Raw genomic sequence first — 922,746 nt, 5'->3', positions numbered from 1 at the left:
GTCATTTGATATTAATCTTAAATTTTTCAAATACAATCTTGAAGAGATTCAATCTTCTTCTCTCAAAGAAATTGCATCTAAAAAAGCAATATATGCATTTCAAAAATGTAAAAAACCGATAATAATAGAAGACGATGGACTTTTCATAGATTCACTAGGTGGATTTCCTGGACCCTATTCTTCATATGTCTTCAAAACAATTGGTAACAAAGGAATTTTACACCTTTTAAAAAAAAATAGAAAAGCCAAATTCATCTCAATTATTTCTTATCATGATAATAAAAATTGTAAATCATTTGAAGCAAAAATTGATGGAACTATTTCTAAATCACAAAATGGAACGGGGTGGGGTTACGATCCAATTTTTATTCCTAAAAATTTTAATCAAACATTTGCACAGTTAACAACTAAAAATGATTTATCTCATAGATACAAAGCATTAAAAAAATTTTCTAATTGGTATTTGAATAAGCTGAAATCCAACGATTAATGGATCTTTGATTGTTTTGCAATATTACAATTCTTGAAACGAGACTTTCATCCATTATTGAAAATATTTCACTATGTTTTGCTACTTCTTCACTAAATCTCCGCACTTCTTCCATTTCTAACATGTTTGAATGTTCTAATCTATTAGTTGAACGACCAATATGCATGTAAGATTTTATTTCAATAAAGTGTGGACTAGCTTGTTTTAGCATTGCAGCAAAAGCCGGAATCATCTCTTTTTGGTCATTGTAATTTCTTATGAGCGTAATTCGAAGTACAGTTCTTGTATCTAGGTGCTTTAGCATTTCTAATGTTCTATTCCATCTCTGCCAAGAATCATCATATTTTGGTCTATTAATTTTTAAAAATGAATCATAATCTGCCGCATTAGTAGATAGATACAGCTGTGTTGGTAATGCATCCTTATCTTGCAATCTTTGAATCATGTCTGGTTCTTGTCCATTTGTTACAAGAAAAATTGATTTTGTTGCTTCTAATGACTTTAGATATTTTATTAATTCTGGAAGCTTTGGATACATTGTTGGTTCACCAGAAAGTGAAATAGCATAATGACTTGGTAATAATGATTCATCTAATCTTTGTTTATCATTTCTTGAATCTCCATAATATCCCATTATCAATTTTTTTCGTTCTTCCATTAATTTAGTTAGTATCTCTTTTGGCTCGGAGACTTTTTCTGGTTCCATCTTTAATGAATCATAAAATTCCATTGGTCTCCAACAATATACACAACGATTTTCACAATGCATTCCAGCAGGAGAAAATTCCATACATCTATGAGTTGAAATCCCATAAAATTTGTGCTTGTAACAACTTCCTTCATGTTTGAATGATTTTTTTGTCCAATGACAAAGCTCTACTGTAGAATGATCTGCAACACCGTATTTTGCTTTTTTTAATTGCTGTAAAATTCCAGGTTTGATCTGTATTAGTTTCTCTTCATCAACTATTTCTCCAGAACAACTCATATGCAAAAAATCTGTTTTGCTTTACTTAAATTGATCGTGATCCTTGTTTTTTCTTAAAAATAACTCTCAAAACTTTTCCCATTTTTAGCCGATTTCAGAGTGAAGTTTAATAACTGGATCTTTGACGTAAATTTAAGCTTTGAAAAAAATACGTATGGGATTCATATTTTTATTTTTAGCCATAATAATTGGCATTTCCACAAGTCCTGTATTTGCTGCTACTGATGATTTAGATCGTGATGGAGTTACAGATGAGACAGATAGCTGTCCTAATCTTCAAGAGGATTATGATGGTGTAATAGATGGTTGTCCATCTAATTTTGTTCCATGGTATGATGAGGACTTTGATGGAATTCAGGATAATATTGATCAATGTCCAAGTTTGAGAGAAAATTATAATAAATTCCAAGATACTGACGGTTGTCCCGATACTACTCCTGGAACTACTGGAGGACCTCCTGATTCTGATGGTGATGGTTTTATTGATGTTCTAGATTTGTGTCCAACTCAACCTGAAACGTTTAATGGTATCTTTGACACTGACGGTTGTCCTGATACTTTTGGTTCTGGTTCAGATAGAGATAGAGATGGTGTTCCAGATCATTTAGATTCATGTCCACTAAGTGCTGAGACTTACAATAAATTCCAAGATACTGACGGTTGTCCTGATACTATTACTGACTCATCATTTGTTGATACTGACAATGATGGTATAATTGATAAAATTGATTTTTGTCAAACAGAACCTGAAACTTTTAATGGTTATAGAGATACTGACGGCTGTCCTGATGTTGTTTTAGATACTACATTTAGTGATGCAGATGGTGATGGTGTTCCTGACAAATCTGATACATGTCCTAACCAAAAAGAAACATTCAATCAATTTGCTGATTACGATGGCTGTCCTGATTCAGTTCCTTCATTCACAGGAAAACTAAATGATTCCGATCGTGATGGTATTATGGATATAGATGATGCATGCCCATTAGAACCTGAGCGATATAATAAATTTGAAGACACCGATGGTTGTCCAGATATTCCTGTTTATTCGATTACTGCTGATTCAGACCAAGATGGAATTCCAAACAATGTAGATCAATGTCCAACAGTGAAAGAAACTTACAATAAATTCCAAGATGATGACGGATGCCCTGACTATGTTGCAGATGATAAAACATCTCCAGATTCTGATGGTGATGGAATTCGAGATTATGCAGACTTGTGTCCAACTCGTGCTGAAACATTTAATGGATTCCAAGATGACGATGGTTGTCCTGATAATGCATCATTGATTGATAGAGATGGAGATGGAATTATAGATACTAAAGATGCATGTCCAACAGAAAAAGAAACTTACAATAAATTCCAAGACGATGACGGTTGTCCAGATAAAATATCCAGTGCTTCTTCTTCAGATTTTGACGGTGATGGAATTGCTGATCTATTAGATAAATGCCCATTAGAACCTGAAGTTGTTAATGGTTATCAAGACACCGATGGCTGTCCAGACATTTCTATATTGGATTCTGATAATGATGGAATTAGAGATTCCTTAGATCAATGTCCAACTCAACCAGAAACTTGGAATAGATATATCGATAATGACGGTTGTCCTGATAATCCTGGTGATTTAGATGCTGACTTTGATGGAATTTTAGATTCTACTGATGTTTGTCCGCTAGTTCCTGAAAGATATAATGGATTTGAAGATACTGATGGCTGCCCTGATTTCCCATCTTATTTGACAGATGTTGATTCAGACTTTGATGGTATAGTAAATACTCTAGATAATTGTCCACTTGTTCCAGAAACCTACAATAGATTCCAAGACACTGACGGTTGTCCTGACTATGTTGCAGATGATAAAGGTATGCCAGATTCTGATGGTGATGGAATTCATGATCGTATAGATAACTGTCCAAATCAACCAGAAACATTTAATGGAATTTTAGACTTGGATGGTTGCCCTGATAATTATATCTCTAATATTGATTCAGATCAAGATGGATTACCTGATGGAATAGATGCATGTCCAATGGCTAAAGAAACTTACAATAAATTCCAAGACGATGACGGTTGTCCTGACAAAATTATTGAATCATTTGTAATAGATTCTGATAATGATGGAATAAGTGATGTACTTGATCAATGTCCTTTGGTTGCTGAAACCTTTAATGGATTTGAAGACGATGATGGATGTCCTGATACTAACATATCTCAACCTGATGCAGATGGTGACGGTGTTCCTGACATAATGGATATGTGTCCAACACAAAAGGAAACTTGGAATAAGTATGTTGACTATGACGGTTGTCCTGATACTATTCCAATAGGTAAAACCACTATAGATACAGATGGTGATAGAATAAACGACGATGTTGATAAATGTCCTAATGACAAAGAAACTTACAATAAATTCCAAGACGATGACGGTTGTCCTGATACTTCTCCTGAGCAATCACGTTACAAACATGATGATGATTTAGATGGTATTGTGAATAATTACGATTTATGTCCTACAGTGCCAGAAGATTATCTAGGTGTAATTGATGGATGCCCAGAACAATAGGTGTATCATAAAATGAAAAAATATCAAATTCTTGGATTTTTACTTTTGATTGCCTCTATTGGTATTTTCCAAAGTAATGCCTTTGGTGTTGAAGACAATGACAATGACGGTGTTACAAACAATGTTGATCAATGTCCTAACCTTCAAGAAGATTATACCGGTACAATTGACGGCTGTCCATCTACATTTGTTCCATGGTATGATGCTGATTATGATGGAATTCCAGATCATATTGATACATGTCCTACTGTTAGAGAGATCTACAATAAATTCCAGGACGATGACGGCTGTCCTGATTTATCACCTTCAACAGATAAGGCAGTTGCAGATACTGATGGTGACGGTATTATCGATAATTTAGATTTGTGTCCAACTCAACCAGAAACATTCAATGGAGTTGATGACAAAGACGGTTGTCCTGATAATATTTCATCAACAGACACTGACAGAGATGGCATTTCTGATCATTTAGATTCATGTCCACTTATTCAAGAAACTTACAATAAATTCCAAGACGATGATGGCTGCCCTGATGTAGCAATCGGTACTACAACTGATTACAAATTCCCAGACGCTGATGAGGATGGAATTGATGACAGATGGGATTCATGTCTTAACGAAAAAGAAAACTTTAACGGATATCTTGATTGGGATGGATGTCCTGATGTTCCAGGTACAACTGCTGGTAATTTAGCTGATTCTGATTATGATTCAATCCCAGATTCTGTTGATCAATGTCCTCAAGAACGTGAAAACTTTAACAAATTCCAGGATGCTGACGGATGTCCAGATATAATTGATTATAAAATAATAAACGATGTTGATGGTGATGGAATTTTTGATCAAAATGATTCATGTCCATTTAATCCAGAAACTTATAATAAATTCCAAGATGAAGACGGCTGTCCTGATAATATTGCTGATGATAAATCAACTGCAGATACTGACGGTGACGGTATAAATGATTATTTTGACTTATGTCCAACTCAACCAGAAACATTCAATGGATTCTTAGATAAAGACGGCTGTCCTGATAAATCTCTTTTGAATAATGACACTGATAGGGATGGTATTGCAGATGATATTGATCAATGTCCACTTATTCAAGAAACTTACAATAAATTCCAAGACGATGATGGCTGCCCTGATGTAGCAATCGGTACTACAACTGATTACAAATTCCCAGACGCTGATGAGGATGGAATTGATGACAGATGGGATTCATGTCTTAACGAAAAAGAAAACTTTAACGGATATCTTGATTGGGATGGATGTCCTGATGTTCCAGGTACAACTGCTGGTAAATTATCTGATTATGATTATGATGGTATTCCAGATTCTGTAGATGACTGCCCAAAAGTTGCAGAAAGATACAACGGATTCCAAGATGAAGACGGCTGTCCTGACGGTATAGATCTAAAATCTGGAGGTGATTCAGACAAAGATGGTATTGCCGATGATATTGATCAATGTCCACTCATTAAAGAAACATACAATAGATATTTGGATTTAGACGGTTGCCCTGACTATATTGCTGATGATAAATCAACTATAGATACTGACGGTGACGGCATTACAGATCGTTTAGACTTATGTCCAACCCAACCTGAAAATTTCAATAATTATCAAGATAAAGACGGCTGTCCTGATAAATTTACATCTACTCTTGACACTGACGGAGATGGTATTTCAAATACAATAGATGCATGTCCATCAAACCCAGAAACTTACAATAAATTCCAAGACGATGATGGCTGCCCTGATGTAGCAATCGGTACTACAACTGATTACAAATTCCCAGACGCTGATGAGGATGGAATTGATGACAGATGGGATTCATGTCTTAACGAAAAAGAAAACTTTAACGGATATCTTGATTGGGATGGATGTCCTGATGTTCCAGGGGCTGAATCTACTATATCTGACCGAGCTGATTCTGATGGTGATGGTTATCCTGACTCTGTAGATTCATGTCCAACTGCACCTGAAACATGGAATAAATACAATGACTCTGATGGATGTCCTGATACTGCTCCAGAGCAACAAAGATTTGTTCACGATGATGATCTAGATGGAATTATCAACGATGAAGATCTATGTCCTCTAAAATCAGAAGATTATATTGGAATAATTGATGGTTGCCCAGAGCAATAGGTCTCTTTTGTTGTTAGATATTTTATAGAAGGATCTTTTTAACGTGAGATTTAATAAATACTCAATAATATCGAAGTCAAAGATAATGAAACAATATTACATTCTTGGATTTTTACTTTTGATTGCCTCTATTGGTATTTTCCAAAGTAGTGCCTTTGGTGTTGAAGATAATGACAATGACGGTGTTACAAATAATCTTGATTTATGCCCAAATCTTCAAGAAGATTATACCGGTACAATTGATGGCTGTCCATCTACATTTGTCCCATGGTATGATGTTGATTTTGATGGAATTCCAGATCATATTGATACATGTCCTACTGTTAGAGAGACATACAATAAATATCAAGATGAAGACGGCTGCCCTGACTTGACACCCTCTACAGATAAGGCAGTTGCAGATACTGATGGTGATGGTATTATCGATAATTTAGATTTGTGTCCAACTCAACCTGAAACATTCAATGGAGTTGATGACAAAGACGGTTGTCCTGATAATATTTCATTAACAGATACTGATAGAGATGGCATTTCTGATCATTTAGATTCATGTCCAACTGCTCCTGAAACTTATAATAAATATCAAGACACTGACGGTTGCCCTGATGTAGCAATCGGTACTACAACTGATTACAAATTCCCAGACGCTGATGGCGATGGAATTGATGACAGATGGGATTCATGTATAAGTGAACCAGAAACATTTAATGGATTTTTGGATTGGGATGGTTGCCCTGACACAGTAACAGCACGTTCTGGAAGTTTGATTGATTCTGATTATGATTCAATCCCTGATTCTATTGATCAATGTCCTCAAGAACGTGAAAACTTTAACAAATTCCAAGATAATGACGGTTGTCCTGATGTGATTGATTATAAAATAGTAGGTGATGCTGACGGTGACGGCATTTTTGGTGACAATGATTTATGTCCATATAATCCAGAAACATATAATAAATTCAAAGATACTGACGGCTGCCCTGATAGTATTTTCAATGAAAAATTCATCGCTGATTCTGATGGTGACGGTATTATCGATAATCTAGATTTATGTCCAACTCAACCTGAAACAGTTAACGGATTCCAAGACACTGACGGCTGCCCTGATAAATTTACATCATCACTTGATTCTGATTATGACGGTATTTTTGGTGACAATGATTTATGTCCATATACTAGGGAAACTTTCAATAATTTCCAAGACACTGACGGCTGCCCTGATGTAACTTCTGATACTACTACATCTTACCAATTCCCAGACGCTGATGGCGATGGAATTGATGACAGATGGGATTCATGTATAAGTGAACCAGAAACATTTAATGGATTTTTGGATTGGGATGGTTGTCCTGACACAGTAACAGCACGTTCTGGAAGTTTGATTGATTCTGATTATGATTCAATTCCAGATTCTATTGATCAATGTCCTCAAGAACGTGAAAACTTTAACAAATTCAGAGATGACGATGGCTGCCCTGATAGTCTTGATTTAAAATCAGTTGGAGATTCTGATTATGATGGTATCTTTGGTGATAACGATTTATGTCCATACTCAAGAGAGAATTATAACGGATTCCAGGATGACGATGGCTGCCCTGACAGTATCTCCGTTGATAAATTTGCTGCAGACACTGACGGTGACGGCATTTTAGATAATCTAGATTTGTGTCCAACTCAACCTGAAACAGTTAACGGATTCCAGGATGAAGACGGCTGCCCTGATAAATTTACATCAACTCTTGATATTGATCAAGATGGAATTCTTGATGCTGTAGATGCATGTCCATCAAACCCAGAAACTTACAATAATTTCCAAGATGAAGACGGCTGCCCTGATGTAGCAATCGGTACTACAACTGATTACAAATTCCCAGATGCTGATGAGGATGGAATTGATGACAGATGGGATTCATGTCTTAACGAAAAAGAAAACTTTAACGGATATCTTGATTGGGATGGATGTCCTGATGTGAGAGGAGCAGATTCATCAGCACCAACACGACCTGATTCTGATTCTGATGGATATCCTGATGATATTGATTCATGTCCAACTGCACCTGAAACTTGGAATAAATACAGAGATTGGGATGGCTGTCCTGATACTGCTCCAGAACAACAAAGATTTGTTCATGATGATGATCTTGATGGAATTATCAATGATATTGATAAATGCCCACTAAAATCTGAAGACTATATTGGAATCATTGACGGTTGCCCTGAGCAATAATTTTTTGATTTTTCTTATATGAAAAAAATCTATCAATATGATAAATATATCCAAAATTCAAAACTATCATAATGCTTCCAACTTTTTCAAGTAGAGCCTTTTTAGCACCTATGGCTGGAGTGAGTGATCCGGCCTTAAGATTACAATGTAAAAGAATGGGAGCAGGGTTGGTAGTAACTGAATTTACTAGTATTCACAGTATAATTGCTAAAGAAAAACAACTAAAAGAAAATAAAAAAAATATTCAGGAATTTTTAGAATACTCTGAACAGGAAAGACCTTTATCTGTTCAATTATTTGGTTCTGATCTTTTAGCATTAGAAAAAGCTGCAAAGATTGTTGAACCTTTTTTTGATATAATTGATTATAATATGGGTTGTCCAGCACCACATATTACACAACAAATGGCAGGTGGAGCTCTATTACAAGAAATCAACCTTACCCAACAAATTTTTAGTACTCTTGTTAATGCTGTTAAAAAACCAGTAACTTTGAAAATACGTTTAGGAGTTACTGAAGCAAGTAGATATCTCTTTAAAGATATTTCAGAAATTGCTGAAGATGAAGGAATACAAATGATAACACTTCATCCTCGAACTGTAACTCAGGGATATTCTGGTAATGCTGATTGGCAAATGATTAAAGAACTAAAAGAGATATCCAATATTCCTATAGTTGGTAATGGTGATATCACAACTCCTGAAGATGCTAAAACAATGATAGATCAAACTGGCTGTGATTACATTATGATTGGTAGAGGTGCAATGGGTAATCCCTTTTTGTTTGAACAAATTAATGATTACTTGACAACTGGAACTTATAACAAATATACATTCAAAGATAAACTAGATGCGTTTTTTGATTACCTTCACCTTACAACTCAATACAAAATAAAATTTTCAAACATCAAAAGTCAGGCTATGAGATTTACTAAGGGAATGAATGGTGGTTCAAAATTACGACCAAAAATTTCTCAATCAAAAAATCTAATTGAACTTGAAAAAATTATGAACGATGCTTATGTTTAACTTTACTATATTCTAGATTCAATTACTGACAATTTTCTTGAAATTTTTACAATATGTATACACATATTCGTTTTTTAATTTTTAATCTATCAATATTTAAATAAATTCAGATTATTCTTATATAATTTCTAATGCTATTAAAAATATAGAAATGAGGACGGATAATTGAATGCCACGAGCATATGTGCTGATAAATTGTGATCTGGGATCTGAAAAAAATGTAATTTCATCGTTAAAATCAACTGAAAATGTTATCGAAGTGCATGGTACTCTTGGTCTTTATGATATTGTTTCAAAAATAGAATCAGATTCCGAAGAAAAGATTCAAAAAACCATTACAAATGTAATCCGTAAAATCCCAAAAATTCAGTCTACAGTAACTCTTACTAGATCAGAAGGCAAAGAACTATTCCAAGCATCTGAAAAACTTATTGGATCTATGCTTGGTAAAAACAATGTACAGGCTTATGTTGTCATTCATGGTGATAAAGGGGAAGAATATAATATTTTAAAAAATTTGAGTCATATTCAAGAAGTAAAAGAAGCTGATGTGGTATTTGGTTATTATGATGTCATTTGTAAAATTGAAACATCTGATTACAAATTAATGGAAAATATAATTACAAAAGGTATTAGAAAATTACCTCATGTCAGAACTACTATGACATTAAATGTCATTATAGAGCAAGAGACTTAGTGTTTCAAAGTTTTTATGACATTTAAGTAACATTTTTCACATAATTCAAGTTTATCATATTTTTTTGTTTTTTCTTTTTTTAGACAAATACTGCAAATTGTAATACAGTTATTACAAAAGATAGCTGGTAGTTCCAATCCCCTTTCAAAAACAACAGTTGATAAAATATTTGGATTATCGTGCTTGCATCCATACATATATTTTATTTTTGATGGCATATTGTTAATTGGCTGTGCTAATTAATTAGATACTTTATTATTTTTTGAAAATTTGTTTGATTTAAAATTTAAATTTGAATAAATTTATGTATCTGTCTTAATTATTTATTTTAATATATGTTGTTTTCATGATGAAAATTTTATGCTATTTTTCAAGAATCTGAAGAATTTTGTATGCTAATCTGTCGATGTTTACATTTGGTTCGGTAGTGATTAAAAGAATGTTTTTCTTAAGAGGAAAGCTCATCATTACCAATTTTTCACGTCTTGATGCTGAATATTTTACAGGACCCATTGAATAATCAAAATTTTTTCTGGTTGCTACTCTATATGCTAATTCTCTAAATATTTTCTGTTGCTCGTCATTTGTTTCAAAAGGAACAATATCTTCTCTAAATTTACCTCTTATCAAACTCCCTTTACTATCTATAAATCCAGCAAATCTTATATCATTTTCTTGGAAAATCTCATCTAATCTCTGTTGGTAAAAATTATCATTCATTTTATTATCTAATATTTGTTCTATGGTTGATGATTGTATAATAAATGATTATTTCTGCTAACTATGAATTAATCAAAAATTATGCCTAATCTAAAATCTTTTTAGAAACACCAAATCATTTGCTTTTATACTTAAATTGTAATGGTTGATTATCCCTTCAAAACACATGTCCCCCAAAGGGATACCTCACTGAGAGGAAACCATTGTTATCCTCTCAGTTGACTATTTTCTAGATTTTTTATCCTTCACATCTTCATTATTTTTTGATGCTTTACGTTCTTTACGAGTTGTAATTACTCCTTTAACAATAATTGGTAAAGCGATTGCAAACAAAACGATTACTAATTCTTTTGGAATATCTGAAACTGCTTCTTCGGCTGTTTTTAACGAATCCTCAGATGTAATTATTATTTGAAATATTATAGTTGGAATGAACCAAACAGACAATCCTAAAATCAACCAATATAGTCCCTTCAATGACTTTTTACTTTAAGGCCACTTTATAATTTATGAACTCTCATTTTTATATTTTCAAATGTTATTAAATAATTTAGAACTATTCACTTTTACAATCATTTTATAATTTTGATTAAAAGAAAATAATTAGAGGGCTTCTGAGCCTCTCTTTTTTGATGCAATATTTATAACATCATCAACTGCTGACACAACAATAATCCCATCACCTGCTTTTCCTGAAAATGCTGCATCTGAAATCGCTTTAATGACTGCTTCTACTTTTGAATCATCTACAATTGTGCTAACAGTTGCAACTTTATTGAATTCTGCAACAAAAGTACCAGTGCCTCTTCCACCTCTTATGGTTTGTCTTTGACCAGAACCTCTACCATTTCCTTCTAATACCGTAAATCCTCCAACCATCTCTTTTATGGCATCTGCAACTGGACCTATTTTGTCATTTTGAATTGTTGCCTCGATTTGCTTCATTTGCTTCACTAAATTTCTATTATTTAAAAAAGATCACATGTTTTAATTCAAATTCTATGATACAATAGGATCAAGTGGTTATAACATAATCCTTTGGCCTTTTTAATATTAAAATACAGTAGATACATGAAAAGTGAAGAGAAAAGATCTCACCGACTAAATTATCTTTTAAAATATTATTTGAGTAATCCACAAGAATATGCTCTATATCAAAGAGCTAAACAAATGGGTGTTTCTGATTCTACCGCAAAAGACTACATCCGAACTGTCATAATTCAAGCTCAAAAAATACATTCTAAATAATTATTCCTATATGGTTTAACCCATGATCTGAGCCTATTTGTATTAATTCTTAGTAATCTTAAACAAGGTAACTTCATAAATAATCTGTTAGGAGAATAAAATAGTATGACTGATCCCCTATTTGATGATGTTCAAACCTTACTTGATAAAGAAAAGGGAGATGAACGTATACTAAAACAAATTCTTAGAGCTTGTGAAAATAATGAAGTAATTAGTAATTATGAGAGAAATTATGTTAAAAATTTAGCGGAAAAATATCTTGGTAGATTGCCTGAAAATACAGACGACCAATCTACCGAAGAAAAACAAACTATTTCTGATGTAATCGTCCCAACACCATTACAGCAAAAAATTGAAATTCCAACTTCAATGACTCCACAAATCATTCAGAAAAAACCAAAAAATCCAAAAATGTTGATAGGTGCTGGTATGGCAGTGCTAGCAATCATAATTGTCATTGGTATCTCTCAATCTGGAATTTCTATTATGGAGTCAGATTCTATAATAGATTCTGATTCATCATCTGCCTCACTTTCCATTCAAACTGATTTATCATCATATCAAAAGGGTGATATCATCTCAATTAGTGGAAAATCTAATACCTCTGAAACAATTAACATCTCAATAGAAAATCAAAACGATCAGTTAGTTTGGTCTGAGCAATTATCTGTAAAAAAAGATGGTAGGTTTTCTACTTTAGCAATTGCCGGAGGACCTGGTTGGGACAAATCTGGTACATATACAATAAAAGTAGAAAATAACATGGAAACAAAATCAAAAACATTTTCATTTAAGGTTTAATTCTTTCAAATTCTTTCCAATGTGAATCAATCATATCTCTTAATTTTTCTATGCTTATCTCTTCCATATATTCCCGATAAACGATAAATTTATTCTGTTTTCCTGAATCTTCACCATAAATATCCCTAGTATTTTTTGGAATTGCTCCAATTTTCCATTGTTTCATTTCAAAGATCCAAATTGATGAATCCGGATTTAAAAAATCAATGTCATCACAACCAATAATATACAAATAACATTTTGTGGTTTGATTTAGTTTCTCATGTAACTTTTCATACGCAATAATTTGCCCTTTTGGAATGTTTATCTTATCATTATGAAACCCCTTAAATTCCATAATGATAAAACCTCCATTATGTTCAATTAACCAATCAATATCGGTTCCACCTGAGGCTATCATGCCATGAACTATTAGATCTCCAAGTATCTCTCTACCACGTGTAAATTCAGATTCATCAAAAATCTGATATTTTGCTCTCGAACTTTTTCTAATTTGTTGTGAATTTAACTCATTTTGAATAATTTTTCCTTTATCATAAAATATATCAATTAAATCACTGGTTTTATCAGTCAATGATTATGGATTTTGGTTGTTGATGATAAGATCTTTTGTAAAATTAATTGAATCTTTGATATTTTTGTAATCTATCTACAGAGGTTTTCTCCACTTGCACCTTTATACAAAATAAAATAATCTTCTGAATTTTTGCGTTCTTTTTTTGCGTTTAATGCATCTTGATATATTTCAAAATGCTCCACTAAATACAATTGACTATCTGAATCTGCAAAATAATCTATTCCAACCAAATTAAATCCGTTTTCAGGAGTAAGCATATTTTTTTCTTTTTCATATGTGTCTTTATCCAATTAAGTTTAAATTTTTTATAATTAATTTGAATATTGTGATTGTTATTACTGATCATATATCATGAGGTTTTTTTCCTCTAATAACGAGTGTAGGTTATGTACGGACCTATATACGTCTGATTCTTTTTTTGCACCCGTACATACTAGCTTTCCTGAAGCAAATAATAGTATGACTGTTTTTGGATCTAGCATTCTGTGAATTAATCCTGGAAATTGTTCAGGCTCATACATACTTCTAGGTAATGTTCTAGCCGCTTTTTCTAAGTGGATTTTACCACCAAGATTTATTGCTGCTACTATATTTTGAACTGTTATCACTGCGTCATTTTTTATTTTTATTTTACCTTTTCTTAGTTTTTGAACTACTGTGTTAACAGCTTTAATTGCCATATCTTCGGATTTTGCACCTGTACATACCATTTTTCCTGTTCTAAAAATGAGCGTTGCCGTTCTTGGATTTTGTAATCTAAATACTAATCCAGGAAATTGTTCTGGATGATATTCGGTATCTGGAAATTTTTCAGTTATTTCGTTTAGATCAATTTTTTGCTCCACTGATGCAGAAGCAACTACATTTTCAACACTAACAATAGGTTTTGTTTGAGGCATGTCGAGGGACTTTAAATAGTCCCTTTATATATACTAGTAATGCTTTTTTTGATGATACCTTATTTTTTCAATGATGATTGATCCATTGATATCTATACTCCTCATCTATTATATCTGACAAAATATCTTTGTTTTTGATTTTTGTTAATTCTACATTGAAAAAACCTAATTGTCCTTTACATGGAATAGGAATTTTTAAGATTTTTACATTTCTTATTTTAAATCCATAAATTTTGTTTTGAAATTTTTTTGCCGCAAAATGAAATTTTTGATCCTCTCTTATTTCTTTAAGTGAATTATATTTTTTTACATCATATAGTTCTGCTTTTCCAATTATGACACCTGTGACAAATTTTTTATTAATTTTTAATCTCTTACAATCTTCAGTTTTTATTTTAAGTGGTGCATGAATCAAAAATTCTCCTCGAAAATTTGTGTTCCAATTTCTTAATTCTATTGTTTTTTTACCTAAAATTATTAAATCTGCAAATGGTTGGGATATTGATAAGCACTTCAAAACTATTATTCAGTAGCTGCTTTTATGTATTCACCTGGATTTCTACCTCTTCCTTCAGGCAAATTTGTAATTCCTCCGTTCAAGCTTTGAGTAATTATTCCTTTACTGGCAAGTACTTGTGCAGTCATAAGGGAGGTATTTCCAGCCATGCAAACTAATAGTGATTTTCCTTTTGAACCGTTTAGTTCCTTACTTAACTCTTCAGGAATTTTCTGGGTGGATAATAATTCATTAATCGTTCTTGCTTTGGGTACGGAAATTTTAGATTTATCGACCCCTAATGATTTTGCAAGCATTTCAATTCCAGCTTCTTTAGGAGTGTATTGTGTATGTACCCAAATAATTCTGTCATAATCATTTACAATTGATGAAGCTTCTTCTAATGAAATATTAATTGGCAATTGTTTTTTTGATATTTGCTCGAAATTCTTTCTGTATTTTTCAATTCCATCCGCTACTATTATGATGAATTTTTTATAATTTCCTGATTTTGCCATCTGCATAGCAGCAAATAATTCTAGAGCAGTACTCTCACCTATGTCATGTCCCTTATCTACAAAAAACTTCAATAGGAATTTTGCTTTCTCATAATCTATCTCATGTTCTGCAGCAAATGTATCTGGTTTGTAAAGTGTCAAACCTGAAGCTTTGGCTTTTGTTCTAATTCCCGCAACATCTTGACCAGGAATAGGAAAAACAACATGTATTGATTTCTTATCGTATTTTTTAGCCATATATTGACTTAAACCTCCGGAAGTTCCTCCAGTACCAAATGAACAGATTATTTGATAATTTTCCAACGAATCCCCATTTTCTCGAAGTTGTTGATCAATTTCTGGAGCTGTTATAATTCTATGAACATCAACATTCAATTCGTTATCATACTGTTTTGGACAGAATAGATTGTAAATTTTAGCAAGAAATCTTGCTAAATTTATGATGTCTTGTTTAGCTAATAATGCTTCTATTTCTTGAATATTAATGTCAAAAATTTCAGGATTAAAACCAAGTTCTGATAACTGTGAACGAATATTTCCAGCAGTTGCTTTTGCAGCTAACTCATCTGCTCGGTTTTCCATTCCTGGAGCTGGACAAATATCCATATCCAAATCCATAATTCGAATATTCTCATTTCTTAATTCTTTAAACACTCCCTCTTGTAATTTTCTTGACACTAGTGCAACTACACTTACTCCAATTTTTGATAATAGCCCTAAAGCTATTCCAAAATTTCCAGAAGTAGCTTCAATTACCGTTTGACTTCCTTTTAGTTTTCCAGATGCAATTGCATCATGAATGATATGAGTAGCAGCTCTTACTTTGATTGAACCGCTTAGTAGTGTAGAATCAAACTTTCCATAAACTTTCAAATTGTTATCATCAAGTTCGAATTTATACACACTTTTAGCACATTCTTTGAAATCTTCTGTTAGATCAATTAATGGTGTTGAATTTACAATCTTTGTACCTTCTAAATGGGGCACTTTACTCCAAATTTCTCGTTCAAAACGTTCCAATAAGACTTTATCTATATTATTTTCTTTTTCGTCTGACAACTTTTCTCTAACTGTTCTAATCTAATAAAGCTCATATAAAATATCTGATAGATTTAGTATGTTGGGTTGATATGAATTCTAAATTATACATCTAAAATGCTAATCACTTTACTTGGAATGTCTTTTAATCTACTGACTGCCATTGTTTTTTCATATCCTAGATGTTTGAGATTATTTGCTATTGTTGTAGCTCTAATTGTATTTGGACCCAAACCCAAAGCTACCATGTTTATGCCTAATCTCTTGAAAGATTTAGTCATATTTCTAACTGCATCAGGATCAGATGGTTCTCCATCAGTTAATGTTAAAAAAATATCTGGTCTTTTTGACTGTAATGTTGAGAACATTTTACCGTACACTTCTGCTAATGGTGTTGAACCGTTTGCAACCACTTGAGCTAATCTTTTTGCAGAAATATTATTCCATTTCATATTATCTGGTTTTATCAACCAACATACAATATCTCTATTATGTGTGTTAAATGCATAAACAGCGAATTTTACTTTAAGATATGCTAGTACTTCACAAAGTGCAAGTGTTGCTTTTTTGTATTCTAATGCATCTGATGCAATACTAGATGAATGATCTAATAAAATAACTATCTTAGATTTAATTAATTTTTTAATATCTGTAAAAAATGGCTCATGCTCATCAATGTAGTTTTCTTCATCAAATTCATCTCCGCTAATATGATGTTGTTCTTTCCACCCTGATTTTAATTCTTTAAATTTTATTTTAAGATTATTTATTAAATTCATGTCATAAATTATTGTTTCATCAATGTTAGTTACAATAGGAACCTGAACTCCTATTGATTTTGGTCCTAATCCTTTTTTTTCATTTTTCTTTTTTTCCTCAAGAATTACTTTGTATTCATCATAGATATTTTCTCCACTCAACGCCGATTTTGGATCAATCTTTCCAAAATCTCCTTCTTTATTTTTTGAAATTATTGTTAGAAATTTTAATAACTCTTCTTCTGATAATGCCATACCTACTTTCATAAACGGTAACGATACTGGAATTGTAAGTAATGAATCTATGTCTAGGATCTTAATTATTTCTACCACTTTTTTTTCTAACCATTCTGTACCGTATTTTTTTCTTATAGATTCATCAACAATTTTCTTAGCAAAGTTTGAAGCTTTTTTTACTCTTTCAAAATGACTAGATTGCACTTCGCCTTTTATTGTTCCAAACATAAAATATTGATAAAATGCTTCTACAATTCGTGCTTTTCCATAAACTGTATGTAATTGAGGCCTGCCTACGAGCATGTATGCATAATTAAAGATAATTTCTTCATCCATTCCCTTCCAAAGTTTTCTTCCTATCTGCTCTACTCTTACTGTCTCCATTGTGTTTAGAATAAATCCAAATGCATGATCATTGCTAAGAATTTTTTTGCAAAATTTTACTCTCATAGATTCATACCATAATGAAGTTCTAAATTGTCTATATCTCTGAAATTCATCTCCAATTCTTTTTTCAATTGGAGTTAAGATTACTCTATTTTCTTGTAATCTTGTTTTTGTATTAACTCTATCTGAAAATTCTACTGTGATATTTTCTCTTTCTGACCACCTTCTAATCAAAAATGTGGCTATCTCAACTAGTGACTCATTTTGTAATTGTAATGATTGCATCTAATTTCCAAACATTGAGGTAATGATGTCACTTACTTTTTGATATTCTATATTTCCCCATTGTGTATACACATTACCAAAAACAATATCTGCTGCTTTTTTAGGAGTCATTCCTTCATCAAGTAATTTTCCAAACGCAATAGTTTCCCTTAAACTTGGAGAGTAGAATAATTCTTCAACTGCAGCTGCCTGTCTTAATACATTTGCAAGTTTAATTGCTTGAATGATCTCAGAATCATGATTTCCCGAAACATGTTTTTTAACAATTTCTAATTCGATATTCTCTGGTGGATATTCTAATCTAATTCTAACTGGAAATCTGCTGAGTAATTGTGGTGGCAATTCTTTGGTTCCGCTATGTGTTAACGGATTAATTGTTGCAATTACAAACCAGCCTTCTTTAGCTTTTACAATCTCACCTGTGGATTCTTTTAATACGATCTGTCTTCTGTCATCAAGTGCTTCATCTAATCTAAGTAATACATCAGCTTCAGCAGCATTAATTTCATCTAGATATAACATGCTACTTTCTTTCATTGATTTAATCAAAAGACCTTCCTCAAAACTAACAGTTCCATTGGTCAAAGTTTTAGTTCCAATTAAGTGACTTTCTCGTGTTCGGAGGCTAAAATTAATAGATTCTAGATTCATATTCATATTTTCTGCAAAATCTCTAACTAGCGATGTTTTTCCTGTACCCTTAGGACCAATTATCAACACAAATAATTTTGCCTTATAGGCTTTCTTTAAAATCTCATTTGAATTATTCCAATCTAAATACTGTATCTCTTTTAACATCTGATATTTTTTTATGATTAAGTTTACAAATAAAGCTTAGTTTTGATATTGAGGTAATTTAGCATTAGATTCATCAAGAATATGATGTAGTTTCTTACTCCACTCATCAAATCCTTCTGGAGATTCAGGATATTCGTAATAGTGTTTTGTTAAAAGTCTATTTTGTTGTGTAGTAAAACGTAAACCATCAGCTAGTTTTTTGTTTAGTGCCCCTCTGATCATCATTCCTAATTTTGTAACGTTTGAAAAGTCAGGATGCTCTCCTTTTGAAATTGCTTCTACATCTAAATTCCCCAAAAAGTGTTTCATTCCATAACTAATTTGTTCATTGGTGAGAGTTTGAATTAATTTTCTAAAAATTTCCAATCCTGCTGTTTTGTAACCATATTCATTAATGAATTCTTTATTGTATTTCCATAATCCTTTTTCCGTAACATCTCCTGATTGAATTGCTTCTACTACACATTTTCCAACAATAGTTCCTGCAACTAATGCTGGTCCAATACCTCCGGCATCAAGTGGTTTTGGCATCCATGCAGAATCCCCTACTATTACAAATCCATTTGCTACCATACAATCATTTTGTCTTCTGACTGAAACTTGGAAATTTCCAGTTGCATTATTCTTATCTTGAGGATCCTCTGATAGTCTTGCATTTTTAATTGCTCGATTTCTTTCAACATATTGATTAATCAACATTGATACATTATCGTTTTTTCCTAATCTCTGATTTCGTTTTTCAAGAAGTGTTTTTTCAACCCCAAGACCTATGTTTACTTTATTTTTTCCTTTAGGAAATACCCATCCATATCCACCTGGAGCAATATCCTGATCAAGATGAATTATGCAATAATTTGGATCAAATTCTGTTAGATCTTCTTCTCCTTGGTCAAAATACATGATATGTCTTCCTGTTGATTCTACATCTGTACGATCTATTTTTTTTTCCATCTTTGTTGTGTTGGAAATTTGATTTCGAAGCATAGATGTCATTCCAGTTGCATCGATTACGACTTTGGCTGTTTTTTTGTATGGTGTTTTTGTTTTGTTGTTTATTCCTTGAACTCCAATTACTTGATTTCCATCATATACTAATCCAGTAAGATTAATTTCAAAATCAAAATCTACTCCCATTGCTAATGTTCTTTCGTTTTGACGTTCTGGCAAAACTTGTCTATTGAGCATATATCCAGCACCATCAAATGGAATGGATGTTTCTCTATCTGGAGAAAATGCCATTACACCTTTTACTTTGTGTTCAATTTCTGGTTCACTCCAATTAACTTTAATTCTGTTTGTCATGTAGTCTACAGCTTCTTTACTAACTGCATCTCCACATATCCAACCTGATACACTTTTAGATCCTGGTAAATTTGAAGGGCTTCTGTCAATAACTAGAACTTTTAATCCCTGATTTGAATAATATGAAACTGATTGAGCAGCTATAGTTCCTGCCAATCCGCCTCCAGCTATAATGATGTCGTAATCTACCACAAAAGAACGCCCCGTTTATCCGTATTTAAAATAATACCATGATTTCAGTGAGAAAATTTTTGATCTTTATAATAAATTCAAAAATGGGGTCGGTTCGTCGCGGCGTCTTCAAAGCTTTCGCTCAGACTGGAGCGGCTATTATCTCCTCATTCCCAAATTAAATTGCCTTCTCATTACTATTTAATCTAGTTGGCAATTTGGAATACCTGCCTGAATATTTTGACAGTATCTTTTTTATTATAAATTGGTGTATGAATTTTCACTTTTATTGCATCTCTTTCACTTAATACTAGATTTCCTCTGATGAATTCTTGTTTGTCTAATCTAATGTGAAGTCTGGAATCTACTGTTCTTTCTTCTATCTCTTCTAATAATTTGATAATTTGTTCCTTTGATATAGCTTCAATTAATCTTAGGACAAATTTTTGTGCCTCTTTTTTTTCAATTTTCCTACTTAGTATTGTTATTGTATTCTCAAAATGACCTAGTGTTTCATTCACTGTGAAACCATCATCTAACTCAAATATGTCTTCAAATGATTTTAAGAATTTGAAAATATCTTCAGTTGCATGTATAATAACATCAATTGTAACTTCTAATTTGTCAACCATTATCTGTATGAATACGATTGTTGTTTAGGCTTCAAGCAATGCTATTTCTTTTTCTGCAGTTCTGATGAGTTTGACTTTCTCTAGACCTACATGTCTTACTCTAATGACTTTCTTAAATGCAGCCATGATATCAGAATTAATCTTACTATAACATGTAGCCTGAACAAACTGGTCAATTGTCATTTGAGGTACCGTATTGTTAATTACATCTCTAGCAATCAATCTTAATGCATGTTTTCTAGATGTGTTAAGTTGTCTATGTGTAAGTGCAAGTATTTTGATTCTAAAGACATAACCATCTTTTGTTTTGATATCTATGATGAAATTGATTTTAGATGAACCTCGTCTTACCAAACTTCGCAAAAATTCTTTAGAATATTCATATCTTTTAAAAATCGTAGTAGCTTTATCATCTTCTACTTTGTTTATTTGGAAGTAAATCTTGTATTGATGTTGTGATGGGTCTCCTTTTAGAATGTCATACAATGTGACTTCTAAAACTCTACCTACTGCATTTTCATCATCAGTAATTGGAACATAAGCAATTGGAACATTGTTAAATGAATCTGGGGCGCTTACAGTTACCCATTTCTTTTCTCGCCATTTGTCCTTTACTCGTCCTTTTCTACGTGCCAATTATTATCGACCTTTGAATCCAAAATATAAGGGTATGCGACTAGATTATGTTTTTGCCCATGTATTTTTGTAAAACTTTTGGAATAACAATATGCCCATCATTAGTTTGAAAATTTTCCATTATTGAAACTAAAACACGTGATGTGGCAACTAATGTACTGTTTAACGTGTGTAAATATTGTGTTTCTTCATTTGTTTTATCTCTAAACCTGATCTTTAGTCTTCTTGCTTGATAATCTAAACAATTCGAACATGAAACAATTTCTCTATATGCATTTTGACCTGCCATCCATGCTTCGATATCATATGTTTTTGCAGACACTTTTCCCATATCGCCTGATGATAGTAGCATTACTTTGTATGGGATCTCTAATTTTTGATAGAACTCCTCAGCTACAGATAACATTCTTTCATGTTCTTTCCAAGATTCTTCTGGACGAGCAAAAACAAACTGCTCAATTTTGTCAAACTGATGTACTCTGAAAATTCCTTTTTGATCTCTTCCATGTGCCCCAGCTTCTTTTCTAAAACATGGACTTACTCCTGCAAATCTTAAAGGAAGATCTTTACCTTCAATAATCTCGTTTGAGCGCATTGCTGCCATAGCATGTTCAGAAGTTCCAATCATGTATAGATCTTCATTATCAATTTTGTAAATCACTTCTTCAAAATCGTCGGCTATTATTGCTCCTTCCATAGATTGACGATTGATCATATATGGTGGTTGTACTAGAGAATAATTTTTTTCTACAAGAAAATCTAATCCATAATGAATAAGAGACTGGTTTAATCTAACAAGATCGTTTTTCAGATAATAAAATCTTGCACCTGCAACTTTAGCTGCTCTTTCAAGATCAACTAAATCCAAATTCGCAGAAATATCTATATGGTCATTAATTTTAAAATCAAATTTGGGAATTGTTCCCCATTTTTTAATTTCTATGTTAGCAGTTTCATCTTTGCCAATAGGTACAGACTCGTGAATCAAATTTGGAATAGTTAATGCTAAATTAGAATATTTTTTTTCTACTTCTTCCTGTAATGATTCTAGTTTTGTAAGTTCTCCTGAAATATTTTTCATTTCAGATAAGATTGGTGAAATATCTTCTCCTGATTTCTTTTTCTGAGAAATTTCTAATGCTATTTGGTTTTTCTTTTTTCGCATCTTATCTGTTTTTAGAATAAGGTCTCTTCTTTTTTGATCAAACTCTACTAATTCATCAAGATTAAATTCAACTGCCCTTGCTTTTAGCATGTCTCTAATTCTTTGTGGATTCTCCTTGATTATTTTTGGATCTAACATTATTCAATCACCTTTAATGCAAGCTGAACATGCTCTAAAACTTCATCAACAGTACCTATCAATTTTTTCATGTTCTCTCTACTCTCAAAATTAAAAACTAGTTTGTTATCAATATTTTCAACATTTAGACTCAATCCTTCTGGAAAATTTACATTATCTGGTTCCAACGCTTTTTTTACAGTTTCTATCTTTTCTTTTGATAGGTTATTGAGAATTACCTGTACTTGGCATGTTAACGACATTTACTTCTAAATAATCTAGAAATCCATCTAATTTGTCTTTAGTTATTTTTGCACCAGCTGCTGCATTATGACCTCCGCCAACTCCGTCAAATTTCTCAGCTCCTGTTCTCATTAACTCACTTAAGTTAATCTCTGATTTGCATCCAAATGACTTTCTTGATGAAAATTTTATAGTGTTTTCTTCTCCGCCTGTCCTTAAAATTATGATTTTTCCAGCATTCTTTGGAGAACCTGCAATTAACGATGAAATTGTACCTGTCATCATCTCTGGTACAATTCCTTCCCCATTTACCATGACACATGTTTTGCTTTCTGAAATTCTCCATCTTTCGTTTGTTAAGATATTCATGTATTCTCTAATCATTTTTCTATAATCTGTAAGGATCGTTTCTGCTTCTCTTAGAATCTTATTTCTATCACCCATGCAAACAGCAATTCCAACTCCGGAACGACTAATTCTTCCACAGGAATTTAGCATAGTTGAAAATTCTCTTCCATCTCGCAAAAAACTCCTCTTGTCTTCTCTTGGAAATGTATAGGTATATCCAATTAATTCTGACATTATCTCTGTTGCATTTTTTCCTGATGTAAATTTGGTAATGGTTTCAATGACTATTCTTTTTTCATCATCATTTAATTCTGCAGGAACTCTCCATCTGCCTCCTTCTTTTAGTTGAATTCCTGAAGAATTCAAAAGTGATAGGCAGGAATCTCTATTCCAAGTTAAGCCTTCAATAAATGGCTGAGATGTAAATGCTAAAGAATCTGAAATTGGTCTTGTCTCTCTTCCAACCAACAATAAATCTAAATCAATATTTACTAACCCTTCTTCTTTTGCAGTATTGGCAATTTCAAAATTTTTTCCAACAAATGATTTTCTTTCTCCTTGATCTTGTCTATCCCCAAGAGCTGAAACAACAGCTATTGCAGACAAATCAATATTCTTGTCGTCTAATGCCATTGCTGCAAGATATGCCATTCCACCTGCACAAATTTCTATACCTCCATCAATTCCGTATTTCCATGCATTGATGACTCTTTGATTTTCTTGTTCTTTTTCAGATATCTGGTGATGATCTAATACAATCCAGTTTTCACCTAACGATTCATCTAAGTTGTTTGCAAATCCACCTGCAAGATCTGTAATAATGTGAAAATCTCTAGAATCTTTTTTTAGGGAATCAATAACTTTCTTACTAAATTCTTTTGAAGTTCTAACTGTGCATTTTGCCCCAGCTCTCATGAGCGCTTTTGTGATGATACTCCCAGATGTTAATCCATCACAATCAATATGAGTTGTAACTGAAATCGATTTTCTTGATTTTATACAATCTGAAATAGTATCTTTGAAAAACGAAAGCGACTCATCAAGAGTTTTTGTCATTACTCTAATTGAGCAACTACTGATTTATATTTCCAGTTTTCAGGAATACGATTTATTCTTTTATAGTACACTGATAATCTGTGCACTTTTGCCTCAATCAATTCAAGTGATCTGACGTTTCTATTATCTCCCTTGTTTGCCTTGAGATGTTTTTGAAGACCTACTGCTTTTTTTACAATATTGTCTAGATCTTCTGGCATTTCTGCTTGGAGATTATTTTCCTCTAGTATTTTTCCAAGACTTTTCTTTGTAATCGATTTGATGAGTGGAATTGAATGTTGATCTCTGAGTTTTAATCCGATCTGACTTGGAGATAATCCGTCTTTTGAATATCTTACAACTAATTCTTCTATTTCTTTAGGACTAAGTGTGTTCCATGAAGGTGCACGTAGTGTAGCTGGTCTAATCGTGTGTGATTTCCCGTGTCTATGTGTGTGTAATCGTCCCATGATTGGGCTGATTATAAAACAAAATTAAACGTTACTTATTCCGATTCTCGTACATAATGTCTGCATTTTGAAGCTTAGAATAAAAGTTAAATATGTACAATTTTATCAGAACGAACAGGTAAACTGTATGAATACAAAAATACTTTTAGCAGCATCTCTGATTGCTGTGTTCACCATCGGTTACTATGCAGAAAATGCAATCGCTTTTGCACAATACATGGGTAACGTTGGTTCAGAAGGACAAACTGGATCATATACCTTGGAAGAAGCACTAGAGATTCAACGAAGAAGAATTGAAGCTGCAGAAGCTAATCCCGCATCTGGATCAGGTACGCCTTATCTTGATGCAAGTGGTGTGCTTGGTGCAACTATTATTACAGCTGCAGTCTTTGGTGGTATTGCAGGAGCTCTCTTCATTAGAGGAAGATCTGGCAAGTACGCAGCAATGGGACGAGGATAAACAAACCTTACTTTTCTCTTATTTTCTTTGATATACTTTAGTGGATACTGATCTCGTACTTTATGATAATAAAAGAAATGTATATATCGCACAAATAGAGCCAAAATATACAATGACTCCTATCGTAGGAACTTTCCTAAGCATCCTGTCTTCACTTACAGGTCAGTTAGGACCAAACTATGATCCATTATTCTATGATGTAATGATTTACATCTTCGGAACCATAATGTTCTCCATATTCCTTCTTGGAGTAATCTCATTCTGGTTACGTGTACACGGATGGGCTTACAAAGACAACCGTGAGAGATGGGTCGATGAATTAGACAGACACTTTGAAAGAGAAGGTATCGGTTTAATTCCAGACAACGGTAAATACTGGTAAAATAACTCCTTTCCTCTTTTCATTATTTTTATAATTCTGAATAAACCTGTCTGTTCAAGTTTTATTCTAAAGTCCGATTTGAAAATTTTTTATTAGTTCTGAGGAGGTAGGAAGTCTGTGTCTTTTGCCTCATCATATGCTTTTGAGGTAAACATCGCCTTGTAATGATATCCATCTTGTAATGGGGTCTTGATGAATTTTTCTGAAATTCTATCGTTAACATAAATCACAGATTTTGATTCATCCATGTCTCTTAGTGGAAATTTGAAAATCCATAAAAAGTGCCCAATCTCAAAATTAGGATCTTCTTTCCATTCTGCATATGCCGTTCCATCATTACTTAGTGTGTAAATTGCTCTTTGGCATCCGCCTTCCATGAAACCGACATTAGCTGGTATGTCTGCTTTTTGATTATCGACATAAATCTCTACAGTAAATGATATCTTCCAATTTGTTTGGATATCGTTTATACATGCACTACGGGGTTGTTCTCCGATAAATGGATTTACAACTAGAATTGTAATTAAAACAGCAACAGCTCCTACTCCTGCACTTAAAGCCAAAAACTGTAGTGTCTTTTTTCTCTTATACGGATCCCCAGTTCCTGGCCAAATCATATATGTAATTTTTTTGTGGATTATTTAAAGTCCTTCTGTTAAGTATCCATTATCTCAATAGTGTCGAATTGGTCTTGATGGTCTGCAAGAAAATATGTAATTTCATCTGAATCGATTTCAAGCCATTCTGATTGACCGCAATATAGCAAATAATCTTCAACAAATAGGTCTTTTGATCCTGTGATTCTCACTATCATCTTTTCTTTTTTTGAATTAATCCAAAAAGGTAATTTGAGTACTTTTCCTCTTTTCTGATTTTGTATGTTTATTTTGTAATTATCATTACGAAACTCAACATCTCCAAAAAAATAACTTTGAAATATATCTAATTTTTTTATTTTAAAACTTAGCATATTTTTTCTATTTTTTTCTTACAGATAAAACTTGGTTAATTATAATACTATAATCGTAATGAGTATCTATAAAATGAAAAGGAAAAGTGGGTGGCTTAGATAACTTGCCAGGGTCGTGTTGCAAACGTGATTACATAGCCAACACCAATAATAATTGATTGATATGCGATGTTGGTATATGGAATTGGTTTGATGATTGGTTCTCCTTCAACAACTACTGTTTGACCTGGACCTAGACCTGGACCTACTTTGGCTACGTTAAGTTGTGTGTGTACGTGATATACACCAGCTTCAAGTGCTTTTGCAGATAATGAATATTCAACAACAGCGTTACCTGGAATGTCAAAGACGTTTCCTGGTGGGTCTCTTGCTAACATCTCCCATCTGTTACCTGCGTTAGTAGATTCTGAGAAAATGGAAATCCATCCTCTAAGGTCTCTTTCTACAAGACTAACTAAAGTACCTTGAACAGTCAAAGTTTCTCCAGTTTGTAGTGATTGTCTATTGAAGGTTTCATCTTCGATTCTGATGAAACGACTCTGAAGTTGTGCTTGGACACCGTGTGCATCTGCAGTTGGAATTATGGATTCAACCCAGTTGAAACCAAGTGTACCTAATGCAAGTACAGCAGCGAGTCCTAATACGAAAATCTTTTTTTCGACCATAGTCCTAATATTCAGATTGATAATACACATTGTTATATATTTTACCTTGATAACGAGGATCGATACTTCGTGGGTATGATAAACATCGATGATTAACATTGAAATTAATAAAAATTAAGTATAATTATTTCAAAATATATCGAATTTTATATGAAATATTCTAATAATCTATTGTTTCATTTATCAAAATTCCGATAAAATATTGTAATTTCAAAACCCTTGCTTTATATCCGGAATTAACACTAAAGTCAACATGGCACAGATGCCCGCATTAATCCCAAAAGAAGTTGAGATTCAGAGACTAAAGAAAATCTGGCTCATCGTCATTGCTATGGGATCCACTGCAGCATCAGTCGAAGTAGACAACTTCGTTGATGGTTCTTTACATCAAACCTCTATCAGAGATAGTGCATTTACACCAGCACACTGGTGGTTATACTCCCACTTCATCACATTACCACTTGGATGGGCAGCAGCAGCAATCTATGATAGAAAAGTACCAGTACTCAGAGGTCCAAATAACTCAATTAACACTGGATTGAAGATGACCATTCTTGGTTACCTTGCAACCATGTTTACAATTGGAGTCAATGAGATGTGGCACTTCTGGTTTGTAGAAGAAATCTTTGCAGTACCAAATCACTGGATGTTTAACATGGGTGTCGTAGTAGCATTCATGGGTGCACTAGCATACGTAGTTAGAGTATATGCTCGACTCGTAGAATTAGGTGCAGAAACTCCAGGTGAGAATCCGTACGTTGCAGAGATGTACAAGATGGCTTTAGAAGGCAAATTGTACAGCAGAGCAATTCCATAGACACAAAGTGCAATAGCACATTTTTTCTCTTTTTCTTATTTTAAACATCACGAAGATCGTACTGGGTCTCACATTTAAGAAAGATTTAAAAGGATTCTGATTAGTATAACTCCAGAATGACTCTTCCGAAAGGATTTGGTTCAAGTGGCGCAGGTGGCGCATCTAGTTCCGATGTAGAAAAAATGATTGGTCGACGTGTCGAAAATATGACAGGTATGATCACTATATCTTACATCGCAGCTTGGTTAGCAACTTTTGGTGGTACTGCAGCAGGATACTTCTATTATCCATGGGCATATCCAACAAGCAGTGGTCACTATGCGTTCATCGTTCTAACAATTATTGAAGCAATCGGTTATCTCTTCTGTGTTAAAGTTATGGAAGAAGGCTCTAAGAAGAACAGCAATGGAATAATTGCTGCAACTCTAGCCGCAACCGCTGTGGGTACTATACTTATAGTATCATTTGTTGGACATTAGAAGGAAAATCCTTCAGTTCTTCTTTTTACTTTATTTTAAAAAAATTAACGATCTCCACCACACTCTAAAATTTTATATACTGACCGTTTATTCTACTTGATAATGGTCTGGCTAAGACGATGTACTCACTACTTGTTCATAGTAGTAGTTGCAGTTAACTCTACACTGTTAACAATTAATGCAGGAGACTACATTTTCTATACTGACTGGGCTTGGACATCGTTTACGGTATTTTCAATATCGCAAACTTTGATGCTTTGCGTAGGTGCAACATATTACCTAACGTTTACAGGCGTTCCAGGAACAGCGACGTATTACGCCCTAATTATGACAGTATACACATGGATAGCAAAAGGTGCATGGTTTGCTCTAGGTTATCCATATGACTTCATTGTAACACCAGTTTGGTTGCCATCAGCAATGTTGCTTGATTTGGCATATTGGGCTACAAAGAAGAACAAACATTCATTGATACTGTTTGGCGGTGTACTTGTAGGAATGTCTTTACCATTATTCAACATGGTAAACCTGATAACAGTAGCAGACCCACTAGAAACGGCATTCAAATATCCAAGACCAACATTGCCACCATACATGACACCAATAGAGCCTCAAGTAGGTAAATTCTATAACAGTCCAGTAGCACTGGGTGCAGGTGCTGGTGCAGTATTGTCAGTTACGTTTACAGCATTAGGTTGTAAGCTAAACACTTGGACATACAGATGGATGGCCGCTTGGTCAAAGTGGGACTAAAACTTCAACCCTTTCCTTTTCATTTTATTATTTTAGTTTAGAGTATTCTATACCAATTTTAGAATTTGATTAAAAAATATTGTACATGTTGTGATCTTTTGTTGTCTCTTTTGACAATATGCGTTATTGTGATGATATCATGTGAAGCAACAATATGAACAAATTCTTGTTACTCCGAAGCCATTTGTAAAATGGGCTGGAGGCAAAAGACAGTTAATTCCAATATTACATCAAAACCTTCCAGGGGCTTTTGGTACGTATTATGAACCATTTCTTGGTGGAGGTGCTTTACTTTTTCATATTCTTACTGATAAAAATGGTCAAAAATGCAGTATCTCTGATCTAAATTCTGATCTTGTATTGGCATATACTACAATTAGAGATAGAATTGACGCCTTAATTTCATCTCTGAAAAGTCACGAAAAAAATTATCAAAAAGATTCCAAATCATACTATTACTCTGTAAGAGAAAGCAATCCTAGAAATGAAGTTGAAAAAACATCCAGACTAATTTTCTTGAATCGTACTTGCTTTAATGGACTTTACCGAGTAAATAGCAAAGGAAAATTTAATGTTCCATTAGGAAAATACACAAACCCCAATATTGTAAACGAAGAAAATATTCGTGCTGTAAGCAGTATCTTGCAGACAAATAGAATCTCCATCAAATGTAGGGATTTTGAGTCGGTTCTAAGGGATGCAAAAAAAGGAGATTTGGTATATTTTGATCCTCCGTATCAACCAGTAAGCTCTACTGCAAATTTTACGAGTTACACTACAAAAGATTTCACATATGATGATCTTACTAGACTAGCTGAACTTTGTTTGAAATTAGATTCTAAAGAATGTCATGTATTGTTGTCAAATTCTGACTCTAAGGAAGTATCTGATATCTTTGCAAAGAAACCATGGAAAATCACTAGGATAGAAGTAAATCGATCTATTAATTCAAACTCTAAAAAAAGAACTGGTCATTTTGAACTTTTAATAAAAAATTATTGAAAGCTCCGAACGGGATCTGAACCCGCGACCTTTACCTTACCAAGGTAACGCTCTACCAGGCTGAGCTATCGAAGCACAAATTTCAGCGTTTGAAAATCCTTATAATTCTTGATTATATCTCAAAAAACTGTAAACTGTTAAATTTCACACAAAATTCTACCTTTTTGGAGGAGTAATCAAGCCTGGCCAAAGTAAGCACATAGTGCTTTTGGACATGCAGGACTTAAGATCATAAAAATGGGTGATCCTGTCTCTCAGGAGTTCGTGGGTTCAAATCCCACCTCCTCCACTGCTCCTTTATTTTGGATGTCTGATTCCTCTAGAATTCAAAACTTCGTAAACATCTGGAAGTGAAAATACAAATCCAATATGGACACAATCTTTCTCTTCGCAAAGCTGACAAAACAACTCTCCTTTCTGTACTGCAACTTCAGCTATTCTGTTTTTGATATTGTCTTTTAGTATGACACGATCATCATCAATTGAAATTTTCTCAATCTTTGGAGCATATCTTGCAAATGTTTTATCTTTTTGCATCATCTCCTCTAACATGTAAGTGACATAACCTGAAAAACTATTGACACCTTTCATTGCAAGGTTGTCTTTATTTTTCTGATAAACGTCTTGGAATTTATCATAGACAGTTTCAGATACAGTTATTGATTTGAATCCAGCTTTCGGCAATTTACTTTTCCTTACCGTACATTAAAGTACCGAAGTATATAAGATTTTATTTTATGGGTTCTGTTTCCTCTATGGGACATATTCTCCCTGTAAAGTATCGGGACATATCAATCAAAGATCAATCAACTACGATATTAATTTTTAAAAATGATGAAAAAAACAAAGCGGAAATTAAGTAATGCTTAACAGAAAAATAACGTATTTTATTAAGTCATTTTCAGGATAAGAGGTAAACCCCAGATATGTTAAACAATGGGGGAGATTATGGACAAAAGAAAAGATTACTAGAAATTAATTTTTCATTTTTGCATTTTGAATCAAAGTTTTCCATTTGTTATCACCCTGTATTTCTATCCCGCAAACTTCGGCAGGTGTTTTTCCGTCTAAGGAAGAATGAGGTCTTACGTAGTTGTGGTAAATCTGATATCCGTCAAAAATACTGGAATTTTCTTTTTTTATTCCTCGCATTACTTTCTCTCTGTCTCGAAATTCCCCATTAAGGCGTTCCATTTTGTTATTGTTATGATCACCTTTCAAAGTGATATGTTGAATATGGATAGGTGATCCTTTCTTGACTCCACCATACTCCTTTTGAAAGGCATCAGATGAAAATTAGTCTTTATACAATACCTTAACTTTGGAGCAGTATGGGTAAAGGATACGAATCTTCAGAAATTAGGCAGAAATTGATTGATCTTCTTGAAGATTCTAAAAGTGGAATGTCTGGAGTTGAAATCTCAAAAAAACTTGGAGTGAATAGAACCACCATGACAAAATATCTCAAAGTATTTGCCGCAGAAGGATTTCTCCGACAAAACAATATTGGAAATATCACATTGTGGTTTTTAGAGTCAGGACAAGAGGCATATTCTTTTCCTGATGATTACTTTAAAGTTGCACCACAATATCTTGATAAATTAATCAAAGGACAAGAGGCTCAAATTTATTCACTAATTAAAAACTGTATTAATTCTGGGGCAACTATTCCAAAACTTGTTACTGAAGTAATTATTCCTTCTGTAGAATCAATTCAAAAATTATACGATGATGGAAAAATTGGAAATACTGAGCAAAAATTACTACAAAATATTATATCTAAATCCCTTCATATTTTTAATCAAATTTCAATTGATTCAAACCCAAAAAATAACATAATCGTAATTTCAGCAGATGCATATAGTAATCTGTTATCTGAAGCCGCTTCTGCATCTTTGCATTCAGATGGGTGGAGGGTTTTCCATCTTGGTGATATGTCGTCTGCAATCAATGTCTTGTTTGATCTTGATTTACAAAAACTCATGGGAAAAATTTGGAAACAAAAATCAGGAATAATGATTATTCTAGTTTTTTCAAATACAGAAGAAGGATTACATTTTTTTGCAGAATCTGTAAATTCGATTAAGGAAAAATTGGGAAAACGAATACGATTGGCATTGTGCGGAAAAGTTGGAAAAAAGACAAAAATCCAATCTGATTTAATATCTGAAAAATTTGAAGATGTTCTTCAATGGTCAAAAACTGTCTCTGAAAGTTCAAAATAAAAAGTGGGCCCGATGTGATTCGAACACATGACCTTTCGATTATCAGTCGAACGCTCCAGCCAAGCTGAGCTACGAGCCCTTAATCCAACCTCTTGACAGGACTCATTTAAGTTTAATTTTCCTTCCACTTGATGGAGCATCCAATTGATGGGTCAAAATCTTTTTCAATTTTCTCTCCATCTAGTAATTTTTCTATATTCTTACTCATTGTTTTTTCAGTAGCAATAGCATCAGGTTTCATAGCATTGTCTATCTTTCCATGAAATACTAGCTGTTTGTTGCTATTGAATAAGAAAGGATCTGGTGTACATATTGCACCATATTTCTTTGCAATTTCTTGAGTGTTATCCACTAAATAATCAAATTTGAATCCCTTTTCTTTTGCAATTACTTTCATATTTTCAAAACTGTCTTCTGGATAGTCTTTGGAATCATTACTGTTTATTCCAACTATTGCTATTTTATCTCCAAATTTTTCATATAACTCGTTTAACGCATCTACTTTTGCCTTGACATATGGGCAGTGATTACACATGAAAATAACTAAAATTCCATGATAATTGTTATAGTCATTCAATGTGTGTTTTTTATCATCAATGCCCAAGAGTTGAAACTCTGGAGCTTTATCTCCTGATTTTAATTTAATCTGAGATTCTAAAAGTACCATGAAATGAGATTTTGTTATACAAATAAAATTCTTCTCAAGAAGACAACAATTAAAATCCACACCTTATCCCTTCTTGATGTGGGCTGGTAGTATAGCCTGGTAGTATACCCGCCTTGCACGCGGGGGGTCATGGGTTCAAATCCCGTCCAGTCCACTTACCCTTCGATCAATTCTGAATATCGGATTTCTGGATGGATTTAAATAGGATAACTTTTCGTTTTAATCTATGACAAGCGCAGCAGATGCATGGCCAGTTTGGATTCCACTCATTGTTGGATTGGCACCAGGATTAGTATACTGGTTAGCAATTACAGCAATGAAGAAAAGACGATAAAATTTTTATTTCTTTTAACTTCTTTTTATTAATTATTCAGTGATAACTGGGTTAAACGTTCTTACCTTTCTTGTTGACTATATCATATGTTGCACAAAATTAATCTCTAATCAATAAAATTCACATGAAGAAAATTATTTTTACCGTATTTTTGATTTTAATGTTATTTCCTATTACCTCGATTTTTGCTCAAAAAACTGATACATTACCTACATTATCTGTAATTCTTACAAGTAATACTCCATATGTTTACCAAGATGAACAAGGATATACTGTAGTTGTAGGTGAAGTTAAAAATACTAATACTCTGACTTCTGTGACTGATGTACGAATACGTGTTATATTTTATGACGATACTAATCCTGAGCCTCTAGAAATTGTTGAAGGAAAATCCTCTTTGCAAGTAATCCCGCCCCTTGGAACATCACCTTACATCATTAAATCGAAAACTCCAAATTCTGAGATCACACATGCCTCTGTTTCTCTTGGTTTATTCAATTCATCAACTTCTAAATCAAAACAACTATCTGTTGAAGTAAACAATATTGATTTAGATGACACTCTTCGTTTTTCAGGTGTTCTAAAAAATGGTGCTGCACCATCAAATAATACTAATGTCTATCTTACCTTCTATGATAATTTTCAACCTCCTAGAATAATCGATGTAATTACCATTCCTATTGGCAATGCTGAATCAAATGAAACAATAAATTTCAATTTCAATGAAAAAATTCAATCAAGAATAGTAGGATTTACTATTTCAGCTGAATCAAATGTATTTTATTCTGACCCTAAAAATGTGACAATTCCAGAGTCTGAAATAGCAACAAAACTTGTTACGATATCTAAAGTATCAATACTTGATAAGGAGGGGAAAAACCTTTCAGAGATTAAAGTTGGTTCAACAGTGATAATCCAAAGTGATGCTTGGATTCAATTTTCAGCAGATCAAAAAACTAACGAAACTCCGTATACATATTATGTTCAAATAAAACAATCTGGAACACCATATGTAGAATTTATAGGAAAATATGATGGGCGATATATTGAAACTGGTCAACAATCCCAATCTGTAGATTGGATTCCAGAAAGTAGTGGTTTATTTTTCATTGAGACATTTGTCTGGGATAGAAACAATGTTCCAATTGCAAATCCAGGACCGATAGTATTGATACTTGTAAAGTAGATTTATCTTTACATCTTTTCTATTTGTTAGTATGCCTCAGTTTACTCTTGTTGCAATGGGAGGGACTTTTGATATCATTCACAAAGGTCATCTTACTTTACTTGCAAAAGCATTTTCAATTTCATCTGATGTGATTATTGGTTTGACCAGCGACGCATTAGCTGAAAAAAGAGGGAAAAAAACACTGAACAATTATGAAAAAAGATTTGATACATTAACAAATGTAATTAAAACAAATTTCCCAAATCAGCACTTTCAAATAAGTAAATTAGATAATGATTTTGGACCTGCTGTTTTAGAAGAAAATGTACAGGCTCTTGTAGTAAGCGATGAGACCGGAAATCAAGGAGAAATCTTAAATCAACTTCGTAAAGAAAAAAATCTATCTCCTGTAAAAATTGTAATAGTTCCTATGGTCTTGGCTCATGATGGAAATAGAATTTCTACAACGAGAATAAAAAATTTAGAAATAGACATAGATGGTAACGTATCATCAATTGACTAGAAGATTGTCTATGTTTGAGTAATTGTAATAAAACAATATTTTTGGATTAAGGCTCAATGGCGATTATAAATAACATGATGAAAAAATTCGATGCTGACATTTCAAATCTTAAGGAGGGTCTACATCCAGAAAATCTTTCATTTTGGTATAATAAAATTATTAAAGAAACTATTGATATGGCTCCTCCATGGTTGCAAGATAAAATCAAGGTAAAACAAGACCCAATTCTTCCTATGAAATTTAATCTTGATATCTCAAAAAGGGCAGTTCGTTATTTTATGATTGTAGTTGATAATAATTTAGATGATATGCCATATTCTACAAAACTATATTTTCTAAAAGTTCAAGAAATTATGGGCACTGAAATGGATAAATCCCTAGTTTAATTTACAAATTTTCTATCTAGGCACAAATTCAAGCTCTAACTATCTATAATCAATAGTGATGAATATGTATAAGAAAATGGATCTCTATAAAGCAAAATATTCTGATAAAAAATTTGATCGACATTCTAAACCTAATCAAACTTCTAGAAATTCTAGAGATGACATACCTTCACGTTCTTTTAGAAATTCTAGATATGAAAGACCTTCTCGAGATAGATATTCCAGAAATGAAAGAAAACCAGAAATGCATACTGTAACATGTGGTGATTGTGGAGATGAATGCCAAATTCCATTTGAACCAAAATTTAACAGACCTGTATATTGTAGCGAATGTTTTCAAAAAAATAAACCACAAGAATCTCGAGATAGATATTCCAGAGATGAACCAAGATCTCGAGATAGATATTCCAGAGATGAACCGAGATCTCGAGATAGATATTCCAGAGATGAACCGAGATCTCGAGATAGATATTCCAGAGATGAACCGAGATCTCGAGATAGATATTCCAGAGATGAACCGAGATCTAGACAAGATGATTTTAGAAATTCTAAATCTAAAAATGAAAAATTCCTAAAAAAATCTGAGAGTTTCTATTCAAATGGTTCTGAAAAATTCTATTCTTCTCTAAAAGAAAAATTATTTGAAATTTTAGGTGGTAAAATATGTTCCAGTTGTGGATTTAAAGATGAGCGAGCTTTAGGATTTAATCATATTAATGATGAAGATGCATTTGACAGTATTCGTAGAGGTGGATTTGCTTCATCCTGGGGAAAGTATATTTCTGAACCAGAGTTGGCTAGAAAAGATTTGAGAGTATTATGTTTGAACTGTAATGAAATTAGGCAACCTCAAGCAAAAACTGAACATAAAAAACCGAAATCTATGAATAAAAAAAGTAGATATTTTCCAAGATAATTACTTGAATCCCTTTTAAGAATTTATTAACATTTTTAATAATGATTATTTATTTTCCAAATATGGATAATGACTTTAAAGCATTAGGTATCAGTCTTGTTGTAATGGTTGGAATTGTAGCAATTTACACAATATTCTCAGGTTAATTCACTCTTTTACAATTTCTACATATTCATCCAACATTACAGTAGAAACTATCTTGTGTTCTTTTTCGATAACTGATTGAATAAAATCTACAAAAACATCCACATCTACTTTATCTTTTAAAAGAATACTGTGGGCTGATTTGTCTTTTAATGCTACAACTATTTCATTATCAAATATGTTTAAAATTGCTGTAATGAAAGTTTCATTCATGTCTTTGATAAATAGAAGGCTGGATATCTTTTGAGCCTCATACTTATCATCGCATCTAATTTTGATTTTCATTAATTCTCAAAAATGAATTGATCGATCTGATCTTTTGCTTTCTCTCTTTTTTCTTGATGAATTGCAAGAAACTCGTTTATTTTTTCAATTAATATTGCTTTTAATTCCCCAGTAAGCATTTTTCCAGATTTATAATCATCATAAATTGATTTTAGTTTATTATCATCTGGTTCAAAGAAAATTCTAAGATATTGATAAGAGACATCAATATCTGGATTCCCTCCAAGTTTTCTATGTTGCTCAATATCTGTCTGGCCTCCAGAAAATGCATGCTTGTTAATTTTTTTCTTTACTGTATTTGGAGAATCAGTTGTATAGATAGTTCCATTTTCATCTGAAGCTGACATTTTTCCTCCAGGTCCTGATAGCCCTGGAATCATGATATTATGAATTAAGGCTGGTTTTTGTTTTCCAATTTTTGGAGCTATGTCTCTTGTTAATCTAAAATGAGGATCTTGATCAACTCCTAATGGAATCAAAACTGGTTTATCTTCAATGAAACACGGTGCAGATTGTAATGCTGTATAAAAAATCATTCCAATATTTGTCTCATTTGTAAATCCAAATACTGCTTTTGTATTTGAAAAATTAATTTTTTTAGCAACTTGTGCAGCAATAGGATATAATGTTTGAATGTTTTTTGTATTGATAATTATTTTTGTATTGTTTGGTTTAAAGCCTAAAGCAATAAAATCAAGTGCATTTTCATATGCAAATTTACTAGTTTCTTCTAAAGTGAGATTTGGTTTTGCATAAAATTTTTCATCATCTGTTAATTGAAAATACATATTTACACCAAATTTGTCTTGTAGCCATTTAGAAAATACCCAAGGAACCAAATGACCAATATGAGTATGTCCTGATGGTCCCCTGCCAGTATATAAGAAAAATTTCTTACCTTTATCATAATCCTCTAAAATTCTATTTAATTCTCGATGAGAAAAGAAAATACCTCTTCTTAGCATAAAATGGTCTTCGCCTGTAGTTTTTTTGATTCTATTAAGAATATCAGATGAAATTTTTTCAGTTCCAAATTTTTTGATTAACTTATCATAATCAATATCACCTTCAACATGCCAAGGAGTTACTATAAAGTCATCAGCTGACATTCATTTTGACTTAGGTTAAGGTTTAAAAAGTCTTTTTCAGTCTTTCTGCTGATGTCACAGGTACTTCATGAGATTGAAAAAAAAATTATTACCTCTTTGAAAAACAATGAAAAACAAACTCCTGAAAACCTTGAAAAATCTACAAATCTATCCCCTGATCAAATCCGCCGTGGAATAGAATGGCTTAAACTAAAAGGTTTGGCTATTGTAACTGAATCTCAAGCTATAAGTCTATCACTTGGAAAAAATGGATTAGAATCATTTCATAAAGGATTGCCTGAAAGAAGATTACTTGATTTATTAAAAAATGAATCAAAAAAATTACAAGATCTTCAAAAAGACCTTGGAAATGTTTTTGGTCCTGCTATGGGATTGGCAAGAAAAAATAATTGGGTGGATGCATCTGAAGAAAAAATCTTCCTAAAAAATTATCCTTCTGAGCTTCCAGGAGAAAAAACTCTAAAACAAATTGGAGAAAATAAAATATCTAAAAATGAAATTGATGCTGATGATTTATCCTTTATTTTGAAAAGACCTGATTTTATAATAGAAAATGTGATTAAGACAAAAGAAATATCATTAACAGATATTGCAAAATCTATTGAAATAACTGCTGGTTTGTCAGGTGAGATAAATGTTGAATCTAAAGTGCCTGACGTATTTGTTGCACGTACTCATCCTCTAAAGGATACTATTGATGAAATTCGTGAGATCTTTGTTACATTAGGCTTTACGGAAATAATTGGTAGTATGACTCAACCAAGCTTTTGGAATTTTGATGCATTATTTACTCCTCAAGATCACCCTGCACGAGAATTACAAGATACATTTTATCTTGATGGTATATCTGCCAAAAAAATTGGGACTTCAGAACAAATCAAAAAAATTTCTGAATCTCATAAAAAAGGATGGCGATATAATTGGGATATTAATGAAGCACGAAAAATGGTTCTTCGAACCCATACAACATGTGTAACAATCAAACACCTCGCAGAAAACAAACCTGATGAAGCTAGAGTATTCTCTCTTGGACGTGTATTTAGAAATGAAAAAGTAAGCTACAAACATCTAGTAGAATTTAATCAGATTGAAGGAATCGTAGTTGGAAAAAATGCTACTTTGCGTGATTTAATGGGAATACAACAAGAATTTTACAGACGAATAGGAATCACAAAAATAAAATTCTGGCCAACATTCTTTCCTTATACCGAACCATCTTTACAAACAATGGTTTACAATGATCGATTAGAAAAATGGGTAGAGCTATTTGGTATGGGTATTTTTAGACCAGAAGTAACAAAACCTCTTGGAATTACAAAACCTGTACTAGCTTGGGGTGGAGGTATTGAACGAATTGCAATGCTAAAATATGGTTTGGATGACGTTAGAGAATTTTACAACAATAATTTGAGTTGGTTGAGGAGTACAACAAAATGCCAGTAGTTGAACTATCTTACTCTAGACTTCAAAAATTAATTGGAAAAGTTTCAAAAAAACAAATTTCTGACTTGCTTCCTTTCTTAGGACTTGATATTGAATCTGAAGATAAAGATCTGATAAGAATCGAGTATAGTCCTAATCGACCTGATTATTCTACTGATTTAGGTATTGCACTTGGTTTACAAGGGCTACTTGGAATCAAAACAGGAATTTTCAAATTAATCATAAAAAAATCAAATAATTATGTTATTCATGCAGATCCATCTGTATCTAAAATCAGACCATTTGTAACTGGAATTATTGCAAAAAATGGAAATGTTGATGATAATTTGATTAAACAACTAATGGCAATGCAAGAGGATCTTCATTTTGGACTAGGTAGAAAAAGAAAAAAATCTTCTATTGGAATTCATGATTTAGATAAAATCATTTTTCCTTTAACTTATACTACTACTAATAGGGATCACAGATTTATTCCATTAAATTCTAAAAGTGAACTTACCATATCTGAAATTCTTAGTAGTACTGATGTAGGGAAAGAATACGGAACAATACTTGGAAATTCAATAAAAATTCCTCTTATTCTAGATTCAAAAAAACAAACAGTGTCATTTCCACCTATTATCAATGCAGCAGTAACAGCTGTTACTCCAAAAACAAAAAATCTCTTTGTTGAAGTAACAGGTATTAACAAAGAGGATGCAGAAGACATGCTTTCTGTAGTTGCCACAATACTTCAAACTGCCGGATTTACTCTCTATTCTACAAAAATTCTTGGGGCCAAAAACACTTCACCAAAATTAGAGTCAAGAAAAATCTTGATTAATTCTAATCTAATCAATCAAACACTTGGACTTGATCTTAGTAATTCTCAGATTATCTCATCTCTTAAAAAATCAAGACTCGATGCTACTTTGAAAGGTAAAAATATTATTTGTTCTGTACCTGCATATCGATTTGATATATTTGGTCCGATGGATTTAGTTGAAGAAGTTTCATTGGGTTACGGTATCCAGAATTTAATTCCAATTTTATCACCATCTCAAACTTTGGGACAACCAAATTCAATATCTGTAAAACTCAAATCTCTAAGTCTGATAATGGTTGGATTGGGATACACTGAAGCTCTAAATTCAAGCTTGACAAGTAAACGAGTTCTATATGAAATAACAAACAGAGAACCTAGAAACATAATCTCTGTATTAGACTCAAAGAGTCAAGAGCATACAATTTTGCGAGATTCAATTCTTCCTGGATTGTTAGAAAATCTTTCTAAAAATATTCATACTGCTTATCCACAGAAATTATTTGAAACTGGTACTGTTTTTTCATATGGAAATCCCATAAATGAAACAACTAATCTTGCAGGAATTAGTGCACATCAAGATGCAACTTTTACTGAAATTAAGTCCATCTTGCAGTCTGCATTAAAAATAGGATTTAATTTAGAAATTGAAACAAAAACTTTATCTCATCCAATTTTTGAAGAAGGACGAACAGCTTCAATTTCAATAAATGGAAAAACAATTGGTATGATTGGTGAAATCAATTCAAAAACAATTGAAAACTACAAAATACGTGTTCCAGTAGTTGGATTTGAGATTTCTCTTTCTGGATTAATTTTTGAGTAATTTTTTATGTTTTGATTTTTTTCAATTATATTTTCTAATTGAGACTAAATTTGTGCTTAGTTACTTTATATCGCTGAGTAATTCTGATCAATGGTTTTTAGCATAGCTAAATCTATAGTTAAACGCCCAAGAGCAGGCACACAGACGGATTAGGATGATGTCGATCGTATTGATACCAATGATTTCTAATTCACCCAGGTGTGCTACAATATGGGCAAACCCCGGTTAGAAAACCCAAGGAGGTTTAGGCTAAAAATACCAATGATCTTGCGCGAGTCAGAACCGGGGAACATTTAACAATTTTAAAACGTAAAGCATTCATAACGATGTAAATTTTGAAAAATGTGAATTATTGGTTAGCAAAACAAGAACCTAGCGGATCAAGAGGATATAATTTTGAAACTCTAAAAAAAGATAAAACAACAATATGGGATGGTGTTCATAATAATTTAGCTCTAAAACATATGCGTGAAATAAAAAAAGGGGATCTTGTTTTATTTTATCACACTGGTGATGAACGACAAATTGTTGGAATTATGGAAGTGATTTCAGATCCATATCCAAATCCAAAAGAAGATAACAAAAGATTCATTGTGTTTGATGTTAAATATAAAAAATCATTAAAACGTCCAATCACATTAGATGAGATGAAAAAACAGAAAAAATTTCAAAATTGGGAACTTATTCGTATTTCTAGATTATCTGTAATGCCTGTACCTCAGCAAATTTGGGATACTATTATTGATATTTCTCAAAACTAAATTCGGCATAATCGGTTTATTGATATAGTCGTTTTGTTTAATGGATATATGGCAACAGCTTATGTTTTAATAAACTGTGAACTAGGTTCTGAAGAGGCTATTATACAGCAACTTAAGGGTCTAGACGGTGTGAAGGAAGTTCATGGCACTTTCGGAGCATATGATATCTTAGCCAAGATTGAATCTGATACTGTAGAAAAACTCAGAGAAACAATTACTTGGAAGATTCGAAAAATTGAAAAGATTAGATCTACTCTAACCCTTATGGGTATAGAAGGTCAATCATAAACATTCTTTTTTCTAACCATGATTTTACATTTTATTTTTGTTGTAAAAGAAGAAGATCTTGAAAAACGTAAACTTGAATTTGAATATGTAAAACAAATGGGAAGTTTTTTCAAGGTTTGGATCAAAGAAAAATTTGGTAAAGATTTTGAAGTTCAATGTGATGAATTAATTACAAAACCAAGACGTTTATTTCAAAAATTAGATACACATACGCTGCTTCAAGATCATCAACAAAGAGGATCTGAAATTTTTCATTTCTATCTTTGTCATTTTAAACCGCTATGGACTGATTGTACATGTGAAGGTTATCAAGCAGAAAACTTTGGAATGGTTTGGTGGCAACCTCCTAAAGATAATTTTGACACGCTATTTCTTGCAGAAAAAAATTGTACAACTGTTTCTCATGTATTAGCACATGAACTTTTACGAACATCAGGACATAAAAAATTCAGAGAGATAGTTCACGATGTGTGGACAAAGCATTTCTATGATCAGTTGGATTTTGAACAATATGGGACCGATTTTGAAAAAACTGATGGCAAACCAATGTTTCTTACAATTGATACCTCTACTCTTAGAACAAAATATACCTAGTTAACTAAACTATATTTTCAATAAATTCGAATCAACACTTTGTTACTGAATAAATATTGTTTTCAAAATTTGCTGTTTTGAAATCAAGTTTGTTTTCAATATCATGTGTTCTAGATTTACTCAAATTCTCAAGCTCTACTAATGCATCTCCTCTAAACCCTACTGAAGAGCCATAGATTGCATCACTTAACATGGTTCCATGATCACCTTTTTTGATATCGTCAACCATTTCATAAAATCGGGTAGTTTCTTTTTTATTTACTGGATTTCCAGTTGCTTTGTTAACTGCAACTGCAATATACATTCCATTATTTTTTACTGCAACAGGTATTTTGTGATTTGTTCCAGTCGCTCCTGGAATAGTTTCATTTACTAAAACCTCACATTTATGATACATACTAGAAACATAAGCATAGAATCTGTATTGTGCATATTTTCCTGCAGCATCTTCTTCACATCCCACAAATACCTTGTGTAAAAGTTCTAAGGCATCATCATTCATGCTCTGTAATCTATCATCAATTCGTCCTCTTTCTAAGAGATCAGATTTGCATTCTTTTGCAATCAGGACTAAAATAAAGTCTGGTAAATTATAATTTTTTAAAGCTGCAACAAATGCCCCTGCTTGGGACATTCCAAATTTTGGAAAACCTTTATTGACCATTTGAATTCCTCACTTTAGAATATTTGATATTACTCAACAATCAATTATAAAGCTGCTTTTAGTTTATAATTGTTAAGAAATTTACATGCCTATCACATTATTTGCAGTAATTTAGATTGCAAATATTAAATTCCGGTTAAATTGACATACATTTGTGGAAATAGATACTACCCCAGAATTTGTAACTCGTATTTACAATAAATCACGTGAAAATATTCAAAAATATCGAAAAATAATTGGCAGACCTTTAACACTTACTGAAAAAATACTTTCAGGACATTTTGAACAAATGGCTGAAAAAAATCTCGATGAGGGTAAAAACTACGTTTTCCTTATTCCTGATCGTGTAGCATTACAAGATGTAACTGGACAAATGGTAATGCTACAATTTATGCAAGCAGAACTTAAACAAACTGCTTTACCTACTACAGTTCACTGTGATCACTTGATTCGTGCTAAAGTATCAGGTGATTCTGATATGAAAGTTGCACTAGATGAAAACAGTGAAGTCTTCAAATTTCTACAATCAGCTGCTGCCAAATATGGATGTGGCTTTTGGAAACCTGGTGCAGGAATAATTCATCAAGTTGTTCTTGAAAATTATGCATTTCCAGGAGGATTAATGATTGGAACTGACTCACACACTCCAAATGCCGGTGGATTAGGAATGATTGCTGTAGGAGTAGGAGGATTAGATGCAGCTGAAACTATGGCTGGATTGCCATGGGAATTACTTTACCCTAAAAGAATTGGAGTCCACTTAACTGGAGAACTTAATGGGTGGACTGCACCAAAAGATATCATTCTAAAAGTTGCTGAAGAACTAACAGTTTCGGGAGGAACAAATTCTATTATTGAATACTTTGGATCCGGTACAAATACAATTAGCTGTACTGGAAAAGCTACAATTACAAACATGGGTGCAGAAGTGGGTGCAACATGTTCAATATTTCCATATGATAAAAGAATGGAAACTTATCTAAGATCAACAAATCGAGAAAAAATTGCAGAACTTGCAAATCATAATATAGAATTACTTGTTGCAGATAAGGAAGTAGAATCTAATCCTGAAAAATTCTTTGATAAAGTTATTGAAATTAATCTTTCAACATTAGAACCACATATTGTTGGACCACATACTCCTGATCTAGCAAGATCAATTTCCAATTTAGCTAATGATGTAAAATCTAATGAATACATTGATTCAATATCCGTTGCATTAATTGGAAGTTGCACGAACTCTTCTTATGAAGACATGTCTAGGGTAGCTAGTTTAGCAGAACAAGCAAAATTAAAAGGTATTAAATCTAAAATTCCCCTTCTAATTACCCCAGGCTCTGAACAGATTAGAAGTACTATTGAAAGAGACGGACAAATGGATTCACTAAAAGATATTGGAGCTACAGTTTTGGCAAATGCATGTGGTCCATGTATTGGTCAATGGGATAGACCAGAATTAAAAAATGATGAAAAAAATACAATTGTTACTAGTTTTAACAGAAATTTTCCAGGTCGTAACGACGGTCGCAGAAATACTCTAAATTTTATTGGTAGTCCAGAGATGATTATTGCATTAGCTCTAAGTGGTAAACTTTCATTTAATCCTCTAAAAGATGAATTAATTGCTGCAGATGGTTCAAAATTTAAACTTGAACCACCAAAACCTGCCCCCGAGGTTCCAAAAAATGGATTTAAGATACCTGAGGGAATCTTTGTTTTACCTCCTGAAAATTCAAGCGATGTCGAAGTAATTATTGATTCTAACAGTAAACGACTCCAACGTTTAGAACCGTTTTTGCCATGGAATGGAAAAGACTTTGTTGACTTGCCTATTATGGTTAAAGCAAAAGGAAAATGTACTACCGATCATATTTCTCCAGCAGGTGCTTGGCTATCACTTCGTGGCCACCTTGATAATCTTAGTGATAATATGCTTTTAGGTGCCGTCAATGCATTCAATGATGAAATTGGTAAAGGAAAGAACATCTTAAATAATCAACTAGAATCTTTTTCAAAAATTGCTAGGCAGTATAAAGAAAAAGGAATGCGTTGGATAATAATTGGTGATAATAATTATGGTGAAGGAAGTAGTAGAGAACATGCAGCAATGTCTCCTAGATATTTAGGATGTGCAGCTGTTATCACAAAAAGTCTTGCAAGAATACATGAAACAAACTTGAAAAAACAAGGAATTCTAGCTTTGACTTTTAGTAATCCTGATGATTATAATAAAATTCAAGAAGATGACAAGATTAGTCTTATCGGATTAAATAATCTAGAACCACAAAAACCCGTAAAATGTATCATTAAGCATAAAGATGGAACAAACAATGAAATTTCTCTTAATCATTCTTATAATAAATCACAAATTGAATGGTTCAAAGCTGGTTCAGCACTAAATGTTTTAAAAAATAAATAATATTCTAACGTGGGGCCGACCGGAATCGAACCGGCGACCTACGGGTCACTACAGCTCCAAACTTACATCATCCGTGAGTCAGTTTAGCTTAGTTTACCTTTGGAGCCCTTAGCGGTGATCTAACGTATGCACTGTCGCCCTACCAGGCTAGGCTACGACCCCACGAACAAGAATGAAATAGACTAGAATTTTAAGTTATTTTAACCAAGATTTATTTGCGATTAATCATGAGCTTCATCTGTTAAGGTAGATCATGGTAAAACCAATTGTCATAGTAATAGCTGCAATTCCTGCTATTCTTGCAATTTTAATTGCAATTCCATTACTCACACAACCTGAGATTCCATATTCCGCATCTAATTCAAGTGATGTAATGGAAATTGAATATGCAAAATATCAATTAAAGAAAATATCTTTTGGAGTAACTGAAAGACTTGGAGCACAGAAAACGGAAATCTTACTAATAAAAAATAATGGAGAAATAAAATATTCTGTAACTGAAGACGGATATCCAAAACCCGATATCAAATCAACTATAGATGAACAAAAACTTCGTAAATTAAAAGCTTTGATTAAAGAAACTGGTTTTATTTCAATTCCTTCAGAATCATTTCCGATTAGCGATAATGTAACTGATTTTCAAAAATCAAATATCAAAGTTATTCTTAATGGAAGAATTAATCAAATTAACTGGCCCGAACAAAATGCAACTGATAAATTCATACCTCCAATAATATCTATAGTTGAATCTCAGCTTGATAATATTATAGAGCAAATCGGTGAATAGGTACAAATAACCTTCTAATAAAACTCTAATTATGCTTTCACTTTCAGGCGAAAGAACTGATGCAAAAGGAATCATTCAAGAAAAATCTAACTCTAATAATATTTTACGCGGAACATCTACTTTAAAACGTGGTTTTGCTCATATGCTAAAAAATGGTGTAGTGATGGATGTTACAACTGTAGAGCAAGCTCAAATTGCAGAAGATGCAGGAGCTGTATCTGTTATGGTTTTAGATAAACTGCCATCTGATGTAAGAAAAGCAGGCGGAGTTGCGCGAACTGCAAGTATTCGAATCATCCAAGATATTATGGATTCAGTCACAATTCCAGTCATGGCAAAATGTAGAATTGGTCATGTCTATGAAGCAAAAGTTCTTGATGAAACTAATGTGGATATGATAGACGAATCAGAAGTTTTAACACCAGCTGATGAACATCATCATATTTGGAAATGGGATTTTACAACACCTTTTGTTAATGGAGCGAGATCACTGTCTGAAGCATTAAGAAGAATTGAAGAAGGAGCTGCAATGATCAGAACTAAAGGGGAACCTGGTACTGGAAATGTTGCAGAAGCTGTTACTCATATTAAAAAAGTCAACGATGAACTTAGAACAATAAAATCCATTTATGATTCTGGTGATGATCAAGATCTGATTAGAATTGCAAGAGAATTCAAAGTCTCATATGATATAGTTGCAAAAACTGCTAAACTTGGAAGATTACCAGTAGTTAATTTTGCAGCAGGAGGAATTGCAACTCCAGCCGATGCTGCATATTTGATGTCACTTGGTTGTGATGGGATATTTGTAGGATCTGGAATTTTTAATGCAGACGATGCTAAAGAAAGAGCAAGAGCTATTGTTCTAGCAACTACATTTTGGAATGAATCTGATAAAGTAAAAGAGGCACAAAAAATGATTGATGAGAGACAATCCATGTTAGGATTAGATGTTAAAACTCTTGAATTAAGAATGCAAGATCGTGGTGGTTTAGCATGAGTCTTACTGTAGGAGTTTTAGCAATTCAAGGTGATGTTCATGAAAATATCACATCTACTCAAAGAGCAATTAAAGAATTAGGAGTAGAAGGTTCAGTCATAAGTGTTAAAACTTCTGAAGAGATTTCAAAACTAGACGGTTTGATTATCCCAGGTGGTGAGAGTACCACTATAGGACAACTATCCCTTGTAAACAGCTTACTTAAGATAATTAAAGAAAAAATTGAACAAGGAATGCCAGTACTAGGAATATGTGCAGGTATGATAATGCTTTCAAAAACAGCAAACGATCGCGTTGTGGGAAAAACAGATCAACCTCTTTTAGATTTACTTGACATTAATCTAGAAAGGAATTCATTTGGACGACAAAAAGAATCCTTTGAGGCAAACATCTCTATGAATTCTATTAACATTCCAAAGTTTAACGGTGTTTTTATTCGAGCTCCATCTGTTTCTGATACTGGTTCAGGTGTAGAAGTTTTAGCAAAGTTTAATGAAAAAATAATTGCAGTCAAAAAAGGAAATATGTTAGGCGTATCATTTCATCCTGAATTAACAGAAGATGTGTCATTACACAAATATTTTATAAATTTAATTAAGAAATCAAGAAACTAGTCCATTATGATAACTTCATCGCAATTCTTTTTAACCATAACTTGGAAAATTTTAAAATGAAAACAAATTTTATTTTATCATATACATTCTGTTCTATCTTACTATTGGGCATATTTGGGTTACTTTATGGTGATGCCTTTGCACAAAATCCATCTTTGAATGATGATGACTCTAAAGCTGAAGAAAGACAAAAGGAATTAGAACAGAAAAAAGCTGAACAGAAAGAAAAAGCTGAAGAAAGACAAAAGGAATTAGAACAGAAAAAAGCTGAACAGAAAGAAAAAGCTGAAGAAAGACAAAAGGAATTAGAACAGAAAAAAGCTGAACAGAAAGAAAAAGCTGAAGAAAGACAAAAGGAATTAGAACAGAAAAAAGCTGAACAGAAAGAAAAAGCTGAAGAAAGACAAAAGGAATTAGAACAGAAAAAAGCTGAACTTGTTACAAACAGAGAAAATCTTGAAGCAAAACAATCAAAAAAATTCCAACAATATGAAGAAAAATTAAAAGAAATCAAAGAGAAATCTCAAAATAAAATTAAAGCAAACATATCTAGTGATGAAATTTCTCTAAAATCTAAACAGATTGAAGAACAAGTTATTAAAAAATCCGAAGAAATTCAACAAAGACTTGCAGAAAAGTCTGATAAATTGGATTCTAGAATAAAAAACATTCTTGATAAGATAAATGATGGACAATACATGGGAGTAAAAACTCCGACCAAAGATTATACTGAAACATTTGAGCTGACTTTTGATTCTGTAGATGCATCTCAAGTATCAAACCAATCACAAATGTCTACTCTGACTGGCAAAATGACATTTACATTATATGATAAAAGTAAATCTGATCTTAAATTAGAATTAAATGAATGTAATATTGTTGTTGATGAAATTAATTATAATTGCGGATTTGGAAAAGCTAGAACTGTATCTTCAGGACAATCAGGCGCTAAAGATTCGCTTGTAATTATGGCATTTTTAGAGGATGGCGTGCTTGAAGAACTACATACTACAATGAAGCTTTTTGTAAATGCTAATATCCCAATTAACAATATTGATCAATCTCAAGTTTCAATAATTGGTCCACAAAGCAAAATTTCTAATTTATGGATTCTTAATGGTAATGCAACTCTAACTAAATTAACTTCTGAAAATATTGTCTCTGGAAATAATATTACTACTTCATTAGAAGAAGGAATGTCATTTGGCGATAAATGATGAATAGTGTTAAATCTTTATTTTTATTTAGTTTAATCTTCGTTGTTTTTTTTATTCCATTAATAATTCCAAACTCATTTGCAGATTCAGGAGTTGTTGCTATAGAATCAATTGATGTAATTTATAACATTGAACACGGAAATATAGAGTCCATTTTTCTGGATCCTGATTTTTTTGAATTAATCATTACTATGAATACTCAAGATGATGGGACTATTGAAATTACAATTCCGCGAGAGATCTTAGATGCAACATTTGAATTAACCGATGATATGTTTTTTGTTTTAGTAGATGGTTTTGAAACTGACTATGTTGAATCAAAATCCACATCAACATCAAGAACTTTGATGATTCCATTTTTTAATGGAGATTCAATTGTTGAAATTATTGGTACATATGCATTAAACCCATTTGTCTCCGATACTGAAATTGTAATTCCAAACTGGATAAAAAATAATGCTGGATGGTGGGCAGATGGATTAATCGAAGATGCTGATTTTGTTTTAGGTATTCAATATTTAATTAATGAAGAAATAATGACTATTCCTCAAACTCAATCAGAACAATCTTCACAGCAGCCTATCCCAAACTGGATAAAAAATAATGCTGGATGGTGGGCAGATGGATTAATCGAAGATGCTGAGTTTGTTTCTGGACTTCAATATTTGATAACAAATGGAATTATACATGTATAATTTAGGCTCAATTATCGTCTAAATTATGCATTGATTTCAAATCCTTTCTAAAAGGTTCTAAACTTTCTGGGATGATAATTTTAATCGAATCCTTTAATGAAAGATTTTTCAGCTTTTTTTCATTCCATACTTTGGAGTTAAATTCAGTTATCTCTTTTGTAATCTTACTTTGTTCTTGTATTGATTCAGACTTTACTTGAAGTTGCTTATGTATGCTATCTGATGAATACAATGTCTTCCAAAGATATTCTGTTATGAATGGTGTAATTGGTGCTAATAATTTCAAAATTGTTGACAGTGTTTTATGTAATGTATAGATTGCTCCATCTCTTTCCTCATCTGTAAATCCAATTCCATACGCTCTCGCTTTGACCATTTCAATGTAATGCGCTGCAAAAATATTCCATGTAAATTCTCTAATTGCAATTGCAGGAATAAAGAAGTTATATTCATCGTATCCCCTCTTACATTCTTTGATTAGACTATCTAATTCAGATAATATCCATTTGTCTGACTCTGTTGGAATTCCAGATTTAATTACTGGGAAACTAGACAAAAATCTTGATACATTCCATAGTTTACTGAGAAATTTTTTTGTAGATTCAATTTTTTGTTCATTACATCTAAAATCATATCCATGATTAATTTCACTTGCACTCCAAAACCTAAAAGTGTCTGCTCCAAATTGTTCAATTACTGGTAAAGGATCAATTGCATTTCCTTTACTCTTGCTCATTTTCATACCTTTTTCATCAAGACCATATCCCATAATCCATGCTTCAGACCATGGTTTTTCTCCTGTCAGCTGCTCACATCTTAGAAGTGTATAGTACAACCAAGTTCTAACAATATCTTTTGCTTGAGGTCGAAGTGATGCGGGATAAACTTTATTGAAAAAATCTTGGTCTCTATTAAATTTACAAACATAAAGTGGTGAGACACTGGAATCCATCCATGTATCAAAAGTTCTTTCTTCTCCTACAAACTCACTATTTCCACACTTGGAGCATTGACTAATGGGGCATTTTTCTAACCATGGTTTATAGTACTTTCCAGGCTCAGGAACATGTGGTTCTGAACATTTTTTGCAATACCATATGGGTATCTCAGTACCATAATACCTTCTTCTTGAAATTGGCCAATCAATATTGATAGATTCTAGCCAATTCATGAGAATTTGTTTATGCATTGATGGATAAAATGTAATTTCTTGTCCTAATTTTTTCATTTTTTCAACTGATTCTTTTTGTTTTAGATAATATTCTTCCATTGGGATAATTTCAATTGGGTTTTTACTTCTTTCAGATACAGGAGTTCTGTGATTAATATCTTCAATTTTTTCAACTAATCCACTATTTTCTAAATCTTCGATAATTTTTATTCGTGCTTGTTTTGGTTTTAATCCTGAATAACTACCCGCAGCTTCTGTCATCTTCCCATCTAATCCTATCGCAACAATTTCTTCTAATTCTAACTCTCTAAATAATGCAACATCGTTTTGATCTCCGTAACTACAAACCATTACTGCACCAGAACCAAAATCTTGATGTGCAGAATGATGTGTTCTTAGTTCTACCTCTGCATTAGTAATTGGTACAATTACTTTTTTACCGATAAAATTTGTATATCTTTCATCTTCTGGATTTACAATTACTGTTTTACATGCACACAGTAATTCTGGTCTTGTACTTGCTATGATTATTTCTTTATCTGTCTCTTTAATTTTAAATTTCATGTAGACTAGTTTAGTTGGCAAATCTTCGTAAATTATTTCGGCATCTGCAATTGTTGTACCTGATACCCAATCATAATTATTTGGTCTGTTTGCAAGATAGACTTGACCTTTCTTCCAAAGTTCAATAAATGTAGACTGTGTTAGTGTTCTATATTCTTCAGAGTCAGTCCTATAGTAATTAGAAAAATCACCGCTGATTCCCAAGTTTTTCATAATCAATATCATTTCAGCTTCTAAATCATCAAGTGCAGCTCTGCATAGTTTTAGAAATTCACCTCGTTCAGTTTCACGCATTCTGATATTGTGCTTTTTTTCTGTGTAAATTTCCACAGGAAGGCCGTTTCTGTCAATACCTATTGGAAAATACACATTTTTTCCAGCCATTCTTGCAGTGCGTGCAATCATATCGATTTGAGAATAATGTGCAGCTGCACCGATGTGCCACGGTCTACCTGATGGATAAGGAGGTGGTGTATCTATCGTAAAATTATCTTCCTTTGGAGAGAAGTCATAAATTTTCTCATTTATCCATTGTTCGAGAATCTCCTTTTCTAACTCTGGGTTCCAAGCTTTTTCTGCAATTTTTGGTTCCATTTCTTAATTATCTTGAAATATTTGAAATAATGTGAGATCCTTTATTGTATCCTTCATAAATGTAAACACCAACGGCTTCTACATTATGAGGTAATTTAGGAGCAAGGAGTTTGATTATCTCACTTGAAAGATTTTCTACAGTAGCTTCTCCTTCTAATAGATATGCAGTATTTATTGGAACTTGAATGTCAAACATTCCTTTTGGACCATCAAATTGTATTTGATAATGTGAATCGTCTTCTCTTTTTAGATATTTTCTGTTAATGAAAAATTTATGATCAAATTCTACAACAACTTCTTTGATTATTTTTTTTGCAATACCAAAATCAACAAGGAGGTTATCTTTCATTTGTCCAACTAATTCTACCATGACAGAAGATGTATGTCCATGTAAAATTGAACATTTCTCTACTAACGGAAGAATATGTGCATAATCAAATGAAAATGATGCATCTTCTAAAAATATTGAACCTGTTTGTGGTGTCTTATCATAAAACACAATGTCCTGAAGTTCTTTAATTTGTGCTACATATTTTGCATGGCCTATTGCCATTACTTTTTGTTCTGGAAAATCTTCTTTGATTTTTTTGTATTTTATAATATCTTCATCATTATCAATTACTTCGATGAGGCCTTTTTCTGTTTTAAAATCAATTGTTACTTCTTTACCGTTTTTTAATGTAATTTTGTGATTGTATTGGTATTCTTGATCTAAAAATGAGAGCATCTGAGCTACTGTTAATTCTGTTCTAGTTTTTAGTAAATTTCCTTTTTTATCGATATATCTAAAATCTGAATCTAGAATTGTGGGACTTGTAGCCATGTGAAATAATTTGATTTTGGATATAATATAAATTCTGTAATGATTTTGTCTGAAATTCTTTGATTTTCTCTATTGTAATGAATTTAGAATTTTGGCTAGATTGACATCATTTTTTGTAATGCCTCCAGCGTCATGAGTTGTTAATTCTATAGTTATCCTATTGTAGACATTAAACCATTCTGGATGATGATTCATTTTTTCAATCTCCATAGCGGCTCTGGTCATAAAACCAAAAGCTTGATTGAAGCTCCCAAACTGAAACTCTTTGTGCAGTTTTTTGTTAACCACACTCCATCCTGGTAGATTTTTTAGTTCTTCAATGATGTCATTTTCTGATAATCGTATCATATTTTTTTAGAAATAATCTTAAATTAAAAGATTGATTCATTACCTTTCTATACATTCAAACTTATGAGCGATAATGAATGAAATGAACAAAAAACTGCTTGAAAATATTAAAAATTCAATTTCTGAAACTATTAGTACAAAGAAAATTGGAATTGCATTTTCTGGTGGTGTTGACAGTACACTGATTTCAAAAATTTGCTTTGAGATGAATTTTGATATTACTTTGTTGACAATTGGATTTGTTGACTCTCATGATGTTTTATTTGCAAAAGAAGTTAATTCGTTTCTAAGGTATCCTCATCATATTTTAGAAATTAATCCTGAAACTTTTGCAAATATTACAACAAAAATTCATCAAATTATAAAGACAGAGAACCTTTCATGGAATGAAAACTGTATTGCATTTTATTATGTTTCTAAACTTGCAAATAGTTTGAATCTTGATACCGTTATCACTGCAAATGGAATTGATGAATTATTTTGTGGGTATAACGCATATAGAGAAGCATTTTCTGGTGGGGAATCACAAATAATGGAAGTAATGAATACAAAATTAGATAATGAACTAAAAATGATGAAGGCTGTAAATTTGATTGCATCTGAATTTAAAGTACAAATTCTTCAGCCATTACTATCTACAAATTTTATAGAGTATGCAAAAACCATTCCAATTTCTGAAAAAATTCATGACTCTGAAGACTTGTATAGGAAACACATTATTAGAAAATTAGCAAGTGAAATCAAAGTGCCTGAAATTTCATGTACAAAACGAAAAAAAGCATTACAATACGGTTCTAAAATTCACAAAGCATTGCTAAAAACTAAATAAATTTACTAATTGTTTTTTGAACTGATTTTTTTACATTGCTAATTATTGCAGGCGATGCACCAAGATGTTTTTCTGGTGAAAAAATAGAATCAATCTCTTTATCTGTAAGAATTGCAGTGAAAGCTTTATCTTTTTTTATTGCGTCAATATACTGCATTCCTTTGTCATTTGCCTCAAATGCAACTCTTTGCACATCTCTATATGCAACAAATCTTGGAACTCCTTTTTTTATTAATGCCTCTAAAACAAATTCTGCAAATATTTGCCCTTTTGTGATGTATAGATTTTCTACAATTCTCTTCTCATTTACAATTAGATTTGAAACTATCTTGATCATGGTTTCTAGCATTTCATCTATCAGAATGGCTGTTGTAGGTAGTACAAATCTCTCATTTGCTGAATTTGAAAGATCTCGTTCATGCCATAATGGGATATTTTCAAATGTAATTGCTATTTGACTGCGTAGCATTTTTGATAATGATGACACTCTTTCACTTTTTATGGGATTTCTCTTTACTGGAACTGCACTACTGCCCATTTGACCTTTTTTGAATTGTTCAGCAACTTCGCTTATCTCTGTTCTTTGTAAATTTCTAATCTCAATTGCAATTTTTTCCAAAGTTGCACCAATAAGTGCTAATTCAAAAACATATTCTGCATATCTCTCTCTGGGAATTATTTGTGTAGTTACTTCTGCTGGAAATAGGTTTAATCGTTTTGCAACTCGTTTTTGCACTTCAAGTGATTTTGCACCCATTAATGATCCTGTTCCAACTACTCCTAGTGTTTTGCAAATTAAAACTCGTTTCTTAATCTCTTCAATTCTTTCAACATGCTTTGCCATTTCTGCTGCCCAATTTGCAAATTTTAATCCAAATGATATTATGCTTGCATGTTGACCATGTGTTCTACCCACTGCTGGGATTTTACCATGTTGAACTGCTCTTTTTGCTAACAATGATGCCATTTTTGCAACTTTTGGTTCTATGATTTTTAACGCATCTCTCATTTGCATAGAATTACTTGTGTCTACCAAATCATTACTTGTTAATCCATAATGAATCCATGGTCTTGCATTTTTTGTACATTTTTCGCTCAATGATTCAACTAAAGCCGCTGTATCATGATCACTTTTTGCTTCTAATTCTTTAATTCTTTTTACTGAAATTTTTCCTGACATTGCTGCATTGTAAATTGTTTTACCAACTGATTTTGGAATAATTCCAATCTCGCTTTGTGATATCGCAGCTGCTCCTTCAATTTCTAATTGATAATTTACTTTTTTTTGTTCACTAAAAATATCCATCATTTCTTTAGTGCCATAACGTCCACTATCTATCGGTAAAATTGCCAATGTTTACTCTTTTATGACATTGAAAATAAATCTACTTATGATTTAAATTGGCTTGAGGCAAAATTTTACCAATCATTATGTCTTCTAATACTCCTAAAAAAATTGGAGAAAATCAGTATCTAATTGAGGCTGACTCTAATCTTGGAATGAAAGTTCCTGTAAAGATCTACGCTGATGAAGCCTTACTCCAAAAAATGTTATCAGATAGAACTATCATGCAGGCAAAAAATGTGGCAACCATACCTGGAATTGTGGGTCATAGTGTAGTTTTACCAGATGGTCATGAAGGATATGGTTTCCCTGTAGGAGGTGTAGCAGCTATGGATGCTGAAGAAGGAATGATTAGCCCAGGGGGAGTGGGTTATGATATTAATTGTGGTGTTAGACTACTCCGCTCAAATTTAACTGAGAAAGATGTTCGAGCAAAACTAAATGAACTTGTAACTGATCTTTTTAGTTCAATCCCATCAGGTGTTGGTTCCAAAGGAGCAGTGAAACTAAGTCATTCACAACTTGATGAAGTTCTTGTACGTGGTGTTGATTGGGCAATTGATAATGGATTTGGTTCAACACATGATGCAGATGTCTGTGAAGAAAATGGACAAATAAAAAATGCTGATCCAAATAAAGTTTCAGATAAGGCAAGAAAAAGAGGTGCACCACAACTAGGAAGCTTGGGCTCTGGAAATCATTTTCTTGAAGTACAAAAAGTAGCTGAAATTCATGATGAAGAAGCTGCAAAAAGAATGGGGATTAAGGAAGGAACAATCACAATTTTAATTCACTGTGGCTCTCGTGGATTTGGTCACCAAGTATGTAGTGATTATTTGAGAATCTCAGAACAATCTATGGAAAAATACGATATTACTTTAGCAGATAGAGAACTTGCATGTGTTCCAAATACATCTGAAGAAGGTGAATCATACCGAAAAGCAATGTTTGCTGCATTAAATTTTGCATGGAGTAATAGACAAATGATTACTCATTGGACAAGAAAATCTTTTGAACGAGTCTTTAATCAATCAGAATCTGATCTTGAGATGAATTTGGTTTATGATGTTGCTCATAATATTGCTAAAGTTGAAAAACATAAAGTTGATGGCAAAGAAAGAAAACTTGTAGTTCATAGAAAAGGTGCTACACGTGCATTTCCTGCAAATCGAGAAGAAGTTCCATTAAAATACAGAGATCTTGGTCAACCTGTTTTAGTTCCAGGTTCAATGGGAACTGCAAGCTGGATATTGCTTGGAAAACCAAATTCAATGGATTTGAGTTTTGGTTCTACCGCTCACGGTGCTGGAAGAACTATGTCTAGATCAAAGGCAAGAAGAGATTTCACAGAAGATAATGTCAGAAAATCTCTAAGCGATAAAGGCATATTTATCAAGGCATTAACGCGTGATGGAGTTGTGGAAGAGACACCTCAAGCATACAAAGATGTTGATGCTGTAGTAGATGTATCTCATAATCTAGGAATAGCCACTAAAGTAGCAAAATTGGTGCCTATAGGTGTGATTAAAGGTTGAGCGAAGACGATTCTGAGCTTGAAAGATTAAAGGCAAAAAGACTTGCAGAAATGCAACAAAATATCTCTACTAGAAAAAAAATAGAAACACCACTTGCCAATTCACAATCTAAAACAACAAAAAATCCTCGAGATGTTCTTGTTGGACGTCTAGGATTCAGAGGTCTTGAAGTATTACAAAATGCAGAATCACAATTTCCAAATGATACTACGATGGTCGTAGAAAAATTAGCTGAATTAATCACATCAGGTGAAATTACTGAAATTCTTGATGGTGGAAAATTATTAGCGCTATTTAGATCAATTGGTCTTAACATTAGAATGGAGACCAAAATTAATGTGGAACAAGACGGAAAATTTGTTTCCTTATCTGATAAATTAAGTAATAAATCATCTGACGAAAGTGATTAGTCTTGAGTATTATTTTTGAAATCAGCACAAAAAATTATCTTGATGATCTACTATTAATAAAAAAATCATTATCTCATATGGAAACTTTGGTTGAAGGTTATAATGGGTATACTCTAAGTGAACCATCATCACAATTTGGATGGACTTTTTTTAAATTAACTTTTAAACAAAACTTACACCAAGGTATTGAAGAAAAATTTGCTGACATGTTAAGCAAATATCGATTCAAAAATCAATCTGAAAAATTTACTCAATTTATGACTGATTATTTTCAATCTAAAGGTTGTAACGTTAGAATAAAAGTATTGAACTAGACTCTTCTTCCTCTTTTTCCACCCTTCTTTCTGGTGGTATCATGAGGAATTGGTGTTACATCATCAATTCTTCCAATTTTAAATCCGCCTCTTGCCAAAGCTCTGATTGCAGCTTGTGCACCTGGGCCTGGAACTCTGGAACCTACTCCTCCAACAGCTCGTACTCTGATGTGAAATCCTGTGAATCCTTTTGTATGTGCAACTTCGACAACTGCGTTTGCAGCCTTCATTGCAGCAAAAGGTGATGATTCGTATCTGTCAGCATTGACATGAACTCCGCCTGAGCTAATAGAGATAGTTTCTCCACCAGTTAGATCTGTCATGTGAATAATTGTATTGTTATAGCTACTGTAAATATGGGCAATTCCCCATTTTTCAGGACCATCCGTCTTTGTTTCTGGTCTAGATTTAGTTTGAATCTCCTCTTCTTCTTCAATTGGGGATTCTACTTCAATCTCAGCTTCAATTTCTGACAATGTCTAATCACATCTAAAAGGGTTTAAAAAACATTCATTTTTTGAACCTGTTTTTTGGATACGCATGATTTTTTCATTATTGCTCAAATACTATGTTTAATTTGTTCTTGTATGGTATCCATACTTTGGCTACTAATTGGTATTGTAATAATATCTGCAATTTCTGGCTCATTAATATTCGAATTTTTAACACCAAATAGCGATTCTTCTATGACCTCATTAGAAAAAAAATGTGAAGGTATTGCCAAAGAAGGATTTCGAATACATGTAATGTACCCAGATCTTCAACCTGATCAGCTTCCTTCCGCTGATATGAATAGATTGATACATCTTGATGAAATGTGGATCAAAGATTGTGTTTCCCGATTGTCTGCCGAATCTGTCTTTAATATAATTCAAAAAGTAGAACATGATTTTTACTCTGGTGAGTGATCTATTTTCTAAAGTGATGCCATCCAAAATCTTTCAAGGAACTGAATTTTCCTCCTTTCTGAACAAATACTCCTTTACCTTTAGTTACATATCCAATTTCAATAATTGGTGTCTTTAATGATGTGGCATTTTTTTCAATTATTGCCTTATATTTTTTTGAAGCAGTAAATACAAACTCGTACTCTTCTCCCCCATGAAATACTAGTTTGTTAGGTTCTATTTTATTTGATTTTGCAAATTCTAATATTTCATATCTATCTGGAACATTGTTTATGATAAATTTACAATTACTTTGACTAGCCATTTCATTTAATGTAGTAGATAATCCATCACTGGAATCCATCGTAGATGTAAAATATTTTTTATTACTTACACCAAAATCTAATCTTGGGTTTGGCCTAAAAACTGAACTAATTGCCTTTTTGACAAAAGTTTTCTTACCTTTCTTTTTTCTAAGTAAAATCTCTAGGCCTGATGCAGTATAACCAAAAGGACCAGTTGCAAATATGATATCTCCTATTTTGGCTCCTCTTCTTTTCACTATATTATCTGTAGTTCCGAATAAGGATACAGTGAATACCATTTCCTTTCCTTCATTAGTATCGCCTCCTAAAATTTTGAACTTGAATTCCTTGGAAGCATGGTTAAACCCATTTGATATTTCATTAATTTTTGAGCGTGAAATCGTTTTTGGTAAATTCAACGAAATTATTCCATATTGAGGTCTTACTCCTTTAGCAGCAAAATCACTAACACATGCTACAATGCTTTTTCTAACCGCGTCAGAAATTTTCATTTTTGAAGGCATATCTGTACCTTCAACAAACGTGTCGATTTTAACTATGATTTTTGTTTTACCTACTTTGAAAATCTCTACATCTTCTGATACAAATTTTTTATTTCCTAATTTCTTTTGCAAATTTTTTATTATTGCAGACTCATCTAATGCTGTCATAACATTGTTTCACTAATTCTAATGTATTTTTTACAATTTCCTTACATTTATCTAAGTTGTTTGATTCAGCTGAGACTCTTATGATATCCTCCGTATTTGATTTTCTAATCAAAACCCAACTATCTTCATCAATAATTCCTTTAATTCCATCTTGAGTGATAACTTCTGAGTATTCTTTTGTAAGTTTTCTGGACACTTCATCAATAACTCTATCATGAAATACTGAATCTACTTTGATTTTCTCTCTTAACTGTTTGTAGCTCTCCATAAAATCTAATATTTCATTAAATTTTGAATTTCCCATCATTGAAGAAATAAGGCCACTTGTTAGAATTCCTTCTCTACAAAAATTAAATTCTGGTAAGATAAAACCACCACTACTTCCTTCTCCACCAGCTTGTGCATTTGTTTTTAACATCAAATCTATTACATTTGCTTCTCCAACTTTTGATCTCTGTACACTACCTCCTTTTTCTTTGATAAATTTTTCAACTGAAACACTTGTATCTATGCTAAATACAAATTTCTTATATCCTAATTCTAATGCTTTTGCTACTCCCAACCCTAAAGTCACATCGGGAGTTTGTTTTTCTCCTTTTCTTACAACAACTAGACGATCTCCGTCTAAATCAAAAGCAAAACCGATTCCTCTTTCAGAAGTTACAGCTACAAGATCTGATAAGTTATCTGCAGTTGGATCAGGACCTCTTGAACAATTATTCAGATCTTCGTTAATTACTTTGACTTTGCATCCTAACTGTCTTAGTAAATTTGGAGCGAATTCTTTTGCAGCACCTCCACCAATATCTACAACTATTTCAGGTTGATTCTCTATTTGTCCAATCAATTCTTTTGCATCTTGTAAATATGATGATGTAATTTGCTCCTCAACACCTATTTTTGACATTAAACCTTCTTGATTTTCAATTATCTTTGGTAGTTCTTTTTCATTGATCCCCCTTCCCTTAATGATAAATTTTATTCCATTCCACTCTAGGGGGTTATGTGAAGATGTGATGACTATTCCTGCCCCATATTTTCTTGATTCTCGAAAAACTACTGGAGTTGGTACTGTTTCTAAATTGTAAACATTAACTCCATTTTTCATTAATGCTGCTGATGCCGTTTCTTTGATCATCATTCCTGATGGTCTTGTATCTTTACCTATTACACATTTTTTAGATTCAATCAACGAAGAAAAATTATTGCAAAAATACAATGTGTCTTTTAGATTAAAATCATCCCCAAAAATACCTCTAATCCCAGAAACTGTTTTTTTCATTTGATCAAAGTCGGAAAGGCTTTTTATTAACTCTGATGGCATCACCCAAAAGTGCCTTGGTAGCTCAGCCTGGTAGAGCGAACGCCTCGTAAGCGTTAGGTCGTGGGGTCGGAGCCCACCCGAGGCTTATAATAATTTCAAAAATTTTCTATTTTTTAATATTTTATTCATCAAGTGTTTCAATATCTGTTTCTAATTCTTTTCCCAATCCTTTCCACCACTGTGTTGTCTCGTTTGCCATTTGCCCTCATAATTGCTTTTAATTCTCCTTTATAGATCTGTCGGTTGATTTAACATTGATCAATACTCTCTAATAGTTTTAAACAGAATTATTTTGTTTTTGTCTTAATTTTTTACGATAAATTATAATTGCTAGTGCCCCTGCAGCACAACCAAAAAATACCGGCCATCGCAATTCGTTTCCAATCATACCTATAGAAGAATAAATCGTCCCACCAATTAATCCAAATCCGATCAGCTCAAGAATTTTTATCATTATTTTTCTATATCCAAGTTAAATCAAAAAGATATATGGTTTTGTAAATCATACTGTATATGGACAAATATCTCTTGGTTGTTATGATATTTTTAATTGTCACAATTCCTATAGCGTTTATCTCGCCTACCACTGGTAAAATGTATGACCAACCCCTTATTCCATTATTTTATACTGCAATTGCAGGAATATCTATAATTGTAATTTATAGCTCATATAAAGAAAGAAAGCAAAAACAAAAAGATAAGTTAAATCGAAGATCTAAAAAATAAACTTAGAGTTCTAATCCAAAGGATTCTGCAATGCCTGCAAACTTTGCATAAGATTCCAAGTACTGTCTTCCTTTTTCAGTTATTACAAATGTATTCTTATTGTCGAATTCTATCTTATTGATTAATCCAGAACCTGTTAAATTTTCTAAGAATTTTGATAATCTAGAATGTGATAAATTTGCCTTTGTTAGTAATGATGTTGTTTTAATACCCTCTTGACCAGATTGCTGTGTGACCGTCAAAAGATCTGCTACTATCTGCATGCTTGTCCTATAGGAAACCATATGGTTATAGGTATAAAACCGAGATATAAGGGTATTACCATTAATTCAGATCAGATAAATACGCTCTAATCTGCTTTTTGTTATATTGACATCATCTATTCCATGGTTTGATAATTTTATGGGTGTAGCCTATCGTTATTATGATCTCCGAATGAATATCGTTCCTTTATTTAGTGATAGAAAAGAAGCTTCAACTATTTGGCATGATACCGTACATTGGTGGTTAGATTCAACGATCAAGATTAGATTTGTTAAGATCGATGATGAATATTGGATAATTATTGGTTCAGATTCTCAGCACCCAGAATCAAATATGTCTTTTTTTAAAGTATTACAAAAATCAGAAAATTATGAACGATTCAAGAAGGGACATGGTGGTGAAGCATATTTGAGATTTGGAATTTACACAAAGAAATCTCGTAAGGATGTAAAAAATGACGCGTTATGTGATTGTGGACATGCAGCAGAAGATCATGATGAAGGTGATGGTGATGTATGCTTATACAACGATTGTAATTGTAAAACATTTTCAAGTTTTCAAGTAAATCTACTAAAAAGAAAAAAAACAATCACTAACATTGTATTTCTTGAAGAAAAAGATGTCAAAGAAGATCCACTTGCTTGGAATTGTCTTTATGTTAACAAATATTCAAAATCAGACTAGTCTTTTTCCTTATTTACTCGAACATGATCTCCTGGGTAATGCTTATCGATCTTCTTTGAATAACAATCACCGCAAATAGGACCTTTAATTCCCCATTCTTCCATGGGGTTAAAACGTAAAGATATTTTGCTATTGCAAATTGTACATTTTTCTTTGGTTCCCAAATCAATTACGCTCTCTTTGATCTATATAAAAAAGATTCTAGAATCTATTTGAAAAATCATGTTAAATAATACTGGTTTATATGAATTCTAGGTAGGTAGTCTGACCAGTGTAAACCTCCTGCAAATTTTTACTTGGTTAGACTTCTACCTTCTTAAAATCTAAAACAAGTTATTTGCAAGTTTTTTCAAGGCTAAGATTTCTTCTTCCTCTTGCCTTATTTTTTTATCTACTACTCTAAGCATTGAATCATTCCATACATGTTGTGAGAAGAAATTGTGTTTTGTATTTGCTAACTCTATTTCATCATCTACTACTGTATCTTCTAAAAATTTTGTCACAACCACATCTGCAATTTTCAGAATTCTAGAATTTAGTTTAAAACTACGAAATATTGGTTCCATTCTTCTCACATCACTCTTGAAATCTCCTTTAGTTTCTAGAATTTTTTTATGTAAAATTCTAAAATAAACTCCGACATAAAATAAAGTTGCATATCTTTTTGTTTTATGACCTCCTTGTTTTCCATACTTCAATGTCTTTTTTGCATATTCTTTTACTAAATATGGATATAATAAAATTCTATAATCATCTTTTAGATTATCGTTGAACACATCATCATACTTACTTCCTCTCGGAAGAAATTGAGCTGGAGAACTATATGCTTCTGTAGGTCTTTGTTCGATTCCAGCAACTAGAGCTTGTATGGCATCTTTTGCAACAATGACTTTTTTGTGATTATCTGGAAGATATTCATTATATAGAGAATCTCCTTGATATTCTGATTGTTTTGATTTTGATTTTGTATCAAACGATCCTGCTTGAATCTCATAAAAATACCCGCAATTTTTTAATTGCGATTTAATAGATTTATGAAAATCCATTAGTGATACAAGATCTTTTCCTCTAACTGAATTCTGTGAATTTCTATATTTTGTAATGTTGTTCTGTTCTTGCTCATCATCGGCTTTGATTATTGTAACTGTCATAGAACCATCCATGTTTTTTGTTCTCTTTGAATGATCAAGAATTGAATTCGAAGTCTGTGCACCATTTACAATTTGTGGCGCATGAAGTTCTATGAGATTATCTCCTAATTCTTCAAAATCACTAACTACAATTGTAATTCCATTGTTATAATAAAAAAATTTTCCTGGATTACTTTGAAGTGTTTCTCTCAATCCTTTGTTTACTGTTGTTTTAAATTGCATCCATTGTCTTATGTTTGATTCAAACACATAATCTCTGTTTTTGCTAACAAATTCAGTTAATTCTCTTAGTTTTAAAATTCCTAAAATTGTATTTTCATGTCTAAGCATTCTTTCTAATTTAATAGATGATTTTTTTCCAGCAGCCGGTTTTTTTATTCGCTCCCATAATTTTTGAACAATTTTTTCAATATCTATTATTTCAATTATATCATCTTGATACTCTACTTTTTGATCTGTCACATAACAGCATTTTATTTTTAGATTTTTTTCTTTGATCTTTGTAACTAACTGAGCTAATTCAGGCCTCATTTTTGAAACATCTTTTCCAAGTAAACGTTTTGCATCTTCTTTGAATTTTGCAATTGCTTCAAATGAATGTGAAGTCCCATACTTTGATTGAAATAGACGAATAGTATTATCTGAAAAATCTACTGGTAAGTATGCATCAATGCCGAGATCATTTGCACCATCTACAATTGCATCTGCAGCATCATCTTCTGTGGCCTCAAAAACTCGTGTAAGTACCCATTGAAGAAAATTATTGCCTTTTTCTACCTCGCTTTTTGAATCTTCTGCATATTCTTGTATGCTTACTCTTACATTTTCTGAAAATCCTTCTAATGGTAAACTAGAATTTTTATGAGCTAAAAGTGTATGGGAACCTGGTATGTATTCTAATAAGCTATTTCCGTTTTGAGCCAATTGTTATATCAATTATGTTATATATTTAGAGAATTTGGTAATTACATAATAACTCCGATCAATATGTGATGTAATTTGAAGAAAAAAATAATACCCTTAGCCTCCATTTTTGTGATAATTATAGTGGTAATTGGCATCGCATTAATACCTCAAAATGATAATTACGTTCAAACCACGGACGACTCAAAACCCATACTCAAAGCTGATGTTATCATGCCAACAAAAGTCTCCCGTCCTGGATGTGAAAAAACTGATTCTTGTTACATTCCGTCAAAAATTTCAATAAAATCTGGTGACTCAGTTACATGGTTAAACGAAGATGCAGCATTTCATAGTGTCACTTCTGGTTATTATGGAAATCAAAGTGGACTTTTTGATAGTGAATATTTAGATCCTGAGGAATCTTTTACATTTATTTTCAAAAATCCTGGTGTCTATGATTATTTTTGTACATTACATCCATGGATGAAAGGACAAGTAATTGCTAATTGACAATAAAAGGTACCCGAGGGAGTCGAACCCCCTTGTATAAGCTTTGCAGGCTCACGCATAACCGTTCTGCCAGAGTACCGTTTTGAAAAACATGAATTGAATAATTAAACTCTTTAGATTAAAATCAGATAAATGGTTTTGATGCAAGTTTGATGTCTTCGGCTTTAATCGTTTTTCTTCCTGCATGTAAAGCCATATCTACTGCACTTTTTGCAATTTTGTTAGCCAATTCTTCAATTATCCCTCGTAGTTCTTCTGCTGATTCATCACTAACCCTCTCCGCACCTGATTTTTTTAAAATTCTATACATTGCTGAAATGCCCAATTCTGATGATTTCATTAACCTTCATTTTCTTTTTTCCGATAAAAGATTATGAGTTAAAAAATATCACTAAGGAATCGATTTATACAGACTATTTTCAAAGTTGAGGCAATGGCTTGGCTATATGATTCTCATATTCATTTAACTGATCCATATTATCAAAATGATCTGGATTATATTATTCGGGGCATGGAAAATATGAAAATTCAAGCTTGCTGCGTCTCAATGGATACTATAACATCCCAAAAAACATTGGAGCTTGGAAACAAGAGTAATCTTATCTTGCCCTTTATTGGTATTCATCCTGAACGTATCGATGATGATTTAGAATTAATGATAAATCTAATTACTGAAAACCAACAAAATATTTCAGGTATTGGAGAAATTGGATTAGATCCTACATATGTCAAATCTGATGAAGACAATAAAAACCAAATCTACTTTTTTGAAACCTTTCTATCCCTTGCAGAAAAATTCAAAAAACCAATTTCTATTCATTCTAGAAAAAGTTTAGATCAGATTTTTTCTATAATGACTTCTTATAATACTACACATGCATTACTTCATTGGTTTGATGGAAGTAAAAAGCAGCTTCAAAAAGCAATGGATATGGGTTTTTTTGTTTCATATGGACCTGTAACGATTTATGCCAATGATAAACAAGCACTGTTATCTCAAACACTGGAAAACAAAATTCTAGTTGAAACTGACGGTCCTGTAAAATTCTCAAGGTGTTTTGAAATGAAATCTGGTCAGATTAGTTTCATACCAAGTGTTGTGTTTTGTGCCTCCAAAGTACTTGGTAAATCATATGATGAAATGGCTATGTTATTGGAAGCAAATACCAAATCATTCCTTCGAATATAGGTATAAAAAACCCCTATTCAATACACGAGGAGTGGATAGAATTAAGCGACTTTCATACGAAGTATTAGATGAGCACAAACAAAAATTTGGAGAAGATTTTGCTGATAACAAAAAAATCTTAGATCAAATAGCTATAATTCGTTCTAAAGGATTAAAAAATGAAATTGCAGGCTATATTACTAAATTTATCAAAAAAGAAATTCGTGACGAAAAAATAAAACAGTCTCAAATTGAATCTTCTAAAGTCGAAAATTACACATTACAAGAAAAAATTTCAGATGATGACTCTAATGAAGAACAAGTTATTGAAATTGTCTCAGAACCAAAAAGCACCGCTACTGAAGAATAACTCTTAGCAAAACAGAAAATTAATCACTAGCATTTTTGATGATATCTATATGATCATGATTAAGCTTGTAGGAGGTGCAAAAAAGTCATTTTTAACCGATGAGATAAAAATTGATAAATCTGATATAACTATTCAAGAACTCCTTGATTTATTACTAAATCTAAAACCAACAAATACTCCTAATCTTGATGTTGAAAATATTTTGATAGCAATTAACGGTGTTGATTCTTCTGCAATGGATGGCAAAAATACAGAAATTAAAAACAACGATGTAGTAAGTATAATTCCTATAATTCATGGTGGTTCGTCTAAAAGACTATTTTTCAATATATCAAATAAATTAATTCAAGTCGTTGAAATTAAAGGCAAAGATGATCTTACAGTTACTTTTGTTGATAATCTAAGGAAAAAATTTCCTAGCGTAAAACTTCAGGCGGTGTCCAGCAATTTTGTTTTAAACAGATATCATCTTCAAAAAATTATTTCATTATCTGTTTATTCTGAGAAGAATGATATTTTACTTTCAAATAAATTTGAAATGGATATTTTGATGCGCTTTGCTATTTCATCTCAAATTTCTACCGCAATTAATTCTGCTGGAATGAAACCAAAACAAAACTTTATGTTAATTGCGCTTGGAAATAGAAAAATATTAGACAAGCTTTACAATGAGATTGAAATTATTTCAATTCCGTTATTTTCAAAAGATCATACATCATTTTTAAAAAAATATTATAAAATAACAGATAAACAACTTGATACAGTCATCTCAAAAAATCCTCTTGAAGATATATTGATCGAAAAAGCAGCAATTTTACTCTGACATACTTCTTTTTGTTTTTTCTACGCTCAAAATATCTGTTTTTTTGACTATGGCAATTCCTGTTTTATTTCCCAAAATTTCAATTAATATGATTTTGTCTGGAAATTCTAATGATACTTTATTTTTAACTTTATTTGCTATTCTTGAAATTAACTCCTGACTTGAAATGTCTGAATTTCTTTTTTCAATTGATATTCGGTATGAATCATGAGAAGAAATTAATTTAATTAAATCTGAAATTCCTTCTTCAATACTTTCAATCTTTGTTTCTGTAATTTTTTGAATTGGAATAATTCTTAAAGAATATCTAATACACCATGGTTCATCTAATATCATTTCTTTGATTTTATTTACTACATCAATTGGGTCTAGTTTTGTTTCCGCAGTCAATATCCCAGACATGTTTGTAATGATTATCTTTGGTTCTGAATCTCCTATCTTATCTAAAATATTTGATATTTCTTGTTTAGTTTCTAATTCTAAATGTCTGGCACACGTGATTATTAAATTCAAAGTATTTTCAGGATCTCCCCTTGTGTTAAAACTATATGTTTGTGAATTCTCAATTGGTTTACTATCATTCTTTCTTTAATTATTCATTTACATTTGAATAAGTTTTTTAATTGACTGAATTTTCTTATCATAGATATGTCTAGTCCATCGTCAGAATATGAGGACAATGAATTTCAAGATGATTTTGATGATGATTTAGAGGAATTTGAAGAAATTGAAGACTAGATAGTTAATCCAAAGTTATCTGCAAAAGATGTGAATGTATAATACGCTTGAAGAAATTCTCGTCCGGATTGACTAATTCTATATTTATTTGAACCAGTTGTCCCATCTTGTTCTAATAATCCTTGAGATACAAGTGTCTTTAAAATTCTGGAAATTCTTGAATGTGAGACATTAGCTTTTCTAATGAGATAAGTTACTGAGGCTCCATCTTCATCTTGTAGGTCATCACGTGTGGTGGCAAGTATGTCGCCAATAATTTTCATATGTGTTCTGTACTCTGTCATTACTATCCCTGTATACATTAATTGCATAATTTCTATGAGAGTCAGTTGATATTTTGCAATATACTAAAAAGATAAAAGAATTTGACAAATTTTGATTTTGAAAGTAATTTGAGCCTAATACTTGTTAATCCAGATCATCGAATTTTATCTTGGTTAGTGGGATTTTGCTTACTGGAATAAACAATGCAATTAGACCTCCAATCTTGATTGCCATAGAAATTGAGTACAAAATAGATTCTGGAAATACAAATGAATACCATCCTAAAAACTCTCCAAGAGCTAATAGTGCTAATCCCACAGCTACGGATATTGCTCCTTTGTTTTTGTTTTCAAAATATGATAACATTGTTTCAATTGCACCATAAGCCAATAAAATAAATGAAATAGATCTAAAGATGTGTTCTATTTGTACAGATGACACTAAAAATAACGGAAAAATTCCAACTGATCTAAAGTATCTTGATTTTGGAAAAAATGATTTAATGCTATGTGAAAATGCTATAAAGAAATATCCTATTGTTTGAATAACAATTCCTAGAGTTTGAATCCATCTTTCTATGTTTCCTGATTTTGTTATAAAATCTTCCACCATATATCCTGCCCATATTACAAAAAATCCTGCACTTATTGAAAAAAATGCAATTGTTAATCGAAATAATGTAGGGCTACCGGTATTTCTAAATCCAATTAGTGACATTATCCCTATTGCAAGTCCCACTAAAAATCCAATTAAATTTAATATGTTTTCTAGTAGAAATTCCAATGATGATTAACAATTCATCAATCTAATTATTTTAATCTGCTGAATGATTTTACCATGTGGTTAATCCCATTCATCTAATGACCCTGCAGCCTGACCTTCAGTACTACCTGTATAGTCACCAAGAATATCCGAATACGTTGGTTCGTTATGAGCAATAAATTTAACATATTCACCATAACTCATATCTAAATCACAGTTATCACATTTTACAAAAGAAAAATCCATTGATAATTCTGCATTTTTCTTGCATTTTGGACATTTTATTTTCACAACTAATTCTGCATTTGTTATTTATTATTACTTTACATTCGTAAAATGCCTATCTGATGGTTTTCACTTGATAAAAGATAAAAGGAGTTCTATTTTGTTAGAATCTATGAGTCGAGCTTGTACAAAATGTAAGAATTCCATCCCAGATACAGAACAACTTGATATGGTTGCTGAAAAATATCCAGTTTGCAACAAGTGTTGGGCTGAATGGAAGGAATACCGTGTAATGGTAATGAATGAAATGAGATTAGACATGTCCATGCCAGATCATAGAAAACTGTTAAAAAAACACGAAAAAATCTTTGCAGGCGTACTTACTCCTGAAGGAGAAATTGTAGATTATACCAATGAAGATAATAGAAAACCTGACAAGCCACCTGGTGCTTAAAAATTCAGGTGTGTTTTAGCATTATCTGGTATAATTAGCATTAATTTTCTTTTATCTTCAACATCTAGTTCACTTACTATCTTCTTAATTGATTGGACAAGAATTTCTTTTTCCTCGTTCTTTAGCGTCAGGAAAATCTCTAGTATTCCATCTAGATTAAACTCAATTAATTTCTGAGGTGATTTTGAGACCTCATTGATGTACCCTGAAAATAATCCATTTCTTTGTTCTTCAGGTAGTGTAGTTAGAATTTCTAGCCACGTCTTGAATAGTTTAGCAAAATTTGGAAACGGAATTGTAGGCCCAGCTTCAAGTGCGTTATTTATGATCTCCATTTTTTCTGCATCACTCATTGAAAAAAATTCAACCATTCTTTTTTTCAAAACAGGTATTCTGAGAAAATCTGGAAGATTTGCTAAAATTACTATGATATTTCCTGCATAATTAGGTCCTGCCAACGATCAACTCTATTTTTAATTGAATATTAAATCATCTGACAACACTTTAGCTTAAATAAACGAAATTTGAGTTCGAGAATATGTCTTCTACTGTTGTTGTTGGTGGATTTTTTGGTGATGAAGGTAAAGGAAAAATTATCTCATATTTGGCAATAAAAGATAACCCAAAAATTATTGTCAGGGGTGGAGCAGGTCCAAATGCAGGTCATACAATTAGAGATGGTGATAAAACATACAAAGTCAGAATGTTGCCAAGCGGATTTTTAAATAAAACTGCAAAAGTAATGATTGGCCCAGGTGTTGTAATTAATCCAAGTGTTTTATTAAAAGAGATTCAAGATTTTGGTGCATCTGGTCGTGCATTTATTGATAAACACTGTGGAATTATTGAAGAAAGTCATCTTCTCCGTGATTCTAAAGGAGAATTAAAAGAAAAAATTGGTAGTACTGGTTCTGGTACAGGACCTGCAAATGCAGATAGAGCTATGAGAATTTTAAAACTTGCAAAAGATATTGATTCATTATCTTCATTGATTGTGGATGTTCCTGAAGAAATTAACACTGCCCTTTCTTTAAATCAAAATGTTCTAGTTGAAGGAACACAGGGAACTTTCTTATCTTTATGGCATGGGACATATCCTTTTGTAACTTCAAAAGACGTTACTGCATCTGGAATATGCGCTGATGTTGGGCTCGGACCAAAAAAAGTCGATGAAGTAATTGTTGTTTTCAAAGCATACGTTACACGTGTCGGTACTGGACCATTATCAAAAGAACTTTCTCTTGAAGAAGCTGAAAGAAAAGGTTGGTCTGAATTTGGAACTGTAACTGGACGACAGAGACGGGCAGCTGATTTTGATTTTGACTTAGCTAGGCGTGCAATCATGCTTAATAGTGCAACACAAATCTCTATTACAAAATTAGATGTTCTATTTCCAAATTGTGCAGGTAAAACATCATTTGAGGAACTTTCTACTGATGCTCAATCATTCATAAAAAATATTGAAGAAAAATTAAACACGCCTGTAACTATAATTGGAACAGGACCAAATGTCAATGAAATTATTGATAGAAGAAAATAGCCTGAAAAATTTTAGGGTAAGTTTAATTTAGTATTACACAAAAATTATTTGTGGAAAAATTAATTGTGGATAAATTACCTCGTTACATCGAGGTTTCTTCTACGTTAGAATTTTCTAGGCTTGTTTGTGCACTTGAGCGTGCACCACGTGTATCATTTCTTCATGAGCATAATGGAAAAAAAGTTTTATCAGTTCAAATGGATATACTAAAAGAAAAACCAATTGTGTATTACACGCCATTTGAGAATGATGGTCACTACATCTGTTATGGATTAAAAGGTGGAAAAGAGGAATCTGATATTGTAAATTCTACATCTGATGCAAGCAAGCTATATTCTCCAATCGTTAGAATAAAATCACTTCCTGATGCATTAAAACCTGGAAATGGAACTGCTGACAGATATTTGCCAATTGAGCTTGAAGATCTATCTAGTCTTGCAAAGCTTACTTGGGGTTTTGAAGAAATTCCATTTCCGCTGTTTTTATTTCCACATGCAAATAAATGGCTAGTTGGAGTTTTTATGAATTTTAATGAAGAAGGTGCATCTTATTTTTGTCATGTTGTTCTTGATTCAGATCCTGGAAAACCATTTTTAAAATTCACCACTAATAATGGATCTGAACCTTCTTTTGTTGATAATCCTTCTGAACATGGTTATTCTTACATCAAAATTATAAAACTAAAAGAGACGCATCCCTTAGTTGATTATGGCCACCTTCAAAACTAGACTTTCTCAGATATCCAAAAAGAATGGCAAAATTATTCTTGCTAATGATTATGATTCATCTGAAAAAAATTTAACTACTAAAACAATACAAAATATCAAAACATTATATCCATATCTCTGTGGAATAAAATTAAACTTTCATTTATTATTGCCATTAAGTTTTAAAGAAATTTCTAAAATAAATAAAACTGCACATAACTATGGATTGCAAACAATTGCTGACATTAAACTAAACGATATAGGTAATACAAATAAAGTCACAACTGAGCATCTTTGGAATTTGGGTTTTGATGCAGTAATCGCCAACCCAATTATGGGATTAGATAGTCTAAAACAACTAGTGAAATCGTCTCACAAGGAAAACAAGGGAGTAATTACATTATGTCATATGAGCGCACCTGAAGCAAAACTATCATACGATATGGAAATCAAGATGGGTAAATCGCAGAAATTATATCAATTATTTTTGGATTGGGCAATTACCTCAAAGGTTGATGGAATTGTAGTCGGGGCAACATTTCCAGAAATTATTCAATATTGTCACAAAAAAGCAGGCTCTAAATTAGATATTTTTTCGCCAGGAATTGGTACTCAGGGTGGAAGTGCAAAAAATGTGCTCTCTGCAGGTACTGACTATCTTATCATTGGTCGAACTATAATCAATGATAAAAATCCTGTATCTGTTTCTAAAGAATTACAACTGCAAAGTTTTTCCAAGTAGTTCTTTTGATTTAGTTAAAATTGATTTTGCATTGTCAAACGTTGTTTTTTCCATCGCAGTTTCATAATCTGCCCAAATATAATCAAGGTGTTCATGAGAAATTATAACTTGTTCTGTTTTTGTTTCTGCTAAGAAAAAAACAACTTTCTTATTTACTAATTCCCCATGATATTGAAAATTATATTTTATCCATTCTTCAAAATCATCTAAAAATACAATATCTGTAATTCCTGTCTCTTCTCGAGTTTCTCGTATTGCTGTCTGATGAGTTGTTTCGCCCTCTTCCATTTTTCCTTTGACAAAATCCCAATGTCCAGATGGATAATTTAATAATAAAAATAAAATTTTTGAATTTTCTCTTCTAAATATTACTACTCCTGCAGAAGTTTCTTCAATCATTTCAATACTCTCCCAATTATTTACCTAATCTTCGTTTTCTTTCTTGAAATGTTCTGATGGCTCTCATCAAATCAATTTTCCTAAACTCTGGCCAAAATATGTCCATGAAAATTAATTCGCTATATGCACTTTGCCACATTAAAAATCCGCTCAATCTTTTTTCTCCCGATGTTCTTAAAATCATATCTGGTGATGATTGTGGTAAATGAGATGTGTATAAATTAGATTCAATTTCTTTTTTAGTTATATCCTTTACATCAATTGAGCCATCTTTGATCTTTTCAGCTATTTTTTTAACAGCATCAACTAGCTCATTTTGTCCTCCATATGCTAGTGCAATATTTAGGAAGTGGTTATCATAATTTTTTGTTGCATCATCTAATCGTTTTAAAACATCTTTAATTGAATCTGGTAATAGTTCAATTCTTCCAATTCCTTTAACTCTCATTTTGTTTTTATGAATTCTTGAATCATTGTACAGTTTTTCTAATCTAATTCGAATTAATTCATAAAGATGACTTAATTCTTCATCGTCTCGATCTAAATTTTCTGCTGAAAGTGCATACAAAGTAATTATTTTTATGTCAAATTCCTCACACCAGTCCAGAAGATTTTCTACTGCATCAGCTCCTTTCCAATGTCCTGTTTTAGGAATAGTGAGATGTCTTTTTGCCCATCGTCTATTTCCATCTAAAATTAAAGCAAGATGATTTGGGATATCACCGCCACGTATTTCAGTTTCAAGCCTTTTTGAATATATTCTATATAATCCTGATAATTGAAATACGGTATCTTTTATTTTATTAATTTCCAATCACCATTCATGATCAATAACCCTAGATGATATCAGTGTTTTTCAGGAATAAAGATATTGTAAAGAATTTCTTACTTTTTTAGTCTACGATCATTTCTTGATGTTTGTGTTTTCTATATTTTCTAAATAGAATTGTGGCTGATACTAACGTAGCAGCTAGTCCTGCTAGTAATGGTGGCACTAGTGTGATTGATTGAACGTCACCGTTCATCATTATGAGGATAAATTGTGATGTTATAGGGTATAACGCTGCAAGAACTACGATTCTTAAAATATCTGTAATTTGTCTTGGAACTCCCCCAATCCAATTGCTAAGTAATATTCCTGCAAAAATTGCTCCAAGACCCATCCATAGAATTGGTAAAGCTCCTGTGATGAATTGACCAATTATTATTTTATCGGTAACTATTCTGAGTATTTCTGTCTCATCACCTAACACTTCTGGATCAATAGAGCTTATTCCAGTTGGAATGGATGATAAAATCAACAATATGCCAGCGACCATTGTAAAAATTCTGATAAAACCCATCGGCGTAGGTCTTGTCAAGTTAGACCATGCTTTATCTACGTCAAATGCTCTAATTAGAAATGAAATACCTAAAATACTAACTAACACTGCAAATATTTCTTCAGTATATCCAAATACTGTTGCAATTCCGCCAATTAGCAAAAGTATGCCTGGAACTCCTAAGAAAAATTTAGAATACTTTGAATCATATGCTAACATTTTTAGATATTTTCCAAAAACTGCATAGGAATATTCTACACTTCTACTTACTTTCATCACAACTCTTTGTACTGAAACTACTGGCAATACATTTTGAATAACTGGAATTACACTCTCATCGTCTTCTCCATCGGATACAATAACTGCTCCATTCGCAGAAAATATTTCTAATATTTTTTTAATTTCTTTAAGGATTTTTTCATCAGCTTGAACTCCTCTTTCTTTTACTCCTGCAACAATTACAACTTCTACTTGGTAACCCTTACTGATTAAATCTTCATATGTTTTAATTGCTGCAAACATTGAATTTGAATCTGCATCTTCAGGATCTTCCAATGCTAATCTCTGTGCAGCATCAATACAGGCATCTCTTCCAATTATTGGAGTAGTTATGCCTGCTTTTTCGCCTACATCATTGTCTCTATCTACACAAATTACTAGTAACTTGTTTGAAGTTGAAGCATTGACATCTTTTTCTATGTCGGATCTCTGAGACATTCTTTTTCTAATCGTTGAATTGCTTTTTAACGATTTCCAACTTTTATAAATATGATAATTATGTTTTGAGCCTAACTATGGTCTTAACTCGTCTGATTTTTTGATTAATTCTTGTATTTCTAATCTTAATGATTCAATATTTTGTAAAGTTTCAGCATCTATTTGACCAACTTTTAGCATATTTGCTGCAACCTTAGTTTCTATAATATATTCATTAAATTTTTTCATAGCTTCCATATAGGTAATGTAGCTATTTTGCCATTCTTCTGTTGGTTTTGATGTTACAAACTCACTAATTTGAGCTGTAACTTGCGAAGTCGTTACTTCTGTTATTGAGATATACTCATCTGGAGAAGTATTTCCATCTAAAAGATTCTGAAATTCAGTTTCTATAGATTCTTGTAATACTTGATGAATTTTCTTTACTCCTTCAAGATAGTTTTCATAGTCTGAAACGACCAAAGTTGCTGGATTTTCTTGAGGTACAATCCAAAGGAGAAAACTGGCAGCTGTAATTGATGCTAAAATGATAATAGTGATTATAATTCCTTTTTTAGATGCCATTTTTTATTCTAGAATCATGGTGTTTATAACTGGTAAACCTTTCAAAATTTCGTCTAATGTTGAATAAATAGTAAAAAAAATCCATTCATATATAATTATTATGATAAATATTAAAAAAATTACAATATTTCTTATTATTTTTTATAATCTTTGATTATTGATGTGTAAGAAAATTTACGCCCATCTAGTCTATAGTTAAATAATTTTCACAGGCTCTTCCTAAATACCACCACGTGAGACATTTTTCATAATGGTAGAAGCATATTGCGTAAAATGCAGAGCTAAAAGACAAGTAAAGGATCCCAAAGAAACTAAACTAAAAAATGGACGCCCTGCTGTAAAAGGCACTTGTCCAACATGTGGAACTAACGTCTTCCGAATAGGAAAGATGTAGGCCAACAAAATCCACACGATTTCTCTTTTTCAAAAACCAATATAGGGTACAGTATACACAAATTTTCAGTGGCTAAATCAGATTACGAAACATTGCTTAAGAGAATTCAAGATAAACTAGGCGATTCTAAAAAAGTATCTACTACTAGATTTGAGCTTCCTGTCGTGGATGTTATGTGGGAAGGCCAAAAAACATTTCTGCGTAATTTTTCAGAATTTCCTAAAGTACTTCGTCGGGATCCTGATAAAGTCTTACAATATCTTTCTAAAGAATTTGCAGTTCCAGCTGAACGCTTAGGTGACAAGGCTATGTTTGTTGGGAGAAGAGCTCCTGACGACTTTACACGTCTTTTCCAAATTTATGTTAAAGATTATCTTGAGTGTCATACTTGCAAAAGTCCTGATACAAAAATACTAAAAGAAAATAGGATCTCTTTTTTGATTTGTGAAGCTTGCGGTGCTAAATCTACTCTAAAAGGTAAATATGCGTAATGCGATTCTCAGTTAAAACTACTGAATATCAAAAAAATTTAATGTTAAATATATGCGATGCAGAACTTCTTGGAAAAAGTATATCCGAAAATGAGTTGACCATGAAAATTAGTGAGAGCTATTATGGTAATGAAATAATTGAAATTGATGAAGCTAAAAAATTGCTAGAAAGTTCAAATATAATTAATATGGTTGGCAAAGATACTATCTCTCTTTCTTTAGAACTTGGAATTGGTTCTGAAAATGGAGTAAAAAAAATTTCTGGAGTGCCTTTTTTGATCGTTTTTAAAATGTAAATTCATTCAATGAAAAACTATGAAGTTATTTTATCTATCACCATCTAGTATATTTTTTAAATCAAATTCACTAAAGGAAATCTCTTTTATCTAGTAAGTGTGATGATATTCATTGTCCGATGATCTAATGTCTGATGATTTGTTATATGATGATCTAAGTAGAAAACTAGAATCTAAAGTTGATCATAAATTAACTTCAAAATCAAAAAGAGGAGGATTAGACGATGGATTCAAAAAAGGTAAAGTGATCAACGAAGTCTTAGACAAACCAACTGTTATGACATTATACAAAATGATCACAGATCATGTTATTGCATATGTTAATGGTCCTGTAAGTGCAGGAAAAGAGTCAGTTCTATTTTGGGCTGTTGATGAAAAAAATAATGATGTTGCATTAAAAATTTATTTGATTAGTGCTTCAAATTTTAAGAAACGTGAACAATACATTACGGGTGATCCAAGATTTTCAAAAATAAAAAGAGGAACAAAAAACCTGATTTATTTATGGGCAAAAAAAGAATATCGAAATTTAACACAGGCTTACAAATGTGGAATTCCTGTCCCAAGGCCTCTTTATTTATCAAATAATGTTCTTGCTTTAGATTTTATTGGCGAGCACGGTTCACCCGCAAAAATTCTACTTGAATCAGAAGTTGATGAAACTGATTATGCCCAATCAATTTCTATAATTACCAGACTTTATCAAAAGGCACAATTAGTTCATGGCGATTATTCAGAATATAATATTTTTAAAACTCCTAATGGGTTGGTTCTTTTTGATCTCGGGTCTGCAGTTGATCTTAGGCATCCTAATGCTCAAGAATTTCTTAAAAGAGACATTAATAATATAACAAGATTCTTTTCAAAAAGAGGAATTTCAGTTGAAGATCCAATTAAAATATTTGAGGATATCATAGGATGAGTTTTGAAAAAATACTTAGAATTCCAAATGAACGTATAGCCGTATTAATTGGCAAATCCGGTTCAGTAAAATCTAAGATTGAACAGCTATGTTATGTTACTTTAGATATCGATGGTGAATCAGGTGAAGTTTTTATCAAATCTAACGGTGATGTTGAAAGTATTCAACCTTTCAAAGCTATGGAGATAGTAACTGCAATAGGTAGAGGTTTTTCTCCTGATAATGCAATGAGTTTACTAAAGGGTGAAAATGCATTACACGTGATAGATTTGAGGGAGTTTGCCGGAAAATCAAATGCAAATATTGAAAGGATAAAAGGGAGAATTATAGGAGAAGGCGGTAAGGCAAGAAAAAACATGGAAAATTTAACTGGGACTCATATTTCTGTATATGGAAAAACTGTTTCAATAATTGGAGATACTAGTAAACTAAAATTGGTTGTAGATGCAATATCCTCAATATCAAATGGTAGTATACATGGTGCCGTTTACAACAAATTAGAAGCAGCAAATAGAAAAAGTAAACAAGAAAAAATGCAACTATGGGAAAATCAAGATGTCTTCTATTAAAGAAAAATTTAATCAGATCTCACCAAGTGAGTTTTTTTATAGAAATAGGGATTTAGCCGGATTTAGCAATCCTACTAGATCACTTTATACCGCTGTAAGGGAGTTTGTAGAAAACTCTTTAGATGCATGTGATCAAAAAGGAATCTTTCCTGATGTCCATCTTTCAATAAAGGCTGTTGATCCAGACGCTCCGGATCCTAAACCATACATCTTAACTGTAAAAGACAATGGTCCTGGAATAGAATCTAAACATGTTCCATTAGCCTTTGGAACTGTACTTTATGGCTCTAAATTTGGATTAAAACAGGCACGAGGAATGTTTGGTCTAGGAGCTACAATGGCGATTCTATATGGACAAATTACCACAAACAAACCGGTTTATGTTAAAAGTTCCACTGATGGAAAAATTCAGGACGAGTTTGAATTGTTGTTGGATATTCAAAAAAATAAACCTGTGATTTTAAAACATAATACCAAAGAAGTAACAAAAAGGGGTCTTTCTGTCAGTATTTGTCTTGAAGGCGATTATGCAAAAGCAGGTTCAAAAATTAAAGATTATGTTTATGAAACCTCTTTGATTACGCCATATGCAACAATAACTTTTGATGATCCTAAAGGAGAAAAATTCCATTACTCTAAAATTGTAAATGAGATGCCACCTGCACCGACAATTATTAGACCTCATGCACATGGTATTGATGTTGAAACAATTAGACGTATGATGGTTGAATCTCAATTCGAAATTCCAAACATTGATGATATAATGATTGAAAAAGTTAGGAAAGATTTGGGACTGGCAAAAAAAAATCTCACCTTTACTGGAATTATGGATAAAGCAGCAAAACGTTGGAAAACTCTTTCCAGACCTGTAAGAGTTGTTATTTCTTTGATGTCCTTTCTTGAAATGGATTTTGATAAACTTAGTAAAGTTAGAATTGATGATATTGATGTACCAAATAAAAAATTATACTATTGGGATTTTGGTGATTCACAAGCAAAAACAATTGATCTTGATTCTGATAATCCTTACTATAAACAATTAACTGGCACGGTTCAGGGTGAAACACTAACTGCATTTTTGACTAAACGATTTCAACGAATAGGGCCTTCAACTGCTGTAAAGTTTGCAGAGTTTGCAGGTTTCAAACCTGAAAAACGGATGGGATCATTGACAAATGAAGAACTTGTAAAACTAAGTGATTCATTACAGAAATTTGAGGATTTTCTTTCACCTGATCCTAGCTGTTTAGCTCCCCTAGGGGAAGAACCCCTTGAGAAAGGTATGAAGAAATTCTTCAAACCTGATTTCTGCGCAGTGGTTCAGCGTCCAGCATCTGCCTATTCTGGTTTTCCCTTTGTTGTGGAGATGGGTATTGCTTACGGTGGTGAAATTAAACCAGGTGGACCACATGTTTACCGTTATGCTAATCGAATTCCATTACTTTATGATGAAGGAAGCGATGTAGTTCTCAAAGTTGTAAATGATACCGATTGGAGTAGGTATAAAGTCAAAGGTGATCCTCCTTTTGTTATAGTATCTCATATTTGTTCAACTAGAATACCTTACAAAACAGTTGGAAAAGAAAATGTTGCTGATAGACAAGAAATAGAACGTGAATTAAGATTAGGTTTACAATTTCTTTCTAGAAAACTTGCAGCATACATGTCAAAACGTGGTCAAGCCGAGATGGCAAAAAAAAGAGCAAATCTATATGCAAAGTATCTGCCCCTTATTTCGCAATTTTGTACAGAACTTTCCGGAAAGACTAAAGAACCAAATTATAAGAAATTATTAGAAGAGGAGATTACAGTTGACGACAAATAAAATTAAAGATCGTAAGCAAAAAGCAAAAGTAAAACAGCAGAATATTATCGATGCCCTAAAAGATCATGGTGCTAAAGTTTATGGTGACTTAGATAACGGACAATTTCCAAAATTTTCAATACCTAGCAGATCAGTCAGTAATATTGTTTATGATAAAAAACTTAGACAATATATCTTAGGAAACTCTGCTGCTGTTAGAAGTTCTAGAAACTCATCTCAATTAAGATCATTTACACAATTAATGTGGTTGGCATTTTTTGCTAACCGATTAACACAAGAAAAAAAATCATCTACGTTAAGAGATGTGTATTATTCATCTCAAGCATTCGCAATTGAATTTGAAGATCAATCTGAATCTGATAACATTATAGTTGATCTCGAAGCCGTATTATCAAAACCCCGAGAAGATTTTCATATTTTTCCTGAAGAGAGAAGCTCAATTTTTGGAGATTTGAATATAGAATACACTATTCCTGGATACGAAGGAAAAAAAATGAATCTTTCAAACCATCCTGATGGATATGCCATTGGTCCAAGTCTTACTACTGCCGAATTATTAGATACAAGTGCTGAAATCGTAATTGCCATTGAAAAAGGTGGTTTGTTTACAAGATTTGTTGAAGAACAAGTTGATAAGAAATTCAAATCTATTATCATTAATACTGGAGGACAAGCTCCTCGTTCTACTAGAACTCTTTTAAAGAGACTTCATGATGAATTAGGACTACCAGTAATTATTCTGACCGATGGTGATGTGTATGGAGAACATATTGCAATGGTAATAAAATCTGGTTCAGCAAATGCTGCACATCTTCGAGAACTCACTGTTCCTGATGCAAAATGGGTAGGTGTATGGGCTACTGATATTGAAAAATTCAAACTTCCTACAATCCCAATGACTGAATCAGACATTAAACGATGCTATGATTTACAAACTGATCCAAGATATCAAGAAGGTATTTGGAAAAAAGAACTGGATGTATTTCTTAAAATTAAAAGAAAAGCTGAATTAGAAGCATTTTCAAAATATGGTTTGACAAACATTACTGATAAATATCTTCCACAAAAATTAGAACTTGCAAAAAGTTTGTAGTTATTTTATTCTTAGTGTAAGTACGCCGTTTCTATATTTGAAATCCTGAATTTGCATTTCATTTGATCCTGTTATTGGAACTTCTTTTGAAAATCCTCCAGAACCGCGAATATACAATACGCCGTCAATTAGTCTAACTGATATCTTGTCTTCTGGACCAGGAACTTCTGATACAAATACAAAATCTGCATCTCCTTTGATCAAATCATAGACCCAATTTTTAGTTTCTTGTTCCCTAGCATTGTATACTGGTTTTTGATCCTTAGTCATTTTCTTTAGAACATGAATCCAATAAAACATTGTAATTGCCGCAGCTCCAATTAGGATAAAACTAACAAAACCTGAACCTGCTCTTTGGGTCATTATGTAAATAATTCCTAAAAACAAAATTACCATTATTGGAATTACAAAGTTTAACGATTGTTCATTTGAATATGTTCCCTTATAACTTGCCAAGTAACTCAATTTGACTCTGACCAAATATAAAGTATCTTTGGTTTTTATTACCATTTTTTGAAAATTGTTTATGTCTAATGATAATAAAACCAGTAAACTTACTATGAAAGAGATTATTTTGAAAGGCTCAATTATTGCTGTAATTGTCACAGTTCCATCAATTACAACTTTTGCAATATCTTGGTTTATTCTTGATAATTTGATGCAAGCTGCAATAATAGGCGGTGTAATTCATTTTATTGCTATGGGATTCTCACTAAAAATATCAAAGAAACTATTGGTAAAAAGGGAATCAAAATAATTCTTTATTTGCTTAGATTTTATTTTAAAAATGATGGAAATTTCTAGAGTAGAAAAGGATCTAATTTCAGAAATAAAACTAGTTCCATTACAAGCTAAAGTATTTCTCTTAATTACATGTCATGGAAAAATGACTCCTACAACTATTGCAGAAAAACTAAATATTTCAACTGAGGATGCTTTGAAAACTGCTAAGGAACTAATGACATTGGGTGCTTTCATAGATATTTCTGAAACCGAGTTTGAGGCAATGCATCCTAGATTTACTGCTGTAAACATGTATAGAAAATTCTGTGAACGTGAAAATATCGAATTTAAGAGAAATAAGATTGTTGACAATATAGGTGTGGTTCTAGAAAAATCATATGATGATGCAAGAACTAAATAATCCTAATGTTTTGTGAACAACATTGAGTATTGATACCGAATCCTGTAAACATCAACCAGTGTATTTTGGGGTAGTTAACATCAACATTGACGAGAGAACCATAGGTTCAGTTGATGTCTGGAGATGCGGTGTATGTAAAAAACGATTTTGTGAGGAAAAACAGCTTGGAATTGAAGAGTTAGCAGATTTGGTAGGAATGCCAAAAATTGATCCAGATGCAAAATGGGGTGTTACTGTATGTAAATTACAACAAGGAAAGTACAAATGGAAATTAGTTAGACTGAAAGAAAATTCTGAAATAAAACATGAATGTTTAGATGAACAAATCGTTTCTCTGAAAGTAAATCATTTCAAAGTTGAAGATGATAAACACTGGAGCTTTTTGGTTGATGATAATATCAACAAAGCAGTAGAAATCTAAATGAATCTTAAAGTTCACATTAATAATGTTCATGGAAGCCAGATGGCAGCAAAAATAACTGGTACTTTTACAATCGATACTCATTCTTTTAGATTCAATGCAATAGCGTTTGGTAGAATTGGAGGTCAAAATATAGGTGCAAAAATTTCCAAAGTCACAGAAAAGAAATTAGAAAAATTAGGATATAATGTTGATGAAGTAATAAATTCATTACAACTGAACCTTCTTCAAGGAGATCTTACATTACCTGAGGGTTTGAAAAGAGAATCTTTTGTTGATGACTAAAATTCAGCTTCTGCCAAAGCCTTAGAACAAGAACAACTTCTTGTTTTTGGAATTTGATTAATTAAATCTGTTAGAATTTTTTTTGTTCGCTCTACGTTTTTTGATAACGTTTCTAATACTTCTTTGGCTGTTACTGGTTTTTCTGCCCATACATCATAATCTGTAACTGTTGAAATTGATGCATAGCACATCTGAGCTTCTCTTGCTAGCTGACATTCTGGAACTAATGTCATTCCAATAATACCTGCACCTGTACTTCTGTAGAATTTTGATTCAGCCTTGGTGGAAAATCTTGGTCCTTCAATGCAAACATATGTGCAATCTTGATGAATTGGAAAGTTTTTCTCTTTTATTACTTTAAGAATTGATGATTGTAATTCAGGACAAAATGGATCTGCTACTGAGATGTGGATAACCCTTCCAAGTTCTGAAAATGACCCATTTCTTGATTTTGTGAAATCTAAGAACTGTGTAGGTAATGCAAAATGGCCTGGCTCTATCTCTTCTTTCAAACTTCCAACTGCAGAAGGTGCAATTATTCTAGTTATCCCTAATTCTTTGAATGCCCAAATATTTGCTCTATAGTTTATCATATGTGGGGGAATTGTGTGTTTTTTTCCATGTCTTGGTAAAAATGCAATCTTTCTTCCCTTGAAAATTCCCACTGTAATTGAATCTGATGGTTTTCCATATGGTGTATCTATTGTAACTTCTTGCGGGTTTTCTAGTATTCCGGAATCATAAATTCCTGTTCCTCCAAAAATTCCGATCTCTACATCTTTTTCCATGTTAATACTTGACCAATGATTTACAATTGTATTGATTTATTCCTTTAATTCCGTTTAGTTCTGTTAACTCAATAATGAATGCAAATCCCGCAACTTTTCCACCTACTTTTTCGATTAGTTTTGCAGAAGCTTTGGCAGTTCCTCCTGTAGCAAGTAAGTCATCACAAATTAGGATCTTCTGTCCTTTGCTGATTATGTCTTTTTGAATTTCAATTGTATCTTGACCGTATTCAATTTTATATGATAGTTTGCTAGTCTTACCTGGTAACTTTCCTACTTTTCTAATCATTATCATTCCCTTATTGTATCTGGTAGCCAAAATACATGCAAGTAAAAACCCTCTTGATTCTATACCTGCAAACAAATCAATATCTTTTGGATGGAAATGTTTTGCAAATTCATCTGCAATAAATGATAATGCTGATGGATCTTTTAAAAGTGGACTAAAATCTCTAAATAATATTCCTTTTTTAGGGAAATTTGGAAATTCAGATATTTTCTCTTTAAGATTCATGTATTGAATTTAAAATAGGTGGAATAAAATTGTTTGAAGTTATTTTATAGTAAATGTAGTTTCAGCAGTATTATGAGCATCAGTTACTTTGATGGTATATGTTCCTGGTATTGTGCCTTTTGGAATAAACCATGGTTGTTTAATTTCGCCTTCTTTATTAGATGGGAATGATAACGCCTCTATTTCTTCACCATCTGAATTTAGGATTATCATTTTTACTGTTTGTTCTGCATTTATCACTTTAATGTTAAGACTTTTTCCATATCCTGAAATTTCTATACCTTCTTCTACTGTAACTACAAGTCCTTCTTCTTTAGAAGTTATTACTTCGATCTCAACATTATCAAAGTTCGAGCCGCTTTTTGCATTGACTATCCATATGCCTGGTTCTGCTGATGATGGTAATCTTAAACTATCATCTGCAATCTTTCCATTCTTATCTGAAAATATTTCTTTAGTTTTCCATACTGTCCCATCAGGGTCACTTAGTGTGAGTGTTAAAAGTGAGTTTTCTTTTGTATCTCCCAAAATTAAGATTGCCTCTCCCGGTCTATAATCTAATTTTGTGCTACCAATTTTAATTACACCAGAACCTGTTTGTAATCCCACTGTGAATACCTCCGAACTTTTAGAAGCGCCTTTGTTGATAATAGCAGTGTATGCTCCTGATGAATATCCACTTAGTTCTAATTCATATGTTTTTTTTCCGTCTTGACCTAATGTGATGGAAACAGTATTTTTATTATCTGCAATTATTTTTGGTTTATCTGATGGATCAACAATTAACATAGTTAGTTTATCTAGAGGCTTTCCAGTTAGTGATATTTTTGCAGTTTCTGTTGATTTATAATTTAATTTATCAAATTCAATGTTAATTGGTATTGATGGGATCTCTCCTAATCCTGCGTAAATAAATTCTCTTTTTCCATCCTGTTCTGCAATTAATGTCCATGTACCTTCTTTGTCTACATTTGCTATTGTTGGATATTCAAATTCAACATTTCCTGTCTCATCTATCTCAATGATATCTGAGGTTTTTTCAATTCCAAGTGGATCTTCTAAAATTAACTCTAGTGATTTATTTGGCAATGCGGTGCCATTAAATTTCATTGTCTCTCCAGGATTAAATTTCAAGGTTATTGGTTTTATGAGAATTACTTTTGATGTTTCTATCATCCATGAAGTTGTCTTTTCCTCTCTACCATCTGAGATAATGGCGCTATATCTTCCAAATGGTGCATCTAATGGAACAATTATTGGTTCTGCTAATTTCCAATTTCCTTTTGCATCAGCTTTTGCTGTTCTTGTGTTGATGATCTTTCCCTCAGGATCTTTTACTGATGCTGTTATAGCACTATTTGGCTGTGCTGTCCCTGAAATTTCTAAAAAATCTGTTCTATGTAATATTTCTGGTAGTCCGACAATTGTTAGTGGGATGTTATCTGATTCTGGAATTCTATTGTTTGGCTCTTCTAATCTTAAACTGATGCTTTTCTCTTGATTATTTTTATCTTTGATTATGAAGTCTACTCTGTCCGCATCAATATTTTCTGGAATTTTTACCGTAGTAATAAAATAACCCGCATCATTCGTGACAAAGCTAGAAATTTTATTAGAATTTATAAAAAAATCTAATTCTTGTGCTGCACCAAAATTATCTCCAGTTATTCTTATAGTTGACCCCACATTTGGTTTTTCTGGAATAATTCTGAAAGATGAATTTGCTAAAACCCCTTCCTCTGAAACTGTTGTATCTGATTTTGCTACTGGTTTAGAAATTGTTACCGGCTTTGGTAATTCACCTGCAATCGTTTTTCCAATTTCTATTTGTTGGTCACTTTTATCAAGTGCTTTCCAATTAATTCCTGAAGATATTTTATCTGTTTTAATTCCAATCTTTATTGATTCTCCTGGTTTGATAACTTCTGATGATGAAGTAAATATTATAACTCCTTGAGGAGTTTTTTCACCAATCCATCCATTTTCTGTTTTAAATGATTTAAAATTATTATCACTACCTAACCAAATTCTAAATGCGCTTACATCAACATTTCCAGTATTAGTAAATTCAATAATCGTAGTTTCTTCAAATGAAAAACTTTTTGCATCTACTGTTCCTTCAGCATGTGCTGGAATGATGATTGCCACTGTTAAACATAAGATTATGGAAAGGAAAACTCCTCTGATTGAGGGTTTGCTCATAATTTCAAACAATTTCATATCTCAATTAAACCTTAAAGGGTATTTTACTGCTTTTGTATTTGTTGATGAAGTATTTTTCATCAGTAAACTTCTTTAATCCTAATTTCTTGCTCTCTGAAATTTGGCTAAATCTGCCTTTGTAGTGACGTTTTGATATTGTCTGATTCTTTCAGCAATTAATCTATACAATGTTCTAAATTGGTCTTTAGTTTTATCTGATAAGAAATCAGTCTCTTCTAAGGTAATTTTTTCACAAATATACCTAGTAATCTCCTCATTATCGAACTGACCCCAATCATCATCATTATGTTCTTCCCAAATTTTTCTTAAATTCTCTAAAACACCTTTCTTTCCCTTTGAAGTTACATCAAGTGGTTTAAGATTTGAATACCCTTCTTTTCTCAATCTGATCTCATAAGTTTGATTGACTGCATGAAGATAATCTTCTAAAACAATATAATCTTCAATTGATTCCAAATTCTTACCATCTCTTTCAAAAAGTATTGTCTGTATTGGTGAAAAATCATTTGATGTTAGTTGAGCTGAAATCTGTTTAGATTCATCTGAATCGTCCAATAAAATAAATGTCCTATATCCGTGATTTCTATAAAATATTGCCAGAGGTAATACTGAATTTTTATTATAAGCAGCTACTACATTAAGTGGATTCATTGATATATTTGGATCCTGTAAAAATTTATCAAAAGCATTAAGATACATTGCATCTGACATTGTCTCAACAATAATCACTGGTCTTGAGTTAGTTCCAATTTCTCTATCTACAATCGATTCGACCAACCCTCTTGATAATCCATATAGAATTGGGGTTAGTGTTTTATCATCGGCATTCCAGTAATCATAAAAAATTTTACTAAGGTGTTTTCTTTTATCTAATTCTACTACCAACAAGTTTCCTGGAGTATAATCAAAAATCATAAATGGTGAATGTGTTGCATACAAAACCTGATTTGAGCCTGCAAGGTTCTTTAATAAATCTGAAATTCCTCTTTGTTGAGTAGGATGAAGATTTCTTGCTGGTTCATCAAGAAGTAATATTGCTTCTTTGAGTTCTGCTCTTTGTGTTTCTGCTGCAAAGTTTACAATAAAAGAAAACGTCCATTTGAAACCTTCTGCTCTTCTATTTAGCAATCCTGTGTTGGTTACTGTTCCATCACGATGAATATCTGAAATTACTACACTCATGATATTTCCTGGATTGTATCTCAATTCAACATGGATTGGGTCGCCTTTCCATGCTGGATTTAATTTCTTAGTTAATCTATTGCTTGCTGTATTCAATAATTTGATACATTTTGATGGAGTTTCTTTTACGTCATCTAATGTTTTAATGTCTAATTCTGCCAAATAGAAAAGATTTCTTACTGTTTCGGCCTTGTCAAACTCTTCAATAAATTCAATTGAGCTTGCTCTGACCCCTTTTTCTTCTCTAAGATATTCATTGAGATTGATATTGCCATAGATTTTTTTGTAATCAGAAAAATAAACAAATCGAGGATGTAATTCAGATGCAATGAAATTCTCTAAAGCTGATTTTTCACTACTACCACTAAGAAGTTTATGATACTGATTTTCTGGATTATGGTATATTTTTTGCCATTCTTCTATTACTTTAGGCTCTTGAACAGCTATTACATGAAATTGATTGCTAAATTCAGCCATTCCGCTATTAAATATCTGCTGATTCTTTGGTGGAGGACCATCAAATAATTCAGTATTGATTTGAATTTTAAGATGATTTGGTATTGTATCTAAAAAATTCTTAATCTGCCTTGAAAAATTCTCCCAAGAGTTTATTTCATTATTTCGCTCATCACTAAGTTGAATATTTTCAAACTCATATTGTACTCTAGGTATTTTATTTGTTCTAAATAATTTTATTTTTCTTATATCTGGTAAACCTGGAAACGCTTCTTTGATTAATTTAACCTCGTTTGAACTTAATTCAAATTCTCCTTCAGCTAGTGTAACTTCTCCTTTCAACTCTTCTGATAATTCATCGCAAAGATCTAAATCTGAAATTTTTTCATCTTTATTTAATAATGTTAATGCTTGTAGAATTGTTGTTTTTCCACTTTCATTTCTTCCAACAAATGCTGCTAAATCACCAACAGTAATTTCGCCAGAATCATGAATGCAACGATATGCTCTAACTCTAAATTTTCTAAGTCGCATCTAGCAATATTTAGTCGGGTCCGATTTAACTCATTCGTCAAATTCATCATGCGTATTGGAATTTTGCTAAATAGATATAAGGGATTTACAGGTGAAAAACGAAATGGCAACAAGTTTAGTATATGTTGTATTTGTTTTGCCAATTGTACTTTCAATTGCTTTTGGTACTGTTGTTATGGCTGATGTTCTTCAATCGCCGGATCGTGAACTCAATATGTGGCCCATGGGCAATTCTGAAATCATGAAAAATGATGAAGATATCTCCATCATTGGATTAGAAAATCAATATTCTATTTCATCCCCTGTACAAATTCAAGTAAAAATTGATGATTCTCAGTTTGACTGTGGAGATCTGTATGTTACTGTTTATTCTGGAAAACATATAGTTACACAAAGTGGATTTTTAAAACAATGTTTTGATGAAAACAACTCTCTTTTACCTATTGATGATGATTTCTCTGAAATAATAGATAAACCTGGACAGTATGATCTAGTCGTGAAAATGACCGATCAGAATCAAAAGAATACTATAACCACAAGTGGAAAATTTACCATTAAATAGGAATGAATTATTGTATGATTAGGAGTTATATTAAAAATTAAGGTGATTTGATGGCAAAAAAACAAGATAAAACATCTGACGTTCCTTTAAAAAAAGAAGCAGCACCTAAAGAAAAGAAACCTGCAAAAAAAGAAGCAGCACCTAAAGAAAAGAAACCTGCAAAAAAAGAAGCAGCACCTAAAGAAAAGAAACCTGCAAAAAAAGAAGCAGCACCTAAACCAAAAAAGCTTACTAAGAAAGAATTAGAAGAAATTAAAAAAGAAGCTGAAAAAACATTAGAAGAAGAATTAGAAGAACAACTTACCGATGAAGAGATTGAAAATTTCCAAATTGAAAAAGTTGACATGGAGAGACTCACAAATAAAATATGTGATGTTTTAGCTGAACGTGAATCTAGTGGAATGTTCCAAAGTGAACTTTGGAAAAAATTAAAGCTAACTAGTAGGGATGGTTCTCGACTTGCATTAAAGTTAGAAAGAATGGGAACTATTTACCGAGAAAAAATTCTTGATAAAGGTCGTTGGACGTATAAATTAATTCTAAAAAAGACTCCTATCAGCACTTTATCAATTGAGAATGCCCCATGCCTTGTTTGTCCCGTTGAACAAAAATGTTCACTTGAAGGAGAAATAAGCCCACGTAATTGTCAATTCATTGAAGACTGGGTACTATCAGAGATGAAAAAACCTACGAAAGCCAAATGAAGTTAATAGACGCACGTCGAGATCAATATAGAAAATTAGCCCATGAACAGGGTTATCGAAGTAGAGCTGCATACAAACTCAAACAACTAAATCAATCTTATCGAATCATTGGACCTGGATTTTATGTTCTTGATTTAGGATGTGCCCCTGGAGGCTGGACTCAAATGGCTGTAAAACTTGCTGGAAACAAAGGTAAGGTAATGGGTATTGATACTTCATATGTTGAGGAAATACCTGGAGCTCATATAATTAGAGAAAATATTGAAAATGAGTTTGTAGTTGACGAAATTATGTCTTATTTTGAAAGAAAAGTTAATGCAGTGATATGTGATCTTTCTCCACAAGTTACTGGGAATTGGTCTGTTGACCATGCAATACAAATTTCATTGAATTATGAATGTACAAAAATTATGGATAAGGTTCTAATGCATAAAGGTAATGCAATTTTCAAAGTATTTGATGGGGAATATTCTATGGAATTTAAAGATTATATTAAAAAGAAATTTGCTAGAATAAATCTTACAAAACCTGAAGCCAGTAGAAAACAAAGCAGTGAGTTGTATTATGTCTGCTTGGGATTTACTGGCTGATCTGAAAAAACACTGATTATTTCATTTATGTTTGCATTTGTTCTAAATCCAGTAGGATTAAACGACGTAGAGCTAGCAAGATATCCGTTTTTCTGTAAATTTATGATTGCGTCTTCTAATTTTGGTGGTGATGCTTTCATTTTAGATGCAATTTCATCTAATGTAAAATAGATTCCAGGCATTTCCGATTCTACTAGACATTTTTGTAATGTTTTTTCACAAACCTTTCCTACTGATAATTCTGGTAGTTTTAAAATCATATCATTAACAAATTCTTTATCAAAAATTTTATCAATCCATAAAGGTCCACCAATGTTTAATTTTGAATCACACAATTCACATTCATTAATTTGTTCTAATACTATTTTTCTATGTCCGCAACTTTTACAATGTATGATGTATCCAATATTTTCTTTTTGATCCTGTCGAATAAGTACTCGTACATATGTTCTGTAATAATGCATGTTGCTTTCTGCAAATATTGGAACAATCTCAATACCTATTCTTCCTGCAACCATTCTGAGACATCCTAGAATCAGTCTAATTGCCATCTCATTACCATATTCTGCTCTTATTGGCACTCCCCCGTATTTTCTCTTACACGCGCTTTGATAAAGGCCATTTAAAACCTGAAGATCTGTTGCCGTTATGGAAAGAATTCCTCCATGCATAGTAGCTCTAAGGCAACAATCAAAAAATTGGGATGGTGAACCAAATGGATCTATATCTACAATTGAACCTCTTTCGCCTTTTGTGGAATATTTACTAAGAAATCTACATACTTCCATTTCTGAATATTCGATATTCTTTAAATCGTTTAATTGTGCAGAGTATTCTGCTAATTTTAATGCGGATGGATTTAGATCATTAATTATTACTTTATCCATTTGTAATTCATTAGCAACACGTAATCCTCTTACTCCCAGACCTGATAATCCTTCTAAAAATATTTTTGGACCTTTAAATTTTTTTAGAAATGCTCCATATGCAATTATTGAGAAATCTCTACTCACTTTTGCTTTTGGATTAAAAAATGCTGGTTCTTTCGGTGGAACTTTATCTGTCAATGATTTTTTTGGAACGATAATTTTTGTTTGTCCTTCTACTATCTCTTGTAAAGTTTCATCTGGAATTTGCAATTTTTAATCTGTATTTCATTTACCTATAACGGTTTAATACATGTGTTTTAAGACAGAATCAATGCTGATTTGTGGAGTTGATGATGCTGGGCGTGGTTCTATGCTTGGTCCTCTAGTAATCGCTGGCATCATTATATCAAAAAAAGATATTCCTAAACTATCCAAGTTAGGTGTAAAAGATTCAAAACAACTAACTCCAAAATTGCGAGAAGAACTTTACAAAAAAATAATCGCATTAGTTGATAATTACTATGTAACAAAAATTTCTCCAAAAATAATTGATGCCAGTGTAACCAAACACAATCTTAATCATTTGGAGGCTAAATATATGGCAAAAGTCATTTCAAAATTAAATCCTGATACTTCATATGTTGATTCGTGTGATGTAAATCCAAAAAGATTTGGAAAAGAAATAGCAAAATTATCTAAACATAAAAAAATTCGTTCATACCATCATGCTGATAGCAGATTTATCGTGGTATCAGCTGCATCAATAATTGCCAAAGTTACTAGAGATAGGGCTATACTAAAACTCAGAAAAAATTATGATTTAGGAAGTGGATATCCATCTGATTCAAAAACAATTGATTTTGTTGCATCTTATTATAAAATCAATCAAGTATTGCCTATTTTCGTGCGTAAAAGTTGGAAACCTACTCAACAAATATTGAATAAAAAATCACTTTAGGAACTTTGCAATTACCATTGCATGGTCTTTGTCATAAGGATGAAGATCTATTACTTGTAGAATCTCAAAATAAACTTCCATTCTTTGTATCTCTTCTTCAACAATTCTTTTTGGAGATTTTGTTACATCTATACTTCTGGTCTTTATTACTAAAAAGAAATAACCGTCTTTCTTAAGATACATTTTACAATTTTCTATTGCTATGTTTGTTTGATCAGGCTGTGCAATATCTACATAAACTACATCAACTTTTCCAAATACTGAAAAATATTCTTTTGGTTTTCTTGCATCTTGTAAAATTGGAATTATATTTGCTCTATGTGAAGCAACTCTATCTAAGAAATCTCGCGCTACTCTACTAGCATGTTCAACTCCAAAAATAATTCCTGATGGTCCCACAATATCTGAAATATGGCTAACTGTTGTACCTGTTGATACTCCGAGATACAATACCGATGATTTATTTTTGAATGGAAATATTTCTAGTCCATTCATTATTGCGGCAGCTAATTTGCTTCTAAAAGGATCCCATAATCTATATTCCGTCCCTTTTTTTGTAATTAATTTTTCATTATATACTTGATTACCTATCACTAAATTTTCAGTAGCTAGTTTTTTTTCACCATCTGAATTTATCCAAAAAAATTCAAAATTATCTTCTTTCAAACTTGGTTCTCTTTTTATTTTTATTTGATTTTGAATCTGTTCTTTCTCTATAATTTTTATTTTCTCTTCTAGATTCTCCACCTTCTCTTCTAGAATCACTTCCCTCTCTTCTTCTGAAATCTCCACCTTCTCTTCTAGAATCACTTCCCTCTCTTCTTCTGAAATCTCCACCTTCTCTTCTAGAATCACTTCCCTCTCTTCTTCTGAAATCTCCACCTTCTCTTCTAGAATCACTTCCCTCTCTTCTTCTGAAATCTCCACCTTCTCTTCTAGAATCACTTCCCTCTCTTCTTCTGAAATCTCCACCTTCTCTTCTAGAATCACTTCCCTCTCTTCTTCTGAAATCTCCACCTTCTCTTCTAGAATCACTTCCCTCTCTTCTTCTGAAATCTCCACCTTCTCTTCTAGAATCACTTCCCTCTCTTCTTCTGAAATCTCCACCTTCTCTTCTAGAATCACTTCCCTCTCTTCTTCTGAAATCTCCACCTTCTCTTCTAGAATCACTTCCCTCTCTTCTTCTGAAATCTCCACCTTCTCTTCTTCTAGATTCCCCACCTTCTCTGAATAATTCGGGTTGTTTGGTTTCTCTTTCAGTAGGAGTTTCGTATTTTTTACTAATCTCGTTTACTCTGATGTTTAGTTTTTCTAATAATGTTTTATTGATGCCTTCTCCATAAACATCAACTCTAGCAGCTATCACGGCTTTTGCAGCAATTGCTCTGGCAATTTTTCCTCTTTGCCATCTGGGTGCTGCGTGAACCATAGCATGTTGAAACAATAATCCGTGTTTTGGTGGCTGAGCGCCTGTCTTTAATGATCTAAACAATGCTTTTTCAGCACCAATTATTTGGATAGTACTTGCTGGCATGGATGCTAATTTCTTTAGGCTTCCAGCTTTTCCTAATATTCTAGCACCTACGGCAGCTCCAAGAATTGCTGAAAGATTTGGTGCAACAGTTTGCATTTCTAGCTCTACATGCGCTTCTAATTTTTTTCGTAAGTCATGGAAATCTAGAATTTGTTTAGCAATTGATTGCACAATTGCTAAATTGATATCTGAAATGTCTCCTCCTCTACTTTTTGATGCAAGCAAAGCAATCATATCTGCTTTCGAATCTGGAAATCCTGCTTCTTCATACACTTTTTTTGTTAATGATTCTCGCTTTCCAGCCAAAACAATTTGAGAATAACCATTAATGCTATCAATAATGTTGTCCAGTTCTGGAAAATGCAAACCATACCATTCTCGTAATCTTGAGCTAAGTCCATTTGCAATTTTATCAATCTCATCTAAAGAATTTATTGCTTGAATTATGTGAAGATCTGGACTCTCAGAAACTTCTGTAACCTTTGATGATGATAATCCCATTGCAAATTCTCTTAGCTTTGACAATGCTTCTGAAATGTTTTTTGCAAATCCTGAATCAACAATAATTTGTGGTTTTGTGGATTGAATTTCTTCTAATTCTGATTCTTCCATCATTTGTGCATCTATGGAACTTTTTTTCAGTAATGTCATCAATGATTCATCACTAACCGAAATGCCTCTTTGAAGAGGACCAAGATAATTCACAAGTTCATTTAATTTTGATTCCTTTTTTTTCACAGAAATATAATCTCGAACTGCATCTTTGAACGGAAATGCTTTTTCGAGTTTCTCATCTTTAAAAACTACGATTCCAAATTCTGTTAATATTACAGAATACATGAATTGTTAATTTCAGGTCTCCTTTTAAAAAGGTACTAAAAACACGGTGAATCAACTATTATATTCGAAACCACGTACATGATTCAAAGTGGAACCCAGCCTGGTTACTTCTATAGGAAAAATTCAGCTAGAAAGACCTGTAATGCTGGCCTCTGGAATATTAGGTATTTCGTTAGATGTCTTTAATCGACTTTATCGTTCAGGTGCAGGAGCAGTTGTAAGTAAATCCCTGAGTACAGAACCATGGGATGGATATCCAAATCCTACAATATTTGGAATAAATGGTGGCGGATGGATTAATGCAGTAGGATTATCAAATCCAGGCGCTCCAAATTTTGCCAAAATGATAGAACCTAACAAAGATGTTCCAATAATTATTAGTCTTGTAGGCTCCATTCCTGAAGATTTTTCAACAATGGTTGAACAGTTTAAAAATTCTAAAGTTATTGCATACGAATTGAATTTATCATGTCCTCATGTTGCCAAAGTTGGATTAGAAGTAGGCGATGATCCAGAATTAGTAAAAAAAATTGTCAGTACTGTAAAAAATTCTACTAATGTACCCGTAATTGCAAAAGTAGGGCTGGGAACAACTCATTATCTTAATACTGTAAGTGCTGCAATTGATTCTGGCATTGATGCAATAACTGCAATTAATACAATACGAGCTATTGCAATTGATGTTGAAACCCAAAGACCAATTCTTAGTAATAAATTCGGTGGACTCTCTGGTACTCCAATTAAACCCATTGCCTTACGATGTGTTTATGAAATCTCTTCAAAATATGATATTCCTATAATTGGATGTGGTGGAATATCTACATGGGAAGATGCGCTTGAATTTATTTTGGCAGGTGCATCTGCAATTCAAATAGGAAGTGCAATTGGTGATAATTGGATACATGTTTTTAATGATATTAACAAAGGAATACTTCAATATATGAAAAGAAAAGGATATTCAAAAATAGATGAGATGATAGGACTTGCAAAGAAATCTTAATCATACAAAAATTTGTGTAATTGAAAAAGTAATTGATGAAACCCCTACTGTTCGAACTCTGATTTTTTCAGACGATGTAATGTCAAGTGTTCTACCTGGTCAATTTGCAATGGTATGGATACCTGGAATCAATGAACTGCCAATGAGTGTGATGATTGCTCAAGAGTCTGGTAAAGCTGCTTTCACTGTTAGAAAACACGGTCCTGCATCTACGGGTTTGTTCAATGTTAAGGTAGGCCAGCAAATTGGTGTTAGAGGACCATATGGAAATTCATTTGATCTAAAACAAGGTAAACTGTTGCTGGTAGGTGGTGGAACTGGACTAGTTCCTATGATGCGATTATTGACACACATCAAACCTAATGATGATGTTACAGTTCTAATTGGTGCAAAATCAAAGAATGAAGTTTTTTTTGAAGACTTGGCAAATAATTTATTGAAAAATAATCCTCACCGCGTAATTGTTACTACAGATGATGGAACCTATGGCGAGAAAGGATTTGTCACTAGTATGGTTGAAAAACTTGTAAATGAAATTAATTTTGATGGCATCTATACATGTGGTCCTGAAATAATGATGTACAAAACTGTCCAACTAGCTCATTCTAGAGGATTGTTTGTTCAAGCAAGTCTTGAACGTATGATGAAATGTGGCGTGGGAATTTGTGGGAGTTGCTGTGTTGGCGAAGATTTGGTTTGTAAAGATGGTACAGTGTTTGATGGTGATCATTTAATTTCAAATAAGGAATTTGGTCGTTTTCATAGAAATAAGGCTGGAATACTAGAAAATTATTAAGTTTAGTCAGCAAGGTTTAAAATAAATCATGAAATTATTGCGTTGAAGAGCATTGGGTACCCCAAAAATAGTATTAACTGCAGATCGTACATTAATGTCTCCCTATCGTGGTTTATCTCTAGCTACGTTTTTCGGATGCGCTCCTGCAGTAGACCCAAATCGTGATAAGAAAAGTCTTTTGTATAAAATTCTAGGAAATCAGGTTACTCCAAAGATTTTATTTGATTTTATTTGCAATTACATTCCTCACACAAATGGTGTAGCAAACTACGCTCCATATGGATTACGAAAAGTAGAGGCAGGTTTACTGCGCGACGGATTTAGACGTGAAGATGTTGTTGTTGCACATCCTGATCACATTGAAAAATTCATCGGACCTGATACGCAAGTTGTTGGTACATATGAAATGGATCCATTAGGAATGGGTCCTGTTACAATGACTTTCACATATGGACGTAAACAAACTTCCTATGATGAATTTTACAATACAGAATTACATCAACGAATTAAAGCTGCAAAACTAAAAACAGGAAGTAAAGCTAAAGTTATTTCTGGTGCTTCTGGTACATGGCAATACAACTATGATCCAGAAAAAATTGAAGAATTTGGTATATATGCTATATTGGAAGGAGAACTTGGTGGTATTGCTCCGGAAATTGACGGACACGCAGGCAGATTTTTCAATTATCTAATTAATGGCGATTTTGAAAATATGGATCCTTTTAGAAAGCGTAGTGACTTTAAAGTAAACATAAAAGAATTTGAGAGAAACGGGAAAAAAATTCATGGAAGATTTGTAAATTTTTGGGATAGACCAGATTTAGATGAAATCCCTGAAATTGTAGAACCAAGCATGCATGGAATGGTTGAAGTAATGCGAGGATGTGGTAGAGGTTGTAAATTCTGTGATGTTACATTAAGATCATTAAGATACTATTCACCAGAAAAAGTCAAACGTGAAATCGAAGTCAACATCAAAAAAGGTGGTGCAAAATCTGCTTGGATTCACAGTGATGATATTTTTGTATATGGAATGGATCCTCGAACTGCTAAAGGAATGGAGCCAAACAGAGAAGCCCTTGAAGAACTATTTACTGCTATCATGTCAACTGGTGTAGGCCATACAAACCCAACTCATGGTACTTTAGCAGGTGCAATAGCTGATGAGAAACTAATTCCAAACCTTTCACGAATAATTAAATCCAGTCCTGATAACATGATTGGAATTCAAGCTGGTTTTGAAACAGGAAGTTTGAGATTAATTGGAAAATATGCTGATAGAAAACTTGCTCCATACGATCCAAGTGAATGGCATTGGGTAGTAAAAGAAGGTGTAAAAACTCTGAATAAGGATTATTGGATTCCTGCATTTACTTTGATTATGGGACTTGATAATGATGAACAACCAGAAGATTCTTGGGATACTATTCGTTTAATCACAGAATTAGAACATGAACAACCAGACTCGATGTTTACTGCTACAGCGCTTACCTTTGTTCCAATTGGATTGTTAGAAAAATCTGATTTCTTCAACATTGGAAATGAAATGACACCTGCACAATTAGGCGTACTCTATAAAACTTGGCAGCATAATTTCAAATATGGAATTCAGAAATTCATGACAAAAACTGGTGCAAAAGGACCACAGCGATATTTCTTTAATGCAATTGCGAGATCTTTAGGAGGTATTCCTTTAGGTGCAATGGAAAGATATGCTCGTCATAAAAGTAAAGAACATGAACACGTTATTGAGACAATCAAGGCAAAATATTGGTAATCATACAAATACATAAATTTGCTATTTTAGATGATTAAGTATGGCAACCCACGGTTCACTTACCAAAGCAGGTAAAGTAAGAGGACAGACTCCTAAAGTTGAAGGCAGAAAAATTGTTGGTACAAACTCTAGTCTTAGAAACAAGAGTAACTTCAAAAAGCGATTTGAGTTAGGTAGATTTCCAGGGCAAAATAAGCCTGGACAAAGAAGAAAGAGACGTTAGCTCAAAATTGTTACAAGTTATATTTTTGCGATCATTTTCAAAACAGGTTTTCTATACACAGTAGGATAAGGGGAATCAAAAAGGAAAATTCAGCAATAATTGACGGCTACCAACTATACCACAATTACATTCGAAATCACATGGGTCTAGACGGCAAAACGCCTGCCGAAGCCTGTGGAATTACTATTGAGGGTGAGAACAAGTGGAAAACCCTGATTCAGAATGTAAGCATAAGATAAAAAATATGACTAGGATAGATTTCAAGATATCCTTGATAGTCGTGGATTATCTATGTTAGCATATTTTCATAAATTATGACTAGATTCCCAAAATTGGGTAAATACTAGTAACGACATTAGTATGGGTGGTTACAAATGATAGAAAAAATCCATTAAATAAAATTCCGCCATTGGATAATGAAGAAACAATCGACAGAATCTCCAATCTTGAAAATGAAGTAAAATCATTTGAGATAGAACAAAAAAGAATCACTAAAACAATCAAGACAAAGTCAACAATAATGATTGCAGTTGTGACAATGATTATGATAATTATCACTATGATCACCACAAATACCCTTCCAACATATCCTAGCAAGATCATAGAAGTTGTATACCCAACGACACTTTCAAGCGGGTATATGATTGAAAATCTCAAAGGAGAAAAAATAAACACGTTTGTATCATGGAAGATTGAACCTGATGATTCTTTTCACATTCATGTTGTGGATTCGCCAAACATAACACAAAAACAACTAGACATGATAAATGATGTAGTGTTCTCCACTGAAAAAGTAAATCTTGACGGAGAAGAATATTACAAGGGATGGTATGGTGCATTGGAAAAATCATCATACAAGACAAAATTCCCAATACCAATACACTATCATTCGATAATTACAGATGCAGGATCAGGTCACATCACAATAAGATTGACAACCCAAAACAATGGGGATGGATATTCAGGATATACAAAATCACAGGTCGATGAAGCAAACCATCAGATTCTAAAATCATCAATTACAATATTTTCTATAGATAAACTTTCAACGGAAGAGTTCAAATCAATACTACGTCATGAATTGGGACATGCTTTTGGTCTTGCACACTCACAGAACCCAGACGACCTGATGTATCCTGAAATCAAAACAAACTATCCTTACATATCTCCATGTGATGTTCAGGGAATAATCGGATTGTATGATGGAGAACAGAAAAGTGAAATTATCTGTCAGTAAGTACGATACTACTCAAAACCACATCCGATGACTTTTGACACCTAAAAAAACTGACGAAGATTTGACAGAACCTAAAAACAATAACGTTATAAAGTACTAGTACCGTACCATACAGTATGGTAGAAGATTTAAGATTAGATAGTTTGGAGGGCGTAGGTCCTGTAACTACTAGAAAATTATCCGATGCAGGAGTACACAATGTTATGGATCTTATCGTAAGAGGTCCTGTGGAAATTGCAGAAATAACTGGAATGGAAAAAGATACTGCAGAAAAAATTGTAAACAAGGCAAGACAACATCTTGTTGAAACTGGATTGATCTCCAGGGATTTTGTTACTGCAAGTGAAGTATACAAACGCAGACAAGATATTGGTAAAATTACAACTGGCACTAATTGTCTTGACACACTGTTTGATGGAGGTGTTGAAACACAAGCTCTTACAGAAGTTTATGGTGAATTTGGTTCAGGTAAAACTCAATTTGCACATACACTAGCTGTAATGGTTCAAAAACCAAAAACAGAAGGTGGATTGGATGGCGGTGTTTTGTATATTGATACAGAAAACACTTTCAGACCAGAAAGAATAGTATCTATTGCACAAGCCCATGAAATGGATCCAGAAAAAGTTCTTGACAGAATAATTGTAGCACGTGCATATAACAGCGCACATCAAACATTGATTCTAGAAGAAGCTGGTCCTATAATCGAAGAAAACAATATCCGACTAATTGTTGCAGATTCTGCAGTTGGATTGTTCCGTGCTGAATATCTTGGTAGAGGAACACTGTCAAATAGACAACAAAAACTGAATCATTTTGTTCACATGTTGTCTAGAATTGCAGAAACTTACAACTGTGCTGCAATTGCCACAAATCAAGTAATGGCATCTCCTGATGTTTTCTTTGGTGATCCAACTCGACCAATAGGTGGAAACGTAGTTGCACACACAAGTACATACAGAATATACTTTAAGAAATCAGGCAAGAAACGAATCGCACGAATGGTAGACAGTCCACACCATCCAGAGGAAGAAGTAATCTTTGCATTGGGTGAAGCAGGAGTGATGGACCTAGAAGATACAGAGAAAAAGCCAGGTAAAAAGACTGCCAAAAAAGCAACTAAAAAAGAAAAAGAATTAGAACCTGAAACAACTGAATCTATTATTGATTCTACACCTGAAACACTGGTTGAATCTACATCTGGAACTGCAGAACTAGAAATGGTTCAAGCAACCGAAGATCTTGACTCTGATGATGATTTAGAGTCACTAGAAGAGTAATCTTCTTTTCTTTCTTTTTATTTTATTTTCAAAAATTTTATTTTATTTTAAAAATTGAGATTTGATTAAATTATAATATTATAACAGAGCCTTAATTGTTGAATATGAGAGGCATCGTGAAAGTATAATGACTGATCTTTATCGTTTGTTACCTGAAGAAATGGAAAAATTGGTAATGGATATGGGGCAGCCAAGATATAGGGCAGATCAAATACTTTACCCATTATATTATAAATTTCCAAAAAACATCACCGAATTAAAACAACTACCTACCGCAATGCGAGATAAATTAATTGTAGATGGATACACAATTGGTTCTGCAACTGAAACTCATAGAGTAGTAAGTGATGATGGTGATACCACAAAACTATTACTTAATCTGACAGATGGAACTCCTGTTGAAACAGTTCTTATACAATATGAACCAACAAAGATTGGCGGTCATCCTAGGTCTACTATTTGCGTTTCAACTCAGGTTGGATGTGCAATGGGATGCATTTTTTGTGCAACTGGGCAAATGGGTTTTGAGCGAAATCTAAAAGCAGAAGAGATTGTAGCACAAGTTATTCACTTTGCAAATTTACTTCAGCAACGAGGTCAGCATGTAACAAATTTGGTCTTTATGGGAATGGGTGAACCTCTTGCAAATTACGATGAAACAATTCGTGCAGTTCGTTTACTTACACATCCACGAGGTTTTGGAATCGGGCAGAGAAACATCACGATATCTACTATTGGAATAATATCTGGTATTGACAAACTTGCAGAAGAAGATCTTCAAATCGGACTAGCAATATCATTACATGCACCAAATGATGAATTACGCAAAAAATTAGTTCCAACAGCTGGACCTCATTCAGTAAATGAATTAGTTGCAGCAGGAAAACGCTACTTTAAGCGAACTGGACGACGTGTTACATTTGAATACGCTTTAATTGAAAACATTAACGATTCACAAGAAATTGCAAAGGAGCTTGCCCTTCTTTTAGAGGGAAATGGTTCTCATGTTAATCTGATTCCAATAAATTCCACTGCAGGAAATTTTCAGCGTCCATCAAAAAAGAGCATACTTGAATTTGAAAGAATACTGCTAAAATCTCATGTAAATTGTACAGTAAGAGTTGAGAAGGGATCTGAAATTTCAGCTGCATGTGGACAACTCAGAACCGACATCATCTCTAATGCATGACTAGAAACTGTTAAAATAGGGTCACTGGGGAATCTACTCAGATATGGCAACTAAGAAATCTCATGGTCGTTCACACGGATTTAAGCACAAAGCAAGATCTGTGATGACTAAAACTGCTCCTAGAGGCGTATCGTTCTTACTTAGAGAATATCATGAAGGAGAACAAGCACTTGTAATTATAGATCCTAGACAACACAAAGGTTTGCCTCATAGACGCTATCATGGGAAAGTAGGTAACATTACACATGTAGGTAGACGTGCTATTACTCTAGATGTAAAATTAGGGAATAAAACAAAAACCTTAATCACAAGATTAGATCATATCAAACCATTCGGTGTATAATCATGGAAGAGATAAAAAAGAAACAAAGCATTTCTCTATCAGAAGTTAAAGAGATTTTAGGTAAAGTTGATGTTGAAGAAATGGATCAAATTCAACGATGGACATATGACTATGTCTCTAAATTTGTGACCATTGATCCAAAGGATGCTAAAGAAATGAAGAAACAACTAATGAAAGATTGTGATTTAACTGAGGAAGAAGCAGTAGAAATTGTAAATATTAGACCAACTAGTTTGGCTGAACTACGTTCATTTACATTTGGTTGGAAGAAACTTATTCTTGCTGAAACTCTAGAAAAAATGCTCAAGATAATCAAGGGGAACTAAGTTTCAAGGAGATTTATTTTGCACAGGGCACAATCCCCTCCTAGAAAATATGAGGAATATGCATATGTCTTAGATTTTAATCCGCGTGGAAAATCATCTACAGTACGTGGACGTGACGGAATTATTATCACTGCAATTGGTGAGGACAGACTTACTTTACTTGAAGTTCTTGGTGTTCCAAATTCAACATTTGATGTGGGAGAAAGAATCTACATTGGAAAAGAGGGAAGAACAAAAGTTCTTTCAGTTTTAGGAAAGCTAGAATATGAACACATTTCATCATCTGCTCAAAGTGAATTACGGGGAGTAGTTGAAAATATTGTCACCCAGAATGAAACTAGATTTGTAGATTATCTTAATAATGCAAGACCATTAACTCCTAGAATTCATGCACTGGAATTAATTCCAGGAATTGGAAAAACATACATGAAAATAATGCTAGAAGAAAGAGAAAAAAAGGCATTTGCAAGCTATGCTGATTTACAGGAGCGCGTGGGATTCAAAGAACCAATCAAACATATCTCAGAGAGAATCATGGATGAAATTACTGGTGAAAGTAGGATGAATCTCTTTGTCAAAAAATGATTAAACGAAAACGACTAGGCCAACACTTTCTAACCTCAAATGTAATAGCAAAATCAATTTCTCTTGAGGCTAATATCACTAAAAATGACATTGTCTTTGAAATAGGGACAGGATTAGGAATTTTGACTCCATTATTGTGTGAAAATGCAAAAAAAGTGATTTCAATTGATGCTGATAGGGAATTATATGAAAAAGCAAAATCCCGTTTTTCCAGAATTTCAAATCTCTCTTTAGAGTTTGGTGATGGATTCAAACAAAATAGTGTTTTTTCTATTTTTGTATCTAATCTACCCTATTCAAAAAGTAAGGATGCTATTGAATGGCTTGCAAATACTCCTTTTTCTCATGGTGTGATTATGGTTCAGAAAGAATTTGCAGAAAAATTACTTGCAAAATCTTCAAAGAATAGAAGATCTGTAAGTATTATTGCAAACTCTGCTTTTGAGATTGAAAAAATTTTAGATGTTGGAAAGCAAAATTTTTCACCTCCTCCAAAGATTGATTCTGTAGTTCTCAAAATCATTAAAAAAAAATCACTTGAAAAAGATCTTATTCATGTTATAAACAAGATGTTTTCATACAGAAGAAAAACACTTCAAAATATCTTTAAGCAGTTTGGAAAAGAAACCGTTATTGAGAAACGGTTAGATGATCTTTCAGGTGATGAAATAGTTGAACTTGCAAAAGAAATTCTTAAGAGATGAAGAGTATTCTCCATCTGAAGATACCTTCTTCATATCTGACTATATTGAAAAAGAGAAAGGGTTCTCTGCTCTAGATGTTGGAAGTGGTTCTGGGTATTTAACAAAACTTTTATGGGAAAATTTTACTTTTGTTGTTGGTACCGACATTAATTTTGCTGTATTAAAAAACCAAACATATCCTACGCAAAATTTGGTCTGTTGTAATGGCTCTGATGCATTAAATTTAGAATTTGATCTAGTTGTGTGCAACCTTCCATATCTTGCAACTGATAAAGTATTAGATGCTGCAACTGATGGAGGAATTGAAGGCTTTGAAATTCCAAAAAAAATATTTGATTCAATTTATAAAAATATTAAAATTGGCGGAAAATTTCTTTTTGTAACTACATCTCTTTCTAATTACCAAAAATTAATGGAATACACACGAAAATTATGCCTGGAACCACGAATTCTTGCCAAAAAGAAATTGTTTTTTGAAGAGTTAATTCTAGTTGAAGCTGTCAGACAAAAGTAATGTTTTCTTTATTTTCGAAGTTTCTGTTTTGCATATGATATTATGGCATCCGTCATTTGTGTTGTACTTGCATTACCTCCGATATCCCACGTTACAACTTTGCCTTCGTTAATCACTTGTTCCGTTGCAGCAAAAATTGCATTTCGTATTTCTGTCTCTCCAAGATACTCTATCATCCAAGCTCCTGATAGAACTGTTGCAGTTGGATTTACTTTGTTCTGTCCTGCGAACTGTGGTGCACTTCCATGAGCTGCTTCAAACATTGCGTAATTATCTCCCATATTTGCAGAATAAATCAATCCTATTGATCCTACAAGTCCCGATGCTAATTCTGATATTATATCCATAAATAAATTGGTACTTACCAAAATTGATCCATTGAATTGTTCTGGCGCAACTACCATTTGTTGTGCCATGTTGTCAATGTAAATCTCAGATAATTGTATGTCTGTACCTTTAATAGAATTCTGTACTTCATCCCAAAATATTCCATCTGTTTGTTTTAGGATATTTCTTTTAGTGATTGCAACAATTTTTTTCATATTGTATTTGTTTGCCCAATTTACTGCTGAATTCATAAATCTGCTACATCCTTGTCTAGTAATCTTTCTGATTGCAATTGCCGCATCATCTGTAACTTTTACTTCTAAACCTGTGTAGAGCCCTTCTGTTGCTTCTCTAAAGCAAACACAGTCTAGTTTTCGATTTGGTGTTAATCTATCATATGTTTTAGTTGGTCTAATGTTAGAGTATAATTCAAATTTTTGACGTAATGTAACAGCTACACTTCTTGGTGCATCTGGTACCGGTATTGTTGTTGTCGGCCCTTTAAAACAAGCATCTGTCTCTTCTAGAGTCTTCATTGTGGCATCTGGGATGTATGATTTATCTTTTCTTCCGTTTTTATCCCACTGTTCAGAGCCTGCCTCGCAAAGAATAATTTCTGTTTGGGAATTGCATTCTTTTAAAACTCTGAGCATAGAATCTACTACTTCAGGACCTATACCATCCCCTCTCATCACTGCAGCTTTTTTGCTCAAAACTGGAAAAAGTTGCGGTGTTTATTATTTAATCCTACCTTGAGTCTGGATTGTTTACATAGATACTATAGAGATAGTTTAATAGCGGAATTTACTACATTAAGAAAAATGCTAATTGTACAAATTTCTGATCTTCATGTAGGTTCACAATTTCTTCAAAATAAGTTTGATCAACTTGTTGATGAGGTAAATCAACTTAATCCAGATGTTATCGTTGTTACTGGTGATCTTACAAATGAAGGACTAATGCAAGAATATGAAGAATGTAAGACATTATTGACAAAATTTAACACTAAAAAAATTATTACTATTAGCGGGAATCATGACTATAGAAACACCGGTTATCTATTATTCAAAAAATTTTTCCCCTTTGAAGCAATAAATGAATTAAGTGATGACGTTGTTTTGGTAACACTTGGAACTGCTCGTCCTGATAGAAATGAAGGTGAGGTGGGATATCGTCAAAACTTGTGGCTTGAGCGAACCATGAAAAAATACAAAGACAAAATAAAGATCTTGGCAATGCATCATCATTTGATAGCAATTCCAGATACTGGTTCTGATCAATTAACTGTAGTAGATGCAGGAGATGTTTTAAGAACTATACTTGATACTAAAGTTGATCTTGTTTTATGTGGTCATAAACATAGACCGTGGGAATGGAATTTTGGAAAACTAATGGTTGTAAATGCCGGAACTGCTACATCTGAAAGGGTTAGAGGATTGTTTGAAAACACATACAACATCATTACTATCTCCAACAAATCTATCAATGTTGAACTAAAAATTGTGGGTGGGAAAAGAATGAAACTTGATGATATTGTGACTAATTACCACCAATTTGGGGACGAATGAATTTATTTACAGATTAATTCAAGGCAGTCTGTGCGGGGATCGCCTAGCTTGGTAGGGCGTGGGATTGCTAATCCCATGTCAGCAATGACCCGTGGGTTCAAATCCCTCTCCCCGCGCCATAGAATTCATTATCTAAATGAGAAATACTCTTTTCTCATCTATGGCATGCCACAAACCAATAATTATACAATAATACTATTAATTTAGCAAATCAAATACGAAAATACAAAAAATCGAAGAAATCAATTATACACCGGCATCGTTTACAGCCCAAGTTCTTTTATCTTCAATAATTGTATTTGCTTCTTCAAATTTTTTTCAAGTGATTTGATGAAAACTAAACATAATCTAAACCGATTGGGTATTTTTTCTATTTTTTTATTATTGTTACCTGTGATTGTACTTCCGTTATCCTTCGCTGAGGTGAAAGTCGATGAAAATATGTGTAAACAAATGTATGTTCGATACAAAGAGATGGGAAATCAGAAATTCCAAGAAAAATATAAGGACAGACAATCTATATACAATTGTATAAAACTTTACAAAAATTCAGATTGGAATTTTGTCGGAAAAAGTAAAATTGATAAATATTATTCAAATCTTGAATTATTATCTCACAATAAACTGGGTAAAAAAGCAGATGTTAAGATATTGTATTCAATTCCTACCGATTCTGAAAAGTTTTTAGTTAAATTCAAAGCATGTGCAGATTCCACAATTCTAAAACCTTCTTTTCTAATACAGTCAAAATCTGAACAATACATTGGGGTCACAAACAAAATTCTAAAAAAGGACACATGTAATGATTATAGGACATATGTAAACGCTAAATATCAATCCGATATTAAAATAGATAATATTTTAGATTTATCAAAATACAAACATATCAAATCTGGTAATCTTAAAATCTAATTTTCTTTAAAAATTTATTATTTTTTTATCTACAAGAAATTTTCAAACAAGAAATTATTCAGTACTCAAAATTTTATATTTTAAAGACTTTGTGTGTAAAATTTCGTCTCTTAATTTAATGATATTTTGTGATATATCATCTGCCTTTTTAGCAAAGTCTACTGGACGAGGTTTGAGATTGATTAAGTCATTAAGCGATTTTTTCACTTCTGAGAATTGTTTATTTAATTCATCTAGTTTTTTATCTAAATCATCTACTTGTTGGGCTTTTACACCGCTATCTTGATATCTTATTTGGATAGTATTTGGATCACTGGCACTTATCTTAGTTCCAGAAATCAAACAAGAGTTTGGAGATATTTTATCCCCTAATTGAGTTGTCTTTGATTCTAAATCTGAACTTACTGTAACTATGGGGATTCTCAAAATTTCTTTTCCTGAACATGCTTCAAATGCAATATCGTAATTATTTTTTATTGGATTATCGTATTTTGAAATAATTTTAACAGTCATTCCTTCTGATGCTTTTCGCGGCGTTGGTGTTGGTATCTTTAAAGTATCTTTAGTAGTTGTAGGTGTAAGATTCAATGATAATAAATATGAATTAAGTTCATCACGTACATCATTAGTCTGTTTTCTTAGTTTAGAAATCTGTTCAATTGTTGAGCTTACTTCAAGTGATTTTTCAGACTTGATTAATTCTGATAGATTTTTTCTTTGAATTTCAAGCTCAAGTTGTAAATTATTAATGGTTATCGTTAAATCATTAATTTTTTGAGAAATTGTACCCTTGTTAATTAGCTGTATTGATATTGATTCTGGATTGGTAGCCTGAATTTGTCCTACAGATATTTGGCATGATTTTGCTTCTATACTATTTGCAAGTTGGATTTGTTTTTTTTCGGCATTTGATTTAAGTTCAATTACTGGTGATTCAATAGATTGCGATATGGAACAAACATTGAATATCACATCATATACCGGAATCTGCGATTTACCAGATTTTGAAAGGGATTGAACAGTGGATTCTATTTTAACAGAACCAACTTCTTGAAGTGTTGTTTTTTCTTTCTTTTCAAACTGCTTTAGATCAAAATCTGAAATCATATATCTCTGCACTAATTTTTTTACTGATGAAATCTTTATGCATGAAGGCGTTTCATGTTCTAGTAAATATACGCGCATAAATCCTTCCTTGCATGAAATATCTTCTAGATCGATCCCAAAAGATAATTGCTTTTTTGGTGATGCTACATCAGCGTATGACGTTGAAAATAACAATCCTGCAAAAGTAAATACTGTAACAATTAGAAATAATATCTTTAAATTCAATATTCTCTTATATTGTACTTGATTATTAAAAGTTACATTTCAATTATTCAAGTATTTTTGATTTTTAACTAGCATGAATTATCTAAGTTTGAATTGTGATTATCTTTTTTTCAATAAGAAACTGCAATCCAAGTAAAAAATCATCTTCTGTAATTGTTTCATTTGAATACCATGTTGCAGTATTCTTAAACCATGATGGAATGTTGTCATCTAAATTCTTTGTTTTTATTATGTCGTCACTAAGTATGAGTATCTTTTTTTGAATTAATTCTGTAATTCCTGAAGTGAACTGCGAATCTGTTATTTCTCCTGTAGACCATAGTTGAACGTATTGTTTAATCCAACTGGGTATCGTAGGTCTAGTTTTTTCAGACATACCTACGATATCATAAATTGTTTTGTCAGGAAATTGTGAATCAAACCATACTCTAAATCTAGGCTCATTTGAATATCTATCCACATAATATTGTGGGGATAAATTATAATCAGGAAATCCTGGAATATCTGTTAACTCATACCCTACTACTTCTTGAATTCTATATTCGGGGAACGAAGTATCAAATAATTTTTTAAAATCGGAATCAGTGTTATACAAGTTAATGTAATAGTTTGGAGAAAGTGTGGGATCTGGAAAATCTGATATTGAAATTTTTGATTTAGGTTTTTGAGATTGGATTGTTTCTTGAGTATGTCTTGTTTGTTCAGATTCATTTTTTTCAGATGTGTTAGTAGAAAAACTAAAAATCTTTTCGAATTTTTCATCATCATATGAAATTATTACAGTATATGATCCTGATTGTGTCCATTTAGGACCAATTATATCAATATCTGTTGAAAATGATCCTGATTTTAACGGGAAAAATTGCTTTATTGCAACTAAATCTGAAATACTACGAACCTGAATCACTATAGGTACGTTTTCTTCATAAACGACTCTTCCTGAAATTTTAATTTCATCTCCAATTGTATATGACTTTTTATCTAAACTGACATATGATTCTGCAAAACTAGCTACTGGATACATTATAATTCCAATTATTAATAATGTGAAAATAAAATTCATAGCAAAAACATCTTTTTTATTTTTCATGTGGCACTGCATCTAAAATATTTGTTGTCAATAAAGTAAGCGATTTTGATTGATCTAATCTTATGTACGTATCTAGTATTGCATAATTTTTGATAAGAGGTTTGATAATTATTTTATCTAAACTTAAACTAAAAAACATTGCAATAATTATGATGATGCAACCTAAGATTGCTAATACATACGTGTTTCTTGATTCCATAATCTATATCATCCAGTTCTAATTTTTTAAATCACATGAGCTAAATTCTAAAATATGTATTTTTATGGTTTTTATCATAAATTTGCTTTTGTAGCTTATTATATGCTCATACATATTGGTTTGTGGCATGCCATCAATAAAAGAACAAGGTGCAGTTTATGGGAATCTTTCAGCATACAAACAATACACTAGGCCTACCGCGCATCGTATTTTTGGACAATATTCGTACCAAAATAGAAAAGGTCCCAAACACCATGAAAACGTACAAAGATTACTAGAGATTCTAGCAGTAAATGGCAGACTCACTACATGGGGTATGGCAAAAACACATCTTTCAGATTCTTCTAATATAAGAACACAAGAAAAAGACTATCGTAGACTATTGGTTGGAAGAATGGCTAGAGGAAAACATACTATGGGTTTGTTAGATGTTGGATTAGTAGTAAAAGATGGAAAAAATATTCAAAAAGCACCATCAGATCTTTACCGATTATCTCTTCATGGAATATTGTATTGCCTAGATGTGATGAATTTATCCGAAAAAGACATTGAAAAGATGGCAGAAAAATATTCCGATGTGTTGCCACAGATTTTTGGAAAATGGAACTATGTAAAATCAATCATAGGAAATGATACAGACAGATTAAAGACATTGGCATCTGGAATGTTTATGGATAATATTCAAATTTCTAATATTACAGCTTTGCCAATTTACGAATTGATGACATACATTAATGTAAAATATCAGAATAATTTTGAGCAGATAAATGAAGAAGATCTTGCAAATCAAATATCTTATTGGTTTTATACCAATCTTTTGATCTCCTCAAAGAAATCAAATAATTACACTAAACAATGGAAAAAATTACTAGACAATGATCCTGAATTAAAAAAATGGTACTACAAATTCGTCGATGAGGCAATATCGTTTTATACAAACAGATTCAAACAAATAAAGAAGCTAAAATCCTAAATATTTTTTGAGATGATATCTTCAAGCTGTTCAATAGTATAAGGTTTTGAGATTGTATCAATTAGATTAAGATTTTTCGCTTTGGTATGTTTTTTTTCATCATGTGCATATGCTGTTATTAAAATTACTTTGGCATTGGAATCATATTGGTTAATCTTAAAAAATGCGTCATATCCATCCATGATAGGCATCCTTACATCCATTAAGACTAGATTTGGATTAGTTTCTTTGTATTTTTGAACCGCTTCAACACCATTTTGAGCCATTACTACATCATATCCTGCACTTTTTATCAAAAATACAGTATTTTCTAAAAGATCTACATCATCATCAACGATAAGAACGATCTTTTTTTTATCCATTGTAAAGTATGTTAGTTTTCTGTTAAAATCTCTTACTGATTCTTTGTCTTTTTTGGAAGTATTATTGTAAATGTGGTTGGATTGTTATGAGCTGAGATAGTTCCTCCATGTTGTTCTATGATATTTTTGCATGATGAAAGACCTAAACCTGTTCCTTTTTCTTTGGTTGTGAAAAGTGGTTCAAACACTTTATCTAATATTTCAGAAGGTATTTTTGGTCCAGAATCCGATATTTCTATTTTGATATTGTCATCTATGACCTGTGATTTTATGTCTATCTGTCCTTCTACTTTACCAATTGCCTGAATTGCATTTAAAATGATGTTTGTAAAAACAATTTCTAGTTTTTTTACATCACATAAAATTGTGAAATCAGAATCTATTATTTTTAATTTAATATTATTTGGTATTTCTAACAAATCAATTGATTCATTTATGATATCTGTAATTCTTTTTTCAGATAAATTTAACGGAGTGATTCGTACAAAATTTAAAACATCGTCTATTTGATGAGACATACGGAATATGGCTCTATCCATTCTTTGCATTGCCTTTTCTATTTCAGGATCTGTGTTGATTACCTGTTTTTGAATTATAGTTGCTGATGTTTTAATTGTGGCAAGTGGGTTTTTTAGATCATGTGCCATACTTGCTGAAAGTTGGCCAATAGCTCCTAATCTTTCATTTTTCATCATTGCATGAGATTCAGCTAATTTTTTTTCAGTTTCAATTAATTTTTTAAGAGACTGACCCATTGAATTAAATGAATTACCGATCATATTGATTTCCATAATTTTTGAGCCTTTGAAATTAGAGTCAAAATCTCCTCCTGAGAACTGCTTTGCCATTTTACTTAACAGACGTAATGGATTTGAAATAAAATATGATAAAATAAGTCCAATCATTACTGATGATACCATTCCCAAAATCGATATTACAAGAAAAGAATTTTTCAGATCAACAAATTCTTCAGTAAATGAAGAATTGGATTGATCAACTATTGATGTCCATCCAAAACCTTCAAACTGCTTATACCCTGTAGATTTTGCATATGATATGAAAATTGGATCGTCTGGATTATCCGAAATGTTTACAGTTCCTACATCTTTCAAAGATTGAATTAAATCAAAATACGTAACAGCTTTAGTTTCTCTAAAATCTTGAATTCCATTTGAGTATATTGTTTGCCCTTTTTCATTAATTAATAATATTGATCTGTTTTGTAAATTGAGAATTTCTGCATCATTAATAAATTCATGAATTAAATCATTTAGTGTTAATGAAACTCTAAGTACTCCTAAAAATTCTCTATTTTGATCATCTATTCTCAAACCTATTGTTATGATATAATTTCCTAATTTTTCGTCATACTCTGTTTCTCCTATATAGGTACCTTTAGCTTTTGCTTCTTGCCACCATTTTTCATCATCGTGTCTATAATCTGATGTTTCAGAATCTAATACAACGTTTGCACCGTAGATATTTGTAATGTATAATTCTGATATTACATCGTAATCGTATTCTGATTTATAGAAATCTATTACATCAGTTAATTCTGATATCAATTCTGTATTGACAGTTGGTGAAATAAATGGTTGATTTTCAATATTTGTAAGAGGATCTTGTTCTTTCATTATTTTTTGTACTTGTTGTCTATGAAGAAACTCCTGATTAGATTTCATTAATGATTCTTGAATTATTGGAAGTTTTGTTAGCTGTCTAAAATCTTCAATTCTTTTATCAATATACTCATCAAGATCTTGCATCATGTTAAATGCGAATCCTTCATTTCTAGTTGTAAGTAACTTATTTACCTCTTGAATTGATATTGAAAATGAATAATATCCATAAACTCCAAAAATTAGAAAAATTCCAAACGTTCCTATAATTAACATTGTAGATAATTTCAATGAATTCACATCAAGTCATTCAGTGATTTAAACTGTTTTAAAAATAATCGAAATTAAGGCATGCCACAAATTCTAAGTTATTGTCTAATAACAAACTGTGAAATATGATTTAATGAGTCACATAGAAGAACAAAATCCAAAACTGATTTCAAATAATCATCATTCCCCTCATTTACCAGGCTCCCCTGCATTTGAAAACAGAGCAGAAAACAATTTTGTTTCTTCTAATTTTCCATGTAATTTTTTGTATGCATGTGAAAACTGTGATGGTCCTCTGGCCCCTATAGCTTTATGCTTGGTTTGTAAAAGAGCATCTATTAGAAAATGTCTTCATTGCCAAAGGGACATCATCACAGGTACTCATTTATCATGTGATACTTTGATTTCTTTTGCTAAGAACAAATTTCACACTAGTCAATTCTCTGAGGGGGTGAATTTATGAATAAAAAAATAATCTTCTTTACATTAGCTGCATTGGTAGGTTCGTTAGTTATAGCTCCTCTGCAAAGCACAGAGGCTGCACCGTATGTAAGTGGTGATGGATCTATTAGTAAGTACTTGACTAAAATAAAAGTTGAACAATACAAGAAGGGTTCTCCGTATTGGAGTTATATTGTGAAGGCATGTGCTACAGATTACCCATTAGCTGTTGCTATGATTGATCTTAAATCAGATGTAGAGAAAGTAACACTTGGTGTAAACAATGTCATTCCAAAAGGACACTGTTCTTTCTATGGTGCTGTAATGAAAGCAAATGATGGTAAAACACTTGGTGCAACATTGATTCTCAAAACCGATGCATTAGCCGAGGCCCAAAGTATACTGTCTAAATTACCATCTACTACAAAAAAGGATACATCGATAAAAAGACTAATGGAACTTTACAATTCACTAGGATTCATCCCTAAATTGTAATTTTTCTGAATCTTTTTTCCTTTTCTAATTTTTTATAAATTCTTGAATTTTTAAGAATATGTTCAAATTGAAGAAAATCTAAGATATTTTACTTGAATCTTCAATTAATTGATATTTTTCATACATGACTGATAGTTTTTGTATTAAATTCAGGTCTATTTTGTATTCGTTTAGGCATTGAAAAATTAAACTTAATAGACCGATTTCAGAAGTAAACGTATGGGACGTAGAAAAACTCAGAAAATCATTCGTAGTGGCCCAAAAAATGCAACTACTGGAATGTGTCCTTTATGTAAGACCATTGGTAAGGTATTCCTTCTTGGTCCTCCTGGGCAAGAAAGAGGAAAATGCGAGAAATGTCGCCAGGAATTTGAATTGTAGTTACAAAAAACTAACCAGCCCATCAAAATATTTACCCATAACTTTTTAAGACAATTTTTTTATGATAGATAATCATGAGTTCAGAAGCAGAAACAATCTATGAGAGAGTAGCAAAGTTAGAAGATGAAATTGCATTACTTAGAAGCGAAGTTGATATTCTTAAAAGAGCATTAAGAAACAAGATTGCCCGACACGAGATATCAATGATCAAAAATGGACAAGATATTAGTTCTATTATTGACTAGTTTTTTGTTTTAATACTTCTTATTAGTTCTAAAATAAAATCTACGTCTTCTGCGTTTGGATTAATTTCTAAATATCGGTTCAAATATTCCAGCGCTATGTCTGAATTCAATAGTCTTTCTTCTAGTATTCCTTTATCTCTGATGTCGTCTGGTGAATTTGGCTCAACTGCTAACACCATGTTTGTACATCTTAGTGCTTTGTCATAAACAAAAGATTGAACATATGAATTTTTTAAATTTCTAGCTAATCTGACAAGAATTTGCTCGTGACTTATTTCATCAAGAAACTCTGGTTTGAATTCCAATTCTCCACCAAAATTTTCATCTAAAATATCTTGAAGGTCATCTATATCTAATAGCATTCCATCGTTAAACGGATCTAAAATCATTTCTTCATTATATTTTACCAATATGTGGCTTGGAAATCCTACTATCTTAAGCTCTAATCCAATAAATTTTGCAATTTCAGCATATAGTATAGAGATTGTTATTGGAAGTCCTGATTTTTTATCAATTACTTCATTTAAAAAATTATTTTTTGGATTATAGTAATCATCAGTATCGCCACTATATCCTAAATTTTGAAAAAGATGTTCATTTAAAATTGAAACCTGGTATGTAGGGTTTTTTACGTCACTGATTGATTCTTTTAATGACTTTCCAATTACTGCAATCTTTTGAATGTATTTTTCAATTTCTAGATCAGGATATTCTAGAATTTGGGCAAATTTGAGACACTTTTCGACTAAATTGAAGTTTGGGTTTTTTGCAAATGAAAGCCATTCAGCTACTAAGGGATCAAATTTTTCTGGCAATTGTTACTGTTTTATCCTGTTCAGGTATAATTGTGGCTCTTTTATCTCTCTTGTATTTGGTGGGTATTCAATTAATTTTTTGAATGCATTTTCCCCAAATTTCTCGTAGATTATTCTTGTAAAGTCTTTTCCCATGCTTTTTCGAACCTGGTATGACGAGAAATCTGTGCCCATAAAGGTGGTCAGATAATTTTGAAAGTCTTGATCATCTTTTAAGATATTTTCTATTGCAAATCCTGCCATTCCTTCCATTAATGTAAAAGCTGCATGGTGCTGTTGAATTGGATTTAACCATTTTTTATAAATGTCTAGCAATTGAGGAATTGCATTTGAAATTTTAGGATCAATTTCCACATGTGTAAATGTCATTACATCAGGACCAATCTGCTCAATTAAGAAGTGATCAGGATTTAAAAAGAAAAATAGATTTGCTTTTTTTGCAAATGGAAAATCATCTGGGACAGCTTGGAGTTGCAAATATTCTGACAGATTATTTACAGCTTGATTATCTAATCCTAAGATTATTGTTGCCAATTCTTCATTAATTAGATTAACCTGAGTTGCAGCATTTTTGTTTAATTGATGTAATTTTTCTTGGGTTGAATGGATTAATTCTTCAAGTACAGTCATTTTAACAGCTCCTAAATAGCCTGAATTTACATTTGCAAATCTTGATTCATAAGGTTCTCCCTGTTTGTGTAAGATAATTTGTGGGTATCTGGAAAGTACGAATTTGTTAAGGTAAATTATGGAGTCTAGATAATCTCCATAGGTTGTAGATATTTTTGAGATGTATTGTATGGCATAAGTAGAATAGACAAGATATTTTGCAGTATCTTTTTTCATCAACTCTGCAATTTTATTAAGATCCTCATTTGCAACTGCACCAAATAATTCTCTTACAAACACTTTTGATTTTTCGTCTGAAAATACTTTTTCACCTTTTAATTTTTTTAATTCAATCAACTCTGGAAATTCTATTTTTAAATTATCTGCAATTTTAATTCCTAGAAATTCCTCGACCTTTTTCTTTAATATTGGATATGCCTGATTAGCTATGTCTTCTAATTTTTCAAATGTGACTTTCTGTGAGAGATCCTCTTTTGCCAAGTTTGCAAGTTTGGCAATTTCTTTTTCCTCATTGATTTCTACAGATAATTGACCAAACAACGCCTCTGCAAATTCTTCAAATTCTCCCAAATCGCATAAAATCTTCAAAATACTCCATTTAACATTATTCCTCTATTGTATCTAAAAGAAATTATTAATTCCAACTTGTTTGGATTGGTATACAAAAATGCATGAATTTAGTCTTGATTTTCTTAGATGTGTTAGATGTAGCTCAAAGTTAGATCTTGATGTATTTAAAAAAGAAAATGAAATTGAAGAAGGTATTTTGGAATGCAAAAAATGTTCGTTATCATTTCCAATAATTAATAAAATTCCGATTCTTTGGGATGATTTTTCAAAATATCTCTCTGAGAGAATTATGTTGGGAGGGAAATTATTTAATTCTGCATCTCACGAAAAAATGAAAAAATTTCTCAAACATTCATTGTCAAATTGTGTACGAAAAACTGACGATAGAACATTACTTGAAGAGAGATGGAGTAAAATCTATCAAAATAGTCAAAAATCAAAATTTTATTCCAATATTAAAAATGAATTGAATGCATTACCAAAATCAAAACTTGTGTTAGAATATGGCTGCTCTATTGGAACTATGAGTAATTATCTTGCAGATACCAATCAAATTGTATTTGGAATTGACAGATCTTTTAATGCATTAAGTATGGCAAAAAAAACATCTAAGGATAATTTGGATTATTTTGTAGCTGATTTTCTATCTGATGTTTTTGGTAAGACAAAATTTGATTTGATTTTAGCATTAAATGTTTTAGAATTAGTTGAACCTATAGATTATCTAAAAAAAGTCTCTGAACAAATTCATGCAGGTACATTTGTAATATCTGACCCTTATGATTATGACAGAGGTAAAAATTCTGTTAAAAAATTCCTTGATGAATCGACATTGAGATCGAACTTGGAAAAGATGATGTTTTCAATTACTAAAAAGACAAAAAAACCTTCTTTTATTACTTGGAATTTAAAACTAAATTCACGCTCAACTTTAACCTATAAAGTAGATTTGATAGTGGCAAAAAAATTATCACAATAAAACATTTCAGAATAAATCATGAATTTGTAAGCATATCTATCAAGTAATTGATTTTTAGATACATTTGAAAATCTAGATTTTGAAATTCTTACCTTATATTCCAGTTATGATCTAATTTAGTATGATTGGATTATTAGGTGATAAAAAAACTAAACTTGTACATCACTTAGATGGCTTGAAAAAAGAATGTAAAATTAGTGAAATGAAAATCACTGATAGGCAATATTTCACTCCTGATACACTGGAAAACGCAAAAAGTCAAAATTTTTCTCCTTGTGAGTGGTGTATTTTAAAACAATAATGCAATTTTTTACTCTTCATTTAAAATAATATTCAAAAAGAATTGGATATAATTTGGATAATTCGTTTTATATCTTTAAGAAAATTCTACATTATGAACAAATTGATAATTGTTGCATTAGTTGCAATAATTGGAATGGGAGTGGCATATGCAATTTCTCCATACTTTACAAGTAGTACTGTAAATGAAGCACTGCCTAATTCTGCAATTCCATTAAAAACAGAAGATACAACAATGAAAGATGAATCCATGATGAAAGATGAATCCATGATGAAAGATGAATCCATGATGAAAGATGAATCCATGATGAAAGATGAATCCATGATGAAAGATGAATCCATGATGAAAGATGAATCCATGATGAAAGATGAATCCATGATGAAAGATGAATCCATGATGAAAGATATGCAAATGCAAACATACGCAGGCACATTTGTTGGAGTAGGCGATGGAATACACGATGCACAAGGGATGGTAAGAACACTTCCATTAAATGATGGCAATAATGTTCTAAGATTAGAAAATTTCAAAGCAACTAACGGTCCTGATTTGTATGTCTATTTGTCTACAGATAACAAAGCCTCTGAATTTGTTAGTCTTGGTAAGCTTAAAGCAAATAATGGAAACCAAAATTATGACATACCAGAAAATACCGATCTTGAAAAATATAGTAAAGTCTTGATTTGGTGTAAGGCTTTTGGGGTTCTTTTTGGCAATGCTGATTTATCCCCACAATAGTTTTTTATTTATTGACGATCTCTAAATCCACAATTTAAATTTGAAATATATTTTGTTTAATTTATACAAGATCATGTTTTAATTTGATAGCATCAAAGTATTTCTGTGCTTAAAATTTTCTTTTTTATTTTCGGTATTTTTTCAATAGGTTTTATTTCATTTCATCCTGTATGTGTTAAATCTGAAAGTATTGCAAAATTAGTTGACCGTGGATATTCTAGTAACCTCGACTAAATTTTTTGGTATGACTAGTATCATTGTCTACAATCTCTCGTATTTTTCTCTCTAGAGCAACTATTTGAGAATCTCTACAACCCTGAGAGCAAAATTTTGTATTTTCACCTTCAAATGGTTTACTGCAATGCATACAAATTAAATTCAATATTATCTACTTTCAAATGATACTTTTTGATTCTATTATTATTCTATTTGTTCAAAAATGAGCCAATTTGTTACTAAAGATTGCTATTTAAAATTTTTATAGAAAATTTTATCACCTAGAAAGTTTTCTTATAATTATGGAAATTCAACAAGCAGTTGAAAAAATTTTGAAGATCAGTCCATCTGTCAGAATTGTCAGTTTGTGTGATCTGAAAGGCAAATTGGTATTTTCTGCTCGTTCAAAGAAAGTACGGATTTTGGTTTCAAAGAAACAAAGTTTGGCATCATTAAAGGCTGCAGCATATGACTGGAAACAAAGAAAAAAATTGTTGAAATCACTTGGACCATGTAAATACGTAGTTGCAGAATATGATAAAGTCAAGAGGATAGTAATTCCTGCTGGCAAAGATCATATTGTGTATGTAACTACCACTGCTTCATTTGATCATAACAAAGTAATTCGTAAGGTACGTTCATTCAAATAATTACCACGCCTTACTTTTTTCTATTTTTAATTTAGCTAATGCTATACACGCAAACGTATTTTTCGAGGCGAATATGTTTTCTCTAATCGTCGAGTTTTCTTTTCTTAGTTCCTCTTCCTGAACTAACCCACATGCCTTTTGTTGACTTGGATTCAGTAGATGGAATGTCGCTAAATTTTATCTTGCCAGTTCCACGTCCTACGGAAACATACTTGTCTTTTGATTCTGCTTTTTTTGCTTCTTGAATTTTTTTGAATTCAGAACCTGCCCAATTTGAAGAATCATCGACTTCAACAATTCTTGTACCTCTTCCTGATCGTACTTTTATTTTAGCCATTATTTTCACCTATACTACCTGTTTCTTATTAATAAGATTTTGAGCAACTTTATTGAAAATTATTTCTAAACATGATATTTCTAATTATAATCATAATGCTATAATCGATAAGATCCGTACAATTTTATTTCATGAAATTGTGTGTGCCGGGGATGAGTTCTGTCAAGTTAGTTAGATACTCCCGTCCTTTTGGGAACATTAATGAGTGAAATTTAATTCTAACAATGTTTGATTTATTGTAATACTGAAATTGATATTCTAGATTGGGCTTAATATAATCAATATTTTTGCCGTTTGTTATGGATAAACTACATAAAATTTTGGTACCTATTGATGGTTCAAAAAAATCCTTTGAGGCACTAGATAGAGCATTGACTTTGGCTGGATTCACACATGGTGAAGTTACATGTCTCAATGTAATCCCACATGTTATCAAAGAGGGAGGACCTAGAACAAAAGCAATTGATGCACAAATTATCTCTGAGGGAAATATTCTTCTAAAAAAGGCATCTGCACACGCTGGAAACAAAAATGCAAAACTCAAGACAAAAATAATTCGAGGTTCACCCGGTCATGAAATAATAAAATTATCACAAAGTGGAAAGTTTGATGATATAATTATGAGCACAACAGGTTCTGGTTCTGCTACAGGTGAAATGCTTGGGAGTGTATCAAACTATGTTGTACACAAATCAAAGATACCAGTATATCTAATCAAATAATTTTTTCAGTTATTCTGTTTTTTATTGACGGTGAGAAAAGAAATCTTTCATACATTATAACAAATCAGTTTGTTACTCACAAATTTTAGATAAATTTAGACTCCCCCTTACTTATCATAAGGGAGAGTCTCGAGCGATTGGGGATTTATGAATAATCTTCTTGCGAGATTATTTTTATGGTATTTTATGATTATCAATTTTGATAACAGGTGGTAAATTAATTGTAATACCTTACAAGAATGGAAATGTTATAAAAAATATCAAAATTATACTGTTCACTGCAGTAATTATTATTCCAATTCTAAAAAACTCCTTAAAAGTAAAAGTTACTCTGTGTCTTCTTTCTGCAGTTTCTAAAATTATCACATTACTTGCAGCCCCTAGTATAGTTAATGTTCCAGCAATCGTACTTCCTGCAGCTAGCGCAATCCATGGTATTGTATCAATTGCAGAAAATCCATAGTTTTGTAAAATTGGGATAGATAATGCAACAAATGGCACATTACTGACTACCTGGCTTGTTAGAATACTCGTTCCGATTATGTTAATTGATGCCGTAGCTGAGTTTGGATTTTGGTCAAATGGTAAAAGCATTTGAAACAATTCTATGATTCCACCATTCCATACTCCTTGCATAAACACAAACATTGCTAAAAAAAATACAATTATCTGCCAATTGATTCCTTTTACTATTTGTCTTCTTTTATTGCCAATTACCAACAATGCAAGTCCTCCAAATATTGCAACATGACTAAAATTCAATTCTGTTGAGATGCCGAATAATTTTATCAATCCTGTGACAAAAAACCCTATTATAGTAATCATGATTAGAATTGAGGATTTTTTTGCAAGACTAGAATCTAAAATTATTTTTGGAGATGTTATTTGTAGCATGACTGCACTTGAAAATTCCTTTTTGTAATACCATTTCAGAATAAAAAACGTAACAAGCAAACAGGTAATAGTTGGCAAAAAGAGATACCTAAGAAAAGTAAACAAAGGAAACTCCATTCCACTATGAAGCGAAATCAACAAGTTTTGGGGGTTTCCCATTGGTGTCATCATACTGCCTATGGTAATTCCAAATGCTAAACAAATCAACATTGGAGCTGGACGAATGTTCATTGGTTTTGCCAATCCAATAACGATAGGAGTTGCTACAAGAGCAATTGTATCATTGATTAGAAATGCAGATAATAATCCCATCACAAACAAAATAAAAAATAAAATTTGATTAGGTGTCTTTGCAAATGACAAAATTCTAGTTACAATTTGGTTTAACATTCCTGAAGATTCTAATCCTGAAACTAGAATGAACATCCCAAGAAGAAAAAATATCACATCAAAATTTATGGCTAAAAATGCATCTTCAGGAGTTATGATCTGCAAAACCAATACTGTGATAGCACCACAAGACATACTTGCCCAAATTGGAATATTTATTCCCCTTACATTTCTAAAAATAATTAATCCATATACAATTACAAAAACTATTAGAATTGAGAAAAAACTAGAATCAAAATCCATTTTTATTTTCTATTTTAGTATGACGTTTTAAAGATATGATTTGACTGATATCCTAGATCTTTAAACTGATTTGTGTGTGCCGTGGTACCGTTTTTTGATAAAAATTGATTATGCTTATAAACAAAAGTGGTGGGTATCTAACTAACTTGACAAAACTCATGATGAGTTCTGTGATGTGAAATCTAAAATAATTTCATCCCAAAAACGGTTCAGGCCTTTGCGGATTCGAACCTAAAATTAACATATTATAAAATATGTTCTACATTTGTTTGGTTTTGATGTATTCTATGCTTGGCTCTAACTCGTAATTTTGTATTACAACAAATACAGCGAATAAACTCTGTTTGCAAAAAACGGGCACAAATTGAGCACCATTTTAATCCATTTTGATACTTTAATCCTCCGTCAAATCGTTTTGTTTTAAAATCTACACATTGTCCCTTACATCTTGGTGCCAAGATAAATCTACAAAATCTATTCCAGATAAGATTGATGTATACAATTACTTGCAAATGTTTGCACAATAAACGTCTTCATTAAAAGTAATATTGAACCATTTGTTTTGTGGACAGAACTATTACCATGATGATTGTAGTTGCATGCTTTGGTGTTGCCCTTGGTATGGTTTTTTTCGTAATGGATACTCCATTACAGTCGTTTGCAGAAAATCAATCTGTCCACAATTCTCCCATAACACGAACCTATACTGTTATAGCTGAAGATACTACACTTGAGATTGCTCCTGATACTAGAGTTGAAGCTTGGACATACAATGGAACTATCCCTGGTCCAACATTAAGAGCAACAGAGGGAGACAGAGTGATTATTAATTTTATCAACAATGGAAAATTACCGCATACAATGCATTTTCATGGTGATCATAATGAAAAAAATGACGGCGTATTTCAAGAAGTTCTTCCAGGAGAATCATACACTTATGACTTTATTGCAGAACCAGCTGGTGCTTTTATGTATCACTGCCATGTAATGCCAGTATCATCTCATATCAGAAATGGATTGTATGGTGCATTCATTGTAGACCCAAAAGAAGGAGTGGAACCTGCCAGAGAATATGTTCTAGTCAAAGGAGAGTATGATTTAGAAGACCAAGAGACGTGGACACCAGATTATGTTTTCTTTAATGGATACGCTGATCAATATTGGTCTAACCCATTACCTGCAGTTACAAATGAGTTAGTTAGATTATACTATATTGACATGGGTGCAATACCTGCATTTGGATTTCATATTCATGGAACAATCTTTGATACTATAATATCTGGTATTTGGGAAAATGAACCAATTAAAACTCAAACATGGGAGGTAAGTCCTGGAAATGCTGCAATATTTGAGGCTAAATGGAAGGAGCCTGGAAGGTATCTATTTCATTTACACGGAACTCCTGAGGAGCGAGGCACAATGGCATACTTTGATGTAAAAAATCCACCGACAAATGCAATTGATGGGATAGATGTTTCAAAAACAAAATCAATTGATATGTGGAATTGGCAAAAACAAATCTTGACTGATTTGCAACAAGCAGATTCTGATGCAAAGATTACGCAAACAACTACAGTTACATCTGGACATGAACAACATAATATTCTAGCTCAAATTCAAGTTGAGTCTGAAATAATTGAGACAAATATTTGTGATATTGAAAAAGACTCTGCTGTAAAGACATCCAATAAATCATACTATCCTAAACTAACTCAGATAAAATCAGGAGATACTATTTCGTGGACAAACAAAGACGTATCGGTTCATACTGTAACAAGTAAAGACGATTTATTTGATTCTGGAATGATGATGCCAGGCGATACATTTAAGCAAAAATTTGCTGATGTTGGGTTGTATGACTATTATTGTATGCTTCATCCATGGATGACTGGAACAATAAAGTCAGTATGATTATTTTTCAAATACAATTTTCATCATATTGTCATTTATTTCAGAATCTATCTTTTTTTCTAAAACATCATTGAAAATTAATTGTAGTACTGTTTTGTGATACAATGACCAATTGTATCCTAAATCATGTTTTATGATATAGGTATGTTTTCTATTTTCTTCTGTATGATTCATTTCAAAATCTGAAATCTTCATTCTTGTTACAAACCATGATACAAACGAATCAATATCCATAGTTCCTTTCATAAAAGTTGCAATATCTGATACTATGCTATGTCCAATTTTTTCTGCCAATTCAACAGTTTCTTTCTCAGTTAATTTTTTAAACAATGCACTTACAATTGGTTTTGCAATTGGTACCATGCCTACTTTAGGCTCAAACATATCCCATTCTGTATATCTTGAAAAAATCCTATTGGCTAAAACATTCAAGCTTATTCCTTGAGATTCTGATTCTTTCCTAATCTTATCTAAAATATTACTGTCTAGTCTAAATGACATAGTTTCTGTCTTCTTTTTTTGTTCATCAGTCAAGTGTTATCCTGCAATCATTGTTCATTAATAATGTGTTTTGATCTCTAATCGTAATTACAAAAATAATGTTACTAGCCAAGCCGCTAGCATCAAAATAATCTCTTAGGTGAGTCCCTACGGCGCTGAATCTAGGATTGAAGGATTGATAGGATTCATCTTTATTCCACTCTTTTGTAAATCACTCTAAATTCTTGGGCAATACTATAAGCCAAATTCAAAAATTGAGTTAATTGATTCATCGATGTTTTTCCTTTACTAAATTGTTTTAATATTATAAATGACTTGAGATAGAAATTTTGAGGTGGCTCTACATCGCCTTTCCATATGGAAAAACATTCTTCTACATCAAGACACATGTGAAGAATAAACTCACTCCATTCAGATAAAATGATTTGTCCAGGTATGTGGTTTAACACTGACTCTGCTATGGTTCTTAATTCGTGACGTCTATTAATCAAAAGTAATTCTATTGCCTTTTCTACTTTTATGTTATCTGAATATCCGTATCTTCGTAAAAAATCTTGATTATTTTGTATTGCTTGCATATTGTGCTATGCATTATAATTTTGTATTAATGGTATTAACAGATTCAGCTGATTCATCATAACATTTGTTGAGTATCATCTATCATTAAGAATTACATAATGTATTGTATGAATAATAATGTAGAAAAATTTGCCAGCCCATGGAGCACACTGATTCATGTACCGTTCAAAAAAGTGGTGAAACATGATCTTTTTTTGTTGGGGATTGGAGCAATAATCTGGATTGGGTTCGAAGTTTTAGTTTACGGAAAGGTAATTGGAGTATGAACATGAGAATCATGAAAAAGATTTGCATCATGTGTGGAAGGTTTCATAGCTCTGATGTGTCAAGTAGTACGCAGTATGACTATTGCTCAAAGAGTTGCAAGCTTGACATTTGATCATTTTTTACATGTTAAAATGGTCTTTAGAACTTAGTGAATAACAAATGAATTATGCCATCACAAGTAAATAATAAAAAGACTAAGGGGAACCAGCAATTAGGTAAACGCCTATTCCTATTCCTATAACAATGCCAATTCCGATACATAATAGATCAAATGCAACCACTTTTCTAAAAGATGCATGAACCATTTTATCCCACGAACTTTCTTTTTTAATCTCATCAGGCATAATCTGTATTCAGAATATGTTGTGTATTATAGTTAGCGTATTCAGACCATCACTAATGAGACAATTTGAATGAGATACCGCTCTAAGCTGAATTTATGATGATACAGCTGTTTTTGATACTAACTATCATTAATCTTGGTGAGCATTAGGAATAATGAAAATGAATCCAAGATGCAATCACAAAAATACTGTGCATGACACAAGTACACGAGAAATATTGTGTGTTGCCTGTGGAATAGTTACAAATGGTTTTAAGACATTTGTAAACAGGAATCCTACCAAAACAAGAAAAAAATATGTTAGAACATTCCACAAAAAAACAATAAAAGGGTAAATCGACATTAATCAGATATATTTTTGATTAAAAGTTTCTATCATCATAGCAAATAGTTAGAAATCTGTCAAAATTTCCTATTTATCCCAACATTTTTTTTGAAAATTAGCATGTTGTATATTACAATGTAATCTTGTAAATTAACAGATACAGCTTAATCATCATAACATTTGATGAGTACAGTCTATCATTAAGCAGTGTGTATTACATAATATGAACAACAATATTCAAACACAAAAATCAATCAGCACTTGGGACATGATGGTACATGCTCCAATCAAAAAGGTTGTAAAATTCGGTCTTATCTGCACTGGAATTGGTGTAGTGATTGGGATTGGATTGGGGGCATTTATCGTGCTAGAAATGCCAGGAGTATGAAAAAATGATCGATTTAGTACAGGAAATAAAACATAAGAAAAGACAAAGTCTGAAAAGAATGCCAAGGCACAAAACATCTTATTATTTATTTCACATAGTTGCAGTGGTTTCAATTATTTTACTCACCATCATGTTGTGAGGAAGAATAATTGTCTCACAAAACTCACAATCATCAAAAAACAGAATCAATGATAAAAAATGTAAAAAAGAGAACTGTGGAGACAACATGTTTTGTGTGTGGAATTGAAATCATTCAATATTATAGTGATAGTTACAAAGGAGAACGAGGATGGTGCCTTGGATGTGGATCAGATTTTCCACTGGAGTGAATCTATTCTTCTTTTAGTTTGCTTTCCCTGAATGTACCTGAATTGTGCCAACTATATCTGAAATAGTCAAGACACCACTCATGAAATCTAACATCGTTTCCATAAAACGCATACCCGATGTTTGATTCACCTTTTCTGTCAGGAAATGAGACACATGCCTCTTTTTCATTTAAGGCAACTACTACCAAAACTTGTTTTGACATTTTTCTTTCAACTATTCCATTTTCTAAGAGACTACTAAAACCAAATTTCTCCAACGTCTTTTTTCTTCCCCTTGGAACGATACAATCTTCTGACAAAATGTAGTTTATCTTTACTTTATCATCTTTAGCTTTTTTTATCAAAGGTTCTATAAGATCATTTGAAACCTCTGAATGCATTTCATAGATGTATTCGTTAGCGTTTTTGTAAATTGATTTCCACTGTTCGATCACTTTGGTAAAACCCTTGATGTAAGTTCCAGTTGACAGTGCACCTATACGTTCGATAAATTTTACAGGAAGATCTCCAAAGTCATGTTCCTGGAAATACTTTCTATTATTTGAGAAAAACATCATTGTAGGAATCTGAGTGCACATTGTAGTTCCATAAATTGTAAGATGATAGTAACCCTCATTATCTTTTTCAATAAATCCTGATTTTGCCAATCTCTCAAAGTTTCTGTGGACTTCCTGTACGGTAGAATCAAGTGTCTTTGCCATTGGGGACACTTTTGATTTTTCTTGCATCAAGTGAAACAAAATATCAAGTCGCTGCTCGCTTGCAAGATCCAGAAAGTCACTACTTGCACTCTTGTAGTTATTTCCCATTTTATTATTTACAGGCGTACAGAATCTAAACCTTGCTTCAACAAGGGTCTAGCATCTGTGCAAAACAACTATCGTCTGTCACCCGAAAAATTTTTTTTACCAATTCTTTTGAATCTGTCTTGTTGGAAGATATGACAAGCACAGTTCCATAAATGGTGGGAATTGTTAGCGTTGTGATTTTCTCTCTTTCGGTGATGCAATGACCAAATCTGCCAAGATTCTTATCGTGATCGCTTTGCATTGATATGTATAGCCTGGCTTGCATACATATCATATCCAAATCTATGTTTTCTAGATTTTGTATCATCTTGTTTTGCTTTTTGGCAAAGTCAACCAATCTTCCGTGGTCATTGATTATTCCAACAAATAAGACATTCTGATCCAAACGCAAGATAGATTTGCACAAGTTTAGATAACTTGTCTTATCAAGATGAGAAATCATTTTCATTTCATTTCTCATTGCATTTTGCTCATAAAAAGTCAATTGCGGAATAACTCCATAAAGTTACAATCTAGGCAAATTTTTGCTTGAACTTTTTTCCATGGTTGTTCTACATTTACTGCTACGTTTGTGTTGCTAACAATAATTTGGTTTGAACACTTTGGGCATTTTTCCATGTCTATGTTATGTTTTGGTTATTCATTAGTTCAGGTAACAAATTTAGCTGTATTTTCACAGTTACAGCTGAACAAAACAATCTCAAAGGTTATTGAAACTAAATAATTAAAATCACGCCTTTTTGTGTCACTTTTATCTATCATGACATTGGCAGAAGATGGTTCTGATGCTCAAGTCTTAGGATTGGGAATATCTGTAATTTTGTTGAACTTGGGAATATACATTGCAGCCCCCGCTGTAACTGTCTGGCAGATTAAAAAACGAATTTAAATAATTATTTTTACATAGTCATTATATCGTTGAATTTTTAATTACTAATGTGAATGATATTCCTATTGATCAAAATGCCAAAATAGGTCAAGTTCATCTTAAAGTATCTGACATTAACAAATCTCTGGAATTTTACAAATCCTTTCTTGGTTTTAAAATAGTTGAACAAACAGATCATTCTGTATTTCTTTCATGTGATGGTAAACTGCCTTATCTTGTTGCTCTTTCTACTGCAAAACCTCTTGATTTGACTCCAAGAGCTGGATTGTATCATTTTGCAATACTACTTCCACATAGAGAAGATTTGGGTGATTTTCTCTCACATTTACTAAAACACAAAGATACGATAAAGATTGATGGTTTTTCAGACCATCTTGTATCTGAAGCAATTTACATTCGTGATCCTGACAATATTGGAATAGAAATTTACTGCGACCGAATACCATCTGAATGGAAATGGAATAGTAACCAAGTGGTGATGTCAATAGAACCCCTCGATATGGAAGGATTACTTGCAGAATCAACTAAATCTTGGAATGAATTTCCAACTGATACATCAATAGGACATGTTCACTTACATGTGTCTAATCTTGCAAAGGCAAAGAAATTCTATTCAGAAGTTTTAGGTCTTTCAAATACTGCAAGCATGAAAGGTGCATTGTTTTTTGCAGCAGGAAAATATCATCATCATATTGCCACTAATATTTGGCTTGGAGAAGACATATCACAAGCATCACCAGAATCTGTAGGATTGGATTACTTTACAATTCAATTTTCAAACAGAGACAAACTAGGTAATGTGATAAAAACATTAGAATCTCATAAAATAGATGTGAATGATTTAGGAGATGGTTCATTTAGTATATTCGATAATGACAAAATATCAATTCATTTGACTATTCAATAATATTCTTATCTTACTGCAAACATGAATTGATTCCACTGACAAATTTGTATTTTTAATAATTAGAAATTGTTACTGTTTCATTATTATCTCGTTGTTTGGTGTCATACGATATTTCCATTAGATGATATGATTTAAGGGTTGAAAGAATATTTTGCTGGTATCTGGATTTTTCCTTCAAAAACCATAATGGCGAAGAATATTATTATAAAAAAAGAAAAATTCTAAACCTTGATTTCTGTTGCATTTGCTTTGAATCCTATCTTTATGTGAGATCCATCGCAATGAGGTTTGTTATTTGATGCACCACATCTGCACAAGGCAGCTACTTTTTTCCCATCAACTTCTATGAGACATGGACCATTTTCAGTTGCCTTAATTACGATTTTTGTCATTGTTGGGGGTACGCTTTACTTTGTAATAATAATTGCCAAATTCCATTTTTCAGGGTATTTGGGATAAACTTGACACTGAGAACACGTTAGTATAACATGATGAAAACTCCAAAAAGAAATAACAACACAAATCCTTTTAATTTTACATTGTTAATAATCAACATTGGAAAAAAGTTGGTCAGATATTGGTTTAGTTGACTCGCTAAAAGATCCGCCATTAAGAGAAATCACAGTGCAGGGAAAACCTGTTGCATTATCATACAAAGACGGACAGTTTGGTGCAATATTGGGGGTATGTACACATGTCGGAGGACCACTTGGCAAAGGAAAACTAGAAGGAGATTACATTGTATGTCCTTGGCATTATTGGCAGTTTCATAGAACAACAGGTTCTGCTCAACCAGGATATGAAGACAAAGTTTCACAATATGAGCTCAAAATTGAAAACAATCATCTTTTCATAAATACTGTTCCAATAACTAAAGGACACAAAAGTGTACATCCACCTCATCTGCTTGCAAGAGATGTAAAACGAGAGGAGGGTCCAATCAGAGTGGTTGGAATATCAACTACAATTATGGATTCTAAAAATCCACGCTATTCGACTTCAGATAAATTACTTGAAGTTGCAATTAACCACGCAAAAAATGAACTTGGAGCACAAACCATGTTTATCCGCCTAAATGATTTAAAATTCAGAGCGTGTGAGGGATTTTATTCTAAAAGTGCCTTTGCTTGCACTTGGCCTTGCTCCATTACACAAATGGATGAGACAGACCAGCTTACTCAGGTGTATGAGGCATTGATTCATTGGGCTGATGTGGTAATTGTCGCAACACCTATTCGCTGGGGTGCTGCAAGTTCTCTATATCACAAAATGATTGAGAGGATGAACTGTGTTCAGAATCAGATTACAATAAACAACAAGGTTTTGATTCAAAACAAGGTTGCCTCTTTTATCATAACTGGAGGACAGGACAATGTACAAGATGTTGCAGGGCACATGTTGGGATTTTTCTCAGAGATTGGATTTGTGTTTCCTCCATTTCCATTTATTGCTCATACGAGAGGATGGGATGCAGAAGACATGGAAAACAATATTGCTTATGTTGCAGAAAGTGATGATCTAAAAAATGGCGCAAAGGATCTAGTTCGAAGAAGCATAGATATGGCAAAAATAGTATTACAGCAACATCTAAGTCAAGAAGAAATTGTAAAAGCAGGAAGAAAGGCCCAACATCTCACAATTAATGAAGAGTTATAGCGACATAATGAAGATAATTCGAAAAAATGAACACCGTACATTAGAGCATACCCCCACTTTATTTTTTTGATATATCCATAACATAACAAGAGTTTCTTTTTTATTTTTAAATCAATTTTCACACCTATCTGCGTCCATTTTATTTCCCATAATGGTGGTCGAGTCCCTGTGGAATTGAATCTATAGTGGGAGTATCTAACTAACTTGACAGAACTCATTAATGGTATTCGTTGATCTTAGCCTTATCTCCAATTCCTACTAGATTTTCTATTCAGAACTTTTTTATTAATTTTTTCTGTTTCTTTCAATAATTAGTAATATTATACATTTTCTTGTATTTTCTTTAAGAATTAGATCAGATTCATTTAAAATTTTATTAAAATAAGATATTTTTATCTTTGAATTTAATTGCGATTTCACTCTTCATTCAAATAGATAAAAAATAACACTGTAAATAAAATATTTTGACATCTGATAATATGCTTATGGTGTTGAATCTCTCGTTGGTCATATGTCTCAATGAATTTAGGGATTGAACTACTGGGGGATCTGGCATTTTTGTTAATAGCATGTGCAGGTGTAGGAACACTGGCATATGTTTTACGGCAGCCGTTGATTCTTGGCTTTCTTGCCGCAGGTATACTGATTGGTCCGTTTGGTCCGTTCAGTCTTATCAAAAATATTGACATGTTAAATAATTTTTCAGATATTGCAATCGTTTTGTTATTGTTTGGTGTTGGATTGACATTCCCCTTATCTAAATTACGTAATGTTGGAAAAGTTGGAGTTACAATTGCAGTAATCGAGGTAATGGTAATGCTTGGAATCGGATTTGTAATAGGGCAGTTGTTTGGATGGTCCTTTTATGATTCAATGTTCTTAGCTGCTGCTCTATCAATCAGTTCTACGGCTGTAATAATCAAGGTGTTGGAAGATAGGGGAAGTATTGAAACTACTTCTGGAATGTTATTGACTGGGGTTTTGATAATTGAAGACATTATCGCTATAATCTTGATAAGTACATTACATTCTGGAGTAGTTACTGGTTCTTTTGAATATTCAGTCGTAATATGGACAATTGCAAAAATTGGCATATTTTTTGCAGTTACACTAGGTCTTGGAATTTTGTTAGTTCCAAAATTGTTTGGTCTTATTGCAAAACTAGAAAGATTTGAGATAACTATGACCTTTGCATTAGGACTAGCATTTGGCTTGTCTTTTCTGACTCATGAACTTGGATTTTCAGCTGCCACGGGAGCATTTTTGGCAGGTGTTATGATTGCAGGTTCTAAATTTTCTGATGATGTATCTACTCTGATTACTCCGATCAGAGAAGTATTTGTTGCAATATTTTTTGTAACGATTGGCGCTTTGATGAATTTATCTGCAATAGGGACATTTTGGATTCCAATTATTGTGATTACAATATTGACAATATTTGGAAAAATTCTTGGTGTGTATATGGGAGTAAAACTTTTTGGCAGTGGCAAACAATATGCACTTGCCATAGGTCTAAGCATGGCGTCATTAGGGGAGTTTTCATTTATTGTGTTGAAAACAGGAATGGATCTAGGAGTAGTGAGTGATAACCTCTTTCCGATAGTTGGCATGGTAGTTGTATTAACTACATTCCTTGGTGTATTGATGGCAAAAAAAGGAATAAAGACAGTAGAACTATACGAATGATAAAAATTTTAAAAGATACTAAAATGTACGATTAACATATTCAATTACTCATTGTGTTGATTTTAGATATTATATTCGATAAATGATTTAGTTTATTTAACATAAAATTAAGAAAGTTATGTGGAATTTGACATTGTTTCCATCCTTGGACCAATATCAAATAAGATTCTTGCAGAACCCACTCATTCGGAATTAATAGTTCAAGATTTTGCAGTCATAATGATAATTGCATCTGTCATGGCACTCATTTCATTTAAGCTAAAACAACCAATGGTAATTGCATATATCGCTGCAGGAATGATAATTGGTCCATACACCCCTCCTTTTAGCTTAATTACAAATCTGGAGATCCTCAATGTTTTTGCAGAAATTGGAATTATTGTATTGCTATTTGTAATTGGAATGGGATTTCCTATAGAAAAACTGAAAAACATTGGAAAAAAGGCAACAATTATCGCATCTGCGGAAGCTTTAGGAACTTTTGCGTTAGGTTATTTCGCTGCTCAGGCTATGGGCTTTTCTTCATTTGATAGTATGTTTGTAGCCCTTGCCATCTCTGTAACAAGCACTGTAATTGTGATGCGCGTTTTAGAAGAAATGGGTTTAGTTGATGATAAATCATTTAATCTTATTGTTGGTGTTTCGATAATTGAAGATATAATTATAATTTCAATGTTAGCTGTTATACAATCAGTTGTAGCTACCGAACAGTTATCTTACACTGAAGTTGGTGTGGCAATTGGATTTGTTCTTGCATTCATAATTGGAGCAATAGTGGTAGGAACTAGAACTGTTCCATATTATACAAGAATTGTAAAAAAAACTGGACATAATGAATTCATACTTGTAGCAATGCTTGGTCTTGCATTTGGATTATCAGTGATTGCCTTTAAACTTGGAATATCCGTTGCTACTGGTGCTTTTTTTGCAGGTGTTCTTGTAGCTGGAACTAAAATAGGAATTCCTACAAAAGCAATGGCTATACCAATCAGAGATATGTTTGCAGCTTTATTTTTCATATCGGTGGGAGCACTCATGGATGTTAAACAGCTACCTTTGTTTATTCTTCCAGCTATTGCGCTTATTCTAGTGTCTATCTCTTCTAAGTTTTTCACCGTTTGGATTTCTGCTAAATTGTTAGGATTTAATAAAAAAATATCTTTTCGTTCGGGAATTGGTTTGTCTTCATCAGGAGGCGAATTAGCGTTAGTTGCTGCAAAAGGTGGTGCAGATGTATCTGTAACTAGCTCAATGCTCCTACCGCTTGTAGGAACTATGACGATAATTACCACATTTCTATCACCATATATTATTAAATATGGATGGAAGTTTTCTGAAAGATTTGGAAAAGATGAATCTGTAGACAAAACATCAAGCTAATGAGTTTCACATATTTAGAAATAAAAATTATATTTTGATTTTCACACCTATCTGCGTCCATTTTATTTCCCATAATGGTATGTGAGTCACTGTGGAGTTGAACCCTACTGCGGCATCATTCTTTTAGTTTGAAACTCTCACTTCAAAACATACTGCCAATGAGTTGTGTCAAATAGGTTAGACACCCCCTCTGTTCCATTTAATTGAGAATTCTAAGACTGGGCTCAACTTTCAGGAACAACTCTAATTTTTCAGAATCTTCTTTCCTGTCATACATGTCCAGATAGGTAGTATGACCTACCATAGCATGAGCTACATCTGTATCATGGACTCTTCTAGCTCGAATAAAAAAATAGGATCTAAACGTATGAAGCGATATGTGATGTCTTTTGGTTGACTCGTATTTTGCAGTCAATCCTGCACGATCTTTTGCAAATATGGCATATTTTAGGCATGTTTGTAATTTCTTTGTCTTTAGTGACAATCCCATTATGTCTCAAAATTGCTTCATCCACATCTGCGTCAACCAAGTGAACGTATCTAGCAGGCATTCGTGATACAGAAGACCACCCATGACGTTTCTTTAGTTGTGCTTCTGTAAGAAATCTAGCTGAATTTGTTGCCTCAGAATGGCGAAATAGATTCAAATAGATTCGCTTTGAGATCTTTGTCTTTTCGCAAACTTTCTTTACAATTTGTCTTGCACTAGCTGCACTGAGTTGTTTTCCAAAATCTCTTTTTGACATGTTAATCCATAATGGTGCATTAGGACTTTCTTTTAGTGGATGAGAATCCATCCATAAGGAAAGGTTTGGTGTGGAGCGAATTAGTCTAACTGGTCTAGCTCCTGTCTTACCATCGACATGAATAATTGCACCATATTCATCAAATTTTACATGTTTAATTTTTAGAGTCAGCAATTCTCCAGGTCTTGTCCCCGCTTCACATTGAACATCAATCAATGCTCTGTCTCTGAGACTACCCGAACAACCCAGTAATAATTTTTCTCTATCTTCATCTGTAATCAGATCTTCTCTAACTATCTTATCTCTTATTTTTCCAAGTTTTACTTTCTTTGTCTCTTCAGGATCCCCCACATCATTTAATTCCCTTGAGCCAAGCTTGAACCATCTGAAAAATATCTTTAGAACTTTTTTGTGATCATAGGAATAGTTTGATTCCTGTCCATTGGATTCCGCAAACTGTTCCATTATTTTTGAAACCAAAATATCAATATCGTCTTTAGTTACTTGACTCCATTCCTTTTCAACTAATTTTGATAAGATGTAAAGTGTTTGCAGATGCTTTCGTCTTGTCCCCTTTGCCTTTGAGGTGTTAATCATTACCCTGTCGTATTTGTGAATTAACTCCACTGTATTTTTTGGAAGGTCATTTTCTATTCGTCTAAAGATTCCCTGAATCTGTATATCGTACGAGTAGATGTCAGATGTAGGCTTTTCTGGCTGTAATTTAGGCATAAACCATCAGAGTGATTGTCAGGGTATTAAACACAATTGTGTATGCCGGGGATGGGTTTCGAACCCACGACCTCCAGATTATGAGTATTGCCTTTTTTGGAAGAACCGGTAGAGTTTACCAATCAACTGGCACTCTAACCAGGCTGAGCTACCCCGGCATAAAGTATTTCAGATAATTTGAGAAATTAAATGCTACGTATATCACACCAAATGACTACTGATGATTTTTAAACCAATTCTTAATTTTTAGCTAATTCAGACCACAATACTTTTTCATTTTGTACCCAAAGGAATTTTTTTTGCAATGCTGCAGTGTATAATTTCTCCCATTCTACGCCTACTTCATTGGTCCAAGCTTTGAAGATACGTGGATCTATGTAGTTTCTTAATGATGTCCCGAGATTGTAATCTTTAGTTTTCTCTGACAAGTCAATTTGTAATTGTAGCTTTTCTGCTCGTTCACTGTGTTTTTCTTTCTGTTTTTTTATTTGTTCATTTAGTGTTTTAATTTTTTTTGCCTTATTCTTTTTTTGAGCATCGGTCTTAGCTTCCATGGCTTCTGCTTTCTTTAATGCATCCATGGTTTTCTTCCAAGGTTGTTCTTTGGCTATATTTTTTAGCGTATCTCTTTTCTTTTGAAGTGCATCCTCATAGGTTTTCGGGATGGTTCTTTTATGATTACACATTATAGCTGCTTCTAAATTTGCTAATTTTGCATGATACAGTTTTTCATTAGGTGTTTTTCCTTTGATGTTGTCATGCTCTTTTAGATAATTTTTTACCATTGTAGTAGCAAGATAGGTTCTGAAAACCTTGGCAGTTAGCCCGCTTACTATGCTAGAATAATATGCATTTACATGTCTTGAAGTTATGTCTTCAAAAATCTCATCTTTGGGTTTTTTATTCTGAATTAGTTTTTTTAGATTTTCTTGGAATTGCTTATCATTGCCTTCTGCTTTGACTGTTTCTTGCCATCTTACACTATCTTTTCCCAAGAAATCAAATTCAATTGTATTTTCTGTAATGTTGATGTGTTCTTTTCTTAATGTGGTTGCACCAACTGTATCTGCCTCATCAGGATCTTTTTCGTCGCCTACTCTCATTGCAGTCCTATAAATCAAATAACACACAGTTGCAATTCTGCTGATTTTTGGATCTTTGCTCTTCATGTCTTTGACAATTCTTTCCTTAATTTTCTCGATCTCTTTTGATAGCTTTACAGCTTTTTCATATTTTGCTTTGTCCCTGTCTTGCTTTAATCCAGCTGTATCTGCAAGCCAGACGTACTTTCTTTTTTCAGTAAGATAGTCTGTCCATCCAGCTAGCCACATGGAATCATTATCGTGAACAATTTTGCCCCAATTTCCTTCTGGAACCTTGGCTTCTTTACCGAGATTTAGCGTTACATCTTTTGCAGTGACTCTGGGTTTCCATCTCCCTCTAAGTGGATGATCCCCTCTACCGATAAAAATTCCAGGAGGTTCTGCCATGTAATTAGCAACATCGACTTCTTTTCCATCCATGATTGCTTTGCCATACTTTTGAACAAGTTTTTCTCGTAACTCTTTTCGTTTAAGAGCTAGGGCTTTCTTTTCCTCTTTTGTCATCATCTCTCTGAGATCTTTTTCTTTGTCGACTATCTTGTAAGCATGAGAAAAGTCAATGTCTTGATATGAAATATTTTTGAATTTTGCTGGCAATGTTTTAGCAAAATCTTCTGTAAAATTTTTCTGAAAAACTTTGTCTTGTGCATAAGGAGTATCTTTCTTTTTTGCCCACTGGTATGCCATCTCCTCTTGATTGAGATTAAGGTCTACATTCTCTCCTTTGATCTTTATCTTAATTCCATGCGCTTCATAGGCAGGAGGAAACAAGATTCCGTTATGTTGTAGTGTTTTCCATTTCATTTTTCATCAGTTAAAATTGCGGACTTTGACAAAAACTCTATTCTATGTGTATATCAATTTAACGTAGATATGGTTTTAACTTGGAAATAGTTCTTTTTTAAGATAATTTTCAAATTCTGTATCTGTTTTTGCCCTTTTTGCTTCCAAAAACATCTGTGCATCATTACCTACGATGTATCTTGGTTTTGGATCTTTTTCTTTAATTGCCTTCAATATTGTTGTAGCCACTTCTGATGGGGGAGTTCCAAGCTCTGCCATCATCTTTACCCCCATGATCACCTTTTCAGTAATCTCTTTGTATGGTGAATCTGGTTTAGGCTCTGCAATCTTCATAGATGAGAAAAAGTTTGTTTTAATCACCCCTGGTTCAATGATAACTACTTTGACTCCAAATTGTCCCAACTCATATCTTAATGATTCAGATAATCCCTCTAGAGCAAATTTTGAGCTAATGTATGCAGGCGATCCTGGAAAACCAATTCTTCCTGCAACTGAGCTGATGTTTACAATTACTCCTGATTTTTGTTTTCTCATCACTGGTGCAACTTTTTGAATTATACTTATTATTCCAAAAAAATTTGTTTCAAACTGCGCTCTGAAGTTTTTTAGCGGTACATCTTCCACACTTCCAAACAATCCCCATCCCGCATTATTTACTAAAACATCAATCTGTTGTTTTTTTGAAAGAATTTTTTGAATTGCAGTACTGATTGATTTTTCATCATCAACATCTAGTTCAATAATCTCTATCTTTAGATTTTCTTTTTTTGCAATTTGTAATATTTTTTCTGCTTTTTTTACATCTCTAACTGTGGCAAATGTGTAAAATCCGTCTCTTGCAAGTGACAGACAAGTTTCATATCCAATTCCCGATGTTGCTCCAGTTACAATTGCTACTTTTTCCATACAATTTATAGAAATTTTGTTCTATTTATCCCATTTTGATTTTAGACTAGTGGTTTGTCTCCTTCTGTTGGTTCTTCTAGTTTAGTTTCTTCACCCTTGTTGATTCTTTGAAGAATTTCTAATGCAGAATATTTGTGAAGATATTCATTGTTATTTCCACATCTATAGGAGAAAGTACAGCGTGGACAACCTGCCTCACTTTGACATGGACACTCTTTTACAATGAACATACTTCGCTCAAGTGCTTTTTCAAATCTATCAAATAATGCCTTACTTGCACCATTTCCACCAATTGCTCCATCATAGATGAAAATCAAGCCTGAAGTCCCCAAAGATATGCCTCCTAAATCTTGAGATACTCCTCCAGTTATCATGTTACTGCCTTCAATTACAACATGTTCTGTTGCATGATATCCACTTGCTTCAGTGTATTCTTCATCTTCAGCTTTTTTGATTTGGTCTATAGGTCTTGGAGCATGAAACACAATTCCTTTTGTGATAAAATCATATTCTAAAGGTGAATCTAGTAAGACTTTTTGTCCTTGAGTGATCTCTTGTCCCAATTCTATGTTGACATAACCATAAACTTTCTTTTGAATGTGTAATTTGCAGAATGCAACTTCTATTCCATATGCTTTTCTTGTCTCAAAAACCGTTTCAATTGTTGGCCATTCTTCTGTTAATGCTTTGGTATAATACGGATAATCTCTTGAAATTCTTTCTAGCTTTGCAAAATTTCTTTGAGGATATCCGCATTCTTTTACTCTGTATCTGATACCCGCAAGAAAATAGATTGCATCTTTATGAAGTTCTTCTAAAGCAATTGGAAGTACTCTATCTCCAACCTTTTTTTCATTTAAGAAAATATCTAGTGATTTTCCAATTCCTCTTATGCTGTAATCATTTAACAAAGAAGAGATCTTGTCAAAATTTGGTATAATTCTGTTGTTGTGAATTATTAAATTTTCATTTTCTATATGTTGTTTGATAATTCCTTCATGTTCTTTTAATTCGTGTTTTGAAATTGGTCTATCACATGCCATTGCCAATACTTGAAATTCTTCTACAAATGGATTCTTTGGATCAATGTATGTTTTTTCAACATCTTCAAAATAATCATCTGGATGATTCTTGTAATATTGTGAAATTGGATCATTTCCAAGTGCTAAAAATGCATATCCTCGCTGTCCTTTTCGTGCTGCTCTACCAATTCTTTGAATCAGTCTGTTTACTGGAATAGTTGAAGAAATCACACAATCCACGTTTCCGACATCAATTCCAAGTTCAAGCGTAGGTGTGCATGAAATAGCCTGGAGTTTATCACTCTTGAACTCTTGTTCAACTGATTTTCTATAATTTGCCATTAGGCCTGCCCTGTGAACTTTGATGTTGATTTTTTGTTTTTTTGCTTGAATTGCCAAGAGTTCTGAATTAAGATGTGAGTTATTGAATACCATTGTTTTGTGATTTTTTTCAGTCATCTTCTTTGTCAAATCAATCATTAGAGACCTTTGAGTTCTAAGTGATGGAAATAACATAACAAAATCTGTTTGTCCTTTTTTGCCAGAACCATGAATTATTTTCATCTTCACTCCAAACAATTGTTCGCAAAAATTTTTAGCATCTTCTAGAGTTGCAGATGCCGCAACGAATTGTATTTTATTGCTACAAATTCTTTTCAGTCTTTTAATTATGTAATGGACGTTTGAGCCAAAAATTCCAGAGTACACATGTGTCTCATCTACCACCAATACTTTGATAGTTGAAAGCAAAGATGAAAATCTTGTTTGATGCCAAAGATGGTAATGTATTACATCAAAATTTGTAACAAGTATGTGTGGCGGACTCTCTAGAATTTCTCTTCGCTCTATTTGTTCCGTGTCTCCATCAAAAACTTTTACTTTGATTCCAATTTTTTCTGCAAACTTTAAGATTTTTGGATATTGATCCCTTGAAAGAGCTTTTGTAGGATAAACAAATACTGCAAAAACACCTCTTACATTGTTTGATTCTTTTTTTATTTTTTGAATTACTGGAATCAAAAATGCTTCTGTCTTTCCAGATGCCGTAGGTGCTTCAATGATTACATTTTCCCCAAATGAAACCTCTTGAATTGCCTCTTCTTGAAATTTGTAAAACTGATTAATTCCAATCTCTTTTAGGTGGTTGCTTATTGATTCATCTAGTCCCATATCTTCTACGTCACTGCCCATTTTAGGCTCGGGATTAGTCAGAACCTTGTACTGTGAAATGAAATCTCTTTTTGAAAAAAGAATATCTTCTGTAGTCTTGTCTGGATTATTTTTTCCAATCATCTTCTTGATCTCTTTTTCGTCCCTGATGATTCCCTCATTTTTTAGACCTTCTGAAATTCCTTTTTTTGTAACTAACCCCTCATCAAATCTTGAAAGAAATTCTAAAAATACCTCATCAATGTTTTTTGAAAATTCAAGTAAATCCTCTATTCCGCAACTACATGAAATGTGAATTTTTTTGTTGAATGTTTTTTGTATCTCTAATTTGGATTTGCATTTTGGACATGAAAATTTCAAGTTCAACTTGATTTAATTTACTCAAGATTTATTGGTTGACTGTTAATATTGGCAAAAACAGTATTTCACGACATTATTAAACGAGGATACCACCTTGATTTTAAAAATGAAGGAAATCGAAATTAACAAAATTTACAATATGAATTGTATTGAAGGTATGGGCTTAATACCTAAAAATAAAATTGATTTGATTATTACTGATCCTCCATTTGCTATTAATTTTAAGGCCACCAAGGCAAATTATAATCGAACTTCTTCTAGAGTGATGCAAGGTTATAACGAAATAAAGTCTGTCGATTATTATGATTTTACATATAATTGGATGAAAGAAGCATTTCGAATTCTTAAAGATACAGGAAGCATGTATGTTTTTTCTGGATGGAATAATCTCAAAGATATTCTAAAGGCATTAGATGATGTAGGTTTTATCACCGTTAACCATATTATTTGGAAATATCAATTTGGTGTTGTAACCAAAAGAAAATTTGTTACTTCACATTATCATTGTATTTACGTTTGCAAAAATGATAAACAGAGAAAATTTTATCCATTTTCTAGATTTAAAAAAGATTCTAAAACCAAAGAAGGACGAAGTCTGCATTATAGGGACAAAGAAGATGTATGGGAAATTAAACGTGAATATTGGACAGGTGATGAAAAAACACCCACTAAATTACCTGCTGAATTAATTGAAAAACTATTGGATTATTCTAGTGATAAAAAAGATATCGTATTTGATCCATTTTTAGGGTCAGGACAAGTTGCAGTAGTTAGCAAATCATTGAATAGACAATATCTTGGATTTGAAATTGTCCCCGAATATTATAAATTTGCAAAAAAAAGACTAGATAAAAATCTCTATCGAATTAAATCTGAATAACTATATTTTATTTTCTGAACTATCTGTTTTTTTTGGTCCCATTTTATCTGAAATTATTTTCCGAAGTTCATCGTCTGATTTTTCTTTAGAGTTTATTCCAAGTGATTTTGCAATCATCTCTAGCTTTTGTCTCTCTGTCTCCATTGGTTCTGATGTATCTAGATTTGAATCTGAAACATTTTTCATCTGACTTTGAACCTCATTTTTTGCTCTGTTAAATTCATTTACAGCTTTTCCCAATTTCCTTGCAGCACTTGGAAGTTGATTAGTTCCTAAAATCAATACTAGGGCAACAAAAATTATGATTATCCATTCACTACCCATTATATTTAATGAATAATCAAACATAAAATAAAATCGACTTATTTGAAATTAAATGTAATGTTTTTGAAATTTCAAATCTTTATTCTTCACAAATTCATCCCTGAAAATCAACTTCGAGAATGTCCCTATTGTTTTAAAAAACAACTATTCTTACATTAATTAATGAAAAAAATAGAAGTAATTGTTAGACCTGAACTTAAAGACAAAACTGTAGCTGCAATTAAAAAAATTGGTGTTGGAGGTATAACTATCTGCCATGTTCAAGGTCAGGGTTCAGATGATCCGCCATTAGTTGGACAATATTTCTCTAAAGATTTGATAATCTGTGTTGTAGATGATCCGAAATTAAATGACATCTTAAATGCAATTGCAAAAGCTGCATGTACAAAAACAAAAGGTGATGGTAAAGTCTTTGTCACTGCAGTAGAAGACGCACTTGATATCTGTACACAAAAACGAGGAACTACCTCAATTTAGTTTTTTAATTTCAATTATTTAATTAGATATTTTGTATTTTTTTTGGTTCCAGTTTATTTCTATGTATGATAGCTAAAATTGTAATTGCGATTCCGATTATAAAAAATACAATATATGGTGATTGATTTCCAAATGATTGTGCTATAGGTCCTCCTAATGTAGGTCCAATTACCCAACCTATTCCAAAAACTGTTTCATATGCTCCAATTATCTTTCCTGATATTGTTTTGCTTGTTTTACTGAGAATTATTTCTAGAGTCAATGGGAAAAATATGCTGAACCCAAATCCCATCAATACAAGTGCCACTGCAAACATGATGATTGAATCTGAAACTGCAGAAATTAACAATCCAATAGAAACTGCAATTGTAGCTGCGATCAATGTCTGACTAGTTCTTTTTGAGAACTTGCCTACTAATGCAAGTGAGATTACTCTTGAAATTCCAAATGCAAAGTACAATAGCAAAATATCTGTATCTGACATTCCGCTGTCATTTAAGAATGCTGGATAAATTGATAGAATTATTCCAAAAGAAGACGTACAAAAAATTAATAATATTATAACTTCTGGAAATCTTTTCATCTCTTTGATTGATAAAAATGAGAATTTCTCATGATACTTTGTTACACTCTTTCTTGAAATCAAAAGAGAAACAATTATGGCGCTAGCCAAAATAAATGCCGTTATTTGAAATAGAATTCTATATGTGATGTCTAGTCCTTCAAGAAATACCGTACCTAATAATGGGCCTATCATAAATCCCATCACAAAAAACATTGTAAACCATGAGATGTTTCTAACTCTAGTTTTTTCGTTGCTTTCATTAGCAATAATGGATTGACATGGAGGCCAAAAAAATGCATGAGCTATTCCTGTCATTACTCTAAATCCCATTATCTCTGGAACTGTTTGTGCTATTGATAGAAGATAGACTGATACTGAATTGATTGATGCACCTATTGCTAAAATGTAACCATTATTGAATTTGTCAAGAAGAATCCCTACAAATATTGGAATGAACATGTATGGAATGAAATTTGCTAATCCAATAAAACCAAGTTCAGAGTATGATGCTCCGATTATATTTTTTGCAAATACTGGTAATATTGGACCATGTAATCCATATGAAATTCCTATGATTAAACCTGTGAGATTTACAAGTACTAGAGTCTTGTTCATTTGTATGCGGCAACCATTATTGCTCCGCCCATAAGATCTTTCTCAAATTCTACTTTGGAAAATTTTTCAAGCAATAATTTTTCCAACTTTTTGTTTTGTGGCCATCTTTTGTATGTTCCATAAAGAGTACCAAATTTCAAACCTAATCTTCCTCCTGCAATCAATGCTAGTACTGGAAGAATAAATTTAAGATAAAATGAAACTCCAGCTCTAATTATTACTTCATCTGGTTTTCCTAAATCTACAATTACAAATCTACCCTCATTTTTTAGTACTCGGTGAATCTCTGAAATTGCAATTCTTAAATTAATGGCATCTCTTAGAGAATATCCGCACAAAACCGCATCAAATTCTTCATTTTTAAATGGAATGTGTTCAAAAACACCATTCACCAAATCCGGCACATTCTCAAAATGAGTTCCAGTATTTTTTAACATTGGTACAAGAGGATCGTAAAGTGTGATTGAAATTTTTCCATCACATATCTTTAAGGCGGTTTTGGACATGTTTCCAAAACCTGAACCTGCATCAAGAATTTTATTTCCTGGAAATACTCTCCCTGTAATTCCTCTGTTCCTGTGTTCGACATCTTTTCCAAGAGATATGTATGAATTTACTTTATCATAAATTGGTATAATTTCACGAAGTACTTCAATGACTTCTCCCCAATAACTTCCTAATCCCATGTTTATCTTTCTTACAGACTAGTTTGAATAGTTTTCAAATCTAAATTCAAACTTAAGATGTTGGAAATTTAGATGCATTTTTAGAATAATTAAGTAAATCTGATTCTGATACTTTCTCAAATATTTTTTTCTCAGTAGTGACTTTGGCCATTTTAATGTGATTCAAACTTTCTTTTTGTTCGGCTTTTAGATTAATTGCCGCAATTGCAAGTGATGCAGCATCACTTAAGGACATGTTTTCATTGTAATGTTTTTCTAAAAATGCATTAACATCATCAGAACCTGATCCTATTGCAACTGCTGCATATTGAACATAAGTTCCACTAGGATCAGTTACGTAAATTGACTCTCCTTTTTGATCAACTCCGGCAATTATCAGAGCAACTCCGTTAGGTCTTACTCCTGAATACTGTGTAAATTGATGAGACTGATCAGCTAAGTGCTTGGCAACAGTTGCAACCTCTACCGATTCATCATAAGTCATTTTATTGCCTTGTGAAAAAAATCTAGCATTGTCAACTTGAACACGTGCATCTGGAATGTATCCTGCAGCTGCTACTCCTATATGATAATCTACTTGAAAAATTTTCTGTGTAACGTTTAATGTTTGTAAGGCTCTTGGTTTCTCCTCAACTGCCATGATTACTCCTTCTTTACTGCAAATGCCTATTGCCAGTGTGCCTCTTTTTACTGTCTCAATGGCATATTCGACTTGATAAATTCGCCCATCAGGGGAATACATTGTAGGGGTCATGTCGTACCCACGTGATGCCATCATATTGTATCGATTCTCTTCTTAGTCAATTTAAGGGTAATTGTCGTTCGTTAATTTGTAATAGATTTGGATAGGATCTGGAAATAGTGTTTTAAGCAAATTTCTCACATAATACGCAAGGAACATGTCAAGTGCACAATTATTAGAATTCAAAGAACTTTTGAGATCTAAAACCAAAACTGAACAAAGAAAAATCGATAAACAGACAAGTAAACTGCTATTTTATTTATTCACAAGTACCAGAGGTGGATTTACACGATTGAGAATAATTATGCTCTTACTTGAAAGATCATATAACACACATCAATTAGCACAGGAACTTGATTTGGATTACAAGGCTGTTCAGCATCACATGAAAGTACTTGAAAAAAATAACATGATCTTAAAACTTGGTGATAAATATGGCGCAATTTTTCACTTATCTACATTTTTAGAAGTTAACATCAGTGCTCTTGATATGGCAATAGATAAGCTAGATTGGAAAATAAATCAAAAAAAGGTTTACCTTTAATCAAATCCTATCTGTATGGTATGCGATCTGATACTTTGAACTAAACTTAATATAATATGCTGTTTCAAAATCGATCGTCTTGGTAAGTCTAGATCCATTTGCAAATGCAACAAAACAAGTAAACGATGCATGCGATGTTCTTGGAATTAAGGATAAAGGTTTACGAGAATATTTAGCAACACCAAATAAAGTTCTTAGAGTAAAAATTCCAGTCCGAATGGATAATGGACAAATTAGAAATTTTATTGGTTTTAGAAGTCAGCATAATAATGATAGAGGTCCATACAAAGGTGGAATTCGATACTTTAACCCTGAAGGTGGAGTTGAATATATGGAACGTGAAGTCATGGCATTATCTTCTTGGATGACTTGGAAATGTGCAATTGTGGATATTCCATTGGGAGGAGGTAAAGGTGGAATCTATGTTAATCCAAAAACTGAAAAACTAAGTGATGGTGAAATGGAAAGACTCACCAGAGGATTCGCATATAAAATATTTGAAATAATTGGACCAGGTAAAGATATTCCTGCACCAGATGTTTACACAACTGGTAGGGAGATGACTCAGATTATGGATACATTTAGCAAATTAAATGGAAATGTGTATGCTCCTGGTGTAATTACTGGAAAGCCAATTTCAATGGGAGGTTCACTTGCAAGAAACGTTGCAACTGGTTTAGGTGTTGCATATTGTGTAAGAGAAGCAGCAAAAGCAATCAAGCTTAATTTGAAAGGCGCTAAAGTTGTTTTACAAGGGTTTGGAAATGCATCTACATTTGCTGGAGAATATTTAGAAAAGATGGGTGCTAAAGTAATTGGTGCAAGTGATTCTAAAGGTTCAATCTCAATTCCAAATGGAGCAAAGGTCAGCAAGTTACTTGAATTTAAAGAAAAGAATAAGACTGTAGTTGGATTCCCTGGTAGCAAGAAAATTTCAACAGAGGAATTGTTAACAACAAAATGTGATGTTCTAGTTCCAGGTGCCTTAGAGAATCAAATCAATGCAAAGATTGCAAATAATCTTAAATGTAAAATTATTGCAGAAGCTGCAAACGGTCCAACATTACCTGAAGCAGATCCAATAATTTTCAAAAAGAATATTTTAGTAATTCCAGATATTTTGGCAAACTCTGGCGGTGTATGCATTTCATACTTGGAATGGGTTCAAAATAACATGGGTTACTATTGGTCTTTTGATGAAGTTGCAAACAAGATGGAAGGTAACATTACAAAAGGTTTCAAAGATGCATATGCATTAGCAAAAAAGCATAAAATTGACATGAGACGAGCTACTATGGCTTTAGCAGTAGGTAGAGTTGTGGAAGCCTTTAATCAAAAAGGCATTTGGCCATAATCTTAGACTAGATACGATTCGTAACATACTAGCTGTTCAACAAATCTTATTTTTCCCTTGGTGATTGTTGTAAGCCTTCTTTTAAAAGAAAGATCGATTTTGATTCTACGTTCTAAAAGCTGAATTGTTTTTCCTGTAAGATGTCTACCTTTTCGATCTCTGTCAAATAAAATTATTAATTTTTCATAATGGGCAACAGAGTCTGCAAAGTTTACAACTCCTCCAAATTTATGAAACTCGATTATTTTACCAGAAAATCCTATATTTTTTAACGCAGTAGCGTCATTTTTTCCTTCTACTACGACAACACTATCTTTCAATAAATTTAGTTGAAATACAAATTTTTTAAGATCTTGAATTTCCTGTTCTGTAACAAGCACAGCATCATGCTTGCTTTAACATATTAATCGCTTTTGCTAAAAATTAATTATGTCTGATGTTTTGATTGTTCACAATACCAGAATTGAAGGTTCAGGGTATTTGGGCGAACTGTTCCAAAAAGATGGGTTTCTTATTGATTCTGTAAATGCAAAACATGAAAAACTTCCAGAAAAAAATTATTCACTTGTAGTGATACTTGGTGCTCCTGAAAGTGCTAACGATAACTTTGATTATCTAAAAGCAGAACAACGACTAATTAAAAAAACTGTAGAGAATAACACACCATTACTTGGAATTTGTTTAGGTTCTCAATTGATTGCAAAAACTTTTGGTGGTAAAGTCTATCCTGGACCACAAAAAGAAATTGGGTTTTACCATGATTTGAGAATTGATAATAATTCTAAATTATTTTCTGGATTTACAAATCCATTTACTGTGTTTCATTGGCATGGCGATACTTTTGATTTACCTGAAAAAGCAATTAGATTAGCTCATTCTAAAAATTATCCTAATCAAGCTTTTCAAATTGGCAGTGCAGTTGGATTGCAATTCCATATGGAAGTTAATGAGGAAATGATTAATCTTTGGCTTGATAAGACTCAGGAAAAACTAGAACTAATTCCATACATCGATCCTAAGCAAATCCGTTCTGATATTGATGAAAATATTTCAATTGTCAAAAATAATATGGATAATTTTTACACTAATTTCAAATCAATGTTTCATCTTTGACCAAAGTTTAATATACAGAGTTTTTGTTTCATCGATCTAACCATGAATTCTGTGACAAAAGTTTTCGAGGAAGTAATTCAAACAAGTCATAAAGTTATCACAGAAGAATCATCAAAATCTATACTCAAAACATATGGTGTCAAAGTTCCTCCTTTTGCACTTGTTACCACTGCTGAAGATGCAGCCAAACAAGCAAAAAAGATTGGATTTCCTCTTGTTATGAAAGTTGTATCTCCACAAATTTTGCATAAAACTGATGTTGGTGGTGTCAAAGTTGGTCTAGATAATGTCAATGATGTCAAAAAGACATTCAAGGACATGTATGGTAGACTATCTAAAAAGAAAGGAGTTGAAGTTAAAGGAATTCTTCTTGAAAAGATGGTTCCAAAAGGTGTTGAACTAATCGTTGGTATTCAAAATGATCCTCAATTTGGTCCTGTAATTATGGTTGGACTTGGTGGCATTATGACTGAAGTCATGAAGGACGTTGCATTCCGCATGTTACCTATTACAACTTCAGATGCAAAATCTATGATTAATGAACTCAAAGGTTCAGCACTGCTCAAAGGATTCAGAGGAAGTGAACCAATTGATACAAACATGGTTGCAAATATGCTTGTACAAATCGGAAAACTAGGAGTAGATAATGCTGATTACATCAACAGTATTGATTTCAACCCTGTAATTGTTTATCCAAAATCTCATTTTGTAGTTGACGCAAAAATTATTTTAAATAAAGAAATTAGAAAGAATTCAATCTCAAAAGCTAAACCAAACATTGAATCAATGGAGTCATTTTTTACTCCAGAGTCTGTTGCACTAGTAGGTGCATCATCCACACCTGGAAAGATTGGTAATTCGGTATTGATTGCACTTGGTAAACAAGATTACAAAGGTAAAGTATTTCCAATTAATCCTAAACAAGAATCAATTCTTGGAATCAAATGCTATCCAACACTAGATGCAATTACTGAAAAGGTTGACTTGGTTGTTGTTTGCATTGATCTTGCAGAGTGTGGGCCTATTATGGAGACATGTGCAAAGAAAGGAATTCATAATGTTGTAATTGTTTCAGGTGGAGGAAAAGAGCTTGGTGGTGACAGAGCCGCAATGGAAGCTCGAGTTAAAGAATTATCACTAGAACACAAAATTCGTGTAATTGGTCCAAACTGTATTGGAATGTTCAATGCTGCAAATCGTCTTGATTGTGCATTCCAAGGACAAGAGAGAATGGTCCGTTCAAAATTAGGGAATGTTGCATTTTTCTCACAAAGTGGAACTATGGGAATTAGTATGCTGGAAAGTGCTGATGTATTTGGATTATCTAAAATGATTAGTTTTGGTAATCGTTCTGATGTTGATGAAGCAGATATGATTTGGTATGCTGCAAATGATCCTCAAACCAAAGTAATTGGCTTATATGTTGAAGGATTTGGTGATGGTAGAAAATTCATCAATACTGCTAAACGTGTGATGAAAGAGACAAAGAAACCTATCGTAATTTGGAAGAGTGGAAGAACTGCAGCAGGCGCAAAACAAGCTGCATCTCATACTGGTTCTCTTGGTGGTTCCAATGCAATCATCATGGGTTCATTCAAGCAAGCAGGAATAATTTCAGTTGATAGCTATCAAGAACTTGTTGGAGTCTTAAAGGCACTAGCATGGCAACCTCCTGCAAAAGGAAATCGTGTTGCCATGACAAGTAATGGTGCAGGTCCAATGATTGGTGGAATTGATCAATTAGAAAGACTAGGTCTTACTATTGGAAAGTTATCTCCACCACTACTGAAAAAGATGAAAGAACGCTTCCCACCTACAGTGCCAATTCATAATGGTAATCCCGCCGATGTTGGTGGCGGTGCAAACGCAGATGATTACAAGTTTGTCATTCAACAATTTCTTGACGAAAAGAATATCGATATTGCTATGCCTTGGTTTGTTTTCCAAGATGATCCACTAGAAGAAACAATAGTTGAACATCTAGCTGAATTATCAAATAAAAAAATAAAACCAATTTTGGCTGGAGGTAATGGGGGTCCATATACCGAGAAAATGAGAAAACTAATTGAAGCAAATAAGGTTCCTGTTTATAGTGATCTTCGCACTTGGGTTGCAGCTGCATCTGCATTAGCTCAATGGGGCAAAGTACTCGGAAAATAGAGAACATTTAAGTTTCACATATCTTGGAAAATTAACATGTCATTAGTTACCACATCAACTTCTAATGGTATTTGTACTGTCAAAATTAACAGACCTGACAAACTTAATGCCATGAATAGTGATGTTGCAAAAGAACTCATCAAAACTTTTGAAAACCTGGACAAAGATGATAATGTCAAAGTGATCATCTTAACTGGTGAAGGAGAAAAAGCATTCTCTGCTGGTGCAGATATTGAATACATGTCAAAAATATCTCCAGATGAATCAGTTGCATATGCAAAAACAGGACAACTTGTAACAGCTACAGTTGAACTTGTAAAACAACCGACAATTGCAGCCATTAACGGTTTTGCACTTGGTGGTGGTTGTGAACTTGCAATGTCATGTGATATTAGAATTGCAGCAGACACAGCAAGACTTGGTCAACCTGAAGTTACAATTGGAATTCCTCCTGGATGGGGTGGAACTCAAAGATTGATGAGAATTGTAGGAATAGCAAAGGCAAAAGAACTCGTCTATACAGGTAAAATGATCAAAGCAGATGAAGCAAAGGAAATTGGTTTAGTAAATCAAGTAGTACCACTTGCTTCACTTCAAGAAGAAGCTTTGAAAATGGCGCAACAAATTGCTGCCAATTCTGTAATGGGAGTACAAATGTCAAAGGTTGCTATTAACAAAGGAAGAAATGCAGATCTTGATACTGGACTTGCAGTAGAACTACTTGCTTGGAGAAATTGTTTTACTCATCCTGATAGAGAAGAACGCATGACAGCTTTTGTAAATAAATCTAAAAAATAAGCTATACCTAACTTCTTTTCTTATTTTATTGAATTACTAGTAGGCTCAGGGTGAAAAGCTTATTATAATTTGAATCATCAATTGTATCATTATGGCATCTGAACAAACACAGAAAATGATCACTGTTTCACCTAAAGCAGCTGAAAAGATCAAAGAATTCATGAAAGAAGAAGCCGATAACCCACAATACCTTAGAGTCTATGTTCAAGGTGGTGGCTGCTCTGGTCTATCTTATGGCATGGGCTTTGAAAAAGCACCAGAAGAAGATGACCTAGTCATGGAAGAAACTGGTATCAAGCTACTTGTAGATAGTTACAGTGTTGATCATCTAAAAGGTGCAAATGTAGACTATATTGAAAGCCTAATGGGATCTGGATTTAAAATCAATAATCCAAATGTTACAAAATCCTGTTCATGTGGTCATTCCTTTAGCACTGAATAAACAAACAACATTTTTCATTTTTTGATTAACTAGTGTAAACTCTACTTGGAATATTTTTTATAAAATTACATTTCTTTATTGAAAATACTTGCGATACCCTCATATATCGAGAATAGACACCAAAATTATGATAATTAAGGAGATGAAGAAAGTATGTCCAATAAATCAGGAATTGTCAAATATCATGTTAAACTTTCCTTTGAAGTTGACGGACTTGTTGAACGAGCAGATATAATCGGGGCTATCTTCGGTCAAACCGAAGGATTACTAGGCCCAGAGATGAATCTGAACGAACTACAACGAGTTTCTAAAGTAGGTCGTATAGAAGTAAACACAAAGTCTACTTCTAATACTACAAACGGTGATGCTCTTATTCCAATGAGTACTGATATTGATACTTGCGCATTAATTGCAGCAGGAATTGAAAGCATTGATAAAGTTGGTCCATTTGACTGTGTCTTCAAATTAGAAGCAATCGATGATGTAAGAGCAGCAAAAAAAGATGACATTGTAAGACGTGCTAAAGAAATCAAACAACGTTGGGCTACAAAAACAGTTAGTGAAGGAGAAAGTATGTTAAAAGATGTTCATGAAGGTGATTCTAAAAGACTATCAACTTATGGTCCATCTAAATTAACATGTAGTTCTGGAGTGTTTGATTCTAAATGGATAATTTTAGTCGAAGGCAGGGCTGATGTCATTAATCTTCTAAGAGCTGGTTATGATAATGCAATTGCAATAGAAGGTGCAAAAATTGATGAATCAATTAAAGAGCTATGTGCTTCAAAAGATACCGTAGTTGCATTTATTGATGGAGATCGAGCTGGTGGTTTTATTCTAAAAGAACTAACATCTGTTGTAAAGATTGATTATGAGTTAAGAGCAGATACTGGAGTAGAAGTTGAAGAACTAACTCCACAAAGAATAGATGAGATTCTAAGACCAATTGCTGATGAAATTAAACATGGAAAACCTGTAGCTGTTTTGAAAAGCTCAGATGATAAACCTGTAGCTGAAATAGCATCAAGAATTTTTCCAAATCTAAATGAGACACTAGAGGCTGTAGCATTAGACGAGAATGAAAAAGAAATTTTCAAAGTTCCAATCAGTGAAGTAGTTAGCAAACTCTCAACACAATCTGGCATCAAATACCTTCTATTGGATGGTATTATCACACAGAGGCTTTTAGAAGGCGCCAAAAACGCTGGAATTCAATGTGTTATTGGACACAGAGTTGCAAAATTAACAAACTCTGATGGGCTAAATCTAAAAACATTCGGTGACCTAGGCGTAGCATAGGGTTACTTGATGACTGAACTAAAAATTCAGCACATACTCACCCTCACTTATCTTCTTTCTAAAGGTGCAAAGAATAATTTTGTTACAATTACTACTAATTCATTAGGTAAAAATATAAAAAAATCACAACAGGCTGCATCAAAGCACTTACTTGAACTAGAAGATAATCAATTCATTGAAAGGATAATCGATGGAAGAAACATTTCTGTAAAGATTACTTCAAAGGGATTTTCTGAAATGGTAAAACTATCTACTGCACTCCAAAAAAGTCTTCACTCATCACCATCATCTGTTGAGCTTAAAGGAACTATAGTTTCTGGGATGGGTGAAGGAGCATACTACATGTCGCTAAAAGGATACACAAAACAATTCAAATCTAAAATTGGTTACATTCCATATCCTGGAACTCTTAATGTGAAATTGAATAAAAAAGTGCATCAAGAAGCTATAAAACAATTTGAAAGTCTAGATGGAATTAAAATTGATAGTTTTTCAGATGGAAAAAGAACCTATGGTTGGGTTAATTGCTTTCATGCAAAAATTAATCAATCTATTAACTGTGAATTGATAATTCTTGAGAGAACACATCATGATGATTCTATAATTGAATTAATTTCTGATGTATGTATTAGAAAAACTGGAAAACTTGAGGATGGCTCACCAGTTACTGTATCAATTCCAATTAATTCATAATTTTATTATCTTCTAAATTCCGTGAATAGATTCACCATATTCTTTTTGAATTTTTGAGCTTGAACTCTCAGGAATTGGTGATTGCAGTCTTGCGACTTTTGCATCGAGATTTATTTTTTTACATCCTTCTATGATGAATTTCTCTTGATGTACTTGATCATACCCTAATGCAATTATCTGTGGTTTTACAAGATTTACAGTCTTGAAAATGTCGTCTTCTTGACCTATGAGACAAAGATCTACCATGGAGAGTGAATTGACCAACTCCTGTCTTTGTTCTTTACTGTGTAATGGTTGTCTTTTTTTCATTTTTATTGCAGTGTTATCTGTGGCTACGACTACTACCAAAACGTCACCCAATATTTTTGCGGCATTAAGAGTATGAATGTGTCCTGGATGAATTATATCAAAAACTCCTCCGGCTAAAACAACTCTAAGTGAAGACCTACCTAATTCAGTTAAAGCGCTTTTATCTTCAGTAATTAATTTATTTTTTACCAGTTCATCAATTTTTGAATTGATAATATTTTCAGTGAATCCTTTTTTTGTTTTAAGATTATCTTTGTATGATTTACCGGTAATTCCAGATAAGTATATCTGTGTCAAAATTATTTTTTCAATTAATTCCAATGTTCTTTTTTAAAACTACTCTCACTTTAATTCATCGATAAATTATCACATTTTTGGTTCTAGGCCTTTTGCCAATCTGAGTGCATCTACCAAACCGTCTGCATAACCTATGCTCAAAATTGCAACTTCATCTTGACCTTCTTCAAGAAATTTCTCTGCATCTTGAATGTATAATTCTGCATTTTCAAGAATCACACTAAATTCTTTCTGATCTTTATAGTATGGCGTAATCTCTTCTAGTGCTTCTCTTACCATTGGAACATATTTTTTCATCATTTGAATTGAAATTTTCTTTGTTTCTTCAGAGTTATCTTTTGGTTCGTCTAAACATTTTCCTAGTATTTTTAACGCATCAGACTCTGTAAAATGAAGTCTTCCAGTTATGATGATTGTGTGTGGCGGTTTGCCAAAATCTATTTTTTTTAAACTAGAAATTTTTCCTGATATGATTGATTGATCTTTAAATCCAATTCGTGATGCGACTATTGCGTACGTTGATAGATTTATCACATTTCTTTTCTGTCCTTTTTCAGTTTCTATTAATCCCGCCAACGCATCTTTTGGGTCCATAAAGAAATTTTTGTCTTGATTGTACTCTAATAGTAATATTGTATGATTGCCTTCTATGATGTTTTTGTAAATTACATAGTATGGGGTTGTCAGTGATTTCATTTCGCTCATTATTGTTGCAATTCTTCCAACTTTGTAAAAATGAAGCCCACATTCTCCTATCATTGAGGTTAAAGATGAAGATGCATGAATTGAGTAGGTCTTTATTTTTTCTTGAATGGCTCTCGTTCTTAATTCAATATGCGTAGTGGCAATGTAAGGATCTCCATAGGATAACAATGCTACTTTTTTTGATTTTGCATGTTTTAAAATCTCAGTTCCATCTTCAACTAGCCATCTTTTACCTTCTCTGATTTCACCGTTTGTCATTTTTTTGATTTTTAACAAGTCTGATTTTCCAATTGGACTGGTAAATTGTTCAAGGTAAATGATGTCTGCTTTTGATAAAACTTCTAGAGCTTCAACAGGAATTGATTTGGATCCTGAAATTCCTAAACCTACAAACCAAAGCATTACTGCATGTTTTTATCATGTAGTCTTTTTAAATGGTGTATCATTCTCTTTAAAACTTCGATTCCTCTTAGATATTCGTCGATGGATACTTTTTCGTCTATCGTGTGAGCTTCATGTGGATCTCCTGGACCATATGTGACTACAGGAATGCTCCATTGGTTTCCTATTACATTCATGTCTCCAGTTCCAGTTTTTCTAATTAAAGTTGGTCTTGTATGTTCCACATCCATAACTCCTAAAGTAAATGCTCTGACTATGGCAGAGTTGTGAGGCGCCTCAAAAGGTTCTGTCTCATCAATAATTGAATAATATGCTTCAACTTGTCTTTTTTTTGCTATTTCATTTACAAGTACAGAAATTTTTTGTTCGACTAGCTTGCAATTCGTATCTACTGGAATTCTGATATCAAAAGTGGATACACATTCTTTTGGTGTAACGTTGTGGCTAGTTCCGCCATTTATTTCAGTTAATGTTGCAGTAAGCAACATTCCTTTACTTTTTTTATCTTGATCTGCCTCTAAACCTTTTTTGAGTTCTTTTGAAAAGATCATTGTTTCTTCAATTGCATTTTTTGAAAGCCATGGTGCACTTGCATGTGCACTGTCATTGACACTTACTTTGAGATTGATTGCTAATCTTCCTTTGTATGCAATTGTGACTTGTTTAATTCCACTTGGTTCACCAAATACTGCGTAATCTATGTCCATGTGATTTTTTACTAGATTTTTTACTCCAGTTGCATTTCCTTCTTCATCTACAGTACCTACAAAAATCACAGTACCGTTATTGTTTTGCACTGATGCTGCGGCAAACAACATTGCCATTAGTGGGGCCTTTGCATCTGAAGCACCACGACCATAAAGTGAATCTCCTTCTTTTCTAACTTTGACTTTTCCTGGAACTACATCCATGTGTCCACATAGTAATATTTTTGGTGAACCTGTACCTTTTTTTGCAATTATGTTTCCTACCTCATCTATGTGAATGTCTTCAAATCCTAAATCATCGCATTTATCTGCAAGAAATTCCGCCATTGCTTTTTCATTAAGTGAAGGTGTGTACAGTCTAAGTGCTTTCTCTAGCATCTTTACTGCAAATCTTGGTGTTACTGTGAATGTTGTTTCCAATTCTCACTTTTTATTTTTTATTACGTAGTCAATCATCAAGGAAGGTATGTCTATTCCACATACTCTTACCGTATTTTTATATTCAGTTGTATTGTTAACTTCATGAACTACTAATCCTCGTTCTTTGCTTTCCATCAAATCCACTCCAACTATGTCACCTTGAACTGCATTTTTAGCTTTTATGCACATTTCTTCCATCTCTGGTGTAACTTTACATGGTTCTGCGGTTCCTCCAAGTGCCATGTTTGTTTTCCAATTTCCATTGCCTGAAGTTCTATAAATGGCTGCAACAATCTTATCTCCAACCATGATAGCTCGAATGTCTCTTGGTGGTCTATTTACAAATTCTTCTAAATAATGAACTTGGTATATTGGATACATACTCTCTCTACTTTCAATAATTCCTTCTGCTGAATCTTTATCATTTAATTTTGAAATTAATCTTCCCCAGCTACCTACAGTTGGTTTGATTACTTTTGGATATCCGTGTGATTCTAAATGTTCTACTGCTGCATCTTTTGAAAATGCTACAGATGCATATGGTGTTGGGACTCCGTATTTTTTTAATAACATATGTGTAAATAATTTATTTCCTGCAAAAATTCCTGTATTTAGACAATTAACCACCTTTACCCCCATTCCTTCAAGTGCAGCAGTTGAATGTAAATTTCGATAGTAGCTAACACATCTTTGAATTACTGGACCATAATCTTCTGGTTTTTTATCTAAATCCAAAGCTAAATTCTTGCAATCTACCATCTGTATGTTGATGTTCTTTTTTTTACCTGCTTCTAGCAGAGCTTTTTCTTCCCAACGGATGGTATCATAAAGAATTGTAATGTCAGGACTCACTGCCCCCAATCCTCGCCAACCGATTGGGCAGGCTTTAATTGGAAACCTTCTGAGCCTTTTGCTAATTCAAAACTTGCGCCACATTCCGGACATGTTACAATTTCTCCTTCCATAGCATCCTTTGGAATGGAAATATCTGCATCACATTCTTCACATTTTGACATGGTATCTCTCAACTTTCCCTCTTTATTTATCATTAATTATCTTTTTTTCGAGTCTATCTGCTAGTGGAATCTCGATTAAATCACCCATTCTGAGTTCTTTTAGACCTGTTGCAACTGCTTTGGCTCCTTCATCATCTTTTTCAAGGCCTAAAATAGACATCAAATAGGCAGCTCCTGTTTTTCCAGCTAACTCTCCAAATACAATTCTACGAGTATTTCCAACGGCTCTAGGTGGAATTGGTTCGTAGGCTGCAGGATTTCGTAGAATTGCTGCAAGATGTGTTCCTGCCTTGTGTTTGTAAGCTGAAGAACCTACTATTGGTTTTGAGTCATATGGTTTAATCGAAGTGTAATCTTCAATTAATCTTGATAAATCTAACAACATGTCTAATCTGAAATCGTTTGGTGATTTGTAAAGATAAGTCAATGCAACTGCAACTTCGGCAAGAGGTGGAATTCCGGTTCGTTCTCCAATTCCGTCAATTGTGGTGTGTATCTGATCTACTCCAGCATCACATGCAGAAAATGCATTTGCTACTGCAAATCCAATGTCGTTATGGACATGTGCATCAAGTGGAACATCAATTACCTCTTTTACAGTTTTAACAAAATTATACATGCCAATAGGTCTCATAATTCCTACAGTATCTGGAAGACTTATTCTATCTACTCCGGCTTCTTCGATTGCTTTGCATACTTTGAGTAGAAATTCTGGTTCTGCTCTGCTTCCATCTTCTACTGTGAATCTGATTTTTAATCCATGTGATTTTGCATACTCTACTGTTTCAACTGCTCTGTCAAGTGCCTCTTCTCTTGTTATTCGTAATTTATCTTTAAGATGAATATCTGATATTCCAAGATATGCAGCGCACCACTTTGCATCACAACTCAATGAAATGTCAATGTCTTCTTTGAGAGCTCTTCCATGAGATACAATGTCTGCTTTTAATCCTTGTTTGATAATTGTCTTAGTTGCTTCTTTGTGATCAGTTGAAACAACTGGGGAAATTTCTATTTGATCTACTCCAAAATAATCTAGCATCCATGCAATTTGTATTCGTTGTTTATTTGTAAATGATACTCCAGGGTGTTGTTCTCCTTCTCTTAGAGTACTATCTAACACTCTAATCTTCCTTGGATTTTTTTCATATGCATTGTAAATGTCTGCATAGTGATTCGGATCTTTCATTACAGAAAACGTTGATAATGATTGAGAATATAAACATAATCGTACTAACTTCGCTGAAAATTACTTGTGATGATCCTAATTTAGTTAAGTATAGAAATTATGTGCCGAAAGTCGTTTTATGCCACTTTTCTTAAAATAATCACAGTATTAGTGTCAATTACTCCTGGTATCTTTCTTAAAGCATCTATACTGGTATTGATCTCAGAGATGTTTGTTGCACTAATTATTGTAATGATGTCATACTGACCTGTAATCTCATAAACTATTTTCACGCCTTCTAATTTTGCAAGTTTCTCTGACACTTTTGAGGTTTCAGTTGTAGAGTCTACTGATATCAATACAATGGCGCTTGTTGCATTTTCTTCTCCTACCTCAACTGTGAATCTTTTGATTGTTCCACTATCTACTAGGTTTTTTACTCTTCTTCTAACTGCAGATTCTGATAATTTTAGTTTCTTACCTATATCTACAAATGACTCTCTTGAATCTTCTTTGAGAAAGTTAATTATCTTTTCATCTACTTTGTCTTTATACATTATTTTTTTGCTCCTCTATAGTTAGTACCCCATCTAGGGTTTCTAATACTTTCGCTACGTCTTCTTTAGAAATTACAAGTGGAGGAAGGATTCTGAGAATATTTCTACCTGAATAAAGCATAAGAACGCCTTCCTTCATAAGATTCATCAAAACATCTTTTACCTCAAACTTCAATTCAACTCCTATCATCAACCCTTTTCCTCTTACCTCTCTGATTATGGAATGTTTTTCTTTTAATTTCTCTAATCCCTCTCTGAATAATTTTCCCATCTTTTCAGAATTCTCGATGAGATTATCTTGAGTAAGTGCTTGTAGAGTTGCAATTCCTGCAGCGCAAGAAAGTGGATTTCCACCAAACGTTGAAGAATGTTCGCCTTTACTCATTGATGCAAGGATATCTGGTCTTACTAGAGTTGCACCCATTGGTACTCCACCAGCAATTCCTTTTGCCAGACATAAAATATCTGGCGCTGTGTTCCAATGGTCACATGCCCAAAGTCGTCCTGTTCTACCTAATCCAGCTTGTATTTCGTCAAAAATTAGAAGAATTCCTTTTTCATTACAAAGTTTTCTTACTTCTTGTAAAAATCCGTCTGGCGCAACGTTGATTCCGCTTTCACCTTGTATTGGTTCTAAGATAACAAATGCTGTGTCATCATCAATTGTAGAACGGAGAGATTCTATATCTCCAAATGATGCGAAAGAAACTTTTTCAACTAATGGTTCAAATGCTTTTTTGTATTTTGGATTAAATGTTAATGATAATGCACCAAGTGATTTTCCATGATATGATCCTTTCATTGCAACCATTCCTTTTTTACCTGTAAATTTTCTTGCAAATTTTATTGCAGCTTCGATTGCTTCTGCTCCGCTATTGTTTAGATGAACTTGAGTCAAGCCTTTTGGTGCAAGACTGATTAGTGTTTTGAGAAATTCTTCTCTTGTTTTGTTGTACAGTGAACTGTGTACAGTAATTATTTTATCTACTTGTTCTTTGATTGCATTTACAACTCTTTTATTTTGATGTCCAACAATCGCTACACCATATCCGCCCATACAATCGATGTATTCTTTTCCATTGATGTCCCAAACATGAGCCCCTATTCCCTTTTCAATTGTAACTGGAAACCTCTGATACAAACCACCCATAAAGTCATCTTCAGTCATTTTGAATCACCGTACAATTGTCATGTGAAATAGCTGATGATATAGGATTTTCTCTTTGACCGTTTCCAATAAGTGCTTCTTTTACTCCCATGTCTAAAGCTTCAGTAGCTGCTAGTATCTTCTTTTCCATGCCTGGGCCTATTTTTGGTCTAATTTCTTTTGCTTGTGCTAATGTTAGATTTGTTACTAGTTTATCGTCCATCAAGAGTCCATCTACATTTGTTATGAATAATATCTTGTCACAACCTACATTTCCTGCTACATATGCTGCAGCTCTGTCTCCATCTACATTGAGGAACTCTGACTCTTCGCTAATTGCAATGGGTGAAATTACAGGTGTTAGACCCTGAGCTAAAAGTGATTTAATGAATTTCGCATTGATTTTTGTAATTTTACCTGTATATCCTCCATCAATTGCCTGTTTTCGACCTTTTTCATTGATAATTAATAATGTCTTTTTTCTTTCAGCTTCGATAATTCTTGCATCCACCCCTGACAATCCAATTGCGTTTATTCCATTTTTTTGAAGCATCTGAACAATTGTCTTGTTTATTCTTCCTGAAATTACCATTGTAAAAATCTCTGCAGTTTCTTTGTCTGTGTATCTACTTTTTATTCCACTAGGTGATGTTACAAATTTTGGTTCTTTTCCAAGTTGTTCACAAACTTTTGTGACTTCTTTTCCTCCACCATGAACTATGATTAATCCTTCTGTCTCTGCAACTTTTTTCATATCTGCAATAGTTGATGAATGTAAATTATCTACTACACTTCCGCCGATTTTAATTGTGATCATTTCTATACTGGAGTGAGTGGAGTGTACTTCAAGCCATCCATTTCATCAAAGCCGCACATCACATTCATGTTTTGTATTGCAGAACCTGCTGCGCCTTTCATTAGGTTGTCGGATGCTGACATTACAATCAATCTATGATTCTCTTCATCTATGTCAAAACCTATATCGCAAAAGTTTGAACCAACTACAAATTTTGGATCTGGAAATTTATACAATCCTTTTTTATCTCTAATCAATCGAATAAATCTCTCTTGACCATAAGCCTCACGAAATATTTTCCATAATTCTTTTTCTTCAATATCTTTTTTCATAAATGTATGATTTGTACATAAAATTCCACGAACTACATCTACTGCATGTGGACTCATTGAAACATGAATCTTTTTACCTGCAATTTCACTTAATTCTTGTTCTATCTCTCCAGTGTGTCTATGTTTTGCTGGTTTGTATGGTCTGATTACTCCTGCTCTCATTGCATGAGCAGTTCCTGAACCAGAACCGGCACCTGATGATCCAATCTTTGAATCTACAATGATGTGTTCCGTGTCAATCAAGTCATGTCGAATTAGTGGTGCAAGGGCTAATGTGGAAGTTACTGCCATACATCCTGGACAAGAAACTAGCTGAGCTTTCTTGATTGCCTCTCTATGTAATTCTGGTACTCCAAATACTGATTTTGGTAAGTAGTCTGGATGTGGATGTTCCCATCCATACCATTTATCGTAATCGGTAGCAGTGTGTAATCTATAATCTGCACTCAAATCTATGACTTTGAGGCCTCTGTCATACAATGCTTTTACAATTTCAGTCGCAGTTCCATGTGGAACTGCAGTAAATACAATGTCGCAATTATCTGTCATTTTATCATAATCTAATTCTGAGAAAGTTAGATCGGTAAATCCTTTCAAACTAGGTTGAATTCTATGGAGATATTCTCCAACATGTTGTCTTGATGTAACCGTTGTGATCTCAACATCTGGATGATTTACTAGAAGACGAAGTGTTTCTCCTCCGACATAACCTGATGCTCCTACAACACCGACTTTTATCATAACTCTCCCGATAATGAACTATAATTTATTTCCTAACATAGTTTAAAGCAAATTCTACCATTTCTTTTGGAATATTTCGCTTTGAAACTTTTGAGAGTCCTTTAAACTCTACAGTGTTGTTAACTTCATGTACGACAAATCCGCGTTTTTCGTCTTCCATAATATCAATACCTAAAATTCCTCCACCCATAGCTTTTGAGGCTTTAATCGCTACATCTTCGATCTCTTTTGTGATCTCACATAATTCAGGATCTGCTCCTAATGCTATATTTGTCTTAAAACCGCCTGATGATTTTCTATACATTGCTGCAATTGGTTCGTCCCCGATTGTGATTACTCGGATGTCTCTTGGTGGTCTCTTTATCACCTCTTGAAGATAGAAAATTCTATCATGTGGACTATCTGTAATGTCTCTGATCTCAAATAGTGCATCGGCAGTATCTTTGTCTTTTATCTGCATAACTCCTCTTCCCCAACTTCCAATGACTGGTTTAATTACTAGTGGATATCCAATTTTTTCTATATTCTCTAATGCACTTTCACTTGAAAATGAAAAATATGTTTTTGGTGTTGGTACATTGTATTTTTTTAGCATTAGAGTCATGAACATTTTATTTCCGCATTGATTTGCAACAAAAAATTTGTTGAGTACTGGCACATCCATAAATTCAAGACTGGCAGTAAAATGAAGTCCTCTAAAATAACTAACACATCTTTCTAAAACCACATCTCCAAAATCAAAATCACTTTTTTTACTATCTGTATTGATTTGGGTAATCTTAGCATCTAGCATTACTGCCTCGTGACCTAGATTCAATGCCTCTTTCTCGAGCATCTTCTCTTCTGATCTTAGGCGGTCAAATACAATACAGATTTTTGACATTACTCTCCCCAGTCTTCGCCTACACTTTCTGCTTGTTTTAGCTCAACAGTAGATCCATTTTTTTTTGCGATCTCAAAGTCAGCGCCACAATCAGGACAGGAGATTATCTCTCCAACAGAGGCGTCGTCTGGGATGTTAAGAGTTGCATCACATTCTTGACAGTTCATGTTTTTGTTGACCTTTTCTTTTGTAATTTATTAGCTTCTGTTGATTGAATTCCCCACAATTCTACAAATCCTTTTGCCAATCTTTGATCAAAAGTTGATTCAGTACCATAAGTGGCGATCTTGTGATTGTATAATGAATAGTCTGATTTTCGTCCAACAACACGAATGCTTCCTTTGAAGAGCTTTAGTTTTACAGTTCCAGATACTGGTTTTTGTGATGCCTGAATGAATGCATCAAGATCCTGTTTTAATGGGTCTTGCCATAATCCTGAGTAGGCAAGGTATGCCCATTCATCATCGATAATTGATTTGAATTTATTTTCATGTTTAGTATGGACCATTTTTTCTAAATCTGAATGAGCTTCAATAAGACATAATGCTCCTGGTGTTTCATAAACTTCACGAGATTTAATTCCGACAACTCTGTCTTCTATATGATCAACAATTCCGACTCCTGCATCTCCTGCTTTTTTGTTTACATATTCAATTAATTTTATTGGTTCAAGAATTTTTCCATCTACTGAAACTGGTATTCCTTTCTCAAATTTTATTTCCAAGTATGTTGGTTTATCTGGCAAATTTTTTGTTTTTACCCAAATGAATGCATCTTCTGGAGGTTCATTGTATGGGTCTTCTAGTACTCCACCTTCAATTGCACGTCCCCACAAATTTTGATCAATGCTGAATCTCTTTGCAACTGAGTCAATTTCGATTCCGTGTTTTTTTGCAAACTCTAATTCAGTCACTCTGTCTAAATTTTTATCTCTAATTGGTGCAATGATTGGTAAATCAGAACCAGAACGTAATGTAATGTCGAATCTAACTTGATCATTTCCTTTACCTGAACAACCATGAGCTAATGATGTTACTTTTTCTTTTTTTGCAATTTCTAAAACTTTTTCTGCAATTAATGGTCTAGCTAATGCAGTTGCTAAGCAATATTTTTTTTGATAGAGTGCATTTGCTTTAATTGACGGAAAAATAAAATTTTCAACAAACTCTTTTCTGGCATCGATATTGTAGTGTTTTATTACTCCGAGTTTTTTGGCTTTAGCTTCAATTTTTTTCTGATCATCGCCTTGACCTACATCAACAGTTACTGTGATGACATCCATGTTGTATTCTTCTTGAAGGTATTTTATCACAACTGATGTGTCCAATCCGCCAGAAAATGCAAGAATTCCTTTTTCAGCCATAAAACATATTCCCCGTCGTAATTTGGAATTTATCTTTTGTGTTACGCTGAAAAAATCAAAAAATTCTCAAACTAGCTTGAGCTAAAATTCGATGATTATTTAACAGCCAGAATATAACGCTGTTTTATGAAAATTCAGATCTATATTTTGATCGGTGTTGTTGTATTAACTTTGATCTCTGTAGGAATTATGACAAATCAGGATCAAAATACGCATGAAAACAAGATTAGAGTAGCATACTTTCCCAACATATCTCATGCAATACCAATTGTTGGAATTGAAAAAGGATTTTTTTCAAATCACATTGGAAGTGACATTGATATTCAACCGATCTTGTTTGATTCTGGACCTCAGGTAATTGAATCGATTTTTGCCGGTTCTGTTGATATTGCATATGTTGGTCCTGGACCTGCAATCAATGCATTTTTGAAATCTGAACAACATGATGTGAAAATTTTATCTGGTGCTGCAAGTGGAGGTGTTAGTTTTATTGTTCATCCAAAATCTGAAATTAAATCTGTTGCTGATTTTGCTGGAAAAAGAATCGCTGCTCCTCAAATTGGAAACACACAGGATATTTCTCTTCGAACATATCTTTCTGATAATGGATTAAAGCCTGCCGAAAAGGGTGGTTCTGTAATTATTTTGAATACTGGTAACTCTGATATCTACATATTATTTGCAAAGGGGGATATTGATGGTGCATGGGTTCCAGAACCTACTGCTACAATATTGGTTCAACAATTAGGTGGAACAAGATTGTTTAATGAAAATGAACTTTGGCCTGAAAATAAGTTTGCAACAGTGGTGTTGATTGCTAAAGAAGAATATGTGAATTCACATCCTGAAATTATACAGAAATGGCTTGAAGCACATCAGCAAACAGCAGATTGGATTAATTCCAATAAAGAAGAAACTAAAACTATTTTCTTTGATTTTATGAAAAATGAAATGGGTAAATCATTACCAGTTGAATTAATTGATGAATCATTATCTAATTTAGAAATTACTTCAGATCCAATTGTAAGCTCAATTGACACAATCGCTAAAAGAGCGGACTCGCTTGGTTATCTAGGAAGACATGGGTATAACTTAGATGGGCTTTTCTTTGACAAAAATTCAAATTCCCAATCACAGGAGGTTTTAGTAAATAATGACCAAACTTGAGGCTAAAAATATTGTAAAATATTTCAAACATGACAGTCATCGTCTCAAGGCATTAGGTGGCGTGAATTTACAAATTGAAGATGGTGAATTTGTATGCCTGGTTGGTCCATCTGGATGTGGTAAATCTACATTTTTACGAATAGTGGCAGGTTTGGAAACTCCTGATGAGGGTGAAATTTTCTTTGATGGAAAACCAGTAACATCAACTGGCCCTGAAAGAATTATTGTTTTTCAAGAGGGTGCATTGTTTCCTTGGTTGAAAGTTCAAGACAACGTAGAATTTGGATTAAAAATGGCAGGAATTCCAAAAGAAGAACGTGCTCAGATATCCAAAAGATATCTGGATATGATGCAGTTGACAAAATTTGCTGATTCGTATACATACCAACTTTCAACTGGAATGAAACAAAGAGTAGCGATAGCTAGAGCACTTGTTATGGACCCTGATGTGTTACTAATGGATGAACCATTTGCAGCACTTGATGCACAAACAAGAGATTTGTTACTCGTTGAAATGCAATTGATTTGGGAGAAAACAAAAAAGACAATTTTATTTGTAACTCACAATGTAACTGAAGCTACAGTACTTGGAACTAAAGTTGCAGTATTTAGCAATAGGCCATCCACAATTAAAAAAGTCATTAACATTGATTACAAACGACCACGATTAGTTGAGGATCAAAATTTATTTCCGCTTCAACAAGAAATTTTATCAGAATTACGACCTGAGGTTAAGAAAAATTAGTGATGTATGATGAAAAAGCCTTCTCTAGTTAAACAAATTATTTTCTATATTGCTATTGTTGTAATTTGGCAACTTGTTGCAATGTCTAGTGTATGGCCGAATAATTTATTTCCGTCACCTTATGAAGTTGCTGAAGATCTAGTTTATACTGCATCAGATGGTAGCTTGTTCTTTGGAATTGGAACTAGTCTTTTACGATTATTGATTGGATTGACTATTGCAATAGTTGGTGGAATGTTGCTTGGAATTTTAATGGCTAGAATAGAAACTGTAAATCAAACTATTGGTTCTTTGGTATTGGGATTGCAATCAATTCCTTCTGTTGCTTGGGTTCCATTAGCTATACTGTGGTTTGGATTAACTGATGGTGGAATTATTTTTGTCACGGCAGTTAGTTCAATGTTTGCAATAACAATCTCTACCTACACTGGAGTGAAAACTATCAACCCCCACTATATTGAGGCTGCGCGAAATATGGGAGCCAAAGGCACTCAATTAGCCACGTACGTCTTAATTCCTGCAGCATTTCCTCATTTGATTTCAGGTTTCAAACAAGGTTGGGCTTTTGCATGGCGAGGTGTAATTGGAGCAGAATTGCTATTTTCATTTCTAGGATTGGGCTTTTTACTTAATGTAGGACGACAACTAAATGATATCTCCCAAGTATTTGCAATAATGTTAGTAATTATGATGATTGGTATTGTTATTGATGGAATTATCTTTAAGCGAATTGAAAATAAGGTAATGTCTAGATGGGGACTTCGTTAATCTTTTCAGCTTTTATTTTTAGAGACACTACAAATCCAACAATGATTACTGCTATGGCAAAATACATCACTGCAATATAATCAAATACGAATGCAATACTTCCTCCAATTACAGGACCGATTACAGTAGCGATTGATATTGTTGAACTGAATATTCCAGTTGATGTAGAACGAGGATTGTTATCCATAAGATGAAAGTTTCCTCCAATAAATAAAAATGCCCAAGTTCCTCCAACAAGTGCCATAAATGGCATTGCCATCCACCATTCTGTAATTATTGATAATCCCACAAATACAAATGTTGTACAACCTATGCCCATCTTAAATTTAGTTACATTTGAAATTTTGATTTTGCTTGCCATTAAATTCATCAGGATAAATGCAGTCAACGTGTTTGCAACATATACAATTGATACTTGATAAAGTTCTGCTCCTAATTTTTCCATTAACATTATTGGAAATATAGTCCATACTGCAGCAGCTCCAACATGTCTTAGTAATAATGATGTAAACAGAAATTTATTTTTTGAAATAACTTTTTTTGTTGTACCTGGTTCTATTTCCTTTTCTTGCACCGGGTTTGGCATTTTAAATGTAAAAATTAATCCAATTGTAAACGATGCAGCACTCATCATGAAAAGTAACTTTAGATCACTTGCAAGACCTGCAGCTGCAATTCCTGCAAGCCATCCTAATGCATGAAATGAGATTACAGTTGCAGCTCTTCTCTTTTCAATATTTGCCTCATAGGTATAGGCAATCATGGCTGGAATCATAATGCCGCTTGCAACACCTGCAGCAATTCTTACTAGAAATAGCAATGTTATATCGTCTGCAAAATAGTGTAGACCAAAGGTAATAGCGCATCCAATAAAGCCAATTCTGATAAATTTGAGCCTAGTTCCTTTCTTATCTGAATGTCTGCCAAAATAAATTTCTGATAATATTTGTGCAAAGCTAAATGATGCTATGATCAAACCAATCTCAAAAATAGAACTTGTGACTCCTTTTGCAATCAATGGCATGAATACAAAAACCATCGAGATTCCTGCATGTTGAAAAAATGTCGCACTACGAACTAGATTGTTTAATTGAATATTTTGCATAAATGTATTAGAAACTTCATTTCACCTAATTTCAATATACGGATTAACCCCCTATTCTTTGAGGGTTTTTCTCAAAAGAGTTAAACTGTACTTGGACATTTTAAAAATAATTGGTACAAAAAGAACCGTTTCTTACTGCATTACAAAATAGAATATTGCTTTTTGATGGGGCAATGGGAACAGAGATTCAAAAATATAATCCTAAACCTGAAGATTTTCCAAATAATCAAGATGGGTTTAACGATGGTTTAGTTATCACTCATCCTGATTGGATAAAAAAAATTCATAAAAATTATTTGGATGCAGGTTCTGATTGCATTGAAACTAATTCATTTGGCTCAAACAAAATTAAATTGGATGAATATGGTTTTGGTGATCAAACAATAGAGTTTAATAAAAAAATAGCACAATTAGCAGTTGAAGTTTGTTCAGAATATACTGACAAACCTCGATATGTAATTGGTTCAATGGGTCCATCTGGTTATCTTCCAAGCTCAAACGATCCTGATTTAGGACAAAAACCTCTAGGTGAAATTAGAAATGCATTTGAATTACAAGCAGAAGGTTTGATTCTTGGAGGAGTTGATGCTCTCTTAATTGAGACAAGTCAAGATATTTTGGAAGTTAAACTTGTAATTGAGGCATGTCATAATGCAATGAAGAAAACTGGAAAAAAAGTTCCGATTATTGCAAATACTACTTTAGATCAATATGGAAAAATGTTACTTGGAACAAATATTCAAGCTGCATATACCACCGTATCTGATATGGGGATTGATGTTTTTGGTTTGAATTGTTCTACTGGTCCAGCTGAAATGACTCCAAGTGTTAGATGGCTTGATGAGCAAAATGAGCATAATTTACTGGTGGTACCAAATGCTGGCATGCCTGAAAATCAAGGTGGACAAGCAGTTTACAAAATGACTCCTCAAAAGATGGGTGAATTGTTAGGTGATTTTCTTAAACAATACAAAAAGGTTCGAATTATTGGAGGTTGTTGCGGGACAAATCCTGAGCATATTGCTGTACTACGGAAAGTAATTGACGAAAAAGCTTATTCTGTCAAGGGTTAAGTATTTAGAAAAACTGAGGAGAATTTATCATATTGACTATTCCTAGAGTTAGCTCAGCACAAAAAGCAGTTGATTTGAAGCAATTACCTCCACCTCTAATAATTGGTGAGAGAATCAATACTCAAGGTTCTAGAAAAGCAAAACAGCTTGTACTCAATGATGATTATGATGGATTAATTGACTTGGCAAGAACGCAAGTAGAGGACGGTGCACACTGTCTTGATATTTGTGTTGCAACTACTGAACGAGCTGATGAAAAACAATTCATGTTAAATCTTGTAAAAAAATTAAGTTTAGAAATTGATGCTCCTCTAGTTATTGATTCAACAGATCCTGATGTGATAGAAGCTTCTGTGGAACAAATTCCTGGACGACCAATAATTAATTCAATTAATCTTGAAGGTAACGGGAGTAGATTTGAACGTCTTGCTCCAATAATGGCAAAGTATGGTTTACCTGCAATTGCATTATGTATTGGACCAAAAGGTATGGCAAAAACTCCTCAGGAAAAAGTTGAAACTGCAGAATTACTTTATGAAACAGGAAAAAAATATGGATTAAAAATTGAACAATTTATTTTTGATGTTCTTACATTTACACTTGCTACTGGGGAAGATGAATTCTTGGATGCAGGAAAAAATACTTTAGAAGGAATAAAACTTGTCAAAGCAAAATTTCCAAATTCTTTTACTACTTTGGGATTAAGTAATATCAGTTTTGGACTAGCTCCACATGCTCGAAAAATTCTCAATTCTGTATTTTTGTATCATGCAGTAAAATATGGATTGGATACAGCTATTGTAAATGCAAAAGAGATAATTCCTTATGGGGAAATTAATGAAAAAGAAAAGAAACTTGCTGAAGATTTAATTTTTAATACTCATCCAAATGCCCTTTCTGAATTAATTATTCACTTTGAGAATGCAGGTTCACGAACAAGTGATGCTTCTAAAAAAGAGGATGTAGATCCAACATGGCCCGCTGGAAAACGTGCAAACTTTAGAATTGTAAATAGACTCAAAGATGGAATACAAAATGATGTAGTTTCTGCTATTGCAGAAAAGATAGGCAAAAATGACATAATTGAAGATCATGGTGGAGTTCTTTCTTTGAATGCGCCTCCTGAAGTTACTCATGATGGTGCAATCAAAACACTAAACGAGGATTTACTCTCTGCTATGAAGGAGGTTGGTGATAAATTTGGTTCAGGAGAATTAATTCTCCCATTTGTTCTCAAATCTGCTGAATGTATGAAGGCAGCGGTAGGAGAGTTAGAAAAATATCTGATTAGAGAAGAAGGCACATCAAAAGGTAAACTGGTTCTTGGAACCGTTTATGGTGACGTTCATGATATTGGAAAGAATTTAGTTAAAACAATCTTCCAAAATAATGGTTATACTGTTTATGATCTTGGAAAACAAGTTCCATTGCAGAAATTCTTGGAAAAAATTGATGAAGTGAATCCTGACGCTATAGGATTGTCTGCACTTTTGGTTTCTACATCAAAGCAGATGCAATATTTTGTAGAACATGCAAGAAAAAATAAAATGAAAATTCCAATTTTATGCGGTGGTGCTGCAATCAACAGTAACTATATCAACAGAATTGCAAAAGAAGATGGCATTTACGAATCTGGAGTATTTTATTGTAATACCATGTTTGAAGGATTGAAAACTATGGATACGTTAGTTTCAAATGAAAAACCTAAATTCATAGCTCAGTGGAAGGAGAAACTTGAAAATTGGAAAGATAGGTCTACTGTGGTTGTTGACACCTCTTCTTTTCCAAAAAGTGATACTAAACCCGTGGTACCGCATACTCCTTCAATTATTGGAACTCCGATACGATTGAAATTTGATCAAATCAAAATGAATGAAGTTTGGGAATTGATTGATAAAAAATCATTATTCAAATTATCCTGGGGATTACGTGGTAAGGCTGGGTCTGATTCTGAGGCTGATCATGAAATATTGCTAAATGAGTGGAAAATTCGAATAATTAGAGAAAAATTATTTGAACCCGAAATTGTTTATGGATTTTTCAAGTGTCACAATAAAGATGGAAAACTTGTAGTTGATGATCCAAAAGGCGATAGTGTTGTATTTGATTTTCCACGTTCTTCAAAATCTAGTCATCTATGTCTTACTGATTATTTTGGCGAAGATGATATTGTTGCATTTCAAGCAGTAACAGTTGGGACCAAAGTTTCGGATGTTATAGAGAAATGGAACAAAGAAGACAAGTATGCTGATGCATACTATTTGCATGGTTTGGCAGTTGAAGTTGCTGAGGCATTGGCAGAGTGGATAAATCGTAAAATAAAATCTGAATTCAAACTGGGAGAAAAAGGAGGTCTTAGATACAGTTGGGGATTTCCAAGTTGTCCTGATGTAATGCAGCATGAACTAGTTTGGAAACTGCTTGAACCAGAAAAATCTGGAATGACACTAACTGAATCTGGGCAAATAATTCCTGAACAATCTACAGCAGCAATTGTGGTACATCATCCAGAATCACAATATTTTGTGCTTTAGATTTTCATTAATGTCTCTTTTGCAAATGTAAAATCATTTGGTGATGTAACCAATACATCTCCTGAAATATTGTGAATTTGTTTAATAAAATTAGATGGATTTTCTTTGTAATTTGACCAATCTAATTCCAAAAACTTTGCTGAATTGTTGTTTTTATCTGAGGGTAATAACACACATGGGATAATTCTCAATCCTTTTGGTCTTAACTCGTTTGAAATTCTTTGAACTTGTTCTGTAGAATGAATTACTTGTGTCATGAAACCTTTTGGTTTGGCAACAATTTTTTTCTGAATTTTTTCAAAGTTAGGGTTACTAGGTAATGACAAGAAAAAGTCAATTTTGTTTCCATAGCCTAACTCGTTTAATTCCTTTACAACTTGACTTGGAATTAGACCAGAATCTGTTGGATTTTCTTTGGATGGATCTCCTTTCAAAATTAAAATTCCATCTAATTTCAATTCTATTGATTCTTTGGTGAGATGTTTAATCAAATTCATATCTTTGTCTCTAACTCTCATGCTGATGGTAATTTGCAAATTAGGATGAATGCTCTTTAATAATCTCCCAATAGATAATGCCGAAACTCGTTTAGTGCCTAATACAGAATCTGTTACGTGTATGCCATCACAAAAATTACTAATATCTGAAACTCTTTGTAGGAGTTTTTCAACTAATGAATTTATTTCGTCATCTGATATCTCTCCATCTGGTATTTTTGGCGGATTTATTTCGTAGATTATTGCCACAAAGAATCTCCAATTTAACTTGGTTAAAACCTTTAAACAAAAACTCCATAAAATAGATAATTCAAATATCTGTGATGGATCTGAAAACTTTGAAATCATTACTCTCAAGTAAAATCAATCCTGTTTTAGAGAATAATGGAACAAACAAACTAGCATCTGTCCTTGTTGTGATTTATGGAAAAGAACCGTTTGTAGTTATGACTGAAAAACCAAAGCATCTGAATTTTCATGCTGGGGAAATTTCGTTTCCAGGAGGAAAATTCGATTCTAGTGATTCTGATCTTTTAGATACTGCATTACGTGAGACTGAAGAAGAAATTGGTTTGAGAATTTCAAAAGAACAAGTAACAGGACAACTGGAACCAGTTGTAACTCTTAATTCTCGTTTTACTATATTGCCATTTGTTTCAATAGTTGATGAAATCACATCGCTTTCAGCAAACAACGAAGTAGAAAAAATTTTTCATATTCCTTTAGATCCTTTTTTGAAAACAATGGCCAAGGATCCCGACCCAAGTCATAACCGAATTCAAGAAATGTTTACCTTTGAGTATCAAAATAAAATTGTCTGGGGAGCTTCTGCAAGAATACTAAAACAAATTACACATCGCCTAAATTCCTGAGATTCATTTAAAAAGAGCTCTTCGTGCCTGAAAAATATGGCTGCACGCAAGTCATCTCCAAGAAAAATTCGTCTGTTAAAAAAGACTAGGCAGACTTCAGCTGTCCCAGCTTGGATTATTCTTAGGACTAAAAGAGACGTTAGATCAAATCCAAAGCGTAGAGCTTGGAGATCAACAGATGTGGAGGTTGGCTAGATGTCTCAAGAATTAGAAAGAGTGTATACTATCAATTTAGGTAAAGTTTTACTTTCAGTGGATACGCATCGTGCACCACGAGCCATTAACATGATTAAAGAATTTGCTCGACATCACATGAAGACATCTGAAATCAAAATTGAAGAAGATCTTGCTCATATTATTTGGTCAAAAGGAGTACGTAGTCCTCCACGAAAAATTAGAGTTAGAATGAGTAAAACAGATGAAGGTTACATTTTGGTTTCCCCATTTACTGATGAACCAGAAACTCCAGCTAAAGAAGTAAAGAAAGAAACACCAAAAGAAACTCCAGCTAAAGAAGTAAAGAAAGAAACACCAAAAGAAACTCCAGCTAAAGAAGTAAAGAAAGAAACTCCAGCTAAAGAAGTAAAGAAAGAAACTCCATCTAAAGAAGTAAAGAAAGAAACTCCAGCTAAAGAAGTAAAGAAAGAAACTCCAGCTAAAAAAACAGTTAAAAAATCTAAATAAAAATTTAGTTTCTAAAAATTATTAAAAGATAATTTTATTCTAATTGGTATAGATCTAATTTATAATCAATACTACAGTCAGGATGTGTCCAATCAAGCGTATCTTCTTGAGGAATCATTCCTAGTGGATCATATTTTTCGAATTTTGTCATTCCTTGAATAGAAGATAACATTACTATTTTTGATTCACTTGAAGATGATGACATATCAATATGTGAACTAGATTCACCTAGTATTCCATTGGTTAGATTTGAAATTGAATTTAATACTCCTGCTGGAATATTGTTTCCGCCTACCACATAGAGCATTGAATGCTTTACAGAGTGTGGTGGTGCATTTTCATATAGCATTTTGAGTGAATCTCTTAAAGATTCTTCGATTTTTTGACCATCTTTGCTAGTTGTTAGTATGTTTGTTTCGTTTGGAATTTCTGATGAACTCAATGAACTAACTACATGCATTATTGCATCATTTGCAATTTTGTAACATGTCTTTGGGCTTAAATCTGGATTACTTTCTAATAATGAATCGTTATCTAGAACAACGGTACACTGTGAATCTGCTTTCACTCTTTTTAATGAAATACCTGAATTGAAAATTCTATCTTTTTCGTATTTGAATGGCATTATTGCAAATGAAATTAGCCCTCTGTCTGATTCTTTACAAATTTCTGAGACTACGGGAGATATTGCAGACCCTGTTTTTCCTGCTAAATTGGTCATTAGTATGATTGTAGAATAATTTGAAATTTTAGACTTTATCTGGTCTGCCACTTTGTATGTTGAGCCTCTGATTAACTGAACAGATGGATTGATGACTGAATCAGTAGAAATCTTGATCGAATCATTTCCTGATTGTAGGTCTTTTTGATCATTGCTGATAATTAGACAATCTGAATTTAGAGTATCTTTGGCTTGTATTGCTAATTTTGAGCCTGCGCCACCTAAACCAATAATTAAGATCGGTTCTTTTACTTGAAAAGTCATTTCAAGTGTTATTCACTGATTTGGATAAAAAACCTTCTTACGTTATTTTAATCAAATCTTCAATCTAAAAAAATTAGCTTACGATCTTTCCAAGAATACTATGCGTAGTTGCATCTATTATTTCGACTGTATGAGTCTGGCCGATCTTGATTTTGTCTTTAACAAATACTGATTTGTATGCCTCGTTTCTTCCTTTGATGCCCTCGCTAGTCTCTTCATCAAACAAAACTTTGCCTCTCCAACCGATCCATTTTTGGTTATTCTCTAATGAAATTTTATTTATTTGATTGAAGATGATTCTGCTTCTTCTTTTTACTTCTGATGCTTCTATCTGATCCCATTCTGCAGCTTCTGTACCTGGCCTTGCACTATACTTTGAAAGATTCACGATGTCTGGGCGTATTTCATTAATGAGTTTGAATGTTTTCTCAAAATCTTCATTTGTTTCTGATGGAAATCCTACTATGATATCAGTTGAAATTGTAAAGTTTTCAAATCTTTCTTTGGCTTTTTTTACTACTTCCTTGACCGTGTTTACAGTATGGCCTCGTTTCATATCGTTTAGGACTTTGTTACTGCCGCTCTGTACAGGTATGTGTAGAAATTTGTAAACTTTATCGCTATCAAATGACTTTATCAGTTCATTCTTTATTCTTGGCATGTACATTGGGTTCATCATACCTACTCTTATCATAAAATCCTCTGGAATCTCTGTTACAGCATTTATCAAAGTAGGCAAATCGGTATTGATATCCAAACCATAACATCCATTATCTGTAGAAGTTAACCAAATTTCTTTACATCCTTCACTTATTTCAGTTTCAACCTGTCTGACGATATCTCCTAATCTGTAACTCTTGAGATCGCCTTTAGATAATTTGGTCTGACAAAAAGTACATTCACTCATACAACCACTTGCAATTTCAATAATTCCGATTACTGGATTCAATCTTACTTTTGGTAATCCTACTTTTGATAGATCAGAATCTTCTAGTGCTACCTGTTTTATTCCTCTTAATGTTGAATCTATAACTTGTAATGTCTTTCCTAATGAGTTTGGTCCTAGCAAGCTTGCTTTTTGAGTGATCTTTTCTACTGTGTTTTGTTCAGCTTTTGGAAGACAACCTGCTACAACTAACGGTTTTGATTTTAGAGAATTAATTCGATGCATCATTTTATTTGCAGTTGAATCTTTTACCGAACATGTTACTACTATGTTCAAATCTGATTCTGAAGAATCTTTGACTAGTGTATGACCTCCGTTTACAATTAATCCTGAAATCATTTCCGAGTCTGCAAAACTAGCAGAACATCCGTATGCTTCTACGAAAATCTTTGCCATGATTTATCTAAACAATGCATCAATTTCTTTATTGTCCATCAGTTTCTTTGATGTAACTAATTCTCTAATTGATTTTCCAGTTTTTAGGGATTCTTTGAACAGTTCTGCAGATTTTAGATAACCAATCTTTGGTGTGAGAAGTGTTACGATCACTGGACTGTTTTCTATATTACTTTGAAGTTTTTCTTTGTTTGCAGATAATCCGTCAATTAGATTTGCAGAAAATATTGGTAAGAAATTTTTCAACATGTCTGTAGATTCAAGCATGCACTTTAGCATACCTGGCATCATTACATTTAGTTCAAACTGTCCACTTTGTGCTGCATATGACACAGCTGTATCATTTCCAATTATGTTAAAGCAAATCATGTTCATGCATTCTGCTAGTGATGGGTTTACTTTGCCTGGCATGATGGAAGAGCCTGCATGCACTGCGGGAATTCCTAATTCTGAAAGACCTGCAACTGGACCTGAAGCCATTAATCTGATGTCATTTGCAAGTTTGCCAATTTCAAGTGCTAAGTTACGTAGTGCCCCTGAAAGATTTGCTACTGCAAATTTACTTTGCAATCCAAACTGCATATCTTTTTCTGGAACTAGAGATAACTTTGAAATCTTTGCAAGTTCTGCTATTGCAATTTTTCTATAACCTTTTGGAGTGTTGGCTCCAGTACCGACTGCAGTTCCTCCTAGTGCTATGTTTTGTAATTCTTTTTGAGATGAAACAATTACATTTCGTGCTTTTGTAATTGATGTAGCATAAGCTGTAAATTCACTTCCAAGTGTTACTGGTAATGCATCCATCAAATGTGTTCTTCCAATTTTTTTAAATGATGAAAATTCTTTTGCTTTTTTTGTTAATGATTTTATTAATGTGTCAATTGCTGGAATTGCATCTTTTAGATTAATTAGAATTGCAACATGCATTGCAGTTGGATAAGTATCGTTACTTGACTGTGACATGTTTACATGATCATTTGGATGTAAGTGTTGATACTGACCTTTCTTTTTGTGTAGTATTTCTAAGGCCACATTTGCAATCACTTCATTTGAATTCATGTTGAATGCTGTTCCGGCACCTGAATTGATCATATCGATTACAAATTGGTCTGTGAATTTTCCAGCCAATATTTTATCACAAGCAGAAACTATTGCATTTCCACATTTAGCATCAATTGCTTTTGTCTTCATGTTTGCAATTGCTGCAGATCTTTTTATCATGACAAATGATTTTATTAAATTTGGATGTGCTTTGTTTCCTGTTACGTGATATTGTTTGACTGCTCTTCCTGTAAATGCTCCGTAATATGCGTCAGAAGGAATTTGGACTTTGCCTAAGGAATCTTCATCTAATCTAAATTTCATATCGATTTTTCTTTATTTTACCATTATTCATTCTTTTTCTAGTGATTTTTTTTTATTTTTTGGCGGTAAAATGGGAATTATTATATATGAAACACGAATCACGTTGCATAATGAATAAGCGTATAAGCATGCTCTTTACTATTGCAGCAGTCGCTGTAATGGGAGCAACGCTATTCGGAAGCACATACACACAAACCCAAATTAGTGGACAATCACTCGACGTTTCAAAAATGAATGCCGATGTAATTGAACAAATCCATCAAATGGGCGGTTTACAGCTTGTAATGCCAGAGGCATTCGCAGAAACTGATTGTGGCGCATTAGCAGACTCTGGACGAAAAGTCGTAGAGTTCAACTTGACTGGTGAAAGTGTTACCCTTCCAATCATGGGAGGAAAGACATACAATGCAATGACCTTTAGTGGACAAGTCCCAGGACCAACACTAAGAGTTACTCAAGGTGATGTCGTAAAAATGACACTAACAATCCCAGCAGGTGAAGTTACTGGACACGGTAACGACATGCATGCATCACAAATGTCAGCAAGTAACTTTGAATCCGTTAATCCGGGTGAAACAAGTCAATACTGCTACATTGCTCAGTCAGCTGGTACTTTCAAATACCATTGTTCTGGTGTAAAACTCATTGGAATGGATCAACACGTTCTATCCGGCATGTACGGAATTGCAATAGTTGACCCAATCGATGGTTACAACAAATTAATGGTCGAGAAAACAGCAGTTAGTAATGGCAAAGTAACATTGGACAGACAGTTCTACGATGCAGATGCATTAGAGTTCACACTCCAATACAACCAATTGTACCTTACACCTGAAGGTAATTATGATGCCGGAAAAATGTTCGGACATCAAAACACTGCAACAGTTGTTAACGGAATGCAATTCGGTTATGTACCAAACATGGTTCACAACTTGCTCGTTAAAGGCGATGCAAACAAGAACATATTTGTTGCACAACCATGGAATGGACTTGAACACAAGCAGTACCAATCACAACTCTTGTTTGTTGAAAATGATCAACATGTAAGACTCTTTGTTGAAAACCAAGGTAACGAACCAGTATTTTTCCACATTGTTGGTGAAATCTTGGACAGAGTTACACAAGGTAACAGAGTACAATCCGCAGCAACTGAAACATGGTTACTCGGTGGCTCACAAGGAATGATTGTTGATTTGGTATTTGACGAACCAGGTGCATATGCCGCAGTTAATCACGACTATGCCGCAATTTACACTGGCGCAGCTACAGTATTTGTAGCAGGTGATCCATTTGGATTGAATCCAAGATTGGTTGATGCAGGAGTAATTCCAGCACCAGTTCCATCATATGCTTACGCATTGGGTAACCCAAGTGATGCTGTCCCTCCAATGGGAATGAACAGTATTGCACATCCAGCAGTAAATGTACATGGTCTATACACTGACGAAGTCGCTTCCGCTAAAATAGCAAGCGGTGCATTGCCCTTATGGGAAATTGTACCAACTCTACCACCAATACCATAGGTAGAGACACTTTCAACTTTTTCTCTTTTTCTATTCTTAATGAGTTATATTCTGTAGTTTTTTTCTTAATTATATGGGATTTGATGATTCTGTTTTAATTTGTGATGAAGTAGATCCAGTTTTGAATAAGATATTGCAGGATAATGGATTGAAAGTTTCCTATGAACCAAAAATTACTCCTGAACAGATTAAAGAAAAAATTTCTACTTTCAACATCGTGATTGTTAGAAGTCGAACTACTATCACACGAGAGATGATCGAAAAAGCTGATAAATGTAAAATCATTGCACGTGTTGGAGTTGGGTTAGATAATGTTGATCAAGTGGCAGCTAAAGAAAAAAACATTAGAGTAATTAATGCTGCAGAAGGTGCAATGAATGCTGTTGCTGAATTAGTTTTGGGATTTATGCTGACTTTATCTAGACAAACAGCAAGAGGTGATAGAGCAATAAGAAATGGTCAGTGGTTGAAAAATGAATTAAAAGGAACAGAGCTTAGAGGCAAGTATCTTGGAATTATTGGATTAGGAAATATTGGAAAAAGATTAGGGCGACTTGCAAGAGGACTAAACATGAATATTATTGGTTATGATGTAGTTCCAATTGATGAAGAGTTTGCTAAAGAAGTTGGATTGATGAAAGCTGATTTGGATACATTATTGCAAAGTTCTGATTACATTTCAATTCATGTACCTTTGTTAGATTCTACATACCACTTGATTAATGCTCAAAAAATGACTACCATGAAAAAGACTGCAAAAATTATCAATACTTCAAGAGGTGGAGTAGTTGATGAAGATGCTTTGTATGAAGCAATAAAAAATGGTAATTTGGGTGGTGCTGCTTTGGATGTCTTTGAGAAAGAGCCTGCAATAGGAAACAAATTAGCTGAGTTGGATAATGTCATTCTAACTCCTCACATCGGGGCTCAGACAAAGGAGGCTCAATCTTTGGCAGCCAACATAATTGGGGAGAAAATTATTCAGATTCTCCGTGGCGTAATCTGATTTCTGCGTAAACTAGAAGAATAACCCAAAAAAGCTTGACTGATACGTGATTAAATATCGCCTCATTCTTTTTAAGACGGATTTTGTAGAAACTCATTATGCAAAGTCAAGGTATGAGTGCACAATCTGACCGACTAGGAAGAATGCCAAGTTTGGGCTCACTTGCAAAAATCTCGGTTGGATTAATTTTAATTGCAATCGTTTCTTCGGCTTTTGTTTATGCAGAGACCTCAACTGTTGTGGTAAATGGAATCTCTTATGATGTTGATTATACTGGCACAGGAGTAACTGTTTCTTCGATTACTGCTGATACTGATTTTGTTTCTTTGATTATTGAAGTGGATGTTACAGGTTCTCCAGGAACTTTGGACATTACACTGGATAGAAACTTTTTTGATTCTGTTTATCAAGGTGAAGATGATGACTTTATCGTTCTAGTCGATGGTGATGAGCCAGAATATTCTGAAACTAATACTAGTGATCAAAGTAGAACTCTAAGCATTTCATTGCCTTTTGGAACTGAAGAGATTGAAATTATCGGTTCTCAATTTGGTTCATCTGAAGACACTCCAGTAGAAGAGGAAGAAGTTACTCAACCTGAAGAGGAAGTAACTCCGCCAGTAGAAGAGGAAGAAGTTACTCAACCTGAAGAAGAAGTAACAATTCCTACACCTATTGAGAAACCAGTAGATGAGAAACCAAAGACAGAATGTGGACCTGGAACAATTCTTAAAGATGGCGTTTGTATTTTAGATGAAAGATGTGGACCTGGAACTGTACTTGAAGATGGTGAATGTGTAGTAGAACCAGTTACAGAATCTGAAGTTGCACCTCAAGGATTAGGAAAACAACTAGTCATTGGAGTTGTTGCAGGATTTATCATCGCAGGTATTGTTGGACTTGTTTTGGCTATAATGTCAAAAGCAAGTAAGAGTAGTAAATAATCTAGCAACTTAATTTTTCATTATTCATTAAATTACTAAATTCAAATCCTGAATATTGTAAAGTGGTAGTATATGGGATTATTCCAATAATTGGAGTACTGATGTTTACCATTACATACAACTTGTTTGGGTCTATTCTAATATCACCTCCATCGAATTCAAAATCCAAGTTCATAAACAAATATTGGGCTGCTGTAAATTCTTCCGAGGTAAATACTCCTTTTTGAACAGCAGTTGATGCTGGATTTATTGTAAGTGGATATACCGTAAATATTCCGTTTTGTTTCATATCGTAAAAAGTAATTATTTCAAATTTCTTAAAACTCGACCAATATGGCATCGTATTGCAAAATTCCACATCTCCGCCATTTGATAATTCAAAAAAACTAAACTTGCCTTCACTCCATCTGAATTGTAACTGGTCTGCTGCAAAGATATTCAATATTGAATATGCAAATGGGATTATTATGACAATTATTGCCACTAGTGTTATCTTTGAGTATCTATTCATTTTTTAAATTACAATAATTTCTTTGTTAATCAAATATTGAATTGCTTTTGCTGCTTCGCCATCTGAAATTTTCTCTTCAAGCCACCATGCAACTACATTTTTTACCCAAATTGGTATGTGTATGTCTTGAAGATCCTTTTCACTTATGTTATCTGGAATGTTGATTACTTTTTTATCTACAAATTTGTTGATTGCATCTATGAAAAATCCATCCGATATTTGGTTGTTAATCCAACTAAATGCAAACTGTTTCATTACAGTTGATATGCACACATTTTCTGAATCCAACAAATCAAATGATATGGTATCTTCTCCGCCAGAATATTCAACATCTAAAATGTATCTTCCTGGTGGAAAAATTTCTACCTCAAATGGCATCACAGATGGAATTGGAGTTTCTAAATTAGATATTGGAATTGGAATTGCACTACTTGTTTTTCCTGCTTGGTCAGTAATGTGTAAAATTGCCGAGTCTCCTGTAATCTCAGATACTTTGATGGTATAGAATAATTTTTCACAATAATTGTATGTGGTCTTTTCCATTACAATTTCAACGGAAGGTATGGCGTAAACACTTGGTAAAGTGCCAAAGACCACCAATGCCATGATGAGTATCCCTTGTGTTGTCTTCATCTGCTTTTCTTTATGATTACTCAATAAAAATCTCAAATCTATGCTCAGAAATCCTTTTTAATGAAAATATGGTGACTTGAATTATCGAGTTTTCTGCGGATGCAAACTCTTTGGGTGCGGTTGAGATACCCACTCAAGGAGCATTTTGATATCTTAGCGGGTGCTAGACGATTTAAGTTATTAAAGGGTGATTTTACTAAAATCGATATGCCTAGTATACAAGACAAGACTTGGATCAAACTATGGAAAGAGAATACTCCGGAAATTAGAGATAGAGTAGTAGAATGGCGTAAAGATAATGCCATTACTCGCATAGATAGACCAAGTCGTTTGCAAAGAGCCCGTAGATTAGGTTACAAAGCAAAACAAGGCATTGTTGTTGTTAGAATGAGAGTAGGTACTGGTGGTATGCGAAAACAAAGACCAGTTGCCGGAAGAAGACCAAAACATCTTGGTGTTACTAGAATCAAAGCAGATGATGACATGAGGACAGTTGCAGTACGAAGAGTACTTGAAAGATATCCAAACATGAAACTTTTAGGTTCATACTTTGTTTACAAAGACGGTATGCATTACTGGTTTGAAGTTATCTTGGCAGACCCAATGCATCCAAGAATTGCACAAGACAAAGAATTACGACAAAGAATTCCTCAAATTACCGCATAAATTGAAATCAATTTTATTCGTTTTACTTTTACTACTAGTAATTACACCTGCATTTGCTCAACTATCTGATAGGACTGGATTGGTAAATAGATTGGAAGTTAAAACTGGTGGACATTCTTTTGAAGTTCAAACAGTTTCAAACTTTGATATTTCAAATTATGAATTTGATGATGATCAAAAACGTTTTACTCTATACATCACTAGTGGTCTTGAAAATAATTTAGGTGAACTATACATTCCACAAACTCTTTTGAGTGGAAATTTTACTTTTTACATAAATGGTGAAGAATATCATCCAAATGTAAAGATCAATAATCAAATTTCATTTATTACATTAAATTTTACAGGCTCTGGCGATAGTAAAATTGAGATTATAGGCACTGATTATCTTCGTGGATTAAATCAAACTATACCTGATGAACCGACTAAAATTGATAATGGTGGTGGTTGTCTTATTGCAACTGCGGCATATGGTAGTGAACTAGCTCCACAGATACAGCAACTACGTGAAATTAGGGACAATCAATTACTAAAAACAGAGTCGGGAAAATTATTTATGAATTCCTTTAATGATGTGTATTATTCATTTAGTCCTGTAATATCTGATTACGAGCGTGAAAATCCGATTTTCAAAGAACTAGTAAAGATTACAATTACTCCGATGATTACATCTCTGTCTATATTGTCTTTATCTGATGATTCTGAAATTATGGTTGTTGGATTGGGACTTTCTGTAATACTATTAAACATTGGAATGTATTTTGTAGCACCTGCAGTAGTAATTGTGAAATTAAATTCCAAACTCATCAATAAGGATTCTCATAATTAGCACTAGTGAGAAAGCTCTTTTTCTATTAAATATGATGATTCACAAAATAATTGATGGTAAAAAGAATCACAGTCATGATTGAAGATGATGTTGACAAGAAACTTCGTGCTAAACAAGCAAAAATCATACAGAAAACAAACTCCTCTTACAGTTATTCCAAAGTAATCAATGATGCTCTGAAACAAGCTTTACGTTAATTTCTTTGATTATAAATTTGAAAATGAATTTTAAAAATTATAAGTCTGAATTAATTTGTATCACCATATGAAAAAAACCACTAAAGGAGCCATTGCTGTTGCAATCAGTATTGCTGCATTTTATGGGATAATGATGATGCTACTTAGTACTCCATTTTGGGGGTATTGATTTGAGATTTATTTTTATTTTGTCTGTATAGTGAATATTTGTGGATAATGGAAAGGTTGCATTAATTGGTGGGTTTTGTATTGTTGTGATTTTATCTGTGTTGCTTGTTTTACTTTAGATATTGCCTAAAATAGTGGTGATTTTACCACCTTCATTGTTGGGAGAAAAAGAAGCGCTAGCATTTTTAAAAAAAAGCAATCAATCAATCATTGCTGCTTGGGAGTCTTACAAGGTACAGATAGGAACTACAGAAAATAAACAGCTAAATGAAGTTTTTAGGCAGATGTTCAAAGCCTGGACTCTATCAAATCAACGAGCAATAGATCTTTTGGAAAATAAAAGTAAATCAAAGAAAGATAAAAAATCTAAATAATTTTATTCGCTTAACAGTTTTCTAATAACTGCATCTACATTACCTGATTGTCCAAAAGAGACATCTCTTAAGATTCCTTTTCTGTCCACTATGATCATTGAAGGTGTTCCTTGTAAAGCGAATTTCTCAAAAGTTTCTGCTGAATACTCTTTTGATTTCATGTAATCTCTGACTCTTTGGATTATCTGTTTTCTGTATTCTTCTGACTGTGAATCAAATTCTGGAATTTGTCCGTAGATAAACTGCATTACTTTATCATCACTTACTTTACCATCTATCTTGGTTAGTTTGTCCATTGCTAGTGGAAATGGAATCTTGTATGGTAGTTTGTTTCCTGCTTGTAGTTGTCCGTACATTGATAGTGCATTTTTTGTCTCCCCGATTACTTCGCCTGTCTCAACTAATTTTTTTAAATTATCCAGAGTATTTTTATCATAATCTTCAAAGGCTGTAGCGATTCCTATCACACGTACACCATCATCTTTGTATTTGTTGTAGATGTTAATTGCCTCAGGTAGTGCATGCATAAAGCAGCCAGGACAATTTACCTGAAATACCTCGACTAGTACGATGTGGTCTTTTTCCTGATCAAAGTTAGTTGGGGCTCCCTGAACCCAATCAGAGACTGCAAAATTTGGTGCTTTTTGTCCTATTACTACACTCATTGTTCGACGTTGATTTTTTTTCTTTTAAAAAGATAACGCATATTGTATAATGATGCAGATATTTCGGGTAACCTAATATAGGATATAAAAAACCTGAAAGCAAAATGCAGGCAGTAACTCAAAACAGATTGGATCTATTTGCAGAGATGGAAGCAAAATATGAAAAAAAAGATACTGCCTACTTTGTGAATCTTTTGACTCATCCAGATTTTGTAATCAGAACTCGAGCTACTTGCATTCTAGTTGACTTTGGTGGAGAAGACAAAGTTCCACATGTGGCGCAAGTCTTGAAAAATGATACAAATGAACTAGTACGACATGAAGCAGCATTTTCACTTGGACAGATGTGTTTGTCTAGTTGTATTCCTCCTTTGGCTGATGCCACACTTAATGACCCTAGTTTGTTTGTAAGACACGAAGCTGCAATAGCACTTGGCGTGATTGGCTCAAAAGACGCAAAAGCAGTTTTAGAAAAAGCATTAAATGATCCGGAGACTCCGGTAGTAGAGTCTGCTGTGGTTGCGTTATCTAATATTGAATTTATGGAAAAGTTAAGTAAGAATGAAAAGTTTGCAAAACTGACAGGTGGATAAGATGAATTTTACAGTTGGAATAATTGCAGCAGTGGGCGTTTTAGTGGCAATCAGTTTGGTTTTCATTTCAATGGATCCTGGATATATCGTAGAACCTGAAGCAAAACCTGTTGCATGTACTATGCAATATGATCCAGTTTGCGGTGTTGATGGTATAACTTATGGTAATTCATGTATGTTAGGTGCAGCAAATGTACAGCTTGCGTATCCTGGTGAATGTGTGGTTCAAAAACCATTGCAAGATGGATTTACTAGAATGACATCTACACAACATCCAGGAGTTGGCCACGAAGCGCATCAATCAGTTTCAGTCATTCCATTATCTGATAAAGTTTATTCTGGCACATTACATTATGATGCATCTGAACCAATTCAACTAATTGCATTACATGGTCCACTAAAAGATGGTGAAGCTAAAGGCCAACCGACTTGGACTCTTGATGGTACAACAAAATATGCACTTACATTTGTAACTCCAGATGATACAACTGGAGAGTGGAAGTTTGCAGGTAATGCAGTTGCAATTCACACAAAAAATACAACACCATTTACTGTTGATTACAAAGTTGATAGTTTGATGTCTGATACTGTGATGTCTGGAACTATGGATTCAGTACAAGACCCTGGAATGGGACACGAGTCACATCAAATTGCAGTAATCATTGCTCCATCAAGTGACGTTTATTCTGGAATTTTATCATACTCTGCATCAGAACCAATTCAACTAATTTCACTAAGAGGTCCAATTGGTCCTGATGAAAATCCTGAGAAGACTTGGACTGTAGATGGTACAAATATCTTTGAGATGACTTTTGTTGATCCTAAAAATGCAATGGGCTCTTGGGAGTTTTCAGGAAATGCACTTGCAGTTCACACTAAAAACACTACTCAATTTACAGTAAGTTACTCTCTTACTGCTGTGAAATCACCTGGAATGGTATCTCCAGTAATGACAATGCTTGCCCTTCCAACAACTCATACAGTTTCAATTCCACAAGGTGTGTCGTCTCCTGGATGTGAGACTAGTAATTCTTGCTATCTGCCATATTCTTTAGAGATTAATGTTGGTGACACTGTCTCATGGAGTAATGATGATACTGCAGCACACACTGTGACTTCTGGAACTCCAGATGGAATTGATGGTGTATTTGATTCTGGATTGTTTATGTCTGGTTCTACTTTTGATTTTACTTTTGATAATGCAGGAACATATCCTTACTTTTGTTTGGTTCATCCTTGGATGATTGGACAAATTGGTGTAAATGAATTTGAAGAGATGTATGTAAATCCAGTTGAAGAACCTGCACCAGTTGAAGAACCAACTCCAGAACCAATTGCAGAGCCAATTGAAGAACCTGCACCAGTTGAAGAGCCAGTTGTAGAACCAACTCCAGAACCAACTGAGAAACGTTCAGCACCAGTTGAAGTTACAATGGCATTAGGGTCAAGTTCTCCTGGATGTGAAAGTACAAACGAATGCTATCTTCCATATACAGTTGAAATTTACTCTGGAGAGCCAGTAGTTTGGGTTAATGCAGATTCTGCAGCTCATACAGTAACTAGTGGAGTAAATGCAGTACATGATGGATTATTTGATTCAGGAATGATAATACCTAAAGAAACATGGGAGAATTTCTTTACTGATGCTGGTGAGTATGATTATTACTGCATGTTGCATCCTTGGATGACAGGCAAAGTTATTGTTCAGTAGATTGTATGCTCTAAAACCCAATTGCGGTATTGACCAGTCAGTTTGATATTCTACAATCATATGTTTTGTTTCATTCAATCTTTAGACTATGCATCATTTACTAATCTGTATTGTAAAATCATCTTATAGTGCAATTATCTTACTTCCATGTTCTGTGGATTCAAATTTGTATATTTTTTCCACATTTGAATCCTCAAATATCTCTGAATCATGCGTAATTATGATAAATTGCATCGGTTTTCCAATATTTGCGATATCTGATAATTGAGACAATACTCCAACAAGTGCTTTTTTACGTTCTGCATCAAGGTGAGTTGTAGGCTCATCTAATATCATTAAATTGAGATTGGATGCCCCAAGCAAACTCGCCATGCCTAATCTGAGGGCAAGTGCAACGCTGACTTGTTCTCCACCACTTAGGGATTCTAAATCTAACATTTCACTTTTGGAATAACATGTAATTGATATGTCTCTTGCTTTTTCTGATAGCACAATTCTTTGAATTTTTGTATTAAGCAGTGTGAGATACTCTGAAGATTTTGCCGAGATTGTATTTAGTGCCCATGATCTTAAACTCATTGCAACAGGACCATCTCTACTAAAAATATTCATTTGAATGATATCTAATTTTTCAATATACTTCTTAACAACTTTAAGATCTGATACTATTTTTTGTGTTGTTTTTATTTGCTCTTCATACTTTGATATTTTTTCTATTATTGCACCTAGGTGTTGATCTGTTTGTGAAAGAACAGTTTGTTTTTCATTAATTGATTTTTTTAGATTTAAAAATTCATCTTCATTAAACCCTTTAGTCTCTTGCTCTAATTTTGTAATGATCTCAAAAATTCTTTTTGCATTAGAGTCTATCTGAGATATTTCTAATAAATTACCGTTAATAGATAATGGAATTTTTTGTACGTTTTCTTTTTTTAATTTTATTTCTCCTTGAATTTTTCTTATATCTTCTTGATCCTTAATGGCATGTGCTCTTAATGTTGCTTCAGCATTTCTTACGTCTTGAAGTCTTTTAGAAAACTCTGCCCTTTTTTGATTATATGATAAACGTTCTTTTTCTGCTGAAATAATTTGTTCTTTAATAGATACGATCTCTTGCTTTAGATGCTCTTCTTGAAATAATGGATTTAGTTTTTCAACTTTAGAGTCACATACTGGACATTTGTTGTCCTTTAATTGGATTTTTTCAGCTAATGCTTGTTTTTCTTTAAGCGATGCAACTTTGCCTGTTAATTCCTGAATTTTTTTTTGGTTTTCTTCTACTGCCAATTCTATTCTTTCCATTTTTGATTCCAAATCATTTTTCAGACTAATATGCTCAAAACATCCCTCACAATCACGTATTTTGTGCTCTTTTTCGGCAATTTCTCGCTGAATTTCTTGAATTGCCTCTTTTGCATATGATTGCAGTTCTTTCTTCCTTAATTCTAGTTGATTCCTCTTATCTATTTTTGGGGATTCTATCTCTAGTTTTACTCTAAGCGATGATACTTCTTTTTGTAATTCAATTTGTTTTAAAACAAGTTGTTCTTTTTGTGGTTTAGATTCTTCTAATTCTACCATGATTTTTTGTAATTCTCGTAATAAAATATCAATATGTGTATCATCATATCCTTTCTTATCTCTTATCTTTTCTCGGAAATTTTTTGTAATTGTTTTCATTGCCTCTGATGCTACATCTAGTTTATCGATTCCAATTATTGCATTTAGTAGTTCTTTGAACTCTTTTGGTTTTGCTTTGATTATTGCATTTAATTCTCCTTGTTGCACTATTGATGCAATCTTTAACTTCTCAAACCCTAATCCTATTGTTTTTTCAACTTCTTGTGTCATCGATTCACCAAATTGCTTTCTTTCACCAGCCGCAATTTCTAAAAATTCATCATTAGCATTTTCACTGAATTTTGCAGCAAGTCCACCTTTGTTATCTATTTTTCTTACTGCTTGGTATTGTTTGCCATTGATGTTAAATTCCACTTTAGCAAATCCCTGATTAGATCCTCTTTTTATCAATCCCTTATTTGATTTTCTAGTATGTTGTCCAAACAATGCAAATGTAATTGCGTCTATGATGCTTGATTTTCCTGCTCCGTTTTGTCCTACAAATACCGTTACCCCATTTCCGAATTCTAATCTTGTTTGAGAATGTGATAAAAAATCTCCTAATTCAATTGCCGTTATCATTTACTTTCTCCTTTTTGTATTTCTCAAAGTTTTCAATAATGATCTGAGTAGCTTCTTTGATCTGAGCAGATGACAATAATGGAAGTAATTCCTTTATGGCGAAGTTTGCAATTTGTTCTGAACCACTTGCATCAACTGCTAATCTGAGCATTTCATAGTCAATTGAATTTGGTCTTTCTAGGAATACTGATGACTCTGATATCTCTTTGGATATAATTCGCCAAAAACATCTCAATGTTTGTTGATATAACCTTGAAATTTGTGCCTGAATTTGGTCAGTTTCTATGTTTTCACCTTGAATTTTTATTTCTACTATTGGTTTTCGCTCTATATTGCATATTTTTGAAGAGATTTCATCTACTACTTTTGTTAATTCATCATAGTTTGTTTTAAATGAAAATTGTTGTCTTGTATCTAACTCAATCCAATTGTTTTTTACTTCTTTTTCAGAAATATCTACTTCAAAGAATCCCTTCTTCGTTTCCTTGATTCCTTCACTTGTTGTTAATTCTATTGATCCTGGATAAGCTACTGGTCCGTTTAGATGACTAAATTGTTTGATATCATGATCATGCAAATGACCCATTGCATAATATGTAAAATTTTTTGGTAAATCTGTTGACTGTAATTCTCCTGCAAACTTGTTAAACTCTGTAATTCCTTGATGTAATACTAGAATTTTATGTCCTGCATGTTTGCTTGCAATTTCATCTACTGCTCTGAACTTTTCTTCAAATTGCGGAATTTCTGTTTTCCTTATTTTATCAAATCCCACTATCAACACTCCTTTATGATTAATTGGATTTCCCTGTCCTATGTATCTTGAAAACTCTAAGTTGTGATACACATATGAAATTGGAGTTGCACGAATTCTACTTATGTCATGCTCTCCTAAAATAAAAAATGAATCAATGCTATTTTTTTTTAATCTCTTTAACGCATTTGCCATTTGAATAATTGCAGTACCATTTGGATTTGGTATGTGAAAAATATCTCCTGCAAATATTACAAAATCTACATGATCTTTAATTGAAATATCTATGGCTTGATTAAAAACATGATATACATCATGTTCTCTTTCCTCTGAACCATACTGTACTAGTCCTAGATGAGTATCTGAAATATGTGAAAACAGCATTAGTCTAACAACAAATCTTTCTTGACAAGTCCTTGAGTTGATTCTACGGCAATCTCATTCATCTTTTCTGCATTTGCCCATGCATTAACCGCACTTTGATCTGCTCCCATAATCTTTTCCTTTACTTCTTCAACGTGTACTAGCGAGGGTAAATTGGTCCATTGTCCTACCAATACTGCATCTCCTACATTCAAAGAAGTCAATTGAGCAATTAATTCACGACTAGTAGATTCTGTGGCAGCTGCTATTTGGCGTTGATCATCTTCTTGTATTATTTTCATTATAGCGAAAGATCCTAATTGACTGAGAACGTTCAGATCTACACTTCTTGGTCTCTGTGACACTATTCCTAAGCCTAATCCGAACTTTCTTCCTTCTCTGGCAATTTTGGCTGCCCAATATTTTGCACTTGTGTCATGATCTTTTGGAATAAACACATGCGCTTCTTCTATTATTACAAAAATAGGTGAATCAAATTTGTAATTTCTCTCTCTTTTTGATCTTCCATGTTTTACAATACTGGCATCTTTTCTGTCTTTGAGTAGTTGTTGTAAATAGAATGCCAGTGCAACGTTTGCTTGTTTTTCAGATAATTCTGAAATATTTAAAATATTTGTCCGTCCCTCTTTGATAAAACTAATTGGGTCTCCCATATCTGGATCCAATATGTCTTCAAATCTTCTTTGAGCTTCCTCTATGATGTCTTGAACTCTATATGCTGATGTTCTGATTTCTTTGATTTTTTTGTCTTCTGAATTTACAATGAATTCTACTTCTGTTTCTAATTTCTTCCAAAATTCTTTTGATTCTTTTACTTGTTTTGTAAATGCCATTCTTAATACTCTTTGTTGTACATTTGCACCGTCTCTAATTTCTAAAACTTCTGATAATTGATCTGCATCCAATAATCTAGGATTAATTTTTGCATCAATTACATTTATTCGTGGAATGTTTAATGTTGTATAGTCATTATGATAATCAAAAATTATCACTGTCCCTTTTAGTTTACCAATCTGTTTTGTAATTAATGAAACAAGATTGCTTTTCCCCATTCCAGTCATCGCTAAAATTCCTAAATGTCTTGCAACAATTTTATCGAGATTGATTTTAGCTTCAATTGATTTTTCTCTTAATAAATTTCCAATTTTGACCCAACCCTCTTTTTGTGGGCTGAAAATAGCCTCCAAATCCTCTTTTGTTGGCTGTGATATTGGTGTTCCTGGAATTGGTGGAACTGCTGGTATAATTGATTGTCCCTTTCGTAAATTTTCTAAAAATCCTAAAATTCCGATATGTGCAGTGTATGTTTTATCTCTCTTGTTTATCTCTGCAATTTCTGTGCTTTCAAATGCTTCATCAAAATTTTTAACATCTGCAAATGCAGCACTTGACACAGATGATTTTTCAACTAATCCTAGAATCTCTCCTTCATCTGAATCAATTTTAATATATTCTCCAACCGAAAGCGGTCTTGATGTAATAGCCGTTACAAATGTGGGCTTTGATTCTCCTATTACAAAACCTGTATTCAACTTAAAACCTCGCGTGAACCAATTTCGTTACTCAATCCTAACAAGCTAACCATTTTTGCAAGTTCTTTGTCAGATATTTTACAGTTGTTATGTGCCAGCTTCAATGCATATGGATATCCTCCAACGCTACTTTTGTATAGTTTATTCATTATTGATTTTATTTCATCGTTATCTCTATTTCCACCTAAAAATTCTAGCTTTATGATTGGTGTTGAATCACTTAATCTCACAAATGTAGAAGAAATTACTTTATCTGCTCCATATTTCTTTTCAACAAATATCTTGCTAAATCCTGCACCTTTTGTTATGTGATTATAATAAAAAATATCTCCTGCTAACGAACCTAGATTCTCAAATTGTTTTTTTGTATTTGACGTCTTTGCAATAAAAATTACATTGTCTCTTTTTTTTATTGTTTTTACAACCATTGCATCTAATGATGATTGTCTTGTCATAAATTGTGAATGAAGTGACCCATCCATTAATACCAAATCTACTGAATCAACAGTTTTTTCACATGCCTCAATTTCCATTTTGCTTGCAATTTTTGATAGATCTATATCCGAACCTAATCCGGAATCATGTAAATCTATCAATACTTCTCCATTTGATTTAATTGATACTGCAGTTGTTGCCCAAAGTTCAATTCCTTGAAATCTTGTATTGTTAAAACTACTGTCTATTCCAGCAGTACTCACGTCTTGTTTTGTAGGCGTAAATTCTACCCAATTCTGCTTTGCTTTCTGTAAAATCTGTTCAAATTTAGGTCCTTTTAGAATGGACAGCATTTTTTCCCTATTGATGATGGCATCTTTGTATACAGTATTTAGCACAACAATACTTTGTTGGTTCGAATAAAATCTTTAGGTTATACTGACTATTCACCTATGTGATACTTAAGTTAAACTTAACCTATTCTACCTTTCAAAACAATCTTTTCACTAGTGCCTGATGGAGTTGAACTATCGATGTATCTAATTTCGTATTCATCACCAATGTGAATTGTCTTTCCATTAATCATTCTTGGAATTTTTATTTTTACTTCAAAAATTCCTGTATTTTTTCCAGTCTCTACTAAATAATTGGAATTTGCATCAAAACCAGGATTTGTCAAACTCGTTCTAATTCCACCTTCCCCTCTAAATTCAAATTGACTCAAAGATATCTTGTCTTCATTTTTAGAATCTCTATTTGCATCTTGTTCGTAAATTCGTAATGTAAATTCATGACCTATCCTGGAACCTCCTCCCACACTCTCAACATTTGCATATGTTTTTGATAATGAAACTGATTGTGTTATGGTCTGTTTATCCCCTGAATAATCTGATGCATCCAAATATTTTATCAAAACAACATCATCTTGACTCAAAGGCCTTCCATTAATGGTATCGGGTAATTGCAATTTCACATAAAACTCTCCAGTGTCAGGACCAGTTTCAATCATAGTTGAAGGACCATCAATCGAAACTCCATTAATTGTAAACTCAAATAATCCTGCAGTAGACACTGTCTCTACACCGTTATGGGCCACATTCAAGTCATCATCCTGGATGTAAAAATTAATCACACTACCCGTTGATGCTGGAACCACTTTGACACTCTCTTGCTTTTTTATTGGAGTCGTAGTCTTTTCTAGGTCTTTAATGAAAACATCTGAATTTGTAGTAACTTGAGTAGTTACTCTAACTTCAATTTTTCCTAAACCTCTTTTTTCTAATCTATCTGCAGTTTCTTCACTGACACATGCTGGAGACCCGTTATTTCTAATCACTAAGGAAAAACCATCTTTGCAAGAAACATCCTCTGCAGAAACTCCCCTTTTCATCTGCTTTCTTGGTGATTCTGCATCTACACTAGTGAAACTTCCTACAATTCCAATAGATAATATCAAAAATAAGACAATTCCAAATAATGCCTTACTCATGCCCAACTTCATAATTTCATTATTCATTTTTTACCATAAATAGATTGATGATAAATCATACTAGTTTCAAATTATCGACTCTGATAATCTAACCATTAATTATATTTAATAAAATTAATTTCTCACTATGAAATTTGTTTTTGCCTCTGTTGTTCTATTGATGTTGATCCCAACTAGTTTTGCTTTTGGCAGTCATGTCATTGATGATATGGATGCATTTGCCCAGTATCTGGATATCACTCAAATCTCATCTGAAAAGTATGTCCTAACAGTTGATGATAAGACATATGATATTCATTATGGGTACCATGGCAGTTTTGAAGTCAATCTAGAAAAAACACAAGAATATCCAAAGTTGTCTTTTATGGAAATAATCCCTGAAAAAAAGTCAATTCAAATTACTATGGAGAGCGTTCCTTTAACTAGTATTTTTTGGCTACGATTACCACTTGATGTGATCTCTGCTGAAGGTGCACAATACAAGCTAACAATTGACGGTGTAGATACACAATATGACCTAATCAAATATCCTGACAACTATGCATTGGGAATGATGCTCCCAAAGGATGCAAAAAATGTTGAAATTATTGGAACATATGTTGTTCCTGAATTTGGTATGCTGCCAATTATGATTTTAGGAATTATTCTTGCTGGTACAATTTACCTTGCTAGAAAATCTTCTTTTGGCTCAAGACTAGAATTAATTAAGTGATTATTCCAAGTAAAATAACTTGAAAAGAATTGGGCTCTTGGGATGTGGTGCAATTGGGACTCAAATTGCATTGGCAATTGATTCAGGTAAAATTCCTGGCACTCTAACTCATGTGTATGATACCTCAAAAGATGCATCATCTAGTTTGGTTAGTAAATTAAAAAATAAACCAATTATTGTTGAAAACCCTCACCTTCTTTCATCATACCCAGTTGATATCGTAGTAGAAGCAGCATCACAAGAAGCAGTTAGAAATGTAGCTCACAGTGTCTTGCAAAATAAACGAGACCTAATGATCATGAGTGTTGGGGCATTACTTGATGAATCAATCTATGATATTTTATCTGAAGCATGTGAGCATTTTCATAAAACAATTTACTTACCGTCTGGTGCAATTGGTGGACTGGATACAATAAAATCCGTCTCTGATTTACTAGAATCAGTTACATTAACTACTACCAAACATCCAAAATCACTCAAGGGTGCAAAATTCTTTGAGACATCAAAGATTGATCTAGAAAAAATCACAACACAAACAATCATCTTTGAAGGAACCGCAAAAGAAGCAGTATCACAATTTCCTGCAAACATCAATGTTGCAGCATTACTTAGTCTAGTTGGAGTAGGTAGTGAAAAGACAATGGTAAAAATTGTTGCAGACCCAAACACTGACAAAAACACTCACACCATTGTTGCTCAAGGAAAATTTGGAAAGATGTCTTTTAACATTGAAAACATCCCAGATGAGACAAACCCAAAGACTAGCAAACTTGCAATTTTATCTGCAATTGAAACTCTAAGAAAATACTGCTCCAGTGGAATATCTATTGGAACATAATATGGCAAAAATTGCCATAATTGCCTATTTTCTAGAGTAAACCGGACCTGATCTTATTCTTTAAATGACTACCTCATGCATTGACTTTGGAAATGCTAGTTCAACAATCATCGAGTCTCAAAGAGGAAATCATACGTCTAAAAAAAGAAAAAGATGTTGTTATCTTGGCTCATAATTATCAAATTCCAGATGTTCAAGATATCGCAGATTTTACTGGTGATTCACTAGGCTTATCAAGACAAGCAGCCAAAGTTCCTCAAAAAACAATTCTCTTTTGTGGTGTCCACTTTATGGCAGAGACTGCTGCAATCATCTCACCTGAAAAAAGAGTATTGATTCCTGATTTAGAAGCTGGATGTTCTCTATCTGATTCTATAACTATAGATGAACTAAGAAACTGGAAGAAACAACATCCAAATGCAATCACAGTTGGTTATGTAAATACAACTGCAGAGATAAAATCTGAATTAGATTACTGTTGCACTTCAGCAAATGCTGTAAATGTAGTAAAGGCAATTCCTGCTGATAAAGAGATTTTATTTTTACCTGACATGTTTCTGGGTTCTTATGTTGCTAAAGTTACTGGAAGAAAGAACATGTTCATCTGGGCAGGAGAGTGCCATGTACATGCCGGCATCAAACCCGAAGATATCACAGAAAAACTAAATTCACTCAAAGACGCTGAATTTGTAATTCATCCTGAATGTAGTTGTACCACACCAATGATGTATGATGCAGCAGCTGGAAGTTTTGATGGAAACAAAGTATCTATCTTATCTACAGAAGGAATGCTTAATCATGTACATAATTCCAAAGCCAAAAATTTCGTTGTTGCAACTGAAACTGGAATTTTATACAAAATGAAACAACAAAATCCAGACAAAAATTTCATTCCAGCATCTGAAAAAGCAGAATGCCAATACATGAAGATGATAACCCTTGAAAAAGTCTATGACGCTTTAATTCAAGAGAAAAACCAAGTTATAGTGCCAAAAGAGATTGCAGACAAGGCAAGAACAGCAATTGAAAGAATGCTTGCAATTAGCTAGATTCTTTCTAATTAAATCTATTTTTAATTTCACTGTGATTTTCTCCTGAATTCTTTTCTTGATATTCTTACATAAAATTAAAAAGGTTAGACCTCAAATTATGTGATGAAATCAAAATTAATGATTCTTGTTATTATTATTGTAGTAATGTCTTCATTTGTCTTATTTTTTGGATATATTGGTCAGGGTGGAGTGAGGCATGTTCAAATTTATCTTCCTGAGAAAATCGAATCTACAATTTCATTTCAAAATATAGAAAATGAAACAAAAATCGTAGGTCTGAGTGGAATAAGCGGTATTAATCCTACATTGGTAAGCAGAACAGATTATGATTACATTCTAACAATCCACAATTATGATGAAATTCCACACATGTTTTTCATAGATGGATTAAATGCACATTCCAAAGTAATTCAACCAAATCAAAATGTAACAATGACTGTCTATTCATTAGAAGAAGGTGAATACGATTATTTCGATAGATTTGAACCTGCCAAAAAACTCGGCACTTTTAAAATAGTACAAGTTGGATTGCTAAACAAATATCCCTAATTCTCAATTAATTTACAAACATTATCTCATTTTTATGCAAAGCTGAAGGTTTATTGGCATAAATTAATTCTTTTAACCGTAATTGGTATGTTTGGTCTAAACTCAAAAGAATCTAAAGAAAAAAACCTTTTACAAAAAAGAAAAGAGTTGCGAAAACTAGTCAAGAAAAAACAGCATGACGATGCTTTGAAATTAGGATTGGAAATACTACAAAAAGCACCCTATGAACAAAATGTCTTGTTTATTGTAGGTGGCATCTATTACATGAAAAATCAATATCAAACGGCCATCCCATATTTTGAAAGAGCTTTAGATATTGGTGCTTATGATGTTGAAGTTTTAACTCTCAAAGCAAATTCGCATTATTTTCTTGGGGAACCAAAAAAAGCGCTTGCATGCTGTGAAAAAATCAAAGAAATTGATCCAAAAAATAAAGCAGTTGCTGAATTACTATCTAAAATAAACTGATCACACTTCTAAACTCATGTCTATTCCTTTGACAGAGTTTGTAATACTTCCAACAGATATGATATCTACTCCTGTTTTTCCATACTTTGCAATATTTTTTACATTAATTCCACCTGATGCTTCAAGTAATACTTTGTCTCGCAACTTTTCTCCTTTGAGAACATGAATTGTTTTTTTAATTTGTTTTGGTGAAAAATTATCTAACATAATTATCGTAGCCCCTTCTCTTGCTGCCAATATTGCATCTGCTGTATTTTCTACTTCAACTTCGAATTTCTTATGTTTTTTCTTTGCACTTTTAATCAAAGACAACAAAGAATCACTTACTGCAATGTGATTGTCTTTTATCATCACCATCTCATCTAATCTTAATCGATGTCTTACTCCTCCTCCAATCTCTACTGCCTCTTTATCGAAATATCTCAGGCCAGGAGCCGTCTTTCTTGTGGCATACAATTTAGTTTTATTTGAAATCTTTTTTACCAATTCACTAGTCTGAGTAGCAATCCCGCTCATCCTTGTAAGTAAATTAAGCGCAGTTCTTTCACATGTGAGAATCTTCCCCGCATCCCCCGTTATCTTCAAAATTACATCATTTGGATTTACTCTACTGCCATCTTTTTTTACAATTGTAACATTACATCCTTTTAATTTGAAAATCTCTCTTGCATGATTAACACCTGCAACTATAGCTTTTTCCCTTGAGATAATTTTAGCAGTAATTTTTTTTCTAGGTAGAAGAACACTTGTGATATCTCCTTTGCCAATATCTTCAGCTAAAAATGCAATTAACTGTTTTTTAGAATTAAATGAAATCATGATGATATTGAATCTAGTATGATTTTAAAGATTTTACGTGACTTTGATTGCGTACTTGCCTTTTTGTTTAATTCCCAATGTCTTTGAAATTTGAGAATTTGTTGGGTCTACAACTAGTACGACTCCATTCCAGTCTGGTGTCAAATCAGATGATTTGCATGCTGGACAAACTTTACCTGTAGTTACAAACTTGCATTTTCTACAAGCCATCTCTCGAGCCATTTAACTTGCCTCTACTTTAGCTTCTTTTGAATCGCTAGAACCGCCAGATGATTTTTTAATCTCTTCTGCAATCCATGCATCTGCACCAAGGAATGGTTGTCTGCATGTGATTCCGATCTTTCCCATTGCAGCAGCTTTACCTAATGATACTGCAGTAATTCTTGCTCTAAGTGTGGAACCAACTTTTAATGTTCTACCACTTTGATTAGCTAAAATCATTCCAGACTTTACATCACTCTTTAGATAGTCATCCATAACTTGTGACAAGTGTAGTAATGCATCAGTTGGACCAATTCTTACAAATGCTCCAAAGTCTGTAATGTCTACAATTTCTCCTTGAACGATTTCTTGGAGTTTTGGATAAAATGTCAATGCTTCAAACTCTACTCTGTGAAAAGTTCCACCGTCTCCGGCAATCATCTTTCCCATTTCGTCAACTTTGGCATCTAAAATCATAATGATGTAACCTAATTCTGCATTAATCATGCTCTCATACTTGTCTTTGAGAATGTTTGTTGCAGCCTTTTTGAGTGCGGTTCCAAACAAGCTTGGTGGAATCCTAACAACATCAACTAGGGTGGATATAGAAAACAACTGTGTGTTTTTGTTGAATTTGAATTTATGAATCTTTGGGTAATTTACGCATTGTTTGAGTAAATTTTTATCAATTTTCCAAATAATCTGCGTTTTTTTACTCATCTAACCTATGTTTAAATAATGTAAAGCGACTTTTTGACCCAATGGTCGGAGTAGATCAAGTTCTTGAAAAACTTAGCACAGTAATTGATCCGGATTTGAAAAAAGACATCGTATCTATGGGAATGATCAAAGACCTTGAACTTAATGATAATAATCTAAAATTTACTTTGGAGCTTACTACTCCAGCATGTCCATTTAATGTAGAGATTGAAGATGATGTTAGAAAAGCAATAGGTGAACTCAAAGAACTCAAAAATTTTGATATGAAAGTAACTGCAAAAGTGATGGAAGGTCGTTCCCTTGATGCAGACACCAGTATGGCAACTGTCAAAAATATTATCGGAGTTGCAAGTGGTAAAGGCGGTGTAGGGAAATCTACTGTCTCTTTGAATTTGGCTTTAGCTTTGCAACAAACTGGTGCTAAAGTTGGCTTGCTTGATGCAGATATCTATGGTCCAAGTATTCCTCTAATGCTTGGCATGAAAAGTGGTCACATGGAAGTAGAAGACAACAAGCTACAACCTGCAAAATATAATGGTCTTCAAGTAGTCTCTTTTGGATTTTTTGCAGAACAATCACATCAAGCAGCAATTTACAGAGGCCCAATCATTTCCGGAATCTTAAAACAATTTTTAGTTGATACTAATTGGTCTGATTTAGATTATCTAATTGTAGACCTACCACCAGGTACTGGTGATATTCCATTAACACTTGCACAAACAATTCCAATTACTGGCATTTTGGTTGTAACTACTCCACAAGATGTAGCAAGCAATGTTGCAGTAAAAGCAATCAGCATGTTTGAAAAATTAAATGTCCCAATTATTGGTGTTGTAGAAAACATGAGTCACTTTATCTGTCCAAGCTGTAACGATAAACACTATATCTTTGGTGATGGTGGTGCACAAAAAATCAGTGAACAATTTAAAATTCCCTTCTTAGGTGAAATTCCATTAAACTCTGGAATAATGTCAGGTTCTGATTTAGGTAAACCAATCATGATTACTAGTCCTGATTCTCCAAGTGCAATTGCATTTAGAACTAGTGCAAAAAATATTGCAGCTCAATGTAGTATTCTTGCTGCAAAGATGCAAGACGAGATGAAGTCTGCAGAGACGCCTGAAGATACTCCAAAAACAAACTAAGCGATTTTTGTGAAATTACCTGATTCTCTTAGAGCCCAACTGAAAATTCCTATGGGAATTTTAATTCCTGAAAGTCAAGTATCTAAATCAAATGTTGAAAAACATCTAGAAAAAAATTCCTATATCATTACAGTTGGAGATAGGACAACTGAAAAGATGATCTCATTTGGTTTAACTCCTTCTTTGCAAATTATTGACAACTATGAAAAGCGAGTAAAGCGAGAACCAACAATGTCTCCAACTGTATACACTGAACTTACATGCAATAATCCTGCAGCAGAGATTACTCCTGCAAGTATTGATATCATCAAAAAAGCATTTGCCTCAAAGACACCTGTAAGACTAACTGTTGTAGGCGAAGAAGACCTACTAGTAATTCCGGTATGTATACATGCGCCTGAAAACTCTGTAGTGCTATATGGCCAGCCAAACGAGGGATTGGTCACAGTCAAGGTAACTCCAGAAATTAGAAATAAAACACAAAGACTACTTGATTCAATGGAATAAAGGGGTATGATGAGCCGGTGGCTGTATGATTTGTGATTACACTACAAAATATTCTGACCCTATTAATTCTCAATATCCAAAACATAATACACCAACTCTTGTACAAGAGTTGACATTTTAGAATAAACATCCATTTTATCAAAAATAATTGTGAAGTTAGATCCTGAGCTAAAATTGCAGATATTAGAAAAAGTTGGAATTTACTCTAGTCGTTTCTCCATACCCGAACCAAAAATTCTACTAACAACTAAAGAAGTACTTGAAATGCCAAAAGAGATGACTGAAGGCAGGAGAACTTCAGCTTACAAATACTATGGAGTTTCATATTTGCAACATAATCTTGTTTTTATCAATATTAGAAAAATTCCAGATGAAAAGACCCTGGAAAATACACTGGTTCATGAATTAATTCACATGAGATTTCCATATCTTGCACATGGTAAGAGATTCAACAAATTAGTTAGGCAAGGATTACGAGGAAAAACATTTTTGCCCTATCAGAAAAGAAAATAACCAATTCCTAATTGATTTATATTTCCTAATCTCAGGCAAGCAAATTATAGTATGGATCTTCAACAAATTTTGCCTATAGTGGCAGGCATTGCTTCATTTGTCGTTGCCCTAGGTATTGTTGCTTGGATCACAAAACAACCATCAGGCACCAAAGAAATGATGGATATCTCAAATGCAGTCAAAGTTGGAGCAGCAGCATTTCTGAGACGAGAGATGAAAATTATCATCCCAATCGCAATCGCACTTTCACTTATTATAGGATATTTTATCGGATTTTCAAACGGATTAGCATTTGCAGTAGGTGCAACACTTTCTGCAGTTGCCGGATTAATCTCATTAAAAATTACAGTCAAAGCAGCAGTTAGAGCCGCTCATCTAAGTAGTAGCGGTCTAGGCAAGACATTTGCAATGGCCTTTAGAGGCGGAGCAACAGTAGGTTTGGCAGTTCCAGCAATGGCACTCTTGGCAATCACTGGTCTTTACATGGTTTATCCTAATCCAATCACAATTGCCGGTGTAGGTATTGGTGCAAGTCTAATTGCATTGTTTATCAGAATCGGTGGTGGAATCTTCACAAAGGCTGCAGATATGGGAGCAGATTTGGTAGGAAAAGTTGAAGCAAATATTCCTGAAGATGATCCTAGAAATCCTGCAACAATCGCTGACAACGTTGGTGATAATGTAGGTGATGCAGCAGGAATGGGTTCTGATGTTTATGAATCTTATATTGTTACAATTCTAGCTTCATTACTAATCGCTGCACTAATTGGTGCTCCTGAAATTTTCATGTATCCAATTCTTATCGGAACATCTGGAATGATTGCATCAATCATTGGAATTGTAATTATTCGCTCTTCAAATATTACTGATGTGATGAAACCGCTTAATCTGTCATTTTATGTCTCTGCCACAATTGCCATAATTTTGAATTTCATTTTCACATACTACTTTCTCGGACAAACCGCAATTGCTTATGCATTATTTGCCACAACCGTCATTGGTGTCATTCTAGTTCCAGTCATTCAAAAGATTACTGACAGATATACCAATTACAAATACAAACCAGTTCAAGATATTGTTGAATCTGCAAAATGGGGATACGCATCACTAACATTAATGGGAATTATCAAAGGAATGCAATCAACCGGACCATTTATGATTGCATTAATTGTTGCAATTATCATTTCATTTAGTGTAGCTTCAAATGCAGCACCTGAAGGTACTGATCCAATCTTGTATGGTATCTTTGGAACTTCATTAACTGCAATGGCCATGCTTAGTCTTGCAGGAATTGTTCTTAGCATCGATGCATTTGGACCAATTGCAGATAACGCAGGTGGAATTGTCGAGATGACTGGAATGGGTGAAGAAAATAGAAAAGTCACTGATGAAATCGATGCTGTTGGAAATACAACAAAGGCAGTAACCAAAGGATTTGCTATTGCTAGTGCCGGATTAGCCGCGCTTGCAATGATACAGGCATTCCAATTTGAGGCAGCTCACATCTTTGAAGGAGTTTTAGAATTGAATTATGGTTTAACAAATGTAACAGTTATTGTAGGATTATTAGTTGGTGGATTAATTCCATTTATCATCACCGGACAACTAATCAACGGTGTATCTCGTGCTGCTGGAAAGATGGTAGATGAAGTTAGACGACAATTCAAATCAGATGCTGGAATTTTAGCAGGAACATCAAAGCCTGATTATGCAAAATGTGTAGACATTGCAACTGCTGCATCAATTAAAGAACTTTGGAAACCCGCAATCATTGCAATTATCTCGCCAATTATTTTAGGTATTTTGTTAGGCCCAACAGCTGTTGCCGGATTACTAATGGGTGCAGTAGTTACTGGAATTCCACTTGCATATCACTTGGCAAACACTGGTGGTGCATGGGATAATGCGAAGAAACTAGTCGAGATGCAAGGTAATAAAGGAACTGAAATACACAAAGTAGCAGTAGTCGGTGATATCATTGGTGATCCTTACAAAGATACAGCAGGTCCTGCATTAAACACTGTAATTAAATTACTGAATACCATTGCAATCGTCTTTGTATCTGCATTTATTGCAATACTTGCACTCTAGTCTTCTATAACTAAAGTCATATCCAATTCATCAATCTGTGTCTGAATTGCTTTTTTCAAAATGTCGTTATGATTTTTACAGAATTTAAAATAATCATCTGCAGTTAGAAAACATCCACAAATCCATTTTGTTTTTTTATCTCCTTCAACTGTCCACTTTGCATATTGTTCTGTCATGCTTTACAAAAAATATCTTGCCTAAAAAATATAGATCAAAATAATTAAAAAAGGAAAAAAGATGTTTAAGGACAGCCTTCCATCTTTTGGATGAAATAACCTTTTTCCTTAATTGCCCGTTCTACAGGTTCTGGTGCACCTTGTGAATGGCAAAATTGACATTCATTTGTAGTCATTTGGGCGTTTGGCTCACCTACTGATTTTAACCACTCTTTACCATATGCAATGGCTTTGTTGTGATCTTTTTCACCAGTAATTACATCAAAGTGCATGGTATGACCATCTTTGGCTTTGACATATGTGTCGTATACGTGAATTTCCATGATTTCATTTGAAAGAAGGGATATTTAATTCAAAACTCCTCTTGATGTGATAGATATCTACTAGATATTCATTTTATACTTGTATAATGAAATAAAATTTGTAATCTTTCTGAAAATCAAAACAACCCTTTTATTTTATGATTGATAAAAATTATTATGGAAACTAACATCGGAATATCATCTGAAAATTCTAAAAACATCTCTGACATTCTAAATCGTCTTGTATCTGATGAATACATCTTGTACACAAAGACCAGAAACTATCATTGGAATGTAATCGGAATGCAATTCAATGATCTACACAAGTTCTTTGAGTCACAATACGAGGAAATAGATCAAGTCATTGATGATGTTGCAGAGAGAAACAGAGCATTAGGTGGTAAAGCAAAAGCAACACTTGCAGAGTTTATTGGAAACAGTAGACTAAAAGAACAACCAGATACATATCCTGAACCAAAAACAATGCTTAGAAATCTATTAGATGATCATGAATCTGTGATTCGTGCATTAAGACAAGACCTTGAAACATGTACAAAGCTTGGTGATGCAGGAACTTCTGATTTCTTAACTGGCCTCATGGAAAAACATGAAAAGATGGCTTGGATGCTACGAGCATTTTTAGCATAATTATTTTTACTTTTTTACATTAGTATTTTTTATGAATAAAAAATGATATTTCAATACAAAAGAAAGTATTGTTGTATATCTTGCTATTCCTGCCGCAATCCTGCTTAAAACAAAAATCTAATTTTAAATCTTTGATTGGTATGAGATGTATGTGTCAAAATTAGAATATGTTTTAATGATTGGAGTTGCGCTGAGTGGAAAGACCACTTACATAAAGGCAAATTTTGATCATGAACGTATAGCATTATCATTTTTTGATAATAATAGAAAAAAAGAACTTGAATACATCGAAGAATGTCTAAAATCAGGAAAAAACGTCGTAATTGATGACACCAATCTGACTACTTCCATACGAAAGCAACACATAGCTCTTGCAAAGAAGTACAATGCCAAAGTAAGAGGGATCTTGATGAATACCTCAAGGGGATTACTTGAAAAAAGACAAAAAAGCAGACATGACCCATTTCCACTAACTGTAATTTACAAACAACTCAAAGAACTTGAAACACCAGTAATTGATGAAGGATTTGATGAATTAATTATTAAAAAAGACTATGAACAACCTAAAGGAACTTAAACCAAAATTGAATTTTTTCAACATATTAAACTACTAGAAAAAATTACTCTACTATATGGTAACAAGTAAAACTCGTAAAACAAATGTTGAAGAGTTAAAAAAATTACAAAAAAATGAAAAAATACGAAATGATGCTCGACATAAAGGCCAAAAAAAGGGAGTAAGCATATCCACTGATAAACCAAAACTAAAAACAGAAAAAACTACCCGGCCTGCAAGAAAAATTACTAAAAAACGAGTTTCAATTAGATAGCTAATTTACTTCAATTGCAACTTGAATTATCTCTGATTCTAGAAAATATGCTTTAAAGTCCTTTGTTACTCCTGAATAAATCACCCATATTACGGGATTACTTTGCATGAATCTCTTATCTGTCTCCGATGGGTATGCCTCTGAATTTGGATGAGAATGAAATATTCCTATAACCTGCATTTTTTTATCTTCAGCAGTTTTGTAGACTTTGAGTAATTCATCATTTGATATTGTAAAATTGACTGGCGATTCTTCAATATTTTGTGTAAGAAATATCTCTTTTACTGTAGTTTGCTCGTCATTTGCGGCACCAAATAAAACAGCACACGACTCATTTGGTCTTTCATTATCTGCATAATTTGCTAGTATCTTTTTTTGAGATTCTGTAATTATTAATTTCAAATCTATTGTACTTCTACAGTGCCAGCCATCCAAGGATGTAACATGCAAAAGTAATCTATCTTTCCTGGGGAATTAAATGAATGCTTAAATGAACTACCAGCTACCAACATCTCTGAATCAAATTTTCCATCTGCTCCTGTCTCTGCACTACCTGAAGTTACTGTGTGCATTGCACTATCTGTATTCTCCCAAACAACAGTCGTTCCAGATTCAATCTGAATTACTTGTGGATTGTAATAGACCTGACCCTCATTAATTATTCCAGCACCTTGTGGAATTACAACTTTAACATCATCTTTTGGTTCTTCAATTATCAAAGTTGCAATCATCCAAGGATGTACCATACACATGTATTCATATTCGCCAGCATCAAGATTGTTTGTATCTAGTGAAAATTTCTCACCAGCATTTATCATATTTGAGTTAAATGTATCCCCAAAGTCAGCTGAACTTGTAACTGTATGTACTACTGCATCGGCATTAGTCCATTCAACAACATTTCCTTTTGGAACATGTGCTACATCTGGATCATAATCTGGATTTCCTTGAATGTCTGATTTTTCCAATATTGTTATTGGATATATTGGTGCTGAAGATACCACCACCTCTTCTTTAGGCTCTTCAATTACAGGCTCACTAATCATATACGTATCTGGACTAACTAGCCCAAATGCAAACCACATGATGATTCCAGTAGCAGCTGCCATTCCAACTATGGCTCCTACTGGTTTAGCATACTGGGGCATCTTCATTATTAGATATGATATAATTATTGATGGAAATGCAATTGCCATCAAGAGTCCTGCAAGTGTAATGGTGTAATTTGAAGAGTTCATTGTAAGTCCAAATGTTGCAAAAGATAACACAATTGATACGATTACTAGAGTAGTTGCTTTGGCCCTATTACTAGTAGAGACACCCCCATCTAAGATACCTGCTGCCAAAAAGATCAATCCAACAAACATAGTTAGACCAGTTAGAGCGTGCATTCCATCTACAAAGGTATGAGCTATTCCTGAATACGATATTGTCACACCTGCAACTCCAATAGCTGTCAATCCCATGCCTGGCATCATGAGGTCCCAATTACTCATTCAAGCTAGCTGTTAGGATTGTGATACTTATTCCTTTTGAAATAGACCAGATCATTAAAGTCGAATAAATTAAATGGCTTCTGATTTGGATATAGTGAGATTGGGATTTAAGGAAATATTGGAAATATCCAAACCGCGAATTGTTGTACTATTGGTAATTACTGCTGTAACATCGATGTATGCTGCAAATAAACTAATTCCAACTGAAAATCCAATTGAATTAATTCATTATTTACATATTATTATTGCAGGAGCTTTGGCATCTGCTGGTTCAAGTGCCTTGAACCATTATTATGATAAAGACATTGATCCAAAAATGACTCGAACCAGCACTAGACCAATTCCTTCTGGTAGAATGGCAGCATCTCATGTGTTACTTTATGGAGTTGTTGTAAGTTGTGTCTCTGTAATTTACGGATTTTTTGCATTAAACCCGGTATCTGCATTTTTTATTGCATTAGGAATTTTCTCTTACGTAATTATTTACACAGTGTGGCTTAAGCGATTAAACACATCAAATATAGTAATTGGTGGAATTGCTGGCAGTGCCGCAGCTTGGGCTGGTTGGTCTGCTGCAACAGGCAGTATGGATATCTTGGGATTCCTAGTTGGATTTTTGGTATTTGTATGGACCCCATCCCACTTTTGGTGCCTTGCAATGAAGATTAAAGATGAATATGCACAAGCAAACATTCCAATGTTGCCAGTAGTAATTGGAATGCAAAGAACATCAAAATACATTCTAGGAAATACATTGATCCTACTTCCATACTCGATGATTCTTCCTGCATTTGGTATGGGAATTGTTTACACTACAATCGCTGCAGTCTCTGGCGGTTTGATGTTAGCATATCATTACAAACTAACAAAGACTCCTACATCTGAATTTGCATGGAAAGCATACAAAGTAACTGCTCCTTATCTTACAATAATTTTTGTTGCAGTTGCATTAGATGCAGCATTTCATTTCCCATTATTTTAGAAATTAATTATTTTTCAAAGCCAGGAAAGCTTGCTTCATAATCTTTTTCCATCATTTCCTGATTTTGTTCATCTACTATGTCTATCTCTTCTTTAATCACTACGATTTCTATTCTTCGTGTATCTTTTGTAATCCATGCAACTTTGATTAATCCTAGAATTTCTAAATCCAATAATAGTTTATTGAATTTGTCTTCAGAAATAATCATCCCATCTTTAGTCAAAGCTTTGTACAACTCTACATCTGTAAGAGAATTTACTTCTTTGATTTTTTCAAATACTTTGTTTCTTAGTGGTATTGCCATTTTTATCCGTAAAATGATTTATCTCCTACTTTAGGTACGACATTAGATATACTTTCTCTTACTGTCTTGTACCATTGATCCACTTCTTTAGTGATTGATGGTTTAATCTGCTTCATACCTTTGGCAAAGTCAGAGTTTGTAATTTTTGCATTATTGCTTCTCATTGCTTGAACTGCTGATTCTCTGCAAAGTGCAGCTAAATCAGCTCCTGTATAATTTTGAGTAGCCACTGCAATCTCTTCTAACTTTACATCACTTGCAAGTGGCATTTTCTTTGTCAATATTTTGATAATTTCCAATCTACCTTTATCGTCTGGTGGTGGAACATAGAGTACAATATCCAATCTTCCCGTTCTAAGTAACGAGTTATCTAAAACGTCTGGTCTGTTTGTAATTCCAATTACAGCTACACGTGATGACGTGCCTTCTTCAATCTCAGTTAACAACTGACTAAGAACAGTTTCTCCTACTCCGCCTTCTCCGGATTTGATTCGTGCAAGTGAATCTAGTTCATCAAAAATTACAACACACGGTGATGATGTTTTTGCTTTTCTGAAAATTTCTCTTACAGCTTTTTCTGATTCACCTATCCATTTTGAAAGAATCTCTGGACCTTTGACTAGTATCATGTTGGCTCCAGTCTCAGTAGCTAATGCTCTTGCAATCAACGTCTTGCCGCAACCAGGAGGACCATAAATTAACGCCCCTTTTGGTGGCTTTATCCCCATCTTTGTAAATTTAGTTGGTTCTTTCATAGCTACAATAAGATTATCTGTTAATGATTTTTTGATCTCGTCTAATCCTCCCACATCATGCCACCATACTTTTGGTCTTTCAACGTAAAACTCTCTCATTGCTGTAGGAATTACATCGTGCATTGCATCGTAAAAGTCAATTAATTTTATCTGCATTGATTCTAAAACCTCTGATGAAATTTTCTCAGTCTCTAAATCAATTTCAGGAAGATAACGTCGAATTGATTTTAGTGCAGCTTCTCTGCAAAGTGATTTGATATCTGCTCCAGTATATCCGTGCAATTCTGCTGCCAAGTCTTTAAGGTCCACATCATCTGCAACTGGCATTCCTCTTGTGTGAATTATGAGAATCTCTAATCTACCATCATCATTTGGAACTGATATCTCAAATTCTCTATCAAATCTTCCAGGCCTTCTAAGTGCAGGATCAATACTTTCTGGTCTGTTGGTTGCTCCAAGAACAATTACATTTCCTCTATCATTGAGACCATCCATTAATGCCAATAATTGAGCTACAACTCTTTTTTCTACATCTCCATAAGCTTCTTCTCTTTTAGGAGCAATCGCGTCAATTTCATCAATAAAAATAATGCTTGGAGAATTATCTTTAGCTTCTTTGAAGATATCTCTAAGCTTTGCTTCTGTTTCTCCGTAATACTTGTTCATAATTTCTGGCCCATTAATTGAAAACATGTTTGCCTCTGATTCACTTGCAAGAACTTTTGCAATCAACGTCTTACCACAACCTGGAGGACCATACAACAAAACTCCACTGTGTGGCTCTACTCCTAATCTTACAAATAATTCTGGGTGCTTTAATGGAAGCTCAACAATCTCTCTCATTGCTTTAATTTCATGCCCCAATCCTCCAACTTCTTCATAAGTTACTCTGGATTTCCTATCTCCTGAAGCTTCGGCAGATATTGTAAGGATAGTTGATCTGTCAATCTTTACAATGTGTTTTGGAGATGTCTTACTAATCTTAAAGTCCATCGAGTTTCCTAAAATCATAACTGAAATTTCATCTCCATGTGTAATTGGTAATCCTTTCAATCTGTTTTTTACAAAGTCTGTAAACTCTTTGTCGACTGTAACTGAATCATTAACTGGAATTAATACTACTGATTTTGCAATCTTTGATGTTGCCTTTCTAATTTTTACAATGTCATTTAATGATGCTCCCACATTCTTCCTTGTCTGTCCGTCAATTCTGATAATGTCTGGAGATTTCTCATCTTCATCTACTGGCCAAACAACGGCACAACTAGTTCTTGAACCCATAACTTCGATGATGTCCCCTGGTGTGACTTTGAGCTGGTCCATTGCTTCTGGTCCAACTCTGGCGCGCTTTTTACCAACGTCTCTCTGTTTAGCTTCACCAACTCTCATCTGCAAAGGTTCATCTTTGCGTACCAAAAAATCACCTATTTCATGTCCACAGACATTCTACTCATGTTGAGTACTTCGAATTCACTTACTCCCTCAACTGATTTAACAGCATCTTCTAGTGAATCCATTTGACCTTCTTTATCTTCTAAAACAAATTCTGCTTTGAGAAATTCTAATCCAAATGCCAATGGCTCTTTTGCATGTCTTTTCATTTGTATCCCTTCTTTTAGAACTCCTTTGATCGAATCTGATAATTTATCTAAATCGACATCCATTCCAGTTGGAAGAATTTTTGTAACTAACAGTAACTGAGTCAATTTTCTAAGGTCCCTGAGAATGACACAAATCACAAGTATATGATTTTGCGGATTCTCTGCAACTCTCGCATCTCCAAATTAATTTATCACCACAATTTGGACAATTGAATTTTACACATTTATCATTAGGCATAATATGTCTGTGACAACAACTACATGCTGGTAACGAAATCGTAGATGACATGCCACAATTTTCTGTAAACATCATTTATACCTTGCTTAGAAATTACGCTTTCTAACTTAGGAGTTTTTTAAATTCTCCACCGATTATGGCCTGAGCAGTTTTGAGTGATCCTTTGATCCCGAGTAATTTTACAATTGATCCAGTGTGAAAATCAAAATCATCTTTTTCAGAAATCTCCTTTATTATTTCAGGTGTTACCGATTCAAATAATTTATTGATTGTATTGTTGTCTAATCTTTCTAAAATCTTTCTTGCAAACAACTGTTTTTCAAATTCCTTTCCAAATTTTTCGGTCCATCTTTTTTGATACTCTTCTAAATCTGATCTTTTCTTTGATTTTAGATATTTCGAAATAGCTTGTCCTGCATACATTCCACCCATGCCACTAGAGTAAATCCCACCAGCTGTGGTTGGTTTTGCTTGTCCTGCTGCATCTCCCACTGTTACTGTTTTTCCATTTACAAATTCTTCAATTGGACCTTTAATCCAAATTGGAGCATAAATTTTCCTAACTGTTGAGTAATCTCCCTTTGTTTGCAGAAATTTTTCTATTGCCTCTGCAACATTGATTCCTTTTCCTGCAACTCCTATCTTTCCTTTACCTTCATCAGATGGTATGACCCATGCAAAAAACCCTGGATATTTTTCTTGATCTAAAAATACTTCTACTTTTCCTTTCTTTATCCAATTTGCATAAATTTCGTACTGTGCCGAAGATAAAATTCCAGTTCTATCCTTATGAATTAAAGATGATACTCCTCTTGCATCAACAAAGATTGTGCATTCAATTTCTTCTTCATTAGTTCTTATTCCTTTATCTGTTATTTCTTGAAAACTATTTCTTACTTTGATTACTGCTCCATTTTTCTGTGCTTGATGTGCTAATTGTTTGTCTAACTCTCTTCTGCTAATCTCTGCAACTTTTTGCTTCTTTGAATTGATAGAAAAACTATTGCCATTTGGGGCATGTATCTCTGCTGAATCTATTAAATGATCAAAAGTCTTTCTAAATGGAATTATTCCTAATTCTTCAAGGCCTGCAGTACTCACTAATCCTCCACAATGTTCTGGCGTACCAATTTCATAATCTTCTTCAATTACAAGAACACTATGATTATTTCTTGCCACTTCTCTAGCACAAATCAATCCAGCAACACTTCCACCGGCAATTATTACGTCATAGTACACAATTCTCGTTTCACTGTCAATTATTTAACTCAAAAGTTTTTCATTAAGTATGATTTTGATATCTTTATGGGAGATATCAAGCAAGTAATTGTAATTAGAACTGATCTTGAAATGGGAAAGGGAAAGATTGCTGCACAAGTAGGTCATGCTTGTGTTTTAGGTGCTGAACATGTGAGAAAATCTCATCCTGAATGGTTCAATAAATGGTGGGGAGGCCAAGAAAAAGTTGTACTCAAAGTTTCAGGAATTAAAGAATTGCAAGAAGTAAAAAAACATGCTATTGATCTGGATCTTCCCTGGTCTGAAGTTACAGATGCCGGTCATACCCAAATCGCTCCCGGAACTATTACCTGTATTTCAATTGGACCTGCTCCTGAGAATTTAATTGATAAAATAACTGGTGATCTGAAATTACTTTAGATCTTTTCTTGCAATAAGATATAACTTGGGTTAATTATTTTTTAATTTGTGAAGAAAAAAGGCCTAATTGTAGCTATCTTTTTTGGAACAATCATGCTGACGTCATTATCTGCAGGTGTGCTTCTAAATAATAAACCAATTAACCAAAATGAAGAGATAACCAAAACTGGAACTCCCGCCGATAATTTTCCTGACTCTCAACGTGCACAATTCTGTGGATCTTCAACTGCAAAATCTACTAAATTTATCAAAGAATATTCTATTCCAACTGTTTGTACTAATCCTTTAGCAGTAGTTACAGATTATAGTGGAAACGTGTGGTTCGCAGAAACAAATACTGGCAAACTAGGAAAATTTGATCCTAACACTGAATCTTTTATTGAATTTGAAAATCCATTTTGGCCAAAAAATGGGCGCTCAATGATCTGGGGAATGGATTATTCTCCTGACGGTTCTGTATGGTATACAGATGAATCTTATGACTCTATATGGAAATTTACTCCAGACAATCAAAAATATCAACGAATTGATTTCCCATCTGATGGTGATTCTCTGCCACAAAAATTGAAGATACTTGGCTCACAAGTAGTGATAAATGATTTTAATGGAAACAAACTCACTTTCTTAGACCCTACTTTATCAGATGAGGAGTTGAGTTATCTCAATATTCCATCACCAGTAGATGGTTCTGTAACTGGTGATTTTGCAATAGATGAAGACAACAATGTCTGGTATACAAATTGGATCTTCCAACAAGGTGGGGTACTTGTAAAATTTGATCAGGATGCATATCGTACTTCCATAGCAACTGCTAATGGGAGTTCACTTCCAGCTCTTGATTTCATTCAAGTATTCCAATTGCCAACTGATCTACTTACTCCAAACGGATTAACAGTCTCTGATGGTCTGATTTGGATTGCTGATACCTCAAACTCTGCAATCTTTACATTTAATCCAGACACAAACCAATTCATCTCTTACCCAACATCTGATCCTAAAGTATCCACTTATGGTAATTCTACTGGTGTCATTAAATCTCCAATATCTAGACCGTATTGGATTGAAAGTAATTCTGTTGGTCAGCTAGTGTTTAACGAACAAACTGCAAACAGTATTGCAGTACTAGATCCAAAAACTGATTCTCTTGTAGAGTACCTCGTTCCATCAAAAAATCCAGCCTGGGGAGACTGTGATCTTAATTTTAACTGTGGTTTAGCTCAAGTCTTTGACTTTGCTATATACAAAGATAAAATATGGTTTACCGAATGGGTGGAAAATAACATCGGAGTAGTTGACACTTCTGTTCCGTTACCATTTGATGTAACTCTTGACACTCAAAATATCTCACTACTTCCTGGAGAATCAAAAAATATCTCTCTGACCATCACACCACAGAGTACTATTACTGAAGATGTATCCTTGATACTCTCTGACTATGTCACATTTTTAGATGCCACTTCTGACAAATCTGTTCCTTTCCAGTTGGATTCTTCAATAACTGGTGATGTAAAAATTTCTGCATCTGATGAAGCAGCTCCTGGAACATACAAAGTATTGATAGGTGCTCAAATTGAAGATGTCTCAATTAGTAAATTTGTTACAGTGACAATATTACCGTGATACCAAAAATAGATTCTCAAATAGGAATCTTAGTTTATAGTACAAAATTTAATGGAATTGGCGGACGAATTAAAGATGAAGCTGAGCACTTTAAAGTAAATGAAGTACTTTCTCCAAAATCACTTAAATCAATTATCCAACAAGATGGTTATGCTGTATACAAACTAAAAAAGAAAAAAATAGACACCAACCACGCATTATCTGATATTTTTAAAAAAACAGGAATCAGATTAAAATCACTTGGATTAAAGGATGCATCTGCAGTTACTGAGCAATTTGTTTGCTCTGATAGCAAAAGTAAATCAATTGATAATTATTCTTCCGAAAAATACTCTCTTGAAAAAATCGGTCATGTAAAAAAACCTCTATCAAAAAAAGATATGATTGGTAATCATTTTAGCATTGAAATTTCAGATTGTGTTGGAAATTTAACTGACTTTACAGAATATGATAAAATTCTAAATTTTTACGGTTACCAACGATTTGGCTCTAAAAGAGCCGTAACTCACCTTATTGGTAAGGCTCTTTTACAGCGAAACTTCAAAAAAGCAGTCGATTTACTCCTATCTTTTACCTCTACTTATGACTCTAAAGAAAATACCGAGATAAGAGAAAAACTTGCAGACCCTTCAAATTACAAAAAATACTTGGGCCAAGTTCCTCCCCAAATGGATGTTGAAAGAATCGTACTCCAAGAAATGATTGAACATGATGATTCACAAAAAGCAATACATGCAGTACCATTACCTTTACGAAGATTTTACGTCCAAGCTTACCAATCTTTTCTTTTTAATCATGCATTAAGTGCTGCATTTACTGACGGTGAAAATCTCTTTGCTGCTCAAGAGGGTGATGTTTGTTATGATTCTCATGGAATAATTGGAAAATATGTTAAAGGACTAGATCAGTTTCTCGCTCTGCCTTTTGTAGGTTATTCGTATTACAAAAAAACTCGCTTTGATTTTCAGATATCCAAAATTCTTCAGACTGAAGAAATCAATCCCAAAGATTTTTTCATCAAAGAGATGCAAGAAATTAGCAGTGAAGGGGGATTTAGACAAGCTGCAATTCAATGTACAGATTATTCTTCAACAGATACTACGGTAAAGTTTACTTTATCTCGAGGTTCATTTGCTACTATAGTTCTTCGTGAAATCATGAAACCTGAAGATCCACTAGGATCTGGATTTTGAGATCGTAGAACCTTTTCTAAGATGTCTTTAAGTTGTAGTGTTTTTCATTGCAATTGAAATGGAAAAAGCATACATGCTGATCAGTTGTGAAATTGGAGAAGAACATTCAATCTATTTAAAACTAAAAGAGATTCCAGAAATTAAAGACTGCACTATTACATTTGGAAATTATGATATTGTAGTTTCATTAGAGACTGAAACCATAACCCAACTAAATAATATCATTTCAACAAAGATTCGTAAAGTAGGAAAAATTCGTAGCACTATAACTCTTCGAGTCACCACTTAGATTTTCTAATAAATCTCAAACTAATTCCAATTGCCATGATTATTGTCCCTATTACTGCAATCTGAATTCCATAGTTGACCCACTCTGGATTTGAATACATAAACGATGATTCTGGACCAACTATTGACTGGCCTTGAAGATGAAAAATTACACCCATAATTGTTATCCCCGCGCCTGCCAAAGTAATCAGTTTCATTGAATTTGTTAGGCTAAAGTCTGTAAAAAGGGTAAAGAGAATTGATACTTTGACCAAATGATTTTTCGACTTGAACTTTAATGATTTCATTCTGATTCTTAAAAATGTACAATTGGGAATACGACCAGGCAGCATCTGGTGACCGCAAATATCTTAATTTGATCTTGTTTGTGATATCTGCTTCCTTTGCCGTACTTTTGTTTCTAGTATTTTACCCTCAAATTGAAGCAATTAACCAAGAATCTCCAATTTTGATTAATCTGATGTTTTTGCCAGCAGCTGCAATTGGATTTCTTTATGGTGTAAGAATTACTGAGCGAGCCGTAAAACCAAGTGAGATACGCAGTCCCCTCAAAAGATCTATTGCTAAAACATTCTTGTTCTTCTTTGTTATCGGAAGCATGTTCAGTGCAGTAAACTTTGCATTAAACGGAGGCAGTACAATGCCTGAATCTGATATATTGGAAGATGGCCTGCTTCCATGGTTAAACGAATACGTAACTGCAAACGGTGGTGCAACTTTTCTAATTCTTACTAGCATCGCATTGATGGCAGGTGCAACAAAGAGAATTGTTGGAATGAATGATGGTATACTCAATAAACTTGTAACATGCGTTGGAACCTTTATCTTCTTTACAATGTTAATTCTCAGTTTTACAAAATCTGATCATACCTCTTCTGCTGTATTTTTGTATACATTTTACCATGCAGGAATCGTCGGTGGTGCATTTTATGCAATGAATAAACTAACTAAAAATCTAAACACCATGGAAGATTTTGCAAACGGCTACTAGGTTATTTTTTATATTATTGTGATTTTTTAATTTCTTTTTTTGCATCTTCAATTGATTTCCATAAAATTTTACTGTCCTCATACAAACGATTTACCATCTCTATATTTTTGCTTTTTCTGGCATTTTCATATAACTTACATTTTTGTTTATGATGTTCAATTAACGAATCTAGTTTCTCTTGCAATTGTGTAATCTCTGAATTTTTAGGAAACTCATAATCATTCATGGGTTAATTTAGTGAAATCAACCTAATATGCTTTAATGATAATTTATCTTGAAATAAATTAAATTTTCTATTTTGACCTTGAACTTATTTGCCAAGATCTACATAAATTCCAGATACTGCATTGTTAATTCTATCCCAGTATTTCTCACAGTCTTTTGATTTAAAATCAATCGCTTTACATTCTTCAAAATGAGCCGTATTTTCTCTTTGAATATGGTCTCCAAAAAGCACATTTGAGCCTATTGCCAATGCAACAAGAGCAATTGCTGTGAGACTTGCTGCTACCAAAATCATGCTATACCCTACTTTAGCATGATTGTGAGGTTCTTTCATTCACCAAAAATCTTATTCTCTTGAATTTATTCTTTTCAAGAAGTTAATTACAATCAAATCTTGGCACTATTTTTATCATACCAGCAAAAAACAAAAGTCAGTAATCTGATCTATATTCATTGAGCATTCAAATTCTCCAATACGAGTTTCTCGGTCCAATCAAACTTTCAGAATGGGGACCTCCAATGGAAAAAGTTGTCTATTTGATATTGTCTAGACAAAAGGACTTTTTTAAGATAATTTATGCTGATGACTGCGAGCAGACCTCAGATGAGAAGTTTTTCATCAATCACCCTAGTTTCAAGTGCTGGAATAATTCAGCCTTAGAAAAATCATTACATCTGGCAATATTGCCAATGTTTGAATCCGGAAACGAAGAACGAAAAAGAATATCTGATCTTATCATTGCAAGATATCATCCTATCTGCAATGAGGAAGTAAAAGAGGTAAAGCCTGATTATAAGATACGTCAAAAATCCGACACTCAAAAAATATCATGTCCTTGCTGCGGCTCTGAAATGAAAGTTGATCAGGTACTAGAAAAATCAACCATTATTCGTTGTACTGAATGTGGAATTAGTGATACTAGACTTAACTCTTGATCTTATTTTGTAATTTGAAAATTTCTAATGTAAGCAAGTCCATTGCTTTTTTCAAATGTTCAAATTCGTTAATTGAGTGAATCTGTCCTTCTACTAGCGCTCTTAACACCTTAACTGACCCTTTTTGAAATTCATCTGATGCAACAATTTCCATTGCGTTTAGTTTGGATAATAGATTGTCTAACTCTTGCTTCATCTCTTCAGCTGGTGCATGTTTTTTCATAAAACATTTTACTAGAATTTACTATATGAATTATTGTTACACCAAGTCTTCGTCTATCTCTTGAATAGGGTCTAGATACTGCTTACAGGTACAACTGGGAATATTGCATTTCCCTGCTCTCATCAATGATTTACTCTCATTTGATGATACGTGCGCTTCATTAGTATGATGGCATCTTTTACAGTTCATACGAAAAATTCTATCATCTGTTATTTAAGCCACTAAACTTTGAACGCGTCCTATTTTTCCATTATCTAATTCCACTTTAATCCCATGAGGATGGAATTTACTTGATGTAAGAATTCTTTTTACCGTCCCTTCAGTCAAGTTTCCATTTCTTTGATCTTGTTTTTGAACAATCTTTACTTTAATTCCGATTTTTATTTTATCCCTGGTTGGTATTTCATTCAATGATATTTGGCAGAAATGAAAGATTCTAAATCTTTGGTTAGATAAAATATTCGGAGTTTTGAGTTTTACTCAAAACAATTTACTAGTTTTGTCTGTGATTTTGGAAACATTCTCTGCAATATACAGGTCTGTCGTCTTTTGGTTTGAATGGTATTTGACATTCATTGCCACAGTCACCACAGGTTGCAGTAAACATTTCTCTTGGTCTATCATCTCTACTGAATCTGGAGCCTCTATCACTTGATCCTCTGCCATAACTTGATCTACCGCCATAACTTGATCTTCCGCCAAATCTAGAACCGCCGGAGCGTTCTTGAGGTTTATGCTTTTGGAAACATTCTCTGCAATATACAGGTCTGTCGTCTTTTGGTTTGAATGGTATTTGACATTCATTGCCACAGTCACCACAGGTTGCAGTAAACATTTCTCTTGGGCCATCTCTATCGAAGGGCATATCTTTCTAAAGCTCCTTGAAATCGAGTCGTAATTAAACTATTGTAAAGCCCTTTGAATCAAAATATGCCTAAATTCTGCTCTAATTTTGCCTATTTTGGCATGTTTGGTTATACCCAAATAATTGTCAAAATCCATCTATCTCCATGAAGGGAATATTTATGATTGGCGTATCTGGCTCTGGCAAAACTACCTGGGTCAATTCCCATAAGGAATACGTCGCCTGCTCTACTGATTTTGTTATTGAAGAATTAGCTGATATTATGGGAATTTCATATACTCAAGCATTTGATTATATACAAAATAAAAAAAAATTCGATTACATTACATCAAAATTTTTTGAAAAGATACATGATTGCATTTTAAATGATAAAGACTTTGTAATTGATAGAACTCATCTAAAACGCCACATTCGAATCTCTCTGATTAATGAATTAAAGTCATTTGCATTAGAACATGGAAAAAACTTGGAATTAAGTGCAGTTAGTTTTGAATTACCAAAAAATGTAATATTTGAACGATTAAAAAACAGAGAAAAAAAGAGCAGAAAATCTATACCAAAAGAGGTAATTCTAGATCAAATCAATTCATTTGATATCCCGACTTTGGATGAAGGATTTGTTGCAATAGAGCGAATCACATAATTCTTGTTTTATAGTTTTAAACCAAATCTTGCAAATTTATAAAAATCTTGTTTATTAAAAAATAAAAAAATATTTTTGATTAATCGAGTTTTGCTTTGGCTTTTTTAATCTGTCTCATTTCTTCGGCAAGATGACTTTTGAGCAATCTTTCATGATCTTTTCTGTGAGCACTGTATGCTTTGTTTATTGTCTGTCTTGTCTTTGCCTTTTTTAATGCACTAGTAAATTTTTTGTGGATTGTATTTACTTGTGTTGTGTAATTTGCCATGATTATTCTTGTATCTAATAGTACATTAATGTTGATTTTGTTTAAAAATTTATTTTATTACATGTTTTTATTTTTTTTACAATAAATAATATGGAATATTATTCTCCATAATAGGTTCCATCATCGTCATAATCTAACTCGCCTTCGATAAAATCATCTACGAGTTGAAATTTTGGTGTTTTTGTCATGATTATTAGTTGCTATGTGAAAGTATAACCAAATCACAATGTTTTCTTGTAATCCTATAGTATATCAATAATCTATATAGATATTTTTGAGCCTATTTTGTAGATTAAGGTATCAATACAGCTCTTGCTTGAATCTGAGACTCTTTTAGTTTCTTGAGAACTTCGTTTGCTTTTTCAAGAGGATAGGTTTCTGTGACTACTGTCAAATTATTTTCATCGCATATCTTGATTACTTGCTCCATGTCTTTAGTTGAACCAATCACAGTTCCACGAATTGTCTTTTCTTCAAATGCAAAAAATGTAGGATTCTTTCCAACTGTTGCAATTACAATTAATCCTCCCTTCTTTACTGATTTTATTGCAACATCAGTTACTACATCTGCTGGTGCAAAGACAATTGCAGCATCTAACATTCCGTGTTTATTTTTTAGCTCGTCAAGAAATTCCGGTTTATCTGAAAATACCATGGCATCAATTGCTCCTAGTTTCTTTGCAACATCTAGATGATTTTTACTACGTGAAAATGCAATAACTTCGGATCCTTCTACTTTTGCAAACTGTACTGCCATATGGCCCACACCACCAATTCCAAATACTCCAATCTTTTTGTGAGACTTTGGTTCTGCGGCTTTTACTGCTTTGTAAGCTGTAATTCCCGCACAAAATAACGGGGCTGCATACTCTGCTTTCATTTTATCTGGAATCTTTGTTGCAAAGTCTTGTGATACTGTAATGTATTCTGAATATCCTCCTCTGAGTGATTCCCCTGTGATCTCTGAAGATTCACAAAGCTGTTCCTTACCTTCTTTACAATACTGACATGTTTTACAAGCTTCAAGTAGTGGAGTAATTCCAGCTCTGTCCCCTACTTTGAATTTAGTTACATTGCTGCCAATCTCAATAATTTTTCCTACCAATTCATGACCTGGAACTGTTGGTAAAGTCGGTGGAATTCCAATATCTTTCCAATCTCCCTCTATTCCATGCAGCTGAGAGTGGCAAACCCCGCAGGCCTCAATTTTTATTAAAATCTCGTCTGGTCTTTTGATTTCATGTCTATCTATTTCAGTTAATTTCAAAGGATTTGTCTCAATTGGCGCACAATTAGATAGCACCATGGCTCGCATTTTATTCATATTTAGCTGTTTTTTGCGTGAAATTTTAATATTTATTTTTTATTTATCATCGAAATGAGAAATTTCAGATTACTTTTTTATGTATGATTTTGATATCTGAATTAATGGTTTTTTCTAAAGTGGAACCATCTTATTTTTCAAAGGATGGATGCAGAATCATTTGGAGTGGTATAGATGAAGATGATGTTGATACTGTTGTATTAAACAAAGATGAGTTAGACCAGTTAGTTGAAATTCTAAAAAACAATAATGTGGGCAAAGTAGAACTGGAAGATAATTTTAGTGAAATTTTAATAAATTCTGATGTTGTTCAGTTTAGACTAAAAGACAGAGATCAGCTTGAAGCAAATACAAGAGAATTTAGGGAAAAGATTTTAGAATATGCAAAAATTCCACACGACCCATTATACGTTCAAGTCTTCCCAAAAGAATTCTACCCATCTGTATGGATTCAAAAAGATGATGATGCAAAGCCATCTGAAAAAAAATCTCAAAAACCAACATCTCTTCTTAATGCAATACTATCAAGCAAAACAAAGGGAGCCGAAGTATCTGAATCTGATATATTTAGAATCATCTCGACAAGACGTTCTACAAGAAAATTTTCTAAAACAAAGGTCGAAGACTGGAAGATTGAAAAGATTTTGGCAGCAGCTGATACTGCTCCATCCGCTGGAAACTTTCAGGGATTAGAAGTATTTTATGTAAAAAGTAAAAAAGCAAAAGAGGCACTTGTGGAGGCTGCAAATCGTCAACCATTTGTTAATGCTCCTCTGGTTTTGGTTTTTTGTATGAATCCTAGTAGGGTTAAGATGAATTTCTCACCTGAAATGCTTGCAAAGTTTTCTCTACAAGATGCTACTTTGGCTGCATCTTACTCTCAACTGGTAGCAACAGCTTTGGGATTAAGCTCTATCTGGATTGGAATGATTGATGAAGATAAGGTAAAACAAGTTCTTGGAACCGATTTGAGGCCTTCATCTATTCTCTGTATTGGCTATCCAGATGTTCGTAAATCACCAAAATCAAGACGTAAACTAAAAGATCTAATTCATGTTTTAGAAGATTAACTCAATTTTTATCATGGTAAGGTTATTCTAACCTACTAAGTAAGTAATTACTACCATATTTAAATAACTAATAGTGTAATACTATATCGTGAAACAAAACACAAAAAATCAAAGTCTAGTAAAAAATAACACAAAGACTCGCTCCGTATTGCAAGTAACTAATGCAAAAACAACATTAGAAGGTGAAGGATTTGTCGTACACAGAGCATTCCCAAACGGCAGTCTTCGAGAAGTTGATCCGTTTCTTTTGTTAGATGAGATGGGCCCAATTGAAATATCTGTTGGAGAAGCTAAAGGTGCACCAGATCATCCGCATAGAGGATTTGAAACTGTCACATACATGATTGATGGCGTATTTGAACACAAAGACTCGCAAGGCCATTCTGGAAAAATAAAGGCAGGTGACATTCAATGGATGACTGCAGGTTCTGGTGTAATTCATTCAGAGATGCCCGAAAAAGAATTTTCACAGAAGGGTGGAACATTACATGGATTTCAATTATGGGTAAACTTGCCAAAAAAAGACAAGATGATGAATCCACGTTATCAGGATTTACCAGCAAACAAAATTCCAATTGCACAAAAGGATGGCATCAAAGTTAAAGTAATTGCAGGAGAATCAATGGGAGAAAAAGCAATCATCGATACAAGAACTCCTATCGTGTATCTTCATTTTACTTTACAACCAAATACCAAAGTGACACAAACTATTCCTCAAAATTATAATGCGTTTGCATATGTCATAAATGGAAAAGGATTGTTTGGAGACAAACAAATTTCTGCTCACAAAGAACAGATTGTACTATTTGAACAAGATGGAAATGAAATAACTATCAAAGCCTCAAATGACATGTCATCACCTTTGGATATGCTCTTGATTGCTGGTGTTCCACTAGGCGAACCTGTAGTTCGTTATGGGCCATTTGTGATGAATACTGACGATGAAATTAAACAAGCAATACTAGATTACAACACTGGGAAAATGGGTAAAATTGACTTTTAAAATAAATTTAATTCTAAACTCTTTCCACAAATTCCTTTTTATAATTAGATAGTATTTTGCTACTAGGTATGGAAACAGAATTTGAGAAAGAGGCAAGGACTCGTAATCATGTTGAATGTCAGGTTGATGAAATCTGGAGCGTTCTTGGAAAGACTTGGGCTCTATTAATTTTGAAAAAACTTTCAGAAAGTAAATCCACACGATTCAATGAAATAAAAAAAGCCATCCCAATGATAAGTAATACTGTATTATCTGAGAGATTACGTGATCTTGAAGATAATGGTCTAATCACAAAAAAAATTTATGCTCAAGTACCAATACGTGTAGAATACAGTATAACAAAACATACACAAGATCTTGGGAAAATTCTAAGACATCTTGATAAATGGGTTGAACAAAGAAAAAAACCCACAAAGAAACGTTGAGTAAGTTATCTTACAACTAAATATTATACAAATTTGGAAAATGTTTTTATCTCTTCAAGTGTATATTACAACCTTGTCAAAAAATACTAAATCTGATGAATCTCCAATTTCAATCTGTGATATTATGAAAAACAGGACATCTGAAATAGTTAAAAAAATGGAATGTCAACTACCATTAACTATGCAACAATACTCTGATTTGTATACTGCATATCTTCATTCATTTGATGACATGTTTGGTACATGTTATATCTCGCAAAAAGAATTCTTTGATAAACTAAACATTCCTCAAGAAACTCTAAAGGAATTTGACAAGTATATAGAGTCATTAAGTAGTTCATACCAGAATTGGATTGATTTGGGCTCAAAGTATCGACAGTCATATGTGGATACAAAATTATCCATGGTAAAATCATATGATCAATTTGTTCACATTGCAATGAATTCATTTGCTCAAACTTGGGCAAAATTCAATGAAATAAACAATTGCAAGTCCTAGAAAACTTGTTAAATAACAATTACCAAATTTATTTATGATTCCAAAAATACTTGCATTTGCAGGTAGCACTAGAACTGAATCATTTAACAAAAGACTAGTCAAGGTAGCATCTGCTGGAGCAAAAGAAGCAGGTGCAGATGTAACAATAATTGATCTTCGTGATTTTCAAATGCCACTTTATGATGAAGATTTGGAAAAAAAAGAAGGACTGCCATCTAATACACGTAAACTAAAAGAATTGATGTTATCTCATCATGGATTTTTAATATCATCTCCCGAATACAACAGTTCAATTTCTGGCGTTCTCAAAAATACAATTGATTGGACATCAAGACAAGACAATGACGAATCACCACTGTCTTGTTTTAAAAATAAAGTAGCAGGAATAATGAGTGCATCACCTGGTGGATTGGGAGGATTGCGAGGACTAGTTCATGTTCGTGCAATTCTTGAAAATATGGGAGTCCTTGTAATTCCAACCCAAGTAGCAATATCAAAAGCTCACGAAGCTTTCAATTTGGATGGAACTATGAAAGATCAAAAACAAGAGCAACAAGTAAAAAAGATTGGTGCTAATCTAGCTCAAATGTTATTGAAACTAAATAATTAAAATCGCATGTCATCTATTTCCATCAATCTTGCAATTAGATTCGCTAGGCATACAATATACTTGAAATTTAAATAATTTTGTCACAGATGAATCCTCGTAGGTCACACTTACATATGCAAGTAGAGTTTCAAGGTCGTCATATTTTTTAGGAATCTCCCATGAGAAAACAAACTCTCCATAATTATTAGAAAATCCATTGAATTCTCGAATTATGTCTTCATCATAATCTTCTATTGTCAACGTTACTCTTGCACCTTCAACGGGTTTCTCTCCGTAAGTGATATGCGATGTTATGGTGTGAGTTGTACCTCTTCGAACCAAATGTTGACCATCCACAGAAAGTTCTAGTTCTGGAGTGGCTTGACTATTTATAAAAATAATTAGGATTTTGTTATCTATAAGATATTGAATATTCTGAATGAATTCTGCATCAGTTATTTTGTCGTCAATCCACCAGTGAAAAGTAGTAACAAACCATGATGGAATTCTTTTGGAGTCATTAACATTATCTGCAATAGAGAAATAGCTTACAAAAAGTTGTTTGCCATTAAATTCAGATACCACTCGATATGTTCCTTTTTGTGATTGATCATTAATTGAAAAAACTGTAGAATACAAACCAGTTTCCAATACGGGTGTACGTAGAATTTCTTTTGTATTATCTGGTTTTTGTATCTCTAATGTCACAAATCCTGATCTTCCATGCTCATTTACATTTCCAGAGATACTTACAAAATCCATTTTACCTTTAGGTGGTATATCATAGATCTGCATTTGAATATGCGCGATATTTTTTATCATTCCAATGTTTGATAAATTCTCAAGCAATGAGATGATGTCTTGTTTAGAGTTGTTTTGAATTGAATGGTTCTTTGCATTATCTTTAATCCATTTAGGAATTTCAACTGATTGTGCTGTATTATCTAAAATAAGTTGCTCATTAGATTCTGCTATTGCAAGAGAAATTATTCCAATAAACAGCATGGCAGCTAGTCCAAATATAGACAATGTCTTTTGCAATGATCTTAAATGGACTTTTTTGCATTTAAAGTAAAATACGTAATGAACAGTAATGGTTTTTAATAAAAATTTTAGTACAGGAGTATCAAACCAATTTGATGGAACTCGAACTGTTTTTTCATCCATTTAGAATAAAATATTTGGTCTTGTCTAATCTCTGTTGGAATTATAAATTTTCGTTAAAAAATTGAGACCATTAACCAACTAAGACGACTTGTAATGCCAATAGCAACTAGATCCTGAAGCACGTGGATGAAGCAAAACAAGTTTTTTGGTTAATGGTCTCTTGGTCAGAATATGTGCAGTGCATACAATAAAAAATCACACACATCACACTATTCTAGTGTTGCAAATGTTATTAAAAATACAGAATGTTATCTAAAGTTATTCTATGCTTTGAAATCAAACTCGTGTTATGTTAATGTAAAATAGATTGATGGAATAATCTATAATGATAAATTCTATTTTGGGGTATTTATTTCATGGAACAAACAAACATGACTGATCAAAAAATCCCTTGGGTTTTAGTCAGTAGTTTCAAGGACGCAACTAACATGCATGACTTGGAAAAAATCACTCCATTAATTAGCGAATTAATTGATGATTGGCATGCAAATGGAAAAATTATGTGGTCTGGCGCATTTAGTGACAACAAGACAAGTATGGCTGTATTTGAGGGAACTGCACAAGAGGCAAAAATATTTTATGAAAAATATGGCAAGATATGCTCAGGAATACTTGATTATCACATGTTACAGTGGGATGCTATGCCATTACTCTCAATTCTGTCACATTGACAGAATGTTTTTTCTCTTATGAACAATAAACTGTGTAGGATTTGTGGTTGTGAAGTTGACGAGTTTGATAAATGCTCAAAATGCAATTTGATAGTGTCTACTTTGTGTAAGCGTTGTAAACAAAAAGAAGATCACAAACACATCTTCATTAAAAAACTGATTTTAATTTGCTTAGATAATTTGTAATTTTTTCAAATATCTATTCTATGATTATAGAACAATATCACATAATGTGCAAACCATTTAAATCATTTATTTATCGTGTAAATTTTTGTTGAATAACATAACTGCCATATCTTTTGTTTTTGCTGTTTTTATGATTTCTACTTCACCATTAATTTTTGCAGAATCAGACCAAGACAAGCTCTCTTTTGCATCGTCCCTTGAAGAAACACTAGGCCATTTTTGGGCATTAGAACAGAATCTTGATGAAAAGAATGCAGAACTTGCATTGGTTCATGCAACACACCCAGTAGCCGAACTATATGACTCAATGAAGCCAATACTGCAAGCATCTGATCCAGTACTTGACTCTCAAGTCCAAACCATTTTGATGAATCTTGGACAAAAAGCAACCACTACTGTATCTCGCGATCAAGCACAGCAAGCAATTGATGATGCAAAAGAGGTAGTATCCATTGCACGACAAACAGTTGTAGGCTCTGAATTAAGTAATGATCCTGATTTTAAAATTAACTTGATGAAAATATTACTACAAACCTCAATTGCAGAGTATCATGAAGCAGTATCTGACGGTGTGATAGGTGAGATGGCAGAGTTTCAGGATGGCTCTGCATTTGTCTGGAGATCACAGCAAATCTTTGATGAGGTAAAGTCTGATTTGCCTGAACATGAGGTAGAAGCGATTGAAGAACTTTACACTGGTTTATGGAATGCATATGATAACAGAGCAGACCCAGAAGATGTTGAAACAATCTCAGGAGGAATTATTCATGAGATTGATGAAATACTTGGACTAGAAAGCGAAGATGCAGACTTAATAGTTTACGTTGATACAATCAAAAGTCTACTTACCCAAGCCAAGACCGAATATGCCAATGGAAATACCGATTTAGCACTTAGTCTTGCTACCAAAGCATATCTTGATAACTTTGAATTCTTGGAGGCTCCACTAGTGCAAGCAGGACAGCAAGAACTTATGGAAAAAGTTGAAACCAATATGCGAATAGAACTAAGAGACATGATTAAAACCGGTGCCTCTTCATCTGAAGTCAATCAAAAAATTGATACAATTATCTCAGACATGGATATTGTACAAGTATCAGTTCCAGAGTTTGGTACAGTTGCAATGATGATTCTAGCAATTGCAATCATTTCAATAATTGCAGTAACTGCAAAAACCAAAATGATCCCACGATTTTAGATTTTTACTTTATCACTAATTACGAAATTTTGACTTTCACTTAGAACGTAATTGTGTGCTGCAGCAAGGACATTTTATTCCGTCATATGTCAAGTATACATTACATGAAGTACATCTTTTAGTGTTGTCTGTGTATCTGTTTTTTCAACACGGTGTCTCTCACAAATTCCCCTACACGTCATATTGAATTCTGCATTTAGGGCATGCATTTGATTTTTTTGTGAAATGTGAATAAACATTATCGCAATGACTGCATATTTTTGTTATGACCAGAATCACAAATTTTAAAATGTATTTTATATTTTAAATCTGATTGTGATTCTATTTGTTAATTCCATGAATGTAGAATAATTGTATTTTTTCATACGTTCATATTATTTTCATGCCTAGAGTATATTAATTGGATAAACCATCCAACCGTTTAAGTACGTGGTGCAAAATCACATGATTCATGTCGCAATCAAAAGAAATTATAGTTTCAAAATCTAATGTTCCTATTCTTTCAGTTGCAATTTTGGCAATTGTTTTTGCATTTGGATTATTCCTTGTAGGTTACGATCAAGGACATTTGTTTAGCATTGTTTTAGGTAACCAAGCATTTGAGGATCTTTACATTCATGAATTAACTCACGACATGAGACATGCAGCGGGATTCCCGTGCCATTAAGATGATATGAAAACAGCTTTATTTCTTGCAATTGTTTTGATTTCAGGTGCTCTTGCAGGTACCATACATGGTGTTGCAAATTTGATACTTGTTGAACCCTATCTTGACACGGCAATTGGAATTGAAAATCAACATCTATTTGCATCGGGTGAAGAAAAAGACACTCCTGAATTTAGAGCAGAATTTGATTCATATCGATACTGGCAAAAAGGTGGACAGGTTTTAGCTGGAGCAATTTTGGGAACATCCATTGGTGCGTTGTTTGGACTTGTTTACGCATATTCTAGAAGTTCATTACCTGGAAGAACTGATCTGAAAAAAACATTTACACTTGCGGCAATAATGTGGCTAGCAATTTACTTTATACCGTTTTTGAAATATCCTGCAAATCCACCAACAGTAGGTGACCCTGAAACTGTAATACTGAGATCAATTCTATATCTTTCATTTATCACAATCTCTAGTTTTGGTGCAGTGGGATTTTATCAATTATACAAAAAATTACAATCACAAAAAAAGATTGTTGCCTTTGTTGGATATACAATTTTTATCAGCATAGTGTTTGTAGTGATGCCTCCAAATCCTGATGAAATATCTGCACCTATGGAATTGGTAAATGACTTTAGAACAATGTCTGTTATTGCAGTTAGTGTATTTTGGGTATCTGTAGCTACTATTTTAGGCATATTTTGGAGCAAATTTCGACCTGATTCTCAAATTAAACTAGAAAAATATTAGTTTGTAATTTTTAAATTTCATGTCTGTCTGCGTCCATTTTTCCAATAACGATTCAAACTGTCTTTTGCTAGTATTCTCATTTATGACTCAAGATTCTATTTTGAATCCTAATTGTCTTAGTTCATCACGAATCTCTTGTTTCATTTGATCAAGTTCTGTTTTTGGAATATCAAAGCTAACCATTTTTCTAATCTGGTTTAACATCACTCTGCCTTCTTGGTCGTCTGATAATTTCTGACCTGATTCTTCAAAAGTATAGTATGCCTTCATTATTTCTAGGCGTTGACTTCTGTCATCTTTATCTGGGTTTTTCATCCATTGATCAATTAGTATTCGTAAATCGTGCTGTGTTACAGGAGGAATTGGTTTGGTATCTCCTGAAAAAATCATCGTCATAATAATCCCAACAGCTACGCATCCTATTCCGATAGGAATTATTTTATTCATAAACAATCTCAAAACGTTAAAGATAAAAATGATCTTAATTGTAATTTATTGTGAAATCTACGATTCCATTAATCGTACTGTCTGTATTTTTTGTATTTTCAATTCCGCTATCATATGCTGAAGAAATAAAAACCATCTTTGTTGGCCCAAATTTGGTTGATTGTGTTGGAGTTGGCCCACAAAAATGCATGCAAATAAGAGATGATGAAAAATCAGAATGGACTAATTTTTACGATAAAATCACAGGATTTGATTTTGTAGATGGAAACTCATACAAACTCTCTGTTAAAGTAACCGATGTAGCAAATCCTCCAGCTGATGCTTCAAGCAAAAAATATGAACTAGTAAAAATAATCGAAGAAAAATCTTCGTCAAGACATGTACCTTACAAAAATCTATGTGCTCCTGGATTTGTTTCACTTGGTAAAATTTGTGTATTAAATGATAGATGTGGACCTGGCATCTATGCTGGAAAAGTCTGTGTTATGGATGGAATAAAACAACCTTACCTGAGACCATTACAGCAGGGCAACGCAGGAATTCCTGCAGGTAGCGTGATCTGTGCCGAACCTTTAGAATTAATCTTCAAACATGACATATCTCCCGTATGTGTTAATCATGAGTCAGTTAACAAGCTAAAAGAACGAGGATGGTATGTTGAAAAACCAATTGTTGCATGTACATTAGAGTATGATCCTGTATGTGGAATGGATGCAAAGATCTATGGAAACATGTGTGCTCTTAATGCAGAACATGTTGCCATGGACCATAAAGGCGAATGTGTAGAACCCCCTGCAGGAATATTTGAAAGCACTCTTGATTACACTATCAACCCTGTAGTTATTGGAGAAAAGAGATACTTTGTAACAGAGATTGCTAACAATGTGTACTGGTTAGTTGGTAGCGGTTATCAGACAATGTTTGTTACAACAGGACAAGGTGTAGTTGTAGTTGATGCACCACAGCCTATTGGAGAAAAATATCTTGATGCAATTAAAGATGTGACTTCAGAACCAATAACTCATATGATTTATTCACATTCTCATGCAGATCACACTGGCGCAGTAGATCAGATATTTTCACCAGATATTACATATGTTTCACACAAACAAACGGCAGATGTTTTAAAACAAGAAAACGGCACTAGACCAATACCATCTGTAACGTTTGATGATTCAATGTATTCTCTAACCGTTGGAGAACAGACGCTAGAGTTGCACTATCTTGGAAATTTCCACTCTAATGGGGATATTTTGATTTTAGCTCCTCAACAAAAAGTTGCAATGCTCGTTGACTTGATGCGTCCAGGTGAACCACCGTATAGAGCATTTGGTGTTACTCCTGACATTGATTTGTATCTGAAAACACATGATGTTTTAGACTCATTTGATTTTGACGTTTTAATTTCTGGCCATACCAATTTGCTTGCAACTAAAGATGATATTAAAACAAACAAGCAATTTGCAGAAAGTGTTATGGAAAATGCCAAAAATGCTCTAGCTTCAAATGATCCTACTGGAAATTGTGCCCAAACTACCATAAATCAATGGGAAGGAAAGCTAGGAAATCTTGAGACCTTCATGGCTGATCATTGTAATGCAATGATAGATTATCTCAATGAGAAACCGTGAGTAAATTTACAAAAAATTGAACCATTTATTTTTCAAAGGATAGGTGTGGAATTATCTATAGAATCAAAAAATTCTATAATAAAAGTATACTATCGTTAACCAATTATATCATAATTTTACATTGATTGTTTCATCAATGAATATGATCATAATTTCATATGCAATTTTCACAAAGTTTAATCCTGGGATTTCTTGTAATTGCTGCAATATCTGGAGTCATAGGGGTAATTTCATTATATCAGTTTGTTACGATTATAGATTCACTAAAAACTGCGGTGCCAGAATCAATCGAGGATTTTAAAACAAAAGCATCAGTTTTAGAAAATGACCGATTGATAATGTATTATGATGAAGTTTTAACACAATCAGCCAGAAATTATGCTTTTACTCATGATGAAAAATGGAAATCAAGGTATCTTCAAATTGAACCTGTACTGGATAAACTGATCAAAGAACCATATAGTGATGCAAACAATAGCGTTTTTTTTGAATTAAATAAAATAAATATTGAACTTGTTAACATGGAAAAAGAAGCAATAAGATTAACCGATGATGGAGAATACAAACAAGCCATATCACTTTTGGAAAGTGATGAATACACAAATCTAAAATCCCATTACACAGATTCATTGAAGATTCACTCAAAAAATAATGATTTAGAATATAATGATGGTATTAGATCATTAGAAAATACATCCCTACTACTATCTTCAAACATAGATAGAGTGACAAAAGAAGGTACAATTGTATTAGAAATCATTTTTCCAATTCTGGTGTCTCTGTCTATTTTACTGGGAATATTTTTTTCAAAAAGATTATCCGCACCAATAAGTGATTTAAAAAAATCTGTAAAACTGATTGCTGCAGGGAATTTTGATGTTAACATTCCAGTACGTGGGCCAGATGAGATAAAGGAATTGATACAGGATTTTAAGACGATGGTGATAGAGCTGAATAAAATTGATATCATGAAAAATGATTTTTCAGCCATGATCACACATGAATTAAAAACTCCACTGGTTCCAATAATTGGATATGTGGATTTACTTTTATCAAAACACTTTGGAGATTTAAATCAAAATCAAATAGAACGATTATTGAAGATAAAAAATAACTGTGTAAGGATGCAAAATATGGTCACTGATATTCTTGACATTAATAGAATGGGGACCAATCAATTGAAATTCAATATGGAAATAAATGATATGTCTTTAATTGTCATGTTTGCTATAGATATGTTAAAAGATGAATTTAGTAAGAAAAAAATTACAATTATAGAATCTCTTGAAAAAAATCTAATGTGCAATTGTGATAAAGATAGAATGAGTCAGGTCATTATCAACGTATTAAGTAATGCAATTGATTTTTGCCCAAAGCAACAAGGAAAAATTGAGATAATAACAAACAGAATTAAAAATAATGTTCACATTATTATCAAAGACAACGGAATGGGAATTTCAAAAGAAAACATAGACAAAATATTTGTAAAGTATTATCAAGTAGACACCACATTAACTAGAGAGCATGGAGGAACAGGCATAGGTTTGTCATTATCTAAGATTATCATAGAAAATCATAATGGCAAAATTTGGGCAGAATCAAATGGTTTGGATAAAGGCTCTGAAATTCATATTCAACTGCCTACTATTTGAAAATTTATTTTCATCCTAAAATATGGCTTAATCATTGTAATGTGGAATCAGAATGATTTTTTATTACGATCTTTTTTTAAAATAATAGAATGCAAATTATTGTAGATGATGATAGTGTGCGGATAAAATTCAACATTGTAGAAAAAATACTGGGGGTGCATGGTTCATTTGTTATTCCACTGAATAACATATACTTCATTCATACCGATGTTCCAAAACAATCATTTAAAGAACTTCGAATTCCTGGAACATGTTTTCCAGGACTAATTAAAGCTGGAACTTATTTTACAAACAGAGGATGGGAATTTTGGTATACTACAAGAAACAACTCGTTTCTTAATATTGAGCTCAAAAACGGATTCTATAAGAGAATAATACTATCTTTTAACGAAAATGAATCAATAAAAAACAAAGTACGTGATAAGATCAGACCGAGTAATTAGAAAATGAAAATCAAACTTTTCAATACCTATTTGTGCCCATTTTATTCCTCATAATGGGGATGATCTCCTGTGGGCCCATTTTTGTACCCAATTTGGGGGCTGGGCCCAAAAAAGAATGAATTTTTAATTTTTACAAAAAGAATTTTTTTCATTCTGCAAAAATGGTTCAGACCTCTATGGATTCGCTTTGTATTTCTAAAACAGGAATTTAGGCACAAAATTAATAATTCTTTTATTAGTTGTTCCAATTTTTAATATCTATGAGATTCATTTTTTTCCTTCTAGTGTTGGTATTCCTTGGTACGACTACACTTGGTGAAACATTTGCAGAACCATCACTAAATGTACAGGACTTAGTTGTTGAAAAATATGTTTCAGATCTCTGTTGTATGATTACTACAATGACCTTTGTTGAAGATGACATTCTAATTTTACAAAAAAGTGATGGAGTAGTTCGTTTAATTCAAGACGGAGTTTTACAAGACGAGCCTGTGCTTGATGTAAATGTTGATCCAGATGGAGAAAAAGGAATGTTGGGAATAACTAGCGTTGGGTCAACAGTATACCTCTATTACACAGAAGCAAATGAAGATGGAGGAGAATCTCTAGGAAATAGAATTTACAAATATGAATGGACTGGAGATTATTTGATAAATCCAGAATTACTAAAAGAACTACCATCAAACATTTCTCATAATGGCGGTGCAATGGTTGTAGGATTAGATGAACAAGTCTATGCAGTAATTGGTGATACATTAGGATATGGTCTTCTTCAAAATAAACCTCTAGATTGGTTAGAAGGTGATGATCTTGATCTGAAAGATAATGGGGTAATTTTGCAATTAGAGGGAGAAAATCCTTATTTTGCTATGGGCATACGAAATAGCTTTGGTTTAGCAGTAGACCCTGTTACAGGAAATTTATGGGCTACTGAAAATGGAGATGATAATTTTGATGAAATTAATTTGATTCCAGAGAAGTTTAACAGTGGTTGGATAGTCATTATGGGCCCTGCAACTGAATCTGAACTTGCTAGTCTTCCAGGATACGAAGATTACATTTACGATGATCCAAAATTCTCTTGGGAACAATCTGTAGCACCAACTGGATTAGATTTTGCAAAATTTCAAGAAATCAATAATTATGATAATTCTCTTTTTGTAGGAGATTGTAATACAGGAAATCTCTATAAATTTGAATTAAATGAAAATCGTAATGGTTTTGAATTTACCAATTCATTTCTTCAAGATAATGTAGTAAACAAAGATGAGTCTTTGGATGAAATTATAATTGGTACTGGATTTGGGTGTGTAACTGATATTGAAAGAGGCCCTGATGGTTTTCTATATGTGGTGTCATTGAGTGAAGGAGCCATCTATAGAATACTTCCTGCTCAAACAATTACAAATTCTACCGTTTCAGATAATGGTGGTGGTTGTTTAATTGCTACTGCCACATATGGTTCTGAATTAGCACCACAAATACAACAATTACGTGAACTACGAGACAACTCTTTGCTCCAAACAACATCAGGTACATCATTTATGAGTGCATTCAATCAATTCTACTATTCGTTTAGCCCAACTGTGGCAGACTTGGAGAGAGAAAATCCAATATTCAAAGAAGCAGTTAAACTCATGCTTACTCCAATGATCTCTAGCCTATCAATTCTAAATTATGTGGATGTGGATTCAGAAGCTAAAATGCTAGGATATGGAATCTCTTTGATTCTGCTAAATGTAGGAATGTATTTCGTAGCACCTGCAATTACTGTGTGGCAAATTAAAAAACGAATTTAATTTTCATGCCTATCTGCGTCCATTTTCATCCCCAAAATGGTAGGTGAGTCCCTGTGAGCCTGTCTCATTCATTAGAAAAATAAAGATCCTAATCATCTAACAATCATTGACTGATGATATATCTGCTGATGACCGTGAACGAGTAACTCTACTCCAAATTGTTTCAAGATCTAAAAATGACTTTAAAAAACTAACACTAGATCAATTAAAGCGATTGCAAGAATTACTTGAAAAAAAAGATTACAGTCATGACAAAAAAGCCCAAAAATCAAAACAAAAACTATTGAACAAAATCAATACACGAATTTATGAATTAGAAGAAGGCAAAGGCATCTTTTACTAGTCAATTAGATACAAATAACAAAAGGAACTTGATTAATCATGGCAAAAAATCATCTAATTCATGAAACCAGTCCATATTTATTACAACATGCAGAAAACCCAGTAGACTGGTATGCTTGGAATGATGAGTCTCTAAAAAAAGCTAAAGATGAAAACAAACCCATATTTCTTAGTGTAGGGTATAGTGCTTGTCACTGGTGTCATGTGATGGCACACGAATCATTTGAAAATGACGAAGTTGCAAAATTCATGAATGAAAATTTTGTAAACATCAAAGTTGACAGAGAAGAAAGACCGGACCTTGATGATATATATCAAAAAGTTTGTCAGATAGCAACCGGTCAGGGTGGATGGCCTCTTAGTATTTTTCTAACTCCTGATCAAAAGCCATTTTACGTTGGAACTTATTTTCCAGTTTTGGACTCTTACGGTCGTCCAGGTTTTGGAAGTATTACAAGACAACTAGCACAAGCTTGGAAAGAAAAACCAAAAGACATTGAAAAGTCTGCTGATAACTTTCTATCCGCATTACAAAAAGCAGAGACTGTAAAAATTCCATCTAAACTAGAAAAAGTTATTCTTGATGAAGCTGCAATGAATTTATTTCAGCTTGGTGATGCAGCATATGGTGGATTTGGTTCTGCGCCAAAATTTCCAAACGCAGCTAATGTTTCATTTTTGTTCAGATATGCAAAACTTACAGGACTATCAAAATTTAATGAATTTGCGCTCAAAACTCTAAATAAAATGGCCAAAGGCGGCATCTTTGACCAGATAGGTGGAGGATTTCATAGATACTCTACTGATGCAAAATGGCTTGTTCCTCATTTTGAAAAGATGCTTTACGATAATGCCTTAATCCCAGTAAATTATGCTGAAGCCTATCAGATTACCCAAGACCAATTCTATCTTGAAGTTCTTCACAAGACTTTGGGATTTGTCTTAAGAGAAATGACTTCAAAAGAAGGTGGATTTTATTCTGCATACGATGCTGATTCAGAAGGTGTAGAAGGAAAATTCTACGTATGGAAGAAAAGTGAGATAAAAGAGATACTTGGTGATGATGCTGAGATATTTTGTTTGTACTATGATGTTACTGATGGCGGTAATTGGGAAGGAAACAGCATTTTGTGTAATAACATCAACATCTCTGCAGTAGCATTTCATTTTGGAATGCCTGAAGAAAAAATCAAAGAAATTCTTGTACGTTGCTCTGAAAAATTATTGAATGTTCGTTCCAAACGAGTTCCTCCTGGACTGGATGATAAAGTACTCACTTCGTGGAATGCATTGATGATCACAGCATTTGCTAAAGGGTACCGTGTAACTGGAGAAACAAAATATTTGGATGCTGCAAAAAACTGTGTCTCATTTATTGAAACAAAACTACTTGATGATACTAAATTATTACGAACTTACAAAAACAATGTGGCAAAAATAGATGGTTATTTGGAAGATTACTCTTATTTTGCAAACGCATTACTTGACGTCTTTGAGATTGAACCTGAAGCAAAATATCTGAATTTGGCAGTTAAACTAGGACATCATTTGGTTGATCACTTTTGGGATCCTGAGAGTAGCAGCTTTTTTATGACATCTGATGATCATGAAAAATTAATCATCCGACCAAAGAGCAATTATGATTTGTCATTGCCATCTGGTAACTCAGTTTCATGTTTTGTAATGTTGCGATTGTATCATCTTACACAAGAAGAAAAATTCTTAAAAATTGCAACTCAAATAATGGAATCTCAGGCTCAAATTGCAGCTGAAAATCCATTTGGCTTTGGCTATCTGCTAAATACAATTTACATTTTCATGCAACATCCAACTGAAATTACAATTATCAACTCTGAGAATTCAGAAATTTGTAATTTCCTTTACTCTAAATTTTTACCTGAATCAATTATGGTATCAATTAACAATAAATCTCAACTAGAAAATCTATCTAAATTCCCATTTTTTGCAGGAAAATCCTACAGTGATAAAACATCTGTCTTTGTTTGTAAGGATTTTACTTGTTCGTTACCTTTGGCGACTATAAGCGATATAAAATCAAACCTTTAGATTTTTTTTATATCTATTCCAAGTACACTTCCAACTTGCGGTCTGCCCATTTTTTCATATCTTGATTTTGGCATACCTATTGTAATTTGTGTTTGTTGATAACTTCTAATGTTAACTGTTGGCTGAGCTTGCAATATTGCTTCTAATAATGGCATGACCTGCTCTTTTGTTTCGGCATCTAGTCTCTTTGAAACATTGTCTATGATCATTTGTTTTTGAGAAATTGGCTCAGTTGACACATTTTCAATCAATGTTAATTGTACTACTTGCCCATTATCCACAATTTGTGTAATTTTAAACTCGTCTGTTGCTGACAATATGTTATTTATAGAAAAATTGATTTATCAACGTATTGCAAAATAAAGCACTACTATTACCATCACTACTGCTGATGATACTCCCATCCCAAAAATGATTTTACTTCCATCTACCTTCATGCATTTTGGTATTATAAAATCAAATTAAACTTTAGCTGTGATTTCCAAACTATGTGTCTGATTTTTCAGGAGTATCTTTTGGCTTATTTTCCTATTTTACGGGTCCAAGTAGTGCCTTTTTGATTAGCGGGGCACGTTTTTTTATGATTTGATTAAACTCGTTCATGTCTTCTAATCCTGGTGTAAGTTGCTGATTTTGATATGCCTGCAAAAATCCTGAATATACACATCCAGTAATAATTCCAAATGCTGTATCTGGAACTGATTCTACCTCTGGTACAAAGTTCTCTGCAATTTGTCTGTATGATTCTGCTTCACTGATGTAATAATCAATTAAACTATCGATGAATGTTTTATTTTCTTTGGAAATTGTCATGTTTTTTATCTTCACCTTGTTTATTTAACTGTCATTGGTAAACTGTTTATTTAATTATGTATTATTGACTAGTTGTTGTGGAAATTAGATTTAGATGATGAATATTTTCGAATTTTAGATTCAAAGAAACTTGTAGCAGGATATTTTGATCCTGATTATGGAGTTATTTATCCCAAAGAAAATTCTGTAGAAATTATCTCACAAATGCTAAAAAATCATGATAAAATTTCAGGAGGATTGATGATGATTCCTCTTGTAAAATTTGGATTGTTTGACTCTGATTTGGATATTGATATTGATGAATTGGATACTCAGATTAATCGTGTTGGAGAGCATTTAAAAAAATGGAAAGATTTCATTACAAAAACAAACAATACCGTTCATTCTATTCGTATATCTCACACAGACCAAGACATGCTTACAATTACATTCCCAATTAAATTCTCAGAACCAACACCTTTGGATAAAAATGAAATTATAAAAGAAATATCGCCAATTTTAGATTTATTACAGAAATTAAATTTATTATAATTCTACTTTAATCCTGCTTTGACTGAATTAAACTCTCCCAATGCAAGCATTTCATATTCAAATGATTCTTGTAATAATGAATCCGATCTAATACTGTGAGACTCATCATTAGTTTTTATCCATTCTATGAATTCTTTATCACTATCTAGTTGTGCTTGTGTTGAAAGCTTGAATAATTCTACTGATGGTGCAAATTGATCTGGCGGATTTAGTTTGTCATATTTTAAAATCTCATTTTGCATATCATTCAAATGTATTTCAGAGTAATTCAGCAATTCTTCTAAACTCAAATCCCCCTCTTTCCACTGTGTAATCTTTGAGTCAAATTGAATTTGAGCTTGTTTTACTTCTTCTTGAATCTGTTGAAGTTCATTTCCAAATTTGAAACCCTTTTGTCTTGTTTGATCATATGAATAATTGTATGCAACTATTGCGCTTACGATGATAATCGCAATTGACGCAATGATTATGTTTTGTTTCTTTGCTTTTTTCAAAACTAATCTGTATAGTTTCCTTCGCCGTCTAATTTTAGCTCAATAGTCATAACTGTACCGCTGATAAAAGATTCATTTCTAATTGTTCTTACTCTAGCAACATCTAGATGATATGGCCAAATCTCAACTACAATAGCTCCAACTTTGACATTGTCTGGAGCATCTGTTAATTGAATATCTTCTTTTTTCACTCCATGCATCACTAATGTATGAATAGCGTGTTCCACTAGTGGTTCTGGATTATTGTGATTAATTGCCCATACAATTCCTTCATAGTCAATTTTCTCCATTTTGAAATTTACCTGAATTATCTCCTATAACAATTATTCTGTTATCTGGTAGGTGGTGGTCTTTCGAAAGGGATATGAGATGATTACACATGATTATTGTATATTGGTCTTTGAAGCAATTCTCTATCTTGCAGTGTTGATAATTGCCGCCAAATTATTTGGCGAACTTATGCATCGAATTAATCAGCCAACGATAATAGGAAATGTCCTTGCCGGGATTATTGTTGGACCTGCGCTTTTAGCTATAGTTGAGCCAATTGACGCAATAGAACTTTTTACCTCAATTGGAGTGTTTTTCTTATTTTTCTTAATTGGTCTTCAAGAAATTGATTTAGCTGGAATATTTCGCGTTATGAAAGGTAGAATTTTTGTAGGTTCTGCGGTGGCATTTTTAATTCCTTTTTTTGTAGCAGCACTTTTTGGTTTATCCATAGACATGAATTTTACACAAGCATTTGCAATTGGAAGTGTAATTGCTGCATCTAGTCTTGGTGTGACTGCAAAAATACTAAGCGATCTTGGTAAGCTAAAGTCTACTATAGGTCTTGAGATTTTTACAGTTACAGCTATTGTGGAATTTATTGCAATTATTGTTACAAGTGTACTGATCCAGATAAATTCAAGTGAAACCCCAGAAGTTTCAGAATTTTTCTGGTTGTTTGCAAAGATGATTATCTTTTTTGCAGTTGCAGGTTTGCTTTCAATTTTCGTTTTACCACGATTTTTCCGTATGTTGAAAAAACATCTTAAAGATCAGCAAATTTATTTTGGTATTATCATAGGCGTAATTTTGCTTGTCGCATATTTTGCTGAGGTTAGTGGAATCCATGGTGCAATAGGCGCACTCCTTTTAGGAATTGCTGTTTCTCGAATGGCTAAGGATGAGTATTCTGAAATTTCAACAAATATCGGTGTGATTGGACATGGAATTTTTATTCCAATATTTTTTGCAGGCATTGGTCTTCACTTTAGTCTGGGCTTTCTCAATCTAAATTGGTGGATTATTGTTGTGTTTATTGGAATAATCATTGGTGTGAAATTTATAAGCTCATACATTGCTGTTCGAATTGCACAGATGCGTCCTGCTACCACTGTCGCATATGGTGTAATGGCAAAAGGTGCAGTAGATTTAGCCTTGATGTTATCTTTGTTACAGGCCAACATCTTGGAAGATGATCTTTTTTCACTACTTGTATTTGGTACTCTTTTAACTATGATAATATCCAGTGTTGAGCTTCAACGAAAGTTAAAGAAAATAATTCATGTTAAAGTAGGAACTATAGAGCTTGGATTGATGCCAATTTATTTTAGAAGGGTAGTGTCTGATGTACCTGCAATTGCTGTAATCATTACTGATTTTCCAAAAACAACTCCTTTACTTACAATAAAGTCATTTCTAGAACAAAATGAAATTAGCAAAAAACCTTTTTTGGTAATTGATGCTAATAACAAACTTGTAGGACTTGTATCAAAACGAGAAATTAACAGATTTAATAAAAAAACTTTTGATGCAATCACCATCAATGACGTAATGTACAAAAAATTTCATACCGTCTCACCTGATGAATATCTGTATTCTGTAATTCAAAAAATGAATTCTCATCATTTTGATGTTATTCCCGTAGTTGATCCTACAAACGAAAATGTGCTTGGAATTGTAACAACTCAAGGTATCATGAATCTGTTAACTGAAAATCCTAAATCGTAATTCTCGATATTTTCTAATTTTATTATGATCCCTTTAAGCATCCGTATACATTGAAACTTCCCATGCAGTTGGAGTTTGTGCAAATGCATGATATTCTTTGTATTTTAATTCTGTGTATGCATCAAGAAAATCCTTTGTAAACACATCTTCAAGAAATTTCATATCACTTTGAAATGCATCTAGTGCTCCCTTAAGCGATGTAGGAAGAGAGCCAATATTGAGTTCTCTCTTCTTTTCAGCGCTAAGCTTGTAGACGTTTTCCTCCACATGATCTCCTGGATCTTTTTTATTTTTAATTCCGTCTAATCCTGCAAGTAGTAACGCTGCTTCAAGTAAGTAGATGTTTGCAGTAGGATCTGGTACTCGATATTCAATTCGTTTACTTTTTTCTCTATTTTTTAGATACATCGGTACGCGAATTGCAGCAGACCTATTTCCTAATCCCCAACAAACATTGACAGGTGCTTCAAAATTAGGTACTAGTCTTTTGTATGAATTTGTTGTTGGATTTGTTATTGCACATAATGCAGATGCATGATCTAAAAGTCCACCTATGTAGTAACGTCCTTCTTGCGATAACTGTGCAACACTATCATTTGGATCATACATTCTATTTGTATCATTATTCCATATGCTTTGATGAGTATGCATTGCAGATGCATTGTCTCCAAAGATTGGTTTTGACATAAACGTGGCAACCTTGTTTCTTTTTTTGGCTTTTACTTTAACAACATTTTTTATTGTAACTACTGCATCTGCAATTTCAGTCATCTCACCGTATTTGAAATTAATCTCACTCTGTCCTGATGTTGCAACCTCATGGTGTTCAGCTTCAACTTGAATTCCAAAGTAACGATACAAATCATCACAAATGTCTTTTCTGAGGCCACCTAGCGTATCTTTAGGCTGTGATGGATAGTACCCTTCTTTAAGATCAATTGCAGTGCTTGCATTTCCTTTTGCCCATGGTGACTCTTTTGATTCAATAGAATACCCAGAACCACCGTATGAGTGAGTTGCACCATATGGTGAAGGATAGATGTTGATTGCATCAAATACAAAAAATTCAATCTCTGGACCCCACATCGAATGTGTTAATCCAAATTCTTTTAGCTTTCCTTTAGCTTTTGCAGTAATTCCACGAGAATCTCTGTTGAAGCGTGTCTCCTCTGCTCTATTTCCTTCATAAAGATCACAAAATATTCTTGCATTTTTTCTGCTTGGATCATAATCTGGTGGTAAAATTCGAAATGTGGAAGGATCTGGCTTTAAGATCATGTCTGATTTATTTACTGACTTGAAACCAAGAATAGAACTTGCATCAAGTTTTTCTAATCCGTCATTAAAATCGTCTTCTGAAAGAGAATAACTTGGCATTCCCATACAATGTAGTTCCCCAAAAATATCTACAAACCAAAAATCAACAAACGAAATATTTTCTTCTTTTATTTTTTCTATAACTTGTTTTGAATTCATCATTACTTGCTTTCTTGCCTTACTGATGCGATGTTGTTTAAATCTAGTAAATTCATATCTAGGATTCTGGATAGTCCTGATTTTTAATTACTTTCATTTTTTCATTTAATTCATCTTCAAAGAAGAACTTGTCACCAGTTGCTGGTTTTAGGTCATCAAGCCAAATTGCTTTTTCATCATATTTTGCTAGAAACGGAATTTGTACCCAATCTGGATTTCTTCCTTGCAAAAATCTTAACACCATAAGCTTTTCTCCTCCATATTCTGCAATTCCAAGAATCTGAACTTTTCCTGGTGTTGCAGACATACTTGGACCTCTTACAGTTCTTGCAAGTCCAGTTACTTTTTTGTAAGCATCACGGAATATCCTTTGAGCTTCTATCAACGGTATTCCAAAATAATGCTGTGCACCAGTATCTCTTACAACAAACATGTAGTATGGAATGCATCCCAGTTGAACTTGAGTCTTCCACATTTCGGCCCACATCTCTGAATCATCATTGATATGACGAAGTATTGGCGATTGAGTTCTAATTTGAGCTCCAGTGGCTCGTACTTTTTTGATTGCCTCTTTTACTGCATCTGTTTTTAATTCTACTGTATGATTGAAATGTCCCATCAATGCTAGATGAATCCCTTTATCTACAACTCGTTTGAAGATATCTAACATCTCTTCTGCATCATCGTCTGTTAGAAATTTGTATGGCCAATATGACAATGCTTTTGTTCCAATTCGTATAGTTCTAAGATTTGGTAGATTTGCTTCAAGAAGCGGATTGATGTATGTTGAAAATATTCTTGCCTTCATGATCATTGGATCTCCTCCTGTAAACAAAACATCTGATATTTCCGGATGCTCTTGCAGATACTGCACTAGTTGTTCGCCTTCTTTCATTGCAAATTTGAGTTCATCCATTCCAACAAACTGTGGCCATCTAAAACAAAAACTACAATATGCATGACATGTCTGACTCTGACTTGGGAAGAACAGGCAAGTTTCTTTGTATTTGTGTTGCATTCCATAAAGTTTGGTTCCATCTTTTAGTGTTGGTACGTTTAACTCCATTTGACCTGCTGGGTGTGGATTTAACTGTAATCTGATCTCATTTGCAGTGTTTTGAATCTCTTTTTTATCTCCTTTTTTTAGAGCTGCTTCCATTTTTGCATAATGTTCAGGAATCAGCATTCCTCTCTGTGGGAATGTTAAAACAAACATTGGATCATCTGGAATGTTATTCCAGTCAATTAGTTGTTCTACGACGTAGTTGTTTGTCTTAAATGGAAGCACATTGCCCACAACTTCCATTTCAAACTGTTTTTCCTCGCCTAATTTTTGAATTTGTGGTAATTGTCGAAAATTTGCTAAAGTGTAACTCATAATGCGTGGCGATTCATTCGTAGCCCATTCTGATTTTTGATTTTGCATGTAAATTGATAGCTTTTATCATTGTTAAATGTTAGTGACGGATTTATTCTAGTTTTTTTAAAAAAATCCAATTGAATGATTTATAAAAAATGATAACATCTAAAATATCTCTATGAAATATTTGTATTTAGAAGGAAATAGTGAAAAATAATGGCTGGAGAGGAAGTAACACTTGCAGAAGGACAAGCAGTAGGACAAATTGGAACTCTAGTTGAATTATTATCATCTTCAATTTCACTCCAAATAGCGTTTGTAATTTTAGTAGTAGGATTGATTGTGATTGGTACAATTTATAATAAATTTAGACAATGGACCAGAACCAAAAAATTCAGCTATTCTAATCCTATATTGGCTGATATAGTTCGAAGAGCCATCTTACCTATTCTTGCATTGGCTTTGATCTCTTCGATTAATATTTACATTCAGACTTTTGAATTATTTGACGATCCTGCAGAAATTATTGAAGAACAATTAAGTGCCGAACTTACTGTTGGAGAAACATTTGCTAAACTTCTCAACTCAATGAATATTCTTGTTATTGCATTTACCGCAGGCCACATCATAACAATTCTTCTTGAAAAAGGAGAAAGGATCAAGCAGGAAAAAGAGGATTTTAAAGCTTGGCGAGATTTGAATGGTTTTAAAGATGATGAGAATGATTTGTTTCATAGATGTTACAAATGGGTTCCCCCTAAAAATCCCCCTGAAGAAATAAGTAATAATGAATTCAACGAATTTTTACAAACTCCGCAAGGTAGAAATTTCCTAGAAAAATTTACCACTTCAACTGGTGCACGAATTGGCAGTTATCAAAAACTTGCAAAAGATCCTTTTTCAGAATGGAAAAAGTCAGAACAAAAAAAATATGAACAATATTACAATGATTGTATAACTGGAGAAAATGACCTAGGTAGACCATTACTTCCTGGTAAAACTCCAGACGAAATTTATGAAATTGATGTATGGGCTGAAGAAAAGAGAAGTAATTCATATGAGCCAATTATTGCTGGCTCAAAACCTCCAGGTTACGCAGAAAAGAAAAGAGAAGGACTTCCAAAACCCTTTAGAAATTTTATTCCCCTTGGAGTTGTTTTAGGTACAGCTCTGGGTATAATTGCTTGGTGGGGAGTTGACCTCTTCGTATTAGCTACTGCCAGTGGTGGTATTGCCCTTGGAGTTGGTTTTGCATTAAAAGAAACTTTTGAAAATTACTTTGCATATATGATGATAAGAAAAGATAAGATCTTTGCTGAAGGAGAAAGGATTGCATTGGCAAGTGGATACAAAGGTATAGTCTATAAAATTACTTCACGTGTAACCTATATTCGACATCCACTAAATGAATCCGTAGCAATTGTTCCTACTAGACAACTTGTTACAAGTGAGATAATAAATTATACAAAAGAATTTGCCATTGTTCCTGCAACCGTTGAAGTTGGAGTCTCTTACCTAAATGACCCAAAACAAGTAGCAGCTGCATTAATGAAAGTAGGAACTCGTGCATTAAATGAAGTAAAGGACTCTAAAGGTAAACATCTTGCAGTTCAATCAAGATGTCCAAATATTGATGAAAACAAACCTAGTTGTGGATGTGATAAGACATTTATTTTAGATTTAGAACAACCAACTGTTAGATTCCAAAAATTCAATGACTCCTCACTTGATTTTGCAATTTGGGTGTATGTGAGAGATTATGGTTCACAATTTAAAATGGAAACTGACATGAGGATGATGATCTATGAGGAATTCAAAAAATATGACATTAGAATTCCATGGCCAATTAGAACTATCTATCAGGGCGATGAAAAAAAAGAGGCTGAAGAAATTGATAAACTCAACACTGAACGTAAAAAGCTTATTGAAAAATATGGTGTTGGAGATTTACTAAAAGGTGATGGTGGAGATTCACCCTAAATCAAATTCATTTTAAATTCCAAATTTTGATAATTTTACCACATTCAATATTTTCACTCTTTTTTACATTTTTTAGAACATAAAGGTACAAAAAGCCAGGAATCAACTATTTTCATGCGTAAAAATCTCCTTTTTGTTTTCATGGTTACATCTATTGGAATTTTACTTGTATCTTCTTTCTCTTTAGGTGATTCATTTACTTTACTTCAAAATGAAAATGAACCGTCTTCCGCCCAAATACTCGAAGAAGATGCAACTTCTTTTTACGATAACATTCGAACTGCTTTTCAAAAGGTAGAAAATTCTGATTTTCTACCTATCGATTATATTAATAGTCTAATTACTGAAATTGCAAAGGACTCCTCAATTTATGATATTGTTGGATTTTCTATTGGAATGGTTGTTTATGGTGTATTTGTTTATAATTTTTACAGATTCCTATCCAAACGAGATTTATTTAATATCAACATAGAAAAAATTTCGAAAGGCCGTTTTTCATCTTCTGGAAAAAAATCATCTAGTGCACCTAGGGCTGCAGCATTTATCGCTACTAATTTCTTTGTATTTCCATTTGTAATATTTTTGTGGTTTTTGGGATATTCTTCGTTTATGTTTATTCTTGTACAACATATGCCAACTGCAACAATCTTTCTTGTATCAAGCTCATTAATTATTGCAATTAGAATATCTGCATATTATAGGGAAGATCTTTCACGAGATCTTGCAAAGTTACTTCCATTTGCATTACTTGCTATATTTTTATTTGATCCACAATTTTATTCACTCGTTGATGTTCTCCAAAGATTATCTGAGATACCATCATTTCTAACACAAATTGCATCATTTATGATTGTGGCAATGATTGTTGAAATTTTCCTTAGCATAATTTATCTAATTAAAATCAGATTTTTTCACAAAGAGAAAAAATCCAAAGTCGATGATTCCGAACATCCTATTTAATTCCGATTCATTAAATAGTTGTCAAGTGTTTTATTGACACATGTCTGATCAAACTCGTAAAAGTAAAGTAATCATTCGTAATATGACTAAAGAGGATATACCCAAAATTGTAGAATTACAAAAAGCCGCATTTCCATATATGGCAGCTGAAGGTGTTTACTGGAAACCTGAACAATTAGAAGCACATCTCAAAGTATTTCCAGAAGGTCAATTTGTGGCTGATTATAATGGTAAGATTGTCGGTTCATGTAGTAGCTTAATTGTGAAATTTAACCCTGAATACAAAGAACACACTTGGAAAGAAGCTTGTGGTGATAGCATCTTTTCAGCACATAACCCAAAAGGAGATTCATTATATGGTGCAGATATTTCCACACATCCAGATAACAGACGATTAGGCGTAGCAACTAAAATTTATGATGCACGAAAAGCACTTGCAATAAAACTCAATTTACGTAGAATTATTGCAGGTGCAAGACTATTCAATTATTGTGAATTTGCAAAAGAATTATCTCCTCTTGAATATGTTCAAAAAGTCTTAAAACATGAAATTAGGGAACCTGTTTTAGAATTTCAAGTCAAAAATGGTTTCAAATTTATAAAAATTCTTAATGATTACATGAAGGATCCCCGATCACTTAACCACGCCACTTTTATTGAATGGATTAATCCAAATTACAAAGCAAAATGATCATCGATTGTCATGTTCACGTTAATCAATATGAGCTAATTCATCATATTCCTGTTTTAGATGATAGAATAGATGAACTTCAAAAAGAAATGACAAGTAACAATGTAGATTATGCTATTATTTTATCATCCTACAAAACAAATTCAGAGAGACCTTCAGCAAAACAGATCATTGATGCAATTAAAAAATATGATAATCTTGGCGTCGTTGCAGGATTCTCAATTGACAATCATACTGATGAAGATTTAAAAAATTACAGAACTTGGATTAAAGATGGATTGGTAAAAGGCCTCAAAATTTATTCTGGTTATGAGCATTATTATCCATATGATGAAAGATATCAAAAAATTTATGATACTTGTGTGGAATTTGGCGTCCCTGCAATGTTTCATACTGGGGATACATATAGTCCAAAAGGAAAACTTCGTTATTCTCGTCCGTTAAACCTTGATGATGTTGCAGTAGACAATCCTGAGCTAAAAATTGTAATGTGTCATCTAGGAAACCCCTGGATTCAAGATGCTCAAGAAGTCATATACAAAAATAAAAATGTCTATGCTGATATCTCTGGTCTCGTTATTGGTATCTTTGATCACTTTTTTGAAAAAATGATCAAAGAAAAAGTTGCCGAGCTAATTAATTATGCCGGAGAACCAAAATACCTACTTTATGGAACTGACTGGCCTATCAGCTCAATGGATTCATACCTTAACTTTGTTGCAAAGCTGAAAATCAAACAGGAATTTAGAGACAATTTCATGTACAAAAATGCCAAAGAATTGTTTAAAATCTCATAAACCTAATTTCACAAAATTGAGCCTAAGCAAATTTCATACAACAATCTGCTTTTTTCCAACCCTTGTTGTATTTCTTTGATGTTTCTTTTGCAATGTTCTCTGCCTCTGCAATACTACTGGCTTTATGCCATTTTGATGTGGCTGTATCGTTTGGATTATTTTGATAGACACTGCAAGTCTCAAGATGGATTTTGACTTCGGATGCATTTAGTACATCTTCCATTATTCTATACGTCAATAATTTTCAATAACTTGCTAGTTGATAAAAATTTAGTTAAGATTACCATTCTTAATTTATGACATTTAGTGTCATTGTGCTTACCACTCTTGATAATTTTCTAATGTCTGCAACCGCTTTTTCAAAATCTTTTTGCTCTTCTGTGTTTACTTCTGCAATTACATCGTATGCTCCATAAGTCAGATGTGCGTTTTTGACTTTGGGCATTTGTTTTAATTCCTCAACAATGTATTCTTCTGCACCAAGATCACAATTTAACAAAATAAATCCAATATGCATTTTTCTTAGAATAATAGTTCTATTACTTGTCTTTAAGTTTTACAGCTACTACCATCTACTGCGTCCGCCATAGCTATTTCCACTATTACGGTCACCATATCTTTTTCTTCCACCACTTCTGTCATCTCTTGCATCTCCTCTATTGGAACCTCTATACCCGCCAGAACCTCCAGACCTTCCATATCCGCCACCACTTCTACCTCTTGAATACTCAGATCTTGATTGTGATCCTCCAAATCTTCTGGATGGTGACTGTCTCTTTAATGGGTCAGGAATTGAAATTTCTATTCCCATCTCTTTATTCAAATCTGTTAGCGGTACTTTGATTTGGCGTTTAATTAAATTCCAATCTCCTACAGATGAGTATGATACTAGTGTGATTGCTCTTCCTTTTGCTCCTGCTCTTGCGGTTCTTCCAATTCTGTGGAAATATGCCATCTCTTGATTTGGAACATCATAATTTACTACTAGTTCTACTCTTGGAACATCGATTCCTCTTGATGCTACATCGGTTGCAACAAGAATGTCTACCTTACCGCTTCTGAATTTGGACATTGATTGCTCTCTTCTGCTTTGTGACATATCTCCTTCGATTGCAACTGCATCAAATTTTTCTTGATGAAGATATTTTGCTACATCTCTGGTTCTATATTTTGTAGAACAGAAAACTATGATCTGACCTTTAAGTGGTTTGATAAAATCAATAAGATATTTCATTTTATCTCTATCTTTAATTACCAGGTATGCTTGGTCTATGCCTTCTCCGCTAAGATCATCTGCATCAAGCAAAAATTGTTTAGGATTCTTTAGATAGTCTTCAGATAATCTTAAAATTTCTGTTGGCATTGTTGCTGAAAACAATGACATTACTCTCTCTTCTGGAGCAAGATCTAAAATAAACTGAATATCGTCAACAAATCCCATATCTAACATTGTGTCTGCTTCATCTAACACGATGTGAGTGATATCTCCTAGTTCAATTGAACCACGTTTAAGATGATCAATTAATCTTCCAGGAGTTGCAACTACTATCTCGACCCCTCTATCTAATGCATCTAATTGTAATCCCATTCCTTGGCCTCCGTAAACTGTTGCCACTCTAATTCCAGTATATTTTCCAAATTTCTTTATCTCTGATGAAATTTGCATTGCAAGCTCTCTTGTTGGAGCCATCACCAAGCCCTGGATGCCTTTTTTTGGTTGTATCTCTTGAAGCATTGCTAAAGCAAATGCTGCTGTTTTACCAGAACCAGTATGAGCTTGTCCTACGACATCTCTTCCTGTAAGTAATACTGGAATAACGGCTTCTTGAATAGGAAATGCTTCATCAAATCCCATTTCACGAATCCCTTTCAGTAATTCTTCTCTTAATCCTAAATCTTGAAATTTTGTCATTTTGTTTTCTTCTCTAAAGCAATGACGAAAAAGCTCATTGCCCACTCGTCATTATTCCGATATACTAAAGTCCTTTTTAGGTCTAATAAACGCTTGTTCTGATTTAAGAGTTGAGCTGAGACTCTATTATGCCTTGAAATATCTCAAAGGATTGGGCTCCATTTACTTTTACAAATCCTATCTTTTCATTTCCAATGAAAAATCCAGGTGTTCCCGTAATCTCATAATTTCTTCCATCTGTTAGATCATTGTTGATCTCATTGACATATTTGCCAGAATCTAGACAAGCGTTGAATTGTTCTTGATTTAACTCTAATTCTATTGCATATTCTTTAAAGACTGTAATTGCAGATGTAAAATCCATTTTATTCCAAATTCCTTGGTTTTCAAATAACCTATCATGATACTGCCAAAATTTGTTTTGTTCATCTGCGCACTCTGATGCAGCAGCTGCTGGCATTGCATTAGGGTGACTGGATTGAATTGGGAAATCTCTAAACACAAATTTCACTTTTCCTGTTTCTACGTATTGTTCTAAAATTAATGGAAGAGTCTGAGTTTGAAATCTAGCACAAAATGGACACTGAAAATCCGAAAATTCTATTATGGTAATCGGCGCATCTTGATTTCCAATGATTGGGTCGTCATCTGCAGTTATCTTGATTGGTTGTATGTTTGGCTGTGTTGGCATCTGATTTTTTGAAATCTTTGCTTCGATACTTGCAATCGCATTGTTTAATTCCGATTTTGTTACCTGCTCTGATTTTAAACTAATAAAAGAACCTGCAAAAAATGCAGCTATCAAACCAACTCCAATTATTGAGACCACTAAAATATTAAAAACCGATTTACTCACTATTTTTTTCCCACTGTGATTTGATTCATCTGAATCCATTTAGGCTTGCTTCAATTGTTACGTACTTATTCGTATTGCCTATTTTTCTTTCTAACAGTTCTTATATTCCCTCATAAGTATCTCTAGCAATGTCAGTAGATGACCGAAAAATGTACCCATGTACATGTTCTGATTGCGGAAAAGAATCCCAAGTACCTTTTCAACCAATAGAAGGTAGAGATGTATTCTGCAAAGAATGTTTACCAAAACATAGAAAACCAAGATCTGAAAATAGAGGAAGATATTAGGCTGAAATACGCTTAACGTCGTTTTTTCTTTTACTCTTTTGAAGTTATTTTTATAAAAATTAAAAAGCCAATAATGGGATCCGAACCCACGACCCTCAGATTACAAATCTGATGCTCTAACCAGGCTGAGCTATATTGGCACAAAATCCAATAAAAATTTCGGATCTTTAAAGTGTTACCGAATATCTTCAAAGATCTACGTATCGTGAGTTATGAAAAAACTTCTGAAATTATTTGATGGATCTATTACATCAGATTATAATAGTGTCAAATAATCCATAAATTATCCATGAAATACGTCAATCCTTTACGACTCAAAGTCTTAATGATGATGTTTTTTGTAACTGGTATTGTTGGTATTGTTGTGGGTCTGAAAGTTGCACCACCAAATACTTCATTATTGATTACATTTATGGGTGTCATCAATATCTCGTTGGGTGGATTTTTCGGTTGGGTTTTTCTTAATCAGACACCTCAATCAGAGAATAAACGAAAGAAAAAGCGCGATAATGACTAAAATGTTTGTTGCAAAGTGCATTGCAAACGAGTGATTAATTCCCTTTTTATCATAAATATATTTGAACAAAAATCCTATTGGCAAAAGTAACAGTGCCATGTGTACTTTAATTCCCATGGCAATATGGATCAATGCCCAAACTACTACCATCTTCTTTGATTTTCTGAAATACAATTCTTCAACATAGTTGATGTGAATAAACATGTACACTAACAATGGGATAAACGGTACTATTCCCCAAAACCCTTGATCTGCAAATGGACCAAACGCAATGTTGTACCCTAACCAACTCCAATTTAGAATTGGTATGGTCTCAACAAAATCATGAGCAAAAACGATGTATGCAAATAAAATCCCAAATGGAATTGGCGCATATTTTATTGAACCGATTCCGATTTTAAGATCAGTAATTCTTTTCCTAGTCTCTTTGATGAGAAGTAATGATGCCCCTACAGTTAAAATGTAATATCCAATCACAAAAGTATCTGATTGAAAAAAATCCTCCAACATAATTCATACTGCTCTTATATTGTGTAAAAAATCTAACTCATCAATAACTGGTATGCCTTTAAATGGTAATCTTGTTTATGGGTGTGTTTTATTCTGTTATTTCAATTCACTTTAGGTACAATAATGCCTTAAAATCATCTCATTTTTTTACAAATATGGTAAATTTCTATAGAGCAATTTTGTAACTAAGAAAACATCTTGAAACATATGATGGTGCTACAACCAATTGATATTTTTTAAAACCTGTTTTTAGATTTTTCAATCAAAGTATAAATAATAAAACTGTTTCATCAAAAAAGAATTGCTAGATTTAGTTGCAAAGAAATTATTTCTTACAAAAGGTAAAGGTGTTCATGAAGACCGATTGACAAGTTTCGAATATGCTCTAAGAGATGCTGGAATTGCTGGCACTAATCTGGTTTTGATTTCTAGTATATTCCCGCCAAATGCAAAACTAATATCAAGAAATGAAGGTCTTAAGCAAATTAAACCTGGACAAATCTTGTTTACAATTTATTCTAAAAATCAAACAAATGAGCCACAAAGACTATGTTCTGCTTCAGTTGGTATTGCCAGACCTAAAGATACTAATCGTTACGGATATCTTTCTGAATACGAATCATTTGGACAAAATGAACAACAGTCAGGTGATTATGCTGAAGATATTGCAGCACAAATGCTTGCGTCTTCACTTGGAATTCCATTTGATATTGATAAAAGTTGGGATGAAAAAAGACAACAATGGACTATCTCTGGTCAAATTTACAAAACACAAAATGTTACTCAATCAACAAAAGGCGATAAAGATGGAAAATGGACTACTGTCTTTGCAGCTGCTGTTTTACTAGTGTAATTACTTTCTATATCCTTTAAGATAATATATTGCAGCACCAATTGCAATAACTGAAATTATTATTACAATTACAATTGATTCGTCAAATGATGTTTCAATTTTAGGCGTAGATAACTGGCTACCTCCTAATGAAAATATTAATTCATTTTTATCAATTGATTTTCTTTCCCCAAAAATAAATTTCCCCTGAATTCTCTTTCCTTGTTCAGGATCAAAAATCCATCCTTCTTTTGTAATTTCAGTAGGGATTTTTTCACCGTCAACTAACTGTGATGGTATGATATTTCCTCTCACATCTGATACGTTAGTTGATTCTGGTGATAGCACTACTACTTGTAATATTGAATTTAATGGATAAAATCCTGATGAAAAGTACTCTGATCTTTTCAATTCATTTGTTTTCAACAATTCTAATGGACTAATTTCATTTATTGATGAAGCAGTATTTGGATAATCTACTGATAATTTTAATTGTAATAATGATTTATTTTCTATTGGTATTATAGAAAATGTTATTTTTGCATTTTCTTCTTTTGATAGGTTCTTTGCTATGTCGTAAAATCCTCCTCTGTCTCTAATCTCTCTTGGTAAAAGTAATGCTGAGATCTTTTCATACATTGAAGCAGTGTCTTCCATGGGCATCGTATACACTGCAGATACAGTTCCTTTGCCTGAAATAGTTCCTGATGTTTCTAAAGCCTTGCTTGTTTCATCTTCACTTTGAATGAATACTGAATGAAATTTTGCTTCTGTATCTAATGCCTGATTCACATCATCGATAAATAATGATGCGACTCTTTTTGTAGTATTTTGTATTGCTAAAATGCCTTTATCTTCTGGATCTCTTGCAACATTTATGATGATACATGACTCGTCAAAAACACCTAAAATACAATGATTCTCATTTGTTACAACTATTGCTGTAATCCTTCTATCTTCTCTAATTTTTTGCTCCAATTCTGCTGGGATTTGTATCTCTTGAATGCTTGTACTTTGTAAGGCAATTGAGGCTGTAACGTTTTGAGATATGCTCTTATCGATAATTATCTGTGCGGTCTCTTGAAATGTAGCAAGACTAGTTTCTTGTGAATATGCATAACCTGTCATGCCAATCAACACTCCTATCAATCCAAACAAAAACCAGATCTTTTGCATATGTTTGACTTTTTTATAATGAAATTATTAAATTTACTCTCTTTTTATTCATCAAGCCTTTTATCTTTGATGAAATTTTTTTGCTAATTTTACTAAAACTCTCTATCTGGTACCTAATATTGCAATTCAGATTATTTTTTAGATGTGGTTCTAGCTCCATACTTAGTTGAAATCTTTCAAAATCCTATATTTTCAGTAGTTGCAATAGTAAGCGCATTTGGAATTGGGATTTTTCAAGGAATTATTTTGGGAAAAGCAATTCTCTTGCGATTTCCACGTCTACAAAATCATGTGAAGACTGTCTCTGTCTCTTTATTTTTCTTGTTTCTTGCAAATGCCATCTTGAGTGTTCCTAGGTTTGCATCCACTGAAAAAATTGATATCTCTAGCATTTTTCAGGCAAATAATCCTGGAGAGATAACCTCTCTGATTTTTCTTGTATTTGGATTGAATGTTGGATTCTTGGCAGTTCTTGCCATATCTGTAACTGTTATGACTTTTGTATTGATGAAATTTGCACCTATCCATGGTGCCACCAAAATTTTTGTTTTGTTTTTTAGCTTACTTATTTTACTATTAACCGGTCTTAGTAGATTCACTGATCTCACCCCTAGTACTTTTGAAGTCTTTTTGTATTTTCTTTATCATATTGGGATTACCATTGGGATTTTGGCTGGCTCTATTCGAAAACTAAAATCAAGAAAAATAGACTGGGGATAGTTTCAAACATTTAAATCAGATAATTTTGAACTTCAATTTGACATCGAATTCAAACCGTTCGGGGAACAAGCTGGTAGTCCATGCGTTGGACTGCCAGCCCCATATTATTAAAAATCTAGTTTAATGCTGAAAGTGCTTTTACTTGGCTTTGGACATAATCAAATCCGTCTTGCCAAAATTTCTCTGATCTGATATCAAATCCATGCTCTGCCAACAACTTCTCTGGCTTCTTTGAGCCACCTGCAGCAAGAATATCGATGTATGATGGAACGAAACTACTTCCTTCTTTTTTATATCTTTGAAATAATGCCAATGCAAGTAAATTTCCAAATGAATATGCATAGCAATAAAATGGCGTGTGGTAAAAATGAGGTATACAACTCCATTCTATTGCAAAATCATCTGAAATGACAACTGAATTTCCAAACTGTTCTTTTAGATTTTGAAGATATGTCTTTGAAATCTCATTCACTATAGTTCCTTTTCCAATTTGCTCATGTGTTGATACTTCAAAAATAGTAAAAAATGCTTGACGCATAATTGTCGCATAAAGATCATCAATTTTTTCAGCTAGCATTATTTTTTTCTCATCGTTTGTTACTTTATTTGATAAATTATCATATAGTAATAATTCCGAAAACGTGGATGCGGTTTCAGCTAGAGGTAACGGAGCATCTTGAACAAGAATTGATCTGTCTTGTGCTGCTTGACTGTGAACGGCATGGCCTAATTCGTGAGCTAGTGTGAAAACATCTCTGGTTTTTCCAGTAAAATTAACTAGAACATATGGTGTGATCTTTGGAGTTAATGTGCTGCAAAATGCACCGTCTCTTTTTCCAGGTCTTATAGATGAATCCACATGTTTTTCATCAAAGACTTTTCTTGCAAATCCTTCTAATTTGGGGCTAAATCTTCCAAGTGACTCTAAAACAATCTTTACTGATTTATCATATTGATAATTTTTCTCTTTCATGTGGGTTGCTACAGGAGCATACAGATCATACCTGCGTAATTTTTTCATTTTTAGCATTTTTGCTTTTTGTAAAAAGAATTTTTGAAATACCGGAGAATTTTTTCTACATACCGTTAGAAGTGACTCTATGGTTTTATCATCTACATCGTTTCCAATATTTCTCATAGAGATTGGCGACTTGTACCCTCGAATTTCGATTCCTTCATCTTTCCAATTCAAAACAATGTTCTGATATATCTCTCCATTTACTCCCTTGTTTTCAGTATATTTTGTTAAAATTGTCTTGTATGCTGTCTCTCTGACTTTTGCATTTGTACTTCTAATGTAATTTGTAATCTCTTCACGTGTCATCTTTTTTGTTTTTCCACCAACTTTCATTTTGTATACATATGCGCTAGTCATCTTATCATACAGTTTGACAAGGGCAGAAATTCCTGTAACGTCTAAAGTATTGATGATCTTTTCTTCTGGTTCCGATAAAGCATATTTTGCAAATAGTCTTTTATGATTGAGATATTCTGAAAGTTCACCTGAATCTTTAATCAGTCTTTTTGCATTTTTATCATCAACTTGAGTTTTCCACCATAAATCAAAAAACAAAATTTTATTTGAAATTTCTGAACCTAATTTTGACATTCTAGTAATTAGTGAGGTCGCTTCATCTGATTGTGTATCTGCAGAGTATTGTAATGACGCATATCCTCCAATTTTGCTCATTTTTTCAGAAATATCTTCTACTTCATGTAGTATGCCGATAAATTTTTTTGATGACATTTTGGGGTCTAGTTTTAATTTTATTTTTTCAAATCTCTTTGCCATTTCCTCTAATTCTTTAATTTGTTTTTGAAATTCTGGGCTCTTTGGGTCCTTTGTAAGTTCTGAAAGATCCCATCTCTCCAATTTGTACTCTGACATACGATAATCATATTTTACATCTATTAAAAAATGCATGCTGTATGCCTAAAAATTATAATATTCAAAGAAATTTTTAACTGGAACTTAAGACCAAAACCGATTCGGTACTTGGTGAGAGTTCCAATTAGTATTGATTTTCAAAATTAGTATTTAGGGCGTGCTGATAATTTCTATGTATGATTCATACGCGAGTGTTTTAAGTAAATTTTGTAATTGTATTGTATGACAAATCATACTGATACCCCACCTGCTTGGGAATCTATAATGGGATTATCTTGGATAATTCTAGATGACGAATAGTCATTAAAATACAGTATTTGTTAAAACAAATACGCATATCTTAATTTTTAATATTTTTTCAAAGTCTCTTTGTATCTTTTGATTGATTCTACGATGATCTCTTTTGCTTCTATAGCTCCTTTCCAACCTAATATCTCAACTTTTTTTCCTTCCAAATCTTTGTAGACCTGGAAAAAATGCCCAATCTCTGAGCGGAAATGGTCTTCCACATCTGTAATGTCTACTGTATGAAGATATCTTGGATCATTTGTTGAAACACAGATAATTTTGTCATCTGGATTTCCATCATCTTTCATTTGTAACAATCCAATCGGTCTTGCCTCAATTAGAATTCCTGGATATGTTGGATTTGTTACCAATACAAGAGCGTCAAGTGGATCCCCATCTTCTGAAAGTGTCTGAGGAATCAAACCATAATCTCCTGGATAATGAAATGGTGAAAATAATACTCGGTCTAGTTTTATCATGTTGTGTTTTTTATCATATTCATATTTGTTCATGGATCCCTTTGGAATCTCTACTATTACGTTAACAATCTCTGGAATGTCTACTCCTGATTCTATATCATGCCAAAAATTTTTACTCATATTCTAGTTCTTAAAATATTTTGAACTGTATATGAATTCTATGACTTTCTAAATTTGTGATTTGGTGTGAATGACCTTGAATATTTTTACAGTGTACTCTCCTTCGAAAATATCTACTATTTCACCAGTGTTTTGATCAGTATTTCTTATTTTGAATTTGTACTCGTAGGAACCATCTCCCTTGACTTTAACCTGAGCTACATGTACTGGTTCATCTCCTTTGAAAAATTGAATTATTACTGGATACCTCTCAACATAATCAGAAGCATCCTCCTTTACTTTTCCCCATGAGAGTGATTTATCTTCAGGTATACGCATTGTTGAAATTGTCTTTTGGAGACTGATTTCATCATTAATTTGTGTGATTGTTATATCTTCAGATGTATCTGTGGCAGTAGCATTTGATGTATATCCAAACCATGTTGCTACTAATAATATTAACACAAAATGCATGATGCTTATTTTTATCATGTCCTGATAAATGGAATTTCTTGGTTATAATACTAATGTTTTTGCAAAATTAACAACCTGTGTGGATAATAAAAAATAATATCTGCAAATAATGATGATGTTTTTACAGTATGCTGATTTGATGATATTTTCCAAATTGGATCCCATATGCGTAAAAAATTTCCATTTGACCTATATCTAATACTGATAATCATAATCTAGATGAATTTAGAACTGACTCTTTTTGATAATGAATCTGAAACTATAGTAGACATGATGAGTTCGTTATTTGATTTATCTTGGGAAAAAGGAGAGATGTTATATTGATTCGTACAGTCTTGACCCTATCTAGTTTAGAGCAGGAAGTTGGCAATATTTCAAAAAGTTCCTATGAACAAGGACGTGATAATCTTGATGATTCTGAAATCAACTATTTGCTAAAAATGACAAAACATGTTCTCATGAAGATAAGAGAACAAATAATGGAGGACTACGATGACTATAGGTGATTCTGAAATGAATCGATTATTGCAAATGACTGACGTATTTCTATCAAAAATTAGAGAACAATCAAGGATGTCTAAATAAACATCTGTAATGAAGATCATTTGCCATAGTATATGGGTCTATGCTGAAGCAAAAATTTCTGATTGTTCTCTGCATGGTTAATTTGTTCAAATTGTCTGTGTTAGTATTAAAAATCACGACTTAATTCTTTAGTGTGGCTAGAATCGTTTTTTACTGATTCCTTAACTCTTTTTTCGATATCCATTATGTATGAATCTCTACAACTCTGAGAGCAGAATTTGGTATTGTCTCCTTCAAAGGAATTTCCACAATGCATACAAACTAATTTCATTACTTGTCACTTTCTTCTATATTAGTTAAGTCTAACTAGAATTTCCAAGTTTTGGGAATTTCATAAAAAATATGTAATAAAATATTACATTAATATGATTTTTTCAGATTCTGTGTAAACGATATGGGCTATTGATATTTTTTCTCTTTGTTTACTTTCAGTGGCTAAATGAGGTTGTTTTTCGGTTGTTTAGTTATTTCATAAAAAAATGCCAAATCTACCTAAGAATTAACAGTGTCGACAAAATCTACCTCTCGGGACATGGAAAGCCAAATCCAATTGACGAAAAAATGCGTTAGATGCTTGATTCATAAACAAGTAATTTTGGGGAAAAATGAGATATGGAAGATAAAGAAAAGATAGAACAATTACTTAAAGAAGAAAAAGAGACACTTCTTGCTGAGGTTGAAGAGGCAGTAAAAAGAAAAAAAGTATTAATGAAAAAGGATGAAGATGAAATATCTTACAGAAAACGTAGATATTGATTTTAGTTTTAATTGTCTTCGCTGATTTTTTTAGTATGACTCTTATCATTTTGAGTCGCTTCATTGATTCTTACTGTGATCTCAATGATGTGTGAATCCCTACAATTTTGAGAACAGAATTTATCATTATCCTCACAAGAGTTTCCACAGTGCATGCAGATAGATTCCACTGCGATCACGTTTTTTGGTACTCTAATAAATGCGATCATTAATTCTCATTTTTGGGACTTGCATTTTGAATTAAGATTACCCTTTGTCTTTGTGGTTTTGGAACTTAAAAAAGGAGGCTAGAGAGATGGACCGGGAGGGATTTGAACCCTCGACCTTTGCGGGATTTCTCCATACGCAGTGTGAGTGCGTCATCCTAACCACTAGACAACCGGTCCAATGAAATTACAAGACAAGCGTCTTTTTTGCCTTTAGGTTTTGTATATTATGATAACCTTTACCTTTTCTAGTAAAATTCCAAGAGTCAAACATGTCTTTACATGAATTTGATGCGCTTATTGAGAGAATGCAACTAGCATTTGAGTATGCTGCTAATTTGGGACAATACACAGAAGCTGCCAAAGTACTCTATCAAATGAATGACCAACTACCTGATGACTTGCAACTATCACTTGAGGAATTAGAAAATGAAAATGCTGTTAGACCATTTATCTCTGAATATCAATACAAGATACGATCAGCAATTATTGAATATAGACAAAGATTGATGAATTTCTAACGCTACTTTTTGACGCCGAGATTTCTGTTCTTTAGTCTCAAGTACGGATTTCTACATTTTCTGCATCTAGTAGCATTGATGTCATTTCTACAGCCACAGTTAAAGCAAATCTTCATCACCAAACGTGCAGCTTGTGCAATACGTTTTTTCTCTGGGTCTGTTATGGGCATATAATTTTCTCCTTAATCTCTCTCTTTTATTCTAATCGGATTGTTGCATTTTTCCTGCTAATAGTACTGGCACCTGAGACGGTCTTTTTGCCACTGGAATGTTTGCCTTGTTAAACATTGATACCTTTGATTCTGCAGAACCATACGTTCCCATCACTATGGCTCCTGCATGCCCCATTCTCTTTTCTTTAGGAGCTGCTCTTCCTGCAATATATGCTACAGTTGGTTTTTTAAATCCGATATCTATAATTCGTTGAGCCAAAATTTCTTCAGAATCTCCTCCTATTTCTCCAACTACTACTAATCCTTCTAAATCTGGAATGTCTTTTACCATGTCAAATGCATCGATCATTCTAGTTCCGTTAATTGGGTCTCCTCCAATTCCTATTGTTATTGACTGTCCAAATCCTGCACTTGTAAGTGCATCTGAAATTTCATAAAGTAATGTTCCGCTTTTTGATAACACGGCAATCTTTCCTGCCTTAAATGGAGTTGCTGGCATGATTCCAATTTTTATTAATTCGGGAATCATTATTCCTGGAGTATTGGGTCCGATAATCACCGCACCTTTTTTGTTTGCTAAATCTAATACTTCCATTGTATCTCTAACTGGAACATGTTCTGGAATTGCAACTAGTAGTTTAATTCCGGCTTCAAGTGCCTCTTTTGCAGCTCCCAAAAAGAATTTTGCTGGAACGAAAATAATTGAAATTTTTGCACCACTTGCATCAACTGCTTCTTTAACTGTATTGTAAATTGGAACCTTGTCTTCAAATTTCTGACCTCCTTTTCCTGGAGTTACTCCTGCAACAATGTTAGTTCCATAAGTTATCATGTTTTTTGCATGAAGTGAACCATATGCTCCAGTGATGCCTTGAACAATTACTCCTTTTTTCTTGTAATCTGAATCTTCAGGAGTTCCTTTTAGTATCTTGAAAATATCTGTCATCTTTTAATCCCCATGACGGCTGCATTAATTGCCTCTTCTACTGAATCAAAAATTTTTGTTCTAGAATTTTTCAACATTTCTTTTGCTTTGTCTGATTCTGTACCTTTTAGTCTTGCAAACACTGGTAAGTTGATCAATTTATCATCATATGCTTTTAGAAATGCTTCTGCAACTACTGTAGTTTTTACAATTCCACCATAAAGATTAACTAAAATTCCTTTGACTCTATGCATTTTGCTAATCAAAGTTAGCGCTTCATAAACTGAATCAGTTGTTGCACCACCTCCCACATCCAAGAAACATGCTGGCTTGCCTCCGTTATCAGATAACATATCCAGTGTAGACATTACTAGTCCTGCCCCGTTTCCAACAACTGCAATATCTCCATCTAATTCTACAAGTGAAAATCCACTTTTTTCTGCTCTCTCTTCAATCTCTGTTTTTTCTTGATACTTTTGTAATTCATCATGTCTAAAGTTGCTGTTGTCATCTGTTACAAATTTTCCATCAAGTGCCATCAATGAACCGTCTTGCATAATTGCTAGCGGATTTATCTCTGCAAGCTCGGCTTCTTTTTCAACTGTAAGTTTTGCTAACTTTTGTAATATGTCTACAAAGTCATCTGCAGCTTTACCTTCTAGTTTCATCTCTTTTGCAACTTCTCTTGCTACTTGATCTGAAACTTCACCTAGGCCAACTTCTTTAATAATCTGATTTTTAACTGATTCAATTTCAACTCCTCCTTCAGGTGATGCAATAATTGTATAGCATCTTTTTGATCGATTCAAAAATAATGACAGGTACAACTCTTTTTTGATATCTGCCATCTTTTCAAGTAAAATTGCTCTTGCCTTTTCTCCTTTAATCGTCAAGCCTAAAACTTGTGGATATTTTAACTCAAATTCGTCATCATTTTGACATTTTTGAATGCCTCCAGCTTTTCCTCTACCTCCTACGGGAACTTGAATTTTAATTACAAACGGATATCCTAATTCTTTTGCGTGCTTCCTGCCTTCCTCTATAGTTGTAGATGCTTTGCTTGGAAGGAGATTAATTCCATAGTTTCTGAACAACTCTTTTGCTTGAAACTCTAATAGACGCATACAAAAGCCAACAATTTTACGATCTTTATTAATTATGAGGCTAATTTAGCTGCTCTTCTAGAAAATCAATTATCTGTAAAAATCGATCACGACTTTTTCTCAATAGCTCTTGAGGAAATTCTTCAATTGTAAAAACATATTGTTGATGAAAACTTGGAACTATCACTCCTCCTGATGTGACTAATTGTTCAATGACATAATCTTTGGTGATGGTGCATACAATTTCTTCATACGAATCTTCTTCTTCTTCTAGTGTTTGTCTGTACAGTACAATTGGTTTGTTGGTCTTTGCAACAATATCTGAGCCTTTTTTTAAAAGATCTGTTAAATGTTGAATTTGCCAAGCATCAAGACTAATCTGTTTTACCATACAATTACTATGCGTTTTTTCTATTTATCATACAGGTTTAACTAAAAGCTAACCAGTTGGTTCATTTTTAATTAAAAGAAAAGAGTGTGATTTGGCTATTATGCCATATCAAGTGCTCTAGAATGTTTTCTGGTATGTGGTCTTTCTCCAGAATATTTTCTTCTCATGTGTCCTGATGGTCTTCCGTAGATTAATTCTAGGAACCAAGACTCATGTTCGATCTCTTCTGCCAAAATATCTTTTGCAATGTCGTATGTTGTAGGATCTTTTCCAAAAGTCATTTTACATACCTTGTCCCAATTTACAATTGCTCCTTGTTCGGCTTTGAGACATTTTTCTAGTATTGCCTTGTGATCTGTTGGATTTGCTGGAAGCTGTAAGAACTCACACCCTGACATTTTGATGAACTGTGTAGCGTCATTTGGAAGTGAGCCTCCTAACTGGTAAATTCTCTCAAGGCATGCTTCAAAGTGGCTAAGATCTTCTAATCTTGCATCTTCGATAATTCCCTTGAGCCCTTCGCCCTCCAAGCCTGTACAATGTGCCCTCAAATTGGTAAAGTAGTAGTAGGCAGTAAATTCTACTGATGCATTTTGAATCAATAGTTTTTTTAGTTCCTCTACGTCCAAGCCATTTTGTTTTAGAACATTGATTCCAACAACTGGGATTTTTGAATCGGACATATCTGCTTGTCAAGTTAGGTGTTCTAATAAAAATATTGCATTTTTCAAAAAATGATTTTAGATAAACGAGGGTTTGACTGACTTATTCTACTGAAATTCTTATTTTTTGACCATCAATATCATCGTCTTTGTATTCCTTGCATGATTCTACAAAATCTACTTTTTTGACTCTGACTAAAAATGCCAAATCTTCTGATTTTTCTTTAATCATCTCCAATGACTCTTCATCTAAATCAAGTATTGATGCAACATTTAGAATGTCTGTTGGATTATACCCTCTCTCTTTTCTTAGAGTCTGCAATCGTCTTGCAATGTCTTTTACTAATCCTCTTGCCATCATCTCTTTATTTCTTGAAGTTGATATGAATACAATGTAGTTGTCTCTTTTTGAAACTGCAAATTCTTCTTTTGCATCAAAATCAATTACAAAATCATCTTTGTCTAATGAAATTTTTTCTCCGTCAATTTCATAATCATAATGTTCTTGTTTTTGAAGTGATGCTATGATCTCTTCTTTGTTAGTTTCAGAAAACACGTTGATCAGTTTTCCCATATGTTGTTTTGCTTTTGGACCAATTTTTTTTCGTTCTAATTCAACTACTGATATCAGCGGTAAGTTTAGTCGTTTTAATTCTAATATTTGGTTTAATCCTAATTCTTTTTCTGTCTCATAAATTGTACATTTCTCTACATTTAGCTGTGACATTAGTAAATTGGAAAGTAATTCTAGTTTTTTCTTTTGACCTTTAGTTACACAAATTAATGCTTCAGCGAGTGGCCATCTTCGTTTTAATTTTCCTTTCATTCTTGCAGCTGATGAAATTGAAACAACATCTTTCATGATGTCAAATGATTCTTCAATCTCTTCATTTACTAGTGTCTCTTGGTATTGTGGCCATTTGTCAAGCAATATGCTCTTTTTTCCGTCAAATACTGTTTGATAGAGATATTCGCTAGTAAATGGACAAAGCGGATGAATCAAAATATCTAATGTTCTGAGAACATCGCTTAGTACTGCATAAATTGCCAGTCTTCTGTTCTTTTTTGACTCATCATCATCCCATAACTCGCTTCTAGTAATTGGGATGTAAATTTGACTTAGATTGTTTATAATAAAATCATCAATAGATTTTGCAGCTTCGTGGAACTTGCAAGATTCGTTACGTTCAGTGATTTTTTTAATTAATTTTTGTAATTTAGATACAAGCCAAATATCTGGCGATGTTAACAATCCATTTTCTTTTGCCCATGAAATGGTTTTTGTTTCATCAAATTCATCATACTCGCTATTTTGTTTAAAATACAGATGTAAATTAAATAGCGTGTTTATTACCTGATATGGTCTTGACATTAATTCATCAGTGCTAAAGCTAAGTGGTTCTATCGGACTTGCCTTCCAAATAAAATAAAATCTGATCAAATCAGTTGGATATTTTTTTAGTAGTTCTTCACCATCAATTACATTTCCTAAACTTTTACTCATCTTACCACCTTTTTCGTCAAGTACATGCCCCTGGAACAAAAATGACTTGAATGGTGGAATTGGCCCATTATTTAGAATCACATTTTCTATCAATAGGGTATATGCCCATCCTCTAGTTTGATCAATACCTTCGGTGAAAAATGGAGCTGGAATACTTTTTGAATATTCTTCATCTGTTAATGATGAATATGGAGCTGAACCGCTGTTATGCCATGTGTCCAGTACATATTCTTCTCTTTTTGTATTTGTACTGCTACAATGTTTGCATTTTATAATGATGTTATCAATCCAAGGACGATGTAATTCAAAATTTGGACCATCTGGTAATTTTGCAGCTGATTCAACAATATCTTTTCTTGTAAAAAACCAATTTTGTTTTTTACAATCATTGCATATCCAAACTGGTAATGGACATCCCCAAATTCTTTCTCGCGATATACACCATGGGTGCCTTTCTTTGATAATTCCTAAAAATCTGTTTTTTGGTTGTTCGAAAAAGTACTCTACGCTTTCTGCTGCATTGATTGCTTTATCATCTAATCTATCTAGTTTGTAAAACCATCCTTTTCGTGCTAGCCATACAATTGGGTGATGAGATCTCCAACACAGCGGGTATTTGTGCTTAATTTTCCCTATCTTTACTAATGCATTTCGCTCCTTCAGATCGTCTACAATTATTCTGTCAGCATCTCTGACAAACATACCTTCATACTTTCCAGCTAAATTAGTGAACTTTACCTGATCATTTATTGGGCTGAACACTTTGACTTTTCTTTTATTTGCAATTTTGATATCTTCCTCACCGTTTGCAGGGGATAAATGAACCAACCCGCTACCTGTTGTGGCATCTACAAATTCTTCTGATACTGCTACGTGGAAATTATTTTCTTTTGCACATTCATCTAATCCTGGAATTAAATCTAAAAGTGGATGAATGTATTTTTTTCCTTCAAACTCTGAACCTTTTATGGTATTTACAATTTCATATCCTTCAATGTTTACTTCTTTGAAAAATTCTTCGAGTCTTGTTTTTCCTATGATCCATTTTTCGTTTTCTACTTTGACACACGCATAATCTTCGTCTGGATTCAATCCCACCATTGCATCTGTAACTAATGTGAAAGGCATTGTAGTCCAAACAATTAGGTATGTGTCTTCATCTCTGAGTTTAACTTTGTAGTATAATGATGGATCCTTGACTTCTTCATATCCTTGATTGACTTCTGCATGACTAAGTGATGTTTGACAGCTAGGGCAATAAGCAATTACTGTGAAATCTTCTTCTAATATTTTATTTTCATGTGCTTTTTTTAGTATCTGCCACTCTCTTTCAATAAATTCATCTCGATAAGTCCAATATGCTTTGTTGTGATTAAATGACATTCCAAGTAATTCATCTACTTCTACCCATTTCGTATTGAATTTTTTTACAATCCTCTTACACTCTTCAACTAGTTTTTCGATTCCTATTTTTTCAATAACTTCTGATTTACCTCCAGTTACTCCAAGTTCTTTTTCTGCCTGTAATTCCACAGGAAGTCCTTGTGTATCCCAACCACCATTAAATACAATTTTTTTTCCTTTCAAGGTATTGAATCTGTACCAAAGATCTTTGATTACCCGCCCTCTAAGATGTCCTGCGTGTGGAATTCCGTTCATAGTTGGAGGGCCTTCAATAAACATAATCTTTTCAGGCTTGTCTGATTCAAAGATTAATCTTTCAATGTTAATTGATTTGACATATGCTTTAATTTCTGACTCGATTGATTTTGCATCAAATTTTGATGAAAGTTCCATCTTGAATTCTGATATAGGTGTGGCATTATAAAGCTAAATTGATTTTCTCATTCTTTATTCCATTCTTGTACTAGTTAGTTTCACGCTGATTCGCATCCAATGGGTAAAATAACTAAAATGCTAAATTATCTAAAAATATGATTTTTACATTTTGATAACTTGGATTATATAATTGAGTGAAAGATAATTTTTGTTGGTTAATGTTTTAGTCATTGGTTCGGGTGGACGAGAACATGCACTATCTTGGAAATTATCACAAAGTCCAAAGATTGATACTGTATTTACTGCACCTGGAAATGGTGGAACTGAAAATAATGTTTCAATTAATGTTGATGACCTTGATTCCCTTGCAGACTTTGCAAAAAAGAATAATTGTTTTACTGTAGTTGGTCCTGAGATTCCACTCGCAGCAGGAATTGTTGATAAATTTAGTCAAATGAATCTGAAAATTTTTGGACCCTCTAAAAATGCAGCACAATTAGAATCTAGTAAAATCTGGGCAAAAAATTTCATGAAAAGAAATGGAATTCAAACAGCAAAATTTGAAATCTTTGATGATCCAAAAAAAGCAGAAGAATATGTAAAATCTCTTGATTATAATGTTGTAGTCAAAGCTGATGGCCTTGCTTCTGGAAAAGGAGTAATAGTTTGTAATAGCTCTGATGAAGCAATCGCAGCAATTAACTCCATATTGGTAAAAAAGGCATTTGGTGATGCTGGTAATAGAATTATTGTGGAAGAGAGAATTGATGGAATTGAAGCTTCTTACATTGCATTATGTGATGGAGTAACTGCAATACCTATGGCGTCAAGCCAAGATCACAAAAGAATTTTTGATGATGATAAAGGCCCTAATACCGGAGGTATGGGTGCATATTCTCCAACTCCTGTCATTAATGATGTCTTTGCTGAAAAGATCCAAAAAAAAATCATCAATAAAACAATTCAATCAATGAAAAATGAGGGAATTATTTTCAAAGGATTCCTTTATGCCGGAGTAATGATTCGAAACAATGAACCATATGTTTTAGAATTTAATGCACGTATGGGTGACCCAGAATGTCAACCCATTATGATGAGGATGGATTTTGACTTGTATGATTATTTTGTTGCAAGTGTAGATGGTACATTATCTTCTATGCCTGCACCAAAATGGAAAAATCAATCAGCTGTTTGTATTGTTTTGGCATCTCAGGGATATCCTGAATCTTATCTATTAGGTGAAGAAATAACTGGATTTGATTTGATTCCAAAAAATGCTATTGTTTTTCATGCTGGAACAAAAAAGCAAAATGGAAAAATTCTATCAAATGGTGGTAGAGTATTAGGAGTTACTGCACTTGGTGATACATTATCTTCTGCAATTTCAAATGCATATGCTGCAGTAGATAAAATCACTTGGCCAAGCAAATTTTGCAGAATGGATATTGGTAAAAAAGGTCTATCGTATCTTTGATGTATCGATTATTCTATCTTCAGTAACAATCCAATTAATTGTTATATCGTGCTCTGAAGCTGGTATGTTTTTTACTATTTGTTTTTCCATTGTTATCGAAATTGTTTCAACTTTATTTTCAGCTAAAAATCTATCATAAAATCCGTGACCGTACCCCAATCTTACTCCCTTTTGTGAAATTCCTACTGTTGGAACCAATATGATATCTAGATTGTTATCCATTGGGCATTCATTACGAGGTTCCATTATGTCAAAAGCCCCATTTTCTAGATTGCTAACACTCTCAATCTTTCTAAATTCTATATTTTTTCCAACTACTTTGGGCAAAAATACTTCTTTTCCTTCACTTAGTGCTTCTTGGATGATATCTTGTGTCATTATTTCACTTCCGATGGGATAATACATCCCTATTTTTTTTGCATTTCTAAACGAATCAATCTTTTTTAGTCTTTTTTGTATTGCTTTGCTTATGATTTTCATTAAATCAAATGAAGTACCGTCTCTTTTATCAAGAAGAAATTTTCTTAATGATGTTTTTTCTGAATTATCTTTCAATTTGACTACTTAATGATGCAGCTGTTATTGTATTTTTCAATAACATTGCGACTGTCATAGGTCCTACCCCTCCTGGAACAGGCGTTGCATATGATGCTTTTTGAATAATTTGTTCATAATCTGCATCTCCAACTAATTTTTCGTTGTATCTTGATATTGCAACATCGATTACTATTGCATCTTTTTTTATCATATCTGATGTTAATGTGAACTTGTTTCTATCTCCAACAGCTGTAATTATAATATCTGCATGTTGACATAATTCTTTGATATTCTTTGTTTTAGAGTGACATGTAATCACAGTTGCATTTCTTGCTAAAAGTAAATGATATAGCGGTTTTCCAACTAAATTACTTCGATTAATTAAAACTACATTTTTTCCATCCAAATCTATCTTGTAATAATCAAACATTTCCATTACTCCTAATGGTGTACATGCCACAAGTGCAGCTTTTTTCATTGCTAGTAACCCTGCATTATGTGGTGTTAGACCATCCACATCTTTTAGAGGTGAAATTCTTGATGTTGTAAAAAATTCATCTAATTGACTGGGTAATGGTAGTTGTACTAAAATTCCGTGAACTGTTTTATCGTTATTTAGCTCATCAATTTTTTTATTTAATTCTAATTGGCTAATTTCTGAAGCAAACTTGAAATCTTTGGTGATAATTCCAACTTCTTCACATGCTTTGTGCTTGTTTTTGACATAAGTAGCAGATGCTGGATTATCTCCAACTAGAATAGTTGCCAAACATGGATTGATCCCTTGATTTTTTAATTCTTCAACAGCTTTTCTAACTCTATCTTTTACTGACTGAGCAATTTCTTTACCATCTATTTTTATGCCCGTCATTAAGATTAATTCTAACTTGTAGATATTTAATCCTTGAAATAACTTAATCTACAATTGAAAATCTTAGAAAGGAAATTATGGAACTAAATTGAAGTTATTTTATGTTTGTAGTAATATCTGACGTTCAAATAAAATCTGAATCTCTTGATGGCTTTAAAAATTGGTTTTCAGAATCAAATAAAATAGTTTCAAAATTTGATGGTTTTGTAAATAGACGCCTTTTAGAAACGAAAGATGGTAAACATAGGATATTAGTTGAATTTGAAAATCTTGAAAAATTCAGTAAAATGCATCAAAGTTCTGAACATGAAAAACTTCATTCCATGGCTGCATCCTTTATGGAAAAATTACCTGAACCTAAATTTTATACTGTAGTCTCACAATAAAATGAACCTGGTTTTTGACGTAAACAAATACATTGAAAAAATAAAAAAAAGTGATAACTACTTTCATACTTTTATTAATAAAGAAAATTTAGCTACAGGTGTACTAGTATTGCAACCTGGAGAAGAAGACACTCAAGAACCACACGATAGTGATGAAGTATATTTTGTAATCAAAGGTAACGGTTTTTTAAAAATAAAAAACAAAGACTATGAGATTTCTGAAAATAAAATGTATTTTGTAGAGAAAAAAATTCCTCACTTTTTCCATGGCAATTCAAAAGAATTAGTTGTATTGTATTTTTTTAGTGGATTGGATTCTTAGGAAATTATAGTTTTTCTACCTACAATTTTTATCCTATTCTCAGCAAATAACCTTACAGCTTCAGGGTATGCTTTATGCTCTTTTGCTAAAATCCTCTTTGATAATGTTTTTTCTGTATCGTTGTTTTTTACTTTGACTACTAGTTGTAAAATTATTGGTCCTGTATCTACCCCCGAATCAACAAAATGTACCGTACATCCTGAATATTTTGCACCATTATCAATTGCCTGTTTTTGAGCATCCAATCCTGGAAAAGCTGGAAGTAAAGCTGGGTGGATGTTGATTATTCTATTTTTATATTTTTTAACAAACTCAGGACTAATTATTCTCATAAATCCAGCTAAACAAATCAACCCATTTTTTGGTGTAACCCCATGTTTTTCTAGAGTTGATATGATTTTTTTATCATAATCTAATCTACTACCTTTGAAATTTTTACTTTCAATTACTTCTGTTTTTATGCCCATTTTTTGTGCAATTTTCAAACCTTTTGCATCAGGTTTGTTTGATATGATGATAGCTGGATTAATTGGGATTTTTTTACGTTTAATTGCTTTTAGAATGGATTCCATGTTGCTCCCACGTCCTGAAATTAAAATTCCTAGATTTAGCAACTAGTCAATAGTAGATCAAACCTGCAATTAATGTGTGTGGATCGTAGATTAATTACTTGGAGGATATAGTAAAACCATGCAAAGATCCCTGTTACTTTTCCAAAATAGTATCAATAGCAAGGAAACCCTTAGGGTATACCAGTATTCGCTTGACAAGTTTCTCTCTTACTTCAAACTACGTGATTATGACAGCTTGGTAAGAATGGACCCCAAAATGCTCCAGCAGATGATCGAAGATTATGTCATGGAAAAGAAAAAACAGAATAAAGCAAGAAGTACTATCAAGACACCTATTTCTGCACTTGAGCTATTCTGTGATACAAATGACATTTCTATAAACTGGAAGAAAATAAACCGATTACTGCCTCCACTAAAGAAAAAATCTGGTTCTCGAGCTTATTCCACAGAACAAGTAAAAAAAATGCTTGAAGCGACAACAGAAATTCGCAACAAGGCTCTAATCCACTTTATTGCAGCATCTGGCATAAGGATTGGAGCATTACCTGATTTGAAAATAAAACATGTGAGAAGCATATCTGATGGATGCAAAGCTGTGACTGTTTATCCTGGCGAACGTGAAGAATACATCACTTTTTTGACTCCTGAAGCGTCACAAGTACTTGATGAGTATCTTACCAAACGAACTCAAGATGGAGAAAACATCAATCCAGAATCTCCTCTGTTCAGACAAGTTTACGCATTTGGTATGGCAAAGGCAAAACCTCTCAAAAAAGTAAGTATTCAGGCCATTATTGATAGGGTTCTCAGACGTGCAGGACTAAGATTTGGTAGAGATGGAACCAGAAGAGATGTACAGCTTGATCATGGGTTTAGGAAAAGATGGAATACGATTGTAAAAACAACTGATGGTATTAAGATAATTCTTGCAGAAAAGATGTTTGGACATTCTACTCCAACCATTCCTCTTGATGAAACCTATGTTGATGCATCTGAATCTAAATTGTTTAAGGAATACAAAAAAGCCATTCTTGAATTAACCATTGATGATTCTCAGAGAAAACAAATACTGTTGGATACAGCACTTAAGGAAAAATCTGAACTTGAGAAAGAAATACCTGGTTTTATTGAGAAAGCTGTTCAGAGAGAACTTTCAAAATTAAGAAATGAAGGTTGGCAGTTAAACAAAAAATAATGAAATTTTATTCATAAAGTTAATTTTCTAAAAAGTTATGTGGCTACAATTAGCTATATTTTACAAAAATTAGGCATAATATTTTCCATTATTTGTGATTTTTCGAATTTTAAATAGTATTTTTTGTTATGAGTCTTATGCATTATTTAATAATTGATGACTTGATATGCCCTGAATGCAGTATTGGAAATTGTAATCAACATCAAGATGATCAAATTGTGATAGATGAAGAAACAGGTTTAGAAATTAAAGTACATTGTAGCTGCAAACATGAGGAGCGAAAGTGATTTTTTGGAAGAAACTGTAAATGTTGCTGCTGCTGTTGTATCTCCGCAATTACAAGAACTAAGAACTGTCAAACACATAAGATTAGTTCATTACAAAGAATTTAGTGAAATTCTTAAAATAAAATATGATAATAATGAAGAAGAAATTAACAAAAATGAAGAATATGAATTTGACCAAGTTGTTAGTTTTGGGTTATCTAAATTAATGCAAGAAGAAACAGGATATGAGTTAATCCATAATGGTAAAAAAGCCGAAAAAAGAGTAATGAAAAAATTAGGAAATATTGCATATCAATTACTTCAAATCTATTCATATCCAAAACTAGATGCCTCGGTATTGTCTCAAGTTTTAAACAATGCTTTGGGAAATATAGATCGACGTACTATTCTAGATTATCGAAAAACAATTCTTTATTATTGTAATATTCCTGAGGATGAAATTGACATGTGTAAAGACTCTCGTTTGGGACAACTAAATGTCTCAGGCTTTGTAAAACGAATTCCTAAAACATACTTTACAAATAATTCTTTATGAGCATGACAACAGCAACAACATCTTTTTGCCCAAATGATCATTCTCTGATCGAGAGAAAATTTATCATTTTTGAGAATAGATTATGAGAAGATCAACAATATCTAAGGATGGTATTAAGAATATGCCTAGAGCAAAACGAATGGATTCTATGGGAATAGATTCTAGTAAATTAAAACAATTCTGTAATTTATGGTCTATGAATACTCCTAGAGAAGTAATTCAAAAGAAACTAAACATTGGCCAAGCACAATATTATAGATACATAGATACCGCTGAAGATATTGTAGATGATTTTGTTTTAGGAATGGTTGATCATGGTCTTGTATTACAGTTTAGGGATGTATTATTACGAAAACAAAACAAGGTTATTGAACTCAGCAAATTAGCTGATAATGCCATAGAAAAACTAAAGAGGACTGATATGGATGGAAATCTGAACCACGTAAATCCATTATTGAATATTGTTAGAACTTATAACCAAACAGAGAAAGACTACAATGAGATGTTAGATGATGTAAAGATTGTTAATCAAACAGTAAAGACTCTCAATAAAGTAATAGCAAACCATACTAAAAATAAGGGCTAATTCTGAATTGCTTTTTTAAAAACTACCTAAACTAAGTTTTCCAATCGATTTTTTCTTCAGATAATTTTGTTATGGCAAACTTAATAACATGTGAGCGGTTGACAAATGCTTTTTCTTTAATCTTGAATCTATCAAGATTAGTAGAATTAAAAGGAATTTGGTGGATTTTTAGGCACAAAATTCTAAATTCCAGATACAAATTAAAAAAGATGAAAAATATTTGAATTAGAAGAGTCGACATTATCACAAATAGAATATGTGGATGTTATTTAGTTTAAGATGTAACTTTCATTGAATTAAGTTGTTGTTTGTCTTTTTTAATTAATTCCTTCATTTTTGATTCAAATTTAGACATATCTGGATAGAAACTCAACATTGTGTTAAAACCTTCTTTTTGTAAATTCCGAATGATTTTATTGGTTTTGCCTACTGAGAGTTTAGCTTTTTTTGCAATTTCTTCTTGGGTCATCGTTCTTCTCTCTTGATCAAAATAATTAGATTCCAATAGCAATTCAATTACTTTTCTATAATCTTTATTAAATTCAAATTTTGGAATTTCGTGAGGAATTGAGTTAACATTATGTTTCTCTTTTAATTCTTTAATCGTAATGCCTCGTTGAGTTAATGCATTTTGAAGTTGTTTTAAATGACTTGTTGTAACTTTGTCATCATAAAACGATTTGAAAACAAAGTATTGATTACCAGGATTTACTTCAATGTCACTAGATAGTTTGAATTTATTATCTAGAATATTTTTGCATATTAATGGATGTTTGGCTTTTACCCAAACAGCTATGTTTCCCGCTTGACTTTTACCCAAATCATAATCTAAAATCAACTTAGATTTTTTGAGAAAATTAAAGACAGTTTTAGCATTATCGATTTTCAAATTGTTAATTTTTACAAATCCTTCAAAATCATGAGTGCATGATAACAATTCGATTTTTATTTGTTTATGCAATTTTGAAGACAAAAATCCTGACCAATCATCAGGCTCTTTGGTTGTTTCCAAGATCCATTCTTTGAATCCATTATGAGCATTAGATAGTTTCTGAATCAAGTACCCTCACCACATTTATCACTATTGAATCTCCCATCACAATATACAGAATCTTGATCAAAAAGATTAATCATAGTATGAAGATATTCAAACTGCATGAATATATTCATTTCTTAGTATATAAAAATCATCACTCTAGAAAATCAAATCATCGTAAAACCCTGCCTGCAAGAACAAAAACCAACTCAAAAATAATTTCATGATAAGCATCATCAACAGTTATTTGAGATTTAAGAGCATGTTTATTTGCACATACCGTCATGATCGAAGACATTCTGGTATTTCCTCTGATGGAAACAGTTACATCACTAGATGCCCTAATAAACAAACATTCATCATCAAGTTCAACTAATAGACCCATTCTAGAAATAATACATCGTTGTAAATCAACATTGTCCACGAGTTCTTGAGCACCACAATTGGTGATAAAAATTCGGGCATCACGTATACGATTTCTGCGTCTTATATCTTCAACACTCATTTTGATTCATCTTTTTCCTTTTGATATTTTCTGTGTAATTTTTCTAGATGAAATTTGGTTTCTTTACGAATTTCAGAAATAATTCCTTGTTTTTCAACTAATAAAATTATAATTGCAGTGAAAAGTCCAACAAACAACAGACCCTCAAATTGAATCAATATTTTTATAAAATCAGGAATCAAAACAGTATCAGTGAAGGTATCAGAGCCAATTGTAAACATTGAAAATGTTTGGTAAAGGGAAATATGATATATATTAAAATTATTTGAAAATGGCATTGCAATAAAAAAATTACTTACAACTAAACACAATGCAATAAGCGATAATATCTTTAATCTATAATAATACCCTGGAAGATTATTATCTGACACCATTTTAATTTTGCTCCATTGTAATTTCTTCAATAATTTTTGAAAGTCTCGATTTAGACTCTTCAAATTTAATTGACGCATCTTTTAATTTTGATTTTTGATATAAAATATCCTCTAATTTCTGTGCAATTTTATTTTGCTCCGACATTGAAAGTATTGGAATTTGAATTTTTTCAAGATTACTCAAACTAATTCCACGAATTGTACTGCCTGTAGTACACTGTCTAAGTTGTTTTTGACCAAGTTCTGAATGCAAAAAAGAAGTAAGATATTCTGGAATAATTTTATTTGAATTAATCCGTATTCTTATTACATTATCACTGTAAATGACATTTTCAACATTTTTACATAATCCAACATTTCCAACAGTGCCTGAACGAGTGAGAACTATGTCTTTATTTTTTAAAAGAAATTTATCCATAGAAATTAATTCAAATCCAGTTAAATCAGCAGTTGACAAGTCAATTTCAAAATCTTTGATTTGTTGACCTTTTACTATTCTATATTTATCGCCTTTTCGTAGTTTATGATTCTTAACTCCAATAGAAATATCTGTAATCTCTTTTAAAAGACAAATTTGTTTTTGTGTTCCTAAATTGGATATATTTTTAAAATAATTCCCATCTAATCTTAGTTCCTCATTTAATGATGTATCAAATGTATGGCCTTTGTTTGTTTTTAAAAAAACGTGAAACTCTTCTATTATCTGAGAAAAATCATTTGCGTTTGTTGAAGAACCATGTTTATCATATCCCAAATTCTCTGCGTTTGCAATAAAAACATTGTATGAATTTTGATAAATTTTGGGTCCTAATTTCTCAAGTATCAATATAGAAGTCTTAATAGATGAATAAGGATAAAATGCATAGTCAGGTAAACCAACAATACCTAAAATCTTAAAATTTTTAGTGATAAATTCTCTAACTGCCAATGTTATCTTGTTAGAAATTATACCTTCAGGCAAAATAATCACTAATTTGCCGCCCTCTTTTAATAATTCCCAGCTTCTTTCGATAAACAATGCCTCTACATACTTACTTCCAGAAGTTGTTAGCATTGAAAATTTTTGATACTCTATTTGAGGAGTTAATCCAAAAGGTGGATGCGTCATAATGAGATCAAATGAATTAGGTTGAATTACATCATTAGATTTTTTTGAAAGTGTGTCTAAAGAATCAAGACTATTTGTACATAGTATTGTTGCATTTTCAATTTCATGTAGATAACAATTTATCTTTGCAAGGTTTGTCATAGATTCATTTATGTCTAATCCAACAATAGTCGCTCCTTTTTTTCCAGCATCAAATAGAAGTTTTCCAGTACCACATGCTAAATCCAAAACTTTCATCTCAGAAGTTATTGGGAATAAATTTGTCAAAAACGAAGCAATATTCGGTGGAGTTAAAAATTCTCCACTATTTTTTGTAAAAATAAAATATGGGAATCCAAGTTTAGAATCTGTTATTTTAGATTTTGTTAAAGAATATTTTTGAATTTTAAAAATTATTTCAACTAGTATGTCATGTGGAAGTTTAAATTTTGGTTCAAAAATTTGTGATTTTTGTTTTTTATTGAGTTGTTCTAAAATATTTTCAATTCTAGTAACAATTTTTAAATAATTTTCACTATTATCTGCTACAAATTGAGGCTTTTCAGAATTATTTTCATCAAAAATTTTTGCACCTATTAGCTTTAGAAGGTCATCACTGATTTCTTTTTCTGTAAGGTATCTTGATTTTGTTTTACTTCTTAAAACATCACAAATATTCCAAAAAAATAATTCTGGAGATTTTAAAATAATGTGTCGTTTTTGTTTTTTTGTTGAACTACTTGAGTATGTCGAAGGAATGTCTGGAATTGATTTAAGTTTATTTTGTTGTGATGAATTTTGAACAATATAGCACAAGTCATAAATCCCATCCGTTATCACAGAATATTGATTCCCTAACAATGAAGAAATTAATTCTAGATTTTGTTTTATTAATTCAGGATTCTCAGGAATTTTTTGTTTTACCTCAATTAGGATATATGGTAAACCATCTTTATACACAATAATGTCTGCTAACTGCCGTTTAGGTCCTACTTGTATTGGAACTTCTTTTCTGATGTTTTTTTGGTTAAAACCATATTCCTCTTCTAAACGTGAAATATAGTTATAGAGTGCATCTACTTCGGTTTCATAGTGAATGGTATCCACACTTTTTATTATATATACCATCATTTAAGGCTATCTAAAATATGCGATCAAAATATGATTTATTCTGCTATTTGGCAATTATTTTGTTATTTATAGTATGAAAAATGTCCCCTTTAGTTTGGTATTTTTTGTTCAATTCCACCAATAATTTTTGAAAAAATCGTTTCCATTGAATCTATTTTGGTTTGAATATCTATAGCAGAATCTACAGGATTCATCTGATAATGAGTGAGAATCTGCTCTTTGTGATATTTTCCATTTTTTAATTCAAATGGCTCTTTATTTTCAATTTTAGGAAAAATAAGTGCACCATAATTTGCATCTAAATTTATCAGATATGCCAACATCTTGTTTATGCCATCTGCTTTTTCAGATGATTTACTATAGTTTTTTGCATCAAATAACGCAACAAGTTTTCCATCTATGAAAACTGAAAAATCAGGTTGATGATCTAAAGTCCAGGTCTCGCCTTTTGTTTTATAGAATTTTCTATCATAATACATAACAATATCATGACCATCAAATCTGAATTCAAAAAAAGTAAGATCATCTGTAGATTTGCCTAGAATCAAATTAACATCCAGATGTTTCTTTACATTACAAAACTCAATAAATTCTAAAAATATCCAAGCTTCATAGATAGTATCTAAATCCGATAAAGAATCAATATGAAATCTAGTTGGATTTCCAGAAAGAAATTCTAAACTAAGTTCATTTAGCTTTTTTATCCAATCTAATAATTCCAAATAACCTTTGTTTCTAATTGTACCTTGTTTTACTCTAAATTCTACATCATTCATTAATTGTATGATTTCTTTATCGTTTGGTAATAACTTTGAAAATCGCTTACTTGCCTGAATTATTTCATAATAAGGAAAATTTTGAATTAATCTATTTGTATTTGATTCAACATCATACAAAGTTTGAATTTCATCCATGTGTAATGGCTCAGAAAATTTTGTGTTAATTAGAGTTGTAGCCTCTTTGTTTAACCAATTTGTACTCAAAAACAATAAAATATTTTCTGATGTTGCAAATTTTCTTGACCACGTACTCATTTCAAAACTTAAAGGAAATTGACCATTTGATTTGAGTATAGTTTTTTTCCAATCTATTTTACCTCTGATCATTTGTCCAACATAATCCACTGTTGGATAATCCACCTGAATTCGTCTAATAATTTTAGAATAAATCTGATAAAATTCTTCATATAATTTATGGAATCGTATAAAATCTGTCATTCTATCAGGCATAGAATTTGATTGTGTACCTGATTTTAGAACAAAATAATCCTCAAAACCGCCTCTATGAATTTTGAGAAGATATGCTAATCTCTCATACATGTATCTCCATTCCTCTTTTGGCGTTAACACAAATCTCACAAATTGATGCCATTTCTCACCTTCTAGCTTTACTTTCTCAAATTCAACATACAAGTATTGAAAATTTGGTAGTAATGTAAATTCAGGTCTGATTAGAGTTTTTGGATCAATGTTTTGTTCGTTTTTTATCCGAATAATTTCATCAGCTAGCTCTTGTCTGTTCATATCATTGTAGACGTTTTCAACAGAGATTGCAGTGATTTTTTAAATAATTCTTCTTTAAGAGGTTGATGATCTTCAAATCTTTTTTGCAAGTCATCCCATCCTTCTTTTTTAATCTGACCTTTAACAAATTGTTGAATGATTTGTTCTTGATGACCCTGACTTAATCTCATGTATGATAGTAAGTTTGCAAAATCGTCTTTGTATTTTTCTTTATTAGAACTGTCATCTTGAATCTTTTTAAAGAAATCAACAGGAATTGTATAGAATACAGCTATTATTGTTTCAATATTTGTAGATGAAATATTTTCTAGCTGAGGAATCAAGTTTGTCCTTAAACCAAAATCTAATACTTTATCAAAATTATTACTCATAGATGCTGCAACTAACATTGTTTGATAAATAGATTTGAGTATTGCAGTGCCTAATGGTTTTGACATTCTAACAAAGTCTAAAACATCATATGCTTTCTCTACTACTCTAACAAATTCTTTATTTGATTTTTCTTTGTTAATTATTTTTTTATCTAAACTATCGTCAAGAACAATTAATGATGAATAATCATCTTTTGGTAATTGAAGTATTGCATTTTTTATTGCATAATAAATCTCATGATCTTTGTCTTTACGTTCTGGTGAATTTACTTCTACATATGCAAATCTTCGTTTAAGAGCATCAGATAGATGAAATAAATAATGTTTATCTGCAGTATTGAGAGTTCCTATAATTCTATAGTCTTTAGGAATGATAAATTCTGAGTATCCACGTTTATTGGTATCTGGTACTTTTAGCTGTCTACTTTCAAGCGATGTGAATAGCTGACCAAAGGCTTTATCGATATCTGCTCTGTTAAATTCATCAATTATTAACCACGTTCCATGCGATGATTTGTTTTCTCTCATACGTGATACTCTTTTGATAGAATTTTCAGATTCCCAGTTTTTTAGCACAGTTTCAGAGACACAACCTAATTGTACTTCATAACTTGGATTTTTACCAACCATCTTAGGCATAATTCCACCTATCACATCTGTTGTGTTCCAATCAGCTGTTGCCGTATGCTCTTCTGCATAATATCCACCGCTTTCTGTCCAAAATACTCTTGGAATTTTTCTAGCAAGCTCAGTTTTTCCGGTTCCTACTGGTCCAGCTAAAATTATGTGTCTACCACTTGCTAAATTAATTACAATATCTCTAATAGTATCAGGATCTACAATCAAATCTTCAAGAATTTTGTTTACTCCTTCTTCCATTTCTTTAGATGTAATTTTTCTTAATGAAACATCATCAAAAGATTCTAGTATTTCATCTTGAGATTCGTTTATGGTAGTATTTTCATCCGTATCTGTATTTTCCTCTGTATCCTCATCTGTATCATTAGATTGTCCAGGTTTAGCACATAATGTATTCCATAAAAAGTAAGAATAGTCTTCTACACTCCAATTTTTCATAATTGGATGTGCTTTTTTAATTTCAATTAACTTGAATTGTTTTTGAGTAAGATTATCACCAAGTTCTTTTTGTGGAATTTTAAAATAATTTAATAAATTATTGATGTGTTTCATAGATGTTATTCCAAGAAATGTATTTGGAAAATAAACTGCTAAAATTTTAGATCTTATTTGTCTATGAATAATAAAATTACTTGTATCGTCAATAACATTGGATAGTTGTTGAACATTATGATTCTCCACAAAAATTCTTCCTGCATTCACTATTCTTTGAATTTGTTCTAATATTGCCGAAAACGCTTCTTCTTTATTTTGATAACTTGGATGATGCCAGAATTTTCCTTCATCTCTTTTATAAAATAAACCAAATTTTCTAGCAGTGCCTCCAATATGTCCAAATGTTCTTGTTTTTTGTTCTAACATATAAGAAAAATTTGAACGATTTTTATCCCCATCTTCATCATCTAATCCTAACGCATAATCTTCAATAGTAATATTTTGAATTTCATTTGAAGGAAACTTTGTTATGAATTCTTTTCTTTGTTCTATTTTTTCATGATCCGAATAGTATGGCCAATGCCATGGTTGATTGAAAATAGTTCTATCTTGATTAAATCTTTTAATCAGAGTTTCAAACTCATCAGTTGACATAACAGAAGATATTTTATTTGACATTATTTGTTTATAATCTTCTTCTGATACTGCATTTACTGTGATAAACCATGATGGTTGATCTGGAATTTCATACTCGTTTGTATCTAACCACTCTACTGGATATGTGTGCATATACTTTAGAGCAGGTTGATATTGATAATCTCCTATGACTCTACCTATCCCAACAATATGTGATTTTCCCTTATTTGCAATAATGATATCTCCTTTTTTTATTGACAAAAAATCTCGAAATTGTGAGCTGGTATTTCCAATTGCACTTGGCCAAAGTTCTCGTAGTTTTTGATGTATTGATTCAAAAGATTTACCATCTAAATCACCTAATTCATTCCATCCTATAGCAACAAGTCCAAGTGCTTTTTGAATTTTCCAATCCGAAGCTTGTGGGCCTGGTGCAATCTTCCAATAGTTTACAGATGATTCTGATTTATTTTGCAGTAATACATTCCATTTTGTTTGAGTATTTTTGATTAATTCATTTAATGCAGGTCCTTCTGTAATGTGGTTAAATCCTTTGACTAGTGGCAGTCCTGTAGAAATTGGAACAAGATCTGTATCTGATTGAGCAAATTTGATTGTATCTAAGTATATTTTATGTGTGAAATATGCTCTGTTTGTTTTTCGTTCTTCTGGCCAATATTTTTCTTCTTTGTTAATTTCTTTTTTACGAATAATACCTATTCCAAAAAATCCTGATTCTGTAAAATAAATTGGCTCATGTTTTGTTGAATAATAAAAAACAATATCTCCTTCTGAGGCTAAATCATAAATTGCTGTATTTGTAGGAGTACTATCTGCAACCCCCCATCTCAATGGTTGATGTTCTATTGTATGATTCCAGTTTTCCCATGGTCCTAACGCAATAAAATAATCTGGATTTGTTTTAATTTTATTTTCATAAATTTTTTGATTACATAATGATACTGTTTCTAAAATATCAAAATAAGAAACACTGTAATCTAGATTTATAGAATAATTTCCATCATCACTTTTTGTAATAATATTTCTTTCTTCTAATACTGAAAATACAGTTCTACCATTATCATATATCTCAATATCTTTATTATAAAATTTTAAAGCATCAACTAGAATGTTTTTTGTAGTTGTAAAATTATTTTCTAACAAAGTTTTGATTATGACAAATTGATAATTTGCTTGTGGTCTAGCCTCTGCTGTGATGAAATTTTTTAATTCTTCAATATCCATAGGTGCAGAATCGTTTTCATTATTTTTATCAATTTGTTCTTGATATTTTTCTTTGTATATTCTATTTCGTGGTTTTGAGCGAACTCTATAGTTACAACATTTACAAAAAAGATCTTTTGTATCTTCTGTAGCTTGGTTTCCTTGTTTATCTTTACACCCCTCTTTGGTCATGTAAATTTCACAAATTTGGCATCTGACTTGACCGTTAGAGTATCGATTTCCATTATTAGGACGCTCTGCTCGATATTGCTTGCAAATCTCTTTACATTGACGTTTTGGTTTTTCTTCAGACATATTTCTCTCAAAAATTTATTGTAATTAGATATCGTGTATGCTAATATTAGAATATGATCTATCTCTTCAAAAACAAAGAATAATGATCTTCCTTTTTTATGAGAAAATATTACTTTCTCATGTTGACTAGTCTTACTTTCTATGGAGGCGTAAATGAGATTGGGGGTAACAAAATACTCTTGGAAGATAAAGGTACCAAAGTGTTTCTTGATTTTGGTATGAGCTTTGGTAAGCGTGGTAAATATTTTGATGAATTTATGAGTCCAAGAATTTCTACTGGATTACGTGATTTTATTGAAACAGGCTTGATTCCTAACTTGGATAGAGTTTATCGTTCTGATTTAATGGAGATGATGGGAAAAAGAGAAACAGATACTGACATTGATGCAGTTTTACTAACACATGCACATGCTGATCATGCAGATTATATTTCATTTTTACATGAAGAGATTCCAATTTACATGGGTGACACTTGCAAATTAATCCTAGAAGCAATTCGTGAAAGAGGACAACGAAGTTTTGAGCGAGAAATTTTATCATTTAAACCACGAACTGATAAAAATACTGATGAAGTAGAGCGAGACATTAGAACATTTAGAACTGGTGATAAATTCAAGATAGGTTCACTAGAAGTAGAACCAATTCATGTAGACCATTCAGTTCCTGGTGCATATGGATTTATCATTCACACCTCAGAAGGTGCAGTTGCTTATACTGGAGATATTCGTTTACATGGAATTAGACCTGATATGACTGAAGATTTTATAAAAGCTGCAACTGATTCAAAACCAATTGCGTTTATTTGTGAAGGAACTAGGATTAGCGATTTGGAAAGCAATGAAAGTGAACAAAAAGTATTTGATGATTGCAATGCACGTGTAAAAAATAATTCAGGACTAGTGATTTCTGATTTTAATTTCAAAGACATGGATAGAATGAGAACCTTTTATAACATTGCAAAACAAAATAATAGAAAATTTGTAGTTGATATTTCAAATGTTGCATATTTAAAACATTTATCAAAAGATCCACAGCTTGGAATTCCAAACTTTGATGATGAAAATATTGCAATTTTTAAACCAGAAAAATCATCTTGGAAGAAATATCAAAAAGACTTGTTTGATGAGCCAAATATTGTAACTGCATCTGATATTGCTAAAAATCAAGACAAGATGATTTGTGCATTTTCGTTTTGGAATTTTGGTGCTCTAATAGATATCAAACCAAAGCCAGGCTCTATTTACATTCATTCTCTATCTGAGCCGTATAATGATGAGGGAGAATTTGATAAAAGACGCGTAGATTCATGGCTAAGCCATTATGATTTGGAGCGTGTTCAGAGTCATTGCTCTGGGCACTCAAAGGGCCAATACTTGCTAGATATAGTAAAGACAGTTGATGCCAAGGCACTCTATCCTGTACATACTGAGCATCCAGACGCATACAACAAAGTCTCAAAGAATCTGATTCTGATCAAAGAAGGCGTAAAATACGAGGTATCCTAGGCGTTTTGTATGGCAAAGAAATCACAAAAGATTAAACCTAAACCAAAAAAGAAGACTGAGCCAGAAAATAAGACCAAACTAACTCCTGCAGAAAACAAAAAACAGAAAAAAATAGACTCCATGTCATTTGAGGATAAGCTTTGGGAGACTGCTGAATTATTAATTGGAGCTGTATCTCCATCAGAATACAAAAACATTGCGTTGGGATTAATGTTTGTTAAATTCATCTCAGATAGATATGAAGAAAGAAGAAAAGAAATTGAAAAAGAAACTAACAATCCAAAAAGCGAAATCTATTGTAAAACAGAAGAAAAAAGAAAATATTGGTTAAATCTCAAAGATCAATATTCTTCAAAAGGCATCTTTTATCTTAAAGAAGGAGACAGATGGAGTGATCTTAAAAAAATAATATCTACAGAAAAAAATCTTGGCATTAAAATTGATGCAATGCTAGATCAAATTGAAAAAGATAATTCTTCACTTGCAGGAGTATTGCCCAAAGTATTTTCAGGAGCTCCAATTCCAAATGATAATTTACAACAGCTAGTAGAATTATTTGATAGCATTACAACTCATGACCACTCAAAAGATGCATTTGGTAGAATCTATGAATATTTTATGAGAAATTTCTCAAAGAAATTAGGTGAAAAAGGTGGTGAATTCTTTACACCTGAATCTATTGTTAGATTACTAGTTGAAATCTTAGAACCATACCAAGGAATTGTTTATGACCCTACATGTGGTTCAGGTGGAATGTTTGTTCAAAGCTACAAGTTTTTGAAAGCTCACAAAGATGAGAATCAAAATACAAAGCAAGGAATTTCAATTTATGGAATAGAAAAGAAAAACGAAGTTCTACGTATATGTAAAATGAATCTCGCAATTCGTGGAATTGAGAGTAAAAATATTGTATTAGGAGATTGCTTTTTGGATCATCCACATTCAAAACTTAAAGCAAACCGTGTGCTTGCAAATCCTCCATTTAATCTTCGAGAATGGGGGTATGATAAGCTCAAAGAAGATGCAAGATTCCAAAAATATGGTATTCCTACACCAAGTAAAGCAGGTGGCAATTATGCATTCATGGAGCATATGTTGTACCATTTAGATGAAAAAGATGGTAGAATGGGAATTGTTTTGGCAAATGGCTCAATGGCATCTGGTGGAACTGAAGGAAAGATTCGTCAAAATATGATTGAAGATGATATTTTAGATTGCATGATTGCGTTGCCTACTAATTTATTTTTTACAGTAACAATTCCAGCTTGTCTTTGGTTTTTTACAAAAAACAAAGATGATGGAAAAACTAGAAAAAGAAAAGGAGAAACTTTGTTTATTGATGCAAGAAAAATATTTACAAAAATTGATAGAGTATTAAATGAATTATCCGAAGAACAAATTGAACAGATTGCAGGTACATATCGTTCTTACATTGGTGAGAAAGGACATCCAAAATACAAAGATATTCCAGGTTATTGTAAAGTTGCAACTAGAGATGAAATTGCAAAAAATAACTATGTTCTAACTCCTGGAAGATATGTAGGGGCTGAAGACATTGAAGATGATGATGAACCGTTTGAAGAAAAAATGAAACGACTAACTACCGAATATGCAAAACTTTCTGAAGAATCTGCTAAACTTGACAAAGAAATTCGCAAGAATCTAAAAGAGATCGGTTTTGAAATCTAACTTAATCTCAGAAAAAATAGATTTGCCTATTTGGAGATCATATCGTTTGGGGGATGTATGCAATATCCTTACAGGTAAATTAAATTCAAATGCTGCAGAAAATTTTGGCATGTACCCATTTTTTACATGTTCTAAAGATAATTTTAAAATTAATTCATACTCTTTTGATTGTGAAGCAATATTATTGGCAGGAAATAATGCAGTGGGGGATTTTGGAATAAAACATTACAAAGGAAAATTTGATGTTTATCAAAGAACATACGTTATAACTATAAAAAATGAAAGTGAGTTCGATTATGATTTTTTATATCATACATTAAAAACACACCTGAAAGATTTTCAAAGATATTCATATGGAACTGCAACACAATATTTAACAAAATCTATTTTGGACCCATTTGAGTTTAAAGCACCTAATATTCAAATCCAACAGAAAATTGGACATATATTGGGGACACTGAATAAAAGTATTGAAAAACTTCATTTGCAAAATATCCTTCTCGAAAAAATGATTCATTCTATTTTCAAGTCATGGTTCGTTGATTTTGATGGACAAACTGAATTTGTAGATTCTGAATTAGGACAGATTCCCAGAGGATGGATTTTATCTAAACTTGATGATATCTTATCATTGTTACGTGATGGTAGTCATAATCCCCCTCAACGTGTTGTCAAAGGAATATCTTTCATTACAGGTGGCACTCTAAATTTTATTATAGAATATGATAAAGCTACTTACATCACAGACGAAGATTACTATAAAATTCAAAAAAATTATCAATTAAAAGAAAATGACATAATGCTTTCAATTGTGGGCACCTTGGGCAATGTAGCAATAGTGAGGACAACTGATCTTCCATTATCTCATCAAAGAAGTGCCGCAATGTTAAGAGTAAATGAAAAAGCTAATTTTGTTTTTCTTTATTGTTTAATAAAATCTCCAGGATTCCAATTGTTTTTAGATACACATCAAACTAGAACTGCACAGCCTAGTATTTTTCTAGGTACATTATCTTCTTATGAATTTGTTCTTCCCTCAACTAAAATATTAAATAATTTCTTTAGGTTAGGCTCTCCAATAATTAAAAAAATGCAGGATAATTGTTCATCCATATTAATTCTAGAGAAAATTCGTGATTCACTTTTACCAAAACTAATGTCAGGAGAAATTCGAGTATGACTCCATCTGAACTAAACGAAGAAAAGCTAGTAGAGATTCCTGCCGAACATACATTTTCTGAACTATATGATGATGTAAAATATGATCCAGACATTAGACCAGGTCGAGAATTACAAGAACGAGATTCGTTACATGAAGTGCTATTAAAGAGAAGATTAAGGCAAAAACTAGTCGAATTAAACCCAGGAAATCCTGATATTGTATATGATATAGCAGTACAGAAAATTGAATTAATTTCAGAGCCCACTCTAATTGAAACAAATAGAGCATTTCATCAAATGCTATTATCTGGAATCAAAGTAGCATACCAGGAAGATAACCAGACAAAATATTCAGTTATGAAATTAATTGATTTTGATAATCCAGAAAAAAATGATTTTATTGCAGTCAGACAATTTCTTCTAGTTCAACATGAAGAAAGAAGACTAGATCACGTTATATTTGTAAATGGAATCCCTCTAATAATTTTAGAATACAAATCAATGGCAGACAAGAACGCTACAATTGTTGATGCATTTCATCAGCTAGGAAAAACAAAGTATCAACGAGATATACCAATAATATTTCGATACAATGCATTTCTAGTAATTAGTGATAGATTAAATGCAAAATATGGTACAATAAATGCACCATTTGAGCGATTCTCTGACTGGAATGATTTAACGCAGCCAGACAAAAAAGTAGCAAACAGATTAGAAATATTACAAAAATTACTATTAAATAAAACAACTATACTTGATGTAATTAAAAATTTTATCGAATACGAATCAGATGGTAAAAATCTAATCAAAAAGATTTGTCAACAGCATCAATACCATGCAGTAAATACAATTGTCAAAAAAACATCTGATGTATACTCACAACAAGGAGAAAACAGAATTGGTGTAGTTTGGCATACTACTGGTAGTGGAAAGTCATTAACAATGATTTATTATGTAAACTCATTATCTCAGATAGAAAAATTTGAAAATCCTACATTTATCATAATTACAGATAGGCGTGATCTTGATGAACAGCTAAATCACTTTTTTAGAATAGCTGGTTTTCCATATCCGAAACCAGAGACTGCTATACTAGAAGCTGATTCTATTTTAGATTTAAGAGAAAAATTACAAGTTCCATCTGGAAAAATTATTTTTACTACTATACAAAAATTCCAAACAACAGAAGAAGAAAGAGAAGGAAAAGTAAAGTATCCAAAAATCTCAGATAGGCGTAATATCATAATAATTGCCGATGAGGCTCATCGTTCTCAATACAAAAAGATGGCTCAAAACCTTCAGACTGCATTACCAAATGCACTTAGAATTGGTTTTACAGGCACTCCAATAGAACTTGAAGACCGTTCTACGACTCAGGTATTTGGTGATATTATCTCATCATACAAGATTCCAGAGGCAGTAAGAGATGGAGCTACAGTACAAATTTCTTGTGAAACCCATCCAGTAACATTGCTTTTACTAAACAAGTTTATTGGTAAAGACTTTGAAGAAATAACTCAAGGACTAGATGAAGAAAATGTTACCACTCTAGCTAGAAGAGGGGCAGAATTTACAAAGCTAGTTGAAGACCCCGATAGAATCAAAACAATTGCAAATGATATTGTTTCTCATTTTAATAAAAAACAAAAAATATTCAAAGGAAAAGCAATGATTGCAACTTCGACCAAGCTTGCAGCAGCTAGATTTGCAGATTACATTTCAAGTTTAAAAGTTGCTCCTGAATGCACTTGTATTGTTTCTGGTGCAACATCACAAAAACCTGAATCAACTCCTGAAAAGAGAACAAGAGAAGCAATTATTCAAAAACATTACAAAGATAAATTGACAATAGAAAATATACTGACAAGATTTAAAGATGAAAATGATCCTTTATCACTTTTAATTGTATGTGATATGTATCTTACAGGATTTGATGCACCACTAATTCATACAATGTATATTGACAAACCACTACGTGATCATAATCTGATTCAGGCAATCTCTAGAGTAAATAGAGTTTGGAAGAACAAACCAGGCGGTGCAATTATTGATTATATTGGAATCGCTGATGATCTTGATAGGGCATTTAGTGCATATGCTCAAGATGATGTTAAAGGTGCAATGATTCCAACTGCAGAAATAATTGAAATTATGAAAAAGAAACATTCTGATTTGATAAATTTCTTTGATCCTAAGATTAGCAATAGACAAGGATTAGATGAATCACAAGAACTTCAGTTAATCTATGATGCAATAGATGAAATTGTATATGATGATATTGTAAAACGAGAATTTATAAAAATTGTAACTGAACTGACAAAGGCATATGCTGTTTGTACTCCTCACCCGTCTTGTCTTGATGTAGAAGATGATTTGAGATTTTTTCAAAAATTGCGTAAGATTTTGCTCAAAGCTACCTCAAATGTGCCTGTGGATCTTACTGAAATGGAATCTGCAATATCTGACTTGGTAGAACAAGGAATAGGGGCAGATCAAGTAGTCAAAGGGTTTAAAATTTCATTTGATCCTAAAAAACAAGATATCTCAAAAGAATATCTAAACGATATTAAAAAATTAAAACAAAAAAATCTCAAAGCAGAACTAGCATACAAATTACTAGATGATGCAATTCAAGCTAAATTCAAACGGAATTTAGTAAAACGTAAATCATTTCAAGATAGAATTGAAGAAGCTCTAAGTAAGTATCATGCTAGGTTTTGGGATAATGATGATACTATACAAAAGCTAGAAGAAGTAGGTAAAGAAATTACAAATGAATCAAGTAGGGAGCAAGAACTTGGACTTAATGATGAAGAAATTGCATTTTATGATGTTGTATCTTTAGGTAAAGATTATGTAAAATCAGATGCTGTAATAAAACAAATTTCTTTGGATCTTACAAAATATCTTAAAGGAAATATAAGAATAGATTGGATTAATCAAGAAAATATTAAAGCTGAAATTAGAATGGGTGTTAGAAAAATTTTACTGCGAGCTGATTTTCCAACTGATAAAATTGAAGAGATTGTACCAAAAATAATGGATCAAGCTGAAACAAATTATGGATAAAATATGAAGACTTTCAAATTAAAAGAACTTGGTGAATTTAAAAATGGATTAAATTTTAATCAAGATGATTATGGTGTTGGATATCCGATAATCAATGTAAAACAATTGTATAAATCACGTTTTGCAAGTATAGAAAATTTACATGAATTAAAACTTGATTTTAAAAATAATATTGATGGTTATTTTATAAAGAAAAACGATTTACTTTTTGTCCGCGGTTCAATGGTTCCAAGTGGAGCAGGTCAAGCAGTTATGGTTAATGACTTCCTTCCTGGTACAGTTTTTAGTGGATTTATAATTCGATTTAGAACAACTAATTTCTCTAAAATAATCCCATTATTCTTGAACTATCTCTTGCGTTCACCATTATGCAGAGAGAAATTTGTAAGAATTGCAAGTGGTAGTGTACATTCCAATATGACTCAGGATATACTTGGAAATTTTGAAGTGGAACTTCCAGATTTAGAAACCCAAAAACAAATTCTTTCTGTTTTAGATTCAATTGATTCTAAAATTGAAATCATTGAAAAAAATAATTTCATATTGGAAAAAATTATCCAATCAATCTACAAATCTTGGTTTATTGATTTTGATGGACAAACTGAATTTGTAGATTCAGAATTAGGGCCTATTCCAAAAGGATGGACTTCATCAAAACTTGGCGATATATTGTCATTATTACGTGATGGTAGTCATAATCCACCTCTACGTGTTGAAAAAGGAATATCTTTCATTACAGGTGGAACATTGAATTTTGTTATAGAATATGATAAAGCTACTTACATTACAGATGAAGATTATCATAAAATTCAAAGAAATTACCAATTACAAGAAAATGATCTGATGCTTTCAACTGTGGGTACCTTGGGTAATGTCGCAATAGTTAGGGCAACAGATCTTCCATTATCTCATCAAAGAAGTGCTGCAATGTTAAGAGTAAATGAAAAAGCTAATTTTGTTTTTCTTTATTGTTTGATAAAATCTCCTGGATTCAAATTATTTTTAGATACACATCAAACTAGAACTGCACAACCTAGTATTTTTCTAGGTACGTTATCTTCTTTTGCATTTGTTCTTCCCTCGACTAAACTTTTAGATAGCTTCTTTAGGTTAGGTTTTCCATTAATTAAAAAAATGCAAGATAATTGTTCATCCATATTGATTTTAGAGAAAATTCGCGATTCTCTTTTACCAAAACTAATGTCAGGAGAGATACAAGTTAAAGTATAAATTTCTTATTACCATCTATTCAAGCAATCATTACATATCAATTGAGGATCATTTTCAGTAACACAACATCCGCCTAAAACAATCTTTTCTTGTTCCAAATCTTTTTTCAATTCTTTGGTCATTAACACATACCCATAAAGAATCTCTGAAGTATTTTTTGAATTACACTTAGAACAGACTGAAAATGTCATAAAACATCAAGAAATTAATAGATTAAAAATCTTGATCGTATTTTCAAATTCGCCTCTGAGCAAAGTAATTCCTTGCTACACAATACTGTTAATTTTGTTGAAGACCACAAATTCTGCTCTAATTGGATGAATATTGAACGGTATGACATTGACCAGATAATTCATTTTTGTCAAGGAATAGTAATATCATACTCTGTTAATTTCAAAGATATGTCTGCAGGAGCTATAATTTTGGGACTGCTCGGTTTAGCAGCATTAGTAAAATTATCCGAGCGAAAGTGCCCTGTTTGTAACAGAATAATTCCAATTACTCAGAATACTTGTTCTCATTGTGGTTATAGGTTGAGCAATTCTTGAGCTATTATTTTGCCATAACAAATTCAGGATTTCTAACACAAACCATTATTCGAATAGTGTTGGTTATAGTATTGATTGCAAATTTTTTCCTTCAAGTTCAATTTATAACAGATGTTGAATTATACCTAATTCTATATTTGGGATATTTATTGATTGTTCCGCCAATCATTCACTACAAACAAGAACAGACTAGAATAAAAAAAGAAAATGACACTCCGATTCGAAGGAAATTTTTAACAGTTAAAGAAGAACTTGACAAAGCTGTATCTAATGCTGCTGATCATCCTGAAGATGCAATGGGGCATGTCCGAACTGCATTAAATTTATCGTTGGCTAACAAATTTAATTTTGAAAAGATAACCTCTATGAAAGGATTTTTCAACGATGCAGAAAAGTTTGGATTGCCTTTACCTGGATATGAAATGATTTATGCTATATTTAATGAAGGAAGTAAAAGACTTCATGAAGGAAAAATTCATACTAATTTTGAAGTTAGTCATGCAATCAACACCATTACAAACTTTATTGTAGAATTAGAACGATTAGATATTCCTCAGGAATTAATTAAAGAATTTAAGATAAAATGCAAAAATGTGATTTGATTTATCTTTATCTTGAACCTATTCCTTCATAGAGTATGAACAATAATAAAATCCTTAAGTTCACATAGCAATTTTAAAAATATTGAAAAAACTAAGAAAATTAAATTCTAAATTCTCTAAATGTTTAAGTTTTATGCGTGAATTGGAACATTATTGAAAAAGTTCCTAGTAATATTTGCATTAATCATAATTAGCGTATCAATCACTGCTGTTTATGCTCAGAGCCAATATGAAATCCCATCATGGGTTAAAGGAGTTGCAGGATACTGGTCAGAAGGTAAGATCACAGACAGTGATTTTGGAGAAGCATTATCATTTTTAATTAATAATGAGATGATTAAAGTTCCAAAAATCCAAGAATTACAAAATGAGATTAGTCAACTTAAAACTGAAAATGCTCAGCTAAAAGCAAAACTAGGATCTACAACTGGAAAAGAAGTTTCAGCCACTAATAATTCTAAATGTTCAGGATCTGCAAAATGTGTTTCAGAGACGGTAACAAGAATAGTTGATGGAGATACACTATACACAACAAATTACAAAATTCGATTATCGCTAACAAATACTCCTGAAGTTAACGAGTCAGGATATTCCACAGCTACTACATTTACTAGCAAAATGTGTCCTGTTGGAAGTACCATCCTAATTGATCAAGATGATTTACAACTTTATGATACGTATGGAAGATTATTAGCAAATGTATACTGTGATGGAAAATTACTCAATTCCGCATTACTATACAATGGGTATGCAAACATCATGACAGAGTATTGTAGTACCAGTGAGTTTTCAGGTGAGAAATGGGCTAAAGACTTTGGGTGTGGTGTAAAACCTACTTTACCAACACAATCACCTACTAAATCCAGTACCATATCTCAAAGTTCTAGTAAATGTGATCCATCGTATCCAGACTTTTGTATTCCTACATTACCTCCAGATCTAGACTGTAAAGACATTCCACAAAAGAGATTCACAGTATTACAACCAGATCCACATAGGTTTGATGGAGACAAGGATGGAATTGGCTGCGAATCCTAAATCATTATTTTACTAATTATTTTATGAATTTAAGATTTTCATGATTCATTAAACTTTTTTAAATTATACCGATGACCGAATATGAGTGAAAAATACACATGTCATTGGAATTGTAATAATAGTAATTTTAATAATAATTGCAATATTTGGTGCAATACTTTACTATTCTTATACTCAGATTCATGTTAGTCTAAGGGATGCTTCATATCATAGCATAGAATGGTCATCTTTTTCATGGTCAACCCTTCTTAATTTAGGATTAAACGTCATAGCAGGAAATTGGTTAAGTGCTGCATTTGATCTGATTAATGGAATTAATCTGGATTTGACATTTGGATTGTATAATGGTGGACTGTTACCCGTGTATATTCCTGATTTATCTTATGATCTTTTAATCAATAATGTACGTGTTGGCAAAGGTTACAGTCAAGTCGATACAACCATTTATCCTGGTCAAACAAAAGAAATTTCTGCACTACAAAATTTCAAAAAAAGTAGTCTCTATCCTGTAATAGGTTCTATCGTAAGTAACGGTGGTGTAATTAATCTCAAAGTTAGTGGTACTGCCCATTTTAAATTACTTGTATTTGATATTCCAATCCAGTTTGAATCAACAAAATCTATTTCCATTAAAGATGAAATAAAAAAGAAGTTAGAAAGTGAAATTCAAAGACTAAAACCACAACCACAAAAAGAGATTGCATCTACAATTTCATCCTCTATTAAATCATTTATTGATACTTTAGACGGTGATGTAAAAAACTTGGATCTTCGTTTATCTGGAAGTAAAATTGTTGATTCTACATATAGAGTTCCTCCTGGGACATACAATTGGGTTTCATTTACCATGCAATGTACTGGAACTGTACAAGGCGGATTTTTGGCAAATGCTGCATTAGGCGATGATATTATTGTGTATCTTTTAGATGAAAATCAATTCAAAGGATTTGAAAATGGTGAGGCTGTTTCAACTTATTACAACAGTGGAAAAGTTGAATCGGGTACATTTAGTGCCAACTTGAAATCTGGAAAATATTATGTTGTAATGTCCAACTCTTACTCTATATTTTCCACAAAAACAGTCCAACTACAAGTTGCAGGAAGTTGTAGATAATGTTCAATAACTTATTTAATTCTAGACTCTAAAATAACAATTTTTGAAATCTAATATAGTAGAACATTATGAAAATCATATTGTCTGATCTTGATGATGTCAATGAACTACTTAAACTAGGAAAAGGTGATCCAGGTCGACTTGAACATATCAAAACTACTCTAGAATCAAACAAGACTCTTTTTGAATCTGACAAGACATATCTTCAACAACTAGTAGACGATAATCTATCTGAAAATACTGCTCCGAAATCTGTTGTCCATACAAGTAAAAATGACACAAATAAAGAATTTTGTGGCAAGTGTGGTACTGAAATTTCTGATAAATCAAATAGTTTTTGCTCTAAATGTGGTTCTCCAAGAAATGAACATGCAGAAGCATACTGTGGCAAATGTGGTCAGAAAATACACAATAATGCACCATGTCCAAACTGTCAAAATTATTCACCTCATACATCAAGACTACAAAGACCTGTAGAGTGGAAAAGTGAAAGCACTACTTTGGTTTTGTCTATTATCTTAGGATTGCTTGGTATTCAAGGTGTGGGGCATTTCTATGTTGGAAAAATTGGAAAAGGCGTTGCATATTTGATTGGTTCATTAGTGGTACTGATCATTGGAATTGGTTTAACTGTTACAGGAATTGGTGCAGTAATTGGCATTCCATTGCTTATTGTTTATTTTGTAATGTTTCTGTTTCAAATTCTTGATTCAAGAAAACTTTGTAGATATTATAATGATTATCTAGAAGAAAATAACAAAGCTCCCTGGTGATTAAAATTTCTCAAGGAATTATCTTTATCATCATAGGAGTAGTGCTCCTTATTCCAGGTTTCATATTTTTGAATATGCTTTTGCCTTTCCCATATGGTTTGGGTTCTGCATTATTGATAGGTCCTAGTTTTATTATTGTAGGAATAATCAAACTCAGTAAAACAAAAAAACTCGATAAGCCAATTTCTGATCAGACAAAATTTTGTACAAAGTGTGGTCAAAAACTATCTTCTGATTCACAATTCTGTATAAAATGTGGTGCTAAATCAAGTGATTAAAAATGACTAGTGAAAAATTTTGTACAAAGTGTGGTTCTGAACTTTCAATGGGCGATAGTTTCTGTACAAAATGTGGGAATCCGGTAAGTCCTGATTTGCCTGAGGAAAAAAATACTATGAAACGTCAACAGAGAAGTCCCTTTTGGTATCTTTTGCCAATATTCTTGGGTGTTTTAGGTGGAGTTGCGGCATATCTGATACTAAAAAACAATGATTATCAAAAAGCAAAAAGATCTTTATTTTTAGGTATTATTCTTACTTTGATTCCAGTATTCATTGTAATTTCTTTTGAAGTAGTATATGGCACACAAAATCCATTTTATGTAATAGCAAGCGGAAGTATGATTCCTGTTTTAGAAGTTTATGACATAGTTGTTATTCAAGGACATGTACCGTTTGAAGAAATCGAGGTAGATGATATTATTGTCTTTAATCATCCATCAGGGCATGATAGGGTTATTGTCCATCGGGTTGCATCAATTATAGATGACAATCCTAAAACAATCAGAACAAAAGGCGATGCCAATCCTGCATCAATTCCAGGAACTGATTTTCCAATTACTCAAGACGAGTATATTGGTAAAGTATCATATGTAATTCCACAAGCAGGTTATGTCACTCAATTACTGAAACCTCCGATGAATTATCTCCTGTATCTAATACCCTTGGCGATTATTTTTGGCATATTGGGATTCAAGCATCAAAAATACAAAAAATCAGGATAGAATACGTAAATAGACTAAATTTTTAATAAATACTTAAGTTCATACTTTTCTTAAAATTTATGTGAAATCCATCACTATTGGAATCATATTTTGTATTATTTTTTTAGTATAATCCAAAATGCGGATGCAAAAACATGGCAAGTTTATCTTAATCCAATGCCAAAACAATGGGAATCTCATTTTGGAAATATTTACTATGAAGCAACTGCCTACTGGGAAAAACGAGTACCTGGAACACATTTTACAGAAATTAATCAGCGTGAAAAAGCAGATTTTGTAGTCCAGTGGGCCAGTCAATTCTATGGGACTAGACTAGGATATTATATATCCAGTGCAAACAATGACCTTGGTAGGCCATACATTGCAATTACACTAGGATACATGGACGATGAATCTGTAAAATGGCAAGATGTAAAATTCAATCTAGTTGATGCTGAGTATGCAAAACTAATTACAATTCATGAACTCGGTCATGCGATAGGCTTTGATCATAGTGATGATCCTAATGACATCATGTATCCAACAATCTACAATTATGATGACTGGTTACAAAAAAAATCGCAAACCAAAAATCTTTTCAGTCAATTAGAAAACAACCTTCAAAAATCTCCTCAAAATATTATAACTCAATTTAATGCTAAGTCTATACCACTTAAAGAAGAAGTAAATTCCAAAGTAAGTGAAGCCAAAGGATATGTCTATTCAAGACAGGATCTTTTGTACTCTAAAAACTATCAAAATCCAGAAGCAAAAAAAGAACTGGATAAAGCTTGGGTTAAACTTGGTGAGGCAAAGGACTATCTTGCAAAATCAGAATGGACCCAAAAAGAAGGTGAAAAGTATCTATCTGTATCTGACCATAAGGAAGCATATTACAAGTATCTCTATTCACGTGAGATGGTAAACAAAGTATGGGATCCAATCCTTGAAATAAATTCTGCAATTCATTCAGCAGATATGTTGGAATTAGAGTACAATAGTCAAATTGAAAAGCAGATTGCAGACTCTGCAACTAAACAAAAAGACAAAACATGTCTTTGGATTTTCTGTTGGTAATTCAATCTCTTTATAACTTAAATCCAGTAATTCTACTCCCTTTAACTACCTTCATAAATTAACTATTGAAAATTAGAATTAAAACAATAAGGTTAACGAGGTTTACGAAAATTAACGGGGTTAACTAGGTTAACTAAGAATATCAAAGTTTCAGAATGTAAAGAATTTGAAGAAAATCATAATTTAATACATAACAAAATTGATTTAATATAGTTCTAGAATAATGATATAGAACATTTTATGATGGAACAAATTGAAGATAAATTTAAGAAAATAGTTGAACCTACTGAGCTACAATGTTTAATTGTGTTTTCTGATAAAAAGCATGTTCCATATGTTTATTCAAACATGATAAATTATATACAAATAATTCTTGAAGAAAAAAATTTCAAACCTATTTTATTAAATGAGAACATAAGAAGTGGAGAGGGTTATTTTGAAAGAGTTGAAGAGTTAGTTGATAGTTGCGTATTAGCGATCGTGTTACTTGACGGATTTCGTCCAAATGTATTATTTGAGTTTGGATTATTGAAGAGTAAAAAGAAACCAATAATCATAATTCAATCTTATGATGCGTACATAAATGTAAAAACTTTGTATGATGAAAGCATAAAAAATAGTACTCAAAAAATTCTAAACAAATTAGAAAATCCAAAATTAGATTTAAAAAAACATCTTAGTGATTATGCAGGAAAACATATCACATTCATTGACAACATGGCTAAAAGTTCAGACAATGATCATATTTCACAAGTATTAACAAAAGAAATTGAAAATAAATACAACCAGATAATTCAAGAAGCTAAATACATTAAAACAAAAAATATAAAACAAGAAATTCTAGAACCGCTTGCTCCATCATTAGTAAGAATAATTACAATGCATGGAAATGTTGCTAAATATACGATTGAAGAAATAACAAAAACTGAAAATGAAATAAGGACAATGGTGAAAGAAATGAGCATAAAACTCCCACATTCAATTTATGGCATAATTGCAGAAACATATAATGCTAAATCATCAAATGTTGCCAGTATTGAAGAGGAAATATATTGTTTAAAAAATGCAAAAAGAATTTTTGAAGAATCATTATCAAATATAGAAAATGATATTAAAAATAATATCGAAATAGCAACAACTAAAATAAAAATAGGAATAGTACTTCTTAATTTATCAGACATAGAAAACAAAAAAGAAAATCTAGAAAAATCAATTACAATACTAAAAGAAGCTTTGAAGATTATTACAAAAAAGAATAATCCTGAAGAATATGTTCAAATACAAACAAAAATCGGTATTGCCTATTCAATATTGTGTCTTTTCAGTAATAAAAAAGAAAATGCTAAAAAATCAATAGAGGCTCTTAAAGAAGCTTTGAAAATTATAACTCTGAAGAGAGATCCTGAAGGGTATGCTCAGATACAGATAAGAAAAAGTATTGCATATTATGGACTTTCAGACATAGAAAACAAAAAAGAAAATCTAGAAAAATCCATTGCATCTATAAAAGAAGCTTTGAAATTTAGAACACAAAAGATAGATCCAAAAGGGTATGCACATGCACAAATGCTTCTAGGGATTAGATATGGAAAACTTTCCGATGTAGAAAATGAAAAAGAAAATCTCAAAAAATCAATAGAGGCTCTTAAAGAAGCTTTGAAAATTATAACTCTGAAGAGAGATCCTGAAGGGTATGCAACTATTATAGAAAATATCGGAGTCACATATGATCGTCTTGCAACTATTGAAAATAAAAAAGAAAATTGTAAAAAAGCGATTAATGCTCTTAAAGAAGCTTTGAAGATTAAAACTCTGAAGAGAGATCCTGAAGGGCATGCACATGTAAAAGCAAATCTAGGTGGAACATACATTAAACTTGCAAATATAATATCTCTGAACACAATCAAAAAAGAAAATCTCAAAAAATCAATAGAGACTCTTAAAGAAGCTTTGAAAATTATAACTCTGAAGAGAGATCCTGAAGGGTATGCACAAGCACATGCGAAAATGGCTGTGGCATATGGAGAACTTTCTAACATAGAACATGAAAAAGAAAATCTCAAAAAATCGATTGAAGCCGTTGAAGAATCATTAAAAGCAGGAACCAAAGAAGTAGATCCTGAGGGTTATGCTTTTGCACAAACAAGTTTAGCTAATTCACTTACGAGACTTTCAAAATTAGAAAATAAAAAAGAAAACAAAATAAAAAATCTAAAAAAAGCAATTAATATGCTTAATGAAGCTTTGAAGATTAGAACTCTGAAGAGAAATCCTCAAGGGTATGTTTCTGTCCAGATAAATCTCGGCGTTACTTATGGAATTTTTTCAGAGATAGAAAATGAAGAAGAAAATCTCAAAAAATCAATAAATGCTCTAAAAGAAGCTTCGAAGATTAAAGATTCAAATATAAATTTGAAAATACGTCAAACAATCAATAAGAATTTGAAGATTTCATTAACTAGATTAGCTAGAACAAAAATAAAATACAAGAAAAAAATATCACTCCGATAGTTTTACAGAAAACTTCATTTCAAATATGGTATGTCCAAATGAAATATGTTGACCATTATTTCCTATTAATTCAAAAATTTTGGAACGACTAGTTACCTCATCAAATATTTTGATTTCTGGCTTCCATAGTGTTTCTTTAGGGTAAATTCCATTATTCTGTTCCCATCTTTCAATGTCTTTTTTCATCGAATTTATCATGCTTGATTTTGCTTGGAGGATCAAAATAGAATCATTTTTCTTGTTCTTTTCAAAAATAATTTCTTTTTCTAAAATTGCATATCTTCTGGTTCTTTTATCCCACATATCCCATTCAATCCAGTGGTACAACATTGGTAATTAGCAACACTTCCAGAATTTAGAACTTTTACTCTTGATGGATAAAATAAAAAGTATATTTTTATTTTTCACGCCTATCTGTGTCTATTTTTATCCCCGAAACGGTGGGAGTACACATGGCCATGTACCATCATGGTCCCGTCCAACTTGACATGAATTATTGATTCTTCCACTCTGACTAATTTTATGACATCCATAAAATATTATCAAATCTGTCATATTCTAGATTTGTTGAAAAATAGTTTAATCTACGGTTCACATAGACTAAACCTGCAATTTATATCAAATCCAATTATTTTGTTTGACATTGTCTCCTCGTATTCGAATGACCAAAAATGGAATACTATGTGAGACTGAAGGTAAACGCGTTAGTTTGGATCCTAAAAAAACTGATTCAATGGGAGTAAATTTTGTATCCCATGCACACTCTGATCATCTTCCATCCAAAAATGGCGGTACTATACTTGCCTCAATTGAGACAAGTGAGATTGCAAATCTCAGAGGTTTTAAGATGGAAAACCATGTACAAAATATTGTTGATTTTTCATTAATTGATAGTGGGCATATTTTAGGTGCAAAAAGTTTGCTTTTTGATGATATTTTTTACACTGGAGATATTTGTACGCGAGATAGAGGATTTCTTAAAGGTGGAATAATTCCAAAATGTAAAACACTAATCACAGAATGTACATTTGGTTTACCTGAATTTGTATTTCCAAAATTAGATGTTATTCAAAAACAAGTCAATGAATTGATCTCAGAACTTTATGGAAAAGGAATTCCTGTAATTTTATTGGGCTATCAGCTAGGAAAAGCTCAAACTATTACTCAACTTTTTGGTCATTGGGGACCATTGTATTTTCATGATTCTGTAAAACAAATGAATGCACTTCACCAGAAACTTGGTATTTCTCTAAATGATGGAATCGGTCATACTGAAGCAGAAAAAAATGGATTATTGAAAAACAAACCGTGGATGATGATAGCTCCGTTAATGTCTGAAAAGAATCAATTTCTCAAAGATATGAAGTCAAAGTATGGTGCAGTGACTATAGGTTTTAGTGGTTGGGCACAATCTCCTCGATTTGCATTTGGACGACGTTCAGATTATTCAATAATTATGAGTGATCATTGTGATTTTAATGAATTAGTAGACTTGGTAATTCGTTCTGAAGCGGAACAAGTTTACACTATACATGGATTTGTTGAAGAGTTTGCAGCACATCTAAGAACACTTGGAATTAGTGCACAACCGCTTCGTGAAAATTCTTTAGATGACTTTACTTAGTTTGAAATTTTCCACAATCACAATCTAATACTAAACATGTTTCAGAATTTCTAATGTGATCATGTGAGAAATGTTTGCATTTGTCATTTTTACATATTCTTCTTTGAGCCTCTCTTTTTACTACTGATTGGGCAATTGAATTTGCCTTGTCTATTGAATATCCTTTCTTATCCATGTAATAATGAACAATTCTATTATACAATAAATCTGGATTGAATTGTTTTTCTAGCATCTACTTTCCTCCTTGTGATGGTATGTAATGAAGTGTTATGGTTGAGCGAATCTTTGGAATCTTTCTAATTTTATTCGTAATTACATTATCAAGCGAATCTTTTGTGTCTGCTTGAACTTTGCAAAAAACATCATAAATTCCATATGTTCCTCTTACTTCTTTTACTTCTGGAATTTGCATAATTTGATTTATGATCTGCTCTTCGGAACCTAAATCACACTGTATCAAAATATATGCAATTTCCATAATTTATCCTCTTATCCTTCCCCGTCTATAATTTGATCCCTCATGGCAACCACATGCACAAGATGGATTATCGCATTTGCTCATACTTTTTTTATTCATGGTATGATTTGGTGATTATAGTATTTCAAAGCAACATATTTTTTATTAAAAAAATGTTTATTTTTTGAATTTGTTTTAAACAATTGTAATAATTTTTTACATCTTTCATATGTATTTTAAGTACCAATATCTGATGAATATTTTATCCTAACTAGATCTTTTGACTCTGATTTTTTGTAATCACTAATTTTTCACTACTATCTTATTTTTTAAAATGAAATTCATCTTGTATACATAAATCTCAGTAAAAATTCACTTTAACCATGAAAAAAATCCTTGTCCCTATTGATGGTTCTCCAAATTCTATAAGGGGTTTGGAAAAGGCAATTGAATTTGCTAGTAATGATAATTATTCTATAACTATTCTTCATGTTGCAACGCTTCCCCCAGTTCATATTATTGGGCACTCTAAAGACAAAGTCAAAAAATCTCTAGCAAAAAAATCTCAGAAATTTATCAAGGATGCAGAAGACAGATGTATTAATCAAAGTATACCATTTACAACGAAGTTAGTTTATGGTTCTGATCCTGCATATGATATTGAACAATTTGCTAAGAAATACAAACACGATCTGATTGTAATTGGAGCAAAAGGTAAAAGCACTTTAAAACGTCTTTTCTTGGGAAGCGTTTCAAGCTATCTTGTTGAAACCACAAAGACTCCAGTGACTGTAATAAAATAAATAAGTTAAAAATTTTAATGATTTAGAAATAATATGAATCTCTAATAATGTATATTTCCTGATTGTTCTATCTTATAAAATCTCATTAAATCTTTAAGTTTCAGTATTTTATGTGAGTGTTATGTGCGAAACTCTGGATGAAATTCATGAAGCGCAATTAGCTGCAGTTATAGCTAGAATGCGAAAAGAACATTCAAAGAAAGAACAGCAATCAATCTGTAATTGAAAATTTATTTCAATACCATGCCTATATCCATAAGATTCGTATGGGTAAAATCGGTTCGAATATTGCATTTTTGTTTTTGAAAGAATCTTGCAGAATCACTATTTTTTAAAAATTCTTTAATTATTGACTCGTCAATTTTGATATTTTCTATTATTGCTCCTGCAAATAATGAATTTCCATCAATCCCATCGGTACCTGCTGATGCAATAGCAATTTTTTTCATGTTTTGTGCATTCTTTAAAATTCTTAAAACTAACTCTTGATTTCTTCCTCCTGATCCTTTTCCGATTACTTCAACTGTCGGTTCACCACCAAATATTAGGCAAGTTTTTTGTTCATCTGAAATATTTTCCATAATTTTTTGTGTAGCATCTTTTATGTTACCAAATATCTGCATCGTTTTTGTTTTATATCCAAGCTCTTTAGCTTTTAATTCCATTGCATCAAGACAATTTTTATTGTTTGCAATGATGTAATTTTCAATCAGTGCTTTTTTCGGTGTTTCAGGAATCTTTCCTTTAAATCCATCTTCTAATCTTTGTAAAATTTCTAATGGGATTTTATTTTTTAATTTGTACTTGTTGATTATGTTTAGTGCCTCTAAAAATGTTGTATCGTCCATGTATGTTGTCCCTGATGCAATAGATGAAAGATCATCTCCTTCAACATCTGACATGACTAGTCCAATTCCTTGACATTTAGTATTTTCAACTAGTCTGCCCCCCTTGATTTTTGATAAGTGTTTTCTAATACAGTTAAACTCTTGAATTGTAGATCCTGATTTTAGCAACAGATCGGTCACGTAGATTTTATCATCCAATGTTATGTCATCAGGAATTGCAAGTAATGATGATCCTCCCCCTGAGACCAAATAAATCACTAATTCTCCTTCTCTTCTATTTTGTAGAAATTTTATCACTTCTTTTGCTGCCTTTACACTTGTCTGATCAGGTTTTGGATGTCCAGAATTAAAAATCTGAAATTTTTTACCTTTTATTTTTGATTTTGAACCTTTTGGGATTACTATGATGCCGTTTTTTATTGGAATTATAGCATTTAGTGCCCGTGTCATGGAATCTCCTGCTTTTCCAAATGCCACCGTATAGATTCCAGAAAACTTGTTTAGTTTGATAGTTTTTCCGTTAATTTTAATTTCTTCTGGAGTGACAAATTTTGGTATAATATTTTCTGGGTCTGCAGCTTTTAGTCCTTCCTCTAGAATCTTCAAACAATCTATCTTCTTTTCTGATGTTGCCAATTCTTCATAATTTTGAATAATCATACGTTTCTTTTTCACGCCAAGATATAATAATAATCAATGATGGTTAGATTTATGCACACAGTACGCATTCCAAAAATAATTAATTTTGGAAAAAATGCACTTGGTGAAACAGAATACCCAAAAAACGCCCTAGTTGTTACAACCGTTCCTCCAGAACTTTCTGATAAATGGCTTGGTAAAATGGGGATTAAGGACTATTTACTGTATGATCAAGTAACACCTGAACCATCAATTGATGATGTCAATACTGTTATTTCAAAATTCAAAGACAAGAACCCTTCAGTGCTAATTGGATTAGGAGGAGGCAGTTCAATGGATGTAGTAAAATATGCTGCACCTGAAATGAAAAAAGAAAAAATCTTAATTCCAACTACATTTGGAACAGGAGCTGAAATGACAACATATTGCGTTTTGAAGTTTGATGGAAAAAAGAAGCTATTGCGAGAAGACAGATTTCTTGCTGACATGGCTGTAGTCGATTCGTATTTTATGGATGGTACTCCAGAACAAGTCATCAAAAGCTCTGTTTGTGATGCATGTGCACAAGCCACTGAGGGCTATGACAGCAAACTCGGTAATGACTTTACAAGAACAATGTGTAAACAAGCATTTGAGATACTCTATGATGCAATTATGAATGACAAACCGGAAAACTATCCTTATGGTTCGATGCTTTCTGGTATTGGATTTGGTAACTGTTCAACTACACTTGGACATGCATTATCATATGTGTTCTCAAATGAAGGAATTCCACACGGATACTCGTTGTCTTCTTGTACTACAGTTGCACATAAGCATAACAAATCTATCTTCTATGATAGATTCAAAGAAGCCATGGCTAAACTTGGCTTTGATAGATTGACTCTAAAGGCTGACGTATCAGAAGCAGCAGATACTGTAATGACTGACAGGGGACATTTGGATCCAAATCCAATTCCAATCACTAAACAAGATGTCATCAAGTGTCTAGAGGATATTAAATCAGGTAATCTATAAAAAATCCACACGGATTTTACTTTTTTTCTATTTTATTGATACATTATAACGATTCTCGTTTTGACTAAACTTATTTATGCTAATGTTTTAGTCTAATTGTATGATTACTGAAAAGCCATTAAAATTCGGTATTCAAAACGGATTAAATGTTGCCCGTGCAGGATATTCTGAAGATCAAATTTTAACTGCCTGTATGCTTGCCGATAAAACTGGCTATGATTCTATTTTCTATATGGATCACACAAATGTGCCCCAATGGAGAAATGCTATAGTTTTAGATCCTTGGGTAATGCTTTCTGCAATCGCTGCAGTTACAAATAATGTTGAACTGGGAACTTGTGTAACTGATGCAATCAGAAGACATCCCTCAAACATTGCATTAGCTGCAATTACACTTGATAGAGTTTCAAAAGGAAGAGCAATTTTAGGAATTGGTGCAGGTGAAGCTCAAAATTTAAAAGAATTTTGTATTCCATTTGAAAAACCAGTTTCAAAATGGGAAGAACAAATTCAAGTTATCAAAACATTGTATGGTTCAACTCCTGATAATACTGTAAATTACGATGGTAAATATTACAAACTAGAAGGTGCATGTCTTCAAGCACCTCCAATTAGAAAACCACATCCACCAACTTATATGGCATCAGGCGGTACTCGCACTTTAGAACTCACTGGAAAATTAGGAGAAGGATGGTTGCCAATTGGTTATACTCCTGAATTATTTGAAGATCATGCAAAACAAATTCAAACATCTATGAATAAACATAATCGTACTCAAGAAGAAAAAGATAAGTTCCAATATGCACTTGACATTGACGTTTACTTTTCAGAAGATGCAGAAGAATCATGGGCAAAAATGAAAGAAGCTGTAAAGGTAAGTTTGTTCAAGCCTGAAGTCTTACGAGTACATGGCATTAAAGAAATTGAAGGGTTTGATTTTGTAAAATACTTTACAGAATATTCAATGTCTGATCAATCTTGGATTGTAAAAATGAGAGAAGCTGCAACAAAAATTCCTGATAAAATTGCTCGCTCATCAACTGCCGTTGGTACTCCTGATGATATTATTCCTACATTTGAACGATTTATGAAAGCAGGTGTAAACCATTTCGTAATTAGATTCTGGGGTAAGAATTACTTTGGCTCAATTGATAAATTTGCAAGCCATGTGATGCCTTACCTGCGTGAACAAATCCAAAAATAAGTCTGTTTTAAATCGAAAATCATTTACTATACCATAACTTGCTAATTGGTATGGATGACGAACTTCCTGAGGCAATAAAAAAGTGCATCAAAATTCTCGAAGAAAATATTGATATTTTATCTAACATTGAGATGGACTTGGAAGATCAAAAAGAAGATGAAATAGTTTCAAATCTAAAAATCCATGATCTTTATGATATGACTGAAGATCTTGCAGAATCTACAAAACTAAAACGTGCTGAATTCAATCTTATGCGCAGAAATGCAGAAAATCTTCCACAAAATTAAATTACGATTTATGTGGTCGCCTGTTTTTACTTTTCATTCTAGTGTATGATCTCACTTGTCGTTTTTTGTGTTGTTTTTCAATTCTTTTTCTTGTACGTGCAGTTGCATTTGTTTCACTTTGAATTACTTTGACTTTACTTCCATCTCTTAGCATTATTGGTTTTCCTTTAAATCTAAATTCTGCATCATGGCATTTTGTATAGTATTTACTTAGACAAAAAAATATTCTATTATTTGTACCATGCATCTGTTTTACATCTTTTGATTTTTTTAATTCATTGAGAATGTTTCTTAATTGCCCTTTGTCAACATCTGAAATTCTGTGTAACTCTCTAAACCAAATGAATTTTGAATTTGATCCCCAATCTTCAAGTGTTTTAAGCACTAAATTTGTTGCTTCCATCCATTCTTCTTCTTTTTCGTCCAACTCTTATTCTCTACATTAGTCCTATATTTTAGGAATCTTATTTCACATTTAGAATTTTTTTGTTCTAGTAATTTCTTTTAATCTTGATTTTGTTACTTTAGCTGATTGTGTTTGATTTTTTCCCATCTCTTTGGCAACTTTATCTATTTTTTTTATAATTTTTGATTGTTCCTCTGGAGAAGTTGATTTTAAGAGATTTTTTTTAATATTTTTAATTCTGAGGAATATTTTTTGAACTCATTTTTTAATTCATTCAGATATGGATCGTCCATAATTTTCTTTAATTACCTTGTATTTTAGCGATTAATGATCTGGATTTATAATATTATTAGTAGAATTGCTTTTATTGCAACTAGTTGGAATTTTACAAATAAAGTCACCCCAAAAAATTAAAGAATTTTTGAATCAAGAACATGTTGGACGTATTTCAAGTATTGATGAGAATGGATATCCTCAGATAATCCCAATGAATTTTGTTTTTTTAAATGATTTTGTATACATGCATTCGCATATCAAAGGTGAAAAAATAGATAACATCAATAGAAACTGTAAAGTTGGGTTTGAAGTTGATAGAGAGTTGGAATTTTTACCCTCATATTTTGAAGATCCAAAAGATGCATCTCTGGCTGATACATTGTATGTCAGCGTTGTAATCAAAGGTACTGCATCACTAGTATCAAACAAGGAAGAAAAAACACTTGCGTTAAATGGCTTAATGAAAAAATATCAGCCTGAGGGTGGGTATGATCCGATCCAATCTTCTATGAGAGTTTTAGATGCAGTAGCAGTTATCAAAGTTATTCCTGAAGTTCTTTCAGGTAAATACAAAATTGGACAAAACATGCGTCCTGAAAGTAGAGTTCATTTGGCACAACAAATACTAAAAAGAAATTCTCCAACTGCAAAAGAAACTTTGAAAATAATGGGATTTGAAATTACTAGTTCTGGATTGCAGATGGTTGATGAACCAGTTTGGTAATATCTTGTGGTTTGAATTTCAACCCTTTTTTTGATATGACTATTTCTATCATTTCCACGCTACAATTAGATGAACAACAATCGCTTGTTCTGTTCTCAAACTTACAATTGCAAACAATACACATCTTTTTCCTAACGAAATTTTAGATTTTTAATTAATAAATAAAATCAAAATCTGGTACTAATGCTAACATATGCTAAATTATGGTGTACCGTAGGTAACACTTGGAGAATAGTTAGCTATAAGTTCAGTTTTAGACGATTGTAACTGTTGCAACAAATCCATAAATTTGAACTTGTATCTGAATATGAGCCTACAGGTGATCAACCTCAAGCTATTGACACTTTAATTTCAGGTGTAAAAAAAGGAACGGTTCAGACACTATTAGGTGTAACAGGAAGTGGAAAGACATTTTCAATTGCAAATGTAATTGCAAGAACTGGAAAGAACACACTAGTAATTTCTCACAATAAGACTTTGGCTGCACAACTTTATTCTGAACTAAAACAGTTTTTTCCAAAAAACAATGTTGGATATTTTGTATCATACTATGATTACTATCAGCCTGAAAGTTATCTGCCTCAGACCGATACATATATTGAAAAAGATACTCAGATTAATGAAAAAATTGAAAAACTGCGTTTAGAGGCAACTGCAATGCTTCTATCTGGCGAGCCTACTATTATTGTGTCTACAGTATCTTGTATCTACTCACTTGGTAATCCAAAAGACTGGGAGGATCTGGCAATTACAATTAATACCGGTGATGTAATAAAAAGAAATGATCTTATAAAAAAATTCATTGATGCACGATATGAAAGAAATGATACTGAAGTGGCTCCTGGAAATTTTAGAGTAAAAGGTGATACTATAGATATCATTCCTGCATATTCTGAAGATATTGTTCGAATTTCAATGTTTGGTGATGATGTAGAAAAAATAACTTTGTTAGATAATATCTCGCTTAAAGAAAAACGTATCATAACTCAGATGAAAATATTTCCAGCCAAACATTACTTGATAGCAAAAGATGTTAGAGAAAAGGCTATCCTCTCAATCAAAAATGAACTAAAACAAAGATTGCCTGAACTCAACGAACTAGAAAAACAACGATTAGAGATGAGAACAAAATATGATCTAGAAATGATTGAAGAATTAGGTTATTGTTCAGGAATTGAAAATTATTCAAGACATTTTGATGGAAGAAAAGCTGGTGAGAAAGCATTTTGCCTGATGGATTTTTTTGGTGATGATTATTTGCTTGTTATTGATGAATCACATGTTACATTGCCACAACTACATGGAATGTACAAAGGTGATTATTCAAGAAAACAACAACTAGTAACATATGGTTTTCGCTTACCTAGCGCATATGATAACAGACCATTAAAATTTGAAGAATTTGAAGATTATCTAAAAAATACTATTTTTGTTTCTGCAACTCCCAGTGATTATGAGAAAAAAATATCTTCTCAAATTGCCGAACAACTAGTACGACCAACTGGTCTATTAGACCCTACTGTAGAAATTAGATCTACTAAAGATCAAATGGATGATTTAATCCAGGAAATTGCTAAAAGATCCGTCAAAAATGAACGCGTTTTAGTCACAACTTTGACAAAACGTATGGCTGAAGACCTAGCTGAGTACCTCTCCAAAAAGCAAGTTAGAGTAAGATACATGCACTCTGAAATCGAGGGATTACAAAGGACAGAACTTATTCGACAACTACGATTAGGCGAATTTGATGTTCTAGTTGGAATTAATTTGTTAAGGGAAGGATTGGATATCCCTGAAGTTTCCCTTGTTGCAATACTTGATGCAGACAAGGAAGGATTCCTCAGAAATTTTACTAGTTTAATTCAAACTTTTGGAAGAGCGGCAAGAAACGAAAATGGAACAGTAATCATGTATGCTGATACTATTACAAAATCCATGTCTAATGCAATAAATGAAACTAAAAGGCGTAAAGAAAAACAAATACAATTCAATAAAGAACACAACATCACTCCCAAGACTATCATAAAGTCAGTTCCTGAACAAGTTACAACATTAGATGAATCTAAACTAAAATCGACTCATGATCTTGCTACTGATATTATAGAGTTAGAATACCAAATGAAAAAATATTCTGAAGAATTAGATTTTGAGCGAGCAATTGAATGCCGAGATAGAATAAAAAGACTGGAAAAAGAGATCAAATTTAAAGATGGCAGAAAATAAATTAAAAATTCGTGGTGCAAGACACCATAATTTAAAAAATATTGATGTAGACATTCCAAAAAATAAACTCGTTGTAATTAGTGGGTTATCTGGTTCTGGAAAATCAACTTTAGCTTTTGATACGATTTATGCTGAAGGACAGAGACGTTATGTTGAATCTCTTTCTGCATATGCAAGACAATTTCTTGAAATGATGGACAAACCTGATGTTGATTCTATTGAAGGTCTTTCACCTGCAATATCTATTCAACAAAAAACAACAAGCAAAAACCCACGTTCTACTGTTGGAACCACTACTGAAATTTATGATTACATGAGACTACTTTTTGCAAGAATTGGAATTCCTTATTGTGTGAATTGTTCACGAAAAATTTCCAGTCAATCCGTTGAAACAATCTGTGATTCTATTCTCAGAAATTTTGCTGATCAAAAGATTTTGATTTTATCTCCAATTGTTCAAAGAAAAAAAGGAACGTATGAAAAATTATTTGAACAGATAAAAAAAGATGGATACTCTAGAATACGCCTAAATGGGGAAATTTTAAGCCTTGATGAGCCAATTTCTCCACTTGATAGACAAAAATGGCATAATATTGAGATTGTAGTTGACAGAATTCAGGCAGAAAAATCTGAAAGATCTAGGCTTTTTGAAGCAATACAAACTGCAATAAAAGCATCAAAAGGCGATGTTATGGTTTCTTCTGATAAATCTGAAAAGATATTTTCTCAAAATAATGCTTGCCCTTACTGTGGTCTGACAATTGGTGAGCTAGAACCACGAACCTTCTCATTTAACTCACCATTTGGAATGTGTAAAGCATGTAATGGTTTGGGAGTGAAGATGGAGTTTGATGAAGATCTTGTAATTCCAGATAAAAGCAAATCCATTTTAGATGGCGCAATTGTTCCCTGGAGTGGAAGATTTTCTGCATTTAGAAAACAAGCGTTAAGAGCTGTTGGTAAAAAATTTGGTTTTGATTTAATGACCCCAATTGAAAAAATATCTCTAAAACATCTTAAAATTATTTTACATGGCTCAAACGATTTGATTGATTTTAAATATCAATCAAAGTCTGGTGATTCATCTTGGCAATACACTGATGCCTTTGAAGGAGTACTTGTCAATCTTCAGCGGTCATTTATGGAGACCGATTCTGAATCTAAACGTGAATGGCTAAAACAATTCATGCGAGATACCCCTTGCACTGCATGTAATGGAAAAAAATTAAAACCAGAGTCACTTGCAGTAAAAATCAATGATAAAGGAATAATGGATGTATGTGACTTATCAATAGATCACTGCTATGATTTTTTTTCTACATTACAATTAACTGAGAATGAACAATACATCGCCAAAGACGTACTAAAGGAAATCAAAGAACGATTAGAATTTCTAATGAATGTGGGGTTAAACTATCTTACATTGAATAGATTAAGCTCAACACTATCTGGTGGAGAATCTCAGCGAATTAGATTGGCAACTCAAATAGGTTCTAATCTTACTGGTGTCTTGTATGTACTTGATGAGCCAACAATTGGATTACATCAGCGTGATAATGAACGCCTCATTAAAACGCTAACAAAGCTGCGAGATTTAGGAAATACAGTCATTGTTGTAGAGCATGACGAAGAAATTATGCGAAATTCGGATTGGATTATTGATTTGGGTCCAGGCGCCGGAGTTCATGGCGGTAACGTAGTATTTGAGGGAACTGTAAAACAAATACTTCATAATAAAAAATCTATAACAGGAGAATATCTAAAAAATAATTCTCTTATAAAACTTGATGGAAAAATTCGTAATCGTTCTGGAACTCTGGTAATTAAAGGCGCATCTGAAAATAATTTAAAGAGTATTGATGTTGAAATTCCTCTTGGTTTGTTTGTTTCAGTAACTGGTGTCTCTGGTTCTGGAAAATCTACTCTGATTAATGATATTTTATTAAAATCCCTTGAAAATTATTTTTATAAATCCAATATTAAATCTGGATCTCATAGTGGGATTTCAGGTCTTGAATATATTGATAAAGTTATAGCAATTGATCAATCCCCAATTGGTAGAACTCCTCGTTCTAATCCTGCAACTTACATTGGTGCCTTTACTCCTATTAGAGAACTATATGCAAATACTGAGTTAGCAAAAGAAAGAGGATATTCTTTGGGCCAGTTTTCTTTTAATGTGGCTGATGGAAGATGTTTTGCATGTGAAGGCGATGGTGTAAAACAAATAGAGATGCAGTTCTTGTCTGATGTTTATGTAAAATGTGATGAATGTAAAGGAAAGCGTTACAATTCTGAAACGCTTTCAGTTTTGTATAAAGGAAAAAATATTTCTGATGTTTTGAATATGACTGTCTACGAAGCGCTTCAATTTTTTGAAAATATCCCTTCAATTAAAAGAAAACTACAAACCGTCTATGATGTTGGATTGGGATATATAAAATTGGGACAGTCATCAACTACATTGTCAGGCGGAGAGGCCCAAAGAGTAAAACTTGCATCTGAATTATCAAAAAGAGGAACAGGAAAAACATTTTACATTCTTGATGAGCCTACTACCGGATTACATTTTGCTGACGTTCAAAAACTACTTGATGTTCTAAATAGATTGGTGAATTTAGGAAATACTGTATTGGTAATTGAACATAATTTGGATGTGATTAAAAATTCTGATTGGTTAATTGATTTGGGACCTGAGGGTGGTGATGAAGGTGGTAAGATAGTGACTGTTGGAACTCCTGAACAAGTTTCAAGAGCTCCTGGAAGTTATACTGGAAAATATCTTAAAAAATTACTCAAATGATGACTAAAATAATGACTTTTGACATCTCAAAAATTCACATTCCTTCAAATCCTGGAATTTATTTGATGAAAGATTCTGATGAAAAAATTATTTATATTGGTAAAGCAAAGAATCTAAAAAATAGAGTAAAATCATATTTTCTAAAAAATCAGAATTATAAAACACAAAAATTAGTAGAACATATTTCTGATATTGAATTTGTATTAACTGATAATGAAAGTGAAGCATTTCTTTTAGAATCTAACATGATAAAAAAATACAGACCAAAATTTAACATTGAATTAAAAGATCAACAACGATATACTTACCTTAGAATTTCGGATGAAAAATATCCTCGATTGCTAGTTGCACGAAGAACTCGTAATGGAAAGTTTCTAGGCAGTGGTAAAATCTTTGGACCATTTATGCACGGAAGCTCTAAACTGCTTACAATTGGTACTCTGCGAAAAGCATTTCAAATTAGAATCTGTAAACAATTACCAAAAAAAGTATGTCTTGAGTATCATCTTGGTAATTGTGAAGGCCCATGTGAATTTAAAGACGCCCAGGAAAAATATGCCGATCATGTATCTGCATTAGAAGAAGTTCTAAAAGGAAAAAATCAAACTCAGATCTTTACAGAGAAATTAAAAGAAGAGATGTCTCAGGCTGCTGCCTTCCAACAATTTGAACGTGCAAAGGATATTCGAGATACTTTGATTAGATTAGATAGTCTTCAAACAAAACAAAAAATGGAATATGTTGAAAATTCAGATGAAGAGTATTTTGGAATTGCTGATAAAGATCAAACTGTGACTGTGATGAATTTTAGAATGATAAATGGAGTAATGCGTGATAGTGACAAGTTCTTTTTTGATCTTGTTGGGGATAATGATTTTTCAAATTTTTTATTTCAATATTACACAGTACACAAAATTCCAAAATTTATCTACGTAAGTACTCTTCCTAAAAACAAAATACTCTTAGAATCTTTACTCTCAAAGCAAGCAGGTTTTTCAGTTAAAATAATTTATCCAAAACGTGGTAAAAAAAAGAATATTGTTGATTTAATTTTGAAAAATATTTCTTTAATTCATTCTAAAGGAAGTAATTTAGGTCTCATTGAATTAAAAGAAATTTTACATCTCTCTACCATGCCAAATATCATAGAATGCTTTGATATTTCAAATCATGGAGATGAATTTGCTGTTGGTTCAATGGCTAGATTTGTAAATGGGAAACCCGATAAATCTGGTTACAGAAAATTTAGAATTAAAACAGTTTCTGGAAGAGATGATTTTGCAATGATAAGTGAAGTAATCAAACGGCGATATCTTAGATTACTTGAAGAAAATTCCCAGTTACCTGATTTAATATTAGTTGATGGTGGAAAGGGTCAACTAAACGCTGCATTAAAGTCATTACAATCACTTGGATTGAATCTTGATTGTATTTCACTTGCTAAAGAAAATGAAGAAGTGTATATGCCAAATCAAAAAAATCCTACTATTATTTCAAAAGATAAACCCTCATTGAAAATTTTACAACATGCTAGAGATGAAACTCATAGATTTGGTGTTGCATATAATAGAACAATACGTAAAAATAAAATAAAATAAGAAAAAAGAAAATATTCTTGCTTAGTTAACTATAACTTTTCCAACCATCCATGGGTGTACCATGCAGAAGTAATCATAGGATCCTGCATTATCAAATGTATGTGAATATTTTGCTTTTCCCATGACTAGGCTACTGTCAAATACTCCTGATGGGCCATCAGCTGGACTGCCACCTGTTACTGTGTGTGCAGCAGTATCTACATTGTCCCATTCTACAGTATCACCTACATTGATTGTAACTGATGCTGGAGTATAACACTCATTAGTTGTTTCACAACCTGGAGATGAAGTTCCAGCTGGAATTATTACGCTAACTGTTTTTGGTTCAGATGTTTCAACTGGTGGAGCTGGTTCAGTTTCAACTGGTGGAGCTGGTTCAGTTTCCATCTTTACCTCTTCTTTAAGCTCTGTAGTTTTTTCTGTTGTAGCCGCAGCGCTTTTCACCTTTTCTGCAATGCTTGCCATTGGATCAACTTGCGTTTTTGGTTCAGTATTTGCAATTACTGGGGCTTTAGCAACTGGAGCGATATCTTGCGCATATCCTGCATATGCGGCAAAACCTACACCTACAGCTACAATTGCAATAGAAAATGCAATTGCTGCTTTGTCTATGTTTGCCATAATTGATCACATGATTTTTTCAAGCTAAATAAATCTAATCTTTGTTTCTACGTTCATATTTTGAAATAATTGCAATATTTGAGTAGTATCTTATTTTTTAACTATTTTTAATTTATGTATGTCTGCAACTTTCTTCAAAAAATTACACAAATCTAAAACATACGTTGAAAATCTCATATGATCGCTTTAATTGATTTAAACTAAAGTCAATCATATTGAACAAGTATTTCTTTTATGATTTGATACATTTCATAAATTAATAATGCGATGGAGCTGTCACCAAGTAACTCCCGTTTTTGGTCTTAAGCACCTTTGCATTATGTTTTTTTAGCAGCTAAATTTTTCTCAGATTCTACTAATTCATATTTAATTTTTAATTTTCTTTGCTCAATTAATTGTCTGATGAAAAAAGTTCTTTTTTCAATGAATTCATCATCACTTTTTTGATTTGAAATTAAATGCTCAAACACTGTTTTATCGTCAGTTGTTATTTTTACAATATCTTCATTTTTTATGATAAATGTACCAATTCCCCAAAATATCCCAATATGTAATCCGATGTATTTTGATTGTTGATTTGTTACTTTATCCAAGTAAATTTCTACATGTTCCCTTTTTTGTTCTACAATTGAATTATCTGTTTGAATGACCCATGAAATTCTCTTTGAATTACCGTCAAAAAATAAAATATGCTCCAATTGTCAACCAAAAAGTGGTTTTTTGTCTATATATTTTGAATCCCGCCCTTATGATCAAAGATTCAAAGATTAACATATGTTAGAGTCACACACATTCTTTTCAAAAATGGTTGATGAACTCGTAGAATTTTCCGAATATGATCCTGAACTTGCTGATGGTATTCGTTGGCTAGATGATCAGGCGCAGAAAAAAGGTATCTCATTTTATGATATGGTTTTTGAAGTATTATACAAACACGATGTGAATTCTAAAGCAAAAGAATGGCTTAATACTAGAAATTAAAAACTATTTTCTCAAATCCAGAGATTTGTATTCACAACCCTCTGGTCCACAATATTTTCCAACGTATACTGCTTTTGGTCTGTAAAGTGCAGGCTTTGGTGCAGCTTCTGCAAATTTTTCTTCAATGATATGTGCAGCCCATCCAACTACTCTTGATATTGCAAAAATTGGTGTATTGAGATCCATTGGTATCTTTAGCATATAGTAAAGAGATGCACTGTACAAATCCACATTTGGATAGATGTCTTTTCCTTTTTGTTTTTTCATTTCTTCAATTGTAGTTGTTTCTACTTTTTCTGTAATTGCATACCATGGGTCTCCCGTCTTTGCAGCAAGTTTTCTTGATAATTCTTTAAGAACCTGTGCTCTAGGATCATATGTTTTGTATACTGCATGACCCATGCCCATAATTCTTTCACCTTTACTCATTTTTTCTTTAATCCACGGAACAACATTATCTATTGTACCAATTTCTAAAAGCATCTTCATTACTTCTGTATTTGCACCTCCATGAAGTTCTCCGCTTAATGCACCGATTGCTGCACTTGTTGCTGAATACATATGTGCTCTAGTTGATGCAACTTGTCTTGCAACAAATGTAGATGCGTTAAACGTATGTTCTGCATGAAGAATTAAACAAGTATCGAAAATCTTTTCAATCTCGTCGTCTGGTTTTTCACCTGACATCATATACAAAAAATTTGCCGCATGATCTAAATTTGGATCGGGATCTACTATATCTAATCCGTCTCTTACTCTTTGCCAACTTGCAATTATAGTTGGTACTTTAGCAATTAGGTTGATTGCTCGGTCATAACTTGCTTCTTTAGTTGCAAATTCTTCATCATAATACCCAGCTAGTGCTGCCACAAATGCTTGTAGCATGTCCATAGGATCTGCATCTTTTCTCCAATTTCCCATGTTTATCTGCATTCTTTTTGTAATCCATCTGGCATCGCTTAATTTAGATTTAAATTCTAACAATTGCTCTTTGGTTGGCAAAGCATCATGCAATAACAAATATGCTGTTTCTTCAAAACTTGATCTTTTTGTGAGTTCTAATATGTCATAGCCACGATAAATCAGCTTGCCTTTTTCTCCATCTATGTTTGAGATTCTGGTATCTGCAACCTCAATTCCACGTAAGCCTATGTTTTTTGTCTCCACATCTTTACTTTATGAAATCTTTTATTATATTTATGCGAAAAACACGTCTATGAAATTTAGTAATTAGTCTAATCTGACAACTCTGGCTCATAAATGATTATTTTTTGATAAAAATTATGAATCCCTCAGAAAGAGAACTTTTAGAGAAACTTGATAATCTTGTTTTAACTGCATCTGGAGACGAATTACTAAAAATTCAAGAGATTGATATTCAAACTCAACTAGATGGCGTATCATTTTATGATGCATTTGTAAATTCCACATCTTTAGCAAATCAAAGCATAAAACAAGAATCACGTGAATCTCAGTAGATTTCATTCTTGATTTAAATGAGGGCATGTAAGTGAATCGACAATAATGGTTTCATCAAAGACAAAGAAAATTGTAAAACCTACAAAGAAAAAAATAGTGAAAAAAACAAAACCTGCTCAACCAAGAACCAAAGTAATTTGTATATCTCATAAAGAAGATGCAGACGGAATTAGTTCAGCAGCTTTGATTAGACAAGCATTTGGCGGTGATTCTGTTTTAGTTGATTATCCAGGCCAGATGGAAGCTATACAGAAAGTTTGTGCAGATGAAAAATTAAAGTCTCTATACATTTGTGATTTAGGCCTGAGCAAAAAGAATCAAGATGAGTTTGTTGAACTACTAAAAACTCTAAAAAAGAATCATGTATCTGTAACCTACATTGATCATCATGATATTGATCCAGAAATTACAAAAGCTCTAGAAAAAATTAAAGTTAAAATGATTCATGACATCAACGAATGTACCACAGTTCAGGTCTATAATGCATTTAAATCAAAACTCTCTGATCATGCTCCATTCATTGCAGCATGTGCAGCTATTACCGATTATATGGAAGATAGGCCAATTGGTTCCAAATTACTTCAAATCTATGATAGGCAATTTGCTTTAATCAACGCAACTGTTCTTACCTACAACATAGTGGGACATCAAAAAGATCCTGATTACTTGTTGTATTTAGTAGAGGAATTGGCAGAATCTAAATTCCCACATGAAATTCCAAATACTTTTGAGTTTGCACAAATTCAAGTTGATAAATTAGCTCAGATAATTGCCAAAGTCAAAAAAGGAATGAAAACCATGAAAAATATTGGATATATGGAAATTATGGACTCTGGAGCAAGCGGTGCTGTTAATTTTGTTTTAGGATTATCTGGAAAAGATGTTGGTGTTGCATACAAAGAACGAGTTGATCACGGCATCTATGCTGTTTCAGTTAGAGGTTCAAAATCTTGTAAAATTCATTTGGGTCAAATTGTTAATCTGCTTGCAACTGAACTTGGAGGCTCTGGTGGGGGACATGATAAAGCATGTGGCGCAGTAATTCCAAAACCCAAAATTAAAAAATTCCTTACAGAATTTAATAAAAAATTGAACTAAATTTCAAAATTTAATTATTTTTTATTTAATTTCTACTATTGCATCTATTTCTGTCATTGAGTTGAGTGGCAAGCTTGATACCCCAACTGCAATTCTGGTGTGTTTTCCAACATCGCCAAATATTTCATAAAGTAAATCTGATGCAGCATTGATTACTTTTGGATGTTGTGTGAATTCTGGTACTGAATTCACAAATCCAGATAGTCTTACAAATCTAGAAATTTTCTCTAGATCTCCTAGCTCTTTTTTTAATTGTGCTAGTATGTTTATTGCGCAAATTCTTGCTGATTTTTGTGCAGTTTCAATATTTTCATCTGACACTTTTCCTGTAAATGCTACTTTTCCATCTTGTAATGGAATTTGTCCTGAAACATATAACAAATTCCCAGTTTTTACTAGTGGGATATATGAACCAGCAGGGGTTGGTGGAACTGGAATGTTTATTCCAATTGATTTTATTTTTTCCTCTATCATGAATTATGGTTTAATTCAGATGATTTTAGTTTTTACTTATTTTTATGGTGACCTTTTCGCCTTTGGTTTGATTATTTTGATATACTGTTCTTGTTTTGAATCCTTGTTTTTGAAGACAACCGTCTAATACATATGCCCATGGTAAAGAATGCCCACTGTTTAATTTTGATTCAATTGTTATGTTTTTGGTATTTGCATCAAAATTTACATGCCCTGAACACATAATTTGTAATGCTGCATCCATAATCTCAATAATTTCATCTAATGACTTATTTTTTAAATGAATTCCATTTTTCTCAAGTAGTTTGAGCATATCTAAATCAGGTTTTTTTGAAATCATGATTGAATTTAGAATGTATGTCAATCCATTTTCATTTATAATTCGAATAATTTTGTATACTTCCTGTGCTTCATTTTTTGTCATATCTGCAAGAGCATCTGTTTTAACTGAATTTCTCCAAATATCTGCAAAAATTCTATTTTGATTTGTTCCTAATACTTCAGTAGATGAAAATATTGCCCCTTTTCCATTTTCATCATCAATCATTAATACCTCTGTTTCATCAAATACAAAACAATTTTGTATAATATCTGATGATCTAATTTTTACTTCGTTTGGTATTGCTCTGTATGATTCTGAACCAATTTGAGTTGACGGTAACAATAATTTTACTTCTAAATTTCTACGCAGCACTGAAAGTAACTGTTCTTTACATTCTGCAAGTAACCCCAAACCCCACTGATCAACCATGATGTTGATAGAAGATTTTGATCCATCAACCATCATTCTTAATTGTTCAAGTACGTTGTTTGCGCTAATATGGACATATCTTTTTTCTTCTGACCCTCTTGATTTTCTGCTTTCCTCACTTGCCTTTTTTAAATTTGAAATTAAAGCATTCATTGCATTCACTTTGTTAATTTGTTCATGAATTACTGAATCAAAAGCGTCTTCAGGTGCAGTTGCTGTACACATAATTGGTTTGCTTTTTGAAATAATAACTAATTTTTTGCTTTCTAGCTTTAATAGAGTTGGATATATCTTGGTTCTTGGAAGATCTGAATAATATGCAAGCTCGCTTGCGGATATCGTGCCTTTCGATATAAGGGCAACATATGCCTGAGCCTCGTATTTGCTTAGTCCAAATTCTTCAAGACTTACAGTTAATGCTTGTTCATTTACCATGATTCTCATTTACATCTGATTAGGTAATATTGAAAGCTAAATTCCTTTACACAAATACTCAAAAAAATTCAAAATTGTAACTCTTTGGTGGTGTTACTGCGGTTACTGGTAAAATTGTGACACCGTCCTGAAATATCAAATCTATGTTGAAAATATGGCATGATGGTTAATCCTAATCTTGTTAGAAACGAATGTTCTGGCGTATTCCAGACTGTTACTATTGTTCCTAGATTGGAATATTCTAATTATTTGCTGTGTGATATAATGGATACTTTAAAAAGAAAAAAGGCAGAGATAAAAAAATCAAACCGAGTATATCTAGAACTAGATAATGATGACCATACATGTGTTAGAGCACTTGATTTTGAAAGAACAATTTCATTTTCTTTAGAAATTCTCTCTAAAATACACAAGAAAATTAACTCTATCTCTGGTATTACCAGTATTCCTAAACTTTTACCTTTAATCCCTATGATGCGAACTGTCAGCGCTCAGCTTTATACTTTATTTCCTATTTGCAGTAAAAATCTCTCAGAGTTATCAGTCCATTTAGGTAGTATTATTTTAGATTCTGCAATTCTTACTGAGGCTAGATTTGATTTTAGCCAGTCAAATACTGAATCATCTTTGATCCTAAATGAAGTAAAATTGATGGTAGACTCTAAAATAAATAAGCAGTATCCTAATCTTGATTTTTCTAAAGTATGCAATACTTGAATTTTCTTAACCCTAAAACTGATTTACCAAAAGATATCTCTAATATTCAATCAATATCTGCAAAAATTGAAAAAAAACTATCTGCATCTGGCGTTCAAATTGATAAATTAACTTTGGAGGAATTACAGGATATAAATAAAATTGTTGGATTGGCTAACTTTATGCTTTGTAAATATGAAGATAAAAAAGAAACGCGTTTAATTTTACAGCATTTTGTTTCGATAATAGGTGACTCTGCCCAGTCCATGGAAAGCGTTGATGATGATATCTCTGAATTAATTTTATCCGCTGAAGATTCTATTAACAAAGTCAAAAATATGCACTCAAAAATTTCAGAAAAATCTGATCTTGAAAAATCATATCTTGATGAATCTGATGTTGAATCAAAAAATGGTTCATTTAATTTAACCAATTTTACTACACCAATTAACACCTCCAAATACCAAGAAAAATCTAAAGGGGATACTGTACAAGTGATATAGATGAGTTTAGCACCACAAGAATTAGAAAATAATGCAAGCAAGTATGCTTCTGAGGCAATCAAGTTTGACTCCCAAGGAGCACGAGGCATGGCTATTACTCATTACCAACATGCAATCGATGCGCTTGTAAAACTAATACAACTTTATCCTACTAGCAAACTTAATCCAATTTACAAAGATAGATGTAATTCATACCATAACAGAATAACCGCACTTCAAGAATCACGCGGTGTCGAGCCTGCAGTTGACCCTAACGCTTCTCCTAAAGAACAACAAGCTTCTGTACAAAGACAAACTGATGAAAATGACTTTGAAGATCTTGTAATGAAAGAAAAACCTAATGTTACTTGGAGTGAAGTTATTGGGCTGGATGATGCAAAGAATGCTTTACGTGAATCCATTGTTTATCCAACAAAAAGACCCGACCTATTTCCTTTAGGCTGGCCAAAAGGAATGCTACTTTATGGTCCACCTGGAACTGGAAAGACTATGTTAGCTGCTGCAACTGCTAATGAAATGGACGGTTACTTCATTAATGTTGATGCAGCATCTATGATGAGTAAATGGTTAGGAGAAGCTGAAAAGAATGTTTCAAAATTATTTGTAATGGCAAGAAAATATGCAGAAAAAGAAGGTAAACCTGTTATTCTTTTTGTAGATGAAGTTGATTCTCTTTTAGGTTCTAGAAATAGTGAAGTTGGTGGAGAAGTAAGAACTAAAAATCAATTCTTAACTGAGATGGATGGTGTTAATGGAAAAGGTAAGGATTTAATGCTTTACGTAATTGGCGCTACAAACAAACCATGGAGTCTTGACTGGCCATTTCTTAGAAGATTCCAAAAAAGAATTTATGTTTCACTTCCAACTCAAGCTGCAAGAGAAAGTCTATTTCAACAATATACTGCTCCACTAAAAAACGCTGTTAGAGTCAACGTGGCAGAACTCTCAAAATTGTTTGACGGTTATAGTGCAAGTGATATCAAAGATGTTTGTCAGGCAGCACAAATCAAAGCAGTTCATGAGATATTCAATTCTCCTGATTATCATGAACCAGTAGAAGGTGAAGCTCCAATACAACCACGTGAACTCACAACTGCAGACTTTAAGGCAATAATGGAAAGAAGAAAACCAAGTGTTTCACTTGAAATGGTACGTGCATACCACAAGTGGAGTGAAGAATTCCGCGCCCTTTAAGATCTATTTTATTTTTTTAGCGATCAACCTTCAAAAAACTTAAATCCAGAATCAAAAGTACTCGTCGAGGGTCACAATTACTACAAAGAAATCAGTCCACGCAAACAAGTTTGGGAAGCTAATTTTTGATGATGGCACGGTTTTAGATGGTAAAGGATTTGGTTATTCTACGACTGTTTTTGGTGAAATTGTCTTTAATACTGGAATGGTAGGCTATACTGAGACTCTAACTGATCCATCCTACAGTGGTCAGATTCTTACTCTTACTTACCCACTTGTAGGAAATTATGGTGTTCCTGATCCATCACTTACCGATAAAGATGGAATTTCAACATTCTTTGAATCTAATAAAATCCAAATACGTGGCTTAGTTGTACATGAACTTTCTTTATCTGCTAGCCACTGGAATATGTCTATGACTTTAGATGAGTGGATGTATAATGAAAAAATTCCTGGAATTTCAGGAATTGATACTAGAGCAGTAACAAAAAATCTTCGTCAAGGTGGAGTAAAAATGGCAGCATTGGTAGTCTCTGATACTGAAATTAATGTAGAAGAAGTCAAAAAACAACTTGCAAATGCAACTCATTATAATTCTGAACAATTCATGGATGTAGTATCTACAAAACAAGAAGTAGTTTATGGTTCTGAAGAAAAATCTGTTGTTGTAATTGATACTGGTACAAAAAATGCTATACTAAGAAACATCCGTGAATTGGGATACAAAGTAATAAGATTGCCTTGGAATACATCTTTTGAAAAAATAATGTCATATCATCCTAATGGTGTTGTAATTAGCAATGGTCCTGGTGATCCTCAAAATTGTCCAGATACTATTGAAACTGCAAAAAAATTAATTGAAAAAAATATTCCTACTCTTGGAATTTGTTTAGGTGCACAAATTATTGGTCTTGCAGGCAACACTCAAACTTACAAATTAAAATATGGTCATAGAGGACAAAACAAACCGTGTGTTAATTTGGAAAATAATCAAGTCTATGTTACAAGTCAGAATCATGGTTATGGGATAACTCCTGAATCATTGAAAACATCTGAATTTACTTTATGGTTTACAAACGCAGACGATAAAACAGTCGAAGGAATCAAACACAAAAAACAAAATTGTATTGCAGTTCAGTTTCATCCTGAAGCTGCACCTGGACCTTATGATTGTAAATTCGTCTTTGAAGAGCTCAAGAACCTTATGGAGGAAGGCAAATCTGCCAAAAAATGAGTCGATAAAAAAAATTCTTGTACTTGGTAGTGGGGCAATAAAAATCGGAGAAGCCGGCGAGAGTCGCTAAAAACGACCGTCAATTTGACTACTCCGGAAGCCAATGCCTCAAAGCAATACATGAAGATGGACTGCAAAGTATTCTAATCAATCCAAACATTGCAACAATCCAAACAGATACTAGATTTGCAAATAATGTGTATCTGTTACCTGTTAATACTGAGTATGTAGAATCTGTTATCGAAAAGGAAAGACCAGATGGAATTATGCTGGCATATGGTGGTCAAACTGCTCTAAATTGTGGTATTAATCTTGCAGAGGCAGGTATACTGCAAAAGTATGGTGTGAAAGTATTAGGTACACAAATACCCGGAATTCAAAGAACTGAGGATCGTCAGCTCTTCAAAGACTCTATGACCCAATGTAATGTTCCAGTTCTAAAAAGTAGAACTGTTACTAATTTTAAAGATGCAAAGGAAATAGCTCAGGAACTAGGTTATCCTGTAATTATTCGAGTAGCATATACACTTGGAGGTAAGGGTGGTGGAGTAGCTTACAATGAAATTGAATTACATGAAATTGTAGAGCGTGGATTACGTGCAAGTCTTGTGGGACAAGTTCTAGTTGAAGAATACATTGGACATTGGAAGCAAATAGAGTATGAAGTAATGCAAGATTGGGATGGAAACAATGTTATTGTGTGTAATATGGAAAATGTTCTTTCTATGAAAGTTCACACCGGTGATAATATTGTCGTTGCACCTTCTCAGACAATTAATAATCATGAATATCATATGCTACGAACAGCAGCATTACGTGCTACAAAACATGTTGGAATTGTAGGAGAATGTAATATTCAATATGCATTAGATTCTGATTCTGACCGATATGTTGCAATTGAAATTAATCCAAGATTGTCTCGTTCTTCTGCACTTGCAAGCAAAGCAACTGGATATCCATTAGCATACATGTCTGCCAAAATTGGATTGGGATATACTCTCCCTGAATTAGTTAATAGAATCACCAAATCCACTACTGCTTGTTTTGAACCATCGTTAGATTATGTTGTGTGTAAACATCCTAGATGGGATTTTGGTAAATTTGATCTTGTAAAACGAAAACTTGGTCCTACAATGAAATCAGTTGGTGAAGTTATGGCAGTGGGAAGAAGCTTTGAGGAATCATTACAAAAAGCAATACGTATGCTTGACATTGGAAATGACGGACTTGTTTTAAACAGAGCAAACATGAAAACATTTGATGAAGAGCAAATAGAAGATAAACTATCTCATCCTGATGATTTGATTTTGTATTATGTTGCAGCTGCACTTAAAATTGGAATTTCAGTTGAAAGAATTTACAAATTATCTTCAATTGATCCATGGTTTATTGAAAAGATCAAAAACATCGTAGATGTAGAATCTAAATTAAAACAAGAAGAACTTTCAACTCCTTTACTTTGGGAGTCAAAAAAATTGGGATTCTCTGATAAGCAAATTGCTCGTGCTAAAGATAAATCTCCTGAAGAAGTACGTGAAATACGCAAAAAAGCAGGGGTTTTACCATCTGTAAAGCAAATTGATACGCTTGCAGCTGAATGGCCAGCGGTCACAAATTACCTATATCTGACATATGGTGGAAATCAAAATGATATTACCGTTAATCCTGATGAAAAAGGAGTAATTGTACTAGGTGCTGGACCATATCGTATTGGCAGTAGTGTAGAATTTGATTGGGGCACTGTAAACATGGTTTGGGGTTTGCAAGAAAATGGAGAAAAAAATGTTTCAGTAGTAAATTGTAATCCTGAAACCGTTTCAACTGATTATGATATTTGCAGTAGATTGTATTTTGAAGAATTGACTTTGGAGAGAATTTTAGATATTGCTGAATTTGAAAACCCAAAAGGAATTATCACATGTGTTGGAGGCCAAACTGCAAATAATCTTACATTGGGTCTTGCAAAACTTGGTGTTAACATTATGGGTACTAGTGCAAATGATGTTGATAGAGCAGAAGACCGTTCTAAATTTAGTGCTGAATTAGATAAATTACACATTCAACAACCTCGATGGCAGGCATTTTCAAATGTTGTAGAAGCCAAAAACTTTGCAAATGATGTAGGATTCCCCGTAATTGTTAGACCTTCCTATGTGTTGTCTGGAGCTGCAATGAAAGTTGTCTGGTCTCAAGATGAACTAAAAAAATATGTTAAGGAAGCAACTGATGTATCTCCTGATCATCCTGTAGTGATTTCAAAATTCATGTTAAATTCACTTGAAGTTGATGTTGATGGAATTAGTAATGGCACTGATGTAATAATTGGAGCAATAGTTGAACACATTGAAAGCGCAGGCGTTCACTCTGGTGATGCTATGATGTGTATTCCTCCATGGCGATTAAACAATAAAACTATTGATACCATAACTGAATATTCTATAAAGATTGCAAAAACCTTTAATGTTAAGGGGCCATTCAATTTACAATTTTTAATCCATGATGATCATGTTTATGTAATTGAATTAAACATAAGAGCATCACGTTCTATGCCATTTGTATCTAAACTTGTTAAGACAAATCTAATTATGCTTGCGGCAAAGGCCATCTTGGGTAAGCCACTACCTAAAATGCCTGAAAATAAATGGCAAAAAATTCACAACTTTGGAATCAAAGTACCACAGTTCTCATTTATGCAATTAGAGGGAGCAGATATTACATTAGGTGTCGAGATGCAATCAACTGGTGAGGTTGCATGCTTTGGTACGAGTTTTTACGATGCACTAGCCAAAGGACTTACTTCTGCAGGGTATACTCTTCCTAAAACAGGTACTGCGCTAGTAACTGTTGGTGGTTCTCAAAACAAAGAAAAATTGCTCCAACCTATTGCGCGATTAAAGGGTCTTGGATTTAAAATCGTAGCAACAGAACACACTGCAGAATTTTTTGAAGAAAAAATAGGTGATATTGAAGTTGTACATAAAATATCTGAGCCTACAAGAAAACCAAACATTGCGGATTTACTCTATGATAGAAAGATAGATTTCATCATAAATATTCCAAGTACATCCACACTTGAAAAATATGTTGGAATGCTTGAAGATGAATATCAAATTAGACGAAAATCTTTGGAATTAGGGATTCCTGTTCTTACTACCATTGAACTTGCTGATTCTTTTGTAAAGACTCTGGAATGGCTTAAAGATAATAAAACAACCAGAGATCCAATAGAGCCATATGATAAAATTGATTAATCTTAAGAAATGAATTTTATAATTTTATTTTGAATTTCATTTATGTTGAAATATTTTCTTGATGTATATTTCATAATACTTGATCAATCATTGATTCGTCCCCAATAATCGTCCCATCTAACGTAATTATTTTAGCCGTTGATACATGTTTGATTCTTTCTATTATTGGTGAAATGGATTTTTTATATTTTTTTTTATGTGTTGCATAAAAATATCTGTTAAATGATGGAATTATCGTAATCTCTATGTCCCCCGATTTGTTTGGAAAAATATTTTGTTTTTCTGTTTTCATTGTCACCCAGACTCTTTGTCCATTTAATAATGAATCCTCTTGAAAAAATACTGGATGTACATGACCCATTATAATTTTGTCAACATGAGAAAAATTCTCTGAAGGCATTGTATGTCCATGTGTAAGTAAAATGTTTTCTTCTACCATTCCAGTAGCACTGATCATTGAAATGTTTTCAGGAATAAGTCTCTGAATATTTGCATCATGATTTCCAGGAATTAATGTTATGTGACATTTTTCTTGGATTTTTTTAAAAAATAATGGAACATCATCCCATTCGCTCTTTGAAATATTTTTAATACTTGATTTTACATCTCCTAGTAAAATCAGAGAATCTGGTTTTTCTAATTCAATTACATCTAATAATTCTGATATTGTTTCATTGATAGAAGAATTCTTTCCAATAAAAATTTCATTTGATGCAAATATGCTTTCAAAACCAATATGAATATCTGTTATTATGAGGTTCTTTTTTTCTCCTTCTAAAATCATTATTGGTTTTAATGACATTATTCTAGTTTTGGGCATCAAAGATATACGATGGACTTTGGATTAAATTCTTGTGAACAAAGATTCTGAGAGAATTAAATCTGTTGTTTCTGAAAATCGAGTTAAATTACATCTCTTTGAACCAAGTCAAAGAAAGATCTGGACAGTAGTAGGAAAAAGCAAGGAACATTGGTTAGATCCTGATGCCGAGTATTGTTCATGCAATGGGTATTATTTTGGACGATTAAATGAAAAAACAACTTGCTATCATTTGGAATCTGTGTATTTAGCACAACGAGAAAACAAAATTGAAAAAATTATTTTTTCTGATGATGAGTATAGTGTTTTTCTTTCAGGATTGATTTCTGATTTATAATAATATTAAATTAGAACTTGTTAATAACCAGGAAAAAATACCAAATAATTATGGATGAGAATCAATACAATTCATTAATTGAAAAAATTGCAACAATGATGGAATCTGATGGAATTTCTGTTGATGAACAAAATGTTCAGAAACTTCAAAAATACAAAGACGATGTAAAATCAAATTCAAATCTAAACGAAGATGATTCATTAAAATTGGTTTACGAATCACTACTTTATTTAAAATTAAAAAATTCTGATTCTGGTGATCCACTTCAAAAAGGCGATGAGTTTGGGGCTGGATTTTCTTAAGTTTATCCTAGTGAAACAGTATCGATATCATCTTTAGAAACCCCTTTCCATAACCCTATCATTCCTTCTGGTTTTACTTGTTCAACTTTGGTTATGTGTTGAATTTTTATATGATCTGGTGTAGGTGGCATCCAAAGCATAGCCATGTAATCTCCAACATTTCCAACTTTGTTTGGAACTGCCATTATGATCTTCTCCTTCGAGAATCCTTTTGAAACTAGGGCTGTGATTGCTTTTTCTTGTAGATCCATTCGTCCATGTGTGAATAGATAGACGTTTTTTTGATTGTCAATTTCTACCATATTTTCTTTGAAGTCTTATGCTAAATCAATCTTTCCTGATCCACTGCCTACCAAAAAGGGTTAAATTAGAATAAACAAAATTTTATACTGTGAAGATATTTACTGTTGGAAGCAAATCCTTTGTTACAAGCTTTCAGTTAGCTGGTGTACCTGGGGTGATATCAGATTCTCCTAAAAAGACATTAGACGAAATCAAAAAACTAACTGATGATTCTGACGTTGGATTAGTATTGGTAAGTGATGACATGACTGAATCTATCAGTGATGAACTAACCGAGCTTCGTGCAGAAAAATCCACTCTGGTCTTTGCATTACCTTCAGCAGGAAGTGAAAAATCTGAAGTTGATTATAGATTAATGCTCAAAAAGATACTTGGTGTGTAATTTAATCTACTTATATTCAATATTCTAAAGTTTTGATATGAAAACTGCATCTGTTAAGGAACCATCTGTTATTTCAATTAACGAAACAGAACAGCCACTTTTGAGTTCTGGTGATATTTTGGTTCAAATGCATGCATGTGGGATTTGTGGGTCTGATCTGGAAAAAGTATTTGGGGAATATGGACAACCATCAATGCGACTAGGTCATGAACCTGCAGGAATTGTGCTGGACGTTGGTCCTAATGTTACTGCATTTAAAAAAGGAGATAGAGTATTTACTCATCATCATGTACCATGTTACTCTTGTCACTTATGTAATCATGGTAATGAAACAATGTGTCCAAAATATTATGAAACAAATCTGTCTCCATGTGGTTTATCTGAAGAGTATGTTGTACCACAATGGAATGTAGAACACGGTGGTGTACTAAATATTCCCGATTCTATGAGTTTTGAAGAAGCTGCAATGATTGAACCATTAGCATGTTGTGTTAGGGCATGGACAAAATACTCTTATCGTGAAGGAGATTCTATTGCTATTTTTGGTGTTGGACCCACTGGAATGATGCACGTAATGCTTGCTAAATCCAAAAAATTCTCAAAGATTTTCTGCTTTGATGTTAATGAATTTCGATTGAAATTTGCAAAAAAATTTAACATTACTGATTCAATCCATTCTCTTGACGAAAAACGAAAAGAAAAAATTTTAGATCATACTGAAGGACGTGGTGTAGATGTTGCAATTGTAGCAACTAGTAGTCTAAAAGCATTAGACGATGCAATAGACATGGTACGAAAAGGTGGTGCTGTTATGATGTTTGGTGTTCCTTCTAAAGACGCTAAAATCCTTTTAGATATGAATAAAATTTATTCTAAAGAAATTACTCTGGTAACAAGTTATGCTGCATCTGATAATGATACTAAGGAAGCTCTCAAACTGATAGAGTCATCTGAAATAGATGTGAAACAATTGGTTACTCATACATATACAATTTCAGAGTCTCAAAAAGCATTTGATCATGCTAAAAGTGGAGATAACGCAATGAAAATAATTATCACAAAATAAGAAAGGCTTAAGAAAGGTATTTTTATTCTTTCAAAAACGAAGATACATGGATTGGGGATTAAAAAATAGAATTTCACAAATAATTAAACCACAAAATAATCGCGCATTAATGTTAGCAGTTGATCATGGATACTTTTTAGGCCCAACTGAAAAATTAGAAAACCCGAAAAAAGTAATTGAACCACTACTGAAATACTGTGATTCATTAATGCTTACACGTGGTGTACAGCGAACTTCAGTTCCAACCTCTACTAATGTACCGATGGTTTTACGTGTCTCTGGAGGTTCTAGTATTATTGGTGAAGACTTGTCAAAAGAAGAGATCACCGTTAGTATCAAAGATGCTATCCGATTAAATGCTAGTGCCCTTGCAATGTCTATCTTTGTTGGCTCAAAATATGAACATCAAACAATTGTAAATCTTGGCAAATTAGTTAATGAAGCTGAAGAATACGGAATTCCTGTGCTTGCAGTTACTGCAGTAGGTAAAGAACTTGGTAAAGATGCTAGGTATCTTTCATTGGCATGTAGAATTGCTGCAGAACAAGGCGCTCATATTGTTAAAACATACTATTGTGAAAATTTTGAAAAAGTGGTTCAATCTTGTCCAGTCCCAATAATCGTTGCAGGTGGAAAAAAGATTCCTGAAAGAGATGCTTTACAATTAACTTACAATGCAATCAAAGGTGGTGCAGTAGGTGTTGATATGGGCCGAAATATCTGGCAATCTGATAATCCAGTAGCAATGATTAGAGCAGTCAGATCTATTGTACATGGAAATTCAAATGTTGATCAAGCCTACAAATTATATCAATCACTTCGAAATGAAAGATCTAATCAAAACAAACCTAATCAAAACAAACCTAATCAAAACAAACCTAATCAAAACAAACCTAATCAAAACAAACCTAATCAAAACAAACCTAATCAAAACAAACCTAATCAAAACAAACCTAATCAAAACAAACCTAATCAAAACAAACCTAATCAAAACAAACCTAATCAAAACAAACCTAATCAAAACAAACCTAATCAAAACAAACCTAATCAAAACAAACCTAATCAAAACAAACCTAATCAAAACAAACCTAATCAAAACAAACCTAATCAAAACAAACCTAATCAAAACAAACCTAATCAAAACAAACCTAATCAAAACAAACCTAATCAAAACAAACCTAATCAAAACAAACCTGTAGTAAATAAAAAATAATTTTATATTTTAGATAAATGAATATGTGCAATTTTCCATGTTGGATGCTTTATCAACACGAAAGTTGCTCTCCCATCAATTGAAATATGCTCTCCTGTGAATGCTTTGTTATCGACCAACATTCCTTTTTGTTTTAATTCTAATGCAACCACTGCAGTATCTCCAAATACACTAATCTTTGGATTTTTTATTTGATAGTCATAATCTGAAATACTTACAAATCTTAATTCTTCTAATTCAATTGTAGTTTGAAAATCTTTTAGATCATATGGTGGTAAGTCACTAAAACTTGAAAATTTAGAATCGTTAAGATGAATATCTCTAAGTGATGTAAAGTCCTTTGTCTTTCCTGATTCAAAAAGTGTTTCAATTATTCTAATGATCTCTTCATTTTCAGACAAAATTGTCATTTATGATGTAAGAAATTATCAGTTTAAGTCTTCTGGAGTAACTACGTCTAAAAACACTGGTACTTTTCTGATAATCTTTATTAATTATCTATGCCACAATACTTTTGAATTTCAATGAGCACAAAGACAAGTTACAAGTTGGGTGTTTTATCACTAGTTAATCTAGTGCTGTAAAACGTGCTCAGAATTTTAACACATTAAAATTATGGAGAAAGATTTGATTGAATAAAATGGAAACTATGACAGGCGCCAGAGCATTAATGGTAGCTATGGAAAAAGAAGGGGTCAAAGAAGTATTTGGCTTACCTGGCGGTGCAAACCTTCCAATGTATGATGAATTTGCAAGATGTGATATTAGACATATTTTGGTAAGACACGAGCAATCTGCAGCACATATGGCTGATGGATTTGGTAGAGTAAGTAGAAAACCAGGAGTGTGTTTTGCTACATCTGGACCTGGTGCTACTAACATTCTAACTGGTATTGCTACTGCCCAAGCTGATTCTTCTCCAATGATTGCAGTTACAGGTCAAGTTCCAGTAGCAATGATTGGAAAAGATGCTTTTCAGGAAAGTGATATCATTGGTATGGCAAACCCTGTTGTAAAATATGCATTTCAACCAAGAACTCCTGGAGATATTCCAGAAATGGTCAGAAAAGGATTTTACATTGCAGAGACAGGCAGACCAGGACCTGTCTTAATTGACGTCCCAAAAGATGTCCAACAAAAAGAGGCATCCATGGTTTTTCCTGATGAATTCAAAATTCGTGGTTATCATCCATGGACTGATCCTGATATCATGCATGTTGAAAGAGCAATTGAGATGTTGCTTAGTGCAGAAAGACCAATTATTTTAGCTGGTGGTGGTACCATTATTTCATCAGCATTTGCTGAATTACAATCTATTGCTGAATTACTTATGATTCCAGTTGTTACTACATTCAAAGGAAAAGGTGCATTTCCTGAAAATCATCCGTTATCATTAGGTCCAATCGGAATGCATGGTCACGCGGAAGCAAATAAAATGATGACTGAAGCTGATTGTGTTTTAGCTATAGGCACACGATTTTCTGATAGGTCTGTTGGAACATTTGAAGCTTTTGAGAAGAGGCTAAAAATTATTCATATGGATGTGGACCCAGCTGAAATTGGTAAAAATCAAACAACATCTGTTGCAGTGGTAGGTGATGTACGTGCATCACTTAGAATCATGGTTAAAATGCTTATGCAAAAAGCTGTTAAAAGAAACGAAGAAAATATTTGGATTAAACATGTTAAAGAAACAAAAGCATACTGGAAAGAACATTTGAAATTACATCCAGGTGAAATGGGTGCTGCAAAAATATTGAGAAAACTTAGAGAAGTTTTACCACATGATTCCATTGTAACTACTGAAGTAGGTCAACATCAAATGTGGGCATCTTTATTTTATGATGTAATTCAACCTGGTACTTTCTTTAGTTCTACTGGACTTGGAACTATGGGATGGGGATTTCCAGCTGCAATCGGTGCTAAAGTTGCAAGACCTGATGTTCCTGTAGTGGATATTGCAGGAGATGGTAGTTTTAGTATGACCGAAAACTCACTTGCAACTGCAGTGTTGGAAGATATTCCAGTCATTGTATTTTTATTAAATAATTTTACATTGGGAATGGTCGCACAATGGCAAAGAACTTTCTATAATCGAAGAATGATTGGAGTTGATCAAGGAAAATGTCCAGATTATGTTAAACTTGCAGAATCATACGGTGCTCAAGGTATACGTGCACAATCGATGGATGAATTAGATAAGGCAATAAAGACAGCATTGAAAAGTGATGTTGCAACTGTTATTGATATTCCAATTGATCCTGAAGAAGATGTGTTGCCATTTGTAGCTCCAGGAACTTCTCTTGCGGATATGATTTTACCATCTTAGTGATTATCATGTGGGCAATTCTTACTTTATTAGTTGAAAACAAACCTGGAATCTTGTTTAAAGTTACTCATCTTTTTAGATCCAGAAATTTCAACATTGATAGCATTTCCGTAGGTGTCACTGACAATCCTGAATATTCAAGAATGACAATTACCACGTATGGTGATGAAAAACAAGTTGAACAAATTGTAAAGCAGCTTGATAAAATGATTGATACATTAGAGGTAAGGCACTTAGATGAGCACAAAACAGTATATCGTGAACTAAGTATTTTTAAGATAAAACTCGGTAATGCTAATGATAGTATGGAAGTAAACAAATTAGCAAATGCGTATGGTGGCAAAATTCATGATGTTAGAAAAGACTCCATGATGGTAGAATTGACTGCTACACCTGATCAAATTAGAGCATTTGAAGAATTGGTAAAACCATTTGGAATCATTGATGTTGCCAGAACTGGTGTTGCCGCTTTACAGAGGAGCGGAGCATGAAAATTAGAATTTTTGATACAACATTAAGAGATGGAGAACAAACAATTGGAGTCTCCTTATCCCCAGATCAAAAACTAGCGATTGCAAAAAAACTAGATGAATTAGGGGTTGATGCAATTGAAGCAGGGTTTCCAGTAATTTCTGCAGGTGAATTCAAAGCTGTCAAAATGATTGCTGCTGCAGGATTATCGTGTGAGATTGCTGGATTGACTAGAACCATTAAAAACGATATTGATGCCGCAGTTGATGCAGGATTAAATTACATTCACACATTCATTGCAACTTCTGATATTCACTTACAATACAAACTCAAAATGACAAGAGAACAAGCACTTGAAAAAGCAATAGAAGCAGTAGAATATGGAAAGTCAAGAGGTCTTCAAGTAGAGTTTTCAGCTGAAGATGCTACCCGAACTGACCGAGAATTCTTAAAAAAAGTATTTGGTGATGTTGCAAAAGCAGGAGCTGATAGAGTCAACATTCCTGATACAGTTGGATATTCTACTCCTGAATACATGGCAGTATTAACAAAAGATACTGTGGAGGTTACAAAACTTCCGGTAAGTGTTCATTGTCATAATGACTTTGGTTTGGCAGTTGCAAATTCATTAGCGGGAATTCATGCTGGAGCTTCTTGTGCACATGTAACAATTAATGGAATTGGAGAAAGAGCAGGGAATGCATCATTAGAAGAATTTTCAATGGCTTTGAAATGTCTTCCATTTGAGAAAAAATATGAGACTAATATCAAATCTGAATTAATTTATGATACATCACGGTTTATCTCAAAGACTGTGGGAATTATTGTTCAACCAAACAAAGCAATAGTTGGAACAAACGCATTTGGTCATGAATCCGGTATTCATACACACGGTGTACTAAGCAATCCGCTTACATACGAGCCAATCAGTCCTGAATTAGTTGGAAGAAAGCGATGGCTCCAAGTTGGAAAACATGCTGGAATTCATGGAATGAATGCAATGCTTGCAGAATATGGAGTAAAACCTACAGAAGAACAATCTAAACAAATCTTAGATAAAGTCAAAACATTAGGTGATGCTGGAAAACAAATCACAGATGTTGAATTGTTATCAATTGCAAGTGATGTATTGGGAGAAAAAGAACTCAAACGAATTGTTCAGCTAACTGGATTCTCAGTTTCAACTGGAATTGGAACAATGCCTTATGCATTTGTAAAATTAAACATTGACGGTCAGGATCACATTGGAACTGATTATGGAGTCGGTCCAGTAGATGCTGCATTAAATGCCATTCAAAAAATTACCGGAAAGATTTCTGAAATTAGAATTAAAGATTATGGGTTGGCATCAATTTCTGGTGGTTCTAGTGCATTATGTGAGGTTACAGTAAAAGTAGAGGATGCTTTTGGAAACAAAGTCTCAGCAAAATCTGTTGGTGAAGATATTGTAACAACATCTGTTAAGGCAGTGATTGATGCGATTAATAGAATAATGCTCAAAAAAATGCTTCAGGAAAAACAGGTAAGATAATCCTAAAATTGTATTGAGATACTGTTCTATTATGTATAAAATTTCATTAATTACTGGTGATGGAATTGGTCCTGAATTATCTGAATCTGCAGTTTCTGTGATTAATGCCATAAATGACAAGCTCGGATTAAAATTTGATGTTACAAAATTATCAGCTGGCGATAAAGCCCTTAAAGAATCAGGTAAAGCATTACCTGATGAAACAGTTGATACTATAAAAAAATCAGATGCATGTTTGAAGGCCCCAGTTGGCGAATCAGCTGCTGATGTCATTGTTGTTTTACGAAGGATACTTGATTTGTATGCCAATATCAGACCTGCAAAATCTTACCCACATATGCCTGCATTGCGGGATGATATTGATATGGTGATTGTTAGAGAAAACACCGAGGATCTTTACACTGGTAAGGAATTTAGCTTGGGGGATTCAGCTGTTGCATTAAGAATAATTTCAGAAAATGCATCTAAGAGAATTGCAAAATATGCATTTGAAACTGCAAAACAACGAAATTCTATGAAAAAAGTTACATGTGTTCATAAATCAAATGTCATGCGAATTACTGACGGGTTATTTGCTAGTTCATGCACTGAAGTTTCAAAAAACTATCCTGATATTTTATTTGAACAAATGTATGTTGATGCATGTGCAATGAATCTAATTCGTCAACCTGAACAATTTGATGTTATAGTAACTACTAACTTGTTTGGTGATATTTTATCTGATGAATCTTCTCAAGTTGTTGGTGGATTAGGTATGGCACCCGCAGCAAATATTGGCGATAATTTTGCCTTATTTGAACCAGTTCATGGAGCCGCATTTGATATTGCTGGAAAGAATATTGCAAATCCCTCATCGTTTCTCTTATCTATCAAAATGATGCTTGATTGGCTTGGTACAAAAAATAATGATTCAAAATGTCTTGAAGTTGGACAAAAATTAGAATCTACGATTTTTAATTTAGTAAAAACTGGTGTTAAAACTAAAGATATAGGCGGTACAAAATCTACATCTGAATTTACTCAAGCAATTACTAATATGCTTTAGATATTCTCTCAATGTATTCTTCATGAATTTTTTTCTGAGTTTTTACCATCCACAAAAATGCTTGTTGATTTGTATCCATAAATGATACTCTTATTTTTAATTAACTTCTCAAATGTGTAAATAATTTGATTATCTAGTTGGCATTTTTAAAAACTTTAAAGATTGATTTATGTCTATTTTGTTAACTTGTTTATCCATTTTCAGAGCTGTTACTTCTTTTGTAAGCGTTACTTTATTTCATAATTAAACAAATTGCCAATTTTTATAAATTGCTGATTCCAAAATCTAATGATGGTTGTTTGTGTTATTTGTAAAATAAATCAAGGCACTTTAAAAATCACAGATGGAAATCCAAAGTACAAGGGAAAACCTATTTGTAAAGAGTGTCATGAGTATAGAAAGCTCCTAAAAGAAACCAAATAATTCATTTGGATTCTTTACTTTTATTTTTATTAGCCCACTCTTCATACATTTTGATTAACTCATCCACATCCTTTCCGTCTTCTGAATAAGTGACTATCACGCCAAATGTCCCTTTTGTATCATGCCCTCTTGCAAAATAACCCCAAAAAGAATCTGGTAATTTTTGAAAGCTGTTGGAGTCATGTGAGACTCCTATCAGATTATTTCCTATCACTTCTACTACTTTTTTTGCATCCGTTTGTTCTATCATGTAATTTCTGTTGTTGTTTTATAATAAAAATCTGAATTTATGGACTCAATCTGTCTGGATCTCTTGGATACAGTACAACTTCTCTAACATTATCTATGCCAATTAATGTGGTCATTAATCTGTCCAAACCCATTCCCCAACCTGAATGTGGAGGCATTCCCCAATCAAATGTCTGCAGATGGTCAGCAAATTGAGCAGGATCAAGACCCTGTTCTTTGAGTCTTGCTTTTAGTACGTCTGTATTATGAAGTCTTGTTCCTCCTGAAGATAACTCTAGATATCCAAATTGAAGATCAAATGAGCGTGACAATTTTGGATCTTCATCCTTTTCTCTAATGTAAAATGGTTTTAGCTTCATTGGCCAATCTGTTAGGAAATAAAATCCTGGGTGTTTCTTTCCAATTATTCTTAGATGTGAATCAAGCAAGTCATCGCCGAATTCTACTTTTTCACCTGCTTTTTTTAATTCCTCAATAACTTGAGTGTATGTTATTCTTTCAAAAGGGGATTTTGGAATTTCAATTATATGCCCAATTTCTTCTTGTTCTTTTTTACATTTCTCGGAAGTTATTTTGTAAACTTCCATTACTAGTGATTCTAAAATATCCATTACATCATTGTAATCCATAAACGCCGCTTCAATGTCTACACTTGTAAACTCGCTAAGATGACGACCTGTATGTGAATTTTCAGCTCTATAGAAATTTGAAATCTCATACACTCTTTCTAACCCTATTGTCATTTGTTCTTTGTATAGCTGTGGACTTTGTGCAAGGTATGCTGTCTTACCAAAATAATCTAATGAGAATAAATTTGCACCTCCTTCACTTGCACTACCAATTATTTTTGGCGTTGTGATCTCGATAAATTTTTTTCCTGATAAAGTTTTACGTAATGTTTCTAAAACAAAATGTCTTAATTTAAAAATTGATGCCGTTTTCTGATTTCTCATATCTAATGCACGATGATTCAATCTTGTATCGATATTACTTTCTAGTCTTCCAATTGGATCAACTGGCAATGGGTGAATCGCTTTTGCTAAAATTTCTATCTCTTCTGCTTTTATTTCAAAAGCAAAATCTCTTGCCTTTGTTTCTTGTACTATTCCTTTTACACTAATTACACTTTGACGGTTTATTTCTCCTAGATTATCATTTAACTCACCCTTTACTATGATTTGAGAAATTCCAGAAACATCTCTTAGTGTGATGAATGTCATTTTTCCTAATTTTCGGAGATCCTCTACCCATCCCCCAAGCACCACTTCTTTTCCAATAAGGGTGGCGTCTAGTTCTATAACATCATGAGTTTTAACAAATCCCACTATTTTCACCGTCTTTTTTCTTCAAATTCTATCTCAATGTCAAGGTTTCGGGCATTTTTGACAATTTGAATTATCTTATTTGTATCGATTGGAAATCTTGGAGTCCATTTTCCAGATACAACTGCTTTTGTCTTTTGGACTCCACCAGGCGCCCAAACTGAATTAATTGACAAAATTTTTGTTGGAAAAAACAAATCTTCTATGAATTTTTTATCATCTTCATCAGCTTCTACAAGCCATATTTTTCCTTTGAATTGATCTTGAAGTAATCTATAGAGTACACGGCTTTGTCGAATTACCATAATGTCGTTCTTGGCTAGTGCCAGTACATAATTTCCATTGAATTCTTTACATGAATAAAGTGAAAATTTATCGATAGTTGGATTTGATTTTGCCAACTTTGCAAGAATAATTGATGCATCTGCATCTGCCTTTGTAATTATCCCTGTTTCTACATTGTTTTCACATTTTGGGCAAAGCACCGCATTTTTTGCATCAAAATTACATATTGGTAGTTTCATTTGAATCGATTTTTTTCTTTCTGTAAAGTTGTTTATATCCCTTAGCGAATCCCATTATTGATCTTTGAATTATTCATCTATTCATAAGCAAATTTGGTTAATTGATCGCCTTAGTAAAAAATCACTCTAACATGTTTTTATCTAAATTCAAATGTGATGTCTTTTGCTATGTTGTATGAATTCATCTGATGTTTTTCGAAAACGAAATCTTACCAACATTAATTTTGATTATGAAGATCTCATTGGAAGAAATATGTCTGATTCAATTATGTGCGGTGTTGATCTTCAAAATAGAGATATCCATAATGCTGACTTGAGTAGTAGTGATTTAAGCGAGGCTAATCTCCATAATGCAATCTTGTTTTATGTCAAACTACGAGGTGCAAATATGAGAGGCACAAATCTTTCCAATGCAAAACTTTGGGACACCGAACTATATGGTGCAGATCTTCAAGATGCTGACCTTAGAGGGGCTGACTTGTTTTATGCTGATCTGAGAAGTGCTAATTTGACCAATGCAAATCTTAGCGGAGTGAATCTAAGACATACTAACTTTGATGGTGCAATTCTTACTGACACTGATTTTACAGGTGCAAATTATGATTCTCATACATTAGATACCTTAATTGGTGATGCAAAAACACTATTACAAAAATATGGTAAATTATGGTGATATTTTTTTATGGCTAAATTTTTTAACTATTTAGTGCAAGACAGAAATTCTAGTTTGATTTTACTAAATACGTGGTATTAATCGTCAATGGGCTTTCAGCTCAATATCATACATCAAAAGGTTCAGTATATGCAGTAGATGACGTCGATTTTAATTTAAGCGATGGTGAATCTATAGGTATTGCAGGTGAAAGTGCTTGTGGAAAAAGCACTTTGGGTCTTTCTATTGTTAGAATGCTTTTGGGAGGTAAAGCAAATGGCAAAATAATTCTAGACGATACTTCGATATTGGATATATCTGAATCTGACTTTACTAGAAAATTCAGATGGAAAAAAATTTCAATGATATTTCAAGGAGCTATGAATTCTCTTGATCCTGTGTTTACCATTCGTGAACAATTTGTTGAAGTTCTAAATCAACATAATTTTGCAGGAAACTTTGATGATGCAATTCTAAACGCACTGCATTCTGTCAGTTTGGATGATGTTATTTTAAAAAAATACCCTCATGAGCTAAGTGGAGGAATGAAACAAAGAGTGATAATTGCTATGGCATTATTGCTTGAACCAAAATTTGTAATTGCTGATGAACCTACAACTGCACTTGATGTATTAATTCAGGCTCAAATTATTAACCTCTTGAAAAAACTCAAAAAAGAAGGAATGTCAATTATGTTAATCACACATGATTTGGCAGTTTTATCTGAAATTGCTGATAAAATTGGAATCATGTATGGTGGACAAATGGTAGAGTTTGGTTCATCTTATGAAATTTACAAAAATCCAAAGCATCCTTATACCCAGGGACTACTGGAATCAATTCCAACATTAAAAGGAAATATTCCTAAATACATCAAAGGTAATCCTCCTAGTCTTATGGAACCTGCAACTCAATGTAGATTTATTGAGAGATGCCCACTTGCAATAGATAAATGTAAAATGGTTCCACCTAAATTTAAAACAGACACTGGCTATGTTCGCTGTTGGTTGTATGATCAGTCATAATTTCTTATTTTAGATATTCTGTTTCAATTTTTTTTAGATAAACGTCTTGAATTTTTAGTATTTCTCTTTCTGTTGTGTTTTTGCAAATAGTTTTTGCATAATTTGTTAAATCATGTTGTAATCCTTTTACTTCAAAATCTTCAATTCTTTGAATTATATCTTGTTGAAACTTCATAACCTCTCTCATATTTGCACTTAACTCTTCAATTTTCATTTTTTGATAATCTTTAGAACCTGAATTTCTCATGTTTATTTTATTTATTACTTCTTTAATTTCATCAATTTCTTCCATGGGTTTCTTAAAATAAATATTCTAAAAAAGTTAATGGTGGTATTCTAAAATCTATTTTTTATAAATTGTGGTCTATGCCTTTGCATGTTTTTTTACAATTGGCAAGCATGAATCAATTATTCGTAGCATCTCTGAACGTATTACTTTTTTATCAATTGATATCCATACTCTAACTTTTTTAATCGCAAATGATATTGTCTGAACTTTTTTTCTTTCCTCCCATACAAATTCCACTTCTCCAAGATTTTTATCAAAGAATTCTTCCAAGTCTGTTTTTATTGCAATGTGTGAAAACTGATACTGGGTGTTTTTTGCATCTAAAAGTGGGGTCAATTCAGGTCTTCTTTTGTATGCCAAGAGTTCTCCTCCCTTTCCAACTATGCCTACAAATCTAATAAATGGACTAATTCCTGATATTTCATCACAGATTTTTACATACTCTTTTTTTATCATCTATTTTGTTGTAAAAAGATGATATTTTAATGATTGTGGTGTATTTTGAAAAATAATTATCAGTTCGCTTTTAATAAATAATGCCTATCTGCTGATTGTTTTGTGGATTTTTCAGCAATTTTTCCATTTGCTCCTGAAATTGGGTATCTTGGCTTAGTATTGGTTAATTTTTTTGGTTCTTTAATTCCATTTATTCCTCTACCTGGATTTATTTTTCTTGCTTCAATGTCTGTAGGTGATCAATTCGATCTTCATGTATTGGCAATTCTTTCTGCACTAGCTGCAACTGCTGCAAAACAAATTATCTTTTATGTAAGTTATCAAGGGCGCCGTATTATTAGTGAAAAAACTAGAAAGAGAATGCGACCATTTGAAAGATTAGTAAAACGATATGGTGCAGGGGCTGCATTTTTTGCAGCAGCAACTCCTATACCTGATGACTTGATTTATGTTCCACTAGGACTTGCAAAATACAATCCAAAACGATTTTTCATAGCCACACTTGCTGGTAAACTGGTTCTTAGCTATTCTATTGTTTTTATTTCTCATCATCTTGGAATGTCATTAGTACAACCATATCTTGAAGATATTACTGATGTGACTACGGTATATGTTGGAATTATTGTATTTGGAATTATGATGACTGTTGTTGTTGTTTTACTTTTGAGATTAAACTGGGAAAAAATTTTGGGCCGATTTGTACCTTGGACATTAGATAAAAATAATGAAAAATAAATTTATCGTGTTCCAATTTTAAAATTCCATAATCTGTCGGTAGCGTTTTTAATTCCAATTCTTGGACTGGAAATGATTTTACTTGATATTTTTATTCCCTCTGCGATGAATAATTCTGAGTTTATTGTTAGATCTAACCCGTAATGTTTTTTTGTAATTCCTAGTGCCTGAGTTAATTTTGCAGGTCCATCTGTTAATCTTTTTGAATCTTTCATGCCTCTATTTTTTTCCATAATTTCTATTCCTTTTTCAGGAGTGATTGCTCTAATCAATACAGCGCCTGCCTCAAATCTTGAATTTCTTGCAACGATGTTAAAACAATAATGCATTCCATACGTAAAATAGACATACGCTTTTCCTACTTCTCCAAACATCACTTTGTTTCTTTCAGTAATATTTCTAAACGCATGACTTGCTGGGTCGTCTTTATGCCTGTACGCTTCAGTTTCTACTATTATTCCTGAGATTTCTTTTCTACCTATCTTACGAACTATTTTTTTTCCTAGTAAATTTTTTGCAACTGTAACCGTATCTTTTGTATAAAATGTTCTAGGTAGTATAGTCAATGTCTATTGAAATTTGTTTGTTGTTTTTTAACTCTCTGATTAAATCAAATAATTTTATGATGTCTTCTTTTAATACTGTGATTAATTCTTGATTGTAAATTGTTGCCGCAGGATGTACTGTCAGAAAATAAATCTGTTTGTCTTTTTTTACAATTTTTCCTCTATGTTTTATAATTTCAGAACCTCCTAAGATCGAATTAAATGCAGTATTTCCTAAAATACAAATTATTTTTGGTTTTATTATTGCTATTTCTTTTTGAAGATAATTATCACATGCATCTCTTTCAGAAATAGAAGGAACTCTATTTTTTGGTGGTCTGCATTTCACAATGTTTGTGATGTAAATCGACTCTCTGGATATTCCAGCATTTTCTAATGCACTGTTGAGTCTTTGACCAGCTATTCCTACAAATGGCTCCCCCCTCTGATCTTCATTTTTTCCAGGCGCCTCTCCTACGAAAATTACATCTGCTTTAAAATTTCCTTTCCCTGGTACTGAATTTGTTCTTGTTGTGGAAAGTTTGCATTTAGTACATGTTTTGACATTTTGTCTTATTGTTTCTAATTCTTCATTCATGTTCTCATTATCTGGCATATTGTTGATTGTAAGTTATTCTTATTGGTTGTATGTTCTATTTGTTTGGTATTTCATTTTTACAACCTATCTGAAGACATATTCGATAGTACTTTAATCTGAGAATTTATTCTATATTAAATTGATAAAATTAATCTTATATTTTGAATTAATGACTTGATATGGCAGGCATGGTAAAGTAATACTCATCTTCAAAATTGTAATCAGTACGTCCTTTTTTACGTAGAAATTCAAAATATATAGCACAATTTTCATAAAATTCCCCATTTTTTTCATCTGTGTGATTATCTTGATTCATTATTTTTAATTCTAAAAAATCCATTTTTTAGGGAGAGTGAGTGATTTTAGTTAAGAAAGTTTGTTTTCTTTAACTAATGTCAATTGGGGACTTTGTTGGTTGTGAATTTTTCGGTAGAGTTATTGTAAATTCTGCTCCTTGATTTGGAACACTTTTCACAGAAATTGTACCGTCATGACTTTCAACTATTCCTTTGCATATTGCTAATCCTAAACCGCTGCCTCCTTTTTCTCTTGTTAATGTTGCATCCACCTGATAAAATTTCTTAAACAAGTCTTGTTGTTTTTCTAATGGTATTCCAATCCCGTTGTCTTTTACACTAATTTGAATATTCTGTGGTAGAATTTTCATTGTAATCTCAATTTTTCCAACTTCTGGCTGTATTACGTTTAAGCTATTTTTGATTAAATTAGTAAGAACTTGTTTTATTCTAACTGGGTCATAATCAATTTGGACATCTTGCAAGTCTATGATTTTTGTTATTTTCTTTTTTTGTAAATCTGGCTCAAAATCTGCTAGCGCTTCAACGATAGTATTTTTAATATTATGTGTTTCTTTTTTCATTCTAAGTTGACCTAATTCTAATTTTTGAGCATCAAGTAAATCTGATATAATTGATAGTAATGTCTCTGAACTTGTTTTTATGATGCTGATTCTTTCTTTTTGTTTGTCTGTTAATTTTCCTAAATGCTCACTTAGTAAAATATCTGCATATCCTTGAATAGGTACTAGTGGTGTTTTTAATTCATGAGTGATCATTGCTAAAAATTCATCTTTTGCAATATCTGTTTTCTTAGTTTGTTCATCTTTTTCTTTAATTGTGTTTGACATCACGTTAAATGTGTCTACTAAGGTTCCAACTTCATCTGCTTTATTGTATTCTATTTTTCTTCCATACGTACCTTCTTTTATTTCTGAAAGTGCATTTGTAATTAATCCTAAAGGTAATAATGATTGACGAATGATGAATAACACCAAAAAGAATACTCCTACATCAATTAACAATAATGCTTGAATGATGATTTGTCCTTCTTGACTATTTTTTACAATTTCGGCATTCCATGACAATAAGATATCATCTATACTTGAAAACAAAATTGATTTTTGTTGAATCATTTCATTTTTTGCCAAATTAAAATCTGGAGATAAAAGAGCTCTTTCTTCAAGAATAATTATTCTTGCTTGTAATGCTTCCCACAAAGGATCAATTTTTCGTAATTCATTTGAATTCTCCCTAGGAATTGGAATTAACTCTTCATTTGTTTTTCCTACGCTTTCAACATCTAATTCTTCTGTTGGTATTCCTAGCAGTTTCCTTAGTTCTATTTCGAATGCTATTCTCTCATTTTTCAATTTTTGTTGTATGTTATCCTCTTCTCCAATTGAAATTAACAATGTTAACTGTCCTATCTCTATTGCCGATTTTTCTAATTCTTTTGCAATTTCTTTATGTCTATTATAATCTCTATCTAGATTTGATAATTCATCCGATACTGTTTTTGTTGATAATACAAGTTCGCCATTTTTTTGTAGAACATAATTCATGGCATTTGTTGCTTCTCGATCAAAAACCGATGTTTTTTCTACTTTTATTATTTTTTCTCTGTATGATTCCCAAGATGTCTTCATTTTATTATATTCTTCAGTTAACCCTGTTGGAATTTTTTGTAGTTGTTGTCCATTAACACTTCCACCGTTTTCTAATTTCAATAGAAATTCATCTATGTCTTTTATTGCATTATTTAGATTCTCTTTATCATTGATGTCTCCATTTGCTACAGATATTGCTAAAGATGAAATATGCTCTGCATCTACTTTCAGGTCCCCTGTTTTGATAATTGAATTTGAGAGCGAATTGTCTATTTGTTGTGATTCATAAAGCAATAATAAATTAATTATTGCTGCAACAATTAATATTAGAACCAAGACATATGTCTTGTTGATTATCTTCACACTGTCTAACTCTTACCATAGAGTATAAAAATAATGAGCATGGTTTCTTTATTTGTACCAATATGTCTAATGAATTTCTTAAGGTTGCTACTGCTGAAATAAACGATGAAATTTCTACAATTTCTAATATCTTAAGTGCTTGTCATACTCCTCTAGATGTATCTGCTAATGCCTCCAAAATTCAAAAATCAACTCACAAAATCAAAGGATTGGCTCCAATGATGGGAAAAGAGGAATTGGGTGCTCTATCATCAATGCTTGATTCTCTGTTAAAAAAGATAACAGATGAGACAATAACTGATGAAATATTTGAATCTCTTATCATTTCAGTTGATGCTATGAAGAAATCTATGACTCAATCCGATATTAATTTGAATGAAATAAAACAAAAGATTTTCCAAATATCTTCTACTTTTATCTGATCAACCTTTTTAATTACCTGTCAGTTTAAGATGATTTAATGGGAAACATCATGATTGCCGATGATTCTGATGCAATTAGACTTGTCTTAAAAGATATTTTGTCTATAGGTGAACATAATATTGTATGTGAGGCAAAAGATGGTGCAGAAAGTGTAGATTTTTTTTTCAAATTTAATCCTGACTTGTTACTTTTAGATTTAGCAATGCCTAAAAAAGATGGATTTACTGTTGTTAAAGAAATACTCTCAAAAGATCCAAAAGCCAAGATTATCTTGGTTACTGCAAGTGATGATCAGAAAGTTATTCAGCAATGTTTGGATTTTGGTGCCTCATCTTATATTTCAAAACCATTTAATTTTAACAACATATTGAAAGTTGTTTCGGATGTTTTGGCAAAGTAATTTAGGATCTAACTTTAATTAAAATTGATAGAAGATTTGTCGAAGATTGTTGTAGATACTAGTATCATAATTAATGGACAGCTAATTATATTGATTGAATCAGGAAAAATTAAAAATTCTGAAATCATTATACCTCAAGCAGTTTTTGATGAATTACAATCACAAGCATCTCAGAAAAAAGAACAGGGTTTTATTGGTTTGGAAGTAATAAAAAAACTTAAAGAAATATCCGGTAATTTTGAGTTGGTCATATCACTTTCAGGCTCGCACCCAACTTCTGAGGATATTCGTATGGCTGGTTCTGGTAGAATTGATGCGATAATCAAAGATGTTGCAAAACAAAATCAAGCAATTCTGTATACTTCTGATAATGTTCAACATCTAGTGGCACAGGCCGAAGGATTGGAATCTGTGTTTGTAAAACCAATTCCTAAAAATATTACTTTGGAATTTTTAAAATTTTTTGACTCTGAAACAATGAGTGTACACCTAAAAGAGAACATGACACCAATGGCAAAAAAAGGAAAACCTGGGTCATTTGTTTTGACAAAAATAAACGATGAAATTTTAACCCGTGAATATCTCCAACTAATTACCTCTCAAATTTTAGAGACTACTGCTTCTGATTCTAGTACTGTTGAAATCTCAAAAACTGGTGCATATGTAATTCAGTACAATGATTATAGAATTGCAATTACCAAGCCTCCGTTTTCTGAAGCATTTGAAATCACAATCGTTCATCCTATCGTGAAATTGACTTTGGATGATTATACTATTTCTGAAGAATTAATGAAGCGATTCTCTGATAGGGCTGAAGGCATCATAATTTCTGGTCCTCCAGGTTCTGGAAAAAGTACTCTTGCATCTAGCCTTGCCAATTTTTATCACAATACTGGAAAGATTGTAAAAACATTTGAATCTCCACGTGATTTGCAAGTGGATCCAGGAATTACTCAATACACAAAGCTTGATGGTAGTTTTGATAACACTGCTGATATTTTATTATTAGTTCGTCCTGATTACACAATCTTTGATGAGGTAAGACGAAGAGAAGACTTTCGAACGTTTGCTGATCTACGACTCACTGGTGTTGGCATGGTCGGTGTTGTACATGCCAACTCTCCTTTGGATGCAATACAACGTTTTATCGGAAAAATCGAGTTAGGAATAATTCCAAATGTTATTGATACTGTAGTTTTTGTTAAAGATGGCACAATAGGAAAAATATATGATTTGGAGCTTGTGGTTAAGGTTCCAACTGGAATGACCGAATCTGATTTGGCAAGACCAGTAATTGAGATTAGAAATTTTGCAGATCATGTGCTTGAGCATGAAATTTACACATTTGGTGAAGAGAATGTCATAGTTCCAGTATCAAAAAAAGTACAAAAAGTAGGTATTGAAAAACTTGCAGAAGACAAAATACGCGAGCTCTTTAGGAAATATGATCCTAGAGTAGAAGTTGAGATATTGTCTGACAATCGAGCCAAAATCTTAGTAGATAAACAATCAATGGCATCAATTATCGGAAAAGGTGGTTCTAACATTAGTGAGATTGAAAAAGTGCTAAAAATACACATTGATGTAGTTGAAAAGACTAATTCTAATCGTTATGAATCTAAAAATTCATCTAATGAAATATCTTTTCATTTTTCAGAATCTAAGAGCGGGTTAGTTTTAACTGTTGGCAGAGAATATTCTTCAATGCATGCTGATATTTATGTTCATGATAACTATGTGACTTCAGTTAGAATTGGGAAAAAAGGTGAGATTACAATTCCAAAACGTTCTGAAGCGTCACGAACTTTAATGAAACTAGCATCATCTCAAAACGATATTCAAATATTTCTTAAAGATTAAAGAAATAATAGTTTAGCATATTTTATGGATTCTTAAAACTTTCAATAATTTTTGGATTTGCTTTTAAAAATGTGATAAACTTTCGTAATTGTTTGATTGTTTTTGGATTCAAGTGATGTTCAATTCCTTCAGTATCTTTGTTAGCAGTATCATGATTCACTCCCAAAATCTCAAAAAACTCTAGTAAAATTCCATGGTTTTGTCTTATCTCGATTGCTATCTGAGTGCCCTTACTTGTTAGATTAATCCCGTGGTACTTTTCATATTCTAACAACTTGTTTTCTTCTAATCTTTGTAGCATTTTTGTAACACTTGGCGCACTCACATTCATGTATCGTGAAATGTCTAATGTGGTTGCATATCCTTTTAGCTCTACAAGCTCAGAGATTACCTCCAAATAATCCTCCATTCTAGTGCTATAGCTTGCTTTTTCTGACTGATGAGCTGCTTTGATAGAGTCTAACCTCTTGGAGTTTTTATCCTTCAATGTATCTTAGTAATTAAACTAAGCCTAGTATAATTGAGTGTCTCTTAGACTTGTTATCCTTTATTGACACACAGGTGATTGATATTGATCATTGAATCTTATCTGATTTTTTCTAAATAGAAATCATGGTTGATCACTTAAAGGCACGCCTAGATAAAATACGTAAATTTTCTGACTCAGCCAAGAGAAGAGCGTCATTATACATGGACATGACAAAGTTTGATGATAAATCAACTGCCCATTCTCTGGGATGTGTTCAACGAGCATCTGCTCCGGGTAAAAAACTTCAAAAAATTGGATTTATTATATTTTGGATTCCAGAACCCACCGGTATTAGTAATGCAATTGCTGCTCCTATGATCCTAACTGGCAGGTATCTTGACAAAAAATACAATGGTGCTACAATTCATGATATTGGTCATGAGACAAAACGTACTATTTCAACAATAAGTGATTTCAAAAGTAACGTGATGAAGTAATTTTTCTGTATTGTAAAATGATTTAAAATTTATTCCCCAAAAAATTCGCCCCATTGACGACCCAGCTTTTCAATTATTCTAAATGCTAATCTGTCAATGTTGACATTTGGTTCTGCTACTATCATTATTACTTTTTCAAAGATTGGAAAACTCATTATCACAACATGCTTTCTGCGAGATGCTGAATATTTTACATATCCTAATTCTACATCAAATTTTTTTCTTTTTACTACTCTTCCTGCTAACTCTTTACAAACTTCATTGTGTTGCTCTTCAGTTAATCTTGGATCCACATCTACTTTATACCCTCCAGCAAGTATCTTTCCAAATTCATCTAAAAGTGCGGCAAATCTTACTTCGCTATCTTGTAGAATTTCTTGACATCTTTTCTCATACTCTTCTACATTAATCTCTGGCATGCTCTATTTTATTGGTAATTGGTCTCTATTTTTACTATGGCAAATGTTTTGATTTTTGAAATCAAGGCTAAATACAACTAGACTGGAATTGTCTTGATGAGTCTAACATTAGCTCAGAAAAAAATCGCCATTGGTTCATTTCTTGGTTGGTCTTTAGATGGATATGATATAGTTTTGATGCTACTTGTTATTCCTTCAATTAGTCAGCTATTTTTTCCATCTGCGGATCCTGTGTTTAGTATACTTGCAACATTTGCATCGTATACTGTTACATTGATTATGAGACCTTTAGGATCTGTGATTTTTGGGATCTATGGTGATAAGTTTGGACGAAAAAAAGCAATGGTAATTACCATAATGGGATTTTCAATTGCAACTTTTGCAGTTGGATTGTTACCAACATATCTAATGGTAGGAGTGATGGCACCAATTCTTCTGATACTGGTGCGTCTAATTCAAGGAATATTTGCTGGAGGTGAGTGGGGCAGTGGTGCTGTACTAACAATTGAAAGTATACCAAAACAAAAGAGAGGTGTAATATCTGGATTTTTGCAAAGTGGATTCTCTTTTGGTTTTTTATTGGCTGCAATATCTTTTCAAATAATTACTATTTTATTTCCAGGGCAGTTGTTTGAGGAGATTGGATGGCGGATACTCTTTTTTACAGGAATAATTCCTGGATTTGTTGCACTTTTTGTGCGATTAAGTATGGATGAATCTCCGTTATGGATTAAAAAGAACAAAGAATCTGGTCTTGTTAAAACTCCATTGAAAAGTATTGTTTTTGGAAAAATTCACAGAAAGGAATTTTTGCTTTGTGCTGCAATAATGACTGGACTTGTTTACATGTATCATGGCTCCATTAGTATTTTGCCTACATATTTGGGAGAGTTTGGTGATTTTCAAAAAGAACAGATTGCACTAATTATGATTTATGCTACTGCATCCTCTTGGGTTGGGATGATCCTAACTGGTTGGTTATCCCAAAAAATTGGCAGAAAAAAATCAATGCTTATTTTTGTATCTGCATCAATTCTTGTTTCAATTCCACTTGCAAGTGCAATATTGAATAATTTGTATGGCTTGGTATTGTATGTTATAGTTTATGCCATTGTTATATCTACTGCATCAGGTCCAATACCTGCATATTTTTCAGAAAGATTTCCAACCCAAATACGAAACAGTGCAGCTGGTTTTTCATATAATGCAGGATTGATCTTTGGTTCATGGTCCCCCCTGATTGCATTATACTTTATGTCAAGTGTTTCAAAAGAATTGGTTCCAGTTGCTCTAGGAATTAATATTATGATTGGTTCAATAATTCTGATAATCCCCACATTACTTAGTAGAGAAACCAAAGATGTTGAACTTTAGATATTTCTAGAAATGTTTGTTTTATTGAACACACATTTTGTTAAGTAAAAATTTTTTCAATAAACTTTAATGAAATTAATTGGAAAAACAAAACTATCTCATGGGATAGTAATGCATTATTCTACAAATAGTGGAAATGTGGAATCGCACTTTTATCCTGATGAGTAATTTTTAGTAATGTCTTTTTTTGTATGCTATATTACTTGAAATCAAAATTATCCCAAAACCTACAATTCCTATTAGAATTGAAGTAACAAGTATTCCAAATGCTATAAAAAATAACATTCTTCCAACCTTTTTTGGGTTTTTTATTAAAAATGTAATTATGATTGCAATGAAACTCAATATGCTGGAAATTATCCCAAGGGATATGAAAACAGATGCAAGTCCTGACAACTCTATTCCTGTTTCATAGTTGATTGCCTCAAGTAATGGCTCCATTCTTGCAACGATAAATAATGTTGGAATCATTGCCATTAATCCTCCAACTATGGCAAGACTTTGATACGAATTTGGTCTTGATATAAGTTTTAATGGATTGTATCTTTTTACAATCTTCTTTACGTCATAATTTTGAAATGTTCTTTCTTGTCTAGTTCCACATAGGGTGCAAAATTTTGCATCTTCAGCAATGCTGGTACTGCAATTACGACAATTGATTAATTTTGGTGATTTGATTTCTTCTATTTGATGATCTTTAATGTATGTCTCTGCTAGATTTTTAACATATTTTTTATCACTTGTGTAAAGTGGTTTATTTTCTAGTATCATTCTTTTTACGTGCTCTAATCTTGATAAATCGCCTACCTGTAAATTTAATAAAATGTCTATTGTATCTAAAAATGATTCTGTAATATTTATCACAACCTTGGGTTTTTCTGTAATTCTAATCAATATTAAAAAATTTCTTAGCTTTGTTGATTAACTAGTATAATTTGGAAGCTGACTAATGCGGATCAACCTTTGCGTAGCCATGCAAGTAAGCAAAGACCAGCAAACTGATGCCAGGCATTTGACCTTAGGATACTGCGTCAGCTTTCCACATCTATTATACATTTATTGAATAAAAACCATCTGTGCTAATTTGGATATTATTTTAAAAAAGATTCTAGTCTTTGTATACTATGACGAAAACATACAAACTGTGACCTGAATCTCATTATTCATTACGTGAATCTGACATTTAAGATGCTCTTTATTTCTTTTGTATTGACACTAGTTGAAGAGTAGAAAAGGCGTAACCCTCAATTACAGAACATAGAGAGATTTCCTCTCGTGGTCAGTTCGTTAAACGACTGATTGCCTTTTTTTGTTCTGCAGGGTCACGCAGTTTATTCAGCCGAAAGTGATTTCGACATCATACATTATAAGAATTTTTAATATTTAAGGTTTAAATTGGAAATTTCTAAAATGATCTATTATTTATTGTAATTTTTTATTGTTATTTTTTTAAAACATGTAATTTTTAATATGATATTCATTTATTTACATTTATTAAGTTTAATTAATATTATTCAAATGAATTTAATGATTTTTGGTAGAATCTCTTTAATATCATTTAGTTGTATATTGTATGGCGAGGAACTGTCGTAGTTAATGACAGTAAAGGAATAAACGAAAAAGGATGGAAGCATTCAAAATTCGTTTTAGTATTCCAATTCCTCGTTATGGTCTTTTTTGAAATATTTAATTTGAATAGCTAATTTAGAAAATTAATGAATGACGACATTGGTCAATGTCCAAAATGTTTTGGAATGATATTTCTTGAACAAGGTGAATCCGTATCTTGGTATTGTCCAACATGTAATCTAAAATATAAAACTGAATAAAATTATTTAGTATGATTTTATTTTATAATTTCTATCAACCGAAATGAACATACACTAGTAAATTTGAACATAATGTGAAATGATCTCTTTTGAACATCGAGTTTTAAGCGAATACAAACTAAAGACTTCAAAAATTGATACATTATCAAATTCAATTATGGCTCATCGAGACCCAAAGGGTCAAGAAGCAAAAGAAGCGTCTGATTTTCTTGATGTTTTGATTAATGAAACTGATAGTTTCTATGACAAACACAGTGATATTTTATCAAATAATGGAAAAAGACCTCATCCTAGATCTCATCTTTCAGAATCTAAACAATGGAATGAAAATGTTGAAAAGTTTTATGAAAAAAATCCTTATCGAAGGCGTAAAAACTAGTTTTTCATTATAACCACTTCCTTTAATCTAAAATTTCTCTAATTTTATTTCTATGAATTATCGTTGTCTTATTTGTAATGTGGTTGTGAATTCTCCTAATAAGTTAGAGACGCATCTGCAAATTGAACACAAATGGGGAAAAAAGAGAGATACTAAAGGGATTGACACTTGGTCCTAAATTATCAATAATCTATTTTCTTGATTCGAACGTTACTTCCTTTGGTTTCGAGATAATGTCCTATGAAATTAGTCATCTGCTCTCCAATTTTAAACCCTAAAGCCCCTTTCATCATGCCTGATTTTTCAATTTTTTCTGCCATTTTTTCACTAATTTGAATATTGAAAAATGTCCATCCAAATTTCTCAAAGGGAACATCAATTGTATATCCATTAGTTTCATCGCATTCTTTTTCCAAGTCCGCCAATGCTTGTTTAACAAGAATGATCTCTTTTTGATATCTTCTTGTACTAAGTTGAAATAATGGATTCATGATGATGATTCTAAATACTTTAGTTGTATATTGTTTGAGGTTCTCTTGACTGTGTTTTCTATCGCACAAACATTATCTTAAGTTTGTATAATACTATGTAGAATCATTGAATTTCATAATTTTAGGAATTACTCTTATGGTTCTACTTGGAGTTTTGGCAGTTTTTTTATATTATGAATCTGCTCAAAATACCGAAAAAATCAAAGTACAAATTCCAATATCTGAGGTAACTGAGATTATTTCAGAAAAATTACAAATAGATTCTAAAACAATTGCACCTTCATCCATTGAATCATCTAGTTCAAAATGTATTGGTAATGCTGATTGCTTTTCAGGTAAAGTAACAAAAATTACTGATGGTGATACCATCAAGGTTGATGAAAGATCTATAAGATTTACATTGGCAAGTGCTCCCGAGATAAATACTTTGGAAGGTAAGATCGCAAAAGATTTTGTTGCTAGTATATGTCCTGTTGGTTCTTCTGTTTTAGTTGATGAAGATGATGGACAACCCGAAGGCAGTTACGGTCGAATACTCGCAGTAGTGTATTGCAACGATGTTAATCTCAATGAGAAAATTTTAGAATCAGGTAATGCAAAAATATCTACTTTGTTTTGTTCTGAAAGTGAGTTCTCAGACGAACCTTGGGTAAAAAAATTTGGGTGTACTGATTAATCTCTGATTATTGCTCTGCAAACTATGTTAAAATAGTAATTTGAGAAATATTGTTATGAAAATAACTGAAATCAATATTGATGACAGTCAGACTGGGTATTACTGGCTGCAAATTTTTGTAAAGAATCAAAAAGATGCGTTTTCATTAAGAAAACAAATCTTTGAAGATCAAGAAATCAAAGAAAGAGTTCAAAAGGCAATAAAAGACAATCAAAACCTAGTGGCAAATTCATCAATTCCTATGGAAATAATAATACACAATATTGTCATAGAGAAACTTCAATCAATTCTTGATGGACCTTGAAATTTGTATTATGCTTCAAATTAATCTGGATCGTCATATCCTATACTTTGCTTGGACAAATTTTCTGGTTTCGCTATAATTCTTTTCCACAATTCCTACAAGAATGAGGCTTTATGAATTAACAACACAAAGATTGGATTTGACATTTTTAGACTCTCAATTATGGGCCTATTAGTGACACTGTTTTAATATGCATTTAATGTATTGTTATGTATGGTGCTTGTTTGGATTGGAATTGCAGTTGGAATAATTTTAGTGGTGGCTTTGATCATCAAAACTTCAAAAATCAACCCCAAAGTGGTATTAGGTATTTCCTTGCGTTGTAAACAATGCGGTAGTGAAACGAGTGGACTAAAATGTGTAAAGTGTGATAAAAAATTCAAGTCATTTGGCGTTTAAGTTCAGTTATTTACTCTAACTATTTTAAAAGGAAACTCACACCAATTTTATGGCAACCAGAACTCAGACTCTGATCCCAGTAGCAATAGCTGCAGTGATAATTGGATCTGTTGGATTGATGTCTATCCCAAGTGACAGCAAACTAGAATCTGTACAATTTCCAAGAGGTACAATCAAAATAGATGACATTGCATTGCAAGTCCAAGTTGCAGATACTGAACCGCGACGAGTAAGGGGATTAATGTTCCAAGATCAACTTCCATATAATCAGGGAATGATCTTTGTATTTGATGAGGTTGGTGTTTATTCTCTTTGGATGTTAAACATGCAGTTCTCTCTTGATATGATTTGGTTTGATCAAAACGGCAACATTATTCATATTGAAAAAGATGTTCCTCCATGTAAAACTGCCCTTGAGACGATGACCTGTCAAAGTTTTACCCCTGATGGCAAAGCCCTGTATATATTAGAGGTTACTTCTGGTTTTGTAGATAAATTTAACATTACTAAAGATTCCAAGTTAAGTATTATTTCAATTTAGAATTGCAAAACCTTATTTTATTAGTGAAAAATTAAACGATAAAATGAAAAATACCATTCTACTACCAATTGTTGTCGGTATTGGAATCATCCTTGTTTTTCTAGGTATTACTTCTAGTCAACCAACTGTTGAACCAATCTTGCGTGAACCTGTGGAGTATCCAAAATTGAATTTCTCTTATGTGGATTCTAATTCTATTTTAAAATCATCACTTGCATCAGATGGAATTTTGATGTCCAGTCCCTTGACATTCACAGGTAGTTCTATTGCCAAATATTGTACTTTTTATCAGGATGAGATAAAACAAAATTCAATCAATTACTGTACCTCAACTGAGCTTAAAGATCCCGAGGGTAACTTTCTTGGAAACATTCACATGGTTGGAACTTTAGATTATCCTGATGCTGTACTTGGAGTAATTCAAACAGACCCATATCTTTCTAATCTTGATTCCCTAAAGACAACTTATCAAATTATGATCAATTCTCTTGTATGTGATTGTTGGCAAGATAAAAAACCTGGAAATTTTGAATCTATATCTCAATGGATTGATGCTGCAAAATCTCATCACTTGGAGGCAAAGCGAACTACTAGTTCCTCTGAGGTTAGTGGATTGGCCGATAAACAACTCTTCTTAGAAATTACTACAAATTCTGATGGATATCTTTGGAAGCTTATCCTATCAAACTAAATTTAAGTAATGTTTACAATTTGCATGGTTGAATATCTTGATTGATCAATTATGGTTCATTCCATTGGGATTTGTAGCTGGAATACTTGGTTCGATGATAGGTCTTGGCGGTGGAATAATAGTAGTTCCTGTATTGACTTTTTTTGGGTTTCCTCCCACTTTAGCTGCAAGCAATAGTTTGTTTGCGGCATTTAGTAACTCCATAGCTTCTACATTTTCATATTCTAGACAAAAACGAATTGAATATTCTCTTGGATTAAAACTAGGACTTCTGAGTATTCCTGGTACAATACTTGGTGCCTATATCTCAAGTGATGTAGCTCCTTCGATCTTTAAGGTTCTATTTGGATTAGTGTTAGTATCTTCTGCTGTCTATATATTTTTGAGAAAAAAGATAGAGACTAGAGAAAAGACTCTAACAAAACAAATGATCGTATTTGCAATAGGTGCAAGTTTTTTTGCAGGGATAATATCATCCTTTTTTGGAATCGGCGGAGGTATCATCTTTGTTCCATTAATGGTAGTTGGAATGGGAATGACTATGAAAAAAGCCGCTCCCACATCGCAATTTATCTTGCTTTTTGCATCTCTATCTGGAGTTATTGTTCACAGTCTTTTGGGTCACCCTGACTTTATGCACTCAGGATTATTGGCTGCCGGTGCATTTGTTGGTGGATTAGTTGGTGCAAGACTCTCATTAGATATCAAAGAAAGATATTTGCAAATTCTAGTTTCATCAATTATTATTTTGGCTGCGATCAAATTATTTTTTGATTCTGCATCTGAAAATTTATTTTTATTTGTTAAATTATTGCATATTTGATCAAAACATGTTCTGAGTATTATGCAGCACAGACTTTTAGTCGGGATGTTATTTTAAAAATTTCTTTAAAATCTATATTATTTTTATTTTTAACGTGAATTTGATACATTTTTTACATTTTCATAAAAATATGTTGTAAGAGTTTACTAAAAAGTGTCTTTTTTTAACTAATGTTTGTTATTACTGTGTTTTGTATTTGCCCTTTCATTGAGTCAGGGACATCTCGCGGTGTTAGCTGGAAGCCAAAAAGCTCACATAAACTAGTTAACGCATTTCATTTGCCTCCATTTTTGAGGGGGCATCAAAATTTTTAAAAAATTTATTTCATGAAGTTGGCTTCTTTATGTCCTTCGCATTCTTGGAGTAGTTCTCCATAATCATTGACTGTGCAGTTACAATCTAAAGTCATGCTGTATATTTTTAATATTTACTTTAAACCATTACTATGCAATTGTATGATGTTGTTATTTGATACAAGGATGTTTAATCCCATGATGTTCTACCTCTAATTGATACTTGTATGGAATTCCATAAAATATCAAACAAATTTTAAGATTAATAATTTTAGGTTTATTTTTCTTTAATCTATAATTATATCAAATGAGAGAAGATTTTGCTGAATATACCAAGTGTAATGTGTGTGATACTTCATTACTGATGTGTCTTTGTAATTGCCCTAAATGTGGAAAAAGAGAAGACTGCAAATGTGAACTAAAACAAATTAGGTATAGTGATCTAGGTTACTGATTTTTTTATTCTATACCAGTTTTTCTTTGATAATACAACTATCTCGCCGTCCTGTTTTGTTCCTTCATAGTTAATTGCAATCTTTCCAAATTCATCATCAATGTCTTCTTTTGCAGATACTGTAAATTTTATCTTCAATACATCGTCAGTGTATAATGGCTTTAGAAATCTACTGCTTCTATTCTCCCATTCAGAATCACCGTCTGTTCCAACAAAAACTATGTGATTACCATAAATCTGACTCAGTCTGGTAAACTCTCCTTCCATTCTAGATAAAATTGCTCTTCCAGAAACAATTTTCTGTTTTGCATTTTGCATGTCTTCTAAAAATGCATTTTTTACTCTTGAGAATTTGAAATATTCTGTTAATTCTTTTTCAGAAATACTACATGTGGAAAAAAACTCATCGCCAACTTTAAGTTCAGAAAATTTTTTCATTCTAATCTTGATTCATCAACACAAAATGTGACTTCAGATGAATCAAGCGCACTATCCGTTACTAGGAAATTCAACGCTTGAGCTATTTTCTCATTTTTTGGTTCTATTCCAGTTACCGACCCTGGGAAAATAGTAAATAATCTAATTTTTGAATTTAAAACATCGCTAAGTTCTTGATTTACTGTAGTAGTAAATGGTCTTAGTGCCCCACGAAATACCTCTACTTGTGCTCTTTGCATTCCTGTGACTTTTGAACCCACAGGTAAATCTGGACCAATTATCATCAGTGCACCTTTTGCATCTTTGAATAGTCTTGGGTCATTACCTCCTCCTGGAACAAATTGTTCTAGTGCACCTTGCCCTACTGTTGCAGGAGTGGTGATGAATTTTTCAACTAGTTCTTCCCATTTTGCTCTTGATAGTTCAACTAATTTTGAAATGTTTGGTAGTTTACCTGTGATATGTATCACTGCTAAAATACTTCCAAGGTTGGTATTTGCAGTGTTTAGCCATTTTTTAACTTCATCTGGATTCTTAATATTTACTATGTGTGAATGAAACTTTGAGCTGATGTACTCTTGTAATTCTTTAGGAGTTGATTCAGAGATAAAACACGCAACTTTGCCGCCATTTTTTATGATGTGTTGAGCAAGATATTCTACTCTTTGTGCGTCTGATTTTTCAGTTGCATCAACTGTAAAAACAACTGATCTTCCTGTAAAGTCAGGTTGGTGAACTCCTGGTGTTGTTGTACCAATGAATGGTTTTACTGGATAAAATACTCTATCTCCCGGAATTACTTTACCGTTTAATATTTTTGCAATATTATCATCACACAGATTCAAAACTGATTCAGCAACTTGAACTTGTGATAGGAATTGCTGATCTGCAATCATATGTGATGTGTTTTTCTGAACTTTTTCAGCTATCGTTTGAATTTTGTTTAATAGATTTGTAATTGTAACAGTTAATTTTGACACATCTTTGTTCATCTCTTTTGCTAATTTTTGTGCAGCTTTTGCAATTCCTTCTTTTACCACATTTTCATCTTCTCCTAATAATGGAAATAGTTCTTTATTTGTTGCATCAACTTGAACAGGTGTCAAGTCTTCAAATCCCGTGACACGTAAAAATTCTGCCGCTGCTTTTGGATATACTGTCTTGTATATCCTGTCTGAGTGAACCGGACCTGGATTTGTTCCAATTGATATGATTTTTTTATCAGTTAATTCCCAAGACATTGCCTCAACTAGTCTGTTCTTTGCACCTTGTGCTGCAGTGTATGGACTTCTAAATCTGTATGGTCTTTGTTCGTGTGGTCTTTCTTCAGTGAAAAATGTAGATATTGTTACAATCTTGCCATTTTCTTTCATTACTTTGAGAGCTTGTACTGAACCCCAAAATGTACCTGTCAAATGAATCTCTACAGCGCTTTTGAATTCATCAAGTGATGCATGAGAAAAACATGTTACTGGGCCTGAAACACCTGCATTATTAATTACATAATCCACTGTAACGTTTTCTTTTTTTAATGTATCAAACATTTCATTCATTCCAAATTCATCACTTACATCCACTCCTGAGAAAATTCTTACTGATGCTCCACTGTTTACTTTGGAAATAATTTCTTTAAGCATAATTGATGTTTCTTCTAAGGGTTCTTTTCGTCTACCCAGAATTATCACACTGGCACCATTTTCAATAAATTTTTTAGCAATGGCTTGACCTATTCCTGTTCCACTACCAGTTACTAGTGCAACTTTGCCTTGAAATTTCAGCATAGACATACTTACGAAACTTTTGTATTATTTAATTCGATTGATCTCTTAGAATAATTTCTTGATATCTTTATTTGTGGGTATGGTTTTTTGTATTTTATGCATGATTCTGAGTTAGATACATTTGTTTTAAAATCTTGGCCTGAGAAATTCTCTGATATGTTAAAGGCGATCGGAGTAGATTCTAAATCTAAAGAAATTGGAAGTGACGATGTTGAAAAAGGCGAGTATTATAGTAGATATTTTTCTCAAACACCTAGAATGGTATCAAACAAGGGTTGTCTTGATGTTACTAATTCTAATATTGACGTAATTCAAATTATTCAAAAGGGATAGCGATGCAAGATACAAATCCAATGCCATGGGGTGCACTAGATAGATATCAGGCACACTTTATTGTTAGAAAGCAATCCGGACAAAATGACCAAGATTATGTTACTAAAACTAAACTAATCACAAAGGGACATTTTTCATCAAAGATCATTCTTAAAGTAGAATGGAATGGCAGTGGTAGTCTTGCAAGAAGACTAAATGAAGATGCCGAGCTTAATGAGATGATTGCAAAACAATCAATTGATGATGCAACAATATTTGTCGAACCAACTGATGGTGCTATTCGAATTCGACCTAAATGGAAGAATCATCTTTCATTTGGAATTACAAAAGAACTTTTTGAGATTTACGATAGAATAGCTGGACACATAAAAAAACTCTAAGCCTTCCACCAATCAAGAGCTAGAAAATCTACTTTATCTTTTCCTCTTGGAATTGCCAAAATGAATTGCTTTCTTACTGTAGTTGCTAATCTTCCTGCCAAAACAATTCCGGTAGATGTGATTGGGTCACTTCTATTGTATACTTGAATTAAAAATGGTGCATGATCAATACCTGGACCTTTCTCATAAACCGCAAAATCACATCCAAACTTTATTCCTGGATTAATTACATATCCTTTATCCCGAAAGTTTTTGTATACTAAATATTTTTTGTCAAAATCATGATACTCTTTTTTACACATCTCTATCATGTAATCTGTCGTGATCTTTTGATTTGATTTGTAAATTGTAATTTTTTTATTTTCTAGTAGGTAAAGCCCTTCAATTAAGTCTAAAATTAATGGAACGTTAATCTCTTCTGATTTTGGTTTTGGTATTCCAATTGGTTTGCCATAATATCCATGGCTAAATAATTTACGAGAATCTTCAATGTTCCATACTATGATTCTATTTTCGACAAGCTCTGTCTTCATTTAGTTTTTTTAATTTACTTGCGTATATGAATTCTCTATTTTACGCATGTATGTTGTAATGGTTTTTTTAAAAATCGGGTAATTTGTCATTTATTTTATGAATCAATATAAAAATTAAGTAAAAAGTTGGGTGTGGTGATGTGTTATAGACTCAGTGCTAATAATATGAAAGAATCAGAGACACGCTGACATTTGTCTGACATTTCTTCAATTCCTTCGATTACATCTTTTATCAGTAATAGTTCTTTCGTGTTAGTAACTTCTGATAAAAGCTTGATTGTGGCATGTCTATATTTGATGTCTATCTCACGTTCTATTTTTTGTGTTTCTTGTGCAAGTTCAATGGCATTAGCAGTGTTGGTATTTAGACTACGTATGATTTCATTTAGTTTGTAAACCTCGTCTACAACCAGCTCAATCAACTTTGTAATATCTTCGTCTAACTTTGCGCTCTTTAATGTAGTAATCTTGATGTTTGAAAGTTTGAATGCGATTCCAGTAATGTAACCTGCAATCTCATCCATTGTATATGCTGTGTTTAGGAGATTTTCTCTATTCATGATTAAACCGCCAACGTCAGCAACTTCTCTAGTTATTTTTCTTCTAAGATTTTCTACTTCTTCTTCGATAGTTGATATTTGCTCCAATGAATTTTTAATACCTGTTTTGTCTTTTTTCATCATCAAATCTGGTAGTGTTGCAAGTTCTCTGGCAGCATTTAAGATTCGGTTGATTTCGTCTTGTAAAACTGCTATAGCCTTTCTTTTTGCTTGAACTTCAAGCTCTCCGCTATACATTTCTGAATTCCAAAATATCATGAGGTAATTTAAATCCTCTATGATTTTTTGGAATTATTGAGCACAAATCACATCAAATTTTTATCGTGAGCTACTTTTTTCTGTCCTTTGAATAAGGTCAATACCTCTTCATTAGTCGATGCATCCTCGGCATCTTTCTCTAATCTTATTTTTCCAGTAAATTTTGGAAATCTTAACGCCAATCCTGTATCTTTTCTGATTTCATTTCTTGCTGCTTTATGGATTGGGCTTAAAGTAATTTCTGATGCTACAACTTCAATAACTAACTCTGGTTCAAACCAGACATCAGCTTCCATATCACTATCTATTCTTGGGTTTTTCTTTATTGTTACTTTATTTGATAATATTTGGTAAAGTTGATCCAAGTCTTCATCTGTGAATCCTGTACCCACTTTGCATATGCTTGTAAAAACATCAGTATCATAATCATATGAAGCTAAAAGTAACGTTCCATACTTTCCTGTTCTTCTACCTTTCCCAAAAAATGCTCCTATTACTACTAGATCAAGACTATCTCCGAGCTCATTTCTGTATTCTCTTTTTAGTTTTAGCCAGTAACTTCCTCTGGACCCAGCTTGGTATGGTTTATCTAACATCTTTAACATCACTCCTTCACATCCTGAATTGATACTGTTTTCCAAAAATTCTTCTATGTCTTCTTGACTTTTTACCATGCTCATTGGTATGTGTTTTGCATAATCGTCTTCTTTTACAATTTTTTCTAACAAATTTCTTCTTTCTTCGTATGGTAATTCTAGACAACTTTTTCCATCGTAATACAACACATCAAAAAAGTTTACAGTAATTGGATACTGTGATACTGCTTTTTCTACTTGATATTTTCTTCTTCTATGCATAAGTTCTTGGAAAGGTAAAAATTCTCCAGTGTTTTCATTTATTGCTACTGCTTCTGCCTCTAAAATTACTTTTTGTGCTTGAATTGTTTTAGGAATTTTTTCTACAATGTCTGGATAATAACTTGTGATATTTTCTAAACTTCTTGAAAATAATATTACTTTCTCTCCTTCGATATGTAACTGAACTCTTTCTCCATCAAGTTTGTATTCTGCGGCAAAAACATTCCCTAGTTTTTCAATTGCTTCTTCTTCGCTTTTCACTCTATCTGCAAGCATTGGTCGTATAGGATTAAACAAATTAATTTCAAATTCTTCTATACCTTTGAGTCCTTTACTTGCAATTGTTTCTGCAACTTTACCCAAATCACTTGATACATTATATGCATGCTCCAACGCTTTTCTATTTTCTTTATTTCCTGTAAATGCAATTGCAAGAGCATCCATTACTGTATTTTCTGCTACGCCTAGTCTTAACGTTCCAAGTAAAATCTTTAAGATGAATTTAGCTTCATTTGGATTTGCATCATTTAGCAGCCCCGAGATGTATTTCATCTTCCTATCTTGAGTCTTTGAGCCTTCTAACTTTGCAATTGTAAGCAAGTTCTCATAAACTCGTTCAACTGTAATGTCTTGCATCATGAATGTTGTCTGTTCTTTTTGCTCCAAAATTTTGGATGCAGCATGTCCTAAATCCCCACTCTTTCTATATTCTTCCTCTATTTTTTTCTCGGCACTATCAGAGCCTGCCGATTTTGCAATTGCTCTTATTGCTAATCTTTCTGCTACTCCTAATTCCACTCCTTCAAAATCTGGTCTAAGTTTTCCTTGTAAAAGATAAACGATTCTTGAAATTACGTCTTGTGGAGTTTTTTCAAATAACTCTACTAAATGTTGAGTTAGCTCTAATCTTTTTGTAGTTGACTCCATTTTACTAAATGCATCAGCTAGAATGGCAAACTCCACTCTAGTTTTATTATATCATCCTGAATAAAAGTCTGAATCTTGTATGGTTTTTAGATATATCTGAAAATTGTTGGTTTATCTGTTTTTGAAAGCTTTGATACCATTGCAAAATTGTATAACGGGTATTCTTTTTTGTACTGTTTCATAAAACTCCATGCTACATCATGTGTTTTAAATTCTGTACGGATATCTTGTATCTTGCTTATTTGTCCATACACATCAAACACCACTACTGAATAGTTTTTTGGACGATTATGTGGTCTTGCTTTTAAAAACCACGTAAGCGCAAACAAAAAGACAGTTGCTAAAATTATCGTCTCTCCAGCATATTTGAAAAATGTCATAAATGTTGCAGGTATAGTTTGTCCAAATAATACTGCCATGAAGTTTGAAAACGAGATAACTGCAATTGCCGTGAAAATATACGTCTTCCAATCAAACACTTTCAAGATTTGCATGGGTGATTTTGGTACGCTCTGATTTGTATTAACCCTTTCTGATTATTTAATCTGGGTCTTCGTAATTTTCTTTCTTTTCGGACTTTGATATTGTGTCATCAATTGGAACCATCTTGGTTTCTAGTATGTCCATTCTTGCTCTATATCCTTCAGCATATTCTAATTCTGATGGAACAAGTGTTGCTGGATGAATGAATCCTTGGCTTCTCATTGCAAGTGCTTTTTTTGTTGCGATCTCTCTGACATAATCCCAGTCAGGAGTTGAAAATCCATCAAATGGACCAGTAAACTTTCCATCATGCATGCTAAAGACTAGTGCCTCTACAATTGGAATGCAAAAATTGATCGATGCTGCAGAATTTAGTTTTACTGGCATCAATGGCATGTTGTGACTTCCTCTTGTATTACCTGCAACATAATGTGGATTGTTAAATACACTTCCTACTTCTTCAGTTGCTGGAAAATTCTTTTGTGTTCTAATTAGTAATATTGGATCATCTTTTCCTACATAAGTTCCTGCAATGTTATGTAATCTGTCAGTTGATGCTGCAAGTATCGGCTCTCCTTGCTTTGTAGTTACTGTTGAAACAACATATCTTCCTGGATACATCAACGCTGCTTCGATAGTTGGTTTGTCTTCCCACAAAGATAATTTTGCAATCTTGCCTTCTTCAACATCCATTACATTAATTATCACTCCACTTGCAAGTGACTTATTTACGATCAATCCTGTGTTGCTTAAACTATCTACAAACATTCTGTAAATTGGATAATTAAATGCGCCTGGCTCTGTTTTATCTGCAGCAAAAACTGTAAATGCTTCATTTGGTCTTTCTTCAAATTCCATTTCTGCAACACCTGGACCCATTCCTTTTACATTTCCTGAAAATGAATCCTTTAGAAGATCTTGTCCTGCTCCGTAAAGTCCCTCTTGCTTTGCAACTTGAGTACCTGCCATAAATGCATCCCATGCAAGTTTGTGAATTTTATCATTATCCATTCCATGTTTATGTGACATGACAATGTGGACATCGTCTCCACAATATCCGATATAATGGTCAATTAGTAAATCTCCAGAATTTTTGACAGTTTTTCTAACTGCTTCTATTAGTGCATCACTTGGTCTAGTGTGTCCGCCGATTCCTCCTACATCAGCTTTGATAACTGAAACTGTAATTTTCATAACTTCTCTGTTTTCCCCTTTGATTTATGTGTAATTTTTTATTTTTTTTTGATCTGAAAAATCTGGAAAAATTTCTATATTTTTTTCAAAAATTCATAACAGTAATAAATCCCCTCCAACACGGATGTCATATGGCAGTTAAACCACACTTGAACCTGATTGTTACAGGTCATATTGATAATGGAAAATCAACAACTATGGGTCATTTCTTAATGGATCTCGGTGTTGTAGATGATAGAACTATTGCAGCACACGCAGCCGAATCCGAGAAGACCGGAAAAGGTGATACTTTCAAGTACGCTTGGGTTATGGATAATATTAAAGATGAAAGAGAAAGAGGAATTACAATTGATCTTGCTTTCCAAAAATTTGAGACACCAAAATACTTCTTTACATTAATTGATGCACCTGGTCACAGGGACTTTATCAAAAACATGATTACTGGTGCTTCTGAAGCAGATGCTGCTATTCTAGTGCTTTCTGCAAAAGAAGGTGAAACTGACACTGCAATTGCTGCAGGTGGTCAAGCAAGAGAACATGCATTTTTGCTTAAAACACTCGGTGTAGGCCAAATCATTGTTGCAATTAACAAAATGGATGCTGTCGAATACAAAGAGGCAGCATACAAAGCAGCAAAAGAAAAAGGTGAAAAGCTAGTTAGATCTGTCGGTTATAAATTAGAAAATGTTCCATTTATTCCAGTTTCTGGATGGAAGGGCGACAACTTGGTTAAAAAATCTGAAAACATGCCATGGTATACTGGAAAGACACTCATTCAAGCATTTGATGACTTTACCGTAGCTGAAAAACCAATTGGTAAACCACTACGTGTTCCAATTCAAGACGTTTACACAATTACTGGTGTAGGCACTGTGCCTGTAGGTAGAGTTGAAACTGGTATCATGAAAGCAGGACAAAAAATTATTGTAATGCCTTCTGGTGCACTAGGAGAAATCAAATCAATTGAAACTCACCACACTGAAATGCCAACTGCAGAAGCAGGTGACAACATTGGATTCAACCTCAGAGGTATTGAAAAGAAAGATATCAAAAGAGGAGATGTGCTTGGAACTCCTGATGCACCACCAAAGGTTGCAAAAGAATTCAAAGCACAAATTATTGTTATTCATCACCCAACTGCAATTGCACCTGGTTATACTCCAGTAATGCACTGTCACACTTCACAAGTAGCAGCAACTGTAACTGAATTCTTGCAAAGAATTAATCCAGCTACAGGAGCAGTTGAAGAAGAAAATCCAAAGTTCCTTAAAGTCGGTGATGCAGCAATTGTAAAAATTAGACCTGTAAGACCAACTTGCATAGAAACTTTCCAAGAATTCCCTGAAATGGGTAGATTTGCACTACGAGATATGGGTGCAACTATTGCAGCAGGAATTGTTAAGGAAATTACTGAAGAGTACAAACCATAGGTTGAGTTGCTATGACTCAAACTGCTCGTGTCAAATTAACAAGCATAAGTCTTCCTAAACTTGACGGTGTTTGTAATGAGATCATGGGCATTGGTAAAAAGACCGGTGTTAAAGTTAAAGGTCCAACTCCACTTCCTGTTAAAAAACTACATGTTGCAACAAGAAAATCTCCATGTGGCAGCGGAACTGAGACATATGAAAAATGGGAGATGAAAATGCATCGAAGAATAATTAACATTAATGCTGATGATAAAGCAATACGACAATTAATGAGACTAAAAATTCCTGATGATGTTTACATTGAATTATCTCTAACTTAATCTGGTATCCTTAAATTATAGAAATTTTGATGATAAATATGGCAGAAGAAAATTTTGAAACCGTTGAAGAAACTCCTGTTGAGACATTTGATGTAATCTATTCTTGTCTAAGATGTGGAACTAATGTCTCAAACACAGAGCTATCTAGATTACCTGAAATAAAATGCATCTGTGGATTTAGAGTATTTACTAAGGTAAGACCACCTGTAGTAAAAACAGTAAAGGCAATTTAATTATCTGTCTTTTTTGTAACTGTGTTCTCTTTGTAAATGGGTTCTCATATCTTCCATATTTGAAAAATATTTTTTACATTCTTTACAATCATATTGCAGATCTTTTCCATGTACAATCTGCTTGTGATTCATCAATTCTTCTTGGTGAGAAAATTTTCTATTACAAACATCACATGCAATTTTCTTAAAAAATCCCATTTTATCCCAGTTCTGCTTTTTTATCATCCCAACATTTTCTACAAAGTTGGCCTTCAATCTTCCATTTACTTTTTGGATTATGTCTGATAAATCCCATAGTTGTTCCACATATTGCACAAAATTTCTTTTTTACATCAAATGATTTTTCTTTATTGTCAAAACATTCTTTGCACAACAATCCTTCCATATCCCACTGCCATCTTGGTTCCCATAATTCTGAGATTATCTTTGTGGTTCCACACAAAACACACGCTTGTCTAACTTTTCCTTCGTAGAATTCCTTTGATTTCTCAAAATGACAGTCTCCACAAAGTCTTCCTTTGATGTTCCATTCTCTTTTTGGTTTATGTTTGTGTGTAAGCTCCTTATTACAAATACTACAATATGTTGGCTTTCTACTTAGTAATCCCACGTCAAACGTTATAATTGAAATAATTTAAGTTAATACAAAATTTATCTACCAAATTAAAGCCTAAAACCACGTCATTTTGGATTAAATAAAAACAAAAATGACGAAAATGATTAACTGCTTAAGATCTTTTCAAGAGCTTGACTTGTATTTAGCATGCCATTTCTCTTGGCAAATTCTTCGATCATTTTGTATTGTTTTGCTGTAAAACAAACTGGCATTGAACGTTTTTCCATGACTGATTTGTATTTTATTATTTAATATCTTTTGCGTTAGGAAAGTATTAGATGGTGAATAATTGAATCATTTTATTGACAAAGAAAACCCAAATTTTGGTAATTGGTCATAATGATGATGGCTGTACCCCCGCACATGAAAAAATTGCCTATGAGATTGGTTGTGAAGTGGCAAAATCTAATTGTGTTTTAATGACTGGTGGATTAGGTGGTGTGATGAAAGCAGCAGCTAAGGGTTCTCATGACTCAAATGGTCTAACTGTTGGCATTATCCCTCAAGATGATCCAATGCATGCAAATGAATTTTGTGATATTGTGATTCCAAGTGGTATGGGGCTTACCAGAGATTTTCTAACTGCGTTGTCTGCTGATGGAATAATTATAGTTGGAGGAGGATCTGGAACCTTGTCTGAGATTTGTGCTGCATATATGCACAAAAAACCTATGGTTGCAATAAGAAATACAGGTGGCGCTGCAGATAAATTCATTGACGGATATGTTGATCATAGAAAAAATGTCAAGATTATTGGTGTTGACACTGCAAAAGATGCTGTAAAGAAAATTCTTGAATTACTGCATGGAAATTAACAGCGGATCTGGCTCGTAAAATTTACCATGTTTTGATGCTAATTGCTTTAACTCGTTTACAATATTTTTAATTCCTATTTCTTTTGCTGTCTCAAAGAGCGGTTTTTTTAATCCTAGCCCGAGAAACACAGCTTTTTCAATTTCTTCAATATCGCTTGCTTTGTTAGAAACAAGCCACGCTGCATTGTTTAAAATATTTGCAACAAGTTGAATTGGATTGCATTTTTGTGCCATCTCTTCAGATAATGCAACACGTTCATATTTATCGTCAGAGTATTTGTAAAATCCTTCCCCTGATTTTTGGCCAAGTTTTTTTGCATCAAACATTTTTTCAATTGTTGGGTGTGGCAAAATCACTTTTTTATCTCTAAGATACATCTCTGTAGTTGCTTTGTGTATTACATCCATTCCAGTAAAGTCAGCTAGCTCAAAAATACCCATTGGAAAACCAAGCTTGAATTTTACTGCCGAATCAATTTCAGTCATCGTTGCTCCTGTTCTGTCCATCATGTAACATGCTTCATGAACCATTGGAATGAATAATCTATTGATGATAAAACCTGGAACATCTCGTCTGCAAATTACTGACTCTTTTTTTACCGATTTTACATACTCTAAAGTTAAATCAACTATCTCATGTGATGTCTTTTCACCTGGGATCACTTCCACTAATTTCATCAATTGAGGTGGATTAAAAAAATGAATTCCAATGAATTTATCTGGACGTGATGTTGTGTTTGCGATTTCCGTAATTGGTAGAGTGCTTGTGTTTGATGCAAATATTACATCTTTACCTGCAACTGAATCTAGTTCTGCATAAACTTTTTTCTTTAAATCCATAATTTCTGGCACTACCTCAATAACTAACTGTGCATTTTTTACAGCATCTGCAAGATTTACAATTGGCGTTATTCTTGAATAAATAGAATCTGCTTCTTGTTGTGTTATTTTTCCTTTAGTTGCTAATTTGTCTAAACTCCATCTGATCTTCTCCATCGCTTTATCTAAAAATCCCTGCTCGATATCTCTTAAAACTACATTGTATCCTGCAGTAGCTGAAACCTGTGCAATACCATGACCCATAATCCCAGAACCTAACACTGTGATGTTATTGAGATTCATCAGACTTTTTTAAAATCAATTATCCTTTATAATGTATTTGACCATTACTGATCTTTTAGATGTTAAAATTGTTTTTTGTACATGATTACATATCCCATTTTGTATTTAATGATGTGATTCAAATTATTATTTGATGGGATGCTCAATTACTCTGAAAATTTTTGCCAGAGTCTTACAATTTTATCTTCCATCTTTATACGTTCTAATTTGAAGGATAATTCTCCATCTCTATAAGTAACTACGATTTCATTTATCCAATTTTTATAATAGCTTTCATCAAGTCCTTCAAGCGTTCGTATAACTTTGGTTTTCTTGATTATCTCTAATTCTTCCAATTTTCTTGTCTTTCTATATGCCGTTGATAATGGAATGTCTAGCATACTGGAAATTTGTTGAATAGTTAGTTCTGTGTTTGTAACTAGTTTTATTATTTCTCTACTTTGTTCGTCAGATATTGCGGCGAAGATCTCACTTGCATCGTCCATTTCAGCTTCTTTTCACCGCCAATATCAAAATAATAAAACCTGCAATCTCAACTCCTTCTTCTAGGATTTCGCCAAAAACACCTTGTTCTAAAAATTCTACTATGTCTCCAATTATTGTATCGCCTACAACAATTAAAGAAAATCCAAGAGCAAGTAATGCCATTGGAGGATATTTTGTTTTCTTGAATGCTTTTGTAGCAAAAAATACTAATACAAATCCTACAATCAGATGAATTGCAATCGTTACATAATGAATTTCTCCAGACATCTTTCTCTTGTCTGCATCTTGACATTTAATTAATATCTTCCATTCTCATTTTTTGAAAATGATCGATATCCATTATATCTCATTTTACATACACAAACCATGAAATCGAAAGCAATGAAATCAGCTATAGTTTCAATGGTTTTTTTGATGCTAGCTACAGGAACTCTGTATCTCTTTGTATCTACACAAGAAATTGCTGACGCAAGTCAAGAATTTGCAGAAAATGCGGGTAATTCACAAGAATTTGAAAGTGGTGCTTTTATTGAAACTGCATTTTTTGCTGCAGTGGGTGCTGCGTATATCCCAATTGGACTATGGGTAACAATTACAAGACATACAAGTAAAGTACCATATGTTTTAGCAATAGGCGGCTCACTGGCGCTGATAGGTCTGTATGTATTGTCTAGAACCGCCGACATCCCATTTGTAGGTCAACAAGATGATATAGGATTTATTGACATCCTAAGCAAAATTCTTCAAGGTGGAATCATAGCTGTTTCAACATACATAATTTTATCCATTAGAAAAGGAAAGAAAACTAGTCTTTTAGCATAGACTGGTTTCTTTATTTTTTATTTTGATTTTTTTACTCTGTCTACATTACTTTTATCCATAATATGATATCTGAATCCATGTGAAGTTGAATCTAATATGAATATCTTGAAGATTATAAAGTACGTTTTACCTCTTTTCTAATGTATTACTCTGAATTTCTACCGAATCATTCAATTAAAGAAATAAGAAAGAAAAAATTACTGTACGTTTACAGTTTTTTTCTTTGGTGTGGGGGTAGGTTTGCTTTTTGGCAATATTATGTCTAGTACGCCATCGGTTAGTTTTGCTTTTACTTTGTTTGGAACTATCTTCTCTGAGAGAGGAATTGTTTGATAGTATGACATACTGTGTCTTTCTTTTCTTAGATAGTTCTTTTTCTTTTCCTCTTCTTTATGTTCTCCAGTAACCTCAATAGAATTTTCAGTTACATTGAGCTTTATCTCGTTTTTTTGAATTCCAGGTGTGTCCATCTTTACTCTAAATTGATTTCCTTCATCAATAATATCACAAGATGTATGGTTCATTTTTGACATGGATATTGAGGGGAATGACCAAAATGCTTTTTCCATTTCTTGTCTTAGGTTGTCAATTGATTTGTTAATGTCAACCCAATTTGATGTTAAAGATGGAGTTGCTATGGCACTTGTTTTAGCAGGTTTTTTTGATTTTGCCATGGTTGTATTTTGTATGCCTAATTTAACAAATTATTGTAAATTTTCACCTTTGATAATGACTTTGATCTTTTCTAATTTACTCTTAATGAATATACGTTACATAGATCTATGTCTTATGATTGTCAATTTATTCTCCAAAAAACCTCGTACCAAAATTTTTTGCAAATACGTCTAGATCATATGATAAAATTGTTAGATACGCAACATTTGGTAAAGATATGCTTTGGAAAAGACACATTCTTGATAAAATTCATGGGAAATCTATCTTAGATTTGGCATGTGGTACTGGAATATTGACTAGAATGATTGCACAAAAATTTCAAGATGACACTATAGTAGGTGTTGACATTACTCCTAGTTATCTTGATGTTGCAAAATCCAATTCTAAATCATTTAAAAATATTTTATTTGTTCATCAAGATGCCGAAGATCTCAAAATTGGACAAAAATTCGATTCAATTGTATCATCCTACATTCCAAAATATTGTGATGCCCAAACATTAATCAAAAAATGTATTTTACACTTAAATCCAAACGGAGTAATAATCTTACATGATTTCACATACCCTAACAATATTTTTATTCAAAATCTCTGGAATTTTTATTTTGTTTTATTGCGCTTTATCGGATATTTTATCCCAACTTGGAATGATGCATTTGTTGAACTTCCAAAACTAATTCGTTCAAGTAATTGGCTTGAAAATTATGTTTCTGCTATGAAAAAATATGGTTTAGATGTAGAGGTTGAATACTTGACGCTCAATTCATGTGCAGTGATAGTAGGACAAAAATTAAACTCGTAAAATAAAAAACAAAATAGTTCCTGATAACACCACTAATGTGATTATTTTTAGAATATTTTCTTTATTTTTGATTTTACTACTTTCAATTCCTTCTTTTTTGAGTTCTTTGTATTTTCTAGATGTTGTTATTAGAACATAAGTTATTCCTGCAGAAATACAGCTTAAAATTATTGTCTCAATTGAAATTGAGTTTGATTGTATTGCAGATCCTGCAAATACTGGTAAAATCCCCCAAGATATTATGGTTGATATGTTGTTGTGAAATTTTCCACCAAAAAGTTCTAGATTATATGCAAACAGAAAAAATCCTTCAATTATTCCTATGGGGAATAGTAACGGAGAATCCAAAAATGCATAGTATAGTCCAATAGTAAATACAATTACAAGTGATGATATTGCAATTGATGTTATTTTTCTTTTTGGTAGTGTTCCCCAAGGTTTAGTTTTTCCACCTACTGCATCAAGAAAGTGAGCTGCTACTCCTACTGCAAGAAAATAGATTATTCCTATTGAAACTATTCTGTCAAGAGTAAAATCAGTTACAAGTGAACCCCATAATGCAAAACATGTAACAATGGCAGTATAAGGTAAAAACAACATTCCAATTCCAATTCTAAAGTTTCTTGGACCAATCTTTGGGACAAACCATTCTGAGGTTCTGTCTTGTTGCATGTATTTTGATATTCTTTGTTGTTTATATGATGACTTGTAATCAGACTTGTTTTATACTAAAAATTATATTTCTAAATTATGCGGAAATATAAAAAATACATTACAAAGGGAATTAATGAACCATTGTCAAAAATTCCATTCCATCAAAAAACATCTATTAAACGTATTTCTATGTTAAGTCAAAAAATTATACCTGAATCCAAAATTCATACTGCCGTTCATTTTGTTAATATGTCTGATAAAAAAATCTCAAAATACAGTTGTTTGCATAAGCATGATGTGGATGAAGTAAATTTGATCCTTTCACAGGATGATAAGCTAGTTTATGAGATTCAATTAGATGATGAAATCTATAAGGTTAGCTCCCCTGCTACAATCTTTATCCCAAAAGGCGTGAATCATAGGGCTGATGCTATCTCTGGAAAAGGACTTTTTGTTTGTTTGATATTATCTAACAAATACAAAACATCATAATTATTAGATTTCAAATTTCTGTCATTTGAAATTATGTTTTAAATTCAAAATAAAGGCATGCCACAAATACGACACTATTGACAAATATCTTTCTGATTTAATAATTTTGAAAATGCAACAAATACAATATGTTGAAAATAGCCACTCCAAGGCTACAAAAAGTCTGGTTGAAAGTTTACCAGTAAAAGAGGAAGAAAAACTTGATCTAAATCTTGTCTCAAGACAAAATATTTGTGCTCTTGACGTGATGGGATTGTCATGGATTTTTGAGGATGATTACTCTTGATTCAAAAGATAATATTTTGCATCTCTACTATAAGAAAAAATGGTCATATGAATTTTAATTCTGATATACTTGAGCAATTCAAATGATTTCATATTTTATGATAATATGATGACATCACTTAAGTATCATGATGTCTCAAAAACATTATTGATTTCAAAAAAATTTAATTTATTTTCGATTTTTTTTATATTTTCTGTTTTCATGATCATGTCTTTTAATGATGTGGTATTTGCTCAAACAGAATCTGCTCCTGAGCCAATCACTGATCTTATTGCAATCCCAAACAATGAAGAAATCCATCTTTCTTGGACTGCCCCTGATGATAATGGTTCTCCAATCACTTCGTATAAAATAATAAAATCGCAAACTGGTTCAAATGTATTCACCACATTTCCAAATCTTAGTCTTGTTACTGATGCTACTGCAACAGGATTGAAAAATGGTGTATCTTACAGTTTCAAGGTAATTGCAGTTAATTCTGTTGGAGAGAGCACTGACTCTAACACTGCATCTGCAACTCCTCTCTCATCAACTACTTTAGTTGATATTCCATCTGCAGTATATGATTTAATGGCGACTAGAGGTGATACAAAAGTTACTCTGTCTTGGACAAAACCAAATGATAATGGTTCTCCTATTACCGGTTATGTCATTACTTATTGGCAAATAGGCACTGATGTTTTTAAGAAAAAAACTCTTGATGGTAAAGTGACTGCTGCTCAAATCACTGGGCTGACAAATGATGTCTCATATGCTTTTAAAATTAATTCTGTCAATGCTATCGGAAAAAGCCCTGATTCTAATGTGGATTCTGCAACCCCCTCAAAATCAACTGTAGCTAAAGTTCCAAATCAAGTAAGAGGATTAGTTGCTATTCCAAGTAACGGTCAGGTATTCCTGTCTTGGATTGAACCTTCCGATAACGGTTCTCCAATTACCAGTTACCGAATTATTGTAAATGAAAAAGGTTCTAGTGTTACTACAACACATCCAAACATTGGTGATATAGAGCGCACTACTATATCTGGTCTAAAAAATGATGTTGCCTATCAATTTAAAATTGCAGCTGTTAATGGAATTGGGATAGGAAAAGAATCTTCACCAGTTACCAGTACCCCAAACAATCGGGTTCCAATTATAATTACTAATCTCAAAGCTATTCCTGGAGATAGTAAAGTGACACTGTCTTGGTCTGTATCTTCCACAGATCTTGATTCTATTACTGGATATAGAATTAGAGAATTCAAAACTGGCTCAGATTCATTTGTAACTCATTCTATTCTTGGTAAAGCAACAACTGTGACAATCGACAGTCTGACAAACGGTGTCTCATATGGGTTCAAAGTAATCGGTGTTAATGCTAATGGTATTGGATCTGATTCTAATTTTATTTATGCAACACCTGCCCCATCACTAATAACATCTAACAAAGTTCCTAGTTCCATTAACAATTTGAAAATATCTCCAGGAGATTCTCAGGTCAAACTTACCTGGAGTACGCCAAACAATAATGGTTTTCCAATCACAGGTTACAAAATTATCCAGTCTCATTTAGGATCTAATTCCTTTATCACCATTCCAAAATCTGACACCACGCCTGAGGCAATAATAACTGGTCTTGCCAATAATGTTTCTTATCAGTTTAAAGTTGTGGCAATTAATTCCGAAGGCACATCAAAAGAATCAAACGTAGTTTCTGCTACTCCAAAACCTGTTACTGAAAAACTTTCTCTTCCTTCTTGGATTAAAGTAACTGCTGGATGGTGGTCTGAAGGAAAAATATCTGACTCTGAATATGTACAATCAATTGAATATCTTATCAACCAAGGAATAATTAGAATAAAATGACTTACGTACTTTTTTATATGATTACAATGGTGTTAAAAATATGAATAAACAGTTTTCAATAATTTTTGTATTATTTTCTGTTTCAATGCTTACGATGGTACCTAATTTGCAGGATTCATTTGCAGATGTTCTTTCTTTAAAAAAACAGATCAATCTAGGTATCTCTTCTGATGATCTAACATGTGAAAGTGGAATGTTCAAAGTAATTCGTGAACGAACAAATTCTGTTGCATGTGTGAAAACTGATAATGTTTTAAAGCTTGTATCAAAAGGCTGGGCAAAACCAGTTGATGAATCACTTTTGAATGCTCAATCTTCTCAAGGTGACTTTGTTTTGGGAACGATAAATAAATTGTATGTGGAACCGATAAAGACTCAATTTGGAAAGGTATCTCCAAAATATGCTGTATCTGGGTATGATGTTGCATTTGAAATATGTTCATCATCTCAAAAGATCTATGTTCCTGATATTTTGATAAAATCTGATAGTGAGACACAACGCTATGAGATACCAGAGACAGTTGAGCCAAATACCTGCATTGTCAGTGCTACGTTTATCAAAGCAGCTGACCCAAATACCATAAAAATTACTTTACTAAATCAGGGCGATATTTCAAAGACTCTATCTGATTTAGAAGCAAAGGTATCGTCTTTACAGCAAGAACTTGCTGTTGCAAGAAACTTACTAGGTACCAAATCGGCTCCAGATGTTACTCAAATTACAAAGATAACTGAACTTAGAAAGCAACTAAATGAAACAAAAGAAGATCTATACAGATTATACTTTGCTGTATATGCAGTGCCACAAGAAAAATACAATGTTCAAAAACTATCCTTTACTGGTACTCCAATTGAAGACCAATCTGCAACTTTAGTAATGGCAAAAAAAGCACTTACTGGTGAGAATACATATGATGCAGTCTTTGAAGCATGCGCTGGTAAAACAATAGTAAAACTTCCTGTGATTTCGGTAACTTCGGATATGGAAACCATCAATGTCAAATTAGGTGATAAAATTGCTCCAAATACATGTCAGATGTCTTCTGCTAAGATATTGTCTGGAAACCTTACATCCATTTTTGTAGCCCCTGCTGGAAATGCAGAATCTAATTCTAAAATCACTGATATAGAAAATCAACTAATTAAATTGCAAAACGATATTGTAAGTGAAAGAAATACGCTGCGTTCTATTACTCATGATCCAAATAAACCATCAAATTATAATGAACAGATAGAAATGCATACTGCCAATATTATTGATTTACGAGGCCAGATTGGAGAATTGAAAGCACAATTAAACGAAATATTGTATAAAACGTATAGATAAATAATTAAATTTTTTCTATTTATCCTTTAACTATATTGTAGATTTGTTTCTCACTTAACATTGATAATATCTTCCTTGGTATTGGTTTGTTGGTTCATAATGTTAAATTTAGGTTATGTGTAATGTTTATTATTGGATAAAAAAATTGCCCGAGTTTTACATTCATTGGAAAAAAGATCAAAATATGAAGAAAAAAATCATAAAAAAATTTCACATGACCAAAGAATGCTTGCAATTACTAGAGATGCTGGAATTTTTTATAACATTCTTCTCAAAACCCACAAACCAAAAAAAATACTTGAAATAGGCACTTCTTTTGGTTACTCTACTTTGTGGTTTGCCAATGCAATCATTGGAAAAAACTCAAAGATAGTTACTATAGAGCAAAATCCACACAAAATAAACATTGCACAAAAAAACTTTCGTAAAGCAGGCGTATCTAAAATGATTGAAATCAAAGAGGGCACTGCTAAAAATGTTCTATTAGAACTGAAAAAATCTATAAAATCTAATTCTAAAAATTATTTTGATTTTATATTTATTGATGCAGATAAAGAGCTATATCCAATTTATTTTGATATCTGCTTATCAATGTTAAAAAAAGATGGCATAATTGCTGCAGATAACATACTTTATCCAATACGATTTAAAAAATACATAAAAAAATATCTCAACCACATACATGGAATCCCCTCCGTTGAATCCATTACCGTTCCAATTGGAAATGGACAAGAAATATCTTTTAAGAAAAATAGCAAAAATTAATCCAATTTATGAAATATTTCAAATATGTTCATGCCTATATTTTTTAAAACTAAACCTCTAATACTTGGAATTACATGATAATTTTATTGGATTACGAAAATTTTTGCTCACAAATTTTAGATTCAAATCCAAAAATTAGATTTGCAACTGTTTATGACCAATGGGCTGTTCGTGCTGGTGGCGGTCTACGTAAGGGTTTGACAAGTATTCTTTCTGAACACAAAGAAAATGAATTGGTTACCTTGGCTATTTTAGACTGGCAATCAAGAAAAGAAGTATCAAAATGGCTTGGTAAAACAAAATACACTTTGGCTGAATATGATGAGGTAAAACGTTTTTCACTCTATTTGGGTGATGATCATTTGCTTTTAGTAAGTGCAGAAAAAGAAGTAGATACTGATAAAGTAGTTGATACAATTATCAAACTCTATTACAAAAATCTAAACTGAAATTTAATTACCAATATTTTATAATATTTCAAACTCGTTGATAGACTAAAATTTTTTAATTATATTTACAATATAAATTAAAATTTATAAAAAACCGTATCGTTTTTAATGTAATTCAAATATTGAATAACTATGGGTTTATTCAAACGAAATAAAGATAATGAAAATGAGACCAAATGCAATGTGTGTGGTTTAGAGTTACATGATCCAGAACGACTAAAGAGACACACAAAAAAGGCACATGGTAACATTCCTGAAAAGAAGCTTGATCCAAATTCTGGTACAGGCGGTACTTGGTAGTTGGAATTTACAAATAGCCAAAAAATGGGGTTTGTTTTCGGTGGGGCTTTTGTTGCAGCAGCTTTGGTTTTATCCACAATAGTCTTTCCATTTTGGAATTTAATACGAGAAGATGTTTTTGAAGATGTAGTTATTTTGAATAACGATCAAGGTACATGTTATGTCGAAACAAAAGATATGATTCCTAAAAAAATTCAAAATTGTGAATTACAAGCAGGAGATAAAACAACAATAAAGTTCGGAAGAGGACTTGCTTGGGCTACCGTTGTTCAAACATAGAATTTAATATTTTGTTTATTTGTTAATGATATATGGATTGTATATTTTGTAAAATTATTTCTCGGCAGATTCCTGCAAAAATTGTTCAAGAAACTAGTCATTCTATTGCTTTTTTGGATGCTTTTCCACTTGCAAAAGGACATACTCTAATAATCCCAAAAAATCATCATATGAAAATTCAAGACATGAGTAATGAGGAGAATATTGATTTATTTTCCCTTGTACACAAAGTACTCTCAAAAGTTGACAAATTGACTGGCTCAACGCTTGTAGCAGTTCATAATGGCAAAGATGCTGGACAAGAGGTTCCACATGTTCACGTGCATCTAGTTCCTCGTACTCTCGGTGATTCTGCAGGACCAATTCATAATATGTTTAAACATGCAAAATTTTCTGACTCTGAAATTGAAGAAATTTATGATAAATTAAAATAACTCTAATAAGGAAATAATCTTTCTTTTGTATCTGCATTTTCTACAATTATTGCTTTAGTTGGACATGTTTCTGCTGCGTTCATTATTTTGTTAATTCCTGCACCTTTTGGATTAATAACTGATGATTTTGGATTTGATCTTGAATTTCTATTTATTGAAAACACATCGGGGGCTATCATTTCGCAACTACAACATCCTATGCACAAGCTTTTATCAACATCCACAAAGAGATTTGGTTGTTTTTCAGGCTCTTTAGCTTTTTCATACTCTCCTTGTTTTCCATCTGAGCGCACACGCGCATTGTATTCTTCCCAGAATTTTTTTTCATACTCTCTCCAAAAAGTGGGATCTCCTTCTTCAAACTCTCTAGTGTATCTACTCCAGTCTTCCTCTGGTATTTTTCCACTCTGTGGTGCTCCCCATTGAGGTTTTCTTTCAAAATTAGTTTTGTTATTTGAATCTGTGAACTTTTCTTTAGGATTGTTGTTATCTTCTGTAGTGTTTTTTTTCAAATAATTATATGCCTCTGTAATTTTTTTAAATTCAATGCCTTCTTTTTCGCTAATATTTTTGTCTGGATGATATTCTAGAGCTAATTTTCTATATGCTAATTTCACGTCCTCCATTGATGAATCTGATTTTATATTCAATGTTTTGAGGGCTTGAAATCTATTCACAAATTCTAAGAATCTCTTTTATCTTAAAAACAATTTCATACGATTTACCGGTTTTATGTTTATTCTAAAATGATTTCATCTTCTGGTTTCCATGCTGGTTCTACTATGCATAAAAATCGTAGAACTGAAGTTCCTGTGTTTTCTATATGCTGCTTTGATGATGGCGGAACATACGCCGAATCATCTTTTTTTAATTGATGTCTTTCGTCATCAATCACCAATGCAGCTTCTCCTTCTAAAATAAAGTAAATTTCTGAGGATTTTATCTTATGTAGGATGGTTTTCCCCCCAGGTTCTACTGTAAAATGAGCTAAGCTATACCCAATACCATTTAGTGTATTGTGTGGATGAAAGTATTGTTTTATCTTTGATCCTTCACTGCCTAGAATTTCTTCAATTTCGGAACTTTTTCTAACTGACATTTTGGATGTTCAAATTTTTTCTGTAACTTTTGTCTTAAAGTCTGATTCATACCATGCCGTTTTATACACTGAATTTTTAGATGGTAAAATATTGATTGCAATATGCGAAAACGTCTTTTTATTAGTTGCTCCATGTGTATGAAGTGTATTTGATGGAATGTACACAACATCTCCTTCATTGAGACTAATTTTTTCAATCTTTTTGATTTTAAATTCTGTTTTCTTTATGCCATATTTTCTAAATATCTCAAGACTGCCTATCCCTTTAGTGACAATCAGTATTTGATTTCCATTATGAGAGTGCATCTTTGTTTTTGCTCCATTTTCAAAGTAGACATGATAGATATCTTGCTCTTTAGATTTGATCTTTGAGGAAATATCTTTCATGTGAACTTTATTTGTAAACCAATTTGAATTGATTTTTCTTTTATCTCCCTTTGAGTTAATGTTTGACTTTTTCATATTATATTCTCGATAAAATTTTCTTTTTCTTTTCTTGAAATTCTTTTTCAGTTAATACTCCTGCTTTTCTTAACTCGCCTAATTTTTCTAGCGTTGTTAACTCTTCATTGGTTTTAATTGTGGCCTGTTTAACTGCAGCAATACTTTCATTAATTTTTTTAATTCCTTTTGTTGTGATTTCTGCTTTTTCTTTAATTGCTTTGTCTCTAAGTTCTTTACTTGTCTTTTTTGCTTGATTTGCTGCCATTCCTCCAAATTCCACTGCATCATCTAGTGCTTCATCAGCTCTTTTAATTCCATCTTCTATTGCTCTGTCAGCTTTTTTTAGAAATCTTTCAATACGCCCAACTTTCTTTTTTGTGGCCATACCATGTAGGTCTTTTCAAATGTAATATATTTTTCCCAACTGCTGAATTTCACAATTGATTTAATAGCGACATCGTTCTAAATTTTATGGAATTTTGACTAAAAACAAGTATGATATTAAAACAATAGTTCTAAAAAAAATTATTGATGAAAAAGATGCATCTGTAATAATCGAAGAGAAAAAAACTTCACTATTTAAAAAATTATTTAAAAAACCAAGCCCAGAAGAAGTTCATGTTCAGTCTCTTACACTTTATTATGAAAGCTTATTGAAAATTTCTGGGAAATATGTTGCTGATTATTTTAGAAAGTCGACTCATGTTATTTCTGTAGATTCTAATGTCAAGGAAGTTGTTCTTGGAGGTGGTATTTTTCCAATTGAATCCAAATCTACTCTTAGAAAGGCATTTGTTGGAAATCGTGGAAAAAACAAGATTGAACTTCCATTGGAAGAACATGTGTTTGTCGAAGAAGAAGGTGAAGTCACTTTTGATCATCATGGTAGGGAGATAAAATTCCAATTTACGATTAATTCTAAAACTGTCGAGAATTATCCTCAGCAAATATTGGAATCTAATTCCTCTACTGTAAAAAAACCTGAAATAACATACGATGCCGCTGTTGATCAACTAAAACTCATTCTAAAAAAACCACTAGAGCAAGATATCCGTAATCTAAATGATGAATTTACCCTAAATGCAATCTCAGAAATTTATGTCCCTATATTTGAAGCTCGATTAGTAGGTCCAAACAAAAAAATTGAAATACTGCGAATCGATGCAATTAGAAATAAAATTTTGTAAATATTTTTTTTTATAATTTTACAAGTGCTCTAAACTTGTCATTTGTGTGCAATTGGGTAAATGCTTTTTCTTCTTTAGCCCATGCCCTAATTGTTTTGGGATTTTTTGAGATTGCTTGCTTTAATAGTTCTAATGATTCTGGAAACATTCCTAGAGATGCTTTGCTTCTTGATTTTGCATATATGATATTTACATTATCTTTGTGCTTTGATAGGATTTGATCAAATATCTCAATTGCTTTCTCATGTTTTCCTATTTCTGCTAATTCTATTCCTTTATGAAAAAATGCATCCATATGGGTTGGGTTTTTTCTGTATATATTTTCAAAACAATTCAAGGCTTCTTCATGCCTTTTTAATTTGCCCAAAATGATTCCTTTGTAAAACTGAGCATTTGGCTTACTTGGTGATACTTGAATTGCCTTTTCAAAACAATTCAAGGCCTCCTCATGTTCTTGTAATTTGTCAAGCAAAACTCCTTTGTTAAAATATGATGGCCCATATTTTGGGTCTACTTCCATTGCTTTATCGTAACACTCTGATGCTCCCTGTATGTTTCCTAATTCGGCCATTGCTATTCCTTTATTGTTAATTGCTGCCGCATCTTTGGGGTTAATTTCTAATAGTAAATCAAAGCAAGTTACTGCATCACTGTATTTCTTAATTTGATTTAATGCAAGTCCTTTATTGTATAATGCAGATATGTTTTTTGGATCTTGTTTTAATATTTTAGTAAATATTGAAATTGCTCCTTTTGGCTGATTTTTTTCAAGTAATGACATTGCATTGTACATCATGTCTTCTGTATCTTCTTTTGAACCAAACAAACCCATGATTAATTCTGAACTATCGTAGTAATGAAAGTTTAGATTGCTTTTTTATTCCTGAAAGTTCTCAGTTGCATTGATCATTTTCTTTATGTCTTCTTTGGTGTGCGCATTGGATATGGCACCGAGTTTTCCTGGTAAAAAGAATATTCCGTCATGAGCAATCATCTTAAAGTGATATTTGTTTAGTAATGATGTATCGCACTTTGCAGCCTGAGAAGAATTGATAACCTCTGTAACTCCATCTTTTACAAAATGCGTCATAAATAACGATCCTTTACCTGTAACAATTACTTTCCCATCAAATACCTTTGTTATCTCTTTTCTTACAAAGTCTCCAAGTGAATTTATTTTTGAATAAATTGTTTTTCCAGATTTTAATTCTGTTAATGTGGCAAACCCTGAAGTCATTGACATTGGATTGGCAGAAAATGTGCCTCCTCCGATATAGCTTCTTTCTGTTTTTTTCTTCCCTTTAGTGTTGGAGTACTCCATTATCTCTTTTTTACCACACATAACTCCAATCGGCATTCCTCCTCCAACAATTTTTCCTAATGTGACAATATCTGGATCAAGATTCATTGTAGGATACAAACATCCAAATCTAAATCTGAATCCTGTAACGATCTCATCTAAAATAAATAACGAATTATTCTTTTTACAAAATTCCTGAATTCCTTTAAGATAATCTGCATTTGCTGGAATACATCCACCTCCTCCTAATACTGGTTCTATGATTATTCCTGCCAAATCATTTGAAACTTTTTTTAGAATTTCAAGTGATTTTTCAAAATCATTAAATGGTATTGATACTATTTTTTCTTCGTTTACTACACCGGTACTTTCTGATTCTGTAAATGGCCAGTTTACACTTTTTAGTAAATCAGATGTATATCCATGCCACCCACCATCTATCTTTGCAATAATGTTTTTCCCAGTTACAGACCGTGCCAGTCTTACTGCATACATTGTAGCTTCAGTACCAGAAGTGACGTAACGAATTTTTTCAGCCACTGGAACTGCTTTTGAAATTAACTCTGATAACTTGATGGTTTGTTCATTTACAGTACCATACATCCAACTTTTTTCAATCTGTTTTTTCACTGCATCTTTTACTGGTTTTGGGCCATGACCTAAAATCAAACTCCAGTGTCCCATCCAATAATCTGTATACTTGTTATTGTCAACATCCACTAGATTTTTTCCAGACGATGATTTAACAACAAATGGATAAGGTTCAAAAAATCTGATGTTGTGACTTACCCCATTTACATGAAATTTTAAAGACTTGTCAAAGAGTTTTACTGATCCTTTTGTTTTTTTCTTGTATTCTGAAATGTAATCTGTCAAAAGTTAATCTTTGATGCCATTTCATCAATTTTAACTATCAATATTTGTACTAAATTGGTCCTTTTTTGCGAATGTTTTATCTTTGAGGTGATGTGAAATTTGATTAATTATCTTTTTTACAAAAATAATCTGAGATCAGAAATTATTTTAGGCATGGTTTATATGGATTTGTAATTCTTCTGTTTCTGCATACGTAAAGCAATAGGCGGCGCTTGTGATGAAAGCATGGTATTATACCATTTTGTGATTCATGGGCCTCCATTTACGCATACAAAATGAGGATCTGATCAACTGATCAAATCTGAAATGTGAAGATTATGTGCATCCGTCAATTCCAATTATAGTACATTGTGTACTTCAATAATCAAGTAAAAGAAAGAATCCGGTTGATCCTGCCGGACCTGACTGCTATCGGATTGATACTAAGCCATGCGAGTCATTGTAGCAATACAAGGCAGACGGCTCAGTAACGCGTAGTCAATCTACCCTATGGACGGGAATAACCTCGGGAAACTGAGAATAATGCCCGACAGAACATTATACCTGGAACGGTTTATGTTTCAAATGATTTATCGCCGTAGGATGGGACTGCGGCCTATCAGTTTGTTGGTGAGGTAATGGCCCACCAAGACTATTACAGGTACGGGCTCTGAGAGGAGTAGCCCGGAGATGGGTACTGAGACACGGACCCAGGCCCTATGGGGCGCAGCAGGCGAGAAAACTTTGCAATGTGCGAAAGCACGACAAGGTTAATCCGAGTGGTTTCTGCTAAAGAAACCTTTTGCTAGTCCTAGAAACACTAGTGAATAAGGGGTGGGCAAGTTCTGGTGTCAGCCGCCGCGGTAAAACCAGCACCTCAAGTGGTCAGGATGATTATTGGGCCTAAAGCATCCGTAGCTCGTTTTGTAAGTTTTCGGTTAAATCCATACGCTTAACGTATGGGCTGCCGGGAATACTGCATAACTAGGAAGTGGGAGAGGTAGACGGTACTCGGTAGGAAGGGGTAAAATCCTTTGATCTATTGATGACCACCTGTGGCGAAGGCGGTCTACCAGAACACGTTCGACGGTGAGGGATGAAAGCTGGGGGAGCAAACCGGATTAGATACCCGGGTAGTCCCAGCTGTAAACTATGCAAACTCAGTGATGCATTGGCTTGTGGCCAATGCAGTGCTGCAGGGAAGCCGTTAAGTTTGCCGCCTGGGAAGTACGTACGCAAGTATGAAACTTAAAGGAATTGGCGGGGGAGCACCACAAGGGGTGAAGCCTGCGGTTCAATTGGAGTCAACGCCAGAAATCTTACCCGGAGAGACAGCAGAATGAAGGTCAAGCTGAAGACTTTACCAGACAAGCTGAGAGGTGGTGCATGGCCGTCGCCAGCTCGTGCCGTGAGATGTCCTGTTAAGTCAGGTAACGAGCGAGATCCCTGCCTCTAGTTGCCACCATTACTCTCAGGAGTAGTGGGGCGAATTAGCGGGACCGCCGCAGTTAATGCGGAGGAAGGAAGGGGCCACGGCAGGTCAGTATGCCCCGAAACTCTGGGGCCACACGCGGGCTGCAATGGTAGTGACAATTGGTTCCGAATCCGAAAGGAGGAGGTAATCCCTAAACGCTACCACAGTTATGACTGAGGGCTGCAACTCGCCCTCACGAATATGGAATCCCTAGTAACTGCGTGTCATTATCGCGCGGTGAATACGTCCCTGCTCCTTGCACACACCGCCCGTCGTTTCATTGAAGTTTGCTTTTAGCGAGGTGACGTCTGATTGGCGTTATCGAACTTGAGGTAAGTGACAAGGGAAAAGTCGTAACAAGGTGACCGTAGGGGAACCTGCGGTCGGATCACCTCCTTAGACAAGTGAATGTGCCGGGTGCACATAATCTTCGCAAAATCATCGATGCAATGCATCACGAAAGTGATGTATGAAGGATGTAGCAGGTTCCTCTTACCGGAGGACTTGCAATGATCGTCGTGCATAGTCGTGTAATATGTGGCTGAATTTGCCGGTGTAAAGACGCCAATAGGTGGATTGCTAGGCTTGAGGAGAGAAGAAGGACGTGGCAAGCTGCGATAAGCTCGGGGTAGGCGCACGCATCCTATGATCCCGAGATGTCCGAATGAGAATCTTACACATAGTGTATTCCGTTACAATGGTGATGGAAGTCGAACCGTGGGAATTGAAGCATCTTAGTACCACGAGGAAAAGAAATCAATTGAGATTTCCCAAGTAGAGGCGATCGAAAAGGAAAGAGCCCAAACTGAATCCTTCGGGAGATGTGGTGTTTTGGTATGATAATATGGAATCCTGGAACACAGCTGAAATGATCTGAAAAGTTCTGGCACAGAGGGTGATACCCCCTTAAGCGAAGTGGAAAAGGTCCTATTCATACCCGAGTAATTGTCCTTGGTAGTGGGCAATGAATATGGGTGAAAGTAGCATCCGAGGCTAAATATCTCTCAAGACCGATAGTGTACTAGTACCGTGAGGGAAAGCTGAAAAGTACCCCGGAAGGGGGATGAAAAGTGCATGAAACCTATTGGTTACAGACGTGCGTGGCATGAAAGGTGATTTTTTCAGACTGGAGGTTCTAGCAATAGAGCTGAAGGTTTGATGTTTTAATCATCAGTGTCACGCGTTCCGTCTCGAATCACGGGCCAGGGAGCTAACTGTCATGGCAAGCTTAAACCTTCAATGGTGTAGGCGAAGGGAAACCGAGTTCTCGCAACTTCGCAAGAAGTGAGGAGAAGCGTGTGAAAGTGCGTTGAGTCATGGCAGCTAGGCTAGAAGCCAGACGATCTATTCCTGAGCTAGACGAAGGCGGGCGAAAGCCCGCTGGAGGTCTTAAGACGTTCTGACGTGCAAATCGTTGTTGTGACTTGGGAATAGGGGTCAAAAACCAATCTAGTCTGGCGCTCGCTAGTTCCAACCGAAGCGTCTCGCAGGGCGTGCTTTGTGGAGATAGTGTTTCCGGTAGAGCACTGATAGGGGGGCGCGGGGAAGAAATTCCTCACCCTCCATTCAAACTCCGAACGGATACACATCGTAGAAGCAAGGACACGGGTTCGTGTGGCGTAAGGCTCACGACCGAAAGGGGTTTAACCCAAACTGAAGTTAAGGTCCCTAAATTTTTGCTAAGTGTCAAGCCAAAGAGCGTGTTCCCGCCAAGACAGCAGGGAGGTATGCTCAGAAGCAGCAATCCTTTAAAAAGTGTGTAACAACTTACCTGCCGAGGGGGGATGCCTCAAAAATGTACGGGGCTAAAGCAAAATACCGATACTTTAGATAATTATCAGTAGATGATTCATGGTAGGTTGGCGTAGTGATTGGGTCGAAGCAGGGCGGTGACGTCCTGTGGACCGATTTCTATTGCAGATCCTGGTGGCAGTAACAGCATAGTATAGTGAGAATCTATACCACCGCAAGCGCAAGGGTTTCCAGGCAATGCGTTATCAGCCTGGAGGTAGTCGATCCTAAGGTTTACCTCAACAGAGTAAATCGAATGGGAAACTGGTTAATATTCCAGTACCTTGCACAGAGCGTTTGAGCTATAAGGTTAGCTTTCGGATAAGGGTTGTACAACTATCGTTGTATCTAACTGTTCGAGGAATAGGGAGTGTCGTAATGACGAGAACTGTTCCGAGGCAGGAATGGCTTCGCGTTAGCGGAGTTTTCTTGATTCCAAGAGACCATGAAAGACCATGTAGTTAGCAATGTGCAAGCTCGTACCGAGAACCGACACAGGTGCGCTAGCTTAGAAAGCTAAGGTGCTACGAGTATACCGTATGGCGAGGGAATTCGGCAAATTAGTCCTGTAGCTTAGGTATAAGGGATGCCTGCAATCTTCATGAGGAATGGGGATCGCAGGTTACAATGACAAGGGGGTTCCGACTGTTTAATAAAAACACAGGCGACTGCTAGTCCGAAAGGATTTGTATAGTCGCTGAATCCTGGCCGGTGCCGGTACCTAAAACTTGGGTTCAACCGAGCTAAGGGCCGGTTAACGCCGGGAGTAACTCTGACTCTCTTAAGGTAGCCAAATGCCTTGTCGGGTAAGTTCCGACGCGCATGAATGGAACAACGAGAGCCCCACTGTCCCCGCCTACAACTCGGTGAAGCCACATAAGGAGGACGAACAGTCCTTCATCTTCCATCGGGGAGAGAAGACCCCGTGGAGTTTTACTGCAGCTTGTGCTTGTGGTATAGTAAAAATTGCACAGGGTATCTGGGAGCCATGCTTAACATTCTCCGGGATGTTAAGAAGCAACGATGTAACACCAGACTCTTTTTGCAGTACCACTTATCCAGAGAAGACTGGAGACACGTGCAGGTGGGCAGTTCGGCTGGGGCGGCACCCCTTTGAAAAGATATCAAAGGGGCCCAAAGTTTAGTTCAAACGGGGCAGAAATCCGTTGAAGAGGGCAAAGCCAAAAACTAGACTGAATGGATTTCCAAACGCACGGAATTCATAGACGAAAGTCTGGCTTAGCGATCCTTCGTGTGCCCACTATTGGGGCCCGGAGGTGACAGAAAAATTACCCCAGGGATAACAGGCTCGTCGCGGGCGAGAGCTCCTATCGACCCCGCGGTTTGGTACCTCGATGTCGGCTTTTCCTATCCTGGTCCTGCAGCAGGGGCCAAGGGTGTGGCTGCTCGCCAATTAAAAGGGAACATGAGCTGGGTTTAGACCGTCGTGAGACAGGTCGGTCTCTGCCTGATGGAAGCGTGGATGTCTGAGGGGAAGTTACTCCGAGTACGAGAGGAACAGAGTAGCGTGGCCACTGGTTTACCGGTTGTCTGATAAGGCAGGCCGGGCAGCTAAGCCATTTGGGCTAAGTGCTGAAAGCATCTAAGCACGAATCCCATCCCGAGACAAGACATCCTTTCGTAAGATGAAGGTCGGCAGCAGAAGACTGCGTTGATAGGAAGGTGGTGTAGATCACAAGCTTCGGCGAGTGGTGAGCCAGCCTTTACTAACAGACCAACACATCGGTTCAGCCACTTACATAGAGACTATGCACGATGAATTCATTTTAGAATTCACAAAGTGAAAATAATACACGACTTGTACGATGATTTTATTTTAAATCACTCCTTAGCGAATGCTATGCAGTTTGATTTTATTTTATCCCTTAGCAAATGCTTTACTAACTTTAAAAACCTGAAAATGTTTGATGTTCAATTATCATAAATCTTAAATTATACTCTCTTTACTTAACTTCGTGAGTTATTACTTTAGTTTGTTTGTGTTATTATCTGTGCTTATTACCGGCATGATTGCATTTCCTTCTTCATTTGCAGATGACCATGTAAATGGAACTGCAAATAATGGTACATCCACTAATTCTACATCCACTGAAGAAAATATGGCTGTAGATGATGAAATGGAATTTGCAATGGGTGACGACGAAGACATGATGGAAGATGAAGACATGATGGAAGATGAAGACATGATGGAAGATGAAGACATGATGGAAGATGAAGACATGATGGAAGATGAAATTCCAGCTGTTCTTTCACCATTAAAACAAATCAAAGAAGGCATTGCTCCTGAAAACGTAGTATGCAAAGAAGGCTTGGAACTTGTTTTCAAGATTAGCGGTCAGCCAGCATGCATTCAAGCATCAAGTGTTGAAAAATTGATTGCTTGGGGTTGGGCCCAATAATCATTTAATCTATTTATTTACAATATATTTTTAATTATAAACACTAATACTGTTTTTGAACTTTGATGGTGTTTTATTCTTCAAATTCTATGTCTTTTTCTAATTCTTTAGGAAGCCCAATCCACCATTTTAGATTCTCAGACATTCAAAATACACAGATCTAAAGTTGGTAATAGATCTAATGGTTAATTCTAGAAAACAATTGTATAATAAAAAATGACTATATCTAGTCTTTTTTATATTTGATATTTTCAATACTTTCTTCATTATTTTTTATTTTTACTACTAATGTGTCGCCTATTTTATTAAAAATTCTTTGACGCTTTTCATTTGTAAATATCCATCCTAAAATCACATCTACTGGAATGAGAAATGTTTTTCCAAAACTACTGATTATCACTCCTTTCAAATCTGCCTTTTTTCCATACGTATTTGTTACTTTTAGGTTTAAGATCCTCTTCCCAATGGATTGACCTGTTTTATATTCTAAAGTTATCCAATATCCAAAAAAGATCATACTAGTTTGAAAATATTGAATTGCTTCTGTCCAGATCCATTTTTCATTCATATCAAAATCAATTTTTCCAAAAAATGCAAACATAATGAGTGTAGAAATTGCTGTAATAATTAAAAAATCAATCAACCACGCAAAAAACCTATCACTCCACTTTGCAATTGTAATTTCTGAAATGTTATCTGAATTTGATTCACTCATTAAATTACTAATTTACCCAAATTAATAAAAGATAATGTACTGTGTCAACTAGTTATCAAGATTAGTACATTAGAGATTAATAGTATCTGATTTCACCTATATATGAAAACCTTTTTGAACGTGATTAACCCTGTCGATATGTTTTTTTGGACAATTCGAAAAAACGAAAAAGATGTCATTAATCTTTACAATTCCCTTTCTCCAATAATGCAGCTAGCAACGGGAGGCTCTATGCTGAATTTTGGTTATTGGGAACAAAATACCTCTGAGCCAATCGTTGCTCAAGAAAATCTTTGTTCTTACTTTGGTAACATGGCAGAATTAGAAAACGCCAAATCTGTGGTGGATGTTGGAAGTGGTCTATCTGCCCCCGCAATTTTTTGGAGAAAAAAATACAATAATCTAAAACTGTTTTGTATAAACATCAACTATGATCAATTGCAATTCTCTGGTCCCCAGGAAAATATGGAATTTATCAATTCAACTTCAACTAAATTACCTTTTTCTAATAGATCTGTAGATCGAGTGTTGGCATTAGAATCATCGCAACACTTCAAACCTCTAAAAGATTTTATTTCTGAGTCAAAACGAGTTTTAAAATCTGATGGGGTATTTACTTTGGCATTACCTGTAACTCTTCAGAATACTTCCTTATTCAAATTGGGAATTCTGAAATTTACTTGGTCATCAGAACATTATAAGTTAGATTATGTACGAGAACTTGTACAATTAGGTGGTTTTAAAATTCATGATGAACAATTAATTGGAAACAAGGTATACACCCCATTGGCAAATTATTACATTGAAAATCGTCAGGAATTGAAAAAATCCATATTGCAAAAATACCCAAATTATGTTGAAAAAATACTTTACAAATCAATTTTAAAAATGAAAAAGGCATCTGATCAAAAAATAATAGATTATGTTGTTTTAAAATGCAAGTTTTAAACTAGTTTGCAATGTAATTGGCTAGGTTTTTATTTTTGATATCTCAACAATGTATATTGTCTATTCCAAATAATGCTGCTCTTAAACTATACAATGAAAAATGTTTGCAGATACAAAAGGAACCAGAAATTAGATTTGCTGGAATTGTTGACAAAGATGGTAAACTGATAGCAGGCGGATTTAAAGAGGGTCTTGTTCCATATGAGGACGATGAAACTAGACTCCATTCCTTTTTTGAGTTTGTATCTAAAGCATCAATTAGGAAAGAATATGATGATAGTTTAGGACCGATTAATTATATTGCTGCAAGACGTGATAAGGCTGTTTTAGTAAGTTTTCCATTTCCCATCACCCAAGTTCTTCTTTTGATTTCTGCAGAACCTTCTGCCAATATTGAAAATTTAGCTAAAAAAGTTGTTGAAATTTTTACTGATGTTAGCTAAAATTATCTTTTAATTCTAATTGCTAACCACATAGTTTTAATTTGATAATGTTGTAATTAAAATATGAAAGCTACATTTGGTGCTGGATGTTTTTGGCATGTTGAAGACTTGCTTCGAAAAACTAAAGGTATCAAGTCAACACAAGTAGGTTATATCGGAGGCAAATTGCCAAACCCTACTTATGAAGAAGTATGTACTGATAGAACTGGACATGCTGAAGCAGTTCAAGTAGAATATGATCCAAATGAAATTACTTATGATGAATTACTAAAAGTTTTTTGGAGTAATCATGATCCAACAACTCTTAATCGACAAGGACCTGATATTGGACATCAATATCGTTCTGCAATATTTTTTCATAATGAAGAACAAGCACAAATTGCACAAAAATCAAAAGAAGAACTTGAAAAATCAGGAAAATTTCAAAAACCTATTGTAACTGAAATTGTTCCGGCTCCAGAATTTTATAAAGCTGAAGACTATCATCAAAAATATTTTCAAAAGCACGGTTTATCATAAACTCATTTGACAACAAGTACTGGAATTTTTGATGTATGGATGACATAATTTGAAACACTCCCTAAGAATAATTCCTTTACTGCACTTCTTCCTCTAGACCCCATTACGATTAGACTGAAATTTTCTTTTTTATCATGTGCCAATTTTATGAGGTTATACCCTATGTTTCCTGCCATTGTTTTTTCTTTAAAATCTACATTATTTTGTAATGCTATTTTTTTGGCATTATCTAGAATTTTTTTTGCCTCATTTTTCCACTCCTTGCTAACTGTGGCTGTTGTCTGAAACTCAGAATGTGGTTGAATGTTTATTGAATATGCTCCGGTAATTGTAGCCTCAAACTGTTTTGCTATGGATACTGCCATTTCGAGTGCTCGTATCGAATTTTTTGAACCGTCTAACGGGACAAGAATTTTATTTATTTTTTTATCTACCACAGTCTGTTTTCAACCTGGATCTTAAAAAACCTAATCTATGTTTTCTGAGATGATAATTTAGTAAAATACCAAAAACAATTGATCGTTAATAGTAACTAAACTTATCTAGCTAAATCATTGAAGCTAAAACCATGAAAGAAAATTTCATACAGGTTGATGGTAATACCATTAGGTATCTGGAATCTGGGGATTCTAAACATATCTTAGTATTGATCCATGGATTGGGTGCATCAGCCGAACGATGGAATAAAGTTATTCCTCTTTTTGCAAAACAATATCGTGTGATTGTTCCTGATCTGATCGGTTATGGTTATAGTGATAAACCCGTCGCAGATTATACTCCTGATTTTTTTTCATCTTTTCTTGAGAAATTTTTTATCGCTTTGAAAATCGCACGTCCCATTATAATTGGCTCTTCATTAGGTGGTCAAATTGCAGCTGACTATGCATCTACCCATTCAAATGAAGTTGAAAAATTAATTCTTGTATCTCCTGCAGGTTCAATGAAACAATCTACTCCTGCATTAGATGCTTACATAATGGCTGCATTATATCCAAACGATGAAAGTGCAAAAAATGTGTTTGAGTTAATGGAATCATCTGGTCATGAAGTCGATACTCAAATTATTCAAGGTTTTATTGAAAGAATGAAACTACCTAATGCAAAACTAGCTTTCATGTCTACTGTTTTAGGATTGAAAAATTCTGAAGTTATAACTCCTAAACTAAATTCAATTTCATGTCCCACTCTTGTTATCTGGGGATCAAAAGATCCTGTGATCCCAATTCAATATGCTGAAAATTTTCTATCCAATATCAAAGATTGTAGATTTTTTAGAATGGATGATTGCGGCCATACTCCATATGTTCAAGATCCTGAAACTTTTTCATCCGCTGTTCTGGAATTTCTTTCTTAGATCAGTTTATATACCATCTAATTCCAATATTTACCAATGAATGGTAATTATAACCAATTCAATCCTTCTGAAATGTTCAAAGATTGGATTCAAAAAAATGGTCGTGCACAAGCTGAATTCATGAAAAATTTTGGCATGTTGATGACAAATCAAAATACACAAACATTCAATCCTTTAGAAACTCTTAGAGAAGTTTCTGATAATACAAGACAGGTTCAATCTGATATGATGAAAAATATGTCATCTATGCAAAACAAAAGTATGGAGACTATGTTTCAAATCGGTCAAATGCTTCCATCTTTTATGAATTGGGGAGCATACAAAACAACTGTAAGTAGTAATGGAAGAATTTCAATTCCAGAGGCAGAACGTAATGCACTTGGATTAGGTGAGGGTGACTTGGTACAAGTCATAGTCCTTCCAATAGCCAAAAAATCAAAAAATAAGGAGGTGAAACAATGAGTAAAAACGAACAGACACCAGGATCTAAAGATGTATTTTCTGTATATCAGGAAAACATAGACAAAATATTTACCGGTATTAGACAATCAGTACCACAGTATCATCAATCAATTACAAATGTTCAGCAAGAATATTTACAAGCATATGAAAATGTTGTTGATTCTACAATCACATTACAAAAAGAATATGCAAAGAAATTTGGTGTTGCAACAAACATTCCACAAGCAACACTAAAAGTAATGAATGATACTACTGAAGAAATTGTTAAAGTGGCATCAATACACAATCAAATAACACTAGCAACAATTGATTCAACCCAACAAAACATCAAAACATTCAACGATAATGCAAAATCATTTGCTGACTTGAATAGAAACATTCTTCAATCCTGGATATCCGCATTCACCACAAAGAACAACTAGTGGTAAATTTTATTTTTTATTTTTTATTTTATGATCTTTCAGCAAGCCAATTTCCTAGCTCTGGTAATACCTTATTTTGAGATAATGAACTAGCAATCATTCCTACATGCCCAGTTGGGTATATTTTCAATGTCTTATCATCACTTCCTACTGCATAATGAAGTGGCATACTGCATTCAGGTGATACTAGGTGATCCCCTACTGCAACTTGTGTAAATATTGGCATGTTAATTTTCTTCAAATTTATGTGACTACCACCAACAAACATTTTATTTTGAATTAGTAGATTATCTTGATAAATATCCTTAATCCATTGTCTGAAAAGAGCACCTGGAATAGGCGGTGTATCGCCAAGCCACTTTTCTACTCTTAGAAAATTATCCACAAATTTTTTGTTCTCGATATTTTTGAAAAAATTAACATATTTTTCAATTCCTTGTTCAAATGGTTTTAGAACTGAAAAACAATAATACATGAATTCGGGAGGCATATTTCCTATAGTTTCTACCATTTTGTCTACGTCCATATGCTTGGCAAGATTGCTAATTACTGTGGTATCTCGCCATCCGTCAATGACCGGTGCTGTAGCAATATAGTTTTTCACACTTTCTGGATGTAATGCTGCATATGCAGTTGCAATTGTAGCTCCTGTACAATATCCTTGTAGGGATATTTTTTCTACCGATGATACATCTTTGATTAATTCTATGCTACTATCTAAATATCCGTTAACATAATCGTCAAAATCTAAATATTTGTCCATGCTAGTTGGAGAACCCCAATCTAACATGTATACGTCAAATCCTTGCATTAGTAAATTTCTAACCCAACTTTTTTCTGGCTGTATGTCTAAAATATGATATCTGTTAATTAGCGCGTATGAAATCAGTAATGGTGTTTTGTGCTGTTTATCTGTAAGTGGTTTGTAATGTAGTAGTCTTGTTTTATCAATTTCTTGAACTACATCATGAGGTGTAATCTCTAAATTAATTTCATCAGGAGCTGAAACTAATTTTGGTGCATCCATAACATGTTTGCTAAATTTTATCATCTCTTCAATGATTTTAGGATCAAATTTTGATTCACTTTTCATTATTTGTTATCTCCATGTTACTTTGTTTTTTCTTTTTTAATTCAATCTCTAGCTTTGTGACTCTTTTTTTCAGTGAATGTATCTCTTTGTATACTTCATCAATCTCCTCTTTGCTTGGAAGATTTGCAGCCTGTAATATCACATTTGAAATGTTGTGCCAATTTTTTGTTAGTTCAAGCTCTTTTGAAACTAATTTTCCATAATTTACTCCAAATTTTTCAGAATCAAATAACTCTGTAAAATCATTATCAAAAATGTCTATCCATATTCTTTTGAATGATTCGATTTGCTCAATATCGTGTGGTACATCCGGAGCTTTTAGGTTTACTTTTTTTTGTGCCTCATTCCATGTTTCTGCTAATTGCTTATAGTATTCTGTGACGTATTTGTTAAATTCCATCAAATTTTCATTAATCTGTATTAACTCAGTTGATATTTTCTTTGAATTTGAAGCAAAAGCTCTCATTGGACCTAATGAAGTCAAGGCTTGAGGCTTACTGGACATTAAATGAAAAATATCTGTCCAGAATAAGGATAGGTGTTTATAATAATCTGTAACGTCTTTTTGAGATTCTGATTCCACGGATTATTATTGTGATAGCTCTCAATAAATAGATCGCTTGTTTAATTAGACAAGTGGCTAGTGTTGAAGAACTAGAACAAATGTGTCAAAAAATTATTCAATTGGACCCACTTCTAAGGTCTGCTAGAATCATCAATAATCGAGGTCATCTTGTTGCAGGGGGAATGAAGAAGGGAATGCACTCATTAGAATCTCAAAAACAAGATGAAATGATGTTCATGGAACTTGCACTTAGAGTTCGCATGAGGCATGAATTTGATAAAGAGTTTGGCGAAGTTCATTTTTCAATGTCTTATCGAGATAAGGTAATTGTGATGAGCTTTCCATTAGCAAACGATGATGTTTTGTTAGTATCTTCTGAAAAGGAAGCAAATTTCAGTAAATATGCATTTAATATTCTTAAGATTATTGAGCCTCTAAAAAAACCGGTAATGGGTACTTTTTGAATCATTTTATCATAACAACTTAATCTAGGTAAAACCACCAAACATGTATGGATACTCTTTCACAACATGTCACTTGGACTGATATTGAGAGATTGACAAAATTGCTTTCTAAAAAAATTTTAAAATCTTCAAAATCTTTTTCAAGTATTTCTACAGTCAGTCGTGGCGGTTTAATTCCAGCAAGGTTATTAGCTGATCACTTGGGAATTGATACAATACTTGTGGATAAAAATAAAATTTCTTCGGACTCTCTTTTTGTTGATGATATTTACGATTCTGGAAAAACATTTAAGAAAATAATTCAAAATGTGACTAATCCTTCTGATTTTGTATATGCTACTTTATTTGCTAGAACAGGCAAAAAATATCCCAAACAATTAGTATATGCTCAAAAAACAAAAGGTACTGAATATATTGTGTTCCCTTGGGATACACTTGAGTATGAAAGATTCAAAAATACTGCATTGTAGTTTTTAAAATTTAGAAAATCATCTGGAATTGTTTATCCTACACTCATACATTGAGGAATATTTCCCTCATGTCTATCTTGATAATCCTTGATTAAATCCTCTGAAACTTGTTCATAAGAACCAGTTTGCATGTATCGTACTCTGGTGGCTTTTGAGATGCATGGTTCTTTTTCTTTTTCTTGTATGCTTTTTTTAATATTTTCAGAACCTCCAATGAATAAAATTTTCATTGACGCATGCATCATATACACTCCTGCGGATTGAGGTATTTTTGAAATTGTTTCTTCATTAAAGTCAAGCCAATCTGACCATGTATTATCCCTGTTCAGCATATTTTTCACTAGTTTTGAAGCATTTTTCTCAAACCTGCACATCTATTTCTAATTGTTACTTCAGTTACTCCTGATGCAATTGAAATATCTTTTTGAGATTTTACCTCCCCAGTGCTAATACATGCCAAATAAAGCGCAGCCGCAGCTATTCCCATCGGGTCTTTTCCAGCCACCATGCCTATTTCTTTTGCTTGCTCTAAAATTTCTACTGCTTTTCGTTTACTCTTTTCACTTAGTTCTGCAATACTTGCAATTCTTGATACTCCTTTAACCGGATCAACCACTGGCATTTTTAATTCTAATTCTCTAAAAATTAATCTATAGCATCTGGCAACATCTTTTCTTCTAATGTTGATGCCGTTTGCAACGTCGTCTAATGTTCTAGGGGTTTCTGTATTTCTACATGCTGCATAAAGACAAGCTGCTACTAAACCCTGAATTGAACGACCCCTTACCAATTTTTTTTCCATGGCCTTTCGGTAAATGTATGCAGCTTTTTCAACTACTGCATCTGTTAATGCAAGTTTGTCTTTTAATTTTCCCATCTCATTTAATGCCTGTCTTAGATTTCTATCTGCGGAAGAATGAGCTTGTGATCTACTATCCCATGTTCGTAATCTTTCAATTGAACTTTTCATCGATGATGTTAAAGGTTTTCCAGTAGAATCTTTATTTGCAGCTCCGATAACTGTTGATAATCCCATATCATGCATTGTTAATGATGTTCCAGCTCCAGTTCTGGCTCTACTTGTGTCGTCATTTGCAAATGATCGCCATTCTGCACCTGTGTCTGAAATTTTATCCGTAACTACGAAACCACATCTACCACAAAATAATTCTCCAGTGGTTTCATCTGTAACCATTTTTCTATCCCCACATGAAGGACATTTCGGTCCAGATACAGTTGTGCTCTTAAGCATAATAATTACAATGCTTCATTTGCCTTATTATCGTTTTACATTATTTCAACAGGTTAATTGTATGTAGGCTAAGCTAATTCTTATTCTAGTTTTATAGAACTAGAATAACTAAAATATAATATTTCGGAAACTATTTTTTACATAAACAAATTTTTGAAAACTATTTTTATTCTATTTGAATTTTGATCGAATGTTCTGATTCTGTTAAACGTTTTGATAATTTATTTTATTTTTGATCTAATTTTTACTTATTTTACTAAATATGACTGGCACCAATTTTAATCTAATAAGTGGTCAAAATATTATTTGAGGCTATAAAAGAGTTTAGAACCTAATTATTTACCTATGACATAAGTGATGTACAATATTACTGAAACAATGACTGACGATCCCACTATGATTAGTAACTCTTTTTTTGAAAAAACACTTACTCTAAAACTCACAAATTTTCTGTGAAAGTTATCAACTTAAGGATTTAGGAACATGTGTCTTAGATTCTAAAATCATCCTAATAGACAATATGCATAATTTGGTTTTAACGATGTGTACATGATATTATTTGGATCAGAGACATGTGTTAGTCCTATCGAATGACCTAACTCATGAGTCATAATAGTTTCAACTGTTTTAACATCATAAAGTTGAAATCTTCCATCGCAATTATAATCGCCTAATGTTACCTCTACAACTCCTTTTCCTAGATGTGCATGACCTAACACTCCTTCTCCAATATCTCGTACTACCCATGTGACCCAAACATTTGCTTCATGTTTCTGAGATGTAATTTCAAAAATCATTTTGACTTTATTCCCTTCAGAACTTAATTCTTGTTTTTCCCAAAATGTAAAAGAGTTTTTCAGTGTACTTACATGATCTAATGGTAATCCTGATGGCTGTTCATTAATGAAGACTTTATAATTTACAATGTACACTCCGTCCACTATCTCGTATGTGGGATCTGGAAAATTACTGGATGCTGTTTTTGCTTCTTCTTCAAAATTCCACTTTGTATAATCTCTGAGGAATTTTTTTATAACATCTCCACTTGGATTTGGATATTCGATATATCTTTTTTCATCTGAAACATTTTTTGAAATACTACGAATATATTTTTCAAACAAACTATATTCATAGTCTTTATCTTTTTGAATTTCCTCTTGTGATTTTTTAATATCTACAACTATAATGCCTTTTTCCATCATGTATTGAATTCCTGAAACAAAATCTTGATCATTTATTGTATTTTGAGCCCACCACGAAGCGTTATTTCTTATCCAATCTGGTATTTTATTCTCTGTCGATGATTTTGTTTCAATGATTGGAATTTGTATTATTTTGTTTTCAATCATAAATAATAATGCCGATGTGAATTCTGAATCTTCAATTTGCTTTTCTGACCACCATTTTGCAATTAACTTGACCCATTCTGGAATTTGCACTGTCCCTTCATTTCTAAGATCCACAGGCTTTTCTGTTGGAGTATATGGATATTTTGCAATTACCTTATCTGTAAATTCTTTATAATTATTAATTACTATACTGTCTGGTTTTTCATTCAATGCTTTTTCAAAATAATATTTTGATTCTTGATATTCCCCCAAATTTCCAAAACCAACACCCATGCCGATGAGTGAAGTCACATCATTTGGTTTTTCCTGAAGAATTTTGAAGAATTCTTTAAGTGATCTATCATGATATCCTGAATTGCTTAGTGCAATGGCTTTCATCTTCATTGTGGATATGTTATTTGGAATCTCTTCTAAAATTTCATCATAAATTACAACTGCTTGATTATACTCTCCTTTTGAAAAGTGTTCATTAGCTTGTTTGAACATTGATTGTGAATCAAATGTAGTTTGAGCAAATACTGGTATTGAAATAAAACTGGCAAATAATAAAATTCCACATAATATGCGCATCGACAATGACTCTGATACTTGTACTTTGGTTATAATTTATTTCTATTTTGAGATGCTTTGTATTTTTTGATAGATTTTTGTCACTTTTGCTGAGTGTTCTATTATTTTCAGTAAATCTTTAATCTTCTAACAATTACAAAATCTTAGATTGAGTAAATTAGGCGTGGGTAAAATTATTTATGAACTTCGTAAGCAAATTCAAGATATTCAATCAGAATTAGATGAACTTGGAGGGCCAATATCTGATATGCCTGAATTAATCACGTCTGCTAATCTTTTACGCTCAAATGAGTATTTTTCAAAGATAACTAAAAAGCAGTCAGAATTACTATCTGTCTATCGCCAATATTCAAAAGCCCTCGAGGAAATGGTTGATGCTGTTTTTGATATCCAAAATGATCTAAAAAATCTTCTCAAAGAACAGTCAAAACTAATCTCTGATGATAAATCTAGTGTGTCAAAGAACAAGAAGAAACCTGTAAATAAAAAAATCATTAAAAAATAATTTGTAATATCTTATTTTATAATATGAGTTATATCTCCTGATGTGATTCTTTTATTTTTTTCATTAGATGATATGACTAATGCTCCGTCATTATCTATTTTGATTGCTTTGCCTTTTATTTTCCCCTCTTCTGTAATTAATTCTATATTTTGACCTATGGTAGATGATTTTTTTGTCCAGTCTTTGATTATTTTTTTAATTTCTCCTTTGTTCAATAGATTAAAAATTTCTTCTAATTCCAATAAAAATGATTGAACTAGTAACACTGGTTTTATTGTTTTGTGGTGTTCATTTAATGATGCAACTCCATAAAAATTTGGAGTATTTTTTAGAATTTTTTCAATTTGTTTAACCTCCACATTATAATTTATTCCAACTCCGAGAATCATATTTTCAATTTTGTTTGACTCTATAGATGCATCAACTAACATTCCAGCGACTTTTTTACCATTAATTGTAATGTCATTTGGCCATTTTAACTCCGATTTTATGTTTAATGTTTTCTCAATTGCGTTTGATAATGCAAGTGCAGAAGCTATTGGAAATAATGTGATTACCGACATGTCAAATTTTGGATGTAGAATTATAGATAGCCATATTCCCCCTTTGGGTGAAATCCATTTTCTTCCCAGCCTTCCTTTTCCACTAGTTTGTTTTTCTGCAATGATCAATGTGCCATGAACTGCCCTTGATGCCATTTTCATTGCCTGGTTTTGAGTTGAATCCACTGAATCAAAATAATACGTATGCTTTCCAAACATTTTGGTCTTTAATCCCGATGTTATCTCCCATGGAAGTAATTTATCACTGCTTGATTCTAATCTATATCCTAGCTTTTGTTTTGATTCTATTTTATATCCTAACTCTCTGATTTTTTTAATATGTTTCCAAACTGCAACTCGACTTATTCTTAATACGTCACTCAAATCTTGACCTGAAAGATATTCTGTATTGTGGGATTTTAGAAATGATAGTACTTTGACTATTCCTTGGTTATCATACGAACTATATGCCATTTGGATTTATTTTTTATTCGTGATATAAAACATCAACTTAGAATCCGACATCAAAGTCAAACCCACCACCATCAGAATCCATTCCTCCATCTGATGCAGTTTCCCCACCCATGTCATTTGGAATGCTTTCTGCCGGTACATAGTCTGTCATCATCATACCCATCATACTAAACATCATTGAAAACATCATAATGTCCATTATTCCAAAAAACATCATAGTGGGAAGAATTGATTTGTTATCGTCCATGTATTGTTTTAGTTTTTCTTTATCCCCACTTTTGTACAGTAAGGACATTTGATTCCATTTATCTTGTAATTCGTGAATCCTCTCTTCTAATTCTTTTGTTCCTTTATCTGTAATTTTAAGCTCAATTTTTTTTCCAAATAATCCTTTTTTTTCTTCTACCTGTATTAGTTCTCTTTTTTCTAATTTCTCAAGAATTTCGTTTAGTTCTTCCCCGTCAATCTGGGCTGCTTTTTGTATTTTATCGAATTTTTTAATTCCTCTTGCAATTGCTCCTAATACCACTACGTCTTTTGGTTCTTCTGGCATAGATTCCATGTCGTTTAATTTTCCCAGTTGTTAAAATACCATGCTATTTCCTTTAAAAATTATATCCTACACTGCTTTAATTTTTTCATGGAACGCGATTCTTATACCGATGATGAAATAAGAGATATTCTTTCCTTAACACGTGTTGCAGTAATTGGCATGTCTAAAAATGAACATAAGGCGGCATATTATGTTCCAAAATATTTATCTGAACATGGATTTACTATAATTCCAGTAAATCCTACCACTGATGAGATTTTAGGTAAAAAATGTTTTAGTACAATTTCTGAAGTTGTTGATGATGTTGATATCATTGATGTGTTTAGACCATCTGATCAAGTACTTCCTGTAGTGAAAGAATCTATTAAGAAAAAACCTAAGGTAATTTGGCTTCAAGAAGGAATCCATAATGTTGAAGCCGAAAACTTGGCTAGAGATAATGGAATAAAAATTGTATTTAATAGATGTATGCTGGCAGAACATCAGAGATTATCTTAATTATGACTTTTGATATTTTTTACAACGAATTGCACGAATTAGTAAATAAACATGAAAAAAATAATACTCCGCTAAAGGTACAAAAAGATCTAGATGTTGATATTGTAAAAATTTTTGGTGAAAACATTACAGCGTTGGCACGCGCGAAAAATGGATTAATTGATGTAACAGAGCTTGCATATTCAACAGCAGAACATCATCCATATTGGAATCTGCTTTACAACTGTTCAGAAATAGCAAATATTGTTTTAGAAAAATGGAAAAGTGAATTATCTAAAAAAGATGCTAGTGACATCGAATGGTCAATAAAGGAATTAACACAATCCCTAGAAAAGATAACCAAAAAAATCAATGACTCTGATATCTAGGCAGAGATAAATATTCTTAGATTACAAATAAACCATGCCAATTAAACTTGGATTAATAGGTAAAACAAATACTGGTAAAACAACTTTTTACAATGCTGCCACTTTATCGTCTGAAGAAATATCTTCTTATCCATTTACAACAAAAAAACCTGTTTCTGGCGTTGCACATGCAATTACTTTATGTGTTCATCCAGAGTTTAAAATACAAGATAATCCTAATAATTCAAAATGCGTTGACGGGTGGAGATACATCCCAGTTGAATTAATTGATTTACCTGGTCTTATCAAAGATGCATGGAAGGGAAAAGGATTAGGAAACCAATTTCTTTCAATTGCTGCTCAATCCGATGCATTACTTCATGTTGTTGATGCATCTGGCGGTATAGATTCATCTGGAAAAATTACCGAGGTTGGTAGTGGGGATCCAATATCTGATTTTGCAGATATTGAAGAGGAATTAATTTTATGGTACCATAAAATTTTAGAGGGAAATAGAGATAAAGTATCAAAGTCAATTCGAACCGGTTCAAGTATTGTAGATGCAATCACTGATCTTTATCGTGGAATTGGTGTTAATCCAATTCATGTGAAAGATTCATTATTAAAACTTGGGTTGGGCGATAAAGAGTTTGATAATTTCGATATGGTTGATACAAAAAAACTTGCATCATATATTAGAAAAATTTCAAAACCAACACTCATTGTTGCAAATAAAATTGATGTGGAAGGTGCAGACAAAAATTTTGCTAGATTGCGAGAACGATTCAATGATTCTATTGTAATTCCTGTTAGCGGAGATAGTGAATTTAGTTTAAGAAGAGCTGAACAAAAGGGATTGATCAAATATTCTCCAGGTTCTGAACAATTTGAAATAATAAAATCAGAAGATCTTAATGAAAAACAGATTAACGCTTTGGATTTTATTAAAAAAGGGATAATGGGCGAATATATGCGAACAGGTGTTCAATTTGCAATTAACGTGGCAGTATTCAAACTACTAAAGATGAATTCAATTTATCCTGTGGCTGACGAAAAACTTTTAGCTGATAAAAAAGGGCGTGTTTTGCCTGACTTGATATTGCTCAAAGCTGGTGCAACAATTGCTGATCTAGCAAAAGAAATTCACACAGATCTGACAAAAGGACTCCTATATGGAAAGGACTTGAGATATAACTTGCGGTTGCCTGTGGATTATCAGCTCAGAGATAGAGATGTGGTCTCTTTGGTTAGTGCATCAAAAAAATAATTGATTAAATTTTAACTATTTTTGATATTGATCTATTATATTGTTTTTATCATCAACATAATTGCAACAAGTTTCACAAAGCCACTTTGTTTTATTTTCCACTTTATCCCATTTTGGCAATCTTCGATTATTGCATTTTTCACAAAATAACGACATAGTTCACTGTAATCCTTCCTCTATTTGTACCGGAGTTAATTCACTCTTTTTTAATAGTCTTTATGGATTGGTTTTCTCTTCTTTTTTTAATCAGACTAAACATAATCATTCCTACATTTACGATTGAAATTATTTCGATTAAATCTACTCCATATAGTAACCAGTCAATTAATGGGTGAACTCTTGAAACATATCCTGCTTCTAACATCAAATCTGCATTCCAAATCATATGTGGAATCTGAATAAACTGTATTATCGCAATTATGATGACACTACCTAAAATCTTATTTTCATACCAATTCCAAAATTTAGTCCATGCATTCATAATTTAGTTTATTTTTGTTAATTATTAAACAATGTTAAAATTAGACGGGACTAATTAGACCGGACTAATTTTTAGTAGATGATGTTTTTTCTGTAAATGAATTATATGTCTGCCTTGATCTTTTCTTTTCTAATCCAAATTGTTTTTCCTTTATGATCAATTAATTCAATATTCATTTCATTGAGTTTATCTCTAATGTTGTCTGCTTCTTGAAATTTTTTTTCTTTTCTTAATTGTTCTCTTGTTATGATCATATTATCAATTTCATTTTTTTCATTTGGCGTAATTTTTGGAATTACAAGTCCTAAAATATCAAGCATTCTTTCAAATTCTGGAATGATTATTTTTGCGTCTGTTGAATTCAATTTTTCTTCTGCAGCCATATAGTTTACCTCTTTTACAAGTTTGAAAAATGCTGAAAGAGCAAGATGTGTATTGATGTCTGACTCTAAGGAATTATCAAACTCTTTGCCTATGTTGTTAATTAATAATTTAATTTCACCTGAATTTGATGAATTACTTGTGTGAATTAATTCATAATAGCAAGATTCTACCTGACGCCATTTTATTAGATTCTCTTTTAATAATTCCTCAGAATAGTCTATTGGTTTTGAATAGTGTCCTGACAAGCAAAATAATCTAATGATGTTTGATCCCCAATTATCTAATACATGTTTTATTGATTTTATGTTGCCAAGTGATTTTGACATCTTTTCTCCGTTAATAGTGACCATTCCTACATGTATCCAAATTTTTGCAAATTGTTTTGTCGTGTATGATTCTGATTGTGCAATTTCATTTTCATGATGTGGGAATATCAGATCTCTCCCACCTCCATGTATGTCAAAATTTTCTCCAAGATACTTTATGCTCATTGCAGAACATTCAATATGCCACCCAGGTCTACCTTTTCCCCATGGACTATCCCAAAGTGGATTTTCATTAGAAAATTTCCATAAAGCAAAATCTAGAGGGTCTTTTTTTGACTCGTCAATTTCTATTCTTGCTCCTGATTGTAATTCATCTATCTTCTTTTTTGATAGTTTTCCATATTGTGGAAACTTTGCTACTGAAAAATAAACCCCATTTTTTGATACATATGCTATCCCTTTTTCAATTAATTTACTTATGAAATTTTTAATGTCTTCTATGTGTTCTGTTGCCTTAGGGTAATTTGTTGCACGTTTTACATTCAACTCATCAAAATCGCTAAAGTATCTTTGAATGTATTTTGAACTAATTTGCTCTGCAGTCGTATTTTCTGTTTTTGCTCGATTAATTATTTTATCATCAACATCTGTAAAATTTTGGATAAATTCTACTTCTATTTTTTTACTTTCCAAATATTTTCTTAATACATCAAAAACAATTATTGTTCTAGCATGTCCTATATGAGATTCATCATATACTGTAACTCCGCACAAGTAAATTCTTATTTTTTTTGAAACTTCTAGTGTTTGTTCAGAATTACTAAGCGTATCTTGTAGTTTCATTATTTTTCCTCAGATAGTTTTTGTGCCATTTCTCTTTTGTGGGCACTGTTAATGTATGTCTGATATGTTTTTTCAACCATTTGTTTATCGATTTTTAGTATCTCGCTAGTTTTATCAATTGATAGTTTTTTATCTATTATGCAATAAAGTATAGAATCTATCTCTTCATATGATGCTCCTAATTCTTTTTCAGCTTCATGCTCCTTCCATAGGTGAGGACTGCTCTTCTTTTCAATAATGTTTTGAGGCACACCTAAAAATTTTGCAATTTCTCTGACTTGTAATTTGTATAATGAAATTATTGGTACTAGATCTGATGCTCCATCTCCATATTTTGTAAAATATCCCATCAGGTATTCACTTTTATCGCTTGATCCTAATACGAGATACTTTTTTGCATTTGCATAATAATATAAGATATTGGTTCTTATCCTTGCCCTTAGATTTCCTTTAGCCCAATTATTTGGTTCTACATAATGCATGTATTCATTAACAATTGGTTTGATGTCGATTAATTTGTATTCTAATCCTGTCAGTGCAATCATCTTCATTGCGTCTTCTGTTTCGATACTTGGTGTAATCTGTGTATCTGGCATTATTACGGCAAGTGTTTTTTCTTTTAGTTTTCTTTTGCAAATATAGGCTAAAACAGCTGAATCTATCCCGCCGCTTAATCCTAAAATTAATCCGTTTACATGGTTTTTCTCTATCTGCTCTATTAAGAAATTTTCAATAGAATCTGCAATTGCAGCATAATTTTGATTCTTAATTTCATTTATGATGTCTTGGTTCAATAATTAATTTACATAATATGTGAGAATAAAAATTGTACCAAATATTGAAACGCAATTGAACGATTTTTACACTTGTTTTGAATGAATACCTATTTCAATTATGAATAACTTATTTTTGAAAATCTGATAATTTATTATTCATACACTGATTTCATTCTGATTGCATAAAAGGTAAATGCAAACATTCCTTTTTGGTACTTTCTCTTTTTTGGCTTTACAAAAAAATTATAAAATTGATGACTGAATCTGTGTTGCGTTTTTTTAATTTTACAAAATTTTTAATGATGATTTTGGTTATACATCAACGTAAATTCCGTCATTTCTGGCTTCAACATGATATGTTGCTAATTTCACATCTTTGAGATAGTCTTTCAATTCTCCTGTTTTGATGTTATAATGCCAAAAATGCAATGGACATTCTACTATATCCCCTTCTAATTTGCCTGGTGCAATCGAGCCGTCTTGATGAACACAAAGATCATCAATTGCATGATATCCATCTTGATTGAAAATTGCAATTTGTTTTCCATCGATTTTAAAGGCCTTTCCTTTACCGATAGCTATGTCTCCTTTTTCTGCAATCTTTTTCCAAGTCATACTGCTAATTCGATAATTTTGTCATTTATTTATATTCGCATGATAGAATTTTATACTCTTTTTTAACGTCAAAATACATGAGTAAGGTAAAATCTAGTGCAAAGTTGATTCAAGACGGTAAATTGTCATATGAATGGGCTAGATCTCATATGCAAATTCTCGATAATACCATAAATCGATTTAAAAAATCTCAACCTCTCAAAGGTGTTACTTTAGGATTTTGCTTACACATTACAAAAGAGACATCTGTACTTTTAATGGGTGCAAAAGAACTTGGTGCAACTGTTGTATGTTGTGGTGGAAATCCACTTACAACACAAGATGACATTGCAGCATTTTTGGCATCAAAAGGAATTCATGTTTATGCATGGCATGGTCAATCTGTAAAAGAATATGATTGGTGTATTGATCAGGTTCTAAATCACAAACCCACTATCTTAACTGATGATGGTGCTGATATGAATGTCAAGGCACATTTTGATAATCGATATAAGAATATGAAAATTCTTGGTGCAACTGAAGAAACTACTGCTGGTGTTACTAGAATAAGAGCAGTTGAAAACCAAGGAAAACTTCGATATCCTGTTATTTTAGTAAATGAAGCATATACAAAACACATGTTTGATAATCGATATGGAACAGGACAAAGTACAATCGATGGCTATCTACGTGCAATGAATTTGTTGATGGCCTCTAAACGAGTTGTAGTTGTTGGTTATGGTTGGGTAGGACGTGGTGTTGCATCTAGGTGCCAAGGAATGGGCTCTAAGGTAATTGTAACTGAGATTGATCCTATCAAAGCATTAGAAGCTCATATGGATGGTTTTGAAGTAATGCAAATGGCACAAGCCTGCAAAGTTGGTGACATCTTTATCACATGTACTGGAATGACAAGTGTAATTAGAAAAGAACACATTACAAAAATGAAAAATGGTGCAATCATGGGCAATGTTGGACATTTTGATGTTGAAATTGATAGCAAATTTTTGCTTAAAGAATCAAAATCTGTAAAACGAGTACGAGCAAATCTTGATGAATGTACTCTAAAAAATGGTAAACGTGTTTATTTAATTGGCGAAGGACGATTAGCAAATCTTGTAGCTGCGGAAGGACATCCTCCAGAAGTAATGGCTCAATCTTTCTCTAATCAAATTCTATCTGTCTTGTATATTCTCAAGAATCATGCAAAGATTGGTAACAAAATCATTAATGTTCCAGAAGAGATTGATAAACAAGTTGCAGTTGATGCACTAAAAGCCATGGATGTAAAAATCGATAAACTTACTCCGCAGCAAGTCAAATATGCTAATAGTTGGTAAAACTTCTTAACCCCAATTAGGTTCCAAAATATCACAGATGAAAAACAAAGCAATCATTACTAGTGCGTTACCTTATGCTAATGGTGAAATCCATTTAGGTCATGTCGCATCAACATATTTGCCAGCTGATGTAACAACCAGATTTTTGAAATTAAATGGTGTTGAGGCTTACTATGTTTGTGCGTCTGATGATTTCGGTACTCCTATTTTGATACAGTCTGAAAAAGAGGGAAAAACACCTTCAGAATATGTTGCTTATTGGAATAAACGAGATTATGATGATTTTACATCATTTGGTATTGATTTTGATTTTTTTTATAAAACTAGCTCTTCGGAAAACATAGCATTTGTTCAAGATGTATTTAACAAACTTAATGCGGCCGGTCACGTTTACGAAAAAGAAATTATTCAATTTTATTGTAATAACGATAAAAAATTCTTACCTGATAGATATGTCAAAGGAACATGTCCTTATTGTAAAGCCATTGATCAATACTCTGATCTTTGTGAAAGTTGTGGCAGAGTACCTGAAGAGATATCCGACCCAAAATGTTCAATTTGTGGACAAATTCCAACTAAAGAAAGGACAACACATTTCTTTTTCAAACTAAAGAATTTTGGAGATTCATTATACAAATGGCTTGATGAAAACGAGAATCTGCAAAAAGATGTAAAAAAATACGTTCAAAATTGGATAAAATCTGGTTTAATTGATTGGGATATTACGCGTGATATCTCTTGGGGTGTACATGTCCCACTTGAAAAATACAAAGACAAGGTGTTTTATGGCTGGTTTGATAATCACTTGGCCTACATTTCTACTGCTATAAAATTTCTTAACGATAAAGGAATTAATGGTAAAGATTTTTGGAATTCTGCTGATATCTATCATTTTATTGGAAAAGACATTGTTTATCATCATTATCTGTTCTTACCTGCAATGCGTTTGGGAATAAACAGTGAATACAAGTTACCTGATTATATTCCAACTAGAGGTCATCTCACTTTACAATCAAAGAAAATTTCAAAGAGTAGAAATTGGTACATTGGACTAAAACAATTTTTAGAATATTATCCTGCTGACTATTTGCGATATTATCTAGTTGCAATTAATCCGTACTCACAAGATGATTTGAATTTTGATTGGAATGAATTTACAAATAGAATTAATTCTGAATTAATTGGTAATCTTGGAAATTTTGTTAATCGCGCATTAGGATTTACAAAAAAGGCATTTGATGGTGTAATTCCTGAAACTGAAAAGTATGATGATAAAGATATGGAGGCTGAAAATAAGATAAAAACTCTTTCTACAGAACTAGGAATTTTGATGGAACAAAATCATTTGGATAGGGCTCTAAAGAAAATCATGGAGTTTTCATCGTTTTTCAATCAATACTTTCAACATAAGGAACCTTGGAAGAAAGAATCTGGAACTACTAACTGTGTGTTTTTATCCGTAAACGCTGCGCGTAGTATGGCAATTGCATTATTTCCATTTATTCCAGAATCTTCACAAAAGATATGGGATCAAATTGGATTGGATGGTAGAGTCAATCAAAACACGTGGAGTTCAATTTCTGATATTGGTGTTAAATCGGGGCATGTCTTAGGCAAAGTATCTCCTTTATTTGTTAAAGTAGAAGATGAAGATATTGCAAAATATAAAAAACAACTGGGTCCCGTAGAATGATCAAATCTGTCCCGCGAATATCTACTAGAGGATATTATGATTTGATGTCTGGTAAGACCATTAAAGACAATTCATATTTTTTATATCCAAAAAAATATTTTGATAATCTCATAGGTTCCAAAGAACTTGTAATAATGATTCATGGATTACGTAACGATAATGCAGGAGCTATCGCAAAAGTTACTCTTGCTAAAAATAGATTATCTCATCTAGGATATCGATATCCTGTGATTGGATTTAGCTATGACTCTAACACTGCTGGGGCTCACCTTCTAAAACATGCTAGGCGTTCACTTCGTGCAGGCCAAATAATTGCACAAAAAAATGGTCGAAATTTAGCTATGTTTATAGAAGATTTCAAATTTACTAGTCCCATAACAAAGATTCGTCTAATGGGCCATTCTTTAGGCTCTCAGGTAATTCTTAGTACTATTGAGAATCTGGCAAAAAAGTCTCAAAATAATGGAATTATAGAAAGTGTATATTTTTTTGGTGCGTCAATTACAAGCGATGTACCTTCATCAAAAAAATATGGCAAACTACTTGATAGGGTAATCCGAAGAAAAATTATAAATTATTTTAGCCCATCTGATGAGGTTTTGAATTGGGCAAACAAAGAAAAATTTGTCACCGGTCCTTTGGGATTAAATGGAGCAATAGGAAAAACAATTTCAAAATATCGTCAAAAATCTGTCACGCCTAAAAATCATAGATTTGCAAGTTATGCTGCTGTTTTGTCATCCTTTCCTTAAGTATTGCTCTAGTATGATTCCTCAGTCTTCTTTTTATATTTCAAAAGAGGTTGTTTGAATAGATCAAAAATGACACAATACCATAAACTAATTCTATATCACTTGAACGTAATTGATCAAAAGACTGATGATTTTGAAGATCTGTCAGAATATTCATGCTAATTGAATTATTGTTGAATTGAATAATTTGTTACTGCCTATAGAAATGAATCATACAGTTTAAAAAAATACGAATTGTGATAAATCTTTATTATCTTGTAGTATATTCGACCTTTTCGGAGGCAATTGTCTTGGATAAAAAGAAAAAGTAATCCGAAAACAACTCTAATCTAGTCTAAAACTTCAATCGATCTAATCTATGACATCATTAGCAAGATAATTTCTTTTTTATTTTTCTAATCTCTTCAATATTTGATTGTTATTTGATTTTTAATTACAATCTCCTATATTTTTAATCCTTTTTGAACTAGGGATTATAGTTGTATTTAGATTCATAAGCCTGATTTCTTACTTAGATATATGGTTAAGTCCATAAATTTTGTAGTCTTGGGAAAACAAGACATTGCAGCAGAATTTGGCAAAAAAGGAACTGTGACTGATCTTTCTCTTTATGATAGGAAGGAATCTGATGTTATCAAAACTTGGGTGACTCCTAGTGGGTTTCCAGATAAAATACAACCCCTTTTACAATCAATCAATCTAGCTGAATTTGTAATATTTCTTGTTGATAAACTTGACAAATTCACTGGGGAGCAAATTATTGCACTTGATACGCTAAAAAAAACTCAAGGAATCTTATCTCATACTTTTGATGTTGATGAATCAAAGTTAAATTCAATGATAAAAGGTACTGTAGTTGAAAAATACCTTAAAGTTGAACAGGGCAAACTCAAAGAAGAAATGGACAAGATTCAGCCAACTTCAAACACTGATCCTCCAAGAATGGTAATTGATCAATGCTTTGATGTTAAAGGTGTTGGAACAGTAATTCTTGGTAAAGTAACATGTGGAACAATCAAACAATATGATAACCTCAAACTATACCCTGCAGGAATTGATGTAATGATAAAATCAATTCAAATGCATGATGACCCAGTTGAGGAATCTATTTGTCCTGCAAGAGTAGGTCTTGCAGTAAAAGGTGCAAAACCAGATGAGGTTGGACGAGGTGATGTTATTGCAAAGGAAGGAACCGTTAGTGTTAAATCTGAAATTGAGCTTGATTTTACTAAAAGTCCATTTTATAAAACTGACATTGCTGAAAATCAAGGATGTCTTGTTAGTGTAGGCCTGCAAATAAAAGCAGCCAAATTTTCATCAATTGCTCCTTTGAAACTAAAATTTGAAAAACCAATAGTTTACAATGCTGATGATATTGCAGTAATTTTAAAACCCGAATCCACAACCATTAGAATTCTTGGTAGTGGCCCAATCAAATAGACTCATTTAATTAAATCAAAAATTATCATAATTTATGCGTGGATTGATGATGGGCAGGTTTCAGCCTTTCCATTTGGGGCATTTAGATTTGGTAAAACAAATTCTTGATCAATGCGATGAGGTAATTATTGCAATTACTAGCTCTCAATTCAATTATTTAGAAAAAGATCCTTTTACCGCTGGTGAGCGAATTGAAATGATACATGATTCATTAAAAGAATCTGAAATTAATTTATCTCGATGTTTTATTGTTGCAATTGAAAATCAATTCAATATTGCAACTTGGTCATCCTTTCTAAAATCTGCATTGCCTCACTTTGATAAAGTATACAGTGGAAATGATTATGTCAAAATGCTACTTGCCGATTCTTCAATTGATGTAATAACCCCAAAATTTCTAGAAAGATCACAATACAATGCATCTCATATCCGTCAAATGATAATATCTGATGATAACTGGCAAATACTTGTTCCTGAGGCGGTTGCTAAATTTTTACAAAAGATCAATGGCAAAAAAAGACTGGAAATAATATCAAAGTCCGATACAAAACCAACTGAACACTAATGGAACCAATACGTGCTTGTCCCATTTGCCCTCATTGTGGCTCAAAGAGATTTCATCGACTGCCTGGAGATAAGGTCATAGTAAAGTGTCGTGGTTGCAACAAAATTATTGAAATATGAAATTCTATAGTTAATATTTGCAATATTTTGAGTAATTATATGGCAAAAACATGGAAAGATAAAGACATCAGCTTAGATCCATTAAAAGATCAAACAATAGCCGTAATTGGTTATGGCATACAAGGGGATGCTCAATCAAATAACATGAAAGATTCTGGTCTTAACATAATTGTTGGTCTTAAAAAAGGTGGAAACAGCTGGAAAAAAGCAGAATCTGATGGTCATAAAGTAATGTCTGTATCTGATGCATGCAAAAAAGCCGATATAATTCACGTTTTACTTCCAGACATGATCCAATCAGAAGTTTACAAATCTGAAATTGGACCTAATCTCTCTAAAGGAAAGGCGTTATCATTTTCACATGCGGCCGCAATTCATTGGAAATGGATTGATGCTCCAAAAGATATTGACATTATCATGGTTGCCCCAAAAGGACCTGGCTCCAAAGTACGAGAGACATATCTTGAAAACTTTGGTACTCCATCGATTGTTGCAGTACATCAAGATTTCACTGGAAAAGCTTGGGATAGAACACTAGGAATTGCAAAGGCAATTGGTAGTGCACGTGCAGGGCTAATTCAAACCACGTTCAAAGAAGAAGTTGAAACTGATTGGTTTGGAGAACAAGCAGATCTTTGTGGCGGCGCTGCATCTATGATACAAGCTTCATTTGAGACTTTAGTTGAGGCAGGCTATCAGCCAGAAATTGCATACTTTGAGGTATTACATGAACTAAAATTAATTGTAGATATGATTCAAAGATATGGAATCAATGGAATGTGGAGACGTGTTAGTGAGACTGCAAGGTATGGTGGTTTAACACGTGGTCCAATGGTAATTACTAGTGAAAGTAAAGACAACATGAAAAAAGTTCTAAAAATGATTCAGGATGGAACTTTCAATAAAGAATGGATTGATGAATATCAGAAACATGGTAAAGATTCATTTGATAAATACATGAAAGAGACTGAAGCCCATCAAATTGAGAAAGTTGGAAAGCAAATGCGTAAGATGATGTGGCCCGACTCTACAGAATAATTTATTATAATTTTCTTAATTTTGAAACGCCATTGGTGATATGATCAATTATTTCATTTAATGGTGTACCTGGACCAAATACCTCATCAACACCTGATTTTTTAAGATCTTTTTTATCTACTTCGGGTATTACTCCGCCTCCAACTACTAGTACATCTTTGATTCCTTTCTTGTTTAATGCTTGAACTACTCTTGGAAATAATGTTCCATGTGCACCATTAAGTAAACTCATTGCAATTGCATCCACGTCTTCGTCTTCTGCAATTTGTGCAATTCTATCTGGGGTTGCAAATAGACCCGAGTAAATTACTTCCATCCCTGCATCTCTAAATGCTCTACATAATACAAGAGCTCCTCTATCGTGACCATCTAAGCCCAACTTGGCAACTAGGATCTTAACACGTCTTGAAGCAGTCTTTTGTTTCATGTTTTGTGATCATGATTCATTATTTTAAAGGCTTTATTTGATTTTCGTCTTTTTCTGTTATTAGAAATTTAGATAAAGCGCTACAAAAGCACTCTCAGTGTGAAGGTATTTCCTGTAAATTATGTACTTGAATTTGAGCCTATTTTTAAAAATTTTACCTTCATTGGTAAGGAAATAATCACTGTAGAATGCAAAGACTCAGTAAACACAATCATTATGCATTGTGCTGAGATCAAAATAAAATCATGTAGAGTAATCAATAATGATGTCATTCAAAAAGCAGTCACTAAAACAGATGCAAATAAAGAAGAACTTGTAATCACCATTAAAAATAAAATTAAAGGGTGTGCTTTTATTGAAATTGAATTCACTGGAGACTTAAACGATAGATTGTTGGGATTCTATAGAAGTCAATACAAACAAAATGGCAAAACAAAATATCTTGCAACAACACAATTTGAGGCAGCTGATGCCAGAAGAGCATTTCCATGTTGGGATGAACCAGAAGCAAAAGCAACCTTTGAAATTTCTATAATTGCTGAAAACAAATTCACTGCAATTTCAAACATGCCAATAATGTCTAAAAAAAGATTAAAGAATAAAACGCTGTACAAATTTGCAAAAACTCCAATAATGTCTACATATCTTATCTATCTTGGTGTTGGTGAATTTGAATATCTTACAGGCAAGATTGGTAAAGTTCAGGTTCGTGTAATTACTACAAAAGGAAACAAGTCTAAAGGAAAATATTCTCTGGAACTTGGAAAAAAATTGCTTTCATCATATGAGAAATATTTTGGCATAAAATATCCTCTGCCTAAATTGGATTTGATAGCAATCCCTGATTTTGCAGCAGGCGCGATGGAAAATTGGGGCGCAATTACATTTAGAGAAACGATTCTTCTATATGATCCAAAAACGTCTTCCACCAGAACAAAACAATACATTGCAGAAGTCATCTCTCATGAGATTGCACATCAGTGGTTTGGAAATCTAGTCACTATGAAATGGTGGAATGATTTGTGGTTAAATGAAAGCTTTGCAACATTTATGGCAACAAAATTTGTAGACAAGTTTTACCCGGAATGGGATTTATGGAATCAATTTGTTGATGATGCGATGAATAATGCTATGGCGCTAGATTCATTGAAAAATACTCATCCAATTGATGTTAAAGTTAATTCTACATCTGAAATTCGTGAAATATTTGATGCGATTTCTTATGATAAGGGTGGTTGTGTTTTAAGAATGTTAGAACATTATGTTGGTGAATCAAATTTCCAAAAAGGATTAAAAAAATATCTTGCTGGTTTCAAATACAAAAACGCTGAAGGCAAAGATCTTTGGGATGCAATAGGAAAAATTTCTAAAATGCCAGTTCGTTCAATGGTTCAGACATGGTTAAAGCAACCTGGCTTTCCTGTAGTTGAGATAGAAAAACGAGATTCTATATTACATCTTAAACAAAGACGATATGTTTTAGAATCTGATAAAAAATCAACCAAAGGATTGTGGTTCATTCCGCTTTCTATAGGATTGCAAAATGAGTTATTTCAAAAACTGTTTACAAAAAAATCAATGTCAGTAAAACTACCTAAAGACAATATTGGGTTTGTAGCTAATTTTGGAAGAAAAGGATTCTATCGTGTAAAGTATGATGAAGGAACTTTGATAGATCTTAAAATGCTAATAGACCAAAAACAAATTCCTGCAATCGACAGATGGGCAATTCAAAATGATCTGTTTTCTTTATGTGTATCTGGTGATGAAACAGTACGTAACTATCTTGATTTCTCTGATGCATATTATGATGAAGACAGTTATTTGGCAACAGTAAATGTAGCACATAATCTAACCTCTTTGTATTTTAGAGCATTTGATGAAGACTTTTCTGATCAAATTAAAAATTACACTGTAAAATATCTAAAGAAAATCTTGCATGACCTTGGATGGGATCCTAAAAAAACAGATAAACATACAGATGCCTTGATGCGTGGATTTGTAATTTTTACATTAGGTAAACTAAATGATGAAGAAGTTACAATCGAATCTGAAAATCGCTATAAGCAATTCTTGAAAAATCAAAATTCTCTCCCTCCTGATCTAGTTGAGCCTGTATGTTCTGTAATGGCATGGAATGGTAATTCTAAAACACATGCTGAATTAACTCGTCTTTATAGAAATGCAAAAACAACTGAAGAAAAACTACGTTTCCTTGGAGCAATGTGTAGTTTTAAGGATCCAAAATTATTACTCAAATCGCTGAATTTTTCTCAAACCTCTGAGGTTCGCTCCCAAAACATGCAGCTTCCAATTATGAAGGTTGCAGGAAATCCTTATGGTAAAAAAATACTCTGGCCTTGGCTAAAGAATAACTGGCCAAAATTAAGTAAAAAAGTTGGTCGTGGTAATCCACTGTTTAATAGAATTGTTGCAAGTATTTCATCAATTGCTGATGATTCCATGGAAAAAGAGATTCGTCAATTCTTCAAAAAGAATCCTACTCCAGGAACTGAAAGAACTCAAGAGCAAACTCTGGAAAGAATTAGAATAAACTCTAAATTTTTGCGTAATATGAGAAAAGAATTTTCATAATTAATATGGCAAAAAAAATCATTCCATTGATTTCTATTATAGTAATCACGGTATTGGGTTTATTTTTTATTTTTGATTCTGGTTCTAATCACGACGTTTTAAAATCAACATTTGAAATTGATGCCACTTATTATGATGAAGGATACGTTGAGATTTCATATCTCGATAAAACTTCAAAGACAAATCACGTCGTACTGGAAGTTTTAGGGATGGACAAATCTTTTCAAAAGACTTTATCTGGTTCTAAATTTGTCGAGACAGTTCCCTTTCCAATACTTCCAAAACATGGTTGGCAAGTTCATCCTGTTACATTTTTAATAGATCATCATGACCTTGGTAAAGTTTCTCTAAAAACTGAAATTCACTCATTTGGAGAAGATGCGCCTCCAATTATCTATGGTTCTCCATAAGATCACACACAAGATTTTATTGCAGCTATCAAAAATTATCTTATATTGGATATTTCTGATTTAAAAAAAGGCAAGAGAGGTGCAATTGCCAAAGCGATTAGTATTGTTGAAAACAATCCTTCGGAAGCAAAAAAATTGCTTAAAAAAATATACAAAGAGACTGGTAATGCATCCATCATTGGAATTACTGGACCTGCAGGTGCCGGTAAAAGTTCACTCATTAACAAAACATCTATTGCATTAAAGAAACTTCATACAAAACCTGCAATTCTTGCAATAGATCCAACAAGTCATGTAACTGGTGGTGCAATACTTGGAGATAGAGTTAGAATGACTGAATCCACTGACTCTGGAACTTACATCCGTAGTATTGCATCAAGAGGCGCCACTGGCGCAGTTTCAAGATCACTTAGAAATAGTATTAGGATTTTGGAATATGCCGGATTTAATCCAATTATAATTGAAAGTGTTGGTGCAGGTCAAACTGAAGTTGAAATTTCAAACATTGCAGATGTTACAGTAGTTGTCTTTAATCCAAATACGGGTGATAGTATTCAAACAATAAAAGCTGGTCTGACTGAAATTGGCGATATCTATATTGTTAACAAGAGCGACCTTGATGGAGCCAATCAACTCTTTGATGCAATTCGTGAATATATTGGCTCTACTAATTTGAATCCTGTATTTTTGAAGACTTCGGTTAAAAAAAACTCTGGAATATCCGAATTTGCCAAGACACTAAAAGAAATGATGACTACAAAAAATAAACATAAACATGATAAAGATATGGTTAGACTGGAAACTGAATTAAAAGATATTATTTTAAATAATATGAGTGAAAAGATCGAAGTGATGCTAAGTTCTGATAAAACATTCTCAAAATATCTCAAAAAAATACAATCAAAACAGATGGATCCTTTTGAAGCTGCTGATAAAATTACAAAGTCATTGGTAAAGTGAAAAAGATGGTAAAAAAACAAACTAGTAAAAAAGTCTCACCAAAGAATTTTGTTACTGATTCTAATTTTCCAGTAAAACGAATCTATCAAAGATCCTCTAAAAAATATGTTAAAGAAGATTCTGGAGTATACCCATATACTCGTGGAATTCACACCGAAATGTTCCGTGAACGATTTTGGACAATGAGGCAGTATTCTGGTTTTGGAGATGCAAAATTAACTAATGAGCGATTCAAGTTCATGCTTGAAAAAGGACAAACTGGACTCAGTATGGCTTTTGATCTTCCAACACAAATAGGACATGATCCTGATTCTACCCCCGCTGAAGGTGAGGTAGGAAAAGTTGGAGTTTCTATTGCTTCACTTAAAGATATGATGATTGCCTTTGATGGAATTCCTTTGGGAAAAGTTAGTTCTTCTATGACAATTAATTCTACTGCGTCAACTTTACTTGCATACTATATTGTTGTAGGTGAATCGCAAGGATTCAAAAGCACTGAACTAAGAGGTACAACACAAAATGATATCTTAAAAGAATACATTGCAAGAAACACATACATCTATCCTCCAAAACCATCAATGAGATTAATTGGTGATATGATTGGATACTGCGCTGAAAAAGTTCCACAATGGTATCCTGTTTCAATTTCTGGATATCATATGAGAGAAGCTGGTTGTACAGCCACACAGGAAATTGCATTTACAATTGCAAATGCAATTGCATATATCCAAACATGCATTGATCGAGGACTAAAAATTGATGACTTTGCACCGAGACTGTCTTTTTTCTTTTGTTGTACTATTGAGTTCTTTGAAGAGGTTGCAAAGTTTAGAGTTGCAAGAAAAGTATATGCAAAAATCCTAAAAGAAAAATTCCATGCAAAAGATCCTCGTTCGTTACAACTAAAATTCCATACCCAGACAAGTGGAGAATCATTAACTGCTCAACAACCTGATAATAACATTGTACGTGTAGCCATACAGACAATGGCTGCAGTAATTGGTGGCACTCAATCCCTTCATACCAATTCTAGAGATGAAGCACTGGCATTACCTACGCAAGAATCTGCAAAAATTGCTCTTAGAACACAGCAAATCGTTGCACATGAAAGTGGGGTAACTAAGACTGTTGACCCAATGGCCGGCTCTTACTATCTTGAGGAATTATGTGATCAGATAGAAGAAAATGTTTGGAAGTATCTAAAACAAATTGAAAAAATGGGTGGCTCTATTAAGGCGATTGAAAAAGGCTTCTTCCAGTCAGAAATCAGACAAAATGCATATCGTCTTAAAAAAGAAGCAGATGCTGGAGACCGAGTAATCGTAGGAGTAAACAAATACTCTGAGATAGAAGAAAAACCTCCTGAATTATTAAGAATTGATGATAGAATTGAAATCCAACAAAAGAAAGCACTCAAAGAACTTAGAGCAACTAGAGACAACAAGAAACTCGAAAAAGCATTATCTGCAATGAAGAGTGCAGCTGATACTGATGAAAATCTAATGCCATATATTATTGCCTCTGCAAGAGCATTTGCTACAACTGGCGAAATCAGCAATACGTTTAGAGAAGTGTTTGGCGAGTACCACCCAAAAGAGGTCTTTTAGATGAAAATTGATCATATTGCAATTGCAGTAAATGATGTAGAAGAATCTGCTAGAATTTACAAAGAAGCGTTAGGAGTTCATGAAGTTGAATTTGAAACAGTAGAAACTGAAGGTGTTAAAGTTGCAATAATTCATCTTGAGAATGGAAGAATTGAATTAATGCAACCAACAAATGATGCTAGTCCAATTAAAAAATTCCTTGATAAAAAAGGACCAGGTCTTCATCATATGGCATTAGAAACTGATAACATTGAAGGCGAGGTTTCAAGAATGGAAGGATGTGGAATTCAATTCCTAGGAAAAATTAGACCTGGTTCTGCTGGAACCAAAGTCACATTCATTCATCCAAAATCACTTAACGGCGTTCTTGCCGAATTATGCTCTCATCCAAATTAATTTTAATTTTTAAATAAATAAAAAAATAAAAAATAAATATATCAAGAATCACCTGATTCTTGAATTTGTTTTAAGATGTTGTTCATATCCTGTACCATCTTTTTTTGCTCAATGATGTTCTTTGAACTTACAAAGTCTTTTTGAATCTCAGAAAGCTTGTTTTTTAGATTCACAATTTGATCTGATTGTAAAATTGGCTTTAGTTTTTCAGCAGTTATTGATGTTGTCTCAGTTGCAGATGCCTTTACTTTTGTGATGGTTGCTTTGCAGTTATAGCAAGGTGCATTTAGATCATTTTCTACTCTTGGTAGTTTGCCATTTGCATCAAAATATGATTGTATTTTTTTGTCCGTGAAGTTATGTTTGATATTCAAATCTTTTATGACATTTAACATTTCAACTTTTGTCATCTTTGCATATTTTGAATATTCCTTCATTGCATCAAAATATGTACCACCATTTTTAAGAACTGTATCTTTAGCATCTTTTGCAAGAGTTATCTTGGCATTGAGATAATCAAATTGATCCCAGTATATTGCTTGATGAGTGGCATTGAATCCTGATACATATTTTGCAAAAGCATTTCTTGGTGTAAACTCTTCATAGGCGTCATTCATTCTAGTCACAGCTTGGTCTAAACTGGCTTGAGCAGCTATTCTTTGTTCATTGATGTGTTTTTGATATTCATTCTCTTTCTGTTCTTTTTCTTTTATGGCTGCAAATTGTTTTCTTGCAATTTCGATGTTCTTTAAGATGTTTTTTGTAATTGGATTGTTTTCCAAGTCATTTCCTTGGATTTTTGTGAACTTTGTGTCTGTTTCAGCATAAGATTGGCTCGATGAAATTGAGACTGTAATCATTATGCTAAAAAGCATTACAAATAGTGTTTTTCTAAGCATTGATCTTACAACTATATTTTTAGAATATCTAGTCTACTGAGAATTTCTACTGATGATTGATACTAATTGTTTTAATAGTGATTTAGAAAGTTTTTAAAATTTGAATTTATTCCATCATCTTTAACGTATCTGATGCCGTAATTATTCCGATTATTTTTGATTTTTTTGATACTAGAATACATTTTGAATATCTGATTAATGGAACAAGAATATTTGCTGGTGTATCATAATCCACAATTGGTGGAACTGGTTCCATTGTATCTGCTAATTTTGCATTTTTTAGTTCAGATTCCCCTACATCTGCAAGATGTTTGACAATCCCATCTTCTGATATTACGCCTACAAGTTCAGTTCCATTGAAAATAGGAATCTGACTAATGGATGATTCATGCATTTTTTTAATTGCATCATGTAATGTGTTGGTGGGTTTTAATTTTACAACATCTTTACTGCAGAAATCTCCAGCTTTATGAGATGATGATTTTCCTTCTAAATTTGCAAGACTATCAAAAACTTTTTTTGCAGTGTCATAACTTGGTTGACTTCTACCCGATTCTATTTGATTAATCATTGACGTGCTTACTCCAACCATTGTTGCAAGTTGTTTTTGTGTAATTCCTATCTTTAATCTCATTTGTTTAATGGAATCAATTCTTGGTAGCAATCATATTGTTCTATGGGTTACTAGTTTTAAAATGTGTTTTATGTACTTATTTTCTTTTAGATTTGTTTTTGCTTGCTGATTTCTTTACTGGTTTTCTTGCTGATTTCTTTACTGGTTTTCTTGCTGATTTCTTTACTGGTTTTCTTGCTGATTTCTTTACTGGTTTTCTTGCTGATTTCTTTACTGGTTTTCTTGCTGATTTCTTTACTGGTTTTCTTGCTGATTTCTTTACTGGTTTTCTTGCTTCATTTCCTTTCTTTGGCTGTTCAATTGCTGCCTGAGCGGCGGCTATTATTGCAATTGGAATTCTATGTGGTGATGCGCTAACATAGCTTAGATTTGCATTGTGACAGAATTTGATTGAATTAGGGTCTCCACCATGCTCTCCACAAATTCCTATCTCCATATCTGGTTTGATATTTCTGCCAGCTGAGATGCCTATTTTCATTAAACTTCCAACTCCGTTTACATCAATTGATTGGAATGGATTTCTTTCTAGGATCTCTTTATCCATGTATTCTGGTAAGAATTTTCCTTCGACATCTTCTCGACTAAAGCTAAATGTTCCTTGTGTAAGATCATTTGTACCAAAACTAAAGAATTCTGCAGTACTGGCAAGTTCATTTGCAGTCAAAGCTGCTCTAACAACTTCAATCATTGTTCCGAAATTAATCTTTAATTTCATATTGTATTTTGATTCCATCTCTTTTTTGATATTATCGTAGATTTTTTTAATATGGTTTAATTCTGCAATACTGCTAATTTGTGGAATCATGATTTGTGGATGAGCATCAACTTTATTTTTTGCTAATTCTGCTGCCGCTTCAAACACTGCTCTGATTTGCATCTCATAAATTTCTGGATATGTAATTCCTACTCTTACTCCTCTATGTCCCATCATTGGATTAATTTCAGCAAGTTCTTTTGCTCTTTTTAGTAGGATTTTTGCTTTCTCTAACTCTGCTATTTCATTTTTCTGTTCTAGTTTGTGGATTTTTTGATTCAACTCTTCTGGATTTGGTAAAAATTCATGCAATGGTGGATCCAATAATCTAATTGTAACTGCATATCCTTCCATCGCTTTTAGTATTTCAATGAAATCACTTTTTTGCAATTCGCCTAATTTGGTCAAAACTTTTTTTCTTTCTTCAATATTTTCTGCCATGATCATATCTACAAATAATCCAATTCTATCGCTTCCGTTGAACATTCTTTCTGTTCTACATAGGCCGATACCCTGACCTCCAAACTCTCTTGCTAATCTAGCTCCTTCTGGAGTGTCTGCGTTTGCTCTGATGCCTAATTGTTTTACTTTTTGTGCCCATTCTAGTATTGTTTTAAAATCGTCCGTAATTTTTGGTTCTGTTGTTGGAATTTCTCCCAAGTAAACTGAACCTGTACTACCGTCAATTGTAATTGCATCTCCTTCATGAACTATTTTATCATCTACGCTGAATTGTTTATTATCATAATCAATTCTCAAATCTGAACAACCAACAATACATGGTTTGCCCATACCTCTTGCCACTACTGCTGCATGGGATGTTTTTCCACCTCTGCTTGTAAGAATCCCTACCGATTCAAAAAATGCTGGAACATCTTCTGGCTTTGTTTCTTCTCTGACTAGAATTACTTTAGCTCCATTTTCACCCATAGCCGTTGCCCTTTTTACATCAAGTACTGCTATCCCGCTAGCTGCTCCTGGTGATGCTGCTATCCCTTTTACCAGTAATGTGTAATTTTTAATAGATTTTGAATCAATTGTTTTGTGGAGTAGTTGTTCTAATTGCTCGGCGTGTAATCTAGTAAGTGCTCTATTTTTATCAATTAATTTTTCATTAACCATATCTACTGAAGTCTTTACCATTCCAACTGCATTCATCTTTGCATTTCTTGTTTGCAATAAATAAAATATTCCACGTTCAATTGTAAACTCTATATCTTGTGGTTCTTTGTAATGTCTTTCTAATCTTTCACATGTCTGCTCTAACTGCTTATATGATGCTGGCATTTCAATTTTCATTTCATCTACTGGTTTTCCAGTTCTGACCCCTGCCACAACATCTTCTCCCTGCGCATTCACTAAATATTCCCCAAAAAGATGTCTAGTTCCATCTCCTGGGTTTCTTGTAAAAACAACTCCTGTAGCACTATCGTTACCCATATTTCCAAATGCCATTGAAACTACATTTACCGCAGTTCCATCTGCGATGTCTTTTGTAATGTTATTTCTTTCTCTGTATACAATTGCTCTTTCTCCCATCCAACTTCCAAACACTGCTTTTATTGCTAATTCTAATTGCTCAAAAGGATCAGAAGGAAATGGCATCCCTGTATGTTTTTCACAGATCTTTTTGTATTCTGTAACTACTGACTTCAACGATTTTTCATTTAATGCGCTATCTGCCTGGACTGCTTGATTTAATTTTGCATTTTCTAAAACCACATCAAATTTTTTATCATCAACACCAAATACCACTTTGCCAAACAGCTGAACAAATCTTCTGTAAGAATCCCACGCGAATCTTGGGTTGTTGCTCTTCTTTGCTAATCCTTCAACAGTTTCATCATTTAATCCTAAATTCAAAATAGTATCCATCATTCCTGGCATGGATATTGCAGCGCCTGATCTCACTGAAACTAGTAATGGGTTTTCTTTAGAATTCCATTTCTTCCCTGTTCTTTTTTCAATTTTTGTAATGTTCTTTTTTACTTCTGCCATCAATGTTTTTGGCAATTTTTTCCCATTTTGGTAATACTCATTACAGACTTGGGTAGTAATTGTAAATCCTGGAGGTACTGGTAACTTGAGTTGGGTCATTTCACACAGACCCGCTCCCTTTCCACCTAGAAGCTTCTTGTTTTTCCCGTCTCCTTCATCATAAAAGTAAACTTGTTTCATTTTGTCTAGATTATCAAATCAAAATCAGGGGTTTTTAAAGCATTGCCTTGCAGCGGATTTCTAAATTGCCTCTTTGAAACACAAGTCATAGATCGTTTTTTAGGATTTTTGGATTATGGATTATAATAAAAAAAATGTAAGATAAAAAATATCTTATATTGTTACTTTTTCTTTGTTGCTGATTTTTTTGCTGCTGCTTTTTTCTTTGCTGCCATGATTGACAAGTTATTTTACTTTGATTTCTATATGGTACATCAAACAAATTACACCATATTTACAATATCTGAAAAATATTTTTTTAGAGAAAAAATATCTGATCGATAAAAAGATAAATTGATTCTATTTTATTATCTTTCATGGTAAAACCAATTCCAGATGGATATCATTCTGTTACTCCTACTTTGACTATCCGTGGAGCATCTGATGCAATAGAATTTTACAAAAAAGCATTTGATGCAAAAGAAGTTTATAGATTTCCAGGTCCTGATGGCAAATCCCTCATGCATGCTGAAATAAGAATTGGTGATTCTGCCATTATGCTTTGTGACGAAATGCCTGAAATGGGATGTCTGTCACCCAAATCTACGGGTGGGCCTAGCGGAGCAATTTACTTGTATGTGGATGATGCTGATTCTGTTTTTAGTAAAGCTGTTTCAGTGGGTGCTCAATCTATGTTGCCTCTTATGGATGGATTTTGGGGAGACAGAATTGGGATGTTGGTCGATCCATTTGGTCATAGATGGACTGTTGCTACCAGAAAAAAAGAAATGTCACTTGAGGAGATTCAAAAAGCTGGTGCTGAATTTATGAAAGGTAATCTTAAATAAATTTTAAATTAAATTTGTTTGAAAATTACTTGTAATTGATACAAATTTTCATGAAGTGATATTTTATCTTAAATAATAATTATGATTAGATATACCGTTATGGCAGTGGCTTATGTTTTGATTAATTGTGATCTTGGGCAAGAAGAGTCTGTCATTGAAAATCTAAAACATATAGATTCTGTCAAAGAAGTTCAAGGTACTTTTGGGGCTTATGATATTCTTGCAAAAATGGAACATACTGAAAAAGAGAAATTGCGTGAAATGATTATTTGGAGTATTAGAAAAATGGAACACATACGATCAACACTTACCCTTGTAGGAATTGAGGGACAAAACTAGAATATGTCTAAAGCGTATGTCTTGCTATCTAACGAATCTGGAACTGAAGATTCCATTTTATCCTATCTGAATCATATTGAGAGTGTAAAAGAGGCACATGGAACTTTTGGTTCTTATGATATTTTAACAAAACTTGAATCAAGTGACGAGCAAAAAATTCAAAATGACATTTCACACGGAATCAGAAAAATCAAAAAAATTTCTTCCACGTTAACCTTATTGGTAAATGAAAAATTAAGTTTTAAAAAAGTAACAAAAAGTGAAAAAGAAATTTTAGATAAATACATGGCGCAAGCTTTCGTAATTATTCACTGTAGCAGATCACACGAATCATCAATTTTACAGGAATTAGAAAAAATACCTGAAATACTGGAAGCTGACAATCTAATTGGTTCTTTTGAAATAATTTGCAAACTAGCTGCTCCTACTTATAACGAGATTTCTAACATCATTAGCAAAAAAATACGAAAAATTTCAAACATAAAATCCACAATTACTCTAAATGTAGTTGGGAATCAGGGTTTTACTAAATAATTCTAGTGATAAATCAAATATGGCATTTTATCTTTGGTGTCTGGAGTTGGATTTGAACCCTGCCCACATTTTGGACGAATGATTTCAGCATCAAAATCAACCTCTCCGATTGCTTTGTCGCATGTAACACATCTAATTGTTTTAGAGTTGTAGATATTCAAATTCTAACCTCCTGTTACTGTGTCAAATAAAGCGCATTCACATTCATCACGATTTCCACAATATGGACACACGCAATGACAATGTGGTAATGGTAAGTGGCATTTACTACAATTCGTGTATTGCTCTCTTTTTTCTAGAACTGCTTTTGAGTTCATTTCTACACATCAATCCATCCATTACATGAAATACAATTCTGCATTCTGTCATTATCTTCGTAACTTTTTGAACCTGAATGACATTCACATTTTAAAATCTCATACACGCTCTAGTTATGAATCTATAATATTATAATTAATATTTAAAATTCTTTAAAATTGTTTATTTATATCAATATTATTTGTATATTTGTTAATATTTTATACAATAGATAATAAATTCCAATTAAATCAATATTTTACATGAAAGACAAAAAAGAACGAGATAAAGAAAAACTAAAAGAAAAAATGGATAAAAACGAAGTAATGGCATTTACTTGATATCATGTTTGGAATCTATCACGATATCTACAAAGATAATCTAGATAGAGAATTTGAAACAATACTGATAAATCTTTACACTATAATCTGTCCCCGGTAGTTACAGTTCTATTTAGACACTTACGCGAATATACTATTATTCGCTAAAACTTTTGGAACTAATTTGGAAAATGTAATTCATTTAATGCTTTGACTATTATCAATATGTAAAAAATAAATGTGAATTAATTAACTCATTATTAAATAACTTAAATTTTGCATTATACATGATCCTTTATGAAATGATTTATCATTAGTGACAAAAGATTGACTTACATTTTAAAATTAGATAAAGTTTATCGTCATATTCAGATAATTATTTTGAAAATAATACAAGTGTATCTATCGCACTAACTATCACAATAAAGATATCGTATTTCTTATTCTATGGTTTGTAGTAATTAATTTATTCATAATTTTTCATTCAATATCTTGAATTTAAAATACCCATAATCTACTCTTAAAATTTATTGAGGATTCCATGTTAAATTAAAATTATTTACATCTTATGATAATCGAAAATCTTCTTTAACACTGTTTAATACGATATGAGTTTCTGTATTTTCAACATTTGCTATGGTTGATAGACTTTTAACAAATTTGCTTAACTCATTTCTGTTTTTGAACTTGCTTATCACTAAAATATCTGCTGGACCTGTTACATCATATACTGCACATACATTCTCATTTTCTGCAATTTTGCTTTCTATCTCTAACATTTTACCCTTAGTCGTTTTAACTTCTATTATTGCTGTTAGGTCATACCCCAGTATTTGATGATCCAATCGTGCAGTATAACCTGTGATTATTTTTTTTTGCTCAAGTTTCTTAATTCTACTAAGCACTGTGACAGTTGATAATCCAATTTTATGTGCAAGCTGTCTAGCTGATAATCTCGCATCAACAAGTAGGTTCTTGATAATTTTTGTATCGGTTTCATCAAATTCCATATTTCATATAATATGAATAAATATTTAAGATTATGCTTAATGTCTTAATGAATCTAAAGAAATATCAATATATCCCTTATATTTATCTAAAATAATATCATTATGATGATTATGTTAGTTGCTACCGAATCAGTTGTAAAATTTACTGTCCACACATTGAGATATTTGAGGCATTAGAATGTCTATTTCAAAATTCGATGAAAATGATATACTCATGAAAAAAATTCTTGATGCCCCATTGGGGCAAGTAGTTACAGTACTAGGTGAGAATCTAAATTGTAAAATATGTATAGATTTAATCGAACAAAATACTCCAAAACCTGGTACAAAATTTGAAAGAAAAATTGTTGTATCTACGGATGGATTGCCAATAATCCGAGCAATAATAAAATTTGATAGAAATCAACTGCCTAATTTAGTTGTTAATGAATTGCTTCAGAAACGAAGTCTTGTAGGAACAATTCTTAATAGATATTCTATTTTAAATGACAAAAAAGTAATCTCTGCAAATTTTGATAAGAATGGGAAAATTTTTTATCGAGTTTATGAGATTCAAAGTCATGGAAAAATATTATTTGAAATCGAAGAAGAAATTAAGTTGGATCATTTAGATCTAATTAGAAAAAAGTATTATTTGTAAAAACTCTATATGTCTATCTAATAGTTAATTCTTAGTTATTCATTGCTTTTGAAAACTCTTCAATTATTTTTTTCCAGTTTTTTGCTTTGATTATCCCACTTGCTACTAAAATTCCTTCAGAGCCTAATTCTAATGCTTTTGAAACATCTTGGCCTGATACAATACCTGCGCCACAAAGTATCTTTGTATTGTTATTTGCACTATTTACTGCATCAGCAGCTTTGATAATTATCTCTGGTTTTTCATTTGATACTGCTTTTCCTGAACCAATTAGTTCTGGTGGTTCAATTGCAATATAGTCTGGATTAAGTTTTGAGTATTTTTTTGCTTCTACAACATCTTTTACACAAACTACTGATATCATTTTTAATTCACGTAGCTTCATGACAAGTTTTGAGATATCTTCACTTGAAATTCTATGTTCACTGTGGTTGATCAGTGATCCCGTTACTTTTGATTTTTTTAATAGTTCAGGAATCACATATCCTGTAGTACTACCAACTTTAGAATTGTCTACGTGTTGAGCAAAAATTGGAATTTTGCTATTTGATACTAGGCCAATTAGGTGCTGAGGAGGTGCAATTGCTATTTTTACCTTGTATTTTTTTGAAACTTTTTCTACAATTTTAACAAACTTTAGTATTTTATCTCCTGAAATCTCTTCATAGTTTTTACAGTTAATTATGAACACTCTTAGATGTGGTCGATGTTATTTTATAATCTATTGTAAGAATTTTTGAGACTAATTTGTGTATTGAATATAATTATTTTTAATTTTTTTCCAATACTTGTTATTTTATTAGTTTGCATTTGTAGCTTTTTCATATCTTTTTTTCATAAATAATACTGTCATCATAAGAAAGATTGCTGCGATGTTTGTCCCAATGATAAATATGTCTGAAACAACCATTCCATAAATTAGCCACAAAATTGAGCCACCTGAGATAAATAACATCAAATATTTTGAAATGTCTTTGAGGCTCTTAGTTTTGTAACCTTTGATGATTTGGTCTACCCAACCAGATAAAATCAGTATTCCTGCAGCGATTCCCAATATGGTAAGTAAAGTACCATCAATTTCCATTATCCATCACTAATTCCAGAAAAACTCATCTAATCCTGTTTGTTTCGGTTTTCCTAACATAGTTGAAAAATCCAAATCCATTGAAGATGTAATTTGATCCAATGTGGATTCCATAAATTCCATGTATTTCTTTGAATCTATCTCTTCTTTTTTAGCTAGCTCCACTGGTTTGACTCCTGGTTTGTTTATGATTTTAACATATGATATTTTATCTCCTTTTTTTACCTCTCTGATTGATTCAAGCAATTTGGCAGCCCGGATGTGCTGTGGAACTGTCTTGGTATACTCAGATGGTGCCTTACTAATCATTACATTAAATGTCAAGTCTTGGAGTGGAATCTCTTTTGACTCCACTTTTTTTGCACATGTTGCAATCTTGTTTGCGATAGCTAGTTTTGCTTTTTCAAAGTCTTCTATTGTTTGAACAGTTGATAACACATCTAGTAACTCATAAAATAATTTTCTGATAAATGGCGGTGTATGTGATTTTTTCCCAGTAAGTCCTTTGACATCTACTGTTCCTGATTTAGTTACACCAAGATAATTTTTCTTTCTGTTACTCAGTACGCAGTATCTATACACTTTATCTATCTCTAGATCAACCCCATGATCCTTTTTTGCCTGTTCTATTACTTTGTGAATTTGTTCATCTGTAGGTTTTTTGATAAATAATGAATCTGTATCGCCGTATAGTACCTCGATTCCAATCTCCTCGCATTTTTTGATTGTTTCTAAAATGGTGAATCTTCCAATTGCAGTTGTTGCTTCTGCTGCAGGGAGAAAATATAGTGGAAATATCTCCGCACCCATCACCCCATAGCTTGCGTTTAAGATAACTTTGAGTGCTTGACTGACTACTGTGTACTGCTGTCTTTGTTCATCTGTAAGTGTCTCCTTTTTTGAGAGACTCTTGTAGTAATTTACTCTTAAATCTCGTAATGATCCAATGATAATCGCTGTTAGCCCATTTCTTTTGGTACATGCCCAATGGTTAGTTTGAGGAATAGTATTTTTTTTACATTCGCTATGTGAACACCTTACAGTTTCATATGATATGTTTCTCACTTTGATTATACTTGGATATAGACTTGCAAAATCCATTACTACTACCTCAAAATGAATTCCTTCTTTTGGATCAATTACTAGGCCTCCGCGATATTTTTTATCTTTGATTACTGCATCTGATGCTACTCCTTCTGATCTTCTTTCTAATTCATCTCTTTTTGGAATTAGCGCATTTCTTTGTCTGTGTTCATAATACAGTAAACTTCGAATCCATTGCGATACACCCATTCGAGCAATATCATCTATAGGCATTCTGCCAATTCTTGCTATGATTACAAGCAAGTCCATCAAAAGATCTTTGTTGAAACTTGATAGCTCATATGTTAGTAATGCGTCATTGTAACAATAATTTGCAGTTTGATAGAGTGTAAGTTGATCAAAATCTAATCCATAATCAATTTTTTCTTTGTTTAAGAGTGCTTTTGATACGCTGTTCAATGAAAAGTCTGTATACTTTTGACTAAAAGCGTAAATCTGAAATGATCTGTTTGATAAAGTTCTATACAAATCAAGATGAACTCCGTGTTTTAATGTTGCAGAATCTTTCATCATGTATAATGGGTTATCCTCTTTTTTAATTCCAAGTCTTTCTGCTCTGTTAAACAAATATGGTAAATCAAAATCATCTCCGTTGTATGTTAGTACAAAAGGAAACTCTTCAATTATCTTAAAAGCATCTAAAATCATCTCTTTTTCTTTGTCTGGTTCATAAAATACAATTTTGATATTTTTATCGAGCTCGTTTACGCCTTCTTCAGTCCCCTCAGTTCTTAATACAAAAATTTTATCAAACCCGTCTGTTCCTTTTAGACCCACAGCAGTAACTTTTTTTTCTGCGATTTTTGGGTCTGGAATTCTTCCAATTTCAGCCTCAACTTCGATATCTACGCTTAATCTTTTGATTCTGGGGATTGGTTGATTCAGCAAATCTGCCCAATCGGAAATTAACTCCTTGAATTCTTTTGGGTCCACCATATTCTCGCTATCTACTTTATCCCACAACAAACTTTTCAGAGCAAGCTTGACTTCGTCTGATATTTCTAAATCATGTGGTTTTATTTTTCCATCAATTATTTCATAATACTTTCCAACAATTAATGATCTATCATACAGATAATTTTCATAATATTTGATATCTGACTCCCATGTTTCAATTATGTTTCTGATACTTTTGTCTCCTGCAGTTCCTCCTATTGTTAGTGGGTCAGCTACTATTATTTTTGAAAGAATTACTTCTTCATCTTTCATTAAATCATGTCTTCTCTCTGATTTAATCTCTAAAATGTCATCTCTCTCTTGTAAAAAGTCAAGCTCATCTGGAGTTAATCTTGAATAACAATATGGTTTGTGTCCTGTTTCATCATTCCATAAAATTAATTTTTGTGATGTAGGTTCATAGAATTTTAAAACCGCTGATCTAGTTATGTTGTCATATGTTGCAGATACTAACATTGATGGTGGCATTGTTGTTATCTTTTCAGTTTCTTTAATGTCCACTTGCATATGATCACTTAGAATTTTCGTATTTGCTTACTAGCTCCTTTGCCCACTTAGTGATTCTACTTTTATCTAATTGAATCACTTCAACTCCCGCTTCTTTTAATAATTCAAAATCAGTTTCTGGATACGAATCAAGACATACAAATTTTTTAATTCCAATTGTTATTGCCATCTTTGTACACTCTAAACATGGGACAAATGTTGTGTATAGAATAGCTCCTGCTATGCCAGCTTCAATTCCTAATATTGCACAGTGCATTATTGCATTTGCCTCTGCATGATTACAAAGGCACCTGTCCAACGATGCTCCTGATTCTATCTTTCCCTCCATTCTTAGTTGACAACGTTTGCATCCTCCATCAAAGCAATTTTTAATTCCTGGAGGTGTTCCGTTATACCCTGTTGCTAACTGTCTATTTTTACGAACAATTACTGCACCTACTTGTCTAGTCATACAATTTGAACGAAGTTTTGCCAATTCTGCTTGAAGCATAAAATATTCATCCCAATTTGGCCTCTCAAAAGATTTACTCACACAAATCATGCCTATTTGTTCAATATATTGATTCATACAATTCGTTAAATTTTGACTGTCTGAATAGCTCTCATTCCACAAAACTATCTAGTTTGTATAATATCTTCAACTCATTTGATTATGATCTTGTTTAATCATATAAAATAGAATTTCATGACAAATTGGAATAATCCTCAATCAAAAGGAATTTCAGACCATATTCGTGGTCTAAAAAAAGAAGCACCAATTAAACCAAGAATTCAAAACTCTCTCGTACAATTAAACAAAACTGTATCTACTCTTGATTATAAAGTAAAAACATTAGATGAAAAAGATACAAAATTATTTAACAGAATTGTAATGGCAAAAAAGAACCATGATATTTCCACTGGCAGAGTTCTTGCAAATGAATTAGTGGAAATAAGAAAGAACAAAAAAATTCTAACCACTATGAAGATCTCCTTAGAACAAGTTAATCTACGATTATCTACCGTATCTGATTTAGGTGATGCAATGGCATCATTAGGCCCCGTTATGGCAACCATGAATGCATTAAAGCCAGCTTTGGGAAAAATCATGCCAGAGGTAAGCCGTGAATTTGAATCGTTGTTTGGTATTCTCAATGAATCCATCTCTGGTTCATTTGAAGGAAGCTTTGAATTTGATGGTGCATCAAACGAAGAAACTGAAAATATCCTTAAAGAAGCAGCTGCCGTTGCTGGAACTCGTGTTGGTGATAAATTCCCATCAATTCCAACTGGGATTTCATCTTCAAACTCTATCGGTCTTCAATAGACAATTAAAAAACCAATATTTTTAAACAATTTTTAAGTAAAAAAGTATCTAAACACGATATGGTTGGTATAATTTGTTCTACTCTCTTATTAATGAGCAGCGTAATAGCATTTTAGGTCAAGTAATCATGTCTAAATTAGCACCTCTTCCACCAGCACCTGTTCTTATGATCTGTTTTGGTCATTGTGGAATAGGACTTGGGGCTGAATCATATCGAAGGTTACTGTTAGATGTTGGAGCAGACCCTCTAAAGCCAACATTGAATTCAAAAGATGAATCGCGAGTTTTAAAAAGATACGGAAGCACAATTTTGAGATTTTCCCCATCATACGGTGATGGTGATATTCCACTTATTCCAAGGGCACTGCTTGTTGATCTTGATCCAAGAGCTGCTAATCTAATTTTACAATCATATCCTGACCTTTTTGCTTTACGTGATCAGCATGTAATTCATGGCGCAGGAGGAGCAGCAAGAAATTGGGCAGAAGGAAAGACAAGATTCCTTGAAGAAATGAAGACTAAAGTTGATATCAAAAAACAGCTATCTGCAATTTCCCCAGAACCAGTAAGAGGATATGTTGTTCCATTTGCTATGGGTGGTGGAACTGGAAGCTCATTTTCAAGTGCGTTTATTGAATACATAAAAACCAATACCAAAGAACATGCTACAATTGCCACTTTTGGATTAATGCCTGAATTTGGATGGGATCCCGTAATTTTCGAGGCAGCTGCAATTAACATTGTAATGAATTTAGAATACCAAATCAAATACAGCGATTGTTCTATCTTGGTTTCAAATAAAGCACTAAGAAAACTTGCTCATCAACATGACAAGAAATTACAAAAAATTCCTTCTATTATAGATGATCTTCCAAAAGAACATGAAGTTGGTTGGAAAGATTACAAGGGAATGAATTTGATAGCTGCAAACACTATTTCGATGTTTATTTCTTCATTTGCACGAGAAACTGAATGGGATATGTCTAATTATCGTACATGGCTTGCAACAAAGAAACCAAAATTTGCAATTCCTTGGATTATGCCAGTTAGCCCATCTGAAAGTCAATGGGGCAAAGACATGTTGACATCTACAAAAAATAACACAATGGAGGACGTTCTAAATAAACTTGGTAAGAAAGAAGATGCATTACTGTTTGATATTGATGAAAATGATATTCGAAACAATGGAAGCTCACGTGATTCTTGTTGTGTTTTAGTTAAAGTGAAAGGTGAATTTGATATTAAGGAGAGAGAGGCCATTAAAAGAATAATCAAGGATAAGTTCAACATTGAAGAGTCTAGAATGATCTTTGTAAAAATCCCAATAATGGATGGGGAACAAGCAAGTATTGCCGTTCTTGTAAATACAAAGGCGATTGGACCAAAGATTTTGGAGATTGCAAAAGAAGCTGAAGAAGCATGGGATGGATACAAAGATGAATATGGTCGATGGGGTCTCTCAACTGAAGAATTTAAACAGGGCTTGATGGATGTAGTCCACCAATTTAGCTAAAAAGATATGTCAAATTTTGAATTTCTTGAAAATCTAGGCATCCAAATTAAGGAAAACCGTCTTAAATTACATGATGTAGAAGATTCACTATCTAATGTGAACGTCCAACTACATGAGATTCCCCTTAAGCGTTCAACCGAATCAACTTTTGCAAAAATGATAGGCGTTGGCTATGATGATAAATTAGTTGAGCTAGAAAAAGCAAAAGAACAACTAGAAAGAACCAAAACTGATCTTAGAAATATAATCGATAAAGATATCAACACTTTCATCTCTGAGGTAAGCTCTCCAAATTTGATAATACCTCTAGATGCAAGTCCAAAAATAGTTGATGGAAAAACTGTTTACAAGTATAGAGATAACTCAAAATTCCAAAACGTTTTTGATATCTTATGTGAGATGTTGGGTCTAAGCTCTCCTCTTGTTGTTAAAGATGTAATGCTATCTCCAACTGAGATAGTTATTGCTGTTAAAGATGAGTTTGAAGCAAAACAAAAATTCATCAACAGTCTTCATGAAATACAAAATACATTGTTAATTAAAAAAAGGTAAAATAATTTTACAATCTAGTATGTCAAAAATATGAAGATAAAGATGGATATACTACGATGTGCTTGTATGAATGTGGCAAATCAATTATACTGTGAAGTTTGTCATAAACTAAAGTATACACGTTCAGACAAACAAAAAAAATGTGAATGTAAAGATGTTGTCTAGATAACAACTTTTACTCACAAGGTATAATAACCCGGCATCTTTCACGAAGAAATCCATGCAAAGCTCAAAACAATATTTGATAGCGATATTGTCTATCTCGTTAATCTTAACTAGTTTTAATTCTGCATTTGCCCAAGAAAGCTTTGTTGAAGGAATCTATGTACCTACAACTGAGGCATTAAAAGAATTTGCAATTAGCGTTGCAGACAGCACTCCAAAAATAATTGCAGCGGCTATTTTGCTAATCATTGGTTTTATTACTGGTAAAATCGTAGGCAGAGTTACAACTAAGGCTGTAACAAAAATACTCCAAAAAACCAGCCAAAAGAATCAGGAACTAAACCTGGCAGAAGAAGTATATGGTAAATTTAACTCTGTAAATCTAATTTCAGCAACCATCCGTTGGTTTGTTTATTTGTTCTTTATAGTTGCAGCAGTTAATGCATTGCAGTTTGAGCAACTATCAACTGCTCTTACAAGCCTATGGCTGTGGGTTCCAAATCTCCTTGCCTTTGTATTGATAATTGTTGTTGGTTCTATTGTTGTTAATTTTGTTAGTAAATGGATTGAGCACCAATTATTGGATCATCATATTGGCAGTCCACGATTAATAATATCTGTAATTAAAGCAGTAATTTATGGAATAATCTTTGCAATTGCTTTCACACAACTAGGTGTTGGTCAAGATATTATTCCAATACTGGTGTCTGCATTTTCTTGGAGCATCGCAGTAGCTATTGGCGCATCAATTGCAATTGGTTTGGGATTTGCACTAAAAGACTTGATTCCTGCATCCATCATGGGTGCTTCAACTCAACGTTCTATTCTAAAGGTTGGGCAAAAAGTCAAAATTGGAGATGTCTCTGGAACAGTTACATCTGCACATTTACTACATGTTATTGTTACAAATGACCAAAATGAGAGTATTGTAATTCCAACAAAAACTTTGATGAATCAAACAATTAAAATTTTTAATTAACTCTGTTAGTTAAATCATTTTTCTTATTTTGAAATTTAAATCTAAATTGTTAAGTTGTATTTAGCACATTCTGATCATTTATGTGAATGATTTCTACGTGATTGTTATATTCAAAAACCATTATCTATTATTTATGAAATCATGGAAATGTTATAGATGTGATCTTACATTCAAACAAGAACAACACGCTGCTATACACCATGATATAACAAATCATCCTTTTAATCAAATTGGAGCGTAGATTCTGGCATTTACTATCCCACTTGTTTGCATTGAAAATGTAGTTGCAACTGCAACTATTGATCAAAGTTTAGATTTACATGAGATTAAAAGAAAATTTCCTGATTCCAGCTATAATCCACAGCAATTTCCAGGCGCAGTTTTTAAGATAAATTTACCAAGAACGACGACATTAATTTTCAGGACTGGTAATATGGTATGTACCGGTGCAAAATCAGAAAAACATGCGTATATTGCTCTAAATAACGTCATAAATCTACTACGTTCAAAAAATATCCAAATTAAAAATGATGCAGATATTATGATCCAAAACGTAGTTACAGCTGTAAATTTAGGAGGAAAAATTCTCATTGAGGAAGCAGCTACAAAACTCCCTCGTAGTATGTATGAACCTGATCAATTTCCTGGACTTATCCATCGACAACTTAATCCCAAAACTGTGATGTTGTTATTTGCATCTGGTAAATTAATTTGTACAGGTGGCAAATCATCTGAACAGGCATTTAACGCGATTCATCAGATTCATTCAATGTTAGAAGAAAAGAAATTGATCTCATACGGATAATCTTTGTTTTACTTTAATCCTAATTTTGGCAGATCTTAATTGATTTGTATAGGATAATTAATATAGAAACAGTTTACAATATATGAAGTGCTCAAGACTGTTTTGCTAGTTTTAATTGCAATGTCCATTCCAATCTCTGCTTTTGCAGAACCTATGATCGAATTGGCAACTACCCAGTCTGAAATTCATTCTTTGGATTCTGTTTTAGTTACCGGTAAAATAACTGACGTTGCTACGTTCAAACCTCTTACTTTGACTGTTATCTCACCTGACGGTGAAACTGTTTATGCTCCACAAATATCATTTGATAAAGACGGTATATTCAAAAGATTGTTTCATCCAACACTTCCAAGTTTTAAGGATGGAACTTACACTGTGATTGCAAGTCATCCTGATGCTGAAAAAACTGCAGAAATACAATTCACGGTAATTGGTTCAACGATTCCACCAAAAGGAATCCCAGTCAAATCATCTGATTCTGGAATAATATCTACAAAACCAAGTGTCATTACTTTATCCGCTGACACTGAATTTGGTAGTGATAGAATTCTTGTATCTGGCAGTACCACTAGTTCTATAACTGATATTACCTTAATTGTAACTTCGCCTCAAGGAAACTTGGTTTCAATTGCCCAAATCACGCCTGACAATACAGGTAAGTTTTCTCTTGAGATGAAATCTGGCGGTCCTCTCTGGAAAGAAAATGGTTTTTACACTATCACTGCTAATCAAGGACTCTCATCAGAACATAAACAATCAATTAAAGTTGAAATAGATAATGGAGTTGTAGTTCCAGAATTTGGTACTGTTGCAGTGATGATTCTAGCAGTAGCAATTGTCTCAATAATTGCAGTGTCTGCAAAATCTAGATTAAGCATAATGCCACGATTGTAGGCTAGTAATTTTTTTAATAAAATCTTTTTATCTATATTCTTGTTTTTCTATAAGTTTGGTATTTGTTAAACGACTCTGTGAGATAATCTGTGTTTTAGATATATTCTAAACATTAAAAGTGAAAATAATAAAATAGAAATTGCAATTAGGAATGCAGCTGAATAGCTTAATGCATTTGAAACGTAACCTGCAGTTAATGCTCCTGAAAATATCCCGACTCCGACCATGAAACTATTGACCCCCAAATACCTTCCTTCGAAACCTTTGGGGATTGCTTTGAAAAGAATTATTGAATTTGAAACACTAAAAATCGAAAATGCCGAAACCATCAAACTAGTTGAAACTATTGCTGTTAGTAAAGAATTGATTCCAATCATACTTGGAATTAATGATACAGCAATTATGATTCCTAAAATTCTTGGTAAATATGCTATCTGTGTTGCCCGCTCTTCTGTTATTTTTGAAATCAAACGAGGAACAAAGAAAAATATCACAAGTAATACTATTGTCTGAACCATGTATACTAGAAACACTTCAGAATTTGTAAATCTGAATTCTTTTAAAAATGGTATAAATGCTGTAAAGAAAATATTACTACCAAAATAAAATAAAAAATTTGTAAGAAATAGTATTCCTATTTCATGAGATATTTTTCTTTGGAAAATTGATATGATTGGTTTAAAGTCATGTGGATGGGGAATCTTTGTGAAGATTAGCTGAAAATGTAATCTATTATGATTGAAAATATGCCTAATTCCATGAATTGAATGAACTACTGTATGTCTCTCAATGGTGCTTTTACTGCCCACTTTGATACTTAGAATTGTTGCAGCAAAACTCATAATCGCACAAAAAAGGAAATATGGTCTCAGATCAAAAAAAGAATCCCATATCGAACCTGCTAAAAATGCAGTTAGACTTCCAAAACTCGTTATGATTGAAATTTGTGTAAATAATCTGCTCCACTGATTGTTTGGCACTGACTCCATTACAAGTACTTGTGTTACTGGACTCTTTCCGATGATGAAAAATCCTGCAATTGACGAAATTACAAAAACTAAATTCAAATTAGTTGTAAAAAATAATCCGATGCTACAAATTGTAATGGCTGAAAAACAGGTAATCAGAATTGATCTTTTTATGTGATATTTATCGATAATTTTTCCCCAAAAAACTGCACCAATAGCAGATAATGCATAATGAAGTCCTACAACAATACCGACATCGACTACATTACCCCCAAGAAAAAGCACATACAGAGGTATAACTATGTGGAGTCCTTCAGCTGTTATGCTAGACGGCAATACAAAAAATATCCATTTTTTACTGGTTTCCAATTTCTTGCATCTCTTTTTCTAACTTTTTTTTGTTATATGACTTCAAAAAGACATCATGGTTTGAAGATTTGACCGATTAACAAAAAGAATTGATTTGGTAATCTCACACATTGATGCTAAATTGGCTTGTAATTCATTTTTGATGATTTACACTTCCAAATAATTCTGATTTAGGCACGTGGTCTCCTTTGATAGTAGAAAAGCACACACTAGCTAATACTTTACTACACGAAAGCATAAAATCGATAAAACCCAAGTTTAGTTCAGTATATGAAATTGGAATATCTAAACAGAAAATATGTACAAAAAAATTCTATTGAAAAAAGAGATTATCAAGTAAATCTTGCGAATCAGGCAATTCAAGAAAATTGTATTGTAGTACTACCAACTGGATTGGGAAAAACAGCTATAGCGTTACAAGTAATTGCGGAATATCTATCAAAAGGTATTGGTGGTGTCTTGTTTTTAGCCCCCACTAGAGTTTTAGTTAACCAACATTATGAATTCCTAAAACAGCATCTTGCCATTGATGACATCGCTTTGATTACTGGTGAAGATCCAATCCAAAAACGAACAAAACTTTGGGGCAACAGTGTAATATGCGCAACTCCTGAAATTGCAAAAAATGATTTAGATCGACAAATAGTTTCTCAAGATCAGTTTAGTTTAGTGGTTTTTGATGAAGTTCATCGAACTGTTGGTGATTATGCATATTCTGGAATTGCCGATAGATTTGCAAATTCTAATCTGAGAATTCTTGGAATGACTGCAACACTTCCAAGTGAAAAAGACAAAGCAACTGAATTGTTAATCCGATTGCGTATCTCAAGTGTTGCTGAAAGAACCGAGGACAGTCCTGATGTAAAACCCTATACTCAAGAGACAAACACTGAATGGATAAATGTTGAGCTTCCTCCTGAAATGAAGGCAATTCAGACATTGCTCAAATTAGCTTTAGATGAACGATATGACATTCTTAGAAAAAATGGAATAAAACTAGCAGATCAAAAATCATTATCTGCATTGTTACGTATTAGGCAATTTGTGTTAAACCAAAACAGACGATCTGCAAAACCACTATTCACTGCAATTCGAATTCATTATGCATTAAATATTTTGGAAGCTCACGGTGTTACCTCTTTTTTGAAGTTTTGTGAGCGTGCAAAAATAAAAAAAGGTGTTGGTGTGAAAGATCTATTTGAAATTGATCCTAATTTTACAAGAGCAATACATCTTGCAAATGATGCACAATCAAAAGGAATAGAACATTCTAAAATTTTAAAATTAAAAGAAATCATTGAATCAGTTCCAGGTAAAGCCTTGATATTTACAAGCTATCGTGATTCAGTAGATGTAATTTTTAACAAATTGACTGAAATGGGCATCTCTGCTGGAATATTGATTGGAAAGTCTGGTGAGACCGGTTTAAAACAAAAAAAACAAATCCAAACAGTTCAAGACTTTCGTGACGGACTTTTTAGAGTCTTAGTTGCAACACGTGTAGGTGAAGAAGGACTAGATATTTCTGAAGTTAATCAAGTGATTTTTTATGATAATGTACCAAGCTCAATTAGATATATTCAAAGACGAGGTAGAACTGGAAGAAAAGATACTGGTAAGCTAGTTGTACTTATTGCAAAAGATACAATCGATGAGACATATTATTGGATTGGAAAAAGAAAAATGACTTCTGCTAAATCAATGGGTGAAAAAATGACAAAGGTGCTAGAAAAAAATCAAGGTATTGAATCTAATAAAAAAGGTTTAGACGCATTTTTGTAGTTTTAAAAATTAATGTCTTTATTTTTGATAATTTGGGTATTGAAAATTGCTCTATATCTCTAAAATCTCTCCATGCTAGAAATGATAGTGCCTAAAAGTACATTAAAAGTAAAACGAATGCAGGATCTGCTAAAAAAAGAAAAGAAACTTCATAAAGAAATTCATCAAGACTATAAAAAAATCAGTGAAAAAATTACTGATGATTTTGATAAGATTCAAAAATTAAAAACTAAAACATAATTCGCTCTTTATCCGAATCTTTTAATGATGTGATATCCAAATTCTGATTTAATTGGTTCAGACATCTCTCCAATTTGTAATTTGAATGCAGCCTCTTCGAATGGTTTTACCATCATTCCTTTTGTAAAATATCCTAAATTGCCGTCTCTTTTTGCACTACCTGAATCAATGGATAGCTCTTTGGCTAGTTTTCCAAATTTTTCGCCTTTTTTTAGACGTTCATGTATTACAATTGCTTCACTCTGTTTTGTTACTAAAATATGAGAGCATTTGATTTTATTTGACATAATTTGTGAAACACTAATTCATCTTTTTATTTCTTTTTTAATCTTCAAATTTTTCAATGATGTTAATAATGTCTTCAATTTTAAACGGCTTGAAGATTATTGCCGTTGCATTAAGTTTTTCTAATTCCTTTATTGTATTTGTGCTATTATCCGCGGTGACCATTATTACCTTGGCGTTTGGCTCATTTTCTTTAATTGCTTTCAAGGCCTCTATTCCATTCATCACAGGCATCATTACATCAATGAAAATAAAGTCCGGTTTGTGCTTCAGAAATAATTCTAAAGCATCTCTCCCATCGTGACCGATCCCTACCACTTTGTTACCTGTTAACTCAAAAATATCTGCAAAAACTTCTGTAATGTCAATATTGTCATCAACAATTACTACTCGTTTGGATTTTTTCACATATTTTCACATTTTTTAGAGTAAATAACTCTTCAAAATTATGATGATCGCTATTTATACAACAAATGCATTTGTGTTGATCTGTATTACTTTGTAACAATTTGTAAAAATGAACAATGATCTTGTTGTGGTTCATTTAGTAAAACACTAACTTTGATTTTGTTTGAGCTTATGTCTATTTTCAGATTCTTAATTATGCTTGAGTACTTGTATATCCGCTTATTTTCTTTAATTTCAAATTCGGTTGAAATTAAAAATCCCTCATCAATTAATGCATTGACTTTTCTATATCCTGATGTCTGAGATAACCCGCAGTCTTTAATTATCTCATAGATTATTTTTGGTGACTCCATTACTGATTCTATAATTTTCTTTTTTTCTAAATCTCCAAATGTTTGAATTATGCTAGAATTAATATCTGGATCACAAATTATAATCCAATTCTCTGTGTTTTTCTTTGATTTTGTATCAAATATGGCATTACAAAATCGTTGTTCTAGACCTTTTGCACCTATATTGCCAAATAATTCTTTTAAAACAAAATCCAGTTTTTCAAATTCTTCAAGTGATTGATTCCACGAAATCCCGTATTTTTCAAATAATCTGTTTTCGATCTTTTGGATGGTTTTTACTCCTAAATTTTCTTTAATTATATTGTTTAATGATTTTGAAATAAGATGATCTAATCCTGGCATGATTACATTAAGATATTCATACTAATTAATCTTAGTTGAATATTTTTTAACTGATGAATCTATTTTTTACTCATTTTGATATGATATTGACGATATCAAAGCCTTCTTCATACTATCATTTCCAATTTTGGCAAATATTTGTTATATTCTCTTATTTTGATTATTAATAGGATGACTGTGACAAAGATCGCAAAATTACCTGTTTTTTTAAATAAGATTATTGATGATGTCACTGTTATAGGACTATCTGCTCAAATGCTTGAACTTCGATTTAAAAAATCTCTTGATGATGAAACAACGATGTATTTTCAACAAATTAGAAATCGCTGTAACGTAATATCAAAAAATATCTATAAAAATGCAAATAACTTTCCTTCTAGTAATTAATCATCTAATTTACCATTTTTAGTATGTTTTGTAATGTCTTATTGGAATAACTTTTTCAATGTTTAACTTATGAAAATCTTATGTTATTTAATAAAATAACATACGGTAGAATATTGGGCATATGTGAAAAATTATCGTATGAATGGCTCAGTAATACTAATTGACGACGACGAAGATATCTTGGAATTACTCTCTGAATATCTCCTTCTTGAAGATTTTAATATTATGGGAACTGGCACTGATGGATTACAAGCAGTTAATTTGTATACAAAATTAAAACCTGACTTTGTATTGATGGATATTGCAATGCCTAATTATGATGGATTATATGGTCTAGAACACATCAAAAAAATTGATTCAAATGCTTCTGTAATAGTATTGACTGGAAATAGTGATAAATCAATAACTCAAAAAATTATGCAATTAAAACCGACCATGGTTTTAGAAAAACCATATCCAGTTGAAAAACTAGTGAGTCTTTTAAAGTCTATAAAGAATCCTATTCCCTCTTGATATTCTTTTAACTACCTGTCTCAAAAGTTATTAATAATATCAATTATCATAATTTTGATTGCCTTTTAAGATTCAGTATAAATTTAATGACGACCCACAAATCTATCACTGCGTAGTTTCATATGCTCAGTATAGAAATTTCTGTGGACTGCCAATAATTCAGGAATGCAAAATAATTAAAGGAAATGAAACAACCACAAAAAAAAGCCTGGATGAAATTCAACGAGCTCTTGATTTGGCATATCAAAAAGATACTAGTCATATTCGTAAATTAGCTGAAAACACTTGACTGTTATCTTTCGTGCGTAATCTTTATCTGCAACATTAAATTAAATTTCAGTTTGCGCAAATGCACAAACTAATTTTTATGAATATATCTCTGCATAGAACACTATGAAAATATTACACATAGAAGATGTTCCAGAAATCAGTGAGGTATTTGCAGATATACTTATGACTAAAAATCATCATTTTGAAAGTGCAACTGATGGAAAAAAAGGCCTGAATATGGTGTTGAAAAATAACTATGATCTGATTTTGCTTGATATGTGCATGCCTAATTATAGTGGAATTGATTTTCTTCTGGATTTAAATGATAAAAAATCTTCTGAAATTAGAAAAGTTGTTGTAGTAAGCGCTCTTGAACTTGATAAATATCAGATTAAATTTCTCAAAGAACTAGGCGTTCGTTCAACACACCAAAAACCCATTTCGGTTCAAAGTCTTTTGGCTCAAATAGAACCTGAAATTGCAACTTAATCTTTAATTTTTCCGTTTATTTCTTATTTATTCCCCAACTTGTTTTGTTTGTAGAAATAATTTTAAGAAACGGTGCTTCATTTTCTTTCCATGGATCATTTCTGACCCATGAGAATTTATCTTCAAATTTTTTGTATGTGTCTAAAAACTCTTTTCCTTTTTCTAGTATTTCCACTCTGCCCTGAATGCAAACTGCCTTGTGCTTTCCTGACTCATAAATATCGATTGTTACACTTGTTTTTGGATTTATCTTCAAATTTTTAAATGTCCTAGTTTGATAATCTGTTGCAATGAAAATAAATCCATTATGAAAAATATATGATACTGGCTTTACATGTGGGATATCTGAATGAGATGTTGCAATTCTCGCTTCTTCTATCGATTGAAGAAATACTTCTTCATCTTTGGTAAATTTTATCAACTAAAGATCTTTTCTCTTATCTCTGGGATGTATTTGTATATGATGTCTCTTACTTTCATTTGTTCTTCAGCTGAAGGCATTTCTGTTTGTGTGCTTAATAATGCTCCCGTCATTCCAAGTGCCATACCCATAATCATTCCATAAACAAATTCTTGTGGGTTTTCTACTTTAAGTGATTCCTGATTTTGTTTTATGTCTTCTAGATATGCAGGAATTGTTAACGCTGCCCCGTTGATTGTTTGAGTAATTAACCCTTCAATTTCTTCTTCATTCATAATATTTCATCAAAACTAATGATAATAAATTTGCACCTAAGATATTTAATCAAGTACAAAGTGGTTACAACATGTTTTCATATTTTACCATAAATGAAGCAAATCAGGTCCTGCCAGATGTCATCAAGAAATTTGAGTTTACACTAGCAAAAAAGAACGAGATTTCTAAATTAGAACATGAAATCCAAACAAGTATAGCTACTACTGACTCATTTGAAGTCTATGTCTTACTTAAACAAAAACTCAATTCTGCAATTACTGCATTTTATGAAGCGCTAGAAATGCTTGAAAATACTGGGGTTGTGGTTAAAAGTGTAGAGCAAGGGTTACTTGATTTCCCATCTAAGAGATTTGACCAAGAAGTTTGGCTCTGTTGGAAATACGGTGAAACTGAAATAAAATTTTGGCATGAAAAAGATTCGGGATTTATGGGAAGAAAACCCATTGAAGTAAGTGACGAGTCTTTGGTTTAGAACTATTTTTATCAGTTTAATGAATGGTCTTTTCTAAGATCATACCATCCATTAACTAAGTGTAGTGCAAAGCTGTCTTTGTCATCTGTACAATATCCACAACTACATCTACTCAATTTGAATCTCCTATGCTTTCGTTTGACCAATAATTGTTAAACAATAAAGATTTTGAATAAATTATTGTCTCTGAATTGGTACAAATCGCTCTCATCTCTCTGTTACTTCCTGTTGAATTTTTAATAAAAAATAATACTTCATCATCATCTTTGATCAGAAAGCACAAATTATCTTTTACAGTTGAGCATAATTCTTTAATTTTTGTTTTATCCATATTTTTGAAAATATATTGAGATTTTTTTGAAACAGGTGATAGTATTTTATAATCAATATTGCGCTCTTTTAATGCTTCTAAGAAATTTGCGTGATAAAATTTTATCATGTCTTTTTCTGAACCGAGTATTCTGCATTCATTTTTTGCATTTAATATCATATCAAATATCTTACTGTTTACTTGATTACCACCTTGAAGTACTTGGAATTTCTCTTCGGGTTCTTCATTTGGGTCTGCTGAGAATCCTGGAATTTTTTCCCATAATTTTTCTAAAATTGGACCTGATTTTTTTAATTTTTTTAAACGCTCAGTTTCTGTACTTACCAAAACATGAATTGCTTCTTGTATTGGCAATGCTGAGAATTTAATTGGATGCTCAAACGTTGCAGAAACTATTCCTTTGTTTTGTAATGCAGTTAACAAATGATATGTTTCGCTTCTTGGAATGTCTGCAGCCTTGGCAATGTCTGATGCTGATCGTTGACCTACCTTTCCAAGGTAAAAAAACACCTTTACTTGATTTGGGGTCAATCCAAATGTGCTAAAATATTCTTTTATTTCTTCATAATTGGCTTTATCTACGGGGAAATTACCTAATTGTAACATGCTCGTGGCTGTTTCCATTATTGGAAATGATTATTTTTTGCTTATAACTCTGATCGCGTAATTGTGTACACATACATACACTTCACTACATTTGAATTATTTTCTGAATCATTCATGCCTGTTTTATCTTAAAGTAAAATGAACATGATATGTATTTTTTATAATGCATTGAAACTGATTTTATAAAATTATTTTTTGAGCCTAATTTCATTATGTGGTAATGATGGTATTTTTTAGGATTAACCTATGCCTGAATTTGGAAATACTTGACTGACCTTTTCAGCAACTTTATTGTGAATCCATTTAGAAACGCTAGATGTTTTTCTCTTCTTTGTAAACGACACATGGTTTGCATGAGTACTAGTTTTATGTTTTGGACCAATAGATTCTGTCTCTGCAAGTCTATTTCTAAGTAAAAATATTCCTGATAATACTAGAACTACTGATATGATATCTGTGTACGTAACTACTTCTGCAAGAATTAACCCTGAAAAAATAATTCCAAATACCGATGTTGTTGAATATAACAATATTGTTCTTACTGCTCCTATTAGCTTTAAACCCATCAAGAAAAACAATGTAGACATTCCTGTACCTGCTATTGACATTATCAAAATGTTTGGAACTTGTGCCAATTCAATATCCATTGGAATCTGAAATAGTGCAATAATTGAGATTGTAATTGCGGCACATGTAAATGAGACCATCTGTACTGTTTTTTTAACATCGAATCGCTCACTTAGATATTTACACAAAGTTATGTCTATGGCGTATAATAATCCTGAAAATATTATTAATAAATCTCCTGTTACTAAACTAAAACTAAAATCATTTTGATAAAGATCATTTCCTATTGGAATTATCATCATTCCTATGATGATCATTGAAAAAGGTATGCATTCTTTGATGTGTAGCCTCTCTTTGAATACTAACATTGCAATAACTAGCGCAAAAATGATCTCACTATTGCTGAATATAGATGCGTTTACTGCAGTAGAAGTACTTATTCCATAAAAATAAGTAATTAATCCTGCTCCTTCTGTGATCCCAATCAACAACATAAACGTGATATCTCTTCTGCTTACTTTGGAAATTTTCGGTGATTTTTTTACAAGTGGTGTAAAGAATATTCCACAGATAAAATATACTAAAAATGCCATAACAATGGGATTAATCTCAACTTGACTGGTTCCAATTCCTAGCATTGGTTTACTAAGTACATGAACTAACGCGGCTAATGCCGCAGCTATGATAATAAAGTAATATCCATAATGGGATTTTCTGACAATATCCAGTACGCTCATTCCCATATTTGGAAATGTGCCGATCCTTAAGAATATTATCCTTTGAGTCTAGAAAATTTGAGTTTTCTTGAGCCTATATTTTCTATTCATCTCCTATTTTGACGATTTCAAATGAGAACCCTTGATTGTTATAGTCCTCATTGATGATTCTGTACTCTATCTCATTTAGTATTGAATTCATCTGTTTGATTATAAACAATGGCCAATTTTTGCCAAGATCATGCTGAATGATAATTTTGATTGAGGTATTGATAGGAATAATTCTTAACTGTACATTCATACTTTGACATCTCTTCTTGAAGAGATCTAAAATTGAATCTAGATTGATGTGTCCGTAAAAGTAATTTAAAGAGTTTTTTAGATCAATTGTTCCAGTAGTTTCAGCAATTTTTTGAATTTTTTCTTTTGTATTTGAATCCATTAATTCTCTAAATGTAGATCTAAACATAGATACCCATCCCATCTCATTTGCTAATTCATTCCAATTGACTTGTTTTTCTAAAAGATGATTAATCAATGTGTTGAGACTAATTTTCTGCTCATTTGATTTTTCGTGTAGTTTGTTACTCAGGTCTGAATCTATTCTGATAGACACATTGTCTGTCTTTCTTAGTATGCCGTTTTCTTGTAATGTCAACTGATCCGATCTCCTTTTCTATATGCCAAATTCATGTTTCTAACTACTTATTTCCACTTTTGGTGATATGCATTGGTATGTTATGTTGAAACACTTACTACTTTGTACAAATTACTACATAATGCCTACTTGTGTTGAAATGTAATTATGTGTGCGTGTTCATCTAAATTATTTGCAACTTTTTTAAGCGATTCTTTTTAAAAATGTACATCTGTGAATAATTATTGTATTATTTTATGATGTTTTTCCAATGTGTTATTTCAAAATAATTATGACAATTAGTTTAATAGATATGGTGTTTACTTACGAACATTGACAAACAGTTTGGATAATTTATTGGCTCCAACGCTACGTAAGTCGATCGAAATTAATCTTGGTAAATCAACACTAAATAAAATTGAACAGCGTTTAATGGAACGTCATGGATTGGGCCTTGTTCAGGCAATAAAAGATTTTCATAAATTTGATGGTGTTTTAAGAGAATTTTTTGGAGCTGGTGCAGATGGATTGGAAACGAAATTCTTACAAAATATAATTGATCTTAAACAACAAAAGAAAGCAATTGATAACTGGATTATAATTAAAGATCAAGAATTAGCAAAAGTATTTTTAGAATCATTTGCAGATGAAGACAAAAAAGCAATTATTGGAGCTGTTCTAGATACTTCTCTCATAATCGCTGATATCTTATCTGTTTGTAATGTGCCTCAAACATCTGGTTATAGGAAAATAAATCAATTAATTGATTCCGGATTATTGATTTCAAATGGATATGAGATAGCACATGATGGTAAAAAAATAAAAAAATATGAATCTATATTTGATAATGTAAAGATGGATATTGAAAAAAATGTAGTTGTAGTTAAGGTTCAACTTAAAAAAACATCTATCCAAGAAAGTGTAGTATTACAAGTTATTTCAAATTGATATTGTATTAAATACTGCAATTTTTTCTAAATATTTTTTTCTTTATTGTTGATTATTGGTGTGTGTTTTGGATTATATTATTTTATTATGTTTAATTAATGCATACATAACAAGCCAATATCCGGCATACCAAAACATGTTAACTGGATGAAGAAGATCATATGATTCAAACAATTCTAAATTGTAATACCACGTGTCCCCTATTGTATTAAATAAAATTCCTATTGCTAGAAGAATCCATGCTTTTCCGATGGCACCTTCTTTGAAAATTATTGCACCAATAACTGCTAAACTTAATGTTAATGCTGAAAAATAAACAAAAATTACTCCATATATAAAATCAAATTCTAAAAAACCTCTTCCATCTTCTATTATGTAAAATATTGAATATCCTATTAAGACTGTAATTGGCATAACTATGATCCAAATTTTTGCTATTTTGTTAATTTTTGGACTGAAGAATTTGATGTTTAGAGCAAGATGCATTAGTAATAGTGGATATTGTATGAAAAAGAAAACATCTGCTATTGATGGGTATGGTTCGATATCATAAACAATGTCATATATCATATACGTTACTTCGCCAAGAAAAATTCCTAAATATGCAATTGCTAATGCCATGTAAGATTTTCCAAAAATTAATGATCTTCTATATCTAATTGCTATGAAAAACCCTATTATTGAAACTATGAGAGGATTCAGAAATGAAAAAATTGATACGACTGTATCTGCGTCATCAGGAATTATAAGATAATTGATCAAAATATGGACTGAAATTACCAGTGTAGCTATCCCCGCAAGAATTCTATAATCGAATGGACTCTTGATTTTATCTGGTACTATATCTGGCTGTGACATTGATTTTCTTGTTGTTTGAATAATGTATAATCTGCATAGGTTAATAAAATCTGTCTTGCTCATATTTTTTTTTAGGCTCAATTTTCATAAGGTATGAACAATATCTTTGAAGCAATTTTTATTAATGTGTGTTGAGATTATTTTTTATGCCAATAGAAGTGTTTGATGAATATAACATGCGAGAACTTCCAGATGATGAACGATTCTCAATATGTGAAACGACGTTAAAAAATGAAAAAGATGAGTCAAAACGTTGGGATGCAGTATGGCTAATTGGAGAATTAGCTGAAAACAAAGACGAAAATGATCCAATGTTCAATAAAGTATCTGATGTGATTGAATGGGTCTTAAACAATGATGATAACGGAGTGGTAAAACATGAAGCATGTTTTCAAGTTGCTGCTAGGAATATGAGACAAAAAATTCCTGTTTTGGTAAATACTGCATTACACAATGCAAGTATATTGGCAAAACATGAAGCAATTGAATCTCTTGGACTTATGCGTGCATTTGAAGCAGAACCTTTGATTAGAAAAGCACTAAATGATCCTAGTCATGATGTGAGAGAAACTGCTGAGTTCGTTCTTAAACGATTTGAACGATTAAAAAATCACAACGTTGTTTACAAACCATCTGAGATTCTTTAATCTCTATTTCATTTTAGTTATAAAAAACTGAACCCCTCTTTTTTGATTTAAATTTTAAAATTACTTTGTTTTTGTGATATAGTTTTTTACATCAAGTGATGTTATTGGCTGTGCTGTATCCCACAAAAGACTACACAGACTATGTATGTTACTTACCATTTCAGATGAATTTGTACATAATGAAAAATCTGATTCTGAATTTGAAGACATTTGACTTGCAGATGTTGAATCTGACATGATCATTTGTTTATCTTTTTGAACGACCATTCTTCCCTTTGATGGTAGTTTACAAATTTTAGTTTCAGTTGCGTTGAATCTTTTAACAAATGAAATTAATTTTGGATCGTCTAGCTCTACAAGTAATCTTACTTTGCCACCTCTTTTTTCACATACGGTGATCTTTTCAGGTATCGCACTATGATACATTCTGGAAATATCTTCAAGTGTAGTTGAAATGTATATTATTCCTGATGAGTTTTCAATTAGCTGTGCAATATCTGCATAGATATTTCCTCTTCCTTGTACCACTCTAAATGTAGGCGCGTTTGTGCCCTGTTTAGTTGTAATTTCCCTGTTGATTTTTTCTATGATTGCTTCTCCATCTTTTTTAATTCTGTTTACTTCATCTTCTTTTTTTCTTAATGCAATTTTTAATGCATCTTGTGGTTCTGCAGCAATACATAATTTTGGACTAGATAATGTAGTTGAAATTATATTTCTACTTACTAGCTTGTCTACTGTTCTGTACATTCTTGCTCTGTCTATATCAAGCTCTTTTGCTAGTGCACTTGCTGTAATTGGTCCAGCTCGCAATAAATTCAGGTATACTTTGGCTTCCAATTCATCAAGATCCAAAATCATTTCTAACTCTGATGCAATGCCTGTTATTTGATCTTGAAATGTCATCAAGCTATTTTCTCTCCTGTACTTCTCGCATGAGAATTTTTTGAGTGATTGCATTTAGCATTTGCGCATAATTGTCTAGTTTATCATATTTTATTACATTCATTTTTATAATTTTATCTTGATGTATGATCACTAAAAGATCTGCTCGTTCTGAATGTTACTGACAGTATTTTTCATGTCTTTCTAAATTATTACAATAAAATTATTGTATTTGATAATTACATTTCATACATTTGTAATCAAAAATATCTGAAATGACACTATGATACATTAAATGCAATCACTGCCATGATTATCATTACCACAACATGTTTTGTTCCTGCAACATAAGATCCCGATCCAATTTTCCCTGCTGCTACTCCTCCAAACACTGCTTCAATTATTGCCATGTTAAACAATGCCGATTCTAATTTTGATACATCCATATCTGCCAATGATCCAAATAGCCCGTCTTTTCCGCTACCTGCAGCTAATAGTCCATCTTGAACTTTTTCAATCTCGGTGAAAAAGCTAGTAGTTAGTAATACTGCAACTGCTAAAAATACTGCAAATGAAATGTAAATTGTATATGTGTATGGCTGCAAAGCTGACTTTCTACTTTTTTCAATGTTTTGCATCTCTGAGACATGTTTTTGGATCATTTCCAAGTTCTCACTGACATCTCCTCCTATCTTCATGGCCATTTCAAGTAATACAGTTACACGTCGTGATACTCTTGTGCCTGTTCTCTTTGCAAAATTCTCAAACGCATCTTCTAACGGCGTTCCCCAACTGATGTTTGCTTTGAGATTCTTTAATTCAGGAGTTAATGCTCCCAAGTTTCTATCTGCTGCTTGTTCTATTGCTTTGATAAGATTAGAGCCACTTTGAACAGAACTTAATAATGCTAATAGAAACACTGGCATGTTTCTATCTACACTATCTCTTCTTTGTACTTCTCTTAATTGATGAATTGTTAATGGAATGACTCCAACCATAATTCCAAATATTATTCCGACATCTTTGATCATAGTTGATTCAACTACGCTTGAAATTTCTAAACTAATTATAATTACACTAATTGATGCAACAATTGAAAACATGATTGATTTTACAATCTCATTTTTTAAAATGGACTTTTTTGGCATTATTTCATTTGTTGAAATTTCTTTTGGTTTTCTATCGATTTTTTGCATGTTTTACCTCTTTGGCACCATAGTATCCATCATTACTAACATCAATACCCCACTTAGTGGAATTACTGCAAATGTGAGTATGTTCATTAGTGTAAGCAAGTCAAAACCTCCTAAACTCGGACTCATAATTCCCATAATTGATAACATAATAACTGCAAGTAATGGAAACACTATCAACAAAATTGTATATATTTCTGCAACAGAGCCAAGCGATTCTGTGGTTTTTTGTAAGAGCATCTTTTTTTCTTCTAGCTGAACTTTTGCTGTAGCGTTAAAGTATTCTTTTAAATCTCCTCCTGATTGAGATGTAACAATAGCTCCTTCTAGTAATTCTGAATATGGTCCTGGTGGTGTTCTGTTAATTAGATCTTTTACAGCTGTGATTAAATCCATTCCAAGAATCTCAATGTTTCTGGTAATGAAACGTGCATCCTTTACAATGTCTTCATCTGTTTCTTCTTTTGATATTGCTTTGAAAATATCTTCTAATGATAACCCACTTGTTGCAAGCGTTGACATGTATCCAATAAAATGTGGAATTTCTTCTAACAGTTTTGTTGATCTATTTTTTACTTTAACTGGGGGAATGATTTGTAGAACCCCAAATGTCATTGCCATTAAGACTAATCCTGCAATTGGAGGAAGAAGATAACCAACAATCACAGGTTGTATGTTGATTAATTGCGATGCAATTAGTCCTATTATTGCACCGCAAACTCCACCAATAATGCTAAAGAAAACCATGCTTGAAACGTATACTTCAAAAGGAATTGGCATCATTGCTTGTTTGATTGATTTTTCTAGTGGTTTGAATTTTGGATATAGAAATTTTATATGCTCATTAAGTAATTTGTAGCTGTAAACATGAATGACTCCCACTGATTCTTCTTGTTGTTTTTGTTTTGTTTTTGTCATTGTCATATTACATCTCTAACCTCTTTCTTTCATAGTATCTTTCAGGATCCGAGTAATACTCCATGATGTTATTTGAGACTTCTTTGTGATCACGAATGTCTTTTTTTGCCATCCATTCTAACGCTAGTCGTCTTTTTGTTAATTCATAATTGATCTTTTCATCTGTATCCCCATCTCTTTCTTTTATTTTACTAAACACTACACTATCTCCCATGAATTCATGTCTGTCTTCTTTTGGATTCCATTTGAATATCTCATGGGTTTTAATTTCTCCAGTTTTTTCATCAATACCGTTTATTTCTGATACTTGAATTATTCTTCTTGCCGATTTTTCACCAATTCTGATTTTTAGCTGCAATGTGATCAAATCAAGACTGTTTGAAATGAGCGATTTTGGAACGTCCATTGGCGAAGATGTTAATCTTGTTAATGTTGCATCAACTGAATCAGCATGTATTGACGAAAATCCTCCGTGACCTGTCGCCATTGCCTGAAATAATGTATAAGCCTCTCTTCCTCTAGTTTCTCCTACAATAATTATATCTGGTCTTTGTCTAAGTGCCGCTCTGAGTAGATCAAATTGATTGATTTCTCCAATCTGTGTATCTGTAAAACTCTGCCTTGAAACAGCTGGAATCCAATTTTCATGAGGCAGATTCAATTCTTGCGTGTCTTCTATGCTGACTACTTTTTGTCCAGGTCTGATAAATGTCGCAAGGGCATTTAGAGCAGTAGTCTTTCCGCTTGCAGTACCTCCTGCAATAAGCATTGTAGCACGTTTTTCAGCGAGATACCACATGTATGCCGCAATATCTACTGACATTGTTCCAAATTTGATTAAATCAATTACTGTAATTGGATCTGCTCTGAAACGTCTGATTGTAAATGTACTACCTCTTTTTGTAATTTCATGACCTAGTGTTAGATTGATTCTGCTTCCACCCGGCAACGATGCGTCTATGATTGGATCTGCAACTGATACATGTTTTCCACAAACATATGCCATTTTTCTTGCAAAATTATTTAATTCAGCTTCATTTTTGAAGATTATGTTTGTTGGAATTGATTCATGTTCTCTATGCCATACATAAATTGGAATATTTGTCCCATCACAACTTATTTCTTCAATCATATGATCTCTCATAAGTGGTTCAATTTTTCCAAGATACACGAAATCTCGAACTGCAAAATAATTTATCCTTTCAATATTTTTTGGTGGAATTTTTAATCTGTATTTTTTAATCATTATTGCAATTTTATTTTTTAGTCTTCTCTCTGCATCTTTTTTTGATTTAATGTCTCCAAGTGATACTGAAAGTTCTGTCATTAACAGTTTTTTAATAATGTCAAAAGCTTTTTGGTCTCTTTCTGTTAATGCTGGCTCTATAACTTGATACCTTAATCCTCCTTTTGCTGTTGGATCTTTTATTATTCCTGCATGAATCTCATTATTATCCCAATCTAACTTTGAAAGTGTCATAAATTGTGGAATTTTCTTTTCATTTTCTTTAACAGGTTGAGATGTGTCTTCTATTTTATTTTCATTTGATTTTACAATATTTTTATGGTTATATTGTATTTTTTGTACTGCTGAAATTTTATTCTTAAATATATTTAGCCTCATTTTTAGGTATTTTTATAACCTCTTTGTCTTTTAACGCTTGTTCGTTCATTTGAACAACATTTTGCTTTTACTGTGGTTTTAGTTAATACATGTAGCCATGGTATGTGTTACGCTCTTATCTTGTGAGGTGGACACTTGATGTTTGGACGAAAACCTAGTGGATCTAAATCCAAACCCGATTCTAAATTTCCACACGCTGGTGGAATTTCTTCGTTTTTAAAAAAGGAATCAGATACTAATGAAGAACTTACCCCAAACGCAAATTTTGAGCCTGATTTACCTAGACCCTCAACTAGTAAATCTGTGAATCTGATTCAGGAGGTACAAAAATTAGATGATAAAACGATTAAACCATTCATTGATTATACCAAGGGTCACATCTACTATCCAATTCTGTCCAAAATAGGAGAACCTCATGACAATGTATTGTATTTAGATGATCTAGTCTCAGATGGAATTTTAGCTAAACACATCTATGAAAAATTAATCGTCTGCCCATTACATCCTACAGTTTTTTCATCAAGCATGAGATTGTATTGTCCTAAATGCCATTCTATGAATGTAGAAAAATTAAACTTGTTTGAACATAAAAAATGTGGCTATATCGCTGAAAGCAAGAAGTTTGATTTTTCAAACACCGCGCATTCAATTTGTCCCTCTTGTATGAAAGAAATCAAAAATTTTGATAAAGAAATTCGTGTTCCTGCAATGTGGTATCAATGTGAAGACTGTATAGAGAAATTTGATAATGCAGTTATAAAACTTCATTGTAGAAATCATGATCATGATTTTGATACAAATTCAGGAAAATTCATAACTACATTTTGTTACAAATTAAAGAATTCTGACATCTCTAATGTTTCTGATACCACTCAAATAAAAGATGAATTGATGAAATTGTTAAATGGTTTTAATTTTTCTGCCGAATTAAACGCTCGTGTTAAAGGGAAGAGTGGAAATGTGCATGAAATTCCAATTTTTGGTAAAAGTAAATCAAATGACGATTCAATTTTAATTTTTATTAAAAATCAATCTTCCGGAGTCGATGAATCTGATATGAATTCTGTTTTAATTCCTAAATTAGATATTGATCCCAAAAATACTTTCTTTGTTACCGTATCTGATGTTAAAGATGGAGTAGAAAGTTTGGCAACACATTATGGAATAAACTTGATTTCTGATCCTGATTTTTCAAAAATTATTTCACGTGTAGAGGAATTTGTTTCTGTTTGGTATGCAAATATTGGTGGTCGTAAATGAAATGCACATTATCTAACTCACTAAAAAAAAGACGCGCAGTAAGTCAAGTCATGGGTAGTGTTGTAATTTTGGGAGTTGTTACGTCTATCGGTTCTGTAGTTCTGTTTAATGGCATGAATCAAATCAATGCATTTTCATATGATTTGACTTTTCATGACAAACCAAAAAACGAGGCATTTCGAGAAAATCTGATGTTTGAGCATGTCCGATTTGAGCCTGGAACTGATCAAATCATACTATATCTGGCAAATATTGGCACGACAGAATCCACAATCGAAAGCATAACTGTTGTAAAGATTGATACTCAAAATATTCTTGTAAATTGGGATGAGAGTGTTGGTACTACCATCCAGATAAAAGAATCAAGTGATCCTGTTATTATCAATGCAAATCTAAATTCACAAACTTGGGATGATCCAACATATCGTACATCTGAATATAAAATTTCTATCACCACCTCAAAAGGTAATTTCTTTTCTACTGTAGCTAGTCCGTACAACACATAGGATTGAAATGAAAAATTATTTGATGTTAAAATTGAGAAAACAATCTCGTGGATCTAAACGGCGAGGTATCACAGATATCATTTCGACAATGTTGCTTATGGGGATTACTGTAGCTGGTGCCACAACTCTGACTTATTTTGTAAATGATTCATTTATCTCTGGAAATTTGGCTACTGCTTCATCGTTAGATACTGCAACAAAATCAATCAAATTGTTGGGATATGACACACGTGATTCTACTACTTTGTTGCAAATATCTAATCTTGATAATGAATTTGATAGTAAATTATGCGGTGGTACATGTTCTGTAATAAATTCAGATAAGATTCCATCAAATGGTGGTTCTGAATTTATTATAATTAAAATTAAAAACAACAGTATCAATTCAGTCTTTTTGGAGAATATTCAATTAAATAATGTACATCATTCTTGGGATATCCAAACATCTGGTGCTACTTTGAACACTTTGCAGGATATTTCTTCTGGAGGTAACTATCCTCATGATGGAATGTTTTCCATAATTTCTGATTCATCAACTGTTCAATCTATTACTAATGAAATTAAAAGTGGTGAAACTGTTAATCTTTTGATTAAGCTTGGTGATGACGATTCAGATATTTTGTTAAATAAGGGAATACGTGTTTTTCTAAATATTGGTAGTATTAGCCTTGTAGAATTTTTAATTGAGAGTGGTAATGCAAGATGACCCGTATTTTCTCACATACTTCCAATTCTAGGCGTGGAATTTCATCTGTTGTAGGTGCGTTAATCTTTACTGTTTTGATGATTGCTGGTTTTTCTGCAATGAGTCTTGCTCTTGATTCTCAAACTGATATTGTAAATACACAAAGAGTGGTTGCAGATATTGAACTAAAAAAACAACAAGAACAATTTGGAATTGCAGTTTTTGCAGATGCCGATAATATCTTAAATGTCTCAGTTGATAATAACGGCCAAAACCCAGTAGAGATATCTCGTATATGGATTACAAATAAAACTTTGCCAACTCAACCTGCAACACCTTTCACTGTTACTTCTGATGATGCTTTTGTTCCAACTGGTTTTACATCCAATGTTTTGTCCACTCAACCGCTTTACATCGTTCCTGACACATATGATGTAAAGGTAATTTCTACATTGGGTACTGTTAGAACTGCGGAACTAACTATAGGTGCTGGACCTTCTTCTAGCGGGTTGCGTGCAGAACTGATCACAAATCCTCCAGATGTCATTATTGGACAAAATGTAACTATTGCAATGGTAGTGACTAATACTGGTTCTACAATCATTGAAGATGTTTCACCTGGTCCACTAACTGTTACTCCTGCACTTGCAATTGTTGCATCCTCTTCTCCAATTCCCGTATCTGTTGATCTTACGCCTGGAGAATCTGTTTTGTTTTCTTGGGATTATACAATATCTGGTTCAAATGGTGATCCTGTTAATTTTTCTAGTTATGCTAGTGGTATAGAGCTTAACGGTCCTACTATTATCAGTAATACAATTTCTGATGTAAGTATATTGAGATTACCTACAGAAAGCACGGAAGGAGACCAGAATTACAATATCATAAATGAAGATTTACTTGCCAGACCAAAATTGTTTTTAATAATTCCTTCCCCTCAAGGGGATTCAAATGATAAAGCATTATGGGGTATCAATGTGGCTAACCCCGTAAATGCTCCAATGGAAGTAAGTAAATTATCCATCACTGCATTTGCTCCTGGGGCAAATAACAATGATAAAATATTTGCTGCAAGCTGTGGTGCAGTTAATATTTTTCCAACTGGAACAAATAGTTGGAATTGTCCTTCTGAGAATGTAATTATGTGGCAAAATTACGCTAATCCTGTAGTAATTGCTCCAAACTCCACCCAGCAATTTCTTGTAAGGGTTTTGCCAGGAACTATTGCTGGACAAAATATTCTAGAAACTGTAGTGGTGCAGGCATCCGTATTTACAACAGTTGGTTCATTTGGTAAATCTGGATATCAGACTACTATGTTTGATGGTACTGAAGTAATTGGTAATGTCTATCTTTCTAGTATTGTAGATTCTAGAAATAATGCTGATATACAATCTACAAGAACAGGGATAGTTCCAGGTAGCACTCAAACATTTAATGTTGTTTTTGCTGATCTTGATACTAGTACTAGTACTTGGATAAAATCTGGGGCGCAATTAATTATTAATGTTCCAAAAGATTGGACTGATGTGCAAATTGTAAATAACTACGGTTTTGTAAATCCTCCGACAATTACCACTTTCGGTGATGGTTCTACTCAAATAATCGGTACAACTTCAACCAATTTGGGAGATGCATCTAACCAAGCAGATACAATACAATTTAGTGCAAAAGCTCCCAATGTCACAAACGATCAAATGTATGTAATGTATGTTTTAGCGCAAGGACAGACTACCAATAATTTTTCAATTGGTCCATTAAATGAGATTGTTTTACAAGTAAACGGTTCATAATTTTGTTCATTTTTAATTACAAATGCACACTTTTGCAAAATGTAGTGCATTTTGAACACAGATCTCTTTAACATCTTTTTTAATTTTATACAATCAAGAATGACATACATAACGTCAAAAAAACAAAAAATGACCTCTAGAAGAGCAGTTGCTCCAATCATTGCAACACTTCTTTTAGTCGCTATCGCTGTAGTGGGTGGAAGTATTGTCTTTGTGTTCTCACAAGGATTCTTTAGTTCTGCTCAAGTAAGCGGTTCCCCAAACATCGAATCTCTGAAATTCACTGGTTATGATGCCTCTGATGGTACTAATTTATTAAATCATGATGGCACATCATTTGCAGCTGGAAATACTCCTGGAAACGGTCTTGTCTTAGGTGAAGATGTATCCGTATATCTACAAAGTAACAGTGTAGGCAAGGTCACTTTAGGTGAAGTTAGATTTGGTGGTTCAGTGTACAACTATACCAGCACTGGTACTCCTATCGCTGGTCAATATAGTGTTCTTACATCTGGACCAGGATCATTTTTGAGTACATCATCAGCCGAACTTCAACCGGGACAACAAGTAACTATTGTAATGAATCTTGGTGAAAACATCAAAAATGGTAGAGATACACAGTTCAAGCTGACAACAGCTAACGGTGCAGTCTTTGTAGGGACAGTAATAGCAGGTCAACAAAGTGGTTAACCCCACCTTTTTTACTTTTTATGGTAAACAAAAATGACTCACAAAAAATCTCTCATCTTTCTTTTAACAATTATAGTTTTATTGCCTCTACATTTACAATCTGTATCTGCTCAAAATCTTGATTCACTTACTGATTATTCTATCAAGTTATCAATTACCCCCTCTCATATTGATGAAGGACAAGGCGTTCATCACATTGGATATATTTTCATTCTAAGTAAAAGTGGGACTCCAATCACATCATCTAAAGATGTGATGTTTACACTGTTCTCTGATAACTCTACTTTGGTATCTGTTCCGGAAAAAATTATCTTAAAAGCAAATGAAGAATATGCTTCATTTGATGTATCTGTTGGAAATTCAACAGGTAATGCTGTAATTACTGCATCATTAAACTCAAAAACATCTTCTCAAAAAATTCAGATAGGTAACAATGAAACTCATCTCCCCGATGATCTTATCTTGGAATTAAATCTGCCTTCAGATGACATGCATGTAAATTCTAAAATGCCTTTTTCTGTTTATCTTCGAACCTCTGATAATTACATTATTAGAGCACCATTTGACGTAAATGTTAATTTAGAATATGAAAAATCATTAGCTATGCCAAATTCTGATGTTCTGACAATAAAAAAGGGTGAATATTATGCCTGGGGGACTCTTGAAACTCATCAAAAAGTTGGAAATACATTCTTACGTGCAATTCAAAATGAATCTAATTTAGATACTGCAAAAAGCATAAAGATATCTTCAACACTTCCTGCTTCTTTAACCATTAACGTTTTTCCAAAATTAATTAATGCTGATGTTAAAAAACAAATAGATATTTTTGTCAGCGTAGTTGATTCTGATGGAAATCCTACAATCACTCCTGAAGATATTAAATTAAATTTTTTCTCAAATGATCAATATTCAGTTGGTGATAAATTAGATGATACTATGAAAGAAGTAAAAACTGTAATTAAAAAAGGTCAGTTTGGTTATTATCTCAGACAGAATTTAGATCTCTCTCATTTACTTGCCAATGATATCAAAATTGGTGTCAGTGCAGAAGGATATGGAATTGCTACTGATACATTTTCAACAGTGGGAAAATCAATTAACATTGATAATGATAAAATAACTGAAAAAGACATACAATTATTCATTCCAGAAAGAATTCCTAGTAATGCTACTAGTATTGTAACTTATCAAGTAATTGCAGTAGAAGATGATGATGTTGATGAAAATGGAAATCCAATTACTGAAGAAACTGAAGATACTGAAGAAACTGAAGAAGATGAAGATATTATAATTTTAACTATTGATGATCTAAAAGATGGTGAATTTTATCCAATCCAAACAAATGAAAATTATTATGCTGATGGGTATGTCAAAAAATTAAATGTTATCTCTGGTGATTCAAAACTAGTTACAATTAAGGACATTGGTAAAATTGAGGTAGGTAATTCTTTTGGTACTGCTACAATTAATTCAGGACAAAAAAGTGGACCTGTTTTGATTTCTGCATCAGTTCAGGGTGTAGGATCTGATTCTGTTTTAACTGAGGTTGTTAATACACTTGAACAAAAAGAAGCTAGGATTTTCTCACCAACGGGTCAGAATACAATATTGTTTGATCGTGAGGGAAATTTTGATGTATTTTTGATTGCAATAGATAGTCAAGATAGGCCAAAAGTACTAAAACATGATTCAAAGTATCTTGTTACGCCTACCAATGGCATAATTGAAATTAAAAAGGACACAACTTTTGCATTTGCAACACTTCGCAGTGACTCGTTTACAATAACTGAAGATGAAAATTTTATTGATTTGAAAGTGGTTCCAATTGGAGAAGGTGCTGATTTATCACTTGAAACCAAAAAAACCTTTGTGACTCAACCCTCATCTAAGATGTCCGTGTTGCTTCCTATGGATAAAATAAATGCAAATCATGACAAAAATTTTGGCATAGTGCAAATTGTTGATCTTCAAGGCAATCCAATTATTCCTACATATGATGTAAAGTCTAAAATCACTTCCTCTAAAGAAAGTCTAGTGCAAGTAATTGATGATGCTGTAATTCCTTCTGGTGTCTCTTATGCATTATTCCCAATTGAAACTACTGGCGTAATTGGTAATTCTGTGATTTCAGCAAGTGCAAAAGGTGTGATAGGAACTGAATCTGAAATTAGTACTGATTCTTCATTGACAAAATTGAAAATATTCACAAGTGGTTTGGCTGATCAAATTCCTGTTGATGAACCTGTTGAAATTAAATTATTTATCGATGATGAAAATGCCGAATCTGTTGCAGGCGCATCTATTAAAATAAATACCGATGGAAATTCTCTGGTTGTCCCTGATGTAATACAAACAGGTCCTGATGGGAGTGCAGTTGTTAGATTGACTGCGACAAACGGTCCTAGCATCTCATTGAATCTTATTGCAACTGCTGAAGGTTATTCTGAAGGAAAGGATACATTAACAATTAACGTTGATTCTCCAGATAAAACTTTGAATACCGTGGATCTTGATTTGCCTGAATGGATTGTTTATGTAATTATTGCTGCAATACTTTTGATTGGTGTGCTAGTTGTATTGTTTTTGAAAAAATCAAAAGCTCCATTAGAAGAAGATTGGGAAGAAGAAGAACTTTAATTTAATAAATTTTTAAAAATGTTGTTCATCTAGAACTCACATTTTTATAATAACTATCTATTGTGATTATTTTTAATGACTAATACATTACATCTTATGTCGATATTTGTAATTGCTGGAATCTTGATTGGCTCTGTGTCAGTTAGTAGCAATGTCTTTGCAACATATGACAAAAACGAACATCGTGAAAATGGAGGACAAAGCAGTTCTAATGCTAACTTGTATGTGAATTCATTGTCTTTTAATTATGAAAATACCACTAGTCTTGATAGCTGTGATCTAATTACTCCGCCTTGTATCTTGATCAATCCATTTGATCCTGATAACCACGATGATGTGTTTATTGCAGATCCTGCACTACTAAATACAAGAACCTTAATCGCCGTTAACGTCTACGAACAAAATAACTTCCCAACAGACATTAATGACATTGTTAATTTTCCCGAATGCACAACTGTGACTCTGGCAAATGTTAATGGAATTAATGGAATCTATGTTGAATGTAATTCAATTGATACTGGAATTATTGATGTTACTTATTCATTTACAGATCCTATGGATGATGACGTTAAAGATGATAATCATTATGGAAATCATAATGATGATCATGACAATGAATATGATGATCATAATGATCACTACGATAAGAACAAGTACGATGATAAGAACAAGTACGATGATAAGAACAAGTACGATTAATCTTTTTTTCTTTTTTTATTTTACTAAATTTATAATTTGAATTTGATGTTTTAATGTACTTTTTATATTAAAAATTATTCTATTTTTTATTATGTTTTTACATAGAGATATTATATTGTGTTTGTTTTCAATCTTTGATGATCTCTGTATGGCTTAGAGTGATACGGATCAAGTTTCTTTTAGCCTCAGTTATAGCTGTGTCGCTTGGTCTAGCAATAAGTTGGCGTCTAAATTCGACTATTGATCCCTTTGATGCTTTTTTGACGTTTGCTGGTGTAATGGCGCTTCATGCTAGTGTTGACTTGTTAAATGATTACTGGGATTACAAAAGAGGAATAGACACCTCTACTAAACGAACCAAAATGAGTGGAGGAACAGGTGTTTTGCCAGAGGGATTACTCAAACCATCATCTGTTTATCGTGCCGGAATTGGATTTTTGATTTTAGGTTCCATAATTGGATTTTATTTTGTATTTACTGATGGAATAATTATTGTTACAATTTTGGGATTTGCAATTTTATCTATCTATTTTTACTCTACAAAAATTGTAGACTCTGGACTTGCAGAATTTTTTGTTACAGTAAAAGGTGCGATGATAGTGCTTGGAACTTTTTTTATACAATCCAATCAAATTACCATTGAACCGATTTTAGGAGGAATAGTTGTAGGAGTTTTGTCTTCTTTGGTCTTGTTTATTGCATCGTTTCCGGATCATGATGCAGATAAATCTAAAGGACGAAAAACTTTGGTGATAGCATTAGGTAAAAAAAGGGCAACATTTGTTTTTTGGATTTTTCCTTTAATTTCATATTTTGTAATTTTTACTGGAATCTCTTTAGGAATTTTTCCAATACTGTCCATTATTACAATACTTGGTATTCCGTTATTGATAAAGGCAGGTCTTGAACTCAAGAAAAATTTTGATACTGTGGATGAATTGATTCCCTCAATGTCTAATACACTAAAGTTTAGCAGAATCACTGGTGCATTGTTTGTACTAAGTTTTTTGTTTGATGCTGTATTGATCAACTAAACATAAATTCAGTAACGTTTGACGATTTTTATGATTACCGGATTTGCTACATCTGAAGGTACAGCCAAATTTGCTAAAAATTCAAGCGTAAATTCATTAAATTTTAAGAAAACACATGGCCTTGAATTGTCTAATGTTGGTATTGGCACCTATCTTGGAGATCCAAATGAACAGACAGACGAACTTGTAAAAAATGCAGTAAAACAATCTGTTTTATCTGGAATTAATGTGATTGATACTGCAATTAATTATAGAGCACAAAAAGCTGAACGTTCTGTTGGAAAAGCAATCTCTGAATTAATCAATGAAGGAAAAATTACTCGTGATCAACTTTTCATTAGTACAAAAAATGGATATATCACAAATGACGCTGATGTAAAACAAGAATTTTGGGAATATATTAAAACCGAATATACTCAAAAAGGGATACTGAAAGAAGGTGATGTGTCATCAGGATACCATTGCATGACTCCTAGGTACCTTGATGATCAACTAAAACGTAGTATGAAAAATCTTGGTTTAGATTGTGTTGATTTGATATATTTGCATAATGCTGTAGAGGGTCAAATCAAAGATATCTCAAAAGAAAAGTTTTTGGAAAATCTAAAACTAGTCTTTGAATTATATGAGCAAAAACGAAGAGAAGGAAAAATAAAATTTTATGGTATGGCAACATGGGAATGTTTTCGAGTTTCTTTTGATAATTCACAATATCTTTCATTAGAAGATACAGTAGAATTGGCAAAAACTATTGGTGGTGAAAATCATGGATTTAGATTCATTCAACTTCCGTTTAACATGTACTATGATCAAGCATTACTTACAAAGAACCAAACACTTGCAGGAAAACCTGTTTCAATATTAGAAGCCGCATCCAAATTAAATGTTGGAGTGTTTACAAGTGTGCCGTTAATGCAAGGACGATTGTTGACACCAGGTGCAATGCCAGAATTTAATGAACTAAAACCATCACTTCGTGCCTTGCAGTTTATTCGTTCATCTCCAGGTGTAATATCTCCACTGGTAGGACAAAAATCCCCATCACACGTTTCTGAAAATCTTGAAATAATGAAAATTCCTCCAATGCCTGAAGATGAGTTTCTTGCATTAGTTAAGAAACTAACTTCATAATTTCAAAAATTGTTTATTCATGTGTTAAATCTATGAATTCTATGGAAAGATAATAAATGGGTAATCTGAGATTATAATCAGAAATTTGTCTTCTAAGATTTTTGATTATTCTGCTATTTGTAAAACAATTTTGTCATTAGACCCCAAAATTAGATTTGCTGGAGTAATTAATGAGCGAGGAAGATTGGTTGCTGGTGGAATGAAAGAAAATGTTGAGCCATTAGAAAATGAAAAAGATGACGAGATGATCTTTATGGAACTTGCATTGAGAGTAAAAATGAGAAAAGAATTTGATAAACAATTGGGCCCAGTAAATTTTGCATTAGCATCAAGAGAACGTGCATTAGCAATTAGTTTTCTCATTAATGATGATATTTTGTATGTTGTTTCAGAACCTGACGCTGATTATGGTGTACTTCCAAAGAAAATATTGAAAATAATTCACTCATAATTTTCACCCTGCCTTCTGATCTAATTCAACATATCTATAAATAGAAATGATCTGTGAAAAAATTTGTGCCAGTAGATCCAGTTTGTGGAATTGAACTTTCTGAAGAATTAGCAGTAACTCATGAATATGATGGGAAGAAACTATTTTTTTGTTGTAATGGATGCAGGAAAATTTTTATTCGAAAACCAAAAAAATGGAAGAAAAATATCTAAATTGGAAAAGCTCCACACATACGACAAAATTTTGATTCTTCTACATTGAAATTGCAATAAGGACATGACTCGGAGTCTTGTTTCTTTGTAGGTATTTGATATAATTTTCTATAAATTTCATAATAATACATGGATTCCTTTGTCCTTATTGTGACTTCATCTGCATCTTGTATTTTCTTTTTCTTTTCTAAAAATATTTGATCGTTTATCACAGAATCAAATAAATTTGAAAGTCCTGCGGTACCTGCCCCATCCTGCATGGGGGATTTTTCTCTCCATGCTATTTGCATTGGAATATTTTTCTCAAATGTTTTTCTGAGAATCCATTTCCCATACCTCTTTGTTTTTTCTTCTCTAACTTTGAGGTTTGATGGAACTGTCTTTGCAAATTCTATGACATTTTCATTCAAAAACGGTGATTCAACTGTTATTCCTAATGCTCTACCTATCTCATGTGTTGGAAAATGCATTACAGAACATACTCTTTGTATCTCTTTTTCTAGTTCTTCTTCGGATTTTTTTATCAAAAAATTATATCCTGCAAATAACTCATCTGCGCCGTCACCTGTAATAATTCCTGAACTGTTTTGATCCTTTGCCCACTTTATTGCTAGGTACATGACCACATTATTTCTGATTTCAATATCGTTAAAGTTTTTTAGAATTTTTATGGTTTCTTCTATGGCATTTAAAATATCGGTGGTGCTTACTTGATTGATTGTTAATGGTATGTTAAATTCTTTTGATACTCTTTGAGAGTATGTAAGATCACTTGCAACAAAGTCTTTTGCTATTATTGCAATTGGCTTTGGTTTTCGTTCTTTTATAAAATATGCTATGATTGTACTATCTAATCCTCCTGATATTGCTATTGAGTTTGATTTGCATGATTCACATGATTCTTTTAAAATTTCATACAATTTTTTAGAAATATCTTCCAATGAGTCAATTATATTTTTGAAACTAAAATAGGTTAGCCTAATTAATTATTGATTAATCTACCGTTTAGGCAACTTTATGCATTGCAAACTTTAAATCCTTTATCGAAACTTTGTGGAGTGATGTTACTTCCAGCAGAAATCGAATCAAAGACATTGATTCCTGCATTACGTGCAATTCTTGCTAAAAAATTAGCTGAAGATCATAATATTCGTGAAGACGAAATTTCAAAAATGCTTGGAGTTACACAAGCAGCTATTAGCAACTACATTCGTGGAACTCGTGGTGATCCATCTTTGATTGCAAAACTTTTGGCAGAAAAACAAGTCTCTACTCTAATTGATGAGTTAACTGATAGTTTATCTTCTGATATGGCTTATACCCCATCTAGTCTTTCAAAATTTATTGGTCTTTGTAATTATATCAAATCAAGCTTGTTGATTTGTGAAATTCATCATAATTTAGAATCTGATATAGATGAACAAGTTTGTAAAGAATGTGAAAACATGCTTCTAAAGGGTCCTGGCAGCGTATACTAGGTTTTAATTAAAATAATTTCTATATTTGAAGTCATTCTTCCAATCCCCGCAGCTGCTTCAGTGTCTAGTTTTATCTTCTCGACTTTTGAATTCCCATGTAACATCTTTTCAGTAATAATATTTGCAACTGCAACTGCATTTGGAATCGAATTTCCAACTGCTCGAAGTATTACTTTCTTTTTATTTCCTAAAATTGGTAATACATCTAGAGCTACTTGCATTACTGGGTCGTTTCTGATGTGAAGTATAGTCGTCTCAGGTTTGTTGATCTGCTCTTGACCATATTCTTTTTTAATCTCTTCCATGAGCATTATTCAATAATTCGCAATTTTGTGTTCTATTAAGTTTTATCGACGATTGATTCACTTAATCAAAGTATTCTATTGGTATGTTTTGATAATCTCCATTAGGGAGTACTCTTCTTATGGTGATTGGTATCACTTTTTGTTCTAATTCTTCCATGGATATATCTAGTGATATTCTGGCAGTTTTTGGAATTGGAATGAATGGAGGTGCTCCTAATGATAATTGTAATGCTCTTGCTCCCATAATTCTTGCCTTTTCAAATCTTGTTAGTGTTGGAGGGCCAATTGTTATCTTGCCTTTTTCACATGGGATTTCTACTGGATCATGTTCTGAAATTGTTTCAACAACTTCTCGTGATTCAATCTCTTTAATTCTTTTTTCTAGTGCTTCTTGTTGTTTTTCAGTTAATGGTTCTAGACCTTCATTTTTTTCAATTAATTTTCGATAAGTATCTAATGCTTTGTTTAATCCCGTGTTTATCTCTACATCTCCTTCAAAAACTTCCTCTACTTCAGGAGCTTCTACATATTCTTCTGGTTCTTCTACAATTAATTCAGCTTCGTTAGAATCCGACAAGTACCCAAATTCTCTCAAAGCGTTATATAATCCAATAATTTTAAACTACAAATTGAGCTCGCCTTCAGTCTCGCGAAAACAGCTAATTTTGGAAATTAAGGGAAAAACAAAGATCCACTGTGATCTAAAACGCCATTTATCTCCAAGGACAGTTGGAACGATAATGAGATCTTTGCCATTAGAAGGACACGCTCATTTTCTGGGAAAACATATTGCTTATTTTGAAACGACACTTGATTCTGGAATCGAAAGATCCACAAAAGAATTCAAAAAAGGAGATATTGCTTTTTTATCTTCTACTGGCAGTATCTGTTTTTTTATTGATGATGCTTCTCCTGGAAAAATTATGACTCCTATTGGAAAGATGTTAGAAAACATTGATGCACTAAAAGATGTGAAATCTGGAGATGTTTTTTGTCTCTATGAGGAAACTGCTTGATAGATGTAATGTCCGCTATACCCACCGGTACGTTTTACAATCCCTTTCTTTGTTGACTCTATTAAAAATGCGTTTGCTGCTGAAATTTTAACTCCTGTTTGTCTTGCAAGATCATGAACTGTTACAACTTTAGAGTTTTTGATTATTTTGATTGCTTCTGCTTCATTTACCATTACTGTAATCTCTGCTTTACGTGGACCACTCTCACCTCTATCTTTTCGACTCTTCTTTGAATCTTTTGGATCTTTTCCATCCTTTGAATTTTGAGTCTTGTCCTGTTTTGCTGGACTGACTTTTTTTGTTCCACCCATGTTGTCAGAAAAAAATATTCCTCTTATAAACGATGTATAATATTGATTTTTTAAATCATATATTAAAAAACCATATTGATAAAGTTGATTTTTCTCAAATATAAATAACATCAAATTTATCCATAATCATGGGTATTGTTTCAAAAGGTGCAAAATGTAATGTCGATGGCTGTGACAAAGAAGGAGCCCGTTCATTAAATACGACCAAAGTAGAAAATGCCGGATTCCGTGTAGTTTCTGTAGGCAAAAAAACGGTTCTTTGTAAAGAACATTACAAAGAATGGAAAAAAGAATCTAAAGATGATAGAGATCTAGAACGTGCCCGTTTTGACAAGTTTTAGGTTTTCTTTACTCTTCTTGTTTTTTGTTTTTTAGTTTCAGTAGGTTTTTTCAAATAATCTGCTTGAAGCTTGTCATAATATTTTCCTAATTTCTTGTACAGTCTTTTTGGTTCTCTTGATTTTTGATTACTGAGAACATATAATGCTAAAATAGGAAATGCAATTGTTGAATCTGCATACACTGTAATCATATCGTGATGCGCATCTTGCACTTTGCCCCAGCTTTTTCCTTCTTGTAATGTTGCACCTGATAAACCTCCTGTGTCTGGTCTTGCATCTGTAATTTGTATTACGTAGTCTTGACCTCCATCATTTCTTTGCAATATCTGGTCTAACATTGGGCCTGTTTGCTGAGCAGTATTCTTTGGAACTCCTCCTCCAAGCTCCAATATGCCTGATTTTTTTGAATTATATAAAATCGCAGCCTGTTCGATTATCTCTTTGACAAAATCTAATTTGTATACCTTATCATGTAATCTATGCACTGCTAGATTCATTGCTATAGATGAATCCTTCATTGTGGAAATGTACACAGGAACATCATACTCGTATGCTGTTGTGATAAAGCTTTTTTCTGGATGTTTGGCTTTTTCTTTACTCATTTTTCCCAACAAATTACAAAATTCTGCAGTTGTAAACGGTTTATCTGTAAAATCATTTGCAAATAATTTCTGAATGATTAAATCTTCAGCTTCTAATGTCTCATGAAATTTTATGTATACGTCTCTAATTCGTACAATTTCATTTTCATACAACTTCATATCGTCAACATCAAAATGTCCTTGTTTAACAGGTAAGCCCCAAGCAAAATGATCTTCGTGATAGACATTGGCACCAGTTGTTATGATCCAGTCAATGAATCCTCGCTCTATCAAAGTTTTGATAATTCCACCAAACCCTACAGGTGTCATTGCTCCTGATACCGTTAGGCATATGGTTGCATCTTCTTTGATCATTTTTGCAAACAGCTTTGCAGCTTCTCCAAGTTGTCTACCGTTGTATCCTGAACTTGCAAAAACATCTACCAGATCCTCAATTGTCATATTTGGATCTAATTTTATGTGAGGAATATCCTTACCATGAAATTTGTGTGGGTCCACTTCTATATGCGAAATTTAACTGTAAATAATACTTGCGCTCTTCTATTTACACAATATTTTGAAATTATTTTTGGAACTAATATTTACTGAATAGTTTTTTCCAAACAAGTTATGTTATATTTTAGATTTAATTCATTAGTTTTGGAATGAATAAATACACTAGTAAAATTATCTCAATTCTTCCAAGTATCATTAAAAATCCAAATATTATCGTCATTGTAGGATCCAACTCTGAGCTGACAGTTCCTGCCCCATGTCCAGTGGTTGTAATGGCAGAAACTCCGTCAAAAAATGCATTTTGAAAATCATATCCTATTGTATACATGTATGTGGCAATTAAAAGTGGAACAATCACAGATACTGCCAAAATTATAATTCCAACTATGATGTCTTTTTTATCTGATTCAGATATCTGTGCGTTTTTTCGATTAAAGATATGTCTGATTTTTGCTAGATGCATAAATCTGAAAATCTTGATACCTCCTGCTGTAGAAAATCCACATCCTCCAATTACCATGGCAGTGGTGATTATTGTAAGTGCAAGTGGATTTATGTTCTCTAGATTTACTGTTTGAAATCCTGTAGTTGTACTTGCTGAAATCATGTTAAATATCCCTTCTTGCCAATTTAGCCCCATTGATAACGTGAATGTAATACAAAAAATAACTAGTAGACTTAGATACACTAATGCCTCTTTAGTTAATTTAATTGTAAGAAATTTTTTTCTAACAAATGCATAATGTACACTAAATGGCAGTGACCCAAGTATCATTGCAGCCATCAATACTATGTATTTTGGTGTAGTAAAATCATCAAATATCTTAGAATCTGGACTAGTACCGCCTGTTGATAATGCACTAAATGCTAATGCAAAATCGTCTAATATTTCACCTTCGCCTAAATAAAATAATAGTAAAGCAATTGATATTGCATAAATTGAAAAAATTATTGTGATTGTTGCAAGTAAATTTTTTAGATGTGGAACATTTCCTGAAATTAACCCTCTCATCATTTTGATTTGTCTTTCTGAATAAAACACAGTTACAATCAGGTAGATAAAGCTCAAACCTCCTACAAACTGGGCATATCCACGATAAAATGTAAAACTTCTTGGTAAGTCTTCAGGATTTTGTACAAGAGAAAACCCTCCAGTTGTAAATCCGGCAGCACTTTCAAAAAATCCATCTGCAAATAATTCTAGAAGATCATTAGACTCAAAATCAATTACAAAAAGTTGAGGTATCATACCAAACAATACTAAAATTATGAAACTTGCAAAAACTAGAATTGCAGTTCCTCTTAATGTCAAAGGATGTTTTTGGCCATAAGAATTCATGAAAAAACCAGAAATTATTAATAAAATTGACATTAGGTATATTCCAGTTGCAACAACAGAGTCGTTTAGTACTGTTGCAACAATTCCTGGAATGAACATCAATACACCAGTAAATTGCAATATGACGCCGAGATTCCAAATAATTCCTAAAAATGTGGATTGTTTTTGTTGTTTGATCAATGATCTTTTGACAAGACTTGCTATTGTATCCAAGTAAAGCATTCCGACCACCATCTCGCTGTTTGATAATACTGCTAATTTTCGAATTTTTTTCTCACGCATTATTGCAAGTGCTTCAGAAATTGTTTGATTTTCTCTAATTGTGATTAATGGAAATATCATGATGTCTCCTAGGGTGGTCTTTGTTGGATTGACAAATGACTCACTTAATTTTGTCAAAATATCCTCATCTGTAACTATCCCTAGTGGATTATACAATTCATCCACTACAATAATTTCATCTAGATCTTTTTTTTTTAATATTGTACATGCTTCAGAAACCCTGACATGTTCTGATAACATTAGAATATTCGTTCTATAATATTGCGATACTTTTTTATTAAAATAATCTGTCTGATTATTCTCTTGAGACAATCATGCTTCACCTAGAATCCCTATTGATTAAGTTTGTGGCATGTAGTCAGAAAATAAATATGTTATACTGATGATCTGCTCTGACCATTATGTGATTTTTGGACTAATCTTTAAACCAGAACAATTAATTGATAGTTAAGATTAAAATGGAAAATTCTGATATTGGACTTACGCCGTCTGAATTATTGAATTTTATTAAAACTGATAATAATATTGCAATTTATGACTTGCGAAAAAAAGAAGAGTTTGCTAAAGGACATATCAAAAAATCTAGTTTAGTAAAATATGTTGAAGGGTGTTTAATTGATGTTCCAAAACATTCAAAGATAATTTTGATAAGTAAAGACGACAAACAATCAAAACAGATGACAATCACTCTACGTTCTCATGATATTGATGCCCATTATTTGATAGGTGGAATAAACAATTGGCCATATCGGCTTTATTTTACAAATATTTCTTATGTGGGAACAGAGTACCTATAATACATAATGAATATAATTGATTTACATGACCCTCAAAGAATAAACCGAAGTCCTGATGAGGTTGAGGTGTTGATTTCAGCAGGTGGTTTTGCTGAACAGGGATTTTTGATAAACACTGTGGAACTCCGATTATATCTTGAAAAAATTGATGAGCGATTAGGACATTATTCGTTAATTACATCTTTTGTTGATACTGATAAGGGTTCAGTAGAGATGATTTATGATGAAGGATTCCGTGGTGCTGATTCTCTTAAACGTACAGTACAATTTCTTAAATCTAATTTGGGTATCTCTGGATTGATTTTACGTTCAATAATTACGTTAAGAGATAAGATTGAAAAACAAAAATGATGATTTTTACTTTGAAAAAATTAATGCCGCTTCATGCCTGTACCAAGTTCTTTATTTTTAATGTAAAATAATATCGCATCAAATAATTCAAAAAGTAAACTTTTCAATCATATTTTATTATGATCCCGGATTAAATTCCACTTGTTTTTAGTAATATTATGAAAGGCGATGTATTATTACAAAATATCAAAGTTAGTGGATTTGTTCCATTATCCACGGGAAAAAAAGCAAAGGAGACCAAATTACTAATTCGTGAAGCAGTACTAACTAAACTGGGTAAAAACATCAGTAATGTGCAGAAGAGATGTGCCGAAAAACAACTGTCTATTAGTATTGTATTTTATCTGCACAAGGCAAAATATTCAAAAAAGGATCTTTCTGGTCTATCTGATGCAGTCGTTAAAATCCTTGGTAAGGAAATGTCCACCAAGAAAGACGCTCTAAAAGGCTTAGAAATCGTAACTGATCCCAGTTTGATTTGTAGGGTCATACTAGAAAAAAATCTAATTAAAAAAGATGCTAAAGAAGAATTTTCATTTTCTATATATGAATGGGGCTGATGATAGAATTCTATTTTTTCTAAAATCCTCTTAACTAATTTTTTTGGTAAATTTAGGCACGATCTAAACCTTTTTCATTACTATGTGAGAATAAAATAGCCAAAGATTTAATTCAATTATTATTTGGTTTGAGATTATGCGTATACTGCAACTGCACTGTGATAGCATAGAATATACTCCAACAAAAAAAGAGATCAAAAGTGCTGAAGAGATTGTTCCTGAAACAAAAAGATTAGAAGAAGTTGTTGTTGTTTTTGTAGCAATCGAAAATGGTGACGATTCATCCGTTGTTCAAAGTGCAATTTCACAAATAAAAAATTCCATGGCAAAAATTGGATGTAAAAAACTACTGTTATATCCATATGCTCATCTTAGCTCAAATTTAGCGGCCCCATCAACTGCATTATCTTTACTTAAAGAGATGGAGTCTTCTGCAACTGAACTTGAAGTATCTCACTCTCCATTTGGTTGGACAAAATCATATCATCTTAAAGTAAAGGGACACCCATTAGCTGAAAGTTCCAAAATTGTAACAAAAGAAAACATTGGCGAAAAAACTTCGCCTGAAGAAAAAGAGATGACTTCTGAAGCACTAAAAGGAGAATCAAAAATTACTTCGTATTGGAAAATACTTTCTCCAGATGGCGCTCTTGAAAACATTGGAGATTTTAATTTTTCAAAATATCCAAAACTTGAAGTACTTGCAAAATATGAATCAGCAAAAAAACGAGCAGTAGATGAACCACCACCACATGTTGCATTGATGAAAAAAATGGGAATTGCAGACTATGAACCTGCATCTGATTCTGGAAACATGCGTTTTTTTCCAAACGGTCGTTTGATCAAATCCCTCATTGAACGATTTGTCACCGATAAAGTCAAAGAATATGGTGGTTACGAAGTCGAGACTCCAATCATGTATGATTCACATCACCCAAGTATGGTTAGTTATTTCAATCGATTTCCTGCAAGACAATACAATATTGATTCTGAAGGAAAAAAACTATTTTTAAGATTTGCAGCCTGTTTTGGACAATTTTTGATGGCAAATGAATTTCAAATGTCGTACAAAAATTTGCCTTACCGATTATACGAATTGACTCGTTATAGTTTTAGACGCGAGCAATCTGGTGAACTGGTAGGATTAAGACGACTGCGAGCATTTACTATGCCTGATTGTCATGCATTTTGCAAAGATATGGCACAATCAATAGAAGAAATCAAAGTTAGATTTGATTTATCTCGTAATGTTCTAAAAGAACTTGGAATTATAGAGTCTGATTATGAGATGGCCATTAGATTTACTGAGGACTTCTATAATGAAAACAAATCATCAATTAATGAATTAGTAAAGAAACATGGAAGACCCGTGCTTGTTGAAATGTGGAAAGAAAAATTCTTTTATTTTGTTTTAAAATGGGAATTTAACTTTGTTGATTCTATGGGAAAAGCATCTGCTCTTTCTACTGATCAAATTGACGTTGAAAATGGAAATAGATATGGAATTGAATTTGTAGATGAACATAATACTCGTAAAAATCCTATAATATTACATAATTCTCCAAGTGGGGCAATTGAGAGAGTAATTTATGTAATTTTAGAAAAAGCAGCTCAGGAAATTAAAGAAGGAAAAAAACCACAATTTCCATTATGGCTTGCACCTACACAAGTTAGAGTAATCCCACTAAAAGAAGAGTTTTCTAAGATTTGTGATAGTTTATCTGATAAATTGTCATCTCAAAATATTCGTGTAGATATTGATGATAGAAACGAAACTATAGGAAAGAGAATCAGAGATGCTGAAAGAGATTGGATTCGCTATACTCTGGTAATTGGAGAAAAAGAAGCAAATTCGGAAAATCTAAGTATTAGGGATAGACAAACAGGAAATGTTAGAGAATTGACGTTTGATGATTTTATTCATGAAATTAGTGAACAAACAAAAGGCAAGCCATTTACCTGGCTAAATCTTCCAAAATATCTTTCACAAAGACCCCAACTGATGGTGTAAAAATGAGTTTTCTTGATTTATACATGAATAGAAATCCCATGATCACTGCTTCATCTAGTGATTCTGAGCCTGTGGCTACCGTATTTGGAATTCCGTTTGATTCCACTCATTCATACAAGCCTGGATGCAGATTTGGACCAGATGTAATTCGTGATGCTTTTAACAATATTGAGATATTTCATCCACAATTAGGTATTGATTTAGAATCTGTAAACATTGAAGATCTTGGAAATACCACTCATACTGTTGTTGCAAGTGAGATGATTGACATGATTGGTAAGATCACAAAAGAACTAGTTGAAAAGAAAAGACAATTGTTTATTTTGGGTGGAGAGCACTCACTTACATTTGGCACATACATGAGTTTTCCAAAAGAAACTGGTTATGTCGTGTTTGATGCTCATTACGATTTACGTGATGAATTTGCAAATACCAAGCTAAGTCATGCTGCATATCTTAGACGCATTGTAGAGCAAAGAGGTGCAGATAACATATTACATGTAGGTGCCCGTGCTTTTGTAAAAGAGGAACTTGAATTTCTAAAAGAACATAATATTAAAACAATTTCTGACAAACAAGTAAGAGAAGGAAATGGTCCTAAATTACTAAAAGATTTTACATCTTCTTTTGATTCTATGTATACTAGTTTTGATCTTGATGTGTTAGATCCTGCATATGCTCCTGGTGTGGGAAACCCCGAAGCTGCAGGTATGACTTCTCGAGAATTATTTGATTTGATTTATTCACTTGAAAACAAGAATGTAACAGGTGTTGACATCGTTGAATTAAACCCACAATATGATAATGGTGCTACTGCCTCAATTGCTGCAAAGATAATGTCTACATTAATTGCTATGAATCTATCTCGATTAAATTACAAATAACTTATTTTTTGATGTGATAGTTTTGAAATTTAAAATTCACAAAAATAAAATCAATATGTTGAAAATACAATTGGGAAATTTACAATGCTGAATAATCTAAGAGGAACACTACAGCCAATACTTGAAAAGATTGGAAAAGCGTTTGCATCTACTGGATTTTCGCCCAACTTTTGGACAGTTGTTGGTTTGTTGTTTGCACTTGCATCTGCTGTAGTATATGGGATGGGAATTGAATTTGGATTGATTATTGGCGGTGTTTTACTACTTGTATCTGGATTTTTTGATATGGTGGATGGGCAAGTTGCAAGGATTACTGGAAAAACTTCAAAGAAAGGATCATATCTTGATTCGATGTTTGACAAGATTGCTGAAGTTGCAATATTTTTGGGATTATTGATTGGTGGGTATGCCGAACCATATCTAGTAATGTTTGCAATAACATTATCGTTATTGGTAAGTTATGCTAGAGCAAAATCTGATGCACTTAACATCAATATGCAAGGAATTGGTATTGGTGAGAGAGCAGAACGTTTGCTAGTTATTGCAATAATTGGAATAATTGGCTATATGGAGCCTGCAGTGATGATTGTTGTTGTAATTGCAGGAATCACACTTGTTCAAAGAATGATAACTACCGCTAAAAATATTAAAGAAAAAACAGAATAGATGCTAATCGAATAATATCAATATCTCAACATAACTAACATTTTTTTATATTGAATGAATTAGTATATTGCCCAACAATGAAGAATACTAGAGCATTGATTGTAGTACAAAATGATTCACTGTTTCACGATCTGAGAAGGGCAAAATTTTCATCCGAAAATAATTTAATTAATGATTCAATTATATTTTAAAGAAAACTTCTAACGTAGTTTTCCACGCTGTCTTCTGCTATCTTCAGATCTAATTTTTAAAATCTTAAAGTGAATTGCACAAGAAATACAATACCATTTCAAAACTGTTGGTGATGCAATGTATGCTCCTTGAGCTCGTAGTTCTTTTGCCAAAGTATGTTCGACTAGATTGATTCTACCCGTGACTTTCTTTGCTTTATCTTTCGGAACTGTACAACCACAGTTTGTACATTGTACTGTTCCTGAGGATCCTTTGCCTCCTTTGGTACGACCTCGACTTGCACGTTTAAGTGGCATGAAAATTATCGATTCCCCCTCCTTATATTCTTGTGTGCTTTGAATATCCCCCATCTAAAATGTAATTTCTTACACTCGCTATCCAATATCTCATGATGATACAATTACTTGGTATTATACAAAATATGTCTAAAGAATGAAATTCCAAATTATTTGATCGATAGATACATGTCTCTAGGTCTTATCCTCTTTGTACTGTTTTTTGAAATCCGATCATGTTTTAATGCTAGAACAAGTATTGTTGAAATATTATGCGTGGCCTATGTCATGTTTGCTTTAGATCAAATATGGAGTTGGTTATAATGAAAGGGAACTTACTTTGTCAAGAATGTTTTAATAAAAACAATGCAAAAAACTAAATCATTAATATTTGAACTTAATTTATGAAACTGGCATTATTTTCACACTGTGCAATTGATTCAATTACACTTGAAGGTGAAACTCATGAACAAATTGGAGGTGCAGCTTGTTATGCTGGTTTAATTGCAAGGGAACTCAAATTTGACGTATCTCTGTTTACAAAATTTGGTAAAGATTTTCCACAACAATACCTAACTCAAAATAAAATTAAATTTGATAATGGTTTTTCTGAAAAACTCACTACTAGATTTGCAATAAATATAACAGGTTCTGATAGAACTTTACAACTACTAAATGAATGTGAGCCAATTGAATATGATACCATCAATGCCGATGGTTCATTAATTACCCCCATCTTTCATGAAATTTCATCTGAAACATTTTCTAAAATTAAAAAAGATTCTAATTTTACTCTAGTTGATCCACAAGGATTTTTACGTAGAGTCGATTCAAACAAAAATGTCATTTTAGAAAACACTGATCTTGATCTAACTGGGGTCAATGCAATCAAGGTTAATCCTGAAGAATCTCAAAAAATCGTAACTGGAACAAATGATGAGATGATGATTGCATTGCAGAGAAAAGGTGTTGAACATGTTCTTTTTACAAACAAAACTGAAGTATCATTATTGGTAAAAGATAAAATTTATTCTATTACTTTGCCAAATAAGGAAGTTTATGACACCACTGGCATTGGCGATATTTTTTGTGCAACATTTTGTTGCACCATGCTAAAAGAAAAAGACTTTCTCTGGGCTTTGTGTTTTGCAGGTGGTTCAGCACAGGCTGCACTTGACTCAAAACAGGTTGGTCTACTGAAAATACCCCAAAAACATACAATTGAGACTAATGCTTCATATTTTTACAATTTGGTAAAGTATAGAACAATTTAGTACTTTATCCTTTTATTGAACTCCTAGTTTCATTTCACTGTGCAAATAGGTATCTATGCTTCTGGTACAACTGACTCTGCAGCAAAAACAATTAAAAAAATTCTAGACAATGAAGATATTGAATCCTTTATAGTTACTTCAAAATCAAAAGCAAAACCAGCTGACTGTGTTTTGGTGCTTGGAGGAGATAAGGGCGTTAGAAATTATTTCCATAGACACTTTGATTCTATATTCCCAGTACTTGGAATAAGTGAAGGTGAATCCAGTGGGTTTTTGGCTCAAATTGATCTTAGAGAGTTTTCGTCTTATGTAAGAATACTAAAAAAACAAAATTACACAGTTGAGGAAGTACCACGACTTGGGGTGAAAATTGATGGAAAAAATGTCTATCCTGTCTTAAATGATGTTGCAGTATTTTCGTCAAAAAGTGCAATGCTGATGGAACACACACTACGTGTAAACGATGAAGAAGTTTGGCACGATAATAGTGATGGAATAATAATCTCTACTCCAATTGGTTCATCTGCATATTCAATGTCTGCCGGAGGTCCTATGCTGTTTCATGATTCTGATGTATTTGAAATAATTTCTGTCAACTCTTTAGATATTACACGAAGACCTATCATAGTATCAAACAAAAGCTCTATCCAAATCAGCGATATCTCAGCTAGACTTCACTGTGAGGTTGTTCTTGACGGTCTTGATAGATACAAAGTAAATAACACCGTAGAGTGTACCCAATATTTGCCCCCTGCCAAAATTATTCGTCTAAAAAAAGACTCTACTGCAATATCTGCACTTGCAAAGAAAGTTCATCTTGCTGAAGAGTTACTCAGTATGCCTCCTAGTTCTAAATTATTGCTAAAAACATTAGAGTATGAAGGTGCTCTAACTCAAAAAGATCTTGCAAATAAGACATTACTGCCAAGCAGAACCGTTAGATTGGCACTTAGTCATTTATTAAAAAAAGGATATGTGAAAAAGAAAGTCTCTATTAGAGATGCCAGACAAAAAATCTATGAGATATCAAAAATAGAATAATTGGAATTCTATTTCTGTGATGCTGCTCTTACAAATGCCTCAAATGCTGGCTCTGGATATCCTGGTCTGCTGTTAAATTCTGGATGAAACTGAACGCCAAGATAGAATTTATGTTTTGGAATCTCTAACATCTCCATTCTCTTTCCCCCATCGCTATCTGCTGAAAATATCATTCCATTTTTCTCAAGTTCTGGGATGTATTCTTTATTTATTTCATATCGATGTCTGTGTCTTTTGCTAATTGTATCTGCATTGTAGATTTTATGTGATAATGTATTTGGTTTTATCTTGACATCATTTGCACCTAGCCGCAATGATCCTCCCATGTCTGAAATGTTTTTTTGTTCTGGAAGTAGATCTACAATTGGATTTTTAGTATCTGCTTTTATCTCTGTAGAGTTTGCATCTTCTAATTTCAAAACATTTCTTCCAAATGCAATTGCTGCTAGCTGAAATCCAAAACATATGCCAAGGTACGGTATATTTTTCTCTCTTGCATGGTTTGCAGTTTTTATTATTCCTTCAGATCCTCTTGTTCCAAATCCCCCTGGTACCAATATGCCGTCATATTTTGACAAAATATTGTAGTCTGTAATTGTTTCAGAATCAATCCAGTCAATTTCAACTGAATTTCCTAATTTTGCGCCAGCATGTTTTAGTGCATGATTTACACTAACATAACTATCTGCAAGTGTAACATATTTTCCAACCATGGCAATTTTTACTTTTTTGTCTTCATGGTTTGTCATTGAATCTGCAATTGCATTCCATTTATCCCAATTTGCTGATGCATTTACCATTCCAACTTTTCCAAACTTTGTAAATAATGAATCCATAATTCCTTGATCATATAGTATCTGCGGTACTTGAAAAATTGATTTTACATCATGACATGATAAAACATCATTTGCAGTAACATTTGTAAATAATGCAATTTTTTTCTTTGTCTTTTCTTCTAAAGGAGTACTACATCTTACAGCTAAAAAGTCCGGCTGAATTCCTATCCTTCTTAATTCCTGTGCACTGTGTTGTGTGGGTTTTGTCTTTTGTTCACCTACCACATCAAGTGATGGTGCAAGTGTCACATGTACAAAAATTACATTATGTGGCCCTTCTTCTACTCTTATCTGTCTTAATGCCTCTAAAAATGGAAGTGACTCTATATCTCCTACAGTTCCTCCACATTCGACAATTAAAAAGTCAAGATTTTCTTCTTCTGCAATTTTTCTAATTCTATTTTTTATCTCATCTGTAATGTGTGGGATGATTTGAACGCATGCTCCTAGATATTCTCCTCTCCTTTCTGCTTCAATGACTGTAGAGTATACTTGAGCTGTTGTAATGTTGTGGCTTTTTGGAATATTTTGATTTAGGAATCTCTCATAGTTTCCTATATCCATATCACATTCACCTCCATCTTCTGTAACAAAGACCTCGCCATGAGCAATTGGGTTCATGGTACCTGCGTCATAATTTAGATATGGATCTATTTTGATACATGATACTTTTTGATCTGCTAATTGTAATAATTTTGCAATTGATGACGTTGTAACACCTTTTCCAAGACCTGACATTACTCCTCCTGTTACAAAAATTAACTTAGTCTGCACATTAAGAAAACAATTCTCCTGTTTTTGTATGTTTTGTTAAACAACTCGTATTCTAAGCGATCTAATACTTTGACTCACTCTTACATTCGTGCGAAATTCTTTAATTTTTTTAACGAGTGTTTGGGATTTTTACCGGGTATTTTTTATTTGATAAAGTCTTTAGTTAAATGAGAACATCTAGTTAGTGGTCTTTGCCTAAAATAAAGTTCCCCCTAATTCCCTTCAAAAATAAGACCACTATTCTTTAACGAAAAATTAGTAAATTTTTTCTTGATTGTATATTTAAACTAGTATGTGTTTTTAATTTTAACATTAAATTTTGTTAGAATTATGTAAAATGATTTTGTATTTCTACTCAACGTTTTCATCATTATTCAATAATATTGAGATTTTTTAGAGTCAAAATATGATGGTAGAGGCTGACACTTGTAATCACGAGTATGTTTCAAATGGAACAATTTCTTGTAGAAAATGTGGTAAGGTTCGTCTCTAAATCGAGGTTAATTAATTTCTTAATTGTCATTTAATACTTTATAATATTATTTGAGAATGGTTTGTTTTTTGAGACTCTTGGTAAATGACGCGATGCTTTTTTCAAGACTGTTTTTTGGGGTCTTTTCAATTAGTTTCAAAAATGCACTACCTACAATTACTGCATCAGCTCCTGCTGTAATGTATTTTTTTACATCCTCTGGTGTTGAAACACCAAATCCTACTCCTATTGGAATTTTCCCCTTGGCAATTTTTTTTACTTTTTTGATTGCCTTTAGCGTATAATTTTGGATTCCTGCTTTTATTCCTGTGGTGCCATAAACTGCAACCAAATATAAAAATCCTGAAGATGTCTTTACAATTTTTTCTATTCTTGATTTTGTAGTATTTGGAGATATTAGAAATATAGTATCTGCCATATTTTTAGCTGATTCAATGTATTCTTTTGATTCTTCAATTGACATGTCTGGAAGAATAAATCCATCAATACCTGCTTTTTTAGCCTCGGCAATGAAACTTGCATATCCTTTATGATACAAAATGTTGGTATATGTCATTAAGACTAGTGGGATATCTGTTTCATTTCTAATCTTTTTAACAATTTTAAAAAAACTCGTGATCTTCGTTCCATTGTTTAAAGATACGGTACTTGCATTTTGAATTACTGGTCCATCTGCAAGAGGATCTGAAAATGGAAATCCTAATTCTATTATGTCTGCTCCTCCTTTGATTAGCCCTCTTACTATTGATATGGTTGCACTTTCATTTGGATATCCTACCATTATGTATGTGATCAATGCTTTTTCATTTTTAGCAGAAAGTTCTGCAAATTTTTCATTAATTCTTGTCATTTTTACTCAAATACCTTTGGACTTCTTCTACGTCTTTGTCACCTCTTCCTGAAAGTGTAACTACTATTGATTCTGATCTTTTACTCTTTCTTGCAACTTTCATTGCTTCAGCTATTGCATGAGATGACTCTAAAGCTGGAATGATTCCTTCTGTTCTTGTTAGCATCAAAAATGCATCTATGACTTCAGCATCTGTTGCAGAACGGTACTTTACACGATTTGTATCTTTAAGATATGCATGTTCTGGACCCACTCCGGGATAATCTAGTCCTGCTGAAATGCTATGTGTCTCTGTAACTTGTCCTTCATCATCTTGTAATAGATAAGTCATCATTCCGTGAAGTACACCTTTACTACCTGCAGATAATGTTGCAGAATGGTATTTTGATTTTAATCCCTTACCTGCGGCTTCTACTCCAATGATTTCAGTATTTGTATTAACTAACGGATAAAATGTTCCAATTGCATTTGACCCCCCACCAACACAAGCAATTACAATATCTGGTGTTTTATTTGATAATTTTTTCATCTGGGTTTTGATTTCTTCTCCAATCACACTTTGAAAATCTCTTACCATCACAGGATATGGATGCGGACCTACTGCAGAACCTAGTAAATAATATGTATCTTCCACATTTGTAATCCAATCTCTGATTGCTTCATTGATTGCATCTTTGAGTGTTTTAGAGCCTGATTTTACTGGATGAACTTTAGAACCTAGCATATTCATTCTGTAAACATTTAGTTTTTGTCGTATGGTGTCTTTGTAACCCATGTATACTTCGGATTTCATTCCTAATACTGCGCATGCCATAGCTGTTGCTACTCCATGTTGACCTGCTCCTGTTTCTGCAATGATTCTTTTTTTATTCATCTTTTTTGCAAGTAATGCCTGACCTAATGTGTTGTTTATTTTATGAGCTCCTCCGTGTAGTAGGTCTTCTCTTTTTAGATAAATTTTAGCACCGCCGCATTTTTCTGTCAAATTTTTTGCATAATACAATGGAGTTGGTCTTCCAGCATATTGTTTTAGATAGTAATCTAATTCTTTTTTGAACTCTTTGTTTTCTTTGAATTTAAGATAGTTTTCTTCTAATTCTTCAATTGCCGGAACAAGCGTTTCTGGAATGTACTTGCCACCAAACTCTCCAAATTTTCCATCTTTAGGATATTTCAATATGCATTCACCAATTTTCTGACATGTTCTTCAATATTATCACTTTTCATTATGCTGGACCCTACTAGAAATGCATCAGCTCCGCACTTTTTTAAATATTGGATATCTTCCACAGTTTCAATCCCACTCTCAGCAAGTATCAGTCTTGTTTTTTTATACCCTTCAAGTACTTTTTGAGTAGTTTTAAGATCAATTTCTAATGTGTCAAGGTTTCTGTTGTTAATTCCAATCAAATCTGCTTTTGTATTGAGTGCATTTTCAAACTCTTGTTTTGTATGAACCTCTAGCAATATTTTCAACCCTTTACTGTGACCATATTTAATGAATTCATCAATGTCTTTGAGAAATCCTTGGTCAAACAATGATTGAATAACTAACATGTAATCGGCTCCTATTTTTTCAGCAGCATCAATTTGTACAGTGTCAATCATGATGTCTTTCATTAGTAACGGGACATCAACTGATTGTCGTACCTGCATGAAATATTCCGGAGAACCATTAAACAAGTGAGGCTGAGTTAACACTGATAATGCTTTGGCACCACCTGCAATCATTTGATGTGCTATATTTGATGGGTCTGATAACGTTCTAATTTTGCCTAATGATGGGGATGAAAACTTTACTTCTGTAAGAAGAGTTGCATGGATGTTTGTTTTTATTATTTGTAAAAAATCCTTATTTGATTTTTGTAGTTTAATGTTTACATCATATACTCCATCATCAATTGCCGCCTGAGAATTATTTACTAATTTTCTCAGTATGTTTTCAACCATTTGTTATCTCCTTTAATTTTGAAATGTCTCCTGTATCTGCAACAAATCTTTCTAGTAATTTTAATGCCTTTCCTTCTTTTATCATATTTGATGCCAATTCTACTCCTTCTTCAAAATTCTTTGAGATATTTGCAACAATCAGTCCTCCTGCAGCATTAAGTACTGTAGTTTCAGTCATTGCTTGGTTTGCCGTGTTGTTTAGAACTCCTACAAATGATTCTATTGCATCTTTTTTTGTTTGAATTTGAATATCTTTTAATTTTGATTTGTGTAATCCTACGACTTCTGGATCTATTGCATTCATTAACACTTTGTCATTTTTTAAAATACATACTCTGTTAGTTGCGCTAGTTGAAAATTCATCCATTCCATCATCTGAACGAACTGTCATTATGTTTTTAGCTCCTTTTCTCTTTAGAATTAATGGTAATCTATCAAGATATTCTGTTGAGGATACTCCGATAAGTTGATTCTTTACACCAGCAGGATTTGACAATGGTCCTAAAAGATTAAAAGCTGTTCTCTTTCCTAACTTCTTTCTTGTAGCTGCAACATGTTTCATTGCAGGATGAAACTTTTGCGCAAACATAAAACAAATGTTGTGTTTTTCTAAAACATTTGCAATTTGAGTAGGTTCTTGGTTCAAATCATATCCAAAATATTCAAAAATATCGGCGCTTCCTGAAATTCCTGAACTTGATCTATTTCCATGTTTAGCTACAATCCCTCCCGCGGCTGCAACTACAAATGATGCTGTAGTTGATACATTGAATGTTTGGAGTTTGTCTCCTCCTGTTCCGCACATGTCTATTATTGTTCCCTGATTTCTAGGCTCAACTTTGAGGGAAAACTCTTGCATTTTATCTAGCATTCCCAATAACTCGTCATCGGTTTCTCCTTTTTCAGTTAAACTGGATAAAAAATCCAAATTTTCTTGTTCATTTGTTTTTCCAGAAAGCACATCCACCATTACCACATTGATCTCGTCATATGTAAGATCAGTCTTTTGTTGTAATTTTGAAATTAACTTTGATATCATTTTCTATCCTTTACCTGTTTTATGAAATTTGCCAGAATTTTTTTCCCATCCTCTGTCATAATTGATTCTGGATGAAATTGTACTCCTTCTATGAGATACTCTTTATGCCTTACTGCCATCACTTCTCCATCATCTGCAGCAACAGCTGTAACTTCTAGCACATCTGGAATTATTGTCTTATCCCCTACAAGTGAATGATATCTTGTTGCCCTAAATGGATTCTTGACATCTTTGAACAGATCTGAGTTTGTATGATCTACTGGACTGGTCTTTCCGTGTCTGACACATCCTGCATTTGTAACTTTGCCGCCAAACGCATGAATGATGCCTTGATGCCCCAAGCATACTCCAAGTATTGGAGTGGTTGACCCCATGTCTTTTATTACATCACTACATATGCCAAAATATTTTCTATCAGTAGGTGTTCCTGGACCTGGTGATATTATTACAGCGTCATAATTATTTTGTTTTATTTTCTCTAATGTTATCTTGTCGTTTCTAATAACATCGCAATCCACTCCTAATTCCCCTAAATACTGCGCAATATTGTAAACAAATGAATCATAATTATCTATGATTAGAAATTTCATTTTGTTGCCTCTCTTAATGCTTGAAGCATCGCTCCCGCTTTGTGCTCTGTTTCTTTGAATTCATTTTCTGCAATAGAGTCTGATACAATCCCTGCTCCTGATTGAACAAATCCTTTGTTTCCTTCTATGAATATACTTCTAATTGCGATTGCAAAATCACAGCATCCGTTATAAGAAAAATATCCCACTGCACCTGCATAAGGGCCTCTCGCTTCAGTCTCCAATTCGTCAATTATCTCCATTGCTCTGACTTTTGGCGCGCCTGAGACTGTTCCTGCGGGAAAAACTGCTTTAAACGCATCAAACATGTCGTTTTTAGGCGCTAAATTGCCAACAACATGTGTTACTATGTGTTGAACATGGCTGAATCGTTTAATCTCCATTAATTCTTCAGTATGAACAGTTCCGTATTTGCAAACTCTTCCAATATCATTTCTTCCTAAATCTACTAGCATTGTGTGTTCCGCCAATTCTTTTTCGTCATGGAGTAATTCGTCTGCTAATTGATTGTTTTTTTCCTCATTATCTGTAATCTTTCTAGTTCCTGCAATTGGAAATGTTTCTACTTTGTCATTAGTTATTCTTACAAGCATCTCTGGAGATGCACCGATGATTGTTTTATTGTCTTGTTTTAAATGATACATGTAAGGTGATGGGTTTAATCTTCGTAGTGTTTTGTATAATGTTAAATTATCTCCTTGTGTATCAAATGCAAATTTCCTAGATAGTACTACCTGAAATATGTCTCCGTCATGTATGTACTGTTTTGCCTTGTTTACAATATTTGAGAACTTTTCTTGATTCATGTTTGGTGTTATTTCTGTTGCTTTAAAATCATCAAATGAATCTTCACTCATTTTAAATTGTTCAAATCTATTTTGATCATTATAAAAATAAAATAATTTTTTGTGTATGTTGTCGTATAATATTCCATCATCATAAATTCCAAACTCCATTAATGGTTGTGGCGAATCATGTGTGTCTGGAATATTTTCTACTAGTCTTATTGCGTCATAATTTACAACCCCTACTGCACCTCCCAAATATCTATAACTTTGATCCTCTGATTTTCCTAATAGTTTTTTTAACTCTTCAAATGGATTATCTGTTTGAATGGTATCTGTTTTGTTATTTTTTATTATTTCGACTTTGTCTGAGTATCCTTTGAGAATTATTTTAGGATCAAACCCCATGACTGACGTTTCTGCCAATACTTCAGGACCTGTTAATGATTCGAATAGAAATGAATAAGAATAGTTTCTTGATATTTTATTATATATTTGAAATTGGTTTTCAGTTAACTCTAGAGGTATTACTTTTGGTTGTGATTTTCCAAAGATGTCCACCCATAGACAAAATTTTACTCGTTTATTATTTAAATTGATTAGTTGTTTTTTTGTTTATTTTTACAATATATGCATCAAAATTTTATATAATTACGGTATAGTACGGTACCTTTATATGATGATCTGTTGTATTCTAATTCGATATGCCAAGTGCAAAATCTATGATGCAGGATCTTTATTTTAAAAAAAATTCTCTAGTGCAAACAAGTGTGACTGAAGTTGAATGTTATATTTGTGGTAGAGGATTACGTGATGGTTGTAGTATTTCTGCCAAAACATTATCAAATGGAATGGCATTGTTTTGTGAATTGCATTATTCATTACAATAGTTCTGAATAAAATTAAACGAACTAGAATTTCATATACTGGTTTGATTAGGATAGTTTATGTCTAGAACTGGTATTATGACGATTCTTGGCGGTGTCCTGTTGATGGTAATGGGGCTAGCCCTAATCGGTCTTTTCTAGTTTTAACTATCTAAAAATTATTTTATTGATCTTCTTTTGATATTTTTTTGTTAAATGTTTAATGGATTTAATTCATTTTAAAATCTGTTATCCCCAGACTTTTTCTTTAAATGTCCATTTTTTATTTAAGATAAAGTTGCTAAATGCTGCAGTTGCAACAGCTGACACTAGTGCAATTGGATAAGACATGGTTAACTCATCAACTAGATAATATACCATTCCGAGTTGAACCAAAGCACCAATAGAGCTAAATCCTGCAAATTTGCCATATTGAACAATAGTCCTTTTTACTGCAAAATCTCTATCCTCAAAAGTCCAATACTTGTTTAAGATAAAATTACTGGTAATTGAAAACATGATTCCCAGTATGGTTGCATGAATATACCACATGTCCAAACTCGATGAAAACAGAATAGACATGATGTAATTTACCCCCAATCCTGAAGCCCCAACTGAAAAGAATCTAGCAGCTTTTGAAACAAATTTTACTGATGTTCTTTTCTCGTTTTTCTGCTCTCTTTTTCCATGTCTGTAAAGCTTCCATACGGCATGTCCAAATTCTAAAATTGTTTTGATTCCAAGTTTGCTCTTTCCGTTTTGTCTGTCTAAAAATGTATATGGAATTTCTTTTATGGAAACTCCTTTTGCCTTTACTATCATTTCTAAAAGAAGTTTGTATCCTATGGCATCAAAATTAATTCCTTTAATCACATCTTTGTTAAATGCAAAAAATCCTGACATTGGATCTGATTGGTTAATTCCCAATCCTTTCTTTGCTATCATAGTTCCAATTTTACTGATGATTTTTCGTTTTAACGACCACCCTTGAATATTGCCTCCATTAAGATATCTTGAAGCAACGACTATGTCTGTTTTTGATTGTTTTAAAACTTCAACAAGCTTTGGTATGAGTTGTGGAGGATGAGAAAAATCACTATCCATCACAACAACTATTTTGCCTTTAGCTTGTTCTATCCCATTTAGTATTGCAGAGCTTAGCCCTTCCTTTGTTTTCCTATTTATTACATTAATTGTGTACAGTGTTTTTTCTTTTAATGATTTAAAATAATCTTCAGCAATTTTGCCTGTTCCATCTGGTGAATTATCATCTACTACTATTGCTTCTACCATGGTGTTTTTTGGCAAGTGCTCTTTGATCAAATGTAAAATTCCTTTGATATTTTCAGATTCATTATAGGTAGGAATTACTATGGATACTTCTGTATTCATTACACTTGTCAATATTCATACGCTAATTCATCTCATATTAAATTTTTAAATTGAAAAATTTGACTATTGGTCACGAATCTATATGTGGATCTCAATTTTTGATACTTCATAATTAGATTGGATATCTGTATGGTATCTCTTTTTTAATTAGCCTGGAGTGTTTTAGTTTCTCATTGATACTTCATTTCCTATTGATGCTTGTAATCCAAGTCCCACACCTGGTTCTGAAGTAATTATCATTAGAGTTTCACATTCTAGGCATAATATGGATGGAGTATAATCTGTATTTTCCTGAGTTGGCCCCGTAGATGCTAACACTGCATCTTCTACAATATTTTGACTATTGCAAATCATGCAGGTAGAGGGTTTTTGAGAAATACGTTTTATTTTTTTAATATAATAATGAACCATATTGTAAATCCCTTCTTCTAATTCTTAAATTAATTGATTTTGCCTGTCTGATTGTTGATACTTGAATCTATTGCATACTCATAAAATAAAGTTAAATTCTATATTTCTTATTGACAATTCCAAAAATTGAACTATCTGATGATCTATCTATCTGTAGAATTTTAAATGGAATGTGGCAAGTGTCTGGTGGGCATGGACAGATTGAACCAAAAGCTGCAATTTCTGATATGCTTGAATATCACAAGAATGGATTCACTACTTGGGATTTGGCTGATATTTACGGACCTGCTGAATCCTTTATTGGTGAATTTAGAAAACAATTACCTCCAAAAGACTTGCAACAATCACAGGCATTGACTAAATTTGTTCCAAATCCTGGACCTATGAGCAAGTCAATTGTAGAATATCATGTTGATCAATCATTAAAAAAAATGAACACTGAAACAATTGACTTGATCCAGTTTCATTGGTGGGATTACAATGACCCTAGTTATCTTGACGCTCTTAGTAATCTCACTAAGTTACAGCAAGAGGGAAAGATCAAACATCTTGGTCTTACAAATTTCGATACAGAACGAATCAAGATAATGACTGACCGCGGTTTTAAACTAATTTCAAATCAAGTGCAATATTCTATTTTAGATCAAAGACCAGAAAAATTAATGACACCATTTTGTCAAAAACATGATATTTCTATTCTTGCATATGGCACCCTGCTTGGTGGATTTTTATCTGAAAAATATCTGAATTATCCAGAACCTCGTAGAGTAGATTTGAATACCTCAAGCCTACAAAAATATTATAACATGATTGATGCATGGGGTGGATGGAGTTTATTTCAAGAGTTATTGCAAATTTTATCTAAAATAGCAAAAAAATATGATTCAAGTATTGCAAATATCTCTACAAAATTTATTTTGGATAAACCTATAGTTGCAGGTGTAATAATTGGCTCAAGACTTGGCCTCTCTGAGCATAGGCAAGACAATGCGCAAGTTTTTGATATTGTTCTTGAGAATGAAGATCTAGCCATGATACGCTCAGTGACTAGTAAATCCAATGATCTTTTTGGTTTAATAGGTGACTGTGGCGATGAATATCGCTAAAAAACGGTAAAAATAAGATAGTAATCAAAACCAATCAATTATCCACTGACAACTGAGCATCAATACACTTTTTGACATACCATTGATGTTTGGTATTATTTGATTACTACCTGTAGTAGTAATGTAATAATGAGTTAAAAACAGTATTGTGGAAATTCTTTACATTTGTTTATTTTTCAACTAGATTTTGTATGAAATTAAAATTTAATCTGATTTTTTTCCAAATTGATAATTTTCTATAATGTTTTGAACATTATCTAAAATTATTTTTTTAATTTCATTACTTTTCATGCCCGATGTTTTCATAAGCTTGATTTGATCTAAAATTGCAAACTGCACTCTTCCTTGGAGCTGATCTATCAAACTAAATCCTTCTTTTGGAAATTCTGTTATGAAAAATTCTGATTCGTCTTTGTTCATTTTATGTTACTCTGAAAATATCTTGAAATATTTATTTGATGTCTTCATATCTTTAATAATATTTTATTCGTTCCAAATTGGTTGTTTTTTTAACCATGAAATTAAATCTCTGTAAAGACGACTCTTTTGTACATTTAATACATTAATCTCCATGTTAGTTGATAGTTTTGCTGTTTTGGTATAGTTATCATATTTTGCAAATATGACTTTGTCAAGATACGTTTGTCCTTGAATCTCTTTTTTTGCTAATTCTTCTGATTCTGTCATTGCAAAACACGCAAAGAGAACACCATCAACCCAATATGCACTACCTGACTCAAGTGACGCCATCATGCTAAGAAGGTCATCTAGACTCAATTTTATCAAATCTCTAACAAAGATGGTTTTGTATGGTTCATGAATGAAATCTGTCATTTTCTATCTTCTCTTTATTGGGTTTATTTTAAGCCTAGTTTAGGATGTTTTTTCCATATTTATGATAAATTATGAAATTTTTCTATGGTGTCAATTAACTTGTCCTTAAAATCCAATGGGATTTTGATAAACTCTGCAATATCTCCTGTTTCCTCCGATCCTATGATTACGATTTGGTCTATTTCTATTCCGGTTCTTTCTTTCCACATCAAAGAATACGCAGTTGCTTGCATGAAATATTTTTGAACTTTATCATAATGTTCAACTAGCCTACTTCTACTAGTTTTAAAATCAATAATTGATAGATTCCCATTATACTCTGCAATACAATCACATGTACCTGCAATTTTGAGTTCATCGCTATACAGTGGAAGTTCAATTCCACGAATATTGTTCATTTTATGTAAATATGGTTTTAATTTTTCAAAATGATTTTTTGGGATATCAAGAAAATCTCCGACTGACTCTTTATTTTTTAGATAATCCTCACATAATTTATGAGTCATGGTGCCATGAATTTGAGCATCTTTCATTATCTGATCTGCTAAATTATTTCCTATCTTTTCTCTCCATTGATCAAGACCTGCCGTGTCTGATGTTTTTGATAGCACCGTTGTGATCGATGGATATAACAATCCTTGTGGTGTTTTGTAATATCTGACTCCGTCTATTTCTGTTTGACATGCTTGGAGTATCGATGTCATGACGTGTGTATATTGCAATATTTTTTTTGTAATGATGTAATAATAAAATTATGCGGTTTGATGTTATCTTGATATTTAATTAATTTTCAAAACTTTTTTCAATCTCTTGAGCGAGTAATTCTAATCTTGTTGTATCCCCTAATTTTCTATAAGTTAGCTTTTCTAATGTTTTGATTATGCTAATTGCTGCTCTGTACTGTGGAATTTCAGGCTGATTTAATTCTCCATATATTCCCATTCCTTGAATGCCATTTTGTTTAGCAAATCCTAAGATCAATCCATTGAATCCTGTAATTATTGACTTTTGGGGTGTTGTTAAAACGCCTAATTCTTGCATTTGTTTAGTCAGCTCAATTGACGTTGAAGTTACAAATGTTTTTGGGTTTTTATCTAGTATCCTATTTGTGTGAAATCCTCCAAGTGTGTAAATAAATTTGGCAGAATATTTTTTTGAAATATCAATTACATCTTGGCACAAAGCATATAGTTCGGGGGTGTCTTGCGGTTGACCCGTACCTCCGCCAAAAACAATTAATCCATCTGCATATCTGTATTCCCAACTTTCATTTGGTAAATTTATGTGACCTCCTTCATCTACCACATATGTTGGATATGGCGTTTTTGCAATTCTGAATTTTTTTGTTTTTAAACTATTATTGATGAAATTAACTACAATACTTCCAACATTTCCCATATCTTGCATTGCAGCAATAACTATTGGTTTTTCAATCTGCGGCTCTTCAATTTGAGAAAACTCCATCATTTTTTCTAGAATTTACTTACTTAAAACTTAAGATTTGTATACTATATAAAAAATTCAAGTAATGTGAATCATGTATGATTATTGGAAAAGTTGGAAAGGATGAAAAGAAAATCAAATTTGAACTTGATCTAAAATGCTCAAAATGTGATAAAAAAGTACCTGGAGGAATGAAGACTGGAGAAAATTATTTTGATACAGATGAATTTAAAATTGAGATTACAAATTTTAAGAAAAATTATCTATGTGGTGTTTGTAGGGATAAAATGCGATAATAAAAAAGATTTTTTAGTTTTTTTAATTAATGTTATCTTATTTTTATTCCCATACTACGTGTACCAATTCTTTGAGATTCCTTCGTGGCTTTGGGAATTTGTCTTGTTTAGGATATCCGATGCATAATACTGACGATGGAATCAATTTTGTATTGATGACATTCATTACTTTTTGTTCATCAAACATTCCGATCCATATGGAACTCAATCCTAATGCTTGAGCTGCAAGCTGTGAATATGCAGCCGCTAATGTTGCATCCTGTATTGCAAATTTTTTGAGAATTTCTTCAGGAAAATCAAATTTAACTCGTGAAGGATTTTTACAAAAAACCAGAACTAGAGGTGCATTTACGTATGGTTGATTATTACATGCTTCAACTAATTGTTGTTTTTTTACTGAGCTTTTAACATAAAAAATTTCAAATCCTTGAAAATTTCCCGCAGTAGGCGCTGTGTCTGCAGCAGCTATTATCTTATCAATTTTTACAGTCTCTACAATTTTATCACTAAACTTTCTAGTTGAACGTCTTTTTGACATCACTGTGAACAAATCTGTATTGATAAATTCAGTTGGTGACGTTTTTAGAATTTCAAAGAGTAATTGATTTCTAACATTGCTATCGTTTTGACTTTTTATGGTTGATTCATATCCTGCTGGGTATATTTTTTCAGGATTTTCTTTTGAATTCATGAATTGTATGTGAAAAATATCTTATTAAGTAATTCTTAAAATTTTTCTAATTATTCTGAATTTTATTTGGGTATCTGATGTATGGGGGAACCACAACTATTGCATTTTTTACTTTCAATGTACTTTTGAATCGTTTCTTCACCCCATAACAAGGCATTTCCTTTGTGACCTTTTTCACATTTTATCTTAAATAATGTACTAGACATTGTTAGTTTACTATTTAATTCTAAACTTAAGGATATTGTTTTTGTACAATGTGTTTTATTGACTAGGCCTAGCATTACCTGCATCACTTGATTCGTCTTTCTTCTGAAACACTCTGTATTCCCCAATAATGCTACTGCATTGTTGACATGTATATTGGCCTCTTTCTACTAGGATTAAATTATCCGAAACTTGTTCACTGGTATTTTCTTCTAGATGTATCTTTGGTGGATTGTCAAATTCTTTTTCACAGTTTTTACAATAATGTTTTGACATTTTTTGTTCTTCCAGTTTACCTATTGGCGCTAAAAATAACTTTCCAACTCCTAAATCTGCTTTTTTGGCTTGCTCTTCAGTCAATTCAGCTATGACATATCCCCCTGATCCTTGTAGATTATGTTCTGTCATCAATAAACTATTTTTTTTGGTCTTAAAATACTATGTTTTTGAAAATTGTTATGGTTTGATTCTTGCTCTTCTTATTTGATATAATAATGAACAACTTAAACCTAAAATGAATAATCCAATTCCAAACATACTCAAAAAAACTATGTTTGTAGTATTGTCTTGAGGATTCAACAATATTGTGGCACCAAATAATGTTAAAGTTAAACCTACCATTAATGATAAAATACTTGGATGCCTAAATTCAGTGATTTTCAATTGATATCTCCTAAATTCATTTTAATTTATTCCTAGTCATGATGTTAAAATTTGAAACTTGGTTAGATTAACTTAGACACATATCATCAGATTGATTTTTTGTTAAGTCTAACCAAGTATCCCCAGAATCATCTACAATGGCTACAAAGTATTATCATGAGGAATTTATGTATTTTTTTTAGATTATAATGGATTGGTCATTCTATAATACAAATTTTAATTAGTTATAATGTCAAATATGGTTTTTTTAACTGAGTATTTTTACATCTAATTTGTTTCATTTTGATTGTATTTGTCTGCCATTTTTTCATAAAAGAATTCTTGTCTTTTCAAATCCTTTTCTGAAATAATTCTATATTTTCTCATAGGTACAAGTCTTGATATTTGTTCATATGTGTTCATATCTCTAACATCTGCAGCATGTGCAATTTGCAACAAAGGTGATTTTTCTTCAATCATTGGTTTTACTTGCTCATATCCTCCACTTTGCGGCATTCCTGTACGGTATAATCCGATATTCTTTTTACTCTTTGAAATTTGTGGATCTTGAAAACAACAAATAGAATATTCTCCATTCTCTCTTTCTATGATTGTTAATCTGGTAAATTTATCGCTCCAATCTTCAATCTCTTTAGAGACTTCTAAAGCTTCTTTTTTATCTTCAAAAACCATTGATACAACTAAGCGGTCTTTTTCATATGCCCACGATATACCATAAAAATTTCTATGCCACTCTATATCTAAAGACATTATTATTTTGTGAGTAATTCTCAAATTAACACTTTCGAATTGCATATTTGATGATCTTAAACAATTATTTAAAAAATATCCAATCCGATTTAACTAAACATTTAAACTACAAATTTTTAAATATAAAAAATATTAGCAGAATTTATCGCATTCACATTTTCTGCTAGTAAACATATTTTTCAGATAGTCTAGTTTTGAATGAGACAATGAAGGTTTTTTGCCAACAATTTTGAATAATGTAATCCCAGTGGCAGAACTAGTTCCTTTTAATGCCCATGACCCATTTTTCATCAGATATGGTTTTGGATTTTTCATGGTCACTTTTTTACGTATTTTCATATCGTATGCCTCTATTGTTGTCATGACTAAATAATTCAAAATTTGTATTACTATACCTAAGTAAATTTTTTCACATAAATAAGCTCAAAAATAGTTTTTTTACAAAAATTGGAGCCTAATTATTTTTTTTTGATGATATGTTTCTTGAATTTGATTATTGAACATTAGTTTTAATTTTTAGTTTGAACTAAACAAATGTTCAAAATTACCTGATGCCTGGTTTTATACCACCTGCATTGTATGATATTGACGCCTTCGTTTAGTGGTCTAGGCATGCTATAAACGATTACTACTCCAAGACGTCAACTTAAAATTTCATCTAAATGATCCTTTAATGCTTTTTTAATCTCATTTTTTTTTAATTCCACTTTTGTATTGCCAATCTTTAGGCTATCGGCATCATCAATTGATGATAATCTATGTGATAGGAAATCTGATAATAATTCTAAATTAAAATCATTATTTTTTTTAAGATTTATTTTCAAATATTTTTCTTGTATTCCTCCTTTTTTTGTTAATCCTCCCGATGGAAAAATTCGAATGTCTTCATTAACTTTATTTTCATTTTGTTTTTTACCAAAAATTATATTGTCAATATCATTACCTTTATGAAAATGTAAAATCGTAATCATAAATTCCATGATTTATAATATTTTATCTATGATAAAGACGCTTGCACTATTATTTTTTCTTTAAAAGTGCCTCTTCTGGAGTTTTATCTTGATTGATTTTCCAATGCCATTCGTGTTGTTTTTTCCAATGCTCGTCTAATTGTTGAGATGTTGGTTCTTTTCCTAACGGCGTTCCGCAGATCTTGCATTGTATCATAGTTTTTTGTATATCTATAGAAAATTAAGGTTTGTTATATATTACTCTGTTTTTGGTTTTTCTGGCGAAGCAAAACTAGGAAAAAAATAAATTCTCTTAAAATATTTTTTTGATTGTGTGATAACGTTAATTCTAGTTTTTTAGATAATTCTAAAGTTATTTGATATATTTGTCCTAGATGGCTTCCTAGTATGAATGCGTCTAGTGATTTATCTGGAATTTCTTTAATGTTATTTTTATATAGATTAGTTGCATTAGTGTTTATCCAGTTTGTTTTAAAAATTAAATCCAACATCAATCTAATCAATTTTTCATCTAATTTTCCTTCAATTGAATACAGAATTTTATCAAACTCTATTTTGTCTTGTTTGTTTAGTTTTGTCATAACTTTAACGAATCTGTCTCTGTTTTCTTTTTTGATTTAATCATTGAGTGACACTGGGCTGGAAGGTTATCTTCAATTTCCATAATCTGCCTTAAATTGTATAAAAATTAAAAGTTATCTTGAATAATTTTTAAAAAATCATACTTAATTTATCTTAGATGTCTTTGTTCTTTTTTGGTTTTTGTTTCTTTTGAATTCTTGTGATTTTTGTTTTTTCCTTTGTTGTTCTAAATTCATTATTAGATATGTTTTTCCTGCCTCACATAGTTTCATTTCGCCGGTGAATTCATCATGAACTGATTCTAATGAACCATCTATCAAAAGTCCTCCTACTATTTCCCATGCTTTCTCAATGGGTATTTCAAATTTGTAAGAAAGTGTCGACACTTTGGTATAATACCCATTTTTTGAGTTACGTAAAACAAAATCTCTAATTTTATCCTCATCTGTTTGGGTTTTTGGTCGAGACGTTCTATCCCCGAATCTTTTAAATGGCCTTTTATTTTCTGGCAATACTTTTTTTATAATTTGCTGCTATTTTAGGACTTGGAACTACATATCTAAAGACTTTTTGAATACAACAAGTATTACTTTTCATGAGTGATAAGACAAGAAGAATTGAAGAATTAAGAATGAAAACTGGTCGAAGTAAACGTTGTCTTGATTGTAAACAAAATCGCTGTATCCCTGATAGTTGTCAATGTAGTTGTCACTGTAAAAGCTAACTGGCATCAAAGACCTTGTTTGTCAGACCTGAATGATGAGCTTCACTGCTCTAGTCTGAGAAAGGTTGTGAGTATTGTTTATTCCCCAATCTAGCCAATCAGCATTATTGTTATTTTCTCATCCCTAAAGAATTTTTACATTTATGTTCTATACGTAATTTAAATTTAGAATGATTTTGAATCCATTTTTTTTGATTCCATCATTACTATCTTATGGCATTTACAAAAACAATTGGCATGAATCATATCATGTGTATTTCTATATTCGCACTCTTTAGTATGTTCCATAGTATATTTTGATTTTTACCAACTTAAAGTTTAATGAAATATGGTTGTTTGACTCAATCATTTGGAGGTGATTGAATCTGGATCACTATTTCCTGGAAGGTATTTTTCACCTAGTTTCTCCTTCATTTTTAGATCGAATTCTTCTTGTAATCTTGTCAAGTACATTTCTGCTTCAGTTTCATCATCTGGAATTCCAGTGTTTACATCATAATTGAATCCAGTTGCTAGATGATAAAATTCTTCAAAGAATTCTTTACAATCTATAACGTCTGTCTGTGAATCAACTGAAACAACTAAGTAGTTATTTTCTTCTCTAAATTTTAAACAAATTTCTTCATCAATCATTGTATCTACTAATACCGCCATGATATATGGTATTAATGACATGTCTATTTTTTTTTGATTTTGTTTAGAACTAGTTATCCATAACTCGTATCCGTCTGCAAGATAATCAAAAGTATTCACTACTGTTTCTCTGATGTCGCTATTTAGATGAGCTAATTTTGATTTCCATGATATTTCACCTTTATTCTCAGGTTCCGTATACACCATGTCAAATTTTATATCTTCATTAATCTGGTCAAATTCCCATACTTGCTTGTTTGTTAACATGGGAGAATATTTCTCGATAAGTATCTCTGTTAACTGATCCAATATTTTGAATTTAATGGACCGCTGTTTATGCTTATCTTCAAAATGCCATATTTTTATTTTTGATTACTTTTTTTAAATTTATTAAAATTAAAAATCTATATTTTATTTAATCATGAATATTTGATTTAAAAAATGCCAATGTACATTCTGCAAGTTCCTTATGAGTATGTTTTTTGATCGAATGTTTACAATTTGGGCATACGCCATGATCTTCTTCAGTAAAATCATCGCCAATCTGTTTCATACAACACTCCATTAATTCTGCCGTTGAATGTGATTCCATGGATAGTTTACATGTAGGGCATTCAGTCATTTCTTAGACCTCTGTCTAAAATAACGCTCATAATTTAAAAAAATCTATTGTCTTAATTATACCTAGTTTTATGTTTGATTACCTTGATCATTTTTTCAAATTTGGAAATTAATCTACTATTAAAATCACTTTATTACAAGTTATATTGTGATTTTAATAATATGTTGTAGGTTTAATATTGTGAATAAAATTGATAATCTTCTCTTGGAATGTAGTTCTTGTAATGTTAAAGTAATTTTTGATTTGTTAGATGGTGTTGAATGTGATTGGGGTTCCCATGCAATAATACAATGCCAAAATTATGAAGAACTATTTTCAATTGATAGTCAATGTCCGGCATTTTCTAGTGTGATTGCACTTCTTAAATTAAACCCAGATCTATTAAATTCAGCTGAAAAATCTAATTATTTATCAAAATCACACCCATGCTAGTTGATTTCTTTTTAAAAATAACTATGTGATTTAAAATGAATCCTAATTTTTATTATTTTTTAAATAATTCTAACTCTTCCAAAATTTTGCCCATTGAATGTTTCCATCTTCTCATGGATTCTATATCATGTGGTCTATTTTTTTCAAATTCTTCTTTTTGTTTTATTAACTCTTGATATCTTTTATCCTCTAATTTTTTGTTTTGCATATGTTTTCTGCTATGTCCTGTGTATTTCTTTATTATTTAATATTGGTTAATAACGTGCGTAAGTGTCTGAAATTTTCAATTATTGTTGTAATATGACCAATTAATTTGTAGAAAGTTTTACTTATTCCACCGACATAATTTTTTTTAGTGAAGATACTACTCATTGCACTGTTATTTGTAATTTCGTTAGGTTATCTATGGTATGCAAATCTATTCCCTTTTGATAATCAAAAATCTGAGTTACCACAAACATCCGAAAATATTAAAGAATTATCAAAATTTATGCCTAAAAATGAGCAAAAAACGATATCTTATTCTGTTCAGCCCGTTCCAAATTTACCTGATGAGAAAATTCCATTAAATGCATTACATAAGGCACTTGAAACCTGGGAATCATTAAATCCTCATTTGAATTTTGTAGAATCTGATAACCCCAATTTTATTATCCGATGGCAAGTATATGCATCTGAAACTCATTCAGGTTTAGCTACTTGTAATTCGATGTTATTTGGAATTTTAAATCAATGTGTATTGGATATTTCTGTTGGTGATGAAGACTGTAGTGGGAAATATGTTCAAAATGATGAAAATATGGTTTCCAATATAATAATGCATGAAATAGGTCATGTTTTAGGTTTAGGACATACCGCAGATAAAAACAGTTTAATGTATTCAGATGAATCTCCTTCTGCTGATTTTGATTCTATGGGATTTATCGTCCCTCAAAAATTTGAAGAACTCTATGTTGGTCAAAAATTACTACTTGAACAAGATCAACAACTCAGAATTCAAATTAAATCCCTTTCAGATAGTATATCTCGTAAACATTTACAATATGATGAATATTATAAACATTATACGTATTATGAAAATAAAACATTATCTGTAGAAGAATTTGAAAAAGCTCAAATTGCTTTAAAAAAATTAAATTCTGAAGCAGAGCAAATTAATTTACTTATAGACCAGCAACATAAATTAATCAATCAAAGTAATTCTATTCTAGATGTATTGGATTGTCATCCTAATTTTGACGTCAAAAATTAATTTTATTTAAATTTTTAATTATAATTATCTTGTAATGTCATATACCAAAATTAATCCTACAGCTAATGATGTGACTGCTACTTCCATTGAAATAATTAATCTTAAATTCATAAACTGATTTTACCTTGTCTGAAATTAATAGTTTAAGGGAAAGCAAGCAAATTTGATGTCTTTATTGCTTCAGTCCCTTTGGGGGATGTATTCAAGCCATCAAATATGCAAACAGCCTTGCTTCCAATATTTTTTATGTTTTTAATTATGAAAAAAACTGTTAAAATGAAACATGTTTTTTTAATTGATCAAAATGGTTAGAAAAAATGATCCTTCCTAAATTTGTTAATTGTGGCTAAATATCGCATATTTTAGTACAAATTGTTTTTCAAATTAAACACACTATTTCTTTTAATCTATTTTGATGTGATAATATTGAGTCATCATGTTTGACGGCATTCCTACGTTTGCCTAATCGACCATTCCCTAGAATTCATAGCCGTCAAACATATTCTTAATTTGATAAATTATAATTTAATCCGTTTATTTGCCTAATTTTATAGAAAATATTCAAAAATCAATAATTTTATCCCTATATAATACTAGGAATTTTAATGAATCAAAATAATACTATTGCATGGTCTAAAGATTATTTTTTACAATTATCTGATTTTAAAGCGGATTCTAATCCGGCGGCATTTGAAGATTCCCATAGTACCATCAAATACTCTTACATTTGGACTGTAAATTCTGAAGGTTTTGGTGATGAAATTAAATTTTTTATCGAAAATATTGTTTTGACTACTGAATTTTATCCAATGTTATCTTGGATAAGACAATCACAAGAAACAATATTGCTTTTAAAACATGAACAAGGACATTTTGATCTTGCTGAATTACTTAAACCTAAAATAACCCGACATCTTGAAGATGTTTTCTTGTGGAAAAAATTCTCTACACGTGGCCAAAACCAAGAACAACAAAAACAGCATGCACGTGAAAGTTCAGGTTTAATGATAGCAAATGAAATTGAAAAATGGGAGAAATATCTTTTTGATGAACGTCAAGAGTATGATGCACAAACAAATTATGGACAAATACTTGAAAAACAACAAAAATTTGATGATATGTTTAAAAAATTACGAATGTAATTTTTCTAATAATTTTTATAATCTTGTGTATTGTGATCTGATGATCTTATTCTTGTTTGATAATTTTGTTTTCAGGAATTGAACTGATATAATTGACAAGACTGCGATAATATTTTAGATGGAAATCTAAATCTCTGATTTCGGTCTGTTTTAGTTCTTCTAATTCTGGGCCAAAATCTCTCTTATCTGATTGTATGTGATTTAATGTATTTTCATTTATTTCAATCATGTGAAACAAACTGTGTAATACTTCCCCTTTTGTTAGTGTTTTATCGCATGATCTTTTTAAAAGTGATTCAACCCATTCCATATTCTTTTATTTTAAAATCTATATTTCTATTCCTGAATGGATAAATTCTTACTATTACTCTAATTTTATTTAGTAATTGATTGTTTAAACCAAAAAATAAGGCTAGTCCTTTTTTTCCTTCTTTTTCCTATCCATTATTTCTTGATTTCGTTCAATATCTGAATGAATTTCAACATGATCATACAATGCTTCTTTGGAATCAAAAATTTGTTCGCAATAATAACACTGATGCATTATATTTTTACGACACTCTTAAATTAATTACTTTCTCTAATTTTATGCCTGAAGATATACCAGACTAGATGATTCGATAAAAATCATTAATGAGTTTCTAATGCAATCTCTGTATTGCAGGATGGTAATTTTCCTGACTGTTTTTTGAACTCTTCGATTAACTGAATTTGTCTTTCTTTTGGATTATTAGTGAATTCGCGTTGATATGATTGTGTTTTCTGTTTGCATTCGTTTCCTTCAAATTCAGTTTCTACGTATTTTGTAAATGTCTCTTCTAAATTGTTACTTTCACCTATGTAGATCACATCTTTGTTTCTGTTATACAATACATACACGCCAGGAATTGCTTTGACAAATTTGGCGCTTTCTAACCAAACTCTCATTTTATCTTCTAATAATTCCATGATTTACTGTGATCTTACTAGATATTAAACTACATCACATGTATTTGATAATAATAGAACCTTCATGCTTTTAATATTAAAGAAAATCAGGTTTAATCCTGTCTCTTTTAGAAAAATTTCCAGATCAATTTTCTCCACGTGATATTCAAAAAAAGATAATTTTTGAAATTGAAGAGAAAATAAAATCAGGTTACAAGAAAATTATTTTGTGTGCTCCTACTGGAGTAGGAAAATCTCTAGTTGGAGCTACAGTATCTAAATATTTTGATAGTTCATTTACAATTACCGCCTCAAAACACCTTCAAGATCAATACATCAAAGATATCCCATTTCTTAAACCTGTCAAAGGTAAACAAAATTTTGCTTGTTTGAAAATGATGGAATCTGAAAAAGTAGACAATACTAGACGAGCTATGCGATGGGGATTGACTTGTGACAAAGGACAATGTCAGGAAAAAATAATCAAAAACGGAAAAGAGATAGTTGAAGTATGTAAATTCAAACCAACAATCAAACAGATTGATGAACACACACAAAATACTGAATCATGTCACTATTATCTTCAAAAATACGATGCTCTTGTCTCAAAACACTCTCTGTGGAATTACCATGCTTTTTTTCAAATTATGAAATTTAACAAAAAACTATTTGAAGATTATCTTAATAGGAAAGTTTCGATATTTGATGAGGCCCATAAAATTGAAGACCAAATAATGCAGTTTATCGGATTTGATATTTTTAATGGCCAAATTGACGAATGTAATTTAAATTCTGGAAAATATGATTTTTCCGATTTAGATTCTATGATTCAACTAATCGATGATATTGCATATTCTTATGCCAAAAAAATTAAAGACATTAAGGAAAGTGATTCCTTTCAAAGAGAACCTGATTATGAGTCTATAATAAGATTAGAGCGACGATATGATAGAGCAGCACAAGCTAAAATTGACATTCTTACTGGAAAAGATAATTTTGTTGTAAATGATCCTATTAGAGATTTGAATGGAAATTTTAGATCAATTTCTGTGAAACCAATCGATGTATCTTCATTTGCGAATTCTTTTTTCACCACAGAATATCAAATATTCATGTCTGCCACGATTGATCGATTCAGCTTTTGTGAAAATATGGGATTAACCCAAGATGAAGTTGCATTCATTGATACTCCCAAATCCCCATTTCCTCTTAATAATCGACGAATTGATCTTTTAAACATTAAACGATTAAGCTATGGCTCTACTGAATCTGATGAACTTGAGGTGATAAAAGCAATTGATAGAATAATGGATGAGCATTCTAGTGAAAGAGGCTTGATCCTAACTTCTTCTGTTCCTCGATGTCAAAAAATCCTTAGATATCTTTCTCCAAAAAATACTAGAAGAATTAGGATCTGTCATAGTTATAATCAAGATGGAAAAACTCAAGATGAAATTATTTCAGAACATGCATCTGATCCTACTGGTGTCCTACTTTCTTCTTCATTATGGGAAGGAGTCGACCTCAAAGATGATTTATCACGATTTCAAATCATTGCCAAAGTTCCATATCCAAACTATAAAGAAAAAAGAACAAAAGCAAAAATGGACAAATTTCCATTATGGTATACATCACAAACTCTGACTAAATTATTACAAGGATTTGGTCGTTCAATTAGAAGTGAAAATGATTGGGCAAAAACATACGTACTGGATACCGCAATTAATAACGTATTATTCAAAGCTCAAAAAATGATTCCACGTGCATATTATGATGTTTTAGGCATAGAAAATCAATAATCTAATAATTCTTACAATGATTAAAAATTAAATTATCTAATATTATCTCCCACGTCGACTAAATGAGTACTGTATTTTTGAACTAGTTGTAGAGGCGGTCTTGGCTTTTTTCTCATTTTTCTTCTTTTTTTGTTCTATCTGTTCTGTTTGAATTTTGAATATCTTATCTAATGTTGGATTTTCTACATCATCCGTATAGATGATGTTCAAAGGTGATATTTTTTTTGTTTTTTCTTTACTCTTTTTTGATTTCTTAGTAGTATCTTGGTTTTTTTGGGTCCATTTGATATTGTTTATGTCAACAGATGATGATTTAGCAATTGTATAGTCTCCAAATGAACCCATATCTCTTTTATGTTTAATACAAACATAAGCGTATTGATGAAATTTTAGCCTTTAATTTGGAGCTTGTTAATTTCTTGTTTAATTTTTTCAATATTTTTATTCCAAATTTTGATCATTTTATCCTGATTTGCAATCTCTTTATCTGAGCCTATTTCTTTGAGCTGCTCCTTTTTGGAAATATGGGATTTTAGCAAATTTTCTGCTTGTACTAGTTTCTTTTGTTGATATTCTAGAATTTTTTTTGTAAGCAACCCCATATTTTTATAAATTATAGTTCCATCTTAAGTATTTTGAAAGGATTAGAAACATGTGGCAAATACCTTGATTTTAATTATCTTTAGTAGACAACAGTAATTCAATAATTGTAACGTAATTTTCTTTTCCTGTTATCTCTGAAATTAATCTCATATCAGTGATCTATAAACCTTGTGAGCGATTCATTCTTTTGGTTCTATTCGAAAAAATTCTAGGGATTTTTTTGTAAGTTATTACAAATCATAATTTTGCACTGGTGATTGCACCTTGTGCAGCCGAGCCAACTAGTGTTGCATATTTAGCTAGTGCTCCTGTTGTATAGTTTGGTTTTGGTGGACTCCATTGTTTTCTTCTTTTTTCTAGCTCATCTGTCGATACATGAAGATCAAGTATGTTAGTTTCAATATCAATTGTTATCTCATCGTCATTTTTTACTAGAGCGATAGGTCCTCCTACATATGCTTCTGGAGCAACATGTCCTACCATAAATCCACGAGTACCTCCAGAAAACCTACCGTCTGTTACCATTGCGACTTTTTTTCCTAATCCTTGACCTACAAGTGCTGCAGTAGTTGCAAGCATCTCTCTCATTCCTGGTCCGCCTTTAGGCCCCTCATATCTGATTACAACAACATGTCCTTCCTCGATTTCTCCTTTGGCTACTGCATCAAATGCATACTCTTCTCTGTCATATACACGTGCTTTTCCTGTAAATCGTGTCATTTCAACTCCAGCTGTTTTAATCACTGCACCTTCTGGCGCCAAACTTCCTTTCAATATGACAGCTGTTCCTACTGAATGAATTGGATTTTCAACTGATTTTACTATTTGTTGAATTGATTCTGGAATTTTCATAGATGCAATATTTTCTTTAATTGATTTTCCAGTAACTGTGATACAATTGTCATGAATTAATTTTTTTTCTGCTAATTTTTTTAGGATAAATGGAATTCCTCCAATTTTATCCAATGAATTCATGACATAGTTTCCTCCAGGTTTCATATCTGCTAGATGTGGTGTCTTTTTTCTAACTCTTTCAAAGTCCTCATATGTTAATTTTATTCTTGCTTCGTTTGATAATGCCAACAAATGTAAAATTCCATTTGTAGAGCCACCCACTGCATTTAGCATTGTGATTGCATTTTCAAATGCATCAAATGTAAGAATGTCTCGTGGTTTGATATTTTGTTCTAATAGTTTTACGCAAGCTTTCCCTGTATCATACACTATCTTTTCTCTTCTATCGTCTTCTGCTGGGGGACTTGCACTACCTGGCAAAGCAAGACCAATTGCTTCAGAAATTGATGCCATTGTATTTGCAGTAAACATGCCGCCACAAGAACCTGCATTTGGACATGCCGTATTTTCTATTGCTTTTAGCCCTTCTAAAGATAATTGCCCTGCATCATATGCTCCTACTGCTTCATACACATCAACTACAGTTAATTCTTGACCATTTAGCATTCCTGGCATAATGGTTCCACCATAAACAAAGATTGAAGGTAAATTTAATCTGGCCATTGCCATCATAGTTCCTGGTAAACTTTTATCACATCCTGCAATTCCTACAAATGCATCATACTGATGTGCGCGAATCATCAATTCGATTGAATCTGCAATTACTTCTCTTGAAACTAATGATGATTTCATTCCTTCATGTCCCATTGCGATTCCATCACTTACTGCAATGGTTGAAAATTCTCTAGGCGTTGCACCTCCATCGCTGACTCCTTCTTTTGCTTTTAGAGCTAATCTTGGTAGATGAATATTACAAGGGGTCGCTTCATTTCCAGTATGACATACTCCAATAAACGGTTTGTTTAAATCATTATCCGTTAATCCCATCGCTTTGTACATTGCTCTGTGAGGAGATCTGGCAGTTCCTTCTACAACATTTCTACTAGAAATTTCCATAACATGACAAATGTAAATTGCTATAATTTAGACTTTATCGAAATTCTCATTGTCTACTTTCTAACATGCTTAAATTCATAATCCATAAAACTAGATTTGTGATTGATTTGTATTTGTAAAAAGGAGATAATTATTTCTGATGGACTAAAATGGATGGAAAAATGTTCACATATCTTGTACAGAAGAATGGATGAAACAATGAAGGAAGAGCAAAGAGATTATAATATTAGATAAAAATACCCTGATTATCATACGATTTGACAATCACGGTAAACGTACTCATTGAAATTAGGAATAGATTCTAAATTTGTCTGAATTCTTAATCATGCCTCATGAGTAAATCTACGTCAAGTGTAACATAAAACGAAAACGAGGTTTGCTATAGGGTTAAGATTGTGATATTAGTGTAATTTTTTAATCTGACATTTGTTTAACTATTGGCGCTCATATTATTTTTATCATGAAAGATCAATTTGAGATTACTTCGGATATGACTCATTTGCTAAAAATGACAAACCGTTTCCTCTCATCTGTAAAACATCAAACAGAGATGTCCAAATGAACATTTGTGAAGAAAGACATTCTCCACAGTATAAGATAATTTACAAGGGGACAAAAGGATGTCGTCATAATCATACATGGTTGGTATGTCAATCATGTATGGAAAATAAGCAATGTTTTGGTGATCACGAACAGATATTATCTGTTATTGAAATATGACTTTCTTTATCTTCTAAATTCTTATTTTAAAACTAACTCTCAAATAAATAATATTTTTGACTATGCTATTAGATAAAATATAAATGAAAACTATTACATGTTCGCATAATTTCTATATCTGACCTATTGACTTTCTTCTATACTTTAAGATTATCTGTTGAAAAAGTTTCAATGATTTAAATTGTAATCTTATTTTGTAATACTGTGGAGCAAAAAGCACTTGAATGCCCTGTTTGTAAAAGTAACAAAGCAGAAATTGCAGGTGAAAATGTAAAATTAAGCGGTAGATTTGAAGATAAAGAATTTCTTACTACTGAATTGACTGTTCTACGATGCACTAAATGTGGATATTACATGCTATTTGATAAAATGGCACAATTTACAACACAAGAACCATCTGATGAATAATAATTAAAAATACTGAAAAAATTATCTTTCAATAATTGGCTGTGTGTCTACTTGTTTTAATAATTCTTGAATCTCTTCTGGAGTCTCAGAACCGTATACAATAAGGATTCTATCTTTATCCATTGGCTCATATCCTGAAATATCATTCACTTCTTGATCATTGATGAAAAATCTCAATGAATAATCCTCATTTGTACAAAACTGTCTTCCATCTTGGAATATGAAGCATTTATCATCAACTTTTAATTTCATTGAATTAAACAAAAATCCTAAATTCACACCAGTTGCATGCTTGTGAACTGTAGTTCCGTCTCCTCCTTCAAAGTGAATCCAGCTTGTCTTAATTTGGTAAGCAGGTAATGAAAAGTCAAACGTATCTCCAAATATCTTAACTAACATTGCAGCATGAGAGTGCTCGCTTCCTAGTGGACCTGCTCCCTCTGGCGCGCCAGGCGCATTTGTTGTCATATTCATGAAAATCCAGATTGAATAACCTACAATTACAGCTATTACCGCAAATACTCCTATAGCTATCATCATGTTCTTTCTTTTCTCAGAAGAGCGCTTTGTAGCGTAATTTTCACGCTTTTCTTCACGTTCTCTTCTCTCTTTTCTTCCCATGATTAATCATAAATCAAAAATTTACCCTAATTAACTGTTCGATGAAAATTTGACCTTGACATTATTATGTGAAAATTAATTTTTCTCCAAAAAAGAAATGATTCACTATCATCACTTGTATTGCTTTATACCTAAAAAAATGATAAATCGGAAGTAAACTGAACTCTGGTGTTTCTTTCAGATAAAATATACTTATCCTTGCTCATTGATTATGTTAAGAGTCATACTGGTTTTAATATGAGGCAATTTTCTGATGCCCTTTGTGATTATGTTTTCCAATGTTTTGTTATTTGAGGTTTCTATCTTACAAATAACATCGTAAAACCCAAAAACCACATCTGCTTCTTTTACTTCAGAAATATGGCTGAGATTTTTTAATGTTGGAAACTCTTCTCCTTTATCACAGTGAATGACTACATATGCTTGAGCCTTATTCTGACCTAACATCATCCCAATTAGCTTCTCCGATGCTTGAAATAATTCCCCTGATTCTGATCTGGTTAAAGTAACTGTAGAATGAATTTTTGGCATTTTACGAATTACTTTAGTAACAATTTCTTGAATATTTTGTTCAGTAGGTGATTCTAATTGTATCACAATATCATAAAGACCAAGTGTGCCATGGGCCTCTTTTACTCCAACAATTTTTCTCAGTGAGGCAATGATTTCCTTTTCTGAACCCAATTCACAATTTATCATGACGTATGCTTTTGCCATTTTTAGTGATCTTGTCTTTCGCGCTTTGGTTTTGAGTGAGCCTTAATCATGTGTTTCTTTGTTCTTTCTGAATCCGTAAATTTCATGTTACAAATTCTACACTCGTTTGTAAATTGAGGATCCTTTTTGAATACATTTTTCAAACTAGGAACGGCTATTTTCTTTGAAATTTTTGTTTTAAATTCCACACATTCCGCAGAAATTAGTTGTACTAAAACATCACTTAACAATGGTAACTTAGTTTTTTTGTTCTTGATCTAAAATATGAACAAAAATGCAGAAGCTTATCTTAGAAAAATTCCCGTGTCTTAGGCAGTAAATGAAACTACGCATTGCTGATATGCAAATTTATGAATTCTTGGAATTTTTCCTTTGGAGTAGATATGTGCTTCTGCATAAGTAATATTTTTGATCTTTGGTATTTAGATAATGCTTAACATTGTTCATCTACTTTTATTAAAAAATTCATGAATTTAATAACATGAAGAAAAAGGAAGACAAAGAAGATGAAAACCTTGCTTCTAAACGAGACGATGATTGGTGGAGATTAGAAAAATTTCAAATTGGGAGAAAAAAATTCCCTTAGATCATGACTTATCGTTGTAATGGTATATGTGTATTGCATAAAGTTATCCAATTCTCTACTAGGAAATATGAAAATGGACAAAAAAGATGCTCGTTTTGTTCAATATTCATTAAAACACAAAACCTTCGTTGTATTTGTTGTCATTCTCTTCTTAGAACAAAGTCACGTACAAACAAAAACAGAACAAACTAAATTTCACATTAACAATGTTAAGTATATTCTAAATACCTCTATGCGATAGAATTAATGTGTGTTATATAATTTGAAACAAGGGGTTGTCTAGATTTGTTAAATGACGAGAGAAACGATATTCTAAGTTCAATGGATGGATTTATTGAAAAAATTCAACATCTAAAGGGCATTATGTTGGGTGTTTCTTTATCTGCTCTTATTCTGGCTCCGCTTGCAATAATAATTTCATTGTATTTATCTACTCATCCAAAATTTTTACTTTTAATAGAACAAGAAGGTGATTTTGGCATTTTGTTGATGGTTACGGTTATAGTGATATTGGTAACATCGGGCATCTGGTTAGTTGCTGGATTGAGGCAGTTTAACTCGCTTAGTAAATGGAATAATCGCTACTATAACTATCTGAAGAAAAAAGAACAACTTGATCAATCTATTTCATCTCAATATGATCTAGATGAAGAGTAAACCCCCGAGTTTGAATGATTCTTCGGAGAATTTTCCCCCTCTTGGAAATAGATTTTCATAGGGTTCTATGATCTCATGACAAAAATTCATTCCTTTTTGCGTCACTTTGAAAATCGTAATGGTTCTTTTTCCTTCCGAAACTTCTTCTCTCTTAATCATTTCATTTAATTCCAAATTATCTAAAATTCCCTTATGTTTTGATATGTTTAATCCGCAAAAACTAAACAATGCTGTCTGATTCAGCTGGCCATATTCTGAAAGGGTAAGTATTATGTCCTTTATGATGTACATTCTGTCACGATATTTACGAGAATCAGCCATACATTACATGTAATAGTTCACTTAATCTAATTTTCTAATGGATTTTTGAATGTAATTTTCTAGACTATATTTTGAGTTGGAATCCTACTTAACAATGTTAATTTAGGCTTATTACTATCGGTTATGCAAAAAATATAGTTTGATAAAATTGCGATGTAATGACTATGGATTTGAGTGTGATTTTGTAGCAGAGGGTGAAATTGCACACGTAATCGAAGAATTTGGAAAACACACTGATGAAGAACATGGCATAGATTATTCCAAAGATGCGTTAATGCAAATTATCTTGAGAAAAAAATAGTGAGATAAACTGGCGCTCCAAATGATGAAATTTTCAATTATGAAACTAATCGGTATTGTAATTCTTGTAGTCATTATAACAGGCGGTTATTATGCATATCAATCTCTAATTCCAGTCAATGTGGATTATCCAGTGTTTTTAGTTCCAGAAAATATATTGATTAAAACTGGACAATCAGATGACGGTCATTATTTGTTTAGTCATCAATCAAGTAGAGGTGGAAAACAGGCTCCTCGTCCTGGAATGACTAGTCCTACTTTGAATATTGCCAAAGGAAATCTTGTTTCGCTGCATATAATTAATGAAATTAAAAATACTCCTGATGAAAAATCAATTCATAATTTTAACATCGATGAATTTAATGTACATTCAAAAGATCTTGGATATTTTGAATCTCAATCAATTAACTTTTTGGCAGATAAATCTGGCGAATATGCTTATCACTGTACCATTCATCCCGAGATGAAAGGATTGTTAATTATTCAATAAAATATTGATATGATAAGTTAATACTTTGATCTATTCATCCATGAAACAATAATAAGAACAAAAAATTTAATTTTATTATGAGTTGCATTTTTTGTGATATATTATCCGGAGTTAAAGATGCTCATATTCTATATGAAGACTCATCACATGTTGCATTTTTAGACAAATATCCTATAGATGTAGGCCATAGTTTGGTAGTTCCAAAAAAACATCATGAAAGAATCACCGATATGAATTCAAAAGCAGTTGGTGACTTGTTTTCAATAGTTCCAAAAATAGCTAATGCCATTTTATCTGCAACCAATGCTGATGCATTTAGTCTTGGACAAAACAACGGAAGGGCTGCAAAACAGATCATCCCTCATGTTCATGTCCACATTATTCCAAGATATAATCACAAAGGAACCATTTGGACAAAACGTTCAATCTCAAATACAGATGAACTTTCAATTCTTGCAAGAAAAATCAAATCTTTGCTTCCTTAGTATGGCCTGGATTGTATCGAAGTATGGCGCCCACTTTACCCAAGCTTGATAACATAGTTCCATGCTCTGCACTTCCTGAAACCACTTCTAATTTGCTTCCTGTTTTAGCAGCAAGAAGTTCCAAGTAATCTACTATATCTTGTTCGTTTGGTTCAACTTCCATTGCATTGCATGCAGGGCAGGGTTTGCTTGAGTATTCTGTTTTTTTTGGAATGACGTCTCTTCTTTCAACAATTATTTCTTGAATATTTTGACATCTGCGACATTTTCCTTCAACTCGATTTAAGTTTGTGTCATCTGTGATGATCAAAGTTTTTACCACATTATTTTTCAAAAGTTCAATCACATCTTGTAATCCGTATACTCCTAACCCTGAATGGGAGTTTATCTCTCTGAACAAGTCTTCGATTAGCTTCTTTTCTTCCACCATTCTGAAATCTGATAAAAGTTCGGCAGACTTTGCAAATGCCTCTCTAATTCCCTCTGCTCCAGAATATCCACAATCTAATGTGTTGATGATCATATTCTGTAATCTATATTCTAAATAATTTCCATTGATAAAATCTTCTTTTGTAGGTCCAGGACCTGAAATTATTAATCCTTTTACAGGATAAATATCAATAAAATATTCTCTTGTTGTTCCGGCAACTCTGTTGTAAAAATATGAAAGCTCCATCTCTCTTAATTTTTGGAATCTTTTTGCAGACTGCCCTCCTTGTCTGTGTTTCCCTGCTACTCCAGAGCCTGTCTGTGAAAGTACCTCTATTTTGTCGCCATGTAATAATCCCCATCCGGCATCTTTGGCATCAATAGCTAAGAATCCAATCAGATTGTCATCTTTTAACATGTCTTTTAGAATGTCTACATGAAAATGATCATCACACCTGTAAAGATATTGTTTCAAATCTTTTGGAGGATCAATTTCCCATACCTTTACCATCTCGCTTCCTAAAGGACCTCCTCCTTCAGGCGGTAGTGCTCCGCAAAACATCACAAGTCCTCTGTCTGGTGTTTTTTTGAGTAGTTTTAATCTCTGAATTACTTTGCCTAACGAATCTACTACATGTGATCTTGTCAAATCCGATTTGATGTTGTCTGCAGTTCCTTGTTCTTGTTGTAAGGTGCTTATAATTTCGTGTAGTTGTTTTCCTTTTGGGATGTATACACTGATCAGTTCGGTTCCTCTTCCTGATTTTTGGGAAAGTTCTTCTAACATTTTTCTAATTTTATAAAGTTTAACAGAATCTACTTTTTCTATGTTGATCTTTTCCATTTGTTTTTGCTTCCTGTTATACGAATATTAAGTTTGGTTGGTTCAGTTCATTATATTCCTGAAATTATAATTCATCAATGGATTTTAAAAAGACTTCAAGTGGTTGATTGCCTCTTATTTTGATTATTTTTTCATTATTAAAAACTAGAAAATACGGTGTGGCATCAACACCTATCTCTTTTCCAAATTGGTGTAATTGATTTACTTTATCTAAATATTTGTGATTATCAAGACACGTGTTGAATTTATCTAAATTCAATTTCACAGTTGTCGCAAATTTATCTAACGAGTTTCGATTAACCCATCCTGTTCTTTCGCCTGCCCAGTTCTTGTATAATTCATCATGATATTGCCAGTATTTTCCTTGGTCTTGAGCACAATATGCTGCTTCTGCAGCCAAAATAGAATCTTCTCCATTTAATGGAAAGTCTTTGAATACCATCTTTATTTTTCCAGTATTTATGAAATCTTGTTTAATTGCATTTAGTGTGGTTTGATGAAATTTATGACAAAATGTACATTGATAATCACCCCACTCTAAAATTGTAATTTTTGCTGAATGGTCTCCTAGAATAGGTGAGCCATTATGAATTAGATTTGTTTCAGTTAATATTTTTGGATTATCTTCTGTTTGTGGATAAAATGCTAAGAACAAACCTGCCAAAATTCCTATTATGATTGGAATTGTAAGTACAAAATTCTTTTTCATAGGTTTATTGATTTTATTTTCTAGTAAATAGTTTCCTTGTTCTATCCAATTGCTATTGTCCATAATGCAGCATTTTTTGCAGATATTTCTGCTACAAAAGGATCATCTGATGATGAAATTATTATGACATCTTCTTCATGTGGGCATAAATTCTCAATGATGTATTTTTTTGTTTTTGCGTCTCTAGGAAAACACTCTCTTTCATTTCCTGGAAAGACTAATTTCTCATTTTTGTATATCATTGTAGTGCAACCTGAAGACCCATACAAAATTGCATAGTCTCTTTGCTCAATACCTGTTTTGATCATTTCAGCATATTTTTTTAATAAAATCGCATGATTATATTTTCCTTGGATTATTGATGATTTTTTTACTTTACATTCTTTGGCTATTGTGTTTTTTATTTGATTTGATAGTTTTTTTCCTTTTTCTGTAAGAAAGGTCCCAGACTTTGTTGACTTTACAATCCCTGCTTTTTTCAAATGTAAAATTAATGTCTTGACTGCCCCTTCTCCTAAATGAATCTCTTTTGCAAAGGTCGCTCTGCTAACAAAACCTTCCTTATCTAATAATTGTAATGCCTTGAAAACATGTGGTATGCTAAATGTGAGTACTTTGCTTGAACCTTTTCTAGATACAATATCTTGTAAAATTTGAATATTTTTACGCAGGATTCTTCTAGCCTAAGTTGATATATAAATTCAATAAATAACTCCTGAAATATTTTTGTTATGTTTGAAAAATCATGCTTATATTTTGAATTTTATTGATCTCCATTTTTATTGGTTCTAGGATTTTGAATCTCCTATTTTTCCAAAAATTCTTTGAATCATACTAGAAAAATGTTTGTAATTTCCTGTAATTTCTTTTTCAGATTTATCGCACTCTTTCATCATTGCTTGAATAATCGATTTGTATCCGTTTATTCCATACAGATCAATTAATGAGGCTTCTATTGTTTGTGATATTATGTTTTGATATTTTTTTTGACTTTGTTCTGATTCAAAATTTCTCATTTTCTTAATTTTTTGTTGTATTTTACAACAATAGTATGTTCGATCTAAAAATAACATTGATATTTTGAGCCTGCAATAATTTTTCTTTATTAATTGGACAAATTGTCCAAGAATTTAAATATGTTTGATTGACGGAAACTTCATGTCTCAATCAAGACAAATTAATGCATCTAAAAACAGTGTTCCTGTAATCGCAATTGTGGCATTAGCTATAGTTTTTGCAGCAGGATTGTTTGTTGTTGGATTTGATCAGGGACATATCTTTAGTTTGGTATATGGAGAAGAAGCATTTCAAGATCTTTACATCCATGAACTTACTCATGATATGAGACACGCTGCTGGTTTTCCTTGTCATTAGGGGGTTAACCTGATGAGAACATTTCTTTTTATTGTTATTGTTTTAATTTCAGGTCTATCGGCAGGACTAATTCATGGTGCTGCTAATCTTGTATTTGTCGAGCCTTCATTAGATCAGGCAATTGGAATTGAAAATCAACATCTTTTTGCTTCAGGCGAAGCAAAAGACACTCCTGAATTCAGAGTAGAATTTGATTCTTATCGATATTGGCAAAAAAGTGGTCAAGTTTTAGCTGGTGCAATTTTAGGAATATCCATTGGTTCTTTGTTTGGAATTATTTTTGTACTCTCAAGACACTCTTTACCTGGAAAATCTTATGTGAGTAAATCTCTAATTTTAGCAGGAATAATGTGGCTTGCAATTTACTTTATTCCCTTTTTAAAATACCCAGCAAATCCACCAACCGTTGGTGATCCTGATACTGTTGTATTAAGATCAATATTGTTTCTAACTTTTATTGCAATTTCCGGATTTGGAGCTTTAGGATTTTACAAGATATTTAAAAAATTAAAGAATAAAAAATTTATTGCGATTTTAGGATATGCTGTTTTTATTGGAATGGTGTTTTTTGCAATGCCTGAAAATCCTGATAAAATCACTGCACCTATGAGTTTAGTTGATCATTTTAGAATGATGTCTGCAGTGGCAGTTTCAATTTATTGGTTATCTTTGGGTATAATTTTAGGCTCTCTTTGGAATCATTTCAAGCCGGATAATGAATTGAAGTCTGCTTTTAATTAATTGTTCTAACTCTCTAGAACGAGAACACTATGATGTAATTTAAATAACTCTCTATTAATTTTTAATTTAATTGACACGACGTTTAACATTACCTCAATTAAAAAAATATGATGTCACTCAAAAAGTAATTGAAGCATTAGCAGATTCTGAATCTCGGGCAATACTGTTTTCAGTAATAAAAAAAGGAATGACTGCAGCTGACTTGTCAGATAAGCTAAAAATCCCGCTTAGTTCTGTTTATAAAAAACTGGGTGATCTTGAGGAACTTACATTAATTGAAGTAGAACGATGGATGATTTCAGATAAAGGAAGAAAGTTCAAAATCTACAAAAGTCGAATAAGCAAGGCTGATATTTCAATAAAAAAACCTGATCCTGTCCTAAATTTAGTACCCAACTGATGATCTTAATGTCAAAACCTAACATAATCCAACTAAGTGAATTTGATATAACTCAAAAAATAATTGAATCTTTAAGCAATGTTTGTACTAGGGCTGTGTTATTTTCAATTAAAAATGAATCAAAAGATGCAACACAAATTGCAGATGAGTTAAAAATTTCAATATCTACAGTTTACAAAACCTTATCGAATTTGGAAGAATTGGCACTTGCCGAAGTAGATAAATTTGTAATTTCCCCTGAAGGAAAAAAAATAAAACAATATCGTAGTCGTATTGGTAAAGTTGAAATCACTTTGACTGATTTGGAACCTACATTACATCTTTATCCAAATACATCTAATCCTAAAACAAATACTAGTTAAAATAATAAAAAATAAAAAAGATTGAATTTTACATTCTTAGATGTTCATTCTAAAGTTATAGAATTAATCTTTTGTTTAAATACCGTTAGCTAGACCTAATCATTAATTCATGCAATCTAAATTTTATTGGTATTTGATTATTGTTGTTTTTGCATTGGGATTGTATTCTATACCTACTAGTGTATATGCTCAAAATCAAGAACAATATGCTTCCATTTTTACTATTACTGAATTAGGTCTGGAGTTAACGAAAAAAGCCATTTTGGAGGATGATTATGATGCTGCAGAAAAATATTCTGCTCTAACTAATAATTTCTATGGGAAAAATATTCAGTTTTTAAGAACAGTTGATTCTGATCTTTCAGATGACCTCCATCTTGAATTACTTGATCTTCATTCGAGTATTTTATCCAAATCAGAGTCACATAATTTGATTGCACACATAAATACACTGCAAGAAACTTTATCCTCCAATTCATCAGATGGTGATTCTAATGTAGTTGTGGCGTTTATTTTATCAGAAGCTGATGAACAATATCAAACATTTTTTCAACATAAAAGCAATGAATCATACTTTTTTACTTTATCGTTAATCGAACATTCAAAGATTATTTTGAATCAAAATCCAATATCTGATGATCGGTTGAAACAAGAGACTGACTCATTTTTTACTGATTTGGATAAATCTGTTTTAAATAAAAGTAGCTTTGTAACTGTTGGAAATTTAATCACTGCAATACAGCGTGATTTGTTAGGAACTGAAACGATTGTAATCGATAAAACCAATCTATATGGTGTAATTAGAAACTTATATTCCGAATTATCTACCGCAGTAAATTCTAATGATTATTCAACTGCCGAAGAACTCGCAATTGAGGCATATCTTGAAAATTTTGAATATCTAGAATCTGACATTAAAAAAGTAGACGAGTCATTATTAAATACATTAGAAATTGATATGCGTGAAAATCTTCGAAAAATGATTATTCAAAAAGAGGATCCAGATGCAATTATTCAATTTATTGAAAATTCAATTCTGCCTGATTTGGCAAAAGCTGAAAAAATGACTAGCGAACTTATTCCTCTTGTTAATGGTGGTACACTAACGACACAGAATTTAAAATCTATGGGTGATGCATCTGATGATCAAAAAACAGTAGTTAAAAATAAAATCGATGTAATTCGTGAGCAATTAGAAGAAACATTACTACATTATGATCAGGGAGATATTCAATCCGCACATGCATCATCTCGCTCAGCATACCTTGATAGTTATGAGTTTGTAGAGATTCCTCTTAGGGCAATTGATCCAGATTTTACACTTGAGGTAGAATACCAATTTGCCACTCTGCGAAACTTGATTAAACAAGAGGCACCTCAAAATGAAATTCACGATGTCATTATTGGAATCAAGCGAAATCTTGATGAATCTGAAAGAATTGTAACTGGGACTGGTGAGCTTGCCCCTGCAATCGCATTTTCATCTTCTTTTGCAATTGTATTTAGAGAGGGATTGGAGTCTGTCTTGATTCTTGGTGCTATATTGACATATCTTGAAGCATCACGAAATAATCAATTTAAGAAATATGTTTATTATGGAATTGTTGCTGCCTTTGCAGCTACTGCCGTTACTTGGATTATTGCATCGTACATTATTGAAATCTCAGGAGCAAACCGTGAATTGATTGAAGCGATTGCGGCATTGTCTGCAACTGCAGTTTTATTTTATGTTAGTTTCTGGGTTTTAAATAAAATTGAACATAAAAAATGGATGGAGTTTGTTAAAGCAAAAGTTTGGCAAGCTACCACCACTGGTAGTGTTATGGTCTTTGTGATGTTATCCTTTTTTACTGTGTATAGGGAAGGATTTGAAACTGTTTTATTTTACCAAGCGATGTCTGGATTTGCAAAATATATGGAAATCTATGTAGGCCTGGGCTTTATCATTGGATTGATTTCACTTTTGGGTCTGTATTATGTAATGAGAAAATTGGGAAAACGATTGCCATTACGTGCATTATTTGGATTGACAATGGGAGTGGGTGCATATTTATCAATTGCATTTTTAGGAAATGCAGTTAGAGAACTTCAGATATTGGATGTTGTGCCATACACTGGATTGATTGGCACTATACCTAGATTGGATATCAATCTTGCAATGATGACTGGGATTTATCCTACTTTGGAAACTATTGTTGCTCAGGTAATATTACTTGGTGTTTACCTTATTGCATCAACATACATTTTGATAATGCGTCCAAGAAAAGAACAGCAACTAGCTTCAATGCGAAAATCAAGGAAGGACTTGGATGAATAAGCGAAGAATCCGAGTTGGGATTGATGTTGGTGGAACCTTTACAAAAGCTGTTGCAATTGATGTGAAAACAGGCTCACTTTTAGCAAAATCTACGGTTCCTACAACGCATAGTTCCGAAAAAGGGGTCTCTGAAGGTATCGTGATTGCATTAAAAAAAATTATCCATGAAACTGGAATTGGAATTAATGAGATCGAGTTAATCTCACATAGTACTACTCAAGCAATTAACGCATTGCTAGAATCAGATACATCAAAGGTTGGAATAATTGCAATGGGGGTAGGCCCTTCAAAAAAAGATATAGTCAAAAGAACAAATTTAGAGGATTCTACAATAAATACAAATCAAGACATTAAAACAACACATGAATTTTTAGATACATCTCATTTAATTACCGAAAAAGAAGTAATTGCTGCAATAAATCGATTAAAAGAAAAAGGTGCAGAGGTAATAATTGCAACTGAAGCATTTGGAGTCGATGATCCATCAAATGAATTATTTGTTATGAATACCGCATCAAAAGAAAAAATACTTTCTACAGCATCTCATGAGATATCTGGAATATATGGGTTAGAAATTAGAACTCTTACTGCAGCTGTTAATGCCAGTGTTTTGCCTAAAACATTTCAAGTTGCAAATTTTGTTGAGGATGCAATCCGCAAAACAGGTGTTACTGCACCATTGATGATAATGAAAGGAGATGGTGGAGTTACTAGTATGGATACTTTTAAGACAAAACCAATCCTTACTATTCTTTCAGGCCCTGCAGCAAGCGTAGCTGGTGCATTATTGCATCTAAAAATAACAAATGGTATATTTGTTGAAGTCGGTGGTACTAGTACCAATATTTGTATTATAAAAAATGGTAAGCCTGAAATTCGTTATGTTACAGTAAAAGATCATCCTACTTGTATTCGGTCAATGGATGTAAGAATTTTGGGCGTTGCTGGTGGCAGTATGGTTGGGTTAAAACAAAACAGGATTTCAAATGTAGGTCCGCGTAGCGCTCATATCGCTGGCCTCAAATATTCTTGTTTTGCAGATCCTGAAGATCTTAAAACAGGAAAAATAATTCTAATAAAGCCCATGTCAAATGACAAATCCGAATATGTTGCAATAAAATGCAATAAGGGTACTTATGCAATTACTAACACATGTGCTGCAAATGCATTGGGTATGATCGAAAAAAATGATTATGCATTTGGGAATCAAGAATCTGCAAAAATTGCTCTGAAGATATTTGCTGAATTTGTAGGAGTGTCATATCACGAAATTGCTATGTCTATAATTCAAACTGCTTCATTTGAGATCACAAAAACTATTACTAAAATCTTAAAAGAATTCAAAATGAATCCATATAATACAACATTAATCGGAGGGGGAGGTGGAGCTTCAGTCCTTGTTCCGTTTGTTGCAAAACAACTAGGAATTAAATATGAAAAAGCAGAGCATGCTGAAGTTATCTCTTCAATTGGCGTGGCGTCATCAATGCTCCAAGAAGAGATGGAGCAAACAATGATTGAACCAACCCCTGAAAAAATCAATCAAGTTTATAAAAAAATACATACTATGTTAGTAGACAAAGGCGCTATTCCTGAATCAATAATGATTAATAGTGAATTTGTATCTGAAAAATCTTTACTTCGTGTAACTGCGGTAGGTAATGTTGAATTGGATAGTACTGAGACCTCAAAAAATATTTTTACATTAGAAGATGCTAAAAAACGAACTAGTGAAATAATTGAAATTTCTGAAGATCTAATTGATCTGAGTTATGAAACTGATCACTATTTTGTGTTTACTGGTCATATGGAAATTAAAAAATTTTTTGGCAAAAAGACTCAGCATCATATTTTAGTTTTAGATAGATATGGAAAACCAAAATTATCGATAAAAAATGGGAGAATTATTCAAGGTGGCAAAATAACAGTATTAGAAGAACTGATTGATTATTTGAAATCTGGCAATTCTGAAATTGCACCTAAAATCTATCTTTTAAATGATCTTAAACTGGTAGATTATTCTAGTCTTATCACCACTTTCGATATTGTGGATGCAGTTCGAAGTGAACTTGTTACTTCTGAAAAAGCAGCAATACTGGTAGAACTTTAGATATTTGGTCTATTTATTTAGATTCCTTTGATTTTGAAATAAATGGTCTTTGATCGATGTTTTTTTTGACCCTGATCCTCTAATCTTATGCAGTTTTAAAAATAACATGAGTTGTAAGATTGGATTTATTCACAGCTTTTCATATTTTGCCATTCAGGATAAAAAAATGTGTATTAATTGCGGAATAGAAGAAAGCAATAATAATTAATCATTTGATGCTAAATCATGCATTATTGGTTTCTTTTTATTTTACCTCTTTTGATTTTTAGCACACCTGCTTTAGCCCAGACTTCGGAATCTGATTCGTTTTCTACTTCCTCAGAATATGTTTTGGAAATTGATGAACATGAATATTCTATTTCTTACACTATAAACGCTAATGTCATTGCAATGGAGATTGATCCGGAATCAAAATCATTGCTTATCGGTCTGGATGAGACATATGACTCTCAATTTTTTATAGAACTGGAACATGATTTGATAAATGCAGAAAATAATGAATTTATAATTTTAGTTGATGGTGAAGAAGTATATTATCAAATAACTTCTGATTCTGAGCTCTCCACATTTGAGTTCTTTGTACCAGTAGGTTCTGAAGAAGTTGAAATTATTGGAACGTATGTGATTCCAGAATTCCCAATCGGTACAATTTTTGGGTTTATAGTAATGCTCTCATCTGTCATGCTTTTTGCAAAAATGAAACCTTCTTTTTTTACGTTGTAATTTTATCTAGCTGATTTGTTCCTTTTGCAGTTTTTATTTCACGTGCAATTCTTTTGCCCATACTCATAGGCTCATTAAAAAGCAATGAGTAGTATGGCGAGCCATCCATATAGATGTTAGTTCCTGCCACGATTCTAGCTGAAAATTCAAACGATGTAAATTTTGCATTTTCATCATAAACCCCTTCAATGCAAAATGGCCCGTTCATTCCAGGTGATACAATTCTTTTTGATGCTTCTACAAAATTTTCACCCATGGTATACACCTCATCTAATAATGATTCTCTTAGAACAATTGGGCTGTTTCCTATCACGTTAAATGATGGAACTTTAGTATTTTTGAGCTGTTGCTCTGATGGAATTCTTGCAAGCCCCTCAATGTCTGATTCATGCCTTTGATCAGCTCCAAAAAATTCCAACTCTTCTTTTAGAGGCGAATAAAAGAATTGCAGATATGCCAAAACACCTGCAGCATACTCTTGAATGTAGAGTGTCTCTTCTTTAGAAATTATTCCCTGTGAAATCAACTGTTCTCTTTTTTTATTGTAATCTTCTTGATTAGCAGCCAAAAAATATCCTTTGCCACCTGCAGCCCCTTGCCTTTTTACAATTACTAGCTTATCTATGTCCTTTGAATGTAAGACAGGTTTTGGAACAGGAAGTCTTGCCTCTCGCATAAGTTTTTCTTTCATGGTTCTATCTGACTCCCATCTTAGGATCCACTTGTTTCCAAAAATTGGAGTCTTGATTGATTCAATTTGTTCAGAGCTCATTTGTGCAATCAACGTTCCATGAGGAATTAATACTGCATTATTTTGCTCTAAAATTGATTGATGTTTTTGTTCTAATATTTCTGTAAATGAATCTACTAAGATTAATTCGTCAATAAATGAAAATCGACGGTATAGCCTCTCTCTTTTTCTCTCACAAACTAGAATTGTCTTTAGACCTTCATCTTTTGCACCTTTTAGAACTTGTAGTGCACAATGTGATCCTAAAGTTGCTATTGCCGTCAATGCGATGTATGTTCTACATTATTGTACTTTATGAACTATGTGTGGATGAGACATATTGAAAAACCTCATCAATTAATTGCACACTTAATTCTGATTTGATGTTTTCTGGAATTGCCTTTAGTACAAAATCATACATGCTTGTGTTTTTTGGAAGACTGCCTCTTTCTTGGTATAATGAATACACTGCAATTCCATTTGATATTAATGCAATAATTTTTTCTTTGTTTGTCAAAGACATTGATTTTCTAAATAATATGTAGTAATTTAATGTAAATCGAAAAAATTTGTTGTTTTTGAAATATTACTGAGCCGATTCATTTAGTTCTAATTTTATATATGTTTCATGTTTTACTTGGCTGAGTATTTTTAATTCTATTAACTCGCCATGTCCCTCTACCACTTCATGCGGCTCTTGGGACGCATGATATCCGACAAATACTGCTGTAATAATAAAGATCGCTATTACTAATCCTATTAATATATCCAATTCATTTTAACCTGAAATATTTTCTGATGATAAATGTTACTTTTTTTTGATTTTAATGCCATATTCCCAAACCTTGACTTCAAAACTCAGAAAAAATCTAATTGTTTGCTATTGACATTAAGAATAGTATAATTTCAAAAAAGTCTATTTTACTATGGTTTTTTCAAACTTCGTTTCAGAATCAATTCGTTAGTGATGTGATCTTGGACTTGCATTTTACACATCTACCATTTTAGTATGAAAATCTCCAAACATGAGGTTTTCCTTGACAGTTCATACTTTTCATTCTTTTACTAGTATTTGGGAAAAAAATCATTGAATTTGTTTTCCAATAGAATCAGGATACCTCTGAACTAGTGTGAATCGTATTTTCCCCCAAAAATTAATTACACCATAGGATAGCAATTTAGTAAATTATGATAAAAACAGAGCTTGGAACATTGCGTAGATCTCATTATTCTAACGAATTGAATCCATCAATGGATGGCTTGGAAGTCACTATAATGGGTTGGGTTTTGACAATTAGGGGTCATGGAAATATTAGTTTTGCCACAATCCGAGACAAGAACGGTGACATTCCAATTGTTGCCAAAAAAGGAGATTGCCCAGATGAACTACGTGAAAAATTATCCATACTAAAAGCACATTCTTCTATTGCAATTACTGGCAGGATCAAGTCTTCTGAAAAAGCACCTACTGGATTTGAAATAATCCCATCTGAACTACGTGTATTTTCAGATGTTGAAAAAATTCCACCCTTTGAGCCTTTAGCAAAGACTGTGAAAAACATAGACACAAGATTAGAAGTAAGACCAATTGATCTTAGACGTAAAACATTGCAACATATTTTCAATGCAAGAAGTCAAGTGCTAAAATCAATTAGAGATTATTTTTACCAACAAAACTTTATAGAAATCAACACTCCAAAAATGATAGCCACTGCAACTGAAGGTGGTGCTGCATTATTTCCAATATTTTATTACAACAAAGAGGCGTTTTTAGCTCAAAGTCCCCAATTGTACAAAGAACAACTGATTATGAGTTTTGAGAAAGTTTTTGAAATTGCACCTATTTTTAGAGCAGAACCATCAAGAACTAATCGCCATCTTGCTGAAGCAATATCTGTTGATTTGGAAGAGGCATTTGTTGATTATAATGATGTAATGAATAGAATTGAAGACATAATAAAAATTGCAATCGTAACTGTTAGTGATTATGCAAAAAATAATTCAGATGTAGAGTTTATCATTCCTTCAAAGCCTGAACACATACCACGGTACTCTTATGACGAATTGATAGAAAAAATGCAAAAAGCTGGAGCCAAAACTGAATGGGGTGATGACTTGTACCCTTCCAATCTTAAAAAAATTGGCGTGGAAGGATTTTACTTTATCAAAGATTGGCCTCTGGGTCCAAAACCGTTTTATGTAAAAGACAGTAAAACAAACCCAAAAATTTCTGAATCATTTGATTTAATGTTTGGGGATTTGGAATTGTCTTCAGGCAGTACTAGAATTGAGAAAAGACATGAGCTAGAAGAGAGAATGAAAAATAAAGGAATGAAAACTGACGCTTTTGAGTATCATTTGGGAGCATTTGATTACGGTGTGCCTCCTCACGCGGGATGTGGAATTGGTTTAGAGCGATTAATCATGGCATTAACAGGCACAGAAAACATCAGAGATGTCACATTTTATCCAAGGGATGTTGACCGATTAACTCCGTAGGTGATTAGAAATGGTATCTCGAGAAGAAATTGAACATGTTGCAAAATTAATGAGAATTGAAATCGATGATCCTACAATTTATGAAAGAGTTGATAAGATGATAGGCTATTTTGACATTTTAGATTCTGCGGGTGTTGAATCGGAGGAGATATCTGTAAGAGAAATTCCTATCACCCATCTACGAGAAGACAAGTATATTCCATTTGATGAAAAATTAATCGAAAAACTTAATCACTATAAAGGAACCTATGTCAGAGCTCCCAAGATGGTTTAATTGAGTATAAAAATTTCAGCTCTGCAATATGTCCGAGAAATAAAATCCGGAAATCTTTCCGCCGAAGATTTCATTTCAAAAACTATGGACAGAATACAAAAAATAGATGATACTTTACATGCGTTTTTATCACTTAATGAAAAGGCAGTTGATCAAGCAAGAGAAATTGACAAGAAAATAAAGTCAGGTGAGAAAATAGGGCAATGCTTTGGCATGCCAATTTCAATTAAAGACAATATTTGCATAAAAGATACAAAAACAACATGTGCATCAAAGATGCTTGAAAATTTTGTTGCACCATATGATGCCACTGTCATTACAAAGCTAAAACAACAAGACGCAATTTTTGTTGGAAAGGTAAATCTTGATGAATTTGCAATGGGTCTTTCTACAGAATTCAGCGCATATGGTCCAAGCAAAAATCCATGGAATACAGATTATGTCCCAGGTGGCTCTTCTGGAGGCAGTGCTGTATCTGTTAGTGCATTTGAATGTGTTGCATCGTTAGGTTCTGATACTGGTGGTTCAGTTAGAAATCCTGCAAGTTTTTGTTCAACTGTTGGATACAAGCCAACTTATGGATTGATTAGTAGATATGGATTAATTTCATATGCAAACAGTATTGAACAGATTGGACCGTTAACTAGAACTGTGGAAGATGCAGCATTTATGCTAAATCTGATTTCAGGACATGATTCTAATGATAACACCACGGTGGATAACAAAAATGAGGATTATCTAAAAGATATTGATTCAGGCATAGAAGGTAAAAAAATAGGCATAATCAAAGAGATGATTGGAGAGGGAATTGACCCAATAGTACTGTCTGCAACAAGAGACGCAATATCGAAATTAGAGGGATTGGGTGCAATATGTGAAGAAATTTCCTTGGATATGGTAAAATATTCAGTTGCAGCATATTATACAATTACAGCAACTGAGGCAGGTAGTAATCTTGCAAGATACGATAATTTGAGATATGGTTATGATTTTTCTGTCGAGGGGTATGAATTTAATTCATATATTGAAAAAGCAAGAAAAAAACTCGGTCCTGAAGTCACTAGAAGGATGATTCTTGGAGGCTTTGTTCCTTCTGCAGGACATGCAGGAAAATATTTTCTTAAAGCACTAAAGATAAAAAGTAAACTTACTAGACAAATAAATGAGGCATTTGAGAAATTTGATCTGTTAATTTCCCCCACAGTTCCAATTTTACCGTTTAGGATTGGTGAAAAAATAAATGATCCTGTTGCATTGTTTCTTGTTGATATTAACACTGTAACTGCAAATCTTACAGGCAAACCCGCAATATCAATACCGTATTCTATTTCTAATGGCTTACCAATTGGCATGCAACTTATTGCAAATTCGATGAATGATAAATTACTATTACAGGCAGCATATGCATTAGAAAAAACTGTCAAATTACCGGAGGTTCCAATTTGACAAAAATTGGATTGGAGATTCATAGTCAACTTACAAATCTAGAAAGCAAATTATTTTGCTCTTGTAAGGCAAACTATAGAGAGTTTGAGCCAAACACCAACATATGTCCCATTTGTATGGGATTGCCAGGCAGTCTTCCAAGATTAAATCAAAAGGCAGTTGAAAAAGCAACAATGATTGCAATGGCCCTAAATTGTTCTACTCCGGAAAAAATTGCATTTTTTAGAAAAAATTATTTTTATCCTGATTTGCCAAAAAATTTCCAAATCACTCAATTAAACATCTATGGAGATACCAGTGTCGGAGGTGGTGGAATTCTTATGGTTGGAGAAAAAAAGATCAGAATCACTAGAATTCAACTAGAAGAAGACCCTGGCAGGTTAATCTATGAGGGAAGTTCTGAAAAAAACCAAATCACATTAGTGGATTATAATCGTGCAGGTACACCTTTAGTCGAGATTGTAACTGAGCCTGATTTTGAAAACCCAAAAGAAGTACGAGAGTTTCTAAATATTTTATCTGATTTATTGGAGAATATTGGAGTGTCTGATCCTAGATTGGAGGGTGCAATGAGGGCAGATGCAAACGTCTCCATTGAACATGGAAATAAAGTTGAAATAAAAAACATTGGTTCATTTCATGATTTAGAAAAAGCTGTTCATTTTGAAATTACACGTCAACAAAGCTTGCATTCAAGAGACATTCCAATAATTCAGGAAACACGTCATTGGGATGATAAAAGAAAGATTACCATCTCGTCCAGATCAAAAGAAGAAGATCTGGATTATAGGTATTTTCTAGAGGGTGACATTCCATGGGTTAGAATAGGAAATGAAATCAAAGAAAAACTAAAATCGGAAATGCCTGAAAGCATCAGTTCTAAAAAACAACGATATATATCAAAATACAATATTCCATCTCAAGTAGCTGACGTGCTTTCATCTGACAAGTTTTATTCAGATTTATTTGAAGAAGCACACACACAAGAAAACGCCAAAGAAATTGCAAATATCATAACCACTGATTTGATGGGATTAGTAGATACAAGAGAGAAAAGAGAATCATCAAAATTAACTCCTTCACATCTAAAAGCGATAGCTGATTCAATCCAGTTCGGTAAGATTGCACGAAATTCTGCAAAAAATGCATTGTATGAAATTGTAAGAACAGGCAAGTCATTATCAGATATAATGTCTGATCTTGATCTAGGAAATCTCTCAGATGAGTCTGAATTATCAAAAATTATTGAATCTGTAATTTCTGAAGAACCTCAAGCCGTAGAACAGGCAAAATCCAATCCTCAAACTATAAACTATCTTGTAGGAAAAGTCATGCAAAAAACAAAAGGAAAGGCAGATCCAAAATTAACTCTTGATTTGCTAAAAAAGAAGATTTAATGTTATGACTGAACTATCTTTGGAAGATATTGAATTTATAAAAATACTGGCAAATTCCGACTCTACAATCCTTCAGCAAGGAATGAATGAAGCAACAAGACATAGGTTAGATTCTCAAATAGGCATAATTTTACGAGAATATTACAAGGAAAATACGATGAACACCAAAACAGGTTGGATAGAAAAATTTGAAAAAGTGGGAATTACCGAAGATGATGGTAAATCTGCCATTGCATGTGCTCGAAGACTTGGAATAGACATTTCTTGACCATCACAAAATCTTTTTACTTCTGGTTTTTTTAAAACTATAACTTGTCTGATTTTGTATTTACTCCAACTGAAGAACAAATACAATCTTCAAACATTTACAAATTCATGAAAAAACATAACATCTCAACTTTACAAGAACTCTCTCAAAGGGCAAATCAAAATTTAGAATGGTTTTGGCAAGAAATGAACAAAGAAATTGGAATAATTTGGGACAAACCTTATACAAAAATTTTAGATACATCAAAAGGAATCCAATGGTCCAAATGGTTTGTTGACGGTAAGACCAATATCTACAAGTCATCAGTAGAAAAATTTGCTCTTAAAAAACCAAATGATATTGCATATATTTTTGTCTCTGAAGATGGAACAACTTTTAAAATAACTTATTCTGAATTAGATTCCAAAGTAAACAAACTTGCAAATGCCCTTAAGCAATTAGGAGTAAAAAAAGGAGACGTAGTTGCAATATACCTTCCTATGATTGAGGAATCTATTTTGGCAATTCTGGCATCTGCAAAAATCGGTGCGGTTCAAACAGTTGTATTTTCAGGCTATAGCTCAGAATCTCTGCAAATAAGATTGCAGGACTGTAACGCAAAAATTCTTTTTGTATGTGACGGATTTCAAAGAGGAGGCAAACATGTTTCACAAAAATATATTATCGAATCAGCAATAAAAGATACAAAAATAGAAAAGATAATAGTAATACAATACAAAGGAATTGATGAATACGAAGAATCATCAAAATTTGTTTTTTATGAAAATCTAGTATCTGCACAAAATTCTACATGTCATACTGAAATTATGGATTCAGAGGATCCGTTGTTTATCTTGTATACTTCTGGAACCACTGGAAAACCAAAAGGAGTGATTCATACTCATGGTGGTTTTTCTGTTTTTGCAGGATATCAGGCTGCATTTTTAATTGATTTGCATGAAGATGATATTCTTTTGTGGCCTGCAGATATAGGCTGGATTACGGGGCTAGTTTGGAATGTTTACGGTCTTTTGATAATGGGTGGCAGTGCTATAATTTATGATGGAGCATTAAACTATCCAAATTTTGAAAGAATTTGGGATATGTTACATCAACACAATGCTACCATTTTTGGAATATCTCCAACGGCTGTGAGATTATTTAAAAAAAATAATATCAAACCATTAAAACTACATTCATTTGAAAAAATCAGAAACATACCAACTACGGGGGAACCACTAGATGAAGATTCTTGGTGGTGGTTATTTGAAAAAGTTGGCAACAAAAAAATCCCAATCATGAATCTATCTGGTGGAACTGAAATTGGAGGTGCGATGTTGTCTGTTTTCCCAGGAATGAAACTAAAACCTTCAACTGTAGGAATTCCATGTCCTGGAATGAATTTGGATGTGTTTGACAATGATGGAAAATCAATTCATCAAAAAAATGGTTATCTTGTGATAAAATCTCCTTGGCCTGCAATGACTAGAGGATTACTAAATGATGATCAACGCTATCTTCAAACCTATTGGTCTAATTTTGAAAATATTTGGTTTCATGGAGATTATGTTTTTGTTGATGCCGATGGCTTATGGTATATGAAAGGACGAACTGATGATGTCATTAATGTTTCAGGCCATAGAATGAGTACTGCTGAAATTGAACATGTTGTAATCTCACACCATAAAATTTCAGATGCTGCATCCATTGCAATTCCTGATGAAATTACAGGTGAGGCAATTGTTGTATTTTTTGTGCCTGAAAATAAATCTGAAACGGAACTAGAGGTAGAAATATCTAATTACATCGCTGAGAAGATTGGTAAAATTGCGCGTCCAAAATTTATATGTCAAATATCTGACCTTCCAAAAACTAGAACTGGGAAAATTATGCGTCGTGTCTTAAGGGCAAAATTGTTAGGATTGCCCTTGGGAGATTTATCCTCTCTTGAAAATCCTCTTGTATTAAACGAAGTTTCAAAATTATGACCTTATTTTATTAATTTTTTACGGCTATTTCTTACTGTTTACTTTAATTGGTTGTTTTGGAATCTTAAAATAAAATGCAGTTCCGACATCTTCTTTGCTTTCTACCCATATGTTTCCACCAAGGCCGTCTGCAATTCCTTTACAAATTGCCAAACCTAAACCACTACCGTTTCTTTTTCTGCTAGTAGATGTATCTATTTGATAAAATTTTTTAAAAATTTCTTTTTGATTGGATTCTGAAATTCCAATCCCGTTATCTTTTACAAAAAATTTTATAAATTCTTTGTCATTATCTGCCCCGATTATTATTTCTCCTTTTTTAGGTTCCACAAAATCCATTGCATTTTTAATTAAATTAGAAAAAATCTGATTAATCCTATCTTTATCGCTAAATATGATTTCATCTTTTGTAATCTTATTTATGATGTTAATTTTTTTTTCAATAGCAATGGGGTTGAATTCTTTTATAATTGAATTTAATAATTCTGCTATGTGTATATTTTCTTGATTAAAATCTAATTTGCCTAAATCCAATTTTTGTGTTGTTAAAATATCTCCTACCAATCTTTGCAATTTTACTGCTGATGAATAAATTTCATCTACTGCATCTATTTGTTGTTTGTTTAATTTTCCCATCAATTCTTGCTTCTGTAACATCTGTGCATATCCTAAGATTGGTACTAGTGGCGTTTTTAATTCATGTGACACCATTGATGAAAATTCTACTTTTTTTTTATCGATCTGTTTTAGTTTTTCGACGTATTCTTGTTGAACTGATATTGTTTTTTCAACCTTCTCTCCCATACTTTCAAAATTCTTATTTAATTCATAAATTTCTTTTATGTTTGTATTGATTGGTTTTTTGTTTGTAATCTTATTTGTTTTAGAAAATTCTGTCATATTTTCTGCAAGTTTTTCAATAGGTTTTGTGATGCTTTTTGAAATGTATACAGTGCTAAGTAATGTTCCAGCTGCTACAATGGTTGCAAAAACTAGCAAAATCCAACCTGTTGATGATTCAATAGCAGTGATGTAGTTTACTAAACCCATGTAAAATATGATAAAACTAGACGCTCCTGAGAGTAAAAATAAGATATTTTTTATTGGAATCATTTTATGTTACACCTAACCTTTAGGAAGATGCGGATTCAACAATTTTAGATAATAACTGATCAATATCAATTGGTTTTAAAATATATGATGTAACTCCTCTGCTGACCAGTTCATCTAGCTCATCTTGAGTTATGGTGGATGCTGTAAATACAATTATTTTATTGTTTTTTAGCATGTCTTTACTTTCTAATGCTTTGATTACGGCATATCCATCAAATTCAGGCATTGCCAAATCCAATAACACTACATCATAATTACCTTCTTCAATCAATGCAAGTCCTTGTTTGCCATCGCTTGCACCTGTACATTTATGATTTTTTAATTCTAAAAATGTAATAAGCATTTTTGTAATTTGTTCGTTATCATCAACTATTAAAATATTTAATTGCTTTGAATCTACATTTTTGTTTTTTATTGAATTTTTACTCATTTTTAACTCCTGATTTGTATTCGGTAAGCTTAAAATTTTTCTGTAAATAATTTAAGATGATTTTTTCTTGTTCAATTTCTCTTAATCTATGTTCATATGTAATTTCAGAACCCAATAATGATTCTACATCTGATTCATCTACATAATGTGCATTTTTCCATATTAAACTAAATAATGATCTTAATGTGGTTACAAATGTTTTGGAATCAGTCCAAATTGCCATCATATCTTTTAATTTTAAACTGTTCATAAAAAAAATAACTTCCATATCATCTTTGATTATGAAACAAAAATCTTCTCTGTTTTTGTCCTCTAATCTTTTAATCTTTTTTAAAGGAACATCTTCAAAGATATGTATGTCTTTTTTTGAATAGTCTGTAAGAATTTTGAGATTTGATTTTGTTTTTTTAAGAAGGTCTGTAAAATTTGTATGATGAAATCTTTTAAAATCAGATTCAGTTCCTAACACTAGTATATTTTCTGATGATTCTCTTACCATTTGTTCTAATTTTACTAAAATTGAATTTCTTCCTTGTAGTGTTTGAAATTTATTGTCTTCTGGTGTTTCCTTATTTCCACTATATTTTGGAATTAACTTCCATAATTTTATAATGTCTTCTTTTCCTGTTTCTAATTCACTGATTCTATTTTTTTGATTATTTACTAAAATTGCAATGGATTCACTAATTCCAACAGCATTAAATTTTGTTGGTTTGCCAAACACTGAAAAAATAATCCCTTTTTGTTGTAGAACACTAAGTAAATGATATGTCTCTGTTCTTGGAATTTTAAGAGATTTTGATATCTCTGAAGCTGTTTTAATGCCTAATTTGCTTAGAAATATGTATACTTTAGCCTGATTTGGCGTTAAATCATAATTTACAAGCAATCTATTTATTTCATTTAATGGACTATCTACTTCAAACATCTCCGTAAGCGATTCACCTGTCATTAGGAATTATTACAATTTTTGTAACATAAGCGAATGTATGTTATTACGTGTTACAGATCAAAGATTAGGCGTAGTTTTGATTATGTTTAAGAATTATTTGATAAATAGACTCAGTATGATGTCTCCTTGTAACAGCTGTATAATGAATCCTCCTGTAATTAGAAGCAGATAGGGTATTCCTGGAGTAATCCATGTATTTGGTTCTGTACAATATTCTTCGTTTTCTGCATGATGGATTGTAAGGTTTATCTTTTTTTTACCTTTTTCAATTTTTTCAATTGAAAAACAAAATTTAGGGTTTTTGGCTTTATATCCGATTAACATTGCACAAATTTTTTTAAATTCTGTTTCTTCAAATCCCTCAAAAATATTTTCATGTTTTATGAGTGCTGCTAAATTTCTAATCAAGTTAATGATAAATGGTAAGATAAACAGCACTGCAGCATTTGATAATGTTGTAAATGGTGTTACTGGATTTTCAGAAAATGTGGCCATTGGTGCAATTACTGCTAATGCAATTAACGCAAATGCATCTGCCCCTCCAAATAAGCCAATTCTCCAAATGAAAATCACAAACGGTGCTATGATTAACGCTATTCCGAGATAAAGTAAATGCGGTAAGATATCTGAATTTATAAAAACTAGTAAAAATCCAATACTCCCAAACACCATCCAAAAATAATCATGAATTTCTCTTTTCCAAATATCAATTATGGATCCTACTATTAGCATAACGAGTGCTAATCCAATTCCGATGTTATCGTAATTCAATAATTCAAACAAGTTGTTATTCTCTTTATCATCCTCTGATTTCTTTTATATTTCTAGGCAAAATATTATTTTGATATTTCATATCTTTAAAATAAATTTATGTTCAACGATTTCTTATCTCTGATATTTTTTCTTTAATCCCTTCAAATTTCTCACCAATGTTTAGCTTGTCTGCAATGCCTAACTTTTCAGTTATAATTTCCAATTTCTCCGTACGCTTTAAAATAAACACTACAACTCCAATCGCCGCAGGAATTATTATGTAGATCATATTTGAATCATTTATCATAAACCCTTGTTCCTGTTCTACAGGCGTTTCAACTATCGGTATGTTTAGTATTTGTGCAGTTTTTGAAATTGTAGATGAACTAAAACCATTTCCTGAAACTGTTGCAGAGATAGATATTGTATCTTTATCATTGGCAAGAATGTTCATTATTGCTATCCCTTCATTATTGGTGCTGTCATCTGATTGTAGTATTTCTCCCCCAGTTGCAACCCATTCCACATCAAATCCACCTAACGCTGTATTAATTTCGGGAATTGTTACAGACAGTTTTGCTTCTACACGTTCATTCCAATTCATACCTCCAAGTAAATCTAAAGATACTATTGGACTAATATCTACAATATTGATATTGTATTTTGATAAAGGTAAATCTTCCGATAATAACGCAATTTCAATCAAACCCTCATCACGTGATTCTAGTTTTATTGTGTTAAAGTATTCTCCTTTTTTTATTGTAATCTCTTCTGGAATTTCTAAAACTGATTCATCATTTGATACTATTTTTATTAAAATATCATTTTTTGCATATACCGGATTCCCTGCTGAATCTAGCAATTGAATTGTAGCTAAGCTTTCAGAGTTTGCCAAAAGATTTTCTGCAAATGACATGTGCATTTCTGCAGGATCTGTAGTGTGACTAGTTGCTGTCATGGTTCCTTCAAACTGACCTGCTTGAAACGATAATGTAGCATCTCCAATTTCATCAGTTAATAAATTTAACAACACATATGGTTGGTTCTTTTTGATTATTTCGGGTTCAGTATTTACAAAATCATTTGCAGATAAAGTTAGAACCGAATCCTCAATAAATGGAGTTACGCCAATTCTTCCATTCTCTTCTTCCTCATCTTCTTCATCAGTTGTAGTTGTATCTGATTCTCCTTCTGTTTCTAGCAAATATGCTATTGTCGGAAATTCACTTCCTACTAAAATCACTGGAACTAATGGCTCAACAGTTAAACTGATATCTTCTTTGATCGGTCCTATCGGGTTGCCTGGTACTGTTTTTACTCCTTGATTATCTGTAATGTAAAATGATATTGGTTCATCATGAGCAACAGTTCCAGTATTTCCAAAAACTAATGCAATATTATCCCCTTTTTTCATAATTGGATTAATTGGGTTAACTGTACTTGATTTTGAAGACGCAAAATTTATCTCATAATCTTGTTTAGCGGTTACTGGTACTGTAACTGTTACCAGTTCTCTGTCTGATGTACCTAACGTGCTACTTCCTGTCTTTCTTGAAACTACCGTGTCTGTCTCAAAATAAGTTACAGCAATAAGCTCTTTTTCTCCAGTAGTTAAAAATGGGAGTGCAGTTGTAATTGATGGCCCCTCTCCTTCTAAAGCACCAACCTCATCATGAGTTACAGTAAATGAAGCTCCCTCTGTAAGATAGTTATTAGTTGAAATAAACATTTCAAATGTCTGTGCATCAGATGTGGTAAATTCTCCTAGATTTGGTCTAGGAGTGAATGTCGTATATGCTGAATACGTTCCTTTTTTGATTACTAATTCTTGATTGCTGAATTGAATTTCCTCAAAGTCATGACTTGTGTTAATTGATACATCTGGATTTTCTACTCCTAATTTCATATGAATATCTTCCTCAGCTTTTACGGGAGATCCATCACCATCATGTAATTGTACTATTGCATACCCTTTGGCACCACTGTAACTACTATATGTTTCGGGAATTACAAACAATTTAACTTGTAATGGGTCTGTTGGTTTACGTACTTTCACAAATTCACTAACTTTTTTCATATTTTCAGCACTTGCAAAAATAATTGCATCACCTGAATTTATTAAATCAAATTCTGTTATGGCAAAGTATTCTCCTTTCTTAATTGTCAGTTCTTGATTTCTTATGCTTATTGTATCTTTATTTGGAGTTTCTATTTTTATTGTTATATCCTCTGGTGCAATTGTAGGTAACCCACCAGTTGTTGCTAATTCTACAGTTACATAACCAAATCTTGGTCCATCTATTGGAAAATCATTTGGAGTGATTTTCATTAATATCTGAGTTGGATGATTATTGTTGTTGAATACTTCCAAAGTTATTTCTTTTGATGAAAACCCTGGTGCTGCCAACGCAATATTTGCAATTCCTGGTTTCATTGCTTTAATTTGTACATTCTTTGTATATCCGTTATTATTTTCTTCCACATTAATTATTTGTATGATTGAATTATCTGAACTTGTCACTTTGAGATTATCTATTGATTTTGGCACCATCATTCCATTTGAAGCAACAAAAATCTGTAATGTGCCTACCGTATTTTCTAATAATTTTTCAGGATGTAGTTGATATCCAAATTCCGCTGTTGTTTGAGCATAAGCTGGCATGATAACCATACTGCAAAATACTACTAATATCAAAAAAATTGCTTTCAATCTATGGAAAATGGTTACATTTTTGATATATCAACCAGTGTGAAACATTACAATACATACTGATTCTAACCAAATATCGTGCCGACACTGAATATTTTTGATTGAATTACTGCTATTGATATCATTGAAATTATTATTAGAATAATAGAATGTCTGAATCCTGCAGAATACGATCCTGTAGTGATTTTACCTAAAAATAACCCAGATAACCATGCTTGAACCAAGATGGCTATTCCTAATAATTCAAAACGGGCATTTGATTCCATTTGGAGTGTGTTTTTCTTTACTTCATCTGCTTCTAGGCCTGTCCCTATGCCCGTAAGTGAATCAATCACTAGCAATGTTGTAAAACTGGTAATTCCTACGAGCATAAACCCTACTAGTACATATGGTTTTAACATATCTCTTTTTGATTTTTCTATGTTTCGAATTTTTTCTGAAATACTTGCTAATGTATCCAATGTGTTGACATTACCTCCGCCAGATGAAATTATTTCAAACAAAACTCTGAAATTAATTAAAATCTGAAAGTCTGTAGTTTCTTTTTTAATAAATTGGAAAATGTTCTCTAGTGTCATGCCCCACTCTAGTTTGTTTGAAATACCATTTGCCACTTTATTGAATAATCCGTAGTCCTTTCTTTTTGTTGCTCGAATAACACATTTTTCAGGACCTAGACCTGCTTTTCTTGCTTCTGCAACATCTCTGAGAATTATCGCTGCTGCCGATTCTGCATCAAGGGAGAATTGGTATCTGCTCTGGAATTTTATTGCGGGCCATACTGCAGATACAATTAATGCCCCTCCTAAAATATACAAATTATAATCTGGTATTATTTTTAGAAAAATTATTGCAGTTGCTGCAATAATCCCTGGAATTCCAAACATTATGATTTTTTTCAAGTCTATCTCGTCAATCTTTGATTTGTTTATTGATTTTGCAAGAAACAAAAATAATCCAGAAATTATTGGAGGCATTAAAATTACAAAATAAATTGGATCAATATCTGTCTCCAATGGAGGTGCTCCTGTTATGCCTCCCGTAGTTGTAGCAGTGACTATGATGTATACTGCTAAAATGACGATTTGCATTGTTAGATATGTATCTACAAGTGCTTTGACCTGATCCACTAACCCTTTTTGGGCATTCTCATAAAGATCAAAAGCACTAGTCATTTTAGTTTTAAGATAATTTACCACGTCTCCTCCACTTTGAATGGCAGATACATATCCACTAAGAAACTCTCCAAAATTTGAAGGCCCCCTGTCTTTTACTTCTGTCATTACAGTTAATGGGTCCATGCCTAAAATATCGATCTTTTTTAAAATCTTCATTGCTTCTTTTCTAACATGTGGTAAAAGTTCCATATCTTTGATTTTAATAAAAATTGAATATGGCCCAAACCCACTTGTTGAAAGCAACGTAACTATTGTAATGAAAAAGGGTAGTTCAGAATCTATTTTTTTATTTAATTTTTTTTGCTTATCTTTTTGCTCAAAGCTTTTTAAAAAAGACATCTATCCACCATACTCAATTTTTTTCATCAACGCTTCTGGGTCTCTATAATATTTTCCAATGTTTTCTGCTACTTTGGCATAACTTCTAATTCCACGTTGTAATAGCCATTTTATGACCCTCTTTCTTTTTTCATATTCTTCTGATATTTGTTCCATGTCTCTTCCTGTTTGCTCTGCAATTCTATGTAACATTACACTATCTTCTAATCGTACATCAAAATAATCTGATTTTGGATCCCATTTGAATGCTGAATGATAAACATCTGCAGTGTTGAGTTCCTGAACTGATATTGCTTTTCTAGTGCTTTTTCCATCATGTCCTTTTACTCTTCTAATTACTATTGCACAATTCATCAAAGATAGATATGATGCTGGAATGTCCATCGGTTTCTGTTGTAATCTTTTACCTGCTGATTCTAAACTGTCTGCGTGCATTGTACAAAGACCACCGTGTCCTGTTGCCATAGCCTGAAACATCACATATGCTTCTGCACCTCTAATTTCTCCTACCACAATATAGTCCGGTCTGTGTCTTACACCTGATTTTATAAGATCATATAGTCCAATTTCACCTTCGCCACTTGGACCAAATCCTGTTCTAGCAACTAGGCTAAACCAGTTTTCATGTTTAATGTTGATTTCAGCTACGTCCTCAACAGAAAATATTTTGTAGTCTGGATTGACTAGTCCCGTTATTGCGTTTAAAATAGTAGTTTTTCCGCTGCCTGTAGATCCTATGACCATAATTGACATTTTTGCTTCCATTAACATCCACAAATATGCTGCAACATCTACACTGATAGTTCCAAACGATATTAGATCCACAACCGAATATGGATCTTGTTTGAATTTTCTTATTGTAAAGCTTGTTCCCTTTGGAGTGACCTCTTTTTGATACAATACTGAAATTCTATGATTTCCTTCTAATGCTAAATCTGAAATTGGGTATGCTGAACTAATGTGTTTTCCTGCTCTGAATACTATTCTGGATACAAATGAATTGAGTTTTGCATCTTGAAATTTTATGTTACATGGAATACTGTCATATTTTCTATGCCATACATAGATTGGAGCATCTATTCCACTACAACTTACATCTTCTATATTTGGATCATGCATAATTGGATCGATTAATCCAAAACCTGCAATATCTCGTTCTAGATAATATTTTACCTTTTCCATACTTGCAAGGGGATAATCTTGAAATAATTTTGTATTGTCTTTAATGGTCTTATTTACAAATGACATGAACCCAAAATCTTTTTCAATATTTTCTGGAGAATCTAGGTTTTCTTCTATTAATCTGTATAATTGATTGTAAATTATTTCTTCTTGTTGATTTAGTTTTGTTTCGTCTACTTGATACGATATGCTTCCATTTTCTTGGTCTTGTAAAATATTTGCATAGCTAAATGGCGCTTTTAATGGATAGTTTTCAATTAATGTTGTTCCCTTTGGAGTTTCATTCTTTAATTCACTTAGAAAATCACTTTTAAGAAATGTTTCTAAACTCTGCTCTTCTTTGTTTTTGCCCATTATATTCAATTTTTATTCTTAATTTTTTGATATATCAACCAGTGTGAAACATTACAATACATACTATTGGCAAAAAATGTCTTTCTTTTTATTATAATTTAAAAATACGAATTGGATAAGATTTGAAAAAATTCCCCTTACCCTAGGACTTTCCTTCTACGGTTACGCTTTGTGGTGCACCTGTTTTACCTGCAAATATGTTGACACTAGTATTTGCACCAGAATCCAGTGATGTCAGAGTGCCGTTATTTAATTTGAAGTAAATAACTGCTGCTTGACCTGGTGTTAATGCTACTGGTCCATTACCTGGATCTGCACATATTCCTTCAGTTGTTGTCTCTGTTGATACAAGATCAATTGATATGAAATCTGCACCTGCAGGACATACTGGGTTATTTACCTGTCTAGCCATACTTCCAGTTCCACTAGTTGCTGCCCACCCCGTATGGTTTAATGATTGTTGGAATGTTGCTGAACTTATTGTGGTGTCTGGGAACCATTGGGTAAATGGCACGTCTGTACCTCTGATTTGGATTTTGTCTACTGAAACGACTTTATCCCCCGTATTTCTTATTTTAGCTGCACCAATAGCTATACCGTTTGTATCAGTGCTGTGTACCCATACTTTTACCCCTGATACTGAAATTGATTCTGTTTGAGTACCGCCTTGGAAAAGACTGGCACCATAAAGAACAACTCCTGAACCAAGTACAACTGATGCCACCAATATGATGACTGTTGTAAGTACTGTACTTAATGCACGACTTTTGTTTAGCTTTGGTTTCATTTTGTTAATTTTATATCTTATTTTGTTAGTTATGTAGGCGAGTATGTAATTTTTTTGAATTACAGATTAGAAATATTTACCTAAAAAATCCTATTTTAATGAATTCTGTTTGTTATTCTTTTCCTTCTACAGTAATGCTTTGTGGTGCACCTGTTTTACCTGCAAATATGTTGACACTAGCACTTGCACCAGAATCCAGTGATGTCAGAGTGCCGTTATTTAATTTGAAGTAAATAACTGCTGCTTGACCTGGTGTTAATGCTACTGGTCCATTACCTGGATCTGCACATATTCCTTCAGTTGTTGTCTCTGTTGATACAAGATCAATTGATATGAAATCTGCACCTGCAGGACATACTGGGTTATTTACCTGTCTAGCCATACTTCCAGTTCCACTAGTTGCTGCCCACCCCGTATGGTTTAATGATTGTTGGAATGTTGCTGAACTTATTGTGGTGTCTGCGAACCATTGGGTAAATGGCACGTCTGTACCTCTGATTTGGATTTTGTCTACTGAAACGACTTTATCCCCCGTATTTCTTATTTTAGCTGCACCAATAGCTATACCGTTTGTATCAGTGCTGTGTACCCATACTTTTACCCCTGATACTGAAATTGATTCTGTTTGAGTACCGCCTTGGAAAAGACTGGCACCATAAAGAACAACTCCTGAACCAAGTACAACTGATGCCACCAATATGATGACTGTTGTAAGTACTGTACTTAATGCACGACTTTTGTTTAGCTTTGGTTTCATTTTGTTAATTGAACTTTTCTTCATCCATTTAGGTATTGTCCTAACTTCCCAACATTGGAATTTTGTATATTCTATATGTAAATGTAAATTACATACAATGTGTAAGTATTATTTTTATTAATCTTATGTATCTTCGCCTGATATTCTAGCATATGCAGAAATAAATTTTGCCACTGTTTTACGAAGACTTTCATAAGGAATGCAAAGATTAAACACCTTTGTGATTCCTTCTGGCAATCCTATTGCAATCACTGTGATTCCTTTCTTTCTTGCTTCCAATATCGCATCTTCCATATCTTTATTGTTTCCTAGCGTTCCAACTTGTTGACCATCTGTAATTAAAAAAATAAATTTTTTTTCAATGTTTTCCCTTTCTAAAATTCTTGTGCATAGTTTTACCGCATCTCCTATAAAAGACAATCCTGTAATTTCTATTCCTCCAACTCTTGATCTTGCAGTTTGATCATATTTTTCATAATGATCTTTTACTATTCTGAAATTATTATTAAAAGTAAAAAAACCCCACTTGCCGTTTTTTGAGTTTACATCATTGGCAGCTTCTCCAAGTGCTATTGCAAATTTTTTCATCTCATCAAATTTTAGTCTCATGCTAGAACTTGTATCTAAAACTACTGCCCATTCTTCTTCTATTTTCCTATAATCATCTTGCTCAAAGATCTGAATGCTGTTATTTTGAGCTGCAACTGCCTGAATTGCTGCCTGCATTTGCAACAGTCCCATATCTTCCGGCATGCCTTCATCCATTATGTTTGGAACCAATTTCATTTGGCTGCTCATCTTTTTCAAAAACATATGGGTCGCATTTCTTAGTCTCAAATACTCTCCAATATTTTCTGGAGCAAATTCAATTTTGTCAAAATTTAGATCATGTGTCAAACCACCATATTTTTTCCTCGTTTTATCTCTGCGTTTTTGCTGTTCAAACCAAATATCTATAAAATTCTGTACATTCTTCTCTACTATGCCCGATGGATTTATTGTAATATTTTGTTTCCAATTGATTGCATTATTTTGTTGAGTATGATGATCAACATAGGGTGCATTTTCTTCTTCAATGATATCTTGATTAAAATATAATTTATCTGCAATTTCAATTATCTTATTTTTATCATTAGAGTCTAGTTTTATAATGTTATTTTTAATTACATCCTCAATTTTTTTCTTTGAACCAAACCTATCCATAAATTTATTTCTTTTATATGTTAATTTGTCTTGAATGCTTTTTTCATTAATCATTTTAAATGTACTATTAATTTTGTTTATTTCTTGATAATATTCCGGAAAAAATGTCTTTAAGAAATGATTTACTTTAATGTCTTCTATTTTTTCTATTGTTTTGTATGCTTTTTCTTCATCTTTATCCTTAATCCAATTTTGGTATTTGCTAAAATCTGTTACATTTGCATGTGCTGCAGCATGACAAACAGTAGCAAAAAATAAATTCCATATTGTTTGCGCTCCAGACTCGTATTTTGAAAAGACAATTCCTTCGTAGACACTATGCCCATTAATTTTTCGTGGCATGGGTAAATATACGGTTATTATTGGCAAATAATCTATTTTTGGAAAATGAATTGTATCTAAAAAAAATAGATCTATCTCCGTCGGTTTTTTTCCACATATGTCAAAAAAGATTTTATGTGCTACATCCTCTACTCTTTCTTTCATTTAATCACACTTTTCGATTTCGCTGTGCTATTTTTCCTTCAATTACTTTTTTAATTATTTGTCTTACTTCGTCTTGTATTTCTGGATCATCGCTAGTCATTGGAACCAGAGTTTCATTTCCACCTTGTAGAATATCAACTCCATCTGAACAGATCTTTGCCCAATTTACTAAATCTCCCACTGATGGTCCATAAGGAAGATCTCCCATTTTGTATTCTTGTCTTAATTTTGCACCTATTCTTACAATTATTTCAGCATCTTCTAGAGAAATTCCGCCTCTTTCAGAGACCATCTTGAATTCTTTTTCATCAATATTATCTCCTACGCTCATATAATCAAAATTCAACCAGACACTCATTCTTCTCCTCATAGCTGCGTTGATTGGTTTTGTACCTGCAAATTCAGATGATACTGGGTTCATGCTAATTATCATGTATGCATGTTTGTGTCTGTGGATAATTTCACTATCTTTTTCTGTAAGTACCATGTGTCCTCTCTGGTCTAGCAATGGGTTTAGCTTTGTTGCAACGTCTTGTTTCATCATGTTTGCCTCATCAAGATATAATATTCCGCCCTTTCTACACCATCCAGTAATTAATCCATCAATCCAATTCTCTTTTCCCAATCCAACATATCTTCCAAAAAGATCAAAGACAGATGTTGCCAAACCACAGTTAATTTCCCACATTGGAAGTCCGGCCAATTCTGCCACCAAGTATACGATGTGTGTTTTTCCAGTTCCACTGGGACCAATTAATGCGCATTGTTTGAAAAACTTTAATGCTCTTCCAATTCGCTCCACATAATGTTCTCCATTATCTAGATATGGTGGCGTATCTTTTGGTATCATGTCATCCATTTCTGGAGGAAATATCATGTCTGAAGAATCCATGTATTTTTTAAAATCATACATTTTTGATAGTTTATGCGTGTCTTTTTTTATCTTGGATATTGATACTGAGAGATTTACCTTGTCCGAATTTATTTTTGAATGATTAACTGATGATATAACTCTATTTTGCTCCATGCGTAGATTATCTATGTGGTGATATGGTTAATGCTGTTATGTGTGTGCTGATATTACATACACATTGTTTAATGAATTTCAAGATACAATTAATCAAATTGAACATACAAGTTGACTTGAATTCTATATCCATGAGTAAAAACGACCCAAAAAATAATGTATTTCATAAATATGATGTAGAGGCAACAATTGATGAAATCGAAAACGCTGAGACACATTCTACTTTCAAGTACGGATTTACAATTTTATCAAACCCAAAAAACGTCCACCTAACAATTGAAGGCATGACCAAAATAGCGGGGGATGCAAAAGAAAGAGACGACATTCTCACCAAGGATGAAAACGATGTTCCCAAGATTTTATCTGTGATTTATCAGGAACTATTTCCAACATTTTTTTTGCTTTCAAAAAGTCTCAATGTTTCATGTCCTCCTATCCAAATTGGTGGAATGGGCGCAGGTAACGTATCTGAAGCAATTGAGGAGATCGAAGATGTCTCCACAACACAAGAAAACATGACCGAAGTTGCAGAACCTGTAGATGAATCAGAATTAGAAAACCCAGACATTATTCAACCAAACTTGTGATTATGATCTCTTCTACACTATCAATAATACCAGATCTAAATTTGATAATGTCTAAAATTTCTCTTAGAAATAATAAACGATTTCATTTTAATTCCAGACGAGCACTTGCAAATGTTGTAACTAGTGCCATAATCCTATCTGCAGTGAGTATCATGGGCGTGGCGATGCTTGGATGGTCAAATAGCAGCTTGACTACACAAAAACAAGCAATGGAAGAAACATTTTCTACCCAGACAAACAAAATAAATGAAGATCTAATATTTGATAATGTATGGTTTTCTAATACTTGTCCAGGAAAATGTGTTAATGTTACAATGACCAATGTTGGACCATTGGGACTAAACGTAACTGAGATGAAATTTATTGATGGAATAACTCTGGCAGAATTGCAGATTTTTTCTTATACTGATGGAGGAATTATCCCATCAAGTACTTTTTCCATTAATGCAACATATGCATGGAATTCTGGTGATGACATCAATATTGTTGTGTTTACAGAAAGAGGAAATCAATTCATCACACAGGAGATAGCTCCATGAAAAAACATCGTGGTCTAAGTGCCCTAGTTGGTTCTGTGTTTCTTGTAGCTGTAGTCATCAGCTCACTTTCTTATGTCACTTATAGTATGAACTTATTAGGAAATTTCTCTGAATCATTAATAATAGAAGAAAAAAGACAAAAAGATAAACAAAATGAGGCATTTGAAATTGAATCTGTAACGATAAATCCTAGCAACAGATTAGATGGAGTTGTTTTAAACACAGGCCAGGTTCCGTTAGAAATAAAATCTATTTGGATTGAAGAAGATGGTATACCTGATACTACTAAAAAATTTGATATTAACACTGTAATTGCTCCTGGTGATCAGTTTGATTTGATTAACGGTGTGGATTATGTTATGGATCCTCTTAAAGGTTATAAACTAAAATTAATTTCAGGCAGAGGAGAAGTACAATCATTTTATATTAATGCCGTTGGAGACCGAAGTCTCTATCTGAATAGCTATACCATTCCTGAAACGGTTTCAACTGCTTTTGATACTACTATACTCTTTACAGTTACAAACAATTCTACAAACAATGCACCAATCTTAAATTTGACACCTTCAGATCTAGATGTTGATACTTCTTTGTGTGCATTTACTGGTTGTTCGGCAGTTAAGGTTTCTGGACCTACTCCAACTTCTTACCCAAGTTTAAAATCTGGCGAGACTGCAATTTTTTCATGGGTATACACAATTTCAGGAAACAATGCTGATCAGATTACATTTGAGGCATCACTTGCAAACGGAATTACTTCAAACATTGCAACATCTAATGTGCGAATAAAAGAGGTTGAATCTGCATTGACATCTGGGACTGCTCTTTCATCCTTAGGGTTAGATGACCCACCAGGGCAGAATGACGTTCTATATTTCCATATGGAAACTAACAACGTACCATCTACCACATATCAATTATCAGGCACCTCGCCAGAAGGTTCTGGAACATATCTAGATCTTGATGAGATAGATCCGAGTTTTTTTTCAAACAATTCTACATCTACTGTGACTATTCCAACTGGCACATGGTATGTTGCCACTCGAACATTTCATGAAAATTTGCCTGATTCTTTAATGTATGTCAGCGATGATAATCATGATAATTCTGTGGATATGATATTTCATCTAGATTCCAATACTAATCCATTGGTAGATTCTACTGGAAATACAAACGGTCTAGACAAATGTTCTGGTAATGCCTCCCCAACATATGTTTCATTAGGAGGCCCTGACAATTCTCCGTACTATAGTTTTGATGGAAATGATTGCATAGATAGTGTCTGGGACATGGACAATGATAATTGCCCTGGTCCTGATAGTGACTGTGAGGATTATTCTGATATTGAAGATTTCCCAGATTCTACTGCTTTATGGTTTAGAGTGCCAACCCAATATGCGGATAATTCAAGAAATGTTATAATCCGTTGGGATGATAATGATTCTTCATACTCTAACGTGGAACGCTATCAGATTCATATGGGTGATGGGTCTACATCTGGAAATCGTGGTAAGATATTCTTTGAAGTAGATTCTAGTGGTTCTGGTAGTAGTAATGTTGCACAATGTATCAGCACTAACAGATTGGATGATAACACATGGCACCATGTTGTTGCTGTAAGAAATGGTGCTAAACAATGTGATCTGTATATTGATGGTGTGTTTAATGATCATGATAATACCGGCGGATCTGGCAATAATGTTGATACGGGTGGTGTAGACACTGAAATTCATATTGGTTATAATGGCGCATCAGAATATTTTGAAGGTCATATTGATCAGATAATGCATTGGAATGATTATGCATTAACAACTTCTCCAACAAATCAAATATCTGATTTGTATAACGCTAGATTTGGTGACACATCTAGCATAGTAGATGTTACCATCTATGAAACTGATGTTAATGGTGTTAACATAGAACCTCCAATCGCAGTATTGATAAATCAACCAATGAAATTCATTGATTCAGGAGATCTTATTGATACAAGTGACTATGCTACAGATTCTTTTTACAAAAACTTTAATTTTACCCTATCTGCAGTTCCTGAATCTGTTATAGATGGACAAAACAGACTAAACGTCACACTTGCGTATAAAACAGGGTTGGATACAATTATGAGAATCGATGATAGTACAATGACAAATCAAAAATCTTCATTTATACAATTCCCTATACCCAATATTTCATTTTTATCATTTTATCAATACGATAATGATGATATACTGCAGGTTGTTGCTGAAAATACTGGTGATGTTGGTGCTTGGTTTACATATCAAGGAACACGTGCGATATTTGAAAATTTATCTACGGGGAATTCTTATGCAGCAATCGTTTGCTCTGCTAACTCTACATTAACTAATGATGAGTGTAATACTGGCGGTTCAAACACATGGAGACTAGATGAAGATAGGGACAGTATCTTTATAGATGCAAATAATATCATATACCTGTATTTTTTTCAAGCACAGGATAGACCTGATCGTAATATTAGCTGTAATCCAACATGTGGTACTATAATACCTGCTGGAGATTATCACATGTATGTTTTCATTAGCGGATATGATGAAAAAGGGGCCTCATTTCTTAGGAAAATTGACATTGGCAGAATTACGGTTAGTGATTAGTCAATCTATTCTAAATTCTATATCTGTCTTTACTAAAATATTCTATGTTAATTGCATCTGTTTTACGTCTTGAAATGTCTTTTATTCTTCTGTTCATGTCTGAGCCTAAGATAATTCTGTAACATTAAGGTACATACAACTTTTAATGTAATTTTCAAGTATTATAAAATCAATGCAATCTAGCGAATCTGCCGATCCTAACAATCCTGTATCTAGTGAATCTGTTACTATGCCTGTTGACCCTTTGACATCTAACGCAGGTACCTTGACTCAGCTAAACACGCTGATTGAGGAATCTATGCAAATCTATGAACTAGAAGACCAAAAAACAAACATCATAGAGGATCTGCATAATGCATTAAAAATAATTACAGAATTTTTAAGTTTTTCAGTTAACATTCATCCTGAAATATTCAATCTTCCTTCAGATGCCAACATAGTTTTGTTACCTAATTTAGAATTAAACATTAAACTATCAAATGGTAAAACAGAGACTAAAAAATTCATAGATTATTCCCCTGAAACAATCACAAAAATAATTGAATACATCACACCACAATTAATAGGATTAATCCAAACACAAAAGACGTATCTGACAGAAAAGATTACTTTCTTAAGAGCTGCCACAAAACAACTAAACGTACTTTCTCAATTAAAAGAAAACCTGCCAAATAAAATTCCTGTAACGGAGATTCCGGAAAATATTGAATAAATTAATTCGCAGATATAATACAGTCAAAGATTTAAAGTCAAATCTTGAAAAAGAGATTGATGAAACCGAGCAATCAATAAATGAATACTCTAATGTTTTAGGTAATAAAATTAGATTAAATGAAGAATTCTCAAAAGACGATCCTGAGTTTTTAGAACTAAAATCAAAACTAGAAAACAATCCTGCGGACAAAAAGAAAACAGATACAAAAACAGAGGATCTCAAAAACAACGATAAAAAAAAATCTGAAAAAAAGATGGTTGAAAAACCAAAAAAACAATCCAAAAAAAATAGTGAGCATTGGTATAATTTGGATCAAATAATGGTGTATAATGGAATTGGACTCAAAGGGGAATTAGAATTATATTTCAAGGCAATAGATGACCTAAAATCAAAACTAGAAATGCTTCAAAGAACATTATCTGCATTGAACAACATTATTGAAAAGGGACTTAAAGAAGATATGGCATGCATTGCATTTCATGGCTCAAATGGACCACTTCAAATATCCTTTCTAAAAACAAGTGATATTAGGAAAAACTTTTCATTCAAATCGATCTACTCTGGAATTGCAATTTCTCAGGAAAGTATCATAAAAATAGGAATATAGTGAATTTTTATGTTAAATAGTCTAAAATTATATAATAATTTTATGTTTAAAGATATTAAGAAATACGATCGATCCGATCAAAACTTCTTAGCTATATCACAATATAGTCTAGTCTTTTCTTATTGAGGATCCAGCAAAAACATGACCACAGAAATACAAACTTCGATATTTGACTCTACACCAGACACCCAGTTGTATGAGTACAAGCTATCCCTTGATAAAGTTCAGGCAGAACTCTTGCAATATGGTTTGACATCAAATCAAAGTAAAGTGTTTATTTATCTTGGAAAATATGGTGCAAAGACAGCACCTGAAGTATGCAAGGCCCTTAAATTACCTAGAACTGAAACATATCATTTACTATCAGCATTACAAAACAAAGGAATTGTTTCTGCAACGTTTCAACATCCGATTCAATTTACAGCATCACCATTAAACAAAGCAATATGGATTTTAGTAAATGCTGAAAAAGAAAGAGTCAAATCTTTAGAGCATATGGAAAAAGGATTATCTGAATTATGGGACAACATTCCTACTTTTGACTCATTACATGATGAGGTTGAAGAAAAATTCCAAATGCTTCAAGGTGCAAATCAAATTCAATCAAAAATCACTGAAATGACTGATAACTTTAAAGATGAATTTTTAATCCTTGGTTCTGAAAAAGACTATATCAAATTATATCATGGTGAATTTTTAGAATCCTTTGTAAAATCAAAACAACAGTTTAGATTACTAAGTGCATGTTCAGATAAAACTACCTACATATTTGATAATCTGGAAAGAAAAAATATCAAAAAACTAGACAAAGACATTCAAAATCACTTGTGCTTTATTCTAAAAGACGATTCTGAATTACTTTTCTTTACAAAGAATGCAAACTCTACGACAGAGCCATTTGCAATGTGGACTAATTCAAAATCACTAGTATATTCAATGAAATTACTCTTTGAATCTCTTTGGACAAATTCAAAGAACATTCATTTGTAATAGTTTGTGTTGATTTTATTTGTTAGAATCAAACTAGTCTCTCTCTTTATATAGAAAATTCTATCTTCTCTCTTTGTAGATATGGATTCCACTTATCCCAAAGTCAAAACAGGTATTCCTGGACTAGATTCTATGATTTCTGGCGGATTAAAAAAGAACAGGTCGGTCATAATATCAGGCCCACCTGGTAGTGGAAAAACAACATTTGGATTGCAATTCCTGTATTCAGGTGCACGTGACTTTGATGAGCCAGGCGTATACGTAACAATGTCACAAAATATTGATGAGATAAAAAATGACTGCAAATCATTTGGCTGGGATTTTGATGATCTAATCAACAAAGACAAAATCATGATGATTGATGCAAGACCGTTTAAGATTCAAGACGAGCTGATTGGCAAAGATGATTCCCTATACAGGGGGGAGCAGATGCCATTTGAGCACTTGACAAAATTGTTGCTAAGCAGCATCAAAAGAATCGAAGCAAAAAGGGTAGTAATTGACTCTGTTACAATTCTTGCAATGCAGTATTTGGATAAATTTTACATGAGACAGGGTTTGCAAGGAATGATTCAGGCATTAGAAAATTATGGCGTAACTTCGCTGATAATATCAGAGCATTCAGAAAACAACGAGATTCCTTTGGAATGGTTTGTCACATCTGGGATTATTCAGCTTAGACATACAAGAAAAGAAGACACCATGGAAAGAACCATCCAGGTAACAAAGATGCGTGGAATCAAACACAGTCAGCAAATTCATCCAATCATTTTAGATGGCGATGGAATGCATATTCAGCATCCTAGATTGACTCCTTAGATTTTTTTCTGTTTTTTAATTTGTTGCAACACCATTGGCAAAAATGCACCAACATCAGTAACAATTCCTAATGCCTGCCAAGTACCCCTATCCATTAGCTTGGTAACTGTTGGCTGATTGATATCAACTACAACAACTTTGACGTTTGCAGGTAACATGTTACCAGTCGCAATAGAGTGCAACATTGTAGAGATCATAATTACCATGCTTGCATCTTTGAGAACTTTTTTGTACTCTCTTTGTGCCTCTGCAACATCTGTAATTACATCTGGTAATGGTCCGTCGTCTCTAATAGATCCAGCCAATACAAATGGAATTTTATTTTTTACACATTGGTACATTATTCCACGTGTTAATTTTTTTGTCTTAACCATATTTGCAATAGACCCTGCACGAAAAACAGCATTTATGGTCTCCATATGATTTCGATGTCCACGATATGCCAAAGTCGCATCATGAACATTCATTCCTAGTGATGTTCCAAGTGTGGCATATTCTATATCGTGAACCGCTAAAGCGTTTCCAGCTAAAACTCCGTCAATAAACCCTAGTTTGATCAACTCTGCAACGGCATCAGCTGCACCGGTATGTACTATTGCAGGACCGCCTACAATTACAATTTTCCCGCCGTTCTTTTTTGTCTTGTAAATGTCCTCTGCTACTTTTTTTGCAATATGCTGAGTTGGTCTTTCACTAGAACTTGAGCTTCCCATAAATTCAAAAACATTAACACCTTCTCTTGGACGCTCAGGTGGAGTAATCTTTATTCCGTTTTCTCCAACAATGATGCTGTCTCCTTTTTTAACATCTCTTACAGGGACACAAAATGCTCTGTTGTTTTTTACTACAATGCATTTGTCCATCATCATATTTTCAACTTGAATCCATTGTTTATTGTGAAAAACTCGAGTATGGTTATTGGTGGTACTGTAAAAGTCCTCTGGCATCACCATGTCTTTTGGTGCTTTTTTTAATGAAATTCCTTTTTGTATTTTTGAGACTGCTCCTTCGCGATAAATTGTTTCTAAAATTTCATCTAGATGTTTTTGATTTTTGCCGGTAACTGATAATCGTGCATATGATGGATCTTTTTTCTTTTTTCCTATGTTGATTTCTTCTACTTGAAATTCTCCATGAAGATCCATTATCTTGTCAAATATTTTTGTTAAAATTGATGAGTCGATAAGATGCCCATCTACTTCAATTTCTTGTGTATATTTTGCCAATTGTTATTCTAAATCTGATGATAACAAAAGCTTTACGCTGATTTTATTTGACTATTTTTGGTAAAAAAATTTCAATTATACTGGGAGAGTTACCTTGCCTTTGTATTCTGGAATGTTGTCTTTTTGAAATGATTGCTCCAAGATTTCTTTTTGTGTTTTAGTTACTCCCTGAACAATTGTTTTAGAAATACCATATTTGTCAACCAAAGCAAGTATGTACCCGCTGTTATCTGTTAACACAAATCCTGCAGATTCATCAACAAATGCATAAAGATTTTCTTCCCCAACTGGGTCCCAGACGTTTGATTTGTTATCCCGTAATGCCAATGCAGGCATTGCTTTTCCATTAGTCAATTTGTTAAGATATTCTCTGGCTTCTGCTACTCTTTTTTGTCCTGTTTTTAAGGCTTGAAAATACTGCACGACTCAAAGAAGATTTGATTGTTATAAAAACAATATCTCAAAAGACTGTTATATCTTCTTAATTTGATAGAATCATGCCTCTTACAAACAATGTAATTATAAAATTAAATGAAATTACTACATTAGTTGAGAATAAAAATAATCTAAAAGAGCAAGACATAGAAGAGATAAAATTAATTTTCAAAACCATTCTAAAAAACGGTGAAAGATATGATGTTGATGATATTGAATCATGGTTTGAAAATGAGGGTAGTTGGACAAACAAACAGACAAGAGTTAGAGTGATCAACCTTTCTCACTATATTCAAGACAAGTTTGAACAAACAGCACGACTAAAAATTATTTCAGATGATTAGTATTTTAAAATCAATATCAAATTTCTAATTGTTCTAATAAACGCCCCACAATTTTTGCATTCTCTTCTCTCTCAATTAGGATTTTTTCTAGTCTTTCTTTTTTTGATTTATCTTCAGATGAGATAATTTGGAAATACTCATCATCAAGATCATTATTTGCTTGCAATCGTTTGATTACCTCAAAAAGTATTCCTATGATTTGTTTTTGCGCTTCAATTAATTCATCTTTGCTTTTTTCAGACATGTCATTATTTGGATGCTATTTTTTTAAATATCTCCATTAACTTTGGATCTGTGATTTCATTTTTTGCAGTCTTAAAAAATGAGGCCAACGATTTTTCAGAATATCCTTCATTTGAATAGATTTTTGCCTGTAACGCCATTTCTAATTTGTCTATTTGATGAACTAATTGAGCTTCTTTAGAGTGATTTAATTGATATTCAATCCAAAGATCATTGTATTGTTTTTGTAATTTCTTTGGTAAATTACTGAGAATTTTTTCCATCGCATTATTTTCTAACTCTGTTTTTCTTTGTATTGACATTTTTTCTGGAGTGATGTCTCCAATTAAAGCCTCTGCTATGTCATGTAATAGAATAATTTTTAAAATTTTTTCTGTGTTATGTCCTTCTAAATCTGCAAAAATCATTCCAATGATTGCCATTGAAAAAGTGTGATCTGCTACAGATTCTGGATCATTTATCAATAATTTATCAATCCATCCCTGACGAGGTATTTTTTTTAATTTTGCAGATGTGTTAAAAAAATCAATAATCAAGGCTTTAAAATCGTTTGACATGATGGTAGATTTTAAGATCCGCAATAGTGATTTGAATTATTTTGTGATTTTTATTAAATTCTGAATCATGACATGTGAAAAATCGGTACAACGATTGCATTTACAAGTATGCCATAATAAATAATTCGAACAACATAATAGTTTAATCGATTTTTCATACGTTATTGAAAATATATACAAAGACTGGTGACGATGGAACTACCGGGTTACAAGGTAATTTGAGGGTATCAAAATCAAACCCACGAATCATAGCGTATGGTGCAATTGATGAAACAAATGCACTGTTGGGCATTATACAATCATATGAAATCGATAAGGACATTGCTGTTTTGCTAAATTTAATTCAAAACGAATTATTTGTAATTGGGGCTGATCTTTCTAATCCAAAATTGGAAGATAAAAAAAATAGAGTTACCACAGACATGATATCAAATTTAGAAAAAAATATTGATAAATATGAATCCGAATTGGTTCCTCTGACCAATTTTATCTTGCCTGGTGGAACAATTTTAGCATCACAACTACATCATATTCGAACTGTAACACGAAGAGCTGAAACATTCATCATAATGTTAAGCGAGGAAGAAAAAATCAACGAGAACTGTATCAAGTATGTAAATCGTTTATCTGATCTTTTTTTTGTGTTGGGTCGTGTTTTAAATAAAAGAAGTGGAAAAAAAGACATAATTTGGAAAGTTTGATTAGTAATCATCTAATCAATAATATTCTCATTTATGATTAAATCAATAGACATCAATCATGCGTATCGCATAAATTGCCACAACGGCATTAAAATTCTCATGAAAAATTCGATGTCCTTATTTCTTACTTATTTCATAGTATGTTGAAGCTAAATGGGTAAAAATTATGTCGAAAAAGCAATGAAGAAAATATTGGTAGAAGAACAAGAAAAATTGGAAAAGGAAATACAAGAAGCAGTTCAAAATAAGCTGAAAAAATTATCCTCTGATTAAATTTACATATTATTGATTTTAGTTGCATCTGTATCTTGATTAATTGTTTAATTCTAGATCATTCCGTCATAATCTTGTGTATTTTTACTATACTTGGTGATAAAGACAACTTTTAATTCCTCAAGCTAAAGCAAATTTGTTGTGCCAGCGTAGCTCAGCCTGGGAGAGCACTCGGCTGAAGACCGGGCCGTCGGGCGTTCAAATCCCCCCGCTGGCATTTACTATTCACATTCAACAACAAATTAATCGTAAATCAATCCGTCCTGAGACTATTCTAAATAATTATTTATCGTAATATTTCATACATGTATTTCCATATTTGGAAATATTCTAATTTCTTTGACATTTTAGTAAACAAGTGAGTTTACATAATTCAAAATAATATACAATTGTATGGTTTGCAATGGCAGAAAGAATAACTATAATGCTAAACAGCGACATTGCAAAAAAACTGCGAAATTTACAAGCTAAAAAATTGCGAGAATCTGCATCCTCTGTCAGCTTTTCACGAATCATAAATGAGATCCTAGAAAAGGGACTAAAGTAATGCTAGTTCTGCTTTATTGATCTATGAATGGTTCGTAAATGTCTTTTTAGATTACCTTCCCCAGACAGTCGTTTTGAGCAATGAGGGCATTGAACTTTTTTGACCATTTCTTATATTCATAAAAAGTATGAATATATTATAAGTTATTATGTCATGAAGTTCTATATGCAATATGGCAAGTTGTATTGTAGTAGATGATGATCCAGACATTATTAGCGTATTTTGTGATATGCTATGTATGATCGAAGTAGATGTTCTTGCAACTGCCAACGATGGCAGCCATGCAGTAAGTATGTACAAAAAGCATCATCCTGATATTGTTTTTACAGATTTGAATATGCCCAGATATGATGGATTGTATGCAATTGAGAAGATCAAGGACATAAATCCTGATGCTAGGATAATAGTAATCACGGGCGATTCTAATGCATACATGCATCCGTTTCTAAACTCGTTAAATGTACAGGTAATTCAAAAGCCATTTGCTGTTCAAGCAATAAAAAAAGCAATAACTAACTGTCTGATTGGAAATTCAGAGCAGATATCATTTGACATCAAATATCAATTCAAGGGGGAAACCAAGTCATATTCATGCACAGTTAACTATGAGCAATACAAGAACTTCAAAACATTGCCAGTCGTAGAAAAATGTGAAATAATCAAAAAAAGTAAAAAACAATTTGACAAGTATGCTGATGAGATGCGTAAAGCCATCAATCTGGCAATCAGAAATGATACCAGTCACATTCGTAGACTATCTGAGATGGTAACCTGATTAAACCAAAAAATATTAATATGAAAGTATGAACTAATGAATATCATGACTGGCGTTACCCAACTATTGGCAAAGTCACTTGAAAAAACAATGCTGAAAAATCTTGGTGAAAATACGGTTCACAAGATACAGGATAGATTATTTGAGAGATATGGTATATCCATAACCCAGTCCATGGAAGAGTTTGAAAAACTAGATTCTGTATTGAGGGAATTTTTTGGAGCAGGAGCTGAGGGACTAGAAAGAAAATTCCTTGAAAGTCTGTGCAGCATTAAATCAAAAAAAGACCAGACGCAAAAGAGATTTACAATATCCGAGCCATCAATTGGACAATCAATCCTAAAAGCATACAGTGATGATGAAGCATCAAAAATACTAAATGCGTCAATTGGTGAGTCATGGACAATTTTGGAAATGCTAGAAAAATTACAGATTCCACAGACATCAGGATACAGAAAAGTCAATTCACTAATCGAAGACGGACTCTTGATAAAAGATGGACACGAGATATCTACAAGCGGACGCAAGACTGACAAATACAAGTCATTGTTTGACAATGTGGAAATTGACATCAAAAACAACAAGGTTACAGTAAATGTCCAGTTTACGCAAAACGTTATTGACCAAAGTCCAATACTTCAGACCGTATACAGAATCTAAATCAAAACGTATTTTAAAAAATTATACTATACATATGAATGAGCATAATTCATGTGGGAACTCATATGAAAAGATAAATCTGACAACTGGCATTTTTTAAATATTATATTTTGATATTTTATCATGCTTCTAAGATATGTAAACCATCAACTTCTAGCCTGATTGGATGAATCTGTTGACTGTGTTTGACTCCACGAAGTTTTTTGATCTGAATAGTTTGTCTTGGGGTATTTGCTATTATTTGGTTATTCATTTGAATAATCCCAGATGTGACAAACCATTCCAAAGGAATCTCGTTGTTTTCTGAATGCTCTGATATTATCAGCGAAGTTACGCCATAATTTTCTAATGCCTGAATCATTCCTTGCAAACCCTGTCTCATGTAAAATTTATCCAAATACTGCATTGCAAGAATTGTAACAGAGTCAATTACTACCCTTTTTGCTTCGATTCTTTTGATGCTGCTTAGCAACAATTTTGTCAAGTGCTCAAATGGCATCTGCTCCCCCCTGTATAGGGAATCATCTTTGCCAATCATCTCGTCTTGAATCTTAAACGGTCTTGCATCAATCATCATGATTTTGTCTTTGTTGATTAGATCATCAAAATCCCAGCCAAATGATTTGCAGTCATTTTTTATCTCATCAATATTTTGTGACATTGTTACGTATACGCCTGGCTCATCAAAGTCACGTGCACCTGAATACAGGAATTGCAATCCAAATGTTGTTTTTCCACTACCAGGTGGGCCTGATATTATGACCGACCTGTTCTTTTTTAATCCGCCAGAAATCATAGAATCTAGTCCAGGAATACCTGTTTTGATTAGTGATGTGTGCGTTTGATTATATTTTTTGTTGTTAAACATTTTGAATTGGGATTTATAGATTACGATAAAAAGAGCAGTACAAACAATGGCGATGACAATTGAAAAAAATTTATCAAAAAGAAAATAAATTGATGCAATTAATGAAATCAGAATAGCCGATGTAAAAATAATCTGAAAAGGATAAAATTGATTCACTGAGGATTTATCTTCAATTTTGAAATAATCGTCATATTTTATTGTCTGTTTATCTAGGGGCTGTTTTGTAATTTCAATTTGTTTGGATATTGGAATGTCATCATAACATAATTCATGAAACCAAAAATCTTTTTTCCTTATTGCCCTTTGATTCAAACCGATTTCTGATTCACATCTATCACATTTAATTAAATCTTGAACAAAAATTCTTTGTTTTGTTCTTTCTGTTTTTTCAACCTCTAAATCCCTCTGATGGATTTTTTGAATTTCATTTAGCATTCGATCTAGGTATTTTTTATCCGATTGAAAAATCTCCTGTCTTTTTTGAATTCTCTCTATTAGGTACTGGGTTCTTCCCCAATCCCCTAAATTATGTTGCATGCTTTCTTCTAATTTTGCGACAAGTTCATCATCGTTCAATAATTATGGTTATTTTTGATTTTTAGTAATCATATATGGGCTGTCAAAATTTGTCTATAGGTCAAATATTTGTACTTTTTAAAAAAAATATTCTGCATAATATTTAAAAACAAGGCAACCTCTTGTTTTTCGACATTAATGGCTGAAAAAAAGACCGTAAAGAAGACTGCCTCAAAGACTAAAGCAGTAAAATCAAAGATAAAAATCACTCCAAAGGCAAAACCTTCTACATCAAAGGCAAAAGCAACAAAATCAAAGCCCAAAAAATCAAAAGAAGAAAGCGACGATATGGGAATTGTTATTGTAGATGACGACATTGTCATTGATCAGGAAAAAGTAAACGAAGAAAGAAGGGCATATCTTGAAGAATCTAGGTCTCAAGACGCATATGACTAAAGCAATCTTTATTCGTTCTAAGATCATATAATCAATATGAAAGCATTATGCCTGATTACCGTAAAACCAGGTAAAGTGGATGTAGTTGTTGACATTGTAAAGAAAAAACGTAAAATAGTAAAAACTACTATGGTAGTTTCAGGTAGGGCAGATATTGCTGCAGTATTACATGGAAGTATTGACGAGATTAACAATACTGTAATTGATTTTAAAAAAATCAAAGAGATTGTAACTACTGAGACACTAATTGAAGTAGAGGTGAATATGGGTTGGTAAGAGCTATAGTATTGGTAAAATCCCCTAAGAAATTAATTGCCGCAAGACTACGTAAAGTAAATTCTGTTTATGATTCATTTCCCACAAGTGGCCAATTTGATGCAGTGGCCATTATTGAGGTTGAAAACCTTGGAAAAATTAAAGAGATTACCAATCAAATTCAAAAAATAAACGGAGTAGAAAGAACTGAAACCATGATTGAAGTTCAATAACAAAGAATTTAACATACTTTGGAGTAGGGTTTGTGTGAATATCAAAAAAGTTGGAAATGTCATTTTAGCAGTTAAAGACATTGATAAATCACTGAAATTTTACCATGAAATTATCGGATTGCCAATAAAAAGACAGAGACGATCATGGGTAGATTTGGGCACTTCTGGAGCTTTGTTGAGTTTACATCCTGCATCACTTACAGCTCAGCATATAGGAAGCTCAATTGAAAATGGCATTACAATTGGATTTTTGGTAGGTGATGTCTCGTCTGCAGTTGAAGAATTAAGATCAAAAGGTGTTAAAATTCACCGTGAAATTGTAGATAGAGATGCTGGAAAAAATGCAGTTATTTTGGATCCTGATGATTATTTAATTTCATTATTTGAACCATCATTTGATGATAAAACAGAACAAACAACTGGATATCACGGATTTACTCCCGCCTAGATTGTTTTTTTAATTATATTGATTATCTTATCAATGTTTTTTGCAGATCTATCAATTGAAATGTAATATGTCATTTCATCTTTTTGAAAAATGACTATAGATACTTTTTGATGTTGTAATAAAACATAATCTAATTTCCCTACTGCACTTACTGTATCTTTTCTTAGTGTCATTAATGTAGATATTATGAAAAATTCATTTTTGACTTGTTCTGATTTTAATAATGGTTTTACGTTTGGTCTTACAATTCCAGTTAAAGTTCGACCGTATGAATTTACAATACCTACATATCGTATGCTCTTTGATAATCCGATAATGCCTTGACATTTTTTTCTGTATTGAATGATTTTATCTTTCCAAATTTCAGATGGAGTTTTTGCCATATTAAAAATTAAATTTGAAATTAATAAGCATTCTTACTTGGTAGAATAGACTTTTTCAAAATAGGTTTGTTTGAAAATCTTAACTAAACCTTGCTAATTCATTTTTGAATGAGAGTCTTTTTTCTCGTCTAGTTTTTTCTTTAATTCTAGGTTTTCTTTTAACAGTTTGTCATTTTCTGCTTTTAGTGTATTGACAGAATTTACTCGATTAAACAATGGGTGTCCTGGAGGAATGATTCCATTAGAATTCATTGTCAATAAACCTGAGGCATATCTCTGATATGATTGCTGAAACCCTTGCAATTTTTTATTAATAGTAGCGTTATCTTCTGCAAATTTTTCTTTCATGGGATTTTCAAAAATTTTGAACATCTGGTTTGTCAATCCTGGAGGTAGTCTTGGAAATTGTAATGCTAGATGAGGGATGTTTGGATTTAGTCCATACAGGTCTCTGAGATGTCTTATTGGCAAATCTTCCATGATAATTCGCTATTTTTGCCATATTTTTGCCTTGTCTTTAGGCGTTTGATATGCAATAAAGCTAATTTACAGTCATTTTAGCTCAATTTGAGCTGATCGCTGATCCTTATAGATTCCAATTTTAGATCGCAAATAGGCATGACAGAAATAACTAAGACGTGTATACGATGTAATAAAAACATCATAGATGGAGATCTGCATAAAATTGTAATTTATGTAATTCAAGAAAAATTCACTGAACATCATTATGAACACGTTGAGTGTCCTGGTAAATTTACTGTTTAACCAATATACTCATAAACTTTGTAAATTTCCCCAGATAATCTTGAACGGTATTTCCATTCATTATTTTTCCATACTACTTCTTTAAACAAAATTTGATTGTTAGGATGTAATTTGCGATAGACATCGTCTCCAAATAAAATTTGATTTGGTTTTGCAAGCGATTGAATTTTGGATGCAATATTCATTGCAGGTCCCATTAAATCTACATGTGACACATCTGGATTGGAACCATATCTCACAACAATACTTTGTCCAAAGTCAGCCCCAATTTTTACCATTAAATCAGGATAATCATATTGATTCAAAATTGGATTGATGCCTTTTTGTATTACTGCAAGCATTGATTTTGCACAGCTTAGTGCATTATCTGCAGCTAGTAGTCCATTATTTGATGCAACAAAATATCCAATGACTGCATCCCCGACAAATTTTAAAACATAACCGTTATGCAAGTTAATTACTGATGCCATCTCTTGAGCAAATGAACTAATTATTATTGCAAGTTTTTCTTCAGGTAGTTCTAAGGTCATAGTGGTAGACCCTACTAAATCAACATATAGAGCAATCATGTCAAATTTGGCAAAAACGTTTTTTCTGAGAAATTTTTCAGAATCATCAGTTATTCCGACATATTCATAACCTTGTTTCAATGCCCCCCAAATTCGTTTCTGGGTTTCTAAGATCATTGAATCAAAATCCACTATTTTTTGCTCATTTTTACCTAGTAGCACATCTAATACATTTGGATTTGACTGTTCATTTGAAACAGTATCTTTTTGACTCATTTTTGGTTTATCCGATTCGTTAATTTTTGACATTTTATCCCTCTATTCTAACGGAAAATCCGTATTACAGATAAGGCATTTTCCTCTATTCCCCTTATAACCTTCATTATAGTATTGCACGATGGTAGATCCACACTGATTGCAGATTATTTTAGGTTTGGACATGAAGGAAATAGCTTATTTTTGTATTTAAAACCTACAAAATCTTAAGGTTTAATGACTGTAAAAATTTATTATTTATTGTGCGATTAGGATCTAGATCATCAAATGAGTACATTCAACTTCTAAATAAGAAAAATGATGATATTCAACAACAATTTCTTGAAAAAATACTACATCTTACAAAATTAAAAAATGTCCAAGTTATGTTAGGTGATGCAACAATTACAGAACAAAAAACATTTGATCCAGCACTAGTAAACGATTTTTATCAAACAATAATTAAAAACTTGAAAGACTGGTCAGTTCAAGAAATTTCTATTTCAAATAACGAGGATGTTAGAAGGATTTTTACAAAGTTTGAGATAAGAGAAGGAAACTATCTAATTTCTGGACATATGTCTCTGCAATACCATGTTTTGTTATATTATAAGCCAGATCAACAAGTAATCAAATTACAAAAGGAATTATCTGACATAATTGATTTGACAAAAAACAAGGAAAAACAAATGTCTGATAACAGTGATCAATTTGTATTAAATAAATTAAAAGAAAAAGGCTACAAAGATTTTGATCATCAAAAATTATTTGAAATATTTTATGAAAATGATGAGTTTAGAGAAAAAATATACAAAGAAATCGAAAATGAAATTGAAGTTGATTTTCAAGAGATGTCAAATAAAAAAACAAAATTGATCAAGGATTTAGATAATTTACTAGTTGAAACTTATCAGACTAGTCCTGTTCTTATTGATGATACTCGATTAATAACAGGGGAAGAAGGATGTTTATGTACATTTGATATCGAATTTATTAAAAATAAAACAAAGGAAGGACTATTTGATCCTCGTAAGATGTCAGAGTCTGTAAAAGACAGCATCATAAAGCGATTAGACGAGTTTTCAAAATTATTGCAAAATTAATTTATCATTTAATTTAAAAAAATCCTACTCTTAACTACATTGGGAATGAATTTGTGTCATTATCGTGGTTATTGGTCATATTCTCAAAATTCGTGCATAAAATTGGAATAAACATTCGATCATTCAATGGAAGAAGTCAAATATCTCTTTTATCTAGCAGAATTTCTAATGAACCCATCATACGATGAAATACAAAACGCAAACTCATTACGAGGAAAAGACGTACGAAAAACACCATTAGTGTATTCACCTACATTTAGCAATCTTACAGGTTCTGAAGTTTATTTAAAAGCAGAGTTTCAACAAAAAACTGGATCGTTTAAACTTCGTGGCGCATATTATAAAATAAGTCAATTACCACATGATGGAAAAAAACATGGAGTGGTTGCAGCATCTGCTGGGAATCATGCTCAAGGAGTTGCATTTGCATCTTCATTGGAAAAAATACCATGCACTATTGTCATGCCAAAAAATGCATCACCATCAAAAGTAGCTGCAACTAGAGGTTATGGTGCAAATGTAATCTTGGAGGGCATCAACTATGAAGAGTCATCTGCTAAAGCAAAAGAGATTTCACAAAAAACAGGTGCAACAATGATACATGCTTTTGATGATCCACAGATCATAGCTGCTCAAGGAGTAATTGGATTGGAAATTCTAGAAGATTTGCCAGATGTAGATGAAGTGTATGTGCCAATAGGTGGGGGCGGACTTGCGGCAGGAGTTTTAATTGCCATAAAAGAAAAAAATCCAAAGATCAAAGTAGTAGGTGTTCAATCCAGCTCGTTTCCATCGATGTATGAATCAGTAAAAAACGGGTCTTTAACATCAAGTGGCGGTGAAAGAACTATTGCAGATGGAATATCTGTCAAAGTGCCGGGGCAAACAACTTTTTCAATAATCAAAGAACTAATTGATGAGATAGTATTGGTTGATGATTCAGATATCATCAAAGCAATGTTCTTACTCATGGAGAGAATGAAATTTGTAGTAGAACCAGCAGGGGTAGTAGGTTTGGCCTATTTAATATCTGCAAAACCATCACCCGGAAAAAAAGTTGTTCCTATACTAACGGGAGGCAATGTTGACATGTATCTTTTAGGACAAATTGTAGATAAAGGGTTGGCAACTATGGGACGTTTACTCAAATTATCTATTTTGTTACCAGACAGACCCGGAGCATTTAAAGAAATAGTAGATGAAATCAGTGCAGCAAATGCAAACATTGTCGAAGTAGTACATGACAGATTAAGTTCCAACATAAATGCAGGCTCTGCTGGAGTTACACTAAGCTTAGAAACACAGGGAAAAGAACAAGCAGATAAACTAATTGAGACATTAAAAAAGAAAAATATTCAATTTAGATTATTGACATAATCTATTTGAATTTCTTTTGAACAAATTTACTAAGGCCTTGTTTTTTTAGAATGTCAGATTCTTTAAGAACTGAATTATGTTGTTCGGATTTGTGTAGTTTTAATTTCTTTTTTAATTCTGGAAATTCATTTGCCAAAATTTTAAGAGCATATATTCCAGCATTTCCTGCTTTGTTAATTCCTACTGCTACTACAGGAGATCCTGTTGGCATTTCAGATATTGAAAGAAGAGAATCTAATCCACCAAAAGAAGAGAACTTGGAATTATCTGCGCTTTTGGTTTGTTTATCATTATACACCATAATTGGCACTCCGATTACTGGAATAATTGTATGTGATGCAATCATTCCAGGTAGATGTGCTGCTCCTCCTGCACCTGCAATTATTATTTTAAACCCCATCTTTTCGGCATGTTTGCCATATTCTTCTAATCTGGTAGGGGTTCTGTGTGCAGATACTATTTGATCTTCATGTTTAATTTTGAATTTATCTAAAATTTCTGCTGCGTCTTTCATGATTCTACTATCCGAACTTGAACCCATGATGATTCCAACTAGTGGTTTTTTTGTGTAGCTCATAATTATAGAAAAATAAAGCAAGTTATTATCTATAATGGCGTATCGTAGGCTTGACTAAGAAAAATTATTATTTTCAATTACTTTTAATAATATCCATAAATCAGATTTTCAGATTATGACACTTGTTGTTTTAATTTGATTAGCAATGAATCTGTAATTTTTAATAAATAATCCATTTCTGAATCATTTGCAATACTCTGAATCATAATGTATGTTTGTTGCGTTTACAGTTAATCAGAAGTATGTTATCTCTAATAACACTCAGATGAATTGAGCCTGTATTACAAGATAAAGATGAATCTAAAAAATAGCATTAGATATTTTTAATCGATATTCAAGAAAAAAGCATGGGTAAGGTTCTTGGGATAATAGGCGGTGGACAGCTTGGTATGATGATCACAGAAGCTGCCAAGAAGATGCCAGAACACATTTCAAAGATAATAGTTTTGGACCCTGTAGCAAATTGTTCTGCATCCCAAGTTGGTGCTGAGCAAATATTGGCAGATTTTAAAGATAAAAATGCAATAATTGAACTTGCCAAAAAATCAGATATTATAACATATGAGATTGAATCGGGAGACAGCGAGGTATTAAAATTAGTTGAAAAAGATGCAGAGATTAATCCATCTCCAGAAACATTAAAAATAATTCAAGACAAGTTTTTACAAAAATCATTTTTAGCCCAAAATAATATTCCAGTTCCTGAATTTTTACAGATAGATTCAATTTCAGATTTAAAACAAGGCCTTGAAAAATTTGGATATCCATCATTATTAAAGGCAAGACGTGATGCATATGATGGACGAGGTAATTTCAAAATAGACTCATCATCTCAAATCCAAGAAGCATTTGATTATTTTGATAAAAAAAATCTCATGCTTGAAAGATTTGTTCCTTTTAAAATGGAAGTCTCAATAATTGCTGCAAGAAACACTAAAGGTCAAATCAAAACATATCCTCTAGTGGAAAATATTCATGAAGAGAACATTCTTCGTCAAACAATTGCTCCAGCAAGAGTAACTGAAAAGGTTGCAAAAAAAGCAGAAGAGATTGCACAAACAACTATGAATGTTCTAAAAGGAGCAGGTATTTTCGGAATCGAGATGTTTGTTACAAAAACAGATGAAATTCTAATTAATGAAATTGCACCACGTGTGCATAATTCGGGGCATCATACATTGCAATCAAGCAAAGTGTCTCAGTTTGAACAGCATCTTAGAGCGATTTTGGGTTTAGAATTGGGAGATACTGTACTTTTACATCCTACTATTATGTATAATATTTTAGGTCCAAAAAATTTTGAGGGTGAATACAGCATATTGAATATTTCTGAAGAAAACGTTTTTCTTAAAATGTATGGCAAAAAAATTTCTAAACCGTTAAGAAAACTAGGTCATTTGAATATCGTTGGAACGGATAATCAAACTATTGATCAACTATTGAATGAATTATCTCAGATCAAAGACAAAGTAAAAGTAAAATCTATCTGATTGGTTTAAATGTTGTAAATGACGATTTCCAACATGGCAATAAAAGTAGCAATGATAATAACTGGAATATCTATTGCATTATTGGCGTTATACGGTGCAGACGTTGCAGTTTCGATGAGTAATGCAGACCATGATGGATTTTTACCATTAAATGACATGCAACGAGGTATGGGGCTAGGTGGTCCAGCAATAATTTTACCTATCATAGCATTTTTCATTACTCTTAGAGAAAAATCAAAAGGGTTGGGAGGTCTAATAATTATCTCAGGAATTTTAATTCTAATTGGTGGATTGGCAATGATATTTACTCCTGCTCCTGAAGGAGTAGAAAGAAATCCTCTTATGCTATTTGCACCAGCAATTATTCAAATTGCATTAGGTGCAATTAAGATAGTGAAAAACTAGAGGATTATAATTATGCCAATTTGTGCAAAATGCAATAACGATGTATCAAAAGTTTATGATTGTGATCATACAAATGATCAAGAATATTGTACTGAATGCTATACTGAACTGCATTATTATTTGACGGAAGAAAAATAATTTGAGTGAAATAGACGCATTCATTCAATGGGTGGTTTCATTAGTAGCTGAGAATCTTTACCCAGGTGTATTTTTAGCTGCATTGTTAGAAACAGTTTTTCCACCAATTCCAAGTGAGGCAATATTTCCTTTGGCAGGATATAGTATACTAAAAAATGGCATGAATGTATTTCATATTTTGGGAGCCGGGATAACAGGAGGATGTGGTGCAACAGTTGGTGCTTTTGTAATTTACATGATATCAAAAAAATTAGGGCGAACTGGATTGATAAAATATCTCAAATATGCAAGAATCAAAGAAAAAAGTTTAGAAAAAGCTGATCATTGGTTTGCAAAATATGGTGATAAATCGGTCATCATAGGGAGATTGATTCCGGGGATTCGTGAACTAGTATCGATTCCGGCTGGAATTTTTAATATGCATCCATTAAAATTCCTTATTTTCACCTTGATTGGGTCATGCATATGGAGTACTGTATTAACTGCAGTCGGGTATTATTTTGGAATGGCTACGTTTGATTTTTTCTAGTATATGACAATATAAAACCATGTGAATTAAATAAAATAACCAAAATTCTAAAAACATTATAGTTATGGAAAAATCCAAAAATCACACACGTCATTATTGGATTAGACATAAAGACGGGTATCTTTTTTGTGGAATTTGTAAAAAGAAACAAGATTCTACATCAAGAAAAATTTCAAAAAAATGATCTAGCAACTCAATTAAAGTTATAACGTCTATCTTATCATGACACTTCAATGCATGCAATAATTTTGGCTGGTGGACGAGGAAAACGTTTACGACCTATTACTGATTATGTTCCAAAACCCCTTGTGCCTCTAAATAACATCCCCATTATAGAATGGCAAATATCATACCTCAAAAAATTCGGGGTTAAGGAAATTACGATTTGTACAGGTTACAAGACAGAAATGATTCAAAATTTTCTTGCAGTAAAAAATAATTTAGGTGTAAAGATAAAATTTTCAGTAGAAAAGACCCCATTAGGTACAGGCGGGGCAATTAAACAAGCAGGATTATCAATAAAAGATAAATCATTTTTTGTTTTAAATGGTGATACAATCACAAATATTGATCTTGGAAAATTAGTAAAAAAACAAAATTTAATTGCATCAATTGAATTAAAAACAAAATTTGGAGTTGTGGAGATAGAAGGAGATAAAATAATGCAGTTCAAAGAAAAAAAGGAAATTCCAAATGTATGGATGAATGCAGGGGTATACCATTTACAAAAAGAAATACTACAAGATTTACCAAAAAAAGGAGATATAGAAAAAACAGTTTTTCCAGATTATGCAAAAAAAGGAAAACTATCTACCGTAAAATTCAAAAATGCAATGTGGCACTCTATTGATTCATTCAAAGATATTGAAGAATGTTCATTAGAACTAAACAAAATAATAAAATAATTAGTTTCTTTATGCCCCAGTTCTGTGAAGTGTTACCATCATGTATGCCATCTCACTTACAAATGACTCATCTGCATTTGCAGACGCAGCATATTTTGTGGCATCATCCCAAAATGTTCCTTCTGAACTAGGTTTTTCTTCGAAAATTTGCTCACTCAACGATTAGGATTAGAAATTAATTTCATAATAAACAACCTCAATCATAATTAACACAATGCTAAAAGAGTTAGACAAAACCCTGATCGTAAAACTTTAGGCTCATGAATATTGTGTTAACTGTTGTGCTTAAATCCAAATTATGCAATAATCATTGTAGATTATGTGCAATTGTCCGTTTTGCAGTGAGCTGGAAAACTCAAAAAGAGAGTTCCTAGAAGCATCTGAATACGAAGAGTGACCAAATTTTCTAAAAGATATCGGAAACACTAGAATATCCAATAGTCTGAATTAATTCATGCGTATAGCATATAGTTTAGGCTCTCTTCTTACTGTAAATCAAGTCTTAGAATGCTCAGAAATCCTATCTCATACTAATGTAGATACAATATGGATTCCAGAAACATGGGGGATGGAAAATTATTCCATGTTAGGTGCAGTATCACAAAAAGCACTGGAACCAAAAATAGGCTCATCAATAATTAATATTTTTTCTAGGAGCCCATCGTCTATTGCCATGGGTGCTGCAACTGTAGACATACTATCAAAAGGACGTTTGATTTTGGGTCTTGGAACAAGCAGCACATCAATTGTAGAAGATTTTCACGGATACAAATTTGAAAATCCTGTTTTAAGAATGAAAGAATATGTCGAAATTATAAGACTTGTTTTATCTGGAAAGCAAATTAATTATTCGGGAAAAATATTTAATTTGAAAAATTTTTCTTTGCTGATAACACCTCAGAGAAATAAAATTCCAATATACTTGGCAGCAGTTAATCAAAAAATGGTAGAGTTGACATGGGAGATTTCAGATGGGGTAATTTTTTATTTAAGACCATTAAATGAGATGAAAAAAACAATCCAAAAAATGCAATCAAAAAGAAAAATTGATGTAACATGTCAAATTATTACTTGTGTATCTCATGATGAGGAAATTGCAATAAATCGTGCTAAACAAACTCTAGCATTTTACATATCTGTTGGAAAAATTTATCGAGAATTTTTATCAAAAAATGGATTTGAGAGTGAAACAAAGAATGTATACGAGGAGTTTAAACAATCTGGATTTAAAACAAATCATGAGTTAATATCAGATAACATGCTAAAATCATTAACTATTGCAGGTACTCCTGATCAATGTCTCTCACAACTGCAAAAATTCAAAGATACTGGAATTGATTTACCAACAATACAATTCAATCCTGTTGGTGATGTGATTGATTCTTTTAAATTATTCACAACTACATTTTCAGAGGAAAAATAATGTCCAAAGTCGGAATTGTGTCATACGGATTAACAAAATTCTCAAAAGATGACTCGAAGATTGAATCAGTGCTTTTACAGTCTACAAAAAAACTATTTGATGCCAGCCCTAATTTGAGTAGAAATGACATTGATGCGGTTTTGGTTTCCACCAATAATAACTCAAAATATCTTTCTGCGGTTTTATCTGAAATGTCTGGAATTGAGCCTAAAATTGCTCATTCTGTAGAGAGTTTGTGTAATTCTGGAACAAATGCAATAGTATCTGCATATTCGTACATCTCGGCAGGATTGGCAGATGTGGTGTTAGTGTGCGGAGCTGAAAGATATGACAGCCCTGGACAAATTTTGGAATGGGATAATTCAAGAGGAGAATTCAAACATCCAATTTTTTGGGCAAGTATATTTACAAAAGCATACAAAAGAGAATTTTCTATTACGGATGACGATCTGGCAATTGTACCTGTCAAAAATCACAAACAGTCAAAGAATAACCCAAATGCACTTTCTGAAAAAACATACTCGTTAGATGAAGTAATAAATTCTAAAAAATTAACTGATGATCTTAGGTTACATGATTGCTCAAGACCCTGTACCGGAGGTGCATCAATTTTACTTGCATCAGAACATGCATGTAAAAAATACACCGATACTCCCATATGGATTTCAGGGATTGGACAAAAAACAACTTCAGCTGGATTTACAAAAAATATCACATTTAGTTCAATGGAATCATCAAGAATTGCTGCAACATCGGCATTTCAAATGTCAAAACGAAGTATAAGTGATGTAGATGTAGCAGAAGTTCACGATGCATTTTCCGTTTGTGAACCGATGGCTTTAGAATCACTAGGTTTTACAGATAAAGGAAAAGGAATGGATTTGATAAAGGAACTTCATACAACAGACAATTTTAAAATAAATCCACGAGGTGGCTTGATTGGAGCAGGGCATCCATTAGGTGCAACAGGGATAGCCCAAACAATTGAAATAACACAACAATTGCAATCATCTGCTGATAAAAGACAGGTAAGCAATGCAAAGATAGGTCTAATTCACAACATGTCTGCAGCGTCAACATCTTCGACTGTGTTGGTATTGGAAAGATGAATTTTGAGACAGAGTTAGAAAATGGACATTTTATAGTAGCAGAATGTAAGCATTGTCAGAAAATTGTATGGCCGCCGTCTGATTTTTGCAACAAGTGTTTTAGGAATGTTTCATGGCGAAAGGGATCTCATGAGGGTAAAATCATAGAATTTTCAAGGAAAAATGATTCTTATTTTTGTCTAATCGAAATAGAAAACAGTATCAGAATAATCGGAAAATTATCTAAAGGAATTCCTATTGAGGGTCAACAAGTCAAGATAGAAAAATGCGGAATTGAAAATAAGAATTATAATTTTGAAATTTCTTTAGTGTAATCAATTGAATTTTGTATAGATATACGGAGTGTCAGATATCTGATCAAAAGTCCAAATGGTAGGAAGTAAAGATGTTTTAATCACTTGCAAGCAGTGGCTGTCAATCAATGAACTCCATCCTCCCACCGATTGATTTCCAGAAAGTTGTCTTTTTGAGTGTGTTCCTGCAAAAACAATGCATGTATTTTTTTTAAGATTCGTATTTGATATTTTATCAATGATGTTTTTTGCCAATACATCGCCTCCCATCTGAGGCAATCCTCCGATAAAAAACACAGGAAATGACAAATTTAATGTAGAATAATCAAATTCGATTGCATCTGCACATATTGGATTGAAATTAATATTTGTCGTAGATACAATGTTATTTTGTAATTCCACCAACACATCATCGATTTCAATACTTGTTGATTGTAAATCTAAAATTTTTGAGCAGTATGCAATTCTACCATCCCCCGAACCGATATCAATTAGTTCTTTGTAATCGAGACTTTTTGCAATTGATGCCGCAATGTATGCTGAAATAACCCATGTTGGATAAAACGGCTGACAGCTAGAACCGTGTTTTATGCTATTAAGCCAATACTCGTTAATGTCTCCTTCATAAACTGTACATAAAGTACCTGCAATTTTTTTTTCATAAGAATTGTGATAGATTGGATTTTTTTTAATAAATTCGTGTAGTAATTTCAAATGTGATTCATTAATTGGAAAAAACTCTGAAGAACAACTAGGGATTATTTCTTGAATGTGAGCGTGGCCATCATATGTTTTTACAAATTCTTGTTTTAATGTGCCTAAATTTTCGGCAAGCCTATCCAACATACAAATAACTCGAAAATGGGATTCTTAAACTCATTGTGACTCATCTAAAAATAAATCACTATTGCTCAAAATATGTGATGTTTACTAATTTTCAAATAATTTATCTAGTCATCTTATAATATGCGTGAAAATAATTAACGGTATGTTCCTTAATCTTTACGGAGTAATTTTACAATCAACCCAAAAAATCGATACTCCGACATTGGCAGTAATAATTAGCTCAATTACTGCAACAATATTTGTAATTACACTGATTTTAACTTGGAGAAACCTTAGAGAAAACACTAAAGTGTCATATTCTCAATTATTAAGAGGATTTCACGAGGATCTCACAAACAGACTGGATAAAAATTCAATTCTAAAAACTACGGAAGACTGCCACAGGTATGCTAATGATTATCTAAATACGGTTGATGAGATTGCATTTTTAGCACTACAGAAAAAAATCCCTGTAGGAATTGCCCAATATCTTAATCGATTCTTTGCATATGGTTTGACAATAATTGATTGGTATGATCATATGATCGGTGAAGATTTCAAAAGAATTGCAAAAAATAACTGGCCAAATTATTTCACGTATTGCCAAAAACACAGCATAACCCCAAACCCTGACGATAAATTGCCAAAAATAATGTTAGATTATAATCAACTACGAGAAAAAGAATCAAAAGACAACTAGGAAAATTCTTAATTAAAGATTAAACAAATTCGGAATCTAAAAAAATCTTGTTTGAAAATATTCATCAAATGTTTCATTCTTCTTTAGCATACGAGTTCAATAATTTATTATGTAAATTAGTAGCATGGTACTTTGTAACGGTTATTCTGTAATTACCCACTTTACTATATCCAAGTCACATATGAAGAAATATGAGCAATAAATTGACCTCAATTTCCATAATCCGACAAAAACCAGTCAAAGACAATAAAAAAATTGCACGTACACGCAGACAGCGCGGGTACAATTGGGAAGATACTCTGGTAAAAAGATTCAATTCTGTAGACACTTGGAAAGCGTTCAGGCTAGGGTCCCCCAGCATAGCATTACCAGATGTTTTGGCAGTAAACACTCAATCTAGCATGATTTTTAGCATAGAGGCAAAATCTGGAACAAGCACATCACTTCCTGTACCTGCAGATCAGATCGAAAGATGTCAAAAATGGATTACAACGTTTGACATATACAAAGAAAGAAAAGTCATACTTGCATTCAAATTTCTTTCAAAAAAAAGGATCGGGCAAGGACTGTATGAAAATAGAGAATTGAGAGAGTTTTACAAGATTTGGGACGAGTCAAAAAAAATAACAGATTGTGTTTGTACATACGACGGGGAAATATTTGCAAAAATTGATGGTAAAAGAACAAATCTCCATCTTGAAGAACAAAAGATGCCATTTAAGAACAAACATAGAACTAGTGCCTAAATAATAGATTTAGTAACATAGCGTTTTTTAATGATTGATGCTAAATCATAGCATGACCGAGAACAGTGCTGAAAAATCAGAACATGATGAAAGTGAAATTCAATCAAAATCATTATTGGAGACTGTATCTGAAGCAAAGGGAACAAAATCACGGGTAAGTTTTGAAGAATTTACCGATGAAAGAACTTTGATCAGTTATGATGCATTTGGAAACAAACAGATGAAGATTAAAGTTTTGGAAGTATCTGATGAAAATCCTCCATCAAAGTGGAAATTTGGTGATCGAGTAAAAGTTAGTAAAATACTAGTCACAATAAAACACCTATCTTCTCAAGAAGTAGAAGAAGGGGAGTTTGACATTGAAGCAATAGAGCGGGAATTAGCTGAGAAAAGACACTATACTTCGACAAACAGATGGGTTCCAGCAAACGATATCAAAAACGGTTATGTTTTAGGTTCAAGACACACCACACTGATTAGCGATGCGGCCGCTTTGGACTATATTGTATTCTAGTTTGATTAGTTGACGCATCTAACATCAACATATTTCAACTAAAAACCTTTAAGGAACAGAAATTGAAATCTGAAATATGATTACTAAGATTATCGAGGTTAATGGAACAGAGTTTAGACTCACATTAACTGATCAAGTAGTAAATCATGTAAATAATCTCAAAAGCCTGTATAATGCAGCTTATGAAGATCCAGAGAGTTTTGAGGAAGTTAGCGCTGAAATTTCAAGTACAATAAACGATATTGCAACTGCTGTTGACCCTGAACCTTCAGATAGTGATCTTGATGGGTTAATTCAAGAGATCATAAAGGTGGTTGACAACAAAGCCGCAGAGATGGAAAAAGAGTTGGAAGGCAAACCAGACAAGCCCACAACAAAAAAACAAAAGTCAAAAAAATAAGGTCATTTGACCTGAAAATCAGAAAAATTTGCAGTATTAGTTATATTGTAAATATGTAACAGAAATGTATGGCAAACGGTTGTGAGTGTGGCATCTGTGATCACAGAACAGAAGAAGAATGTAGAAAAAAAGAATGCAAATGTTGCTTAAATTTCCATGAAAGATCAGGCCCCAAAAGAAAATAGCAATTAATTATTTTTAATTCAGCTTTTAACATGACAACTGCATTTTTTTGCAATATGGCGTGAGCATCCAATTAAGCGGTGATCCTTACACCCACATAAAATACATTTTTTATCTTTTTTCTCCATGTTTTTAGAGTTTATCAAGTATGTACTTTATATCATTCATTAATTTTTTATCAGATAGCGATTCCAAAATCTTCAGTCGTATGTTTTTTAATCGATTAGAATCATTAGCATATAATGGAGCCATCGTCTCTATCTCCTTTTCAAACGAATACATATCCAAATAATGCTCAAACTTGGATTTTAGTTCAGAAAAATCAGATAATGGATTATTATCATTATCAGTTTTTGTGATGAAGACTTGAAAGAATCCCTTTATCTTTGATATTTCTTTTTTAATAGTGTCAAGGTCACCAGGTTTGTCCTCAAGTTTTTCTAGTGTGTTATATGCAATTTGGACCTTTTCCAGTATTCCTTTCAAATAGTCATTATAAGTTACCATGATTAATTTTCGATTGGATTAATCTAATCTAAAAGTTTAGAATCTAACCGTGTTTTTAATAATTTTGCTGACGTTCATCATTTCTACAATCCTCACATGGACAATGCCAATGGCACTGAAGATTCTGGCGTTGTTTCAACTCCTTTTTCTTTCGTGTCATGATTTCAATCTAAAATCTACAAACTTAAGTTTGTTGGAGTTTAAAATCCATTTTATCATATACGATTTTTCCTAACAAAGAGAATACGTATTGTAAAATAGTATTTGTTCCGGATTTAGGTACAACCCATGTAATTACCTAAAAAATGTGATAAATTTACTCATGTTTGTCGTTTATGTGTCTGTAATTGTAATGGCATCTTTTATTGCAGAACCAGTCAAGACCTCCCAAGTATTGTACATTATCTGTCTTTCCGCAGTATTTGCACTTTATAGTGTGTTTCATATTCTTTTGATTCTTCATATTCTCTATTCTCCTATGTTGTTTTAGATATTTTAGACATTCTCGTTTATCTCTGTGCTTTGATCCTCTTCTTTGTTTTTGCCTAATAATAACAGGTAATTTTTGGTTTAGACTAGATCGTATCATATTGCCTAAAAATTCAGAAATTAAATTAATTCATATTATGAAATTTATTCTTAACTTTAAATTATCACTGATTCCGCTAACTGACAATGCAAGATGACGCATATCTCAAGTGTATTGACCCTCATTGTGGATTAGAATATCCTATAATGAGCACTAATGTAGAATGTGAAAAAGGTCACCTGTTAGATGTAAAATATAAAAATAAACCTTCAGATAAACTAAAAAAAACATTTTACCAAAGACGAGACTCTCAAGAAAATATATTTAATGAAAGCGGAGTTTGGCGATTTAGAGAACTACTTAATTTTTGCCAAATAGATACTGAAAATGTTGCAGAGTGTTCAAAGTATTTGGTTTCTCTAGATGGTTCAGAAGGAAGGCAGTCAAAACCTTATCAGATGTCAAAAGCAGCTGAATTCATAGGCATTTCAAATAACAAATTATGGTTGCAACCAGAAGGATACAACCCAAGCGGCTCATTCAAAGATAACGGGATGGCAACTGCAGTAACACATGCAAAAATGGTTGGAGCAAAAAAAATTGTTTGCGCATCAACTGGAAATACATCTGCATCTGCTGGCATGTTTGCTGCAAATGAAGGAATAAACTGTGATGTATACATTCCATCAGGTCAAATTGCTCCAGGTAAGCTAAGCCAAGCGTATCAATTTGGAGCTCAAATTATTCAAGTTGATGGAAATTTTGATGATGCATTAAAACAATCCCTTGATGATGCAAAAAATCATAATGGATACACGGTTAATTCGATAAATCCATTTAGAATAGAAGGACAAAAAACAATTCCGTTTAGAGCTTTAGAATATTTGAGATGGGAATCTCCTGATTGGATTGTATATCCTGGTGGTGCACTTGGAAATACGTCTAGTTGCGGAAAAGCATTGATGGAGTTATACGAATGGGGATGGATTAAAAAAATACCAAGAATTGCAGTAATTAATTCTGAAGGCGCAAGCACACTATCTGATTTGTATAATGGGGAATTTGAAGGCGAAGAACTACGCTGGAATAAAGGAAATACAAATACCGAATTAATATCAAGATACTATGATCATTTAGACAAAGAGGGAATTAGACCAAAAACAAAAGCTACTGCAATTCAGATTGGAAGACCTGCAAATATTCTAAAAGGATTACGTGCACTAGAATTTACAAACGGTGTTGTGACGACAGTGTCTGATTCTGAGATGTTAGATGGCATGGCAGTAGTTGGTTTGAATGGATTTGATTGTGAAATGGCCTCCGGAGCATCAGTTGTTGGAATTAAAAAATTAGTAAATGAAGAAATTATCAAAAAAGATGATGTTGTAGTAGGCATTCTTACAGGTAGACAAAAAGATGCGATGCTTCCAGTAGAGTATCACAATAATCCAAAAAATAAATTTGCAATTCCGCCTAAAAACTAGCCTCAATTAAACAATTTTTTATTATTTGTGCTGTTTAGATATTAATCCTTAAAAGAGGGGGTTACAAAATATTATCAACCAAGAGATGGTGCATAAAAAATAAAATGAAGAACAAATTTTGTTCTAACAAGATTTTACGAGGGATAACATGGTAGAACTTTGGCTTGAACTTACAGCGTTAGCTGCGCTAATAGGATTATCTGCATTTTTCAGTGGTTTGGAAGTTGCGTTGATAGGAACTAGAAAATCAACGGTTAACCAGCTTCTAAAACAAAAAGTAAAGGGAGCCAATGCACTTCACAAACTAAAATCTAATCCAGGATGGATGATGGCAAGTGTAAATCTTGGAAATAATATAGTAAATGTAGGATCTTCAGCATTTGCAACTAGTATTGCAATAAGAGTATTCGGGGATAATGGTCTAGCAATAGCTGTTGGAATTATGACCTTTCTTATTTTGATATTTGGCGAGATTACCCCAAAAACATATTGTAATGCAAATGCAACAAAAATAGCGATCAGGTTTGCACCTGTATTGTTGATTTTTAGCTATGCGTTTTGGCCAGTTGTTAAAATATTGGAAATAATTACAATATCCATAGTAAAATTAACTGGAAGTAGTCACCACAGTCCATTAATCACAGAAGAAGAAATTAGAGGCATAGTTGAACAAGGATTTGCAGATAAAGCATTAGAAAAAGATGAAAGTGATTTGGTTCACAGTGCATTAGATTTTCATGATACTGTAATTAGATCAGTGATGACCCCTCGAACAAAAATGTTCACACTTCCTGCAAAAATGCTGCTTGTTGATGCTCTTCCTTTAATTAATGAAAATCCACATTCAAGAATACCTATTTTTGGAGAATCTCAAGATGATATTGTTGGATTTGTACATGTTAGAGACATACTAACGCACATTGAAAAAGAAGAAAGAATGGTCACCCTTGACAAAGTTGCAAGAAAGCCGGTATTTGCTTCTCAAGAAAAAATGGTAAGTGCTTTACTAAAAGAAATGAAAGGTCGAAAAACACACATGGCAATTGTAATTGACGAACATGGAGGAGTAGAAGGACTGGTAACATTTGAAGATCTAATCGAAGAAATAGTAGGCGATATTGAAGATGAAACAGACAAAATACCTCCAAAAGAATTTGAATCAATTGACAAAGACACGATAATCACAAATGGAGATATTGAAATTTACAGACTAAATCAAATTTTCAAATCAGAATTACCTGAAGGAGATGATTATTCTACACTTAACGGGCTTTTACATGAAAGATTACAAGACATTCCTAGAGAAGGGGATAAACTTGAGTTAGACGATGTTAGAATAGTTGTTGAAAAAGTAATTAAAAACAAGCCTGTAAAAATCAGAATAGAAAGAATAAAGAAATAAAATTAATTTTTTCTTGCAAAATATGATTCTAGTTTTTGTTTTCTTTCTTTCATGTTAAATATTGATTCCGTATGAGAGAATGCATCTTTGTATGATTTTCCAAACAACATTGCCTGCATCAGCATATGGTTTTCAGGAATGACAATACCAGTTTGATCATCAGAATACATCATTTGGACAGTATCGTCAATTGACACTGTCATGTTTGCATGAATGTGAATCATGTTTGTGTCAGTGAAATTAAATCCCATGTTCTTAGCATAATCTCTAATGTCTTTTGTTCCCTTTGCTGTCCACAAAATAGCTACGCCGAATTCATTTGTAAAAATCTCATGAATTTCTGAAGGAGTTGGTGCTTTACCACTAAAACGAATATCCATGATATGAAGATGCATTTGTCTAGTTGGAACTTTAATTGCACGGACAAATAATGGTGCATCTTTTCCAAAATACATCTTTACATCATCACCATGATGTGGTTTTTCAGTCATTTCGATAGTATCAGTTACTTGTTTATCTGTTTGTTCAATGTCTGCCCATCTTCTAACTAACGTAACATCAAATCTAACTAGTCTGTTTGAAAACTTGATTCTTAACGGCTCTAAAATGCGTCCCATGCCAGTAACATTGCAGCTACCTTGCATGACATGCTTTTTTCCAATGGCCAAGTCATAATTTGCCCTTGAGTTAAACAACAAATCAGAAACTGCCTCATCACCCATAGTAGTCTCCCCTCCTTGGTAAATTACAGACAGATTTTTTGGGTCGTAGATGTTTTTCTTATTCTTGTATCCATGACCCCCGGGAGACGCATCTATTACTAGATCACAGTCATCAAGAGCAGACTCGATGGTTCCGGCAATTTTGAAATCTTTAAAATCATTTAATTTTCTTTCTGGTACATAGACATTTAATCCACGAGATATAGCTACGTTAACATCATCATCTGGGGAATACTTTCCCACGCCAATTACTGAGATTTCAGGATCATCTTTTAGAAATGATGTAATTCTGCTTCCAATAGAGCCATAACCATTAACAAAAATTTTCTTCATATTTTTTCTAAGAATGACCCATTTATTTAGATTCTAAAAGTTCTTGTTCCTGAAACTAATTTTATAATTATAATAAGAATTACAATATTTCAATCATTCCAAGAAACATCATAAGCTACAATCGATGTATGTTTAGACTTTGGTTTTTGGGCTATTCCCCATTCGTCAGGAGTATGTCCGGAATTAAGTTCAGATATTTCACCCCATTTGAATTTTGGAATTTTAGCTGTTTCCATGAAATATGAATATTAACAGTATATCTTAAGTAGTAGGATTACAATGCACTCAAATATCAAATACCGCATAATCAAGATTCAAAATAAATAATATTTTGACCACATTATTAGATTTGATCATATTATACATCATAAAATCACAAGAAAATTACTTTACTTTTAGAATTTGTTGCTCAATTAAGAACTTTAAAGCGTTTAATGCCTCTATTTCAGAAATTCTATTTTGTTCATACCATAAAAAAATATTTTGTATCCATTCTTGGTTTTTTGTCATATTGAAATTAGAATCTTTAAGAATATTTTTTTGTCGCAAATACAACGTCTCATCTATGATGCATATAGAATAATCATTACTTGTGATTCTAAACGCTTCTTTTCTAGCGTCTAGTCCGACACCTGTATACACATCAATATGTTTTCCAATTATTGCAGGGCCAACATCATTTGAACTAAATATAATTTCATTCCAAGGTGGAGGAGAATTAGGAATTGTGATTTTTGAATTCATTTTTATAATTTTAGGATCAACTGCTATAGTTCCAATAATCAACTCATTGTCATTTGCATCCAAAGGAACAGAATTTAGATAGTATTTTTGTTCATCCCAACCTAAAAAATCTCCAAAAGATGTTTTACCCCACCCTTGAATCTTTACTTCATTTAAAAAATCAATTGAAAATCCATACCATTCTCCATCAATGTTGACAGGAGCGACATTTGATGAATAATCAGATTCTAATGGAAGAAAATATCCTGTTACATACCAACCGTCAGTACAATTCTCCGTTTGAATTTGTAAAGATTCATCTTGTAATAAAGCATATTGTGAAAAAGATGCAGGTATAATTGAAATTATAATTAAAGCAGCCAATAATGATGTAAAAATAACTTGCATTAGATTGAATTTGGATAACTGACTTTATTATTAAAATTATTGAGACTGACATGAAAAATATCCAAGACTCATGCACGGTTGATATGGCGAGATTTTTTATTATTTGTAAAAATATTTTTTATTGCCAAAAAGCTTCTTAAATCTAGTTTAGATGTTAGGCTGCCATAGAATAAGAAATTAACTAAAAAAATAGACAGTTTAGAGAATAAACATGACAAGTTTACATTTAAGAGCAAAAATAGTCCAAACAAATTACAGATTTGGACAAAAATTACATTATTTCAAAACTTAGCTATGCCATTACAAATAACATAGGAGATTTTGGAAGAAACCAATATCTTCTAAAAAGAATTAAAGAACAGGAAATTCTTTTTGAATCAGATAAAAAATATTTGAAAAAAATTTTAGGACTAGACAATATTGAGATAAAAAAAGATAAACAAACAGATATGTCAAAAAAAGAATTATCCATATTCCTAAATCCAAATCTAATCAAATGCTCGCTATGCAATAGAGATATTCAATTAAATGAAAAATCTACAAGACAAGACAAAAACTGGTTTCACTTAGATTGTTTCAATACGCTCTCTAAAGGTAAAGAGGAAAAATCACGCATAAAAAATACATATGAGAATGCAGAGAACACATCTAATGTAACATCTAAGATAAAAAAAGATCCTGTACAAATTCTACTAACAGCTACAATCTTTATTTTCTTAATTGTGACAGTTTATTTTCTTCTAGGACCAATAAGTATGATTGCAATGGGATTGGGTGGATTCATTACAATGTATCATGTTCTTGGGGCAAGTAAAAAGTTATACTCTAAAAATATTTCAGGAACGCGTGCACCATCGATATTTTTAATATTTTTACTTGGTTCTCCGTTTATTATTGCAACGTTAATTGCTTATGAAGGATACACGTTACTAGAATCCCCCGTCAGAATCATCCTACTTTGGGCAATGACAATTTCATTTTGGTCAACAATGTTGTTTGTACCAATGGCAGTTTTAAGTAAGCATAGAGAAGATAGACAGGTAGACATAAAGGAATTTCCAACTATTTCCATAATAATTCCTGCGTACAATGAAGAAAAAGTGATTGCACACACAATAGAAGGACTGCTAGAAACAATCTATCCAAAAAAAGAAATCATATTTGTAGATGATGGAAGCAAAGACAAGACATTATCAATTGCGATGGAATACAAAGATAAAATTAAAGTATTACATAAAGAAAATGGCGGAAAGGCATCTGCGTTAAATTATGGTCTAGTGTATGCAACTGGAGAGATCATTGTAATAGTAGATGCAGATACAATTATTGGAAGGCATTCCTTAAAAGAAATTGTAAAAGGGTTTGAAATTAATGAACATGTTGCAGCTGTTGCAGGTAATATCAAAGTAAGAAATAGAGTTAACTGGATTACAAAATGTCAAGCATTAGAATACATCACAGGAATTCAAATAGTTCGACGAGCTTTTGATGTATTTGGATCAATTACTATTGTTCCAGGAGCGCTAGGTGCTTTTAAAAAATCATATATTACAGAAGCTGGAGTCTATGGCAAAGAAACAATTGTTGAAGACTTTGATCAGACAATTAAATTGCTAAAGGCTGGGTTGATTACTCAGGGAAGCTCAAAAGCTACTGCATATACAGAAGCACCAAACACACTACATGACTTTGTAGCTCAAAGAAAAAGATGGTATCGTGGAAACATTCAGGTATTAAAAAGACATTCAGATGCGTTGTTTAATCCACGATTTGGTTATCTGCAAAGATTGTCATTACCCTATCTGTTTTTGGGAATGGTAATTACTCCAATTATTGGATTTACAGCTACCGCAAATGCAATTTTGGGAATAATTTTGGGGGACGGATTGTATGTTTTACAGGTGTCTTTGATTTTTGTCGTAGTTCACTATATGATGTCTGCGTTAGCTATTAGGATAGATGGGGAAGATCCTAAATTGTTATGGCATGCAGGCTTTTTGGTTTTTGGATTTAAACAGATAATAGACTTTTTGCTGCTAAAAGCAATCCTAGAGCAACTAAGAAAGAAAAAAGCTACATGGACGAGTGCTAAAAGAATAGGTGTGTAAAAGATACAGCATATTTTGCAAACCAAAATGACAATGCAATACTATGAGTTATTGAAAATATATCTAATGCATGGTGAAATTAATTTACAACTATATTAATACAAAACATTAAACAAATAATCAGTATCCATGCAGATCAATATGAAAATTTTATTATCATTAACAATATTTTTGCTATCATTTTCAATATTTATTGGGCAATCATTTGCAGAAAGCACTGGAAATATTGATCTGTTATTAAAATACGATAATGGAAACAAGGCAAGCATCGAATCAACCTCATTAAAAATCTACAAAGATTTTGATAAAAATCCAATAACAGAAATCCAAGTACAAAGCAATCCAGTACAAATAACAAATCTGCCATTAAACCACAAATACAAAATTGAACTGTATTACAATGATCATTTTCAGAGTGTAGACTATTATGATCTAAAAAAGACAACTAACAATTTTGAGATGAATGTGAAATTACCCGGCGGAATAAAGCTGGGAGTTTTTTACCAAGATGGGCAGACGCCAATACCAAATGCCAGCATATTTTTTAAAACAATGAGTGGAAAAATAGTAGGATTTGATCAAACTGACTTTAATGGAGACACTGTACGCTTTTGGCTTCCACAAACCATCAATAATGATTATTACACTGTAGAAGTTGTAATAGATCCTCAATTAAAATACACATACACTCCATTACAAATACAGTCATCACTTTCCAAAGACATCAAAATAGTAACAAAATGGCCAAAGATAATCAATTCAGCAATAACAGTGGAAGTTTACAAAGATGAAAAGACAAAGGTATCCGAATCTGATGGGTCACTGACAATACAAGTAAACGATAAAAAGAAATCAAAGGTACTGGATTCTCCAGTATCATACAAAGGAGATGCCGTAATATCTAACATTCCTGTAGGGACATATGCATTTCATGTTGTTTCAAAAAACACCGGTGATGTCATAGCATCAAAAAAAGTAACCCTATCTGGAAGTCATGAACCAATAAAGATATTCACAAACGATCCGCAGCTGAATTTTGAAGGGTCGTATTGCAACTGTGTTGCATTTAGATTAGATGACGTACAAGATTATTTTTTGAGCAATTCCCAAATTCAAATGATGAAAGTGTTTGAAGAAGAAGAAGCAGGACTTACAGTGGGAGTAATTGGCGGAGTAACAGGCAATGATCCTAGAATAGTCAATGCAATCAAAGAACAATTGCAAACAAATCCACGATTTGAGATTGCAAATCACAGTTGGAATAATAGGGTATTGACTAGTTTATCTTCAGAGTCACAAGAAGAATTAATTAAAACCACAGACACAAAAATTCAAGAATTATTTCAAGTAAAACCACACACGTTTATTCCTCCAGAAAATATTTTTGAGGATGAGACAATATCGTATTTGAAAAAATACGATTATGATAATCTTAGTGCGTCAGTTCAAACAGATATTCCATCAAAATTTGTCAAATCTGATTTTTATCACTTTAACACAGCAGTGTCTACTGCAAAATTAGATCCAGTCACATCGTATTGGAATCACAATTCAAAGGAAAAAATATTAGAATCGATAGATGACAGCCTTTTCGATTATGGTTATGCTGTAGTAATGATGCATCCATACGAGTTTTCAAATTATGACAACGGAGCATACACAAATGAAGTAAATCAAACCAAATTTGAGGAATTAAAAGTAGTGATTTCAACACTAAAATCCAAAGGATATTCCTTGCTACCTGTAGGGAAAATAGATGAATATGCTTCGGTAATTTTTGAGAAGATTATAAAAAACCAGACAAATACAGATGAGAATGTAAATTGCAACTGTGTTGCATTTAAAATTGACAACGTACAAGATTTCTGGTTAAATGACGTACAAAATAATTTGATAAACACATTTTCAGAAAATAATGTTCCAGTAACAACAAGTATTATTGGTAAATTTTTTGGAAGTGATATTAAGACTGTTGATTTTTTAAAGCAACAAATTCAAGACAAGAAAATAGATGTAGCAGTTAGAGGTTGGGAGTTGGTAGATCATTCACTGTATGAAACAGAAGAGCAATCATCTAGCATTGAGCAAACAAACAACCAAATATCTAAAAAGTTAGGGATACAATCCGAAATATTTTCAGCACCATTTGGTAAATTCAACAATTACACAATAAGTGCATCAAAACAAAACAACATAGCATATGTTAGTACAATGATTACAACCGATACGCTAAATGTCAAGTCTTACCCACGTCATATTCCTGAGACGTCATACTTGCCAAATCTTTTAGATGATGATCCATTTCTTCAAGGTACAATTATTGAAAAAATGTTATTAAAAATAAAAGACCAGCAAAAAAAATACGGATATGCATTAATTAGTACGCAACCTTCTGACTTTGCAATACGTGATGGTGAGTTTAAAAATCAAATAAACGAAGACAAAATGAAACTACTAAAAGAACTAATCATCACTCTAAAGGAAAACAACATCAAAGTTGTATCATTAACAGACATCCCTCAAGAATCTTTATTTGAAAAATATCCAGCATGGATTAAACATGTTTACGTTTGGCATGAACAAGGAAAAATCACAGACATAGAATTAGAAAATGCAATAAACAATCTCACATCAAGAACAATAGTAGTTCCTCGATAGTTTAGGTATATGTAATAAACACTAATTTCAAATTACATGGAAGTTGTTTTATAAAACGGGCTATTTTTCCATCTACATTCATCTAGACTGAATTTATTTTGGCATTTTAAACAAACATAATCCGTTGATAGTTGTGGAAAGAAATTTGAGCAATCATTGCATATGTAATGATTTTTCATCACACGGTAATCTACACCTAATGCCTTGATTAATTTTTTACAGCTGGGACATAGATCGTTTACATAAGTATTGTCTTCTGAAATATTTCCACATTCGTAATGTTCGATGAGTTTGCCTGATCTAAATTTTGAACTCTTACAAGAAGGACAGTAGAAAATCTGAGTAATTGATGTAGAATCGCATTGATTACAAGCAATTTCTTTTTTGTCCGATAGACGGGTAATCTTTCCATTTTCTTCTAATTCTTTTAGATATGTGGAAATGTATTCATTTGAATCATTAAATAAATTTTGTAAGAAACTAAGACTAAAGTTAGAAGTTGATTGAAGTACCATGTCAACGCGATAACGAATCTTACTTTCAAGATCTTCAATTTGTTTTGACATCATATCGATTTGAGATGATTCTTTTTTGAAAAAATTATCTTCTTCTTCAATGGTTTCAAATGCAGATTTTATGTGTTCAAAACGAATTGGCTTTTGTAAATACTGATATGCACCTAATCGAATCAAGTCTTTAACACCTTCATCATCTTCCTCAGTAGCTGTTGCCAATAGAACTCGGATGTCTGGTTTTACTTCAAACATCTGAGTTAAAACAGAACGTGCATCAGTATCTGGAAGCATGTAATCAAGCAAAACAATTGGATCTTTCTTATTTGATATCAGATCTTTGAATGTCATGATGCCACTTGCACCATTTGAACAAATGTGAATTTGAGTATATCCTAATTTTTCAAGATAGTTTTTCAACAACATTCCTATTGCTGGACTATCTTCAATAATCAAAACATCGTTTTTAGAACTCATGAATTACCCTGATTAATCATTTGAATAATCATCTATGTTATTAATAATTCATTTAACATGTTGAAAAAATTGTTCAAAAGCATTCACCAAGATGCGGTTTTAAATCAAGGGTACAAAAGACTAAATGTCGTAAAAATTGATAATTTTTCATGATTCATATCCCATCTTTGGCAATAGGGGCTGGAATTGCGTCTGTTGCAATAATTGCAATGTTTTTAGCATTTAACTTATCAAATAATGAATCAGAGTTAGAAATTGCACCCACTCCTGTAATCGAAGAGTCAGGACCTGCACAGATTACAAGTGCAACATTTTTTGAGAACGGTTCACCAATTCTAGGCAATCCCAATGCCCCAGTAACATTGATAGAATTTGGCGATTATCAGTGTTTTTACTGCAATCAGTTTTTCCATAAGACAGAGCCCGAGCTATTCAAAAACTATGTCGAAACAGGAAAAGTCAAAGTAATCTTCAAAGATTATACAATAATTGGTCCAGATTCAGTCTCTGCAGCTCATGCAGCTCACTGCGCTGATGAACAAGAGATGTTTTGGGAATATCATGATACGTTATACAACAATTGGAAAGGAGAGAATAACGGATGGGCCTCATCTGAAAACCTGCTTGAGTTTGCAAGAGATGTCGGATTGGATATCGATATGTTCTCCAAATGCATGATAGAGTCAAAACACACCTCAGTAATAACAAATAGCAATCAGGACGCTAAAGACCTGGGATTAACTGGAACTCCTGCATTTTTTGTCATTGGACCAGATAACAAGGTGACAAAGATTGGCGGAGCTCAACCCTATGATGTTTTTGAGAGAATTTTCAATTCAGAGTTGGAAAAATAGAAAAATCATCGATCAATTTGTAAAAAGTATATAAAAATTTATAAAAATTCCCTAAGTAGTAAGATAGAATTAGCTCAATATCCTTATATGAGTACAGAAGGAGGCAAGCTACATGGCAGCTGGAATAGACGATATTGCAATTTACATACCACGGCTATACATAGATGCAGCAGATTTTGCAAAAGCCAGAGGTCTAGACCCTGAAAAACTCCAGAAAGGATTGGGGGTATCTCAAATGGCAATAGTGGATACAAACCAAGACCCAGCATGTCTTGCAGCAAATGCATGCTTACAAATTATGCAAAAAAACAAGCTTTCACCAGAAGATATTGGAAGACTGTATGTGTCCACGGAATCTTCGTTTGATGAATCAAAAGCAATGAACTCTTATGTCATTGGCATGCTAGAGCAGGTTTATGGTCAAGGGGCGTTTGAGCATTGTGGTGGAGTAGAAACAAAATTTGCTTGTGTAAGCGGGTCGTATGCACTTTATGATAATACAAATTGGATTAGAGCAGGAGAAGCAGAAGGAAAGCATGCACTAGTAGTTGTTTCAGACATTGCAAAATACGATATGGGTTCAAGTGGCGAAATGACACAAGGAGCTGGGGCAGTTGTGATGCTACTCAATGATGAACCACGATTATTATCATTTGATCCTAAAGTAACAGCTACATCAATTAAAGACGAATATGATTTTTACAGACCATTTGGAAAAGAGACACCAATCGTACACGGTCAATATTCCAATCTTCTATACATGATTCAGGTAAGAAAGGCACTTGAAACTTACAAGAAAAAAGCAATATCATCAGGGCTAATGAAGCTAGAACCAGGAGAGACAATTTTAGATCATATGGATTATCTTAACATGCACTTACCATACAGCAACATGGGCAAAAAAGCTCTTGCATATTTGGTAAGACATGAGTGGCGCCAACTTCCAAGATGGAAAAAAATAATTCAAGAGATAGGGATACAAGAGCCAATTCCAAAAGATCCGCGTGGAACAATTGAATCAGTATTAGGAGATGAAGAGTTCATGGCAAAAGATCACGAGTTTACAAAAGCATTTACAAAAACACGAGAGTTTCAAGAAATCTATGAAGCAAAATTGGCAAGCTCATTAGTGGCATCAAAGATGATTGGAAATCTCTATACTGCATCGTTATATTTGGGATTTAGAAGTTGTCTTGAATTTGAATATCAAAAGGGAATTGATTTGAATGGAAAACGTTTCGGGTTTGGGTCATATGGTAGTGGAAGTAGTGCCATGGTGTTTAGCGGTACAATTCAACCACAATACGAAGAAATTGTCAAAAACATGAACTTGGAAGCAGAGCTTGCACCAAGGCGAAGACTCACACTAGACGAGTATGAAACATTACATGAAAACAAGCTTTCCCCAGAAGAATCAATACTTCGTACAAAAAGAGAGTTCATCTTAGTAGATGTCAACACCACTACAGAATCAAGGGGTGAAAGACGATACATATTCAACGAATAAACAAATGTCCGAAGAGTCAAATCCAATCAAAGAGTATCTGTTTGAGTATTTAGAATCTAAAAAAATTCAAGAGGTAACATCACAATCAAAATTTCCAGAATTGATCAATGATGTTTTAGAAAATTGTTTTGACAAAGTAATTTTGATGGGAGAAAAAGAAGAGAGCATAGCAACATTTGCAACAGGATTACTGCATTATCTATTGACAAACGCATTGATTCCAAGTCAAAGAAAGATAAAACACAAAGGTGTCGAGATAGACATAGTAGTACCAAATTTAAAAACGCTAGAAAATGATCCAGATAAAGCTCTAATAATTCACATACCAAAAACCATGGATGTCAACGAAATTAAGCAAAAACTTGACAGTCTAAAAAAAATACAACCAAACAACAAAAATATTTGGTTGGTGCTTTCAAAGAAAATAGATTTTCAAAACAACACATACGTCATTGAAAAGAATAATCCATCATTTTTAAAAATAATTGTAGATATTGGACAGTTCATAAATGTTCAAGGGCAAAATAAATTCAAAATACTACGTATCTGAAATTTAATTCAGTAAAGATTTCATATCAATATTTTTTTTAAATATTCTATAAAGTGAATTATCACTCATATCATCAATGAATGGAACAGAGCCCAATACAGATACACGAGTTAAATTTTCCAAATCTCGTTTTAATTCCTTAACATGATATCCATCAACATCGAAATTGTTTATTATAATTCCCTTAATTGGAATTTTATATTTTTCACACATCTTACAGGTCATTATTGCGTGATTGATGGCACCTACTCTTGTTCTAGTGACAATAATTGTGGGTAATTTCATATCTTTTATCAAATTGCTGACAAAATAATTCTGAAGTATAGGAGTCATCACTCCACCCATCCCTTCAACAAGTAACATTGAATGAAGTTTTGATAATTTTTTAAATTGTTTTAAGATTAGTGGAATGTTTGGTTTGATTTTTAAATTTTTTAATGCTGTATAAGGTGATGCCATTATTGGAAAAAATTGTGGATTCAAAAGTAATTCAGGATCAGTTACTTGAGCTGCAGTAGCTAAAATTTCTATATCTTCAGATTTGAATCCCTTTCTTTGAGGAATCCCTGCTGCAAATGGCTTCATTACACCAACATCTATTCCCATCTTACGAAGTGTGACAACAAGACCTGCAGCAACATAAGTTTTGCCTACATCAGTATCAGTTCCTGTAATAAAAAGAGATTCTGGCAATAGTTTAGTCAATTATGAATAAACCATTAAATTTTTCTCTTCAAGCATGCTATGAATTTGATGTACAGAACGGTGTATGTCTTTTTCAAGTTTAGCACCAACACAGACTAATTTACCTGAAGCAAAAATCAGAATCACAGTTTTTGGATCAAGCATTCTATGAATCAATCCTGGAAATTGTTCTGGTTCATACATGCTTCTAGGTAATGTTCTTGCAGCTTGTTCTAGATTTACTCTTCCTCCAAGATTAATTGATGAAACAATATTTTGTATTGTAACTGTAGCATCGTTTTTAATTTTGATTTTACCCTTTCTCAATATTTCAACGACTTTGGACACAGCATCTTCGGCCAACTCTTGTGACTTTGCACCAGTACAGACCATTTTGCCAGAACTAAAAAGAAGTGTCGCTGTTTTTGGATTTTTGAGTCTAAAGACGGCGCCTGGAAATTGTTCTGGATGATATTCCACATCTGGAAATTTTTTTGTAATATCTACAAGGTCTAGTTTTTGATCAATTGTTGCAGAGGCTACGACATTAACTATTGCGATTAACGGTTTTGTTTCTGTCATATTCTACTCTATATCATAGATCAGTTTGGTCTAATCTTAAACCCTTGTATCTATTTCTTATTGTTACTTCAGTTACACTTGCAGCTTCGGCAATATCACGCTGAGTCATATTTTCACAGTTATTTACACATGACAAGTATAGTGCTGCAGCGGCAAGACCCATTGGATCTTTTCCTGCGGATTCCTCATGTTCTTGTGCTGTTTTTAGAACTTTGACAGCAAATCGTTTTGTCTTTTCTGAAATTCCAAGCTTACTTGCAATTCTTGCAACACATTGAATTGGGTCAACTACAGGCATCTTTAGATCTAATTCTCGATGTAATAATCGATAACATCTTGCAATATCTTTTTTCTTAATATTTCCCGCATCAGAAACATCTTTTAGAGTTCTAGGAGTTTCGGTATCTCTACATGCTGCATAAAGTGCAGAAGCAATCAGTGCTGAGATTGAACGTCCTCTCACCAATCCTTTCTCCAATGCTTTTCTGTAAATGTAAGCAGCTTTTTCAATTACAGCATCAGAAAGCGAGAGTTTGTCCTTTAATCTAGATAGTTCGCTTAATGCTTGTCTGAGATTTCTATCTGCTGATTCGTGGACTTTACTTCGACTATCCCATGTTCTTAATCGCTCAATTGTACTTTTCATTGATGATGTAAGTGGTTTTCCAGAAGAGTCTCTGTTTATTGGATTGATAATTGTTGCAAGTCCTCTATCATGAATGGTAAGAGATGTTGGTGCACCAGTTCTAGTCGGATCTGTTCCACCTTCTTTTGAAAAAGATCTCCATTCAGGACCAGAATCTGACAGTATTTCGGTAATTACATATCCACATTTTCCGCAAAATCTTTCTCCCGTTACATTGTCTGTCATCATTCCCTTTTTTCCGCAACGACCACAAGTGGTAGCAGTATTGATAATTTGTTGAACCAAAAATAAGACCAATATAGTTCAATTTTGTGACTATATGAACCGGCCTATTTCAGAATTTTTAATGAAAATAATCAATATTTAGCATAATTGAAGTTTTACTCATTTTGTTTAACCGTAAATTTTATCTGTCCTATCTCTACATCGTTGTATTTTGTAATTATGACATAGTCACCTTCAAGCCATTTTTTGTTCAAATTTGTAGGGATGAAGTAGTATCCTCTATCATTAGTAAGTACTCGTAGATCATCACTTGTTCCATCAGGACGAATTATTGTAATTGTGACTGAATTTGAACTGCCTTCTTGTATGTTTCCTGAAATTTCCACTTTCATGTCTTTTGTATTTTTAATGACATCTTGATTCTGTTCTATCATTACAGAACCTTTTGGAGTTACCGATGCGATTATTATTGGCGGTTTTGTTTCGTCATACTCTTTGATGGTATTTTGTTGTGAGTCTACCACTGTAATGCTTCCTGTAGCCCAAGGATGTAACGAACAGAAATATTTGTAGATGCCAGGTGTATTAAATGATTTTTGTTTTGTCTCTCCTGGCATCACATGAAGGTCAAACCTATTGTCCGGATTATTTGGCGTTCCACTTGTGATATCATGTATAAATGAATCAGGATTATGCCATGTGACAATTCCGTTTTTTAGAATGGTTACATTATTTGGAACAAAACAAGTATTGCTTGCTTTGCATATTGGAGATGAAGTATCATGAGTTATCTCTATTTTTGCTGTAAGAAGAGTTGTATTACTTATAGGAGGGGTCATGTTCTCTATTGCTTTTATAGAACCTATAAACAACGCATAAGCAGGATTTCTTCCCTCGTGCCATGTCTCTATTAGAATATCTGACAATCTAATCTCTTTTTGAAAAACTAGATCAAAGTTTACCCAATAACTGACATCTTCTAAAAAGTCATTTACTTTGACATCTTTGATAAAATTTTGAGGATCTTTAATCTGTATTGTCTTACCCTTGTCAAAAATTAATTCCACAGAATACGATTCGGATTTTTGTCCATTACCTACAATAAATAAAGACACATGTTCAATCTTAGTACTTGCATACTCATCATCTATTCTAACTTGAATCTGTGTGGGTTCATTTATTTTTGTAGAATATAATACTGCATCTGAACGTTTGGAAAATGGAATGTATCCGCCATATTTGTCATATCCGAAATACTCTCCATAGTTTTTTTGGTCTGTAAGATCACTGTTTATGCTATAAGGAAAAAAATATTCAAACCGTAATTGTTGATTACTATCATCTTGGATTATTTTAGAGTAAGAATTTTCGCTATTAGAAGAAGTTATGCTATAAAGCCCAATCCCAGAGATTTGTGGCGGACGTCTTTGTGTTTTTGTACCAGTAGATGTATCTTGTGGTATTTCAGATCCTTGATCTGGACCAGTTCTGAATGTTATAGTATTTGAAAATTCAACCCATGGCACGTTAGTAGATATGGTAGTTGTTTCGTCTTCTGGTAGGTCCGTACCTGTTGGCGCTCCATACCTACACTGTCCTTCTACAGTTGATCCTGCATTATCTGTATATCCTATCTCAACTACCAATCTATCTCCAGATACTGTTGTATATGATGCAGTAACTGTATCGCCATCAGCATATGCCGCATTTCTTAAAACGTTATTGTTTCTAAATTCACCTGTCGCTAGTCCATAATTATCTATTGTCAATAATGTTGCTCGGGTTGTAGTTCCATCCTGACTTACAATACGTACAGATAGTCCTGAACGAGTGTTATCTCCATTGTTAAATTCTCTGCATTGAAGTTGTGCTTTTAGAAAAGTATTACCGCTTGTGAATACCTGTCCCGCATTCATCGGTTCTGAAACATATTGTCTATCCAGTTGGGTCACTCCAGTAGCAGATGGTCCTATTCGTGTTCCAAGCACTAATGATTCACCGCTTACTCCTTTTGCAGATAATAATGCATAACGTCCTGCTTCTGCCGTATAACCCCAACTGTCAAAATTTGGATTTACGCTAGGTGTGGTAGATGCTGAAAAATATAACCTAGTTGTAGATGGAACCGTAATTGTAATCTGTCCTGTAGAATATGCGCTAACAGATGGATTAGTTCCATCATTAGTTATACCGTATACATAATAATTTCCCAAACTCATACCGGTAGTATCCCACGTACATGTAACATCACTGCCCTCTACTGCTGTAGCACATGTACCTGAAATCGCTGTTCCATCTAATCCGCTATTGTTTATATCATAATAAAATGAAGCTGTCACAACATCATCTGGATCAGATAATGTGTAAGTGATAGTGTAAGAATCTCCAACAGATATAGTATCTCCCACACCGTCAGGTTGAGAAACGGATAATGTTGGGGCAACAGAAATTTTAGGGCTCAATGCTAAACTTATCATGGCTTTTTCAGTGTTAACAGCAGTAGTAACTGAAGTTGGACCGTACGATCCTATTGTTGTTTTTATTCCCGTTGTTACAGAAATTCCACCACCGTTTCCAGAGTTTCTTGTAATGTCTTCAATTTCTGTAATATCACTTAGATCAGGATTTGATTGTCCTGAATACTGCGTTGAACCATTAGCATCAGGTAGAGCAGTTCCCATTATTGCCACCACTAGAGAATCAGCTTTGGTTGTAGTTGCACCTGGAATAGAAGCACTTGTATCGGCTGTAGATTCTATACTCCCAATATTTACTCCAATAGGATTATCTGGATCAACGTTGCGAAATGCAAAAACTTCAGCAATTTGATGATTGCCAGAATCAGAGAGTCTTGGTCCAGTAGTTCCAGAACCACCATAAGTTGCATACCACACAGTAATTCGAGTTGCATCAGCTTGTGCAGCAGTTCCAGTACCTTGAGGAGAACTTGTTAATTGAGTCCAAGGTCCAGCAGAGCCATCATTAGTAATGGTTATTGGTTGATTTGCTGTTTCAACAACAAGTATCAAAACATCCCCACTTTGTATTCCGGTTGGAAGTGATGGGGTAATAGCACCTCCAGAGTCAGATATGCCTCCTTTTCCTACAAATGTTGGCACAGCATAGGCCAATTGATCTGCAAATACTGTCAATAACGATACAAAAATTAATGCAATGTTCAACATTACAAATGTTTTATTCATTGTTTGGAGACCTCACAAATCTTCATGATTTATACTATTAAGTGCAAGTAGGTAAACTAAAAGTACATTGTTATTTTTTTGCAAGTTTAATCATTTCCTTTGCAATGAATCCTTCTTTCAAATTTATTTTATTATCAACACTGGACAGCTAGATTTCTGTGCAACACCATTTGCAACACTGCCAAGAATTAATTTATCCACTCCAGTTCTTCCATGAGAACTCATTACTATCAAATCTATTTTTCGAGATTTCGCATATGCAACAATATCTTTAACAACTGACATGGATTTTAAAATCTGAGATTTCATTGATATGTTTGCTTTTTTTGCTAGTGGTTCTACCTTGGCAATATGAGCAAGTATTGCCTTTTTCTGTTTTTTAATAATCTCATCATCTGCACTAGAATCATAAAACTTGTGATGCCATGCATCTCCCTCAAGACATGTCAGAAGAGTGATTCTGGAATTGTATTTCTTTGCAATGTCTAGTGCAGTTTTAAATGCATGAATGGATTGATTTGAGAGATCAAATGGAACAAGAATATTTGTGAACAATTTAAAAAATATTAGAATTTCATCCCTTTTAAACTACATAGACGATTTTCTAAAATGCTATTCTAAAATTAAGCCAATATTTTTTCAAATTGAATCATAACGTTATCAAAAATAAAATACTTAAAAATATAGAATTTATAAAAATCATTTCCTAGATTCATGCAATTCTAGATTTCATTATATGTATTCTAAAATCGGGTCATCTGGTATTAATTTGGTATTTTTCCATCAATACTTTTTTTATCTCGCTTTGATCAAATGGTTTGCAAATTATTGCTGTAACGTTAAGGTCTTCTAGTTTCTGATAAGTTTCATGTGATACATCAGCAGTTATTGCAACAATCTTAGCATCAGGATCAAATTTTTTAATTTTTTCAATGCCATAAAATCCGTCATATCCTGGCATCATTATGTCTGTAAAGACAAGATCAGGGCAATGCTTTTCATATAATTCAGCTGCCTCTTTGCCGTTATACCCACACGCTAAAATGTTCAACCCCATAATTTCTAAAACATCTGAAAATACCTTTGTGATGTTATAGTCATCATCAATTACAATGCAATTGATCATAAATGTAGCCATTTGTATTATTATATAAACAAGAGTTTGTCACCAGCAGGACAGGGTGGATTCATTTTTTATAAGCAAGACTTGCTGAAAACTGTATGAATTTCAGTTACAAGTCAAAACTTGTTGTAGGATTTTTCATTATTGTATCAGTTATTGGGATATACGAACTATCAGTATATGAAATAAAAAAACTTCCTTTAACCTATGAATTGATCTCCGAACATGAGGGAGAAGATCGTATACTTGAAAGCATTGGTGGAGAATTATCAGACACATTTTTGATCCGAGAAACTCTGCGACAGTATGTTGTAGATGTGAATAACGACATATTAGAAATCAAGGCTACCATTGTTGGAATAGACCCGACAACAAACAGTGTAGTTTTTAACAATGAGCAGACTTTTTTTGTTGACAGAAATACTCGAAAACACACGCAGTCAGACGAGTATTTTGCTTTTCCACCAAACGTACAAAAACAAAACTATGAATTCTTTCATCCAATGATCTTTACATCTGCAACATTTGTATTTGAAAAAACAAACAAGATAGATGATCTTGAGGTATATGATTTTTCATGCAAATACACTGGTACCGATGTGTCTTCTGCTTTTCCACAATTTCCATCAAAAAAGATACTCTCAGATGGAAAATGCATGGTGTCAGTCGAGCCGGTGACTGGCATAGTTGTAACTTTTTCTAAAGAGTGGGACGATTATTTTGTAGATGATGGGGTGAGAGGATCTCAGGTGGAACTGGGAGGTAAGCACACAACTGATTACTCGGAATCAATTCTGGTAAATGGCGCCAAATCTGCAAAATCACTTTATTATTTTTTTGACGTTGTACTTCCAATATTGATTACGGTAATTGGAATTATCGTATTGTTAGTAGCAATATTGTTTGAAAAGACAAAAAACCAAACAAGATTGATAATTCAGGCTCAAAATGACCTGATAAAAAAAGAAAAACTTTCCACCATTGGTGAGCTGACTTCAAGAATATCTCATGACTTGAGAAATCCGCTTGGTCTGATCAAGCTCACAGTTGACTCCATTGAGTCAAGAATTAACAAAAAGCTGGATCCAAAATTAGATGAATACATTCCAATTCTTAATGATGCAATATATAGAATCAATCATCAAATAAATCAGGTTCTAGGTTTTGTTAAGACTATCCCTCTTGATCTAAAACTAGTTTCACTGTTACAAATATTACATGAATCAATCACAAATGCAAATGTTCCAAAAAACATCAAAGTCACATTACCAAAACATGATTTTTCGTTGATGGCAAGTAAAATCCAGTTAGAAGCTGCATTTGGAAATCTACTATCAAATTCAGTCGATGCAATCGGTAAAAATGGCGGAAGCATAGTCATACGGGCAAAAAGTGAAAAAAACAATCTGATCATAGAATTTGAAGATTCTGGAGAAGGCATACCAAAAGAGAACATGGAAAAAATATTTGAGCCATTATTTACTACAAAACAACAAGGAACGGGACTTGGATTGGCAAGTGTAAAGTCGATCATAGAGGCACATGGTGGGATGATAACTGTGACATCACCTCCAACAATTTTTACAATAACGCTTCCAGAAAATCCAAAATATAACATTTCTCAAAAGGACTTGTAGTAACATCGGATTTTTGACTTAGAAAGAAGCGATACAAGGAATGAAGATGGCAATAATCATCAAGATTATTTGTTAAAAGATCAAAATACGTGTCATCTATCTATTTTCCACACTAGTTTAACAGATCTTGTTCATAGAGAATGCACTCTGGCACTGTAAGGTACAAAAACAACCTAGGAATAAATTTTAAAAACATAAACATGACACATCAAAAAATAGGCATGAATGGGTTCTAAATATTTATGACAAAACTTTAAGTTTAGACATGCGATAAAAAAATCATGGGATTACTAAATAGTCTGAGCAAGTATTGCATTATGAAAAAAGTCCGAGATAAAGCAAACAATGCAGAACAAAATGAAAATAATGAAGAATCTAAATAGCAATAATTAGTAAAAAACATCAAAAATCAGAATTACCAAAATCTCATTAAAAATATTATTCATAGTTTTCTGTATTTAAGAAACATAATTCATGGCATCATAGTTTAATTATTAAGTTCAAATTAACTATAGAAATCGTTTGAAAAAGAAAAGCTTTGTTTGGCATCCTAACACTCAGATGAAAGAATGGGATTCATTTAACGAAATCGTAAAATCCAAAGGGATGTATCTAATTGATTCTGATGGAAATAATTATTTTGATGCGGTTGGATCAATGTGGTGTAATGTCTGGGGTCACTCAAAACCAGAATTAACTAATGCAATATCTAGACAATGTAAAAAACTTCAACACTCTTCGATGTTTAACCTAACAAATGAACCTGCAGAGAGACTAGCAAAGAGTTTGATAAAAATATCTCCAGGGATGCACAAGGTGTTTTATTCCGACAACGGATCTTCGGCAATGGAGATTGCAATAAAGATGGCATTACAATATTGGAATAACATAGGAGAAACAAAAAAGACAAAAATTGCAACGTTAGAAAACGGCTATCATGGGGACACGTTTGGAGCAATGGCTGTGGGTTATGTGCCAGAATTTTTTGGTAAATTTAAAAAACAATTATTTCCAACAATACAAATTCCAGTACCAAACAAATACAGAATTCCTAAAGGATATGACTATTTAGATTATCAAAATTATTGTCTAGATAAAGTTGAAAAGAAATTTTCCAATGATGACAAAATTGCTTCATTTGTTATGGAAAGCGGAGCACAGGTAGCAGGTGGAGTTATTATATTTCCAAAAGGATTTCAGACGAAGATAAGCAAGTTATGTAAAAAATACAACATATTGTTAGTATTAGATGAGATAGCAACCGGTTTTGGACGATTAGGGTCTATGGTTCAATATACGGAACAAAAAAGTATTCCAGACATAGTATCTTTTGGAAAAATGTTAACAGGAGGCTATCTAACAATGGCTGCAACTTTAGCAAATAAAAAAATCTATGATTCGTTTCTAGGCCAATTCAATGATTGGAAGCATCTGTTTCATGGACATACATACACAGGTAATCCAATATCTGCAGCTGTTGCAAATGAAAATCTGAAATTATATAAAAAAAATAATTTAATTAAAAAAATTCAAAAAACATCAAAAATTTTTGAAGAGTACTATGACAAAATATTAGAAATAAAGACAGTTGGGGATATCAGACATAAAGGAATGCTCATGGGAATAGAATTAGTCAAGGATAAAAAAAATAAAACTCCGATTAACCCAAAAAAATCAATAAACAAAATATTTTTTGAGGAAGGCAGAAAACATGGAATTTATCTTCGTACGCTTGGAAACATAATCATGCTTGTACCACCACTAGCAATATCTGAAGAAGAGTTAGATTTCTTGCTAAACAGAACCATGGACACAATAAAATCAGCAGAAAATAAAACGACATAGTAAACACAACAACATCAAGAAAATTTAATTTCAATTTTCAATGATACAAGAAAAAATATACAAATGACCACATAATCACGCATGAAAAGTCAATTTTTAACTCACTAATCTTTTTTAATAGAATTCATAGTGAAATATCATGAATAATGTCTTGGAATTTATCAGAGAATGTCAAGAAAACGTATTTTCAGGCATTGGAATAACAAGTCAAGATGCTGAAAAACTATTCAACATACCAGATGAAAATGTTCCAGATCTAGCTAAAGCTGCAAATCAGATAACTAGAGATTTTAATGGAAAGAAAGTAGATGTCGAACAATTAAACAATATTAAAAAAAATGCTTGTAGTGAGGATTGTTCCTTTTGTGGACAGTCTGCATTTTTTGATACGGGAATTGAAACCTATCAACTACCATCAGCAGAAGAAGTGGTAATCAAAGCAAAAAAAGCAAAAGACGAAGGGGCAGAATCATACTGCCTTGTAGCTGCATGGAGAGAACCATCCACACGAGATTTTGACAAAGTTTGCAACATCATAAAAGAGATCAATGACAAGGTAGGCATTAATGTAGAATGCAGCCTAGGTTTTCTTACACCAGAGCAAGCAAAAAAACTCAAAGAACTTAACGTGAAAAGATATAATCATAATTTAGAAACATCAAAATCAAAATTTTCAGAGATATGCACTACCCACACATATGACGACAGACTAAAAACATTGCAAATCGTTCGCAACGCAGGATTAGAATTATGTACAGGTGGAATAATCGGTTTAGGGGAGACAAGAAAACAAAGAATAGAATTAGCCAATGAATTAGCTGCGCTTTATCCTGAAGAAGTTACAATAAATATACTAGTACCTGTGCCTGGAACACCATTAGAGCTACAAGTAAAATTAGAAAATTCTGAAATTGTAAGAATGTTTTCTGTAATACGATTTCTATTACCAGAATCGGTGATAAAAATTTCTGGAGGAAGAGAAACGAATCTTACTGATTCAGGAGAGCAACTATTGCAAAGCGGTGCAAACGGAATAATCACATCAGGATATCTTACAATGGGTGGAAACGAATCTGAAAAAGATTTCAACATGATAAAAAAAATCGGATTAGAGGCTTGACAAATTTTTTACAGATGATTTTGTAACTGCATAATCATTGATTCCCATATCTGGGAAATTTTTATGATGATTGCAGATAATGTTCAAACAAAAATTAATTTTAACGCAAAAAATTACACATACAAGTTTTAAAAAAATTAATTACGAGTTAAATTGGCACCGCAGATCGGCTAATTAGTTCCAAAATAGAACACGTAGATTGAAGAAATATCCACTGTGCCTATTAAGAAAAACATTATTGAGTAAATGAAGACATGAGCACAACACATGAGATAACACTTTTTGACAATGACTCAGAAACCGAACTGTATAAACATAAAATTACGCTTGAAAGAATCAAAAATGAACTGATCAGTTTTGGGTTAACTGCAAACCAAAGCAAAGTCTTCATCTATCTTGGAAAGTATGGTTCAAAATCTGCTTCAGAGATTGCAAAAGCATTGCAGATGCCAAGAACAGAAACATACCATCTTGTGAATTCTCTACAAAATATGGGGTTGGTAACAGCTGAGCTTGTCCACCCTACAAAATATTCTGCAATGGAGATGAAACAGGCAATTGAAACGTTAGTAAAACAAGAACAACAGAGAATCAACACACTTGCTGGAAAAGAAGAATCGCTTTCAAAGCTCTGGAAAGAGGTTCCATTTTTTGTAGTTGAAACTGACGAATCAAAATCAGAAAAAATGCAGTTGCTACATGGCATGGGACCAATAATTAATAAAATAAAAGAAATGACCGAGACTAGCACCGATTCGATTAAAATTTACGGCAGCATACCGGATGTTTTAAGATTATATCATTCAGATGTATTTGATTGGATAGACGAATCATCATCTGAACTACAAATGGTAATCTCTCCTTTAAGTAAGACTCCAGAGTTTATTTCCGAGATAGATTCAAAGAAAATACGAGCCATCACATCAGATTCAGATAAAAAATGTTTTATCATTAATGACGCAAAAGAAATTTTAATTTTTATGAGAAACGCTAATCATGCAACACGACAAACATTTGCATGGTGGTCTGACTCTGAAACTCTTGTAGACATGATGAGTTCGCTATTTGATTTATCATGGGAAAAGGGGGATTCACTATATTGAGCAATACGATATACGATCAATTCCAAGATACTAATCACATAGCAATTACAAATTATGAAATAAAACACCTAATAGAATTAACAAGTGAATTTATCGTGAAAATAAAAAATCAGACATACAAAAACAATATTGAATCAGAAATGAATGATTTATTGCATTCAACAGACAAATTTCTTTACAGAATAAAATTAATGCAGGGGGCTAAAGAATGAATATTTGTGATGAAAAGCATTTGCCAGAATACAAAATAGTTTACAAAGGAGCAAAAAAAAGTAATTACACTCCTATTTGGTTTGTATGTTCAAACTGTTTAGAAACTAAACGTTATTTTTACGATGAAAATGAAATTATAAAAATAACACAGATTGAATTATCATAAACAAACTTGAACTGATGGTTTTTTTATTCTTTGAAATTTTAATTTTTTAATAGATAATTGCAATTCAACTATATTCCTTTGATCCTCCATGATTTGTTCAATAGGTGTAATCAAGCCAATAGTATTACAAAAATTCATTCTTTGAAATTTTAATTTTTTAATAGATAATTGCAATTCAACTATATTCCTTTGATCCTCCATGATTTGTTCAATAGGTGTAATCAAGCCAATAGTATTACAAAAATTTATGATATAAAAGACAGTGTGTTATAATTAAACAACACTAAAAATTCAAAACCAATAACATGCGTAACATCACAAAAATTAATAAAATAACAACAATGAGAAAAGAATTTACGCATGACTGATTTCAATTTGAAAGTGAGCAATAAATTAAATTTTGTAGATGTGGAATTAGAGCAAATTAAAGAAAATAACCTGTACAGGAAATTAAGAGACGTTAAAGTGAATAATGCATACATAACAATAAAAAATAAAAGACTGCTGAATCTTTGCTCAAATGATTATTTAGGCATACCAATTACAAAAATAAAAATAAATCAGATGCAATCAAGTTCAAGATTAGTTTCAGGAAACGATGAGATATATAAAAAATTAGAAGATAAACTTTCAAAACATAAATCAAAACAAGCAAGTTTAGTTTATCCAACAGGATACATGGCAAATTTAGGGGTAATTACAACAATTGCAAAAAAAGGAGATTTGATTTTAAGTGATGAATTAAATCATGCAAGCATAATAGAATCATGTAGGCTTTCAGGTGCAAAAATTTTAGTTTACAAACATAACGATATTGAAGACTTGACAAAAAAACTCAATCAACACGGCAAAAATAAATTAATCATCACAGAGGGGATTTTCAGCATGGATGGAGACTTTTCAAAGTTAAAGGAAATTACGGATGTGTCAGAAAGATCAAATGCAATCACAGTGTTAGATGATGCACATGGAGATTTTACAGTTGGAACAGATGGGAGGGGGACTCCAAATCATTTTAATGTTACAAAAAAAATCGACATATATATCAGCAGCCTTAGTAAAGGGCTAGGATCTTTTGGAGGATATGTTTCATCACAAAACAATGTAATAGATTTGTGCATAAATAAATCAAAATCATTCATATACACATCTGCACTTCCATCGTTTTTAATTCAGTATTCATTAAACAGAATGCAAATCAACAGAGAGAAACAAAGAAAGAAGCTAGCAAGAAACACTAGCATCTTGACAAACGGGTTGAAGCAATTAGGATATCAAATTAATTCAAAGACACACATAATTCCCATAGTTATTGGCAATGAAAAAATAGCCATGGATTTTGGAAAATTCCTTCTTAAAAAGGGAGTGTTTGCGCAGCCAATTAGATATCCAACAGTGCCAAAAAACAAAGCTAGGTTAAGAATCTCAGTCACAGCATGGCTATCTAAAAAGAATATTGACGATGCATTGAATATTTTTGAACAGGCTCAAAAAAAATTCAAAATATGAATAACGTCGGCACACATCCAAAATATTATATCATAACATTGGACAAATTCAAAATGAGGCCATACTTCTAAATTTGGAAAGAAACGAAAAAAAAATACGCATTAATAACAAAATTATATTTGGTTGCATAATTTTTGCACTAGTTTCATTATACGGCGTCAATGATGTAGTAAGCATCGAATATTTTTCAAAGTATATCTCATTACCAATCTACACTATAATTACAGGAGTTCTGATAATTATGGCCACATGGGCATTATCAAGTGCTGACAGAATAAGTGAAATTAGTAAAAAATCACTTGTTTTTCTAGTTTTATCATTTTGTTCATGGTTTGCAGCAGAACAGATGTGGAATTTGTATGAGCATGTTTTATTTGTTGATCCTTATCCATCTATTGCAGACCTTTTCTATATTATAGCACCAATTTTCATGTTTATCTCATTAGTAATTTTCTTAAAACCATTACGTGATCACATAAAGAAAAAACACATCGCATTTGCCATCATAGTATCAACATCAATTTTAATTCCTATTTTAGCAATTACTTTTCAAGCTAATATAGAAACTGAATTTTTTGAAATTGCAGTTGCGCTAATTTACCCCATTGTTGATGCAATTTTATTAATTCCTGCAATAATCTCAATAATTTTGTCATTCAAAATTAATAAGAATTCTTTTTGGACATTAATTTTAATCGGTATTGTAAGTTTCATTATAGCTGATAATCTATACTTGATTTTAGTTATTGATGATGCATATTTTGATGGACATCCGATAGATATTTTGTGGTTGATTAGTTACGTAGCATGGAGTTTTGCAATGTATAAATTAATTCAAAATTCTAAAAGAAATAAACCCGAAAAATATCAAAACAACGATGAACCAGTCACAGCAAAAAATATCGCAACATATGGAATTAATCTAGTACTTGTTTTGATAATTGTTACAACAATTGCAGTTCTGTTTGCGTTAAACTATTTTTGGAGCATTGAACAAAGTGGAAATTTCATGATGTTCTTTTCGCTAGTCCTAATAACATTACTAGTCGTATTTTCAAGCATAATTGTAATCTTAAATTCAAAACTAACCAATGCACTTGATACAAAAAATGTAAAGATAGACAATCTAACAAACGAATTGATTAAATCAGAAAGATTATCCGCAATAGGAGAACTTGCAGCTAGACTGTCTCATGATTTACGAAACCCATTAAGCGTAATTAAATCATCAGTAGAAATATCATTAATACGAAATAAAGAGTCACTATCTCCAAAAGATCATGAAAGCATACAACGAATTAATAATGCAATACAACGAATGACCAATCAAATTGAAGATGTTTTGGATTATGTAAAAACAACAGAACTTCAAAAGAAACGAATGTCAATAAAATCTTGTCTTACAAACATTGTTAATGAACTGCAATCAAATAAAATAAACATCAAGATGCCAGACAATGACCTAACAGTTTTAGCAGATGAAGGGAAATTAGAAATTGTTTTTTCAAATCTAATAAAAAATGCAATGGATGCAATTGGAGATAATCCAGGAACTATAGAAATCAAATCCCATGATGAAGAAAAGGATATAGTTATAGACGTAATCGATTCAGGTTCAGGAATCAGTGAATATGATATGAATAAAATTTTTGAGCCACTTTACACCACTAAGCAAACTGGTACTGGTCTAGGATTGGTAAGTTGTAAAAATATCATAGAACAGCATGGTGGAAAAATATCAGTAAAAAATAACCCAACTACATTTACAATAACATTACCAAAATGATTTTTCCATAATCAGTTTAACTAGTTGATCAATATCAATGGGTTTAGCAATAATTTTGGTATTGGGATATCTGTAAATTTTATCACGTGTTGTTTGTGATTGATCTGCAGTTATCATTATCACTTTGGCACTTGAATCAATATTTTTAATATGTTCCAAACCATACATCCCATCAAAATTAGGCATCATCATATCCATCAATATTAGATCAGGTTTATGCTGAGAAAATTTTTGTACAGCGTCATGCCCGTTAACTCCCTTTGCTAGAACTTCAACCCCCTTTAATTCAAGCAGATCAGATAAAGCATCACGACTATCAGGATCATCATCAACAACAAGAACGCTAGGCAATGAAATCAATAATTTGATTGCACAATAATAATATTAGTTAAAAAAAAAATTTAATGTTTATTTGAAATATAGATAATCGCATTAACGAAGCGAATCAAATCCACCGATTGCAGGAGAGCCAATTAGTACGGCAAGAATAACAATAATTCCCAAGGCAACACCCACAAGAATGAATCGCTTATTCATAATAAAACAAATTTTATCTTAGATAAAAATGAAATGGACTTGCAGATTTGGAACAATCCTTTAAAAGAAAAATTACCAAATTAATTCATGGTAGAAGTTACACTTGCGGTGGCAGCATTAGCAGGGTTAGCTTCATTTGTTGCTCCATGCATACTACCTATGATTCCAGCATTTCTAGCATACATTTCAGGAACTACACTAAGCGATCTTAATCAAAATAAAGGAAGCAAAACAGTTACAATTAACAGAACAAACATCATATTGAATTCAGTATTTTTTGTTCTTGGATTTTCAGTTGTATTTTCTACATTAGGGGTAGTAATTAACAGCATATTAGCAAGTACGGTTGGTGAAGTAATTGAAGTATTAAATCAGATAGGTGGAATTATCATTGTAAGTTTTGGAATTTTTCTGATATTATCTACAAAAATCAGTAAGCTAAATGTTGAAAAAAAAATCTTACCTAAACGAACTAAAGCAAGCTTTCCACTGTCTTTTGTGTTTGGATTAGCATTTGCTGTAGGTTGGACTCCATGTGTAGGGCCTATTTTGGGAACTATCCTAACTCTTGCAGCAACAACACCATCTGTTGCTTTCAATTTACTGCTAGTATACTCTCTAGGTCTAGGCATACCATTCATCCTAATGGGCGTATTTTATTCAAGAGCAAGTAAAATAATAAAAATTATGAGCAGACACTTAAAATTCTACAACATAATTTTAGGTTCATTCATCATACTTTTGGGAGTTTTAGTATTTACAAATCAATTGGCATACATTGCTAATTTTCCATTACTCAATGAGTTATTACTTTGGAGTTGACTAGATGAAATCAGAAATTAAAACTGCAATTATTTTTGGAATGATCATAATAGGTATTGTAGGAACAATCAGCGTACTATTATCTTCAATAAATTCAGATATACAAACATCCGATAGTTCGCTTGAAACAAACGCTGTAAATAGCATAGATAAATCAAAGTTTAAAAAAGCGCCACAAATTGTAGGAATTGCAAATTATTTTAACACAACGCCAGAAGAGTTGGCAAAAGAAATGAAAGGGAAGGTTGTGCTGTATGACATATGGACGTATAGTTGCATTAACTGTGTAAGAACCCTCCCATACATTGTTGCATGGAATGAAAAATATTCAGATGAAGGATTGCTAATAATAGGAATTCATTCTCCTGAATTTGAATTTGAAAAAATTCCTGAAAATGTGGAATCTGCAATCATCAAACATGGAATAAAGTATCCCGTTGTAATGGATAACGACATGGCAACATGGAAAGCGTTTGAAAATCGATATTGGCCTAGAAAATACATTGCAGACGATGAAGGATACATAAGATATGATCATATTGGAGAGGGAGATTACAAGGAGACAGAAAAAGTAATTCAATCATTACTAAAAGAAAGGGCAATGAATTTAGGATTACAAATTAACTCTACTGAAAGACTGGTCGACATTAAAGAGTTTGAGCATTCAAATTTTAGAACACCAGAGTTGTATTTTGGGTATGATTTTGCTCAAGGCAGAAATCAGCTGGGAAGTAACGAAGGATTCAATCCAGAAAAGACAGTAACATACTCTGAACCAAATAATATCGAATTACATAAATTTTATCCAGTAGGAGAATGGAAAAACCTAGAAGACAGCATGGAGCTAGTTTCAAACAACGGTTCAATCAAACTGCATTATAATGCAAAAGAAGTAAATATCGTTACAGCTAATATGGCAAAATTAGAGATACTCCTTGACGGGTTGCCTATCTCAAAAGATTATGCAGGTACGGATGTAAACGAAGATGGTAAAATTACAGTTTCAGGAGCAGGACTGTACAACATTGTAAACAGTAATGAGCCTTCATCGCACATATTGGAAATCAGGATAAGCGAACCTGGATTTCAGATGTACACATTTACGTTTGGATAGAGTGTAACTCAAGTCCCATGTTACCATGGATACACATAGAAGAGTGACAAATTCATTTAAAACAAAAAACTACACCCATAATGGGGAAATGAAGATTTGATAAGTAACTCATGGAATAAAACCGAAGGGGAAAGCATTTCTCAACGAGTAATGGGAAAAGTAAGACCGGATATTCCATTAAAATCCAGAATTGAAGAAGCGCAAAGAAAATTACAATTTCAAATAAGCAAATTAGAAGGGATTAATGAAAAACTACAAAAAAAACATGACGGAATTTTTGAGAAAGTAGTCAATGCCCAAAAAACACACAACAATGCATATGCACAAGCATATGCAAACGAGCTTGTCCAAGTTAGAAAAATGAAAAACATGGTAAGCGGGGCAAAATTATCAATGGAGCAAATTCAGTTAAGACTCAATACAGTGTCTGAACTTGGAGATGTAGTAGTTACACTTAGTCCATGTATGTCAATAATCAAAGGATTGAGTCCTTCACTAAGCGGCATCATGCCAGAAGCAACATCATCTATGCAAGACTTGTCACAAATATTGGGAGATGTAATGAGTGGATCATCGATGGAAGGAAATGATTTGATGAGTCTTGGAAATACAAATAACAATGCAGACACATTGGCAATTCTTGAAGAGGCACATTCTATAATTGCAGGACAAACCAAATCATCAATACCAGATATTCCAGACACACTAAAACAAGGCACACCCCAAAGAAGAACATCAGATGTTTTAATCTAAAAGTTTGGCATTATTTTATTTTCTTTTTACTTTTTTGAATTAAAATTTTTTTGATTCTAGATATGGTCGGATAACTGTAACCTCTCCGACGATAATTTGCAATCATCATCTTCCAATTTTTTAATCTCCATTGGGCCTGTTCAGAAGTAACAGAATGTACCTCTTTTTGGATAATGCTTTTTCTGCCAACTTTTAATGTCCCAGAGTCTTTAGCAGACCATCTGTTTTTAGCGAATTTTAGACCAGATAAAATATCATTAATGGGCATTTCTTTGAAATATTCTCGTATTTTTTTTAGCTCAATTTCAGTTGGTTCCTCAGAGGTTTGCAATTCAATCACAGGTTTTTGCATGAAGTCTGTAAGAGCAGGTAGTTTATGAAATCCATGCTAAATCAGAATTAACCAAAGTAGAAAATAATTGAAAAATAATACCGCAAATTAGCAGTCAATCACTGCCAAGCTAGAGTTTTTACAAATTTCCATATATAACGCGGTTCCAAAAATTATCACACCAAATATTATCAGAGGAATTAGAATGAAAATTTTTGTTTTTAGACCCATGTATTACGTTAAACTAATTGATATAAAATTGTCACATGTTTAGTCGATCATTATTGTAAATGTGCCCCTAGTGTCAGGGTTTTGCAATAAAGAGATCATCTCTCTGGGCATAAGATCCGATGCCTTATCACACTTTACAGCCAATGTTCTTGGACAGACAAAATTACTTTTTCGTATCACAATATCTTCATGATGAGTAAGAATTAGATCCTCGTGACCTCTTCCTTTGACAATAAATTCATGTGAGCCTACTTTAATTGAAAAGTTAACTTTTGAATTTGGGTTTTGTAATTTTTTTTTAATTGAATCAGGTAAATCAGCACAGCTAGCAGAAGCATTGACACCAATGATACAATCGCCACTTGGAGTGAGATGGGATTCTTTTGTAATTTCAATTGTTTTCTGATGATTTGATCGTATATTTTCATGACCAGAAAATTGAATCTCAAATCGCATGGGAAGGGAGGGCACCAAAGCTTAAATTAAACTTTCAAAGCATTGAAATCAAATGCTTCCTGCACAACAAGGCTACGATAGAGCCATTACAGTATTTTCACCAGACGGCAGGCTATACCAAGTAGAATACGCTATTGAGACTGTACGTAGAGGAACTATCGCAGTTGGAATAAAATCTAAAGAAGGAATCGTAATTGCAGTAGAAGAAAAACCAAGAAAATTACAGATTACAGATGTTGCACAAAAAATATTTCAAATTGATGATCATATAGGAGTAGCAGCAGCAGGATACATTCCAGATGCTAGAAGTCAGGTAGATAATGCCAGATTCTTTTCTCAAAGTAACAAGATGATTTATGATGAAGCTGTTGAAGTTGAAACAATTGCAAAACATTTAGCTGATCAATCTCAACAATATACACAGTATGCAGGTGTAAGACCATATGGTGTTGCATTAATTTTGGGAGGGGTGGTAAATAACAACACACAGCTTTACCTCACAGATCCAAGTGGGACATACATTTCATACGACGCAATTGCAATTGGATCTGGTTCTGATCAAGTAACAGACTTTTTAGAAAAAACATACAATCATGAATTGTCAATAGAAGATGCATCAGTGTTAGCATCTGCAGCAATTTATCTATCTAGTGAAGATAGAGAAGGAACAAGCCATATCAGAATGGCACAGATTAAAACTAAAACAGAGACATTTGAATTAGTCTCAGATGAGCAGATTGCAAAATATGCAAAAACTGCTAAAGAGAAATATCCTCACGAAAAGAAATAACCATAGTCACATGTGAGATTTAATTACGTTGAAAATTTCTGTTGCAATCCCTGAATCAGCATTATCTGATGAATCCTTAAAGCTAGATAAGACACGGAAGATATCGGTACTTGCAAGAGCTTGTGCAATTTTTAAAATAGATACAATTTATGTTTACCAAGAAGGAAATTATAGAGAAGACGGTAATTTACTTGTAACAATTTTAAGATATCTTGAGACTCCTCAATTTTTACGAAGACGATTATTCCCAAAGATGAATGAACTGAAGTTTGCAGGTGTGTTGTATCCGTTAAAAATTCCTAGTCACTCAACACCAGCAAATTCCAAAAAAATTAACGTTGGAGATGTAAGAGAAGGAGTAATAGTAAGTCTAAAGGGTAAAAAATTCATTGATGTTGGAATTAATGAATTAATACCATTTTTTGGAAAAGAAAATGTCGGTAAAAGAGCAACCGTCCAATTCAAGACAGGATATCCAGATTTTTCAGTTAAAGAAATTCAAAGAAATGAAACCTCGTTATACTGGGGTTATGCAGTTAAAGAGAGAGCAAGCTTATTTTCATTGTTAACTGAATGGCAAGGAAACATCATAATTACTTCAAGAAAGGGGAGAACAGCAACAAAAGAACAATTAACAAAATATCTAAGCTCAGATCTTCCTATTTTAGTGGTATTTGGCTCACCTGAAAAAGGAGTTCATGAAATATTGGGAGGTAAAATGAAGAACGTTCAGAATGCAAAAACATTGAATTTCTTTCCAAACCAAGCAACAGAAACTGTACGTCTAGATGAAGCACTTTTAGGAACATTATCAATAATTAATGCATACAAAATAGGGTGATACAAAATGGCAGAAAAAAGAAATTTCTTAATTTTAGCAATGGGGTTGGGAGCAGTAGGAGTAATCATCGGAGCAGTAACAATTTGGAATTATGCAAATAATTTGATATCGCCATGATCATATTAGAAATAGTTCGTTAACCACTTAATTTTTACAAGTTAACGATATCTCACATGGTTTATTAGACGGTTGAAGACGACTTCGATTTAACATGGGTCATCGAAAATACGCGCAACCACGTAGAGGTAGTGCAGCATACTATCCAAGAGGACGTGCCAAAAGTATGGAAGCACGTATCAGAACATGGCCAAAAAACAATTCTGATGAACCAAAAATTTTAGCACATTGCGGTTTCAAAGCAGGCTGTGTTCAACTAGTCACCATTGATGATCGTGAAAAGACTCCAAATGCAGGAAAGCAACTTGTAAGTCTTGGAACAGTGTTAGTAACTCCACCAGTTTCAATATTAGGAGTTAGAGGGTATTCAAAAGATCATTACGGATTACATGCAGAATTTGACGTATATGCAAAAGAATTTCCAAAAAACATATCTAAAGAAATTAATTTTAAAAATAAAGAAGGCGCAATGGAAAATGCAGAAAAAATACTCGGCAGAGTCAAAGAAATTTTTGCAATAGTTGCTGTATCTCCACGTGATGCCGGATTAGAACAAAAAAAGCCGTACATCTTTGAAGCTTTAGTTAGTGGCGGTGACATCAAAAAACAATTTGCACATGTAAAAGAACTATTAGGAAAAGAAATTAAAATTGATCAAATTTTTGAAACAGGAGCAACAATTGATGTTGCAGCAATTACAAAAGGCAAAGGATGGCAAGGAGTCATACAAAGATTTGGGGTAAAGAAAAAACAACACAAGTCAAGAAAGACAGTTAGAGAAGTTGCATCACTAGGTCCAATTTCACCAGCTAGTGTCATGTATTCAGTCCCAAGAGCAGGTCAAATGGGATTTCATCAAAGAACAGAATATGACAAAAGAATAATGGTAATTGGCAATACAGAAAACAATCAAATAAAAATAAATCCAGATGGCGGGTACAAACACTTTGGTTTAGTAAAAGGAGATTTTATTATTCTAAAAGGCTCAGTTCCAGGAACATATAGAAGATTAATCAAGCTAAGAAGTCAGATTAGAAACGCACCAGTGAAAATCACCAAGCCAAATATTTTGGAGGTAGTAATCTAATGAAAACATCATTATTAACAATAAAGGGAACCAAGGATAGCGAAGTTGAATTACCATTAATCTTTTCAACTCCATTTAGGGCTGAACTTATTCACAAGGCATTTACAAATTTGACATCACATAAATTCCAACCACAGGGAAGACATCCAACTGCAGGTATGGATGTAGTGGCAAGATCAAACGATCCACCAACAGGACAACATCAAGCACGTATTGCAAAGATGAAAGGTGGTGGTGGTGGAAGACAAGGTCAAGCAGGTGGTGTTGCTTCAGTAAGAGGTGGCAGACAAGCTCATCCTCCAATAGTTGAAAGAGTAATTTTTAAGAAATTAAACAAGAAAGAAAACAAGCTAGCTTTTTGTTCTGCAATAGCTGCAACTGCTTCAAAAGACTTGATTAAATCAAGGGGCCACAAAATAGAAGGCATTGAATCATTCCCAATTGTTGTAACAAATGACATTGAATCAATTTCAAAAGCAAGCGATATTTTCAAAGTGTTAGAAGATCTAAAATTGATGAAAGACGTAGAAAGACTTCAAGCAAGAAAACCACGTACTGGAAAATCATCACTTAGAGGCAGAAGCAAAAAAGTAGGAAAGAGCGTATTGTTTGTCACAAAAGATGCATCAAAAATTAGCAAAGCATGTGGCGCATTACCAGGAGTTGAGGTAAGATCTGTAAAAGAATTGAGTGTATTAGATTTGGCACCAGGTTCTGATCCAATTAGATTAACAGTGTATTCAAAAGCAGCAATAGAAGAGATTGCAAAGATAAAATCAACACATCTAGAATTAATGGTGAAAGTAAGATGAACGTAGATCAAGCAAGCAAAATTATTTTGAAACCATACATTACTGAAAAAACATTTGCGATGGTAGAAAATGAAAGCAAAATTTGCTTTATTGTAGAGAGATCAGCAAGCAAACCACAGATAATTGAAGCTGTAAATGCATTATACAATCAAAAAGCTACTCAAGTAAACACAGCAAGAACAATTTACGGTAAAAAGGCATTTGTTCAATTTGAAAGTACAGAAAAAGCCAGAGACTTGGCCACAAAGATAGGAATGCTATAATATGGACAATAAGGCTTCACCAATACAAAGAGAGGATAAGTAAGATGGTCAAAGAATTTCTATATCGAGGATTACCAAAAGAGGATCTAGACAACATGTCACTAGAGAAATTATTTTTAATATTTAATTCCAGACAAAGACGTTCACTTACACGTGGAATTACAGATGACAAGAGAAAACTGATTGAAGAAATAAAATCCGCAAAAGCTGGAAAAACAAAAAATCCAATCAAAACTCATTCTAGAGATTTAATTATTCTACCATATATGGTAGGTGTTACAGTAAATATTTTTTCAGGAAAGGAATTCACTCCAGTTTTAATTAAAACTGAAATGATAGGACATTATCTTGGAGAATATGTCATAACAAACAAAAGAGTTCAACATGGTGCACCGGGTGTCGGCGCATCAAGATCCAGTCTCTACGTACCATTAAAGTGATTATCATGGGCAGATTCAAATACGCATTCCAAAATTTTGACGCAACTAAACATGTTCGTTCTTCACTAAGAGAAAAAGACATCTCACATAAACATGCACGTGAAGTAGCAGTTGCAATTAAAGGACTGTCAATTGAAAGAGCCAGAGACTATCTTCAAGCAGTAGTCAATAAAGAAAGAGCAATTGCATTTAGAAGATTCAACAATCAAGTTGGTCATAGATCAGATCCTGGAATGATGTCTGGTCGTTATCCACAAAAAACAGTAAAAGAATTCATCAAGGTATTAGATAATTTAGAATCAAATGCAGAATACAAGGGAATGGATTTAGATAGATTAAAAATTGTAAACGCAACAGTTCACAAAGGCGTGATTGTAAAACGATTTATTCCAAGAGCAATGGGAAGGGCCACTCCAAAAAATAACGTGTTAACACATGTAGAATTGGTGGCACAGGAGATATAACATGTCAGCCGTAAAAAATGTAATTAAAGACAACTACAACATGATGCTTCTCAAAGATTACTTGAGAGTAGCAATTAAAGATGCAGGATTTTCACATGCAGAAATTTCAAAAACACCGATGGGAACAAGAGTAGCCTTACATGTAACACGACCTGGAATAGTTATCGGAAGAAAAGGTTCTGGAATTAGAGAATTAACAGATAAACTTGCAACTGATTTTAAATTAAAAAATCCACAGATATCAGTAGTTGAAATAGCAAAACCAGAGCTATCACCAAGTGTAATGTGCAACAGAATGGCATCACACTTGGAGCGAGGTACAGCATTTAGAAGAGCTACAATGTGGACATTAAAACAAATTATGGATAATGGAGCTATGGGAGTTCAAATTACAATCTCAGGAAAATTACGAGGAGATCGTTCAGCATTTGAAAAACACAGTGCAGGAATTTTACCAAGAGCAGGACACCATGCAGAGGTAATTGTTGATGAGGATATTGCACACGTTAAAACTGCAATGGGATTAATCGGAATTAGAATAAGAATTGCAATTAATGAAAAATTCGTTCCAGAATTCGAATTAAAAACACAAAAACCAAAGAAAGCAAAACAAATCAAAGACAAAGACACTGGAAAGATGAGAGACGAAACAGAGGTAGAACGCAAAGCAAGAACAGAATCTGAACAAATTGCAATTGAAGAAGAAAAGATGAAGGAGCTTGAAACACTAGAGGAAGAGGAGGCAAAACTACTATGACCAGACTATCGATGAAAACAATCAGAGAATTAAATGAAAAAGATCTTAAAAGTAAAATTCAAGAAACAAGAAGCGAACTTGCAAAACTAAGAGTAGATGGTTCTAAAGGAACATTAAGAAAAGAAAGTGGAAAATTAAAACCATTAAGACACGACATTGCAAGAATGATGACTAGAGTAAATGAGTTGAAAAAGAAATGATCACAGAGCAAAACATAACATCACATGAATTAATTGGATTACACACAGAGATCACTGAATCATCTAATTCACAAATTATAGGATTAAATGGAACAATTACAGATGAAACAAAATCAATGATAATAATGGACACCAAAAATGGAACTAAAATGATTGCAAAATCTAACAATAGTTGGAAATTTACCTTAGACGGTAAAGATATTATTGTAAACGGTATGCAAATTGCAAAAAGATCATTTGACAGAATAGGAGGAAGGGCTTGACATTAAACATTGGATTAAAAGTAAAGGCACCAAGCAGAGAATGCACAGACGCACATTGTCCATTTCATGGAAAGCTATCAGTTAGAGGAAAATTATTTGATGGTAAAGTTACAAGCAACAAAGCAAAACAGACAATCACATTACAAAAAGAATCACCAATTTACTATCTAAAATTCAAAAGATATGCAAGAAGTAAAAACACAATCCATGCACATGTACCAGAATGCATCGATGTTCAAACCGGTGATCATGTATTGACTGCAGAATGTAGACCAATATCAAAATCAGTATCATATGTAGTAGTAGAGGTTAAAGCATAATGGCAAAACAAGCAGGTAAAGGAGTATCAGAATTTCGTCCTCGAGTAACAAAAGCAATTCCAATAGGAGCACAAATAGTATGTGCGGACAATACAGGTGCAAAAATTTTAGAGATTGTTATGGTACAAAGACATCATACAAGACATGCACAATTAGCAGCTGCATCAGTTGGAGACTTTTGCAATGTTGTTGTAAAAAAAGGTCCTGCAGAATTAAGAAAGCAGGTGTATGGTGCAGTTATAATTAGACAGAAATATGCAGTTCGCAGATTAAATGGCGTAAGAGTGTGCTTTGAAGACAATGCAGCAGTGTTGATTACTCCAGAAGGAGAAGTCAAAGGAACTGACATCAAAGGACCGGTTGCAGCAGAAGCTTCAGAAAAATGGCCAAGAGTAGCTAATTTGGCATCAATGGTGGTATAAAATGAAACCAACAAAAATGCGTAACAGTTTGATCTACAAGGCAACATTTCATACTAGAAGCAAACAGCTTGGAAGTCAATTATCAGATGATCTTCGTAAAAAATATGGTAAAAAAAGCGTCAGAGTAATCGAAGGAGATAGCATAAAAATTGTAAGAGGAGAGTTCAAAGGAGTAGATGGAAAAGTATCCAAAGTTTCCACTAAGAAAAGCAGTGTAGCTATAGAAGGAGTTAAAAAAGAAAAGACAAAAGGAGACAAATTTGACGTCTACATACACACATCAAACCTTGTAGTTACAGGATTAAACACAGACGATAAATGGAGAATTTCAAAATTAGAAGGCAAAAAACCAACTGAAAAACCAAAAGCAGTGGAAAAAACAAAGAAAGAAGAGGCAACTAAAGAAACATTAGTACCTAAAAAAGGAAAAAAGGAAGTTGAAAAATAATGGTCAGCATATCTGGAAGTAAAAAACTCAAAAGACAAATGGCCCCTCAATTCTGGGGAATTAAGAGAAAAGACAAACGATTTGTAATTACAGTCAGACCAGGACCACATAAAAAAGAATATTCAGTACCAACTGCAGTATTTCTAAGAGACGTATTAAAAATTGTAACAACATTAAGAGAGGCAAAGGCAGCAATCTATTCTGGCAAAGTGAAAATCGACGGAGTTGTTAGAAAATCACTTCATCATGCAATTGGATTGATGGATGTTGTAGAATTAGAAAATGTTCCAGAAGTTTATCGTCTAGTTCCAATGGAAGGAAAATTACTAAAACCATTACAGATTAAAGAGTCAGAAAAAACAAAAAAACTAGTCAGAGTTACAAGTAAAACAACAATTAGCAAAGGCAGAATGCAAATAGGATTTCATGACGGCCGTTCGACAATTTCAGATATCAAGGTAAATGTCGGAGACACGTGTTTAATTCAAATTCCAGATCAAAAAATTCTTGAAGTTATAAAATTGGAAAAAGGTGCACATGTTTTGGTTACTCGCGGTATTAACGCAGGACAGATGGGAACAATCGAAACCATTGAAGAAGGAACTTACATTTTACCTAAACGTGTAGTGCTAGTTTTAGGCGATAGAAAGATCGAAATTCCAACAGATATCATACTAGTAGTAGGAAAACAGGAGCCTCTAATTCAAATAAAGTGATCATATGTCCCAAGTAACAGAATCCCCAATGAAGAAAATAACTTTAGAAAAAGTTGTCCTAAACATGGGTTTAGGAAAATCGGGCGATATTATTGTAGTAGCAAAAAAAGCACTGGATCATATCTCAGGTAAAAAATCATCTGCACGTGAGGCAAAAGAAACACAAAGAGAATGGGGAGTTAGACAAGGAGAACCAATAGGAGTTGCAGTTACAGTAAGAGGACAAGATGCACGTGATTTGTTAAAACGATTACTTGATGCAAAAGCTAATCAGATAAACGGTAAATCATTTGATAATTTTGGAAACTTTTCATTTGGAATTAAAGAACACATCGATATACCAGGAGTAAAATATGATCCACAAGTTGGAATTTTAGGTCTAGGAATTTCAGTGACTTTAACAAGACCAGGATATGGAATTAGAAAAAGAAGCAAACACAAAGCAAGTGTTGGAAAATCACACACGATTAAAAGTCAGGAAGCAAAGGATTATCTAGTAAAGGAGTTTGGAGTCACGATAGTATAATGGCAAAAGATAGATCATACGAAGCAACTGGAAGAAAGAAACACGATTTTGGAAGAGGTTCCAAATGGTGTAAACGATGTGGAGATTATACAGCTGTAATTCAAAAATATGAGTTAATGTTATGCAGACGATGCTTTAGAGAAGTAGCAACATCTTTAGGTTTTAGGAAAAATATGTGATATAAATGCCAGCACAGAACATCTTAGCAAATCTATTTGTAACTTTATACAATAATGAAGCAAGAAGAAAAAGCGATTGCATAATTCTTCCAACTTCAAAGTTAGGAATTGAAGTACTCAAAACACTTCAGAAAGATGGATACATTGGAGAGTTTGAACATATTGACGATAAAAGAGGCGGAAAATTCAAAATCGAATTATTAGCAAAAATTACAAAATGTGGTGCAATTTCACCAAGATTCAAAGTAAAAAATACAGAGTATAATGATTGGGAACAACAATACTTGCCAGCTTACAACAGAGGAATGCTACTAGTAACAACAAATCAAGGAGTCATGTCACATCATGATGCCGTAAACAAAGGATTGGGAGGATTTTTGATAGGATATGTCTACTGAGCAAATTGAAAAATTCCAAGAAGTGGTAGATATACCAGCAGGGGTTAAAGTAACATTAAAGAAAAACATGATGCATTTTGAAGGCCCACTAGGTAAAACTCACAAAAACTTTAGAAACATTCCAGTAAACATTGAAATCAAAGAAGGCAAAGTCATACTAAAATCACAAGGATATAGAAAAAGAGACTATTCCATACTCCATACTGCAAGATCAGTCATCAGAAATCTTTGCGAAGGTTTGGTAGTTGGATATACAATTAAAATGAAAATAGCATTTGCACACTTTCCAATTACAGTAAAGGTACAAGACAGAACTGTTTTAATTGAAAACTTCCAAGGGGAGAGATCATCTAGAATTACAAAAATCATAGGAAACACAAAAGTAGTTCCAAAAGGCGAAGATGTAATTTTAACAGGAGAGGTATGGAATCACATTACTCAAACAGCTGCAAACATCGAGCTTCGCAGTAAAGTAAAAGACAAAGATCACAGAGTCTTCTTAGATGGCGTTTACGTATATGAGAAGAAAAAAGGAATAGAAAAGTAAGATTTCCAAATATCAATTATACCTCATGACCCTTGATCCTGAATTTTCAAAACAGACTTCATCATTAATTGAACAAACTTTAGAGTTATACAAAACAGCTGGTGCATCACCAAGAGTAGGAGAACTTTGGAATTGTCAAAATGTAGGAGATTTTCTTTGTGGGTTTTTTGTTGGAGAGATGGTAGGTTCTGCATTAAGTGCATTTCAGATTGTACACAAACGTGAACCGACAGCAGATGAACATATGGAGATAATTGAACTTGTTGAAAATCATTCCAAAGAGATTAAAGAATTCTTTGCAAAATTCAACTAAAGACATTCGAGTTTAAGATAAAGTCGATGGGCGCAAGGATTAAATCGCTTTTACTAAGGTACAAACTTGTGCCTCCCTAGCTCAGCGTGGTAGAGCATCCGACTGTTAATCGGATGGTCATCAGTTCAAGTCTGATGGGAGGCGCTTCTTATCTCTAGTCTCAAATTTTGAATCATCATTCAGCAAATTATGTTAAAATTATACATATCATTTACAAATGTTTCTAAATTCGAATTTAGAAATATTGATCGATTGACACTATTTGGTTTACTCTATTAGACAGGTTAGATCTAATAGATGATCGCATATCTAGTATAATGCAGGAGGATTACATTGGTCAGAACTAGAAGGGCCAACAGATATTGTGTTGACTGTGGGGCCAGACTGGTGTATTATCCAAGATTATCCAACCCAAAAGCACCAAACGAACACAGAGTACTAGTATATGCATGTCCTGATTGTACCGAGGATTTTGAAAAACCAAAAATGTTCTCAATTAGACGAAACCAGGTAGATGATCCTCTTGAGACAGTTGAGATAGAGATAACTCAAATCCAGAAAAAAACTGGTTAAAAGTGAAGGAATTTTATTAGCAGATTTACAAGTTTGAAAACAAAATGGAAAATATAAAATCAAGAAGCAATGGGTGGTATGTTTTACCGATATTTCTAGGATGGATTGGAGGATTAATTGCATACTTTATCTTGCGACGTGATGATCCTAGAAAAGCAAAAAATTGCTTGTATCTGGGGATAATTTTAGGAATAGTTGGATTAATTCTCAACATCATAATCATTGCACAGATGCCAGAGTTTACGCCAACTTTTAATGCCAATATCTAAAAAACATGCATGGAATATCCATTGCAAACAGGCGTAGATTTTGATTATTTCTAAATTCGAATTTAGAAATATTATAAATTCAGACAGGCAGATACTTGAATTTAGAATCATATAGAACTAGTCTGAGATATGAAATGATGGGCACCTCAAGAATGCGAGATAATGTGGAAAGATGGTTAATTCATGAAGGTCTCTCATTTGAGGATATGAAAAATACCGAAAATACATTTCAAATCCTAGTAAAGCATGCAGGAAAATACGGAATTCCTGCGGAGATTTTTGAGCCAAAATCTCAACCAGGAGTAATTGTCATAGGAGCAAAAGTGATAATGAAAGATAACCAAATTTCAAGATACTTGGGATTTACAGAAGATGAAAAAGAAAAATTTGAGAGAAGAATTGCAGAATATTGCAATTCAATACAGGCAATTAATAGAATTGTTACCGAAGATGGTAAGCAAAAGGTAGGGGTATTTGTCGTATTGGATGACAAAGACAACATAAACCAGCAAACTGTTCTAGATGCGCTAAACAGAGTATCGGAATTGCATGAAAAAACATCTAGGTTTTTGATGAAAACTTTCTAGTCTGATCAACTTTCAGGATATGAAATCGACGATTTTTAGACAAATAATTTCATTTAGACTACAAAATTAAAAAAAATTACGCAAATTCTTGAATTTATCAAAATTACGCCTATGCGTTAAACCCCCCTTGAAAAATACTATGTTTAGTCATAACGTGATTTTATCAAAAATGGTCGTTTTGACGGGGGGGTTAACACTTGTGCCTAGCAGAGAAAAGCAACCACAAAACCACCCAGATGTCCCAGCTAAACATGTGTCATCTTTTATTGTCATGCGTAAAAGCTAAACCCCTCAAAATTCATGCTAAAAACAGAAAAAAATGGTTGAAAAAAGGACCAATTCCTCAGAACTGAGAACAAAAAAATCCAAGGTCTTGATCATTATACCTATCATAAAATGACAAATAATCATGTGTATGTAATCGATAAAAACACTCAATCATCGAATGGATACAGCAAAAATTAACGGGACTGTAATTATTCCAAAAATTACTGCAATTTTCACGTAGTCCTTCTTTTCAAGGGGTTTGAATCTTCCCATAATATCCACTTTCTATTTTGGCATATTTTTAATTCATGTGGTAAATTCCAGAGAATATGCCAATCCAGATCTAATTAGGGTGGATATTTTCGGCATTTTACGCTGCAACTATATACTAAATTTTTGTAGTTTACATAATGGCACGAATTGGCATCATCATCGTGATTCTGGGAATTATAATTTCGATTGGAGCTGCCATGTACATGTATACTCAATATCAAACCAATTTCATTATTGGAAAATCAGGTGAAGCAGTGACAGTAGGACCTGTAGAATATATTGTAACTTTTGATGGAACACATGAAGGAAACAAGGAAAGAATACCTGAAAATACATTTGTGAAGATCAAAATTATTGCAAAAAACATTAGCAATGAAGACACAAGAATTTCAGGAGGTCAATTTTACATTGTTGATGAAAAACAACAAAAACACCGAGCAGTGTATGGTAAGTTTTCTGCAGATGATCTGCTAGATCACATATTAGAGCCAAACAAACCGGTAATGTTCACTACACAATTTGACATTCCATATGATGAGCAAAATCAATACAGTGTAACAATTCGTCCAACAAAAATACAATCAACAACAGATACAGCTGTGATTTGCATCACTAATTGTTGATCGCAAAAAAAAATATTGTCAAATTTTACTAGCGTTGAGGTAATAATGTGTGACTTTAACCATATAACATCTACGAAAAACGAATCTAGGCATGGCCACATCCAAAGCCAAAAGAGCAGAAGCAGCTAAAAAAGCAGCACGTACAAGAAAAAGAAATGCCGCTAAAAAAGCAGCTGAAGCACTAAAAATGGCAGCAAGAAGAAAACGAAGTCGGGCAGCTAAAAGAGCAGCAGCAACTCGCAAGAGAGCATCTCCAAGACGAACTGCAGCTAGAAAAGTTGTTAGAAGAAAAGCAGCTAAAAGAGCAGTTGTTAGAAAAGCTGTTAGAAGAAAAGCAGCTAAAAGAGCAGTTGTTAGAAAAGATGTTAGAAGAAAAGCAGCTAAAAGAGCAGTTGTTAGAAAAGCTGTAAAACGCGCTCTCGTAAGAAGAGCTCTTGTTAGAAGAGCACTTGTAAGAAAAGCAGCAAGACGACGATAAACTGCTTTCATACCTTTTTTCCATTTTATTTTAATGTTAAAACAAAATATTTCTAAATTCGAATTTAGAAATATATAATTTTTTTACTCGTCATTCATTTTTAATTCAGGCAAGACAAAAACACGTTCTGGTTTTATTTTAAGAATAATTCTTTTTTCATCTTCTCTTTTGAATGGGTAATGATTTCTCCCCATGTATTGCTGAGTTAATTTGTCTGCATGTGCATAATCATAATCAGGAATTATTTTCTCAACTTTTCCTCGAATGGTTGTCATGTCAAGAGGATTGTTACTTCCTACAACAGATACTGCAACTCGAGGATCACGCAAAATATTTTTGTGTTTAATTCTTCCCTCGGCAGTATTTACATAAACATAATCTGAATCGCAGTTAGCCCATACAGGGGAGAGTTGAGGGGAACCATCTTTCATCAAAGTTGCAATAAACACGATATTTCTTTGCTGAAATAATTTTACGACTTTTTCTTCCAATTTCATCTCAATTTCACTGATCTATGTTGATCCTTATCATAGTTTTTTGATCGACTCTTCAAATTATCGAGAATAATTGGAAAGTCATTGTATTATTCATGATCCTTGCTAGAATTTTCCATAATGTTGGTCATGGCACGATTCATGATTTCCATTACTAGGTACTGTGAATAGTCTGCAGAGTTTCCACCTTTGGCTTTTTTTGTTTTTGCAGTCTTTGGAGTAATGGATCTGAGAATTTTTTCAATCTTCACAGATGTGTTGTCAATAACCTTGGAGTATTTGGAATCAAAATCATCAGGTGCAGCATATCCCAATAATTTTGTAGAAGTGCTGTAAAATTTTGTGATGGCACCGCGTGATTCCTCAATCTTGGCAATTTCAATTAATCCGGCTTCTTTTAAAATATCAAGATGATGACGAACAGTGGTCAGGGCTTTTTTGTATCCTGTCTTTTTTAGCTCACTTGAAATCTGATCTGCAGATAATGCACGATGGTATAGAATTTCAATGATTTTCGAGCGTGCAGGGTCTTCAATTGCACGTGCGTGTTGGACGCTTGTTGTAAGAATTCGATTTACTTTGATTTCCTTCTCTAGTAGTGTAGACATGCTGTTTACTCCTAATAGTTTGATCTAAAAGATCCACGTATCATATTTTTTTGTCTAATCGCATCAATTTTTTTTTGTTATCACAATAGTGATACTCCTATCATAAGACAATGACCGCTATCAGATTTACTGTAGCATATACAAAAATATTGTTAGCACTACAACATTTATCACTACCACTACTATCTAGATGATATTGGTATCATAATTATAACACCACTACAAATATTTTAAAAAAATAGCAAAAATAAAAAATTTGAAAAAGATATGTCAGAAACATGTAGGGATATGACAAAAATGAATATCTGTAAAATCAATCCAGTATAGAATTCGAGTTGGTGGTTAGGACATAATCAACATCTAGTCATAATAAAAAAATTATTTGTGTTATAGAGAATGGCCAGTTAATTTTTCATATGCAATGACGTATCTGTTTGTCATCTTTTGAATTATCTCAGGTGGTATTGCAGGGGGTATTGGTTCTTTTCCTGCATCACGTGAATCATCAAATTGCTTTTGGTATCCATTCTCAGTTAGCCAGTCTCGCAATATCTGTTTATCAAAAGATTCTTGGGTTTTACCAACCTGGTATGTCTCCTTTGGCCATAAACGATACTCATCAGGACCGATGGAATCGCCCAAGGTTATTTTCCCATCTAAAATTCCAAACTCTAGTTTTAGATCAGCTAAAATAAATCCAGACTTGTCTGCCACCTCAGACATTTTTTTGTAAATCTCAATTGATGTTTTTTCAAGCCATGAATACTGTTCTTCATTTACCAGATTCATTTGCAATGCTTTTTGTTTATCAATTGGAATATCATGTTCTGATTTTGTGGTCGGATCAAAAATTGGCTCCAAGAGTTTTGCAGCAAGTGTAGTGTCAGTGCCTTGGGGTAGTTTCACCTCGCCTTTTTTCCATCTATTTATCAGACTACCATAAAAATAGCCTCGAACCACACACTCTATTGGAAGCATCTTCATCTTTTTTACAAGAATCTCAGTGTCTGATTGTTTTTTTACAAAATGATTAGAAACCTGAAGTGTATCAAACCAAAATTCTGCAAATTTGCACAAAACCTCACCCTTTTTAGGAATATTTTCTTTGAATTTTACGTCATATGCTGAAACCCTGTCTGAGAACTTGAAGAGAAGGGTATTTTCATCTACATCATACAGATCCTTTACCTTTCCAGACGTTAGAAATTTCACAGCCAGACTGTATAATGATTGGATTTAACTGCTCTGAATTACGAGCCCATCATACCTACCATCTTTGGCAGTTCTCGGTATGCCTTGCTTACAAAAATGTCATTATCTGCGTTTATCATTACAAACTGCATCGAATTATCAGATGGTGGAGACAAGATGATCTTTTCACCAGGTTTGAGAGATTTGATATCAAGTGTGTCACCATCTCCAAAATTCACATGAAGATTAGTTAGCAGTTTAGAGCCGGTGTTTTGTATGGTTATCCTGCCAGTTACAAAAAGACTTTGTTTGTCAATAATTGGATCCACATAAAGACTGTATTCTTGAGTGGATATCGACATCTTTCCAATATCCAGTCCAAAGATTATTGCCATGATTCCAATCGAACCGCCAATTATGGCAATTAGAATAGTGTATGATTTCACTGAAGATAGATGAGTTTTCTAATAATTAAGATTATTTTACATCAACACCGTTCCAAAACGCTACCATTCCTTTGATCTTTTTGGCAGCATCGTTTGGTTCGGCATAGTACCATGCACAGTCTTTGTTGGTTTTTCCGTTAATTGTCACAGAATAATAATTTGCCATTCCCTTCCATCCGCAAAAAGTAGTCAAATCGGTTTTTTTAAAATATTCAGATTTTATCGAATCAATTGGAAAATAATGATTTCCTTCAACTACTACAGTGTCATCACTTTCGGCAATTACAACATTATTCCAAATTGCTTTCATGTTAAAATTTTGAAAAAAACAATATTTAAAGATCCTAGTTTTTGTCTTGTTCTGGGATTACCGACAGGGTGGTAGTAGAAATTACATGTTTTACTTTTCTAATATTTTTTGTAATTGTGTCTTCAAGTTCTTTTGATGTCTTTGCCTCTACTTTGACAAAAATATCATAAACGCCAAATGTTCCTCTTGCCTCTTTTACGTTATCAATTTTTAGCAATTCACCCATCACATCCATTTCATGTGCCACTTGGCTTTTTACCAGAACATATGCAGTTTCCATCTTATTCTCCTTTCATCTCAAGACGTGTTTTAAACTCTGGGGTAATTCCTAGGGAATCATAGTTTCCAGACGAACATGTAAAACACATTGAATCCTTTGGAATTCCAACGGCTGCTGCCAAATTTTCTGCATCATTATACCCCAAAAAGTCAGCACCAATACTCTTTCTTACCATTTCAGTTAATTCAGCTTCGTTCATCACCTTACCATCAGAAAATGTGGCCAACTCATCTTGAGAAGGAAAGTCAATTCCAGCATAACACGGGAATTTGATAGGAGGATATGTGATCACCATGCTGATTTTTTTTGCACCTGCTCGTCTTAATGCTTGGATAATCGCCTTTGAGCTAGTTCCCCTAACTAGGCTGTCATCAATTACAACGACGTGTTTTCCTGCAATGATTTCTTTGATTGGAATAATCCATCGATTGATTTCAATTCTGTCGCTTTGGTGTGGCTCAATAAAACTACGCAATGGTCCTTTCTTGCTGTATCTGTCTTTGAGTAACCCTTCATCAAAAGTAATTCCCAACTCTTGTGCATATCCCAAGGCTGCAGGTCTTGCAGAATCTGGAACCGGAATTACAAGGTCTGCATCTCTTATTGGGAATTTTTTTGCCAAAAATCGTCCAATGTTTTTTCTTGAGATGTAGATGTTTGCGCCCTCCATGTTACTTGATGGATGTGCAAAATATGTAAATTCAAAAGAGCAGTGAGCCCTTGATGTGTCTTCTGAGAATCTTTCAGTCTCCAATCCATTTTTGCTGAGTTTGATAAGCTCGCCGGGTTTTACATCGCGTTGCAGTTTTGCGCCAACTGCAGAAACTGCAGATGATTCAGATGCCACAATGTATGTGTCATCTGATTCCTTGTAACCCAAGACCATCGGTCTGAATCCTTTTGGGTCTCTTGCGGCAAATACGGAATTATCATCAGAGATAAATGTAAAACAATAAGAGCCAACCATCTCATTTTTTAAAATAGATAATGCTTTTCCCATCTGGCCATTCTCAGAAATTAGTGACACCAACCTTTGTGCTGCAACCAAAGTGTCACTTGCATTTTGCGGAGTAAAAGAACAACCACCTACCAGATTTGATAGTTCCTGCACATTTGCAATCGTTCCATTATGAGCAATGCACAGGTCCTTTACTTTGAGGGGTTGTGCATTTTCCAAAGTACTTCGTCCCATTGTAGAATAACGAACATGTCCAATTACTGCAGGTGATGCATATTCCTCACATATTTTCTTAAACTCTGATGATGCCCCTGAAACGAGTCCCAATCTTTTTAGCGGTTCTTTGTTTGGGATTGCAACACCCCAAGCTTCTTGTCCTCTATGCTGTAAAGCCCTTAGTGCATCAATTGCCATTGGAACGACATTAGTTCCACTAAGACTAAAAATTCCAACTACGCCACAATTCTCCTTAACCATGAACTACCAACTCCCTTAACGAATTAAACCAAGTTTTTTGAGCCTTATCAACTCTTAGATCTATGATCGATTTGTTTGCTTTGTTTAGTTTGATGTTTTCACCACCAAACGTTCCAATCATTTTGTAAGATATTTTGCTCTTTTTGAGAAGTTCATCTAATTTTGGGAGGTTTTTCTTGTCTACAACTAGTAGATATCTTGAATGAGTTTCAGAAAACAATGTTCGGTCAACTTCAAGTTTTGGACCTGGGATTTTTTCAAGTGATATGTTGCATCCAATTTGATATGTCATGCAAAGCTCTGAAACGGCAACTGCCAGACCTCCTTTGGAGCAATCATGTGCTGCCTTTACCAATCCTTTACCAATCACATCCAATACTGTATTCATGTGTGATTTTGATTCTGCAAAATTTACAACAGGACATTTCCCACCAACAAACTTGTGGATGTATTCAAAATATTCAGAGCCTCCCATCTCATCTTTTGTATCGCCAATTATCACAAGTGTATCGCTGGCATCTATTTTGTGAGAGAACAGGGGTGCCTTGTCAATCAATCCAAGGATTCCAATTATAGGAGTTGGTTTTATCGGGCCGGTTGGAGTCTCATTATACAAACTGACCTTTCCGCCAACACATGGAATTTCAAAATATTTTGCAAAATCAGTAATTCCTTTTAGCGACTCTAAAAACGTCCAAAAGATTTCTGGGTTTTCAGGATTTCCAAACTGCAGATGATCAAGCATTCCAATTGGTTTTGCGCCAGTGCAGACAACATTTCTGCATGCTTCCTCAAAGCAGCCAATTGCTCCCTCTCTTGGATTGATGTAACAGTGTTTTGGATTGCCATCGATTTTTGCTGATAAAAATTTGCCATTATCCAATCGAAGTACAGATGCATCTTTGCCAGGTTTTACTACTGTTCTAATTCCTACCTCATGATCATATTGGCCATACACCCAAATTTTGCTTGCAATGTTTGGCGCTGCAAGAAACTTCATCATCATTTTTGAATAATCAGAAATTGGTTTGAGTTTCTTTTCTTGTTCTATATTTTCTAGATATTCAGGTTTTTTTGATGGTCTGTCCAAAAGTTTGGCGTTTGCAACAACGTCGGTTGGAAGATTTGCACATGTCTTGCTTCCCTGCTTTACATGCATCATGTTATCAAAAGTAACATGACCGATAACAGAACAAGATATGCGGAACTTTTTGCAGATTTCTTGGAGTTTTTTTAGTTTCTCATTATTTGTGACAATTAGCATTCTCTCCTGAGATTCAGATACCATTATTTCATCGGGGTTCATGTCAGATTCTCTAGTGTGAACCTTGTTTACATCCATCTCAATTCCAATAGAAAGAGCATCAGCAGTTTCAGAAACAGCACAGGACAGTCCACCGCCGCCAAGGTCCTTCATTGCATGAATTAGTTTCTGATTTCTTGCCTCAAGAATTGCCTCGATGATTAATTTTTCAATGAATGGATCTGGGATTTGGACTGCTGATCTGTTTTCAGACTCTAATGAATCAGATGCAAACTGAGAACCACCAATGCCGTCCCTTCCAGTAGAACCGCCAAGTAATACGACAATGTCTCCTTTTTTTGCATGATTTTTTATCAGATTTGATTTCTTGCCAAATCCAATTGCTGCGACATCAACTAGAGCGTAATTTGTATAGCATTCATCAAATTCAACCTCACCGCCGATTGTTGGGATTCCCAAACAGTTCCCATAGTCTGCAATTCCGGTAACTGCATTTTTAAAAAGCCATCTTGCTTGCAAGTCTTTTTCAATGTTTCCAAATCTCAGACCATCAAAAATTGCAATTGGTCTGGTTCCTGCAGACAGGATATCTCGGATAACACCGCCAACACCAGTTGCAGCACCGCCATATGGCTCAACTGCAGACGGATGGTTGTGACTTTCAATATGAGCTGTAATTACATAACCATCCCCAACATCCAACACACCGGAATCGTATCCTTTTTCAGAAATTACCAAAGGCCCTTTCATTGGCAACATTTTGAGATGTTTCTTTGATGACTTGTACGAGCAATGCTCTGACCATTCAGCAGCTACAATTTGTAATTCAGTCGATGTTGGTTTTCGTCCAATCTTTGATGTAAGGTCATCTAGTTCTTGGGGCTCTAGACTCAATTTTTAACACCAATTGTTTTAATCAGTGATTCAAAAATTAGAGAAGACGGTTTATTGTCAATTGGGTTAATTGCAGACTCGGCTGCTCTTTCTGGATGAGGCATCATTCCAACAACATTTCCATCTTCGTTGCAAACGCCAGCTATTCTATCAATTGAGCCGTTTATCACTTGCTCGTATCTAAAAACAATTTGATTATTTTTCTTTAATTTTTTTAGCGTGTCATTATCGACATAATATCTGCCCTCACCATTTGCAATTGGAATTGGAATCTTTTGATTTAGTTTCAATTTGTTTGTAAATGGAGTCTTGTTGTTTTCAACTATCAAATTAGTCCAGCCACACATAAAATTCAGCGATGTATTTTTGAGCAATGCACCTGGAAGGAGACCGGCCTCAACTAGAATTTGGAATCCGTTGCATACGCCCAAAATAGGGATTCCTTTGTCTGCCATCTTTCTCACGTCGTTAATTATAGGACTATGAGCTGCAATTGCCCCAGACCTTAATCTATCACCATAAGAAAATCCACCTGGAAGAATCACAGCATCGATATTTTTTGGCAGTCCTTTCTCATGCCAAAAATACTGGGCATCCAGATTAAAAACATCAGTTAGCACATGATACATGTCACGATCGCAGTTACTTCCTGGAAAAACTATTACCCCTACCTTCACACTTTGATTTATCAACAGAGATATTTAATTTGAGTCTAGTCAAAAAACTCAAAAATCAATAATTAGTTGATCGCTGTTTGCAACTAGAACAATTTAGGATGCATCAAAGACATCAATTGTGACTTTGCTTACCATCGGATTGTAGATTCTTAGTTCGTCACATATTTTCTGCACCTTTGCTTGTGCAGATTTTTTGTCTTTTTCTTTGATTGTAAATTTTAGCATCTTGGCAGTCTTTATTTTAGATATTGAAGAGTCTCCGCCTTTTAGTACCAAGTCATTTAGAATTGTCTCACCCTCAGGATCGCTAATGCCTGGTTTGTTTTCAATTGTTACATGAACATTAAAGACAGCCAACAAGTTGGAAAATCAAAAAGAGGTTAATCTATCTTCCTACAAGATTTCAAGAAGGAATCATTTTTCCGTTTCAGCAGCTGTCTTGTTTTCTATTACTGGTTTTGGGGTTGGCTGTTCTTTGATATCAGATAATTTTTGTTTTGACTCAAAATCCTCAAATGCAATTTCAGCTTGATATATCACAATTTGATGCAGTCCTGCCAATACTCCCAAAATAGCAACTGCCCCAAGAACATACACAATAACTGTGGCTGATTTCAATGGTTTTTTACAAAAGTGTATGAACTTAAGGGTTTATGAATAATGATCGCATGTAAAAATTCCCAATTACGGGAATTTTCAAAATCGTATGTGACTAAACAAAATGACATCTAGTTAAATGCCGATACGTGCTATACTAAATAATGAAGTATTCGTTTGAAAACGATTCATTAAGAAACAAGGAACTATCAAGATCACTTGATTCCATTGTAAAGTGCTACCAATGTTTATCAAATGAGAATCTTTGTTGGTTTCATTCAGAATCTGTAAAGACAGTTCTGATTGGAGAAACTAAATCAACAATACTCAAATTAAAAAATAACAGATAGGTTATATCATTAAGACAACAATACCATAGTATTGCAAACTTACATACTTGCAACCCAGGACATGAAAAGGAGGTAATCACTCACCTGAGAAGCATAAAGGGAGTAATGGAAGAAAACGGCATTTGGGGAAAATACGATGTTTTTCTCAAAATAGAACATGATGCAGAATTGGGACTAGATAGATTTGTAGAGATTTTAAGAAGATGGAAAACATCACAAGCACATACACCATGCCAGTCTTGTTTGGACAGGGTGGAAGTATAGACGATTAAAAAAGAAAAAAAGTTAGTTGCTTCCAATTAGGAAGACAACATTTACACTTGTATTGACATCTTGGTCAGATGAAAATATCGGTGTAGGGGCTGAGGATTTTGCAATTCCCTCACTGTATGCCATGTCGTACATTGGCATTGGGTATGGCATTGAAAATTCAGAAAGAGAGACTGCCTTTACTCCAATTATCTTGTAATTGAGTGGGGCTAGTGCCATTTCAGCTTTTGACTTTGCATTGAGAACTGCTTCTTCTAAAAGTTCGTCTTTGAGTTTTGATGCAAGTTCTGGAGATAGTGAAAAGTATACGCTATCTACTCTGTTTACACCTGCCTCAACTGCGCTGTCAATGATAGCAGCTAAACTGTTAAGATTCTCAGTTTCAACATGGATAATGTTGCTTACTCTATATCCAATTAGTTCTTGGGTATATCTTCCAGTCTCCTTGTCCTGATAACTATCGTATACAGGATAGATGTTAAACTGGGATGTACTGATCTCCGAATCAGTGATTCCTACTTGTTTTATTGCGGCAATCACTTTGTTCATCAATTCAGAATTTGAAGCCAGTGCATCTTTGGCAGTTTTTTCTTGAATTTCAACACCAAAACTAATGTTTGCAAGGTTTGGCTTTACACTTGAGATTGCATTACCGGTAACTGAGATCACTTTTTCCCTTGATGGAAAAGGAGTGACTTCTTCTTGAGCTACTGCATTTGGGGTCAGTGAAATTGCACCCACAGTTACAGAGACTACCAGTACAGCAATCATGGCTGTAAAGATTTGTTTTGAATGTTTCATGATTATACAATGAATAATTTTGTAGATAAGGTTTGATTAAATTTCAATTTAACGACAAGCGTTATTAAGAGATTCAAAATTTTATTGGTTCAATGAAAGACGAGATTGGAGATGCTCTAAAAGATACTGAGGGAGATACAATAGGCATTGCAGACAGAGTCGAAATTTTATCTACTGAGGATTCAAAGCTAAAGTCAGTTGGGGAGATACTTAGTTCAGATTCAAGCAGAGCAATTTTAAAAATTCTATTTAATGATTCTCTAACTGCAAATCAAATATCACAAAAGACCGAAATCTCATTGCCACTTGTAATTTATCATTTAAAAAAGATGCAAGATGCAGGAGTAGTAAAAATTACCAACATTGGAAAAAATACAAAGTCTCATGACATGAAGTTTTACACTGTAGACAAGCTTGCAATAGTCATCTTGCCTGCAATGATGTCAGAGCCTGCAAAAAAGAGTAAATCGCTGTTTAATTCGTTTACCAGAATTCACAGACTAGCAACACTTGGTGGCGCATCAATTGCTGCATGGTTTTCATCTCAACTAATTCAAAAAGGAAATGTGATGCAAGATGGAGACATGTCGGCAAATACCCAAATGCCGCCAGATGTTCCAGAGATGGCATTCAAGTCAATTCCAGAAGAGTCTGCAGATGTAGCAATGGAATCAGTGCCAATAGACGAGATGGCAAGAATGTCAGAATCTGCAGATACAATGATGAAATCTTCACCAATTATGGATACTGCACCAATGACACAAGCATTTGATCCAATAGTCCAGATACTTTGGTCTGTAGTTACAGTTCTGATTGTAGTGGTTGCAGGACTAGTCATAGAAGTTGTAATTACTAAACGACGCAAAAACATCGCCAAACATTGAAATTTATATCAGATTAGAAAAGAATACCACAGATTGTCAAGATCAAGATATTGGAAGATTACTCCAGACGAAATGGAGAAATTTGTATACAATGAAGAGAAACTGCTAAACTGGGAGATAAAGTGTGTAAGAGAACCAGAGGTACAAGCAATCTTCATCGGCCTTTTCATGTATAGAAACGGTACACCATACGATTATGAATCAGTCAAGGGAATCACCTACTATCACAACAATATTCCAAGAAAAGAATTACCATCAATTACCAGTTTTCTGCAAGAAAAGTTTGGAGGAAAAGAGATGGAAAAAGGTGAGAGAATATTTCTTAAAGATTCAAAAGAAATCTATTCCAGCAAAGACATTGCAATATTAGCAAAAAGCATGGAGCAGAAATTCAAGACAAAAGCAATCATATCTTTAGAGTTCCAAGACCTGAGTCTGGAGGAGCTCAAAAACGCAGGATTGCCTGAAGCAAAATTACTTCCAATTCCAGGCAAATAGATAAAGCGATGAGATAGACTGATTTCAGATGTCATCTATTGAAGATATCAATAAACATCTAGAAGAGTTAAGAAAACGCTTTGTAAGAATCATCATTGTTTTAGGAATTATTTTTGCATTTGTAATTTCATGTCACTTGTATCCTATCGAGATATTGGGAGTTCAATTGTATTATCCTGAAATTGATCCTGTGAACAATATTGCAGCACAGATTACAACACACATGAAAAACAACCTAGTTCCACAAGGAGTACAGTTAATTCAAACAGAACCAGGACAAGCATTTTTTGCTCAAATCTATGTTGCAGCACTTGTAGCAATAGTGGTTGGAATGCCAATGATAATCAAAGAGGCAGTGGGATTTATCAAACCGGCATTAAAAGAACAGGAAATCAAAATAACACGAAGCATCGCACTACCCGCTTTAGGATTATTCGTTACCGGGTGTATCTTTTCATATTTCCTAGTAATTCCATTCATGCTGGAATTTCTCTACAAATACGGAGATGCGTCAGGATTGATCACGTTTCTTAACATCATGGACTTTATTGCTTTTGTTTTACAATACTTACTTGCATTTGGCATATCATTTCAGATCCCATTGATAATGTATGCATTAACAATGGCCGAAATTGTGGATTCAAAGTTTTGGAGAAAAAATGCCAGATATGCAATACTAGCAATTGTAGTTTTTGGGGCAATAGTTACTCCAGATGGAAGCGGTGTAACCATGTGGTTTATTGCAGTACCTATGATGGCATTGTATTTTGGAGGAATGGTAATAATTGAGCGCAAAAAAAGTAAAAAAGATTTAAATCTCAAAACATAGCTTAAAGCTCAGATGGCACCACCAATGGGATATGAGATAATTATCATAGTAATATTAGGAGTAGTCTTAATTTTCGGTGCAAAAAAGATTCCCGAATTGGCAAAAACTTTTGGTAAAGCAAAAGGCGAATTTGAGAAAGGAAAACTAGAAGGCGAAAAAGAGCTCAACGATTATAAAAATAAAGAAAAAATAGACTAGTTTTCTGCAATAATAGCAAACTCATCAATCATTTTAGAATATTCCTTTGGAATCTTGTCTTTGCCAAAACCCAGTTTCTTTAGTCCTTTAAACTTCCAATCAATCTCCAAAATTAGTTTTGTTTCGTTTGGAAGCTGCTCGTATCTTGTTGTGATGTGAGTGCCCTTTGCATCCCCGCCAACAATGAATAGTTCGTGCAGGATTGGTTCGTCAGTTACATGCTTTGCCATGATTACAAATTCCTGTCCTCCAAGCATCAAGTGCTCCTCTACAAGTGAGTTATTTCCCCTAACTGAAATGGTTCTAGTTGAGGGATAGTATTGTGGAAGAATTTTTTGGAAATTTTCATAGTTTGTAGTAATTTCAAAAACTTTTTTTCTGTCAGCCTTTATGATCTTTTCAAAAACAACTCTAGCCAATTATAATTTGAAAGTACCCCAACGAGGGTATAAACCGTGCTCCAGATTAAACTGGTCCAGACACTTTCCAACTCCGTGATTTACAATATCATCGATTGTTTTTGGTTTTGTATAAAATTCTGTAACTGGCGGCAGTATTACAATTCCAAGTCTTGATAATTTTAACATGTTTTCAAGATGGATTGCAGAAAGCGGAGTTTCTCGAACCATCAAAATTAATTTTCTAGATTCCTTAATTGTCACACCTGCTGCCCTTGCAACCAATGTGTCATCATACCCATTTGCAATTGCAGACAATGTTTTCATGCTGCATGGCGCGACAATCATTCCATCAACCTTATGAGTTCCACTTGAAACGCTTGCTGCCATGTTTGATTCATCAGAAGTTGTAGTTGCAAGTGACTTTACATAGCCTATTTGAAATTCTGTCTCCATTGCAAGACACTTGATTGCCCACTCTGACATTATCAGATGAGTCTCAACTCCCAGTTTCTTTAAGACCTCTAACAAGCGAACGCCATAGATTACACCAGTACTGCCAGTAATGCCAACTATCAGCTTCATTGTAAACTATCTAATCATTCATGGTATTTTATCTATTAGATGGTACGATGATTTTAGCACTAGCTAGTTTGTGCCTCATCTGCAGCATCCAGTTTTTTCTGTTCTTGTCTTCGCTTAATCCACAAAGAGATTCCACCTACTGCCATGGCAGTAAGCAAGATAACTCCGGCCATCTGTAATTCAACGGAATAAAACATATCAGTATTGTAATGTGTATTAAGAAAAATCTTGTGATTGGTTAATTTAACATCTCAAATGTCAGTCAACATGCCAATCTTTTTTAGATATTCTGAACTAAAGCGGGTTTTAAGATAATCAATCATATCATCATAACCGTTTTGTATGAGGCGTTTTATTGTGTTTGAAGTAAAATCAAAAACCTTGTTTGAAACCGCATAGTCATCATGTTCTCTTTCAATTCTTATGATTTCACCTATGTTTAGTTCACCTTCTACAAAATCACGATATTTTGTTGCCATTGCACCAACAAAGCGGTGTTGCATAGGTAGTGGTTCATCGAGCATTTTATCAATTACTTCTTGTTTTATTCCACGTTCAATTGACATATTGATTAATTTTTTTGTCATCTCCTGAAATGATTGAAGAAACAACAATATCGTTTCGTCGTTCTTTGTTCTATCTGCAAAAACAATATCTGAAACCCTATTTTTTACACCATCATAATCGAAAGGAACTGTGTTAACTCGTGCAGGGTTCAAATTTATTTGAACTACATCAAGTTTTGGCAGGATGCCCTTTACTCCCTTACCATAATACCAATATTGTCTTTGAGCTATAATCACCTGCATTAATGGTGTATTGATTAGAATCCCACCATCCCAGAAAAAACGTTCTTCTTTTTCATATCTCTTTGTATTTGAGTCATAACGTTCTGCATCCATCTTGACATAATCATAGTTAACTGGTACTGATGCACTTGCAATGACCTGATCTGCAGTTATTCCATCATCATATCTTATGACATGTTCAAATCCTATTATTGAATTCTTTTTGTTATTTTCATCTACAATTAATTTTCCATAACCACTATGTCTTCCACCATCCTCTTTTTCATAGCTATCAAACACAACAGGCATGCCTTCTCCTACGTCAGTAGCGACAAGCAATAGTCTTGGTTGATCATATTCACGACTAGTGGCAATAGGAAATTTGGCAAATTTTTCTAGGCTTTCTTTTAGTGGTTTGGAATCATATCTGTACCACACGTTAAACATATCAAAGAATCTATTGTCAGCAACCATCTGAGGGTGTGAGAATACTTTGGAGACTCCAGTAGCAGTAAATTCTTTTGAAGAATAATATCTCCTAGTAGTTTCGGCATCTGCAAGATTTGTGAAAAACTTTCTATAATTATCCCACCATTGTGTCATATAATTTGGAATTTTATCTAAAAATGATTCTGTTGAAATATAATTCCAAAAATCAATTAACCGTTCTGCAGAACCTTCCCACGTCTTGTTTTCTACCACATAACTTGTAATTATTGCAGAATTGATTGCACCAATAGATGTGCCTGCAATTATATCAAACATCGGTCTCTTTTGATCTTCTAGTGTGTTTCTGTGTTTTAGGAACTTGTAACCTGCGTCATAACACCCTGCTTCATATGCTCCGAGGGAACCACCTCCCTGAAGAATTAGTGCCCTTTCATTTTGCGGTATTTTTTCCATTCTATCTTACTCTTGTAAAGTTGAGGAGAACATAATTTGTTTTTTGATCAAAGTTTAACCTGTTGATTCTTTTTTTGACATCAAATGTTGTGGTTTTTTTCAAATCTTTTGTCATGAGTTTTAACTACATCTCATTCTAATAAATACAATTTCGATTTTCAATAATGGATTAATATGAGTGAAATAAATTCAACTGCCTGCACATGATTAATCCAACCAAGATCATATTATTGGTTTTAGGAATAATTCTAGGAATATTACTGGCGTTTGGGGCAAGTAATTTTGAAATAATATTCAAGAACAAGACAGATGAACTAAAAGACTTTTTAAATCTGGTAGCAAAAAGTACGTCTATTGTTTCTGTGAGTATTTTCGTTCTGACCGTACTTAAAAAAATACGCATCAGACCAACATGGTCTTATTTTGTAATGGGTGTGGCTGCAACCTATTCTATAATGACTATTGTAATTTTACCACTACTTTCATAATTTGATTTTTCAAACTTATCATTAATTAAAATTCTAAATGTAAAAATTCGATGCTATTTTTTGAGGCTGATTTTTGAAAATTAGCTATATTAGTTCCTGTATTCTAGTTATCTTATGATTAGTTCTTCTGAGATTAAAAAAATTGTAAATGGATATTCTGATGTAAAGATTGGTGTGATGGGAAGTCACTCTGCACTTGAGGTAATGGATGGGGCAAAAGATGAAAACTTTCAGACGCTAGTGTATTGCCAAAAAGGAAGGGAAGGACCATACCAGAGATTTGGAAGAATAGCAGACGAGATTGTTGTGTTAAATAAATTCAAGGATATGGCATCTACTAAAAATCAAAAAGCCATGCGAGACTCTAATGTCATAATAGTTCCTCATAGATCACTGACTGTATATCTTGGATACAAAACCTTGGAAAATTCATTTAAGGTTCCAATATTTGGAAACAGAAAACTATTCCAAGCAGAAGAGAGAACAGCAAAAAGAAACCAGTACTTTTTACTAGAGAAGGCAAGAATAAAATTTCCAAAGTTATTCAAAGACCCAAAAAACATCAACAAGCCATGTATCGTAAAGGTACAAGAATTAAAGAGACCATTAGAGCGGGCATTTTTCACAGTATCATCTTACAAAGACTATAAAGAAAAATCAGAAGCAAAAATAAAACAAGGATTAATTTCAAGAAAGGGCCTAGAACAAGCAAGCATCGAGGAACTTGCAATTGGCACATACATGAATTTTAATTTCTTTCACACTCCAATATCAAAGCAGGTTGATTTTATTGGAATTGAACGAAGACTGCAGACAAACGTCCATGACTTTAACGCGCTTCCAGCAAAACAGCAGCTAGATATCAACATTGACTTGCAAAACATCGAGGTAGGTCACACACCAGCTAGCATCAGAGAGTCGTTGCTTGAAAAAGTAATCAAGATGGGCGACAAGTTTGTAGCTGCAGTCAAAAAGGAATACGCCCCAGGAATCATTGGGCCATTTTCTTTGCAGAGTGTAATTACAAAGGATTTGGAGCTTGTAGTGTATGATGTGTCATTGCGAGTCCCTGGAAATCCGATTGTTGCAACTACTAGCCCGTACACAAAATATCAGTACGGCAAAACATTTGGAATTGGCAAAAGAATCGCCATGGAAATAAGACAGGCCCAAGAAGAAGGGCGTCTTGATGAGATAGTTACCTAAGCAATTACAGTAATTTCTGGAATTGATGAACCGCCATAACCTGGATCAATTCTCTGTTTTGGATTCAACGAAGTATCATGATGACATGCCTTGTTACAAACCGGGCAAAACTTTCTGTCAAGTACTATACATTGGCAAATGTGATTTTTGACATATGCTTGTGCTGCCTGGTTCCATTCCCCAGTGCCATTGCAATAAACGCAATCATGGGAAGATATTGAGCCTAGTCCTTTGCAAAAATCACAAATGTCTTCAGTCATATCTATATCTAATAGATAAACTAATTTTTAAATCAATATAATTGAAATGCCCAAAGACATATTTCAACGAGGATACAAAAATTATTGTTGATTGGCTAGATTGAGAAATATATCGAATACTCAACGGTTTTGGTTCAAATAATTTTAGAACGGTTTTATTTGGACCAGAATTGCTGGATGCCAATTGACATATCCAAACTCTTTTCTGTCAGGGGATAACAAAATGACTTGTGCCAAGAACCATCTACATAAAAGAGATAATCACGATTCTAAAAGAGCCAAAGATCTGTCCAAGGTGCCAAAAAGACGACAAACTGGAAAAAAATATTGTCTTTGAACGAAGATCAGACGGCCAGACAATACTTTGTTCAAGATGTGAAGCATTGACTGTAATTACAAACCACAATCTCAAGGAAGTTGAACTGTCAGCTGCCAAAGACTATCAAGTGATGCTAAAAGAGCCGCACCTGATTCGCAAAGTAACATACTAGGTTATTTTAGTAATTGTTGAATTACATAGGTTCTGACATGTGCAAACTCCCATTCTTTGAGATCTGCGTTTTTGCATTCCTCTTTGATAATTAGTCCTGCCAGTCCCTTGCTCCAGATGTGTCTGTTTACATCATAGACTTCGATTATTTTTCCGTGCTTTGTAATTTTGATGCTGCCATGGCATCTTTGGATAATTTTTGCAGCAATGCTTCTGTACAGTTTATCCATGTTAGCCATAAAGTGAGAATGGTTTTTGGGATATCAAAAAGTTATGCTTTGCAGCAAAAATACCAATATATCATAGAATGAAAATTATCAATTGCTGATGATTAAGAAAGCTATGTCTGATTGCTGATGAGTTTGCCGAATTATGAAGCATTTAGGATTATAGAGAAGATAGACAATTAGGGATGAAAAGAGTTTAGAACCTGATTTCAATTAGACTATTCTCTAATTATATCCATTCTTCTTCAGGATTTTCTAATTGATTCCATTTACTTTGAATTATTTTGATGATGTTTTTTTTACTTTTTAATCTAAGCATACCCCCATTATGTAAATTTTGTATTTAACAAGGACGTAGGAATTATCCATAAAAAGGGGTTTAGAATCCAATAATTTCTTCATAGTTTAAAATATTCTAAAATTTAAATGATAATATACAAGTTTGATTTTTTTGTAAAAATCATATAAAAATAAAACTCGATATTTTTTACAATTTACGCACTACCAACACAGGATTTTTGAGCACGATCAATGATAATTTTTTAAAAATACCATTTATTACCATTTAATTGAGTCTGAAAAATACGATATAAAAGGATTAAATTTAAAAAATAAAGTCTCGCTGAAATATCTCTATTTCAACTAGACAGTACGAATTAGGACAATTTACTTACGTAAACTTGAAACTTAAGAACAGTGGAACTTTTTGAGAAATGTCACATCCATTTTGGAAAAATTAGCATAGTCTGTCTAGTTTTTTATCCAATAATTCGACTTGTCTTTTCATATCATCAACTAGCGAATAAAGAGCGTTAGTAGAATTATCAACGGATTTTTTTCCGCCATTTGACCAGTCAATCATTGCCTCAAGCATACTTATTACCTGTAATGAGTAATCGGTAAGATCCTTTATGCTAAAATGTTTTTTTAAGTTCTCGTCATTTGGGAAAATTACAAGATCATCATTTTGATAGATTCGATATTGCTGAGTAGTTATTGCATTTCTAAAGCCAAGCAGAAACATTCCACGTATCGAATTTTTTAGCTTTTCAGAATACTGCATCTTGTTGCAAATTTTAGTAACCATCTGATAAAGCGAAGTGTTCTCATCAAAGCCGCCCTTTAGTTTAGCAGGATTTACAATAATTTTGAGAAACTTGTTTATCACATCAAGATGCGACATAATAAAGGACATCTCTGAATAAATTGCAAAGACCATTGTCTCTTGATTTTGAGAACCAAGGCTGCGTGCAACATCATGAAACGAATTTGAAAAGTCTTTTTCAAACTCTAAAAAATTTTTAAAAAATTCCTCGTCACAGTATTGCTCATTAAACTGGACCAGTCCGTGTGACTCGATATCATTTAGAATTACCAAAGTGGCTCGATAGTTTGCGTCACTCACAGACAATAGGCACAAATATCAAACTTAAGTATATCTTCACGGAATAAACCTCTACATACCGGGGATAAAACCAAAACCGCATGGAAGACAGTGCAGACATTGTACTAAAGGCAAAAAAACTTGCACATGAGAAACACAAAAATCAAAAACGAAAAGACGGGGTTACTCCATACTCTGATCACTTGGAAGGAGTTGTAAACAGACTCAAAAATTTAGGAGTCACTGACAAAAACGTCCTTGCAGCGGCTTGGATGCACGACATCATAGAAGATACTGATGTGACATTTGATCAGATAAATGAAAAATTTGGACGGGAAATTGCAGTCATTATTCTATCTTTGACAAAAGACAAGAGCGTTGCAAAAAAAGACATCGAGCAGCAGTATGTCACGCAATTAAAAAATGCATCAATTGATGCAAAATTAATCAAGTTGTGCGACATCTCTGCAAACCTAAAGGATTTATCAACTGCAGCAATATCAAAGAATCAGAAAAACAAGCAAGTAAAAAAAATTATCCATTACATGAGAATTATAAAAAATGACATTTCAGAAAAACAATCAGAGTATTCAAAGATTGCAGAAATAATAAATGGCATCAACACCATCTGCATTAAATTTCATCAAAAGCCATTTACAGTTTGATCATGTCTTTGGATCAATGACATTTACTTTCATAAACAATGGAGCTGACAACGCTTCAGGATTATCGATGCTCTTCCAAACAAATACCTCAATTGCATACATGCCTATTTCAGTTGATGTCCAAGATTGTGCAGGTGAAAATGACTGGTGAGGAGAAAGCGAACCAGTAAGCCAAGACAAAGACACTACAATATTATCTGAATTTTTTACCTGAGTGATATATACAAATGGCTGTTGTGTGTTGAGGCTGTTTGTAACGTCGGCAGTAATCATAATTTGGTTTCCAACTATCAAAGTGCGGACGTCACTTTCTGCAAAGGCAAGCCCGGTAAATGAAAATATGAACAAAAACAGTATCAAAAATTTCATAAATATTACCGACATTCATCATTATTTAATCCATTTAAAATGACAGAACTTCCAAAAAAATTTCCAGAATACCTAATCATGTATAAAACGCTCACAAAGAAGATTGAGGAGCTAGACTCAGAAACAGGCAAGGACAAAATAAAAAGATATGAAGACGAGAGGACAAAGATAAGAAACATGTTTCCAGAGAATTTTTTTGATAATTCAGAGGAATCATTATAATAAGTGAGAAATTTCAGTTACTCTTGACTGGAGAGTGTTCGAAAGAACAGCTACTTTTTAGTCCAAGCAGTGATTATTTAGTAGAGGATCACTCCAGTCATTTTAAAAAATAAGAATTAGAGATTTACAATTATTCGTGTTGATGACCACAACCACATTCGTGATCATCGCCTTTTAATGACATTAATTTTTCAACCATATCATCACGGAGTTTTAGCAAATCACCGACTTGTTGTTTCAGACTACCTGAATCCCAGTTAGCTTCTTGAAGTGCCCTAACGCAATCAATTATCTCAAGATCTACGTTTAGTAGATTATCCATAATTTTTTCTTGTTCACTCATGTATAAGATACGAAAAGATGCTGTTTAATACTTTGTCAGCAGTTGCAACTTGGTTTTTTCTTTGTATGAGCCTTTATCATGTGGCGCAGCATTCTCTCAGTTTCAGAGAACTCCATGCCACATTCTCTGCACTTGGTGTCAAGTATGACTTTTTCTTTTCTGAAAAATCCCACGTTGTGCAATTTTTAATTTGACATTAAATATGTTTAGCAAAAATAAATCAGACCAAATGATTCCATTCTACTAAATCCTTAAGTTTTTAGAAAATCAAGAAAGATATTGAAAATCATAATCATGCTGTTTGCAATAGGCTTTCTTTTGAGCATAAATCTTGTACATGATTCGTTTGGATACAATATCGAATACAAAATATTTGGCAGGCAATTCTTTGACACACCGCTTGTCTGCACATATCAACCAACACTGGAACAGGATCCATATCTAAAACAGTGGGGAGTTGACAGACTAGAAGAGTCTGCAAGGCTTGCAGTCCAGGATTGGCAATCTGCATTACAAGTACAAGAGGGAAAAAACACAAAGGACAACTGGAAGATAAACTACAAACTATTAACAGAAAAAGATGTGCAAAACAATCTGCAAAAAGATTGTAACGTCATAATTGAATTTTACCCAATACCAACAGAGAAAAACGAGATGTATCGAGTGCTAGGAGTAACATATTCAGATGATTCTGGTTTTAAATTAATTAAAATCTATTACAGAGACATACAGATCTGCAAAACAAGTGACGAGAAATACATCTACTATAACGTATGTTATGGAGAAGGCATACTAATGTCAGAAAAACTTCGAACTACAATAACTCATGAGATTGGACATGCATTGGGATTGGGTCACTATCAAGCAGATGATCCAAAAGTAAATTCAGTTTGGGCAAAAGGATTGGTTGATGCAGAGTCAATCATGGCAGTGTTTTCACATGAGAACTCAAAGCTAATGAAGATAAAACCAATCGACGTACAAAAGATAAAATCAATTTACACGCCAAACGGATTCAAACCAATCAACACTACTCCAGTTTTAGAGACACCTCAACCAATCTTTGAACCAATATCAGAAAAACCAGCAGAGCAAGATATACCTGAATGGATAAAACAAAATGCAAAGTGGTGGTCAAGTGGAACAATTACTGACAGAGATTTTGTAATTGGAATACAGTATTTGGTGCAAAAAGACATCATCAAGGTGAGTGAAGTCAGAGAATCGACTGGAATTTTTACTCAAGAGATACCATTGTGGGTAAGAAACAATGCAAAGTGGTGGTCAGAAGACAAGATTACAGAGACGGACTTTATCAGTGGAATAGAACATCTAGTCAAAATTGGAATCATCAAGATAAACTAGTTATTCATCAGACTCTAGTTTGCGAATTATCTCCTCAATTACATAGATTCTGCTTATCTCCATGTCCATAAACACTTCAAAAGTTCTTTTAATCTCGCCGTCTTCTTTATTTGCTATTTGCTTTTCAAGCTCAGAAACAGTAGAACGAATAGTATCTGCAAAAATGTTTAACATGTCTAATGCATCATTTACTCTAGTCTCAGTCACTTGGTTTGGATAGTTTGCACTGGTAGATTAATTTTATTTTAGATCAAATGTCACTTATGCTTCCATGTGTTCTTTTAGCAGATTTTTACGTACTAGAATTGGAATGTTATACAAAGCCCCTAATGCCATGGCATCAGATGCTCGATAATTTCGCAATACAAGATCCTTTTTTCCAGTAAAGTACAGATTTGCGCGCAACACTTCGCCACTTTCATAAATCTTGACCTTGACTAGTATCAACTCGTTTTCTTCACAAATCTCTTCTATCATTTTGTAAATGGACGGAACTGATTCAGCCGAGCTGTCAACAAAACTGGATATGTGTCTTGCAACCTCGCCAGAAAATGCTCTCATGTGAAACTCTTTGTCATCATCGCCTTTGAGGACAAGCATTCCTTCAACTGCATAAGGATCTACAAATCCAACATAGTCGATTTTTACTGATTCATAATCTGGTTCTTGTGCTTGATCAATTTCCATTGTTATGCAATTTACATTTCGGTTCACTGCTTATAAAGATACTAAGGATAATCATTTTAACTTGTGAGAATTTTTCATGACTTTATAAAAAATATTTAAAAATAATTTTTCTCAGATCCAGATCATAAACAATCAAAACAAAGATACAAAATCAACAAATAACAATTAAAATTCCAACTACGGCAGATTCATGCGTAAATTACAGCCAAGATCAATGCAAGCAAGAGAATAGAATTAATTCATAAACAAATTACAAAAAAATATTGGAAGAGAAATATCCCAGCAGTGGAAAAAAACTAATTGTTTTAGGATTTGCAGTAATGGCGTTCATATTTGTAATTTATTCAAGATACCAAAATCCAGAAGTATTCACACCAGATGCGATGGATACAATTCAAAGAATAGCATATGGGTTTTACATCATACTGCTTGCAGCGTTTGGAGCAATAGCATACGGGTTGTACATGTATCATAAAGAAAAAGTGCGAAAAAATGGAACTGATATTTTGTCAATAATTGCAATTACCACATGGAATTCCAAATCAAGAAAAATTTTTCTAGTCACATTTATCACATATGGAATTTTCTTTTCTTTGATATCAGGAACACTTGTGTATCAGCCAGAAGTAAATTTCATCACACATTATGGTGCAACCATACCTTCAGGGTTTGTTGCTCCTTGCTGTGATCAATTTGGATACATGCCCAAAGTCATAATATATCTAACAGAGCATGTAGGATTGCAAATTTTACCAATCAACTTGGTGCTTCAACTAGTAGTATCATACTTGGTCGGATTGAACATGTCAATTGCAGTTAGCGCATATACAATATCAAAAAAAGGAAGAGGTGCAAGCACAATAGGTGCAGCTGCAGGATTGTTCATTGCATGCCCAACATGTGCAGGTACGTTTCTATCAGTATTTGTCGGAACTGCTAGTGGCATTGCACTATCCATTGCATTGTCACAGCTGCAAACATTTTTCATTGCAATATCCATCCCAGTGTTATTTGTAACGCCAATAATAATGGCAAGAAAACTCAGAAACCCAGATGGCAGCTGTAAAATAGATTCTACGAAATAAATTTTTTTACTTCAGGAATTTTATGATTTCCAATGTCGTATCCATCTCGTCTGAGATACTTTAATGTCAGTTTGTAAATTAGTTCGTCATGATCAACTTTTTCCAAAATTTCAGTCCACATAACTTTACCATTTTTTTCAATATGTTCTTTAAATGACGGATTCATAGACTCTGCAATTTCTCTGCACTCTGCAAAAGTTTTTCCATTTTTGTATGCACGAGTCCTAATATCACATGTGTCCATAATACATTACAGGTGAAATTGTAAATAAACCTGTCATATTGTCGCAATATTCAGATGCATGAAAAATAAATTAAAAAGAAGACTAGTCAGCAATTTTTTCGTTTAGATAATTTAGTCGCTCATTAAGATTACCTATGTACAGGTGCAAATCTTCTATTCTCTTTTCTAGTCGTTCAATTTTTCTGTCAGTTGATTCCCTTAGGGAATTTAAAACATCATATTCCAATTCTGGCATAACAGTAAGAAATATTTCATAAAGATAAGATTCTGTATGTTTTTCATAGTACACATAGACGCACCATTAACCTCAGGATTTAGAACAACAAATCAAATAGTAGAAAAAATCATCAAAAACATGGGCATAAAGACCACAAATGACTATGTGAAATTTTACATTAACTTGAATATACAGGGCAGGGTTAGCCTTTTGAGTTTTATACACAATGAAAAGATGGTGCTAAAGCAAAAGCTAGAAAACAAAAAACTAGACAAGGAACCAATCATAAACGGGATTAAAATTTTAGAAGATCTGATTGAAGAGCTAAAAAAAGACGGCGAGTCCAAGGTTTTAGAAAAGTACAACAGATGATCCTAGATAGCCACAAGAGACACTTGTACGTTTAAGTGAATGAGTTTAATCCAAGAAAAATATGGACTCAGATATTATTAGAACTGAAATTTTACGTGTGTTAAACGAGAGTGGAAAGATTCGTGGAACCGAGCTTACAAGCAGAGTGATAAAAAGAGTTGGAAATGAAAAGATGGTTCATCGTGAAATCAGTTTGCTTGTAGAATCAGGGGAGGTGGAAAAAAAGATGTACAGCAAGTCCCATATCGAATATCAAATAATCAACATATCAGAGACTGTAAACAATCAGCTCAAAGGCGTGCATAAAGAGATCGAGATAATTTTTGAGGACATAAAAGAGTTCAAACAAATAATTGAGCAAAACAAATTAGAGTTTCAAGAAAGACTGCGAACAATAATTCATCTTATCCACATTGTACAATCAATTGATGGAGTAATGAAACTATTGTCACACTATCCCACATTTAAAAAAGATAGAATGTTCTCGCAAATTACAAGAAAGATCAGTGATTGCTGGGAGGGAATGATGGAGATAATTGTACATCAGCCAGAAGAAGAGTTTCTAAATGAGGTAATAGGAAATCTAAGGATATCTCAGATAGGAACAGAGAGCGTAAACTGATCAAATATTTTTTAATTTGTCAACTACTATCTTGAAAATCTCTTCATTGTCAAGTAGTATGAATGGTAAATCATTTTCTTCACATGCCTGACCGCTTTCAGTATCACGTGTAATTAGGATCATGTCGTTTTCCTTTGCATAATTAATCACAGAATAATCGGTACGCAGTTTTAGGCCGTCACTGCGAAGCTTCTTTACGCTGTATGCATCGTATCCCAACTTGCGTAACTTGTCATCCCATCCATCATCCATCTCGTCAATTAAAATTTTGATTGGTTTTGACATGAATTGCTCTTATCAAATTTCAATATTAGTGTAAATAATCTATCCGCGATAATTCTGAGATATGTCGTATAGTTTTTCACAAAATAAAATCAACCGGTCAGGCAGGACGCCATCAAACCAGGACAGTTCTTTATTGATGCTGCTGCCACTAAACGAATTTTTCGGATATGATTTTAGAAACAAAACCTCGTCATCAAATAATTTCTTGAGCTGTTTTTCCCCGTCAACTGTAAACTCGTAATCGCATGGCATCATGTCAATTTGGACATGATAATTCCCATTTATCGGATTTATTTTGGCTTTGATAAACGGCTGATTGCTCTGCTGACACTCCCGGTAATGGCGATCATACTCAAACATCTTTGAATCTATGATGTATTTTTTGAGAGTCATTTAGCAAAATGTGAACGTATTGAAATTAAAGATGAGCTGTGATTTTTTTAATTTTTGTGATGATTCGGATTTTAGTGTTAGTTGGCATTTCAGGCTCCATTGTAAAATATACGATATTTCTTCTAGTATAGGTTACCATCTGTGTTACTTTTTCTCTTTCAACGTGAACATATCGAACCTTTCCCAAAGTTCGATTAAACTCCTGTCTCATCTTTCTTCTTTGAGCAACCTGCTTGCAAAAATGCTCCTCTTCTTTTTGGGTTTTTAGTGAGGTCTTTCCGCTCTTCATAATTGCTTCCCTGATGTTTCCCTTTTGATCAATGATTGCAGCAAATCTCATTTTTGGATCCAAGTTAATCATGGATTCAACGATTTTTAGCAGATTTGGTTTTTTAGCAACCATTACGATGCCAAGTTAGTTTGGCAAATATAAGCTATTGAAGTGTTTTAGATTTTGATAATACCTGAGGTTACTAGAAATGCGATGCTCTTTGCAAACTCTTGATCTGTGATTTCACCATTTACCCAGAATTTTGCATTGTTTTTGATCCATCCTGGAATTTCAGTCACAGGAGAATCAGAGCTAGGCAAAACAGGAATTACAATAATATTTTCTCTTATCATGTATTGTAAGGCATTTTTAAAATCATAATCTGTGATTTGGTTTTTAGACCACCAATCAGCATTGTTTCTGACCCATTGTGGAATTGCAACTGTGTCTTCAATGTTTTCAGATTTGTACATTGGTTTTTCAAGTGTCTCTGCAAGTACGTCAAAAGTTTTTGTTACAATGTTTGGGCCATATACAAATTTGGCAGTAAAAGTTCCAATCTCAGATGTCGTAACATCGTCAAATGTTATTCGGTTCAATGGAGTAACTGGGGAGATAGTTGTGGTGTTTGTCTTTCCAGACGGATATGTTATTGTCAAAACTCCAGAATTTAGTGAAATCTCAGGCACAACTATGTTGATTTCAACTGGGTCTCCAGGATCATAGAGGTTTTTGTCACTGCCCATGAAGATGTTGGTCTCTGCGTTTACACTTGAAGCAGTAAATGGAACATCGACTTCTACTGAATAATATTTTGCAACTATGTGATAAGTTCCAGAAGGATTGTGTTTTAGCAAGTTATCCATTGAAAAGACTTCTACGATACTTGCTTGCGATACTTTGGTTTTATATTCCTCAACTAGTTTTGCAGGAGAGCCGTTATCATCTAGAATTTTTACATGCAAAGTTTCAGCTTTTGATGCACTTGGCTCGTAATAGTTTGTAGAAAATTTCATAATTGCTTTATCAAATTTGCCATAGGTATCTTTGTCAGTAGTGATTTTTACATCCAATGGTTCAACAAAAACGCCAAGTGTTTTTTGAGTGTCTTTGTAATTGTACTGAATTGTCCAATTACCGAACTGATTATCAAATGCCGTTCGAATAATGTTGTGTGTTGCCTTTGATGCTTGTAAGCTTGGAAGAGAGCCAGTAATTACTTTGCCATCAGGTTGAGTTGCAGTCCATTCAACAGAACCGCCAGCATATCCGTCAACATCTACAAAAACAGTAATCCAGTCATTAGGACCAAACACTTCCATCTTAGGAGTGCCAGTAATTTCAGAACCGTATGCAACAGGAATTATACTAAACGACAAGAATACCAATGCGACAAGCAACTTCATTTTACAAAGACAATTCAAAATTAGTTTAATTCAAAGAAGTGATTAACATTGGGCGACATGATTGTGAATCTTGATTAGATACAAACAGTCTAGGTTGAATCTGTGTTTTCAGTAGATTTTGCTATTTTAGGCTCAGAATTGGCAGGTTTTGCCTTTGCTTTCTTACTGGATGCTCTTGTTTTCTTTGCTGGCTTTAATTTTTTGATCTTTTCTTCAACTTTTTTTCGTTCCAGTTTTATTTTTTCTAGATTCTTTTTTTCAGACGCTAGCTGTTTTGCAAGGATGCTTTGCTGCTTTAGTTTTGCCTGTTCCTCTTTTGTCTTTTTGGCAATGTTTTCTTTCTCTTTTGATATTATCTGGTTTATCTTTAGTCGTTCTTTTTGTGCTTTTACCAGATCTTTTTCCTGAGAGGCAATTAGTTTTTTTAGTTTTTCACATTCAACTAGTTTACTTTTTTCAATGTTTACCTGAGATACGATGTCTTCGTATTCTTTTTTGGTCTTTTCCAGATATCCTTGCTTTTCATTTATTTCATGTGCTAGTTTGGATTGTTTGAGCAGATTTGATTTTTGCTCTTCGGCCATTTTAGCAAGCTGAATCTGTTCGTTTTTTATCTGCTTGTCAATCTCTTCTTGCTCTAGTTTTGTCTGGAGAAGTTGTTTCTTTTGAAACTCCAAGTCTTTTGCTATCTTTTCTTTATCAACTGAAATTTTCTTCATCAGTTCATTTCTTTCAGACTTTACTTGTTCTAGTTCGGCTTTCTGTGAAATAATTTGCTCAGATAGCTTTGTCTGATTTTGAATGCTGAGATGTTCTTCTTTTATTTGAGATTCAAGCAGAGTTTTTTCAAGTAAGACTTGTTTTTCATAGTCCTTTCTGTTTAAGATAAGCTGAGATAGTTTTGAGCGTTGCAGTTGGAGTTGGTCGTGTTCTTTTTTCTTTTCTGCAAGCAGTTCTTCTTCGGTTTTTATTTTTTCATATATTCCAGTAAGCTCGTTTGAATTGCTTTCTGGAGGAGACCAGTCCTTTGGCATTGAGCCTCGTAATTTTTGAATTTGAGGCTTTGCAGGAGGTTTTGCCTCAAAGACTGTCTCTTTTGGAGCAGAGTAACGGTTTTTAGAATATTCTAATTTTGTAACTATATTTTCGGGAGGATCCTGTTCATTGAGTTTGCTTTCAAGGTATACTTGATCAGAATGATAAAGTGGTTTGTTTTGATATATCATGTCATAGATGTGCTGCAATCTTCCAGGGTCGCCGGTTTCAGCGCTTATCAGCAATTGAATCTTTGAGAGGACGGGATTGTCGTTTGGTTTTTTCTCATCAATTATTTCAAAGGATACGCTGAGCTTGCTTTCTAAATAATTTTTGTCAGATTGATAAAGTGGTTTGTTTTGTTTGAAATGTTCTAAAATGTGATAAAGCCTCCCAACATCACCTTTATTGGTGTCTATGAAATATTGAATTTTTTCAATGATTTGTGGATTTGTGAATTGTTGGATATTACCAGTGCTTTCCAATCACTTTTGAGATAGTTTGCTAAAGTATAAAAAAACAGGTAAACAAATTTCACATGTTCATAAATTTAAAATGATTTCGATCAGAGTTTTATTTTAAATCCAGATTTTTGGCTTGCAAGCATGATAACTGTGGTAGCAACTGCAAGTATCACAATTGACATGACTCCAAATTCAGGTACAACAGACGTTCCTATTATTGTGAGCAGTTTTGCATCGTTTGGCAGCAAAACGGTTACTGTGGAGATGTCGCTTTCATCTGTATCTTCAAAGTTAGTGATCTTTTTTCCGTCAATAAAAATCACAAACGGACCATCAATTAGATCAGAAGGCAATTTAATTTTCAGTGTTTCATCGTCGGATTTAGCGTTTCCAACTATCTCAAACGTGATTGATTTTTGGCCCTCATCAATTGCACTCACAGCAAGAAGTCTGTCAGAAAAATACTCTACGTTAAATGTCGTAGAACCATCGCCTACTGTCTTTCCAACTTGATTAATGATTTTGGCCCCATCTGTGACAAATACTGTTCCAGTCATCCAAGGATGAATCAGACAATAGTACGGGAATTGACCAGTTTGTGTAAAAGTAAATTTGTATGATTGCCCAGGTGAGATAAAATTTGAACCGCCAAAGATGCCATCAGGTCCACCCTCGACAGTTCCAGATGTTATAGTATGTTTTGCAGTATCTGCGTTTTGCCATACAACAGTATCTCCAACAAAGATATCAATGTCGCCAGTAGCTAATCCAGATTTTTCATTTTGCCAAAAAAATGGGGCATCAGGACTTGCAGAGCCAGTCGGCATGTTGATGTCATAACTTGCCGCAAAAGCTGCGCTGCTAAATGATACAGAAGATATTATCATAACAAAGATCAAAAGCATGATATTCATACTAGACAAAAGTTGTTTTTAGTTAAAGGGATTACGGTGTATAAAATCAATCACATTTTTTCAAAAATTTAAAATAAAATGTCGATATTTATTAGATGGAATAAGGTTTAGAATTTAATGAAAAGTGGGACTGCAATCATTGTCGCAGGCGGAATTATGATTTTGTTTGGTTTGATATTGTTTTATGGAATGCAAGGCATATCATCTACAGATCCTGATGAGAAAAAATTCTTTTCTGCAATAAAACATACAGGGACATTTACCGGATTGCTTGGGATAGGCGTATCCATAGCAGGATTCTTACTATATCTTATGAATAGAAAGCCAGCCCCAATCATTGAAGACTATGACGAACCTCCCAACTTACAAGATTAGAATTACTTCCAACTAGAGTTGTTTTAACAGCTAGCCAATATATTTTTGAATTCCTCTACGGGAACAACAAACTTGCACTGTTTGCAAAATAATACTTCTTTGTTTGCCATTTCTTTTATTGCAGTTGGTATTTTTCCACAGTAAAGAGCAGAGCCATTACAATTAGGACAGCATGCAAGTAATTGGGTCATACCAAATTCATTTTTGATATTCATAAATCATTTACGTGATTCTGATATATTAATAGAAAGAAGAAATCGTACTAGTGCCAATCATCCAAAAATAATCAATTCAAAAATTATAATAGGACTGCGATTTAACTTTAAAAATTGTCAGACAAGATTTGGCTTGGTGCAATTTATCTCAAAGATGAGGGAGGATACGAAATTATTCTAAGATCATTGAATCATTATAAAAAAAGACTGAAAACTCTTGGAAGCAGTCCGGAGCTAAAGGACTCATCAGCAATGTTTGGCTCACTGCTTCAGCAAGAGGCCATGAAGACAATTCCAAAGATAGATGGGATGACAAAAAAAATTAAAGATGCACTATCAGACGATATCACTCTAAACTCGCTAAGTGAGGACAGATCATTTCTGGTAAAGGCGCTCTCATGTTATGAATCAGATATCAACAAGGCGCAAAATACAGGACATGAGTATTTTTTAAAACTGGTCGGAGATTTGCCGTTTGTAAAAAAAGACCTAGACCTAGTAAAAAACGCACTAGATAAAATCAATCAATTTTCAGACTAGGCATTTCCCTGGACATACCAATCAAGATATGGCCTTAGAGTCTTGCAGAATTTTTTCTTTTCAGCCTCATCAGTCATGCCTAAAACACCATCAATCTTCCCTTTTAGGTAATCTTGGGTAATTTCGCTTTTAAGGTATGGTTGAATTTGGTTTAGAATTTCTATGATTTTATCAGATGCAACATTATCAAAATCATTTAGAATTTCTTTAGCTTGATCTTGCAGCGACATTATTCAAACTAGAACAAATCCCATTATTACTTTATTGTTTGTTTTCCAAAATGAGATCGTTGTCATCCCAAGTTAGACGGAATTTTCCAACAACTCGAAATATCTGTATTTTTCCGCCTTTTCTGAATTTTAGTTTGTATGAATTCTGAGACGTGTCATAAATCTCCAGAGAAACGCCGTTTGCAATGGTTTCAAAAATTACAGGGTTGCTTGATAGTTCTTTCCACTCTGTTGGTTCAAAATCAATATAGAATTTAGTGTAAAGAAGTCCCATTTTCACAGAGGGTTAAACACTCCAGAATAAAAACGAGTCTCAAGTTATTCTACTTCCTGATATCTTTTAGGCATACTTGAATAAAGATAGCTCATTACTGTAGGAAAAATTGTATCGTGATCTTTATCATTTTGAATTATGTCAAAAACATGATAGATTAATTGTTGGATTTCCAGATGCTCATCACGGTATAAAGTTTTTTTTGGATTTTTGTTTGAATCCAAAAGTGTGAATCCGTTGTCAGTTTGTAGCAGGTTTTTCAGTACAGAATTTGTGATTTTGATCTTTTCGTTTACGTCTTTGTGGCGGTAGTCTTCGTCTAGCTTTTTTATGTAGTTTTTAAGATTGTGAAATGCCGTGTTTGTAATTCTTTCAACATGCTGCTGAAATTTTGTAGAATAGTTTGATGTCGGAACATAAAATTTCATGTTTGCCTTTTTTTCTACAAAGATAATCTCTTTGTCAAGTAGCGAATCCCTGGTCTTCTCAAAGGTTGTTTTTGCCATATACTCTGGCACAATCTTCTTTAGCAGAGCATTATGGTGCATCTCAGGGTTGTTTTTTATGCATGCAAAAATTATTCTTTCACGCTCGTATAATTCCGAGGTAGGCTCAATATGGGTTATCATCACTAGGTCGACCTAGTATATACAGGTCATATATTTATCATTATCTACGAATCAATTATTCATCACAGAGATTGCTTTGCCAATAATCAAACAAGAGAATCGTGAATCTTCTTTGTGTCAGTGAATTGTCTGAATTGCATGATTTTGTTGTCTTTTATTTGGTAAACGTGTGAAAAGGGAATATCAAACTTGTTGCCTTTTTTTGAGATACCTTGGTATCTTCCAATGACTATAACGTTATCAGCTGCATCCAAAAACTGTTCAGTAACTGCATGAAATTCTGAAAAATTTTTCAGCATGCCAGGAAAATAATCTCCAAAAATTGCTTCTAGTCCGACATACCTTCCACCGTTTGGCATTCCATCCATTGTTATCCACTCTATTTTTTCATCGCAAAATAGAGGATATTTTTCAGTGTCTTTATTTTTAAAAGCGTCATAGAATTTTTTTATCAGATCAATGTTTGACATGTTGTTTTAGGTTTTCATATTTTCATAAACGTTACGAAAATACAAACTAAATCATGTCTTTGTTTTTAGAGTCTCTTTCTGAAATTAAAAATGCCAGTTTTTTATGCAGATCATCCAAGTTACGTTCTAGTCTTCTTAGAGTTTCAGCCAAGGCATCAGAGTTAGACTCTTCAAGTTCTTTGGTTACAGATTCCTTATGTTTCTCAAGATTTTTGATTCTTTGCTCTGTCTCAGAAATAGCAGTCTGCAATGCCTCTAAATCATTTTCAAAATCCAATTTACTAATTTTTGGAAAATTCTGGACTTAAAGATTTTGCAATTGTTAAAAATTACATTAAATGAACAGATTCAGAAAACATCATCATGATAATTCCAATAGTGACATCGATGATAAAATGAATAACGCCAACAATGAGACAGTTTTTTCCTAATTTTGGATCTTCTTTCTTTACAATAAAGTATGAAACTAGACCTCCAATAATTCCAAAAATAATTGGCAAGACATACCATACCTTTGATCTTCGTTGTGGTTCACTCAATAGGACATGGAATAATGGAACAAACTTAAGGGTTTGGCTAGTCAGACTGAATTAATTGGATAAGACGCTCGATGTTTTTGATGTCGTTTAATTCATTATTTAGTAGCGATTCGTATCGTCGCATCTCAACAAGTGATGTGATATTTCTTAGTGCTTCTTGAAGCTCGGCAATTTTTGTCCTTGTGACGTCAGCCCAAGTTGCAAGCATCTCCAGTGCTTCCTTTACATCTGCCTCTTTCATACCTAGTATTATATGGGATTCTTTTAGATAAATTTTCTTAGCATTTAGAATTTTAATTCTTCAGAAACGCACTCCATTGTTCCCATGATTATCAAGATTTTCTAAAAATGTATAGAGTTTATAAAAAATAAAAAAAGCATAATAAAAATAATTCAAGGCAAATGGAACCAATTAGAGAATCCTGAACAAGAATGGGTACAATTAGAGAACAGGGATTGAAATCAGATTCTAAACTCTTTTCGTGACTAAAATCATTTTATCCTTAAGTATGTATGCTAGGTAAACTAACAACAATCATGCAAGAAAAAACGCTGGCATTATTGAAACAGGATATTCTTACGTATTGGGTAGATTTGGAAAAGGGAGATTTTGAAGATAAGGATTTCTTAAAAGAGCTTAATGCGTGTATTGGGTATTACAACGAGTATAAACGTGGACAGATAATGAAAGCAACAGAAAAATGAAGACAGAAAATGATAAAGAGAAAAAAGATTAGATTCTAAACTCTTTTCGTTCGTAAATTAGCATTATCATTCAATAACCTATTATTCTATTTTATTCACGTTAAAGTTTATTTTTTTATTTTATGCCTAAATATCTATATATTTTTAATTTTTCTATAAATTTTATAACTGAATATATATTAGGTGTGATATCTATATAGACATGGAAAATCAAGAAAAAATCAAGACCGATACATCTGCCACAATAACTGTAGGCAATGATCCAAAAAAAGAAGTTAAAAAAGAAGAACCGGTTAAAACAGAAAAATAATCTTTCCCTTTTTGGGTAAATTATAATCTCAACTAAAATTCAATTAGAATCAAATAATGTTATAATTATTTTTAGAATGATAAAAACTAGATTAATTCAGATTGCATGATTCACAGAACAACAATGAAGAATTCATGAAAAAAGTTCATCTTTCTATTCTGACATTTCTTGAATTTCCGAATGTCTTAGATTAATTAACTAGTAAACAACTAGTATTGTATGGAATCTGATCTTTCCTTAACTAAAATTTTAGATAAAATTAAGAATGAACTGACTAGTAAAATTTCTTTAGCAAAAAACACAGACAAGATAGATATCACCATATTATCTCAACAGTCTAAAACTCTAAATGAAGTTATTTTGACATCTAAAATCTCTAAAGAAAATAAATCAATGTTGCAGAAATTCTCACTGACTCTACAAGAAGGCACAACTGCAAAGAGTCTGAGATATGAAAAACAAGATCTTGAAAGAGTCATCTCCAATTTGAATGATTAATTTTTGAATCTTTAACAGAAATGGAGTGACCGTAACCTTTTAGGAATTTTATGTTGTAGTGGTTTTTTTGACCTTTGAGAGTCATGAAAAATCAAATGTCAAGACTCGCATCCAATCCCATCATTATCAACATCAAATCGATGTGGATCTGGAGGCAAAACAGTAAATCTTTTTTGTGGAATGTCTTTACAATCCAAGTCTGGCGGACTGTAAGGGATACAAAAATCAGGATATGAAGGGTCACAATCATTTTTCAGTGAGGGTGATGGTGTCACTGGTGTTTCTGGAATTGCTTTAGGAATTTGTGTAGATTTTGGTAATTGCTTACACCCATAATTCTGAGCCCAATATTCCCCACTAAATTCACTGGTATCGCAGTATTGAGTCAAGATATTGGCATAACCATTAGATAACAGCATTTCATTTATCACTCCATCTTCACAGTACACCTTGCCAAGTATTCTACCATAGATGTCCACTGGTTGCAAGTCATCTTGGTCAACTAGAATGGTACTTCCCACAGGACAATGCATTGCAGTAAATAATGTCGCCTCTTGGAATCCCAGTTCTCCTTTCTCAGGAGTGTTAGTTAGTGATAATCTGATTTTGTGATGATCAGCATAGATTGTATCTCCATCAATAATTTCAGAGACGGTCAATACCATACAGGGCAAAGTTCCAGCACAAGTTCCAAATACTGTTTTTTGGGGTTTTGGAGTTATTTTCTCAATACTGCAACTTCCATCCCATTCTCCACCTCTTGACATGCAATCAATTCTTTCTTTATTCTCATCTGGTTTTGTGTCTCCTTGAAATGTAGTTCGATTGTCTTGCCAAGTATTAGGTGGAATTGATGCAAAAACAGCTACTGCGCCAATTATTCCGACAATTAAAATTCCAATAACGATTATAGGTTTCACAATATTTTTGTAACATAATTTTCGTTATAACAATTCTCCGACAAAACATAATTCATCATAACGATAGTTAGTATCACAAAATTGTGCGTACGGAGGGGGGATTCCCTTTTTATTCTCTATCGATGTATTCTTCGATTCCAGGAGGATTTGGTGCCAATCCTTTTCTCTTTCTGATTTCTGCAATTGCAGTTGCAGCAATAGATTTTGGCAATTCAGTCCATGCCTTAAAGGATGTATTCCATGTTGCACGTCCTGCTGTTTGTCCTCTCATTGCCTCAGAAAGTGTAAATGTTTCAGATGCTGGGATTTCGCCAACGATAATACTTGCAGCACCTTTTTGTTGCATGTCAAGTACCTTGCCACGTTTACCAGAAAGAACTGTAGCTACGTTTCCTACCAAGTCAGTTGGAACCCTTACCTCAATTGCAAGCATTGGTTCTAGGATTGTAGTTCCTGCAGTTAGTAAAGCACCCATACATGCACGTCTAGATGCCGGTCCAAGTTGTGAAAGACCACGGTGTGCTGTATCCTCGTGAGGTACAAAGTGAGTAAAGATGAACTTGCAGTCCCTCATCTGCTCTTTGCAGAGTGGACCTTCTTTCATTACTTCCTCAAATCCAGAGTTAATAGAGTCAGTTGACTCTTGAATAAACTGGACACCTTTTGTTCCGTTGATCATTACATTTCCACGTGGGTCTAGTTTCATAATTCTCTTAATTGTATCAGTATCCCATCCTGCGCCCTTTAGAAGGTCAGCGACTACTTTCTTGTCTTTCATGTCGCTGATTTCACCAGTTCTAAGCATGTGTGCAATTGCTGGCTCCAATGGTTCTACTTTCATGAAAATCTTGTTGTGTCTGTTTGGAGATTTTGACATGATAGGTTCACATGTTCCTTTGACGGTTTCTCTGTAATTGATAAGTGGCTCTGATGTTATGATTTCTACTTTGGCGTCTTGAATTCTATGTGTTGCAACATCAAGGTGTAACACACCCATTCCAGCTACTAGTGTTTCGCCAGATTCTTCATCGATTTTTACTACAAGGTTAGGATCTTCAATTGTTAGTTGTTTGAGAACCTCGACAAGTTTTGGCAAGTCCTTTGGATGTTTTGGTTCTATTGCAACTTGCACAACAGGTTCTGACACATACTTGACTCCTTCAAACATTGGAATTCCTTTGATAGATGAGATTGTATTTCCTGCTCTAGCTTCAGTTAATCCTAATAATGCCGGAATGTTTCCTGCACCAAGCTCACCAACTTGTTCTCTTTGGTTTCCCATGAAAAAGTTTACAGATTGAACTCTGCCTTCTCTTTTTGCATCAATGATGTTTACTGTTTGTCCGTCCTTTATTGTTCCAGAAAACAATCTACCAATTGCAACAGGACCTGCTGCAGGATCCAAAACCATGTTGACGACCATCATGATTGTGGGTCCGTCATCACTGCATGCCAAGAGTGCCTTACCAATATCAGATTCAAGATCACCTTTCCAAATTTGTGGAATTCTGTACTTTTGAGCAACGTGTGGTGGTGGGACATGCTTTACTACCATTCCCAATACGGCATCAGCTAAGGGAGCTCGTGCTACCAAGTCTTCTACTTTTTCATTTTTGTAAGCATCAATGACATCTTTGAATGTGATGCCTTTCTCTTTCATGATATCTACGTTAAATGCCCATTTGTCTTTGGCAGAACCAAATGTGACACTGGCATCCTGGATTGATACTTTCCATTTGTCTTTGTATTCAGGTTCAGCATAAGTGTCAATAAGTTGGTTAAAGCTAGATACTACACCTGCAAGTGTCTCTTGCATTTTTTCTGGTGTCAAACGTAATTCTTTGATTAATCTGTCTACTTTGTTGATAAATAAAACTGGTCTTACTCTTTCTTCAAGTGCCATTCTTGTTACAGTCTCTGTCTGTGTCATGATTCCCTCTACTGCATCACAGACTACAGTTGCGCCATCGATTGCCCTAAGACTACGAATTACCCTTCCACTGAAATCCACGTGTCCAGGTGTATCGATCATGTTAATGACAAATTCTTTGTCTTTTTGTGTAAAGTGTAAAGTTACGTTTGCTTGGTAAATTGTAATTCCTCTTTCTTGCTCCTCTTTATCAAAGTCCATTGCAAGTGCCTTTCCAGCTGCAGATGGAGCAATAATTCCAGAAGCTGCCAACAGGCTGTCACTCATCGTAGTCTTTCCGTGATCAACGTGAGCGATTACACTAAAGTTTCGAATCTGTTCTTTATTCTTGATGATTCTCAAGACTTCAGTCGTTGACTTGAATTTTGCCATATTCGCAAACCCAATTATTCAGCTATTAAATCTTATGAGCAAAATAGATCAGTAGATCATTTGATTACTTGCGTTACGAAATTTTTTTGCTAAAATAAAATGACAATCTTTTTTTCCTTGCTTTTTAGCCTCAAAAAGAGGAAGTAATTGAGACAAATACACATAGTAAAGAAACTGAGAAATCTTGTCTTTTGATTCAAAAGGAGGATGAATTACATTTAATCCAACGCTTTTCAAATTTTTTGCAAGCTGTTTGTTGTGAGAATTTTTTTCGTCAAAGATTATCACAGTATCGCCTTTATTGATACAAAACAATTCCATATGTGAAAACTGCTCTATTCTCTGAAAATGAACATCATATCCTAAAATCTCATAAAACTTTGCAGCACAATACATTGCAATTGGATATGTGTATTCTGAACCTAAAACAAAGATTCGCTTTCCAGTTTTTGATTTTTTTGCATCAGATAATGCTTTTTTAAAAATTTGAGGATTTTTTGGAATGGATAAAGATGTAACCAGTGAAATACAAGTCAAGGCAGTTTCCAAAAAGGTAATACTTCCTGCAGTAAAGACATTAGATGTAGAAGATTTCATTATTATGGAATCATTACATGCTTTTGCCAGTCTACTTTGAGGTCTAGATGTGATAGCAATTGATTTTTTTGCAATTTTTGCAGCCTTGATGTTTGATATAGTATTTCCAGACACTGAAACAAAATAGACGGTTTTATTTTTTGCAATGGTTTTGTTTTTTAGCAAATCAAGCGGATCAAATGACCTTACTTGATAATTGGAAAATATCTCTGCCAGTATTGCAGATACAAAAGAATCACCAGTGCCAGAAAATATGACATTTTTTTGCTGTATTTTAGACAGAGGTTTTTGCGGACAAAATGTCTCTAAAAACTTGGTTTGGTTAAAAACATCTTTTTCATATGCTTCTACTGTTTTCACAAAAATTGTAAAACAATTGCCACATATTAGAAAAACGATCTAGTTTTGATTTTTATAACGACTGTTAAGGAATAAAACGTGGAAATTTCTGTAGGACACACTCCAGATTCAGATGACGCATTCATGTTTTATGGAATGTTTACAGGCAAAGTTGTATCACCAGATTTTACAGTAAAGCATGTCATTGAAGATATTGAAAAGCTAAACAGAAAAGCCACCAACCCAGAGCTTGATGTTACTGCAGTATCAGTTCATGCATGTGCTTACATTCCAGGATATACTATTTTGAGAAGCGGCGGGAGTTTTGGAATAAGGTATGGTCCGATAGTTACTGCAAAAAAGCAGATGACATTAGACGAAATTAAAAAATGCAAAATTGCAATACCGGGAAAAATGACATCAGCATTCTTGTTGCTTCAGCTGATGATAGGCAAGTTTGATTATGTTGAAATGAACTTTAGCGATATTCCAGAGGCAGTAAGAGATGGAAAAGTAGATGCGGGATTAGTAATTCATGAGACCCAATTATCATACCAACAAGAAGGAAATATCAAAATCGTAGACGTTGGAGAGTGGTGGGATAAAGAAACCGGTGGATTACCAGTTCCATTAGGAATCAACGTTATGAAGACAAGTTTGGGAATGGACACCATTCATAAATTTGACAGATATCTGCAAGAATCGATTCAATATGGACTAGATAATCTTGATGCGGCATTAGATTATGCAATGCAATATAGCAGAGGAAAACCAAGAGAGTTAATTGAGAAATTTGTAAAAATGTACGTAAACAATGTCACCGTAAATATGGGAGACAAAGGAGAAGAGTCAATTAGAAGACTCTTTGAGATGGCAAAACAAAAAAACTTGATTCCGGAATTTGGACTCAGTATAGCCATCAAGTAATTATATTACAAAAAATTTCATAATACAATGGGAGATGGAATAGGCGGACCTGTGATTGGATGTCTGTCAAATAATACATTTGAGATGCTTGTAACACATTTTCGTAAAGACAACAAAGACGAATATGCAAAGACTGAAAGAATAATCATTGCAAAGATTGACAATCCAGATGAGCCAGAATACAAAGAAACAACAAAGACAGATTTGGAAATGGCATTAACAGGAAAATTTGTCTCATGCAATGTACAATACAGAGATTCAAAGACAGATGCGCTTGTGTGCAATGTGTTTGTTCAAAAACCTCCAGAGGGATTTTAGAATTTAATTATTTGTAAAATAAATTCTAAAAAATATTTTAGCAAATTATCTCAAATTCAATGAAAATGCCAATGACACTAATATTTGAGTAAAAAATACAGTAATCATGAGATTTGTTGTAGACCAGCAAGTTGAAGACATTGAATTACCTGAAAATCTAAAATTAAACACATTTTTGCAGGAATTTCACTCAGACTGTCCTCATTCAGAATGCAGTTTTGGATTTTATGGATTTGCGTTTGGCCAGTCCCCATTTCCTGTACCAAAAATCATGCAAGATGCGCTGATAAAAAATGCAGATAAAGGAACATACGCTGCAGTTCAAGGAATTCCAGAATTAAGAGAAGCAATTGCAAAATACAACAAGCATTATTTTTCAATGGATATTGATCCAAAGAGAATCTATGTAGGACCAGGAACAAAAGAACTGATATTCAATTTACTTGAAATTTTACACGGAACTGTAATTTTACCAACGCCTGCTTGGCTTGGATATTTACCTCAAATTAGATTGTTAAAGAAAAATTTTCACATGCTGCCAACGCAAGCAAATCAAAAAATTTCACCAAGTGATCTTAGAAAACTTGCACTAAGACTGCATGACAGACAAAAGGTTCTGATACTAAACAATCCAAACAATCCAACAGGGTTACTTTACAACAGATTAGAGCTAGAAGAGATTGCAGATGTATGCAGAGAGCAATCAATAGCAGTTATCTCTGATGAAATTTATGCACAGACAACTTATGACTTTACCAAATTTGTCAGCATGGGAAAAATTTATCCTGAGGGTACATTTGTTACAAACGGATTATCAAAATCACATGCAGCCGGAGGATACAGATTGGGTTATGTGATATTTCCACAACACGCTTTAGATCTTAAAATACAATTTAAAAAAATACTTGCTACAGAGTATACTGCAGTATCAACTCCAATTCAATATGCAGCAGTTAAAGGGTTTGAAATTAGCGATGAGATAAACGAGTATTTTGAAATTACAAGAAACATTCACAAAATTATGGGAGAGTATGTTTACAATGAATTATCAAAGATTGAAGGAGTAAAGGTTACAAAACCTGAAGCGACGTTTTATCTTTTGGCAGATTTTAATCACTATGCACCAGAATTACAAGCAATGAAGATCAACACATCACAAAAACTATCAGAAGCATTGATTGTTCATCCATATCACACAGCAATTGTTGGCGGAGATAGCCTCGTATTGGAAAGAACGGACTATAGCGCAAGGATAGCATATGTGGACTATGACGGTGCAAAAGTTTATGAAAATTATAAAAAACAGAAACCAAAAACTAGTGCTGAAAGATTAGAGTTTGCAAAAACAAACGCCCCAAGAATTGTAGCAGGATTAGAAATGATTGAAAAATTCTTTGAAAAACTCAAAGAAGAGGTAGCCAATCTTAGTTCAAAAAGAGACAGCCTCAGTGTTTCAAATTAGAACTGTTCAGGTTTTTTAAAATTCATTAAAAATACATTACAAAAACATACTTTTGAATCGCTTTAATTCAATCTTAAAAGGATGTCGTATGCATTAGAATACAACACCAACCTGATTATCATATCAATCAAATAGAATACATGGATAGTAAAAAAAGAACTCTGGCCAAGACAGCACTATACAGAGGGTCAATTACAGTTCTGTTGTTTACTTTACTATGGTTTTCAACTAACAACATCTATGAAACCTCATTCATAACAATAATTTTCAACGTCTTAGCAACTATAATCTATTATTTCCATGAAAGATTATGGGGCAAAATAAAATGGGGAAATTCAGAAGCGCCAAAACTAGTTAGCAATCAAAACGCAAGCTGTCAATAAAGAATATCATCTACAAGTAATAAAATTATTTAGAATTCCTTTACTTTCTTTTTCTTTATTTTTTTAAGATTGTTTTCATCTTCATATTCTATTTTTTCACCGCAAAATGGACAAAAATCAATTGGTTGTACTGAATGTCCTTCATATGTAATTTTATTCACTATTGCAAATTTCCCTTGTTCATAATTCCAAACAGTAAATTTTTTGCATAGAGTTTTGAATTGCTCGCAACAAAATTCCGTATCTCGATTTAATGTAAAATTAGAATAGGTGTTATTTTCAGATTCGGGATCCTCATGAGTCTCTTTTTTGTAAATGGCACGCATAGAAAAGTCATTTAAATAACGCATTGACGCCTGATAAACCCTTTCTCAATTATGAATAGCAGATATCAAGAATACCACTTGCAAGTCAAGTCAATCAACACATAATTTAAAAAATCAGTGACTTTGATCTAGTATCATGAGCGTAGAGCGCATAGTCTTTGAGTATGTGAAGTATATTGACAAGGAACCAGGCAAGTGTCCTGCTTGTGGCTTTAAAATAATTATTGAGTGCTGTAGTTTCATTAAAGGCCGTGGATGGTTTTGTCCAAGTTGTAAAACATTGTCAGTTTACGACAAGGACATTCAAAAAATGATAGGAGAGAACGTCTCAGTCTTACCGGTAATTCCAAAACCCCCATATTCATTTGGAGAGACACTGAAACCATCATCAAAAGTACGATTAATAGAATAACAGAATCTTCAGCATAGAGCCATCTATCGATAAGGTTGTTTTTGAACCAAGGTTTAATTTTAGTTAAATTGAAGAAGGAAAAATGGGAATTGTATCAGTAAAAAAAGGATGGACCAAAAACAGTAAACTTGCATTAATTGGCCTCATAGGAAGCATCATAGTAATTATCATTACACTGACATTTTGATAAACTGATTTTCTAATTGAACAAGCATAAATTTAACGCAGATAACTAACAGCATGCATTGCGACGATAAAAGAATGATTGTCGTTCTAAAAGAGAGTATTCTAAATTGTTTTAATGACCTAAAAGAAAAAGACTTTGACGACGAATTAGCTCTGAAAAATCTTAACGAGTCAATAACAGAATACAAAGAGTACAAACTTTCGCTAAAAGAAAAATAGCAAAAAACATTACAGATTAGACAAATGGATGGGTTTATGCGTAAAACTGCCCAAGATGTATTTTTGATTTAGATCAGTAAATTAGAAGAGAGCCGATCTGAATTTGCACATCGTTTCAAAGATCTAGAATTACTGACCCCAAATTATTTAATGTCAAATAATACAGAATGCTTGATGTCAACAAATCCAGAACGATCAATATCGTACGTTCTAACAAAATACGTTACCGCTTACATGAACAAGGATGTGTTGATGTTAAATCAAAATACTCACACCAGAGAAGCTGCAAGATTACTCCAACATCATGAAAGAGATGACATCATCGTAATTGATGACGACAACAAACCAATTGGAATCGTAACTGATGAGGACATAATTAACAAAGTAGGCGATACTTCGGTAAATGCGGAATTTACATTTTTAAAAGAAATAATGGCCACACCCCTAATCACAATTAATGAAAAATCAACTCTTCAAGATGCACTACACAAAATGCGAGATCATGACATTAGAAAACTTCCAATCGTAACAAAGAAAAACGAAGTTATCGGGATTATCTACCAAGGAACCATTGCAAATGTAATTAGAGATGCCACTGCTACTGCGCCTAGGCTTTTCAGTCCTCCAGTAAAGGCAATTTTAGGAAATCTTGGATTTGTGTTACAGTTTGCAGGCGTTTTGCTTATCGTACCTGCAATATTATCAACCATACTAGGGGAAACTGTAACTGCCACAGGAATTTATCTCACAACGGTTCTGTTGTTGGTGGTAGGGTTCTTTCTGAACTCTTATGGTGAAAAGGCAAGTCTTAATCTTCACCAAGCATCCATTCTTGTAGTCTCAAGTCTTTTAGTACTGACATTGTTTGGAACTATACCATATCTGTACATTATTCCGCATGAAGGATCAAGTTATGAGGTATTTGCTAGCGCATTTTTTTCAAGTGCAGCAGGATTTACCACTGGAGGCATATCACTATTTGATTATCCAGAAGACCTTCCTCAAAGTTTTACATTTTATCGAAGTTTCACACAGCTTGTAGGAGGAATGAGTTTCATCTACTTGATAATTACGGCATTTTATCCAGAATCAAAGCTACAATCCATGCGAGGTTTTATTTCCGGAAAGACACTTCATATGAGAGAGCTATTTGCAACCATAACTATAATTTTTATTCTGTACATTTTCATTGTTGCGATTTTACTATACTTGTTTGGCGAAAGAAACATTATAGACAATTTTTCATTAGCTATGAGTACAATAGCAACAGGAGGATTCGTTCCAAATTCAACAATTCTGGATAATCTGATATGGCAAGAAAAATTAACTTTGATTGGAGGCATGATACTAGGTGCGCTTCCATTTACTTTTCACTATGCATTGGTAAAAAAGAAATTCTTGGCACCAAAACTTGGAAAGGAAGTTTTAGTATATTTTACAATTTTAAGTAGTGCCATACTTTTGTTTATAGGACTTAGTGGGTTGGACCCGCTGACAGGGATATTTTATACAGTATCAGCTAGCACCACTGCAGGATTTCAGATGGATGATTTATCCACATTTAATGTGCCAGCACATGTAATTTTGATCATCTTGATGTTAATTGGAGGTTGTGGGTTTTCAACTGCGGGCGGAATCAAGATATTCAGATTCATGCATCTAAAAGACATTAAAAAATTAATAAATAAAAAATTACGTTCTGAGTTAACTCCACAAGCAAAAAAAGAGCTAACTTCAACAATAATCATAATTGCATTATTTCCATTAATTGCATCAATGAGTGCAATATACATGACAACTGCATATGAAGCGAATTTTCAAGATGCATTTTTAGAATCTACAGGAATAATTACAACTGGAGGACTATCAACTGGGATAATTGACATCGATACTGATCCTAATGCCAAAATACTTTTCTCATTTCTAATGATTTTTGGAAGAATGGAGATTATTGCCATCATCTACATATTTGTCCCAAAATTAATTTAATTAAAAAACTAGATGGCAAAATCACAAATTATCCAATTACCTAATATATGATAAAAATTAACTTTTATTGAAAAGATGTTAATAGACAAAAAAATATTCACAGCAGGAATTGCAATGGTAGTAGTTGGCGTCATCATTGTAGTAAACCTCAACGCAACAATGCCTGTAGGACAAACAGGGATGAGTGAAGAAGAGATTGTGGATTTGCTGACAAAACAGCAAGAAAATCAAGACATGACCACACTTGCAGGAATTTTAATTGGTGTCGGTTTTTTGCTGATTTTAATTAGTTTTGGAGCAAGAAGAAAAAACAAAGGAAATATCAAAAAGGAAGAAAAAAAGCCAGCATCATAAACTTCAAACATTTTAATTCCAAAAGTATCATTACAAGACATTGATTCATGCAGAGATTAGCGTTTATCCAATTGGAACAAGTGAAACCAGTGTGAGTTTCTACATCGCTAAAGGAATAGAAGCAATCCAAAACATAAAGGAAATAAAATATGAAATTAATCCTATGGGAACTGTTTTAGAATCAGAAAGTATCGATAAGATTTACGAAGCAAGTAAAACAATCATGGAAGTGGTCCACAATCTAGGGGTAAATAGAGTAGAGATTATTTTAAAGATCGATTCAAGAAAAGACAAACAAGTAAAAATGGAAGATAAGGTTGAATCGATAAAAAAACACTTTAGATAATGAAATTAGAATTTTCTTATAACATTAAAAAAGCTGTCACGTTGTGCAGGATTTCGTCCAATCTCTTTTACAGTCGTAGCTAACTCTTCAACAGATGATGTTGTAGGTTTTCCAGCTGCACGATAGATCTCCTCAGAGAATGCAGTTCCTACCAAGTCATTTCCACCATTAGACAGTGCAACTTGTGCAAGTTTCTTGCCATATGCTACCCAATATACCGAGATGTTGTTCAAAACATTTGCAAGCATCAATCTAGACAATGCAATAATTCTCAAATCATACACAGAAGAGCATTCATGATTAACAAGATGCTGCTGTTCAAGTTCAGTATTATCCAAACTGAATTTTAGTGGAATCAGGGTGATGAATCCATTTGTCTTTTTTTGTAATTCACGAATTTTTATCAGGTGATCAATGATATGGGATGGCTTTTCTATATGACCATAAAGCATAGTTACATTACTTTTGATTCCAAGATTGTGGGCCTGTTCTATAGTATCTAAAAATTCCTGGCCAGTACATTTACCTCGAACAATCTTTCCCCTGATTTCAGGATGGAATAACTCGGCACCTCCTCCGGGCATGGAATCAAGACCTGCAGATTTAAGACGGGAAAGTACTTCCTTTACAGAATTTTTTGTAAGTTTAGACAAAAAGAAAATTTCAGCAGCAGTAAGTGCTTTGATGTTTAATTGAGGATGGTTTTTCTTGATAACTCTCATCATGTCTTCATAATACTCTAAAGGAAGTGTCGGATGAAATCCACCTACGATGTGAACTTCGGTTGCACCCATTGATTTGGCAATTCCAACACGTTGTTCTATTTGCTCTGGGGTTAGGGTGTATGCGTCTTCTGCTCCATCTTTTCTATAAAATGCACACATTTGACAGCTAGCTGCGCAAACATTTGTGTAATTCATGTAATATGATGCCGCAAATGTCACGGTATCGCCAACTAATTTTTTTCTTGTAATATCTGCAACTGCACCTAATACATGTAAATTATCATAATTCATCAATTCAATACCATCATCATATGTCAGCTCTTCGCCAGAAATTGCTTTATCCAGTGCCTTTGATTCAGATATGAGTTGGTCTAACACATAGCAAGTCAGTTGTTAAAGGATATATTCCTTAACTATAGGTCTCAAGAAATAAGTAGGCAAACAAACCATACACTTTATGGTACTTCCGTTAATTGATGAACACAAGCCAAAATGTTACTTGTGCCACATGGGATTTGAAAACATTGAGAAGCTTAGAGAACATCAAAATACAGAACACAGAGAATTTTTTGAATCGCATGAAAATAACAATAAACGAGAGCCTGCACCTGGCGATGTTACCGTGTTTTAGCTTTTTGTTGTTTGATTGATTTGAGTAATTCTTGCACCATTTCTTTGCTAATATTTGCAAGATCATAATCATGATCAATTGAAAGTGCTTTCTTGAAATGCTTTAGTGCGTCAGGAAGATTTCCCAATTCTCCCAATGACAGTCCTTTGTATGCTAAAGCCATAGCACATTTTTTATCAATTTTAAGAGCAGAATCATAACAGCTAATCGCATCAAAATAATTTTCAATTGTATGTAATGATGCTCCCTTGTTTACCAAGGCGTTGATGTTTTTTGGGTCAATTGATAATGCCTTGTCATAATATTTTATGGCCTGTTTTATTCTACCCAAATTTTGCAGTGTCACACCTTTGTCAATTATGACGTTGATGTTTTTTGGATCTTGTTTTAATGCTAAATCATATAATTTTAGAGCTTCAGAAAAATTGCCATCCTCACAATACTCATAAGCTTGAGACATCATTTTATCCAATTCTTTACTCATGACATCTTTGATAACACTTTATCAATAATATAGATTGAGTCCGAGCTAGCTAAGATTCCACATTAATTGTTCAAAAAAGAATTAAAACCATTTCAAAATTAGTATTTAATACAATTAGTTAAATCCAAATTTAATCAAAGGTTTTAATCAAAAAAATTTTAAAACATTTGAAGTTACATGAAATCTCTTCAAACAGAAAAACCAACAATTTCCTTAGGAATTATTGTAGTAGCGGTTCCTGCAAGGATGCTGCCGATAATTGTAAAACTTGCAAATTTGAAAGTTTCCCCAACAGACAAAATGCCAGCACCAGGAAACAATGCCCAAAAAATGACTTCGCATGTAACAAAATCAGTATGATCAGAAATTTCCCCTTTTGATCATACTGATTATTTTTTTAATTTCTTACTATCGGATTGCCAAATCTTTAATTGAATATGATTAAAAAGAAAATTAATGGATCTTAACGAAATACTCACAAAAGAGAGAGATGTTCTAAGAGATGAAAACATAGAATTAAGAAATAAAATAAAAGAGCTAGAATTAAAAATACAAGAACTGCAGAAAAATAGCAAATAAACTCAAAGTATCGTTTACCACAAATAATCAATTGTGTGCAGTGAGTGTCTCTTTTCTTTGTATTCTAATACCGATTGATGCATATCGTCTAGAATCTCCTCGTCCAAATCATCTAACTTGTTAATTTTGAGTCCGAACTCACTTGCATTTTGAATGATTTCTGGAATCTTCAATTAGAAAAAATGCCAAAAATTATAGATTTAAAGTTGTTTATTAGATACGATCATCAGATTTGCAAAATTGATTAGAAGATTGTTTGAAGAATTATTTTATAGTTCCATATTTTGATCTAATTTTAGACCTTTGTATCTATTTCTTATAGTAACTTCAGTCACACTAGCAGCTTCTGCGATATCACGTTGAGTGATGTCTTCACCGTTTTTGACACATGCCAAATACAGGGCAGCTGCAGCAAGTCCCATCGGATCTTTTCCTGCAGATTCCTCATGTTCTTGAGATATTTTTAGAACTTTAGCAGCATAACGTTTTGTTTTTTCAGTAATTCCAATTCTACTTGCAATTCTTGCAACACATTGGATTGGATCAACTACGGGCATCTTTAGATCTAGTTCTCGATGCAATAATCGATAACATCGTGCAATATCTTTTTTCTTCAGATTTGCAGCTTCACCAACATCATTTAATGTTCGTGGTGTTTCGGTGTCTCTACATGCAGCATAAAGTGCAGATGCAATCATTGCAGATATTGATCTTCCACGTACTAGTTTTTTCTCAATTGCTTTTCGGTAAATGTAAGCTGCCTTTTCAATTACAGCATCAGAGAGTGCAAGTTTATCTTTTAATCTGTTTAGTTCGCTTAATGCTTGTCTAAGATTTCTGTCAACTGACTCGTGAACTTGACTTCTACTATCCCATGTTCTTAATCGCTCAATGGTACTTTTCATTGATGCCGTTAGAGGTTTGCCAGACGCATCTTTATTCATAGGATTAATGATTGTGGATAATCCCATATCGTGCATAGTAAGAGAAGTCGGAGCACCGGCTCGAGCTTTGTTTCCATGTTCATCTTGCGTAAATGATCTCCATTCAGGTCCTGATTCTTGAGATTTTTCAGAAATAACATAGCCACATTTTCCGCAAAATCTTTCACCAGTTACATCATCAGTAAGTAATGCGTTTTTTGCGCATCGGGGACAATTATCAGCATTAACAGACTGTAAAACCATGATAGTATTCCTTATTGCTTCGATATAATAACTAGTAGGAAATAGGGAATTATTTATTTTTGCTTATTCGTAAGCCCGGTTCAGAAGATCGCATTATTTTAAAAACAATAAAAACCAAATAGAAACTAAATCATGATGCGTGCTTATCTCTAGGATCAAGTTTCAGGGATTTGTTAAAGCATTCCAGTGCTTCTTCGTAACGACCTAAACTGCGTAAGGCTACAGCCTTAAAATTCCACAAGTCAGGGTCATCTTGATTCAAAAGTAATGCTTGCTCAAAATAACCCAAAGACTCTTCAAAATTTCCAGAGTTTAAAGAGGCCTGACCTTTTAAAACAAGTTCCTTGATTTCCACTGTATCAGAAATACAATCTCTTTGCTTTAAGTTTGAACTGGAAAATTACCTCAAAACGTATCAAAAATTAAGAAAATTAAACATGTATTAAATAAATTAGCTAAAATTTAAATATATTTTTAAAATATAGAAGATACTTGAATTTAGATAAAAACGATGAAAGAATTCTTAAAAATTTATTGGTTGACGCAAGATTATCTGCAAGACAACTTGGGTTAAAACTTGGAATGTCCACGGTCACAATATTATCTAGAATTAAAAAACTTGAAAAAGAAAAAGTGATCAAAGGATATACAGCATTAATAGACCATGAAAAATTAGGCTATACATTAACTGCAATAATTGAGATTATTGCAAAAAAAGACAAAATCATAGACATTGAAACGGAGCTAGCAAAGATAGAAAATGTCTGTGGAGTGTATGACATTACAGGGAATACAGATACCCTAGTTATTGCAAAATTCAAATCGCGTAACGAGTTAAGCGAGTTTGTAAAAGGAATAGCATCAATCCAAAATATAGAAAATACCATAACTCACGTAGTTCTAAATACTGCAAAAGAAGACTTTAGACTAGCATAAAAATGAAAAAAGTCAGCATCATAATATCAAGTATAATTCTCATATGTATGATTCAAAATGTATCTGCACAGATAGACGATACAGAGAAAAAATTGCAAATGGAATTAGATGTTACAGATGAGCAGAAAATTATTTTATTTTCAGGTTTTGCAATAGCAGTAATTGGGCTTTTCATATATCTTGCAAGAGACATAATCTTAAGAAAGAAGACCACATATGACGACAAAGAATTTGATTCAAAGAATGATAAAACATACGAGAAATATCATTCTGATTGGTCTGACGATTATGAAGAGATAGGAACCAGAAAAAACTCAAAGGAGGACAAAGAATTCAGAAGATTATTACAGGACCCATCATTGCCGGATTATTATAAAATATTAGATGTTTCACATAATGCAACACTTGAAGAGATAAAAAAACAATACAGGATAATGGCAAAAAAGATACATCCAGACAAAAACAAAGAAGAAAAATCAGATGAAGCAATGGTTCAAATCAATAAAGCATATGAGATATTATCAAACGAAGAATTACGAAAAAAATACGATATACATCTAAACAAAGATTAAGAAGATTCCAGTTTTACCAAAATCATATTTAATTCAATTTTAGACGAGCTTTGAACACTATTTGTCAAATTTGTAAATAATGACAATGATAATTTTTTGCCATCATAAATGATTTGGGTAGTAATTTTAATTTCACGAAATTCTGTATTTGGGCCTAGCATGGTTTTTGACAATAATGGAATTATTGTTAAATCATTTATTGTTCCTTTGATTTTATATGCAAATGTATCTGAAAAATAGACTCCACCTCTAGTTGTAGGAGCATTAACAGGAGTAGGAGAATTCACAATAGATACGTCAGTCAAAGCATATGTCATATTATCAATATGCAAGGCATAGTCAAGTGATTGCTTTTCATTAATACTCATAAGAGATTCAAGCAAATCCAAGTTAACAGACAACAAAATCAAAAAAATTGATAATTCTATTGAGTCTTTCGCAAAAATAATGATTTTTCAAAAATCGTCATAAAGATAAAAGAAATTTTCAATAAGATTAGAGTATTCTTTAAAAACAACAATTAGAATCAGTATCTATTGCAAGAGCTTGTAAACTCACACACCATGCGTAATGAGATTTTGAGCCTGATTGTAGAAAGCGGCATGGACCAAGATTGCTTTACTGAGATGCTAGACTATACCATCGAGTTATTTGAGACGCAAGGATTAGGAAGTGATTATTACGGCTATCACAACATCAATCATGAATTAGAAGTAACTCATGTTGCCCTTTTATCTGCAAATCTAAACAACACTTCAAAAAGATTCGCCAAGGATGATTTGAAGTATCTTTATGCTGCAGCTTTATTTCATGACTTTGATCCTCAAAAAAGCGTAGACAAACCACATGAAGAAAATGTTTTGAGATTTATTTCATCAGATAAAAAATTAAGAAAATTATTAGATGATGCAAAATTAGACATTGAAATAATCAAAGTGTTAATTCTTAGAACAACATATCCATGGAGTGGAACACTTAGGGAAAATGCAGAAAAACAGATCAAAGAATGTTTTAAAAATTCACCATTAACAAGAGACAATCAATCAAAACAAGAGCATTTTATGAATCTAGGATGGTATCTTTCAGTAGTAGACAGAATTAGTGGTTATGCATTAGGAAATTTTTCAAAAGCTATGGAGATGGCAAAAATGAATGCACATGCTTTAGCATGGAGACCATCACTCATTGTAAGAAGCTCCGTAGCGTATTTTGAAGAATTATTAAATAAAGAAACTGAGATGTGTAGATTCATTTTAGAGTCATTGCCAACGAACATGAGAAAGAATTTTTTTGATACAGTATTAGCATTTATGAATATTAGGCAACAAGAGATCTCAATACAAGCAAACTATACTTATGATAATCTAAAATTAGTTCCAACGATTGAAAAGATCGATACTAGAAAAGATCCAGAGTTTATGAAGACTTTATTTTCAATATTTTTAGAACTGCCAAAACCATTACAATTTGCAAGAGACAATTTTGAAGAATCAGTAAAAGATCAGAACATAATTCTCAACACTTTAAGATTAAATGATTGTCATGGAGAAATAGTAGGATTTGCAAAGGGAGGACCTTTGGAAAATTATAGATTAAGACCAGAGATAAGAGATGAAAATTACGGATTAAACAATACAATATTCTTGGAGCCTCTGGCATTAAAAATGGGATATTGGGGACTAAAAGGAGGAAGTGAAATGCGCCACATGTTTATCATGCAGGCTCATGCTAAAAAATACAAGTATCTTACCAGTTTTGCCTTAAGAGACGTAATAACATCAAGGGTTGATAAAGAGAATGCTGAGTTTGTCACAAGATTTGATCCAGAAAGATGGGATTACTATAGGATCAAGATTTAATTGCTAGTCATAGAAATAAAGCCACTACTCAAAATACCAGATAATAAAAAACACATAACATAACTAAAAGTAAACCAAACAAATCAAGAATAGTGTAGAAATGCTTTATTAACAAAATAATTGCCAGAAAATTATGATAAAGCAGTTAGGAGTCACTTTTTCAATTTTGTTAATGTTTACTATTTTCATCAATCCCGCATTTGCAATAGAACCATTAGACAGAGTAGATATCACAAACCCCAGACTTGTAAATTCATTTGGATCTCAAATATCAAATCAGATCAATGTAAATCAGCAAATTCAGATCACAGCTGATGTTAAAAATAATCAAGATAAAACTCAAACATTTGTGTATATTGTTCAAGTTAAAAATCAAAACGGGGTAATCATAACAATAGGATGGATTAGTGGTTTACTTAATCCAGGACAAACTTTCAGTCCAGCACTTTCATGGGCACCAAAAATATCAGGTGAATATACTGCAGAAATTTATGTATGGGATGTGTCAGAAGAAGGAAGTACTAAATCATGGCAAAGATTAGATGCATTAGCTGAACAAGTATCTTTGAAAATCACAAGTTAATCATAATTACATATACGTAAATTACAAACTCTTAGCATTAACTAATGTAAAAAACAGTGTTTGTGAATAAATTAAGATCACAGGTTTGCCTCATAGTAAAAAAAAATTAACAAGATCTCGCTAATAGAACCACGTGCCTATTAACGATATGACAATAGGATATTGCGTAAAGTGCCGAGATAAAAGAGACATCGAAGGCGCAAAACCATACACCATGAAAAATGGCAAACCAGCTCTAAAAGGCACCTGCCCAAAATGCAGCACAGCCATTTTTAGAATCGGTAGAGGCTAGAAACTAACAAGTTAAACTAGTAATGCCATTCCGGAGTTAGTCCATTCCACAGCGAACGCAGTGGAGATGGATCTTTTTCTATTTCTTGAATTATTCTGTTTTTTACCACAAAGAAAAAATTTTCAAGAGCATCAATTCCACCATCAGAAAATAATTCTCCACCAATCTCTGTAATTCTTTTTTTCTTTTCTTCTAATTCAGAAGATTCAGGATTCTGCAAACAGAAAGTCAGCAAATCCAATAATTCTTCTTCAAGCATGAAGTCCATTGATGTGGTTTCATTTACAGCTAGCAAAAAGCTTTGCTGAAAATAATCAACAGTACAAATTTTTAGGCTTTGGTAGGATCTCTACTCAGAATATTCAAAACATGTTCAATGATTTGTTTTTGTCCTCCTTCATGAAGATCCATTCGGGTAGTATCCGAACCCATACTTACAAAGATCAGATGATCATTTCCCAATGGGAACGTGATCCTAGTAATTTTTTCAAATGCTGCAACCGCATAAAGTCCTCTTCCAATTTTTGGACTAAGTTGTTTTCTTGCTTTCCATGCACTTGCCGCTCTTTTCAAAGATGCAGCTGTCTCATCTTCGGATAAATAATTCACCACTCCTGGACGATGATTTACTGAAATTATGTTTCCTTCTATATCGGTAATTACGCTATGTCGAATATTAACATCAGAATCCATAATTATTTGTAAAAGTTTTGCAGCATCCATGTTATCCTCCGAGTGATAATTTATGTGGAATTGATAATTTTTGCAAATATTCATAATGAGTTCTCAAAAAATCCATGATTTTACGATCTTCATTTTTGTCAATAGGAGCTCCATTTGCAAGTATGCTAAGATATTTTAGATCAGAATCTAAACTATGTAATGACTTTTTAATTCCACCCACATAACCGGTTCGGATGCAATCTAAGAGTTTATCTTCAGTTTGGAGAATTTGTTTTTCTAAATTTACAATATCTTCATGAACACTTCTCAATGATTTTCATATAGAATATTACAAAATAATCTTATTCAGACAATTTCTTAAAATTCATTAAAAAATTCCAATATTTTTAAACAAAAGAAAAAGATGTACAACCATTCAAACATTCCAAACCCAGAAAAAATTATTTCTCATAAAAATACAATAATTAAGAATTTGTCAAGCGTATAAAACATATAAAAATAAAGTTAAAAATGAAAGACAGCATAAACTTGCTCATTGAAATTCTCGCAAGTCGCCAAGTCGTCTTTCATCACAATGAATTAACAGAATCCAAACTTAAGAGTAACTGTTGATAGACAAAATTCTAGAAATTTAATCACAGGATTTAGCAATAAGATAAAAATGAAAATCGGAGATTAGTAAAAAATTACTTTAAGCGTCTATAAATCTCCAGAAATTCGTCAGCTAGCGTATAAGATATGTTCAAGAGATGAGCCAATTGATTCATCGTTGTTTTATCTCGAGATAGCTGTCTTAGAATTGTTAGTGCTTTTTGAGGTGAGCTTACTGAAAGAGGCATTTGTCCAGACCAGGTCTTAAACGCATCATTTACATCCAAACAGAAATTCAAGACAAATTGTTCAGAATACGGCATATGCTCAGAAGATTTTGCAGTCTTTAAGAGGACACCAGATAGTTCACGAAATTCATTTCTTCTATCAATCAACAACATATCCAATGCTTGTTTTATTTTAGCTTCATCCAAGCCAGATTTTTTTACAATGTAAGTACTCATATTGCAATATACGGATAAAGAGAGATAAGTGGTTCTACAATAACATTAAACGTTTATTGAATTTTTGAAAACAGAATAAACAAACGTTAAGAAATTTCAAGAGTGCCGCTTAATCAGCTATCTCGGCAAATCGATTTTCAACATAATCCCAATTCACTATATTCCACCAATTTGAAATATAGTCAGGTTTTCGATTATTATATTTTAGATAGTAAGAGTGCTCCCACATATCCAAACCTAAAAGAGGGATTTTCCTTATTGACCAAGGACTGTCTTGATTGGCAGTAGTGACTATCTCTATTTTATTAAAAGTTTGATTAAATACAAGCCAACACCATCCACTGCCCTCAATAGACAGTGCTTTGTTTGAGAATACTTTTTTAAAATTTTCAAAGTTATCAAAGTACACATCAATTGAATCACCTAACTTACCGCCAGGATCACCATCATTTTTTGGAGTCATTGTTTCCCAAAATAATTTATGATTTTCAAAACCACCGCCAAAAAAAGATACGTCATTTCGGACAGATTCAGGAATGGTATGTAGATCAGAGAGAATAGATGTAATGTATTGAGGATGAAACTCTCCTGAAATTTTTGCTAATGTTTTGTTTAATCCATCAACATATGCCTGATGATGTTTTTGATGGTGTGTTTCCATGGTTTGAGTATCAATGAATGGTTCAAGTTCATCATATCCATAAGGCAATCTAGGCAATTCATATTTGACCATACTCTAATGAGATAATGTCCACATATATTTTTCAAGGAGAACAAATAATCCAGATTTTTTAATGGGTTTATTCCCAAGACATTAGACAGAATATGTAAAAATTAAAAAATCCAAATTCGGATTTATCTTTTTTTTCAAAAGCTATTGATCATATATCATTAGATTTTTTTCTTCTAGTAAGGCATGCAAGTTATGAACAGAACGAAATACATCAGATTCATTTTTTGCTCCAGTACAAACAAGTTTTCCAGATGAAAATATCAATATGACAGTTTTTGGGTCTAACATTCTATGAATTAACCCTGGAAATTGTTCTGGCTCATACATGCTTCTAGGTAAGGTTCTAGCAGCTTTTTCAAGATGCACTTTTCCACCTAGATTAATTGAAGCTACGATATTTTGAACTGTAATTTCTGCATCCTTTTTTACTTTAATTCCACCTTTTCGAAGTTTTTGGACAACGGTATTTACCGCCTTAATTGCCATTTCTTCAGATTTTCCACCAGTGCATACCATCTTTCCGGTTCTAAAGATAAGGGTCGCTGTTTTTGGATTTTGTAGTCTAAAGACCAATCCTGGAAATTGGTCTGGATTGTATTCAGTATCCGGAAATTTTTTAGTAATATCATTTAGATCGATTTTTTGATCCACAGATGCAGAGGCAACCACGTTTACAACACTAATGATTGGTTTTGATTGAGGCATACAGATTTTAGATAAACGGCTTTATATATTCTGGATCAATGCTAAAAGCTCATTTTTAGATAAATTAATGAGACAAACACAATTTTGTAGAGATTTTTTGGGATGAAAATTCAATTTTATGAGGTATGGAGGAAAAAGTGATAACCGCTAGGAGAAATTAACTATAATGACAAAATTAGGTCTGATCGATTTAGAAATACTGTTTTTAGGGATTAAAAATAACGGGGCATTTAATGAAAAAGACATTGAAAATTCAGAATTAAAGAGATTGGGAGTTGGGAGAATACTAGACTCGTTGGCATCACTAAAAGATAGAAAACTGTTAACATTGAATAGTGATGGAACATTTTCCATAACAGATTTAGCAAAATACACTTTATGGAGTGAACAAATCCCAACAAGTGTCAAAATTTTACGATTGCTAGAAATCAAGTCATTTGACATAGAAACCATTTCAAATTTCTTAAGAAAACCAGAAGATGAATTGATTGAGGAGATTGAAAAGTTGAGAAAAAAACAACTAGTCCTAATGTCACCTTTAAGACAAGAATCAAGACTAGTCAAAATGTACGAAATTCTTCCAGAAGGAGTAGAAGAAATTAAGAAAATAGAAGAGTTTGGACTCGATAATAACTTAGAAGAGAATACAAAAAAGGAGATTTTTGAATTAATTAATGAATTAGTTGAAGAGATTAATAATGAATCAGTCGAAGATGACAAAAAGAAGAAAATAATTTTAAAACTAGAAAAGATTAAAGAGAAATTAAGTCTAGGTTGACTTTATTTTATCATGGATTTGCGCTAGAATTAATTCGGCTTTATCCCTATTTTCATACGTGTCAGCTGTCTCATCCATAATGGAGTCAATCTCATAACTTTTATCAACTAAAATATTTGCAACGTGATCATCAAGTGTTCCTTTTCCAATAAGATAATATGCAAAGACAGTATTTTTTTGACCGATTCTATGCAATCTATCTTCAGCTTGTCGATGTATAGCAGGACTCCAATCCAGTTCTGCAAAAATGACATATTTAGCTCTAGTCAAATTAATTCCTACGTTTCCAGCTCGTATACCAGCTATCATAAGTTTTGATTCTCCTTTTTGGAATTTGTCAATTTGTTCTTGACGAGTTTTATCTGATTGTCCACCAATAATTGTAACTGGAGAAAATTCTTCAAGACTTGTATGTAATAATTTATGAATTACTTTGTGATGACAAAATACTACTACGCTTTCCTCTATCTCCATAATGTTTTTAACAAAATTAATCACGTGTGGAACTTTGGCAATGCCAGCAATCTGTCGTTCGCTTTGAATTGCTCTTTGATATGATGCTGATTTGTCAAATGCGGTTTCAGCATCTTTTTGTTCTTCTTCAAGTTTATTCCATATTTTCCCTAGTTCATCAAGATAATAGTCAGTATCAGCATCAATGACTTCTTTGTATCTAACTTTATCTTTTAATTCCTTTAGAACATCAGACTTTTTTCGCCTAAGCATGACATGTTTTTGCAATTCATTTCGAAGTGAGGCTCGTTTGTTTTCAAGTACAATCGCTTTGCCTTTTTCATTTACATAACAAAAGTATTCACAAAATTCTTTGAAACTTCCAAGTAGTCCGGGTCTCAAAATATCAACAATTGGCCATATTTCAGAGCCTCTGTTGTAAATCGGAGTGCCAGACAAACCAATTCTATACGAAATTGAAGGAAGTGCGGCTAGTTTTTTAACAGCTTTGTATTTTTGAGTAGTTTTTGATCTTAGATTATGAACCTCATCACAAACAATTGTTCGAATATTTAATTTTGATAAATCAGAAAGACGTTTGTAAAGTAATTCATAATTTATGATGTAAAAATCAGTCACAGGTAGTTCTTTAGATTTTCCAGTTCTGATTATAGTAGATGTAGGAGATTCGGATTCAATGATTCTTCCATTTCTACTTTTTTTCTTTAAAAATTTTGAAATTTCTCTTTCCCAATTGTTCAAAGTAACTAATGGGGCAACAACAAGTACGGGGAAGGTTTGTTTTTCAGTTGCAACATAAGATAATGTTTGTACAGTTTTTCCCAAGCCCATCTCATCAGCAAGTAATGCATTTCCTGATGATTTTAGCAGGAAATCTAATCCTTCTCTTTGGAAATTCAGCAGTTTTCCACGGAATTGCTCTCCTGTTTTTGCACGATTGAGATTATATTTTACAGGAGGAATGACTGGTTTTGGAGTATATGTTTTTACAATTTTTCGTTGCCATGCAGATTTAGATAGAATTTCAAGAGGATAACGATCCATAATCAATTTTATCTGTTTTACACTTTCAACACTGTCTGGAATTATTACTTCATCAGTATTTTCACCATACCATGCTTCAGGCACGAGTCTAGATATCATACTGACAGCTCGTTGACCGGTAATCTTCCAACTCCAAATTTTTGAATATTTGTCTAAAACATACTCTAATGTTCCAAAATTTTCCATGGATGTCGCCATAATTTGTCGATAGAATGTTTTATTGCCTTATGAATCTTGATGTTTCTTACGATCAGTTTTAAGATCCTCAAAAATCTACAATGGTTAAAATAAGATGAAATTTTAATATTTAGGCTCAAAAAAATGAGTCGCTTTTAATGATACCAGATTAATGTGGCTTGTCTACAGGATGAGGTTTTGTATTTTCATCATGACAGTCGCAGTGACAAAGATGCGTTTTATGATTATTTATACAGTCAATGCATTCATAATGCTTTCTTGTTTCACATGCGGCACAAATCATACTAGAACTAAAATGAAGATGAATTTGTATTTTTTCTATTTTGGGTCAGTACTCTATTTCACTTCGTTGAAGTAGATTATGAGTTAAATCCACATATCCTTGAGGATCAAGTTCCTTGGCAAATCCTTTGTCGATATTTATTAAATAAATTGAATGCAAATGTGCATTTAGAATATCAGAATACTGAATTGGAGGGTTTTTGTAATATCGATCACATAGATCTTTAACTTTTTTCACATCAGACTCATTTCTTGCATTTGGAGGCATGAGGAAAATTTTTGGTATCGGAACTAGACCAATCACTGGAGTTGCCAGAGAAAATTTAGTACAGTGTTTACTATACCTAGCAATTTTACTCATTATCCTTGCGGTGAAATAATCAATTGTATCCAGAGCATGATCAGGAGGGGTAAATCCTGTTTCGATTTCAATAATAGTATTGCCATCTCCTTTTTTACCAAAAAGATCACATACTAAGATATCAGAGATTTGTTTTTCTACTTCTACTGAATGTCCACGTGCAATCAACGTAGATGCACAAATAAGCTCTAAAACAGAGTGATTAATTTTTACAAGGTTTTTTTGATACATTTCAATTAATTGTTGACGAACATAGTTGAGCTTTGGTAGATCTGATTCTTTCAAATTTTTCGATAGTTTTTCAGTAACTTCATAAACATCGTTACGAAATTTTTCTAAATCCATGTATCCATAGTAGATTTAAGGTCGTTGTTTAAGAACTTGACAGTGTTTTAGAATTTGACCAATCTATTTGAAAAAGACTTGCCTACAATCAAAATAGACATTATTGAAGCAACAAGAATCAAAAGAGCAATGGAGCCAAATTCAGGAATGATGTGTGTTCCTACAATCTCAAATGAAACTTTGTCACCTATTTGATAATCCAATTTTATTTGTCTAGAATCAGAATCACTTTCTAATTCTTCATACTCTATCATTTCACCATTAGCCATTACAACAAAAGAAGAATCACTACCTGCAGGAGATTTTGAATCCAAAATATATCTTGGAATATCAAGTGTGATAGTACCAATGTTTTGTCCTTTGATATCCAGAGTCATTGTTTTAGTATCAGAATTTAATTTTCCTTTAGTTGTACTTACAAGACCATCAGATATCGAATATGGAATGCAATAAATTCTGCCATTATTTGCAGTAACTGAAATACTATCTACAGTACATTTGTTAACGCTTCCAGTTAAAGACGGAACTAGAGTAAAATTAGTTTTGAATTGTCGGGTTTCAGTACCGCTTTGAACTTTTAAGATATATTCTCCATCTTTAGACCACAGAGGACTTTCTGTGTTTAGTTTGAAAGAGAAATTACCATCAGCATCAGGAGTTATTTGCTGTATGGTCACTATGTTTCCTATAGGATTAGTTACAACAACTAAGATTGGTGCAACTGTGTTTTGTGGTTTCAAATATCCAGTTGCGGTAATAGTTGAAAAATGATCATAAGTGTGTGAATCAGTCCAAACAGTCAATGGGAAAATCTCTTTGTATAGATCAATTTCGTAAGAGGGAATTTGCACACAGTTAATGCATTTGATTTCTTTTTCTCCAAAAGAAGTATCGGCAAATGACAAAGTTATGGTTAGAGAGAGTATCAAAACAGCTAAAATAGTAATGTGCACGTCATATCGGCTAAGATCATAATATTTATAGATTTTTAATAATATGTCCATTTTTCAGACAATGGAATTGGGATTATTGTAAAAACTGCCAACAAAACGGGTTAGCACAGAAAATAGGCATAAAAAAAATTAAAGTTTGTTGAGAATTATCAGTAAATTTCTTCACATGTTCATTCCAATATGGTCCCATCGAAAAAATTTGATTACAAGTGGCAAAAAAGGTTCTGGATTATTAGTGAACTGTTTAATGCTTTTCTCGAAAATATCAGCAAACGTTTTTGATTCTAAAGTTTTATCATATTAGTTACTAATTAATTTTGTATAAATACAATCATGACTGAAATACACCATCAACTTTAGAATCTATATTATTAGAATTAAATGTAGAACTTACAATTCCATAGTCCTTATGATCAACTGTAATATCTACATGGTATGTTGTTTTAGAGATATCATTAATTATAGTCTTAAAATTGGAAGTAAAAAAAGTTCCAGAGAAAATTGTGACGTCATTAGTTCTAATGATCACATTAGCACTTTTTGTATTTCCAGTAGCATCTACATATTCCAATAAAACATCACCATTTGATTGTTGAATCATAGATAGTGACAGATTTTCATAAATTGGGGAACCGTCATAGTTGAATTGAATTTCTCCATTATTTGGACCACCGTTCACAGTAGGAGATTGGTCAGGAGATTCTTCTGGCGTGATATCTTTAGAAGAATCATCTTTGTTTAGAGGATTAAGGTTAGATATTTTTTCAGATATTTCTTTTGTAGATTCTTTTGCTGATTCTTTAGCATTATTTATCTGAGTGCTAATTTTACCTCCAGTTTCATCAACTGTTTTCATGAATCCAATACCGGTCTCAACAGATTCGCTAGTTTTTTCTTCCAGCGTATTTGCATGTTCTTTTACAGAGTCGATGACTTCAGAGCTAGAATATACGCCATTGTTTTCAGTGATTAAAAATATGCCCAAAGCAAGAATCGAGGCTATTACGATTATTTTAATTAGCATCAAATCAAATTCCAAAAAATATGTTTTAGAGGGCTAGTCAAAAAAAATTGGTGGCAAGCTAAAACACATACTTCTCAACGGATATTCATAGAAAAAGACAACGAAGACTGCTCAAATCCAAGATTTTTGTAAAATAAATGAGATTCTTTTCTTTGATTTCCAGACTCCAGTCTTATTCTATAGCAGTCTTTCTTTTTTGCAAGGATGACACAATGTTCAATTAGTTTTTTGCCAATACCTGTGTTCCTATACTCTTTTGTGACTATTAATTCAGGGATGTACATCTCTAGTTTTACTCGGTTTAAACGTCGTAGAAAAATAACGCTAACAAGTCCTACGGGTTTGAAACCTTGCTTTGCCAACAATATTATCTTCTGAGGATCTGAAAAATAATCTTTAATTTTATTTTGGAATACTTTGATTTCTTTATCATCGATCGGAGTTGGCCTCTCTAACTCATAAAGTAATTCAAGAATAATTGGAATGTCCGTTTCAGTAGCTTTTACTATGGAAAGATTCACAAAAATATTTTGCGTTATGGAATTTTAAACATATTCTATTTTTTTATTTAATATTGCTTAAAATAATATGGAGAATTTAGTTTTTCTTTACTGCTTCATATTTTAAGAATTGAGAATTCCATACCACTTGGACATAGGGATCAAGTTCGTATGTTTGGGCAAACTCTTCTAGATGTTTATCAGTTATTTTGTCTAGTTCCTTTAGTGCATCTAGTTTTTCTTGCATGATATTATCTTTAGTTGAATCATATTGTTTTCTTATTTGGATGATTTTGTTGCTTAGTTCTTCTTTGGACATGTTTGGTCGTTCACTGTGATCCTTTATGGCATTCTTTTCGTCTAGTTTTGATTGTAACAAAGCATCATCGTATTTTTTATCAAATTGTGTTTTAAGTTCTGCTTGTTTTAAGGCAAGGTCATCGTAGAATCCTTGTATTTTTTGATTGACTTCGATTATTGTAAGAGATACATCCTTGTCTTTAATCTGGTCTAAGATGTAGGATTCAGGATTATGTTTTTCTGCTATTCCCTGAGTTATCCATAATTCTGCTGTTTCTTGTAATATACAAGAATACTTGCCAGATTCTAATGCATATACTACAGTAAATCCTTCATCACATTTCGTTAGTGGTGTCACTGAGTTTTCATTTGATTGAGTTGAACCTCCAGAAATCTCACCCATTCCATGACGAATCCACATCTCTGCAGTATTCATTGAAACACAAACATAGTCACTTGCATGATATCTGTACACAACAACAGAGCCTTGTCTACACTCAGTATCAGGAGTTGTCTTTCCCAAATCTTCCCAAGATATTACATCGTCGGGATTTGCTTTCAGATATGCAGGATTTGTTCTGTAATCTTCATAATATTCTCTAAGTTGTTCACCGGTAATTGGTGTATCAATGAATTGTCCATTTTTGTTAAATAAAATTTGTTGATTATAATATGCCAAGTTATGATTTACATTAAAAATACTATTTGCTTCAATTAACTCAATTCGTTTTGTCTCAGCTGCAAGATGATATGCTTGACGTGCTTCACTTAGTGAACCACCGTTTGCAATAACTATTTTGAGTGCCTCTCTACCTGCATCTACTTTCATTTGATGAAATTCAAATTGGTCCCAAAAGACTTCCTTAACAGGAGTATCTTGTACGGTATCTACAAATCTTGAAAACGAGTTTCTTGGAGAATAATATTCCCATAATGCCTCCCATTCTTTAAGATCTTGATTTAGTTTTTCAAGTGCTTGTGCTCTTTTTGTTTCAAGTTCTTCTTTGGCTTTCAGATCTTCATATTTTCTGTCTTCAAGTTCTTTTATCCATTTTTTAGTCTGTTCTATTTTTTTAAGTATATCTTGTGCAACAGGATTATTTGCCAAGTCTTTGGATAGTGTGATTTGATCACTTGTTGGAGCATCATTATCTGATTGTGCATAAGCTAATTGAATGGCTAGCGATGCACCCAAAATAAATAATACTGTAAAAGTAAACCTAGGCACCAATGCCTGAATCAAAAAATGATGATACATAAACAATTCGCACAAATGCTACTAAAAAATGATCAAACAAAGAATCATCTAAGCACATTCCGAAAATTATTGTGAAAACAACATATTTTATTAAAAAAGAATCAAATTGGCTCAAATAAAATTACATACTGGCAAGATTTTCTTTATTCTTTGTTTTATCAACAGAGTTTAGAATCGTCATTGTGTTCAAAAACAAGGCTATCATCGTTGGTTTATTTTCAATATTTGCATTAAGCATGCTCATTCCAGCCTCAGATGCAGCATTGTGGAGCCTCATAATTCAATCAAGCGTTGACAATCCAAAGATATTGCCAGGAGATGCACCAATAATTTCAGGCAGGATTACCGACCATGCATCAAATCCAGTAAAAGATGTTCAGGTTCATATCAGTACAAAGTATGATTCTTTGTTTACAACCACAAACGAGCTAGGAGAGTATAACGTTCAACTTAGCCACTATGATAGAATGCCAGGAACATATATCGTCAGTATCAAAGCAACTTCGTCTGACGGAAAAACAGGCATTGCAAATACAGAATTTCAGGTCAGAGGAGAATTAACTACAACATCAGTAATTGAAGAAAAACTTTCAACCCCAGAAGCAATAAGATATCTTAATGCAAAATCGTCTGATTTTGAAAAAGATCCCATAGGTTTTATTTTATACTCACATTACCAGAAATTATTACAAGAATTTATTTCAGAAAAGAAGATAGCTGAAAAAATGTTAGAAGAGCAAAAATTCATCAAAGAACAAACAAAAATTTCAGAGGATCTACTCTTAAAGGAAATAGAAGAGTTAGATCCTGGTTCTGGTGTGTTTTCAGGATACAAGTATGATGATTATGTTAAAAATTTAGATCCTGTAGTTAGAGACACAATTGTAAGCCAGATGAATTTCACCAAAAACATATTTGATGAAGCACAGCAGATCAGAAAAAACATTCTTGAAAATGGCGGAACCCAAGAAGAAGCAAATAGAGCATATCTAGAAAAAACTACCATTTCAAGACAGACCATAGAAGAGTTTGGCTATAATATTGAAGAAGAGATATTACCAGAAGACATAATCATACCAACTAACAGTACTGAACAATTACCAGATGAAACAACAGAAGAGAAAAACGATACCATCAATACAAATATCGCCGGAATGAACGTGCAGGTTGGAAATAGCGGAGCGTCATTTTTTGTAAACATCAATGGAACAATTATAGAATTTTTAGTAGACGGGAATCGAATTATTCAAGTAAATCCTAAAAACTGAATTTTATGGATGATTTATCAGTTCTACGCGTGCCTTATAATTAAAAAGGCAATAACATCATCAATGAAGATAGACATACCACTACAATGCCCTTCTTGCGGAGGAAAGATGTATTCAGTAAGCTATGATGCATCTTTTTCAATATTGAAAAAAAGAAGTTGGCAAGTATGCAAAGAATGCAATTTTGAAAGAGATTCAGAAAGTTTCAAAAAAGCTATTTGTTGCGTATAACAATTTTTATTTAATTCTAAGATTTTTCTTTGAAAATTCGTATTGCTTCCAAATGAGAACAGTTGGCCTTTAGACCCTTACCATGATGAAATTTGTAGAAATTTTTGAATCCAGGGCATTCACAAGTATCAGATGTCACAAAGTAAGATTTTTCTGGATTAGATGATGACTTAATTTGATAAAGGTCGTCATCGACTTTAACTATACCACCACTTTCAACTAGTTTTTTGGCCTTTCGTATTGTACTTGCACTCACAACATAATTACAATATAGTTATTTTTTATTCTTTAATTTTTTCATAACGCTAGACCAGTCAATGTCATCAATTTTACCTTGAGATAAAGCATTCTCATAAAGTAATTCAAAAACCCAACTGATTATTTCACTCCATATTGCTTTGAGTGAATCTTCATCAGTCCAAACAATACTTGCCTTAACGGCAGTCATTGCCAGAATATTATTAGCGTTTTTACTTGGTTCTTTATTCCATTTTTCTATGACTTTATCACAAAAAGCAAGAATTTCATTTTTAGTTAATACAAGCCTGTCAGGGTCAAATGAGTCATTTTTTACCATATAAGGTATAGAGTATAGTACTAAATTAGAATTTTTTTCAAATTACCATACTGCAATTATTATAAACTGAGTTCACCATTTCTGATTATTGACTTTGAAGAGATATGTTGGCACTCGATTAATTACAATGTTTGGGGTGTTAATGATTACACTACTCATCACAGTTCTTCTAGTAGGATCAAACATGGACAGCATCCTAAAACAAGGAGTTGTGTTTCAAGTAAGATCTGAAATAACTGAAAATCCTAAAATTTCTGAAAGTTTTTCGTCTGTAGATGAATTTGAGTCGTTTGTTCAAATGCAAATTGAACAGAGAATCAAGACTCTAGGGTTAGATGAACCGTGGTATTCACCACAAAGAATAGGATTAACAATGTACAAGATACTTACTTTGGACTTTGGTCGTGCAACTTTTCTAACTAGCGATTCAGGATCATCAGATGTCAAAGAAATAATTTTAGAAAAACTTCCTCGAACAATCTTATTGTTTACAACTGCAACGATCATAATTTCTGTAATCGGTATCTTCCTTGGAGCATTTTCAGGAAGTAGAGTTGGTTCAGTTATAGATAGATTGACATCAAGTTTTGCAGTTATCAGTTCTAGTTTTCCTGTGTGGTGGATAGGAATGCTAATGATATTCTTGTTTTCATTTGTGTATCAAATTTTTCCTGCAAGGGCAACACCACTAATTCCATCATCAGACCCAAATTACATCGGATCATTACTGTATCACATGACATTACCATTAATCACAATTGTAATGATTGGGTTTGGGTCGTGGGCATATCTTGTAAGAAATTTCATAGTAGGAATTATGCAAGAAGATTTCATTATTGCAAAAAAGACAATCGGAGTTGATCAGAAAAAAATAATCTATTCTCATGCTCTAAAAAATGCCGCCCCACCAATAGTCACTATTCTTGCGTTAAGTCTATCAGGTTCCCTTGGAGGGGCGATAATCACTGAGGCTGTTTTTGACTGGCCAGGCATGGGCAGATTATATTTTGAAGCAATTACAGTAATGGATCTGCCAATAATTATTGGCGCTACTTACATCTTGACAGTTTTTTTTCTAATTAGTATTTTTGTGGCAGATTTACTGTATGGATACTTTGATCCCAGAGTGAGAGTAGGATGAGCAGTATCACTCCAACAGAGATCAAAGAGGAATTTTTTAAAAATAAAATAGGAATTACAGGAATTGTCATACTATTAATTTTAATTTTAACTTCAATTATAGCAGTAATTACAATTCCAGTTGAAACTTTTAAAGAATGGAATAATCCAGGAAGTTGGATTTCGTATCCCAAAGTTGCCATTCCAGTTTGGGTTAATTTGTTTCTGAGTGAAAAGATTCCAGAACATAAAATTTTAGAATCACCAAAAATAAACTATGATACTGCAGAAAACATATCAGTTACATATCACCAATTTGGGATAAATTTCGACTATGATGATTTTCCAAATGATTTCATCTACGAATTTTCTGCAAAATATTCAGGATCAACATTATTGCAAATGGATGTAATACGACCTGATGGAATTCATCTAAAATTATTATCAACGTCATTGCCAAATTTAGATTCTAATTCCATCCACAGTGAAAGAGTATTTTCAACAGATGATTCAATTAAAAAAAATCTTATCCTACAATCAGACAAGTTTTTGTTTTCTTTAAATAATTTATCTGCAGAAGACATTGTTTTTTCTAAAGCAGAAAAACAAGAGATCCTAAAAGGAAATTATATTTTTTTAATAAAGATGTATGGCAACAATTCAGAAAACAAAATTCAAGAGTCTAAACTAATCATAGGCGGTAAAGCATTTGGAATAATGGGAACAGATGAGCTGAGAAGAGATTTGGCAGTGGGCTTACTATGGGGAACCCCTTTGGCACTTTTCATAGGACTTGTGGTATCTATTGCATCAGTTGTAATGGGTTTACTTTACGGAGTTTATGCAGGCTATAGAGGTAAAAAAACAGATGAAGTAATGATGAGATTTAACGATGTAATCTATGCCCTACCAGCACTTCCTTTCCTGATTATTCTATCAGTTACTATAAGCAACAGTATTTTCGTGTTGGTGGGATTTTTGATGGTGTTTGGTTGGGTGGGAATAGCGAAAGTTGCAAGAAGCATGTCGTTGCAAATCAAAACTAGAGGATATGTCGAAGCTGCAATCATGATGGGGCAAAAGGATTCAAAAATTGTACTAAGACATATTTTGCCACAGTTATTGCCATATGCTTTTGCTAGCATAGCCATATCGGTGCCTGCTGCAATCACTACAGAGGCAGGATTAAGTTTTCTAGGATTAGGTGATCCATCTTTTCCTACATGGGGTCAAATTTTACATGATGCTAATGTGTATGGTGCAGCATCCAGAGGATTATGGTGGTGGATATTGCCTCCAGGAGTGATGATTGCAATAACAGGACTTGCTTTTGTCTTTATAGGAAATGCTCTAGATTCTATTGTCAATCCAAAATTAAAACGATAGTATTAGAGACTAAATTTTCGAATTAATTCGATAGCACTGTCACTTAATTTTATGGAGTAGCATGCAGAATTTTCATCATTTATTGCTGCCAACTTGTTTGCAAATACTTTTTTGCTATGTCCTCCTTCGGACGCTTTATCGGATTCATCAAAACAGATTGACATTTGTTTCATGTTTAGATTGTTTTTTAAAAGAAAAGCAATAAATTTTTTATAATTTTCAGTATCTACCCAATCAATGTTTTTTTCTTTACTTAATCCAATCCAGACTTCAATTGAGTTTTGATATAGAACTTTTTTTCTAAGTTCATTTAAAGACATTTTAGAAATCAGCACGTTGCATTTTAGAGCCACATCTAGGACATGTGCCACCTTTGTGTTTGTTATTACAAACTAGACACACGTAGCGTACACTTGTACCTCCAGAATTCATTCCAAAGAATCCACCGCCACCACTTCCAGAATCGCCATATCCCTTCATACGACTCATGTATCGTCTTCTTAACAACATTGGAAATGCTATGAAAATTGCCAAAGCTGCACCTAGACCATAAGGAAATGGAAGAATCATTTGCAGTCCAATACTAATGCCCAATGAGGCAAACAAGAAGATCAGATAAGTCTTATAATTGAACAATTCAACAAAATTACATTCAAAATACTTATAAAGTTTTGTCAGTATTTTTTGTATTTTTTTTTAGGAAAGTTCAATCTAATTTACACAATAGAAACAGGTACAGGATTTCCACTACTATCCCAAGCAAAGACATCATTGTCTCCGTATGGAGATTGAACAATTATAGATACTAAACCAAAGAAATTATGAAGATCAGTAACTGATGGTTCTGCAGAACCACTAGAATGTGAATGAACTGTTCCCACATAACTCATATCAAAGGGCAGAAAAGAATGCGGAAAACCGGCAAAGGTAGGGCCAGAATAATTAAAGGGCGGAATCACCAACCCGTCAATCATAATATTTCCTTGTTTTGATTTGCCTTTTAAAATGAGAATTCCTTCATTTGGATGTCTCATTTGGCAGTAAGACAGAATACTGTCTAAAACTTTTTTTTCTAAAGAAACCCGTCTTTCAATTTTTTTCTTTTTAAACAACATGATAGTGTATGTAGTTTAGATCTAATTAAATTTAGGATTGATAATTAGAAACTCTTTTTTGTGGAATTAAATCAAACCAAAATGTAAAACACTATGGATGACAGCATATCATCAAAAATTGCATCATTAGATGTACCATACAATAAGATTATCGAATATTTTAGAATGAAATGTCGTACCTGTGGGCATCAAAGAATAGCACATAATGAATTAGAAAAATGCGAGGGGGTTATGAATAAACCATGTACGTCAGGATGCGATAAATTCATTTCAGAATGATTAATCATCTAGAAATAACATAAACAGTATTAGAAAATTCTCTTAGTTTAACTTCAATTTCAGAGATTAGTTTAGAGATGGTAGAACGTTCCTCATTTAATTCCGATTCGATGAGATTGATTTTTGATTCAGAATCATCTTTATCAGAAGTAGCATGCTGTAAATTGTGCACAAGTTCGGTTAGTTCATCAGATTGAAGTGCAGATAATTGATTTTCAATTTTTTGACGTTTTTCAGTAAAATCAGATACGCGTGTAATGTATCCAGCAAGCGATTCTTCAATTTCAGTCAAATATGAAAATGATTTTTCCACATCCTTAACAGATATTGAACCGGATGAAATTCCTTTTCTGACGTTTTCTAAAATAAGTATTATCGAATCCTTATTTTTTGGAGTCAATACACCAAAAGGATCTTCGATTAATTTAGACAAGAGAGTTTTTTGTTCTTTTTCCATTGAAGACACGTGTTCATATCTACTGAGAGGTCTAGAAATTTTTGTGAATTGGGAATTAATTTCGTTTTTTAATTGGTTTTTTTCACCAGAGAATGAATCTAAAACTTTCTGTAATTCTAAAAATTTCAGGTATTTTTCAGAGGAATGTATTTTTTTGATTGAATCCTCATAGTTAGTTATTTTTGTGCTTAGTGAACTTATGTGATTTTTAATTTCAGCTATTCTGTGTTCTTTTTTGACGATAGTATCTTTCAAATTATCAATTTCTTGCAATGAACCAGTAATTTCCTCAGAAATTGATCTTGTATGAGTATAGTTTTTCAGTAATTGTTGAATTTCAATATTATTTGAGTTCATTTTTTGCAATATGTCCTTTAATTTTTCGGCATATTTTTTTGCAAAGATATGAATGACTCGGGTTTGTCTTCCTAGAACATCTCCAATTTTTTTTAGCATTTGATTCAACACAGTATGCATGTTTTCCACATCATCAAATGAATTAATTTTTGGCAGATGATTTGCGTCTTTTTTTATCATGTCAATTACTTGTTGCTTACCTCTAACTACAATAATTCGAATATGTTTATCGATATCATCGACTTGGAGATTATCTTTTTCAAGTGTATTTCCAATTGAGATTAGATCACTGATCAGGGGCTCAGTATTATCTCTGATGGATTTTATATCATTCAAAATTTGATTTGTTCTTAATTCGAGCATTTTTCGTACAATTTTTGATACTTCAGACAATGGAATTTGCTTTTCTGAAGGGACTTCTTCAGATTGTACTTCTTTCTTCTTACCCCATCCAAAGACCATATTGTTGATTATGTCATAGGGATTAAATATGTTAAAGAAAATAAAATTTAAAACGATACAGAAATACAAACAATTATGACAAAAACTGCGCAAAAATCATTTTACACAAATACAGTAAGAAGATGCATTTCAATTAACGCTAGTAAAGAGAAGGTTTGGAGAAAAATTAGCAATATTGTCGGACTTCCATCATGGGTAATTGATGTTAAAAAAACAACATATTTGTCAAAAAAGAGAAGAAACGTGGGAGCTATAAGAAAAATTACATTTGCAGATGGCAATACAATTGAAGAACATGTTGTGGCATGGAAAGAAAGAGAATATTTTACCTACATTGCAACTGAAGGTTTACCCCTAAGAGCATATGTTGCAACAATTTCCATCAATGCAAAAAATAATAACACCACTCAGATAACATGGCAATCATATTTTAACAGCAAAAAGATGACAGCAAAACAATTTACAGAGTTTGTAAAATTTATGGGAATATTTTATGAAACATCACTTAAAAATCTAAAAAAGATATTAGAAAAATGACACTAGTAAAAAATTAAATCAAAGCGTAAATAGTATATCATAAGACTAAGATCATGAGTGACATGCGTTTTATCATTTTATCAGTGGGGCTTATTTTTGCCGGATTCTTGATTTTAGGAGTGTTTGGAGATGATTATCAAACAGCAAACATAGAGGCAACTGAATTTGGAGATTGTTATGATTATGATTCAGGACCTAATCCAGTTCCAATAAATTGTTCATTTAAGATATTGGATCAAGTTTTATTTTTTGGATTTGTTTTAGCATTAATTGTTGCAGGAATCATAGCATTGATCAAAGGAATTAGAGGTAAATGGGATAACGAAGTCAAACCAGAAGACATGGTAGGTCCTGGTGGTGACAAAAAACCAGATAATCAATAAATACAAAAAATAAGGTTAGTTTTGATTAGTCAGGGAGGGTTCCTGAAATTCTTCAAGACCGTCTTCTTCTAATCGTTGGAAATAAACTTCTTCGTATGGCATTGTCTCAGACTCTACTTACAAAAATTATATTTAACTTTGATTCTTTTGATGTGCCCAATATCAAAATCACATGTTACATCTCAATGATTTTTTTCATATTTTCAATTCCCTGTTCGATTTCCACCATACGACTGTCAAACTGTTCATCTGTCAATTCATCAGGCTTTATCAAAGTAATTACAATTTCAGAGAATTCACCGCTTGAGACTATTCGCATTGGAACATTCCATTGAGAATCTTGATCAATAAAGACAGAGTCTAAAATTCCGAGTGAACGATTTTCTTTAAATTTCAATCGGGCGTTTCCTCTAGGGGTTGAAAAAGACCACCACCCATCAGAAGACATTTTTGCATCAGGCATCATTTTTGGAGGTGAATTCAAAATGGCATCAAAGGCATAGCTGGTTTTTTTATTAACAGGAATTGTAATGGTACGAGATCTAGCCATAATAAAACTTGTAATCAATGATTAAAAAGCATATAGTACAAATTATTAGCAGAAAAATCACTGATTAAGGAAATCTTTAATCTTTTTAAGATTGGCAACATGAGATTCATGAAACATAACCATAGATTCCGAAATAGAATCAGGCAGAACAGTTTTAAGTTTTTGAACAAATTCATCACCATTGTTTATCATAGTGTCAATCAACTTTTCAATGTCATTTTTTTCATGAGGCATTTAGTTCACCCAACCTTATTCTTTTTTTATTAGCGTTGAAATTGTTCTAATTTTTTCAATCTTTGGGATATTTGAAGCAATCTCTCGTATTTTTTCAAAATTTTCAGCTTCTAATTTTACCATTAAATCATGAGTTCCTATAGTTCCAAATACTTCCTTAACTTGTTCTATTTCTCGCAGTTTCTCAATAATTGTCTCCTCTGCACCAAGATCACAGTTAATCATAACATAAGCAACAGTCACATCCAAACTACGGCAGATAGATATTTCAAAGTTTAGATCAAGGCTGCAATATCAGAAAATAGGTATTATTAGTCAATATCTCAGAATAGCTGTAAATTATATTCATAACAAAAATTGCCTCAACATGGGATTAAAGCAAAAAATCAAGTCTATGATTCAAGATTGTTCTATCTGTAACAAACTAAAATCAAAGAACGAAGAAACAAAATAATAATCAAAATACGTCATTTTACAAATTTTGATAACATTTTTTACTACATAAATAACAAGATACGATATGAGTGATGCCCCACCTCCAAAACAAAGCTTTGTTCAAGAGTTCATGGGTTTTCTTAAGACATTTGGAATTATCGGATTAGCAATTGCATTCATTATTGGTGCAGCCGCATCAAAGCTAGTAACTGCTCTAGTTAATGACATAATCAACCCAATCATAGGATTAGCATTACCATCAGGTGACCTCAAAGCACTTGAAGCCGAAGTCGTTAATACTGTATCAGGAGCTATTTCAGTATTCAAATATGGAGATTTTATCGCAAATGTCATAGATTTCACAATAATCGCAGTAATAGTATTCATACTTTACAAAGTATTATCAAGATTCAAGCTAGTAGAAGATAAAACAAAAACATAAAAATAAAAAATTGGCTTACGAGCAAGAAAATAAAATAATTGAATTACTAGAAAAAATACTAGAGGAACTTACAGAGATTAAGAAGAATACAAAAATCACAGCAGATTTTGCCACGTTAAGATCAGAGATAATCAACAGAACAAAAGGCCAACAAGTCAATCCATAAAATAATAAAATCAGTCCTGGAGATAATCTTCCAAGACCAATTTGTGTTTGGCAAGCATTGATTACAAATTTTGTATTTAACAAGGATGGTCGATTTCTACGTGAGGTTTGTTTTGTCTAACTAATCAGTATCAAGGATTGATTATACCAGCCTTGACTAAAAATTGAATTCCCTGAACAAATGAGCTGTCATCTATTTTTCCATCAGCCCACCACTTTGCATTGTTTTTAATCCAAGATGGTATTTCATCAGAACCATTACCTGAGCTTTGAGTAGAAGGAATGTTCATTATTTTTTCTTTTATCAAAAATTGAATTCCCTGAACAAATGAGCTGTCATCTATTTTTCCATCAGCCCACCAGCCTGCATTATTTTTTATCCATGTAGGAATTTCAAGAGATTCAATTTTTTTCACATCTGAGCCTAATTCAAAATCAAATTTTTGAAACATGGGTCTATCATAGGTGTTTTGTCCCATTCCTAATAGAACAATTTGCATAGAATATTTTCCAGGCATAGGTGTGTTTAGCACTTGAGAATCAATGCCATTAGGCAACTCGATTCCCAAAAGACTGAGGTTTCCACCAGTATTTACAATGTCTTTTCCAGTTGGATCCTTTATACCATATCCATATCGAATACTATTAGATAGTTCCCCTTTTGAATCAAAAAACGCTATGGTAAATAAAATATTTTTACTTTCAGAATATCTAGAATCATAAGATGCAATGGCCTTAATGCCATTATCAAAGAAAAGGTCTTTAGAAATTATTGATGAATTAGATTCAGGAGTAATAACAACTTTAAGTGTAGAGTCTGAATTTTTGAATTTTTTTAGTTCATCGTTATGAATCATAAAATGAAGTATGTTACTATCTTTGTCGGAATATTTGTCATAGTGTAAATCTATTGGAAAGAGCTGTATTCCATTTGCTTTGCCATCAAAGCTAACAACATTTTCTAAAGGCAAAAAGTTTTTTGGGATTTCAAAGTAATTCTTTACAAAATCCACATGTGCTACGTGTTCCCAATCAAATGGCATTTCAAAAGAAATGGATTTGGATGAATCGTCAAACTGAAAATTAGTTAGTGGCCCTTGGAAATTTTTTGCAAAAACTTGATAATCAATACCAGATGAAGATATCTTGAATTCTTGTTCATTTGGAATAATTATGATTGTTTCAAAGCGAATATCCTGAGAAGTTTGTGTCTTTGGATTTTTTGCACCTATTATGTCAGTTTTTACGGTATACTGACCACTTTGAGTAAAAACGGGTCCTGAGATAACTGGAATGCTAGAAGGCGTGGAAGTTAAGGCGTTTGGAACTACAGCATCAACATCACCATAATATTTTGTGCATTTCCATAGATCTTCTTGGGTACAATTTGATTTTGGTTGTATTTTGACAACTAGTTCCCCATCTCTATCAAAAAACATTTGATTTGCAACAAGAGATTCACCGTAAAATATCTGAACTCTATAACTTACATTTTCCACATTAACATTGGATTGTGTGTCAAAAAATCTCAATTTCAAATTCACATCAGAATATTTTTGAGGAGTGAAATCTGCGGGAAACAATGTGGTGCTCACAGTTACCTCACCAGAGCCAAAGCTGATTGGCGGAGCTTGTTCACCACCATGATGTTGAGCATAAGAAAGTGGAAAAGTAAAAGCAAGTGCCAGTATTACGTAAAGCAACCAGAATTTAGACATCATATAACATAATGATTACAAATAATGTATAATTTCAACTTTTCATAAAAATATCAAATCAAACATGGAAAACTAAGAAAAGGTTAGATAATTATAAAACAAATACAATTATTGAATACGGCTCCATATTGGAATAAGAAAATATGCTCTGATTGTAAAAGAATGAAATGCCAAACTGGATGTAATTGTGATTGTCATCAATTAAGAGACAGACAAAATTAAAAATTTCATTAGACACAGAATCTACTTGAATTAAGATGACATTTCATATAAAATATCAATCAAGTTGCCATCTGCATCCATATGTTTTACATACATAATTTCATCTGTGTATCCTATCCAGATTTGCGTATCGTCGTTTAGATAATACACGTAGATGTGGATTCCACTTCCAACATCATCATGAGGTTTTCCAAACTGTTCAGAAATAGAATCAATATCTTGTGTTTCAAACAATATTGTTGCAAAATCATCCAAAGTTAGAGATTCACATTCATTTAGCTCAGCAGACCATGTTCCACCGTATTTTTCACATTTAGATTCTGGACTCATCATTTTGGAGTTGATCTGTTCAACAAAGTGTTTTCCGTCGGAAGTTTTGCATTGCCTTGGATAAGATTCCATAACAGGATTGCCTGCAGATTCACATTCCTCAAAACTACTAACGGTTGACAAAGCGAAGGCCCATCCACGTAAAAGTAATTTGTTTACAGTTTCAGGTTTTACACATGCAGGACTTGAATTACTCGATTTAATTACAAGCCTCAAATCATCACTACATTTAGTTTCATTAATTGGAACTCCGGATTTGAATTGTTTTAATGGAGAATCTGTTTTCTCGGTCACTTGAGAGACAATCAGTGTTGCAACATATTCAGATGATTCTATTTGTTTAGTACTAACAGGATATGGTTTTACATCATATAACATAACATAAAAATCATCAATTAATTGAGATTCGATACCGTCAGCTAATCCAATTGGGATAACGTATGTACCACGACTTTCTCCGTCTTTTATCATCTTAATTTCTGCCGATACGGTGCCTTCCCATATACAAGTAACATCGGTAGGGCATCTAGAGTCATCAAGTATATTGACTAAAGTAATTTGAAAGTTCGAAATGTCAATGGTTTCACCAATCTTTAGATCAATTGAAGATTCATCACCTGTAAGAATTATAGGAATTGGAGAAGCAAAGGCACTTGATTGAAAAATAAAACAAAGTGCGACAATTGACATCAATGTAATGCTATCTCTTTTTTTAATTGTGAACATTTTTATCATTTCTCATTAATGGTGTATGATTATAACCTTTGATTAAAATAAAATTTAACGTAAATCATATACAAAGGGAATAACATTAGGTCAGAAAAAATAAAATCAAAAAGAGTGTTGTACATGAATTAAAAAATTGTCATGATGACAACGGTAGCCACACTAATAACAAAAATTGCATAATACGATTTTTTGTATCGTGGTATTGATTTTTGTAGTAGAGTCATATTTTGTCTCTATCTACATACCTGCTATCAGATATACGCCGATTCCTATTCCGATTACTACTCCGATTCCCATACAAATGAGATCAAAGGCAACCACTTTTTTGAAAGGGGCGTGCACCATTTTGTTCCAACTAGTTTCATTTTTTGTTGAATTTGTGTTTGTATTCATGCATCCAGTTAATCATACTAGTTCATAGAATACGGTAAGCTTGAAAGCTTACTGGATTATCAAATATCATCAAAAGCATGCGTATGAAAAGAGTTTAAACAATAATTTGACTAATCAAACAAATGGAAGAAGGTCAGATAATAGTTCCATTATTGATAGCACTTGCAGTAGGAATTTTTGTTGGGACCAGAATTTGGATGATGTTTAGAAAATAAATCACAAATAAAATTAGACTAAACAATCCACCATACTCTTAATATGACTGCAATCGTATTAATCAAAAATCAAGTAAAAATGCAAACAAAAATTCTTAAAATCAACTCAAAAAGTCCACAAATTTCAAAGATAAGACAAGCTTCTAAAATCATAAAATCAGGAAACATAGTTGCATTTCCAACAGAAACAGTATATGGTCTGGGGGCAAATGCCTTGGACTCAGACTCTGTTAAAAAAATTTTTGTTGCCAAAGGCAGACCTTCAGATAATCCGCTCATTATTCATATTTCAGATATTTCTGATCTTAAGAGATTGACAGCAGACATACCAACGACAGCTCATAAATTAATTAGAAAGTTTTGGCCAGGACCCCTTACATTGGTTCTGAAAAAATCAAAGATAGTTCCAAAAATCACAACAGGTGGAATCAACACAGTTGCAGTGAGAATGCCAGAAAACAAAATAGCAAAATTATTGATACATGAAACAGGCACACCATTAGCTGCGCCATCTGCAAATATTTCTGGAAGACCCAGTCCCACAACATCAGGACATGTGTTTGAGGATATGAATGGCAAAATAAGCATGATAATAGATGGAGGTAAAACAAAAATCGGAATTGAATCTACAGTGATTGATCTTTCCAGAAAAACTCCAATGCTGTTAAGACCAGGAGCTGTAACATTAGAACAACTTCAAAAGGTCATCGGTAAAATTTCAATCCATCCATCCATACAAGAAAGAAAAACAAAAGACATACATCGCTCACCGGGTATGAAATACAGGCATTATTCTCCAAATGCAAAAATAATTCTAATTGAAGGCTCAAATGACAAAGTAAAAGACAAGACATTACAACTTTTATCAGAATTTAAAAATCAGGGAAAAAAGGTAGGAATACTCAGTACTACAAATACAAGATACAAATCAGACATGACAGTATTTTTAGGTAAAAAGTTAGACATGGTAGCATCTAACTTGTTTAAAACATTCAGAGAATTTGATGTAAAAAAGATAGATGTGATACTTGCACAAGGTACCAGTCGAAAGGGACTGGGTCTTGGAATAATGAATAGACTTGGAAAAGCTGCCTACAAAAAGATCAAAATCAATTAAAAGATCAATCTAGATATTCAAACCCACATCACTAGATGCAGTTTTTTTCTCTTTAGATGGACAAGATTTTCCTTCATGATCTCCATCTTTGTATTCACCATCAGGCATTGCACTAGAAGGTTGAGCTACTGCAACATCCATCGGAGTAACCATAGCAAATATTGCTGCAAAAGCCAATACAGTAAACAATGCAACGGTATACTTCATGGATAAAATACGTAATAATCACATTTAACCTTTATTCACATTTATTACCTAAGGATAAAATACAGTCATAATAATTTTTTACAGATGGCAGAAGCGACAATTCGTAACTCTATCTTTTATGATATCACTCACTTTGGAATAAGAATTACAATTGGGGCAATATTCATAGCACACTCGTTAGGAAAATTTGAACCAGGTTTTGCTGAAAATCTTCCAAATATGGGCCTGCCAGCAGAAATGCAAATTCCAATTGCACTAGCAGAATTGGTTCCAGGAATATTACTAATCATAGGTGGGCTAACAAGAATTTCTGCATCGTTACTATCAATAGTAATGTTGGGGGCGATCTTTGTGGCAAAAGGAGCTCAGAGTTTTGCAGGTCGTGGAGGAGTAGAATTTGAGACATTGATTCTATCAGGATGTCTTTTGCTCATAGTGATAGGACCTGGAAGAATTTCAATTTCACATATCTTGAAAAAAGTTCCCAGAGTTCTTCAGTAACAAGAATTTAAGCTAAAAAAAATACTAAATTCTAAGTTTTAGGTTGTTTTTTATCGGATTTATTGGAATTATTTTCATCGCTAGAATCATCTAAATCATCATCAGAATCATCTGCAAATTTTTTGTCAATTTCCTTTTGATTTTCTTTGAATAATTTGTATCTTTTATCCCACTTTGAGAGAACAATCCATTGTCTTATTCCTATGGCTAACCAACCAATAGATATTGCAAATATTATAATTTGATGGAGTCGAAGTAAGGGATTCTAATCTTTCTTTTTTCTTATTTATAATTAAATCAACTCCAGTATAATGAGAATGAAATAAAATATTTTAAAATAAGGATTTATGGATATTTTTTTTGATTTTATCTTGTAATTCTGGAGTAATTTCTTCTGGTTTCATGTTATGATCTTTTGTGGCATGTGCTGCACACTGTGTTAAGATTTCTTCCTCAGATTTACCCTTGGCAACAAAATTACAATCAAATCCAACCGAGCTGCATTTGAATTTTAACATGAATTACCAAAGTTATATGTAAGTATAAAGTTAATGGTTCTAAATCATCTTTGGATTCAATAGAAGTTCATTTTTATGATAATTGACTAGAAGTATGAGAAACACAGTAAGCAAAAATAATTAACACTATTTACAGGATAAGTGTTGAATGGTAACTAAAAAAACTGAGAATAAAGGTATTGAAAATTTGCTATCACCGAAAACTCCAAGCATAGTAGACATGCTACTTGGGAGAGGTACAGAAAAAGTAGTAGATTCTGAAACGCTAATTACAGAAGTACATGATAGAGTACTAAAATCATTGAATCATGAATTTTTGTATTCTACCGTAACTGAAGAATCAGAAATATTTCTTAGGGAAAAGGTATTGAAGAGCATGAATATGGCAGTGTTATTTGTAGATCTTGTTGGGTCTACAGATATGATCCTAAATTTGCCCAAAGAAAAACTTGCTATTGTTTTTACTACATTTGCTCAAGAGATGGCTTATGTGATTAAACGTCATGAAGGATTTGTGTTAAAGTTTGTAGGAGATGCAGTTATTGGATATTTTGTTGCAGAAGATCTATCGGCATCAGTTGCAAACAGAGCAGTCACATGTGCAGAATCAATGCTTAAAATTCTTAAACTTGGAATAAATCCTATTTTGAAAAGTAATAATTTACCAGAATTAAAGATAAAAATTGGCATCGATCATGGTGAAAATACAATTGTACGATATGGCGATGATCTACAAGAATCCCATGTAGATATTTTAGGACCTTCAGTAAGCATGGCAGCTAAAATTCAAAATCTAGCTCAGCCTGATCAGATAGTAGTTGGAGATGACATCTATACTAAACTACACAAGTCAATTCAAGAATATTTTGCACGCTTGAAATTAGATAAATCAGAATGGAACTACAAATCTTCAAAAACAAAAAAAATCTATCCAGTGCATACGTATATTGGAAAATAAAAAAAGAGATACCGAATCATATTCCAGCAAACTGGTTGCCTAAATGTGACTCAAGCAAACTCTGTGTTTCTTGATTGTGGCCGATGTATTGTATAATTAATTTGCCTTTGCTGTAAAAGTGAGGTTCATCAATCCATCTGATTATGCTTGTTCCTATCTGCGTCCCATCATTTGAAACAAGTTTGGAAGCATTTTTGGCATCAATGCCAGAAGAAAATTCATAGATTTGAATTATCTCATCGTTTACTTTAACAACAATTGTTGGTACTAAAAACGATGAATCCTCCAATACTTCAACTACATTCACATTAATGCCATCTTTTTCAAAAGCATCAATGAGTGTAACATAATCATACTCAATAACTTGATTGGAAGTATCAAGTTCTGTTTCTCTTTGAATGAATAGTTCTCTTTGCTCGTCCCAAGTTTTATCAGTTATTGCTGAAATTACTTTTCCTTCAGATACCAAGATTTCCATGATGTGAGGGGTAATAACTTGGATAAGCATTTGGCCTTCTCTATTGCCAAATCCACCTTGACTTGATTCAAAGCTGGCCTTGAAGATATGTTCAGGTGGGATTGATTTTGTAGAACCAACATATTCAACTTTGAGTGAATTTATGTCGCCATCAAAAGCAAAAGTTGGACTAGTTACCACATATTTTTGGGCAATTCCTAGGGCATCATATCTTTCCTGATCAGCTTGAGTTGTAGGTACAACAACTATAGTGCTTTGTGCGGGAATTAGATATGTCCCAGTAACACCTACTGCAATAATTGCTATTGCAGCAGTAATTGCTATTTTTGTTTGTCTTGTTGTGTATGACATTTTTTTGTCAAATTGTAAATAGACGGTCAAATTATAACCTTTGATTAAATTCAAATTGAATCTAAATTTAAAAAATATTTTTACAAATTAGAGTGGATTTTATTTTAGTTATCAAAAATCTAATTTTCATAAAGATTTACTGTGACTTTCGTAGTCCATGGGATAAGTTCATCGGGAAATATCACCAATAATCCACTATCTTTTGTGATGTTCTTGCATGTACCGCTGTAGCTTTGTTTGTTTTGTCCAAAGCAACCTGATTCTTTGTAATAATCAAAGTTAGAATTTGTAAAATACTCACGTTGTACAGGTGATGAGACAAAATATACATCAAAACCTAAATCTGTGTTATCAGTTTTTATGCTATAATCGTATGAGGTGATGTTTTTAGATGTACAAATTGGGAAAAATTGTACATATCCATTTTTAATTTTTGATTGTTGTTTGAAATTATCATAGTTTTTGTTTTCGATATCTGGATAGACAGACACGTCAGGATTTGTGCTTAGCTGATTTCCTTGCATATATTCTATCTCATGTCGGATATTGTCTACAACTTTTCTATAAAGCATCGGCTGCCATTCTTCTTGACAATCACTAAATTCATGTTTTAATTCGACATATGATTTTCCATTTATTTTTTGAAATTGATTTTTGTTATAGTCTTTAGATTCTGCATTGAATATATGGTTGGCATTATGTTTATCAGATTTGTACCAAGAGTTTGTCACTTCAAATATGATATTTTTAGATGAACTATCCCACTCAGACAGTAAATGTACATACACAGAGTACTTGTTTATCACATGCTCAGTGTCAGACAGAAAAATCAAATGACCAAAAAACGCATTAAAAAGAATTATAGAAAATGCAACAATTGGAAGTATGATATAAAATATCTTTTTCATGATATCAATGACAAATAGGGCAATAAAATGGATTCACTAAATTTCAGCAACAAGAGTTAAAAATTAAATCAATCAGTGTTTCATATAAAACTCAATTTTGAAAAACATATTCAAGTTTATTTGGGATATTAAGGAAAAAACACCATGGAGCAGAAACAGATAGGGATTTCTTCTGAACAATTAGAACAAGATATGATTCAACAAAAACCGTTTTTGTTGTTTGATCTTAGAACCAAAGAAAGTTTTGAAAAATCTCATGTGTCAGGTTCTGTTCATGCTGTATGTGATACTAATGCCAAAGAAAAGATATTACCAAAAATTCCAAAAAATGCTAAAATTGTTTTGATATCTGAGCCAGAAGAATATGCTAAAGAAATAGCACAGATGATGAAATCATTTGGACTAGATGTTTACTTTTTAATTGGCGGTTTTTCTTCATGGAAAGGAAATCTATCAAAAGGAGATACTGGGAAAATGATTTTGGCAGATAGTCTTGTCCAAAAATTAGACAAAGTGTTTCTACTAGATGTCCGAGATAGAGAAGAGTATTCAGAATATCAAATTCCTGGGAGCGTAAACATTCCTTTAAGTGAACTTTTTGATGCAAAAACTATCTCCAGCATTCCAAAAGACAAAGAAATTGTAACCATATGCCCACATGGTAATCGTGCAATGATTGCAAGTTTTGCTCTAGCAAGAGCAGGAATTGAGTCAAAAACACTTGCAGGAGGATTATCTGGATGGAATCAAGTTCTAAAGCCTGTAACAATAGTAAAAGAACCAGTACAAATTATCCAAGTACAAAAAGTTGGAAAAGGATGTCTATCTCATATTGTAGAATCTAACGGAGAAGCAATTGTAATTGATCCATTATATCCTTTTGAAAAATATATAGATATTGCAAAAGAAAAAGGGTTTCAAATTATCAAAGTAATAGATACTCACCAACATGCAGATCATATATCTGCGGCAAAAGATCTTGCCAAAGCATCTAGTGCAAAACTATACCTCTCAAAATATGAAGGATATGTCTTTGATGCAAATTTTATCGGCGACGCAGATCAGATACAATTTGGAAAAACAGTTCTTCGAATTATTCATACTCCTGGACATACACCTGGAAGTCTCAGCTATGTAGTAAATGAAAAATATGTTTTCACAGGGGACATATTGTTTGTAGAATCAATTGGAAGACCTGATCTTAGAGATAAAGTAGAAGAGTTTACAGATGATCTTTACAATACATTACACAACAAATTGCTTAAGCTTCCACACAATACAATGGTATTTCCGACACATCATAGTCAAGATGTGAAGCCCATAGATGAAGCATATTATTCTACAATAGAACAATCAAAGAAACTTCCATGGCTGGATATCCCAAAACAAGAGTTTATCAAAAAAGTAGTTTCAATAACACTACCAAGGCCAATGAATTATCAAAAAATCATCGCAGTAAATAAAGGAGAATTAGAACTAAAAAAGGATGAAATCCCAGATTTGGAGATTGGTCCAAACAGGTGTGCTATTGATATCAATTAAACATGCTCATGAACTAACAAGAAATCATTGAATTATAACTATTGTTAAATAATTTTTTAAAAATTTGACTTTGGAGAAGATTCGGACCATGAATCAAACAAAACATAAGGGTCTAAAAAATAGGATTAGGGCATCATCATATGATTGCCCATCATATTTTGCCATTGCGTATTATTTCCCATGTAGTTCATCATTCCTTGATGTTGCATCATCATGTTAAGCATCTGTTGTTGATGTTGTGGATCACTCATCCAATTATTCATCATAGGTTGCATCATCTGACCCATATGCTGTTGATTGTTAATCATCATACTGTGCATCTGTGTCATGGCTTGTGGGTCATTCATCATGGTATTCATCCATTGATTCATAGCATCTGGATTATTCATCATAGTTTGATGCCATTGGTTCATCATGACAGGATCATTCATCATCTGTTGCATCTGCTGTGGTGTCATATGCATATAGTTGACAGTGGATGTGCTTTGAGAGATACCATATCCAATGCCAATTCCTGCGATAAACACACCAACTGCAATTCCAATTATTACCGATTGGGTTACCATGACATATCGTAATAATTCTAAGATATATCAAATTGGGCAAATTTCAGTTTTGATTCTCAGCCCCCGAAAGTAAACAGGGAGAATTTAAGAGGTTTGATCCAGTCTTCCTTAAAATACACAAAATCTAAAATTTCATTTCTTTTGAATTTCTTTTAACATTGATTTTCTTACCAGAATTGGAATGCTGTAATATGTTGCCAATGCTATTGCATCAGATGCCCTAAAATTTCTAAATACCAAGTCTTTTTTTCCAGTAAAATACAGATTTGCTCTGAAAATATCTCCACTTTCATAGATTTTGACTTTGACTAAAAATAGTTCATTTTCCTCGCAGATTTGTTCAATTAGACGATATATTGTAGGTGGATCGTCACGTTTTTCCTCTAAAAAATTGTAAATAATATTTGCGACTTCAGATGAAAAACCAGACATTGTAAATTCAACTGATTCATCTTTGAATACAACAGCGCCTGTATGAGAATCAATTATTCCAATCTGATCAATCTTTACTGTTTCATAATCTGGATCAACGTCATCAATCTTCATAGATATTCATTCATAGTTTAGAATTATTACATTAGGATTGTTTTGATTTCTATTTTTAATAATCAAGATCATTTTTATAATTCAGTAATTTCAAAGATGAGAATCATCTTTACATAGATAAGTTATTTTATATTCAATTCATTGAGGAATTATGACTATTTATAATCAAACATTAAAGGAATTATTGCCACTCTCTTTGAGTTCTACTCCTGCTGTAAGTATTCGTAAAGAGAACAAAATGTGGATAGCTACATGCATGTTAATGCATTATTTAGAATCTTTTACAGATTCCCTTGTTGTAACAGGAGAAGATGAAAAACCAGTAGGAGTTATTGGCGGCAGAGAAGTAATTGAAAATATTTTTAAAAATCCATCTTCGGATTTTTTTGATAAAACTACTGTAGAACAAGTCACAGATAAGAATCTCATGGTCATATCTGAAAAAGTTACACTTGGAGAACTACTCGAGATGTGGAAGCAAACAAGAAGAGCATTTTCTATAATACCCAACAGTTTAGGAGGATATTCTGCAATATCTGGAAGAAAATTACTTGAAATCGGTGCAAACTGTACTACAGATATTACTATTTCCGAATTACCCAAAAAAGAAATCATCACATTTGATCATAATAATACACTAAAAGACATCATTCGCCTAATGCTTCAAAACAACACTAGAAAACTAATATTAAAAAATTCAAACATGTTCATCAGTGATCGTTTAATTATTCAAAGCATAGCACAAAAATTTGATTTTTTTAGAAATGTTAAATTTTTGGATCTAAAGTTTTCAGAATCAATCAATCTAGAGGAAGCAAAAAAAATTTCCAAAGACGTGAATTTAGCAGAAGTATCAAAGATGATGTACGGAATGACCCACCCATACATAATTTTCCAGGATCAGGTGATTACACCATTAGATATTTGTATGGCATTACAATCAGATAGAATTGAATTTTTAGGATAAGATAATACGTTATAAAATTAGAAATGGATAGGTCGAATTAGATGTTTTACGATATAAGAGAAAATAATCAGCAACATAATAGATACAAAAAAATTATCCAGAACATACTGGATGGAAAATAAAACTCCAGAACGATATTATAATGATCTTACACAAATAGTATTTGTTGTGAAAATACTATTTTCTCCATTATTCAAAAAAGTACTGAGTTTTGTTACCTTTTCATTAATCGTGATATTTATTTTTGGATTAGTAAATATTGAATATTCCGCATTAGGAATTTCTGAGCCATTATTTGCAATCACAGAACAGGTTATCATTATCTTTGATATTATTTTTTGGGTAATAGTAGGTCTTTTGACATTGGAACTGTTGATAGCATATTTGAAGATACGAAATGCAAAATCATTTGTAAAAAAGTATTGGCTTGAAATAATTATGCTTGTACTTATGCCTGTTTTTGTGGGATTTAAGATATTGAAAGTTAGTTTGAAAATTATAAAACAAGTCAAAATAGGAAAAACAGTGTTTAAGCTATTTCAAAAAATGAAAAAAGATTAGCAGGAAAGTATGAATGCCATGTAAGTATACAATACAATTAAGCCACTCATCGATTTAGATTTAACTTAGATACAATTTTGAGGATACATAAAAAGTCTTAAAATCAATAGACGAATTCTTTGTCAATAAAAAAAAGATAGAATCTATGGTTGGACAGTTGCTAGTTTGTCTTGGATTCTATCATAGTAGCCATTTAGCTCCTTTGCTGGAACATAAAATGACGCTGAAATGGTGTCTCCGACTTTGGCATCACATTGAGGCATAACTACGCTTATACCATATTGAGATTCTCCAACACAGCCATGCTCAGTAACTGCAATTACCACTACATTTTCAGTTACTAGTACGGGAACGTAATTCCATGGTGCTATTGTAAGAACGAGTATTACAGCCAGTCCACTTGCAATCAATGCCATGAATTTCAGTCTCGGACTTTTCTTTTCTTGTATTTGGTTCATTTTTTTCACCTATTCTTAACGAGTGAATTTAAGATAAAAACAACATGGATACAATGCACGCATTTGCAGGTAAACTGATAAGATACAACATGAGTTATGAAATTACTTGTGTGCAAAAAAATCTGACAGCGTTACTTTTCGAATAGATGAAAAATATGATAAAGCATTACGAAAGATAGCAGATGAACAAAAAATCAGCTTAAACACACTTGTGAATCACATTTTAGGTAATTATGTCGAAACCGAAGTATACTTGCAAAAATTTGGCACATTAAAACTAAGTACAGATTCTTTTAGACGTATTTTAGCAGAGCTTGACGATAAAACCATAGTTGATGTTGCCATCAGAGCAGGAAGTCTTGAAGCAAAAGAGTTTATTTTATTCAAATGGAAAGAACTAAACTTGCAAAGCGTGACTGGTTTTATTAAAATATTTTTTGATGTTTGTGGTTTTGGAAGATACGATATTGTTGTGGATTCATTTAAAGTGGTTCTTAGTGCACATCATGATCTAAAAGAAAAGGGGTCATTGTACATTAAATATTTCTTGGAGTCATTGATTAGAACATCATTGGATAAATCCAGTAAAACAACCATCACTGAAGATTCTGTTACGATTGAATTTCAAGCATAATTACAACATTTAACATAAAAAATCCATTTAATCATAGATGTGTATGTTTGAAACTCATATGATCCAATAATCAACACATACAAGCATGAAAATAGTTAGAAACTAGGAATTATGAATTGAGTGCACAGTAACAAAAGAATATAGAAAAATACAGGTAATTTTACTTATCATCACGAATAAATTTATGGCATCTTGTACATTCATACATTCCAGCATATCCTGCCATCTTTACTTTTGCATCATGTGGACATGTATCTTGAGTCACAGTTGAATATGGCAAAATACATCTATGGCTCCCAATGACAATCGCAATTACATCCCTTTTGGCAATGCACTCTCTTGCAATCAATGCATATTTTTTGCCAATAAGATGATAAGGTATTCATGATATTCATATATCATTTCATCCTAATTAACCCGCATTTGAGAAAACACTATAAGTAAAATCGATGTATTATCAACATCGTAGTAGTGTGAGTTTGCATATCTGAAAGGAAGGACTGAATTAACTACTCAGCTACGAAAAAAAATCTATTTTGTTAGAATCCTTGCCTTATATGTAAGATATGACCTATGTGAGTATGTTAAAAAAGCTATTTGCAAAATTACAACGAAATCAAAAAAAGACATCTAACGACGTAAACGCATTCAAAGAATCTAAAGAGACAAAACAAAATTGAAGTATAACTGCAAATATTGTAAATTTCATTGGGAAGGATGGATGGATACTTTTGAACAGGTTTTAATTCATGAAAAGACACATTTGAAAAACACAAAAACAATTTTGATGGAAGCAACATCATAATGGTTACTCTAAACGATTTGAAAGCATGTGAAAACTGTGGTAATGTATTTTCAAAAAAGATATTATCCAAAACCATTAGTCGCTGTCCTGCATGTAATGTATGGAAGAAGCAAGCCAGTGAAGAGAAATGAGATATAGTTGCAAAGAGTGTAATTTTAAGTGGGAAGGAACGTCAGATACATTTGAGCAAGTACGAGAGCACGAAAAAACACATCTAGTAAAATCAAAATAATGTCAACCAGATGTAAAGTCTGTAACGCATCAAGAATAACAGAAGTTAATCAGTTAATGTCTGATAAAAGATGGGAATGCCAGATATGTGGGAATTTACTTGATGCCGATGGCAATGTAAATTCTTCATAAAAATAACCAGTTTCAATTCTCACGGTGGTTATCTTGATATGAAATACGGATCCTTTTTACTCGAATCACCACTACAATAGTATTGTCAAATCAACCTTACTGTGAAACATGTCATAAACTCAAATACCCTAGATTTCAAAAACAACAAAAATGTGAGTGTGTAACCAATTAAATTTTGAAGATAAAATTAATTTAAAATAATATTTTCGGTTTTAATGTTTTTATTTTGTAAGTCATTATATGTCTAAACTTCCCACACCACTATCAGCTGATATCTGTTCATAATTATTTGTGTGACAATTAGGACATACACCTCTGGAAAATTTCTCATAATAAACAGTTCCACAATCAGAACAAACTTTCAAATCTTTAACATCAATCATGTCAAATAAAGGACATTCTATGAACTTAAAGTTATAGTTACAAAAGAAGGGCAACCATTCAAGTTAGAAATAATTCTTTTTAGAGATTGTTTTTCATATCTGAGACTTTTGGTAGTCGCACATTCTTATAGAGTCAGCAAGAATTTATGCAACACAGCATAAGCATCAGGCCATAAAATATATGAAAGTATGAAATTAAGAGCACCAGATAAGAGTTTAGGTAAAAAGAGGGGCACTCTTAATTTTCAAATTACAGAATCATTATCAAAAAAATTAGGGTTCAAATCCATAGGGACTCATATACCATCATTGGATAGAAATGGACGCATCTAAACATAAAAAATTAAATTATAAAAAAATAAAAAAAGGAAGTGTGCTTTTTCTTAAGCAACACAGACGTCAATTACTGTGCGTATCGCTATGGTTCCTGAATTTGTGATTGATCCACCACATAGGTTGAATATTCCTCCCCAGTTTGTGATTGTGTTACTGTTGGTAAACAAGCCTTGATTTAGGATGTAACCAATGTTCATAACAGGACCACTGTTGGTAAATGTACCAGATGTCATGATGGTTCCTTTGTTGACCAAATTCAATGAATTGGTAAAGGTGCCGCTGCTAGTTAGTACACTGCCCATGTTTGTTTGAATTGCACCAGATGATGTAATTACACCAGTGCTGGTTAATTGACCGCTGTTTTGTATAACACCTGTTGGACCATTAGTGATTGTTCCAGACGATGTTAGGTCTCCAAAGTTGTTAAATGGACCGCTATTTGTGATGGTTCCGCTGATACTATCAATAACACCGTTATTGGTAAATGTACCAGAAGTTGTAATTACACCACCACTTGCGATGTGAATTGTTCCATCATTTACTATTACACCGCTGCTAGTTACTGTACCTATGTCAAAATTGACATTTGATGCAATTACTAGTGTGTCAGTTGGGCCAATTACAAGAGTTGCAACTACACATGTTGAAGTAACAGAGTTCCATGTTCCACCTACTGCTGGAGATACACAGGATATTTTATCATTGACTGTAGAAACTAGTGCCGCTGCATCTTGAGCAGAAAGAGCTAAAACAGAAATTAATGCTACTAATACAGGAAGTATTAGAATTTTTTTTATGTTTGTCATTATCAACATTATTGTAGATATTGTATTAAGACACGCTGACATGAATGTGTGTTTAATAAACAAATGTGACAGTATAACAGACAAATCTGTCAGTGTTTTAAACTTAGAGAATTTTTGAAATTACTTCTGCAAAGTCTCTGCCTGTTTTTGTTAGAGAAACATTGATTTTATTGTCATCAATAATAGATTCAACAAGACCCTTTTTTTCCATCCATACGAGATGCTTTGCAAGTCGTGCATAGTTTAGTTTAGTATCAAGTGCCAACTGTGTTTTTCCTCCAGATGAATTTTCAGTCATAAATTTCACTATACGCATCAAAGTCTTCATACTGGGATCAAATGTAGGAACTAGAGATTTAGTTTTTAAAATTTCAACTACTTTAGGATTGACGTTTTTACCCAATTATTAGACCCAATAAGTTAACAAAATCACCGCTTATAACTTGTCTCAATATTTAGACATAGCAGTTACAGTTTGAGAGACATTTTGCTTTTAGCACTAATTATCACTATACTCATAATCGAAATAACTAGAATCATCATGGCAATCGTTCCAAATTCAGGTACAACGTTAAACATTAAAACTTCTCCTTTTGGCCCAGACCAGCGTGATTCATCACCTGTTCCAAATCCAAGTAAGGTTACTTCGATATTAACTGGTTCATCAGAGGCAAGTATATTGGTGACATGTGTTCCTGTGCCGTCTTTTGCATGTGAGCTTAAATCTAAAAGAATTTCTTTACCATTTTGCATTGCTAAAATATCATAGTTTACATTTTGTTTTATTGTTCCACCATTAGAATCCCGAAATATTATTCCCATTAACATCGTATTACTTTTAACAGGATTGCTTGTAGTAATTTCAACTCTAATTTTTCCATCAGATGAGAGCCCCACAACAGTAGTATTTTTGTCCGACTTGGTTCCAACGACAATTGCACCCATTGGTACTTCAGTATTTTCAGAAACTGAAGTCACAGATGAATCGGCAAATATACTACCAGTTACAAAAGGACTTAAAATTAGAATAGACGTAAATACTACAATCAAAAAGAGATTTGTTTTTGTCAATACAAAGAAGAGGCACTGTACTACTTAATCCTATCCACGATAGGTCATATTTTGAGTGAATATATGATTAGAATTTTTCTGAGATTACCAGTGTTAATAGAACATATTATGAACGCCAGGTAAGGGATTCGAACCCCTGCACGCTTGCGCGTAGCCGTTTTCGAGACGGCCGCCGTTCCACTTGGCTAACCTGGCAAGAAATCTTAGAAATACCACATAATAAAGCAAATCAGAAACAATTTTTAAAAATAATTTATGCTGAATCTATATCAAATAACTCATTCTGAAAGCGCTTGATTATCTGATGTTTAGTTTTGCTCCATTCTTCTTCAGACACATTATCAGAGAAGATTGAATGAAATTCAACAGATTCGGAGTTTTTCAAAATAGATTGTTTTTCATCATCAGATAAAGGAAAGTATGAAACAATTTTTAAAAAATTATTTTGAGATTCTTTAATGTCGTATATTTTCTCTCTCAAGTTTACAGACAAATCCAAATGATTCACCATATGATTAGATTTTTCTTTTTTATATATCCAATTGTAGTTATTACGATCTGTATTTCAAACGATAAAGACAAAATAGCTCAAAAATCAACAACAATCAATGGGATTAAACCTCAAAGAGTTAGTAGTAAGAGAGAAAACAACTCTAGAATCATTTTCATCAAAAGTGATAGCAATTGATGCGTATAATGCAATTTATCAGTTCTTGGCAAGCATTAGAGGTCCAGACGGATTACAGCTATCTGATTCTGAGGGCAGGATAACGAGTCATCTTAGCGGGTTACTTTATAGAAATATCAATTTTTTATCATTAGGGATAAAACCAGTCTATGTATTTGATGGAAAACCACCATCGTTGAAAACTGCAGAGATTGAAAGAAGAAAGCAGATCAAAAAAGATGCTACAATAAAATATGAAAAAGCAATTGCAGAAGGAAATTTAGAAGATGCAAGAAAGTTTGCACAACAAACAACTAGCATGAAAGACGGAATGGTTAAAGAGTCAAAACAAATTTTATCATACTTTGGAATTCCATACATTGATGCGGCATCCGAAGGAGAAGCAACTGCAGCCCATCTAACAAATACTGGACAAGCTTATGCCTCTGCAAGTCAAGACTTTGATTCTATACTTTGTGGAGCAAAGAGGCTGATTAGAAATTTTACAAACAGCGGAAGAAGAAAGATTCCAAACAGAAACACGTATGTGGAAATTGAGCCAGAGATTATCGAGACTCAAAAAACACTAGATTCATTAGAAATTACCAGAGAACAGATAGTAGATATTGGAATTTTAATTGGTACAGATTTTAATCCAAATGGATTTGATAGGATAGGACCAAAAACTGCATTAAAAATGATAAAACAATATTCAAGATTAGAAGACATTCCACAAATTCAAGAACAGTTACAGACAATCGAGTATGAGAAGATTCGCAAAATATTTCTTGAACCGATTGTAACAGATGTAGATGAGATAGTCTTTGGAAAAGTAGACTATGAAGGAATGACAAACTATCTAGTCAAAGAAAGAAGTTTTTCTGAAGACAGAATTCAATCTTCTTTGAATCGACTTAGAAAAGCATTAGAAAAAAAGAGTCATAATTTAGATCAATGGTTTAGCTAGGTTGTAGGATTCATTAATGCTGCACGTTCTCTGACTTTCTTATCTACTGGTGCCATAACATACTGATTTGGTTCTCTACATTCACCAATATTTACTGCAAATCCATCTGATGTTTCTGCAATACAACCTGACTCGGTTACTGCAACAATTCTAACTAGATCCATGTTTTCTGCAGGAGCCACATACCACATCAGATATGCAAATAGCAACAGAGCGCCAGCTGCGATAATACCGCCAACGATAAAGATTGAATTATTTTTTGAGGTTTTCTTTGTGTTTCCACCTATTGCTGATGTGAGTTAATTATGCAAATATGGCATAAAAGGAAAGCTGTGCAATATCATAATTGATTTTTAGGAATTTAATTCATACTAGGGTTTTAGTTGGTTTGATCTTCAAAACACAGAATATGATTTAATATCAAAAAGTCAGCAGATATTATTTGACAAGATTTCAATTTAATAACTAGTCAAAGGTAAAATAAAAAATGCCACAAACGGAAGCAAGAAAAATTCTCAAGGACGCCCCAATAATGTGGAGACGGATCAACTCCATTGGAATTATTCTTGATTGCAATTCAACTTATGCTAGTAAGTTAGGATATGCCAAAACAGAGATTCTAGGCAGAACAATATTTGAGCACGTGCCTAAAGACGCATGGGAAGCAATGAATGACTCGCTAAAAACATGGTTTGAGACTGGAAATGTCACAGATAGGGAAATTACCTTTAAAAAACAAGATGGAAGCACTTTTCCAGGAATCTTACACGCAGTGAGTCTTTATGATGAGAAGAAAAACTTGCTTGGAAGTAATACGGTAATTTTTGATCTTACAGAATTAAATGATAAAAAGATTAAAGAATTTGAGGATTACTTTAAAGAGGCTAAAGAAAAGCTTGATGAGATTAAAAAAAGCGAATATAACAATTTAGATGAAAATTCTAAATCAGAATATGAAGGGTTAAAAAAAATGTTTGACATGTTAGTAACAACGGATTTAAGATCGTTAAAAAAATAAAATTATTTTGTTTTATTTTGAATTGATTTTTTTAATTCATCAAATGCAGATTGGATTTCAGATACTGCAGCCCCATCTTCCAAAGTACTGACATCACCGATAGTCTCATTGTTGGCTATTGCTTTTAGTAGTCTTCGCATAATTTTACCACTACGAGTTTTTGGCAATTTGGATACAAAATAGATTTGTTGGGTGGTAGCAATTGCACCAATATCATTTCTTATTTTTATAGACAATTCTTTTTCTAAAAGTGACACATCTTTTGTTACATTTTGTTTTAAGACTACAAAAGCAATTATGATTTCACCTTTGATCTCATCTGGAATTCCACATACGGCTGATTCTGCAACATCATTATGAGATACAAGGCAGCTTTCAAGCTCAGCAGTCCCTATTCTATGACCAGATACTTTGAGTACATCATCAGCTCTTCCAAGCAACCAAAAGTAGCCATCTGAATCTTTTAGTGCATAATCACCTGGATAGTAACAATTTTTGTACTTTGACCAATACACGTCATGGTATTTCTTATCATCTCCCCACAAAGTCAAAAGCATCCCAGGCCAAGGATTTTTGATTAGTAAATATCCCTTGGTGTTTGCAGGTACTTCATTTCCAGATTCATCGACTACTGATATTTTCAATCCTGGAATAGGCAGAGTTCCAGAGCCCGGTTTCAATGGAATTGTTTCCAAGCCAGGCAAAGCAGAAATCAACATACCGCCAGTTTCAGTTTGCCACCATGTATCAATTATCGGACATTTTTCTTTTCCAATTATTTTAAAATACCATCTCCATACTTCAGGATTAATCGGTTCACCAACACTTCCTAAAAGTCTAAGAGATGAGAGATCAAATGAATTTGGAAGATCGTTTCCAAATTTCATAAACATTCGAAGTGCAGTAGGGGTTGTGTAAAAAATAGTAACTTTGTATTTTTCAATTATACCCCACATTCGCGATGCGTTTGGAAAATCTGGTGCGCCTTCATACATTACTTCTGTTGCACCATGTAAAAGCGGGCCATAAACAACATAGCTGTGTCCTGTGACCCAACCAATATCAGCTGTACAAAAAAATACATCGGAATCTTTAATGTCAAATGCCCACTTGAATGTGGAATGTAAGTGAGTTAGATAACCTCCAGTTCCATGCAGCACACCTTTTGGTTTTCCTGTTGTTCCAGATGTATACAAAATGTAAAGAGGATGAGTACTGTCTAATTTTTCTGCAGGAAATACATCAAAAGCATTTCCCATTAATTGATTCCAAAGCTTGTCTTTTGAAGAAAGAGAGATTTTGTTTTTTGTTCTTTCAACTACAATTACATTTTGAACAAAATCAAGATCACTGATTGCGTCATCGATTACTTCTTTTAGTTTAATTACATTTCCACGTCGATATCCACCATCAGCAGTAATTACTATTTTTGATTTTGAATCTTCAATTCTATCTTTAATTGCTGCTGCACTAAATCCAGAAAATATAACAGTATGAGTTGCACCTATTCTTGCACATGCAAGCATCGATATTGGCAATTCTGGAATCATTGGGAGATAGATAGTCACTCGGTCGCCTTTCTTAACACCAAGTGATTTGAGGACGTTTGCAAGTTTTTGGACTTGTTTCCACATGTCATTGTAAGTAAGAACGCGTGAATCACCATTCTCGCCTTCCCACAATATAGCAGGTTTTTCAGCCTTGTTTTTCTGATGAATATCAAGGGCGTTGTATGATGCGTTAATTGTACCTCCTACAAACCATTTAGCAAATGGAGGATTCCAGTCCAATGTTTTTTCCCAAGTGGAAAACCAACTAAGATTTTTTGCCTGTTTATCCCAAAAGGAAACAAAATCTGAAGATGCATCTTTTCTTGTTTGAGTATCATTATTTCCAAGACCGATATTAAATTCGGACATCAAAATAGTGTAGAGATTCAGACTTGTAAATGTTAAAGAAAAATAATTTAAAAAAAGTTAAGATGCTTCCATTCTGCCAAGCCAGTCGTCGTAGTGAGATGTCTCTTTTTTGACCTCTTTGGGAGGTGTCGGCAGGTGTGATTCGGTTTCATCAGCACGTGTTGCTTCTGAATGAATGACTGGATCTGTTGGTGCTTCTGGAAGTATGCTCTGAACTAGTTGCTCTTGTTCAGAATTGCCCAGATATGAAACGGCGGATTCTTGGATTTCTTTTTTTGGAGGTGTCGTTACAGTTATTACTTCTGCATCAAGATCAGCAATTCTTCTCTTTACGTTTGAGATTTCGGCAGATTCGTGAGTTACATGCTCAATTAATTCAGTAGCGCATGATTTCACGGTCTCAAATGTATTTTCTGAGATTTCGTTGCTCTTGTATTGTACTTTTGCATCAAATAACAACATCTTTGTAGACTTTAGCTGTTCCTCTAGCGCTGCTTGTCTTGCATCTAGCTTTGATTTGATTTTGTTTTCTAGTTCATCCAATGATTCAAGTTTTGACTTGTATTTTTCATGAATTATTTCGGCATCTTCTTTCATGTCATCATTTTCAGAAACAATATCAATCAAGGCCTTTAGACGACGCAGTGTCAGTTGTTTTTCGCGTAGAAGTCTTTGTGAGTCTAGTCTCCATTTTGGAATGAATATAACAACACTGCCTTGAACTACAAGTTGCTCATATGCGATTTGCTGTAATCCTTGAGCACCGCAGTCAACGCCAACTGATTGGATGCTTCCATCAATGTCAGTTATTGTTCCAATGACTTTACCCATGAATGTTCCGTACATGTCTTTGACGTTTTTACCGATGATATCGATATCGTCGTGTGTCATGTGTAGTGGTTTAGGGATTCGTATAACCGGGAAAGTGTGAGAAAGGTTACTGGTTTTGGTAAGATTATTTTGAGCTGAAATTCTACAGGTAATTTTCATACAAAACCAACAATCTTCGTCATATTTCCATGAAATGGTGAGATTCAACTCAACGTGAATTCACTCATCATTTTGGAAATGAAAATGGACGCAGATAAGCGTGAAAATTGTAATTTTAAAATTATATATTTACAATATTGCTAAAAATCATATTTTGTTTATTGCCATAAGTATACCGTAAAGCAAAGCTTGTGGTCTAGGAGGACATCCTGGAATGTAGACATTAACAGGAACAATACCATCTATACCTCCTGTGGTTGCATAAGTATTACCAAATATGCCACCACTGCAGGCACATGCACCTACGGCAATGACGAGTTTAGGATTTGGAGTAGAGTCATATGCTATCTTTAGTGCTCTTTCCATGTTTTTGGATGCAGGACCTGTTACCAATAATACATCAGCATGACGTGGTGATGCCACAAAAGTAATTCCATATCGCTCAATGTCATAGATAGGATTATTCAATGCGTTGATCTCAATCTCGCATCCGTTACAAGAACCTGCATCGATTTCTCTTATAGTCAATGATCTTCCAAAAATTTTGTCAATTTTATTTTTTAATTCTTTTCCTAATTCATCACATGTTTTTCCAAATGGAGCAGACATAGAAAACGTTTCAATAAGATCATCTCTTCTTTTTTTTGCCAAATCAAATTTATTTGTAATTTTAATTAGTTCAGGAGATTTTATTTGGCAGTTTCCACATAAAATGCACTTTCCATTATCAAAATTAATTTTTGAATCATCATTATTTTGATATGTAATAGCATGTGTAGGACATGAATTTTCTAATATTTTTCCAATTTTATCATTTAAGATAAAATCTTTAGCAGGATCTAATGTAATATATCCTCTATAATTTGATGCAATACTATTATCCATTTTTAATGGATCTTGTATTGTGTCTGATCTAAATGACATATCAATAAAATTATCTACTTTATCGTTATTTTTTTTCATAGGTCATTCCCCGAATAAGAAAAATCAAAACTTTTGTTAATTACTGGAAAATCAGCTACAATGTTATTCAATACTGCATGCTCAATAATAGGCCAGTTGGAAAAAGAGGCAGTTCTGATCTTATATCTAAAAATAGAATCATGTTCCCCAATCATAACCCAATGTAATGTCTCTCCCCTATGAGACTCAGCATAACCCAAACCTGATGAATACGGAGTTAATTCTTCATCTAGCGATACAGACAACCCATCATTTTCCAGAGCAATAATAGAGCATATGATGTCTTTTGATTGCCTCAAGTCATCAACACGGCTCATAACTCTAGATAAAACATCGCCAACTCGTTTCTGCAATTCCACTTGATGCTCCATTGTTTCTCTAGGGGTTTTTTGTTTCAAGTTAACTGATGGATAATAGCCGTAAGGATGAGTATGTCTGGCATCTGTTTCAATACCAATACATCTAGAAGAGATTCCTACCAATCCCAAATCTTTTGCCATTTGTTTTTCAATTATGCCAGTATTTCGGAGTCTATCCATTACAGATGAATTTGATTTTAAATGATCTAGTATTTTTTCAAAGTTCTGAAAAGCATCATCTAAAACAGAATGAATACCAACTAGTGTTTTATCAGTAATGTTAGTTTTTACACCACCGATTTGATTTACTCCAAATAATATTCTACTGCCAGACAATTTTTCATTTAACTGCATCAATTGCTCCTTTAAGATATTCAGTCTGGATGCACCATATTGAAATCCTATATCTGCAAGAATGCCACTGAGAGTTCCAAAATGATTATAGATTCTCTCTAGCTCTGCAAACAATAATCTAATTTGTTTTGCTTTTTGAGGTATTGTCAATTGTGCGATTTTTTCTATTGCATTACAGAATGCGATAGAGTTTGCCACAGATTCATCTCCAGAGATTCTTTCTGACAAAAATATCACATCATCTAATGGCATACTTTCTGCAAGTTTTTCTATTCCCTTGTGAGCATAACCTAAACGAATTTCCAAGTTGATGATAGTTTCCCCTACAACACTGAATCTAAAATGACCAGGTTCAATTATTCCTGCATGTATTGGACCCACAGGGATTTCACATACGCCTTCTCCAGTAATCGGAGTGAATTCAAACTGTTTTGAATTTCTCTTTACAACATCATTTAATTTAAAATCTTTTTGCAGTGGAAAAATATCATTTGGGAAATCATGTAAGATCAACGGCTTAATGTTTGGATTTTCTTTAGCAATTAATCCAAACATATCATTAATTTCTCTCTCATACAAAATTGAAGAGGGAAACACATCGTAGATGCTAGGAAAATAGCTATGACTTGAATTAATGGATGAGATTACAAATAAGAAAAAATCATCAACATCAGAGCCAAAAACATGCCTAATTTTGAACCCTGCCTTCAATTTTTGTTCATCACAGCAGATTATTGTTAACAGCCTAAGATCAAAACTCTTTTTCAAAAATTCACAAAGTCCATGCAATTGATTTGGATCACTGAGAGTTAGATGTAATTCATTATTGTTTTCAAATATTTTCAGATTTGAATCAAATTTTTCTAATTCGGAATAATATTTTTTAGTGATTTCTTTATAATTCAAATTTTTACCTCCAGAGTATAATGTATGTGTGAATTGATCAAGAGTTGGCTCCACCTACTAGTATAATTTTTGATGCATCTTCAATCAATGTTTGTAAAGGTTCTGGAACATAAATTCCCATTATAAAAATTACTGAACCCAAAATAACCATAGGTAAAATTGAAAGTTTTCCAAAATCACCTTTTTCCATTTCGGATTTTGGATTTCCAAATACCATGTGTAGTAAATGTTTTCCAAAACTTGCAAAGATTATCACCAGAAACAAAATCACAAGTGCACTAGCAAGAAAGTTTTCAGAACTAAATCCAGAACTTAACATTAAAAATTCGCTCATAAAAATATTGAATGGTGGCATTCCAATTATTGCTAAACCACCTATCAAAAACATAAAGCCCGTTATTGGCATTGTCTTAATTATTCCACTTGTATCTGTAATAGATTTTGTTTGATATTTTTGGGAGATTGATCCGCTTGAAAAAAACAAAAGAGATTTTACAACAGCATGATTAATCACATGAAGTAATGCACCATAAATTCCTAGAAAAACTCCAAAGCCCATAGATACAGAAATTATTCCCATATGTTCAACACTTGAAAAGGCCAACATGCGTTTGACATCTTTCTGAAAATATATCGATGCTGCAGCAATGCCAAGCGATATTATTCCAAGAATAATCAACAGGGTATTTGAGAAGCCAGAACCGATGGAATGACTAGAAATTATATGAAATCGTAAAAGACCATAAAATGCACAATTTAGCAAAACACCTGATAAAAGAGCACTAATTGGGGATGGAGCCTCACTATGAGCGTCAGGTAGCCACGTATGCATTGGTGCAAGGCCTGCTTTTGTTCCAAATCCTACTAGTATGAAAATAAAGGCAAATTTAACAAGGTTAGGATCAAACTGGAGTGCATTTTCAACCATGTTTGTCCAGTCCATCCCATGAATAGAGTTAAAGGAATTATCATAAACTGAATTTGCATAGTAAAATAAAATTATTCCAAAAAGGGCAAGTGATAAACCTACAGTAGATATTAGCAAATATTTCCATGATGCTTCAATAGAACCTTGTTTTGTATAAAGCATAATCAACAAAACAGAAACAAGCGTGGTAGCTTCGATTGCGATCCACATTATACCAAGATTATTAGAAATTGGTACGAGCAACATTGTAAATAAGAACATGTTAAATCCCTGATAATATCTGACAAGTTTTTGTCTGTCTACAATTAATTTATCATATTGTATGCCCATGTAATTTACAGAGTAAAGAGATGAGAGAAATCCCACCAAAGAAATTGTAATTATCATAATCGCACTTAGTGAGTCAAGATAAAATATGCCGTCAAAAAGTGAGATGGATTTTTTTTCTAAAATACTAGATAGTAAAAACAATCCTTGAATCAATATTAGAAATGAAGAAACTACTGTAGTGACCTCAATGATTCGTTTTCTTTTTAATAATGTAACTAGCAGTCCGCTGATCACTGGAGTTAAAAGAAGTGAAACCACCAAAACAGATTCAATAGATGAGAACATAGTATCAAGCATTAGTCATCCCTCAAACTTTCTAGATTTTTAATATCTATACTATCAAAGGTACGACTCATTCTGAATAATAAAATGCTAGATATTATCACACCTACTAAAATATCTGCCATGAGTCCTATCTCAATAACTAATGAGAATCCATGTGTAATTACTACGGCAAACAAGAATAAACCGTTTTCAATAGTTAACAAACCTACTATTTGGTTGAGTGCTTTTCTTCTACTAATTATAATAAATAAACCAATAAAAAATAATGAAAAAGATACTGGCAGAAATACATCGATTGTTTTATCTGATGATATAGGTAATTGTAAGGTCATAAAATAAGACATTGTAACTAATAATGCAGAAAATATTACAGAGATTCTGAGGCTAACATAGGGATTTGTTTCTAGTTTAATTGGAGAATCTAGTTTTTTTGTTACATAAAATAAAACTTTTGGAATAATTATTGCCTTGATTCCCAAGGTAAGGGCAGATACGATATAGAGCTCCCAAATATTAGTTACAAATGCAATCAGGGCAACAACACCTGCAAGAATTATTGTCTGATACCTATACGCATGCAACCAATCGGAGAATCCTCTTCTTACAACAATTCCAAAAGTAGCAATCAGTAAAATTACTGCAGATATATATAACAGATCAATTTGTGTTGGCAAGATAAAATCAGACATTTCTACAAGAAAAAGAAAATCACTCCTATCATAGAACTAGATATCGCCATTGCAATTAGATCTGAGACTCTGAATAGTCTCCACTTTGCAACTCGTGTTTCAATAAATGCAGTGAAACTTGCCAATGCTGATACTTTGGCAATAAAAAAAAGTATTCCAATACTAATTCCAACTAATGAAATTTGTTCTACAAAATTCCATGTGAAAAATATATCTACAAATAATGCAAACAAAATCATTTGTTTTATTGCATGAGACCATTCCATTAGTGCTAAATTTTTTCCAGAATATTCAAGCACCATAGATTCATGAATCATTGTCAACTCTAGATGGGTAGAGGGATTATCAAATGGGATTTTCCCAGTTTCTGCCATCATGATAATAAAAAATGCAATCATTGCAAATAGAACTCCAGGCACAATTAAGATCGATGTGTCATTTGCAGATGTAACGATTGTGCTGATGTTTGTTCCTCCATAAAATAACGCAATTACAAAAATGGTCATAAATAATACAGGTTCTAAAAGTGCAGATACCATCATTTCTCTACTACTTCCCAAACCCCCAAATGAGCTTGCTACATCTAGTCCTGCAAGCATCGTAAAGAATCTCCCAAGTGCAAACAAACCAACGACAAACAGAATATCGCCCACAACACCAAAAGGAGAATAGACAAGAAACACAGGAATAAAAAAGGCTGCAGATGCAATGCTTACAAAATTTATCCAAGGAGTATAACGAAACAGCCAAGAGCTTTGATCAGATACTACCTCATCTTTTTTTAGCAATTTTATAATGTCATAATATAGCTGAAAAATTCCAGAGCCTATTCGTTTTTGTGATTTAGCCTTGATTTTTCTCATTATTCCAACAATTAATGGAGACAAAACTATGATCAAAAGAGCCTGAAATATGCCTAAACCATACTCAAAAATTGAAAAATCACTCATGAGTACCAAATCCTACGAATAAGAGGAGAGTAATTAGAGTAATCATGATGTACAAAATATACGCATTAACTTTTCCTGACTGTATTTTTCGTATTTTATTTAATACAAATAGACTGCCAGAGATTGTTTTTCCATACAGCTTTTCATCAAAAATATTTTTGGTTGTAGAAATCACATTGATGGATTTTTTAAGATAAAAATTTTCTTTTGTATAAAAATCAACATCAACCTCATTATGAGGTTTATAAAAAACACCGAAAATTCTACGTATTGGTTCTGCCAATGATGTTGCAGTATATTGAGTTTTTTCAGATAAATTTCCAAATCCACAATCCCATGTACCATATTTTATTGTCTTCGTTTTACCACCAATAATTCTAACAAATACAAAAACTCCAACAAACACAGATGCAAGAATAACTAGCATCCCAGGCATCATAAGACTTGCAAAATTACTATTAGATGTATTTGTTATTGAAATTGTTTCAAATGGACTTGATGACATATACGGTAAATTAAAAGCAGATACAATCAAATTCATTCCGATAAAAGGTAAAATTCCCAATAAAACACATGATGATGCAAGAATTGCTTTTCCTATTAACATGAATTTTGGAACTTCTACTGCATTTACTGCTTTTGTACTTCTACCTTTCGACAAAAAAGTTATTCCAAACAATCTTACAAATGTTGCACCTGCCAGACCAATGGTAAGGGCAAATACCAATATGGTAAATGCAAGAGACACCTGTAAAATATTTGAAGGGATTTGAAATACTGCAAGAAGTGATTGTAATGTCAACCATTCGCTTATGAAACCATTAAGTGGTGGCAATCCGACTATGGCAATAGAACCAATAAGAAACATCATAGCAGTCCAAGGCATTTTTTTAATCAAGCCTCCTAACTCTTCGATGTTCTTTGTGTGTGTGCTATAATAAACAGAACCCGCTGTCATAAACAATAGTCCTTTGAAAATTGAATGATTCAAAGTATGAAACATGCTTGCAATAAAAGATAAAACAGATAAAGCTTGCAAATGAAATGCGGCAAAGACCACTGAGAATCCCAATCCGATAAAGATTATTCCAACATTTTCAATGCTAGAAAAAGCCAGTGCTCGTTTAATGTCATTTTCAATCAGTGCGTAAAGAATACCCACCAGTGCGGAAATTGATCCAACGATGATTATTCCTATACCTAGCCATACATAATCAGGAGAACCATCAACTGCATTAAAATCAAAAAGATGCCTAACAATACCATAAATTGCAATTTTTAACATTACTGCAGACATTAAGGCAGACACGTTACTTGGTGCTGATGGGTGTGCTTTTGGCAGCCAGGTGTGTAAAGGTACCATTCCTGCTTTTGTTCCAAATCCTACAAATGCCAAAACAAATGCAATATCTTTTACGTATTGTGGAATTATTGTAACATCTCTAAAAGAATCAAAGCTGAAACTTCCAGTTTGAGTATACATGAGGATAAAAGATGCAAAAATAAATCCAGTCCCTAAATGAGTCATTACAAGATAGATTAGACCAGATTTGAGATTGTTTTTATTTTCATGTTCATAAATGACTAAAAAGAATGATGTGAGTGACATCAATTCCCAAAAAATTAGGAAAAAGAATACGTTGTTACTAATTACTACTAGAATCATAGAAAGAATAAAAATATTAAACAACATTCCAAGTGCAGAATTATTTTTCTTGTCATCAAATTTTTTAGAATAAGAAAGCGAGTAAATTGAAACTGCGAATGAGATCAGTCCAATTATTAAAAGGAAAAATGCTGAAACACCATCGATAAAAATTTCAAAATCAAATAGATGTTGTATATTAAAAAATGTCAGATGAGTGTTTTCAGAAGAAAAAACAACAACTGATAAAATAATTGTTAAAAGGGATGCAAAGGCAGATGGAATATAAGTGAAATATGTATGGTGTTTTTGCCCTCTAGTAAATAATCCAAGTGTTGCACCTAAAGAAAAAAATGCAAAAATAGCATATACTATAAACAAATTTTCTGCCATCTCATTTCTCTTCTGTCAATTCAGATTTTGCATGTTCTGCCTTAAGCAATTTTTACAAGAATTTTGTATTTCATAGTTATTCATTTATCATTAATTCAAATCAAGATGGATTATCTTTTTAATCTCATGAAATCTATTCCTAACAGTAACCGCAGTAACTCGTGATGCCTCAGCAACTTGAGTTTGTGTGAATGGTTCTTTTTTTATCAAACACGCATAATACAAGATAGCCGCAGATATTCCCACAGGATCTCTTCCGGCCAGAATTTGCAAATCCGCTGCTTTTTTCAGGATTTCCATAGCAAGATATTTTGTTTTTTCAGATACGCCAAGATTATTTGAGATCTTTGAAAGACAACTGACTTGATTTACTACTGGAATTTTCAAATCAAGCTGTTTTACAATTGCCCTATAGCTCTGAGCAATTTTTTTTGGTTTTATGTCTGTGACTTCAGATATGTCTCGTAGTGTTCGAAGTGTGTATGTATTTCTGCATGCAGCATACATTGAAGCAGCAACTACTGCATTAATTGAGCGTCCCTGTGTGATTTTTTGCTCTACTGCTTTTCGATATATGTATGCAGCAAGTTCTTTTACGTGATCAGAGACACCGATTTTATCCTGAATTCTTTGCAGTACATCAAATGCTAATCGATAGTTAATGTCAATGTGTTTGTGTAATTGACTTCTCTGATCCAGTATTCGTATTCTTTTTAGTGTAGCATTTGTTGATGCCGATATTGGATTGCCTTTTGCGTCTTTGTTAATGTCACCAATCATAGTTGATAGTCCAAAATCATGTACAGACATGGACATTTTTGTTCCAGTTCTTCTATTGTTTTTCCCATCATCAAAATTAATTGAATCATGATTCAAATCATTAATTTTCTCATCGATAACAAATCCGCATGATTTACAAAATATTTCTCCCAAGATTTTATCATGAATTAGGGATTCTTTACCACATCTACCACAGCGTAGCATATCATTTGAAAAATACAAATTAGAAGTCATATTCAATTAAAGCATGTCAAATACATTTGTGTCTAGATAATTATTACAAAACAATTTTTAATTTCTCCTTAATTTAATTATGGAAAATTTCTATGACCTATTTGCCATTTTTCCAATCTAAATGACTCACAACTATCAACGCATGATAGTTTTTTATTTTTTATTGATTCTAAATTATTTTGTTTACTATTCTGATTGTCAATAAAATCGAAAACATCTTTTTTTGGATAAAATTGCTTGTGGTCAACTTGTAAATGATCTCCAAAATTAGTTGCTAGTGTTTCCCTATCGTTGTTTTTCATAGTAAAATTACAGTCAAAGCCAAGATCTTTGCAGATTATTTTGTACATACAAATCACTAATCATATGTCGATATAATTTCTCAGTATACAGTGTGGGACACTGTAGCACAAAACTGTGAATAGTGCCTACAGTGGCATCAAAAGGAAACAGGCCACACATGATCAGCATTGTTTTTTAATTAAATTAAAATGGCATTCATTAAGACACACCAGCATGATTCAGAAAAAAAGAAGTCCCACAGAACATGCCAGTTTTCGAATAAACACAAATACTCTAGATAATTTAAAAAAAATTTCCAAAGATCAGAAATTAAGCCTCAATACATACGTCAACCAAATTTTTGATTCTCATGTAAATTGGGATGTAAATGCTTCTGAGATAGGTTGGATTGTCATGCTAAAATCTGCATCTATGGAATTGATAAAACATGTCGATAATCAAACCATAATCAAAATAGCAAAAGATGCAGCAGAAAGTGGTGCAAAAGAAATTGCACTATCGATGCGAGGAAAATATGGGGTTAATGAGTGGATTTCTATTTTAAAAGAACGTGCAAAATCATCTGGATTTTCAATTAAAGAGTATAATGAAAAAAACAATACAAAATTAGTGATGTTTCATGAAATGGGTGAGCAATGGTCTTTATTTTTTAAAACGTATTATGAGATAGTATTTTTCGATTTGGGTTCCAAGATAAAAACAGAATATACAGAAAATTCAATTATCATAGAACTCGAAATTTAGAAATTATCCTAGATTCAATTCTTAGACAGATTGAATCGTTTTTGGAATTAAATATTTCTGATTCTTACTCATCAATAAAATATGAATCACTTTTCACATACAACTTCACTCTTCTTTCCACCGTCATAGAGTGATATCATGGCATCAATGTTACATTGAGAGATGTATGGATAGTCTGTCTCAATTGTAGGATGCATAAGATCTTCAGGAGCTGTAGAGTGTGCCAGTCCTAGCGCATGTCCAAGCTCGTGTCTCAGTATGGTTTCAAACTGGGCTTTTGATAATTTGTCTACTTCAAATATTGTAATCTCTGATTTTAGTATCTGATTTTGTACATCGTCTGCAATTGATTTTGTATATCCAGAATAACCGTCTCCACTTTTCATTGTTGTAAGCCTGATTGTAATTTCCCCTTCACCTTTTTGAGACTCTATCAAGTTGAATTTGTGAGGAATGTACATTTCAGTTGGATTCTTTGCCGCATCTGCAAGTGCTCCTGCCCATCCAATATAGTATGTAGACGCGACTCCCTTTGGGCCCTTGTGCAATAACGAATCATCTATCTCAATTGACTCTTCTGATAAAAGTACAGTCCTAACAATTTCAGCATTATCAGGATATTTTTGACCGTCAATTAAGTTGACATTAAGAGTAGAGCCGTCAACTAGTCTCCATGAAAGCCATGTGTCTATAGTGTCGCCCCTAAGGTTTTGTATGACATATCCAGATTGCATGTTTCCAATATTGACTACTTTGTATTGTGAGCCTACAACACTTACCACGTATGTAGAATAGGCTACAAATCCTGCACTAACAATTATTGCAGATATTGCAATTACTATGAGGTTATTTTTGGCAAGAAGGACATTTTTTCTTTCTTCGTCTTTTATCATCTTATCTAAAAACAGTTCTTCTTGTCTGCCCTCTTTTTGGGTTTGACTCAATTTTGTCACGGTATCTTGTAGTCGATGTATTGTCTGTTTGTCTTGTTTTATTTCATCATTTAAAAGGTCGTCTAACTTTTCCAATAACACTTTTTCTTGTTCCACTTCTTTTAGACGGTGACGGGACTCTTTATCTGATGAAATCTTATCTGCACTTTGCTGAAGGAGTTCTGTTATTTTTTGTTGCAATAGATTAGTGTTTGTTACAATGATGTCAAGTCTTTCTTTTTGTTGCTCATTTAAATTTCCAAATTTATTTTGTATTAGCATTTCCGAATATGTCTTTATCGGCACAAGTGGGGTACGCAGTTCATGATTAAGTGTACTTAAAAATACTTTATCGAATTTTGTTTTATCTGAGAGTATGCCACTTACAAGTTTTTCAGTAAGGTTATTTGTAGATTCAAGATTATCTATTATATCTGGTATTTGTATTGATTTATCTTGATCATCACTATTGATTAGCTGTTCTAGTTTTTTCTGAAATAAAATTATTTGTTGTAGTTCATTAATAATATGATCATCCATATTGATTGCTAATGCTTGATTTGAAACTGATTCATAAAGTCAAGTAATACATCAGGGTCAATTGGTTTTTTCAGTATTGCTTTTACTCCCATGATTCTTAATTCATCTTCATACTCACCAGATGGAGAAGATGCTGTAAGACAGACTATGTTATGATCATTTATTTTTCCATTATTTTTTAAATGCATGACTACATCTCTGCCTGAAAATTCTGGCATCGCAAGATCGAGTAGTGTTGCATCAAATTTCTGACCTTGTAATATTTCAAGTGCATTACGACCGTCATTTGTAACTGTACACATATGACCTTTTTTTGTAAAATATTTTGACATTATTTTTGTAATCTCTGCATTATCGTCGACCAACAAAAAGTGCATATAGTCATAAAATATGATTACATGCTTTTAAGAATTTTGATTTTCAATAGGCAAACTAATGTGAACTGTTGTGCCTGTCTTGCCATCGCTTTCAATCTGGATTGAGCCTCCAAGCTTATCCATTATCTTCTTTGAGATGGCAAGCCCGAGTCCGGTCCCACCGCTTTTTCTTCTCTCTGATGTATCTATTTGATAAAATTTCTGAAACAATCCTTTTTGTTTTTCAGGAGGAATGCCAGAACCATTATCCTTGATGGATGCAGTCAATTCATTTTCTTTTTTCTCCACTACTATCTCAATTATTCCCGTGTTTTGAGGAATAAACTTTATAGAATTTCCTATTATGTTATCAAAGACTTGTCGTAGTCTTGTCTTGTCTGTATGTATGATAATTCCATGTGGATATTCTGTCTTAAAGGACATCCCTTTGTCAGTCAAGATCTTTCTATAAGTAGAATCAAGATTGCCAAAAAATTCATCTGTCGATATAGATTCAAAATTAAATTTCATTTTATCTAGCTCTAGTTTTCTTACATCCATAATATCGCTAATGAGTGACTCAAGTTGCTTTGTATTTTTTTCAATAGATTCTATTGATTCTATCTGTTCTGCATTAAGTTCTCCTGTCATTCCTTTTTTTAATAAATTACAATTCCACAAGATAGGCATTAGAGGAGTTTTTAGCTCATGTGTAACCATTGCAGAGAATTCGTCTTTTTGAACATCAATCTGTTTGATTTGTTCCGTTTTTAGCGCTAGTTCAGAGTTGTTTTGTTTTAGTTGGTCTGAAAGATGTATGTTTATATTTATTTTTCTTATCATAAAAAAACCAGACGTACCAGTGATTGCCACTATTGTCATGATCATTCCAAGTGTTTCGTTTCTCAGTACTGTCGATGATACAAACACATCTTCATACGGTTGAATCGATATAACTGACCATTCATGAATCCCTACAGGTATAGTTTTGAATGCTATGAGATGATCTTTTCCGTCTATCTCTTTTGTTATTACACTGACTTCATTTTTTGATGGATGGTCAATCAAATCTAAGGTAAATTTTTTAATTTCAATGTCTGATTCTGATTTTCTAGAATCTACTACTATGTTATTATTGTGATCCACTATGAGAAAATATTCATTTTGTCCATGACTAATCTGTGATAGTGATCTCTGAACCGCGCCAAGATCAAGTGCACCTACAAATAGTCCATTCAAAGTTTGGTCAATGTCATTATGTATCGGGACTGCAATTGCTATTACATTGTGCTTTTCATTAGCAGAAACATAAACCTCGCTTACATATGTAGAGCCTGTGTCCAGTGCACCTTGATACCAGTCCCTAAAAGCAAAATTTATCTGAGAGAGTTTGACCTGTGAGGAAAACGGTTCTAAAAAATAGATGTCACCATTTGGCATGGCATAAAAAACATACTCAAGTTCAAGTTTTTTATCAAACATGTTTCTTGCAATTTCTCTTTTCTCAATGTCTGCATCTTGCGGTATGCCCTTTAAATGATCAGAAATTAAACTTGAGTGTGTCGGAGGTTTCGTCATTGGAAAAGTCTGACTAGATAATTCCATCAGGCCAGTAACATACTGTAACCTTAACGCAAAACGTGAAGATAATGCCTGCACTTCATTTGTTTTTGTTTTTGTTATTTCCTCATTCATTCGTTGAATTTCATTATTTGTGTAAATACACAATAATCCCACAATTGCCCCGGTAGTGACAACCATTATTATGATTGTTAATGCTACTTCTTTATCCAAAAAGAAACCACAATTATCGGTATTATTACTAAATATTATGTATTGATTTGATTTATGAAAAACCATTTTTTTGCCAATTGCATTTTATAATCATTTTCATATCTTCTTAAAATCCTTAAAAAAGGTCAAATTGGCAGGTCCCCATCTTTATCCCCTTTCTATAATGAAAATATTCTATTTTTATGACATTTCTAAGGGATCAATATGCCATTAACTATGCCTGGGGACAATTCACATTCAATATTGAAAATGATATGCAAACTTCTTTAATCTATCATCTAATTCATTTGTAGTTACAATGATTTTCAATCATACAACTAAGGGATTTTTTACATAATGTCTAAACACAGACTAAAAAAACTCTCAAAGATTTTTGGTCCTGGAATAATAACTGGGGCTTCTGATGATGATCCATCAGGAATTGCAACCTATACTCAAGCAGGTGCACAGTATGGTACTGGTGCACTATGGTTTTCCTTGTTTATCTATCCGTTAGTAACAACTGTACAAGAAATGTGTGGAAGAATCGGTCTGTTGACTGGAAGTGGGTTGGCAGGAGTTATCAAAAAAAAAGTATTCAAAAAAAACAGTTTTTCCGATAATAACATTGCTTCTTGTTGCAAACACGATAAACATCGGTGCAGATATCGGTGCAATGTCTGCTTCTGTAAATCTAATTTTTCCTGGATTTCCAATTCTTCTTACCACGCTGTTTTTTACTACGACGATAATTTTATCTGAAATTTTAATTCCATATCAAAAATATATCAGGATATTAAAATATCTGACACTTTCTTTACTTGCATATTTTGTTACTGCTTTAATTATTGGAGCAAACTGGCAAGAAGTTTTTACTGCGAGTATTATTCCACATGTAGAGTTTACTCCCGCATTTTCCATGATGTTTGTTGCGCTTTTTGGAACCACAATATCACCTTATTTGTTTTTCTGGCAGACATCAGAAGAAGCAGAAGAAGATGTTGCAAAAAACAAGATTAAAGAAATTGGAGATAGCAAACCACACATCACAAAGCGCGAAATCAAAATGATGCGTATAGATGTCATGCTTGGAATTGGGTTTTCTATACTTACAATGTGGTTTATTATTTTGACTGCCGCCGGAACTCTTCATGCTGGAGGAATTTCAAATGTTATTACTGCAGATCAAGCTGCAAAAGCACTAGAACCGCTAGTACAAACATTTCCAAATTCAGGACAAATTGCAAAAATAATCTTTGCATTAGGAGTTATAGGTACAGGTATGTTGGCAATCCCAATACTTTCTGGTTCTTCTGCGTATGCATTATCGGAAGGATTTGGTTGGAAACAAGGGTTAAGCAAGAAATTCAAGGAAGCTAAATCGTTCTATTTGATAATAGCTTCCTCTACAGTAGTTGGACTCTGGATTAATTTTATGGGGTTAGATCCTATCAAAGCATTATACTATACTGCCATAATTAATGGGATAATTGCAGTTCCTTTACTCATAGCAGTCATCAAAGTTGCAAATGACAAAAAAATACTTCACACCCATACTAATCGACGATTAGCGAATGTTTTAGGATGGTTAACTGTTGCAATAATGGGATTTTCCATTGTTATTATGATCTTCACGTGGACATTAGTGTAAAAATGCTCAAAAAATAAAATACTTCATACTGTATAAAATTTTATATCATCATTGAAAAGTCCTTCTAATCTGTTGCTAGTCCACTTGTGACATTTCTAAGGGATCAATATGCCATTAACTCATGCCTAAATCACTAGTTGTTAAAAACATGTCAAGTTAGTGTGATATTATTTTGACAGTAATTATGCCAAGATATTTTACAAAAATAAAAAAAATAGCCTCATAAAAAAAGTCAATTTTCAGATAATCAAAACTATTAATTTGAAAGATCAATTCAGATTAATTGTAAGATGAAACTGAGCGTTGATGATACTAGAGAACTTGAAAATTTGCTACAAATAGCGACTAGTCAGATTCCAAAGTATTTCAATTTGGTAAATTCAACAAAAGAGCAGTGGGATATTAAAAACATGCATGAATGTATTTTGGGAATGGTTCTTCAAAAATACATTCATGATTCTGGCCAATATCTAACAAACAAAAGAATTGATGAAAATCAACCAGGCACTGTGGAAAATACAATGAAACTATTTGATGCTGGAATTGAAATTTTTAATGAACATATTTCAGACATTAAAAGACAGATTTATGAGAACTAATATTATTTTCAGTTAGTCTCTTATTGGTTTGATAAAACTAACAAAGATTAGAACAATTTTTGATTTATCGTTGGAAAAACAAAATAACAAACCATAACTTGATGAGTATCACAATACAACCTTCTCAATACAATTCAGAATTTTATAAATTAGCAAAAATGAGTTTGCCAGAAATTAAAGAATATGTAAACAATAACTACCCAAGAGCAAAAGCAAATTTCTTTCTGAAATACAAGTTACAACAATATGCATCATTTTTGTCAAATCCAAAAATTCATGCATAAAATTTGAGATTAAAATATTTTAATTAGTCTACCAGAATTGCCACCAAGGTTTTGGTTTTGGCATATCGACAATAGTACATATGCCATCAATTAGTTTTGTTCCAGGTCCACATATTCCAAATTTTGGTTCATCAATTTTTGGTGTGTCAGTTTTTGGTTCATCAATTTTTGGTGTATCCGTTTTTGGTTCATCAGTTTTTGGTTTATCTAATCCAACTGCTTCATAAATCGAAGAGTATTCTGGGAAGTTATCATCAAACCATTTTTTGTAACTTGGTTCATTGTTGTATCTGTCAACATAAGATTGTGGATCTTTTGAAGTATCAACAAAAGGAGCTAAACCTTTTGGTGTATCTAATCCAACTGCTTCATGAATTGAAGAGTATTCTGGGAAGTTATCATCAAACCATTTTTTGTAACTTGGTTCATTGTTGTATCTGTCAACATATGATTGTGGATCTCTTGTAGGATCCACAAATGAAGCTATCTCTAGTTTAACAGGTTCATCTATAGGATCATCTTTTGGTGGTTCTGGCTCTTTGATAGGATCAGATTTTTTGATAGAATCATTTACAGTAATTATAATTGATTGCCTATCACTTAACGAGCCTAGATTTGCTACAATATCAAAGATGTATGCTTTTCCACCCTGTGTATCATTTGGAGTCCAACTAAACATTCCATTATTTTGATTAATTGAAGCTCCAGTAGGAGGATTCTTTTCTAAACTAAATACCATGCCACTCATAGATGGATCAGTCAACTTTACAGCAAAAGATAGTAATTTTCCTTCATCTATCGTCAGCTTACCTAAAGGATTTATTTTCAAAGTAGTTGTTGGAATTGTAGTAACTTCATTAGATGCAGTACTGGTACCAGCTTCATTTATCGCATATACTTTGTATGTGTATTTGGAATTTGTTGTAAGATTCGTATGAGAGTATGTAGTGGAGGTACTGTTTGTGTTTGCTACCAATACAGAGTAAGAGCCAGAATCTTTTTTCGTCTCAATTTTGTAACCAGTGATCGGAGTATTTCCAGTAGATGAAGGTGGACTCCATGACAGATTAATCTGAGTAGAGGAGGTACTTGTTGCAGTTAATTTTATTGGAGGTGAAGAAATTTGTATTACAGCAGAATTGGAAGATGTTTGTGTTTGAGGAACATCAACTGAAGTTGTTTTGGGAGTAGCAGAGGCGGTGTTTGATGGTTCTGTAACACCATATCCAATATTTGCTCGAACTACAAATGAATATGATTTATCAGTTGTCAAATTATTAACAGTGTATGTAGTTGTTTTACTATTTGTTGAACCAAGATTATCATAAACATCAGGGCCAACTACACGTTGAATTGTATATCCACCGATGCTTTGTCCAAATGTGTTTGATGGAGCTTGCCATGAAAGTCTAATTTGATTTGGAGAAATTGCTGTTGCAAGCAATCCACTTGGAACAGTAGTTTCTGTAGGTTTTACTGATGAACTAGAAGAAGGGGTACTTGTTCCTTTAGAATTTATTGCATATATTTGATAAGTGTAAGTATTGCTAGAGTCGAGACCTTCATGAAGAAATGATGTTGAAATACTCTTAGTATCTGCAATCAAAACAGCATATGCAGTGGTTGCGGTTTTGTATTCAATTTTGTAACCAGTTACTGCAGGAGATCCAGTAGATAAAACAGGTTCATCCCAAGTTAAGAGTACAGATTTTGTGGAAACTGGAGATGTTTTCAAATTCTTTGGAGGACCAGGAGTTTGTGAAGCAGTTACCAGTGTAAATGCCTGAATCCTACTGTTGTCAGTATCTGCAACATATAGTAAATTATGTGTAGTATCTAACGCAAGTCCTAAGGGAGAATCAAATTTTCCGTCAGCGGTACCTGCAGAACCAAACTTTTCTACAAAACATACACCATCAACAACTTTACTTGTACCACTAGCACAAGTTGTATCAGTAGTTAGTTTGAATATTTGGATTCGGTTATTATCAGTATCTGCAACATAAAGCAAATCATTTGTTGAATCAATTGCTAAACCTGATGGAGAATCAAATTTTCCGTCAGCGGTACCTGCAGAACCAAACTTTTTGATATAACAAATTCCATCTACTGCTTTAGTAGTACCTGTTGGACATGTTGTTCCTGTAACAAGTTTGAATGCTATGATTCTATCATTTCCAGTATCAGAAACATATAGAGTCTCTTCACTGTCATCAATTATCATATGTGATGGATTCGTTAGAGTTTGAGTACCATTGAACGTTTTAAAATTAGTTACAAAAGTTCCTGAAGAATCAAAAACAGATATGGAATCAGTTTCAATACTAGATACAAAAATCTTCTTTGTAGATTTTTGTATAGCAATTCCTTGAGCAGAGCCTAGATACTCGGGTTTTGTATTATCAGAAGAGCCAAACTTTGATTCGAATTGACCATCGCCATCATCAAATCTTTGAACTCGTTCATTATCAGAATCAATAACAAAGAAATTTCCAATCCCATCTAAAACTCCACTAAAGGGATTGTTAAATTGACCATCGCCATCATTGTCTGCACCATCTGCATCATCATTGCAGTTTTGGATTGAAGTCATATTACAAAAGGTGCCAAATTTGTAATCATAATCCCCATCATCATCAAATACAATAATTCTGTGATTATCAGTATCTGTAACATAGATGGATCTACCATCACTACTCACATCAACATCATGTGGATTTTTTAGTTGATTATTTGCGGTTCCAAAAGTACCAAATTTAAAAGAAAACATAGGTTCAGCATATGCCATTTGTACGGATACAATACTAATTAGCAACAATACACCAAAACAAATACCAAAGTATGATTTTCTATTCAACGTATATGTATCCAATTGAGTTTAAATTTAATAAATAAGATAATAAATTTCACTACCCATTTGATCAATTCAGGTTAACATTTAGCACATAACACAAGTAATTCTTGAATTTATTCAGATTTCGTAGTTTTTGGTTTTTTTAGCAATGAAGCAACCATCACGGTAACAAGAATGACAAATACAATAATCAAAGAAGTCACAGTTTCAATATGATAGAATTCAGAGATTATCATCTTAGTTCCAATGAATATCAAAAGCACGATTAATCCAGGTTTTAGATAATGGAATCGTTCCATCATACCACCAATTAAAAAGTAAAGTGCCCTTAAACCCAAGATAGCAAATACGTTTGATGTTATTACTATGAACGGATCTCGAGTAATTGCCAACACAGCAGGAATGGAGTCCATTGCAAATACCAGATCAGTCAGCTCAATTATTGCAAGTGCCACTAGCAATGGAGTGGCATGCATTACACCATTAATTGATACAAGGAATTTGTTGCCAACCAAGTTTAGGTTAACAGGCATGAATTTTTTTAAAATTCTAACTGCAATGTTTTTTTCAAGTTCAATTTTCTTCTCTTCTTTTTGAAGGATCATTCTAATGGATGTAAACCAAAGTAATCCACCAAAAATATAGATCATCCAATGGAAATTATCTAACAAAGATGCACCAACAAGAATTAGTGCAATTCTCATCACAATTGCACTAAGAATACCAACAGAGAGAACTCTATGCTGATATTTATGAGGAATTCCCAGAGTAGTAAAAACTAGTAAAAATACAAACATGTTATCTACACTAAGAGACTTTTCTAGAGCATATCCAGTTACAAATTCAATCATCTTATCATTACCAAGTGCAAAATAGATCATTCCTGCAAAAATTCCTGCAAGTGAAATCCAAGTGATTGTCCAACCAAGTGCCTCTTTGGTAGACATCACATGTTCTAATTCAGAGGACGATGTTTTGGTCAATCTTCTTTTTATTTTATGAATCAATCCAAGATCAATTGCAATAGTTACTGAAAGAATTGCAAAAAAGATAATCCATAGTTCAAGTGTAACTATACCAGATTCTATTGGCAAATTGATAGCTCTGATTTAGGCATAATTATAAACTAATCTTGAAAATTATTCTTCAGACAATACAAAAGAGTCACTAGAGGTATAACATAAAAAAAATACCACTTTAGTAATAAAAAGATTAGAAGGGCATGAATCTTCTAATCGGTTAAAACTAGATGGTGTGAGGTAATGGTCGAAAAAACCTCAACCCATCTAATAACAAGAATATCTCAAATCGGAATAAAAGACTCGCGTAGAAATTATCAGTATGATCTAAATACTAAATCATCAAAAAAACAATAGTTGGAACTTTCACCAAACAACTAATCGTTTTTGGTCTTAAGATCCAATCATATTTTTAATCAGGACATCACACATACAAATTAGTAATTTCATGCCTAGATCCACATAATTTATGTAAAAAACCAGTTAGAAAAAACTTTAGAAATTTTAAAATTTAGCATAATATGAAAAAAATCATGATCCAAAAAGAAGAATTAGAACAGATTTTGAATTTCGTAGGACAAAGATGGTTAGAAGTAACAAAAGACCCATCTAACAAACTGATGGAGACATTACCAAGTAATTTTTGGATGAATTCCGTAGGAGGAAAAGCAGGAAAGGGCAGATGGGTAACTGCACTAATGTATACAGAAAATGAGGGAGATGCCAATGCATTCAAAGAAGTATTACTAAGATGGCAATCAAAAGGACAAGAAAAAAATAAAGCACCCGATCTAATTCAAATTGGGAAAAAGAAATAGACTATTAATAATTGGAAATCATGACAATCATATTGTCAGAATTTTCAAGTAATGAAAAAAAGATTTTATCAGACCATTTTTCAAACACTGACGGAAATGTTTTTGCAATAATTACACCAAGACAAGTTGATCGTGGCGCATTAATGTCAAGATACAGCAGAACAGACAAAAATATGCGTAGAATTTTCTTAGATGAATTTTTACAAAATGAGAACAGAGGAGAAGAATTTTACAATCGAGTTCTGTTAGAATATGGAGATGATTCCGTAGCAGAGCTTGGAGAAGCACAAATTGCAATTGAAGGTCTTTCCAATATTGCAGTTAAAAAAATTGAAGATAGAAGAATAGGATTATCATATTTAGAAAAATCATCAAGATATGTAGCATGGAATAAAAAAATTAACGGAGAATACAGATTCTACAAAGATTCACAACTAATGAACTCTAGATTTGCTGATTTGTATTTGGAGACATGTAATTTTTCATTTGATATGTATTCAAACAATATAGAACCAATGATAAAATACATACGAGAAAAATATCCAATTGAAAAATACACTTTCAAAGATTCAAAAGATGGAAAAGAAAAAACATTCTCCAAACTAAAAGAGGAAAAAGACATCAAATCGGCAAATATGATTTACAATGGCTCAACAAAAGCAAAAGCACTAGACATTTTGCGTGGTCTTTTACCTGCATCGACTTTAACAAACGTGGGAATTACAGGAAATGGTCGTGCTTTTGAGTATCTCCTCACAGTACTTGGGGCATCAGAACTTGAAGAAGAGCAAAATTTAGCCTCAACAATCAAAAAAGAGCTAGATGTTACAATCAAGGCTTTTGTCAAAAGAGCTGATGACAAATACGGTAAAGCATTCCAAACTTACCTTCAAGAGTTGAAAAAAGCATCTAAAAGCATAGCAAAAGGAATCAAACCAAAAATAATTTCAGGAATTAAAACACAGTTAGTAGATTATGAATTAGAAAAAACAGCCATAAACAAAATCATTACCAGTATAATCTATGAACAATCTCCAAGCACATCATATCTTAACATAATGCAACAAGTAAAAAAATTACCACATACCAAAAAAATAAAAATAATTGAATCGTTTGCAAAATTGAGAAAAAATAGACGTCATAGACCGTCCAGAGCATTTGAGAATGTGTACTATACTTTTGATTTACTAAATAATTTTGGAATGTTCAGAGATTTTCACAGACATAGAGCATTGACACTAGAAAGACAATTGCTTACAACAGATCATGGATATAATACACCAAATGAGATCAAAGTTTTAGGGATTGAAAGAGAATATCAGGAATGCATGAATAAGACAAAACACACATTTGATAAAATCAGAAAAAAATATCCAGAACAGGGGCAGTATGTTGTAAACTTTGCATACAATTATCCATATTTTATGAAATTTAATCTCAGAGAAGCTTGTCATTTAATTGAGCTAAGAACAGTGCCACAAGGACATATTGACTATAGACAAGTGGCACAACAAATGTTCAAAGAGATAAACAAAGTCCATCCGAATTTAAGTAAAATAATAAAATTTGTAGATTTAAAAGGATATGATTTAGAGAGATTTGAATCAGAAAAAAGAACAGAGGAAAAAAGAAAGAAACTTAAAAAATAGAAAATATTCTAATATAATCACAAAGAGAGAAAATCATGGCTGACAAGATTGAAAAGACACCACAAGAATGGAAAGAAATACTGACACCAGACCAATTTGAAGTTTGCATCAACAAAGGAACTGAACCACCTTTTTCAGGAAAATATTACAAAAATAAGGAAAAAGGTACTTACAAATGCGTTTGTTGTGGAGAACCATTATTCACATCGGATACAAAATATGATTCAGGTTCTGGATGGCCAAGTTTTTGGCAACCTCTTTCAGATGAAAAAATCGAATACATATCAGATAGTGCTTACGGAATGATACGAACTGAAGTAAACTGTAAAAAATGTGGTGCACATTTAGGTCATGTTTTTGATGATGGTCCTAAACCAACCAACCTCAGATACTGTATTAACTCAATTTCACTGGATCTTGAGAAAAAAGATGAGTGAGTGCATCAATATCAGGCACTCTTAAGCACAGATTAAATAACATGCAAAAATTATTAATAAAACACAATCAATGATAAGAAAATCAAAGAAATGAATTACAATAATAAATCAAGAAGGAATGAAAGGGTTTGAGAATAATACTTTGTGGATTTGGTGTTGTTGGCCAAAGTTTAGTAAAATTATTTGATTCAAGATCAGAGGATCTTTATGCAGAGTATGGATTAAAACCAAGAGTAGTAGGTGTATTTGATAGCAAAGGCAGTGCAGTAGATATCTCAGGATTAGAATTAGAGAAACTAATCGAAGTAAAGAAAAAAACTGGAACTGTAAAAAATTATGCAAATACAAAAAACAACATGTCAGGAATAGACATGATCAAAAACTTGGATGCAGATGTGGTCATAGAAACTACTGCTAGTAATTATAAAGATGCAGAACCTGGAATGACGCACATAGTAACAGCAATGAAACGTGGCATGCATGTCATATCAGTAAACAAGGGTCCGTTAGCATTAGCATTTCCATCATTGATGGAATTAGCCATTTACAATCAAGTCATCTTCAAATTCAGTGGGACTGTAGGTGGAGGAACGCCAATTTTAGATTATGCAAAAAATAGCCTTAGAGGAGAAAGGATCAGCTCATTTTCAGGAATACTAAATGGAACAACAAATTACATCCTAACTAACATGGCAAATGGACTATCATTTGAGACTGCCCTAAAAGATGCCAAGGATAAAGGGTATGTGGAGGCAGATGAGTCCCTAGATTTGGATGGACTAGACGCAGCGGCAAAATTAGTGATTCTTGCAAACTGGGTAATGGATATGAAAGTAACAATGCCAGATATCAGTTGTAAAGGAATTCGTAATGTTACAGAAGAAGATATTAAAAAAGCTAGAAAAAATAATTGCGCTATCAAACTAATTGCTTCATGCAATAAAGAACTCATAGTAGAACCAAAAGAAGTCTCAGTAGATGATCCATTATGTGTTAATGGAACACTAAATGCAATTGCATTTACATCAGAGCATTCAGGTACACAAACAATTATCGGAAAAGGTGCCGGAGGAATGGAAACAGCAAGTTCTATCCTAAGAGATCTGTTAGACATCAGACAAGAGATAGTAAAAATTTGAAATCCAATTTAATTTCAAAGAGTGAAACTGCTACACTTCTAAAAACAGTCACAGAAAAATGGGGAATGGAGTTTCCAAAAATAAAAAATCTCAAAGTACACGAGATTGCAGATGATGCACAGATAATTATGGGTCAGGGAATAAAAATTTTAAAAATTAATGATGAATATCTCCCATTTTTGTCAGAAACTCAGATGCTTGAAAAATTTCCACATGTTACAGTAGACATGGGTGCTGTGAAATTCATGTGTAAAGGAGCAAATGTAATGAGACCTGGAATCAAAACCCATGATGAATTTGAAAAAGAAAAAATTGTATGCATCGTTGAGGAATCACAGCATAAGTTTCTTGCAGTAGGAAAATCATTGGTATCAAGTGCAGAATTAGAAGAAATGGAAAAAGGCGAAGTCATAAAAAATATGCACTACATATCAGACAAGTTTTGGGAAATTGGAAAAACGATTTACGAGTAATCTATTTTGATCTTTTAATATTGAAAACTTCGTGAGTTCTTACAGAAGTTGGATGAATTTGAGAATAGTGAAATAGACAAACAGAGTTTGAAGTACAGCTACAATGATGAACACTGCTCATAATTTTGGAATGGAAATACTTTGATATGGCAAATGAAATCTAGATATTTTTACTTTAAAGTAAATTTACAGTAATAATTAGAAATCAAAATTACTAAACGTTGTATTTTTAATTAGATTTTTTCAGTGAATTCTTTAGTACCGTCTTTTGTAACAACGAGTATGTCAAGTCCATCACCACTTGCAGAATCTCGAAGTGCTGCAGATCTAACAGCTCGTTTTGCCAGATCAATTGCTTCTTCTTGAGTCATATTTGGTTTGAATTGCGGATCTAAAACACCTAATGCCATTTCAGCACCAGTTCCAACTGCAGCATATTCATCTGGGAGAACAGAACCTAATGGATCTAATGTGTACAAGATAGGTTTGTCAACCACACCACCAACAATCACCTGAGTCAGTAATGGGAAATATCGTCTTTCATACATCATATTTGACATCATTTTAGCAACAGTATTTGGAGGAACGTCTCTTTTGAGTTCCATTTTTCGAATTTTAGCAAGTGCTGCAATTTGTAATGTTAAAATCTGCATATCAGCTACCAGGCCGGCACAGGCAGCCCCAACTTTTGAAGTAATTGAAAATGTCTTTTTTGAAGATTTACTTACAAGAAAGTTACCAAATGCGATCCTTTTTTCACTTGCAAGAACTATGCCGCCATTAAAAGTAATTCCCACAGCTGTTGCTCCGGGCATGTACATAGACATAATTCAAATGATTTCACAGCATAATAAAGGGCTTTCTCCTTTTTTGATTCAAAATATGGATAAAATATTTTATATGGTAAAAAACAGAATTTCGTGTTGACTGAATCTAGTATTCACAATACAAAGCTAAATGAGATTACAAATTGGGGGATTAGAACCGCAATAGGAGTAGTTTTCATCGTACAAGGATCTGGAAAATTTAATCCCGGATTTGCAGGAATGCTTGGCAATCTTGGCATACCGGCAGAGATGCAGATCCCAATTGCACTTGCAGAATTAATTTCAGGAATATTACTAATCATAGGATTATTTACTAGACTTTCTGCATCAATGATTGCAATAATTATGCTTGGAGCAATATTTGTAGTAAAAGAAGCTTCCAACCTTACAGGAAATGGAGGATACGCAATTGATCTTGTCATATTAGGAGGGGCATTACTAATAATCACAGCAGGTCCGGGAAGAATATCACTGGCACATGTTATCAAAAAATTACCTAGATGCTTACACTAGTCTTTTCCAAATTTTTCCATAATAAGATAAATGCATTTTGTAGTTTTTTTCAATAAATCGATTCTAGTAAATTCATTTGGAGAGTGGATACGAGCAAACATGTAGGTACTGCCAATAGAAATGCATGGCGCATGTAATACATTTACAAAAGAATGCATGGGACCAGTGCCAGCATTTGAAACATTAATGATTGATTTTCCAAAAGATTGATCAGCTGCTTCTTTTACTTTAGTTACAAACGGATCAGTGGGATTTGTTCGGGCAGCAGCTTCACCGTGATAAATTTTGACAGATATATCTCCAAATCCTTTTGATTTCAAGTGTGTTTTTAGTCTAAGAATTTGTTTTTTTGGATCCATTTTAGGAACCAGTCTAAAATCAATTTTCACTAAAGCAGTACCAGGAAGAACTGTTTTTGCACCATCTCCCGTATATCCTGAAACAAATCCAGCGATATTGCAAGTAGCGCCACCAACAAGGGCTTTTTTTGCATTCAATCCCTTTAGATTTCCTACAAATGATTTCACTCCAAATTCTTTTTTGAAAGACTGTTCATCAAATGGCTCTTTTGATATTATTGCCAAATCTTGTTTAGATAGAGGGGTTGTTTCTTTATACCAGTCTTTAATGAGAATTTTTCCATCAGAATCTCTTAATGTTTGAACAGCCTCAATTAATCGCCATGCGGGATTTTTTATCAATACTGCCAAACTGGAATGGGCATCACGAATTGATTCTTTTACAGACAATTCAACGTACAGTAATCCTTTCATCCCAAGACCGATAATTGGTCTATTTTGTGAATCAACATAACCAAATTCCCAGATTACACCATCACATGAAAATTTCTTTTGGTATTTTTTTAGATAATCATCAATGTGTGCACTTCCTGTTTCTTCCTCACCTTCGATTACAAATTTAATATTGCATGGAACATCACCAGTAGTTTTTAGAGATGCTTCAACTGCCTTTATTCTAGTGATTAATTCGCCTTTATCATCAGAGGAACCCCTTCCAAAAATTTTGTTTCCTTTTATTTTTCCACTAAATGGAGGATCATCCCACAAATCAAATGGCTCTACTGGTTGAACATCATAATGATTGTAAAACATCAAAGTCTTGTTTGGATTTTTCTTTGATTTTACTTCACCATATACCAATGGTGCCACATTTTTCAGTCTCAAGATTTCAGATTTGATTCCAGATTTTTCTAGTATTTTTTTGACTAATTGTGCGCATTCTTCAATTCCCTCATTTTTTGCAGAAACACTTGGTTGCTGAATTAGTGTTTGTAATTCAGAGACTAATCGTGGCATATGGCTATCAATGTGCTTTAAGGCATTCATTTTACTCACACAATTCTATCAAAGGGTTTCATGGCATTTGCAAGCTCATCTAATAGATCCATAGAGGTCATATGCAATCCAAATTTCTTTTGAGTTGCTTTGCCTGCCAATCCATTGATAAAAGTTGCAGCAACTGCAGACTCTAATGCATTACGATTCTTTGAGAGCATTCCAGCCACTAATCCAGACAAGACATCTCCAGTTCCACCTACAGTCATTCCAGGAGTTTTTTTCTCATTGAGATATGTTGTAGTACCATCAGAAATTATATCAGTTGCACCTTTAAGCAACACAACAATTCCATTATCCTTAGCATTTTTTTCAACTAGATTGATTCTTTCCTTTTTAGAATCAGGTGGAGCAATCCCAAATAATCGCTTAAATTCACCAGCATGCGGAGTTACTACAACATTTTTGTCAGATAATAGTGGCAATACTTCAGGAACAAGTGCACTTGCATCCAATGAAAGTCGAACATCTCTATCTAAAAGAGACTTTATCAAAAGCAACAAAGACCCACGTTCTTGAACTGCTAGTCCCATTCCAATTGTTGCAGAATCTAATTTGTGAGGTAATGCACCAAGAAGTTTGTTAACAGCTCCTCGAGTTAATTTTTGATCAACTAGAGGAATTACAATCAGATTTGGGGATATTGCTCTAGTAGGAGTTACATTTACTTTTGGAACTGATGTATATACTAGATCAACGCCACATCGTAATGCTGCAATTGATGACAGAATTGGTGCGCCATGATAGATGTAGCTGCCTCCAATAACTAGAACAGTTCCATTATCACCTTTACGAGATTTTGCTTTTCTTGCAGGGATGAATTTTTTAACTTGAGTAGCAGTAATTAATTTTCTAACCAATACCAAGTATTCTAAAGATAGAGGAATAAATCTTGTTTTAATCTAAAAATATGCAAATTAAGTTGATTCAGCATCAGATTCAGCGTAAGATATAGTCTCAGATTCAACAAAATCAGATTTTTTCTTTGACTCTCTACCAAAAAATGCCTTTCGGGCATAACATAGGTACGTTGTATGACCAATACCTTGAAATGAATGTCTAGTCTTTCCTTCACGTGCTTCAATTGTTCTTATGATGTGTTCGGTGGATTCAATGTCAGTAAATTCATTTTCAACTAGAGCGATAGTTAATTTTTCAAGTTGATTCATGGTAGGACAAATTGCAAAGATAGCGCCACTTCCTTTAAGCATTTTACGAACTTGTGGTAGAACAGTCCAAGGATCCCCAAGATCAATTAAAGCCACATCAGCTTCTTCGACAGGAAGTTTCTTTGAAGTTTTCAAATCAAGTTTTTGCTGAGTGACATACTTTGACATTCCTGCTTTTTTGATGTTTTTTTCAGCTATTTTCATAAAATTATCATCAACGTCAAAAGTATAGACATGCCCCCTAGGTTTTACAACACTTGCAATAAAGGAAGTAAGGGAACCGCTGCCAGTACCAATCTCTAGAATTTTTTGACCACTACCAATGCCAGCTCTTGCAATAATGTAGCCAATGTCTTTAGGATATACTATTTGTGTGCCATGTTGAATTTTCATGACATAGTCATACATTGTGGGTTCAATTAGATAGACGTACTTGTCTTTGTTGGTGACTAGTCTAGAGCCATACTCTTTTCCAATAGCATCAGCATGTTTTATCACACCTATATGAGTATGAAGTGAGTCTTTTTTGGAGATTTTAACAAGCCATTTTTTTGAGTGGTTAAAGTAAAACAACACGTAAGAATTTTGCTTAATTTTTGCCATATAGTTTTCCTGAAAATTTTAGATAAGAATCTACTGCTTGAACTAAAAGTAAAACACAGTATCTAATGGGATAATCATTAAAAAGAGGTAAAGCATAGGAATAGAATGAAAAAAGCTATCATAGTTTTTTTATCAATGATGTTAATTTCATTTTCATATTCTTTGAATAATGATGTTTATGCATTAGATCTAAAACAAGAAAAACAAAACATTGTAGAGAGTTTAGAAGATTTAAAAAATAACCATGCCATTTCTAAAAAATCTAAAAAACATATCGACGATGCAATTGAAAAAATAAACGAGAGTCTTGATGAAAAATATTGGAAAAACGGTTCAGAATTAAATATCAAAGAAGGAGAAAAAGTTCTAAATGTAGATAAAAATTCAATTAACAAACTAGATAGCATTTTAGAAGATAAAAAAGAATCATCCATCATTAAAAATGAAATTTTTATGATCAACCTAAAAATTGCAGAAATCGATAGGGCACTAGTAGATAATGCGATTATCAGCATTCAAGAAATAATTATGAGTGAAAAGGGATTAAAAAAACTAGATAAAGCAATACAAAATTTTGAGGAAGGAGATGAACTTTTGGATAATAACGATTATGACAAAGCAATGAAAAAATTTCTAAAGTCATGGGATCTAATTAAACAGTCACTAAAAGATCCTAATGTAAAAAAAATGAAAATGATAGAATTTGAAGGAACTGGGGATTTTAACTTTGATGGCGTTCCAGACGTATATTTGAAATTAATTGATGTAGATAAAGCAAACAAACCAAAACAGGTTAAGATCAAAATCACTGGGGAATGTGTTAATGGAGTAATCCATGATGATGCATCAATGAAGATAGGATTTTCAACTCAGGAAAATCTATCAATAGTATTTTTTGATGAAGAGTTTACAACTACCAATAAATGGTTCAAAAAATATGATCCAGACAAGAAAATCAATCCAGTTGTAATTACTACAGTAGCAGAATATTTTTCATTTCCAAGTAGTGGAGATGACTTGATTCAAATGAATTCTGGAAATGAATTTGGTTCTTTTGAATTTACGAATCAGCCAATAGGTGAGATCGGAGAACAGACAGGCTGGACTGGCGAATTTGCATTTAATGGCGAACCTGGAGATTACTCCTTGAGATTCTTTTTACCTCTTACCGAACCAACAAATGAAGGGGACAGTTGTAATTTTGTAAGCTCGTTTTCAATTCCTACCACAATTAATCCATGATCAGAATCAAAATATCTGCTAAAAACATCATCAGTATTCAATAAATACAGCAATTTTGTGAATTCAGCATGGCAAATATGAAATGCGTATCATGTGGGATAGGATTTTTCTCACCAACAGGTTCAGACAAATGTTCCAGATGTGCAGGACAAGCATCTGAAGGACATGGAGGTCATGATTCTTGTGGCTGTGGACATAGCCACTAAATCATTTTTTTATTAAATTTTTAATCACATTTTTTCAGGTGCTGTAATGCCAAGTAATTCAAGGGCTTTTTCCAAAGTTATCTTAAATGAATTTACAAGACACAATCTAGAGTTTTCTAGTTTCTCATCACCTAATTCAAGCACTTTAACATGCTCATAAAAGGAATTAAACGCCACTGCCAAATTGTGACAGTATCTTGCAATAACTTTCGGAGACAGATTTTTTGCAGCATCTAAAACATAGATTTCAAACAAACCGATTATTTTGATCAAAGATAATTCAGAAGCATCGTTTAACAAAGAAAAGTCAACATCAATAGAGGGATTCCTAGCAGATTTTTCAATTATCCTTGATGCTCTTGCGTGAGTATATTGGATGTATGGAGCTGTGTCACCTTCTAAGCTTAATGATTTTGTCAGATCAAATGTAATCATTTTATCAAGATCCTGTTTAATCATCTCATAACGTAATGTTCCAACAGAAACATAATGAGCAATTTGTTCAATTTCAGAGTCAGACATTTCAGGATGTCTTTTTTTGGTTTCCTCAATTGTTTTGTTTTTTAACAAGTCATAAACAGAATCAGCATCAACATAGAGACCTTTTCGTCCAGACATTTGAGCTTGTTTGCCATCTGTATCTAATCCAAGAGTTTGCGCAGTATCAGAACTAAGAGTTACAGATTCGTAACCAAGATGAACGTATGCATCGTTAGTAGATTTGAATTTTGACATTAGTCCAGTAATAATTTTTTGAAGTCTGGCTTGCCTTGAATCAATTACTGTGATTACCTTATTACCAGTAAAGTTTTGTTTTGGCTCATTAGTTGCTGTTAAGGTTGTTTGCCAAAGTATTTTATTTCCAGGTTGAGTTTTTTCATATTTCTTGTATGAAAATGGGTCTTCTATCAACCCCAATTTCCATGCAGCATATGGAATGTCTTTTGCAATGTAAGTTGCAGTGCCATTACTTCTAACGATTACTTTATCTTCCTCGTTATTTTCACCACGAATAATCCAGCAGCCAGCATTCTTACCATCATTTTCAAATTCTACCAAATTCATTTCTTTGAGTTTTTCAAATATTTTACTCCATAATCCGGAACGAATTATCTGAGATTCAAAATTAAGACAGTCGTAATAAACTCCTAAATTCCAGCAGGTTTCAAGCTGATTTTCTAAAACACGTCTTGTTATGGTATCAGCAAATTTAGCAGTTTCAGATGCACCATCCTCTAGTTCTTTGAGAGTGTTTTTTCGAATCTCTTCAAAATTAGGATCTTGCTCATATTTTTCAGTGGTTTTAACATAAACATCATCGCCGCAATAATGATCAAACTTTTTTCCAGTTGGAGATTGTTGAGCAAATCCAAGATGCTTAAAACCTACAATAATATCAGCTACTTGCAAGCCAGAATCATCAACGTAGTTTAGAACATTAACTTTGTAATTTGATTTTTTTAAAATTCTGGCAACGGTATCGCCAAGAACAATATTACGAATATGACCAATATGCAGGGCCTTATTTGGATTAACACTAGTATGTTCTACAACAATTTCAGAATTATGACCTAAATCTATAAAGCCAAATTCATTCAAATTAGATTCTGATAAAATTAATTGATTTAGTTTTTCCCAGTCAGCAAAAAAGTTGAGATATCCAGTTTGATGTGGTTCAACTTTTAATACAAGTATGTTTTGAGATTGCCGATATTTTTCAGACATTAGATTTGCAATCTCTTTTGGGCTTTTCTTTAGAGATTTGGCAAGTAAAAAGGAGATATTTGAGCTCGCATCTCCAAAGCCTGGTTTTGCAGGTTCTACAGTAAATGAGATATCATATATCGACATATCTTCTAATATTTTATGAAGATTATTTTCAATTTCATCAATTAATGATTTGAAGGACAATACTATACCTCAGATAATTTGGGTGCTAATTTATCTAATGCTTCTATAACTCCGTCTCCAGATTTAGCGTTTGTAGTCATTGTTGCCTGAGATTTTACATATTCTGATGAATTTCCCAAGGCTATGCTTGTTTTTGCTGTTTTGAATAAAGGGATGTCAGTAGCACTATCACCTATAGCTATTACATCATCACGAGAAACTGATAATCGTTTCATAACATTTTGAAATCCAGTTCCCTTGTCAATTCCCAGTGAATTAATATGAAATGCGTATTGACTATCAGATAGCAAAACGTCTAATTTTTTTTCCAATACCACTTGTTTTGCTAGTTCCAAATCAAATGTTCTCTCCAATACAACTTCAGTCATTCTCGGAAATACCGGTTTTTCTGAAACGTTGGCAATTTCTTTTTGAATAATGTTAAGGGCGTGTTGACATTGTTGCATGTTCCCAAGTAAAATATGATCATTTGTATCAACTGTGATACATCCACCGTTTTCACCTACAGCAATTTTTGTAGTACCACCAAAGACAGACAGCAAGTATGCTTCTACAGAAGATCTTCCAGTAACAAAGATCACATTATGACCGATATTTGTCAAATGTCTTAAAGCGGCAAGAGCATCTAAATTAATTCGTCCAACACCATTTTCAGTGATTGTGCCATCAATGTCCACTGCAAATGTTTTAGTTTTCATATAAGTGGTTTTTAGAACCGAATAATATTTGCTATGATTCTATTTACTAGTTCAAAATGTAATCAAGAATAGAATTTTTTTATTCCTTTTTCAGTAGGGTGCAACTCAATTTTTTGACCAAATAACCCTTGTTTTTGATCAACTTGCATCAATCCATTTTTTTCCAGATCTTCTAAAACAGAATTCAGGGTATCGGTATCAATTCCCAATATTTTTTGAAGAGAATCAAAATTATTTGTACCGCGAGTAAGTTGACCCAATACCAACATCTCCGTAGTCTTTGGTTTAGAGTCAATTTTAGAAGGTATTTCAGATTTTTTTGAATGGGATTCAGAAACAATATCATTTGAGACATGATATTGAGAATCATATTGTTGAGGCATATCACCAGATTGTTTTTTCCATTTTTTTATCAGACGTGGGATAATTCTAGCCAGAGGGATCAAGAAAAATATCAGATAAATCCAGATAAATCCATCTTCGGCCATACTATACGATGTATTTTGTAACTATTTCATCATTGCCTTTTTATCAAAATAATAAAAATAAAAATTCAAAATAAGATTTAAAAAAAATCGAATTAACATGGTATATGTATAGTGAAATGTAATAGAAAGGGTTGTCAAAATATCAGCAACCAAAAATGAATGTAAATTTTGGAAAAGTAAAATTAGCAATTTTAGGCATTATCGTACTTGTCATTATTGCAGCCATATCTGCTGCATCAGTACAAATTGTAGAGTCAGGAAATAGAGGAGTTTTACTACATTGGAGTGCAGTAGATACATCTGTTCCACCATTACAAGAAGGACTTCATTTTGTAGTTCCATTTCAAGATAAAGTGGTAAACATGGAAGTTAGAACACTCAAGTTTGTAAAAGCCACATCTGGCGCTTCAAGAGATCTTCAAACAGTGTCAACTGAGGTCACTGTCAATTACAGAGCAGCTCCAAACTCTGTAAATGTATTGTATCAGGAAGTCGGATTGGACTATGAAGGAAGAATCATTCAACCAGCAGTAGAAGAAGTAGTAAAACAAATTACTGCAAAGTATAATGCAGAAGAATTAATTACAAAAAGACCTCTTGTTAAAGCAGATATAGAAACAGAGATAACAGCTCGTCTAACTCCATACAACATATTGACGGATGCCATATCCATCACAGATTTTCAATTTTCACCGTTATTTTCACAGGCTATCGAATCCAAAGTAGAAGCTGAGCAAAAAGCCCTAAAAGCAGAAAATGACCTTAGAAGAATAGAAGTAGAAGCAAGACAACAGGAACAACAAGCAAAAGGAATAGCAGCAGCAAACGTGGCTGAAGCAGCAGGAGAGGCTGAAGCAATTAAAATAATCAATGAAGCATTAGCTCAGAATCCAAATTATCTAGAATGGCTCAAAGTTCAAGCATGGGATGGTAAGCTACCACTTGTAGTAGGAGAAGGCGGAACACCATTTATCCAAATTCCAACCAGATAATCACAAATAATTTTATTTCTCTAATTTATCTCTTATAGAATCATACATTGCTAGAAACTGCTCAGGTTCTTTTTGCCTATACTGTTTAGCTAGTTGAGATATTTTTTTTTCAGAAATTGATTCTCCTTTGTTATCATAGAATTCTTTTATTATTTGATATTGGGTTTTTTTGATACTATATTTTTTTAAAGTTGAATTAACAGAGCGATTACACCATAAATCAAAGATCACTAAGCGATATGCCAAGTAACCAATAATTCCAACAACTGCAGATATCATTAATGGAATTAGTATTACAGCTAGCACAAAATAGATACATTTCCTTGTTATTTATTGTTAGTTTCCAATATGAAATTTGAATAGTTAATAGCAACTTTAGAGATAATTAATCAATGATTCACAAGATACAATATTTTGAAGCAGGAAACTTAGCTCAAGGAGTATTCCTTCAAGACGTAGTTAATGAATTTCTAGCTGAAAAAGGTGAAAACATAATATCAGTTCATCCAGTAATGAAAGATACGTTATTAGTTCACTATAAAGAATAATTGATTTTTTTACAATTATTTTTCATATTTTAGAATTGCAAAGTCTAGAAATTTCAATTATTGGCGTTCTCGAATTTTTTGTTCTAAAATATCGATCAACTCATTAACCATAAAATCCCCATCGCGGACATGGCTAATTCCAGTGATTGTCTTCATTCTAGTCATTGTTTCTGCAGTAATTTGTAGTTGAGGCATGATTTACTTAGAATGTATTGTTATTTAAAGCAAAGAATCACGATTTAAGGAAATTTTAGAGGGTAAAAAATCAAGATGCAACACATTTACAATCACACTTGAACATTCCAGCTTTTTCCATGCATTGATCATGATGTTCATGATAACATTTATCGCAAGTAACCAAGTCGCATCTTTACGATTATCAGGGATAAATACCGACGTAATTGATTAAAAACAGGATTTTCAAATACAATTTAAGAATCACAATATAATATAATGAAAATAAGTAAGAAAGATGGCAAAAAAAGGAGTGATTGAAGAGATTTTTAGCAAGGCAAGATTTGCAGACGATGCAAAAAAGTACACAATACTTTACAGAGATTTTAAAAAAATTAAAGAAACCACTTTGCCTGAATTTATTAAAGAATCAAATAATTTTCAAACCATTCCAATCACAAGAATAGAGATAATAAAGAAAAATCATAGGATTTTATTTGAAAAGAACAGACAAAGGAGTGATTAGATTTGGGAATTCCTGAAAAAATTAAAGCCATTCAAGATGAAATGGCAAAAACTCAGATCAACAAAGCTACCAATCACCATATCGGGATACTAAAAGCAAAAATTGCAAAGCTAAAACGAGAGCAAGAAGATAGAGAAATTCAAAAAAGCGGTGTAAAAACAGATGGGTTTGATGTAAGGAGGTCAGGAGATGCAACAGTTGTGTTTATTGGATTACCAAGTGTTGGAAAATCTACATTACTAAATAAATTAACAGATGCTAAATCAACAGTTGGAGCTTACCAATTTACAACTTTAACGGTGGTTCCTGGAATGATGAATTATAGAGGAGCAAAGATTCAGGTTCTAGATTTACCAGGAATCATCAAAGGCGCATCAAGTGGGAAAGGGTTAGGTAAAAGAATATTGTCAGTTGCAAGGACTGCAGATTTAGTTTTACTCATGTTAGATGTGTTTCAGCCTTTTCACGAAGATGTATTGGTTAACGAATTAGGAAGCATAGGAATTAGATTAAATCGGTTGCCACCAAATATTACAATTGAAAAATCCCCGATGGGTGGAATTGCAGTTGCACAACAGGTAAAATTAACAAAAATTTCAGAACAGCATCTTAAAGATATTTTACACATTTATGGAATAGTTAGTGCAAGAGTAGTCATTAGAGAAGACATCACATCAGAGCAGCTTGCAGATCACATAGCAGGAAACATCAGCTATTCAAAATCACTTACAATTTTAAATAAAATAGATCTTGTCGATCGAGAATTTTTAGAAGATCTGAAAACAAAAATAAAATCAGAAGTCATAGAAGTGTCTGCCAATTCAGATATCAATATCGAATTGCTAAAAGAGAAAATCTATGACAAACTCAATTTCATAAGAATATACATGAGACCCAAGGGGGGTGAAACAGATTTTAAAGAACCACTAATTGCAAGAGAGGGGGACACAGTTGAAGATATTTGTAATAAATTACATCGAAGTATGAAAAGACAATTCAGATATGGATTAATTTGGGGGAAAAGCGTAAAATTTGGCGGACAAAGAGTAGGGTTAGATCACATTGTGCAAGATGAAGATGTATTAACAATAATTAAAACACGTGGAGCATGAATTAATTTTTAATAATAAAATAGATCAACAAATAAAATAAAAAAGATAATCTTGCATCGTTAAAAAAAATAAAATCAAAGATATTTTTATTTGAAACTATAACAATTATGCGTAAAATACAATACAAATGTAACAATAATTGAGAAAAAGTTACATTGTAAATGAAATTTAAAAAATAATTTGATTTTGAAAAATTTTTCCGATCAAAAATAATTTTTAAAATAAAATTTCGTTGACAAATAGTAATCAATTTGTGTAATTTTATTTAGTCATACTATAGAAAAACTATGAAAATGCCGAATTATTAATGGCTACAAAAAGAAAAGCTGCCTCTAAACGTAGATCTGTAAAAAAATCTGCAGGAAAGAAAGCAGCTCCAAAAAGACGAGCAGCTCCAAAAAGACGAGCAGCTCCAAAAAGAAAAGCCGCAGCAAAAAAAGCAGCTCCAAAAAGACGAGCAGCTCCAAAAAGAAAAGCCGCAGCAAAAAAACGACGATAAAACGTCCAAAACATTAACAATCGTCATAGGATGACGATTCGTTTTCCTTTTTCTAATTTCTAATAACAAACCTACAATTATCAGAAAAATCCATAAGAAATTCTAAAAATACGTCAATAAGATCGTGCCAAATTGGTCTCAAAAAATGAAGAAAAGAACAGTATTAGTTAAATCATCATTTAGTAATTATCTAAAAGGGATTAATTTGGATGATGCCAAACAGAACTATAAAGAAGAGATGCAAGAAGTATTGTTAGAATTAAAAATCAAAACATCCATGCTTCTTAAAAAACTTAGAAAAGAGAATAAAAAGCCCAAAGTTGAATTCTAAGAAAACATTTGTTATCAAGTAAAAATAATTAACACAACAGGATTTTTGTGTAAAACTGAACTTAGGAATAAATATCATTATCTAAAAACATCTGCGAGTTACTGCTATTGAAGATAGCAACAAATGAAAAAGTCAAGAGAGGGTTGAAACGAACTCTAGAATTAACCACAAATTCTGTTGACCAACAGATGTTCTACGTGGCATTAGATCCTCCTTTTGGAGGTGTTTGTCCTGCAACATAGAACTTGATTGTTTTTTGTACTGAGCCAATATCCCCATCAGCTGAAATCTCTATGGTATACCATCCACTTGGCCAGAGATTTGCAGGAACGTGTATCTTTCCTTCATAGAGTCCATATTTTGTAATTCCTGTTTGGTTGTTGAGAATCTTACCTTCTGGACTTTTTGTTATAGCTGTAATTTTTATTCCATCGATTTTTCCAAAAAAGTTTTGGAAATCATTTCCGGAATATTGCAATTTATCAAATGCCTTAATATCAAAATCAAAATCTTGAGCATTGAATGTGGTAAGTGAGCTTTGTACAAGTATGTGAAGATTGTTTGTTTTCTGTGCTGTTGGTTCTTGAATTATTTCTGCTGTTGAAAATTTGGCATTATCGTTTATCTTTATCAGGTTATTATCGGTAAATATCAGAGTATGAAAATTAAACGAAGAGTCTTTGTTTATTCCATAAATTATTATATTATCTTCAAATGATTTTATGACAAAACTGCTTCCTAGTATTCTAAAGACAGGGTTTTTGACTAGAATAGAATCTGAATTTAATTTTAATTCTACTTTTTCAATAAAGGGTATGATATTTCCTTTGTAATCTATCACATTTGTTCCAAATTTGAGAGTAACTGAATCGGATTCCAGAATTTTTCCTTGAAAAGTAGTAGCATATGCGGGAAATGTCGATATGGTTATTGACAAAAGCATCACCATAATGAACAATCCAATATTCATATAATTTCTAAAGTTTTAATGAACTTATTAAGTTAAATATTTAGACGATTCAGATCATCATTTGGCATAACGCAGAAATAATTAACAAGGCGCGCGATGATTTCTAAGAAAATATGTGTTATCAGATAAAAACGATTAACATAACATGGATTAATTCATAATAAAAACGAATTATTGTAATGTATCAAGTAAAATTATGACAAGTAGAAAATTAGATTAAGAAACTTTGATTATACCTTGTTGTGCTAGAAATTGTATTCCTTTAACAAAATCCGCATCTGTTATTGCTCCATCTGACCACCATTTTGCATTATTTCGAATCCATTGAGGTATCTCTTGAGATACGATAGAAGATTCTGTTGTTTGTTCTATTTTGATTATACCTTGTTGTGCTAGAAATTGTATTCCTTTAACAAAATCCGCATCTGTTATTGCTCCATCTGACCACCATTTTGCATTGTTTCGAATCCAATCAGGAATTTGTGCGCTGTCAGAGATTTTTACTGCTTCAATTTGGGATGTCATCTCAAACTCTAGATTCTTTATAATGCCATACAAATGAATTGTGTGTGTTCCGGGATTAGTAGGTACGAATTTGGCATGATACACACCCAAATTTTCTTTATTCTCTTCTAGTAAAAGAAAGGTTTTTGATCCACCCGTAGATATATTTACTTCAATTTTATCTGCAAGTCCTGAAAGATGCTTTTCAGTTGCTTTGTCTGTAGAATCATCGATCTTATTAAAAAAAACCATGTCGTAGATCAGCTTATCAGATTCTTCTGCAAGTGACACTATGATCTCTATTGCATTATCCATTCCCACCAAAGGGGGTTCGTTTTCCCAACCTGTTTCTATTTTAAAATCCCCTACAACTTTTGCAGAATGGGCAAATGCGGTAGAAAACATTCCAAATACAAAAAACACCACGGTAAAAATAAGAAATAATTTAGAAGTCATATTAAAAAAAATTATTGGGCTGGAATTGCCCAGTGATTTTGAATCAGTACTGAAGCTTGGTATGCATCAACACAAACGGGGCTGTTATCTGATGCACGCAATAAATGTACATCTTTTGCACTACATTTGATGTCTTGATTTACTTTGTCAATTAGAGGATTGGAGATTGTTAATTCTTGTGTGGTTTTCTCAGATGTTTTTTCAGACATAGATTTCACAGAATTTACCAAAACAGGTGTAGGTTCATTTGAGACTATGTCTAGTACATTATGAAAATAGTTCACATTATCATTTCTCTTTTGATCCCAGATCTTTGTGACAATTGTGTTTGCGTCAAATTGTTGTACAGGTATAAAATTGAACTTCACACCAATAATTGGACTATTGTCAAGAACTTGAACACTGACATCTTTGACTAGTTTTTGTTTGTCAAAAACGGTTGTGGTAGTTTTTCCATCAAATGTCTTACTCCATTCAATAGTGACTGGATAATGTGGAACCATTACTCCAGACAAGAATTTCTCTTCATGACCTAGATTCAGCTCAACATGTTTTAGTTCATCATACCCGCGATTATCATATATTTTCAGTGTGATTTCTACAGGTTCCCCAATTTGAAGAATTTGAGAATCAAGATCTTGTTGGAACATGTCTACATCAAATGTTTGACCATTGATAGTGATGCCTCCAGAGACTTGTCTTTTCCCACTTGCATCAACGCCCAATGTAGGTGGATTACAGTCTGAACATCCACCGCCACCATGATTATGTCCGGCATGAGCATATACTGCAGATGGAGTAAACAAAAGACCAATTGCACATAGAATTGGCAATACCATCAAGATAGTTTTTGTCGTCATTAAGCATGATATTATATTTATCATAAAAAGAAAATTGGTACATTCTATGAATGTACCAGACCAATTCTAAAATCGAATGAATTGGTTGTAACGATTAAAAGGTATCAAAAAACATACCATATGATCTTAAAAGAATTTAAAATAAATAAAACACAATTCTTGTGAATTTTGATTACGAGAACATTTGACTTGGCGGCTGTGAGCTTTTTCCTTTGATATTATTTTTTTGAACTGTAAATGTTTTGTTAGGAGGTGTGATCGAAAGCTTTACTGATGTATTAATTGCATAATGAGGAGTACCATCAGGATTTTTAAAGTTAACAGCGATTCCAACTCTATCTAAATCAACTTTCACTTTCACGATTGTTCCATCTTCTAATTCAAAAGATACAAAATCATTTTCAAGACGTTTGTAATCTAACATCTTAAATTCTATTTTTTCTGGATTTTCACTCATCGGTATTTCACGTTGTTGTTCATTAGTAAAGATAACTCATTAATTTAATTTGGTCCTCAGTACTAATGATATTTTTAGTAGTTAGTATTTCTAAAAGTTCTTTGAACAGAGCCTTTTGTTCAATTGACATTCCACCAGCTGGACCTTTTTCTCCAGGTGGACCTGGTGGACCTCTAGGTCCTGCAGGACCAACTGGACCTTGCTCGCCTATAGGACCGCGTTCTCCTTGTGGACCTAATGGGCCAGTTTGACCTCTTTCGCCTTGTGGACCTTGAATACCTTGTGGACCTTGTGGACCCTCTTCACCAGAAGGTCCAGATGCTCCTCTTTCACCTTGTGGACCTTGTGGACCTTGTGGACCTTTTTCTCCAACAGGACCAGTTGGACCGGTTAATCCTTTATCGCCTTGTAGACCGACTGGACCTTTTTCTCCCTTTTCTCCTTGTGGACCAGGTACACCTGTTAGACCTTTTGCACCTGCAGGGCCTTGTGGACCTTGTGGACCTTTTTCTCCAACAGGACCTTCAGGACCTCGTGGACCTTTTTCTCCAATTAGACCCGGTGGTCCGATTGGACCTTTATCACCAAGTGGTCCAGTTGGACCGGTTAATCCTTTATCGCCAGTTGGACCTTGCATACCAATTGGACCTTTATCGCCAATAGGGCCAGTTGGACCTTTTTCTCCAATTGGTCCAGGAAGACCCTGAATGCCTTTTTCTCCTTGAACACCAGATTGTCCGGTCGGACCTTTATCACCAATAGGACCAGTTGGACCGGTTAATCCTCTTTCGCCTTTGTCACCTTGTGGACCTTTGTCACCTTTATCGCCAGGGATTCCCCGTAATCCAATTGGGCCTTTATCGCCAGTTGGACCAGTTAATCCTTTATCGCCAGGAGGACCAAGTGGACCTCGTATTCCTTCTGGACCTTTGTCACCCATTGGACCAGTTGAACCTTTGTCACCTTTTTCTCCAGGAGGACCAAAAATTCCCTTATCGCCTTTATCTCCTTTATCTCCAGTAATTCCTTTTTCTCCAGGTGGACCTTTGTCACCCATTGGACCTTTGTCACCTTGGGGACCCTTATCACCAGGAAAACCCTGAGGACCTGTTGTACCTTTGTCACCAATAGGACCGGGTGGACCAGTGGGTCCTGTTGGACCTTTGTCACCAATAGGACCGGGTGGACCTGTTGGACCTTTGTCACCCATTGGACCGGGTGCACCATACATAGAATCAGAAGACGACTTTGCAGTACGTTGTGGTTTTGGAGATTCAGGTTCAGATTTAGTTTCACGTTTAGGTTCTGGTTTACTTTCAGGTTTACTTTCGCCAGAACCAAATGACACATCAAATACAGAATGTAATGAAGAAAATAGATCAACTACTACAATCCAAATATTATCAAGATCAGAAACAGATGACGGAATCGGGTTTGTGTCAGAACCAAGTGTTTCTGCAAACATCCCATCCTTTACTCTAAGATGAAAATTTCCTTTCCAGAGTGAAGAAAATTGCTTAGTTCTAATTTTGTCCACAGATGGTTTAGAGTCAGTAATGAAGATCTGCACCTCATAGATACCAGATTGTTTGAATGGGGCTTGACCATGAACCTCCAACCTTGAAGACATAATCGTTTGTGTAAATTCCAAGTATTTCTGTATTTGGTGCAAAATAACCGGTTTTTTTATCACCAGTGAAGTCAATTAGCCTCAAAAAAACATTCATCAAAAATAATTATTCATGTAGAACTAGGCTCAAATAAGGATAGTATTTATCTAGACAAAAGCCCAAAGATGAGCTAGTGAAGAAACTATTTCAAAAAAAGTCAAAGGATAAAGACAATGGGGAAGAAAAAGAACCTAGAACTGAGACTAGCTTAGTAGATCCGGACTATAATCGTAAAAAATTATTCAAAAAAGGCGTAAACCTCATGGCAGACGAAAAGCTTGAGGAGGCAGCAGATATCTTCGAGCAAGCATTACGAATAGAGCCAGACAACATTGAAACATTGATGAAATTAGGATATGCAAGATTTCATTTAGAAGATTATAATGATGCACTAAAGATTTATGATAAAATTTTAGATATAGATGTCACCAATCCAGAGGCCTGGAATTTAAAGGCCTTAGTTCATTATGAACAAAAAAATTATGCTAAAGCACTTGATGCAATTGAAAAAGCAGTAGAGTCAGATCCAACATATGCAATGGCATGGTATAACAAAGCATGTTTTCTGTCACTAGTAAATCAAGTTCCAGAATCACTTGAAGCATTAAAACGCTCAATTGAGATTGATGTAAAAAATGCAAGAAAATCAATTAGAGATAAAGATTTTGCAAATGTCAGAATTGAAGAAGGTTTTAAAAGAATTGTAGAAGTCGTGGTATTAGAATCAATACGACAAGGGTATCACACGATTGGGTCTATTGTATGGACGACGTTTCTAGATAAAGTTGATGCAGAAGATGCATTAAGAAAATTACTAGAGAAGGGATTAATCATCCAAAATGAAAAACGAGACGGTCTAAGTAAAATTCCAATATATGATCTTTCAAGTGAAGTTGCAGAAAGAATGGGAAAAGAAAAGAAAGGATTGTTTGGAATTACGAAAAAGCAATTACCAAAACCTGTTAAGAATCTAAAAGAGATCAGTCAAGCAATACAATCAGTTAGAGAAGCTATAGAAGAAGAAGATATTGAAAAGACGATGGATCTTTTTGAAGTGTTTATTGACCCAACAAAATCAGGAGAGCAAATGATTGAGCAATTCTTTGAAGAACACAGAGAAATCAGATTATGGAAAATTAGATTAAAAGACAGAGGGGTTGATTATCTTATTGAAAATAAAACAAAGATGCTAAACCTTTTTGATAATGTAGAAGTGACAATTACCAAAAAACTTAGAAACGAAATAGCCTAGTCACTCTGCAGATAAATCCCAATAGTGAGCATCTTGTTGTTTTACTATGGGTTTTTCAAGACCTTTCCATTCTTTAAAAGAACGGACATACAATTTGACATTTGGTAGCCCTACAGATTTTAATGCATAATACGCCAAACCAGAAAGAGTTCCCACACTACCACAGTAAGTAATTATTTCAGAATCACCTGAAATTCTACGATTCTCTAAAAGTCGTTTCATATCATCCTTAGGTCGTAAAATTTTATCTTGAGTTGAAAGCGTTCTATATGGAAGATTAATTGCACCTGGAATGTGCTGCTCAAGGTAGTTTAGCCTCTCTCTATTATCAATTAGAATCACACCAGAGTTATCCTTAGATTTTTCCAGATAATCAGAAGTAGCTAAAATTTCAGGTCTTAAATGAATGGAGTGTTCTTTGCTTTGAATATTTGGCACTTGATTATCATTTTCCAAGCCTAAAGATTTCCACGTACTAAAAGTTGTTTCAAGCAAAGATACATCAGAATGACCAAGATATTCCAATGTCCAGGCAACTCTAGATGCAAGTGCACCAAATGTATCATCATAAACAACTACGGGAGTTTCATCGTCTATACCCATTGAATTTACAAGTTTTAAAACACGTTCTGGACTATCATCAGATAATAAATTTGCCAGTGGAAGATTAACCGCAGTTGGAATATGACTTTGTTTGTAATCATCTTCTCTTCGTACATCAATTACTCGAACACTTTTATCCCTAATTTCAGATCTTAATGAATCGACGTTAGTTGTTGTCTTGATTGCTTTTTCTTGGCTCATGCTGCACATTCGCCTTTTCCTGTTTTTGTGTGATAGCTTGAGTCACTTCCAAAGTCATTGTAAAAGTCAGGATCATCTTCTTTAGTTGGTGGGATTGTTAATGGGTCCAAAACTTTTCTCATATCTAAAACAGATTTTATTTCAGAATCTTCTTTTCCGTTTACAATTCTATGAATCCATTCTTTAAGAGTATCATCAGATTTTTTGTTTTGTTTGAATAATTCTATAATTTTTAAAATTACTGGGATGACTCGTTTAGCAGGTATTCTATGACATGTTACTCCAAGCATTGTTTCACCATCAGAACGTCCACCTAATGACATCTGATAATTAGGGAACATTTCTTTTCCGACTCTACCTCCACCTCCAAAGAAACCTATTGTTGCAATTCCATGTTGACCACAAGAGTTTGGACAGCCACTAATCTTTATTGATGAATCACGTAAATCGTCGTCTTGATCTAATTTCAGTTCAAGAAATTTTCTCTGAATCTCCTTTGCCAATCTATGAGAGTTAGTCAAGGCAAGATTACACGAAGTTGTACCGGAGCATCCTATGGGTGCTGCCATAGTCAATGCACCAGATTTTGCCAGTCCTACAGTAAGTAGTTTTGAGTATAACCGTGGCAAATCATCTTCATGAACGTATCGTAAAGCGATGTTTTGAACAAAACCAGCTCTTGCATGCCCTTCAGAGGAAAATTCTCGAATGATTGTTGCAAGTTCAGATAATTGGTTAGATGTGATATCACCAGCCTCTAAAGTGATAAACACAGAGTGATGTGGAGATTGTTTTTGTTTTAGCGTATTTGTCTTTAACCACCTTGTGTAACCATCAAGATTAGGACTTCCGCTTTCATCTGATATTTTGATTGGTCTTTTAATTACTGACGGAGTGTGATCTACTTCAAGATTAGTTACAACTGATTGAGTTGCTCTCACAATAGCTCTTTCTTTAAGAACCAAATTTTGGAATTTATCCCAACCCATATCATTTACAAGATAACGCATTCTATTTCGCGCCATATTTTTTCTGTCGCCAAGTCTGTCAAAAATTCTCAAAACAGCAATCGAAGTATACAAAAGATCTTCTTCTGGGGTAAACTCTTCTAATTGATGACCTACAAATGATCTGTTACCTAATCCACCACCAAGAAAGATTTTAAATCCTTTTTGAATAGAACCGTTCAATTCTCTAGTTTGCGGAATTAATCCAACATCAACCATTCTCACCATGCCGTGTTTTTCACAACATGTAAAATTGAATTTAAACTTCCTTGGGAGATTCTGAGACATTGGATTTCTCAAAAAGAATCTTGCAGTTGCAAGTGCGTATGGTGTTGAATCAAATTCTTCATCGGGGCAAACTCCCGATAATGGACTGCACATTACATTTCGTACAGAATTACCACATGCTTCGCGAGAAGTAAGACCAACTTCGGCCAATCCACGTAAAATTTCTGAAACATCTTCTAGTATTACCCAGTGTAATTGAATATTTTCTCGTGTAGAAAAATGAGCACTACCTATAGAAAACTGTTCACTAAGTTGAGATATTTTTTCAATTTGATTAGGATAGATTTCCCCTGCAGGTAATTTAATTCGGACCATTGCATAGTCATTAGTCATTCTGGTGCCATATGCTCCATGTTGGAGTCTGTATCGTCTAAAACTATCTTCGTCGTATTTACCCTGACGGAATAATTTTACAGTATTTGCAAAATTTTCAGCTTCTTCAATCCTTGCCCAATTGATTTTAGGCTTGGGAGAGTCAGAATACGATTGTTTAAGATCAGTTACTGTCAATACAATAGAAAGTGCTTTGAGTTATGATATAAATTTTTGATATAGGGAAGTTTAGGAGAAAACGGTTCAATACCATACATGAATTTTCCTCATGTTAAAAATTGCCATAGTAATTCAGAATTAGTTTATCCTAATTTTAAAAAAGTGGTAAAGTATTAATTGGTTCTATGAATCTTGATTTTCGTGCAAAAAGCTACTATTGCAGAAAAATCAACAAAAATATTCACAGATGTTAGTGAGGTTGAGATTACTCGAGCAATTGCAAATGAATGGCATTCAGTTCTAATAGATAGGGCACAATCAGATGTAATAATTATCGGTGCAGGTCCTGCAGGATTAACAGCAAGCCGAGATCTTTCAAACATGGGTTTCAAAGTTTTAGTTATTGAACAAAACAATTACCTTGGAGGAGGTTATTGGCTAGGCGGATATATGATGAATCCAGTAACAGTTAGAGAACCAGCTCAAAAAATTTGGGATGAATTAGGAGTTCCATACAAAAAAGTTTCAGAAGGGTTATACTTAACACCAGGACCACATGCAGTTTCTAAATTAATTGCGGCAGCATGCGATGCCGGAGTAAAATTCCTAAACCTTACAAAGTTTGATGATCTTGTTTTAAAGAACGGTAGAGTTTGCGGTATTGTTGTTAATTGGATGCCAGTATCAGCATTACCAAGAAATATCACTTGTGTTGATCCAATTGCATTAGAAGCAAAGATGATTATCGATGCTTCAGGCCATGACTCTGTTGCAGTAAAACGACTAGTTGATAGAGGGCTAGTGGAATGGAAGGGGATGAATCCAATGTATGTAAACGAGGGCGAAGAGCATGTAGTTAACAAAACGGGTGAAGTTTATCCAGGATTAGTAGCTGCAGGAATGTCTGTGACTGAAACACATGGATTAGCAAGAATGGGTCCAACATATGGGTCAATGCTATTTTCAGGAAGAAGAGCTGCTGAGATCACAGCGGAAAAAATTAAAGAGTTAGAAAGATAAACTATTACGAGTTTATTGATTCATTGAAGATTTCAAAAATATTTTTGTATGATGAACCTGCAGTATCTCAAATTCAACTTGATAGATTAGCTGTTTTTTTAAATAAAACGTTTTCAATTCCAGTTGAAATAAGAGACAGCATTCTAAAATTCTCAAAAAAAGATACGGCTGAAAAAATTGCAGCGTGTAGAATTTTTAATCTTAGAAAACCATATGAAAGACACAATCCAAATACAGATGAAATTATTTTTGAAGAAGCAAATTTTGAAAACACTTCAAAAACAGAAAATATTATCATGTATGATGGATTTGAAATACAAAAAGTACTAACAGAATTAATTCCAGAAAATGAACGAAAATTAGAATCATTTCACATATTTTTTACAAATAAATTAACTTGCACCTATGATTATAATGATTACAGATATCATGGCAGGGCATTAATTGGAGCAAACCCTTCAATAGTTTCAACCACCGGAATAATTGAAGCTCCTGCAAAACCAAGAGAGTATTATCTAGAATTAATGTCAAGTTATGCTCAAGGAATAAACGTAGAATCAATAAAACAGAAATACAAAGGAACCTATTTGGAATACAACGATACTCGTTTATCTCGAATCATAGAAGGGTATCTTTTACAGGCAATATTTTATTTGGAAATAGGAGATGCATTTTGCGATAAAATGGAATGTCGACTTTTTAATGCACATTGGCAAAAAGATTTAATGTATTCACAATTAGAAAATAGAAAATTATGTGAAAAACATTTACTGATATTAAATAGATTAAATGAGCATAATAATAAATAATTAAAAATTAAGACAAGGCATTAATAGAAATTATCTATTTTTTCCAAATGCCCCTTGATGATCGGTCAAACAACAAGGACACTGTTTAGAATAACATTCGCTTATAGATTCATGACCACATAAACCACAGTGACAGAAAGAATCAGCAATCATAAATAAATAATAAACCTAATCAGTTAAGAACATCGCATTGATTTTCAGAGATGAAAACAACAGATTACTTTTTAATAATGGAATAATGTGAATTGAAAAATGGACAGAATTAGATTAATTGGAAATTATGATGAGAGAAGATCTAGAGAAACTTTGAATTTACTATTACGGGATAGAAAAAATGAGTTTCAGGAATTAGCTACAGCTCTAGCAATTCCAAAATCTACGGAAGATTGGGAAGTAATTATTTTGAAGTTCTGTCTAGATTTTGAAGAATGTTTCAAGATTTGGACAGACGAGAAAGAACCAGATTCTATAAAAAACACCAAATGTATGACTATTATGAGAGAAATTGCAAAGGGTAAAAAAAACATATCAGATGTCTTCCACATAGAAAATATAGCTTATACAATTTGCAAAGAGTTTCATGAAACATACAAAATAACAAAATAACTATAACTTTTGTAGGAGCAGTAGATCATAGCAATGTGCAATATGGGTTTACAATTAACAACTTAAATTAATGAAATTCAAAGGGGTTCATATGATGGCAGCAGACTCTAGTGCAACAATTCAAGAAAACAAAGGAGAACCTCCCAAAATGCCCGATAAAAAGAAAACAAAATTTGACATAATAATTATTGGTGCTGGACCTTCAGGATATACAGCTGGGATTTACAGTTCAAGAGCAGGATATGATACACTAATCTTATCTGGGATATTACCTGGAGGTCAACTAGTAAACACCACTGAAGTTGAAAATTATCCAGGATTTGAAAAAGGGATTATGGGTCCAGATTTAATGATTGAAATGAGAAAACAAACACAGAGAATGGGAACAACAATTATCGATGATGAAGTAGTTGATGTAGATTTTAGACATAAACCATTCAAGGTTCTAACAGCATCAGAAGAATACGAAGGTAGAGCAGTAATTATTGCGACTGGAGCGAATCCTAGAAAAATAGGACTAGATAGCGAACAAACATTTGCAGGAAAAGGAGTTTCATATTGTGCCACATGTGATGGACCATTTTTTAGAAATCAAGAGTTGATAGTAGTTGGAGGCGGAGATTCAGCAATTGAAGAAGCTACATTTCTCACTAAATTTGCTACAACAGTACATCTAGTTCACCGACGAGAGGAATTACGAGCAAGTAAAATAATGCAAGAAAGAGCATTCAACAATAACAAAATAAAATTTCATTGGAATCAAGAGGTCATAGACATTAAAGGAGATCAAAAAATGCGTCAAGCTGTATTAAAAAATATTAAAACAGGTGAAGAAAAAACACTTGATGTAGGAGGTCTTTTTGTTGCAATTGGACATGAACCAAATACAAAACTTTTCAAAAAACAAATTGAACTTGATAATGAGGGATATGTCATTTTGAAAAATAAAACTCATACAAATATTGAAGGAGTTTTTGCAGCTGGAGATGTACATGATAGAAATTACAGGCAGGCAATTACAGCTGCAGGGTATGGATGCATGGCTGCAATTGATGTAGATAAGTATCTTACAGAAGAATCATAAAAAGAAAATCATTAATTTTTATGGGAGCGAAAAAGTAATTTATTAATTCAAATGGATGTTTTAGGGTTAATTCAAGCAAACATATTCCAATTTTGATTTATAACAATATGTATATCTAGATCAAGTGTTTTATGAACTAAGAATTACTAAATAACTAACATAGATGATGAAATATTAAATGAAGAATGCTCAATGTAAAAAGTGTTTAAATAAGTTTAATGAAAAAGACATCTACACAATTCAGCAATTTCAATATAGAAAAGAGCCACCATATGCATGGACAGTAGAATTTTTCAAAAATTTAGAAGTTGATGAATGGGATTCATTTTGTGAAAAATGCATAATGAATTATTCAAAAAATTCATTTGAGATTTGGAAAAATGATTCCAAAAAGTAGATTTCAAACTCTTTATTGAAGGAAAATATTGAGAACCTATGGCTGAAGATCTTGAAAAATTAAAAAAAACAGCCAAAGAATACAGTAATAATTTAGCAAATCTTGGAAAAGAATTATCAGAAATTCAATTCAATTACAAAGTAATTGAAAATGCTACTGAACAATATTGGCAAAAACGTGTCAATGAATTTAAAAAATATAGTGAAAAGGGAACAGAATATTATACTCAGGCTCACGCATTAATGAATTTAGTAAACAAGGAGCAATCAGGTTTATTTTTACTTAATATTAGTAAATTTCGCCAAATAGGATTAAAATTAATTACAAACATGGAAGAGGTAAAACAAAATCCATCAAGCATTAAATCAAATGATAAGCAACAAAGTAAGTGGAGCAAAGAACTAAGAGAAAAACTAATAGAGACAAGTAACGCATGTCTTCATCATGAAATGGATATGAATAAATTTTTTAGAGAATTTTATGAAAAACATTTGAAAAATATGTTAGAAGAAGATGAAACCAAAAAATAGACAGTTGAAAATCAGTATGCCAATTCAGACATATGTTTTGCTCCTTTCAGAGCATCATCAAATTCAGTTTCAGTCATTATGTTTTGTGTAGAATAAACACTTTTGAATTTTCTTCCATCATCTGCAAATATTCCAACTACACAAGCCTCTCCATCTATAGGATATTTTTTCATACAGGCATAAACAGCAGCAGAAGAAGGACTGATCAATAATTTATCTTTCTCAAGTACATCTTTTACAACTGAAAAAGCTTCGTCATTATCAACACATACCCAATCGTCAACTATGTTTTCACGTTTTAAAAATAAATCAGGCTTTGCTGACTCTTCAAAATTTCTCCATCCTTGAATAAGATGATTTTGTTGCGGTTGACAACCAATTATTTGGACATTTGGATTTTTTTCTTTAAGGTATGCACCAATTCCGGTGATTGTTCCACCAGTCCCAACCCCAGTAAAGAAATGAGTGACTTTTCCATCTGTTTGTTTCCAAATTTCAGGACCTGTACCAACATAATGACCCATAAAATTAGCCTCATTTGCATATTGATTTGGGGAATAATATGTATCAGGTCTGGATGATGCTATGGATGTTGCCAGTGCTATACTTTGATCAGTTCCAGCTCCTACTTTAGGACAAAGATCATCGCTAGTTTCAAAAACTTTAGCACCCAACTTACGAATTATATCCTTAGTTTCGTTACTGGCTTTTTCAGGAATTACAATTTCAACTTTGTAACCAAGTAAATTTGCAATACCAGTTAATGCTATCCCAGTGTTTCCAGATGTTGGCTCAATTATGATACTTTTTCCTTTTGTCAGTTTACCTTTCTCTTCGCCGTCTTTAATCATCCAATATGCGGCTCTATCTTTAACAGAACCAAATGGATTATGTCCTTCAAGTTTTGCAAAATAGTTAATTCTTGAATTCGAAAGGGAATCTAATTTTATTAGGGGAGTGTTGCCTACACGATTTAAAATATCAGAACTAGTGACGGATGTCATGATTTTAATTTATTTTACCTTTTTAATTTGAAATGTTATAGTATTACCATCTTTTTTCAAGTCTAATAATTCATGACCATTTCTTGTAACCCATCGTGATATGTCTTCTTCGGCTGCAGGGTCATCTGCAGATACAGTTAACACTTGTCCTACTTGCATTCGTTCAATCTCAATTTTGGTCCGAAATACAGGTTCTGGACAAAACAATCCAGTTGCATCTAATTTTTTTTCAGTTGATTCAGACATATTTGTAATCATTTCATATTGGCTATTTTGTCATATTAATATCTATTTTAATAAATAATATCCATTACTAGCAAAAAACACTACCAAAGTTAATCTAAGCTAATTAAATCAATTCAATAATCATTTTATAAAACACTATCCATTAGTTGTTTCCCTCTTACTCAGTATAACATCAATATCAATTACTTTACCATCTCTAAACACTTTGAAAGAAACTTTGTCACCTACAGATTTATTTTCAGACACATATGAAATAATATCATCTATTCTTTTGACGGGAGTATCATCAATTGAAATGATAATATCAGCATTAGAAATTTCTCTATTTGATTTATACAATGCACCTTTAATACCAGCTTTTTCAGCAGGACCATTATCTACTACATCATTAATTAAAGCGCCTCTGAAGTTTTTTGGTAGTTGTAATTTTTCTGCTAATTTAGGAGAAAGTGTGACTCCAGAAATTCCTATCCAAGGATGATCATATTCCCCTTTTTTAATTAAAACTGGTACGATTTTTTTAATGGTGTTAGATGGGATAGCAAAACCTACACCAGTAAATTCACCTACTTTAGATTCTATAGCAGTATTCATTCCAATTAAATTTCCATTACTATCCAATAATGGCCCACCTGAATTTCCAGGATTAATTGCGGCATCTGTTTGAATTATATTTGAAATGGAAAACCCAAGATTTTGATTTGGAAGTAATCTCCCAGTTTGACTTACTATACCAGTTGTCATTGTATTGCTCAATCCAAAAGGATTACCAATTGCAATTACCTGATCACCAATTTTGATTTGTGATGAATCTGCAAATAATACAGGAGCTAAAGATTCATTAGAATAATCATCTGTTAATTGCAATACTGCAATATCATTTAATTTATCTGTACCAATCACTTTAGCAGTAAAAACATCACCGTTTGAAAGTGAAACATCAACAGTAGAAACATCCGAAATAACATGATAGTTTGTAATTATATGACCTTGTTCATCATAAACAAATCCAGAACCGAGCCTAGACGATTGCTGCTCAACCGGATTTCCGTTAATAATTATGTTTGAATGTGTTTCTATAACAGTACTAGTTATTTGTACAACAGAATTTTCCAAGTTTTCATAAACTACATCTAACGGAATTGTATTTGAAATCGTTTGAGAAGTGTCATCAGATATGAGTTTTTTTGCGATATCATTATTTTTAATACTTAATACATTATCGTCCGAATTTACAGGTGTTTTTTTAATCAGATGATAGTTACTTTCAAAATAAAAATCCAATGAAGGTGGAATGGTAATCACTGCAAGAATTCCAATTGATATCACAGTTATGAAAAAAAGCTTTTCTATGAGAATCATTTTTATCATCACTTAATTCATACTTTTAGTATTAATATTGAGTAATTAAACAATATAAGAATTAGTTAACAATGTTAAGTATTTTTTAAATTATATAAAAACCATCAAACAGATAAATTTTATTTCAAAGTTATAAAAAGTTAAAACATTATTTTGTTAGTTTTTGATTTTGTAAATTACCATAGTAAATATTTTTATTACATCTAATTAATTACAACGCCATTTTAAACATAGTCGTAAGATTTCGGTCCTTCATAAATCCAGGATCATGATTTTGAAAATTAATTTTTTGAGAAATTCTCTTCATCAAGAATAATGCAATTTTATAAAATAAAGCCCATACATGGCTATTTTGATTCATATCATATATTTTTAGCAAAAAAGTCAAAAGCCATTTTGCATGAGGATAATGCTCAGAGATATAATCTATCAGGTAATCTTTTGAATTATGAATTTTGTATTTTAGATGATCAAGTGTTTCATTTTGTAATGCATAACCGGTTTGCAAAATTTCAATTTTACCATGTTTCATTGAGTATAATATACTATCAAGGTTGTTTTCAGAATCTATCAAATTCACACAACGGCCTAATGTTGAAAGAACATGAGAATCACTACCAGATACCTGTATCATTTTATTATCCATTGCAAATTGGGTAGCCTTAGCATTTGAAAGAATATCAATATTATTACTATTGAAAACCTCAACCATATCACATTTTTTAGCATCATCACGGAGAGCATCAAGTAAACTAAATGGATGTGGGGCAGATGAAACACCTCCTTGGCTTTTTACTTGATCAATAATCTCATCCAAAGTCATTCCAGGCTTTATAGCATCATGAATCCCATATGCCAGAACATGAGCTCCAGTATCAGTTGTGATCTCTTCTGCAGGATAAACTTCAATATTTTGAAATTTTGAATGATTTTTTTTATATTGTAATAACTGGCGGTATCCATCCAAAGTATTATGATTGGTAACAAAGATTGCACCTAATCCTAAATGAAAAGAGCGTTCAAGTTGATCTCTTATTGATATATCACAATCATATGGTGCTTCTTTATCCCCCACATGAAAATTTGAGAATAAGTTGTGACAATGTAATTCAGTTTTAATAATCAATTAAATGTAAAATTGTATTCTTTGATTATAATCCTATTGCAAATATCTACTCATCTAAATAGATCTTCTTTTTCTGGACGAATAAGACATTTTATGGATGATGATTCATTTTTAAAATCATAACCACGTATGATCACAGCGGGGCAACTGGTTGTTTTTTTCATAACTAATTCAGCCGCACTACATAATTCATCAGCAATTGCAATTGCTGTTACACGTAATGTTTTGTTAAAAGAGTCTTTAGTGCCAGCATAATCAAGAATTGGGTTCATACCAGAAATTCCAATGGCACAATCAGTTTGCCCCATTCTAAATGGACGACCAAATGTATCAGAGATTATAACAGAAATTGTTTTGTTGGTTTTTTTCAATATTTCATTACGAATAGAGTATGCAGAAAGATCTGAGTTAAGCGGAAGTAGAGTTGCATATCCATTTGGAACATTACTTTCATCTATACCAGCATTTGCACAAATAAATCCATTATTTGTTTCAACTATAATTATTCCACGATCCATTCGTATAATTTGTTTTGATTCATTTAGAATTAATTGTATGATCTTCGGATCTTTTTCATATTCGGAGCTAATGCCTTCAGCTAATAATGAAGGAACTACAGATGAGAGTTCAACTATACGGCCTTCTTGTTTAGAGATTATTTTTTGAGCAATAACTAAAACATCGCCATCATATACTTCCTGTGAATTTATTATTAGTTCAGATAAATCCTCATCAGGTTCAATTTCTTTTTCTATGTGTATAGGAATGATTTGCAATTACATTAGTTGTAAAAATAGAGTAAGATATTGTTTATGCAGGAGTTTGAGTTTCAAGTGTTAGATGATAGTGTTTATTTATAATATCAAGGATTTTTGAAAGATCTTTTTCTTCTAATGTGGTAGTTGCCAAATCCTTTACAACATCCTGAGCTCTATATGCAATTCCTAAACCAGATATATCAAATAACTTGACATCGTTTGCACCATCTACAACACATATGATATCTTCTTTCTTTTCATTCCATTCTGCAATTTTTATTTTTGCGGATTTTGATTTATCAGAATCTACATGTAATACAAGTCCATCTAGTTTACCATCTTTGAATACCAATTCATTGGAATAGACATAATCCAAGTTTAATTCTTTTTTTAGTCTGTCAGTCATTATTGTAAATCCACCAGAAACAGCTAATAGTTTCCATCCTGCGGCTTTTAGAACTCTACACGCCTCTTTTGCACCAGTCATTATTGGTAATGCATCTGCAATTTCTTTACATGTCTCATAATCTAGTCCCTTCAATGCTTCAACTCTTGTTCTAAGACCGTCTTCCCAATTTATCACACCTTGTATGCCTTTTTTTGTGATTTCCCAAATTTCATCTTCTTTATGGAGTTTTTCTGCAAGAATTGGAAGATATTCTGCATCATATAGAACTCCTTCAACATCAAAAATTGCCAGCAATTGTTTTCTAATTTGCAAAAAAATTACTAATTATATTAAAGTTGAGTGTAAATTCACACTCAATATGCCGAGATACATTAAATGATCGCATTAACCAAAATAATTCTAAAGTTTCAGAACTTACGTAGGCCTAATGCAAGTTTTAGTCGTTTTTCTTCAATTGTTTTATTTTTAGATTCCAAAGATTTTGAAGTCGCCAATGTTTTTGAGGCAGGTTTTTCTTTATCATTAGAAATCTGACGTTTATCTTTCATATTAGATAATAACTTTCTGTAAACATAAGGAACCGTATGTGTATTGAATTACATACAATATTTACGCAAACCAGAAATTCTAGGATATTTTATATTAAATATATTAAAAAATCACGATAATACTTGTTTTTATAAAAATTCGATATTTGTTAGAAGGTATTTAATATCAAAATGGTTCAAGATATTAAAGTATAATTTTTTCTAGTATCAAAAACGCTAGTAATAAATCAAGGTTGATGATAGGTTATCTCATGGAAGAGTTAGAACATAAATACGAAGTAACAATCGACATGACAGAAGATAAACAAAAACTTCCAGAAGATGTCAAAAATGAGCTTAAAGAATCAGGCATGATGGATGACAAAGGAAAATTAAAACTAAAAGGAGTCAGCCCAAAAATGCTTAAAAAAATGAAGCAAGAATTTGTAAAATGCCCGGTATTAAAAGAAGATATTCAATTTATCCAGTGTTTTGTTTGCCCCAATTTTCAAAGCAGAGTAATGGGTAAAGTCCTCTGTAAAGGCGACCCTTTAAAATAAAAGAAATTCAAACAAAACAGGTACAATCATCACGAAAGGCTCATTAGTAAAATTATTTCTTTGAATTCTAGTTTGAGTAAAGAGGATATTGGAATTACAGTTTCAAAAGAGGCAGATTTCAGTGAGTGGTATACACAAGTCGTACTAAAAGCTAAGTTAGCAGACTATGCACCAGTTAAAGGACTAATAGTATTAAGACCTGATGGATACTCTATTTGGGAATCATTAAGAAATACATTTGATGAAAAATTCTTTAAAAAAGGAATTAGAAATGGTTTTCTTCCAATCTTAATTCCAGAATCACTTTTAGGAAAAGAACAAAAACATTTTGCAGGTTTTAATCCAGAAGTATTTTGGGTTACACATTCAGGAGAAAATGAAATAGGGGATAGATTAGCACTTAGACCAACTTCAGAAACTTTAGCATATACAATGTATTCAAAATGGATTCAAAGTTGGAGAGATTTACCTCTTAAAATTAATTTTTGGAATACAGCATTAAGAGCAGAGATAAAAGCTACAAAACCATTTCTTAGGACTTCAGAATTTTTATGGCAAGAAGGCCATACCGTACATGCAATTAAGGAGGAAGCTGAAAAAGAAGTTATTGAGATTCTTGAAATTTATAAAAATACGGTTCAAGATGAATTAGCAATTCCGGTAGTTACAGGCAAGAAAAGTGAAAAAGAAAAATTCGTAGGAGCGGTATACACTACCACTATGGAATCAATAATGCCAGATGGAAAAGCACTTCAGATGGGAACATCACATTTTCTAGGACAAAACTTTTCAATACCATTTGAAGTAAAATTTTCAGATAAAGATAATGTGGAACAATTTGCATGGCAAACATCATGGGGAGTATCATGGAGACTGATAGGAGCAATGATCATGGTACATGGTGACGACAAAGGTCTCGTGCTTCCACCAAAAGTAGCGCCAATTCAGGTAGTAATTGTTCCAATTTACAAATCTGATGATGCAAAAAATGTTATATTTCCAAAATTAAATGAAATTCGTCAACAACTAGAATCTAAAAAAATTCGAGTTCATGTAGATGATAGAAACGAACTAACACCAGGTTACAAATTCAATGATTGGGAGCTAAAAGGAATCCCATTAAGAATAGAGATTGGTCCAAAAGACATTGAAAAACAACAAATTGTTTTAGCAAAAAGATACAATCGAGAAAAAATAAGCATAGGATTCAATGAAATTGAAAAAATATCCACAATATTAGACGAAATACAAAAAGACATGTTAGAAATTGCAAAAGTGAAAGCTAAACAAAATACAATAAATATTTCAGAATATTCAGAATTCAAATCAAAAATAGGAAAAGGAGGATTTTTCAATGCATATTGGTGCGGTAAAACTGAATGTGAAGAAAAAATTAAAGAGGAAACTGGTGCAGACATAAGAGTAATTCCATTTGGTAGTGAAAACACTAATGGAAAATGCATTTACTGTAATGAACAAAGCAAAGAAACCCCAATTTTTGCAAGAGGTTATTAAAAAATGAAAACTGCCACAAATGTGGAAGAAAATAAATCACTTTTAGAGCAATTCAAAGAAACAAGAAACAGAACTTTAGAATTAGTAAAAACTCTTGAAAAAGATGATTTCATAGTACAAACTGCATTTTTTACTAGTCCTGTAAAATGGCATATCGGTCATGTGAGTTGGATCTACGAAGCAATTATGAGTAAAATAAACAACAAATATGAATTCTACTCTAAAGAATTTTCAGAGTATCTAAACTCTTACTATCAACAATTTGGAGTTCCTCATGACAAGGGCAAAAGAGGGGTCATATCAAGACCAACAACAGAACAAATTTTTCAATATTTTAATACAATTAGTCAAAGAGTAAATCATCTTATCGAATCAGATTCGTTAAACGACAACGCAATAAAATTAATTATAACAGGATTACATCATGAGTGTCAACATCAAGAATTACTAGTGTATGATTTACAACATTTATTGGCAGAACAATACAGACCAATCAAAAAAAATGAAATGCCAAAATCAAAAAGTGTTGAACAAAAATCAGTTCAAATTAAAGGAGGCATATACACAATGGGGTATAATGGTAATGAATATTGTTATGATATTGAACTACCAGAACACAAAGTGTATTTAGAAAATTATTCAATTGATGTGTTTCCGATTACCAATGAACAATATCTAAAATTTATTGAGGATGGTGGATATGATACATACAAACATTGGCTATCTGACGGATGGGAAAAAGTAAAAGAAAATGATTGGAAATCACCGATGTATTGGGAAAAAATTGACGGTCAATGGAAAGTTAGAGATTTTCTAGGAACCCGAAAATTAAATCCAAAAGAACCAGTATGCCATGTTAGCTATTATGAAGCAGATGCATATTGTAAATGGGTAGGAAAAAGACTGCCAACAGAAGCAGAATGGGAAAAAGCTGCTTGTTGGAATGAAGAAAAACAACAAAAAACAATATTTCCTTGGGGAAATGAGCCTCCAACAGAACAAAATGCCAATTTATTAGAATCATATCATTGGGGATGTACAGAAATTGGATCATATCCTAGTGGGATAAGTTCATCAGGGTGTCATCAAATGATTGGCGATGTTTGGGAATGGACAGCATCAGAGTTTACAGGTTATCCTGGATTCAGATCTGGATTTGATGAATATAATGATAAGTGGTTTACAAATCAAAAAGTATTACGAGGTGGTTCATTTGGAACGCCAAAGATGTCTGTTCGTGGAAGTTATCGAAATTTTTTCAGACTGGATGAAAGATGGCTATTTTCTGGATTCAGATGTGTTGAAAATAATTAGAACTAAAATCTTTTGGATACCAAAGTCAATGCAAAGTAATTATTTTCGTCTAACCAAATATGCTTAATGTCAAACCCAGTTTGGGTCATTAATTCTTTAATTTGGGATAATTTGTATTTGTGTGAATGCTCAGTATGAATTAATTCATTTTTCTTTAATGTTATTGAAAGATTGGCTTTTTGGATAACAACAAATTGTTCCACTAAAGATTTCAGATACATTTCAATTCTTTGTTTATTTTCATTATATCTTGCATAATGGCTAAAATTATTTAGATTAAAATCGGCATCCAATTCGTCATTGATTCTAGATAAGACATTAAGATTAAACTGTGCGGTTATTCCTTTAGAATCATCATATGCATTTTCCAAAGTTTCTTTATTTTTTACTAAATCCAAACCAATTAAAAATAAATCATCTGATTTCATAGTAGAGTTGATTTTTTTCAGAAATTTTTTCCCATCTTCAGGAACAAAATTTCCAAAACTAGAACCTAAGAAAATAATTAGATTTTTTTTATTATCATAATTTTTTATAAATTCAAGACCACCCTCATAGGTATCAATTATTCCAGTAATATGCAAATTTTCATAATCTTTTTGAAGTAAAGAAGAACTTTCAGTCAAAATTTCAGAAATATCGATTGGAAAATATTCAATTTTCTCTTGAAATTTATTTAAAATGTCTAAAATCAGCCTTGTTTTAACCGAAGAACCACTACCAAGTTCGACTAATCTAAAGGAATGATCAACATATTTAGCAAAATTTTCTTTTAGATTTTGGAGTATGTTAATTTCGGTTCTAGTAGGATAGTATTCAGATAAATCACATATTTTTTCAAATAATTCAGAACCTTTTTTATCATAAAAAAATTTAGGGCTGATGAATTTAGAATTTTGAGTTAGACTAAAAGAAACTTCATCTGCAAAACTCTTTTCAATTTTAGCAGAATTGGGTTTAAAATATTGCAATTTAGAATCAACTACATATTTTTTATAATTTAGACTGTTTTGAATTGTTTTACTCAAGTAATAAAACAGACTTTTTTTAACATAAATGCCTTATGATAAATCAACAGGCATGAATGATATTTCTTGATATACCTCTTTATCCAATTCCATACGTTGGATGAAATTCTAAGAATAGAAAATTTGAAGAAGATATTTATTAAAAAAAATATCTTTAGAACAAAAACAGTTACAATAAAAGCTGTTGATGATATATCATTTAGTCTAAAAAAAGGAGAAGTTTTTGTATTGGCTGGTGAATCAGGATCGGGTAAATCCACAATTGCAAAATTAATTCTTAAATCCATTCAAGCGGACTCTGGAAAAATAATTTTTGAAAACGAAGAAATCAGGGATGAGAAAAAAAGTTTAGAGAAAATTAGAATGAATTGTCAAATGATCCATCAAGATCCGTATGATTCAATCAATCCACGAATGAATATTGCAGACATAGTTTCTGAACCACTAGAAATACATAAAAATGGAAATAAAGACGACCGTAAAAAAAGAGTGAACGAAGTATTACATGAAGTAAAACTAGAACCTGTTGATGATATTCTGAAAAAATATCCACATATGTTATCAGGAGGTCAGAAGCAAAGAGTAGTACTTGCAAGAGCCTTAGCGTTAAGACCAAAAATAATCATCGCAGATGAGCCTGTTTCAATGTTAGATGTATCAATTAGAGCTGAAATGCTTGAATTAATGCACGAATTACAAAAGAGATATCAAATTTCATTTGTTTACATTACACATGATTTAGCTACTGCTAGACATTTTGGTCAAAGAATAGGAATTCTATATCTTGGGAAAATTGTAGAGATAGGAGCAATTGATGAAATATTGTTAAAACCAAAGCATCCATACACACAAGCTCTAATTGATGCAATTTCTGAACCAAATCCGGAAAATCTCAATAAAGAAAAAAAAATTAGAATCAATGATCCTCTCGACATTGATGTTTATTCAGGGTGTAGATTTAGAGCAAGATGCCCATATGCCATTGAGAAATGCAAAACTGAACCAATTTTAGAAAATATAGAAAAAGATCACTTTGTTGCTTGTTATGTTAATCTAGATTAGGATGTTTTAACTGAAGGCATACGTTTGTCTTTGTATGTAACAACATAGGATACGCCATTTTTTGGATAAACACCATAGATTAGTTTGGCTTTTTGTACAACAGAGTCTTTGAGAGAGACCATAATGAATTGGCTCTCTTGTGAACGTTCTTCTAAAATTTTAGCGAGTCGTTCTGAATTTGGTGCATCAAGATGTGCATCCACCTCATCAAATAGATAAAATGGAGATGGTTTTAATTTTTGAAGTGCCAAGACAAAGACAATTGCTGCAAGAGTTTTTTCACCACCGCTAATTGATGTTGATTCTCTTTTTGGTTTATTTGGAAATTGAATCATATAAGATATGCCAGAATTGAAAAGATCATCCTCATTTTGTAATTCAAGCCAAGCGTTACCACCAGTCATTTTACTAAAGATAAGACGTATTTCTTTGTCAACTTTGTCAAATGCATCTAAGAAGGTTTGGCGTTTATCTTTTTCAATATCTTCAATAAATTTAACAATAGAATTTCGTTCTTCCTCCAATGAATTTTTACGCACCGACATAGAACGATAACCATAAGATACTTCAAGATAAGTTTCAGGAGCTTTTGCATTAAGAGCATTAAGAGTATTAAACTCAGCAGTTAAGCCATGAACAATAGATTCGACATCAAAGGTCTCCATATTTTTATCAAATCCAAATGATGACAAAAGAGTATTTAGTTTTGTTTCGTTTTCATTTAAATCATGTAAATCACGAGTAAGAGAATCAGATTGTCTTTCAAGTGAGTTAATTTCTTTAGTAAGTTCTTTGTCTTTTTCTGAAAGAGTTTTTATTTTATCATCATATTCTTTAAGCTGACCAATGGAAGAACCAGAAGTAGAAATTAGTTCTTGTTCTTTTTCTCTAAGTGTTACAAGTATGCTTGTCTTAGATTCTTTTCTTATCTCTAATTCTTTAATTTTATTTTCTAATTCTTCATGTTGTGAATTTAATGAAGATATTTCATCATTAAGACTTTTTATTTGAGATTGTTTTCTATTTTCTTCATTTTGTAATGTTGTCAATTGTGAATCTTTATCACGATATTCATTCATTATTGTAGTGTAAAGTTTTTCAAGGTTGGATTTTTTTTCATTAATTTTGGATAATTCGTTTGCAATACGTGTTTGCTCTCCACTTGCATAATTTTCTTCAACAATTGTAATTCTTGAGTTAAGTGACTCTATATGAGATTCAACAGAAGATACATCTACAAGCAAAGTAGCATGTCTTTTATTTAATTCGGAAATTCTTTCAGTTAATTGCTGCTTCATATTAATTGCAGATGAAATTCTTGATTTCAAATGGGAATAATTTTCATCAGTAGATGCAAGACCTTGTTCTGAAAGAGATAATCTTTCGGCATAGCTCTGAATAGAGTCTTCAAGTTTCTTTAAGGAGTGTTTTTTCTTTAAAACATATTTTTTAAGAAGGCCAATAGATTCTAGCAAGCCATCAATATCTGTACTCATCGAGATGATTTTTGTCAATTTAGAAATTTTGGAGTTAATATCAATAATGACTGCCCCCCCTTTAGCCTCAAAATACTCACCAGACATAGTCACCGCCTTATGACCAAGTTTAGAGATCCTATACGCAGAATCCCTAGAATCAACTAGAACAACATTTCCAAAAAGAAATGTTTTGAGAGATGAGTGAGATTGATCACATTTCACATAGTCAGAGAGCACGCCAATTACACCAGGATCTTTTGGTAAATCTAATTTGAATTTTGGAATTGCGTCAAGCGGTATTATTTTTAATTTTGGTAGATTTTTTGAACGCGCTACTTCTGCAATTCCAAGTAGAGTTGCAAAGTCAGGTACAACAATTGCCTTAATCCAATCAGAACTTACAGCTAGTACGGCACGCTCATATTGTTTGTCCCAAGAAATCATTTCATAAACTAAACCTTGAATGCCAAGCTTATCTGCATCTTCTTTCAGTTTAGCAACAGTGTAATCTTCATGCATTATTCCTTTTACAGTTTTAATTTTTGATTCATACTGAGCAGCAGCCTTACTAGATTTTTCTAAAATTAAATCAAGTTCTTCAATATCATTTACAGTTTTTGATTTTTTAGAATTTAATCTTGCTATTCTTGATTGTAATTCAGAGATAGATGCATTGTGATTAGCAATGATAGTTTCTAATCTTAATTTTAAGGTAGAAAGTTTTACAACATCTTGTTCCAATTCAGATAATCGTGTAGAGTTGGATTTAATTTTAATTTGGGATTCATCTTTTTCGTTTTCGGCTTTTGATAGTTTAAGTTTTGCATCATTAAGTTGATTAGAAAGTAATTTTATTTTATTATCGATTTCAGATTTTTTAGATGCTACAATAGATTGTTCTGTTAATATTTTATTTCTTTCAGAATCAATAACTTCTAAGTCATCATTGATTTTATTCTTTTTTACATTAGTTTCATTTATTGATTCTTGACAATGTGAAATCTTTGATTTAATTTCTTGTCCAGTTTGATTAATTACTTCAATTTCATTTTGAATTTCAGGAATTCTTATTTCAATTTGTTGTAGTCGTTTGTTTGATGCAACAATTGCACTGTTATCGATTTCGTATTGTTCCATTGCAGCACTTAGTTCAGAATCAATAGCGGCCTTAGCTTGACTGTAATCATTTGCAGCAGTCATTAATTTTGATTTTTCAGTATCTAAAGCATTGATTTCAGTTCTAATCTGAATTCGCTCATCGTCAAATGTCTTAATTTCAGTATTAATTTTGTTAAATGTGTCTTCTTTTGAGGTTTTTTGACTTATTATTAGACGTAGTTTATTTGAGGCGGCAATAGATTTGTAACGATTTAGTTCTCTTTCAAGAATATCATGACGTAGCTTTTGATTTCTTTCTTCTTCAAGCTCATCAATTCTTTTTTTAATTTCACCCATCTTTGCCAGTGCAATTTCTAATCGTCTATCAGCATCATCGAGTTGTTTTATAGCTTCAGTTTTTTTCTCATCAAAGTAAGATAAACCGATTAAATCTTCAATTGTTTTTCGTTTTTCTTCAGATGTGAATTCAGAAATCCTAGTAACAGTTCCTTGTTGCACTGCATTAAGCTGACCCAATCCAGCATTTGCAATATCCAATAGATCTAATATCTGACTTCGATTGGTTGGTTTTTTATTTAGATAATAATTATTTTCACCCTTATCATCCATCTCTCTAGTAATTTCTACTGAATCAGAATCTACAGGAATTTTTCTGTCAGAATTATCAAAATGAACACTAGATCGGGCCATCTTTGGTCCATGTCTATTACCTTCAATATCATGAATAAGAGATCGAAGTTTGTCTACTCTCATCATTTTTGGTTTGTTTTCACCAAGTGCAAAAATGATCGCATCAAGAATGTTACTTTTTCCAGAACCGTTTGGGCCAGAGATCGAGACTAATCCAGGTTCAAACATAACTGTAGTATTTTTAAAGCCAAACGATTTGAAACCAAAGATCTCTACTTTTTTAATATGAACCAATGAAATTATTTTCTCAGTTGGTTGGATAATCGATGGTTAACAAGTTTAGTTGACATAATTGATTAATTTTTCTTGGTTTAATATCATTTTTTTCGTAACGGTGGTTATTATGAAATTATATGATCTAGCATAGATTTTCAATGATTAGAAATACTAAAAATCGAGCCTAAATTGAATATAAAAACAGAATTAGATTATATTTTTACGCACAGTGTTGATCTAAAATAAGATATCAAAGATATTCTTTTAAAAAATAATAAAAATAAATTCAGAATCTAATAATTTTGAGTTATTTTCCTTCAACAAACTTTTCACAGTCTTTTTTTGCTTGAACATCTGACATTTGCTCAAGAGGATGTTTCATTAAATATGCGCTTGCAGGAATAATTGGTCCTCCTACTCCTCTATCTAGTGCAATCTTTGCCAACCTGATAGCATCAATTACAATACCTGCAGAATTTGCCTTATCATCTACTTCTAAACGAACTTCCATGTTGTACGGAATGTTAGCCCATTGTCTACCTTCAATTCGCATAAACATTAGTTTAGTATTGCCTAAAAATGGAATAAAATCAGAGGGACCAACATAAATTTGATCATCGGCTAATCTTTCCTTGAGTTGACTTTGAACACTTTCTGTTTTAGATATTCTCTTTGAGGCTAAACGATCTTGTTCTTTCATGTTTAGGAAATCAGTGTTTCCACCTACGTTAATTTGGTAAGTTTTTTCAATTTTAGTTCCACGATCACTGCAGAGTTTTGCAAGTGTTCTGTGAACTATTGTGGCACCAACTTGACCCTTAATATCATCACCGATTACTGGAATATTTTTTTCTTTGAATTTTTTTGCCCATTTTTCATCAGATGCAATAAAGGAAGGTATACAGTTTACAAAAGCAGTGTTTGTGTCAAGACAGATTTGAGCCCAAAATTCTGTTACTTTATCAGAGCCTACAGGCAAGTAAGATACGATAATTTCAACATTATTTTCTTTGAGAATTTTTTTTACTTCCTCAGTGATTTGCTCATGGGTTTTTTTAGATTCAAGAGGTTTGATTCGGTTTTCAACCCAAATTCCTACTCCATCCAACAACGGACTTTCATAGACTTTGGCATTTGTTTTTGGCATTTTTTCTTTTGGAATCCAATCAACCATGTTTGGATATGCATAAATTGCTTCATTTAGAGGAGTTCCAACTTTATTATCACCCACATCAAAACCACATACAAAATCAATATCATGAATTCCATACCCGGCTAGTTTATCATGAATTATACCTGTTACTTCTTGAGAAGGATTTTGCCTATAGTATTCAATTCCCTGGATTAAACCTGCAAAACAATTGCCTATACCTACTAAACCTACTCTGATTCTATTTCCCATTTAAAAATCAAAGACAGGATGCAGGTTTTAAGTTTTCTAATTCATAAAAAATATACATGTAGAGTCATAATTTAGGAAGTAGGTTACTTAGACCTTCTTTGTAAGTTGGGAACTTGAAATCATAGATTTGGGAAATTTTATGATTTGATGCACTGACTGAACGGGTTAACAGTTTAATTGCATCAGAACCTAATACCAATTTTGCCAAAGCAGTTGGAACCGTTTTTGGTTTTTTGACTCCAAGATTGTCAGAGATATAATTTAGAAATTCTACAAACGGTGCAGGCTTAGAATCAGTCAAAATATAGGAATCAGTTTCTGATTTTTGAATAACTGCAATTAATGCACCGACAACATCTTCAACATGAATGAAATTTTTGATATATTTACCATTTCCAGGGATTCGGAATGTACCTTTTTGCATTCTATCAAGTATCATTGATTTGAAAAATCCACCATTACCATATACAACATCTCCTAGATATGCCACAGAAAAATTTATTCCTGATTTTTTACAGTTTTCTTCTAGGAACTCTTGTGCCTTGATTCGTGTTTTAATGAATTCAGTATCAGATTTTTTAGGAGTTGTTTCTATAATTTTGTCGTATTTTGGATCAAATACAGCTAGACCTGAAATATAGACATACAATTTAGCGCCAGATATAGCAGAAAAAAGATTTTTCACACCATCGTAATTTACAGATTGAATTATTTTTTTATTTTTTTCAAGAGGTGTCACAGATGCCAAATGACACACAACATCAAATTTTTGTTCAAAGCGTAAATTAGGATTGGTTAGATCATCCAGAATTATTTTGAAAGGTGTATTTTCTTGCTTTCTTCTAGTAAGAATTGTTATATCTGCACCAGAATCATGTAGCTTTTTTGCAAGTCTGGAACCAATAAATCCTGTTCCACCAGTAACTAGGATACAAGTATCTTGTAGATTCATTGTGTTTGTCTCATTATTTTTGAAAGTGTATTCATCATAATCCACCTCCAAAAACTTCACTTAGCTCAATATCATATCCATTTGGATCACTTATGTATACGGAACGTGACTTTTCAAATTGAACAGGACCATCATAATGAATTGTAACACCTAGGGATTTACATGTCATTATTATTTCATCAAAATTTTCAACATGAAAACCAAAATGAGCAATTGCACCTTCAGATTTCATCTCAGGATTCTCATACAGACAGAGTTTGATATTGGCATTACCGATAATTTTTGATTTCTCTTCAGGTTGTTCTTTTTTAATTTCAAATCCAAAAAGATTTTTGTAAAATGCAACACTTTGTTCTAAATCTTTTACTTCCATATTGATATGATCAATAAAACTAGCTTTCAATGGTTTAGACATAGGAAATACTAATTGAGGTCGCTAATAAAATATAACTAAACATTGCAATCATTATTTAGATTCTATAAAAATAACATCAACGAGATCCTGATTGCTTCTCTTTGTTACTGTATCCCGATTGGCATTATGGTAATTTTGTAAATGTGCTTTTCGAGTTTTTATTCCATACTCTCTACACAATCTACAAAAATATGTCACCTGTCTTTCAGTTCTTGGTTTTGATTGAACTTCTTCATATGCAAGAATGGAATTTAGCATGAATACCACTCAGAAGAATCATATTTTAACATTGTCATAAAAATGACAATTAGTCATATATTTACATAATTTGCAAAATATTTATATAATGTAATACACATTACATATACTCGGTGAATAAAATGTGGTTTGATAACCAATTCGAAAGAGCATTTCGAAGATTGTCTGATCCTTTTTTTACCATGGATGACGTCTTTGAATTTCCAAATGATTCAAAAATTCAAACATTTGGCCCGTATTACTATGGCTATGAGATGACCATAGGACCTAACGGAAAACCTCATGTAAAAGAATGGGGAAATGTAAAGCCTAAGGGTTCACTGACTGAGTTAGATGTCAGAGAGCCATATGTGGACGAATCCGTTGACGAAAAAAATCATACCCTAAAGATGATTACAGAGATGCCAGGAATTGAAAAATCAGACATCAATGTAAGCATAGTAGAAGGAGTAGTAGAAATTTCTGCCAAACACGGAGACAGAAAATACAGTACAAAAATTCCATTGAAGTATAAAGTAGATGAAAATTCAGCCAAGGCACAGTACACCAATGGAATACTGGAGCTGACCTTGTCACTTGCCGAAGAAAAACCAAAAGGCAAGAGAGTATCAGTAGAATAGGGAGATTGGAAATGATTACTCAAAGTATCCCATCAACCATTCAAACATTGTCACATCACATGAAATTGTGGATGGGAAAGTTTTTTCCATCCATCCAATTTTCAAAACAAGGTGATAAAAATGCCAGATGAATTATGCAGAAATTGTGGAATGAATCCTCAAGTATAAAACGCGTGTTTCACATACAATGAACCGATTCAACAAATTTGTTCTTAATACAGTTATGCAACACTAGAGAGAATCCACAGTAGATGTTCATCAGGATTTGAGATGAGGTCAATGATAGAGCCGCCGGTACAAATTCTTCCAATCACAACGGCATAATCTCCAATTCACATATTTTTTAATTACATGATTCATAATTATATAATCAAAAATCAGAGGGAGGACAGAATACATATTTTAAATTAAATCAATTAAAAATTCATGTAAGTCATAGTGACTTAGAATGTTAACGATAAAGAATTCAAAAATAGACATATTATGAATTGAGGGTAATACTTTAAATTCAAAAGCAATAACATTCAGGTATTATCAACTAACAAATGATACGCGTTCCTTTTTAGGTAAAAATACACTATATTGATGAGAAGCAGGACGATCTCTTGTCAGGCTCAGCCTGATATCATGTGAATCTGTTTCTCGTTTAAGGCATTATAAAGATAAATTTGAATTTCTTCTAGTAAAAAAATAGACAGATTAAGGCAGAATTTTATACAGCTCAAAAAAAATCACATTATGATAGAGCCCGGCCGTCCTGTAAAAGACATTCAAATAGATTCAAACACGTCGATAGAAAAAATCTTTGACGAGATATCTAAATCAGGGGGATTTGAATCAGTTAATCTTTCAGATGGTCTTGATATCTTAACAACTATGATTTCAGATAATGAATGTCTAAAGTTTGTGTCCTTTGTGGGAGCGGTAATATCTACAGGATTAAGAGGGATCATCAAAGACATGATAAAAAACAAGTGGTTTGATGTTGCAATTACAACTTGTGGAGCTTTGGATCATGACATTGCGAGATATTTTTCAAATTACAAAGAAGGGTCATTCACTATGGATGATGGAGAATTGGCAGATCAACACATTCACAGACTTGGAAATATTTTAGTGCCAATGGAAAGCTATGGTCCACTCATTGAAGAAAAAATGCAGTCATTTTTAGAAGAAGAATACAAAAAAGGAGTAAAAGAAATGTCGACAGCAGAAATATGCAAGATGATTGGAAAACATTTAGGAGAAAATTCATTTCTGTATTGGGCTTACAAAAATAATATCGATGTGGTGGTACCTGGGATTATGGACGGAGCAGTAGGTAGTCAAATATGGTTATTCACACAAAAACATAATGATTTTAAATTAAGCATTACGGCAGATTCAGAACTATTATCAGGATTGATATTCAAAGCGAAAAAATCAGGAGCTTTGATGATTGGAGGAGGAATTTCAAAACACCATACATTATGGTGGAATCAGTACAGAGATGGTTTAGATTATGCATTTTATATTACAACTGCACAAGAATTTGATGGTAGTTTAAGCGGTGCACTTGTAAGAGAAGCTATTTCATGGGGAAAAGTCACACAACAGGCAAGACAATCTACACTTCATGCAGAAGTTACAACCATTTTGCCTTTTATTTATGCTGCATTAATTGCAAAATTAAAAAAATAATCGGATAAAAACTATTATTCACCAAATCTTAACATAATACATTGTACTCTAAAATTAGAATTAAAGAATTAAGACCAATTAATGTAGAAGGAGGATACCTGATAGATGGATTTCCTTCTATGGGGTTTGCTAGTGCAATTGCAACCGAATCAATGATTCAGACATCACAGTTTAGTGTAGCAGGAATTATTGATTCAGACAATTTTCCAACTATTAGCGTTGTTAAAGAAGGAAAACCAAACTATCCAACAAGAATTTTTATTAATGATGATCTCAAAGTTTCAATTTTCTTATCTTATCTTACCATTCATGAATCATTACATAGAACGATTGCAAGAACAATGCTCAAGTGGGCAAAAAAACAAAAAATAGAACTAGTGGTAAGTAGTGTTGCAGTAAAATCTCTGGGAGGATTAGGAGGAATGGTTGCTGTAGGCAATACAGAATCTGCAAGAGAAAAATTAAAGAAATCAGGATTAAAAATTCTTCAGCATGGAACAATTCCAGGAATTCCTGGAGTGTTGCTTAATGAGGGCAGCATTACAAATCAAGATGTAATTGTTGTTCTTTTTCAAACAGATGGAACTGGTCCTGATTTTAGATCAAGTGCAGAATTATGTATGGGGATAGCAAAATTAATTCCTGGAACTTCATGTGATATCCCATTATTACAAAAAGAGGCAGAAAAAGCAGAACTAGCAATTAAAGAAACAGATGAAGAAACACGAAACATAAAAGATTCAATTTACAGATAATAAAATTACAACACTATCAGGTTTATTTTATAACGTAATCAATAACAATAGAAAATCATTGAACCAAATACCAGAATTTGCATTAACTGTTATTCTGATTTCGGTATCAGGGGTAATGGCTCCAGGACCATTATTTGCAGCGAATATAGCACAAGGCTTGCGTGGTGGAGGAAAAGCAGGGATACAAATGGCAATAGGACATACAATAGTAGAACTGCCATTAGTAATTTTGTTAGGAGTTGGAGTGTTTTCATTAGAAATTTTTCCAGAATTTAGAACTATAATTTCCATTTTAGGAGCTACGGTACTTTTTGTTTTTGCAGGATTACAGATTAAAACAACATTACAAAGAAAAGATACAAAACAATTCAATCCAAAACATGGAGCAATACTTTCAGGAATTATTCTTAGTGCATTAAACCCATTTTTTATTATTTGGTGGTTAAGTATTGGTTTTAAATTAATTTCAGATGCAATGCTCATATGGGCATTTACAGGAATACTAATTGTTTTTGCGTTACATATTTGGATGGATTTTGCATGGTTGTATTCAATAGCACGTCTTGCATCTAAAAGTGCTAAAATTCTTTCTAGTAGAAATTATAAAATTTTAATGATTGTCTTGAGTTCTATGTTAATTTATTTTGGAATATCATTCATATCAGATGTTATTTAACCACAATCTACGATTTCAACTTTAGGTTCACATTCAACATTAAACAAATTAATTCTTTCAACTAAACCATCACAAAATTCAGGATCAAAAGAGGATTCATACGATTTTAAATCATTAATAATTATAATATGTTGTATCCCACAAGAAGATAATACAAATCCCAATAGCAAGATAACAACAAAAATGCCTGCAGATATTAAGATTAATTTTCTAATAGTTTTAATTTTTTGTAATGTCAATTTCAATTGTAGAAACATTACGTAATTTACCATCTTGAGAAAGAAGTGAATCAGATAATATTCGTACATCACTAATAACATATCCCACGGTATTCATTCGTTTAACAATCATTTGAGATACATCAACTGCCTGTGTAATTTTTTTGCCTCTAGCTTTAATGGTAACTGTATGTCTTGTTGAAAGTTGTGTCAAAGTAGCTGAGACATATGTCATTATGGGTTTATTGCCAACAAAAATTACATCCCGTTCTTCAGGATCATGTTTACTTTCAGTGGATGAAGTATTCGGAGGGGAAGATAATGCGGGTTCTGGTTCTGGTGAAGATAATGCGGGTTCTGGTTCTGGTGAAGATAATGCGGGTTCTGGTTCTGGTGAAGATAATGCGGGTTCTGGTTCAGAGGATACATGAGTGTCATGAAATTCAGACAAAATGTCTTCCGCGTCTTTAGATTTTTTTGATTCACTCAATTTATTGTTCCTTTAATAACAAAATCTTCATTGTCTTTTATTTAATTTTTGGGTCATCACGTTGGATGTATTTTTCAAAGATTTTTTCAACTTCCTCATCAGTTTTGCTATTCTTTACTTGATGTACTAATTCTTCTTCTTCGATTTCATAGCAATTTAAGAAATCTTGAGAGTCTTTGAATAGCAATAGAACTTTATCTTTGAACACAAAATGATATAATTTTTCTTTTTCCATCAATTCTGGCTTTATGTTAATGCCATTTTCATCAGATGAGATAGGATAAGTCATAATATTGTTAAAAATGTTCAATATTTAGATGATACACAGTAGAAAGATAACCATAGGAGGAATTCAAATTGGAGTCTAGAATAATTTTCCATATAGATTTTGATTATTTCTTTGCACAGTGTGAGGAGATAAGAACGCCAGATTTAAAATCAAAACCAGTATGTGTTTGTGTTTTTTCAGATAGAGGAGGAGATAGCGGAGCAATTGCAACTGCAAATTACATAGCTAGAAAATTTGGGGTAAGATCAGGAATACCAATTATTTTTGCAAAAAAAAGATTAGAAGAAAGAAAAGATGCGATGTTTCTTCCAGTCGATTTTGAGTATTATGAAGAGATGTCTCAAAAGGCCATGGACATTATTAAGAAAAGTGTAGACATTTTTGAATATGTAGGAAAAGATGAAGCATATTTAGATGTCACAAATAGAGTAGATGGAAATTTTGATACAGCTAGTCATTTAGCACAACAGATCAAAAATGCAGTTAGAGAAAAATTAAAACTTAGTTGCTCAATAGGAGTTTCCTCAAACAAATTAATTTCCAAAATTGCATCGGATTTTAGAAAACCTGATGGATTAACAATTGTATCACCAGAAAAGGTTGAGGAATTCTTAGAACAGTTAAAGATCAGAGCGATTCCAGGAATTGGAAAGAAAACAGAGGAGAGATTTACTGAAATGAATTTTGAAACAATCAAGGATGTTAAAAAATTAGATGTGTTTACTTTGAATAAAGAATTTGGGAGAAAACATGGAACCTACATATTCAATGCAGTTAGAGGAATTGACACTGACCCAGTAAAAGAAAGAGAAGCGAGCATACAATATAGTAAACTGTCTACACTAAAAAAAGATTCAATTGATTATGAATTCCTTGCAGAAAATCTTATTGAGTTATGCAAAGAGTTACATGAAGTAATTAAAAAAAATAATAAAACATTCAAATCAGTAGGAATACAGTTCATTCAATCAGATTTAACAAATAAGACAAAATCTAGAATGCTAAAAAATCACACTTCTAGTTTGGAAGAATTACAGAAAAATGCATTGTTGTTACTAAAAGAATCTTTAGAGGAGCAAAAAAGTACGATCAGACGATTAGGTGTAAAAGTTTCAGAACTTGCAGAAATACGAGGTCAAAGTAGCATTACTAATTATTTTTAGGATTGATTTTTCCTTCAGATTCTGATTTTTTTAGTCTTCTTGTTTCTATTATAATTACTATCAGTAAAAATACAAACAACCAAGGCAAAAACATGATCTCACCTGCAACTGAATGGAATTCTTCCCATTGTTTAGCATCAGTAGTAACTTTGAGTGCATACCATGATAGAGAAAAAATCCTAATCATGTTTACACCTATAGTACCTGCAATTCCTATACTAAAGTAAATCAATTTCCTATTTCTATGAATATTCATTTTTAGCAGAAATGCCCCCATTACCAATGAATAGATAATTACACTGTGTACGCCAGCAGATGGCCAAAATACTTGAAGTACCATCGGTCCAAAATCACCTTTTAAGAACATAATGTTATCTCGAGCAGTAGCAGTTCCTAAATCAAGGACATTTATCAGCCAAACATTGGTTTGAACCAAATAAGGTACAACATATTGTAATGGACCAAGTGAGTCATATGGAAAAAATGCATCCAGTGAAAGAATTATTGCACTGCCAGCAAGAAATATGGGACCTGCAGGAGCAATTCGAATCCAACGTTTACCAAAAAATATACTCAGTGCAACTACAACAAAAATGCTCATGATGATAAAATCCCACATCCATGTCCAAGAATAAATTAGTTGGACATTAAACAATTCTTCACCAGATAAAATAAAATCTCTTAGTCCATATTCTAATCCTACAAGATATACGATTACAACACCAGCTATTGGAATTACAGATAGTAATCTTTTTTTAGAAATAATAATTTTTAGACCAATTAATTCTGCAACAATAAATACTAGTGCAAAAATAAATCCACCTCGACCTTGATTCCAACTTAGACTAAAGCTATCAGGAAATGCAATAATGGCAAAAACAATTGGACTAGCAATAATGGCAATTCCAATTAACAAATTCTTATTTTGCACTAAAATTGAATTAAAAAATGGTCAATAAATAGATCAAGATTACATTAACATGTAATAGATAATTTCTCAGGACAACAAAGATGCTCATAAAATGGATCAGACAATTTACCCTTGACTAAAAACACAGTTATTGTATAATTAGCAGTTTTTGGTATGGTTTTACTACATTTAACACATCTTAGAGTATCCATCATAATTTTTTGGATAAAAACTACTTTAGAAATAGGATGTAATGTTCCAAAAAGACCAGAATTAGAAAATTTAGGTGTGGTTTTTTAGTAGAAAACCAATTAGAAAAAATCAGCAATTGTTTTTTGACGAATTAGTTTCACAATATTGCCTTTTGAGATCCATTCCAGTTTACTAATACTAGTTTTATTTGAAGCCAATACAAGTGCGTCATCAAGAGAATCACCAAATAGAGGAGGATGACTCATTGCAGAACGAATCCCTTCTCTTACCTGCCATACACCTACTGGAATGGCATATTCAGGTCTAATTTCACGCAGTATTATAACTCCGGCCTGAATTTTATTTTTTACAAGATATTCTAATACACCTAATTTAGCTGCAAAATATGCACCAGCTATTGTAGGTGGGTGATTAATTCCACGTGCATCCTCAAAATCATAACCAAATCCCAAAATACCATTAGAATACCACGCCTCAATCATTTCATAGATCCACCTATGAGGAAATAAAATTACAGAAAATAAATTTCCAAGATGGGCATAGGTAAAAATTCTATACGAATCAATTAATGGATAATCCAAAATGTCTTTGACAAGAGATTTAGATATTATATCATCTGTTGCAGTGATGCTCCATTTAGTAGGGACGAGTTTTCTTTTTTGTCCCAGCATACCAATACTAAAACATTTTTGGATTTTAGAAATATCAATGCCAGAGTTGTACAAATTTAGGACCGCATCTTGCGCATTAAGATCTTTATCATAATAGATTTTTTCGATAGACTTTGTTGCACTTGTGTCATAAAATTTTGCAGATTTGATTTCACCTACAGGCCCAAACGGAGCACTCTCACCATCAAGTGAGACACTTGCAGATGTGGTTTTAGTGAATTGTAAATCAGAATCAGTAGGTTTAGAAGACATTGTAATTTCTTGCAAGTTTTCTATATAACGACCGTCTGTTTGATCTATTGAAATTTTTTGTATTCCACGAATTAAATTTAATCTAAAATTGACAATATCTTCAAGGGATTTACCTTTCCATTTTTCAGGACTATCAAGGATACTTGTATTACCATGTATTGGTGGAACCATGGGTCCAACGAAAACCTTTGGATAATTATATGATCCTACAAATACCGATGGAGGACTAGTTCCACTAATAGAATCTGAAGAAAATAAATTTCCATATTTTGATAAATTCTCATGCCATTTTGCTAGAATTGCTCTTCGAATATCCTGAGAGTTAGAAGACAATGAAAATTATGCCTAAAATGTGCCTATTAAGTTGCCTAATCAACATAGCTGACGATGGCTTAACGTATGATGTTTAAAGAACAAATTATGACATAAAGTATGTCAGTAAAGAGAATAGTCTCTTTTCTACCCAGCGCCACAGAATTACTATATGAGCTTGAGGCAGACGATATTCTATTTGGAGTTACTCATGAATGCAAATATCCTGAAAATGCAAAAACAAAATTGCAAGTAATTAGTTCAGTAATAAATTCAGAAGAACTATCAAGTAATGAAATAGATACAAAAACATGTCAGTTACTGAGTGAAGGAAAAGAGATTTTTGTATTAAATGAAAAAAACATGATAGAAGCAAATCCAGATCTAATAATAACTCAAGAAACATGTGAGGCATGTGCTGCACATAATAATCAAGTCAACAAGGCAATTCAAATTTTACAAAACACGCCAATGATCCATTCGATGAATCCACATAATTTAGATGAAATTGTTAAATCAGTAAATGAAATTGGTCGAGTAATAAAAAAAGAAAATAATGCAATGAAAATCACAGAATCACTTACAAGTAGAATAGAATATATAAAAAAACACACTCCAACAACAAAACAAAAAGTTCTTGCACTAGAATGGATTGAACCGTTTTTTACATCAGGTCATTGGATACCAGGAATGATCAATGATGCAGGTGGAGAAAATATGATAAGCAAAGACGGAGAACGTTCAAGAAAGATAGACATTGATGAGATCACAAAATCAGATCCAGATATTATTATCATGATGCCATGTGGTTTTGACATATATCGTACAATATCAGAATACAACAAAACATTGAAGAACAATAAATCATGGAATTCCTTAAGAGCAATTAGAAACGGAAAAGTGTTTGCAGTAGATGCAAACTCATATTTCAGCAAACCAAGCATTAGAACAATAATAGGGCTAGAGATATTAGCAAAAATTATTCAACCAAATACTTTTTTGAACTTAAATGTGCCTGAGAATTCATTTTTACAGATAAAATAGATTACTCATCAGTGTCATCTAATTCATCATATTCAGAATTTCTTCTACCAGGTCTAATTGGGACATATATTATAGACACAAAAATCCTAGATTTTTCTACAAAATAGAGTTCAAGGTTTTAAAAATTTGCCCTTTTAGTGTATCTTTTAAACAAATTGATAATCATAATAAATCAATTTGAAAGACTGATCGAGTATTTACAAACACTGATAATTCATACGTAAGATCTTTTAAGTTATAATCAAAGCAAGTCCATGATTGATTTTAGAAAATATCTAAACTGCCCAGAATGTAAAAAAAGTCCACCGTACTGCAATGAGCACAGAAAGGAGGTAAATGCAATTTTAGACAGTACATGACATAATAGATAAACAGAATAAAATTTAGTAAATTATTCTAAGCTTCAAGCTTAAATCTAAATTTTGCAAATATAAGAAATGACAAATGCACTAAGTTCAATATTCGGTACAATTTATGATATGATAACTTCATTATTTAGTTAAAATTCATCATATATATAGCAAAGTCATTAGAGTAGATTTTTCTATAAATAAATTTTAAAAAAATATTTCAAGGTCTACTGAATAGAATGATAAGTATCCATAGCAATCATTACTGCCAATATTGCAAATGGAACAAAGAAACTCAATCCAACTTTAACATTCAACATGTATTGGATTTTTTGTACATCCATATTAACGAATGAATTCATAATGAAAAATATTAAGTAAAAAGATATGATTTTGGAATTTTAAATGATTTTACACTCAATTTTTAGTGATTTTACAGTAGTGAAATAAGTAACTGCCAACAATGCTATTGCAGCAATCCTTATTGGAAGTTCGTAATTTGTAAGAAATGCAAGCCCAGTTGCACCTACAGAACCAAATGTTGAGAAGACTGCAAACCCAATTGGACCACAACTACAGACGCCAGCAACAGAACCAACAAATGAACCAAAAACACTACCAGTAACTTTTCTTTTAGATTTTTTCAAAATATTGATTCTGTAAATATTCATAGGAATTACCACTGCAGACAACATGGTAAGGATTACAATCAAAGTAAATCCTAGTTCCATTCCAGGTGCAATATGCCCAATTAGATAAGGCTCTAAAAAAATATACTCTGAAAGAAACAATAAACCAAAAAGCATCGTTATAAAAAGCACAGATGCTAAAACAAGATATGCATAGTTTGAAAAAACAAACTTTAGTGCATGTGTCATGCTAAATCATTGAATCCAACACTTGTGTAAAAACAGAGTAAGGTTGTGCACCAACTAGCTTTTCTTGTTGTCCATTAGGACCAATGATGAAAAATGTAGGCGTTCCACTCACACCAAATTTTTTTGCCTCGACAATATTAGATTGAACCCTTTTGGCGTATTTTCCTGAATCAAGACAACTATCAAACAATTCTGGATCAAGACCTAAACTAAATGCAAATGATTTTAAGCGTTCAGAGTTTGCCCATCCATTATCTATTTTTGATTCTTGAGAAATGTATAGTTGATTATGATATTCCCAATATTTTCCCTGGTCCTCTGCACAATATGATGCTTGAGCTGCTTTTGGCGAATCCCTACCCAAAAAAGCAAGATCAACAAAAACCAGATTAACTTTTCCAGTATCAACATAATTTTGAAAAATAGAGGGTTTTGTATTATGAAACCAGTTATAACATTGATGACATTGATAGTCACCAAATTCAACAATAGTGATTGGTGCAGACGGGGACCCAATAATAGGCGAGCCAGTAGTAGTAGAGATAGTACCATGTAGTCGTACATCGGTATTTGCAGTTTCAACTGAAGACGTAGAATAGATTAGAATCACACCAACAGCAATTATAGATACTATAATACCAAACAAAATTCCTTTTTTAGCCATAGTAATGTGTATTAAAAATTTGTTTAAAAAACTTATTCCAGATTGTGTGAGAATTTTTTCTTGAATATGTTTACAAATTTTGAAATCGCAATATCAATGGGGCAGATTTCACATTGAACAAGTGACGAGTGTCTCACTAGATGTTTTTCAAAGGTTTTTCTAGAATTAAAGATCATATCGCATTTTACACAGTAAACTTTTGCAATGTTATTTTTAGAAGAAAAATCTACCACATGTACTTTTTATAATCAGATCTTATAAAGATCTTGTTAAAAATCGTAAAATGAAAATCGCATTTACGATTATTTTGAGGGAATATTTCAAATAAAATAGGATGTTTTTTAAAATAATGCCTATCATAAAAATAATGGATTATAGGTAATGCAATTTCATATGATTTTGCAATTCTACTTCATACCTAGTAAGAAAACCGCAATGAGTACATGAAAACATATCAGAATTAGGAAGTGAATCACGTTCAATTGGTTTCCCATAGATTGACTTGATCGAGATAATATCATTATTAGAAATTACAGCAAAGTTATTCCCTTCACCGATTGACCCCAAAAACTCTTTGATTGATGTTATTACAATATCTTTATCGATGATTTCATCATTTAATGAAGATAACATAAAGGCGTGGTTTTTCAGAGTAGGTATTGCCGCAACCTGATCAGAGACATATACCACCAATTCAGATTTTATAGATTCAACATCTCTACAGTCAATAGTAAGCATACTAAACATACCTAAAGAACAATATTTTAGTTTAACAAATGGGCAATAATGATTATAATAGTTTAAGATAATCATTTTTCACAGATGGGAGATTCAGAAACATTTGGAATAGAGAAAGGATATGGGGAAGAAGTAGTCAAATGGTTAAATGAACAAGCTAAAGCAAATGGTTCTAAATTAGAGGCAAGACTATATGGCTACATAGTATCCACAAAAAACTTTGGAGATTTTGAAATGTTTTCATGGATTGGAGATGTGCAGATTGCAAGAAAAATGATCAACAAAGCTAGTAAAAGATTCAAGATTAAAGTGATTGAAGGAGGGTATAAACCAAAAGAAAGAATATTTCGAATGAAAAAATTTGATTATGCAAAAATTAGAAAGGATGAAAAAACAATAGGACAGATAGAATTTGAAGCATCAAGATTTGGAAAAGGAGAGTGGGAGATAAAAAATGAAGAAAGACATTAAAAAAAAATATAATAAAAAAAATGGAAATATAAAAATTGGAATTATCGGCACAGGAATTCTTGGAAATGCAGTAGGATTAAATTTACTTAAATCAGGTTTCAACGTGACAGCTTACAATCGCACTAAAGAAAAAACTAATGAATTAAAAAAACACGGTGCTAAAATTGCTGAATCACCAAAGATAGTAGCTGAAAATTCAGATTTAGTGATAATAATCGTAAAAGACGCAAATGCAGTGAAAAAAATTGCATTTGGAAAAAAGGGGATTAGATTTGGAAATCATAATGGATTAACAGTGGCAGATATGAGCACAATAAGTCCAATAGAATCAAAAGAAATTACAAAAAAATTCCTAGAACATAAAATAATAAAATTAGACACACCAGTTATGGGAGGACCCAATGTAGCAATTATTGGGGAATTGGTGTTAATGGCATCAGGGGATAAAAAAACATTTAACAAGTTCAAAAAAGTTTTTGAGAAAATTGCAAACAAGATATTTTATTTAGGAGAGTCCGGAACAGCCCATCTAGTAAAACTTGCAATGAATCTACAAATTACAATGCTTGCTCTTGCACTTTCAGAGGGGATCACACTAGTAAGAAGTTCAAAGGCAAATCCAAAAATATTTCTAGACATTTTAAATTCAACGTATTTTAAAACAGGGATGAGTGAGAAAAAAGCATACAAAATGATACAAAATGAGTTTAATCCCACTTTTACTCTTGCTAATTTGAAAAAAGACATAAGTACAATTACAAAAACCAGCAAATCACTTGGGATTAATCTTCCAATGATTAAAAAAGCCGAGCAGATATACCAAAACGCACTAACGCAAGGATTTGGAGATATAGATTATACAGGAATCTTAGCACATATTAGAAAAATAAATGACCGATAGACAATAATTGAGAATTATGACTAAAATTTACCAAAAATTCTATAAGCTACAACAATAAAATCTCAATATGAGACTTGCAGATAAAGTTGCAATTGTAACTGGGGCTTCAAGTGATATTGGAAAAGGAATTGCTAAAAGATTTGCTGAAGAAGGAGCTAAAGTAGTTCTCATTGCAAGAAATCTAGAAGGCTTAGAAAAAGCAAGAAAAGAGATAGGACATGAAAAATCCACAGCATCAATGTCATGTGATCTAACTAACGAGTCACAAGTGATGCAAACAATTAATCAAATTATGGACACCTATGGAAAAATAGATATTTTGGTGAATAATGCAGGTGCTATCAATGATCCAATTCACTTTCATGAAATGCAAGATTCAGAAATCAGAAAATTAATTGATATTAATTTATTTGGAATTTTTCATATCACAAAAGCTGTGTTAAATAAAATGTCAGATACCAAAAAAGGAGTAATTGTAAACATTGGATCAATCTCAAGTGAACGAGCAATACCAAGGGTTCACCTAGCAGCATATTCAGCAACTAAAGCTGCAATAACAATGTTCACAAAATCAATTGCAGTAGAATACGCAAGAAAAAATATCAGATGTAATTGTGTAAATCCAGGAATAATTAACTCTGGAATGATAAAGCCATATCTAGATCAACCTCAAGCAAGAAAAGTTTTAGAAGAAAGACTACCATTAGCAAGAATAGGAGAACCTGTAGATGTAGCAAATGCTGCATTATTCTTAGCATCAGATGAAGCCAATTGGATTACCGGAACCATCCTCAATGTAGATGGTGGAAAAACAGCTTCGGAAGGATAGTTGTTATTTAGATCAGAATAAACGATTTTTTCTTCTCAAAATGTAAGATTTGTATACAAAGCCTGTCACTCCCATAATTATTGCAGTTACAGCAGACCAAATTACAAAAGAAGCAATATCCGATTCTAGCACACATTACATAAATAAAATAGGAATCTAAAGCTTCGGTTTAAAAGCATGACAATAAAATAAAATTCAATATTTCTGAAACATCTAAATAGATTTGATATAAAGAACTTTCATGCCGGAATTAATATGTCCTGATTGTGGAAAGCGTTTATTTCATGAAAATGAAGATACGTTAAAAATAGAAGAAACGATTCATGGAAAATTCTGTAGAAAAAAACAAGGAGAAACCCAGAGCTTCATGCATAGAGATCTGGGACATATGAGCACATTTGATCCCGAAAGAGAAAATGACGGAGTAGGAAATCCAATTTTAAAGAAATAATCATCAGGAAAAATCAAGACCTCAAAATTATATCCTAGGTTCAATTAACAATTGAAGTTGGCTTCAGAGTATCACTATGATTTAGTTGTAGTTGGAGGCGGACCCGCTGGTTCGTCTGCAGCTTTTGAAGCATCAAAAAATGGAATAAAGGTAGCACTGATAGAAAAAGAAGAAATAATTGCACAGTCTGTCAGGACAAGTGGAGTAACTTGGATACAAAACATAAAAGAATTTGGGATCCCAGATGATTGTTATAATCCAATTAAAAATTACTCATTTTGTTCGCCAAACAACGAAGTCACTATTTCAGATACTGTTTCACATGCAGCAGTTCTAGATGTAAGAAAAACATATCGATGGTTAGCTGAGCAAGCAAAAAATGAAGGAGTCGATATTTTTCTTAAAACTAGTATCAAAAATGCAATAAAAAACAAAGAAGGAGACATTATTGGGGTGAGCGGAACAAGCAAAGATGGTGAGATAATATTTTATGCAAAAATAATAATTGACGCAACCGGATTTTCTTCAACGATTTCAAAAGATATGGGTTTTGTTACTCAGTGGGAAAGATTTGGAGCAGGAGCAGAGTACGAAGTAAGTGCAGAAAATGTAGATTCTGAAACATGGTGGCTTATGGTAGGTCAGAAATATTCCCCATCAGGATATGCATGGATTTTTCCGGTTGGAAGAAATATTGTAAGAATAGGAGTAGGCATAGGTAAACCAGAGTCATCAATTGACCCAACTGAGAGATTAAAAGAGTTGATGGATTCAAAAATAGGCCCAATTAAAAAATTAGGAAAGATCACACCAATTGAATTTCATTATGGATTAATTCCAAATGACGGACTATCAAGAAAAACAGTTTATAATAATTTGATTCTAGTAGGAGATTCAGCAGGGCAAGCTAACCCATTAGTGTTAGAAGGGATTAGATACGCTATAAAATATGGGCGAGTTGCAGGGAAAGTAGCAGCTACAGCAATAAAATCAGGAATTACTAATGAAAGCGCATTATATCCTTATGAAGAAACTTGGAAAAAAGAGATTCAAGGAAAAATCAAGTCAGCTGGAAAAGTTCAAGACAGATGGATTGGATTAACAGATGAAGAATGGGATAAAGAATTAGAGATAATTAAAGAATTAAGACCTGAAGAATTTTTAGATTTTATCAAAGCAGAATTTGGATTGGCAAATATGATAAAATTAGCAACTCATCACCCAAAGTTAGCAGTAAGACAGTTATTCAATTTAGTAAAAAGCAAAAACAAAGGAATTACCTAACAGTAAAGAAATCAGTAACGATTACATCACGATATTGGAGTTGAGCAACATAAACTCCAGAATCAAATGGCCTAGTAATAATTTCATTAAAGAGACCAGACGAATTATCTTTGAGAATAATGGATTCTATTAGAGTACCTCTTTGATCAAAAACATCAACAAACAAATCCTCTCTAAAGGCTATGGTTTTTTGCACTGCACCTGAAACAACAAGGCCGTTATCACTGTACTGAACTTCGACTCATAAGGATCAATTCTAAAATTCATGATACTTAAAATTTGGGAAACAATAATACGCATAATTTCTTAACGTGTCAAGCAATAGTTGTCAAAATAGAGTAATTTTTACTATTTTCATTTATAGGATTAGTTCCATATTTCCTAAAGACACAAAGACTATGGTATTGTTCTATGGTTCTAGTACGGCAATAAGAACAGATAAACTGAATTATTTTATTACAATGTGCACATTTAGTGTATTCAATCAATATTCCACCACAACTACGACATGATTCATCAGGCATTTTACTTTCAAAACATCAATTGAAAATTTGAATTTAAAGAAAACGTAGAAGTCGTTCATAGTAAAGCTCAGTAAGAAGAAGATTATATTTAGAAATCACTGATAAAAAATAATGGATTCGGTTCGTAAAACTTTTGATAAATGGGCCAAAAATGGAAGAGCTGATTTAATGGAAAAAGAACATGGAAAAAATGCAATAAAAATTTTAAAAACAATTTCTTTTGACAAACCATTTCTGTTTTTAGATTTTGGATGTGGCAATGGATGGATAGTCAGAAGAATTTCTAAAGATCCTTTTTGTAAAAAAGCAGTCGGCATAGATAAGAGTAAAAATATGATCATAGAAGCTAATAAGAAGAAAATCAACAATAATGAAGAATATGCCAACACAGATCTTGAAAATTTTAAATTCAATAACAAATTTGACATAATATTTTCAATGGAATCTCTATACTATGTGGATTCAATTGAATTGGCTCTGAAAAAAATATACAAATTATTAAAACCAGGAGGAAAATTTTTTTGTGGAACAGACTTTTATTCAGATAATAAAGCAACTGCAAAATGGGCAAAGATGATGAAAATTCAAATGCATTTGCATTCAAAGCAAGAGTGGATAAGTTTCTTCAAGGAAGCAGGATTTGAAACTAAAACAAAACAAGTAAAAGATTTAAAAAATAAGAAAAAGTGGAAACGAGAATTTGGGACATTATTTATCATAGGTAAGAAGCCAGAAAGGCAATCTTCAAATTAAATCAAAAATATGACTAAGATGTGTGAGCTGGAGCACGATACACTGCTACGGCAGAGGAAACTCCTCCCTCCATACAGGAAATGTGATCCGGAGATGGATAATCAGAGATGATTGGCAACGATGCAGAAAAGAATCTAACCTGGCGCACTATGATGGCAAAACCTGAGATTTCCAGAGAAAGAATGAAAAAGACGTCCCACATGGAGCAAAGCCAAACAGAACTATAGGATCCTGTACCAAGTTCAGGTAGGCTGCAAAGCGTAATATCGTGAAAACAGAAGGAGGGTTACTCCCAGCACACATAAATTTTTTAAAAACAAAAAGAAACGTATTAGGTTATCATGTGTTATTTAAAAAATCAAAAAATGCGTCATTTAATTAATTTTTGACGTATTTATTTTACTATCAAAACAGGAATCTTTGCTTTATGCATTACATAATTTGATGTACTTCCTAGAAAAGCTTCTTTAGCACCACCTATACCTCTGGCACCTAGAACAATCATGTCATACTTTCCCGTTTGTGCAAACTTGACGATTTCAGAACCCGTGTGACCACCTCCAGTTTTGTATTTGAATGATGCTCCTGCTTTTTGAGCCCGTCTCATTGCTGGTCCAATTGCTTTGATAGCTTTTGTTTGTGCATCATCTTTCATTTTTTGCGTATATTTTATTCCGGCAGATAGTGGTAAATGAAATACATAAAATCCAGTAATTTCTGCACCACCACCTTTTGCAATTTCAATTGCTCGATCTAGTCCTCTAATAGAATTATTAGAGCCGTCCAGTGGGACAAGAATTTTGTTAAATTTTACCATGTTTTTCAATTTATTTCTTCAAATATAAAAAATAGCATGATTTCCACAGATGATATTGTTGCTGATTCATTTATAGTTCGTAGTACGCCCATGATCTAAAAGAAGAGTTCGTTGTATATCAAATATTTTTGGAGGCACTGATTAGTACGTCATTGGATAAATCCTGTAAAATAACTATCATCGAAGATCCTATTGAATTTCAATCACAATTACAAAATTGGACATACTATCCATGTGAGCACAATGGCAAAATATGATTTAAAATCTAATAAAAAATCATCAATAGATTAATTTAGCATAATTTAAAAATATTGTAGATACTAACTCATTGAGTTTGCTTGTTCTCTACAAAGTTCAGCACTACATTTGCAGGTTGCATCACATAAACATGAACCATGCATTACACAATCACATTCAGTACCAATTTCAGCTGATGCTGCACAACCACAAGCAGCCTCTTCCTGATTATTAGGAATTGCTGGTGGAGGAGTTTGTTTTTGGTCTTCATAAACACTTCTGGTTTGTTCATAATCAGAGGTATCTGCAAGATATGCTTCACCCCTATTAGTTTGATAACCACCAGAAGAAGCACTGGTTTGATAACTTACCAGCCTGCCTGGATCGATGCCTTGTTGACCAATTTTTTGATTCTTTAGTGCCCTGTTACTGAAAATGAAAAATGCAATACCACCAATTGCAGCCATACCAGCCATTCCATAAACAATTGCAATTGGAAATCCACCTGTAGAAGTAGTACCATAATCTTTTGGAGGAGTTGGTGTAAGTCCTACAATTTCTAGTCCATCAAGTACATCCAATGCACCAAATCCAATTGCAGCAATATTTCCTTGATCAGCTGATTGAACACTTCGAATAACATAATTTTGATCAGCTGCTACTTGAGCTTCAAAAATTCTTTCTACCTGTCTACCTTCTCTAAGACTACTTTCACCCATTGTCCAACTAGATACAACGAATCCCGAGATTGATTGATCTAATCCAAATGTACCGGCATCTACATTGATTCCAGTAGGATCAAATAAGAAGTGCCAATTGGACATTGGTTGTTGTAAAATGAAATCGGCATTAAGTAGACCTTTTGACAATATTGAATCAGCTTCAGTGTTTTGAAGGATTTCATAAACTGCTGGTTCTTTATACTCTAACAAAGAGAGCGGGATGTTAATTTCTACACCATCAATCATAATAGAGTCATTAGTGCCCATTCCTCTCCAACCCAAATCAACTAAAGTACGAACTTGGTCTTTAGTAATGACATAGTCAGTTAAAGTTCCTTTTAGAATTACTTTGTAATCAACAGATGTTTGTAGATTTCTACCTTTGAGATGAAAATCATATGCAACATTTAGATCAGAAATACGGGCATGACTTCCATCATTTTGCATTTTTTTATTAAGGCTAGCAATTAATTTTTGAACTCCAGGATTTGATGCATCTGCAGTTCCACTTACTGTCCATTCTTTATTATGTAATTCATCAAAGAGTTTTCCACCGTTTGGATATTCAATAAAGATGGTTTTCAAATAACTGTAAGTAAATGGCGATTCATTACTATTAGGATTGATTCTGGCATCCACCTGAGCTGCCCAAACATAAGAACTTGAACCAATTACAAATAAACCTACAACTAAAACTGCCAAGAATAAAGTCCTAGACACGAATAAAATCGATTACTAATTAGTAATAAACTTATCCTCAAAAATAAGATCGCGAATTTCTGAAAAAGTAATATGTAGTGACGGCAAATGACTTTTCGGTTTTAGGAGAAAATGGAATGATTACAGTATTAGCAGGCGGAACAGGTTCGGTAAAGCTAGTTAGAGGATTAGTATCACAAGAATCCAAAGTCAACGTAATAACTAACGTAGGAGACAATTATTGGCTTTACGGATTATACGTATGTCCAGATATTGATACTATAATCTATGGTCTTGCAGATTTATTAGATCAAGAAAGAGGATGGGGAATCAAAAAAGACACATTCAACTTTCTAAGACAAATGGAAGTATTTGGCGAAGAGACATGGTTTAGAGTGGGGGACAGAGATGCAGCAACACATTTGATTAGAACGAATATGTTAAAAAATGGTAAAAATTTAAGTGACATTACAAAATGGATGTGTGAAAAATTTGCAGTTAGTGCAAACATAATTCCAGTAACAGATAACAGTATTGAAACAAGAATAACGACAGACAAAGGAGAATTGCATCTCCAAGAATATTGGGTAAAACATCGTGGAAGAGATCCAGTAGAAGGAATTCAATATATTGGAGCGGATAAAGCACGCCCAAATCCTGAAGCAGTAAATGCAATTCATGATGCAGACATGATAATTTTAGCGCCTGGAAATCCGTTAACATCTATTGGTCCAATGTTACAAATTAAAGGAATTAGAAAAGAACTCTCAAAAATTAAAAAGAAAGTGATTGCAGTAAGTCCACTCATAGGAGATAAAGCTGTTAGCGGACCTGCTGCAAAATACATGGAAGCAGCTGGAATTGAAACAAATGCATATGGTCTTGCAAAAATGTATTCTGATGTCTGTTCAAATATAGTAGTAGATACAAAAGACAGACTACTCGTAAAGAAAATCCAAAGTTTAGATATGAAAGTATACGAAACAAAAATTACTATGAATAATAAATTAGCTGAAGACGCATTAGCAAATTTTATTCTTAAACAAATACACGTATAATTTGAAAATTGCAGCGATTATTCCTGTAAAGACTTTCTCATTAGCAAAAACACGTTTAGATTTATCATCACATCAAAAAGAAGAAATTTGTAAAATTATGTTAGAAGAAATTTTACATACTTTATCAATTTCACCACAAATCGATAAAACAATAATTGTTACTAAAGAATCAAAAGCGATCGAACTTGCTAAAAAATACAATGCAATTATCATATCAGATAATGAAGAAAAAAGTGTAAACAATGCAGTTGCATTGGCGGACAAATATCTATTAGAAAATAAATTTGATGCATCAATAGTTTTTCCCCAAGACATACCATTTATCAAAACTCAAGATATTGATTTTATGTTAAACTACAAGATACCCCCAAATTTTGCCATAGTGGTACCATCTAGAAGATTTGATGGTACAAATGCCTTAGTAAGAATGCCAATTGATTTGATGACAACGCATTATGATGAAGATAGTTACAAAATTCATATGAAAACAGCAAAGGAGGTTACAAGAAATGTAGCCCTAATTTTTGTAAAAAGAATAATGTTAGATGTGGATAACATGGAGGATTTGAAGTTCCTATTAGAACAAAATGAAAAACCAGAGATTTCAAAGAAAATCAAGGGCGTTTTAGACTTGAAATAAGAAAAAATATTATATTTTTTGTAGATTGAATATTTTTTTAACAAATATCACCAGCAAGTTTATAAGAAATAATTCAGCAATGGTTATATATCAGAATAAAATTTTGAAGGAAAAAAATATGGTAAAAAATGTAAATCCAAAAGACAGATGCCCAAGATGTGGTCAAGGCACATTAGTTACAGATGCAACTACGGGTGAAAATTTCTGTGGAAAATGCGGTTTTGTAATTACAGATAAAGTAGATGAATCAGGACCAGAATGGAGATCATTTTCAAATGAGGGTGAAAACAAAAGTCGAGCTGGGGTACCAACTTCTTTAGCAATGCACGACATGGGATTGGCAACAGTCATCAATCCTCAAAATAGAGATGCAACAGGCAAACCTCTCACATCTGCAATGAAAAGCACAATAGAGAGGCTAAGAACATGGGACAGTAGAAGCCAAGTTCATGAACCAGTTGACAGAAATTTTAGGCAGGCATTTAGTGAGCTTGATAGATTAAAAGACAAATTAGCAGTAGGTGATGCAGTCATCGAAAAGGCCGCGTATATTTATCGTAAAGCATTAGAAAAAGGACTTGTAAGGGGTCGTTCAATTTCAGCATTGATTGCATCTGCACTTTACGCTGCATGTAGAGATACTGAAACACCAAGAACTCTAAAAGACATAGGACATGCTAGCAATATAAAACGAAAAGATATTGCAAGATGTTACAGATTGCTATTACGAGAACTTAATTTGAAAATGCCTGTAGTAGATCCTGTAAAATGTATTTCAAGAATAGCAAGTAAGGCAGGATTATCGGAAAAAACTAAAAGAGCTGCCACCAAAATTCTTCAAACAGCTGAAGAACAAAAAATATCTGCAGGAAAAGATCCAATGGGATTAGCAGCTGCTGCGCTTTATGTTGCATGTGTTACAAATGGTGAAAATAAAACTCAGAGAGATGTAGCAGAAGCAGCTGGGGTAACTGAAGTTACAATAAGAAACAGATACAAAGGTTTGAAAGTTGCTTTAAACCTGTAATGGTTTTTAGACGATATTAAAAATAATCAAATAAATAGAAAATAAAATTTATTCAATTTTTAACTTTTGTTCTTTTTTTGAATTAAAATAATCAAGCAACACTACCAAAATTGAAAAGGCACCAGAAATAAAAAATAGAATCTCCATAGTATTGAGAAGAGAATGAGAAAACGCAACATCAATTGCGATTTCATTTATTTGAGAAATAAAATTTGCATAAGAAAATATGAAATAATTTGTACCCCAATGAACTAGAATTGCAGTTATCAAGCCAAATCGAACATACAACCATCCAAGAATTATTCCACTCATACTAGCCTGTACAAGTTTACCTTCGCTCCACGGTTCACCAGTCATGATGTGAGCTAATCCAAAAAATACACCTACAAAAACTATCAAAAATAATGATTTCTTATGATCAGATATGTGTAAGTAATGGCTAGGATTCCAAAGTGATTTAAAAAAATGACTTGGAGATAGTTTATGTGAATAAAATACAAAGAGAGGCAGTCCAATAAGTAGAACTCTGAATCCAAACTCTTCAACAATAGGAGAAAGACTAACATACAAAAATTGAGTTAAGTTATTATCTATTGGTGGGGGAACAGTTGGAATTCCAAAGAATTGCTGAACATAATCAATTGCAATCGAGAGCAAAATAATTATTGAAAACCATTTAGTAATTGTTATCATATAGTTAGATTTTGTTTCAAATTTTCCACGGGATAAATTCAGAGAAAGTATTTTTAGAAATCCAGACTTAGGTCCAAACATAGCTATCGCAAAAAGAGATGCATAAATTGACCACAAGACAATAAAAACATCGCCTATTTCAATTCCATCTGGAATTAGATATTCAATTTTTTTAAAAATATCAAGGTCTTTTAGAGGATATTCAAAATTAATGTCATTTCCAATATCAGTGTTAAATACAGTAAACAAACCAATTGGAAACGATAGTAACATCATACCAAATATGACAGACAGAAGTGCCAAATGTGGAATTCCTACCAATTGGAGTATTTTGTTTGGAGATTGCAACGTATATCTAATGAAGTTCGATGCTAGCTTCAGGAAATCCTAAATGAATAAGGGTTTCCTTAATTGTGTCCCGATGGTCACCTTGAAGAAATATGTACCCGTCTTTTGCGGTTCCTCCACAAGCATATTTGTTTTTTAATTCTTTTGCAACTATTTCCAGATTATTTAATTTTGGATCCAATCCTTCAATCATGGTTCCCTTTTTCTTGAATCGTCGGGTTTCTAAACGAATTATAATTTTTGTACTATCTTTAGCAAGTTCGCCACATGCGCACAGATCTTCTGGTAGACCACAAGTATTACAAATTACCGCCATACGTTCTAAATTAATTCAATTTTACGCACTATTAAGCCTTGTTTGATATATTAATAGATTACAAAATAATTGTATTTTTTAAAGAGAGATTATAATTATCCACGTGTCAAAAGATCTTACAAAAAAAGCAGCAGAAATGCTATTGAATGGAGCAACATTGCTGAGTGAGCCATGTCCATATTGTTCAGGAGTAAGAGTGATGAAAGAAGGACATGCATTATGCATTAACTGTGGAAGAGAGCCAGAGAAAAAAGAGATTCCAACTGAAACTAAACACCAAACTGAAAAAACAAGTATAGAAATGATATTAGGAAAAAAACTCTCTGAATTATCTAAGGAATTAGAACAGGAAGCAAATCACGAAAAACAACAACAAATTCTAAAATCTATTAATTCGATCATCGAAACAGTAGAAAAATTAAAAATTAATCAGACCCCAAAAAAACAATCCTAGAATAATTACGAATAAAGACATTAGAAAGGGTCAACTAGGCATTTTTATTAATTTAAGATGAAAAATAGTCATAAAAAAGAGATTTTTTGATTGAATAGTCAAATGTTACTTGAGGAATAAAGTATTTATGTCAAAATTCAAGCTTTGAAAAGTAGCAATGAGCAGTAAGAAGAAAGGAGCACCGCTACCAGCATCAAGTGGAGGCCTCATGAGATTCTTTGAGGACGAAACCAAAGGATTTAAAGTAGATCCAAGAATTGTTGTTTCCGTTCCCATTAGCTTGATTGTGGTTTCTTGGCTAATTGATATATTTTTAGTTCCGAAATAAGACATGGAAAAATCTTCAGACGATGTTTCAAACATACACAATAGGTTTTCACTTACATTAATCAATCCAGCATCACATTATTTTTCTCTAGCTGGATCATTAGTAATTTCCGCAGTAATCACATCGATAGTCTATTTGGGGTATATTGAAACAAACGAAAATTGGTTTAGGATTCCAATGGTAATTGGAGTATTAGCATTATCCCAGTTAATTGACACACGATTCACTAGAAAAAAAGAATATTCAAAATCTCTACATGCATCTCTTTTTGGAAACATGTTATGGATTGCAGTGATTTTAATGGGATTACTTGCAAGCGTTGTCCTAGCAAAAGAGACATCGTTATTTTTTGTAACATATGGAATGTTTCTATTTGCAAGTTTCAGAATAGGAATTTTTACTACAACATTAGGTGCAAGTATCAAAAAAGCTTGGGCAATTTGCATGGTTCAACCACTTGCCATGTTTTTAATAATGATACCATCTGATATGTGGTATTCAACTTTGACAAATCCATTGGCAATAGGATTTGGTGCAATATTTCTAATAATTGCAAGTGTATGGTCGGTATTAACAGATAGAGCGGGAAGACCAGGTATGGAGAGCACACATAAAACAATACAAGCATACTTGGCATCACAAGGTAATGACTTTACAGAAGCGGAAGCAATAATTGAACAGCGTTCATTTAAAACAAAAGTATCCACATCACAAATTAGGTTAAGTGCATCAGATGGGAATATGAAATTTAGAATGGTATTACCTGAAATTCATCCAGGCCCATATCATCCAGTTGGAGGAAGTAATATTCCATATTTGATGTACAAAAATTTAGAATCTTCAGCGATGATCATGCATAGTATTTCAGATCACTCATTAAATCTTCCATCAAAAAATGAAGTTGAAAATTATTTAAAAAATCTAGATTCCAGCATAGTAAAAGAAGAAGGGTTGATGTGTACAGAACCAGTAACAGTTCAAATTAACAAAGCACGTGTAACAGGGTTACTTTTTGGAAATAATCCGTTGTTGTTTCTCTCATTGTCACCACATGGAATGGAAGATATTCCAAACTACATGAAAAAGGAGATTGAGCAATATGCTAAAAATAGAAATTATGTCAGAACACTGATAGTTGATTGTCATAATGCAATGGGTGAAGAAATTTCAAAAGAAGATGGGGAAGACATGTTAAAGGCAGCAAAATCATGTTTGGATTCACTAATCACAAAAGATAGTTATCCTATAGAGTTTGGGTACGCAAATTCAGACAGTATGGATGTATGGACTGAAGACTTGGCAATGGGAGGTCTAGGAGTAGTATGTCTAAAAATTAATGGTAAAAAATTCTTTCTCGGATGGGCAGATGCAAACAATATGGAAAATGGAGTAAGAGAAAAAATAGTTGAGAACTTTGCAAAACAAGGACGTCAATTATTGGAAATTTGTACATCAGACACACATTATGCTCCAGTCAAAGCTAGAAACAGAAACGGATACTATCAACTAGGACTCATTACTGGCGCTGACAAACTAACCAAGTGGTTTTTACAAATTGCATATGAAGCAGAATCAAAAGTATCTTCAGCAAAATTTGAAATTTTGGAAAATGAAGCAGATGTAAAAGTCATGGGTCAAGGCATTTACGAAGATTATTCCAAGGCACTAGACAAATCTCTGAAATTAACAAAAGGATTCATGATTGGAAGTGTCACATTATTCATAATTACCTTGTTTCTATAAACAAAAAATAATTCAATTTAGAACTATTGAAGTTGACAACCTTCACATTTCTTCATGCTTCGTTCAGAACGTGTTTCTAATTCCAAATGGCATTCTTTACAGATTATTCTGTTTCTCATGACCATTTTACAGGATAAATAAATTTTAATGATTTTATTCATCACATATCAACTACTAGTTAACATAAAATTAACATAGATTAGAGAGAGTAGATAAGCGATCTATGTTTCTAAAGTGTTCATTTGATCAAGATTTCCATAAAAATCATCAATAAATGATGAAAATTGAAAAACTGGAACTATAGGCACACGATCTATAAAATCAATCTTATCTTGGTACAGAGTTACAATTACAGGCACAGCCATAGCACCAGGAGTTTTAGAGATGTAATGTTTTGTTCGTTCTATCTGTTTTTTGACTGCAGATGATAATGCAGAAGAACTATATCTTTTCCAATGTTTACAATCAATTAGCATAGCAACACCCAATCTAATACCGATAACATCTATCTCCATTCGAGGTTTTGTCAGAATCAGATTTTTAATAATCGCAAAGTTTTTCGAGAATAGTATTTCAGCAACCAACCCTTCAAAATCTTTCCAGTCAAGCAGAACAGATATCTCATCAAGAGGACCACCATTTTTTATCAATTGGATAGCAGCTTTCAGTTTGTCGCCATCTTCAAAATAATACACGTTATCCTGTTTTTTTCCAATTCCATATTTCACATAGCCATCCAAGATATTCTGTGAATCAACAATGTTTGATTTTATAACTACACTGAAATCTTCCACAGATATGCCACCAGGAATAATTCCTTTTAATCCAGATAGCATTATTTGATTGAATTTCATATTGTTTTTCTTTTATAGTTTAGATGATATAGGTTTTAGGAGATAATACTAAACTGGTTATTATGAAATAGGTTTTATTACAACTAATCAAATTAACGGTTATGAAATTATTGCTAGTATTCATACTAGCTCTTGTAATTGTATATGAAATCAATAATGAATCATTTGCAGAAAAAAGCACATATTTTGATTCTGTAAAATTTATCCAGTATTTGGACGAAAATACTGCACTTGAAGAAGTTAGAAATGGAAATTTGGATATATACTATGACAGAATTTCGTCAGACAGACTAGAAAATCCCAAATCACGTGAAGGATTAGAGGTTTTTGATTCGACAGGGAGATCATATAGCATATTGGTAAATCCTGCAGAATCAAATGAATTCAATCCATTTTCGCTTAAAGATATCAGATTTGCATTAAACTATCTAATAGATAGAAAATTGATTGTAAACGAATTGATGGGAGGTTATGGTGCACCAATGATCTCAAACTATAGTCCATCTGACCCAGAATATCTTACAATAATCAAACAATTAGAGACATTCAATTTCAGATACAATCCAGCACTAGCTGAAGAAATAATTTCAAATGCACTAAAAGAAAATGGTGCAATAAAATCAAACGGACAATGGGAAATTAATCAAAAGCCAATAGAGATCATAGTTTTCATAAGAAGTGATGATCAGGTAAGAAAATCTATTGGAGAGATATTAGCTTCAGAATTAGAAAAAATAGGATTTACAGTAAAAAAAGACTATGGGGATTTGAATAAAGCATATGTTGTTGTATATGGTTCCAATCCAGCAGAACTAAAATGGAGTCTATACACTGAAGGGTGGTCAAGATCAGCATTTGTAAGGTATGATTCGGTGGGATTATCACAGATGTATTCTCCATGGTTCTCAAACATGCCAGGTTCAAACGATCCATCATATTGGAATTACAAAAATGATAAACTCGATGAAATAACTCAGAAAATTTACACCGGAGATTTTGAATCGGAAGAAGAAAGAGTGCTATTGATTCAAGATGCAATCGCAGAAGGAGTAGACCAATCAGTAAGAATTTTCATAGCAAGTAAAATTGATCAGTTTGTAGCAAATGAAAAAATGGAAGGAATCGTAAATGATTTGGGAGCAGGCGTTCCAAGTAGATTCACACCGATTAATTCGAGAAATGGAGAAAGTGAATTAGTTATCGGAGTAAAACAGATTTATCAAGGGTCCTGGAATCCAGTCATGGGATTAAGTGATACATACAGCAGACAGATTTGGGGCATAATTTCAGATCCAATCACGTTTAAACATCCATTTACTGGAAAAACATTTCCAGTCAGAGCAGATTGGAATGTAGATACTGCAGGACCAAATGGAAAATTAATTTTACCTGATGATGCGATTATGTGGGATCCTATCATACATCAATGGAAGAAAGTAGAACATGGAACTCAAGCAACAAGCAAAGTCAGATACGATTTGAAGTTTAGCAATTGGCACAATGGTCAAAAAATGGATATGAATGATATTTTGTATTCATTGTATTTTGTAATGGAGTGGGGAGTTCAAACAGATGAAAACGATAAGACTTATGATGTAGAATTCACATCTATTGCATCACAATCTGTAAAAACAATTATTGGAATAAAAGTGATTGATGACGATACAATTGAGGTGTATGTAGATTACTGGCATTTTGATAATGATGAAATTGCAGAATGGGCCTCATTATGGAGTTCAATGCCGTGGGAAATTTCAGTAGCTATGGAACAAGCAGTGTTAGATGGAAAAGTGTCATTTTCAAGATCTGGAGCAATTAATAAAAATGTGAATTGGATTTCGTTGATTATTCCTAATGATGCTCAAACGATACAAAGTTATTTGAATGAATTTAGTGAAAAGAAATACATTCCAAATTCATTAAAAATATTTGAAAAAGACATCAAATATTTTGATGAGAGGTATACGGCATCATCAGAGTGGGTCAAATCACACAACCATGCAGTGATTAGCAATGGACCATTTTATCTCAGTGTATACTCACCTGAATCACGAACAATAGTCGTAAATGCTTTTGATGATCAGAGTTATCCTTTCAAGTTGGGTCATTGGTCAGAATTTGAAAAAACAGAATTTCCAAAAATAACAAACATAAATTTACCAAACATAATTCAAAAAGGAGTTCAATTAGAAATTGACATAGATACCAAAAATGCAGACTCTGTTCTTTATTTTTTGACAGATAGCAACAATAATTCAATATCAGAATTAATTAACATAAATAACAATTCCACTAAAATTATAATCGATGATGAAAAAATTAAAGAATTAGGAGTTGGTGCTAAAGATTTAAAGATATTTGCAATTTCAGATTCAGTTTTAAAGCCAGATTACTATTCAACTAGTTTCTTAATGGTAGAAAACAACGGAGAGTTACCTGATCTTAATCAAGATAACATAGAGTATGATCAAAATAATTCATCTGAATTTGCATGGCTACTTGTTCCCATAATAATTGGCATCATCACTATGATTTACATTAAGAAAAAAAGGAAATGAATTATTCAGATAATCCGTATTCTTTTAAAATAATATCAATTTGATCTTCAGATTCCAATTTAGAATATTCATTTAGGAGATTTTGATTTAAATCATAAAATGTGTGTCCCCATTTGAATTTATCAAGTATTGCAAGGGCATTATCTTTAAAACCTAAAATAAACAATGATGCAGATAACGCTTCTGCAGTAGTAAGCTTGTTGAGCTTTGCGTAATTAACAGGATTACCAGCTAGTAACGGTGGAAGTTTTCTTGTAATTCCATTAAATTTTTTTGAAAATGCTTGGTCAGCTAGAGTCCATGAACAGTCAATTCCAACTATTGAATTTATCAAAGATTTGTCTTTAGGTAAAAGAGTTTTTTCAGAAAAAGGATCCAAAACCAGTCCTTTATTTCCAATTTTTTTGATGCTTTTTGCAATTCCAAACTTGACCATTTTTGCAGCTGTACATTTTTTTGGATCATCCTGATAAAACATCAAAACTTGGAGATTCATCTATGTTCAAATATGAAATGAATAGTATTTTGAACTTACTCTACCATTTTGTAGTTAATCTTATAGTAAAATCTCGATGTTTGATCTTCTTTAACTACATCTACATTCCAATTTGCGTTTGGTAAAAATACATCTGAAGATACAGGAAGAATATCAAATTTCTCAAGATATACATCGGGACCACTATATCTGACGTTTAATTCAACTCCATCTACAGACACTACATCATAGATTTGTCCAGGTTTTCTAGTAGAATCCTGTACAAGACAATCTACTTCTTGACCTATAATGCAAATTCCAGACTCAGAAGTAATTCTCAGATTCACATCAGATTGATCAGTTTTTGAAGAAAGTAATGAGCCAGATAACACACGTGGAAATGCCTGGGCATCATCAATGGTTTTTTCATTTGTAATTATAGATATTTTATCCTCGGAGATTCGGTTTACCTTATCAATTAAAGTTGATGGAACTTTCACAGGTTCAACAATGACTGGTTTCTCTATCACATTAAACATTAAAGATTTTGTCTCAAAGCCAGCATCTACTGTAATTTCATATGAACCAATACTTGATGGAGTGTCAGAAATTGTAATTTGGTGTGAAAATGATCCAGATGAACTTGGTCGAATTGTAGTTACTGGACCCACATGTTTGCCACAATAAAATGTACCACATGTTATCTCACCCTCTTTTTTCTGAATCACACTAACATCAAATTTTTCAAGATAAATTAGCTTGTTTGGTTTACCAGAGATAGTCACAGTATCTCCAGGATAATAATCAGACTTGTCAGTAGCTAATAAAAGCGATAATTTATCAGTTGAGCCGAAAGAAAAGTCATTTGCAATTGTAAAAATAGATTCAGATTGCTGTCCAGAATACAATGCTTTAATTTTATACTCACCTTCACTGAAAACGGTTACAGGTAATTCAAATGAGCTTTGAAAGTTTCCTCCTTGATCAGGATAAACAGATGCCTCACTGATTTGTTTGAAAGGAGTCTTGTTATCAAGTACACGTATTGTTACTCTGTCTGGAACTACTAACCCTTCAGAACCTTGATCTCGTTTAATTATATTTCCAATTACTTTTAATTTCTCTCCTGCTTTGTAAAGAGATTTTTCAGTTGTAACATACAGAGGAACCAAAGTTAAAGAATCATTGGCAGGATCAGAAGAAACTTTGAAAAAAACATCAGTGCCAGCAGATGCTATGGATGCTCTAATTTTATAAATTCCATAATTAGATGTGGTGACAGAACGATCATCTGTCTTTATGGTAAGAGGTTTTTCAGATATTGGAGTGACCCAAGACCAAGAAAATTGTTGGTTATCTACAGTAGCACCAGAATTAACTATACTCCCATCAGGTTTTGTAAGAGAAATTTTTACAGAATTATCGCCTGTAGGAGGAAGAATTCCAGTCAAAACAACAGTTTCACCTAGACCGTAAACTTGTTTATTTAGAGAAATTAATGCGCCATTTTCTAATTTCAAAGGATCAACTATTCCAACAGAAGTAGAAGTTGTCAGTCCACGATATTCAGCTTTTATTTTATAATTTCCATCAGCAAATGCATTTTGTAAAATTTTCGTTTGAACTGAAAATCTTCCAGAAGGATCTGGAGTGGCAGTTAATTCATATGCAACGACCAATCCATTATTCAATCTAGTTTTAGTATGCGGCATTTGTGCAACAATTTCCAAAGGACGTCCATCCTCATGAGATATTGAAATTGCTACTGAGGCGGTTTGATAAGTCGAACTGGTAACAGGATTTTTAATATAACCAGTAATTGTCATGGTTTCACCTAAATTATAGATCAGTTTGTCTGTGGAAATTGAGATAGGATTACTACTTACAATAAAGTCATCAGGATTTGCTACAGCGTGAATTGTCTTTGATGCAGAGCCAAGACTTTGAGATATAGAGATTTTGTAATCTCCTAATCGAACATCACTATCTGGAATTTTAAAAGAATATGAGAAAGTTCCATCACCAGATACTTTCAAAGTATCTAATATTTTAAACCCAGAATTACCACCACCAAGAGCAGTGGTAGCAAGTGCTGCATTTTTGGTTTGTAATATTTCCAGATTCATAAATTGAACCCACACGGTGTTTAGTCGACCAGTAATTGTAACAGTTTCTCCTAAAGCATATGCATCTTTGTCGGTCCATATCGAAATTGCTTTTGCCTCTTTGATGTCTTTTACTACTTCAAAAAATGCAATGGATGATTTATCATAATATTCGGCAGTGATCTGATAGGTACCAAATGCTGGATTCACAGGAGTGATATACACATTTGTTGAAAATTTCCCATTGGTAGGATACAAGCTTCCTGATGAAATTATTTTGCCACTAGGATCCTTGATGTTAAATTTCAAGCCTTCAAATGGAATTGCCTCGGTAGTAATTCCTGTTAAAGACAGAGTATCTCCAGGGAGATATTGTGATTTATCAGTAGCAATACTAAGAGTGTTGTTTTTTACAATAATATCTGGAACAATTTCATCCCCTACCGTAAAGCTTGTTTGCGAAGTTGCTCCACCATATGTAACTGAAACCAAGTAAACTCCTTTGCTTATACCAAGAACTTGTTGAAGATTCAACGAAGTCTTATAATTCAAATTAAGATCAGGATAAAGTGAAATTGTTTTATCATATTTGGGTCCAGTAATCTTTACAGATATTTCATCAGCATGGAAATATGGGGCAGTGATGAATACTTGTTTTGAGATTTTGCCGGTAATGGATGCAGTTTCACCAAACAGATACGATTCCTTATTAGTAGATACAGTTACTGTGACGTCTGTTTTTGTTTCAGTAGTAGTTACCTTTCCATTGGATGAGCCAGCTGTAGGAATTGTAAACTTCCAATCGCTAGAATTATCCAAGTCATATCCATCATAGATTCGTTGCCAAGAAGTTAAATCATTTTTAGGATCAGACAATAATGGAGTTTTATCTATAACAACTCCATTCTTGTCTCTTAGTTCTACTAATTCATTAGAATCAGCAAACCACAAACTTTGATATGAAAATGTCAGATACTTGCTTGGTTCAATAAAAGTACCAGATGAAATTGTCATTGTTTTTTTCAATGCAGTAGTCGAAGCAATTTGCCAACCACTGATATCTATTTTAGAACTTGTCGGATTATAAAGTTCAATCCATTCTAAAACGGATTTAGAATCATCTCCGGGCGGATTAATATCAATTTCATTTATTACGACATGATTAGTAGATTGAGCACTTGCTGTACCAACCAAACTACCGAGTAGCAAAATGGAAAATAAAACTAGAATATTTTTCATGTTGTCCAACATAGGGTGCTTAATAGCCTCATTTTAGAATTGAATTGAGCAAAAGTTGAGCTTGTTGTGAAAGTCATATATCTTAAAATCATTACAAAATATGGGATTTTTATCGTTTTAAGTAATACGTAGAAGTTATTCTCCTACAGAGTCACAATTAGGGCATTTTTTATCAAATATTGATGAACCACACTCAGCACAAATACCCTCACCTGCATCTTTCTCTAATGCTTTTTTCCTGTTAGCCACATAGAATTTGATTCCAAAATACATGACAATGACAATTATCATAGCAACCGCTATTCCTACAAATGGAGATAAGCCAAGCATGAAAAATACAAGTCCCACTATCAGAATTATGTCACGTTTTTCAAAATTCAATAAAATTAAAACAAATCATAATTGATAAAAACATGCCGGAGCTCAGAGCGATTAATTTTACTTCATATCAATTCATTACTCTAACTCTTCCTCATTGCTCGGCGATAAATTTAGAATGTTAATTGATAATAAGATAATGATTAATGATGGGATCGGCGTGATTTGAACACACGACCTCTGCGTCCCAAACGCAGAATCATACCAAGCTAGACCACGATCCCAGTGAATCCCCAAAGTCGCCCAATTTAAGCTTGACAGATATTTAGTTGACCAAATTTTATAGTTAAGTTAGTGTCATTTTGGACATTTAGAAAAGAAAGTACATTCAATATCCTCAATATGTTAAATTGTGGCTAAAATGAATTGAGGAATCTATTATTTCCTTAAATTTGATTCTATTGGGTAGAAAAATAAAAAAAAGGAGGGATGTATTAAGAAACAATACATGTATTCCATGTCTTATGATGTCGTTTACTTTGCCTTAGAACTTGATTGCAACATATGCACCTGAATGAATCAGTTACAAAATACCTCTCGCAGGTACTACAGAATCTCTGACCACTTGCATAGCCTTTTCTGTATTGGGATTCTTTGTAACAACCCATATCACAAATGCCTTTACAAACCCAACTCATTATCGAGTGCTGTTTGTGTAGAGACAATGCGTTTGATGTTGTAGATTGTTGCGTTTGGTGTGAACCCAGATACTGCTTTGCTTTGTTTGTTGATTTCCTTTGTTACCTTGATGTTATTGTCATCAAGCAGTGTCTTTGATCTCATAAACCAATTATGGAGTCCATTGGGAGCTTTAGGTAATTTACTTGTAGTATATCCTTCACTTGTTGCAAACCCTGTAATCTGTTTATAGAGATTTTCTGCTTGTATTGTTCGTTCGTTTTCATCTCCTAAAACATATTCTAAACATGGAATGATCGGATTACTATCGTATAGATTCTCCAAGTTTTTCTTTATGCTATCGTTATAGAGTTCCAAGAATTTGCCTTGTTTGTGTCCTAGCGCTTGATAGATTGCCTCACCGTATATTCCAAAACTTGCCATTCTTGGAAGTATTCTGTTTTGTTTTTCCACTTCATTTATTGTTCCCAATACTTTTTGTAGTGTTAGAAAAATTTGTCCAAGTAAATCAGGCAAGAGTCTTTGGAATGCGTCTTCAATAAACTTGTCAGTTTTTCTATGATCTTCCAATATTCTTTCAAGTTCATAGATGATAGTTCTGTCTGCCAAGTCTGATTGACTAATTGTAAAGTCAACACCATTAATGAGAATCTTCCTCATGAGACTAATTGCATATACATCACCATTCGTGTATTGTGCTCTTTTCTCAAATGAACCACCAGTAATTGCACGACAAATCATGTTACTGGTTTCTACGTCTATGTAAGAGATGTTTTCAAATCCAGAAAAATAAGAACTATACAAAGAAGTGACAAAGTTATCCTCTCCATGTGGAAAGGATTTCAAATTGTCTTCGTTCTTTATTCCTGATGGATCAATTATTCTCTTAGTCAGAGACGATGTAGTGCTCTTTGAAGCCCCTGCATGACCACGCATGCCCATAGCAGGCATTGGCATGCCAGCAAGGAACATCGATATCAGATGAACTTTATACAGTTCAGGATTGGACATCCGACATATCTTGACATATTCATCTAACGGATTTCCTTCAGGTCTAAAGTTTGGTTCAACTTGCTGAGCAATCTTTGGTGTACGTATGAACATCGGAGTATCTTTTGAATAATCTATCAATGTTATCTCATCACGGGTAATCTTGATGATTTTCCAATCGGGACGTCCCAAATCATAGTATATTTCACCATTCACATATGCAACACGAAGGTGAATTTCATCTCTTTTTGATTCTTCTTTCATCAAAGCTTTTGCTCTAAGAAATCCTATTGCATTGCCACATGTTTCTTCTGAATACATTTGCTTTAGCGTATCAAATGCTGTAACCCTTAACCAGTCATATGCCTTGGGATTTTTCTTGTCCAATTCAATAGTTTCAAAATGATTATTCATTTTTACAACCACAAAGACTCGGGTATTGTCAGATTGCGATACTATGATTTTTGTCATTAATGGTGTTGCAAACTTTGCTAATATTGTGACAGGATTTTTTGGTTTTGATTCTTCAGTGGTTTCTTTCATTTTATTTACATCATAGTTAGTTATTGTGAAAAGTCCCTCTGAATCAATATCGTGTCCAAGTTCTTTGCAAAGGATCAGTTGATCTAATTTCTGATCTATTTTACAGTTAAAACACCACATTACTTTGAGTTGTCAATTTGAAGTCGTTTTTTTAGAATTTCAGCCTGTTCGCTAAGTTCATTGATTTTTTTCTCATTTTGTGATTTAGAGTCAATAAGTGTGGCTAATCTTTGCTTGATTATTTCTATATTCATGATTAATGAATAAATAGAAGATAGATCATTAGAGGAATAGCCAAGAACAGCAGTTTAAGGCGTGAAATAGGGCTATTGCAAGTAGCGTCTATTTCCTTTTTCATTCTAATTTCGTTTCTTAATACGTTATTTTTTTCGGTGCCTTTCCTAAGGGCAATGTTTGTTTTTACATCAGCTTTCTTGTGGTCTGATGATGTTTGGGTCATTTTTCCAATTTGTGTTGGTTTGAAATTCACAATCATGAAGGAATTTTATAGGAAGCTAGATAATATAGTATAGATCTAGTAGTATAATGGAACAATATAGTACTTTATTATATAAACAAAGAGATAAAGTCCAGATTCAAATATTACATAAAATAGCCACGGAAGGAAAACAATCTAAAAAATCACTAGAGATCACGTTAGAAAAGCACCATCCAGTGATTGATAATGCAGTAAACCAACTAGAGAACAAAAAATTAATCAAGAGAACTAAGGGAGATGAGCCAAATTACAAACGTGGTCAACCGCAAAAATTCTACAGACTGACAGAAAAAGGGATATCAGTAGTAGTGGATGAGATAAAAATACCGTTAAACGATTTTTGGAAAATGCTATTTAGAATATTCGATTCCGAGGGGAATTACTACTCGGATGAGCAGGTAAATTCTAAAAAGCAATATGTTGATGAAAGACGCTGTATTTTAAAAGATTTTACGATTGAAGAGATTATTAATAAATATGAAAATAATGTTTTAGGAGTTAAACGAAAACATGCACTATCCCACATGTATCAAAAAATTCCAGACGTTCAATTAATAACAAAGACAAAATTTCTACCATCTGAAAAATTAATTGTTGAAACCATTGCACTGTATGGTTCGTTATCTGTAGAAGAGTTATCTGTAAAACTATCTAGACATATCACTAATATTCCCCAAAAATTATTGTACCCATATTTCCTCATAAAAAAACTGGATAATGGAAAATATGACATTACAATATTAGGAATTCAATATTTGATATTTGTTATTTTTAATCAATTAAAGCATGATACTCAAATGCAAAAAATAAAAATCCTCATAGAAAATAGAAAAGAGATACTTCCCCTGATTTTTAGAAAATGGGTATGGTTGACAAGATTTTTTCCCAATAGAGAATTATTCAATACACTAATTGATGCAATAGATACAAATCAAAGACAATTACCATTTCAAACAGATTCTGGCATACAAGAAATTCTAGATAGTCATAGAAATTTAGAAGAGGTTTCCAGTAGTAAAATTAGACATGAATATGAAGTTGGCTCTGAAGTTCATTTTGAAGTTCGATATGAAAAAGGAGCATCCCTTAGAGGAAGTAGGCACATGAAAGGAGGAGACAAAGATCAACAATTAATGAATCTCAATACAATATGCTCATTAATGGACAATACATCGGGTGATCTCCTTCATAAGATAGACAAAGAAATTCAATTAGTAATTACTGAGCTAAACAAATTAAATGGAATGTTGGGGTTCGGGTCTATAGAGAAATTTCATCCTGAGGAGATGATAAAGCAGAGACTGATAGAATATGAACAAACTAAATCAGATAGTCTTTCTTTTAGATTTTATTCTATTTTATTATCTCAAATATATCAAAAAAAAGAAGATCTAAAGAAATGGGCTGATTTTCTTAAAACAGATAAAGACATCATGCCATGGTATGGTAACTGGATTAAAGAAATAGACGATTTTGAAGAAGAAAATACATATTATAGAAACAATTTGGAACGTATTTTATCATAATTTTGTATGCAACAGTTAGCAAAATGTTTAGTTATAAAAAAATCTAGATAACACTATGAACTGTAATTCTAATTTGTAATTAATTTTAAGATCACAAAAGTTCCATAAATTTTTTCGCATCTTTATTTTCTAAAACTAAATTTTTTCAATTTATCTGGGATTATACTTCGTTTATTTTTATCTTTAAGATCTTGAGGTGCATGTTTTTTGCAAAAACAGGTATCATTATCATCAACCATAATGTCTTTTTCACATTTGGCTATTCCACAAATTTCACATACTGCAAAAGTATGTTTTGAACCGATAAGGTGCTTACATTTTGCTATCTCATCTTTGACCCAAATTTCTGATGCGGGAAATACTATACGAGAATAGGAATATTCTTTTGATTCAAATTCAATATCCACTTTAGGTACTAAAACAAGTCTTGATTTTGTGGTAATTTTATTGGGATCAGGTTTATGTAAAAAGTCCCTTGATTCGTATGTATCTTTTGAAACTCTAACCTCGTATGGAACTCTAGATTGATTGTCTTTACTAGCATGAATTCTTACTCTGAACTGTGCATCATTTGAGGCAATGCTTGGTTCAACTTTAATGATTTGTGAGCCTGTTTTTTGGGTTAATTCTAATTTTCCTACAGGATTATAGTTTTCAATTTCTTTTACAAATTGTTTTTCTTCATCATCGGATGTTTCAAAAACATAACCATGATCATCCTGATGATAAATTATTTCCCCCGATAAACCATCTACAAAATAACTGCCAGAGTTATGGGATGTGTGGATTTGTTTGTCTGGAGTTTTAAATTCTTCATTTAGATTAAAGGTGACTATATGAAATGGATGAAAGATTAGATCACATCTACGAAGTGTCACTCTATCAGCATTATGAAGTGTAAGATTTGTGAAATCATCTATGTTTCCTTTTGGTTCTATACCATTTTCTATTCTTACAATTTTACTATTTGTACGACCCAAAACAGTTGCTTTGAATTGTTCCATGAAAGTTGAGCCATCCCATAATTCAAGTTGTTTTTCATTTGGATTGTTTTGTGCCCATCCCACTGCATCTGATGAAAAGTCTGACGATGTGATAAAAAATCCTCGATTAATATCAAGATCTTCAAGTTTGGCTACAAAATTCCGAATTTCAGCAATGCCTATTTTTCTGCTTTCATCATAATTTTTACATTCGATGGCAACTGTAATTTTATTTCTTTTAGCTAAGACATCTATTTCGTTTAATTGACCGCTCTTGCCTCTTAGACGTTGCCTTAAAGAAGTTTCATATCCTCTATCTTTGAATATTCTTTCAACAGATTCCTCAAGATTATCCCCAAGTTCTCTTGTTGTTTTTTGTATTGATTCTTGCCAAATTTCTGATGTAGATTCATCATCCCCATTTATTGAATTAGATTTAATTTCTGTTCCAGATTGAATGTCATTTGAAATAATGGATTGTATGTTATATCCACATTCAGGACAGAATTTGGTACTTCCTTTTAGATCCTTTCCACATTCAGGACAGAATTTCAATATATTTCTAAATATTGTATTAACTTAAGGATTTATGCATTTTCAATTTATGTTTACAGTATTTCTTACAAGTTTTGTAAGAGGGATTTAGCTAAGGCAAATTGTTTAACATTTTGAGGCAGAATAGATTCTTTTTTCAGTTCCAACATTTTTTTAAATGAATCAAATTTATCAATTCGTTTCAGATCTTTAGAATCATTTCCAGTTGGAATAAAAGAGATAGATTCCAATCCAAATTTTGTCAAAGAAATAGATTTTCGGGTTTCAAAATTAAGTAGTAAAAAAATTGCAGTTAACTCATTTTCTGTAAATTGTTTATTTTGTGGCTGATTATCGACATATGTGATTTTTTTCTTTAAAACATTCAATTTTTTGAAAAAATTGATTGTCTTTTCCAATTCCTCCATAATTTGGTAACGTGAATGAGTCACAGGAAGTATTTTTTTATAATGATTTTGAAGAGTTAAAAAATCAGGATCAGACATTGATTCAAAAGTTTTTTTTCTGTTTTCATAATACATGATTAGTTTTTTTGTATGTGAACCACCTTTAGTTAGTGAATTCCAATCAGTCTCTAAAATTGGTTCTTTGTTGGTAAATTTGTTAGTTAAAAAATCGGCTTTCCCTGCTTCTTCATATGCAATAATAATCCAAGAAATAGCATCCCCAAATTTTCCTTTATCACTTAAAATTTGTGCAGAGTCTAACTTTGATTCAGAATTTTCAATACAATCCTGAATTAATTTGATAGTATCTGTATTATTCATCATACATTACATTTCTCCATTTTTCATAATTAGCAATAAAGATTGAATAATAAATGGTGAATTTCTACACGTTTACCAGAATCTTCTGGAAACGTATTAGTGGTTACAAAATAAGTCCTATTGATTTGACGAAATGAATTATCAACATATGTGGGATGGGATTTAGCTGATTCTATCGCTTTTCCAATTACTTCAGAGAAACCTTGGTTTTTAGAAAAAGTAATCTGTATTGCATAGTTTTGTCTCCATTTAAGATAACCAAAATGTTGGTCTATCGTTTCATCGTAGAGTTTTTCTCCTCCCCAAAATTTACATTCTGCGGTTAGAATTCCTCCATCAATATTCATTTGTAGATGTATGTCTGTCTTCCCATTTTTTACAAAGGTTTCGCCAGTTGCACTACCATCAAACACAGCATTGAGCATAGATAGAATAATATCACGAAGTGCTTCTTCGCCTAATCCTGAAAAAACTTTTGGAGTAGTCTCAAATTGCCTACCTTGATTGCCGATTAATTCTAAAACAGATTCGACAGATTTTCTTTGTAGTATTGGATCCGTTTTTTGTTTAGGTTCAGGCTTTACTATCTGAATTTTTTGTTTTACTTTTAGATTTACAGGAGTTGGTGCAACATCATTTTTTATTAACTCTACAGAGGATTCACTTGCAATTTGTTCAAGATGTGCATTTTCTGATCTTATTTTTTCTTTTAACGGTTTAAGATAATTTTCAATGGTTTTTTTAAAATTAGGGTTCTGAGAATTGACAGTACTATTTTTTTGTTGAATTACAGTATTCAAAGTTGTTTGTGCTTGTTCGATATGAGACTTTCCTACCTGACCACCATATAGTTCAAGTTGTGATGATAGATAACCGTCATTATCTAATTCAAAGTGTGTAAACATCAAATGTGGATTGGCAGTTCTAGAAATTACAATATTCAAATCTTGTTTTAGGATGATAGGGATACCAAATGTCACAGATTGTTGTCTTGAAGCGCTAGTACCATTTTTTTCAAGTTTATTTTGTCGTGAAGTATCAATTTCAATGATAGGTAGAGCATATTTTTCATAGTAAAAATTTACAAGTTCATCAGTGTCGGTATTTAGAATAACCGAGTCTTCAGTTGAATCAATATCACTCTTAACTCTTTTCCAAGAATCTCTGAAATAATCCTCTATACTCCCATTAGAATCCCCATATGCATGCAACATACAATATGAATATCACTGGTTATTATCATTAATGAAAATATTTCGATTTTATTTTACACATGTAAAGTACTTGTTTTTTATACCCTAGATTCAAAACCAGATTAATTAGAAATTGAATCAATTACTACTCTTTTACAGTGAATGTAAAATGGTGTGGTAGACGTCTATCTGGGAAAATAAAACATAACAGCAACTCCTACAAGAACAATAATCGAACCTATTATCTCAAATCTGTCTGGCTTTTTCTTGTCAATCCAATAGCCCCAAACTATTGATGATACGACAAAAATCCCTCCATACGTTGCATAGACTTTACCAAAATTTGCAGGTTGCAATGTCATAATAATTCCATATGAAAACAAAATCAACGCTCCAACCAAACCAAATATCTTTCCCTTATGATCTCGCAATACTTTCCATATCAGGTAACCCCCACCAATTTCCAATAACGATGCAAACAAAAACAATCCCAAAGTAGAGAAGATTACTTCGACCAAACTTTTTCTCCTTTTCTTGGATAGTAGAAAATTATCAAGACCCCGATAACTGCAATAATAGTTCCAATGATGTCATAGTTGTCAGGTTTTATGCCATCGATTAACCATCCCCAGAATACGGACATTACAATAAAGACTCCGCCATAAGCTGCATAGACTCTATGAAAATGAGTTTTCTGAAATGTTGGAACAATTCCATACAGAAATAATACAAAACCGCCCACTGCACCTAACATCCAGCTAAAATCTTCACGTAACCAAAGCCATACTAGATACCCCCCGCCAATTTCACAGAGACCAGCTAGGAAAAATAATAGAATTGAAGTGAAAATATTCCTTGAATTATTACTCATTTTACTACAGAAATGGATGAAAGTTTCTATGCTATAACTAATTTAGAGAAAATAGGGTTGCCATCAAAGAAAAAACAATTTTGTGGGTATTGTCCTGAGGATACATGCTTACTAGATTGTGAAATATGCAATCCTAAAAAAGACAATGGTTGTAATTGTGACTAACATGTTGTATTTTCTCCATCATTTAACATGTTCCAAAAATCGAATGCAGTATATTTCTCTGATACTGAATATGGAATTCCAATGATTGTTGTTTGAAAATGTGTTACCACATTCATTTTTCTTGGATCAATCCTAATCGTAGTATCACTTTCGCTAAATAGGTGATCAAAATGCATGAATAGGGTTTGAGAATATTCCATTGAATCTGAGACATATTTTCCATTTGATTCAAGTACTGAGTACGGGCTAATACTTGCAGAATTAATTATGTATGTTCCTAAAAGTTTTTCCTCAAAATATATTGCTATATCTAATTCATTAAAATTTGCTGGAAAAAAAGAATTATTGCATACGTTGATTTTTCCATCTATTGTATTAAATGAAAAAAATCTAAAAAGATTATCCCTTCCACCAAGTTCCAGTTGGTCTAAAGCATATACATTTAGAAGTGAATACCCCACTGTCCCAATTATAATTAAAATTGCAATAATGCCTACTGTGTTTTGTTTATTCATTTTTAATACCATTGACAAACTCAAATATTAATAATGAAATCATGCTGACAAAATCAACGCTGAGTTGTTTTTCTAAATTTGAATCAGTCAATTAGCATCCTTAATTTCATATAAAAATCAGATAACTTTGATTGTAACATAAGTGGATACTGATACATCTGGAATTTGGGTTCCTAGTAAAATCTTGTAGATTCCTTGGTGGGCATTTTCGTCAACAAAAATAGTTACAGGTATTTGCATTGCTTGTTCTGAAATGTGTGTCGGTTCTAATTTTGTATTAATTTTAATCAGTTCAGAATTTGAGTTTCCAAATAAAACTACGTTCATACTTTGGCTTGTTTGAGGTGTTACAGTCACCAAAATTTCTTGTTGTTCTCCTTGTTTGATGACAATCTCCCCTTTTTCTGTTTCAAGTGAGATTGGAATTTTCACTGAGGTATCTAAGACTCCGATATTGTTTTCTACCCATTCTGTAAACCATACTTGTTTATCTTTAAAGGTAAATCCAAAACTTTGGGATATCCCACAGTCAGTTAAATCCCCACAATCTGACCAAGTGGGATTCTTTGATGGGATGTCATATTCAATTAATGATTCAGAATTTGGATTAAACACTGCCAATCTATTTCCTGTCTGCTGATTAAACCACAAGTTGCCTTCTGAATCAAATGCATTCCAATATGGGCGAGTAATTGGAGTTTTAATCAATCCTGAAGCATTTCCATATGTCGAAATGGACGGCTTTGAAGTGGTATACTCTAACACTTTTTTAGTGTCTGGACTGAATTTGTAAAACGAACTTCCTGCAGTATCTGCAATCCAAATATTCCCTAATGATCCAACAGAAACGCCATTTGGCGCTTGAATTGAATCTGGAAGAGTATGTTGTTCCACTTCTTGTGTAATGGAATTTGTTTTAACAAGAATTACCTCTTTTTGATATTTCCACATTACAAACCAAATGTTTCCTTTATCATCAATAACTGCTTGACTTGTAAAGAATCCCTCTGGAATTGAAATAGTAGCGTTAGTAAATTTACCTTCATCTAATTTTTCATGATTTAAGATAACAATTTGGCTTCCTGTAAAATCATTAATCACAAAATTGTCATTATACAGTCCAATTTTCTGTGGAAATGATTTTTTTGTTTTTGCGGGAATTTGGAACTTTGAATATTTTTCTTCAGAGATTGAAAATTTCCACAATGATTCGTTTTTTTCATCAGTAAACCAAATTTCATTATCTTCTGTATATGCTATCCCCCACATCATTGATGCACTATTTAATGACCATTGATCATTGTAATATTCTGTAAATAGTTTTGATTCAGGATCAAACTTTGCAACTTTGCCCGTATTTGTCTGAGTAAACCAAATTTTGCCTTCAGCATCAGAAATTATAGAAAGAGGCTGAGAACAAGGCGTGGGAATTTCAAACTCTTTGATATATTGATTTGTTTTTGCATCTGAACTTCCGCAATGTTGCAACCTTTCATTAGGACTGTAATTGTCCGCAGGAGTTCCAGTTAATTCTGGCATCACATCTGTTTCTGTTGTCTGTGAAATAGCCTCTTCAGGTAATTCATTAAAAGCAATAATGACAAATAGGGTAGCAATCAAAAAAACTGTTCCTGCTACAAAATATAGATACTTTTTCACAAATCAAACTATTATTGCCTAGTTATAACTTCTAATTATGTTTGATAGTTCTACCAATTTTAGTTATCAAGAATCTGTTAATATCTAGCTAAACATTCTATATCTTGATTTTTTTGATTATTTGATCTAGATCTTAAACGAAGCTTTGTCTGACAACATGGACATCGTAAATCTTGTGAAATTATAAAAATCGAGCAATGAGTACATCTTTTTTGTCCATTTCCATATCTAGAATTTCCATTCATGTGTCTGGATTTAAAATGTGAGCATATTCCTTTACATAAATTCATGTTGAGTAATTCATCTCATTATCCATTAATTAATGCTAATCTTGTTTGATAGTTCTACCAATCATTTTTAGTAGATGAAAAATTATCAAATATTGTGCAAAAAACTGCCCTTAATAATAAACAAAAATTCCATATTCTTATTTTAATTACTGGTGTGCTTATGGCAATTAGCATACCTGTCTTTTTGCCTCATTTTCTTCATGGTCATGGAGTTCATACAGGGATTCACCTAGCCAGCATCTCCCTTGGTTCTTTTCTTTCTGTTATAGGAGTGATGACATATCTAGAATACAAAACAAAAAGATTGTTGTTAGTGTTTTTTGCATTTGCAACTATAACAATAGCTGAAACATTATCTGCACTAAATATCATATTTTTGTTTTGGGCATCTTATTCAAGTATTGACTCTGTAATTACCCATTTGCTGATACTTATGATGTTGACCTTTTTTTCTATAGGGATTTTTAAGAGAGATTGATATGATGATAAAATCACTCAAAAGAAAAACTATTCTGCAAATAGTGGAATCAAATCCAGGCGTGGGGTTTATCGATATTCAAAAACATACAGGTTATGCTAACGGAGTTCTTAGTCATCATTTGAAAAGATTGGAAAATGAAGGACACATTAGGATAAAGCATGGAAAACGTAAGATTTGGATATTTTCTTCTATTGTGAATACTGATAATGATAATCTTCTAATTTTTTTTAGAAAAGAAACATGTCAAAAAATTCTGCTTTTTCTTTTAGATGTTAAAATTGCAACCTTTAGTCAAATACGTGATGCAGTTGAAAAAAGTCCTAGTACAACTTCAGTTACTATGAAAATGTTGCTTGGAGAAAAATTGATAAGAAAAATTTATGGATTTCCTTTAAAATATGAATTAGAAGATTACGAAAAAACTTTACAAGTAATTGAAACAATAAAACCATCTAATGTTGATGTACTAAAAGATAGATTTGCAGATACTTTCTCTTATTATTGATTTTTTAATTCCAATTAATGGTAGAACTATCAAACAACAGAGACATATAATTTAGTGATCTAGCAGATTGCAAACAATGTCTGATTTTATACAAAATAATAAAACTACAATTCAAGTGTTTATTCTGATAATATCTATAGGATCTGGTCTGCTTGTTTATCTTACATGGTATGTGTCCCCTGACGAGATTACTGAAAGAGTTAAAGTAATTGCAAATACTGAAAATGGATGTATCGTTGAAACCATGGATAACTTTGCAATAAACATTGGTTCATGTGATGCACAATCTGGAGAAACGATAGTTGCTACATACGATGCAAAAATTAAAGAACGCGCACTACTGATGAATCCTACAGGTTAGTTAGATATTCAACATGAAATGACGTTCCAAATGTTGTTTTTTATAAAATATAACATACTAGTAGAACTGCCAAACAAACTGTATCATTATTAAAGTCATCTTAGAGTTTTATCATATTGACATCTATTACACGTTTGAGATTTTTTGGATTTGTGATATTGAGTGTTTTTGTGTTTATTATTTTTGATGCAAATTCCATTTCTGATTCTTACGCTGAAGAGATCACAATTAACATTCCATTTGGAGCATATAGTCCCGAATTAAATACGCCTGCTGAGGTGTGGTATGATCCCCCAGTTGTATCTGCTACAGTTGGAGATACAATTACTTGGATAAATAACGATAAGGAAGGTCATACTGTTACAAGCGGACAAGGTTCTGGAAGATTTGGTTGGATGAACAATGATTTTGGAATTTCTGATGGTTTGTTTGACAGTGATAGATTCATGCCAGGTGAATCTTGGTCATACAAATTTGAAGAGTCAGGTACTTTTTCTTATTATTGTACAATTCATCCGTGGATGGATGGCGTTATAACAATTAAAGAATCTGTATTAGATTATCCTCATGATGCATTTGAAAATAAGATAGAGTCATTTCCAGTTATCAAATTCACCCCTGACAATATTATTGAGGTAGATCTTACGTGGGAACCAAATGTTATCAAAACACATGAAAAAGTACAATTCATCTATCAATTTTATAGTCGTGCAACAAATGCAAATCTTGCCAAAATGCAGTATGACTTTGTTTTAATTCAAAATGGCAAAGAGATCTATCGCGATACTGGACTTACACAGATTGGCGGGGACTATCGAAATTTTGTATTTGACAATACTGGCTCGGTTATAATACGATTTGAGGGAATAGAAGGTACCGCAGGCACGATTAGTGATAAAACCATTGATGTCACTACTTCAAAAGCTGCAAGAACTACTGAATTCTCCACTATTGTCCATGAGAACCAAGAAAAAATGAATCATGAGCAAATGCAAATCAAACCTGCACAGCGCTTGGAACTCTATTATGGATTGTATCCGATAATCATTTTAGTTCCAGGTGTGCTTTTTATTATCGCATTATTTTGGATGAAAAAATCAAAAAAGAATTCATCCCAGAACACATCTAGTTCCACACCGATTTAACATGGATAGTACACAAGAACTAAAAATTGTACGATGGAGTATCATCATTACAATCGTCATTAGTGTAATGAGTTTAGTAATTCATGATTTGATATATTTTCAGACACATGAGAGTACTCCTTTAGATACCGCATTTATAGAATCTGGATTTGGTAAAATTTCATTTTCTAATAAGGTTCAAAGCTATTCGATCTCAAATGATATTTATCAAGACTATGAATTGGGATTTCAAATTTTAAAACCAAATGATACTTGGAAAGTAATACCAATGTCTGATAACATGAATGATGAAAGTATGGAGATTCTAAAAACTAAAGGTTTCCTTGATGGGATCTATTTGGAGCAAAATAACGAAAAGCATTTCATGATTGCTGTTTTTGATGTTTCACAAAAATCATCTTTTGAACTGGCAAATTATGTCGATACACAAATTGAAACTATGAAAAATATCGCCGATGTGGATATTCAAATCAGGCAAGTATCTCAATCTAATGATTGGGCTATTTTTGGAGCACATGCTCACTCTGAAAATATAGATGAATATGGCGAACAGCTTTTGTATTTAGAAAATAATCGACTATACATGCTTCAATACACTGGTCTGTCTCCATCAGAGATGAAGACAGAAATAAAATCAGAATATCGCTCAATACTTGATTCTTTTAAAATACTGGGATGATTGTATGCCTAAATTAGTAATGAAACATGCCTATTTTGGGTTGATTATGATATTGGTTGTAATATCTAGTATACCATCTCAAAATGTTTCTGGACATGGATTAGGAGGCGAGACTCATCCTCCAGTAACACTTGATGGACGTGATGTGACTTTGTCAATTAACATTTCCCCATCTACATTTGATCTCAATGATTTGGAAAGATACATCACAATTAATCTAAATGAATCAAAAAGTCAAGGAGTAGTAGAACATGTTACCCTTATGTTTGAATTAAAAAAAGATGGTGAAAGAATTTTCAGAAGAATGTTTCATGATGACTTGGGCAATCTAACCATTAAAGTAATTAATGACGGTTCAGATGAAATAAAAATTAAGGGAGATTTATCACCTGCTCTTGAATCATGGATGAGGACTGCAACAGAGCCAGTAACAATGACAGGTTCGGTTTTTAATTCAGGTGGGTTATATGAATACAAAATAGAAATCTTAACTGCCGATTCGGATTTTAATTTTCTTGACAAGAGACTAGAATTGATAGGGGCAATCAGTCTTGCTGAACACAATACGTATACAGTAGTTGATTCTGAACAAGCATCTCATATAGTAAATATAATTTCATATTTTGATAAAATTGAAAACTTTGAGTTTAATTCAAACAAAATTTCATTTTCAATGCCTTTTGATTGGAATCAAGATCTTGAACAGATAAGTGTAGTACATCAGGAAGTTAGAATTCCAGAGGGGTTTTCGGAATTTCTCCATACAAAATATGATGTTAAAATAAATAATATTATGATAAAAGATGATGCTGTAACTATAGATGATTATTCATCAGACGGTAGAACAGTTCACGTTGTGATGAATCAAGAAGATCTAAAACAAATCAAAGAACAAGCAAAACAAAAATCAGATTCAGACATGTATTTTGAGTTGGGCTTAAGCAATGATGTTGTTTTACCTTTGGTAGCAACCACTCCTGACATTAGATATCAGGCGTATCTATCTTGGAAACCAGAAATAATCAGAGCTGGGGAGGATATAACCTTCTTTTTAGAAACAAAAGAACTGTTTACAGACAAATCTACCAAGAACATAGAATATGAGGTAGACATGTCATCAAACGGCACTTCTATCTATCACGAACGCATTTTTGGTTCTGTAAATTCTGAAACTTTAGATAAATTTCAATTCAAATTTCTTCCTGAACACATTGGAACCGTTAAATTAGATATATCAGACATTGGGGGAAATTCTCTTTCAGATGTTAATTTTTTGTTAGTTGTGAAGCCTCAAGAAATTACAAAATTTCCAATTACATTGGAAAGTAAATCAAATACTTTGGATGGAAAATATTTAGTTGATCTTACATGGTTTCCAAACACATTAGGTCTTGGAGAATCAGAATTTGTTATGACCTTTTATGAAAAAGACTCCAAACTGCCAGTAAGAGGCGCAACGTATGATTTTGTGTTACTCAAAGATGGTTCTGAAATATATCGCAAATCTGGAATCGCAAATGCAGGTGGCACATTTGAAAACTTTGTATTTGTGGAAAAAGAAACAGGAGATCTTACCATAAGAATTGAAAATATTGCTGGAACTGATGAATATGTTGAAATTCCAATTAATGTTACACCAGAATTTCCACTAGGAATTTCAATTATGTTTATGATAATAATTTCAATACTAACGATATCAATAAAATATATTAAAAATTTTCAATATAATGTATAAACAAACAACATTTACAAAATAGATATTTTAGAAAACTAGTAGAACTACCAAACAATCTATTGATTATTAAAGTTTAGAATTTTTTGTTATGTGTGGTGGAATAATCTAAAAATGAATATGTGCAAAGGAATCTGTGAGCGATTCAAAGCCAAAGATTTCAAGGGAAAAATTAGATATGAAATAGGTCAGAAACACTGCTCAAAATGTTCTATTTTCATACTTTATCCGAAAATAAGATGTCCTTGCTGTAATTGTGTTTTACGCATAACGCCTAGATCAAACAGATGTCGAAAAGACTTTCAAGAAAGAAAAAACAACTAACATAACAAAAAGATACATGGAAATAACAAATAAGATTACTTTAATTCAGAACTCTATTAAAAAATAAGATCAGGGCATCATATTATTGCCCATCATATTTCCCATCATCATTGAGTTATTCATTCCCATCATGTTCATCATTTGTTGATTACTCATCATGTGGTTCATCATTCCTTGATTCTGTATCATCATGCCCATCATCTGATCTCTCATTGCAGGATCATTCATCATGTTATTCATCATTGGTTGCATCATTGATTTCATATGTTGATTATTTCCCATCATCATGTTGTGCATCTGGGTCATAGATTGTGGGTCATTCATCATAGTACCCATCCATTGATTCATGGCATTTGGATTATTCATCATAGTTTGATGCCATTGGTTCATCATGGCAGGATCATTCATCATTTGTTGCATTTGCTGTGGCGTCATGTGCATATAGTTGAAAGTCGAGGTATTTTGAGAAATACCATAACCAATTCCAATTCCTACTACTAACACACCAACAATAATCCCAATGATTACGTACTGGCTTGTCATAAAAAACCTGATACAATCTCAAATATATGAAATCTGACGATATTCATTGTTGATTCTCACTTCACAGATTCTTTCATGTCATTTCTCGCGTCTTTAATTATTGAGAAAGATGAATGAAGAAAGAGACTTGCTATTATGCCAGCTACTATGAGATCGGGGTATGATGTTCCTGTCAAAAATACAAAACCTGCACCAATTATCACCAAAATATTACCTAACGCATCGTTACGACTAAAGAGCCATACTGCACGTACGTTAGCATCACCTTTCCTATGTGGAAGTAATATGATAACTGCAATTACATTTATCAAAAGTGCACCAAAGCCAAAGATCCCCATCAATCCAGCTTCAGGAACATGCAGAATTTGTGTGCGATATATTGTATAACCAAGTACTGCTATTCCCATTACACCAAGAAAAATTCCTTGTAGAAGAGCTGAGCGAGCACGCAATTTCAACCCCCAACCTATTGCAAGCAATCCTAAGAATGTGATTGAACCATCACCTAGAAAATCAAGTGCATCAGCTTTGAGTGCTTGAGAATCTGCTAAAAATCCACCAACCATATCTGCAATGCCATATCCTACATTGAGTAAAACAACTAACCATAATGCCCTACGATATGCAGGTGTTATATGGGAAAGATCTTTTGGTAAATCATCATCGTCTGGCATTAATTTTCTCTCTCAAGATTTATAATATTTCAAAACTATTTTTATCTCCATCTATGATAACAATCATTACATTCCCATTTAGGATCATGATTAGTTACAATACATCCGCCCAAAACAATCTCTTTTCTATCTAATCTCTCTTCAATTTCTCTCATATCTGCTGGCAATCCCCAAAGAATCTTTGCATGATTGATACTTTTACAATTAGGACACTGTCTTTTCATTTCTAGAAATGGATACCTTCTATGGCGTCACCTCTGTTAGACTTACAAACAGGACAATTCTTTTCAGTCCTGTTACTTGTCTTTGCATAAATACAACCACAATCAACGCAGGATTTGATATCTGAACGAAAAACTACCATAAGATGATTATGTCATGCCAAGTATTATGCATTTTTTAGTTCAATTTACCTAGTTAAAGTAATAGCTGGATGTTTTTTCATATCTTTTTAGTTTTTATCCACTTGTACTCGGAAAAAAAATTTCAAAAGCGGACATTATGTAGACACAAAATAATGGGAATTTTGTCCGCTTTTATTTTTCATAGATTTGTTTATGAAGATAATTCATATCACGTCTAATTGTTCTTACACTAACACCAACCAGATGCGCTATTTGGTATTGTTTTACGTTACAATGGAAAATTAATCCATACACTGCCCCAAGTCGAATATCCCTCATCGCTTTGCCTTCACTAAGTGACTTACATGTGTTTTTGTATCTGATTTCTAGGTTTTCTTCTGGCGTCTTCCAAATCACTTGCAAGTAATTGAGGAAATATTCTCTAAATCGTGGTACATCGTCTAATGTTGCATATTGTGTATGATTTGTTTTTAGATATTTTACTAGTATTTGATTTAATGAACTCATGCCTGTTCCGCCCGCCACTTCTCACAAACACAAGCATGTTCAACAAGTGATTTGAGCCAATCTGCTTTGAGTTCATTTGGTTTTAGATAATTTACAAGTTTTAGAAAGGTATCTCTATCAATTTCTGCAAAGAGTTTATGCTTATTCTCTTCCATCACTTGTAATTAGTCATAAGTAATTAAAAAGCATATTTTTGGTTCTTTTTGAGATTTAAGATATTGAGGGTATTGAGGACGATTCTTTATTCTCAAGCATATTTTGTAGCTGTTTTATTTCTAAATCCTTTCTAACACTATCAGCCTTGATATCTGCTAATTGAGACATTATGTTTGTGAGTGCCATCATATCTAATCGTGATTTTTGTTGTTCTTCTTCTAGTTTCTTTACCCGCTCATCTTGATCAACTACTACTATCGATTCGTAAATCATCAATTTTGGCGCACATCGTTTAATCATTTCAGGTATTTTTTCATTTCTTCGGATATATTGCCCAAGATATTTTGTATGTCCAGCATACCCATGTGCAAATTCCTCACCATGTACATCGGCAATTTGAGTAATAGCGAAAGCCCGAAGTGAGTGGATATTCTTTTTATGACGTCCATTATGAGAATATTTTTCAAGAAATGTGCCACCGATTTTTTTACGGTAAAAAGTCATCATCAATGTTTCATTGCTTACGGCTTTTAGATGGTCTTTGTTTGTTGCAAAGATTTTTTTGCCATCTTGTGTGTTATTGATTTTATTAATTAACATCGGTACAGTTTCAGGTGTGATGTGAACTGTTCTTGCAGTACTTGTTTTTGTTGTCTCGGCTCTAATATTAATCGAAATCGGATTGGTTGTAAGATCAATGTCTTCTTTGTATAGATGAAGTGCCTCCCCAACGCGCATCGCGGTATCTTTTAGAACCATGTAAAGTAATTTTTTTTCAGGACTGGCTGTATCGCATAATAGTCTAATCTCTTCATGAGTGAAAGGTTCGGGGTCATGGTTTATTCTTTTTTGTTGTCTAACTCTTTTTTTAAAACGTCTGTCATTGATTTCTATTCCTCCAAATTCTTCAAAATATGCCTTGATAACTACCAGATAACCGCGGGTCGTCATAGGTTGTCTTTTTCTCATTGGTCTTGAGGATTTACCCATTATTACTTGGATTTCAGGATGATCCTCGCCTAACCACATACAAAATTGATTCATTACAGTATAGGCTTTATCAGCAATTCCAGAATCCTTGATGTCTTTGATTAGAGTGTCGCCGTCCTTTTCATATTGAAATTTACAGAAAATATCAAACTGGTTTAGGGCTACTTGGGCAACTTGTCTACTACGAATCTTCCTTTCGGCTAGAAATTCGGCTCTTGTGGTGTTATCTGCAATATATGACATGTAAATTGTCTGTAAATGATAGTAATAAGAAACGGTTTAGTTTAAAATTGTTAGTGACTAACAGATAATCATTTTAAAGGCAGTCAAAAGAACAGAAAAACATTGCAATCTGAAGATTATATCAAAGCTGGAAAAATAGCTGCAGAAGTAAGAGAAATGGCAAGAGAGAAAAACTGGGTTGGAAAAACAGTTTATGAAATTTGTGAAGAAATAGAAAGTCAAATTAAAAAACGAGGAGCAAAATGTGCATTTCCTGTAAATACAAGTATTAATGAAATTGCTGCTCATTACACGGCAGAACCAAATGATCCGACAACTATTTCAGAATCAGATTTGTTAAAAATTGATCTTGGTGCTCAAATTAATGGATACATTGCAGATACTGCAGTTACAGTATGTCAAGATCCACAATACACAGGATTAATTCAAGCAGCGGAAGAAGCACTAAGCAATGCAATGTCTATGATAAAAGTTGGAGTCAAGGCAAGTGATATCGGTAGAACTATAGAAAAAACAATTAAACAAACTGGATTCAAACCAATTGCAAATCTTAGCGGGCATTCTTTAGGACAATATACAATTCATGCAGGGAGATCTATTCCAAACATCTGGTCAGTTGGCGGATTTACACTTGCAGGGGATACAGCTTATGCGTGTGAGCCATTTGTCACTACGGAAGATGGGGGTGGTTTTGTAAGGAATGGAAAAACAAAAAATATTTTTGCATTAAACTCTAGAAAAAAAACAAAAAATGACGAAGCCGATAAATTGCTTGATTACATATGGGAGAAATTTAACATGTTACCTTTTGCGCTAAGATGGATTACAAAAGAATGGGAAGAAAAGAAAGCCCGAGATCTATTAGAACTACTTGTTAACAAAAAGGCAGTCCAAGCATATCCAGTTTTAATTGAGATAAATGAGAAAAAAGTAGCCCAAGCAGAGCACACCTTTATTCCAAATGATAACGGAGTTACAATAACTACTATTTCTCAATAGAACAAAAAATTTTCCATATTCCAAGACATGTTTAGGAAGGAAATTCAATCCATAATTGCAAATAACATATAGGTTATAATGTATAAAAATAATCAACTTCCGATATGAAATTTCAGATTACAAAAGATCCTATGAGCATGTTGGAAATCGACATGAACAAAGGAGAGTCGATTAGGGCAGATGGAGGGTCATTTGTTTTTAAAATAGGAAATTTCGACATAAAGACTCACACAAGAGAAGGATTTCTAAAAAATCTAAAAGTATCAATTTTAGGACAAGAATCATTTTTCATTAACGATTTTAATGCCATGGGAGACAGTTGCAAATTGGGTCTATCAGGACCCCCAGTGGGCGATATCATTGAAATTCCCATCACAGCAGAACAAGGATTCATCATACAATCCGGTACGTATGTTGCATCAACAAGTTCTGTTGATCTAGATACCAAATGGCAGGGGTTTTCAAAAGGAATTTTTGGAACCGAATTATTCATGTTAAAAGCTACTGGAAAAGGTTCTGTTTTTGTTAACGCATATGGCGGAATTATTAAAAAAGAATTAGAATCAGGTGAAACAATGACTCTGGATAATTATCATTTAGTCGCACTTAGCAACAATTCTCATTATGTAGTAACTAAATTTGGAGGAATCAAAAGTACTCTGTTTAGTGGAGAAGGATTAGTTACGGAAATTACAGGTCCTGCCATAGTTTACTTTCAAACTAAAAATCTAAAAGAACTAATGGATCTTATTTCGGGAGAACATACGAAGGATAATTCTTCAAACACACATACTATGGCTCAAGCTGCAATGTTAGGGTTGAGATTTGCGTCAGGATTTAAATGAAGAAATAAGATTTCAAATTATTTTTCCATAGTTTCGCCAAAGATTTTTTCAATTACAGTAATTCCATCACATGAATCACATTTTGAAGATTCAGTAAAGAGAAAATCACCTTCACGATATTTTCTTTTTTTTTCCAAGTTACATTTTTGGCATTTTTCTACAGTATATTCAACAATGGTTTTTTCTTTTGAGAATATCATTGTGGGATCCCCATAGTATTTCCAACTCCAATTAACAAAACAGTTTGGCCAGGTCTTGTGTTATCGTGAATCATCTCAGATATCTGGGAGCGAACATCGTCAGCTTTGTCAGCAATATCTTTAGTCATTAAAGTGATTGCTTCTTTGACTGATTGTTTTATGACAATTGCAAAGATTGGTATGTTATTTTTTGTTGCAATGTCTTCAATTTGAAATCTTTCAGTTCCAATACCACCAATTGCGGCACCAAATCCTTGTGCAATTGTTGCAGAATCTTCGCCCTCCATTTTTAATGCAGCATCAACCATGATGATAATATCGGGTTTATTTTTAGAGAGTATTATCTCCATTGCATCTCCAGGTCTTCCCACTGTTGAACCAGGACCTTCAGCTTTTAGTAGTAATAATTTTCGTTGATCATGTTGAGTTTCACCTAAAACAGTTTGAAAAGCAACAGATTCTTTTTTAGACTCTAACATCATTTTACCTACAACCATAGGGCCTATGCCATCACCTATTGGCTGACCCATTTTAAAAGCAGGGATAGCTTTGTGCATTGCTTCTGCTTCTTCTAGTATGAAAGGCAAAATCATCTGAAGTGGTAAAATTAACGGATAATTGTTTTGTTTTTTGGCAGTTAAGAACATGTGATTAATTACTTTGTGAATCATTTGTAGAGTAGTAGCAATTTCAAGCAATGTTTGAATTTTAGTTAATTCCAATTCACTTGTTTGTGGAGATAAGGATTTTACATGCTCACGAGTATAATCCTCTCTTGCTCTAATAATATGTCGTACTTTACCAACTATTCCATTAGGATCCATATCAACTGGCATTATTGTAAAATAATCCAAAAAACGGTCAATCTTTTTGGTAGGATCTTCTGCAGGATTCATATTTTTTTTAATATAACTAATTAATTCAGTTCGTGATTTTGTTTTGTAATCTTCAAGTTTTTTTATTCCTTTTTTTATTTCGCCAGAAGTTACCGCCAATTGAATTCTTTGACCATATAATACAAAGATGAAAATAGGAATAATCCAGATCAACATCATTATTGGATTAGTATCCCCACCTGATCCAAAGAGTTGATCGAAATCAATGTCTGTAAAATCCAATAGACACAGAAATTTGAGATTCTAAATTAAATGATTCGTATGCTCAAGAAGGGAAATCTCAATAATTCATAGAAATTATAAAAATAGTCTACTTGAAGGTAAAAAAATGGCGAGTGCTTTTATTATAGTTAGGATAGAATCAACCTGAATATGCCACAAACAAAGCCAATTGTAAGCGTGGAAAATGTTGTAGCATCGGCTTCAGTTGATCAGAAAATGGACTTGAATGAAATAACACGCACATTCCCAGATGTAGAATATCATCCAGATCAATTTCCTGGGCTAGTCTTTAGACTAAAGAGTCCAAAAACTGCAACTTTGATTTTCACATCAGGAAAGATGGTATGTACAGGTTCAAAATCAGAAGAAATGGCAAGAAAGGCAGTAAAAACTGTAGTTCAAAAACTTCGAAAAGGAGGGATAAAAGTAAAAAAAGATGCTACTGTAGAAATTCAAAATATTGTAGCATCGATTAACTTAGGGGGCAAAATTCATCTAGAACAAGCTGCAAGAACATTGCCAAGAAGTATGTATGAACCAGAACAGTTTCCAGGATTAATTCATAGAATGTTAGACCCAAAAACGGTAATTTTGCTATTTTCTTCTGGAAAACTTGTCTGTACAGGCGCTAAAAAAGAACCGGATGTCTATAGATCAGTTAACAACTTACATGCATTACTAGAAGAAAAAAATCTAATGATCTACGATTAAACGTAGATTGAATTTATTTTCTTAATTATTTTATAGGACTTCCTAAAGGGACGTCCTCATTAACGGTTAGCCAAAATGGTTTATCATCAACATCAGCAGCCAAAAGCATTGCATTTGATTCAACTCCAGCCATAGTTTTAGGTTCCAAGTTTGCAATAACAATTACTACTTTGCCAATAATATCCTCAGGTTTGTAATATTGTGCTCCACCAATTATCACATTTCTTGTTTCATTTCCAAGATCAATAATTCCTTTGATAATTCTAGTTTTGCCTGTAATTGGTTCGGTTGAAATAATTTTTGCGACACGAATGTCTAATTTTGCAAAATCATCATAAGACACATGAGACATAAGAATTCCTAAATTATCTCATTAAAATCAATTTCGAAATTTCACAACAGAGTTTTTTTATCAATGCCACTTGTTTCAATTTCATATTTCAGTGCAGCTGGCAATTCAACATATTTTTTATTCACTAAAGCAATTATTTGATCATCAGGCACATTTACCATTTTTAGTAACTTACCACGTTGATGAGCATAGGCGTTTTTCCAAAACCCCGCTCCGTCAAAGGTTCCAATTTTTGGCATATATCGTGATGGTTTCATGTTTAGTGTAATTGACTGTGACGGAAGTTTGGCAATTGCCGTTAGAACTGGAGTTACTGTTCTGGATTTTAGGCATGTTGCCCATCACAGTCAGTTTCTTATGTTATTGGAATCTAATATATTTAATGCGAAATGATGAAAGGCATGGCAGAAATTCAGGTTTCAGTAGAAATTGATGCCCAAATTGATAATGTTTGGAACATAGTCTCAGACATAGATAACGAACCAAAATTTTGGAAGGGAACAAAAGAGATTAGAAACATATCAAAAAACGACAATATGGTAAACAGAGAGATTACAATAGCGTTTAGAGATCAAAAATGCATGCAGGAAGTAAAACTATACCCAAAAGAAAAGATCGAAGCATTATTCACAAAAGGAGTCATAGTAGGAAGTAAGATAATCACATTAACTGCAAAAGATAAAAAAACAATCCTAGATGTAAAATGGGATATCAAACTTTCTGGAATGATGGGGATGTTCACCGGAATGATAAAAAAACACATTCAAAGTGGAACTGAACAAGCATTACAGAAGATCAAAGAAGAGATAGAGAGATAATTCATGGAATTAGTTTTAGATGTTTTAAATTATTCATTAATCGCAATTTTAATTGGAATTTCAGCAGCATGGATAATTCTAATAAAATCGATGGTTGACTCTGCCAGATTTACACCAAAGCTTGAAGACTTTGAAAAAAAAGAGCACGACAACCCTAAAGTTTCAATAATTCTTCCTGCAAGAAATGAAGAAGAATTCATTGGAAGATGTCTTGACTCACTAATTGAGCAAAACTATTCAAATTATGAAATAATTGTAATAGATGATTCATCAAATGATTCAACTAGTAAAATTATTTCTGAATATGCAAAGAAAAACTCAAAAATAATTCCAGTAAGTGCACAAACAAAACCAGATGGATGGATGGGGAAAAATTGGGCCTGCATGGAAGGATACAAAAAAGCAACTGGTGAGATTTTATTATTTTCTGATGCAGATACAAAGCATTCACAAAATATAATCTCACTTGCAGTATCTCATTTACTTTCTTTTGATTTAGATGCATTATCAGCAATTCCAAAAATGCGCGCAATTGATTTTTGGACAAAAATCACACTGCCGATGATTTCGGTCTTTCTCCACACTAGATTTTCAGCGCTAAGAGTTAATGACCCTTCAAAGAAAACAGCGTATTTTTTTGGCAGTTTTTTCATAATTAAAAGAAAAACATACGAATCAGTTGGAATGCATGAGAGTGTTAAACATGAAATTATTGAAGATGGTGCCCTTGGAAAAAAAGTAAAAGAATCAGGATATAAAATGAAAATCGTTAGAGGAGACCACCTAATTGATGCAGTTTGGGCCAGAGACCGAAGTACACTTTGGAATGCATTGAAAAGATTAATGGTTCCACTATATTTACAAAGTAAAAAAATTGCAATTGGATGTTTTTTTGCAGTATTGTTTTTATTATTTATGCCATTTCCAATTTTAGCATATTCAATCTTTGGAGCATTTCAAACGACATCATTTTCATTATTATTTGTGGCATCAATTATTTCCACAGTAATGATTTACGTTGGAGCAATAATCGAAGTCAAAAAATTATTGCAGTTAAAATTAATTGATGCTTTGTTTGCCCCAATAGGAAGTCTAGTAGTCGTATTAGGTTTTTTGAGTGGATTACTTCAAGCTAAGAATAGTGCTGTATCATGGAGAGGGCGAAAATATTACATGAAAGATCATGTTCAAAACTCAATTAGTGTATAGCAATGCTTTTAGATAGAAAATAGGGTACCGATTTTGCATGGATAAATCTGGAGTAATTGTTGGAGCCATAAGTGGAGCAGCAATTGTTGCAATAATTTTTGCAGTAATTTTAGCAGTACCTCCAACTGCAGTAAAAGCAGATGTCATTTCAGATAACAAATCGATTCCAAGTGCAACAGGAGCAATATTGACGGATTACTCAAAAAAACTTTCATTAATTGAAATATTTGAAAAATCAGAACCAGGAGTAGTTAGAATTAACGTTCAAAGAGCGGAGCAGTCAAACGGAACTAGTGGAGTAGGTTCTGGTTTTGTTTTTGACAAACAAGGTCATATAATTACAAATGCTCATGTTGTTAAGAATGTAAAAAAAGTAGTAGTTACATTTTTGGATGGCAGATCATATAATGCAGAGATTGTGGGCTCTGATCAATATACAGACATAGGAGTAATCAAGGTCAATGCAGATTTATCATTATTGCAGCCATTGCCACTAGGAGATTCAGCAAATCTCAAAGTTGGAGAACCAATAGCAGCAATAGGAAATCCGTTTGGGTTATCAGGTTCTATGACTTCAGGGATTATTAGTCAATTGGGCAGACTCTTACCTTCAGGTGCAGGATACTCCATTCCAGATGTGATTCAGACAGATGCTGCCATTAATCCAGGAAATTCAGGAGGACCACTATTGAATATGAGAGGAGAGATTGTTGGGATAAACACTGCAATACAATCAACTACGGGCGAATTTACAGGAGTAGGATTTGCAGTGCCATCACAAACTTTAGCTAAAATTGTTCCAAAGATAATCGTAGATGGAAAATACATACACCCATGGATTGGAATAGCAGGTAGAGATATTGATCCAGATCTTGCTAAAGTTTTGAATCTAAATGATGCGGTAGGTTTTCTAGTAATTACAGTTGTGGATGATAGTCCAGCTGCAAAAGCTGGAATACACGGTTCAAATGAAACTGTAGAAGTCGATGGAATAAAGTATTTAATCGGAGGAGACATTATTTTATCAGTTGATGGAAATCAAGTAAGAAAAATAGATGATATTTTAATTCATTTGCAGAGAGCAAAATCTGTAGGAGATGAAATGGTTTTAGAGGTTCTAAGAGACGGTAGAACAACTAATATCATAATTACTCTAGATGAACGACCAAATGGAAATTAACGCAATACAAGCATAAATACCTCTAGACAAAAACACCAACTATTGAATGAGCTTGTATTAAACTCTGAGAGTTTAAACAGTGTTTTAGAAGATAAAATAATTTCCAGAGAAGACATAGTGGAGATATATCAAAATTCAAAAATAAATTCTAAAGAATTATTCTCAACGGCACAAAAACTAAGACAGAGATTTAAAAATGATTCAGTAACATTTTCAAAAAAAGCATTTTTTAATATTGTAAATTTATGCAAAGACACATGCTCATACTGTACTTACAAGGCAGAACCTAATGAAAATAAAATATCATTAATGTCAAAACAAGAAATAAAACAGTTATTGGGTCTTGCAAAAAAATATCGATGTGTAGAAGCATTATTTGTGACAGGTGAAAGACCAGAACAAAAATATCAAGAAGCCAAAGAGTGGCTAAAAGAAAATGGATTCAGATCAACTGCAGAATATTTGATTCATGCATCAGAATTAGCAATAGAAGAGGGATTGTTCCCACATACCAATGCTGGGAATTTGAACCATGATGAGCTAAAGGAATTACAGAAAACCAATGTGTCAATGGGCATAATGCTTGAAAACGTTAGTGAAAGATTGACAAAAAAAGATATGCCTCATTATCTAGCTGCCAGTAAAAGACCACAAGCAAGACTTGAAGTATTAAAAAATACGGGTAGATTAAAGATTCCAATGACCACAGGGATTCTTGTAGGCATTGGAGAAACACCAATTGAGGTAATAGATTCTATTATTGCAATAAAAAAACTACAAGAAAAATATGGAAATATTCAAGAGGTAATTATTCAAAACTTTCAGCCAAAGCAAGACACTAAGATGAAAAATTTTCCTCCAACAAATGAAAACTATTTCAAAATAATTGTCGCACTAACAAGAATAATCATGCCAAAAACGAACATACAGATTCCACCAAATTTATCTCCAAATTCATATCAGAGTTTTCTATCTTTAGGAATTAATGATTGGGGGGGAATTTCACCACTTACACCAGATTATGTAAATCCAGAATTTTCATGGCCAGAGATTAAAAAAGTAGAACAAGATTCAAAGAATGCAGGGTTTGATTTAAAATGTAGATTTCCAATTTATCCAGAATTTTTTTCATTTATTGGCAAAGAGTTAAGAGGTAAGATGAAAGATATTGAAGATGAGGAAGGATTGGTAAGGAAGGACTATTGGAAATGAATGCGAATATAGATTCCCTACTTAAAAAATCAGATTCATCTATTTCTGAAATTTTAAACAAAGCATTATCTGACAAAGAGGTATCAGCAGAAGAAGGATTAAGGCTGTACAATACATCAGGTATTGATTTTCATTTAGTAGGATTGGTAGCAGATGAAATTAGAAGTAGAAGAGCAGGAGATACAGTCACCTATGTTGTAAATAGAAACATCAATTTCACTAACGTATGCATTAAGCAATGCGGTTTTTGTGCATTTAGTAGAGACTTTAGAGAAGAAGAAGGATATTTTCTCCCAACTGAGGAGATTGTAAGACGCGCAAAAGAAGCACATCAATTAGGGGCTACCGAGGTATGTATTCAAGCAGGCCTTCCACCAGACATGGAGGGAGAACTATATGAAAATATTTGTAAAGAAATTAAAAAAGAAATTCCAGATATTCACATACATGGATTTTCACCTGAAGAAGTACTTTATGGAGCATCAAGATCAAAGACTACAATTAGAGAATATCTAAAAAGACTCAAGGAAGCAGGAGTAAATACACTTCCAGGAACTGCAGCTGAAATTTTAGATCAGAAACTAAGAGATAAAATTTCTCCAGGAAGGATAAGTGTGAAAGATTGGATAGATGTAATTAAAACTGCACATAATCTTGGAATTAACACTACATCAACTATGATGTTTGGTCATATTGAAACTCCAGAAGACAGAGTAAACCATATTGTAAAAATCAGAGAAATTCAAAAAGAGACAAAAGGATTCACAGAATTTGTTCCACTTAATTTTATTCACAGTGAAGCTCCGATGTACAAACATCAACTTCATGAAGAGATAAGAGAAGGAGGTAGTGGAAAAGATGTGTTACTTACTCATGCCATTGCAAGAATTTTATTGAATAATCAGATTGACAATATTCAAATGTCTTGGGTAAAGGAAGGACAAAAAATGTCACAGTTATTGTTAATGTGGGGGGCAAATGATTTTGGGGGAACATTAATCAATGAAAGTATTTCAACTTCAGCTGGTTCTAATCACGGACAATTGATAAAACCAAAAGAGATCAGACGACTTGTCAAAGAGATTGGAAGAGTACCTGCTGAAAGAAGTACCAATTATAAAATATTGAAGAGATTTGATGGTAATGATGAATCAGATGATGAGCTTGATAAAATTTCAGACTCGACTAAATTTGGATCATATGCAGAACTGATCAAAATTAACAAATTCAGATACAAGAATCCAAGAAGCAATAAACCATAGTTGTTTCAATAAAATTACAGTTATATTGAAATTATTTGATCTTTGACATTTTAGGAGCATCGTTAGATCAATAGGCATGAAAATGGTGTAAAAAACCATCTAGATAGAGCAACAAAGCTTGAGATGAACATTAATAAGGTAATGTACCGTACCATACGGTATGATGCGAGCAAGACTAACATACATACCTGTAGAAGTAGCAGACCAATTCGAAGATTTTATTATAAAAAGAGACGTCCAGATACTAGATGCAGTAAAAGCAAGAACAAGAGATTACAGCACGTTATCTCTTCTAAAATTATTATACCAACTTAGAGGAAACCCAATGACGTTTTCAGATCTATATTCAAAATCTAAGATAAGAATGAAAAAATCATTTCTGAATTATCTGCATCTTTGTATAGATTACAACTTTGTGCAAAAAGAAGCAGTAGGAGCAAACATGATCTATACCATAACAGACAAAGGAAGAACCATGTTGAATCTGTTTATTCATAAAAGTAATTAGACAGAATAATTGACGTAGAGAGTGGCAGACGGATTTCCAGAAGCAGAAGTATTTGAAATAAAAAAAGTAGAACTAAACAGTCCGATAATATTTGCAGGATTTGTTGGAGCAGGTCTGGTAGGATCACTTTCAATCAGCCACATCATCGAAGAATTAAAGATGGAAGAAATTGGATTGATGAGATCAAAACATCTTCCACCATCAACTGTTTTTATGAAAGGAAGACTGCGTCATCCTTTTAGATTTTATGCAAATAAAGATGGAACAATATGTGCAATAATTTGTGAAATAACATTAAGAATGGAGGGATTGTATTCATTGGTTTCAGCTATTTTAGATTGGTCAGAAAAAAAAGGATCAAAAGAAATTGTAATTTTAGATGGAATTCCAAGTGAAGAACATGATGATAAAGCATATTGTGCAGCAAAAGAAGATTTGGTAAGAATGATGGCAGATAAAAATATCAGCATGATCCCACAAGGATTCATTACTGGAATTCCAGGAGGAATTTTAAACGAATGTATTGTAAGAAAAATTCAAGGAGTGGCATTACTTGCAAAAGCAAATAAAACATCACCGGATCCTATAGCGGCATCTACATTGATAGAAGCATTAAACAGATTCTACGATATGAAAATAGACACTAGTAGTTTGGAGAAAGAAAAAGAGAGGATTCATTCTGAATTTAACGAATTATCTCAAAAATATGTCAAGCACAGAGAAGAGTTTTCTGGAATGTATATGTAAGCCATAGGGCAGGCAAATTCTTTTATTCACAGCAAATACGCATGAAACTATGGGTTTAACCTACAAAGATGCAGGCGTGGACATTACCAAAATTAAACAAAGTCAGGCAGCAATAGGCAGACTGATTGAATCCACACATAAACTCCAAAAAATGGCAAAGATAACACATGGTTTTGGACATTATGCAGGAATTATAGAGATTCCAGGAGGACAATTACTAGCTACACATACAGACGGCGTAGGGACAAAGGTAGTAATTGCAAATATGATGAAAAAATACAACACTATAGGAATTGATTGTGTTGCAATGAATGTAAATGACATAATATGTATCGGTGCAACTCCAGTTTCATTTGTAGACTATATTGCTTCAAACAAAAATGATCAAATAATCTTTAAAAAAATTGTAGAAGGATTAGTTAATGGGGCAAAGAAGTCAGCATTGCCAATTGTAGGAGGAGAGACAGCAATAATGCCGGATGTTCTTACAGGAAAAGAATTCTCATTTGATTTAGCAGGAATGGTAGTAGGTCTTGTTTCAAAAAAAGATATTGTGTTGGGTAACAAAATAAAACCAGGAGATGTAATTATTGGGGCAAATAGTAGTGGTATTCACTCAAACGGATACTCACTTGCAAGAAAAGCTCTGTTATCAAAATATTCTGTAAAAGACAAAGTGAAAGGAGTAGGAGTCATAGGGGACGCATTATTGACGCCAACAGAAATTTATGTAAAACCAGTTTTAGAAATTATTCAAAAATGCAAGATTAACGGATTAGCCCACATCACGGGTGGAGCATTTACAAAACTAATGAGACTTAAAAAAATAGGATACGATATAGATAGTTTACCAAAAATACCTCCAATAATGGAATTAATTGAAGAGCAAGGAGTAAAACAAGAAGAGATGTATAAGACATTTAACATGGGAATAGGATTTTGCATCATATCTCCAAAAGATCAAGTATCAAGAATAAGATCAATTTTCAAAAAGTATAAAATTACAACTCAAGAAATAGGGCAGATAGTATCCAAAAAAGGAGTTTTTGTAAATTCATCAAAAATCACATAATTAGACAAATATGAAATAATTTTCAACCAAATATCGCCTTATATTAGCAATAAATCAACAAAGATAGAGAATGGCAGCAGAAGCAAATTTTATTGAAACGATCATTGGGGTAGGAATTCTACTATTTGCCGCAAAATTAATGGCAGAGTTATTTCTTAGGCTTAAACTTCCAATTGTGTTAGGGGAATTAATAGCAGGCATGGTAATCGGCCCATTTGCACTTGGAGCATACATTGTTGGGTCTGGCGGAGTATCACTAGTTAACATTAACAATGAGATAAAAATTCTTGGAGAGATTGGGGCAATAGTAATTTTGTTTATGGCGGGACTTGAGATGACTCCAAAGGAATTCCTAAAAGGTGGAAAAGCATCGTTTACAGTTGGAACATTGGGAGTGATAGTTCCATTTGCAGTAGGACTGATAGTTTTTCAGATGTTTGGTTTTGATGCGTTGCAATCAATGCTTATTGCTACAGCACTTACAGCAACAAGTATCGCAATTTCAGTTCAAGTATTAAGTGAATTTGGAAAACTCAAATCAACAGAAGCACGTCTAATTATTGGAGCAGCAGTAGTTGACGACATTTTAGCTATAGCAGTACTGTCAGTGGTAATATCAATTGCAAACGGTCCTGGAGGAGTAGACAGTATAGATATTTCAGATGTAACAATAAAAATTCTTCAAGTGTTAGGATTCTTTGCAGCAATGCTCATAGCATCTGTTTGGGTAATGCCAAAAATCATCACACCAAGATTATGGAAAGCAAAAGGAAGTGTAGAAGGAATTGCAACAGCATCGTTTTTTGGAGCAGCAGCACTTGCAGGATCTATTGGACTGTCACCGATCGTAGGGGCATTTGCAGTAGGCATGGCATTATCAACTACAAAGGTATTTGAAAAAGTCGAAAACTATGCACATCAAATAGGATTGATCTTTGCACCGTTATTCTTTGCAATAATTGGTGCACAAGTAGATTTTAGACAGGTAAATGCAGAGATATTGTATCTTAGTGGGATAATCATTGTAATAGCAATTGTGACAAAATTATTGGGATGTGGACTTCCAGCAATGATGTTTTTGAAAAGCAAATCCAAGGGAATGAAAGTAGGGATAGGCATGATATCAAGAGGGGAAGTAGGTTTGATTGTGGCAGGAGTAGGAGTAGCATCAGGAATTTTAACATCAAGTGTGTATTCCACCATTGTGATCATGGTAGCAGTTACAACAATCATAACGCCAATATGGTTAAAGATAGAATATAAAAAAGAACAGAAACAAGAAGGGACAGAGCCACAAGCAAATAATCTGCTATGAATAGATAGAGTAAGAATGAATTTTCAGGCAAAATTAGGCATCTAACGTCCCAAGATTATTTAACGAATTTATGTTCAATGAGATATGATTTCAAATATGAATAAACTAGATGTATTATTTTCAACTGCATGCACTGAAATAACCCAGAATCTTTTGACAATTAAAGAGCCAACTAAAAAACAAGTAAAGGCAGAAATTAAAAAAATATGTGCAAAATATGCACTAGAAAGAATTCCAAGAAATCATGAAATTCTTTCAACTGTAAAAGATAATGATTTTTTCAAATTACAAAAAGTTTTGTTAAAAAAACCAATCAAGACAGCATCTGGAGTATCAGTGATTGCATTGATGCCAAAACCTTATGCATGTCCTCATGGAAGATGTACATACTGTCCAGGCGGAATAGAATTCAATTCGCCAAATAGCTACACTGGGAAAGAACCATCAACACTTAACGCAATACAAAATGAATATGATCCTAAACTACAGATAATATCAAAAATTGAAAAATTAATTGCTTTTGGACATGATCCATCTAAAATGGAAATAGTAATTGTAGGAGGAACATTTTTGTTCATGCCAAAAGACTATCAAGAGAATTTTATCAAATCTTGCTATGATGCGTTAAATGGAATTGATTCAAAAAATTTGGAGGAAGCTAAATTAAACAACGAACATGCAAAAATAAGAAACGTAGGATTTACAATTGAGACAAAACCAGACTATTGCAAGCAGAAACATGTTGATGCGATGTTAGATTACGGAATTACTAGAATAGAGATAGGAGTACAATCATTACAAAACAGAGTATACCAAATTGTCAATAGAGGACATAATTACAATGATGTCATAGAATCATTTCAAATTTCTAAAGATGCAGGATATAAAATCGTAGCACATATGATGCCTGGACTTCCTACAATGACACCAGAAGGAGATATTGCAGATTTTAAAAAATTGTTTGAAGACCCAGAACTTAGACCAGACATGTTGAAAATTTACCCATCACTGGTAATTGAGAACACACCACTCTATGAGGAATACAAACAAGGAAGATACTCACCATACTCTGATCAAGATATGATCAAAGTTCTAACTGAAGTAAAGAAAAATGTTCCAAAATGGGTCAGAATAATGAGAGTTCAAAGAGAGATATCACCAAATGAAATCATAGCAGGTCCAAAATCAGGAAATCTCAGACAAATAGTACAACAAAATCTAAGCAAACAAGGTATTTCATGTAAATGCATTAGATGTAGGGAGGCAGGACTATCAAACAAAAAAACTAACGAACAAGATATAAAATTGAACAGAATTAATTATGATTCATCAGGTGGAAAAGAAGTATTTTTGTCATATGAAGATTCAAATGAATCAATTTATGGGTTTTTGAGGTTAAGAAAACCAAGCAATCTTGCACATAGAAAAGAAATTGGAGATAATTCTTGTATTGTACGCGAATTACATGTGTATGGTAAATCATTGAAGCTTGGAGAAAAATTAGAAAATGAGATTCAGCATTCAGGATTGGGGAAAAATTTAATGAAAGAGGCTGAAAAAATTTCCAAAGAAGAATTTGATGCTACAAAACTACTAGTAATTAGTGCTGTAGGAACAAGAGAATATTATCAAAAAATAGGGTATTCGTTATATGGGCCATACATGACAAAATCGTTGAATAAAGAATAGACATGTCAGAACAAGAGATTTTCGGCAAGGGAACTTGGATAGATAAATTAGCGCATGAGTTACTAGAGCGAGAAAAAACTCTAGGTAGAAGTTTAGAACTATTAAGAGTTGAAAGCGGACTTGGTGCTTCAGGAGTTCCACATATAGGAAGTTTAGGAGATGCAGTTAGGGCATATGGAGTAAAACTTGCATTAGAAAATTATGGATTCAAATCAGAATTAATTGCATATTCAGATGATTTAGACGGACTGAGAAAAATTCCAGAAGGATTTCCTGATGATTTAGAAAAACACATTGCTAAACCTGTTTCGTTGATTCCAGACCCTTACGGTTGTCATGAGTCATATGGAATGCACATGAGTAGTATTCTTTTAGATGGACTAGATAAAATGGGAATTAAATATGAATTTAGAAGAGCAAAAGACACCTACAAAAATGGATTGCTAAAAGATCAAATCCATACAATTTTACAAAACAGCGCAAAGATAGGGGATAAGATTTCAGAATTAGTAGGGCAAGAAAAATATCAGAAATTCCTACCATACTTTCCAGTATGTTCAAATTGTGACCGACTTTACACAGCAGAAGCATTTGAGTATCTAGAAAATGAGAAGAAAGTAAGATACAAGTGTCATGATACAGAGATTAGCTCAAAAATGATCAAAGGTTGTGGACACGATGGCGAAGCAGACATTACAAAAGATCTTGGCAAATTAGCATGGAAAGTAGAATTTGCAGCGAGATGGGCAGCATTTGATATTAGATTTGAAGCGTATGGAAAAGACATCATGGATTCAGTAAAAGTAAATGACTGGGTCTCAGATGAGATTTTGAATTTTCCACCTCCTCATCATGTAAAATATGAAATGTTTTTGGATAAGGGGGGGAAAAAGATTTCAAAATCATTAGGAAATGTGGTTACAGGACAAAAATGGATGGAGTTTGGAAGTCCAAAATCAATTTTGCTACTACTTTACAAAAGAATTACAGGTGCAAGAGAATTAGGATTTGAAGACATACCATCGTTGATGAATGAGTATAACGAATTAGAGGACATATTTTTTGGAAAAATCAAGGTTGACAATGAGGCCAAATTAATAAAATCAAAAGGACTCTATGAATATGTAAATTTACTAAATCCTCCAAAACAACCAAGCATACATGTCAATTATAGATTATTAGTTGAATTAGCAAAAATGTTCAAAGAAAATAGAACTGAAAGGGTAATGAAAAAACTATTAGATTACGGTGTAATCAAAAACCCTGATCCACAAATAGAAAAATTAATTGAGTTAGCTGGAAATTTTGCAGATGAGTTTGATCAACAAGAAAAAGTACAAGTTGACATGGATGAATCAGCAAAAAAAGTTTTGAAACTACTAGTAGATGCACTCAATGCAGAAGATGAACCAGAAGATATTCAAAATACAATATATCAAATTGCAAAGTCAAACGGGGTTGAACCAAAAGACTTCTTTAGAATTTTATATCAAATAATACTCGGCACATCAAGAGGACCTAAAATTGGACCACTAATAACAGATATTGGAAGAAAGAAAGTAGCAAAAACAGTTTCAGAATATATCTAAAATGGTACACAGTGAGCACAATAAATCAAGAGGGGGTAGCAGTTTTGCTCTAATCATATTTGGGGCATTACTATTATTTTTAGCACCCAACATAAATCCCGATAATCCAGAATTAGGGATGCTAGCATTGATTGGGGGCATAGTTATTGGCGGAATTGGATTTTACCTCAAGTTTATTCGCACAAGAGCAAAAAACTAAAGAAACGTTCATCTTTTGGAGATTTTTGTAGATTAACATGGGTCTTTTTGGAAAGAAAAAGGAGCAAGTAGAAGAAAAGACATATGAAAAAAATGAAGAGAGAGTTTTAAAGGAATCACTTGAAACAGAAGTAGAAGGACTGCAAATTGAATTTAGAACAAAACAAGAAGAAATTGACAACATTACAAAAAAGCTGCAAAGCGTAAAAGAAGAATACGATGAAGCAACTAGCAAATTAATGGAGATAAAACGAGAATCAAATCAAAAAAAATTAGAACTCGATACAATATACTTGGAATATAAAAATATTAAAACAAAAATAAATGACTCGGAAGAAAAATTCAATAAAAATAAAAAAATTATCGAGGAAATAGATAGAGCAGAGATCAATATTACAAAAAAGAATCAAGAACTTGAAAAGATCACAAAAGAGTATGATGGTATTAAAGAGAAAATCACAGAAGGTCAATCAGAATTACGAGAAATACGTGCACAGCAGATTCAAGCACAAAAAGAGCTAGAAGAAATTACTTCTAGACTCTATAATGCAAAACATGATGTAAAAAACATACAGGAAAATATTGATGGGGAAACAGGAATTTTCACTTCTAAAGAAAAAGAATTCATCGAAGGAGAAATTACTGATAAAAAAGCAACTAAAGGAATAATCGAAGCTGCTAGCGCAGTAGTGGGAGGGTTAAAATCAAAACTAAGTAAGGCAGAAAAAGAGCTAGAAACGCTTCACGTTCTACTAGACAAAGAACGCAGAGAACATGCTCAAACTAGAGAGGAACTTGAAAAACTAAAAGAAAAGAAAGAATCTAAAGAATAGATACAATTTCCAAATTTAGCGCATAAAGTCTACAGCATATAATGAGAAGAAGAAGAAGCCAATACCACCACCAAGAATTGCAATCCATGCAATAATTTGTTTAATTTTAGACATTATCATTAAATTAAGAAACAACATATTATTGAATCTACGCAATTATTAAAAAATCACAATGATGAATTTTACAACAATAAGAGATTAAAATAAATAATTAAATTAATTTTGAAAAAAATATTATCCATAAATTAGGCAATGTTCGCATTCACAATTTTCTTGTTGTTTTGATTTTACCAAACATTTTTTGTGTTGGCCGGCTTGACATTGAACGCATACCTGTTCTATATTTTCAACACTAGTGTATTTTTTTGATTGATCAAAACCAAATCCACCATCTTGAGGTCCAACCATGTCAGTATTTAGAACAGTGTAGTATTTCTACTTCACTAAGAGAGGGCTTTCTCAATAGAATTTCTCAGTTCTGTCCTACATGTTTCAAGAATACCTCTAATTTCAAAAGCATCAACAAATCCACCTGCTGATGATCGAGTTGCTTTAAGTAAATAATGCAATGTTCCTTCTTCGATCTTTCCGACATAATAGCCATAAAGAAAATCAACTTGGTTTTCACATTTCCAAATTTGTTTAACATTTGGAAAAGTTTGATGAATTTCAGATGGAACATCTCTAATTCGTAATTTTACATAATCTTCAAGAGATTTTCTAATTGAAGAATCAGGCATCATTTCTAAAATTAGTTCATCATACTTGTTTTTTAGTCATTATTTTTATCAGATTTTTTATCTGAATCAGGGTTATCCCACATATGCATAGTTCCACGAATCATAAACGAGCCAACAATAATAGCAACAAGTCCACCTACAATAAAAATAAAAAAACGACCTATGCTTTTGAGATTTGCCATGTTAGACAATAGGTTTAGTGTATAATTATAATTGTCTGATAAACAAGATTAAAGAATCATAATAAACAGGAATTGTAATGAAATGCAACAACATGAAAATTGGATGCTATCATGACAATGCCATTCATTTTGAAGGAAATGGCAGATGTCTTGTAAAAGGTTGTAAATGTGAAAAATATATCATTTAAAATTATGAATTTTAGATTAAACTAGACGGATCCTGTAGAGTTTGCAGAAGCAACAGATGATGCCAAAATTTTATCTATTTCATTAATGGCAATCTTATCTCTTCCAATTAATTCAAATTTTTGAATCAAAGTCTCAAATTTTGTTTCTTCTTGAACTTGTTCATTAACAAACCATTCTAGAAAGGCATAAGTTGAATGGTCTTTATCTTTTTGTGCAATTTCAACTAGTTTATGAATTGCAGAAGTAACTGCTTGTTCATTTTTTAAAGCCGTTTTTAAAATAGATTCTAATGATTTAAAATCAGATGAAGGTAATTTTGTTGCAGGAATTGTTGCAGGAATTCCCAGATTATTTAAGTAATGAACAATTTTTAACATATGAGCTCTTTCTTCATCAGATTGAGCATAAAAGAAACTAGCACCACCCTCATATCCAATCACTTCACACCAAGAAGCCATTGACAAATAGATGTTAGAAGCATTTGCTTCCAAGGAGATTTGATTGTTTAATCCATTTTGCATATTTTTTGAAATTTTCATATTCTATTTTATGAAATGTTCTAGTATTAAAAAAACTTACTAAAAAATACATTCAGACATATGAATAAGTTATCAAAAAACAGAATACATTACAATTAAAAAATACAAAGACGTAAAAAAAATTAAAGTTAAATATCAGATAATAATAATTTCTTTATGCTTTTTGGTGTATTTGCAACACATGGCCCAGAATTATGCCCACTAAACAATGAAAAAAGTAAGAAAATTTTCTTAAAGCTCAAATCCAATATGGATAAGGAAATAAAGAAATACAACATAAATAAAATCGTAGAATTTTACATGTCCGTGTTAGAACACGAGTGGATCATAGTTATTGATGCGGTTCATGCACATGATATAGAAAAATTATGCATTGATGTCGGAATTTCATCAATGAGTACAGTCAAAATAGTTCCAATGAATCTCTATAGCGATACCATCAAAAAACTTGAAGCATCAAAATAGAAATTATGTGTATTTTTGAAATCTAAAACAATCACACGTATGATCGTTTACCATACCTACAGCTTGCATGAAAGCATAACAGATCGTAGGACCAACAAAATTAAAACCATATTTTTTTAATTCATCACTCATTTTTTTGGAAATATCAGTAGATGCAGGTATATCTGAAAGACATTTGAAATTGTTTATTATTGTAGTATGATCAACAAAGCTCCAAATGAATTTATCAAATGAGCCATACTCCTTTTGAATTTTTATAAAGAGTTTTGCGTTATTGATTGCTGAATTGATTTTTAATTTATTACGAATTATTTCAGGATTATTTAGTAAATTTTTGATATGCTTTTCAGTATATTTAGATACTTTAACTGGATCAAAGTCAGAGAATGCTTTTCTATACCCATCTCGTCGTTTAAGAATAGTAGTCCAAGTTAAGCCAGCCTGAGCTCCTTCTAAAATTAAAAATTCAAATAATTTACGATCATCATGTTGTGGTTTTCCCCATTCATTATCATGATACTCAATGTTAAGATCATCCTTTGCCCATTGACATCTAGTTTTCATAGAATGAGAGTGTGTTTAACATAAAATAATAGTTACTAGATAAAAAACAGAACATGAAGGTCAACCAGCAATTACTGCAAATTAATAAGAATTTTATAATTTGTTTTATCATTTCAGCCTCACTTTCAGCAGTTGTTGCTCAATCATTAACAGGACATGAGAATCACCTCACAACTACAATTACAATAATAACAGGATACATAGCATATTTTGGAATTTTCTCAATTTTGTTTTATTGGGATAATAGAGTCAGATACAAGCAAATGAGTTCAAGTTTAATTAAAAAAGAGATTCTAAGTATGATTTCATCATTCGGAGTGGGTGAAATTATTTATCTTGCAATACGATGGCCTTCTTTGTATTATTTTCTTGAAATGAATATAGAGCCATTTATTGCATCACTAGTATCAGAAATTATATCTACTGCATGTTATATGATATCAGTAACTATTTTTTTAAGAAAGACAAAAACATTCTAAAAATTTCATTTCAAATTAGAATCTAAAAATTCAAGTAAAGCGGGCTCGGTCGGATTCGAACCGACGACCTAACGCTCCGCAAGCGTTCGCACTATCCAAGCTATGCAACGAGTCCAACAGAATCGTGCTATCAAATTTTTAAAAACGTTTGGTATTTGAAAAAAATTATGCTTCTTTTTCGGCCTTGTTGACATAGATATAATTCATGATCAAACCTGCAATTATGCCACCTAGAATTGGTGCTGCCCAATACAACCATTGAAACTCCCAAGCTCCGGAAATCAATGCAGGACCAAATGTTCTTGCAGGATTTACAGACGCACCAGTTAATGGAACTGCAACGAGGTGAATCAAAAATACCATTCCACCAATTGAAAATCCATGCCATCCAGGTGATGCTTTTTTATGAACGGCTGTCATGAAAATTACCAGTACTAAGAAGAAAGTCAAAATTGCTTCTATTGCAAATCCAGAACTAATACTGTTATTGATAAGTTCGCTTGGACCGCCTTGCGTACCAAAGTTAACTTTTGCACCAAGTTCTGGCAAAATTGCTTTAAGAGTTGCAGCTGCTGCAACTGCACCAATTATTTGGGAGATAATATATCCAATACCATCTTTAATTCCAATTTTTTTAGTAATCATCATAGGAATTGTAACTGCTGGATTGATGTGAGCGCCAGATACATGTCCAAATGCATAAACCATAAGAGCGATTGCACCACCATGGCCAAGTGAAATAAACAATACAGATTGGGTTGTCAGAGTTTCTCCAAAAGAGGCTACTGCAATAATTACAGAAAGCGGACCAAAAAATACTAAACCATATGTTGCAATTGCTTCTGCAAGATATGCTCTTGGGTTAACCATTAAGCTAAAGCCATTCTAATTTCCATATAAAACATTCGAAGTGGGATAATTATCAAAGTCAAAAAGTAATTAATGGTCAAAATATCTTCAAACATAATATGTTAGAAGAAGGAGAATTAGTTCCAAAATTTGAAGTAAAAGATGCAAATGGAAACAGTGTCAAATCAAGTGACTTTAAGGGCAAAAAGCATGTAATCTATTTTTATCCTAAAGACTTTACGCCAGGATGCACAACAGAGGCTGATGAGTTTTCCAAAGATTATAAAAAATTTCAAAAAGCAGGAATCGAAATCATAGGAATTAGCCCAGATGATGTTAATTCACACAAGAAATTTTGCGATAAGATGGGAATAAAATATCCGCTTCTTGCAGATGTCGATAAAACAATTTCAAAACAATTTGGAGTATGGGGTAAAAAGCAATTTATGGGAAGAGAGTACATGGGAGTAGCAAGAAGTACATTTTTAGTTGATGAGAAAGGAAAAATTTTCAAGGTATATCCCAAGGTAAAACCAGCCGGACATTCAAAGGAAGTATTAGATGATTTTTTAAAATTAAATTAAAAATAAAAAGAGAATAAAAATTAGAATCCTTTTGGCAATGTGCCTCTAGAAGTTTTTGGTGGTTCAGGAGATGGTTTTGCTTCAAATCCTTTTGGTAAAGCACCATGTGTTGTATTTGTTCTAGTTTTTACTTCTTCAGCAACAGCTTCTTGGTATCTTTTCTCATCTTCAATTCTTTGTTGTTCCATTCTTTGAAGATACTCTTTTTCATATTCTTCTAATTGTTCTTTTCTTGACTTTCCAGAACTTTCAGATGTAGATGAAGTTTGAGATTGTTCTACTCCTTTAGGCAGTGTACCTTTTGGCTTTGCAGCCTCAGCTGGTTTTGGAGGTGCTTGCTGTGTTTGAGCTTGTGCAACTACTCCATCAACTGTCATTGTTACACCACTGAAACCTCCAAACATTTTATCTGCTGGATGATATGCAAGTCTAGGTCTTGTTGCAAAGTATTGGTTTGATGGTTGTGTATATCCAGGAACTTTAGCTTTTTGATCATTCCAATTTCCTGATGGAACTTTACCTACAGGAGCAGTTCTTCTTACAAAGTATCTGTTTGGAGCTGGAGAATAACCTGTTACATGTGCCCTATACCAATGGAAATCTGTCATTTTGGCATTTTGATAAGCATTCTCTAAAGCTGCTTGTACAGTAGCTGGCGGTGATGCTTTTGTCTCAGATGGTTTTGGCACATCTGCTGGTTTTGGCTCAGAACCTTTTGGCAATACGCCTTTTGGTTTTGTAACCTCAGCAGGCTTTGCAACCTCAGCTGGTTTTGGTGCTGGTTTTGCAACCTCAGCAGGTTTTACCTCAGCAGGTTTTGGTGCTGGTTTGGCTTCAAGCTGTGTTGCCAATTTATCTAATTTAGCTTCTAATTCGGCAATCTTGTTTTCAAGATCTTGTTTTGTTTGCTTTTTAGTTGCCATTCCTTTCAGTAAATATTACATTGTTTATTTACATTTTGATCAGACTGAATATTTAGTTAAAATTAATTGGAAAAAATAAATCATAATATGTAAAAATTTCATAAATATAAAATGAACTATAAAATAAAAACAAATGAATTTTGAAATTAAACATCAATTAAAACAACATATGCGGTCAGGAGGATATGGATTTTATCAAAAATAGAAAATAAAAGAATGATTGAATTAGAATCCTTTTGGCAATGTGCCTTTACTTGGTTTTGGAGGTGCTTGCTGTGTTTGAGCTTGTGCAACTACTCCATCAACTGTCATTGTTACACCACTGAAACCTCCAAACATTTTATCTGCTGGATGATATGCAAGTCTAGGTCTTGTTGCAAAGTATTGGTTTGATGGTTGTGTATATCCAGGAACTTTAGCTTTTTGATCATTCCAATTTCCTGATGGAACTTTACCTACAGGAGCAGTTCTTCTTACAAAGTATCTGTTTGGAGCTGGAGAATAACCTGTTACATGTGCCCTATACCAATGGAAATCTGTCATTTTGGCATTTTGATAAGCATTCTCTAAAGCTGCTTGTACAGTAGCTGGCGGTGATGCTTTTGTCTCAGATGGTTTTGGCACATCTGCTGGTTTTGGCTCAGAACCTTTTGGCAATACGCTTTTTGGTTTTGTAACCTCAGCAGGCTTTGCAACCTCAGCTGGTTTTGGTGCTGGTTTTGCAACCTCAGCAGGTTTTACCTCAGCAGGTTTTGGTGCTGGTTTGGCTTCAAGCTGTGTTGCCAATTTATCTAATTTAGCTTCTAATTCGGCAATCTTGTTTTCAAGATCTTGTTTTGTTTGCTTTTTAGCAGCCGACATTTAGTTTGGATGAATTTTCGGGGTTTATTTACATTTGGGTCAAGTATCAAAGTAAAATTTGATCAAGTTTTATATGCATAATACACCCAACTGTAACTATGGATGATTTTGAAAAAGAGTATCCGGGATTTGATTGGAAAAATACTCCTGCATACAAACACCCTGGAGGAAAAAATTGTCCTTGTCCAAAACATGAATACATTAGAGAACAGATCAATTTTACAAGGCAGGTAAATCAGAAAGGCAAGGAACCATCAAAAATAACTCTAAAATTCTGTCCTGATCATTATAGAGTGTATACTCAAGAAGTAATTCCAGCTATGCCATTAAAATATAGAATTTTAACAAAAATTGCATTAAAATTGGGAGCAATTCAAGTAGAGCAGTTAAAATACATGGAATCAGAATTATGTTTCTATTGTAAATTTGGTTCTGGTGGACATGATAGAAAAAACGAACTTCCACCAATGTAAAATTTCTATTCAGAACTAAGTAAAATTTTTGGTTTGTTTGGTGTATCATGATGACATCTCTTTCCACATAATGGACATCGTTTTCTATCAAGAAAAACGCATTGACAGATATGTGAGTCAAGATAAGATTTGGCTAATTTGTTTGATTCACCGGTTCCATTACAAAATGGACATTGAGAACCCAATAACTCAATAGTACCAGTTCCTTTACAAACTACACATTTGTCATCAACCAATGAGATAATTTCCCAGTGGTAGGAATTAAATGCCATGCGTTAGAATTATTTTTAAAATATCAAGCATGCGTAAATCTAGTTAAGCTTATACTGGATTCAATTTTAGTAAAATTATGGCAATTGAGGACATCCATGAATTTGTAACAGAGTTAGAAAAAAAGGGGGAATTAAAAAGAGTAAAAACAGAAGTGGATTCAAATTTAGAAATTGCAGAAATTTTGAGAAGAGAGATGTATTCAAATGGTCCAGCTGTACTTTTTGAAAATGTAAAAAATTACGACATGCCAGTATTGGGCAATGCGTTTGGTTCAATGAAAAGATTGGAAATTGGACTAGAGATGACAGACTTTACAGAGATAGGACAAAGAATTGTAGACATGACAAAGATGGATATGCCGTCGGGATTTCTAAACAAGATAAAAAAACTTCCTGAACTTTCAAAAATGGCAGAATCTTTTCCTAAACTAGAAAGCAGTGGACCAGTAACTGAGATTACTTCAAATGATGCATCTTTTGATAAATTACCAATTTTAAAATCATGGCCAAATGACGCAGGACGTTTTATTACATTAGGATTAGTTGCAACAAAACATCCAGAAACGGGAGTTAGAAATCTTGGAGTATATAGAATGCAAATTATAGATAGCACGCATGCAATGATGCACTGGCAAAAACATAAACGCGGTGCACAGCACGGAGAGATTTCAAAAGAGCGCGGAGAGAAAATATCTGCAGCTGTAATTATTGGATGTGAACCTGCAACTGTGTTTTCATCAATTGCCCCAGTTCCAGAAGGACTTGACAAGTATTTGTTTGCGGGAATTACAAGAAAAAAAGGAATCAAAACTGTAAAATGTAAAACCATTGATTTGGAAGTTCCTGCAAATGCAGAAATTGTTTTGGAGGGATATGTTGACCCACATGACATCAGAGACGAAGGACCATTCGGAGATCATACAGGATATTACACTCCGATTGAACCATACCCAACTTTCACACTAACTGGAATTATGAGAAGGAAAAATCCCATTTATGTCACAACAGTAGTAGGCAAACCTATCCTTGAAGACGCATATATTGGCAAAGTTATCGAGCAGTCATTTTTGCCATTAATACGAATGTTTCATCCAGAAGTTGTTGATTTCAGTATGCCAGCATCTGGATGGTTCCAAGGTTTTGCGATAATATCAATTAAGAAAAGATATCCAGGACAAGCAAAGAAAGTAATGATGGGGTTATGGGGAATGGGACAGTTAGCACTAACAAAGATGTTCGTTGTAGTAGATGAAGACATCAATGTTCATGATATCAATGATGTAATTTGGGCAATTACCACAAGAGCTGATGCTGCACGCGATACAACAATTATCAACAACACACCTACAGATACGCTTGATCCTGCATCCCCAATGGTAAATTTGGGTTCAAAGTTAGGAATTGATGCCACTCAAAAAATTAGAGAAGAAGGGTACCAAAGAGAAATTCAACAGTTAGTCAAGGTAGATAACGAAACAAAAAACCTAGTAGATTCTAAATGGTCTAGTTATGGATTATAGTAAAGCAATAGAATTGTAGAAATTATCTCTCTCTTCTGCCTGATAACCAATTTGATGAATTGCATCTACAATCAATTTTCCAGTTAGTTCAGTAGAACGTGAGCCGGTACAAGAAACAACCTCTTCACCAATTAATGTACCACCAAAATCATTTGCACCATATTGAAGAGCGAGTTGAGCCATTCCAACTCCATTTGTAAGCCATGAAGACTGAATGTGTGGGATTAATCCATTAAAAACAAGTCTAGATATCGCTATCATTTTTAGCAATTGGGTACCACCGGTTCCATACTCCACTAATTTTTCTTCTTGCATCAAAGTATTATTTGGCTCAAAATTCCAAGGAATAAATGCCATAAATCCACTAGTCTTTTCTTGTAATTTTACAATTTTAAAAAAGTGATCTACAATATCATCGTTATTTTCTACATGGCCATACATCATAGTTGCTGATGCGGGAATATCAAGAGAGTGAGCTTCGTCCATTATCCTAATCCAATCTGTACTGGATATTTTTTTTGGACTAATCACATCTTTAACAGAGTCTACAAGAATTTCAGCTCCTGCACCAGGAATTGATTGTAATCCAGATTCTTTTAATCTAGATAAAACTTCTTTTGTGGATGATTTTTCAATTCTAGATATCATATCAATTTCAGATGCAGAAAGTCCATGTACACCGACTTCTGGAAATTTTTGTCTAATCATTTTAAAGGCATTTTCGTAGTATTCAATTTTCAGATTTGGATTGTGTCCACCTTGAATCAAGACTTGTCTAATCTTAAACATGTCCCATGCAGTCTTGACCCGAGATTCAATTTGATCCAGAGATAAAGTGTAAGCATCATCAGAACCAGGAGAGCGATAAAATGCACAGAATTTACAATCAGTAATACAGACATTAGTATAATTCAAAATAATATTATTTACAAAAGAGACCTTCTTTCCAAATTGCTTTCTTGTCAAATGACCAGAAACTAGACCCATTAGATGCACATCATCAGACTCTAATAATCTAAGACAATCTTCAGGACCTGGTCTATGACCATTTAGAGAATTTTCAAGAATATCTCCAATGTCACTTCGATTAATTTGTTCAGTAGTTTGACTCAATTAACTTGTTCAACAACATCTATGATTTCTATTTATTCCTTGAGAGGATGATAAAAAACAACACATCAGACATATTCATGCATAAATAAGATAATTTTGAGTTAAAGATTCACGTTATTTTTAAGTAGGGCACTAAAAACAGATTCAGCCATGGTATCGGGTCACGAGATTCGACTAAATCGAATTCTTAGAAAAGGAAAAATGTTATGCATTCCAATGGATCATGGAATTTCAAATGGTCCTATTGAAGGATTAGCAGACCCGGCATCGATGATTTACAGATGTGAAACACATGGACTTACAAGCATCATAATTAACAAAGGAATTCTCAAAACATTACCAAAACCAACAAAGATTGGCGTACTAGTTCATTTTTCAAGCAGTACTTCTTTGTCAATGTCTCCTAATCGTAAAATGCTAACGGGGACTGTAGAAGAAGCTGTAAGACTAGGAGCAGATGGAGTATCACTTCACATCAACATCGGCGGTAAAGAAGAACCTGAGATGTTAGAACAGCTTGGAATGACTGCTGACCAGTGTCACAAATGGGATATGCCATTATTAGCAATGATGTACCCAAGAGGCGAAAATATCAAAGATCCACATGACCCAGAAATTGTAGGACATGTTGCAAGAATAGGAGCAGAGTGCGGAGCAGATATTGTTAAAACATTATACACAGGTGATGTAGATTCATTTGCAAAAATTGTAAAGAGTACTCCAGTTCCTATTGTTATTGCAGGAGGACCAAAAACTAAAACAGATTTAGATATTTTACAGATGACAGAAGATGCAATGACTGCTGGAGCTAAAGGTGTAACATATGGTAGAAATATTTTTGCACATAAAAATCCAGAAAAGATAGTAGAAGCATTAGCATCAATAATTTTCAGAAAAGAATCCGCAAAGGAAGCAATGAAAAAACTTGAGCAAAACTAGAGAATTAATAATTTCGCCCAAAGTATCTCAAGCGCAATTAACAAAATTTCTTCCACAGTTAGAAGAAGAAGGAATCAAGACAGTATATCTTGATCCAAAAAAACTAAATTCTAAAAAGACAAAACTAGATACGGTGTATCCATCATCTGCTGCAAATTATATAGTAATTGAAAAAGAAGGTTCGGCAAAACCAAAGGGGAAAAAAATAGGTAGGAAATTTGAGGTTTTATCCAACAAGGACATTGAAAATATTTTAACAGTTGCAAAAAAAGGACTGGATTTTGTAATAGTTGAAGTAAAAGATTGGAAAATTATTCCACTTGAAAACATAATTGCAAAACTTCACAAAATTAATACAAAAATTTTTGCTATGGCAAATACACCAGAGGAAGTAAGAAAGATGTTTTCAATACTTGAAGTTGGAGTAGACGGAGTTATTTTCAATACAGGTTCAATTAGTGAAGTAAGAGAAGCTATGGTGTATTTAGGAACTAGAAGCTTTGATTTGAAATCTGCAAAAATTATCGAGATTAAAGAAGTAGGAGACGGTGAGAGAGTTTGTGTCGATACAGCATCAATGTTACACAAGGGAGAAGGAATGCTTATTGGAAGTAGATCAAATTTTCTATTTTTAGTTCATAATGAATCAGTAGGTTCATCATTTACATCACCAAGACCATTTAGAGTAAACGCTGGAGCAGTTCATTGCTATACATTATCTCCTGATGGAACTACAAACTACCTTTCAGAAGTAGAAACAGGTTCTGAAGTATTAATAATAAATTCTAAAGGTAAAGCAAGAAGAGCTACTGTGGGAAGGTCAAAAATAGAAAGACGCCCAATGTTGATGATTAAAGCATCTGTAGGAGGAGAAATTGGAGGGATAATTGCACAAGACGCTGAAACAATTCGCTTTGTAAAACCAAACGGTCAACTTGTATCAGTGACTCATCTCAAGAAAGGAGATTCAGTAATGGTTCATGCAAAATCTGCAACAGGTAGACATTTTGGAATGGAAGTATCAGATGAATATATTTTAGAAAAATAAAAATGAAATACAAAACGTGTGTATCAATTGCAGAAAATTCTTCAAATAAGATCAAAAACAATCTAAAACAAGCACTAAAAAAATCAGACTATGCAGAAGTAAGATTTGATTTTTTAAAAACAGATGATATACCACAGACATTAGAAAATATCAAAGATGATTTAAAAAAAGTAGTATGCACACTTAGACCAAAATCAGAAGGAGGAAAATTTGAAGGAAGTGAAAAAGAAAGAGTTGCAATATTAAAATTAATTTCAGAGTATAATCCATTTTTACTAGATGTTGAATTTAATACAATTAAAAAAAATAAAGAATTGGTAAAATATCTCAAATCAACAAAGACCAGACTACTTATTTCATGGCATGACTTTAAAAAAACTCCAAAATTTTCTGAGTTAAAAAACAAAATGAACCAAATGGGTAAATTTTCAAATAATGTAAAAATTGTCACTACAGCCAAATCAGTTAAAGATTCAACTATAACTCTTCAACTCTATGGCCAAAATAAGAAAAACAGTCTGATAGCGTTTGCGATGGGAGATAATGGAAGATTATCAAGAATTTTGTGCCTATACCTAGGAAGCCCATACACCTACGTATCACTTGGAAAGCCAATAGCACCTGGACAATTCAGTGTTAATGAGGTGAAAAAAATCATCAACCTAAAGATGAATTAAATATTAAGAGCCTAGCCAAATAAAGAATATAATTTTAGAGTTTATAAAAAATAATAAAAAAGATATTTCATACATGTCGAGAGTTTAAATCAATCATAGTAATCTAGAAAATAAGATGTCAAAAACATTTGCAGTTATTGGAGATCCTATTGATCATTCATTATCACCAAATATTCATAGTGCAGCATTTAGAGAATTGAATTTGGATTGCTCATATATCGCATACAAAATAGCAAAAGACGAATTAGAAGAAGGAATAGAATCACTTAAAAAAATTAAGATATCTGGATTTAATGTTACAATTCCACATAAAGTTGAAATGATGAAATACCTGGATAAATTAGACGAATCTTGTAGCATTATAGGTGCAGTGAATACAGTTACAAACGATAATGGAATTTTAAAAGGATACAATACAGATATGGACGGATTTTTAGAACCATTTAAAAAAAGAAATTTGAACATAAGAAATTTGAAAGTTTTACTATTAGGAGCAGGTGGTGCTGCAAGAGCTATTGTAGTAGGATTTGCAAAAGAACATGCAAAAAGTATCACCATAGCAAACAGAACTTTAGAAAATGCAAATAAGATCTCAGAGTTTGCAAATAAAATTGGATTAAAAGCAAATCCAATTAGAATAGACGAGATAGGAGAGACGACAAAAAATTATGATGTGATCGTAAATGCTACATCAGTAGGATTGAAAAACGAACCAAGTATTATTTCACTTGATGGAATTAACTCAAAAACAATTGTGTATGATATAGTATATTCTCCAATAAATACAGATTTTATAAAAAAAGCAAAAGAAAAAGGTGCCATTGTAATTTATGGCTATGAAATGCTATTAGGTCAAGCATCTAGAGCGTTTCAAATATGGCATGGTGTAGAAGCACCTTATAATGCCATGAAAAAAGCATTGTTAGGAGGAGTATAATGGCAAAAGCTATGGCTACAGTACACGGTGCAGTATCACTTGTAAATGCAATTGCTACCCACAAGGGCGCAACATTAGGCATTGAATTGAAAGTAGATGCAATAATTGAGACCAGTCCAGGCAAAGGAATTTTCATTCAGTCAGAAAACAAGAGCCTAAGTTCAAGATTAATAAATAAAACTATAGAAAAAATACTTTCAAAAAAAGAGATTGAAGAAAACAGGATTGACGTTACACTAAATTCAGAAATACCTACAGGATATGGATTAAAAAGTTCAAGTGCAATTTCATCAGCAATCGCTCTTGCATGTGCAAAAATATTCAAACCAAAATTAACAGATAAACAAATTTTACTTGCAGGAGTTGATGCATCATTAGAATCTAAAGTAAGCATAACTGGAGCATATGATGATGCATGTTCATGTTATTATGGAGGATTCAATGTAACTGACAATCTTAAAAAAAATAGAATTCATTCAGAAAAAGCACCTGTAAATTTAATTGCAGTGATATTTATTCCTAAAAATAGAAAACGAGGAAATTTAAAAAATCTAAAAATTCTTTCAGATGTATTTAATGGCGCATGGGAGTTAGCAAAAAAAGCAGAGTATTGGAATGCAATGAACATCAATGGATTAGCAACAGCTGCAATATTAAATTCAGATCCGAAAATAATTATTAATTTATTGGAGAAAGGAGCGCTAGGAGCATCAGTTTCAGGGAACGGTCCTGCAATTGCAGCTGTGACAAAAAAGGAAAATGAATCAAACATAAAAAAAGTATTTTCAGTATTAGAAGGAAATGTAATAGTATCCAAAATCAATAACAAAAAGGCCGAAGTACATGAATTGTAAAGTAGAAAAATCAAAAATAACAGGCCACATCACATGTCCTGCAAATAAAAGTTATTCACACAGAGCAATCTTTCTTGCAGCACTTGCAGGCAACGATAGCAAAATTGACAATGTGTTGTTTTCAGACGATACAGTTGCAACAATAGACACATGTAAGAAATTTGGAGCGGAAATTGAAGAGTTAGATTCGTCAATAATTGTCAGAAAACCAATAAAATTTGACATAAATGTACCTGAAATCGATGCTAAAAACTCAGGAACGACCATAAGGATTGCATCGGGAATTGCAGGATTATTCGCTAATGAAATTACATTGACAGGAGATACTAGTCTTCAAAAAAGACCAATGCAACCACTACTTGATGCATTAAAAAGTATAGGAGCAAAATGTACTTCAACAAATGGAATGCCACCAATCAAAATTACGGGAAGAATTTTAGGTGGAGATATTTCAATTCCTGGAAATTTTTCGAGTCAATTTGTATCAGCACTACTAATTTGTGCACCGTTAACTGAAAAAGGAATTAACTTAAACATCGATGGGAATTTAGTTTCAAAACCATATCTTGATGCAACCATTGCAACAATGAGAAACTTTGGGGTTACAGTACAAACATTAATTCCATATAAAAAATACAATATTTCACCCCAATTATACAAATCATCTGCATTTACTGTACCAATTGATTTTTCAAGTTTAGCATTACTACTTTCAGCTGCAGTATTAAATGGAGAAAATGTTGTAATCCATGGTAAAATTGGAAACCTACCTCAAGGAGATGAAGTGTTTATCGATATTTTAGAACAAATGGGAGTAAAAGTAACCATAGCAGAAGAACATATCACAATTAAAACACCAGATAAACTTAGCGGGGGAAGATTCGATTTAAACAATTCACCAGACTTGCTTCCCCCATTAGCAATTCTAGCAGTAAAAACAACAAATCCAATTGAAATTATAAATGTAAAACATGCAAGATTAAAAGAAACAGATAGAATCTCCATACTATCTAGAGAACTAGTTAAAATAGGAATTAAAGTACAAGAGAAAGAAGACGGTTTAATTTTAGAGTCGTCAAATGAATTAAGAGGGGCGTTATTAAATTCCGAAAATGATCATAGATTATTCATGGCATTTTGTATTGCTGGAATGTATGTTAGTAATTGTATCGTAACAGATTATGAATCAGTATCAGTATCATATCCTAATTTTGTCAGTGAGATGAACAAATTAGGGGCAAAAATCACACTAGAGTAAAATTTTAAAAAATTATCAAAAAGAGGTAAAAGGCGCGACCCTGTATAGAGTGAAAAGCATTCTCCTCACCCACTTCGTTTTTACGAAGATAACATGCATTTTTCGCAGAGCCGCGCAAATCATTTGTTAGATTTTACACGTTTTTGCACATATATTGTACGTTATTTTGATATTTAAATATTAATTGTAATAATTATAATTATTTTAAAGAAAATATGTAATTATTAAACACATGTAAATTGATACAAAATTCGTCAAATTTGAGAAAATTTTTTGTGTTTTTTCATAATGAGGAATTATAAGCATCAATTTACTATCACAATATGTTGCCTGGAAGTTCAATTGGTCAGCGTCTTGTTTTAACCAGTTTTGGTGAAAGTCATGGAAAATCCATAGGAGCTGTTTTAGACGGATGCCCTGCAGGATTAGAAATTGATGAAAAAGAAATTCAACAAATGTTAGATCTTAGAAAACCTGGGCAGTCATTGATTTCTACACAGCGAAAAGAAGGAGATATTGTAGAAATTATTTCTGGAATTTTTAGAGGACATACTACAGGTGCACCGATTACAATGATAGTTTGGAATAGTGATCAGAAATCAAAAGACTATGAAAATTTGAAAACAAAACTCAGACCTGGGCATTCAGATTATCCAGCCATGGTAAAATATAATCATTTTAATGATTATAGAGGAGGAGGTAGATTTTCTGGAAGATTAACTGCAACTCATGTAATGGGAGGAGCAATTGCAAGAAAATTATTAAAAGTCACACTAGGTGTTGAAACAAATTCATTTACAGCACAGATTGGAAAAATAAAAATGGAAAATAAATTTAATGAAAAAATGATTAACTCAATTTATAAAAACGAAGTAAGATGTCCTGAAGAAAAAACTGCAAAAAAAATGAGAGAATCAATATTAGATGCAAGAAAAAAAGGAGATTCTCTTGGAGGGATAATAGAATCAATCACAACAAATGTACCAGTTGGAATTGGAGAACCTATCTTCGGGTCATTAGAATCAGATTTAAGTAAAGCAATATTTTCAATCCCATCCGTTAAAGGAGTAGAATTTGGTTCAGGGTTTAAAGGCTCAGAATTATCAGGTTCAGAAAATAATGACTTGTACACAATAAAAAAAGGGAAAATAATTACAAAAACAAACAATTCAGGAGGAATTTTAGGCGGGATATCAAATGGTATGCCAATAACAATTAGAATTGCATTCAAACCTGCATCATCAATAGCACAAAAACAAAGTACTGTGGACATTAAAACCAAAAAAGACACCATACTGCAAGTAAAAGGAAGGCACGATCCATGTGTAGTTCCTAGAGCCCCACCAGTAGTAGATTCGTTAGTTGCTCTAACTTTGGCAGATCATGCTCTTTTATCTGGAGCAATCAAGCCTGTATTGTAAAGATATGTCAGATATCAACCAACTTCGAAATAGAATCGACGAGATCACCATAGAAATGATCAAGATGCTAAAAATGCGAACAGATATTTCTAAAGAAATTGGAGAAATTAAAAAAAACATAGGAAAAGGAGTAACAGATGAAACTCGTGAAGATAATCTTCGCTCAAAAATAATCACATTATGTAACGAATTAAAATTTGATGAATCAATTGCAACAAAATTTTTAAACTTTTTACTTAATGAATCAATTAAGGTACAGTCAGATAATAAACAAACACATCTATCAATTTTTCATAAAGCTAAAGCAATGGAACGTGACGGGAAAAAAATCATCCATATGGAAGTAGGTGAACCAGATTTTTCCCCTCCTCAAATTGTTAAAAAAGCTCTGGAAGAAGTTTTTGACAAAGGATTTTTAAAATATGGAAATGCAAAAGGATTGCCTTCATTTAGAGAAGCACTCGCTAAATATTCATCTGAGAAATTCGGAGTTGATGTTTCACAAGATAACATAATGGTTAGTCCAGGTGCTCGCTTTTCAATTTATACCGCAATTAGCACTTTATTAAATCCAGGAGACGAATTAATTGTAATTGAACCATCATGGCCAGCATATAAAGAGTGTGCATTAAATTCTGGAATTAAAGTAAGAACAATAACCACTACTTTGGAAGGAAAGTGGGAACCAACAATTGAACAAATTCAAAAAGTTATCAACAATAACACAAAAATGATCATACTAAATTATCCAAACAATCCAACGGGAAAAATTCTTCCCGAAAAACTACAAGATGAAATTGTAAGGTTAGCAATTAAAAATAATTTATACATTTTAAGTGATGAAATTTACTCTCAATATGCATACAAAAAATGGAAAAGCATACTTTGTTATAATTACGATAAAAGTATCATTACTCAATCATTTTCAAAATCACATGCAATGACAGGATTTAGGATAGGATATGCTATTTCAAGACCAGAAATTATAGAAAAATTATCAAAACTAGAGGCTCTTTGCCTTACAAATGTGTCTGAACCTATTCAATATATTGCCATGAGAGCCTTGGAAGCAGACATATCAGATAATACTAATACAGTACAAACCAGACTAAATGTATTGGTTGAAAAGGCAAAAGAGATGAATTTAGACTTTGTTGCTCCAGATGGAGCAATGTATCTATTTGCTCGCATCAATCAAGAGGGTTTTAGCGGAGTACAATTTGCAAACAATCTTTTAGAAAAAGGATTAGCTGTTGCACCTGGAGAGGGTTTTGGAGAATTCAAGAATTTCATTAGATTATCGGCATGTCAAGACGAAAAAATACTAATGGAGGGAATGAATATACTTGGTAATATGTTGAGAGATAAGCAATGAAGAAGAAAATTACAATAATTGGAGTTGGAGGTCAAATGGGGCAATGGTTTGCAAAATATTTTCTAGCAAATGACTTTGAAGTTACTGGTTATGATAGTGAAAACAAAATACAAGGAAAAGGAATAATCCAATCAGATTCTCTGGTAGGAGGTATTTTAAAAGCAGATTATGTTGTGTTGTGCACTCCAACAAGAAGAACACCAGAAATAATCAGATTAATTGCAAAAGAGATGAAAAGAGGAACATATCTAATTGAAATATCATCAGAAAAATCCAAAGTAGTAGCGTCATTATCAAAAATGCCTGCAAAAATTAATCCCATATGCATTCATCCCATGTTTGGTCCTGGAGCAAAATCAATCAAAGGACAAAACATAATTTCAGTTCCAATAAAAGATGCAAAAAAAGAATTGACAGTTGTAAAAGAACTTTTTGATGGTGCAAATTTTGTAACAATTGATGCAGTTGAGCATGATAAAAAAATTGCAGTTATTTTAGGATTAACACATTTGATGAATCTTGTATTTGCAAATATCATTTCAAAAGATGAAAAGATGTCATTAACTGAAAAAATGTCAGGAACTACATTCAGAGTTCAAAAAATACTTGCTGAAAGTATAATGACAGAATCTCCAGAATTAATTGAAACGATTATCGCAAATCCTGAAATTAGAAGAGTTGCAGAAGAACTTTGGAAAGATATAGGCAGACTACTGACAGCAGTGCAAGAATCAAAGACGGAAGAAGTAATAGATTACATTAAAAATTGTCAAGAGAAACTCTCTGCAAATACAAACTTGGAGGATTCTTATAAAAAATTGACAAAAATGGTACACGCAGTTGAAAAATAAGAAAAATGCGTGTAACCAAAATTGTTACATCTTTTATTAAAGATGAGCAAAAAATACTCATTCTAAAAAGAAGCGATAAAGTAAAAACTATGAAAGGATTGTGGGCAGGAATTAGCGGTATCATTGAAAAAAATGAAACTCCTTTAACACGAGCAAAAATAGAGATTTTTGAAGAAACTGGGATTGCAGAAGACAAAATAAAATTAATAAAATCTGCAAAAAAACTTAGAGTAAATTCACCGCAATATGAAAATCATGAGTGGGAAATATTTCCATTTTTATTTGAAGCAAAAAATCCAGAAATAAAACTAAATTGGGAAAATTCAGAATATTTGTGGATAACAATGGATGAATTAAAAAAGTATAATTCAGTTCCCAGTCTTGAAAAAGTATTACTAAATCTGTTGTAATTTTTCTTTATCATATTTTCTTTGTTGAGGTAGCATAACATAGACACATGCTCCACCACACATTGTACAAGGAACATTGTTTCCTGGACGTTGTCCAGTTCTACCATGAATCTTAGCTGCCTCTTCAGGATCAATAGATAACGCAATTTGTTTTTCCCAATCCAATGTTCGACGAGCTTCAGTCATTGCCATATCCCATTTTATTGCCTTATCTCGAAGTTTCACCAAATCAGCTGCATGTGCTGCAATTCTATATGCAATTAGACCGGCCTTTACTTCGTCAGCATTAGGCAATGCAAGATGTTCAGAAGGAGTAAGATAACACAATAGATCAACACCTTCACTTGCAGAAACTGCAGCACCAATAGCACTTGCAATATGATCATGCCCTGAAGCAACATCCGTTACCAAAGGACCTAATACATAGTAAGGAACGTCACCTATCAAAGATTTGGCTAACCGGACATTGGTAGCAACTTCATTTAATGGAACATGTCCTGGTCCTTCAACCATCACTTGAACATCTTGTTCATGAGCACGTTTTGTTAGTTGAGACATGTGTATCATCTCTTGAACCTGAAGTTCATCATGAGAATCAAGAATAGAGCCAGGTCGTAATGCATCACCTAAGCTAAATGTAACATCGTATTTTTTAGCAATTTCAATGAGGTAATCATAATGAGTCAGATACGGATTTTCTTTATCATGTCGCAACATCCAAGCAGCAGTGATTGTTCCACCTTTGCTCACCACACCACCATATCTTTTGACTTTTAGAATTTTTTTTGCAATATCTTTTGTGATTCCACAGTGGATAGTAGTATAATCAACACCATCTTTTGCGTTATTTTCAAATGCGTTTAAAAAATCATCTTCAGTTAAATTTAAAGGATTTTTATGAACTTCAATACCATAGTTGTATGCCTCATAGATTGGTACTGTTCCAAATGTGATAGGTGTAACTTCTAATAATGTCCGTCGTATTTTTTTGACATCACCGCCATCGCTTAAATCCATCAATGTGTCTGCATGATATTTTACAGCAACCTTGGCTTTTTCAATCTCTTCTTCAAGGTTGACATTCAATGTAGAAGTTCCAATGTTTACATTCACTTTAGTTTTTAGACCTTTTCCAATTCCAACATTGTGAATTTTTTGAGGTCTGACATTATTACTAGGAATTATAATAGAACCATTTGCAATTTTAGGGATAAGCCATTCTAATGTGACATCCTCATCTTTTGCCACAGTTTTCATTTCGTCTGTAGCAATACCCCTTCTGGCTGCAGTCATTTGAGTACCCATGCATAATCTACGTTTTTGCCTGATTTAAACAATCATGAGTGTCAAGCGATAAAAATATTCGATAACACTGTCACTATAAACGTAAAATTGATCGATCTTATATGCTTAAACCGATAATAGATAGTATGAGAATGGCAAAAGAATGTGTACATTGTGGGAAAGAATTTCAAAGTTTTAAAGATGAGTTTTGTTCATTTGAATGCGCTAATCAAACATCATAATGAATTAGCAATATCATCTAAAAATATCAAATCGCATAGTTAAATGTAAAATTATGATAAAATACAGGAACTAGGCACGATATCATCAGAGTAAAACCATTCATCCCATTTGACAGATTAATTTCAAATAAAAAATATCATATGGTTTTTCATTTACATGATAATTCTACAAATAGCAATTTTCATTTAGCAGAACTCCAAGTTTCAGATATACTATACTCAACAACAGAGTTTGAAACAAAATATTTTTTGCCACATTTAAAACATTGCCAAAGAAAGACATTGTTAATTTTCTTTTGATATTGCATCGGTAACAAACATACAGTACATCTCAATTCAGACGGAGTATCATCAACCAAAGGAATTTTTTCAGTCAAATTAACAATTAAGAATTGTATTAGATCTATAAATGCTCTATCATAATAGAAAAAAATTAAACAAAAAATACAAGCCCATAAAAATATAAAAAATAAAAATCAAATGGAAAAACAGATTAGTGTAATCAAATTAGATAATACTAAATGAATTTACTTTCAATAGGTGGTTCTGATCCATCATCTGGAGCTGGCATACAAAGCGATGTTAAAACATTCGATATGTTAAATGAGTATGGGTTGACTGTCATTACCGCAGTAACAGGACAAAATACATCTGATTTTGGAATGATTCAACCGGTGTCAAAAAAAATATTAAAAAATCAACTTGAATTATTGATTTCAGATTTTAAAATAGACGGAATAAAAATTGGAATGGTATACAATTCAGACATAATAAAAATAATACATAATGAATTAAAACAGTTAAAGATTCCAATTGTATTAGATCCAGTAATAAAATCAACCACAGGAGGCTTACTAATAGAAAAAAATGCAATTAAAGATTTTAAAAAATATTTAATTCCATTAGCGACAGTTATTACACCAAATAAATTCGAAGCAGAATTCTTATCTCAAATTAAAATAAATTCAAAAAAATCACTTCTAAAGGCTGCTCTAAAAATTCAAAAGATGGGTGCAAAAAGCGTCATAATTACAGGAATAGAAACAAAAAATAAGAAAATCTCAGATTTCATATTAGAAGAAAAAACAAAATACACTGTATCGAGCAACATAATTCCAAAAACTAATCATGGTAGTGGTTGTAATTATTCATCTGCACTACTAGTTTCATTAGCAGATGGAAAATTATTAAAAGAATCAGCCAAGTTTTCAAAACAATTCACGTACAATTCAATAAAAAATGCCAAAAATATTGGACGTGGGATAGAAATTACACAAATAAAAAAAAGAGATAATATTCAAATTGAATTATCAAATGGGGTTAACAAATTCATTGGAATCAAAAATATTTATAAAAATATTCCGGAATGCCAAACAAATTTTGTCTTTTCAAAAATAAATCCAAAATCAATTAAAGATGTAGTAGGAATTGCAGGGAGAATAGTTAAAACTGGGAATAAGGTCATGATTGCAGGAGATTTGGAATATGGAGGTTCAAAACATGTTGCTACAGCATTGATTGCTATGAATAAGAAATTTCCAGAAATACGTTCAGCAATTAATTTAAAATATAATGAAGAAAATATTTCAAAATTAAAAAAAACAAAATTAATTATTTCTAGCTATGATAGAAATTCAGAACCAAATAAAATTAAGACTAAAGAAGGATTATCCATAGAGTGGGGAATAAGGTCCGCAATAAAAAAATTGGAAACAGCTCCAGATGTGATTTATCATAAAGGAGATTTCGGTAAAGAACCAATGATCATTATTTTTGCCAAAACTCCAGCATCTATTATTGAAAAAGTTTCAAGATCATTTAATTAATTTTAAACTATAAGAGAAATACATACTTGAACATAAATAGTCATATCTCAATTATAGATTCATGAAAGCCGTAATACTTGCAGGGGGTTTAGGTACAAGATTGCAACCATACACAACTTTTCTACCAAAGCCGATGCTTCCTTTGGGTGAAAAACCTATTTTAGAGCACCTAATAGAATGGACACAAAAAAACGGTGTAAAATCAATAGTGTTATGTGTAAGTTACCTAAGAAAAACGATTGAAGATTATTTTGAAGATGGCAAACGTTTCGGAGTAAATATTGAATATGCGGTATCTAACAAACCATTAGCAACCGCAGGTCAACTTAAAACAGCAGAAGAATTCATTGACGATACTTTTGTTTGCATGTATGGAGATTCCATATTTGATTTCAATTTACGAAATATGATAAAACATCATAAACAAAAAAAATCATTTGTAACAATGAATTTGTATGAATACAAAACAAATTTACCATATGGAGTAATAGAAACCACCAAAACAGGAAAGGTAGTTGCATGGAATGAAAAACCAGAAATCACTGCAAATGTAAATACTGGATGCTATGTGATGGAGCCAGAGATAATGGAGTTGATTCCAAAAAATGTTCCTTATGGAATGGATGATGTGATTAGAAAAGCAATGGCAAAAAATAAACTAGTTAGCAGTGTTGTGTCTAAAAAAGGGTTTTTGGATATTGGAAACAAAACAACATATAGAAAAGCAAATCAAGAATATCTTCAAAAACTAGGAAAAATTTAAAATAATAAAAATGAACGATTTAACAATTAGAAAATTACAAAAAGAGGATTTAACAAATGGATTTTTACAAACATTAGATTCATTACGGCAAACCAGCAACACGGATAAAAAAACTATAGAAAAAACATTTGAAAAAATAAATTCGAATCAAGATCAATTAACCATAGTAGCATTATTAGAGGGAAAAGTGGTAGGTGCAACTACATTGTTGATTGAAACTAAATTTATCCACAATGGTGGCAAAGTTGGGCATATTGAAGATGTCGTAGTAAATAAAAAATATCAAAAGAAAGGGATTGGAGAAAAAATGATAAAATATCTTTTAAGATATGCAAAGGAACAAGGATGTTATAAAACAATTTTAGATTGTGTAGATGATGTCAAGCCATTTTATGAAAAATTAGGCTTCAAACATAATGCAAATGCACTAAGATTTGATCATACTTAGAAATATTCTTTTTTTGGACGTTTCTTGTTTGTTTTAATTAAAATCAATCCAACTATTATCACAGGTATAGAAACGCCCATGAACAAAGGCGGAGTTATGACAACAGCATCAACCATGTAAGAATCAGGAATTTTATCTAAAAGAGAATAACAATATGCCATTCCAATTAACAAAATAATTCCACCACTAAGAATCATAGAACCAATTTGCTTAGAACCATAACGTTTTGATAGTAAAAACGCAAGTCCGGATAAAACACATGCAGGAGCCACACCGATTGAGATGAATTGCAATATTTTTGGACTTGGTTCAAATGAAGTTCCAAATTCAAAATTAGCAGGCATGTTAATTATAAAATTAAATACAGAAATAATTTCTCCAACAAACATCACATACAATCCAATACTTGCAATTGCTACCCATTTTTCTAGTGCCATTACAATAACAAAATCAAGTTAATAATTAAACTATTCAAACAATACCAACCAAATTGGCTAATTCTTTTCTACAGGACGCACCGAGTTTCTCAGCTGCCTGTTCTGGAGATATGTCATTAAGAAAAATACCATAACCGCGTTCAAGACCAGACCAGGGTTTAGTTATGGGATAAACTTCAATATGCCAATGAATTTGTCTGCTATTTTTCTTTTCAGGAGATAAATGGAATACCATATTATATGAAACATCTTTAACAGTTTTCGACAAACCACCAAGTGTAGCTCGTAAAATAAGCGAAAGATCATTAATTTCTTTTTGAGTTATTTTAGAAAAACTAGTCGTGTGTTTTTTTGGAGAAATGCAAAATTCGTATGGATATGATGGAGACCAAGGACAAAATGCAATAAATCCTTCAGTTTGAAGAACTTGTCTTGGCCCACCCATTTCTTCATTGACAATTTGGCACATTGGGCATACACCTTTTTCGTTAAGGATTTTGTAGGAAGCTTCTGCTTCTTCTTCAATAACAGGAGGGATTGTTGAAAAGGTCAAAATATTCAAATGCGGATGTGGGTTTTTACTGCCTGCAGATTCTCCCTGATCAGCATAAATTGAAACGTATGTCACACCTTTTTGGGTATAGAGCCATCGTAATCTATCCTGAACAACCACAAGAATGTTGGACCATTGTTCAGAATCAATAGTAGCAAGAGTGTCTTTTTCTTTAGGAGATGCAACCACAATGTAATGATAACCGTAAGCTGGTTCACTATAATGAGGTCTGTCACTGTATGAATTTTCAGTTTCAATAGAAACTATAGGATTTTTACTCTCAAATACTCTAATCGACCAGCCTTCAACATATTCATCTTCATTATCCTGAAGACGTTGCAACATACCGTCTTTTGCAACTAGTGATAGAACAGAAGGATTTGTCATTGATTCATTTCCAGGAGCATAAGGAGATTTTTTTGGATCTACAACTTTGTCATCTTTTTTAGAGACGATCATAAAGCGTTCAGAAACATAATCTTTACGCATGTCCCCCATAATTCATAATTGAAGTTTAAGTATGTTAAAACGTTTTCCAATATACAAGAAATTAAAAATAAAAAACAAATGATGATAGAATATCATTTTGAGATTTTTCATATTCTATAAACACTAACAGCAAACAGAAACAACATCCCTCAAATCAAAACTAAAAATTTCATGATCGCATATTTTTATGTAAGATTTAAAGGAGAGCAGCAAAAAATTTGGAAATACGGATAGAATCAATAATTCAGACATTCATATGATTTATGTTCTTTTAGATGGGGTAGGTGATCTTCCACATCCAGATCTAGACGGTAAAACTCCACTCGAAGCGGCAACCACCCCTACTCTAGATAAATTAGCACAAAAGGGCGTAATAGGAGAAGTCATCTCGGTAGGAAAAGGAATTGCACCAGAATCAGACATTGCAGTTTTCAACATGCTAGGATATAGATTTCACCATGTTGATTACGCAGGAAGAGGAGTAATAGAAGCAATAGGAGTAGGAATTGATTTTAAAGACGGAGATTTAGCGCTAAGAGGAAATTATGCAACATTAAATGATGAAGGAATTATTATCGATAGACGTGCAGGAAGACATATTGAAAAAAATGACGCAGAGGGAGTTGCAAAAGAAATCGAAAATAAAATTAAATTTTCGTTTCCAAATACATCGGTAGTAGTATCGCCTACCATAGGTCATAGAGTAACAGTAAGAATTAGAACTGATAACGAAAAATTATCATCTCAAATCACTAACACTGATCCTGCATATGCCAGAGTAGAAGGCATGGGAATAGCAAAAGCAGTTGGAGATTTTTTACGAATTGAAAAATGTTTACCGTTAGATGAAACTGAGAGTGCTAAAAAAACTGCTAAATTAGTTAATGAATTTACGACACAATCACTTCAAATTATGAAAGAAAGTCAGATCAATAAAAAAAGAATTAATGAAAAAAAGAAAAGTTTGAGTTGTATTTTACTAAGAGATGCAGGAAACAAATATCCAGACGTAAAGCCCATCAATGAAATGTATTCTATGAATTTTTCATGTATTGTAGATATGCCAGTAGAACTTGGAATTTCAGAAGTGTTAAAGATGAAAGCGTTTGAAGCAGGGGGATTAACAGATTATGAGGAAAAAGCAAGAGTAGCTGCAAAAGCAATGGAGACTCAAAATGCAATTTACGTTCATCTAAAAGGACCAGATGAATTTGGTCATGATGGAGATGCTATTGGAAAAATGAAAAACATTGAAGAGATTGACCGTAGATTTTTCAAAACACTACTTGAAAATATTGATTTTGATAAAGTTGCAATAGTTATTTCAGCAGATCATTCGACACCGTGTATCAATAAAGGACACAGTGATGATCCTGTCCCAATTTTAGTATCTGGGAATTTTATCAAAAACGATGGAACAACTAGAGTTACTGAAGATCAAGCTAAAAAAGGAAGCATTGGCTTAATTCAAGGAGCAGATGTTGTGACAACAGCTCTTAATTTAATCAAATCTCAAATATAGTTAATTCTTCAGTTTTTTGCATTTCTTTGATTTTATTTCTAATCCTATCGACATCTATTTCACCATAAGTTCCAGGAGAGTCACCCAATTTTTCTAATGCTCGCTGCAACATTCCAATACCTATACGAGATTCATTTTTTTGTGCATGAGCAAATGCAACTGCAAGAAGAATAATTCCCTGAACAAGTTCTTTTTCTCTGCCATAGCATTGCTTCCATACACCTTCTAAAGATTCATGACTCTCCCAAAATCGTTCATTATTAAAATAAAAGACACCATCACGAGTTCCATCTTCCTTCCCAATCTTTTCTTCAAAAATATGTCTTGCATTATCCAAAGGTCCGATTGGAGATAATTTTTCAATTACAAGATCTAAATCGTCAGGATTTACAGAGACGTCAAATTCCAAAAATTTACGTGCAACTCGAGCAACTCTTACTGAAGCTGGAATGGTGGAACATATTTTTCTTGCATGATTTACAAGATAAGAGGAATCTTTAGGACTGTAACCATTATTTTTTAAATGAATCATATATCGTTCCATGTGGGGATTAGACTGAATTTTCTTAAATTTGTTCTCTATTATCAATCAAGGTTTATATGAAATATCTTAAGGATTTTGGATACATGTCTATTATTCAGACCGTAACTGACGTAAATAACGCCTTCCTATCAAGAAGAGAACTGATCTGTAATTTTACAGGATTAGGCGGTAAACTCAAAAAACTTGAGGCAGTAGATATGATTACAAAAGAATTCAAACTTTCTGGAAAAATTGTGATTCCTATGAGATTGCAAACTCATGTTGGAAAAGCATTGGTTACAGGAACTTTCTTCATCTATGACGATGAAGGATTGGCAAAAAAACATGTTAATCCAATAATCTTCAAAAGAATTGAGAAGACAAAAGCCAAACAAGCAGAAGCAGATAATGCAAATGCTGAAGCAACCGCGGAGAAAACCGAATAATGGCAGCAAAAAAAGCATCTGCGGGAAAAAAAGGCTCTAGTCCAAATGTCTATAAATATTTCAAAGTAGACAAGGACAAAATAACAAGAGGTAGAAAAAATTGTTCTAGATGCGGAAAAGGAGTTTTCATGTCTAAACATAAAGACAGAAACACTTGTGGAAAATGTGGATTAACTGAATTTAATCAATAAAGCATCAGTCTAATTTAAATTAAAAATTGGTTTTAATTTTCACAAAAATCTTCATATCAAAATATTTTAAAAAAAACATAATAAGAAGACAGGTGGGAGTTAAAAGGATTGATGAAAAATGGATTTTGAAGAATTATGCAATAAAATATTAGAAGTAGATCCACATGTTAGATTCACAGGAGTCTTAGATTCAAAAGGTGATTTAGTAATTGAAAAAAATCGGGATAACGTAACATTACTAAATGAACAAGAAGTCAAAATGTCAATTCACTATACTTTTGAAAGATGGACTCGTCTTCAAAATTTATCTTATAAATTTGGTAAAGAAAAATTGTCAGTTACAGAATATGAAAATGTCATTTTAATTAGCATTCAATTCGGTAAAAATCTCTTTTTACTAAGCACAGATCCTAATATTGATTATATGAATATAATTTCTAAAACTAAAACAATTATCGCAGAATTACAAAATTAATTCGAGACATAATAATTATACATTAATATCAAAAATGCAAGAATAAAAGAATATCAATAAAGTTTTTTTGTTCTAATTTTTGCACTTTTTTGTTCAAGTTGTGCTATTTTATCTAAAAACAAAGGATCCAGTTTTATTTTTGCTATTGATTCAGCAGATAATTTAACGGTGTTAGAATCAAGTGAAATATTGATTTTTGGGAGATTTTTCTCTATCCAAAATTTCATCACCTTATCTTCTAATTTGTAATCCCTAAAACCAGCTGGAAATCGTTTAGTAATGTGATCTAACAGAGTTCTATCTTTAAAGACAGCCTTAGGCTCAAACAATCTTCCCTCATCAGCATAAACACTTTCAAAGAGATTTCCAGTAATTTCATCGGAAAGTAAATCCATTTTAGAAATTTTTCTAGTCAATTCAAGAAAATGTAAAAACTCGTGTGCCAAAATTGCATGAATTGTACCTTTTAGACCATATGCAACCAGAGGTGCAGAAATTTGAATCACTACATGAAATTTTTCATCAAAAAATATAGGGATTGTTCTAGCAAATAATATTCCAAACTCATAGGAATTAGGATTTGGAGATGAAATAACAATTGAGGGTTCTACGTAAGCAGTTGGGTAACGAATCCCAGATGCTTTTTCAATTCTATTAATTCCCTCCACAGTTATAGGAAATCGTTTTACAATAAGATCATAAACATCATCTGGGATTAGTCCTTTAAGACGGGCTTCTTTTAGTCGTACTAACGGATCCAATGTATCACTTCGCGGAATTAGAATGTAAAAAGGTTGATTCTATCTAGATTTTGGCTTTCCAGATTTTGCAGTCTTTTTTCTACGTCTATCAGCTCGTTGATCGGCACGTCTTGCATGTTTACCTTTTTTTCTCATGGGCATGAATAATCTGAAAAACAGGGATTAGTTAATTGTTATCATTTAGGTTAATTTCAAGAAAATCAAATGCCACACAAGTGCACCCATCACTCATCATTTGAGTGATTCCAGGTGTTACATCATCGCCATCAACAAATCGTTTTACAGGTAACCCACCTTCAGCTTTAATAATGAGATTAAAGAGATTTTTGGATATTTTTTTATATTTTAAAATAGAAACAGTCTTTTCAGAACGTTTTCCAGATTTTTCATAAACCACAACAGAATTTGAAAGCATATTCTTTAATTTCTTCAGATTCTCAGGAATGATTTCATGCTCCGTAGATATTTTTAATTCTATTAGTGAGTTGAATTTAATAGGAGTTTTTGGAGGGTCAGATATAATTTTTAAATTATGAATAGCAACTTTATCAGAAATTATTTTTTTGGGGAGTGAAATATTTCTTTTAAATGGATTTTGAAGTTTGACAAAAAATGGACGACCTGAGCCTAAAACTAGACTTGATTGATCTTCACCTCCAACCCAAGTAAATTTTGTAGTAGTACCGCCAAATGTAGTAAAAAGAAATTCAGATATTTTACCCTCAACACTATCATACTCAGAAATGCCATGAAGGTTACAACTCTTACAACCTTTTCCATAACAGTTAGCACAAGACTTTTGTTTTTGGGGCAATCCTCGCTCAGACTTTGTATATCGTCCGTATAATACAATGGATTTTGAGCGTATTTGACATGATTCATCTTTAAAGTTAATTGTAAATGTAAGATCAGGATTTAAAAAATCAATAATTTTTTTTGTTTTTTTTATAAATTGTTTTCCAAGTTCTTTTGTAATATCAGTTTTAACACTATCAATTCCACGTAGTTTGTATTTTGATTTTATATAATCATCTCTATCTATAATGGATGGTTTGATTAAGGCTCCAATAACTATTGAAGAATAATTATATTTTGAAGAAGCATCTAACATCAATTTTAAATACATAGAAAGATTATCCAATAAATTTTTACAAATAAAACATTTTTTTGTTGATTTTTTTACATGTGCCTTTAATTTTTTTCCAAGTAATTTATTTGAAGATAAATTTAGCTGTTTAGAAAAAAGCCTACCTAGACAACTATCGCATAGACCATAATTTTTCATTAATTCATTTGAGATAGGGATAATTTCTTTAAGAGTAGTCATTTTAATTTCCAATATTTAAGAAATAAAAATTCTAACCGAATCCCATGCGACGAAGAGTACCCTGCATCTGTCTTCCTTTTGATGCTTTCATCATACTTTTTGAATTTTTATAATTTTTTAGTAATTCTTTCACTTCGTGTTCTGGCCAACCAGATCCCCTTGAAATTCTTTTAATTCTAGATGAATTCATTAGATCAGGATCTGCTTTTTCTTCCTTTGTCATACTTTGAATAATAAATCTCCATTTAGAAACTCGTCCTTCCATTTGATCTAATTGATCATCTTTAACCATACCTGAAAGTCCTGGCATATTATCAAGAAATCCTTTCAATGATCCTACTTTAGTAACTTCTTCCAATTGATAGAAGAAATCATCCATGTTCATTTTTCCACTTGAAATTCTTTTTAGTCTAACGTCATCACCCTCATTTTCTAATCTTTTTGCTAAATCTAAAACTGCTTGAATATCGCCCATTCCAAGCAATCTGCCAACAAATCGTGTTGGTGAAAACTTTTCTAAATCATCAATTCTTTCACCAGTTCCAATATACATGATTTGAGCACCAGTAGCTGCAGATGCAGCTATTGCACCGCCGCCTTTTGCAGAGCTATCTAATTTTGTAATAATAATTCCACCTACTGGAATTGTTTTATGAAATGCTTCTGCTTGATTAAAACACTGTTGACCGATAGTTCCGTCAATTACAAGTATTGCGAGGTCAGGTTCTGCCACCTTGTTAATTTGTTCCATTTCAGACAAAAGATCTTTTTCTTCTTTATGTCGTCCAGCTGTATCAATTAATATCACATCTAAAGGCAATGATTCAAAATACTTTAATCCATTTTTCACAATATCTGGAGAATTTTTGTTATTCGGTTCACCATATACCTCAACATTAGATTTTTCACACATGGTTCTTAATTGCACTAAAGCTCCAGGTCTGTACGTATCAGCCCCGATAACACCAACAGAATATCCTTGTTTGGTTAAAAATTTAGCAAGTTTAGCAGTTACAGTTGTTTTTCCACTACCTTGGATTCCAAGCATGATTAACTTGTTTTGTTTACCAGATTTAAAATCAAAATCAGATTCTTTTCCTAGTAGTTTTGCAAGTTCATCATATAGAATTTTTACAATATGATCTTTTCTAGAGAGTCCGGGAGGAGGCGTTTCATTTAATGATCGTATTTCGATTTGCTTTGTAATTTCAAGAACCAATCTAACATTAACATCTGATTGCAATAATGCTCTCTGAACATTTTTTGATAGTTCTTTGATAAGTTCTTCATCTATACCAGAAGATTTTACAATTTTCTTAATTGCATCACGAAGGTTATTCTTAAGACCATCAAGCATTATAATTTAGCCTCGCATCCACTATTTCAAACCTTCCTCTATATCCATCCCAAATTTTTTCAGATTTAATAATATCAATTGAATGTGAAAAAAGTGGACAGTCAACAACAAACGTTTCTGCTTCACCACCTTCAAAATTTAAATTAAAACCAAATTTTTTAGAGAGATCATATAAAACAGATATGTCATTTTTTGTAATTATCTTTCCAAGCCATGAATCATCTAATCCTCCAGACGAGACACTGGAAATAATGAATCGGAAATTTGAAGAGATTAATTCATTCATGTATTCAAATGGATTACTATTCCACAAGGGAGTAACAGATTCGAGATTTAGTTTATTACATAAATTTTCAAATTTTTCTTTTTGAAATTGGCTTTGTATACCACCGTGTACTATTCCTTCAATTCCATATTGAGCAATAGATTGTATCAAAACTTCTTCTAGCAAAATTATTTCATTGTTAGTCTCATCTGAGTTTGATTCGATTATTAATTGAGGAATTTGCATGGATTGGGATTGGAGTTTAGTCCATTGTAAATTAGGATGATGTAGTAAATGACTTTCAGCAGATTTAGGAAATATGCTTAATAGACAATTTATTTCATAGCCTTGTTTTTTTGCCAAGAATATAGAATAAAGGCTGTCTTTTCCACCTGAAAAAAGAGATGCAAGTTTCATTTCAATATAAAAAATCAACAAACCATTGAAAAAGATATGTGGGATGCTTCATTACTCATAATCCTCATCATACATCAGACGGCTTTTCCGCTCATCATCAGCATCCGTATTAATTTTTGCGATGAAGTATTTTAGTTGTGGATATTCCAAATTATTACTTGAATTCTCAGCAAACATGTGATTGGCATTACTAATGAAGAGACAAATATATCCCATAATGGAAAATAGTCAAAAAAATAAAAAGAGATAGCCCTTAATTAAAAAGAGCCGTCAATTCTGAGGATATATCTATGGATTCGACTACTGATGGAAGTGTATCACCAATTGGAGTAGTATTTACTTGACCAACTAGTATCAATGGGATTCTGATTTGTGCTTGTTCATTGATAATTGCAGATCTGTGAAATGCAAGTGCAAATGAACCAGCATCATCAGCTACTGGTGCAAAATAGCCATTGAGATGAATCAATACATTGTCAAATTCGTTAGTTGTTCCTTTAAGAGAAACATGATTTCCTCTTGCATGACCTTGAAGATCAAATGTTACATCTCGATCTCCAATTTCAGCAGTTGCGGTTCCAATTATTTTCCAACCACGTGGACCAATTTTTCCGGCTTCACCAGAAAGATCAAAGGTTGCAGGAACTGCCTGACCACTAATAACTGCCCAACCAGATACTTTACCTGTAAATTCCAATGATGGAATTACATCAATCTCAGCATGTGCAGATAATCTGTCATTTCGCAAGTTTTGCAAATCAGTTAACTGTAACTTTAGATCCTGTCTTTGTTCTTTGATTTGTTCACGAACTTGTTGTTGTTTTTCTTTGTAGATTTGTTTGTCAGATTTTTCAGCAGTTACACTAACATCGGCATTAACATCTGTTTGTGCAAATGCCCCAGTCATAGGAGATATTGTGACTGCCATAATAATTGCCAGTGCTGAAAACAATTTTACGTATTTCATTACAACATAATTTGTTAAATTGTATTAAGTAATTTCGAAGCTTTCTTACTGATGATTTATCGGTGTCAGATTTTTTATATACACTAATTTAAAAAATAATTAAAGATAACATAACTAACTAAAAGAATAATTCCAAAAATCACCAATCCCTTTATTCCAAATTTTATTACAACAAGCACATATGAGATCCACGGAAGCAGTAACAACATAATTTCAACAGATCGAAAAAGAGAAACATTATGCTCATTTACAAGTGGCTGAAAAATATCAAAAATTATCAAACCTATTCCACTGGGAGAAAAATCAATACTTGTTTTAGTTGCAATTGCTAAAAACAATCCATTAAAGATAGATGGGAGAAATAAAGCATGATAAAAAGAAACCATGTGATTTTAAGAACATAGTAGTATTTAGTAAACTAGTTGTGTATATCTTTAAGTTGAATTAATATCAAAATCAGTTATTGTCTAAAAATGAATTTTCAGAAATTAATTTCTTGGCAGATAAAGTACATATTCATCATTGGCCACTTGATACTCAAAAATGGCCTGATGTAATTAATAGTCATGTGGATAAAAACATCAACAAAAATAATTTAAAAAAACAGTTAGTAATCAGAGAAAAAACTATCAGGATTGATAAATATGAGTTTAAGAAAATTAAAAAAGTAGGAGTAACCATACCTTTATTTAAAAAACAATGTACGTTGGTTTTTGAAGGCTATTTTAAAGATGTGTATGGTCACATACATATTACTACTAAAGAAAATAATTATTTGGAAATTTTCAATAAGATCATGTCTTGGAGAGATAGATATTTTCAGGACAGTATTGAATCATAAATCAACCAGATAAAACAAACATAGAAAAAACTAAAAGAATACAATGAAAATTAATTGAGAATTAACTTTTGATACGCATGATTTTAATTCGGCCCATAACATTCCAGTATTCTACATTTTGACCATTTGCAACAGTTCCGTTAATTTCCTCATCGATTAACGTGACGTCAATTGTTTCAAAAGTTTCCGAGTCCATAATTTGGATAGTTTCTCCAATTATTGAAATTACTTGACCTACTCTTTTGTCAATTAACGGAATGTGAACTTGCATGCTAACTGGTCCGACATGGGGTCTTTTTTGACCATCAAATACACCCACTCCTACGATTCTGGCCTTTGCGGCACCATGTTTTCCAGGTTTAGATGTATCATATTCTACAATTCTACAAGGTTCACCATCAGGTTGATCAGATACTGGAAGTAAAATGTAAGAACCTATTTTCAATGAACCAAGATCAGCAGGCTTACTCATGATGAAGCTGATTTTAGTCGAATATTTAACATTTACACTTTTTCAAGCAATTACAAAAATTGATAAAAAATTACTAAAATGATCCATCAGTAATTTAAATAGATAGTTTTTACTTTAATTTTTCAAGAATTGAGAGACTCAACAAATTAGTCATCGTTAACCCTTTTCGATTCACATCGCGTTTAGTTTGGTCGCAGTACTTTTTTACGCTTTGATGACCTTTTTCACTAGCAACCTCAATTATTACAACATTGTTGGAATATGGAAAAGTGAATTTTTGAGGCAATTTACAATATGTATTCATGTGACCTAATCCACCAACACAGATTTTTTCTCGTTTTAATAAAATATCTGCAACTTCTTGAAAATCATCATGAGATTCCCCATATTCTAAATAGTAAACAGTAACAAAATTTGTCTCCCCAGATACAATTCTTTGAAATAATTCGTTTTGCACATTAAAAATAAAAGATGTTTTTTCTTGATTATGTTTGATTAAATCATCTACGATAAATTGGCTATCTTTGAATTTTCCCAAAATATAATGATTCGATGATTCAGAAAAGTAGGGTTTGCTCTCATCTGAAAATGTTCCAGTTACAAAGTATAATGCCTCAATATTGCTTGAAGACATCCATATGTCTTTTAATTTAACAGACTCATGATTGTGCAAATAAGGAGCACAGACGTAACCAGAGTAAGATAGTTGCTGTTCTGTCAACGAACTTCTTTTCTTAAAAGATGGTATTTATGCCTATACAAAACACATATGATCTCTAATCAGAATAGTTTGGCTTCGATAGTTTTTTAATACTAGAATACTTCGTTGTTTTTGTCCCAAGCTAGCTCAGCCTGGTAGAGCTCCCGGCTGTAGTTGTTGGCTTTAGATGGCTGACTGAATAACAGCATATCAGGCATACAGAAACCGGGTTGTCGATGGTTCAACTCCGTCGCTTGGGACCATAGTTTTTTTAAATTTTAAAATAAGGATTTCGGTTCCTTTTGTTCCTAAACTCTGACAGATAGTGTCAGGTATAGTGTCAGATTTAACAAATTACTACATGATTTTACCTGTTAGGCATAACAACTAGAAAAATTTGTTAACACTTGACACTTGTTAGGAATCATAATTGTTAACGTTTGTATGCAATGTGTTAGTCATAACAAAAATTAACAATCACTACACTTTGATTTGTTAGGCATAACAACATGATTAACACAAAATCTGTTATGCCTACATGTCGTTTTTTGTTATGCCTACATTGTTAACAGAGAAGAAGTCTGTTAAACTAGCGTAGAGAATAGACAAATAACATGTAGTGTTAATTTTCTTCTAACAAATGTGATGGCAGATAGTCATAATAGAATTGAACTTCTACATTATAGGGCATCTCTTTTACTTTGTACACAACACAAAAAGCAACTGGAATAGATACACGGTTGGCAGTATTTAGTTGGTTTTTGCTAACCTTGCCTCCAAAAGTCTTGACTTCAATCCAACGAAAATCACGCGATCCTTTGTTATTTATCTCCGATAGAATCTCCTCCCCATCGCATAATCTGCAAGCAAGAAAATCAAAGACGTATGACGGATTGTTATCCTGTATGTAGAATGGTTGTGTAATTTCGATAATTTCATTTTGAATATCTTTAGGAATTTTAATTTGAAAACGCTGAAAGCCCAGTTTGAACTCTAGATAGTCATCTTTGAATCCGTTTTTATGGATTTGCTCAAGTGAGACATATGCCCATCCTCCAAACTGTTCACAGTATTCCTTGTAATAGACTTCCCCTAGCGAACCCACTAATCTTGGAGTTACCTCAAGATTGCCCATGTGAGATGAAATAATTTATTCTACTTTAGTCATGTGTTGTTTTTTTCGTACTACAGATTTTAGAATGGATAAACGAGTTTAGGGATTAAGAGTAAAAAAATAGAAAGCCCTCGTTTTACTCCCAGAAATATGACGCTTCTCGTAAAGGTTAAGATCTAAAACTTTTCAATCATTTACGAGTATTCGCAGTCTCGCCTATTCCTATTTTTAATAATATCAAATTAAGAATTGTGTTCCAGTTTTCATTCTTTGATTTTTTAGGCATCTGTTTAAGACAAGTAAATACAACTTGGAAATGCTTATTGATCAAATCTTGTAATATGTTTGCATCAATATGTAGTTTGAATATTTCGTCTATTGATTCTACTTGTTTGTATTCATCAATAAACTCTGAATACTTTTTCTTTTCTAATAATTTCAACGCAGTATTGATTTTATCTTCCTCCACTTTAACCATCATTTGTATATCGTCAGAGGTTATTCCTACAGGATAATCGGAATTATCTAAAATGACTTTTGTGTTTTTTAATACTTTACTTAATTCAGTAATAATACTCTGAACATTATTTTTATAGAAATTAGTATTATCTATGAATTCTTTGAAATCTTCAATTGTTTTGTCGATATTTGTATTAACAGAAGATTTGGATTCGATTAGCGAGGTGGTTTTCTCAAAATACTCTTTCATTTTTGTTTCTAATTTTTTTCTATCTCTGTTGGTTCCAATGCTAACTATGTTAGCTATAGCCAACGCGACAATTATTCCAATAAGTAGATAATTTAGATCGTAAATCTTTTGTATCTTAGAATCATCATCAGATGTCTTAAGAGCCTGATTTATTTTATCTAATTCGTCAGAAATTTTATCTAATTTTGTTCCCACTTCTTTACAATTATCCGTAACATTTTGTTTACACGAATTAAGATTAAATTCAAATTTTGCTAAATCCTCAATTGTTACATTCGCGTTTACTTGAAAATTGTTTTGATTTGTATTACTTTGATTTGTATTAATTTTATTTTCAATATCTGAAATTCTACTTTCCAATTTTTTTAGATTGTCTTGTGTGATTTGATTTTCTAATTGATTAGAGATATTTTCTAATGGTGATTCTTGAGCAAAAACAGGCATAATCATACCTAAAAGTAATAGCAAAATAATCAGTTTCATATTAAATCCATATTTGTATGGCTTATTTGCTTTATCGTGGTATTATTTTCATAAATCCTTAAGTTTTTAGACAATTTAGAAAGGGTATGACAAAATTAACCAATAAACAACACGAGCAACAACAAGATCGAAGATTGACAAAGTTGGAAAAAAGAGCAGATGCAGATGACAGAAGAGTAGAGAAATTAGAAAAAAGAATTGATGCGTTAAAAGAAGAACTATCTAAACATAAAGCAAAGCCCAAACATTAGATTCATCTCTTTTTATAACTACAATATTCGAGTTTATGAATAGTGCTAACTGCCTTTATCAATTCTATCAATACTTCGATAATATGATTTTAAAACTAAAATCAACATTCCAATTCCAATAAAAATTATCACTATTCCTGAATTTCTGTATATTTCAATTACTTCTTTTATTGTCATGCTCATCGAAAATGAAATAAGAATAACTCCTAGTGAAATAATGATGCCTAACATTACTGCCATCATTGTTGCTTCAATCTGTAATTTTGCTAGTTTTTTCTGAAAACGCCTGTCATCAGACATGATCATTATGATTGTAATTTTCTATTAAACTCTCTGTAAATCCTTAAGTTCATAATCTTTTACTGTTGTTCATTGGGATTTGGTAAAAGATCTAAACGATCAAGAGAACACAGAAAAAGAAATTATGACAATCATTGGAAACAAAAATTTCACCAAAAGAAAATAGAATTACAAAAACAGAGAAAGAAAATCAAAATATTGCTTGCATGTATGATTGCACTTGTTCTAATCTTTGTATCCTTATTTGTAATAGGATACACTGGTAAGCAAATGGTCATGCAAGCAACAGAAACTGTGGATTCATTTAATGTTTTGATTATTGGAACTCTACATGAATATCAAGATACCCTTATTGGAATTGCCGTCATTTTCTTTGTAATACTTGTCTTTGTGATAGTGATTTTATCATGGATGCCTAGAACTGAATACCATGGTTCTGGTGCTTATTGATTTTTCGAATTATGTTATGAACTCTACTCTAAAATCATCCTCATGAAAAATTAATCTACACCTCAAGCCGATGTAATCTGGTGCAATATCAAAAATGACCCATTATCTTATAGAGTTTAGATTTTCAGGTTATGTAAAAGGGGCAATAAGAGAATTAAAAGACAACATATCAAGAAACTATCATGTTAACAGAAGAAAAATAGTTCCACATATTACACTTGTAGGGCCATTATACACACGCAATGAAAAACAGCTAGTCGAAGAAGTAAAAAATATTGCAAAGAGGTACGACTTAGTAAAATTTAGCATAGATGGTTTTGATAGTTTTGAGAATCGTGTAATTTATGTGAGAATAAGACCATCAGAAGAACTCCAAAAACTTCGATTGGAATTAAAGGAAAGACTAGAAAAATTCTGCGAACTCTCAGAGCATGATTTTGATAAAAACTTCACATTTCATGCAACGCTTGTTTTCAAAGACATTCAGAGAAAATTTGACAGCATCTGGGATTTTCTTCAAACTTGGAAGATACCGAAAATGGATCAATATGTTTTAAGAATTGCAATAATAAAAGACTACAAAATATTGGCCGAATATGATCTGATGCAAAGAAAAATTCTGGATCGTTCCAAAGCACTGGACAAAAAGACACTTCAAAAATCAATCTCAAAATTAGAAAAAAAGCAAGAAACCCCTGAAATAGAATTCGAGGATATAACAGAAAAGAAAAAGATTTTTGTGATTAGCGACACTCATTTTGATCACACAAATGTCATTAGATTCTCTGATAGACCGTTTGCTTCAACAAGACACATGAATCAACAACTAATCTCTAGGTGGAATAATACTGTAAACAACGATATTGTATATTTTTTGGGAGATATGTCATTTGGTAGAAGGAGAAGGCCAATAGATTATTGGTTAGGAAAACTTAACGGGCAGATATACTGTCTAAGAGGAAATCATGACAGTGATATTATTCAAAATGCTCCGGTAATTCATGATAGATATGGAATCAAATACCATGACTACAAATTTTTGTTAATGCATCATCCATGGAGGCCACATGGATATGATGGATGGATTATTCATGGACATACACATAACACAAGTATGAAAGATCATCCATTTCTTCATCAGAAAAACAAAACAGTTAATGTCTCGTCTGAGTTGATTGATTATACTCCAATAACACTAGATAGAATTATCTCATTAATTGAAACGGGACGAAGTTATAAAACAATGAATGGCTAGAGGATATTCAAGACATTTTTAACAGTATAACTTGCAGACAATACAAAAAATTTAGCAAAGTTGTGAATAAAACCATGAAAATATAATAAATTTTTCATTTTTGTGCCTATTTTGAGAAGAATAACTAAATCTAGCTCAAAATGCTCATAATTGATGAGTGATGATGTAAGTGCCGACAGTTATCTATTATTAAAAAACCTTGAAGAAAAAATAAGGGAATTTATTGAAAAAGAACTTTCTGAAATAAACTCTAACTGGTGGAAACAGCGAATTCCAGTTGATGTAAAGCAAAATGCAGAAGAAAGAAAACAAAAAGACGAACGAAGAAAAAACTGGGATTACAAAAAACAACCTCTGATATTTTATATTGATTTTACAGACTATGAAAAAATTATTACTCAAAAAAATAACTGGAATGACGTATTTCAATATGTTTTTCATGATAAAACTGCAATTTCTGGAAAACTCAAAGAAATTGATCCTATCAGAAATGCAATATCTCATACAAGAGATTTAGATTCATATGAAATAAAACAAATCAGATTTTATTCTGAAGAGATTTTACGTGCTATTTCCTATTATGATAATAGCAAAGAAGAAATTAAATTTGAACAAATTCAACCCACAGAACAAATTTCATTAGTGCCGATTTCAGTATCTTTTGATAGAACAACTTATCCAATTAATAGCACTGTTCATTTACGGGCTAATATCCCAGAATTAATTCCTAGCGAATCGGTATTTTTTCAAATTTTTAATGATGAAAATAAAATCATTTTTGAAAGAGAAATAACTAGTGATAAATTATCTGAAATTGAAATAGCATCAGATGCGAGAATCTATGAAACATCATTTACTATGAATGAACAATGGAAAGTAGGAAAGAAATATGTCCTCAAAGGCACATATGTCTCATCAGAAGCATTTGATGATGCCATTATTGCTGTACGTGAACCCATCATTCAGTCAGACAAAACTGTCTATCTGTGGGGATCAGATATGATTTTGACAGTAATTGATCCTGATGCAGACAAGGATAATCAAATTGCAGAATATGTAGGTGATAAAAAAGATGCAAAATTGACTATTCAAAGCAGTAAAGGACAGTTAGAAAATTTCAGACTGAGAGAAACTGGTGACAGTACTGGAATTTTTCAAGGCATTATTGGTTTTATAGGGGTAAACAAAGACGGTACAAAGAAACCATATGAATTAGATGGGAATATGTATACAATTACTCAAGGACACCAAGTAGATGATGGGTTTATCGAAGTATCTGAGAAAGACGAACTCAAAATTACATATGCAAATGCAACAAAAACTACAAAATTAACTGCATCTGTAGTAAAAAACATCTAGAGGTTTTACAGAGAAAGCATATTGTTGTAACTGGTATCATTCACATAGGAAAAGAGAGCAACAGACTAGATGAATCAGAATTGTTTGGATCAGATGATTCAAGTTATGAGATATATCATGATGAATCAAACATTGATGAGAAATTCTGAGAATTGGCTCCCAAGATATTGGAGTTAAAGCCAAAGGATGTCAAGAAGTTTGGAATTTCAAAGCAAACTTTATTGAATGTAAAAAATTACATCATTTTCAATCAAATCGATAGAATTTCTTTAAAAATCAAGATTAGATTAATTATGTATTTCTGATTCTTACTCATCAATAAAATATGAGTCATCCATATCGGGGTTAGGTTTCAAATCATTCCACATGATAAATATCCTATAGGGATCACTTTTCTCTTTATTGTTACATATTGCTTTGATTTTGTTTATCTCGTCACATTGTTCTTGAGATAGATAAAATTTGTGTACATCAAACCAACGCATTATATCATGATATTCTTCACTATCCAGAACATCTTTTTCAAATTGAATTCTTAATCTGTTTAAATATTCTTCAATATCGTTTTTCTTGATCCTAGATAATAAATCGGGATACAAATCTACCATCCCGTCTTCAGATATTATTACTGCGATACATTTTTTCTTATTATTCTCTACATATCTGATTGCTGAATTATATCTTGCACCTCTTTCGGAAGTTCCTTTATTTGTTGACATTCCATCAAGTATAGCACCAATAGAATGACAAATTCCTTTACTATCCAACAGCGTGGCCCCATCAATTGATGTAACATTTCTTATCAATGACTCGTTTAACAGAGTTGGATTTACCATGGTAGATTGATTTTTTAGTCTAATGGCCTCTTTTTCTGCCTCACTTGAAATAATCAAAAGCGTGCCATGTTTTTGAGTTGTTGCAATATCTACAATACTCCATAACCTTTCAATGTCTTCAGAAGATATTTCTTGAAATGTTCTCTCTAACAAGTCGTTAAAAATATCTTTATTGATCTTTAATTTCGGTATCTTTGGATTAGTATTTTCAACAGATAACATCGTATGAGAACCATGAATCAATTCCCATTTCTGTGCACCACTAAAATTAATTGTCAGTAGATTTTTATTTTTTTCATCATATTTTCCTTTGATTTTTCCTAATCCTAAAATTTGTAATCCATCACTGTATAATGACAAATCTCTTGAAGCAATTTCTAAAAGTTTTCTAATTTTTCTGTACTCTGTTAATTGAACAGGCGATGCTAATTTTAAAACAACTTCCAAATTTGGATGTTCCTCTTCTTTACATACAATTAATTTTCCATTACTAGCATCACCCTCATATTTTAGTGAGGATACATAATTACAAGTGTTCAAAAAATTCCATGACCCTCTTGATTCACATACTGTAAAAATTATAGAGCTGACAAAATCTGAAGCAGCTATCCGCATGACTTCTTTTTCATCTGTTAAAATATTCTGCGGTGCTGTAGCAGCTCTTGGTCTATACATTGTATCTAATGACTCGCCTAAAAAGACCCATATCAAAGAATCAAGAAGAGATATGCGGGAAAACTTACTTGTTCCTTCTAATCCATAAAAAGAATTGTAGTCATCCTCATCAAATTGTAATACGACAAAAATCTCATAACCTTCAAGATGTACGGATTGAGAAACAAATGACATTACTTTTTTTCCTTCAAAATTTTTATCAACTAATTGTTGAACAGCACTACGTATAGAATCTCTTTTTACTTTAGCATGATGATTCTCATGAATATAGGGCATTCCATATAACATATTTCGTCTTCCATCTTTCTCCCAAATTGAATTAGCTACACTATCTACATCATTAAATAATTCGAGATTAATTCCACATTCTTCAGGCTGTATGCATATGGGAAATTGAACATATTCTGCCCCCTCTTTCTTCTCTCGTAAAATTCCTATCAAAAATACTTGTGGTTTTAATTTAGGAGAAATTTCTTGAAATAATTCTTCAGCGTAATTCTGGATACTATCTCGTGTGGAATGTTGATGTGCCCACATGAAATAGGTTAAAGGAACCCCACGATACATGTTATAATTTGACATGATTCACGTTATTCAACATTATCCAACGTGTTATTCTATGATACGTCAATGATTATTATAATCAACGTAGTTTTCAAAGCTAAATGTCCCATCAAAATTATAACATCTTGCAAAATCTAAATCATAAGCATTAGCAATTTTATTTGAGAATAATTTTACAATCTCTTCTATTTTATAATCAGTTAATCCATTCAAACTGACTTCCTTTTTTATTAAGATATTTCGGTGATATGTTTTTGTGACGTTATGATTACTACTGTCATCATAAATTCCTCCCCATATTCTATTCTCATTAATTTTACCTTTGAATCCAGTAAGACTAAGGACATCACTATTTCTAACAATTATTCGCAAGTCTATGTTTCCAGAAAAGCCTAGTTTTGTATAATATTTTTTTAAAAAATACAAAAAACACCAAAAAGCAATAGTTATTCTTCCCAAACTAACTCCATAAGGATCATCTTTTCTATTTCCATATATCATTGGAAATGCAAATCCTTGTTCTATGAATCCATTTTCATAAAATTCAACATACTGTCTAACACGATCGTTAAAATCATCATTTAAAATCAATGAATCGATATCAAAATGCGTTTTAGATACTCTAAGATAGTTAATTTCATATTCTTGAATTGTAATGTTGGAATTCTCTTTAATCCATTGAATGTGACTTGAATCTTTAACATTGATTTCCATTAGATCAGTTGGACATGATGAAAATAATACAAACGGTACTTTGGCTTTAGATTCTGAATTTGTTTCATCATGTAGATTTTCTGAATTGTGATTAAGACCAAAATCTTCAGATTCTGGATTAAACAAATGTCTAAATTCTAGAAATTGTTCAAAAGGCTTCTTTTCCATAGTTACTTTACTTTAGCTTGCTCTATTTTCTCTTTAATTAATTCAAACAGATTGGATTGAATGTTTCCCTTATCATGTTCCTTGTCAAGAAGTAATTTTAATTCCAGTATCACTTTTTCTACATTTTCTAACTGCTTTTGATATTTTTCTTTCTCTGCTCTTTCTTTCATTACATCGCTTCTTGCACTCATAGCATCCATGCTTGCACTATCTGCTCTGTTCTTTTCCCAAAATGGATAACTTCCTCCATAACCCATGTCAACTATTACGGCTTTTTACTATGTAATGTTTTGGTAATATTATCATCAAATTAATCCAAAAAAGATCAAATTGACAGTCTCTGTCTAAACATAAAAGTAAATCTGATTGCTGATAGGAAGAAGATATGGTTTGAGAAATTGAGTGATGTTAAATGGTGGAAAGATATAGATTCTATACAAATTTCGTTAAATCATCTAAAATAATCTTTTATACATCTGCAAGTGAAAACCCAGTTTCACTTTCAATTATTTTGCCTTCTCGATTCAACATATCGAGATATCGCAAACAGGATACTCTAGGTAGATGAGTTATTTTGGAAATTTTTATCATTAGTCTATCTTTATCTATAAATTTCTCCCCTTTGTTGAATTCATCTCGCATTATATCTAAAATCATATTTTTTCGTTTTTCCCGTCTTATCACAGCTGCTTCATCGTTTAGAGTTGTATATCCTCTGGAACTACCTGAGCCTACCACCCCGCCAGAACCTCCACCCCCACCAGCTCCACCACCACCTATACCTCCACCAAAATCAAATGACGTTCTTGGCCTTCGAACTTCATCATATATCCGTCGAATTTCTGATTTCAAATCTTTCAATTCCAAATTTATGTCCGATTCCATTCCATTTGTATTAATTTGAAATCCAGAAAAATCAGTAAGTATTGATTTTGAGGCGGATTCTGGATCTTTTTCAACATTTTCAATTTGTTTTTTTAATTCTTTCTTAGCATCCGTCCATTGTCTTGCCAAACTCATATCTAATGAAATTGCTCGTTTATCATAAATATCAAATGGCATCTTTTGTCCTTCTGCTTTTATTACAATTACTGGTTTTTGAATTGCATTTCTAATTGCTAATTCATAGAATACATTAGGATTTAAATCTGAAACATCTGCAATTACTAATTCTGAATTAATTATATGAGTTACAATATCATAAGAAATTGATCCAGGCGTGCCAATTTTATCAGCACGTATAACTTCATCAAAACCTACTTCTTTTAGAATGGGTTCAAAAACTAAATCGAATTTTTCATTTGCGAGTTCTCTCGTTTCACTTCCTTTTTCACCAATACTAGAAATAATAAAACATGTTTTTCCCATAAGTTGATTTGTTAATATTATGTGATGAATATAATGTAGATCATTACTTTATGATAAACTTACTCTCTCATTCATATCCAACAAATCATAACTAATCATTACTTAGTCCATCTGAAAAAATTGTGCTTAAAGAGGGAGGGATTGCCTTTTTACACACAGTCGATAAATTCCTTTACACTTTGTAATATTGTTTTTTCATATCTTCTTAAAATCATCAAAAAAAGGTCAAATGACACCTCTCTGTCTATACCCCATTGAAAAGACGCTGGCAATCAAATTTGAACCCAACTTTGATAGAATCCATAATTCGTTCAAACTACTACGATTTAGCCAATTATTTCAAGTATCTTCTCAGGAGGAATCTGACCATAACTTTTCTTTAGTTCATCAATTGTGTTCCATCCACCAACCTCTGCAATCAAACCAAAATTGTAATCAGTCTTTGAGAGCCAGTAATGCGCGCCGATGTGACGTAAAGCATGATTTGGTCTGTCTTGAAAATATGAATTTTTTCCAAGATGAGAGTAAATCTGTTTTAGCTGATTTGAAATCATATTGTTAAATCTGTACTTTGGTAAAGTAGACTCGTAAATTTTACCATGTCCTCTGCTCTTTAGCAAATCAATGCTTTTCTGAGTGTCTTTTCTTGTGATGTACTTTATCCATTTGCCTCCCTTGATGTGTCTTGTTTTTGTCTCAAATGCAGTCATGATGTATGTTGTTTTATTAGATGGACTGACATGTTTTGTATAATCAAGACTCATGTTGTATAGTGCGCCAAGCCTTGCACAGCTTTCAATGCCAATCCAGAACCAGCGGTAAATGTCTGAATCAATTCCAAACCTTTCTTTTATGAAATAATCTGCCTTGTTTATCTCTTCATCTGTCAGTCGAATGTCGCTGTACTTTCCATGGTTTTGCACCTTTTGCGACATGATCCCATTTGTACCGCGTGGCCAACTCATGCCATGGTATCTGCAAAAATCCCTTACTCCCTGAACACGATAGTATGTGACATTTCGAATGTTTGAGGACGGTTTTGTACCGCGATTATCACGTAATGCATTTCCATGACGGTACATCTTGACATACTGGCGAAGAATTATCTCTGTGTTTTTTTCTGATATGAGCAGTTTCTTTGGTAGTATCTTGCATGTGTTGCAGACAGATTCAACTGATCTCAGTCTTGTCCTCCATGTCTTTATTTGCTCTCCGCTCTTTCTTGTAAGAAGATCATCAATCCATTCAGACACCAGAGGATCGCTAATGATTGGATTAGATGAGCTGAACCTGTAAAACTTTGATTCAGAATTCTCCTTTGGTAAGACAAGTTTGCCTGAGGATATTGGTATTGACTTTACTCCTTTCATCTTTCTGATGTATCTGTATACTGTATCTCGTGAGACTTGTAATGTCTTGGCAGTCTCAGTTATGGAAAGTGGATACGGCTTTGAGCCCTTACCTGTAATTAAATCATAGATCTCATTTGTGATTTTTTCTTCTGTTGATTTGTGTCCGTAAAGCCTGATGACACATCTCATGAAATGATACCCTCCAAAAAGAAGGTCATACTGAAATTTTTTTCAGATATGAAAGTGTCAGATGAACAGTATGATCTAGCCTCCATACCTTACACTTGAATGTATTTTAAAAATAATAAAAAAATAGACTAATTTAAGAAAACAATGATGAACTCTTAAATTAATAAAAATATCTATTGTCTATGCTGTTTTTTTGACTTTTTGAGCAGCTGGTCCTTTTTGACCTTCGCCGACTACAAACTCGACTTTATCGCCTTCATTGATGAATCCATCAACATCTGATTTGTGAACGAATAGATCGTCACCAGATTCTCTTTCGATAAAACCAAAGCCTTTTGTGCGGTTGAACCACTTTACGGTGCCTTGTTCCATTTGATTAGTTACAGAATTATTCCGTATATTAAGATAAGTTATCAAAATAGATCTGACAAAAGACAACGATATTCAAACCAAAGTTAGCATAAATACGAATAAATGAATTTAGAAGTCTTTGGCAATGTGATTGTTATCTTTTAACCATTCAACTTGTGGCAAGGTAAATCTCCAAACAATGTCACCTCGTTCAGCCTCATTGAAATCCCAAGGTGCAATTATGACAATGTCATTATCACGTATCCAAACTCTACGCTTCAGTTTACCTCGAATTCTACCTCTTCGGGTAACACCATCGGTACATTTTACCATGACGTTTTCGCCTCCAAGCATTTTAAGAACACGGCCAAACATCTCACCTTCTTCAGGCAAACGTATTTCTTTTAATGCACTTTCATTTTTGACTTGGCGCTTACCCATAGCATACACTACAGTTATGAGCATATAACTGTGGGGATTATTTGAACAAAAATATCAGAAGTTTTTTATAAATTTGACACTTACAAGGAATTTTATTCGTATAGAATAAAAATATCTCATGGAATTTAGTTGTATTAAGGATTGTTCTCAGTGTTGTATCGAAAGAGAATATTATCCTAATAAAAAATTTGGAAAGATTGGAGTGTTAATACTACCAGAAGAAAAAGAAAAGATAGAAGATCTTGCAAAAATAAATGGATTAGAAATATCAGTTTTACCAAGAATAGGGATATCAGAAAATGGAGAATCTAGTCCAACAAAGATATTAGCATATCAATTAATGGGAATAGAATCAAATGGGAACACATGTCCGTTTTTAGATACTAAAACATCAGATAGATCACCTCATGGGGGATTTCCATGCAAAATATACAATAAACGACCTCTTGCATGTATGACTTACCCATTAATAGAATCAGAACCAATAACACTAGATCAAAAATGTAAATTTTGTAAAGAACATGGTACCGCAGATAAAAATTTGAATTCAGAAATAGAATCATTATTAAAAATCAAAACAAAAATGACAACAGACGCTCCTCTCATATGGAGATATGCTACTGGGATCGGAGAAGAATCAGATACAAGTCAAATAAAAACAGGCTGGATTCTAGAAGAATAGTTATAGAGAAATCAGACATGTTAGTGATGTTTTAAGCAAAAATTCAAAAGCATGTAAAAGATCATTCTTCTATGAGTGATGACATGTGGTCAGATTTAGATAAAGTAGACCAAAAAATCATTGAAATTCTTAACAACAATGCAAGAACACCATCTAAAGAAATTGCATCAGAATTAAAAAAATCTGGTCACGATGTATCAGATAGAACAATTAGAAAGAGAATAGAAAGACTAGAAAAAAGTGGGATCATCAAAGGATACAAAGCTGTACTAACAGACGTATCTGGAATTAACGAATATCAAACCATCTTAATGAAATTAAAACCATCAAAATCACTAGACTCGATTAAAGATTCAATTAAAGAATTTATTACAAAATTAGACAATTATCTTCTTATTGCAAACATGGATGGAGAGTGGAATATGTTGGTGATGATACAAGTAGATTCTGGAAAATCAAACACCGCACAAAAAATCGTTGAGAAATTTTCTGACGAATTAATCGATTACAGAATAAACGTAGTAGATATCAAAGATGTGAATATTTTAAACATGTCTTTATTATTGTTGTAATAAGGAATATTCAGATTCAGCAATACTAATTGCATTTTTTATTTCATCAAGAGTGAATGGTTTTTGAATAAATGCAGATACCCCAGAACTAATTGTCTTATTTACTCGCTGGGTAGTTTTTTCATCAGCTGTAATTACAATAATTTGTAGATCGAGATTTTCTTTTAATAATTTTGTAGCAACCACGTCCCCTTCTAAATCAGGAAGCCCCATATCCAAAAGCACGATTGGATTTTTATTTGTAGAAAATAGTTTTTGACATCCTTTTATTCCATCTTTTCCATTTTCATAAAGTAAAATTTCACCATATCCTAATTTTTCTACATAATTTTTTAGTTTCATCGATACAGCTTTACTATCGTCAATAATTACAACAGGTCTAAAAACTTCAATGGTTGAAGAAATCACCGATTTTGCTTTTTGATATGAAATTTTTGCTTTATCGTATTCACCAAGAATTAACAGGCATTTTGCAGCACATAATAATGAACCTTGAACATTTTTTGACGTTTTATTTTGAGAGTATTCTAAAAATAAATTACAAGCTTTTTCAATTTCTTCTTTGGATTCTTTACTTTGCCTAGTTTTACATTCTGCAGCTAACATGTACAAGAAAGCAGATTTTAGATGTTCAGTTTTTTTTATAGATTCAGCTTGATTTAGAAATAAATTATGAGCGGTGATGAATTGTTTATTTTTCAAATGAGTTAATGCTACTTCATAATTCACCTTGGAAGTCATAATCACGGTATAATTTTTTTATGTTATAACATTTTGTAGTATCTGATCAAGGATTAATCACTGCACGGCCGACAATCTTACGTGCTTTAAGATCCTCTAAAGCAGTGTTTGCAGCATCAAGAGAGTATCTCTTTGAAATCATTGGATTAATTGTTCCTTTTCGAGCTAAATCTAACAGTTCAACCATATCAGTATAATTTCCAGTATAAGCTCCTTGGATTATAATAGATTTTAGAGGAATTGTAACTAGAGATAACTCCATAGAGCCCCCAAACAAACCAACTAAAACAAGATTTCCTCTCTTTCTTAGAACTGCTAGCCCCATTTTTGCAGTGGGAGGAGCATTTACAAAATCAACAACACTATCAGCACCTTTTCCATTACAAGTTGAAATTATTTTTTGAGTGGTATCAGGATCTTTGGAATTGAAAACAAAATCAGCACCCATTTTTTTTGCTATTTCTAATTTTTGATCATCTAAATCTACACAAATAATTTTAGATTTTGTAATAGAGTGTGCAATTTGTACACCCATCAAACCCAATCCACCTGCACCAATTATGACCAAAAACTCAGGTGAATTTTGATTTGATTTTTTAATTGCATTATAAGCTGTTAAACCGGAACATGCAAGTGAAGTTGCAGATTCTGGATCCACGCCATTTAGTTTTGCCAAATATTTGAAATCAGGAACAAGCGAGTATTGAGAATATCCACCATCTTGAAAAACACCAAGAGACTTTGGCGCATCACATAAATTTTCATTTTCTACTTTACAAGCAGGACATACACCACATCCGATCCAAGGATAAACTAAAACTTCATCGCCTTTTGAATAACCCTTTACATTATTACCTAATTCTTCTACAGTTCCAACAATTTCATGTCCAGGAGTTACAGGATATTTCACTCCTCTATCAGTCACTTTCATAAATTTACCATCACCTAAATCATATCCACCCTCCCAAAGGTGCAGATCACTATGACATACGCCTACGGCTTTAACTTTGACTAGAACTTGATTATCTTTAGGATGAGGGGTTTCTGTTTCAACAAGCACTAAAGGCTCATTAGGACCAGTAATCCTAGCAGATTTCATAATGATATAATTCGGTCTTAACAATATAAGAGTTGACTGGATAAAAGAAAAAAATAGAGCCCTTAGATATTATTGAATAAAAATAGACAAAGTATGTGAGCGAAGAACAGACTCCTAACGGCATTTCCCAAGCACCTGTAAATATTTTGTTTAATCCATCATCTGTTGCTAAAAAAGATGTGTGGGATATTGATCTTATTCAAATTCTTGATTTATTAATTAAAATCCTTGAAAAAAGTGGGAAAAAAGATCTTAGAGTTGCAGGAATGGCTGCATTATCATCTTCTTTGATTTATAGAATGAAGGTAGAAAGTATTTTTGCATTACAACGTGCTGCAATGGAGAAAAAACCAATCAGACAAAGAACAGATGTAGACATAGAGTTAATCGACATACCATATAGACACGAATCAACCTATCCTGTTTCATTAGATGATTTGTTAGGATTATTACAAAATTTGATTGGTACGATAGCCAATCCGCAATCCAGAAGAAACAAGTTGAATATAGAACCAATAGAAGCTCCAGATTTTCAAGAGTATTTTATTTCTCTTGAAAACATTATTGGAAAATATGAAGATTTGATTATTAAAAAAATTACAGATTTGGGATACGGTATGCTTCAAGACATAATAAAAGATCTTGATGGAGTTGATTCGATTAGATGTTTTTTTGCAATTCTGTTTTTGGCAAGAGATGAAAAAATAGACTTGGAGCAAATAGAAGACGACATCAAAATCATTCTGATAAAGGAGAAGTTAACAAACTGATCAAAAATGAAGAAAGGATTTCTTTAAGTAGATTTTGTAGGAAAAATAGATAATTGGTAAAAAACGATTTAAATGATGAAGCAATAGCTAGAATCGAAGCAGCGCTTTATTCTGCAGGAAGACCCTTAAAAATAGAGGATCTGATCAGAGCTTCAGGCACAGAATCACGAACAAAAACATACGAAATTCTCAACGAGTTAATGAAAAAGACAAAATCAGCATTTAAGGCATTGGAGATAGTCACACTCCCTGACGGTTCATATGTATTTCAATTAAAACCAGAATACAGTTCAACAATCAAAAGATATGCGTCAAAACCCATTCTTCCAAATGCAACCCTAAAGACATTATCATACATTGCATATATGCAACCAATTTCATCAAAGCAACTTGTTGAAACTAGAGGTTCTGGAGTATACGAACATCTTAAAGAATTAAGGCAGTTAGACTTTATCACTCATCAAAATGTAGGTAGATTAAAAATTTACAATACAACAGAAAAATTCCAAAAATATTTTGGCATACAAGGAGATGTAGAAAATCTCAAACAGAGACTGTTTTCCAAAGTGAGAAAAACAGCAAAGATGTCAGAAACAAACCCCTCTGCTGAAATAATCACAAAACTAAACTAAACAAATTATCTAAGCCTATTTTTTGCGTTTTGTATAAATTAGAGTAATTAAAAGAGCATTCGTGCGAAAATCAGTAGAAAATCTTGCAACCAGCAAAATAACTGGAGGTAGAAGAAAGCCAGCAAGAATTAGAAGAAAATACGAAATTGATAGATATCCAAATGAATCAGTCACAGGTGCACAAATAACAGTGACCAGAAGAGTAAGAGGAAATAATAAAAAAACAGCTTTGAAAACAATTGATTTTGTAAACTTAGCAACAGGAGATTCCAAAGTTAAGAAAATTAAAATTCTCAAAGTATTAGAAAATGCTACAAACAATGATTATCAAAGAAGAGGCATCATTACAAAAGGTGCAATATTAGAAACAGATGCAGGAAAATGTAGAGTTGTTTCTAAACCAGGACAAACAGGAATAGTTAACGCAGTTTTAATAAAGTGATAAAATGAAAGATTACGAACATGTCGTAATCTGGCTAGATTATTTTAACAAGACATTACCAAGAGCTAAAGGAAGGAAATTAGAAAAAGAGAAATGTGTTTTTGATCCTTCACTAAAAGAATTAACAGAAGCTGCACAAGCAGCAGGATTTGAAATCACAGAGACTGATGAAAAAGTAAGATTTCCAAGAAGACCATATGTCAGGTCAGGTTACATAATTTTACCAAAAGGAACTACTAAGACAAATATTCTTAACAAGATTTCAGAAAAATTAGTTTCAAAAAGAGCCAAGCAAACAAAATAAAATCAAATCTAGCTCTTAGCTAAAGTAAAGTTGACAGAAGTCTATGATAACAATATCATGATTACAGTTTCTAATTGCAGGAGGTAGGTGAAATAATGCACTTAGCCGGTAGCGGCAGAGTGATCATTCAGCTGACTGAAAAGTTAGATGAAGGAGCAATACTCTGTGACGAGACAGGAACTAAAGTAGCAAAAGTAATGGAACTAATCGGTCCAATAAAAAGACCGTTTGCGTCAGCAACTCCATTAACAAATAATATCAAAAAATACATTGGCAAAAGCGTTTTTGCATTTGAACATTCTCCTGCAAACACACAAAAATTTAGGAGAAGAAGAAAATGAACATATTACAAACCCAAAGCTGTCCTGAATGTAAATCATCATTAGTAGATGACATTCAGAATGGTGAAATAATCTGCTCTGGTTGCGGCGTAGTTGTTGCAGATCAGATGGTAGATTATGGTCCAGAAACAAAGAGCTCAAATCTCGAAGACAAGATGAAGCTAGCAAGAGCAACAGGACAAACAACTTATTCTCAACATGATTTGGGAATAACAACTGAGATATCAATTAGCACAAAGGACTTTAGTGGAAAAACAATCAACCATCAAGTTGCTAATCAAATGCACAATCTCAGAAAATGGCAACAAAGAGTACGCGTTTCTTCACCAAGAGAAAGAAGATTGGCAAATGTTTTATCAAAAATGGGTGAGACATGTGATGGTCTAAATCTTTCAAAAAATGTCTTGGAAACAGCTTCTATGATTTACAGAAACTTGGATGGACATGTAGAGGTAAAAGGAAAATCTGTATCAAGCATTACAGCTGCTACAATCTACATGGCATGTAAACAATGTGACGTTGTAAGATCATTAGAAGAAATTTGTAGAGGAATATGTGCACCAAAAGATGTCAAGTCAAAAACAAAACTTGCAGCAAAATACTATAGAACCATGGTAATGGAAATGGGTCAAATAAGCGCCCCAGTTGTTACTATGAACAAATACATCTCAAAGATTGCAAACATGACACAAACTGAAGTTAGAGTTGAAAGACTAGCCTTAGAAATAGCAGAAAAAACTAAAGACAGTAATATTGCAGACGGAAAAGCACCAAACGGAATTGCAGCCGCGTATCTGTATGTAGCCTCAGTTTTGTTAGGACAAAATGTCCTTCAAAGAGACGTCTCAAGTATTGCAGGTGTCACAGAAGTAACAATCAGAAACAGATGTAAAGAGATTCTAACATGCTATAAACTCAAAATTACTTTGAGACCGTCTCTGGCCAAATTTTAATCCCCCCCCTCTTTTCATTTTATTATTTATTTTAGAAAATTCTATTAGGATTAGCTAAATTTCGTCGGTATTATATATAGAAAGAATCAAAATTGAATTATGGCAGTGCTTGAGATTAAAGATCTTCATGTTACTCGTGAGGGTAAAGAAATTCTCAAAGGAGTAAATCTGAAAACAGGCCCAGGAGAAGTACATGCAATCATGGGGCCAAACGGTTCTGGAAAAAGTACTTTAGCATATACATTACTTGCACATCCAAAATATGAGGTTACTAAAGGAGATATTTTGTTAGATGGAGAAAGCATTTTAGAATTATCAGCTGATGAGCGTGCAAAAAAAGGATTATTCTTAGGATTTCAATATCCTACCGAAGTTTCAGGTGTTGGTTTTTCACATTTTCTTAGAACAGCTTACAATTCACTAAGTAAAGCACTTCAAGGTGATGACAGAGAAGTATTCATCACAGTAAGAGAATTTCAGAAATACCTCAAAGATAATTTAAACAAGGTTGGATTAAAAGAAGAATTTCTTTCAAGATATCTAAACGAAGGGTTTTCAGGTGGAGAAAAGAAACGTGCTGAAGTATTGCAAATGGCAGTTTTAAAACCAAAGATTTCAATTTTAGATGAACCAGACTCTGGGTTAGATATCGATGCAGTTCAAGCAGTTGCACAAGCAATTAGCAAGGTTGCTGGAAAAGATTCTACAATAATTGTAATTACACATTATGCAAGAATTTTGAAATTTTTAGATAAACTAGATTATGTCCACGTATTTGCAAGAGGTCAAGTTTTAAAGACTGGTGACGCATCCCTTGCAGACAAATTAGAAAGCGAAGGATATGATTGGGTTTTAGAACAAAAAGCATAATCAATTTTAATATATTTTTAAAAAGAATAAGCGTAAATGATTTTTGATATCATTGTCGCTATTCAAAGTTAATGTAGAGTTTAACAAAGAATTTTTCAGTATTGAGAAAGACCAAATCACCATAGGAATAAAAACAAAACCCATCAAAGGGAAAGCTAATAAAGAAATTATTAAAAAAATTGCAAAACATTTCAAAGTTTCAACATCAATGATTCAAATAAAATCAGGACATAAGTCAAGTCAAAAAATCATACAAATACAAGATTAGAGAATCTAGTTTTTGTTTAAATAGGGTTTTAAAAATGGAAAAGCATGGAATCAAATAACGAAGAGCAGTATTTTTTTAATTTCTCGTTTTTCAAGGTAGATCCCAAATGGAGATGGATGGCAGATTTAGCTAAAGCTGAATCTGCAAAAGAAGTAGAAAATGTAATTAAAAATTCAGGGATAAAATTTAGAACATATTCAACATTAGGATTAAGAGATGATGCAGACTTTTTGTTTTGGTTTGCAGCAAAAACTGTAGATGAGATTCAAAAGGTAATTGAAAAACTATACACGACGGTTTTTGGAAAATATATCATACCAGCAAAAACGTATTTGTCTTGCACTAGACCTTCAATCTACATAAAATCTGGAAAACCGTTAGGGTTTATCGTAGATGAAGAAATGAAAAAACATGTAATAGTTTATCCATTTACAAAAACCAGAGAATGGTATCTATTACCAAAAGAAGAAAGACAATCAATAATGGATGAGCATATTGAAGTTAGCAGGAAATACCCACAGATCATACTTAAT

General features: G+C 32.8%; 1104 protein-coding genes, 16 tRNA genes, 2 rRNA genes, 1 other RNA gene and 2 pseudogenes (2 of these 1125 only partly in view). 586 read left to right on the top strand and 539 right to left on the bottom strand.

Annotation, left to right across the window (positions count from 1 at the left end):
* On the top strand, positions 1–490 hold the 3' portion of the coding sequence (rdgB, locus tag MY1_RS07690) for an RdgB/HAM1 family non-canonical purine NTP pyrophosphatase (RefSeq protein WP_007551379.1). Its footprint begins 74 nt before the window's first position; the window shows 490 of its 564 coding nt (coding positions 75–564); the start codon falls outside the window, past its left edge; it ends in the stop codon at positions 488–490.
* Here rdgB and twy1 read toward each other — a convergent pair.
* Positions 453–1,478: a 4-demethylwyosine synthase TYW1 gene (gene twy1, locus MY1_RS07685; RefSeq protein WP_007551378.1), complete on the bottom strand. Its 1,026-nt coding sequence runs from the start codon at positions 1,476–1,478 to the stop codon at positions 453–455. The genes rdgB and twy1 overlap by 38 nt on opposite strands.
* Positions 1,479–1,632: 154 nt before the next feature.
* Here twy1 and MY1_RS07680 point away from each other — a divergent pair, with 154 nt between their 5' ends.
* The 5 genes from MY1_RS07680 (at position 1,633) to MY1_RS07660 (ending at position 10,153) form a co-directional block, all read left to right on the top strand.
* Positions 1,633–4,047 carry a thrombospondin type 3 repeat-containing protein gene (locus MY1_RS07680; RefSeq protein ID WP_007551377.1) on the top strand — a complete coding sequence of 805 codons (2,415 nt, stop codon included), beginning with the start codon at positions 1,633–1,635 and terminating at the stop codon, positions 4,045–4,047.
* Between the two features lie 12 nt (positions 4,048–4,059).
* The gene (locus tag MY1_RS07675; protein ID WP_007551374.1) at positions 4,060–6,201 is read left to right on the top strand and encodes a thrombospondin type 3 repeat-containing protein; all 2,142 of its coding nucleotides are present in this window, start codon (positions 4,060–4,062) and stop codon (positions 6,199–6,201) included.
* Between the two features lie 85 nt (positions 6,202–6,286).
* Positions 6,287–8,428, top strand: a complete 2,142-nt coding sequence (locus MY1_RS07670; protein WP_007551372.1) for a thrombospondin type 3 repeat-containing protein — start codon at positions 6,287–6,289, stop codon at positions 8,426–8,428.
* 71 nt (positions 8,429–8,499) lie between these two features.
* Positions 8,500–9,456 (top strand): tRNA dihydrouridine synthase DusB, encoded by a 957-nt coding sequence (gene dusB, locus MY1_RS07665; protein ID WP_007551371.1) that lies wholly within the window; start codon positions 8,500–8,502, stop codon positions 9,454–9,456.
* Between the two features lie 169 nt (positions 9,457–9,625).
* Positions 9,626–10,153, top strand: a complete 528-nt coding sequence (locus MY1_RS07660) for an Lrp/AsnC family transcriptional regulator (RefSeq protein WP_007551370.1) — start codon at positions 9,626–9,628, stop codon at positions 10,151–10,153.
* A 363-nt stretch (positions 10,154–10,516) separates the two neighbouring features.
* Here the strand turns inward: MY1_RS07660 and MY1_RS07650 are convergent, their stop codons facing one another.
* The 3 genes from MY1_RS07650 to MY1_RS07640 form a co-directional block, all read right to left on the bottom strand.
* Positions 10,517–10,873 (bottom strand): DUF6659 family protein, encoded by a 357-nt coding sequence (locus MY1_RS07650; protein ID WP_007551368.1) that lies wholly within the window; start codon positions 10,871–10,873, stop codon positions 10,517–10,519.
* 222 nt (positions 10,874–11,095) lie between these two features.
* On the bottom strand, positions 11,096–11,350 hold the full coding sequence (locus MY1_RS07645) for a hypothetical protein (protein WP_048110042.1): 255 nt from the start codon (positions 11,348–11,350) through the stop codon (positions 11,096–11,098).
* 126 nt (positions 11,351–11,476) lie between these two features.
* Positions 11,477–11,818, bottom strand: a complete 342-nt coding sequence (locus MY1_RS07640) for a P-II family nitrogen regulator (protein WP_007551366.1) — start codon at positions 11,816–11,818, stop codon at positions 11,477–11,479.
* Positions 11,819–11,944: 126 nt separating this feature from the next.
* Here MY1_RS07640 and MY1_RS09950 point away from each other — a divergent pair, with 126 nt between their 5' ends.
* Together MY1_RS09950 and MY1_RS07635 are read left to right on the top strand one after the other, a co-directional pair.
* Complete coding sequence (locus tag MY1_RS09950) at positions 11,945–12,121, top strand: hypothetical protein (RefSeq protein WP_192805784.1); 177 nt, start codon at positions 11,945–11,947, stop codon at positions 12,119–12,121.
* A gap of 105 nt (positions 12,122–12,226) precedes the next feature.
* On the top strand, positions 12,227–12,922 hold the full coding sequence (locus MY1_RS07635; protein WP_007551364.1) for a hypothetical protein: 696 nt from the start codon (positions 12,227–12,229) through the stop codon (positions 12,920–12,922).
* Here MY1_RS07635 and MY1_RS07630 read toward each other — a convergent pair.
* From MY1_RS07630 to MY1_RS07565, 14 genes are all read right to left on the bottom strand, one after another.
* Positions 12,912–13,496 carry a hypothetical protein gene (locus MY1_RS07630; protein ID WP_007551363.1) on the bottom strand — a complete coding sequence of 195 codons (585 nt, stop codon included), beginning with the start codon at positions 13,494–13,496 and terminating at the stop codon, positions 12,912–12,914. The genes MY1_RS07635 and MY1_RS07630 overlap by 11 nt on opposite strands.
* Positions 13,497–13,567: 71 nt before the next feature.
* Entirely contained in the window at positions 13,568–13,789 is a 222-nt protein-coding gene (locus tag MY1_RS07625; protein ID WP_007551362.1) for a hypothetical protein, read from the bottom strand.
* Between the two features lie 45 nt (positions 13,790–13,834).
* Complete coding sequence (locus tag MY1_RS07620) at positions 13,835–14,398, bottom strand: TATA-box-binding protein (protein ID WP_007551360.1); 564 nt, start codon at positions 14,396–14,398, stop codon at positions 13,835–13,837.
* 67 nt (positions 14,399–14,465) lie between these two features.
* Positions 14,466–14,915: an ASCH domain-containing protein gene (locus MY1_RS07615; protein WP_007551358.1), complete on the bottom strand. Its 450-nt coding sequence runs from the start codon at positions 14,913–14,915 to the stop codon at positions 14,466–14,468.
* A gap of 5 nt (positions 14,916–14,920) precedes the next feature.
* Complete coding sequence (locus tag MY1_RS07610; RefSeq protein WP_048110040.1) at positions 14,921–16,471, bottom strand: pyridoxal-phosphate dependent enzyme; 1,551 nt, start codon at positions 16,469–16,471, stop codon at positions 14,921–14,923.
* A gap of 83 nt (positions 16,472–16,554) precedes the next feature.
* Positions 16,555–18,117: a vWA domain-containing protein gene (locus MY1_RS07605; RefSeq protein ID WP_007551356.1), complete on the bottom strand. Its 1,563-nt coding sequence runs from the start codon at positions 18,115–18,117 to the stop codon at positions 16,555–16,557.
* Positions 18,118–18,915 (bottom strand): AAA family ATPase, encoded by a 798-nt coding sequence (locus MY1_RS07600; RefSeq protein WP_007551355.1) that lies wholly within the window; start codon positions 18,913–18,915, stop codon positions 18,118–18,120.
* Between the two features lie 36 nt (positions 18,916–18,951).
* Positions 18,952–20,409: an NAD(P)/FAD-dependent oxidoreductase gene (locus MY1_RS07595; RefSeq protein ID WP_007551354.1), complete on the bottom strand. Its 1,458-nt coding sequence runs from the start codon at positions 20,407–20,409 to the stop codon at positions 18,952–18,954.
* 185 nt (positions 20,410–20,594) lie between these two features.
* Positions 20,595–21,020: an RNA-binding domain-containing protein gene (locus MY1_RS07590; RefSeq protein ID WP_007551353.1), complete on the bottom strand. Its 426-nt coding sequence runs from the start codon at positions 21,018–21,020 to the stop codon at positions 20,595–20,597.
* 24 nt (positions 21,021–21,044) lie between these two features.
* On the bottom strand, positions 21,045–21,656 hold the full coding sequence (locus MY1_RS07585) for a 30S ribosomal protein S3ae (protein ID WP_007551351.1): 612 nt from the start codon (positions 21,654–21,656) through the stop codon (positions 21,045–21,047).
* Between the two features lie 40 nt (positions 21,657–21,696).
* Positions 21,697–22,959 carry a serine--tRNA ligase gene (serS, locus tag MY1_RS07580; RefSeq protein ID WP_007551349.1) on the bottom strand — a complete coding sequence of 421 codons (1,263 nt, stop codon included), beginning with the start codon at positions 22,957–22,959 and terminating at the stop codon, positions 21,697–21,699.
* The gene (locus tag MY1_RS07575; RefSeq protein WP_048110037.1) at positions 22,959–23,201 is read right to left on the bottom strand and encodes a KEOPS complex subunit Pcc1; all 243 of its coding nucleotides are present in this window, start codon (positions 23,199–23,201) and stop codon (positions 22,959–22,961) included. Before MY1_RS07575 ends, serS begins: the two co-directional genes overlap by 1 nt.
* Positions 23,164–24,585, bottom strand: coding sequence for a RecJ family nuclease (gene recJ, locus MY1_RS07570; protein WP_007551347.1), 1,422 nt, complete (start codon positions 24,583–24,585; stop codon positions 23,164–23,166). The genes MY1_RS07575 and recJ overlap by 38 nt, the downstream gene beginning before the upstream one ends.
* Positions 24,585–25,034 (bottom strand): 30S ribosomal protein S15, encoded by a 450-nt coding sequence (locus MY1_RS07565; protein WP_007551346.1) that lies wholly within the window; start codon positions 25,032–25,034, stop codon positions 24,585–24,587. Before MY1_RS07565 ends, recJ begins: the two co-directional genes overlap by 1 nt.
* 127 nt (positions 25,035–25,161) lie before the next feature.
* On the opposite strand from MY1_RS07565, the gene MY1_RS07560 reads away from it, so the two are divergent.
* On the top strand, positions 25,162–25,494 hold the full coding sequence (locus tag MY1_RS07560) for a hypothetical protein (RefSeq protein ID WP_007551345.1): 333 nt from the start codon (positions 25,162–25,164) through the stop codon (positions 25,492–25,494).
* A gap of 40 nt (positions 25,495–25,534) precedes the next feature.
* Positions 25,535–25,876, top strand: a complete 342-nt coding sequence (locus tag MY1_RS07555) for a hypothetical protein (RefSeq protein ID WP_237698826.1) — start codon at positions 25,535–25,537, stop codon at positions 25,874–25,876.
* Positions 25,877–25,968: 92 nt separating this feature from the next.
* Here the strand turns inward: MY1_RS07555 and MY1_RS07550 are convergent, their stop codons facing one another.
* The 3 genes from MY1_RS07550 to MY1_RS07540 all read right to left on the bottom strand — a co-directional run bounded on the left by MY1_RS07550 (position 25,969) and on the right by MY1_RS07540 (position 27,511).
* On the bottom strand, positions 25,969–26,493 hold the full coding sequence (locus MY1_RS07550; protein WP_007551344.1) for a hypothetical protein: 525 nt from the start codon (positions 26,491–26,493) through the stop codon (positions 25,969–25,971).
* 38 nt (positions 26,494–26,531) lie between these two features.
* Complete coding sequence (locus tag MY1_RS07545) at positions 26,532–26,846, bottom strand: hypothetical protein (RefSeq protein WP_007551343.1); 315 nt, start codon at positions 26,844–26,846, stop codon at positions 26,532–26,534.
* Between the two features lie 95 nt (positions 26,847–26,941).
* Positions 26,942–27,511: a methane monooxygenase/ammonia monooxygenase subunit B gene (locus tag MY1_RS07540; RefSeq protein WP_007551342.1), complete on the bottom strand. Its 570-nt coding sequence runs from the start codon at positions 27,509–27,511 to the stop codon at positions 26,942–26,944.
* Positions 27,512–27,764: 253 nt separating this feature from the next.
* Here MY1_RS07540 and MY1_RS07535 point away from each other — a divergent pair, with 253 nt between their 5' ends.
* The 4 genes from MY1_RS07535 (at position 27,765) to MY1_RS07520 (ending at position 30,562) form a co-directional block, all read left to right on the top strand.
* Positions 27,765–28,328: a methane monooxygenase/ammonia monooxygenase subunit C gene (locus tag MY1_RS07535; protein ID WP_007402982.1), complete on the top strand. Its 564-nt coding sequence runs from the start codon at positions 27,765–27,767 to the stop codon at positions 28,326–28,328.
* Between the two features lie 116 nt (positions 28,329–28,444).
* The gene (locus tag MY1_RS07530) at positions 28,445–28,807 is read left to right on the top strand and encodes a hypothetical protein (RefSeq protein WP_007551338.1); all 363 of its coding nucleotides are present in this window, start codon (positions 28,445–28,447) and stop codon (positions 28,805–28,807) included.
* Between the two features lie 102 nt (positions 28,808–28,909).
* Positions 28,910–29,560, top strand: a complete 651-nt coding sequence (locus MY1_RS07525) for an ammonia monooxygenase family protein (protein WP_048110034.1) — start codon at positions 28,910–28,912, stop codon at positions 29,558–29,560.
* Between the two features lie 141 nt (positions 29,561–29,701).
* Positions 29,702–30,562 carry a DNA adenine methylase gene (locus MY1_RS07520; RefSeq protein ID WP_007551336.1) on the top strand — a complete coding sequence of 287 codons (861 nt, stop codon included), beginning with the start codon at positions 29,702–29,704 and terminating at the stop codon, positions 30,560–30,562.
* Between the two features lies 1 nt (position 30,563).
* On the opposite strand, the gene MY1_RS07515 is transcribed toward MY1_RS07520, so the two are convergent.
* A tRNA-Thr gene (locus tag MY1_RS07515) sits at positions 30,564–30,637 on the bottom strand.
* A 91-nt stretch (positions 30,638–30,728) separates the two neighbouring features.
* Here MY1_RS07515 and MY1_RS07510 point away from each other — a divergent pair.
* Positions 30,729–30,851, top strand: a tRNA-Leu gene (locus tag MY1_RS07510).
* A gap of 8 nt (positions 30,852–30,859) precedes the next feature.
* Here MY1_RS07510 and MY1_RS07505 read toward each other — a convergent pair.
* Together MY1_RS07505 and MY1_RS07500 are read right to left on the bottom strand one after the other, a co-directional pair.
* Positions 30,860–31,246 carry a hypothetical protein gene (locus tag MY1_RS07505; RefSeq protein WP_007551335.1) on the bottom strand — a complete coding sequence of 129 codons (387 nt, stop codon included), beginning with the start codon at positions 31,244–31,246 and terminating at the stop codon, positions 30,860–30,862.
* 291 nt (positions 31,247–31,537) lie between these two features.
* Positions 31,538–31,783, bottom strand: a complete 246-nt coding sequence (locus MY1_RS07500; RefSeq protein ID WP_007551334.1) for an integrase core domain-containing protein — start codon at positions 31,781–31,783, stop codon at positions 31,538–31,540.
* A gap of 110 nt (positions 31,784–31,893) precedes the next feature.
* Between MY1_RS07500 and MY1_RS07495 the strand changes: the two genes are divergently transcribed.
* Complete coding sequence (locus MY1_RS07495) at positions 31,894–32,787, top strand: helix-turn-helix domain-containing protein (RefSeq protein WP_007551333.1); 894 nt, start codon at positions 31,894–31,896, stop codon at positions 32,785–32,787.
* 4 nt (positions 32,788–32,791) lie between these two features.
* Here MY1_RS07495 and MY1_RS07490 read toward each other — a convergent pair.
* Positions 32,792–32,866, bottom strand: a tRNA-Ile gene (locus tag MY1_RS07490).
* A 33-nt stretch (positions 32,867–32,899) separates the two neighbouring features.
* Entirely contained in the window at positions 32,900–33,454 is a 555-nt protein-coding gene (locus tag MY1_RS07485) for a thioredoxin family protein (protein ID WP_007551332.1), read from the bottom strand.
* An 80-nt stretch (positions 33,455–33,534) separates the two neighbouring features.
* Between MY1_RS07485 and MY1_RS07480 the strand changes: the two genes are divergently transcribed.
* The 5 genes from MY1_RS07480 (at position 33,535) to MY1_RS07460 (ending at position 36,781) form a co-directional block, all read left to right on the top strand.
* Positions 33,535–33,608: transfer RNA gene (locus MY1_RS07480), tRNA-Ala, on the top strand.
* 340 nt (positions 33,609–33,948) lie between these two features.
* Entirely contained in the window at positions 33,949–34,974 is a 1,026-nt protein-coding gene (locus MY1_RS07475) for a hypothetical protein (protein WP_007551331.1), read from the top strand.
* Positions 34,975–35,005: 31 nt separating this feature from the next.
* On the top strand, positions 35,006–35,479 hold the full coding sequence (locus MY1_RS07470; protein WP_007551330.1) for a phosphopantetheine adenylyltransferase: 474 nt from the start codon (positions 35,006–35,008) through the stop codon (positions 35,477–35,479).
* 56 nt (positions 35,480–35,535) lie between these two features.
* The gene (locus tag MY1_RS07465) at positions 35,536–35,865 is read left to right on the top strand and encodes a hypothetical protein (protein WP_048110029.1); all 330 of its coding nucleotides are present in this window, start codon (positions 35,536–35,538) and stop codon (positions 35,863–35,865) included.
* 64 nt (positions 35,866–35,929) lie between these two features.
* Positions 35,930–36,781: a CxxC-x17-CxxC domain-containing protein gene (locus MY1_RS07460; protein WP_007551326.1), complete on the top strand. Its 852-nt coding sequence runs from the start codon at positions 35,930–35,932 to the stop codon at positions 36,779–36,781.
* A 147-nt stretch (positions 36,782–36,928) separates the two neighbouring features.
* Here MY1_RS07460 and MY1_RS07455 read toward each other — a convergent pair whose 3' ends face one another.
* Entirely contained in the window at positions 36,929–37,210 is a 282-nt protein-coding gene (locus tag MY1_RS07455) for a hypothetical protein (RefSeq protein WP_048110025.1), read from the bottom strand.
* Complete coding sequence (locus MY1_RS07450) at positions 37,210–38,319, bottom strand: tryptophan--tRNA ligase (protein ID WP_007551324.1); 1,110 nt, start codon at positions 38,317–38,319, stop codon at positions 37,210–37,212. The genes MY1_RS07455 and MY1_RS07450 overlap by 1 nt, the downstream gene beginning before the upstream one ends.
* Positions 38,320–38,370: 51 nt before the next feature.
* Here MY1_RS07450 and pheS point away from each other — a divergent pair, with 51 nt between their 5' ends.
* From pheS to MY1_RS07425, 5 genes are all read left to right on the top strand, one after another.
* A complete protein-coding gene (gene pheS, locus MY1_RS07445; protein WP_007551323.1) occupies positions 38,371–39,762 on the top strand; it encodes a phenylalanine--tRNA ligase subunit alpha in 1,392 nt (463 codons plus the stop codon).
* On the top strand, positions 39,753–41,390 hold the full coding sequence (pheT, locus tag MY1_RS07440) for a phenylalanine--tRNA ligase subunit beta (protein ID WP_007551322.1): 1,638 nt from the start codon (positions 39,753–39,755) through the stop codon (positions 41,388–41,390). Before pheS ends, pheT begins: the two co-directional genes overlap by 10 nt.
* A 335-nt stretch (positions 41,391–41,725) precedes the next feature.
* The gene (locus MY1_RS07435; RefSeq protein WP_007551321.1) at positions 41,726–42,151 is read left to right on the top strand and encodes an EVE domain-containing protein; all 426 of its coding nucleotides are present in this window, start codon (positions 41,726–41,728) and stop codon (positions 42,149–42,151) included.
* Positions 42,152–42,199: 48 nt separating this feature from the next.
* Positions 42,200–42,439 carry an Lrp/AsnC family transcriptional regulator gene (locus MY1_RS07430; RefSeq protein WP_048110523.1) on the top strand — a complete coding sequence of 80 codons (240 nt, stop codon included), beginning with the start codon at positions 42,200–42,202 and terminating at the stop codon, positions 42,437–42,439.
* Positions 42,440–42,457: 18 nt separating this feature from the next.
* Positions 42,458–43,033: a hypothetical protein gene (locus MY1_RS07425; RefSeq protein WP_007551319.1), complete on the top strand. Its 576-nt coding sequence runs from the start codon at positions 42,458–42,460 to the stop codon at positions 43,031–43,033.
* A 31-nt stretch (positions 43,034–43,064) separates the two neighbouring features.
* Here MY1_RS07425 and MY1_RS07420 read toward each other — a convergent pair whose 3' ends face one another.
* Positions 43,065–43,697 carry a hypothetical protein gene (locus MY1_RS07420; RefSeq protein ID WP_007551318.1) on the bottom strand — a complete coding sequence of 211 codons (633 nt, stop codon included), beginning with the start codon at positions 43,695–43,697 and terminating at the stop codon, positions 43,065–43,067.
* 154 nt (positions 43,698–43,851) lie between these two features.
* On the opposite strand from MY1_RS07420, the gene MY1_RS07415 reads away from it, so the two are divergent.
* On the top strand, positions 43,852–46,116 hold the full coding sequence (locus MY1_RS07415) for an aconitate hydratase (RefSeq protein WP_007551316.1): 2,265 nt from the start codon (positions 43,852–43,854) through the stop codon (positions 46,114–46,116).
* A 10-nt stretch (positions 46,117–46,126) separates the two neighbouring features.
* Here the strand turns inward: MY1_RS07415 and MY1_RS07410 are convergent.
* A tRNA-Trp gene (locus tag MY1_RS07410) sits at positions 46,127–46,278 on the bottom strand.
* 91 nt (positions 46,279–46,369) lie between these two features.
* Here MY1_RS07410 and MY1_RS07405 point away from each other — a divergent pair.
* From MY1_RS07405 to MY1_RS07385, 5 genes are read left to right on the top strand one after another with little or no spacing between them, the layout of a single operon-like run.
* The gene (locus MY1_RS07405; protein ID WP_007551314.1) at positions 46,370–46,903 is read left to right on the top strand and encodes a hypothetical protein; all 534 of its coding nucleotides are present in this window, start codon (positions 46,370–46,372) and stop codon (positions 46,901–46,903) included.
* A 31-nt stretch (positions 46,904–46,934) separates the two neighbouring features.
* Positions 46,935–47,903 carry a pyridoxal 5'-phosphate synthase lyase subunit PdxS gene (pdxS, locus tag MY1_RS07400; RefSeq protein ID WP_007551312.1) on the top strand — a complete coding sequence of 323 codons (969 nt, stop codon included), beginning with the start codon at positions 46,935–46,937 and terminating at the stop codon, positions 47,901–47,903.
* On the top strand, positions 47,900–48,517 hold the full coding sequence (gene pdxT, locus MY1_RS07395; RefSeq protein ID WP_007551311.1) for a pyridoxal 5'-phosphate synthase glutaminase subunit PdxT: 618 nt from the start codon (positions 47,900–47,902) through the stop codon (positions 48,515–48,517). The genes pdxS and pdxT overlap by 4 nt, the downstream gene beginning before the upstream one ends.
* Positions 48,518–48,573: 56 nt before the next feature.
* Positions 48,574–49,734 carry a hypothetical protein gene (locus MY1_RS07390; protein WP_007551310.1) on the top strand — a complete coding sequence of 387 codons (1,161 nt, stop codon included), beginning with the start codon at positions 48,574–48,576 and terminating at the stop codon, positions 49,732–49,734.
* Positions 49,734–50,429: a hypothetical protein gene (locus MY1_RS07385; RefSeq protein ID WP_237698823.1), complete on the top strand. Its 696-nt coding sequence runs from the start codon at positions 49,734–49,736 to the stop codon at positions 50,427–50,429. The genes MY1_RS07390 and MY1_RS07385 overlap by 1 nt, the downstream gene beginning before the upstream one ends.
* A 7-nt stretch (positions 50,430–50,436) precedes the next feature.
* Here MY1_RS07385 and MY1_RS07380 read toward each other — a convergent pair whose 3' ends face one another.
* The 3 genes from MY1_RS07380 to MY1_RS07370 form a co-directional block, all read right to left on the bottom strand.
* Positions 50,437–52,758 (bottom strand): valine--tRNA ligase, encoded by a 2,322-nt coding sequence (locus tag MY1_RS07380; protein ID WP_007551308.1) that lies wholly within the window; start codon positions 52,756–52,758, stop codon positions 50,437–50,439.
* Between the two features lie 7 nt (positions 52,759–52,765).
* The gene (locus MY1_RS07375; protein WP_007551305.1) at positions 52,766–53,581 is read right to left on the bottom strand and encodes a 6-pyruvoyl trahydropterin synthase family protein; all 816 of its coding nucleotides are present in this window, start codon (positions 53,579–53,581) and stop codon (positions 52,766–52,768) included.
* Between the two features lie 69 nt (positions 53,582–53,650).
* Positions 53,651–53,929, bottom strand: coding sequence for a 4a-hydroxytetrahydrobiopterin dehydratase (locus MY1_RS07370; protein WP_007551304.1), 279 nt, complete (start codon positions 53,927–53,929; stop codon positions 53,651–53,653).
* Positions 53,930–54,002: 73 nt separating this feature from the next.
* On the opposite strand from MY1_RS07370, the gene MY1_RS07365 reads away from it, so the two are divergent.
* Complete coding sequence (locus MY1_RS07365; RefSeq protein WP_007551303.1) at positions 54,003–54,758, top strand: asparagine synthase C-terminal domain-containing protein; 756 nt, start codon at positions 54,003–54,005, stop codon at positions 54,756–54,758.
* On the opposite strand, the gene purB is transcribed toward MY1_RS07365, so the two are convergent.
* Entirely contained in the window at positions 54,751–56,112 is a 1,362-nt protein-coding gene (gene purB, locus MY1_RS07360; RefSeq protein WP_007551302.1) for an adenylosuccinate lyase, read from the bottom strand. The genes MY1_RS07365 and purB overlap by 8 nt on opposite strands.
* Before the next feature lie 77 nt (positions 56,113–56,189).
* Here purB and MY1_RS07355 point away from each other — a divergent pair, with 77 nt between their 5' ends.
* From MY1_RS07355 to MY1_RS07345, 3 genes are read left to right on the top strand one after another with little or no spacing between them, the layout of a single operon-like run.
* Positions 56,190–57,638 carry an RtcB family protein gene (locus tag MY1_RS07355; RefSeq protein ID WP_007551301.1) on the top strand — a complete coding sequence of 483 codons (1,449 nt, stop codon included), beginning with the start codon at positions 56,190–56,192 and terminating at the stop codon, positions 57,636–57,638.
* Positions 57,635–58,048 carry a DNA-binding protein gene (locus tag MY1_RS07350; RefSeq protein ID WP_048110021.1) on the top strand — a complete coding sequence of 138 codons (414 nt, stop codon included), beginning with the start codon at positions 57,635–57,637 and terminating at the stop codon, positions 58,046–58,048. Before MY1_RS07355 ends, MY1_RS07350 begins: the two co-directional genes overlap by 4 nt.
* Positions 58,049–58,050: 2 nt before the next feature.
* On the top strand, positions 58,051–58,362 hold the full coding sequence (locus MY1_RS07345; protein WP_007551298.1) for a hypothetical protein: 312 nt from the start codon (positions 58,051–58,053) through the stop codon (positions 58,360–58,362).
* Here the strand turns inward: MY1_RS07345 and MY1_RS07340 are convergent.
* Complete coding sequence (locus MY1_RS07340; RefSeq protein ID WP_476739070.1) at positions 58,359–58,829, bottom strand: 30S ribosomal protein S11; 471 nt, start codon at positions 58,827–58,829, stop codon at positions 58,359–58,361. The genes MY1_RS07345 and MY1_RS07340 overlap by 4 nt on opposite strands.
* Before the next feature lie 120 nt (positions 58,830–58,949).
* On the opposite strand from MY1_RS07340, the gene MY1_RS07335 reads away from it, so the two are divergent.
* On the top strand, positions 58,950–59,270 hold the full coding sequence (locus MY1_RS07335) for a hypothetical protein (protein ID WP_048110019.1): 321 nt from the start codon (positions 58,950–58,952) through the stop codon (positions 59,268–59,270).
* 1 nt (position 59,271) lies between these two features.
* Here the strand turns inward: MY1_RS07335 and thiL are convergent, their stop codons facing one another.
* A complete protein-coding gene (gene thiL, locus MY1_RS07330; protein ID WP_048110017.1) occupies positions 59,272–60,225 on the bottom strand; it encodes a thiamine-phosphate kinase in 954 nt (317 codons plus the stop codon).
* On the bottom strand, positions 60,209–61,507 hold the full coding sequence (locus tag MY1_RS07325; protein WP_048110519.1) for a phosphomannomutase: 1,299 nt from the start codon (positions 61,505–61,507) through the stop codon (positions 60,209–60,211). Before MY1_RS07325 ends, thiL begins: the two co-directional genes overlap by 17 nt.
* A gap of 53 nt (positions 61,508–61,560) precedes the next feature.
* Between MY1_RS07325 and MY1_RS07320 the strand changes: the two genes are divergently transcribed.
* A tRNA-Thr gene (locus MY1_RS07320) sits at positions 61,561–61,634 on the top strand.
* 192 nt (positions 61,635–61,826) lie between these two features.
* On the opposite strand, the gene MY1_RS09945 is transcribed toward MY1_RS07320, so the two are convergent.
* Positions 61,827–62,003, bottom strand: coding sequence for a hypothetical protein (locus tag MY1_RS09945; protein ID WP_007551290.1), 177 nt, complete (start codon positions 62,001–62,003; stop codon positions 61,827–61,829).
* Positions 62,004–62,062: 59 nt separating this feature from the next.
* Between MY1_RS09945 and MY1_RS07315 the strand changes: the two genes are divergently transcribed.
* A complete protein-coding gene (locus MY1_RS07315) occupies positions 62,063–62,275 on the top strand; it encodes a hypothetical protein (protein ID WP_048110015.1) in 213 nt (70 codons plus the stop codon).
* A 2-nt stretch (positions 62,276–62,277) separates the two neighbouring features.
* Here the strand turns inward: MY1_RS07315 and MY1_RS07310 are convergent, their stop codons facing one another.
* Positions 62,278–62,559, bottom strand: coding sequence for a winged helix-turn-helix domain-containing protein (locus MY1_RS07310; RefSeq protein WP_237698822.1), 282 nt, complete (start codon positions 62,557–62,559; stop codon positions 62,278–62,280).
* 118 nt (positions 62,560–62,677) lie between these two features.
* On the opposite strand from MY1_RS07310, the gene MY1_RS07305 reads away from it, so the two are divergent.
* A complete protein-coding gene (locus MY1_RS07305) occupies positions 62,678–63,223 on the top strand; it encodes a hypothetical protein (protein WP_192805794.1) in 546 nt (181 codons plus the stop codon).
* On the opposite strand, the gene MY1_RS09940 is transcribed toward MY1_RS07305, so the two are convergent.
* Complete coding sequence (locus tag MY1_RS09940) at positions 63,220–63,387, bottom strand: hypothetical protein (RefSeq protein ID WP_007551286.1); 168 nt, start codon at positions 63,385–63,387, stop codon at positions 63,220–63,222. The genes MY1_RS07305 and MY1_RS09940 overlap by 4 nt on opposite strands.
* A gap of 159 nt (positions 63,388–63,546) precedes the next feature.
* Entirely contained in the window at positions 63,547–65,298 is a 1,752-nt protein-coding gene (locus MY1_RS07300; RefSeq protein ID WP_007551285.1) for an AIPR family protein, read from the bottom strand.
* A 75-nt stretch (positions 65,299–65,373) separates the two neighbouring features.
* Between MY1_RS07300 and MY1_RS07295 the strand changes: the two genes are divergently transcribed.
* Entirely contained in the window at positions 65,374–65,790 is a 417-nt protein-coding gene (locus MY1_RS07295; protein WP_048110010.1) for a cupredoxin domain-containing protein, read from the top strand.
* Between the two features lie 124 nt (positions 65,791–65,914).
* On the opposite strand, the gene MY1_RS07290 is transcribed toward MY1_RS07295, so the two are convergent.
* Positions 65,915–66,130: a histone family protein gene (locus MY1_RS07290; RefSeq protein ID WP_007551282.1), complete on the bottom strand. Its 216-nt coding sequence runs from the start codon at positions 66,128–66,130 to the stop codon at positions 65,915–65,917.
* A gap of 93 nt (positions 66,131–66,223) precedes the next feature.
* Here MY1_RS07290 and MY1_RS07285 point away from each other — a divergent pair, with 93 nt between their 5' ends.
* The 3 genes from MY1_RS07285 to cgi121 are packed head-to-tail and all read left to right on the top strand — an operon-like array spanning position 66,224 to position 68,151.
* Complete coding sequence (locus MY1_RS07285) at positions 66,224–66,979, top strand: TatD family hydrolase (protein WP_048110008.1); 756 nt, start codon at positions 66,224–66,226, stop codon at positions 66,977–66,979.
* A gap of 31 nt (positions 66,980–67,010) precedes the next feature.
* The gene (locus MY1_RS07280; RefSeq protein WP_007551279.1) at positions 67,011–67,328 is read left to right on the top strand and encodes a hypothetical protein; all 318 of its coding nucleotides are present in this window, start codon (positions 67,011–67,013) and stop codon (positions 67,326–67,328) included.
* Positions 67,329–67,377: 49 nt separating this feature from the next.
* Entirely contained in the window at positions 67,378–68,151 is a 774-nt protein-coding gene (gene cgi121, locus MY1_RS07275; RefSeq protein ID WP_007551278.1) for a KEOPS complex subunit Cgi121, read from the top strand.
* Here the strand turns inward: cgi121 and MY1_RS07270 are convergent.
* The 4 genes from MY1_RS07270 to MY1_RS07255 form a co-directional block, all read right to left on the bottom strand.
* Positions 68,143–68,664: a THUMP domain-containing protein gene (locus MY1_RS07270; RefSeq protein ID WP_007551277.1), complete on the bottom strand. Its 522-nt coding sequence runs from the start codon at positions 68,662–68,664 to the stop codon at positions 68,143–68,145. The genes cgi121 and MY1_RS07270 overlap by 9 nt on opposite strands.
* Positions 68,665–68,885: 221 nt before the next feature.
* Positions 68,886–69,173 carry a winged helix-turn-helix domain-containing protein gene (locus tag MY1_RS07265; protein WP_007551274.1) on the bottom strand — a complete coding sequence of 96 codons (288 nt, stop codon included), beginning with the start codon at positions 69,171–69,173 and terminating at the stop codon, positions 68,886–68,888.
* Positions 69,174–69,297: 124 nt separating this feature from the next.
* On the bottom strand, positions 69,298–69,936 hold the full coding sequence (locus MY1_RS07260) for a hypothetical protein (RefSeq protein WP_048110005.1): 639 nt from the start codon (positions 69,934–69,936) through the stop codon (positions 69,298–69,300).
* A 60-nt stretch (positions 69,937–69,996) separates the two neighbouring features.
* On the bottom strand, positions 69,997–70,206 hold the full coding sequence (locus MY1_RS07255) for a hypothetical protein (protein WP_007551272.1): 210 nt from the start codon (positions 70,204–70,206) through the stop codon (positions 69,997–69,999).
* 106 nt (positions 70,207–70,312) lie between these two features.
* On the opposite strand from MY1_RS07255, the gene MY1_RS07250 reads away from it, so the two are divergent.
* Entirely contained in the window at positions 70,313–70,594 is a 282-nt protein-coding gene (locus tag MY1_RS07250; RefSeq protein WP_048110517.1) for a Fe(2+)-trafficking protein, read from the top strand.
* Here MY1_RS07250 and MY1_RS07245 read toward each other — a convergent pair.
* Positions 70,591–71,052, bottom strand: coding sequence for a hypothetical protein (locus MY1_RS07245; protein ID WP_007551270.1), 462 nt, complete (start codon positions 71,050–71,052; stop codon positions 70,591–70,593). The two genes, MY1_RS07250 and MY1_RS07245, sit on opposite strands and share 4 nt — an antisense overlap.
* An 80-nt stretch (positions 71,053–71,132) precedes the next feature.
* On the opposite strand from MY1_RS07245, the gene MY1_RS07240 reads away from it, so the two are divergent.
* Genes MY1_RS07240 through MY1_RS07230 form a run of 3 tightly spaced genes read left to right on the top strand, consistent with a single transcriptional unit; the run spans position 71,133 to position 73,583 of the window.
* Positions 71,133–72,134, top strand: coding sequence for an adenylosuccinate synthetase (locus MY1_RS07240; protein ID WP_007551269.1), 1,002 nt, complete (start codon positions 71,133–71,135; stop codon positions 72,132–72,134).
* Between the two features lie 50 nt (positions 72,135–72,184).
* A complete protein-coding gene (locus MY1_RS07235; RefSeq protein WP_048110003.1) occupies positions 72,185–72,862 on the top strand; it encodes a hypothetical protein in 678 nt (225 codons plus the stop codon).
* Entirely contained in the window at positions 72,843–73,583 is a 741-nt protein-coding gene (locus MY1_RS07230) for an orotidine 5'-phosphate decarboxylase (protein ID WP_007551267.1), read from the top strand. Before MY1_RS07235 ends, MY1_RS07230 begins: the two co-directional genes overlap by 20 nt.
* Here the strand turns inward: MY1_RS07230 and MY1_RS07225 are convergent.
* From MY1_RS07225 to MY1_RS07210, 4 genes are all read right to left on the bottom strand, one after another.
* Positions 73,557–73,982, bottom strand: coding sequence for a bis(5'-nucleosyl)-tetraphosphatase (locus MY1_RS07225; RefSeq protein WP_007551266.1), 426 nt, complete (start codon positions 73,980–73,982; stop codon positions 73,557–73,559). The genes MY1_RS07230 and MY1_RS07225 overlap by 27 nt on opposite strands.
* A gap of 16 nt (positions 73,983–73,998) precedes the next feature.
* Entirely contained in the window at positions 73,999–74,796 is a 798-nt protein-coding gene (gene uppS, locus MY1_RS07220; RefSeq protein WP_007551264.1) for a polyprenyl diphosphate synthase, read from the bottom strand.
* A 79-nt stretch (positions 74,797–74,875) separates the two neighbouring features.
* Positions 74,876–76,021 carry a DUF373 family protein gene (locus MY1_RS07215; RefSeq protein ID WP_007551263.1) on the bottom strand — a complete coding sequence of 382 codons (1,146 nt, stop codon included), beginning with the start codon at positions 76,019–76,021 and terminating at the stop codon, positions 74,876–74,878.
* 75 nt (positions 76,022–76,096) lie between these two features.
* On the bottom strand, positions 76,097–76,585 hold the full coding sequence (locus MY1_RS07210; protein WP_007551262.1) for a hypothetical protein: 489 nt from the start codon (positions 76,583–76,585) through the stop codon (positions 76,097–76,099).
* Positions 76,586–76,835: 250 nt separating this feature from the next.
* Here MY1_RS07210 and MY1_RS09935 point away from each other — a divergent pair, with 250 nt between their 5' ends.
* The 7 genes from MY1_RS09935 to MY1_RS07180 all read left to right on the top strand — a co-directional run bounded on the left by MY1_RS09935 (position 76,836) and on the right by MY1_RS07180 (position 82,175).
* Entirely contained in the window at positions 76,836–76,979 is a 144-nt protein-coding gene (locus MY1_RS09935) for a DUF5679 domain-containing protein (protein ID WP_007551261.1), read from the top strand.
* A gap of 68 nt (positions 76,980–77,047) precedes the next feature.
* Positions 77,048–77,470 carry a translation initiation factor IF-2 gene (locus MY1_RS07205; RefSeq protein ID WP_048110000.1) on the top strand — a complete coding sequence of 141 codons (423 nt, stop codon included), beginning with the start codon at positions 77,048–77,050 and terminating at the stop codon, positions 77,468–77,470.
* The gene (locus MY1_RS07200; protein WP_048109998.1) at positions 77,470–77,766 is read left to right on the top strand and encodes a DUF424 domain-containing protein; all 297 of its coding nucleotides are present in this window, start codon (positions 77,470–77,472) and stop codon (positions 77,764–77,766) included. Before MY1_RS07205 ends, MY1_RS07200 begins: the two co-directional genes overlap by 1 nt.
* Positions 77,767–77,878: 112 nt before the next feature.
* Positions 77,879–78,688, top strand: coding sequence for a serine protein kinase RIO (locus tag MY1_RS07195; protein WP_007551257.1), 810 nt, complete (start codon positions 77,879–77,881; stop codon positions 78,686–78,688).
* Entirely contained in the window at positions 78,685–79,257 is a 573-nt protein-coding gene (locus MY1_RS07190; protein WP_007551256.1) for a KH domain-containing protein, read from the top strand. The genes MY1_RS07195 and MY1_RS07190 overlap by 4 nt, the downstream gene beginning before the upstream one ends.
* Positions 79,244–81,082, top strand: coding sequence for a DNA topoisomerase VI subunit B (locus MY1_RS07185; RefSeq protein ID WP_007551255.1), 1,839 nt, complete (start codon positions 79,244–79,246; stop codon positions 81,080–81,082). Before MY1_RS07190 ends, MY1_RS07185 begins: the two co-directional genes overlap by 14 nt.
* Positions 81,069–82,175, top strand: coding sequence for a DNA topoisomerase IV subunit A (locus MY1_RS07180; RefSeq protein ID WP_007551254.1), 1,107 nt, complete (start codon positions 81,069–81,071; stop codon positions 82,173–82,175). The genes MY1_RS07185 and MY1_RS07180 overlap by 14 nt, the downstream gene beginning before the upstream one ends.
* On the opposite strand, the gene MY1_RS07175 is transcribed toward MY1_RS07180, so the two are convergent.
* The gene (locus tag MY1_RS07175) at positions 82,176–82,631 is read right to left on the bottom strand and encodes an Hsp20/alpha crystallin family protein (protein ID WP_007551253.1); all 456 of its coding nucleotides are present in this window, start codon (positions 82,629–82,631) and stop codon (positions 82,176–82,178) included.
* A gap of 70 nt (positions 82,632–82,701) precedes the next feature.
* Between MY1_RS07175 and MY1_RS07170 the strand changes: the two genes are divergently transcribed.
* The 4 genes from MY1_RS07170 to MY1_RS07155 are packed head-to-tail and all read left to right on the top strand — an operon-like array spanning position 82,702 to position 84,025.
* A complete protein-coding gene (locus tag MY1_RS07170) occupies positions 82,702–82,932 on the top strand; it encodes a hypothetical protein (protein ID WP_007551252.1) in 231 nt (76 codons plus the stop codon).
* A 33-nt stretch (positions 82,933–82,965) separates the two neighbouring features.
* Complete coding sequence (locus tag MY1_RS07165; RefSeq protein ID WP_048110511.1) at positions 82,966–83,319, top strand: hypothetical protein; 354 nt, start codon at positions 82,966–82,968, stop codon at positions 83,317–83,319.
* 22 nt (positions 83,320–83,341) lie between these two features.
* Complete coding sequence (locus tag MY1_RS07160) at positions 83,342–83,740, top strand: hypothetical protein (RefSeq protein WP_007551249.1); 399 nt, start codon at positions 83,342–83,344, stop codon at positions 83,738–83,740.
* Complete coding sequence (locus tag MY1_RS07155; protein ID WP_048109994.1) at positions 83,741–84,025, top strand: hypothetical protein; 285 nt, start codon at positions 83,741–83,743, stop codon at positions 84,023–84,025.
* Here the strand turns inward: MY1_RS07155 and MY1_RS07150 are convergent.
* The 4 genes from MY1_RS07150 to MY1_RS07135 all read right to left on the bottom strand — a co-directional run bounded on the left by MY1_RS07150 (position 84,022) and on the right by MY1_RS07135 (position 89,722).
* Positions 84,022–84,813, bottom strand: a complete 792-nt coding sequence (locus tag MY1_RS07150; protein ID WP_007551245.1) for an S-methyl-5'-thioadenosine phosphorylase — start codon at positions 84,811–84,813, stop codon at positions 84,022–84,024. The genes MY1_RS07155 and MY1_RS07150 overlap by 4 nt on opposite strands.
* A 1-nt stretch (position 84,814) precedes the next feature.
* Entirely contained in the window at positions 84,815–85,327 is a 513-nt protein-coding gene (locus MY1_RS07145; protein WP_007551244.1) for an adenine phosphoribosyltransferase, read from the bottom strand.
* A 39-nt stretch (positions 85,328–85,366) separates the two neighbouring features.
* Positions 85,367–87,529, bottom strand: coding sequence for a biofilm-associated protein (locus tag MY1_RS07140; RefSeq protein WP_048110509.1), 2,163 nt, complete (start codon positions 87,527–87,529; stop codon positions 85,367–85,369).
* 99 nt (positions 87,530–87,628) lie between these two features.
* Positions 87,629–89,722, bottom strand: a complete 2,094-nt coding sequence (locus MY1_RS07135) for an AAA family ATPase (protein ID WP_007551242.1) — start codon at positions 89,720–89,722, stop codon at positions 87,629–87,631.
* Between the two features lie 103 nt (positions 89,723–89,825).
* Here MY1_RS07135 and MY1_RS07130 point away from each other — a divergent pair, with 103 nt between their 5' ends.
* The 3 genes from MY1_RS07130 to MY1_RS07120 are packed head-to-tail and all read left to right on the top strand — an operon-like array spanning position 89,826 to position 91,578.
* The gene (locus MY1_RS07130) at positions 89,826–90,284 is read left to right on the top strand and encodes a hypothetical protein (RefSeq protein ID WP_007551241.1); all 459 of its coding nucleotides are present in this window, start codon (positions 89,826–89,828) and stop codon (positions 90,282–90,284) included.
* Between the two features lie 50 nt (positions 90,285–90,334).
* Positions 90,335–90,988 carry a helix-turn-helix transcriptional regulator gene (locus MY1_RS10045; protein WP_007551239.1) on the top strand — a complete coding sequence of 218 codons (654 nt, stop codon included), beginning with the start codon at positions 90,335–90,337 and terminating at the stop codon, positions 90,986–90,988.
* The gene (locus tag MY1_RS07120) at positions 90,985–91,578 is read left to right on the top strand and encodes an RlmE family RNA methyltransferase (protein ID WP_007551237.1); all 594 of its coding nucleotides are present in this window, start codon (positions 90,985–90,987) and stop codon (positions 91,576–91,578) included. The genes MY1_RS10045 and MY1_RS07120 overlap by 4 nt, the downstream gene beginning before the upstream one ends.
* On the opposite strand, the gene MY1_RS07115 is transcribed toward MY1_RS07120, so the two are convergent.
* A complete protein-coding gene (locus tag MY1_RS07115) occupies positions 91,551–92,717 on the bottom strand; it encodes a tRNA (guanine-N1)-methyltransferase (RefSeq protein WP_007551236.1) in 1,167 nt (388 codons plus the stop codon). The genes MY1_RS07120 and MY1_RS07115 overlap by 28 nt on opposite strands.
* A 61-nt stretch (positions 92,718–92,778) precedes the next feature.
* On the opposite strand from MY1_RS07115, the gene rnhB reads away from it, so the two are divergent.
* On the top strand, positions 92,779–93,405 hold the full coding sequence (gene rnhB, locus MY1_RS07110) for a ribonuclease HII (RefSeq protein ID WP_048109992.1): 627 nt from the start codon (positions 92,779–92,781) through the stop codon (positions 93,403–93,405).
* On the opposite strand, the gene MY1_RS07105 is transcribed toward rnhB, so the two are convergent.
* Entirely contained in the window at positions 93,397–94,071 is a 675-nt protein-coding gene (locus MY1_RS07105; RefSeq protein ID WP_007551234.1) for a fibrillarin-like rRNA/tRNA 2'-O-methyltransferase, read from the bottom strand. The genes rnhB and MY1_RS07105 overlap by 9 nt on opposite strands.
* Positions 94,058–95,779 carry a Pre-mRNA processing ribonucleoprotein,-binding domain protein gene (locus MY1_RS07100; protein WP_007551233.1) on the bottom strand — a complete coding sequence of 574 codons (1,722 nt, stop codon included), beginning with the start codon at positions 95,777–95,779 and terminating at the stop codon, positions 94,058–94,060. The genes MY1_RS07105 and MY1_RS07100 overlap by 14 nt, the downstream gene beginning before the upstream one ends.
* A gap of 88 nt (positions 95,780–95,867) precedes the next feature.
* Here MY1_RS07100 and MY1_RS07095 point away from each other — a divergent pair, with 88 nt between their 5' ends.
* The 12 genes from MY1_RS07095 to MY1_RS07040 all read left to right on the top strand — a co-directional run bounded on the left by MY1_RS07095 (position 95,868) and on the right by MY1_RS07040 (position 105,753).
* Positions 95,868–96,779 (top strand): dihydroorotate dehydrogenase, encoded by a 912-nt coding sequence (locus MY1_RS07095; RefSeq protein ID WP_007551232.1) that lies wholly within the window; start codon positions 95,868–95,870, stop codon positions 96,777–96,779.
* Positions 96,763–97,575 carry a dihydroorotate dehydrogenase electron transfer subunit gene (locus tag MY1_RS07090; RefSeq protein ID WP_048109990.1) on the top strand — a complete coding sequence of 271 codons (813 nt, stop codon included), beginning with the start codon at positions 96,763–96,765 and terminating at the stop codon, positions 97,573–97,575. The genes MY1_RS07095 and MY1_RS07090 overlap by 17 nt, the downstream gene beginning before the upstream one ends.
* Before the next feature lie 52 nt (positions 97,576–97,627).
* On the top strand, positions 97,628–99,352 hold the full coding sequence (locus MY1_RS07085) for a B12-binding domain-containing radical SAM protein (RefSeq protein WP_048109988.1): 1,725 nt from the start codon (positions 97,628–97,630) through the stop codon (positions 99,350–99,352).
* A gap of 40 nt (positions 99,353–99,392) precedes the next feature.
* Positions 99,393–99,575 carry a 30S ribosomal protein S30e gene (locus MY1_RS07080; RefSeq protein WP_007402857.1) on the top strand — a complete coding sequence of 61 codons (183 nt, stop codon included), beginning with the start codon at positions 99,393–99,395 and terminating at the stop codon, positions 99,573–99,575.
* 364 nt (positions 99,576–99,939) lie between these two features.
* Complete coding sequence (locus MY1_RS07075; RefSeq protein WP_007551229.1) at positions 99,940–100,812, top strand: matrixin family metalloprotease; 873 nt, start codon at positions 99,940–99,942, stop codon at positions 100,810–100,812.
* Positions 100,813–100,928: 116 nt separating this feature from the next.
* Positions 100,929–102,092, top strand: coding sequence for a DNA repair and recombination protein RadA (radA, locus tag MY1_RS07070; RefSeq protein WP_007551226.1), 1,164 nt, complete (start codon positions 100,929–100,931; stop codon positions 102,090–102,092).
* A gap of 127 nt (positions 102,093–102,219) precedes the next feature.
* On the top strand, positions 102,220–103,281 hold the full coding sequence (rlmN, locus tag MY1_RS07065; RefSeq protein WP_007551225.1) for a dual-specificity RNA methyltransferase RlmN: 1,062 nt from the start codon (positions 102,220–102,222) through the stop codon (positions 103,279–103,281).
* Positions 103,282–103,324: 43 nt separating this feature from the next.
* Positions 103,325–103,624, top strand: coding sequence for a 50S ribosomal protein L21 (locus tag MY1_RS07060; RefSeq protein ID WP_048109986.1), 300 nt, complete (start codon positions 103,325–103,327; stop codon positions 103,622–103,624).
* A gap of 2 nt (positions 103,625–103,626) precedes the next feature.
* Positions 103,627–103,950, top strand: coding sequence for an RNA polymerase Rpb4 (locus MY1_RS07055; protein WP_007551223.1), 324 nt, complete (start codon positions 103,627–103,629; stop codon positions 103,948–103,950).
* A gap of 18 nt (positions 103,951–103,968) precedes the next feature.
* Positions 103,969–104,535, top strand: coding sequence for a DUF655 domain-containing protein (locus MY1_RS07050; RefSeq protein WP_007551222.1), 567 nt, complete (start codon positions 103,969–103,971; stop codon positions 104,533–104,535).
* Positions 104,532–105,239 carry a ribosomal RNA small subunit methyltransferase A gene (locus MY1_RS07045; RefSeq protein ID WP_007551221.1) on the top strand — a complete coding sequence of 236 codons (708 nt, stop codon included), beginning with the start codon at positions 104,532–104,534 and terminating at the stop codon, positions 105,237–105,239. Before MY1_RS07050 ends, MY1_RS07045 begins: the two co-directional genes overlap by 4 nt.
* On the top strand, positions 105,214–105,753 hold the full coding sequence (locus MY1_RS07040) for a methyltransferase domain-containing protein (RefSeq protein ID WP_007551220.1): 540 nt from the start codon (positions 105,214–105,216) through the stop codon (positions 105,751–105,753). The genes MY1_RS07045 and MY1_RS07040 overlap by 26 nt, the downstream gene beginning before the upstream one ends.
* Before the next feature lie 8 nt (positions 105,754–105,761).
* Here MY1_RS07040 and MY1_RS07035 read toward each other — a convergent pair whose 3' ends face one another.
* Positions 105,762–106,793, bottom strand: a complete 1,032-nt coding sequence (locus MY1_RS07035; protein ID WP_048109984.1) for an isocitrate/isopropylmalate dehydrogenase family protein — start codon at positions 106,791–106,793, stop codon at positions 105,762–105,764.
* A gap of 108 nt (positions 106,794–106,901) precedes the next feature.
* Between MY1_RS07035 and MY1_RS07030 the strand changes: the two genes are divergently transcribed.
* The 3 genes from MY1_RS07030 (at position 106,902) to MY1_RS07020 (ending at position 108,560) form a co-directional block, all read left to right on the top strand.
* Complete coding sequence (locus tag MY1_RS07030) at positions 106,902–107,648, top strand: metallophosphoesterase family protein (protein ID WP_007551218.1); 747 nt, start codon at positions 106,902–106,904, stop codon at positions 107,646–107,648.
* A 32-nt stretch (positions 107,649–107,680) separates the two neighbouring features.
* A tRNA-Ser gene (locus tag MY1_RS07025) sits at positions 107,681–107,767 on the top strand.
* 211 nt (positions 107,768–107,978) lie between these two features.
* Positions 107,979–108,560: a hypothetical protein gene (locus MY1_RS07020; RefSeq protein WP_007551217.1), complete on the top strand. Its 582-nt coding sequence runs from the start codon at positions 107,979–107,981 to the stop codon at positions 108,558–108,560.
* A gap of 54 nt (positions 108,561–108,614) precedes the next feature.
* Here MY1_RS07020 and MY1_RS07015 read toward each other — a convergent pair whose 3' ends face one another.
* From MY1_RS07015 to MY1_RS07005, 3 genes are all read right to left on the bottom strand, one after another.
* A complete protein-coding gene (locus MY1_RS07015) occupies positions 108,615–109,892 on the bottom strand; it encodes a hypothetical protein (RefSeq protein ID WP_048109980.1) in 1,278 nt (425 codons plus the stop codon).
* An 82-nt stretch (positions 109,893–109,974) separates the two neighbouring features.
* Positions 109,975–110,982 carry a hypothetical protein gene (locus MY1_RS07010; protein ID WP_237698817.1) on the bottom strand — a complete coding sequence of 336 codons (1,008 nt, stop codon included), beginning with the start codon at positions 110,980–110,982 and terminating at the stop codon, positions 109,975–109,977.
* Complete coding sequence (locus MY1_RS07005; protein ID WP_007551212.1) at positions 110,972–111,181, bottom strand: hypothetical protein; 210 nt, start codon at positions 111,179–111,181, stop codon at positions 110,972–110,974. Before MY1_RS07005 ends, MY1_RS07010 begins: the two co-directional genes overlap by 11 nt.
* A gap of 127 nt (positions 111,182–111,308) precedes the next feature.
* On the opposite strand from MY1_RS07005, the gene MY1_RS07000 reads away from it, so the two are divergent.
* A complete protein-coding gene (locus tag MY1_RS07000; protein WP_007551211.1) occupies positions 111,309–112,154 on the top strand; it encodes a hypothetical protein in 846 nt (281 codons plus the stop codon).
* Here MY1_RS07000 and MY1_RS06995 read toward each other — a convergent pair.
* Together MY1_RS06995 and MY1_RS06990 are read right to left on the bottom strand one after the other, a co-directional pair.
* A complete protein-coding gene (locus MY1_RS06995) occupies positions 112,151–112,516 on the bottom strand; it encodes a response regulator (RefSeq protein ID WP_007551210.1) in 366 nt (121 codons plus the stop codon). The genes MY1_RS07000 and MY1_RS06995 overlap by 4 nt on opposite strands.
* Before the next feature lie 32 nt (positions 112,517–112,548).
* Positions 112,549–114,435, bottom strand: a complete 1,887-nt coding sequence (locus MY1_RS06990; protein WP_420835203.1) for an ATP-binding protein — start codon at positions 114,433–114,435, stop codon at positions 112,549–112,551.
* A 429-nt stretch (positions 114,436–114,864) separates the two neighbouring features.
* On the opposite strand from MY1_RS06990, the gene MY1_RS06980 reads away from it, so the two are divergent.
* The 3 genes from MY1_RS06980 to MY1_RS09925 all read left to right on the top strand — a co-directional run bounded on the left by MY1_RS06980 (position 114,865) and on the right by MY1_RS09925 (position 115,967).
* Positions 114,865–115,341: a hypothetical protein gene (locus tag MY1_RS06980; protein ID WP_237698816.1), complete on the top strand. Its 477-nt coding sequence runs from the start codon at positions 114,865–114,867 to the stop codon at positions 115,339–115,341.
* 219 nt (positions 115,342–115,560) lie between these two features.
* Positions 115,561–115,722, top strand: a complete 162-nt coding sequence (locus MY1_RS09930; RefSeq protein ID WP_007551205.1) for a hypothetical protein — start codon at positions 115,561–115,563, stop codon at positions 115,720–115,722.
* A gap of 74 nt (positions 115,723–115,796) precedes the next feature.
* The gene (locus MY1_RS09925) at positions 115,797–115,967 is read left to right on the top strand and encodes a hypothetical protein (protein WP_007551204.1); all 171 of its coding nucleotides are present in this window, start codon (positions 115,797–115,799) and stop codon (positions 115,965–115,967) included.
* Here the strand turns inward: MY1_RS09925 and MY1_RS06975 are convergent.
* Together MY1_RS06975 and MY1_RS06970 are read right to left on the bottom strand one after the other, a co-directional pair.
* Positions 115,964–116,782 carry a SirB1 family protein gene (locus tag MY1_RS06975; RefSeq protein WP_007551203.1) on the bottom strand — a complete coding sequence of 273 codons (819 nt, stop codon included), beginning with the start codon at positions 116,780–116,782 and terminating at the stop codon, positions 115,964–115,966. The two genes, MY1_RS09925 and MY1_RS06975, sit on opposite strands and share 4 nt — an antisense overlap.
* Positions 116,783–116,785: 3 nt before the next feature.
* The gene (locus tag MY1_RS06970) at positions 116,786–118,000 is read right to left on the bottom strand and encodes a hypothetical protein (protein ID WP_237698815.1); all 1,215 of its coding nucleotides are present in this window, start codon (positions 117,998–118,000) and stop codon (positions 116,786–116,788) included.
* Between the two features lie 79 nt (positions 118,001–118,079).
* On the opposite strand from MY1_RS06970, the gene MY1_RS06965 reads away from it, so the two are divergent.
* The 4 genes from MY1_RS06965 (at position 118,080) to MY1_RS06950 (ending at position 120,866) form a co-directional block, all read left to right on the top strand.
* Positions 118,080–118,961, top strand: coding sequence for a methyltransferase domain-containing protein (locus MY1_RS06965; RefSeq protein ID WP_007551201.1), 882 nt, complete (start codon positions 118,080–118,082; stop codon positions 118,959–118,961).
* 121 nt (positions 118,962–119,082) lie between these two features.
* Complete coding sequence (locus tag MY1_RS06960) at positions 119,083–119,262, top strand: hypothetical protein (RefSeq protein WP_007551200.1); 180 nt, start codon at positions 119,083–119,085, stop codon at positions 119,260–119,262.
* A gap of 93 nt (positions 119,263–119,355) precedes the next feature.
* Positions 119,356–120,000: a DM13 domain-containing protein gene (locus MY1_RS06955; RefSeq protein ID WP_048109976.1), complete on the top strand. Its 645-nt coding sequence runs from the start codon at positions 119,356–119,358 to the stop codon at positions 119,998–120,000.
* Between the two features lie 518 nt (positions 120,001–120,518).
* Positions 120,519–120,866 (top strand): hypothetical protein, encoded by a 348-nt coding sequence (locus tag MY1_RS06950; protein ID WP_007551195.1) that lies wholly within the window; start codon positions 120,519–120,521, stop codon positions 120,864–120,866.
* An 82-nt stretch (positions 120,867–120,948) separates the two neighbouring features.
* Here the strand turns inward: MY1_RS06950 and MY1_RS06945 are convergent, their stop codons facing one another.
* A complete protein-coding gene (locus MY1_RS06945) occupies positions 120,949–121,203 on the bottom strand; it encodes a hypothetical protein (RefSeq protein ID WP_007551194.1) in 255 nt (84 codons plus the stop codon).
* A 299-nt stretch (positions 121,204–121,502) separates the two neighbouring features.
* Here MY1_RS06945 and MY1_RS06940 point away from each other — a divergent pair, with 299 nt between their 5' ends.
* Entirely contained in the window at positions 121,503–121,925 is a 423-nt protein-coding gene (locus MY1_RS06940; protein ID WP_007551193.1) for a universal stress protein, read from the top strand.
* A 231-nt stretch (positions 121,926–122,156) separates the two neighbouring features.
* On the opposite strand, the gene MY1_RS06935 is transcribed toward MY1_RS06940, so the two are convergent.
* Both MY1_RS06935 and MY1_RS09605 read right to left on the bottom strand, forming a co-directional pair.
* A complete protein-coding gene (locus MY1_RS06935; RefSeq protein ID WP_007551192.1) occupies positions 122,157–123,452 on the bottom strand; it encodes an ArsB/NhaD family transporter in 1,296 nt (431 codons plus the stop codon).
* A gap of 245 nt (positions 123,453–123,697) precedes the next feature.
* Positions 123,698–123,910, bottom strand: coding sequence for a hypothetical protein (locus MY1_RS09605; protein WP_117439751.1), 213 nt, complete (start codon positions 123,908–123,910; stop codon positions 123,698–123,700).
* Positions 123,911–124,016: 106 nt separating this feature from the next.
* On the opposite strand from MY1_RS09605, the gene MY1_RS06930 reads away from it, so the two are divergent.
* Entirely contained in the window at positions 124,017–125,363 is a 1,347-nt protein-coding gene (locus MY1_RS06930; protein ID WP_048109971.1) for a multicopper oxidase domain-containing protein, read from the top strand.
* On the opposite strand, the gene MY1_RS06925 is transcribed toward MY1_RS06930, so the two are convergent.
* The 3 genes from MY1_RS06925 to MY1_RS09920 form a co-directional block, all read right to left on the bottom strand.
* The gene (locus tag MY1_RS06925) at positions 125,364–125,897 is read right to left on the bottom strand and encodes a hypothetical protein (protein ID WP_007551190.1); all 534 of its coding nucleotides are present in this window, start codon (positions 125,895–125,897) and stop codon (positions 125,364–125,366) included.
* A gap of 158 nt (positions 125,898–126,055) precedes the next feature.
* Positions 126,056–126,442: a hypothetical protein gene (locus tag MY1_RS06920; RefSeq protein WP_007551188.1), complete on the bottom strand. Its 387-nt coding sequence runs from the start codon at positions 126,440–126,442 to the stop codon at positions 126,056–126,058.
* 462 nt (positions 126,443–126,904) lie between these two features.
* Positions 126,905–127,054 (bottom strand): hypothetical protein, encoded by a 150-nt coding sequence (locus tag MY1_RS09920; RefSeq protein ID WP_007551185.1) that lies wholly within the window; start codon positions 127,052–127,054, stop codon positions 126,905–126,907.
* Positions 127,055–127,601: 547 nt separating this feature from the next.
* Here MY1_RS09920 and MY1_RS09715 point away from each other — a divergent pair.
* Together MY1_RS09715 and MY1_RS06910 are read left to right on the top strand one after the other, a co-directional pair.
* Positions 127,602–127,766, top strand: a complete 165-nt coding sequence (locus MY1_RS09715; RefSeq protein WP_007551183.1) for a hypothetical protein — start codon at positions 127,602–127,604, stop codon at positions 127,764–127,766.
* Positions 127,767–127,915: 149 nt separating this feature from the next.
* Complete coding sequence (locus MY1_RS06910; RefSeq protein WP_007551182.1) at positions 127,916–128,095, top strand: hypothetical protein; 180 nt, start codon at positions 127,916–127,918, stop codon at positions 128,093–128,095.
* Between the two features lie 2 nt (positions 128,096–128,097).
* Here MY1_RS06910 and MY1_RS06905 read toward each other — a convergent pair whose 3' ends face one another.
* Together MY1_RS06905 and MY1_RS06900 are read right to left on the bottom strand one after the other, a co-directional pair.
* Entirely contained in the window at positions 128,098–128,904 is an 807-nt protein-coding gene (locus MY1_RS06905; RefSeq protein WP_048109966.1) for a helix-turn-helix transcriptional regulator, read from the bottom strand.
* A 37-nt stretch (positions 128,905–128,941) separates the two neighbouring features.
* The gene (locus MY1_RS06900; RefSeq protein WP_007551179.1) at positions 128,942–129,388 is read right to left on the bottom strand and encodes a hypothetical protein; all 447 of its coding nucleotides are present in this window, start codon (positions 129,386–129,388) and stop codon (positions 128,942–128,944) included.
* Between the two features lie 282 nt (positions 129,389–129,670).
* Between MY1_RS06900 and MY1_RS10120 the strand changes: the two genes are divergently transcribed.
* Positions 129,671–129,793, top strand: a complete 123-nt coding sequence (locus MY1_RS10120; protein ID WP_258167252.1) for a hypothetical protein — start codon at positions 129,671–129,673, stop codon at positions 129,791–129,793.
* A gap of 49 nt (positions 129,794–129,842) precedes the next feature.
* Positions 129,843–130,700 carry a VOC family protein gene (locus MY1_RS06895; protein WP_007551176.1) on the top strand — a complete coding sequence of 286 codons (858 nt, stop codon included), beginning with the start codon at positions 129,843–129,845 and terminating at the stop codon, positions 130,698–130,700.
* Positions 130,701–130,921: 221 nt separating this feature from the next.
* Here MY1_RS06895 and MY1_RS09545 read toward each other — a convergent pair whose 3' ends face one another.
* On the bottom strand, positions 130,922–131,092 hold the full coding sequence (locus MY1_RS09545) for a CDGSH iron-sulfur domain-containing protein (protein WP_007551175.1): 171 nt from the start codon (positions 131,090–131,092) through the stop codon (positions 130,922–130,924).
* A 163-nt stretch (positions 131,093–131,255) separates the two neighbouring features.
* On the opposite strand from MY1_RS09545, the gene MY1_RS06885 reads away from it, so the two are divergent.
* The 3 genes from MY1_RS06885 (at position 131,256) to MY1_RS06875 (ending at position 135,422) form a co-directional block, all read left to right on the top strand.
* Positions 131,256–132,356 (top strand): Rieske 2Fe-2S domain-containing protein, encoded by a 1,101-nt coding sequence (locus MY1_RS06885; RefSeq protein ID WP_007551174.1) that lies wholly within the window; start codon positions 131,256–131,258, stop codon positions 132,354–132,356.
* Between the two features lie 558 nt (positions 132,357–132,914).
* Positions 132,915–134,042, top strand: a complete 1,128-nt coding sequence (locus MY1_RS06880; protein ID WP_202795694.1) for a cation:proton antiporter — start codon at positions 132,915–132,917, stop codon at positions 134,040–134,042.
* A 120-nt stretch (positions 134,043–134,162) separates the two neighbouring features.
* Positions 134,163–135,422 (top strand): cation:proton antiporter, encoded by a 1,260-nt coding sequence (locus MY1_RS06875; protein WP_202795693.1) that lies wholly within the window; start codon positions 134,163–134,165, stop codon positions 135,420–135,422.
* 359 nt (positions 135,423–135,781) lie between these two features.
* Here the strand turns inward: MY1_RS06875 and MY1_RS06870 are convergent, their stop codons facing one another.
* The 5 genes from MY1_RS06870 to MY1_RS06850 all read right to left on the bottom strand — a co-directional run bounded on the left by MY1_RS06870 (position 135,782) and on the right by MY1_RS06850 (position 142,265).
* A complete protein-coding gene (locus MY1_RS06870; RefSeq protein ID WP_007551168.1) occupies positions 135,782–136,900 on the bottom strand; it encodes a tyrosine-type recombinase/integrase in 1,119 nt (372 codons plus the stop codon).
* Positions 136,901–136,943: 43 nt separating this feature from the next.
* Positions 136,944–137,058, bottom strand: a tRNA-Met gene (locus tag MY1_RS06865).
* A gap of 81 nt (positions 137,059–137,139) precedes the next feature.
* On the bottom strand, positions 137,140–138,807 hold the full coding sequence (locus tag MY1_RS06860; protein WP_007551166.1) for a DNA topoisomerase I: 1,668 nt from the start codon (positions 138,805–138,807) through the stop codon (positions 137,140–137,142).
* A 75-nt stretch (positions 138,808–138,882) separates the two neighbouring features.
* Positions 138,883–139,713, bottom strand: coding sequence for an SDR family oxidoreductase (locus MY1_RS06855; RefSeq protein ID WP_007551165.1), 831 nt, complete (start codon positions 139,711–139,713; stop codon positions 138,883–138,885).
* Between the two features lie 41 nt (positions 139,714–139,754).
* A complete protein-coding gene (locus tag MY1_RS06850; RefSeq protein WP_007551164.1) occupies positions 139,755–142,265 on the bottom strand; it encodes a DEAD/DEAH box helicase in 2,511 nt (836 codons plus the stop codon).
* Between the two features lie 106 nt (positions 142,266–142,371).
* Between MY1_RS06850 and MY1_RS06845 the strand changes: the two genes are divergently transcribed.
* Positions 142,372–143,145: a DNA-methyltransferase gene (locus MY1_RS06845; protein WP_048109961.1), complete on the top strand. Its 774-nt coding sequence runs from the start codon at positions 142,372–142,374 to the stop codon at positions 143,143–143,145.
* Here MY1_RS06845 and MY1_RS06840 read toward each other — a convergent pair whose 3' ends face one another.
* Complete coding sequence (locus MY1_RS06840) at positions 143,146–143,493, bottom strand: Sec-independent protein translocase subunit TatA/TatB (protein WP_048109958.1); 348 nt, start codon at positions 143,491–143,493, stop codon at positions 143,146–143,148. It abuts the gene before it with no gap.
* 138 nt (positions 143,494–143,631) lie between these two features.
* On the opposite strand from MY1_RS06840, the gene MY1_RS06835 reads away from it, so the two are divergent.
* Entirely contained in the window at positions 143,632–143,946 is a 315-nt protein-coding gene (locus MY1_RS06835; protein ID WP_007551161.1) for a P-II family nitrogen regulator, read from the top strand.
* Positions 143,947–143,968: 22 nt separating this feature from the next.
* On the opposite strand, the gene MY1_RS06830 is transcribed toward MY1_RS06835, so the two are convergent.
* Genes MY1_RS06830 through MY1_RS06820 form a run of 3 tightly spaced genes read right to left on the bottom strand, consistent with a single transcriptional unit; the run spans position 143,969 to position 146,590 of the window.
* Complete coding sequence (locus MY1_RS06830; RefSeq protein ID WP_007551159.1) at positions 143,969–145,126, bottom strand: MFS transporter; 1,158 nt, start codon at positions 145,124–145,126, stop codon at positions 143,969–143,971.
* Entirely contained in the window at positions 145,123–145,812 is a 690-nt protein-coding gene (locus MY1_RS06825; RefSeq protein ID WP_007551158.1) for a class I SAM-dependent methyltransferase, read from the bottom strand. The genes MY1_RS06830 and MY1_RS06825 overlap by 4 nt, the downstream gene beginning before the upstream one ends.
* A 52-nt stretch (positions 145,813–145,864) precedes the next feature.
* Complete coding sequence (locus tag MY1_RS06820) at positions 145,865–146,590, bottom strand: archaeal proteasome endopeptidase complex subunit alpha (protein WP_007551157.1); 726 nt, start codon at positions 146,588–146,590, stop codon at positions 145,865–145,867.
* Positions 146,591–146,711: 121 nt separating this feature from the next.
* On the opposite strand from MY1_RS06820, the gene MY1_RS06815 reads away from it, so the two are divergent.
* Both MY1_RS06815 and MY1_RS06810 read left to right on the top strand, forming a co-directional pair.
* Positions 146,712–147,098, top strand: a complete 387-nt coding sequence (locus MY1_RS06815; RefSeq protein WP_081470657.1) for an ArsR/SmtB family transcription factor — start codon at positions 146,712–146,714, stop codon at positions 147,096–147,098.
* Between the two features lie 79 nt (positions 147,099–147,177).
* Complete coding sequence (locus MY1_RS06810) at positions 147,178–148,452, top strand: Glu/Leu/Phe/Val family dehydrogenase (protein ID WP_007551155.1); 1,275 nt, start codon at positions 147,178–147,180, stop codon at positions 148,450–148,452.
* A gap of 2 nt (positions 148,453–148,454) precedes the next feature.
* On the opposite strand, the gene MY1_RS06805 is transcribed toward MY1_RS06810, so the two are convergent.
* Entirely contained in the window at positions 148,455–148,832 is a 378-nt protein-coding gene (locus tag MY1_RS06805; protein ID WP_007551153.1) for a toprim domain-containing protein, read from the bottom strand.
* A 49-nt stretch (positions 148,833–148,881) separates the two neighbouring features.
* Between MY1_RS06805 and MY1_RS06800 the strand changes: the two genes are divergently transcribed.
* The 6 genes from MY1_RS06800 (at position 148,882) to MY1_RS06775 (ending at position 154,957) form a co-directional block, all read left to right on the top strand.
* Positions 148,882–149,565: a type 1 glutamine amidotransferase gene (locus MY1_RS06800; RefSeq protein ID WP_007551151.1), complete on the top strand. Its 684-nt coding sequence runs from the start codon at positions 148,882–148,884 to the stop codon at positions 149,563–149,565.
* A gap of 42 nt (positions 149,566–149,607) precedes the next feature.
* Positions 149,608–151,725 (top strand): 3-hydroxypropionate--CoA ligase, encoded by a 2,118-nt coding sequence (locus MY1_RS06795; RefSeq protein ID WP_007551149.1) that lies wholly within the window; start codon positions 149,608–149,610, stop codon positions 151,723–151,725.
* A 36-nt stretch (positions 151,726–151,761) separates the two neighbouring features.
* Positions 151,762–152,523 carry an enoyl-CoA hydratase/isomerase family protein gene (locus tag MY1_RS06790; protein ID WP_007551148.1) on the top strand — a complete coding sequence of 254 codons (762 nt, stop codon included), beginning with the start codon at positions 151,762–151,764 and terminating at the stop codon, positions 152,521–152,523.
* Positions 152,524–152,614: 91 nt separating this feature from the next.
* Positions 152,615–152,965 (top strand): iron-sulfur cluster insertion protein ErpA, encoded by a 351-nt coding sequence (gene erpA / locus MY1_RS06785; protein WP_007402159.1) that lies wholly within the window; start codon positions 152,615–152,617, stop codon positions 152,963–152,965.
* Between the two features lie 153 nt (positions 152,966–153,118).
* A complete protein-coding gene (gene dnaG, locus MY1_RS06780; protein ID WP_007551147.1) occupies positions 153,119–154,264 on the top strand; it encodes a DNA primase DnaG in 1,146 nt (381 codons plus the stop codon).
* A 9-nt stretch (positions 154,265–154,273) separates the two neighbouring features.
* Complete coding sequence (locus MY1_RS06775; RefSeq protein WP_007551146.1) at positions 154,274–154,957, top strand: DUF120 domain-containing protein; 684 nt, start codon at positions 154,274–154,276, stop codon at positions 154,955–154,957.
* Between the two features lie 12 nt (positions 154,958–154,969).
* Here MY1_RS06775 and MY1_RS06770 read toward each other — a convergent pair whose 3' ends face one another.
* The 13 genes from MY1_RS06770 to MY1_RS06710 form a co-directional block, all read right to left on the bottom strand.
* Positions 154,970–155,587 carry an FAD synthase family protein gene (locus MY1_RS06770; RefSeq protein ID WP_007551145.1) on the bottom strand — a complete coding sequence of 206 codons (618 nt, stop codon included), beginning with the start codon at positions 155,585–155,587 and terminating at the stop codon, positions 154,970–154,972.
* Between the two features lie 45 nt (positions 155,588–155,632).
* A complete protein-coding gene (gene dph5 / locus MY1_RS06765) occupies positions 155,633–156,670 on the bottom strand; it encodes a diphthine synthase (protein ID WP_007551143.1) in 1,038 nt (345 codons plus the stop codon).
* Positions 156,670–157,797 carry a M20/M25/M40 family metallo-hydrolase gene (locus MY1_RS06760; protein ID WP_007551141.1) on the bottom strand — a complete coding sequence of 376 codons (1,128 nt, stop codon included), beginning with the start codon at positions 157,795–157,797 and terminating at the stop codon, positions 156,670–156,672. The genes dph5 and MY1_RS06760 overlap by 1 nt, the downstream gene beginning before the upstream one ends.
* A gap of 3 nt (positions 157,798–157,800) precedes the next feature.
* A complete protein-coding gene (gene lysX / locus MY1_RS06755) occupies positions 157,801–158,649 on the bottom strand; it encodes a lysine biosynthesis protein LysX (RefSeq protein WP_007551140.1) in 849 nt (282 codons plus the stop codon).
* A complete protein-coding gene (gene lysW/argW, locus MY1_RS06750; protein WP_007551139.1) occupies positions 158,646–158,813 on the bottom strand; it encodes an alpha-aminoadipate/glutamate carrier protein LysW in 168 nt (55 codons plus the stop codon). The genes lysX (MY1_RS06755) and lysW/argW (MY1_RS06750) overlap by 4 nt, the downstream gene beginning before the upstream one ends.
* 22 nt (positions 158,814–158,835) lie before the next feature.
* Complete coding sequence (locus MY1_RS06745; RefSeq protein WP_007551138.1) at positions 158,836–160,002, bottom strand: LeuA family protein; 1,167 nt, start codon at positions 160,000–160,002, stop codon at positions 158,836–158,838.
* Between the two features lie 116 nt (positions 160,003–160,118).
* On the bottom strand, positions 160,119–160,538 hold the full coding sequence (gene lysM / locus MY1_RS06740; protein WP_007551137.1) for an HTH-type transcriptional regulator LysM: 420 nt from the start codon (positions 160,536–160,538) through the stop codon (positions 160,119–160,121).
* Positions 160,531–161,706 (bottom strand): aspartate aminotransferase family protein, encoded by a 1,176-nt coding sequence (locus MY1_RS06735; protein ID WP_048109951.1) that lies wholly within the window; start codon positions 161,704–161,706, stop codon positions 160,531–160,533. The genes lysM and MY1_RS06735 overlap by 8 nt, the downstream gene beginning before the upstream one ends.
* Complete coding sequence (locus MY1_RS06730) at positions 161,699–162,502, bottom strand: [LysW]-aminoadipate/[LysW]-glutamate kinase (RefSeq protein ID WP_007551134.1); 804 nt, start codon at positions 162,500–162,502, stop codon at positions 161,699–161,701. The genes MY1_RS06735 and MY1_RS06730 overlap by 8 nt, the downstream gene beginning before the upstream one ends.
* Positions 162,503–162,504: 2 nt before the next feature.
* Positions 162,505–163,551 (bottom strand): N-acetyl-gamma-glutamyl-phosphate reductase, encoded by a 1,047-nt coding sequence (gene argC / locus MY1_RS06725; protein WP_048110490.1) that lies wholly within the window; start codon positions 163,549–163,551, stop codon positions 162,505–162,507.
* 28 nt (positions 163,552–163,579) lie between these two features.
* Positions 163,580–164,437 carry a lysine biosynthesis protein LysX gene (gene lysX, locus MY1_RS06720; RefSeq protein WP_007551130.1) on the bottom strand — a complete coding sequence of 286 codons (858 nt, stop codon included), beginning with the start codon at positions 164,435–164,437 and terminating at the stop codon, positions 163,580–163,582.
* Complete coding sequence (lysW/argW, locus tag MY1_RS06715; RefSeq protein WP_007551129.1) at positions 164,437–164,604, bottom strand: alpha-aminoadipate/glutamate carrier protein LysW; 168 nt, start codon at positions 164,602–164,604, stop codon at positions 164,437–164,439. The genes lysX (MY1_RS06720) and lysW/argW (MY1_RS06715) overlap by 1 nt, the downstream gene beginning before the upstream one ends.
* On the bottom strand, positions 164,601–165,800 hold the full coding sequence (locus MY1_RS06710; protein ID WP_007551128.1) for an argininosuccinate synthase: 1,200 nt from the start codon (positions 165,798–165,800) through the stop codon (positions 164,601–164,603). The genes lysW/argW (MY1_RS06715) and MY1_RS06710 overlap by 4 nt, the downstream gene beginning before the upstream one ends.
* 126 nt (positions 165,801–165,926) lie before the next feature.
* Here MY1_RS06710 and MY1_RS06705 point away from each other — a divergent pair, with 126 nt between their 5' ends.
* From MY1_RS06705 to MY1_RS06695, 3 genes are read left to right on the top strand one after another with little or no spacing between them, the layout of a single operon-like run.
* The gene (locus tag MY1_RS06705; protein WP_007551127.1) at positions 165,927–166,967 is read left to right on the top strand and encodes an ABC transporter substrate-binding protein; all 1,041 of its coding nucleotides are present in this window, start codon (positions 165,927–165,929) and stop codon (positions 166,965–166,967) included.
* Positions 166,954–167,712, top strand: coding sequence for an ABC transporter ATP-binding protein (locus MY1_RS06700; protein ID WP_007551126.1), 759 nt, complete (start codon positions 166,954–166,956; stop codon positions 167,710–167,712). Before MY1_RS06705 ends, MY1_RS06700 begins: the two co-directional genes overlap by 14 nt.
* Positions 167,713–167,721: 9 nt before the next feature.
* Positions 167,722–168,480 carry an ABC transporter permease gene (locus tag MY1_RS06695; protein WP_048109949.1) on the top strand — a complete coding sequence of 253 codons (759 nt, stop codon included), beginning with the start codon at positions 167,722–167,724 and terminating at the stop codon, positions 168,478–168,480.
* Here the strand turns inward: MY1_RS06695 and MY1_RS06690 are convergent.
* Positions 168,461–169,585, bottom strand: coding sequence for an MFS transporter (locus MY1_RS06690; RefSeq protein WP_007551123.1), 1,125 nt, complete (start codon positions 169,583–169,585; stop codon positions 168,461–168,463). The genes MY1_RS06695 and MY1_RS06690 overlap by 20 nt on opposite strands.
* A gap of 110 nt (positions 169,586–169,695) precedes the next feature.
* Here MY1_RS06690 and MY1_RS06685 point away from each other — a divergent pair, with 110 nt between their 5' ends.
* A complete protein-coding gene (locus tag MY1_RS06685) occupies positions 169,696–170,658 on the top strand; it encodes a homocysteine S-methyltransferase family protein (protein WP_007551121.1) in 963 nt (320 codons plus the stop codon).
* 32 nt (positions 170,659–170,690) lie between these two features.
* Complete coding sequence (locus tag MY1_RS06680) at positions 170,691–173,192, top strand: methionine synthase (RefSeq protein ID WP_007551119.1); 2,502 nt, start codon at positions 170,691–170,693, stop codon at positions 173,190–173,192.
* On the opposite strand, the gene MY1_RS06675 is transcribed toward MY1_RS06680, so the two are convergent.
* Positions 173,189–173,938 (bottom strand): methylenetetrahydrofolate reductase, encoded by a 750-nt coding sequence (locus tag MY1_RS06675; protein WP_007551118.1) that lies wholly within the window; start codon positions 173,936–173,938, stop codon positions 173,189–173,191. The two genes, MY1_RS06680 and MY1_RS06675, sit on opposite strands and share 4 nt — an antisense overlap.
* A 74-nt stretch (positions 173,939–174,012) precedes the next feature.
* On the opposite strand from MY1_RS06675, the gene MY1_RS06670 reads away from it, so the two are divergent.
* The 3 genes from MY1_RS06670 to MY1_RS06660 are packed head-to-tail and all read left to right on the top strand — an operon-like array spanning position 174,013 to position 175,245.
* Positions 174,013–174,561, top strand: a complete 549-nt coding sequence (locus MY1_RS06670) for an NUDIX hydrolase (RefSeq protein WP_007551117.1) — start codon at positions 174,013–174,015, stop codon at positions 174,559–174,561.
* A gap of 36 nt (positions 174,562–174,597) precedes the next feature.
* Positions 174,598–174,756, top strand: a complete 159-nt coding sequence (locus MY1_RS06665) for a hypothetical protein (RefSeq protein WP_007551116.1) — start codon at positions 174,598–174,600, stop codon at positions 174,754–174,756.
* The gene (locus MY1_RS06660) at positions 174,757–175,245 is read left to right on the top strand and encodes a 50S ribosomal protein L31e (protein ID WP_007551115.1); all 489 of its coding nucleotides are present in this window, start codon (positions 174,757–174,759) and stop codon (positions 175,243–175,245) included.
* Positions 175,246–175,279: 34 nt separating this feature from the next.
* On the opposite strand, the gene MY1_RS06655 is transcribed toward MY1_RS06660, so the two are convergent.
* The 3 genes from MY1_RS06655 to MY1_RS06645 all read right to left on the bottom strand — a co-directional run bounded on the left by MY1_RS06655 (position 175,280) and on the right by MY1_RS06645 (position 178,937).
* Entirely contained in the window at positions 175,280–176,230 is a 951-nt protein-coding gene (locus tag MY1_RS06655; RefSeq protein WP_007551114.1) for an FtsZ/tubulin family protein, read from the bottom strand.
* A gap of 73 nt (positions 176,231–176,303) precedes the next feature.
* Complete coding sequence (locus MY1_RS06650) at positions 176,304–177,572, bottom strand: tRNA (N(6)-L-threonylcarbamoyladenosine(37)-C(2))-methylthiotransferase (RefSeq protein ID WP_007551112.1); 1,269 nt, start codon at positions 177,570–177,572, stop codon at positions 176,304–176,306.
* Positions 177,573–177,575: 3 nt separating this feature from the next.
* Positions 177,576–178,937: an aspartate ammonia-lyase gene (locus MY1_RS06645; protein ID WP_007551110.1), complete on the bottom strand. Its 1,362-nt coding sequence runs from the start codon at positions 178,935–178,937 to the stop codon at positions 177,576–177,578.
* 128 nt (positions 178,938–179,065) lie between these two features.
* On the opposite strand from MY1_RS06645, the gene MY1_RS06640 reads away from it, so the two are divergent.
* From MY1_RS06640 to MY1_RS06630, 3 genes are all read left to right on the top strand, one after another.
* The gene (locus tag MY1_RS06640; protein WP_007551108.1) at positions 179,066–180,460 is read left to right on the top strand and encodes a multicopper oxidase domain-containing protein; all 1,395 of its coding nucleotides are present in this window, start codon (positions 179,066–179,068) and stop codon (positions 180,458–180,460) included.
* Positions 180,461–180,533: 73 nt separating this feature from the next.
* Positions 180,534–181,466, top strand: coding sequence for a D-2-hydroxyacid dehydrogenase (locus MY1_RS06635; RefSeq protein WP_007551107.1), 933 nt, complete (start codon positions 180,534–180,536; stop codon positions 181,464–181,466).
* A 98-nt stretch (positions 181,467–181,564) separates the two neighbouring features.
* The gene (locus tag MY1_RS06630) at positions 181,565–182,410 is read left to right on the top strand and encodes a hypothetical protein (RefSeq protein ID WP_237698813.1); all 846 of its coding nucleotides are present in this window, start codon (positions 181,565–181,567) and stop codon (positions 182,408–182,410) included.
* Position 182,411: 1 nt separating this feature from the next.
* Here MY1_RS06630 and MY1_RS06625 read toward each other — a convergent pair whose 3' ends face one another.
* Both MY1_RS06625 and MY1_RS06620 read right to left on the bottom strand, forming a co-directional pair.
* A complete protein-coding gene (locus MY1_RS06625) occupies positions 182,412–182,921 on the bottom strand; it encodes a hypothetical protein (protein WP_007551105.1) in 510 nt (169 codons plus the stop codon).
* 3 nt (positions 182,922–182,924) lie between these two features.
* On the bottom strand, positions 182,925–183,554 hold the full coding sequence (locus MY1_RS06620; RefSeq protein ID WP_048109946.1) for a hypothetical protein: 630 nt from the start codon (positions 183,552–183,554) through the stop codon (positions 182,925–182,927).
* A gap of 207 nt (positions 183,555–183,761) precedes the next feature.
* Here MY1_RS06620 and MY1_RS06615 point away from each other — a divergent pair, with 207 nt between their 5' ends.
* The 4 genes from MY1_RS06615 (at position 183,762) to MY1_RS06605 (ending at position 185,788) form a co-directional block, all read left to right on the top strand.
* The gene (locus tag MY1_RS06615; protein WP_007551103.1) at positions 183,762–184,220 is read left to right on the top strand and encodes a 50S ribosomal protein L15e; all 459 of its coding nucleotides are present in this window, start codon (positions 183,762–183,764) and stop codon (positions 184,218–184,220) included.
* 1 nt (position 184,221) lies between these two features.
* Positions 184,222–185,049, top strand: a complete 828-nt coding sequence (locus MY1_RS06610) for a CFI-box-CTERM domain-containing protein (protein ID WP_117439725.1) — start codon at positions 184,222–184,224, stop codon at positions 185,047–185,049.
* A 53-nt stretch (positions 185,050–185,102) separates the two neighbouring features.
* Positions 185,103–185,246 (top strand): hypothetical protein, encoded by a 144-nt coding sequence (locus MY1_RS09915; protein WP_007551100.1) that lies wholly within the window; start codon positions 185,103–185,105, stop codon positions 185,244–185,246.
* Between the two features lie 323 nt (positions 185,247–185,569).
* Positions 185,570–185,788, top strand: a complete 219-nt coding sequence (locus tag MY1_RS06605) for a hypothetical protein (protein ID WP_007551097.1) — start codon at positions 185,570–185,572, stop codon at positions 185,786–185,788.
* A 2-nt stretch (positions 185,789–185,790) separates the two neighbouring features.
* Here the strand turns inward: MY1_RS06605 and MY1_RS06600 are convergent, their stop codons facing one another.
* Positions 185,791–186,453 (bottom strand): peroxiredoxin family protein, encoded by a 663-nt coding sequence (locus tag MY1_RS06600; RefSeq protein WP_007551096.1) that lies wholly within the window; start codon positions 186,451–186,453, stop codon positions 185,791–185,793.
* A gap of 104 nt (positions 186,454–186,557) precedes the next feature.
* On the opposite strand from MY1_RS06600, the gene MY1_RS06595 reads away from it, so the two are divergent.
* Together MY1_RS06595 and MY1_RS09415 are read left to right on the top strand one after the other, a co-directional pair.
* Positions 186,558–187,046 carry a HEAT repeat domain-containing protein gene (locus MY1_RS06595; RefSeq protein WP_007551095.1) on the top strand — a complete coding sequence of 163 codons (489 nt, stop codon included), beginning with the start codon at positions 186,558–186,560 and terminating at the stop codon, positions 187,044–187,046.
* Position 187,047: 1 nt separating this feature from the next.
* Positions 187,048–188,757, top strand: a complete 1,710-nt coding sequence (locus MY1_RS09415; protein ID WP_007551094.1) for a plastocyanin/azurin family copper-binding protein — start codon at positions 187,048–187,050, stop codon at positions 188,755–188,757.
* A 123-nt stretch (positions 188,758–188,880) separates the two neighbouring features.
* Here the strand turns inward: MY1_RS09415 and MY1_RS06580 are convergent, their stop codons facing one another.
* The 5 genes from MY1_RS06580 to MY1_RS06560 all read right to left on the bottom strand — a co-directional run bounded on the left by MY1_RS06580 (position 188,881) and on the right by MY1_RS06560 (position 195,580).
* Positions 188,881–190,959 (bottom strand): AAA family ATPase, encoded by a 2,079-nt coding sequence (locus MY1_RS06580; RefSeq protein ID WP_007551093.1) that lies wholly within the window; start codon positions 190,957–190,959, stop codon positions 188,881–188,883.
* Complete coding sequence (locus tag MY1_RS06575) at positions 190,943–192,097, bottom strand: DNA repair exonuclease (protein WP_007551092.1); 1,155 nt, start codon at positions 192,095–192,097, stop codon at positions 190,943–190,945. Before MY1_RS06575 ends, MY1_RS06580 begins: the two co-directional genes overlap by 17 nt.
* Positions 192,097–193,629, bottom strand: coding sequence for an ATP-binding protein (locus MY1_RS06570; RefSeq protein WP_007551091.1), 1,533 nt, complete (start codon positions 193,627–193,629; stop codon positions 192,097–192,099). Before MY1_RS06570 ends, MY1_RS06575 begins: the two co-directional genes overlap by 1 nt.
* Positions 193,626–194,417 (bottom strand): DNA double-strand break repair nuclease NurA, encoded by a 792-nt coding sequence (locus MY1_RS06565; protein WP_007551090.1) that lies wholly within the window; start codon positions 194,415–194,417, stop codon positions 193,626–193,628. Before MY1_RS06565 ends, MY1_RS06570 begins: the two co-directional genes overlap by 4 nt.
* Positions 194,418–194,536: 119 nt before the next feature.
* Complete coding sequence (locus tag MY1_RS06560; RefSeq protein ID WP_007551088.1) at positions 194,537–195,580, bottom strand: hypothetical protein; 1,044 nt, start codon at positions 195,578–195,580, stop codon at positions 194,537–194,539.
* Between the two features lie 100 nt (positions 195,581–195,680).
* On the opposite strand from MY1_RS06560, the gene MY1_RS06555 reads away from it, so the two are divergent.
* The 5 genes from MY1_RS06555 (at position 195,681) to MY1_RS06535 (ending at position 199,172) form a co-directional block, all read left to right on the top strand.
* Positions 195,681–196,265, top strand: a complete 585-nt coding sequence (locus MY1_RS06555; protein WP_048109941.1) for a PEFG-CTERM sorting domain-containing protein — start codon at positions 195,681–195,683, stop codon at positions 196,263–196,265.
* A 19-nt stretch (positions 196,266–196,284) separates the two neighbouring features.
* The gene (locus MY1_RS06550) at positions 196,285–197,103 is read left to right on the top strand and encodes an aspartate dehydrogenase (protein ID WP_048109939.1); all 819 of its coding nucleotides are present in this window, start codon (positions 196,285–196,287) and stop codon (positions 197,101–197,103) included.
* Positions 197,104–197,195: 92 nt separating this feature from the next.
* Positions 197,196–198,152, top strand: coding sequence for a quinolinate synthase NadA (nadA, locus tag MY1_RS06545; protein ID WP_007551084.1), 957 nt, complete (start codon positions 197,196–197,198; stop codon positions 198,150–198,152).
* A 105-nt stretch (positions 198,153–198,257) separates the two neighbouring features.
* Positions 198,258–198,704 (top strand): cupredoxin domain-containing protein, encoded by a 447-nt coding sequence (locus MY1_RS06540; RefSeq protein WP_048109937.1) that lies wholly within the window; start codon positions 198,258–198,260, stop codon positions 198,702–198,704.
* Positions 198,705–198,791: 87 nt separating this feature from the next.
* Positions 198,792–199,172 (top strand): tetratricopeptide repeat protein, encoded by a 381-nt coding sequence (locus MY1_RS06535; protein ID WP_007551082.1) that lies wholly within the window; start codon positions 198,792–198,794, stop codon positions 199,170–199,172.
* Here MY1_RS06535 and nadC read toward each other — a convergent pair whose 3' ends face one another.
* From nadC to MY1_RS06520, 3 genes are read right to left on the bottom strand one after another with little or no spacing between them, the layout of a single operon-like run.
* Positions 199,173–199,991 (bottom strand): carboxylating nicotinate-nucleotide diphosphorylase, encoded by an 819-nt coding sequence (gene nadC, locus MY1_RS06530; RefSeq protein ID WP_007551081.1) that lies wholly within the window; start codon positions 199,989–199,991, stop codon positions 199,173–199,175.
* Positions 199,992–200,024: 33 nt separating this feature from the next.
* Positions 200,025–200,213, bottom strand: a complete 189-nt coding sequence (spt4, locus tag MY1_RS06525; RefSeq protein WP_007551079.1) for a transcription elongation factor subunit Spt4 — start codon at positions 200,211–200,213, stop codon at positions 200,025–200,027.
* Complete coding sequence (locus tag MY1_RS06520) at positions 200,214–200,912, bottom strand: DNA-directed RNA polymerase (protein ID WP_007551077.1); 699 nt, start codon at positions 200,910–200,912, stop codon at positions 200,214–200,216.
* 41 nt (positions 200,913–200,953) lie between these two features.
* On the opposite strand from MY1_RS06520, the gene MY1_RS06515 reads away from it, so the two are divergent.
* The 4 genes from MY1_RS06515 (at position 200,954) to MY1_RS06500 (ending at position 205,168) form a co-directional block, all read left to right on the top strand.
* Complete coding sequence (locus tag MY1_RS06515) at positions 200,954–202,057, top strand: Mrp/NBP35 family ATP-binding protein (protein WP_007551075.1); 1,104 nt, start codon at positions 200,954–200,956, stop codon at positions 202,055–202,057.
* 9 nt (positions 202,058–202,066) lie between these two features.
* Positions 202,067–202,564, top strand: a complete 498-nt coding sequence (locus MY1_RS06510; RefSeq protein ID WP_048109934.1) for a GTP-dependent dephospho-CoA kinase family protein — start codon at positions 202,067–202,069, stop codon at positions 202,562–202,564.
* A gap of 150 nt (positions 202,565–202,714) precedes the next feature.
* Positions 202,715–203,077: a hypothetical protein gene (locus tag MY1_RS06505; protein ID WP_007551073.1), complete on the top strand. Its 363-nt coding sequence runs from the start codon at positions 202,715–202,717 to the stop codon at positions 203,075–203,077.
* A gap of 51 nt (positions 203,078–203,128) precedes the next feature.
* The gene (locus MY1_RS06500) at positions 203,129–205,168 is read left to right on the top strand and encodes a sodium-translocating pyrophosphatase (RefSeq protein WP_007551072.1); all 2,040 of its coding nucleotides are present in this window, start codon (positions 203,129–203,131) and stop codon (positions 205,166–205,168) included.
* Here the strand turns inward: MY1_RS06500 and MY1_RS06495 are convergent.
* Together MY1_RS06495 and MY1_RS06490 are read right to left on the bottom strand one after the other, a co-directional pair.
* Entirely contained in the window at positions 205,165–205,344 is a 180-nt protein-coding gene (locus tag MY1_RS06495; RefSeq protein ID WP_007551071.1) for a hypothetical protein, read from the bottom strand. The two genes, MY1_RS06500 and MY1_RS06495, sit on opposite strands and share 4 nt — an antisense overlap.
* Before the next feature lie 65 nt (positions 205,345–205,409).
* Positions 205,410–205,667 carry a DUF2024 family protein gene (locus MY1_RS06490; protein ID WP_007551070.1) on the bottom strand — a complete coding sequence of 86 codons (258 nt, stop codon included), beginning with the start codon at positions 205,665–205,667 and terminating at the stop codon, positions 205,410–205,412.
* 156 nt (positions 205,668–205,823) lie between these two features.
* Here MY1_RS06490 and MY1_RS06485 point away from each other — a divergent pair, with 156 nt between their 5' ends.
* The 3 genes from MY1_RS06485 to MY1_RS06475 all read left to right on the top strand — a co-directional run bounded on the left by MY1_RS06485 (position 205,824) and on the right by MY1_RS06475 (position 207,124).
* Positions 205,824–206,294 (top strand): Dps family protein, encoded by a 471-nt coding sequence (locus MY1_RS06485; protein WP_007551068.1) that lies wholly within the window; start codon positions 205,824–205,826, stop codon positions 206,292–206,294.
* Between the two features lie 145 nt (positions 206,295–206,439).
* Positions 206,440–206,871 (top strand): AAA family ATPase, encoded by a 432-nt coding sequence (locus tag MY1_RS06480; protein WP_007551066.1) that lies wholly within the window; start codon positions 206,440–206,442, stop codon positions 206,869–206,871.
* A 55-nt stretch (positions 206,872–206,926) separates the two neighbouring features.
* Positions 206,927–207,124 carry a hypothetical protein gene (locus MY1_RS06475; RefSeq protein WP_007551064.1) on the top strand — a complete coding sequence of 66 codons (198 nt, stop codon included), beginning with the start codon at positions 206,927–206,929 and terminating at the stop codon, positions 207,122–207,124.
* Here MY1_RS06475 and MY1_RS06470 read toward each other — a convergent pair whose 3' ends face one another.
* Positions 207,125–207,526: a M67 family metallopeptidase gene (locus tag MY1_RS06470; RefSeq protein ID WP_007551063.1), complete on the bottom strand. Its 402-nt coding sequence runs from the start codon at positions 207,524–207,526 to the stop codon at positions 207,125–207,127.
* A gap of 2 nt (positions 207,527–207,528) precedes the next feature.
* Positions 207,529–208,620 carry a plastocyanin/azurin family copper-binding protein gene (locus MY1_RS06465; RefSeq protein ID WP_048109926.1) on the bottom strand — a complete coding sequence of 364 codons (1,092 nt, stop codon included), beginning with the start codon at positions 208,618–208,620 and terminating at the stop codon, positions 207,529–207,531.
* Positions 208,621–208,693: 73 nt separating this feature from the next.
* Here MY1_RS06465 and MY1_RS06460 point away from each other — a divergent pair, with 73 nt between their 5' ends.
* A complete protein-coding gene (locus tag MY1_RS06460) occupies positions 208,694–209,602 on the top strand; it encodes a heme o synthase (protein WP_192805782.1) in 909 nt (302 codons plus the stop codon).
* A 7-nt stretch (positions 209,603–209,609) separates the two neighbouring features.
* Here MY1_RS06460 and MY1_RS06455 read toward each other — a convergent pair whose 3' ends face one another.
* Genes MY1_RS06455 through MY1_RS06440 form a run of 5 tightly spaced genes read right to left on the bottom strand, consistent with a single transcriptional unit; the run spans position 209,610 to position 213,739 of the window.
* Positions 209,610–209,906 (bottom strand): hypothetical protein, encoded by a 297-nt coding sequence (locus tag MY1_RS06455; protein WP_007551060.1) that lies wholly within the window; start codon positions 209,904–209,906, stop codon positions 209,610–209,612.
* Positions 209,907–209,908: 2 nt separating this feature from the next.
* Positions 209,909–212,077, bottom strand: a complete 2,169-nt coding sequence (locus tag MY1_RS06450; RefSeq protein ID WP_048109923.1) for a CDC48 family AAA ATPase — start codon at positions 212,075–212,077, stop codon at positions 209,909–209,911.
* Between the two features lie 8 nt (positions 212,078–212,085).
* On the bottom strand, positions 212,086–212,367 hold the full coding sequence (locus tag MY1_RS06445) for an elongation factor 1-beta (protein ID WP_007551058.1): 282 nt from the start codon (positions 212,365–212,367) through the stop codon (positions 212,086–212,088).
* A gap of 4 nt (positions 212,368–212,371) precedes the next feature.
* Complete coding sequence (locus MY1_RS10040) at positions 212,372–212,551, bottom strand: zinc finger domain-containing protein (RefSeq protein ID WP_258167217.1); 180 nt, start codon at positions 212,549–212,551, stop codon at positions 212,372–212,374.
* A 51-nt stretch (positions 212,552–212,602) separates the two neighbouring features.
* Positions 212,603–213,739: an NAD(P)/FAD-dependent oxidoreductase gene (locus tag MY1_RS06440; protein ID WP_007551057.1), complete on the bottom strand. Its 1,137-nt coding sequence runs from the start codon at positions 213,737–213,739 to the stop codon at positions 212,603–212,605.
* A gap of 66 nt (positions 213,740–213,805) precedes the next feature.
* On the opposite strand from MY1_RS06440, the gene pth2 reads away from it, so the two are divergent.
* From pth2 to MY1_RS06420, 4 genes are all read left to right on the top strand, one after another.
* Positions 213,806–214,159, top strand: coding sequence for a peptidyl-tRNA hydrolase Pth2 (gene pth2, locus MY1_RS06435; protein ID WP_007551055.1), 354 nt, complete (start codon positions 213,806–213,808; stop codon positions 214,157–214,159).
* Between the two features lie 93 nt (positions 214,160–214,252).
* Entirely contained in the window at positions 214,253–215,779 is a 1,527-nt protein-coding gene (locus MY1_RS06430; protein WP_007551054.1) for a lyase, read from the top strand.
* On the top strand, positions 215,776–216,972 hold the full coding sequence (truD, locus tag MY1_RS06425; RefSeq protein ID WP_007551053.1) for a tRNA pseudouridine(13) synthase TruD: 1,197 nt from the start codon (positions 215,776–215,778) through the stop codon (positions 216,970–216,972). The genes MY1_RS06430 and truD overlap by 4 nt, the downstream gene beginning before the upstream one ends.
* 58 nt (positions 216,973–217,030) lie before the next feature.
* Positions 217,031–217,261, top strand: coding sequence for an Lrp/AsnC ligand binding domain-containing protein (locus MY1_RS06420; protein WP_048110471.1), 231 nt, complete (start codon positions 217,031–217,033; stop codon positions 217,259–217,261).
* Here the strand turns inward: MY1_RS06420 and MY1_RS06415 are convergent.
* Positions 217,251–217,457, bottom strand: coding sequence for a hypothetical protein (locus MY1_RS06415; RefSeq protein ID WP_048109919.1), 207 nt, complete (start codon positions 217,455–217,457; stop codon positions 217,251–217,253). The two genes, MY1_RS06420 and MY1_RS06415, sit on opposite strands and share 11 nt — an antisense overlap.
* A 104-nt stretch (positions 217,458–217,561) precedes the next feature.
* Between MY1_RS06415 and MY1_RS06410 the strand changes: the two genes are divergently transcribed.
* Complete coding sequence (locus MY1_RS06410) at positions 217,562–218,251, top strand: hypothetical protein (protein WP_048109918.1); 690 nt, start codon at positions 217,562–217,564, stop codon at positions 218,249–218,251.
* 13 nt (positions 218,252–218,264) lie between these two features.
* Here MY1_RS06410 and MY1_RS06405 read toward each other — a convergent pair whose 3' ends face one another.
* Both MY1_RS06405 and MY1_RS06400 read right to left on the bottom strand, forming a co-directional pair.
* On the bottom strand, positions 218,265–218,477 hold the full coding sequence (locus MY1_RS06405; protein ID WP_007551048.1) for a hypothetical protein: 213 nt from the start codon (positions 218,475–218,477) through the stop codon (positions 218,265–218,267).
* Between the two features lie 84 nt (positions 218,478–218,561).
* Complete coding sequence (locus MY1_RS06400) at positions 218,562–218,810, bottom strand: hypothetical protein (protein ID WP_048109910.1); 249 nt, start codon at positions 218,808–218,810, stop codon at positions 218,562–218,564.
* 119 nt (positions 218,811–218,929) lie between these two features.
* On the opposite strand from MY1_RS06400, the gene MY1_RS06395 reads away from it, so the two are divergent.
* Positions 218,930–219,412 (top strand): hypothetical protein, encoded by a 483-nt coding sequence (locus MY1_RS06395; protein ID WP_007551046.1) that lies wholly within the window; start codon positions 218,930–218,932, stop codon positions 219,410–219,412.
* Here the strand turns inward: MY1_RS06395 and MY1_RS06390 are convergent.
* The 3 genes from MY1_RS06390 to MY1_RS06380 all read right to left on the bottom strand — a co-directional run bounded on the left by MY1_RS06390 (position 219,402) and on the right by MY1_RS06380 (position 220,500).
* Positions 219,402–219,635, bottom strand: a complete 234-nt coding sequence (locus MY1_RS06390) for a hypothetical protein (RefSeq protein WP_007551045.1) — start codon at positions 219,633–219,635, stop codon at positions 219,402–219,404. The genes MY1_RS06395 and MY1_RS06390 overlap by 11 nt on opposite strands.
* 213 nt (positions 219,636–219,848) lie before the next feature.
* The gene (locus MY1_RS06385) at positions 219,849–220,046 is read right to left on the bottom strand and encodes a YwbE family protein (RefSeq protein ID WP_007551044.1); all 198 of its coding nucleotides are present in this window, start codon (positions 220,044–220,046) and stop codon (positions 219,849–219,851) included.
* An 82-nt stretch (positions 220,047–220,128) separates the two neighbouring features.
* A complete protein-coding gene (locus MY1_RS06380) occupies positions 220,129–220,500 on the bottom strand; it encodes a CxxC-x17-CxxC domain-containing protein (protein ID WP_007551043.1) in 372 nt (123 codons plus the stop codon).
* 145 nt (positions 220,501–220,645) lie between these two features.
* Here MY1_RS06380 and MY1_RS06375 point away from each other — a divergent pair, with 145 nt between their 5' ends.
* Positions 220,646–221,143, top strand: coding sequence for an ATP-binding protein (locus tag MY1_RS06375; RefSeq protein WP_237698811.1), 498 nt, complete (start codon positions 220,646–220,648; stop codon positions 221,141–221,143).
* Between the two features lie 79 nt (positions 221,144–221,222).
* Here the strand turns inward: MY1_RS06375 and MY1_RS06370 are convergent, their stop codons facing one another.
* Together MY1_RS06370 and MY1_RS06365 are read right to left on the bottom strand one after the other, a co-directional pair.
* Entirely contained in the window at positions 221,223–221,411 is a 189-nt protein-coding gene (locus tag MY1_RS06370; RefSeq protein WP_007551040.1) for a hypothetical protein, read from the bottom strand.
* Between the two features lie 292 nt (positions 221,412–221,703).
* Positions 221,704–222,735, bottom strand: coding sequence for an alcohol dehydrogenase catalytic domain-containing protein (locus MY1_RS06365; protein WP_007551038.1), 1,032 nt, complete (start codon positions 222,733–222,735; stop codon positions 221,704–221,706).
* A gap of 104 nt (positions 222,736–222,839) precedes the next feature.
* On the opposite strand from MY1_RS06365, the gene MY1_RS10150 reads away from it, so the two are divergent.
* From MY1_RS10150 to MY1_RS06340, 5 genes are all read left to right on the top strand, one after another.
* Positions 222,840–223,805 carry a nitroreductase family protein gene (locus MY1_RS10150; protein ID WP_007551036.1) on the top strand — a complete coding sequence of 322 codons (966 nt, stop codon included), beginning with the start codon at positions 222,840–222,842 and terminating at the stop codon, positions 223,803–223,805.
* 88 nt (positions 223,806–223,893) lie between these two features.
* Positions 223,894–224,808, top strand: coding sequence for a pirin family protein (locus MY1_RS06355; protein ID WP_007551035.1), 915 nt, complete (start codon positions 223,894–223,896; stop codon positions 224,806–224,808).
* A gap of 68 nt (positions 224,809–224,876) precedes the next feature.
* Positions 224,877–225,233 (top strand): winged helix-turn-helix transcriptional regulator, encoded by a 357-nt coding sequence (locus tag MY1_RS06350; RefSeq protein WP_007551034.1) that lies wholly within the window; start codon positions 224,877–224,879, stop codon positions 225,231–225,233.
* Between the two features lie 73 nt (positions 225,234–225,306).
* Positions 225,307–225,732, top strand: a complete 426-nt coding sequence (locus MY1_RS06345) for a hypothetical protein (RefSeq protein WP_007551033.1) — start codon at positions 225,307–225,309, stop codon at positions 225,730–225,732.
* Positions 225,733–225,766: 34 nt separating this feature from the next.
* Positions 225,767–226,342 carry an NADPH-dependent FMN reductase gene (locus MY1_RS06340; RefSeq protein ID WP_007551032.1) on the top strand — a complete coding sequence of 192 codons (576 nt, stop codon included), beginning with the start codon at positions 225,767–225,769 and terminating at the stop codon, positions 226,340–226,342.
* A gap of 9 nt (positions 226,343–226,351) precedes the next feature.
* Here the strand turns inward: MY1_RS06340 and MY1_RS06335 are convergent, their stop codons facing one another.
* Entirely contained in the window at positions 226,352–227,488 is a 1,137-nt protein-coding gene (locus MY1_RS06335; protein WP_048109904.1) for a hypothetical protein, read from the bottom strand.
* Between the two features lie 356 nt (positions 227,489–227,844).
* On the opposite strand from MY1_RS06335, the gene MY1_RS06330 reads away from it, so the two are divergent.
* The 4 genes from MY1_RS06330 (at position 227,845) to MY1_RS06315 (ending at position 230,948) form a co-directional block, all read left to right on the top strand.
* Positions 227,845–228,159, top strand: coding sequence for a hypothetical protein (locus tag MY1_RS06330; RefSeq protein WP_007551027.1), 315 nt, complete (start codon positions 227,845–227,847; stop codon positions 228,157–228,159).
* A gap of 271 nt (positions 228,160–228,430) precedes the next feature.
* On the top strand, positions 228,431–229,543 hold the full coding sequence (locus tag MY1_RS06325; RefSeq protein ID WP_237698810.1) for a PEFG-CTERM sorting domain-containing protein: 1,113 nt from the start codon (positions 228,431–228,433) through the stop codon (positions 229,541–229,543).
* A 451-nt stretch (positions 229,544–229,994) separates the two neighbouring features.
* On the top strand, positions 229,995–230,210 hold the full coding sequence (locus tag MY1_RS06320) for a CbtB domain-containing protein (RefSeq protein WP_007551024.1): 216 nt from the start codon (positions 229,995–229,997) through the stop codon (positions 230,208–230,210).
* Positions 230,211–230,216: 6 nt separating this feature from the next.
* Positions 230,217–230,948, top strand: a complete 732-nt coding sequence (locus MY1_RS06315; RefSeq protein ID WP_007551023.1) for a CbtA family protein — start codon at positions 230,217–230,219, stop codon at positions 230,946–230,948.
* An 87-nt stretch (positions 230,949–231,035) separates the two neighbouring features.
* Here MY1_RS06315 and MY1_RS06310 read toward each other — a convergent pair whose 3' ends face one another.
* Complete coding sequence (locus MY1_RS06310) at positions 231,036–231,395, bottom strand: hypothetical protein (protein WP_007551022.1); 360 nt, start codon at positions 231,393–231,395, stop codon at positions 231,036–231,038.
* Positions 231,396–231,445: 50 nt separating this feature from the next.
* On the opposite strand from MY1_RS06310, the gene MY1_RS06305 reads away from it, so the two are divergent.
* From MY1_RS06305 to MY1_RS06280, 6 genes are all read left to right on the top strand, one after another.
* Positions 231,446–233,026 (top strand): MBL fold metallo-hydrolase, encoded by a 1,581-nt coding sequence (locus tag MY1_RS06305; RefSeq protein ID WP_007551020.1) that lies wholly within the window; start codon positions 231,446–231,448, stop codon positions 233,024–233,026.
* 158 nt (positions 233,027–233,184) lie between these two features.
* The gene (locus MY1_RS09410; protein WP_007551019.1) at positions 233,185–234,678 is read left to right on the top strand and encodes a HAMP domain-containing sensor histidine kinase; all 1,494 of its coding nucleotides are present in this window, start codon (positions 233,185–233,187) and stop codon (positions 234,676–234,678) included.
* A gap of 89 nt (positions 234,679–234,767) precedes the next feature.
* The gene (locus tag MY1_RS06295; protein WP_048109901.1) at positions 234,768–235,121 is read left to right on the top strand and encodes a hypothetical protein; all 354 of its coding nucleotides are present in this window, start codon (positions 234,768–234,770) and stop codon (positions 235,119–235,121) included.
* Between the two features lie 389 nt (positions 235,122–235,510).
* Positions 235,511–236,920: a PQQ-dependent sugar dehydrogenase gene (locus MY1_RS06290; protein ID WP_007551015.1), complete on the top strand. Its 1,410-nt coding sequence runs from the start codon at positions 235,511–235,513 to the stop codon at positions 236,918–236,920.
* Between the two features lie 106 nt (positions 236,921–237,026).
* Positions 237,027–237,263 (top strand): hypothetical protein, encoded by a 237-nt coding sequence (locus MY1_RS06285; protein WP_007551014.1) that lies wholly within the window; start codon positions 237,027–237,029, stop codon positions 237,261–237,263.
* 38 nt (positions 237,264–237,301) lie between these two features.
* Positions 237,302–239,329, top strand: coding sequence for a thioredoxin domain-containing protein (locus MY1_RS06280; RefSeq protein WP_007551013.1), 2,028 nt, complete (start codon positions 237,302–237,304; stop codon positions 239,327–239,329).
* Here the strand turns inward: MY1_RS06280 and MY1_RS06275 are convergent.
* Both MY1_RS06275 and MY1_RS06270 read right to left on the bottom strand, forming a co-directional pair.
* Entirely contained in the window at positions 239,326–239,646 is a 321-nt protein-coding gene (locus tag MY1_RS06275; protein WP_007551012.1) for a hypothetical protein, read from the bottom strand. The two genes, MY1_RS06280 and MY1_RS06275, sit on opposite strands and share 4 nt — an antisense overlap.
* A gap of 211 nt (positions 239,647–239,857) precedes the next feature.
* On the bottom strand, positions 239,858–240,142 hold the full coding sequence (locus MY1_RS06270; RefSeq protein ID WP_007551011.1) for a hypothetical protein: 285 nt from the start codon (positions 240,140–240,142) through the stop codon (positions 239,858–239,860).
* Positions 240,143–240,217: 75 nt separating this feature from the next.
* Between MY1_RS06270 and MY1_RS06265 the strand changes: the two genes are divergently transcribed.
* Positions 240,218–240,673 (top strand): hypothetical protein, encoded by a 456-nt coding sequence (locus MY1_RS06265; RefSeq protein WP_081470654.1) that lies wholly within the window; start codon positions 240,218–240,220, stop codon positions 240,671–240,673.
* A 2-nt stretch (positions 240,674–240,675) separates the two neighbouring features.
* Here the strand turns inward: MY1_RS06265 and MY1_RS06260 are convergent, their stop codons facing one another.
* Positions 240,676–241,167, bottom strand: a complete 492-nt coding sequence (locus MY1_RS06260; RefSeq protein ID WP_007551008.1) for a hypothetical protein — start codon at positions 241,165–241,167, stop codon at positions 240,676–240,678.
* Between the two features lie 2 nt (positions 241,168–241,169).
* Positions 241,170–241,457 (bottom strand): hypothetical protein, encoded by a 288-nt coding sequence (locus MY1_RS06255; protein ID WP_007551007.1) that lies wholly within the window; start codon positions 241,455–241,457, stop codon positions 241,170–241,172.
* A gap of 103 nt (positions 241,458–241,560) precedes the next feature.
* On the opposite strand from MY1_RS06255, the gene MY1_RS06250 reads away from it, so the two are divergent.
* On the top strand, positions 241,561–243,165 hold the full coding sequence (locus MY1_RS06250; RefSeq protein WP_048110465.1) for a cation:proton antiporter domain-containing protein: 1,605 nt from the start codon (positions 241,561–241,563) through the stop codon (positions 243,163–243,165).
* Positions 243,166–243,198: 33 nt separating this feature from the next.
* On the opposite strand, the gene glnA is transcribed toward MY1_RS06250, so the two are convergent.
* Complete coding sequence (glnA, locus tag MY1_RS06245) at positions 243,199–244,641, bottom strand: type I glutamate--ammonia ligase (protein WP_048109896.1); 1,443 nt, start codon at positions 244,639–244,641, stop codon at positions 243,199–243,201.
* Between the two features lie 58 nt (positions 244,642–244,699).
* Complete coding sequence (locus MY1_RS06240; RefSeq protein ID WP_007551004.1) at positions 244,700–246,067, bottom strand: KamA family radical SAM protein; 1,368 nt, start codon at positions 246,065–246,067, stop codon at positions 244,700–244,702.
* 150 nt (positions 246,068–246,217) lie between these two features.
* On the opposite strand from MY1_RS06240, the gene MY1_RS06235 reads away from it, so the two are divergent.
* The 4 genes from MY1_RS06235 to MY1_RS06220 all read left to right on the top strand — a co-directional run bounded on the left by MY1_RS06235 (position 246,218) and on the right by MY1_RS06220 (position 250,429).
* Complete coding sequence (locus tag MY1_RS06235; protein WP_007551003.1) at positions 246,218–247,981, top strand: mechanosensitive ion channel family protein; 1,764 nt, start codon at positions 246,218–246,220, stop codon at positions 247,979–247,981.
* Between the two features lie 141 nt (positions 247,982–248,122).
* On the top strand, positions 248,123–248,941 hold the full coding sequence (locus tag MY1_RS06230) for a hypothetical protein (protein WP_117439748.1): 819 nt from the start codon (positions 248,123–248,125) through the stop codon (positions 248,939–248,941).
* A 40-nt stretch (positions 248,942–248,981) separates the two neighbouring features.
* Positions 248,982–249,632, top strand: coding sequence for a GNAT family N-acetyltransferase (locus tag MY1_RS06225; protein WP_007551001.1), 651 nt, complete (start codon positions 248,982–248,984; stop codon positions 249,630–249,632).
* Entirely contained in the window at positions 249,629–250,429 is an 801-nt protein-coding gene (locus MY1_RS06220; protein ID WP_007551000.1) for an amidohydrolase family protein, read from the top strand. The genes MY1_RS06225 and MY1_RS06220 overlap by 4 nt, the downstream gene beginning before the upstream one ends.
* Positions 250,430–250,451: 22 nt before the next feature.
* Here MY1_RS06220 and MY1_RS06215 read toward each other — a convergent pair whose 3' ends face one another.
* The 4 genes from MY1_RS06215 to MY1_RS06200 all read right to left on the bottom strand — a co-directional run bounded on the left by MY1_RS06215 (position 250,452) and on the right by MY1_RS06200 (position 253,236).
* Positions 250,452–250,667 carry a hypothetical protein gene (locus tag MY1_RS06215; protein WP_131255132.1) on the bottom strand — a complete coding sequence of 72 codons (216 nt, stop codon included), beginning with the start codon at positions 250,665–250,667 and terminating at the stop codon, positions 250,452–250,454.
* A gap of 51 nt (positions 250,668–250,718) precedes the next feature.
* The gene (locus tag MY1_RS06210) at positions 250,719–250,946 is read right to left on the bottom strand and encodes an Lrp/AsnC ligand binding domain-containing protein (RefSeq protein ID WP_048109893.1); all 228 of its coding nucleotides are present in this window, start codon (positions 250,944–250,946) and stop codon (positions 250,719–250,721) included.
* 48 nt (positions 250,947–250,994) lie between these two features.
* Positions 250,995–252,341, bottom strand: coding sequence for a DEAD/DEAH box helicase (locus MY1_RS06205; protein ID WP_007550997.1), 1,347 nt, complete (start codon positions 252,339–252,341; stop codon positions 250,995–250,997).
* Between the two features lie 103 nt (positions 252,342–252,444).
* Entirely contained in the window at positions 252,445–253,236 is a 792-nt protein-coding gene (locus MY1_RS06200) for a DsbA family protein (protein WP_007550996.1), read from the bottom strand.
* 89 nt (positions 253,237–253,325) lie between these two features.
* Here MY1_RS06200 and MY1_RS06195 point away from each other — a divergent pair, with 89 nt between their 5' ends.
* Complete coding sequence (locus tag MY1_RS06195) at positions 253,326–253,484, top strand: CxxC-x17-CxxC domain-containing protein (RefSeq protein WP_007550994.1); 159 nt, start codon at positions 253,326–253,328, stop codon at positions 253,482–253,484.
* 65 nt (positions 253,485–253,549) lie between these two features.
* On the opposite strand, the gene MY1_RS06190 is transcribed toward MY1_RS06195, so the two are convergent.
* Positions 253,550–253,624, bottom strand: a tRNA-Thr gene (locus tag MY1_RS06190).
* 149 nt (positions 253,625–253,773) lie between these two features.
* On the opposite strand from MY1_RS06190, the gene MY1_RS09535 reads away from it, so the two are divergent.
* Positions 253,774–254,001: a hypothetical protein gene (locus MY1_RS09535; protein WP_237698808.1), complete on the top strand. Its 228-nt coding sequence runs from the start codon at positions 253,774–253,776 to the stop codon at positions 253,999–254,001.
* Here MY1_RS09535 and MY1_RS06185 read toward each other — a convergent pair.
* Positions 253,963–254,511: a hypothetical protein gene (locus MY1_RS06185; RefSeq protein ID WP_007550993.1), complete on the bottom strand. Its 549-nt coding sequence runs from the start codon at positions 254,509–254,511 to the stop codon at positions 253,963–253,965. The genes MY1_RS09535 and MY1_RS06185 overlap by 39 nt on opposite strands.
* 301 nt (positions 254,512–254,812) lie before the next feature.
* Here MY1_RS06185 and MY1_RS06180 point away from each other — a divergent pair, with 301 nt between their 5' ends.
* Positions 254,813–255,364, top strand: coding sequence for a pyruvoyl-dependent arginine decarboxylase (locus MY1_RS06180; protein ID WP_007550991.1), 552 nt, complete (start codon positions 254,813–254,815; stop codon positions 255,362–255,364).
* Here MY1_RS06180 and MY1_RS06175 read toward each other — a convergent pair whose 3' ends face one another.
* Positions 255,365–256,519, bottom strand: coding sequence for a hypothetical protein (locus MY1_RS06175; protein ID WP_007550990.1), 1,155 nt, complete (start codon positions 256,517–256,519; stop codon positions 255,365–255,367). It abuts the gene before it with no gap.
* A gap of 144 nt (positions 256,520–256,663) precedes the next feature.
* Here MY1_RS06175 and MY1_RS06170 point away from each other — a divergent pair, with 144 nt between their 5' ends.
* Positions 256,664–257,239, top strand: coding sequence for a hypothetical protein (locus MY1_RS06170; RefSeq protein ID WP_048109890.1), 576 nt, complete (start codon positions 256,664–256,666; stop codon positions 257,237–257,239).
* Positions 257,240–257,354: 115 nt separating this feature from the next.
* Here MY1_RS06170 and MY1_RS06165 read toward each other — a convergent pair whose 3' ends face one another.
* From MY1_RS06165 to MY1_RS06155, 3 genes are all read right to left on the bottom strand, one after another.
* On the bottom strand, positions 257,355–259,127 hold the full coding sequence (locus tag MY1_RS06165; RefSeq protein WP_007550987.1) for a M3 family oligoendopeptidase: 1,773 nt from the start codon (positions 259,125–259,127) through the stop codon (positions 257,355–257,357).
* Positions 259,128–259,474: 347 nt separating this feature from the next.
* Positions 259,475–260,014: an inorganic diphosphatase gene (locus tag MY1_RS06160; protein ID WP_007550985.1), complete on the bottom strand. Its 540-nt coding sequence runs from the start codon at positions 260,012–260,014 to the stop codon at positions 259,475–259,477.
* A gap of 48 nt (positions 260,015–260,062) precedes the next feature.
* Complete coding sequence (locus MY1_RS06155; protein WP_007550984.1) at positions 260,063–260,485, bottom strand: hypothetical protein; 423 nt, start codon at positions 260,483–260,485, stop codon at positions 260,063–260,065.
* 302 nt (positions 260,486–260,787) lie between these two features.
* On the opposite strand from MY1_RS06155, the gene MY1_RS06150 reads away from it, so the two are divergent.
* Complete coding sequence (locus MY1_RS06150; RefSeq protein WP_048109888.1) at positions 260,788–260,973, top strand: hypothetical protein; 186 nt, start codon at positions 260,788–260,790, stop codon at positions 260,971–260,973.
* A gap of 185 nt (positions 260,974–261,158) precedes the next feature.
* Here the strand turns inward: MY1_RS06150 and MY1_RS09910 are convergent, their stop codons facing one another.
* Complete coding sequence (locus tag MY1_RS09910) at positions 261,159–261,323, bottom strand: hypothetical protein (RefSeq protein WP_179364829.1); 165 nt, start codon at positions 261,321–261,323, stop codon at positions 261,159–261,161.
* A 341-nt stretch (positions 261,324–261,664) separates the two neighbouring features.
* Here MY1_RS09910 and MY1_RS09710 point away from each other — a divergent pair, with 341 nt between their 5' ends.
* On the top strand, positions 261,665–261,808 hold the full coding sequence (locus MY1_RS09710; protein ID WP_007550981.1) for a hypothetical protein: 144 nt from the start codon (positions 261,665–261,667) through the stop codon (positions 261,806–261,808).
* An 8-nt stretch (positions 261,809–261,816) separates the two neighbouring features.
* On the opposite strand, the gene MY1_RS09705 is transcribed toward MY1_RS09710, so the two are convergent.
* Together MY1_RS09705 and MY1_RS06140 are read right to left on the bottom strand one after the other, a co-directional pair.
* Positions 261,817–261,978 (bottom strand): hypothetical protein, encoded by a 162-nt coding sequence (locus tag MY1_RS09705; RefSeq protein ID WP_157832754.1) that lies wholly within the window; start codon positions 261,976–261,978, stop codon positions 261,817–261,819.
* A 126-nt stretch (positions 261,979–262,104) separates the two neighbouring features.
* Positions 262,105–262,194 (bottom strand) — tRNA-Val (locus MY1_RS06140).
* A 92-nt stretch (positions 262,195–262,286) separates the two neighbouring features.
* Here MY1_RS06140 and MY1_RS06135 point away from each other — a divergent pair.
* Positions 262,287–262,535 (top strand): hypothetical protein, encoded by a 249-nt coding sequence (locus tag MY1_RS06135; RefSeq protein ID WP_007550979.1) that lies wholly within the window; start codon positions 262,287–262,289, stop codon positions 262,533–262,535.
* A gap of 2 nt (positions 262,536–262,537) precedes the next feature.
* On the opposite strand, the gene MY1_RS09530 is transcribed toward MY1_RS06135, so the two are convergent.
* The 6 genes from MY1_RS09530 to ileS all read right to left on the bottom strand — a co-directional run bounded on the left by MY1_RS09530 (position 262,538) and on the right by ileS (position 269,090).
* Positions 262,538–262,705, bottom strand: a complete 168-nt coding sequence (locus tag MY1_RS09530; RefSeq protein WP_007550978.1) for a 50S ribosomal protein L40e — start codon at positions 262,703–262,705, stop codon at positions 262,538–262,540.
* A 31-nt stretch (positions 262,706–262,736) separates the two neighbouring features.
* Complete coding sequence (locus MY1_RS06130) at positions 262,737–263,654, bottom strand: succinate--CoA ligase subunit alpha (RefSeq protein ID WP_007550977.1); 918 nt, start codon at positions 263,652–263,654, stop codon at positions 262,737–262,739.
* Complete coding sequence (locus tag MY1_RS06125) at positions 263,651–264,757, bottom strand: succinate--CoA ligase subunit beta (RefSeq protein WP_007550976.1); 1,107 nt, start codon at positions 264,755–264,757, stop codon at positions 263,651–263,653. Before MY1_RS06125 ends, MY1_RS06130 begins: the two co-directional genes overlap by 4 nt.
* A 40-nt stretch (positions 264,758–264,797) precedes the next feature.
* Positions 264,798–265,127, bottom strand: coding sequence for a hypothetical protein (locus MY1_RS06120; protein WP_007550975.1), 330 nt, complete (start codon positions 265,125–265,127; stop codon positions 264,798–264,800).
* Positions 265,128–265,225: 98 nt separating this feature from the next.
* Positions 265,226–265,810: a DNA protection during starvation protein gene (gene dps / locus MY1_RS06115; RefSeq protein ID WP_007550974.1), complete on the bottom strand. Its 585-nt coding sequence runs from the start codon at positions 265,808–265,810 to the stop codon at positions 265,226–265,228.
* Positions 265,811–265,892: 82 nt separating this feature from the next.
* Positions 265,893–269,090, bottom strand: coding sequence for an isoleucine--tRNA ligase (gene ileS, locus MY1_RS06110; RefSeq protein ID WP_007550973.1), 3,198 nt, complete (start codon positions 269,088–269,090; stop codon positions 265,893–265,895).
* Positions 269,091–269,283: 193 nt separating this feature from the next.
* On the opposite strand from ileS, the gene purD reads away from it, so the two are divergent.
* Positions 269,284–270,546: a phosphoribosylamine--glycine ligase gene (gene purD, locus MY1_RS06105; RefSeq protein WP_048110462.1), complete on the top strand. Its 1,263-nt coding sequence runs from the start codon at positions 269,284–269,286 to the stop codon at positions 270,544–270,546.
* Here the strand turns inward: purD and MY1_RS06100 are convergent.
* Together MY1_RS06100 and MY1_RS06095 are read right to left on the bottom strand one after the other, a co-directional pair.
* Positions 270,532–271,101 carry a 5-formyltetrahydrofolate cyclo-ligase gene (locus MY1_RS06100; RefSeq protein ID WP_048109883.1) on the bottom strand — a complete coding sequence of 190 codons (570 nt, stop codon included), beginning with the start codon at positions 271,099–271,101 and terminating at the stop codon, positions 270,532–270,534. The two genes, purD and MY1_RS06100, sit on opposite strands and share 15 nt — an antisense overlap.
* Positions 271,091–271,954 (bottom strand): bifunctional 5,10-methylenetetrahydrofolate dehydrogenase/5,10-methenyltetrahydrofolate cyclohydrolase, encoded by an 864-nt coding sequence (locus MY1_RS06095; protein WP_007550970.1) that lies wholly within the window; start codon positions 271,952–271,954, stop codon positions 271,091–271,093. Before MY1_RS06095 ends, MY1_RS06100 begins: the two co-directional genes overlap by 11 nt.
* A gap of 101 nt (positions 271,955–272,055) precedes the next feature.
* On the opposite strand from MY1_RS06095, the gene MY1_RS06090 reads away from it, so the two are divergent.
* Both MY1_RS06090 and MY1_RS06085 read left to right on the top strand, forming a co-directional pair.
* Positions 272,056–272,340, top strand: a complete 285-nt coding sequence (locus tag MY1_RS06090) for an antibiotic biosynthesis monooxygenase family protein (RefSeq protein WP_007550969.1) — start codon at positions 272,056–272,058, stop codon at positions 272,338–272,340.
* A 1-nt stretch (position 272,341) separates the two neighbouring features.
* On the top strand, positions 272,342–272,662 hold the full coding sequence (locus MY1_RS06085) for a cupin domain-containing protein (RefSeq protein ID WP_048109880.1): 321 nt from the start codon (positions 272,342–272,344) through the stop codon (positions 272,660–272,662).
* Here the strand turns inward: MY1_RS06085 and purN are convergent.
* Positions 272,659–273,276, bottom strand: coding sequence for a phosphoribosylglycinamide formyltransferase (purN, locus tag MY1_RS06080; protein ID WP_007550967.1), 618 nt, complete (start codon positions 273,274–273,276; stop codon positions 272,659–272,661). The genes MY1_RS06085 and purN overlap by 4 nt on opposite strands.
* Before the next feature lie 76 nt (positions 273,277–273,352).
* On the opposite strand from purN, the gene MY1_RS06075 reads away from it, so the two are divergent.
* The 4 genes from MY1_RS06075 (at position 273,353) to MY1_RS06065 (ending at position 275,837) form a co-directional block, all read left to right on the top strand.
* Positions 273,353–274,429 (top strand): tyrosine-type recombinase/integrase, encoded by a 1,077-nt coding sequence (locus tag MY1_RS06075; RefSeq protein ID WP_081470652.1) that lies wholly within the window; start codon positions 273,353–273,355, stop codon positions 274,427–274,429.
* A gap of 137 nt (positions 274,430–274,566) precedes the next feature.
* Entirely contained in the window at positions 274,567–274,716 is a 150-nt protein-coding gene (locus tag MY1_RS09700; RefSeq protein WP_007550965.1) for a hypothetical protein, read from the top strand.
* 4 nt (positions 274,717–274,720) lie between these two features.
* On the top strand, positions 274,721–275,251 hold the full coding sequence (locus MY1_RS06070; RefSeq protein WP_007550963.1) for a hypothetical protein: 531 nt from the start codon (positions 274,721–274,723) through the stop codon (positions 275,249–275,251).
* Between the two features lie 82 nt (positions 275,252–275,333).
* Positions 275,334–275,837: a hypothetical protein gene (locus MY1_RS06065; protein WP_007550961.1), complete on the top strand. Its 504-nt coding sequence runs from the start codon at positions 275,334–275,336 to the stop codon at positions 275,835–275,837.
* A 274-nt stretch (positions 275,838–276,111) separates the two neighbouring features.
* On the opposite strand, the gene MY1_RS06060 is transcribed toward MY1_RS06065, so the two are convergent.
* From MY1_RS06060 to MY1_RS06035, 6 genes are all read right to left on the bottom strand, one after another.
* A complete protein-coding gene (locus tag MY1_RS06060) occupies positions 276,112–276,897 on the bottom strand; it encodes a winged helix-turn-helix domain-containing protein (RefSeq protein WP_007550959.1) in 786 nt (261 codons plus the stop codon).
* 148 nt (positions 276,898–277,045) lie between these two features.
* The gene (locus tag MY1_RS06055) at positions 277,046–277,378 is read right to left on the bottom strand and encodes a hypothetical protein (protein ID WP_048109877.1); all 333 of its coding nucleotides are present in this window, start codon (positions 277,376–277,378) and stop codon (positions 277,046–277,048) included.
* A complete protein-coding gene (locus MY1_RS06050) occupies positions 277,375–277,752 on the bottom strand; it encodes a hypothetical protein (protein WP_237698806.1) in 378 nt (125 codons plus the stop codon). The genes MY1_RS06055 and MY1_RS06050 overlap by 4 nt, the downstream gene beginning before the upstream one ends.
* Position 277,753: 1 nt before the next feature.
* Entirely contained in the window at positions 277,754–279,946 is a 2,193-nt protein-coding gene (locus MY1_RS06045) for an N-6 DNA methylase (RefSeq protein WP_117439722.1), read from the bottom strand.
* A 113-nt stretch (positions 279,947–280,059) separates the two neighbouring features.
* Positions 280,060–281,493, bottom strand: a complete 1,434-nt coding sequence (locus MY1_RS06040; RefSeq protein ID WP_007550953.1) for a hypothetical protein — start codon at positions 281,491–281,493, stop codon at positions 280,060–280,062.
* Positions 281,490–285,113: an AAA family ATPase gene (locus tag MY1_RS06035; RefSeq protein WP_007550952.1), complete on the bottom strand. Its 3,624-nt coding sequence runs from the start codon at positions 285,111–285,113 to the stop codon at positions 281,490–281,492. The genes MY1_RS06040 and MY1_RS06035 overlap by 4 nt, the downstream gene beginning before the upstream one ends.
* 119 nt (positions 285,114–285,232) lie before the next feature.
* Here MY1_RS06035 and MY1_RS06030 point away from each other — a divergent pair, with 119 nt between their 5' ends.
* The 14 genes from MY1_RS06030 (at position 285,233) to MY1_RS05965 (ending at position 302,412) form a co-directional block, all read left to right on the top strand.
* Positions 285,233–286,618, top strand: a complete 1,386-nt coding sequence (locus MY1_RS06030) for an MBL fold metallo-hydrolase (RefSeq protein WP_007550951.1) — start codon at positions 285,233–285,235, stop codon at positions 286,616–286,618.
* A gap of 9 nt (positions 286,619–286,627) precedes the next feature.
* Positions 286,628–288,307 carry a type I restriction-modification system subunit M gene (locus MY1_RS06025; protein WP_007550950.1) on the top strand — a complete coding sequence of 560 codons (1,680 nt, stop codon included), beginning with the start codon at positions 286,628–286,630 and terminating at the stop codon, positions 288,305–288,307.
* Entirely contained in the window at positions 288,297–289,487 is a 1,191-nt protein-coding gene (locus MY1_RS09405) for a restriction endonuclease subunit S (protein WP_052296748.1), read from the top strand. The genes MY1_RS06025 and MY1_RS09405 overlap by 11 nt, the downstream gene beginning before the upstream one ends.
* The gene (locus MY1_RS06015) at positions 289,484–292,537 is read left to right on the top strand and encodes a type I restriction endonuclease subunit R (protein ID WP_007550948.1); all 3,054 of its coding nucleotides are present in this window, start codon (positions 289,484–289,486) and stop codon (positions 292,535–292,537) included. The genes MY1_RS09405 and MY1_RS06015 overlap by 4 nt, the downstream gene beginning before the upstream one ends.
* A 3-nt stretch (positions 292,538–292,540) precedes the next feature.
* Positions 292,541–293,767 carry a restriction endonuclease subunit S gene (locus tag MY1_RS06010; protein ID WP_007550947.1) on the top strand — a complete coding sequence of 409 codons (1,227 nt, stop codon included), beginning with the start codon at positions 292,541–292,543 and terminating at the stop codon, positions 293,765–293,767.
* Positions 293,768–294,084: 317 nt separating this feature from the next.
* Entirely contained in the window at positions 294,085–294,315 is a 231-nt protein-coding gene (locus MY1_RS09615; RefSeq protein WP_157832753.1) for a zinc ribbon domain-containing protein, read from the top strand.
* Positions 294,312–294,917, top strand: coding sequence for a hypothetical protein (locus MY1_RS06000; protein ID WP_048109869.1), 606 nt, complete (start codon positions 294,312–294,314; stop codon positions 294,915–294,917). The genes MY1_RS09615 and MY1_RS06000 overlap by 4 nt, the downstream gene beginning before the upstream one ends.
* 153 nt (positions 294,918–295,070) lie before the next feature.
* Positions 295,071–295,955 carry a thermonuclease family protein gene (locus MY1_RS05995; protein ID WP_007550944.1) on the top strand — a complete coding sequence of 295 codons (885 nt, stop codon included), beginning with the start codon at positions 295,071–295,073 and terminating at the stop codon, positions 295,953–295,955.
* 85 nt (positions 295,956–296,040) lie between these two features.
* Positions 296,041–297,069: a hypothetical protein gene (locus MY1_RS05990; RefSeq protein WP_007550943.1), complete on the top strand. Its 1,029-nt coding sequence runs from the start codon at positions 296,041–296,043 to the stop codon at positions 297,067–297,069.
* A 68-nt stretch (positions 297,070–297,137) separates the two neighbouring features.
* Positions 297,138–297,842 (top strand): TM2 domain-containing protein, encoded by a 705-nt coding sequence (locus tag MY1_RS05985; RefSeq protein WP_007550942.1) that lies wholly within the window; start codon positions 297,138–297,140, stop codon positions 297,840–297,842.
* Entirely contained in the window at positions 297,839–298,120 is a 282-nt protein-coding gene (locus MY1_RS05980) for a zinc ribbon domain-containing protein (protein ID WP_048109867.1), read from the top strand. Before MY1_RS05985 ends, MY1_RS05980 begins: the two co-directional genes overlap by 4 nt.
* Positions 298,121–298,122: 2 nt before the next feature.
* The gene (locus tag MY1_RS10030; protein WP_007550940.1) at positions 298,123–298,845 is read left to right on the top strand and encodes a signal peptidase I; all 723 of its coding nucleotides are present in this window, start codon (positions 298,123–298,125) and stop codon (positions 298,843–298,845) included.
* 90 nt (positions 298,846–298,935) lie between these two features.
* Complete coding sequence (locus MY1_RS05970; protein WP_007550939.1) at positions 298,936–299,901, top strand: matrixin family metalloprotease; 966 nt, start codon at positions 298,936–298,938, stop codon at positions 299,899–299,901.
* A 240-nt stretch (positions 299,902–300,141) separates the two neighbouring features.
* Positions 300,142–302,412 carry a hypothetical protein gene (locus MY1_RS05965; protein ID WP_048109864.1) on the top strand — a complete coding sequence of 757 codons (2,271 nt, stop codon included), beginning with the start codon at positions 300,142–300,144 and terminating at the stop codon, positions 302,410–302,412.
* On the opposite strand, the gene MY1_RS05960 is transcribed toward MY1_RS05965, so the two are convergent.
* A complete protein-coding gene (locus MY1_RS05960; protein ID WP_007550936.1) occupies positions 302,401–302,742 on the bottom strand; it encodes a hypothetical protein in 342 nt (113 codons plus the stop codon). The genes MY1_RS05965 and MY1_RS05960 overlap by 12 nt on opposite strands.
* Before the next feature lie 331 nt (positions 302,743–303,073).
* Between MY1_RS05960 and MY1_RS05955 the strand changes: the two genes are divergently transcribed.
* Positions 303,074–304,036, top strand: coding sequence for an MBL fold metallo-hydrolase (locus tag MY1_RS05955; RefSeq protein WP_007550934.1), 963 nt, complete (start codon positions 303,074–303,076; stop codon positions 304,034–304,036).
* Here MY1_RS05955 and MY1_RS05950 read toward each other — a convergent pair.
* The gene (locus MY1_RS05950) at positions 304,029–304,268 is read right to left on the bottom strand and encodes a hypothetical protein (RefSeq protein ID WP_007550932.1); all 240 of its coding nucleotides are present in this window, start codon (positions 304,266–304,268) and stop codon (positions 304,029–304,031) included. The two genes, MY1_RS05955 and MY1_RS05950, sit on opposite strands and share 8 nt — an antisense overlap.
* Positions 304,269–304,514 carry an Lrp/AsnC family transcriptional regulator gene (locus MY1_RS05945; protein WP_007550931.1) on the bottom strand — a complete coding sequence of 82 codons (246 nt, stop codon included), beginning with the start codon at positions 304,512–304,514 and terminating at the stop codon, positions 304,269–304,271. It lies immediately after the preceding gene.
* A gap of 362 nt (positions 304,515–304,876) precedes the next feature.
* Between MY1_RS05945 and MY1_RS05940 the strand changes: the two genes are divergently transcribed.
* Complete coding sequence (locus MY1_RS05940) at positions 304,877–305,296, top strand: universal stress protein (protein ID WP_007550930.1); 420 nt, start codon at positions 304,877–304,879, stop codon at positions 305,294–305,296.
* A gap of 230 nt (positions 305,297–305,526) precedes the next feature.
* Here MY1_RS05940 and MY1_RS05935 read toward each other — a convergent pair whose 3' ends face one another.
* The gene (locus MY1_RS05935; RefSeq protein WP_007550928.1) at positions 305,527–306,804 is read right to left on the bottom strand and encodes a glycerate kinase type-2 family protein; all 1,278 of its coding nucleotides are present in this window, start codon (positions 306,802–306,804) and stop codon (positions 305,527–305,529) included.
* 51 nt (positions 306,805–306,855) lie between these two features.
* Between MY1_RS05935 and MY1_RS05930 the strand changes: the two genes are divergently transcribed.
* From MY1_RS05930 to MY1_RS05920, 3 genes are all read left to right on the top strand, one after another.
* On the top strand, positions 306,856–307,800 hold the full coding sequence (locus tag MY1_RS05930; RefSeq protein ID WP_007550926.1) for an iron-containing alcohol dehydrogenase: 945 nt from the start codon (positions 306,856–306,858) through the stop codon (positions 307,798–307,800).
* A gap of 100 nt (positions 307,801–307,900) precedes the next feature.
* Complete coding sequence (locus MY1_RS05925; protein WP_007550924.1) at positions 307,901–309,004, top strand: LLM class flavin-dependent oxidoreductase; 1,104 nt, start codon at positions 307,901–307,903, stop codon at positions 309,002–309,004.
* A gap of 50 nt (positions 309,005–309,054) precedes the next feature.
* Entirely contained in the window at positions 309,055–309,291 is a 237-nt protein-coding gene (locus tag MY1_RS05920) for a hypothetical protein (protein WP_007550923.1), read from the top strand.
* A gap of 1 nt (position 309,292) precedes the next feature.
* Here MY1_RS05920 and MY1_RS05915 read toward each other — a convergent pair whose 3' ends face one another.
* Positions 309,293–309,718 (bottom strand): hypothetical protein, encoded by a 426-nt coding sequence (locus MY1_RS05915; protein ID WP_007550921.1) that lies wholly within the window; start codon positions 309,716–309,718, stop codon positions 309,293–309,295.
* 346 nt (positions 309,719–310,064) lie between these two features.
* Between MY1_RS05915 and MY1_RS05905 the strand changes: the two genes are divergently transcribed.
* From MY1_RS05905 to uvrC, 4 genes are all read left to right on the top strand, one after another.
* Entirely contained in the window at positions 310,065–310,697 is a 633-nt protein-coding gene (locus tag MY1_RS05905) for a pyridoxamine 5'-phosphate oxidase family protein (RefSeq protein ID WP_007550920.1), read from the top strand.
* A gap of 270 nt (positions 310,698–310,967) precedes the next feature.
* Complete coding sequence (gene uvrB / locus MY1_RS05900; protein WP_007550919.1) at positions 310,968–312,920, top strand: excinuclease ABC subunit UvrB; 1,953 nt, start codon at positions 310,968–310,970, stop codon at positions 312,918–312,920.
* A complete protein-coding gene (gene uvrA, locus MY1_RS05895; RefSeq protein WP_007550918.1) occupies positions 312,907–315,723 on the top strand; it encodes an excinuclease ABC subunit UvrA in 2,817 nt (938 codons plus the stop codon). Before uvrB ends, uvrA begins: the two co-directional genes overlap by 14 nt.
* 11 nt (positions 315,724–315,734) lie before the next feature.
* Positions 315,735–317,321: an excinuclease ABC subunit UvrC gene (uvrC, locus tag MY1_RS05890; protein ID WP_048110451.1), complete on the top strand. Its 1,587-nt coding sequence runs from the start codon at positions 315,735–315,737 to the stop codon at positions 317,319–317,321.
* Positions 317,322–317,342: 21 nt separating this feature from the next.
* On the opposite strand, the gene MY1_RS05885 is transcribed toward uvrC, so the two are convergent.
* Positions 317,343–317,942, bottom strand: coding sequence for a cupredoxin domain-containing protein (locus MY1_RS05885; protein WP_007550916.1), 600 nt, complete (start codon positions 317,940–317,942; stop codon positions 317,343–317,345).
* A 317-nt stretch (positions 317,943–318,259) separates the two neighbouring features.
* The gene (locus tag MY1_RS05880) at positions 318,260–318,640 is read right to left on the bottom strand and encodes a hypothetical protein (protein WP_007550915.1); all 381 of its coding nucleotides are present in this window, start codon (positions 318,638–318,640) and stop codon (positions 318,260–318,262) included.
* Between the two features lie 76 nt (positions 318,641–318,716).
* Between MY1_RS05880 and MY1_RS05875 the strand changes: the two genes are divergently transcribed.
* Positions 318,717–318,923: a hypothetical protein gene (locus MY1_RS05875; protein WP_007550914.1), complete on the top strand. Its 207-nt coding sequence runs from the start codon at positions 318,717–318,719 to the stop codon at positions 318,921–318,923.
* 3 nt (positions 318,924–318,926) lie between these two features.
* Here the strand turns inward: MY1_RS05875 and MY1_RS05870 are convergent, their stop codons facing one another.
* Complete coding sequence (locus MY1_RS05870) at positions 318,927–320,090, bottom strand: citrate synthase (protein ID WP_007550913.1); 1,164 nt, start codon at positions 320,088–320,090, stop codon at positions 318,927–318,929.
* Between the two features lie 116 nt (positions 320,091–320,206).
* Between MY1_RS05870 and MY1_RS05865 the strand changes: the two genes are divergently transcribed.
* Together MY1_RS05865 and MY1_RS05860 are read left to right on the top strand one after the other, a co-directional pair.
* Positions 320,207–320,401, top strand: a complete 195-nt coding sequence (locus MY1_RS05865) for a hypothetical protein (protein WP_007550911.1) — start codon at positions 320,207–320,209, stop codon at positions 320,399–320,401.
* 46 nt (positions 320,402–320,447) lie between these two features.
* Positions 320,448–321,500, top strand: coding sequence for a DHHA1 domain-containing protein (locus MY1_RS05860; protein ID WP_007550909.1), 1,053 nt, complete (start codon positions 320,448–320,450; stop codon positions 321,498–321,500).
* A gap of 21 nt (positions 321,501–321,521) precedes the next feature.
* Here MY1_RS05860 and MY1_RS05855 read toward each other — a convergent pair whose 3' ends face one another.
* Both MY1_RS05855 and MY1_RS05850 read right to left on the bottom strand, forming a co-directional pair.
* Positions 321,522–321,974, bottom strand: a complete 453-nt coding sequence (locus tag MY1_RS05855) for a RidA family protein (protein ID WP_007550908.1) — start codon at positions 321,972–321,974, stop codon at positions 321,522–321,524.
* Positions 321,975–321,999: 25 nt separating this feature from the next.
* Positions 322,000–323,160 (bottom strand): TrmB family transcriptional regulator, encoded by a 1,161-nt coding sequence (locus MY1_RS05850; RefSeq protein WP_048110449.1) that lies wholly within the window; start codon positions 323,158–323,160, stop codon positions 322,000–322,002.
* A 159-nt stretch (positions 323,161–323,319) separates the two neighbouring features.
* Between MY1_RS05850 and MY1_RS05845 the strand changes: the two genes are divergently transcribed.
* The 5 genes from MY1_RS05845 to carB all read left to right on the top strand — a co-directional run bounded on the left by MY1_RS05845 (position 323,320) and on the right by carB (position 330,038).
* Positions 323,320–323,877 carry a hypothetical protein gene (locus MY1_RS05845; protein ID WP_007550906.1) on the top strand — a complete coding sequence of 186 codons (558 nt, stop codon included), beginning with the start codon at positions 323,320–323,322 and terminating at the stop codon, positions 323,875–323,877.
* Entirely contained in the window at positions 323,865–324,359 is a 495-nt protein-coding gene (locus tag MY1_RS05840; RefSeq protein WP_007550905.1) for a hypothetical protein, read from the top strand. The genes MY1_RS05845 and MY1_RS05840 overlap by 13 nt, the downstream gene beginning before the upstream one ends.
* On the top strand, positions 324,360–325,553 hold the full coding sequence (locus MY1_RS05835; protein ID WP_007550904.1) for an AAA family ATPase: 1,194 nt from the start codon (positions 324,360–324,362) through the stop codon (positions 325,551–325,553).
* A gap of 121 nt (positions 325,554–325,674) precedes the next feature.
* On the top strand, positions 325,675–326,787 hold the full coding sequence (carA, locus tag MY1_RS05830; protein WP_192805792.1) for a glutamine-hydrolyzing carbamoyl-phosphate synthase small subunit: 1,113 nt from the start codon (positions 325,675–325,677) through the stop codon (positions 326,785–326,787).
* A gap of 116 nt (positions 326,788–326,903) precedes the next feature.
* Positions 326,904–330,038 (top strand): carbamoyl-phosphate synthase (glutamine-hydrolyzing) large subunit, encoded by a 3,135-nt coding sequence (carB, locus tag MY1_RS05825; RefSeq protein ID WP_117439721.1) that lies wholly within the window; start codon positions 326,904–326,906, stop codon positions 330,036–330,038.
* A 70-nt stretch (positions 330,039–330,108) separates the two neighbouring features.
* Here carB and MY1_RS05820 read toward each other — a convergent pair whose 3' ends face one another.
* Positions 330,109–330,858, bottom strand: coding sequence for a metallophosphoesterase (locus tag MY1_RS05820; protein ID WP_007550899.1), 750 nt, complete (start codon positions 330,856–330,858; stop codon positions 330,109–330,111).
* Positions 330,859–330,892: 34 nt separating this feature from the next.
* Between MY1_RS05820 and MY1_RS05815 the strand changes: the two genes are divergently transcribed.
* On the top strand, positions 330,893–331,195 hold the full coding sequence (locus MY1_RS05815; RefSeq protein ID WP_007550898.1) for a hypothetical protein: 303 nt from the start codon (positions 330,893–330,895) through the stop codon (positions 331,193–331,195).
* Positions 331,196–331,245: 50 nt separating this feature from the next.
* Entirely contained in the window at positions 331,246–331,497 is a 252-nt protein-coding gene (locus MY1_RS05810; protein WP_007550897.1) for a hypothetical protein, read from the top strand.
* Positions 331,498–331,499: 2 nt separating this feature from the next.
* On the opposite strand, the gene MY1_RS05805 is transcribed toward MY1_RS05810, so the two are convergent.
* Positions 331,500–331,799, bottom strand: coding sequence for a hypothetical protein (locus tag MY1_RS05805; RefSeq protein ID WP_048109860.1), 300 nt, complete (start codon positions 331,797–331,799; stop codon positions 331,500–331,502).
* 89 nt (positions 331,800–331,888) lie between these two features.
* Here MY1_RS05805 and MY1_RS05800 point away from each other — a divergent pair, with 89 nt between their 5' ends.
* From MY1_RS05800 to MY1_RS10160, 4 genes and pseudogenes are all read left to right on the top strand, one after another.
* A complete protein-coding gene (locus tag MY1_RS05800) occupies positions 331,889–332,182 on the top strand; it encodes a V-type ATP synthase subunit F (RefSeq protein ID WP_048109858.1) in 294 nt (97 codons plus the stop codon).
* Positions 332,183–332,219: 37 nt separating this feature from the next.
* A complete protein-coding gene (locus MY1_RS05795; RefSeq protein WP_007550894.1) occupies positions 332,220–333,248 on the top strand; it encodes a zinc-dependent dehydrogenase in 1,029 nt (342 codons plus the stop codon).
* 37 nt (positions 333,249–333,285) lie between these two features.
* Positions 333,286–334,059, top strand: a pseudogene (lsrF, locus tag MY1_RS05790) (3-hydroxy-5-phosphonooxypentane-2,4-dione thiolase); the annotation flags it as partial.
* Positions 334,022–334,447: a pentapeptide repeat-containing protein gene (locus MY1_RS10160; RefSeq protein ID WP_420835214.1), complete on the top strand. Its 426-nt coding sequence runs from the start codon at positions 334,022–334,024 to the stop codon at positions 334,445–334,447. The pseudogene lsrF and the gene MY1_RS10160, both read left to right, overlap by 38 nt.
* Positions 334,448–334,463: 16 nt before the next feature.
* Here the strand turns inward: MY1_RS10160 and MY1_RS05785 are convergent, their stop codons facing one another.
* Complete coding sequence (locus tag MY1_RS05785; RefSeq protein ID WP_007550892.1) at positions 334,464–334,871, bottom strand: nuclear transport factor 2 family protein; 408 nt, start codon at positions 334,869–334,871, stop codon at positions 334,464–334,466.
* 230 nt (positions 334,872–335,101) lie between these two features.
* Between MY1_RS05785 and ilvB the strand changes: the two genes are divergently transcribed.
* Genes ilvB through MY1_RS05765 form a run of 4 tightly spaced genes read left to right on the top strand, consistent with a single transcriptional unit; the run spans position 335,102 to position 339,837 of the window.
* Positions 335,102–336,790, top strand: coding sequence for a biosynthetic-type acetolactate synthase large subunit (ilvB, locus tag MY1_RS05780; protein WP_048109855.1), 1,689 nt, complete (start codon positions 335,102–335,104; stop codon positions 336,788–336,790).
* Between the two features lie 8 nt (positions 336,791–336,798).
* Positions 336,799–337,281 (top strand): acetolactate synthase small subunit, encoded by a 483-nt coding sequence (gene ilvN, locus MY1_RS05775; RefSeq protein WP_007550888.1) that lies wholly within the window; start codon positions 336,799–336,801, stop codon positions 337,279–337,281.
* Entirely contained in the window at positions 337,278–338,792 is a 1,515-nt protein-coding gene (locus MY1_RS05770) for a 2-isopropylmalate synthase (RefSeq protein ID WP_007550887.1), read from the top strand. Before ilvN ends, MY1_RS05770 begins: the two co-directional genes overlap by 4 nt.
* Positions 338,793–338,823: 31 nt before the next feature.
* Positions 338,824–339,837, top strand: a complete 1,014-nt coding sequence (locus MY1_RS05765) for an isocitrate/isopropylmalate dehydrogenase family protein (RefSeq protein WP_007550885.1) — start codon at positions 338,824–338,826, stop codon at positions 339,835–339,837.
* Positions 339,838–340,261: 424 nt separating this feature from the next.
* Here the strand turns inward: MY1_RS05765 and MY1_RS05760 are convergent, their stop codons facing one another.
* Genes MY1_RS05760 through MY1_RS05750 form a run of 3 tightly spaced genes read right to left on the bottom strand, consistent with a single transcriptional unit; the run spans position 340,262 to position 342,355 of the window.
* Positions 340,262–340,510 carry a hypothetical protein gene (locus MY1_RS05760; protein ID WP_007550883.1) on the bottom strand — a complete coding sequence of 83 codons (249 nt, stop codon included), beginning with the start codon at positions 340,508–340,510 and terminating at the stop codon, positions 340,262–340,264.
* 37 nt (positions 340,511–340,547) lie between these two features.
* Positions 340,548–341,834 (bottom strand): aspartate--tRNA(Asn) ligase, encoded by a 1,287-nt coding sequence (gene aspS / locus MY1_RS05755; RefSeq protein WP_048110443.1) that lies wholly within the window; start codon positions 341,832–341,834, stop codon positions 340,548–340,550.
* Positions 341,835–341,839: 5 nt separating this feature from the next.
* The gene (locus tag MY1_RS05750) at positions 341,840–342,355 is read right to left on the bottom strand and encodes a hypothetical protein (protein WP_007550881.1); all 516 of its coding nucleotides are present in this window, start codon (positions 342,353–342,355) and stop codon (positions 341,840–341,842) included.
* A gap of 175 nt (positions 342,356–342,530) precedes the next feature.
* On the opposite strand from MY1_RS05750, the gene MY1_RS05745 reads away from it, so the two are divergent.
* Positions 342,531–343,028 (top strand): pentapeptide repeat-containing protein, encoded by a 498-nt coding sequence (locus MY1_RS05745; RefSeq protein WP_048109852.1) that lies wholly within the window; start codon positions 342,531–342,533, stop codon positions 343,026–343,028.
* Positions 343,029–343,099: 71 nt separating this feature from the next.
* The gene (locus MY1_RS05740) at positions 343,100–344,032 is read left to right on the top strand and encodes an ABC transporter ATP-binding protein (RefSeq protein WP_007550879.1); all 933 of its coding nucleotides are present in this window, start codon (positions 343,100–343,102) and stop codon (positions 344,030–344,032) included.
* A gap of 4 nt (positions 344,033–344,036) precedes the next feature.
* Here the strand turns inward: MY1_RS05740 and MY1_RS05735 are convergent, their stop codons facing one another.
* Together MY1_RS05735 and MY1_RS05730 are read right to left on the bottom strand one after the other, a co-directional pair.
* Positions 344,037–344,324, bottom strand: coding sequence for a hypothetical protein (locus tag MY1_RS05735; RefSeq protein WP_007550878.1), 288 nt, complete (start codon positions 344,322–344,324; stop codon positions 344,037–344,039).
* Between the two features lie 72 nt (positions 344,325–344,396).
* Positions 344,397–344,777 carry a DUF6659 family protein gene (locus MY1_RS05730; RefSeq protein WP_007550877.1) on the bottom strand — a complete coding sequence of 127 codons (381 nt, stop codon included), beginning with the start codon at positions 344,775–344,777 and terminating at the stop codon, positions 344,397–344,399.
* Between the two features lie 102 nt (positions 344,778–344,879).
* On the opposite strand from MY1_RS05730, the gene MY1_RS05725 reads away from it, so the two are divergent.
* Positions 344,880–345,512, top strand: coding sequence for a VTT domain-containing protein (locus MY1_RS05725; RefSeq protein ID WP_007550876.1), 633 nt, complete (start codon positions 344,880–344,882; stop codon positions 345,510–345,512).
* 2 nt (positions 345,513–345,514) lie between these two features.
* On the opposite strand, the gene MY1_RS05720 is transcribed toward MY1_RS05725, so the two are convergent.
* From MY1_RS05720 to MY1_RS05710, 3 genes are all read right to left on the bottom strand, one after another.
* Positions 345,515–346,078 (bottom strand): DNA-3-methyladenine glycosylase, encoded by a 564-nt coding sequence (locus MY1_RS05720; RefSeq protein WP_007550874.1) that lies wholly within the window; start codon positions 346,076–346,078, stop codon positions 345,515–345,517.
* Positions 346,062–346,673, bottom strand: coding sequence for a uracil-DNA glycosylase (locus tag MY1_RS05715; protein ID WP_007550872.1), 612 nt, complete (start codon positions 346,671–346,673; stop codon positions 346,062–346,064). The genes MY1_RS05720 and MY1_RS05715 overlap by 17 nt, the downstream gene beginning before the upstream one ends.
* 367 nt (positions 346,674–347,040) lie before the next feature.
* The gene (locus MY1_RS05710; protein ID WP_007550869.1) at positions 347,041–348,924 is read right to left on the bottom strand and encodes a sensor histidine kinase; all 1,884 of its coding nucleotides are present in this window, start codon (positions 348,922–348,924) and stop codon (positions 347,041–347,043) included.
* 62 nt (positions 348,925–348,986) lie between these two features.
* On the opposite strand from MY1_RS05710, the gene MY1_RS05705 reads away from it, so the two are divergent.
* The 3 genes from MY1_RS05705 to MY1_RS05695 are packed head-to-tail and all read left to right on the top strand — an operon-like array spanning position 348,987 to position 351,607.
* Positions 348,987–349,346: an Hpt domain-containing protein gene (locus MY1_RS05705; protein WP_007550868.1), complete on the top strand. Its 360-nt coding sequence runs from the start codon at positions 348,987–348,989 to the stop codon at positions 349,344–349,346.
* Between the two features lie 38 nt (positions 349,347–349,384).
* Positions 349,385–349,747 (top strand): response regulator, encoded by a 363-nt coding sequence (locus MY1_RS05700; RefSeq protein ID WP_048109847.1) that lies wholly within the window; start codon positions 349,385–349,387, stop codon positions 349,745–349,747.
* 36 nt (positions 349,748–349,783) lie between these two features.
* Entirely contained in the window at positions 349,784–351,607 is a 1,824-nt protein-coding gene (locus tag MY1_RS05695; RefSeq protein ID WP_048110439.1) for a PINc/VapC family ATPase, read from the top strand.
* Between the two features lie 22 nt (positions 351,608–351,629).
* On the opposite strand, the gene MY1_RS05690 is transcribed toward MY1_RS05695, so the two are convergent.
* Entirely contained in the window at positions 351,630–352,094 is a 465-nt protein-coding gene (locus MY1_RS05690; RefSeq protein WP_048109845.1) for a metal-dependent transcriptional regulator, read from the bottom strand.
* Between the two features lie 125 nt (positions 352,095–352,219).
* Between MY1_RS05690 and MY1_RS05685 the strand changes: the two genes are divergently transcribed.
* Positions 352,220–352,573 (top strand): hypothetical protein, encoded by a 354-nt coding sequence (locus tag MY1_RS05685; RefSeq protein ID WP_048109843.1) that lies wholly within the window; start codon positions 352,220–352,222, stop codon positions 352,571–352,573.
* Between the two features lie 29 nt (positions 352,574–352,602).
* On the opposite strand, the gene MY1_RS05680 is transcribed toward MY1_RS05685, so the two are convergent.
* Positions 352,603–352,992, bottom strand: a complete 390-nt coding sequence (locus MY1_RS05680) for a DUF6659 family protein (protein WP_007550863.1) — start codon at positions 352,990–352,992, stop codon at positions 352,603–352,605.
* A 96-nt stretch (positions 352,993–353,088) separates the two neighbouring features.
* Between MY1_RS05680 and MY1_RS05675 the strand changes: the two genes are divergently transcribed.
* Positions 353,089–354,366: an MFS transporter gene (locus tag MY1_RS05675; protein ID WP_007550862.1), complete on the top strand. Its 1,278-nt coding sequence runs from the start codon at positions 353,089–353,091 to the stop codon at positions 354,364–354,366.
* Between the two features lie 171 nt (positions 354,367–354,537).
* Here the strand turns inward: MY1_RS05675 and MY1_RS05670 are convergent, their stop codons facing one another.
* The gene (locus tag MY1_RS05670) at positions 354,538–355,260 is read right to left on the bottom strand and encodes a zinc ribbon domain-containing protein (RefSeq protein ID WP_007550860.1); all 723 of its coding nucleotides are present in this window, start codon (positions 355,258–355,260) and stop codon (positions 354,538–354,540) included.
* A 1,014-nt stretch (positions 355,261–356,274) separates the two neighbouring features.
* On the opposite strand from MY1_RS05670, the gene MY1_RS05665 reads away from it, so the two are divergent.
* Complete coding sequence (locus MY1_RS05665) at positions 356,275–356,574, top strand: hypothetical protein (protein WP_007550858.1); 300 nt, start codon at positions 356,275–356,277, stop codon at positions 356,572–356,574.
* A 182-nt stretch (positions 356,575–356,756) separates the two neighbouring features.
* On the opposite strand, the gene MY1_RS05660 is transcribed toward MY1_RS05665, so the two are convergent.
* Complete coding sequence (locus MY1_RS05660; RefSeq protein ID WP_237698805.1) at positions 356,757–357,134, bottom strand: hypothetical protein; 378 nt, start codon at positions 357,132–357,134, stop codon at positions 356,757–356,759.
* 37 nt (positions 357,135–357,171) lie between these two features.
* Between MY1_RS05660 and MY1_RS05655 the strand changes: the two genes are divergently transcribed.
* The 6 genes from MY1_RS05655 to MY1_RS05630 all read left to right on the top strand — a co-directional run bounded on the left by MY1_RS05655 (position 357,172) and on the right by MY1_RS05630 (position 360,499).
* Positions 357,172–357,741: a thermonuclease family protein gene (locus tag MY1_RS05655; protein ID WP_237698804.1), complete on the top strand. Its 570-nt coding sequence runs from the start codon at positions 357,172–357,174 to the stop codon at positions 357,739–357,741.
* Positions 357,742–357,796: 55 nt separating this feature from the next.
* Positions 357,797–358,045: a hypothetical protein gene (locus tag MY1_RS05650; protein WP_007550854.1), complete on the top strand. Its 249-nt coding sequence runs from the start codon at positions 357,797–357,799 to the stop codon at positions 358,043–358,045.
* Positions 358,046–358,258: 213 nt separating this feature from the next.
* A complete protein-coding gene (locus MY1_RS05645) occupies positions 358,259–358,444 on the top strand; it encodes a hypothetical protein (protein WP_007550853.1) in 186 nt (61 codons plus the stop codon).
* 49 nt (positions 358,445–358,493) lie between these two features.
* On the top strand, positions 358,494–358,985 hold the full coding sequence (locus tag MY1_RS05640; RefSeq protein WP_007550852.1) for a DUF192 domain-containing protein: 492 nt from the start codon (positions 358,494–358,496) through the stop codon (positions 358,983–358,985).
* A gap of 43 nt (positions 358,986–359,028) precedes the next feature.
* A complete protein-coding gene (locus tag MY1_RS05635) occupies positions 359,029–359,676 on the top strand; it encodes a hypothetical protein (protein WP_007550850.1) in 648 nt (215 codons plus the stop codon).
* Between the two features lie 37 nt (positions 359,677–359,713).
* A complete protein-coding gene (locus MY1_RS05630; protein WP_048109840.1) occupies positions 359,714–360,499 on the top strand; it encodes a sulfite exporter TauE/SafE family protein in 786 nt (261 codons plus the stop codon).
* Between the two features lie 735 nt (positions 360,500–361,234).
* Here MY1_RS05630 and MY1_RS05625 read toward each other — a convergent pair.
* Positions 361,235–361,684, bottom strand: a complete 450-nt coding sequence (locus tag MY1_RS05625; RefSeq protein ID WP_007550846.1) for a hotdog family protein — start codon at positions 361,682–361,684, stop codon at positions 361,235–361,237.
* On the bottom strand, positions 361,681–363,465 hold the full coding sequence (locus MY1_RS05620) for an SDR family NAD(P)-dependent oxidoreductase (RefSeq protein WP_007550845.1): 1,785 nt from the start codon (positions 363,463–363,465) through the stop codon (positions 361,681–361,683). The genes MY1_RS05625 and MY1_RS05620 overlap by 4 nt, the downstream gene beginning before the upstream one ends.
* A gap of 96 nt (positions 363,466–363,561) precedes the next feature.
* On the opposite strand from MY1_RS05620, the gene MY1_RS05615 reads away from it, so the two are divergent.
* Positions 363,562–363,798: a hypothetical protein gene (locus MY1_RS05615; RefSeq protein ID WP_007550844.1), complete on the top strand. Its 237-nt coding sequence runs from the start codon at positions 363,562–363,564 to the stop codon at positions 363,796–363,798.
* A gap of 2 nt (positions 363,799–363,800) precedes the next feature.
* Complete coding sequence (locus MY1_RS05610) at positions 363,801–364,178, top strand: hypothetical protein (RefSeq protein ID WP_007550843.1); 378 nt, start codon at positions 363,801–363,803, stop codon at positions 364,176–364,178.
* On the opposite strand, the gene endA is transcribed toward MY1_RS05610, so the two are convergent.
* The 5 genes from endA to fbp all read right to left on the bottom strand — a co-directional run bounded on the left by endA (position 364,175) and on the right by fbp (position 368,990).
* Positions 364,175–364,711 (bottom strand): tRNA-intron lyase, encoded by a 537-nt coding sequence (gene endA, locus MY1_RS05605; RefSeq protein ID WP_007550842.1) that lies wholly within the window; start codon positions 364,709–364,711, stop codon positions 364,175–364,177. The genes MY1_RS05610 and endA overlap by 4 nt on opposite strands.
* Positions 364,712–364,854: 143 nt before the next feature.
* On the bottom strand, positions 364,855–365,508 hold the full coding sequence (locus MY1_RS05600; protein WP_007550841.1) for a DUF47 domain-containing protein: 654 nt from the start codon (positions 365,506–365,508) through the stop codon (positions 364,855–364,857).
* A gap of 68 nt (positions 365,509–365,576) precedes the next feature.
* Entirely contained in the window at positions 365,577–367,349 is a 1,773-nt protein-coding gene (locus MY1_RS05595) for an ATP-dependent DNA ligase (protein WP_007550840.1), read from the bottom strand.
* A 50-nt stretch (positions 367,350–367,399) separates the two neighbouring features.
* Complete coding sequence (locus MY1_RS05590) at positions 367,400–367,807, bottom strand: hypothetical protein (RefSeq protein WP_048109838.1); 408 nt, start codon at positions 367,805–367,807, stop codon at positions 367,400–367,402.
* Positions 367,808–367,853: 46 nt separating this feature from the next.
* On the bottom strand, positions 367,854–368,990 hold the full coding sequence (gene fbp / locus MY1_RS05585) for a fructose-1,6-bisphosphate aldolase/phosphatase (protein ID WP_007550836.1): 1,137 nt from the start codon (positions 368,988–368,990) through the stop codon (positions 367,854–367,856).
* Positions 368,991–369,121: 131 nt separating this feature from the next.
* Between fbp and tuf the strand changes: the two genes are divergently transcribed.
* Genes tuf through MY1_RS05570 form a run of 3 tightly spaced genes read left to right on the top strand, consistent with a single transcriptional unit; the run spans position 369,122 to position 370,973 of the window.
* Positions 369,122–370,420, top strand: coding sequence for a translation elongation factor EF-1 subunit alpha (tuf, locus tag MY1_RS05580; protein ID WP_007550835.1), 1,299 nt, complete (start codon positions 369,122–369,124; stop codon positions 370,418–370,420).
* A gap of 11 nt (positions 370,421–370,431) precedes the next feature.
* Positions 370,432–370,740, top strand: coding sequence for a 30S ribosomal protein S10 (rpsJ, locus tag MY1_RS05575; RefSeq protein ID WP_007550834.1), 309 nt, complete (start codon positions 370,432–370,434; stop codon positions 370,738–370,740).
* Between the two features lie 29 nt (positions 370,741–370,769).
* Positions 370,770–370,973: a TFIIB-type zinc ribbon-containing protein gene (locus tag MY1_RS05570; RefSeq protein ID WP_007550833.1), complete on the top strand. Its 204-nt coding sequence runs from the start codon at positions 370,770–370,772 to the stop codon at positions 370,971–370,973.
* On the opposite strand, the gene MY1_RS05565 is transcribed toward MY1_RS05570, so the two are convergent.
* The 3 genes from MY1_RS05565 to MY1_RS10115 all read right to left on the bottom strand — a co-directional run bounded on the left by MY1_RS05565 (position 370,974) and on the right by MY1_RS10115 (position 371,816).
* Positions 370,974–371,171: a C2H2-type zinc finger protein gene (locus MY1_RS05565; protein WP_007550832.1), complete on the bottom strand. Its 198-nt coding sequence runs from the start codon at positions 371,169–371,171 to the stop codon at positions 370,974–370,976.
* Between the two features lies 1 nt (position 371,172).
* Positions 371,173–371,583 carry a hypothetical protein gene (locus MY1_RS05560; protein WP_007550831.1) on the bottom strand — a complete coding sequence of 137 codons (411 nt, stop codon included), beginning with the start codon at positions 371,581–371,583 and terminating at the stop codon, positions 371,173–371,175.
* A gap of 110 nt (positions 371,584–371,693) precedes the next feature.
* The gene (locus MY1_RS10115; protein ID WP_007550830.1) at positions 371,694–371,816 is read right to left on the bottom strand and encodes a hypothetical protein; all 123 of its coding nucleotides are present in this window, start codon (positions 371,814–371,816) and stop codon (positions 371,694–371,696) included.
* A gap of 75 nt (positions 371,817–371,891) precedes the next feature.
* Between MY1_RS10115 and MY1_RS05555 the strand changes: the two genes are divergently transcribed.
* Positions 371,892–372,404: a TIGR00725 family protein gene (locus tag MY1_RS05555; RefSeq protein ID WP_007550829.1), complete on the top strand. Its 513-nt coding sequence runs from the start codon at positions 371,892–371,894 to the stop codon at positions 372,402–372,404.
* Here the strand turns inward: MY1_RS05555 and MY1_RS05550 are convergent.
* The 3 genes from MY1_RS05550 to MY1_RS05540 all read right to left on the bottom strand — a co-directional run bounded on the left by MY1_RS05550 (position 372,387) and on the right by MY1_RS05540 (position 374,279).
* Positions 372,387–373,526, bottom strand: coding sequence for a 3-hydroxyacyl-CoA dehydrogenase (locus MY1_RS05550; RefSeq protein ID WP_007550827.1), 1,140 nt, complete (start codon positions 373,524–373,526; stop codon positions 372,387–372,389). The two genes, MY1_RS05555 and MY1_RS05550, sit on opposite strands and share 18 nt — an antisense overlap.
* 146 nt (positions 373,527–373,672) lie before the next feature.
* Positions 373,673–374,011, bottom strand: coding sequence for an ArsR/SmtB family transcription factor (locus MY1_RS05545; RefSeq protein WP_007550825.1), 339 nt, complete (start codon positions 374,009–374,011; stop codon positions 373,673–373,675).
* Position 374,012: 1 nt separating this feature from the next.
* A complete protein-coding gene (locus tag MY1_RS05540) occupies positions 374,013–374,279 on the bottom strand; it encodes a DUF7521 family protein (RefSeq protein ID WP_007550823.1) in 267 nt (88 codons plus the stop codon).
* 99 nt (positions 374,280–374,378) lie between these two features.
* On the opposite strand from MY1_RS05540, the gene MY1_RS05535 reads away from it, so the two are divergent.
* Complete coding sequence (locus tag MY1_RS05535; RefSeq protein ID WP_048109830.1) at positions 374,379–374,834, top strand: hypothetical protein; 456 nt, start codon at positions 374,379–374,381, stop codon at positions 374,832–374,834.
* A 197-nt stretch (positions 374,835–375,031) separates the two neighbouring features.
* Here the strand turns inward: MY1_RS05535 and MY1_RS05530 are convergent, their stop codons facing one another.
* Positions 375,032–375,508, bottom strand: coding sequence for an Hsp20/alpha crystallin family protein (locus MY1_RS05530; RefSeq protein WP_007550821.1), 477 nt, complete (start codon positions 375,506–375,508; stop codon positions 375,032–375,034).
* 119 nt (positions 375,509–375,627) lie between these two features.
* On the opposite strand from MY1_RS05530, the gene MY1_RS05525 reads away from it, so the two are divergent.
* Positions 375,628–376,311 (top strand): class I SAM-dependent methyltransferase, encoded by a 684-nt coding sequence (locus MY1_RS05525; RefSeq protein WP_007550820.1) that lies wholly within the window; start codon positions 375,628–375,630, stop codon positions 376,309–376,311.
* Here MY1_RS05525 and MY1_RS05520 read toward each other — a convergent pair.
* Positions 376,300–376,983 (bottom strand): UbiA family prenyltransferase, encoded by a 684-nt coding sequence (locus MY1_RS05520; RefSeq protein ID WP_007550819.1) that lies wholly within the window; start codon positions 376,981–376,983, stop codon positions 376,300–376,302. The genes MY1_RS05525 and MY1_RS05520 overlap by 12 nt on opposite strands.
* Before the next feature lie 78 nt (positions 376,984–377,061).
* On the opposite strand from MY1_RS05520, the gene MY1_RS05515 reads away from it, so the two are divergent.
* The 9 genes from MY1_RS05515 to MY1_RS05480 all read left to right on the top strand — a co-directional run bounded on the left by MY1_RS05515 (position 377,062) and on the right by MY1_RS05480 (position 383,145).
* On the top strand, positions 377,062–377,457 hold the full coding sequence (locus tag MY1_RS05515) for a cupin domain-containing protein (protein WP_048109827.1): 396 nt from the start codon (positions 377,062–377,064) through the stop codon (positions 377,455–377,457).
* A 112-nt stretch (positions 377,458–377,569) separates the two neighbouring features.
* Positions 377,570–377,743, top strand: coding sequence for a hypothetical protein (locus MY1_RS09905; RefSeq protein ID WP_192805780.1), 174 nt, complete (start codon positions 377,570–377,572; stop codon positions 377,741–377,743).
* A gap of 207 nt (positions 377,744–377,950) precedes the next feature.
* Positions 377,951–379,591, top strand: a complete 1,641-nt coding sequence (locus MY1_RS05505) for a fibronectin type III domain-containing protein (protein WP_007550816.1) — start codon at positions 377,951–377,953, stop codon at positions 379,589–379,591.
* A 40-nt stretch (positions 379,592–379,631) separates the two neighbouring features.
* Positions 379,632–380,918 (top strand): hypothetical protein, encoded by a 1,287-nt coding sequence (locus MY1_RS05500; RefSeq protein ID WP_007550815.1) that lies wholly within the window; start codon positions 379,632–379,634, stop codon positions 380,916–380,918.
* Between the two features lie 132 nt (positions 380,919–381,050).
* Positions 381,051–381,683, top strand: a complete 633-nt coding sequence (locus MY1_RS05495) for an O-methyltransferase (protein WP_007550814.1) — start codon at positions 381,051–381,053, stop codon at positions 381,681–381,683.
* Between the two features lie 86 nt (positions 381,684–381,769).
* Positions 381,770–382,132, top strand: coding sequence for a hypothetical protein (locus MY1_RS05490; RefSeq protein ID WP_192805779.1), 363 nt, complete (start codon positions 381,770–381,772; stop codon positions 382,130–382,132).
* Positions 382,133–382,264: 132 nt separating this feature from the next.
* Positions 382,265–382,432 carry a hypothetical protein gene (locus MY1_RS09900; RefSeq protein ID WP_007550812.1) on the top strand — a complete coding sequence of 56 codons (168 nt, stop codon included), beginning with the start codon at positions 382,265–382,267 and terminating at the stop codon, positions 382,430–382,432.
* 24 nt (positions 382,433–382,456) lie between these two features.
* Positions 382,457–382,711, top strand: a complete 255-nt coding sequence (locus tag MY1_RS05485; RefSeq protein ID WP_007550811.1) for a hypothetical protein — start codon at positions 382,457–382,459, stop codon at positions 382,709–382,711.
* Positions 382,712–382,743: 32 nt separating this feature from the next.
* Positions 382,744–383,145, top strand: a complete 402-nt coding sequence (locus MY1_RS05480; protein WP_007550809.1) for an HIT family protein — start codon at positions 382,744–382,746, stop codon at positions 383,143–383,145.
* A gap of 2 nt (positions 383,146–383,147) precedes the next feature.
* Here MY1_RS05480 and MY1_RS10140 read toward each other — a convergent pair whose 3' ends face one another.
* Genes MY1_RS10140 through MY1_RS05460 form a run of 4 tightly spaced genes read right to left on the bottom strand, consistent with a single transcriptional unit; the run spans position 383,148 to position 385,073 of the window.
* A complete protein-coding gene (locus MY1_RS10140) occupies positions 383,148–383,822 on the bottom strand; it encodes a DnaJ domain-containing protein (protein ID WP_007550807.1) in 675 nt (224 codons plus the stop codon).
* Positions 383,823–383,881: 59 nt separating this feature from the next.
* Positions 383,882–384,244, bottom strand: a complete 363-nt coding sequence (locus MY1_RS05470; protein WP_007550805.1) for a cupin domain-containing protein — start codon at positions 384,242–384,244, stop codon at positions 383,882–383,884.
* A gap of 9 nt (positions 384,245–384,253) precedes the next feature.
* Positions 384,254–384,706: a cupin domain-containing protein gene (locus MY1_RS05465; RefSeq protein WP_007550804.1), complete on the bottom strand. Its 453-nt coding sequence runs from the start codon at positions 384,704–384,706 to the stop codon at positions 384,254–384,256.
* 1 nt (position 384,707) lies between these two features.
* On the bottom strand, positions 384,708–385,073 hold the full coding sequence (locus MY1_RS05460) for an SHOCT domain-containing protein (protein ID WP_007550803.1): 366 nt from the start codon (positions 385,071–385,073) through the stop codon (positions 384,708–384,710).
* A 94-nt stretch (positions 385,074–385,167) separates the two neighbouring features.
* Between MY1_RS05460 and MY1_RS05455 the strand changes: the two genes are divergently transcribed.
* Positions 385,168–385,875 carry a hypothetical protein gene (locus MY1_RS05455; RefSeq protein WP_007550802.1) on the top strand — a complete coding sequence of 236 codons (708 nt, stop codon included), beginning with the start codon at positions 385,168–385,170 and terminating at the stop codon, positions 385,873–385,875.
* A 10-nt stretch (positions 385,876–385,885) separates the two neighbouring features.
* Here MY1_RS05455 and MY1_RS05450 read toward each other — a convergent pair whose 3' ends face one another.
* Together MY1_RS05450 and MY1_RS05445 are read right to left on the bottom strand one after the other, a co-directional pair.
* Positions 385,886–386,707 (bottom strand): tetratricopeptide repeat protein, encoded by an 822-nt coding sequence (locus MY1_RS05450; RefSeq protein ID WP_007550801.1) that lies wholly within the window; start codon positions 386,705–386,707, stop codon positions 385,886–385,888.
* Positions 386,708–386,752: 45 nt separating this feature from the next.
* On the bottom strand, positions 386,753–388,051 hold the full coding sequence (locus tag MY1_RS05445) for an aspartate aminotransferase family protein (RefSeq protein WP_007550800.1): 1,299 nt from the start codon (positions 388,049–388,051) through the stop codon (positions 386,753–386,755).
* A 379-nt stretch (positions 388,052–388,430) separates the two neighbouring features.
* Here MY1_RS05445 and MY1_RS05440 point away from each other — a divergent pair.
* The 3 genes from MY1_RS05440 to MY1_RS05430 all read left to right on the top strand — a co-directional run bounded on the left by MY1_RS05440 (position 388,431) and on the right by MY1_RS05430 (position 393,715).
* Positions 388,431–389,901 (top strand): 16S ribosomal RNA (locus MY1_RS05440).
* 149 nt (positions 389,902–390,050) lie between these two features.
* Positions 390,051–393,046 (top strand): 23S ribosomal RNA (locus tag MY1_RS05435).
* Together the 16S and 23S rRNA genes form the textbook arrangement of a ribosomal RNA operon.
* A 225-nt stretch (positions 393,047–393,271) precedes the next feature.
* Complete coding sequence (locus MY1_RS05430) at positions 393,272–393,715, top strand: hypothetical protein (protein ID WP_048109815.1); 444 nt, start codon at positions 393,272–393,274, stop codon at positions 393,713–393,715.
* A gap of 226 nt (positions 393,716–393,941) precedes the next feature.
* On the opposite strand, the gene MY1_RS05425 is transcribed toward MY1_RS05430, so the two are convergent.
* The gene (locus MY1_RS05425; protein ID WP_007550798.1) at positions 393,942–394,430 is read right to left on the bottom strand and encodes an RDD family protein; all 489 of its coding nucleotides are present in this window, start codon (positions 394,428–394,430) and stop codon (positions 393,942–393,944) included.
* 102 nt (positions 394,431–394,532) lie between these two features.
* On the opposite strand from MY1_RS05425, the gene MY1_RS05420 reads away from it, so the two are divergent.
* The 3 genes from MY1_RS05420 to msrA all read left to right on the top strand — a co-directional run bounded on the left by MY1_RS05420 (position 394,533) and on the right by msrA (position 396,340).
* Entirely contained in the window at positions 394,533–395,378 is an 846-nt protein-coding gene (locus tag MY1_RS05420; RefSeq protein ID WP_007550797.1) for a class I SAM-dependent methyltransferase, read from the top strand.
* Positions 395,379–395,434: 56 nt separating this feature from the next.
* Positions 395,435–395,821 (top strand): DUF6659 family protein, encoded by a 387-nt coding sequence (locus MY1_RS05415; protein WP_007550795.1) that lies wholly within the window; start codon positions 395,435–395,437, stop codon positions 395,819–395,821.
* A 63-nt stretch (positions 395,822–395,884) separates the two neighbouring features.
* Positions 395,885–396,340 (top strand): peptide-methionine (S)-S-oxide reductase MsrA, encoded by a 456-nt coding sequence (gene msrA / locus MY1_RS05410; RefSeq protein ID WP_007550793.1) that lies wholly within the window; start codon positions 395,885–395,887, stop codon positions 396,338–396,340.
* Between the two features lie 2 nt (positions 396,341–396,342).
* Here the strand turns inward: msrA and MY1_RS05405 are convergent, their stop codons facing one another.
* The gene (locus MY1_RS05405) at positions 396,343–396,777 is read right to left on the bottom strand and encodes a universal stress protein (RefSeq protein ID WP_007550792.1); all 435 of its coding nucleotides are present in this window, start codon (positions 396,775–396,777) and stop codon (positions 396,343–396,345) included.
* A gap of 131 nt (positions 396,778–396,908) precedes the next feature.
* Here MY1_RS05405 and MY1_RS05400 point away from each other — a divergent pair, with 131 nt between their 5' ends.
* The 3 genes from MY1_RS05400 to MY1_RS05390 are packed head-to-tail and all read left to right on the top strand — an operon-like array spanning position 396,909 to position 398,578.
* Complete coding sequence (locus MY1_RS05400) at positions 396,909–397,694, top strand: alpha/beta fold hydrolase (protein WP_048109813.1); 786 nt, start codon at positions 396,909–396,911, stop codon at positions 397,692–397,694.
* Between the two features lie 36 nt (positions 397,695–397,730).
* A complete protein-coding gene (locus MY1_RS05395; RefSeq protein WP_007550790.1) occupies positions 397,731–398,156 on the top strand; it encodes an AbrB/MazE/SpoVT family DNA-binding domain-containing protein in 426 nt (141 codons plus the stop codon).
* A complete protein-coding gene (locus MY1_RS05390; protein ID WP_007550789.1) occupies positions 398,153–398,578 on the top strand; it encodes a hypothetical protein in 426 nt (141 codons plus the stop codon). The genes MY1_RS05395 and MY1_RS05390 overlap by 4 nt, the downstream gene beginning before the upstream one ends.
* 28 nt (positions 398,579–398,606) lie before the next feature.
* Here the strand turns inward: MY1_RS05390 and phaC are convergent, their stop codons facing one another.
* Positions 398,607–399,671 (bottom strand): class III poly(R)-hydroxyalkanoic acid synthase subunit PhaC, encoded by a 1,065-nt coding sequence (phaC, locus tag MY1_RS05385; protein ID WP_048109806.1) that lies wholly within the window; start codon positions 399,669–399,671, stop codon positions 398,607–398,609.
* Entirely contained in the window at positions 399,661–400,176 is a 516-nt protein-coding gene (locus tag MY1_RS05380; protein WP_007550787.1) for a poly(R)-hydroxyalkanoic acid synthase subunit PhaE, read from the bottom strand. The genes phaC and MY1_RS05380 overlap by 11 nt, the downstream gene beginning before the upstream one ends.
* Positions 400,177–400,307: 131 nt before the next feature.
* Between MY1_RS05380 and MY1_RS05375 the strand changes: the two genes are divergently transcribed.
* Positions 400,308–400,700: a DUF6659 family protein gene (locus MY1_RS05375; protein WP_048109802.1), complete on the top strand. Its 393-nt coding sequence runs from the start codon at positions 400,308–400,310 to the stop codon at positions 400,698–400,700.
* Positions 400,701–400,747: 47 nt separating this feature from the next.
* Positions 400,748–401,170 carry a hypothetical protein gene (locus tag MY1_RS05370; protein WP_007550785.1) on the top strand — a complete coding sequence of 141 codons (423 nt, stop codon included), beginning with the start codon at positions 400,748–400,750 and terminating at the stop codon, positions 401,168–401,170.
* Positions 401,171–401,202: 32 nt separating this feature from the next.
* Here the strand turns inward: MY1_RS05370 and MY1_RS05365 are convergent, their stop codons facing one another.
* The 3 genes from MY1_RS05365 to MY1_RS05355 form a co-directional block, all read right to left on the bottom strand.
* Entirely contained in the window at positions 401,203–401,502 is a 300-nt protein-coding gene (locus tag MY1_RS05365) for a DUF7508 domain-containing protein (protein WP_007550783.1), read from the bottom strand.
* Positions 401,503–401,510: 8 nt separating this feature from the next.
* Positions 401,511–402,422, bottom strand: coding sequence for a transcription initiation factor IIB (locus MY1_RS05360; protein WP_007550782.1), 912 nt, complete (start codon positions 402,420–402,422; stop codon positions 401,511–401,513).
* A 503-nt stretch (positions 402,423–402,925) separates the two neighbouring features.
* Complete coding sequence (locus MY1_RS05355; protein WP_048110433.1) at positions 402,926–404,341, bottom strand: matrixin family metalloprotease; 1,416 nt, start codon at positions 404,339–404,341, stop codon at positions 402,926–402,928.
* Between the two features lie 163 nt (positions 404,342–404,504).
* Between MY1_RS05355 and MY1_RS05350 the strand changes: the two genes are divergently transcribed.
* Positions 404,505–404,846 carry a hypothetical protein gene (locus tag MY1_RS05350; protein ID WP_007550779.1) on the top strand — a complete coding sequence of 114 codons (342 nt, stop codon included), beginning with the start codon at positions 404,505–404,507 and terminating at the stop codon, positions 404,844–404,846.
* A gap of 11 nt (positions 404,847–404,857) precedes the next feature.
* On the opposite strand, the gene MY1_RS05345 is transcribed toward MY1_RS05350, so the two are convergent.
* The gene (locus MY1_RS05345; protein ID WP_007550778.1) at positions 404,858–405,862 is read right to left on the bottom strand and encodes a biotin--[acetyl-CoA-carboxylase] ligase; all 1,005 of its coding nucleotides are present in this window, start codon (positions 405,860–405,862) and stop codon (positions 404,858–404,860) included.
* 37 nt (positions 405,863–405,899) lie between these two features.
* Positions 405,900–406,424 carry a hypothetical protein gene (locus MY1_RS05340; protein WP_007550777.1) on the bottom strand — a complete coding sequence of 175 codons (525 nt, stop codon included), beginning with the start codon at positions 406,422–406,424 and terminating at the stop codon, positions 405,900–405,902.
* 78 nt (positions 406,425–406,502) lie between these two features.
* Between MY1_RS05340 and MY1_RS05335 the strand changes: the two genes are divergently transcribed.
* The 3 genes from MY1_RS05335 to MY1_RS05325 are packed head-to-tail and all read left to right on the top strand — an operon-like array spanning position 406,503 to position 408,527.
* Positions 406,503–406,913: a CoA-binding protein gene (locus tag MY1_RS05335; protein WP_007550776.1), complete on the top strand. Its 411-nt coding sequence runs from the start codon at positions 406,503–406,505 to the stop codon at positions 406,911–406,913.
* A 2-nt stretch (positions 406,914–406,915) separates the two neighbouring features.
* Complete coding sequence (locus MY1_RS05330; protein ID WP_007550775.1) at positions 406,916–407,281, top strand: hypothetical protein; 366 nt, start codon at positions 406,916–406,918, stop codon at positions 407,279–407,281.
* A gap of 34 nt (positions 407,282–407,315) precedes the next feature.
* A complete protein-coding gene (locus MY1_RS05325; RefSeq protein WP_007550774.1) occupies positions 407,316–408,527 on the top strand; it encodes a redox-regulated ATPase YchF in 1,212 nt (403 codons plus the stop codon).
* A gap of 196 nt (positions 408,528–408,723) precedes the next feature.
* On the opposite strand, the gene MY1_RS05320 is transcribed toward MY1_RS05325, so the two are convergent.
* From MY1_RS05320 to MY1_RS05305, 4 genes are all read right to left on the bottom strand, one after another.
* Positions 408,724–409,008 carry a hypothetical protein gene (locus MY1_RS05320; RefSeq protein ID WP_048109794.1) on the bottom strand — a complete coding sequence of 95 codons (285 nt, stop codon included), beginning with the start codon at positions 409,006–409,008 and terminating at the stop codon, positions 408,724–408,726.
* 101 nt (positions 409,009–409,109) lie between these two features.
* On the bottom strand, positions 409,110–410,501 hold the full coding sequence (gene cysS / locus MY1_RS05315; protein WP_007550770.1) for a cysteine--tRNA ligase: 1,392 nt from the start codon (positions 410,499–410,501) through the stop codon (positions 409,110–409,112).
* Entirely contained in the window at positions 410,501–411,295 is a 795-nt protein-coding gene (locus MY1_RS05310) for an NAD+ synthase (protein WP_007550768.1), read from the bottom strand. The genes cysS and MY1_RS05310 overlap by 1 nt, the downstream gene beginning before the upstream one ends.
* Before the next feature lie 294 nt (positions 411,296–411,589).
* On the bottom strand, positions 411,590–411,892 hold the full coding sequence (locus MY1_RS05305) for a Rieske (2Fe-2S) protein (RefSeq protein WP_007550767.1): 303 nt from the start codon (positions 411,890–411,892) through the stop codon (positions 411,590–411,592).
* Positions 411,893–411,969: 77 nt separating this feature from the next.
* Here MY1_RS05305 and MY1_RS05300 point away from each other — a divergent pair, with 77 nt between their 5' ends.
* The 6 genes from MY1_RS05300 to ilvC all read left to right on the top strand — a co-directional run bounded on the left by MY1_RS05300 (position 411,970) and on the right by ilvC (position 418,818).
* Positions 411,970–413,211, top strand: a complete 1,242-nt coding sequence (locus MY1_RS05300) for an adenosylhomocysteinase (protein ID WP_007550766.1) — start codon at positions 411,970–411,972, stop codon at positions 413,209–413,211.
* A gap of 37 nt (positions 413,212–413,248) precedes the next feature.
* Positions 413,249–414,904, top strand: a complete 1,656-nt coding sequence (metG, locus tag MY1_RS05295) for a methionine--tRNA ligase (RefSeq protein ID WP_007550765.1) — start codon at positions 413,249–413,251, stop codon at positions 414,902–414,904.
* Entirely contained in the window at positions 414,904–415,656 is a 753-nt protein-coding gene (locus MY1_RS05290; RefSeq protein ID WP_048110431.1) for a DUF726 domain-containing protein, read from the top strand. Before metG ends, MY1_RS05290 begins: the two co-directional genes overlap by 1 nt.
* A gap of 519 nt (positions 415,657–416,175) precedes the next feature.
* Positions 416,176–417,096, top strand: a complete 921-nt coding sequence (locus MY1_RS05285; protein WP_048109791.1) for an EF-Tu/IF-2/RF-3 family GTPase — start codon at positions 416,176–416,178, stop codon at positions 417,094–417,096.
* 34 nt (positions 417,097–417,130) lie between these two features.
* Positions 417,131–417,661 carry a nicotinamide-nucleotide adenylyltransferase gene (locus MY1_RS05280; protein ID WP_007550762.1) on the top strand — a complete coding sequence of 177 codons (531 nt, stop codon included), beginning with the start codon at positions 417,131–417,133 and terminating at the stop codon, positions 417,659–417,661.
* Positions 417,662–417,807: 146 nt separating this feature from the next.
* Positions 417,808–418,818 (top strand): ketol-acid reductoisomerase, encoded by a 1,011-nt coding sequence (gene ilvC, locus MY1_RS05275; protein WP_117439719.1) that lies wholly within the window; start codon positions 417,808–417,810, stop codon positions 418,816–418,818.
* 4 nt (positions 418,819–418,822) lie between these two features.
* Here the strand turns inward: ilvC and MY1_RS05270 are convergent, their stop codons facing one another.
* On the bottom strand, positions 418,823–419,245 hold the full coding sequence (locus MY1_RS05270; RefSeq protein WP_007550758.1) for a cobalamin B12-binding domain-containing protein: 423 nt from the start codon (positions 419,243–419,245) through the stop codon (positions 418,823–418,825).
* Positions 419,246–419,344: 99 nt separating this feature from the next.
* Between MY1_RS05270 and MY1_RS05265 the strand changes: the two genes are divergently transcribed.
* From MY1_RS05265 to mce, 5 genes are read left to right on the top strand one after another with little or no spacing between them, the layout of a single operon-like run.
* Entirely contained in the window at positions 419,345–421,840 is a 2,496-nt protein-coding gene (locus MY1_RS05265) for a M1 family metallopeptidase (RefSeq protein WP_007550757.1), read from the top strand.
* A 5-nt stretch (positions 421,841–421,845) separates the two neighbouring features.
* Positions 421,846–422,250, top strand: a complete 405-nt coding sequence (locus tag MY1_RS05260) for a hypothetical protein (RefSeq protein WP_007550756.1) — start codon at positions 421,846–421,848, stop codon at positions 422,248–422,250.
* Between the two features lie 42 nt (positions 422,251–422,292).
* Positions 422,293–423,210, top strand: a complete 918-nt coding sequence (meaB, locus tag MY1_RS05255) for a methylmalonyl Co-A mutase-associated GTPase MeaB (protein WP_048109788.1) — start codon at positions 422,293–422,295, stop codon at positions 423,208–423,210.
* Positions 423,211–423,215: 5 nt separating this feature from the next.
* Positions 423,216–424,817, top strand: a complete 1,602-nt coding sequence (locus MY1_RS05250) for an acyl-CoA mutase large subunit family protein (protein WP_007550754.1) — start codon at positions 423,216–423,218, stop codon at positions 424,815–424,817.
* The gene (mce, locus tag MY1_RS05245) at positions 424,818–425,213 is read left to right on the top strand and encodes a methylmalonyl-CoA epimerase (protein WP_007550753.1); all 396 of its coding nucleotides are present in this window, start codon (positions 424,818–424,820) and stop codon (positions 425,211–425,213) included.
* 41 nt (positions 425,214–425,254) lie between these two features.
* On the opposite strand, the gene MY1_RS05240 is transcribed toward mce, so the two are convergent.
* From MY1_RS05240 to ppdK, 3 genes are all read right to left on the bottom strand, one after another.
* Entirely contained in the window at positions 425,255–426,112 is an 858-nt protein-coding gene (locus MY1_RS05240) for a hypothetical protein (RefSeq protein ID WP_007550751.1), read from the bottom strand.
* Positions 426,113–426,218: 106 nt separating this feature from the next.
* Positions 426,219–426,776 carry a CBS domain-containing protein gene (locus tag MY1_RS05235; protein ID WP_179365003.1) on the bottom strand — a complete coding sequence of 186 codons (558 nt, stop codon included), beginning with the start codon at positions 426,774–426,776 and terminating at the stop codon, positions 426,219–426,221.
* Between the two features lie 46 nt (positions 426,777–426,822).
* Positions 426,823–429,678: a pyruvate, phosphate dikinase gene (gene ppdK, locus MY1_RS05230; RefSeq protein WP_007550748.1), complete on the bottom strand. Its 2,856-nt coding sequence runs from the start codon at positions 429,676–429,678 to the stop codon at positions 426,823–426,825.
* 356 nt (positions 429,679–430,034) lie between these two features.
* Here ppdK and MY1_RS05225 point away from each other — a divergent pair, with 356 nt between their 5' ends.
* The 3 genes from MY1_RS05225 to MY1_RS05215 all read left to right on the top strand — a co-directional run bounded on the left by MY1_RS05225 (position 430,035) and on the right by MY1_RS05215 (position 431,378).
* On the top strand, positions 430,035–430,505 hold the full coding sequence (locus tag MY1_RS05225) for a VOC family protein (protein WP_007550747.1): 471 nt from the start codon (positions 430,035–430,037) through the stop codon (positions 430,503–430,505).
* A gap of 99 nt (positions 430,506–430,604) precedes the next feature.
* Positions 430,605–430,844: an Lrp/AsnC ligand binding domain-containing protein gene (locus MY1_RS05220; protein ID WP_007550746.1), complete on the top strand. Its 240-nt coding sequence runs from the start codon at positions 430,605–430,607 to the stop codon at positions 430,842–430,844.
* Between the two features lie 3 nt (positions 430,845–430,847).
* Positions 430,848–431,378, top strand: coding sequence for an Lrp/AsnC ligand binding domain-containing protein (locus MY1_RS05215; RefSeq protein ID WP_007550745.1), 531 nt, complete (start codon positions 430,848–430,850; stop codon positions 431,376–431,378).
* Positions 431,379–431,380: 2 nt separating this feature from the next.
* On the opposite strand, the gene MY1_RS09895 is transcribed toward MY1_RS05215, so the two are convergent.
* Positions 431,381–431,539, bottom strand: coding sequence for a hypothetical protein (locus MY1_RS09895; RefSeq protein ID WP_007550744.1), 159 nt, complete (start codon positions 431,537–431,539; stop codon positions 431,381–431,383).
* A 1,022-nt stretch (positions 431,540–432,561) separates the two neighbouring features.
* The gene (locus MY1_RS05210) at positions 432,562–433,005 is read right to left on the bottom strand and encodes an Lrp/AsnC family transcriptional regulator (RefSeq protein WP_007550742.1); all 444 of its coding nucleotides are present in this window, start codon (positions 433,003–433,005) and stop codon (positions 432,562–432,564) included.
* 178 nt (positions 433,006–433,183) lie between these two features.
* Between MY1_RS05210 and MY1_RS05205 the strand changes: the two genes are divergently transcribed.
* Positions 433,184–433,645 (top strand): hypothetical protein, encoded by a 462-nt coding sequence (locus MY1_RS05205; RefSeq protein ID WP_007550740.1) that lies wholly within the window; start codon positions 433,184–433,186, stop codon positions 433,643–433,645.
* 31 nt (positions 433,646–433,676) lie between these two features.
* On the opposite strand, the gene tpiA is transcribed toward MY1_RS05205, so the two are convergent.
* The 4 genes from tpiA to MY1_RS05185 all read right to left on the bottom strand — a co-directional run bounded on the left by tpiA (position 433,677) and on the right by MY1_RS05185 (position 437,838).
* Entirely contained in the window at positions 433,677–434,336 is a 660-nt protein-coding gene (gene tpiA / locus MY1_RS05200; RefSeq protein WP_007550738.1) for a triose-phosphate isomerase, read from the bottom strand.
* A gap of 108 nt (positions 434,337–434,444) precedes the next feature.
* Positions 434,445–434,729: a SemiSWEET family sugar transporter gene (locus MY1_RS05195; protein ID WP_007550736.1), complete on the bottom strand. Its 285-nt coding sequence runs from the start codon at positions 434,727–434,729 to the stop codon at positions 434,445–434,447.
* A 9-nt stretch (positions 434,730–434,738) separates the two neighbouring features.
* Entirely contained in the window at positions 434,739–437,297 is a 2,559-nt protein-coding gene (locus MY1_RS05190) for a DNA-directed DNA polymerase I (protein WP_048109785.1), read from the bottom strand.
* Between the two features lie 4 nt (positions 437,298–437,301).
* Positions 437,302–437,838, bottom strand: a complete 537-nt coding sequence (locus MY1_RS05185; protein WP_237698838.1) for a deoxycytidylate deaminase — start codon at positions 437,836–437,838, stop codon at positions 437,302–437,304.
* Positions 437,839–437,982: 144 nt separating this feature from the next.
* Between MY1_RS05185 and MY1_RS05180 the strand changes: the two genes are divergently transcribed.
* From MY1_RS05180 to MY1_RS05155, 6 genes are all read left to right on the top strand, one after another.
* The gene (locus MY1_RS05180) at positions 437,983–438,603 is read left to right on the top strand and encodes a Snf7 family protein (protein ID WP_007550733.1); all 621 of its coding nucleotides are present in this window, start codon (positions 437,983–437,985) and stop codon (positions 438,601–438,603) included.
* A 127-nt stretch (positions 438,604–438,730) separates the two neighbouring features.
* Positions 438,731–440,116 carry a cell division protein FtsZ gene (locus MY1_RS05175; RefSeq protein ID WP_007550732.1) on the top strand — a complete coding sequence of 462 codons (1,386 nt, stop codon included), beginning with the start codon at positions 438,731–438,733 and terminating at the stop codon, positions 440,114–440,116.
* Positions 440,117–440,122: 6 nt separating this feature from the next.
* Entirely contained in the window at positions 440,123–440,668 is a 546-nt protein-coding gene (locus tag MY1_RS05170) for a hypothetical protein (protein WP_007550731.1), read from the top strand.
* A 220-nt stretch (positions 440,669–440,888) separates the two neighbouring features.
* Positions 440,889–441,812 carry a mechanosensitive ion channel family protein gene (locus MY1_RS05165; RefSeq protein ID WP_048109776.1) on the top strand — a complete coding sequence of 308 codons (924 nt, stop codon included), beginning with the start codon at positions 440,889–440,891 and terminating at the stop codon, positions 441,810–441,812.
* Positions 441,813–442,056: 244 nt separating this feature from the next.
* On the top strand, positions 442,057–442,617 hold the full coding sequence (locus tag MY1_RS05160; RefSeq protein ID WP_048109774.1) for a TATA-box-binding protein: 561 nt from the start codon (positions 442,057–442,059) through the stop codon (positions 442,615–442,617).
* An 87-nt stretch (positions 442,618–442,704) separates the two neighbouring features.
* On the top strand, positions 442,705–443,511 hold the full coding sequence (locus MY1_RS05155; protein WP_048109772.1) for a PEFG-CTERM sorting domain-containing protein: 807 nt from the start codon (positions 442,705–442,707) through the stop codon (positions 443,509–443,511).
* Positions 443,512–443,576: 65 nt separating this feature from the next.
* Here the strand turns inward: MY1_RS05155 and MY1_RS05150 are convergent, their stop codons facing one another.
* Positions 443,577–444,848 carry an MFS transporter gene (locus MY1_RS05150; protein ID WP_007550725.1) on the bottom strand — a complete coding sequence of 424 codons (1,272 nt, stop codon included), beginning with the start codon at positions 444,846–444,848 and terminating at the stop codon, positions 443,577–443,579.
* Positions 444,849–445,118: 270 nt separating this feature from the next.
* Between MY1_RS05150 and MY1_RS05145 the strand changes: the two genes are divergently transcribed.
* Positions 445,119–446,630 (top strand): DEAD/DEAH box helicase, encoded by a 1,512-nt coding sequence (locus tag MY1_RS05145; RefSeq protein WP_007550724.1) that lies wholly within the window; start codon positions 445,119–445,121, stop codon positions 446,628–446,630.
* 81 nt (positions 446,631–446,711) lie between these two features.
* Positions 446,712–446,870 (top strand): hypothetical protein, encoded by a 159-nt coding sequence (locus MY1_RS09890; protein ID WP_007550723.1) that lies wholly within the window; start codon positions 446,712–446,714, stop codon positions 446,868–446,870.
* Positions 446,871–446,878: 8 nt separating this feature from the next.
* Here the strand turns inward: MY1_RS09890 and MY1_RS05140 are convergent, their stop codons facing one another.
* The 3 genes from MY1_RS05140 to MY1_RS05130 form a co-directional block, all read right to left on the bottom strand.
* The gene (locus tag MY1_RS05140; RefSeq protein WP_007550722.1) at positions 446,879–447,157 is read right to left on the bottom strand and encodes a peptidylprolyl isomerase; all 279 of its coding nucleotides are present in this window, start codon (positions 447,155–447,157) and stop codon (positions 446,879–446,881) included.
* 37 nt (positions 447,158–447,194) lie between these two features.
* Positions 447,195–447,563, bottom strand: a complete 369-nt coding sequence (locus tag MY1_RS05135; RefSeq protein ID WP_007550721.1) for a response regulator — start codon at positions 447,561–447,563, stop codon at positions 447,195–447,197.
* Between the two features lie 86 nt (positions 447,564–447,649).
* A complete protein-coding gene (locus MY1_RS05130; RefSeq protein WP_007550720.1) occupies positions 447,650–448,258 on the bottom strand; it encodes a hypothetical protein in 609 nt (202 codons plus the stop codon).
* 171 nt (positions 448,259–448,429) lie between these two features.
* On the opposite strand from MY1_RS05130, the gene MY1_RS05125 reads away from it, so the two are divergent.
* The 4 genes from MY1_RS05125 (at position 448,430) to MY1_RS05110 (ending at position 449,917) form a co-directional block, all read left to right on the top strand.
* Entirely contained in the window at positions 448,430–448,645 is a 216-nt protein-coding gene (locus MY1_RS05125; RefSeq protein ID WP_007550718.1) for a hypothetical protein, read from the top strand.
* Between the two features lie 138 nt (positions 448,646–448,783).
* Entirely contained in the window at positions 448,784–449,158 is a 375-nt protein-coding gene (locus tag MY1_RS05120) for a response regulator transcription factor (protein WP_007550717.1), read from the top strand.
* A gap of 58 nt (positions 449,159–449,216) precedes the next feature.
* Positions 449,217–449,447 carry a hypothetical protein gene (locus MY1_RS05115; RefSeq protein WP_007550716.1) on the top strand — a complete coding sequence of 77 codons (231 nt, stop codon included), beginning with the start codon at positions 449,217–449,219 and terminating at the stop codon, positions 449,445–449,447.
* A 104-nt stretch (positions 449,448–449,551) separates the two neighbouring features.
* On the top strand, positions 449,552–449,917 hold the full coding sequence (locus tag MY1_RS05110) for a response regulator (protein ID WP_007550715.1): 366 nt from the start codon (positions 449,552–449,554) through the stop codon (positions 449,915–449,917).
* A 16-nt stretch (positions 449,918–449,933) separates the two neighbouring features.
* Here MY1_RS05110 and MY1_RS05105 read toward each other — a convergent pair whose 3' ends face one another.
* Both MY1_RS05105 and MY1_RS05100 read right to left on the bottom strand, forming a co-directional pair.
* The gene (locus tag MY1_RS05105; RefSeq protein WP_007550714.1) at positions 449,934–450,338 is read right to left on the bottom strand and encodes a pyridoxamine 5'-phosphate oxidase family protein; all 405 of its coding nucleotides are present in this window, start codon (positions 450,336–450,338) and stop codon (positions 449,934–449,936) included.
* Positions 450,335–450,613, bottom strand: a complete 279-nt coding sequence (locus tag MY1_RS05100) for a hypothetical protein (RefSeq protein ID WP_007550713.1) — start codon at positions 450,611–450,613, stop codon at positions 450,335–450,337. The genes MY1_RS05105 and MY1_RS05100 overlap by 4 nt, the downstream gene beginning before the upstream one ends.
* A 71-nt stretch (positions 450,614–450,684) precedes the next feature.
* On the opposite strand from MY1_RS05100, the gene MY1_RS05095 reads away from it, so the two are divergent.
* Complete coding sequence (locus MY1_RS05095) at positions 450,685–451,086, top strand: DUF2203 domain-containing protein (protein ID WP_007550712.1); 402 nt, start codon at positions 450,685–450,687, stop codon at positions 451,084–451,086.
* Positions 451,087–451,198: 112 nt separating this feature from the next.
* Here MY1_RS05095 and MY1_RS05090 read toward each other — a convergent pair whose 3' ends face one another.
* From MY1_RS05090 to MY1_RS05080, 3 genes are all read right to left on the bottom strand, one after another.
* Entirely contained in the window at positions 451,199–452,041 is an 843-nt protein-coding gene (locus tag MY1_RS05090) for a TrmB family transcriptional regulator (protein WP_048109768.1), read from the bottom strand.
* Between the two features lie 221 nt (positions 452,042–452,262).
* Positions 452,263–453,333: a DMT family transporter gene (locus MY1_RS05085; protein ID WP_007550710.1), complete on the bottom strand. Its 1,071-nt coding sequence runs from the start codon at positions 453,331–453,333 to the stop codon at positions 452,263–452,265.
* A gap of 76 nt (positions 453,334–453,409) precedes the next feature.
* Positions 453,410–453,964, bottom strand: a complete 555-nt coding sequence (locus MY1_RS05080; RefSeq protein ID WP_007550708.1) for a hypothetical protein — start codon at positions 453,962–453,964, stop codon at positions 453,410–453,412.
* Between the two features lie 312 nt (positions 453,965–454,276).
* Between MY1_RS05080 and MY1_RS05075 the strand changes: the two genes are divergently transcribed.
* Positions 454,277–454,891: a hypothetical protein gene (locus MY1_RS05075; RefSeq protein ID WP_048109766.1), complete on the top strand. Its 615-nt coding sequence runs from the start codon at positions 454,277–454,279 to the stop codon at positions 454,889–454,891.
* A 72-nt stretch (positions 454,892–454,963) separates the two neighbouring features.
* Here the strand turns inward: MY1_RS05075 and MY1_RS05070 are convergent, their stop codons facing one another.
* Positions 454,964–455,812 carry a hypothetical protein gene (locus tag MY1_RS05070; RefSeq protein ID WP_007550705.1) on the bottom strand — a complete coding sequence of 283 codons (849 nt, stop codon included), beginning with the start codon at positions 455,810–455,812 and terminating at the stop codon, positions 454,964–454,966.
* A gap of 83 nt (positions 455,813–455,895) precedes the next feature.
* Between MY1_RS05070 and MY1_RS05065 the strand changes: the two genes are divergently transcribed.
* Positions 455,896–456,396 (top strand): HEAT repeat domain-containing protein, encoded by a 501-nt coding sequence (locus MY1_RS05065; RefSeq protein ID WP_007550704.1) that lies wholly within the window; start codon positions 455,896–455,898, stop codon positions 456,394–456,396.
* A gap of 60 nt (positions 456,397–456,456) precedes the next feature.
* Here MY1_RS05065 and MY1_RS05060 read toward each other — a convergent pair whose 3' ends face one another.
* The 4 genes from MY1_RS05060 to MY1_RS05045 form a co-directional block, all read right to left on the bottom strand.
* Positions 456,457–457,302 (bottom strand): TrmB family transcriptional regulator, encoded by an 846-nt coding sequence (locus MY1_RS05060; protein WP_007550703.1) that lies wholly within the window; start codon positions 457,300–457,302, stop codon positions 456,457–456,459.
* A 260-nt stretch (positions 457,303–457,562) separates the two neighbouring features.
* Positions 457,563–458,477, bottom strand: coding sequence for a type II secretion system F family protein (locus tag MY1_RS05055; RefSeq protein ID WP_007550701.1), 915 nt, complete (start codon positions 458,475–458,477; stop codon positions 457,563–457,565).
* Between the two features lie 3 nt (positions 458,478–458,480).
* Positions 458,481–459,398 carry a type II secretion system F family protein gene (locus MY1_RS05050; RefSeq protein ID WP_007550696.1) on the bottom strand — a complete coding sequence of 306 codons (918 nt, stop codon included), beginning with the start codon at positions 459,396–459,398 and terminating at the stop codon, positions 458,481–458,483.
* A 1-nt stretch (position 459,399) separates the two neighbouring features.
* On the bottom strand, positions 459,400–461,016 hold the full coding sequence (locus MY1_RS05045; protein ID WP_007550695.1) for a type II/IV secretion system ATPase subunit: 1,617 nt from the start codon (positions 461,014–461,016) through the stop codon (positions 459,400–459,402).
* A gap of 138 nt (positions 461,017–461,154) precedes the next feature.
* Between MY1_RS05045 and MY1_RS05040 the strand changes: the two genes are divergently transcribed.
* The 11 genes from MY1_RS05040 (at position 461,155) to MY1_RS04990 (ending at position 472,117) form a co-directional block, all read left to right on the top strand.
* Positions 461,155–462,276, top strand: a complete 1,122-nt coding sequence (locus MY1_RS05040; protein ID WP_007550694.1) for a TackOD1 domain-containing metal-binding protein — start codon at positions 461,155–461,157, stop codon at positions 462,274–462,276.
* Positions 462,273–462,782, top strand: a complete 510-nt coding sequence (locus MY1_RS05035; RefSeq protein WP_048109762.1) for a hypothetical protein — start codon at positions 462,273–462,275, stop codon at positions 462,780–462,782. Before MY1_RS05040 ends, MY1_RS05035 begins: the two co-directional genes overlap by 4 nt.
* A gap of 22 nt (positions 462,783–462,804) precedes the next feature.
* Entirely contained in the window at positions 462,805–463,488 is a 684-nt protein-coding gene (locus MY1_RS05030; protein WP_237698837.1) for a hypothetical protein, read from the top strand.
* Positions 463,485–465,260 (top strand): hypothetical protein, encoded by a 1,776-nt coding sequence (locus MY1_RS05025; protein ID WP_048109760.1) that lies wholly within the window; start codon positions 463,485–463,487, stop codon positions 465,258–465,260. The genes MY1_RS05030 and MY1_RS05025 overlap by 4 nt, the downstream gene beginning before the upstream one ends.
* Before the next feature lie 99 nt (positions 465,261–465,359).
* Positions 465,360–465,950: an archaellin/type IV pilin N-terminal domain-containing protein gene (locus tag MY1_RS05020; RefSeq protein ID WP_007550690.1), complete on the top strand. Its 591-nt coding sequence runs from the start codon at positions 465,360–465,362 to the stop codon at positions 465,948–465,950.
* Between the two features lie 33 nt (positions 465,951–465,983).
* A complete protein-coding gene (locus MY1_RS05015; protein WP_007550689.1) occupies positions 465,984–468,590 on the top strand; it encodes a hypothetical protein in 2,607 nt (868 codons plus the stop codon).
* 75 nt (positions 468,591–468,665) lie between these two features.
* Positions 468,666–469,289 (top strand): hypothetical protein, encoded by a 624-nt coding sequence (locus tag MY1_RS05010; protein WP_007550688.1) that lies wholly within the window; start codon positions 468,666–468,668, stop codon positions 469,287–469,289.
* A gap of 137 nt (positions 469,290–469,426) precedes the next feature.
* The gene (locus tag MY1_RS05005) at positions 469,427–470,323 is read left to right on the top strand and encodes a prenyltransferase (protein ID WP_048109758.1); all 897 of its coding nucleotides are present in this window, start codon (positions 469,427–469,429) and stop codon (positions 470,321–470,323) included.
* Between the two features lie 30 nt (positions 470,324–470,353).
* On the top strand, positions 470,354–471,454 hold the full coding sequence (locus MY1_RS05000; RefSeq protein ID WP_007550685.1) for an aldo/keto reductase: 1,101 nt from the start codon (positions 470,354–470,356) through the stop codon (positions 471,452–471,454).
* 85 nt (positions 471,455–471,539) lie between these two features.
* Positions 471,540–471,905, top strand: a complete 366-nt coding sequence (locus tag MY1_RS04995) for a DUF6659 family protein (protein ID WP_048109756.1) — start codon at positions 471,540–471,542, stop codon at positions 471,903–471,905.
* Between the two features lie 65 nt (positions 471,906–471,970).
* Entirely contained in the window at positions 471,971–472,117 is a 147-nt protein-coding gene (locus MY1_RS04990) for a YHS domain-containing protein (RefSeq protein ID WP_007550681.1), read from the top strand.
* On the opposite strand, the gene MY1_RS04985 is transcribed toward MY1_RS04990, so the two are convergent.
* Positions 472,114–473,058, bottom strand: coding sequence for an asparagine synthase C-terminal domain-containing protein (locus tag MY1_RS04985; protein ID WP_007550679.1), 945 nt, complete (start codon positions 473,056–473,058; stop codon positions 472,114–472,116). The genes MY1_RS04990 and MY1_RS04985 overlap by 4 nt on opposite strands.
* Positions 473,059–473,178: 120 nt before the next feature.
* On the opposite strand from MY1_RS04985, the gene MY1_RS04980 reads away from it, so the two are divergent.
* Positions 473,179–473,595, top strand: coding sequence for a transcriptional regulator (locus tag MY1_RS04980; RefSeq protein ID WP_007550678.1), 417 nt, complete (start codon positions 473,179–473,181; stop codon positions 473,593–473,595).
* Here the strand turns inward: MY1_RS04980 and MY1_RS04975 are convergent.
* Positions 473,592–473,900 carry a ribonuclease P subunit p25 family protein gene (locus MY1_RS04975; RefSeq protein ID WP_007550677.1) on the bottom strand — a complete coding sequence of 103 codons (309 nt, stop codon included), beginning with the start codon at positions 473,898–473,900 and terminating at the stop codon, positions 473,592–473,594. The genes MY1_RS04980 and MY1_RS04975 overlap by 4 nt on opposite strands.
* Positions 473,901–473,961: 61 nt before the next feature.
* The gene (locus MY1_RS04970) at positions 473,962–474,477 is read right to left on the bottom strand and encodes a DNA-directed RNA polymerase subunit K (protein WP_048109751.1); all 516 of its coding nucleotides are present in this window, start codon (positions 474,475–474,477) and stop codon (positions 473,962–473,964) included.
* Positions 474,478–474,529: 52 nt separating this feature from the next.
* Between MY1_RS04970 and MY1_RS04965 the strand changes: the two genes are divergently transcribed.
* Positions 474,530–474,916: a cyclophilin-like fold protein gene (locus MY1_RS04965; protein ID WP_048109748.1), complete on the top strand. Its 387-nt coding sequence runs from the start codon at positions 474,530–474,532 to the stop codon at positions 474,914–474,916.
* On the opposite strand, the gene MY1_RS04960 is transcribed toward MY1_RS04965, so the two are convergent.
* A complete protein-coding gene (locus tag MY1_RS04960) occupies positions 474,898–475,227 on the bottom strand; it encodes a 30S ribosomal protein S25 (RefSeq protein WP_048110423.1) in 330 nt (109 codons plus the stop codon). The two genes, MY1_RS04965 and MY1_RS04960, sit on opposite strands and share 19 nt — an antisense overlap.
* A 128-nt stretch (positions 475,228–475,355) precedes the next feature.
* Here MY1_RS04960 and MY1_RS04955 point away from each other — a divergent pair, with 128 nt between their 5' ends.
* Positions 475,356–475,568: a hypothetical protein gene (locus MY1_RS04955; protein WP_007550673.1), complete on the top strand. Its 213-nt coding sequence runs from the start codon at positions 475,356–475,358 to the stop codon at positions 475,566–475,568.
* Here the strand turns inward: MY1_RS04955 and MY1_RS04950 are convergent.
* Positions 475,565–476,668: a homospermidine biosynthesis protein gene (locus MY1_RS04950; protein ID WP_007550672.1), complete on the bottom strand. Its 1,104-nt coding sequence runs from the start codon at positions 476,666–476,668 to the stop codon at positions 475,565–475,567. The genes MY1_RS04955 and MY1_RS04950 overlap by 4 nt on opposite strands.
* 127 nt (positions 476,669–476,795) lie before the next feature.
* Entirely contained in the window at positions 476,796–478,598 is a 1,803-nt protein-coding gene (locus MY1_RS04945; protein WP_007550671.1) for a potassium transporter TrkG, read from the bottom strand.
* A 146-nt stretch (positions 478,599–478,744) separates the two neighbouring features.
* Here MY1_RS04945 and MY1_RS04940 point away from each other — a divergent pair, with 146 nt between their 5' ends.
* The 6 genes from MY1_RS04940 to MY1_RS04915 all read left to right on the top strand — a co-directional run bounded on the left by MY1_RS04940 (position 478,745) and on the right by MY1_RS04915 (position 483,555).
* Positions 478,745–479,083, top strand: a complete 339-nt coding sequence (locus tag MY1_RS04940) for a rhodanese-like domain-containing protein (RefSeq protein ID WP_007550670.1) — start codon at positions 478,745–478,747, stop codon at positions 479,081–479,083.
* A gap of 6 nt (positions 479,084–479,089) precedes the next feature.
* Positions 479,090–479,434, top strand: coding sequence for a hypothetical protein (locus MY1_RS04935; protein WP_048109746.1), 345 nt, complete (start codon positions 479,090–479,092; stop codon positions 479,432–479,434).
* A gap of 158 nt (positions 479,435–479,592) precedes the next feature.
* Positions 479,593–479,994 (top strand): hypothetical protein, encoded by a 402-nt coding sequence (locus MY1_RS04930; RefSeq protein ID WP_007550667.1) that lies wholly within the window; start codon positions 479,593–479,595, stop codon positions 479,992–479,994.
* A 136-nt stretch (positions 479,995–480,130) separates the two neighbouring features.
* A complete protein-coding gene (locus tag MY1_RS04925; RefSeq protein WP_007550665.1) occupies positions 480,131–482,005 on the top strand; it encodes a threonine--tRNA ligase in 1,875 nt (624 codons plus the stop codon).
* A 2-nt stretch (positions 482,006–482,007) separates the two neighbouring features.
* Positions 482,008–482,889 (top strand): agmatinase, encoded by an 882-nt coding sequence (gene speB / locus MY1_RS04920; RefSeq protein ID WP_007550663.1) that lies wholly within the window; start codon positions 482,008–482,010, stop codon positions 482,887–482,889.
* Positions 482,890–482,973: 84 nt separating this feature from the next.
* Entirely contained in the window at positions 482,974–483,555 is a 582-nt protein-coding gene (locus MY1_RS04915) for a CDP-alcohol phosphatidyltransferase family protein (RefSeq protein ID WP_007550662.1), read from the top strand.
* Positions 483,556–483,755: 200 nt separating this feature from the next.
* Here the strand turns inward: MY1_RS04915 and MY1_RS04910 are convergent, their stop codons facing one another.
* Positions 483,756–484,043 carry a 30S ribosomal protein S26e gene (locus tag MY1_RS04910; protein WP_048110421.1) on the bottom strand — a complete coding sequence of 96 codons (288 nt, stop codon included), beginning with the start codon at positions 484,041–484,043 and terminating at the stop codon, positions 483,756–483,758.
* A 383-nt stretch (positions 484,044–484,426) separates the two neighbouring features.
* On the opposite strand from MY1_RS04910, the gene MY1_RS04905 reads away from it, so the two are divergent.
* Positions 484,427–485,296 (top strand): PfkB family carbohydrate kinase, encoded by an 870-nt coding sequence (locus tag MY1_RS04905; protein WP_007550660.1) that lies wholly within the window; start codon positions 484,427–484,429, stop codon positions 485,294–485,296.
* A gap of 39 nt (positions 485,297–485,335) precedes the next feature.
* Positions 485,336–486,337: a winged helix-turn-helix transcriptional regulator gene (locus tag MY1_RS04900; protein WP_007550659.1), complete on the top strand. Its 1,002-nt coding sequence runs from the start codon at positions 485,336–485,338 to the stop codon at positions 486,335–486,337.
* An 8-nt stretch (positions 486,338–486,345) separates the two neighbouring features.
* Here MY1_RS04900 and pyrG read toward each other — a convergent pair whose 3' ends face one another.
* The 7 genes from pyrG to MY1_RS04865 form a co-directional block, all read right to left on the bottom strand.
* The gene (pyrG, locus tag MY1_RS04895; RefSeq protein WP_048109743.1) at positions 486,346–487,947 is read right to left on the bottom strand and encodes a glutamine hydrolyzing CTP synthase; all 1,602 of its coding nucleotides are present in this window, start codon (positions 487,945–487,947) and stop codon (positions 486,346–486,348) included.
* A 539-nt stretch (positions 487,948–488,486) separates the two neighbouring features.
* The gene (gene trpA, locus MY1_RS04890) at positions 488,487–489,290 is read right to left on the bottom strand and encodes a tryptophan synthase subunit alpha (RefSeq protein WP_007550657.1); all 804 of its coding nucleotides are present in this window, start codon (positions 489,288–489,290) and stop codon (positions 488,487–488,489) included.
* Positions 489,277–490,467, bottom strand: coding sequence for a tryptophan synthase subunit beta (trpB, locus tag MY1_RS04885; RefSeq protein ID WP_007550656.1), 1,191 nt, complete (start codon positions 490,465–490,467; stop codon positions 489,277–489,279). Before trpB ends, trpA begins: the two co-directional genes overlap by 14 nt.
* A complete protein-coding gene (locus MY1_RS04880; protein ID WP_007550655.1) occupies positions 490,464–491,240 on the bottom strand; it encodes an indole-3-glycerol phosphate synthase TrpC in 777 nt (258 codons plus the stop codon). Before MY1_RS04880 ends, trpB begins: the two co-directional genes overlap by 4 nt.
* Complete coding sequence (gene trpD / locus MY1_RS04875) at positions 491,233–492,279, bottom strand: anthranilate phosphoribosyltransferase (RefSeq protein ID WP_007550653.1); 1,047 nt, start codon at positions 492,277–492,279, stop codon at positions 491,233–491,235. The genes MY1_RS04880 and trpD overlap by 8 nt, the downstream gene beginning before the upstream one ends.
* A complete protein-coding gene (locus MY1_RS04870) occupies positions 492,276–492,869 on the bottom strand; it encodes an anthranilate synthase component II (protein WP_007550651.1) in 594 nt (197 codons plus the stop codon). The genes trpD and MY1_RS04870 overlap by 4 nt, the downstream gene beginning before the upstream one ends.
* Positions 492,866–494,215: an anthranilate synthase component I family protein gene (locus MY1_RS04865; protein ID WP_007550649.1), complete on the bottom strand. Its 1,350-nt coding sequence runs from the start codon at positions 494,213–494,215 to the stop codon at positions 492,866–492,868. The genes MY1_RS04870 and MY1_RS04865 overlap by 4 nt, the downstream gene beginning before the upstream one ends.
* Positions 494,216–494,358: 143 nt before the next feature.
* On the opposite strand from MY1_RS04865, the gene MY1_RS04860 reads away from it, so the two are divergent.
* Positions 494,359–494,544 (top strand): hypothetical protein, encoded by a 186-nt coding sequence (locus MY1_RS04860; RefSeq protein ID WP_007550647.1) that lies wholly within the window; start codon positions 494,359–494,361, stop codon positions 494,542–494,544.
* A 225-nt stretch (positions 494,545–494,769) separates the two neighbouring features.
* On the opposite strand, the gene MY1_RS04855 is transcribed toward MY1_RS04860, so the two are convergent.
* On the bottom strand, positions 494,770–495,912 hold the full coding sequence (locus MY1_RS04855) for a glycosyltransferase (protein ID WP_007550646.1): 1,143 nt from the start codon (positions 495,910–495,912) through the stop codon (positions 494,770–494,772).
* 162 nt (positions 495,913–496,074) lie between these two features.
* Positions 496,075–496,323: a hypothetical protein gene (locus MY1_RS04850; RefSeq protein WP_007550645.1), complete on the bottom strand. Its 249-nt coding sequence runs from the start codon at positions 496,321–496,323 to the stop codon at positions 496,075–496,077.
* A gap of 110 nt (positions 496,324–496,433) precedes the next feature.
* Here MY1_RS04850 and MY1_RS04845 point away from each other — a divergent pair, with 110 nt between their 5' ends.
* The gene (locus MY1_RS04845; RefSeq protein WP_007550644.1) at positions 496,434–497,429 is read left to right on the top strand and encodes an aldo/keto reductase; all 996 of its coding nucleotides are present in this window, start codon (positions 496,434–496,436) and stop codon (positions 497,427–497,429) included.
* Positions 497,430–497,633: 204 nt separating this feature from the next.
* Here the strand turns inward: MY1_RS04845 and MY1_RS04840 are convergent, their stop codons facing one another.
* The 4 genes from MY1_RS04840 to MY1_RS04825 form a co-directional block, all read right to left on the bottom strand.
* On the bottom strand, positions 497,634–497,849 hold the full coding sequence (locus MY1_RS04840) for a hypothetical protein (RefSeq protein ID WP_007550643.1): 216 nt from the start codon (positions 497,847–497,849) through the stop codon (positions 497,634–497,636).
* A 63-nt stretch (positions 497,850–497,912) separates the two neighbouring features.
* Positions 497,913–498,263, bottom strand: a complete 351-nt coding sequence (locus MY1_RS04835) for a hypothetical protein (RefSeq protein WP_007550642.1) — start codon at positions 498,261–498,263, stop codon at positions 497,913–497,915.
* A gap of 59 nt (positions 498,264–498,322) precedes the next feature.
* Positions 498,323–498,967, bottom strand: a complete 645-nt coding sequence (locus MY1_RS04830; RefSeq protein WP_007550641.1) for a CRISPR-associated protein Cas4 — start codon at positions 498,965–498,967, stop codon at positions 498,323–498,325.
* Positions 498,968–499,046: 79 nt separating this feature from the next.
* Positions 499,047–499,727, bottom strand: a complete 681-nt coding sequence (locus tag MY1_RS04825; RefSeq protein ID WP_007550639.1) for a PAC2 family protein — start codon at positions 499,725–499,727, stop codon at positions 499,047–499,049.
* Positions 499,728–499,804: 77 nt separating this feature from the next.
* On the opposite strand from MY1_RS04825, the gene MY1_RS04820 reads away from it, so the two are divergent.
* Positions 499,805–500,002, top strand: coding sequence for a hypothetical protein (locus tag MY1_RS04820; protein WP_007550637.1), 198 nt, complete (start codon positions 499,805–499,807; stop codon positions 500,000–500,002).
* A 43-nt stretch (positions 500,003–500,045) separates the two neighbouring features.
* On the opposite strand, the gene MY1_RS04815 is transcribed toward MY1_RS04820, so the two are convergent.
* From MY1_RS04815 to MY1_RS04780, 9 genes are all read right to left on the bottom strand, one after another.
* Positions 500,046–500,693, bottom strand: a complete 648-nt coding sequence (locus tag MY1_RS04815) for a nitroreductase family protein (RefSeq protein WP_007550636.1) — start codon at positions 500,691–500,693, stop codon at positions 500,046–500,048.
* A 261-nt stretch (positions 500,694–500,954) separates the two neighbouring features.
* Entirely contained in the window at positions 500,955–501,305 is a 351-nt protein-coding gene (locus MY1_RS04810) for a hypothetical protein (RefSeq protein WP_007550634.1), read from the bottom strand.
* A gap of 48 nt (positions 501,306–501,353) precedes the next feature.
* Positions 501,354–501,560 (bottom strand): hypothetical protein, encoded by a 207-nt coding sequence (locus MY1_RS04805; RefSeq protein ID WP_007550633.1) that lies wholly within the window; start codon positions 501,558–501,560, stop codon positions 501,354–501,356.
* Between the two features lie 267 nt (positions 501,561–501,827).
* Positions 501,828–502,310, bottom strand: a complete 483-nt coding sequence (locus MY1_RS04800) for a hypothetical protein (protein ID WP_048109741.1) — start codon at positions 502,308–502,310, stop codon at positions 501,828–501,830.
* Positions 502,311–502,442: 132 nt separating this feature from the next.
* A complete protein-coding gene (locus MY1_RS04795) occupies positions 502,443–502,673 on the bottom strand; it encodes a hypothetical protein (protein WP_007550631.1) in 231 nt (76 codons plus the stop codon).
* 278 nt (positions 502,674–502,951) lie between these two features.
* Positions 502,952–503,290 (bottom strand): hypothetical protein, encoded by a 339-nt coding sequence (locus MY1_RS04790; protein ID WP_048109739.1) that lies wholly within the window; start codon positions 503,288–503,290, stop codon positions 502,952–502,954.
* 40 nt (positions 503,291–503,330) lie between these two features.
* Positions 503,331–503,477, bottom strand: a complete 147-nt coding sequence (locus tag MY1_RS09885; protein ID WP_007550629.1) for a hypothetical protein — start codon at positions 503,475–503,477, stop codon at positions 503,331–503,333.
* A gap of 34 nt (positions 503,478–503,511) precedes the next feature.
* Positions 503,512–503,862 carry a hypothetical protein gene (locus MY1_RS04785; protein ID WP_007550627.1) on the bottom strand — a complete coding sequence of 117 codons (351 nt, stop codon included), beginning with the start codon at positions 503,860–503,862 and terminating at the stop codon, positions 503,512–503,514.
* Between the two features lie 144 nt (positions 503,863–504,006).
* Positions 504,007–504,375 carry a hypothetical protein gene (locus MY1_RS04780; RefSeq protein ID WP_048109737.1) on the bottom strand — a complete coding sequence of 123 codons (369 nt, stop codon included), beginning with the start codon at positions 504,373–504,375 and terminating at the stop codon, positions 504,007–504,009.
* An 83-nt stretch (positions 504,376–504,458) separates the two neighbouring features.
* Between MY1_RS04780 and MY1_RS10105 the strand changes: the two genes are divergently transcribed.
* The gene (locus MY1_RS10105; protein ID WP_258167210.1) at positions 504,459–504,587 is read left to right on the top strand and encodes a hypothetical protein; all 129 of its coding nucleotides are present in this window, start codon (positions 504,459–504,461) and stop codon (positions 504,585–504,587) included.
* A gap of 345 nt (positions 504,588–504,932) precedes the next feature.
* Here MY1_RS10105 and MY1_RS04775 read toward each other — a convergent pair whose 3' ends face one another.
* Together MY1_RS04775 and MY1_RS04770 are read right to left on the bottom strand one after the other, a co-directional pair.
* On the bottom strand, positions 504,933–505,529 hold the full coding sequence (locus MY1_RS04775; protein WP_048109735.1) for a hypothetical protein: 597 nt from the start codon (positions 505,527–505,529) through the stop codon (positions 504,933–504,935).
* 106 nt (positions 505,530–505,635) lie between these two features.
* Positions 505,636–505,842, bottom strand: a complete 207-nt coding sequence (locus MY1_RS04770; protein WP_048109733.1) for a hypothetical protein — start codon at positions 505,840–505,842, stop codon at positions 505,636–505,638.
* Between the two features lie 180 nt (positions 505,843–506,022).
* On the opposite strand from MY1_RS04770, the gene MY1_RS04765 reads away from it, so the two are divergent.
* Positions 506,023–506,274 (top strand): hypothetical protein, encoded by a 252-nt coding sequence (locus MY1_RS04765; RefSeq protein WP_048109727.1) that lies wholly within the window; start codon positions 506,023–506,025, stop codon positions 506,272–506,274.
* A 52-nt stretch (positions 506,275–506,326) separates the two neighbouring features.
* Here MY1_RS04765 and MY1_RS09880 read toward each other — a convergent pair whose 3' ends face one another.
* Entirely contained in the window at positions 506,327–506,482 is a 156-nt protein-coding gene (locus MY1_RS09880) for a hypothetical protein (RefSeq protein ID WP_007550619.1), read from the bottom strand.
* A gap of 147 nt (positions 506,483–506,629) precedes the next feature.
* Between MY1_RS09880 and MY1_RS04760 the strand changes: the two genes are divergently transcribed.
* Both MY1_RS04760 and MY1_RS04755 read left to right on the top strand, forming a co-directional pair.
* On the top strand, positions 506,630–507,526 hold the full coding sequence (locus MY1_RS04760; RefSeq protein ID WP_048109725.1) for a matrixin family metalloprotease: 897 nt from the start codon (positions 506,630–506,632) through the stop codon (positions 507,524–507,526).
* Between the two features lie 605 nt (positions 507,527–508,131).
* Entirely contained in the window at positions 508,132–508,668 is a 537-nt protein-coding gene (locus MY1_RS04755; protein ID WP_007550616.1) for a hypothetical protein, read from the top strand.
* A gap of 46 nt (positions 508,669–508,714) precedes the next feature.
* On the opposite strand, the gene MY1_RS04750 is transcribed toward MY1_RS04755, so the two are convergent.
* The 3 genes from MY1_RS04750 to MY1_RS04740 form a co-directional block, all read right to left on the bottom strand.
* The gene (locus tag MY1_RS04750) at positions 508,715–508,978 is read right to left on the bottom strand and encodes a hypothetical protein (RefSeq protein ID WP_048109723.1); all 264 of its coding nucleotides are present in this window, start codon (positions 508,976–508,978) and stop codon (positions 508,715–508,717) included.
* 102 nt (positions 508,979–509,080) lie between these two features.
* Complete coding sequence (locus MY1_RS10100; protein ID WP_007550614.1) at positions 509,081–509,212, bottom strand: hypothetical protein; 132 nt, start codon at positions 509,210–509,212, stop codon at positions 509,081–509,083.
* A gap of 86 nt (positions 509,213–509,298) precedes the next feature.
* Positions 509,299–509,616 (bottom strand): GIY-YIG nuclease family protein, encoded by a 318-nt coding sequence (locus MY1_RS04740; protein WP_007550612.1) that lies wholly within the window; start codon positions 509,614–509,616, stop codon positions 509,299–509,301.
* Between the two features lie 95 nt (positions 509,617–509,711).
* On the opposite strand from MY1_RS04740, the gene MY1_RS04735 reads away from it, so the two are divergent.
* Positions 509,712–511,394, top strand: coding sequence for a helicase C-terminal domain-containing protein (locus MY1_RS04735; RefSeq protein WP_237698836.1), 1,683 nt, complete (start codon positions 509,712–509,714; stop codon positions 511,392–511,394).
* 42 nt (positions 511,395–511,436) lie between these two features.
* Here the strand turns inward: MY1_RS04735 and MY1_RS04730 are convergent, their stop codons facing one another.
* From MY1_RS04730 to ilvD, 3 genes are all read right to left on the bottom strand, one after another.
* On the bottom strand, positions 511,437–511,739 hold the full coding sequence (locus MY1_RS04730) for a hypothetical protein (protein WP_007550608.1): 303 nt from the start codon (positions 511,737–511,739) through the stop codon (positions 511,437–511,439).
* A gap of 44 nt (positions 511,740–511,783) precedes the next feature.
* Positions 511,784–511,996 (bottom strand): hypothetical protein, encoded by a 213-nt coding sequence (locus MY1_RS04725; protein WP_007550607.1) that lies wholly within the window; start codon positions 511,994–511,996, stop codon positions 511,784–511,786.
* A 238-nt stretch (positions 511,997–512,234) separates the two neighbouring features.
* On the bottom strand, positions 512,235–513,908 hold the full coding sequence (gene ilvD, locus MY1_RS04720; protein ID WP_007550606.1) for a dihydroxy-acid dehydratase: 1,674 nt from the start codon (positions 513,906–513,908) through the stop codon (positions 512,235–512,237).
* Between the two features lie 924 nt (positions 513,909–514,832).
* On the opposite strand from ilvD, the gene MY1_RS04715 reads away from it, so the two are divergent.
* The gene (locus MY1_RS04715) at positions 514,833–515,036 is read left to right on the top strand and encodes a hypothetical protein (RefSeq protein WP_007550605.1); all 204 of its coding nucleotides are present in this window, start codon (positions 514,833–514,835) and stop codon (positions 515,034–515,036) included.
* Between the two features lie 21 nt (positions 515,037–515,057).
* On the opposite strand, the gene MY1_RS04710 is transcribed toward MY1_RS04715, so the two are convergent.
* The 3 genes from MY1_RS04710 to MY1_RS04700 all read right to left on the bottom strand — a co-directional run bounded on the left by MY1_RS04710 (position 515,058) and on the right by MY1_RS04700 (position 516,562).
* Positions 515,058–515,657: a hypothetical protein gene (locus tag MY1_RS04710; RefSeq protein WP_007550604.1), complete on the bottom strand. Its 600-nt coding sequence runs from the start codon at positions 515,655–515,657 to the stop codon at positions 515,058–515,060.
* 192 nt (positions 515,658–515,849) lie between these two features.
* Positions 515,850–516,374, bottom strand: coding sequence for an Lrp/AsnC ligand binding domain-containing protein (locus MY1_RS04705; protein WP_007550603.1), 525 nt, complete (start codon positions 516,372–516,374; stop codon positions 515,850–515,852).
* 2 nt (positions 516,375–516,376) lie between these two features.
* Positions 516,377–516,562, bottom strand: coding sequence for a hypothetical protein (locus MY1_RS04700; RefSeq protein ID WP_007550601.1), 186 nt, complete (start codon positions 516,560–516,562; stop codon positions 516,377–516,379).
* 719 nt (positions 516,563–517,281) lie between these two features.
* On the opposite strand from MY1_RS04700, the gene MY1_RS04690 reads away from it, so the two are divergent.
* Positions 517,282–517,617, top strand: coding sequence for a hypothetical protein (locus MY1_RS04690; RefSeq protein WP_007550599.1), 336 nt, complete (start codon positions 517,282–517,284; stop codon positions 517,615–517,617).
* On the opposite strand, the gene MY1_RS04685 is transcribed toward MY1_RS04690, so the two are convergent.
* Complete coding sequence (locus MY1_RS04685) at positions 517,603–517,938, bottom strand: hypothetical protein (protein WP_048109719.1); 336 nt, start codon at positions 517,936–517,938, stop codon at positions 517,603–517,605. The two genes, MY1_RS04690 and MY1_RS04685, sit on opposite strands and share 15 nt — an antisense overlap.
* Before the next feature lie 139 nt (positions 517,939–518,077).
* Between MY1_RS04685 and MY1_RS09525 the strand changes: the two genes are divergently transcribed.
* From MY1_RS09525 to MY1_RS04675, 3 genes are all read left to right on the top strand, one after another.
* Positions 518,078–518,239: a DUF1059 domain-containing protein gene (locus tag MY1_RS09525; protein WP_081470645.1), complete on the top strand. Its 162-nt coding sequence runs from the start codon at positions 518,078–518,080 to the stop codon at positions 518,237–518,239.
* 24 nt (positions 518,240–518,263) lie between these two features.
* Positions 518,264–518,728: a cupredoxin domain-containing protein gene (locus tag MY1_RS04680; protein ID WP_237698796.1), complete on the top strand. Its 465-nt coding sequence runs from the start codon at positions 518,264–518,266 to the stop codon at positions 518,726–518,728.
* Positions 518,729–518,805: 77 nt separating this feature from the next.
* On the top strand, positions 518,806–519,213 hold the full coding sequence (locus MY1_RS04675) for an HIT family protein (RefSeq protein ID WP_007550595.1): 408 nt from the start codon (positions 518,806–518,808) through the stop codon (positions 519,211–519,213).
* On the opposite strand, the gene prf1 is transcribed toward MY1_RS04675, so the two are convergent.
* From prf1 to MY1_RS04655, 4 genes are all read right to left on the bottom strand, one after another.
* The gene (gene prf1 / locus MY1_RS04670; RefSeq protein ID WP_007550594.1) at positions 519,194–520,486 is read right to left on the bottom strand and encodes a peptide chain release factor aRF-1; all 1,293 of its coding nucleotides are present in this window, start codon (positions 520,484–520,486) and stop codon (positions 519,194–519,196) included. The two genes, MY1_RS04675 and prf1, sit on opposite strands and share 20 nt — an antisense overlap.
* A 64-nt stretch (positions 520,487–520,550) precedes the next feature.
* Positions 520,551–521,195 (bottom strand): DsbA family protein, encoded by a 645-nt coding sequence (locus MY1_RS04665; RefSeq protein ID WP_007550593.1) that lies wholly within the window; start codon positions 521,193–521,195, stop codon positions 520,551–520,553.
* 41 nt (positions 521,196–521,236) lie between these two features.
* Positions 521,237–521,794, bottom strand: coding sequence for a DUF4443 domain-containing protein (locus tag MY1_RS04660; RefSeq protein WP_420835213.1), 558 nt, complete (start codon positions 521,792–521,794; stop codon positions 521,237–521,239).
* A gap of 189 nt (positions 521,795–521,983) precedes the next feature.
* Positions 521,984–522,268 (bottom strand): hypothetical protein, encoded by a 285-nt coding sequence (locus tag MY1_RS04655; RefSeq protein ID WP_048109712.1) that lies wholly within the window; start codon positions 522,266–522,268, stop codon positions 521,984–521,986.
* Between the two features lie 85 nt (positions 522,269–522,353).
* On the opposite strand from MY1_RS04655, the gene MY1_RS04650 reads away from it, so the two are divergent.
* The 7 genes from MY1_RS04650 (at position 522,354) to MY1_RS04620 (ending at position 529,222) form a co-directional block, all read left to right on the top strand.
* The gene (locus MY1_RS04650; protein WP_007550588.1) at positions 522,354–522,569 is read left to right on the top strand and encodes a CbtB domain-containing protein; all 216 of its coding nucleotides are present in this window, start codon (positions 522,354–522,356) and stop codon (positions 522,567–522,569) included.
* A 12-nt stretch (positions 522,570–522,581) separates the two neighbouring features.
* Positions 522,582–523,310, top strand: coding sequence for a CbtA family protein (locus MY1_RS04645; protein WP_007550587.1), 729 nt, complete (start codon positions 522,582–522,584; stop codon positions 523,308–523,310).
* A gap of 70 nt (positions 523,311–523,380) precedes the next feature.
* Positions 523,381–523,710 carry a winged helix-turn-helix domain-containing protein gene (locus tag MY1_RS04640; protein WP_007550586.1) on the top strand — a complete coding sequence of 110 codons (330 nt, stop codon included), beginning with the start codon at positions 523,381–523,383 and terminating at the stop codon, positions 523,708–523,710.
* Positions 523,711–523,718: 8 nt separating this feature from the next.
* A complete protein-coding gene (locus MY1_RS04635) occupies positions 523,719–524,072 on the top strand; it encodes a helix-turn-helix domain-containing protein (protein WP_007550585.1) in 354 nt (117 codons plus the stop codon).
* Between the two features lie 109 nt (positions 524,073–524,181).
* Positions 524,182–526,389 carry an FTR1 family iron permease gene (locus tag MY1_RS04630; protein ID WP_007550584.1) on the top strand — a complete coding sequence of 736 codons (2,208 nt, stop codon included), beginning with the start codon at positions 524,182–524,184 and terminating at the stop codon, positions 526,387–526,389.
* Positions 526,382–528,499 (top strand): hydantoinase/oxoprolinase family protein, encoded by a 2,118-nt coding sequence (locus MY1_RS04625; RefSeq protein WP_007550583.1) that lies wholly within the window; start codon positions 526,382–526,384, stop codon positions 528,497–528,499. The genes MY1_RS04630 and MY1_RS04625 overlap by 8 nt, the downstream gene beginning before the upstream one ends.
* Before the next feature lie 225 nt (positions 528,500–528,724).
* Positions 528,725–529,222 carry a PEFG-CTERM sorting domain-containing protein gene (locus MY1_RS04620; RefSeq protein WP_007550582.1) on the top strand — a complete coding sequence of 166 codons (498 nt, stop codon included), beginning with the start codon at positions 528,725–528,727 and terminating at the stop codon, positions 529,220–529,222.
* Here MY1_RS04620 and MY1_RS04615 read toward each other — a convergent pair.
* Positions 529,212–530,237: a formate--phosphoribosylaminoimidazolecarboxamide ligase gene (locus MY1_RS04615; protein ID WP_007550581.1), complete on the bottom strand. Its 1,026-nt coding sequence runs from the start codon at positions 530,235–530,237 to the stop codon at positions 529,212–529,214. The two genes, MY1_RS04620 and MY1_RS04615, sit on opposite strands and share 11 nt — an antisense overlap.
* A 28-nt stretch (positions 530,238–530,265) precedes the next feature.
* Positions 530,266–530,475, bottom strand: coding sequence for a hypothetical protein (locus tag MY1_RS04610; RefSeq protein ID WP_007550579.1), 210 nt, complete (start codon positions 530,473–530,475; stop codon positions 530,266–530,268).
* 665 nt (positions 530,476–531,140) lie between these two features.
* On the opposite strand from MY1_RS04610, the gene aspS (MY1_RS04600) reads away from it, so the two are divergent.
* From aspS (MY1_RS04600) to MY1_RS04575, 6 genes are read left to right on the top strand one after another with little or no spacing between them, the layout of a single operon-like run.
* On the top strand, positions 531,141–532,451 hold the full coding sequence (gene aspS / locus MY1_RS04600) for an aspartate--tRNA(Asn) ligase (protein ID WP_007550576.1): 1,311 nt from the start codon (positions 531,141–531,143) through the stop codon (positions 532,449–532,451).
* Between the two features lie 10 nt (positions 532,452–532,461).
* A complete protein-coding gene (locus MY1_RS04595; RefSeq protein ID WP_007550575.1) occupies positions 532,462–532,725 on the top strand; it encodes an Asp-tRNA(Asn)/Glu-tRNA(Gln) amidotransferase subunit GatC in 264 nt (87 codons plus the stop codon).
* Positions 532,726–534,171 (top strand): Asp-tRNA(Asn)/Glu-tRNA(Gln) amidotransferase subunit GatA, encoded by a 1,446-nt coding sequence (gene gatA / locus MY1_RS04590; protein ID WP_048109709.1) that lies wholly within the window; start codon positions 532,726–532,728, stop codon positions 534,169–534,171.
* Positions 534,168–535,568, top strand: coding sequence for an Asp-tRNA(Asn)/Glu-tRNA(Gln) amidotransferase subunit GatB (gatB, locus tag MY1_RS04585; RefSeq protein ID WP_007550573.1), 1,401 nt, complete (start codon positions 534,168–534,170; stop codon positions 535,566–535,568). The genes gatA and gatB overlap by 4 nt, the downstream gene beginning before the upstream one ends.
* 4 nt (positions 535,569–535,572) lie before the next feature.
* Entirely contained in the window at positions 535,573–535,836 is a 264-nt protein-coding gene (locus tag MY1_RS04580; RefSeq protein ID WP_048109707.1) for a hypothetical protein, read from the top strand.
* A 44-nt stretch (positions 535,837–535,880) separates the two neighbouring features.
* Positions 535,881–537,803: an AMP-binding protein gene (locus MY1_RS04575; protein WP_007550570.1), complete on the top strand. Its 1,923-nt coding sequence runs from the start codon at positions 535,881–535,883 to the stop codon at positions 537,801–537,803.
* A gap of 24 nt (positions 537,804–537,827) precedes the next feature.
* On the opposite strand, the gene MY1_RS04570 is transcribed toward MY1_RS04575, so the two are convergent.
* From MY1_RS04570 to MY1_RS04520, 11 genes are all read right to left on the bottom strand, one after another.
* The gene (locus tag MY1_RS04570; RefSeq protein WP_007550568.1) at positions 537,828–538,916 is read right to left on the bottom strand and encodes a sensor histidine kinase; all 1,089 of its coding nucleotides are present in this window, start codon (positions 538,914–538,916) and stop codon (positions 537,828–537,830) included.
* Between the two features lie 19 nt (positions 538,917–538,935).
* Positions 538,936–539,346: a response regulator gene (locus tag MY1_RS04565; RefSeq protein WP_048109705.1), complete on the bottom strand. Its 411-nt coding sequence runs from the start codon at positions 539,344–539,346 to the stop codon at positions 538,936–538,938.
* Complete coding sequence (locus MY1_RS04560; protein WP_007550566.1) at positions 539,339–540,298, bottom strand: TrmB family transcriptional regulator; 960 nt, start codon at positions 540,296–540,298, stop codon at positions 539,339–539,341. Before MY1_RS04560 ends, MY1_RS04565 begins: the two co-directional genes overlap by 8 nt.
* 93 nt (positions 540,299–540,391) lie before the next feature.
* A complete protein-coding gene (locus MY1_RS04555) occupies positions 540,392–541,069 on the bottom strand; it encodes an A24 family peptidase C-terminal domain-containing protein (protein WP_237698795.1) in 678 nt (225 codons plus the stop codon).
* Positions 541,070–541,172: 103 nt separating this feature from the next.
* A complete protein-coding gene (locus tag MY1_RS04550) occupies positions 541,173–543,722 on the bottom strand; it encodes a hypothetical protein (RefSeq protein WP_052296746.1) in 2,550 nt (849 codons plus the stop codon).
* Between the two features lie 104 nt (positions 543,723–543,826).
* Positions 543,827–545,278 carry a type II secretion system F family protein gene (locus tag MY1_RS04545; RefSeq protein ID WP_007550563.1) on the bottom strand — a complete coding sequence of 484 codons (1,452 nt, stop codon included), beginning with the start codon at positions 545,276–545,278 and terminating at the stop codon, positions 543,827–543,829.
* The gene (locus tag MY1_RS04540; RefSeq protein ID WP_007550562.1) at positions 545,279–546,814 is read right to left on the bottom strand and encodes a type II/IV secretion system ATPase subunit; all 1,536 of its coding nucleotides are present in this window, start codon (positions 546,812–546,814) and stop codon (positions 545,279–545,281) included.
* Between the two features lie 142 nt (positions 546,815–546,956).
* Positions 546,957–547,601, bottom strand: coding sequence for a hypothetical protein (locus MY1_RS04535; protein WP_007550561.1), 645 nt, complete (start codon positions 547,599–547,601; stop codon positions 546,957–546,959).
* A gap of 112 nt (positions 547,602–547,713) precedes the next feature.
* Entirely contained in the window at positions 547,714–548,358 is a 645-nt protein-coding gene (locus MY1_RS04530; protein ID WP_007550559.1) for a hypothetical protein, read from the bottom strand.
* A 123-nt stretch (positions 548,359–548,481) separates the two neighbouring features.
* Complete coding sequence (locus MY1_RS04525; protein ID WP_007550558.1) at positions 548,482–550,047, bottom strand: vWA domain-containing protein; 1,566 nt, start codon at positions 550,045–550,047, stop codon at positions 548,482–548,484.
* A 4-nt stretch (positions 550,048–550,051) separates the two neighbouring features.
* Positions 550,052–551,074, bottom strand: a complete 1,023-nt coding sequence (locus MY1_RS04520) for an AAA family ATPase (RefSeq protein WP_007550557.1) — start codon at positions 551,072–551,074, stop codon at positions 550,052–550,054.
* Positions 551,075–551,205: 131 nt separating this feature from the next.
* Between MY1_RS04520 and MY1_RS04515 the strand changes: the two genes are divergently transcribed.
* From MY1_RS04515 to MY1_RS04485, 7 genes are all read left to right on the top strand, one after another.
* A complete protein-coding gene (locus MY1_RS04515) occupies positions 551,206–551,661 on the top strand; it encodes a hypothetical protein (protein ID WP_007550556.1) in 456 nt (151 codons plus the stop codon).
* Between the two features lie 47 nt (positions 551,662–551,708).
* Positions 551,709–552,200: a hypothetical protein gene (locus tag MY1_RS04510; RefSeq protein WP_007550555.1), complete on the top strand. Its 492-nt coding sequence runs from the start codon at positions 551,709–551,711 to the stop codon at positions 552,198–552,200.
* On the top strand, positions 552,197–554,827 hold the full coding sequence (locus tag MY1_RS04505; protein WP_007550554.1) for a LamG-like jellyroll fold domain-containing protein: 2,631 nt from the start codon (positions 552,197–552,199) through the stop codon (positions 554,825–554,827). The genes MY1_RS04510 and MY1_RS04505 overlap by 4 nt, the downstream gene beginning before the upstream one ends.
* A gap of 172 nt (positions 554,828–554,999) precedes the next feature.
* Positions 555,000–555,539, top strand: a complete 540-nt coding sequence (locus tag MY1_RS04500; protein ID WP_048109701.1) for a hypothetical protein — start codon at positions 555,000–555,002, stop codon at positions 555,537–555,539.
* Positions 555,532–556,149, top strand: a complete 618-nt coding sequence (locus MY1_RS04495) for a hypothetical protein (protein WP_007550551.1) — start codon at positions 555,532–555,534, stop codon at positions 556,147–556,149. The genes MY1_RS04500 and MY1_RS04495 overlap by 8 nt, the downstream gene beginning before the upstream one ends.
* A 141-nt stretch (positions 556,150–556,290) precedes the next feature.
* Positions 556,291–557,139, top strand: coding sequence for a TrmB family transcriptional regulator (locus MY1_RS04490; RefSeq protein WP_048109699.1), 849 nt, complete (start codon positions 556,291–556,293; stop codon positions 557,137–557,139).
* 81 nt (positions 557,140–557,220) lie between these two features.
* The gene (locus MY1_RS04485; RefSeq protein WP_007550548.1) at positions 557,221–557,958 is read left to right on the top strand and encodes an RAD55 family ATPase; all 738 of its coding nucleotides are present in this window, start codon (positions 557,221–557,223) and stop codon (positions 557,956–557,958) included.
* Here the strand turns inward: MY1_RS04485 and MY1_RS04480 are convergent.
* Both MY1_RS04480 and MY1_RS04475 read right to left on the bottom strand, forming a co-directional pair.
* Positions 557,955–559,184, bottom strand: a complete 1,230-nt coding sequence (locus tag MY1_RS04480; protein ID WP_007550547.1) for an ornithine cyclodeaminase, nickel-pincer nucleotide-dependent — start codon at positions 559,182–559,184, stop codon at positions 557,955–557,957. The two genes, MY1_RS04485 and MY1_RS04480, sit on opposite strands and share 4 nt — an antisense overlap.
* 75 nt (positions 559,185–559,259) lie before the next feature.
* On the bottom strand, positions 559,260–559,607 hold the full coding sequence (locus MY1_RS04475; RefSeq protein WP_007550546.1) for a hypothetical protein: 348 nt from the start codon (positions 559,605–559,607) through the stop codon (positions 559,260–559,262).
* A 74-nt stretch (positions 559,608–559,681) separates the two neighbouring features.
* On the opposite strand from MY1_RS04475, the gene MY1_RS04470 reads away from it, so the two are divergent.
* Positions 559,682–559,963, top strand: coding sequence for a hypothetical protein (locus MY1_RS04470; RefSeq protein WP_007550545.1), 282 nt, complete (start codon positions 559,682–559,684; stop codon positions 559,961–559,963).
* Between the two features lie 16 nt (positions 559,964–559,979).
* Here MY1_RS04470 and MY1_RS04465 read toward each other — a convergent pair whose 3' ends face one another.
* Together MY1_RS04465 and MY1_RS04460 are read right to left on the bottom strand one after the other, a co-directional pair.
* Complete coding sequence (locus MY1_RS04465; protein ID WP_007550544.1) at positions 559,980–560,207, bottom strand: hypothetical protein; 228 nt, start codon at positions 560,205–560,207, stop codon at positions 559,980–559,982.
* Between the two features lie 4 nt (positions 560,208–560,211).
* The gene (locus tag MY1_RS04460) at positions 560,212–560,763 is read right to left on the bottom strand and encodes an HD domain-containing protein (RefSeq protein ID WP_237698794.1); all 552 of its coding nucleotides are present in this window, start codon (positions 560,761–560,763) and stop codon (positions 560,212–560,214) included.
* A gap of 164 nt (positions 560,764–560,927) precedes the next feature.
* Between MY1_RS04460 and MY1_RS04455 the strand changes: the two genes are divergently transcribed.
* From MY1_RS04455 to MY1_RS04440, 5 genes are all read left to right on the top strand, one after another.
* Positions 560,928–561,464 carry a cob(I)yrinic acid a,c-diamide adenosyltransferase gene (locus MY1_RS04455; protein WP_007550542.1) on the top strand — a complete coding sequence of 179 codons (537 nt, stop codon included), beginning with the start codon at positions 560,928–560,930 and terminating at the stop codon, positions 561,462–561,464.
* A gap of 416 nt (positions 561,465–561,880) precedes the next feature.
* A tRNA-Phe gene (locus MY1_RS04450) sits at positions 561,881–561,954 on the top strand.
* Positions 561,955–562,140: 186 nt separating this feature from the next.
* Positions 562,141–562,284, top strand: coding sequence for a hypothetical protein (locus MY1_RS09875; protein ID WP_007550538.1), 144 nt, complete (start codon positions 562,141–562,143; stop codon positions 562,282–562,284).
* 172 nt (positions 562,285–562,456) lie between these two features.
* The gene (locus MY1_RS04445; protein WP_048109696.1) at positions 562,457–563,059 is read left to right on the top strand and encodes a response regulator transcription factor; all 603 of its coding nucleotides are present in this window, start codon (positions 562,457–562,459) and stop codon (positions 563,057–563,059) included.
* A gap of 45 nt (positions 563,060–563,104) precedes the next feature.
* The gene (locus tag MY1_RS04440; RefSeq protein ID WP_048109694.1) at positions 563,105–563,719 is read left to right on the top strand and encodes a hypothetical protein; all 615 of its coding nucleotides are present in this window, start codon (positions 563,105–563,107) and stop codon (positions 563,717–563,719) included.
* 121 nt (positions 563,720–563,840) lie between these two features.
* On the opposite strand, the gene MY1_RS10015 is transcribed toward MY1_RS04440, so the two are convergent.
* Positions 563,841–565,163 carry an RAD55 family ATPase gene (locus MY1_RS10015; RefSeq protein ID WP_007550534.1) on the bottom strand — a complete coding sequence of 441 codons (1,323 nt, stop codon included), beginning with the start codon at positions 565,161–565,163 and terminating at the stop codon, positions 563,841–563,843.
* Positions 565,164–565,301: 138 nt separating this feature from the next.
* Here MY1_RS10015 and MY1_RS04430 point away from each other — a divergent pair, with 138 nt between their 5' ends.
* From MY1_RS04430 to MY1_RS04415, 4 genes are read left to right on the top strand one after another with little or no spacing between them, the layout of a single operon-like run.
* A complete protein-coding gene (locus MY1_RS04430) occupies positions 565,302–565,559 on the top strand; it encodes a hypothetical protein (protein WP_007550533.1) in 258 nt (85 codons plus the stop codon).
* 36 nt (positions 565,560–565,595) lie between these two features.
* Positions 565,596–565,835 carry a hypothetical protein gene (locus tag MY1_RS04425; protein WP_007550532.1) on the top strand — a complete coding sequence of 80 codons (240 nt, stop codon included), beginning with the start codon at positions 565,596–565,598 and terminating at the stop codon, positions 565,833–565,835.
* Positions 565,829–566,047 carry an Lrp/AsnC ligand binding domain-containing protein gene (locus MY1_RS04420; RefSeq protein WP_007550531.1) on the top strand — a complete coding sequence of 73 codons (219 nt, stop codon included), beginning with the start codon at positions 565,829–565,831 and terminating at the stop codon, positions 566,045–566,047. The genes MY1_RS04425 and MY1_RS04420 overlap by 7 nt, the downstream gene beginning before the upstream one ends.
* 34 nt (positions 566,048–566,081) lie before the next feature.
* Complete coding sequence (locus MY1_RS04415; protein ID WP_007550530.1) at positions 566,082–566,495, top strand: VOC family protein; 414 nt, start codon at positions 566,082–566,084, stop codon at positions 566,493–566,495.
* Here MY1_RS04415 and MY1_RS04410 read toward each other — a convergent pair.
* Together MY1_RS04410 and MY1_RS04405 are read right to left on the bottom strand one after the other, a co-directional pair.
* On the bottom strand, positions 566,492–566,878 hold the full coding sequence (locus MY1_RS04410) for a hypothetical protein (protein WP_007550529.1): 387 nt from the start codon (positions 566,876–566,878) through the stop codon (positions 566,492–566,494). The genes MY1_RS04415 and MY1_RS04410 overlap by 4 nt on opposite strands.
* A 93-nt stretch (positions 566,879–566,971) precedes the next feature.
* The gene (locus tag MY1_RS04405) at positions 566,972–567,358 is read right to left on the bottom strand and encodes a hypothetical protein (protein ID WP_007550526.1); all 387 of its coding nucleotides are present in this window, start codon (positions 567,356–567,358) and stop codon (positions 566,972–566,974) included.
* A 138-nt stretch (positions 567,359–567,496) separates the two neighbouring features.
* Between MY1_RS04405 and MY1_RS09870 the strand changes: the two genes are divergently transcribed.
* On the top strand, positions 567,497–567,643 hold the full coding sequence (locus tag MY1_RS09870) for a hypothetical protein (RefSeq protein ID WP_007550525.1): 147 nt from the start codon (positions 567,497–567,499) through the stop codon (positions 567,641–567,643).
* On the opposite strand, the gene MY1_RS04400 is transcribed toward MY1_RS09870, so the two are convergent.
* Complete coding sequence (locus MY1_RS04400; protein WP_007550524.1) at positions 567,640–568,461, bottom strand: adenylate/guanylate cyclase domain-containing protein; 822 nt, start codon at positions 568,459–568,461, stop codon at positions 567,640–567,642. The genes MY1_RS09870 and MY1_RS04400 overlap by 4 nt on opposite strands.
* Positions 568,462–568,670: 209 nt before the next feature.
* Between MY1_RS04400 and MY1_RS04395 the strand changes: the two genes are divergently transcribed.
* The gene (locus tag MY1_RS04395; protein WP_007550523.1) at positions 568,671–569,510 is read left to right on the top strand and encodes a hypothetical protein; all 840 of its coding nucleotides are present in this window, start codon (positions 568,671–568,673) and stop codon (positions 569,508–569,510) included.
* Between the two features lie 126 nt (positions 569,511–569,636).
* Positions 569,637–570,887: a threonine ammonia-lyase gene (gene ilvA, locus MY1_RS04390; protein WP_237698793.1), complete on the top strand. Its 1,251-nt coding sequence runs from the start codon at positions 569,637–569,639 to the stop codon at positions 570,885–570,887.
* A 1-nt stretch (position 570,888) separates the two neighbouring features.
* On the opposite strand, the gene purE is transcribed toward ilvA, so the two are convergent.
* A complete protein-coding gene (gene purE / locus MY1_RS04385; protein ID WP_048109691.1) occupies positions 570,889–571,464 on the bottom strand; it encodes a 5-(carboxyamino)imidazole ribonucleotide mutase in 576 nt (191 codons plus the stop codon).
* A gap of 347 nt (positions 571,465–571,811) precedes the next feature.
* Between purE and MY1_RS04380 the strand changes: the two genes are divergently transcribed.
* The 4 genes from MY1_RS04380 (at position 571,812) to MY1_RS04365 (ending at position 574,931) form a co-directional block, all read left to right on the top strand.
* Positions 571,812–572,954, top strand: a complete 1,143-nt coding sequence (locus MY1_RS04380) for a 5-(carboxyamino)imidazole ribonucleotide synthase (RefSeq protein WP_007550520.1) — start codon at positions 571,812–571,814, stop codon at positions 572,952–572,954.
* 33 nt (positions 572,955–572,987) lie between these two features.
* On the top strand, positions 572,988–573,359 hold the full coding sequence (locus MY1_RS04375; protein ID WP_007550518.1) for a hypothetical protein: 372 nt from the start codon (positions 572,988–572,990) through the stop codon (positions 573,357–573,359).
* 139 nt (positions 573,360–573,498) lie between these two features.
* On the top strand, positions 573,499–574,026 hold the full coding sequence (locus MY1_RS04370; protein WP_048109690.1) for a DedA family protein: 528 nt from the start codon (positions 573,499–573,501) through the stop codon (positions 574,024–574,026).
* A 233-nt stretch (positions 574,027–574,259) separates the two neighbouring features.
* Complete coding sequence (locus MY1_RS04365) at positions 574,260–574,931, top strand: nucleotidyltransferase family protein (RefSeq protein WP_007550512.1); 672 nt, start codon at positions 574,260–574,262, stop codon at positions 574,929–574,931.
* Between the two features lie 9 nt (positions 574,932–574,940).
* Here MY1_RS04365 and MY1_RS09865 read toward each other — a convergent pair whose 3' ends face one another.
* Positions 574,941–575,090 (bottom strand): hypothetical protein, encoded by a 150-nt coding sequence (locus tag MY1_RS09865; RefSeq protein WP_007550511.1) that lies wholly within the window; start codon positions 575,088–575,090, stop codon positions 574,941–574,943.
* A 295-nt stretch (positions 575,091–575,385) separates the two neighbouring features.
* Here MY1_RS09865 and MY1_RS04360 point away from each other — a divergent pair, with 295 nt between their 5' ends.
* From MY1_RS04360 to MY1_RS04350, 3 genes are read left to right on the top strand one after another with little or no spacing between them, the layout of a single operon-like run.
* Positions 575,386–576,354, top strand: coding sequence for an LLM class flavin-dependent oxidoreductase (locus MY1_RS04360; RefSeq protein WP_007550510.1), 969 nt, complete (start codon positions 575,386–575,388; stop codon positions 576,352–576,354).
* Positions 576,354–577,463 carry a thiolase C-terminal domain-containing protein gene (locus tag MY1_RS04355; protein WP_007550509.1) on the top strand — a complete coding sequence of 370 codons (1,110 nt, stop codon included), beginning with the start codon at positions 576,354–576,356 and terminating at the stop codon, positions 577,461–577,463. Before MY1_RS04360 ends, MY1_RS04355 begins: the two co-directional genes overlap by 1 nt.
* Positions 577,460–577,777, top strand: a complete 318-nt coding sequence (locus MY1_RS04350) for a zinc ribbon domain-containing protein (RefSeq protein WP_007550508.1) — start codon at positions 577,460–577,462, stop codon at positions 577,775–577,777. The genes MY1_RS04355 and MY1_RS04350 overlap by 4 nt, the downstream gene beginning before the upstream one ends.
* On the opposite strand, the gene MY1_RS04345 is transcribed toward MY1_RS04350, so the two are convergent.
* Positions 577,778–578,602 (bottom strand): hypothetical protein, encoded by an 825-nt coding sequence (locus MY1_RS04345; RefSeq protein ID WP_007550506.1) that lies wholly within the window; start codon positions 578,600–578,602, stop codon positions 577,778–577,780. It abuts the gene before it with no gap.
* Positions 578,603–578,726: 124 nt separating this feature from the next.
* Here MY1_RS04345 and MY1_RS04340 point away from each other — a divergent pair, with 124 nt between their 5' ends.
* The 4 genes from MY1_RS04340 (at position 578,727) to MY1_RS04325 (ending at position 580,941) form a co-directional block, all read left to right on the top strand.
* Entirely contained in the window at positions 578,727–579,281 is a 555-nt protein-coding gene (locus MY1_RS04340) for a hypothetical protein (RefSeq protein ID WP_237698792.1), read from the top strand.
* A 191-nt stretch (positions 579,282–579,472) separates the two neighbouring features.
* Positions 579,473–580,027 (top strand): resolvase, encoded by a 555-nt coding sequence (locus tag MY1_RS04335; RefSeq protein WP_007550504.1) that lies wholly within the window; start codon positions 579,473–579,475, stop codon positions 580,025–580,027.
* Between the two features lie 52 nt (positions 580,028–580,079).
* On the top strand, positions 580,080–580,541 hold the full coding sequence (locus MY1_RS04330) for a hypothetical protein (RefSeq protein WP_007550503.1): 462 nt from the start codon (positions 580,080–580,082) through the stop codon (positions 580,539–580,541).
* Between the two features lie 76 nt (positions 580,542–580,617).
* Positions 580,618–580,941: a hypothetical protein gene (locus tag MY1_RS04325; RefSeq protein WP_007550502.1), complete on the top strand. Its 324-nt coding sequence runs from the start codon at positions 580,618–580,620 to the stop codon at positions 580,939–580,941.
* A gap of 315 nt (positions 580,942–581,256) precedes the next feature.
* Here MY1_RS04325 and MY1_RS04320 read toward each other — a convergent pair whose 3' ends face one another.
* Positions 581,257–581,631: a hypothetical protein gene (locus MY1_RS04320; protein WP_007550501.1), complete on the bottom strand. Its 375-nt coding sequence runs from the start codon at positions 581,629–581,631 to the stop codon at positions 581,257–581,259.
* Between the two features lie 675 nt (positions 581,632–582,306).
* On the opposite strand from MY1_RS04320, the gene thrC reads away from it, so the two are divergent.
* Positions 582,307–583,644, top strand: a complete 1,338-nt coding sequence (gene thrC / locus MY1_RS04315; protein ID WP_007550500.1) for a threonine synthase — start codon at positions 582,307–582,309, stop codon at positions 583,642–583,644.
* A gap of 148 nt (positions 583,645–583,792) precedes the next feature.
* A complete protein-coding gene (locus tag MY1_RS04310; RefSeq protein WP_007550499.1) occupies positions 583,793–585,046 on the top strand; it encodes a hemolysin family protein in 1,254 nt (417 codons plus the stop codon).
* 2 nt (positions 585,047–585,048) lie between these two features.
* On the opposite strand, the gene MY1_RS04305 is transcribed toward MY1_RS04310, so the two are convergent.
* From MY1_RS04305 to MY1_RS04300, 3 genes are all read right to left on the bottom strand, one after another.
* The gene (locus MY1_RS04305) at positions 585,049–586,101 is read right to left on the bottom strand and encodes a type II glyceraldehyde-3-phosphate dehydrogenase (protein WP_007550497.1); all 1,053 of its coding nucleotides are present in this window, start codon (positions 586,099–586,101) and stop codon (positions 585,049–585,051) included.
* Positions 586,102–586,190: 89 nt separating this feature from the next.
* Positions 586,191–586,337, bottom strand: coding sequence for a hypothetical protein (locus MY1_RS09860; RefSeq protein WP_007550495.1), 147 nt, complete (start codon positions 586,335–586,337; stop codon positions 586,191–586,193).
* A gap of 148 nt (positions 586,338–586,485) precedes the next feature.
* Positions 586,486–587,232: a 3D domain-containing protein gene (locus MY1_RS04300; RefSeq protein WP_007550494.1), complete on the bottom strand. Its 747-nt coding sequence runs from the start codon at positions 587,230–587,232 to the stop codon at positions 586,486–586,488.
* 260 nt (positions 587,233–587,492) lie between these two features.
* On the opposite strand from MY1_RS04300, the gene MY1_RS04295 reads away from it, so the two are divergent.
* Positions 587,493–589,340, top strand: a complete 1,848-nt coding sequence (locus tag MY1_RS04295) for a glycosyltransferase family 2 protein (protein ID WP_007550493.1) — start codon at positions 587,493–587,495, stop codon at positions 589,338–589,340.
* A 141-nt stretch (positions 589,341–589,481) separates the two neighbouring features.
* On the top strand, positions 589,482–591,998 hold the full coding sequence (locus MY1_RS04290; RefSeq protein WP_237698791.1) for a polysaccharide deacetylase family protein: 2,517 nt from the start codon (positions 589,482–589,484) through the stop codon (positions 591,996–591,998).
* A gap of 32 nt (positions 591,999–592,030) precedes the next feature.
* Here MY1_RS04290 and MY1_RS04285 read toward each other — a convergent pair whose 3' ends face one another.
* Positions 592,031–592,987, bottom strand: a complete 957-nt coding sequence (locus tag MY1_RS04285) for a TackOD1 domain-containing metal-binding protein (protein WP_007550491.1) — start codon at positions 592,985–592,987, stop codon at positions 592,031–592,033.
* Positions 592,988–593,136: 149 nt separating this feature from the next.
* Here MY1_RS04285 and MY1_RS04280 point away from each other — a divergent pair, with 149 nt between their 5' ends.
* The 3 genes from MY1_RS04280 (at position 593,137) to MY1_RS04270 (ending at position 595,898) form a co-directional block, all read left to right on the top strand.
* Complete coding sequence (locus tag MY1_RS04280) at positions 593,137–593,841, top strand: DsbA family protein (protein WP_007550490.1); 705 nt, start codon at positions 593,137–593,139, stop codon at positions 593,839–593,841.
* Positions 593,842–593,953: 112 nt separating this feature from the next.
* Positions 593,954–595,348, top strand: a complete 1,395-nt coding sequence (locus MY1_RS04275) for a hydroxymethylglutaryl-CoA synthase family protein (protein ID WP_007550489.1) — start codon at positions 593,954–593,956, stop codon at positions 595,346–595,348.
* A 4-nt stretch (positions 595,349–595,352) separates the two neighbouring features.
* The gene (locus MY1_RS04270) at positions 595,353–595,898 is read left to right on the top strand and encodes a hypothetical protein (RefSeq protein WP_007550488.1); all 546 of its coding nucleotides are present in this window, start codon (positions 595,353–595,355) and stop codon (positions 595,896–595,898) included.
* A 3-nt stretch (positions 595,899–595,901) separates the two neighbouring features.
* On the opposite strand, the gene bioD is transcribed toward MY1_RS04270, so the two are convergent.
* The 6 genes from bioD to MY1_RS04240 all read right to left on the bottom strand — a co-directional run bounded on the left by bioD (position 595,902) and on the right by MY1_RS04240 (position 602,364).
* The gene (bioD, locus tag MY1_RS04265) at positions 595,902–596,591 is read right to left on the bottom strand and encodes a dethiobiotin synthase (protein WP_007550487.1); all 690 of its coding nucleotides are present in this window, start codon (positions 596,589–596,591) and stop codon (positions 595,902–595,904) included.
* A 12-nt stretch (positions 596,592–596,603) separates the two neighbouring features.
* Positions 596,604–597,164 carry a TATA-box-binding protein gene (locus tag MY1_RS04260; protein ID WP_007550486.1) on the bottom strand — a complete coding sequence of 187 codons (561 nt, stop codon included), beginning with the start codon at positions 597,162–597,164 and terminating at the stop codon, positions 596,604–596,606.
* A gap of 13 nt (positions 597,165–597,177) precedes the next feature.
* A complete protein-coding gene (locus MY1_RS04255; protein WP_081470671.1) occupies positions 597,178–598,095 on the bottom strand; it encodes a transcription initiation factor IIB in 918 nt (305 codons plus the stop codon).
* A gap of 95 nt (positions 598,096–598,190) precedes the next feature.
* A complete protein-coding gene (locus MY1_RS09400; protein WP_007550483.1) occupies positions 598,191–601,238 on the bottom strand; it encodes a cupredoxin domain-containing protein in 3,048 nt (1,015 codons plus the stop codon).
* Between the two features lie 123 nt (positions 601,239–601,361).
* Positions 601,362–601,793 carry a universal stress protein gene (locus tag MY1_RS04245; protein ID WP_007550481.1) on the bottom strand — a complete coding sequence of 144 codons (432 nt, stop codon included), beginning with the start codon at positions 601,791–601,793 and terminating at the stop codon, positions 601,362–601,364.
* A 199-nt stretch (positions 601,794–601,992) separates the two neighbouring features.
* On the bottom strand, positions 601,993–602,364 hold the full coding sequence (locus tag MY1_RS04240; protein ID WP_007550480.1) for a response regulator: 372 nt from the start codon (positions 602,362–602,364) through the stop codon (positions 601,993–601,995).
* Positions 602,365–602,459: 95 nt separating this feature from the next.
* Here MY1_RS04240 and MY1_RS04235 point away from each other — a divergent pair, with 95 nt between their 5' ends.
* The 7 genes from MY1_RS04235 (at position 602,460) to MY1_RS09395 (ending at position 611,740) form a co-directional block, all read left to right on the top strand.
* The gene (locus MY1_RS04235) at positions 602,460–603,998 is read left to right on the top strand and encodes a porin PorA family protein (RefSeq protein WP_007550478.1); all 1,539 of its coding nucleotides are present in this window, start codon (positions 602,460–602,462) and stop codon (positions 603,996–603,998) included.
* A gap of 522 nt (positions 603,999–604,520) precedes the next feature.
* Positions 604,521–605,843 (top strand): adenosylmethionine--8-amino-7-oxononanoate transaminase, encoded by a 1,323-nt coding sequence (gene bioA / locus MY1_RS04230; protein WP_007550477.1) that lies wholly within the window; start codon positions 604,521–604,523, stop codon positions 605,841–605,843.
* Between the two features lie 139 nt (positions 605,844–605,982).
* On the top strand, positions 605,983–606,963 hold the full coding sequence (gene bioB, locus MY1_RS04225; protein ID WP_007550476.1) for a biotin synthase BioB: 981 nt from the start codon (positions 605,983–605,985) through the stop codon (positions 606,961–606,963).
* A gap of 254 nt (positions 606,964–607,217) precedes the next feature.
* Entirely contained in the window at positions 607,218–608,066 is an 849-nt protein-coding gene (locus MY1_RS04220; RefSeq protein ID WP_007550475.1) for a TrmB family transcriptional regulator, read from the top strand.
* Positions 608,063–608,278: a hypothetical protein gene (locus MY1_RS04215; protein ID WP_048109680.1), complete on the top strand. Its 216-nt coding sequence runs from the start codon at positions 608,063–608,065 to the stop codon at positions 608,276–608,278. Before MY1_RS04220 ends, MY1_RS04215 begins: the two co-directional genes overlap by 4 nt.
* Positions 608,279–608,805: 527 nt before the next feature.
* Positions 608,806–609,954: an aminotransferase class I/II-fold pyridoxal phosphate-dependent enzyme gene (locus tag MY1_RS04205; RefSeq protein ID WP_007550471.1), complete on the top strand. Its 1,149-nt coding sequence runs from the start codon at positions 608,806–608,808 to the stop codon at positions 609,952–609,954.
* 73 nt (positions 609,955–610,027) lie between these two features.
* Positions 610,028–611,740 carry a sensor histidine kinase gene (locus MY1_RS09395; protein ID WP_052296744.1) on the top strand — a complete coding sequence of 571 codons (1,713 nt, stop codon included), beginning with the start codon at positions 610,028–610,030 and terminating at the stop codon, positions 611,738–611,740.
* Here MY1_RS09395 and MY1_RS04195 read toward each other — a convergent pair.
* Positions 611,729–612,091 carry a response regulator gene (locus MY1_RS04195; RefSeq protein WP_117439741.1) on the bottom strand — a complete coding sequence of 121 codons (363 nt, stop codon included), beginning with the start codon at positions 612,089–612,091 and terminating at the stop codon, positions 611,729–611,731. The two genes, MY1_RS09395 and MY1_RS04195, sit on opposite strands and share 12 nt — an antisense overlap.
* 273 nt (positions 612,092–612,364) lie before the next feature.
* Here MY1_RS04195 and MY1_RS04190 point away from each other — a divergent pair, with 273 nt between their 5' ends.
* The 3 genes from MY1_RS04190 (at position 612,365) to MY1_RS04180 (ending at position 614,966) form a co-directional block, all read left to right on the top strand.
* Positions 612,365–613,099, top strand: coding sequence for a cytochrome c biogenesis CcdA family protein (locus MY1_RS04190; protein ID WP_007550466.1), 735 nt, complete (start codon positions 612,365–612,367; stop codon positions 613,097–613,099).
* A 4-nt stretch (positions 613,100–613,103) separates the two neighbouring features.
* Positions 613,104–614,213 carry a redoxin family protein gene (locus MY1_RS04185; protein ID WP_007550465.1) on the top strand — a complete coding sequence of 370 codons (1,110 nt, stop codon included), beginning with the start codon at positions 613,104–613,106 and terminating at the stop codon, positions 614,211–614,213.
* Between the two features lie 96 nt (positions 614,214–614,309).
* Positions 614,310–614,966: a Snf7 family protein gene (locus MY1_RS04180; RefSeq protein ID WP_048109676.1), complete on the top strand. Its 657-nt coding sequence runs from the start codon at positions 614,310–614,312 to the stop codon at positions 614,964–614,966.
* 10 nt (positions 614,967–614,976) lie between these two features.
* On the opposite strand, the gene MY1_RS04175 is transcribed toward MY1_RS04180, so the two are convergent.
* Positions 614,977–615,318 (bottom strand): hypothetical protein, encoded by a 342-nt coding sequence (locus MY1_RS04175; RefSeq protein ID WP_007550463.1) that lies wholly within the window; start codon positions 615,316–615,318, stop codon positions 614,977–614,979.
* Between the two features lie 249 nt (positions 615,319–615,567).
* Positions 615,568–615,984, bottom strand: a complete 417-nt coding sequence (locus MY1_RS04170; RefSeq protein ID WP_007550462.1) for a DUF371 domain-containing protein — start codon at positions 615,982–615,984, stop codon at positions 615,568–615,570.
* Positions 615,985–616,036: 52 nt separating this feature from the next.
* Here MY1_RS04170 and MY1_RS04165 point away from each other — a divergent pair, with 52 nt between their 5' ends.
* The 25 genes from MY1_RS04165 to MY1_RS04045 all read left to right on the top strand — a co-directional run bounded on the left by MY1_RS04165 (position 616,037) and on the right by MY1_RS04045 (position 628,957).
* On the top strand, positions 616,037–616,774 hold the full coding sequence (locus MY1_RS04165; RefSeq protein WP_007550461.1) for an archaeal proteasome endopeptidase complex subunit alpha: 738 nt from the start codon (positions 616,037–616,039) through the stop codon (positions 616,772–616,774).
* 28 nt (positions 616,775–616,802) lie between these two features.
* Entirely contained in the window at positions 616,803–617,615 is an 813-nt protein-coding gene (locus MY1_RS04160) for a putative RNA uridine N3 methyltransferase (RefSeq protein WP_007550460.1), read from the top strand.
* Positions 617,616–617,826: 211 nt separating this feature from the next.
* Entirely contained in the window at positions 617,827–618,819 is a 993-nt protein-coding gene (locus MY1_RS04155) for a 50S ribosomal protein L3 (protein WP_007550459.1), read from the top strand.
* A complete protein-coding gene (gene rplD, locus MY1_RS04150) occupies positions 618,819–619,631 on the top strand; it encodes a 50S ribosomal protein L4 (protein ID WP_007550457.1) in 813 nt (270 codons plus the stop codon). Before MY1_RS04155 ends, rplD begins: the two co-directional genes overlap by 1 nt.
* The gene (locus MY1_RS04145; RefSeq protein ID WP_007550456.1) at positions 619,628–619,894 is read left to right on the top strand and encodes a 50S ribosomal protein L23; all 267 of its coding nucleotides are present in this window, start codon (positions 619,628–619,630) and stop codon (positions 619,892–619,894) included. The genes rplD and MY1_RS04145 overlap by 4 nt, the downstream gene beginning before the upstream one ends.
* Positions 619,891–620,334, top strand: coding sequence for a 30S ribosomal protein S19 (locus tag MY1_RS04140; protein WP_420835212.1), 444 nt, complete (start codon positions 619,891–619,893; stop codon positions 620,332–620,334). The genes MY1_RS04145 and MY1_RS04140 overlap by 4 nt, the downstream gene beginning before the upstream one ends.
* A gap of 5 nt (positions 620,335–620,339) precedes the next feature.
* Positions 620,340–620,798: a 50S ribosomal protein L22 gene (locus MY1_RS04135; protein WP_007550454.1), complete on the top strand. Its 459-nt coding sequence runs from the start codon at positions 620,340–620,342 to the stop codon at positions 620,796–620,798.
* A 1-nt stretch (position 620,799) separates the two neighbouring features.
* The gene (locus MY1_RS04130) at positions 620,800–621,555 is read left to right on the top strand and encodes a 30S ribosomal protein S3 (RefSeq protein WP_007550453.1); all 756 of its coding nucleotides are present in this window, start codon (positions 620,800–620,802) and stop codon (positions 621,553–621,555) included.
* Positions 621,552–621,755 (top strand): 50S ribosomal protein L29, encoded by a 204-nt coding sequence (gene rpmC, locus MY1_RS04125; RefSeq protein WP_007401547.1) that lies wholly within the window; start codon positions 621,552–621,554, stop codon positions 621,753–621,755. The genes MY1_RS04130 and rpmC overlap by 4 nt, the downstream gene beginning before the upstream one ends.
* Positions 621,752–622,018, top strand: coding sequence for a ribonuclease P protein component 1 (locus MY1_RS04120; RefSeq protein WP_007550451.1), 267 nt, complete (start codon positions 621,752–621,754; stop codon positions 622,016–622,018). Before rpmC ends, MY1_RS04120 begins: the two co-directional genes overlap by 4 nt.
* Positions 622,015–622,338 carry a 30S ribosomal protein S17 gene (locus MY1_RS04115; RefSeq protein ID WP_007550450.1) on the top strand — a complete coding sequence of 108 codons (324 nt, stop codon included), beginning with the start codon at positions 622,015–622,017 and terminating at the stop codon, positions 622,336–622,338. The genes MY1_RS04120 and MY1_RS04115 overlap by 4 nt, the downstream gene beginning before the upstream one ends.
* Complete coding sequence (locus tag MY1_RS04110; RefSeq protein ID WP_007550449.1) at positions 622,338–622,760, top strand: 50S ribosomal protein L14; 423 nt, start codon at positions 622,338–622,340, stop codon at positions 622,758–622,760. Before MY1_RS04115 ends, MY1_RS04110 begins: the two co-directional genes overlap by 1 nt.
* Position 622,761: 1 nt before the next feature.
* Positions 622,762–623,208 (top strand): 50S ribosomal protein L24, encoded by a 447-nt coding sequence (rplX, locus tag MY1_RS04105; RefSeq protein ID WP_007550447.1) that lies wholly within the window; start codon positions 622,762–622,764, stop codon positions 623,206–623,208.
* Positions 623,208–623,924, top strand: a complete 717-nt coding sequence (locus MY1_RS04100; protein WP_007550446.1) for a 30S ribosomal protein S4e — start codon at positions 623,208–623,210, stop codon at positions 623,922–623,924. The genes rplX and MY1_RS04100 overlap by 1 nt, the downstream gene beginning before the upstream one ends.
* A gap of 4 nt (positions 623,925–623,928) precedes the next feature.
* Positions 623,929–624,450 carry a 50S ribosomal protein L5 gene (locus MY1_RS04095; RefSeq protein WP_007550444.1) on the top strand — a complete coding sequence of 174 codons (522 nt, stop codon included), beginning with the start codon at positions 623,929–623,931 and terminating at the stop codon, positions 624,448–624,450.
* Entirely contained in the window at positions 624,450–624,629 is a 180-nt protein-coding gene (locus MY1_RS04090) for a 30S ribosomal protein S14 (RefSeq protein WP_007550443.1), read from the top strand. The genes MY1_RS04095 and MY1_RS04090 overlap by 1 nt, the downstream gene beginning before the upstream one ends.
* 5 nt (positions 624,630–624,634) lie before the next feature.
* Positions 624,635–625,027 carry a 30S ribosomal protein S8 gene (locus MY1_RS04085; RefSeq protein WP_007550442.1) on the top strand — a complete coding sequence of 131 codons (393 nt, stop codon included), beginning with the start codon at positions 624,635–624,637 and terminating at the stop codon, positions 625,025–625,027.
* Positions 625,017–625,574, top strand: coding sequence for a 50S ribosomal protein L6 (locus MY1_RS04080; RefSeq protein ID WP_007550441.1), 558 nt, complete (start codon positions 625,017–625,019; stop codon positions 625,572–625,574). The genes MY1_RS04085 and MY1_RS04080 overlap by 11 nt, the downstream gene beginning before the upstream one ends.
* 25 nt (positions 625,575–625,599) lie before the next feature.
* Entirely contained in the window at positions 625,600–625,887 is a 288-nt protein-coding gene (locus MY1_RS04075; protein ID WP_007550440.1) for a hypothetical protein, read from the top strand.
* 70 nt (positions 625,888–625,957) lie between these two features.
* Positions 625,958–626,031, top strand: a tRNA-Asn gene (locus MY1_RS04070).
* A gap of 189 nt (positions 626,032–626,220) precedes the next feature.
* Complete coding sequence (locus tag MY1_RS04065; protein ID WP_048109673.1) at positions 626,221–626,460, top strand: hypothetical protein; 240 nt, start codon at positions 626,221–626,223, stop codon at positions 626,458–626,460.
* Between the two features lie 44 nt (positions 626,461–626,504).
* The gene (locus MY1_RS04060) at positions 626,505–626,729 is read left to right on the top strand and encodes a hypothetical protein (RefSeq protein WP_007550438.1); all 225 of its coding nucleotides are present in this window, start codon (positions 626,505–626,507) and stop codon (positions 626,727–626,729) included.
* A 137-nt stretch (positions 626,730–626,866) separates the two neighbouring features.
* Positions 626,867–627,316: a DUF2299 family protein gene (locus tag MY1_RS04055; RefSeq protein ID WP_007550437.1), complete on the top strand. Its 450-nt coding sequence runs from the start codon at positions 626,867–626,869 to the stop codon at positions 627,314–627,316.
* Positions 627,317–627,993: 677 nt separating this feature from the next.
* Positions 627,994–628,479, top strand: a complete 486-nt coding sequence (locus MY1_RS04050; RefSeq protein ID WP_007550436.1) for a DUF4352 domain-containing protein — start codon at positions 627,994–627,996, stop codon at positions 628,477–628,479.
* A gap of 91 nt (positions 628,480–628,570) precedes the next feature.
* Positions 628,571–628,957, top strand: coding sequence for a hypothetical protein (locus MY1_RS04045; protein ID WP_007550435.1), 387 nt, complete (start codon positions 628,571–628,573; stop codon positions 628,955–628,957).
* A gap of 83 nt (positions 628,958–629,040) precedes the next feature.
* Here MY1_RS04045 and MY1_RS04040 read toward each other — a convergent pair whose 3' ends face one another.
* The 11 genes from MY1_RS04040 to MY1_RS03990 form a co-directional block, all read right to left on the bottom strand.
* Positions 629,041–629,454 carry a PPOX class F420-dependent oxidoreductase gene (locus tag MY1_RS04040; protein ID WP_007550434.1) on the bottom strand — a complete coding sequence of 138 codons (414 nt, stop codon included), beginning with the start codon at positions 629,452–629,454 and terminating at the stop codon, positions 629,041–629,043.
* 86 nt (positions 629,455–629,540) lie between these two features.
* Entirely contained in the window at positions 629,541–630,059 is a 519-nt protein-coding gene (locus tag MY1_RS04035) for a winged helix-turn-helix domain-containing protein (protein WP_007550433.1), read from the bottom strand.
* 387 nt (positions 630,060–630,446) lie between these two features.
* A complete protein-coding gene (gene purC / locus MY1_RS04030; RefSeq protein ID WP_007550430.1) occupies positions 630,447–631,271 on the bottom strand; it encodes a phosphoribosylaminoimidazolesuccinocarboxamide synthase in 825 nt (274 codons plus the stop codon).
* A gap of 38 nt (positions 631,272–631,309) precedes the next feature.
* Positions 631,310–631,696 carry a hypothetical protein gene (locus MY1_RS04025; protein WP_007550428.1) on the bottom strand — a complete coding sequence of 129 codons (387 nt, stop codon included), beginning with the start codon at positions 631,694–631,696 and terminating at the stop codon, positions 631,310–631,312.
* A 31-nt stretch (positions 631,697–631,727) separates the two neighbouring features.
* A complete protein-coding gene (locus MY1_RS04020) occupies positions 631,728–632,006 on the bottom strand; it encodes a DUF427 domain-containing protein (protein WP_007550427.1) in 279 nt (92 codons plus the stop codon).
* Positions 632,007–632,040: 34 nt separating this feature from the next.
* Positions 632,041–632,286 carry an Lrp/AsnC ligand binding domain-containing protein gene (locus MY1_RS04015; protein WP_007550426.1) on the bottom strand — a complete coding sequence of 82 codons (246 nt, stop codon included), beginning with the start codon at positions 632,284–632,286 and terminating at the stop codon, positions 632,041–632,043.
* 1 nt (position 632,287) lies between these two features.
* Positions 632,288–633,721 (bottom strand): amidophosphoribosyltransferase, encoded by a 1,434-nt coding sequence (locus MY1_RS04010; protein WP_007550425.1) that lies wholly within the window; start codon positions 633,719–633,721, stop codon positions 632,288–632,290.
* A complete protein-coding gene (gene purL, locus MY1_RS04005) occupies positions 633,714–635,879 on the bottom strand; it encodes a phosphoribosylformylglycinamidine synthase subunit PurL (RefSeq protein WP_007550424.1) in 2,166 nt (721 codons plus the stop codon). The genes MY1_RS04010 and purL overlap by 8 nt, the downstream gene beginning before the upstream one ends.
* Positions 635,876–636,556, bottom strand: coding sequence for a phosphoribosylformylglycinamidine synthase subunit PurQ (purQ, locus tag MY1_RS04000; protein ID WP_048109670.1), 681 nt, complete (start codon positions 636,554–636,556; stop codon positions 635,876–635,878). The genes purL and purQ overlap by 4 nt, the downstream gene beginning before the upstream one ends.
* A gap of 93 nt (positions 636,557–636,649) precedes the next feature.
* A complete protein-coding gene (gene purS / locus MY1_RS03995; RefSeq protein ID WP_007550422.1) occupies positions 636,650–636,913 on the bottom strand; it encodes a phosphoribosylformylglycinamidine synthase subunit PurS in 264 nt (87 codons plus the stop codon).
* 57 nt (positions 636,914–636,970) lie between these two features.
* Positions 636,971–637,174 (bottom strand): hypothetical protein, encoded by a 204-nt coding sequence (locus MY1_RS03990; RefSeq protein WP_007550420.1) that lies wholly within the window; start codon positions 637,172–637,174, stop codon positions 636,971–636,973.
* A gap of 434 nt (positions 637,175–637,608) precedes the next feature.
* Between MY1_RS03990 and MY1_RS09520 the strand changes: the two genes are divergently transcribed.
* On the top strand, positions 637,609–637,767 hold the full coding sequence (locus MY1_RS09520; RefSeq protein WP_007550417.1) for a hypothetical protein: 159 nt from the start codon (positions 637,609–637,611) through the stop codon (positions 637,765–637,767).
* 21 nt (positions 637,768–637,788) lie between these two features.
* On the opposite strand, the gene MY1_RS03980 is transcribed toward MY1_RS09520, so the two are convergent.
* Complete coding sequence (locus MY1_RS03980; protein ID WP_007550416.1) at positions 637,789–638,574, bottom strand: SIMPL domain-containing protein; 786 nt, start codon at positions 638,572–638,574, stop codon at positions 637,789–637,791.
* 92 nt (positions 638,575–638,666) lie between these two features.
* Here MY1_RS03980 and MY1_RS03975 point away from each other — a divergent pair, with 92 nt between their 5' ends.
* The 4 genes from MY1_RS03975 to MY1_RS03960 are packed head-to-tail and all read left to right on the top strand — an operon-like array spanning position 638,667 to position 640,983.
* Positions 638,667–639,458 (top strand): winged helix-turn-helix domain-containing protein, encoded by a 792-nt coding sequence (locus tag MY1_RS03975; protein WP_007550415.1) that lies wholly within the window; start codon positions 638,667–638,669, stop codon positions 639,456–639,458.
* Between the two features lie 33 nt (positions 639,459–639,491).
* Positions 639,492–639,956 (top strand): hypothetical protein, encoded by a 465-nt coding sequence (locus MY1_RS03970; protein WP_007550414.1) that lies wholly within the window; start codon positions 639,492–639,494, stop codon positions 639,954–639,956.
* Between the two features lie 28 nt (positions 639,957–639,984).
* Positions 639,985–640,785 (top strand): twin-arginine translocase subunit TatC, encoded by an 801-nt coding sequence (gene tatC, locus MY1_RS03965; RefSeq protein ID WP_007550413.1) that lies wholly within the window; start codon positions 639,985–639,987, stop codon positions 640,783–640,785.
* Between the two features lie 12 nt (positions 640,786–640,797).
* Positions 640,798–640,983: a twin-arginine translocase TatA/TatE family subunit gene (locus tag MY1_RS03960; RefSeq protein ID WP_007550412.1), complete on the top strand. Its 186-nt coding sequence runs from the start codon at positions 640,798–640,800 to the stop codon at positions 640,981–640,983.
* Here the strand turns inward: MY1_RS03960 and MY1_RS03955 are convergent.
* Genes MY1_RS03955 through MY1_RS03945 form a run of 4 tightly spaced genes read right to left on the bottom strand, consistent with a single transcriptional unit; the run spans position 640,980 to position 643,657 of the window.
* A complete protein-coding gene (locus tag MY1_RS03955) occupies positions 640,980–641,402 on the bottom strand; it encodes an SRPBCC family protein (protein WP_007550411.1) in 423 nt (140 codons plus the stop codon). The two genes, MY1_RS03960 and MY1_RS03955, sit on opposite strands and share 4 nt — an antisense overlap.
* Positions 641,403–641,966, bottom strand: a complete 564-nt coding sequence (locus MY1_RS03950; protein WP_007550410.1) for a UbiX family flavin prenyltransferase — start codon at positions 641,964–641,966, stop codon at positions 641,403–641,405. It abuts the gene before it with no gap.
* A 59-nt stretch (positions 641,967–642,025) separates the two neighbouring features.
* On the bottom strand, positions 642,026–642,163 hold the full coding sequence (locus MY1_RS09855) for a hypothetical protein (RefSeq protein WP_192805778.1): 138 nt from the start codon (positions 642,161–642,163) through the stop codon (positions 642,026–642,028).
* Positions 642,164–642,217: 54 nt separating this feature from the next.
* Positions 642,218–643,657: a patatin-like phospholipase family protein gene (locus MY1_RS03945; RefSeq protein WP_007550408.1), complete on the bottom strand. Its 1,440-nt coding sequence runs from the start codon at positions 643,655–643,657 to the stop codon at positions 642,218–642,220.
* 203 nt (positions 643,658–643,860) lie between these two features.
* Here MY1_RS03945 and MY1_RS03940 point away from each other — a divergent pair, with 203 nt between their 5' ends.
* Both MY1_RS03940 and MY1_RS03935 read left to right on the top strand, forming a co-directional pair.
* The gene (locus tag MY1_RS03940; RefSeq protein WP_007550406.1) at positions 643,861–644,145 is read left to right on the top strand and encodes a hypothetical protein; all 285 of its coding nucleotides are present in this window, start codon (positions 643,861–643,863) and stop codon (positions 644,143–644,145) included.
* 114 nt (positions 644,146–644,259) lie between these two features.
* Positions 644,260–645,351 (top strand): formate--phosphoribosylaminoimidazolecarboxamide ligase family protein, encoded by a 1,092-nt coding sequence (locus tag MY1_RS03935; protein WP_007550405.1) that lies wholly within the window; start codon positions 644,260–644,262, stop codon positions 645,349–645,351.
* Here the strand turns inward: MY1_RS03935 and MY1_RS03930 are convergent.
* The gene (locus MY1_RS03930; protein WP_007550404.1) at positions 645,348–645,611 is read right to left on the bottom strand and encodes a hypothetical protein; all 264 of its coding nucleotides are present in this window, start codon (positions 645,609–645,611) and stop codon (positions 645,348–645,350) included. The two genes, MY1_RS03935 and MY1_RS03930, sit on opposite strands and share 4 nt — an antisense overlap.
* A 230-nt stretch (positions 645,612–645,841) precedes the next feature.
* On the opposite strand from MY1_RS03930, the gene MY1_RS03925 reads away from it, so the two are divergent.
* Positions 645,842–646,102 (top strand): hypothetical protein, encoded by a 261-nt coding sequence (locus tag MY1_RS03925; protein WP_048109665.1) that lies wholly within the window; start codon positions 645,842–645,844, stop codon positions 646,100–646,102.
* Position 646,103: 1 nt separating this feature from the next.
* On the opposite strand, the gene MY1_RS03920 is transcribed toward MY1_RS03925, so the two are convergent.
* Both MY1_RS03920 and MY1_RS03915 read right to left on the bottom strand, forming a co-directional pair.
* Positions 646,104–646,340, bottom strand: a complete 237-nt coding sequence (locus MY1_RS03920; protein ID WP_048109663.1) for a hypothetical protein — start codon at positions 646,338–646,340, stop codon at positions 646,104–646,106.
* 724 nt (positions 646,341–647,064) lie between these two features.
* A complete protein-coding gene (locus MY1_RS03915) occupies positions 647,065–647,733 on the bottom strand; it encodes a hypothetical protein (RefSeq protein WP_052296743.1) in 669 nt (222 codons plus the stop codon).
* Between the two features lie 80 nt (positions 647,734–647,813).
* Between MY1_RS03915 and MY1_RS03910 the strand changes: the two genes are divergently transcribed.
* A complete protein-coding gene (locus MY1_RS03910; RefSeq protein WP_007550398.1) occupies positions 647,814–648,377 on the top strand; it encodes an HD domain-containing protein in 564 nt (187 codons plus the stop codon).
* Here the strand turns inward: MY1_RS03910 and MY1_RS03905 are convergent, their stop codons facing one another.
* Positions 648,378–648,746, bottom strand: coding sequence for a hypothetical protein (locus tag MY1_RS03905; RefSeq protein ID WP_048109661.1), 369 nt, complete (start codon positions 648,744–648,746; stop codon positions 648,378–648,380).
* A gap of 39 nt (positions 648,747–648,785) precedes the next feature.
* On the opposite strand from MY1_RS03905, the gene MY1_RS03900 reads away from it, so the two are divergent.
* Positions 648,786–648,968 (top strand): hypothetical protein, encoded by a 183-nt coding sequence (locus MY1_RS03900; protein ID WP_007550396.1) that lies wholly within the window; start codon positions 648,786–648,788, stop codon positions 648,966–648,968.
* A gap of 130 nt (positions 648,969–649,098) precedes the next feature.
* Here the strand turns inward: MY1_RS03900 and MY1_RS03895 are convergent, their stop codons facing one another.
* Complete coding sequence (locus MY1_RS03895; RefSeq protein ID WP_007550395.1) at positions 649,099–649,311, bottom strand: hypothetical protein; 213 nt, start codon at positions 649,309–649,311, stop codon at positions 649,099–649,101.
* Between the two features lie 35 nt (positions 649,312–649,346).
* Positions 649,347–649,484, bottom strand: coding sequence for a hypothetical protein (locus tag MY1_RS09850; protein ID WP_192805777.1), 138 nt, complete (start codon positions 649,482–649,484; stop codon positions 649,347–649,349).
* Between the two features lie 106 nt (positions 649,485–649,590).
* Here MY1_RS09850 and MY1_RS03890 point away from each other — a divergent pair, with 106 nt between their 5' ends.
* Complete coding sequence (locus MY1_RS03890) at positions 649,591–650,676, top strand: zinc metalloprotease (protein WP_117439716.1); 1,086 nt, start codon at positions 649,591–649,593, stop codon at positions 650,674–650,676.
* Here MY1_RS03890 and MY1_RS03885 read toward each other — a convergent pair whose 3' ends face one another.
* Positions 650,677–650,883 carry a hypothetical protein gene (locus MY1_RS03885; RefSeq protein WP_007550392.1) on the bottom strand — a complete coding sequence of 69 codons (207 nt, stop codon included), beginning with the start codon at positions 650,881–650,883 and terminating at the stop codon, positions 650,677–650,679. It lies immediately after the preceding gene.
* 54 nt (positions 650,884–650,937) lie between these two features.
* A complete protein-coding gene (locus tag MY1_RS03880) occupies positions 650,938–651,363 on the bottom strand; it encodes a bifunctional nuclease family protein (RefSeq protein WP_007550391.1) in 426 nt (141 codons plus the stop codon).
* A 320-nt stretch (positions 651,364–651,683) separates the two neighbouring features.
* On the opposite strand from MY1_RS03880, the gene MY1_RS03875 reads away from it, so the two are divergent.
* Positions 651,684–652,448: a hypothetical protein gene (locus MY1_RS03875; RefSeq protein WP_192805790.1), complete on the top strand. Its 765-nt coding sequence runs from the start codon at positions 651,684–651,686 to the stop codon at positions 652,446–652,448.
* Here MY1_RS03875 and MY1_RS03870 read toward each other — a convergent pair.
* Together MY1_RS03870 and MY1_RS09690 are read right to left on the bottom strand one after the other, a co-directional pair.
* Positions 652,438–652,692 (bottom strand): hypothetical protein, encoded by a 255-nt coding sequence (locus MY1_RS03870; RefSeq protein ID WP_007550388.1) that lies wholly within the window; start codon positions 652,690–652,692, stop codon positions 652,438–652,440. The genes MY1_RS03875 and MY1_RS03870 overlap by 11 nt on opposite strands.
* 82 nt (positions 652,693–652,774) lie before the next feature.
* On the bottom strand, positions 652,775–652,981 hold the full coding sequence (locus MY1_RS09690; RefSeq protein WP_192805797.1) for a hypothetical protein: 207 nt from the start codon (positions 652,979–652,981) through the stop codon (positions 652,775–652,777).
* A gap of 138 nt (positions 652,982–653,119) precedes the next feature.
* On the opposite strand from MY1_RS09690, the gene MY1_RS03865 reads away from it, so the two are divergent.
* Together MY1_RS03865 and MY1_RS03860 are read left to right on the top strand one after the other, a co-directional pair.
* Complete coding sequence (locus MY1_RS03865) at positions 653,120–653,281, top strand: hypothetical protein (RefSeq protein WP_237698789.1); 162 nt, start codon at positions 653,120–653,122, stop codon at positions 653,279–653,281.
* A gap of 61 nt (positions 653,282–653,342) precedes the next feature.
* Positions 653,343–653,903: a hypothetical protein gene (locus MY1_RS03860; protein ID WP_007550385.1), complete on the top strand. Its 561-nt coding sequence runs from the start codon at positions 653,343–653,345 to the stop codon at positions 653,901–653,903.
* Here MY1_RS03860 and MY1_RS03855 read toward each other — a convergent pair whose 3' ends face one another.
* From MY1_RS03855 to MY1_RS03830, 6 genes are all read right to left on the bottom strand, one after another.
* The gene (locus MY1_RS03855; RefSeq protein ID WP_007550384.1) at positions 653,904–654,188 is read right to left on the bottom strand and encodes a DUF5615 family PIN-like protein; all 285 of its coding nucleotides are present in this window, start codon (positions 654,186–654,188) and stop codon (positions 653,904–653,906) included.
* A gap of 39 nt (positions 654,189–654,227) precedes the next feature.
* A complete protein-coding gene (locus MY1_RS10010) occupies positions 654,228–654,443 on the bottom strand; it encodes a hypothetical protein (protein ID WP_237698788.1) in 216 nt (71 codons plus the stop codon).
* Between the two features lie 163 nt (positions 654,444–654,606).
* Complete coding sequence (locus tag MY1_RS03845) at positions 654,607–654,984, bottom strand: DUF6659 family protein (RefSeq protein WP_007550383.1); 378 nt, start codon at positions 654,982–654,984, stop codon at positions 654,607–654,609.
* 44 nt (positions 654,985–655,028) lie between these two features.
* Positions 655,029–656,258 carry a hypothetical protein gene (locus MY1_RS09390; protein WP_007550381.1) on the bottom strand — a complete coding sequence of 410 codons (1,230 nt, stop codon included), beginning with the start codon at positions 656,256–656,258 and terminating at the stop codon, positions 655,029–655,031.
* Positions 656,259–656,347: 89 nt separating this feature from the next.
* The gene (locus tag MY1_RS03835) at positions 656,348–657,778 is read right to left on the bottom strand and encodes a coiled-coil domain-containing protein (RefSeq protein ID WP_007550380.1); all 1,431 of its coding nucleotides are present in this window, start codon (positions 657,776–657,778) and stop codon (positions 656,348–656,350) included.
* 80 nt (positions 657,779–657,858) lie between these two features.
* Positions 657,859–658,671 (bottom strand): PEFG-CTERM sorting domain-containing protein, encoded by an 813-nt coding sequence (locus tag MY1_RS03830; RefSeq protein WP_081470644.1) that lies wholly within the window; start codon positions 658,669–658,671, stop codon positions 657,859–657,861.
* A gap of 117 nt (positions 658,672–658,788) precedes the next feature.
* Here MY1_RS03830 and MY1_RS03825 point away from each other — a divergent pair, with 117 nt between their 5' ends.
* Positions 658,789–659,046 carry a hypothetical protein gene (locus MY1_RS03825; RefSeq protein ID WP_007550378.1) on the top strand — a complete coding sequence of 86 codons (258 nt, stop codon included), beginning with the start codon at positions 658,789–658,791 and terminating at the stop codon, positions 659,044–659,046.
* Positions 659,047–659,069: 23 nt separating this feature from the next.
* Here MY1_RS03825 and MY1_RS03820 read toward each other — a convergent pair whose 3' ends face one another.
* Positions 659,070–659,261: a hypothetical protein gene (locus MY1_RS03820; protein ID WP_007550377.1), complete on the bottom strand. Its 192-nt coding sequence runs from the start codon at positions 659,259–659,261 to the stop codon at positions 659,070–659,072.
* Between the two features lie 114 nt (positions 659,262–659,375).
* Between MY1_RS03820 and MY1_RS03815 the strand changes: the two genes are divergently transcribed.
* Positions 659,376–659,801, top strand: coding sequence for a hypothetical protein (locus tag MY1_RS03815; protein ID WP_007550376.1), 426 nt, complete (start codon positions 659,376–659,378; stop codon positions 659,799–659,801).
* On the opposite strand, the gene MY1_RS03810 is transcribed toward MY1_RS03815, so the two are convergent.
* From MY1_RS03810 to MY1_RS03780, 7 genes are all read right to left on the bottom strand, one after another.
* Positions 659,798–660,031: a hypothetical protein gene (locus MY1_RS03810; protein ID WP_007550375.1), complete on the bottom strand. Its 234-nt coding sequence runs from the start codon at positions 660,029–660,031 to the stop codon at positions 659,798–659,800. The two genes, MY1_RS03815 and MY1_RS03810, sit on opposite strands and share 4 nt — an antisense overlap.
* 31 nt (positions 660,032–660,062) lie before the next feature.
* On the bottom strand, positions 660,063–660,305 hold the full coding sequence (locus tag MY1_RS03805; RefSeq protein WP_007550374.1) for a hypothetical protein: 243 nt from the start codon (positions 660,303–660,305) through the stop codon (positions 660,063–660,065).
* A gap of 44 nt (positions 660,306–660,349) precedes the next feature.
* A complete protein-coding gene (locus MY1_RS03800) occupies positions 660,350–660,934 on the bottom strand; it encodes a hypothetical protein (protein WP_007550373.1) in 585 nt (194 codons plus the stop codon).
* A gap of 86 nt (positions 660,935–661,020) precedes the next feature.
* A complete protein-coding gene (locus tag MY1_RS03795; RefSeq protein ID WP_007550372.1) occupies positions 661,021–661,404 on the bottom strand; it encodes a nuclear transport factor 2 family protein in 384 nt (127 codons plus the stop codon).
* Between the two features lie 46 nt (positions 661,405–661,450).
* Complete coding sequence (locus tag MY1_RS03790; RefSeq protein ID WP_007550371.1) at positions 661,451–661,681, bottom strand: hypothetical protein; 231 nt, start codon at positions 661,679–661,681, stop codon at positions 661,451–661,453.
* Between the two features lie 52 nt (positions 661,682–661,733).
* Positions 661,734–661,943, bottom strand: a complete 210-nt coding sequence (locus MY1_RS03785) for a hypothetical protein (protein ID WP_048109651.1) — start codon at positions 661,941–661,943, stop codon at positions 661,734–661,736.
* A 37-nt stretch (positions 661,944–661,980) separates the two neighbouring features.
* A complete protein-coding gene (locus MY1_RS03780; protein WP_007550369.1) occupies positions 661,981–662,184 on the bottom strand; it encodes a hypothetical protein in 204 nt (67 codons plus the stop codon).
* A gap of 272 nt (positions 662,185–662,456) precedes the next feature.
* Between MY1_RS03780 and MY1_RS03775 the strand changes: the two genes are divergently transcribed.
* Together MY1_RS03775 and MY1_RS03770 are read left to right on the top strand one after the other, a co-directional pair.
* Positions 662,457–662,648 (top strand): hypothetical protein, encoded by a 192-nt coding sequence (locus MY1_RS03775; protein WP_007550368.1) that lies wholly within the window; start codon positions 662,457–662,459, stop codon positions 662,646–662,648.
* A gap of 529 nt (positions 662,649–663,177) precedes the next feature.
* Positions 663,178–663,456 carry a hypothetical protein gene (locus tag MY1_RS03770; protein WP_007550367.1) on the top strand — a complete coding sequence of 93 codons (279 nt, stop codon included), beginning with the start codon at positions 663,178–663,180 and terminating at the stop codon, positions 663,454–663,456.
* A gap of 98 nt (positions 663,457–663,554) precedes the next feature.
* Here MY1_RS03770 and MY1_RS03765 read toward each other — a convergent pair whose 3' ends face one another.
* The 3 genes from MY1_RS03765 to MY1_RS03755 all read right to left on the bottom strand — a co-directional run bounded on the left by MY1_RS03765 (position 663,555) and on the right by MY1_RS03755 (position 667,635).
* Positions 663,555–664,376: a thermonuclease family protein gene (locus MY1_RS03765; protein ID WP_007550366.1), complete on the bottom strand. Its 822-nt coding sequence runs from the start codon at positions 664,374–664,376 to the stop codon at positions 663,555–663,557.
* Between the two features lie 109 nt (positions 664,377–664,485).
* Entirely contained in the window at positions 664,486–666,678 is a 2,193-nt protein-coding gene (locus tag MY1_RS03760) for an elongation factor EF-2 (protein ID WP_048109649.1), read from the bottom strand.
* A gap of 48 nt (positions 666,679–666,726) precedes the next feature.
* Positions 666,727–667,635, bottom strand: a complete 909-nt coding sequence (locus MY1_RS03755; RefSeq protein WP_007550363.1) for an SIS domain-containing protein — start codon at positions 667,633–667,635, stop codon at positions 666,727–666,729.
* 78 nt (positions 667,636–667,713) lie between these two features.
* On the opposite strand from MY1_RS03755, the gene MY1_RS03750 reads away from it, so the two are divergent.
* The 4 genes from MY1_RS03750 (at position 667,714) to MY1_RS03735 (ending at position 670,704) form a co-directional block, all read left to right on the top strand.
* Positions 667,714–668,541, top strand: coding sequence for an MqnA/MqnD/SBP family protein (locus tag MY1_RS03750; RefSeq protein ID WP_007550362.1), 828 nt, complete (start codon positions 667,714–667,716; stop codon positions 668,539–668,541).
* Between the two features lie 27 nt (positions 668,542–668,568).
* On the top strand, positions 668,569–668,859 hold the full coding sequence (locus MY1_RS03745; protein ID WP_007550361.1) for a hypothetical protein: 291 nt from the start codon (positions 668,569–668,571) through the stop codon (positions 668,857–668,859).
* Positions 668,860–668,965: 106 nt separating this feature from the next.
* Positions 668,966–670,321, top strand: a complete 1,356-nt coding sequence (locus MY1_RS03740; RefSeq protein WP_007550360.1) for a pyridoxal phosphate-dependent aminotransferase — start codon at positions 668,966–668,968, stop codon at positions 670,319–670,321.
* A 140-nt stretch (positions 670,322–670,461) separates the two neighbouring features.
* The gene (locus tag MY1_RS03735) at positions 670,462–670,704 is read left to right on the top strand and encodes a DUF2061 domain-containing protein (protein WP_007550359.1); all 243 of its coding nucleotides are present in this window, start codon (positions 670,462–670,464) and stop codon (positions 670,702–670,704) included.
* Positions 670,705–670,733: 29 nt separating this feature from the next.
* Here the strand turns inward: MY1_RS03735 and MY1_RS03730 are convergent, their stop codons facing one another.
* Positions 670,734–671,054: a hypothetical protein gene (locus tag MY1_RS03730; protein ID WP_007550358.1), complete on the bottom strand. Its 321-nt coding sequence runs from the start codon at positions 671,052–671,054 to the stop codon at positions 670,734–670,736.
* A gap of 112 nt (positions 671,055–671,166) precedes the next feature.
* On the opposite strand from MY1_RS03730, the gene MY1_RS03725 reads away from it, so the two are divergent.
* The 5 genes from MY1_RS03725 (at position 671,167) to MY1_RS03710 (ending at position 674,536) form a co-directional block, all read left to right on the top strand.
* The gene (locus tag MY1_RS03725; protein WP_048109645.1) at positions 671,167–671,442 is read left to right on the top strand and encodes a hypothetical protein; all 276 of its coding nucleotides are present in this window, start codon (positions 671,167–671,169) and stop codon (positions 671,440–671,442) included.
* Between the two features lie 240 nt (positions 671,443–671,682).
* Positions 671,683–671,847, top strand: a complete 165-nt coding sequence (locus MY1_RS09845; protein ID WP_179364903.1) for a hypothetical protein — start codon at positions 671,683–671,685, stop codon at positions 671,845–671,847.
* A gap of 174 nt (positions 671,848–672,021) precedes the next feature.
* Positions 672,022–673,836, top strand: coding sequence for a potassium transporter TrkG (locus MY1_RS03720; protein ID WP_007550354.1), 1,815 nt, complete (start codon positions 672,022–672,024; stop codon positions 673,834–673,836).
* Positions 673,837–673,911: 75 nt separating this feature from the next.
* Positions 673,912–674,190, top strand: coding sequence for a hypothetical protein (locus MY1_RS03715; RefSeq protein WP_007550353.1), 279 nt, complete (start codon positions 673,912–673,914; stop codon positions 674,188–674,190).
* Between the two features lie 40 nt (positions 674,191–674,230).
* Positions 674,231–674,536: an MTH1187 family thiamine-binding protein gene (locus MY1_RS03710; protein WP_007550351.1), complete on the top strand. Its 306-nt coding sequence runs from the start codon at positions 674,231–674,233 to the stop codon at positions 674,534–674,536.
* 5 nt (positions 674,537–674,541) lie between these two features.
* Here MY1_RS03710 and MY1_RS03705 read toward each other — a convergent pair whose 3' ends face one another.
* The gene (locus MY1_RS03705) at positions 674,542–675,639 is read right to left on the bottom strand and encodes a radical SAM protein (RefSeq protein ID WP_007550350.1); all 1,098 of its coding nucleotides are present in this window, start codon (positions 675,637–675,639) and stop codon (positions 674,542–674,544) included.
* A gap of 79 nt (positions 675,640–675,718) precedes the next feature.
* On the opposite strand from MY1_RS03705, the gene MY1_RS09840 reads away from it, so the two are divergent.
* Positions 675,719–675,892, top strand: a complete 174-nt coding sequence (locus tag MY1_RS09840) for a hypothetical protein (protein WP_192805776.1) — start codon at positions 675,719–675,721, stop codon at positions 675,890–675,892.
* Here MY1_RS09840 and MY1_RS03700 read toward each other — a convergent pair.
* Positions 675,879–676,376 carry a tetratricopeptide repeat protein gene (locus tag MY1_RS03700; RefSeq protein WP_007550349.1) on the bottom strand — a complete coding sequence of 166 codons (498 nt, stop codon included), beginning with the start codon at positions 676,374–676,376 and terminating at the stop codon, positions 675,879–675,881. The genes MY1_RS09840 and MY1_RS03700 overlap by 14 nt on opposite strands.
* A gap of 177 nt (positions 676,377–676,553) precedes the next feature.
* Here MY1_RS03700 and MY1_RS03695 point away from each other — a divergent pair, with 177 nt between their 5' ends.
* Both MY1_RS03695 and MY1_RS10095 read left to right on the top strand, forming a co-directional pair.
* Positions 676,554–676,736: a hypothetical protein gene (locus tag MY1_RS03695; RefSeq protein ID WP_007550348.1), complete on the top strand. Its 183-nt coding sequence runs from the start codon at positions 676,554–676,556 to the stop codon at positions 676,734–676,736.
* A gap of 96 nt (positions 676,737–676,832) precedes the next feature.
* Positions 676,833–676,955, top strand: coding sequence for a hypothetical protein (locus MY1_RS10095; protein WP_007550347.1), 123 nt, complete (start codon positions 676,833–676,835; stop codon positions 676,953–676,955).
* Between the two features lie 14 nt (positions 676,956–676,969).
* On the opposite strand, the gene MY1_RS09685 is transcribed toward MY1_RS10095, so the two are convergent.
* From MY1_RS09685 to MY1_RS03685, 3 genes are all read right to left on the bottom strand, one after another.
* Positions 676,970–677,128 carry a hypothetical protein gene (locus MY1_RS09685; protein WP_007550346.1) on the bottom strand — a complete coding sequence of 53 codons (159 nt, stop codon included), beginning with the start codon at positions 677,126–677,128 and terminating at the stop codon, positions 676,970–676,972.
* Between the two features lie 96 nt (positions 677,129–677,224).
* Complete coding sequence (locus tag MY1_RS03690; protein ID WP_007550345.1) at positions 677,225–678,142, bottom strand: transcription initiation factor IIB; 918 nt, start codon at positions 678,140–678,142, stop codon at positions 677,225–677,227.
* Between the two features lie 130 nt (positions 678,143–678,272).
* The gene (locus MY1_RS03685; RefSeq protein WP_007550344.1) at positions 678,273–678,497 is read right to left on the bottom strand and encodes a tetratricopeptide repeat protein; all 225 of its coding nucleotides are present in this window, start codon (positions 678,495–678,497) and stop codon (positions 678,273–678,275) included.
* A 137-nt stretch (positions 678,498–678,634) separates the two neighbouring features.
* Between MY1_RS03685 and MY1_RS03680 the strand changes: the two genes are divergently transcribed.
* Together MY1_RS03680 and MY1_RS03675 are read left to right on the top strand one after the other, a co-directional pair.
* Entirely contained in the window at positions 678,635–679,078 is a 444-nt protein-coding gene (locus MY1_RS03680; protein WP_007550343.1) for an Lrp/AsnC family transcriptional regulator, read from the top strand.
* A gap of 47 nt (positions 679,079–679,125) precedes the next feature.
* Positions 679,126–679,650 carry a DnaJ domain-containing protein gene (locus MY1_RS03675; RefSeq protein WP_007550340.1) on the top strand — a complete coding sequence of 175 codons (525 nt, stop codon included), beginning with the start codon at positions 679,126–679,128 and terminating at the stop codon, positions 679,648–679,650.
* Here MY1_RS03675 and MY1_RS03670 read toward each other — a convergent pair.
* On the bottom strand, positions 679,647–680,018 hold the full coding sequence (locus MY1_RS03670) for a hypothetical protein (protein WP_081470670.1): 372 nt from the start codon (positions 680,016–680,018) through the stop codon (positions 679,647–679,649). The genes MY1_RS03675 and MY1_RS03670 overlap by 4 nt on opposite strands.
* Before the next feature lie 195 nt (positions 680,019–680,213).
* Here MY1_RS03670 and MY1_RS03665 point away from each other — a divergent pair, with 195 nt between their 5' ends.
* From MY1_RS03665 to MY1_RS09680, 3 genes are all read left to right on the top strand, one after another.
* Positions 680,214–681,509, top strand: a complete 1,296-nt coding sequence (locus MY1_RS03665; RefSeq protein WP_048110391.1) for an HD domain-containing protein — start codon at positions 680,214–680,216, stop codon at positions 681,507–681,509.
* A 133-nt stretch (positions 681,510–681,642) separates the two neighbouring features.
* On the top strand, positions 681,643–682,092 hold the full coding sequence (locus tag MY1_RS03660; protein WP_048109634.1) for a hypothetical protein: 450 nt from the start codon (positions 681,643–681,645) through the stop codon (positions 682,090–682,092).
* A gap of 148 nt (positions 682,093–682,240) precedes the next feature.
* Positions 682,241–682,384 carry a DUF5679 domain-containing protein gene (locus MY1_RS09680; RefSeq protein WP_007550336.1) on the top strand — a complete coding sequence of 48 codons (144 nt, stop codon included), beginning with the start codon at positions 682,241–682,243 and terminating at the stop codon, positions 682,382–682,384.
* Positions 682,385–682,400: 16 nt separating this feature from the next.
* Here the strand turns inward: MY1_RS09680 and MY1_RS03655 are convergent, their stop codons facing one another.
* From MY1_RS03655 to MY1_RS03630, 6 genes are all read right to left on the bottom strand, one after another.
* Positions 682,401–682,652, bottom strand: coding sequence for a hypothetical protein (locus MY1_RS03655; RefSeq protein WP_048110389.1), 252 nt, complete (start codon positions 682,650–682,652; stop codon positions 682,401–682,403).
* Between the two features lie 62 nt (positions 682,653–682,714).
* Positions 682,715–683,107: a hypothetical protein gene (locus MY1_RS03650; protein WP_007550334.1), complete on the bottom strand. Its 393-nt coding sequence runs from the start codon at positions 683,105–683,107 to the stop codon at positions 682,715–682,717.
* Position 683,108: 1 nt separating this feature from the next.
* A complete protein-coding gene (locus tag MY1_RS03645) occupies positions 683,109–683,378 on the bottom strand; it encodes a hypothetical protein (protein ID WP_007550333.1) in 270 nt (89 codons plus the stop codon).
* A gap of 376 nt (positions 683,379–683,754) precedes the next feature.
* Positions 683,755–684,123: a hypothetical protein gene (locus MY1_RS03640; RefSeq protein WP_007550331.1), complete on the bottom strand. Its 369-nt coding sequence runs from the start codon at positions 684,121–684,123 to the stop codon at positions 683,755–683,757.
* 109 nt (positions 684,124–684,232) lie between these two features.
* Positions 684,233–684,856 carry a superoxide dismutase gene (locus MY1_RS03635; RefSeq protein WP_007550328.1) on the bottom strand — a complete coding sequence of 208 codons (624 nt, stop codon included), beginning with the start codon at positions 684,854–684,856 and terminating at the stop codon, positions 684,233–684,235.
* 141 nt (positions 684,857–684,997) lie between these two features.
* Positions 684,998–685,561, bottom strand: coding sequence for a TATA-box-binding protein (locus MY1_RS03630; RefSeq protein WP_007550327.1), 564 nt, complete (start codon positions 685,559–685,561; stop codon positions 684,998–685,000).
* 166 nt (positions 685,562–685,727) lie between these two features.
* Here MY1_RS03630 and MY1_RS03625 point away from each other — a divergent pair, with 166 nt between their 5' ends.
* Complete coding sequence (locus tag MY1_RS03625) at positions 685,728–686,339, top strand: hypothetical protein (RefSeq protein WP_007550326.1); 612 nt, start codon at positions 685,728–685,730, stop codon at positions 686,337–686,339.
* Here MY1_RS03625 and MY1_RS03620 read toward each other — a convergent pair.
* The 6 genes from MY1_RS03620 to MY1_RS03595 form a co-directional block, all read right to left on the bottom strand.
* Entirely contained in the window at positions 686,331–688,055 is a 1,725-nt protein-coding gene (locus MY1_RS03620; protein WP_007550325.1) for a DEAD/DEAH box helicase, read from the bottom strand. The genes MY1_RS03625 and MY1_RS03620 overlap by 9 nt on opposite strands.
* 328 nt (positions 688,056–688,383) lie before the next feature.
* Entirely contained in the window at positions 688,384–689,043 is a 660-nt protein-coding gene (locus MY1_RS03615) for a hypothetical protein (protein WP_007550324.1), read from the bottom strand.
* Between the two features lie 47 nt (positions 689,044–689,090).
* Positions 689,091–689,996 carry a PEFG-CTERM sorting domain-containing protein gene (locus MY1_RS03610; RefSeq protein WP_237698786.1) on the bottom strand — a complete coding sequence of 302 codons (906 nt, stop codon included), beginning with the start codon at positions 689,994–689,996 and terminating at the stop codon, positions 689,091–689,093.
* A 331-nt stretch (positions 689,997–690,327) separates the two neighbouring features.
* The gene (locus MY1_RS03605) at positions 690,328–691,020 is read right to left on the bottom strand and encodes a hypothetical protein (RefSeq protein ID WP_007550322.1); all 693 of its coding nucleotides are present in this window, start codon (positions 691,018–691,020) and stop codon (positions 690,328–690,330) included.
* A 74-nt stretch (positions 691,021–691,094) separates the two neighbouring features.
* Positions 691,095–691,541, bottom strand: coding sequence for a GNAT family N-acetyltransferase (locus tag MY1_RS03600; protein ID WP_007550319.1), 447 nt, complete (start codon positions 691,539–691,541; stop codon positions 691,095–691,097).
* Between the two features lie 76 nt (positions 691,542–691,617).
* Positions 691,618–693,048: an HMG-box domain-containing protein gene (locus MY1_RS03595; protein WP_048110385.1), complete on the bottom strand. Its 1,431-nt coding sequence runs from the start codon at positions 693,046–693,048 to the stop codon at positions 691,618–691,620.
* 212 nt (positions 693,049–693,260) lie between these two features.
* On the opposite strand from MY1_RS03595, the gene MY1_RS03590 reads away from it, so the two are divergent.
* Complete coding sequence (locus MY1_RS03590; RefSeq protein WP_131255123.1) at positions 693,261–694,346, top strand: carboxypeptidase-like regulatory domain-containing protein; 1,086 nt, start codon at positions 693,261–693,263, stop codon at positions 694,344–694,346.
* Positions 694,347–694,409: 63 nt separating this feature from the next.
* A complete protein-coding gene (locus MY1_RS09835) occupies positions 694,410–694,577 on the top strand; it encodes a hypothetical protein (RefSeq protein ID WP_179364962.1) in 168 nt (55 codons plus the stop codon).
* A 16-nt stretch (positions 694,578–694,593) separates the two neighbouring features.
* Here the strand turns inward: MY1_RS09835 and MY1_RS03585 are convergent, their stop codons facing one another.
* Positions 694,594–694,833 (bottom strand): hypothetical protein, encoded by a 240-nt coding sequence (locus MY1_RS03585; RefSeq protein ID WP_007550313.1) that lies wholly within the window; start codon positions 694,831–694,833, stop codon positions 694,594–694,596.
* Positions 694,834–694,851: 18 nt separating this feature from the next.
* Positions 694,852–695,154: a hypothetical protein gene (locus MY1_RS03580; protein ID WP_007550312.1), complete on the bottom strand. Its 303-nt coding sequence runs from the start codon at positions 695,152–695,154 to the stop codon at positions 694,852–694,854.
* A gap of 142 nt (positions 695,155–695,296) precedes the next feature.
* On the opposite strand from MY1_RS03580, the gene MY1_RS03575 reads away from it, so the two are divergent.
* Together MY1_RS03575 and MY1_RS03570 are read left to right on the top strand one after the other, a co-directional pair.
* The gene (locus tag MY1_RS03575) at positions 695,297–696,295 is read left to right on the top strand and encodes an ABC transporter permease (RefSeq protein ID WP_420835194.1); all 999 of its coding nucleotides are present in this window, start codon (positions 695,297–695,299) and stop codon (positions 696,293–696,295) included.
* A complete protein-coding gene (locus MY1_RS03570; protein ID WP_007550310.1) occupies positions 696,292–697,659 on the top strand; it encodes an ABC transporter permease in 1,368 nt (455 codons plus the stop codon). Before MY1_RS03575 ends, MY1_RS03570 begins: the two co-directional genes overlap by 4 nt.
* Positions 697,660–697,661: 2 nt before the next feature.
* On the opposite strand, the gene MY1_RS03565 is transcribed toward MY1_RS03570, so the two are convergent.
* The 3 genes from MY1_RS03565 to MY1_RS03555 all read right to left on the bottom strand — a co-directional run bounded on the left by MY1_RS03565 (position 697,662) and on the right by MY1_RS03555 (position 698,774).
* Positions 697,662–697,979 carry a hypothetical protein gene (locus MY1_RS03565; protein ID WP_007550309.1) on the bottom strand — a complete coding sequence of 106 codons (318 nt, stop codon included), beginning with the start codon at positions 697,977–697,979 and terminating at the stop codon, positions 697,662–697,664.
* 1 nt (position 697,980) lies between these two features.
* Positions 697,981–698,295 carry a hypothetical protein gene (locus tag MY1_RS03560; protein WP_237698785.1) on the bottom strand — a complete coding sequence of 105 codons (315 nt, stop codon included), beginning with the start codon at positions 698,293–698,295 and terminating at the stop codon, positions 697,981–697,983.
* An 80-nt stretch (positions 698,296–698,375) separates the two neighbouring features.
* Positions 698,376–698,774: a Mov34/MPN/PAD-1 family protein gene (locus MY1_RS03555; protein WP_007550307.1), complete on the bottom strand. Its 399-nt coding sequence runs from the start codon at positions 698,772–698,774 to the stop codon at positions 698,376–698,378.
* A gap of 93 nt (positions 698,775–698,867) precedes the next feature.
* Here MY1_RS03555 and MY1_RS03550 point away from each other — a divergent pair, with 93 nt between their 5' ends.
* Positions 698,868–699,053, top strand: a complete 186-nt coding sequence (locus tag MY1_RS03550) for a hypothetical protein (RefSeq protein ID WP_007550305.1) — start codon at positions 698,868–698,870, stop codon at positions 699,051–699,053.
* 4 nt (positions 699,054–699,057) lie between these two features.
* Here the strand turns inward: MY1_RS03550 and MY1_RS03545 are convergent, their stop codons facing one another.
* The gene (locus MY1_RS03545; protein WP_007550303.1) at positions 699,058–700,329 is read right to left on the bottom strand and encodes a hypothetical protein; all 1,272 of its coding nucleotides are present in this window, start codon (positions 700,327–700,329) and stop codon (positions 699,058–699,060) included.
* Between the two features lie 75 nt (positions 700,330–700,404).
* Between MY1_RS03545 and MY1_RS03540 the strand changes: the two genes are divergently transcribed.
* Together MY1_RS03540 and MY1_RS03535 are read left to right on the top strand one after the other, a co-directional pair.
* Positions 700,405–700,866, top strand: coding sequence for an SRPBCC family protein (locus tag MY1_RS03540; protein WP_007550301.1), 462 nt, complete (start codon positions 700,405–700,407; stop codon positions 700,864–700,866).
* Between the two features lie 62 nt (positions 700,867–700,928).
* Positions 700,929–701,249, top strand: a complete 321-nt coding sequence (locus MY1_RS03535; protein ID WP_048110374.1) for a hypothetical protein — start codon at positions 700,929–700,931, stop codon at positions 701,247–701,249.
* A 175-nt stretch (positions 701,250–701,424) separates the two neighbouring features.
* Here the strand turns inward: MY1_RS03535 and MY1_RS03530 are convergent, their stop codons facing one another.
* From MY1_RS03530 to MY1_RS03525, 3 genes are read right to left on the bottom strand one after another with little or no spacing between them, the layout of a single operon-like run.
* Positions 701,425–701,799, bottom strand: a complete 375-nt coding sequence (locus tag MY1_RS03530) for a hypothetical protein (RefSeq protein ID WP_007550298.1) — start codon at positions 701,797–701,799, stop codon at positions 701,425–701,427.
* A 57-nt stretch (positions 701,800–701,856) separates the two neighbouring features.
* On the bottom strand, positions 701,857–702,033 hold the full coding sequence (locus MY1_RS09830; protein WP_007550297.1) for a hypothetical protein: 177 nt from the start codon (positions 702,031–702,033) through the stop codon (positions 701,857–701,859).
* 15 nt (positions 702,034–702,048) lie between these two features.
* Positions 702,049–702,258: an Lrp/AsnC ligand binding domain-containing protein gene (locus tag MY1_RS03525; RefSeq protein ID WP_007550296.1), complete on the bottom strand. Its 210-nt coding sequence runs from the start codon at positions 702,256–702,258 to the stop codon at positions 702,049–702,051.
* Between the two features lie 295 nt (positions 702,259–702,553).
* Between MY1_RS03525 and MY1_RS03520 the strand changes: the two genes are divergently transcribed.
* Both MY1_RS03520 and MY1_RS09675 read left to right on the top strand, forming a co-directional pair.
* On the top strand, positions 702,554–702,910 hold the full coding sequence (locus MY1_RS03520; RefSeq protein WP_007550295.1) for a large conductance mechanosensitive channel protein MscL: 357 nt from the start codon (positions 702,554–702,556) through the stop codon (positions 702,908–702,910).
* Positions 702,911–702,920: 10 nt separating this feature from the next.
* A complete protein-coding gene (locus tag MY1_RS09675) occupies positions 702,921–703,076 on the top strand; it encodes a hypothetical protein (RefSeq protein ID WP_007550294.1) in 156 nt (51 codons plus the stop codon).
* A 130-nt stretch (positions 703,077–703,206) separates the two neighbouring features.
* Here MY1_RS09675 and MY1_RS03515 read toward each other — a convergent pair whose 3' ends face one another.
* From MY1_RS03515 to MY1_RS09825, 3 genes are all read right to left on the bottom strand, one after another.
* On the bottom strand, positions 703,207–704,793 hold the full coding sequence (locus tag MY1_RS03515; protein WP_237698784.1) for a peptidase: 1,587 nt from the start codon (positions 704,791–704,793) through the stop codon (positions 703,207–703,209).
* A 252-nt stretch (positions 704,794–705,045) separates the two neighbouring features.
* Positions 705,046–706,071, bottom strand: coding sequence for a hypothetical protein (locus MY1_RS03510; protein WP_007550290.1), 1,026 nt, complete (start codon positions 706,069–706,071; stop codon positions 705,046–705,048).
* Positions 706,072–706,311: 240 nt separating this feature from the next.
* A complete protein-coding gene (locus tag MY1_RS09825; protein WP_007550289.1) occupies positions 706,312–706,467 on the bottom strand; it encodes a hypothetical protein in 156 nt (51 codons plus the stop codon).
* A 258-nt stretch (positions 706,468–706,725) separates the two neighbouring features.
* On the opposite strand from MY1_RS09825, the gene MY1_RS03505 reads away from it, so the two are divergent.
* Positions 706,726–707,799 carry an L-threonylcarbamoyladenylate synthase gene (locus tag MY1_RS03505; protein WP_007550288.1) on the top strand — a complete coding sequence of 358 codons (1,074 nt, stop codon included), beginning with the start codon at positions 706,726–706,728 and terminating at the stop codon, positions 707,797–707,799.
* Positions 707,800–707,808: 9 nt separating this feature from the next.
* Here MY1_RS03505 and MY1_RS03500 read toward each other — a convergent pair whose 3' ends face one another.
* Positions 707,809–708,006: a hypothetical protein gene (locus tag MY1_RS03500; RefSeq protein WP_048109630.1), complete on the bottom strand. Its 198-nt coding sequence runs from the start codon at positions 708,004–708,006 to the stop codon at positions 707,809–707,811.
* An 84-nt stretch (positions 708,007–708,090) separates the two neighbouring features.
* Between MY1_RS03500 and MY1_RS03495 the strand changes: the two genes are divergently transcribed.
* Positions 708,091–708,507 (top strand): DoxX family protein, encoded by a 417-nt coding sequence (locus tag MY1_RS03495; RefSeq protein WP_007550286.1) that lies wholly within the window; start codon positions 708,091–708,093, stop codon positions 708,505–708,507.
* Between the two features lie 332 nt (positions 708,508–708,839).
* Here the strand turns inward: MY1_RS03495 and MY1_RS03490 are convergent, their stop codons facing one another.
* On the bottom strand, positions 708,840–709,025 hold the full coding sequence (locus MY1_RS03490; protein ID WP_007550285.1) for a DUF1059 domain-containing protein: 186 nt from the start codon (positions 709,023–709,025) through the stop codon (positions 708,840–708,842).
* Positions 709,026–709,173: 148 nt separating this feature from the next.
* Between MY1_RS03490 and MY1_RS03485 the strand changes: the two genes are divergently transcribed.
* Positions 709,174–709,983: an adenylate/guanylate cyclase domain-containing protein gene (locus tag MY1_RS03485; RefSeq protein ID WP_007550284.1), complete on the top strand. Its 810-nt coding sequence runs from the start codon at positions 709,174–709,176 to the stop codon at positions 709,981–709,983.
* Positions 709,984–709,999: 16 nt separating this feature from the next.
* Here MY1_RS03485 and MY1_RS03480 read toward each other — a convergent pair whose 3' ends face one another.
* A complete protein-coding gene (locus MY1_RS03480) occupies positions 710,000–710,842 on the bottom strand; it encodes a hypothetical protein (protein WP_048109623.1) in 843 nt (280 codons plus the stop codon).
* A gap of 89 nt (positions 710,843–710,931) precedes the next feature.
* A complete protein-coding gene (locus MY1_RS03475; protein ID WP_007550280.1) occupies positions 710,932–711,720 on the bottom strand; it encodes a hypothetical protein in 789 nt (262 codons plus the stop codon).
* Positions 711,721–711,864: 144 nt separating this feature from the next.
* Between MY1_RS03475 and MY1_RS03470 the strand changes: the two genes are divergently transcribed.
* Positions 711,865–713,262: an MBL fold metallo-hydrolase gene (locus MY1_RS03470; RefSeq protein ID WP_007550278.1), complete on the top strand. Its 1,398-nt coding sequence runs from the start codon at positions 711,865–711,867 to the stop codon at positions 713,260–713,262.
* A 125-nt stretch (positions 713,263–713,387) separates the two neighbouring features.
* Here the strand turns inward: MY1_RS03470 and MY1_RS03465 are convergent, their stop codons facing one another.
* Positions 713,388–713,828, bottom strand: coding sequence for a hypothetical protein (locus MY1_RS03465; protein WP_007550277.1), 441 nt, complete (start codon positions 713,826–713,828; stop codon positions 713,388–713,390).
* 132 nt (positions 713,829–713,960) lie between these two features.
* Positions 713,961–714,374 (bottom strand): bifunctional nuclease family protein, encoded by a 414-nt coding sequence (locus MY1_RS03460; RefSeq protein ID WP_007550276.1) that lies wholly within the window; start codon positions 714,372–714,374, stop codon positions 713,961–713,963.
* A gap of 151 nt (positions 714,375–714,525) precedes the next feature.
* Between MY1_RS03460 and MY1_RS03455 the strand changes: the two genes are divergently transcribed.
* Together MY1_RS03455 and MY1_RS03450 are read left to right on the top strand one after the other, a co-directional pair.
* A complete protein-coding gene (locus MY1_RS03455; RefSeq protein ID WP_048109621.1) occupies positions 714,526–715,341 on the top strand; it encodes a CBS domain-containing protein in 816 nt (271 codons plus the stop codon).
* Positions 715,342–715,452: 111 nt separating this feature from the next.
* On the top strand, positions 715,453–715,902 hold the full coding sequence (locus MY1_RS03450; RefSeq protein WP_007550274.1) for a hypothetical protein: 450 nt from the start codon (positions 715,453–715,455) through the stop codon (positions 715,900–715,902).
* A 143-nt stretch (positions 715,903–716,045) separates the two neighbouring features.
* On the opposite strand, the gene MY1_RS03445 is transcribed toward MY1_RS03450, so the two are convergent.
* Positions 716,046–716,360: a hypothetical protein gene (locus MY1_RS03445; RefSeq protein WP_007550273.1), complete on the bottom strand. Its 315-nt coding sequence runs from the start codon at positions 716,358–716,360 to the stop codon at positions 716,046–716,048.
* A 106-nt stretch (positions 716,361–716,466) separates the two neighbouring features.
* On the opposite strand from MY1_RS03445, the gene MY1_RS03440 reads away from it, so the two are divergent.
* The 3 genes from MY1_RS03440 to MY1_RS10085 all read left to right on the top strand — a co-directional run bounded on the left by MY1_RS03440 (position 716,467) and on the right by MY1_RS10085 (position 717,930).
* Positions 716,467–716,994, top strand: coding sequence for a hypothetical protein (locus MY1_RS03440; RefSeq protein ID WP_007550272.1), 528 nt, complete (start codon positions 716,467–716,469; stop codon positions 716,992–716,994).
* A 676-nt stretch (positions 716,995–717,670) separates the two neighbouring features.
* Complete coding sequence (locus MY1_RS10090; RefSeq protein ID WP_007550266.1) at positions 717,671–717,799, top strand: hypothetical protein; 129 nt, start codon at positions 717,671–717,673, stop codon at positions 717,797–717,799.
* Complete coding sequence (locus tag MY1_RS10085; RefSeq protein ID WP_007550265.1) at positions 717,799–717,930, top strand: DNA repair protein RadA family protein; 132 nt, start codon at positions 717,799–717,801, stop codon at positions 717,928–717,930. The genes MY1_RS10090 and MY1_RS10085 overlap by 1 nt, the downstream gene beginning before the upstream one ends.
* Before the next feature lie 468 nt (positions 717,931–718,398).
* Here the strand turns inward: MY1_RS10085 and MY1_RS09820 are convergent, their stop codons facing one another.
* From MY1_RS09820 to MY1_RS03410, 6 genes are all read right to left on the bottom strand, one after another.
* Entirely contained in the window at positions 718,399–718,545 is a 147-nt protein-coding gene (locus MY1_RS09820) for a PhlB family protein (RefSeq protein WP_007550263.1), read from the bottom strand.
* 383 nt (positions 718,546–718,928) lie between these two features.
* The gene (locus MY1_RS03430) at positions 718,929–719,687 is read right to left on the bottom strand and encodes a transporter (RefSeq protein ID WP_048109617.1); all 759 of its coding nucleotides are present in this window, start codon (positions 719,685–719,687) and stop codon (positions 718,929–718,931) included.
* 103 nt (positions 719,688–719,790) lie between these two features.
* Positions 719,791–720,090, bottom strand: coding sequence for a winged helix-turn-helix domain-containing protein (locus tag MY1_RS03425; RefSeq protein WP_048109615.1), 300 nt, complete (start codon positions 720,088–720,090; stop codon positions 719,791–719,793).
* A 65-nt stretch (positions 720,091–720,155) separates the two neighbouring features.
* The gene (locus MY1_RS03420) at positions 720,156–720,758 is read right to left on the bottom strand and encodes a PEFG-CTERM sorting domain-containing protein (RefSeq protein ID WP_048109613.1); all 603 of its coding nucleotides are present in this window, start codon (positions 720,756–720,758) and stop codon (positions 720,156–720,158) included.
* Positions 720,759–720,871: 113 nt separating this feature from the next.
* Positions 720,872–720,953 (bottom strand) — tRNA-Ser (locus MY1_RS03415).
* Positions 720,954–721,011: 58 nt separating this feature from the next.
* Positions 721,012–721,266, bottom strand: a complete 255-nt coding sequence (locus tag MY1_RS03410; RefSeq protein WP_338038890.1) for a hypothetical protein — start codon at positions 721,264–721,266, stop codon at positions 721,012–721,014.
* A 100-nt stretch (positions 721,267–721,366) separates the two neighbouring features.
* On the opposite strand from MY1_RS03410, the gene fen reads away from it, so the two are divergent.
* Entirely contained in the window at positions 721,367–722,392 is a 1,026-nt protein-coding gene (gene fen, locus MY1_RS03405; RefSeq protein WP_007550252.1) for a flap endonuclease-1, read from the top strand.
* On the opposite strand, the gene MY1_RS03400 is transcribed toward fen, so the two are convergent.
* Complete coding sequence (locus tag MY1_RS03400) at positions 722,389–722,601, bottom strand: hypothetical protein (RefSeq protein ID WP_131255120.1); 213 nt, start codon at positions 722,599–722,601, stop codon at positions 722,389–722,391. The two genes, fen and MY1_RS03400, sit on opposite strands and share 4 nt — an antisense overlap.
* Before the next feature lie 278 nt (positions 722,602–722,879).
* Here MY1_RS03400 and MY1_RS03395 point away from each other — a divergent pair, with 278 nt between their 5' ends.
* A complete protein-coding gene (locus MY1_RS03395) occupies positions 722,880–723,410 on the top strand; it encodes a PAS domain-containing protein (RefSeq protein ID WP_007550250.1) in 531 nt (176 codons plus the stop codon).
* Positions 723,411–723,412: 2 nt separating this feature from the next.
* Here the strand turns inward: MY1_RS03395 and acs are convergent, their stop codons facing one another.
* From acs to MY1_RS03345, 10 genes are all read right to left on the bottom strand, one after another.
* Entirely contained in the window at positions 723,413–725,329 is a 1,917-nt protein-coding gene (gene acs / locus MY1_RS03390) for an acetate--CoA ligase (protein ID WP_007550249.1), read from the bottom strand.
* Between the two features lie 57 nt (positions 725,330–725,386).
* Complete coding sequence (locus MY1_RS03385) at positions 725,387–726,220, bottom strand: CdvA-like protein (protein ID WP_048109609.1); 834 nt, start codon at positions 726,218–726,220, stop codon at positions 725,387–725,389.
* Positions 726,221–726,466: 246 nt separating this feature from the next.
* A complete protein-coding gene (gene nuoB / locus MY1_RS03380; RefSeq protein WP_007550247.1) occupies positions 726,467–727,282 on the bottom strand; it encodes an NADH-quinone oxidoreductase subunit NuoB in 816 nt (271 codons plus the stop codon).
* Complete coding sequence (locus MY1_RS03375) at positions 727,279–728,901, bottom strand: hydrogenase large subunit (protein ID WP_007550246.1); 1,623 nt, start codon at positions 728,899–728,901, stop codon at positions 727,279–727,281. Before MY1_RS03375 ends, nuoB begins: the two co-directional genes overlap by 4 nt.
* Positions 728,902–728,938: 37 nt before the next feature.
* Complete coding sequence (locus MY1_RS03370; RefSeq protein ID WP_052296739.1) at positions 728,939–730,456, bottom strand: hydrogenase 4 subunit F; 1,518 nt, start codon at positions 730,454–730,456, stop codon at positions 728,939–728,941.
* Positions 730,456–731,118 (bottom strand): NADH-quinone oxidoreductase subunit K, encoded by a 663-nt coding sequence (locus tag MY1_RS03365; RefSeq protein WP_007550243.1) that lies wholly within the window; start codon positions 731,116–731,118, stop codon positions 730,456–730,458. The genes MY1_RS03370 and MY1_RS03365 overlap by 1 nt, the downstream gene beginning before the upstream one ends.
* Before the next feature lie 17 nt (positions 731,119–731,135).
* Positions 731,136–732,083: a respiratory chain complex I subunit 1 family protein gene (locus MY1_RS03360; RefSeq protein WP_007550242.1), complete on the bottom strand. Its 948-nt coding sequence runs from the start codon at positions 732,081–732,083 to the stop codon at positions 731,136–731,138.
* A complete protein-coding gene (locus MY1_RS03355; RefSeq protein WP_007550241.1) occupies positions 732,076–734,121 on the bottom strand; it encodes a proton-conducting transporter transmembrane domain-containing protein in 2,046 nt (681 codons plus the stop codon). Before MY1_RS03355 ends, MY1_RS03360 begins: the two co-directional genes overlap by 8 nt.
* A 90-nt stretch (positions 734,122–734,211) precedes the next feature.
* On the bottom strand, positions 734,212–735,135 hold the full coding sequence (locus MY1_RS03350; RefSeq protein ID WP_117439715.1) for a transcription initiation factor IIB: 924 nt from the start codon (positions 735,133–735,135) through the stop codon (positions 734,212–734,214).
* A gap of 77 nt (positions 735,136–735,212) precedes the next feature.
* Positions 735,213–735,485 (bottom strand): DUF1059 domain-containing protein, encoded by a 273-nt coding sequence (locus MY1_RS03345; protein WP_007550239.1) that lies wholly within the window; start codon positions 735,483–735,485, stop codon positions 735,213–735,215.
* 166 nt (positions 735,486–735,651) lie between these two features.
* Here MY1_RS03345 and MY1_RS03340 point away from each other — a divergent pair, with 166 nt between their 5' ends.
* Positions 735,652–736,182 (top strand): hypothetical protein, encoded by a 531-nt coding sequence (locus tag MY1_RS03340; RefSeq protein WP_048109603.1) that lies wholly within the window; start codon positions 735,652–735,654, stop codon positions 736,180–736,182.
* An 86-nt stretch (positions 736,183–736,268) separates the two neighbouring features.
* Here MY1_RS03340 and MY1_RS09515 read toward each other — a convergent pair whose 3' ends face one another.
* The 3 genes from MY1_RS09515 to MY1_RS09510 are packed head-to-tail and all read right to left on the bottom strand — an operon-like array spanning position 736,269 to position 739,804.
* A complete protein-coding gene (locus MY1_RS09515; RefSeq protein ID WP_007550237.1) occupies positions 736,269–737,654 on the bottom strand; it encodes a histidine kinase dimerization/phospho-acceptor domain-containing protein in 1,386 nt (461 codons plus the stop codon).
* A gap of 8 nt (positions 737,655–737,662) precedes the next feature.
* Positions 737,663–738,019, bottom strand: a complete 357-nt coding sequence (locus MY1_RS03330) for a response regulator (RefSeq protein WP_157832750.1) — start codon at positions 738,017–738,019, stop codon at positions 737,663–737,665.
* A gap of 39 nt (positions 738,020–738,058) precedes the next feature.
* Positions 738,059–739,804 carry a sensor histidine kinase gene (locus MY1_RS09510; protein WP_192805775.1) on the bottom strand — a complete coding sequence of 582 codons (1,746 nt, stop codon included), beginning with the start codon at positions 739,802–739,804 and terminating at the stop codon, positions 738,059–738,061.
* Between the two features lie 336 nt (positions 739,805–740,140).
* Between MY1_RS09510 and MY1_RS10005 the strand changes: the two are divergent.
* The 4 genes and pseudogenes from MY1_RS10005 to MY1_RS09670 all read left to right on the top strand — a co-directional run.
* A pseudogene (locus MY1_RS10005) lies at positions 740,141–740,329 on the top strand (hypothetical protein); the annotation flags it as partial.
* A 19-nt stretch (positions 740,330–740,348) separates the two neighbouring features.
* Complete coding sequence (locus tag MY1_RS03320) at positions 740,349–741,434, top strand: NRAMP family divalent metal transporter (protein WP_007550232.1); 1,086 nt, start codon at positions 740,349–740,351, stop codon at positions 741,432–741,434.
* 290 nt (positions 741,435–741,724) lie between these two features.
* A complete protein-coding gene (locus MY1_RS03315; protein ID WP_048109601.1) occupies positions 741,725–742,033 on the top strand; it encodes a hypothetical protein in 309 nt (102 codons plus the stop codon).
* 101 nt (positions 742,034–742,134) lie between these two features.
* On the top strand, positions 742,135–742,317 hold the full coding sequence (locus MY1_RS09670; protein WP_007550230.1) for a hypothetical protein: 183 nt from the start codon (positions 742,135–742,137) through the stop codon (positions 742,315–742,317).
* A gap of 28 nt (positions 742,318–742,345) precedes the next feature.
* Here the strand turns inward: MY1_RS09670 and MY1_RS03305 are convergent, their stop codons facing one another.
* Both MY1_RS03305 and MY1_RS03300 read right to left on the bottom strand, forming a co-directional pair.
* A complete protein-coding gene (locus MY1_RS03305; RefSeq protein ID WP_237698783.1) occupies positions 742,346–745,189 on the bottom strand; it encodes a fibronectin type III domain-containing protein in 2,844 nt (947 codons plus the stop codon).
* 95 nt (positions 745,190–745,284) lie between these two features.
* A complete protein-coding gene (locus MY1_RS03300) occupies positions 745,285–746,265 on the bottom strand; it encodes a TerC/Alx family metal homeostasis membrane protein (RefSeq protein WP_007550228.1) in 981 nt (326 codons plus the stop codon).
* Positions 746,266–746,723: 458 nt separating this feature from the next.
* On the opposite strand from MY1_RS03300, the gene MY1_RS03295 reads away from it, so the two are divergent.
* The 5 genes from MY1_RS03295 to MY1_RS03275 all read left to right on the top strand — a co-directional run bounded on the left by MY1_RS03295 (position 746,724) and on the right by MY1_RS03275 (position 750,706).
* Entirely contained in the window at positions 746,724–747,008 is a 285-nt protein-coding gene (locus MY1_RS03295) for a hypothetical protein (RefSeq protein ID WP_048110350.1), read from the top strand.
* 20 nt (positions 747,009–747,028) lie between these two features.
* The gene (locus tag MY1_RS03290) at positions 747,029–748,657 is read left to right on the top strand and encodes an FAD-dependent thymidylate synthase (RefSeq protein ID WP_007550226.1); all 1,629 of its coding nucleotides are present in this window, start codon (positions 747,029–747,031) and stop codon (positions 748,655–748,657) included.
* Positions 748,658–748,692: 35 nt separating this feature from the next.
* Positions 748,693–749,094, top strand: a complete 402-nt coding sequence (msrB, locus tag MY1_RS03285; protein WP_007550225.1) for a peptide-methionine (R)-S-oxide reductase MsrB — start codon at positions 748,693–748,695, stop codon at positions 749,092–749,094.
* A 128-nt stretch (positions 749,095–749,222) separates the two neighbouring features.
* Entirely contained in the window at positions 749,223–750,233 is a 1,011-nt protein-coding gene (locus MY1_RS03280) for a homoserine dehydrogenase (RefSeq protein ID WP_007550224.1), read from the top strand.
* Positions 750,230–750,706 (top strand): PUA domain-containing protein, encoded by a 477-nt coding sequence (locus MY1_RS03275; protein WP_007550222.1) that lies wholly within the window; start codon positions 750,230–750,232, stop codon positions 750,704–750,706. The genes MY1_RS03280 and MY1_RS03275 overlap by 4 nt, the downstream gene beginning before the upstream one ends.
* A gap of 233 nt (positions 750,707–750,939) precedes the next feature.
* Here MY1_RS03275 and MY1_RS03270 read toward each other — a convergent pair whose 3' ends face one another.
* Positions 750,940–751,521, bottom strand: a complete 582-nt coding sequence (locus MY1_RS03270) for an Ntn hydrolase family protein (RefSeq protein ID WP_048110343.1) — start codon at positions 751,519–751,521, stop codon at positions 750,940–750,942.
* Positions 751,522–751,629: 108 nt separating this feature from the next.
* Between MY1_RS03270 and MY1_RS03265 the strand changes: the two genes are divergently transcribed.
* Positions 751,630–752,046, top strand: a complete 417-nt coding sequence (locus tag MY1_RS03265) for a DoxX family protein (RefSeq protein WP_048109599.1) — start codon at positions 751,630–751,632, stop codon at positions 752,044–752,046.
* Here the strand turns inward: MY1_RS03265 and MY1_RS03260 are convergent.
* Genes MY1_RS03260 through MY1_RS03250 form a run of 3 tightly spaced genes read right to left on the bottom strand, consistent with a single transcriptional unit; the run spans position 752,043 to position 755,173 of the window.
* Positions 752,043–753,392, bottom strand: coding sequence for a M20/M25/M40 family metallo-hydrolase (locus MY1_RS03260; RefSeq protein ID WP_048109596.1), 1,350 nt, complete (start codon positions 753,390–753,392; stop codon positions 752,043–752,045). The genes MY1_RS03265 and MY1_RS03260 overlap by 4 nt on opposite strands.
* Positions 753,393–753,397: 5 nt before the next feature.
* Positions 753,398–754,261, bottom strand: coding sequence for an NAD(P)H-hydrate dehydratase (locus tag MY1_RS03255; RefSeq protein ID WP_007550216.1), 864 nt, complete (start codon positions 754,259–754,261; stop codon positions 753,398–753,400).
* 57 nt (positions 754,262–754,318) lie between these two features.
* On the bottom strand, positions 754,319–755,173 hold the full coding sequence (locus MY1_RS03250; protein WP_007550215.1) for a tRNA (adenine-N1)-methyltransferase: 855 nt from the start codon (positions 755,171–755,173) through the stop codon (positions 754,319–754,321).
* A 105-nt stretch (positions 755,174–755,278) separates the two neighbouring features.
* Between MY1_RS03250 and MY1_RS03245 the strand changes: the two genes are divergently transcribed.
* Complete coding sequence (locus tag MY1_RS03245; RefSeq protein WP_007550214.1) at positions 755,279–756,415, top strand: hypothetical protein; 1,137 nt, start codon at positions 755,279–755,281, stop codon at positions 756,413–756,415.
* Positions 756,416–756,483: 68 nt separating this feature from the next.
* The gene (locus tag MY1_RS09815) at positions 756,484–756,621 is read left to right on the top strand and encodes a hypothetical protein (protein WP_007550213.1); all 138 of its coding nucleotides are present in this window, start codon (positions 756,484–756,486) and stop codon (positions 756,619–756,621) included.
* A 24-nt stretch (positions 756,622–756,645) separates the two neighbouring features.
* Here MY1_RS09815 and MY1_RS03240 read toward each other — a convergent pair whose 3' ends face one another.
* From MY1_RS03240 to MY1_RS03230, 3 genes are all read right to left on the bottom strand, one after another.
* Positions 756,646–758,532, bottom strand: a complete 1,887-nt coding sequence (locus tag MY1_RS03240; protein WP_007550212.1) for an arginine--tRNA ligase — start codon at positions 758,530–758,532, stop codon at positions 756,646–756,648.
* Positions 758,533–758,534: 2 nt separating this feature from the next.
* Positions 758,535–759,230 (bottom strand): phosphoglycolate phosphatase, encoded by a 696-nt coding sequence (locus MY1_RS03235; protein WP_007550211.1) that lies wholly within the window; start codon positions 759,228–759,230, stop codon positions 758,535–758,537.
* 62 nt (positions 759,231–759,292) lie between these two features.
* A complete protein-coding gene (locus tag MY1_RS03230; RefSeq protein ID WP_007550209.1) occupies positions 759,293–759,718 on the bottom strand; it encodes a hypothetical protein in 426 nt (141 codons plus the stop codon).
* 131 nt (positions 759,719–759,849) lie between these two features.
* Here MY1_RS03230 and MY1_RS03225 point away from each other — a divergent pair, with 131 nt between their 5' ends.
* Positions 759,850–760,710: a prohibitin family protein gene (locus MY1_RS03225; protein WP_007550207.1), complete on the top strand. Its 861-nt coding sequence runs from the start codon at positions 759,850–759,852 to the stop codon at positions 760,708–760,710.
* A gap of 12 nt (positions 760,711–760,722) precedes the next feature.
* Here MY1_RS03225 and MY1_RS03220 read toward each other — a convergent pair whose 3' ends face one another.
* A complete protein-coding gene (locus MY1_RS03220) occupies positions 760,723–761,016 on the bottom strand; it encodes a hypothetical protein (protein ID WP_048109593.1) in 294 nt (97 codons plus the stop codon).
* Positions 761,017–761,102: 86 nt separating this feature from the next.
* Between MY1_RS03220 and MY1_RS09810 the strand changes: the two genes are divergently transcribed.
* Positions 761,103–761,258 (top strand): hypothetical protein, encoded by a 156-nt coding sequence (locus MY1_RS09810; protein WP_007550204.1) that lies wholly within the window; start codon positions 761,103–761,105, stop codon positions 761,256–761,258.
* Between the two features lie 57 nt (positions 761,259–761,315).
* Here MY1_RS09810 and MY1_RS09665 read toward each other — a convergent pair whose 3' ends face one another.
* Complete coding sequence (locus MY1_RS09665) at positions 761,316–761,453, bottom strand: hypothetical protein (RefSeq protein WP_007550203.1); 138 nt, start codon at positions 761,451–761,453, stop codon at positions 761,316–761,318.
* Positions 761,454–761,730: 277 nt separating this feature from the next.
* Between MY1_RS09665 and MY1_RS03215 the strand changes: the two genes are divergently transcribed.
* The 4 genes from MY1_RS03215 to MY1_RS03200 all read left to right on the top strand — a co-directional run bounded on the left by MY1_RS03215 (position 761,731) and on the right by MY1_RS03200 (position 763,900).
* Positions 761,731–761,958 carry a hypothetical protein gene (locus MY1_RS03215; RefSeq protein ID WP_007550202.1) on the top strand — a complete coding sequence of 76 codons (228 nt, stop codon included), beginning with the start codon at positions 761,731–761,733 and terminating at the stop codon, positions 761,956–761,958.
* Between the two features lie 2 nt (positions 761,959–761,960).
* The gene (locus MY1_RS03210) at positions 761,961–763,070 is read left to right on the top strand and encodes an OBG GTPase family GTP-binding protein (protein WP_007550201.1); all 1,110 of its coding nucleotides are present in this window, start codon (positions 761,961–761,963) and stop codon (positions 763,068–763,070) included.
* A 307-nt stretch (positions 763,071–763,377) separates the two neighbouring features.
* On the top strand, positions 763,378–763,569 hold the full coding sequence (locus MY1_RS03205; protein WP_007550200.1) for a hypothetical protein: 192 nt from the start codon (positions 763,378–763,380) through the stop codon (positions 763,567–763,569).
* 124 nt (positions 763,570–763,693) lie between these two features.
* Positions 763,694–763,900 (top strand): hypothetical protein, encoded by a 207-nt coding sequence (locus tag MY1_RS03200; protein ID WP_048109591.1) that lies wholly within the window; start codon positions 763,694–763,696, stop codon positions 763,898–763,900.
* Between the two features lie 193 nt (positions 763,901–764,093).
* Here the strand turns inward: MY1_RS03200 and MY1_RS03195 are convergent, their stop codons facing one another.
* From MY1_RS03195 to MY1_RS03175, 5 genes are all read right to left on the bottom strand, one after another.
* On the bottom strand, positions 764,094–764,837 hold the full coding sequence (locus MY1_RS03195) for a hypothetical protein (RefSeq protein ID WP_131255118.1): 744 nt from the start codon (positions 764,835–764,837) through the stop codon (positions 764,094–764,096).
* Between the two features lie 249 nt (positions 764,838–765,086).
* Positions 765,087–765,830, bottom strand: a complete 744-nt coding sequence (locus MY1_RS03190) for a hypothetical protein (protein ID WP_048109587.1) — start codon at positions 765,828–765,830, stop codon at positions 765,087–765,089.
* Positions 765,831–765,841: 11 nt separating this feature from the next.
* Positions 765,842–766,690, bottom strand: a complete 849-nt coding sequence (locus tag MY1_RS03185) for a hypothetical protein (RefSeq protein WP_007550196.1) — start codon at positions 766,688–766,690, stop codon at positions 765,842–765,844.
* Positions 766,691–766,862: 172 nt separating this feature from the next.
* Complete coding sequence (locus MY1_RS03180) at positions 766,863–767,147, bottom strand: hypothetical protein (protein ID WP_007550195.1); 285 nt, start codon at positions 767,145–767,147, stop codon at positions 766,863–766,865.
* Between the two features lie 22 nt (positions 767,148–767,169).
* A complete protein-coding gene (locus MY1_RS03175; RefSeq protein ID WP_007550193.1) occupies positions 767,170–768,777 on the bottom strand; it encodes a collagen-like domain-containing protein in 1,608 nt (535 codons plus the stop codon).
* Between the two features lie 173 nt (positions 768,778–768,950).
* Between MY1_RS03175 and MY1_RS03170 the strand changes: the two genes are divergently transcribed.
* Complete coding sequence (locus MY1_RS03170; protein WP_007550191.1) at positions 768,951–770,069, top strand: tetratricopeptide repeat protein; 1,119 nt, start codon at positions 768,951–768,953, stop codon at positions 770,067–770,069.
* Here MY1_RS03170 and MY1_RS03165 read toward each other — a convergent pair whose 3' ends face one another.
* Together MY1_RS03165 and MY1_RS03160 are read right to left on the bottom strand one after the other, a co-directional pair.
* Entirely contained in the window at positions 770,070–770,873 is an 804-nt protein-coding gene (locus tag MY1_RS03165; RefSeq protein ID WP_007550190.1) for a sulfurtransferase, read from the bottom strand.
* Complete coding sequence (locus MY1_RS03160; RefSeq protein ID WP_007550189.1) at positions 770,870–772,678, bottom strand: nitrite/sulfite reductase; 1,809 nt, start codon at positions 772,676–772,678, stop codon at positions 770,870–770,872. The genes MY1_RS03165 and MY1_RS03160 overlap by 4 nt, the downstream gene beginning before the upstream one ends.
* Before the next feature lie 183 nt (positions 772,679–772,861).
* On the opposite strand from MY1_RS03160, the gene MY1_RS03155 reads away from it, so the two are divergent.
* From MY1_RS03155 to MY1_RS03130, 6 genes are all read left to right on the top strand, one after another.
* Positions 772,862–773,680 (top strand): sulfide-dependent adenosine diphosphate thiazole synthase, encoded by an 819-nt coding sequence (locus MY1_RS03155; protein ID WP_007550188.1) that lies wholly within the window; start codon positions 772,862–772,864, stop codon positions 773,678–773,680.
* Between the two features lie 23 nt (positions 773,681–773,703).
* Positions 773,704–774,489, top strand: a complete 786-nt coding sequence (locus tag MY1_RS03150; RefSeq protein ID WP_007550187.1) for a DUF6775 family putative metallopeptidase — start codon at positions 773,704–773,706, stop codon at positions 774,487–774,489.
* Between the two features lie 252 nt (positions 774,490–774,741).
* The gene (locus tag MY1_RS03145) at positions 774,742–775,095 is read left to right on the top strand and encodes a hypothetical protein (RefSeq protein ID WP_007550186.1); all 354 of its coding nucleotides are present in this window, start codon (positions 774,742–774,744) and stop codon (positions 775,093–775,095) included.
* Positions 775,096–775,186: 91 nt separating this feature from the next.
* Positions 775,187–776,179 carry a thioredoxin-disulfide reductase gene (gene trxB / locus MY1_RS03140; protein WP_048110342.1) on the top strand — a complete coding sequence of 331 codons (993 nt, stop codon included), beginning with the start codon at positions 775,187–775,189 and terminating at the stop codon, positions 776,177–776,179.
* A 178-nt stretch (positions 776,180–776,357) separates the two neighbouring features.
* Positions 776,358–776,576 carry a hypothetical protein gene (locus tag MY1_RS03135; protein ID WP_007550184.1) on the top strand — a complete coding sequence of 73 codons (219 nt, stop codon included), beginning with the start codon at positions 776,358–776,360 and terminating at the stop codon, positions 776,574–776,576.
* A gap of 38 nt (positions 776,577–776,614) precedes the next feature.
* Complete coding sequence (locus MY1_RS03130; protein ID WP_007550182.1) at positions 776,615–777,106, top strand: hypothetical protein; 492 nt, start codon at positions 776,615–776,617, stop codon at positions 777,104–777,106.
* An 11-nt stretch (positions 777,107–777,117) separates the two neighbouring features.
* Here MY1_RS03130 and MY1_RS03125 read toward each other — a convergent pair whose 3' ends face one another.
* The 7 genes from MY1_RS03125 to MY1_RS09660 all read right to left on the bottom strand — a co-directional run bounded on the left by MY1_RS03125 (position 777,118) and on the right by MY1_RS09660 (position 782,559).
* Positions 777,118–778,110, bottom strand: a complete 993-nt coding sequence (locus MY1_RS03125) for a cysteine synthase family protein (RefSeq protein ID WP_007550180.1) — start codon at positions 778,108–778,110, stop codon at positions 777,118–777,120.
* A 9-nt stretch (positions 778,111–778,119) separates the two neighbouring features.
* Positions 778,120–778,368: a sulfurtransferase TusA family protein gene (locus tag MY1_RS03120; protein WP_237698782.1), complete on the bottom strand. Its 249-nt coding sequence runs from the start codon at positions 778,366–778,368 to the stop codon at positions 778,120–778,122.
* Between the two features lie 123 nt (positions 778,369–778,491).
* The gene (locus MY1_RS03115) at positions 778,492–779,718 is read right to left on the bottom strand and encodes a S1C family serine protease (RefSeq protein WP_048110340.1); all 1,227 of its coding nucleotides are present in this window, start codon (positions 779,716–779,718) and stop codon (positions 778,492–778,494) included.
* Between the two features lie 211 nt (positions 779,719–779,929).
* Entirely contained in the window at positions 779,930–780,844 is a 915-nt protein-coding gene (locus tag MY1_RS03110; RefSeq protein ID WP_007550172.1) for a PHP-associated domain-containing protein, read from the bottom strand.
* Between the two features lie 50 nt (positions 780,845–780,894).
* Complete coding sequence (gene cofE, locus MY1_RS03105; RefSeq protein WP_007550171.1) at positions 780,895–781,620, bottom strand: coenzyme F420-0:L-glutamate ligase; 726 nt, start codon at positions 781,618–781,620, stop codon at positions 780,895–780,897.
* Between the two features lie 34 nt (positions 781,621–781,654).
* Positions 781,655–782,305 carry a phosphoserine phosphatase SerB gene (gene serB / locus MY1_RS03100; protein ID WP_007550170.1) on the bottom strand — a complete coding sequence of 217 codons (651 nt, stop codon included), beginning with the start codon at positions 782,303–782,305 and terminating at the stop codon, positions 781,655–781,657.
* 113 nt (positions 782,306–782,418) lie between these two features.
* Positions 782,419–782,559, bottom strand: coding sequence for a hypothetical protein (locus MY1_RS09660; protein ID WP_007550169.1), 141 nt, complete (start codon positions 782,557–782,559; stop codon positions 782,419–782,421).
* Positions 782,560–782,810: 251 nt separating this feature from the next.
* Here MY1_RS09660 and MY1_RS03095 point away from each other — a divergent pair, with 251 nt between their 5' ends.
* The 3 genes from MY1_RS03095 to egtB all read left to right on the top strand — a co-directional run bounded on the left by MY1_RS03095 (position 782,811) and on the right by egtB (position 785,927).
* The gene (locus MY1_RS03095) at positions 782,811–783,098 is read left to right on the top strand and encodes a hypothetical protein (protein WP_007550168.1); all 288 of its coding nucleotides are present in this window, start codon (positions 782,811–782,813) and stop codon (positions 783,096–783,098) included.
* A 72-nt stretch (positions 783,099–783,170) separates the two neighbouring features.
* Positions 783,171–784,613: a proline--tRNA ligase gene (proS, locus tag MY1_RS03090; protein WP_007550167.1), complete on the top strand. Its 1,443-nt coding sequence runs from the start codon at positions 783,171–783,173 to the stop codon at positions 784,611–784,613.
* Between the two features lie 3 nt (positions 784,614–784,616).
* Positions 784,617–785,927, top strand: coding sequence for an ergothioneine biosynthesis protein EgtB (gene egtB, locus MY1_RS03085; protein ID WP_007550166.1), 1,311 nt, complete (start codon positions 784,617–784,619; stop codon positions 785,925–785,927).
* Positions 785,928–785,929: 2 nt separating this feature from the next.
* On the opposite strand, the gene egtD is transcribed toward egtB, so the two are convergent.
* A complete protein-coding gene (egtD, locus tag MY1_RS03080; RefSeq protein WP_007550165.1) occupies positions 785,930–786,955 on the bottom strand; it encodes an L-histidine N(alpha)-methyltransferase in 1,026 nt (341 codons plus the stop codon).
* Positions 786,956–787,051: 96 nt separating this feature from the next.
* Between egtD and MY1_RS03075 the strand changes: the two genes are divergently transcribed.
* Positions 787,052–788,017 carry an ABC transporter ATP-binding protein gene (locus MY1_RS03075; RefSeq protein ID WP_007550164.1) on the top strand — a complete coding sequence of 322 codons (966 nt, stop codon included), beginning with the start codon at positions 787,052–787,054 and terminating at the stop codon, positions 788,015–788,017.
* On the opposite strand, the gene MY1_RS03070 is transcribed toward MY1_RS03075, so the two are convergent.
* The 5 genes from MY1_RS03070 to MY1_RS03050 form a co-directional block, all read right to left on the bottom strand.
* Positions 788,014–791,538, bottom strand: coding sequence for a chromosome segregation SMC family protein (locus MY1_RS03070; protein WP_007550163.1), 3,525 nt, complete (start codon positions 791,536–791,538; stop codon positions 788,014–788,016). The genes MY1_RS03075 and MY1_RS03070 overlap by 4 nt on opposite strands.
* A gap of 289 nt (positions 791,539–791,827) precedes the next feature.
* Positions 791,828–792,922: an inositol-3-phosphate synthase gene (locus MY1_RS03065; protein WP_007550162.1), complete on the bottom strand. Its 1,095-nt coding sequence runs from the start codon at positions 792,920–792,922 to the stop codon at positions 791,828–791,830.
* A 64-nt stretch (positions 792,923–792,986) separates the two neighbouring features.
* Positions 792,987–793,919, bottom strand: a complete 933-nt coding sequence (locus MY1_RS03060) for an NAD-dependent epimerase/dehydratase family protein (RefSeq protein ID WP_052296738.1) — start codon at positions 793,917–793,919, stop codon at positions 792,987–792,989.
* Positions 793,909–794,289, bottom strand: coding sequence for a VOC family protein (locus tag MY1_RS03055; RefSeq protein WP_048109581.1), 381 nt, complete (start codon positions 794,287–794,289; stop codon positions 793,909–793,911). The genes MY1_RS03060 and MY1_RS03055 overlap by 11 nt, the downstream gene beginning before the upstream one ends.
* 51 nt (positions 794,290–794,340) lie before the next feature.
* Complete coding sequence (locus MY1_RS03050) at positions 794,341–794,547, bottom strand: hypothetical protein (protein WP_007550156.1); 207 nt, start codon at positions 794,545–794,547, stop codon at positions 794,341–794,343.
* 122 nt (positions 794,548–794,669) lie between these two features.
* Between MY1_RS03050 and hsp20 the strand changes: the two genes are divergently transcribed.
* The 4 genes from hsp20 (at position 794,670) to MY1_RS03030 (ending at position 798,278) form a co-directional block, all read left to right on the top strand.
* Positions 794,670–795,167, top strand: coding sequence for an archaeal heat shock protein Hsp20 (hsp20, locus tag MY1_RS03045; RefSeq protein WP_007550154.1), 498 nt, complete (start codon positions 794,670–794,672; stop codon positions 795,165–795,167).
* A gap of 738 nt (positions 795,168–795,905) precedes the next feature.
* On the top strand, positions 795,906–796,847 hold the full coding sequence (locus MY1_RS03040; RefSeq protein ID WP_007550152.1) for a deoxyhypusine synthase: 942 nt from the start codon (positions 795,906–795,908) through the stop codon (positions 796,845–796,847).
* A 41-nt stretch (positions 796,848–796,888) separates the two neighbouring features.
* Positions 796,889–797,602 carry a proteasome assembly chaperone family protein gene (locus MY1_RS03035; RefSeq protein ID WP_007550151.1) on the top strand — a complete coding sequence of 238 codons (714 nt, stop codon included), beginning with the start codon at positions 796,889–796,891 and terminating at the stop codon, positions 797,600–797,602.
* A 58-nt stretch (positions 797,603–797,660) separates the two neighbouring features.
* The gene (locus MY1_RS03030) at positions 797,661–798,278 is read left to right on the top strand and encodes a LysE family transporter (protein ID WP_048109579.1); all 618 of its coding nucleotides are present in this window, start codon (positions 797,661–797,663) and stop codon (positions 798,276–798,278) included.
* On the opposite strand, the gene MY1_RS03025 is transcribed toward MY1_RS03030, so the two are convergent.
* The 3 genes from MY1_RS03025 to MY1_RS03015 all read right to left on the bottom strand — a co-directional run bounded on the left by MY1_RS03025 (position 798,275) and on the right by MY1_RS03015 (position 799,275).
* The gene (locus MY1_RS03025; protein WP_048109577.1) at positions 798,275–798,517 is read right to left on the bottom strand and encodes a hypothetical protein; all 243 of its coding nucleotides are present in this window, start codon (positions 798,515–798,517) and stop codon (positions 798,275–798,277) included. The two genes, MY1_RS03030 and MY1_RS03025, sit on opposite strands and share 4 nt — an antisense overlap.
* Positions 798,498–798,755, bottom strand: a complete 258-nt coding sequence (locus tag MY1_RS10145) for a DNA-binding protein (RefSeq protein WP_338038918.1) — start codon at positions 798,753–798,755, stop codon at positions 798,498–798,500. The genes MY1_RS03025 and MY1_RS10145 overlap by 20 nt, the downstream gene beginning before the upstream one ends.
* Before the next feature lie 268 nt (positions 798,756–799,023).
* On the bottom strand, positions 799,024–799,275 hold the full coding sequence (locus MY1_RS03015) for a hypothetical protein (RefSeq protein ID WP_007550146.1): 252 nt from the start codon (positions 799,273–799,275) through the stop codon (positions 799,024–799,026).
* A gap of 68 nt (positions 799,276–799,343) precedes the next feature.
* On the opposite strand from MY1_RS03015, the gene dinB reads away from it, so the two are divergent.
* Complete coding sequence (dinB, locus tag MY1_RS03010) at positions 799,344–800,438, top strand: DNA polymerase IV (protein WP_007550145.1); 1,095 nt, start codon at positions 799,344–799,346, stop codon at positions 800,436–800,438.
* On the opposite strand, the gene artG is transcribed toward dinB, so the two are convergent.
* The gene (gene artG, locus MY1_RS03005) at positions 800,425–801,369 is read right to left on the bottom strand and encodes a thaumarchaeosortase (RefSeq protein ID WP_081470638.1); all 945 of its coding nucleotides are present in this window, start codon (positions 801,367–801,369) and stop codon (positions 800,425–800,427) included. The two genes, dinB and artG, sit on opposite strands and share 14 nt — an antisense overlap.
* 153 nt (positions 801,370–801,522) lie before the next feature.
* On the opposite strand from artG, the gene MY1_RS10080 reads away from it, so the two are divergent.
* Positions 801,523–801,648, top strand: a complete 126-nt coding sequence (locus tag MY1_RS10080; protein WP_258167193.1) for a hypothetical protein — start codon at positions 801,523–801,525, stop codon at positions 801,646–801,648.
* Between the two features lie 11 nt (positions 801,649–801,659).
* Here MY1_RS10080 and MY1_RS03000 read toward each other — a convergent pair whose 3' ends face one another.
* Entirely contained in the window at positions 801,660–802,817 is a 1,158-nt protein-coding gene (locus MY1_RS03000) for an Nre family DNA repair protein (protein ID WP_007550141.1), read from the bottom strand.
* Between the two features lie 99 nt (positions 802,818–802,916).
* Here MY1_RS03000 and MY1_RS02995 point away from each other — a divergent pair, with 99 nt between their 5' ends.
* Positions 802,917–803,840, top strand: coding sequence for a cobalamin-binding protein (locus tag MY1_RS02995; RefSeq protein ID WP_007550140.1), 924 nt, complete (start codon positions 802,917–802,919; stop codon positions 803,838–803,840).
* A 577-nt stretch (positions 803,841–804,417) separates the two neighbouring features.
* Here MY1_RS02995 and MY1_RS10075 read toward each other — a convergent pair.
* From MY1_RS10075 to MY1_RS02980, 4 genes are all read right to left on the bottom strand, one after another.
* Positions 804,418–804,552, bottom strand: coding sequence for a hypothetical protein (locus MY1_RS10075; protein ID WP_258167192.1), 135 nt, complete (start codon positions 804,550–804,552; stop codon positions 804,418–804,420).
* 39 nt (positions 804,553–804,591) lie between these two features.
* Complete coding sequence (locus MY1_RS02990; RefSeq protein WP_048109575.1) at positions 804,592–805,068, bottom strand: hypothetical protein; 477 nt, start codon at positions 805,066–805,068, stop codon at positions 804,592–804,594.
* A 1-nt stretch (position 805,069) separates the two neighbouring features.
* Positions 805,070–805,732 (bottom strand): DsbA family protein, encoded by a 663-nt coding sequence (locus MY1_RS02985; protein ID WP_007550137.1) that lies wholly within the window; start codon positions 805,730–805,732, stop codon positions 805,070–805,072.
* 372 nt (positions 805,733–806,104) lie between these two features.
* Entirely contained in the window at positions 806,105–806,470 is a 366-nt protein-coding gene (locus MY1_RS02980) for a C2H2-type zinc finger protein (protein ID WP_048109573.1), read from the bottom strand.
* An 84-nt stretch (positions 806,471–806,554) separates the two neighbouring features.
* Between MY1_RS02980 and MY1_RS02975 the strand changes: the two genes are divergently transcribed.
* The 5 genes from MY1_RS02975 to MY1_RS02955 all read left to right on the top strand — a co-directional run bounded on the left by MY1_RS02975 (position 806,555) and on the right by MY1_RS02955 (position 810,406).
* Positions 806,555–806,941 carry a hypothetical protein gene (locus MY1_RS02975; protein ID WP_007550127.1) on the top strand — a complete coding sequence of 129 codons (387 nt, stop codon included), beginning with the start codon at positions 806,555–806,557 and terminating at the stop codon, positions 806,939–806,941.
* Positions 806,925–807,842, top strand: coding sequence for an NAD(P)-dependent oxidoreductase (locus MY1_RS02970; RefSeq protein ID WP_007550125.1), 918 nt, complete (start codon positions 806,925–806,927; stop codon positions 807,840–807,842). Before MY1_RS02975 ends, MY1_RS02970 begins: the two co-directional genes overlap by 17 nt.
* A gap of 67 nt (positions 807,843–807,909) precedes the next feature.
* Positions 807,910–808,671 (top strand): SDR family NAD(P)-dependent oxidoreductase, encoded by a 762-nt coding sequence (locus MY1_RS02965; protein WP_007550123.1) that lies wholly within the window; start codon positions 807,910–807,912, stop codon positions 808,669–808,671.
* A 241-nt stretch (positions 808,672–808,912) separates the two neighbouring features.
* Complete coding sequence (locus tag MY1_RS02960; RefSeq protein ID WP_007550121.1) at positions 808,913–809,122, top strand: hypothetical protein; 210 nt, start codon at positions 808,913–808,915, stop codon at positions 809,120–809,122.
* Positions 809,123–809,179: 57 nt separating this feature from the next.
* Positions 809,180–810,406 carry an NAD(P)/FAD-dependent oxidoreductase gene (locus tag MY1_RS02955; protein WP_007550120.1) on the top strand — a complete coding sequence of 409 codons (1,227 nt, stop codon included), beginning with the start codon at positions 809,180–809,182 and terminating at the stop codon, positions 810,404–810,406.
* Here the strand turns inward: MY1_RS02955 and MY1_RS02950 are convergent.
* Positions 810,399–810,602, bottom strand: a complete 204-nt coding sequence (locus tag MY1_RS02950) for a hypothetical protein (RefSeq protein WP_007550119.1) — start codon at positions 810,600–810,602, stop codon at positions 810,399–810,401. The two genes, MY1_RS02955 and MY1_RS02950, sit on opposite strands and share 8 nt — an antisense overlap.
* Before the next feature lie 439 nt (positions 810,603–811,041).
* Between MY1_RS02950 and MY1_RS02945 the strand changes: the two genes are divergently transcribed.
* Both MY1_RS02945 and rnpB read left to right on the top strand, forming a co-directional pair.
* Complete coding sequence (locus MY1_RS02945; protein WP_007550118.1) at positions 811,042–811,683, top strand: class I SAM-dependent methyltransferase; 642 nt, start codon at positions 811,042–811,044, stop codon at positions 811,681–811,683.
* A 22-nt stretch (positions 811,684–811,705) separates the two neighbouring features.
* An RNA gene (rnpB, locus tag MY1_RS09425) (RNase P RNA component) lies at positions 811,706–811,984 on the top strand.
* 93 nt (positions 811,985–812,077) lie between these two features.
* Here rnpB and MY1_RS02940 read toward each other — a convergent pair.
* Both MY1_RS02940 and MY1_RS02935 read right to left on the bottom strand, forming a co-directional pair.
* On the bottom strand, positions 812,078–812,500 hold the full coding sequence (locus MY1_RS02940) for a universal stress protein (RefSeq protein WP_048109569.1): 423 nt from the start codon (positions 812,498–812,500) through the stop codon (positions 812,078–812,080).
* 320 nt (positions 812,501–812,820) lie between these two features.
* Positions 812,821–814,179 (bottom strand): hypothetical protein, encoded by a 1,359-nt coding sequence (locus MY1_RS02935; protein ID WP_048109567.1) that lies wholly within the window; start codon positions 814,177–814,179, stop codon positions 812,821–812,823.
* Positions 814,180–814,295: 116 nt separating this feature from the next.
* Here MY1_RS02935 and cofD point away from each other — a divergent pair, with 116 nt between their 5' ends.
* The 3 genes from cofD (at position 814,296) to MY1_RS02920 (ending at position 816,883) form a co-directional block, all read left to right on the top strand.
* A complete protein-coding gene (cofD, locus tag MY1_RS02930) occupies positions 814,296–815,216 on the top strand; it encodes a 2-phospho-L-lactate transferase (protein WP_048110336.1) in 921 nt (306 codons plus the stop codon).
* A 1-nt stretch (position 815,217) separates the two neighbouring features.
* Positions 815,218–815,856, top strand: a complete 639-nt coding sequence (gene cofC, locus MY1_RS02925; protein WP_007550112.1) for a 2-phospho-L-lactate guanylyltransferase — start codon at positions 815,218–815,220, stop codon at positions 815,854–815,856.
* 118 nt (positions 815,857–815,974) lie between these two features.
* Positions 815,975–816,883 (top strand): transcription initiation factor IIB, encoded by a 909-nt coding sequence (locus MY1_RS02920; protein WP_007550110.1) that lies wholly within the window; start codon positions 815,975–815,977, stop codon positions 816,881–816,883.
* Between the two features lie 48 nt (positions 816,884–816,931).
* Here the strand turns inward: MY1_RS02920 and MY1_RS02915 are convergent, their stop codons facing one another.
* Together MY1_RS02915 and yciH are read right to left on the bottom strand one after the other, a co-directional pair.
* Positions 816,932–817,924, bottom strand: coding sequence for a CPBP family intramembrane glutamic endopeptidase (locus MY1_RS02915; RefSeq protein WP_048109564.1), 993 nt, complete (start codon positions 817,922–817,924; stop codon positions 816,932–816,934).
* A gap of 7 nt (positions 817,925–817,931) precedes the next feature.
* Entirely contained in the window at positions 817,932–818,240 is a 309-nt protein-coding gene (gene yciH, locus MY1_RS02910) for a stress response translation initiation inhibitor YciH (protein WP_048109562.1), read from the bottom strand.
* Between the two features lie 103 nt (positions 818,241–818,343).
* Between yciH and MY1_RS02905 the strand changes: the two genes are divergently transcribed.
* From MY1_RS02905 to MY1_RS02900, 3 genes are all read left to right on the top strand, one after another.
* Positions 818,344–818,694 carry an Sjogren's syndrome/scleroderma autoantigen 1 family protein gene (locus MY1_RS02905; protein ID WP_007550106.1) on the top strand — a complete coding sequence of 117 codons (351 nt, stop codon included), beginning with the start codon at positions 818,344–818,346 and terminating at the stop codon, positions 818,692–818,694.
* Positions 818,695–818,851: 157 nt separating this feature from the next.
* A complete protein-coding gene (locus MY1_RS09485; RefSeq protein ID WP_007550105.1) occupies positions 818,852–819,022 on the top strand; it encodes a preprotein translocase subunit Sec61beta in 171 nt (56 codons plus the stop codon).
* A 3-nt stretch (positions 819,023–819,025) separates the two neighbouring features.
* The gene (locus MY1_RS02900) at positions 819,026–820,765 is read left to right on the top strand and encodes a DUF2070 family protein (RefSeq protein ID WP_048109560.1); all 1,740 of its coding nucleotides are present in this window, start codon (positions 819,026–819,028) and stop codon (positions 820,763–820,765) included.
* A 221-nt stretch (positions 820,766–820,986) separates the two neighbouring features.
* Here the strand turns inward: MY1_RS02900 and MY1_RS02895 are convergent, their stop codons facing one another.
* A complete protein-coding gene (locus MY1_RS02895; protein ID WP_007550103.1) occupies positions 820,987–821,619 on the bottom strand; it encodes a hypothetical protein in 633 nt (210 codons plus the stop codon).
* Positions 821,620–821,720: 101 nt separating this feature from the next.
* On the opposite strand from MY1_RS02895, the gene MY1_RS02890 reads away from it, so the two are divergent.
* The gene (locus MY1_RS02890; protein WP_007550102.1) at positions 821,721–824,177 is read left to right on the top strand and encodes an ABC transporter substrate-binding protein; all 2,457 of its coding nucleotides are present in this window, start codon (positions 821,721–821,723) and stop codon (positions 824,175–824,177) included.
* A gap of 1 nt (position 824,178) precedes the next feature.
* Here MY1_RS02890 and MY1_RS02885 read toward each other — a convergent pair whose 3' ends face one another.
* From MY1_RS02885 to MY1_RS10070, 6 genes are all read right to left on the bottom strand, one after another.
* Positions 824,179–824,673, bottom strand: a complete 495-nt coding sequence (locus MY1_RS02885) for a DUF367 family protein (protein WP_007550101.1) — start codon at positions 824,671–824,673, stop codon at positions 824,179–824,181.
* A 35-nt stretch (positions 824,674–824,708) separates the two neighbouring features.
* Positions 824,709–827,996, bottom strand: coding sequence for a lamin tail domain-containing protein (locus tag MY1_RS02880; protein ID WP_048110332.1), 3,288 nt, complete (start codon positions 827,994–827,996; stop codon positions 824,709–824,711).
* Between the two features lie 135 nt (positions 827,997–828,131).
* Positions 828,132–828,377, bottom strand: a complete 246-nt coding sequence (locus MY1_RS09655; RefSeq protein WP_052296737.1) for a hypothetical protein — start codon at positions 828,375–828,377, stop codon at positions 828,132–828,134.
* Between the two features lie 147 nt (positions 828,378–828,524).
* Positions 828,525–828,598: transfer RNA gene (locus tag MY1_RS02870), tRNA-Pro, on the bottom strand.
* Positions 828,599–828,995: 397 nt separating this feature from the next.
* Positions 828,996–830,666 carry a hypothetical protein gene (locus tag MY1_RS02865; protein ID WP_007550095.1) on the bottom strand — a complete coding sequence of 557 codons (1,671 nt, stop codon included), beginning with the start codon at positions 830,664–830,666 and terminating at the stop codon, positions 828,996–828,998.
* The gene (locus MY1_RS10070) at positions 830,666–830,800 is read right to left on the bottom strand and encodes a hypothetical protein (protein ID WP_007550093.1); all 135 of its coding nucleotides are present in this window, start codon (positions 830,798–830,800) and stop codon (positions 830,666–830,668) included. Before MY1_RS10070 ends, MY1_RS02865 begins: the two co-directional genes overlap by 1 nt.
* Positions 830,801–831,092: 292 nt before the next feature.
* Here MY1_RS10070 and MY1_RS02855 point away from each other — a divergent pair, with 292 nt between their 5' ends.
* On the top strand, positions 831,093–832,571 hold the full coding sequence (locus MY1_RS02855) for a hypothetical protein (RefSeq protein WP_007550092.1): 1,479 nt from the start codon (positions 831,093–831,095) through the stop codon (positions 832,569–832,571).
* Positions 832,572–832,693: 122 nt separating this feature from the next.
* Here the strand turns inward: MY1_RS02855 and MY1_RS09650 are convergent, their stop codons facing one another.
* The 7 genes from MY1_RS09650 to MY1_RS02820 all read right to left on the bottom strand — a co-directional run bounded on the left by MY1_RS09650 (position 832,694) and on the right by MY1_RS02820 (position 839,279).
* The gene (locus MY1_RS09650) at positions 832,694–834,109 is read right to left on the bottom strand and encodes a restriction endonuclease (protein ID WP_007550091.1); all 1,416 of its coding nucleotides are present in this window, start codon (positions 834,107–834,109) and stop codon (positions 832,694–832,696) included.
* A gap of 65 nt (positions 834,110–834,174) precedes the next feature.
* The gene (locus MY1_RS02845; protein WP_007550090.1) at positions 834,175–834,879 is read right to left on the bottom strand and encodes an AbiV family abortive infection protein; all 705 of its coding nucleotides are present in this window, start codon (positions 834,877–834,879) and stop codon (positions 834,175–834,177) included.
* 26 nt (positions 834,880–834,905) lie between these two features.
* Positions 834,906–836,090, bottom strand: coding sequence for a hypothetical protein (locus MY1_RS09385; RefSeq protein ID WP_007550089.1), 1,185 nt, complete (start codon positions 836,088–836,090; stop codon positions 834,906–834,908).
* Positions 836,091–836,254: 164 nt separating this feature from the next.
* Entirely contained in the window at positions 836,255–836,587 is a 333-nt protein-coding gene (locus tag MY1_RS02835) for a YnfA family protein (protein WP_048109556.1), read from the bottom strand.
* Positions 836,575–836,940, bottom strand: a complete 366-nt coding sequence (locus tag MY1_RS02830) for a YnfA family protein (RefSeq protein WP_048109555.1) — start codon at positions 836,938–836,940, stop codon at positions 836,575–836,577. Before MY1_RS02830 ends, MY1_RS02835 begins: the two co-directional genes overlap by 13 nt.
* 161 nt (positions 836,941–837,101) lie before the next feature.
* Positions 837,102–837,620 carry a hypothetical protein gene (locus MY1_RS02825; protein ID WP_117439739.1) on the bottom strand — a complete coding sequence of 173 codons (519 nt, stop codon included), beginning with the start codon at positions 837,618–837,620 and terminating at the stop codon, positions 837,102–837,104.
* Between the two features lie 117 nt (positions 837,621–837,737).
* A complete protein-coding gene (locus MY1_RS02820; RefSeq protein WP_081470635.1) occupies positions 837,738–839,279 on the bottom strand; it encodes a Vgb family protein in 1,542 nt (513 codons plus the stop codon).
* A 384-nt stretch (positions 839,280–839,663) separates the two neighbouring features.
* Here MY1_RS02820 and MY1_RS02815 point away from each other — a divergent pair, with 384 nt between their 5' ends.
* From MY1_RS02815 to MY1_RS02790, 6 genes are all read left to right on the top strand, one after another.
* Complete coding sequence (locus MY1_RS02815) at positions 839,664–840,047, top strand: hypothetical protein (protein ID WP_048109553.1); 384 nt, start codon at positions 839,664–839,666, stop codon at positions 840,045–840,047.
* Between the two features lies 1 nt (position 840,048).
* A complete protein-coding gene (locus tag MY1_RS02810) occupies positions 840,049–840,555 on the top strand; it encodes a winged helix-turn-helix domain-containing protein (protein WP_048109551.1) in 507 nt (168 codons plus the stop codon).
* 76 nt (positions 840,556–840,631) lie between these two features.
* A complete protein-coding gene (locus MY1_RS02805; protein WP_048109549.1) occupies positions 840,632–840,916 on the top strand; it encodes a hypothetical protein in 285 nt (94 codons plus the stop codon).
* Positions 840,917–841,074: 158 nt separating this feature from the next.
* Complete coding sequence (locus MY1_RS02800) at positions 841,075–842,061, top strand: cupredoxin domain-containing protein (protein WP_007550077.1); 987 nt, start codon at positions 841,075–841,077, stop codon at positions 842,059–842,061.
* Position 842,062: 1 nt separating this feature from the next.
* On the top strand, positions 842,063–842,740 hold the full coding sequence (locus MY1_RS02795; RefSeq protein WP_007550076.1) for a hypothetical protein: 678 nt from the start codon (positions 842,063–842,065) through the stop codon (positions 842,738–842,740).
* 4 nt (positions 842,741–842,744) lie between these two features.
* The gene (locus tag MY1_RS02790; RefSeq protein ID WP_007550075.1) at positions 842,745–844,475 is read left to right on the top strand and encodes a hypothetical protein; all 1,731 of its coding nucleotides are present in this window, start codon (positions 842,745–842,747) and stop codon (positions 844,473–844,475) included.
* A 390-nt stretch (positions 844,476–844,865) separates the two neighbouring features.
* Here the strand turns inward: MY1_RS02790 and MY1_RS02785 are convergent, their stop codons facing one another.
* The 6 genes from MY1_RS02785 to MY1_RS02765 form a co-directional block, all read right to left on the bottom strand.
* Positions 844,866–845,339: a hypothetical protein gene (locus MY1_RS02785; protein ID WP_052296736.1), complete on the bottom strand. Its 474-nt coding sequence runs from the start codon at positions 845,337–845,339 to the stop codon at positions 844,866–844,868.
* A 56-nt stretch (positions 845,340–845,395) separates the two neighbouring features.
* Entirely contained in the window at positions 845,396–846,013 is a 618-nt protein-coding gene (locus tag MY1_RS02780) for a cation efflux transmembrane domain-containing protein (protein ID WP_007550073.1), read from the bottom strand.
* A 41-nt stretch (positions 846,014–846,054) separates the two neighbouring features.
* Positions 846,055–846,237 carry a hypothetical protein gene (locus MY1_RS02775; RefSeq protein ID WP_007550072.1) on the bottom strand — a complete coding sequence of 61 codons (183 nt, stop codon included), beginning with the start codon at positions 846,235–846,237 and terminating at the stop codon, positions 846,055–846,057.
* A gap of 312 nt (positions 846,238–846,549) precedes the next feature.
* A complete protein-coding gene (locus tag MY1_RS02770) occupies positions 846,550–846,885 on the bottom strand; it encodes a DeoR family transcriptional regulator (protein WP_007550070.1) in 336 nt (111 codons plus the stop codon).
* Positions 846,882–847,040 carry a hypothetical protein gene (locus tag MY1_RS09645; protein ID WP_007550069.1) on the bottom strand — a complete coding sequence of 53 codons (159 nt, stop codon included), beginning with the start codon at positions 847,038–847,040 and terminating at the stop codon, positions 846,882–846,884. Before MY1_RS09645 ends, MY1_RS02770 begins: the two co-directional genes overlap by 4 nt.
* A gap of 55 nt (positions 847,041–847,095) precedes the next feature.
* Complete coding sequence (locus MY1_RS02765) at positions 847,096–848,274, bottom strand: site-specific integrase (protein ID WP_007550067.1); 1,179 nt, start codon at positions 848,272–848,274, stop codon at positions 847,096–847,098.
* 102 nt (positions 848,275–848,376) lie between these two features.
* On the opposite strand from MY1_RS02765, the gene map reads away from it, so the two are divergent.
* Both map and MY1_RS02755 read left to right on the top strand, forming a co-directional pair.
* Positions 848,377–849,273: a type II methionyl aminopeptidase gene (gene map, locus MY1_RS02760; protein WP_007550066.1), complete on the top strand. Its 897-nt coding sequence runs from the start codon at positions 848,377–848,379 to the stop codon at positions 849,271–849,273.
* A gap of 104 nt (positions 849,274–849,377) precedes the next feature.
* Complete coding sequence (locus MY1_RS02755) at positions 849,378–850,118, top strand: TIGR00266 family protein (protein ID WP_081470633.1); 741 nt, start codon at positions 849,378–849,380, stop codon at positions 850,116–850,118.
* A 17-nt stretch (positions 850,119–850,135) separates the two neighbouring features.
* On the opposite strand, the gene MY1_RS02750 is transcribed toward MY1_RS02755, so the two are convergent.
* Complete coding sequence (locus tag MY1_RS02750) at positions 850,136–850,318, bottom strand: hypothetical protein (protein WP_007550064.1); 183 nt, start codon at positions 850,316–850,318, stop codon at positions 850,136–850,138.
* Positions 850,315–851,436, bottom strand: coding sequence for a DUF1512 domain-containing protein (locus MY1_RS02745; protein WP_192805773.1), 1,122 nt, complete (start codon positions 851,434–851,436; stop codon positions 850,315–850,317). Before MY1_RS02745 ends, MY1_RS02750 begins: the two co-directional genes overlap by 4 nt.
* Positions 851,437–851,586: 150 nt before the next feature.
* Between MY1_RS02745 and MY1_RS02740 the strand changes: the two genes are divergently transcribed.
* Entirely contained in the window at positions 851,587–852,147 is a 561-nt protein-coding gene (locus MY1_RS02740; RefSeq protein ID WP_007401319.1) for a TATA-box-binding protein, read from the top strand.
* 25 nt (positions 852,148–852,172) lie between these two features.
* On the opposite strand, the gene MY1_RS02735 is transcribed toward MY1_RS02740, so the two are convergent.
* Both MY1_RS02735 and MY1_RS02730 read right to left on the bottom strand, forming a co-directional pair.
* Positions 852,173–852,499, bottom strand: a complete 327-nt coding sequence (locus MY1_RS02735; RefSeq protein WP_007550062.1) for a tRNA-binding protein — start codon at positions 852,497–852,499, stop codon at positions 852,173–852,175.
* A gap of 41 nt (positions 852,500–852,540) precedes the next feature.
* Positions 852,541–852,756: a hypothetical protein gene (locus MY1_RS02730; RefSeq protein WP_007550061.1), complete on the bottom strand. Its 216-nt coding sequence runs from the start codon at positions 852,754–852,756 to the stop codon at positions 852,541–852,543.
* Between the two features lie 144 nt (positions 852,757–852,900).
* Here MY1_RS02730 and MY1_RS02725 point away from each other — a divergent pair, with 144 nt between their 5' ends.
* The 13 genes from MY1_RS02725 to MY1_RS02665 all read left to right on the top strand — a co-directional run bounded on the left by MY1_RS02725 (position 852,901) and on the right by MY1_RS02665 (position 866,131).
* The gene (locus tag MY1_RS02725; protein ID WP_048110319.1) at positions 852,901–853,317 is read left to right on the top strand and encodes a type II toxin-antitoxin system RatA family toxin; all 417 of its coding nucleotides are present in this window, start codon (positions 852,901–852,903) and stop codon (positions 853,315–853,317) included.
* Positions 853,318–853,320: 3 nt separating this feature from the next.
* Positions 853,321–854,526 (top strand): glycosyltransferase family 2 protein, encoded by a 1,206-nt coding sequence (locus MY1_RS02720; protein ID WP_007550059.1) that lies wholly within the window; start codon positions 853,321–853,323, stop codon positions 854,524–854,526.
* 37 nt (positions 854,527–854,563) lie between these two features.
* Positions 854,564–855,706 (top strand): S1C family serine protease, encoded by a 1,143-nt coding sequence (locus MY1_RS02715; RefSeq protein WP_007550058.1) that lies wholly within the window; start codon positions 854,564–854,566, stop codon positions 855,704–855,706.
* Between the two features lie 42 nt (positions 855,707–855,748).
* Positions 855,749–856,918 carry a 7,8-didemethyl-8-hydroxy-5-deazariboflavin synthase subunit CofG gene (gene cofG, locus MY1_RS02710; protein WP_007550056.1) on the top strand — a complete coding sequence of 390 codons (1,170 nt, stop codon included), beginning with the start codon at positions 855,749–855,751 and terminating at the stop codon, positions 856,916–856,918.
* Positions 856,915–858,180 carry a 5-amino-6-(D-ribitylamino)uracil--L-tyrosine 4-hydroxyphenyl transferase CofH gene (gene cofH / locus MY1_RS02705; RefSeq protein WP_007550055.1) on the top strand — a complete coding sequence of 422 codons (1,266 nt, stop codon included), beginning with the start codon at positions 856,915–856,917 and terminating at the stop codon, positions 858,178–858,180. The genes cofG and cofH overlap by 4 nt, the downstream gene beginning before the upstream one ends.
* A 160-nt stretch (positions 858,181–858,340) precedes the next feature.
* Positions 858,341–858,688 carry a helix-turn-helix domain-containing protein gene (locus MY1_RS02700; RefSeq protein ID WP_007550054.1) on the top strand — a complete coding sequence of 116 codons (348 nt, stop codon included), beginning with the start codon at positions 858,341–858,343 and terminating at the stop codon, positions 858,686–858,688.
* A 21-nt stretch (positions 858,689–858,709) separates the two neighbouring features.
* The gene (locus tag MY1_RS02695; protein WP_007550053.1) at positions 858,710–859,435 is read left to right on the top strand and encodes a proteasome assembly chaperone family protein; all 726 of its coding nucleotides are present in this window, start codon (positions 858,710–858,712) and stop codon (positions 859,433–859,435) included.
* A 49-nt stretch (positions 859,436–859,484) separates the two neighbouring features.
* A complete protein-coding gene (purM, locus tag MY1_RS02690; protein ID WP_007550052.1) occupies positions 859,485–860,507 on the top strand; it encodes a phosphoribosylformylglycinamidine cyclo-ligase in 1,023 nt (340 codons plus the stop codon).
* A gap of 70 nt (positions 860,508–860,577) precedes the next feature.
* The gene (locus MY1_RS02685; protein ID WP_007550051.1) at positions 860,578–861,822 is read left to right on the top strand and encodes a cation:proton antiporter; all 1,245 of its coding nucleotides are present in this window, start codon (positions 860,578–860,580) and stop codon (positions 861,820–861,822) included.
* Positions 861,823–861,918: 96 nt separating this feature from the next.
* On the top strand, positions 861,919–863,511 hold the full coding sequence (locus MY1_RS02680) for an elongator complex protein 3 (RefSeq protein ID WP_007550050.1): 1,593 nt from the start codon (positions 861,919–861,921) through the stop codon (positions 863,509–863,511).
* Positions 863,512–863,513: 2 nt separating this feature from the next.
* Entirely contained in the window at positions 863,514–865,100 is a 1,587-nt protein-coding gene (gene lysS, locus MY1_RS02675; RefSeq protein WP_007550049.1) for a lysine--tRNA ligase, read from the top strand.
* Position 865,101: 1 nt separating this feature from the next.
* A complete protein-coding gene (locus MY1_RS02670; protein ID WP_007550048.1) occupies positions 865,102–865,299 on the top strand; it encodes a TRADD-N-associated membrane domain-containing protein in 198 nt (65 codons plus the stop codon).
* Between the two features lie 37 nt (positions 865,300–865,336).
* Positions 865,337–866,131 carry a hypothetical protein gene (locus MY1_RS02665; protein ID WP_007550046.1) on the top strand — a complete coding sequence of 265 codons (795 nt, stop codon included), beginning with the start codon at positions 865,337–865,339 and terminating at the stop codon, positions 866,129–866,131.
* A gap of 443 nt (positions 866,132–866,574) precedes the next feature.
* Here MY1_RS02665 and MY1_RS02660 read toward each other — a convergent pair whose 3' ends face one another.
* From MY1_RS02660 to MY1_RS02655, 3 genes are all read right to left on the bottom strand, one after another.
* A complete protein-coding gene (locus MY1_RS02660) occupies positions 866,575–866,874 on the bottom strand; it encodes a hypothetical protein (protein WP_048109542.1) in 300 nt (99 codons plus the stop codon).
* Positions 866,875–866,903: 29 nt separating this feature from the next.
* Positions 866,904–867,053: a hypothetical protein gene (locus MY1_RS09805; protein ID WP_007550042.1), complete on the bottom strand. Its 150-nt coding sequence runs from the start codon at positions 867,051–867,053 to the stop codon at positions 866,904–866,906.
* Between the two features lie 209 nt (positions 867,054–867,262).
* Positions 867,263–867,781 carry a ferritin gene (locus tag MY1_RS02655; RefSeq protein WP_007550041.1) on the bottom strand — a complete coding sequence of 173 codons (519 nt, stop codon included), beginning with the start codon at positions 867,779–867,781 and terminating at the stop codon, positions 867,263–867,265.
* A 156-nt stretch (positions 867,782–867,937) separates the two neighbouring features.
* Here MY1_RS02655 and MY1_RS02650 point away from each other — a divergent pair, with 156 nt between their 5' ends.
* Positions 867,938–868,246, top strand: coding sequence for a hypothetical protein (locus MY1_RS02650; protein ID WP_048109538.1), 309 nt, complete (start codon positions 867,938–867,940; stop codon positions 868,244–868,246).
* Positions 868,247–868,249: 3 nt separating this feature from the next.
* On the opposite strand, the gene MY1_RS02645 is transcribed toward MY1_RS02650, so the two are convergent.
* Positions 868,250–868,810 (bottom strand): DNA-3-methyladenine glycosylase I, encoded by a 561-nt coding sequence (locus MY1_RS02645; RefSeq protein WP_007550036.1) that lies wholly within the window; start codon positions 868,808–868,810, stop codon positions 868,250–868,252.
* Positions 868,811–868,863: 53 nt separating this feature from the next.
* On the opposite strand from MY1_RS02645, the gene MY1_RS02640 reads away from it, so the two are divergent.
* A complete protein-coding gene (locus tag MY1_RS02640) occupies positions 868,864–869,289 on the top strand; it encodes a hypothetical protein (RefSeq protein WP_007550035.1) in 426 nt (141 codons plus the stop codon).
* 40 nt (positions 869,290–869,329) lie between these two features.
* Here the strand turns inward: MY1_RS02640 and MY1_RS02635 are convergent.
* A tRNA-Arg gene (locus tag MY1_RS02635) sits at positions 869,330–869,404 on the bottom strand.
* Positions 869,405–869,454: 50 nt separating this feature from the next.
* Entirely contained in the window at positions 869,455–870,159 is a 705-nt protein-coding gene (locus tag MY1_RS02630; protein WP_007550034.1) for an MIP/aquaporin family protein, read from the bottom strand.
* Positions 870,160–870,257: 98 nt separating this feature from the next.
* On the opposite strand from MY1_RS02630, the gene bcp reads away from it, so the two are divergent.
* The gene (bcp, locus tag MY1_RS02625) at positions 870,258–870,722 is read left to right on the top strand and encodes a thioredoxin-dependent thiol peroxidase (protein ID WP_007550033.1); all 465 of its coding nucleotides are present in this window, start codon (positions 870,258–870,260) and stop codon (positions 870,720–870,722) included.
* A 20-nt stretch (positions 870,723–870,742) separates the two neighbouring features.
* Here the strand turns inward: bcp and MY1_RS02620 are convergent, their stop codons facing one another.
* Positions 870,743–871,645 (bottom strand): hypothetical protein, encoded by a 903-nt coding sequence (locus MY1_RS02620; protein ID WP_007550032.1) that lies wholly within the window; start codon positions 871,643–871,645, stop codon positions 870,743–870,745.
* 225 nt (positions 871,646–871,870) lie between these two features.
* Entirely contained in the window at positions 871,871–872,506 is a 636-nt protein-coding gene (locus MY1_RS02615; RefSeq protein ID WP_007550031.1) for a hypothetical protein, read from the bottom strand.
* 98 nt (positions 872,507–872,604) lie between these two features.
* Between MY1_RS02615 and MY1_RS02610 the strand changes: the two genes are divergently transcribed.
* On the top strand, positions 872,605–872,979 hold the full coding sequence (locus MY1_RS02610) for a hypothetical protein (RefSeq protein ID WP_007550030.1): 375 nt from the start codon (positions 872,605–872,607) through the stop codon (positions 872,977–872,979).
* Positions 872,980–872,984: 5 nt separating this feature from the next.
* On the opposite strand, the gene MY1_RS02605 is transcribed toward MY1_RS02610, so the two are convergent.
* On the bottom strand, positions 872,985–873,215 hold the full coding sequence (locus MY1_RS02605; RefSeq protein WP_007550029.1) for a hypothetical protein: 231 nt from the start codon (positions 873,213–873,215) through the stop codon (positions 872,985–872,987).
* 113 nt (positions 873,216–873,328) lie between these two features.
* Here MY1_RS02605 and MY1_RS02600 point away from each other — a divergent pair, with 113 nt between their 5' ends.
* Positions 873,329–874,771 (top strand): menaquinone biosynthesis decarboxylase, encoded by a 1,443-nt coding sequence (locus MY1_RS02600; protein WP_007550028.1) that lies wholly within the window; start codon positions 873,329–873,331, stop codon positions 874,769–874,771.
* Here the strand turns inward: MY1_RS02600 and MY1_RS02595 are convergent.
* Positions 874,766–875,884 carry a CofH family radical SAM protein gene (locus MY1_RS02595; RefSeq protein ID WP_007550027.1) on the bottom strand — a complete coding sequence of 373 codons (1,119 nt, stop codon included), beginning with the start codon at positions 875,882–875,884 and terminating at the stop codon, positions 874,766–874,768. The genes MY1_RS02600 and MY1_RS02595 overlap by 6 nt on opposite strands.
* Positions 875,885–876,034: 150 nt before the next feature.
* Here MY1_RS02595 and MY1_RS02590 point away from each other — a divergent pair, with 150 nt between their 5' ends.
* The 10 genes from MY1_RS02590 to MY1_RS02545 all read left to right on the top strand — a co-directional run bounded on the left by MY1_RS02590 (position 876,035) and on the right by MY1_RS02545 (position 885,654).
* Complete coding sequence (locus MY1_RS02590) at positions 876,035–876,823, top strand: 2-amino-3,7-dideoxy-D-threo-hept-6-ulosonate synthase (protein WP_007550026.1); 789 nt, start codon at positions 876,035–876,037, stop codon at positions 876,821–876,823.
* Entirely contained in the window at positions 876,810–877,871 is a 1,062-nt protein-coding gene (locus MY1_RS02585) for a 3-dehydroquinate synthase II domain-containing protein (RefSeq protein WP_007550023.1), read from the top strand. Before MY1_RS02590 ends, MY1_RS02585 begins: the two co-directional genes overlap by 14 nt.
* Positions 877,872–877,873: 2 nt before the next feature.
* On the top strand, positions 877,874–878,548 hold the full coding sequence (aroD, locus tag MY1_RS02580) for a type I 3-dehydroquinate dehydratase (RefSeq protein ID WP_007550022.1): 675 nt from the start codon (positions 877,874–877,876) through the stop codon (positions 878,546–878,548).
* Between the two features lie 115 nt (positions 878,549–878,663).
* A complete protein-coding gene (gene aroE / locus MY1_RS02575) occupies positions 878,664–879,485 on the top strand; it encodes a shikimate dehydrogenase (RefSeq protein ID WP_007550020.1) in 822 nt (273 codons plus the stop codon).
* On the top strand, positions 879,485–880,339 hold the full coding sequence (locus MY1_RS02570) for a shikimate kinase (RefSeq protein ID WP_007550018.1): 855 nt from the start codon (positions 879,485–879,487) through the stop codon (positions 880,337–880,339). The genes aroE and MY1_RS02570 overlap by 1 nt, the downstream gene beginning before the upstream one ends.
* The gene (aroA, locus tag MY1_RS02565) at positions 880,329–881,597 is read left to right on the top strand and encodes a 3-phosphoshikimate 1-carboxyvinyltransferase (protein WP_007550017.1); all 1,269 of its coding nucleotides are present in this window, start codon (positions 880,329–880,331) and stop codon (positions 881,595–881,597) included. The genes MY1_RS02570 and aroA overlap by 11 nt, the downstream gene beginning before the upstream one ends.
* A gap of 323 nt (positions 881,598–881,920) precedes the next feature.
* Positions 881,921–883,018 (top strand): chorismate synthase, encoded by a 1,098-nt coding sequence (gene aroC / locus MY1_RS02560; protein ID WP_007550016.1) that lies wholly within the window; start codon positions 881,921–881,923, stop codon positions 883,016–883,018.
* Between the two features lie 4 nt (positions 883,019–883,022).
* A complete protein-coding gene (locus tag MY1_RS02555) occupies positions 883,023–884,393 on the top strand; it encodes an aminotransferase class I/II-fold pyridoxal phosphate-dependent enzyme (protein WP_007550015.1) in 1,371 nt (456 codons plus the stop codon).
* Positions 884,390–885,244 carry a prephenate dehydrogenase gene (locus MY1_RS02550; RefSeq protein WP_007550014.1) on the top strand — a complete coding sequence of 285 codons (855 nt, stop codon included), beginning with the start codon at positions 884,390–884,392 and terminating at the stop codon, positions 885,242–885,244. The genes MY1_RS02555 and MY1_RS02550 overlap by 4 nt, the downstream gene beginning before the upstream one ends.
* Before the next feature lie 5 nt (positions 885,245–885,249).
* Positions 885,250–885,654, top strand: coding sequence for an NUDIX domain-containing protein (locus MY1_RS02545; RefSeq protein ID WP_007550013.1), 405 nt, complete (start codon positions 885,250–885,252; stop codon positions 885,652–885,654).
* Here MY1_RS02545 and thiC read toward each other — a convergent pair.
* Complete coding sequence (gene thiC, locus MY1_RS02540) at positions 885,640–886,959, bottom strand: phosphomethylpyrimidine synthase ThiC (protein WP_007550012.1); 1,320 nt, start codon at positions 886,957–886,959, stop codon at positions 885,640–885,642. The two genes, MY1_RS02545 and thiC, sit on opposite strands and share 15 nt — an antisense overlap.
* Before the next feature lie 742 nt (positions 886,960–887,701).
* On the opposite strand from thiC, the gene thiD reads away from it, so the two are divergent.
* The 3 genes from thiD (at position 887,702) to MY1_RS02520 (ending at position 890,217) form a co-directional block, all read left to right on the top strand.
* Entirely contained in the window at positions 887,702–889,006 is a 1,305-nt protein-coding gene (gene thiD, locus MY1_RS02530) for a bifunctional hydroxymethylpyrimidine kinase/phosphomethylpyrimidine kinase (RefSeq protein WP_007550007.1), read from the top strand.
* 61 nt (positions 889,007–889,067) lie between these two features.
* Positions 889,068–889,769 carry a nucleotidyltransferase family protein gene (locus MY1_RS02525; protein ID WP_007550006.1) on the top strand — a complete coding sequence of 234 codons (702 nt, stop codon included), beginning with the start codon at positions 889,068–889,070 and terminating at the stop codon, positions 889,767–889,769.
* Positions 889,770–889,779: 10 nt separating this feature from the next.
* Positions 889,780–890,217 carry a GNAT family N-acetyltransferase gene (locus MY1_RS02520; RefSeq protein WP_007550005.1) on the top strand — a complete coding sequence of 146 codons (438 nt, stop codon included), beginning with the start codon at positions 889,780–889,782 and terminating at the stop codon, positions 890,215–890,217.
* Here MY1_RS02520 and MY1_RS02515 read toward each other — a convergent pair.
* Together MY1_RS02515 and MY1_RS02510 are read right to left on the bottom strand one after the other, a co-directional pair.
* Positions 890,214–890,654: a hypothetical protein gene (locus MY1_RS02515; protein ID WP_007550004.1), complete on the bottom strand. Its 441-nt coding sequence runs from the start codon at positions 890,652–890,654 to the stop codon at positions 890,214–890,216. The genes MY1_RS02520 and MY1_RS02515 overlap by 4 nt on opposite strands.
* A 34-nt stretch (positions 890,655–890,688) precedes the next feature.
* On the bottom strand, positions 890,689–891,705 hold the full coding sequence (locus MY1_RS02510) for a galactose-1-phosphate uridylyltransferase (RefSeq protein WP_048109531.1): 1,017 nt from the start codon (positions 891,703–891,705) through the stop codon (positions 890,689–890,691).
* A 247-nt stretch (positions 891,706–891,952) separates the two neighbouring features.
* Here MY1_RS02510 and MY1_RS02505 point away from each other — a divergent pair, with 247 nt between their 5' ends.
* Entirely contained in the window at positions 891,953–893,218 is a 1,266-nt protein-coding gene (locus tag MY1_RS02505; RefSeq protein ID WP_007550002.1) for a BPG-independent phosphoglycerate mutase family protein, read from the top strand.
* Here the strand turns inward: MY1_RS02505 and MY1_RS02500 are convergent.
* On the bottom strand, positions 893,202–893,762 hold the full coding sequence (locus MY1_RS02500) for a DUF309 domain-containing protein (protein ID WP_048109529.1): 561 nt from the start codon (positions 893,760–893,762) through the stop codon (positions 893,202–893,204). The two genes, MY1_RS02505 and MY1_RS02500, sit on opposite strands and share 17 nt — an antisense overlap.
* 83 nt (positions 893,763–893,845) lie before the next feature.
* Here MY1_RS02500 and MY1_RS02495 point away from each other — a divergent pair, with 83 nt between their 5' ends.
* The 3 genes from MY1_RS02495 to MY1_RS02485 all read left to right on the top strand — a co-directional run bounded on the left by MY1_RS02495 (position 893,846) and on the right by MY1_RS02485 (position 894,853).
* Positions 893,846–894,187, top strand: a complete 342-nt coding sequence (locus MY1_RS02495) for an eS24 family ribosomal protein (RefSeq protein WP_048109527.1) — start codon at positions 893,846–893,848, stop codon at positions 894,185–894,187.
* Entirely contained in the window at positions 894,187–894,378 is a 192-nt protein-coding gene (locus tag MY1_RS02490; RefSeq protein WP_007549998.1) for a 30S ribosomal protein S27ae, read from the top strand. The genes MY1_RS02495 and MY1_RS02490 overlap by 1 nt, the downstream gene beginning before the upstream one ends.
* Positions 894,379–894,496: 118 nt before the next feature.
* Positions 894,497–894,853: a DUF6659 family protein gene (locus MY1_RS02485; RefSeq protein WP_007549996.1), complete on the top strand. Its 357-nt coding sequence runs from the start codon at positions 894,497–894,499 to the stop codon at positions 894,851–894,853.
* A gap of 53 nt (positions 894,854–894,906) precedes the next feature.
* Here MY1_RS02485 and MY1_RS02480 read toward each other — a convergent pair whose 3' ends face one another.
* The 6 genes from MY1_RS02480 to MY1_RS02455 all read right to left on the bottom strand — a co-directional run bounded on the left by MY1_RS02480 (position 894,907) and on the right by MY1_RS02455 (position 900,333).
* Positions 894,907–895,614 carry a hypothetical protein gene (locus MY1_RS02480; protein ID WP_007549994.1) on the bottom strand — a complete coding sequence of 236 codons (708 nt, stop codon included), beginning with the start codon at positions 895,612–895,614 and terminating at the stop codon, positions 894,907–894,909.
* A 166-nt stretch (positions 895,615–895,780) separates the two neighbouring features.
* Positions 895,781–896,941 (bottom strand): tRNA pseudouridine(54/55) synthase Pus10, encoded by a 1,161-nt coding sequence (locus MY1_RS02475; RefSeq protein WP_007549992.1) that lies wholly within the window; start codon positions 896,939–896,941, stop codon positions 895,781–895,783.
* Between the two features lie 31 nt (positions 896,942–896,972).
* Positions 896,973–898,298 (bottom strand): signal recognition particle receptor subunit alpha, encoded by a 1,326-nt coding sequence (locus tag MY1_RS02470; RefSeq protein ID WP_007549991.1) that lies wholly within the window; start codon positions 898,296–898,298, stop codon positions 896,973–896,975.
* Complete coding sequence (locus tag MY1_RS02465; protein WP_007549990.1) at positions 898,291–898,980, bottom strand: diphthine--ammonia ligase; 690 nt, start codon at positions 898,978–898,980, stop codon at positions 898,291–898,293. Before MY1_RS02465 ends, MY1_RS02470 begins: the two co-directional genes overlap by 8 nt.
* Before the next feature lie 253 nt (positions 898,981–899,233).
* Entirely contained in the window at positions 899,234–899,947 is a 714-nt protein-coding gene (locus MY1_RS02460; RefSeq protein WP_048109524.1) for a hypothetical protein, read from the bottom strand.
* A gap of 83 nt (positions 899,948–900,030) precedes the next feature.
* Positions 900,031–900,333 carry a hypothetical protein gene (locus tag MY1_RS02455; RefSeq protein WP_007549988.1) on the bottom strand — a complete coding sequence of 101 codons (303 nt, stop codon included), beginning with the start codon at positions 900,331–900,333 and terminating at the stop codon, positions 900,031–900,033.
* 77 nt (positions 900,334–900,410) lie between these two features.
* Between MY1_RS02455 and MY1_RS02450 the strand changes: the two genes are divergently transcribed.
* On the top strand, positions 900,411–900,788 hold the full coding sequence (locus MY1_RS02450) for a hypothetical protein (protein WP_007549987.1): 378 nt from the start codon (positions 900,411–900,413) through the stop codon (positions 900,786–900,788).
* A 61-nt stretch (positions 900,789–900,849) separates the two neighbouring features.
* Here MY1_RS02450 and MY1_RS02445 read toward each other — a convergent pair whose 3' ends face one another.
* A complete protein-coding gene (locus MY1_RS02445; RefSeq protein ID WP_007549986.1) occupies positions 900,850–901,260 on the bottom strand; it encodes a translation initiation factor IF-5A in 411 nt (136 codons plus the stop codon).
* Between the two features lie 109 nt (positions 901,261–901,369).
* A complete protein-coding gene (locus MY1_RS02440; RefSeq protein WP_048109523.1) occupies positions 901,370–901,981 on the bottom strand; it encodes a hypothetical protein in 612 nt (203 codons plus the stop codon).
* A gap of 115 nt (positions 901,982–902,096) precedes the next feature.
* Here MY1_RS02440 and MY1_RS02435 point away from each other — a divergent pair.
* Positions 902,097–902,223, top strand: a tRNA-Tyr gene (locus MY1_RS02435).
* Between the two features lie 359 nt (positions 902,224–902,582).
* Here the strand turns inward: MY1_RS02435 and MY1_RS02430 are convergent.
* The gene (locus MY1_RS02430) at positions 902,583–903,095 is read right to left on the bottom strand and encodes a hypothetical protein (RefSeq protein WP_007549983.1); all 513 of its coding nucleotides are present in this window, start codon (positions 903,093–903,095) and stop codon (positions 902,583–902,585) included.
* A 169-nt stretch (positions 903,096–903,264) separates the two neighbouring features.
* The gene (locus MY1_RS02425) at positions 903,265–904,266 is read right to left on the bottom strand and encodes a hypothetical protein (RefSeq protein WP_007549982.1); all 1,002 of its coding nucleotides are present in this window, start codon (positions 904,264–904,266) and stop codon (positions 903,265–903,267) included.
* An 86-nt stretch (positions 904,267–904,352) separates the two neighbouring features.
* Between MY1_RS02425 and MY1_RS09800 the strand changes: the two genes are divergently transcribed.
* The gene (locus MY1_RS09800; RefSeq protein WP_007549981.1) at positions 904,353–904,517 is read left to right on the top strand and encodes a hypothetical protein; all 165 of its coding nucleotides are present in this window, start codon (positions 904,353–904,355) and stop codon (positions 904,515–904,517) included.
* A gap of 45 nt (positions 904,518–904,562) precedes the next feature.
* Here MY1_RS09800 and MY1_RS02420 read toward each other — a convergent pair whose 3' ends face one another.
* On the bottom strand, positions 904,563–904,817 hold the full coding sequence (locus tag MY1_RS02420; RefSeq protein ID WP_048109521.1) for a hypothetical protein: 255 nt from the start codon (positions 904,815–904,817) through the stop codon (positions 904,563–904,565).
* Positions 904,818–904,889: 72 nt separating this feature from the next.
* Between MY1_RS02420 and MY1_RS02415 the strand changes: the two genes are divergently transcribed.
* From MY1_RS02415 to MY1_RS02400, 3 genes are all read left to right on the top strand, one after another.
* Positions 904,890–905,267 carry a hypothetical protein gene (locus MY1_RS02415; protein WP_007549979.1) on the top strand — a complete coding sequence of 126 codons (378 nt, stop codon included), beginning with the start codon at positions 904,890–904,892 and terminating at the stop codon, positions 905,265–905,267.
* A gap of 94 nt (positions 905,268–905,361) precedes the next feature.
* On the top strand, positions 905,362–906,522 hold the full coding sequence (locus MY1_RS09380; protein WP_007549978.1) for a 2'-5' RNA ligase family protein: 1,161 nt from the start codon (positions 905,362–905,364) through the stop codon (positions 906,520–906,522).
* A gap of 153 nt (positions 906,523–906,675) precedes the next feature.
* On the top strand, positions 906,676–907,881 hold the full coding sequence (locus MY1_RS02400; RefSeq protein ID WP_007549977.1) for a Swt1 family HEPN domain-containing protein: 1,206 nt from the start codon (positions 906,676–906,678) through the stop codon (positions 907,879–907,881).
* A 308-nt stretch (positions 907,882–908,189) separates the two neighbouring features.
* On the opposite strand, the gene MY1_RS09375 is transcribed toward MY1_RS02400, so the two are convergent.
* The 7 genes from MY1_RS09375 to eif1A all read right to left on the bottom strand — a co-directional run bounded on the left by MY1_RS09375 (position 908,190) and on the right by eif1A (position 914,539).
* Entirely contained in the window at positions 908,190–909,974 is a 1,785-nt protein-coding gene (locus MY1_RS09375; protein WP_052296735.1) for a DNA integrity scanning protein DisA nucleotide-binding domain protein, read from the bottom strand.
* A gap of 45 nt (positions 909,975–910,019) precedes the next feature.
* Complete coding sequence (locus tag MY1_RS02390; RefSeq protein WP_007549975.1) at positions 910,020–910,838, bottom strand: hypothetical protein; 819 nt, start codon at positions 910,836–910,838, stop codon at positions 910,020–910,022.
* Between the two features lie 2 nt (positions 910,839–910,840).
* Positions 910,841–911,095, bottom strand: a complete 255-nt coding sequence (locus tag MY1_RS02385; RefSeq protein ID WP_007549973.1) for a hypothetical protein — start codon at positions 911,093–911,095, stop codon at positions 910,841–910,843.
* Positions 911,096–911,306: 211 nt separating this feature from the next.
* Positions 911,307–912,206 (bottom strand): hypothetical protein, encoded by a 900-nt coding sequence (locus MY1_RS09370; RefSeq protein WP_007549971.1) that lies wholly within the window; start codon positions 912,204–912,206, stop codon positions 911,307–911,309.
* A gap of 326 nt (positions 912,207–912,532) precedes the next feature.
* Positions 912,533–913,747, bottom strand: coding sequence for a helix-turn-helix domain-containing protein (locus tag MY1_RS02375; protein WP_007549970.1), 1,215 nt, complete (start codon positions 913,745–913,747; stop codon positions 912,533–912,535).
* A 180-nt stretch (positions 913,748–913,927) separates the two neighbouring features.
* Positions 913,928–914,119: a cold-shock protein gene (locus MY1_RS02370; protein WP_007549969.1), complete on the bottom strand. Its 192-nt coding sequence runs from the start codon at positions 914,117–914,119 to the stop codon at positions 913,928–913,930.
* Between the two features lie 108 nt (positions 914,120–914,227).
* On the bottom strand, positions 914,228–914,539 hold the full coding sequence (gene eif1A / locus MY1_RS02365; RefSeq protein WP_048110302.1) for a translation initiation factor eIF-1A: 312 nt from the start codon (positions 914,537–914,539) through the stop codon (positions 914,228–914,230).
* A gap of 118 nt (positions 914,540–914,657) precedes the next feature.
* Between eif1A and MY1_RS02360 the strand changes: the two genes are divergently transcribed.
* Positions 914,658–915,221: a YkgJ family cysteine cluster protein gene (locus MY1_RS02360; RefSeq protein ID WP_048109520.1), complete on the top strand. Its 564-nt coding sequence runs from the start codon at positions 914,658–914,660 to the stop codon at positions 915,219–915,221.
* A 71-nt stretch (positions 915,222–915,292) separates the two neighbouring features.
* Entirely contained in the window at positions 915,293–915,793 is a 501-nt protein-coding gene (locus tag MY1_RS02355) for an Lrp/AsnC family transcriptional regulator (RefSeq protein WP_007549966.1), read from the top strand.
* Here MY1_RS02355 and MY1_RS02350 read toward each other — a convergent pair.
* Positions 915,782–916,534, bottom strand: coding sequence for a response regulator (locus MY1_RS02350; RefSeq protein WP_048109513.1), 753 nt, complete (start codon positions 916,532–916,534; stop codon positions 915,782–915,784). The genes MY1_RS02355 and MY1_RS02350 overlap by 12 nt on opposite strands.
* A 46-nt stretch (positions 916,535–916,580) precedes the next feature.
* Entirely contained in the window at positions 916,581–917,633 is a 1,053-nt protein-coding gene (locus tag MY1_RS02345; RefSeq protein ID WP_007549964.1) for an alcohol dehydrogenase, read from the bottom strand.
* Positions 917,634–917,728: 95 nt separating this feature from the next.
* On the opposite strand from MY1_RS02345, the gene MY1_RS02340 reads away from it, so the two are divergent.
* The 9 genes from MY1_RS02340 to MY1_RS02300 form a co-directional block, all read left to right on the top strand.
* A complete protein-coding gene (locus tag MY1_RS02340) occupies positions 917,729–918,403 on the top strand; it encodes a hypothetical protein (protein ID WP_007549963.1) in 675 nt (224 codons plus the stop codon).
* A gap of 53 nt (positions 918,404–918,456) precedes the next feature.
* Positions 918,457–919,035, top strand: coding sequence for an SMC-Scp complex subunit ScpB (scpB, locus tag MY1_RS02335; protein ID WP_007549962.1), 579 nt, complete (start codon positions 918,457–918,459; stop codon positions 919,033–919,035).
* Positions 919,036–919,096: 61 nt separating this feature from the next.
* Entirely contained in the window at positions 919,097–919,477 is a 381-nt protein-coding gene (locus tag MY1_RS02330) for a 30S ribosomal protein S8e (RefSeq protein WP_007549960.1), read from the top strand.
* Positions 919,478–919,481: 4 nt separating this feature from the next.
* Positions 919,482–919,781 (top strand): signal recognition particle subunit SRP19/SEC65 family protein, encoded by a 300-nt coding sequence (locus tag MY1_RS02325; protein ID WP_007549957.1) that lies wholly within the window; start codon positions 919,482–919,484, stop codon positions 919,779–919,781.
* A 74-nt stretch (positions 919,782–919,855) separates the two neighbouring features.
* Complete coding sequence (locus MY1_RS02320) at positions 919,856–920,122, top strand: H/ACA ribonucleoprotein complex subunit GAR1 (RefSeq protein ID WP_081470632.1); 267 nt, start codon at positions 919,856–919,858, stop codon at positions 920,120–920,122.
* Positions 920,119–921,075: a transcription initiation factor IIB gene (locus MY1_RS02315; protein WP_007549954.1), complete on the top strand. Its 957-nt coding sequence runs from the start codon at positions 920,119–920,121 to the stop codon at positions 921,073–921,075. The genes MY1_RS02320 and MY1_RS02315 overlap by 4 nt, the downstream gene beginning before the upstream one ends.
* Positions 921,076–921,174: 99 nt before the next feature.
* Entirely contained in the window at positions 921,175–921,945 is a 771-nt protein-coding gene (gene sufC, locus MY1_RS02310; protein WP_048109510.1) for a Fe-S cluster assembly ATPase SufC, read from the top strand.
* A 52-nt stretch (positions 921,946–921,997) separates the two neighbouring features.
* Positions 921,998–922,213: a DUF167 domain-containing protein gene (locus tag MY1_RS02305; protein ID WP_007549952.1), complete on the top strand. Its 216-nt coding sequence runs from the start codon at positions 921,998–922,000 to the stop codon at positions 922,211–922,213.
* 44 nt (positions 922,214–922,257) lie between these two features.
* Positions 922,258–922,746, top strand: partial view of a chlorite dismutase family protein gene (locus tag MY1_RS02300; protein ID WP_048109508.1) — the 5' portion only. The gene runs 189 nt beyond the window's last position; only the first 489 of its 678 coding nucleotides appear in the window; its start codon is at positions 922,258–922,260; its stop codon lies off the right edge, out of view.

The organism is Nitrosarchaeum koreense MY1 (assembly GCF_000220175.1).
Taxonomy (GTDB): domain Archaea; phylum Thermoproteota; class Nitrososphaeria; order Nitrososphaerales; family Nitrosopumilaceae; genus Nitrosarchaeum; species Nitrosarchaeum koreense.
Note: the sequence above shows the minus strand (reverse complement) of the source record. Positions and strands in the feature narration are given on the sequence as shown.

Excerpts from the sequence above, each read along its gene's own strand:
- fen (WP_007550252.1), top strand. The coding sequence starts at position 721,367 with ATGGGATTAAACCTCAAAGAGTTAGTAGTAAGAGAGAAAACAACTCTA.
- MY1_RS04060 (WP_007550438.1), top strand. The coding sequence starts at position 626,505 with ATGGAAAATATAAAATCAAGAAGCAATGGGTGGTATGTTTTACCGATA.
- MY1_RS07450 (WP_007551324.1), bottom strand. The coding sequence starts at position 38,319 with ATGTCAGCTGATGACTTTATAGTAACTCCTTGGCATGTTGAAGGTGAT.
- tatC (WP_007550413.1), top strand. The coding sequence starts at position 639,985 with ATGTCATCTATTGAAGATATCAATAAACATCTAGAAGAGTTAAGAAAA.
- MY1_RS04050 (WP_007550436.1), top strand. The coding sequence starts at position 627,994 with ATGGCACGAATTGGCATCATCATCGTGATTCTGGGAATTATAATTTCG.
- MY1_RS03185 (WP_007550196.1), bottom strand. The coding sequence starts at position 766,690 with ATGACGACAAAAACTATCTTGATGGTATTGCCAATTCTATGTGCAATT.
- MY1_RS05095 (WP_007550712.1), top strand. The coding sequence starts at position 450,685 with ATGTTTTCATATTTTACCATAAATGAAGCAAATCAGGTCCTGCCAGAT.
- MY1_RS03930 (WP_007550404.1), bottom strand. The coding sequence starts at position 645,611 with ATGACTGAAGACATTTGTGATTTTTGCAAAGGACTAGGCTCAATATCT.
- MY1_RS09800 (WP_007549981.1), top strand. The coding sequence starts at position 904,353 with ATGACAAAATTAACCAATAAACAACACGAGCAACAACAAGATCGAAGA.
- MY1_RS05925 (WP_007550924.1), top strand. The coding sequence starts at position 307,901 with ATGATTACTGAAAAGCCATTAAAATTCGGTATTCAAAACGGATTAAAT.
- MY1_RS06600 (WP_007551096.1), bottom strand. The coding sequence starts at position 186,453 with ATGAGTGTAGTAATAGGACAAAAAGCACCAAATTTTGCAGTCTCTGAT.
- MY1_RS04175 (WP_007550463.1), bottom strand. The coding sequence starts at position 615,318 with ATGCAAAAACCTGTGATTGAATTGCAAACCTCTGAGGAACCAACTGAA.
- MY1_RS04095 (WP_007550444.1), top strand. The coding sequence starts at position 623,929 with ATGTCCCAAGTAACAGAATCCCCAATGAAGAAAATAACTTTAGAAAAA.
- MY1_RS05025 (WP_048109760.1), top strand. The coding sequence starts at position 463,485 with ATGACCCGTATTTTCTCACATACTTCCAATTCTAGGCGTGGAATTTCA.
- MY1_RS04085 (WP_007550442.1), top strand. The coding sequence starts at position 624,635 with ATGCCAGCACAGAACATCTTAGCAAATCTATTTGTAACTTTATACAAT.
- MY1_RS04835 (WP_007550642.1), bottom strand. The coding sequence starts at position 498,263 with ATGACAGATTTCATTCATGAACCATACAAAACCATCTTTGTTAGAGAT.
- nadA (WP_007551084.1), top strand. The coding sequence starts at position 197,196 with ATGCTAGTTCAACAATCATCGAGTCTCAAAGAGGAAATCATACGTCTA.
- MY1_RS04610 (WP_007550579.1), bottom strand. The coding sequence starts at position 530,475 with ATGTCTTTGACAAACAAAGAAAAAATTATTGCATTAATATCAAATGGA.
- MY1_RS03830 (WP_081470644.1), bottom strand. The coding sequence starts at position 658,671 with ATGAATATCATGCTTTTGATCTTTGTTATGATAATATCTTCTGTATCA.
- MY1_RS09900 (WP_007550812.1), top strand. The coding sequence starts at position 382,265 with ATGGGTTTATTCAAACGAAATAAAGATAATGAAAATGAGACCAAATGC.
- MY1_RS02765 (WP_007550067.1), bottom strand. The coding sequence starts at position 848,274 with ATGTCATATATTGCAGATAACACCACAAGAGCCGAATTTCTAGCCGAA.
- MY1_RS02880 (WP_048110332.1), bottom strand. The coding sequence starts at position 827,996 with ATGAAAAATATTCTAGTTTTATTTTCCATTTTGCTACTCGGTAGTTTG.
- MY1_RS02355 (WP_007549966.1), top strand. The coding sequence starts at position 915,293 with ATGAGTGATGACATGTGGTCAGATTTAGATAAAGTAGACCAAAAAATC.
- speB (WP_007550663.1), top strand. The coding sequence starts at position 482,008 with ATGAGTTTTCTTGATTTATACATGAATAGAAATCCCATGATCACTGCT.
- MY1_RS07550 (WP_007551344.1), bottom strand. The coding sequence starts at position 26,493 with ATGATTTGGCCAGGAACTGGGGATCCGTATAAGAGAAAAAAGACACTA.
- MY1_RS09805 (WP_007550042.1), bottom strand. The coding sequence starts at position 867,053 with ATGGCAAATCTCAAAAGCATAGGTCGTTTTTTTATTTTTATTGTAGGT.
- MY1_RS05090 (WP_048109768.1), bottom strand. The coding sequence starts at position 452,041 with ATGGAAACAGCCACGAGCATGTTACAATTAGGTAATTTCCCCGTAGAT.
- MY1_RS05030 (WP_237698837.1), top strand. The coding sequence starts at position 462,805 with ATGTTAAAATTGAGAAAACAATCTCGTGGATCTAAACGGCGAGGTATC.
- MY1_RS05425 (WP_007550798.1), bottom strand. The coding sequence starts at position 394,430 with ATGAGTGAATCAAATTCAGATAACATTTCAGAAATTACAATTGCAAAG.
- ilvN (WP_007550888.1), top strand. The coding sequence starts at position 336,799 with ATGTGGGCAATTCTTACTTTATTAGTTGAAAACAAACCTGGAATCTTG.
- MY1_RS05345 (WP_007550778.1), bottom strand. The coding sequence starts at position 405,862 with ATGGCATATAGTTCGTATGATAACCAAGGAATAGTCAAAGTACTATCA.
- MY1_RS09415 (WP_007551094.1), top strand. The coding sequence starts at position 187,048 with ATGAATTTTACAGTTGGAATAATTGCAGCAGTGGGCGTTTTAGTGGCA.
- MY1_RS06165 (WP_007550987.1), bottom strand. The coding sequence starts at position 259,127 with ATGTCAGAGTACAAATTGGAGAGATGGGATCTTTCAGAACTTACAAAG.
- MY1_RS05325 (WP_007550774.1), top strand. The coding sequence starts at position 407,316 with ATGCCAATTAAACTTGGATTAATAGGTAAAACAAATACTGGTAAAACA.
- MY1_RS05785 (WP_007550892.1), bottom strand. The coding sequence starts at position 334,871 with ATGACAATTTTGTCTGAAAATGAAGAGATCATTAGAATAATTGAAACA.
- MY1_RS05320 (WP_048109794.1), bottom strand. The coding sequence starts at position 409,008 with ATGAATGCATGGACTAAATTTTGGAATTGGTATGAAAATAAGATTTTA.
- MY1_RS03870 (WP_007550388.1), bottom strand. The coding sequence starts at position 652,692 with ATGGACACATGTGATATTAGGACTCGTGCATACAAAAATGGAAAAACT.
- MY1_RS07120 (WP_007551237.1), top strand. The coding sequence starts at position 90,985 with ATGAAGTTAATAGACGCACGTCGAGATCAATATAGAAAATTAGCCCAT.
- MY1_RS03960 (WP_007550412.1), top strand. The coding sequence starts at position 640,798 with ATGGCACCACCAATGGGATATGAGATAATTATCATAGTAATATTAGGA.
- dnaG (WP_007551147.1), top strand. The coding sequence starts at position 153,119 with ATGTCCAATAAATCAGGAATTGTCAAATATCATGTTAAACTTTCCTTT.
- pheT (WP_007551322.1), top strand. The coding sequence starts at position 39,753 with ATGCCAGTAGTTGAACTATCTTACTCTAGACTTCAAAAATTAATTGGA.
- MY1_RS07145 (WP_007551244.1), bottom strand. The coding sequence starts at position 85,327 with ATGAATCTTAAAGAGAAAATATCTGAATTTCCAAATTTCCCTAAAAAA.
- MY1_RS06280 (WP_007551013.1), top strand. The coding sequence starts at position 237,302 with ATGGCAAAAAATCATCTAATTCATGAAACCAGTCCATATTTATTACAA.
- MY1_RS06315 (WP_007551023.1), top strand. The coding sequence starts at position 230,217 with ATGAAAACAGCTTTATTTCTTGCAATTGTTTTGATTTCAGGTGCTCTT.
- MY1_RS09845 (WP_179364903.1), top strand. The coding sequence starts at position 671,683 with ATGCATTGCGACGATAAAAGAATGATTGTCGTTCTAAAAGAGAGTATT.
- MY1_RS04650 (WP_007550588.1), top strand. The coding sequence starts at position 522,354 with ATGTCTCAATCAAGACAAATTAATGCATCTAAAAACAGTGTTCCTGTA.
- MY1_RS04240 (WP_007550480.1), bottom strand. The coding sequence starts at position 602,364 with ATGATCAATTGCATTGTAATTGATGATGACTATAACATCACAAAGGTA.
- thrC (WP_007550500.1), top strand. The coding sequence starts at position 582,307 with ATGCAAGATGACGCATATCTCAAGTGTATTGACCCTCATTGTGGATTA.
- MY1_RS05600 (WP_007550841.1), bottom strand. The coding sequence starts at position 365,508 with ATGTATAGCGGAGAGCTTGAAGTTCAAGCAAAAAGAAAGGCTATAGCA.
- MY1_RS06465 (WP_048109926.1), bottom strand. The coding sequence starts at position 208,620 with ATGAGTAATTGGGACCTCATGATGCCAGGCATGGGATTGACAGCTATT.
- MY1_RS06205 (WP_007550997.1), bottom strand. The coding sequence starts at position 252,341 with ATGACAAAATTTCAAGATTTAGGATTAAGAGAAGAATTACTGAAAGGG.
- MY1_RS04280 (WP_007550490.1), top strand. The coding sequence starts at position 593,137 with ATGATTCATATCCCATCTTTGGCAATAGGGGCTGGAATTGCGTCTGTT.
- MY1_RS04040 (WP_007550434.1), bottom strand. The coding sequence starts at position 629,454 with ATGAAATTGGAAGAAAAAGTCGTAAAATTATTTCAGCAAAGAAATATC.
- MY1_RS09670 (WP_007550230.1), top strand. The coding sequence starts at position 742,135 with ATGAGTATCACAATACAACCTTCTCAATACAATTCAGAATTTTATAAA.
- MY1_RS05885 (WP_007550916.1), bottom strand. The coding sequence starts at position 317,942 with ATGGCAAACATAGACAAAGCAGCAATTGCATTTTCTATTGCAATTGTA.
- MY1_RS05680 (WP_007550863.1), bottom strand. The coding sequence starts at position 352,992 with ATGCCAGAGATTAATGTAGAAGAGTATGAGAAAAGATGTCAAGAAATT.
- MY1_RS07170 (WP_007551252.1), top strand. The coding sequence starts at position 82,702 with ATGTCTAATGATAATAAAACCAGTAAACTTACTATGAAAGAGATTATT.
- MY1_RS02685 (WP_007550051.1), top strand. The coding sequence starts at position 860,578 with ATGGCAGCAGAAGCAAATTTTATTGAAACGATCATTGGGGTAGGAATT.
- MY1_RS05610 (WP_007550843.1), top strand. The coding sequence starts at position 363,801 with ATGCAAGATACAAATCCAATGCCATGGGGTGCACTAGATAGATATCAG.
- MY1_RS09905 (WP_192805780.1), top strand. The coding sequence starts at position 377,570 with ATGCAACAAATACAATATGTTGAAAATAGCCACTCCAAGGCTACAAAA.
- MY1_RS05180 (WP_007550733.1), top strand. The coding sequence starts at position 437,983 with ATGACAAATTGGAATAATCCTCAATCAAAAGGAATTTCAGACCATATT.
- MY1_RS05705 (WP_007550868.1), top strand. The coding sequence starts at position 348,987 with ATGTCTAATGAATTTCTTAAGGTTGCTACTGCTGAAATAAACGATGAA.
- MY1_RS07265 (WP_007551274.1), bottom strand. The coding sequence starts at position 69,173 with ATGACAGAGTACAGAACACATATGAAAATTATTGGCGACATACTTGCC.
- MY1_RS07000 (WP_007551211.1), top strand. The coding sequence starts at position 111,309 with ATGCCATCAATAAAAGAACAAGGTGCAGTTTATGGGAATCTTTCAGCA.
- MY1_RS07530 (WP_007551338.1), top strand. The coding sequence starts at position 28,445 with ATGACTCTTCCGAAAGGATTTGGTTCAAGTGGCGCAGGTGGCGCATCT.
- MY1_RS06340 (WP_007551032.1), top strand. The coding sequence starts at position 225,767 with ATGATTCCAAAAATACTTGCATTTGCAGGTAGCACTAGAACTGAATCA.
- MY1_RS02490 (WP_007549998.1), top strand. The coding sequence starts at position 894,187 with ATGGCAGCAAAAAAAGCATCTGCGGGAAAAAAAGGCTCTAGTCCAAAT.
- MY1_RS03845 (WP_007550383.1), bottom strand. The coding sequence starts at position 654,984 with ATGGTTGCTAAAAAACCAAATCTGCTAAAAATCGTTGAATCCATGATT.
- MY1_RS04400 (WP_007550524.1), bottom strand. The coding sequence starts at position 568,461 with ATGTCAAAAATTAACGAATCGGATAAACCAAAAATGAGTCAAAAAGAT.
- MY1_RS03575 (WP_420835194.1), top strand. The coding sequence starts at position 695,297 with ATGATTACACTACTCATCACAGTTCTTCTAGTAGGATCAAACATGGAC.
- MY1_RS03715 (WP_007550353.1), top strand. The coding sequence starts at position 673,912 with ATGTTAATAGACAAAAAAATATTCACAGCAGGAATTGCAATGGTAGTA.
- MY1_RS05535 (WP_048109830.1), top strand. The coding sequence starts at position 374,379 with ATGAAATCGAAAGCAATGAAATCAGCTATAGTTTCAATGGTTTTTTTG.
- MY1_RS06640 (WP_007551108.1), top strand. The coding sequence starts at position 179,066 with ATGCTCTTTACTATTGCAGCAGTCGCTGTAATGGGAGCAACGCTATTC.
- MY1_RS04750 (WP_048109723.1), bottom strand. The coding sequence starts at position 508,978 with ATGGAATGGGTTGAATCACTTTTAAAAAGATCATGCGATAAAACACTA.
- MY1_RS04680 (WP_237698796.1), top strand. The coding sequence starts at position 518,264 with ATGAAATTTTCAATTATGAAACTAATCGGTATTGTAATTCTTGTAGTC.
- MY1_RS04570 (WP_007550568.1), bottom strand. The coding sequence starts at position 538,916 with ATGATTCCAATAAAAAATATCTTATTTTTACTCTCAGGAGCGTCTAGT.
- MY1_RS05550 (WP_007550827.1), bottom strand. The coding sequence starts at position 373,526 with ATGAATCTCAATAACATCACAGTGTTAGGTTCTGGGATTATGGGTCAT.
- MY1_RS02670 (WP_007550048.1), top strand. The coding sequence starts at position 865,102 with ATGGTACACAGTGAGCACAATAAATCAAGAGGGGGTAGCAGTTTTGCT.
- hsp20 (WP_007550154.1), top strand. The coding sequence starts at position 794,670 with ATGTGGTTTGATAACCAATTCGAAAGAGCATTTCGAAGATTGTCTGAT.
- MY1_RS06225 (WP_007551001.1), top strand. The coding sequence starts at position 248,982 with ATGTCTGATCAAACTCGTAAAAGTAAAGTAATCATTCGTAATATGACT.
- MY1_RS05450 (WP_007550801.1), bottom strand. The coding sequence starts at position 386,707 with ATGGGTTTGTTTGGTTCAAAAGAAGATACAGAAGACATGATGTACAAT.
- MY1_RS03465 (WP_007550277.1), bottom strand. The coding sequence starts at position 713,828 with ATGGTAACCCAATCGGTAATAATTGGAATTGCAGTTGGTGTGTTTATC.
- MY1_RS04730 (WP_007550608.1), bottom strand. The coding sequence starts at position 511,739 with ATGGGTTCATTTGGAGACTATACAATTGCTAAATCATCATCTGTTGAC.
- MY1_RS03805 (WP_007550374.1), bottom strand. The coding sequence starts at position 660,305 with ATGGGACTTCTTTACACTAAATTCTATATTGATTTTGAACCAACAGAG.
- MY1_RS05055 (WP_007550701.1), bottom strand. The coding sequence starts at position 458,477 with ATGCAAAAAATCGATAGAAAACCAAAAGAAATTTCAACAAATGAAATA.
- MY1_RS06835 (WP_007551161.1), top strand. The coding sequence starts at position 143,632 with ATGAAAAAAATAGAAGTAATTGTTAGACCTGAACTTAAAGACAAAACT.
- MY1_RS06420 (WP_048110471.1), top strand. The coding sequence starts at position 217,031 with ATGGAAAAAGCATACATGCTGATCAGTTGTGAAATTGGAGAAGAACAT.
- MY1_RS05390 (WP_007550789.1), top strand. The coding sequence starts at position 398,153 with ATGAGTAAAAACGAACAGACACCAGGATCTAAAGATGTATTTTCTGTA.
- MY1_RS03940 (WP_007550406.1), top strand. The coding sequence starts at position 643,861 with ATGATTAATCCAACCAAGATCATATTATTGGTTTTAGGAATAATTCTA.
- MY1_RS02545 (WP_007550013.1), top strand. The coding sequence starts at position 885,250 with ATGCGTGTAACCAAAATTGTTACATCTTTTATTAAAGATGAGCAAAAA.
- MY1_RS03455 (WP_048109621.1), top strand. The coding sequence starts at position 714,526 with ATGACTATTTATAATCAAACATTAAAGGAATTATTGCCACTCTCTTTG.
- MY1_RS05400 (WP_048109813.1), top strand. The coding sequence starts at position 396,909 with ATGAAAGAAAATTTCATACAGGTTGATGGTAATACCATTAGGTATCTG.
- MY1_RS06370 (WP_007551040.1), bottom strand. The coding sequence starts at position 221,411 with ATGGCAAATTACACAACACAAGTAAATACAATCCACAAAAAATTTACT.
- MY1_RS05795 (WP_007550894.1), top strand. The coding sequence starts at position 332,220 with ATGAAAACTGCATCTGTTAAGGAACCATCTGTTATTTCAATTAACGAA.
- MY1_RS06905 (WP_048109966.1), bottom strand. The coding sequence starts at position 128,904 with ATGGGAAATAACTACAAGAGTGCAAGTAGTGACTTTCTGGATCTTGCA.
- pdxT (WP_007551311.1), top strand. The coding sequence starts at position 47,900 with ATGAGTCTTACTGTAGGAGTTTTAGCAATTCAAGGTGATGTTCATGAA.
- MY1_RS04425 (WP_007550532.1), top strand. The coding sequence starts at position 565,596 with ATGAAAGCATTATGCCTGATTACCGTAAAACCAGGTAAAGTGGATGTA.
- MY1_RS07470 (WP_007551330.1), top strand. The coding sequence starts at position 35,006 with ATGCCTCAGTTTACTCTTGTTGCAATGGGAGGGACTTTTGATATCATT.
- MY1_RS06270 (WP_007551011.1), bottom strand. The coding sequence starts at position 240,142 with ATGACAATTTCCAAAGAAAATAAAACATTCATCGATAGTTTAATTGAT.
- MY1_RS07210 (WP_007551262.1), bottom strand. The coding sequence starts at position 76,585 with ATGGCATCTAAAAAAGGAATTATAATCACTATTATCATTTTAGCATCA.
- MY1_RS02610 (WP_007550030.1), top strand. The coding sequence starts at position 872,605 with ATGGATGATTTTGAAAAAGAGTATCCGGGATTTGATTGGAAAAATACT.
- MY1_RS03180 (WP_007550195.1), bottom strand. The coding sequence starts at position 767,147 with ATGAGTGAAAATCCAGAAAAAATAGAATTTAAGATGTTAGATTACAAA.
- MY1_RS05190 (WP_048109785.1), bottom strand. The coding sequence starts at position 437,297 with ATGCAAGTGGACATTAAAGAAACTGAAAAGATAACAACAATGCCACCA.
- MY1_RS03695 (WP_007550348.1), top strand. The coding sequence starts at position 676,554 with ATGAAATCTCTTCAAACAGAAAAACCAACAATTTCCTTAGGAATTATT.
- MY1_RS07385 (WP_237698823.1), top strand. The coding sequence starts at position 49,734 with ATGAATAGTGTTAAATCTTTATTTTTATTTAGTTTAATCTTCGTTGTT.
- MY1_RS05485 (WP_007550811.1), top strand. The coding sequence starts at position 382,457 with ATGGGGTTTGTTTTCGGTGGGGCTTTTGTTGCAGCAGCTTTGGTTTTA.
- MY1_RS06920 (WP_007551188.1), bottom strand. The coding sequence starts at position 126,442 with ATGCAAGCAATACAAAATAATCAAGATTTTTTACGAAGATACGGATAT.
- MY1_RS05615 (WP_007550844.1), top strand. The coding sequence starts at position 363,562 with ATGCATGATTCTGAGTTAGATACATTTGTTTTAAAATCTTGGCCTGAG.
- MY1_RS04550 (WP_052296746.1), bottom strand. The coding sequence starts at position 543,722 with ATGGTTATCATGCCAGCTTATGCTCAAACAACAGCGGAATTTGGATAT.
- MY1_RS09410 (WP_007551019.1), top strand. The coding sequence starts at position 233,185 with ATGCAATTTTCACAAAGTTTAATCCTGGGATTTCTTGTAATTGCTGCA.
- endA (WP_007550842.1), bottom strand. The coding sequence starts at position 364,711 with ATGAAGACAGAGCTTGTCGAAAATAGAATCATAGTATGGAACATTGAA.
- MY1_RS06495 (WP_007551071.1), bottom strand. The coding sequence starts at position 205,344 with ATGACAGAACAATATGCAAAGTGGACAGTTGAAGGAGATAAAAAAACA.
- sufC (WP_048109510.1), top strand. The coding sequence starts at position 921,175 with ATGGCAGTGCTTGAGATTAAAGATCTTCATGTTACTCGTGAGGGTAAA.
- MY1_RS06065 (WP_007550961.1), top strand. The coding sequence starts at position 275,334 with ATGAGAAGATCAACAATATCTAAGGATGGTATTAAGAATATGCCTAGA.
- MY1_RS04355 (WP_007550509.1), top strand. The coding sequence starts at position 576,354 with ATGTCCAAAGTCGGAATTGTGTCATACGGATTAACAAAATTCTCAAAA.
- MY1_RS06400 (WP_048109910.1), bottom strand. The coding sequence starts at position 218,810 with ATGAAAGAACCTCACAATCATGCTAAAGTAGGGTATAGCATGATTTTG.
- MY1_RS05035 (WP_048109762.1), top strand. The coding sequence starts at position 462,273 with ATGAAATGCACATTATCTAACTCACTAAAAAAAAGACGCGCAGTAAGT.
- MY1_RS05935 (WP_007550928.1), bottom strand. The coding sequence starts at position 306,804 with ATGATTATTCAAAATTATGAAGAATTGGCAACATCAGAAAAGAAGATA.
- MY1_RS07680 (WP_007551377.1), top strand. The coding sequence starts at position 1,633 with ATGGGATTCATATTTTTATTTTTAGCCATAATAATTGGCATTTCCACA.
- MY1_RS04490 (WP_048109699.1), top strand. The coding sequence starts at position 556,291 with ATGACCACAGAAATACAAACTTCGATATTTGACTCTACACCAGACACC.
- pth2 (WP_007551055.1), top strand. The coding sequence starts at position 213,806 with ATGGGAGATATCAAGCAAGTAATTGTAATTAGAACTGATCTTGAAATG.
- MY1_RS04860 (WP_007550647.1), top strand. The coding sequence starts at position 494,359 with ATGCCAAGTGCAAAATCTATGATGCAGGATCTTTATTTTAAAAAAAAT.
- glnA (WP_048109896.1), bottom strand. The coding sequence starts at position 244,641 with ATGAATTCAAAACAAGTTATAGAAAAAATAAAAGAAGAAAATATTTCG.
- MY1_RS05685 (WP_048109843.1), top strand. The coding sequence starts at position 352,220 with ATGGTTGATCACTTAAAGGCACGCCTAGATAAAATACGTAAATTTTCT.
- MY1_RS03370 (WP_052296739.1), bottom strand. The coding sequence starts at position 730,456 with ATGCTTGATACTATGTTCTCATCTATTGAATCTGTTTTGGTGGTTTCA.
- MY1_RS06730 (WP_007551134.1), bottom strand. The coding sequence starts at position 162,502 with ATGATCACAATTAAAATCGGCGGAAGTGTAGTAGATAATTTACATTCA.
- MY1_RS03315 (WP_048109601.1), top strand. The coding sequence starts at position 741,725 with ATGAAACTGAGCGTTGATGATACTAGAGAACTTGAAAATTTGCTACAA.
- MY1_RS06160 (WP_007550985.1), bottom strand. The coding sequence starts at position 260,014 with ATGAGTAAAAATTTTTGGCATGATATAGAATCAGGAGTAGACATTCCA.
- MY1_RS04335 (WP_007550504.1), top strand. The coding sequence starts at position 579,473 with ATGAGCAATAAATTGACCTCAATTTCCATAATCCGACAAAAACCAGTC.
- MY1_RS09860 (WP_007550495.1), bottom strand. The coding sequence starts at position 586,337 with ATGGAAACAGCTAAAATTCCAAAATTCAAATGGGGTGAAATATCTGAA.
- MY1_RS02720 (WP_007550059.1), top strand. The coding sequence starts at position 853,321 with ATGGAATTAGTTTTAGATGTTTTAAATTATTCATTAATCGCAATTTTA.
- MY1_RS02370 (WP_007549969.1), bottom strand. The coding sequence starts at position 914,119 with ATGGAACAAGGCACCGTAAAGTGGTTCAACCGCACAAAAGGCTTTGGT.
- MY1_RS07425 (WP_007551319.1), top strand. The coding sequence starts at position 42,458 with ATGATTTTACATTTTATTTTTGTTGTAAAAGAAGAAGATCTTGAAAAA.
- MY1_RS05040 (WP_007550694.1), top strand. The coding sequence starts at position 461,155 with ATGTTTGGACGAAAACCTAGTGGATCTAAATCCAAACCCGATTCTAAA.
- MY1_RS05100 (WP_007550713.1), bottom strand. The coding sequence starts at position 450,613 with ATGAATGAAGAAGAAATTGAAGGGTTAATTACTCAAACAATCAACGGG.
- MY1_RS09890 (WP_007550723.1), top strand. The coding sequence starts at position 446,712 with ATGATAGTGCCTAAAAGTACATTAAAAGTAAAACGAATGCAGGATCTG.
- MY1_RS09680 (WP_007550336.1), top strand. The coding sequence starts at position 682,241 with ATGACAATAGGATATTGCGTAAAGTGCCGAGATAAAAGAGACATCGAA.
- MY1_RS02360 (WP_048109520.1), top strand. The coding sequence starts at position 914,658 with ATGGAATTTAGTTGTATTAAGGATTGTTCTCAGTGTTGTATCGAAAGA.
- MY1_RS03640 (WP_007550331.1), bottom strand. The coding sequence starts at position 684,123 with ATGAGTACTTACATTGTAAAAAAATCTGGCTTGGATGAAGCTAAAATA.
- MY1_RS02550 (WP_007550014.1), top strand. The coding sequence starts at position 884,390 with ATGAAGAAGAAAATTACAATAATTGGAGTTGGAGGTCAAATGGGGCAA.
- MY1_RS04620 (WP_007550582.1), top strand. The coding sequence starts at position 528,725 with ATGCATTATTGGTTTCTTTTTATTTTACCTCTTTTGATTTTTAGCACA.
- MY1_RS04910 (WP_048110421.1), bottom strand. The coding sequence starts at position 484,043 with ATGCCACTTAAACGTGCAAGTCGAGGTCGTACCAAAGGAGGCAAAGGA.
- MY1_RS07390 (WP_007551310.1), top strand. The coding sequence starts at position 48,574 with ATGAAAACAAATTTTATTTTATCATATACATTCTGTTCTATCTTACTA.
- MY1_RS06310 (WP_007551022.1), bottom strand. The coding sequence starts at position 231,395 with ATGAATAAAATAATTCCTATCGGAATAGGATGCGTAGCTGTTGGGATT.
- MY1_RS07575 (WP_048110037.1), bottom strand. The coding sequence starts at position 23,201 with ATGTCGTTAACATGCCAAGTACAGGTAATTCTCAATAACCTATCAAAA.
- MY1_RS05335 (WP_007550776.1), top strand. The coding sequence starts at position 406,503 with ATGGAACGCGATTCTTATACCGATGATGAAATAAGAGATATTCTTTCC.
- MY1_RS02655 (WP_007550041.1), bottom strand. The coding sequence starts at position 867,781 with ATGAAAATTTCAAAAAATATGCAAAATGGATTAAACAATCAAATCTCC.
- MY1_RS03230 (WP_007550209.1), bottom strand. The coding sequence starts at position 759,718 with ATGGCCGAAGATGGATTTATCTGGATTTATCTGATATTTTTCTTGATC.
- MY1_RS09665 (WP_007550203.1), bottom strand. The coding sequence starts at position 761,453 with ATGCCTCAACTACAAATTACTGCAGAAACAATGACTAGAATGAAGACA.
- MY1_RS04850 (WP_007550645.1), bottom strand. The coding sequence starts at position 496,323 with ATGGTTCATTATTATATTAAAAAAATAAAACGTATTTCTCAAAAACCC.
- MY1_RS05835 (WP_007550904.1), top strand. The coding sequence starts at position 324,360 with ATGAGTTTAGCACCACAAGAATTAGAAAATAATGCAAGCAAGTATGCT.
- MY1_RS03295 (WP_048110350.1), top strand. The coding sequence starts at position 746,724 with ATGATCCAAAAAGAAGAATTAGAACAGATTTTGAATTTCGTAGGACAA.
- MY1_RS06090 (WP_007550969.1), top strand. The coding sequence starts at position 272,056 with ATGTTTGTAGTAATATCTGACGTTCAAATAAAATCTGAATCTCTTGAT.
- MY1_RS03525 (WP_007550296.1), bottom strand. The coding sequence starts at position 702,258 with ATGATTAACTGTGATCTTGGTGCAGAGGAGACAATTATTGAGAAACTG.
- MY1_RS05920 (WP_007550923.1), top strand. The coding sequence starts at position 309,055 with ATGGATGACGAACTTCCTGAGGCAATAAAAAAGTGCATCAAAATTCTC.
- MY1_RS03635 (WP_007550328.1), bottom strand. The coding sequence starts at position 684,856 with ATGGTCAAATATGAATTGCCTAGATTGCCTTATGGATATGATGAACTT.
- MY1_RS04405 (WP_007550526.1), bottom strand. The coding sequence starts at position 567,358 with ATGGAAGATTTGCCAATAAGACATCTCAGAGACCTGTATGGACTAAAT.
- MY1_RS02460 (WP_048109524.1), bottom strand. The coding sequence starts at position 899,947 with ATGAAATACGTAAAATTGTTTTCAGCACTGGCAATTATTATGGCAGTC.
- MY1_RS05865 (WP_007550911.1), top strand. The coding sequence starts at position 320,207 with ATGAATCCCTCAGAAAGAGAACTTTTAGAGAAACTTGATAATCTTGTT.
- MY1_RS06705 (WP_007551127.1), top strand. The coding sequence starts at position 165,927 with ATGAAAATTCAGATCTATATTTTGATCGGTGTTGTTGTATTAACTTTG.
- MY1_RS06330 (WP_007551027.1), top strand. The coding sequence starts at position 227,845 with ATGGAACAAACAAACATGACTGATCAAAAAATCCCTTGGGTTTTAGTC.
- MY1_RS04135 (WP_007550454.1), top strand. The coding sequence starts at position 620,340 with ATGGGCAGATTCAAATACGCATTCCAAAATTTTGACGCAACTAAACAT.
- tuf (WP_007550835.1), top strand. The coding sequence starts at position 369,122 with ATGGCAGTTAAACCACACTTGAACCTGATTGTTACAGGTCATATTGAT.
- MY1_RS04260 (WP_007550486.1), bottom strand. The coding sequence starts at position 597,164 with ATGACAGAAACAAAACCGTTAATCGCAATAGTTAATGTCGTAGCCTCT.
- MY1_RS05985 (WP_007550942.1), top strand. The coding sequence starts at position 297,138 with ATGAAAATCATATTGTCTGATCTTGATGATGTCAATGAACTACTTAAA.
- MY1_RS06935 (WP_007551192.1), bottom strand. The coding sequence starts at position 123,452 with ATGGATTTTGATTCTAGTTTTTTCTCAATTCTAATAGTTTTTGTAATT.
- purE (WP_048109691.1), bottom strand. The coding sequence starts at position 571,464 with ATGAGCTACACAAAAAAACCACTAGTTGGAATCATCATGGGTTCAAGT.
- MY1_RS04350 (WP_007550508.1), top strand. The coding sequence starts at position 577,460 with ATGAATTTTGAGACAGAGTTAGAAAATGGACATTTTATAGTAGCAGAA.
- MY1_RS05050 (WP_007550696.1), bottom strand. The coding sequence starts at position 459,398 with ATGACAATGACAAAAACAAAACAAAAACAACAAGAAGAATCAGTGGGA.
- MY1_RS02755 (WP_081470633.1), top strand. The coding sequence starts at position 849,378 with ATGAAATTTCAGATTACAAAAGATCCTATGAGCATGTTGGAAATCGAC.
- MY1_RS03745 (WP_007550361.1), top strand. The coding sequence starts at position 668,569 with ATGGGAGATGGAATAGGCGGACCTGTGATTGGATGTCTGTCAAATAAT.
- MY1_RS04465 (WP_007550544.1), bottom strand. The coding sequence starts at position 560,207 with ATGTCTGAAAAAAGCAAAGATGAATTAATTGAAGCGCAAAAACAAATC.
- msrB (WP_007550225.1), top strand. The coding sequence starts at position 748,693 with ATGGCTGACAAGATTGAAAAGACACCACAAGAATGGAAAGAAATACTG.
- MY1_RS09825 (WP_007550289.1), bottom strand. The coding sequence starts at position 706,467 with ATGAATACAAACACAAATTCAACAAAAAATGAAACTAGTTGGAACAAA.
- MY1_RS06410 (WP_048109918.1), top strand. The coding sequence starts at position 217,562 with ATGTACAATTGGGAATACGACCAGGCAGCATCTGGTGACCGCAAATAT.
- MY1_RS02750 (WP_007550064.1), bottom strand. The coding sequence starts at position 850,318 with ATGATATTCTCAAAAGAAAAAACCATTGTTGAATATACTGTAGAAAAA.
- MY1_RS02885 (WP_007550101.1), bottom strand. The coding sequence starts at position 824,673 with ATGAATCTCCAAGTTTTGATGTTTTATCAGGATGATCCAAAAAAATGT.
- MY1_RS06560 (WP_007551088.1), bottom strand. The coding sequence starts at position 195,580 with ATGAATAATGAAATTATGAAGTTGGGCATGAGTAAGGCATTATTTGGA.
- MY1_RS07080 (WP_007402857.1), top strand. The coding sequence starts at position 99,393 with ATGGCAACCCACGGTTCACTTACCAAAGCAGGTAAAGTAAGAGGACAG.
- mce (WP_007550753.1), top strand. The coding sequence starts at position 424,818 with ATGAAAATTGATCATATTGCAATTGCAGTAAATGATGTAGAAGAATCT.
- MY1_RS02525 (WP_007550006.1), top strand. The coding sequence starts at position 889,068 with ATGAAAGCCGTAATACTTGCAGGGGGTTTAGGTACAAGATTGCAACCA.
- MY1_RS10100 (WP_007550614.1), bottom strand. The coding sequence starts at position 509,212 with ATGCATCAGTGTTATTATTGCGAACAAATTTTTGATTCCAAAGAAGCA.
- MY1_RS02700 (WP_007550054.1), top strand. The coding sequence starts at position 858,341 with ATGATGCGAGCAAGACTAACATACATACCTGTAGAAGTAGCAGACCAA.
- MY1_RS06515 (WP_007551075.1), top strand. The coding sequence starts at position 200,954 with ATGGTCGGAGTAGATCAAGTTCTTGAAAAACTTAGCACAGTAATTGAT.
- MY1_RS03095 (WP_007550168.1), top strand. The coding sequence starts at position 782,811 with ATGGAAGAGTTAGAACATAAATACGAAGTAACAATCGACATGACAGAA.
- MY1_RS10030 (WP_007550940.1), top strand. The coding sequence starts at position 298,123 with ATGACTAGTGAAAAATTTTGTACAAAGTGTGGTTCTGAACTTTCAATG.
- MY1_RS04535 (WP_007550561.1), bottom strand. The coding sequence starts at position 547,601 with ATGAAACCAAAGCTAAACAAAAGTCGTGCATTAAGTACAGTACTTACA.
- MY1_RS07460 (WP_007551326.1), top strand. The coding sequence starts at position 35,930 with ATGTATAAGAAAATGGATCTCTATAAAGCAAAATATTCTGATAAAAAA.
- MY1_RS02775 (WP_007550072.1), bottom strand. The coding sequence starts at position 846,237 with ATGAAAAGACAGTGTCCTAATTGTAAAAGTATCAATCATGCAAAGATT.
- MY1_RS07495 (WP_007551333.1), top strand. The coding sequence starts at position 31,894 with ATGGGTAAAGGATACGAATCTTCAGAAATTAGGCAGAAATTGATTGAT.
- MY1_RS06825 (WP_007551158.1), bottom strand. The coding sequence starts at position 145,812 with ATGGGATTAGGAAGTTATTGGGGAGAAGTCATTGAAGTACTTCGTGAA.
- MY1_RS03780 (WP_007550369.1), bottom strand. The coding sequence starts at position 662,184 with ATGAAAGAGGCAGATGTAAAGGAAGCACTGGAGATGCTTGCAACTTGG.
- MY1_RS03855 (WP_007550384.1), bottom strand. The coding sequence starts at position 654,188 with ATGTCAAAACCAATCAAAATTTTAATTGACGAGATGGATGATGGATGG.
- MY1_RS02785 (WP_052296736.1), bottom strand. The coding sequence starts at position 845,339 with ATGACAAGCCAGTACGTAATCATTGGGATTATTGTTGGTGTGTTAGTA.
- MY1_RS03235 (WP_007550211.1), bottom strand. The coding sequence starts at position 759,230 with ATGAAAACTAAAACATTTGCAGTGGACATTGATGGCACAATCACTGAA.
- MY1_RS06695 (WP_048109949.1), top strand. The coding sequence starts at position 167,722 with ATGAAAAAGCCTTCTCTAGTTAAACAAATTATTTTCTATATTGCTATT.
- MY1_RS03980 (WP_007550416.1), bottom strand. The coding sequence starts at position 638,574 with ATGAAACATTCAAAACAAATCTTTACAGCCATGATTGCTGTACTGGTA.
- MY1_RS05540 (WP_007550823.1), bottom strand. The coding sequence starts at position 374,279 with ATGTCTGGAGAAATTCATTATGTAACGATTGCAATTCATCTGATTGTA.
- MY1_RS03665 (WP_048110391.1), top strand. The coding sequence starts at position 680,214 with ATGCGTAATGAGATTTTGAGCCTGATTGTAGAAAGCGGCATGGACCAA.
- MY1_RS06085 (WP_048109880.1), top strand. The coding sequence starts at position 272,342 with ATGAACCTGGTTTTTGACGTAAACAAATACATTGAAAAAATAAAAAAA.
- MY1_RS06830 (WP_007551159.1), bottom strand. The coding sequence starts at position 145,126 with ATGAACAAGACTCTAGTACTTGTAAATCTCACAGGTTTAATCATAGGA.
- MY1_RS07290 (WP_007551282.1), bottom strand. The coding sequence starts at position 66,130 with ATGAAATCATCAGAATTGGGCATTTCAGCAATGTATAGAATTTTAAAA.
- MY1_RS06490 (WP_007551070.1), bottom strand. The coding sequence starts at position 205,667 with ATGGAAATTCACGTATACGACACATATGTCAAAGCCAAAGATGGTCAT.
- MY1_RS07600 (WP_007551355.1), bottom strand. The coding sequence starts at position 18,915 with ATGTTAAAAGAGATACAGTATTTAGATTGGAATAATTCAAATGAGATT.
- MY1_RS07405 (WP_007551314.1), top strand. The coding sequence starts at position 46,370 with ATGGTAAAACCAATTGTCATAGTAATAGCTGCAATTCCTGCTATTCTT.
- MY1_RS02865 (WP_007550095.1), bottom strand. The coding sequence starts at position 830,666 with ATGTGGTGTTTTAACTGTAAAATAGATCAGAAATTAGATCAACTGATC.
- MY1_RS06335 (WP_048109904.1), bottom strand. The coding sequence starts at position 227,488 with ATGGATGAAAAAACAGTTCGAGTTCCATCAAATTGGTTTGATACTCCT.
- MY1_RS09910 (WP_179364829.1), bottom strand. The coding sequence starts at position 261,323 with ATGAAATTAGTTTGTATGCATTGTGGAAATTCCTTTGAAGGAGACAAT.
- MY1_RS05735 (WP_007550878.1), bottom strand. The coding sequence starts at position 344,324 with ATGGAAGAAATTGATGAAATTAAAGAAGTAATAAATAAAATAAACATG.
- MY1_RS03725 (WP_048109645.1), top strand. The coding sequence starts at position 671,167 with ATGAGCGTAGAGCGCATAGTCTTTGAGTATGTGAAGTATATTGACAAG.
- MY1_RS07370 (WP_007551304.1), bottom strand. The coding sequence starts at position 53,929 with ATGATACGATTATCAGAAAATGACATCATTGAAGAACTAAAAAATCTA.
- MY1_RS05955 (WP_007550934.1), top strand. The coding sequence starts at position 303,074 with ATGACCAAAAATGGAATACTATGTGAGACTGAAGGTAAACGCGTTAGT.
- MY1_RS03120 (WP_237698782.1), bottom strand. The coding sequence starts at position 778,368 with ATGATTACAAATATGTCTGAATCAACTGAAAAAAAATTAGATGCAACT.
- MY1_RS06625 (WP_007551105.1), bottom strand. The coding sequence starts at position 182,921 with ATGAATAGATACTCAAAGATAACACTAGTGGCAATAATTGTCATAATA.
- MY1_RS04770 (WP_048109733.1), bottom strand. The coding sequence starts at position 505,842 with ATGACTGAATGCCCTACATGTAAACTATCCATGGAATCACATTCAACG.
- MY1_RS07635 (WP_007551364.1), top strand. The coding sequence starts at position 12,227 with ATGACTGATCCCCTATTTGATGATGTTCAAACCTTACTTGATAAAGAA.
- MY1_RS03175 (WP_007550193.1), bottom strand. The coding sequence starts at position 768,777 with ATGTCTTCAAGGTTGGAGGTTCATGGTCAAGCCCCATTCAAACAATCT.
- MY1_RS05665 (WP_007550858.1), top strand. The coding sequence starts at position 356,275 with ATGATCTCTTTTGAACATCGAGTTTTAAGCGAATACAAACTAAAGACT.
- MY1_RS05750 (WP_007550881.1), bottom strand. The coding sequence starts at position 342,355 with ATGAAACTACCAATATGTAATTTTGATGCAAAAAATGCGGTGCTTTGC.
- MY1_RS02505 (WP_007550002.1), top strand. The coding sequence starts at position 891,953 with ATGATTTATGTTCTTTTAGATGGGGTAGGTGATCTTCCACATCCAGAT.
- trpD (WP_007550653.1), bottom strand. The coding sequence starts at position 492,279 with ATGATATCAAAGTTAATTTCAAAATTACAACAAAAGACTGATCTTACA.
- MY1_RS07100 (WP_007551233.1), bottom strand. The coding sequence starts at position 95,779 with ATGTATTCTGTAATATTAACAGAATTTGGAATCGTAGTTTTTAAAGAT.
- MY1_RS03130 (WP_007550182.1), top strand. The coding sequence starts at position 776,615 with ATGGCTGAAGATCTTGAAAAATTAAAAAAAACAGCCAAAGAATACAGT.
- MY1_RS10075 (WP_258167192.1), bottom strand. The coding sequence starts at position 804,552 with ATGAATTCATTCGTTAATATGGATGTACAAAAAATCCAATACATGTTG.
- MY1_RS05225 (WP_007550747.1), top strand. The coding sequence starts at position 430,035 with ATGGTAAAACCAATTCCAGATGGATATCATTCTGTTACTCCTACTTTG.
- MY1_RS06870 (WP_007551168.1), bottom strand. The coding sequence starts at position 136,900 with ATGCCTAAATTACAGCCAGAAAAGCCTACATCTGACATCTACTCGTAC.
- aroC (WP_007550016.1), top strand. The coding sequence starts at position 881,921 with ATGTTGCCTGGAAGTTCAATTGGTCAGCGTCTTGTTTTAACCAGTTTT.
- MY1_RS04595 (WP_007550575.1), top strand. The coding sequence starts at position 532,462 with ATGGTATCTCGAGAAGAAATTGAACATGTTGCAAAATTAATGAGAATT.
- MY1_RS04080 (WP_007550441.1), top strand. The coding sequence starts at position 625,017 with ATGTCTACTGAGCAAATTGAAAAATTCCAAGAAGTGGTAGATATACCA.
- MY1_RS05545 (WP_007550825.1), bottom strand. The coding sequence starts at position 374,011 with ATGGACGATGCAAGTGAGATCTTCGCCGCAATATCTGACGAACAAAGT.
- MY1_RS04935 (WP_048109746.1), top strand. The coding sequence starts at position 479,090 with ATGAATATAATTGATTTACATGACCCTCAAAGAATAAACCGAAGTCCT.
- MY1_RS02315 (WP_007549954.1), top strand. The coding sequence starts at position 920,119 with ATGAACATATTACAAACCCAAAGCTGTCCTGAATGTAAATCATCATTA.
- MY1_RS03385 (WP_048109609.1), bottom strand. The coding sequence starts at position 726,220 with ATGACACACGACGATATCGATATCATCGGTAAAAACGTCAAAGACATG.
- MY1_RS05850 (WP_048110449.1), bottom strand. The coding sequence starts at position 323,160 with ATGGTAAATGAACAAGCATTAACTGTAAGTCTTGAAGAATTTGGACTA.
- MY1_RS03545 (WP_007550303.1), bottom strand. The coding sequence starts at position 700,329 with ATGGTCTTTGGATGGGGTAAGAAGAAAGAAGTACAATCTGAAGAAGTC.
- MY1_RS06665 (WP_007551116.1), top strand. The coding sequence starts at position 174,598 with ATGGCTGCACGCAAGTCATCTCCAAGAAAAATTCGTCTGTTAAAAAAG.
- MY1_RS02425 (WP_007549982.1), bottom strand. The coding sequence starts at position 904,266 with ATGAAACTGATTATTTTGCTATTACTTTTAGGTATGATTATGCCTGTT.
- MY1_RS02495 (WP_048109527.1), top strand. The coding sequence starts at position 893,846 with ATGTCTATTATTCAGACCGTAACTGACGTAAATAACGCCTTCCTATCA.
- MY1_RS05840 (WP_007550905.1), top strand. The coding sequence starts at position 323,865 with ATGCAATACTTGAATTTTCTTAACCCTAAAACTGATTTACCAAAAGAT.
- MY1_RS06965 (WP_007551201.1), top strand. The coding sequence starts at position 118,080 with ATGCATGAATTTAGTCTTGATTTTCTTAGATGTGTTAGATGTAGCTCA.
- MY1_RS06475 (WP_007551064.1), top strand. The coding sequence starts at position 206,927 with ATGGTAACAAGTAAAACTCGTAAAACAAATGTTGAAGAGTTAAAAAAA.
- MY1_RS04505 (WP_007550554.1), top strand. The coding sequence starts at position 552,197 with ATGAAAAAACATCGTGGTCTAAGTGCCCTAGTTGGTTCTGTGTTTCTT.
- MY1_RS02975 (WP_007550127.1), top strand. The coding sequence starts at position 806,555 with ATGGGAGATTCAGAAACATTTGGAATAGAGAAAGGATATGGGGAAGAA.
- MY1_RS09530 (WP_007550978.1), bottom strand. The coding sequence starts at position 262,705 with ATGCCCATAACAGACCCAGAGAAAAAACGTATTGCACAAGCTGCACGT.
- MY1_RS02995 (WP_007550140.1), top strand. The coding sequence starts at position 802,917 with ATGTCAGTAAAGAGAATAGTCTCTTTTCTACCCAGCGCCACAGAATTA.
- MY1_RS05220 (WP_007550746.1), top strand. The coding sequence starts at position 430,605 with ATGGCAGTGGCTTATGTTTTGATTAATTGTGATCTTGGGCAAGAAGAG.
- MY1_RS04360 (WP_007550510.1), top strand. The coding sequence starts at position 575,386 with ATGCGTATAGCATATAGTTTAGGCTCTCTTCTTACTGTAAATCAAGTC.
- cysS (WP_007550770.1), bottom strand. The coding sequence starts at position 410,501 with ATGAAACTACAAGATACGCTTAGTAATTCTGAACAAACACTAGAAGTT.
- MY1_RS04740 (WP_007550612.1), bottom strand. The coding sequence starts at position 509,616 with ATGGAATTATTAGAAGATAAAATGAGAGTTTGGTTAGAAAGCGCCAAA.
- MY1_RS04565 (WP_048109705.1), bottom strand. The coding sequence starts at position 539,346 with ATGAGTAAAAATTCAATAAAAAACAAAAATGTAGATTCAAAGCAATTA.
- MY1_RS04785 (WP_007550627.1), bottom strand. The coding sequence starts at position 503,862 with ATGACAAAACTAAACAAACAAGACAAAATAGAGTTTGATAAAATTCTG.
- MY1_RS04940 (WP_007550670.1), top strand. The coding sequence starts at position 478,745 with ATGGAAAATTCTGATATTGGACTTACGCCGTCTGAATTATTGAATTTT.
- MY1_RS06030 (WP_007550951.1), top strand. The coding sequence starts at position 285,233 with ATGTTGACTAGTCTTACTTTCTATGGAGGCGTAAATGAGATTGGGGGT.
- MY1_RS06010 (WP_007550947.1), top strand. The coding sequence starts at position 292,541 with ATGAAGACTTTCAAATTAAAAGAACTTGGTGAATTTAAAAATGGATTA.
- MY1_RS04795 (WP_007550631.1), bottom strand. The coding sequence starts at position 502,673 with ATGACAACAATAGAGGCATACGATATGAAAATACGTAAAAAAGTGACC.
- MY1_RS04320 (WP_007550501.1), bottom strand. The coding sequence starts at position 581,631 with ATGGTAACTTATAATGACTATTTGAAAGGAATACTGGAAAAGGTCCAA.
- MY1_RS06745 (WP_007551138.1), bottom strand. The coding sequence starts at position 160,002 with ATGAAAGATCCGAATCACTATGCAGACATTTACAATGCATATGAAAAA.
- MY1_RS04520 (WP_007550557.1), bottom strand. The coding sequence starts at position 551,074 with ATGGAGCAAAATAGAGTTATATCATCAGTTAATCATTCAAAAATAAAT.
- MY1_RS03475 (WP_007550280.1), bottom strand. The coding sequence starts at position 711,720 with ATGAAAAAGATATTTTATATCATACTTCCAATTGTTGCATTTTCTATA.
- MY1_RS06645 (WP_007551110.1), bottom strand. The coding sequence starts at position 178,937 with ATGAAATTTAGATTAGATGAAGATTCCTTAGGCAAAGTCCAAATTCCT.
- MY1_RS09855 (WP_192805778.1), bottom strand. The coding sequence starts at position 642,163 with ATGTTTTATTCCGTTGAATTACAGATGGCCGGAGTTATCTTGCTTACT.
- MY1_RS03510 (WP_007550290.1), bottom strand. The coding sequence starts at position 706,071 with ATGTTCACAATTAAAAAAAGAGATAGCATTACATTGATGTCAATTGTC.
- MY1_RS10105 (WP_258167210.1), top strand. The coding sequence starts at position 504,459 with ATGAGTGATAAGACAAGAAGAATTGAAGAATTAAGAATGAAAACTGGT.
- MY1_RS03690 (WP_007550345.1), bottom strand. The coding sequence starts at position 678,142 with ATGGTTTTACAGTCTGTTAATGCTGATAATTGTCCCCGATGCGCAAAA.
- MY1_RS02970 (WP_007550125.1), top strand. The coding sequence starts at position 806,925 with ATGAAGAAAGACATTAAAAAAAAATATAATAAAAAAAATGGAAATATA.
- MY1_RS02715 (WP_007550058.1), top strand. The coding sequence starts at position 854,564 with ATGGATAAATCTGGAGTAATTGTTGGAGCCATAAGTGGAGCAGCAATT.
- MY1_RS02665 (WP_007550046.1), top strand. The coding sequence starts at position 865,337 with ATGGGTCTTTTTGGAAAGAAAAAGGAGCAAGTAGAAGAAAAGACATAT.
- MY1_RS04330 (WP_007550503.1), top strand. The coding sequence starts at position 580,080 with ATGACCGAGAACAGTGCTGAAAAATCAGAACATGATGAAAGTGAAATT.
- MY1_RS09810 (WP_007550204.1), top strand. The coding sequence starts at position 761,103 with ATGATTCACAAGATACAATATTTTGAAGCAGGAAACTTAGCTCAAGGA.
- MY1_RS06455 (WP_007551060.1), bottom strand. The coding sequence starts at position 209,906 with ATGGCAATACCACTAAGAAACAAAGTATTTGAAAAAATCAAAGAAGTA.
- MY1_RS09880 (WP_007550619.1), bottom strand. The coding sequence starts at position 506,482 with ATGCAAAACAAAAAATTAGAGGATAAAAGATATCAAGAGTTAATAAAA.
- MY1_RS03950 (WP_007550410.1), bottom strand. The coding sequence starts at position 641,966 with ATGAAGCTGATAGTTGGCATTACTGGCAGTACTGGTGTAATCTATGGC.
- MY1_RS06375 (WP_237698811.1), top strand. The coding sequence starts at position 220,646 with ATGAAGGGAATATTTATGATTGGCGTATCTGGCTCTGGCAAAACTACC.
- MY1_RS02400 (WP_007549977.1), top strand. The coding sequence starts at position 906,676 with ATGAGTGATGATGTAAGTGCCGACAGTTATCTATTATTAAAAAACCTT.
- MY1_RS02680 (WP_007550050.1), top strand. The coding sequence starts at position 861,919 with ATGAATAAACTAGATGTATTATTTTCAACTGCATGCACTGAAATAACC.
- MY1_RS04925 (WP_007550665.1), top strand. The coding sequence starts at position 480,131 with ATGCGTATACTGCAACTGCACTGTGATAGCATAGAATATACTCCAACA.
- cgi121 (WP_007551278.1), top strand. The coding sequence starts at position 67,378 with ATGATCATGATTAAGCTTGTAGGAGGTGCAAAAAAGTCATTTTTAACC.
- radA (WP_007551226.1), top strand. The coding sequence starts at position 100,929 with ATGGTAGAAGATTTAAGATTAGATAGTTTGGAGGGCGTAGGTCCTGTA.
- MY1_RS04880 (WP_007550655.1), bottom strand. The coding sequence starts at position 491,240 with ATGGTTGAAAACATACTGAGAAAATTAGTAAATAATTCTCAGGCGGCA.
- MY1_RS03050 (WP_007550156.1), bottom strand. The coding sequence starts at position 794,547 with ATGCTAAATTCCATTCTTGCATATGAAGAAGTTCAATCAAAACCAAGA.
- MY1_RS06120 (WP_007550975.1), bottom strand. The coding sequence starts at position 265,127 with ATGGTAAAACAGATTAGTCTTGATGCTTGGCAAATTCAACATTTAACA.
- MY1_RS04120 (WP_007550451.1), top strand. The coding sequence starts at position 621,752 with ATGATCACAGAGCAAAACATAACATCACATGAATTAATTGGATTACAC.
- MY1_RS06480 (WP_007551066.1), top strand. The coding sequence starts at position 206,440 with ATGTATGTGTCAAAATTAGAATATGTTTTAATGATTGGAGTTGCGCTG.
- MY1_RS04035 (WP_007550433.1), bottom strand. The coding sequence starts at position 630,059 with ATGTCTACACTACTAGAGAAGGAAATCAAAGTAAATCGAATTCTTACA.
- MY1_RS07335 (WP_048110019.1), top strand. The coding sequence starts at position 58,950 with ATGGTATCCATACTTTGGCTACTAATTGGTATTGTAATAATATCTGCA.
- MY1_RS04980 (WP_007550678.1), top strand. The coding sequence starts at position 473,179 with ATGTTACTTCCAGCAGAAATCGAATCAAAGACATTGATTCCTGCATTA.
- trpA (WP_007550657.1), bottom strand. The coding sequence starts at position 489,290 with ATGACAAGAATTAATGAAAAATTTGCAGAACTTTCTGCTAAAAATGAA.
- MY1_RS05505 (WP_007550816.1), top strand. The coding sequence starts at position 377,951 with ATGTCTTTTAATGATGTGGTATTTGCTCAAACAGAATCTGCTCCTGAG.
- MY1_RS10040 (WP_258167217.1), bottom strand. The coding sequence starts at position 212,551 with ATGTCATCTACGATTTCGTTACCAGCATGTAGTTGTTGTCACAGACAT.
- MY1_RS09885 (WP_007550629.1), bottom strand. The coding sequence starts at position 503,477 with ATGATACAATGCAAGATCTGCGGAACGCCGTTAGGAAAAGAACCAACA.
- MY1_RS05590 (WP_048109838.1), bottom strand. The coding sequence starts at position 367,807 with ATGCAAATCTTGAAAGTGTTTGATTGGAAGACGTATATTTTCACGGCA.
- MY1_RS03535 (WP_048110374.1), top strand. The coding sequence starts at position 700,929 with ATGCGTTTTATCATTTTATCAGTGGGGCTTATTTTTGCCGGATTCTTG.
- MY1_RS03250 (WP_007550215.1), bottom strand. The coding sequence starts at position 755,173 with ATGGCAAAAATTAAGCAAAATTCTTACGTGTTGTTTTACTTTAACCAC.
- MY1_RS07250 (WP_048110517.1), top strand. The coding sequence starts at position 70,313 with ATGAGTCGAGCTTGTACAAAATGTAAGAATTCCATCCCAGATACAGAA.
- MY1_RS06295 (WP_048109901.1), top strand. The coding sequence starts at position 234,768 with ATGCAAATTATTGTAGATGATGATAGTGTGCGGATAAAATTCAACATT.
- MY1_RS09935 (WP_007551261.1), top strand. The coding sequence starts at position 76,836 with ATGGTAGAAGCATATTGCGTAAAATGCAGAGCTAAAAGACAAGTAAAG.
- MY1_RS05240 (WP_007550751.1), bottom strand. The coding sequence starts at position 426,112 with ATGCTTAGAAAAACACTATTTGTAATGCTTTTTAGCATAATGATTACA.
- MY1_RS02845 (WP_007550090.1), bottom strand. The coding sequence starts at position 834,879 with ATGATGAATAATACAGATACTATCAAATTAATTCAGGATTGTATTGAA.
- MY1_RS09925 (WP_007551204.1), top strand. The coding sequence starts at position 115,797 with ATGAGTTCAGAAGCAGAAACAATCTATGAGAGAGTAGCAAAGTTAGAA.
- MY1_RS07545 (WP_007551343.1), bottom strand. The coding sequence starts at position 26,846 with ATGCTAAGTTTTAAAATAAAAAAATTAGATATATTTCAAAGTTATTTT.
- MY1_RS05205 (WP_007550740.1), top strand. The coding sequence starts at position 433,184 with ATGTCTATTTCAAAATTCGATGAAAATGATATACTCATGAAAAAAATT.
- MY1_RS02515 (WP_007550004.1), bottom strand. The coding sequence starts at position 890,654 with ATGGCACTAGAAAAATGGGTAGCAATTGCAAGTATTGGATTGTATGTG.
- MY1_RS07055 (WP_007551223.1), top strand. The coding sequence starts at position 103,627 with ATGGAAGAGATAAAAAAGAAACAAAGCATTTCTCTATCAGAAGTTAAA.
- MY1_RS02420 (WP_048109521.1), bottom strand. The coding sequence starts at position 904,817 with ATGTCTGATGACAGGCGTTTTCAGAAAAAACTAGCAAAATTACAGATT.
- MY1_RS05470 (WP_007550805.1), bottom strand. The coding sequence starts at position 384,244 with ATGTCAGTTAGAAAAAGTTCCGAAATTGAAGAAATTCTAGGCAGTGAA.
- MY1_RS07375 (WP_007551305.1), bottom strand. The coding sequence starts at position 53,581 with ATGGCTACAAGTCCCACAATTCTAGATTCAGATTTTAGATATATCGAT.
- MY1_RS05120 (WP_007550717.1), top strand. The coding sequence starts at position 448,784 with ATGAATGGCTCAGTAATACTAATTGACGACGACGAAGATATCTTGGAA.
- MY1_RS04190 (WP_007550466.1), top strand. The coding sequence starts at position 612,365 with ATGGTAGAAGTTACACTTGCGGTGGCAGCATTAGCAGGGTTAGCTTCA.
- MY1_RS06540 (WP_048109937.1), top strand. The coding sequence starts at position 198,258 with ATGAAATCAAAATTAATGATTCTTGTTATTATTATTGTAGTAATGTCT.
- MY1_RS06075 (WP_081470652.1), top strand. The coding sequence starts at position 273,353 with ATGCAAAGATCCCTGTTACTTTTCCAAAATAGTATCAATAGCAAGGAA.
- MY1_RS06580 (WP_007551093.1), bottom strand. The coding sequence starts at position 190,959 with ATGATAACGGCAATTGAATTAGGAGATTTTTTATCACATTCTCAAACA.
- MY1_RS03900 (WP_007550396.1), top strand. The coding sequence starts at position 648,786 with ATGACAGAACTTCCAAAAAAATTTCCAGAATACCTAATCATGTATAAA.
- MY1_RS03145 (WP_007550186.1), top strand. The coding sequence starts at position 774,742 with ATGGACAGAATTAGATTAATTGGAAATTATGATGAGAGAAGATCTAGA.
- cofD (WP_048110336.1), top strand. The coding sequence starts at position 814,296 with ATGATTACAGTATTAGCAGGCGGAACAGGTTCGGTAAAGCTAGTTAGA.
- MY1_RS04345 (WP_007550506.1), bottom strand. The coding sequence starts at position 578,602 with ATGTTGGATAGGCTTGCCGAAAATTTAGGCACATTAAAACAAGAATTT.
- MY1_RS05110 (WP_007550715.1), top strand. The coding sequence starts at position 449,552 with ATGAAAATATTACACATAGAAGATGTTCCAGAAATCAGTGAGGTATTT.
- MY1_RS06050 (WP_237698806.1), bottom strand. The coding sequence starts at position 277,752 with ATGGTGTCAGATAATAATCTTCCAGGGTATTATTATAGATTAAAGATA.
- purM (WP_007550052.1), top strand. The coding sequence starts at position 859,485 with ATGGGTTTAACCTACAAAGATGCAGGCGTGGACATTACCAAAATTAAA.
- MY1_RS06485 (WP_007551068.1), top strand. The coding sequence starts at position 205,824 with ATGGAAACTAACATCGGAATATCATCTGAAAATTCTAAAAACATCTCT.
- MY1_RS07660 (WP_007551370.1), top strand. The coding sequence starts at position 9,626 with ATGCCACGAGCATATGTGCTGATAAATTGTGATCTGGGATCTGAAAAA.
- MY1_RS04220 (WP_007550475.1), top strand. The coding sequence starts at position 607,218 with ATGAGCACAACACATGAGATAACACTTTTTGACAATGACTCAGAAACC.
- serS (WP_007551349.1), bottom strand. The coding sequence starts at position 22,959 with ATGTTAGATCCAAAAATAATCAAGGAGAATCCACAAAGAATTAGAGAC.
- MY1_RS05765 (WP_007550885.1), top strand. The coding sequence starts at position 338,824 with ATGTATAAAATTTCATTAATTACTGGTGATGGAATTGGTCCTGAATTA.
- MY1_RS07640 (WP_007551366.1), bottom strand. The coding sequence starts at position 11,818 with ATGAAGCAAATCGAGGCAACAATTCAAAATGACAAAATAGGTCCAGTT.
- MY1_RS05810 (WP_007550897.1), top strand. The coding sequence starts at position 331,246 with ATGGATGAGAATCAATACAATTCATTAATTGAAAAAATTGCAACAATG.
- MY1_RS06460 (WP_192805782.1), top strand. The coding sequence starts at position 208,694 with ATGGCTTCTGATTTGGATATAGTGAGATTGGGATTTAAGGAAATATTG.
- MY1_RS07565 (WP_007551346.1), bottom strand. The coding sequence starts at position 25,034 with ATGGGACGATTACACACACATAGACACGGGAAATCACACACGATTAGA.
- MY1_RS07670 (WP_007551372.1), top strand. The coding sequence starts at position 6,287 with ATGAAACAATATTACATTCTTGGATTTTTACTTTTGATTGCCTCTATT.
- MY1_RS03730 (WP_007550358.1), bottom strand. The coding sequence starts at position 671,054 with ATGCGTTATTTAAATGACTTTTCTATGCGTGCCATTTACAAAAAAGAG.
- MY1_RS03505 (WP_007550288.1), top strand. The coding sequence starts at position 706,726 with ATGACTGCAATCGTATTAATCAAAAATCAAGTAAAAATGCAAACAAAA.
- MY1_RS03760 (WP_048109649.1), bottom strand. The coding sequence starts at position 666,678 with ATGGCAAAATTCAAGTCAACGACTGAAGTCTTGAGAATCATCAAGAAT.
- MY1_RS06860 (WP_007551166.1), bottom strand. The coding sequence starts at position 138,807 with ATGAAATGGAAAACACTACAACATAACGGAATCTTGTTTCCTCCTGCC.
- acs (WP_007550249.1), bottom strand. The coding sequence starts at position 725,329 with ATGTCCGAATTTAATATCGGTCTTGGAAATAATGATACTCAAACAAGA.
- MY1_RS09645 (WP_007550069.1), bottom strand. The coding sequence starts at position 847,040 with ATGGAAGAGAATAAGCATAAACTCTTTGCAGAAATTGATAGAGATACC.
- MY1_RS04580 (WP_048109707.1), top strand. The coding sequence starts at position 535,573 with ATGACTGAACTATCTTTGGAAGATATTGAATTTATAAAAATACTGGCA.
- MY1_RS09835 (WP_179364962.1), top strand. The coding sequence starts at position 694,410 with ATGAAGATAGACATACCACTACAATGCCCTTCTTGCGGAGGAAAGATG.
- MY1_RS04675 (WP_007550595.1), top strand. The coding sequence starts at position 518,806 with ATGAGTTGCATTTTTTGTGATATATTATCCGGAGTTAAAGATGCTCAT.
- MY1_RS06690 (WP_007551123.1), bottom strand. The coding sequence starts at position 169,585 with ATGCAAAATATTCAATTAAACAATCTAGTTCGTAGTGCGACATTTTTT.
- MY1_RS03895 (WP_007550395.1), bottom strand. The coding sequence starts at position 649,311 with ATGAGTGAACAAGAAAAAATTATGGATAATCTACTAAACGTAGATCTT.
- ilvA (WP_237698793.1), top strand. The coding sequence starts at position 569,637 with ATGGAAGAAGTCAAATATCTCTTTTATCTAGCAGAATTTCTAATGAAC.
- MY1_RS03165 (WP_007550190.1), bottom strand. The coding sequence starts at position 770,873 with ATGAGCCAAGAAAAAGCAATCAAGACAACAACTAACGTCGATTCATTA.
- MY1_RS10085 (WP_007550265.1), top strand. The coding sequence starts at position 717,799 with ATGGTTACTCTAAACGATTTGAAAGCATGTGAAAACTGTGGTAATGTA.
- MY1_RS07010 (WP_237698817.1), bottom strand. The coding sequence starts at position 110,982 with ATGAAAAATAAAAAAGATGTTTTTGCTATGAATTTTATTTTCACATTA.
- MY1_RS09815 (WP_007550213.1), top strand. The coding sequence starts at position 756,484 with ATGGCAAATATGAAATGCGTATCATGTGGGATAGGATTTTTCTCACCA.
- MY1_RS03825 (WP_007550378.1), top strand. The coding sequence starts at position 658,789 with ATGAAAAGTGGGACTGCAATCATTGTCGCAGGCGGAATTATGATTTTG.
- MY1_RS05365 (WP_007550783.1), bottom strand. The coding sequence starts at position 401,502 with ATGCTGAACAGGGATAATACATGGTCAGATTGGCTTGACTTTAATGAA.
- MY1_RS07165 (WP_048110511.1), top strand. The coding sequence starts at position 82,966 with ATGGAAATTTCTAGAGTAGAAAAGGATCTAATTTCAGAAATAAAACTA.
- MY1_RS06775 (WP_007551146.1), top strand. The coding sequence starts at position 154,274 with ATGACTGAACTAAAAATTCAGCACATACTCACCCTCACTTATCTTCTT.
- MY1_RS03550 (WP_007550305.1), top strand. The coding sequence starts at position 698,868 with ATGGATGACAGCATATCATCAAAAATTGCATCATTAGATGTACCATAC.
- MY1_RS02825 (WP_117439739.1), bottom strand. The coding sequence starts at position 837,620 with ATGAATAAACAAAACACAGTAGGCATTATTGCAATTTTAATTATAATT.
- MY1_RS05000 (WP_007550685.1), top strand. The coding sequence starts at position 470,354 with ATGATTACCGGATTTGCTACATCTGAAGGTACAGCCAAATTTGCTAAA.
- MY1_RS03115 (WP_048110340.1), bottom strand. The coding sequence starts at position 779,718 with ATGATTCTCATAGAAAAGCTTTTTTTCATAACTGTGATATCAATTGGA.
- MY1_RS05760 (WP_007550883.1), bottom strand. The coding sequence starts at position 340,510 with ATGATAGAACAAACGGATGCAAAAAAAGTAGTAGAAGTGATAGGAAAT.
- MY1_RS06635 (WP_007551107.1), top strand. The coding sequence starts at position 180,534 with ATGGGATTTGATGATTCTGTTTTAATTTGTGATGAAGTAGATCCAGTT.
- MY1_RS05085 (WP_007550710.1), bottom strand. The coding sequence starts at position 453,333 with ATGGGAATGAGCGTACTGGATATTGTCAGAAAATCCCATTATGGATAT.
- MY1_RS07475 (WP_007551331.1), top strand. The coding sequence starts at position 33,949 with ATGTTATTTCCTATTACCTCGATTTTTGCTCAAAAAACTGATACATTA.
- MY1_RS02740 (WP_007401319.1), top strand. The coding sequence starts at position 851,587 with ATGCCACAAACAAAGCCAATTGTAAGCGTGGAAAATGTTGTAGCATCG.
- MY1_RS04630 (WP_007550584.1), top strand. The coding sequence starts at position 524,182 with ATGCAATCTAAATTTTATTGGTATTTGATTATTGTTGTTTTTGCATTG.
- MY1_RS05170 (WP_007550731.1), top strand. The coding sequence starts at position 440,123 with ATGTCAAATTTTGAATTTCTTGAAAATCTAGGCATCCAAATTAAGGAA.
- MY1_RS07225 (WP_007551266.1), bottom strand. The coding sequence starts at position 73,982 with ATGATTGAAGAAACTTCTGCAGGAGTAGTAATATTTAGAAGAGAAAAT.
- MY1_RS02770 (WP_007550070.1), bottom strand. The coding sequence starts at position 846,885 with ATGAGTTCATTAAATCAAATACTAGTAAAATATCTAAAAACAAATCAT.
- MY1_RS05420 (WP_007550797.1), top strand. The coding sequence starts at position 394,533 with ATGAAAACCTTTTTGAACGTGATTAACCCTGTCGATATGTTTTTTTGG.
- MY1_RS05940 (WP_007550930.1), top strand. The coding sequence starts at position 304,877 with ATGAAAAAAATCCTTGTCCCTATTGATGGTTCTCCAAATTCTATAAGG.
- MY1_RS04100 (WP_007550446.1), top strand. The coding sequence starts at position 623,208 with ATGGTCAGCATATCTGGAAGTAAAAAACTCAAAAGACAAATGGCCCCT.
- MY1_RS05380 (WP_007550787.1), bottom strand. The coding sequence starts at position 400,176 with ATGTCCAGTAAGCCTCAAGCCTTGACTTCATTAGGTCCAATGAGAGCT.
- MY1_RS02855 (WP_007550092.1), top strand. The coding sequence starts at position 831,093 with ATGGAACAATATAGTACTTTATTATATAAACAAAGAGATAAAGTCCAG.
- MY1_RS04560 (WP_007550566.1), bottom strand. The coding sequence starts at position 540,298 with ATGACAGGTGAATCGCTTACGGAGATGTTTGAAGTAGATAGTCCATTA.
- MY1_RS09870 (WP_007550525.1), top strand. The coding sequence starts at position 567,497 with ATGACAGAAATAACTAAGACGTGTATACGATGTAATAAAAACATCATA.
- MY1_RS03655 (WP_048110389.1), bottom strand. The coding sequence starts at position 682,652 with ATGGACTTCATGCTTGAAGAAGAATTATTGGATTTGCTGACTTTCTGT.
- MY1_RS07420 (WP_007551318.1), bottom strand. The coding sequence starts at position 43,697 with ATGGTCAATAAAGGTTTTCCAAAATTTGGAATGTCCCAAGCAGGGGCA.
- MY1_RS05965 (WP_048109864.1), top strand. The coding sequence starts at position 300,142 with ATGATGGAACAAATTGAAGATAAATTTAAGAAAATAGTTGAACCTACT.
- MY1_RS05395 (WP_007550790.1), top strand. The coding sequence starts at position 397,731 with ATGAATGGTAATTATAACCAATTCAATCCTTCTGAAATGTTCAAAGAT.
- MY1_RS05635 (WP_007550850.1), top strand. The coding sequence starts at position 359,029 with ATGAAAAATACCATTCTACTACCAATTGTTGTCGGTATTGGAATCATC.
- MY1_RS09915 (WP_007551100.1), top strand. The coding sequence starts at position 185,103 with ATGGTAAAAAGAATCACAGTCATGATTGAAGATGATGTTGACAAGAAA.
- MY1_RS04055 (WP_007550437.1), top strand. The coding sequence starts at position 626,867 with ATGGGCACCTCAAGAATGCGAGATAATGTGGAAAGATGGTTAATTCAT.
- MY1_RS06255 (WP_007551007.1), bottom strand. The coding sequence starts at position 241,457 with ATGGAGAAAATTGACTATGAAGGAATTGTATGGGCAATTAATCACAAT.
- MY1_RS07130 (WP_007551241.1), top strand. The coding sequence starts at position 89,826 with ATGGCAACAAGTTTAGTATATGTTGTATTTGTTTTGCCAATTGTACTT.
- MY1_RS06620 (WP_048109946.1), bottom strand. The coding sequence starts at position 183,554 with ATGAAGACAACACAAGGGATACTCATCATGGCATTGGTGGTCTTTGGC.
- MY1_RS07465 (WP_048110029.1), top strand. The coding sequence starts at position 35,536 with ATGGCGATTATAAATAACATGATGAAAAAATTCGATGCTGACATTTCA.
- MY1_RS04010 (WP_007550425.1), bottom strand. The coding sequence starts at position 633,721 with ATGGTTAAGGAGAATTGTGGCGTAGTTGGAATTTTTAGTCTTAGTGGA.
- MY1_RS03880 (WP_007550391.1), bottom strand. The coding sequence starts at position 651,363 with ATGGAAATTGATCAAGCACAAGAACCAGATTATGAATCAGTAAAAATC.
- MY1_RS03190 (WP_048109587.1), bottom strand. The coding sequence starts at position 765,830 with ATGACTTCTAAATTATTTCTTATTTTTACCGTGGTGTTTTTTGTATTT.
- lysW/argW (WP_007551139.1), bottom strand. The coding sequence starts at position 158,813 with ATGTCAAAATGTGAAGAATGTGATGCAGATATTTCCATTCCAAAGGAT.
- MY1_RS06535 (WP_007551082.1), top strand. The coding sequence starts at position 198,792 with ATGTTTGGTCTAAACTCAAAAGAATCTAAAGAAAAAAACCTTTTACAA.
- MY1_RS09710 (WP_007550981.1), top strand. The coding sequence starts at position 261,665 with ATGGAAGATAAAGAAAAGATAGAACAATTACTTAAAGAAGAAAAAGAG.
- MY1_RS02375 (WP_007549970.1), bottom strand. The coding sequence starts at position 913,747 with ATGAGATGTGTCATCAGGCTTTACGGACACAAATCAACAGAAGAAAAA.
- MY1_RS03935 (WP_007550405.1), top strand. The coding sequence starts at position 644,260 with ATGATTAGTTCTTCTGAGATTAAAAAAATTGTAAATGGATATTCTGAT.
- MY1_RS03975 (WP_007550415.1), top strand. The coding sequence starts at position 638,667 with ATGAAAGACGAGATTGGAGATGCTCTAAAAGATACTGAGGGAGATACA.
- aroE (WP_007550020.1), top strand. The coding sequence starts at position 878,664 with ATGTCAAAAACATTTGCAGTTATTGGAGATCCTATTGATCATTCATTA.
- MY1_RS03270 (WP_048110343.1), bottom strand. The coding sequence starts at position 751,521 with ATGCCCGGAGCAACAGCTGTGGGAATTACTTTTAATGGCGGCATAGTT.
- MY1_RS07135 (WP_007551242.1), bottom strand. The coding sequence starts at position 89,722 with ATGCGACTTAGAAAATTTAGAGTTAGAGCATATCGTTGCATTCATGAT.
- MY1_RS04870 (WP_007550651.1), bottom strand. The coding sequence starts at position 492,869 with ATGAAATTTCTAATCATAGATAATTATGATTCATTTGTTTACAATATT.
- MY1_RS03485 (WP_007550284.1), top strand. The coding sequence starts at position 709,174 with ATGGTAACTAAAAAAACTGAGAATAAAGGTATTGAAAATTTGCTATCA.
- MY1_RS07020 (WP_007551217.1), top strand. The coding sequence starts at position 107,979 with ATGAAAACTAAACATAATCTAAACCGATTGGGTATTTTTTCTATTTTT.
- MY1_RS02805 (WP_048109549.1), top strand. The coding sequence starts at position 840,632 with ATGTCTGATTTTATACAAAATAATAAAACTACAATTCAAGTGTTTATT.
- MY1_RS03605 (WP_007550322.1), bottom strand. The coding sequence starts at position 691,020 with ATGCTAATTAAAATAATCGTAATAGCCTCGATTCTTGCTTTGGGCATA.
- MY1_RS09520 (WP_007550417.1), top strand. The coding sequence starts at position 637,609 with ATGGAAGAAAACGGCATTTGGGGAAAATACGATGTTTTTCTCAAAATA.
- MY1_RS05285 (WP_048109791.1), top strand. The coding sequence starts at position 416,176 with ATGGTTAAGTCCATAAATTTTGTAGTCTTGGGAAAACAAGACATTGCA.
- MY1_RS04855 (WP_007550646.1), bottom strand. The coding sequence starts at position 495,912 with ATGAATACAGAAGTATCCATAGTAATTCCTACCTATAATGAATCTGAA.
- dps (WP_007550974.1), bottom strand. The coding sequence starts at position 265,810 with ATGTCCGATTCAAAAATCCCAGTTGTTGGAATCAATGTTCTAAAACAA.
- MY1_RS06155 (WP_007550984.1), bottom strand. The coding sequence starts at position 260,485 with ATGATAAAAATAAGCATCATGCATTTTGTGTTAATATTATTAGTAGCA.
- MY1_RS09380 (WP_007549978.1), top strand. The coding sequence starts at position 905,362 with ATGACCCATTATCTTATAGAGTTTAGATTTTCAGGTTATGTAAAAGGG.
- MY1_RS02640 (WP_007550035.1), top strand. The coding sequence starts at position 868,864 with ATGAAGGTCAACCAGCAATTACTGCAAATTAATAAGAATTTTATAATT.
- MY1_RS05875 (WP_007550914.1), top strand. The coding sequence starts at position 318,717 with ATGTTAGAGTCACACACATTCTTTTCAAAAATGGTTGATGAACTCGTA.
- MY1_RS10095 (WP_007550347.1), top strand. The coding sequence starts at position 676,833 with ATGGATCTTAACGAAATACTCACAAAAGAGAGAGATGTTCTAAGAGAT.
- MY1_RS02600 (WP_007550028.1), top strand. The coding sequence starts at position 873,329 with ATGGCAATTGAGGACATCCATGAATTTGTAACAGAGTTAGAAAAAAAG.
- MY1_RS04930 (WP_007550667.1), top strand. The coding sequence starts at position 479,593 with ATGAAAGGCGATGTATTATTACAAAATATCAAAGTTAGTGGATTTGTT.
- MY1_RS10080 (WP_258167193.1), top strand. The coding sequence starts at position 801,523 with ATGGTTTTACTACATTTAACACATCTTAGAGTATCCATCATAATTTTT.
- MY1_RS02485 (WP_007549996.1), top strand. The coding sequence starts at position 894,497 with ATGGATTTTGAAGAATTATGCAATAAAATATTAGAAGTAGATCCACAT.
- metG (WP_007550765.1), top strand. The coding sequence starts at position 413,249 with ATGAAAAACAAAGCAATCATTACTAGTGCGTTACCTTATGCTAATGGT.
- MY1_RS04525 (WP_007550558.1), bottom strand. The coding sequence starts at position 550,047 with ATGAAAGAAAGAGTAGAGGATGTAGCACATAAAATCTTTTTTGACATA.
- MY1_RS03355 (WP_007550241.1), bottom strand. The coding sequence starts at position 734,121 with ATGGCAGAAAATTTGTTTATAGTATATGCTATTTTTGCATTTTTTTCT.
- MY1_RS04170 (WP_007550462.1), bottom strand. The coding sequence starts at position 615,984 with ATGCGATTTGAGATTCAATTTTCTGGTCATGAAAATATACGATCAAAT.
- MY1_RS04840 (WP_007550643.1), bottom strand. The coding sequence starts at position 497,849 with ATGAACAAAGACGAATCAGAATTTTTCATAACAGAATTTCCAAAAGAA.
- MY1_RS06595 (WP_007551095.1), top strand. The coding sequence starts at position 186,558 with ATGCAGGCAGTAACTCAAAACAGATTGGATCTATTTGCAGAGATGGAA.
- MY1_RS03910 (WP_007550398.1), top strand. The coding sequence starts at position 647,814 with ATGGAAGACAGTGCAGACATTGTACTAAAGGCAAAAAAACTTGCACAT.
- MY1_RS03630 (WP_007550327.1), bottom strand. The coding sequence starts at position 685,561 with ATGCCTCAATCAAAACCAATCATTAGTGTTGTAAACGTGGTTGCCTCT.
- MY1_RS04685 (WP_048109719.1), bottom strand. The coding sequence starts at position 517,938 with ATGGCTGATTCTCGTAAATATCGTGACAGAATGTACATCATAAAGGAC.
- MY1_RS03520 (WP_007550295.1), top strand. The coding sequence starts at position 702,554 with ATGAGTGATGCCCCACCTCCAAAACAAAGCTTTGTTCAAGAGTTCATG.
- MY1_RS04020 (WP_007550427.1), bottom strand. The coding sequence starts at position 632,006 with ATGAAAGCAATTTGGAATAATGTTGTAATTGCCGAAAGTGATGACACT.
- MY1_RS07045 (WP_007551221.1), top strand. The coding sequence starts at position 104,532 with ATGATTAAACGAAAACGACTAGGCCAACACTTTCTAACCTCAAATGTA.
- MY1_RS07230 (WP_007551267.1), top strand. The coding sequence starts at position 72,843 with ATGGCCACCTTCAAAACTAGACTTTCTCAGATATCCAAAAAGAATGGC.
- MY1_RS02650 (WP_048109538.1), top strand. The coding sequence starts at position 867,938 with ATGCTTTTTGGTGTATTTGCAACACATGGCCCAGAATTATGCCCACTA.
- prf1 (WP_007550594.1), bottom strand. The coding sequence starts at position 520,486 with ATGGAAAAGATCAACATAGAAAAAGTAGATTCTGTTAAACTTTATAAA.
- egtB (WP_007550166.1), top strand. The coding sequence starts at position 784,617 with ATGAAAACTGCCACAAATGTGGAAGAAAATAAATCACTTTTAGAGCAA.
- MY1_RS02960 (WP_007550121.1), top strand. The coding sequence starts at position 808,913 with ATGCCGGAATTAATATGTCCTGATTGTGGAAAGCGTTTATTTCATGAA.
- MY1_RS07485 (WP_007551332.1), bottom strand. The coding sequence starts at position 33,454 with ATGGTACTTTTAGAATCTCAGATTAAATTAAAATCAGGAGATAAAGCT.
- MY1_RS06235 (WP_007551003.1), top strand. The coding sequence starts at position 246,218 with ATGGCTGGAGAGGAAGTAACACTTGCAGAAGGACAAGCAGTAGGACAA.
- MY1_RS04915 (WP_007550662.1), top strand. The coding sequence starts at position 482,974 with ATGCTGAATAATCTAAGAGGAACACTACAGCCAATACTTGAAAAGATT.
- MY1_RS06855 (WP_007551165.1), bottom strand. The coding sequence starts at position 139,713 with ATGGAAAAAGTAGCAATTGTAACTGGAGCAACATCGGGAATTGGATAT.
- MY1_RS03215 (WP_007550202.1), top strand. The coding sequence starts at position 761,731 with ATGGCAAAAAAAGGAGTGATTGAAGAGATTTTTAGCAAGGCAAGATTT.
- bioB (WP_007550476.1), top strand. The coding sequence starts at position 605,983 with ATGAATAATGTCTTGGAATTTATCAGAGAATGTCAAGAAAACGTATTT.
- rpmC (WP_007401547.1), top strand. The coding sequence starts at position 621,552 with ATGACCAGACTATCGATGAAAACAATCAGAGAATTAAATGAAAAAGAT.
- MY1_RS03360 (WP_007550242.1), bottom strand. The coding sequence starts at position 732,083 with ATGAGTGATTTTTCAATTTTTGAGTATGGTTTAGGCATATTTCAGGCT.
- MY1_RS07215 (WP_007551263.1), bottom strand. The coding sequence starts at position 76,021 with ATGTCTCAGAGATCCGACATAGAAAAAGATGTCAATGCTTCAACTTCA.
- MY1_RS05125 (WP_007550718.1), top strand. The coding sequence starts at position 448,430 with ATGACTGTGACAAAGATCGCAAAATTACCTGTTTTTTTAAATAAGATT.
- MY1_RS03460 (WP_007550276.1), bottom strand. The coding sequence starts at position 714,374 with ATGAAGATTGATGACGTTGATCCAGATTATGAAACAGTAAAGATTGAT.
- MY1_RS02890 (WP_007550102.1), top strand. The coding sequence starts at position 821,721 with ATGAAATTATTGCTAGTATTCATACTAGCTCTTGTAATTGTATATGAA.
- MY1_RS06290 (WP_007551015.1), top strand. The coding sequence starts at position 235,511 with ATGATTACTACAATGACCTTTGTTGAAGATGACATTCTAATTTTACAA.
- MY1_RS02445 (WP_007549986.1), bottom strand. The coding sequence starts at position 901,260 with ATGAGTAAGCCTGCTGATCTTGGTTCATTGAAAATAGGTTCTTACATT.
- MY1_RS07525 (WP_048110034.1), top strand. The coding sequence starts at position 28,910 with ATGGTCTGGCTAAGACGATGTACTCACTACTTGTTCATAGTAGTAGTT.
- MY1_RS05530 (WP_007550821.1), bottom strand. The coding sequence starts at position 375,508 with ATGGCAAAATCAAAAAAACCTGCTAAAACAAGTGCCATAGCAACTCCA.
- MY1_RS04185 (WP_007550465.1), top strand. The coding sequence starts at position 613,104 with ATGAAATCAGAAATTAAAACTGCAATTATTTTTGGAATGATCATAATA.
- MY1_RS05360 (WP_007550782.1), bottom strand. The coding sequence starts at position 402,422 with ATGCTTAAGAGCACAACTGTATCTGGACCGAAATGTCCTTCATGTGGG.
- fbp (WP_007550836.1), bottom strand. The coding sequence starts at position 368,990 with ATGAAAATTACAGTTTCAGTTATCAAAGCTGATGTAGGAGGAATCGGC.
- MY1_RS04690 (WP_007550599.1), top strand. The coding sequence starts at position 517,282 with ATGGATGGATTTATTGAAAAAATTCAACATCTAAAGGGCATTATGTTG.
- MY1_RS07310 (WP_237698822.1), bottom strand. The coding sequence starts at position 62,559 with ATGGTTTCCTATAGGACAAGCATGCAGATAGTAGCAGATCTTTTGACG.
- MY1_RS03065 (WP_007550162.1), bottom strand. The coding sequence starts at position 792,922 with ATGGGAAATAGAATCAGAGTAGGTTTAGTAGGTATAGGCAATTGTTTT.
- MY1_RS10150 (WP_007551036.1), top strand. The coding sequence starts at position 222,840 with ATGGTTTTTTCTAAAGTGGAACCATCTTATTTTTCAAAGGATGGATGC.
- MY1_RS06365 (WP_007551038.1), bottom strand. The coding sequence starts at position 222,735 with ATGAATAAAATGCGAGCCATGGTGCTATCTAATTGTGCGCCAATTGAG.
- MY1_RS06710 (WP_007551128.1), bottom strand. The coding sequence starts at position 165,800 with ATGGCTGAAAAAGGAATTCTTGCATTTTCTGGCGGATTGGACACATCA.
- MY1_RS03340 (WP_048109603.1), top strand. The coding sequence starts at position 735,652 with ATGATTCAGAAAAAAAGAAGTCCCACAGAACATGCCAGTTTTCGAATA.
- MY1_RS04825 (WP_007550639.1), bottom strand. The coding sequence starts at position 499,727 with ATGGAGTTTTCTCAAATTGAAGAGCCGCAGATTGAAAAACCAATAGTT.
- MY1_RS05715 (WP_007550872.1), bottom strand. The coding sequence starts at position 346,673 with ATGCCAGATAATGAGAACATGAATGAAGAATTAGAAACAATAAGACAA.
- MY1_RS03770 (WP_007550367.1), top strand. The coding sequence starts at position 663,178 with ATGGAATCTGATCTTTCCTTAACTAAAATTTTAGATAAAATTAAGAAT.
- MY1_RS06700 (WP_007551126.1), top strand. The coding sequence starts at position 166,954 with ATGACCAAACTTGAGGCTAAAAATATTGTAAAATATTTCAAACATGAC.
- MY1_RS02465 (WP_007549990.1), bottom strand. The coding sequence starts at position 898,980 with ATGAAACTTGCATCTCTTTTTTCAGGTGGAAAAGACAGCCTTTATTCT.
- MY1_RS02725 (WP_048110319.1), top strand. The coding sequence starts at position 852,901 with ATGGCAGAAATTCAGGTTTCAGTAGAAATTGATGCCCAAATTGATAAT.
- MY1_RS04710 (WP_007550604.1), bottom strand. The coding sequence starts at position 515,657 with ATGGGAAGAAAAGAGAGAAGAGAACGTGAAGAAAAGCGTGAAAATTAC.
- MY1_RS05520 (WP_007550819.1), bottom strand. The coding sequence starts at position 376,983 with ATGCAACAAGACAGAACCTCAGAATGGTTTGTCCCAAAGATTGGTCCA.
- dph5 (WP_007551143.1), bottom strand. The coding sequence starts at position 156,670 with ATGCTTTGGTTTGTAGGTTTAGGAATTTCAGGATCCAAATCAATTCCT.
- MY1_RS04820 (WP_007550637.1), top strand. The coding sequence starts at position 499,805 with ATGATTATTGGAAAAGTTGGAAAGGATGAAAAGAAAATCAAATTTGAA.
- MY1_RS03470 (WP_007550278.1), top strand. The coding sequence starts at position 711,865 with ATGGAGCAGAAACAGATAGGGATTTCTTCTGAACAATTAGAACAAGAT.
- MY1_RS03565 (WP_007550309.1), bottom strand. The coding sequence starts at position 697,979 with ATGTCTTTAAATGAACTTAGAAAAAAAGTTCTATATCAAAACTCAATT.
- MY1_RS04165 (WP_007550461.1), top strand. The coding sequence starts at position 616,037 with ATGCTTCCTGCACAACAAGGCTACGATAGAGCCATTACAGTATTTTCA.
- MY1_RS06845 (WP_048109961.1), top strand. The coding sequence starts at position 142,372 with ATGAAGGAAATCGAAATTAACAAAATTTACAATATGAATTGTATTGAA.
- MY1_RS05855 (WP_007550908.1), bottom strand. The coding sequence starts at position 321,974 with ATGATAGAGGAAAAAATAAAATCAATTGGAATAAACATTCCAGTTCCA.
- MY1_RS04645 (WP_007550587.1), top strand. The coding sequence starts at position 522,582 with ATGAGAACATTTCTTTTTATTGTTATTGTTTTAATTTCAGGTCTATCG.
- MY1_RS02570 (WP_007550018.1), top strand. The coding sequence starts at position 879,485 with ATGGCAAAAGCTATGGCTACAGTACACGGTGCAGTATCACTTGTAAAT.
- MY1_RS06660 (WP_007551115.1), top strand. The coding sequence starts at position 174,757 with ATGTCTCAAGAATTAGAAAGAGTGTATACTATCAATTTAGGTAAAGTT.
- MY1_RS06025 (WP_007550950.1), top strand. The coding sequence starts at position 286,628 with ATGGCAAAGAAATCACAAAAGATTAAACCTAAACCAAAAAAGAAGACT.
- MY1_RS05770 (WP_007550887.1), top strand. The coding sequence starts at position 337,278 with ATGAAAATTAGAATTTTTGATACAACATTAAGAGATGGAGAACAAACA.
- MY1_RS03820 (WP_007550377.1), bottom strand. The coding sequence starts at position 659,261 with ATGAATATCAAAAATGAATTTGGTATGACCCAATTACTTGCATGCTGT.
- MY1_RS07325 (WP_048110519.1), bottom strand. The coding sequence starts at position 61,507 with ATGAAAAAAACAGTTTCTGGGATTAGAGGTATTTTTGGGGATGATTTT.
- MY1_RS02780 (WP_007550073.1), bottom strand. The coding sequence starts at position 846,013 with ATGCCAGACGATGATGATTTACCAAAAGATCTTTCCCATATAACACCT.
- MY1_RS07605 (WP_007551356.1), bottom strand. The coding sequence starts at position 18,117 with ATGCAATCATTACAATTACAAAATGAGTCACTAGTTGAGATAGCCACA.
- nadC (WP_007551081.1), bottom strand. The coding sequence starts at position 199,991 with ATGATTTCATTTAATTCTAAAAAACAGTTAATTGCATTTTTAGCTGAA.
- MY1_RS05300 (WP_007550766.1), top strand. The coding sequence starts at position 411,970 with ATGAGTAAGGTAAAATCTAGTGCAAAGTTGATTCAAGACGGTAAATTG.
- MY1_RS06350 (WP_007551034.1), top strand. The coding sequence starts at position 224,877 with ATGGAAACAGAATTTGAGAAAGAGGCAAGGACTCGTAATCATGTTGAA.
- MY1_RS03530 (WP_007550298.1), bottom strand. The coding sequence starts at position 701,799 with ATGGCTAGATCTCGTACCATTACAATTCCTGTTAATAAAAAAACCAGC.
- MY1_RS02980 (WP_048109573.1), bottom strand. The coding sequence starts at position 806,470 with ATGCTTACTATTGACTGTAGAGATGTTGAATCTATAAAATCTGAATTG.
- MY1_RS04375 (WP_007550518.1), top strand. The coding sequence starts at position 572,988 with ATGGCAATAAAAGTAGCAATGATAATAACTGGAATATCTATTGCATTA.
- MY1_RS05930 (WP_007550926.1), top strand. The coding sequence starts at position 306,856 with ATGCACACAGTACGCATTCCAAAAATAATTAATTTTGGAAAAAATGCA.
- MY1_RS05020 (WP_007550690.1), top strand. The coding sequence starts at position 465,360 with ATGACATACATAACGTCAAAAAAACAAAAAATGACCTCTAGAAGAGCA.
- MY1_RS05260 (WP_007550756.1), top strand. The coding sequence starts at position 421,846 with ATGGCAAAAAAAATCATTCCATTGATTTCTATTATAGTAATCACGGTA.
- MY1_RS03540 (WP_007550301.1), top strand. The coding sequence starts at position 700,405 with ATGACAAAAACTGCGCAAAAATCATTTTACACAAATACAGTAAGAAGA.
- MY1_RS06175 (WP_007550990.1), bottom strand. The coding sequence starts at position 256,519 with ATGCAAAAGATCTGGTTTTTGTTTGGATTGATAGGAGTGTTGATTGGC.
- MY1_RS03445 (WP_007550273.1), bottom strand. The coding sequence starts at position 716,360 with ATGAACCAAATACAAGAAAAGAAAAGTCCGAGACTGAAATTCATGGCA.
- MY1_RS05645 (WP_007550853.1), top strand. The coding sequence starts at position 358,259 with ATGGTGCTTGTTTGGATTGGAATTGCAGTTGGAATAATTTTAGTGGTG.
- MY1_RS07200 (WP_048109998.1), top strand. The coding sequence starts at position 77,470 with ATGCGATTCTCAGTTAAAACTACTGAATATCAAAAAAATTTAATGTTA.
- MY1_RS02920 (WP_007550110.1), top strand. The coding sequence starts at position 815,975 with ATGGTAAAAAATGTAAATCCAAAAGACAGATGCCCAAGATGTGGTCAA.
- MY1_RS05465 (WP_007550804.1), bottom strand. The coding sequence starts at position 384,706 with ATGAAAAAGTCAAACATTAACTCAAAGGGAGATAAAAGAAAAATCAAT.
- MY1_RS06415 (WP_048109919.1), bottom strand. The coding sequence starts at position 217,457 with ATGAAACTGATTACTTTGGCAGGCGCGGGGATAACAATTATGGGTGTA.
- MY1_RS02945 (WP_007550118.1), top strand. The coding sequence starts at position 811,042 with ATGGATTCGGTTCGTAAAACTTTTGATAAATGGGCCAAAAATGGAAGA.
- MY1_RS05640 (WP_007550852.1), top strand. The coding sequence starts at position 358,494 with ATGGCAACCAGAACTCAGACTCTGATCCCAGTAGCAATAGCTGCAGTG.
- MY1_RS06945 (WP_007551194.1), bottom strand. The coding sequence starts at position 121,203 with ATGGCTAAAATAAAAGTACGATCAGGAAGAGGTACAAGAATTGTTGAA.
- MY1_RS10045 (WP_007551239.1), top strand. The coding sequence starts at position 90,335 with ATGGCAAAAAAACAAGATAAAACATCTGACGTTCCTTTAAAAAAAGAA.
- MY1_RS02810 (WP_048109551.1), top strand. The coding sequence starts at position 840,049 with ATGATGATAAAATCACTCAAAAGAAAAACTATTCTGCAAATAGTGGAA.
- MY1_RS04665 (WP_007550593.1), bottom strand. The coding sequence starts at position 521,195 with ATGAAAAAGAATTTTGTACTTACAATTCCAATCATAATAGGAATTTTG.
- thiD (WP_007550007.1), top strand. The coding sequence starts at position 887,702 with ATGAATTTACTTTCAATAGGTGGTTCTGATCCATCATCTGGAGCTGGC.
- MY1_RS04130 (WP_007550453.1), top strand. The coding sequence starts at position 620,800 with ATGTCAGCCGTAAAAAATGTAATTAAAGACAACTACAACATGATGCTT.
- MY1_RS06390 (WP_007551045.1), bottom strand. The coding sequence starts at position 219,635 with ATGAAAAAACATGCACCAGCTGAAGAGATGAAGCAAGAGTTAGACAAT.
- yciH (WP_048109562.1), bottom strand. The coding sequence starts at position 818,240 with ATGGCGGTAATTTGTAATACTTGTGGTCTACCAGAAGATCTGTGCGCA.
- MY1_RS05340 (WP_007550777.1), bottom strand. The coding sequence starts at position 406,424 with ATGGAATCTATGCCAGAAGAACCAAAAGACGTAGTGGTATTAGGAGCA.
- MY1_RS03875 (WP_192805790.1), top strand. The coding sequence starts at position 651,684 with ATGGCGTTCATATTTGTAATTTATTCAAGATACCAAAATCCAGAAGTA.
- MY1_RS07620 (WP_007551360.1), bottom strand. The coding sequence starts at position 14,398 with ATGCCTCAAACAAAACCTATTGTTAGTGTTGAAAATGTAGTTGCTTCT.
- MY1_RS02470 (WP_007549991.1), bottom strand. The coding sequence starts at position 898,298 with ATGCTTGATGGTCTTAAGAATAACCTTCGTGATGCAATTAAGAAAATT.
- MY1_RS06995 (WP_007551210.1), bottom strand. The coding sequence starts at position 112,516 with ATGGATAAAAAAAAGATCGTTCTTATCGTTGATGATGATGTAGATCTT.
- MY1_RS06820 (WP_007551157.1), bottom strand. The coding sequence starts at position 146,590 with ATGATGGCATCACGTGGGTACGACATGACCCCTACAATGTATTCCCCT.
- MY1_RS04275 (WP_007550489.1), top strand. The coding sequence starts at position 593,954 with ATGGCAGCTGGAATAGACGATATTGCAATTTACATACCACGGCTATAC.
- MY1_RS06430 (WP_007551054.1), top strand. The coding sequence starts at position 214,253 with ATGCTGACGTCATTATCTGCAGGTGTGCTTCTAAATAATAAACCAATT.
- MY1_RS09830 (WP_007550297.1), bottom strand. The coding sequence starts at position 702,033 with ATGCCTCATGAAAAAAATGACATTGAAAAGTTGATTGACACTATGATA.
- MY1_RS04155 (WP_007550459.1), top strand. The coding sequence starts at position 617,827 with ATGGGTCATCGAAAATACGCGCAACCACGTAGAGGTAGTGCAGCATAC.
- MY1_RS05700 (WP_048109847.1), top strand. The coding sequence starts at position 349,385 with ATGGGAAACATCATGATTGCCGATGATTCTGATGCAATTAGACTTGTC.
- MY1_RS04445 (WP_048109696.1), top strand. The coding sequence starts at position 562,457 with ATGGCAAGTTGTATTGTAGTAGATGATGATCCAGACATTATTAGCGTA.
- MY1_RS06615 (WP_007551103.1), top strand. The coding sequence starts at position 183,762 with ATGCCTAGTATACAAGACAAGACTTGGATCAAACTATGGAAAGAGAAT.
- MY1_RS06320 (WP_007551024.1), top strand. The coding sequence starts at position 229,995 with ATGTCGCAATCAAAAGAAATTATAGTTTCAAAATCTAATGTTCCTATT.
- MY1_RS02620 (WP_007550032.1), bottom strand. The coding sequence starts at position 871,645 with ATGGCAACTAAAAAGCAAACAAAACAAGATCTTGAAAACAAGATTGCC.
- phaC (WP_048109806.1), bottom strand. The coding sequence starts at position 399,671 with ATGAAAAGTGAATCAAAATTTGATCCTAAAATCATTGAAGAGATGATA.
- MY1_RS04285 (WP_007550491.1), bottom strand. The coding sequence starts at position 592,987 with ATGAGTTCTAAAAACGATGTTTTGATTATTGAAGATAGTCCAGCAATA.
- MY1_RS06130 (WP_007550977.1), bottom strand. The coding sequence starts at position 263,654 with ATGACAGATATTTTCAAGATACTAAAAGGAACTCCTGAAGATTCAGAT.
- MY1_RS04075 (WP_007550440.1), top strand. The coding sequence starts at position 625,600 with ATGACCCTTGATCCTGAATTTTCAAAACAGACTTCATCATTAATTGAA.
- MY1_RS06650 (WP_007551112.1), bottom strand. The coding sequence starts at position 177,572 with ATGGCAAAGATTTTCGTAGAAGCATACGGATGTTCTGCTAGTTTTGCA.
- MY1_RS04905 (WP_007550660.1), top strand. The coding sequence starts at position 484,427 with ATGAAACTGGCATTATTTTCACACTGTGCAATTGATTCAATTACACTT.
- MY1_RS04015 (WP_007550426.1), bottom strand. The coding sequence starts at position 632,286 with ATGGAAACTGCATATGTTCTGGTAAAAAGCCAAGTGGCACATGAAATG.
- MY1_RS04485 (WP_007550548.1), top strand. The coding sequence starts at position 557,221 with ATGGATTCCACTTATCCCAAAGTCAAAACAGGTATTCCTGGACTAGAT.
- MY1_RS06015 (WP_007550948.1), top strand. The coding sequence starts at position 289,484 with ATGACTCCATCTGAACTAAACGAAGAAAAGCTAGTAGAGATTCCTGCC.
- MY1_RS07540 (WP_007551342.1), bottom strand. The coding sequence starts at position 27,511 with ATGGTCGAAAAAAAGATTTTCGTATTAGGACTCGCTGCTGTACTTGCA.
- MY1_RS03490 (WP_007550285.1), bottom strand. The coding sequence starts at position 709,025 with ATGTTAAAATTCAAATGCAGCTCGGTTGGATTTGATTGTAATTTTGTT.
- MY1_RS02965 (WP_007550123.1), top strand. The coding sequence starts at position 807,910 with ATGAGACTTGCAGATAAAGTTGCAATTGTAACTGGGGCTTCAAGTGAT.
- MY1_RS07285 (WP_048110008.1), top strand. The coding sequence starts at position 66,224 with ATGGCTTGGCTATATGATTCTCATATTCATTTAACTGATCCATATTAT.
- MY1_RS05210 (WP_007550742.1), bottom strand. The coding sequence starts at position 433,005 with ATGGAATTTGATGAAACCGATACAAAAATTATCAAGAACCTACTTGTT.
- MY1_RS03675 (WP_007550340.1), top strand. The coding sequence starts at position 679,126 with ATGATTCAAAATGTATCTGCACAGATAGACGATACAGAGAAAAAATTG.
- lysW/argW (WP_007551129.1), bottom strand. The coding sequence starts at position 164,604 with ATGAACTGTCAAGAATGTGATGCAACTCTTAACATCCCAGACGACGCC.
- eif1A (WP_048110302.1), bottom strand. The coding sequence starts at position 914,539 with ATGGGTAAGCGCCAAGTCAAAAATGAAAGTGCATTAAAAGAAATACGT.
- MY1_RS06955 (WP_048109976.1), top strand. The coding sequence starts at position 119,356 with ATGAACAAATTGATAATTGTTGCATTAGTTGCAATAATTGGAATGGGA.
- MY1_RS03040 (WP_007550152.1), top strand. The coding sequence starts at position 795,906 with ATGATAGAGCCCGGCCGTCCTGTAAAAGACATTCAAATAGATTCAAAC.
- MY1_RS07455 (WP_048110025.1), bottom strand. The coding sequence starts at position 37,210 with ATGAAAATCAAAATTAGATGCGATGATAAGTATGAGGCTCAAAAGATA.
- MY1_RS02555 (WP_007550015.1), top strand. The coding sequence starts at position 883,023 with ATGTCAGATATCAACCAACTTCGAAATAGAATCGACGAGATCACCATA.
- MY1_RS05045 (WP_007550695.1), bottom strand. The coding sequence starts at position 461,016 with ATGAGGCTAAATATATTTAAGAATAAAATTTCAGCAGTACAAAAAATA.
- thiL (WP_048110017.1), bottom strand. The coding sequence starts at position 60,225 with ATGACAGCATTAGATGAGTCTGCAATAATAAAAAATTTGCAAAAGAAA.
- MY1_RS02730 (WP_007550061.1), bottom strand. The coding sequence starts at position 852,756 with ATGAAACCATCACGATATATGCCAAAAATTGGAACCTTTGACGGAGCG.
- twy1 (WP_007551378.1), bottom strand. The coding sequence starts at position 1,478 with ATGAGTTGTTCTGGAGAAATAGTTGATGAAGAGAAACTAATACAGATC.
- MY1_RS07240 (WP_007551269.1), top strand. The coding sequence starts at position 71,133 with ATGTCTTCTACTGTTGTTGTTGGTGGATTTTTTGGTGATGAAGGTAAA.
- MY1_RS05460 (WP_007550803.1), bottom strand. The coding sequence starts at position 385,073 with ATGGCCACAAAAAAGAAAGTTGGGCGTATTGAAAGATTTCTAAAAAAA.
- MY1_RS05945 (WP_007550931.1), bottom strand. The coding sequence starts at position 304,514 with ATGGAAATTGCATATATTTTGATACAGTGTGATTTAGGTTCCGAAGAG.
- MY1_RS06230 (WP_117439748.1), top strand. The coding sequence starts at position 248,123 with ATGGTTACATCTATTGGAATTTTACTTGTATCTTCTTTCTCTTTAGGT.
- MY1_RS02390 (WP_007549975.1), bottom strand. The coding sequence starts at position 910,838 with ATGGAAAAGAAGCCTTTTGAACAATTTCTAGAATTTAGACATTTGTTT.
- MY1_RS03430 (WP_048109617.1), bottom strand. The coding sequence starts at position 719,687 with ATGACAAACATAAAAAAAATTCTAATACTTCCTGTATTAGTAGCATTA.
- MY1_RS03580 (WP_007550312.1), bottom strand. The coding sequence starts at position 695,154 with ATGGTAAAAAATGACTCATTTGACCCTGACAGGCTTGTATTAACTAAA.
- MY1_RS04460 (WP_237698794.1), bottom strand. The coding sequence starts at position 560,763 with ATGTCAAACGATTTTAAAGCCTTGATTATTGATTTTTTTAACACATCT.
- MY1_RS05165 (WP_048109776.1), top strand. The coding sequence starts at position 440,889 with ATGCAAAGCTCAAAACAATATTTGATAGCGATATTGTCTATCTCGTTA.
- MY1_RS03450 (WP_007550274.1), top strand. The coding sequence starts at position 715,453 with ATGGAAAATAAAACTCCAGAACGATATTATAATGATCTTACACAAATA.
- MY1_RS05570 (WP_007550833.1), top strand. The coding sequence starts at position 370,770 with ATGATAAATATGGCAGAAGAAAATTTTGAAACCGTTGAAGAAACTCCT.
- MY1_RS09535 (WP_237698808.1), top strand. The coding sequence starts at position 253,774 with ATGAAATACGTCAATCCTTTACGACTCAAAGTCTTAATGATGATGTTT.
- MY1_RS06790 (WP_007551148.1), top strand. The coding sequence starts at position 151,762 with ATGTCATTAGTTACCACATCAACTTCTAATGGTATTTGTACTGTCAAA.
- MY1_RS04410 (WP_007550529.1), bottom strand. The coding sequence starts at position 566,878 with ATGGCAAAAACTCCATCTGAAATTTGGAAAGATAAAATCATTCAATAC.
- MY1_RS09820 (WP_007550263.1), bottom strand. The coding sequence starts at position 718,545 with ATGATTGATGTTAAAGATTTGAAAGTTTGTTCTGATTGTGGAACTGTT.
- rplX (WP_007550447.1), top strand. The coding sequence starts at position 622,762 with ATGAAACCAACAAAAATGCGTAACAGTTTGATCTACAAGGCAACATTT.
- rpsJ (WP_007550834.1), top strand. The coding sequence starts at position 370,432 with ATGACTCAAACTGCTCGTGTCAAATTAACAAGCATAAGTCTTCCTAAA.
- MY1_RS03205 (WP_007550200.1), top strand. The coding sequence starts at position 763,378 with ATGGCTACAAAAAGAAAAGCTGCCTCTAAACGTAGATCTGTAAAAAAA.
- MY1_RS07150 (WP_007551245.1), bottom strand. The coding sequence starts at position 84,813 with ATGGAAAAAGATGTAGAGATCGGAATTTTTGGAGGAACAGGAATTTAT.
- lysS (WP_007550049.1), top strand. The coding sequence starts at position 863,514 with ATGTCAGAACAAGAGATTTTCGGCAAGGGAACTTGGATAGATAAATTA.
- MY1_RS04530 (WP_007550559.1), bottom strand. The coding sequence starts at position 548,358 with ATGAAACCAAAGCTAAACAAAAGTCGTGCATTAAGTACAGTACTTACA.
- MY1_RS03245 (WP_007550214.1), top strand. The coding sequence starts at position 755,279 with ATGAAAAAAGCTATCATAGTTTTTTTATCAATGATGTTAATTTCATTT.
- MY1_RS04045 (WP_007550435.1), top strand. The coding sequence starts at position 628,571 with ATGGCCACATCCAAAGCCAAAAGAGCAGAAGCAGCTAAAAAAGCAGCA.
- MY1_RS09945 (WP_007551290.1), bottom strand. The coding sequence starts at position 62,003 with ATGATAAAAATTCTTGAGCTGATCGGATTTGGATTAATTGGTGGGACG.
- MY1_RS09485 (WP_007550105.1), top strand. The coding sequence starts at position 818,852 with ATGAGCAGTAAGAAGAAAGGAGCACCGCTACCAGCATCAAGTGGAGGC.
- MY1_RS04430 (WP_007550533.1), top strand. The coding sequence starts at position 565,302 with ATGGCTGAAAAAAAGACCGTAAAGAAGACTGCCTCAAAGACTAAAGCA.
- MY1_RS03555 (WP_007550307.1), bottom strand. The coding sequence starts at position 698,774 with ATGTTGTTTAAAAAGAAAAAAATTGAAAGACGGGTTTCTTTAGAAAAA.
- MY1_RS10010 (WP_237698788.1), bottom strand. The coding sequence starts at position 654,443 with ATGATGCCATGCGATTACGAGTTTACAGTTGACGGGGAAAAACAGCTC.
- MY1_RS04510 (WP_007550555.1), top strand. The coding sequence starts at position 551,709 with ATGTCTAAAATTTCTCTTAGAAATAATAAACGATTTCATTTTAATTCC.
- MY1_RS03795 (WP_007550372.1), bottom strand. The coding sequence starts at position 661,404 with ATGTCAAACATTGATCTGATAAAAAAATTCTATGACGCTTTTAAAAAT.
- MY1_RS04310 (WP_007550499.1), top strand. The coding sequence starts at position 583,793 with ATGGTAGAACTTTGGCTTGAACTTACAGCGTTAGCTGCGCTAATAGGA.
- MY1_RS04960 (WP_048110423.1), bottom strand. The coding sequence starts at position 475,227 with ATGGGTGGAACAAAAAAAGTCAGTCCAGCAAAACAGGACAAGACTCAA.
- MY1_RS09930 (WP_007551205.1), top strand. The coding sequence starts at position 115,561 with ATGGGACGTAGAAAAACTCAGAAAATCATTCGTAGTGGCCCAAAAAAT.
- MY1_RS05355 (WP_048110433.1), bottom strand. The coding sequence starts at position 404,341 with ATGCGCATATTATGTGGAATTTTATTATTTGCCAGTTTTATTTCAATA.
- MY1_RS03135 (WP_007550184.1), top strand. The coding sequence starts at position 776,358 with ATGAAGAATGCTCAATGTAAAAAGTGTTTAAATAAGTTTAATGAAAAA.
- MY1_RS03515 (WP_237698784.1), bottom strand. The coding sequence starts at position 704,793 with ATGTCTAAATTCTGGTTGCTTTACGTAATACTGGCACTTGCTTTTACT.
- MY1_RS05280 (WP_007550762.1), top strand. The coding sequence starts at position 417,131 with ATGCGTGGATTGATGATGGGCAGGTTTCAGCCTTTCCATTTGGGGCAT.
- MY1_RS06095 (WP_007550970.1), bottom strand. The coding sequence starts at position 271,954 with ATGACGGGCATAAAAATAGATGGTAAAGAAATTGCTCAGTCAGTAAAA.
- MY1_RS02475 (WP_007549992.1), bottom strand. The coding sequence starts at position 896,941 with ATGACTACTCTTAAAGAAATTATCCCTATCTCAAATGAATTAATGAAA.
- MY1_RS09875 (WP_007550538.1), top strand. The coding sequence starts at position 562,141 with ATGGCAGAAAGAATAACTATAATGCTAAACAGCGACATTGCAAAAAAA.
- MY1_RS02795 (WP_007550076.1), top strand. The coding sequence starts at position 842,063 with ATGGATAGTACACAAGAACTAAAAATTGTACGATGGAGTATCATCATT.
- MY1_RS03260 (WP_048109596.1), bottom strand. The coding sequence starts at position 753,392 with ATGAATGCCTTAAAGCACATTGATAGCCATATGCCACGATTAGTCTCT.
- trxB (WP_048110342.1), top strand. The coding sequence starts at position 775,187 with ATGATGGCAGCAGACTCTAGTGCAACAATTCAAGAAAACAAAGGAGAA.
- MY1_RS02790 (WP_007550075.1), top strand. The coding sequence starts at position 842,745 with ATGCCTAAATTAGTAATGAAACATGCCTATTTTGGGTTGATTATGATA.
- MY1_RS07060 (WP_048109986.1), top strand. The coding sequence starts at position 103,325 with ATGGCAACTAAGAAATCTCATGGTCGTTCACACGGATTTAAGCACAAA.
- MY1_RS04305 (WP_007550497.1), bottom strand. The coding sequence starts at position 586,101 with ATGAAGAAAATTTTTGTTAATGGTTATGGCTCTATTGGAAGCAGAATT.
- MY1_RS04755 (WP_007550616.1), top strand. The coding sequence starts at position 508,132 with ATGAATCAAAATAATACTATTGCATGGTCTAAAGATTATTTTTTACAA.
- MY1_RS04440 (WP_048109694.1), top strand. The coding sequence starts at position 563,105 with ATGACTGGCGTTACCCAACTATTGGCAAAGTCACTTGAAAAAACAATG.
- MY1_RS05370 (WP_007550785.1), top strand. The coding sequence starts at position 400,748 with ATGGATACTCTTTCACAACATGTCACTTGGACTGATATTGAGAGATTG.
- recJ (WP_007551347.1), bottom strand. The coding sequence starts at position 24,585 with ATGACAAAAACTCTTGATGAGTCGCTTTCGTTTTTCAAAGATACTATT.
- MY1_RS09400 (WP_007550483.1), bottom strand. The coding sequence starts at position 601,238 with ATGAATAAAACATTTGTAATGTTGAACATTGCATTAATTTTTGTATCG.
- MY1_RS03740 (WP_007550360.1), top strand. The coding sequence starts at position 668,966 with ATGAGATTTGTTGTAGACCAGCAAGTTGAAGACATTGAATTACCTGAA.
- MY1_RS07305 (WP_192805794.1), top strand. The coding sequence starts at position 62,678 with ATGGGTGTAGCCTATCGTTATTATGATCTCCGAATGAATATCGTTCCT.
- MY1_RS05625 (WP_007550846.1), bottom strand. The coding sequence starts at position 361,684 with ATGAAAAAATTTTCTGAACTTAAAGTTGGCGATGAGTTTTTTTCCACA.
- MY1_RS07590 (WP_007551353.1), bottom strand. The coding sequence starts at position 21,020 with ATGGTTGACAAATTAGAAGTTACAATTGATGTTATTATACATGCAACT.
- thiC (WP_007550012.1), bottom strand. The coding sequence starts at position 886,959 with ATGGGTACTCAAATGACTGCAGCCAGAAGGGGTATTGCTACAGACGAA.
- MY1_RS06125 (WP_007550976.1), bottom strand. The coding sequence starts at position 264,757 with ATGCGTCTATTAGAGTTTCAAGCAAAAGAGTTGTTCAGAAACTATGGA.
- MY1_RS04205 (WP_007550471.1), top strand. The coding sequence starts at position 608,806 with ATGACTGATTTCAATTTGAAAGTGAGCAATAAATTAAATTTTGTAGAT.
- MY1_RS05215 (WP_007550745.1), top strand. The coding sequence starts at position 430,848 with ATGTCTAAAGCGTATGTCTTGCTATCTAACGAATCTGGAACTGAAGAT.
- MY1_RS07140 (WP_048110509.1), bottom strand. The coding sequence starts at position 87,529 with ATGAGCAAACCCTCAATCAGAGGAGTTTTCCTTTCCATAATCTTATGT.
- MY1_RS05270 (WP_007550758.1), bottom strand. The coding sequence starts at position 419,245 with ATGAAACAAAAGACTGCTTCAAGACGTGTTAAGATCCTAGTTGCCAAG.
- MY1_RS05065 (WP_007550704.1), top strand. The coding sequence starts at position 455,896 with ATGCCAATAGAAGTGTTTGATGAATATAACATGCGAGAACTTCCAGAT.
- erpA (WP_007402159.1), top strand. The coding sequence starts at position 152,615 with ATGGCATCTGAACAAACACAGAAAATGATCACTGTTTCACCTAAAGCA.
- MY1_RS06555 (WP_048109941.1), top strand. The coding sequence starts at position 195,681 with ATGAAATTTGTTTTTGCCTCTGTTGTTCTATTGATGTTGATCCCAACT.
- ilvD (WP_007550606.1), bottom strand. The coding sequence starts at position 513,908 with ATGGAAATTTCTAGTAGAAATGTTGTAGAAGGAACTGCCAGATCTCCT.
- MY1_RS05500 (WP_007550815.1), top strand. The coding sequence starts at position 379,632 with ATGAATAAACAGTTTTCAATAATTTTTGTATTATTTTCTGTTTCAATG.
- ilvB (WP_048109855.1), top strand. The coding sequence starts at position 335,102 with ATGGAAACTATGACAGGCGCCAGAGCATTAATGGTAGCTATGGAAAAA.
- MY1_RS03620 (WP_007550325.1), bottom strand. The coding sequence starts at position 688,055 with ATGGCGACATCCATGGAAAATTTTGGAACATTAGAGTATGTTTTAGAC.
- aroD (WP_007550022.1), top strand. The coding sequence starts at position 877,874 with ATGAAATACAAAACGTGTGTATCAATTGCAGAAAATTCTTCAAATAAG.
- MY1_RS07430 (WP_048110523.1), top strand. The coding sequence starts at position 42,200 with ATGGCAACAGCTTATGTTTTAATAAACTGTGAACTAGGTTCTGAAGAG.
- MY1_RS09370 (WP_007549971.1), bottom strand. The coding sequence starts at position 912,206 with ATGGGAAAAACATGTTTTATTATTTCTAGTATTGGTGAAAAAGGAAGT.
- MY1_RS02615 (WP_007550031.1), bottom strand. The coding sequence starts at position 872,506 with ATGTCGGCTGCTAAAAAGCAAACAAAACAAGATCTTGAAAACAAGATT.
- MY1_RS02325 (WP_007549957.1), top strand. The coding sequence starts at position 919,482 with ATGAAAGATTACGAACATGTCGTAATCTGGCTAGATTATTTTAACAAG.
- MY1_RS05860 (WP_007550909.1), top strand. The coding sequence starts at position 320,448 with ATGGTTTCATCAAAGACAAAGAAAATTGTAAAACCTACAAAGAAAAAA.
- MY1_RS02990 (WP_048109575.1), bottom strand. The coding sequence starts at position 805,068 with ATGACACATGCACTAAAGTTTGTTTTTTCAAACTATGCATATCTTGTT.
- MY1_RS06185 (WP_007550993.1), bottom strand. The coding sequence starts at position 254,511 with ATGTTGGAGGATTTTTTTCAATCAGATACTTTTGTGATTGGATATTAC.
- MY1_RS05250 (WP_007550754.1), top strand. The coding sequence starts at position 423,216 with ATGGTAAAAAAACAAACTAGTAAAAAAGTCTCACCAAAGAATTTTGTT.
- MY1_RS05565 (WP_007550832.1), bottom strand. The coding sequence starts at position 371,171 with ATGGGATTTTTTAAGAAAATTGCATGTGATGTTTGTAATAGAAAATTT.
- MY1_RS05960 (WP_007550936.1), bottom strand. The coding sequence starts at position 302,742 with ATGTTGTACCACTGGATTGAATGGGATATGTGGGATAAAAGAACCAGA.
- MY1_RS05650 (WP_007550854.1), top strand. The coding sequence starts at position 357,797 with ATGAAAATAACTGAAATCAATATTGATGACAGTCAGACTGGGTATTAC.
- MY1_RS04705 (WP_007550603.1), bottom strand. The coding sequence starts at position 516,374 with ATGGCAAAAGCATACGTCATGATAAATTGTGAATTGGGTTCAGAAAAG.
- msrA (WP_007550793.1), top strand. The coding sequence starts at position 395,885 with ATGAAAGCTACATTTGGTGCTGGATGTTTTTGGCATGTTGAAGACTTG.
- MY1_RS09660 (WP_007550169.1), bottom strand. The coding sequence starts at position 782,559 with ATGAAAGATAAACGTCAGATTTCTAATGATAAAGAAAAACCTGCCTCA.
- MY1_RS02520 (WP_007550005.1), top strand. The coding sequence starts at position 889,780 with ATGAACGATTTAACAATTAGAAAATTACAAAAAGAGGATTTAACAAAT.
- MY1_RS03015 (WP_007550146.1), bottom strand. The coding sequence starts at position 799,275 with ATGACTTATCCTATCTCATCTGATGAAAATGGCATTAACATAAAGCCA.
- MY1_RS02430 (WP_007549983.1), bottom strand. The coding sequence starts at position 903,095 with ATGGGCAATCTTGAGGTAACTCCAAGATTAGTGGGTTCGCTAGGGGAA.
- MY1_RS03615 (WP_007550324.1), bottom strand. The coding sequence starts at position 689,043 with ATGGATTTAGAAAAATTTCGTAACGATGTTTATGAAGTTACTGAAAAA.
- MY1_RS06565 (WP_007551090.1), bottom strand. The coding sequence starts at position 194,417 with ATGCTGTCCATTCTAAAAGGACCTAAATTTGAACAGATTTTACAGAAA.
- MY1_RS05060 (WP_007550703.1), bottom strand. The coding sequence starts at position 457,302 with ATGACATTTCAAGATCAAATAACAGGCATTGCATCAGAGTTAGAAATG.
- MY1_RS09615 (WP_157832753.1), top strand. The coding sequence starts at position 294,085 with ATGAATATTGAACGGTATGACATTGACCAGATAATTCATTTTTGTCAA.
- MY1_RS03670 (WP_081470670.1), bottom strand. The coding sequence starts at position 680,018 with ATGAGTATTAATGAAAAGCAATCACTTGACTATGCCTTGCATATTGAT.
- MY1_RS09515 (WP_007550237.1), bottom strand. The coding sequence starts at position 737,654 with ATGGATGATCATATTATTAATGAACTACAACAAATAATTTTATTTCAG.
- MY1_RS09840 (WP_192805776.1), top strand. The coding sequence starts at position 675,719 with ATGGTACTTCCGTTAATTGATGAACACAAGCCAAAATGTTACTTGTGC.
- MY1_RS06940 (WP_007551193.1), top strand. The coding sequence starts at position 121,503 with ATGGATAAACTACATAAAATTTTGGTACCTATTGATGGTTCAAAAAAA.
- MY1_RS03720 (WP_007550354.1), top strand. The coding sequence starts at position 672,022 with ATGTCAACAAATCCAGAACGATCAATATCGTACGTTCTAACAAAATAC.
- MY1_RS03495 (WP_007550286.1), top strand. The coding sequence starts at position 708,091 with ATGGCAGAAGCGACAATTCGTAACTCTATCTTTTATGATATCACTCAC.
- MY1_RS02385 (WP_007549973.1), bottom strand. The coding sequence starts at position 911,095 with ATGGGTTATGGAGGAAGTTATCCATTTTGGGAAAAGAACAGAGCAGAT.
- MY1_RS07380 (WP_007551308.1), bottom strand. The coding sequence starts at position 52,758 with ATGGAACCAAAAATTGCAGAAAAAGCTTGGAACCCAGAGTTAGAAAAG.
- MY1_RS06135 (WP_007550979.1), top strand. The coding sequence starts at position 262,287 with ATGTCTTTACATGAATTTGATGCGCTTATTGAGAGAATGCAACTAGCA.
- MY1_RS06195 (WP_007550994.1), top strand. The coding sequence starts at position 253,326 with ATGTCAGTAGATGACCGAAAAATGTACCCATGTACATGTTCTGATTGC.
- MY1_RS05730 (WP_007550877.1), bottom strand. The coding sequence starts at position 344,777 with ATGATAAAAAAAGAGTATGTAAAAATCTGTGATGAAATATCAGGAATT.
- MY1_RS04975 (WP_007550677.1), bottom strand. The coding sequence starts at position 473,900 with ATGGAAGAGATTAAAAAAGAATATGGTCAAGAGCAGATCAACAAACCT.
- MY1_RS04830 (WP_007550641.1), bottom strand. The coding sequence starts at position 498,967 with ATGACATCGATACTCCAAGCATGTCAAACAGAAATAGACGGAGTCAGA.
- MY1_RS05305 (WP_007550767.1), bottom strand. The coding sequence starts at position 411,892 with ATGACTTGGAAAAAGATTGCAGAAAAAGGAGACATAGCTATCGGTAAA.
- MY1_RS06035 (WP_007550952.1), bottom strand. The coding sequence starts at position 285,113 with ATGTCTGAAGAAAAACCAAAACGTCAATGTAAAGAGATTTGCAAGCAA.
- MY1_RS04235 (WP_007550478.1), top strand. The coding sequence starts at position 602,460 with ATGAATTTCAGTTACAAGTCAAAACTTGTTGTAGGATTTTTCATTATT.
- MY1_RS02830 (WP_048109555.1), bottom strand. The coding sequence starts at position 836,940 with ATGAGTAATAATTCAAGGAATATTTTCACTTCAATTCTATTATTTTTC.
- MY1_RS06380 (WP_007551043.1), bottom strand. The coding sequence starts at position 220,500 with ATGCCCTTCGATAGAGATGGCCCAAGAGAAATGTTTACTGCAACCTGT.
- MY1_RS04470 (WP_007550545.1), top strand. The coding sequence starts at position 559,682 with ATGCCTCTTACAAACAATGTAATTATAAAATTAAATGAAATTACTACA.
- MY1_RS04655 (WP_048109712.1), bottom strand. The coding sequence starts at position 522,268 with ATGTTATTTTTAGATCGAACATACTATTGTTGTAAAATACAACAAAAA.
- MY1_RS04300 (WP_007550494.1), bottom strand. The coding sequence starts at position 587,232 with ATGCAAGTTATTTTTACATCATTATTGGCTGCTTTAATTATAATTTCA.
- MY1_RS07005 (WP_007551212.1), bottom strand. The coding sequence starts at position 111,181 with ATGGAATCAAGAAACACGTATGTATTAGCAATCTTAGGTTGCATCATC.
- MY1_RS04725 (WP_007550607.1), bottom strand. The coding sequence starts at position 511,996 with ATGGGGTTGCTTACAAAAAAAATTCTAGAATATCAACAAAAGAAACTA.
- MY1_RS04515 (WP_007550556.1), top strand. The coding sequence starts at position 551,206 with ATGAGTAAAAACGACCCAAAAAATAATGTATTTCATAAATATGATGTA.
- MY1_RS06575 (WP_007551092.1), bottom strand. The coding sequence starts at position 192,097 with ATGCTGTTTTCACATATTTCAGATACTCATCTAGGACTAGTACAGTAT.
- MY1_RS06840 (WP_048109958.1), bottom strand. The coding sequence starts at position 143,493 with ATGTTTGATTATTCATTAAATATAATGGGTAGTGAATGGATAATCATA.
- MY1_RS05015 (WP_007550689.1), top strand. The coding sequence starts at position 465,984 with ATGACTCACAAAAAATCTCTCATCTTTCTTTTAACAATTATAGTTTTA.
- MY1_RS04635 (WP_007550585.1), top strand. The coding sequence starts at position 523,719 with ATGTCAAAACCTAACATAATCCAACTAAGTGAATTTGATATAACTCAA.
- aspS (WP_007550576.1), top strand. The coding sequence starts at position 531,141 with ATGATAAAAACAGAGCTTGGAACATTGCGTAGATCTCATTATTCTAAC.
- MY1_RS02900 (WP_048109560.1), top strand. The coding sequence starts at position 819,026 with ATGGAAAAATCTTCAGACGATGTTTCAAACATACACAATAGGTTTTCA.
- pheS (WP_007551323.1), top strand. The coding sequence starts at position 38,371 with ATGTCACAGGTACTTCATGAGATTGAAAAAAAAATTATTACCTCTTTG.
- MY1_RS05195 (WP_007550736.1), bottom strand. The coding sequence starts at position 434,729 with ATGGAAATTGATGGTACTTTACTTACCATATTGGGAATCGCTGCAGGA.
- ppdK (WP_007550748.1), bottom strand. The coding sequence starts at position 429,678 with ATGAAACAAGTTTACTTTTATGATGAAGGAGACGGGAAAAACAAGAAG.
- MY1_RS03905 (WP_048109661.1), bottom strand. The coding sequence starts at position 648,746 with ATGAAATTTTTGATACTGTTTTTGTTCATATTTTCATTTACCGGGCTT.
- MY1_RS03345 (WP_007550239.1), bottom strand. The coding sequence starts at position 735,485 with ATGTACAAAATAATCTGCAAAGATCTTGGCTTTGACTGTAATTTTACT.
- MY1_RS07185 (WP_007551255.1), top strand. The coding sequence starts at position 79,244 with ATGTCTTCTATTAAAGAAAAATTTAATCAGATCTCACCAAGTGAGTTT.
- MY1_RS02590 (WP_007550026.1), top strand. The coding sequence starts at position 876,035 with ATGGTATCGGGTCACGAGATTCGACTAAATCGAATTCTTAGAAAAGGA.
- MY1_RS02660 (WP_048109542.1), bottom strand. The coding sequence starts at position 866,874 with ATGATGCCTGATTCTTCAATTAGAAAATCTCTTGAAGATTATGTAAAA.
- MY1_RS07315 (WP_048110015.1), top strand. The coding sequence starts at position 62,063 with ATGGACAAATATCTCTTGGTTGTTATGATATTTTTAATTGTCACAATT.
- rnhB (WP_048109992.1), top strand. The coding sequence starts at position 92,779 with ATGCTGATTTGTGGAGTTGATGATGCTGGGCGTGGTTCTATGCTTGGT.
- MY1_RS02645 (WP_007550036.1), bottom strand. The coding sequence starts at position 868,810 with ATGAAAACTAGATGTCAATGGGCAAAGGATGATCTTAACATTGAGTAT.
- MY1_RS06220 (WP_007551000.1), top strand. The coding sequence starts at position 249,629 with ATGATCATCGATTGTCATGTTCACGTTAATCAATATGAGCTAATTCAT.
- MY1_RS07650 (WP_007551368.1), bottom strand. The coding sequence starts at position 10,873 with ATGAATGATAATTTTTACCAACAGAGATTAGATGAGATTTTCCAAGAA.
- MY1_RS05675 (WP_007550862.1), top strand. The coding sequence starts at position 353,089 with ATGAGTCTAACATTAGCTCAGAAAAAAATCGCCATTGGTTCATTTCTT.
- MY1_RS04365 (WP_007550512.1), top strand. The coding sequence starts at position 574,260 with ATGCATGCAATAATTTTGGCTGGTGGACGAGGAAAACGTTTACGACCT.
- MY1_RS05845 (WP_007550906.1), top strand. The coding sequence starts at position 323,320 with ATGATGGTTAATCCTAATCTTGTTAGAAACGAATGTTCTGGCGTATTC.
- dusB (WP_007551371.1), top strand. The coding sequence starts at position 8,500 with ATGCTTCCAACTTTTTCAAGTAGAGCCTTTTTAGCACCTATGGCTGGA.
- MY1_RS03860 (WP_007550385.1), top strand. The coding sequence starts at position 653,343 with ATGGACTCAGATATTATTAGAACTGAAATTTTACGTGTGTTAAACGAG.
- MY1_RS04500 (WP_048109701.1), top strand. The coding sequence starts at position 555,000 with ATGCAATCTAGCGAATCTGCCGATCCTAACAATCCTGTATCTAGTGAA.
- MY1_RS02940 (WP_048109569.1), bottom strand. The coding sequence starts at position 812,500 with ATGGTAAAATTTAACAAAATTCTTGTCCCACTGGACGGCTCTAATAAT.
- MY1_RS10160 (WP_420835214.1), top strand. The coding sequence starts at position 334,022 with ATGGAAATTCAAATGTTGATCAAGCCTACAAATTATATCAATCACTTC.
- MY1_RS04815 (WP_007550636.1), bottom strand. The coding sequence starts at position 500,693 with ATGAATTCAAAAGAAAATCCTGAAAAAATATACCCAGCAGGATATGAA.
- MY1_RS06240 (WP_007551004.1), bottom strand. The coding sequence starts at position 246,067 with ATGCAAAATCAAAAATCAGAATGGGCTACGAATGAATCGCCACGCATT.
- MY1_RS03775 (WP_007550368.1), top strand. The coding sequence starts at position 662,457 with ATGCTAGGTAAACTAACAACAATCATGCAAGAAAAAACGCTGGCATTA.
- MY1_RS07560 (WP_007551345.1), top strand. The coding sequence starts at position 25,162 with ATGAATACAAAAATACTTTTAGCAGCATCTCTGATTGCTGTGTTCACC.
- MY1_RS04545 (WP_007550563.1), bottom strand. The coding sequence starts at position 545,278 with ATGTCTTTTTTAAAAAGCTTTGAGCAAAAAGATAAGCAAAAAAAATTA.
- MY1_RS05145 (WP_007550724.1), top strand. The coding sequence starts at position 445,119 with ATGAAATTGGAATATCTAAACAGAAAATATGTACAAAAAAATTCTATT.
- MY1_RS02735 (WP_007550062.1), bottom strand. The coding sequence starts at position 852,499 with ATGTCTCATGTGTCTTATGATGATTTTGCAAAATTAGACATTCGTGTC.
- MY1_RS02510 (WP_048109531.1), bottom strand. The coding sequence starts at position 891,705 with ATGGGGGACATGCGTAAAGATTATGTTTCTGAACGCTTTATGATCGTC.
- spt4 (WP_007551079.1), bottom strand. The coding sequence starts at position 200,213 with ATGGCTCGAGAGATGGCTTGTAGAAAATGCAAGTTTGTAACTACAGGT.
- MY1_RS03945 (WP_007550408.1), bottom strand. The coding sequence starts at position 643,657 with ATGGAAAAAATACCGCAAAATGAAAGGGCACTAATTCTTCAGGGAGGT.
- MY1_RS04540 (WP_007550562.1), bottom strand. The coding sequence starts at position 546,814 with ATGGGCAAAAACAAAGAAGAGCAGAGTTTAGAAACATTTCTTAAAAGT.
- aroA (WP_007550017.1), top strand. The coding sequence starts at position 880,329 with ATGAATTGTAAAGTAGAAAAATCAAAAATAACAGGCCACATCACATGT.
- MY1_RS05745 (WP_048109852.1), top strand. The coding sequence starts at position 342,531 with ATGAATTCATCTGATGTTTTTCGAAAACGAAATCTTACCAACATTAAT.
- MY1_RS07155 (WP_048109994.1), top strand. The coding sequence starts at position 83,741 with ATGAATCTTAAAGTTCACATTAATAATGTTCATGGAAGCCAGATGGCA.
- MY1_RS05330 (WP_007550775.1), top strand. The coding sequence starts at position 406,916 with ATGACTTTTGATATTTTTTACAACGAATTGCACGAATTAGTAAATAAA.
- MY1_RS06055 (WP_048109877.1), bottom strand. The coding sequence starts at position 277,378 with ATGAGTGTTGAAGATATAAGACGCAGAAATCGTATACGTGATGCCCGA.
- MY1_RS04090 (WP_007550443.1), top strand. The coding sequence starts at position 624,450 with ATGGCAAAAGATAGATCATACGAAGCAACTGGAAGAAAGAAACACGAT.
- MY1_RS04810 (WP_007550634.1), bottom strand. The coding sequence starts at position 501,305 with ATGACAGAACATAATCTACAAGGATCAGGGGGATATGTCATAGCTGAA.
- MY1_RS07365 (WP_007551303.1), top strand. The coding sequence starts at position 54,003 with ATGAATGAAATGAACAAAAAACTGCTTGAAAATATTAAAAATTCAATT.
- MY1_RS03625 (WP_007550326.1), top strand. The coding sequence starts at position 685,728 with ATGACAAAATTAGGTCTGATCGATTTAGAAATACTGTTTTTAGGGATT.
- MY1_RS09950 (WP_192805784.1), top strand. The coding sequence starts at position 11,945 with ATGAAAAGTGAAGAGAAAAGATCTCACCGACTAAATTATCTTTTAAAA.
- MY1_RS05130 (WP_007550720.1), bottom strand. The coding sequence starts at position 448,258 with ATGCCAGGATTAGATCATCTTATTTCAAAATCATTAAACAATATAATT.
- MY1_RS03125 (WP_007550180.1), bottom strand. The coding sequence starts at position 778,110 with ATGACATCCGTCACTAGTTCTGATATTTTAAATCGTGTAGGCAACACT.
- lysM (WP_007551137.1), bottom strand. The coding sequence starts at position 160,538 with ATGTATAAAGACAAAGTAGATGAAAAGATAATTAACTTTCTCAAAGAA.
- MY1_RS09385 (WP_007550089.1), bottom strand. The coding sequence starts at position 836,090 with ATGTTGCATGCATATGGGGATTCTAATGGGAGTATAGAGGATTATTTC.
- MY1_RS06040 (WP_007550953.1), bottom strand. The coding sequence starts at position 281,493 with ATGAACAGACAAGAGCTAGCTGATGAAATTATTCGGATAAAAAACGAA.
- MY1_RS06960 (WP_007551200.1), top strand. The coding sequence starts at position 119,083 with ATGATTGGATTATTAGGTGATAAAAAAACTAAACTTGTACATCACTTA.
- MY1_RS03700 (WP_007550349.1), bottom strand. The coding sequence starts at position 676,376 with ATGAGTAAAGAATTGGATAAAATGATGTCTCAAGCTTATGAGTATTGT.
- MY1_RS03500 (WP_048109630.1), bottom strand. The coding sequence starts at position 708,006 with ATGAAGTATACCGTTGCATTGTTTACTGTATTGGCTTTTGCAGCAATA.
- MY1_RS06735 (WP_048109951.1), bottom strand. The coding sequence starts at position 161,706 with ATGACTGAAGATGACTTTATGGGTGGTTTGTATCAGAGGTTTCCAGTT.
- nuoB (WP_007550247.1), bottom strand. The coding sequence starts at position 727,282 with ATGAAAAAAAATAACGATAAAGTAGATAATTTTATTGATATGTCATTT.
- MY1_RS04955 (WP_007550673.1), top strand. The coding sequence starts at position 475,356 with ATGGGTATTGTTTCAAAAGGTGCAAAATGTAATGTCGATGGCTGTGAC.
- MY1_RS09715 (WP_007551183.1), top strand. The coding sequence starts at position 127,602 with ATGAACAACAATATTCAAACACAAAAATCAATCAGCACTTGGGACATG.
- MY1_RS02500 (WP_048109529.1), bottom strand. The coding sequence starts at position 893,762 with ATGGAACGATATATGATTCATTTAAAAAATAATGGTTACAGTCCTAAA.
- MY1_RS05185 (WP_237698838.1), bottom strand. The coding sequence starts at position 437,838 with ATGATTTGTGTGAGTAAATCTTTTGAGAGGCCAAATTGGGATGAATAT.
- MY1_RS05620 (WP_007550845.1), bottom strand. The coding sequence starts at position 363,465 with ATGCTGAAATTTCAAGGCAAAGTTGCACTAGTAACTGGTAGTGGAACA.
- MY1_RS03570 (WP_007550310.1), top strand. The coding sequence starts at position 696,292 with ATGAGCAGTATCACTCCAACAGAGATCAAAGAGGAATTTTTTAAAAAT.
- MY1_RS04145 (WP_007550456.1), top strand. The coding sequence starts at position 619,628 with ATGAACGTAGATCAAGCAAGCAAAATTATTTTGAAACCATACATTACT.
- MY1_RS04325 (WP_007550502.1), top strand. The coding sequence starts at position 580,618 with ATGATTACTAAGATTATCGAGGTTAATGGAACAGAGTTTAGACTCACA.
- rlmN (WP_007551225.1), top strand. The coding sequence starts at position 102,220 with ATGACTGATCTTTATCGTTTGTTACCTGAAGAAATGGAAAAATTGGTA.
- MY1_RS04790 (WP_048109739.1), bottom strand. The coding sequence starts at position 503,290 with ATGGAATTTATGATTACGATTTTACATTTTCATAAAGGTAATGATATT.
- rplD (WP_007550457.1), top strand. The coding sequence starts at position 618,819 with ATGAAAACATCATTATTAACAATAAAGGGAACCAAGGATAGCGAAGTT.
- MY1_RS05140 (WP_007550722.1), bottom strand. The coding sequence starts at position 447,157 with ATGTCAAATAAAATCAAATGCTCTCATATTTTAGTAACAAAACAGAGT.
- MY1_RS07675 (WP_007551374.1), top strand. The coding sequence starts at position 4,060 with ATGAAAAAATATCAAATTCTTGGATTTTTACTTTTGATTGCCTCTATT.
- MY1_RS06950 (WP_007551195.1), top strand. The coding sequence starts at position 120,519 with ATGGAAATTCAACAAGCAGTTGAAAAAATTTTGAAGATCAGTCCATCT.
- MY1_RS06500 (WP_007551072.1), top strand. The coding sequence starts at position 203,129 with ATGGATCTTCAACAAATTTTGCCTATAGTGGCAGGCATTGCTTCATTT.
- MY1_RS03650 (WP_007550334.1), bottom strand. The coding sequence starts at position 683,107 with ATGGATGCTGCAAAACTTTTACAAATAATTATGGATTCTGATGTTAAT.
- MY1_RS05010 (WP_007550688.1), top strand. The coding sequence starts at position 468,666 with ATGACTAATACATTACATCTTATGTCGATATTTGTAATTGCTGGAATC.
- MY1_RS07030 (WP_007551218.1), top strand. The coding sequence starts at position 106,902 with ATGCTAATTGTACAAATTTCTGATCTTCATGTAGGTTCACAATTTCTT.
- MY1_RS06210 (WP_048109893.1), bottom strand. The coding sequence starts at position 250,946 with ATGCATATTGGATTTATTTTGTTAAATTGTGATCTTGGTGCAGAAGAA.
- MY1_RS03920 (WP_048109663.1), bottom strand. The coding sequence starts at position 646,340 with ATGGCTAACATGGATAAACTGTACAGAAGCATTGCTGCAAAAATTATC.
- MY1_RS05480 (WP_007550809.1), top strand. The coding sequence starts at position 382,744 with ATGGATTGTATATTTTGTAAAATTATTTCTCGGCAGATTCCTGCAAAA.
- MY1_RS04110 (WP_007550449.1), top strand. The coding sequence starts at position 622,338 with ATGGCAAAACAAGCAGGTAAAGGAGTATCAGAATTTCGTCCTCGAGTA.
- MY1_RS02455 (WP_007549988.1), bottom strand. The coding sequence starts at position 900,333 with ATGGTTTCTTTTTATCATGCTTTATTTCTCCCATCTATCTTTAATGGA.
- MY1_RS04800 (WP_048109741.1), bottom strand. The coding sequence starts at position 502,310 with ATGTCTTTAGATATAGAGTGGCATAGAAATTTTTATGGTATATCGTGG.
- MY1_RS05805 (WP_048109860.1), bottom strand. The coding sequence starts at position 331,799 with ATGGTAGAAATTGACAATCAAAAAAACGTCTATCTATTCACACATGGA.
- MY1_RS06800 (WP_007551151.1), top strand. The coding sequence starts at position 148,882 with ATGTCTGATGTTTTGATTGTTCACAATACCAGAATTGAAGGTTCAGGG.
- MY1_RS07535 (WP_007402982.1), top strand. The coding sequence starts at position 27,765 with ATGGCACAGATGCCCGCATTAATCCCAAAAGAAGTTGAGATTCAGAGA.
- ileS (WP_007550973.1), bottom strand. The coding sequence starts at position 269,090 with ATGGAACTTTCATCAAAATTTGATGCAAAATCAATCGAGTCAGAAATT.
- MY1_RS06795 (WP_007551149.1), top strand. The coding sequence starts at position 149,608 with ATGAATTCTGTGACAAAAGTTTTCGAGGAAGTAATTCAAACAAGTCAT.
- lysX (WP_007551130.1), bottom strand. The coding sequence starts at position 164,437 with ATGTCAAAAATCTGTATTGTATTTGACCGCCTAAGATCAGAAGAGAAG.
- MY1_RS03350 (WP_117439715.1), bottom strand. The coding sequence starts at position 735,135 with ATGACTTCTAATTTGTATTTTTCAAATGATATGCTACGCTGTGGTAGA.
- MY1_RS05175 (WP_007550732.1), top strand. The coding sequence starts at position 438,731 with ATGTCTAAATTAGCACCTCTTCCACCAGCACCTGTTCTTATGATCTGT.
- MY1_RS03660 (WP_048109634.1), top strand. The coding sequence starts at position 681,643 with ATGATAAAGCAGTTAGGAGTCACTTTTTCAATTTTGTTAATGTTTACT.
- MY1_RS03290 (WP_007550226.1), top strand. The coding sequence starts at position 747,029 with ATGACAATCATATTGTCAGAATTTTCAAGTAATGAAAAAAAGATTTTA.
- MY1_RS03395 (WP_007550250.1), top strand. The coding sequence starts at position 722,880 with ATGCCACAAACGGAAGCAAGAAAAATTCTCAAGGACGCCCCAATAATG.
- MY1_RS06630 (WP_237698813.1), top strand. The coding sequence starts at position 181,565 with ATGCAAAGTCAAGGTATGAGTGCACAATCTGACCGACTAGGAAGAATG.
- MY1_RS02345 (WP_007549964.1), bottom strand. The coding sequence starts at position 917,633 with ATGAAATCTGCTAGGATTACTGGTCCTAATGAGCCTTTAGTGCTTGTT.
- MY1_RS04290 (WP_237698791.1), top strand. The coding sequence starts at position 589,482 with ATGAAAATTTTATTATCATTAACAATATTTTTGCTATCATTTTCAATA.
- MY1_RS02895 (WP_007550103.1), bottom strand. The coding sequence starts at position 821,619 with ATGAAATTCAATCAAATAATGCTATCTGGATTAAAAGGAATTATTCCT.
- MY1_RS06405 (WP_007551048.1), bottom strand. The coding sequence starts at position 218,477 with ATGAATGATTATGAGTTTCCTAAAAATTCAGAGATTACACAATTGCAA.
- MY1_RS05950 (WP_007550932.1), bottom strand. The coding sequence starts at position 304,268 with ATGCTAGAAAAACAATTCAATCCAGATTTATTGTATAATAGAATTGTT.
- MY1_RS06980 (WP_237698816.1), top strand. The coding sequence starts at position 114,865 with ATGAATAAAAAAATAATCTTCTTTACATTAGCTGCATTGGTAGGTTCG.
- MY1_RS02350 (WP_048109513.1), bottom strand. The coding sequence starts at position 916,534 with ATGACTTCCAAGGTGAATTATGAAGTAGCATTAACTCATTTGAAAAAT.
- MY1_RS09375 (WP_052296735.1), bottom strand. The coding sequence starts at position 909,974 with ATGTCAAATTATAACATGTATCGTGGGGTTCCTTTAACCTATTTCATG.
- MY1_RS06670 (WP_007551117.1), top strand. The coding sequence starts at position 174,013 with ATGGATCTGAAAACTTTGAAATCATTACTCTCAAGTAAAATCAATCCT.
- MY1_RS09700 (WP_007550965.1), top strand. The coding sequence starts at position 274,567 with ATGCATTATTTAATAATTGATGACTTGATATGCCCTGAATGCAGTATT.
- MY1_RS04270 (WP_007550488.1), top strand. The coding sequence starts at position 595,353 with ATGTCCGAAGAGTCAAATCCAATCAAAGAGTATCTGTTTGAGTATTTA.
- MY1_RS09920 (WP_007551185.1), bottom strand. The coding sequence starts at position 127,054 with ATGCCTGATGAGATTAAAAAAGAAAGTTCGTGGGATAAAATGGTTCAT.
- MY1_RS05515 (WP_048109827.1), top strand. The coding sequence starts at position 377,062 with ATGCGGAAATATAAAAAATACATTACAAAGGGAATTAATGAACCATTG.
- MY1_RS03810 (WP_007550375.1), bottom strand. The coding sequence starts at position 660,031 with ATGTCGCTGCAAGATCAAGCTAAAGAAATTCTAAATGATTTTGATAAT.
- pdxS (WP_007551312.1), top strand. The coding sequence starts at position 46,935 with ATGCTTTCACTTTCAGGCGAAAGAACTGATGCAAAAGGAATCATTCAA.
- MY1_RS10115 (WP_007550830.1), bottom strand. The coding sequence starts at position 371,816 with ATGGAAAAACGTTCAATGCCAGTTTGTTTTACAGCAAAACAATACAAA.
- MY1_RS07355 (WP_007551301.1), top strand. The coding sequence starts at position 56,190 with ATGTCTTCTAATACTCCTAAAAAAATTGGAGAAAATCAGTATCTAATT.
- uvrA (WP_007550918.1), top strand. The coding sequence starts at position 312,907 with ATGGCAGAAAATAAATTAAAAATTCGTGGTGCAAGACACCATAATTTA.
- MY1_RS03055 (WP_048109581.1), bottom strand. The coding sequence starts at position 794,289 with ATGTCTAAACCATTGAAAGCTAGTTTTATTGATCATATCAATATGGAA.
- MY1_RS06655 (WP_007551114.1), bottom strand. The coding sequence starts at position 176,230 with ATGACTTTTCAAGTAAAAGAACCGATCTTAATTATTGGTTTAGGTGGC.
- MY1_RS04625 (WP_007550583.1), top strand. The coding sequence starts at position 526,382 with ATGAATAAGCGAAGAATCCGAGTTGGGATTGATGTTGGTGGAACCTTT.
- MY1_RS05070 (WP_007550705.1), bottom strand. The coding sequence starts at position 455,812 with ATGAGCAAGACAGATTTTATTAACCTATGCAGATTATACATTATTCAA.
- MY1_RS02630 (WP_007550034.1), bottom strand. The coding sequence starts at position 870,159 with ATGGTTAACCCAAGAGCATATCTTGCAGAAGCAATTGCAACATATGGT.
- MY1_RS09545 (WP_007551175.1), bottom strand. The coding sequence starts at position 131,092 with ATGACAAAAATCGTAATTAAGGCAACTGAAAATGGTCCATGTCTCATA.
- MY1_RS06520 (WP_007551077.1), bottom strand. The coding sequence starts at position 200,912 with ATGAGTAAAAAAACGCAGATTATTTGGAAAATTGATAAAAATTTACTC.
- cofH (WP_007550055.1), top strand. The coding sequence starts at position 856,915 with ATGAATGCGAATATAGATTCCCTACTTAAAAAATCAGATTCATCTATT.
- MY1_RS03735 (WP_007550359.1), top strand. The coding sequence starts at position 670,462 with ATGGATAGTAAAAAAAGAACTCTGGCCAAGACAGCACTATACAGAGGG.
- MY1_RS02985 (WP_007550137.1), bottom strand. The coding sequence starts at position 805,732 with ATGGCTAAAAAAGGAATTTTGTTTGGTATTATAGTATCTATAATTGCT.
- MY1_RS05820 (WP_007550899.1), bottom strand. The coding sequence starts at position 330,858 with ATGCCCAAAACTAGAATAATGTCATTAAAACCAATAATGATTTTAGAA.
- uvrC (WP_048110451.1), top strand. The coding sequence starts at position 315,735 with ATGACTTTTGACATCTCAAAAATTCACATTCCTTCAAATCCTGGAATT.
- MY1_RS07190 (WP_007551256.1), top strand. The coding sequence starts at position 78,685 with ATGAGTTTTGAAAAAATACTTAGAATTCCAAATGAACGTATAGCCGTA.
- MY1_RS09390 (WP_007550381.1), bottom strand. The coding sequence starts at position 656,258 with ATGAAGTTGCTTGTCGCATTGGTATTCTTGTCGTTTAGTATAATTCCT.
- MY1_RS04380 (WP_007550520.1), top strand. The coding sequence starts at position 571,812 with ATGGGTAAGGTTCTTGGGATAATAGGCGGTGGACAGCTTGGTATGATG.
- bcp (WP_007550033.1), top strand. The coding sequence starts at position 870,258 with ATGTTAGAAGAAGGAGAATTAGTTCCAAAATTTGAAGTAAAAGATGCA.
- MY1_RS05005 (WP_048109758.1), top strand. The coding sequence starts at position 469,427 with ATGATCTCTGTATGGCTTAGAGTGATACGGATCAAGTTTCTTTTAGCC.
- MY1_RS03800 (WP_007550373.1), bottom strand. The coding sequence starts at position 660,934 with ATGATAACCCATATTGAGCCTACCTCGGAATTATACGAGCGTGAAAGA.
- MY1_RS10070 (WP_007550093.1), bottom strand. The coding sequence starts at position 830,800 with ATGAATATAGAAATAATCAAGCAAAGATTAGCCACACTTATTGACTCT.
- MY1_RS06815 (WP_081470657.1), top strand. The coding sequence starts at position 146,712 with ATGTCAAGTGCACAATTATTAGAATTCAAAGAACTTTTGAGATCTAAA.
- MY1_RS06200 (WP_007550996.1), bottom strand. The coding sequence starts at position 253,236 with ATGGATTCAGATGAATCAAATCACAGTGGGAAAAAAATAGTGAGTAAA.